We start from the raw sequence: 911,852 nt of genomic DNA, 5'->3' as shown, positions 1-911,852 counted from the left end.
CCTGGGGACACCCGCTACGTAGCGGGCCCGCCCCGCCTGCGCCTTGGCAAGGTGACCGGTGGTCGGGCCGGACATTCGGCCCGCCATTCGACGGGAGTGGGCTCGCCGGAACTCCGGATTGCTCTCGTGCCAGGCCAGAACGGCGTTACGCTGCCGCTCCCGTTCGGCCGGATCCGTGAACTGCTCGCTGGTCTTCTGGCTCCGCCACGTACGCAGGTCTTCGTCCTGCCACTGACCAACCGAGCGTTTGCGCCACTCTTCACGGCGAGCCGGGTCGGCGAAGAACAGCCGGGCCCGCTCGGCGGCGGCGCTGTCCCTGCCGTGCCGGATGTTCCAGGCATCGGCGAGGTAATGGGTGTAGACCCACTCCGCGCGGTCGTTCATCCAGATCTGTTCGTAGCCGTGCAGGTTGTGCCCCTCGGCTTTGCTGGAGAGACGTCGGTAGAGCGGCATCAGTGAGTCACCGGGCGTCAGCGCGTCAGCGCGGCGGTAGGAGCCGTCGCGCAACCGGAAGAGGTGATCCGGCGTGCATCGGATTGACTCGCCGTCGTCTAGGGTGACGCGGACCAGTTCGGCGTTCCGTTTGGTGAGCCGAGGCTCCTCAAGCGGTGCGACCACCACCCGACCGGCCTTGTTGGTCGTGTAGCCGAAGTGGGAGACGCCCCGTGCCCAGTCGGCGGCGAGGTCTGCGAATGAGCGGGCTTCACCGGAGGCGAGTGCGACCATGGTGTCTCCGGTAAAGCAGCCCAGCGCGCTGTCGCCCTCCACGATGAACAGTTCGCTGCGCTCCACGCCGGTGGCGCGGCAGTCGACGAGCTTGGCCGGCATGGCCGCGCCCTCCAGCGCGGTCTTGCGGCGGGCGGCGTCCTTCTGCTGCTTCTGGGTGAGCCGGACGCGGGCCGCGTCGACGATCTTCTGGAGCACCGTACGGGCCTCGGCCTTGGTCCGGCGGTCCTCCAGCCAGCTCTTGAGGTGCGCCTCGACCAGGCCCTGGAGCACCTTGGTGATGCCTGCGGTGGACAGCTCGTCCTTGGTCTGCGAGGTGAACTGCGGCTCCGGGATGCGCACGTGCACCACTGCTGTCATGCCCTCCAGGACGTCGTCCAGGGTGGGCGCGTCCTCCTTGGGCTTGAGCAGGCCGCGGGCGTTGCGGGCGGCGTCGGCGAGGGTGCGGGCCAGCGCCCGCTCGAAGCCCTTGCGGTGGGTGCCGCCGTGGGCGTTGCGGATGGTGTTGGTGAAGCACTCGACGGTGCGCTCGTAGCCGGTGCCCCAGCGGAACGCCACCTCGACCTCGGCGCGGCGCTGCACGTTGGACTGCATGACGCCGTTGGCGTCGGCGGCGTTCTCCCGGTAGGTGCCCTCGCCGGTGACCAGCAGCGTGCCGGAGACCGCCCGGTCGCCGGCCGGGGCGAGGAACTCCACCATGTCGGTGAGGCCGTCGGGGAAGTGGAAGCTCTCCTCGACGCTCTGCTCGCCGGTCTCGTCGCGCAGCCGGTAGGCCACACCGGGGACGAGGAACGCGGTGTTGCGCAGCTTGAGCCGGACCGCCTCGGTGTCGAGCGCGGCGCCGGTCTCGAAGTAGCGGGGGTCGTGCCACCAGCGGATCGAGGTGCCGGTGCGCTGGCCGCGCTTGATCGCGCCGACGATCTGGAGACCGGGGCCGGGGGTGAACGGCGCGTCCGGGCCGTCGCCGTCGAAGACGCCCGGCACGCCGTGGCGGAACGACATGGCGTGGACCTTGCCGCCACGCCGGACGGTGACGTCGAAGCGCCGGGACAGCGCGTTGACCGCTGACGCGCCGACGCCGTGCAGGCCGCCGGAGGTCTTGTAGCCGGAGCCGCCGAACTTGCCGCCCGCGTGCAGGCGGGTCAGCACCAGCTCGACGCCGGAGATGCCGGACTTGGCGTGCACGTCGGTGGGGATGCCCCGGCCGTCGTCGTCGACCTGGACCGAGCCGTCGGCGTGCAGGATCACGTCGACCTTCGTGGCGTGACCGGCGACACCCTCGTCGGTCGAGTTGTCGAGGATCTCGTTGACGAGGTGACCCACGCCACGGCTGTCGGTCGAGCCGATGTACATGCCCGGGCGCTTGCGGACGGCGTCGAGGCCCTCCAGATGCGTCAGGTCGTCGGCCCCGTAGAGGGTCTCAGGCTGTGCGGTCAACTGGTCGTACTCCCAGGTCTCGGCGGTGTGGTGCCGTTCACCGTGTGATCCCCCCACGATGATCGCCGGGCGCGGCGCGCCGGAGCGAGCCTAGCCGGGTGCCCCGACAGGTCGGCGGCACCGGGGCGGTGCGTTGCGCGATCGGCCTGCCGGCCGGGTCCGCGCCGCGGCCGCGTACGGCGGCCGGCGGGACGGGCGGGGGCTCCAGGCGGCACAACGACCCGGGCGCCGGATGTCTTCCCCGGTGCGGGGCCACTGATGTCGGGCCATTGACGTCCGTCACACGTGCGTGATCTGATCGCCCCCCTGAAGAATCTTTCACATTTCGATGTCTGGGAGGTCGGGCATGTCCGTGTTCCGTCGTTCCGCGCTCGCGGCGGCGCTGGCGCTCGCCACGGTGGCGTTACCCGCCGCCGCGGCACCAGCCCAGCCCGCGGCCGCCGCGCTGCCCACCGCCGCGGTGGCGCTGGGAGACAGTTTCATCAGCGGTGAGGGCGCCGGGGCGTACGCGCCGGTGGCAGACGTGAACGGGGTGTCCCAGGGCTTCCCCGGCTGGTCCGCCGCCAACGCCAACGCCTATTTCTGCCACCGCTCCCCGAACGCCTCGCTGTTCCAGGCCGACCTGCCCGGCATCTCCGCGCGGTTCAACCTGGCCTGCTCGGGCGGCCAGCCGTACGACATCGCGAACGCCTCCGCCACCCGTACGAAGGGGCGGCAGGTGGCCGCCCAGCTCGACCAGCTCCGGTCGGTGGCGCGGACCCACGACATCGACCTGGTGCTCGTCGGCCTCGGCTCGAACAACAGCTCGTTCACCTTCGGCAGCGTGGCGGAGAAGTGCGCCAACCGGTTCATCGCCGACGCGTGGACCGGCTGGTGGGAGTTCTGGGCGTACCTGGGCGGGCCGGTGGAGCAGAAGCCGTGCACCGACGCCGACCTGGGCACGGCCGCGCAGTTCACCGCCGCCACCGCGGAGACCACAGCGGCGCTGCGGCAGCTGCTCACCACGCTGGACCAGATCGATGCCGACGGGCAGCATCGGGTGGTGTTCCAGGACTACACCAACCCGCTGCCGTTCGAGCTGGACCAGAGCTACTGGACCGAGGACAGCCGCGACGACACCCGGGACAAGTTCCGCGCGCTGGGCGCCGAGCGGTACGCGGCCGGCTGCCCGATCCACCGGGCCAGCCTGGCGCCCGGCCACCGCTTCTCGCAGGGGCTCGGCACGCTCGTCAGCTCGGTACGCGGCACGCTGGCCGGTGAGTTCCCGCAGGACGACCTGGTCTACCTGAACGTGCAGCGCGCGTTCGACGGCGCCCGGCTCTGCGAGTCGACAGGCAGCCCGGGCAACGCCGTGGCCACGCCGATCCGGCTGATGGACGGCCCGAGCGGCACGTTCGTCACCAGCCTCTCCGGGTACGACAAGCTCGACATCCAGCGGATCGCCAACGCCTGCGGCACGTACTTCCAGACCTGCCAGGAGTCGTGGCACCCGAACGCCGCCGGGCACAAGGTGCTCGGCCGGTGCCTGGCCGGGGCGGCGGCGACCGGCGCCCGTACCGTCTCCTGCGTCCGCGCCCCGGACGGCACGGTGAGCGTGAGCTGACAGCGGCGGCCGGCGTCCCGCGACGCGGGACGCCGGCCGCGTCAGGCCCGGATCGCGGTGCCGAGCACGTGCGGCGAGGCCGGGGCCGGCAGCCCGGTCGGCGGGAAGCGGAAGCGGTCCAGCGCGGTCACCTCGAACCCGGCGGCCCGGATCGCGGCCACCGTGTCCCGGGCGGTGTGGCAGCCGGCGCAGAACAGCGGCCAGAGCGTGGCGTCGGCCAGGCGCTGGGCCCGGCGCAGGCCGGGCGTCTGCGCCACCACGTGTTCGTAGAAGCGCAGTTCGCCGCCGGGCCGCAGCACCCGGCGTGCCTCGCCCAGCGCGACCGCCTGGTCCGGCACCGAGCAGAGCACGAGCGACAGCACCACCGCGTCGGCGGTGCCGTCGGCGACCGGCAGCGCCTCGGCCAGCCCGGCGGCGACGGTGACCGGCACCGGGGCGCCGGGTGCGGCGGCGCGGGCCAGCGCGCGCAGACGGGGTTCCGGCTCGACGGCGAGCGCCCGGCTGACCTGCGGCGGGTAGTGCGCGAGGTTGCGCCCGTTGCCGGCGCCGACCTCGACCACCCGGCCGCGCAACCCGGCGACGAGGCGGGCGCGGTGCTCGGCCATCCCGGCCTGGTCCATCGCGACGCTGGCGCGGGCGAAGATCCGGGAGAAGATCGGATGGGAGACGGCCATCAGCGGCCGGCCGGTGGCGCGCCGAGGCTGAGCAGGAGCGGGCCGGCGGATCCTTCGACCAGGTCGCCGAGGCGTACCCCGTCGAGCACGGCGAGGAAGGCGGCCTGCGCGCGGCGCAGCTCACCGCGCAGCCGGCACTCCGCGACCAGCGGGCAGACCGGCTGCGCGCAGTCGACAACCTCGCCGTCGCCCTCGAAGGCGCGGACCACCCGGCCGACGGTGAGGTCCCCGGCGTGCTCGGCGAAGGTCACGCCGCCGGAGCGGCCCCGGATGGTCACCAGGACGCCGATGCGTTGCAGCCGCTGCACCACCTTGGCGACGTGGCTGCGGGGCAGTTCGAGCCGGGTGGCGAGTTCGTCGACCGTGGCCCGGACCGGGGACGCGGCGGTCAGCATGGCGATCCGCAACGCCATGTCGGTCGACCGGTTGAGCCTCACGCACCGACCCTAGCCACTCGACGCCGTCCGGGACACCAGCAGATTCACGGTGACCCATGCCACCTCGGCACCGGGACCTTCGGCCCTAAAAGAGGAATCGCAGATTCCTGTTTCGTGGGATCGACCTGTTCGAGCCCCGGAAGGAGATTCGGTCGTGCTCTCGGAATCCTCAGCTGCGGTCGTGACCGCCACCCTGCCCGTCGTGCGGGCGCACGGCGAGGCCATCACCGGCCGCTTCTACCAGCGGATGTTCGACGCCCACCCGGATTTGCTGGACCTGTTCAACCGGGGCAACCAGGCCACCGGGGCGCAGAAGGCCGCGCTCGCCTCGGCTGTGGTCGCGTACGCGGCGCACCTGACCGCCGACACCGGCATGCCGTGGGGACCGGTCCTGGACCGGATCGCGCACAAGCACGCCTCGCTCGGCATCACCGCCACCCAGTACCCGATCGTCGGCCGGCACCTGCTCGCCGCGGTGGGCGAGGTGCTCGGCGACGCTGTCACACCGGAGGTGGCAGCCGCCTGGGACGAGGTCTACTGGCTGCTGGCCTGCGAGTTGATCGCCCGTGAGGCGCGGCTCTACGCCGGTGCCGGCGTGCCCGAGGACGGCCCGGTGTGGCAGGACTGGCGGGTGACCGGCCGGGCCCGGGAGAGCGCCGACGTCGTCTCGCTCACCCTCGCGCCGGCCGGCGGCGGCGCCGCGCCCGGCTTCACCCCCGGCCGGTACGTCTCGGTCGCCGTCGACCTGGACGGCGGCCGGGGACAGCAGATCCGCCAGTACAGCCTCTCCGGCCGCCCCGGCGCCGACACGTGGCGGATCACCGTGAAGCGGGTACGCGGCGAGGGCGGCGCGCCCGACGGCATGGTCTCCGGCCACCTGCACGACCGGGTCGCGGTCGGCGACACGCTACGGCTGAGCCCCGCGTTCGGCGAGGTCGACGCCACCGGCGGCGACGGGCCGCTGCTGCTGGTCAGCGCCGGTATCGGGCTCACCCCGGCGATGGCGGCGCTGGCCCACCTGGCCGACCGGAACCCCGGCCGCCGGGTGACGCTGGCGCACGCCGACCGGGACGCCGAGGCGCACGCGCTGCGCGCGGAACTCCCCGTGCTCCAGCAGCGGCTGCCGAACCTGGCCGTCCACCTCTGGTATCTCGACGCCGCCGGGGCCGACCTGCCCGGCCTGAAGGCGGAGGTGTCCGCCGGGCTGATCGACCCGGACCGGCTCCCGCTGTCGGCCGGGGTGGCCGCGCACCTGTGCGGTCCGGTCGCGTTCATGAATTTGGTCCGGGGCAACCTGCTGCGCCGGGGTGTGCCGGTCGAGCGGATCGCCTACGAGGTGTTCGGTCCCGGGATGCTGCCGGGCTGACGCCCCGCCGCGACACAACGCGATCTTCCGCGACCCGGCCGCCGCCCCGGTGGTCGACGGCCGGGTGCTGGCCGCCGCCGAGGAGGAGCGGTTCAGCCGCCGCAAGCACGGCGAACGGGTCCCGCCACCCCTTGCTACCCACCGGTAGGTTCGGGCCGTACCCTGATCCGGGTGAGCGGGGACTACACCCAGGAGTTCGTGGACGTCGACGGCGCGCGCATCGGCGTGCAGGTCTACCCGGAACCGGCCGGTCCGTCCGGCGCGCCGGTGGTGCTGATCTGGCCGGCCATGGGCGTACGCGCCCGCTACTACCGGCCGTTCGCCGCCGCGCTGCGCGACGCCGGGCTCGCGGTGATCGTGGCCGACCTGCGCGGCACCGGCGAGAGCACCCCTGCGCCGTCGCGCGCCTGCCGCTACGGCTACCAGGAGATGGCCACCGACATCGGCGCCGTGCTCGACGCGCTCAAGCCCCGGCTGGACGGCCGTACCCGGCTGCTGCTCGGGCACTCCCTCGGCGGTCAGGTGGCGGTGCTGCGCCAGGCGCTGCACGACGACGACCGGGTGGACGGGCTGGCCCTGGTGGCGGTGGGGCTGCCGTGGTGGCGGCGGTACCCGGGCCTGCGCGGGTGGGGCGTGCTGCCGTACACCCAGGCGATCGCGGCCACGGCCCGGCTGCTCGGCGTCTGGCCGGGCTGGGGCTTCGGCGGCCGGCAGGCCGCCGGCGTCATCCGGGACTGGGCGCACACGGCCCGCACCGGCCGCTTCCCGGCGCTGGACGGGGTGGACACGGAGGCCGCCGTGCGGCGGATCCGCACACCGGTGCTGGCAGTGAGCGTCGACGACGACCAGTACACGCCGCACGAGACCCTCGACCACCTCTGCGAGAAGCTGACCGCGGCGCCGGTGACGCGGCACCGTTACACGGTCGCCGAGGCGGGCGCGCCGCTCGACCACTTCACCTGGGTACGCGCGTCGGCGCCCCTGGCCGACCGGGTCGCCGCGTTCGCCGGCACGCTCCCCCGCCGCTGAGCCCTCCTTCTCCCCGCCACGCCGGGCGTGAGTCGCCCGATCGTGGGTATGCCGCACCGCCCGAACACGGCGGAGGGGGATCTGATGTCAGAACGGCACACCACGCTGCGCTCGATGCACGACCTGGGCCTGGCGGCCTGGTTCGGCGGTTCCCTGATGGGGGCGCTCGGCGTCAACGGCGCGGCGGCACGGATCAACGACACGACCGAGCGGCTGCCGGTGGCCTCGGCCGGGTGGGCGCGGTGGACACCGGTCAACGCGGCGGCGATCGGCGCGCACCTGGCCGGCGCGGTCGGTGAACTGGTCACCGAGAGCCCGCGGATGGCCCGCCAGGCGGGCGTGGGGAAGATGAGCGCGGTGAAGACCGCGCTGACAGTCGGCGCGCTGGCGGTGACCGGCTACAGCCGGCTGGTCGGCATGCGGCTGGAGAAGGCCGGCGGCCCGCCGGTCGAGGGGACCACCGAGCCCAACCACCACACCCCGGCGAACGTCGCCGCCAGCCAGCGGCAGATGAGGCTGCTCCAGTGGGCGGTCCCGGCGCTGACCGGCGCGCTCGTCGTGGTGTCGGCGTACATGGGCGAGCAGCAGAAACCGGGCCAGGTGTTCCGGGGCATGCTCGACCGCGCGGGCGGGCTGATGTCCGCGCCGAAGAACATCGGCAAGGTGGCCGCAGTGGGTGCGGCCGGACGTCATCTGGTCGGGGCGGCCCGTTGACCACCGCGCGGCCGGCGACCCACATCGGGGTGGGTCACCGGCCGCGCGGTGCCCCGGGACCAGACCGTCCGCCGGCGGGCGGCACGGACATGAGCAGCCAGGCGAGGTGACCATGACCAGCAGGGACCGTCCGGGTACGGGTGACGGGCGCGGGCCGGAGTCGGTCGCGCCGTGGGGCACCACCGACGGCTTCGACGCCGACCCGCCGTGGGGCGCCGGTGACAGCGACCCGATGGACGAGGGCAGCGAGGAGACCGCCGTACCCGAGGGGCGGCTCGGCGAGCGCCGTGCGGCCGGCGCCGGGCCGGGCGGACCGAAGGCGGGCCGGCACGGGTTCGGATCCGTCGAGCCGACCCGGACGCCCGAGGCCGGGCCGGGCGCGCCGCCGGATCCGGCCCCGTCGGGACGGACGTTCCCGGACGACAGCGCGGACGGCGACCTCGGTGACAACGCGCTGGAGGAGGCCACCGGGATGCACCCGGAGACGCGTCCCTGAGAGTTCAGGAGCCGGTGCCGTCCTCACCCGGCCGGCCCGGCGCCGACGGCTCGTTGTCCGGCACCGGTGACTCGGCCACCGGGTGCCCGGTGTCGTCGACCAGGCCCGGCGCCATGCTGCCGCGGTACCCGGACGACGGCCGAGGAAACGTCAGGCGCGTGCGGCGGCGGGCGCGACGCCGAGCAGGCCGGCCAGGCGGGCGGCGTCGCGCTGGGCCTGGTCGCCGCAGCAGTTGTTCATCAGCACGTGCAGCTCGGCGCACTGGTCGGCCAGCTCGCGCAGCAGCACCGACCAGTGCCGCAGCTCCCGCTCGCCGTAGGCGTAGCGGAACCGCTCCTGCTTGTCGCCGCTCTCCCAGGCGGTGCTGTGCCCATGGAACCTGATCACGGCCAGATCGGTGGTGGCGACCAGGATCGGCGGCACCGAGGAGACGTGCCCCTGCGGCATGTCCACGCAGGCGTACCCGAGGTCGTGCTCACGCAGGAACGTGACGGTGTCGGCCATCGCGTCCCCGTCGAACCAGGACGAGTGCCGCAGCTCGACGGTGACCGGCCACGGGCGGCAGCGCCGCGCGGCGTCCAGGATCCGCCGCCGGGCCGCCTCGCCGCGGGCCAGCCACGGCGGGAACTGCAACAGCACGGCGCCGAGCCGGTCGGCCGCCGCGAGCGGCGCCAGCGCCGCGTGGAACCGGTCCCACAACTCGTCGTACGCCCCGGCGGGCAGGTCACGCCAGCGGATCCGGCTCGGGCCGCCGGCCGGACGCAGGTCGCGGGGCAGCGCGTCGACCGGCGTGTGGTGGCCGGTGAACAGCCGGAACGCCTTGACGTCGAAGGTGAACCCGGCCGGGGTGGCGGTCGCCCAGCCCGCCGTCGTCTCCGGCGCGGGCACGGCGTAGTACGACGTGTCCACCTCGACCAGTCCGAACCGCTCGGCGTACCAGCCGAGCCGGCCGGCGGGCGTGTTGACCCCGCGTGGATACCAGCCGGAGCGGACCAGCGTCTGGTCGGCCCAGGAGGACGTGCCCACCTTGATGACACCCATGTGATTCAGTTCATCGCGAGTGCGGGACATCGGCAACCGGAGATGCCCCGTTGCCGTGACCGGCGCCGGGTGACCGCCTCACCGGCTCCGGGGCGTGCCGGAGTGTGACGCCCGGCCGGGTGGCGGCGCTGAGGGTGACGAGATGGACGCATCCGGCCTGGACCAGGAGACCGTCGAGCGGCTGCTCGTCGGCCGCTTCGGCGACACGCCGACCGCCCCGCCGGGACTGGCCGCCGTGCTGGACGCGGTCCGCGCCGCGCCCGGCACGGGCGAACTCGACGGCGAGGCGGCAGCGGTCGCGGCGTTCCGGGCCGCCCGGTGGATGCGCCGTCGCCGCGGTGCCCGGTTCGGCGTACGGGTGGCAGTGGCCGCACTGGCCGCGTCCCTCACCGGCGGCGTCGCGCTCGCCGCGACCGGGAACCTGCCGCGCGCCGCGCGTCCGGCAGCGCCGCCGGTCGCCACCGCGCCCCCTGCGCCGTCGGCCCGGCCGAGCCACCCGGCCGGCTCACCGGCGCCCCGCCCGGGTGGCGTCCCGGCTGACGACCGGCTGGTAACTTGCCCCCCGTGACCCCCCGGCGTCGCCTACCGGCGATCCTCCTCCGCCTCGCTGTGGTGCTCGCCGTGCTGGCCGGCATCGTCCTCACCGCGCTCGGCCCGGCCACGGTGACCGGCCTGCTGCCGTACTTCACCATCCAGAGCAACGTGGCGGTCGGCGTCCTCGCCGGGTACGCCGCCTGGTGCGCGCTGCGCGGCCGGCCGGAGCCACCGAGCGTCCTCAAGGGCGCTGTGACCCTCTACATCACCATCACCGGCACCGTCTACCACCTGGTGCTGGCCAACCCGGCCAGTCCGTTCGCCATGGCTCAGCCGGACCGGCAACCGGGCGAGTGGTGGGGCAACCAGTTCCTGCACACTGTGGTACCGCTGCTGGCGGTCGCCGACTGGGCGCTGTTCGGCAGGCGCGGCCGGCTGCGCCCCCGGTACGCCGCCTGGTGGCTGGTGTTCCCGCTCGGATACCTCGGGTTCGCGCTGGTACGCGGCCTGATCGTGGACAGGTACCCGTACCCGTTCATCGACGCGGGCGAGCTGGGTTACGACGGGGTGGCGGTCAGCGCGGCCGGGTTCGCCGCGGTGTTCTGGGTGCTGGGCCTGCTGTTCGTGGGCGTGGACCGGCTGCTCGCCCGGGCCGGGCGTGCCGATGCGGTGGAGAAGGCGCCCGCGGCCGGGCCGGTGGAGCCGGCGACGGCAGCCCAGCGGGAGACGACCGGCTCGGCCTGAGCGGCGGGCCGGTCAGGCGGCCCGGTGGGCCGGCTGGCCCGCGCGCATCCGCCAGCCCGAGCCGCGTTCCCGGCCGTACGCGTCGGCTCTACCCCACCGGCCCGGCACGTCGAGCAGCTCGATGCGCCCGAACCCGCTCGGGACGGCCGGATTCACCAGCAGGTTCTCCCCGCACGGACGCAACCCCAGCATCGTCGCCAGCAGCATCAGCAGCCCACCGGAGGCCCACGACTGCGGTCGCCCGGCCTCCGGCAACTGGACCGGGTACTTGGTCACCGCGCGGGGGTAGCCGGCGATCGTCTCCGGGACCGATCCGCCGAGCGTCTCCGCCATCGCGAACACGCCCGCGGCGATGTCGGCCGCCTCCTCGTCGAAGCCGTACCGCCGCAGGCCCGCCGCGACGATCGCGTTGTCCCAGGGCCACACCGCGCCGAGGTGCGCGCCGACCGGGTTGTACGGCAGTTGCCCCTGCGCGTAGGTGCGCACGCCCCAGCCGGAGAACAGGTCCGGCCCGCGCAGGTGCCGGGCCAGCGCGTCGGCCCGGTCCGGCTCCACGATGCCGCTCCACAGCAGGTGTCCCAGGTGCGAGGTGAGCGCGTCGACCGGCTCGCCGTCGGGGGTGAGCGCCAGCGCGTAGTAGCCCCGCTGCGGCAACCAGAAGTCATTGTTGAACCGCTCCCGCAGACGCGCCGCGTCCGCCTCCAGGCGCTCGGCGTAGCCCGGGTCGTCCCAGAACTCCCGGGCCAGGCGGGCGCCCCGGATCCGCGCGTCGTACGCGTACCCCTGGAGTTCGCACGTGGCGCGCGGGTACGGCGGCTCCACGCCGTGCCGGTCGACGATCGCCGCAGGCGTGTTCCGCCAGGTCTGGTTGGCCACCCCGTTCACCGTGTTGCGTGGCCGGTACCGCAGGTAACCGTCGCCGCACTGGTCGCCGTAGCGGGTCAGCCAGTCCAGCGCCATCCGGGCCGGGTGCCGCAACTCGTGGACCAGGTCGGTGTCACCGGTCCAGCGCTCGTACTCGTCGAGCAGGATCACGAACAGCGGCGTGGTGTCGGCCGCCCCGTAGTAGATCGTGGTGGGCTGTTCGTCGAACGCGGCCGCCTCGCCGTACCGCAACTCAGCGACGATCTTGCCGGGTTCCTCCTCGTGGTAGTCGTCGAGCCGGCCGCCCTGCACCATCGCCAGCACGTGCAGCGTGGCCGGGGTCAGCTCGGGTGTGAACGGAAGCGTCTGGAGGCAGGTGATCAGCGCGTCCCGCCCGTACAGCGCCATCGCCCAGGGCATCCCGCCGACCGGCACCCGGTCGGCGTAGGCCAGCGGCATGTACCGCAGGGCGGCCAGGTCGGTCAGGGCCTGCCGGTACACGGCGGTCAGCGCGGACCGGCCGGAGACCAGTTGCGGCGCCCGGTCGAACCACCGTTCGAGGCCGTCCCGCATGTCCTGGCGGACGTGCTGCCTGTGGGACTCGATGCCGGCCCGCAGGTCCTGCCCGCCCGCGCCTTCGATGATCATGGCGACGTGCAGGTCGACGTGCCACTTGCCCTGCGGCTCGACACGGATCCGGAAGGTCATCCCGCGCTTGTCCACCTCGGCCCGGGCGGTGCTGGAGATGCACGTCTCCCGGGCGAACCGCCCGCGCTCGTAGCGGATCCGCAACCGCTGCCCCTCCGGTTCGGGGATCACGGTCGGGCGGCGCGGGCCGGGACGCAGGATCTCGGAGGTGTCGGCGAAGTCGCCGGCCATCTCCATCCGCACCGTGTACTCGGCGGGTTCGGCCGAGTGGTTCAGCACCGTGACGCTCTCGTGGTACGCCTCGTCGATCGAGCGGTGCCGGATCACCGAGATGTCGGCGTCCACGTAGTGGCTGGCCGCACCCGGCACCAGCACGAAGCGGGTCTCGAAGTAGGTCAGGTCGTCGCGGGACAACGCGTGCAGCCGCTCGCCGTCGATCATGAGCACCCAGTGGGACAGGAACCGGGTGTCGAAGGAGAACAGGCCGATCGGGGCGCACGGGTCGCGTTCCATGTCGCCCTGCGCGTCGCTCAACGCGAAGGTGTTGCCCGCGAGGACGTGGACCAGTTCCTGCCTCATCGGGCCACCACCTGCTCACCGGCCACGTCGCGGGGGTCCCGGGCGTCCGGCGGGCCGGGGAAGATCCGGCGCAGCGTCATCAGCAGCTTCAGCTCGCCGCGCGCGGCGAGGTCGTTGCGCAGCAGCGCGGCGGCCGGGTGCAGGCGCCCCGCCGCCATCCGGTCGAACACCTCCCGGCTCGCGCCGACCACCAGGTCCGCCTCCTCGGCCACGCGGTCCACCCGGACGTCCTGCCGGTCGATGGTCAGGTACCAGTGCTCGGTGCAGCCCTCGTCGCGCAGATCCAGGCGGATGGTGCCGGAGGTGGTCTCGGGCAGCTCCGGGTGCCGGCCGGCGGTCCCCCGGGTCAGATGTTCCACGGCCGAGACGCTCATCGGGCCTCCTCGTCGGTGGTCGCGGCCGCCCGCCTGCCGGCGCCGCTCGTCCCGCAGCGTCCCCGCGTCGCGGGTGAGGCGAACTCACCCGGTCCGGGTGAGGCGGGTCGGAGCGGCGGGTATCCCTGAGCCATGCCGACGACCGGGGACGCCACCGCCGACCGGGTGCTGCTCGCACTGCTGACCATGCAGCGCGAGTCCTGGGAGCAGGGGATCCTCGGTCAGGCGCTGCTCGACCTCGGCCTGGACGAGGCCGCCGTGCTGGTCGCCGACGCCGCGGTGACCCGGCAACGGCCGGACGGGCGGCTCGGGGAGCCGGCCGGCTCGGTGGGCGCGGTGAACGGCGCCGCGTGCGGTGAGGTGGTCCGGCACGCCGCGCGCCGCACCGGCGACCGGCGGTACGCCGTGGCGCTGGACGCCCAGCTCGACTGGCTGACCCGGAGGGCGCCGAGGGCCGCCGACGGCACGCTGTTCCACCTGCTCGACGGCCGCCAGGTCTGGGCGGACACGATCTACATGGTGGTGCCGCTGCTGGCGCTGACCGGTCGCACCGGGACGGCCGCGGCGCAGGTGGCGGGGCACCGGCGACGGCTGTACGACGCGCGCACCGGCCTGTACGCCGCCCGCTGGGACGAGGACCGGGGCGAACCGGACCGGCCCGGACCCTGGGGCACCGGCAACGGCTGGGTGGTCGCCGGGATCGCCCGCGCGCTGCGGCTCGCGCCGGACTGGCCGGGTGACCTCCGCGCCGAGCTGGCCGGGCACGCCGAGGAGGTGCTGACCGCCTGCCTCGCGTACCGGGGCGCGGACGGCCTCTTCCCCGACGTGCTGGACGAGCCGGACGCGTTCCGCGAGGCCAACACCGCCCAGCTGCTCGGGTACGCGGCCCTCACCGGAGTGGCCGACGGGTGGCTGTCCCGGTCGTGGTTCGAGGTGGGCGCGGACCTGCTCGCGGCCGCCGCCGGGCGGATCGACGCGTACGGCCGGGTGACGGGCGTCAGCGGGGCGCCGGACTTCGAGCGTCCCGGCACCTCGCCCGAGGCGCAGGCGTGTCACCTGCTCGGGCACGCCGCGCTGCGCCGGGCCGGTGCGGCGCTCAGCACAGGATGAGCCCCCGCACGTACGCGGCCTGACCGGCGTGCTGGAGGTCGTCGTCGAGCACGCTCACCAGCCGCACCCCGAGCGTCACCGGCGGATCCCAGTTCTCGTCCACCACCCGGTCCAGGTCGGCCGCGCTCAGCCCGCGCAGGTACGCCAGGCTCCGGTCCACCACGGCCCGGTGGTAGTCCAGCAGCACGCCGCCGGTCTCGGGGCGTACCGCAGCGATCTGCTCCGGGCCGTGCCCGAAGCCGGTGTCGGCGGGGTCCGGCGGCAGGCCGCACCGTGCCGCCCAGTCGCCGGTGGCCCAGAGCTGCGGCTCGCCCATCACGTCGGCGACATGGTCGTCCTGGATCCGGGTCAGGTGCCAGACCAGCCAGCCGACCGGGTTCGCCCCGTCGGCCGGCGTCTGCCGCAGCTGGGCCGCGTCGAGCCCGTCGAGCGCCCCGGCGACCAGATCGGGCAACCGGCCGTACGCCTCGGTCAGCACGTCGGTCACGTCCACGCGCGCCTCACTCCCCTGTCCTGTCGTGCGTACCATCGGGCAGTACCGCCCACAGTGCCCGGCAAACCTCGGCGCGGGCCCCGCCTCTAGGGTGATCGCGTGGTCGCGGCGCTGGAGCTGTATCTGGACACCGACGCCACCCGGCGGATCCGGGTGCTGTGGGACCTGCTGGAGTCCGACGGGGTGCCGAGCATGCGTTCCCTGCTGGCGCAGCGGCACCGCCCGCACGTCTCGCTGGCGGTCGCGCCCCGCCTGGACCCGCAGCGCGTCGCCGGGGCGCTAGCCGGAACCGTGGTGGCGGCGCCGCTGCGGCTGGAGTTCCAGCACGCCGGCCAGTTCGTCGGGCGGGTGCTCTGGCTCGGGCCGGCGCCGACGCCCGAGCTGCTGGCGCACCACGCCACGGTGCACGAACGGCTGACGCGGGCCGGCGTCGAGGTGGTGGAGCACTACCGGCCGGGCCGCTGGGTGCCGCACTGCACGCTGTCCATGCGGGTGCCGAACCCGCTGATGGGCGCGGCGGTACGCCGCTGCCTGGAGGTGCTGCCGCTGACCGCGACAGTGGTCGGCGCGGCGGTGGCCGACCACGCCCGCGACATCTCCCACCCGCTGCCCTGACGCCCTCCCCCGCCAAGATCCACGCCACCTCGGGGAGATGGCTGCACCAGACCCCCTCCGACAGCGCCACCTCGCCGAACCGGTGTCGATCTTGGGCGGGCGGCGCAGGTCCCGCACGATGATCGGCATCGGTCCAGGATGCGGGCGCGACAGCGGGGCGGCGACCGGGTTTCGCGCCATCTGCGGCCGACCTGACGATCGGGGAAGAACCGACGCAAGCTGGTAAAAGCGCAGGTCAGAGCCACTCTGGCCACCCGAAGACGTGCGGCCGGAGCGGCAGCGAAGCACGTCGAAGGAGAGCCTCATGGCCGCACCCGTCGTCCGTTCCGTCACCGCCGACCAGACCGTCCTGCTGCCCGGCCAGTCGACCACCGTCCGGGTCGACGCCTACCACCCTGACTCGCGCCTGCTGACGCTCGCCGGCCGGGTCAGCGACCCCACCGGCGTCACCTGGGACAGCCCGGTCCGGGTGGACCTGAGCATCCCGTTGACCATTCAACTCGCCGGCGCCTCGCCGGGGGTGACTGTCACACCGAGCAGCGCCGATCCGGGCCGCTTCACAGTCACCGTGCTGGCCGGCCGGGGCACGGTGACGCTGACCGCGACGGCGCGTGACGGCGCCGGCCGCACCGGCACGGGCACCACCACGCTGACCGTGCCGCTGCTGGTCGGGATGAGCGCCGAGAAGGGCGCACGGACCCAGCGGGCGGTGGCCGACTATCCGGGCATCCGCTACATGCGCGACTTCGGCACGGACGGCCCGGACGCGGACGCGCTGCCGGAACTGCCTCCACTGAACGCCGGCAAGTTCGCCGACGCGCCCTCGGCCGTGATGCACGTCAGCTGGAAGGACGACGTCGAGCAACTGGCCGGCTGGCTCGACGGCGTGAACCGCCCGATCTACCTGACCTGGTACCACGAGCCGATGGGCGACGTGGCCCCCGCGACGTACCGGGCGACGGCGAGCCGGGTGACCCAGATCCTGGCGGCGCACCGCAACCGGCGGTGGGTGCTCGGGCACGGCCCGATCGTGACCCGCTACTGGCTGGACGAGGGGCGCGGCAACCCGGCCGACTGGGGTTACCCGGGCATGACCCACTACGGCGTGGACTGCTACTCCCGGGACACCGCCGCGTACTGGCCCGCCTCCCGGATGTTCGGCGTGGCCTTCGGCAAGGTGCGCGCCGCGTACCCGGGCATCCGGCTGCTGGTGCCCGAGTACGGGCTGAGCCGCATCGCCGCGGACACCACAGGCGCGGGCCGGGCGCGGACGATCCGCGAGCACGTCACGTGGCTGCGGCAGCAGAACGACGTGGACGCGATCGCGTACTGGAACAACTGGGCCGAGTTCGAGCTGGGTGACCCGCCGCTCGATGCCACGGCCTGGCGCGATCTCCAGGTGGGCCCGGCATAGACTGGGCCCATGAGGCGTAGTCGGTGACCAGCGGGGGCGTGACGTACCCGGGCTACACTCATGGCTGCCTCGCCTACGACGACCCGGCAGTGCTGCGCGCGCTGGCGGTCGAGCAGGTCACCGCCGGTCTCGCCGCCGGTGAGCAGGTCTGGGTGGTCGGTCCGGAGGATCGCGCCACTGTCACCGGCTGGCTGGCCTCGGTTCCCGGGGCAGACGCCGCGCGCCGGCGGGACGCGCTACGGGTGGTTCCCGTCGGCGAGGCGTACCGGCACGACGAGATCGTCGACCCCGACCGGCAGGTCCGGGCGTACGTGCGGGCCACCACCGAGGCGCTCACCGCCGGGCACACCGGTCTGCGGGTGCTGGCCGAGGCGACCAGCCTGGTCCGCACCCCCGCCCAGCGGGACGCGTTCGCCCGCTACGAGCACCGGATCGACCACTGGATGCGGCACCGGCCGATGTCGGCGGTCTGCGCCTACGACCGCCGGCGGCTGGACGACGCGGCGATCGCCGAGCTGGCCTGCCTGCACTCGGTGACGAACGCGGACGTGCTGTTCCGGCTGCACGCCGGCGACGGCGACTCGGTGGTGGCGCTGGCCGGCGAGCTGGACCCGTCCAACCACCGGGACTTCGCCGCCGCGCTGGAGCGGGCCGACCCGCGGCCGGTGGCGGGCCGGATCGTCTTCGACGCCGCCGAGCTGCGTTTCGTCGACCACCGCAGCCTGCTGCACCTGCGCGACCACGCCCGCCGGCACGACGCCGTCGCGGTGCTGCGCACGCCGAGCCGGGCCCCGGCCCGGCTGGTCGACCTGCTCGGTCTGTCCGAGGTACGGGTGGAGGTCGTCCGATGAGGAGCGGCGCGGCCTCCGGCCACGTGGGCTACTTCCACGAGGCGTTCGTCTACGGCTCCGACGAGGAGTTGCTGGCGGTGGCGCTGCCGTTCCTGCTGGACGGGATCGCGGCCGGCGAGCCGACTGCGGTGAACCTGGACGAGCGCAACGCCGAGCTGGTGCGCCGGGCGCTGCCCACCGGCGCCGAGGTCACGTTCCTGCCGGTCGGTGACGTCTACGCCCGGCCCAGTGTCGCGCTGCGTTCCTACCGGGAGCTGCTCGCCTCGTACGTGGCGGCGGGGGCGGCACAGATCCGGATGGTCGGCGAACTGCCTCCGGTGCTGCTCGGCGCGACCTGGGACTGGTGGGCGCGCTACGAGTCGGCGATCAACCACGCCTACGACGACTTCCCGCTGTGGGGCATCTGCGCCTACGACCGTCGGGGCACGCCCGCGCACGTGCTCGCCGACGTGGCACGTACCCATCCGCTGGTGGCGCGGCCGGACGGCGGGCACGAGGCGGCCGGTCTCTACACCGAGCCGACGAGCTATCTGACCGAGTTCCGTCCGGCGCCCGCGGACCCGGTGCAGCGGACGGCGCCGCTCGTCGAGCTGGTCGACCCGACGCCGGCCCGCGCTCGCGCGGAGGTGCGCGCCGCCGACCGTGGCCTGCTGCCGCCCGACGGCCTCGACGGCCTGGTCATCGCCGTCAGCGAGGTGGTGAGCAACGCGCTGCGCCACGGCGAACCGCCGGTGTGCCTGCGGTTGTGGCGCGCGCCGGACCGGATCGTGGTGACCGTCCACGATCGGGGGACCGGCCCGAAGGACCCGTTCGCCGGGCTGCTGCCGGCGGGCGACGGTTCCGACGGCGGCCTGGGCCTGTGGATCAGCCACCAGAGTTGCGACCACGTGACGTACCACAGGGACGCGACCGGCTTCACCATCCGCCTGACGGCGGGGAACCCGCACTTCCCGGTCTGACCCTGCCGCCGGTCGGCGGGCAGGGGGCGGGGCGGGGCGAGCCCCGCGCGCGGACGCGGTACCGTAGCGCCTCATCGTGCCCTGCGGGGCGGTCATCCGCCGGCCTGGCGCTGGCGAACCGACGGAGGATGGCGCATGTCAAACGGTGCCGAGCCGTTCGCACCCCACGACGACCTGTCCGGGCGGCCCCGGTTCGATCCCGCGTTGCGCGGCTACGACAAACGTCAGGTGGACCGGTACGTCGAGCAGGTCGACGCCGAGGTGAGCGCGCTGACCGCCGCACGGGACCGGGCGTACACGCAGGTGCGCGACCTGACCGCGCAGGTGCAGCGGGTGCAGGCCGAGGCGGTGGAGCTGCGCGACCGTCCGACGGCTGTGGACCGGGCGTCCTTCCGCGACCTCGGCCCGATGGTCGACCAGATCCTGGACCTGGCCGAGAAGCAGGCCGGCCAGATCACCGACGTGGCCACCCGGCGCGCGGAGGACGTCCAGGGGCAGGCGGAGAAGCTGCTGGCCGCGGCGCAGGAGCAGGCCGCGCGGGAGCGGCGTGAGCTGGACGAGGAGCTGTCCGCCCGCCGGGCCGAGCAGGAGCGGGTGGACGAGGAGCGGCGGGCCGCCGCGCAGGCGGAGCTGACCGCGGTGCGGGAGCTGGCGGAGAAGCTGCGCGTCGAGGGGCAGGCCGCGCACGACCGGGCCCAGCAGGAGGCGAAGCGGGTCACCGAGCAGAGTGCGCAGCAGGTCGAGCAGGCGCGCTCGGCGTCCGAGGCGCTGGTGAGGGCCGCGCGGACGCAGATCCAGCAGGAGGTCCAGGCCAACCGCAGCAAGGCCCAGCAGGAGCTGGCCCAGTGGCAGGCCACGATGGCCAAGGAACTGGACGAGCGGCGGGCCGCCGCCGAGCAGGAGCTGGCCGACCGGGCCGCCGCCGCGGAGAAGGACATCGCCGCGCTGGTCGCCGAGGCGCAGCAGTACGCCACCGAGGTCCGGGAACGGGCCGACGAGGAGACGGGGGCGCACCAGGAGCAGCTCGCCGGCGTGCAGCGGGAGATCCAGCAGCGGCAGGAGACGCTGACCCAGCTCAAGGCGGAGCTGGAGACGGTCTCCCGGCAGCTGGAGGACACCCGGCGGGAGATCGCCACCATCGAGCGGACCGGCGCGGAGCTGGAGGAGCGGCTGGTCGGCGTTCGCCGGGAGCTGACCGCGGAGACCAAGCGGCTGAACGAGGCGCGGCGCGCGGCGGACCTGGCCGAGCAGCACGCCAAGGAGACCCGGGCCCGGGTGCAGCGGGAGGCCAAGCGGGTCGCCGACCTGGCCGCGGCGGCGGTCATGGCGGCCGCCGCGGGCGGCGGGGAGACAGCCGAGTACCCGCAGGTGGGGGCACGCCCGCCGATCACCGTGCCGGCCGAGGTGACGCCCCGGGCCGTGGACGGGCGGACCGAGCCGGACGCGATCGAGCCGGACCGGTCGGAGCCGCCGCTCGTGGAGCCGTTCGTCGAGCGGCTGGACGGGCCGAGCTTCGACGCGTTCGCGGTCCGCGCACCGGCTCCGCGCGGCGTGCCCGAGGCGGAGACCACTGGTACCGACAACGGCGTACCGGCCACCGCCTGAGCGATCGGCGCCGCCGGTCCGGCCGGGCCGGCGGCCCGCATCTTGCCCATCGACCTTGCGATATGCAAATATTTGGATCGATCTGCTGGTGCATCTCGATCTTTATTCGGGGGTTGACGGGTATGCGGAAGATTTCCTCGATCGGTGCCGCCGTCGTCCTGACCGTCGCCTCGGCGGGCGCCGTGGTGGCCGGTACGGCCGGACCGGCGAGCGCCGGGTGCAGCCACTCCCACTCCAACGTGGACAGCAAGTTCGGCCAGTTGTTCAACGCCACGAACGTCAACATCCGTACCGGCCCGCACACCACCTGCGCCTCACTGGGATACGGGCAGCTCAGTCACACGGTCGACTTCCACTGCTTTGCCAGCGGCGACCGGGTCACCGCGAACGGCAAGACCACCTACACGTGGACGTACCTGCGGGACGTCACCACAGGCGTCTCCGGCTGGGTCGCCGACGCGCTGCTGGACAACCTCGGCGGCAACGTCGCCTGCTGAGCGGGACCATCCGGCACGCCCACGCCGGGCAGGATGACAGGGCATGACCGGCCTGCACCCGCCCGTCGAGCCGTACGCCACCCACCGGATCCCGGTCGGTGACTGCCACGTCCTGTACGCGGAGGAGGTCGGGCGACCGGACGGCGTACCCGTGGTGTTCCTGCACGGTGGGCCCGGCGGCGGCCTGGTGCCGGTGGCCCGCCGGTTCTTCGACCCCGACCGCCACCGGGCCGTGCTGTTCGACCAGCGCGGCGCCGGTCGCAGCACCCCGCACGGCGAGGTGCGCGCCAACACCACCTGGCATCTGGTGGCCGACCTGGAGACGATCCGGCAGCGGCTGGGCATCGACTCGTGGCTGGTGTTCGGCGGGTCGTGGGGCACCACGCTCGGCCTGGCGTACGCGCAGGCGCACCCGGATCGGGTGACCGGGCTGGTCCTGCGCGGCGTGCTGCTGCTGCGGCGCAGCGAGCGGGACTGGTTCTACCAGGGCGGGCTGCGCCACCTCCAGCCCGAGGAGTGGGAGCGGTTCGTCGCGCCGGTCCCGCCCGGCGAACGCGACGACGTGCTGGCCGCGTACCACAGGCGGTTGCACGGCCCGGACGAGGCGCGGGCCCGGGAGTACGCGCGGGCCTGGGGGCGGTGGGAGGCGGTCAACTCGTCGCTGCGGCCCGACCCGGAGATGCTCGCCCACTTCACCGCCGACGACCAGGCGCTGCCCGTGGCCCGGATCCTGTCGCACTACGCGGTGCACGGCGGCTTCCTCGCCGAGGGCCAGTTGCTCGACGGCGTGGACCGGATCCGGCACCTGCCCGCCGTGATCGTCAACGGCCGCTACGACCTGTGCTGCCCGCCGGTGTCCGCGTACGACCTGGCCCGCCGGTGGCCGGAGGCGACGCTACGGATCGTGCCGGAGGCCGGGCACTCCGCCGCCGAGCCGGCCGTCACGCGCGAGGTGCTGCGCGCGCTCGACGAGGTGACCGCGACCGTCGGCTGACCGGGCCGGTCGGACCCCCGGCAGCCCGGCGGGCGAGAGCCTGGTCATCCGGGAGCGCTGCTGGCAAGATCGGCCGGGTGACGGGTGCGCTGTACGCGGTCAGTGACCTCCACGTGTCGTACGCGGAGAACCGCGCGGTGGTGGACGGCCTGCGGCCGGAGACGGCGGACGACTGGCTGATCGTGGCCGGCGACGTGGGCGAGGTCTTCGCCGACGTGGAGCGGACGCTGCGGCTGCTGCGCGACCGGTTCGCGCGGGTGGTGTGGGCACCCGGCAACCACGAGCTGTGGACCCACCCCAACGACCCGGTGACGCTGCGCGGCGTGGCCCGCTACGACGCGCTCGTGGCGATGTGCCGTGAGCTGGGCGTGCTGACCCCGGAGGACGACTATCCGGTGTGGCGGGGCGAAGGCGGGCCGGTCACCGTGGCGCCGCTGTTCCTGCTCTACGACTACTCGTTCCGCGCGCCCGGCACGACCACCAAGGAGGAGTCGCTGCGCGCGGCGTACGACGCCGGTGTGGTGTGCACCGACGAGATGCTGCTGCACCCCGACCCGTACCCGGACCGGGAGTCCTGGTGCGCGGCGCGGCTGGAGGTGACGAGGCGGCGGCTGGCGGCCACCGACCCGGCGCTGCCCACAGTGCTGGTCACCCACTGGCCGCTGGTGCGGCAGCCCACCGAGGTGCTCTGGTTCCCGGAGTTCGCCCAGTGGTGCGGCACCGACCGGACGGCCGACTGGCACGTGCGCCACCGCGCCGCCGTCGCGGTCTACGGCCACCTGCACATCCCGCGCACCACGCACTACGACGGGGTGCGCTTCGAGGAGGTGTCGCTGGGCTACCCGCGCGAGTGGCGGCGCCGCGGCGGCGAGCCGGCGCCGATGAAACGCATCCTCGGATGATCGGAGCGCTGCTGCCGGCCGGGGCGCTGGCCGTCGAGGCGTTCACCGACGTGCCGGACGAGACGCCGTACCCGGGCGAGGAGGACCTGGTGGCCCGCGCGGTGGCCGCCCGCCGCCAGGAGTTCGTCACGGCCCGCCGCTGCGCGCGGGAGGCGCTGGCCCGCCTCGGGTACGCCCCGGCGCCGATCCGTCCCGGGCCCCGGCGGGAGCCGGTGTGGCCGGACGGCGTGGTGGGCAGCATCACGCACTGCACCGGCTACCGGGCGGCGGCGGTGGCGCCGGCCGGGGCGCTGGCCGGGCTGGGCATCGACGCGGAGCCGCACGAGCCGCTGCCCGACGGCGTGGCCGGGGTGGTCCTCACCGCGGGCGAGCCGGAGCGGCTGGCCGCGCTGTGTGACGCCGATCCGGCGACGCACTGGGACCGGCTGGTGTTCAGCGCCAAGGAGTCGGTCTACAAGGCGTGGTACCCGCTGACCGGGCGCTGGCTCGGGTTCGAGGAGGCGGAGCTGACGTTCGACCGGTCCGGCCGGTTCACCGCCCGGATCCTGGTCGACGGCACGCGTACCGACGGCGGCCCGCCGCTGGACGTCCTGGACGGCCGCTGGCTGGTCACCCGCGGGCTGCTGCTCACCGCAGTGGCCGTGCCGCACCGGTCCTGACCAGCGTTACCGCGATTGTTCCGGTTTGCCCGCCCTGACCTGGGGTAGGGCCGAGGGGGCCTGGACATTTCGCTGTAGGAGGACAGGTCCTGATGGAATCCAGCAAGCCCACCCAGATCGTCAAGGGTGTCGTCGAAGCCGCCGTCGAGAAGGTCGGCGACGCGCTGACTCCGGACGTTCCGGGCGCTCCCGGCAGCGCGCCACCACCGCTGGAGGAGCCGACCACGCCGCACGGGCCGCTGCCGCCCAAGGACGAGCAGGGCGCGCCGGACACCCGGACCCCGACCGGCGCCCAGACCGGTGTGCCGAAGATCGCCAAGGGGCAGCAGGGCGCGTACCTCACCACCGCCAACGGCGCCCGGCTGCGCGACACCGACCACTCGTTGAAGGCCGGTCCGCGCGGCCCGGTCCTGCTCCAGGACCACCACCTGCGGGAGAAGATCACCCACTTCGACCACGAACGGATCCCGGAGCGGGTGGTGCACGCCCGGGGCGCGGGCGCGCACGGCACGTTCGTCGCGTACGGCACCGCCGAGGAGGTGACCCGGGCCGGGTTCCTGAAGAAGGGTCGCGAGACGCCGGTCTTCGTCCGCTTCTCCACGGTGCTGGGCTCGCGCGGGTCGGCCGACACGGTCCGCGACACCCGCGGCTTCGCCACCAAGTTCTACACCGACGAGGGCACGTTCGACCTGGTCGCCAACAACATCCCGGTGTTCTTCATCCAGGACGCGATCAAGTTCCCGGACGTCATCCACGCGGGCAAGCCGCACCCGGACCGGGAGATCCCGCAGGCGCAGAGCGCACACGACACGTTCTGGGACTTCGTCTCGCTGCACACCGAGGCGCAGCACCACACCATCTGGAACATGTCCGACCGGGGCATTCCGCGGTCCTACCGGACCATGGAGGGCTTCGGCGTGCACACGTTCCGCCTGGTCGACGACGCAGGTGCGACAGCGCTGGTCAAGTTCCACTGGAAGCCGAAGCTGGGCGTGCACTCGCTGACCTGGGAGGAGGCGCAGCTCATCGGCGGTATCGACCCGGACTACCACCGCCGCGACCTGTACGACGCGATCGAGGCCGGCGCGTACCCGGAGTGGGATCTGGGCATCCAGGTCTTCCCGGACACGCCGGAGGAGACGTTCGCCGGGATCGACCTGCTCGACCCGACGAAGATCGTGCCGGAGGAACTGGCGCCGGTGCAGCCGATCGGCAAGCTCACCCTGAACAAGACGCCGCGTAACTTCTTCGCCGAGACCGAGCAGGTGGCGTTCCACGTCGGGCACCTGCCGCCGGGCATCGACGTGACGAACGACCCGCTGATGCAGGGCCGCCTCTTCTCGTACGTGGACACGCAGCTCACCCGCCTGGGCGGACCGAACTTCACCCAGATCCCGATCAACCGGCCGCACGTCGACGTCAACGACATGCTGCGTGACGGCTTCCACCAGCACGCGGTGCACGCCGGGGTGGCGCCGTACCGGCCGAACTCGCTCGACGGCGGCAACCCGTTCCCGGCCGGCGACCGGGAGCACGCGTTCGTCGACACGCCGGTGACTGTGGCCGAGGCGCCGAAGGTGCGGGCCGCGCCGGCCTCCTTCGACGACCACTACAGCCAGGTACGCCTGTTCTGGCAGAGCATGTCGCCGGTGGAGAAGGAGCACATCGTCCGGGCGTACACGTTCGAGCTGGGCAAGTGCTACCACCAGGCGATCAAGGAGCGGCAGCTCCAGTGCCTGGCGAACGTCGACCCGGTGCTGTGCGAGCAGGTCGCGACCGGTCTGGGCCTGCCCGTGCCGCAGCCCACGGTGCCGCTCGCGGAGGTGCAGCCCAGCCCGGCGCTGTCCCAGGTGGGCCGGGAGTGGCCGGCCGACGGCCGGATGGTCGGCATCGTGGTCGACGCCCAGGCCGACCTGGGCGACGTGCACGAGGTACGCCGGGAGGTGTTCGCCGCCGGCATGGTGCCGCTGCTGATCGCCGCGCACGGCGGCACCGTCGACGGACTGCCGGTGCAGCGCACGTTCGCCACCGGCCGCTCGGTCGAGTTCGACGCGGTGCTGCTGGCCGGCGCCCCGACCCCGGCGCCGGACGCGCTGCCGGCCCGCGACGTCGAGGCCGGCGCGCCGGGCTCCCCGACCGTCGACCCGCGGGTGCTGCTGCTGGTCGAGGAGGCGTGGCGGCACGCCAAGGTGATCGGCGCCTGGGGCGCGGGCGCCGAGGTGCTGCACCAGGCCGGCGTCGCAGGCACGCCGGGCGTGGTGACCGGTGGCTCCGGGGCCGAGGTGCTCGGCGAGGTGCAGCGGCTGATGGCGGCGCACCGGGTCTGGGAGAGGTTCCCGGCCTCGGTCGCCTGATCCCGGGTCGCGCGTGGGGGCGGTCCCGGACGGGGGCCGCCCCACGCTGTGCGTACGTCCCGCTCATCGACGATTGTCGTTGACGCCTTAGTTAATACTCTTTAATATTTGGGCCACCTCGAGGAAGACCCCCATCCGCCCCCGTCCCCCGGGAAGGCCCTCGATGCCCACACCTCACCTCCGGCGGCGCCTCGCCGCCGGTGCGCTCGCGCTGGCCACCACCGCCGCGACGCTCACCCTCGCCCCGGCCGCCGCCGAGGCGGTGGTGCTGCCGAACAACTTCAAGAGCGTCGGCTACATGCCGTCCTGGAGCGGCAACGTCAACACCGTCCAGTACGGCAAGCTCACCCACATCAACTACGCGTTCGTCCTGCCCAACGGCGACGGCAGCCTGCGCCCGGTGGAGAACCCGGGCAAGCTGTCCTCACTCGTGTCGCTCGGGCACGCCAACAACGTCAAGGTCTCCATCGCCGTCGGCGGCTGGAACGACGGCGACGACTCCGCGTTCGAGGCGCTCGCCGCGAACTCCGGCACGCGCACCGCGTTCGTCAACAACCTGATCGCCTTCGTCAACCAGTACAACCTCGACGGCGTCGACATGGACTGGGAGTATCCCGACCCGGGCGCCTCGGCGAACAACTACACGCTGCTCATGCAGCAGCTCGGCAGCGCCCTGCACAGCCGCGGCAAGCTGCTCACCGCCGCCGTGGTCTCCGAGGGCTACTACGTCGACGGGGTGCCCACGGCCGTCTTCGGCTCGGTGGACTGGCTGAACATCATGGCGTACGACGGCGGCAGCCCGCACGCCAACTACGACTGGTCGGTCGCCAGCGTCAACAGGTGGAAGTCGCGCGGCCTGCCCGCCGCCAAGGCGGTGCTCGGCGTGCCCTTCTACAGCCGGCCCGGCTACTACACCTACTCGGCGCTGGTCGGCATGGACCCGGCCAACGCCAACCGGGACTGCACCACAGTGGGCGGCGCCCAGCAGTGCTACAACGGCGTACCGACCGTGAAGCGCAAGACGCAGTGGGCCCTGGCGAACGCCGGCGGGATGATGAACTGGGAGCTGTCGCAGGACACCACCGGTTCGACCTCGCTGGTCAGCGCGATCTACGACACCGTCACCGGCGGCGGCACCCCGCCGCCGTCCGGGCGTACCGGGCCGATCACCGGCATCGGCGGCGCCTGCGTGGACGTGGCGGCCGCGAGCACCGCGAACGGCACCGCGATCCAGCTGTACGGCTGCAACGGCACCGCCGCGCAGAGCTGGACCGTCGCCGGCGACGGCACGCTGCGGGCGCTGGGCAAGTGCCTCGACGTGACGAGCGCCGGCACCGCGAACGGCACCCGGATCCAGCTCTGGGACTGCAACGGCACCGGCGCTCAGGTGTGGCAGGCCCAGAGCAACGGCACGCTGCGCAACCCGGCGTCGGGCCGGTGCCTGGACGCCACCGGCAACAGCTCCGCCAACGGCACCCGGCTGCAGATCTGGGACTGCTTCGGCGGCGCCAACCAGGTCTGGCGGCTGCCGGCCTGATCGGGCTTCCCCGCCGGGCGGCCCGGCCCGGCGGGGACCGGCCTCACCAGCGGTTACGGGCCTCCTCGGCCCAGCCGACCAGGCCGTCCAGATCCACGCGCTCGCCGTCGTCGGTCGCGGCCCAGCCGGTGAAGTGCCCGAAGCACTGGTGCGTCTCCCCGGCCAGCACGAGCAGGTTGGTCCGCGCCACCCGCTCGTGGAACGGGTGGAACGTCACGTCCACCCGGTCACCGGTGATCCGCCACGGCCGCAGCCGGTCGGTGCGGTCGTACTCCCAGGTCAGGTCGGCGCCGATCTTGTGCAGGCGCCCGTCGACGAAGACCGCGTTCTCGGTCGAGCCGGTGCCGTCGGTCCACGTGCCGCCGAGCTGGATCGCCCGGCCCGGTCCGCTGCCGGCCGCCCAGTTCCACCGGACCGCGTACCGCCACTTGCCGCGGCCGTGGTCGAGCGCCGCGTACGACCCCTCCCCCACCGGGTACGCCGTGCCGTCCACGGTGAGCGTGCCGTGCACCGGCCGGCCGATGTCCTTGACCGTGTACTGGAACCGGCGGGTGCTCCACGGCACCACCACGCCCAGCGACTCGTGCCCCGGCGGCAGCGGCACGGTCAGGTCCACCTCGACGCCGGGTGCGCTCGCCCGCACCGTACTGCCGTCCGGGCCCTGCTCCACAGCGATGTCCAGCTTCCCGCCCCGGGCACGGACCGCACCGGTGCCGCTGACCGGCGGCAGCACCGTGGCCCGGGCGAACGGCACCACCGCCTCCGCCGTCGTCTCCCGGCCGGTACGCCGGTCGAGCAGGTAGAGGCTCTGCACCCCGGCGTAGTCCAGCGACGACGCGACCAGGCCGAGGATGTGCGTCGGCGTGACCACGCCCCAGTGCTCCCACCGCTTGGCCCGGCCCCAGCCGCGCAGGTTCGCCCGGTGCAGCGGCCGGCGGCTCCAGCCGACCGCGTCCGGGTTCAGCCGCCCGTCCGGCCGGCACAGGTCCACCGGCTCGGTGATCTCCCGCTCATGCGTCATCGCCGCAGGCTACCGGCGGCGGCGCGAGCCCGGCGGGCGGCCTCCGCAGCCGTCCCGCCGGGCCGTCGCGTCAGCGGCCCTGCTTGGCGCGGCAGATCTCCACCGGCACCGCCGGGGCGCCGTCGACCGGCGCCGGGTCCTCGGGGGTGGGCGCGATACCGCCGGCCGAGATCCGGTCCAGCGTGGCCAGCCCGGCCGCGTCGACCCGACCGAACACGGTGTAGTTGGGGCGCAGCGCCGAGTCGGCCTGGACCAGGAAGAACTGGCTGCCGTTGGTGTCCGGGCCGGCGTTGGCCATGGCGAGTGTGCCGCGCGCGTACAGGCGGCGTACGCCGGTCGGGTCGGTCGGCGCGGGCGGCAGGTCGGTGGGCAGCTCGTCGCGGTAGCGGTAGCCCGGGCCGCCCTCGCCGGTGCCGGACGGGTCGCCGCACTGGAGGACCGTGAGCGTCGGGTACGCGGTGAGCCGGTGGCAGGGCGTCCGGTCGTAGAAGCGCTTCCGGACCAGGTGCAGGAAGCTCTGTACGGTGCACGGCGCCTGTTCGCGGTCCAGCGTCAGCCCGATCGGCCCCTGGTTGGTGCGCAGCGTGACCCGCACGGTGCCGCGGTCCGGCGTACGGCGCGGGTCCGGCGGCAGCGACACCGGACGGGCGGCCGGCTCGTCCGGCGTGGGCGTGTACGCGCACGGCCCCTTCGTGGGCGCCGGGTCGGCGGCGGGTGCCGCGGTCGCGGCGACACCTGCGGCGGCGACGATCGTCGCGGCGGCCAGGCTCACCCCGGCGAGGCGGGCCAGCAGGGGTGATGCGGCGTGCGTTCGGGTTTCGCTCGACACGGTGGTCCTCCCTGGACTCGTGGTACCAGAACGACCGGAGTCTATGGATCGGGTCACCCGATGTCGACGCGGGCGCTCCGGCGGGTCGAAAGTCGGTTGCCGCCCCGGGGCCGCCTCCGCGAGGCTGAGCGGCATGACGTTCTGACGGATCGCATCCCCGCCCGCAGGCCCGCGCCGCCTGCCGTCCGCCGTCCTCCGCGCTCTCCTCCAGAAACGAGCGTCTGTGTCCGCGTACCCCTCCGGGCGGGCCGTCGTGCCCGCCACCGTCTCCGTCTTCGCCTCCCCCGGCAGCTGGATCGAGTCCGCCGCGCTCGACCAGTGCCGTCAGGTCGCCGCCCTGGACGGCATGGCGCACGTCGCCGCCATGCCCGACCTGCACCCCGGCAAGGGCGCGCCGATCGGCGCCGCGATGTCCTCGACGGTGCTCTACCCGTTCCTCGTCGGCTCCGACATCGGCTGCGGCATCGCGGTCTTCCCGATCGCGCTGCGCCGGGTCGTACCGGAACGGCTCGCGGCCCGGTTCCCCGACCTGGACCGGGCACTCGACCCGGACCGGGACGCCGACGACCCGGCCTGGTCGGTGCTCGACGGCGACGTGCCGGCCGGTCACCTCGACGGCCTCGGCACCGTCGGGCGCGGCAACCACTTCGTCGAGCTGGCCCGCGTCGGGCCGATCCTCGCGGCGGAGCACGCCGCGCGGCTCGGGCTGGACGCCGGTGACCTGGTGCTCGTGGTGCACTCCGGGTCGCGCGGGCTGGGCGAACGGATCCTGCGCGAGCACACCGAGACGCACGGCGCCGGTCCCGCGCCCGACCCGGACGCCTACCTGGCCCGGCACGACGCGGCCGTGCGGTGGGGGTCGCTCAACCGGCGGCTGCTGGCCGCGCGGGTCGCGTACGCGCTCGGCGCCGAACCCACCGAGCCGGTCGTCGACCAGTGTCACAACCTGGTCGAGATCCGCGACGGGCGCTACCTGCACCGCAAGGGCGCGACGCCGGGTGACGGCCGGGACGTGCTGATCGCCGGCACCCGCGGCACGCCCTCCTACCTGGTGGCGGCGCACGCCGGGCCGGACGCCGGCTACTCGGTGGCGCACGGTGCCGGGCGCAAGATGTCCCGCGCCGACGCGCTGCGCCGGGGCCGGGCCAAGCACACAGTCGAGGAGCTGCGCCGTACGCCGGTCGGCTCGATCGTGGTGTGCGGCGACCGGCAACTGCTGTTCGAGGAGGCACCCACCGCGTACAAGCGCATCGAGCAGGTGATCGGCGACCTGGTGGCGCACGACCTCGCCACGCCGATCACCACGACGGTTCCGCTGGTCACCTACAAGACGCCGGACGTGGGCCGCCGCGACGAGCGCCGGAAGGGCCGCCGGTGACCGAGCTGCTGCTGTCCGCCGGGCGTGGACCGGCCGAGTGCGCATGGACGCTGGCCGGGCTGCTGTCCCGCCTGGAAGGCGAGGCGGCCCGGCGGGGCCTGCGTACCGAGCGGGTCGAGACGGTGCCCGGCGACCGGGCCGGCACCTACCGGTCGGTGCTGGTACGGATCACCGGCGCCGGGGCGGAGGCGTTCGCGGCCGGGTGGACCGGCACGCTCTGCTGGCAGGCGCCCAGCCCGTACCGGACGGGCCACGGACGGAAGAACTGGTACGTCACCGCGCGGACGTGCCGGACCGACGTGGTGGTCACGCCGTTCGGCGAGGCCGACGTCGAGTTCGTGCCGTGCCGCACCGGCGGGCCGGGCGGCCAACACCGCGACAAGGCGAGCACCGCCGTCCGGGCCACGCACCGCCCGTCGGGCCGCACAGTGGTGGTGGACACCGAACGGCACCTGCACCTCAACCGCCGTATCGCGGTCGAGCTGCTGCGGCAGCGGATCGCCGCCGACGACGAGGCGGCCCGGCGCGCGGGTGTCGACGCCCGCTGGCGGGTCCACGACGACCTCGTGCGCGGTGACCCGGTACGGGTGGAGCGGCCGTGACCCGGGCCGGGCCGTGACCCCTGCCCGCCCGCGCTCAACCGACGAAGACGCAGAGCGGGTGGCCGGCGGGGTCGGAGTACACCCGTAGGGGCTCGTCCGGGTCGTCGGACCGATCCCGCAGCAGCCGCCCGCCGAGCGCGAGCACCCGCTCGTGCTGCCGGTCCAGCTCGGCCACCGACGGCACGGTCAGGTCGAGGTGCAGTTGCTGCGGCACCTCGCCCTCCGGCCAGGTCGCCTCCGGCAGCCGGTCGACCTGCTGGAAGGCCAGTTGCGGCACGCCCTGCGCGGTCCGCAGCACCAGCCAGTCCCGGCCGCGCTCGTCCGGTTCCCCGGCCGCCGGAGGCTCGTCACCGGGCCGGTAGACCAGGCCCAGCAGCGCGCGGTAGAACTCGGCCAGGGCGCGCGCGTCGGTGCAGTCCAGCACCACCTGGCACAGCCGCAGACCCGGTCCGTCGGTCATCGTCACCACCTCCGGCCTCCTCTTGCCCCGCCGGTCACGGCCCAATCCGCAGTCCATCACCGGCCCGGCTACCGTGGGCGCGGCGGACGGGCGGCCCCGCCCGCCGACGTACGGCGCGTGAGGAGGACGGATGCGACGGGCAAACACCGGTCCGGTGGCGGCGAGAGCTCTTCCGCCAACCTCCCGCCGCGGGCTCGGCTGCCTCGCGCGGTACCTCACCCGGAAGTGGAACCCGGGAGCGGAGCTGCGCGGCGCCTCGACGAGCCGGCCCTGCCGGTGACCGGGATGCGCCTGCACGTGGGCTGTGCCATGTGGACGCACAAGTCCTGGTCCGGCCGCTTCCTGCCGCACCCGCTGCCCGCACACGAGCGGCTGCGCGCGTACGCCGGGTGGTGCAATGCCGTGGAGGGCAACACCACGTTCTACGCCACCCCGGCCCGGGAGACGGTGGCGTCCTGGGCCGACCAGACCGCGCCGGGCTTCCGTCTCCTGCCGAAGCTGCCGAAGGTGGTCACCCACGAGCGCCGGCTCACCGGCGGCGAGGTGGAACTGCGGGCGTTCCTGCACGCGATGGAGCCGCTCGGCCCGCGGGCCGACGCGCTCTGGATCCAGTTGCCCGGCTCGTTCGGCCCCGGTGACGTGCCCGACCTCGACCGGTTCCTGCGCACGCTGCCCACCACCCACAGGTACGCCGTCGAGGTCCGCCACCCCGCCTTCCTCACCGAGGCCGGTGCGGTACGCGCGCTGGAGGCCACGCTGCACCGGGCCGGCGCCGAGTGGATCCCGTTCGACACCACAGCGTTCTTCCGGACGCCGCCGACGAGCGACGCCGAGCGGGAGGCGTGGACGCGCAAGCCGCGCCTGCCGCTGCGTACCCGGGCGCTGACCGACCGGCCGATCGTGCGTTACCTGGGTCGCGACGACCCGGCCCGCACCGTCGAGGGCTGGCAGCCGTGGCTGGACGTGGTCACCGGCTGGCTGCGGGAGGGCCGCTCGCCGACCGTGTTCGTGCACACGCCGGACAACGCCGACGCGCCCGAGCTGGCCCGCCGCTTCCACGACCAGGTCCGCGAGCGGGTGCCCGGGCTCGCGCCGCTGCCCGAGCCGGAGCCGGTCGGCCCGGCGACGCTGTTCTGAGCGCCGGGTCAGATCGCCACCAGCCCGCTCAGCCTGCTCGGCCGCCCTCGGGCGGGGGCAGGCGGTCATCGTACGCGCCGGACCGTCCCGCGTACCGCTCGCCGCGCAGGAACGGCAGCGGGTTCGGGCGCAGCCGTGCAGGCCGAGCGTCTGCCGCTGCATCACCGGCGCCGGGCGTCCCCGCCCCGGGCAGCGCTCGTGCCCGTGACCCAGGCGGTGGTAGACCACGCATCGGCGGTACGGGCGAGGTCGCTGCCGTAGGCGGGCGCGCCGCGCACCCGGCGGGCCACGTTGACCACCACCCGGTCCCCGCTACGGCAGGAGGTGTACCGGCCCGGCACAGGTCGTCGCGCGTACCGGGGGTGGCGAGGTAGACGGTGAAGTCGGCGGGCCCGCGGGCGCCGACGCGGCGCAGAGCGATCCGTCCGTCGGTGGTCCAGCCACCCGGGCCGGTGAGGATACCGGTGACCTGCACCGCGAGATCCGCCGGTGGCAGACCCGTGATGCCGCGCTTTCGACCCGAAGACCCTCCCCCCGGGAACCCCGCTCGACGGCATCATCGCCCACACGTCCCAGGTCCACCACCCGTAGCCAGTCCTCCCCCTCCCCCTCCCCCTCTCCCTCTCCCTCTCCCTCTCCCTCTCCCTCTCCCTCTCCCTCTCCCTCTCCCTCTCCCTCTCCCTCTCCCTCTCCCTCTCCCTCTCCCTCTCCCTCTCCCTCTCCCTCTCCCTCTCCCTCTCCCTCTCCCTCTCCCTCTCCCTCTCCCTCTCCCGGATGATCAAGGAGTTTGCGGGCCGAAACCGCCCTGGCGAGGACACAAACCCCTTGATCACCGGCGCAGGAAGGCCGAGCCACGTGGACCTTGGTACGAAGCGGCCCCCATGAGGGCGCGCTCGTACCAAGATCCACGGCTGCTCAGGCGTACGGACCGCAGCCCTCACGTGTGGGGAGGCATGACGCGTCGGGGAGGAGCAGGTGAGGCGGGGACCGGTCCTCGCCGGTGATCGTGCGCTTTCTGCCCGGTCAGACCGGGGCAGCCACGACATCGACGGGGCCGCAAGTGCAAGATCGCGGAGAGCGGGCGAGGGCGGAGGGCGGGGCGGGGGCGGGGGCGGGACGGGTGGGTGTGAGGATCGGGGCATGCGTGCGGTGGTGTTCGAGCAGTTCGGGGTACGGCCGGAGGTCCGGGAGGTGGACGACCCGGCGCCGGCGCCGGACGGGGTGGTCGTCCGGGTCGGCGCGACCGGCCTGTGCCGCAGTGACTGGCACGGCTGGCAGGGCCACGACCCGGACATCCGCCTGCCGCACGTGCCGGGCCACGAGTTCGCCGGTGTCGTCGTGGCCGCAGGCGCGGACGTCCGCGGCTGGCGGCCCGGTGACCGGGTGACAGCGCCGTTCGTCTGCGCGTGCGGGCGGTGCCCGTCCTGCCTGGCCGGCGACCAGCAGGTCTGCGAGCGGCAGACCCAGCCGGGCTTCACCGGGTGGGGCTCGTTCGCCGAGCTGGTCGCGGTACGGCACGCCGACGTCAACCTGGTCCGGCTGCCGGACGAGCTGGACGAGGCGGCCGCCGCCGCGCTCGGTTGCCGGTTCGCCACCGCGTTCCGGGCCGTCGTCGCGCAGGGCCGGGCGGCGGCGGGCGAGTGGGTGGCCGTGCACGGCTGCGGCGGCGTCGGCCTGTCCGCCGTCATGGTGGCGGCGGCGAGCGGGGCGCGGGTGGTGGCGGTGGACGTGTCGTCCGGCGCGCTGGAGCTGGCCCGCCTCAGCGGCGCCGCGGTCTGCGTGGACGCGAGCGCGCTCGCCGGTCCCGGCGAGGTGGCCGCCGTGATCCGGGAGGCCACCGGCGGTGGCGCCCACCTGTCGCTGGACGCGCTGGGCAGTCACGCCACCTGTGTGGCGTCGATCGAGGGCCTGCGCCGCCGCGGCCGGCACGTGCAGGTCGGGCTGCTGCCCGCCGCGCAGGGCCGGCCCGCGCTGCCGATGGACCTGGTGATCGCGTACGAGCTGGAGCTGCGGGGCAGCCACGGCATGCCGGCGCACGCGTACCCGGAGATGCTGCGGCTGGTCACCGCCGGGGTGCTGCGCCCGGCCGAGCTGGTCACCCGCACCATCGACCTGGCCGCCGCGCCAGACGCGCTGGCCACGATGGACCGGCCGGCCACCCCCGGGATGTGCCTGATCCGTCCCTGAACGGGCACGGGCCGGCCCGGCACCGGGAGACCCGGCGCGGACCGGCCCGCGAGGCCGTCCGGTCAGTCGGTGACGGTCACCGTGACGGTACGGGGCGGCTGCTGGTACTGCCCCCGGTTGTCCATGCCGCGGATCGTCACCGTGTACGTGCCGGCCGGGATCACCGGCGACGTGTACGCGAAGTTCGACCCCGGCGAGCCCGGGCTGGTGAGGAACGTGGCGATCCACGGCCAGCTGGTCGGCGCGCCCGCGCGGCCGAACGTGCCGGCGGAGTTCATGCCCTGCCCGGCGCTGTTGCCGATCTGCACCTCGACCTTCTGCATCCCGCCGTCGTCCACCGCCCGGCCGGTGATGACGATCCGGCCGCCGGTGTACGCCTGCCCCTCGACCGGCGTGATGCTCGGCTCCAGCGTCGGGTCGGTGTCACCCGGGTAGACCAGGTAGCGGGCGGTGGCGCCGCTTGTCGAGTTGTCCTGCTGACCGGCGGTGTCCACGGCCCACGCCTCGACGCTGTACGTGCCCCGGGTGGGCAGGTCGATCGAGAGCGTGAACGCGGTGCTGGTCGCGCCGGGCGCGGCGAGCGTCGCGTCGACTGTGGCGAACGCGGCGGCCATGGTGCCGTTGGGCTGCACGTACCGGCCGGTGTCCAGGTCGCGCAGCGCGATCCGGACCGCCCGCACGCCCTTGTCGTCGGTCGCCGTGCCGGTCAGGTCCAGGTGCAGCTGGTCGATGTCCTGGTTGGTGCCGGTGAAGCTGAGCAGCCCGTTCGGGAAGGCGTCGCCTGGCACCTGGGCGGTGACTGTGAGCCGGCCCATGTTGGTGCTGGACGTGGTCAGGCCGAGCTTGTCGGTCGCCCGTACCCGGAAGTCGTAGACACCGGGGGTGAGCGGCACCGTGGTGAACGACCAGTCGAACGTCGCGGCGTCGAGGTTGGTCGGCGAGATCCGGTGGTAGCCGGCGACCGAGTCGGCGCCCCACGTGCCGTCGCTGGCGAGCGCCTCGCGGGTGGTGTTGTTGCGCAGGTAGATCTCGACCGACTTCAGGGCGTCGTCGTCGCGCGCCGTGCCGGCGAACGTGACCGCGCCGCCGGGCGCGACTGTGAACGGCGCCGGGTTGCCCGGCGGGGTCATCGCCACCGGCGAGGTGATCGCCACTGTCGGCGGTACGCCGTTGGCCGAGACGGTCCAGTCGCGGGTGTCGCCGCGCAGGTCGCTCTGCCCGGTCGTGTCGACCGCGGTCGCGGTCATCCTCCACTGCCCCTCGGTGGGCAGCGTGACCTCGTACTGCCAGGTGGTGGACGTCGCGCCGATCACGTCCGGCTCGCCGCGGAAGGTGTTGTAGACGGCGGCGACGGTCCCGTCGTCCTGCAGGTACCGGTTGTCGGGCGTGCGGAACGAGTAGATCAGCGAGTTGACGCCCTTGTCGTCGGTGGCGGTGCCGGAGGCCACGAAGGTCTGCGTGGCGAGCAGGCCGGCCGACGGCGAGCTGATCCGGGTCGTCGGCGGCAGGTCGTCGAAGCGGAACGCCTCGATTTTCTTGACCGCCTTGGTGGTGTCGCCGGCCCCGTTGCGGTCGAACGTCTTGGCCTGCAACTGGTAGACCCCGGCGGGCAGTGTCACCGGCAGGCTCCACGTGGTGGAGGTGGCGTTCGGCGCGGCGACGGTCGTGTTGATCGCCTTGAACGCGCCCCACGTGGTCAGGTCGGCCTGGAGGTACTTGCCGCTGTTGCGGTCCTGGATCTCCAGTTGCACCCGGGCCACGCCGGCCGGGGCGAGCGCCTGGCCGCTGATCGTGAACGACTCGCCGGCCGGCTTCACCGCGCCCTCGATCGGCGTGGTGACAGTGGTGTCCAGCGCCGCCGGCTTGGGCTCCTTGGAGAGGTCGAAGAAGGCCACCCGGCCGGTGGTCTTGCCGCCCTTGACGTTGCCGTCGCCGCCGACGAGCAGGCCGCGCGAGGTGGCGAGCATCGCCTTCTCGCCCTCGTACGAGTTGGAGCCGGGGTTCCACTCCAGCGCGGTGCCGGTGAGCGGGTCCAGCGCGCCGAGGTGGTCGCGGCGGACCACCTGGTCGCCGAGTCCGTAGCCGCTGAGCCCCTGGCCGGTGCCGTAGCCGACGTTGTCCAGGCCGGGCCACGGCACGTTCGACGTGGGCGACTCCTGCCAGCTGAAGTGCCCGCCGACGTAGACGGCGGTGTCGGTGATCGCGACCGAGTAGATGCTGTCGAAGTGCCGGGAGATCCAGAGCGGCTCGACGTTGTCGTTTCCGGTCAGCGGGTACGCGATGGCGGTGTCGTTGATCGGCGGGCGGTCGCCGCCGGAGCCGCTGGTGACCACGAAGTACGAGTCGTCCGGCGCGATGTCACCGGCGAAGACGCGCTGGATGCCGCCGACGAAGGAGAGGTTGTCCTCCCACAGCCGGGTACGCCAGGGCAGCAGCGCCTTGCTGGCCGTACCGATGAGCGCCACGCCGTAGCGGTCCTGGCCGGCGATCTGGCGGCCGGTGTGCACGACCAGCAGCTTGCTGCGGTCGTGGGTGAGCTTGAGCTGCTGCACGGTGAGCATGCCGCCGACGCCGATGCCGCCGGTGAGCGGCAGGTTGAAGCCGGTGTCGACGGCGCCGGTGGTGGGGTTGAGCGCGACCAGGCCGCTGCGGCTGACCCCGTTGACGGTGGCGAACTGGCCGCCGACGTAGACGGCGTTGCCGCTCACGGCCAGGGCGGTGGCCCGCGCGTTCGCGGTGGCGGTGAACGCGGCGACCGGCGCGCCGGTGGCCGGGTTCAGCCGGGCGATCTTGCGCTTGGTGACGCCGTTGATCGTGTTGAACGTGCCGGCGATGTAGAGCGACGAGCCGTCCGGCGACGCCTCCACCGCGGCGACCGCGCCGTCGATGACCGGCTTGAACCCGGTGTCCACCTTGCCGGTGTCCAGGTTGTACGACGCCAGGGACCGCTGCGCGATCGCGGACCCGCCGTTGTTGGCGATCGAGGTGAACGTGCCGGCGATGAAGACGCGGTTGCCGATCACCTCGATGTCGGTGATCTCGCCGTTGGTGATCCGCGGGGTGTCGGTGCGGGGGGTGGTCGGCATCAGCCGGGTGTCCCCGGGGGTGACCAGCGCACGGGTCGCCGTGGTGCGCGCGGCGCCGAGTGCGGCGCTGCTTCCCGTCGCCTGTGCGCCGGTGTGGCCGGCCACGCCGGCGTCCCGCACGGTGACGGTGGCGGCGAGCGCCGGCACTCCCGCCACCACGACCGCGCCGGCGACGACGACCGTCACCGCGCGAAGCCAAACTCGCATCGAGACAACTCTCCCTGTCCGCCGGGACGGCCCCCTCGGGTGATTCCCGAGTCCCCTTCGTCCGCGTGCCGGACGCCACCGTAGGAGGCAAAGGCTTCTCGCGATACGTGCCGCACCGGTAATCGACCGGTCGCCATCAATTTCGGCCACACCGGCAGCGCGCCTCCACCGATCGGGTCACCGGCTGTCACCGTCCGGCCGTGCGCGCCGTCGGGTCCGCGACACCTCCGTCCCGGCGGGTGTCAGGGCGCCTCGCTGCCGCGCTTGTCCTCCTGCGCCAGCACCGCGTCGCGGCGCTGCGGGTCGTCGCGTCCGGCGAGCGCCGCCGCCAGCCTCGGGTCGGCCGCGAGCCGCTCCCGGTTGCGGTGCCAGAACGCCTCGAAACCGCCTGTGTACGGGCACGCCGTGTCGCCGAGCGCCACGTCGGGTTCGTACCGGCAGCCGGCGCAGTGGTCGCCGATCCGGTCCACGTGCGTGCCGTCGAACGCCCACGGCCGGGTGTCGATGCGGGCCAGGTCGGCGTACTGGCTCATGCCGATGACAGTGGCGTTCATGACCCAGTCCGCGCCGTCGACGAAGTTGCGGCGGAACCAGTCGGCCAGGTCGGCGGGACGCCAGCCGCGTTGCAGGCCGTAGTTGGCGAGCACCGTCAGCCGTGCGGTGTGGTGCGCCCAGCCGGTGTCCCGGACGCCCGCGAGCACGTCGGCCAGGCAGCGGGCCTCCACCGCGTCGGCGTCGAGCCGGTCGAACCACCCGGGCAGCGGCTGCGCGGCGGCGAGCCAGCCGGCGCCCCGGAACCGCGGCGCGAAGTACCAGTAGAGCTGCCAGAGGAACTCGCGCCAGCCGAACAGGCCGCGCACGAACCGGTGCACCGCGGCGGGCGGCGCGGCGCCGTCCCGGGCGGCGCGCTCGGCGGCCCGGATCGCCGGTTCCGGGTCGAGCAGGCCGCTGTTGAACGAGGACGACAGCGCGCTGTACGCGAGCAGTCCGTCGCCATCGCGGAGCAGGTCGTGGGTGTCGGCGTACGCGGGCAGCCGGTGGGTCAGGAAGTGCGCGAGCCGGGCGCGCGCCTCGGTGTGCGTGGCCGGGTGGCGGCGCGGTCCGTCCCGGCCGGTGAACCGGATCCCCTCGTCCGCCCAGCGGTCCAGGTCGCGGCGGACCTGCGCGTCGATGTCGTCCTCGACGACCGGCGGGGGCGGCGGCACGTCGACGGACGGCCGGGCGCGGGGACGGCGGGCCGGCGGGGGCAGGTCGCGCAGCATGTCGTGGCGGTCGCGGGCGTACCGGTAGAAGTCGTCCATCCGCAGCCGGCCGCGCCGCCGGTCCGCCCAGGCGGCGAAGTCGGCGCGGTCGGTGACGAATCCGCGCGGCGGCAGCACTGTCAGCCCGTCCACGGTTCCGGCGAACGCCAGCGCCGCCCGGGACGCCGGGTGCACCAGCTCGACCGGCTCGCCCAGCCCGGTGAGCGCGGCGCGGAACGTGCCGGCCCGTACCAGCCGGGCCCGGTCGCCGAGTTCGGCGGCGCGGTGCCGCAGCGCGGACAGGAGCAGGTGTGCCTTCTGCCTGTGCATCGGCCGGGCGGCGAACAGCGACCGGGCCTCCACCAGCAGGACGGGCTGTGTGTCGTCGTCGAGGAAGTGCGGTCCGACCTGATCCGCCAGGAGCCAGCGCCAGGGTGCCAATGCCATCCCTTCACAATGGACGTGCGGTCAGTCGCCCCGCACCCGGGGGTGGCGGTGGTCGGTCAGCCGCAGCCCGACGCCGCGTACCGCCGCGATGGTGACGCCGGTGCCCAACTCGTCGAGCTTACGGCGCAACCGTTTCACCAGGGACTGCACGTCGGCCCGGCCGTGCGTCGGCGCGTCGTGCCAGACCGCGTGGTGCAGCTCGGAATAGCTCCACACCCGTACCGGCTCGACGGTCAGGCAGGTCAGCAGGTCGCGTTCCAGCCGGGTCAGGGCGGTCTCCCGGTTGCCCCACCGGGCGGTCGACCGGGCCGCGTCGATCACCAGCGCGCCGTCCGGCGCGGGCTTGTCCCGGGGTACGGGCGGAGCCGGCGCGACGGCCGGTGCGGGCGCGTGCGCCGGGGCCGGCGCATCCGTGATCAACTCGCGCAGCTCGTCCAGATCGGCGACCATCAGAAGGGGCGCGACGCCGTCCAGCAACTCGGTCAGCCGCAGCCGTTCGGCCGGGGACGACGTCACCCCGATGACGAGCGAGAAGGGATGCTCCGACGGGTCGGTGCCGGAGTTCGCCGCGTTCGTGCCGTCAGTCGTCACCGCGCCCCACCGTGACAAAAACTGTCAACAGGCTGCCCTCTCCGGGAGCCTGTTGGTGACATGTTGCTCACGTACGGTTATTGATCGTTCCTCACTGTCGATCATAGTGTCCACTCAGGCGTCCGGCGCAGACCCGCACGGCGCCTAGGGGGCCTGGGGGGTTCTTTTCACACCGGTGTCGTAGTCGGGAGAGTACGTCTCCTGGCCCTTCTGCCATGGCTCGATCATCAGCGGGTCATCGGAGGAGGAGGCAGCACCGATGCTGAGACGTCCACACAGATGGGGCCCGGCCCGGCGGCTGGTGAGCGCGGGTGCCGCCCTGGTGCTCGCCGCCACCGCGCTGGCCGCGACCGGCACCGCGGCACAGGCCGAGACGGGCGCGGGCGCGTCGGCCGGCGACAAGATCCGTCCCGAGCTCACCCGCCAGCTCCAGGGCAAGAGCGAGGGCGACTTCTGGATCCACTTCGGCGCCAAGGCGGACCTGAGCAGGGCCGCCTCGATCAAGGACTGGAACGAGCGCGGCGCCGCCGTCGCGGCGGCGCTGAAGAAGACCGCCGCCGACAGCCAGTCGAAGATCCGCGCCGAGCTGGACCGCTCGGGCACGAAGTACCAGACCTTCTGGGCGACGAACGCCATCAAGGTCACCGACGGCTCGCTGGCCATGGCGCAGAACTTCGCCGCCCACTCCGAGGTCGACGGCCTGTACGCGCCGGTGGAGTACAAGCTGCCGGAGACCACCCCCGGTACCGACGAGAAGTCGGCGAACGCCCTGGAGTGGGGCATCGCCAACATCAACGCCGACGACGTCTGGTCCCAGTACGGCGTCAAGGGCGCCGGGATCACCGTGGCGAGCATCGACAGCGGCGTCCAGTTCAACCACCCGGCGCTGGTGAACGCCTACCGGGGCAACAACGGTGACGGCACCTTCGACCACGACTACAACTGGTTCGACGCGGCCGGCGAGTGCGCCACCGCGCCGTGCGACTCCGACGGCCACGGCACGCACACCATGGGCACCATGGCCGGCGCCGACGGGGCCAACCAGATCGGTGTCGCCCCCGAGGTCAAGTGGATCGCCGCGAACGGGTGCTGCCCGTCCGACGCCGCGCTGATCTCCTCCGGCCAGTGGATGCTGGAGCCCACCGACCTCAACGGCCAGAACCCGGACGCCAGCAAGCGGCCGAACATCATCAACAACTCGTGGGGCACCACGGCGCCGTCCAACCAGCCGTTCATGGAGGACGTGACGAACGCCTGGACCGCCTCCGGCATCTTCGGCGTCTGGTCCAACGGCAACAACGGCCCGTCCTGCCAGACCAGCGGCTCACCGGGCAGCCTGGTCAGCAACTACTCGGCCGGCGCGTACGACGTCAACAACAACATCGCCAGCTTCTCGTCCCGGGGCACCGGGCAGAACGGCGAGATCAAGCCGAACATCTCGGCGCCGGGTGTGAACGTGCGCTCCAGCGTGCCGACCAACTCGTACGCCAGCATCAGCGGCACCTCGATGGCGGCGCCGCACCTGGCCGGCGCGATCGCGCTGCTCTGGTCGGCGGCGCCCACGCTGGTCGGCGACATCACGGCGACCCGCGCGCTGCTCAACGACACGGCGATCGACAAGGGCGACGCGCAGTGCGGCGGCACCACCGACGACAACAACGTCTACGGTGAGGGCCGCCTGGACGCGCTCGCGCTGCTCGCCGCCGCCCCGATCGGCGACAACGGCACCCTGGCCGGCAAGGTCACCGACGCCGCCACCGGCGCCGGGATCGCCGGCGCGACCGTCACCCTGTCCGGCGCGGCCGACCGCGCGCTGACCACCGGCGCGAACGGGACGTACTCCTCGCTCCTGCCGGCCGGCGACTACCAGGTCGTGGTCTCGGCGTTCGGGTACGCGACCCGCACGCTGTCGGCGACGATCACCGCGAACACGACCACCACGCTCGACGTCGCGCTCACCGCGGTAGCGAGCGTCACGGTCAGCGGGCAGGTCACCGACGGTTCCGGGCACGGCTGGCCGCTGTACGCGAAGGTGAGCGTCGAGGGCACGCCGATCTCCGACTACACCACGCCGACGACCGGCCGCTACAGCCTGTCGCTGCCGTCCGGGGCGACGTACCGGCTCAAGGTCGAGCCGCAGTACGCCGGCTACCTGACCACCACCAAGGAGGTCACGGTCGGCACCGGCAACGTGACCGCCAACATCGCGGTGCAGGCGAACCCGGAGGCGTGCACCACCGCCCCCGGCTACACGGTCAGCTCCGACGGCGAGTACGAGACGTTCGACGGCACCGGTGTCCCGGACGGCTGGACCGTGGTGGACAACGCCGGCACCGGCCAGGTCTGGGAGTTCACCGACGCCGGTGAACGCGGCAACCTGACCGGCGGCAGCGGCAACTTCGCCATCATCGACAGCGACAACTACGGCAGCGGCGGGCGGCAGGACACGTCGCTGGTCAGCCCGGTGGTCGACCTGACCGGCGTGACCGCGCCGGTGATCCGGTTCAACCAGGACTACAACTGGCTCAACAGCGACCGCGCGGACGTGGACCTGAGCCTGGACGGCGGTAGCACGTGGAGCAACGTGCTCCGGCAGGCGGCCGACGTACGCGGCCCGCGTGTGACCGAGGTGCCGATCCCGCAGGCGGCCGGCCAGTCGCAGGTGCAGGTGCGCTTCCACTACTACGAGGCGAGCTGGGAATGGTGGTGGCAGGTCGACAACGTCCTCATCGGCAGCAAGCTCGTCTGCGAGCCGGTCAAGGGCGGCCTGGTGCTCGGCCACGTCCGCGACAAGAACGACAACAGCTACGTCAACGGCGCCACGGTGACCAGCAAGGACCGACCGGCGGAGAAGGCCACCACAGTCGCCACGCCCGACGACACCGAGCTGCCCGACGGCTTCTACTGGATGTTCTCGTCGCTGACCGGGACGCACCCGTTCACCGCCGGTGCCGGCAACTACGTGAGCCAGACCAAGCAGGTGGCGGTCGAGGAGGACTGGGCCACAGCGGCCAACTTCCAGCTCGCCGCCGGCCGGCTGTCGGTGAAGCCGACCTCGATCACCGGCACGGTCCGGATGCCCAGCGGGAAGGTCAGCAAGACCTTCACTGTGACCAACACCGGCGGAGCCCCGGTCACCGCCGAGTTCAGTGAGCGCGACGGCGGGTTCGTGCTGCAACGCGCCGACGGCTCCCGGCTGTCCGAGCAGGCGCTGCTCGGCTCCACCGGTGCCCCGGTCCAGCGGCTGACCGCCGCCACGTCGTTCGCGGCCCGCTCGTCGGGCAAGTCGTCGAACGCGATCGCCGCCGCCGCACCCCAGGCGGACCCCTGGACCAGCATCCCGGGCTACCCGGCGAACGTGATGGACAACCGGGTCGTCAACGTCGACGGCACCGTCTACTCCATCGCCGGTGGCGACGGCACCGCGTCGAGCGCCAAGAGCTACAGGTACGACCCGATCACCCAGACGTGGACCGGCATCGCCGACCTGCCCGGCGCGCGTAACGCCATGACGGTCGGCGTGCTCGATGGCAAGATCATCGCCACCGGCGGCTGGGGCGCCGCCGGTCCGGACGCCGCCACCTTCTCGTACGACCCGGCGGCGAACACCTGGACCCGCAAGGCCGACAACCCGGCGCCGCGCGCGGCGGCGGGCCAGGCGGTCGCGGGCGGCAAGCTGTACGCGATCGGCGGCTGCACCACCGCGAGCTGCACGCCGATGGCCAACTCGGTGGTCCGGTACGACCCGGGCGCCGACACCTGGGAGACGCTGCCGGCGTACCCGAAGTCGGTGGCGTTCCTGTCCTGCGGCGGGATCGACGGCACCGTCTACTGCACCGGCGGCAACGACGGAACGGCCTCGCAGAAGGTCGGTTACGCCTTCGACCCGGGCGCAGGCGCCTGGACCGCCATCCCGGACGCGCCGGCCGACAGCTGGGCCTCCTCGTACGCGGTCGCCAACGGCAAGCTCCTGGTCGTCGGCGGGTCGCAGGGCGGCGCCATCACCAACGCCGGCTTCGCCTTCGACCCGGCGACCAACTCGTGGGCCAACCTGCCCAACGCCAACGCCCCCCGCTACCGGGGTGGCGCGGCCTGCGGGTTCTACAAGATCGGCGGTTCGTCGGGCGGCTTCACGGCCACCAAGGACAGCGAGGTCCTGCCCGGCTTCGGCGAGTGCGCCGAGGGCGCGGCCGACGTGAGCTGGCTGACCGTCGACAAGTCGAAGGTCACGCTGGCGCCGGGTGAGAAGGTCACCGTCACGGTCGGCATGACCGCGAACGTCGACCAGCCCGGTACGTACTCCGCCTCCGTGGTGATCAAGGAGAACACGCCGTACACGGTGGAGCCGGTGGCGGTGACGATGATCGCGCAGCCGCCGACCACCTGGGGCAAGCTGTCCGGCACGGTCTCCGGCAAGAGCTGCCAGGGCGCCACCGCACCGCTGGCGGGCGTGACCGTGCAGGTCGACTCCTGGGCGAACTCGTACACCTTCACCACCGACGCCGAGGGCCGGTACGCCTACTGGATGGACCGGCGCAACAACCCGCTGACGCTGATCGTCGCGAAGGACGGCTGGAAGCCCCAGACGCGCCAGACGAAGGTCAACAGCAGCACGCCCACTGTTGAGGACTTCACCCTCTCCCCCACCCGCTGCTGACCCCAGCGACTGACGAGGACGGCCCGCCCGGCACACCACCCCGGGCGGGCCGCTCCCGCTCCCGTTGGTCTTGCACTTACTGCCCGGACAAGGCGCACAAAAGCCCCACCCCGAGGGCCGCAAGTGCAAGATCGACGGCGAGAAGGGGGTCAGGGGGTGAGGCGGAAGCCTACGCCTCTCACCGCGTGGATCATGGCGGGAGCGTCCAGGCGGCCCAGCTTGCGGCGGAGGCGGCGTACCACGGAGTGCATGTCCGAGCCCCGCCCGAGGTGGTCGTTGCCCCAGACGGCGCGGTGCAGCCGCGCGTACGTCCACACCTGGCCGGGCGTACCGGTGAGGCAGACGAGCAGGTCGTGCTCCAGCGGCGTCAACCCGATCTCCCGCTCCCGCCAGCGCAGCACCCGCCGGTCGGAGTCCACGGCCAGTTCCCGCCCGGGTGGCTCGGCCGGTGCCTCGTCACTCGCGGGCGGCTGCGGCGCCGGGGCGAGCGCGGGCCGGCGTACCAGGTCGAGGAAGCGGCGGGCCTGATGGGCGCTGGACACGATCAGGAACGACTCGGTGCCGCCGAGCAGTTGGGCGAGCTGCCGGCGCTCGGCCGACGAGGACGCGATGCCGATGACCAAGGACGGGAGCCCTGTCATCCGTTCCCACCTTTCCGGCAGGCCGAACCACAACGCCGGGCGGTCGCCGGGCACGACGATGCGGAGGCACCTGGCTTGCGGAGTTCGACCCGAGGGGTGCGGGAGCTGCGGTTTCGTGAGGCTTCGGGGTGAACTACCGGGATCATATAGCCGAGCACCGATGATTGGTATAGCAGTTAACGTCGATGTAACTGCCTGCAACAAGGTGTTCGAGGCAAGTTGCGCCGGTGCGGGCGTACCGATGAGAGCCGGGACGTACGGCGGTCCAATGCGTGTGATCACCCACCTGCTCTGCCTGGCCGACGGGACGCCGACCCGCGCGGACGTCGCGGCCCGCTGCGCCGGACTGGCCGCGGCGCTGCGCGGCCGCGACCGGGGCGTGGTGGTGTGCGATGTGTCCGCGGTGAGCGCGCCCGACCTGGTCACGGTCGAGGTGCTGGCACGGATCCGCCTGACCGCGCGGCGGTTCGGCTGGCGGCTGGAGGTACGCGGCGCCGGCGACGACCTACGCGAGCTCGCCGGCCTGCTCGGGCTGGCCGGTGCCCTCCTCGATCCGGTCCGGCAGCCCGAACAGCGGGAACAGGCGGTCGACGTCGAGGAAGTTGTTGAGCGACGTGATCCGGCCGCCGGAGACGCCGATCACGATCAGCGCCCAGGGCACGTGGCCTGAGCCGTCGGGGTCGCGCCGGTAGTGCCCGAACGCCGGCATGCCGTTGGCGGCGGTCGGCACCAGGCGGGAGCCGCGGCAGCCGCTACCAGTGCCGGCCATCCACGCGGCGATGTGCTCGGGGCCGCGCAGCCACAGCGGCAGCGGCGGCATCGACAGCGTCGCGTCCTCGTGCAGCAGCGCGGTGAGCGCCGTCAGGTCGTACGCCTCGAAGGCCCGCACGTAACGGGCGAGCAGCGCCTGCTGCTCGCTGTCGAGCGGCCGGCGCACCTCGGCCTCGGTGTCGGCCGAGGCGAGCGTGGCCCGCGCCCGTTGCAGCGCGCTGTTGACGCTCGCCACCGTCGTGTCGAGCAGGTCGGCGACCTCCTGGGCCGACCAGGCCAGCACCTCGCGCAGGATCAGCACGGCCCGCTGCTTCGGCGGCAGGTGCTGCAACGCCGCGACGAACGCCAGCCGGACCGACTCCCGGCCGGCCACCACCTCGGCCGGGTCGGCGACCTCCGGCAGCACCCGGTCGTCGGGTGCCGGGCCGAGCCAGATCTGCTCCGGGCGGGGCTCGCCGGGGTGGGTGGCGGTGCCGACGCCCGCCGGACCGAGGTCCATCGGCCGGACCCGGCGCTGCGCGCTGGTGGACATGGACAGGCAGACGTTCGTCGCGATCCGGTAGAGCCAGGTCCGCAGCGCGGACCGCCCCTCGAACTTGTCGAAGTTACGCCAGGCCCGGACGAACGTGTCCTGCACCGCGTCCTCGGCCTCGAAGGCCGAACCCAGCATCCGGTAGCAGTAGCCGGTCAGCTCCGACCGGTACGCCTCGAGTTGCGCCTCGACGGGGACGCTCGCCACCTCGCTCACCCCGCCGAAACTAGCCCACATGCCGGATCAACGCGAGTACCGGCAAACCGGGGGACTGTAAAACGAACGGCCCTGTCTCACTTTCGGTGGTGACGGAGGGTGCTGTTATCCGAGGAGGATGCGGTGGCGGAGCAGGGTGAAGCCTGCTCTTGCGTGCATTTGACGTGCGATTCGTTTGGTCTTGGTGTTGACGCCTTCGGTGGGGCCGTTGCTGTAGGGGAGCGTGAGCGCGGCGTTCACGGCGTCGCGGTCGCGTTCCAGGCCTCTGGTGAAGGCGTGCAGGTGAGGTAGATCGACTGCGCGAACCCGCAGGATCCAGTGCGAGAGCCGGTCGGTGTTTGTGGGCTGAGGCGTCAGGAACTCGGCGAAGCGTCCGACAGCCGCGGCGAGGTGGGTCATCTCTGGGCAGGCTGCGGTGAGTCGTGCCAGTAGATCTTGGTGCTCGGGTTTGAGGTTGTCGGGCCTGGTGAGGATCATCCGGGCGAGGCGGCGTGGGGAGATGTGGCTGCGGTCGGTGTCCGCGCGGCCTTGGTTGATGTACTTGTGCAGGAGGTTGAGACAGCCGGTGAAGCCGAGGGTCTTGATCTCTTCGAAGAGGTGCTTGACGCCGACGCCGGGGTCCTCGGCTCGACGTTTGCGTAGGTGTTCGCGATAGGGGTCGACGAGGCTGGCACGGTATTTGGGGACCCGGAGCATCCGCTCGGGCCGGTCGGCTCGCGCGTAGCGCTTGATGGTGTTCAGGGCCAACTGCAGGCGGCGGGCGCACTCCAGCAGACCCACGCCCTGGTCGAGGAGGTCATGGACCTGGTGCCAGCGTTGCTGGGTCGTCTGCGCGCGGGGGCCGTCATAGATGGGTGCGTCCAGGACGGGGGCCCAGCAGGTGCTGTGCGCCTTCACCTCGCTGAGGGCGGCTTCACAGAGGTTGTGCCAAAGGTGCCACCGGTCTGCGACCTGCACCGCGCCGGGCAGAGCGCGGCGGATGGCCTCGGCGTAGGTCGCCGAGCCGTCACGGCATACGACCTCAACGCCGGGATGTGCGCGCAACCACGCTTCGAGGGTGTCGGCGGTGCGGTCGGGTAGCACGTCGATCCGCTCATGGGACTCGGCGTCGATCACCACGGTGGCGTAGCGGTGCCGCCGGCGTAGAGCGAAATCGTCAACGCCGATCACCCGAGGTGTCCGCTCATTGGGCAGCGGGATGCGCAGCAGGGCGCGTAGGGCCGTGTGACGGGACAGGCCCATGGCGAGGATCGCCAGCAGACGTGACCCTGCCCGGCCCGCCAACTCTTTGACGACGGCTTTGACCTGCCTGTTCAAACGGGCTGTGCGGCGCTGGTATCGCTCCAGCACCCCGGGCACCTGTTCACGGAAGGTATGGCGGCAGCCGCGCGTGGGGCACACCAGACGCCGCACCCGCACACGGACCACCACCCGGCGCCCGTCGACCGGAACGTCGGCGACCGTCCGCCAGTGATAGCCGTGCACCCGTTCGGACGAGGCCCCGCACCTCGGGCAGACCGCGGTGTCACGCGGCGTCCGGGCCCGCACCACGATCCGCTCATCCTCGTCGGCCACGTCCTCGACGACCAGCGGGGACAGCCCCGAGAACACCGTCTGGACAAGTCTGTTGACATCCTCCACATAGGAGCAACGACACTCGCCACCCTCCGTCACCACCGAAAGTGAGACAGGGCCGTTAGCGAGACAGACCCCAGGCGGGCTGAGGAATTCCTGGTGGATGTCGTCGCGGATCTCCCAGCGGATGCGCAGGCGGCGGAACCAGTGCAGCCAGGCGATGGTGCGTTCGACGACCCAGCGTGTGGTGCCGAGGCCGGAGCCGTGGGGTGCGCCACGTCGGGCGATGACGGGGGTGACGCCGCGGGCGCCTACTTGTTGGCGGTGGCTGTCGTAGTCGTAGCCCCGATCGGCGTAGAGCCGGTCGGGCGCTGCCTCGGTGGGCCTCGGCGTCCGCCGATCGGGGGGGGATGGCGTCGAGCCGGGCGATGGTCTGGGTGCATTCGTGGCGGTTGCCGCCGGTCAGTGTGACCGCGAGGGGGATGCCGCCGGCGTCGGTGATGACGCGGTGTTTCGAGCCAGGCTTGCGGCGGTCGACCGGGCTCGGACCGGTTTTGCGCCGCCCTTGAGCGCCCGGATGTGGGAGCCGTCGATCACCGCCCTGGACAGGTTCAGCTGCCCGGCACCCCACAGCCGGGCCAACAGCAGCTCGTGCAGCCGCTGCCACACCCAGGCGTCATTCCAGTCCCGCATCATGCGCCAGCAGGTCATCCCCGACCCGAACCCGAGTTCCTGGAGCAGGAACTCGGGTTCGCGGTGTAGAGCACGAACAAGATCCCGCACAGCACCTTCCGGTCATCCAGCGGCTTACGCCCGGGATGCCGGGCCCCGCCGTGGTGGGCGGGGTGGCAGCAGCGGTGCGATCTCGGCCCACAACTCAACCAAGACCACCCACGGCGGCTGCTCACCCCTCCTCACGTTCAAACGAAACGACCCTCACGTCCAGTCGGTTACGCCCAACATCATTCAGTTAGGAACTCTAAGCCACTCAGAAGGCCTTCCACTGCTGGTCGTATCCGCCAGTCTTGTCCCAGATCACGAGCTTGGCGTTTGAGCCCGTGCTCCCTCCCGACACCGCCATGTACTTGCCCGACTTGGCGTTTACGTAGCCGTAGTAGCCAGGCGTGTTCGCCGGGATTTTGTACCAGCGCTGATCGAGCGAGCTAACGCAATCAAAAACCACGATCGGCGCATTCGAAGCAGTGCTGCTGGCAGCAACGCCGAGGCACTTGTTGGTATTGGAGGCATTCTTAATCTCATAGGCGTTACTGCCCGAAGAAGTGATGTCGATCCACCGCTGGTCCGCCGTATTGGAACAGGGCCACTGCACGGCGGGGGTGTTGTTCGCCAGGCTGCCACCGGAAAGGCTGATGCACATGCCAGGAAATTGGTTCTTGATTTGAACAGTAGCGGCAAGAGCGGGCGTCGCCGGCACCAAAATGGCGGCAGTCAGCGTGGAAGCGATCACTGCACCTGCAACTGGAATGCGCATTCTTTTCCCTTTCCGAGGAACTCGTCGGATTGACACCGACCGTTGCACTTGACGAAGTGTACAGAAGCGGCACGCATCAGGAGACCCTGGGGCACATAACTGGGCAATCAGTAGCTAGATGCAAAAAACGTCATGCCAGCGGCTGCGGCACCGATCGATGAGGATGGCCAAAGGAACCCGTCACGCATGAATGACCCCTCAACTTGGATGGATCCACCAGACTGAAGCACCTGACTGCGCGTCCAGACCAAGTTCGACATTTGGTAAGGCTGGGAGACAACGTCCACGACTACGGCTGCGCTCGAATCTGGCGGCCGGCACCAAGCCGTTCACCTGATGTACTGGCACCAACCGCTCAACACCTCAAGCTCGAACCACGAGCCGTCGACCGGTACCCGCCCGCTCTACGACCACAACGTGGACGCCGTGGTGTGGGCCCATAGCCACGTGTACGAGCGGTTCGCACCGATGAACCAAGACGGTGGCCATGGCGCCTCCCGGGGACTGCGTAGCTTCGTCGCCGGATAGGCGGACCAGCCACCACTCTTCCGGACCATCCAGCCCAACAGCGAGGCGGCAACACCAGCGCGGACGGCGTCTTAAAGGTCACCTGCACGCAACCATGAATGACCGGGAGTTCATGCCGGTGGGGAGGCAGACCTGCCTCGAGAGCGACAGCCGTGGTTGCCGCGTCCCGCCCCGGGGTATCGCTCAGGCAGGAGCACCGGTGAGGAGGACGAGATGACCGACCCCAGGTACGCACCGATCGGGCTGGCCGCCGCCGGGCGGCTGGTCCCTGACGACGGACAGACCGACGGCGGTGAGGTCGTCGGCGCCGACGACGCGGCTGCCGACGCCGCCCGGGCCGGCGCCGACGTGGACCTGTCCCGGGCCGACCGGGACAGCGACGGCACCCCGGTGGGCGCCGCCGACGCCGAGGCCGACCGCAGGCGCGCGGCCGGCGAGTGACGCTCTCCGTCCCGCCACCCGTGCGACGGTGGCGGGGCGGAGCCGTCCTCAGCCGTCGACCGGCAGCTCCACGTCGGGCAGGTGCCCGAGCGCCCGGATCGCCGTCACCGCGGCGTACCCGTCGGCCAGCCAGGCGATGTCGGTGCCGGGGACCGCGCGGACCGCGTTCGCCTCCACCGCCGTACGCACGAAGCCCTCACCACGCTCGGCGACCGACACCTGCACCTGCCCGAACGGCGCGAGTGTCGCCTGGCGCAGCCCGGCCACCTGCGCGGCCGGCAGGTCGGGCACGTTGAGGTTGAGCACGGTGCCCGGCCCCGCGCCGGCCAGCCAGGGCAGCAGCGTCGCGGCCAGCCCGGCGGCTGTCGGCCAGTGCCGGGACTCGTCGTCGACGCTGTCCAGCACCGCGATCGCCGCGCCGCCGCTGCCGGCGCTCGCCGCCGCCGGGGTGAGCACGTCGAGCGACACGGCGAGCGCGCGGATGCCGTTGTTGCCGGCGGTCAGCGCCGCGCCGACGGTGCCGGAGTGCAGGACCGCGTGGCCCGCGTTGGCGCCCCGGTTGATGCCGGACAGCAGCAGGTCCGGTACCGGCCCGAACACGCCGAGCCCGGCCAGCACCGCGATGTACGCCGGGGACGCCGCCACCGCGTACGCGGGCACACCGGGGAGGCCGTCCAGCTCGGTCTCGCGGAACACCAGCCGCCCGTCGTCGGTCACCGCTGACAGCGCCGCGCTCATCCCGCTCGCCTCGGCCTCCGGCGCCGCGACCACCACGTCCATTCCGCGCTCGTACGCCGCCCGGGCCAGCGCGCGGATGCCGGGGGCGTGCACGCCGTCGTCGTTGGTCACCAGCACCCGGGATGGCCGGTCAGCTGTCATCGTCGCCACCGTCCAGCGAGGTCAGCCGCACCCGGCCGGTCAGTTCGCGTACCGCCTCGGCCCGGCCCGTGCCGAGCCCGTGCCGGGTCACGTTCAGCGCTCCGGCGGCGGCGCCGACGTGCAGCGCCTCCCGCATGTCGCCGCCCCGGGCCAGCACCGCCGCCACCCCGGCGGTCATCGAGTCACCGGCGCCCCGGTGGTCGGCCAGCTCCAGCGTCGGCGCGTGCACCAGCAGCGGGTCGCCGCCCTCCGGCAGCGCCAGCGCGGGCTCCCCCGCCCGGCTGATCAGCACCGTCCGCGCACCCCGCTCCTGGCACCGGCGACCGGCGTCGCGCAGCGCCTCGACACTGTCGTCCTTGGCCAGGCCGTCGTCGAGCAGCTCCTCGTGGCTGACCTTCAGCACGCTCACGCCGCCGTCGAGCACGGCCTCCAGGTACGGCCCGGACAGGTCGGCGACCACCGTCCCGCCGTTGGCGCTCAGGTCGGCGGCGAGGCGGCGGTAGATGTCCGGGTCCACCACCTGCGGGTCGGCCGGCCCGCTGAGCACGCTGACCGGGGCGCGCAGCCCTTCGGTGAGCGTCACCGTGTACAGCTCGTCGATGTCGTGCCGCACCATCGGCGCACCCGGGTGCTCGGCGATCTCGGACCGCTCGCCGTCGCGCCGGTCGTGCACGTACCAGCCGGTGCCGGACTCCCGCCGCACCATCCGGACCGTGACGTCCTCGTCGTCGAGCAGCTTGCGGACCGCGTCGCCCACCTCGCCGCCGAGACCCACGCACATGGTCACCGGTACGCCGAGCGCCGCGATCATCCGGGTCTGCCACACCCCCTGCCCGCCGGGGTGCAGGTGCAGCTCGGGTACGCCGCCCTGCTGCTCGATCGTCACAGTCAACAGCGGGGCCGGGGCGAACACCATCACCTTCTGCTCCATCCGCCAGTGTTGCCCGCTGACCGGCCCCGCTAATCCCCCAGGTCAGCGCGTACGCGCGGAGGTGCGCCGACGCCGCAGGTACGGCAGCGCGAACAGGTAGAGGCCGCTGATCAGGAGCAGGGCGAGCGGGAGCAGCGGCACGTAGGAGACCCACACGATCGGGTCCTTCTGGGCCAGCGCCACGAAGGTGATCACGACGGTCACGGTGAAGGCGACGGAGAACCAGCGGTGCAGTTGACGGATGCGCGTGTCCATGGACGGTGACCTCTCGCCGGTGGCCTCCCCGGCGGGAAGGCCCGTGCCGGAAACGCTAGGTCCGGGCGCATGCCCGGGGCTTCTCGATTCCTGACCGGTCCGCGCGTTCCCGACCGGTCCGCGCCGCCGGGACGGTCAGGCGCTCAGGGCGAGATCGGCCGCCTCGGCGGCGCAGCCCCAGGACAGCGTCACGCCGGCCCCGCCGTGCCCGTACGCGTGCACCAGCCGCCCGTCCGCCGGGTCCACCTCGACCCGGGGGCCGCCGTGCCGGGCCGGCCGCAGCCCGATCCGCTCCCCCAGCACCGGCGCGTCCGCGAGCTGCGGCACCAGCGCCACGCACCGGCGCCGGATCGCCGCCGCCTCCTCCGGGTCGGGGCGGGTGTGTCCCACCCCCGCCTCGTAGGTGCCGCCCAGCACGACGTCGTGCCGGCGCGGATGCACGTACGTGACGCCCGCCGGGTCCTCCTCGTCGCGCACCGACACGGTCAGGCCCGGGTTCGCCACCAGCAGGACGTGCCCGCGCGCCGGGTACACGGCCGGGTCGGCGGCGAGCCGGCCGGCGGCCAGGCCGGTCGCGTTGACCACGACCGGCGCGACCTCGTACGCCTCGGCGAGCGTGCCCAGCGCGCGGCGGACGATCCGGCCGCCGCCCGCCTCCAGGCGCTGCCGCAGCCAGGTGAGGTAGCTGGTCATCTCCACCGACGGGGCGGTGAACCGCAGCAGCGCGGTGTACGGCGGCTCCGCCGGCTCGGCCGTCAGGTCGCCGCAGGCGTCGGCCCACCAGGGCGGGCCGGTGTAGGTGTGGCGCAGCCACATCCGAGTGGGCCGGTCGACCACTCCCGGCACGCCGTCGGCCGCCTGGCGGCGCAGCTCGGCGTGGGTGTCCCGGGCCCAGCGCAACACCCGGGGATCCTCCTCGGTGTGGCTCGGGTACCAGACCGCGGCGGCCACCGTCGACACCGTGTCGGCCGGATCGTGGGCGGTCAGGACGGTGACCCGCGCGCCGCGCCGCTGGAGCGTGAGCGCTGTCGTCATCCCGATCACGCCGCCACCGGCCACCACCACGTCCGCCTTCGTCATGGTCCGCTCCCGTCGCCCGTACCGTCGTCGCCCCGCCGATCGTCGCCGCCCGGCGTACCCGCTGTCCAGGACGGGGCAGCACACGGGGCGAATCCCTTTGTCCGTCTCGGTTACGCTCGTGGCGTTTGGCCTTGGGGGTGACAACTGCTGGTGTGTCGGGTCCTCAGTAGTCGGCGTTACGAGTCCGGGACGCTGCCCGTTCCGGCTGACCGCCTCGGTCGTCTGATCATGGTCGGGGAGCCGGTCACCGGCACGGCGGCCGGGGCCCGGGCCGGGTGGACGGTGGCGTACGCCCGGGTGTCGTCGGTTGATCAGAACGCCGACCTGGACCGGCAGGTCGCGAGGGTGACCGTGTGGGCCACCGGGCAGAAACTCGGCGTGGACCGGGTGGTGACCGAAGTCGGCTCGGCGCTCAAAGGCCACCGTGAGAAGTTCCTCGAGCTGCTGCGTGATCCGACTGTGTCGACGATCGTGGTGGAGCCCCGGGACCGGTTCGCCCGGTTCGGCGCCGAGTACGTGGGGGCCGCGCTGACCGCGCAGGGTCGCCGGCTGCTGCTGGCCGACCGCTGGTATCCGTCCGCCAAGACCTGCTCGGGTTGCGGCGCGGTGAAAGCCAAGCTGGCCCTGCACGAGCGTGAATACCAGTGCCAGGCGTGTGGTCTGGTCATCGACCGCGACCGCAACGCCGCCCTCAACCTGGCCGCTCTGGCCGGTGAGTTCGACACCGCCGGGAGTGGCCCGGCGGCAGCACGTGGAGCCGACCAGAAGACCCGCACACGCGGGCAGGTGGCCGCGAAACGTGAACCCGGCACCACAACCGTGGGTCAGACCGGGACCGTCCCACCGCAAGGCAGGACTACCGACCGTGTGCTCACCAAAGCGCACTGAAAGGTAACGGCTCATGAGTGCGGATCCTTCGATGAGCGGCGACTTCACCCGCATGCTCGACGCGACGATGGCGGCACTTCGGACTGTGGGTCCGCCGCCGGAGGGTGAGGCGGAGACACCCGCGGTGGGCGAGGCCGCCGACGGGCAGGTCCGTGCCGAGATGGGCCGCGACGGCAGGCTCCACTCGCTGCACGTCGAGCCGCGGCTGATGCGGCTCGGCTCCGAGGAACTGACCGCGCACATCGTCACCGCCGTCAACGCGGCGATCGACGGGCTGCGGACCGGCCCGGCCCCGCAGGTCGCGGACATGTCGCAGCTGCGGGAGCAGTTGCAGGAGGTACGGGACACGGCCGTACCCCGGCTCGGGTCGTTCCTCGACGCGCTGACCGAGGCGCAGGAGCGGCTGGCGCGCGGCGGGCAGCGATGAGCGGCGGCGGCTTCGAGGTGCACCCGCCGCTGATCCGGGCCGCCGGGCGTGGCGTCAGCGACGTGGCCAAGCGGTTCACCGGCGAGCTGGAGGCGTTCGAGGCGCGGATGCAGGGCTACGGCGAGCCGTGGGGCGCCGACGACATCGGATCGCTCATCGGCATCGCGTACACCGAGGTGGCGAACTACATCTTCGACTGCCTCGGCATGGCCGCCGACGAGTTCACCTCCGCGGGCGCCGACATCGCGGGGATGGCCGACTCGTACGAGCGGGTCGACGAGGACGGCGCGGGCACCATGCGCTCGCTCGCCGGCGGACTGGGGTGAGCCGTGGGACTGCAACTACCCGGTGAGCTGATCACTGCGCTCGGCTGGATCGGCTACACCTGGCCGGCGGCCGACGAGGAGAAGCTCTTCGAGATGGGCCAGGCGTGGCTGGAGTTCGGCGGCCGGATCGGGGCGGCGGCCGGCGAGGCGGACGCCGCTGCCGCGCAGGTGTGGACGCAGAACGTCGGTCCGGCGATCGCGGCGTTCCAGAAGTGGTGGGGCGGCGAGCAGAACGGTCCGCTCGTGTTGCACGACAGCATGCCCGCGGCGACGCTGCTCGGCGCCGGGCTGATCATCTGCGCGGCGATCGTCCTGGCGCTGAAGATCGCGGTGATCGTGCAGCTGGCCATCCTCGCGTTCCAGGTCGCCCAGGCGATCGCCACCGCCGTTGTCACGTTCGGCGCCTCGCTGGCCGAGATCCCGATCTTCCAGATCATCACCCGGGAGATCGTCGGCGCGCTCATCGACCAGGTCATCGGGAGACTGCTCGATGCCTAGCCCGAGGCGCGGCCGGGGCGCCGCCGCGAAACCGGCCGCCGGCAAGATCGTCCGCAAGGCGGTCGAGAAGCTGGAGAAGCCGATCGTCCGGGTCACCGGGCCCAACCGGAGCCTGCCCACGAAGGTGGTCCGGGTCGAGCGCCGCGACTTCCACGCCACCGCCCAGTTCCGGCGCAAGATGGCCGCGCTGAAGAAGCTCAGCGACGAGGGCAAGCTCTACAAGGCCACCAACCCGGTGGCACGCGACAAGAGCATCACCGACGGCTACAAGGACCGGATCCGGCAGAAGATCTGGGACAAGTACTGGCCGCACGACAAGGACCTCGCCAACCGGCTCAGTCAACGGCTCAGCGACTACCATCCCGACCACGTGTGGGAACTGCAGCTCGGCGGGCCGGACACGGTCGACAACCTCAAGCTGCTGCATGGTAGAACCAACACGGACATCGGCTCCCAGATCTGGGGGCAGATCCAGAATCTGCCGGACGGAACCCCGATCCGAATAGAGGTAGTGGATTGACTTCCGATCTCGCGCAGCTTCTCGACGAACTCCGCGCCGACCTGGCCGCGGACGAGCCGGCCAGTCTCGCGTACGCGCAGATCGGCGCGCCCGCCGACGACCGCGACGTGCCGGCGGAGCTGCCGGCCGGCCTGCGTGATCTGCTGCTCGCCGCCGACGGCCTGCGTGCCGGGGCGTTCGAGCTGGCCTCGACCGGCCGGCTCGCCGCGGTGCAGTACTTCCTCGACTACGCGCCCGGCTTCTCCCCCATCCCGCAGGACAAGACCGGCTGGCTGGTGGTCGGCACGCGCAGCGACGAGCCGATCTTCCTGGAGCGGACGACCGGCACGGTGTGGTACTTCCCGCCGACCGGCACCGAGTGGTTCATGGGCGACGCGTTCGAGGAGCTGGCGCCCGACCTCGACTCGTTCGTGCACTACTACCTGCTCGGCCCCGGCTACGCCGAGCTGGTCACCGACGACGACGCGTGGTACGCGTTCCTCGACCGGCAGGGCCTGCTCGACGACGCGGACGAGGTCGACGAGGACGAGGCGCAGCCGTGACCGTGACCCGGGAGCAGCTCACCGCGCTGTGGGGTGAGCGGGGCGTCATCTACTTCCCCGACCAGCGCTTCGACGCGATCCTCGGGCCGCTCGGGCCGGAGGTGTTCCCGCCCGACGGCGCACTGCCGGTCGAGGTGCCGATCCTGTTCACAGTCGACGTCTCGGTCCCCGACGTGGAGCTGTTCGCCACGCTGTCGATCGAGCTGGGCGACCAGGGCCCCCGCCCGTACGTCGTGCTCGGCGCCTCGCCGGAGGATCCGGCGCTGCTGTTCTGCCTGGATGCGGGCACCGGCGCGGTGATCCTGCTGGACCTGGAGACGCCGAACCTGGAGACGGTGAACGGCACGTTCGCCGCGTTCGTGGAGTTCCTCTACCGGCTCGGGCAGCTCATCGCCACCGACCCGGGCGGGCGGGAGCGGGCCGCACGGGCGGCGGCGATCCGCGACGACCTGCGCCCGGTCGACCCGGTGGCGTTCGCGGATCCGGAGTCGTGGTGGAACATGGCCTTCGACGAGCTGGAGTCGACCGCCTGACGTCAGCCGGCCGCCGGCGCGGCGCGGTCCGCGTCGGTCAGGCCCGCGACGAGCAGCAGGTACGCGACCAGCGCCGCCCAGTTCCCGGCGAACGCCGCGTCGAAGCCGGCCGTCCGGTCGAAGGCGCTGTCACCGCCGCCGTACAGGAACCTTCCCGGCGCCCGGCTCGTCCGGCATGGTGCGGACCGCGTCCACGATCAGCGGTGCGGGCGCCGCCGGAACCGCCCAGCGCGGCGCCGGCAGCCCGGCGGCGGCGTAGCCGAGCAGCAGCGGGGCGCGACGCACCGGCGGATCCTTTCCCGGCACACCGGGCCGCCGCCCCGCGATCGTCAGCTGCCGGCCGGCACCTGGTCCTTGACGTCGTCGTAGCCGACAGCGCCCGGCGCCGGGGCCGGGGTGTAGATCACCCGGATCACGCCGGTCGGGTACGCCTCGGTCTCGGCCACCCGCAGGTGGTACGGCGCGTCGCCCTCGTCGAACAGCCGGCGGCCCTTGCGGGCGGCGACCGGGTGCACCAGCAGCCGCAGCTCGTCCACCAGGCCCGCGGCGAGAAGTTGCTGCACCACCGAGATCGAGCCGGGGATGAGGACGCCCTTGATGCCGGCGTCGGCCTTGAGCGCGCGTACGGCGTCGGCCAGGTCGCCCTGGATCAGCTCGGAGTTGCGCCAGGAGAACTCCAGCGGCTGGCGGGACACGACCACCTTGCGCATGTCGCCGAGCTGCTCGGCGAACGGCGCGTCCTCACCTCCGGCGGCCTCGCGGTCCGGCCAGGCGCCGGCGAAGCTGTCGTACGTCTCCCGGCCGATCAGCAGCACGTCGGAGGTGTCGTAGTCCTCGGCGACGGCGCGGCTCATGTTCTCGTCGAAGTACGGGAAGTGCCAGTCGGGGTCGATCTCGGCGACACCGTCGGCCGAGATGAACAGCGTGGAGATGACAGTGGCCATCGCGGTGCTCCTTCGCAGTGGGTTCGACGGGTTGACCACCGCACCGTGTCAAACTCATCGGCCCGCGACGACGTCACCCGGGATCAGAACGTGGAACCCGGTGGCGTGCCCCCGCCCACCCGCCCGTCGGCGGCGCCGCCGGTGGGTCAGGCCGGGGTGAGGACGCAGAACTCGTTGCCCTCCGGGTCGACGAGCACCCGCCAGTGGATGTCGGCCCCACCCAGGCCGGCGGCGGTGGCGCCGAGTGCCAGCAGCCGGGCCTCCTCGGCGTCCAGGTCGTCGCCCGGGTAGGGACGGACGTCGAGGTGGACGCGGTTCCACCCGGTCTTCGCGTCGGCCGTGCGGGCGAACCGCAGGTACGGCCCGACGCCCCGAGCGGAGCGCAGCACCGCCTGCCGGTCGGTCACCTCGTGCACGGTCCAGTCGGTGGCCCGGCCCCAGAAGTCCGCCATGGCGCGCGGGTCCGCGCAGTCGACCACCACCTCGGCGATCGGCCCCGTATCCGCGTGCCGCGGGTTCGGCTCCCGTACGCAGAACTCGTTGCCCTCCGGGTCCGCCAGGACCGTCCACGGCACGTCGCCCTGGCCCACGTCGGCGGGGGTGGCGCCGAGCGCGGTCAGGCGCGCGACCAGCTCCGCATGGTGCGCGGCCGAGGTGGTCGCGAGGTCGACGTGGACGCGGTTCTTCGCCGTCTTGGACTCGGTGGAGACGACGAGGTCGACGTAGAGGGCACGGGGGTCCGGGTAGGTGAGGCCCTCGGGTTCGAGGTTCGTCACGCCGGGGGCCTCGCTGGAGATCCCCCAGCCGAGCACCTTCGCCCAGAAGCCGCCGAGCGCCACCTCGTCGTGGGCCTTCATGTTGATCTGCACGAGCCGGGTTGCCATGGCGGCGATGGTAGATGCCGCGCCTGGTGGCCGTGGTCCCGGCAGGTGATCAGGAATCGAGAAGCGGACCGTGACCGCCGCGCCATAGCGTTGTCGTCAGACGGTCGGCACCACGCGGACCGCGAGTCACGAGGGGGAACCGAGATGTCCGACGGGTTCAGCGCCGAGGAGCGCGCCGCGATGAAGGAGCGCGCCGCCGAGCTGCGCGCCGAGGGCAAGAAGGGCGCGAAGAAGGCCGACGAGCTCCAGGCGGTGCTCGACCGGATCGCGCAGATGGCGCCGGAGGACCGCGAGCTGGCCGAGCGCGTGCACATGACCATCACCTCCGCCGCGCCGGAGCTGTCGCCGAAGACCTGGTACGGCATGCCCGCGTACGCCAACGCCGCCGGCAAGATCGTCGTGTTCTTCCAGGACGCGGGGAAGTTCAAGTACCGCTACTCGACGCTGGGCTTCCAGGAGGCGGCGAACCTCGACGACGGCGACATGTGGCCGGCGTCGTTCGCGCTGGTGAAGTGGAGCCCGGAGGTGGAGAAGAAGATCGCCGAGCTGGTGCGTACCGCCGTGTCCTGACCGCGCCGCCGGGCGGCGGCGCGGCCACTGCTGCTAGCGCTGCCAGGAGTCGAGGCCGCGGACCGCGGACCGGGCGACGTCGTCGGCCAGGCCGGGATCGTTGCTGGTGCCCTCCCAGCCCTGGTCGTGCACGACCGTGACCGCGTCGGCGACCCGGATCACGAGGATCTGGCTGGTGGTGCGGCCCTCGGCCGGGCTGCCGTCCAGGCTGGTCGCCGGCCGGCTCACCGTCACCAGCAGGGCCTCGTCGCCGGTCCCGGCCATCGGCTCGGACCGGACGGTGACGGTGCCGCCCGGGGCCCGGAACGACCGGCAGTCCGCCACCGCGCCGCCGACCCGGCGCAGGTAGTCGGCCGCACCGGTGCCCTCGAAGGCGAAGACGGTCTGGTGCAGCGTGCCGTAGGGGACGTTCTCCGGCGGATCCTTGGGCTGCTTGTAGGCGCTCATCATGGCGGCGCTCGCGGTGACCGACCGCCCGCCGCTGCGGAACTCCTGGTCGCACAACCCGGGCAGCGCGTCGGTGACCTCCATCTGCTGCGCGTCGGTCTTGCGCAGCTCCGGCGGCAGGTCGGCGAAGGCTGACGTCGGAATCGTGACGCGCCCGCCGGACGAGGCCGACGCCGACGCCGACGGTGTCGCGGTCGTCGAGGCAGGGGCCGGCGGCGAGGTGGTCCCCGCTGCGCCACCGTCGTTCGCACCGCCGTCGCCACACGCGCCGGCCAGCAGCGCGGTGACGAGCAGGGGTACGCCAAGCATCCGTCTACGGCGACTCGGTGTCCTCACGTCGACCTCCGTCCCGGGTCCGTCCCGACGAATTCCCGATGCGGCGTCACCCGAAACAGCACCGCCACTTCCCCAACGCCCGGCCCCGCTGTCGGGTTCCGGCCGGTCCGGCGAGCCGTCAGCGGGGCTGTGCGGTGGTCGGTGGCGCTGGCACTGGCACTGGCACTGAAAACGGATGCTTGCGCAAATGACTGTTTGCGATAGCGTGAGGGCATGCGCTCCGATCCGGACCTCGACCTCGCCTTCGCCGCCCTCGGTGACCCGGTCCGCCGCGCCCTGGTGACCCGCCTCGCCCGTGGTGAGGCGACAGTCGGCGAGCTGGGTGAGCCGTTCGACCTGACGCCGCAGGCCATCTCCCACCACGTCGGCGTCCTGCGCCGGTGCGGCCTGGTCGAGCAGCGACGGGAGGGCACGCGGCGACCGTGCCGGCTGCGCGTCGACCGGCTCACCCGGCTGAGTACGTGGATCGACGAGCAGCGCCGCGCCTGGGACGACCGCCTCGACGCGCTGGAGACGCACCTCTCCGATCCGGAGGCGACCCGGTGAGGGCGGCTACCGAACGGCACGGCGACGAGCTGATCGCCCGCCGCCACCTGGCCGCCCTGCCGGACCGGGTGTGGGAGGCCTTCACCTCACCGTCCGGCATCGCGGCGTTCTGGGGCGGCTCGCACGCCACGGTGCCGCAGGCGTCGGTGACTGTCGATCTGCGACCCGGCGGGGAGTTCGCGCTCGACACCCGCGCCCCGGACGGCCGGACCGGGCGGCTGCGGTTCGTCTACGTACGCGTCGAACCGCCAAGCGAGCTGGTGTTCGACGAGCCGGTCACCGGCCTGCGCACCACAGTCACGCTGCGGCCCGCCGGGTGCGGCACCGACCTCACAGTGCACCAGCGCAAGCTTCCGCCCGAGTTGCGCACCGATCAGGCGGCCGACGGGCTCGCCTCGATCCTCGACGCCCTCGCCGCCCATCTCCGACACCACCACGATGGAGACAGCAGTGACCCGAGCAACCCAGCGTGACCTGGTCGCCGAATACTTCGCCGGCTTCCGGGCGAGCGACCACGAGCGCATCCTCGCCACGCTCACCGACGACGTCGAGTGGGTCATCCACGGCCACCGGACCACCCGGGGGCGGACGGAGTTCGACGGCGAGATCGAGAACCCGGCGTTCACCGGCAGCCCGCAGCTCGACGTCGAGCGCGTGCACGAGGACGGGCCGGTCGTCGTGGTGACCGGCGAGGGCCGGGGCGTCAGCGCCGAGCACGGGCCGTTCCGCTTCGCCTTCACCGACCTGTTCACGTTCCGGGAGGGGCTGATCGCCCGCGTCGACTCCTACGTCGTCCCTCTGCCCGGCGCGTGAGCACCGCCTGACGCCCCGGTGAAGGCCCGGCGGTACGCCGACGGCGAGGTCCGCATCGCGGCGGTGAAGTGGTGCCGGAACGTCACCGCCGTCTCGAACCCCACAGTCGCGGCGACCTCCTCGATCGGCGCGGTGGTGGTCTCCAGCAGCGGCAGGCTGGCCTGGACGCGCCGGTCGATCAGCCACCGGATCGGGCTGGTGCCGGTGGCCCGCGCGAAGTGCCGCAGGTAGGTACGCGCCGACATGTGCGCCCGCCGCGCCAGCCGGTCGACGGTGATCGGGGTGTTCAGGTTCGCCAGCGCCCAGGACATGCTCGCGGCGAGCCGGTCGTCCTCCGGGTCGCCCGGCACCGGCGCCTCGATGAACTGCGCCTGGCCGCCCTCGCGGTGCGGCGGTACGACCAGCCGGCGGGCGACCGCGTTGGCGATCGTCGGGCCGTGGTCGCGGCGGACCAGGTGGACGCAGAGGTCGAGACCCGCCGCGCTGCCGGCGCTGGTGAGGATGTCCCCGTCGTCGACGTAGAGCACGTCCGGGTCGACGCGTACCGCCGGGTGGCGCCGGGCGAGCAGGCCGGCGTACCGCCAGTGGGTGGTGGCGCGGCGGCCGTCGAGCAGTCCCGCGCCGGCCAGGGCGAACGCGCCCGAGCAGATCGACACGATCCGGGCACCGCGCCGGTGGGCCGCGCGGAGCGCGTCGGTGAGCGCCGACGACGGGTCGGCGTGCACGTCGGCGACGCCCGGCACGATCAGCGTGTCGGCGGCGGCGAACGTGTCGAGGCCGTGGCCGGTGTGCAGCGTCGCGCCGCCGACCAGCCGCACCGCGCCGGGTGTCTCCGCGCAGACGGCCAGCTCGTACCAGGGGACGTCGAACTCCGGGCGGGGCAGGCCGAATACCTCGGTGACGATCCCGGTCTCGAACGCCGACATGCCCTCGTACGCGAGCACGGAGACGGTGGCACGGTCCATGGCGGGATCTTAGCGAACAGCGTCGCTCGCGCCACTGGAGCGACCGGACGGCGGCCGCCACGATGGGTGCCATGTCGAACGTTCTGCGTACTCCCCCCGCCCGTCCCGCCGACGCCCTCGCCCACTTCGCGGCCCGGCTCGCCTTCGAGGCCGACGTGAGCGACGTGCACGCCGACCTGGAGGCGGGCGTCCCGGGCCTGATCGTGGTCGACTCGCGCTCCCTTCCGGCGTGGCGGCAGGGGCACGTCCCCGGCGCCGTGCACCTGCCCACGGCGGAGATCGCCGGCCGGGCGGGCGAGCTGGTACCGGCGGACGCCACTGTGGTCACGTACTGCTGGGGGCCGGGCTGCAACGGCGCCACCCGCGCGGCGCTGGAGTTCGCCCGGCTCGGCCGCCCGGTCAAGGAGATGATCGGCGGGTACGAGTACTGGGTGCGGGAGGGCTTCCCGGTACGAACCGAGGCGGGGCTGGTCCGGCGGCCCGCCGACGACCTCACCGCCCCGGCCGGCGCGTCGTGCGGTTGCTGAGGCGTGTCGGTTCCGTACAAGACAGCGGGTGGCGGCCGTCCCTAGCATTGCCGCATGCGTGATCTCGTCTACACCGGATTCATGTCGCTCGACGGCGTGGTGGACTCCCCCGGCGGCGGTCCGGGCGAGGAGCACCGCAGCGGCGGCTGGGTCGTCAAGGACATCGAGTTCCTGCCCGAGGCGTTCTCGCTCAAGGGCGAGGAGCTGGCACAGACCACGGCGCTGATGTTCGGGCGGCGCAGCTACGAGGCGTTCGCGCCGACCTGGCGCGACTCCGAGGACCACGCCGCCTACCGGGACCTGCCGAAGTACGTGGTGTCGTCCACCCTGCCCGAGGACGCGCTGGTCGACGGCTGGGGACCGCTGACGATCCTGCGCAGCACCACCGACGTCGCCGCGCTCAAGCAGGGCGACGGCGGCGACATCTTCATCCACGGCAGCGCCGAACTCGCCCGCCGTCTCGCCGAGGCGGACCTGATCGACAGGTACCACCTGCTCGTCTTCCCGGTGCTGCTCGGCGCCGGCAAGGGCCTGTTCAGCCAGGCGGACCGGGACCGGCAGACGCTGCGTCTGCGCGACTCGGCCACCTACCCCAACGGCGTCGTCAAGCTGATCTACGACGTGACCCGCTGAGCCGGGTCCAGCGCGATCGCCCCGCCGGCGTTCGCGCGCAGCTCACCGGCCGTCCGTCCGACGTACCGGCGCAGCGCGCGGGCCAGGTGCGGTTCGTCCACGTACCCGAAGGTGGCGACCGCGTCGGCGGGCGGGCCACCCGCGGCCAGCAGCACGGCGGCGCGGCGCGCGCGGTCGATCTGCCGCACCGCGCCCCGGGTCAGCCCGGTCGCCGCCCGGAACCGGCGTTCGAGGGTACGCGGTGACGCCGGTGGACGGCCGCCGCGCAGCGTCTCGGTGACGAGCGGGTCGCGGACCACCGTGCCGGCGCGGACCAGCCGCTCCACCAGGGCCTCGGCGTCGTCCGGTCCGGGCGTGGGCCACCGGCCGCCGTCGAGCCGGAACGTCCGGCGGCCCACGTCGGGCAGCTCGGCGCCGCCGTCCACCAGGTCGGGCGTGGGCACGAGCCGCAGCGAGGTGCCCACCGCGAACTCGATGCCGACGAACGTGGCGCCCTCGGGCACCGGCGCCGTGCCGGTAGCGGTCTCGGGACCGGAGACGGCCGCGTACGAGCGCCCGTCGCGCTGCCAGAACACGAGCCCCCAGCACGGCGTCGCCACCGAGGTCATCTCGTCGACCCGATCGCTGGTGCAGGTCCACACGGTGTCGATCCAGGCCGAGCCGGACGCCCGCGTGGTGAACCGCAGCTCCACGGCAGGAGCATACGGCGATCGTCAGCGGGCGGGGGTCTCGTCGCAGGCGGGGTAGCCGAGGATCTCGGCGAGGTCACCGGCCGCCTTCGTGTACGCGGCGTAGACGTCGTCGTCGAAGTGGTTGCGCCAGTCGCCGGACGCACCCTTGCGGTAGTGGGAGATCCGCCCGGGGGTCTCCTTGGACTTCTTCATCTTGGTGAAGCTGTAGCGCGTCAGCAGCGCCTCCAGCTCGGCCGGAGGCAGGGTGATGCCGCAGTGCCGCAGGAGCTGGTCGACCTCGTCTGCCTGCCGCTCGCCGGTCAGGTCCTCGTAGCGGAACAGCCGGAACGTCTCGTCGCTCGGCGCGACCGCCCAGGACCGCATCTGCCCGAACTGCTTCTTGTCGCGCAGGCGGTCGATGACGTAGAGCATGCCCTCCTTCTTCGGCAGTTCCTGGAGGGTCTTGCGTGCCTGCGGGATGTCGCCCATCGGGGCGTGCGAGTTGCGCAGCGAGAAGTAACTGGAGACGACCACGTCGCGCGGGTCGCGGATCACGAAGAACGCGCGGTAACTGCCGGCCTTGGGCACCGCCTCGAACCGCTTGTGGGAGAGGAAGATCGCCAGGCCGATACGGCCGGCCGGCACCGGCGCGGTCGCGCCGCCGGCGTAGAAGCGCGGGTCGTAGGGCAGCAGCCCGCAGTGGCGGTAGACGGCCGGGTCGCTGAACAACGCCTTGATCCACTGGCTGCCGGTCTTGCGGACGGTGCAGTGGAAGATGTTGTCGAACTCGCTGCGGGCCACCACCGGAACGGTGAGTCGCATGCGGGCGTTACGCGCTTCCATCTGTGCCCGCCGGGCCGTGACGCGCAGAGAATTCGGTGAATTGTGCTTGGCGAATTCGACGGCCCGATTAATCATTTCCCAACCTCATCCGGACCCCGCGGAGCAGGGGCAGCACGAACACCTTTCCGCACGTCACGCAGGTGAAGTCCGCAGACTTCGCCTGCTCCGCCCCGCGCCCCGACGCGCCGCTAGGAATATCCCCGACGGTCCGATTAATGTCAATCCCGGACAGCTGGGAGTGAGCTGAAAATCTACAATTTCCATAGGAGTTGCGGAATAAGCGCGAGGGACAGCAGCGCCCGCCCGCGCACCGGCACAATGAACGCCGTGCTCACCGCCACCCGCGACCTGCTGACCGCCCTCGACCCGCTGTCCCACCGCGACCGGACGCGGCGTCTCGTGGCATGGGCACGCACCGCGCCCGACCGTGCGCAGGTCTGCGCCGACCTGCGCCGGCACGGCCCGTACGAGCGGCGTCTCGCGCTGCTCGCCGCCCTGGCCGGCCGGGACACCGCGGCCGTCCTGGCCGCGACGTACGACCCGGAGCCCGCGATCGCCGCCACCGCGCTGACCGCCGCCGTACGGGCCGGCGTGACGCCCGCCGACCTGACCGACCGGCCGGCGAACGCGCGGCGGCGCGTCTACCGGGCGCTGCGCCGCCGGCCGTCGCCCGCCGTCGCCGTCGCCGTCGCACTGATCATCGGGGTACGCGAGCGGTTCGGCGACCACGAGGCCGCCGCGCTGCTGCCGGCCTGCGGCCCCGAGACGGTACGGGCCTGGCTGCCCGACCTGGAACACGCGCTGAACCCGGAACGGCTGATGCGGACGCACAGCGACATCGTGCTGACGCGCGCCGGTGAGCGGCTCGCCGCGGCCCCGCCCGAGTCGCGCGGGCGGATCTGGGCGGAGGTCGCCGGCGCGGTGCTGCGCGGTGAGCCCGCGCGGGCTCTGGACCTGCTCGACGCGTACGCGACCGAGGAGTCGCTGCCCGGCCCGCTCGTCGCGTACGGGCGGCTCGCCGCACACGACGCGCGCCGGGTCGTACGCCTGCTCATCTCGCCCGACCGCGCGGCCTGGCTGGCACGGATCGTGCTGCCCCGGGCGCTGCTGCTCCGCCTCGCCACGCTGCCCACGGGTGAGCTGGTCCCGCTGGCCGCCCGGCTGCGGGAGCACGACCAGGCGCTCGCCGCGTTGCTGCGCGCCGTGCCGCCGAACCGCCGGGCCGAGCTGTACGACGGAGCGCTGGCCGACACCGACACCGCGGCGCTGCTACCCGGCGCCGCGGTGATGGAGATGCTGCCGGCGACAGTACGGGCACGGGAGGCGGCCCGCGTGCTGACCCTCCCGTCGGTCCGGGAGCGGGAGGAGCAGGTGCGGTTCTGGAGCGCGTACCTGCCGTGGCCGGAGGCGTCCGCGTCGGCGAGCGCGGCGCTACGCTCCGGCGACGCGGACGAACGGGCGGACGGGTGGCGGCTGCTGGTGGCGGCCGCCCGCCGCTCCCGTGACCCGCACACGGTGGCCGAGGTCGTGGTCCGGCTGGGCCGCCTGCGCAACGAGCAGGACCCGGTACGCGCAGCAGCGCTCACCGCGCTGGCGACTGTGGCGCCGCTGCTCACCGCCACGAGCGCCGGTGGACTGACCGGGCTCACCACCGACGCGGTCGACGCGCGGGACACCTCGGCGACCACCACCACCGCGTTGAGCCGGCTCGCTGTCGACGTCCTCACCCTTCACGTGGACGTGCCGGAGCTGGCCGAGTGGGCACTGCTCACCATCGACGCGGTGAGCGGCGACGCGAACGTGCCGGTGCTGCGCCGGCTCGACACGGTGCTGCGGCACGGCCAGGAGAGGGTGGTGTTCGATCGGCTCCGGAGCCGGATCGAGGCGGGCATGGCGCGCGGCCGGTACGGGCTGCTGTTCGCGCTCACCCACGCGCTCGGCCGGCGGGCCTGGCGGCTGCCGGAGCTGCAGGACCTGCTGCGCCGGGCGATCGGGCCGGACACCCTGCCCGCTGTGGCCCGGACGGCCGCCGGGCTGTGGCTCGCCGATCCGCGTACCCGATCACGGCGCGTCGCCGAGGTGCTCGGCGTCGACGCGTCGGCGGTGGCGATCCACGAGGTGTGGGCGATCGTCTGCACGTCCCGCACCGACCTGCTCGACCGCGTGCTGGACCGACCGCCGCGCGGCCGATTCGTGGAGAACGGGAAGCGGTGGGTGCCCGGCCCGGCGCCGTACGCACAGCGGTGGCTCCCCCGCCACCAGGAACGCTTCGTGGCGCTTCAGGCGCGCGTCGTCGCCGACTCCGGCCACCGGGTGTGGCAGCGGGCGGCGGCGATCCGGGCCGCCGCCGGGGCCGGTCCGGCCGGACGCCATCTGGTGCTGCGCCACGTCGGCGCGTCCGAGGTGCCGGTCGCCGAGGCGGCGCTCGGCGCGCTGGTCTGGACCGACCGGCCGGACGAGGCGTTCCCGCTGCTGCTCCGGTACGCCGACGGCGATCGGGCGCGCGTCGCGCTGTACGCCGCCGGACGGGCCGCCCGCCACGTCCCGCCGGCCCGCCTGGTCGAGCTGCTGGGCGGGGTGCTCACCGGCGCCGCGAAGGTCACCAGCCGCAAGGAGGCCGCCCGGCTGCTGGCCCGCTATTCGCACGTGGACGCGATGGCGGCGCTCGGCGAGACGTACGCCGATCCGGGCACACACCGCGACGTGCGCGCGGCGATCGTCTCCGCCGCCCGGCAGCGGCTGGGCACCGAGGCGACCTGGACCGTGCTGCGCACGGCGGTGGACGCCGGCCGCGAGGAGCGGCGGGCGGTGCTCGGGGCGTACCCGTCGGAGATCTCGGAGCGCCACCGCCGCACCTACGCCACGCTGGTGGTGCAGGCGTGCCGGGCCGACGACCGGGAGGTCCGCCGCGCCGCGTTCGACGCGCTCGGTGAGTGGTCGCAGTGGCTGACCGGCGTCACCGACCTGGTCGTGGACCGGCTCACCGACCCGGACGAGACGACGCCGGCCATCGGGGTGGCGAACCTGCTGCGGGCCGGTGGCGACGCGGCGTTTCGCGCCGCGCTGGCCCGGCTGGTGGAGCGGGACGCCGCCGACGGCGACCCGGGCGGCCCGGTGACCGACCGGCCGGCCCGGCGGCGCGTCGAGTCGCTCGCGGAGGGCGCGGCCCTGTGGTCCGAGAGCCGCCCCGCCGGCGCCGACCGGGCCGGGCTGGTCGAGGCGGCGCAGTGGCTCGCCCGCCAGGACGGTTTCCTGGGTACGGCCACCGGGCTGCTCGTCGACCTCGGCCGGCTCGACGACCTGGACGAGGTCGCCGCGCTCTGCGCCGGTCGGCCCGTGACCGCGGTCCGCACCGCGCAACGCGTCCGCGATCGTCTGCTCACCACGCGGCGGCGGCCCGATCCGGCGGCCCTCGCCGAGACGGTGGGCCACCTCGCCGGGCGCGGCGACCTGGCCGGTGGCCTGTTCGCGGTGGCGCTCGTCGCGCACGGGTCGGAGTTCGGGTGGAAGACGCCGTGGCGGGACCTGCTCGTCGGGTTGCGCCGTCACCCGGACGCCGACGTGCGGGAGGCCGCGTACACGCTCGACATGAGCTGACCATGCCGGGCGTCGCCCTATGCTCGGGGCGTGACGCTTCAGCGGATGGACCACGTCAGCGTCGTGGTGGACGACCTGCCGGCCGCGATCGCCTTCTTCACCGAACTCGGGATGGAGGTGGAGGGCGAGATGCCGGTCGAAGGGCAGTGGGTGGACCGGGTCAACGGCATCGACGGCGTGCGTGTCGACATCGCGATGATGCGGACGCCGGACGGCCACGGCAAGCTCGAACTGACGCGGTTCCGGGCGCCGGCACTCGTCGCCGCCGAGCCGCCGGACGCCCCGCCGAACACGCTGGGCCTGCGGTCGGTCATGTTCGCCGTGGACGACGTCGACGACACGGTGGCCCGGCTGCGGGCCCACGGCGGTGAGCTGATCGGTGAGGTGGCGGAGTACGGGGACGTCTACCGGCTCTGCTACCTGCGCGGCCCGGCGGGCGTCATCGTGGCGCTGGCCGAGCAGCTCGGCTGACGCCTACCCGGCATCGACGGCGGCCAGCACCGTCATCGCCTCGCGCTCGCGGACGGCCAGCTCGGCGAGGACCGCAGACGCGCGGGTCAGGTGGGCGGCGTCTCCGGTCCGCCCGGCGGTGGCGATGTGGTCGGCGACGGCGGTCCACAGCGGCGGGATGCCGGCGTACATCAGCTGTGCCCGGCGCAGGTGGGCGTCGCCGGTGACGGTGGCGGCCTCGGCGAGGAAGTCCCGGTACAGGGCGCGGAACAGCGCGCCGCCGGTGCCGCCGCGCTCCATCAGCGTCGCGGCGAGCGGAAGGTCGCGTGCCGGGTCGGCGGCGCGGTCCAGCCAGCGGGTCACCCGGGCGGCGGCGGTGGCGATCCCCCGGTGGCCGAGGTTGGCGATCGGCGGGTCGAGGAACGCCCCGGCGTTGGCGCGTACCGCCGCGCGGACGGCGGCGTCCAGGTCCGGCGGGCCGCCGGGCACGGTGAGCGTGTACGACAGGTGGCGCGCGGTCATCGGCCCACGGGCGGCGCGGGCCCGGGCCAGGCTGTCCAGCGTGGTGGTCACCGCGCCGCCCTGCTGGGCGGTGTCGACCAGGTGGGCGTGTGAGTCGTCGTAGCCGTACACGGCGACTGTGTGCCCGCCGAAGTGGACCCGGGTGGTGAAGTAGTCGAGGTGGTACGAGTCCAGTTGCAGGCCGACCGGGTGCCCGGCGTCCAGCGCCTCGGTGACGTTCCGCCACGCCCTGGCCGCCGACGTCGTCTCCCGGACGCGCAGGTCCAGCCCGAGGCGAACGGCGGCGGCCCGGGTCACGCACAGCGGCTTGGTGCGCCCGCCGAGGAACGGCACGTCCATGCCCTTGGCGTCCCAGTAGACGAAGCCGAGCCCCTCGCCGAGACCGAACAGCATCGGCTCGGACAGGTCCAGGCCGGAGTGCCTCGTCAGCACGCCGAGCGTGGTGGTCTCGCAGTGCACCCCGCCGGTCGGCGTCACGTCGTCGAGGATCACGTCGCCTCCTGTTCCGCCGGGACGGCGCCCGGATCGTGCGTCGCGGCGACAGCGCCCGGATCGTGCGCTACAGCGGCGGCACCCGGGGCGTCCCCGGAGGGCGGGGACAGCAGCGGGCGCAGCGGTCCGTCGCCGGGGATGCCGGGCATCCGGCGGGCCACCCCGGCGAGCAGGTCGGCGGCCTGGACGCGCGGGTCGTCGCGCGAATCGGTCATCACCAGCCCGGCCAGCGGTGACGGGCCGGCCGGGTCGCCCGCTGCCAGTGCCGCCTGGAGGCGGCGGAGCCGGTCCTCGGTGAGCGCGCTCTGCTCGTCGTGGATCACCAGCACGCGCCGCCGGCCGCCGCTCCAGTGCAGGACGGTCTCGGCCAGCGCCGGCAGCAGCGGCTCCAGCGGTGGCGGGATCGTCCGGTCGCCCGTGTACAACCGGGCCTGCACGGCTGCCACCCGGGCCGGGCCGAGCGCGTCGAGGACCGCGCCGGCCTGCGCGTCGCCGACGTGACGCCGTAACGCGTCCCGGGCGGCGAAGAACCGTGCCACGCTCCGGTCGTCCGCCCGGTCCCGCCGCTTGGTGCGCAGCATCTCGACGACGGCGGCGAGGAAGGCCGTCCACTCGGGCCCGGCCGCCCGCCCGGCCCGGTGCAGCGCCGCCGCGGCCGGACGCCGGTCACCGGCCAGGCGGGTGCCCGCCGCGTACGACGGCTCGGCCAGCAGCAGGTCGACGACCCGGGTGGCGAGGAAGAACTCCTTGTCGACGAGGTACACGTGCGCCCGGCCGCGCAGCGCGGACAGGAACCACCGCACCGCCTCGGCGGCTTCGCGGCGGCGCAGGAACTGCCGGGACTTGACCTCGTCGGGCGAGAACCGGAACCCGGACCGCAGCGTACGGATCAACGCGGCCGCCTCGTCGCGGCTCAGGTCGACGCTGGCGTGGACGATCACCGGGGTGGCCGGATCGAGCAGGTTGGTGCCGGAGAAGCCGGACTCGTCGCAGGCGATCTCCACCACCGCGCCGGTCAGCGCCTCGCCGGGTGGCAGCCCACCCTGCAGCGGCAGCCTCGCACCCGTCGACCCGGCCATGCCGACCATGCTCGCTCACCCGGGCCCTGGCGGACCAGTGGTCGCCCCGGATCGGGCCGGAGGCGGATCGCGCCGGCCCACCGACAAGCTGTCAGCGGCCGTGTCAGCGCCGTGTCAGGGCGGTGGCGGTACGGCCGCCCACGGTGGTCGCATGACGAGTTCAGCGATAACGGTCTCCGGGCTGCGCAAGGCGTACAGGGACAAGGTGGTGCTCGACGGCATCGACCTGGACGTCCCCGCCGGGACGATCTTCTCCCTGCTCGGCCCGAACGGGGCCGGCAAGACCACAGCGATCAACATCCTGACCACCCTGATCCGCGCCGACGCCGGGTCGGTGCGGGTCGCCGGGCACGACGTCGTCACCGAGGCGAAGGCGGTCCGCGCGGCGATCGGCGTGACCGGGCAGTTCGCGGCGGTGGACGAACTGCTGACCGGGCGGGAGAACCTGCAACTGATGGTCGACCTCGGCCCGCGCAACCGGGTGCCCGGCAAGCGGGTCGTCGCGGAGTTGCTGGAGCGGTTCGACCTCGTCGGGGCCGCCGACAAGCTGGTGTCGACGTACTCCGGGGGCATGCGCCGCAAGCTGGACCTGGCGATGACGCTGGTCGGCGAGCCGCGGATCATCTTCCTGGACGAGCCGACGACCGGGCTGGACCCGCGCAGCCGGCGCACCATGTGGTCGATCATCAGGGATCTGGTGGCCGGCGGCGTGACGGTCTTCCTCACCACCCAGTACCTCGACGAGGCGGACCGCCTCGCCGACCGGATCGCGGTGCTCGACCAGGGCCGGCTGGTGGCCCAGGGCACGCCGGAGGAGCTGAAGCGCCGGATCCCCGGCACGCACGTGCGGTTGCGGTTCGGCACCGTCGCCGAACTCGACGCGGCGGCACTGGTGCTGCCCGAGGCGGTACGCGACGAGGAGTCGCTGGCGCTGCGGGTGCCCACCGACGGCGGAACCGCGGCGCTGCGCGCCCTGCTCGACCGGCTCGACGCGCACGCGATCAGCGCCGGCGACCTGTCCGTGCAGACCCCCGACCTCGACGACGTCTTCCTGGCCCTGACGGGCCGTACCCCGGAGGTGGCCGCCAAGTGAGCAGGAACCACTCGGTCGTCATGCTGCGCCGCAACCTGACGCACCTGCGCCGCAACCCGACCTCGGTGTTCAACGCGGTGCTGATGCCGATCATCGTGATGCTGATGTTCGTGTACATGCTCGGCGACGCGTTCTCCGTCGGCGTCGACTACGTCGACTACGCGACGCCGGGCCTGATGCTGCTGGCTGTCTGCTACGGCCTCGGCGGCACCGCGACGGCGGTGAACTCCGACATGACCAGGGGCGTCATCAACCGGTTCAAGGTCATGCACGTCTCCCGGGGCGCGGTGCTGACCGGCCACGTCATCGCCACCGTGCTCACCAACGTCCTCGCGGTCGCGGCCCTGGTCGGGGTGGCGTTCCTGCTCGGCTTCCGCCCGGCCGCCGATCCCCTGCACTGGCTCGGCGTGGCCGGCGTGGTGGTGCTGCTCAGCGTCGCCGTCAGCTGGTTCACAGTCGCGCTGGGCCTGTTCGCGAAGTCGCCGGAGTCGGCGGGCATGGCCTCCGTGCCACTGGTCCTGCTGCCGTTCTTCAGCAGCGCGATCGTCCCGGCGGACAGGATGGGGCCGGGACTGCGGCAGTTCGCCGAGTACCAGCCGTTCACGCCGATCATCGAGACCCTGCGCGGCCTGCTCGACGGCGCGCCGTCGGCCGGCGACGTGGTCCCCGCTGTCGTCTGGTGCGCCGGCATCGCGGTGGTCGGCTACCTGTGGGCGCGGTCCACGTTCACGAAGCGAGCGTGACCTCGACCAGCCGCTCCCAGCCGGTCTCCCGGCCCTGTGCGACCGCCTCGGCGAACCCCGCGTCGCCGAGGCGGTCGCGCGCCGCCGCCCCGATCCGGGGCACGTCGGGGTGGGCGCGGTCGGGCAGCCCGCGTACCGCGGTGGCGGCGCCGAGCAGCCGCGCCGCCTGGTCCGGCCGGTCCAGCCGCAACGCCAGGTCCGCGACACCGACGAGCACCTGCGCGGTCAGCGGTGCGTAGCCACCCTCGCGCGCCGCCCGGCACGCCGCCGCCCGATGGGTACGAGCCTGCTCGACGTCCTCGGCCAGGTAACCCAGCAGATCCTGGGTACCCGCCCGGACGCTCGCCAGGTCCGCCTCGTCGCCGAGCAGCGCCGACACCGCCCGTAGTTGCGCGTACGCCTCGTCCGCGTCGCCGTCGTGGCGGGCCATGTACGCCTCGGCCAGCGCCAGCTCGGCCAGCGCGCCCGGCCAGGCGACCCCCGCGGCGAGCCGGTGCGCCTCGGCCAGCGCGGCCGCGCTCGCCGTCTCGTCGCCGCCCAGCCGGTACAGCCAAGCCAGCCGCGCCCGCATCCGGATCACGTCCTCGACGGCGCCGACCTCGGTGACCGCCGCGACTGCCTGCTCGTAGTAGTCGCAGGCGGCGGCGACGTCACCGCGTACGGCGATCAGCTCGGCCAGCTCGCTGAGCGCGAACGAGATCCCGAAGCGTTCACCGACCGCCCGGAACTCGGCGAGCGCCTGCCGCAGGCACGCCTGCGCCTCCGCCGCCTCGACGCCGAGGATGACCCGCAGCTTGCCCAGGTGCAGCCGGGCCAGCGCGCGTACCCACGGATCCTCGTGGTCGAGCAGCGACTCCCAGGCGGGCAGCAGCGCGTCCGGCTCCCGCAGCATGCGCTCCATCGGCACGACCAGAGCCAGCTCCGGGTGACCACAGTGGTCTTCCCCGCTCAACCGGTACGCCTTGTGGATCCACTCGGCCGCGTGCTGGGCGTCGCCCGGCCCGGAGCTGAGGAACAGCACCACGAGTCCGTACACCACGGCTCGGATATCGTCGGGCACGTCGCCCGGCGCCTCGGTGGCGGCGAGGATCAGTTCCATGCCCTCGGTGCGGTGGCCACCGAGCCACCAGTACCAGCCGGCGGCGGCCGCGAGCCGCATCGCCTCGCGCGCCTCACCCGCGGCGAGCGCTCCCCGCACCGCGGCGGTGATGTTGTCGTGCTCGGCTTCCAGCCGGGCGAGCCAGGTGAGCTGGTCGGCGCGGCGCAGCCGCGGCTCGGCGGTCTCGGCCAGCGCGGTGAAGTACGCCAGGTGCGCGCGGCGCGCGCTGTCCTCCTCCCCCGCCTCGGCGAGCCGCTGCGCGGCGTACTCCTTGATCGTGCCGAGCATGCGGTAGCGCGGCGCGACGTCACCGGCGGCGACCAGCAGCGACTTGTCGGTCAGCGCGGTGAGCAGGTCGAGCACGTCGCCCGGCTCGACGGTGCCGCCGGCGCAGACCCGCTCGGCCGCGTCCAGGCTCGCCCCGCCGGAGAACACCGACAGCCGGCGCAGCACCGCGCGTTCGGCGTCGCTGAGCAGTTCCCAGCTCCAGTCGACCATCGCGCGCAGCGTCCGGTGCCGGGGCAGGGCGGTCCGGCTGCCGCCGGTGAGCAGCCGGAACCGGTCGTCGAGCCGGGTGGCGAGCTGGTCGACCGACATGGTGCGCAGCCGCGCCGCGGCCAGCTCGATCGCCAGCGGCATACCGTCGAGCGCGCGGCAGATCCGCGCCATCGTCGTCGCGGTACGGGCGTCGAAGGCGAGATCCCGGCGTACCGCAGCGGCCCGGTCCCGCAGCAGGCGGACGGCGGGCGACGACTCGACCTCGGCGATCGGAGCGTCGCCGTCCGGCAGGCCCAGCGGCGCGACCGGCCACAGCGTCTCCCCGGTGATGCCCAGCGGTTCCCGGCTGGTGGCCAGGATCCGCAGCCGCCGGCACTCGCCGAGCAGCCGGTGCGCCAGGGCCGCCGCCTGGTCGACGACGTGTTCGCAGTTGTCCAGGATCAGCAGCATCTCCCGGTCCCGGATCGCCGCGACGAGCCGGTCGGCCGGTTCCGCGCTGCCCGCGTCGCCGAGCAGCGCGTCGCGCAGGCCGAGCCCGGAGATCGTCGCCTGCACCACGTCCCCGTCGGCGCTGACGGCGGCGAACTCCACCAGCCACACGCCGTCCGGCAGGTCGCCCGTCATCCGGCGCCCGGTCTCGGTAGCCAGCCTGGTCTTCCCGGAGCCGCCCGGACCGGTGAGCGTGGTGAGCCGGTGCCCGGTCACCAGCGCGCCGACCGCGGCGAGGTCGGCGTCCCGCCCGACGAAGCTGGTCAGCTCGGCGCGCAGGTTGGTCCGGCGGGTGTCCTCCCGGCGTACCGTCTCGCCGCGCAGCAGGGCGACGTGCAGCGTCGACAGCTCCGGCGACGGGTCGGCGCCCAGCGCGTCGGCGAGCGCGTCGGCGGTGCGCTGGTAGACCAGTAGCGCCTCGGTGTCCCGGCCGGCCGCGACGAGCGCGCGCATCAGCGACATGGCGAGCCGTTCGCGCACCGGATGGGCGGCCGCCAGGTCGGTCAGCTCCGGGATCAGGTCGGCTTCCCGGCCGAGCCCGATCTCCGCGTCGTACCGGTCCTCGGTCGCGGTCAGGCGCAGCCGTTCCAGCCGGGTGGCCGCCGCGTCGAGCGCCGGGCTGTCGGGCAGGCCGACGTCGCGCAGCGCGTCGCCGCGCCACAGGCCCAGCGCCTCGCGCAGCAGCCGTACCCGCTGCGGCCCGTCACCCTCGCGGGCCCGGCGGGCGAGACGTTCGAACCGTACGGCGTCGACGGCGTCGGGCTCGACGGCGAGCCGGTAGCCGTCGGGCAGCCCGTCGACGGCGCCCGCCGGCAGCACCTTGCGCAGCCGGGAGACCAGCCGTTGCAGCGCGTTCGCGGCGTCGGCCGGCGGCTGCTCGCCCCAGATCCAGTCGACGAGCGTCGCCTTCGGGACCACGCGGCCGGGCTGGAGCGCGAGGGCGGCCAGCAGCCCGCGCAGCCGCGCGCCCGGCACGTCGGCCGGGACACCGCCGTCCGTGGTGACCTGGAACGGCCCGAGCAACCCGATGTGCACCCGCCGATCCTGCCACGCCCGGCGCCCTGGTTCCCGTCCGCCGCCCGACCGGCCGGGTGGACAGGCGCAGGCACCACGCCCGCCGAGTCGAGGTCGGCGGCGGAGGCCAGCCCGTCGGTGCGGAGGTACGACGTCCGAGCAGCCGGCCGAGCACCAGGTGCCGGTTGCCGGAGCCGGAGAGGCAGGGCGTCGTCCGGCCTTCCCGACGAGGGACGCCGGCCCAGGTGGACCGGCGTCCCTCACTGTCCGTTGTCAGAGTGTGGTTTCGCCGGTGAGGCCGAAGTAGTCGTGCCATTTGGTGGAGGGGGCGAAGGTGGTGCCGGTGGAGAGGGCGACGTAGATGTCGTTTGTGGTGCCTTTGGTGAAGACGATGAGGTCGTCTTTGCCGTCGCCGTTGGTGTCGCCGAGGTAGGGGAATTCGCCGGGTAGGCAGAAGTGGTCGTGCCATTTGATGGTGGTGCCGGTGAAGGATGTGCCGGTGGAGGTGGCGGCGTAGACGTCGGCGTCGGTGTTGCAGGTGAAGGTGACGATGTCGTCTTTGCCGTCGCCGTTGATGTCGCCGATGCGGGGTTGTTCGGTGCCGACGGCGAACAGGTCGTGCCATTTTTGGGGTGGGCCGAAGGAGGTGCCGGTGGAGAGGGCGACGATGACGTCGGCTGCGGAGGCGGGGCCTTGGGTGAAGGTGATGATGTCGTCTTTGCCGTCGCCGTTGACGTCGCCGAGGGCGGGGAATTCTCCGGGGATGGAGAAGTAGTCGTGCCATTTGACTGCGGTGCCGGTGAAGGAGGTGCCGGTGGACAGGGCGACGTAGACGTCGGCGTTGGTGTCGTGGGTGAAGGTGATGATGTCGTCGCGGCCGTCGCCGTTGACGTCGCCGACGGCGGGGATTTCGGTGCCGGGGGCGAACCAGTCGTGCCATTTCGCTGAGGTGGTGAAGGAGGTGCCGGTGGACAGGGCGACGTGGACGTCGGCGGTGGTGCCGTGGGTGAACACGATGGCGTCGTCTCGTCCGTCGCCGTTGACGTCTCCGGTCAGGGGTGTCTCGCCGGACAGGGCGAACCAGTCGTGCCACTTGACCGAGGTTCCGGTGAAGGAGGATCCCGTCGAGGTGGCTACGTAGGCGTCGGCGAGCGGGCCGTGCGTGAACGCGACCACGTCGTCGCGGCCGTCACCGGTGAAATCAGTCGGCGAACCACCGAAATAGCGGGCGGCCGATCCACCACCGCCCTGGTTCACCAGTGAGAGGTAGTAGTTCCAGTTCCAGTTCGGCCCCGGGTCGGTGTGGTCGTTGCCCGGGATCTCGTTGTGCCCCTTGATGCCGGTGCGGTTCTTCGGGATGCCGTACTTGTCGCACAGGTAGCGGGTCAGCGCGGCCGAGGAACGGTACATCGCGTCGGTGAACCAGGCCGGGTTGTCGACGTACCCCTCGTGCTCGATGCCGACGCCGTACGCGTTGCCGGACCGGGCGTGGTAGGCGGTGTCGCCCTCGCGGACCATCTGGGTGATCTCGCCGTTGCTGGACTTCACCACGTAGTGGGCGCTGACGCCGGCCGACGGGTTCTGGAACCAGCTGATGGTCCCGGCGTACGAGCCCTGGGTGACGTGCAGGATCACGGTGGTGATCCGGCTGGACCGCCCGACGCCGTAGTTCGCGCCGTTCGCGGCGACCCACCGCGCCGGCGGGTACTCGGGCACGGCGGCGGCGAGCGTACGGGACGCGGTGCCGGCGGGCGCCACGGCGGCGTAGCGACCCCGCTCCGGCTCGACCCGGTGCGCCCGGACCGGCACCGCGCCCGGAATGCCCTGCTGCACCAGCTCGTAGATCCCGTCCGCGTACAGCCGGGCGGTGGCGTCGTCGGCCGCGCCGCCGTACCGCGCCACCACCGGGTACCAGGCGGTCACCCGGTCCCGGTCGCGCTCGGTCAGCCCCTCGGCGTCGGCCAGCTCGCGCAGCACTGCCGCGCCACCGCGGATGTTCGCCGGCGTGGCGGTCTTCAGGCGCGCGACCGGCTCCCCGGTCAACTTCGCCGCCCGTTCCAGGCTGTGCTGGGCGGGGTTGCTCACCAGGTGCATCACCCCGTAGCCGTTCGCCTGGCTCGGCTTGCCGCCGTGCGCGTCGAGGCGGGACTCGCCGTAGCCGACCGCGACGAGCACGTCCCGGGGCACGTCGTACTCCTGCGCCGCCCGCACGAAGGCCGCGTCCAGCGCGGCCCGGCCCGGCGGCGTCGCGGACGCCGGCGCGGGCTGCACCGCGATCCCGCCGGCGAGCGCCGCGGCCAGCAGGGCGACGCCGGTGCGCCGCCGTCTCCGTCGTGTTCCGGCCACGGGGGCCTCCCATCCTGGTGTCACAGCGTCACCTCGCCGGTGAGCCCGAAGTAGTCGTGCCACTTGCTGCTGGCACCGAAGGTGGTGCCGGTGGACAGGGCGACGTAGACGTCGTTCGTGGCGCCCTTGGTGAAGACGATGAGGTCGTCCTTGCCGTCGCCGTTCGCGTCGCCCAGGTAGGGGAACTCGCCCGGCAGGCAGAAGAAGTCGTGCCACTTGACGGTGGTGCCGGCGAAGCCGGTGCCGGTGGAGGTGGCGACGTAGACGTCGGCGTCGGCGTTGCAGGTGAACGTGACGACGTCGTCCTTGCCGTCGCCGTTGACGTCCCCCACCCGCGGCTGCTCGGCACCCACGGCGAACAGGTCGTGCCACTTCTGCGGCGCCCCGAACGACGTGCCGGTGGACAGCGCCACGATCACGTCCGCCGCTGACGCGGGGCCCTGGGTGAAGGTGATGATGTCGTCCTTGCCGTCGCCGTTGACGTCACCCAGGGCGGGGAACTCCCCGGCGATGGAGAAGTAGTCGTGCCACTTCACCGCCGTGCCCGAGAACGACGACCCGGTTGACAGCGCCACGTAGACGTCCGCCGTCGCGTTGTGCGTGAACGCGACGATGTCGTCCCTGCCGTCGCCGTTGACGTCACCGACGGCGGCGATCTCCGCACCGGGGGCGAACCAGTCGTGCCACCGGCCCGGCGACGTGAACGCCGACCCGTTCGACAGCGCCACGTACACGTCGCCGGTGTTGCCGTGCGCGAACGTGACGATGTCGTCGCGGCCGTCACCGTTCACGTCGCCCGTCGACGCGGTCTCCCCGCCGACGGAGAAGAAGTCGTTCCACTTCACCGACGTTCCGGCGAAGCCGGTTCCGGTCGACGTGCTCGCGTACACGTCGGCGGAGGCGTTCTGGGTGAAGGTGAGGATGTCGTCGCGGCCGTCACCGTTCACGTCCGTCGACGAGCCGCCGGCCATGCCGTGGGTACGCGCCGCCTGGTTGAGCAGCGTGCGCGCGGTCGCCGCCACCTGGTCGTACCGGTCGGGGAAGCCCGATCGCTGGACGCACTGGGCGACCTGGCCCGCCGTGTAGCCAGGGTTGTTGCGGTCGCAGGTGATCGCACGCGTGACGTACTGCGTGGTGGCGTAGACCGGGTCCATGATCTGCTCCGGCGTGCCCCAGCCGTAGTCCCAGCGCTGCTGGAACACGCCCAGGCTGGACTTGTCGCCGCAGGGCAGGTTGTTCATGTGGGACTCGACCCAGCCCGCCTCGAAGGTGGAGAGCATGACCTTGTCGTTGACGTTGTACGACCGGGCCACCCGGTAGACGATCACGGTGACGGCGGGGTCGTGGGTGGCCGGGACGGACGGGCAGGCGAGCGTGCCGATCGGTACGGCGGCGGCCGGCGCGCCGGCCGCGCCGGCCGCCGTGACGGTGCAGAGCGCGACAAGCATCGCCAGCAGATTTCGTCTCACCGTGCTCCTCGGGGGTGTGGGGGTGACCAGCGGCACCGGGCGAGAAATCGATTGCTGACGAGTCTCGTAGTCACCCACATCGATGTCAATAGCGGCGATGGGACGCGATCGACCCGGTCGGAAATCGATTGCTGGACGGTATAGGATTCCGAGCGATCTCCCGCGGTGGCGGTCTCACTCCGGTACGTCACCATCCGACGGGGGCCGGGCCGGAGCGCCCGGGCGACGACGACGGGAGCGCGATGACGACCATCTACGACGTGGCGCGTCGCGCGGGAGTGTCGCCGGCGACCGTCTCCCGCGTCCTCAACGGGCGTGCCTCGGTCGACCCGGACATGGCCGCCCGGGTACGGCAGGCCGCGCAGGACCTCGACTACCGCCCGAACGCCGTCGCGCGCAGCCTGCGCCGCAGCCGGACCAGCCTCTGGGCGGTCATCATCTCCGACATCGGGAACCCGTTCTTCACCTCGATGGTGCGCGGTGTCGAGGACGTCGCGCAGGAGGCCGGCTTCTCGGTCGTGCTCTGCAACGGCGACGAGGATCCGGAGAAGGAGGCCCGCTACGTGGCGGCGGCCCTGGCCGAGCGGATGGCGGGGGTGATCATCTCCTCGTCCGGGCGGCCGGCCCTGATCAGCCGCCTGGTGCAGGCCCGCATCCCGGTCGTGGCGATCGACAGGCAACCACGCGGCGTCGAGGTGGACACCGTGCTGGTGGACAACACCCACGGCGCCGAGCAGGCGACCGCCCATCTGGTGGGCAGCGGCTACCGGCGGATCGCCTGCATCACCGGCCCACGCCGGATCTCCACCGCCATGCAGCGGCTGCGGGGCTACCAGCGGGCGCTTAAGGCGAGCGGACGCCAGACCACCGAGGACCTGATCCGGTACGCGGACTTCCGCGAGGAGGGCGGCTACCGCGCGATGGCCTCCCTGCTGGAGACCGCCGAGCCGCCGGACGCGGTGTTCGCGGCGAACAACCTGATGACTGTGGGCGCGGTCGAGTGCCTCGTGGACAACGGCATCGGCGTGCCCGACCCGTTCGGCATCGTCGGGTTCGACGACATCCCCTGGGCGCACCTGGTCCGGCCCTCGCTGAGCACCGTCGCGCAGCCCACCTACGACCTGGGGCGTACCGCGGCCACGCTGCTGGTCGAGCGGATCGCCGACCCGGCCAAGGCGCCCTCGACAGTGGTGCTCCACACCGAGCTGCGGGTACGCGACAGCTCGGCGCCGTCGGCCGGCCGGCAGGGCCACGCGGTGGGCCGTACCCGGTCGCGCGGCACTGCCGCCGGCTCGCTCAGATCGTGACGTCCCCGCACAGGTGCACCCGTACGCCCAGCTCGGCGAAGAGGGCGGCCTTGACCCGTAGCGCGCGGTCGGCGGTGCCGGCGTCCGGCGCGTAGACCACGTTGACGTGGTTGGCCTTGTGCCGGGCCATCAACTGGTCGCGGCCCACGCCGTGCAGCACGGCGTGCATGATCGGCCATTGCGGTGTGGTGGCGTCCAGCCGCCGCCGGGTCTCCGCCTCGGGCAGCGCCACCACCGTGCCGCGCCCGAGGTCGACGTGCAGGCCGCCGTCCATCACGAACACGCGCGACCAGACGATCTCCCCCGGCTTCGACACGCCGCTGAGCGTGCCGCCGCCGAGCGGGAAGTACATCGGCGGCTGACGCATGCTGTACGACCTGTCGTAGCCGCCGTTGTGCGACGCGGGCACCGCACCGGAGATCTCGAAGACCCAGACGAAGTGCTCGCCGTACTGCTGTCCCCAGCGGATGTCGTGCAGCGTCGTCGCCGGGTCCAGGCCCATCGCGGTCCAGATCCGGTTGGTGACCAGCGAGTCCACGGCGACGCCCTCGTCGACCTCGTTGAAGTGCGGCAGCGCGACGCCCGGGTACAGCTCCCGGGAGCCGTCCCGGCTGGTCACCGGGGGGCGTTCGACGTTGTTCAGCAGCCCCTCGGCCAGGTCGCTGGCCGGCACGGTGTCCTTGAGCCCCTGCTGGTACTGGATCCCGACGGCGTCCAGGCCGAAGTCGTCGGCGATGCGCAGCGCGGCGACGTACATGCGGCACTGGCTGAGCAGTTGGGCGTACGTCAGTTCGGTGGCCTCGTCGGTGCCGGTGTGGAACGTCATCCCGGCCGCCTCCAGCCAGGCCAGCACCGCCCGCGCCTCGGTGTCGGGCACCCGCGCCATCTCCGCCACCAGCGCGCTCTGCGACAGGCGTTCCTTGAAGACGCCGAGCGGGTTGAGCAGCTCGTCGTCGATGATGGCGTTGTACATGCCCATGCAGCCCTCGTCGAAGACGCCGATGACGGCCCGCTCGGAGACGAGCTGCCGGGCCAGCGCCACGCCGAGTTCGACCTCCTCGTCCGGCCGCAGCACCGGCAGCGGGCGTACGTGGCTCTCGTCGTGCGTCACCCGGCCGGTCTCCAGCCACTTCTTCAGCCCGTCGCGCGCCCACTCGTCGGTGAAGTCCTCGCTCCACAGCGTCGAGTACCGCACGCCCGCCTTGGTGAGGCTGCCGGCGAGGTTGAGCAGGCCCACCAGGCCGGGGTACTCGCCGCTCCAGTTCGCCACCAGCAGGATCGGCCCGCGGTGGGCGCGCAGCCCGGCCAGCACGTGGTGGCTGTACTGCCAGACCGCCTCCACCACGACGAGCGGCACGTCGGCCGGAATGCTCCGGAAGACCTCGATCCCGGCGCGCTGGCTGTCGATGAAGCCGTGTCCTTTGCCCGGGTCGACGTCGTGACCGCGCCGGACCTGCCAGCCGAGCGCGGTGACCGCGGCGGTGAGGTCGGCTTCGAGCTGCCGCTGGGTGGGCCAGCAGGTGACGTTCGCGCTCAGCCGGAGGTCACCGCTGGCGACTGTGTAGACGGTGCGGGGCGGGGCGGCCGGGCGCTCGACCGGCACGGGCAGTGTGTAACGGGTCACGGGGCAGCTCCCTCGGCGGGCGGACGGTGGGTGGAGCGGAACGCGCCCAGCAGGCGTTCCTGCCGGGCCGCAAGGGCGTGGACCACAGATCGGCTACCGGCGTACAGCTCGCGGTAGAGCCGGTACAGCTCGTCGTAGTCGGCGGCGGGTTCGGGTCGTGGCCGCCGCACCCCGGCGATCGGGTTCCACGTCTCGATCGAGACGTCCATCACGGTCCGGGCGGCCAGGAAAGCGCCGCCGTAGCTGGCGCCGATGGTCTGCGCCGGGATCTGCTGTTCCCGGCCGGTGATGTCGGAGACGATCTGGGTCCAGAGCCCGCCCCGGGTGCCGCCGCCGACCGCGACGATCCGGCGGATGTCGCCGCCGGCCGCCTCGATCGTCTCGATGTTGTGCCGTACCGCCAGTCCGGTCGCCTCCAGCGCCGCCCGGTAGATGTCGCCGGGGCCGTGCGAGAGGGTGAGACCGGCGATCAGGCCGCGGGCCCGGGGATCGAGGATCGGCGTGCGTTCCCCGGCGAAGAACGGCAGCATCAGCAACCCGCGGGCACCGGCGCCGGAGCGTTCGGCGAGGCGGAGCAGCTCGGTGTGGTCGGTGCCCGCCACCAGGTCGCGTAGCCAGCCGGTGATCGCGCCGGAGGTCGCCATCCCGCCGGCCAGGTTGCGGGTGCCCGGCAGCGCGCCGACGGTGCCCCACAGCGACGGGCTGGTCAGCCGGTGCGGCACGGTGTGCACGAGGAACATGGTGGTGCCGTACATGAGCATCAGGTCGCCCACGCCCTGCGCACCCACGCTCAACGCCTCCGACCAGGCGTCAATCGTGCCCGCCACCACCGGGACGCCCTCCGGCAGGCCGGTCTCGGCGGCGGCCCCGGCCGTCACCTCACCGGCCACGTCGCCGGGCCAGCACAGTGGCGGAAGCTCCAGTCCGGGTGCGAACGGGTCGATCCACGGCCGGTACCAGTCCTGGGCCTCGGTGTCGTAGAACGGCGTGCACTGGCTTGCCGAGTGGTGATCGAGCAGGTAGCGACCGGTGAGCCGGTAGGCCAGCCACGAACTGGGCATGAACAGCCGGCGGGCACGGGCGAACAGTTCCGGTTCGGTGTCGGCCACCCACGCGATCTTCGGGCCCGCCGCCTGGCTGGACAACGCCGACCCGCACCGCTGGATGATCTCGTCGGCGCCGAACCGCTCGTTCATCCGCTCGATCTGCTCCCCGGCGCGGGTATCCACGCCGTAGAGGACGGCCGGGCGCAGCGGAGTGCCGCCGGCGTCGGTGAGCAGCACGCACGGACCCATGCCGCTCACCCCGACCGCGCACACCCGGACGTCACCCGGAGCCAGCAGGTCCCGGCTGAGGGCGACGAACTCCCGCCACCAGATCCGGCCGTCCATCTCGACCCGGCCAGGGCCGGGCCGGTCGACCCGGTGCTCCAGGACCCGGGACCGGACCAACCGCCCGTCGGAGTCGACGAGAACCCCCTTGCTGCTCGACGTGCCGATGTCCACGCCGAGCACCACCGGCGCCGCCCGCCGCACGCTCGCGCTGCGCATCCCGGCCCCCGCGCTCAGAGGCCACCGAGCTTCGCGTACGCCTCGGCGGCGTTCTCCCTGGTGATCCGCATGGTGCCCAGCGTGGTGGTACGCGGGACGTCCTCGGCGCAGTCGACGAGGATCTTCCGGGCCAGCTCGACCGCCTCCCGGCCGCCGGTGGCGTACTGGAACGTGGCGGCGAGGCGGCCCTGCTCGACGGCCTTGATCCCGCCGGAGGGCACCGGGAGCGCGTCGATGCCGGTGAACTTGATCCGCTGCGCCTTGCCCGCCGACTTCGCGGCGAGGTAGGCGCCCTCGGCCATCGGGTCGTTGTGCGCGTAGATCGCGGACACGTCCGGGTGGGCCTTGATCAGCGCGTCCGCCACCGACTGTCCCTTCTCCCGCAGCCAGTCGCCGGGCTGGGAGGCGACGATCTGGATCTTCGGGTTGGCGGCGATGCCGTCGCGGAAGCCCTGCGCGCGCTCGGCGGCGGGGGTCGAGCCGGGCAGCCCGGCGATCTCGATCACCTTGCCGCCGTCGGGCAGCAGCGTCGTGGCGTAGAACTCGCCGGCCGCCTTGCCGATCGCCACGTTGTCGCCACCGATGAACGCGGTGTACGCCTCCCCCTCGACCTTGCGGTCCAGCACGATCACCGGCACGCCCTGGTCGTACGCCTTCTTCACCACAGCGGTGAGCGGCTTGGCCTCGTTCGGCGAGATGATCAGCAGGTTGATCTTCTGGGTGAGGAAGTTCTCCACGTCGGCGACCTGCTTGCTGTTGTCCTGGGCGGCGTCGGAGACCACGACGCGGAAGCCGGGCACCGACTTCGCCGCCGTCTGCACGTCGTTGTTCATCACCTGCCGGTACGGCTCGGCGTTGTTGGCCTGGGACATGCCGATCAGGAAGTCCTTGCCGGCGCCGCAGGCGCGGGCCTGCCCGGCGTCGTCGGACGGCTTCTCGACGCTGCACCCCGTCGTGACCGCCAGCGCGCCGGTGACCAGCAGCGCGAGCAGTGTGGTTCGCTTGTCCATCGGGTGGCTCCTCGGAGTCGGTTCGGTCAGGCGATGCCGCGGCGCAGCTTCTGCAGCGCCGCCGCGAGCACGATCACCAGTCCTTTGATCAGCAGCTGGACGTTGGCGTCGATGTTGTTGAGCGCGAGGATGTTGTTGAGGATGCCGAGCAGCAGCGCGCCGGCCAGGGTGCCGCCCATCGAGCCGGAGCCACCGGCCAGGCTGGTGCCGCCGATGACGACGGCGGCGATCGCGTCCAGCTCGTATCCGGCGCCGTCGTTCGGGCTGCCCTGGTTGAGCTGTCCCGCGTGCACCACGCCGGCCACCGCCGCCAGGAGGCCGGCGACGGCGAACACGGCGACCTTGACCCGCGTCACCGGCACACCGGAGAGCCGGGCCGCCTTCTCGTTGCCGCCGATCGCGTAGACGTGCCGGGCGAACGCCGTCGTCCGCAGCACCACCACAGCGGCCACCCCGATCAGGACGAACAGCACCGCCGGCACCGGGAGCACGCCGTTTATCGAGCCGTTCAGCAGTTCGAAGGCGGGCGGCGCCTCCTGGGGTCCGTCGCCGTAGGCGATCGGGATGCCGAGGCCGCCGGACCAGATCCGGGCGATGCCCCGGGCGACCTGGAGACCGGCCAGTGTCACGATGAACGACTGGATGCCGAGGCGGGCCACGGCGTACCCCTGGAGCGCGCCGAACAGCACGCCGATCGCGAGCACGGTGGCGACGGCGGGCAGGATGCCGAGTCCGGAGTCGACCATGAGCGTCGCGGTGCCGACGGCCGACAGGCCGAGGATCGCCCCGACCGACAGGTCGATGCCGCCCAGCAGGACGACGAACGTCATCCCGATCGCGATGATGCCGATCTCCGACACCGCGCGGACGATGTTCCCCAGGTTGCCGGCGGTGAGGAAGAGGATCTCGCCGTCGCGGCGCGGTGAGGCGAGGATCGCCACGACGAAGATCACGAGCAGCGCGAAGAGACTCTGCACCGCGAAGAGCCGGTCGGCGAGTTCCCGGCGGCTGCGCGGCCGGCGCAGCCAGTGGGCCGTCGCGCCGCGCAGTCCGGCCGTACCGGCGGCGGGCGGCGCCCCGGTCACGGCCGGCTCGGGCGGCGGCACTCGGGTGTCGGTCATCGGTCGTCCCTTCCGGCGGCCGGGCCGCCCATCGCCGCCGCGAGGATGTCCTCGCCGGTGCAGCCGCCGGTGGCGAGGTCGGCCACGGCCCGGCCGCGGCGCAGCACCACCACCCGGTCGCAGACGCCGAGCAGCTCGGGCAGTTCCGAGGAGGCGAGCAGGATGCCCATGCCGTCGCCGGCGAGCCGGCGCAGCAGCCGGTAGATCTCCGCCTTCGCCCCGATGTCGACGCCGCGGGTCGGCTCGTCCAGCAGGAGCAGCCGCGGCTCGGTGAGCAGGTGCCGGGCGAAGACCACCTTCTGCTGGTTGCCACCGGAGAGCGCGCCGACCGGCGTGACCGCCGACGCCGTCTTGATCGCCAGGTCGCTGACCGACCGCGCGACGGCCGCCCGTTCCCGGCGTCGGCTGACGATCCCGGCCGTGGTCAGCCTGGACAGGGCGGCCAGCACGACGCTCCGGCCGACCGGGTGGTCCAGGACGAGCGCGGACCGGCGCCGGTCCTCCGGGACGAAGCCGACGCCGGCCCGCAGTGCCGCGCGGGGGCGGCGCGGCGAGTACGGGCGGCCGGCCAGCAGCACCGCGCCAGTGCGGCGACCCGCGGACCCGGCGCCGAACAGGGTCTCCAGCAGTTCGGTACGTCCGGCGCCCATCAGCCCGGCCAGGCCGACGATCTCGCCGGCCCGCACGGTCAGGCTGACGCCGTCCGGCTCGCAGCGGCCGGGCCGGGGCGTCCGGGGCCGCACGGCCAGGTCGGTGACACGCAGCAACGGGCCGCCGCCGGCCGATCCGGGCAGCGGGCCGGGAGCGCCGGCCGTGTCCGCCGGGGCGGGCTCGAACAGCGACGCGGCCCGGCCGCCGACCATCATCGCCACGATCCGCCGCCGGTCCATCCGGCCGGCCGGTACGACACCGGCGACGGAACCGTTGCGCAGCACCGTCGCGCGGTCCGCGACGACCTCGATCTCCTCCATCCGGTGGGAGATGTAGACGACGCCGACGCCCCGGCGGCGCAGGCCGCCGATTGTGGTGAACAGCCGCCGTACCTCCCCGTCGGCGAGCGCGGCCGTCGGCTCGTCCATGACGAGTACGCGGGCGTCCAGGGCGAGCGCCTTGGCGATCTCGACGAGTTGCTGCTCGCCGACACGCAGCGAGCCCACCGGGCGGCGCGGGTCGATGTCTGCGCCGAGCCGGTCCAGGTGCTCGCGCGCGGTACGGGCCGCGGCCCGCCGGTCGACTGTGCGCAGCCGGGTCCGGGGCTCCCGCCCGAGCACGAGGTTGTCGGCCACCGACAGCGCGGGCACCAGGTCGAGTTCCTGGTGGATGGTCGCGATCCCGGCGGCCTGGGCGGCGGCCGGGCCGGTGAACCGTACCGGCGTCCCGTCGACTGCGACTTCTCCGTCGTAGTCGGTGATCACGCCGGAGAGGATGTTGATCAGGGTGGACTTGCCCGCGCCGTTCTCGCCCAGCAGCGCGTGCACCTCGCCCGCCCGTACGTCGAAGTCGACGCCGTCGAGGGCCGTCACGCCGCCGAACCGCTTGGCCACTCCGGTCGCCGCGACCACCACCCGGCCGCTCGGGTCGGGCGCGTCGCGGGTGTCCACGCCGGTCACGGGATCGCGTTGATCGCGGTGTGCGCGGCGTCGGCGAACTGCACGTCCCGCCGGATCCCGCTCGCGGTCAGACGCCAGGTGCCGCCCGCGTACTGGCCCGGCGCCCAGGACAGGCCGCCGGAGCGCCACAGCGGCTGCCAGGCCGCCATCGCGTGGCCGGCGTCGTACCAGGTGTTGTCGCCGCGCCAGGCCGACCCCCACCGGTGCGCCGCGACCACCGAGAGCCCGTCGCCGGTGCTCATCGTCCAGCGGGGCAGGCCGGTGACGTCACCTGTCGGCCGCGCCTCCACCGCCGGGTCGCCGACCAGCGGGGACGCGCCGTCGATGTTGAACGCCACCTCCCACACCGCTGCGGTCGGCCACCCGTTCACCGACCAGGTGACGTCGCTCTGCAACCCGGGGCCGGTCCACCGGGGCGTCACGGTGAGCAGCCAGTCGGCGGTGACCGGCTCGTCGCCGAACGGGATGCCGACCAGGTTGATCCGGGAGCCGTCGGCGGACACGTCGACCCGGGCCGGCGCCCCGGCCCGGTCGGTCACGTCGAACCGGCCGACGGCGAGGTACGGCCCGGTGCCCCGGTGCGACGAGTCGAGCGCGGGCCGGTGATTGCCGGCCCCGGCCGGGTCGACGGCCAGCTCGGCGATCCGGGCGCTGGGCCAGGTGCGCACGTCGGCGCGCAGGAAACCGGTGGTCACCGTCCAGCCGCGCGCCACCACGCCGGTCGACCAGGTCAGCGGCGCCAGCCAGAGCCCGCCCTGACCCCAGCCGGCGTGGGTCAGGTACCAGTTCGAGCCGTCCACCACGACCTCGGCGGCGTGCGCGTCGAGCACCGTCACCTTCTCCGCACCGTCGAAGCGCAGCGGGTCGCGGCTGCGGTAGACGGCCGTGCGCCGGTACGCGGCGCCGTAGTCGGTGCCGTCGCAGCAGACGAACAGGTACCACCACTCCCCCCGGCGCACCACGAACGGCGACTCCGTCTGCCCGCCCGCCCGGCCGGTGTGCGGCGAGGTGTACGCGATCGCGCGGCCGCTCCACGAGCGCAGGTCGGTGCTGGTCCGGTACGCCACGACATGGTTGCCGCCGGACGGGCTCGACGTGGCCGTGTAGTACATGACCCAGCGGTCGCCGACCCGGGTCACCATCGGGTCGCGGCCCTCCCACCCGTCGGTGAACAGCGGGTTGGCGGAGCTTCGGGTCCAGGTGAACAGGTCGGTCGAGGTGGCCAGGTGCATGCGGTACCGGGCGTAGTCCGGGTTCCCGGCCGCGTAGAACATGTGGTAGACGCCGTTGTGGTGGACGACGTGCGGGGCCCAGATCCACTGCTCCCCGGCCCCGGGGTCGGCGGCCAGCGCCACCGGCCGTTTCGTCCACGGGCCGGTCGGGGTGGGCGCGGTGGCGTGCCCGAAGACCTTCTCGTCCTGCGGCGCGCCGGGTTCGGCGTGGGTGATGCCGAACAGGTGCCACACGCCGGTCTGCTCGTGCCGCACCAGCGTGTGGTCGTTGTAGTACCAGGTCGTCGACTCCCCGGCGCTCGGGTCGTAGACGCGTGTGGACGCGCCCCGCGCCGGTGTCTCGCCGAGCGTCTCGTACGGCGTGGTGGTGACCGCCGCGAGCGGGCCGACGCGACGCAGCGTCACCGTGTCCAGCCCGGCGAAGAAGCCGGTGGAGGACGCGGACCGGCCGGTCACCGTGACGGTGAGGCGGTGGGTGCCGGCCGTCAGCGACGCCGAGCCCAGCGGCACCGCCCCGGTGCGCTGCACCGCGCCCGCGTACCCGTCGAAGAGCTGGCCGACCGCCACCCCGTCGACGGCGAAGCGCAGCGTGCCGTAGTCGCCGGCCCGGGTGAGGACCGCGCCGAGGTCGTACTGCCCGGCCGGCACCGACGGCAGCGTGAGCGTCACCGCGTCACCGGCGCGGGCGCCCCGGAACCACAGTTGCCGTCCGCCGGACCAGCTCACCCCGCAGCAGTCGGCCTGCGCGCCGACCGGCGCGGTGGCGGAGACGACGGCGAGCGACTCGGCCTCGAACCGGACCGGGTCGTCGGCCGCTGCCGGTCCGGCCGGGACCGCCACCAGGGCCACCCCGAGCAGGAGCGCCGCGAGGGCACGCCGGGCGCGCATCACGACACGCTCGGGCGGGGCAGGTCGGTGCCGGGGGCGAACCGGTCGTGCCAGCGGTTGCCCGGTGGCCCGAATCCACCGCCGGTGGAGAGCGAGACGAACACGTCGGCGGTCAGGCCCCTGGTGAACGCGACCACGTCGGCCCGCCCGTCGCCGTTGAAGTCCCCCACCCCGGGCAGCTCGTCGCCGAAGGCGAAGTGGTCGTGCCACTTCCAGGAGCTCTGCACGAAGCGGCCCCCGTCGGAGAGCGACACGAACACGTTGCCGGTCGTACCCCTGGTGAAGGTCACGATGTCGTCCCGCCCGTCCCCGTCCACGTCGCCCACCGCCGGCAGCTCGTCGCCGGCGGCGAAGCTGTCGTGCCACTTCCAGCCGTCCTCCACGAAGCGGGTGCCGTCGGAGAGCGACACGAACACGTCGCCGGTCGTACCCCTGGTGAAGGTCACGATGTCGTCCCGCCCGTCCCCGTCCACGTCGCCCACCGCCGGGAACTCGTCGCCGAGCGCGAAGTGGTCGTGCCACTTGACGCCGGGTCCGAAGCCGGAGCCGGTGGAGAGCGCCACGTAGACGTCGGCGGCGGCGCCGCGGGTGAACGTGATGATGTCGGCGCGGCCGTCGCCGTTGACGTCGCCGACCGCCGGGATCTCGGCGCCGACGGCGAAGAAGTCGTGCCACTTGACGCCCGCGGAGTAGCCGGAGCCGGTGGAGAGCCCGACGTAGACGTCGGCGCTGTCGCCACGGGTGAACGTGATGACGTCCGCGCGGCCGTCGCCGTTGACGTCGCCGGTGAGCGGCACCTCCGCGCCGACCGCGAAGAAGTCGTTCCAGGGCCGGCTGTCCGGCACGAACCGGGTGCCGTCGGAGAGCGACGTGAACACGTCGGCGGTGGCGCCGCGGGTGAAGTCGACGGCGTCGTCGCGGCGGTCCCCGTTGGCGTCGCTGGTGTTGCGGGTACGGGTGGTGGCCGACACCTCGGCCGAGGGCGCGGCGGCGTTGCCCGACCCGTCGACGGCAACGATCCGGTAGTAGCGGGTCTGCGCGGCCGGCAGCGGACCGTGCCGGAACGTGGTGGCACGTGTGGTGCCGACCAGGTTGGCGGCGGTGATCGCCACCCCCGGGTTCCGGGACGCGTAGACGCGGTAGGAGACCACGCCGACGTCGTCGGCGGAGGGGGACCAGGTCAGGCCCAGCGCGTGCACGCGCCCGCCGGACAGGGTGAGACCGGCGACCGGTGCCGGGGCGACGGTGTCGGTGAACGGCGCGACCATGCTGTCGGCCAGGTATCGGGCGGCGGTCCAGGCCGGCGCGCCGCTCGCCGGGGTGAGCTGGACGGTCACCGCCGACCGGCCCGCCGTCAGCGCCGCGGGCAGCACGAACTCGTCGGCCAGCCAGCGCTGCCTGTCGTTGCCCAGCGCCTGGAGCCACACCCCGGCCGGTGTGCCGTCCACCGACACGGCCGCCTGCTGGTAGCCACCGGCCTGGTCACCGTGGCGGCGCAGCCGTACCCCCTGGTTGGCCGGGTCGATCGCCAGCCGGAAGCGGACCGGGGCGGTGGTGGCGCGGACCTGGCCGGTCTGCGGGACGTTGTCGTCGTCGCCCTCGAAGGCGGCGGTGAGCGCGGTCTGGGTCGCCGCGGAGTCGGTGTACGCGTGCGCGGCGCGGCTGGCGGCGTCGCCGGTGACGACGGTGTCGGTCCGGCGCGTGGTGACGGTGCGCTGGGTGTAGAGGAACGCGGTCGAGGCGTACTCGGCGGGCATGTCGTTGGCCGGTCCGTGCTCGATGCCGAAGCGCAGCGCGGTACCGTACGCCACCGCGTCGCCGATCATCAGCCGGTAGGCGGCGTCGCACTCGTCGGCGCATCCGCCGCCGCGGACCAGGTGCGCGGTGTTGCCGGTGAAGACACCGCTGTACTCGCCGCGGTTGAAGTACCAGCCCGACTCGTAGAAGTCCTCGGTGCCGGTGCCGTAGATCTGCGGCGTGGGCGAGCCGTCCACGTGCACCCGCTCGTCGCCCTCCAGGTAGTTGCGGGTGTTGCCGCCGATGATGTGGCCCCGCATGGTCTGCGAGACGCCGACGAACCGGCCCCGGCCGGACTGGTCGGCGATGATCCAATCCGCGCCGCCGACCGTCTCGGCGCGGCGTGACTGGGTGGTGAAGTAACCGGCGCTGCCGTCGGCCGCGAGCCGGGACGTCCACTCGGCGCCGGGCGCCGACGTCACCTCGACCTCGACGCCGCCGACTGCGGTGCCCGTCGTGTTGACGAGCGTCACGGCGGCGGCGGTGCGGAACGGCATCGGCCACCATGCGCTGTACCAGCCGCCCGGCGCGGAGTCCATGGCGAACATCAGCGACCGTACGGTGCGCTCGCCCAGCCCGGCGCCGAAGAACTCGCCGACCGGGCTGTCCACTGTCGTACGTCCGTCGAACGTCATCCGCAGCCGCAGCCCGGCGAGCGTCGGCGCCCCGGCCGCGGCGTCCGGTACGCGCAGCCGCAGCGCGGTGATCGCACGCGGCCCGGTCAGGGCGGCCAGCGACACCTGCCCCTGCGCCGGGGCGGTGACTGTGGCGCGGATGGTGGCGGCGCCGGCCTGGGCGGGCTTCGGGTCGCGGGTGCCGGCGGCGCGCAGCAGCGCGACCACGTCGGTGGCCGGGTCGGCCGGGTCGAACCGGGACACCCCTGCCGCGTCGGCGAAGGTGCGGTAGGTGACGTGATGGAACAGCGGGTTGTGCTGGGTGGTGATCCGCATGGACTCCCGGTAGGGCATGGGCACCTTGACCGTGACGCCGCCGGACGTCTGGTCGGCGTTGCTCACCAGCGGCGCGACGAACGGGCTGCCGAGCCGCCCGTCCACCAGGTCCTGGAGGTCGGCCTGGACGACCACGACGCCGTCGAGTTCGACGCGGATCCAGCCGGTGGCGCGGACGTTGCCCTCGTCGCGGGTGAACCAGATCGACTGCACCTCGCCCGGGCCGCGCGCCTCGGCGATCACGCATCCGCCGCTCTGGCGCAGGCAGGACCAGGTGCCGACGAAGCCGTCGTCGTTGGAGCCGTCGCGGCCGAAGCTGGAGAACTGGTGGGTACGGGTGCCGGCGGCCAGCTCCGGCAGGCGGTCGAGCCGGCGGTAGGCGTCCCAGCCGATCGGCCCCTTGTCGTCGGCGACGGCGACGGCGGGAGCGGGAGCGGGCGCCGACGGGGCGGCCGGCGGTGCGGCGGACGAGGTCGCGGGCACGGCAACGGCCAGCAGCGCGGCTGCTGCGGCGGCGGCCCAACGGCCGATGCGAAGCCTCATCGGTGTCCCTTCCGAGCAGCCGTAGGAGTCTGAGAAATCGATTGCTGGCGAGTTAACTTCGAGGCTTCCACGGTTGTCAATACTTGCGCCCGGCTTTCCCTCCGGGGCAGGAATCTTCGCGGCGGGTCGACCCGCACGCCGCGCAGCCAGGCCGGGCGGGAGCGACGCTGAAGGAAGTTTTCCGCCGGCACGAACCACCCCGGCGGGTATTGACAGGCTCCGAAGTATGCGGTTTCACTTCTCCTCAGCGCCACCGTCCCGCCGATCGGGACGCCAGCCGCCCCTCTCTCCGACGCGAACTGTCAGGGCCCGCCCATCGGCGACACCGGCCCCTGGCCTGACGCGCCCACGCGCCGCTCCGACAGTGCATCCCTCTTCCGACGAGGAGTCACCGCATGCCCAGATTCCCGAAACGTGCCGCCCGGCGCGCCCTCGTCGCGCTGCTCACCCTGGCCGCGGCCATCCTCACCGCGGTGACGGTCGCCCCGTCACCGGCACTCGCCGCGCCCAACTTCAAGGCACCGTTCCCCTGCGGGCAGCGGTGGACGTACAGCCACCACAGCGCCGAGGTGCGGCAGGCGCTGGACTTCGTCCGCGCCGACGGCGGTGTCACAGGCGGTACGCCCCAGGTGGCGTCCGCCGCCGGAGTCGCCCGCCGCTACTCGCAGCCCAGCGGCGCCGGCAACTACATCGTCGTCGACCACGGCGGCGGGTGGACCACCTACTACTTCCACCTCAGCGCCTACTCGGTGCCCGACGGCGCCTACGTGCAGCAGGGGCAGCAGATCGGGATCACCGGCAGCACCGGCAACTCCTCCGGCGCGCACGTGCACTACGAGCAGCTCTACAACGGTGTCGGCCAGGTCATCTCGATCAACGGCGTCTCGCTCGCGCCGTATCCCGGCCAGTACAACCAGAGGTTCCTGGTCAGCGACAACTGCGGCACGCCACCGCCGCCGCCCGCGCCCCGCTATTTCGGTGGTTCGCCGACTGATTTCACCGGTGACGGCCGCGACGACGTGGTCGCGTTCACGCACGGCCCGCTCGCCGACGCCTACGTAGCCACCTCGACGGGATCCTCCTTCACCGGAACCTCGGTCAAGTGGCACGACTGGTTCGCCCTGTCCGGCGAGACACCCCTGACCGGAGACGTCAACGGCGACGGACGAGACGACGCCATCGTGTTCACCCACGGCACCACCGCCGACGTCCACGTCGCCCTGTCCACCGGCACCTCCTTCACCACCTCAGCGAAATGGCACGACTGGTTCGCCCCCGGCACCGAAATCCCCGCCGTCGGCGACGTCAACGGCGACGGCCGCGACGACATCATCACCTTCACCCACGACACCAACGCCGACGTCTACGTCGCCCTGTCCACCGGCACCTCCTTCACCGGCACCGCAGTCAAATGGCACGACTACTTCTCCATCCCCGGAGAATTCCCCGCCCTCGGCGACGTCAACGGCGACGGCAAAGACGACATCATCACCTTCACCCAAGGCCCCGCCTCCGCAGCCGACGTCATCGTCGCCCTCTCCACCGGCACCTCCTTCGGCCCACCCCAAAAATGGCACGACCTGTTCGCCGTCGGCACCGAACAACCCCGCATCGGCGACATCAACGGCGACGGCAAAGACGACATCGTCACCTTCACCTGCAACACCGACGCCGACGTCTACGCCGCCACCTCCACCGGCACATCCTTCACCGGCACCACCATCAAATGGCACGACCACTTCTGCCTACCCGGCGAATTCCCCTACCTCGGCGACACCAACGGCGACGGCAAAGACGACCTCATCGTCTTCACCAAAGGCACCACAAACGACATCTACGTCGCCCTCTCCACCGGCACCACCTTCGCCCCCTCCACCAAATGGCACGACTACTTCGGCCTCACCGGCGAAACCACACTCTGACCCCAGGAGGTAACCCATGTCGCACGACCGGAACGTCTCCCCCACCGTGAGCCGCCGGCGGCTGCTCACCGGCGCCGCCGCGGTCGCGGCGACCGGCGCCCTCGCCGGCGCCTTCACCGCGCCGTCCGCGGCCGGTGCCGCCGTCAACGGGTACGGCCTGCGCATCGTCGACCGCAACGAGAACGGCGGCCGGTTGCAGTACTACCGTTTCGCCACCGACGCGATCGAGTGGGATCCGGCGGTGAACGTGCTGCTGCCCGACGGCTACCACACCAGCCGCAAGCGTTACCCGGTCCTGTACCTGCTGCACGGCGGCAACGCGGACTTCCGCACGTTCCACCTCCAGGACAACATCATCAACCTCACCGCCGGCCGCGAGATCATCGTCGTCATGCCGGACGCCTCCACCGGCTGGTACAGCAACCCGGTCAGCACCAACGTCGGGCCGCGCAACTGGGAGACGTTCCACATCGCCCAGTTGCTCCCCTGGATCGAGGCCAACTTCCGCACGTTCCCCGAGTACAACGGCCGCGCCGTGGCCGGCTTCTCGATGGGCGGCTTCGGGGCGCTCAAGTACACGGCGAAGTACTACGGCCACTTCTGCTCGGTCAGCGCGCACTCCGGGCCGGCCAGCCTGCGCCGCGACTTCGGCCTGGTCGTCCACTGGGCGAACGTCACCTCGGCCGCGCTCGACCTCGGCGGCGGCACCGTGTATGGCGCGCCCCTGTGGGACGAGGCACGGGTCAGCGCGGACAACCCGATGGAGCGCATCGAGAGCTACCGCAACAAGCGGATCTTCCTGGCGGCCGGTACGTCACCCGACCCGGTCAACTGGTTCGACTCGGTCAACGAGGGTCAGGTGCTGGCGGGCCAGCGCGAGTTCCGGGGAGCGCTCAGCCGGGCGGGCATCCCGCACGAGTGGCGGGAGGTGCCGGGCGGGCACTACTTCCGCCATGAGCTGTTCGTCCAGGATCTCGCCGGCATGCTCGGCCGGCTGCGCCGGGCCGGCTGACCCACCGGGCCTGCGACGCGTGGTGGGCCGCCGCCATCCGGCGGCGGCCCACCACGCCCGGGTGGGGCGCGCACAAGGACAGCAGCCGGACCGGCTGAGCGCCGCCCCCACGATGTCCGACCCGTACGGCAGAGTGTCGGGCATGACCGCACCGAAGGACCCGAAGACCGCGTTGCACGCGTACCTGCGCGAGATCCGGGAGGACCTGATCTGGAAGCTCGACGGGCTGAGCGAACGCGACGCCCGGCTTCCCGCACCGCGACCGGCAACAACTTCCTGGGCCTGCTCAAGCACTGCCTGAACGTCGAGGCCGGTTACTTCGGGACCACGTTCGGCCGGGAGTTCCCCACACCCGGGGAGCTGGTTTCGGACGACGCGGTCGACGCGGATCCGCAGGCGGACTGGTACGCCCGGGAGGACGAGACCAAGGACGGGCTGATCGACCTGTACCGCCGCGTGGCGGCGTTCGCGGACCGAACGATCGAGATGCTGCCGCTCGACGCACCGGGGCGGGTGCCGTGGTGGCGGCCCGGCCGGCAGGACGTGACGCTGCACCAGGTCATCGTGCACGTCTGCGTCGACCTGGCCCGGCACGCCGGCCACGCCGACATCATGCGCGAGCAGCACGACGCGGCGATCGGGCTGGGGCGGGACAACAGGAACATCCCCGGCGGCTACGACTGGCCGGCGTACGTCAGCAAGCTGACGACGCTCGCCGACCGGTTCGCGTAGCCGGTCCTTCCGGTGTTCCGGCCGGAAGTTTCAACCACATTTCGGACAGCGGATCGACAGGACCAGCAGCATCGTGAAGCATCTATCCCATGAAGATCCGGCCCGCCGTCGCCCCGCCGACCGCTGAGGACACCGGTCCCGAGCAGCCTCCCGCCGACCGGCCCTCGGACGACCGGCCCTCCGGTGAGCGGCCCACGGACGAGAGACGCCGGTGGCGGCCGAACCCGGAGTGGACGCTGGCGATCCTCGGCAGCCTGCTGCTGGCTGTGGTGCTGACCTGGCCGACGATGCGGCACCCGGCGACCACGATCCCCGGCGACCTCGGTGACCCGACGTTGCAGGCGTGGCAGGTCGCCTGGTCCGGGCACGCCCTGCTCAGCGACCCGGCCAACCTCTGGAACTCGAACACGTTCTATCCGGAGCGGTACACGTACGCCTACAGCGACACCCTGCTCGGGTACGCCCCGTTCGGGATGCTCGGCTCCGGCTTCGAGGCCGCCGTGATCCGCTACAACGTGCTCTACGTGCTGCTGCACGCGCTGGCGTTCCTCGGGGCGTACGCGCTGGCCCGGCAGCTCGGCGCGAACCGCTGGGGCGGAGCCGTCGCCGGTGTGGCGTGGGCGTACGCGCCCTGGCGGCTGGCGCACTCCGGCCACCTGAACATCCTGTCCAGCGGTGGGATCGCGCTGGCACTGGCGATGCTGGCACGCGGTCACGGCTGGTCGCTGCGCCACGGCTACCGCCCGGAACGCCGCAAGCCCGGCTGGGCCGTGGCCGGGTGGCTCGTCGCGGCCTGGCAGGTCACGCTCGGCTTCGGCATCGGGCTGCCGCTCGTCTACTTCCTGCTGGCCGCCGTGCTGGTGGCGGCCGGCTGCTACGGCTGGTCCCGGTGGCGCAAGCGGGAGCGGCCCCCGTTCGGCCGGCGGCTGCTCGTCGCGGACCTGGCCGGCGGCGCCGTGTTCGGCACCGTGACGCTGCTGCTCGGGCTGGTCTATCTGCGCGTGGTCGACCTCAACCCGCAGGCCGTCCGCTCGCTCGACTGGACCAGGATGTTCTCCCCGCCGCTGATCGGGTTCGTCACCGCGCCCGGCGACTCCTGGCTGTGGGGGGAACGGCACGCCGCCGCCCGCGAGCAGCTGTCCTGGCCGCCGGAGATGGCGCTGCTACCCGGCATGACGCTGATCGGGCTGGCCGCGGCGGGGCTGTTCGTCTCGGCGTTCCCGGTGCGGCACCGGGTCGCGCTGGGGCTCGGCGTGGCCGGCACGGTGCTGCTGGGCCTGGGCGCCACGCTCGGCGGGGACGGCGACCCCGGCTACCTGACGTTGTCCGACCTGCTGCCGGGCTGGGACGCGTTGCGTACCCCGGGCCGGATGATGCACTGGACCAGCCTGCTGCTCGCAGTGCTGGCGGCCGGGCTGGTGACCGCGCTGGCCGAGTCGTGGCGCCGGCCGGCGGCCGCACGCGCGTCCCGGGCCGTGGCGGCGCTGGTCCTGCTGGTGCCGCTCGCCCTGGTCACGCTGGAGGGCGTCAACCGCACGCCGCACCCGGCCGTGCCGACGCCACCGGCCGCGATGCGGACCGCGCCGGAGCCGATGCTGGTGCTGCCCGCCGGCGGAGTGGGCGACCTCACCTACATGCTCTGGTCCACCGACGGGTTCCCCCGGATCACCAACGGGCTCGGCGGTTTCGAGCCGGTCACCCAGGCCCGGACGCGGGCCGCCGTGGCGACGTTCCCCGACCCGGGCAGCGTGGCCTACCTGCGCGGGATCGGCGTGCGGTCGGTCGTCGCGGTGCCGAGCCGCGCGGCGGGGACGCCGTGGGAGGGCATCGAGACCCGGCCGGTCGACGGGCTGGGCATCACCCGGGAGGATGTCGATGGCACGCTTGTCTACCGCCTCTGACGGCGTGGGCGCCGGATGTGTGTGCCCGGGCCGGGCGGGGTGAGCATCGTGCGGTTGTCGGTGGTGGTGCCCTGCTTCAACGAGGAAGCGTCGGTGGAGCGGCTGCACGAGATGCTCAGCGCCGCGCTCGCCGAGCTGTCCGACGTGGACGTCGAGGTGGTGTACGTCGACGACGGCAGCGAGGACGCCACGCTGGCGGCGCTGCGCCGGCTCGCCGCGGCCGACCCGACCGTCTGCTACACGTCGCTGAGCCGCAACTTCGGCAAGGAGGCGGCCATGCTCGCCGGCCTGCGCCGGGCCACCGGCGACGCGGTCGTCATCATGGACGCCGACCTGCAACACCCGCCGCGGCTGCTGCCCGAGATGGTGATGCTCTACCGCCAGGGGTTCGACCAGGTGATCGCCCGCCGGGACCGCCGCGGTGACCGGTTCATCCGGATGGTCGCCTCGCGCTCCTTCTACCGGCTGGTCAACTGGTGGATAGACGTCCGCCTGCTCGACGGCGCCGGTGACTTCCGGCTGCTGTCCCGGCTCGCGGTGAACGCGATCCTGGCGATGCCGGAGTACAACCGCTTCTCCAAGGGCCTGTTCTCGTGGATCGGTTTCCGCACCGCCGTGGTGGCGCACCGCAACGAGACCCGGCAGGCCGGGCGGAGCCGCTGGACGTTCGGCAAGCTGTTCAACTACGCGTTCGACGGCCTGCTGTCGTTCAACAACCGGCCGCTGCGCCTGGCTATCTACGGCGGCCTGTTCCTCACGCTCATCGCGGTCGGCTACATGGCCTGGGTGGTCGCGGACGCCGTGGAGAAGGGCATCGACGTGCCCGGCTACACCACGATCATCGTCAGCGTGATCGGGCTCGGCGGCATCCAGATGATGATCCTCGGCGTGATCGGCGAGTACATCGGCCGAATCTACTACGAGACCAAGCGCCGCCCGCACTATCTGGTGCAGGAGACCGAGCGCGTGGTCGACACCCCCGGCCGGGCGTCCCGGGTGCCGGAGCAGCGTACGGCCACAGGCGAATCGATGGCCGGCGAAACCGGCTGAACGACCCCGATCGGCTGATGGACAAGCTCCGGGGCGACTTCGGACCCGGGACGTACACGCTGGGGCGGGCGGGTCGTACCGGGTTCTGGTCAACGGGCGCACCGGTGAGGTCATCGGCGAGCGTCCCTACGGCACGGCGGAGATCGCGGCGGCCGTGCTGGCCGCGCTGGTGCTCGTCGCGCTCGTGCTGGCCCGCGCGCATCACGCGAGGCGACTGTCCGAGAGGCCGATGCGCCGCTCGCCTGTCCACAGGAGAGTGGGAGGCACTACCGCCATCGGCCGCGCGGCGACGAGGAGGCCCCGATGGACCCACTGCGGAGGATCTCGCTGGTCGCGGGTGGCGCCTATCTGCTCACCTTCGTCTCGATCCCCACCGTCGCCCTGTATGCCCCGGTCCGTGAGTCGGACTACGTCCTCGGCACCACGTCGCAGGCCCCGGTCGTCCTCGGCGGCGTCCTGGAGATGATCGTCGCGCTCGCCTGCGTCGGCACCTCCGTCGCGCTGTACCCGGTGCTCACGCGCCAGGGTCCGGCCCGGGCGCTGGGTTTCGTCGGCGCCCGGGTGCTCGAAGCCGCCGGCATCCTCGTCGGCGTCGCGAGCATCCTGACGCTCGTCGCGCTGCGGGAGTCCGACGCCGGGCCGGACGCGCTCGTCACCGGCCGCGCACTCGTCGCGTTCTACGACTCGGTCTTCCTGCTCAGCCAGGGCTTCCTGCCGGCCGTGAACGCGCTGCTGCTGGGCACCCTGCTCTACCAGTCACGCCTCGTACCGCGCGTGCTGCCGGTGCTCGGGCTCGTCGGCGCACCGCTGCTCGTCGCCTCCGACCTCGGCACCCTGTTCGGCGCCTGGGACCGGCTGTCAGCGGTGGCGGCGGTCGCCGCGCTCCCCATCGCGGTGTGGGAGTTCTCGCTCGGCGTCTACCTGGTCGTCAAGGGCTTCCGCCCCTCCCCCGTCACGGCCGGCCCGGTCGAGCACCGGCCGGTCCGGGACGCCGCCGTCTGAGCCGGGTCAGGCCCGCGCGCCGCCGCCGGAGGAGGCGCTACGACTGCTCTCCGTGATCGGCACCCAGCGCATGACGGTCGAGCACTGACCCCGGCCGCGACGAGCAGCCGTCCACCGGCCGCCCGCCCGGGTGGAACGTCATAGGTGCCGGACGGGCGCCGGGACACCCATGACGTTCCACCAGCGGTGAGAGTGCGTCAGCAGCCGATGCGGGTGGAGCCCATCGCCACGTCGTCGTACCAGAGGGTGTCGGCGCCGCCGCCGTAGCTCTCCCAGCCCAGCTTCAGGTCGGTGAGCTGCGGTCGCCAGGTGCGGTTGTACCACTGGCCGTCGATGTCGTGCGTCGGTACGCCGTCCGCTGTCAGCCCGGCCACGGCGACGCCGTCCAGCCAGGTACGCAGTTGGCCGGCGGAACCGTCCACCATGAACTCCAGGCAGGCCCAGCGGTTGGTGGGCAGCGGCACGCTCTGCGCCACACCGGCCGGGCTCTGCTCGGGCAGCGTGGCGTCGTCGGAGGCGCGGTTCCACTGGAGCGCGCCGTTCTGGCCGCCCAGCCGCAGATCCCGGTTGCCGTCGGCGGCATCGGACATGGTGATCATCGTGGTGTGGTCGGTGGGCTGGGCGGTGGTGTGCCGGACCCAGATCCGGGCGTACCTGACGCTGCCCAGGTTGCCCAGGTTCTTCGTGGTCCGGACGAACACGTGGTTGCAGTAGCCGGCGGCGCCGTTGATCCGGACCGCCCGGCTGCCGCTGTGCGTGGTGGACGTGTCGATGGTGGCTGTGCCGGCGCCGGAACAGTCCGGGCTCACCACGCTCCAGTCACCCGACGGCGTCGAACCGGTCTGGTTCTCGAAGCCGTCGCAGAGCACCGCCCCAGCGCACCCGCTCGGCGGTGGGGTGGTCGGCGGCGGCGTCGTGGGCGGGGCCGTGGTGGGTGGAGGCGTGGTCGGTGGAGCAGTCGTGGCTGGGGCGGTCGTGGGCGGCGGCGTGGTCGGGCCGGGCCCGGTGCCGTCGCACGGTACGCCGTTGAGGCTGAACCCGGTCGGCGCGCCGCCGGCGGTGCCGAACGTGCCCTGCACGCCGAACTCGGTCGAGCCGCCGGCCGGGATGCTGCCGTTGTACGACATGTTGCGGGCTGTCACAGTCGACCCGGACTGGCTCACCGTGGCGTTCCAGCCGTTCGTGACGCGCTCGTCTCCGGCGTACGTCCAGGTGACCGTCCAGCCGGAGACGGCTGTGTCACCCGGTGACACCTTGATGTTCGCGGTGAATCCGCCGGGCCACTGGTCGGGTGTGTAGTCGACCCGGCAGCCCGGTGCGGCTGCGGCCGGGCCGGTGAGCAGGGCCGTACCGGCCGCGGTGACGGCGGCCAGCGCGGCGACGGCCGCCACGAGCGAGGCGGGGCGGGCACGGAGAATCGTCATGGGAAGTCCTTCGGCGTCGGACAGGGCGCAGCGACGCGCGTCCGGGACGGACGCCGCAGCGCGGGAGGGTGCGGCGCGGCGATGCGCCAGTGGTCGATGCGTACGACCGATGTGCCCGGCTCGAAGGCGGCCCGGTCAGCCGCCGGGGTCCGGTGTGCGGACCTCGGCGGCACCCGAGCCCAATCTATTTACCGTCGCCTATCCAAACAAGGTCTGTGCCCGCCCGTCATCCCGGATCGGCGCCCGCGCCGCCGCGCAGTGGTTGCCAGCCGTCGCGATAGCGCACACCACCGGGTCGCAGCCGGATCCGGTCGTGCGGCGCACCAGGGACCGGCTCGGTGCGGATCGTCTGTGGCCGGTCCACGACGACGCAGACCTCCTCCCCCGGCCACCACCAGCCGCAGGAGCGGGCCAGGTCGGCCCAGCTGTCGAGGTGTCCGGCCTCGTCCGGTCCGTACCCGGCGAGGCCGAGCCGGCGCAGCACGTCGTAGTACGCGATCCAGGACGCGTCCTGCTGCCCGTACCAGCACACGGGCACCGGGCCGTCGCCCGCGAGCGCCCCACGTACCGGCAGGTAGAACCCGTGCGCGAGGCTGCGGTGCAGCGCCGCGCGTACCCCCTGGTGCAGGACGACGGCGAGCGGTACGCCGCCGTCGAGAGCCCGCAGCGGCGCCAGCTCGGGCCACGGCTCCTTGGCCTTGCCCCGGCGCGCGGGTGACAGCTCGGGATCGGTGTGCACGACGCCCGCGCTGAGCGCGCCCCGGAGCTGGGAGACGATCATGGCGATGTCGCTCGCCAGCAGGGGTGCCCGGGGCGGCCGTACCGCCCGGACGCGTTCGTGGAGGTGGTCGAGGGTGGGCCAGCCGCTGACCAGCGGCAGTGCCTTCGCCGGCGAGTCGACCCATTCGAACCGGGGTCGCGACCGCGACGCCCTCGCGTAGAGGGCGGTCAGGCAGCGCTCGGCGGTCTGCCGGTCGGCCGGCTGTGTGGACAGGGCGTGGTCGAGCCATTCCTGGCGGATCCGGACCGCCTGCTGCCACAGGTCGTGCGGGATCTTCGCGGCGTCGTCGCGCCGCGTGGGGGCGCTCATCGCGCCAGGGCGTCGCCGCCCTTCCGGTTGGAGATCATGGAACGACTCTGACCCATGTCGCGGCGCCGCTCAAGCGAATTCCGGTCCTCCTCGGTGATCCGCTCGTGGTCCGGCGCGGTGCTTCCGGGCCGTAGAGTGACCCTCGTGGACAGTGACCGTCTGACCCGGCCCCCTGTCATCACCGCGCAGATGCTCATCCGCCGGCCCGCCGCCGAGGTCTTCCAGGCGTTCGCCGACCCGGCGGTGACCACGAGGTTCTGGTTCACCAGGAGCAGCGGACGGCTGGAACCCGGCGCCGTCGTCACCTGGGACTGGGAGATGTACGGCGTCTCCACCGTCGTCACCGTCAAGGACGTCGAGGAGAACCGCCGCATCCTTGCCGAGTGGGATCCGGCGTCCCCCACCCAGGTCGAGTGGCGGTTCCTGCCGGGCGAGGACAGCACCACACTGGTCCGGATCACCGAGACGGGCTTCGCCGGCACCGCCGACCAGGCCGTGAGCAAGGCGATCGACTCGATGGGCGGGTTCACCATGGTCCTCTGCGCCTGCAAGGCGCTGCTGGAGCAGGGTGTGCTGCTGAACGCGGTCGGCGACGCCCACCCGGCTGGCTTCGAGGACTGACCGGGACGCCTACACGGCCGAGACCGTGCTGACGTGGGGCGTCGACCGGGAGAACTTCGTCGACGAGTACCCCGGGATCGAGGGCAACGCGGAGGAGCGGACGAGGCGGCGGAGCCGGCATGCTGGCGTGCGTCGACGCCGGATGACACGCTTGCGCCGATGGACGCGTTCGTCTCACAGTTGCCGGCGCTGCTCGGCGTCGTCGTCGGTGCCCTCGGTACGGGTCTGGTGACCTTCCTGTCCACCAGGAGTCAGTGGAAGCGCGGTCAGTCCGTACGGTGGGACGAACGACGACTGGAGGCGTACAGCGAGTTCGCGCAGGTGCTCAAGGAGATCCAGGCGATCTCACTGCGGGTCCTGGCCGCGGCGGACGGCGACAAGTACCGCTCAGGGTTCGACAAGGCCGCGGCGCTGCCCCGGCTCGCCGACGCGGACATCAGGCACACCCTCGCGTGGGAGCGCCTGTTGCTGCTCGGGGACGCCGCCACGGTCGCCGCCGCGCAGGAGTGGCGCGAGGCGGTCTGGCGGCTGGAGCACCGAGCCCTCGAGGTCGGGGATACCACCGAGCCGCTGACCGACTTCTATCAGCAGGCCAACACACGCCGTGATCGCTTCTATGACGCGGCTCGGCGCGGTCTGGGCGTGAGCGGCGGGTCAGTCGCCCAGTCCGACCGCCTGCAGCAACGCCTCGCGACCCCCGAGAACCACCAGCCCGAGCCCTCCGGCAGCTGATTCTGGACTTCGTCCCGCTCCAGGCGCGATGAGTTCGCCCGCCCTGGCCGGTCTGACCCGGTGTATCCGATCGGATACGGAGAACCGGCAAACCGCCAGGAGGGACGAGAACCATGACCGTCGTCGACACCACTCCCCCGCCCGTCGCGCGCGGATTGCACCGGACGCTGTGGGCGCTGCAGGGCGTCCTCGGAGTCTTCCTCGTCGTCGCCTCCGCCGGTCCCAAGCTGTTCGGCGAGACGAACGCGGTCCAGACCTTCGAGGACATGGGCGCCGCGACCTGGTTCCGCTACCTCGTCGGCCTGCTGGAACTGGCCGGTGGCATCGGACTGCTCGTGCCGCGGCTGGCCGGCCTGGCCGCCGTCGGGCTCGCGCTGCTCATGGTCGGCGCCGCCGTCACCCAGGCGTTCATCCTGCACGGGGGCGCACTGGTGCTCACGCCCGTGGTGCTGTTCGCGCTGTTCGTGTTCATCGCGTGGGGCCGCCGCCACTCGATCCGCCGGCTCCTCGAACGCTGAACCGGGGGTGCGCCGGCCGGCCCGTAAGGGCGACCAGCGCACTCCCGGGTTCACCCGCACGTTGGAGGCGCTCGAAGACTCAGCGGTGCTGCTCACCGTCGCCAAGCGCTGACGGGCGAACCCTCGCCGTCCCCGCTGACCTGCACAGGCGGCGGGCGCTCCCCGAAGATCGCTGTTAGGTTGTCGTCAATGGACGACAACGATCTCCCCACGGGTGACGGCGGCGCGGATCTCGCCGGCGTCGAAGGTCTACGCGCCGCCGAGCGACGTCTTCAACGTGCCCAACTGTCCTCCGATGTCGCGGCGCTGGATCGGTTGATCGACGACCGCCTCGTGTTCACCGGGCCGGACGGCCGTCTCTATTCCAAGCAGGACGACCTGCACGTGCACCGGTCGGGCCAGCAGACGATGACCCGGGTGGACGAGGAGGACCTGGCGGTCCTCGTCGCCGGAGGTACCGGTGTGACGTGGTTCCTCGGCACCGTGGAGGGCACCGTTGCCGGCGAGCCGTTTCTCGCCCGGGTCCGCTACACGCGCACATGGATCCTCGACGAGGACGCGGGGTGGCGCCTGCTCGCGGCACACGTCGGCCCCGCCGACTGAGGCTGCCGTCAGATCGCGGCGAGCGCCCTCGTGACGTTCCGCTCGGCCAGATCGAGCATCCGCTTCCGGTCCGGGAAGTCGGTGTCCGCGATCCGCAGTGGCCCTTCGATCAGGGACAACGTCTGCGCGTACCGGTAGAGCGCCAGCCGACGGGGGTCGAGATCGACCGGACGCAGCGCCGGGTAGGCGTCGCCGAAACGCATCCGCAGCCAGGCGTGGTCCCACTCGACGTCGAAATACGTCAGCCCCTCGAAATCGATCAGGACGGCCTCGTCGGCGGGTGTGACGAGTACGTGATCCGGCCCGAGTTCACCGTGTACCAGCCCGTACTCCTCGCGCGGGGTGACCGCGCCCCGGAGACGGCGTACGTGGGCGGTGATCCGGTGATGGGCATCGGCCAGCCGGGCGTCGCGGGCCGCTGCCGCGTCGAGGTGATTGAGCGCGCGGTCGACGACGACGTCCTCCGTACGCCGCGTCTGGGATGCCTCACCTCGGGCGACGGCCGCGACCTTGCCGTAGTGCGGACCCAAGGCGGTGTGCATGCGGCGCAGGGCGTCGCCGAGCGCGGACAGCGGCGTGGCGGCGGTGGCCGGATCGTGCTCCAGCAACGCCTCCAGCCGTCGTGCGCCGGCGTCCTCGACAAGCGCGATGTCGGCGTCGAGGTGACGGCCGTCCCGGTCGATCATCATCAGATGCGGGACACGCACTCCTGCCGCGGTGAGGGCCGCGTGACCGGCGGCGAAGAGATCCGCGCCCGACGCATCCGTGAACGGGTCGTCCGGGACGGCCGGTGACGGCGGCCAGTAGTTCTCGACGAGACCGCGCAGCGCTCCGTCTGAGCCGGCGTCTCCCGTCGCTATCCCACGGCCGCCAGGAAGTCCGAGTAGAACAGGCCCAGACCGGCCGCGACGCAGACACCGGCCACGATCCAGAAGCGGACCACGATGGTGGACTCGCTCCATCCGGCCAGCTCGAAGTGGTGGTGCAACGGCACCATCCGGAAGACCCGCCTGCCGGTGGTCCGGAACGAGACGATCTGGATCACCCAGGTCGTGGTGATGATGACGAACAGTCCGCCGATCAGGATCGAGAGCAGCGTCGTACGGGTCACCACCGCGAGCCCGCCGATGAGGCCGCCCAGCCCGAGCGCGCCCACGTCACCCATGAAGATCCGCGCCGGTGACGTGTTCCACCACAGGAAGCCCACGCAGGCGCCCGCAGCCGCTGCCGCGATCATGGCGATCTCCAGCGGATCGCGGACCTGGTAGCAGTAGTCGTTCACGCGGGCGTACCCGTCGTCGGCGCACCAGTGCCGGTACTGCCAGAAGCCGATCAGCGAGTACGCGCCGAGTACCAGGATCGACGCGCCGGTGGCCAGGCCGTCGAGGCCGTCGGTGAGGTTCACGCCGTTCGACATCGCCGTGATCACGAAGATGAAGACCATGACCGCGCCGACCTTGCCGACGTCCAGCCAACTGATGTCGCGGATGAGCGAGATGTGCTCGCTGGCCACGGTCTGGCCGTTGGTGCTCGGTACGTACAGCGCGGCGACGCCGAACCCGCCGCCGACGAGCGCCTGGCCGAGCAGCTTGCCCTTGGCGGACAGCCCGTCGGAGTTGCGCCGGCGCACCTTGAGGAAGTCGTCGAAGAAGCCGACCGCGCCGCAGAAGACGAACAACCCGAGCAGCACCAGGGCCGTCATGGTGGGCCCCTCCTGCGCGATCTGCCGTTCGGGCAGGGTGGTCAGGGCGAGGTGCCCGGCGACGTACGCGAGGACCGTCGCCACGATGAAGACGACGCCGCCCATCGTGGGCGTGCCCTTCTTGCCCTCGTTGCTGGCGAGCCCGATCGACCTGATCGGTTGACCGGCCTTCAGCGCGCTGAAGACGCGAATCGCCACCGGCGTACCGAACAGGGAGATGACGAATGCGACGGCGGCCGCGACGATGACCGCCCTCACGAGCGGGCCTCCATGGGATCCGGGTTCCGCACCGTTCCCCCACCGCCCTTCCCGACCGGCGTGTGACGTGCCGGCCTGGGGCGCCGGCGCGGACGGCTGTTCGCGAAGTCATCGATCACGACACGTGAGCTTGCCATCCGGCGGCGGGCGGAGCAGCCCCCTGACCGTCACCACGCCGAGGCTGGCGCGTACGCCGTAGTATCGACGGCATGAGATCGATGCTGGTGTCGCTCGCGGTGATCGTGGTGGTGGTGCTCGCGCTCGTCGTCTTCGTCACCCGGCGCGACCGGACGAGGCGCCAGTCGGACGAGGATTCGGCTGCGGTCCGCCAGGCCGACGCCGACCGGCACCGGCACGACGCGCAGCGGCAGATCGCGTCGGGCCTCGCCGAGCGGCACCGCAACCCACCGACCACGTAGGCGCGACCGGCGGATGTGCCTGCGCGTACCCCTGATCCTGGGCTCATGGGCGACGCGGAGACGCTTGCGGCCACCGGGATCGGCCTGCTGCCGGGCGGTGACCAGGCAGCGGTAGCGGCTGCTCTGGCCATGCTGAACGCGCGCGGGGTCCTGTCGGCAGCGGCCGGCCGGATCCGCCGGACGGCGTCGCTTCCGCCGGAGGCCGAGCCGCTGGAGCGGGCGCTGTACGCCGCCCGCTACGGATCCGTCGGCCCCAGGGAACTCGCCCGGCAGAAGCGCATCCTGCGAGCGCTCCGCGACGTGCGACGGGGCCTGGCCGCGCGGGGTCTCGCGCGGACGCCCGGCCGTCGGGTGCTGCTGCCGATCCTGCTGGTGGTGCTGCCCCCGGCGTTGCTCGTGAAGCTGGTGGCAGCGGGACTGGTCGGTGTGACCGAGGGCCTGGTGGCCGTGGTGGTTCTCGTGGGGGTCGCCGTGCGCGGGCGCTGATGCCGCGGTTCACCCGGGACGCCGGTCTGCTCGACGGCGGCCGGAACTCACACTAGGTCGACAGCCGTCTCGACTCGTCGCCGTGGGGCGCGAACACCAGCAGCTTCTGGAACTGACCGGCCGCCGTCGCCCGCACCGGCGGACCGGCCGCGCGGGTCGGTTTTATCGGTGGCCCCACGGCGACCCACCGCGCAGGATCACCTGGTGGTCCCACCCGACACCGTTCTCTCCGACCTCCGCGAGGCGTGGCGCGGCACGCTGGCGGACAGCCTTCTCGGCCTGTACCTGCACGGGTCGCTCGTGGCAGGCGACTTCGACGTGAACCGCAGCGACCTCGACCTGCTCGCGGTGCTCGCGAGTGACCCGGACCAGAAGCTCCTCGACGTCCTCGCCGAGCTGCACGCGAACCTCGACCGGCGGCATCCGCTGTGGGCCGGCCGGATCGAGGTGGAATACGTGTCACTGGACGCGGTACGCGCCGTTCCCGGCCGGAATCACGTGATCGCCCGGATCAGTCCCGGGGAGTCGTTGCACCTGCTGCCCGCCACCACCCACCGCGTCGTGACCTGGGCCGCCGTGCACGACTACGGCCGTACGCTGCTGGGACCGCCGGCGGGCGAGCTGCTGCCCGCCGTCGAACCCGGCCTCGTCCGCGCGGCCCTGCGGGACCACGTCCGCGACTGGCCGGCCTGGGTGACCCAGATGACCCCACCCGGAGCCCAGTCGTACGCGGTGCTCACGCTCTGCCGGGCCTTTCAGCGCCTGCGCGACGGCCGGCAACTGTCCAAGCGGCAGGCCGCCGGGCAGACGATCGCCGCCCTCCCGCGATGGGCGGACCTCATCGTCTGGGCGCGCGACTGGTGGTACGACTCCGGCCACGACAGCGATCCCGGCCGGTTCGACGAGGTCCGGGCGTTCGTGCACGAGGTCAGCGCCGCCATCCTGGCCGAGGAACGCGACACGGGAGCAGGCTCCCCACGATGACGGTGAGTTCGGCGATGGCTGCTCTGCTGCGGGGCGTGACCGAGACGTCGTGGGCCGTCGAGCGGACCTTCACCGAGATCCGCTTGGGCTACGACCTCTTCGTGCCGGACGCCGACGGCGGCACGACGAGGTGCTGGTGTGGGGCAGCCGGCTGCTGTTCGGCCCGTACGACGCGGCGGGCCGGCCCCCGCTCGGCGGACGCCTGCAGTTCGACGCCCTGACGATCAGGCTGCCGTACGTGCCGGTGGAGGTCACGGACGGGCCGTCTGAGAACCGCCTCTACCTGCGGCTTACGCTTCGCGAAGACGGCTCCACGCTGACCGCGGCATCGACGTCGACCTCCTCCAGCCGGTTTTCCACTATCCGGCCGGCGAGCACAGGTCATGCGGATCGTCGAGGAACTCAGCACGGTGGACGGGACAGTGGCCGCCGCCCACCGGGCAGTCGGCGCCTTCGCCGATCACCACTCGCTGTTCGACGACATCGGCTTTCCCCGCCGGCCCGCCGATTGTTCCGTTCCCGATCCGCATGACGCCCGGGGCACTCCTGATGGTCCCGGTCCGCCGCCGCGCCAACGGCAACCGATCAGCCGGGGCATCGTCGGATAGGAGCTGGCGAGGTCGTCAACGCCCTGCCCGATCCGTTCGAGCAGGGCGTTGACGACATCACTGGCAGCGACTCTCGCCCGCAACTCGTCGGCCTCGGCCGCATGATCGATCGGCGCATCGACCAGCCGGGCAAGCACTCCCCCGGCGTCGAGAATCCGGTCCAGGTGGCGCGCTGTGTCGACCGTCGGAGCCTTGAGCCCTGCCTCCAACTCGTGCAGATGGCTCTTACTCCGGTGAGCGAGTTGCCCCAGAGACCGAAGCGACAGGCCACGCCCCTCCCGCAACTCCCGCAGAGCCATCCCAGGGCGCGGATCGACGGACGCGGCCATAGCGCCGCTCCCAGCTCAAGAGGCCAGGCGAATCAGCCGGCCGCCACCCCATCGACGGTGCCCCCGACCCTTCGTACGTCGATGCCCACGCTGCTCACTTCTCGGGGAAGTGGCCTCGGACCCACCGCACCCCTGGATCAAATAGCGATCTCTTCGGTGTGAACGCGGACAGGCCCCACCGATGAGTGCCGTCGGACACCGTTCTGTGCTGCCGGCCATGGTCGGCTTGATCTCCCGTGTCGTCCGCCGCCGGCCGTCGCTGCCGTTTCGCCGCCTCCTGGCTGCCTCGCCTCGCCTGCCTGATCCCTTCTCCCGCAGCCAGGCTGCTCGCATGGCTGCCTCTCCGCTTTCTCGTGGTCGAGTGCGAGGTTCCCGCGGTCAGGAGGCGCAGGTGTTGAGCATGTCTTGCAGTGCGGACTTCTCGGAGGATTGGAGTGTCAGGCCCCAGTTGTATTTCACGGTGATCCACATCTTGCTGTAGGTGCAGCGGTACGACGTCAGGGGCGGCTGCCACGTCGAGGGGTCCTGGTCGCCCTTGGACTGGTTGACGTTGTCGGTGACCGCGATCAGTTGCGGGCGGGTCAGGTCGTTGGCGAAGCTCTGCCGGCGGCTCGTGGTCCAGGAGTTGGCCCCGGATCGCCATGCCTCCGCGAGAGGTACGACATGGTCGATGTCTACGTCGGAGGCGGCGTACCAGGTCGCACCGTCGTAGGGGCTGTACCAGCGCCCGGAGGTAGCGGCACAGGAGCTGTTGAGCACGACGGAGGTGCCGTCGCGCTTGAGCACCTGTTCGCGGGTATTGCAGGCACCGGTGATGGTGATCCAGTGGGGAAACAGGTTCCGCGAGTAGCCGGCCATCGAGCCCTGAGCTGCCACTGTCAGCGCGTTGAGCTGAGACTGCGCCGTCGCCTTAGACGGGATGCCGGGAGGGGTAGCCGAAGCTGCCTGGCCGTTCACAACGGCGAGAACAGCGCCCACGAGTGCGGCGACAGTGATCGCGGCGGCACGGCGCCTGGCACGCGTGGCGGGGGTAGGGGGCGTGATCGGCATGGCTGCGCCTTTCGTCAAGGAGGGGGACGGCAACCTTCCCTGACGATCATGTCAATCGACCATCATCCCTGTAAAGAACAGCTGTCCAGTTGTCGAGCATCGCGCCATCATCGTCGCGTGGCAGCAGCCTGCTGAACCCTTCGCCGATCCTGCCCGGACGCTACTCAGGGCAGCGGCGGCGTGACGGCCGTAGGTATCTTCTGCGGCACGAGCCGGGGGTCGTGGTTCTGGTAGCCGCACGTGCTCACCGACGAGGAGTCCACGCTGGAAGCCGCCTCTGCAACGAACTGCCCTGCTGGCGGCACTGCACTTTCACGACCTCCGGCGCTCCTACGCAACATGGCTGGTGTCCGACGGTGTACCGACCAACGACGCGGCGAAGGTGATGGGACACGAGGGCCCGCGCCTGGGACCGGTTGCACCCCCGGTTGACCCACCGATCCGCCTGGACCGACGCGGCGACAGTGCTGCCGGTCATCGAGGGAACCGTCATCCGTCTGGAGGTTGGACATCTGCCCAGCAGCGCGACCCCGAAACCGGTCTGGCTGTGGTGGTCCGGCCTCGACGCCACCGCCGCCGACGTCGACCGGCTCTGGCAGACGTTCCTACGCCGCTTCGACATCGAACACACGTTCCGCCTGTTCAAACAGACCCTCGGCTGGACCTGCCCCAAGATCCGCACCCCGCAAGCAGCCGACCGATGGACCTGGATGATCCTCGCCGCCTACACCCAACTCCGTCTGGCCCGCGCCCTCGCCGCCGACCTGCGCCGCCCCTGAGAGAAACCCGCACCACCACAGCGCCTGTCACCCGCCCGCGTCCGCCGACGATTTCGGCACCTCCCTACGAAGGCCACCTGCCCGGCCGGTGCACCCAAACCCTCCCGGCCAGGACCAGGACGACCACCCGGACGACCCAACACCCACCCCACCCCGCGCCACAACGTCCACATCGCGACCACCACGAACGTCAAGACCTCAGCCGCAAAGAAGACGAAGACTGTCAATCCCCGTCCACGCCGCACAGGTTAAAGATCAAGCTCAGTCAAGACGATAGTGTTCCTTGAACCTTACAACGAAAAGGTCCGCCTGTTCGGCAACGAAGGGTGGTTCGCCGCTTGCGGCAGACGCCAGCTCTTCGATAGCCGAGATGGCGTTGGGAAAGTCACCCATCTCAGCGAATGCAATTGCTAGGTGCCCGAGGTCGAACCGAGATTTCTTTGCATGTTCCAAGTGGCGGACGATATCGGATAGAGAAGCGAAAGCATCCAGGAAAGGAAAGCCGAACCGTTCAAGATCCGATACAACCAGGTCAGCCACGAGACCTAGATCATCTTGTGGGAAAACACTCCAGCGCGGCAACAGACCGCCTTCGCGCCCTTCTGCTTCAAACAGGTCCGCAAGAGACGCACCCAGGACGGATGCCCCTACGGGAAGGCCATAGAACGTCGCAGCTAAATCAGAAACCTTGTTGCGACTGACACTCACAGACGGATTCAGCGACAGACCGTAGTCACGAACCTTAAAGTCCAGTCCAATTTGGAAGACCAGGTCATCCTTCCCCTTTCTTAGGAACGTGACGTAGTCTTCTTCATTACTCGGCCCGTCCACCCACCCTAGAGGGCTAAGGCTTTCAGCCAACCTCCTTCTAAGTTCGCCCGCTAGGATCCGCATGCTGGACACTCCCAAAGATCAAATTCGACGCCCATTGTCACTCTAGAGCCCTTCGGAATCCCATGCGGCCCAAGCTTACTTGTGTCAACAACGGCTCCACTTGACTCTAGTTCAGGATAGCCCAACTTGTTGCGCGGGGCTGATCGTGGCACCTCGACCCGTCTTAACCTCCACCGCGATCCAGTTGCCATTCTTATCCCTTCCTACGAAGTCGGCAACGAAGATGTCACCATTGCTGTTCCGGAACCTCACCTGGCTCTCAATGTTGGTGAACCCCTCCGACATCATCCTGCGTTGAGTAGCCGTCTCTCCCATCGCCCCATGCGGCAGCCCGTTCGCCGGGCAGAGCCCGACGCCCGTGTTATGAACAAGCACTGGAGTAGTTCCGGCCAACACATAGTACGTGTGGATGTCGGCGACGGTCAGGTTGTAGGCAGCACCTGTGTGGGCGGTCCCGGGCAAGATTCTGCCTACGGTGGCCCCTAAGCCATCTGGCGTCTGGAGCAGGTCACCCGGGTCGAGCTCGTCTGCCCGTTCCCACCTGTGGTCGGTGGCGTTCCAGAACGGGTGATCTTCGGTGGTGGTAAGAACCTTTCCGTTGACGAGGAGATCTTGGAGAGAGTCCTGGTGAATCCACAGGTGGGTGACAGGCTTGCCGCCCTTTTCGCCTGTTTCGGGATCGGCGGCCTCGACCTCGTCACCGATCTTGACTTCGCTGATCGGCTTGGAGGTGCCGTCAGCCATGAGTACCTGCGTGTCCCCACTGAAGCTGCAGAAGGCCGCAGCAGCCCCGGCCGCCCGCTCACCGGCGACGAACGGCCGCAGCGCCCCCAGTCCGCTCGCGCCAAACATGGCGCCGGTGGCAGCGAACGTGCCCTCTTCTAATGCGGCCTCGGCTAGGCACATAGGGCAAGCCACCACACCGACAATCATGGCCATGAGGATGAGATCCTGGACGGCGCCCCGCTTGGGCAGGAGCGGATTCTGAACGTCGCAGACGAGGGGGTCGCCGCCCAAGATGGTCGAGCATACGAAGACGTAATTCTCGCGGCTTTGGGCCGCCCAGTCGGTAACCTCGCCCACCGTGTACAGGTCGGAGCCCTCGTAACCTCTGCCTTCGAGGATCGTCTTGTACTTGTCCGGCATCGGGAACTTGCCACCGCGGATGTCGTTGATGGTCGGCGCCTTGAATGGCTTTGGGGACCCACTTATGGAGCAGCGTGGCCAGCAGCCAGGGTTTTTCGCCTTGTTGTCGCGGTTGCCCTTCTCGTTACCGAATTGGTAGTCGGGGCAGCTGGACTGGGTGAGGCAGTCAGTGTCAATCAGACCGCTGGGATCGCTGAACGTCGTCGGGTTGTTGTGGGAATAGGCGTAGCCGTTCCACTGCTGCGGGTCTGCGAGGTCTTGGAGGGGGTCAAGGCTGACGAATCGGCCGGTGGTGGGGTCGTAGTCGCGAGCGCCGAGTCGGGTGAGTCCGGTGGTTGCGTTGAGGGGCTTGTTGAGGAAACCCCGGTTGTCGGGGTAGGTGGCAGTTGCACCGCGTGGGTCGCCATAGGGAGTGAACCGCCAGGTTGGGGTTTGGGCGGTGTTGTTGAGGTAGAGGGTGGGGAGGGGAGGGTGGCTTTGGCGTTGGGTGTGGGGCGGGCATGAAGACGGCCACTTCGTTGATCATCGATGGTTTGTGAGGACAACCGAAGATCGTGCGGTGGCCGCGCGCCTCCCGCGGCTGCTCTACGTCGGGGCTTGGCCCTCCGCACGATCTCAATGTTCTCCTGGTGGACGTCCTCCCGCTGCGCGATGCGCAGACGCAGACGCAGACGCAGACGCAGCTGAAGAGTCGCGCGTCGTCGGTCGGGAAGCTACCCGATCTGGTTATCGGCAGAGCCGTCCTCCTTTGCCAGGATCACCGCGAGTGGCCTGCGCGTGTAGTCGTTGTCGAGGACCGGGACGATCGCGGGCGCGGCCGATGGAGCGCGGCCGGTGGACGCCGGGCGGCCCTTCGTGTCAACATCTAGGTTGTCTAGATGACCTGGAGGGGTGATGGCGAAGACGCCGCTGTATGTGCGGATCGAACGCGAACTGCGGGTCCGGCTCGCGCAGGCGGAGCCCGGCGAACTCGTGCCGGCCGAGTCGGTGCTCGCGGAGGAGTTCGGGGTCGCGAGGATGACCATCCGGGCGGCGCTCAACGCGCTCGAAGATGACGGTCTCATCGAGCGGATCCAGGGCCGGGGGACCTTCGTTCGGCAGCGACCGGAGCCGCGGGCCGCCGGGACCCTGATGAGTTTCCAGGATCAGGTTCGTACTTGGGGCCGTACCCCTTCGTCGCATCTGGTCGAGGCCGAGGTGCGGACGGCCTCCGCGGCGGAGGCGGCGGCGCTGCAACTGACCGCTGCGTCACCGCGCGTGGTTTCGATCGTGCGAGTGCGGTGCGCCGACGACGTGCCCCTGGCCGTCGAATATGCCTGTTTCCCGCCGCACCTGAGCGTCCTGCTCGACCTCGACCTGGAATCCGGCTCGCTGCACCGCGCCCTGCACGAGAGAGGGCTGCGCCCCACCCTCGGGTCTTCCCGGCTGACCGCCCAGCGGGCCAGCGCCGACGCCGAACGCCTCCACGTGCCGGCCGACGAACCGCTGCTGGTCGAGACCCGGCTGATCGTCGATCAGCACTCGGCGCCCCTCGAATACACCGTCAGCCGCTACGTCGGTGACCGCTACGACCTGCAAGTCACGTTCGACGTGCAGCCACCCCACACAGGAGACCCCCGATGAACGTCGCCAAGATGATCGACCACTCGCTGCTACGCCCCGAGTTGACTACCGACGACGTCCGGCGCGGCTGCGAGATCGCAGCAGCGCGCCAGGTCGCCTCGGTCTGCGTGCGTCCGTCTGACGTCGGGATCGCCGAGGTCGAACTTTCCGGCACCGGCGTGCTCGTCGGCACCGTGACCGGATTCCCGCACGGTGACACCCGCACCACGATCAAGGCCGCGGAGACCCGCGCTCTGGTAGGGGCCGGCGCGGATGAGGTCGACATGGTGCTGCACATCGGCCGGCTGCGCAGCGGCGACACCGCATACGTGCACGACGACATCGCCTCAGTGGTCGCCGCAGCACAGGGGCGGGTCGTCAAGGTGATCCTGGAGAACGCATACCTGACCGACGATGAGAAGGTCACCGGCTGCCGCCTGGCCGAGCAGGCCGGCGCGCACTTCGTGAAGACCAGCACCGGCTTCGCCCCGGGTGGTGCCACCCTGGACGACATCCAGCTGATGCGCGCCACGGTCTCCTCGCGAATCCAGGTCAAGGCAGCCGGCGGCGTCCGCAGTTTGGACACCCTGCTCACCCTGCACCAGGCCGGAGCGACCCGATTCGGCGCGACCGCCACCGAGGCCATCCTCGACGACTTTGCCGCCCGTGAACGCGGCGAACACCCCACCGCCGTCGCGGCCCCAGCCAGCGGCGACTACTGACAGAGCTCAACCACGTATCGGCGACAAGAACGTGCACTGGATCTGCTCGGCGGCCACCCTGCGCGGTGACCGCACCACCAACCAGGACCAATACGTCGTGGTCGACGGCGCCGCCGCCGTCCTCGACGGCGCGACCTCATGGCTGCACACCGATCAGGAGCCGGAATCCCGCGACGGCGGCTGGTACACCCGTGTCCTCGGCGCGGCTCTGGCGGTCCGGCTGCCCGGACACGGCACGCCGCTCGACGTGATCCTTGAGGCAGCGATCGCTGACGTCCGCGGCACCTACGGCCTCAAACCCGGTGACAGCCCATACAGCACCGCCACTCTCACCCGGTGGAACTCCAAGGTCATCGACCTGCTCGTGCTCGGCGACACTCCCGCGCTCGTCCACTACAGCGACGGGACGAACGTCCTGGTCGCCGATGAACGCCTCGCCGCGACCGCACCCGCCGAACGCGACGCCTACCGGGACCATCTGCGCGAGGGCCGTGGCTTCGACGACGATCTCGCCGACCTGATCGCGACGCTCCAGCGTACGGAGCGGCACAGCTTCAACCAGCCCGGCGGATTCTGGGTCGCCGAGGCCGAGCCTGCCGCGGCCGGCCACGCCGTCTGCCGGACTCTGCCCGTCGACGAGGTCGACGCGCTGACGCTGATGACCGACGGTGCCGCCGCCAGTGTCACCGACTACGAGCTGACCGACTGGGCCGGCCTGCACAGCGAGCTATCTCGTCACGGCATCGCTGCCTGGCTGAACCGTACTCACCTAACCGAGGAAACAGATCCCGACGGCCGCCGCTGGCCCCGGACCAAGAAGCACGACGACAAGACCGCGTTGCACCTGGCCAAACTCTTCCGGTGATCCTCGTCGGAGGCTCGCCTGCGGCTGACCGACAACACCGTTCAGAAAGGACCTCTTTCGTCCACGGCACCCTGACCGCGTTCAGGTTGCTCGACCCGCTGTCGCGCGCTCTCGGCGTAGAACGCGGCGGTGGTGCCCTGGATCCCGAACATGATGCTCAGGTGTAGGGGGTCCGGGCAACTCAACGCCTCTTCGAGCTGCCGGTCCCGGCGAACCCGGTCCAAAGGCGGCAACGCGGGCCGAAACAGGTGGGCGAGTGTGTAGGTGCCGACCGGGCCGGTGGTCCGAGCCGTGTATCTGCTGATGAGCAGATATCTGTTCGTCGCGGCCGGCCACCGTTCGCGGCGGCGGCGCAGCCGGGCCTCCAGGGCCCGCAGCGTGTAGAGGTCGAGACGATCGAGCTGTCCGGCCGGACGGCCGAGGTGGCGGAGGTGACAGGGCGGGCCATCACCCGGGTGCGCCTGCGGACCACCGACGCGCGACGACGGGGACGAGACCAGCGGCGGCACCCGGCGTTCGTAGCCGCCTCCGACCGGATGTCAGCCGGGGATGCCACCGTTCGGTGCGCCGGACGGCGGGGTTCCACCTCCGGGAGGGGTGCCACCGCTGGGCGGCGCACCGCCGTCGCCGGGAGCGTTTCCGCCGGTGGGTTCGGTGCTCGTGTCGATCGGCACGGTCAACGACACCTGGTAGCCGCTGGTGACGTCACCGCTGCCAGCACCCATCTGGCGGACGCCGCCGTCGTCTCCGAACACGTTGTCAGTGGCGAGGGTCAGTCTGGCGAACTTGTCGATCGACGCCTGGTAGCCGGTGGTGGCATACACCGCGTCACAGACGTTCTTCGGCAGGGCGACCTGGGAAGTGGTCAGACGCTGGTCGGCGTCGCTGATGCTGTTCTGGTCGGGGTACACCTCGAAGTGGACGTGCGGCCAGCGGCCGGAGTAGCAGGCGGGGTAGATGCTGGTGAACGTGACCTTCCCGTCGGCGTCGGCGATCTGCACACCACGCAGGTAGTTCTCGTCCTCCAGGCCGCTGCTGTACATCGAGTAGTTGCCGTCACGGTCGCACTGCCAGACATAGACGGCGACGCCGGCGAACGGCGTACCTCCGTTGACCATGTCCAGCACGATCAGCGTCAGCGTCATCGGGATGCCTTCGGCTTTCGTGGTGCTGGTGCCGAAGCTGCTGGTGATGTCCTGACGGATCACCCCGCTCTCCTCAAGGATGTCCGGGCCGTTCGTCCCGTCCGCCGGGTACGGACCGTTCGTCTCATCCGGGATCTCGGTCAGCCCGGAACTACCGCTCGTCGCCCCCGTCGAACCCGGAGAATCACTGATGCCACTGCGGCACGCGGCCAGACCCAGCCCCGCCACGCCCGCGCCGAACAGCCCCAGCACGCGACGTCGGCTCAGCAACGTACCGACGTCGAACGACAGACCCTGATCGACGAGTTCGTCATCGGGCCGGGGTAGCCGTCGGCCCTGATACCTGCGCGGTTCATCCGTCCTGGACACGGGAACTCTCCTCACTCGCGGTCATGCGATCACGCTAAGTGCGGTGGCTCGGCGAGGACTGTAGGCCGCCTGTCCGCCACCTGTGGACCCGGCGCACGACCGCTGGTCCGGCCTCCGCTGGTCGAAGCCGGCTGGGACGACCGCCTGCGTATGCCGCGCCTGTCGGTGCCCGTCCAGGCTCCTCGATCCCCGCTATGGGCGCTGGAGTGAGATCCGCAGCCAGCGCGTTCCGGCGTGAAACAGTGGATTCTCCCGCCTTCGCCCGTCGGACCCGGGCCTGGACCTGGTCGAAGCCGCCCGGCGGCCGCCTATCCGGATCTCGCTGCCGGCCTGCGGGCTGGCGGCGGTGCTCGCTTCCGGGACCGTCTTCGTCCGCCTCGCGTCCGACGCCAGCGAACCCCGCTGGCTGGCATTGGCCCGGACGAGCTGGCTGATCGTGCCCTGGTCGCTGGGTTCGCTGGCCCACGTGGCAGCGGCCGGTCGAGCACGTGCCCGGCAGGATCTGGCCGCGCGGTGACGCTGGAGGAGCGGATGCGGATCGCCGGTGAGGTGCACGACGTGGCGGGGCGCGGCCTGGCGCTGATGGCCATGCAAGCGGCGGTGGGGCTGTTGATCCTCCAGAAGCCCGACCAGGCTCGGCGAGCCCTTGAGGCGATCCGGCCGGCCAGTGCCCGGTGCGCCACATCAAGCCGCGCCGGCTCCGCCTCGCCGACAGGCGGGCGAGCCGCTATCAGCAGGCCGCCGACGGCCTTAGTACTCCAACGTCAGTTGGCCTGTCTGCGCTGGTAGTGGGATCGGCGGGCTCGGGCTTGGGATGTTCGTCGGCAGATCGACCAGTGCAGGGTGTGCTCTGGTGGGAGCGTCACGGTGAGGACGAGGGCGTTGAGGAGTTGGCGGGTCTCGGCGACGGTCAACGCGATGATCTCCGGGTCGGCGTGGGGTTGCTGCGTGGTGGCGGCGAGGATGGTCAGGACGGCGAGGGCGAGTATGGCCAGGGTGATGAAGCGGTGCCAGCTGGTCCAGCCGCGGACTTGGTAGTGGTCCAGGCCGACCTGGCCTTTGCCGGTCTGGAACAGCTCTTCGATGCTCCAGCGGGAGCCGGCGACGGTGACGAGGGTGTGCAGCGGGACGGGGTGGGGTGACCAGCACAGGTAGAAGGCCAGCTCACCGGTGGTGCGGTTGCGGCGGATGAGCAGCCATCGGTGCTCACCGGGGTGGGTGGCGGTGGTGATCCAGGCCCACAGGTATTCGCGTGGTCCTTTCGCTCCTGGGCCGCAGCTGTGCGGCTGCCACTCGGCGGTGGGGATCCGGTCGGCGACCTCGTCGACGCGGATGAGGGTGCGGCCGTCGTTGACGTGCACGCGTCGGTCGCAGCCGATGGCCAGGACGTAGCCGATCTGACGCTGTTCGAGGTCGGCGCGTAGGCCGGGGTCGGCGCCGTAGACCTCGTCGGCGGTCACCCACCCCGCCAGAACGCCGGCGTCCAGGGCGTCGGCGATCATCTGCCGGGCCAGCGCAGGCTTCGTGGCGAACCCGACCTGGTCGGGGACGCCGCCGGCGGCGAGGCGGTCGGGTTGGTCGCACCACGTCGTCTCGGGCAGGTAGAGCCTGCGGTCGATCAGCGCCCGCCCGTGCGGGGTGACGTAGGCCAGGAACACCCCGACCTGGCTGTTCTCGATCCGGCCGGCGGTGCCGGTGTACTGCCGCTGGACCCCGACCGAGCACAGGCCCTTCTTCAGGAAGCCGGTCTCGTCGGTGACCAGGACAGCGTCGGTGTGCCCGAGCTGCTCCACCAGCCAGGAACGCACGTCATCACGGACGGCGTCGGCGTCCCACACCGCCGTGCGCAGCAGCCGCTGCATCGCCTGCGGATCGGCGTGACCCGCCCGTTCGGCGAGAGACCAGCAGGTCTTGCGTTCCACGCCCGACAGCAGCCCCTCCACGAACTGCCCGGCGGTCCGCCGCGGCTCCGCCCGCACGAACCGGCCAGCGACACGCTTCTGCGCCTCGTCCAGGATGACCCGCCACCCGGCGGGGTCTACGCTGTGGCACGCGGCCATCGCGCGATCTTCGGTTGTCCTCACAAACCATCGATGATCAACGCGGTGGCCGTCTTCATGCCCACGCCACGCCCAACGCCGAAGCCAAGTGACGTTGGAGTACTAGGCACTGTTTAACGCCGTTCAGTGCATCCGTCTGCTCCCAACCTGCTCCCCCCAATCTCGGCGGGAAACCGACAGCAACTGATCGGGCGAGCGCCGTACACCTCACGCAAACCGGCGCTGGTGCCAGACGCGCGGCTTAAACCCTCGGCTGCCACACGGTCGCTGCCTCGGCGGCATCATCAGCTAGCTCACCGAGCGACCGCGGGCGCAGTTTGCGGCAGTGCAAGCTACGCAGCTTGATCGGTCAGACGAGATGAGAGTAAGGCAGATCTCTTACGCGCCGCACTCTACCGACTATTCGGCACCCGGGCCGCCCCACTCGGCTGGGCTAATCGTCAGCCTTTTACGTGACGAACTCAGCTGCCGTAATAGAAGCGGGGCACCACCCGCTAGGGACGGTGCTGGGCTCGGGATAACCCGAGCCCAGCTTCAGCCGCCTTCCGGGGGCTGACTTTCGACCCAAAACCGCCGCTTCCCTTGGCTCAGGACGTGCGGTCAGCAAAAGATGCATGTCCGGTCGCCTTGTCTACGACCACGGGAGAATTCCCTGCCATTGCTTGGCTCCAGTCCCCTGATTGAACATAAGCTTCGCCATTATAGGGGAAAACCCAGGAACTCCCGTCTTCCTCAACTGCGTATTCAACAACAACTACGTTGTGGCTGAACCGCGGGCGCACCTCGATATCAAGAAACCTCTCGGCAACGTCGCGGGCTTCTCCCATAGATAGCATTATCCGAGGCCTTTCCGAGTGAACGTGATGAGGAAAGACACATACCCGTCTTGAAGGTTTGCCGCTCGGCCCGACTGGCCATCAAGGAACCTAACCGTGCCGCCTTGATTCACAACATTGAAGGCGTGCCCCTGCCTATGTGGACCTCGGAGGCCTACAACAATCCCCCTCGTTCCGGGCCCAAATCTCTCCATGCTCTTCACGATATCATCGAGGCTACGTTGGTGGAATGGACGTCCAGCATAACGGCTAATTTCGTTGATCGGGAAGGGACCTCCAGGCGGAGCTGGTTTGAATGCCTTCCCAGCCAGCATCTTGTCTGTCTCGATGGCGCATCTGACGCAGTTCTGGTTGCCGCCGGAAGGGTTGATATCCCTGAGCGAAGAGCCTACTTCTGGAGTGTCCGCATTGGTGCGGGGCTTGGCGGTCGGCTTGGTGGGAGCGCGGGGCCTTTGGTTCGGTTTCGGTGGCGTGTTGTTGGGCTTGGGTGGCGTGTTGTTGGGCTTGGCCGGCGTGTTGTTGGGCTTGGCCGGCGTCTTGTTGGGCTTGGCCGGCGTCTTGGACTTGGTCGGCGTATTCTTTGATTTCGTGAACTTCTTCAGGATCTTGCCGACTGCGGTAACAGCCTTGCCTATGTGCTTGGCCATTGCCTTAGCGATCGCCCCGGCAGCGGCGGCAGCGGCGGCTTTGACTAAGGCGCCGCCACCGGCACCGGATCCCGCCCCCGGTCCACCGGCTGAACCGCCTCCGCCAACACACTTGCCGCACGGTGCGAGGCCGTCTGGGTCGCTTAAGGTGACAGGGCTGTTGTTGCTGTAAGCGTATGCGTTGAGTTGCTGGGGATCGTTGTAGTTGATAAGGGGGTCGACGGTAAGGAATCGGCCCGTGGAGGGGTCGTATTCGCGAGCGCCGAGGTGGATGTACCCGGTGGGGTCGGTGGTGCCGCCGACGAAGCCCTTGTCGTCAGGCCAAGTGGATGGTGTTGCTCCGCGGTCTTCGCCAAACGGGGTAAAGCGCCGGCGGGTAGCGGTAAGGGTGGCGGCGTCGATGGCGAGTTGGTTGGTGCCATGGTGGTTGGCAGCCATCCAGGTAAGGCCGCCTGTGGTAGCGCGAATGGCGTTGGGGTAGTAGCGAATGGCGTTGATTGCGCCGGTGGTGTGGCTGAGGCGATATTCGGTGTCGCCTAGGTAGAGAGTCTTTTCCACGCCGGGGTTGTCGGCGAGGAGCCGGTTGCCATCGGCGTCGTAGATGTAGGTGTGTGTGGTGGTGCCGTTGGCGAGTGCGGTGAGGTGGCCTTCGGCGTCGTAGGTGAGGCTTTGGTTCGGCTTGCCGGTGGCGGCGCGGGTCTTGAGGTAGCCGCCGTTGTCGTAGGTGTAGGTGGTGGTGGGTCCGCCGCCGTTGGTGGTGGTGCCGGTGAGGGTGTGCGGGCGGGGGGTTCCTGGGTCGGGATAGGTGTAGGTGCGAGTGGTGTCGCCGCCGGCGGTGTGGCGGGTGTCGGTGGTGCGGTTGCCGGTCTTGTCGTACGTGTAGCTGTGCCAGTAGGCGTCGGCGCCGCCGATGAGGGCTTGGCTGGGGCTGCTCTGGCAGGTGGCGGCAGTCGTGGTCCAGGCCTCAGTGAGGCGTTGAAGGTAGTCGTAGCCAAAGCATTGATTGGCCACGACGGTACTGGCGTTGGTTTCGGCAATGCCGGTGATGTTGCCGACCGGATCGTAGGTGTATTGCTCGGTGAGTTTCTCGTCCCAGTTGCCGGGCGTGGTCTGGTTTTCGGTCTCGGCCAGGAGAGCGGTGAGGCGGCCGGTGGCGTCGTCGATCGTGGTGGTGAAGCGGGCGCGTTTGGCGCCGGAGCCGAGGACTTGTTGTTTGACGGCGCCGTGCCAGTAGTACTGGGTGCTGGCGAGGTAGGTGGCGAGTCCGGTGACGCTGGTGAGGTAGCCCTGGTCGGTGTAGGTGTTGGTGACGGTCTCGACCGGCAGGCCGCCCTTGGCGGGCAGGTCGATGGTGGCCAGTGAGCCGTCGGCGTAATAGGTGTAGTCGGTGGTGTAGGTGCCGGCGAGGGCTCCTTGGCTGGGGGGAATGACGGTGCTTTGACCGCTGGGCTGGTACAGGTCGGTGTAGCCGGTGGCCTGTTGGGTGTAGGCGCCGGAGGTGTCGTGGCGGGTGGTCGAGGTGAGGTAGCCCTTGGCGAGGGTGTCGTAGGTCCAACTGGCACGCAGGTTGCCCGTGACGTTGTCGTCGCGGAGCTCAGTGGGGCGGCCAAGGGCGTCGTAGGCGCGGTAGAGGACTTCGCCGCGGCCGTCGGTGGTGGTGGTGAGCCGGTCGGCGTCGTCGTACTTGTAGGACGAGTCGCCGGCGTCGGGGTCGCTGCTGGCTACGAGGCGGTCGAGCCGGTCGTAGGTGTGTGTCCAGGTGTTGCCGGCGGCGTCGGTGATGGAGGTGAGTCGATCGAGGCGGTCGTAGCCGTAGCTGGTTTCGTCGAAGGCGCCGGTGGGGGTGGCGCCCTGGTATTGGCGTTTGGCAGTGGTGTTGCCTTGGGCGTCCTTGATCAGGGTGGCCGGGGTTCCGCCGGCTGGTGGGGTGATGTCGACGCGGTTGCCGTCGTAGGCGGCGAGCGTCTCCCATTTCTTGACGTTCTGCGTCCAGAGGGCGTCGATGGTGGGGCGTTCGAGGCCGTCGTAGGTGTAGCGGCGTTGGGTGCTGACGTCGGCGTCGGCGAAGGTGTACAGCGTGCCGGTGGGTCCGGAGGCGTTGTTGTAGAACGCCGATTCGGCCGCTTCGAGACCTCGGGTGTCGTAGCGGGTGTCGCTGATGACGCGTTTGCCGTCGGGGGCGGTGGTCTGGGTCTGCCGCAGGCGCAGGTGACCGTCGTAGATCTCGTAGGAGCTGATCTGGTTGCCGTTGGGGCCGAGCGTCTTGGTCTGCACGGTGGTGGGTGCGGTCTTGGTGACGCTGTAGGCGTATTCGGTGTTCGGCGTCTGCGATGTGGTGCGGCCGGGCTGCCAGATCTTGATGAGGCGTCCGAGAGGGTCGTACTGGGCTGTGGTGGTCTTGGTGTTCGCGTCGACCGATGAGGTGGGCTGACCACGCAGGTCGAGGGTGTCGGTGGTGGTGTGTCCGGCCGGGTTGGTTTCGGTTACGGCGGTCACCGGGCTGCCGGTGGCGGGTACGTAGTCGAAGCTGGTGGTGTAGTTGAGGCCGTCTTTGCTGGTCTTCACCCGGCCGTGCAGGTCGTAGGTGATGGTTTCGGTGGTGGTCCAGTTCGGGGTGGTGCCGGTGTAGGAGGCCAACTCGTCGACGCGGGTTTCCAGGCCCTTGGTGGGGGCGGCGCCGAGCGTGGTGGATCCGTCGTAGTAGGTGCGTGTGCCGGCGAGGATGTTCGCGGGCGCGGGATCGGCGGTGCAGTCGGTCGTGAGCTCCTCAGCGGGCAGCTCGGTCAGCCAGAAGCCGGGCGTGACGTTACGGGCGTAGGTGTAGGTGGTGCAGGTTTCGTCGCCCGTTGCCGAGGTGTCACCGTTGTCGGTGGTGCTCAAAGGGGTGCCGTAGGTGGTGTCGAACTGGTGGAACACCTCGGATCGGCGCCAGGTGCCGGTGGCGGCGATCCACTCGTAGGTGTGGAAGACCCGCGGCTGGGCGTAGAACGCCTCGAAGGTGGTCGGCTGCGCATACGCCGGCGGCTCGACGCGTTTGGCGGTCAGGCCACGCCATGGCCCGTAGATCTGCCGCAGCAGGGGTTGCCCGCCGGGGGTGGCGTAGTCGATGCGCTCGCGCAGCATGCCGGCGTAGGCGTTGAAGTCCGTGACCGGGTAGTTGTCCGAGGCCACGACGGTGGCCGCACGCGTGTTCTCCCCGGCGTCGGTGCGGTCGCCGTACATGCCGCGGAAGTACACGTACATGGACTGGGAACGGGTCTCGGGGCTGGCGCCCTTGGTCACGGTGACGATGGGCCACCCGCGGAACTCCGACCAGCTACGTTTTTCCAGCGGTGAAGCCCAGGCGTTGTCGTTGTGGTGCCAGAGCACGTTGGTCGCCGACCCCACGATCACCGAGCCGACGGTCGCGGTGGTGGCGTACGCATATGAGGTGGTGACGTTCGGGGATCCACCGACGTTGTCCCGCTCGGTCACGTCCTTGACGCGGTACTTGTTCCACCACGACCAGCCGCCGACATTGTCCGGCGGGCTGTAGTACTGCGGAAAGCAACGCTTGGTGTTCTGGGCCGGGTCAGCGGGCAGACTCGTGACGGTGCAGTCGGAACCCTCGTAGGTCACCAAGACCTCACCGCCGGTCTCATCGCCGACAGCGGTCACCCGGTACTTGTTCGTAACAGGCACACCAGCCGCGACGTTGTAGTCCGTGCGGTTGGCATAGCGGGTGCCCCCGAACGTGACATCCGGCAGCGTCTCAGTGGCCGTGCCGTCTCCGCCGGTGCGACGGATCCGCGCCAGCCACAAGGCCGGTGAGGTCAGCGCAGGGTCTTCTCCCGTAGCGGGGAACTGGTGCAACAACTCCCACTTGTCGACATCGACATAGCTGGAGCCGCGTCGAACCTGCGCGGTGATGAACTGCAGCCGCCGCGCGGTCCAGAACGTCGGACCGGACACGGTGCACGGAGCGGTCGAGCACCTGAGGTCCCAGGGCGTCTCCGGCCAGTTCGCGGTCGTCGGGCTCGTCTCGGTGCCGCAGGTCCCCAGGCAGCGAGGCGCGGTGGAGAACACGACCTGCATGGGTGCCGTCGTGGGCTGGGGGAAGCCCCGCGAGCCGTACTCGATCCGCGACAGCGTGGCGGCCCGGTCATAGGTAGACAGGGCGCTGGCGTTACCCGCCCGCGTGGTCCGGTTGTACTCCTTGGAGTAGAAGTACGACATGACGTTGCCGCTGGTGTCCTCGACAAGGTCGAGGTTCCACCGGTAGCCCATCCCGCACCACGAGCCGGCGAATCCGCCCGTTTTGTAGCAGGGGTCGCTGGTGTGATTGGAGAAAACCGGCACACCCTGAACGGAGAACGTCTCCCGGCCATCGACCCAGTTGGCTCCGAACGTGTAGCGGGTGCCGTCCGGGGTCGTCAGCCGCCACCGCTCATTGCTCCAGTTGCGGGTGTCGCTGGTCCCACCCGTCAGGTATTCGATTTTCGAGCCGTCGTCGTCGGCCAACCGCCACAGGCCGGTCGCATCGTCCCACACGAGATCGGTGGACTTGCCGTCCAACATCAAAGTGGCGTTGTAGTCGCGCCAACACAGGTCACCGGTGGCGTTGGTGTAGGCCGGGGAGTTCGCCAGATCGTCCTTGCACGTTCGGTAGGAGCGCTCGATGTAACCGGGGTGGTAGTCCCAGCCCTCGCCGATCCACGACGTCTGTGTGTTCTCCCCGTTGGTCTGCCCGTCGACTCGACCCGAGGAGTAACTGAGACCGATCTCGGGGTCCAATCCACCCGCCGACTCCGGTACCGCCATGTCGTATGACCAGGAGAAGTCTCCCGACTGGCTGCCGGCGGACCAGCTCGCCGAGGCGTTCAACGGCGTCTTCAGGAATGTGCCGGTCTGCCCTGCCGGCCCCGCCACCAAGGCCACCATGGCACCGTCGAGCGGCTGCGTCTGCAGCGAATCCGGCCCCAACGCGCTCCGCGCCGGCACCTCAACTGCCGCCGACACCACCTGCGCCGCCCTGTCGTGGCGCGTCGGCAACGGTGCCGCCATCCGGCACGACAGCTCCCCCGCCGCATCCGTCAGGCAGCCCTGCAACGACACCAGGCGCAAACCCCGTGAAGCCCACGCCGCGCCGTAGAGCCCCGTCAGCCCCGAATAGTCGATCTCTACCCGAGTCCGGCCCGCGGCGTCGGTCGTGTCGCGGGCCGCGACACGCACTACCGCCGCCGCCCCCGCCTTACGCGCCTGACCTTGGCCGAAGACCTGCACGTGCACACCGCGCGGCGCGGGCCCAGATCCATCCGCCGTCACAGAGACAGGCAGGCCCCCGACGTCAGAACGCCGGCGCCCCGCGGTCGACGCCGCAGACGCAACATCCAGGTCAGCTGATCCACCGGATGCAGCACGTCCCGGCGACGACTTCCACTGCTGCTTACTGGACTGCGACACCACCGGCTTGCGCGGAGTCACTCGCGAGACCGGAACCGAGCGATCCTTCGCCGCCGCACCGCTGCGAGAAGGCGCAGCGTACGCCGGCACGAACGGCAACAGCGTCACCGCCAGCAACACCGACACAGCCACCGCGCCCCGACACAGCAACCACCGGGTCGCCGCAATAACCCGCGACGAACGAACCTCTTGGTCCACGACCGCCCCCCGTCCCCACACGATCAAGAGTGAGCGAAACGTAGCCACCCACCAACCAACAGTCAATAGAAGATCACAGATGGTTGGCACGAACGATCATCTATCTCCACCAACCGGCCTCCACAGCCACGCAGCGTGCCCGCAGGGACGAAATGCGGGCCGCACCTGACCCTTCGGACGCACCGAAGAGGTCACCAAGCACCGGGGAACATTCCGGCTTTCCTGGGGAACGCCGACCAGGATAGGAGGCAATCCATGGGCGGCCCGCGAAGCCAGCATGCACAGTGGCAGCCCCCGTGCGAGCGCCTCGTGAGGCCTCACGGTGACCCAAGCCTTGCCGCCCTGACCGGATAGCTCGTCGAGCCGCTGCCGACCAGGGCCGCACGGTCCCGCAACGCGGCCGTCCGATGAGGACTGCGTTCTGGCGCAGCGGCAGAGCGATGAGGCTTCGCCAGTCGGCTAGGTGGTGCGGGGCAGTGCCCTACACCGGCTCTGCGGCTCCGCAGAACCTGGCGGCGCCGCTCTTCGCATGCTGTTAGGCACCGACTGCGTTCGCCGAGGCCGCGACTGCTACATGCCCGCGCCTCTCTACCAGTGCCACCGCCTTACTGCTCCGAGGTAGGACCCGGTGAGCCGGCACGACGTCCTGCTCCCAATCTAAGGGGCGAGACGGCAGAAGCCCGTTACCGGTGATTCCGGCGACGGGCCCCTGACCTGCATACATCTACGGTGGGCGATACTGGGATCGAACCAGTGACCTCTTCGGTGTGAACGAAGCGCTCTCCCGCTGAGCTAATCGCCCTCAGCGCGCATGACTCTACCCGATCGCCCGCCCGGACCAAAAACCGGGCCTCAGTGCGTCGCGAGGTAGTGCAGCGCCTCCGCCACCACGTCGATGCCGAAGCTGTACTTGAGCGACAGCCACACCACCGCGGACACGAACGCGAGCCCGACCGCGCCGAGCACGAACCGCACCGGCAGCGACCGCCGGGTCACCCAGCGCGTCCAGGAGTTGACGTGCCGGCGGGTGAACGCGAGCAGCCGTCGCGCCCAGTGGAACTCGACCGCCCAGACGCCGAGGCCGGCGATGACCAGCAGCCAGCCGGGCCCGGGCAGCGGGATCAGCGCGATACCGACCGTGACGACGATGGCGCCGAGGATGCCGACGAAGATCTTCAGGGCGACGCGGCCGGTGGGGTTGGCGCGGATGAGGTCGAGCGTGGTGTGCAGGCGTCCGCGCCAGCCCCGTCGCCGCCGGCGCCGCTCCATGAGAGCGCCTTGCGACCGCCCTTCCACCGGCACCTCGTACCCCCGACTTTCGGCTGCTCGGACCGCACCTTTCGGCGATTCGGCCGTGGTCCGCGACGTCACCGAGGAGCCCCTCGTGACCATTTCCACCCCCAGTGTCGCGCGGGACCGTCACCCCTGCTCACGACTGGACGTTACCGGAGTAAGTCGACGACTGAACCACCCGCTGCCGGGGCGGAACGACGGAGTGGGCGGAACCGAAAACTCTACGCGGGGCCAGGCGGTCCCGGGGGCTTTCGGAACCCCTTCCCACCACTGGGTGAAGTCAGCGTATGGCGGAGCGTAGCCAGGAGCAGCACCTGAGTATGGGAAAAGCGGGACACGCGCGTTCCGCAGCGGTGCCGGGGGGAGAACGTCCATGAGTGTCATCCGACCGACGACCGTAGAGGTCGAGACGTCGCTAAGGCTCGTCGCGCCTGACGCCACCGCCTTGCCGGTGCGTGCCAGTCTGCGTTACGACCCTGCTGACCCGTATGCGGTCCATGTCCTGTTCCATGCCGAGTCCGCCGGCGGCGAGGCGGTGAGCTGGTCGTTCGCTCGCGAACTGCTGGTCACCGGGCTCGACGAACCGGCCGGCATCGGTGATGTGCGGGTCTGGCCGTGGGCCACCCCGCGCGGCGACTTCGTCGCGCTGGCGCTGTCGTCGCCGGACGGCAACGCCCTGTTCGAGGTTCCGCGCAGCGTGCTGGTGCGCTTCCTGCGCCGGACCTACGTCGTCGTCCCGCGCGGCCGCGAGGCCGAGCACCTGGACGTCGACACCGCTGTGAACCGGCTGCTGGCCGGTCGCTGACACGGCGATACCCGGGGCCGCGCGGATCTGCCGAGTCCGCGCGGCCCCGGGCCGTCTCCAACCGGGGGTACGCGTCAGCCGCGCGTGGTGATCCCGCCGTCGACCGGGATGACCGCTCCGGTCAGGTACGCGCCCGCCCGCGACGCCAGGTAGATGGCAGTGCCCGCCATGTCCTCGGGCCGCCCGATCCGGCCCAGCGGCACCTGCTGCTCGATGGCCGCGCGCGACTCGGGGTCGTCCAGCGCGAACGCCATCATCTTGCTCTCGAACGGTCCGGGCGCGATCGCGTTGACGGTGATCTGCTCGCCGGCGAGCTGGTGGGCGAGGCCGCGGGTGAGCATGTGCACCGCCGCCTTCGTGGCGGAGTACGCGTACACCTCCATCCACGGCACCCGGATGCCGTCGATCGACCCGATGTTGATCACGCGGGCCGGGTCGTCGGCGCCGGCCGCGGCGCGTAGTTGCGGCAGCAGCGCGGTGGTGAGCCGGAAGACGGCCTTGACGTTCACCGCCCAGAGCTTGTCGAAGGCGCTCTCCGGGTACTTTTCCAGCGGCGCGCCCCAGGTAGCGCCCGCGTTGTTGACCAGCACGTGCAGCCGGTCGTGGCGCTCCCGCACAGCCTCGGCGAGCGTCAGCGCGCCCGCGTCGCTGCCCAGGTCGGCGGGGATCGCCTCGCAGTGGCCCTCGGCGGACAGTTCCTTGGCGACCGACTCGCACACGTCCGCTTTGCGCGAGGAGATGATCACCTTGGCGCCGGCCCGGACGAAGCCCCGCGCGATCATCAGCCCGATCCCGCGTGAGCCGCCGGTCACCAGGACCGTCTTGCCGTCGACCGAGAACAGATCCGTCATGTTCGTCCCATCGCCGTCTCCCGGCCGCGGGCCGGTCGGCCGGGGCCGCATCGGCCGGGGTGCGCAACGCACGCCGGCCCGGGTCTTACCGATCGGTAACCTAACCGTCCGGCTCGGCTGCGGACAAGAGCGGCCCGAGCGGGTGAAACCGTCGAGATGCAACGTGCGGGCGCTCCGGTTACCGTCGGGATGATGGTCACTACCGGTCAGCCCTCCCCGGCCACCCGCACCGGCCTGCCGGATTTCCGCCCCGGCACCGACGAGATCGTCACCGGTGTGCTCGGCGACCTCGCCGCCGAGCCCGGCTGGCCCCGCCCGGTCCTGCTCGACCGTGATCTGCTGATCCTGGTCACCCACGGCCACGGCACCGCCGAGCTGGACTTCCGGCCGGTCCCCTGCCGTCCGGGCACGCTGCTGCGCGCGCACCCCGGCCAGGCGCTGCGGTTCGTCGGCACCCAGCTCGACGCGACAGTGGTGAGCTGGCGGCCGGACGCGCTGCGCGGCCTCGACGTCGACCCGGACGCGGTGCCCGCCCACCGTCAGCTCGCCGGGGAGGACGAGGACGCGGTGATCAGCGAGGTGAGCCAGCTCGCCGTGGACGCCGACCGGCACGCGCTGGTGCCGGCCGCCGCGGCGCTGCTGCGCCACCAGCTCGCCGTGCTGCTGCTGCGGCTGAGCCTGCTGCCGCATCCGGGCGACGGCGCGACGCCCCGCGCCGAGACGGAGACGTTCCGGCGGCTGTGCCGCGAGGTGGAGCGCGGCTACCGGCACACCCGCCGGGTGGAGGCTTACGCCGCCCAGATCGGCTGCTCGGTGCGTACCCTGACCCGGGCCTGCCTGGCGGTGACCGGCCGCAGCGCCAAGCAGGTGATCGACGAGCGGGTGGCGTTGCAGGCGCGCCGGCTCCTCGCCGCCACCGACGAGTCGATCGCCTCGATCGGCCGGGAGCTGGGCTTTCCCGAGCCGACGAACTTCGGCCGCTTCTTCACCCGGGAGGTCGGGGTGAGCCCCGGGACGTTCCGGGCCGAGCGCGAGCGCCCGCTGGCCGTCCGTCTGGTGCGGCCCCGGCCGCCCGCCGACTCCCCCGTGCCGGGCGGCCAGGCATGATGGCACTGTGCAGATCTCCGCGCGCGGCGACTACGCGGTCCGGGCAACCCTGAGCCTGGCCACCGCGTACCCCACCCTGCTGTCCACCCAGGCCATCGCGGCGGAGCAGGACATGCCGCGCAAGTTCCTCGAGGCGGTGCTCGCCGACCTGCGCCGGGCCGGGGTCGTCCGGGCCCAGCGCGGCGCCGAGGGCGGCTACACGCTGGCCCGGCCGCCGCGGGAGATCACCATCGGGCACGTGTTGCGCGCCGTCGACGGTCCGCTTGCGGGGGTACGCGGGCTGCGCCCCGAGGAGACCCGGTACGAGGGGGCGGCGGAGAACCTGCCCCGCCTCTGGGTGGCGGTACGCGCGTCGGTGCGCCGGGTGGTCGACGAGGTGAGCCTGGACGAGTTGGTCAGCGGCCGGTTGCCGGCCCACGTGCGCAAGCTGACCGCGCAGCCGGACGCGTGGGAGCCGCGCTGATTCACAGCGTGCCGACGACCTCCTCGTAGGGCAGTCGCGGCAGCCGTTCCCGCCAGGCGTCCGGGGCAGGGCGGCCGATGTTTATCAGCAGCAGCACCCGGTGCCGCCCGCCGGGGAAGAACTCCCGTTCCACGCCTGCGGCGTCGAATCCGGCCATCGGCCCGGCGGCCAGCCCGGCGGCGCGTACGCCGACCAGCAGGTAGCCGATCTGGAGCGCGGCGTTGAACCGGGCCTGCGCCTCCCGGCCGGCCGGGTCGCCGGTGAGCCAGTCGCGGGCGCCGGGGCGGTGCGGGAACAGTTCGGGCAGCCGGTCGTGCCAGTCCACGTCGGCGGCGAGCACGGCGGTCAGCGGCGCGGTGGCCGTCTTGTCCCGGTTGCCGGAGCTGACGTACGGCAGCAGCCGCGCCCGGGCCGCCGCGGAGCGCAGCAGCAGCACCCGCAGCGGCTGGCCGTTCATCGCTGTCGGGCCGTACCGGATCAAATCGTGGACGGCGCGGACCTGCTCGTCGGCGACCGGCTCGTCGGTGAACGCGTTGGCCGTGCGGGCCGCCCGGAACAGCAGGTCCTGGGCGGCCCGGTCGAGCGCGATCAGCTCGTCGGCGGCGGTGGTCACCACGCCTCGGGCCAGTCGCCGAGCGTGGTGGTGTAGCCGCCCCGGTGGTGCAGCAGCGGGTCTCCGTCCTCGCCCGCGCCGAGCGCGAGCGGCTCGCCGAGCAGGATGGTGTGGTCGCCCGCCTCGATCCGGCGCACGACCCGGCACAGCAGGACTGCGAGCGCATCGCCGATCAGCGGCACGCCGAACGGCCCGATGGTCCAGCCCGGGTGGGCGGTGAACCGGTCGATGCCGCTGGTGGCGAAGATCTGCGCGATCTCCTGCTGGCCGGAGGCGAGCAGGTGCACCGCGACGTGTTCGGCCTGCTCGACTGTGGGCCAGCTCGACGACGCGCGGCCCAGGCAGACCGAGACCAGCGGCGGGTCGAGCGACACCGACGTGAACGAGGTGGCGGTGAAGCCGGCCGGGGGCAGGTCCGGCCGCATCCGGTTGCCGCGCAGGCCCGGTGTGGTGACCACTGTGACAGTGGACGCCTGGCGGCGCAGCAGGCCGCGGAACGAGTCGACGTCGACCGGGCGCAGCTCGACGGTCCCGGAGCCGGGCCGGTCCACCGTGGTCACGACGCCACCAGCTCACGGGTCGCGTAGACGCTGGCCGGGCGGGGCAGGCCGTAGTGCTCGCGCAAGGTGCGCCCGGTGTACGCGGACCGGAACAGCCCGCGCCGGCGCAGCAGTGGTACGACGTGGTCCACGAAGGCCTCCAGTCCATCGGGTAGCAGCGGTGGCATGACGTTGAAGCCGTCGGCGGCGCCCTGGGTGAACCAGAGCTCGATCTGGTCGGCGATCTGTTCCGGGGTGCCGACCACGACGCGGTGCCCGCGTCCGCCGCCGAGCCGGCCGATGAGCTGCCGCAGGGTGAGCAGTTCCCGCCGGGCCAGGTCGACGACGAGTTGGTAGCGGCTCTGGTGGGACTGCACGGCGCCGGTGTCCGGCAGGTCCGGCAGCGGGCCGTCCAGCGGCAGCCCGGTCAGGTCGAGCCCGGTCATGCCGGAGAGCTGGGCGAGCGCGTGCTCGGGCACGATCAGGGCCTCCAGTTCGTCGGCGAGGGCACGGGCCTCCCTTTCGGTACCCCCGATCACCGGCGCGATACCGGGCAGCACCTTCACCAGGTCCGGGTCGCGGCCGGCGTCGGCGGTGGCCCGCTTGAGCGCCGCGTAGAACGCCTGCCCGTCGGCCAGTGTCTGCTGGGCGGTGAACACGGCCTCGGCGTACCGGGCGGCGAACGCGATGCCGTCGGCGGACGAGCCGGCCTGCACCAGCAGCGGCCGGCCCTGCGGCGGGCGGGGCGTGTTCAGCGGCCCGCGGACCCGGAACCGCTCGCCGGTGTGGCCGATCTCGTGCACCCGGGCGGTGTCGGCGAAGACGCCCGCCGCGGTGTCCAGGACCAGCGCGTCGTCCTCCCAGCTGTCCCAGAGCTTGATCGCCACGTCGACGTACTCGGCGGCCCGCCGGTAGCGGTCGGCGTGCGCGGGGTGGTCGTCGAGGTTGAAGTTGCGGGCCTCCCGGGCCTGGGCGGAGGTGACGATGTTCCAGCCGGCCCGCCCGCCGCTGAGGTGGTCGAGCGAGGCGAACGCGCGGGCCAGGTTGAACGGTTCGGTGTACGTGGTGGAGGCGGTGGCGATCAGGCCGATGTGCTCGGTCGCGGTGGCGATCGCGGCGAGCAGCGTGATCGGCTCGAAGACGGCCTGGATGTTGTGGCGTACGGCCGGGCCGACGGCGAGCCCGTCGGCGAGGAACACCGAGTCGAGCGTGCCCCGCTCGGCGATGCGGGCCAGTTCCTGGAAGTGGCGTACGTCGGCCAGGCGGCCCGGGTCGGCGCGGGGGTGCCGCCAGGCCGCCTCGTGGTGGCCGACACCCATCAGGAAGGCGTTGAGGTGCAGGGTCCGGGACATGGCGGTTCCTCTCAGGCGGTGGTGACGTCGACGCGCCAGGTGGAGAAGCGGCGTTCCCCGGCGACGAGGAGCTGGTTGACCACCAGCCCGATGGCGGAGATGGTGATGATCCCGGCGTACATGTCGGGGATCGCGAAGTTGTACTGCGCGTAGTTCACGAGGTAGCCGAGCCCGGCCTTCGCGCCGACCATCTCGGCGGCGACGAGCACCAGGATCGAGTACGCCCCGGCGAGCCGGACGCCGGTGAACACGGTCGGTACGGACGCCGGCAGGATCACCTTCTGGAACAGCCGCAGGTGGTTCAGCCCCATCGAGCGGGCCGAGCGGATCAGCAGCGGGTCGACGCCCTTCACGCCGGCGATGGTGTTGAGCAGGATCGGCCAGGAGCAGGCGTAGACCACCAGGGCGATCTTCGACGTCTCGCCCAGTCCGAGGATGAGCACGAAGACCGGCAGCAGCGCGAGCGCGGCGGTGTTGCGGAACACCTCCAGCAGCGGGCTGAGCAGGTCAGCGAGCGGCCGGTACCAGCCGATCAGCAGGCCGAGCGGGATGGCGGTGACCACGGCGAGGGCCAGCCCGGTCAGCGAACGGGTTCCGCTGGCGCCGACGTGGTCGGCGAGCTGCCCGCTGCGCAGCAGTTCCCACCAGGCGGCGAGCACCTCGGACAGCGGGGGCAGGAAGACCCGGTCGACCAGGCCGGCGCGGGGCACCGTCTCCCAGATCGCGGCCAGCGCCAGCAGCGCGGCGCTGCGGTGCAGCGCCCGTGCGCCGAGGCCGAGCAGGCGTCCGGGCCGGTGGGGCACGACGGCCGGCGCGGGCGGGGCGGGTGCTGCCACCGGCCGGGCCGGTGGTGTGGCGACGTCAACCAACGCGGGCCTCCTCGCGTACGGCGGACTGCGCGGCGCGCACCTCGTCGCGCAGCAGCGTCCAGATCTGGTGCCGGTGGTGGCGGAACGCGTCGGTGGACCGGACGTCCTCCTCGGCCTCCCGGTCGCCCAGCTCGATGTCGATGACCTGTTTGATCCGGCCGGGCCGGGACGTCATGACGGCGACCCGCTGACCGAGGTGCACCGCTTCGTCGATGCCGTGCGTGATGAACACGACTGTCTTCCCGGTGGCCTGCCAGATCCGCACCAGCTCGTCCTGGAGCGAGTCGCGGGTCTGTGCGTCGAGCGCGGCGAACGGCTCGTCCATGAGCAGCACGTCCGGGTCGTACGCGAGGCTGCGGGCGATGGCGACGCGCTGCTTCATGCCGCCGGACAGCTCGTGCGGGTAGCGGTCGGCGAAGCCGGTGAGCCCGACCAGGTCGAGGTGGTACGCGACCAGGTCGGCGCGCTCGGCGCGGGGCAGGCCCTTGGCCTCCAGTCCGAACGCGACGTTGCCGGCGGCGGTGCGCCAGGGCAGCAGCGCGTACTGCTGGAAGACGATGCCCCGGTCGAGGCCGGGCCCGGTGACCGGGTGGCCGTCGACGAGCACCTGCCCGCCGGTCGGGGCGGCCAGCCCGCCGAGCAGGTCGAGCAGTGTGGACTTGCCGCAGCCGCTGGGACCGACGACGACGAGGAACTCGCCGGGGCGTACCCCGAGGGTGAGATCGTCGAGCGCGGTGACCGCGCCGCCGCCACCACGCCGCCCCGGGAAGACCTTGCGCACCCGGTCGAAGAGGATCTTGTCGGTGCTCACGCGCCACCGCCGGGGGTCGCGGCCGCGTTGAACCGGTTGGTGTAGAGGTCGGACGGCTTCGGCCGCTCGCCCTTGAGTTCGCCGGAGCCAACCAGCCAGTCGATCCAGGTGGCGAACTCCCGGTCGGTGATGACGCCGCCGGGTTCGGCGACGCCGCTGGACTTCCAGTACTCGACGAGCGTGGTGTCCTCGTTGCGCCCGCGCGCGGTGATGATCGCCTTGAGGCGGGCCACCACCGTCTCGCGCGGCTGGGCGCGCGCCCACTCGATCGCCTTGCCCACTGCGGTGACGAACGTCCGGACCGTGTCCGGGTTACGGGTGAGGAAGTCGTCGCGGAAGACGTAGCTGCCGGCGCTGAACGGGCCGAGCAGTTCGTAGTCGGTGAAGACGGTACGGATGCCGCCGTTGGCGACCGCCTTGTCGCGGATCACGCCGCCGAGGACGGCGACATCGATCTGGCGGGCGCGTAGCGACTGCTCGGTGTTGACCGGCGGCAGCGCTACTGGTTCGACCTTGCCGATCTCGGCGGCGGTGAGGCCGCCGCGGGCCAGCCAGGTGCGCAGGACGGCCTCGGCGTGCGCGCCGAGCGTGTTCATGCCGACCCGCTTGCCGATCAGGTCGCGCGGGCCGCGGATCGGGCTGCCGTCGAGCACGTAGTAGCCCTGGAAGGTCTGCGCGTCGGAGCCGTAGTAGCTGACGACTGCGGTGATCGGCGCGTCGGCGGCCTGGAGCTTGACGATCGCGCCGTTGAACGCGCCGCCGAAGTCGCTCTGGCCGGTGGCGGTGGCCTGGATGTCGGCCGGGCCGCCGGTGACGTTGCCGATCCAGTCGAGCTTGACGTCGCCGAGGTAGCCGAGGTCGGCGGCGAGTTCGGGGAGGGTCACCTGGCCGACCGACCCCTGGTAGCGCAGTTCCTTGGTCTGCACGCCGCCGGCGGCGTCGGTGCCGCACGCGGTGGCGGTGGTGAGGGCGAGCAGGGCGACGGCGGCGGTGAGGGCACGCCGCGGCGATCGGGTCGAGGGCATGGCGGAGTCTCCTGATCTGTCCACGATGCGGTGGAGGGGGCCCGCGCGGGGCCGGGGAGCACGCCGTACCGCGCCGGGCCACGGTGCGCCGGCTGCGGGAACGGACGGGCGGAGAGGGAACGACGAGCGCTCGGCTCAACAGAGCGCGCTCGCGTGCCGGACCAGGTCGACGTGCACGCGAGCGGTGAGGAGAAGCTCGTTCCGCTGCGACATGTCCTCATGCTGCCGACCGCTCTCCATGCCGGTCAACGCCCTTCCAACCAGTGAGACTCTTATCGCTGGCTTTGTTACGACACGCCTCCACCAGCATTTACGACTCCTTAACACCTACCCGTTGGATAGAGATTTTGCCGGGCGCCAGTCCCACCGTCCAGAGCGGATCGGGCAGGGTTTCGCGAATCGTCGATCCGGGCATGTTCGTTGCCGCGAAGGCACGGAGACGACTGCAGAGGCAGGGAGACGAAGGAGGCACCCCCGATGGGCGTCCAGTTCCGCAAGCGTAAGAAGTACGGGCCGCTGATCCTCCACTTCACCCAGAACGGCTTCTCGTCGTGGAGCATCAAGATCGGCCGCTGGTCCTGGAACTCGAACACCCGCGCCCACCGCGTGGACCTTCCGGGACCGCTGTCCTGGAAGCAGGACAAGACCCGGGCCTGAACACCCGGACATGGATCGGGGCGCCGGCGACTTCGCCGGCGCCCCGATCGTGTTCAGCATCGGTGTGGTCGCCACCGGGGCTTCGATAGTGGTCAGGCAGATGACCCAGCGGTCGGGACGGCGCTGATCGACACGTCCCCGCCGAGCCGGCCGCGCTCCGGGTCGCGGGTCACCGCGCCCGAGGCGAGCAGCGAGGTCAGCGCCCGGTTGACGTCGGCGGCCCGGTAGACGGTCGCTGTGGTGGCGAAGCGGCGCAGCTCGGTGACCGTACGCGGGCCGGAGCGGGCCAGCTCGGCCAGCAGTTCCCGGCGCAGCGGACCGGGCTCGGGATCGAGCGAGATGTCGAGCAGCCGGCCCTGCGGGTCGGCCGGGTCGCGGTAGCGCACGCCGGCGTACTCGTCGACCGCCCAGAGCGCCTCCTTGACCGCCTCCAGCCCGTGGTCGGAGACCGTGCCGTAGCCGAGCAGCCGCGCCGGGCCGTCCCCGTCGGGCACCAGCTCGACCTCGGTGACGAGCGGGAACCCGGCGTCGGTGAGCGCCGGGCGCAGCGATCGGCCGGGCGCGGTGACGAGCAGCAGTTCGGCCGGGCGCCCGGACGCGGCGGCGGCGAGCAGGGCCGGGTCCGGGTCGGCGCCGTCGGCCACTGTGAGCAGCGGCGCACCGGCCGCACCGGCCGCCTTGAGCGCCACCGGCAGCCGGTCCGGGCCACCGGGCACGAGGTGCACGGCGACGTCGGCGGGCAGCGCGGCCTCGGCGGTGCCGAGGCGTACCGGCAGGTCGGTGCCGTCGTCGGCCACCACCAGCACGGTCAGCCGCCGCCCGCGCAGCCGGTCGGCGAACTCGGCCACCACCCGCAACGCCTCCTCGGCGCCGGTGGCGTCACCGCCGCCGTACGCGAGCGCGAGCGTGGCCCGCCGCGCCCGGTGCAGCGCGGCGGGGAGCCAGTGGTCGAGCCGGCGGACGAGCAGCTCGCGCAGGACGGCGTCGGTGGACATGGTGCCGTTTCTACCGCACGGCGCGGCGGCCCGGCCGTGAACCCCGTTCAGACCGGGACGGAGATGCCCACGCCGCCGCGCGTCTGCCCGCCGTAGCGCTGCCGCTCGCGGTCGAGGTCGAGCCGCCCGATGCGGGTCCGCGCGGCGAGCGCGGCGTCGTCCAGCCGGTCGGCCGGGACGATCCAGACGATCTCGAACTCCAGGCCGTCCGGGTCGCGGCCGTAGAGGCTCTTGGTGGTGCCGTGGTCGGACGCGCCGACCAGCGCTCCGGCGGCGGACAGCCGCTCGGCGGTCGCGCCCAGCTCGTCGAGCGTGTCCAGCTCCCAGGCCAGGTGGTAGAGCCCGACGGTGGCCCGGCCGGGCTGGGGCGCCCCGGCCGCCGCGCCGATCTCGAACAGGCCGAGGTCGTGGTCGTTGGTGGAGTCGGGCGCCTGGAGGAAGGCGGCCCCGCGGAAGCCCTCGGGCGTCATCGGAACCCGGCGGAAGCCCAGCACGTCGCTGTAGAAGGCGACGCTGCGCTCCAGGTCACTGACGTAGAGGACGGCGTGGTTGAGTCGGTGGATGCCCATGCCACCGACTGTACCCCCATTTGATTGAGCGTTCAACTATCGGCGCTATGATGGGCGTCATGACCCGGTGGCTGGACCCCGACGAGCAGCGGACCTGGCGGGCCTTCCTGACCGCCTCCCGGGCGCTGATGGAGACACTCGACCGCGAGCTGCAACACGACGCGGGCATGCCGCACGCGTACTACGAGATCCTTGTCCGCCTCTCCGAGGCCCCCGGGCGGCGGCTGCGGATGAGCGAGCTGGCCGAGCTGACCGGCTCCTCGCGCAGCCGGCTGTCGCACGCCGCCGCCCGGCTGGAGGCGTCCGGCTGGATCCGCCGGGAGGACTGCCCCACCGACCGGCGCGGGCAGGTCGCCGTACTCACCGACGACGGCTTCGCCACCCTGGCCGCCGCCGCGCCCGGCCACGTCGAGGGGGTACGCCGGCACCTGTTCGACGCGCTCAGCCCGGCCCAGGTCGACCAGCTCCGCCGGATCAGCGAGACGCTCGCCGACCACCTGACGGATTCGGGACCAAACTGATCCACTGCGGGTCTTGTACATACCGTCGCCGGACGAGCACGATGGGGCGTGTCCTCCGGCTTCGCTGACCTGACCGTCCAGGCGCACCAACTGGTGTCCGAAGGCGACCTCGACGGCGCGCAACGGCTGCTCGCCGACGCGCTCGGCGACGCGGATCCCCGTCCCGGCAACGCCTCCCCCGAGCTGGCCGAGGCAGCCGGTCTCCAGGCCCGGGTACTGGTCGCGCTCGGCGAGCCGCACTCCGCCCGTGGCTGGGCCGCGTTCGCGTACGCGGCGGCCACCCGGCTGTTCGGCCGCTCCGACGAGCGCACCGTCACCGCCGCCGCGACGCTCGCCGCGGTGCTGCACCGGGTCGGCAGCGACGCCCGGGCGGCCCGGCTCTACTCCGACGTCATCATCGAGCTGACCGCCCGCGACGGCCCGGAGTCGCAGCGGGTGCTCGCCGCGCACGCCGACCTGGCCACCGTGGAGTACGCGCGCGGCCAGTGCGAGGTGGCCCGCGACCGGTTGCAGGACGCCTGGGAGCTGCACCGGGAGGTCTACGGCGACGGTCACCCCAGCGGCATCAAGATGCTGGCGAAGCTCGGCGCGATGGAACGCGACTGCGGCCGGTACGCCGGCTCCCACGAGCACCTGGCGCTCGCCGAGGAGCTGTGCCGGCTGCACCTGGACTCCGACGACCCGCTCGCCGCGCAGGTGGCCGGGCTGGCCCGCGCCGCCGCCGACCCGGACCACGTCTGCCCCGCCCCCGCCGCGGCTCCCGAGCCGCCGCCCGCCCGGACCACGCCTGTGGTGCCCGCCGCCCGGGTGCCCCCGCCGGCCGAGGGGCCGCACGACCTGCCGCCGTACTCGCCGCCCGCGCTCGACGACCCGGTCGAGACGCCGCTCTACCACCCGCCCGGCCGGGCCGCCGAGGCCGCGCACGTGCCGACGCCGCGTACCGCGCCCGAGGCCGACGGCGACGCGTTCGACGACTACCCGTGGCCGCCCGACGAGCCGGCCGAGCAGCCGTGGCGCCCGGACCCCGACCCGCTGCCGCCCACAGTGGTCGGACTCGCCGACGACCAGGCCGGGGTACGCCACGTGCCGCAGCCCCCGCCCGAGCCGCCGTCGCGCTACCTGCCGGTGCACGTGCCCCGGCCACCCGTCGCGGAGCGGCGCGCCCGGCCCTGGCTGCCGCTCGTGGTGCTCGGCGTCGCGGTGGCGCTGCTGCTCGGCACCGTCGCGGTGATCGCCGGGGTGTCCCGGGTGGACGACGGTCGCGACACCCCGCCACCGGCCACCAGCGCGCCACCGCCGACCTCCGCCGCTCCCGCGCCGTCCACTCCCGCCGTCGCCACGCCTGGCACGCCGCCCGGGAGGTTCACGCTCACCGACCGGCGCGACAGCATCGTGCTGAGCTGGACGTACCCGGCCGGCGCGGAAGGCCCCGTGGTGGTCGCCGGGGGCCGGGCCGGGCAGCCGCAGGGCACGTTCGCGACGCTGCCCGCCGGGTCGGCCGACTACATCGCCTACGGGCTCGACCGCACCACCGACTACTGCTTCACCGTGGCGCTCGTCTGGTCCACCGACACGGTCGCGCGCACCGGCCCGGTCTGCACCAGGCGCCGCCGCTGACCGCTCACTCCGCGTCCGGCTCCGCCAGCACGGGCAGCCGTACCGTCGCGCGCAGCCCCGGGGCGGCGGCGCCGAACGTCGCGTCGGCCAGCTCCACCGTGCCGCCGGCCCGCCGTACCAGCTCACGCACGATGGCCAGGCCCAGGCCCGCGCCGCCCGCGTCGCGTGCCCGCGCGTCGTCGAGCCGGGTGAACCGGGCGAACACCCGCTCCCGGTCCGCCGCCGGAACGCCCGGCCCGTCGTCGGTGACAGTGATCAGGTGGTACGCACCGTCCGGCCCGCTCACGGCCAGTTCCACCGCGGAGTACGCATGCCGCAGCGCGTTGTCCACCAGGTTCACCAGCACCCGCCGCAGCTCCCCCGCGTCCCCCTCGACCCATCGGGGCGCGTCCGGCGGCGTCAGCCGGACCGGCGGCGACGGGTAGCGGGCGGCCACACCGCGCAGCAGCTCCCCCAGCTCCACCGGGCCGACCGGGGACGGCCGGGCGTCCTGCTCGTCGAGGCGGGCCAGCAGCAGCAGGTCGTCCACCAGGCGGCTCAGCCGCTCGGCGTCGGCGAGCAGGTCGTCGGCGACAGCCGGCCAGTCCGTGTCGTCGCCGAGACGCCGGGCCACCTCCAGCTCGGTACGCATGTTCGTCAGCGGGCTGCGCAGCTCGTGCGCGGCGTCGGCGACGAACGCGCGCTGGCGGTCCCGGGAGGCGGCCAGCCGGTCCAGCATGTCGTTGAGCGTGACCGCGAGCCGGTGGATCTCGTCCTGTCCGGCCGGTACGGGGAGCCGCTCCGCCCCGGCCCGCCCGGTGATCTCGGCGGCGCCGCTGCGCAACTGCTCGACCGGGCGCAACGTCGCGCCCACCACCCGCCAGGCCACCATGCCGAGCCCGGCGACCAGCAGCGGGAAACCGACGAGCAGCAGGTTGCGGACCACGTGCAGGCTGTGCCGCACGTCGGTGAGCGACTTGGCGACCAGCACCGTACGCGGCTCCTGCGCCGTGCCGGCCGGCACGGTGACCACCCGGACCGGGCCGGGCATGCCGGCGCGCCGCCCGTCCACCACCAGCCGCTGCCGCTGCCCGGGGCGCAGCTCGTCCGGGCCGAGCATCGGCACGAGACGGTCCGCGTCGATCGAGGCGGCCCGGATGCGGCCCTGCGCGTCGACCACCTGCACCCGCAACTGCCCGCCGGCCACCGGCAGCGGGTCCGGCAGCGCGTCCTCGGCCGCCAGTAGCGCGACCGCGTCGGCGGTACGCAGCGCCTCCTCGTCGACCGAGCGTTGCAGCGTCCAGCCCAGCGCGCCGAGCAGCAGCGCCCCGCCGAACGCGAACCCGACCACCAGTCCCACCACGCCCAGCACGAGCAGCCGCGCCCGCAGGCCCAGCCGCGGCAGCGGGCCGCGTACCCACCGGCTCATGTGACCAGCCGGTAACCGGCGCCGCGCACCGTCTCCAGCCGCTCCCGGCCGATCTTGCGGCGCAGGTAGCCGACGTAGACCTCCACCGCGTTCGGCGCGGTGTCGACCGAGGCGTCCCAGACGTGGTCCAGCAGCTCGGTCTTGGAGACCACCTCGCCGGGGCGGCGCATCAGGTAGTCCAGCAGCGCGTACTCGCGGCTGGTCAGCACCACCTCGGCGTCGGCCCGGGTGACCCGGCGGCGGGCCGGGTCCAGGCGCAGGTCCCCGACGGTGAGCACGGTCGGCCGCCGGGGCGCGCCGCGGCGCAGCAACGCCCGGAGCCGGGCCAGCAGCACCACGTACGAGAAGGGCTTGGTCAGGTAGTCGTCGGCGCCGCAGTCCAGGCCGTCGGCCTGGTCGTACTCGCCGTCCTTGGCCGACAGCATCAGCACCGGCAGCCAGCGCTGCTCGGCGCGCAGCCGGCGGACCACCTCGTAGCCGGAGAGGCCCGGCAGCATCACGTCGAGGATCATCGCGTCGTACTCGCCGTGCCGGGCCGCGTCCAGCCCGTCCGGGCCGGTGGCCGCCACGTCGACCACGAAGCCCTCCGCCGACAGGCCCCGGCGCAGCGCCGCCGCGAGTCGCGTCTCGTCCTCCACCACCAGCAACCGCACCGGTCAAGGGTGCCACCATGGGGTCACCCGTAGGGGATCTCCTCAGCGTTGTCACAGCGACGGTCGCGCAGCATGGTGCCCAGGAGGTGCACACTATGTCAGTGATGAAGAACCGCGCCGTGCTGCGCTGGCTGGTCCCGGTGACCGCGGGGGTCGCCGTGATCGGCGGTGGCGCCGCCGTCGGCACGTTCGCCGCCGGTGCCGACCCGGCACTGCCGCCGCGCAGCGCCGCCCAGCTCCTGGAAGACCTGCGCACGTCCCGCCTGGACGGGCTCTCCGGCACCGTGGTGCAGCGCGCCGACCTCGGCCTGCCGCCGATCGCCGCGCTCGCCGGCCAGGCCACCGGCAACAACCTGGCCGGCCTGGTCTCCGGTACGCACACGCTGCGCGTCTGGTACGGCGGCGAGGACCGGCAGCGGCTCGCGCTGGTCGACACGCTCGGTGAGCAGGACATCCTGCGCAACGGGCGCGACGTCTGGACCTGGAACAGCCGGGAGAACACCGCCACGCACCGGTTGCTGCCGGCCGACGCGCCGGACCGGGCGACAGTGCCGGCCACCCCGGCCGACGCCGCGGACCGGGCGCTGGAGGCGATCGACCCGACCACCGCGGTCACCGTCGGCCGCACCGCCACGGTCGCCGGTCGGGACGCGTACGAGCTGGTGCTCACGCCGCGCGACAAGGCGTCACTGGTCCACCAGGTCCGGATCGCACTCGACGCGAAGGAGCACGTGCCGCTGCGCCTGCAGGTGCTCGCCGACGGGCAGGACGAGCCCGCGTTCCAGGTGGCGTTCACCCAGGTCGACTTCCGCACGCCGGAGGCCGACCAGTTCCGGTTCAACCCGCCGCCCGGCGTCAAGGTCACCGAGGTGACCGAGGGCGAGCGGCCCGGCCCGGCGGGTAAGCGGTTCGAGAAGAAGGACGCCGAGAAGCCGGACGTGCGTACCGTCGGCACCGGCTGGACCACGGTGGTGGTCGCCAAGATCGGCGACGCGGCGACGGGCGGCGGCGCGAAGCCCGGCGCGGACGCGCCGGATGCCCAGATGCTGGCCGGCGTGCTCGGTGACCTGCCGAAGGTCAGCGGCGACTGGGGCAGCGGCCGGCTGCTCAGCGGCAAGCTGTTCAGCGTGCTGCTGACCGACGACGGCCGGGTGATCGCCGGTCTGGTCACGCCGGAGCGGCTCTACGAGGCGGCCAAGGGCTGAGAACTGCCGTGCCCGGGGCTCGGCCGGCTGACGCCGGCCGGGCCCCGAGTCGTGTCCGGGCTTGGTCGGGTGGCTGCCGACGCGCTATCTTTCTCAGTTCAGGCACAAAAAAGGAATGGCTTCTGAATACCATTCCTGTGGCAATTCTAGTCAATGAGGAGCCGGATTGTCAACGCACTCCGACGTGTCGGCTGACCTGCGCCAGGACGACGAGATCGGCCGGGAACAGGAGTACGTCTCGATGCTGTACGACCGGCTGGACGGCATGCGGGAACAGGCCGCCCGGCGGCTCGACGAGGAGTTGCGCCACACCGGTGGCACGCAGCAGGCCCGGTCGCAGCGCGACTCGACGGTGGCGATGTACGCCGACCAGGTCGAGCAGTTCTCCGCTGTCGAGAGCGGCCTGTGCTTCGGCCGCCTCGACGGCGACGACGGCACCGTCCGCTACATCGGCCGGATCGGGATCTTCGACTCCAGCGGCGACTACGACCCGCTGCTGATGGACTGGCGCGCCCCCGCCGCCCGCCCGTTCTACCTGGCCACCGCCGCCAACCCGCAGGGCGTACGCCGCCGCCGCCACCTGCGTACCCGCGACCGCAAGGTGACCGGGCTCAACGACGAGGTGCTGGACATCGCCGCCGCCTCCCCCACCGCACACGAGGAACTGACCGGCGAGGCGTCGCTGCTCGCCGCGCTCAACGCCGGGCGCACCGGCCGGATGCGCGACATCGTCGAGACCATCCAGGCCGAGCAGGACCGGATCATCCGCGCCGACCTGCCCGGCGTGATGGTGGTGCAGGGCGGCCCCGGAACCGGCAAGACGGCCGTGGCGCTGCACCGGGCCGCGTACCTGCTCTACACCCACCGCCAGCAGCTCTCCACCCGCGGCGTGCTGCTGGTCGGCCCGAACGCCACGTTCCTGCGCTACATCTCCCAGGTGCTGCCCACGCTGGCCGAGACCGGCGTGCTGCTGCGTACCCAGGCCGACCTCTTCCCCGGCGTGCACGCCCGCCGCGAGGAGCCGGCCACCACCGCCGCGCTCAAGGGCCGCGCGGTGCTGGCCGACGTGCTCTCCACGGCGGTCCGCGACAGGCAGTGGGTGCCCGACGAGCCGGTCACCATCGAACTGCCGCAGCGGGAGGTGCTGACGCTCGACCCGGACACCGTGCGGCAGGCCCGGGACCGGGTACGCCGCACCGGCCGCCCGCACAACCTGGCCCGTGCCCTGTTCGACGTGGAGATCGTGCACGCGCTCGCCGGCCAGGTGGCCGAGCGGATCGGCGCCGACCCGCTGGGCGGGGACAACCTGCTCTCCGAGGCCGACCGCGCGGAGATCCGCCGCGAGCTGCGCGAGGAGCCGGAGATCCGGGCCGCGCTGGACGAGCTGTGGCCGGTGCTGACACCGCAACGCCTGCTCGCCGACCTGTACGCCTCGCCGGAACGGATCGCCACCGCCGCGCCGATGCTCACCGACGACGAGCGGGCCGCGCTGCACCGCGAGCCGGGCGGCTGGACGCCCGCCGACGTGCCGCTGCTGGACGAGGCCGCCGAACTGCTCGGCGAGGACGAGCGCGCCGCCGTGGCCCGCCGGGAGCGGATCCGGGCGCTGGAACGCGAGTACGCCGAGGGCGTGCTGGAGATCTGGCGCGGCTCCCGCTCCATCGACGTGGAGGACGAGGCCGACGGCGGTGAGATCCTCGGCGTCACCGACCTGATCGACGCGGACCGGCTCTCCGAGCGGCAGGAGGAGTCCGACCGGCTCACCACCGCCCAGCGCGCCGCCGCCGACCGCACCTGGGCGTTCGGGCACGTCATCGTGGACGAGGCGCAGGAGCTGTCGCCGATGGCGTGGCGGCTGCTGATGCGCCGCTGCCCGAGCCGGTCCATGACGATCGTCGGCGACGTGGCGCAGACCGGGGCGCTCGCGGGCACGCCGTCGTGGGGCGAGGCGCTGGCGCCGTACGTGGCGGACCGGTGGCGGCTGGAGGAGCTGACAGTCAGCTACCGCACCCCGGCCGAGATCATGGCGGTCGCCGCCGACGTGCTCGCCGAGATCGACCCGGCGCTGCGGCCGCCCCGCTCGGTACGCGCCACCGGCGTACCGCCGTGGAACCGGACCGTACCGGCGGACCGGCTCGTGACGGAGCTGGTCGAGGCCACCGCCCGGGAGGCCGCGTCGCTCTGCGACGGGCGGCTCGGCGTGCTGGTGCCGACCGGGCGGGTGGCCGAGCTGGGCGGCGCGGTGGTGGCGGCGCTGCCGGAGGCGACGGTGGGCGAGCAGCCGGAGCTGGCGAACCGGATCGTGGTGCTGACCACCGAGCAGGCCAAGGGCCTGGAGTTCGACTCCGTGCTGGTGGTGGACCCGTCCCGCATCGTCTCCGAGTCTCCAAGGGGCCACAGCGACCTCTACGTGGCCCTGACAAGAGCCACCCAACGCCTAGGCGTCCTCCGCACCCCGTAACCCCTCACCCGCCCCACCCCACCCGTCCCCGTCCCGCCACTCTCCCGTTGCACTTGCACTTACTGCCCCTGCGAAATGCGCTTCGCAGACAAATCGGGGGCCGGAAGTGCAAGGTCGGCGAGTAGAAGGGGACGGCTGTGGGGGGTGTCCCTATGGGTTTCGTCAAGCGGGGACGGGTGCTTGATCTATCGGCCGTGGTTGGTAGGGGATCTTGTCGCGGAGCATGGCGAAGAGGACGTCGCAGCGGCGTCGGGCGAGGCAGATGAGGGCGGCGTTGTGGCGTTTGCCTTCGGCGCGTTTGCGGTCGTAGTAGGCGCGGCTGGTGGGGTCGGTGAGGGCGGCGAACGCGGCGAGGAAGAAGGCGCGTTTGAGGTTTTTGTTGCCGCCTCGGGGTGGGTGTTCGCCGCGGATGCTGCTGCCGGATCGTCGGGTGACGGGGGCCAGGCCTGCGTAGGCGGCGAGGTGGCCGGGGGTGGCGAAGCTGCTGCCGTCGCCGACTTCGAGCAGGATCCGGGCTGCGGTCCTGACGCCGATGCCGGGCATCGAGGTCAGGACCGGGGCAAGAGGGTGCGCATCAAGCATCCTCTCGACCTCGACGGCGGCCTGGTCGCGTTGTCGCAGGACGTCGCGGAGGCTGTCGGCGAGGCGGGGCAGGATCGTTTCCGCCGCTGTCGTGCCGGGGACGGTGACGGTCTGCTCGTCGAGGGCGGTCATGATCTGCTCGGCGAGGCGTTGCCCCATGCGGGGTGCGTGGACGGCGGCGATGGACAGGAGTTTGCGGCGGCCGGCTTTGCGCAGACCGACGGGTCCGCCGCAGCGTGACAGCAGCTCCAGGACTGCCTTGTGGTGGACTTTCGGGCCGAGGACTCGTTCCAGGGCGGGATGGATCTGGGTGAGCAGTCCTCGGATGCGGTTGGACATTCGGGTGGCTTCGCCGGCGAGGTCGTCGTCGAAGCCGACGAGGACTTCCAGCTCAGCCAGGGTCTCGTCGCCGACGTCGACCCGCCGCAGCGTGTGGGGCAGGGTGCGGGCGGCATCCGCGATGACGTAGGCGTCGCGGGCGTCGGTCTTCGCCGTGCCTGGGTGCAGGTCAGCGATGCGGCGCATGGCCAGGCCGGGTAGGTAGGCCACCTGATGCCCGCACGCCCGTGCCACCGCGACGGGCAGGGCGCCGATCGACGCCGGCTGGTCGACCACCACCAACAGCCGACCATGACGGGCGAGTTTGTCGAACAGCTGCCGCAGCCGGGCCTCTGTGTTCGGCAACGCCGCATCATGCAGCCGCTTGCCGTCCGGAGCCAACCCGACCGCATGGTGGTCACCCTTACCGACGTCCAAGCCGAGGTAGACGCCGTATCCGTCGTTCACCAGACCCGCCTCCACGCATCGCATCGTGGTCTCGGCCGCTGGTCCAGGCGTCGGACTGCCGGCAGCCACGTTACGAAGAGACCTACCCGAACACGGGTGGCCGTGTCCCTATCAGCGGTCCGCCGACGCCACCCGACCCGGCGACAACACCCCCCGGATCATGCGTACGACAGGGGCAGGAAGTCATACCGGGCCGGGCGACCGAGGGTCCCCGGCTGGGGACGATCAAAAAGGTAACGGGGCGGCCGGAGGCCGCCCCCGCCACAGCCGTCCGTCTCGGTCAGCCTGGGTTGGGGCGGTTGTCGGTGAAGTTGCCCACCTGGGCACCCGTGGCCGAGTTGTCGCTCGTGGAGCCGCCGGCCGGGGTGCTCAGGCCACCCGTGCTCGCGTCACCGGTCGTCGTCGGGGCCACCTTGCCCGGGTGCTTCTCGGGCTGCCGGGCCACCCGGCGCACGCTGGCCGGGCCCGCAGTACCGCCGGTCGTGGTCACCGCGCCCTGACCCCGGGTCGGTCCGCCGTCGCGCAGCACCGTCGGGTCGACGGGTACGTCCGCCGGGTCGTCCGGGTCGAGTTCCTGCCGCATCCGCTCGACATCGGTCTGGGGCACCGTGACCTCGTCCAGCGCGCCCTCGCCGTACACGCCTCCGGCGACCCGCCGCTCGGCCCGCCGGGCGGCGTCCTGCCGCATGTCGTCCTCACGCACGTCAACCACCTCGCAGCTCTCTCGGGGTATCGGTGTTGCGTGCCCGAGGGTGGGTGGCTGAAACCGGAACCGGCGGCGGGAGGACCGGTGTACGCCCGGGTGTCCGGTTCCGACCGCGAGCCGAGCGCGGCGGCCGTTCGGCGGTGACCGGCGGTTACCTTGTCTCCGGCCCCGGGTAGACCCAGGGTGCCCCCGCCACAGAGCGCGAACCGCGCCGTGGCCGACCTGCGGTAGCGGGGCGAGGGTGTGCAGGTTAACGACTCATCAAATCCTGAGGAGGACCAGATGAGCACGCAGGCTGCATCCACCAGGCCGATGAACCGGCCGATGTCCGACGTCCAGAACCGGTCGAACATGCAGGACACGTCGACCCGGCAGATGCCGTCGATGCACGACGGTCACCGGGAGAACATGCCGTCCCCGGGTACGGAGACGAAGCAGGCGTTCCTGACCACCGAGTTCTGGGTGTACGCCGCAGCGGTCGCGGTCGTCGTGATCGCCGCGTTCTGGCGAGGCGCCGCCACCAACGGCCTGAACATCAACAACCCGAACCAGGCCTGGTGGTACCTGACCGCGCTGACCGGCGCGTACCTGGTCAGCCGTGGCCTGTCGAAGGCGGGCAGCGCGCGTCGCTCCGGCAAGGAGCGCCGCGGACGTTGACCGCACGCCGCGCGAACGGCGACGCCCCCGGGATCCGTCCCGGGGGCGTCGTCGCGTCTGCTCACTCCTCGCCGAAGTCCCCGAAGTCGTCGCCGCCGCCGTCGAACGCGTCATCGAGCATCTCACCGGCGATCATGCCGCCGGCGACACCGAGCGCGGCACCCGCGACCACGCCACCCATGCCCGGGCCACGCCGCCCGTGGCCGTGGTGACCCGGGTAGCCGTGGCCGCCGCCGTGCGGCATGCCGAAGCCCTGGGCCCGCAGGCTGCCGTAGCGGCCGGTGGTCTCCCGCAGCCAGCCGTCGACGACCTGCACCCAGTCGGTACGGGCGGCGTCGCTGTGCGGAATCGAGTACCTGCCGATGACGTCGTGCCCGGCGCTGAGGAAGCCGCCGCGCTTGTCGCACTCCAGGATCACCTCGACGCCCTGCTGGCTGGTCACGAACGTCAGCTCGACCTCGGTGACGGTCTGCGCGTACTGCGGCGCGGCGAAGAACTCGATCTCCTGGTAGAACGGCAACGTCTGCGGCACGCCGTAGACGTGGCCCCGCTCCAGGTCGGCGTGCTTGAACCGGAAGCCGAGCGCCTGGAACGCGTCGAGGATCCGCTCGTGGATCGGCAGCGGGTGCACCGACACCTGGTCCAGGTCCGACTTGTCGACGGCGCGGGCCACCGCCAGCTCGGTGCGCAGGCCCATGGTCATGCCGTGCAGGCGCTGGCCGTACACGTCGGTGATCGGGGTCTCCCACGGCACCGGCATCTGGAACGGGATGGAGAGCTGCTGCTTGGGGGCCAGCTCGAACGCGCCGCTGACCGGCAGCCGGTGGAACTCCATGACGCCGGCGTAGTCGTGGTCGCCGCTCTCGATCTCGACGCGGGTGACCAGGCCGAGACTGATCTGCTCGATCCGCGCCGCGCCGTCGCCGCCGACCAGGTTGACGTGCCCGTCGAGGGTCAGGCCGGGCCGGGTGTTCGGGTTGGTGAGCACCGTGTCGACGCTCGGGCCACCCACGCCGAACGCGCTCAACATCTTCTTGAAGACCATCGGTCACTCCCGCTGAACGGCACTCCGACATGGACCGTCGGACGCTTCGTCAGGGCACCCTATTCGGCGCGGCTGAGAAGTCTCTGTGAGGCACGCCGGGATCTCAGTCCGCGCGTACCACCACCAGCTCGCCGACCTGTTCACCGAGCTGCCGGCGGGCCTCCGGCGGCAGGCCGCCGTCGGTGATCAGCACGTCGGCCTCCTCCAGCGGCGCGATGGTGGCGATACCGATGGTCTCCCACTTGGTGTGGTCGGCGAGCACCACGAGCCGCCGGGCGGCGCCGATCAGCCGCCGGTTCACCGCCGCCTCCAGCAGGTTGGGCGTGGTGAAGCCGGTACGCGGGCTCATCCCGTGCACGCCGAGGAAGAGCAGGTCGACGTTGAGCGCGGCGATGGCCGCCTCGGCGACCGGGCCGGTGAGCGCGTCCGACGGGGTACGGATGCCACCGGTCAGCACCACCGTCTGGTCGGCGCGGGGATTCTGGTACAGCGCGTCGGCCACCGGGATCGAGTTGGTGACCACCGTCAGCCCGCGTACCTCGGCCAGCCTGGCGGCCAGCGCGGCGGTGGTGGTGCCCGCGGACAGCGCCACAGCCATCCCCGGCTCGACCAGCTCGGCGGCCCGTTCCACGATGGCTCGTTTCTCGGCCTGCTGGCGTACCGACTTGGCGGCGAAGCCGGGCTCCTCGGTGGAGCCGGGTCCGGCGAGGGTCGCACCACCGTGCACCTTGTCGATCAGGCCGCGGTCGGCCAGCACCTCCAGGTCGCGGCGGATCGTCATGTCGGACACCCCGAAGCGGCTGACCAGGTGACTGACCCGGACGCCGCCGCGCTGGCGGATCAACTCCAGGATGGCGCTCTGCCGTTGCTGGGCGAGCATGGGGACCTCCTCGGCGCGAACGGCACGGTACCGGTCAGGCGGTCGCGGGCACCGGCGCGGGCTCCTCGCGGACCACCGCCACCTCACCCGCCGGCACCTCCAGCTCGCCGTCGCAACGGGCGCCGCCGAGCAGCTCGACGCCGCTGACCGCCAGCCGGGCCGGTTCGCTGGTGTGGTTGACCACGAACAGCCAGCTCCGGTCCGCCGAGCGGCGGCGGACCACCTCCACCCCGGCCGGCGCGCCCACCGGCGGGCGTACGCCGGTCTCGGCGAGGAGCCGGGCCACCAGCCGGTCGGTGGCGTCGTCGTCGAGCCGGGTGCCGACGTACCAGGCGGCGCCCGCGCCGGCCGCGTGCCGGGTCAGCGCCGGCACGCCCGGCAGGGGCCCGTCGGTGTACGCGGCCAGCACCTCGGCGCCCTCGGCGTGCAGCCACTCGGTCCACACGTCGGCGCGGGCGCCGTCGTCGAGGCGTACCGTCTCGCCTTCCCGCAGCGGGAAGAACTCCTCGACGCGCACGCCGAGCAGGTCGCGGAACGCGCCGGGGTAACCGCCGAGCCGGATGTGGTCGTGCTCGTCGACGATGCCGCTGAAGTAGGTGACCACGGCGGTTCCGCCGGCCTCCACGAACCGGCGCAGCGAGTCGGCGTCGGCGTCGCGGACGAGGTAGAGCGTGGGCGCCAGGACCAGCCGGTAGCGGGACAGGTCGGCCGACGGGTGCACCACGTCGGCGGTGATCCCGGCCCGCCACAGCGCGGCGTGCAGCGCCGACAGCCGGTCGGTGTAGGTCACGTCGACGCTCGGGTGGGAGTCGAGTTCGGCGCCCCACCACGCCTCGTAGTCGAACAGGATCGCCACTTCGGCGTCGACGCAGCTGCCGCGCACCTCGGCGAGCGCGCGCAGGTCGGCGCCGAGCCGGCAGACCTCGCGGAACACCTTGGTGTCCGGCCCGGCGTGCGGCACCAGCGCCGAGTGGAACTTCTCCGCGCCCGCCCGGGAGGCCCGCCACTGGAAGAACAGCACCCCGTCGGCGCCGCGCGCGACGTGGGCGAGGCTGTTGCGGCGCATCTGACCGGGCGTCTTGGCCACGTTGCGGGGCTGCCAGTTGACAGCGCTGGTGGAGTGCTCCATCAGCAGCCACGGCGCACCGCCGGCGACACCCCGGGTGTGGTCGGCGGCCAGCGCGAGGTTGACCTGCGGCTGCGGCTCGGCGGCGGTGAGGTAGTGGTCGTTGGCGACGACGTCCACGTCGGAGGCCCAGGAGTGGTAGTCCAGGTACTTGATGCCGGTGCCGATCATGAAGTTCGTGGCGACGGGCTGCGGGACGATCCGCTTCAGCAGTTCCCGCTCGGCGCGCAGCTGGGCGCGCTGCTCGTCGGAGGAGAACCGCAGGAAGTCCAGCTGCTGCGTCGGGTTGGCGAACGTCGGCGCGGTACGCGGCGGGTTGATCTCGGCCCAGTCGTGGTAGCGCTGGCTCCAGAAGGCGGTGCCCCAGGCCGCGTTGAGCGAGTCCAGTTCGCCGTAGCGCTCGCGCAGCCAGCCGCGGAACGCCTCGGCGCTGACGTCGCAGTAGCAGTGCACGTTGTGGCAGCCGAGTTCGTTGGAGACGTGCCAGAGCAGCACGGCGGGGTGGCGCGCGTACCGGTGGGCGACGGCCTCGACCAGGGCGAGCGAGCGGTCCCGGAACACCGGCGAGCTGGGGCAGTACGCCTGCCGGCCACCGGGCCAGAGCACTGTGCCGTCGGCGCGGCGGGGCAGCGTCTCCGGGTGCCGATGCGCCAGCCACGGTGGCGGGCTGGCGGTGGCGGTGGCCAGGTCGACGCTGATGCCGCCGTCGTGCAGCAGGTCGATCGCCCGGTCCAGCCAGTCGAAGGCGTACCGGCCGGGGGCGGGCTCCAGCAGGGCCCAGGAGAAGATGCCGGCCGAGACCAGGTTGACCCCGGCCCGTCGCATGAGTTCGACGTCCTCGGCCCACGTCTGCTCGGGCCACTGCTCCGGGTTGTAGTCGGCGCCGTACCAGATGCCCTCGCCGTGCCAGTTCCGCATGACAGCAGAGGGTGCCCCCGAACAGCACCCAAGTCAACACTTTCCAACATCGACTGAAGTTCCAACGTTTACCGGCTCTTTGCCCTGCCTCACCGCCGGCAGCGTCGTCTTTTTGCCCTCTTGACAGCGCCGCGCCAAGCGGTAGCTTCAAGCGCCACCGGCTGTTTGTGTTCGGACGTGTGGATTCTCGGTGGATCTGCCGCGGCCGACACGCACACCGCTCACCGCCAACGATCACGGTCCATGAGCGCAGCGCACCTCTTCCACGCAGGAGGCACCATGTCCCGTCCCCGCTCGCAAGCCGAATACCTCGCCCGGCTCGTACCCCCGTCCGTCGCCGGCCTGAACCGGCGCTCGCTGCTCGCCGGCGCGGCCGGCGCGGGAGCGCTGCTCGGCACCGGAATGCTCGCCGGCTGCGGCGACTCCGACTCCGGGTCCGGCGGCGACGCCAAGAGCGTCTCCCTCGGCTCCAACCAGTCGGACCCGAAACCCAAGGACGTCGTCGCGAAGGTGATGGACGGCTTCAAGACGTCATCCGGCGTGACTGTCGACATCAACACGGTCGACCACAACACGTTCCAGGAGAACATCAACAACTACCTGCAGGGCAAGCCGGACGACGTGTTCACCTGGTTCGCCGGCTACCGCATGCGGTTCTTCGCCGCCAAGGGCCTGGCCGGTGACCTCAGCGACGTGTGGGGCAAGCTCGACGGCTACTCCGACGCGTTCAAGAAGGCGTCCACAGGCGACGACGGCAAGCAGTACTTCGTGCCGGCGTCGTACTACCCGTGGGCGGTCTTCTACCGCAAGTCGGTGTGGCAGCAGCGCGGCTACGAGGTGCCCAAGACACTCGACGACCTGAACACGCTCGGCGCGCGGATGAAGAAGGACGGCCTGGTCCCGATCGCGTTCGCCGACAAGGACGGCTGGCCGGCGATGGGCACGTTCGACGTCCTCAACCTGCGGATCAACGGCTACCAGTTCCACATCGACCTGATGGCCGGCAAGGAGGCGTGGACCTCCGACAAGGTGAAGAAGGTCTTCGACACCTGGGCCGGGCTGCTCCCCCTGCACCAGCCGGACTCGCTCGGCCGTACCTGGCAGGAGGCCGCGCAGTCGTTGCAGCAGAAGAAGAGCGGCATGTACCTGCTCGGCCTGTTCGTCGGCCAGCAGTTCAGCGGCGCCGACCTGGAGGACCTGGACTTCTTCACGTTCCCCGAGGTCGACTCCACGATCGGCGCGAAGGCGCTGGACGCCCCGATCGACGGCTACATGATGGCCCGCAAGCCGAAGTCCAAGGACGCGGCGCAGAAGCTGCTGACGTACCTGGGCTCGAAGGAGGCGGCGGACATCACCGTCAAGAACGACCCGAGCACGCTGGTCGCCAACAGCGGCGGGGACACCGGCGCCTACACCGCGTTGCAGAAGAAGGCTGCCGAGCTGGTCGGCTCCGCCACCGAGATCGCCCAGTTCCTCGACCGGGACACCCGGCCGGACTTCGCCTCCACCGTGATCATCCCGGCGCTGCAGCAGTTCATCAAGGACCCGAAGGACATCAGCGGGCTGCTCACCAGCATCGAGAACCAGAAGAAGTCGATCTTCACCAGCTGACGGCGGAAGGGGGAAGGACATCATGTCCGACCTGCCCCTGATCCAAGCGGATCGCGCCGTGCCGCCGCCGGCCGCGACCACCACCAAGGGTGGTCGCGGTCGCCGGCTACGGCTCCTGTCCCGCACCGACTGCGTGGTGATCACGCTGATGGTGCTGGTACCCCTGTTGCTCGTCACCGGGCTGGTCTGGCTGCCCGCGGTGGCGACCGTGCTGCTGTCCGGCACGAACTGGGACGGCATCGGCCCGATCAGCGAGATCGAATGGGTCGGGGTCAAGAACTACGACGACGTGGTGAACATCTACCCGCCGTTCGTCCCCGCGGTGCAGAACAACCTGCTCTGGCTGGCCGCGCTGTTCGTGGTGGCCACCCCGTTCGGCATGTTCCTCGCCGTGCTGCTCGACAAGGAGCTGCGCGGCAGCCGCTTCTACCAGACCGCGCTCTATCTGCCGGTGGTGCTGTCGCTGGCGCTCATCGGCTTCGTCTGGCAGCTCATCTACAGCCGCGACCAGGGGCTGCTCAACGGCGTGTTCGGCGGAGACACCGACTGGTACGGCGACCCGAACGTCAACATCTGGGCCGTGCTGGTGGCGGCCGGGTGGCGGCACGTCGGCTACGTCATGCTGCTCTACCTGGCCGGCCTCAAGGGCGTCGACCCGTCGCTGCGGGAGGCCGCCGCGGTGGACGGCTCCTCGGAGACCAGCACGTTCTTCCGGGTCGTCTTCCCGGTGATGCGGCCGATCAACATCATCGTGCTGGTGGTGACGGTGATCGAGTCGCTGCGCGCGTTCGACCTGGTCTGGGTCATCAACAAGGGCCGCAACGGGCTGGAGCTGATCTCCGCGCTGGTCACCCAGAACGTGGTGGGCGAGGCCAGCCGGATCGGCTTCGGCTCGGCGCTGGCGACGATCATGCTGGCCGTCTCGCTGGTCTTCATCACCATCTACCTCTGGACCGTGATGCGGGAGGACAAGCGATGACCGCCGTCTCCGCCGGCCGCCGCCGCCCCGTGCGGCCCGCCCGGGTCGTCCTGCACCTGTTCCTGGGTACGGTCGCCGTGGGCTGGCTGTTCCCCATCCTCTGGGCGGTGCTCACCTCGTTCCGCTCCTACGAGTACACAGCCGCCAACGGCTACGTGTCGCTCGGCGGCTGGACGGTCGACAACTACGTCACCGCCTGGCGTACCGCCGAGTTCGGCAAGCACTTCCTCAACTCGGCGTACATCACCGTCCCGGCGGTGCTGCTCACGCTGTTCCTCGCCTCCTGCGTGGCGTTCGTGATCGCCCGGTTCAGCTGGAAGCTCAACATCGCGCTGCTCGGCCTGTTCACCGCGGCGAACCTGCTGCCGCAACAGGCGCTGCTCATCCCGCTGTTCCGGATGTTCACCGAGATCCCGCTGCCGGCCTGGATGAGCGACTCGGAGCTGCTGTACGACAGCTACTGGGGGCTGATCCTGGTCAACGTCGCGTTCCAGTGCGGCTTCTGCGTGTTCGTGCTCAGCAACTACATGAAGGCACTGCCGCACGAGCTGTACGAGGCCGCGATGGTCGACGGGGCGAACGTGTGGCGGCAGTACTGGCAGGTGACGATGCCGCTGTGCCGGCCCGCGCTGGCCGCGCTGGCGACGCTGGAGGTCACCTGGATCTACAACGAGTTCTTCTGGGCCACCGTGCTCATGCGGACCGGCGACAAGTTCCCGGTCACCAGTTCACTGAACAACCTGCGCGGCGAGTTCTTCACCGACAACAACCTGGTCTCGGCCGGTTCGGTGCTGGTCGCGATCCCCACCCTGGTGATCTTCTTCCTGCTGCAGAAGCAGTTCGTCCGGGGTCTGACGCTGGGGGCCTCCAAGGGATGACGATCGTCCACCTGCGCCGCGCGCGGACCAGCCTGGTGCTCGACGCACGCGGCACAGGACTGCCCCGGGTCGTGCACTGGGGCGCCGACCTCGGCCCGCTGCCCGGCGAGGACCTGCCCGCGCTCGTCGACGCCACGGTCCCGCCGGTGGTGCCGAGCAGCTTCGACACGCCCACCGTGCTGTCGCTGCTGCCCGAGGCGAGTGCCGGGTGGAGCGGGCGGCCCGGTCTCGCCGGTCACCGCGACGGCCGGGACTGGTCGACGGCGTTCCGCCTCACCGGCCTCGACGTGCACGACGAGCCCACGGCACCGCCGCCGCCCGACGCTGCGCCCGCCCTGTTAGGAGGGGCCCCTTTACATGCACCAGGCGTTAACAAGGGGCCCTTCCTTACCTCCGGGCGGGTGGTGGTGCGAGCGGCGGACCCGGGCGCGGGGTTGAGCCTGACCGTCGAGATCACGCTGGACGCGGCGGGGGTGCTGACGCTGCGGCACCGGCTGCGCAACGACGGCGACGGCCGGTACGAGGTGCGGGAGCTGACGCCCGTGCTGCCGGTGCCGGCGGTCGCCACCGAGTTGCTCGACCTGACCGGCCGGTGGTGCCGGGAACGCGCGCCGCAGCGGCACCCGTGGCCGATGGGCGCGTGGGTACGCGAGGGGCGGCACGGCCGCACCGGCCACGACGCCACGCTGTTGCTGGTCGCGGGCACCGCCGGGTTCGGTTTCCGGCACGGCGAGGTGTGGGCGGTGCACACCGCGTGGAGCGGCGACCACGTCACGGCCGCCGAACGACGTCCGACCGGTGAGTCCACGCTCGGCGGCGGCGAGCTGCTCGCACCCGGCGAGATCGTGCTCGGGCCGGGCGAGGAGTACGCCACTCCCCTGCTCTACGCGGCGCACTCGGCCGACGGGCTGGACGGGCTCAGCGACGCGCTGCACACCCACCTGCGGGCCCGCCCGTCACACCCGCGCACGCCCCGGCCGGTAACGCTGAACGTGTGGGAGGCGGTCTACTTCGACCACGGCCTGGATCGGCTGCGGGCGCTCGCCGACGCGGCCGCCGAGGTCGGTGTGGAACGCTTCGTGCTGGACGACGGCTGGTTCCGCGGCCGGCGGCACGACCAGGCCGGGCTCGGCGACTGGTGGGTCGACGGCGAGGTCTGGCCGGACGGGTTGCAGCCGCTGATCGACCACGTACGCGGGCACGGCATGCGGTTCGGGCTCTGGGTCGAACCGGAGATGGTCAACCCCGACTCCGACCTGTTCCGCGCCCACCCCGACTGGGTGCTCCAGGCGCCGGGCCGGCTGCCGCCGCCGTGGCGGCACCAGCAGGTGGTCGACCTGGCCCGCCCGGACGCGTACGCCTATCTGCTCGAACGGCTCGACGCGGTGCTGAGCGAGCACGACGGGATCGCGTACCTGAAGTGGGACCACAACCGCGACCTCACCGAGGCCGGGCATGCCGGGCGGCCCGGTGTGCACGCGCAGACGCTCGCGGTCTACCGGCTGCTGGACGAGTTGCGCGCCCGGCACCCGGACGTCGAGATCGAGAGCTGCTCCTCCGGTGGCGCGCGGGTCGACCTGGAGATCCTGCGCCGCACCGACCGGGTCTGGGCCAGCGACTGCAACGACGCGCTGGAACGGCTGTCCATCCAGCGCTGGACCGGCCTGCTGCTGCCGCCGGAGCTGATCGGCACGCACATCGGCCCGGAGCGCTCGCACACCACGCACCGTGTGCACGACCTGAGTTTCCGTGCGGTCACCGCGCTGTTCGGCCACCACGGCATCGAGTGGGACATCACCGCGATCGACGCCGGCGAGCGGGCCGAACTCGCCGCCTGGGTGGCGCTGCACAAGCGGCTGCGCCCGCTGCTGCACACCGGCCGGGTGGTCCGGGTCGACCACCCGGACCCGGCCGTGCAGGCCCACGGCGTGGTCGCCCACGACAGCTCGCATGCGGTGTACGCGGTCAGCCGGGTCGCCACCTCGGCGGCGCAGGTGCCGGGCGCGGTACGGCTGCCGGGGCTGGACCCGCGGCGGCGCTACCGGGTCCGCCCGCCCGCCGGGGTGCCGGAACCCGCCCTGCTGGAGCTGTCCCCACCGGGCTGGCTGGCCCGGCCGGGCGACGGGATCGCGGTGACCGGTTCGGTGCTGGGCACGGTGGGCCTGCAACTCCCCGCCCTGCATCCCGAACAGGCCCTCCTGCTGGAGGTGACCACGGCCTGACCCCCCACCCCGGTGATCAAGGAGTTCGTGTCGCCGTCGAGGTCCGATCGGGACACGAACTCCTTGATCACGCCACTAGGGGGTCAGGCGGGGGTGCAGGTCACGGCGGGGGTGGAGTTCGTGCCCTGCCAGCTGCCGATGAAGCCGAAGCTGGTGCTCGCGCCGGCGCCGAGGCGGCCGTTGTAGTCGACGTTGCGGGCGGTGTACGCCGACCCGCTGTTGCTGACGCTGGCGTTCCACGCCTGGGTGACTGACTGGCCGTTGGCGAACGTCCAGCGGACCGTCCACCCCGTGATCGCCGCGGCGCCGGCGGTCACCTTGACCTCGCCCTGGAAGCCGCCCTGCCACGAGTTCGCGACGGTGTAGGCGGCGGTGCAGCCACCGGACGGTGGGGGCGTGGTGGTCGGCGGCGGGGTCGGGCTGGGGCTGCGCGTCGGCGTCGGGCTGGTGGTCGGGCTGCCGGTGGGGCCGGCGGTCGGGGTGCTGCCCGCGTACACCGACGCCTCGCGGGAGGTGGCCGCGATGCCGTTGGCGCCGTTGAAGATCCGCTGACCCCAGGTGGTGAGCTGGGCCGGGTTGAACGCGGTGGTCATGTCCAGGTACTCCACGCCGCCGCCGTTGCCGCTCCACGACCAGCCGAGGTAGCCGATGCCGTTGGCCTGGCCGTACGCCATGATGGCGTCCTCGTCCGGGTTGCCGTCGGAGTGGTTGAAGCCGAACTCGCCGACCACGACGGGCAGCCCGGCGGTACGGAACCGGCCCAGGTAGTCGCTGATCTCGGCGGCGGTGTCGAACACGCCGTACATGTGGATGGAGAAGACGGTGTTGCGCTGCGGGTCGGCGGCGAACACGGTGCCGGCGTTGTCGCGCATGGTGAACGACCAGTCCTGGCCCCAGTTCGGCGCGTCCACCATGATCGTGTGGGTCAGACCGGCGGCGCGCAGCCGCTTGATCGCGTTCGAGGTGTCGGTGGTCCAGGCGCTGTAGCCCTGGTTGCCGAACGGCTCGTTGCCGATGTTGACGATGACGTACTTCTCCTGGCCCTTGAGCACGTCGGCGATGCTCAGCCAGTAGTCGGTGGCCTTCGCGAGCGAGGCGGCGGCGCCCTCCTCGCCGTACCCGGTGGTGTCGTGCACCTCCAGCACGCAGATCAGGCGGTTGGTCTTGCACAGCGAGATCACGTTGGCCACGTCGGCGGCGCTGTTCCTCGTCCAGCGGTCGCCGCTGGCGAGCACCACCCGGACGGTGTTCGCGCCGAGCGCCTTGATGTCGGCGAACGAGCTGGTCTGCTGCGGGTACCAGGTGTGCGCGTGGTTGACACCGCGCATGACGAACTCGGAGCCGTTGGCGTCGTATAGCCGCCCGTTGGAGACGGAGAACCCGGTGGCGGCTTGGGCCGGCTGCCCGAGGGCGAAGACGGCGGCGAGGGCCGTCAGCAGGGCGGCGCCCGCGACGGAGAGCAGTTTCTTCATGGCTGTCCTCAGGGGAAGGTCTCCCCCGTGCCCGAGCGGGGGTGCGGTGACTGTGACGAGGTGGTGGCGACTGAGCCCGGTAGCCGCCGCCCGGTTCCCGAACGGACGCAGGCATCAGCGTAGGGCGATGGAAGGCATTAGGCAACCGGTTAAGCAGGGCGCGCGGGGAGGCGAAAGGGGTTGACCGGCCACACGCACTGAACCGGTTAAGAGAGCTGACCGGAGGCGGGCGGGGAAGCGGACAGCAGGGTTGACCGGCGCCGGGCGGGGTATCCGGGGACGATCCGCCCGGGAAGGAGACGTGCCATGGTCAACGTCGGTTACACCCTCATGTGCGAGCAGGCCGGCCCGAAGGAACTCGTCGACCACGCCGTACGCGCCGAGGCCGCCGGCTTCGACCATCTGGTCATGTCCGACCACTACTACCCCTGGCTGGAGTCCCAGGGCCACTCCCCGTACGCCTGGTCGGTGCTCGGCGCGGTCGCCCACGCCACCACCCGGGCCGAGCTGATGTCGTTCGTGACCTGCCCGATCCGGCGGTACCACCCGGCGGTGGTGGCGCAGAAGGCCAGCACCATCGGGGTGCTCTCGGACGGGCGGTTCACGCTCGGTCTCGGCGCCGGGGAGAACCTCAACGAGCACGTGGTGGGCGGATGGCCGCACGTGCAGCAGCGGCACGAGATGTTCGAGGAGGCGCTGCAGATCATCCGGCCACTGCTCAACGGCGAGACGCTGACATTCTCCGGCAACCACTTCGACGTGCCCGACGCGTACGTCTGGGACCGGCCGGAGCGGCCGGTGCCGATGGCGGTGGCCGCGTCCGGGCGGCAGTCGGCCACGCTGGCCGCCGAGTACGCCGACGCCATGATCGCCACCGACCCGCTGCCCCATCTGATCGACTTGTACGAGGAGGCGGGCGGCGCGGGCAGCCCCCGCTACGGGCAGGTCGCGATCTGCTACGGCCCGGACGAGGACGAGTGCCGCAAGATCGTGCACGAGCAGTTCCGCTGGTTCGGTCTGGGCTGGAAGGTCAACGCCGACCTGCCCGGCCCGGAGTCGTTCGAGGCGGCCACCCGGTTCGTCCGGGAGGAGGACGTGGCCGAGGGCATCTCCTGCGGCCCGGACACCGACCGGCACATCGAGGCGTTCAAGAAGTTCGTCGACGCGGGCTTCACCCACGTCGCGCTGGTCCAGGTGGGCGGCGACACCCAGCCGATGTTCCTCGACTGGGCCCAGGAGGAGCTGCTGCCCCGGCTGCGCGAGCTGTGACAGTGCTCGCCACCCCGCTGAGGAGTTGACGCCATGCGTATCGGGAACACCGAGATCCGGCCCGCCGGGGGCGGGCTCGGCTGCCTGCTGATGATCCTCTTCTCGATCGTCGCCTCGGTGGTGCTCACGGTGCTGCTCAACCTGGTCCTGTAGAACCCGGCCCGGCGCGCGCGACGGCGACGCCAGAATGGGGCATGCCCCTGCTGACCGCGCTGCCGCTGGCGCTGGAGATGGTCGCCGGGTCGAAGCTCGTCAGCGCCGTCGTCCTCGCCTCCGCCCGCCACCCGCGGCGCAGCTCGGCGGCCTTCCTGGGCGGTGTGGCGGTCGGCGTCCTCGGGCCGTTGACGCTCTGGTACGCGGCGTTCCGGGTGGTGCGGCACACCGCCGTGCACGGCATCGGGGTGGGCGGCAGCCGGCGGCTCATCGACTGGATCGTGCTGGGCCTGCTGGCGGTCCTCATGGTGATCACGTTCCGCAGGCGGCGGCGCGACCGGCCGCCCGGGTGGCTGCGCCGGTTGCAGGACCCCCGGCCCGCGTACGCCTTCGGTCTGGGGCTGGTGCTCGCCGTCGCCGTACCGAGCGACGAGCTGGTCATGGCGTCGGTCGCGGGGAGCATGGCCGGGCACGGCCGCCCGTGGTGGCATCTGTTGCCGTTCGTGGCGCTCACCGTGCTGCTGCTGGCCCTGCCGCTGCTCGTGCTGCTGCTGTCCGGCGAGCGCGCGGAGCGTCTGCTGCCCGCGTTCCGCTCCTGGACCGACAGGCACTCCTGGCTGGTCAGCGAGACGGTCATCCTGATCTTCGCGGCCTTCGTGGTGGCCGACCTGACGTCCGGGTCGTTCAGCCGGCCGTGAGGTCCACCTCGGCCAGCACCGGATAGTGGTCCGACGCCGCGTCCGCGTCACCGTCGCGGACCACACGCACCGCGCGTACCCGGTCGGCCAGCGCCGGGGTGGCGAGCAGGTAGTCCAGCCGCATCCCGGCGAACTCGGCGCCGCCGTGCCGGGTCGGCACGGTCAGGCCGCCGGGTTCGTCGCCGCCGGACCGCGGCCACAGATCCACCAGACCGGCGTCGAGCAGCCGGGCCACCGCACGGGTGTCCACGGTACGACCGTCGCGGCGCAGGTGCCGCCGCCGGTACGGGGTGGCCAGCCCGGCCAGCCGGGCGGTGTGGTCGGCTGTGGGCTCCAGCGTGTTCAGGTCCCCGGCGAGCAGGGCCAGTTTTCCCCCGGTACGCCGGAGCGCGGCGGCGAGCCAGTCCGCCTCCATCCGCCGCCGCCCGCCCGAGTAGGGGTACAGGTGCGTGCTCAGCACGGTGAGCGGTCCGGCGCCGGTCGCGACCTGTACCCGGGCGGCGGCGTGGTGGAACGGGCGGCGGACCCGGCCGGCGCGCAGCACCCGCAGCGGCGGGCGGACCAGCACCGCCACCGGCTGACCGAAGCAGGACCGGGCCGGGTACGCCGCCATCCCGAGCCGCCCGGCCAGGCCGCCCAGCGTGGCGTCCATGCCGCGCAGTTCCTGCAGGGCCAGCACGTCGGGGCGCTGGGCGGTGACGACCGAGACGATCCGGTCCCGGCGGTCGGTGCCGTCGCCGTCCCGCCCGCCGGTCCGGATGTTCCAGGTCATCACCCGCAGCATCGGCTCAGTCCGGCCGCGCGGCCTTGGCCAGCTCGTCGTCCAGCTCGTCCACCTGTTCGGACTCGATCGCCGGCCGGTTGCCCTCGTACACGTCGGCGTTGGGCCGGATCACCCAGTACAGCAACGACAGCCAGAGCGCGCCGAGCAGGATCGCGCCCATGAAGTCGGTCGGGTGGTGCATGCCCCGGTACATCCTGGAGGTGGCCACGCCGACCGGCATCAGCACGGCCATGCCCACGAACAGCCACCGCCACCACCTGTCGGTACGCGGGAACACGATGACCGCCATGGCCACCCAGAGGCAGATGGTCGCCGCGATGTGGCCGGAGGGGAACGACGAGGTGGGCATCTGCCCGTCCAGGTTCTCCACCGGCGGCCGGGGCCGGTCCACCACCCGGGCGCTGGCCAGGAACAGGCTCAGCTCGCCGACCATCGCCAGCACCACGTACAGCACCGGCCGCCAGCGCCGCCACACGGCCAGCACGATCGGGCAGAACACCAGCGACACCAGCAGGATGGCGTGGGTGTCGCCGAACTTGCTCCACCACCAGCTCAGCTCCGTGAGCACGCCGGCATGCCGCTCGGCGAACCAGCGCGGCACCTCGGTGTCGAGCGTGTCGAGGAACGTGCCCTTGGCGTGGTAACTGACGAACATGCCGAACGCGTAGAGCACACCGAAGACGAGCACCCAGCCGACCAGCAGCTCGGCCACCGCCGAGCGCGGGTGCTCCAGCACCTTCTCCTCGTCCGGCGCGAGCGCCAGGTCCTCGCCCGCCTCCGGCTCCAGGCCCTCGCGCAGCGGCGGCACCGGCCGGCCGCGCTCGCGCCGCCACAGCCGGAAGGCGTACGCGGTCACGCCCAGCCAGGCCGCGCCGAGCAGCCAGCCACCGATCACGTCGGACACGAAGTGCACGCCCAGCGCGATCCGGGTCAGCCCGACCAGGAAGATCAGCACGCCGGCGATGGCGACGGCCGGCTTGCGCCAGCGCGGCGACATGGCCGGCAGGAACACCAGCAGCAGCGCCCCGTACGCGACGAACGAGCCGAGCGCGTGGCCGCTCGGGAAGCTGTTGCCCGGCGCGCTGGCGATCGGCACGTCCACCACGGGGCGCAGCCGCCCGACCAGCGCCTTGAGCGACGGGTCGAGGATCAGCCCGCCGGTGCCGGTGACGATCAGGTAGACCGCCAGCCGGGGCTGGCGGCGGATCAGCAGGCCCACCACCGCGATGGTGACCAGCCAGATCAGCACCGGCCGTCCGCCCAGGTCGGTGATCGCCTGAAGCACTGTGACAAGCGGGCCGTGCGGGGCCACGAGGTTGTTGAACCACTCGGCCGCCGCGTGGTCGGCGTCGGCCAGCGGGCTCCACCGGAACCGCACCAGCATGAGCAGCACGCCGAACCCGACTCCCGTGCCGGCCACGGCGAGCAGGCCCGCGAGGCTCCGCTCCGCGAAATGGCTGAGCGGCCGGCTCCCGGCTTCCTTGACCGCTGTCACACCACACACCTCCCTCGTTCTTCTGCGAGGCGCGCTGTACCCGATCGGCGTGTCCCGTACACGCCGTACCGGCGCGGCGTCAGAGCGAGGTCATCTCACCGGTGTCGAACAGCTCGGCCCGCTGCGCCTCCGGCTCCCACAGGTCCGGCTGGGCGGGCTCCTCCACGCCGATGCGCATCGCTTCGAGCTGGGCGGCGAAGGCCAGCCCGCCGAACAGCGCGATCCCGGTGAGGTTGGCCCAGAGCAACAGGGCCATCATGCCGGTCAGCGCGCCGTAGGTCTGGCCGAATCCGCCGCTGTACTTCACGTAGGCGGCGAGCAGCAGGCTGGCCAGCCACCAGATCGCGATGGCGATGGACGCGCCGAAGAAGAGCCAGGACAGGCCGGGCTGGCGGCGTCGCGGGGCGTGCCGGAACAGCACCGCGACGGCGAGCACGGTGAGGCCGAGGCTCAGCGGCCAGCGGATCACGTCCCACCCGGCCATCGCGAGGTCGCCCCACTCGTAGTGCCGCCGTACCGACGCGCCCATCGACCGGCCGCCGACCAGGATCAGGAAGCCCGCGAGCGCGGGTACGCCGGCGATCACCGCGAGGACCGCGGCGCGCAGGTACTTCGCCGGCGCCGGGCGGTCCCGCTCGACGCCGTAGATCCGGTTGGCGCCCCGCTCGATCTGCGCCATCGTGGTGGTCAGCGCGACCAGCCCGGTCAGCAGACCGAGGGTCAGCGCCAGTTCACCGGCGTCCTCGGTGCGCTCGCTGTCGGTCAGCAGGTCCTGCACCATCGCTTCGCTCTGGCCGGGCGTGATCGCCAGCACCGTGTCGGCGACGACCTTGCCGCCCTCGTCCACGCCCAGGTCGGTGATCAGACCGGTGAGCGCGATCAGGAACGGCACCACCGCCAGGCAGAGCTGCAACGCCAGCGCCCGGGAGTGGCTGAAGCCGTCGCCGTAGCGGAACCGGATGAACGCGTCCCGCAGCAGGCACCAGCCGCCGTGCCGGCGCAGTGTGTGCCAGGCGTCGTCGGCGGACAGCTGGTCCTCGGTCATCAGCCGGGTCTCGGGGACCAGCTTCGTGCTACTCACGGCGGGCCTCCTCGACCAGGTGCTCACCGCGCTCGCCGACCGCGTCCGCGTCCACCGCCAGGTCGGGATGCTCCTCCGGGCGCGGTACGCAGAGCCAGAGCGACTCGGGGCGGATGGTGGCCTTCAGCGAGCGGCCCGGCTCGATCAGGTCGCCGTCGAGCTGCCGGGGCTGTGCCCGGGTGCTGGTGATCTCGACCGCGCGGGCCCGGAACACCTCCATCCCGGGCACCCTGTCGCGGCGGCGCAGCACCGCCCAGCCCATGGCGAGCCAGTGGCGCAGCGTACGCGGCGTCAGCACCGCCACGTCGAGCCAGCCGTCGTCCGGTTCGGCCTCGGTGAGCAGGCGTACCCCGCCCTGGAGACGCCCGACGTTGGCGACCAGGACCGAGCGGGCCCGGCGGCGCAGCGGCGGCTTGCCGTCGATTCGCACCGAGACCCGCATCGGCCGGTCGCGCAGGTGGCGGGCGGCGCCCACCACGTACGCGGGCCAGCCGATCCGTTTCTTCGTGGTCTCCGAGGTGGAGTCGAGCATCTGGGCGTCGAAGCCCATCCCGGCCATCACCGCGAAGCACTTGTCGCCGACCACGCCGACGTCGAGGCGGCGCATCCCGCGCTCGACGGCGACCTCCAGCCCGGCGGCCAGGTCGCCTGAGAGGCCGAGGTTGGCGGCCAGCAGGTTGCCGGTGCCCTGGGGCAGCACTGCGAGCGCCACGTCGGTGCCGGCCAGCGCGGTCACGCAGGCCATCACCGTGCCGTCGCCGCCGCAGGCGAAGACGACCTCCGCGCCCGCCCGCACCGCCTGTTCCGCCTGGCCGCGGCCCGGGTCCTCGACCGTCGTCTCGTACCAGGCCGGGGCCGGCCATCCGGCGGCGGCGAGCGCGCCGTCCACGGTGCGGCGGAACTCGTCCAGGTCGGCCACCTTCACCGGGTTGACCACCACTGCCGAGCGCGGGGTGCGGTTGTCCGCGTTCACCGGGCGCTTGTCGTCTGCACCGTTCACGGCGTCAGTGTGCAGGAGACGTGGCGTGACGGCGACCCGGCGCAGCGGGACGTTGCGAGGACCGCAAACAGGTTTGAGAACCGGGTGCGGGTCAGGCCGCCTCGCGTAGCGCCGCGTCGACGCGCCGCCGCAGGTCGTCGATGTCCACCCCGGCCTCGGTGAGCACCGCGGCGGCCGGCCCGTCGCCCTCGCGCAGCAGGCCGAGCAGGATGTGTTCGGTGCCGATGTGCCGGTGGCGCAGCCGCAGCGCCTCGCGCAGCGACAACTCCAGCACCTTCTTGGCGCGGGGCGAGAACGTGCCGTGGTGCGACCCGCGACGCCACCACCGGCGCGGGCGCGGGGTCGCCTCGCGCAGCGCGTCGGGGCCGAAGGACTCCTCGATCCGGGCCACTATCGCGGCGAGGTCGATGCCGATCTCGCGCAGCGCCGCGGCGTCCGCCGCGCCGAGGCCGTCCACGCCCTGCGCGGTGTGGCGGGCCACCGCGGCGCGCAGGGTGCCGGCGTCGACGCCGCCGGCCGCCAGCAGCCGTACCGCCAGGCTGTCGCGGTCGGCGAGCACGCCCAGCAGCAGGTGCTCGGTGCCGACCGGCCGCCGCCCCTCGGCGCGGGCCTCGTCGAGCGCGTGGTGCACCACGGCACGGGCCCGGTCGGTGAATCGTTCGAACATCACGCCTCCCAGCTCTCGCGCACCGCCGGTCGCCCGGCGTGCTTCTTGTGGACCGCCTGCCGGCTGACCTCGAGGGCGTCGGCGATCTCCTGCCACGACCAGCCCTGTCGCCGGGCGTTGTCGACCTGGATCACCTCGAGCCGTTCGAGCAGCCGGCGCAGGGCGAGCACCGCGCGCAGGCCGACCTTGGGGTCGGTGCTGCCGGCCGCCGCCGCGAGTTCCGTCGCTTGACTCATGCTGTCAATGTAGGTTGACAGCCCTTCACCTGTCAACCCTGGTTGACAGGTGACCCGGCCTACCGCTGTCCGGCCCGTCCCGGTGTTACGGTCCGCTGGTGTTCCGCCGCCGTCCGCTGGACCGGCCGGTCGAGCCCGCGCGCCGGCTCACCGCCGGCCGCCTCACCCTGGAGATCGCCGGCGGCGGCGTGGTCGGGCACCGCTACCCGGAGAACTACGACGTGCTGCACGTCGACCCCGAGCTGCCGTTCGCGGTGGTCTGCGACGGGATGGGCGACGGCGAGGGCAGCCGGGTGGCGGGCACGACGGCGGCCCGGACGTTCACCGCGCGGGTCCGTGCCGGCTGGCCCGCCGTCGGCGCCGCCGCGCTGCGCGCCGCCGTGGCCGAGACCCAACGGCGGGTACGCCAGGCCGGCGCCGCGCAGCCGGGCCTGACCGGGTGCACGCTCACCGCGCTCGTGGTCGAGCCGGACGGCGACCAGGGCTGGCTGGTCCAGCTCGGCGACTCGCGGGCGTACCGGCTGCGCGACGGGCTGCTGGAACTGGTCACCGTCGACCACACGATGGCCTGGCTCGGCCTGCTGCACGGCTGGTGGCCGGCCGGCTCGCCGGAGGCGGCGCGGGCGCGCTACCAGCTGCTGCGCTACGTCGGCCACCCGGACCAGCCCGAGCCGGACCTGCTCGCCGTGCCGCTGCGCCGGGGCGACACCTGGCTGCTGTGCACCGACGGGATCAGCGACCAGCTCGGCTACCACCGGCTGCGCGACCTGCTCTCCGCGCGGCGCGACCCGGCGCGCACCGCCGAGGCCCTGCTCGCCGCCAGCCTGGACGAGGGCGGCGAGGACAACGCCACAGCCGTCGTGCTGCGGGTCCACCCGGCGCTGCCCGCCCCGCGCTGACCGCCAGTTCCGCCGACCCGCTCCGGCGCACCCGGTCCCACGACTACGGTGGGTGAAAAGCAGGGTTCGGGAGGTGAGCCGGGGTGGCCGCACCCAGCCACGGCGCGGTGGTGGTCGGAGTCAGCCGGTCCGAGGCCGATCTGACGGTGGTCCGCACGGCCGCCGCCGAGGCCGCCGCCCACGACCGGCCGCTGCACCTGCTGCACGCGTTCAACTGGGCCGCGACGCCCGGCCCGGCCCCGGCCGGTGGCACCCGCACGGACGCGGAGAACGTGCTGGAGCACGCCGGGCAGGTCGCCGCCGAGTGCGCGCCGGAGGTGCCCGTCAGCGGGCGGATCGTCGAGGGCTCGCCGGTCGAGGCGCTGCTGCGGGTCGCCGACACCGCATTCCTGATCGCGCTCGGTGACGGGGGCATGTCCGCCCACCCGGACCGCGTACCGGCCGACACGCCGGCAGTGGACGTGGCCGCCCGGGCGGGTTGCCCGGTGCTGGTCGGGCGCACCCAGCCGGCGCCGCCCGGGCCGCTGCTCGTCGGCTTCGACGGGTCGCCCAGCTCGCAGGCCGCCCTCGCGTACGCCTTCGACTGCGCGCAGCACCGCGACGCCCGCCTGCTCGCCGTCCGGGTGATCGAGCCGGAGTCCGGCGACCGCGACGACGGGCGGCTGGAGGAGGCGGTCACCCGGCAGGCCCGGCGGTATCCCCGGGTCGCCGCCGACTGCGAGACCGTCCACGGTGAGCCGAGGTCCGTCCTGCTCGACCGGTCCCGCGCCGCGCAGCTCGCGGTGGTGGCCGCCTGGGGAGACGGGCCGGTAGGGTCCACTCTGGGCGCGGTCAGCCAGTCCCTGCTCTACCACTCGCCGGCCCCGCTGATCGTCGTGCGGGGCGTCCCCGCGGACGCCGGACACGGGTCATGACGCCCGCGCGAGGCGGGACCTACGGCCCTGACCGGCGACCCCCGACGGGGGCGAGGCTGGACGCGCCGGGGAAGAAAATGTGGTCCCCGAGTGGCAGCCGACCCCGAGCCACGAGAGGCTAACGCAGCATGGACACCGCGGTGAACCTGCACAGCCCCCTGACCGAAGACGAGTTGCGCCGGCTGGACGCCTACTGGCGCGCGGCGAACTACCTGACCGTCGGCCAGATCTATCTGCTCGACAATCCGTTGCTGCGCGAACCGCTCAAGCCCGAGCACATCAAGCCGCGCCTGCTGGGCCACTGGGGCACCAGCCCCGGGCTCAACCTGCTCTACACGCACCTCAACCGGGTCATCGTGAACCGGGACCTGTCCGCCATCTTCGTCACCGGCCCCGGCCACGGCGGCCCGGCGCTGGTGGCGAACACCTGGCTGGAGGGCACCTACAGCGAGCTGTACCACCACATCCCCCGGGACGAGACCGGCATGCAGCGGCTGTTCCGGCAGTTCTCCTTCCCGGGCGGCATCCCGAGCCACGTGGCGCCGGAGGTGCCGGGTTCGATCCACGAGGGCGGCGAGCTGGGGTACGCGCTGAGCCACGCGTACGGCGCCGCGTTCGACAACCCGGACCTGCTCGTGGCCTGCGTGATCGGCGACGGCGAGGCGGAGACCGGCCCGCTGGCCGGAAGCTGGCTGTCGAACGTGTTCCTCAACCCGGCCCGCGACGGCGCGGTGCTGCCGATCCTGCACCTCAACGGCTACAAGATCGCCAACCCGACGGTGCTGGACCGGATCCCCGGCGAGGACCTGCGGGACATGATGCGCGGGTTCGGCTACGAGCCGTACGTGGTCGAGGGCGACGACCCGGCGACAGTGCACCAGCTGCTGGCCGGCACGCTCGACCGGGCGGTCGACGAGATCGCCGCGATCCAGCGCCGGGCCCGCTCCGGCGAGCACGTGGAGCGTCCCCGCTGGCCGATGATCATCCTGCGGACGCCGAAGGGCTGGACCGGTCCGTCCCGGGTCGACGGCAAGCAGGTCGAGGGCACGTTCCGCGCCCACCAGGTGCCGATCTCCGAGGTCCGGGACAATCCGGAGCACCTGGCCGAGCTGGAGCGCTGGCTGCGCAGCTACCGGCCGGAGGAGCTGTTCGACGCCACCGGCGGCCCGGTCGCCGAGGTGGCCGACCTGCCGCCCACCGGTGACCACCGGATGAGCGCCAACCCGGTCGCCAACGGCGGCAGGCTGCTGCGCAACCTGGAGCTGCCGGACTTCCGCGACTACGCGGTCGACGTACCGACGCCGGGTGAGCCGATGGCCGGCGCGACGGGTGTGCTCGGCCCCTGGGTCCGCGACGTGATCGCCCGCAACCCGGAGACGTTCCGCCTGTTCGGCCCGGACGAGGTGGCCTCGAACCGGCTCGGCGCGGCGTTCGAGGTGACCGACCGCGCGTTCGTGGGCGCCGAGGTGCCCGGCGACGACCACCTCTCCCCCGACGGCCGGGTGATGGAGGTGCTCTCCGAGCACCTGTGCCAGGGCTGGCTGGAGGGCTACCTGCTGACCGGCCGGCACGGCATCTTCACCAGCTACGAGGCGTTCATCCACATCGTCGACTCGATGGTCAACCAGCACGCCAAGTGGCTGAAGGTGACCCGGAACATCCCCTGGCGGGAGCCGGTGGCGTCGCTGAACTACCTGCTGTCCAGCCACGTGTGGCGCCAGGACCACAACGGCTTCTCGCACCAGGATCCGGGCTTCATCGACCACGTGGTGAACAAGAAGGCCGAGGTGGTCCGGGTCTACCTGCCGCCGGACGGCAACACGCTGCTGTCCACCATGGACCACTGCCTGCGCAGCCGGCAGTACATCAACGTTGTGGTGGCCGGCAAGCAGCCCGCGCCGAACTGGCTGACCATGGACGAGGCGATCCAGCACTGCCGCCGCGGCCTGGGCATCTGGGACTGGGCCAGCAGCGACGACGGCACCGAGCCGGACGTGGTGCTCGCCTGCGCCGGCGACGTGCCGACGCTGGAGACGCTCGCCGCCGCCGACCTGCTGCGCCGGCACCTGCCGGACCTGAAGGTGCGGGTGGTCAACGTGGTCGACCTGATGCGCCTGCAACCGCCGTCGGAGCACCCGCACGGCCTGCCGGACAACGAGTTCGACACCATCTTCACCCGCGACAAGCCGGTCATCTTCGCCTACCACGGCTACCCGTGGCTGATCCACCGGCTCACGTACCGCCGGACCAACCACGAGAACCTGCACGTGCGCGGCTACAAGGAGGAGGGCACCACCACGACGCCGTTCGACATGGTGATGCTCAACGACCTCGACCGCTTCCACCTGGTCATCGACGTGATCGACCGGGTGCCGGGGCTGCGGTCGCGCGCCGCGCACCTGCGCCAGGACATGGTGGACGCCCGCCAGGCCTGCCGCGACTACACCCGGCGCTACGGCGAGGACGACCCCCGGGTCGCCGAGTGGCGCTGGATCCGCGAGAACGACCCGGCCGTGAGGAGTGGCGAATGAGCGGCGAGGAGATCCTGGTCGGCTACGACGGGTCCGGCGACGCGTCGGTCGCCCTGAACTGGGCGCTGGACGAGGCGGGCCGGTCGGGGCGGCCGGTACGCCTGGCGTACGTCTTCGAGTGGCTGACGGTGACCGGCTGGATCGGCCCCGGTGTCGCGCCGGGGGTGTGGCCCGACGAGGCCGCCCGGCAGCAGGTCGACGAACTGGTCCGCAAGGCGGCGGCGGACGCCGCCGCCGAGCGGCCGGGCCTGACCGTGCACGGCGAGGTGTTCGACGGCCCGCCCGCGCTGGTGCTCCAGGAGCGGTCCGCCGACGCCGGGATGCTGGTGCTCGGCAGCCGGGGCCACGGCGGCTTCGGCGGGCTGCTCGCCGGTTCCACCGCGGTCTCGGTCGCCGCGCACGCCCACTGCCCCGTGGTGGTGGTCCGCGACGGCCAGGCCGCCACGTCCGGGCCGGTGGTGGTCGGCTCGGACGGCTCGGAGTCGGCGCTGCGGGCGCTCGGCTTCGCCGTCGAGCGGGCCGCGCAGCGGGACGTGCCGCTGCGGGTGCTGCGGGCCTGGGAGCCGCCGGGTGACAGGTGGGTGCCGCCGGACTTCGACCCGGAGCAGGTCGCCGCGAGCGAACGGGCCGCCGCCGAGGCGGAGCTGGCGCCGTGGCGGGAGAGCTTCCCCGACGTGCCGGTCGAGATCGAGGCGGTCCCCGGCAGCGCGTCCGCGCTGCTCGTGGAGGCGAGCCGGTCGGCGCAGCTCGTGGTGGTCGGCAGCCGGGGCCGGGGCGGCCTGCGCGGCATGCTGCTCGGCTCGGTCAGCCAGCAACTCATCCAGCACTCGCACTGCCCCGTCGCTGTGGTACGCGAGCGCTGACTCAGCGGCCGGGCGCGGTGGAGCCCTCCTCCGGGTTGAGCGAGAAGTAGTCCTCCTCCTCCTGCGCCAGGTGCGGGCGCAGCACCGCGTCCAGGCCGTAGAGCGCGGCCAGCAGATCGGGCACCAGGACGTCGATGCCCTCCTGGAGGAACGCGCCGGCCACCGGGGACAGCCGGCCCGCCGCGGCGACGAGCATCGCCAGCACCGCCAGGCCCATCCCGACGGTGACGCTCTGCACCGCGACGCGGCGGGCGTACCGGGCGATCTCGACGGCGTCGGCGAGCCGGTCCAGGCGGTCCACGGTGAGCACCGCGTCGGCCACGTCCGCCGAGGCGGTCGCCCCGGTCGCGCCCATCGCCACGCCCACGTGCGCCTCGGCCAGCGCGGGCGCGTCGTTCACACCGTCGCCGACCATCACAGTCACCGCGTGCGCCGACTCCTGGCGTACCCGATCGGCCTTCTCCTGCGGCGAGCACCGCGCGATCACGTCGTCCACGCCCACGACCTGCGCGACCTGCCGGGCCGTGCCCGGACGGTCGCCGGTCACCATGACCAGCCGGGTCAGGCCCGCCTCGCGCAGCCGCCGCACGGTCCGGCGGGCGTCCGCGCGGACCGGGTCCTCCAGCAGGATCGCGCCGAGCGGCCCGTGGTCGTCGCTGACCCAGACCGCGGAACGCCCGGCCCGTTCGGCGCGCTCACCGAGCCGGCCCGCCCACTCCGGCGGTTCCCCGGCGAGCTGACCGACGTGCACCATCCGCCCGTCCACGTGAACGGCACGAACGCGGCGGCGTACCGGTCGGCCAGCCGTACCATCGGGGCCTTGCGGGGGCGAAGGCCCCTGCGGGGACGGCCGGGCATGCCCGAGGATGGAGCGGCATCCCCACCCGGGCGTCCCGGGCGTGGGGCACGATGGGGAAAACAGGAAAGGTCGTGACGATGAGCCACGAGACGCCGGCCGGCGATCGCCCGTTGACCACCGCGCTCGCGGAGGCCGCCGGAATGGCCGGCCACGCCCCCTCGGTGCACAACACGCAGCCGTGGCACTGGACGGTCCTGCCCGACGCGCTGGAGCTGCGGGTGGTCCGCGAACGGCACCTCAGCGCCATGGACCCGGAAGGGCACCTGCTGGTGGTGAGCTGCGGCGCCGCGCTGCACCACGCCCGGGTGGCGCTGGCCGCCGAGGGCTGGACCCCGGTGGTGGAACGGCTGCCCGACCCGAAGGAACCCGACCTGCTGGCCCGGATCACCAGCCTGAAGCACACCGGCGCCGACCCCGACGCCATGCACGTCGTGCAGTGCATGCAGGTGCGGCACACCGACCGGCGGCCGGTCAGCGACGAGCCGATCCCCACCGCCGCGCTGAACGACATCGACCGGGCCGCCACGCTGGAGGGGGTGAACCTGCAACTGCTCGACGACACCCAGAAGATCCAGCTCGCGAGCGCCGCCCAGCAGGCCGCCACCGTCGAGGCGGACAGCCCGGAGCTACGCGAGGAACTGGCGTACTGGACCAGCCGGGCCGGCACCGGCACCGGGCTGCCGCCGGAGGTGCTGCCCGACCAGGCGCCGCAGACGACCGTTCCGGCCCGCGACTTCGGCAGCGCCGGCTCGCTGCCGATCGGGCCCGGCCACGACAAGGCAGCCGTCTACGGGATCCTGTGGGGCTCCGACGACGAGACGATGAGCTGGCTGCGCGCCGGCGAGGCGCTCTCCGCCGCCTGGCTCACCGCCACCCGGCACGGGGTGTCGCTGGTGCCGCTGTCCGGTGTGGTGGAGGTCGAGGGCACCCGCGAGGTGCTGCGGCAGATGCTCTCCGGCCTGGGGTTCCCGTACATCAGCATGCGGCTCGGACTGGCCGACCCGACGCACGCCGGCCCGCCGCACACGCCCCGGCTGGACGTCACGCAGACGGTCGACACCTCGGCGGTCCGCGACCGGCTCGCCTGACCGGTCTCGATCAGGGCGGCCACCAGGCGATACCATCGCCGGGTGGCCGCCGCACCCCAGTCCCGGCACGAGCACCTCACGCCGTCGCTCGGGCTGACCCCGCTGTCCCGTGTCCGCCTGGACGAACTGCTCCAGGAGATGCTCGACCGCGTCGGCGAGGTGGTGACCAGCCGCGAGCGGCTGCGGGCCCTGCTGGACGCGGTCGTCGGCATCGGGTCCGACCTTGATCTGCGCAGCACGCTGCAGCGGATCGTGGAGTCGGCGTGCGAGCTGGCCGGCGCCCGCTACGGCGCGCTCGGCGTGATCGGGCCCGACCGCATGCTGCACGACTTCATCGTCCACGGCATCAGCCCCGAGCTGCACGCGAAGATCGGCGACCTGCCGCACGGGCGGGGCGTGCTCGGCCTGCTCATCGACGACCCGAAGCCGGTCCGCATGCCGGACATCACCAAGCATCCCAACTCGTACGGCTTCCCGCCCAACCACCCGCCGATGCACAGCTTCCTCGGCGTGCCGGTACGCATCCGCGACCACGTCTGGGGCAACCTCTACCTGGCCGAGAAGCAGGGCTCGGCCGAGTTCACCGAGGACGACGAGGAGATCGTGGTGGCGCTGGCCGCCGCGGCCGGCGTGGCGATCGAGAACGCCCGCCTCTACGCGCTGGCGCACCGGCGGGAACGCTGGCTGGCGGCCGCCGCGGAGATCACCTCGGTGCTGCTCGGTGAGGTACGCCGTACCGACGCGCTGACGCTCGTGGCGCGCCGCGCCCGTGAGGTCGCCGAGGCCGAACTGGCGCTGGTGCTGCTCTACGACGAGGACGAGGCGCAGTTCACCGTCGAGGTGGTCGACGGCGCCGACCCGGTCACCCGGGAACTGGTCGGCGCGGTGCTGCCGGCCGCCGAGACCAGCTTCGCCGCGTCCGTCACGCGGGGCCGGCACGACCAGGTCGAGGACCTCGCCGCCGCGGCGCCCTGGCCCCGGCCGGTGGTCGCCGGGCCGGCCGTGGTGTCCCCGCTCGCCGCCGCGGACACGCTGCACGGTGTCCTGGTGATCGGCTACCGGCCCGACCACGGGCCCGCCGCCGACGACGACCTCGCGCTGCTCGCCAGCTTCGCCGGGCAGGCCGCGCTCGCCATGGAACGGGCCCGCGGCCAGGAGGAGCGGGAGCTGCTGGTGGTCCTGGAGGACCGCGAACGCATCGCCCGTGACCTGCACGACGTGGTGATCCAGCGGCTGTTCGCCACCGGCCTGCAACTACAGAGCGGCGCGATGAACGCCCGCCCCGAGGCGGCCAAGCGGATCAACCAGGCCGTCGACGACCTCGACGCCACCATCCGCGACATCCGCCGCACCATCTTCGAGCTACGCACCCCGATGAGCGCGGCGCTGCGCACCGAGATCCGCGAGGCGATCGAGGTGGCCGCCGAGTCGCTCGGCTACCGCCCCGAGCTGGAACTGACCGGCCCGATCGACAGCGCCGTACCGGACGACCTGCGCCCCGAACTCACCGCCGTGCTGCGCGAGGCGCTCTCCAACGCGGTACGCCACGCGCAGGCCGACCGGGTGTCGGTGCGCGTACGCGTCGACGCCGGCCGGGTCGAGATCACCGTCACCGACGACGGCGTCGGCTGCGACCCGGAGGCGGCCCGCAGCGGCCTGGTCAACCTGCGGGAGCGGGCCGAGCGGCTGGGCGGCGAGTTCTCACTTCGCCGGGCCGAGCCGCGCGGCACCGAGGTGCGCTGGAGCGTCCCGCTCGACTGACGGGCGGTCAGGTGTTCTTGCCGAGCAGGCGGGTGGCCAGCACCGCCGCCTGCGTACGCCGCTCCAGGCCGAGCTTCGCGAGCACGCTGGAGACGTAGTTCTTCACCGTCTTCTCGGCCAGGAACATCTTCCCGGCGATCTCCCGGTTGGTGAGCCCCTCCGCCACGTACTCCAGGATCCGCCGCTCCTGCTCGGTGAGCGACTTCAGCTCCCGCGGCTGCTCCACGCCGCTGCGGATGCGCTCCAGCACCCGGGTAGTGATCGCCGGGTCGAGCAGCGACTGCCCGGCCGCGACCCGGCGGACCGCGTCCACCAGGTCGGTGCCGCGGATCTGCTTGAGCACGTACCCGGCGGCGCCCGCCATGATCGCCGCGAACAACGCCTCGTCGTCCTCGTACGAGGTGAGGATCAGCCCCTTGATCGAGGAGTCCACCGCGCGGACGTCCCGGCAGACGTCGATGCCGTTGCCGTCGGGCAGCCGGGCGTCGAGGATCGCCACGTCGGGGCGCAGCGCGGGGATGCGGCGCGCCGCCTCCTGGGCCAGGCCGGACTCGCCGACCACCTCGATGTCGCCGCTGCTCTGGAGCAGGTCGGCAAGGCCACGACGGACGACCTCGTGGTCGTCGAGCAGGAACACCCGGATCATCAGTCCTTTCTACCCGCTTTCCCGCTCCGGCAGCACGGGTCGAAAGTCCCGTTCTCCCGGCGCCGCCCGGGACCGACGGCCGGGCCCAGGTGGGGACCTCCGGCCCTGCTCACCGTGCCGCCCGCTGACGCACCGTAGTGGTATCCCGTCCGGGGAAGCCGGCGCCGCACGAGAGGGAGCACCACCATGACGACCGAATACACCGGCGAGCAGCTGCGGGCCGCGGTCGCCGACGCGGTCCGGGCGCCGTCGCTGCACAACACCCAGCCGTGGCGGTTCCGGCTCGTCGACGGCGGCATCGAGGTGTCAGTCGACCCGCTGCGCGGCCTGCCCGCCACCGACCCGACCGGCTGGGGCGCGCGCGTGGCCGCCGGCGCGGCGCTGTTCAACCTGCGGCTCGCGCTCGCCGTCGCGGGCACCCCGGCCACCGTGCGGCTGCGCCCGTACCCCGCCGACCCGGACGTCGTGGCCCGGCTGGTGCCGGACGTGCCGCGCCGCCCCACCCCGGTCGAGCAGAGCCTGTACGGGGCGATCGGCCGCCGGTTCAGCAACCGCGCGCCGTTCTGGCCCGACCCGGTGCCGGCCGAGGCCCGCTGGCGGCTCGGCGAGGCGGCCCGCGCCGAGCAGTGCTGGCTGGAACTGGTCATCGGCACCAGCGCCGTCAACGCGGTCGCCGAGGTCGCCCGCAGCGCCCACCGCGTGCTGGAACGCAACCCCGCGTACGTGGCCGAACGGGCCGAGTGGATCCGCTCCGAACCGGCACCGGACGGCGTGCCCACCGGCGCCGGCGGACCGCAGAGCGAGCCGCAGGACCTGCTGCCCCAGCGCGGCTTCGGCGGACGCAACCGCGCCCCCGGCCACGACTTCGAGCCGGAGCCGCTGGTCGCGGTGCTCGGCTCGGCCGGCAACACCTCGGCCGACCAGATCCTGGCCGGGCAGGCGCTGCAACGGGTGCTGCTCACCGCCACCGACGCCGGGCTGAGCGTGTCGATGCTGTCCCAGCCGATCGAGGTGCCCGCCGCACGCGAGGCGCTGCGGATGTCGCTGGGCCGATTCGGCACCCCGCAGATGGTGATGCGGATCGGGTACGGCCAGCCGGGCCACGCCACCCCGCGTCGCCCGGTCGAGGAGGTGCTCGACCTGCCGGTCGTGCCGGCCTGACCCGTACCCCCGGCAGGTCGGGCCGGCCGCGCGGACCTGAATCTCGGGGTCAGGCCGGGAGCATGGCCAGCACGGCGGCCTCCCGCTCCGGTGCCAGGCCGACCGGTGCGCGCGCCGGACGCCCCGCCCGGTCCGGCACACTCCCCACCTCGCGCAGCCACCGCCAGGTGTCGGCGACCGTCTCGGTCACCGGCCGGCAGACCAGCCCCGCCGCGTACGCGCGTTCCACGTCTCGCTCCTGCAACCACCTGTATTCGTGCCCGCGCGGAATCCACACCGGCAGGTCGTTCCACGGCTCCACACCGGCGGCCAGGATCGGCTCCGGAGCCGTCCACCGCAGTGTCGCGCCCGACCCGGTCACCGCCACCGCCGCGTCGAGCAGGTCACCCATCGTCGCGTGCCCGGTGCGACCCACCACGTTGTACGCCCCGCCCACGCCCTCGGCGCCCCGGTCCAGCAGCCAGGTCGCCAGGTCCCGGACGTCCACGTACTGGATCGGCAGGTCACGCGGCCCCGGCGCCAGCACGTCCCCGCCCCGGGCGACCCGGTTCAGCCACCACGGCAACCGCCCGATGTCCTCCCCCGGGCCCAGGATCAGCCCGGCGCGGGCCAGCAGCGCCCGGTCGCCGAACACCTGCGTCGCGGCGAGTTCCCCGCCGGCCTTGTTCGCCGGGTAGTCGCCGTCGTCGGCGTCCGGGTCGGCCGGCACTGTGGGCGCCTCCTCGCCGCTGCCGGGCGCGACGGGTGGCGCGTACACCGATCCGCTGGACACGTAGACGTAGTGCGGCACCGCGTCGACGAGCGCCGACGCGGCGTCCCGTACCGCCCGGGGCGCGCCGTCCCAGGTGTCCACCACCAGATCCCACTCGCCGCCGGTGAGCGCGGCCAGCCCGTCCGGCGCGGTCCGGTCGCCCCGCAACCGGTGTACGCCGTCCGGCACCCGCCCGTGCACACCCCGGTTGAACACGGTCACCTGCCAGTCGCGGCGTACCGCCTCGGCCACTACCGCACCGCCGACAAAGCCCGTACCGCCAAGCATCAGGAGTCGCATGGCCCCAGGGTGCCGCCCGGCACCGCCCGGCAGGTGCCCCGTTCACGGTCAGCAGATCTGCCAACGGCAGAACCCGGTCTCTCGTCCCTCCCGGGCCCCGCCGCCCTCGTCCCCACCGGACACGATTCCTGGAGTTCTGACACCTCGCGAACAACGCTTACCAGGCAATCGGGGCGCCACAACTCCAGGGTCGAACGAGGGCGCACGAGACTCCGCACAGCACGGGGCACGCCGGGAGACGCCCTCTCCCGAGCAGCCCGCGATCTTGCACTTTGGTACCCCGCAATCCTCGTGAATGGGGCGTTTGGAGGGCGTGAACTGCAAGATCGCGTGGGTGGTCGGGGGTGTCGCGGTGCCTGCCCCGGGCCGGGCTGCTCGGCTGGGGGGTCGATCATGAACTTGGCGGCGTGTGGTGTCCGGTTTGTGCCCGCTAGCCTCATGATCGACGGGGCAGGGCAGGGCAGGGCAGGGGCGGGTGAGGCGGGGGCGGGGTGGGGTGTGTCTGTGTGGGTGGGGGTGTGCGGTTCGGGGGTGGTGGGTGGCACTCTGCGGGTGGAATCGCTGGCGGGTGGGTGGCGTTGTAACCGGGTGAACGACCGAGCGCCGGCGGCGCGCCCTGTGAGCGGGGCGGTATCCGCGAGCCGGGAATCGTTCCGGGCTGCTGGTCGTTGAGTAGGGTTCCGGTGACGTGAGCCGTGGGGAATCATCTCGGCCGGCTGGTCGTTGACGGTGGTTCCGGCGACGTGAGACCGCCCGGGAATGATGCCGGGTGGCGGTCGTTGACCATGCTTGCGGCGCCGCGACGAGGCATTCCCCCTGTCCTCGCGTGCAGCCGGATTCCCCTCTGGAAGTCTTTTGAGCGCCTGACGGTGCCCACGCATCCCGTTCCCCCTGGGTGCGTCGACCCCCGAATGGAGCCCTCATCATGAACACGATTCTGCGTAAGAGCGTTCTGGGTATTGCTGGTCTGGCTTTCACCGGTGGTGTGTTCGCCGGTCCGGTGGCCGCCCACGCGGCGGACACCGCCACCCCCACCAAGCCGGTTGCGGTGACGGTGCAGGGTGACAAGCTGATCCCGCACGGCGTGCAGGGTGAGCAGTCCCGCATCGACCTTGACGACGAGCAGACCGCCAACGTGAAGGCGATCATCGCGGCGACGAAGAAGGCCGGTATGGACGAGCGTGCCGCTGTGGTGTCGATCGCGACGGCGTTGCAGGAGTCGAAGCTGGAGAACCTCGGTCACCTCGGTGACCGTAACGACCACGACTCGCAGGGCCTGTTCCAGCAGCGTCCCTCCTCGGGTTGGGGCACGGTGGAGCAGATCACCGACCCCGAGTACTCGACCACGGCGTTCCTGAAGGGCCTCAAGCAGGTCGACGGCTGGCAGGACATGCCCCTGACCAAGGCCGCCCAGACCGTCCAGGTCTCCGCCTACCCCGACCACTACGCCCAGTGGGAACAGCAGGCCGCCGACCTCGTCGCCGAACACTGGAACAACTAAGTAAGACACACAGCGAAAAGGCCGGCACCCCGAACCAACGGGGTGCCGGCCTTCACGCGTACCCGATGGGTCAGGCCGGGGGCAGGACGAACGTCCACGTGGTGGTGGTCGTGCTGGCCGCGGCGCCCGTGGCGGTGAGCCCGCCGTAGCTGCCGGTCGGCACGCTGCTCGCCGAGTCGGCGAGCAGGCCGGTCACCCGGCCGCCGCCGGTCTGCGAGCTGTTGCTGCGCACCGCCAAGCCGGACGGCGGGGTGAGCGCGGTGGAGGTGCTGTCGCCGTGCAGCCAGTACGACACGGCCCAGCTCTGCGCGAATGTCACCGGCGCGTGCGGGGTGATCCGGGTGGCGGTGCTCGCCGGGTCGGCGGCCCTGCTGAGGACCGGCCCTCCCGGCGCCACCCCCCGGTACGCGGCCAGCACCAGGTTGCCCTTCGCCTGGCTGTCCAGTGTCACCCGGACGGCAGTGCCGGCGTCACCCGCGCTCGCGGTCTTCCACCAGGCGGTGGTGGTGGCGAAGCCACCGTCGAGGCGGTCGAGCCTGGTCCAGCCGGTCACCCCGCTCGGCTCACCGGTGCCGGTGTGCGTGTTCTGGCTGAGCACGAGCAGCAGCGTGTCACCGGCCTGCACGCCCGCCGGGACGGTGACGGTGTGGCTGGTCCAGTTGGCGTTCGCGGTGGCCTGGCCGACGAACGAGATCCGCTCCGGTACGGGCGCCACTGTCACGTCGACGGTCGCGGTGCCGGTGGCGCCCCGGTCGTCGGTGACGGTGAGCGTGACCGGGTAGGTGCCGGCAGCCGCGTACGTGTGCGACGTGGTCGGTACGGAGGCGGTGCCGGTGATGTCACCGTCGCCGAAGGCCCAGTTGTGGTCCTGGATCGCGCCGTCGGCGTCGGTGGAGGCCGCGCCGGAGAACGTGCACACCAGCCCGGAGCAGGTGGGCGTCAGCGCTGCCACCGGTGCCTGGTTGGCCGGGCCGCCCGATCCCTTCAGGATCTTCACGTAGTCGATGTCGCCGGCGAAGTAGTCGCAGGTGACCTTCGTACCGTCGCACTGGCTCTTGCCGCCCACGGACAGCGGCCAGGTGTTGGCGATGGTGCCGGTCGGCCCGTTGAGGCGGCTGGTCCGCACGCCGTCGACGTACATCTCCACGTACGCGGAGGTGCGGTTGCAGGTGACCGTGTGCCACTGGCCGTCGGAGATCGGCACGTCCGTGTAGCCGGTACGCGAGGCGCCGTCCGCACCCCGGAACAGGCACTTCGGCTTGCCGTTCGGGGCCTCGAACTTCCAGTAGCCGCCGGCCGTGTTGCCCTGTCCCTTCTGGAGGATGTTCCCGAAGGAGTACGTGGTCCGGTAGCGGATGGTCACCGAGAAGTCCCCGGCGTCCGGGTTGAAGTCGGTGCTGTGCGGCACCAGGTCGACGTGGCCCGGGACGTACTCCTTGTCGGTGGGCAGGTGGGTGGCGAAGCGGTGGCCGGTCGCCCCGGCGTAGAGCGCGCCGGTGACCACCTCGCCGCCGATCGTGCCGTGGCGGCCGTTGCCGCTGTAGTCGGTCAGCACCGTCGACGACGTCGGCTCGTCCATGCTGAAGAACGCCACCGTCCGTGTCGCGGTGGCCTGCGCGGGCGCGGCCGAGACCGTCACTCCGGCAGCCGCGACGACAGTCGCCACCCCTAACCGGGCGGCCGTCCGCCGCCACCGTCCGCGCTCGATCATGTGCATGTGACCGCCTCCCTGCGTATCGGGCATCACAGTGACACGCGTGGTGGCAGCGGCTGAATAACCCGCACGGTGGAGCCGGGTGACCGATGTGGCCGGTACGAACCGTCCGGTGGGATACGTCCGCCGATCGACCGGCGTCGCCGGCGGGCGGGGAGGGTGACTCTCGGTGGGCGATACTGGGTTTGAACCAGTGACCTCTTCCGTGTCAAGGAAGCGCGCTCCCACTGCGCCAATCGCCCGGGCACTCGCGAGCGGACGACGGGATTCGAACCCGCGACCCTCACCTTGGCAAGGTGATGCGCTACCAGCTGCGCTACGTCCGCGTGCCGCCGGTTCGCGCCGGCGACGGGGTGAACTCTACCCGATGCCAAGATCGCCGTGCGGCAGACCCCCGCCGCGCCCGGCGGCCGTGCGGTTGCGCCGGGGCCGCCGTCGCCAGGTGGTCACCACCACCGCCGAGCAGCCGGTGGAGTACCGCCGGGTCGAGGAGCGCCGGGACGTCGCCCCGCCGATGTGACAGCGACCGGGGCCGACGGAGCCGATCGGTCCCGGCTCGGGCCGGCCGGATCACCCGATCCGGCCGGCCCGCTCTGCTACAGCGCCCGCCGTCGACGGCGGCGCGCGGAGTGCCGTCCGGGTCAGCTCCGCATCAGCTCGTTCAGCGCGTCGAAGTCGAGCCCGTCGGCTAGCGCGCCGTACGTCCCGGCGCCGAGCACCTCCGCCGCCGCCCGCTGGGCCACCGCGTACGCGGCCTCGGCCACCGCCGGTCCGATGCTCACCCGGGCCACGCCGAGCCGGGCCAGCTCGGCGACCGGTGGCGCGCCCGGCCCGGCCAGCACGTTCAGCGGCGCCGGGATCGCCGCCGCCAGCGCGGCCACCGTCTCCGGTTCCACGGTTCCGGGTACGAAGATCCCGTCCGCGCCGGCCGCCAGGTACGCCTCGGCGCGTGCCACAGTCTCGGGTACGCCACCGGCCCCGCGCAGATAGGTGTCCACCCGCGCGTTGACGTACAGCGGGATGCCCGCGCGGTCGGCGGCGGCCCTGGTCGCGGCGAGCCGGGCGGCCTGTTCGTCGACCGGGCGCAGCGGGCCTCCGCCGTCGTGCCGGGAGTCCTCCACGTTGACGCCGACGGCCCCGGCCGCGAGCACCGCGGTGATCGTCTCGGCGACGTCGGCGGGGCTGTCGCCGTACCCGGATTCGATGTCGGCGGTGACCGGCACGCGGACCGCGTCCGCTACCCGGCGGATCACGTCGACGGCGGTGTCCCGGGCGAGCGCGTCGCCGTCCGGGGTGCCGCGGCTCCACGCGACCCCGGCGCTCGTGGTCGCGACCGCACGGGCGCCGGCTGCGGCGACGATCCGGGCGCTCAGCGCGTCCCAGGCGTTGACCAGGATCAGTGGCTCACCGGGCAGGTGCAGGGCGCGGAACTGCCGGGCTCGGGTCTGCTGATCGTCCACCGGGCCAGTCTGGGCGGGGCGATCCGGCCACGGCAATGGCCAGCGGCGCGGCACTGGACTGATCGACGGCGACGAGAAAGGCCGTGTCGAATGATCGACACGGCCTTTCCGCTGGTGGGCGATACTGGGTTTGAACCAGTGACCTCTTCCGTGTCAAGGAAGCGCGCTCCCACTGCGCCAATCGCCCTCGTCTACTGCGAGGTGGAGACGGGATTTGAACCCGTGTACACGGCTTTGCAGGCCGTTGCCTCGCCTCTCGGCCACTCCACCGAGGTTGCCCCCGAACTGCGTGGCGGCATCTCCGAGCGGACGACGGGATTCGAACCCGCGACCCTCACCTTGGCAAGGTGATGCGCTACCAGCTGCGCTACGTCCGCACGCCCCCGGTGTTATCCGGTGACGGATGAGAACTTTAGCCGAGCCCGGGAACGGTTGCCAAATCGGGGGCCCTTCCGGCGCGTCCGGATGTTGCCGGCGGCTCGCGGCGCAGGCTTCCTAGGAGCCTGGGTGGCTGCCGCCGACGGCCGGGGGGGCAGGGCCACGACCTGCGGAATCCGCTCGGCGAGTCGAGTGTCCGGCATCCGACTGTCCCGCCGCCGACCGGCCGCTTCGGTAACTCCCCGTGGTCATACGGATGGGTTACCGTAACGCCGTGACGAGACGAGCCGCCGAGATCCGCCTGGACGCGCTGCTGCGCACGGCCTGCGAGGTGATCGCGGAACGAGGGCTCGCCAACACCCGCACCGCGGACGTGGCCGAGGCCGCCGGGGTCAGCCAGGCGCTCGTCTTCTACCACTTCGCGACGAAGGACCGGCTGCTCGCGCAGGCCTTCGCGTACGCGGTCGAGCAGGATCTGGCCCGCCTCGACGCGGTGCTGCGCTCCTCCGCCCCGCCGCTGGCGAAGCTGCGCCGGATGCTGCGCCTCTACACGCCGACCGGCCGGGCCACCTCCTGGTCGATGTGGATCGACGGCTGGGCGGGGTCGCTGCGTACGCCGGAGCTGGAGAAGCTCTCCCGCCGCCTCGACCTGCGGTGGCGGCAGGACCTGGCCGCGGTGATCAGCGACGGGGTCGCCGAGGGCACCTTCGACTGCCCCGACCCGGCCGGCGCGGCCTGGCGGATCAGCGCGGTGATGGACGGGCTCGCGGTCCAGCTCGCGGTGCACGAACGGGTGATCACCCGCCGGCAGATCGCCGAGTGGATCCGCCTGGTGGCCGCCCGGGAGCTGGGCCTGGAGCCCAGCCAGCTCGACTGACCCCGGCCCGCGGCGGGTCAGTGCCAGCGGGGGCGGGGGCGCTCGAAGGGGGGCGGGAGCGTCTCCGGTTCAGCCTGCGCGGACGGGCGCAGCAGGCGGCGCATCCGCAGCAGCAGACCGGCGCCCAGGAACAGCAGCAGCCCGCCGAGCAGGAACGCGGCCTGGACGATGCCGAATCCGCCGCTGTCCGCCACCGGCCGCCCGGCCACGCCACCCGACGCGGGCGGCTCCACCACCGCGGCGCCGGCCGGCTCGTCAGTGGGCTCCACGTCGGGCGCCTCGGAGGACGGCTCGGAGGACGGCTCGTCGCTCGGTGTGGGCTCCGCGCTGCTCGGCGAGGGCGTCGGCTCGACTGCCTCCTCCCCCACCACCTCACGCGAGGCGGTCCGCCGGGCCAGCAGGCGCAACTGCGGGTCGTACGCCTCGGCGGCGAAACTCACCCGCCCGCGCCCCACGTCCTCGGCGAACGCCACCCGGTAGCGGGCGGTCACGGTACGGCCGGGACAGAGCACACCCGGGTCGAGTTGCCGGTCGGTGAGCCGGGCGGTGTCTCCCTCGGTACGGATCTCCAGCGGGAACGAGCCGCTGTCCTCCACCCGGTCCACCTTGAGCTGGTCCAGCCGCAGGCCCTGCACCCGCACCAGCATCGACCAGCGCACCCTGACACAGCCGCCCCCGTCGGAGCGGGACACCACGGCGGACAACGTCTCCACCCGGTTCCCGGCGGTGAACTCGTCCGGCAGGCCGCTCAACTCGGTGGAGAAGGCCGCCGCCGCCCGCGCCGGCAGGGCTCCGCCGTACCCGGTCCCGGCCACGAAGGTCAGCACCAGTCCGATCCGCAGCGCCTGCCGCCACCCGCTCACCACGCCTCCTCACCCTCGGTCGTGTCCACAGGCAACGCTAGGAGCGCGCCGGGCACGCCGGTAGACGGGCGTGTTCGCATCCAACGCCACAACACGGGGGCTGTTTCACCGAGCGTGGTGAACCGGTCACGACGTCGCCGCGACACGCCCGGAATGCGGGCCCGGAACCCGGGTGGGACACAATTCTCCGGTGTCCGAGCTGTCCGCCGCGTTCGTCCGGCTGCACGCCCGCCTCGCCCCCGTGGCGTTCGTACCCGAGGTGCGGCTGCACCAGGCCGACGAGCCGATCGGCCTGTGGGAGCTGACCGAGGGCGAGTTCCGCAGCTCCCAGCCGCCGCCGTTCTGGGCGTTCGCCTGGGCCGGCGGGCAGGGCCTGGCCCGTTACGTCACCGACCACCCCGAGGTGGTCGCCGGCCGCCGGGTGCTCGACCTGGCCTCCGGCTCCGGCCTGGTCGCCGTCGCCGCCGCCCGCGCCGGCGCCGCCGCCGTCCGGGCGGTCGAGGTGGACGAGCGGGCCGTGGCCGCCGTCGCGCTCAACGCCGAGGCCAACGGGGTACGCGTCGACGCCGAACTCGGCGACATCCTCGACTCCGACGCCGGTGACGCCGAGGTGGTGCTGGCCGGGGACGTCTTCTACAGCGAGGCGATGGCCCGCCGGATGCTGCGTTTCCTGCTCCGGGCCGCCCGCTCCGGCGCCCGGGTGCTGGTGGGCGACCCGGGGCGGGCGTTCCTGCCGCGCGAGCGCTTCCACGAGCTGGCCGCGTACGACGTGCCGGTGTCCGAGGCGCTGGAGAGCGTACTGGTGAAGCACACCACCGTCTGGGAGCTGGACCCGAACCCGCCCGGCGCCCGCCGCTAGCGTTACCGCGTGCTGTTCCGGGGCTGGGGGGAGTCCGTCGACGGGCGGTGGCCGGACGCGGCCACCGTTGTCGACCACGTCGGCGTGCCGCACCTGGTGGTGACCCGGCACGCGCTCGTTCGCAGGCTGCTCACCGATCCGGTGACGTTCCGGCCGGACAACGCGCTCGACGCGGTCACCCCGATCCCGGTGGCCGCGCTGCGGGTGCTCGCCGGACACCGGTTCCGGCTGCCGCCGACGCTGGCGAACAATGGCGGCGCGAGCCACCCGGAGATCCGCGGCATCGTGGCCGACGCGCTGCACCCGCACCGGGTGGACGCCCAGCGCCAGTGGCTGACCGGGCTGGTCCGGGAGCGGGTGGCTGGGCTGGCGGCGGCGCTCGACGCGGGCCGTCCGGTCGACCTGTACACGGGTCTCGCCGCCGACCTGCCGCTGCTGGTGCTGGCCCGGCTGGTCGAGCTGCCGGACGCCCCGGTCGGCGCGGTGAAGGGCTTCGCTCGGGCCGCGCTGGAGCTGTTCTGGGCGCCGCTGGACTCCTCCCGGCAGCTCACGCTGGCTGCCGAGGTGGGCCGGTTCCACACCGTGCTGCGGGAGTTCGCCGCCACCGGGGGCGGGCTCGCCGCGCGGCTGCGCGCGGCCGGGCACTCCCCCGACGTGGTCGTCGGGGCGCTGTTCTTCCTGCTGGTCGCCGGTCAGGAGACCACCTCGCAGTTCCTCACCCTGCTGCTGCACCGGCTGTCCGGTGAACCCGCGGTACGGGCCGGACTGCGCGCCGGGGAGGTCGGCGTGGACGACGTGGTCGAGGAGGGGCTGCGGCTGGAGCCGCCGATCGTCACCTGGCGGCGGGTGGCGGCAGTCGACACGATGCTCGGCGAGGTGCCCGTACCGGCGGGCACCAGCGTGGTGGCCTGGCTGGCCCGCGCCGGCCGCGACCCGGCCGTGGTGGACGCGCCGGGCGAGTTCCGCCCCGGTCAGCCCGGCTCGCGGCGGCACCTGGCGTTCGGCGCCGGGCCGCACCGCTGCGTCGGCGCGCAGCTGGCCCGGATGGAGGCCGCAGTGGTGGTCGCCGAGGCCACCGCGCTGCTCGACGACGTGACGGTCGTCCGCCCACCGTGGTGCCCGGACAACCTCACCTTCCGGATGCCCGACGCGTTCGTGGTCAGCCGCGCCTGAGCCCTGCGGGTGTTAACAAGGGGCCCTTCCTCTACCGGAGGCGTTAAGAAGGGGCCCTTCCTTACGAAAGTCAGGGTGGGTGGCTGCCGTTCGACGGCGGTGCGGGGGCATCCCGGCCGAATAGCGTCGCCGCATGATCACACTTCGTGCGTTGACGAAACGGTTCGGCGACGTGACAGCCGTCGACGACCTGACCGTCGAGATCCGCCCCGGCCAGGTCACCGGGTTCCTCGGCCCGAACGGCGCGGGCAAGTCCACCACCATGCGGATGGTGCTCGGCCTGGACCGGCCCACCGCCGGGCAGGCCCTTGTCAACGGCCGGGACTACCGCACGCTGCGGCACCCGCTGCACGAGGTCGGTGCGCTGCTCGACGCCACAGGCGTGCACCCGGCCCGCTCCGGCGTGGCGCACCTGCGGGCGATGGCGCGCAGCAACGGCGTACCGGCCCGGCGGGTGACCGAGGTGCTCGACCTGGTGGGCCTGGACGCCCGCGCCGCCGGCAAACCGGGCCGGGCGCTGTCGCTGGGCATGGGTCAGCGGCTCGGCATCGCTGGCGCGCTGCTCGGTGACCCGCCGGTGCTGCTGCTCGACGAGCCGGTGAACGGGCTCGACCCGGACGGGGTGCGGTGGATCCGCGGGTTCACCCGCCGTCTCGCCGACGAGGGGCGCACCGTCCTCGTCTCCAGCCACCTGATGAGCGAGATGCAGCAGACCGCCGACCGGGTGGTGGTGCTGGGGCGCGGCCGGCTGGTCGCCGACGCGCCGCTGGCCGAGCTGATCGCCGCGCGGCCCGCCGCGTCGGTGCGGGTACGCGGGCCGGAGCCGGCCGCGCTCGCCGCGCTCGGCGACCGGCTCGCCGCCGAGGGCGCGACTGTCACCGCCGACGAGGGCGGGATGTCCGTCGCGGGCAGCACCGCCGGCCGGGTCGGCGACCTGGCGCACGAGATGGGGGTACGCCTGCACGAGCTGACCCCCGTCGCCCCCTCCCTGGAGGAGGCGTTCCTGGAACTGACCGCCGACAGCGTCGAGTACGCCGCCGGCCCGACCGGAGGTGGCACCCGATGACCGCACAGTCCACGCTCGACCCGGCCCGGCGGACCGCCCGGCCCGCCCCGGCCGGACACCCGCTCGCCGGGGCGGTGGCCGCCGAGTGGACGAAGCTCTGGTCGGTCCGCTCCACCTGGTGGACGCTGCTCGCGGCGGTGCTGACCATGGCGGCCACCAGCGCCCAGCTCGCCATCTACGCGCAGAACGCCAACACCGACGACGACCCGGCCAACAACCCGGGCGTGGTCGACGTCGGCGAGATCGTGGCCGGGTCGCTGGAGCTGACCCAGTACGTGGTGCTGGCGCTCGGCCTGTTCGCGATCACCAGCGAGTTCACCACCGGCACGATCCGCACCACGCTGCGGTGCACCCCGTCACGGGGGCGGGTGCTCGCCGCGAAGGCGATGGTGGTGGCCGCTGTGACGTTCGGCGTCGGGCTGCTGCTCGGCACGGTCGGCGCGGTGACGGCCCGGCCGGTGCTGGGCGAGTGGGGCCGCGCCCCGCTGGGCGGGACCGTGGCCGACGTGGTGGCCGCCGCGGCGTACCTGGCGCTGCTCGGCGTGCTGGCCCTCGGCCTGGCGGCGGCGCTGCGCGGCGCGGCGCTGGCCCTGACCGTCCTGTTCGCGCTGCTGATGATCGTGCCGCTGTCGTTGCAGGAGCCGGACATCACGGTGCTCACCCGGATCGCCGACGCGTTCCCCGGGGTGGCCGGCGACCACTTCCTGGCCGGGGACACCGAGCCGTACCCGGCGGTGGCGGGGCTGCTGCTGCTCGCCGCCTGGGCCGCCGCCGCGCTGACGCTGGGCCGGTGGGCGCTGGCACGGCGCGACGCCTGAACGGGGGCGGGGCTGGTCAGCCGGCGGGCGGGACCAGCCCCGCCTCGTACGCAAGGATCGCCGCCTGCACCCGGTTGCGCACGTCCAGCCGGGTGAAGATGCTGGTCAGGTAGCTCTTCACGGTGCCCTCGACCAGGTGCAGCCGGCGGGCGATCTCGGCGTTCGACAGTCCCGCGCCGACCAGCGCCAGCACGTCGCGTTCCCGGTCGGTCAGCCCCGCCAGCCGGTCCCGCGCGTACGGGCCGCGGGCCAGCCGTCCCCCGCTCAGCTCGATCACCCGGCGTGCCACCCGCGGCGACAGGTACGCCCCGCCGTCGGCCACCGCGCGCACCCCGGCCAGCAGTTCGCGCGGGTCACCGGACTTGAGCAGGAACCCGGCGGCACCGTGGCCGAGCGCGCGGGCGATCAGGTCGTCGTCGCCGAACGTGGTGAGCATGACCGCCGCCGTCTCCGGCACCAGCCGGCGGATCTGCGCGGCGGCGCTGAGCCCGTCGCCGCGGGGCATCCGGATGTCCAGCAGCGCCACTCGGGGCCGGTGCGCGCGGACCAGCTCGACCGCGGCCAGGCCGTCGCCCGCCTCGCCGACCACCTCGATGCCGGGGTCGGCGGCCAGGATCGCCCGGACCCCGGCCCGGACCAGTGCCTCGTCGTCGGCGAGTACCACCCGCAGCGGGCGGTCGTGGTCGTCGCTCATGGTGCGATCTGCTCCTTGCTGACCAGCCGCCCGCCGGCGAAGCAGAGCCGCCAGGTCGCCTGGGCGAACGGGAAGTTGCCGTCGGTGTAGAACTCGCAGCCCGGCGCGGCGCCGGTCGCGGGCGGGTCGGCCTGCCGGCGGGGCAGACCGAGCGCGTCGCGCGGCTCACCCAGCCGCAGCCGTTCGTAGCCGGTCCGGTCCAGCACCGCGCCGGCCGTGGCGAGCGGGTAGTAGACGAGCGCCAGCACCAGGGCCAGCCCGGCGGGGGCGCCGATCGCGACGAGCAGGCTGCGCCGCACCCGCCGCCGGGCCTCCCGCAGCCGCCGGGCCGCGTCCCCCGGTTCACCCCGCCGGGGTACGCCGGCACCGGCGAGCGGTCCGGCGTCCGTGAGGCCGGGGTCAACGGGTCGCGGGGCGGCCACCCCGTCCAGCGGGAGCCGCGCGGTGACCGCCCAGCCACCGTCGCGGGGACCGGCGTCCAGGGCACCGCCGGCGAGGCGTACCCGCTCGCGCAGCGCCAGCAACCCGGAGCCGTGCGACGGCGGTCCGGGCAGCGGGCCGGCCGGCGGTGGCGCGTTCACCACCGCGACCGTCGCCGCGTCGGCCCCGCGTGTCACAGCGACGGTGACCGGGGCGCCGGGGGCGTAGCGGGCGGCGTTGGTGAGCGCCTCGCGGACCACCCGGTGCACCGCGTGCGCCGGCAGCGGCGGCAGGTCGGGCGCGTCGGCGCGCAGGTCGACTGTCATCCCGGCGTCGCGCGCGCCGTCGACCACGTCGGCGACCGTCTCCCCCGGCGACCGCAGCGTGCGCTCCTCGCGCAGCACGCCGATCACGTCGTGCAGCCGCTCGGTGGCGGCGGCGACGCTCGCCCGCAGCTCACCGGCCGCCGCCCGGTGCGCCGGGGACAGGTCCGGCGCCAGTTCCAACGCGCCCGCCCGCAACGCGATGAGGCTCAGGTCGTGGCCGAGCGAGTCGTGCATGTCCTGGGCGATACGGGCCCGCTCACGCAGGCGTACCCGCTCGACCTCGGCCCGGCGCTCGGCCTGCGCGTGCCGCAGCCCGGCGTCGGCGAGCGTGCGGTGCTGCCGCCGCAGCCGGCCCAGCAGCCAGGGGAACACCCCGGCGAACAGCAGCACCGAGGAGAGCAGGAACCAGGTGGACGGCTCGGTGCCGAGCAGCCCGAGGTTGAGCACGGAACCGGTGACCGCGATGGCGGCGAAGACGGCGGCGGCCGGTGCGGCCCGCTCGCTGCGTCGTCCGGCCAGGTAGCCGAAGACCGGGATGGCGAACACGACGTTGCCGTCGACGAGCGAACCGGCCACCACCGCGAGCACCGCGACCAGCGGCCACCGGCGGCCGATCCACACCGCCGCGCCGAGCAGCACCAGCGCGGCGGCCAGCGGCGGCAGCTCGTCCGCGCGCCACGGCGGGGTGAGCCGGCCGTACGCGACAGGTGCCGCGAGCACGGCCCAGAGCAGCAGGTCACCGGCCCGGCGCTGTCGTTCGCGGGGTTCCACGGCGGTCACGCTACCCACGCCCGGCCGGGCCGGGCACCGACGAAAGTCAGGTCTCCTCGGCCCAGGCCCGCCAGTCGTCCAGCACGCCGTACAGGGCGGGGGTGAGCCAGCCGGGCGCGGACCGGCGGAACACGCCCGGGTCCATCCCGCCCGCGCCGGCCGGTACCGCGCCGAGCAGGTTCGGCACCAGCTCGGACAGGTTGAGCCAGTGCACCAGTTCCGGTTCGGCCGGCCAGGCGCCGATCACCACACCGGCCGGGACCGCCCGCCGCTCCAGCGCCTCCAGCGTCAGCGCGGTGTGGTTGAGCGTGCCGAGACCGGCCCGCGCCACCACCACCGCCGGCGCGCCGAGCGACACCGCCAGGTCGGCCACCGTCCACGGCTCGCCGGACGGGCGCAGCCCCATCGGTACGAGCAGCCCGCCCGCGCCCTCGACGAGCACCAGATCGTGCTTGTCCGCCTCCTCGCGGACGGCGTCGACCGCCTTGTACAGCTCCAGCGGCGGCAGCTCCGCCACCCGGGCCGCGGCCAGCGGAGCAAGCGGATCGGGGTAGCTGGCGAGCGTCCGGCCGGTCAGCGGGGCGGCCAGCCGGGTCACCGAGTCGACGTCGCCGGGCTCGCCTGTCGCCGTACCCGTCTGGCCGGGCTTGACCACCGCGACCCGCAGGCCGGCCGCCTGCGCGGCGGCGGCGACGGCGGCGGTCACCACCGTCTTTCCGACCTCGGTATCGGTGCCGGTCACCAGCACCGGCCCGGTCCAGGCGTCGCCGAAGCTCATGGCGCACACTCCACGATCACGTCCAGGGCCCGGTCGAAGTCGGCCCGGTCCACCCGGGCGCTGACTGTGAGCCGCAGCCGGGAGCGGCTGTCCGGCGTGGACGGGGGACGGAAGCAGCCGACCGCCACACCCCGGTCCCGGCAGGCGGCGGCCCAGGCCGTCGCCTCCTGCGGGCCGGGCGCGGTCACCGAGATCACGGCGCCGTCCGGGGCGGACACGGACAGCCCGGCCCCGCCGAGCCGGCGCACCGCCGCCGCGACCCGGTCGGCCAGCTCGGCGCGCAGCGCGTCGCCGTCGCGGGCCAGGCGCACCGCGGCGCGGACCCCGGCCACCACCGCGGGCGGCGGCGCGGTGTCGAAGATGAACGTGCGGCCGGTCTCCACCAGGTGGCGGACGAACTCGGCCGGCCCGGCGACCACACCGCCGGCCCCGCCGAGCGCCTTGGACAACGTCGCGGTGACCACCACGTCGGGCGCGCCCGCGAGCCCGGCGGCGGCGACCCCGCCGGCCCCGGCCGGGCCGGTGACGCCGAGCGCGTGCGCGTCGTCGACGAGCAGCAGCGCGCCGTGGCGGCGGGCCACCGCGTGCAGCTCCGCGAGCGGGGCCAGGTCGCCGTCGACGGAGAAGACCGACTCGGTCACCACCACCGCCGGGCGGCCCGGCGCGGCGGCGAGCGCCGCCGCCACAGCGGCCACGTCGGCGTGCGGCGTCACGAGCGTCTCGGCGCCGGAGATCCGGCAGCCGTCGATCAGCGAGGCGTGGTTGTGGGCGTCGGAGACGAGCAGCGTACGCGGCTGCGCCAGCCCCCGGACGGCGGCGAGGTTGGCCAGGTAGCCGGAGGAGAACACCAGCGCCCGGTCGACGCCGAGCCAGCCGGCCAGGTCGTCCTCCAGCGCGTGGTGCGCGTCGGTGGACCCGCGTACCAGACGTGATCCGGTGGCGCCCAGCCCGTACGCGGACAGGGCCGTCGCGGCGGCGGCGGTGACCTCCGGGTGGGTGGCCAGGCCGAGGTAGTCGTTTCCGGCCAGGTCGACCACGGCGTCGTCGGCGGCGCGGGGGCGCAGCGTGCGGGTCAGCCCCGCCCGGGCCCGCAGCTCGGCGCGGCGGTCCAGGGCCGCCAGCCAGTCCGCCACCGTGCCGTCCCCTCCCGCCGACTCCCCGCCCCCGCCGGGCGCTTCCGCGGGGCGAAGTTACCACCCGCGCCGAGGGCCCCGGCGTGGCGCGGTCCCGGCTCGCCGGAGGGCCGGCAGCTGTGGTTTCCCGCGCTTCCGGTGGCCTGTTAGGTTACGAGCCATGCCAGAGATCCTCGACCAGGCCCGGGAGCGGGTGCTGGGCAACGGCGTCGGCCTCGACGAGGCCGGTGTCCTCGCGGTGCTGAACCTTCCCGACGAGCACCTGCCCGCCGCGCTCCAGCTCGCCCACGAGGTCCGGATGCACTGGTGCGGCCCGGAGGTCGAGGTCGAGGGCATCGTCTCGCTGAAGACCGGCGGCTGCCCGGAGGACTGCCACTTCTGCTCGCAGTCCGGCCTGTTCACCTCGCCGGTGCGCTCGGTCTGGCTGGACATCCCGGCGCTGGTCGAGGCCGCGAAGCAGACCGCAGCGACCGGGGCGACCGAGTTCTGCATCGTGGCCGCCGTGCGCGGCCCGGACGCCCGGCTGATGAAGCAGATGCGCGAGGGCGTCGCCGCCATCCGCGCCGCTGTCGACATCCAGGTCGCAGCCTCGCTCGGCATGCTCACCAAGGAGCAGGTCGACGAGCTGGTCGAGATGGGTGTGCACCGCTACAACCACAACCTGGAGACCTGCCGCTCCTACTTCCCGAACGTGGTCACCACGCACTCGTGGGAGGAGCGCTGGGAGACGTTGCGGATGGTCCGCGAGTCCGGCATGGAGGTCTGCTGCGGCGGCATCCTCGGCCTCGGCGAGACGGTCGAGCAGCGGGCCGAGTTCGCCGCCCAGCTCGCCGAGCTGGACCCGCACGAGGTGCCGCTGAACTTCCTCAACCCGCGTCCCGGCACGCCGCTCGGCGATCGCCCGGTGGTGGAGGGCAAGGACGCGCTGCGCGCCATCGCCGCGTTCCGGCTGGCCATGCCGCGCACCATCCTGCGGTACGCGGGCGGCCGCGAACTCACCCTCGGTGACCTCGGCACCCGCGACGGCCTGCTCGGCGGCGTCAACGCGGTGATCGTCGGCAACTACCTGACCACGCTGGGGCGGCCCGCGACGGCCGACCTGAAGCTGCTGGAAGACCTGAAGATGCCGGTGAAGGCGCTCTCGGCGACCCTGTGAGGCAGCGGTGACCGAATCCTCCCCCGCCACGGCGGCCCCCGCCGCGCTCTGGTGCGACAGGTGCGGCGAGTCGGTGGCGGCCGGGCCGCACCCGGCGTGCGAGGCGGCGCGGGCGTGGGAGCCACCGCGCTGGTGCGCGTCCTGCCGTCGGCGGATGAAGGTGCAGGTCGTACCGACCGGCTGGTCGGCGGTCTGCGTCGAGCACGGCGAGCGGCGGGGCTGAGGCGTGCTGCGGGGGCGGGCGGTGACGCTGCGGCCGGTGACCGACGCCGACGTGCCCGCCCTGGCCGCGATCCGGGCCACTCCGGAGGTGCGCCGCTGGTGGCGCGGCGGTGACGACCTGGCCGAGTCGGTCCGGGCCGATCTGGCCGACGACGCGCTGACCGTCTACGCCGTCGAGCACGACGGCAAGCTGGTCGGCGCGATCCAGTGGTACGCCGAGACCGACCCGGACTACCGGCACGCCAGCCTGGACGTGTTCCTCGACCCGGCGGTACGCGGCTCGGGGCTGGGCGGCGACGCGATCCGCACGCTGGTCCGGCACCTGATCGACGAGTACGGCCACCACCGGTTCACGATCGACCCGGCGGCGGCGAACACGGCGGCGATCCGGGCGTACGCGAAGGTGGGGTTCCGTCCGGTGGGCATCATGCGCCGCTACGAGCGCGGCGCGGACGGGCGCTGGCACGACGCGCTGCTGATGGACCTGCTCGCCACCGACCTCCCCGACTGAGAGCGGTGCGGACCTTGGACAGTTGCCGTTCACCACGAACGACAACTGTCCAAGATTCAGCAGGTGGGGCGCCAGCCGGCGGCCAGCAACGCGCGCCGCAGCGTGCCGGCCACCTCGTCGGGGCGGGCCCGGACCAGCCACGCCGGGAAACGCAGGATCCGGTCACCTTCCGTCCAGACCGCGTTCTGCCGGCGCATGTCGTCCGCCCACTGGCGTGCGTCCATGTGGTGAGCGCCGTCGACCTCCGCGTGCAGCCGCCACTCCCGCCAGTAGGCGTCCAGCCAGCGCCTCCTGCCCTCGGCATCGCGGCGAGGGTGTTGCAGATCGGGCCGGGGAAGCCCGTGCCGCTCGCACAGCCGGACGAAGTCCAGCTCCGACAACGCCTCCGCTCCCCCGGCGATGTCGGCGACGGCCTGGCGGATCAGCTGCCGCCGCCGGACCCGCGGCATCAGGGCGAGAACCTGGCCGATCTCCGAAGGCGTGACGCGGCGTTGCTGACAGGCCGCCGCGAGCACCAGTTGCGCCTCCCGGGCGGACGTCGCCCAGCTCGCGGCGTCCACGACGGAGCGTGCCGTCGTCGTGCGAGGTGGGCGGGCCCGTTGGCGGTGTTCCGCCGGCAGCGCGGTCGTACGGTGCACGACCACTCCCGGCATGTCGAGTGGCAGCCCGCCCAGATTGCGTCCGGCCCGGCGGGCCGCCGGCACGAGCACATGCAGCGGATCGGGCCGCAGCCCTCGCACGCCTCCTTCCGCAGCGGCGGTCACGCCGGCGAGAACGGCGCCCGGCCCGGTGGCCAGCACGGCTACCCAGAGCTGCTGGTCCCGGGTGAGCCGACCGTTGCCGGTGAGCAGGAGTCCACGGCACAGAGAACGCCATCGTCCCGATCGGACCAGGCCGCGTACCGCGCCTTCGGCCAGCAATCCGGTCACCTGGGCGGTGGTCACCACCCCGGCCTGTCCGAACGCCAGCCACTCCAGCTCGTCCACATCGCCCAGGAGCCCTCGCATCACCGCAGTCTGACCTCCACCCGGCACCACGCACCGCCCCGCACCGGCAGGCGGTGCGGACCTTGGACAGTTGCCGTGCACCACGAACGACAACTGTCCAAGATCGCGGAGCCGGTCCCGCTACGAGACGGCGCAGGGGGAGCCGTTGAGGGTGAAGGTGGTGGGCTTGGCGGTGCTGCCGGTGTGGGTGCCGTTGAAGCCGAAGCTCGTCGACGCCCCCGGGCGCCAGCATCCCGTTGTAGGAGAGGTTCGACGCGGTCACCGCCGTACCGGTCTGCGTCACGTTCCCAGGTCCCGCCCTCCGGCACCCCGATCTTGAACTGGACCTCCATCCGGTGCTGCGACTGCCCGGCGGGCGCGATGGTGTAGCCGGTGCGGTCGGGGAAGAGCGCGCCGAGCCGGGGCGCCCGGGGCGTACTCACGGGTAACCATCGGGAGCTGGATCACATCATCGACACTGGTCGATATAGAGCGTGTTCGGTCCCAGCTCAGCGGCATCGTCACGGTGCTGAACGCACCCGCGAGGGCGCCGCCGGCGGCGCGGCCGTCCTGGCATACGAGCGTACGGTTGCCCGGCCGCTTCGGCCCGCGGGACAGTACGCCTCACCTGCGGTGCCATCGACGCCGCCGCTCCCCGGACGACACTGAGGAGATCGCGATGGCTCTACGACTCGCCGAGGGCACCTCCTGGTCCGACACCCTCGCCCGGGCGGTGGCCGCCACGCCCGAGGCGTTCGGCACCGGCCCCGACGGCACCACGACGCTGCACCACCTCGTCCAGGGCGGCTGGCACGCGCTCGGCACGCCCACCGCCGTACGTACCCCGGTGGACAACACCGTGCTGGTGAACCTGGCCCGGCTCGACGCCGACACGGCCCGCGCCGCCGTCGCCCACGCCGCCGACGCGCACCGGGAGTGGGCACGAACCCCGCTGGCCGAGCGCGTCGCCCGGGTCACCGGCGCGCTCGACGCGCTCACCGCACACCGCGACCTGCTCGCCCTGCTGCTGGTCTGGGAGATCGGCAAGCCGTGGCGCCTGGCCTGCGCCGACGTGGACCGCGCGCTGGACGGCGTGCGCTGGTACGTGCAGGAGATCGAGCGGATGCTCGCCGACGGGCGGGAGCCGCTGCCCGGCCCGGTCAGCAACATCGCCTCCTGGAACTACCCGATGAGCGTGCTCGTGCACGCCGAGCTGGTGCAGTTGCTCGCCGGCAACGCGGTGATCGCCAAGACGCCGTCGCAGGGCGGCGCGGTCTGCCTCACCGTCGCGCACGCGCTGATGCGCCGCGCCGGGCTGCCCGCCACGCTGCTGTCCGGCAGCGGCGAGGAGCTGTCCGAGGTGCTCGTCCGCGCGCCGGAGATCGGCGCTGTGGCGTTCGTCGGCGGGCGCTCCAACGGCGGCAAGGTCGCCGCCGCGCTGCTCGACTGCGACAAGCGGCACTTCATCGAGCAGGAGGGCCTGAACGCCTGGGGCATCTGGGACTTCTCCCAGTGGGACTCGCTCGCCGCGCACCTGCGCAAGGGCTTCGAGTACGGCAAGCAGCGCTGCACCGCGTACCCCCGGTTCGTGGTCCAGCGCGACCTGGTCGACGAGTTCCTCGACATGTACCTGCCGGTGGTCCGCTCGATCCGATTCGGCCATCCACTCGCGGTGGACGAGACGTGGCGGGCCGGCGACCCGCTGCCCGAGCTGGACTTCGGGCCGCTGATCAGCGCCGCGAAGGCCGACGAGCTGCGGCGCAAGGTCGACGAGGCGGTACGCGGCGGCGCCGTGCCGCTGCACCGCGGCAAGCTGGACGGCGCGCCGTTCCTGGACGGGCAGGACACGTCCGCCTACGTCGCACCGGCCGTGCTGCTGGCCCCGCCCGGCCGGTCCCGCCTCATGCACGCCGAGCCGTTCGGCCCGGTCGACACCATCGTCGTGGTGGACACCACCGACGAGCTGCTGGCCCAGATGAACGCCTCGAACGGCGCGCTCGTCGCGTCGCTCGCCTGCGACGACGAGGAACTCGCCGGCAAGCTGGCGGTGGACCTCCAGGCGTTCAAGGTGGGCATCAACAAGCCGCGCTCCCGGGGCGACCGGGACGAGCCGTTCGGCGGCCGGGGCGCGTCCTGGAAGGGCGCGTTCGTCGGCGGCGACCTGCTCGTGCAGGCGGTCACAGTCGGCGGTGACGGCCGGCTCTACGGCAACTTCCCCGACTACAGCAGCTATCCGGCCACCTGATCGCACCCAGACGGGCGGGGCCCCCGCATCGGGAGCCCCGCCGTGTCACCGTCCCCCGTATCGGAGGTCGGCCCGGGTGGCGCGTGACCGCGCCGGTTGCGGCCGTCCGGGCCGTACCCCTCGGGTGTGCCGCGCCGTTGCGGCGCACCTCCGGGATCCGGCCGGCGGCCGTCAGCTCAACTCGACCGCTGTGCCGGCACCGTCACCTCGGCCCGCGCGGGCTGCTCGGCCGCCGGCCGTGCGGCCAGCGGCAGCGTCGCGGTCAGCACGCCACCGTCGCGTTCCATCGCCACCGGACGGTCCAGCCGGCGCAGCGTCCGCAGCATCGGCGTGTTCTCGGACTGCACGTGCAGCAGCACGGCGGCGTAGCCGGCCCGGTCGGCGTGACCGACCAGGCGACGCAGCAGCGCCGAGCCGAGACTCCGGCGCTGCCAGTCGTCGCGGACCAGCAGCGCCGCCTCGGCCTCGTCGCCCTCGCCGAGCAGGTTCGCCATCGCCACGACCGGCTCCGCCGCCCCGCCGCAGCCCGCGGTGGCGAGCAGTGTCACGCCCCGCGCCGGTTCCAGCAGCCGGCGCAGCCGGGCCGGCGACGGGTCCGCCGCCCCGCTCAGGTAGCGCCGCTGCCGGCTGCGCGCCGAGCAGGCGGCGTGCAGCTCGCGTACGCCGGGGACGTCCTCGGCGGTCGCGGCCCGCACCGACACCTCGCCGCCGTCCGGGAGCACCAGCGTGATCCGGTCGGCGTCCCGCCGGGCCAGCGTCGCGGCCAGCTCGACCAGGGCCTGCGCGCGGGCGTACTCGGCCGGGGTGAAGCTGGGTTCCCGGCGGTGCAGCTCGTGGGCGCCGCCGGCCGGGTCGGCGAGCACCATCGTGGTGCCGCCCACCCCGCCCGGCGCGGCGGCGAACGTCGGACGCCAGGTCACCGAGTCGGCGCCGAGCAGCGTGCGCAGCACCTCGCCGGTCGCCTCCGGGTCGCGGACCAGCCGCCCGGCAAGCCCGAGCAGCCGGGTCGGCTCGTCGGCCAGCCCGCGCGCCCCGCTGCGCGCGATCCAGCAGTCCCGGCCCCGGCCCCGCTCCACGGCGGCCCGCAGCTCCGCCTCGGTCACCGGCTCGGGCGCGTCGACCAGGAAGTCGTCGACCGCGCCGGCCTCAGTGGTGTACACCTGCACACTGAGAATGTTGACCCCGCGCAACGCGAGGCTCGCCGTGAGCACCGACAGGTAGCCCGGCCGGTCGTCCACAGTGGCTCGGATCCGCCAGAGCGCCATGGTTGTCTCCCTTCCTCAGCTCCGACCATGCCGTCCGCCTGTTGCGGGCCCGTTGCCCGGGAGTGACGCGGGCCGTCCGGTCAGGTGACGGTGGTCACGGGCGGCGTGCCGACCAGGTCCAGCCGGTCGCCGAGGATCACCGCGCTGGCGCGGACGAGCTGGGCGAGCCGGTCCACCTCGGTGGAGTGGAACCCGGCGGCGGCGAGCGGCTCGCTGTGGTCGCGGGCGACCACGAGCACCAGCCCGGCCCGGCCGAACGGCGCCACCGCGTAGTGGTGCCCGTCCGGGCCGGTCATGGTGCGCGCCCGCAGCGGGGTCACCTCCGGCAGCCGCGGCGGCACCGGCGCCCGCCAGCTCGCGTGCCCGATCGCGGCGACGCCGGCCTCGCCGCTGCGCGAGGCCCAGTCCAGGGGTACGACGGCGGCCACCGCCCAGTCCGCGGCGAGCAGCCCCGGCACCGCGTCGACGAGCGTGGCCACCCCGTCGACCGGGTTCGCCGCCACCTGGGCGAGCAGTTCGGCGTCCTGCCCGGTGGTGGTGGGCGCGCCGATCGCCCGCCACACGCCGTCCACCCGGACGCCGGGGATCGCGGCCAGCCCGGCGAGCATCCGCTCCACCCGCGCCGCACCCGGCCAGACCACGGTGAAGTCGTCCACCGCCCGGCCGCCGAGCCGTTCCAGCACCACCACCTGCACGATGTCCGCGCCGGATACGCCGAGTGTCCGGGCCACCTGGCCGAGCGTGCCCGGACGGTCCGGCAGGGTCACCCGAACTCTCAGCAGCATGTCTGATCCCCTCCGCTCGGCGGGCCGGCCGAGCGGCCGGCAGGCTGGGGCCCAGCCTGCCGGTTGACCATTTCGCCCCTGTTGCAGGGGCATGTCCCGCCGGGAAAGCCCGACCTTGACAACAAAGCTGAGCTGCCATCAACTAATCGGATGACCGATCCGGCCGCCGATGTCGCCGCGCCCTCGACCGGTCCGGCCCCGCGCGGGCTCGACCTCGACCGGCTCGCCGCCCACCTGGCGGTCCACCGGCCGGACCTGAGCGGACCGTTGTCGGCGCGGCTGATCGCCGGCGGCAAGTCCAACCTCACCTACCTGCTGCGCGCCGGTGACCGCGAGGTGGTGCTGCGCCGCCCGCCGCTCGGGCACGTGCTGGCCACCGCGCACGACATGCCCCGGGAGCACCGGGTGATCTCGGCGCTCGCCCCGACCGGCGTACCGGTGCCGGAGGCGCTGCTGCTCTGCGCCGACGAGAGCGTCGTCGGCGCACCGTTCTACCTGATGGCGAAGGTCGACGGCGAGGTCTACCGGCGGCGGGAGCAGACCGACGCGCTCACCGCGACGCAGCGGCGCGACCTCGCGATGGCGATGATGGACACGCTCGCCACGCTGCACCGGGTCGAGCCGGCCGAGGTGGGGCTGGCCGACTTCGGCCGCCCGGAGGGCTACCTGGCGCGGCAGGTGCGCCGCTGGGCCGGCCAGCTCGACCGGTCCCGCAGCCGGCCGCTGCCCGGCATCGACGAGCTGCGCGACGCGCTGGCCGAAAGCGTGCCCGAGGGCGCGAACGCGGGCCGGATCGTGCACGGCGACTACCGGCTGGACAACCTGCTCGCCACGGTCGACCCGGTGGCGGTGCGGGCGGTGCTCGACTGGGAGATGGCCACGCTCGGCGACCCACTGGCCGACCTCGGGCTGCTGCTGACGTACTGGGACGTGCTGGGCGACAGCGACCACGGCGAGGGCAACCCGGTGGCCGACGGCATCGGCCCGCGCGCCGGTTTCCCCGCCGGCGCCGAACTGATCGAGCGGTACGCCGGGCGCAGCGACGTCGACGTCGGGCCGCTGCACTGGCACGTGGCGCTCGGCTGTTTCAAGCTCGCGGTGATCTGCGAGGGCATCCACTACCGGCACACGCTCGGGCAGACGCTGGGCGAGGGTTTCGACCGGATCGGCGACATGGTGGCGCCGCTCGTGGCGCACGGGCTGCACGCGGTGAGGGAGGGCTAGATGGAGTTCGCGTACGACGACCGGACGGTCGAGCTGCGGCAGCGGCTGGAGGCGTTCCTCACCGAGTGCGTGTACCCGGCCGAGCCGGTGCACCACGAGCAGGTGGCCGCGGCCGGCGACCCGTGGGCCCGCCCGCCGGTGATGGAGGAGCTGAAGGCGCAGGCGCGGGAGCGCGGGCTGTGGAACCTGTTCCTGCCCGACGCCCGCTACGGCGCCGGGCTGACCAACCTCCAGTACGCGCCGCTGGCCGAGCTGACCGGCCGCAGCCCGCACCTGGCCCCGGAGGCGCTCAACTGCGCCGCGCCGGACACCGGCAACATGGAGCTGCTGGCCGAGTTCGGCTCCGAGGAGCAGCGCAAGCAGTGGCTCACGCCGCTGCTGGCCGGTGAGATCCGGTCCGCGTTCTGCATGACCGAGCCGGAGGTGGCGTCCTCGGACGCGACGAACATCGCCACCCGGATCATCCGCGACGGCGACCACTACGTGATCAACGGCCGCAAGTGGTGGTCGTCCGGGGCGATGGACCCGCGCTGCGAGATCCTCGTCGTGATGGGCAAGACCGACCCGGACGCCGACCGACACCGCCAGCAGAGCATGATCCTGGTCCCCCGGGACACCCCCGGCGTGACGGTACGGCGCGGGATGCGGGTCTTCGGCTACAGCGACGCCCCGCACGGCGGGCACGCCGAGATCGACTTTTCAGACGTTCGGGTACCGGTGGACAACCTCGTCGGCGACGAGGGCACCGGGTTCGCCATCGCCCAGGCCCGGCTCGGCCCCGGCCGGATCCACCACTGCATGCGCCTGGTCGGCATGGCCGAACGGGCCCTGGAACTGCTCTGCCGGCGCGTGCTCGACCGGGTCGCGTTCGGCCGCCCGCTCGCCGAGCAGGGCGTGGTACGCGAGTGGATCGCCGAGTCGCGGGTCCGGATCGAGCAGGCCCGCCTGCTGGTGCTCAAGACCGCGTGGCTGATGGACACCGTCGGCAACAAGGGCGCGCACGCCGAGATCCAGGCCATCAAGATCGCCACGCCGCTGATGGCCGAGTGGGTGATCGACAAGGCGATCCAGGCGTACGGCGGGGCCGGGGTCAGCCAGGACACCCCGCTGGCCGAGCTGTGGGCGCAGGCCCGCACGCTGCGCCTGGCCGACGGCCCCGACGAGGTCCACCGCGCGTCGCTGGCCCGCCGCGAGCTGCGCCGCTGGTCCTGACCGCTGCCCCGCCGGGGGCGGGTCAGCCGGAGGCCCGGTGGATCAGCTCGGTGTCCAGCAGCACGTGCGGGGAGGGGACCTCCTCGCCGCGGATGCGGGACACCAGCAGCCGGGCCATCTGCCGGCCCATCTCCTCCACCGGCTGGAACACCGTGGTCAGCGGCGGCTCGGCCTGACGCGCGATCGGGGCGTCGTCGAAGCCGATCACCGCCACGTCCTCGGGCACCCGGCGGCCGGCCTCGCGCAACGCGCGCAGCGCGCCGAACGCCATCAGGTCGGAGGCCACGAACACGGCGTCCAGCTCCGGGCAGACATCGAGCAGCCGGCGCATGGCCGCGGTGCCGCTGCCCTCGCTGAAGTCCCCGTACGCGATCAGGCCCGGGTCGACCCGGCCGCCGGCCGCGCGCACGGCCTCCTGGTAGCCGGAGAGCCGGGCCAGGCCGGCGCCCATGTCCTGCGGGCCGGCGATGGTCGCGACCCGCCGGCGGCCCTGCCGGAACAGGTGCTCCACCGCCTGCCGCGCGCCGCCGACGTTGTCCATGTCGACGAACCACGCCGGCTGCGCGTTCGGGTGCAGCATCCGCGCCGGACGGCCGCCGAGCACTGTCGGCAGGCCGCGCTCCTCCAGCAGCGTGGGCAGCGGATCGGCGTCGTGCAGGGACAGCAGGAGTACGCCGTCCACGTGCTGGTTGGTCAGGTGGTGCTCGACCCGTTCCCGCTCGATCGGCGACTGCACCATGGCCAGCCAGAGCTGCATCGGCGTCTCCAGCAGCCCGGAGCTGACGCCCCGGACGATGGCCGCGAAGAACGGCTCGGTGAAGACCCGCTCCCCCGACTCGGACACCACCAGTGCGACCGAGTCGGTCCGCTGGGTGACCAGCGCACGGGCGGCGCGGTTCGGCACGTACCCCAGTTCGGCGATGGCCTGCTGGACGGCGGCCCGGGCCTCCGGGCTGACCTGCGGCGAGCCGTTGACCACGCGGGAGACCGTGCCGCGCCCGACGCCGGCGCGGGCCGCGACCGCGTCGAGGGTCGGACGCCCGAGCGAGCGGGTGCGCTGCGTTGTCATCGTTGTGCTCCTCCGACGGTCGGGCGGACCCGGCACCGATTGAGGCGTCGGCGCCGGGCCGCCCGTTACTGGCTGGCCCAGCTTATTGTGCGGGCAGTCCGTTGCGTCGGATCACGTCGGCGTACCACCTGGCGCTGGACTTCGCGATCCGGGCCTGGCTGTCGTAGTCGACATAGACCATGCCGAACCGCTTCGTGTAGCCCCAGGCCCACTCGAAGTTGTCCAGGAGCGACCAGGCGAAGTAGCCCTTGAGCGGCACGCCGGCCTCGATCGCGGCGTGCGCCGCGCGCAGGTGCGCGGCGAAGTAGGCCAGCCGGTCCGGGTCGTCCACCCGGCCGTCGACCAGCTCGTCGACGAACGCCGAGCCGTTCTCGGTGACGTAGAGCGGCAGGTCGGTGTACTCCCGGTGGACCCGCTCCAGCGTCTCCACCAGGCCCGGGGCGTCGATCTCCCAGTCCATGTCCGTCACCGGGACGCCCCGGGTGACGAACCGGACGTCCTCGCTGCCCGGCCAGCAGGACGGCGCCCGCCAGTAGGGCTCCGGCTCCGCGCCCTCGACCGGCGCGGCCACCACGTGCCGGCTGTAGTAGTTGACGCCGACCATGTCCAGCGGCGTGGAGATGGTCGGCAGGTCACCGTCGCGCACGTGCCCCATGTCGGTGACCTGGCGCAGGTCCGCGACGAGGTCCGCCGGGTACGCCCCGCGCAGCACCGGGTCGAGGAAGAACCGGTTCGCCAGCGCGTCGATCCGCCGGGCCGCGTCGGCGTCCGCCGCCGACCCGCTCGCCGGGGTCACCGGGTACAGGTTGACGGTGATGCCGAGCTGCGCCTCCGGGCGGGCCGCCCGGACCGCCTGCACGGCCAGGCCGTGACCGAGCATCAGGTGGTGCCCGGCCCGGACCGCGTCCGCGCCGTCCCTGCGACCCGGCGCGTGCACGCCGGAGCCGTAGCCGAGGAACGCCGAGCACCACGGCTCGTTCAGCGTGGTGAAGTACGTCACCCGGTCACCCAGCGCCTCGGCGACCAGGTGGGCGTACTCGGCGAAGCGGGCGGCGGTGTCCCGGGCCGGCCAGCCGCCCGCGTCCTCCAGCGGCTGCGGCATGTCCCAGTGGTAGAGCGTGAGCCACGGCTCGATGCCGTGGCCGAGCAGCTCGTCGACCAGCCGGCGGTAGAAGTCCATGCCCTCCTGGTTGACGCCGCCGGCGCCGCCCGGCTGCACCCGCGGCCAGCTCACCGAGAAGCGGTACGACCGCAGGCCCAGGTCGGCCATCAGCCGCACGTCGTCCGGCATCCGGTGGTAGTGGTCGCACGCCACGTCGCCGGTGTGCCCGGCCACCGTCCGGCCCTCGGTGTGGCTGAAGGTGTCCCAGATCGACGGGGCACGGCCGCCCTCCGTCGCCGCGCCCTCGATCTGGTACGCGGCGGTGGCCGCCCCCCAGAGGAAGTCGGACGGGAAGGTGAGGGCCGGGCCGGCGTCGAGGACGCCGACGGCGGGCGGGCTTGCTGGGTTGCTCACGACTTGACGGCGCCTTCCATGATGCCGCCGATGATCTGGCGGCCGAACAGAACGAACACGACGAACAGGGGCAGGGTCGCGATCAACGTACCGGCGAAGATCTGCGAGTTGTCGGCGAAGTAGGCGGTGTTGAGGCTGCGCAGCGAGATCTGGACGGTCGGGTTCGACGGGTCCGCCAGCACCACGAACGGCCAGAAGAACTGGTTCCACTGCTCCATGAAGGTCAGCAGGCCCAGCACCGCGGCGGCCGGACGCAGCGCGGGCGCCACCACGTGCCAGTACACCCGCCAGGTGGAGCAGCCGTCCACCCGGGCGGCCTCGATCAACTCGTTCGGTACCGCCTGCTCGGCGTACTGGCGCATCATGAAGATGCCGAAGCCGCCGATCAGGAACGGGACGGTCACCGACGGCATGGTGTTCAGCCAGTCGAGCTTGGCCATCAGGATGTAGAGCGGCAGCACGCCGAGCTGGATCGGCACCATCATCGAGGTGAGGATGATCAGCAGCAGCGCGTTCTTGCCTCGGAAGCGGAGCTTGGCGAACGCGAAGCCGGCCAGCGAGCCGAAGAACACGGTCGCGACGGTGATCGTCCCGGAGACCAGGAACGAGTTCATCAGGCCCTTGACGATGTTGGCGTCGCTGTTGGCGAGCACCCGCTCGATGTTCTCGCCGAGCTTGCCGCCGGGCAGGAACGGCGGCGGCCAGGAGTTGGCCGCGTCGTTCGTCCGGCTGGCGATCACGATCATCCAGTAGAACGGGAACAGGGAGAGCAGCACGCCGAAGATCAGGCCGATCATGGTGAGCGGGCTGGCCTTCCAGAGCCGCTCGGCCCGGTGGGCGGTCTTGACCGGCGGGATCTGCCGGGTGGGCGGGCGGACCGCGGTGGTCGTCATCTCGTCACCTCACTTGTCGGAGCTGATGCGGCGGGCGAGCAGGTAGTTGATCGCCGACATCAACGCGATGAGCACGAAGAGCACGAGCGCGACCGCTCCGGCGTAGCCCCACCGGAAGCGCTGGTTCATCACGTCGAGCAGGTACATCGTGATGGTCTGGAACTGCCCCTCCGAGCCGCCGGAGAGACCGCCGGAGCCGCTGGTGAACAGCAGGGGCTCGGTGAACAGCTGGAGGCCGCCGATGGTGGAGATGATCAGCGTGAAGATGATCGTGGGGCGCAGTTGCGGGACCGTGATGGACCAGAACTGGCGCCGCCGGGAGGCGCCGTCCAGCGCCGCGGCCTCGTACATGTCCTTGCTGATCGACTGCATGGCGGCCAGGTAGATCAGCGCGTTGTAGCCGACCCAGCGCCAGTCGACCATGGTGGAGATGGCGAACCAGGAGGCGAAGCGGTTCGCCCGCCAGTCGATCGGGTCCAGGCCGACGCTGTCGAGCAGCCAGTTGACCAGGCCGAAGTCCTTGGCGTAGATCATCGAGAAGATCAGCGCGACCACAGCGGTCGAGGTGATGATCGGCATCGCGATGGCCATCCGGAAGAACGTCTGCGCGCGCAGCTTCCGGTTCAGCGCGTTGGCGAGCATCAGCGCCAGCAGCAACTGAGGCACTGTGGAGAGCAGGAACATGCCGAACGTGTTGACCACCGCGTTCCAGAACTGCGGGTCCTCGGTGATCAGTTCGACGAAGTTGTCCATCCCGACGAAGGAGATCGTCGAGTTCAGCGGCGACCGGTCGGTCAGCGCGATCCAGACCGTGTACGCGATCGGGTACACGCCGAACACGGCGAAGATCACGAAGAACGGCAGGACGTACAGGTACGGCGAGTACTTCAGGTCCAGGCGCGTCAGTGAGGCGGCACGGCGGCGCGTGTGACGGGCGGCGCGCGGCGGGCCGGGTTCGGGCGGCGCCGCGGCGTGCAGGTCGAGGCTCATGGGGAGTCCTTCTCCTCGGCCGGCGTCACCCGCCACACGGGTGACACCGGACTCTGCGGGCACCGCGGGTGGCGCCGGCAGCCGGGGCTGTCGACGCCACCCGCGGGCGGCTCAACCGGTCACTTACCGGCGGCCGCACCGTTCTTCAGGGCCGCCTGCCACTGCTCGTCGGCCGACTTGCCCTGCTCCACGGCGCGCAGCGTGTTCTCCACGGCGGTGCGGACCGCGTTGTTCTTCGGGCCGAGGTAGACCGGCTTCAGGTCGGTGGCGCCGGCGGCGAAGATCTTGCCGACCGGGGCCTTGCTGAAGTAGTCGTTGGTCGAGTCGGCCACCGCCGGGTCGGTGAGGGCCTGCGGGTTCGAGGGCAGGTTGCCGACCGCCTTGTACGCGCCGATCTGGCCCTTGGCGCTGGTCAGGAACTTGGCCAGCTCCGCGGCCTCCTTCTGGTGCTTGCTCGACTTCGGCACGCCGAGGAAGGAGCCGCCCCAGTTGCCACCGGCGCCCGGCGCCTTGGCGATGTCCCACTTGCCGGCCGCCGCGTCACCGGCCTGGCCCTTGATGACACCGGTCATCCAGGCGGGGCAGGCGATGGTGGCGAAGGTGCCGTTCTTGAAGCCGGCGTTCCACTCGTTGGAGAACGACTGGAGGTTGTTGGACAGCCCGGCGGCGATCATCTTGGTGGTGAGCTGGTACGCGGCCTGCACGTCCGGGTTCTGGTCGATGACCAGCTTGTTGCTCTTGTCGTAGTAGGTGTAGCCGGTGCCCTGGCCCGCGATCTGCATCAGCACGACGTTGTAGAAGTTGGTCGCCGAGTCGACGAACTTGTGCTTCTTGTCGGCGGCGGCGAACTTCTGGCCGGTGGCGATGAACTCGTCCCAGGTCGGCCAGAGCGCGCCGACCTGCTCGCGGTCGGTGGGCAGCCCGGCGGCCTTGAACAGGTCGCTGCGGTAGCACAGCGCCATCGAGCCGACGTCGGTGCCGAGGCCCAGCACCTTGCCGTCGGGGGTGGTGCCCTGCTCCCACTTCCACGGCAGGAAGTTGCCCTTGAGGTCGTTCGCGCCGTGGTCGGCGAGGTTCACGAACTTGTCGGCCTGGGCGTAGAACTGGACGATGGTGCCCTCCTCCAGGGCCACCACGTCGCCGGCGCCCGAGCCCGCGGTGATCTGCTGGGTGAGGCGGGTGTTGTAGTCACCGAGGCCGAGGCCCTTGCCCCGCTCCTGGATCTTGACGTTCGGGTGCTCCGCTTCGTACTGCTTGTACAGCTCTTCGTAGCCGAAGCCCTGGTCGCCGAAGACGTCGACGACCAGGGTGACCGGGCCGCCGCCGCTGCCACTGTCGCCGCTGTCCGAGTCGTCGCCGCAGGCGGCGGTGGTGCCGAGCACGACGACGGACGCGAGCGCGATGGCCGCGAAGCGCCGACGACGGATTGGGACGCTCATCCGAGACCCCTCTTTCGGTGGTGAGGCGATATCTGCTGTGTGGTGGGGGGTGCGTCGCGCGGGCCGGAGCGGGCAGGAACGAGATCCGCACCACTCCCGGGAGCGCTCCCATGAGGTTGCCGGGACGTGACAGGGGTGTCAATAGACCGTTGGGAGCGTTCCCATTTCGTTACCGCGTCGGCGCGCGGCCCCTGCGCGGGGACCGCACGGTCAGCGGTGCGGAGGTGGCGCGACCCGCCGCGCGGTCGGTGGCGCGGAGGGTGGTGCGGCCAGGCGGTGCAGTGGTCGCGCGGCCGGCGGTGCGGTGGGAGCGGGGCCGGCGGGGCTCGGCGGTGGGGGCGCGGCCGGCGCGAGGGCTCAGGTCAGCAGCAGCGGCGCAGCAGGACGGTGGCGCGGTCCGGGTCGAACGCGGCCGGATCGAACGCCGGACCGGCCCACTCGCGCATGGTCCGGTGCTCCGGATGCGCCGGGTCGGCGAGCGCGGCCAGCAGGACCGCGTACCCGGCCGGGCCGCCCACGTCCTCCGGCGGGCAGGCCCGCTCCCCGTCCAGGCACAGCGGGTAGCGCTCGTCCGGGTCGGCGGCGCAGCAGTCCTCCACCACCAGGTCGTGCTCCCACCAGTCACCGAAGTCGTACGTGTAGCGGAACCGGTCGCCCTTGCCCACGAGCGCGTCCAGCCGGACGTCCAGCTCGTCGCGCAGCGCCAGTTCGCCGTCCGGGTCGGGCTCGCCGTACTGCCGGCCGTCCACGTCGAACGAGTGCAGGTGGCAGTCGCGCCAGCCCATCGAATGCTGGATCACCCGGTGCAGCCGGTCCAGCGTGTAGCCGCCGGGCACCAGCACCCGCCGCCACACCGGCGGCCGGACGCCGGCCAGCGACACCATGAGCTGGAAGATCTGACGCGACACGACGTCCCATCCTTCCTGGGCATAGGCTGCCTGCATGATCTGCCGAGCCTGCCGGGAACGGCGGCACGACGACTGTCCTGGCCGGAAGTGGTGCGACTGCCAGCACCGTACCCCCGAACCCACCCCTCCGGTCACCGGTCCGGCCGGCGAATGACCGTCGGAACCCCGATCGAACGGATCTGGCCCGCACCCGTCACCGGTGCGCTCACCGATCCGCAGCTCACCGCGCTCTACGGCCGAACCGCCGGCCCGCACCTGCGGGTCAACTTCGTCGCCAGCGCCGACGGCGCGGTCACTCTGGACGGATACTCGGCCGGGCTCTCCGGTGAGCCGGACAAGCGGGTCTTCGGGCTGCTGCGGATGCTGTGCGACGGTCTCGTGGTGGCCGCCGGCACGCTGCGCCACGAGGGTTACCGGGCGGTCCGGCTGAGCCCGGAGCGCCGGGCCTGGCGCCGCGAGCAGGGGCTGGCCGAGTTCCCCACACTGGTGGTCGTCTCCGGTTCGCTCGACCTCGACCCGGCGCAGGCCGCGTTCGCCGACGCCCCGGTCCGGCCGATCGTGCTCACCCACGCCGACGCCGTACCGCCGCCCGGACTCACCGACGTAGCCGACGTGGTCCGCTGCGGCACCGACCACGCCGACGCGCCCGGGCGGGTCGATCTCGCCGCCGGGCTGGCCGAGCTGCGCCGGCGCGGGCTGGACCAACTGCTCTGCGAGGGCGGCCCGCACCTGTTCGGCGCGCTCACCGCCGCCGACCTGGTCGACGAGTTGTGCCTGACCGTGGCACCGCTGCTCGCCGGCGCCGGCCCGGGCCGGATCACCGCCGGGGACGCCAGCGTCCCGCGTCACCTGCCGCTGCGCCACGTGCTGGCCGCCGCCGACGGCGTGCTGATGCTGCGCTACGCCCGCGACCTCGCCGAGACCCCGCCCGCCCGCTCCGCCCCCGCCGCCTGACCCGCACGCGCCACGCGGCCACGCGGCCACGCGGCCACGCGGCCACGCGGCCACGCGGCCACGCGAGATCTTGGTAGCAAACGGCCCCTATAAGGTCCCTTTCGTACCAAGATCTCCGCAGCGTCCTGACATGCGGGACACGACTCCCGCTGCCCGGGACGGTACGGACCGGAAGCGGCGAATCCCAGGTGGGCAGGCGACGGGTGGAACTCCATGGGTGCCATAGGCCCGCGGAGACACCCGTGGTGTTCCACCGAGCGGCCGGGCCGGGCCGGACAGCACCGCGCCTCGCCGCGCCGGACCGCATCTCGGACCACCCGACGGCATCGCTGGCGGTCATCGGGCGGGCCGCCCGGGAGCCTGCGGCGCCGGCCCCGCAGCGGCGGGCGGCGGGCGGCGCGGCGGCCGGAGGGGTGAACGTGGAGGAAACGCACGCATCGTGATCGGGCGAATCCGGGTGGCTACCGTTCGGCGCACGGGTGACGTGGCGTCCGCCGCGTCGCGTGGCAACCTGTCGCATCCCTCGGGCAGGATGCACGACGTGCACCGCCAACGGTACGACCAGCCGACCGGAGACCGCCGATGACCGACGATCAGCTCGACGGGTCCGGCGAGGGTGTGGGCCGGGTGCTCGGCACCGCCGACGCCACCCCGCTCACCTTCTGGACGGCTGTCGCGCCGGGCAGCTACCTGCAACTCGACGACGTGGTGGTGACGCGCCGCGACCTGCCCGACCGTGAGCCGGTGACGATCGCCGGGGTGGTGACCCAGGTGCGCGCCCGGCACGAGGGCGCGCAGTTCGACTCCGACGTCTTCGCCATCGCCGACGGCACGCTGCCGGCGCAGGTGCAGGAGGCGGCCGAAGTGACCACCACGCGGGTCGACCCGGAGTTCTACGTGCCGCCCACGCCGGGCGCGGTGGTGCACCGGGCCGAGGGTGACGCGCGGGCGCGGGCGTTGCACTTCGACCGGATGGAGCGGCGGATCCCGATGGGGATGGGCCGCGACGGCGTGCCGGTCTATCTCAACGCCGACTTCCTCGACGGCACCCGGGGCGCGCACGTGTCGATCTCCGGCATCTCCGGCGTCGCCACCAAGACGAGCTTCGCCACGTTCCTGCTCTACTCGGTGTTCCGCTCCGGCGTGCTGGGCGGCGACGCGGTCAACGCCAAGGCGCTGATCTTCAATGTGAAAGGCGAGGACCTGCTCTTCCTCGACCACCCGAACAGCCGGCTCGACGACCCGACCCGGGCCGCGTACGCGAAGCTGGGCCTGGACGCCGGCGCGTTCCCGGACGTGCGGGTGTACGCCCCGCCGCGGGTCGGCGACTCCTCCGGCACGCCTGATGTGAGCAGCCGGCTCACCGGCGTGGACAGCTTCTACTGGACGCTGTCCGAGTTCTGCGCCGACCGGCTCCTGCCGTACGTGTTCGCGGACGCGGACGACGAGCGCCAGCAGTACACGATGGTGGTCCACTCGGTGGCCGCCCACCTGGCCCGCTACGCCCAGCCGGCCGACGGCGGGGTGAGCATCGACGGGGTGCGGCTCGGCTCGTACGCCGATCTGGTCGACCACGTGGTCGAGCAGCTCAACGACGACGAGACGCGCGGCGAGTGGGCGGGCAGCGCGGTCGGGCTGGGCACCGTGAACGCGTTCGCCCGGCGGCTGATCGGCAGCAAGAAGGACCTGGGCCGGCTGATCCGCGGTGACCTGGCGACCCGCCGCCCGCACTCGATCAACACGGCGGAGAGCGCCCAGGTGACTGTGGTCGACCTGCACAACCTGCCGGACCGCGCGCAGCGGTTCGTGGTCGGCGTGACGCTCAAGAGCGAGTTCGAGCGCAAGGAGAAGGCCGGCACCGCCAAGCCGCTGCTGTTCGTCGTGCTCGACGAGCTGAACAAGTACGCGCCGCGAGAGGGCTCGTCGCCGATCAAGGAGGTGCTGCTCGACATCGCCGAGCGGGGCCGCTCGCTGGGCGTGATCCTGGTCGGCGCGCAGCAGACCGCGAGCGAGGTGGAACGGCGGATCGTCACCAACTCGGCGATCCGGGTGGTGGGCCGGCTCGACCCGGCCGAGGCGTCCCGCCCGGAGTACGGGTTCCTGCCGCCCGCCCAGCGGCAGCGGGCGCTGCTGGCCAAGCCGGGCACGATGTTCGTCAACCAGCCCGACATCCCGGTGCCGCTCTGCCTGGAGTTCCCGTTCCCGGCGTGGGCCACCCGGGTCTCGGAGGCGGGCCGCGCGCCCTCGGAGACGCTACGGTCGATCACCCAGGCCGCCGATCCGTTCGCGGTGGTCGGCTCCGGCTCCTCCGACGACGACATCCCGTTCTAGGCGGCACCCAGATGAAGATCCTGCACACCTCCGACTGGCACGTCGGCAAGGTCCTCAAGGGGCAGTCCCGGGCCGAGGAGCACAAGCAGGTCCTCGCCCAGGTCATCGAGATCGCCCAGCGCGAGCGGCCGGACCTGGTGATCGTCGCCGGTGACCTCTACGACACCGCGGCGCCCACCCCGGAGGCGACCCGGCTGGTCACCCGGGCGCTCACCGCGCTGCGGCGCACCGGGGCCGACGTGGTGGCGATCGGCGGCAACCACGACAACGGGGCGGCGCTGGACGCGCTGCGCCCGTGGGCCGAGGCCGCCGGGATCACGCTGCGCGGCAGCGTCCGGGACAACCCGGACGAGCACGTCGTCGACGGGGTCACCGCCGGCGGGGAGCGCTGGCGGCTCGCCGCGCTGCCGTTCCTGTCCCAGCGGTACGCGGTGCGCGCGGTGGAGATGTACACGCTCACCCCGGCCGAGGCCAACCAGACGTACGCCGACCACCTGGGCCGGGTGCTGGACCGGCTCGCCGAGGGGTTCACCGAGCCGGACCGCGTGCACCTGGTCACGGCGCATCTCACAGTGGTCGGGGCGAGCACCGGCGGCGGTGAGCGGGACGCGCACACAGTGCTCGGGTACGCCGTACCGGCCACGGTCTTCCCGGGCAACGCGCACTACGTGGCGCTGGGTCACCTGCACCGCTCACAGCGGGTCGTCGGCCCGTGCCCGATCCGCTACAGCGGCAGCCCGCTCGCCGTCGACTTCGGCGAGCAGGAGAACGTCGGCTCGGTGACGATCGTGGAGGTCACAGCCACCACCGCCGCCCGCATCCGCGAGGTGCCGGTGCCGGGCGCGGTGCCGCTGCGCACGGTACGCGGCACGCTCGCGCAGCTCGCCGAGATCGAGCCGCCGGAGGGGTGGCTGCGCGTCTACGTCCGCGAGCAGCCCCGGGCCGGGCTGCGCGAGGAGGTGCAGGAGCTGCTGCCCCGGGCGCTGGAGATCCGGATCGACCCGGAGCTGGTGCCCGCGCCGGGCAGCGGCACACGGACCGCCCAGCGGGCGGGCCGGTCGCCGGGCGAGTTGTTCGGCGACTACCTGGACAGCCGCGGGCACGCCGACGAGGGTGTCCGGGAACTCTTCGACGAGCTGCTCGAGGAGGTGGAGCACTGATGCGGCCGATGCGGCTGGACATGGCCGGGTTCACGGTGTTCCGCGACGAGACCACAGTCGACTTCACCGACGCGGACTTCTTCGCGCTGGTCGGGCCGACCGGTTCGGGCAAGTCGACTGTGCTCGACGCGATCTGCTTCGCGCTCTACGGCACCGTGCCGCGCTGGGGCGGCGCCCGGGGGCTGGCGAACGCGCTGGCGCCGTCGGCGACCGAGGCGCGGGTCCGGCTGGTCTTCGAGTCCGCCGGGGACCGCTACGTGGCGACCCGGGTGGTCCGGCGCGACGGCCGGGGCACCGTGAAGACGGCCAACGCCGGTCTCCAGCTCATGCCGCCGGGGTTCGACGTCACCAAGCTCGACACCGGGCTCAGCCCGGAGGATCTGGGCGAGGTGGTGGCGGGCACCCCGGCCGAGATGGAACAGGCGGTGCTCGACGCGGTGGGGCTGCCGTACGAGCAGTTCACCTCCTGCGTGGTGCTGCCGCAGGGGCAGTTCGCCGACTTCCTGCACGCCAAGCCGGCCACCCGCCAGCAGATCCTGGTGAACCTGCTCGGGCTGGGCGTCTACGAGGAGGTGCAGAAGAAGGCGGTCGAGCGGGCCGGGCAGGCCGAGGCGAAGCTGGAGACTGTCGACAAGATGCTCGGCGGGCTCGCCGACGTCGACGACGAGAGCCTGGCCGCCGCCCGGGAGCGGGTGGACGCGATGCGGGAACTGGCCGCAGCGGTCGCTGCCGCCGTACCCGAATGGGAGCGGGCCCGTGCGACGGCGGGTGAGCGGGCCGCGGCGCTGGCCGCCCTCGACGCCGAGCTGGGTGTGCTGGCCGGGGTCCGGCCGCCGGAGGGCACCGCCGAGCTGGCGCGGGCGGTGGCGCAGGCCCGGGTCGCCGCCGACGAGGCGGCGGGCGCGGTCGGGCTGGCCGAGGAGCGCGAGGAGAAGCTGCGCGGGGAGCTGGCCGCCGCCGGTGACGAGAGCGCGCTCCGGCTGCACCTGAAGGCGTACGCGGACCGGGACCGGCTGACCGCGGAGGCGGCGACGGTCCGCGCGGCTGTGGACGCGGCGCGGACCGAGCACGACGCGGCGGTGGAGGCGCTGGCGGCGGCGCGGGCGGACGCGCACTGGGCCGAGGCGGAGCTGGAGTCGGCGTTCCGCGCGCACGAGGAGGCGAAGGCCGCCGACCAGGCGGTGGCGCTGCGGGCGCACCTGGTCGGCGGCGCGCCGTGCCCGGTGTGCGAGCAGACCGTCACCACGGTGCCGGTGGTGCCGAAGGGTTCGGCGGTGAGCCGGGCGATCGAGGCGGGCAAGGCGGCGCGGGCGGCGAGCGAGGCGACCAAGCGGGTGGTGCAGGAACGCGACACCGCGGCCCGTGACCTGGACCGGGTGCTGCTGCGCGCCCGGACCCAGCACGACCAGCTCGGCGCGCGCCTGGCCGAGCTGGACGAGCAGCTCGCGGACGCGCCCGCGCCGGAGCGGCTGCGCGAGTCGCTGGCCGAGCACGCGCGGCTGCGGACCGCGCTGGAGGAGGCGGCCGGCGCGGTGCGGGCCGGCCGGGAGGCGGCCCGGCGGGCGCGGGGCGCACTGGACTCCGCGCAGGAGCGGCTGCGCCGGGCCTGGCGTGACTTCGACGCGGTACGCGACGGGCTGGCCCGGTTCGGGCCGCCGGCCGCCGACCGGGACGACGTGGCGGCGGCGTGGGCGGCGCTGGCCGGCTGGGCCGGCGAGCAGGCGCAGGCGCGGCGCGCGGAGCGGGACGGGCTGGCCGACTCGGTGGAGGCGGCGCAGCGCGCCGCGGCCGAGGTCGCCGACGGGATCGCCGCGTTGTTCACCGCCGCCGGGCTGGACGCCCCGCGGGACGCGCCGCGCGACGTGGCGGTGGCTGTGGAGCGGGCCGAGGCGGAGTTGCGCCGGCTCGACGAGCGCCGCGAGCAGGCCGCCGAGCTGCGGGAGCAGCGGGCCGGGCACGAGCACGAGGCGCGGGTGGCGCGGGCGCTCGCCTCACACCTGCGGGCGAACAACTTCGAGCGCTGGCTGCTCACCGAGGCGCTGGACCTGCTCGTCGACGGCGCGTCGGGGATCCTGCGGGAGCTGTCCGGCGGGCAGTACGACCTGGTCCACGACAAGGGTGAGTTCTTCGTGGTCGACCACCACGACGCCGGGCTGCGGCGCGGGGTGCGAACGCTGTCCGGCGGGGAGACGTTCCAGGCGTCGCTGGCGCTCGCGCTGGCGTTGTCCGAGCAGCTCGCCGGCATGTCCACCACCGCCGCGAGCCTGGAGTCGATCGTCCTGGACGAGGGTTTCGGCACGCTCGACGCGGCGACGCTCGACACGGTCGCGGCGACGCTGGAGAACCTGGCCGCCCGGGGCGACCGGATGGTCGGCGTGGTCACCCACGTGCCGGCGCTGGCCGAGCGCATCCCGGTCCGGTTCGAGGTCCGCAAGGACGCGCGGACGGCCCGCGTGGAACGGACCGGCCTGTGACCGGCACGGGCCGGCGGAGCCCCGCATGACCGGGCCGTCGCCGGCGTTCTTCGTCGACGCCTGGGATCCGGCGTACGGGGCGTCGTTCGAGGCGGCGGGCGGGTCCGGGCCGGCCGCGCCGAGCAGCGCCCAGGTCGACGCCGACGTCGAGCTGCCGGCCACCGGCTGGCGGGCGATCGGCCCCCGTGCGGGTGTGCGGGCACCGGACGTGGTGCTGCTCGTCGACGGGGTACGCCGGATCGACGCCAGCGTCTGGACGGCCGAGGAGGACGGCGGCTCGTTCCCCGGCATCGCCGCCTCGTACGCGGCCGGTGTGGTCCGCTGCGACCTCGACCGGGGCGCCGCCGAGATGGCCGGTTCCCGGGTGGGCCGTGGCCTGTTCACCGCGAGCCCGTCGGCGCAGGACGTGGTCGCCGGGACGGTCCGCTACCCGGTGCACCGGGTCAGCGGCACCGGTGAGCTGAGCAAGCTGCCCGCGGCGGTGCAGGCGCCGCTGACCGCGCTGGAGGTGGCCGTCTCCGACGCGGTACGCACCGACGGCGACCTGCTGGTGGTGGACGGTCCGCTGCGCAGCCGGCGGAACCTGCCACGCACGCTCGGGTACATCAAGACGCAGCACAGCCAATACCTCGACGCCCGGCTGACGGCTGTGGTGACCGGGCTGGCGCCGGGCGAGCGGTGCCCGGTGTTCCGGCTGGGCACGGCCTGGGGCGGCTGGTCGTGGTATCTGCGGCTGCCGGTGCGCGCCGGCGCGCCCTGGGCGGGCATCGTGCGGGTGGAGTGCTCGGCCGACCTGACCGTGCCGGAGGCGATCGCGCTGGCCGACCTGTCGCTGGTGACGCTGCCCCGGTTCGCCTCCACCCCGTACAAGGATCCGCGCGCCCCGCAGAACCTGGTCCCGATCGCCGGGCTGGAGCGCCGGCTGCGCGGGATGCTCGGCGACGCGCGGCTGCTGCACCGGGTGCTCACCGTCGCGGCGCGCGGGATGCGGCGCTGATGGGCCGGCGACGTGACTCCGACCGGGTGACCGCCGACGTCGACACCGGCCGGGCCGAGCTGGTGCCGGACGCCGACCGCCCGGGCTCGTGGACGCTGCTGCTGGACGGCGCGCCGCAGTCGCACGTGGACCTCGACGATCCTTCGCACCTGGAGTTCGAGTACGTCCGGCGGCTGGCCGCCGCGCTGGACCTGGTCGCGCCGGCCGGGGCTCCGCTGCGGGTGCTGCACCTGGGCGGCGGCGCGCTGACCCTGCCCCGCTACGTGCAGGCCACCCGGCCCGGTTCGACGCAGCGGGTGTCCGAGGTGGACGGCGCGCTCGTCGAGCTGGTCCGCCGCGAGCTGCCCTGGCCGTCGGATCCGCGCCTGAAGGTCCGGGTGGCCGACGCGCGGGCGACGCTGACGTCGAGCCGGGACGGCGCGTACGACGTGATCGTGGCCGACGTGTTCGCCGGCGCCCGTACCCCCGCGCATCTGACGTCGGTGGAGTACGCCGCCGAGGTGGCCCGCGTGCTCGCGCCCGGCGGCAGCTACCTGGCGAACGTGGCCGACGGGCCGCCGCTGCGGCACGCCCGCGCCCAGGTCGCGACGGTGCGTACCGTGCTGCCCCGGGCCTGCCTGGTCGGCGACGCGGCGGTGCTGCGCGGCCGTCGCTACGGCAACCTGGTCCTGGTGGCGTCCCGGGCGGAGCCGCCGGTGCCGGAGCTGACCCGGCGGGCGGCGGGTGACTGGTTCCCCGGCCGGGTGCTTGCCGGCGCCGAGCTGGACCGGTTCACCGGCGGCGCGGCGGTGGTCCACGACGCGGACGCCGTCGACTCCACTCCCCCACCGCCGGGAATTTTTTCGGTCAGACGTTGATCCGATCGGCTGATCGCTGCGTATCCCCGGGCGGCCATGCCCGTGGGGGGCCGGCTGATGTCATTGGACAGCGGAGGTCTGCATGCATGCGGTGGCGGCCGGCTGGCACGGCGAGGTGGCGCGGCCCGGGTGGATGTTCGCCCGGGCACAACCACACTCGCGCGCCTCGCGTTCGGGCCGGGGGGTCGACGCCCGGTCCACCGATCGCCAGAATGACCCGGTGCCGCCGCGACCCGCTCCCGGACGCCACCAGGCGACCTCCGCCGAGGCCAGCCACTCCGACCAGCTGATCCGCCTGCTGTACGCCGAGCACGCCGGCCCGCTGCTGATGTTCGTGATGCGGCTGACCGGCGGGGACCGGCAGCGCGCCGAGGACATCGTGCAGGAGACGCTGCTGCGGGCCTGGCGCAACGCGCACCGGCTCGGCGTGCAGGGCCAGGGATCTCTGCGCCCCTGGCTCGTCACAGTGGCCCGGCGGATCGCCATCGACGAGCACCGCAGTGAGCAGGCCCGCCCGCCCGAGACGTACGACCGGGATCTGACCATGTTCGCCGAGTCGGACAGCACCGACCGGGTGCTGCGCACGATGACCGTAGCGGACGCGCTGCGTACGCTGAGCCAGTCGCACCGGGAGATCCTGGTGGCGACGTACTTCCGGGGGCGCACCGTGCCGGAGGCGGCCGAGGAGCTGGGGCTCCCGCTCGGTACCGCCAAGTCACGGGTCTACTACGCGCTGCGCGCGCTGCGCACGGCTCTGCAGGAGAGGGGGGTGACCGAATGAGCCGGGCCGATCACATGGACGTCGCCGCGTACGCGCTCGGCGTGCTCGACGCGCAGGACGCGGAGCGGTTCGAGGAGCATCTGGCCACCTGCTGGGCCTGCGCTGCGGAACTGGAGACGATGGTCCCGGTGGTGGGACTGCTCTCCGGCATCGACGGCGAGGCGATGGCCGCGCTGGAGCAGACGCACACCGATCCGGCGCTGCTGGACCGGACGCTGATGGCGGTACGGCGGGACCGCCGTCGTACCCGGGTGCGGCAGTTGCTGGCGACAGCGGCGGCCGTGGTGGTGTTCGGCGGCGCGAGCGCGGCGGCGGCCGGGATGCTCGGCGACGATCCGGCGCCGCCGCAGGCGGTGCCGACGCAGGCCGCGCCGTCCGTGGCGCCGAGCGGCGAGCCGGGCAACCCGAACGACCCGGGCGTCGGCGGGCCGGAGGAGATCGAGGGCGAGCAGCACAACGCGACCGACCCGGGGACCGGCGTGCAGACCACGATGTGGCTGGCCCGCAAGGAGTACGGCACGCAGATCGGGGTGCTGCTCAGCCGCCTGCCGGGGCCGCGCACGTGCCGGCTGGTGGTGGTCCGCAAGAACGCCACGAGCGAGGTGATCTCCACCTGGTCGGTGCCGGGCGGCGGCTACGGGACGAACCAGAACCAGCTTCCGCTGCAGCTGAGCGCGTCCACCTCGGCAACGGTGAGTGACATCGACAAGCTCCAGGTGCAGTCGGTCGACGCGAACGGGGTGGCCAGCACGCTGGTGACCGTGGACGACATCTGATCGGTGGTGCCGACGGCGCCGGGTGGCTCGGCCACCCGGCGCCGTCGTGTCGTGTCCGGGCCGACGGACCCCCTCGTGCTGACGCACGCACGCCGGTGTCCATCGGTTCAATCGGTCCACTGTGAAATGTGCCACCCTTGCGGGTTCAACCTTGACAGCGCTGCGGCCGTACTACTCGGCGAACTGCCAAGAACGAGGAGGGCACGTGGCACACCACAAGCGGACGACCGTCATCGTCGCGAGCGCGATGGTCGCACTTACGGCCTGCGCCCCAGCAGGCTACAACGGGGCGAACTCGGGCGCGGCCGAGCCGGTCGCCGTAGCCGCGGCCGAACCCACCGCGGCGGCCGAGCCGGAGGCGTCGGCGGCTCCCGAGGAGCCGGTGGCCGACAAGGCGCCCCCGTCCAACGTGAAGATCACCGACGAGCTGGTCGGCAAGAAGCTGCCCCGGATGGGCCGCGTCGTCACCGACCAGGACGGCTGGGTGCTGTACCGGTTCGACAAGGACTCCGACGACCCGCCGCAGTCCAACTGCGTGGACAAGTGCGCCGAGGTGTGGCCGCCGTCGCTCACCGACGGCAACCCGCAGCTGCGCGGCGTCTCCGACGACAAGGTCGGCACCATCACCCGCCAGGACGGCACCCGGCAGCTCACCATCGGCGGCTGGCCGGTCTACCGCTACATCGGCGACAAGAAGCCCGGCCAGTGGAAGGGCCAGGGCGTCGGCGGCACCTGGTTCGTGGTCGACCCGAACGGCAAGAAGAACCTGACCTGCCTGCCGACCGGCACGCCCAAGGCGGTCGCGCCGCCCGCGGCGGGCAGCTCGGGCAGCTCCGGCGGCGGCTCGGACTACTCGTACTGACACCGCAGGACACGGTGACCGGTCGCCGCCGGGGAGGGCGCGGCCGGTCACCGTCGCGAACCCGGGAGGCGGGCCGCACCGGCATCGGCCCGCCTCCCGGCACGCGGGGCGTGCCCGGCGTCACTGCCGGGTCGCGTGGCAGAGTGGCCTGGTGACCTCGCCCGACGCCCGCCGTACGCTGCGCCCGCCGGCCGGCTACCGGCTGGCCGCCTCGGTGCGGGCGCTCATGTTCAGCCCGTACGACCCGTGCGCGCGGATCGCCGCCGGCACGTTCTGGTGGGCCACCCGCACCCCGGACGGCCCGGCCACGCTGGCGCTGCGCCCGTCCGCCGGCGACCTGCTGGCCGAGGGGTACGGCCCGGGCGCGGCCTGGGTGACCGACCGGGCCGACCGGATCGCCGGGCTCTGCGACGACCTGACCGGGTTCGCCGCGCTCGCCGGTACGCACCCGCTGGTGGCCCGGCTGGCCCACACGCACCACGGGCTGCGGATGCCCGCCACCGGGCAGATCTTCCCCCGGCTGCTGCGGGCGGTCTTCGAGCAGAAGGTCACCGGCAAGGAGGCGTACCGGGCGTACGCCGCCACGGTGCGGCACTTCCGGGAACCGGCGCCCGGTCCGCTGCAACCACTGCTGCTGCCGCCGGGGCCCGCCGCGGTGGCGGCCACGCCGTACTGGGTGTTCCACCCCTTCGGGGTCGAGCAGCGGCGCGCCGACACGCTGCGCCGCGCGGCGGCCGTCGCGGACCGGCTGGAACGCTGCGCCGACTCGGCGGAGGCCACCCGGGGGCTCACCGCCGTCCCCGGCATCGGGCCGTGGACCGCCGCCGAGGTGGTGCGCATCGCGTACGGCGACGCGGACGCGGTGAGCGTCGGCGACTACCACGTGCCGAACACCGTGGCGTGGGCGCTCGCCGGTGAGGCGCGCGGCGACGACGCCCGGATGCTGGCGCTGCTGGAGCCGTTCCGGGGGCACCGAGGCCGGGTGTGCGTGCTGCTGGAGGCGGCAGGCGTCCAGGCACCGAAGTACGGTCCGCGCGCCCCGATCCGCTCCTTCGCCCGCTACTGACCGGTCAGCGCCGCGGGCACAGCCGCCGCAGTGTGCGCCCCAGCCACCAGGCGTACGTCCGCTGGAAGCCCAGCACGACCGGCCCGCCGGCCCGCACGTACCAGTGGGCGGGGCGGCTGAACGCGGTCACCTCGAACCAGACGCCGTCGGCGCCCCGGGTCACCAGGAACGCCTCCTCACCGACCTCCGGATGCCCGGGCAGCGTGCCGTAGCCGAACCCGGCCCGGTCCGGCTCGTCCACCGTCCAGACCACCTCGGTCGGACCCCACAGCCGCACCGGGCCGACGCCCAGCCCCGGCGTGACACGTACCCCGGGTGCCGCGCGCGGCGCGTCCGCGCGCATCACCACGCCGGCGGCGCGGTGCAGCCGCCAGCCCAGCACCGCGTCCGCCGCCACCGGGAAACCGCCGTCCGGCAGCCGGACCCGGTGGCGCAGGTGGTGGTAACCGTCCGGCAGGGCGCCGTAGCGGGTCGCGCCCACCTCCGGGTACGTCAGCTCCGGCACGCCGGTCACCTCCTCGTTCACGGGAACACCCGCCAGGGTACGGCCGCACCGAAGAGCTGTGGTGAGGCGAACCTGCCCGGTACCCGCGGCGCGGCTACCGGGTAATGGCGCGCCGGCCGGACGAGAGCGGCAACCGGCTCGCGGTGCTGGGGAAGACGGTCAGTCCCGCTCGCAGCGGTGCCTGAGCCCGTCCGCCTCCTGCCGCAGGTAGCGGCGCATGATCGAGCCGCCGAGCAATCCGATCAGGCCGGCCAGCGGGCCGCTCTGCACGAGGGCCAGCTCGGCCCGGGTCCGCCCGTCGCCGAGCGCGACGAGCCGGTGCTCACCCCGGCTGCGCACGCCCGGGCTCGCCGACTCCCAGGCGAAGGAGTACGGCGGTTCGATCTCGGTGACCCGCCACACCGCCGGACGCAGCCGCGGCTGCTCCAGCCGGACGGTCGAGCCGAGCGCCAGCGGACCGGGCTCCAGCCGCCGGGCCGCGGTGACCGAGGGCGTCCACTCCGGCCAGCGCTCCACGTCGGTCTGCACCGCCCAGACCCGGTCGATGCCGGCGGCGATCTCGGCGGACTCCACGAACCGCATCGGCGTTCCTCCCCGTGGCCGCGTCAGCTCAGGCTACGCCCGCGTGCTCCTCCCCCGCTCCCCCTCCCCCTTCCCCCAGCACAGAAGGAGATCTTGGACAGTTGTCGTGCGGAGCTAACAAGAACTGTCCAAGATCTGCACGCCGGGCAGGAGGAAGCCAGGCACCGGGCGGGGCGCGCCCGGGGGTCAGGCGGCTTCGCGGAGGTCGGCCAGGGTGACCGGGGCGTACCGCTTCAGCAGGCGTTCCAGCTCGGCGACCGAGGCGGCCTCGCCGAGGACGTTCGCGCCGCCGCCGTGCTCCGGCGGGTAGCGGTGCGCCAGCCGGTAGCGGTAGCGGCCGTGGACCATCTCGACGCTGACCCGCCAGCGCCCGCAGCATCCGCAACTCCACTCCGGCACGCCGCGACGGTAGCTCTGACCTGCGGTCTCACCATTCGGGCGGCGGTGACGAACGCGGCCGGGACGGGACACGCCGCCCGGCCACCCACGGTGATCTGCCTCACCACTGTCGGTGGGGTCTGGTTGACTGGTCGCCGTGGACCTGCCGATCAACCCCCCGGTCGAGCCGATGCTCGCGAAGAGCGTCGCCGAGCTGCCCACCGATGCCGGTCTGACCTACGAGCCGAAGTGGGACGGCTTCCGCTGCATCGTGTTCCGCGACGGCGACGAGGTCGAGCTGGCCAGCCGGGGCGGCAAGTCGATGACGCGCTACTTCCCCGAGGTGGTCGAGCAGGCCCGCCGGCAGCTCCCGGCCCGGTGCGCGGTCGACGGCGAGCTGATCGTGATCCGCCGGGACGGCCCGGGTGGGCAGCCGCGGCTCGACTTCGAGCTGCTGGCCCAGCGGATCCATCCGGCCGCCTCCCGGGTGAAGCTGCTGGCCGAGACCACCCCGGCCGACTTCGTCGCGTTCGACCTGCTGGCGATCGACGACGAGCTGCTCGTCGACCAGCCCTATCCCCGGCGGCGGGAGCGGCTGGAGCAGGCGCTGTCCGGGGTGCGCCCGCCGGTGCACGTGACCCAGGTGACCACCGATCCGGAGACGGCCCGCCGCTGGTTCGACGTGTTCGAGGGCGCCGGGCTGGACGGGCTGATCGTCAAGCCGGCCGACCTGCCGTACGAGCCGGGCAAGCGGCTCATGTTCAAGGTCAAGCACGCGCGCACGATGGACGCGGTGGTGGCCGGTTTCCGTTGGCACAAGTCCGGTCCGGTGGTCGGCTCGCTGCTGCTCGGCCTCTACGACGACGGCGGCGTGCTGCACCACATCGGCGTCAGCTCCTCGTTCACCATGGCCCGCCGCAAGGAGCTGCTCGACGAACTGGAGCCCTACCGCGACGTCGGCGACGAGCACCCGTGGGTGCACGGCGACCACGAGCGGGGCCAGCGCATCCCGGGCGGGGTGAGCCGGTGGACCGGCGGCAAGAACCTGGAGTGGGAGCCGCTGCGCCCGGCGCTGGTGGTCGAGGTGGCGTACGACGCGATGGAGGGCGACCGGCTGCGGCACACCGCCCGGTTCCTGCGCTGGCGACCCGACCGTGATGCCCGCTCCTGCGACTACGGCCAGCTCGACCGCCCGATCCGCTACGACGTCGACGAGGTGCTGCGCGGCGATCCGGCGGCGACGGTCGGTGACACCCGCGGCCGGGCGTAGCCTGACGGTCGACACGATCATGGAGGGCGCCCACGTGACCCGCTTCCCCGACCGGACCCGCCGGTTCCGGCCCGTCCTGGCCTCGTTCGTCGCGGCGGTGGTGCTCACCGCCGGCTGCACGCTGCCGGCGTTCGCCCCGCGCGCCGAGAGCGAGGGTGAGGCCGCCCCGCCGGGCACCGCGCCGGAGTGGCGGGCCTGCCCGGAGGTGCCCGACGAGCTGGTCGGCCGGGGCGCGGCGGACATGCGCTACGACTGCGCCCGGATCGCCGTGCCGCGCAACTGGGGCACCGGGGCCACCACCGGCGCGACCGCCGGGCCGGGTGCCGGTGAGACGTTCGAGATCGCGCTGATCCGGGCGCGCTCGACCAAGCAGCGTGACCGGATCGGGTCGCTGGTCATCAACCCGGGCGGCCCCGGCGCGTCCGGCATCGACACCGCCGTCTACCTGTCCTTCGGCCCGGCGTTCGGCGGCCTGCCGACGGCGATCACCGACCGGTTCGACATCGTCGGCTTCGACCCGCGCGGCGTGGCCCGGTCCAGCCCGGTCAAGTGCATCTCCGACGCCGACCTGGACGCCAGCTTCGGCTACGACCCCGACCCGGAGAGCCAGTCGTCGTTCGACGGCTTCGTCGGCCTCAACCGGCGTGTCGGCGAGCGGTGCGGCGCGAAGTACGGCGACCAGCTCCCGCTCTACGGCACCGAGCAGGCCGCGCGGGACATGGACGCGGTCCGCGCGGCGGTCGGCGACGACAAGCTGACGTACCTCGGCTACTCCTACGGCACGCTGCTCGGCGCCACCTACGCGCAGCTCTACCCGCAGCGCGTGCGCGCCCTGGTGCTCGACGGCGCTGTCGACCCGCGGCAGAAGCTGATCGCCGGGTCGGAGAGCCAGGCGAAGGGCTTCGAGCGGGCGTTCGACAACTTCACCAGGTGGTGCGCGGCGAACGCCGGCCGCTGCCCGATCGCCCCGGACGCCCGCGGTGCGGTCACCGACGCGATCGCCAAGGCGAAGGTCTCTCCGGTACGCGCGCAGGACGGCCGCAAGGCCACCGCCGGCTGGGTCTTCTACGCGGTGATCTCGTCGCTCTACACCGAGCAGGGCTGGCAGGAACTGGCCCGGGCGATCGACGACCTCCAGGGCGGCGACCCGGACGGCGTGTTCAAGCTGGCCGACGCGTACGCGGGCCGCGAGCCCGACGGGCACTACTCGAACCTGTTCGACGCCAACCTGGCGGTCAACTGCGCCGACGAGACCGAGAAGCCGTCGCGCGAGCAGGTCCGCTCGCTGCAGTCGCAGTGGCGGCAGAAGTATCCGCTGTTCGGTCCCGCCCTGGCGGTGGGGATGCTGGGCTGCGTGGAGTGGCCGGGCGAGCGGGATCCGTACCCGACCGGCAGGGCGGACGGCGCCCCGCCGATCCTGGTGGTCGGCACCACCGGTGACCCGGCCACGCCGTACGAGCAGACGCCCGCGCTCGCGTCGATGCTCGGCGTGGGACGGGTGCTGACCTGGGAGGGCGAGGGGCACACCGCCTACCCGCAGACGTCGTGCGTGACGTCGGCAGTCGACGCGTACCTGATCTCGCTCACCGTCCCCCGGGAGGGGCTGCGCTGCCCCGCCCGGTGACGGCGCGACCGGCGGTTGCGCGGGCTGACCGGCGGGCCACCGGTCGAGGAGGGCGCCCGGTGCACGGTGCCGGAGACCGTGCACCGGTGGTGGGCGCCGTGGAGCTGGCTGGACGACGGCTGACGCCGCCCGGCCACACCGGCGCGCGGCGCTGTGCCAGGCTGGCCCGGTGACCGAGGTGATCTTCCGGGAGGCGGTCCGCGCCGACCTGCCCGCCGTGCTCGCGCTGCTCGCCGACGACGTGCTGGGCCGCACCCGCGACCTGCCCGAGGTGGACGAGGCGTACGAGCGGGCCTTCGCCGACCTCGACGCGGACCCGCGCAACCACCTGATCGTCGCCGACGACGGCGGGGAACTGGTGGGCTGTTTCCAGCTCACGTACATCCCGGGGCTGGGCCGGCACGGCGCCGAACGCTGCCTGATCGAGTCGGTGCGGGTCCGCTCCGACCGGCGCGGCCGCGGTCTGGGCCGGACGATGATGCGCTGGGCGATCGACAGGGCCCGCGAGCACGGCTGCGCGCTGGTGCAGCTCACCACGGACAAGCAGCGCGCCGACGCGCACCGGTTCTACCGCGACCTGGGCTTCGTCGCCAGCCACGAGGGTATGAAGCTGGCGCTCTGACCGGGCCGTGACCCGCACCGGGCCGCCACCCGACGGTGCGCGGCCCGGTGCCCGGGTCAGTCCTCCGGCACCAGCCGGCCGTCACGCAGCGTGAGCGTACGGTCGGCCAGCTCGATCAGCGCCGGGTCGTGCGTGGCCACGAGCGCTGTCATGCCCCGGGCGTGCACCACCGCCCGGAGCAGGTCCATGATCGACCGCCCGGTCTCGGAGTCGAGCTGGCCGGTCGGCTCGTCGGCGATCAGCAGGTCCGGCTCGTTCGCCAGCGCCCGGGCCACCGCCACCCGCTGCTGCTGGCCGCCGGACAGCTCGTACGGGCGCTGCCCCGCGTGCCCGCCCAGCCCGACCAGTTCCAGCAGCACCGCGACCCGCTGCTCCCGTTCGGCCGCCGGCACCCTGGCCAGCCGCAGCGGCACCCCGACGTTCTCCGCCGCGGACAGGATCGGCACCAGGCCGAACGTCTGGAACACGAACGCGATCGTGCCCCGGCGCAACGACAGCAGCTCACGCTCGCCTGCCGCTGTGACGTCGTGCCCGGCCACCCGGATCCGCCCGGCGTCCGGCCGGTCCAGGCCGCCGACCAGGTTCAGCAGCGTGGTCTTGCCGGCGCCGGAGCGGCCCCGGACGGCGACCAGCTCGCCGCGTCCCGCGGTGAACGAGACGTCCCGCACCGCGTGCACTGCGTGCTCACCCTTGCCGAAGGTGCGGCTCACCCCCTCGACCCGGACCACGTCCTCGACGGCCGACGCCGGCACCGCCGACAGCACCACTGTCCGGTCGGTCATCACTCACTCTCCTCGCCGTGCGCCCGGTCGCCGGGGCGCACCTCGACGTGGTCGGGTTCCAGGTCGAGCCGGACCCGGTCGCGCAGGGACAGCGCCTCCACGAACTGCGCCGGCAGTTGCATCCGGCCGGTGCGGTCCAGCACCGCGTACTCCTCGCTGACCATCTCGGTGCCGCCGTCGGCGGTGACGCGCGCGGTCCGGCGTACCTCGGAGGCGGTCCGGCCGTCGCGGATCGCGACGGTACGGCGGACCTGGCCGGCCACGGCGTGGTCGTGGGTGACCACCACGATGGTGACCCCCAGTTCGGCGTTGATGGTGCGCAGCGCGGCGAACACCTCGGCGCCGGTGGCCTCGTCCAGCTCACCGGTCGGCTCGTCGGCGAACAGGATCTCCGGGTCGTTGGCCACCGCCACGGCGACCGCGCAGCGCTGCTGCTCGCCGCCGCTCATCTGGCCCGGCCGGCGGTCGGCGCAGTAGCCGACGCCCACCATGTCCAGCAGTTCGCGGGCCCGTTCCCGCCGCCCGCGCCCTCCGCCGGCCCGACCGGCGAGCTTCATCGGCAGTTCCACGTTCTCCAGCGCGGTCAGGTAGGGCAGCAGGTTGCGGCTGGTCTGCTGCCAGATGAAGCCGACCATGTCCCGCCGGTACGCGAGCCGCCGCTTGTTCGACAGCGACAGCAGGTCGTAGTCGGCGACCCGGGCGATGCCCGCGGTCGGGGTGTCCAGCCCGGACAGGATGTTCAGCAGCGTCGACTTGCCGGAGCCGGACGCGCCGACGATCGCGACCAGCTCGCCCCGGTCGATGACCAGGTCGAGGCCCTGGAGCGCGACGACCTCGACGCCTTCGGTCTTGAAGATGCGCACCAGGCCGTCGCAGACGATGTGCCCGCGCAGCCGGTCGCGCCCGCCGGCCCGTTCGGCGGCGCGCTGGGCGGCACGCTGTTGCAGCGACGCCAGATCCGGTACGGCGGACGACGGTTCGTCGCGCGGCGTGAGACGCGCCGGACCCGGGTGGCCGGAAGCGGTCGCGGTCATGTCAGCTCTCCTCTCCGAGCCGCAGCACCTCACCGAGGCGCAACCGGCGGTTGTTCACGGCTTCCACGGTGATCGCGAAGCCGAGGGCCAGCATGGCCAGGACCGACACCCCGCCCACCAGGCCGGGTTCGAAACTCGGGCGCACGTCCACGCCCCCGGTGAAGGCGGGCAGCCCGAGCACCGGTGTGAGCAGCAGCGGCAGCGACGCGCCGACCACCGCTCCGGTGAGCACCGACACCAGCACCAGCGGCGTCAGCTCGACCATCAGCAGTCCGCGCCACTGCCGGCGGGACAGGCCCATGGTGCGCAGCCGGGACAGCACCTGGCCGCGCGAGCGGGCCCCGGCGAGCACCGCGAGCGCGAGCCCGAGCAGGCCCAGCGCGGCGCCGCCCCCGGCGCCGAGCACGAAGCCGAACACCAGCAGGCCGTTCACGCCGGTGCCGCCCAGGTCGGCGCGCACGGCCGCACGGGTCGTCACCTCCGGCGCGCGGGCCCGGGCCCCGGTGTCGACAGCGCCGATGCGCAGGTAGCGCCGCTGCCCGTCCCGCGCCACCCGGTCCACCTTGGCCGCGTCCACACCGGACCCGGCGAGCACGAAACCGGTGGGTGCGAGCTGGTGCGGGGCGTCGGCCGGCAGCGCCGGCCACGGCAGCACCACGAACCGGCGTACGCCGTCGCCGACGAGCGCGAACCCGTCGACGGTGGCGGCGGTCCGCACCGGCAGCCGGTTGCCCTGCACGTCCAGCCAGGCGGGCCGCTCGCCCCGGGCGTCGGCGAGCCCCGCGTCGGCCAGTTCCTCGGCCACCGCCGGTGAGACCAGCGCCGGCAGCGGCGTGCTCCCGTCGGCGCGGGCCCGCACCGGGTCGGGCACGTCCACCGGTACGCCGGCCTGCCGCGCCACCTCGGCGAACCGCTCCCCGTCCACGAGCACCACGCGCAGCTCGGTGATCGGGGCGGGGCGCCCGGCGCGGTCGGAGTACGGGCGTTCGGCCGGCACTGTCAGCAACGGCGCGACGGCGCGTACCCCGGGCAGTCCGGCCAGTTTCTCAGCTGTGTCCGGCGTGAAGCGCTCCCCGCGTACCAGCAGGTCACCGGGCACGGCCTGGGCCGCGGCGGTGTCCCGGCCGGTCTCGATGCCGGTCGCCACCACGCCGCAGAACGCGGCGGTGGCGACGGCCAGCACCACCACGACCAGCGGCCCGGTGCTCGCGGCCCGGCCCGCGCGGGCGGTGCCGAGGAACGCCACGCTGCCGCGCGCCCGGGCGGCGACGCGGCTGACCAGCCGCAACGGCCAGGGGTACGCGCGCAGCGCCAGCAGCGCCGCCGCGATCGCCAGCAGCACCGGTACGGAGACCAGCAGCGGGTCCACCGAACCGGCGGTGAGCCCGCGGCGGCGCAGCAGGAATGCGCCGAGCACGGCGAGCCCGAGCACCGCCACCTCGACGGTGAGCCGGACGGCGGGCGACCGGCCGCCCAGGTCGGTGCGGCCACCGGCCCGGCGGCCGACGGCGAGCGCGGCGAGCGGCGGCAGCAGTGTGGCCAGGAGCCCGGCGACCACCACCCAGCGCCACGACGCCCCGGTGCCGGGCAGCAACCCGCCGAGCAGCCAGCCGATCCCGGCCGCGGCTGGCAGCACCAGCAGCGACTCGGCCAGGCCGCGGCGCAGCACCGCGCCGGTCGAGCCGCCGCGCGCCCGGATCAGGTGGAACTCGGCGCGGCGGCGGCGCGCGGCCAGCCGGGCGGCCAGCAGCGTCAGCCCGGCCAGCGTGGCGAGCAGCCCGGCCGCGATGACCGCGAGCAGGGTACGCGCGGCGGCCAGCGAGTCGGCGAAGCGCCGCAGCGGGATGTCCACGCCCTGGCTGAGCGTCGCCACCGTGGGACGGGTGCGCTCCAGCCCGTCGACACCGGCGATGAGCGCGTCGAGCCGGGCCGGTTCGAGCCGGTCCGGGGCGATCCGGTACCGCCAGCCGAAGGTGACCGGCCATTCGCGGCCGGTGATCGAGTTGAGGCCCGCGTCGGCGGTGTAGGCGACGCCCACGAACGGGTCGCCGTCGCCCTCGGGCGGGGCGAGCGTCAGCATCGACGGCAGCGTGTCCCAGACGCCGTCGGCCGGGTCGTTCGGCCGCCACACGCCGACCAGCTCGACCGGGCGGGACTTGAGCACATCGCCGCCGGCGTCCAGCAGCGAGAGGCGGAACCGGTCACCGGCCGCGACGCCCAGCGTGGTGGCGATCGTCTCGGCGAGCGTCACCTCGATCGCGCCGGCCGGGGTGACGCCGCGTTCCGGCCACCGCCCGTCTACCAGGGTGGCCGCCTCCCGGATGCCGGTGCCGGCGCGCAGGTGCAGGTCGATCAGTCCCTTGTCGTCGCTCAGTGCCGGGCCGCGCAGCCGTCCGGGCACGGTCTGCGCCACGAACCAGCGCTCACCGATCGTGTCGCGCACGTCGGCGGGCATCTTCTCCTCGATCGCCGCGAGTTGCGCCCCTCGTCCGGCGACGACGGGCTGGTCCGAGGGCGACACGACGTCCGGCGCGGTGCTGTACGTGAGGTCGCGGCGGGCCACCGGCTGGCCGGCGACGTACTCGGTGAGCCCCTGCCCGGTCAGCCGGTCGGCGACCCGGGGCACCCCGGTGATCAGCAGGGCGGTCACCAGGGTCAGGACGGCGAGCAGCAGGAACTGCCCCCCGTATGCGCGGACCCGGCGCGCGGCACCAGGAAGGCTCATCGTTCTCCTCCGATCCGGAGCTGCGCGGCGGCGATCCGCTGGCGGATGCCAGTGGTGATGAGGGCGGCGAAGGCGAGCGCGGCGAGGAGCAACCCGGCGGCCGTCGCCCCGATCGGCACCCAGGGCACTGTGAAGGCCGCCTCGGGCACCGGCCGGCCGGCGGCCGGGGTGAGGATCACCAGCGGCACCATGGTGGCCGCGACGAGAGCGCCGACGAGCATGCCGACGCCGACGCCGATCGCGGCCAGGAACGTCTGTTCCGCGAGGTACGCGCGGGCGAGCAGCCGGGTGTTCGCGCCGAGCGTGTTGAACACGGCGAACTCGGTGAGCCGTCGGCGGGTGGTGGCCCAGACGTCGACCGCCAGGCCGACCAGGGCGAGCAGCACCGAGCCGAGCGCGGCGGCCAGCAGCCCGGTACGCGCGCCCTGCCAGTACGGATCCTCGGCGGCCTCCGCGGCCACCGCCCGCCGGTCCAGCAGCACCGTGCCGCCGGTCGAGGCGAGCGCGTCCGCGGCGGCGGTGTGCCCGCCGGGCGTGGTGTCCAGCCACCACTCGGCCACCGGCCGGACGCCGCCGCTGCGTTCGAGGAGCTGCGTGGTGGCGGTGGGCAGATCCACCAGCACTCCGTCGCCCCCGGTGCCGGGCACCGCGGCGACCTGGCCGACCACTGTGACATCGAGCGTCACCTCGGCGACCGACAACTTGACGGTGTCGCCGGTCTCGACGCTCATCGCGGCGGCCACGCCGGGGGTGACGAGCACCGGCACCGGACCGTCCGGCACCTGCGGCACCAGCGCGAACCGGGACGAGGGCACGCGGGCGAACTGCAACAGCCCGGCGGGCACGTCGAAGCCCTGCACCCCGTCGACCCGGGTCGGACTCGCCGTGGCGGTGCCGCCCGGTCCGGAGCCCGGGTCGATCACCCGCCAGGACCCCTCCACCGGCAGCTTCAGGGCCGCCCCGGCGGCGTCGGTGAGGCGCAGCTCGTCCAGGAGCAGCCGGTACGAGCTGCCGGTGGCGTCGCCGCCGTCGGCCTCGAAGCCGGCCAGGCGCAGCGGGACGCCGCCGCTGTCGGGCAGCGGCACCGAGAAGCGCAGCGGCTTGCCGTCGCCGCCCGCCTCGGCCAGCCGGACCCGCCAGGTGGCCCCGGCGTCGGTGGTGAACAACGCGGTCACCGCCACCCGGGGCCGCTCGAACACGCTCTCGACCGGGGTGCGCACGGTGCCGGACAGCGTCTTCGCCCCCTCGGGCAGGACGCCGCCGACCGGAGCGGTCCGGCCGCCCGCCAGCCGGTCCAGCAGGGTGCCGGTGGGCGCGTCGCCGCCGGTGTCGTCGAGCCGGATCATCCCCTTCGCGGCGGCGGCGTCCAGCGCCACCACTGTGGCGGGCCGGGCCTCGCGGCCCACGCGTACGTCGTCGCGCCACGCGGGCAGCATCCGCTCCACGCCCGGTACGGCGGCCAGCTGGGCGGCCCGGTCCACCGGGGCGGTGCCGTCCCGTTCGGTCAGCCGCAGGTCCGCGCCGACCGTGTGCTGCGCCTGGTCGCGCTGCGAGCGTTCCCAGGAGGCGACGAGCGACCAGGCGAGCGTGCTGCCGCCGACGGCGAGCGCGAGCAGCAGCACCGGACCGGCGTGCGGACGTCGGCCCGCCTGCCACATGCCGAACATGGTGGCGTTCCAGGTCCGCCGGTCGACGATGCGTTCCGCGATCCGGGTGGTCGGCGGCAGCAGCCGCAGCGCGATCACCGCGCCGGCGAGCACGCCGATGGTGGGCGCGGCGGCCAGCAGCGGGTCGATGCCGAGGCTGCCGTTCGCGCCTGCGAGCGGCGATGAGTACTGCCGCAACTGGGTCCAGGCGAGCACCGCCAGGGCCACGAGCGCCACGTCGACGCTCGCCCGCTGCACCGCCGCACCCCGGGAGGGCCGGGACCGGGCCGCCATGTCGGCGACGTACGTGCCGGCCCGGCGCATCGCCGGCAGCACCATGGCGAGCAGGCAGCCCGCCGCCGCGCCAGCCGCGACCACCCACACCCGGGCCAGGTCGCCGTCGGCCAGTCCCAGGTCCGCACCCAGGTAGTGGATCGCCTGCCCGGTCAGCGCCGGGGCCAGCAGCAGCGCCGGCGCCACCACGAGCGTCGCCTCGCGTACGGCCAGCCCGGCGATCTGCCCCCGGGCGGCGCCCCGGGCCCGCAGCAGCGCGGTCTGCGCCCGCCGGTCCTCGTTGAGCAGCGCGGCCACCAGCACCAGCGCGTACCCGCCGAGCACCACGATCAGCAGCAGCGGGGTGAGCAGCGCGGACCGGCCCACCAGGTCGGCCCGGCTGAGCCGGTCGACGAGCCGGTCCAGGTGGCTGACCTGCTGTGTCGAGGAGCCCAGGCCGGTGGCCTCGGGCAGCTTCCCGGTGATCTCGTCGAGCGCCGTGGTCACGGCGGGCAGCCGGGCCGGCTCGACCGCCACCAGGTCGGGGTCGACCACCCAGGCCGCCGAGGTGGAGCCCGGGAAGGTGCGGGCGAAGTCGGCCGGGTCCAGCGCGAACGGCCCGTACGAGGTGACAGCCGCGTCGCCCTGGCTCTCCCCCACCCCCGGGGCGAGACGCCAGTACGCCTCGGCGGCGTCGCGCGGCCGCCACGTGCCGGCGACCACCACCGTGCCGGCGCGCTCCGCGCCCCGGTCGTGCAGCGGCACCCGCTCCCCGACCTCCAGGCTCAGTTGCGCGGCCACCTTCTCCGGCAGCGTCACCTGCAACGGGTTGCTGCCGGGCACCGGCCACGCCCCGGCGGCCAGCTCGGCGTGCGCGGGCAGGTCGTCGAGCGTGGCCAGGTTGGCGAACATCGGGTCGTCGTCGGTACGGGCGGCACCCACGTCACCGGTCAGCTCCCGACCGGTCCCGGAGCGGGTCCCGGCCACGGTGACCGGAGCGCCGCCGAGCCCGTTCGCGAACTGTTCCCGTACCGCCCGGTCCCGCTCGGCGAACGCGGCGGCGTCCGCGCCGCCGGAGCCGCTGATCAGCAGGCTGCGTTCCTCGGCCGGTGCGGCGTCGAGGACCGCCCGGGCACCCGCCTCGACCGCCCGGCGGTTGTAGTCGGAGAGCCCGGTGACAAGCGCGACCGCGACGAGTGCCGCGACAGCGGCGGCGAGCAGCAGCCCTCGGGCCTCTATCGCCCGCCTCCACACCAGCTTCATCCGACGTCCTCTCCTGGCCCCGGTGAGCCGATGCCGAGAGAGAGCAGTGACGCCCGCCAAAAGGTTCGCGCCCGTTACATGATCGTTATCGGCCTACCGCACAGCGCCCCGGACCCGGGGAGCGACCGTTGGGTGTGTCACGCCATGACCGGTGCCGCTCGCGGAACCCCTGACCACGCCGTACGCTGGGTCCGCTCGGCCCCGAAAGGACCGCACATGTCTGATCTTGACCACACCCCGGAACAGGCCGCCCGGGAGGCCGGCCTCCGCGAGGTCTCGGAGGCACTGCTCAACATCGAGCAGGCGATCAAGAGAACCCAGCGGGCGAAGCGCACGGTGTCCATGACCGTCGGCTGCGACGATCTCGCGCGGATGCTGGACACGGCCGCACGCAACCTGGAAATCGCCCGCAAGGACCTGTTTCAGGGCGCCTACTTCTCGGCGGATTCGCCTAAGCTCTTCTGACCATGCGCAGTGGTGAGCAGATCCGGTCGGCGCTGGTCAAGTTCGCCGACCGGTGGCAGGGCTACTCCGGCACGGAGCGCTCCGAGGCCCAGACCTTCCTCAACGAGTTGTTCGAGTGCTACGGCCGTAACCGCAAGGACGCCGGAGCGGTGTTCGAGGACGCCCACGCGTCCACCGGAATCATGGATCTGCACCTGCCGGGCCAGCTCATCGTCGAGATGAAGGCGCCCAAGGAGGGCACGCGACTCCCTCAGCACCGCAAGCAGGCGCTCGACTACTGGCACAACTCGGCCGACGTGGCGACCGAGCGGCCGGCTCCCCGGTTCGTGGTGCTCTGCTCGTTCCAGCGCTTCGAGATCTGGGAGCCGGGGAAGTATCCGAACGCGCCACTGATGGAATTCGGCCTCGCCGACCTGCCGGACCGTTACGAGTCCCTGATGGTGCTGGCTGGCGAGGAACCGCTGTTCCAGCACAGCAGCAAGGAGCTGACCAGATCCGCCGCCGTCGCGGTCGCCCGGATCTATCAGGGCCTCCTCGACCGGGAGGCGGCCGCACCGGAGTCGATTCAGCGATTCATCCTCCAGATGGTCTGGCTGTTCTTCGCCGAGGACTTCGACATGATCGAGGGCCGGCCGACCGAGCAGACGCTCAAGTTCCTCACCGAGGTCGGCGAGGTGTGGTCGTCCTACCTGATGCTGGGCGGCCTCTTCACCTCCCTCAACGATCCCGACGACCACGGCCGGCGGGGCGTGCTGAAGGGCACGCAGTACGTCAACGGCGACCTGTTCAACAAGCCCGCGCTCGTCCACCTGACCCGGGAAGAGGCAGCGGAGTTGCTGGAGATCTGCAGGTATGACTGGCGGCAGGTCGACCCGACCATCTTCGGGTCGCTCATCGAGGGCTTCCTCAGCAGCGATCGCAGTGCCCTCGGTGCCCACTACACGCACGAGGTCGACATCCTGAAGATCGTCCGGCCGACGATCGTCAAGCCGTGGCGGGCCCGGATCGACGCGGTGACCACGCCGGACGAAGGCGTCGCCCTGCTGGACGAGCTGTGCCGGTTCCGGGTGCTCGACCCCGCCTGCGGCTGCGGCAACTTCCTCTACGTCGCCTACCGGGAGCTGCGCCACCTGGAACACACGCTGAAAGAGCGGATCACCTCGCTGGCCAAGGCTTCCGGCCTGCCGGTCCCCACCGAGCTGCCGTACTTCCCCCTCCGCAACATGCAGGGCATCGATGTCGTGCCGATGGCGACCGCCGTCGCCCGGGTCACCCTCTGGATGGGCCACCGGCAGATGATCGAGAAGTACGGCGCGGCCGAGCCGCCGCTGCCGCTTGTCAGCCTCGCCTCCATCCGGACGGCTGATGCCCTGCGGGTGCCCTGGCCCGAGACCGACTGCATCGTCGGCAACCCACCGTTCCTCGGCTCACAGTTCATGCGCGACGCCCACGGCGACGACTACCTCAAGTGGCTGACCATCACCTTCAAGGTCGGCATCAAGGACTTCTGTGTCTACTGGTTCCGGCGTGCCCACCAGCACCTCAAGCCGGGCCAGCGGGCCGGTTTGGTCGGCACGAACTCGATCTCCCAGAACCGCGCACGCTCTGTCAGCCTGGAGTACGTCACCAGCAACGGCGGCGTCATCACCGACGCGGTCTCCAGCCAGACCTGGCCGGGGGAAGCGAAGGTCCACGTCAGCCTCGTCAACTGGGTGAACGCGCCGACCAAGCCGCCCACCGAGTTCATGCTGGACAACAAGCCGGTGAGCGGCATCACTGCCGAGCTGCGCCCCCCAGAGTTGTCCACTGGCGACGCCCCCGCCTTGCCGGCCAACAAGGGGCGCTGTTTCCAGGGCATGACGCCGGTCGGTGAGGGGTTCATCCTCAGCGACGTCGAAGCCAAGACCCTTCTCGTCGCCACAGACGCCGATTATCGAGACGTTGTCCGTCCTTACCTCATCGGGGAGGACATCGCCGACCACCCGGAGCAGCGTCCGGGCCGGTGGATCATCGACTTCGGTCATCGTCCGCTGGAACTGGCCATGAAGTATCCAGCCGCGATCAAGATTGTTCGAGAGCGGGTCAAACCGGTACGCGAAACGAACAGGGACCGTTTCCGACGGGAGAACTGGTGGCGCTTCGGCAGGCCGTACACAGCGGTCCGTGACGCCCTATCGGGCCTGCCTCGCTACATTGGCGCGGGAAGGGTCGGAAAGCGACTGCTCTTGACCTGGTGTGACGCGTGGACCTGCCCGAGCGACTTGGTCTACGTGTTCGCGTTCGATGACGACTACTCGATGGGCGTGCTGTCGTCGTTCACCCACAGCGCCTTCGCCTGGTCCCAGTCCTCGACCCTGAAGCGGGACATCCGATACACGCCCACGTCGGCGTTTCTGCCATTCCCGTGGCCCTATCCCGTGACCGACGAACAGCGGGAGCGGGTCGCCGAGGCGAGCCGGCGGATGATCGCCCGCCGCCAGGAGATCTGCGCGGAGGAACAGATCGGCCTGACCCGGCTCTACAACCTGGTCGATGACGGCGCCTACGCCGACCTGAGGAAGCTGCACCGTGACCTGGACGAGGCGGTGGCCGCCTGTTACGGCTGGCCGAAGTCGATCGCCCAGGACAAGGACGAGATCAGTCGCCGACTGATGGCGCTCAACGCCGAGATCGTCGCCGGCCAGCGCCCTTACGACCCGTTCGCCGGACGGGACGGCCAGTCGATCGCGCAACAACTCGGCCTGCCTGTCGCGTGAGCATGAGCGGCGGGTGGTGCCGGTGCGCCGACACCACCCGTCGTCGCGGTCAGGGCCGGTCGTTCAACCGGCCCGCGCGAACCGCCCCGACGAACTGGGTCCACGCCGCCGGGTCGAAGCTCAACGCCGGCCCCTGCCGATCCTTGGTGTCCCGCACGCCAACCACATCGGCAAACCCGGCCACCTCGACGCAATCGCCATTACTGCCGGACCGAGACGACTTGCGCCACGCTCCATCACGCTCCATCGACAATCTCCTTCGCTATCGCCCCGATCAACTCACGGGACTCATCCGCATCGAGTGCTCGCTCCATGAGCGACCGCCACGCGTCTTCGTAAATCTGGATCTCGTGTGGCTTGTCCAGATAAACGGCACCGCAGGGGCCATCCATATAGATCGTGGTCGGCTCCGGTGCCCGCACCTCCGTTGGAAAGTCGAGCATCGTGAAGGTGCCGGTGGACGCCCATCGCGACAAGCCCGCCTGCAGGGGGAGAACTCGAACGCTGATGTTGTGTCGCCGCCCGTTCTCCACGAGCGCGTCCAGCTGCCGCCCCATCGCCGCGCGGTCCCGCAGCGGCCGGCGCAGCACTGCCTCGCTAAGGATCACGTCGAGATAGGGAGCTCGCGGTACCGCCCGCGCCAACAGTCGCTGCCGACGCAACCGAACATCGATCTTCGCCTGACGCTCGGCCTCCGACAAGCCAGGCTGGTCTGCCGCGATCAGTTCGCGCATGTACTCGACCGTCTGCAAGAGCCCTGGGATCAGATCGGCCTCATACTTGCGGATCTTGGTCGCCGCAGATTCCAGACCCACGTAGAGCTTGAACCAATCCTCTACTGCCTCCCCGTAGCTGTGCCACCAGCCGTGCGCCTTGGTTTCCCGGGCCAGAGAGCGCATGGTTTCGATGGTCTCTCGCGACGCGCCGTAAACGCGGCACATCGCTTCCACGTCGTTCGGGTGCATCGGCACCTGGCCCGTTTCGTAACGCCAGATCCGGGGCGCCGACCATTCCAGTTCCTTCGCCGCCGCGGTCACCGTGACATGCGCGCCTTCGCGAAGTTCTCTCAAATACCTGCCGAGCTGCCTACGCGGGACGGTGCTTCCCGAGTCGTCCACGTCATCTCCTTCGGTGTTGTCGCGTAAGGCACCTCATCCCTTGGTCTGCATTCTGCCGCGAAAGATTGCCCCGGACCAGAGGTGAATTGACCATTGTGGTGCCCGCCGGGACACGGCGGGATCGCGGGGGCGGATGCCTTACCCGAAACCTCATCCCGGTATCCGTCCCCGCGCCTGGCATCGATCCACAAAGGAGAGCCATGGACTCGATCGATAGTATCCTCGGCGACATTCCGCTTCCGCCCTATGTCACCGCCGAGGATGTCGCCTTCGCGGTCCGGGCGATCACCGTGCACGTACCCGAGCAGTGGCCCGAGGGACCACGCTGCCGCAACGACCGGGCACCCCACCCGTGCCGGCTGCACCGCTGGGGCCGACGGGTGCTCGACCTGCGCGGGCTCACCGACCGGCAGGTCCACGCGCTCGTCGCCGAGCAGACGGCACCCGTGCGGTGATCTACGTGACCGGGGAACGCCTGCTGCCCCACCATGTGCGCGCCGCCTACTTCGACAGGCGCTGGCGGGGCCTGGACCCGGCCCAGGTCCGCGACCACCTCGACCGGGTCGCCGACGAACTCGACCGGCTGAGCCGTGACCTGGTCACCACGCGGACCGAGGCCGAGCGCGTCCGCCAGGCGCTGCGGCAGTGGCAGTCCCAGCATCGCGCCTGCCGCCTCCGCGACCCCGACGCGCCGCCGGGCGGGTGGCCACGGTGACCGAGCAACGGTGGATCATCCACCTGCCCACCACGCTGACCAGCGCCGACGAGGCAGCCGCCCTCGCGGTGACGCTGCGCGACTCGCTCGGCCATGTCACTGTCGTCGACTTCGGCGAGACCACGCTGAGCGAGGAGGACAGCCAGTTCGTGCGTACCCGGGTCTGGTGCGACGCCCGGCTCGACGGCGCCGGCCGGTGCGGCCGCCGCAACGACCACGGCGGTCCGTGCGGCGCGTGACCCGGCGCCCGCGCGCTGGGTCTGACGGAAGAGAGACCGTCGGTAGCATCCGGGGATGGGCAGGTTCCTTGCACTCTTCAACGGCGCCGCTGACGAGGCCGGCAAGGCCGACCTCAACGAACAGCAGCAGACCGACTTCATGAACGCCTGGGCGGCATGGGCGCAGGCGAACGAGAGCGCGCTCGTCGACCCCGGCGCTCCGCTGTACGCGAAGAAGCTGGTCACGGCGCGGGGCGTCGAGGACGTCACGGACAACCTGGTCGCCTACGCGATCGTGGAGGCGGACTCGCACGACGAGGCGGTGCGGATCTTCTCCGGGCACCCGCACCTGGGGCTGTTCGCCGGGAACTCGATCGCCGTCCTGGAGTGCCCGCCTCCACCGGTCTGACCGCTGTCGCGGGTGTCAGGGGCGGGGGCGGTCGCGGTCCTTGGACGGCTGGACCCGCTTCGGCTCGCCGGGCATCTTCGGGTATTCCGGCGGGTACGGCATGTCGCCCAGCCCGTCGGCGGCGTCCCGCTCGGCCCACTCCAGCAGCGGCGTGATGTCCCACGGGGCGTCGTCGATGCCGGCGTGCGGGTCGCCGCGCTCGGCGAACCGGGCCGGCACCGTGCCCAGGTGGAAGTCGTCCGGGTCGACCTCCGGCAGCTCGTCCCAGTCGACAGGGGTGGAGACGGTGGCGCGGCCGTTGGCGCGCAACGAGTACGCGCAGGCGATGGTGCGGTCCCGCGCCGTCTGGTTGAAGTCGACGAAGACCCGCTCGCCGCGCTCCTCCTTCCACCAGGCGGTGGTGACCAGCTCGGGGCGGCGGCGTTCCAGCTCGCGGGCCAGCGCGATGGTGGCCCGGCGCACCTCCACGAACGTCCAGCGCGGCTGGATGCGCAGGTAGACGTGCACGCCCCGGCCGCCGGAGGTCTTCGGCCAGCCGGGCACGCCCAGCTCGTCGAGCAGCCCGCGCAGCTCACCGGCGGCGGTCACCGCGTCGGCGAAGTCGGTGCCGGGCTGCGGGTCGAGGTCGACGCGCAGCTCGTCGGGGCGGTCGGTGTCGGCGGCGCGCACCGGCCACGGGTGGAACACCACAGTGCCCATCTGCGCCGCCCAGGCCACGTGCGCCAGGTCGGCCGGGCACAGCTCGTCGGCCGGGCGGCCGCTGGGGAAGGTGATCCGCGCGGTGCGGACCCACGGGGGCACGCCCCGTTGCGGCACCCGCTTCTGGAAGAACATCTCCCCCTCGATGCCGTCGGGGAAGCGCTGGAGCGTCGTGGGCCGGTCGCGCAGGGCGCGCATGATCCCGTCGCCGACGGCCAGGTAGTAGCGGAAGACGTCGGCCTTGGTGAAGCCCTGCTGCGGGAAGATCACCCGATCGGGGCTGCTCAGCCGCACCGTGTGCCCGGCTACCTCGATCTCCTCGACCGCACCCTTGCCCGCCATCACGCGACCATATGCGATGCCACCGACACCCGACGTACCGTGGAACGGTGAGTCTTTCCGACAACGAACTGCCCCGAACCGAGGACGATTGGCGTGTCCGGCTGAGCCCCGAGGAGTTCCGGGTGCTCCGCGAGGCCGGCACCGAGGCGCCCTGGACCGGTGAGTACGTCGACACCAAGACCCCCGGCGTCTACCACTGCCGGGCCTGCGGGCTGGAACTGTTCCGCAGCCAGGACAAGTTCGACTCGCACTGCGGCTGGCCGAGCTTCGACGACGCCATCCCGGGCGCGGTCAAGGAGATCCCGGACAACACGCTCGGGATGCGGCGCGTGGAGATCCGCTGCGCGCGCTGCGACAGCCACCTCGGGCACGTCTTCGAGGGTGAGGGCTTCACCCCGAAGGACACCCGGCACTGCGTCAACTCGATCTCGGTGCGGCTGGAGCCCAGCGCCGGCTGACGGCGGCGTCACAGCCGCAGCAGGCCGCCGGCCTCGTCCACCTGGTCGGCGGCCTCGTCGTCCAGCCACACCCCGCCGGTGGCGAGGTAGCGGAAGCGGTACTCCCCCGGCGCGAGCCGGACCGTCACGGTACGGGTGCCGTCGCGGCGCGGCACCAGCTCGTGCCGGCCGGGCTCCCAGCCGTTGAAGCAGCCGACCACGCTGACCGTGCCGGCCGGGGTGTACCGGGGCAGCGAGAACGTCACCCGGGTCTGGTTGCCGAAGAGCTTGTTGCGCTTGATCACGAATCCTCCGGGGATTTTCGGCTGTCACAGGGGTCAACGCGCGACACGCCGGGAGCGACTCGCCGTGGGGCCGGATCAGGTTCGCCGGTTCCGGTTGCTCGAAGGTGTCATCTGCGCAACCCTCGGATGACAGGTCCGTTTTCGGGGGGTTTCGTATGGCTGCCTGCGAGGTTTGCGGCAACGACTACTGGATGGCGTTCGAGGTGCGCACGGTCGACGGGTCGCGGCACACGTTCGACTGTTTCGAGTGCGCGGTGCACAAGATGGCGCCGATCTGCGAGCACTGCCAGATCAAGATCGTCGGGCACGGCGTCGAGGTCTCCGGCCGCTTCTTCTGCTGTGCCCACTGCGCCCGCGCCGTCGAGGGCGAGCAGGGCGCCGAGGTACGCGACGCGGTCGGCGCCCGCCCCGCCTGACATGGGCGTGCCCGGGGTGGCACCGGCATCGACCTCCGTCTAGCATCCCTCCGGTGTCCCGACGGTTGATCATCGCGGCGGCCCTGGTCGCCACCCTCACCGGCTGCGGTTCCGCCACCGAGCCCGGCGCCGCGACCGCCCCCGATCCGGCGCTCGTCGCGCCCTCGCCCACCGACGGCGGCGCCGCCGCGGCGCTGCGCGACCGGTACGCCGCGACCGGAAGCCTGGCCGGCCTGGCCGAGGACCCCGAGTACGCCAGCGAGCGGCTCGACTACGACGGCGTCGTGTGCGGTCGACCGCTGCCCCTGCTCGACCGGCGGCTCGTCGCGTCCACCCGGGTCTTCGGCACGCCGCAGGGCACCCCGGCCGGCGAGTTCGTCGAGGTCGCCCAAGAGACGGTGGTCTACCCGGACGAGGCGGCAGCGGCGGACGCGGTACGGCAGATCTTCGGCGTGCTGGAGGCGTGCGAGCGCGACGAGGAGGACGGCCAGGTGACCGCCGGACACACCGCCGCAGACCTGCCCGCCGGGCTGGGCGTGCCGGGCCGGGTGGTGTCGGCGACCATGACGGTGCCCGACGGTGCCCGTTTCCCGCACCGCTACGGCTGCCTGCACCGGGGCCGGGTGACCCAGTGTGTCGGGGTGTGGACCCGCTCGGCGTCCTACACCGGCACCTGGTTCGAGCGCGCCGTCACCGCCACCGCCACCGGGCTGCGCACGTCGAAGGGCTGAACGCGACGGGCCGCGACGGGCCGGCGCGCCGAGCCGACGTGTCGCGCCAGGGGGCACGGCCGGCCGGAGACGCGCCACCTACCCTGGGCCGATGCCCGTCGAGTCCCACCTGGCCGGCTTCGCCGACCTGGACACCAGCACCTTCCACGACCTGCTCCGGCTGCGCATCGACGTGTTCGTGGTCGAGCAGTCCTGCCCGTACCCGGAACTGGACGGCCGGGACGTCGAACCCGGCACCCGCCACCTGTGGCTGAGCAGCGCCGGCGCCGTGGTCGCGTACCTGCGGATCCTGGCCGACCCCGGCGGCGTCGCACGGATCGGGCGGGTGGTGGTGGCGCCGGCGGCCCGCGGCGCGGGCCTGGCCGGCGCGCTGATGACGGAGGCGCTCGCCGTGGTGGGTGACCGGCCGTGTGTGCTCGACGCGCAGACGCACCTGGTCGGCTTCTACGCGGGGCTCGGTTTCGAGGTCGGCGGCCCCGGCTACGTCGAGGACGGCATCCCGCACACCCCGATGCGCCGCGACCCGACTCATTGACGTTTGTCGCTTTTCGTGGCAGCGTGCGGGCGGAGCCGCCACGCGGGAGAGGGCAACTCCCGACAGTCCGGGCGTCGTGCACCGACACCCACCCCGGAGGCTTTCCATGTCCACTCCGTACCGCCGCCCGTTACCCCTCGCGGCGGCGATCCTCGGCGTCTGCGCTGTCGTCGCGGCGCTGCTCACCACCGCGTTCTCCGGCCCGGCCTCGGCGCACGGGTCCGTGGTCGACCCGGCCTCGCGCAACTACGGCTGCTGGCAGCGCTGGGGCGGTGACTTCCAGAACCCGGCGATGGCCACCCAGGACCCGATGTGCTGGCAGGCGTGGCAGGCCGACCCGAACGCCATGTGGAACTGGAACGGCCTGTTCCGTGAGGGCGTGGCCGGCAACCACCAGGGCGCCATCCCCGACGGGCAGCTGTGCAGCGGAGGGCGCACCCAGAGCGGCCGCTACAACGCCCTCGACACGGTCGGCGCCTGGAAGACCACGTCGGTCTCCAACAACTTCCGGGTCAAGCTGTTCGACCAGGCCAGCCACGGCGCCGACTACATCCGGGTGTACGTGAGCAAGCAGGGCTACAACGCGCTCACCTCGCCGCTGCGCTGGAGCGACCTGGAACTGGTCGGCCAGATCGGCACCACCCCGGCCAGCCAGTGGACGCGTGAGGTGGACGGCGTGTCGGTCCAGATCCCGGCGAACGCAACGGGCCGCACCGGGCGGCACGTCGTCTACACGATCTGGCAGGCCAGCCACCTGGACCAGTCCTACTACCTGTGCAGCGACGTGGACTTCGGCGGGTCCGGCCCGACCACCCCGCCGACCAGCACACCGCCCACCAGCACACCGCCGACCAGCACACCGCCGACGAGCACACCGCCCACCGGCCCGCCGCCGACCACGCCGAACCCGGCCGGTGGCTGCACCGCGACGTACGCGATCACCGGTTCGTGGGGCGGCGGCTTCCAGGCCGACGTGAAGGTCACGAACGGCAGCGGTTCGCCGATCCGCGGCTGGTCGGTGAGCTGGAACTACCAGAACGGCCAGCAGGTCAACTCGGCGTGGAACGCCACTGTGACCACGAGCGGAACGCTCGTCACGGCACGCAACGTGGCGTACAACGGCTCGCTCGCGCCGGGTGCGAGCACCTCGTTCGGCTTCACCGGCTCGGCCGGTGCGACGAACCCGGTGCCCGGCATCCTGTCCTGCACGACGACCGCCTGACGGCTGCCGTCCCGGTCGGGGCCCTGCTCGACACCGTCGTGGTGTTAAGCAGGGCCCCTTCCTCTACCGCAGGCGTTAAGAAGGGGCCCTTCCTTTCACACCAGGCAGTTGACGATGTCGGCGACCGGGCGGCGGCGGCCGGTGTAGAACGGGATCTCCTCCCGCACGTGCCGGCGGGCGCCGGAGGCCCGCAGGTCGCGCATCAGGTCCACGATCCGGTGCAGCTCGTCGGCCTCGAACGCCAGCATCCACTCGTAGTCGCCGAGCGCGAACGAGGCGACCGTGTTGGCCCGCACGTCCGGGTAGCCCCGGGCCATCTTGCCGTGCTCGGTCAGCAGCTCGCGCCGCTCGGCGTCGGGCAGCAGGTACCACTCGTACGAGCGCACGAACGGGTAGACGCACAGGTAGGCGCGGGGCTCCTCGTCGGCCAGGAACGCCGGGATGTGGCTCTTGTTGAACTCGGCCGGGCGGTGCAGCGCCATCTGCGACCAGACCGGGGTGAGCGCCCGGCCCAGCGTGGTGCGGCGGAACCGCAGGTACGCGTCCTGCAGCGCGTCGCTGGACGACGAGTGCCACCAGATCATCAGGTCGGCGTCGGCGCGCAGCCCGGCCACGTCGTACGTGCCCCGGATCGTGACGTCCTTGCCGGCCAGCTCGGTGAAGAGCGACTCGATTTCGTCGACGACGTTCTCCCGCAGCGACGGCAGCGGGCTGGTGGCCCGGTACACCGACCACATGGTGTAGCGGATGGTCTCGTTGAGCTCCCGCAGCCGCGCCGCGTTGGTCTGCTCGGTCATGCTGCCGATCCTCCCAGTGCCGTGATGATCGCTTCGGCCGCCGTCTCCCCGGAGCGGACGCACACGGGGATGCCGACGCCGTCGTAGCCGGCCCCGGCCACTGCCAGCGTCGGGTGGGCGGCGCGCAACGCCGTCCGGAACGCCGCCACCCGGGCCGTGTGCCCGGGCGTGTACTGGGGCAGCGCGCCGCCCCACCGCTGCACGTGCCGGGCCGCCGGGACCGGCAGCGGCGCGCCGAGCACCGCCGACAGTTCCCGGTGCACCGTGTCGGCCAGGTCGTCGTCGGTGAGCTGCAGCGACGTCTCGTCGCCGTACCGGCCCACCGAGGCGCGCACCAGCGCCAGCCCGTCCGGCCGCCGCAGGTGCCCCCACTTGGTGGTGAAGAACGTGGACGCCTTGATCAGCAGCCCTTCGCCGGCCGGCACCAGGAAGCCGGACAGCTCCGGCAGGGCCGGGCCGGGAAGCGCGAGGGTGATCAGGGCGACGCTCGCGTAGTCGAGCGCGGCGACGGTGCCGGCCGCTTCGGGCGCGACGGCGGCGAGCAGCCGGGCGGCCGGGCGGGCCGGCACCGCGAGCAGCACCGCGTCGGCCTCGACGTGCTCGGCGTCGCGGGTCGGCCCGACGGTGAGCCGCCAGCCGTCCGGGGTGCGGCGCAGCTCGCGTACCGCGGCGCCCCGGCGGATCGTCGCCCCGCTCGCCGTCGCCGCCGCCTCGACCAGCGTGCTCAGCCCACCGGCGAGGGTGCCGAAGACCGGTGTGCCCGGCGCGCGGGGTGCGGCGGCCTGCGCGGCGCGTACCGCACCGACCAGCGTGTGCTCGGCGCGTGCCGCGCGGGCCAGCGCTGGCATCGTGGTGACGAGCGACAGGTCGTCGGCCCGTCCGGCGTACACACCGCCGAGCATCGGGTCGACCAGCCGCTCCACCACCGCGTCACCGAGACGCTTGCGGACCAGCTCACCGACCGAGGTGTCCTCGCCGTCGGCCAGCAGCGGGTGGCCCGCGTCGAGGTCGGTGTCCGCGACCGGCGGCGCGACCGCCGCCGCCTGGTCCAGATCCCCGGGTACGCCGACGAGCGTGCCGCCCGGCACCTGGTGCAACGTGCCGTCGACGAGCAGGGCGGCCTGCCCGACTGTGGGGTGCACGATCGAGGCGTCCAGGCCGAGGCGGCGGGCCAGCGTCACCGCAGCCGACTCGCCACCGGCCGGGTCGCGCATCAGGAACGACTCCGCGCCGAACTCGACCGGGCCACCGGCCAGCTCACCGGTGTGCAGCTTGCCGCCGAGGCGGCCGGACTGCTCGTACACGGTGATCTCGGTGCCCTCGGGGGCCCGGTCGCGCAACCGGACGGCGGCGGCCAGCCCGGTGATCCCGCCACCGACGATCGCCACCCGCCACGGTCGCACCACTGCCTCCTCCTAGCGCTCCGGTCGCGCGGTCAGCTCGTGCACCAGCGCGACCACCCGGGTCAGCACCTCGGGGTCGGTCTCCGGCAGGACGCCGTGACCGAGGTTGAACACGTGGCCGGGAGCGGCCCGGCCCTGCTCGACGATGCGCCGCACCTCGGCCTCCACCACCGGCCATCCGGCGAGCAGCACCGTCGGGTCGAGGTTGCCCTGCACCGCCTTGTCCGGCCCGATCCGGCCGGTGGCGACGTCGAGCGGCGTCCGCCAGTCCACGCCCACCACGTCGGCTCCGGCCTCGCCCATCGCGCCGAGCAGCTCGCCGGTGCCCACACCGAAGTGGATCCGCGGCACCCCGGCGCCGGCGAGCCCGCCCAGCACGTACGTCGAGTGCGGCAGCACGAAGCGGCGGTAGTCGGCCTCGGAGAGCGCGCCGGCCCACGAGTCGAACAGCTGCACCGCGGAGACCCCGGCGTCGACCTGCACCTGGAGGAACGCCAGCGTCACCTCGGCCAGCCGCGCGCACAGCGCGTGCCACAGGTCCGGGTCGCCGTACATGAGCGCCTTGGTCTTGGCGTGGGTACGCGACGGGCCGCCCTCGACCAGGTAGCTGGCGAGCGTGAACGGGGCGCCGGCGAAACCGATCAGCGGGGTGTCGCCCAGCTCGACGACGAGCCGGCGGACCGCCTCGTCCACGTACGACACGTCGTCGCGCCCGATCGGGGTGATCCGCTCGACGTCGGCGGCGGTACGGACCGGCTCGGCCACCACCGGCCCGGTGCCGGGCACGATGTCCAGATCGACGCCGGCCGCGGCGACCGGCACCACGATGTCGCTGAACAGGATCGCCGCGTCCACGCCGTGCCGGCGCACCGGCTGGAGCGTGATCTCGATGACCAGCTCGGGCCGGCGGCAGGACTCCAGCATCGGCACGCTGGCCCGGATCTCCCGGTACTCCGGCAGCGACCGGCCGGCCTGCCGCATGAACCAGACCGGGGTGTGCGGGCCCGGCTCGCGCCGGCAGGCGCGGACGAAGGGCGAGTCGGCCGGCCCGCCGCGGCGGGGTTCTCCGTCTCGGGCGGCAGTGCCCGTGGTGTCGGTGGTCATCGCGGCCATCGTGCCACGCCCCCGGTACGCGCCCGCGTTCACCGTCCGCATTTGTGACGTAGAAGGAAGGGCCCCCGCTTAACGCCTCCGGTAGCGGAAGGGCCCCTTCTTAACTGTCGATCACCCGGCGTGCCGTCGCGCGCCGTGCGGTGAGCGCGGCATAGGCTGCCCGCATGGCCCCCCCGATCGCGCTCCCGGAAACGTTCGCTCGCGCGGTCGCGGGGTTGCGATCGGTCACACCCCGCCCGGAGATCATCTTGGAGGAGGTCGGCGCGCCGCAGCGGCTGGCCCCGTACGCGTTCGCGCTCTCCGCCGCCGTGATGCGCGACGACGACGAGGTGGCCACCGGGCGGCTGATCCTGCTGCACGACCCGGCCGGGCACGAGGCGTGGCAGGGCACGCTGCGCCTGGTCACGTACGTCACCGCCGAACTGGAGGTCGACCTGGCCAGCGATCCGCTGCTGCCCGGCGTCGGCTGGACCTGGCTGACCGACGCGCTCGACGCGCAGGGCGCCGGGCACCGGGCGATCGGCGGCACCGTCACCCAGACGCTCTCCACCAGGTTCGGCGAGCTGGCCGGCCCGCCCGCCGCGGGTGACATCGAGATCCGCGCCTCCTGGACGCCGCTGCGCGCCGACCTGGGCCCGCACCTGCTCGGCTGGTGCACGCTGCTGGCCTCCACGGCCGGCCTGCCGCCGCCCGGCGTCACCGCGCTGCCCACCCGCCGCTCCGCCGGGGCCGCCTGACCACCGCTGCCCGGGCCGGGACCGGATGCCCGCCGGTGCACCGCCACCGGCTCGCGGCGGGCGTACCCCGGGATCTGCCGCCTGATGCGCGAAGGCCGCCCCGGACGAGCCGGGGCGGCCTTCGGCGGACACCGGTCAGAGGTAGTTCTCGGCCTCGTCGCAGATCTTGTCCAGGCCCTTGCTGGCCGCCTCGAAGGCGGCCCGGTCGCCGCGCGACGCCGCCGCCATGGCCGTGGTCAGCTTGTCCAGGCAGTTCGCGATGACCTTCTTCTGCCGGGCCTGCTCGTCCCTGTCGTTCTTGGTGCCGGTCAGGTCCTGCTGGGTGTCCGACAGCCGCTCCTGGATCGCCTTCAGCTCACCCTTGAGCTTGTCGATCTCCTGCTGGTTCGCCGAGATCGTGCCGTCCCGCTGGCTGACCGTCTGCCGGGACTTGTCCAGGTCGCCGTCCGTGGAGACGTACAGGAACGTCATCACACCGCCGAAGACGAACAGCAACGCGGCGACGAGGCCGAGCACCAGCGCGGCCCACTTCCTGCCGCCACCGGTGGCAGGCGCGGCGGCCGCCGGGCCGTACGGGCCGGGCAGCCCGGACATCGGCGGCGGCCCGAAGCCGGGGCCGGACACCGGCGGAGCCGACGCGGGCGGGACCGACATCGGCTGCGCGTAGCCGGGGGCCGAGACCGGCGGGACGGAGACCGGCGGAGCCGACATCGGCTGCGCCGGCGGGGGCACCGGGGCGGCGCCGGGCGCGTATCCCGGCTGTCCCGGCGTGGCGGGCTGGTATCCGCCGTACCCGGGTGCGCCGTCGGGCACGGCGGGCTGGTGCAGGGTCGGCGCGGGCTGGTTCGGGTCGTGCTGCTGGGGCGCGGGCCGGCTGCCGTACGGGTTGCCGTAGACCGTGCCCCCCGGCGCCGGGGGCGGGTTGTCGCCCCCGGCCGGTGGGTAGGACATGTCGTTCCTCCAGATGTGCTGGTCCCCCGTGGGGTGGCCCGATGGGCCGGGGTCGATGCGGTGCGGCCGGGCCGGTGTGGCCAGCGGTCAGCAGAGCCGGAACCGGTCGCAGGCGGTCTTGATCGGCACCGCGAGCCCGATGCCCTCGGCGTTGCGGGCCTTGGCCGTGGCGATGCCGACGACCTCCTTCGAGCCGTTGATCACCGGGCCGCCGGAGTTGCCCGGGTTGATCGGCGCGTCGAACTGGATCACCGGGCCGCCGCCGCGCTCGTCCTCGCGGAACGCGCTGACCACGCCCGTGGTGACGCTGTCCTGCAATCCGAGCGGCGCGCCGACCACGATGATCTGCTGGCCCGACCGCACCGGGTCGCGGGCCGCTACCAGCCCGGTGAACTTGGCGCTGGTCTGCAACTGCGCCAGGTCCTTGTCCTTGTCGGTGGCGATGATCGTCGCCTCGAACCGCTGGTCCTTGCGCTCCAGGAACACCTTGCGCTCACCCGCGGTGAAGACCGACTCGACCACGTGGAAGTTCGTCAGCAGCGTGGTGCCGCCGCCCGACGGCGCCTTGCCGACGGCGAACGCCGTACCGGTGAACTGCCCGGCCCGCACCCGGAACACGCTCGGCAGGACCGCGCTGGCCACCGCCTCCGGGTTGAAGGCCGCGCCGGCCTTCTTCTCCAGGCTGCCGGCGCGCTGCTCCAGGCCGTCGAGCCGGCCGGCGTCCGCGTCCTGCCCCTCGGCCATCCGCTTGTCGGCGGCGGCGAGCCGGTCGTCGAGCCGGTAGATCTGGTACGCCTGCACGCCGGTGACCACGGTCAGCACGGCGGCCAGGGCCAGCGCCACCACCGCCACCCGGCTGCGCCGGGACGCCTGGCCGGCCGCCGGTGCGCCGAAGCCGCCCGGGCCGCTCTGACCGGGGTACGCGGCACCCGGCTGGGACGGCCCGGACACGGGCTGACCCGGGTAGGCGGGCGCGGACACGGGCTGCCCCGGATACGACGGACCGCTGCCGGACGGGCCCGGATACGACGGCGAGGCGGGCTGCCGGTCCGGGTACGACGACGGTCCCGGCCCGCCCGGATACGACGGCGACGCGGAGACCGGCTGCCCCGGATGCGACGGCGAGGCGGCCGGCTGTCCGGGGTACGCCGGAGCGGCGGACCGGGAGGTCTGCGCCGGTACGGCGCCGTAGGACGGTACCGAGCCGTAGGACGGCGCCTGGCCCGGTGCGGCCGGCACGCTGCCGTAGGACGGCTGGCCCGGTGTGGCGCCGTAGGACGACGGCTGGGCCGTGGCGGGCGGGGCCGCGTAGGGCGTCGACTGCGGTGTGCCGGCCGGGTCCGGGAGACCCGGGTAGCCGGCGGGCGGCTGGACGGCGGCCCGCGCCGGATAGCCGGGCGTGCCGCCCCACTCGGATCCACCGGCGGACGATCCCGGCACCGGGGCCGAACCGGCGGGCGGGGCGAAGCGCGGCGGCAACGGCCCCGGCCGGTCGGCTGCCGTGTCGCCGCCGCCGTGCCCCGGCACGTCGTCGCCGGTTCCGTACCCGCCTGTCATGCTCTACCGTCCTCCCCGTCGCCTTCGCCGACGCCCCCGACCCGCTGCGGCACCCGTACGCCGTTCGCGGCTCGATGGACCGTACCGGCGGGAACGGGCTTTGTCTTCCCCCTTGTCCGACCCTCTCACGGCCCCGCAACCCGCACGCTTTCCGGCCACCGGACGGCCACCCCGCCGACACGCGCCGGACCGGCTGCGCACACCGGATCGTCCGGCCTACTAGGGTTGTCAGGTGACCGACGAACCACCCCTGCGCCGTCGGGCCGCCGAAAGCCGTACCGGGGAGGCGTCCGCCCAGCCGACATCGGCCCTGCCGGAGCCGGCGGACGCGGGGTCCGAGACCGATCCGGCCGCGGCCGTCCCCCTGACCGCGCCGCGCGACGGCACGCCCGCCCCGGTGGCCACACCTGCCGAGTTGGACGAGGTCGTGGCCCGCTTCGCGGCCGGCACCGGCCCGGTGGCCCTCGATGCCGAACGCGCCTCCGGCTACCGCTACAGCCAGCGCGCCTACCTGGTACAGCTACGCCGCGGCGGCGCCGGCACCGCGCTCATCGACCCGCTGCCGCTGCCCGACCTGTCCGCCCTGGACACGGTGATCGCCGAGACCGAGTGGGTGCTGCACGCGGCCAGCCAGGATCTCGCCTGCCTGGCCGAGGTGGGGCTGCGCCCGCGCCGGTTGTTCGACACCGAACTGGCCGCCCGGCTGGCCGGGTTCGAGCGGGTCGGCCTGGCCGCGCTGACCGAACAGCTGCTCGGGTTCAGCCTGGAGAAGCACCACTCCGCCGCCGACTGGTCGAGCCGGCCGCTGCCGGATTCCTGGCTGACGTACGCGGCGCTCGACGTGGAGCTGCTCGTGGACCTGCGCGACGCGCTGGACGAGGAGTTGCGGCGGCAGGGCAAGTCGGGCTGGGCGACGGAGGAGTTCGACGCGCTGGTGCGCAACGGCGCCCGTCCGGCGCGCGTCCGCGCCGAGCCGTGGCGGCGCACGTCCGGCATCCACCGGGTACGCGGCGCGCGCGCCCAGGCCCGGGTGCGTTCCCTCTGGTACGCGCGGGACCAGATCGCCTCCCGCCGGGACGCCGCGCCGGGCCGGGTGCTGCCCGACTCGGCCATCGTGGCCGCCGCCGAGCTGGACCCGAAGGACGAGAAGACGCTGCTCACGCTCCCCGGGTTCGGTGGGCGGTCGGTGCGCCGGCTGGCGCGTACCTGGCTGGCCGCGCTGGACGACGCGCGCCAGTTGCCGGACGACGCGCTGCCGGTGAGCCCGGCGGTGGAGGGTCCGCCTCCGCCGCACCGGTGGGCCGAACGCGATCCGGTGGCGGCCGGGCGGCTGGCCCGGGCCCGGGAGGTGGTGGTCGGCACCGCCGGGGCGCACCGGCTGCCGGCGGAGAACCTGATCGCGCCGGACTCGATCCGCCGGCTGGCGTGGCAGCCGCCCGCGGAGATCACCGACGAGACGGTGGCGGAGACGCTGCGCGGGTTCGGTGCCCGCGAGTGGCAGCTCGGGCTGCTCCTGCCCGCGCTGACGGAGGCGTTGCACACTCCGCAGCAGTGACGGCCCCGGGCGGGGTGTGAGGTGGGCCACGCGGGGGGTGGTGCCACGTTTGGTTACTGGCGAGTAGCATCCGGGGAAATGCCCGTGCCGAGGGAGGCTCCAAGTGCCCCGTGAAGTCCGGGATGTCGTCTTCGTCGACGGCGTCCGTACCCCGTTCGGCAAGGCGGGTGGGATGTACGCCAACACCCGCGCCGACGATCTGGTGATCCGCTGCATCCGCGAGCTGATGCGCCGCAACCCGCAACTTCCGCCGGAGAAGGTGGAGGAGGTGGCCATCGCCGCCACCACCCAGATCGGTGACCAGGGCCTGACCATCGGCCGCACCGCCGCCCTGCTGGCCGGCCTGCCCAAGACCGTGCCCGGCTTCGCCATCGACCGGATGTGCGCCGGCGCGATGACCGCCGTCACCACAGTGGCCAGCGGCATCGCCATGGGCGCCTACGACGTGGCCATCGCCGGCGGCGTCGAGCACATGGGCCACCACCCGATGGGCGAGGGCGTCGACCCCAACCCGCGCATCGTCGCGGAGAAGCTGGTCGACCCGTCCGCCCTGGTGATGGGCTCCACCGCGGAGAACCTGCACGACCGCGTCCCGCACGTCACCAAGGAGCGCACCGACGCGTTCGCGCTGGCCTCGCAGCAGAAGACCGCGAAGGCGTACGCCAACGGCAAGCTCCAGGGCGACCTGGTGCCGGTGGCGGTCCGCGACCCGGAGGCGGGCTGGGGCCTCGCCACAGTGGACGAGGCGCCCCGCGACACCTCGATGGAGAAGCTGGCCGGCCTGAAGACCCCGTTCCGGCCGCACGGCAAGGTCACCGCCGGTAACGCGGCCGGCCTGAACGACGGCGCCACCGCCGCACTGCTGGTGGCCGAGGACACCGCCCGCGAACTGGGCCTGCCGGTCGGCATGCGCCTGGTGTCGTTCGGCTTCGTCGGCGTCGAGCCCGAGGTGATGGGCGTCGGCCCGATCCCGTCGACCGAGAAGGCGCTGCGGATCGCCGGCCTGAGCATCGACGACATCGGCCTGTTCGAGCTGAACGAGGCGTTCGCGGTGCAGGTGCTCGCCTTCCTCGACCACTTCGGCATCGCCGACGACGACCCGCGGGTCAACCCGTGGGGCGGCGCGATCGCCATCGGTCACCCGCTCGCGTCCTCCGGCGTCCGGCTGATGACCCATCTCGCCCGCCAGTTCGCCGAGCACCCCGAGGTCCGCTACGGCCTCACCGCCATGTGCATCGGCATCGGCATGGGCGGCACCGTGATCTGGGAGAACCCGCACTGGGAGGGTGGAGATCAGTGAGCGCGAGGAGTGAGCTTGCGAGCCCCGCAGTCGCGAACGAAGGAGTCGCAGTGAGCCTCGCCGCACCGAACGAGGTCGTCACCAAGGCGCTGCTGCGGCAGGTGGCCGTACCCGGACTGGACCGGCCCGCCGCCCTCATCACCCTGGACAACGGCTTCGACCACACCAAGCCGAACACCTTCGGACCGGCCGGCCTGACCAGCCTGGACGAGGCGATCACCGCCGCGCTGGCGGCGGAGCCGGCGTTCATCGCGGTCACCGGCAAGCCGTACATCTTCTGCGTGGGCGCGGACATCACCAGCCTGCCCGCGCTGGAGGACCGCGAGCAGGCGCTGGAGATCGGCCGGCTGGGCCACCGCGTCTTCGCCCGGCTCAAGGACAGCGGCGTCCCCACCTTCGCGTTCGTCAACGGCGCGGCGATGGGCGGCGGCCTGGAACTGGCGCTGCACTGCCACTACCGGACGCTGTCGGCGGGCGCGGCGGCCCTGGCGCTGCCCGAGGTCTCGCTCGGCCTGATCCCCGGCTGGGGTGGTACGCAGCTGCTGCCGAACCTGATCGGCATCCCGGCCGCGACGCAGGTGATCATCCAGAACCCGCTGATGCAGAACAAGATGCTCAAGCCGAAGCAGGCTGCCGAGATGGGCATCGCGGACGTGCTGCTGGAGCCGGCCGACTTCCTGGAGCGGTCGCTGGAGTGGGCCGCCGGCGTGGTCCGGGGCGAGGTCACGGTGACCCGTCCCGAGGTCGACAAGGACATGTGGGCGGGCGTGCTCTACTTCGCCCGGCAGACCCTCGACCAGCGGCTGCACGGCGCGGTCCCGTCCGCGTACAAGGCGCTGGACCTGCTGGAGACGGCGAAGGACGCCGACTTCGCCACCGGCACCGCGGCGGAGGACGAGGCCCTGGCGGACCTGGTCTTCTCCGAGGAGTTGCGCAGCGGCCTGTACGCCTTCGACCTGGTGCAGCGGCGGGCCAAGCGCCCGGCCGGCGCGCCCGACAAGGGCCTGGCCCGGCCGGTCACCAAGGTGGGCATCGTCGGCGCCGGCCTGATGGCCAGCCAGCTCGCGCTGCTGTTCGCCCGGCGTCTTCAGGTGCCGGTCGTGATGACCGACCTGGATCAGTCCCGCGTGGACAAGGGCGTCGGCTACGTGCACACCCAGATCGAGAAGGCCGTCAGCAAGGGCCGGATGGACAAGGGCACCGCGGCCAAGCTCTACGGCCTGGTCAGCGGCTCGGCAAAGGCTGACGCCTTCGCCGCCTCGGCCCAGGGCCAGCGCACGTCGTTTGCCGACTGCGACTTCGTCATCGAGGCCGTGTTCGAGGACCTGGGCGTCAAGAAGCAGGTCTGGGCCGAACTGGAGAAGATCGTCAAGCCGGAGGCGGTGCTCGCCACCAACACCAGCTCGCTGTCCATCACGGAGATGGCCGCCGAGCTGGAGCACCCGGAGCGGGTGGTCGGCTTCCACTTCTTCAACCCGGTCGCGGTGCTGCCGCTGCTGGAGATCGTCCGCGGCGAGCGGACCGACGACGCCACGCTGGCCACCGCGTTCGCTGTCGGTAAGCAGCTCAGGAAGTCGTCGGTGCTGGTGAAGGACGCTCCGGCGTTCGTGGTGAACCGGCTGCTGACCCGCTTCCTCGGCACCGTGTTCGCCGCCGTCGACCAGGGCACTCCGCTGGACGTGGCGAACAGCGCGCTGGACCCGCTGGGTCTGCCGATGCGTCCGCTGGCGCTGCTGCAACTCGTCGGGCCGGCCGTGGCGTACCACGTCGGCGGCACCCTGCACGAGGCGTTCCCGGACCGGTTCGGGGTCAGCGAGAACCTCAAGCGGATCGCCGACTCGGGCCAGCCGATCGTGGTCGACGACCAGATCAACGACGAGGTCGCGAAGCTGCTGGTGGTCGGCGACGAGCCGCTCACCGCCGAGCAGGTCCGGCAGAACGCGTTGGACGCGCTGGCGCAGGAGATCCGGCTCATGCTCGACGAGGGCGTCGTCGCCGAGGCGCAGGACATCGACCTGTGCATGATCCTCGGCGCCGGCTGGCCGTTCCACCTGGGCGGCGTCACGCCGTACCTGGACCGGACCGGCACCTCCGAGCGGGTGACCGGCAAGCGGTTCCTGCCGCGCGGCGTGGCAAGCCTGCGCTGACCGGTACACCCCATCGATCGCGGTGGCCGGGCTGTCCGTTCCGGACGGTCCGGCCACCGCGATCGGCGTCTGCGGCCCAGGTCACGGGTAGGTCGCGGTTTGGCGTCGCCGCCCTAGGGCGGACAGCGGGCTGTCGGTGGTGCTGGCTACCATCACGCGTCCAGTTTTCTCACAGGAGCTGCCTACATGTCCCAGCCGCCGTCCAGTCCCTACTCCGGCAACTACCCCTCTCCCCAGCAACAGCCCGGTGGCTACCAGCCGCCGCAGCAGCCGCAGTACGGCGGTGACTACCCGCAGGCTCCCCAGCAGCAGTACGGCGGTGAACACCCGCCGCAGCAGCCGCAGTACGGCAGCCAGCTCGGTGCGCCGGTCCCGCCGAAGAAGTCCGGCGTGGGCAAGATCCTGCTGATCGTCCTCGCGGTGGTCCTGGTGCTCTGCGTCGGCGGCGGGATCGTCACCTGGATCGTCACCAAGGACACCGTCAACGAGGTGGTCACCGCCACCAAGACGCGGGTGGTCGAGCCGCAGACGCTCGGCGGCCGGGCCAAGGTCACCGACCCGCAGTTGCAGACCGCCGCGGCGCAGATGAAGTCCGAGCTCAGCAAGGACGTGCCGGACGCGACCAGCACCGTCGGCGCCTTCTACGGCGACCCGGCCAAGAAGGACCTGGTCATGATCGTCGCGGTGTCCGGCGTGATGGCGGACCCGAAGAAGGAGCTGGCCGACGCGACCGCGGCGGTCACCCCGGACCTGGCCACCAAGGATTTCAAGACTGTCGACGCGGGCCCGCTGGGCGGCGACGCCAAGTGCTCCGACGGCAAGGCGTCGGACGTGCCGGTGGCCGTCTGCATCTGGGCCGACCGGGGCAGCCTCGGCATGGTGGTGGTCTACTTCAAGTCCGCGGCCGAGCTCCAGTCGGAGTTCCTGACGATGCGCGGCGAGATCGAGAAGCAGGACTGACACCCCTCACGCACCGGGCCCCCGCCGTGACGGCGGGGGCCCGGTGTCGTTTCCGGATCAGGCGGACGCGGCCCGTTCGGCGGGGCTCCGGCAGACGCAGAACTCGTTGCCCTCGGGGTCGGCGAGCACCACCCAGCCGCTCCCGTCCGGGCGGCGCCGGTCGGCCACCAGCGCGGCGCCGAGCTCGCGCAGCCGCGTCACCTCCTCGTCCCGGGTGCCTTCGGCCGGGTGCAGGTCGAGGTGGAACGCGCCCTTGCCGTGCCGCTCGTCCACCCGGACGAACAGCAGGTCGGGGCCGTGCCCGTCGGGTGCGGCGAGGACCGCCTCCGGGTCGCCCGGATGGTCGTCGTCGGCGAGCCGGCGGTCGAGCACCAGGGCCCACCAGCCGGCCAGGGCGTACGGGTCGTCGGTCTCGACTGTCACGCAGTGGATCTGTGCACTCACTGTGCTTCCTCCTGTGGCCCCTTGATGACAGCGAGGTGTTAACAAGGGGCCCTTCCTCTACCGCAGGCGTTAAGAAGGGGCCCTTCCTTACGGGCCGACGAACACCGCCTTCGCACGCCAGTCGACGCCGTCGACCGCCGGGCCGCTGCGCACCGTGAACGTCCCCGACGGAGCGCCGTTCGCCCAGTCGACGGCGGACAGGTCACCGGTGCTCCGGTTCACCTTGTAGAGCGTGGAGCCGGCCACGAAGACGGCGCCCGCGTCGGAGAACCCGCTCGCCCCGGCCACGGAGAAGCGGTCGGCGCCGACCACGCCGCTGTCCGGCGTGAACCAGCGCCAGAACAGGCCGTTCTGACCGGTCAGCGTGTAGTAGAGCCGACCGCCGGTGTAGAACATGCCGGTCACGTTCGGGATCTCGGCGTAGAAGCCGGTGGTCGTGCCGACGTACGTCTGCCCCGCCGGACCCGAGTTGGTCACCACGGTGTCCCAGTACGGGTCGTGGTACGGGTCCACCAGCTCGGGCGTGCCGAACGTGGTGCCGTCGAACGTACGCCGCCACAGCGCGCCGCCGGTGCCGTAGAACAGCGTCCCGCCGACCCAGAACGCGTTGCGCGTGGCGGACCACGCGGTCTCGTCCGGGTTCGCCACCGGAGCGGGCGCGCCGACGCCGGTGAGCCCGTCGTACGAGCGGACCTGCACCTCCTCGCCGGTGCCGGCCGGCGGAGGCCCGGTCTTGACGATCTCGACGGCGTCGACGAGCGGGTTCTCCTTGACGTGTCGGAACTCGATGTCGACGGTGCCGTCGCTGGTCACCGTGAACTCCCGCATGGTGCCGACGTTGTGCCCGACGCTGGCGGACAGGTCCAGGTCGTCGAGGACGACCGTGCCGTCCAGCGCCACGTCGAAGACGCGGGTGTTGGGCGCGGAGGTGCCGTCGTACCGGTTGGCCAGGTAGAGCCGCACGTGCACCTCGGTGCCGGTGGGCACCGGGAACTGCCAGAGCATCTCGGCGCCGCCGGCCGGGTCGTACCGTTCGTCGCTGTAGAGCGCGGCCGGGGTGCCGGCCGGCACCGTCGCGTCCAGGCTGCCGACCGTGTTGAAGCTGGACGTCGAGCTGCCGGTGTTGTGGTACGGGCTGGGGCTGGAGCCGGTGTCGGCCGCCCAGTCCGGTCCGCCGTCGGTGGCGGCGACCACGGGGCCGCCGGCGTTCACCCGGTACAGCACGTTGGTCGGCTTCGGCAGCCCGGCCTGGTAGACGTTGCCGGGCAGCGTGGCCGTGGTGGTCGGGTGCGGGGCCTTGCCACCGGCGAGCGGGAAGAACGCGATCCGCTCCCGGCGGTACTGGAAGTTGCCGATCCAGAGCGTGTCGCCGCCGACCCAGAGCCCGGCCGGGGTGACGAGCATCTCGGAGGCGCCGATGCCGCGCGGGTGCCGGCCCGGGTTCCAGGACAGCGGCAGTCCGTTGGCGGGGTCGAGCGCGGCGATGCTGGCCCGGCCGACCGCGCCGGCCCGGGCGTTGTCGGTGCCGGTGCTGTTGTTGAGCCAGCGGAGGTGGCCGCCGACGTAGACCGCCTGCTCGCTGATGCCGACGGACAGGAACGTGTCGCCGCCGCTGTAGTCCACCCAGGTCGGCTGGAGGCTGCTGCCGGTCGCACCGGCCTCCCAGCGGGCCGCGGTGTCGCAGAGCGTCCCGCCGTACGGGGCGCCGGTGGTGACCACCACGAAGTAGCTGTTGTCCGGGGAGAACGCGACGTCGCGGACGTACGAGTCGAACGACTGCCACTTGCAGCGCGGCGTGTAGCGGGCCGTGTTCCAGTCGGCGACCGTGGCGGCGGTGGCGCCCAGGTCGATCTTGACGATCTGGTCGTGCAGGACCCCGTCGGCCTTCTTGAAGTTGCCGATGACGACGAGCTGCGTGCCGTCCGGGGAGACGGCGAGCTTCTCCGCGCCCACGCCGGCCTTGGCGCCGCTGACACCGTCCCAGTTGTGGTTCTCGGTCAGCGTCGTGGTGAGGTAGCTGTCGACCGCGCCGGTGGTGGCGTTGAGCGACGCGAGCCCGCCGCGCGGGTTGGGGTTGCCGGCCGTGGTGAAGATGCCGCCGACCAGCAGCCGGTCACCGACGAGCGCGATGTCCTTGATCAGCCCGTTGAACGCCGGCGGCGTGAAGCTGGTGACGACCGCACCGGTGGCGACGTCGAGCAGGGCCACCTTGCGCCGGGTCACGCCGTTGACGGTGTTGAACTTGCCGGCGACGAAGACCGTTCCCGCTGTGGGACCGGCGACGACAGCCGTCACCTCGTTGTCGAGCGTGGGCGCGAACGCGGTGTCCACCTGCCCGGTGGCCTTGTCGAAGGCGAGCAGGTAGTCGCGGGGGATGTCGACGTCGGAGTTGCGGTTCTGCACCCGGGTGAAGGAGCCGCCAGCGATGATCTTCGTACCGGCGTCGTGGATCGCGTCGACCGAGCCGTCCTGGACGTCGGGCGAGGCGGTGGAGGGGACGGTGTGGACCACTTTGTCGTGGCCGGGCGCGGCGACGGCTGCCGCCGGCGTGGCCGGCGAGAGGCCGGCGACGGTGAGGGCGCCGGCGGTGAGGACCGCGAGAAGACGGCGGCGGCGCGGGGCCGAGGGGTGGGTCACGGGCAGCTCCGGTGGGTGAGCAGGGTGAGGCGTCGCTGCGCTTACTCTCCGTTGATCCCCGGCTCCGCGTCCAGCGTGGACGGCGCATTCTGCCCGACCACCGTGCGTCGGGGTCCGACCACCGTCGGGTCCGGCCGGGACAGCCGAGGTCGTCCGCACGAAAAGGTGAGGCCGTCTCACCGGCCGGGCGGGCCGGCTCGGCGGTCAGGTGGCCGCCGCCGGGTCGGCCGACGGAAGCGTGACAGTCACCTCCAGGCCGCCGCCGGGCTGGGCGACCGCCTTCACCGTGCCGCCGTGCGCGTCGCTGACGGCCCGCACGATCGACAGGCCGAGACCGGAGCCGCGCGCACCGGTGCGTTCCTGGCCGCCGCGCCGGAACGGTTCGAACAGCCCGGGTACGTCGGCCGGGGCGACCTCGAACCCGGTGTTCCCCACCACCAGCCAGGACCGTTCCCCGTCGGTGCCGGTGCGTATCCAGATCCGGCCGTGCAGGTGGTTGTAGCGGACCGCGTTCTCCACCAGGTTGCCGGCGAGCCGGTCGAGCAGGCCGGGGTCGCCGACCACCGGCGCCGGGCGCAGCGACGTGTGCACCTTCAGGCCGATGCGCTCCACCTCCCGGGAGACCGCTGACAGCGCGTTGGCGGTGCCGATGGCGAGGTCCGACTCGGCGCGCCGGGCCAGCCGACGGCCGGTCTGCGCCTCGCTGCGCGCCAGGACCAGCAGCGCGTCGACCAGGCCGTTGGCGCGCTCCGAGGCGTCGCGCACCACACCGGCCATGCGGCGGTACTCGGCTAGGTCGGCATCGTCGTCGCTGAGCGTGACGTCGATTTCGGTACGCATCACCGCCAGCGGCGTCCGCAGCTCGTGCGAGGCGTTCGCGACGAAGCGTTTCTGCGCCTGGAAGGCACCGCTGATCCGGTCGAGCATCGCGTCGAACGTCTCGGCCAGCTCGGCCACCTCGTCGTCGGCGCCGGACCAGCCGATCCGCTCGTCGAGCGTGGCCTCGCCGAGCCGGCGGGCGGTGGCCGTGACCTGGTGCAGCGGGCGCAGCGCCCGGCCGGCCACCAGGTACGCCCCGGCCACACCGACCACGCTGATCGCCACCAGCGCGAGCAGACCCTTGACGAGCAGTTCCTGTGACGCGGCGTCCACCAGTTGCCGCTGCCACTGCCCGGCGTCGAGCGTGCGCCCGTCGGTGAGCACCACAGTGGTGCCGGGTAGCAGCTCGTCGGTGGGGCGCAGCGCGTCGCGGACCAGCAGCCAGGCCAGCAGCACCAGGATCGCCCCCGCGCCGACCAGCAGCACGCCGTTGAGCAGGGTCAGCCGCAGCCGCAGCGTCGGCCGTACCCGGCGGGCGCTTCGCGCGCTCACCGCCGTACCCCGCCGATGCGGTAGCCCGCGCCCACGACCGTGTCGATGAGCGGCGGGTCGCCGAGCTTCTTGCGCAGTGTCATCACGGTGACCCGGACGATCGTGGTGAACGGGTCGGTGTTGGCGTCCCACACCCGTTCCAGCAGCTCCTCGCTGGACACCACCGCGCCGCGCGCCTTGAGCAGCTCCGCGAGCACGCCGAACTCCTTGTTGGTGAGGTCGAGCGGCACGCCGCCCCGGCTCACCACCCGGCGGGCCGGGTCGAGCACCAGATCGGCCACCTCCAGCACCGGCGGCGCGGCCGGGGTGGCGCGGCGGCCGAGCGCCTGCACCCGGGCCACCAGTTCGTCGAACGCGAACGGCTTGGCCAGGTAGTCGTCGGCGCCGAGCTGCAACCCCTCGACCCGGTCGGCGACCGTGCCGCTGGCGGTCAGCATCAGCACCCGGGTCAGCGCGCCGGAGGCGGCCAGGTCGGCGCAGATCCGGTCGCCGTGCACGCCGGGCAGGTCGCGGTCCAGGATCACCACGTCGTAGCGGGTGACGAACGCCGCCTCGTGCCCGGCGTCGCCGTCGTAGGCCACGTCCACAGCCATCCCGCGCTTGCGCAGCCCGCGCGCGATCGCGTCGGCGAGGTTGCGCTCGTCCTCGACCACCAGTACCCGCATCCCGGCCTCCCACCTCGTGACCCCTGACAACCTAGTGCGGCAGGCAAAATCCGCCGCCGGAGGAGCCAGCCCCGAGACGCCCGTCGACGAGCGCACCGCCGGGGAACGCGCGGTGGTGCGCTCGGGCCACCTCGCCCGGCCCGGAGCCTTGAGTTGTGACTCTTCGTCACGCTGATGCCCGCTGCAGAGAGCAAAGGGCGCGCGGGGGACCATGCTGCGGGCGCGCCGCGGCTACGGTCGGTGACGGCACGGCGGGAGGGCCGGCCGCGTGCGGCGGCACGGGCCGCCGTTGCAGAAAACCTTCGGGTACGCGATGCTCGGCGGCGATGATCGACAAGCGCAGCAGGCACAGGTCACGGCCACGGCGGGCGGGTTCCCGATGAGTGGCCGCGACATCGCGTACCGCCGGTTCCGCTTCCCGGCGGACCGGGACCGGGGTCGTGCGGACGGGTTGCGCGCCGGGCCGGACGGCCTGACGCTCGACGGCTCGCCCGGCCGGGTCACGCACACCGACCCGCACTCCGGGACCACGGCCGAGTACGCCGCCGGCACCTGGACCTCCCCCGTGACGCCCGTCGGCTTCGCCGCCGCCGAGCTGGTGCCCTCGTGGACCGCCGACGCCCCGGCCGGCTGCTGGCTGCGGGTCGAACTGCGCGGCTGGGCCGACGGCACGGCCACCACCGGCTGGTACGAGCTGGGCCACTGGGCCGCCGACGACAGCGCCGTGCACCGCGCCTCGGTGCCCGGGCAGGAGGACGACCGGGCGCGTGTCGCCGCCGACACGCTGCGGGTGACCGGCGCGACGGTGACCGGCTGGCAGGCCCGGGTGACCCTGCTCCGACGGCTCGACGCGCCCGCCGGCCCGGTGCTGCGCACTGTGGGCGTGGTCGCCTCCACCGACCCTCCGGACGGCGCGGAGGCCGGCGGCGCGGAGGCCGGCGGCGCGGAGGCCGGCGAGGCGTGGGGGCGCGTGCTGGACGTGCCGCGCTACGCGCAGCGGCTGCACGCCGCCGGGGAGACCCGCTGGGGTGGCGGCGGCGACTCCTGGTGCAGCCCCACCTGCGTGTCGATGGTGCTCGGCTTCTGGGACGCCGGACCCACCCCGGACCGGTACGCCTGGGTGGCGCCGCCCGGCCCGCGCCCGCAGGTGGTGCACGCCGCCCGGCACTGCTACGACCACGCCTACGGCGGGCCGGGCAACTGGCCGTTCAACACGGCGTACGCGGCGACGCACGGGGTGGACGCCTTCGTCACCCGGCTGCGCTCGCTGGCCGAGGCGGAACGGTTCGTGGCCGCCGGCATCCCGCTGATCGTCTCGGCCGCGTTCACCGCCGGTCAGGTGCCCGGACTGGACTACGACACGCGGGGACACCTCATGGTGCTGGCCGGCTTCACCGCCGACGGCGATCCGGTGCTCAACGACCCGTACGCACCGGACGACGAGCGGGTCCGCCGCACCGTGCCGCGCGCGCCGTTCGAGAGTGCCTGGCAGGCGGGCAGCGGCGGGATCGCGTACGTGCTGCGGCCCGAGTCGACGCCGCTGCCGCCGCCTCCGGCGCAGGCCAACTGGTGATCAGCGGCCGACCGGCCAGATCGCCATGCCGCCGGTCGGTCGCAGGCACACCAGTTCCGTACCCGTGTCCGCGCACTCGGACCAGGCGCCGGGCAGGATCCCCCGGATCCGTACCTGCCCGGCCGCCACGTCGAGCGCGCCGACGAGCGTCCGGTCCCCGGTGAGCGTGCGCAGCCCTGGTAGCGGCCCGGACGGGAGGTCGTTGCCGGAGACGCGCCAGCGCCCCATCCGGGCCAGCACGCGGCCGGTCGACGGGTCGAGCGCCGACAGTTCCAGTTCCTCCCCGACGCCGCGCTCGGCGGCGATCAGCCGGTCGCCTACCGGGCCCATCCCCAGCCAGCGCTCGTCCGACCAGGCCGGACGGCCGGTGGCCGGGTCGAGGGCCTGCGCGCCGCCCACCTGGTCGCGCAGGCACACCATCCCGGCACAGTCGGCGAACCAGAGCCCGGCGCGGGAGCCGACCGGCCGGCTCCACCGCTCGTCGAGCCGGTCCAGCCCGTATCCGGTGACTGTGCCCCGGGCATCCTCGACCAGCAGGAGGTCGGCCACCACCTGCGCGTACCGGTAGGCGGCGCGATCGGCTGCGGGCGCCACCCGCCCGGTGTGCGCGACCGCGCCGGAGTCCGCGTCGTACACGGTCACCCGGCCCTGCGGGGTGACCAGCACGAGCTGCGTCACCCCGTGGTCGTCGCGGCGGTACCCCACCTCCTGCCCCGGCACGGGCAGCGTCCACCGCACCGCGCCGGAGGCCGGGTCCACGGCGACCACCGTGCCCGCACCGGGTGGGCGGGGGTTCTCCAGCAGCAGCCCGCCTGACGCGGTCCGGACCGGATAGCCGGGATGCCGCCAGCGCAGCGTGCCGGTGGCCGGGTCGAGCATCGCCGACACCGAGTCGCCGTCCCCGGCCGGGCTGCTCGTCACCAGCAGTCCCCCGGGCACGGCGGTGAGGCCGAGCACGTGGTCGCCGTCGGTCAGGGCGAACCGCCACGCCGGTTCCCCGTCGGGCAGCCGGTACGCGGCGACCACCCGCACGCCCCGGCCGATCGCGCCCGAGCCGTCGGCCACCACCACGCGGCCCGGCAGGACCACGAACGCCGCGCCCTGCGGGGCGGGCACCCGGATCGGCTCGGGCCGTCGCGGCAGCCCCGCGGAGGCTGTGACCACGAGCAGCACCAGGCAGCCGAGCAGCGCCACCCGTGCCGTGGGGCCCGGCGGCCGGCGGGGCGGCGCGGCAGCCGGCTCGTCGGCGGACTCGCCGTGCCGCATCTCCCCCAGCTCGATCACCGGGCTCACGTCAGCCGCCACACCATGTGGTCGCCACCGGGCCGGCGGCAGACCAGAAGGATTGGTCTCCAGCCGGCCAGGTCGGCGATCAGCCGCCCGTCGTCCCGGTCGAGCACCGCCAGGCCGTCGTCGATGGCGGTGTCGGGGACGCCGACGAGCAGCAGCACGACGAGAAGGCGGAACGGCCGTCCGACGGCGCGTGGGGGGCGGGGCGCCGGACCGGGCGGTGCGCCGTCGCGCGGCTCCCCCAGATCGATGACGGTCACGACCATCCTCTCCCGCGCGCCGAGCCGCCGCCCGGCCGTGACCGGCCGCGTGACGAACCGCCTGTACGATGGCGCGTCGTGGCCGTGCCCGTGGTGGACCCCTCGTTGAACCCCTCGCCCGTCGAGGCGGACGCCGTCGTGGCCGACGCGCCGCGCCGCGCCCGTCGCCGGCCGGCCCGCGCCGACGTGCTGGCCATCGGAGCCTATGTGCTGCTCGGCGTCCTCGTCTGCCTCAACTACTGGGGCGACGTCGAGAACCGGGTCTCCTCGCACCTGCCCACCGACCACAGCTGGTTCGAGTGGCTGTTCGCGCACGGCGCGTACTCGGTGCAGCACCTGGAGAACCCGCTGTTCACCACCCGGCAGAACGCGCCGGACGGGGTGAACATGATGGCGAACACCTCGCTGCTCGGTGTGACGCTGCCGCTGGCGCCGCTGACGCTGCTGCTCGGCCCGCAGGTGATGTACGCGCTCTACCTGGGTGCCGCGCTGTCCGCGACCGCCGCCACGTCGTACTGGGTGCTGTCCCGGCACCTGGTCCGGTCCCGGGCCGGGGCGTTCGTCGGCGGCGCGTTCCTCGGTTTCGCGCCGGGCATCGTGCACCACGCCAACGGCCAGCCCAACTTCGTGTCGAACTTCCTGCTGCCGCTGATCGTGGCCCGGGTGCTGCGGCTGGGCGAGCCGGGCCGCTGGCGGCGCAACGGGCTGGCGCTCGGGTTGCTGGTCGCGTACCAGATCTTCATCAACGAGGAGATGCTGCTGCTGACCGCGCTGGCCTGCCTGGTCGTCGTGGTGGCGTACGCGGTGCAGCGGCCTCGCGCGGTCCGCGAGCGGGCCGGGTCGTTCCTGGCCGCGCTCGGTCTCGGCGGCGGCCTGGCGCTGCTGCTGACGGCGTACCCGATCTGGTTCCAGTTCAACGGCCCGCAGTCCTACCGCGGGTTGCAGGGCGGCGTCTTCCACAACTGGGGCGAGGACCTGGTCGCCTTCGTCACGTTCGCCCGGGACACGATCGCCGGCGACGAGGCGGTGGAGAAGACCATCGGCCTGACCGAGCAGAACACCTGGTTCGGCTGGCCGCTGGTGCTGGTGGCACTGGCCGCGCTGGTGCTGCTGGTCCGCCGGTCGGTGCCGGCCCGGATCCTGGCCGTGCTGGTGGTGGTCTTCACGATCGCCTCGATCGGCCCGGTCGTGCGGTTCGACGGCGCGGAGACCGACATCGACGGGCCGTGGGCGTACGTGCCGGACGACCTGCCGCTTGTCGAGATGATGATGCCGACCCGGTTGAGCCTGGTCGTGGTGGCCGCCGTGGGCGTGCTGCTCGCCGTGGCGTGGGACACGCTGGCCGGTGCCGGCCGCCCGCCGGTGCCCGCCCCCCGCTCCGGCGCCGACGACGGCGGAGACGACGGGACGGCCGCGCGGGACACGCGCCGCCGGGTGCTGCGCCTGGCCGGGCTCGTCGCCATCGCCGCCGCCGTGGTGCCGCTGATCCCGCGTCCGCTGCCGGCCGAGCGGATCGACCCGCCGCCGCACTTCATCACCGCGGGCGGCTGGCGGCCGTACGTGCCCGAGGGCCGCACGCTGGTGCCGGTGCCGATCCCCAGCAATGTGCACGGGCTGCACACGCTGCGCTGGAGCGCGCTGACCGGGCAGGAGTTCCCGGTCCCGGGCGGCTACTTCATCGGCCCGAACGAGCGCGGCGAGGGTGTGTTCGGCGCCCCGAACCGCCCCACCAGCACGCTCATCTACTCCACGATGGACGCCAACGAGGTGCCGGAGATCACCGAGGAGAACCGCCGTCAGGCCGTGGACGACCTGCGTTTCTGGCGGGCGTCGGTGGTGGTGCTCGGGGCCGGCTCGCGCGAGGCGGTGCTGCGCGACCTGATGGCCGAGCTGCTCGGGCCACCGCAGCGGGTCGACGACGTGTGGATCTGGGACGTCCGCGACCGGGTGTGACCCCCGGTGCCGGTCAGCCGACGAGCGGGCGGACGTCCCACAGGTACCCGCCCGGCACGTCCCGGCCGGGGCCGACCAGCGCGTCCACTGTGGCGCGGACCGGGTCGCCGGGTGACGAGTCGGCCTGCACGAGTGCCGCCGCCCGCCAGTGCCGCAGGTCGTCGACCGCCTGCCGGCGTTCCGTCTCACCGACCGGCGGCACCCGGCCGGTCTCGGCGGCCCGGCGCAGCAGCAGCGACGTGGGCCGGTCCGGCGCGCCCCAGCGGGCCGCCGGGTCGCCGGCCGACCGCGGGCCGATGAAGTAGCCGCCCGGCGCGTCGAACGCCAGCCCGGTGCGCGCCGACCAGAACATGGCGGGGCTGACCGCCGCCCCGGTCACCGGCGGCACCGGCACCAGCGACCGGCCCGGTGGCACGTACTCCCGCCAGCCGCCGCCGGACACCACGGCCGGGACGGGCGTGACCGGCACCGCGCGGATCGGCGTCGGCGCCAGCGGCAGCAGCGCGGCGGCGACCGCGCCGGCCCACGGCGCCCAGGTGCGCACGCCGCCGTGCCGGACCCGGTCCACTGCCAGCGCGAGCAGCACCCCGAGCACCGGTACGCAGACCAGCGCGAACCGTGCCGGCACCACCAGGTCCAGCAGCGGCACGCCGGCGAGCAGGCGGTACGGGCCGGGCAGCCCGGTGTCGTGCCGGTTCACCACCACCGGGGAACCGAGCGACAGCAGCGCGAACAGCAGGCCGCAGGCGGCGAGCGCGCGCACCAGCGGCCGCCGCCACAGCCGCACCACCACGAGTACGGCCAGCAGCGGCAGGAACGGACCGAAGAACGAGTTCTGCTCGGTCGGGTTCGGCGACAGCAGCCCGGCCCGGTGGGCGTCCCCGGCGACGCTCTGCCGGGCGGTGGCGGCGAACGAGACCACGTCCAGCCGGTAGCCCCCGGTGTGGAACGGCATCCCCCGGTAGTGGCCCGGCCCGGCGAACTGGAACCACAGCGGGTACGCCAGCAGCACGCCCGCCACCAGCGCGCCGACACCCAGCCGCCGGGCCACCACGGGCGCCAGCCGGCGCGCGGCGGCCCGGTCGGCGAGCGCGTACGCCCCGGCGAACACCCCGGCGGCCAGCGCCAGGAAGACCAGCACCTCCTCGCCGAGGAACACCTGGTACGCGACGGCCAGCCCGAGCAGCACGCCGTCGCGCCGGACCCGGTCGGTGGCCGGGCGGAACACCAGCGCGAGGATCACCGGCACCAGGAACTGGGCGGCCATGTGCAGGTGCGCACCGGCCTGCGCCACCATGCCCGGGGCGAAGCCGCACAACAGGCCGCCCACCGCGGCGGCGGCCCGGGACCGGACCAGCCGGCGGGCGAGCAGCGCGTACCAGGCGGTGGCGGTCCCGGCGAGGCTGAGCGTCACGGCGACGAGGAAGGCCGCCTGGGAGCCGAAGGCGACTGTGACCGGGGTGAGCGGCACGCCCAGCCCGAGAACCGAGGTGTTCGCCATCAGGTTCACCCCGTCCGGGGCGTTCAGCGCGCCGCTCCACAGCGGGTTCTCGCCGCCGGTGACCGCGCGGGCGGCCCGGGCCAGCATCCACTCGAACAGCATCTGGTCGCCGGGCTGGTGGAACAGCCGTTCCGGCCGGCGCCACTGGCCGGTGGCGAGCAGCACGGCCAGACCCAGGTAGCCGGCCACCACCAGCACGTCGGCCGGGCGGGGCCGGCGGCGGCGGGGCGCGGGGGCGGCGACCGCCGGTTCGGTCAGGCGGACCGGCTGGTCAGTTTCCGCACGTCCCACAGCCACACGTCCAGCTCCTGCCGTCCGGGGCCGACCAACTGCTCCACGGTGCGGCGCAGCGGCTCGGCGTTCTGCTCGTCGCGCGGCAGCACCACCACCGCCGCGTTCCAGTGCCGCAGCTCGTCCAGGTAGCGGCGCCGCTGGCGGTCGTCCAGCTTCGGCGTACGGCCGGTGGACGATACCTCCCGCAGCATCTCGCCGATGCCGCTGGGGCGGCCGCCGAAGCGCCCGGGGTCGCCCGTGACGCCGTTGCGCGGGGCGAGGAAGTAGCCGCCGGGGATCTTGAAGTCGAGGTTGGTGCTGGCCGCCCAGCGCATCGGGTCGGTGTTGCCCATCGCGGGCACCGGCACCGAGACGAGCGTCTGATCAGGCCCGACGTACTTGCGCCACCTGTCTGCGGTGATGAACTCCGGCACCGGCTCCCGCGTGGTGACCCGCAACGGCATCGGCGCGATCGGCAGCAGCGCGAGGACCAGGCCCGCGGCGGTGAGCTTGCGGGCGGTCCGCCGGTCCACGCCGCGCAGGGCCCAGGCGCGCCGGACCGCGTACGCGAGCAGGATCGCCACCGTCACGCCGGTGATCAGGCCGAAGCGGGTCGGGACCACGGCGTCGAGCAGCGGCAGCCGCACCAGCAGCTCCCACGGGCCGGTGGCGATCTCCCGGTCCCACCAGGAGATCCGCTCGCCGAGGGAGAGCACGGCGAAGAACAGCCCGGTGGCGGCGAGCGCGCGGACGATCACGTCCCGCCGCAGCCACACCACGATGCCCACTACCAGCAGCGACAGGCTCCAGCCGAAGAACGCGTTCTCCTCCGAGTAGTTCGGCGCGAGGTTGACGTTGGCGCGTTCGTTGCCGCCGAACGTGGGCGAGCCGGGCGCGAAGAACGCGGCGATGTCGTTGCCGTAGTCGCGCACCGCGTCGCTGAGCCCGTGGTACGCCATCGGCCCGGCGAACTGCACCCACAGCGGGTACGCCAGCAGCGCCCCGGCCAGCGCCGCGCAGACCGCCAGCCCGGCGCCGAGCGGCCGCCACGCGGTGGTCCACCGCTCGCGCTGCTGCACCACCACGGCGATCAGGAACACGCCCAGGGCCAGCGCGGCGAAGAGCAGGATCTCCTCGTTGACGAACGCCTGCGCGGTGACCAGCAGCGCCAGCAGCACACCGTCGCGGACCGGCCGGGCCGACCGGGTCAGCACCAGCACCCGCCACACGATGAACGGCAGCAGGAACTGGCTGATGATGTTCGGGTGCCAGTTGGCGTGCGACAGCATGGCCGGTGAGAACCCGCAGAACCAGGCCGCCACCGCGGCGGCCGGGCGGTGCCGGACCAGGTGCCGGGACAGCACCCGGTACCAGGCGGCGGCGGTGCCGGCCAGGCCGAGCGTGACCAGCGTGACGAAGGAGACCGCCGGTCCGAACAGGAGGGTCACCGGCACCATCGGGATGCCGAGCGCCAGGATGGCGGTGTTCGCCATCAGGTTGACGCCGTCGGGGTAGTTGAACTGCTCGGTGAAGAACGGGAACTCGCCGTGCAGCACCACCCGCACGGAGTGGGCCAGGAAGAACTGCACCTGCGCCGGATCGCTGCTGTAGAGCGCGGCGACCCGTCCGGCCGGGTCGACCCAGATGCCGCTGGTCACCCAGATCGCGGCGAGCAGGAATCCGCCGTACACGGTGAGGTCGATCCGGCGGCGCGTCCACCGCCACCGGCGCGCGCGCCGCGCGCCCGGCGTGGCCGGCGTCTCCGGCTCGGTCGGCACTCCCGGCGGGGTCGTGATCACCGGCTCCGGCTCGGCGGTGATGGTGATCGACGGCGGGTCCAGGGTGACGGCGCGGTGGCCCGTCGGGGCGGCGGTGTCCGGCGTCGAGGCGCCGCGGGTCTCGGCAGGCGTCACAGTCGGCGGAGTCTACCGGAGCCGGATATTGGTACCCGAATCGCCCGTCACGTTCCGCAGTGGCCGATCGGCCGAAAGGGTGAGCCGGGCGCGGCCGGGCGACTTGTCGTCTCGTACCATGTGGGCTTCCGACCGACGACCGGCGAGGGGATCAGGGTGCTTTCAGCCCGCCGAGGCGCTACGACGGGCACCGCACTGGCAGCTCTGCTGCTGGTCACGGCCGGTTGCGGACCGGTCGCCGAACGGCGGCCGGCGGACCTGCGGGTCGGCTACGACAGTCTGGACGGCACCCTCGCGGTGTGGCCGCCGCGCGGCAGCCTGGCCCGCGACGCCGCGGCCACCGCCGCGATCACCACAGCGGTACGCGACTGGCGCTCCCCGGTGGACGACCGGGTGCACGTGCCCACGTCCGGCATCCTCTTCTCCGGCCAGGTCGCCGGGTCGGCGCTCGCGCTCGTCGCCGCCGACGTGCCCGGCGAGTCCGCCTCCTGGCTGCTGCAACTCGACCGGGACGGGCAGCGCTGGCGGGTCGTCCACGCCACCGAGTACACCGATCCCGGCTACCTGGTCTACTCCGACGTGCTGCCGGTGCGGGAGCCGTCCGGCCGCCGCTACCTCACCTCGGCCCGCGTCGAGCGCCTGACCGGACCCGACGGCAAGCTCCTCGGCGGCACCGACGGCGTCACCGACCCGGTCGCCGTACCGGACTGCCGGGCCGTCGAACTGACCGCGACGCTGCGGTCCACGCCGTCGCTGCCGCGCGGCCGGGCCGCGGACCGCGTCCTCGACCTGGGTACGGCCACCGAAGCGCCCCGCTACCCCCTGGTACGGGACGAGACGGGCGCCGGCAGGCGCGCGCTGACCGGATTGGACACCTGCGTGCTCGCCGGTGAGCGGGGCCCGTTCGGCAGCGTGCCGCGCCGCATCGGCGACCGCGAGGCACCCCGCTCCGCGCCCGAGTCCTGGCCGATGGCGAAGATCGCGACGCGTTCGCTCGGCTCGGTGGCTCTCGCCGAGGGCGAGCCGGGCGAGTTGGAGCAGCTCAGCTGGGAGACGCCGGCCGGGACGATGACGGCTGTGGTCTACCGGCCCGCCGACGGCGGCACTCCGGTGGTCTCCCCCGCCGACCGGTCCACCACGCTCCAGGCGTACCACCTGCCGATGCCGGGCCGGCCGCTGGCGGTGCTGTCCTGGCGCACCCGGGACGCCTCGTTCTCCGCCCCGCCCGGCACGACTCGCCTGGTCGACCGTCCCGGCCTGGTGGTCGTCGAGCACACCGACCAGAGGCAGACGTTCAGCCTGGCCGGCACCGAGAAGACCTGGTACCGCTCCCTCCCCACCCCCTAACCCCCGCCCCACCCCTCCCCCCCTCCCCTCCCCTCCCCGCGCGTTGGCCCAGTCCCGTCGATCATGAACTTGACGGCGACAATCCGGACACCCAGCACCGCCAACCTCATGATCACCCGCCCCGGCCGGCGATCAAGGAGTTTGTGTCATCCGGGAGGCCCGCCACACACCCGAACTCCTTGGTCAACAGGACGGGCCGGGGCGGGCGAGGGCACCGCGACTCGGCGATCTTGCAGTTGGGGCCCCGTCAATCGGGGTATAACCGGCAATCCGGGGGCCGGAAGTGCAAGATCGACGGGATCGGGGCGGGTGCGGGCGCGAACTGCGGCGAGAGCCCGGGGGACGGGTGGGGCTGAGGGGCGGGGGAGCTAGGGGTGGGTCAGCCGCATGCCCAGGTAGGGGGTCCGGGCCGGGCCGGGGCGGGAGGTGCCGTCGGGGCGCCAACCGTGGCGGGTGTAGAACGCCCGAGCCCGGGTGTTGCGCTCCCACACCTCCAGCACGCCCAGCGCCGGCCCTTCGTCCTCAAGGTGCCGCACGAACAGCGCGTGCAGCGCACTCCCCACGCCTCGTCCCCACATCTCCGGGTCGACGTGGATCTGGTAGAGCTGCGCGGTCGTCCGCGGATCCAGGTCGGACGAGTGCGGCGGTCCCATGGCCACCACGCCGGCCAGCACACCGTCCAGGATGGCGCACTGCACCCGCTTGTGCGCCGAGGTGATCGCCGCCGCCCAGCCCTCCCGCTGCTCCCGGGCCAGCTCCGGAGTGAGGATCTCCCCGACCGGCAGCCCACCGGCTCCGTAGTAGGCCACCCGCGCCCGGCTGTGCAGCCCGACGATCCCCGAGAGATCCCCCAGCCCCGCCTCGCGAATCTCCACGATCCCTCCCCTCGACACAAGACATCCGGCGATCTTGCGGTTGCGGCCCTCCCTAATCGGGCGAAGCCGATATCAGGAGGGCCGCAAGTGCAAGATCGACGCGGGAACCAGGCGAGGACCGGGGTGGGTGGAGCAGGTCAGCTCTGGGCTCGGGCTCCGTTTGTGGCCGGGTCCACCGGGGCGGCGTCCAGGCCGGAGATCCAGCCGGTGACGTCGCGCGCCACGTCCTGCGCGGTCAGCCGCAGGTCGGCCAGGATCTGCGGCCGGGTGCCGTGCGGGTGCCAGTCGGCCGCTACACCCAGGTCCTTGACCGGTACGCGGACGTCGGCGTCGCGCATCGCCTGGGCCAGCGCGGAACCGACGCCGCCGATGCGTACCCCGTCCTCGACGGTGACCACGAGCCGGTGCCCGGCGGCCAGCTCGACCAGTTCGGCCGGCACCGGGCGGACCCAGCGCGGGTCGACCACTGTCACGCCGTACCCCTGTTCGGCGACCCGGGCGGCGACCTCGACGCCGAGGCCGGCGAACGAGCCGACCGCGACCAGCAGCACGTCGGTACGCGCCGACTCGGCCAGCACGTCGACCGGGCCGACCCGGCGTACGGCCGGCAGGTCGGCGGCGACGGTGCCGGTCGGGAAGCGCAGGATGGTCGGGCCGTCGTCCACGGCGACCGCCTCGCGCAGTTCCTCGCGCAGCGTGGCCGAGTCGCGGGGCGCGGCGATCCGCAGGCCGGGCACCACGCCGAAGACCGACATGTCCCAGATGCCGTAGTGGCTGGGCCCGTCCGGGCCGGTGATGCCGGCCCGGTCCAGCACGAACGTGACCGGCAGCCTGTGCATCGCCACGTCCAGCAGCACCTGGTCGAACGCGCGGTTGAGGAACGTGGCGTAGACAGCGACCACCGGGTGCAGCCCGCCCATGGCGAGGCCCGCGGCGGAGGTGGCCGCGTGCTGCTCGGCGATACCCACGTCGTAGACCCGCTCCGGGTACTTGCGGGCGAGCGTGGCGATACCGGTGGGCTCGGCCATGGCGGCGGTGATGCCGACCACGTCGGGGCGCTCGTCGGCGATCGCGACCAGCTCGTTGGCGAAGACGTGGGTCCACTTGACCGACGGCGCGGCGACCAGCTGGCCGGTCTCGACGTCGAACGCGCCGCCGGGGCCGTGCAGGCAGTCGGCCTCGTCGTCCTCGGCGGGACGGTAGCCGTAGCCCTTGCGGGTGACCGCGTGCACGATCACCGGTCCGCCGAAGTTCTTCGCCGCGCGCAGCGCCGCCTCGACCGCCGCCACGTCGTGGCCGTCGACCGGGCCGACGTACTTGATGCCGAGGTCCTCGAACATGGCCTGCGGGGCGACCGCGTCCTTGATGCCCTTCTTCACCGCGTGCAGCACCTCGAACATCGGCTTGCCGACGAACGGGGTGTTGCCCAGCGCGTCCTTGACCGTGTCGAGCACCTTCTCGTAGCCGGGGTTGAGCCGCAGCGACGACAGGTGGTCGGCGAGGCCGCCGATGGTCGGCGAGTAGGACCGGCCGTTGTCGTTGACCACGATGACCAGCGGGTTGCCGGCGGTGGCGATGTTGTTCAGCGCCTCCCAGCACATGCCGCCGGTGAGCGCGCCGTCGCCGACCACGGCGACCACGGAGCGCTTCTCGCCGCGCAGCGCGTACGCCTTGGCCAGGCCGTCGGCGTACGACAGGGCGGTGGAGGCGTGCGAGTTCTCGATCAGGTCGTGCTCGCTCTCCGCCTGGCTGGGGTAGCCGGAGAGGCCACCGCGCTGGCGGAGCTTGTCGAAGCCCTCCTGCCGGCCGGTGAGGATCTTGTGGACGTACGCCTGGTGACCGGTGTCGAAGAGGAGCCGGTCGCGCGGGGAGTCGAAGACCCGGTGCATCGCCAGGGTCAGCTCGACCACACCGAGGTTGGGACCGATGTGGCCGCCGGTGCGGGAGACCTTGGCGATCAGGAAGTCACGGATCTCGGCGGCGAGGATGTCCAGTTGCTCGGCGGTCATCCGCTTCACGTCCTGCGGGCTGCGGACGGTGCCCAGCAGCCGACCGTGGTTGGCCGTGCCCTCTTCAACACTCATGACCCGAGAGTCTATCGGCCGCGGAACAGTCCGCAGCCCGGCCGTGCATCGACCCAGGTCAGGCGTCCACCACCAGCCGCCGGGGCGCGGGCGGGCGGGGCGCGGCGGCGGACGGGCCCGCAGGGGTCCAGGAGCCGAGCACGGCGGCCCGGGACGCCCCGGTCACCGACGGCACCGCGCCTGCCAGCCCGTGCCAGGACAGCCAGCCCAGCAGCGCGAACGCGTACGCCTCCTTCGCCTGGGCCGGTACGCCCAGCTCGTCGGTGGTGCGCAGCCGCCAGCGTCCCGCGCCCAGGGCAGCCAGCCGTGCCCGGAGTGTGGGATTGCGCACTCCCCCGCCGGCGGCCACCACCTCGGTGACCCGGTGCCGGTCGCAGGCGTCGGCCACCGTGCGGGCGGTCAGCTCGGTGAGCGTGGCCAGCACGTCGTCGGCCGCCACCGGCTCCCCGAGCGCGGCCAGCGCGGCGTCCAGGTAGCCGCCGTGGAACAGCTCCTTACCGGTCGACTTGGGCGGCGGCGCGGCGTAGTACGGCTCGGCGAGCAGCCGGGCCAGCAGCGCCTCGTGCACCCGCCCGGCCGCGGCGCGGGCACCGTCGACGTCGCAGGGCCGGTCCAGGAAGCGCCGGGCGGCGGCGTCCAGCAGCGCGTTGGCCGGGCCCACGTCGTACCCGAGGACGGGCGCCCCGGGCGCGACCACGGTGAGGTTCGCGATCCCCCCGAGATTCAACGCGGCCCGCGCACCTGCGGCCGGGTCGAGCAGCAGCGCGTCGAACGCCGGGACCAGCGGCGCGCCCTGGCCGCCGGCCGCGACGTCCGCCGAGCGCAGGTCGTGCAGCACCGGTACGCCCACCCGGGCGGCCACCCGGGCCGGCACGCCGAGCTGGAGCGTGCCGCGTACCCGGCCGTCCTCGACCCAGTGGAAGACCGTCTGCCCGGGCGACACCACCGCGTCGGCGGTGCCCCCGGCCAGTTCGACGCCGGTCGCCGCCGCCTCGGCGAACACCTCGCCGAGCCGGTTGTCCAGCCGGCAGACCGCCTCGATCGTGGTGGCCGCCGGGGGCAGCAGCGCGCCGATCTCGGCCCGCAGGTCGTCCGGGTACGCCAGTTCCCGGTGCCCGAGCGGTCGCAGCCGCAGCGTGTCGCCGTCGGCGGTGAACTCGGCCGCCACCACGTCCACGCCGTCGTAGGACGTGCCCGACATCAGCCCGACGATGCGCAAGGAAGGGCCCCCTCTTAACGGATCCGGTAGTAAAAGGGCCCCTTGTTAACGCGATCAACGCGCGGAGCCGAGGACGAGATCAACGCGGCGGGGGCAGGAACAGGCCCACCAGCTCCACGTGCTGGGTCATCGGGAACAGATCGAAGCCGCGCAGCGCGGCCAGCCGCCACCCCGCCTCGGCGAACGTGCGCACGTCCCGGGCGAAGGCCGCCGGGTCGCAGGCCACGTAGGCGACGGCGCGCGGCCCGGCGGCCACCACACCGCGGACCACCGGGGCGCCCGCGCCGGAGCGCGGCGGGTCGAGCACCACCAGGTCGACCGGGCCGGTGATCCGGCGCCGGGCCAGCGCGGTCTCCACCCGCGCGGCGACCACCTCGACGCCGCGCAGGCCGGCCAGGTTCTCCCGGGCCGCGGCCACCCCGTCCGGCGCCGACTCGACGAGCGTCACCCGGGCCCCGTCGACCCGTTCCGCGAGCGCGGCGGCGAACAGGCCGGCCCCGCCGTACAGGTCCCAGGCCGTCTGCCCCGGCCGCGGGTCGAGCAGGTCGAGGACCGCGCCGGTCAGCGCGTCCGCCGAAGCCGGGTGCACCTGCCAGAACCCGGAGGCGGGCAGCGTGAAGGACCGCCCGGCCGCCGTCTCCCGGACCCGCCCCGGCCCGCTGACTGCCGTCGGAACCCCATCGGTGTACGCGACAACGGCGACGTCCCCGCCGGTGCTGGCGACCGTCTCCACCGCGTCGGCGTCCGGCCAGCGGGCGCCGGTGGGCGTGAGCACCGGCAGTTCCTGGATCGCCGGGTGCGCGATCAGGCACCTGTCGATCGGCACCACCTCGTGCGAGCGGTGCTTGAGCAGCCCGGCCCGGCCGGCCGCGTCGACCGCGTAGCGGACCCGGGAACGCCAGCCCAGCGGCCCGCCGGGCAGCGCCTCGATGCGTACGCCGAGCGCGTCCACCTGCTCCGCGGTGAGGCCGCCCAGCCGGGTGAGCTGCTCGCGCACCACAGCGAGCTTCCAGTCGAGCTGGGCGGCCGGGGAGACGTGCTGGAGGTCGCAGCCGCCGCACCGGCCCAGCCGGGCGTACGGGCACGGCGGGGTGACCCGGTCCGGCGAGGCGGTGAGAATCTCCACCGCGTCGGCGCGGGCGAAGCCCCGGTGCAGTTCGGTCACCTCGGCCACCACCCGCTCGCCGGGTAGCGCGTGCCGGACGAAGACCACCTGCCCGCCGACCCGGGCCACGCAGTGCCCGCCCGGCGCGACCGCGTCGACTGTCAGCTCGACCCGCTCGGCCTCCTCCAGCCCCGGCCGGTCCACCGGCGCCGGACCGGGCCGCCCGGCCGGCGACGCAAGACCCGGCCGGTGCACCGGCGCCGGACCGGGCCGCCCGGCCGACGACGCAAGACCCGGCCGGTGCACCGGCGCCGGACCGGGCCGCCCGGCCGGCAACGAGGGACCGGGACGCTCCGTCGCGCTCACGAGCGCTCCTCCCGATCGGCGGAGGGCGTGGACGCCACCGGCGGCGGCAGGGTGCTCTGCGGCGCCACCCGGGGGCCACGCGCGGGGCCCCGGCTGAGCGTGGCGTCCAGCCGGTCCAGGTTCTTGCCGGCGGTGGACGCGAGCTGCCAGGGCACGCTGGTCACCATCACGCCCGGCTCGAACAGCAGCCGCCCCTTGAGCCGCAGCGCGCTCTGGTTGTGCAGCAGGTTCTCCCACCAGCGCCCCACCACGTACTCGGGAATGAAGACGGTGACCACGTCGCGCGGCGACTCACGGCGCACCGACGCGACGAAGTTGAGGATCGGGCGGGTGATCTCCCGGTACGGGGAGTCGATCACGGTGAGCGGCACCGGCAGCTCGCGGCGCTCCCAGTCGGCCTGGAGATCGCGGGTGTCCTGCTCGTCCACGTTCACGGTGACCGCGGTGAGCGTGTCCGGCCGGGTGGCCCGGGCGTACGCGACGGCCCGCAGCGTCGGCTTGTGCAGCTTGCTCACCAGCACGATGGCGTGGTTGCGGGCGGGCAGCACGCCCCGCTGCTCGGTCGGCTCCAACTCCTCGGCGATCCGGTCGTAGTGCCGGCGGATGCCGAGCATCACCACGTACATCACCGCCATCGCGACGATCGCGATCCAGGCGCCGAGCAGGAACTTGGTGGCCAGCACGATGATCAGCACCACGCCGGTCATGATCATGCCGAACGTGTTGATCGCCCGGGAACGGAGCATGCGGCGGCGCGCCTCCGGGTCGCGCTCGCGGCGCAGGTGCCGGTTCCAGTGCCGGATCATGCCGGCCTGGGAGAGCGTGAACGAGACGAACACCCCGACGATGTAGAGCTGGATGAGCTTGGTCACCTCGGCCTGGAAACCGATGATCAGCACGATCGCGAAGACGGCCAGGAAGAGGATGCCGTTGGAGAACGCGAGCCGGTCGCCGCGGGTGTGCAGCTGGCGGGGCAGATAGCGGTCCTGCGCGAGGATCGAGCCGAGCACCGGGAAGCCGTTGAAGGCGGTGTTGGCGGCCAGGAAAAGGATCAGCGCGGTCATCCCGGCGACCACGTAGAGCAGCACCGAGCCGCCGCCGAACACGGTCTCGCCGAGCTGGGTGGTGACGGTCTTCTGCACGTACCCGGCCGGGCCGGAGACGATCTGCGACTGCGGGTCCTCGACGAACTGGAGGCCGGTGAGGCGGGCCAGCCAGATGATGCCGACGAGCATGGCCACCGCGATGCCGCCGAGCAACAGCAGCGTGGTCGCCGCGTTCTTCGACTTCGGGCTCTTGAACGCCGGTACGCCGTTGGAGATCGCCTCCACGCCGGTGAGCGCGGCACAGCCGGAGGAGAACGTGCGCAGCAGCAGGAACACGAGCGCGAACCCGGTCACGCTGTGCTCGGCGTGGATCTCCAGGTCGGCGCTCGGCGCGCGCAGGTCGTCGCCGAACACGAAGATCCGGATCAGCCCGGTCAGCAGCATGCCGCCGACGACGATCACGAAGCCGTACGTGGGGATGGCGAAGGCGGTGCCCGACTCGCGCAGGCCGCGCAGGTTGATCGCGGTGAGCAGCACCACCGCGCTGACCGCGATGAGCACCTTGTGGGTGGCCACGAACGGCACCACCGAGCCGAGGTTGGCCACGCCGGAGGAGACCGAGACGGCGACTGTGAGCACGTAGTCGACGAGCAGCGCGCTCGCCACCGCGAGGCCCGCCTTGGGACCGAGGTTGACGGTCGCCACCTCGTAGTCGCCGCCGCCGGAGGGGTAGGCGCGCACGTTCTGCCGGTAGCTCGCCACCACCGTCAGCATGACCACGACGACCGCGAGCGCGACCCACGGCGAGAAGAAGAACGCCGAGGCGCCGGCGATGGACAGCGTCAGGAGGATCTCGTCCGGCGCGTACGCCACGCTGGAGAGCGCGTCCGAGGCGAAGACCGGCAGCGCGATGCGCTTCGGCAGCAGGGTGTGCTGGAGGCGGTCGGACCGGAACGGTCGACCGAGAAGGAGTCGCTTCAGCAGCGAGGTGGGTCGGGCCACAACCGCCAAGCGTACGACCACCGGGTCCGGGGCGCGGGGGTGGTCGATCCGTCCCGCGTGCGGCCGCGCGGTACGGTTCGGTCCCCCGTCCGGCAGGGGGACGTGGCAGGCTCGCAGACGACGGGTCGGCGGGCGGCGCCGTGGGAGGAGCGGACACCGTGCATGTGGTGATCATGGGCTGCGGGCGGGTCGGGTCGACCCTGGCGCACAGCCTGGAGTCGCGTGGACACTCGGTGGCGGTGATCGACCAGGACGCGGACGCGTTCCGCCGTCTCGGGCCCGACTTCGCCGGCATCACCGTCACCGGTGCGGGTTTCGACGGCGAGGTGCTGCGTCAGGCCGGCATCGAACGGGCCGACGCGTTCGCGGCGGTGTCCAGCGGCGACAACTCCAACATCATCTCGGCCCGGCTGGCCCGGGAGACGTTCGGCGTGTCCCGGGTCGCGGCCCGCATCTACGACCAGCGCCGCGCCCAGGTCTACGAGCGGCTCGGCATCCCCACCGTGGCGACCGTCCGCTGGACCGCCGACCGGATGCTGCGCCACCTCGTCCCCGAGGGCAACGTGGAGATCTTCCGCGACCCGACGAGCACCGTCTCGATCATCGAGGCGCCGGTGCACAAGGACTGGATCGGCCGGCCGCTGCGGCAGCTGGAGCAGGCCGTCGGCGCCCGGGTGGCCTACCTGAACCGGTTCGGGATCGGCACGCTGCCCACCGCCTCCACTGTGATCCAGGAGGGCGACCAGGTCTACATGCTGGTGACCGACGACATCAACGGCCCGGTCACGTCGGCGGCGGCGGCGCCGCCGGAAGGGGGGCACTGAGCCATGCGGATCGCCATCGCCGGCGCCGGCAACGTGGGCCGCTCGATCGCCCAGGAGCTGATCGACAACGGCCACCAGGTGATGCTGATCGAGCGGCAGCCGAAGATGCTGCGGCCCGACCGGGTGCCGGCCGCGGACTGGGTGCTCGCCGACGCGTGCGAGCTGGCCAGCCTGGAGGAGGCCGGGCTGGCCGCGTGCGACGTGGTGGTGGCCGCCACCGGCGACGACAAGGTCAACCTGGTGGTGTCGCTGCTGGCCAAGACCGAGTTCGCGGTGCCCCGCGTGGTGGCCCGGGTCAACCGGGCGGAGAACGAGTGGCTGTTCACCGAGCAGTGGGGCGTGGACGTCGCGGTAAGCAAGCCGCGGGTGATGGCGGCGCTGGTCGAGGAGGCGGTCACCGTCGGCGACCTGGTCCGGCTGATGACGTTCCGGCAGGGCGAGGCGAACCTGGTCGAGATCACGCTGCCGCCGACAGCGCCCTACGTGGGGCAGGCGATCCACGCGGTGCCGATCCCGCGTGACGCGGCGCTGGTGGCGATCGTGCGCGGCAAGCGGGTGCTGGTGCCCACCCCGGACGACCCGATCGAGGCCGGCGACGAGCTGGTGTTCGTCTGCACCGCAGCGGTGGAGGACGACGTGCGCGCGGTGATCCTCGGCCCGCCCAGCGCGGACCGGCACCGGGACCGCGCCTGAGGCGGTGGCGTCAGGAGCCTGGTAGCGGGGTGGGCGCGGTCTCCCGGGTGACCCGGCGCACCACCCACACCGTGATCAGCAGCAGCAGCGCGTACGGCGGGTAGCCCAGGGCGAGCCGGGCCACGCCGAGCGCGGTGTCCTGGTGGGCCAGGTAGAGCCCGGCCTGCACGCCCACCTTGGCCAGCCACACCACGCCCCACAGCACGGTGAGCTGGGTGAAGGTGCGTACCAGCTTGGGGTCGTCGCGCCACTCGGAGCGGCCCTTGGCCACCAGCACCGACCAGATCCAGCCGACCAGCGGCTGCCGGATCGCGGCCGACAGCAGTAGCGCCAGGCCGTACCCGATGCCGTAGAGGATGCCCGGCAGGTAGAAGTCGCGCTCGTCGCCGGTGCGCAGCGCCAGCAGCGCGCCGATGCCGACGCCGAACAGCCCGTTGACCGCGTGCCGCACCGGCTTGCGCTGGGCCAGCCGCAGCCCGGCGATCAGCAGCGCCACCGCCACCGAGGCGTACACGGCGGGGCGCAGCTCGCCGATCACGTTGGCGATCACGAAGACCACCACCGGGATGCTCGACTCGACCAGCCCGCGCCATCCGCCGAGCTGGTCGGCCATCTGCTCGGCGAGGCTGGGCAGCCGCTCCTCGTCCTGCGGGCCGAGACCCGACGGGGTGTGCTGCTGTCCGGTCGTCACTTCGGCGACTCCAGCTCGTAGTACGGGTTGTAGATCACCTTGCGGTCGTCGCGCACCGCCACCCGGCCGCGCGCGGTCAGGTGCCGGCCCGGCTCGATCCCGGCGATGTGCCGGCGGCCCAGCCAGACCAGCGTCACCACGTCGGTGCCGTCGTAGAGGTCGGCTTCCAGAGTGGGCAGGTTCGTGCGGGGCGTGTAGACGACGGTGCGCAGCCGCCCGGCCACCGACACCACCTGGCCCCTGTTGCACTGGTGGGCGGGCGTGCCGCCGGACTCGGCGCTCTCCCGGCGCAGCTCCTGCGCCTCGATCTCGGCCTCGCTCGCGGTGAGCCGGTGCAGGAGCCGCCGCAGCGACCCCCGGCTCTCGTCGGTCGTCATGACCTCCGCGTCACCCTCTCCACAGCGGGGCCCCGCGGGCGGCGGAACCGTCCCGCCAGCGTACGCGCAGTGGCCGCCCGACGGGAGCGGCGTGGCGCGTACCGCCGGCCGGGACCGGACACGCCGCGGGCCCGGCGCCGGTACGACGCCGGGCCCGGGCACGTGTGGATCAGACCTCCTGCGAGTCCGCGGCCTGCTGCTCGGCGACCTCGCGGGGCAGCCGCAGCGGCAGCGGCTCGCGCACCGGCTTGGCCTCCTGGCCGCGGTCGACGACCAGGCCGTCCAGGCAGGCCGCGAGCGGGCCGGCCGCGGCCGGGTCGGTGGCGGCCGTGCCCTGGAAGACGCCGCGCACCATCCAGCGCGGGCCGTCGATGCCGACGAACCGCAGGTCGGTCGGCCCGTCCGGGGTACGCACCCGGGCGCGCAGCTCGGGCCCGTGCTCCCCCTCGACCTCCTGGGCGGTCGCGCCGTCGCCGACGAGCGACTGGCGGATCTCCTCGCGCACCTCGTCCCAGATGCCCTCGGACCGGGGCGCGGCGAAGACCCCGAGCTGGAGCGCGTTCTGCCCGTGCACCAGCACGACCTGCTGGATCACGCCCTGCGGGTCGGCCTGCACCCGCACCTCGACGTCCGGCACCGCCGGGATCCGCAGGCTGCCCAGGTCGAGGCGAGGCGCCTCCGGGGCCTCGCTGACGTCGTACGGGCCGCGGTCCGGCGCCGACGGGGTCTCCTCGGCGTCGAGGACCCCATTGTCACGCGCCTCGTCGGCCCGCTTCCGGGAGAAGATCACTGCGCCCACCCTCCGCTGTTCACACTCACCCTGCCACCTCTTCGCTCTGCCCGCCGGACGGCGCCGGGACCAGCCCGGCGTGCCCGCCGGTGGACCCGTGCCCGCCCGTGCCACGCCGGGACTCGGGCAGCTCGGCCACCGGCCGGAACTCGGCCCGGGCGACCCGCTGGACCACGAGCTGCGCGATGCGGTCACCCCGGCTGATCTTGGCCGGCGTGTCCCGATCGTGGTTGATCAGGTTGACCAGGATCTCACCCCGGTAGCCGGCGTCGACCGTACCGGGCGCGTTGAGCACCGTCACGCCGAGTCTGGCCGCGAGTCCGGATCGGGGGTGCACCAGCCCGACGTAGCCGTCCGGCAGCGCCACCGCCACGCCCGTGGGCACCAGGGCCCGGCCGCCGGGGGGCAGCTCGACGTCCGCGGCGGCCACCAGGTCCGCACCGGCGTCGCCGGGATGGGCGTACGCCGGCAGTGGCAGCTCCGGGTCGAGCAGCCGCACGGGCACGGGTACGACGTCTGTCACGGTCATCCTCTTCCGTCCGGTCCTGCGGGGTGCCCCTGCCATCCTGCCGGTTGCCGGGCCGCCCGCGCGCCGTACCCTCGTCCGTGTGCGTCAGTCGTCATCTCCGGCCGCCCCGACCGCCACCGCCGCGTCGTACGCGGAGCGCCTCGGGCTGCCCTGGTGGGCCTGGCCGGCCGGGCTGGCCGCGGCCGTCCTGCTCGCGGTCGAGCTGTGGATGGGCGCGACCGGGGTGCGCGCCTGGCTGCCGTTCGTGCTGCTGATCCCCGCCGCGGTGGCCGCACTGTGGTGGCTGGGCCGGATCCGGGTCGAGGTGCGTGACGGCGAACTGCGGGTCGACGACGCCCACCTGCCGGTGCGGTACGTCGCGGACGTGGTGCCGCTGGACGCGGCCGGTCGGCGCGAGGTGCTCGGCGTCGGCTCCGACCCGCTCGCCTTCGTGGTGCAGCGGCCGTGGATCGGCGGCGCGGTGCAGGTGGTGCTGGACGACCCGGCCGACCCGACGCCGTTCTGGGTGGTCAGCACGCGCCGCCCGGTCGAGCTGGCGATCGCCCTGCTGGCCGCCCGCGACGCGGCCTGACCGCCCGCCGCGGCCCGGCTCGCCCGCCGCGACCCGGCCCGCCGCGACCCGGCCCGCCGCGACCCGGCCCGGCGCGGGACCGGTCAGGACGGCGCCTCCGGCAGGGCACGCGCGGTACGCCGCAGGTCCTTGCGCAGTTGCTCGCCGAGCGCGCGGGTGGCCCGGCGGTTGAGGTAGCCGGCCACGGCGGCGCCGGTCAGGAACGGCCCGAGCGTGGTGAGGTTGCGCCCGAAGCGGCGCATCAGGCTGTCCCGTAGTTCCCGGCGGGCGGCGGTGCCGAGCACCGCGCTCACCCCGACGCCCGGCATCATCGGGTTGACCCCCCGCTGGGTGGCCCAGGACTGCACGAGCGTGACGGCACGGCCGGTGCCACCGGGCGGCAGCGGCACCCGGTGGACCTCGTGCAGCTCCCCGATCAGCTTCAGCTCGATCGCCACCACGGCCACCGTCTCGGCGGCCAGCAGGACGGGAGCGGACAGCAGGGTGGGCGTGACCGCCCACTCGACGGCGGCGACCCCGCCGCCCGCGGCGCCGACTCCGGCGGTGGCGCGGGACGCGTTGCGGACCAGCCGGTCGGCGAGCGCCTCGTCGTCCAGGCCGGGAAAGTGCCGCCGCAGCGTGGCGAGGTCGCGGATCGGCACGTGCGGGGCGACCTCGGCGACCGTGTCGGTCATCCAGCGCACCGCCGCGCGGGGCTTGAACAGGTCGGTGATCCCGCGGGCGCGGGCCTGCCCGACCAGCCGGGTCAGCAGTTGCCGCCGGCGGGCGGGCGCGATGTCGTCGGCGGTCAGGGCGGCGACGGTGGCGCCCAGGTCCTCGGTGTCCGGGCCGTCCGGGCCGGGTACGTCCGGGCCGGGCGTGTCCGGGCCGGGTTGTTCGCTGCGCTCGCTCACCCGTCCGCCCTCCTGCTCCGCGCGGCGTGGCAGCCGCCCGTACGAGTCAAGCAGCTCCCGGCCACGCGCGCACGGCGGCGGCTCGAACAGCGGCGGCCCCGTCGAGGAGGCCGCCGCTGGTGTCCCCGGCCGGGATCAGACGCACTCGCGGCAGATCAGGTCGCCGTTGCGCTCGACCGCCAGCTGGCTGCGGTGGTGGACCAGGAAGCAGCGGGCGCACCGGAACTCGTCCTGCTGCATCGGGAGGACCTTGACCGTGAGCTCCTCGTCGGCCAGATCGGCGCCGGGCAGCTCGAAGCTCTCGGCCACCTCGGCCTCGTCGACGTCCACGGCGCCCGACTGTGAGTCGACCCGCCGGGCCTTGAGCTCTTCCAGGCTGTCCTCGCCGAGGTCGACCTCGTCGCGACGCGGGGCGTCGTAGTCGGTGGCCATCGGTTTCACTCTCCAATATCGATATTGTCGCTGCCGGTTGTAACGCCGGACGACGCCGTTTCGGTTCCCCTGACCGGCCACCATCTCTGTCGGGCACCCGACCCGACGAACGGTGGGCCGGGCGCGCCGGTGTGAAACGCCCCCGGTGAGCGCGGAACCTTACCCCCCTGCGGGCGAGGCATGTATACCGCCCTCGCGGGAGAGATGTACGCCTCTGCGCCCGAAGTTGTTCCCAATGTGACTCAGGCGACACGAAGATAGGGGTAGTCCTACCGGTTCACCGCGTGGCGCGCCGGTATGTCGGACTGTTTCCACGCCTGAGCCGGACAAGCGTTAACCTCAGCGGCGTACTGGACGGCCGACCGGTCGCGGCCCGACCGCGTCGCCCGCCACCACCCAATCACTGTCCGGGGAGCGCCCAGGATGAGTTTTGCGCGAGTGCGGGCACTCGTTGTCGTCGGACTGCTGGCGGCTGTCGCCCTGGTCGTCGTGGTCGTCGCCGTGCTGAAGGACAGTCAGGGCACAGCCGGTACGGCGGCCGCCTGCCCGGACGGCTGGCCGCTCGTCGACCTGCGCCTGCGGGAGCAGAAGGACGTCAAGATCAACGTCTACAACGCCACCGACGAGGCCGGCCGCGCCGGCAGCGTCGCGGACGACTTCCGTAACCGCAAGTTCCAGGTCAAGAAGGTCGGCAACGAGAAGAAGGCGTTCGACGGCGTGGCCCAGTTGCGGTTCGGGCCCAAGGCCGTGGGCTCGGCGCACCTGCTGCGCGCGTACTTCCTGAACGAGGCCAACCAGGCCTTCGACGCGAACCGCAAGGACGACGTGGTCGACGTGGTCCTGGGCAACCAGTTCCAGCAGCTCGCCACCACCACCGAGGTCAACCAGTCGCTCGGCGACCTGGGCGCGCCGCAGGCGCCGCCCGAGACCTGCCCGATGCCGATCGAGAAGTAGGCGACGGGCGCAACGACGGCACAGGGCGGTCTCCCCGGGGGAGGCCGCCCTGTCGCGTGTCCGGCGCCGTCACGGCCCGCCCGAGGCGTCCAGGTCGGCCAGCCGGTCGTGCAGCGGCCCGTGCAGCGCCGGCGGCGCGGCGAGCACCAGGTCCGGGCCGGCCGGGCGGCCGGACAGGCCGGTCACCAGCAGCCCGGCCTCCCGGGCGACCAGCCCGCCCGCGGCCAGGTCCCAGTCGGCCAGACCCTTCTCGTAGTACGCGTCCACCCGCCCCTCGGCGGCCAGGCAGAGGTCGAGCGCGGCGGCGCCCATCCGGCGGATGTCCCGGATGTGCGGGATCAGCTCGGTCACCACCCGCGCCTGGTGGACCCGGCGGTCGGCGTCGTAGCCGAACCCGGTGGCGACGAGCGCCTGCCCGAGGTCGGTGGCGGTGGAGCCGTGCAGCCGCTGCCCGTCACGCCAGGCGCCGCCGCCGAGCGTCGCGGTCCACTCCTCGCCGGTGACGATGTTGCGGACCACGCCGGCGACCACCTCACCGGCCACCTCGGCGGCCAGCGAGACGGCGCAGTACGGCAGCCCGTACAGGTAGTTCACGGTTCCGTCGATCGGGTCGAGGATCCAGCGCACGCCGTCGGGGTCGGCCGGGCCGGTCTCGCCCGCGCCGTACTCCTCGCCCAGCACCGCGTCGCCGGGCCGGCGCTGCCGCAGCGCGGCGACCACCTGCCGCTCCACCGCCCGGTCGGCGGCGGTGACCACGTCGGTCACCGTGCTCTTGGTCGCGGCCACCGAGACGCCCTCGACCCGCATCCGGTACGCGGTGGCGGCGGCCTCCCGGGCCACGTCGACAGCGATCGTGAGCAACTCCCGCGCCGTGGGCGTCGAGGTGATCATGTCTCTCCCCTTCCGGCACGATCGGGACCGGCCGTCTCGTGCGCGGGTATCATCCTTACAAAGTCCACATCTGCGCCGAATCTGCGGTCCCGACCGCAGGTCCGCCGTGCGGCGCGGGATGATCGCGGCAGACGGCGTTACAATTCACCCTGCCCACGCGCCACGGACCGCCAGCGACCGGACGGGCCGGGACACGGGGGTCCTCAACGACTCGCCCGGCGCGGCCGTCCCATGCTGCGCCGGACGACCCGGCCGTGCTCGCTCTTTCGCCTCCGGAAGGTCTTCGTGACAGATCCCCGCCAGACCGGCGCCGACGTTCGCTCGCTCACCGACACCCTGATCGCCCACGCGCAGAGCGCCGGCGGCCAGCTCACGTCGGCCCAGCTCGCGCGCACCGTCGAGTCCGCTGAGGTGACCCCGGCCCAGGCCAAGAAGATCCTCCGCGCGCTCTCCGAGGCGGGCGTGACGGTGGTGGTGGACGGCTCGGCGAGCACCCGCCGACGCGTCGCCGCCGCCCGGTCCGCCACCCCGGCCTCCCGCGCGACCACGGCCAAGACCACCAAGAAGGCCGCCGCGCCCGCCCCGAAGCAGGCGTCCGCCGCCGAGGAGTCGCCCGCCCCGGCCCCCCGGAAGGCGACCGCGCGCAAGGCCACCACCGCCGACGTGGCGAAGGCCGCGGCCCCGGCGAAGGCCACCAAGGCGACCCGCGCCACCAAGGCCACCGTGGCGGCGAAGACCGCCGCGGCCAAGCCGGCCAAGGCCGGCGGCAAGGCCGAGGGCGCCGACGGTGAGATCGACCCGGAGGAGCTGGCTGCCGAGATCGAGGACGTGGTGGTCGAGGAGCCGGCCGAGCTGACCCAGGCCGCCGAGGCCGACGCGGCCAGCTCCGCCACCGACAACGACTTCGAGTGGGACGACGAGGAGTCCGAGGCGCTGAAGCAGGCGCGCCGGGACGCCGAGCTGACCGCCTCCGCCGACTCCGTGCGGGCGTACCTGAAGCAGATCGGCAAGGTGCCGCTGCTCAACGCCGAGCAGGAGGTCGAGCTGGCCAAGCGGATCGAGGCCGGCCTCTACGCCGCCGAGCGGCTGCGCGCCGCCGACGAGGGCGAGGAGAAGCTGGTCCGCGACCTCCAGCGCGACCTGATGTGGATCTCCCGGGACGGCGAGCGCGCCAAGAACCACCTGCTGGAGGCCAACCTCCGCCTGGTGGTCTCGCTGGCCAAGCGCTACACCGGTCGCGGCATGGCCTTCCTCGACCTCATCCAGGAGGGCAACCTCGGCCTCATCCGCGCGGTCGAGAAGTTCGACTACACCAAGGGCTACAAGTTCTCCACCTACGCCACCTGGTGGATCCGCCAGGCCATCACCCGCGCCATGGCCGACCAGGCCCGCACCATCCGCATCCCGGTGCACATGGTCGAGGTGATCAACAAGCTCGGCCGCATCCAGCGCGAGCTGCTCCAGGACCTGGGCCGCGAGCCCACCCCGGAGGAGCTGGCCAAGGAGATGGACATCACACCGGAGAAGGTGCTGGAGATCCAGCAGTACGCCCGGGAGCCCATCTCGCTCGATCAGACCATCGGCGACGAGGGCGACAGCCAGCTCGGCGACTTCATCGAGGACTCCGAGGCGGTCGTCGCGGTCGACGCGGTGTCGTTCTCGCTGCTGCAGGACCAGCTCCAGCAGGTCCTGCAGACGTTGTCCGAGCGTGAGGCGGGCGTGGTGCGCCTGCGTTTCGGCCTCACCGACGGCCAGCCGCGCACTCTGGACGAGATCGGCCAGGTGTACGGCGTGACCCGGGAACGCATCCGGCAGATCGAATCCAAGACCATGTCCAAGTTGCGGCACCCCTCGCGTTCCCAGGTGCTCCGCGACTACCTGGACTGACCGCGCACGTCAACAAATCGTGCCGGTTTGATCACCAGCCGTAGAACACTCTTTGGTGATCGTTCGGTTGCCTGTTTGTGATCGTTGACGTGGCACCCTTGGTGCACGGCACACTGTCCTCCACGCCAGGTGTGACCTCGGTCCCCCGCGGGCACACAGGGAAGGCAGGGCCCGAGATGGGTGTTGCACGATAGGTGAGCAACCGAAGAGAGTGTTCATCGGTGACGACCAGAGGAGGAAGGCGATGACCCCGACCCTCACGCCGCCGCCCGAGACGGTGAGCCCCCCGGCCGCCGATGAACGGTGCGACCGCTGCAATGCTGCCGGCAAGCTCCGGATCACTCTGGCGGGTGGGAGTGAGCTGGTGTTCTGTGGGCACCACGCGAACAAGTACGCGGAGGATCTCGTGAAGATCACCGTGCGCTACGCGTCGGACCCGGAGTTCAGCTGGCGTGGCGCCGATCTGATGGCGAACTGAGGTCCGACAAGAACGTCCACAGCACGACATAACCGGCCGGAGGCACCCACACGGGTCGCCTCCGGCCGGTTTTTCGTGCCGGTGCCACGGTGCGCGCGACGGTGTTAAGAAGGGGCCCCTGCACTACCGCAGGCGTTAAGAAGGGGCCCTTCCTTACAGGGTCTGCACGGTGGCGATGCGCTCCTCCAGCTGCTCGATCGTGGCCTGCGCGCTGGGCGGGCCGCCGCAGAGCCGGCGCAGCTCGGCGTGGATCTTGCCGTGCGGCTGGCCGGTGTGGTGGTGCCGGGCGGCCACCAGGGCGTTCAGCTGCCGCCGTAGCGCCACCCGGCGCTGGGCGGCACTCATCGGTGGGGGCGCCGCCGCCGGGGCCGCAGCGGCCGGCTCAGCGGTCCGCTGGGCGGCCCGGCGCTTCTGCGCGGCGAGTTGCTCGGCCTGCCGCTTGGTCAGCAGCAGCGAGACCTGGTCGGCGGTGAGCAGACCGGGCAGACCGAGGTATTCCTCCTCCTCCGGCGTGCCGGCCTGGGCGGCGGTGCCGAACGACGCGCCGTCGAAGATCACCTGGTCCAGCTCGGCGGTCGCGGAGAGCGCGGCGAAGCGCTTCTCCAGCTCCCCGCTGGCGCCGTCGTCGCGCTGGGCGCGCTCCAGCAGTTCGTCGTCGAAGCCCTCGCGGTCCTTCGGCTTGCCGAGCACGTGGTCCCGCTCGGCCTCCATCTCGCTGGCCAGCCCGAGCAGGTGCGGCACGCTGGGCAGGAACACCGACGCGGTCTCGCCGGAACGGCGGGCCCGGACGAACCGGCCGATCGCCTGCGCGAAGTACAGCGGGGTGCTGGCACTGGTCGCGTACACGCCGACTGCCAGCCGGGGGATGTCGACGCCCTCGGACACCATCCGCACCGCGACCAGCCACCGTTGCTGCGAGGCGGCGAACGTCGCGATCCGTGCGGACGCGCCCTGGTCGTCGGAGAGCACCACCGCGGCCTTCTCACCGGTCACCTGCTCCAGCAGCTTCGCGTACGAGCGGGCCACCTGCTGGTCGCTGGCGATGACCAGGCCGCCCGCGTCGGGCATGCCGTTGGCGCGCAGCACGCTCAGCCGGGCGTCGGCGGCGCGCAGCACCTGCGGCATCCAGTCGCCGGCCGGGTCCAGCGCGGTACGCCACGCCTGGGCGATCAGGTCCTGCGTCATCGGCTCGCCGAGGCGGGCGGCCAGCTCCTCGCCGGCGTTCGTGCGCCACCGGGTCTCCCCCGAGTACGCCAGGAACAGCACCGGCCGGACCACGCCCTCGCGCAGCGCGTCGGAGTAGCCGTAGACCGAGTCGGCGCGGGAACGCAGCAGCCCGTCGCCGCCGCGCTCGTAGCTGACGAACGGGATCGGGTTGTCGTCGGAGCGGAACGGCGTACCGGTGAGCATCAGCCGGCGTACCGCGGGCTCGAACGCCGCCTTGACGCCGTCGCCCCAGGTACGCGAGTCGCCCGCGTGGTGGATCTCGTCGAGGATGACGAGCGTGCGGCGGGTCATGGTGCGCCGCCGGTGCACCTGCGGCGCCATACCGACCTGGGCGTAGGTGACCACGGCGCCGTGGAAGTCGGCGGCGGAGTGCAGGTCGGCGTTGCGGAACGCGGCGTCGAGCTGGATGCCGACCCAGGCGGCGGCCTGCGCCCACTGGGTTTTCAGGTGCTCGGTCGGCGCGACCACGGTGACCGCCTCGACGGTGCCGTCGGCGAGCAGCTCGGCGGCGATCCGCAGCGCGAACGTGGTCTTACCGGCGCCCGGCGTGGCGACCGCTGTGAAGTCCTCGGTCCGGCGGCGCAGGTACTCCACCAGCGCCTTGCGTTGCCAGGCGCGCAGGGGCGGGAACGTGTCGAGCGCCGGCATCCGCGGTGGCACGCGTAGCTCCTCTCCGCCGCGGACGGCGGCGGGCCCGACCGGGGCCACGGGAGCCGCCGCCCATGAAAACGCCCTCGCGCATCCGTGCCGCGAAGGCCGGCTCAGCATAACCAGCGCGGGCCGTACGCCCCACTCGACGCCACGCCTGTCACATCCGCCCGCCCCCGCGTGGATCGGGTCGGCGCAGTGGTCCCCGGGTGCCGGTGCGCGGCGGCCGCAGCATCGCCACCGGGGCGGACCAGCGGCGGCGCAGCGCGATCAGGCGCAGCCCGAACACGAGCAGCGCGGCGCCGGTGAGCGGCACGGTGGTGGCCTGTCCGCACGCCGACAGCACCGCCACCGCGATCGAGCCGGCGAGCGCCGCGAGCGCGTAGATCTCCCGGCGCAGCACCACCGGGATCTCGCCGGTGAGCAGGTCACGGCCGAGCCCGCCGCCGATCGCGGTGAGCATGCCGATCATGCAGGCGCCGACCGCCGGCACGGCGGCGTCGAGGGCCTTGAGGGTGCCGGTGACCGTGAACAGGCCGAGACCCGCCGCGTCCAGCACCAGCACGGTGGTGCGCAGCCGGGCGAGCTGGGGGTGCAGCCAGAACACGGCCGCGGCGACGACGGCCGCGGTGGCGGCGTAGCGCCAGTCGGCGAACGCCAGCGGGGGCACCTCGTCGATGGCCAGGTCGCGGAAGATGCCGCCGCCGAGCGCGGCGACCACGCCGACGAAGACCACCCCGAACAGGTCGAGCCGTTTCGCCACCGCCGCGGAGGCGCCGGAGGCGGCGAAGACCGCCACGCCGGTGAGGTCGGCGAGCAGGAGGGCGGTGGAGGTGGTCACCGCCGCAGGCTACGTGCAGGGGCGGCGGAGCCGCCCGGGATCACTCGGCGTACGAGTCGTAGATCTCCTTGCACTTCGGGCACACCGGCGAGCCCGGCTTGGCCGCCTTGGTGACCGGGAACGTCTCGCCGCAGAGCGCGACCACGTAGGTGCCCATGACGGCACTCTCGGCGATCTTCTCCTTGCGGACGTAGTGGAACATCTCCGGACCAGTGTCCGCGTCCTTCAGCTCGGGACGCTCGAGAACCTCTGTGCTCACGACTACACCTCCGGCGTTCCAGTTTTGCAGGTCGCTCCGCCCCGGTCCACCTGGGCCCCGGCCGGAAGCGGCCCGTACGGTAACCGACGTGACCAACTTTCACATCAGTCTCGGTAGTGAGGTGGCCGACGCCCTGCGGGACGGCCGCCCGGTCGTGGCGTTGGAGAGCACCATCGTCTCGCACGGGCTGCCCCGGCCGGACAACCTGCGGGTGGCGCGCGAGATCGAGCAGGCGGTACGGGACGCGGGGGCGGTGCCGGCCACCATCGGCATGGTCGCCGGCGAGCTGCGGGTGGGGCTGGACGACGCCCAGCTCACCCGGCTCGCCACCGTCGACGGCGTGAGCAAGCTCTCGGTCCGCGACCTGGCCCCGGCGGCGGCGACAGGCGCGGACGGCGCGACCACAGTCGCGGCCACGAGCGCGGTCGCGGCGGCGGCCGGGATCGGCGTGTTCGCCACCGGCGGGCTCGGCGGCGTCCACCGGGAGGCGGCGCAGACGTTCGACGAGTCGGCCGACCTGGTCACGCTGGCCCGGACGCCGATCGCCGTGGTCTGCGCCGGGGTGAAGTCGATCCTCGACGTGGGCGCCACGCTGGAGCGCCTGGAGACGCTCGGGGTGGGCGTGGTCGGCTACCGCACCCGCCGCTTCCCCGGCTTCTACCTCACCGACGCGGGCTTCGACCTGGACTGGTCGGTCGATTCGCCGGAGCAGGTGGCGGACGTGCTGGCCGCCCGCGCGGCGCACGGCGTGCACCACGGCGGTCTGGTGGTGGCCAACCCGCTGCCCGCCGACGAGCAGCTCGACCCGGCACTGCACGACCGCACGCTCGCCGAGGGCCTGGCCGCGCTGGCCCGCGAGGGGATCACCGGCAAGGCGGTCACCCCGTTCCTGCTGTCGCACTTCCACTCCGCGACAGAGGGCGCCAGCCTGGCGGTGAACGTCCGGATCATCCTGCGCAACGCCGACCTCGCGGCCCGGATCGCGGTCGCCGCGGCGGTCCGCCGCACCGCCGGCACCCTTCCGGCATGACCGATCGCACCGAGCGCAGCGAGGGCCGTGAGGGCATGCCCGGCCGGTACCGCATGACCGATCGCACCGAGCGCAGCGAGGGCCGTGAGGGCATGCCCGGCCGGCACGGCATGACCGATCGCACCGAGCGCGGCGAGGGCCGTGAGGGCATGCCCGGCCGGTACCGCATGACCGATCGCACCGAGCGCGGCGAGGGCCGTGAGGGCATGCCGTACCGGCACAGCAGCGGGACGCCGCGGATAGTCGTCGTCGGCGACGTGATCACCGACGTGCTCGCGGTGCTGTCCGGGCCGCTCGCGACCGGCTCGGACACCGCGGCCGGGATCCGGTTCAGCGGCGGCGGCCAGGCGGCGAACACCGCGGCCTGGCTCGCCGGGCAGGGCGCGGCGGTGACGCTCGTCGCCGCCGTCGGCGACGACGAGACCGGCCGGGAGCGGGTGGCCGAGCTGACCCGGATCGGTGTCGACTGCGCGGTGGAGCGGCACGAGGGCTACCCGACCGGCACCGTCATCGTGCTCGCCCACGACGGGGAGCGCACGATGATCAGTCAGCGGGGCGCGAACCTGCGGCTGACCGCCGCGCACGTGGACGCGGCGCTGGCCACCGCGCCCGGCGCCGGGCATCTGCACCTGTCCGCGTACACCCTCTTGGACGTCGGGTCGCGCGGCGCCGGCCTGCGCGCGCTGGCCACCGCCCGCGAGCGCGGGCTGACAGTCAGCGTCGACGCGGCGTCCGCGGCGCCGCTGCGGCGCGTCGGCGGCGCGTTCCTGACCTGGGTACGCGACGTCGACCTGCTGCTGGTCAACACGGACGAGGCGACGGTGCTGGCCGGCGGGCTGGACCCGGCGGCGCAGGCGCGGGCGCTCACGGCTGTGGCGCACCGGGTGGTGGTCAAGCGCGGCGCGGCGGGCGCGGTGTGGGTGGAGCGCGGCGGTGTGGTGGAGTTCGCCCCTGCGCCCGGGGTGGACGTGGTGGACGTGACGGGTGCCGGGGACGCGTTCGCGGCCGGGCTGCTCACCGCGTGGATGGCCGGGGCCGATCCGCGTGCGGCGCTGGCCCGGGCCGGTGACCTGGGCGCGCTCGCCGTGACGACAGTGGGCGCCCGCCCGGCGCCCTGACGCCGGCGGCCGGTCCGGGTGGTGCTCCGCCCGGGCCGGTCAGGGCTCGGCGTCGATGATCTTATGCGGGGTCTCCTCGGCGGTCAGAGCCGTGGGCACGGGCTCCTCACGGCGCCGGTTCTGGAACCGGTTCGCCAGCCGGTGCTCCTCCTTGGGCGGCCGGTCGTTCGCCAGCAGCACCGCGAGCCAGGGCACGAGCACCATGCCGAGCGCGCACAGCGGCAGCCAGAGCCAGAGCAGCGGGGCCTTCGCGCCGACCAGGATCGCGCCGGCCACCAGACACGCGACCCGGATGGCCATCATCAGCACGTACCGCTTCTGCCGGCTGTTGAGCTGGTCGTCCTGGCTGCGCGGGGCGTCGGTGATCAGGATCGGCTGGTACGCCTGACGCTTCACCACGGACCTCCTACGAGGGGATAGGGCCCATCCTGTCACTCCGGACGGATGATCGGCGAAATTCGTGACAGCCGGTGCGTGTTACGTGCGTGGTACGCTTCGCCCGTGCCCAACCGGTTCAGCTTCACCGACGAGGCGCTGGCGAACCTGCGGATCTACGACGTCACACCGGGGGAAGTCTGGGAGGCCCTGCACAGCAAGCGCCGGGTCATCCGCCACCTCGGCGACGACGTGATGGTGGTCTACGCCACCGACCACCGGGGCCGGCGGCTCGCCGTGCTGCTGGCCGAGGCCGACGGCACCGACAACGACTGGGACATCCTCTCCGCCCGCGAACTGAGCGACGTCGAGGCCAAGCGCTACGACGAGGCGGTGCGGGACCCACGCCGACGAGGAGGCGGTCACGATGCACCGTGACGAGGCGACCAAGCGGTTCCACGCCGGAGGCGACGCGTTCGCCGACCTGATCGACGACACGTCACCGGCGCAGCTGCCCACTCCCGACACCGACGTGCCGATGGTCAGCCGGTCGGTCCGGCTCCCGCTGGAGACGTACGAGCGGGTCCGCGCCGCCGCCGACGCGCGCGGCATCGGGGTGACCACGCTGATGCGGCAGTGGATCGAGGCCGGTTTGGCCGACCTGGACGACTCGGCCACCGTCTCGCTGGCCGACGTACGCCGCGCGCTGGCGTCGCTGTCCCGCCCGACCGCCGCCTGACGGCTCACGCCTCCGGGCCGGCCTCGCCGAGCGTCTCCCGCCCGATCGGCGAGGCGGAGCGCTCCGGCGGCCGGTGCCGGGCCCGGCGCGCGTCGGCGGACGCGACGAGCGCCAGCACGAGGGCCACCGCGGCGAGCGCGAACATCGCCGGCACGGTCGCCAGCGCGGGCAGGAGCAGCACCAGGGCCAGCAGCCCGGCCAGCCGGGGGCGGGACACCCGGCCGAAGATCTCGTACTCGAAACGGGCGCGGGCGGCCAGGAACAGCGCCGGGCCGCCCACCACGAAGACCAGCCAGCTCGGCCGGGCGGTGTCGTACGGGTGGGCGATGACCAGCTCGTAACCGACAGCGGCGCTGAGCACCCCGAGCACCATGAACAGATGGGTCTGCGCCGCCGACTCGGCCAGCCGCCCCGGCGTGCCGGCCGTCCGCAGCGCCTCCGCGAGCAGGTGACCGGCCCGGTAGAAGTAGATCCGCCAGAGCAGGGCGGTGATCACGAACGAGATCGTGAACGCCACCGCCGCCTCGCCGGAGAACTCCTTCCCGCTGTACGTCACGCCGATCACCAGGATCGACTCGCCGAGCGCGATGAGGAAGATCTGCTGGTAGCGCTCGGCGAGGTGTTCCCCGGTGACGAGCCACTGCCGGATGCGCGACGCCCCGATCCACGGCAGCGGCCAGCCCAGGAACGTGCCGAGGCGGTCCACCGCCAGCGCGACGACCCACAGCGCCAGGCGGGGGCCGGGCATCAGCGCGCCGGCGAGCCACAGCGGGGCGCTGGCCCCCGCCCAGACGGCAAGCCGCAGCGGGACCAGACGCCGCGGGTGGCCGCGCAACGCCACCGCGATCACCAACGGCCGACCGGCCATCACCACCACGTACGCGAGCGCGAACGGCAGCGCCCGCTCCTCCAGTGCGCGGGGTAGCGTGACCCCCAGCACCAGGCTGCCGAACATGGTGCCGACCACCACCGCCTGGATGACGGTGCGCTCCGGCTCGTACCGGCTGGTGACCCAGGTGGTGATCGTCCAGACCTGCCAGAGCACCAGGAACAGCAGCAGGGTCCTGCCCACGTCGGCGGCCACCGCGCCGGCGGAGCCGTCGACGCCGTTGATCAGCCGCTGGGAGACCCGGGTCAGCGCGAACACGAAGACCAGGTCGAAGAAGAGCTCCAGGAACGTGGCCCGCCCCGGGCTGGAGGCGCTCCGCAGCAGCGCCCCGCCCCGCTGCTCGGTCATCGTCCGCCCCCGTCCCCCGTCCTGGCGACCAACGACAGGGGCGGCGGGCCGGTTGCGGCGGCGTGCGGCGGATCAGCCCTTCGCGGCCTTCGCCTCCGCCTTCATCCGCTGCTTGAACTCGCGTACCCGGCGCAGCGACTCGGGATCGGTCACGTCCGCCACCGAACGGTGGGCGTCCGCGTCGCCGTAGTCGCCGGCCGCCTCGCGCCAGCCGTCCGGGGTGATCCCGAACCGCTTGCCGAGCAGCGCGACGAAGATCTGCGCCTTCTGCCGACCGAACCCGGGCAGCTCACCCACCCGGCGCAGCAGCTCCCGGCCGTCGGTCACGTCGGACCAGAGCCGGGCCGGGTCGCCGTCGTAGCGCTCGACGAGCGCCCGGCACACCTCCTGCACGCGGGCCGCCATCGCCTTCGGGAACCGGTGCAGCGCGGGCGGCCGGGCGAAGATCTCCACCAGCGCCTCCGGGTCGTATCCGGCCAGTTCCGCGGCGTCGGGCTCGTGGCCGAGCCGCTGCGCCAGCACGTACGGGGAGGAGAACGCCTTCTCCATCGGCACCTGCTGGTCCAGCACCATGCCGAGGAGCAGGGCCAGCGGGTTGCGGTCCAGCAGCTCGTTCGCCTGCGGGTCGATGGGCAGTGACAGCGTCATGGGAACCATAGTGCCGCGCCGTACGCCGGTCCGGTGCGGCGACTCCCCGACGACGTGACGCGGCCCGGCGGACCCCTGGGAGGTCCACCGGGCCGCGGCCCACGGTGTGGTCAGGTCACCCGTGTCGTCAGTTGACGACGAAGAGCAGCCGGTTCGGCGAGCCCGAGCCCGGGCTGGTCACCTTCCCGGTGGTGGCGTTGCTGGTCAGGTAGCTGGCCACCTGAGCCGGGGTGTACGAGGTGTTCGCGGACAGGACGAGCGCCGCCGCGCCGGCCACGTGCGGGGACGCCATCGAGGTGCCGCTGATCGTGTTGGTGGCGGTGTCGCTGGTACGCCACGCCGAGGTGATCGACGAACCCGGGGCGAAGATGTCCACGCAGGAGCCGTAGTTGGAGAAGGACGACCGCGCGTCGGTGCTGGTGGTCGAGCCGACGGTGATCGCCGAGGCGACCCGGGCCGGCGAGGAGTTGCACGCGTTGGCGCTGGAGTTGCCGGCCGCGAGCGCGTACGTGATGCCGGAGTTGATCGAGTTGGCGACCGCGTTGTCCAGCGTGGTGCTGGCGCCGCCGCCGAGGCTCATGTTGGCCACGGCCGGCTTCACCGCGTTCGAGGTGACCCAGTTGACGCCGCTGATCACGCCGGCGGTGGTGCCGCTGCCGGAGCAGTTGAGCACCTTGACGGCCACCAGGCGCACGCCCTTGGCCACGCCGTACCTGGTGCCGCCGACCGTGCCGGCGACGTGCGTGCCGTGGCCGTTGCAGTCGGTGTTGTTGGTGTCCACCGTGTTGGTGCCCCAGGTGGCCCGGCCACCGAAGTCGGTGTGCGTGGTGCGGATGCCCGTGTCGATGATGTAGGCGCGCACGTTGCTGGCGGTGTTCGGGTAGGTGAAGGTGCCGTTCAGCGGCAGGTTGCGCTGGTCGATCCGGTCCAGGCCCCAGGTGGCGCCGGTCTGGGTGCCCTGGGTGGTCATCACGCGGTCCTGCTCGACGTACGCGACGGCCGGGTCGGCGGCCAGGCGGCGGGCCTGGGCGGGGGTCATCTTCGCGCTGTAGCCGGTGAGAGCGGAGCTCCACACCGTGCCGACGTTGCCGCCGTAGCGCTTGGCCAGGCCGGCGGCCCGGTCCGGGACGGCGGTACGGGCGGCGAGGGTGTTCGCCGTGCCGACCGCGTCGCCCTTGAGCACGACCACGTAGCTGCCACTGACGGCGTCCGCGGTGCCGGCGTACCGGATCTCCCCGGTGGGCGCGGCGAGAGCGGGCGTGGAGGCGGCGGCGGCGAAGGCCGCGGCGGCGGCCGTGACGGCGAGCGCACGCAGCGCGCGCCGCCGGGGAAGGGACACGTCGGGCATCGTCTGGCTCCCTACCGGGCGGCCCGGTTTGTGGCCGGATCGCCCCATCGACGGATGTTGTCAGGAATGCTAACCAGAGATCGATATACATGAAAGAGATAGTTGCCGATAGATACGGTCCACGTTATGGATCGGCGGGTGCGCGCCACGCCGGACCGCGCCCGAGGCAGGATGAGCACGTGGACCGTCACGACATGCTGCTCTCCCCCGCCGGGGTCGACGCGCTGCGCACCGCGCTCACGCTCGCCCGCTTCACCGCCAACGGGATCGCCGACCGCCTGGGCCCGCAGGGCACCGGCGCGGTGGCCCGCAACGACTACCGGGCCGCGCTGCGCGCCACCGAGGACCGAGACCGGCTGGCCACGCTGATCCGCGTCTTCATCTGCGACCAGACCGAGCCGGAGACGGCGGTGGCCGCCGCGCTGGCCCCGCTCGCCCTGGACGAGGCACTGGCCGGGGGCATCGTGGAGCGGCACGGCGACGGCCTGCGCGCCGGGGTCGACCTGGAGCCGTACGGGGACGACTGGTGGGTGCTCGCCGACGTGCCGGCCAGCGCGCGGCCCGGGCGCCCGCTGCACGCCGAGCACGTGCTGGGCATCGGTGGCGCCACCCAGACGCTGATCTCGGCGGCCGTCCGCCCGGCCGTGGACACCGCGCTCGACCTCGGCACCGGCTCCGGCGTCCAGGCGCTGCACCTGGGCACCCACGCCCGCCGGGTCACCGCCACCGACGTCTCCGAGCGGGCGCTGCGGTTCGCCGCGACCACCGCCGCGCTCAACGGTCAGGACTGGGAGCTGCTACGCGGGGACATGGTCGCGCCGGTGGCCGGACGTCGCTTCGACCTGGTGGTCAGCAACCCGCCGTTCGTGGTCGGCCCGGGCACCACCACGCACGTCTACCGGGACTCCGGTCGGGTCGGCGACGCGATCGGCGCGGAGCTGGCCGCGGCCGCGCCGGATCTGCTCACCGAGGGCGGCACCATGCAGTACCTGGCGAACTGGGTGCACGTCACCGGCGAGGACTGGGCCGAGCGGGTCACCGGCTGGTTCGCCGGCACCGGCCTGGACGCCTGGGTGATCCAGCGCGAGGTGGCCGACCCGATGGCGTACGTGAACCTGTGGCTCACCGACGTCGGCGAGAGCGCCGACCCGCAGCGGATGGCGGCCTGGCTGGACTGGTTCGACGCGCACAAGGTCGAGGCGATCGGCTTCGGCATCGTCTCGCTGCGCCGCTCCGGCCACGAACAGCCCGTCGTCCGGGTGGAGGACCTGCGCCAGCGGGTCGAGCCGCCGCTGGGCGACCGGATCGGCGAGTGGTTCGCCCGGCAGGACTGGCTGCGCACCCGGGACACCGAGGGCCTGCTGGCCGCCCGCTACCGCGCCGCCGACGGGCTCCAGCTCCGGCAGGAGGCCACCATGGGCGACGACGGCTGGGCGGTGGACCGGCAGGTCCTGGCCATGCCGCGCGGGCTGCGCTGGTCCGAGGAGATCGACCCGCTGGTGCTCGCCCTGGTCGGCGGCGCCGACGGCCGGCTGCCGCTGCGCGACCAGCTCGCCCTGCTGGCCGCCGCGCACGACGTGGCCCCGGACGAGCTGGCCGAGGCGGCCGGACCGATCGTGGCGCACCTGGTCGAGCGCGGCATCGTCGAGCCGGTGACCGACTGATGCGGGCGGTGGTGCAGACCGTCGGCCGGGCCCGGGTGACAGTCGACGACGAGGTGACCGGTGAGATCGCCGACGGCCTGCTGGTGCTGCTCGGGGTCACCCACACCGACACCCCGCAGGTGGCCGCCACCATGGCCCGCAAGCTGCACGAGCTGCGTATCCTCGACGACGAGCGCAGCGCCGTGGACGTCGGGGCGCCGCTGCTCGTGGTCAGCCAGTTCACGCTCTACGGCGACGCCCGCAAGGGCCGGCGGCCGAGCTGGACCGCCGCCGCGCCCGCCGAGGTGGCCGAACCCCTGGTGGAGGCCGTGGTCGAGCAGTTGCGCGCCCGGGGCGCGAAGGTGGAGACCGGCCGCTTCCGCGCCCACATGCTGGTGGAGAGCGTCAACGTCGGCCCCCGGACCCTCGTGCTCGACCTCTAGAAGAACAGCCCCCGGCGGGACAGCGACTGACGCAGCCAGCCGTCGAGCTGGGCGGCCCAGTCCGTCCGGTCCGCCGTCGCGTGGTCCACAGTGAACCGGCCGAACGCGTCCCGGCCCTCGGTGAACAGGCCGCCCCGCTTGTCCAGCTCCAGCACCACGTGGACCTGGCGCGGATCGGTCACGAAGGTGACCTCCAACTGGTTCATCGCGCCCGCGTACTGCGGCGCCGGGTAGAACTCGATCTCCTGGTAGAAGGGCAGCTGCTGGTGCAGGCCGTAGATGTGTCCACGCTCGACGTCGGCCCGCGCGAACCGGAAGCCCAGCCGTAGCAGCGCCTCCAGCAGCCGCTCGTGGGCCGGCAGCGGGTGCACCGCCACCGGGTCCAGGTCGCCCTTGTCCATCGCCCGAGCCACCTCCAGCTCGGTACGCAGACCCATCGTCATGCCGTGCAGGTGCTGGCCGTACAGGTCGGTCAGCGGCGTCTCCCAGGGCACCTGGAAGCGGAACGGCACGTCGTGCCGCTGCCCCGGCTCCAGCCGGAACGCGCCGGTCACCTGGGCCCGGCCGAATTCCTGGTTGACGTCGTACTCGGTGTCGGAGCTCTCCACCTCGACCCGCGTGACCAGGCCGAGTGCGATGTAGCTCACGTCCACCGGGTGGTCGCCGCCGACCACCTGGATCCGGCCCGTCAGCTCGCCGCCGGGGCGGCAGTTCGGGTTGGCCAGCACCGTCTCCACCGACGGTCCGCCCACACCCATCGCCTGCATGAGCCGCTTGAAGACCACCACGTTCTCCGATCGTCAGTGCCGTGCCGGCCCCGACGGCCGGTCGGTGGCACGGTAACCGCGCCGGGCAAGGGAACGCCGGATTCCGACGAGGATTCCTGTCGGGTCTCCGATCGCCTCACTCCCGTCTCACGCCCCGACCGCCAAGCTGTTGTCATCGGCCACCACCGCGTGGGCGGCACGGGACCGGTAGGCACGTCGGACACGGGGAGAACAGAGATGACCCAGCAGATGATCGAGCACCAGGACATGGACGTCACCCTCACGGACCTCGACGCCACCGACGAGCGCGGCGTCTCCACCGACCTGGTCCGGGCGTACCTGAACGGCATCGGCCGCACCAAGCTGCTCACCGCGGCGCAGGAGGTCGAGCTGAGCAAGCGGATCGAGGCCGGCCTCTTCGCCGAGGAGAAGCTGGCCACCTGCACCCCCGTCTCCGCCGAGTTGCACGCGGACCTGGTGCTGATCGCGGCCGAGGGCCGCGCCGCCAAGGACCACCTGCTGGAGGCGAACCTGCGGCTGGTGGTGAGCATCGCCAAGCGCTACACCGGTCGCGGCATGGCCTTCCTCGACCTCATCCAGGAGGGCAACCTCGGCCTCATCCGCGCGGTCGAGAAGTTCGACTACACCAAGGGCTACAAGTTCTCCACCTACGCCACCTGGTGGATCCGCCAGGCCATCACCCGCGCCATGGCCGACCAGGCCCGCACCATCCGCATCCCGGTGCACATGGTCGAGCAGGTGAACCGGATGGTCCGGGTGCGCCGCGAGCTGTCGGTGACGCTCGGCCGCGAGCCCACAGTGAGCGAGGTGGCCGTGGCGCTGGAGGTCCCCGAGTTCCAGGTGATCGAGCTGATCTCCTACGACCGGGAGCCGGTCAGCCTGGACCAGGCCGTCGGCGAGGACGGGGAGAGCGCGCTCGGCGACTTCGTCGCCGCTGTCGACCCGCGTGCCGAGCCGGGCGACGCCGCCACGAACGGCGAGCTGCGCAACGAGGTCCGCATCGTGCTGGCCACGCTGTCCCAGCGGGAGCAGGCGGTGATCCGGCTGCGCTTCGGCCTGGACGACGGCCGGCAGCGCACGCTGGACGAGGTCGGCCGCGAGTTCGGCCTGTCCCGGGAGCGGATCCGGCAGATCGAGAAGGTCACGCTGCTCAAGCTGCGCGACCCGGAGCGGGCGAACCGGCTGGAGGCGTACGCCTGCTGACCCACCACAGCCCCGACAGGCCCCGGCGGTTCGCCGGGGCCTGTCGTGCTTGACCCGGGCGCTCCCGCCGTAAGGTGCTCGAATGCGCCGGCCTGATAACCCGGGGCAGGGACGCCCAGCGCCGTCCCTGCCGGCTCGACGCCGGCCGCCGCGGGAGGCGATCGCGTGGTGGGCGGACCACCGGGACCACCGGGCCGAGAGCCATGCGCGACTGGACGAGGTGCTCGCCGCACTGACCGCCGGGGAGCAGCGGTGACCGGCCTGACCGTGTCCCTGCCCGGCGACCGGGAGATCCGGCTCAGCCGCGACTTCGCCGCTCCCCGCCACTTCGCGTCCGCCGCCTTCACCCGTCCGGAGCTGCTGGTCCGCTGGTGGGGCGGATCGTCCAACTCACTCCGCCGGGCTCCGGGTGCTCGATCGTCCTCGGCCGGGACGTCGTACCGGAGATGCCGCCGGGCTCGCTCAAGGGCGTGCAACTGGTCGTACCGGACCTGGAGCGGGCGCGCGCCGAACTGGTCGGGCGGGGCGTCGAGGTGAGCGAGATCCAGGTGATGGGCCAGAACGCGCGCCCGGTGCCGCACCCGCTGGACAACGTCGGCTTCCTGTTCTTCCGCGACCCGGACGGCAACGAGTGGTCGGTGCAGCAGATCTCCGAGCGCGGCGCGGCTGAGCGGCGTTAACAGGGGGCCCTTTCTCTACCGGAGGCGTTAAGAAGGGGCCCTTCCTTACAAGCGGCGCGGGCCGGTGTCGGGGCGGGGGGCTTCCGCGCCGGTGCGCACGGTGGCGTGCAGGACCGAGATGCCGTCCGGCCGGGCCAGCACCGGATTCAGCGTGAGCGACCGCACCCGGGGCTGCTCGTCGGCGAGCCGGCCGACCCGCACCAGCAGGTCGACCAGGGCCGCCCGGTCCACCGGCGCGGCGCCCCGGTGTCCCCGCAGCAGCGGCGCGGCCCGGGGCTCGTCGACCAGTTCGGCGGCGTCCCGGTCGGTGAGCGGGACCGCCCGCCACGCCCGGTCGCCCAGCAGCTCGGTCGCCACGCCACCCAGCCCGAAACCGACCACCGGCCCGAACGCCGGATCCTCCACCAGCTCCACCACGCACGCCACACCCGGCGCGACCATCGGCTGCACCAGCACCTCCGCGCCGAACACCGGCGCCATCTCGGCGTACGCGCGGCGCAGCGCGGCGGCGTCGGCCAGGTCGAGGCGTACCGCGCCCAGGTCGAGGCGGTGCCGCAACCCGGGGGCGGCGGCCTTGAGCGCCACCGGCCGGCCGAGCCGTTCGGCAGCCGCCAGCACCTCCTCGGCGCTGCCGGCCGGCACCGACTCCACCACGTCGATCCCGTACGCGCGCAGCAACGCCGCCGCGTCCGCCCCGTCCGGGCGCAGCGCGGCGTGCCCGGACGCCCGGTCCACGTCGGCCAGTTCCGGCAGCGCACCGGCGGGCCGACGCAGCCAGTCCGCGTACGCGGTCACCCGGCCCAGCGCGCGTACCGCCTCCTCCACGCTCGGGTACGCCGGCACCCCGGCCGGCACCAGCCCGGCCAGGAACGTCGCCACCACCGGCTTCCCGGTGACCCGCGCGTCGGGCAGCGCCGCCGCGAAGTCGGCCACCGGGTCGGCGAGCTGGCCCGGCAGCGGCGGCGCGAACACCGCCACCACGGCGTCCACCCGCTCGTCGGCCACCGCGTCACCGAGCGCGGCGGCGTACGCGGCGGCGCCGGCGCTCGGCCCGACGTCCTGCGGGTAGCCGTCGGCCACCGCCAGCCCCTGGGACGCGCAGGCGGTCGCGGCCAGCCCGGTCAGCGCGGACGAGTTGCCCACCACAGCCACCCGCCGCCCGGCCGGCAGCGGCTGGTGGGCCAGGAGCACGCCCACGTCGAGCAGTTCGGACACGGTGTCCACCCGGATCACCCCGGACTGGGCGAACAGCGCGCTCACCGCCGCCGCGTCCAGCGCTGGCGCGTCCCCCACGCCCGGCGGCCGGGCCAGCGAGGCGAGCGCCACCACCGGCTTGCGGCGGCCGATGCGCCGGGCCAGCCGGGCGAACTTGCGCGGGTTGCCGAACGTCTCCAGGTAGAGCGTGATGACGTCGGTGGCCGGGTCGTCCTGCCAGTACTGCAACAGGTCGTTGCCGGACACGTCGGCCCGGTTGCCGGCCGAGACGAAGCTGGACAGCCCGAGCCCGCGCCGGGACGCCTCGGCCAGCAGCGCCACCCCGAACGCGCCGGACTGGCTGAACACGCCGACCCGGCCCGCCGCGGGCAGCACCGGGGCGAGCGTGGCGTTGAGGCGTACCGCCGGGTCGGTGTTGGCGACGCCGAGACAGTTCGGGCCGACCACCCGCATGCCGGCCAGGTGCGCGGCGCGGACCAGCGCGCGCTGCGCCGCCGCGCCGGCCGGGCCGGACTCGGCGAACCCGGCCGAGATCACCAACAGGCCGTGCGCGCCCGCGCGGGCGGCATCGTGCACCACGTCGGTCACCGCGTCCGGCGGGACAGCCACCACGGCGAGGTCGACGTCCTGGCCGGCGTCGGCAGCCGACGGGTACGCGGGCAGTCCCGCCACCGTCGCCGCGCTCGGGTGCACCGGCACGATCGCCCCGGCGAAGCCGCCGTCGCGCAGGTGCCCGAGCAGCGCCGCGCCGACGCCCTGGCCGGTGGTGCTGGCGCCGTAGACGGCGATGCCGCGCGGCGCGAGCAGCCGGGCGATCGACCGGGCCTCGGTGCGGTGCTCCCGGCCGCGCTGCACCTCAAGGGTCGCCTCGGTGGGCGCGATCGGGAAGCTCAGGTGCACCACACCGTCGGCGTACTGGCGCTGGACCTGGTAGCCGAAGTCGGCGAAGACCCGCAGCATCGCCCCGTTGGCCGGGAGCACCTCGGCGACGAAGTGCACGATCCCGTGGCGCCCGGCCGCGTCGGCCAGGTGCTCCAGCAGCACCGAGCCGATGCCCCGGCCCTGGTAGGCGTCCTCGACCACGAACGCCACCTCCGCCTCGGGCGAGGCGGGGCCGAGCCGCTCGTAGCGGCCGACGGCGACGATCCGCTCGCCGGCCAGCACCACGAACGCCTCCCGGTCGCGGTGGTCGACGTTGACGAAGCGCTTCAGGTCGCGTTCCGGGATACGCGGGTACGGCGAGAAGTACCGCAGGTATCGGGTGCGCTCCGAGAAGCGGCCGTGCATGGCCACGATCTCCGGCGCGTCCTCCGGTCGGATCGGTCGCAGCTGGACGGTCGTGCCGTCGCTGAGCAGCACGTCCAGCGGTTGCTCGACGGTGGTCACCGGTCGGTCCTCCCCTGCCGCCGGCTCAGTCGCGCGGGTCGTGCGGATCGAGCCCGAGCAGCGGGAAGACCGCCTTGCGGGTGGCCGCGACGGCCCGGTCCACCGCGTTCGGCTCGCCGCTGGGCTGCCACGGCTGGTACGACGGGTCGACGTCGTCGGTCATCCGCAGCGGCACCTCGTGCCCGGGGCGCCGCCGCGCGGCCAGGTCCCGCCAGCCCGGCGGGGTGAGCGTGGCCGGGTCGACCGGCTCGCCGGTGGCGATCGCCAGCAGGTGCGTCCAGGCCCGGGGCACCACCTCGACAAGCGCGTACCCGCCGCCGCCGGTGGCGACCCAGCGGCCGTCGCACAGCTCGTCGGCGAGCGCCCGCAGCGTGCGGTAGGTGGCCCGCTGCCCGTCCACCGACAGGTGCAGGTCGGCCAGCGGGTCCTTGCGGTGCCCGTCGGCGCCGCACTGGGTGACCAGCACCTGCGGCCGGAACGCGCGCAGCACCGACGGCACGATCGCGTGGAACGCCCGCTGCCAGCCGGCGTCGCCGACCCCCGGCGGCAGCGGCACGTTGACGGCGGTGCCCTCCGCGCCCGGGCCGCCGGTCTCGTCCGGGAACCCGGTGCCGGGGAACAGCGCGAGCGGCGTCTCGTGCAGGCTGATCGTGAGCACCCGCGGGTCGCGGTAGAAGACCTCCTGCACGCCGTCGCCGTGGTGCACGTCCACGTCCACGTACGCGATCCGCTGCGCGCCGAGGTCGAGCAGCCGCGCGATGGCCACGGCCGGGTCGTTGTAGACGCAGAACCCGGCGGCGCGGGCGGGCATCGCGTGGTGCAGCCCGCCCGCGACGCTCACCGCGCGCCGGGCGTCGCCGCGCCACACCGCCTCGGCGGCGGCCGTCGTGGCGCCGGCGATCAGCGCGCTCGCCTCGTGCATCCCGTCGAAGACCGGATTGTCCGAGGTGCCCAGACCGAAGCCGGCGAACAGCGGGTCACGCGGCGCGGACCGGACCGCGTCCAGGTAGGCCGGATCGTGTACGCGGGTGAGCAGCGCGTCGTCGGCCGGCTCGGGCTTGACCAGCCGCACGCCGGGCCGGTCCAGCACACCCAGTTCGCGGGCGAGCGCCATGGTCAGCTCGACCCGGACCGGGTCGAGGGGATGGTCACCCATGTCGTAGGCGAGGAGAGCCTCGTCCCACACCACCACCGTGTCGTCGGCCATGCGGCCATCGTCGCACGTGGTCCGGGACGCGCCCACCAGTCGCACGCTCACCGGCCGGACGTGCCACCGGTCGCGACCGGACGGTCCGGGTCGGCCACCCACTCGCTCCACGAGCCGACGTACAACGCGGCGTCCGGGCGACCGGCCAGGTGCAACGCGAACACGGCCTGCGCGGCTGTCACTCCGGAGCCGCAGTACGCACCGACCGGCGCGTCCGCGTCCACCCCGGCGACGGCGAACCGTTCCCGCAGCGCCCCGGCGGCGGGGAACCGACCCTGCGTCACGTACTCCGGTGCGGGCACGTTCACAGCGCCCGGCACGTGCCCGGCGACCGGGTCGACCGGCTCGTGCTCGCCCCGGTAACGCGGCGCGGCCCGTACGTCGATCAGCACGCCGGGTCCGGCGGCGGCGAGCCGGGCGGCAGCGGCGGCGTCCAGCACCGGCAACGCGCCGGGCGCCACTGTCACGTCGCCCGGCACCGGGGCGGGCACGCTCGTGTCGACCGGCAGGCCGGCTGCCGTCCAGGCCGGGAAGCCGCCGTGCAGCACCCGCACCTGCCGGTGCCCGGCCCAGCGCAGCGTCCACCAGGCCCGGGCGGCGGACATGCCGTCGCCGCCGTCGTACACCACCACGGGGCGACCGGCGCGGACACCCGCGGCCCGCAGCGCGGCCTGCAACGCCGCCGGGTCCGGAAGCGGGTGCCGCCCGGCGACGCCGGGCGGCCCGCACAGCTCGGTGTCCAGGTCGACGAAGACGGCGCCGGGCAGGTGGCCTGCGGCGTAGTCGTCGCGGCCGGGCGGGCCGGTCAGCCGCCAGCGGACGTCCAGCAGGACCGGCGGGTCGGCGTGATCGAGTTCGGCGGCGAGCCGGCCGGGCTCGACCAGCAGGTCTGCGGTGGCGGACATACGGTCCAGTCAACACCATCCGGCGCGCCACCTCCGGCTTGGCCTGCGTCGATGGTCGGCGGGAAGCGGGTACCATCGGAGTTTAGGAGGCCGCAGACGTGAAGCACGACCTTGTTGACACCACCGAGATGTACCTGCGCACCATCCTCGAACTCGAGGAGGAGGGGGTGCCGCCGCTTCGTGCCCGCATCGCCGAGCGGCTGAAGCAGAGTGGCCCGACCGTCAGCCAGACCGTCGCCCGCATGGAGCGCGACGGCCTGCTCACCGTCGAGGGCGACCGGCACCTGACTCTCACGCCGCAGGGGCGCAACACCGCCGTGTCGGTGATGCGCAAGCACCGACTGGCCGAGTTGCTGCTGGTGAACGTGATCGGGATGCCCTACGAGGAGGCCCACGAAGAGGCCTGCCGGTGGGAGCACGTGATGAGCGACGCGGTGGAGAAGCGGGTCTTCGACCTGCTCAACCGCCCGACCCGCTCGCCGTACGGCAACCCGATCCCGGGCCTGGCGGAGCTGGGCGACCCCGGCCAGACGCCTGCCGACGCCGTCGAGGGCGAGCGCAACCTGGCCTTCCCCGGCCTGTCCGGCCCGGTCGTGGTGCGGCGGATCTGCGAGAGCGTGCAGACCGACTCGGACGTGCTCCGGCAGTTGCACGCCGCCGGCGTCGACCCGGGCGCGACAGTGACTGTGGCGCAGGAACGCGACGCCGTCTCCATCGACCGCTCCGGCGATCGGGTCCGCCTGCCCCGCGAGGTGGCGTCCCGGGTGTTCGTCGCGGCTCGCTGAGGCCGGCTCCCGGTCAGAGCCGTCGCCTGCGACCTGCGGTCAGAGCTGCCTTGTGCGACCTGCGGTCAGAGCTGCCTTGTGTCGATCACCTTGGCCAGCGTGACCAGCTTGCCGGCCGTCTTGTCCGCCTCCGCCTTCGCGGTGCCGGCCGGGGCGGTCCAGCGTAGGCTGGCCAGCCGTCCCTCGGTGGCCAGCCAGCCGACCTCGGCGGCCGGGCCGGACTTCGCGGTCTTGGGCAGCGTCCGCCGGTAGGCGGCCTTGCCCAGCTTGCTGATCTTCGCCGCGCCGCTCGGCTGCACGTCCAGGGCGAACGTCGCGGCGTCGATCGACGTCTCGGTCACCGACAGCGTCAGCTCCGGCAGCACCGCCCCGGCCGCCCGGACCACGCAGGTGTGGGTGTCGCCCCGCTCGGTGGCCGCCGCCACGTCGAACGTGCCGCCGGTGTGCTCGGCGATCACCGCGAAGTCGAGCAGCCGGCACGCCCCGCCCGAGGACGCCGCAGCGACCGGGACCGGCGGGGGCGGAGCGGGCCGCCCGGTCTCGGCCGGCGCCTCATCGGCGCAGCCGGCGGCGAGAAGGACGGCCGGAACGGCCAGCCAGATTCGGGCACGCACGGGAGACCTCCGCGGTCGGCGGCGGGTCCGACCCGCCGGAGTTCCGTCGGACACCGTACGGGGTGCCCCAGCGGGGACGGAAGCCCCCTAATCGGCCACGTACGGACAGTGCCGGCAGCCTCGCCCGCAGCACGTGCCACGCCGGGCCAGGAATCCGGCGCTGAGCACGAACAGGCCGGTCTCCGGGTCCAGGTAGCCGGCCTCCCCGGCGGCCAGGGCGGCCGCGTGCGCGGCGAGGATGCGTGCCCGCCCGGGGTGGTCCGGTGGCAGCCGCGACGGGTGCGGCTCGGTCAGGGGCCGGTCCGCCAGCTCGTCACGCACCGCTGAAGTCTACGGGCCCCTCCCCGGGCCCCCCATCTGCCGGTCGATCATGAAGTTGGCGGCCGTCGCGTCGGCGTGTCGCGCCGTCAACTTCATGATCGATCAACGAGGACAAGCGGGCCGGGCGGGGTGAGTGGGTGGGTCAGCGGAACCAGGTGAGGGACTGGCCGTGGCCTGTCGTCCAGGCGAGCGGGCTGCCGTCCAGGGCCAGGACGTTGTGGAAGCCGCCGGCTGGGGGTTCCGGCAGGTCGGCGTGCGGCAGCACCGACGGGTCCTCGTTGGCGATCCAGTGGCCGGGCAGCGTCCGGACCAGCGCGGTGAACGCCTCTCGGCGTGCCGGTGGCACCTGGTAGAGCACCGAACTGTGGAACACCACGAGCGTCGCCCCGGCCGGGGCCTGCGCCGCCAGCGCCGGCAGGTCGTCGACCAGGTCACCGCGTACCAGCAGGGGCGGGTCGGCCGCCGCGACGGCAGCGGCGGCGCGCAGCCGTTCCCGGCGGTGCCGGTGTTCCGGCCAGATCAGCGCCTCCAGCCAGGCCACGTCGGCCGGGTCGGTGACGTCGAGCGGGTTCACGTCCAGCCCGGCCCGCCACACCACCTCCGGACGCCGCCGCGGCGGATCGGTGCCCGTCAGGTCACAGTCGAGCACCGGCTCGCCCTCGCCGATCCGCCGGTCGCCGTAGCGGTAGGCGTACCGGTCCGGGTAGAGGCACAGCCCGGCGGACGCACCCACCTCCAGCAACGCCAGCGGCTGCGGCAACGCGGCGAGCACCGGCAGCAGCACCGCGCACCGCCCCGCCTCGTTCGTCTGCGTCGCCCGCAGCCGCATCTGCGCCGCGACGTCCGGCCAGTGCGCCATCACGTACGCGCGGAACGCCGCCGGGTCGTCCACCGGCCCGCCGCGCAGCCGCACCACCCCGAACAGCAGGTTCGGCTGACGCTTGGCCGGCGGCAGCGTGTCGAGCAGGGCGAGCAGCTCCGGATCACCGGCCACCGCCCGCGACAACCGCTCGTACGCCGGGGACACGCCGCGCGTCTCACGCTCGGCGAAGACCCGATAGATGTCGGTCGTGCTCATCCCCCGAGCATTCCAGCTCGCGTACACGATGGTCTGTGACCGCCGGCACCTACTGCTTTCTCGGTCGGCGGGGCCGCAGCCCTCGCGAAAGCTCCTCCAGGTGCCGCTGCTGATGCTCACGCACCATGGCCTCCCAGACCTCCTGGTCGAAGTCGGGATCGAGCGGCACCCACCGGTGCGAGCCGTCGCAGTAATGAAACCGTTCGTCGCCCGGCCGAATGACACTCATCGCACCCACCCGAGGAAGCGCCGATGCAACACCCCGGCCGGCACCCAGGTCAGATCCTCCGCCGCCCACACCAGATAAGCCCCCATGTACAAGCCCAACGACACCGGCGCTCCATCGAACTCGGCCCGCAGCTCACGACGCCGCGTCGGGCAGGGCCACGGAGCGCCACACCCACCGCAGCTCCAGAGCGGAAGAACCGGCCCGTGGGTGGTCACCGAAGGCCGTCCAGGAAGCGCCGGGTGGCGGTCCGCGCCTGGCGGCGGGCCGCCCACTCGACCTGCTGACAGGGGTACGGGGACAGCCGCGCCCACCACGCCCGGCACCCCGTGCAGAAGCCGTCGACGCCGGGTACGTGCACCGACAGGATCTGCCGGACCTGTGGCTCCGTCACGTCTGCTCCTCTCCCGGCCAGTGGCCGCGACGGATCGGGATGCGATGGCGTGCGCGGCACGGCAGTTCCGCACCGCAGCGGCAGATCCGCCGCCACCGCCGCCAGGACCACACCGGACGGTGCCGCCGAGCGAGGGTCAGCGCGACCGCCACCACGTACTCCTCGTACGACACACGAGCACGCATGCCGCCTCCCACCGTCGCCCATGCGCCGCTAATTTTGCGCGCGCATTTTTGTCTAGTCAACGATGGGCGCGCATGTCGCGCGGGCGTGTCGCATGTCCACGGCGCGCCGATCGGCGGCACAATCACCGCCATGGAGAGTCCGACCTTCGTTCGCTTCCAGCTCGGGGCGCAGTTGCGCAAAGCGCGGGAGCAGGCCGATGTCACCGCCGAGGAAGCAGCCGCGGCGATCGAGGTGACCGCCAGCACCCTGCGGCGTATCGAGGCCGGCCGGGTCGGCATCAAAGGCCCTGCGCTCAACGCGTTGCTTGATCGCTACGGCGTCACCGATGCCGAACTGCGCGACACGCTGCTGTCGATGGCGCGCACTGGAAAGCAGCGCGGTTGGTGGGCGAAGTACGGAGACCTGCCGTCGTCGTACCGCCAGTACATCGGCCTGGAATCCGCCGCCGAGGAGGTGCAGACCTTCGAGACGCTTGTCGTGCCGGGCCTGCTCCAGACACCGGCATACGCGCGGGCAATGATGGCGGAGGACGCCTTCGAGCCTTCACCCGAGGCGGTCGAGAGGCGAGTCGCCGTCCGGACGCACCGCCAAGAGTTGATCTCTTCGGGCAAGCTTCGGCTGGTGGCTGTACTGGACGAAGCAGTCCTGCACCGCCAGATCGGTGGTGCAGCCGTCATGGCCGACCAGCTCACCGCCTTGCTCGACGCCGGCGGCCGATGGAACGTCACGGTCCAGGTGATCCCGTTCCGGGAAGGTGCCTACGCTTCCATGCTGTCGAGCTTCCACATCCTCAACTTCGCTGACGGCCCCAGCGTGGTCTACATCGAGGGTCTGACGGGCGATCTCTACGCGGAGGGCGAGGATGTACGCCGCTGTACGGTGGTGTTCAACAGCCTGCGCGCCGCGGCCCTGTCGCCAACCGACTCGGCGGCCATGATCGAAGCGATCCGAGGCGCGCTGCCCATAGAGTAGGAGGCGGACGTGGACTCGCAGTGGCGCAAGAGCACCCGGAGCGGCACCAACGGAGCCTGCGTCGAAGCGAGATACGCCGACCCGGCAGTAGAAGTCCGCGACAGCAAAGATGTAGGCGGCCCGGTTCTACGCTTTGAGCGTCAGCCGTGGCAGGCGTTCCTCCGCACCCTGCGCTGAGCGCCCACCTCAGCGGTGCTCGTGCCAGGCGCTGGCAGGAAATGGAGGTGGCATGACAGACCGGATCGGCATCAAGTGGCGCAAGTCGAGTCGCAGCGACAACAACGGCGGAGCGTGCGTAGAGATTGCCGCCGTCAACGGGAGCATCCTGATCCGCGACAGCAAGGACGTGTGCGGCCCGGTCTTGTGCTTCGGGCGTGAGCCGTGGCGGCTGTTCCTCCGTACCCTGCGCTGAGCCCGACTCATCCGGAGCGCGCGGTGGCCGCGTTGAGGACGAGCAGAAGCCGGCAACCCCGATGTGGGGAGTCACGAACGCGCGCGAGCGCGGCAGGGGCTCCCCTGCCGCGCTCGCGTGGTCGGTCGTGCGTCAGCTGCAGCCGCTGGTGGAGCCGCAGCCCTCGCAGACGTAGCAGCTACCGGCGGGCCGCATCTTCGTGCCGCAGGTGAAGCAGAGCGGCGCGTCGGCGGCCTTGCCGATCACGGCCTCCAGCAGTTCGGTGCTGGAACCCACAGACGGCGCGGGCTTGACGGCCGCGGCGTCGGCCATCTCCTGCGCCGGCTGCGCGATCGGGCCGGTCCTCGGCTCGGGCGCCTCGACCGGGGCGGAGGCGGCCATCGCGGTGAGGTCCGCACCGCTCGCCTCCGCCTCCGCCTCGGCCGCGAGCTGGGCGGCCCGCTCCTTGGCGGTGAAGATGCCCAGCTCGGCGCGGCGGTCGTACGGCAGGAAGTCCAGCGCCAGGCGACGGAAGATGTAGTCCATCACCGAGGCGGCCATCCGCACGTCCGGGTCGTCGGTCATGCCGGCCGGCTCGAAGCGCATGTTGGTGAACTTGCTGACGTACGTCTCCAGCGGGACGCCGTACTGGAGACCGATGGAGATGGCCACCGAGAAGGCGTCCATCACGCCGGCCAGGGTCGAGCCCTGCTTCGACATCTTGAGGAAGACCTCGCCGAGGCCGTCGTCCGGGTAGGACGAGGCGGTGAGGTAGCCCTCCGCGCCGCCGACCGAGAACGAGATGGTCTCCGACGGGCGCTTCTTCGGCAGCCGCTTGCGCACCGGGCGGTACTCGACGACCTTCTCCACGGCCTTCTCCGGCGCGGCGGCCGGGGCCTGGGCCTCGACGGCGCCCTTGTTCGGCTTGGCGGCCGACAGCGGCTGGCCGACCTTGCAGTTGTCCCGGTAGATCGCCAGCGCCTTGAGGCCGAGCTTCCAGCCCTCGAAGTAGATCTTCTCGACGTCCTCGACGGTGGCCTGCTCCGGCATGTTCACCGTCTTGGAGATGGCGCCGGAGATGAACGGCTGGACGGCCGCCATCATCCGCACGTGACCCATCGGCGCGATCGAGCGCTCGCCCATGGCGCAGTCGAAGACCGGGTAGTGCTCCGGCTTCAGACCCGGGGCGTCCACCACGTGGCCGTGGTCGGCGATGTGCTCGACGATCGCCTCGACCTGCTCCTCGGGGTAGCCGAGGCTGCGCAGGGCGCGCGGTACGGTCTGGTTGACGATCTGCATCGAGCCGCCGCCGACCAGCTTCTTGAACTTCACCAGTGCCAGGTCCGGCTCGACACCCGTGGTGTCGCAGTCCATCATCAGGCCGATGGTGCCGGTCGGGGCGAGCACGCTGGCCTGCGAGTTGCGCCAGCCGAACTTGTCACCCAGCTTGTTGCCCAGCGTCCACTGCTTGGTGGCCTCGCGCTGCACGGCGGTCGCCACGGTGCCGGTCGGCTTGATCGCGTCGTTCGCGGCGGCGTGCTTGCGCATGACCCGCTTGTGCGGCTCGGCGTTGCGGGCGTAGCCGTCGTACGGGCCGACGATGCCGGCCAGCTCGGCGGAACGGCGGTAGGCGGTGCCGGTCATCAGCGAGGTGATCGCGGCGGACACCTCCCGGCCCTGCTCCGAGTCGTACGGCAGGCCGGAGGCCATCAGCAGCGCGCCCAGGTTGGCGTACCCGATGCCGAGCTGCCGGTAGGCGCGGGTGGTCTCACCGATCTTCTCGGTCGGGAAGTCGGCGAAGCAGATCGAGATGTCCATCGCGGTGATGACGAACTCGACCGACTTGACGAACTTCTCCACCTCGAAGCCGCCGTCGGCGCGGAGGAACTTCATCAGGTTCAGCGAGGCCAGGTTGCACGAGGAGTTGTCCAGGTGCAGGTACTCCGAGCACGGGTTCGACGCGGTGATCCGCCCGGTCTCCGGGCAGGTGTGCCAGTCGTTGATCGTGTCGTCGTACTGGAGGCCCGGGTCGGCGCACTCCCACGCGGCCTGGGAGATGGTGTGGAACAGCTTCTTCGCGTCGATCGTCTCGATGGTCTGCCCGTCGAGCCGGCCGCGCAGGTCGAAGCCGCCGCCGTTCTCCACCGCGGACATGAACTCGTCGGAGACGCGGACCGAGTTGTTGGCGTTCTGGTACTGCACGCTGACGATGTCGGCGCCGCCCAGGTCCATGTCGAACCCGGCGTCGCGCAGCGCGCGGATCTTGTCCTCCTCGCGCGCCTTGGTCGCCACGAACTCCTCGATGTCCGGGTGGTCCACGTCGAGGATGACCATCTTCGCCGCACGCCGGGTGGCGCCGCCGGACTTGATGGTGCCGGCGGAGGCGTCCGCGCCGCGCATGAAGCTGACCGGGCCGGAGGCGGTGCCGCCGGAGGAGAGCAGCTCCTTCGAGGAACGGATCCGGGACAGGTTGACCCCGGCGCCGGAGCCGCCCTGGAAGATCCGCCCCTCCTCCTTGTACCAGTCGAGGATCGAGTCCATCGAGTCGTCGACGGAGAGGATGAAGCAGGCGCTGACCTGCTGCGGCGACGGCGTGCCGACGTTGAACCACACCGGCGAGTTGAAGCTGAACACCTGGTGCAGCAGCATCCAGGTCAGCTCGTGCGCGAACACCTCGGCGTCGGCCGGGGTGGCGAAGTAGCCGTACTCCTCACCGGCGGTGCGGTAGGTCTCGACCACCCGGTCGATCAGCTGCCGCAGCGACCACTCCCGCTCCGGGGTCCCCACCGCGCCCCGGAAGTACTTGGTGGTCACGATGTTCGCCGCGTTCACCGACCAGGACTCGGGGAACTCCACCCCGCGCTGCTCGAAGTTGATCGAGCCGTCCCGCCAGTTCGTCATGACGACGTCGCGGCGCTCCCAGGCGACCTCGTCGTAGGGATGCACCCCCTCGGTCGTCCAGACGCGCTCGATCTTCAGCCCCGCCCCGGCCTTGTTCCGTGACTTGCTGGTCGTCACGCCCTCGCCCCCCTCGTCGGCAACGGTCACCCACCGCGCCTCGTGTACCTGTCAGAAACCCGTGAATGTCAGCTGATCGCGCCGGCGGCGTCCGCCGCACCGGCACCGGCGCCCTCCCGGGCGCGCGCGGCGGCCCGCAGCGTCTCGATCTCGCGCTCGAAGTCGGCGAGCGAGTCGAAGGACCGGTAGACGCTGGCGAACCGCATGTAGGCCACCTCGTCGAGGTCACGCAACGGGCCGAGGATGGCCAGGCCCACCTCGTGGCTGGGGATCTCGGCCGCCCCCTTGGCCCGCACGGTCTCCTCGACCTTCTGTGCCAGCAGCGCGATCGAGTCGTCGTCGACCGGCCGCCCCTGGCACGCCTTGCGCACCCCACCGATGATCTTCGTGCGGCTGAACGGCTCGGTCACCCCGCTGCGCTTGACCACCGCGAGCACCGCCTCCTCGACGGTGGTGAACCGCTTGCCGCACTCCGGGCACGACCGTCGCCGCCGGATGAGCTGGCCGTCGTCGGCCTCCCGCGAGTCGACCACCCGGGAGTCGGCGTGCCGGCAGTACGGACACCGCATTCGCCCGACCTCCTCCGTCGATCGCGGGCACACCTACCGGCTCCCGGGCACGCGTCGGCACGGCGGGGCCATCGTCGGATGACCGTCGCCGAGTGCGCGGTGCGGGAGCGCGTTCGGTAGTTGAACCCAACCTGTAGGCAACTTACGCCCGTGTGACTACTACATCTAGGGGTCGACCGTATGCCGAACCCCAAGCGAGGTCAAGTTGGCGGGCGTGTCCGGCGAGTCATCAGGATCACGCCCGGCGCGACGCCGCCGAGGAGCCCAACGGACGGCCTCCCGCACTGGTCACGGGCGGCCGGGATAGAACATCCGTTCGAGCGGCGTACTCTTTTATCAGAACACCAGTTCGGAAATCCAGGAATTCGGCGCGACACGCCGACAGCAGGTCGTACAGATGTTTGAAAATGGCCGATCTCACCTATACGGTCAGACCACACGCACCACGAGCCGACGAGGCACCCCAGCGCCGACCAGGGAGGGACGGACGTGACCGAGGACCGGGCCAGCCGGCAGAAGAACCCGCAGCCGAACGACGGGGCGGGTCCTCCGGCGACCCGTCGCCCCCGCACCGCCCGCAGCCGCACCGCCCCCGCGGCGGTGCGTCCGGTCACCCCGGTGGTGAGCAGCTTCCCCGACCCGGCGACGGTCGACCTGACCGCCCGGCAGCGGCGGATCCTGGAGTTCATCCGTAACTGGGTCGAGCGCCACGGCTACCCGCCGAGCGTGCGCGAGATCGGCGAGGCGGTCGGGCTGGTGTCCCCGTCCAGCGTCGCCTACCAGCTCAAGGAGCTGGAGAAGAAGGGCTTCCTGCGCCGCGACCCGAACCGTCCGCGCGCCGTCGACGTGCGCGCGCCGGGCGAGGCCGACGACGAGGCGGCCCGTGCGCAGCGGCCCGCCCCGGCGTACGTGCCGATGCTGGGCCGCATCGCAGCCGGTGGGCCGATCCTGGCCGAGCAGGCGGTGGAGGACATCTTCCCCCTCCCCCGCGAGCTGGTCGGCGAGGGCGAGGTCTTCATGCTTCAGGTCAAGGGCGACTCGATGCTCGACGCGGCGATCTGCGACGGCGACTGGGTGGTCGTCCGGCAGCAGCCGAACGCCGAGGTCGGCGACATCGTGGCCGCCATGCTCGACGGTGAGGCGACGGTGAAGACCTACCGGCGGCGGGACGGGCACGTCTGGCTGATGCCGCAGAACCCGGCCTTCGACCCGATCCCCGGCGACGACGCCACCATCATGGGCCGCGTGGTGGCGGTCCTGCGCCGCATCTGACGACAGCAAGCGAGAAGGGGTGACCGGGTCGCCGGTCACCCCTTCGTCGTGTCGTCTCAGTAGCGGTCGCCGCGGTACTCCCGGCCACCGCCGGACACCGGGCCGTACCGGCCCTGGTCGTCGTAGCCGTCGCGGCGCCCGCCACGCGGCTCCTGTCCGCGGCGCGGCGGCTCGGCCCGGCCGCCCTCTCCGCGCGGCCCGCCGCCGTTCGGCTGCCCGCGATATCCGGCCCCGCCCGGGCCGCCGCCGTAGCCGCCACGTCCCGGACTGCCCTGGCCGCCGCCGGCACCCGGGCCGCCCCGACCCGGACCGCCCTGGCCTGCGCCCGGCCCGCCCTGACCTCCGCCGCCGTAGACGCCGCCACCGCGCCCTCCGCCGCCGGCCGGGGCTCCGCCGCCGCCGTACACGCCGCCGCCCTGCGGACGGCCCGCGCCCGGAGGACGGCCACCACCCTGGCCACGACCGCCGTCCTGGGGGCCGCCACCGTACACGCCGCCGCCTTGCCGGCCACCGCCGTGGACACCGCCGGACGCCGGGTGGTCGCCGTTGGCCGGGCCACCGTAGACGCCGCCCTGACCGCCGCCGTAGACACCGCCGCGCGAGGCGTCCGGCCGTTCGCCCGACGGGAAGCCGTTGTTCACCGGGAACTCGCCGCTGCGCTCGGGCTCGTCGGCGGGCGCCCGGGGCGCCGGCTTGCGCCGCGCCCGCAGGATGCCGAACACGCCCGCGCCGACCAGGAGCGCGCCGAGCACCCCGACCGCCGCGATCAGGTACGTGATCTCGTCGAGCGAGAGCCCTTCGAGCCAGGACTTCTCGGCGGCCGCTTTGGTCTCGGCCTTGCCGCCCTTCGGCAGCGCCTCGGCGCCGGTGGTCGACGGGGTGTAGCTGAGGATGTCGATCGGGTCCGACTCGTCGAGCGTGCCGCCGTCGGAGACGGTGACGAACGTCTTGCCGTCCGGCGTGTAGGAGATCGCCTCGCCGAACGGGTCGGCGAGCGGGGTGACCCGGGGCTTGCCGGTGGTGAGCGCCTTCACGATGTCGCCGCCGGCCACGTCGAACTCGAACGCGTCGGCGTACGTGCGCAGCACGACCCTGCTGCCGTCCGGGGAGCGGGCCGCGCCGGTCACCAGCGCCCGCCCGGGCGAGCCGAGCTTGTTCTCGGTGGCGGTCTCCGGCAGCGTGAACTCGCCGACCTTCTTCATCGGGATCGGCTCGGTGTCGCCGCCCGCCTTCAGCTTCACAGTCGGGGTGAAGATCTCCGACTTGCCAGAGAGGGCCTTGGTGATCACCAACGGCATGTTGTCGTCGCCGACGAGCAGCGCCTCCGCGTCGTGCGGCTCCTTGCCCGGATAGCTGAGCCGGTGCAGCACCGGCTGCTTCGAGCCGCTCAGCGGCATCGTCCAGACCGCCACCCGCTCCCGGCGGGTCTTCTTCTCCACGTTGTCGCCGGTGTCGGCGATCCAGAGGGTCTTGCGGTCCGGGCCGAGCGCCAGGTCCTCGGTGTCGAAGGGCCCGTCACCGGAGTACCGGACCTCCTTGTCGACCTTGCACTTGGCGTCCAGGTAGAAGACCCGCTTACGGCTGGCGTCGTCGGTGCCGTCGTTGATCACGACGTACCCGTTGCTGGTGGCGACCAGGCCGGACAGCTCGCGGAGGCGATTGTCCTCGACGGTGCACTTCTTCTTGGGAGCCGCGGCCAGCACGGGGGCCGCGGCGGGAGCCGCCGGGGCCGGCCCGGCCGGCGCCACGACCGCGCCGACCAGGCCGAGCGCGAGCGTGACCGAGGAGACAACGTGCCGCATGACGCTCAGTGTCGCACGGCGCGGGTTTCCGGCGGGTGACGCCGGACGGCTCACCGCCCGGCGCCCACCCGCTCGTCGCTGGTCAGCCGGTCACCCGCCCGGTACGGCGCGAGCTCCGCGGCCAGACCCTCGCTGACCCGCACGTGCACCAGCGTGCCCTCGGGCAGGTGCGCGGTGCTGAGCACCTCACCCTGCCGGTGCACCCGGGCGACCAGGTCACCCCGGTCGTACGGGAGCACCGCGCGTACCTCGACGGCCGGCCGGGGCAGCCGCCGCTCGACGGCCTCGCGCATCTCGTCGATCCCGCGCCCGCTGTGGGCGGAGACGAAGACCGCGTCCGGCCAGAGCCGCTTGAGCCGCAGCATCGTCTCCTCGTCGGTGGCGTCGGTCTTGTTCACCACCAGGAGTTCCGGCAGCCGGTCGGCGCCCACCTCGGCGAGCACCTCGCGTACCGCCCGGACCTGCTCCTCCGGGTCCGGGTGGGTGCCGTCGACCACGTGCACGACCAGGTCGGCGTCGGCGACCTCCTCCAGCGTCGAGCGGAACGCCTCGACGATCTGGTGCGGCAGGTGCCGGACGAACCCGACAGTGTCGGACAGCGTGTAGAGCCGCCCGTCGGACGTGGTGGCCCGGCGGGTGGTCGGGTCCAGCGTGGCGAACAGCGCGTTCTCCACCAGCACACCCGCCCCGGTGAGGCGGTTGAGCAGGCTGGACTTGCCGGCGTTCGTGTAGCCGGCGATGGCCACCGCGGGGACCGCGTTACGGGTACGCCGGGCGCGCTTGGTCTGGCGTACCGTCGCCATGCTCTTGATCTCGCGGCGCAGCCGCGCGATGCGGTGGCGGATGCGCCGCCGGTCGGTCTCCAGCTTGGTCTCACCGGGACCGCGCAGGCCCACGCCGCCGCCGGCGCCACCGCCGCGGCCGCTGCCACCGGTCTGCCGGGACAGCGTCTCGCCCCAGCCGCGCAGGCGCGGCAGCAGGTATTCGAGCTGGGCCAGCTCGACCTGCGCCTTGCCCTCCTTGCTCTTGGCGTGCTGGGCGAAGATGTCGAGGATCAGGGCGGTGCGGTCGACCACCTTGACCTTGGTGCGCTGCTCCAGGTTGCGCAGCTGCGACGGCGACAGCTCACCGTCGCAGATGATCGTGTCGGCGCCGGTGGCGAGCACCACCGCGCCCAGGTCGTCGACCTTGCCGCGGCCGATGTACGTGGCCGGGTCGGGCCGGTGGCGGCGCTGGATCAGCCCTTCGAGCACCTGCGAGCCGGCCGTCTCGGCCAGCGCCGCCAGCTCGGTGAGGCTGTTGTCGGCGTCGGACTGGGTGCCCTCGGTCCAGACCCCCACGAGGACGACCCGCTCCAGCCGGAGCTGGCGGTATTCGACCTCGGTGACGTCTGTGAGTTCGGTGGAGAGGCCGGGGACCCGCCGCAGCGCCTGCCGCTCCGACAGCTCGTATCCACCGGTGGTGGTGTCGAGCTCGTCGTCCTCGTAGGGATGGAAGGTCTCCTGCTCGCGCAAACTGCGCCTCCTGTCCGTTTTAGGCAACGCCGAGAATTTTCGGCGCGTGACAGCAATCCTGACATGTGACAACGCCGGACGCACCTGTGTTATGCCCGTGACGCTACCGACGGGTAGCGGGGGCGGATGCCGGGCGACCTGGGCGGGCGAGTACAAATGCCAGTCGAGCCGCTCAGCGCCGACGGAGGAGTTTCTCGTGGCCAACACACGACTGCCGAGTGCCGGATTCTCCATCACCATCCGGATCGCGGTACCCGCCGACGCCTCCTCCATCGGCCGGCTCACCACCGCCGCCGGTGAGGCCGGGGCCATCGTCACCGCGCTGGACGTGGTCGACTCCGACCCCTCGCACGTGATCGTCGACCTCACCTGCGACACCGCCGACGCCGGCCACGCCGACCAGGTCGTCGACGCGCTCACCGCGCTCGACGGGGTGGACGTCCGCAAGGTCTCCGACCGCACCTTCCTGCTGCACCTCGGCGGCAAGATCGAGGTCACCCCGAAGGTCGCGCTGCGCACCCGCGACGAGCTGTCCCGCGCGTACACCCCGGGTGTGGCCCGGGTCTGCATGGCGATCGCGGAGAACCCGGCCGACGCCCGCCGGCTCACCATCAAGCGCAACACCGTCGCCGTGGTCAGCGACGGCACCGCGGTGCTCGGCCTGGGCAACCTCGGGCCGGCCGCGTCGCTGCCGGTGATGGAGGGCAAGGCGGCGCTGTTCAAGCGCTTCGGCGGGGTGGACGCCTGGCCGGTGGTGCTGGACACCCAGGACACCGACGAGATCGTGGCGATCGTCAAGGCGATCGCGCCCGCGTACGGGGGCATCAACCTGGAGGACATCGCCGCGCCGCGCTGCTTCGAGATCGAGGCGCGGCTGCGCGAGGCGCTGGACATCCCGGTCTTCCACGACGACCAGCACGGCACCGCGATCTGCGTGCTGGCCGCGCTGACGAACGCGTTGCGCGTCGTGGGCAAGCAGCTCGCGGACGTCCGGGTCGTGGTCTCCGGCGCCGGCGCGGCCGGCACCGCGATCATGAAGCTGCTGCTGCGTCAGGGCGTGGGCGACATCATCGCGTACGACCGCCAGGGCGCCCTGCACCGCGGACTGCCGGACCTCAACCCGGCCTGGCAGTGGCTGGCCGAGAACACCAACAAGGAGAACTACTCCGGTGACCTGGCCGGGGCGGTACGGGGCGCGGACGTGTTCATCGGCGTGAGCGCGCCGAACCTGCTCACCGGCGAGGACGTCGCCGCGATGGCGAAGGACTCGATCGTCTTCGCGCTCGCCAACCCCGACCCGGAGGTGGACCCGCGGGAGGCGCGCAAGTACGCCGCGGTGGTCGCCACCGGCCGCTCGGACCAGCCGAACCAGATCAACAACGTGCTCGCCTTCCCCGGCGTGTTCCGCGGCATGCTGGACGCGCACGCCGAGGAGTTCACCGAGGAGATGGCGCTCGCCGCCGCGCGGGCCATCGCGGACGTGGTCGGCGAGGACAAGATCAACCCGACGGTGATCGTGCCGAGCGTCTTCGACTCCCGGGTCGCTCCGGCGGTGGCCGCCGCGGTACGGGCCGCCGCCCAGAACCCGGCCGCGACGCCGGCCCCGGCGGCCGACCCGGGCCCGGCCGACCTCCCCGAGATCGCCGCCACCGCCAGCGCCACCCCCTGACGCCGCCCCCGCCCTGTCCACTGCGAGATCTTGGAAGGAAACGACCCTCATCGGGGCCCGAATCTTCCAAGATCGCCAGCGGCAACCCTCCGAGGGCCGGCAAGTCGGACAGAAGCCGCCCACCACGGCTTGACCGACTCCACTTCCCCGAAGTGGCGGCATCACCACCCTTGATCAACACCAGTTCGCCGAAGTGGCGGCATCAGCGGCTCGGCGACACCACCACTTCGGCGAGCTGGCGTTGATCATGACGGTCCGGGGCGGGATGGAACGGCCGAGGCGGGCCTGCCGTGCTGCGGGCACCACTCGTCACCATGTCGACCAAGGAGTTCGTGTCATCCGGAGCCCCGGAATCCGCCACAAACTCCTTGATCACCGGGGCGGGAGAGCGGGCGGCACCGGGCGGAGCGGGACGGGACGGGGCAGGGCAGGGCAGGGCTACGGGTGCGGGGCTGTGGGCGTGAGGGTGCCTGTCGCCACCAGGACGGCGGGGCCGGACAGCCAGCAGGATTCGGCTGTCACTGTGACCGTGAGGCGTCCGCCGGGCACGTCCACAGCCACCGTGCCGGTGTCCAGGCCGGCGTCGCGCAGCGCCACCGCCGCCACCGCGCACGCGCCGGTGCCGCAGGACAGCGTCTCGGCCGAGCCGCGCTCGTACACCCGCATCAGCACGTGCCCGTCGGTGCCGTCGACCGGCTCGCCCGGCGTGGTGAACTCGACGTTCACCCCGGCCGGGAACGTCGAGGCGTCGACCTCCGGGGCCCGGGTCAGGTCGAGCGCCGTCAGCCCCAGCGCGGCGGGCAGCGGGCACACCAGGTGCGGGTTGCCGACGTCCACCGCGGTGCCGGGCAGCGTCAGCCCGCCGAGCGTGGCTGTCGCCGTGTCGTACAGCCGGGGGCGGCGCATCTCGACCGCCACGTCCGCGCCCTCGACCCGGGCCCGGACCAGGCCGGCGCGGGTCGCGATCGGCAGCGTCCCGCCCGACGGGGCTGCGAGCGAACGGTCCAGCAGATAGCGGACGAACACGCGGGCCCCGTTACCGCACATCTCGGCGAACGAGCCGTCGGAGTTCCAGTAGTCCATGAACCACTCGGCCTCACCGGCGAGCGCGACGCCCTCCGGGTGCTCGGCGGCGCGTACGACGCGCAGCACGCCGTCGCCGCCGAGCCCGCGCCGCCTGTCGCAGAGCGCGGCGACCAGACCGGGTGTCAGGTCGAGGGTGCCGTCCGGGTCGGGCAGGATGACGAAGTCGTTGCCGGTGCCGTGACCCTTGGTGAACTCCACTCCCCCATCATCGCCGATGCTCGGCGACCGCCCGCAGGGCAGTGTCGAGGAACGCGGGCGAGGCCGAGTCCAGCCAGTGGATTCGCGGGTCACGCCGGAACCAGGAGCGCTGCCGCCTGACGAACCGGCGGGTGGCGCGGATCGTCTCCTCGTGCGCCCCGGCCTCGGTCAGCTCCCCGGCCAGGAACCGCAGCACCTGCTGGTAGCCGAGCGCCCGGCTCGCCGTCCGCCCCTCGGGCAGCCCCTCGGCGACCAGCGCCCGCACCTCGTCGACCAGGCCGCCGGCCCACATCCGGTCCACCCGCAGCGCGATCCGCTCGTCCAGGCGCGCGGTGTCCAGGTCGACGCCGAGCTGCACCGACGGGTAGTACGGCGTCGGCGACGGCAGCGACGCGGTGAACGGCGCGCCGGTCAGCTCGATCACCTCCAGCGCCCGGACGATCCGCCGCCCGTTGGTGGGCAGGATGCTCGCCGCCGCGCCCGGGTCGGCCTCGGTCAGCCGCGCGTGCAGCGGCAGGGGGCCCACCGCCGCGAGTTCCGCCTCCAGCCGCTCCCGCAGCGCCGGGTCGGTGCCGGGGAACTCGAACCGTTCCAGCACCGCCCGCACGTACAGCCCGGAGCCGCCCACCAGCAGCGGCACCCGCCCCCGGGCCAGGATGTCGTCGACCGCCGCGCGGGCCAGCGCCTGGTATTCGGCGACGCTGGCCGGCGCGGTCACCGGCCAGATGTCGAGCAGGTGGTGCGGCACGCCCTCGCGCTCGGCCGGCGTCAGCTTCGCGGTGCCGATGTCCATGCCCCGGTAGAGCTGCATCGAGTCGGCGTTCACCACCTCGCCGCCGAGCGCGTGCGCCAGCGCGATGCTCAGCGCCGACTTCCCGGCCGCTGTCGGCCCGACCACCGCCACGACTGTCATGCCCGCTCCCAGTTCGCCACGAGGTAGGCAACGCCGTAGGGGGCACGGTGATAGCTCAGCTCGCCGCGCCAGTCACCGCCCGCCGCCCGGACCGCGCCGGCCAGCACCTGCCACGGCGCCCGCCCGGCGACCCGCAGTTCCGCCGACAGCACCGGGTCCAGGCCGAGCAGGGCGTCGGCGTCCGCGCCGGCCAGGGCCAGGGCGACCCCCTCGTCGTACGCCTCGGCGCGCGGGTCGTCGTACCCCGGCGCCTTGACGCCCCGGCAGGCGGACCCGTCGCCGAGCACGAGCAGCGCGACCCGCGGATCGTCGTCGGTGATCAGGCTCGCGCCGAGCGCCGCGCACTCGGCCGGTGTGGCGTCGTGCGCCACCGAGCGGGCCAGCCGGGGCAGCTCGGTGCCGGAGCGGTTCAGCAGCCAGGCGCCGAGGGTCAGGCTCAGCGGCAGAACCTCGCCACCGGAGCAGGAGATCTTCCACAGCCGCACCGGCCGGTCGAGCCCGAAGCCGCGCAGGGAGCCCGAGTCGGCCGCGTTGAACCGGACGGTCTCCGGTCCGCCGCCGACCAGCAGGATCGCCTCGGGTTCGGCGGCGAGCAGCCGGGCCACAGCGGCGTCGGCGGTGGCGCGCAGGTCGTCCAGCTCGGGCGCGGCGGCGCCGGCCAGCTCGGGCACGATCAACGGCGGGTGGGGGCAGACGGCGGCGGCGACCAGGGGCACACCCCCAAACCTATCGGGATCGCCCGGTGCGTCCCCGCGCCGATCCGGTCATCGAGGGCGTACAACACCGTATGGTCACGGTCGGCGACAGGCGCTCGACACGGACGGGGGCGGACCTGTGACAATGCCGGGAGAAAGTTTGCTGCGCCGTGGCGGCGAACGAGGGGGCTGTCCCCTCGACGCCGGGAGAACGAGGATGGGCACATGAGCGACTGGACTGCCTTCGGACGGGTCGACGAGGACGGCACCGTCTACGTCAAGACCGCCGAGGGCGAGCGGGTGGTCGGATCCTGGCAGGCAGGGGCACCGGAGGAAGGGCTCGCCCACTTCGCCCGGCGCTACGCCGACCTGGTGACCGAGGTCGACCTGACCGAGGCCCGGCTCAACTCGGGCGCGGCTGACGCCGGCCACTCCCTGACCACGATCCGCCGGATCCGTGGGTCGCTTGCCGAGGCGCACGTCGTCGGTGACATCGACGCCCTTGCCGCCCGCCTGGACAAGCTGGCCACCGTCGCCGAGGAGAAGGCCGGCGAGGCGAAGGCGGCCCGCGAAGCCGCCCGGGGCGAGGCGCTGGCACGCAAGACCGCACTGGTCGAGGAGGCCGAGAAGCTGGCCGCCGAGTCGACCGGCTGGAAGACAGCCGGTGACCGGCTCAAGGAGATCCTCGACGAGTGGAAGACCATCCGCGGCGTCGACAAGAAGACCGACGGTGAGCTGTGGAAGCGGTTCGCCGCCGCGCGGGACGGCTTCACCCGCCGCCGGGGCGCCCACTTCGCGTCCCTCGACCAGCAGCGCAAGCAGGCGCAGACGGTCAAGGAGGAACTGGTCGCCGAGGCGGAGAAGCTCAAGGACTCCACCGACTGGGGCGTCACAGCCGGTCAGCTCAAGGACCTGATGGCCCAGTGGAAGGCCGCGCCGCGCGCCGCCAAGGAGGCCGAGCAGAAGCTCTGGGAACGGTTCCGCGCCGCGCAGGACGAGTTCTTCACCCGCCGTAGCGAGGTCTTCTCCGCCCGCGACAACGAGCAGCGCGCCAACCTGGAGCGCAAGCAGGCGCTGCTGGCCGAGGCCGAGGCGTTGGACGTCGACGGCGACCCGAAGGGCGCCCAGGCGAAGCTGCGGGAGATCCAGGCGCAGTGGCACGAGGCCGGCCGGGTGCCGCGCGAGGCCGCCGCCGGGCTGGAGCGCCGGCTGCGGGCCGTGGACGACAAGGTCCGCGAGGTGATGGACTCGGCGTGGCGGCGCACCTCCAAGGAGGACAACCCGCTGCTGGCGCAGATGCGCGCCCAGGTCGCCGAGGCCGAGGACCGGCTGGCCCGCGCCCAGGCCGCCGGTGACGCCCGCCGGATCAAGGAGGCCGAGCAGGCGCTCGCCTCGAAGCGGCAGTTCCTCCAGCTCGCCGAGCAGGCCGGCTGACGCGAGCACCCCGGCCGGGCAGCCCGGCGGACGGACACATCGAGTGAGCCCCCGGCCGGGTCGGCCGGGGACTCACCCGCGTCCGGGCCGGGTTGACGCATCGAGGCAGGCTGATCAGAATGAGCGGCGGAGCCAGGTTCAGGCACCGGCACGAGGGCATCGACGGCTGATCTGCGCCGTCGACGATCGCCGGTGCGACATCTCGCGGGTGGCCGTCCACACGACACGGCCCGGCGCGCGCCGCGCGCGTACTCGATGACGAGCGGGACGTGCCTCCTGGTCCTGCCGCCCGCGGCGCCTGCGCGGCGCGGGCATCCGAAGTGGAGCTTCCATGCACCGACGCACCGCCCTCGGCGGCGCCCTGACGGCGCTCGCCACCGCAGCAGCAGGCGTTCTCGTCGCCGCCGCCGTCTCCACCGCACCGGCCGCCGCGGCGGCCGGTGGCACCGGCACCGGTTACCTGCACACCAGCGGCAACAAGATCGTCGACAGTACGGGCGCGACAGTCCGGCTGACCGGCATCAACTGGTTCGGGATGGAGACCGACAACAAGACGTTCCACGGCCTGTGGTCGAGCAACCCGTGGCGCTCGCAGCTCGACACGATGGCCCGGCTGGGCTACAACACGCTGCGGATCCCGTACTCGAACGACGCGCTCAAGCCCGGCGCGACAGCCACCGGCATCAACGACTTCGTCAACCCGGACCTGATCGGGCTCTCCCCGCTGCAGATCCTCGACAAGGTCATCGACTACGCAGGCAGCAAGGGGATGCGGGTCGTCCTGGACCGGCACCGGCCGACGTCGGCCGGGCAGTCGCCGCTCTGGTACACCTCGACGGTCTCCGAGGCGACCTGGATCAACGACTGGAAGATGCTGGCCCAGCGGTACGCCGGCAACACCACTGTGATCGGCGCGGACCTGCACAACGAGCCGCACGCCGAGGGCACCAACCCGGCCGCGACCGGTGCCTGCTGGGGCTGCGGCGACACCGCCCGGGACTGGCGGCTGGCCGCCGAGCGGGCCGGCAACGCGATCCTCGGCGTGCAGCCGAACTGGCTGATCTTCGTGGAGGGGGTGAGCTGCCCCAGCGGCGGCCTGTCGAACGTCTGGGACAACGACCCCAGCAACGACGAGGACTGCGGCTGGTGGGGCGGCAACCTGTCCAAGGCCGGGCAGTTCCCGGTGCGGCTGAACGTGGCGAACCGGCTGGTCTACTCGCCGCACGAGTACGCCACCTCGGTCTACCGCCAGGCCTGGTTCGACGACCCGTCGTACCCGGCGAACATGCCGGCCATCTGGGACAAGTACTGGGGCTACCTCTACAAGCAGAACATCGCGCCGATCATGATGGGCGAGTTCGGCACCACGCTCCAGGACCCCAAGGACAAGATCTGGCTACAGAACCTGATGGCGTACACCGGCACCGGCGTGAACGGCATGTCGTTCACGTACTGGTCGTGGAACCCGAACTCCGGCGACACGGGCGGCATCGCCAACGACGACTGGACCACCATCAACCAGCCGAAGCAGGACATCCTCACGCCGTACCTGATCCCGCCCACCGGCGGCGGCACCACCAGCCCGTCCCCGACCGGCACGCCGAACACCTCGCCGCCGCCGACCACCCCGCCGCCTCCGGTGACAGGTGGCTGCACCGCCACCTACAAGCAGATCAACTCCTGGTCGGGTGGCTTCCAGGGTGAGCTGACGGTCAAGAACACCGGTACCGCCGCGGTGAACCCCTGGTCGGCCACCTGGACCTGGCCGTCCGGGGTGACGCTGGCGAGCGGCTGGAACGCCACAGTCACGCAGTCCGGTACCACTGTGACCGCGGCCGCGCCGGCGTGGGCGTCGTCGCTGGCGCCGGGCGCGTCGGTCACCGTCGGCTTCACCGCCAACGGCACCGCCGCGACGCCCGGCGGCGTGAAGCTCAACGGCACCGCCTGCTGACGAAGGAAGGGCCCCTTCTTAACGCCTCCGGTAGAGGAAGGGCCCCCTATTAACACCGAGTGTTAAAAGGGGGCCCTTCCTTACACGGGGTCAGTGGGCGGCACAGCCGCCTATCGGGGCGGGTGGGGCCGCCGGTGCGCCGATCGTCGGCAGGCCGAGCAGCACCCCGGGGGTACGCGGAACCTGTCCCGCCTCGGCCGCGTCCCCGGCCCGGGTGCGCCGGTGCGCCAGGGGCGCACCGTCGGCGTTGAGGTGGTGCGGGGCGGCGTACGTGACAGTGGTGTGCACGATGTCGCCGGGGCGGATCCGCCCGGCCAGCTGACCGGTGGCGAAGTGCACGAGCCGGCCGTCGCGGGCCCGGCCGGACATCCGGCCGGTGCGCTCGTCCTTGCGGCCCTCGCCGACCGCCACCAGCACCTCGACTGTCTCGCCGACGAGCTTCTTGTTCTCCGCCCAGGTGATCTCCTCGACGCAGGCGATCAGCCGCTCGTAGCGCTCCTGCACGACCTGCTTGGGCAACTGCCCGTCCATCGTGGCGGCCGGGGTGCCGGGGCGCTTGGAGTACTGGAACGTGAACGCCGAGGAGAACCGCGCCTCCCGCACCACGTCGAGCGTGCGGACGAAGTCGGCCTCGGTCTCGCCGGGGAAGCCGACGATGATGTCGGTGGTGATCGCCGCGTCCGGCATCGCCGCCCGGACCTTCTCGATGATCCCCAGGTAGCGCTCCGACCGGTACGAGCGGCGCATCGCCCGCAGCACGTCGTCCGAGCCGGACTGCAACGGCATGTGCAGCGAGTGGCAGACGTTCGGCGTCTCGGCCATCGCGGCGATCACGTCGTCGGTGAAGTCCTTCGGATGCGGGCTGGTGAACCGCACCCGCTCCAGCCCGTCGATGTCGCCGCAGGCGCGCAGCAGCTCGGCAAAGGCGGATCGGTCGCCGCTGCGCCGCCGGTTCGGCTCGCCGGGCTCGCCGAACGCGACGCCGTACGAGTTGACGTTCTGCCCGAGCAGCGTCACCTCCAGCACGCCGGAGTCGGCCAGCGCGCGGACCTCGGAGAGGATGTCGCCGGGGCGGCGGTCCTTCTCCTTGCCGCGCAGGGAGGGCACGATGCAGAACGTGCAGGTGTTGTTGCAGCCGACGGAGATCGAGACCCACCCGGCGTACGTCGACTCGCGCCGGGTCGGCAGCGTGGAGGGGAAGACCTCCAGCGACTCCAGGATCTCGACCTCGGCCGCGGCGTTGTGCCGCGCCCGGTCCAGCAGCGCCGGCAGCGAGCCGATGTTGTGCGTGCCGAAGACGACGTCCACCCAGGGCGCCTTGCGGACGATGTCGCCGCGGTCCTTCTGGGCGAGGCAGCCGCCGACGGCGATCTGCATCCCCGGGTGCCTCGCCTTCACGGGGCGCAGATGACCCAGGTTGCCGTAGAGCCGGTTGTCGGCGTTCTCCCGGACCGCGCAGGTGTTGAACACCACCACGTCGGGCTGCTCGTCGGCCTCCGCGGCGCGCACGTACCCGGCGTCCTCGAGGAGGCCGGAGATGCGCTCGGAGTCGTGCACGTTCATCTGGCAGCCGTACGTACGCACCTGGTAGGTGCGCGGGCTGCCCGCGGCTGCGGTAGTCATGACCCGGACAGCGTATCCGGGTGGAGCCGATCGGATCGAACGAGGAGGAGCCGTGTGCCGGAGCATCAAGACCCTGCGTGAACCGTACGTCCCGGTGGTGACCGAGGAGGACGTCCGCGCCGCCGCGTTGCAGTACGTCCGGAAGATCTCCGGATTCCGTACCCCGGCGGCGCACAACGCGGCCGCGTTCGACGCCGCCGTGGACGCCGTGGCCGCCGCCACCGCGACGCTGCTCGACCAGCTCGTGGTGCGGGGGCAGCAGCCGGCGGCCCGGAGCTGAGCCCGGGGCCGCCACCGCTCGCCGCCGGTGGGGGCACGGCGGCGAGCACCGCTCACGGGCGCGCGCCGGCGCCCGCGCTCAGGCGGCGGCGAGCGCCGGGGCGACCGTGTCGGGGGCCCAGCGGGAGCGGTGGCACTGCGACCAGCCCCGGCAGCGCGCGTCGGCGACAGTGCAGAGCCGGTGGTGGCTGAGCACCTCGCCGTCGTCGGTGTCGGCCACGTCGAAGTGCACCGGCCGGATCGTGCCGTCCGGCGCGACCAGCAGGTGCCGGCCGGCGTCGAGCGTGTCGTCACGCATCAGGCAGTTGCGGCCCAGCAGCCGGGCCAGCGCCGCGATCGCGGGCAGCTCGGTCAGGCTCTCGGGCACGCCGTAACAGTCGGCCACGGTGCCGTACAGCCCGGGTGCCTCCCACACGTCGCAGACCACCGCATACGCGGGGAGCCGCATCGGGTCGGCGACGGCCATGGGCATCACCACCCGGCCGAGCGCCTCGGCCAGTGCCGGGTAGACCTCCACCGGCTCGCCGCCGTCGATTCTCCAGTTCCACAGCTCGGTCATGCCGCCTCCTCGCTGCGCTCGTTCCACCGGCCTCCGGATCGGGCCTTCATGACGATGGTGGGGTGCATTTGACCTCAGCCGGGCGCAAGTTACCGGTCTGTGACCATTCCGGGCAAAATTCCCTCGGGCGACGTTGCCCAGAGTAGCTGGAAGATGACAGTTTATCGGGTACGGTGCTCCGGCGGTGGTCCGGCCGCGCCGTGGATCCGGCGGCTCAGCGCACCCGGATCAGGTGCTCCGAGGCGGGCAGCAGCTCACCGATCATCGTGCCGCCCGGCACCTCACCGGCCACCAGCAGGCCACCCGAGGTCTGCGCGTCGGCGAGCAGCAGCCGCTCTCCCTCGTCCGCGCCACCGAAGTCGGTCCACGGCGTGACCCACTCCAGGTTGCGCCGGGTGCCGCCGCTGACGTACCCGTCGCGCAGCGCCTCCCGCGCACCCGTCAGGTACGGCACCGCCGCCGCGTCGATCGCCACCGTCAGGCGGCTCGCGCGGGCCAGCTTCGAGGCGTGCCCGAGCAGGCCGAAGCCGGTCACGTCGGTGCCGCAGCGGATGCCCGCGGCCACCGCCGCGCGGGCCGCGTCCCGGTTGAGCCGGGCCATCGACTCGACCGCCTCCGGGAAGCGCCGTCCGGTCTGCTTGTGCCGGGTGTTGAGCACGCCCACGCCGAGCGGCTTGGTCAGCGACAGCGGCAGCCCGGCCCGCCCCGCGTCGAGCGTGATCAGCTCCTCCGGCCGGACCACGCCGGTGACCGCCAGGCCGTACTTCGGGCCGTCGTCGTCCACGCTGTGCCCGCCGGCCAGGTGACAGTTCGCCTCCCGGGCCACGTCCAGACCGCCGCGCAGCACCTCGCGGGCCATCTCCGGCGGCAGCACGCCGCGCGGCCAGCAGAGCAGGTTCAGCGCGACGAGCGGGGTGCCGCCCATCGCGTACACGTCGGAGAGCGCGTTTGCGGCGGCGATGCGCCCCCAGTCGTAGGCGTCGTCGACCACCGGGGTGAAGAAGTCGGCGGTGCTGACCAGGCCCGTACGCTCGTCCAGCCGGACCACCGCGGCGTCGTCGCCGTTCTCCAGGCCGACCAGCAGGTCGGCCGATCCACCGGTGGCGCCGAGCCCCGCGACCATCGCCTCCAGCTCGCCCGGTGGGATCTTGCAGGCGCAGCCGCCACCGCGGGCGTAGTCGGTCAGCCGGATCGCGTCGGTCATCGCCTGATGATCTCCTGCCTGCGGCGACGGCGCCACCCGGCCCACCCGGTGGGTGACGAAATTCGGACGGGCCGGTACGCCGGTAACCGGTGTTACCGCTCCGTGACCATCTGAGTTGCGTTCTGCCACATCACGCCGCCTACAGTTGCCCAACCGGGGGTCGACCGACCCTCGAATTCCGCCATGGACGACAGGGACGGTGGACGACGTGACGACGGGCGACCCGCTGATCGTGCTCGACGGGGTGAACAAGTGGTTCGGGCCGCTGCACGTGCTCGACGACGTGTCCCTGTCCGTCGGCCGGGGCGAGGTGGTCGTGGTCATCGGCCCGTCCGGCTCCGGCAAGTCGACGCTCTGCCGCACCATCAACCGGCTGGAGCCGATCGACAACGGCACCATCACGTTCGACGGGCAGGCGCTGCCGGCCGAGGGCAAGCCCCTGGCCAAGCTGCGCAGCGAGGTCGGCATGGTGTTCCAGTCGTTCAACCTCTTCGCGCACAAGACCATCCTGGAGAACGTCACGCTGGGGCCGGTCAAGGTCCGCAAGGAGAAGCCGGCCGCGGCCCGTGAGCGCGGCCTGGCCCTGCTGGACCGCGTCGGCATCGCCAACCAGGCGGACAAGTACCCGGCGCAGCTCTCCGGCGGCCAGCAGCAGCGGGCGGCGATCGCCCGCGCGCTGGCCATGCAGCCCAAGGCGATGCTGTTCGACGAGCCGACCAGCGCGCTGGACCCGGAGATGGTCGGCGAGGTGCTGGACGTGATGACGTCGCTGGCGAGCGAGGGCATGACCATGGTCGTGGTGACCCACGAGATGGGCTTCGCCCGGCACGCGGCCAACCGGGTCATCTTCATGGCCGACGGCAAGCTGGTCGAGGACGCGCCGCCGGCCGAGTTCTTCGCGAACCCGCGCAGCGAGCGGGCCAAGGACTTCCTCTCCAAGATCCTCACTCACTGAGCGTCCGTAGTGGAGTCGTCCCCGGCGGCTCCGTCGAAGAAGGAGATTGAGTATGCGTTACAAGCGCGTGGCGGCGGTGGCCATGATGGCCTCGCTCGCCCTGTCCGCGGCCGCCTGTGGCAAGGAGGGGAACCCCACTCCCAGCGGCGGCGGCAACGCCAGCGGTGGAGCTCAGGGCGACAGCTGCAGCAGCTCGGGCGTCACCTTCACCCCCAAGACGGACGCCAACGTCGCCGGCAGCCCGGCCTTCGAGAAGATCAAGTCGGCCGGCAAGGTCGTCATCGGCGTCAAGTTCGACCAGCCGAACCTCGGCTACAAGGACGCCCAGGGCAAGCGCTGCGGCTTCGACATCGAGGTCGCCCAGTACGTCGCCAGCACGCTCGGCGTCGACCCGGCGAAGATCGAGTACAAGGAGATCGCGTCCGCCAACCGGGAGACCGCGATCAAGGGCGGCGAGATCGACTACTACGTCGGCACGTACTCGATCACCGACAAGCGCAAGAACGACGTCTCCTTCGCCGGCCCGTACTTCGTCGCCGGCCAGGACCTGCTCGTCCGCAAGGACGAGTCGTCGATCACCGGCAAGGACACGCTCAAGGGCAAGAAGGTCTGCTCGGTCACCGGCTCCACGCCGATCCAGAAGATCCGCGACGAGGGCCTGACCGAGGGCGAGAACATCGTCGAGTTCAAGACCTACTCCGAGTGCGTCTCGCAGCTGCTCGACAAGAAGGTCGACGCGGTGACCACCGACGACGCCATCCTCAAGGGCTACGCCGCGCAGAACCCGGACGAGCTCAAGGTCGTCGGCCAGCCGTTCAGCACCGAGAAGTACGGCATCGGCCTGCCCAAGGACGACAAGGCGCTGCGTGACTACGTGAACGACCAGATCGAGGCGGCGTTCACCGACGGCACCTGGAAGAAGATCTACGACGGCACGCTCGGCAAGTCCGGCTCGCCGGCCACCCCGCCGCAGCTCGAGCGGTACTGACGGTCCGCACCGACGTCGGACCGGGCGGGGAGGTCCTCCTCCCCGCCCGGTCCCGTCTGGAGAGAGTGAGAGCGAGGTATGGGCGAGTTCTTCCGCGTCCTGACGGACAACGCGAGCCTGTTCCGCGAGGGGTTCTTCAACACCGTCAAGCTGTTCCTGATCGCCGGCGTCGGCAGTCTCGTCCTCGGCATGCTGCTCGGCGCGATGCGGGTGTCCCCGGTGCCCGCGCTGCGGGCGTTCGGCGCCACCTACGTCAACCTGGTCCGCAACACTCCCCTGACGCTGGTGTTCGCGTTCCTCGTCTTCGCGGTGCCGAAGCTGGACGTCAACATCGACTACTTCAACAGCGCCTGCATCGCGCTGATCGCGTACACCTCGGCGTTCATCTGCGAGGTGGTCCGCTCCGGCGTGAACACGGTCGCCACGGGCCAGGCCGAGGCGGCCCGCGCGCTGGGCATGACGTTCGGCCAGGTGCTGACGCTGATCGTGCTGCCGCAGGCGCTGCGGGCGATGGTCCCGCCGCTGATGAGCGTGCTCATCGCCATGCTGAAGAACACCACGATCGCCGCCGGTTTCTCCGTGCTGGAAGCGGGCGCCATCCCGTCGTACATGTCGGAACGGGGTGAGCCGCAGTTCGTCGTGCTCACCTGGATCGTGATCGGCTTCCTGATCCTGATCCTCCCGCTGGTGGTGCTCCAGCGGATCCTCGAGCGCAAGTGGGCGGTGGCCCGGTGAGCAGCAGCAGCGTCCTCTACGACATCCCCGGCCCGAAGGCCCGCAGGCGCAACCGGATCCTCGGCATCGTCGCGATCGCCGCGATCGCCGCGCTGATCGCGTTCGTGGTCTACAAGTTCAACGACACCGGCCAGTTCGAGGCCCGCAAGTGGGAGCAGTTCCAGTACGCGGCCGTGCAGCGGGAGCTGCTGAACGGCCTCTGGGCCACGCTGAAGGTCGCCGCCGTCGCCACCGTGCTGGCGCTGCTGTTCGGCGCGTTCTTCGCCAGCGCCCGGCTCAGCGACAAGGTGTTGTTCCGCGCTCCCGCCACGTTCGTGGTGGAGCTGTTCCGGGCCATCCCGCTGCTGATCCTGATCTTCTTCGGCTACTACGTGCCGCTCCAGTACGGCTGGCCGATCGACAAGTTCTGGGCGCTGGTCATCGGGTTGACGCTCTACAACGGCTCGGTGCTGGCGGAGATCTTCCGCGCCGGCATCAACGCGGTGCCGTACGGGCAGTCCGAGGGCGCGTACGCGATCGGCATGCGCAAGAACCAGGTGCTGCGGCTGATCCTGCTGCCGCAGGCGTTCCGGTCGATGCTCCCGGCGATCGTGAGCCAGCTCGTCGTCCTGCTCAAGGACACCGCGCTCGGCTTCATCATCACGTACCCGGAGCTGCTCTTCGTGGGCAAGCAGATCGGCGGCCGGCTGGCGTTCGGCCTGCCGTACGTGCCGACGTACCTGATCGTCGCGGCCATCTACATCAGCATCTGCGGCCTGCTGTCGGTGCTGGCCTGGTGGCTGCAGAAGCGGCTGACCCGGCTGCCGCGTACCGCGGCCAAGCCGCTGCCGGCGACGCAGACCGACGGCGGTACCGGCGTCACGCCTCTCTGAGTCGACGGACACGGAACGGGCGGGTGGGGTTCTCCCCCACCCGCCCGTTCTCCGTACTGCCGCTCAGCGGGCGATCTCGGTGACCCGGGACTCGCGCACCACCGTCACCCGGATCTGACCCGGGTAGGTCAGCTCCTCCTCGATCTGCTTGGCCACGTCCCGGGCCAGCACCGCCGCGCCGATGTCGTCCACGTCGTCCGGCTTGACCATCACCCGGATCTCCCGGCCCGCCTGCATGGCGAAGACCTTCTCCACACCCAGCTTGCCGGCCGCGATCTCCTCGATCCGCTCCAGCCGCTTGACGTACGCCTCCAGGCTCTCCCGCCGCGCGCCCGGCCGCCCGCCCGAGCAGGCGTCCGACGCCTGGGTCAGCACCGCCTCGATGGTCTGCGGCGGCACCTCGTTGTGGTGCGCCTCGATGGCGTGCACCACGTCCTCGCTCTCGCCGTACTTGCGGGCCACGTCCGCGCCGATGATCGCGTGACTGCCCTCCACCTCGTGGGTGAGCGCCTTGCCGATGTCGTGCAGGAACGCGCACCGCTTGATCGTCGGTACGTCCAGCCGCAGCTCGGCGGCCATCACCCCGGCGATGTGCGCGGTCTCCACCAGGTGTTTGAGCACGTTCTGCCCGTACGACGTCCGGTAGCGCAACCGGCCCAGCAGCGTGACCAGCTCCGGGTGGATCTCGGTGATGCCGACCTCGACAAGCGCGTCCTCGGCGGCCCGGAGGCACAGCTCCTCGACCTCCTGCCGGGCCAGGTCGTAGACCTCCTCGATCCGGTGCGGGTGGATCCGGCCGTCCAGCACCAGCTTCTCCAGCGTGACCCGGCCGACCTCCCGGCGTACCGGGTCGAAGCACGACAGCAGCACCGCCTCGGGCGTGTCGTCGATGATCAGGTTGACGCCGGTGACCGACTCGAAGGCGCGGATGTTGCGCCCCTCCCGGCCGATGATGCGCCCCTTCATCTCGTCGCCGGGCAGGTGCAGCACGCTGACCACGCTCTCCGCGGTCTGCTCGCTGGCGACCCGCTGGATGGCGTCCACCACGATGTTGCGGGCGCGCTGCTCGGCGCTGCCCCGCGCGTCCGCCTCGATCTCCCGGACCAGCAGCGCGGCCTCCCGCTTCGCCTGCCCCTCGATCGACTCGACCAGCTCGGCGCGGGCCGCGTCGGCGGTCAGACCGGCCACCCGCTCCAGTTCCCGGCGACGCTGCTCCTCCACCTCGGTCAGCGTCCGCTCCCGCTCGGTCAGGGCGGCCTCCCGGGCGGCGAGCGCCGCGGTGGCGGCGGTGAGCTGCCGCTCCCGCTCGGCCAGCCGCTCCACCTCCTCGGTGTGCAGCCGCTCCCGCTCGTCCATCCGGGCGGCCCGGCGTTCCACCTCGGCCGCCTGCTCCCGGGTGGTGGCGGCCAGCACCGCCACCTCCCGCTCACCGCTGCGCCGCGCTGTCGCGCGCAACTGCTCGGCGTCCGCCTCGGCCTGCTTGTGCGCCCGCTCCAGCACGGTGTCCGCCTCGGCGCGGGCGTCGTCGAGCACCCGCCGAGCCTCGGCCCGGGCCGCCTTCGCCTCCGCCTTGGCGGCGGCCGCCTCGGCGCGCGCCGCCGCGGCGGCGGACTTCGCCACGTCGATGGTGCTGTTCACCTCGTCGGCGGCCGTCCGCAACGCCGCGAGGGACTGCTCCTGCCGGTCCTTCTCCGCGATGAAGGCCGGGTCCTCCGGCGCGGGCGCCAGGCTGAGCCGCTTGAGGGTACGCACGCCGAACAGCACGGCGCCGACCACCACCACGACCAGCAGCAGCACGACCAGGAGGAGGACGACGTCGAAGGCGCTCATCGAGCCGCTCCGCACCGGTACGCGGGCACGCCCGCCCGCCGCACTCCGGCGACGTCGCCGTTCCGCCCTGCTCCGGTGACCCGGCCGGCGTCGCGGGCCGGTCGGGGCTCGGTGGCGGGGCTGTCGCCCGCCGGGGAGGGATCGGGGCCGTGTGGCAGACCGCCGGTGAACCTGTGCCGCCCTGCCATGGCCGCCTCCCCCTGAAACGTCGGCGCCGCAGGACACGCGCGAAGGACACGCGCCTGCGGCTCTGGACGCCCGACCGGAGCGGCTGGCTGTGGGCAGCTTTCCGTCGGCGGTGTCCCATAGGGGGCACCGCTGGCGGCCGGTTGCAGTTGTCGGAGGCTCCGGTGGCTCCGGAACGCCCGTCAAGGGCCGGTGTAGCTGGCCAAAGTGATGCTGTTCTGTTACGAGATCTATGTTGTGCGCTTAGCCTGCGCTGGTCGGGCAAAGTGAGCCTGTATGGCGAGGCTAGGTCGCGAGGGGCCGTTCGGTCAAGGAGTCATGATCAAACCACCCGGACGGAGAGAAGTTGCGGCGTCACTCAGTGGTGATCAGATGCCGGACAGGCCCGGACAAACCTCACCCTCCGGCGCCGCTTTCCGACACTCCCGGCCTGCTCAGGCCCCTCGCGGCACCCGGCCCCCATGATCGACTCCATTTCGCCGAGGTGGCGGCATCCCAGTGCCTTCGACCCCGCCACCTCCCCGGCCTGCAGTGGATCAAGCCACCCATCCACGGAAGCGGTGGGATCAAGCGGGAGTGGCGAGAGCGCGGGCGGCGGTCACCAGGGTGGTGTTGTCGGGGGCGGGGGTGCCGTCGGGCAGCAGCAGCGTGTCCTCCAGGCCGATCCGGGTGTGCAGACCCCGCCGGACCGCCTCGGCGTACACCGGCCAGGTGGCCGGGCCCTCGCCGTGCAGCAGCACCGGCGGGCGCTCGCCCGGCAACGCGGCCAGGATGGCCGCCGCGTCGGCCAGTGCCGTCTCGCCCTGCTCGGCCATGCACTCGACGAGGACCCGCCCGGTGGGCGTGGACCAGCGGCGCCAGGCGTCGGCCGCCGCCGGGGTCCACACGCCGGCCTCGACCATCACACCGCGCTCGTGCAGGGCGGCGGCGACCTCGGCCGCTCCGGGTTCGTGGGCGTTGACCGAGGCGAAGTCGGGCAGCACCGTCCAGGCGCGGACGGCGGCGACCCGCGCGGCCGGGTCGGGAACGATCCAGGCGCCGGTGCTCACGCCGACCGGCAGGCCGGGACGGGCGGCCCGGATGGCGGTGACCGCAGCGGCGATCACCTCCGGGTCGAGCGACTCGGCTCCGGCGTCGTCGCGCGGGTGCACGTGCACCGCCGCCACCCCGGCGGTCGCGCAGCGCACCGCGTCGGCGGCCAGTTCGGCCGGAGTGAGCGGTACGGCGGGGTGCTCGTCCCGCCGTCGGGTGCCGTTGAGACACGCCTTCAGCACGGGTGTGCGCCTCCCCTCGGGACGGCGGCCGCGACACCGGCCGCCGGTCGGTCAGTCGAGCCGGCGCGAGTCGAGGTCGTGCTCGGCGTCGGCCAGCGCGTCGGCGTCGATGTGCTCGGCGAACTCGGCCGCCTCGGCGCTCTGCGCGGCGAGCGCGTCCTTCACCGCCCGGATCGCCACCCCGGCCGGGTAGCCCTTGCGCGCCAGCATGCCGACCAGGCGCCGGAACACCGCGTCGGGCTCGCCCCTGGTGCTGCGCAGCTTGCGGTCCACCAGGGCACGGGCGGTCTGCGCCTCGGTCTCCTCGTCCAGCCCGTCCAGTGCCGCGCCGGCCACCTCGACGTCGACGCCGCGCTGGCGCAGCTCGTTGGCGAGCGCCCGGCGGGCCAGCCCGCGGCCGTTGTGCCGGCTGCTCACCCAGGCGCGGGCGAAGGCGGCGTCGTCGACGATGCCGACCTCGTCGTACCGGTCGAGGACCTGCTCGGCGACCTCCTCGGAGATGCCGCGCCGAGCCAGCGCGCCGGCCAGCTCGGCCCGGGTGCGCGGGCGCACCGCGAGCTGCCGCAGGCAGATCTCCCGGGCCAGTTCGGCCTCGTCGCGCGGCGGAGCCGGAGCCTCCCCTGCATCGGGCTCCGCCGCGCGATCACGGCGCCCCCGGCGAGGCCGGGGCGTACCTGTGGCGTCGCCCGTACGGGGTGGGCCGGCATCCCAGCCCCGGCCCGTACGGGCGCGTCGTCCTGCCACGGGTCAGCGGATCAGAAGTCGACCGGCGGCAGTTCCGGGCCACCGGCGGCGTCACCGGCACCACCGGTGCCGACGCCGAGCTTCTCCAGGATCTTCTTCTCGATCTCGGCCGCCACGTCCGGGTTCTCGCGGAGGAACTCGCGGGCCTTCTCCTTGCCCTGGCCGAGCTGGTCGCCGTCGTAGGTGTACCAGGCGCCGGACTTGCGGATGATCGCCTGCTCCACGCCGACGTCGATCAGCGAGCCCTCGCGGGAGATGCCCTTGCCGTACATGATGTCGAACTCGGCCTGCTTGAACGGCGCGGCGACCTTGTTCTTCACGACCTTGACCCGGGTGCGGTTACCGACCACGTCGGTGCCGTCCTTGAGGCTCTCGATGCGGCGCACGTCGAGCCGGACCGAGGCGTAGAACTTCAGCGCCCGGCCACCGGTGGTGGTCTCCGGGCTGCCGAACATCACGCCGATCTTCTCGCGGAGCTGGTTGATGAAGATCGCGGTGGTGCCGGTGTTGTTGAGCACGCCGGTGATCTTCCGCAGCGCCTGGCTCATCAGCCGGGCCTGGAGACCGACGTGGCTGTCGCCCATCTCGCCCTCGATCTCGGCGCGCGGCACCAGGGCCGCCACCGAGTCGATCACGATGATGTCGATCGCGCCGGAGCGGACCAGCATGTCCGCGATCTCCAGCGCCTGCTCGCCGGTGTCCGGCTGGGAGACCAGCAGGGCGTCGGTGTCGACGCCGAGGGCCCGCGCGTACTCCGGGTCGAGCGCGTGCTCCGCGTCGATGAACGCGGCGATGCCGCCGGCGCGCTGGGCGTTGGCCACCGCGTGCAGCGCGACGGTGGTCTTACCGCTGGACTCCGGACCGTAGATCTCGACCACCCGGCCGCGGGGCAGACCGCCCACGCCGAGCGCCACGTCGAGCGCGATGGAGCCGGTCGGGATGACAGCCGTCTGCACGACGGGCCGCTCCCCCAGCCGCATCACCGAACCCTTGCCGAACTGCTTGTCGATCTGAGCGAGAGCAAGGTCGAGCGCCTTCTCCCGGTCAGGCCCTGCTGCCATCGTTGCCACCCCTGCCTTCGCCGGCGTCTTTCCTGAGCTTCGCGTCACGCGGGACACGCTAGGCGCTGGGTCCGACAGAAAACCAGCCGACGGGCCGTGAGCTGTGGACGAGCACCCCGCTGTGGACAATAGCCGAACAGGTGTACGACTGGGCAAGCGACACGCGGGATCGACGAAAAGGCTGCTCAGCGTAGTCGGGCGGGCACCCGGTCGGGATAGGCGGCGACCACGGCGCGCCACACCACGTGCGTCTGCTCACCGGCCGCGAGCGCCTGCTCGATGGTCCGCCCGCCGAGCTGGGACAGCACCTGGTCCCGGGCGATGCTGGTCGCGTAGCCGGGGCCGAACGCCTCCTCCAGCCGCGTCCAGAAGTCGGTCAGCCGCACGTGTTCAGTCCTCCTCGTCGAATGGTTGCGTGCCGGTACGGCGCAGCGCCAGCGCCACCAGCGGCACCACGGCGATCGCCGCCAGCAGGGTGAGCGTCGGGTACCCCACGGCCCGCATGACGAACCCGCTCACCGCCGCCGCACCCGCCCCGGCCAGCCCCATGAGCAGGTCGGACAGGCCCTGAACGCCGGGCCGGTCGGCGGTGGGCACCGACTCCGACAGCAACGTCGAGCCCGCCACCATCGTGCCCGACCAGCCCAGCCCGAGCAGCGTCAGCCCCACCGACAGCAGCGCCGTGTGGTGCCCGGCGGTGCCGGAGACCGCGCACGCGGCCAGCAGCAGCGCCACCCCGCCGAGGATCACCGGCCGGCGGCCGACCCGGTCGGTGAGCCACCCCACCACCGGCGACAGCGCGTACATGCCGGCGATGTGCAGGCTCAGCACCAGGCCGACCACGGGCAGCACGTCCTCGTCGGAGTGCCACTCGCCGAGGTGCACCGGCGTCATCGACATGACGGCGACCATCACCAGGTGCCCCACCGCGACAGCGGCGATGCCGAGGCGTGCGGCCGGCCGCCCGCGTACCGTGCGCCACGCGGCGACCATGCCACCGCGGCGGGTGACAGCCGGTGCGGCGCCGGGTGCCGGCTCGGCCGCCGCCAGCCGGCGCGCGGTGAGCAGCGGGTCCGGCCGGAGCAGGACCAGGAGTACGACGGCGGTGAGCGTGAACGCGACCGCGCTGAAGGCGAACGGGCCGGCCAGCGCCGGCAGGCCCCAGCCCCGGGTGGTGTCGTCGGCGAGCGCGGCGAAGTTCGGCGCGGCCACCGCGCCGATGGTGGTGGCCCACACCACCAGCGAGAGCTGCCGCCCCCGGCGTTGTGGCTCGGCCAGGTCCACGGCCGTGTAGCGGGCCTGGAGGTTGGCCGCCGTGCCGCCGCCGAACAGCAGCATGCCGACGAAGAGCAACGGCACCAGGCGCGTCACGGTGGCGACGACCACCAGCACGCCGCCGACCGCGCCGACCGTGTACGCGAGGACCAGCCCCGGCCGCCGGCCACGGGCTGCCATGAGCCGGGTGACGGGGATCGCGAGCAGCGCGGCGCCGACCACACCGGCGCTCTGCGCCACCCCGGCCAGCGCGGTGCCGGCGACCCGGGCGGCGAGCAGCGCGCCGACCGAGATGCCGATGGTGACGCCGATGCCGCCGATGATCTGGGTGAGGAAGAGCAGCCGGACGGTACGCCGCTGGATGCCGGCGACGTCGGGCCGGGGCGGGGCCAGCGCGGTCAGGTCGGTGGACATGCACGCTCCTGGTGAGGACGGATGCCCCATCCTCTCCCGCCGGTCCGTTCGACCGGCAACCCGGTTTCGCTACAGGCCGAGGCCCCGGCCGATGATCTCCTTCATGATCTCGGTGGTGCCGCCGTAGATGGTCTGCACCCGGCTGTCCAGCCACGCCTTCGCCACCGGGTACTCCAGCATGAAGCCGTAGCCGCCGTGCAGCTGCACGCACCGGTCGGCGACCTTGGTCTGCAACTCGGTGGTCCACCACTTGGCCTTCGCCGCGTCGGTGACCGAGAGCCGGCCCGCGTTGAACTCGGTGACGCAGTGGTTGACGAACGTCCGCGCGATGGTGACCTCGGTGTCCAGCTCGGCCAGCAGGAACCGGTTGTGCTGGAACCTGCCGATCGGCCGCCCGAACGCCTCGCGGGAGCGGGCGTACTCGATCGTCAGCGCGAGCAGCTTCTCGCAGGCCGCCACGGCGGCGACGGCGATGCTCAGCCGTTCCCGGGGCAGGTTGGCCATCAGGTGGTAGAAGCCGTGGTTCTCGGTGCCGATCAGGTTCTCCGCCGGCACCCGGCAGTCGTCGAAGAACAGCTCGGCGGTGTCGTTGGCCTTCAACCCGACCTTCGCCAGGCGGCGGCCCCGGCTGAAGCCCGGCGTGCCGCTCTCCACCACGACCAGGCTCACCCCGTGCGCGCCCTGGTCCGGCGCGGTCTTGGCCACCACGACCACGAGGTCGGCCATCTCACCGTTGGTGATGAACGTCTTCTGCCCGTCGAGGACCAGGCTGTCGCCGTCGCGGACCGCCGTGGTGCGGATGCCGGCCAGGTCGCTGCCCGCGCCCGGCTCGCTCATCGCGATGGCGGTGACCAGGTCGCCGGAGCAGAAGCCCGGCAGCCACCGCTTGCGCTGGTCGCCGGTGGTCAGCTCGGTCAGGTACGGCGCGACCACGTCGTTGTGCAGCCCGAACCCCAGACCGGTGCACCCGGCCGCGACGATCTCCTCGTCGAGCACCGCGTTGAACCGGAAGTCGCGCTGCCCGCCACCGCCGTACTCGGGGTCCACGTCGGGGCCGAGCAGCCCGGCCGCGCCGGCGGCCCGCCAGACCTCCCGGTCGACGATCCCGTCGGCCTCCCAGCGCTCGTGGTGCGGCACCGCCTCCCGGGTCAGGAAACGGCGGCACAGGTCGCGGAACTCGTCGTGGACGGGCTCGTAGAGATGCTGCTCCATGGCGGCCAGTCTGGCACCGCTCACCCGCGCCGGACAGGGGGACCGGACGGGGTGGCCCGCCGCCACGTGGTGGACCAGGATGGCGGGATGAGCACACTCACGGGGAGACAGGTCGCCGAGGCCGGGCTGGACGGGTGGACGTACCTGCTGGGGGCGTTGCAGACGCGCATCCGTACCCCCGATTTCGCGGCCGGACTGGCGCTGGTGGCCGCGGTCGGCGCGGAGGCCGAGCGGGTCGACCATCATCCCGATCTGGACCTGCGCTACACCCACGTGGACGTGCGGCTCTGGTCGCACGACGCGGGTGCGGTGACGCAGCGTGACCTGCGGCTGGCCCGGACGATCTCGGCGCTGGCCGCGGACGCCGGGCTGACCCTGTCGCCGGCCGGGCTGGCCCGCCTGGAACTCGCGCTGGACACCCCGGAGCACGCCGCGGTGATGCCGTTCTGGCGGGCGGTCCTGGCCTGGCAGTCGCCGGACGGCCGCGGCCCGGACGACGACGAGATACGCGACCCGGACGGCGTGCTGCCCACTGTCTGGTTCCAGCGCTCCGGCCGGGACGAGCCGCGGCAGCGGTGGCACCCGGACGTGTGGGTCGACCCGGCCGAGGTGGACGCGCGCATCGCCGCCGCGCTGGCGGCGGGCGGGACGCTCGTCAGCGACGCGGAGGCGCCGAGCGTCTGGGTGCTCGCCGACCCGGACGGCAACCGGGTCTGCCTCTGCACCTGGCAGCAGCGCTCCTGAGTCACCGCAGCGCCTTGGCCGCCACCTTCAGGTCGGCGACCAGGCCCTCGTACGCGACGTCCTGGTTGTCGGCGCGCAGCACCGCGGACGGGTGGATGGTGGCGAGCAGCCGGGCCGCCGGGGCGTCGGCGACCGCGCCGGTCCGGTCGACAGGTACGCGCTCGAAGTCCTCCGGGTGCTGGGCGGCGGCGGGCCAGGGCAGCAGCTCACCGCGCTGCTTCGTCACCCGGAAGCTCGGGCCGAGCAGCGCCTTGGCGGCGGTGGCGCCGAGCACCACCACGATCTCCGGGCGCAGCCGGGCGAACTCGGCGACCAGCCAGGGCCGGCAGGCGGTGACGTGCACCCGGTCCGGGGTCTGGTGGATGCGCCGCCTGCCGCGCAGCTCGAACCGGAAGTGCTTGACGGCGTTGGTCAGGTAGATCTGGGCGGGGTCGAGCGCCGCGTCGTCGACGGCCCTGCGCAACAGCCGCCCGGCCGGCCCGACGAACGGCAGCCCTTTCTGGTCCTCGATGTCGCCCGGCTGCTCGCCGACGAAGACCACCCGCGCGTGCTCGTCGCCACGGCCGAAGACGGTCTGGGTGGCGTCCCGGTACAGCTCGCAGCCCCGGCAGCCGCCCGCCGCGGCGCGCAGCTCGTCGATGGTGTCCGCCGACGGCGGGATGAACTCCTGTGCTCCGGGTGCGCTCTCGATCTCGGCCATGCCGATCGTTCTACCCCGTCCGGCGGCGTGCACGCGAGCGGCCCGCCGCGCGGTCCGGAGGTGTTAAGAAGGGGCCCTTCCTATACCGAATGCGTTAAGAGGGGGCCCTTCCTTTCCGCGGTGAGGGCGTCGGCGAGCGCGGGGATGTCCGCCTCGTCCAGCGCGCTCACCGAGACGCGCACGGCGGGGGCGGCCGCGATCCGGTACAGGCCGCCGGGGGCGAGCGACCACCCGGCGTCGCGCAGCGTCGTGACCGCCACCGTCTCGTCGGGCACCGGCACCCAGACGTTGATCCCGGTACGCCCGTGCGCGGTCACCCCGCGCGCGGCGAGCGCGGCCACCAGCCCGTCGCGCCGCCTGTCGTAGCTGTCCGCCGCGCGCCGTACCAGCCCGGCGGTTGCCGGGTCGCGCCAGAGCGACACGACCAGGCGTTGCAGCACAGTGGAGACCCAGCCGGCGCCGACCCGCGCCCGCCCGGCCACCCGCGCCACCGTGGCCTCGTCGCCGGTCAGCACCGCGAGCCGCAGGTCAGGCCCGTAGGGCTTGCTCACCGACCGGACGAAGGCCCACGCCGGGGTCGCCCCGGCGAGCGGGCACAGGGGTACGCGGGCCAGCTCGGCGGCGTGGTCGTCCTCGATCAGCAGCAGGTCGGCCCGGCCGGCGAGCAGCGTCCGCAGCGCGTCGGCCCGGTCGGCGGAGACGGCAGCGCCGGTCGGGTTCTGCGCCCGGCTGGTCACCACGAGCGCCCGGACCCCGGCGGCGAGCGCCGCCCGGACCCCGGCGACGGTGGGGCCCTCGTCGTCCACCGGCACCCCGACGGTACGCAGCCCGAGCGCGGCGATCAGGTCGAGCAGGTTGGCCCAGCCCGGGTCCTCCACCGCCACCGCGTCACCGGGGCGCAGGTGGGCGGCGAGGAGCCGTTCGATGCCGTCGAGCGCGCCTCCGGTGACTGTGAGCGCGGCAGCGGGCACCCCGTCCGCGGCGAGCCGCTCCCGGGCCAGTGCGGCCAGGTCGGGCAGCACGGCGTCGGTCGCGTACCCGCCCGGGGGTCCGATCTCGGCGGCGAGCGCGGCCAGGTGCGGGCCGAGCGGGGGCAGCAGCCGGGGGTCGGGCTGGCCGGCGGAGAGGTCACGGCCGCCGGGCCGCGGCGGGGGCAGCAACGCGGCGCGGCGGGCGGCGACCGGCGGGCGGGGGCGGACCCGGGTGCCGTGCCGGCCGGCGGTCGCGACCAGGCCGCGTTGCCGCAGTTCCTGGTACGCCTTCGCGACTGTGGCCGGGCTGACGCCGAGGTCGGCGGCGAGCGCGCGGACCGCGGGCAGGGCGTCGCCCGGTGCGAGGTCACCGGTGCGGATGCCGGATTCGACGCTTGCCGAGATCGCGGCGGAGGTCGAGCCGATGACCTGATATTGTGCTGCCACAGTTTAGATATTGTACTAGAACAAAGGTGGGATGTCACGTGTACGCCCCGACCGAACGCACCACCGCCACCCGCACCCGCGACCGGATGCACTACGACCGGGCCACCGCGCACGCGCTGCTGGACGAGGCGTACCACTGCGCGCTGTCGTTCACGGTGGACGGCGAGCCGCGCATCCTGCCGACCCTGCACGTACGCATCGGCGAGACGCTCTACCTGCACGGGTCCACCGGCAGCCGGCCGCTGCTCGCCGCCCGGGGCGAGGCCGGGCTGCCGGTCTGCGTCGCCGTCACCCACCTCGACGGGCTGATCTACGCCCGGTCCCAGTTCCACCACAGCGCCAACTACCGGTCGGTGGTGGCGCACGGCACCGCCCGCCTGGTCGACGACGCCGGCGAGAAGGCCGCGGTGATGACCGCGCTGGTGGAGAAGGTGGCCGCCGACCGGTCCGCCGACAGCCGCCCGCCGAACCGGCGCGAGCTGGCCGAGACCGCGGTGCTGGCGCTGCCGCTGCGGGAGGTGTCGGTACGGATGCGCACCGGTGGCGTCAACGACGAGCCGGCCGACGAGACGCTGCCGTACTGGGCCGGTGTGGTTCCGCTGCGGCTCACGCCGGGCCGCCCCGAACCCGCGCCCGGGGTGAGCGCGCCGGTGCCGGCGTACCTGCGGGCGGCCCGCTCGCCCTGGCACGAGCCGGCCGTGCTGCGCGGCGAGCACGTCGTGCTGGAGCCGCTCGACCTCGCCCACGCCGACGAGCTGTACGCCGCCACCACCGACCCGGAGGTGTGGCGGCACCTGGGCGGCACGCAGCCCGCCGACGCCGCCGGTATGCGCCGGGTGGTCGCCGCCTACCTGGACGCGCAGGAACGCGGCGAGCAGGTGTGCTGGACGCAGCGCTGCGCCGTCACCGGCGCGATGATCGGCGCGACCTCCTACTACGAGATCGACCCGGTCCGCCGGTCGCTGGCGATCGGCTACACCTGGCTGGGCCGCCCGTGGTGGCGTACCGGCGTCAACACCGAGGCGAAGCTCCTGCTGCTGGGCCGGGCCTTCGACGACCTGGACGCGGTCCGGGTGGTCTGGCACACCGACATCCGCAACGAACGCTCGCAGCGGGCCATCGAACGGCTCGGCGCGAGCCGGGAGGGCGTACTGCGCCGGCACAAGCAGCGCGCCGACGGCTCCTGGCGGGACACCGTGCAGTACTCCATGCTCGCCCAGGAGTGGCCGACGGCACAGGTCAGCCTGCGGGAAAGGCTTCGCCCGACGGCACCCGCGGCGTCATGATGTCCGGCGTGCTGGGGATCACCGACATCTGGACGTACGTGCTGGGCACCGTGGCGATCGTGCTGCTGCCCGGCCCGAACTCGCTCTTCGTGCTGGCCACCGCCGCCCGCTGGGGCGTGGCCACCGGCTACCGGGCCGCGGCCGGGGTGTTCGTCGGCGACGCGGTGCTGATGGTCCTCTCCGCCGCCGGAGTGGCCTCGCTGCTCCAGGCGTACCCGCCGCTCTACCTGGTGATCAAGTACGCCGGCGCGGCGTACCTCGGGTATCTGGGGCTGGCCATGCTGCGCGGCGCGTGGCGGCGCTGGCGCGACCGCAACGACCCGGCCACGCCGCGCCTGATCGACGAGGTGGAGCCGGCGGAGCAGCGGGAGCCGTTCCGCCGGGCGCTGGTGATCAGCCTGCTCAACCCGAAGGCGATCCTGTTCTTCGTCTCGTTCTTCATCCAGTTCGTCGACCCCGGGTACGCGTGGCCGGCGCTGTCGTTCCTGCTGCTCGGGCTGATCGCACAGGTCGCCAGCGCGCTCTACCTGACCGCGTTGATCTTCACCGGCACGTACCTGGCGGCCCAGTTCCGGCGGCGCCAGCGGCTCGCCGCGAGCGGCACCACGGCGGTCGCGGTGCTGTTCCTCGGCTTCAGCCTCAAGCTCGCCGCCGGCTGAGGTGTAAGGAAGGGCCCCTTCTTAACGCCTCCGGTAGAGGAGGGGCCCCTTCTTAACAACGCACGCGCACGCGCACGCGCACGCGCTCACGTGCCGTCGCCACCTCCGCCACCTCCGCCGACGCCCGCGCCGCCGGCCGTACCCCCGAGGCCGTAACCCGGCGCGACCGGGCGGTCCGGCGGGCGGCTGACGTGCGCCGACTCGCGGATCGTGGCCGACCAGTCGGCGTGCGCCGCGGCCGCCGCGTGCCTGTCGATGGCGTGCCGCAGCCAGCCGTCCACTGTGGCCACCCAGTCGCGCTTGTCGGCGCCGGCGTGCCAGACCCGGAACCGGCTGATGCTCTGGTGGGTGATCCCGGCCAGGGAGAGCCGCCGGTCCAGCCAGAGCAGCACCTCCATGCCGGCCGGATCGGCCAGCATGATCATTTCGAGTTCGGTCATCGGACCGGCGTAGAGCGGAGCGGCCCAGAAGCCGTACCACTGCTGGAACGGCAGCGTCTGCTCCACGCCCGGCAGCCGGCCGTCCCGCAGCCCCGCCTGGCGGATCGCGAAGCCGAGCGTGTCCAGCGCGGCGAGCACGTGCTCCTGGGTGGGCAGCGGATGGATCAGCACCGGCACCATCGCGCCCTGGTCCACCTCCGGGTCCACCGACACCTCGGTGCGCAGCCCGGTACGCAGGCTCAGCAGCGGCACCCCGCCGTACGTGGTCACCGGCGACTCCCACGGCAGCGGCACGGCGAACTCGACGGCGCGCCGCCGCCCGGCCGGCACCACGAACCGGCCCGCGATGGTCCACGTCTGGAACTGCACCAGGCGGCGCGGCGCCTCCGGGTCCTCCGGTTCGACCTGGGTGACCAGGCCGAGCCGGATGTGCCGGACCGGTACGTCCGACCCGCCGGCGGCGAGCGTCACCCGGCCCGGCAGCCGCAGGCCCGGCCGGGTGCTCGGGTTGGGCAGCGTGGTGCTCACCGAGAGCCCGGTCCAGGCGGAGTCCCGCGACACGCCGGTCAACCGCATGCCGGGGCTTTCCCGCTGCCCGCCCGGCCATGCCCCGCCGGAACGGACGCCGGCCGCCGGCAACGGAAGCCCGCCGAAGCCGACGCCGGAAGCGGAAAGACACCGATCAGCCGGAACGGACGCCGGCCCGGCGAAGTGGTTGTCCCACCTCGCCGGGCCGGTACGGATCACGACGGTCAGCGCATCCGGCGGCCGCGCGGCACCGGGTCGGTCTCGTCGTCGAACTCGCCGATGACCTCCTCCAGGAGGTCCTCCAGCGCGACGAACCCGATCGGCCGGGTCGGCCCGCCACCGTTGCTCACCAGCGCTAGCTGCGCCTGCTGCGCCCGCATCGCGGCCACCGCCTCGGTCACCGACGCCTCGGCCGGCAGCGTGAAGGCGCTGGTCATCAGCTCCTCCGCGATCGCCGGGCGGCCGGTGGTGACGGCGCGCACCGCCTCGCGTACGTGCACCAGGCCGCACACCTCGCCGCCGGAGTCGACCACCGCGAGCCGGGACCGGCCGCTGTCGCGCGAGACGTGCTCGATCCGCTCGGCGGTCTCGCCCCGGCCCACAGTGACGATCCGGTCGAACGGCTCCATCACCTGCGCGACAGTGGTGCCCTGAAGCTCCAGCATGCTGGTCAGCAACTGGTGCTGCTCGGCACCGAGCAGCCCGTGCTCCCGGGACTGCTCCAGCAGGATGCGCAGCTCGTCCGGGCCGTGCACCTGGGCCAGCTGGTCCTGCTGCTGCACCCCGAACAGGCGCAGCATCGCGTTCGCCAGCCCGTTGAGCACGGACAGCACCGGCCGGGCGATCCGGGCGAACGCCCGGAACGGCAGCGCCAGCAGCATCGCCGAACGCTCCGCGTCGGTGATCGCCCACGACTTCGGGGCCATCTCGCCGACCACCAGGTGCAGGAACGTCACGAGCGACAGCGCGAACACCAGCGCCACCACGTGACTGACCGCCTCGGGCAGGCCGACCGCGTGCAGCAGCGGGCTGAGCAGGTGCTCGATGGCCGGCTCGGCCAGCGCGCCCAGACCCAGCGTGCACAGCGTGATGCCGAGCTGCGCGCCGGCCAGCATCAGGCTCAGCTCCCGGACGCCGTCGAGCGCCGCGCGGGCCGCCCGGCCGCCACCGGCCGCCGCCTGCTCCAGCCGGTACCGCTTCGACGCGACGAGCGCGAACTCGGCGGCCACGAAGAACCCGTTGAGCGCCAGCAGCACCACGGAGAAGAACAACGCGAACCCGGGGCTCATGCGGCACCCTCCCCGGACACGTCGGCGGTGGGCCGCAGCCGCACCGAGTCGGCCACGTGCCGGTCCACGGCCAGCACCTCGACCAGCACCCGCGAGCCGGCGGCCGTCCCGTCGCCGTCCGTGGCGGCCGGGATCTCCAGCCGGTCACCGACCTCGGGCACCCGGCCCAGCTCCCGCATCACCAGACCGGAGAGCGTGTCGTACTCGGGCGCCTCGGGCAGTTCGATGCCGGTGCTGTCGGCGACCTCGTCGATGCGCCAGCGCGCCGGGACCACCCAGGAGCCGTCCTCCTGCCGCGCCGCGGCCCGGTCCGGCGGGTCGTCCTCGTCGCGGATCGGCCCGACCAGCTCCTCGGCCAGGTCTTCCAGCGTGATCACGCCGGCGAAGCCGCCGTACTCGTCGACCACGCAGGCGAGCTGCCGGTGCCCGGACCGCAGGCGGTCCAGCACCGTCGGCAGCGGCAGCGTCTCGGGCACCAGCAACGGGGGTACGGCCACCGCGTCGACCCGGGTGGTCGCGCGCTGTGCCGGGGGCACCCCGAGCACGTCGGCGATGCCGACCACGCCGATCAGGTCGTCGACGCCCTCGGCGCCGCTCACCGGGAACCGGGAGTGGCCGGTGTCCAGCAGCTCGACGATCCGGCTGACCGGCTCGTCGGCCCGGACGGTGTGCACGTCGACGCGCGGCACCATCGCCTCCCCGGCGGTCAGCTCCCGGAAGTCCAGACCCCGGTCCAGCAGGTCGGACATCTCGGCGTCGAGGTGCCCCTCCTCCCGGGACTCGGCGATGATCTGTTCCAGGTCCTGCGGGGTGGCGCCGCTGGGCAGCTCCTCGATCGGCTCGATGCCGACACGGCGGAGCAGCCGTACCGCGGCCCGGTCGAACAGCGTGATCAGCGGACCGGCGATCTTCAGGTACATCAGGGTGGACCGGGACAGCGCCCGGGCCAACGGCTCGGCCCGCGCGATGGCCAGGTTCTTCGGGGCCAGCTCGCCGAGGACCATCTGCACCACTGTGGCGATGATCAGGGCGAGGGCCACCGACAGCGGCAGCGACACCGAGCTGGACAGCCCGGCGAGGCCGAGCAGGTCGGCCAGCCCGGCGCCCAGGTACGGCTCGGCGACGTAACCGACGAGCAGGGCGGTCACTGTGATGCCGAGCTGAGCGCCGGACAGCATGAAGGAGAGCCGCCCGGTCACCTCCAGGGCCCGGGCCGCGGCACGATCGCCACCGTCGGCGAGCTGCTTGAGCTTGCCCCGGTCCACGGCGACGTAACCGAACTCCTGGGCCACGAAGTAACCGGTGGCGGCGGTGAGCACGGTGATGAGAAGGAAACCGACGAGGATCAGCACGGGAGGTTCAGGGCTCCCGGGGTCGTCGGGGAGGGAATTCGCCGGGTATTACCCGGCCGGCTACTGCTGCCCTCCGGGGCAGGAGAGTCGATCATGCGACCCATTTTATCGGTACCTGCTGGACGTCCGCTGAGGGTGCCGGGAAGCCCCCCACCCGTCCGGTTCAGCGTCCGGCCAGCTCGTCGGCGTCCAGCAGCGTCCGGTCGACCCGCCCGGAACGGTACGCGGCCCGGCCGATCATCTGCGCGGCCACCGGCGCGGTGGAGAGCTGGAAGATCGCCACCAGGACCAGCATGCCCAGATCCGAGGGGGTACGCAGGCGCAACGCCAGCCCGGCCAGGAGCAGCAGGACGCCCAGCACCTGGGGCTTGGTGGCCGCGTGCATCCGGTCCAGCACGTCCGGGAAGCGCACCAGCCCGATGCCGGCGACCAGGGCCAGCACCGCCCCGGCCAGCAGCAGGATCCCACCCACCCAGTCCGCGACCGCGCTCACGCTTCAGCCCGGACCGCGAAGCGCACCAGCGACACCGACCCGATGAAGCCGAGCAGGGAGAGCACCACCAGCACGGGCAGCGTGGTGGCGTGCCGGTTCACAGCGGCCTCCGCCCCGACCGCGGCGAGCATCGCCGACAGCAGCAGGTCGGCGCCGACGACCCGGTCGAGCAGGGACGGGCCGCGGTAGATCCGGGCCAGCGCGAGCAGCGCGGTGGCCGAGAGCAGCACTGTGAGTGCGACGGCGAGCAGGACTGTCACGGGTGGTTCCTCCGTTCCACGGATTCGAGGTCGAGCCGGCGTACCTCGTCGGGAGATCCGATGGCGCGCACGATGCGCCGTTCGACGGCGAGCACGCGCTCGCGGCTGCCGGTGATGTCCTCGGGTCCGCGCACGTCGAGCACGTGCACGTAGAGCACGCCCTCCGCCCGGTCGACGTCGAGGATCAGCGTGCCCGGCACCAGCGAGATCACCTCGGCGGTGAGCGCCAGGTTGAGATCGGTGCGCACGCGCAGCGGCACCGCGATGATCGCGCCGCGCGGACGGTAGCCGAAGCGCAGCGCCACGGCGGCCACGTGCACGCTGGCGCTGACCAGCTCCGCGACGAACGTCGCAGCGAACACCAGCAGCGCGCGAGGGCGTACCCGGCCGCCGAACGTGACCGGCGGCAGCGGGAAGAACAGCAGCACCGCTACGCCGACCACCAGACCGGCGACCAGGTTGCCCCAGGACAGGTCGCCCCACAGCAGCATCCACGCGACGACCAGCCAGCCGAGCGCCACCGCCTGGTCCCGCCGCCGCCCACCCCGGCCGACGCTCGGCGCCGGCGCGTCCGGGGCGGGCGCCGCACGGGGTACGCCGGTGGGCTCACCGGTCGTGCCCCCGCCCGGGGGCAGGTCGTCGGTCACGGCACGTCCCGGGGCAGGACCGCCCGCACGTACGGGGTGCGCTCGCGCAGGTCGGTGGCCGCGTCGGCGGTGACCTGGAACAGCGGCCCGGCCGCCAGCGTGAACAGCACGCCCAGCGCCACCAGGGCGGTGGTCGCCCCGACCATCATTCCGGGCAGCCGGGCCGGCGGGGTGGTGGTGGCTAGCCGGGGCGCCCGCCAGAACGCGATGTTCCACACCCGGGAGGCCGCGTAGAGCGTGAGCAGGCTGGTCAGCGTGCCGGCGGCGACCAGCACGGCGGGCAGCGTGCCGCCCGCGGCCACACCCGCCTGGAGCAGGCCGAGCTTGCCGAGGAAGCCGGAGAACGGCGGGATGCCGGCGAGGTTCATCGCGGGGACGAAGAAGAGCACGCCGAGCATCGGCGCGATCCGCGCCAGGCCGCCGATACGGCGCAGGTCGGTGCTGCCGGCGCGTTCCTCGACCAGGCCGGCGACCAGGAACAGCGTGGTCTGGATGGTGATGTGGTGCACCACGTAGAAGATCGCCCCGGACAGGCCGGCGACGCTGCTCAGCGCCACCCCGAAGATCATGTAGCCGATGTGGCTGACGAGCGTGAAGGACAGCAGCCGTTTCAGGTCCGACTGGGCGACCGCGCCGAGGATGCCGACCACCATGGTCAGCCCGGCCACCACCATCAGCAGCGTGGCGACCTGGCCACCGGGGAACAGCAGCGTCTCGGTACGGATGATCGCGTACACGCCGACCTTGGTGAGCAGGCCGGCGAAGACCGCCGTCACCGGGGCGGGTGCGGTCGGGTAGCTGTCCGGCAGCCACGCCGACAGCGGGAACACCGCCGCCTTGATCCCGAACGCGAGCAGCAGCGTCAGTTGCAGGGTCAGGCGTACGCCGGACGGCAGCGCGTCCAGCCGCCCGGCGAGCTGCGCCATGTTCAGCGTGCCGGTCGCCGCGTACACCAGCCCCACGGCGGACAGGAACAGCAGCGACGACAGGATGCTGACCACCACGTACGTCGATCCGGTCCGCAACCGCACCTCGGTGCCGCCCAGCGTGATCAGCACGAAGCTCGCGGCCAGCAGGATCTCGAAACCGACGAACAGGTTGAACAGGTCCCCGGCCAGGAAGGCGTTCGTCACGCCCGCGGTCAGCACCAGGTACGTGGGGTGGAAGATGCTCACCGGCGCGGTCTCCCCGGTCTCCCCCCGTCCCTGGCCGATCGAGTAGAGCAGCACGCACAGCGTCACCGCCGAGGAGACGAGCACCATCAGCGCCGCCAACTGGTCCGCCACCAGCACGATGCCCACCGGCGCCGGCCAGCCGCCGACCTGCACCACCACCGGCCCGAAGCGGTACGCCTGCACCAGCAGCACCGCCGCCACCACCAGGACGCTGGACAGGCAGAGCACGCTCACCGACCGCTGCAGGCGGGGGCGGCCGGACAGCAGGAGGGTGAGCGCCGCGCCGAGCAGCGGCACCACCACCGGCAGCGGCACGAGGGCGCTCACCGAGCCACCCCCGTTCGCGACCGCGGGGCTCGCAAACCCGGCTCACTCCTCGCGCTCACCGAGCCACCCCCGTTCGCGACTGCGGGGCTCGCAAACCCGGCTCACTCCTCGCGCTCACTGGGCCTCACCGTCCCGGCGCAACCGACGGCGGGCCGGCTCCGGGTCCACCTGCTCCGGGTCGCCGTCCGGGCCCTCGCCGCCGAGATCAGCGGTGGACACCTCGTTGCTCCCGGCGAGCCGGACGATCTGCCGGTCCTCCAGGTCGTCCTGCACCTCGTCGTCGCCGCTGGTGTACCAACTGCGGTACGCGACAGCGAGCAGGAACGCGGTCAGCCCGAACGTGATCACCACGGCGGTGAGCACCATGGCCTGCGGCAGCGCGTCGCTCATCTCGTCCTGTGCCGCGGTACCGGCCAGCGGGGCGGCGCCGGATCGCCCGCCCAGCAGGATGAGCAGGTTCACGCCGTTGCCGAGCAGGATGATGCCGAGCAGGATCCGGGTCAGGCTGCGTTCCAGCAGCAACGTGACGCCCGCGGCGACCAGCACACCGACCGCGAGCACCAGCACCATCGTCGGCCCGGCCGCACCCCGGATCACAGAGCCACCCCTGTCCGCGACTGCGGGGCTCGCAACCCCGGCTCACTCCTCGCGCTCACAGAGCCACCCCTGTCCGCGACTGCGGGGCTCGCAACCCCGGCTCACTCCTCGCGCTCACAGAGCCACCCCTGTTCGCGACTGCGGGGCTCGCAACCCCGGCTCACTCCTCGCGCTCACCGAGCCACCCCTGTCCGCGACTGCGGGGCTCGCAACCCCGGCTCACTCCTCGCGCTCACGATGTGCCGTCCCGCTGGACGACCAAGCCGTGTCCCGCCTCGCCGGCGGCCTCCACGTGCCGGTCCACCTCGGCGCCCAGGCTGCGCAGGATGTCCAGCACCAGCCCGACCACCACCAGGTAGACGCCGATGTCGAAGAAGAGCGACGTGGCCACGTAGAAGTCGCCGATCACCGGCAGCCACAGACCGACCTTGACGCTCTGCAGCACCTGGCCGGTCAGCGCCAGGGCGAGCACCCCGCTGCCAACCGAGATGCCCAGACCCGCGCCGAGCACCGTGCCGGCTCCGACGGGCGCCGCCTCGGCCAGCTCGTACCGGCCGCCGGCCAGGTAGCGCAGGGCCAGCGCGAGGCCCGCGACCAGCCCGCCGGAGAAGCCGCCGCCGGGGGCGTTGTGGCCGGAGAAGAGCAGGAACAGCGAGAAGATCAGGACGGTGTGGAAGATCAGCCGGGTGACCACCTCGAACACGATCGAGCGCCGCCGTTCCGGCAGCGTCTGCCCGCCGCGCAGCCACACCGTGCGCCCGTCACCGGCGCGCAGCGCGACCGGCCGGGGACGGCGCGGACGCGGCCCGGTGCGGGACCGCTCGAAGATCAGGCTGGCCACACCGGTCGCTGTCACCACGAGCACCGCGATCTCCCCCATCGTGTCCCAGGCCCGGATGTCCACCAGGGCCACGTTCACGACGTTGCGGCCGTACCCCTCGACGACGGCGAGTTCGGGGAAGGCCGCGGAGATCGACGGCGCCCGGCGGGCTCCGGCCGCGGTCAGCGTCAGGCCGGCCATCACCACGCCCGCGGCGATGCCGACACCGCGCCGCACCCAGCGGCTGCGGCGCAGCGGGCGGGCCGAGAAGCGTTCCGGCAGCCGGCGCAGCACCAGCACGAACACGGCGATGGTGGCGGTCTCCACCAGGAACTGGGTGAGCGCCACGTCCGGCGCGCCGTAGAGGACGAACATCATCGCGGTGCCGTAGCCGGTCACGCCGACCAGCAGCATCGCGGTGAGCCGGCGGCGCGCGCCGACCGCGAGCAGCGCGGCGACCGCGATCACCGCGCAGACCACAAGCTGGGCCGGGTTGTCCCAGAGCGCCAGGTCGACCCGCCAGGGCGCGGTGACGAGCATCGCCCCGCCGGGCACGAACACCAGCGCGAGCAGCACGGTGCCGAGGTACTGCGGCAGCGAGCCGCGCTGGGTGGCGCCGGTGACCTCGATGGCGAGCCGGTCGAAGCCGTGCGTCACCCACTCGTACCCCTGGTTGCCGCTCACCGGCGAGCGCAGCCGCGCCAGCGCGGGCGCGAGCCGACCACGGGCCAGGTGCAGCACCACGCCGCCGGCCAGCACGAGGGCGGAGAGGCCGAGCGCCGCGGTCGGCCCGTGCCAGAGCGCCAGGTGCTCCTCGACCGGCCCGAACAGCTCCGCGTACGGCTCGAACAGGCCGCTGAGCCACCCGGCGGCCGGACCGGCGGCGAGCCCGGCCACGGCGAGCAGCGCCGGGGGTACGAGCATCGCGGCGGGCGGCTGGGCCATCACCGTGTCCGGGACGCTGGTCCGGGTGCCGAACGCGCCCCACACGAACCGGATGCTGTACGCGGCGGTGAGCGCGCTGCCGGCCACCAGCACGGCGAGCACGAGCGGGTCGCCGGTGAACGCGGCGAGCATCGACTCCTTCGCCACGAACCCGAGCAGCGGCGGCACGCCGGCCATCGAGGCGGCGGCGAGTGTGGCGGCGGTGGCCAGCACCGGCGCGGCCCGGCCCACGCCGGACAGGTCCCGCAGGTCACGGCTGCCCGCCTCGTGGTCGAGGATGCCGACGACCAGGAACAGCGCGGCCTTGAACAGGGCGTGCGCCGCCAGCATCGCCACGCCGGCCAGGGCCGCCTTCGGGGTGCCCGCGCCGAACACCACGGCGAGCAGGCCGAGCTGGCTGACCGTCCCGTACGCCAGCAGCAGCTTCAGGTCGGTCTGCCGCAGCGCCGCCCAGCCGCCCAGGACCAGCGACACCAGTCCGGCGACCACCGTGACCGGCCGCCACGGCCCGGCAGCGGCGAGCACGGGGCCGAGCAGTCCGATGAGGAAGATGCCGGCCTTCACCATCGCCGCCGCGTGCAGGTACGCGCTCACCGGCGTCGGGGCGGCCATCGCCACCGGCAGCCAGGCGTTGAACGGGAAGATCGCCGACTTCGCCAGCGCCCCGGTGAGGACGAGCAGCACCGCGACGGTCAGGTACCCGCCGCCGGGCAGCGGCGCGGCCGCCACCTCCGACCACCGGTAGCTCCCGGCGTGGTGGCCGAGCAGCAGGAACCCGACGAGCATGGCGAGCCCGCCCAGCGTGGTGACGGTGAGCGCCTGCGCGGCGCCCCACCGGCTGGACCGGCGCTCGGTGCTGTGCCCGATGAGCAGGTAGGAGAAGACGGTGGTCAGCTCCCAGAACACGTAGAGCAGCAGCAGGTCGTCGGAGACGACGAGGCCGAGCATCGCCCCGGCGAAGGCGACCATGACGGCGGCGAACCGGGCCAGCCCGGTCGACCCGTGCGGGAAGTAGCGGGCGGAGTAGACGAGCACCAGCGCGCCGACGCCGCCGACGAGCAGCAGCATCAGCCAGGACAGCGTGGTGACGCGCAGCGCCACGTCGAGCTGGAGCTGCGAGATCCAGGGGTACGTCTCGACCACCGCGCCGCCGTCGCGTACCGCCCCGGTGTGGGCCGCCGCCCAGACCGCTGTGGCGGCCGGGGCGAGCGCGAGCATCAGGCAGGCGCGCGGACCCCACCGGCGGACCAGCAGCGGGGCGAGCAGCGCCGCCACCAGGTGCACGATCAGCAGGACGAGCACGCGTACTCCCGGTCGAGGTGACAGCGCGCCGGACCACGCTGGTTTCACAACCGATCACACGCCACAGAGGCACCGAACCGGGCCGTTTTCCCCAAAACCCACCCTTACCTCCGCGCGGCCTTCCCGGCCTCCTGGGCGGTGACCAAGGAGTTCGTGTCCGCAGGCGCGCCCGATCCCGCCGCAAACTCCTTGATCACCGGGGTGAGCCCCGGGAAGGGGAGGGACGGGGGCGGTGGTCAGGGGGTGGGGTTGGGGGTGGCCAACTGGCGGGCGGCCCGGTCGGCGGCGCGCTGGGCGGCGACCAGGGAACGCAACGGCAGCCGGGCGTCCCGGCTCTCCCGGCGCTGGACGAAGTAGTGCACAGCGGCCCGGACCCGGGCGCGGTCGGCGGCGCTGGACCGGGCGGTCGCGAGGATCATCTCGCGCAGCCGCGCGGCCAGTTCCTCGGCCAGCTCCAGATCGGGACCGTGCAGCGCGGCGCGGAGCGCTGCCAGCCGACTCTCGACCTTGCGGATGAGCACGTCGGTTCCGGAGCCCAGGCCACGTTCCTCGACGGTCATCCACGCCTCCACCCCATGCCGCATCGCGAGTGAAGTTACTTTATGTTGCAGCCCACAAGCAAGCAGTTAAGTAAGACTTAACGGAATAATCGCCCATTCCATTCTCGGACTGTTGCGGGCGGGGACGGAACGGTCCGGCGACGGGCGGGATGTCACACCCGCGCGGCAGGATGGGAGCGTGGCGGACGAGGTGACCCCGTCAGGCAGGTCAGACGGGTCAGGCAGGTCAGGCAGGTCAGGCGGCATGCTGGCGGAGTTCGGCGCGGCGACCCGGGAGTGGTTCACCGCGGCTTTCGCCGCGCCCACCCCGGCACAGGAGGGCGCCTGGCGCTCGGTGGCCGCCGCCCGCAACGCCCTCGTCGTCGCGCCGACCGGCTCCGGCAAGACGCTCGCGGCGTTCCTCTGGTCGCTCGACCGGCTCGCCAAGGAGCCGTCGCCGGCCGATCCCCGGCGCCGCTGCCGGGTGCTCTACGTCAGCCCGCTCAAGGCACTCGCCGTCGACGTGGAACGCAACCTGCGCGCCCCGCTCACCGGCATCCGCCAGGCCGCCTCCCGGCTCGGCCTGGTCCCGCCGGACATCACCGTCGGCATGCGGACCGGCGACACCCCGGCCGACGAGCGCCGGGCCTTCGCCCGCACCCCGCCGGACATCCTCATCACCACGCCCGAGTCGCTGTTCCTGCTGCTCACCTCCGCCGCCCGGGACTCACTGCGCGGCGTCGACACGGTGATCGTGGACGAGGTGCACGCGGTGGCCGGCACCAAGCGCGGCGCGCACCTGGCGCTGTCCCTGGAACGGCTCGACGCGCTGCTGGAGCGCCCCGCCCAGCGGATCGGGTTGTCCGCCACCGTCCGACCGATCGACGTGTGCGCCCGCTTCCTCGGCGGCGCGCGCCCGGTCGACGTGGTGCAGCCGCCGGCGAACAAGACCATCGAGGTCAGCGTCCAGGTCCCGGTGGAGGACATGACGCGCCTCGACGAGCAGGAGCCGCCGGAGGACGATCTGGGCGGCCTCGCGCCCCGCCGCCCCTCGATCTGGCCGGCGGTCGAGGAACGTGTGCTCGCGCTGATCCGCGCGCACCGGTCCACGATCGTGTTCACCAACTCCCGACGCGGCGCCGAACGCCTCTGCGCCCGCCTCAACGAGCTGGCCGCCGAGGAGATGGAGGCGGCGGCCGCCCCGGACGGCAGCCGCGTGGCCCGGGGCGGGGAGCCGGTGCGCGTATCCGAGCTGTTGCCCGGTGCCGACGGCCCGCCGGCCGGCGACGGCGCCGGGCTCGACGACGCCGGCGGGCTCGGCCCGGTGTCCGGCGGCGGGCCCGGCGACGAGGGCCGGGCACGGCGGGGTGCGGCGGCGTTCGGCGGCCCGGTGGGGCCGGTGCGTGCGCCTCGGCAGCCGGCGGAGGTGATGGCGCAGTCCGGCGCGGCGGCCGGGGCGCCGGCGGTGATCGCGCGGGCGCACCACGGCAGCGTGTCCCGGGAGGAACGCAAGCAGATCGAGGAGGCGCTCAAGTCCGGCCGGCTGCCCGCCGTGGTCGCCACGTCCAGCCTGGAGCTGGGCATCGACATGGGCGCTGTCGACCTGGTGGTGCAGATCGAGGCGCCGCCGAGCGTGGCGGCCGGGCTGCAACGGGTCGGCCGGGCCGGGCACCAGGTCGGCGCGGTCTCGCGCGGCGTCGTCTTCCCCAAGCACCGGGGCGACCTGCTCTCCTGCACGGTGGTGGCCGAGCGGATGGGCGCCGGGGCGATCGAGGAGCTGCACTACCCGCGAAACCCGCTCGACGTGCTGGCCCAGCAGATCGTCGCGATGGTGGCGCTGGAGCCGTGGCGGCTCGGCGACCTGGCCGTGCTGGTCCGGCGGGCGGCGCCGTTCGCGGAGCTGCCCGACTCGGCGCTGCACGCGGTGCTCGACATGCTCTCCGGGCGCTACCCGTCCACCGCGTTCGCCGAGCTGCGGCCGCGCCTGGTCTGGGACCGCGCCACCGACGTGCTGACCGGGCGGCCCGGCGCCCAGCGGCTCGCCGTGACCAGCGGCGGGACCATCCCCGACCGGGGCCTGTTCGGCGTGTTCCTGGCCGGCGCGGAGCGGGCGGCCCGGGTCGGCGAGCTGGACGAGGAGATGGTCTACGAGTCCCGGGTGGGCGACGTGTTCCTGCTCGGCTCGTCGTCCTGGCGGATCGAGGAGATCACCCCGGACCGGGTGCTCGTCTCCCCCGCGCCCGGCCAGGCGGCCCGGATGCCGTTCTGGAAGGGCGACCAGCTCGGCCGCCCGGTCGAGCTGGGCCGGGCGATCGGTGCCCGGGTCCGGGCGCTGCTGCGGCTGTCCGACGCCGACGCGGTGGCGGCGCTGCGCGCGGGCGGGCTGGACGACTGGGCCGCCGGGAACCTGATGAACTACCTGCGCGAGCAGAAGGCGGCCACCCGGTCGCTGCCGGACGACCGGACGGTGGTGGTCGAACGGTTCCGCGACGAGCTGGGCGACTGGCGGCTCGCCGTGCACTCGGTGCTCGGCGCCCGGGTCAACGGGCCGTGGGCGCTGGCGATCGGCCGCCGGCTGGCCGAGCGGTACGGCGTGGACGCCCAGGTCATGCCCTCCGACGACGGCATCGTGGTACGCCTGCCGGACACCGCCGACACCCCACCCGGCGCCGACGTGGTCGTCTTCGAGCCGGACGAGATCGCCCAGCTCGTCGAGGAGTCGGTCGGCACGTCGGCGCTGTTCGCGTCCCGGTTCCGCGAGTGCGCGGCCCGGTCGCTGCTGCTGCCACGCCGTGACCCCCGGCGGCGGCAGCCGCTGTGGCAGCAACGCCAGCGCGCCGCGCAACTGCTCGACGTGGCCCGCGAGTACGCCGACTTCCCGGTCACGCTGGAAGCCGCCCGGGAGTGCCTCCAGGACGTCTTCGACCAGCCCGCCCTCGGCGAGCTGATGCGCGACCTGGCCGCCCGCAAGGTGCGCCTGGTCGAGGTGGAGTCCGAGCGCCCGTCGCCGTTCGCGAGGTCGCTGCTGTTCGGGTACGTCGGCGCGTTCCTCTACGAGGGAGACGCGCCGCTGGCCGAGCGGCGGGCCGCCGCGCTGGCGCTCGACTCCGGGCTGCTCGGCGAGCTGCTCGGCCGGGTCGACCTGCGGGAGCTGCTCGACCCGGAGGTGCTCACCGAGACGGCACGTCAACTGCGCTGGCTCACCGAGCAGCGGCGGCCCCGCGACCCGGAGGACGTGGTCGAGCTGCTGCGCGTGGTCGGTGACCTGAGCAGCGCCGAGCTGGCCGAACGGGGAGTCCCGGAGTCCTGGGCCGACGAGCTGGCGGCGGCCCGGCGGGTGCTGCGGGTCCGCATCGCCGGCGAGGACCGCTGGGTGGTCGTCGAGGACGCCGCCCGGCTGCGCGACGCGCTCGGGGTGGCGCTGCCCGTCGGGGTCGCCGAGGCGTACCTCGCGCCGGTGGCCGACCCCCTCGCCGACCTGGTCGCCCGGTACGCCCGCACGCACGGCCCGTTCGCGGCGGCCACCTGCGCGGCCCGGTTCGGGCTCGGCGTGTTCGTGGTCGAGCAGGCGCTGCGGCGGCTCGCCTCGGGCGGGCGGGTGGTCTCCGGCGAGTTCGCCCCGGACACGGTGGGCACCCAGTGGTGCGACGCGGAGGTGCTGCGCCTGCTGCGCCGCCGTTCCCTGGCCGCCCTGCGCCGGGAGATCGAGCCGGTCCCGCCGCGGGCGCTCGCCGCGTTCCTGCCCCGCTGGCAGCAGGTCGGCTCGTCGGCCCGGGGCGTCGAGGCGGTCGCCGCCGCCGTCGAGCAGTTGCAGGGCGTGAGCGTGCCCGCGTCCGCGTTGGAACGCCTGGTGCTCCCGGCCCGGGTCGCCGACTACTCCCCCGCCCAGCTCGACGAGTTGTGCGCCAGCGGCGAAGTGGTGTGGGCCGGCGCGGGCGCGATCTCCGGCGGCGACGGATGGGTGACGCTCGCGTACGCCGACGTCGCGCCGCTGCTGCTCCCGCCGCCGGACGAGGCGCTGACGCCGACCCCGCTGCACGAGTCGGTGCTCGACGCGCTCGCCGACGGGCAGGCGCTGTTCTTCCGCTCCCTGTCCGACCGGGTCGGCGCCACCGACGACGCCGCGCTGTCGGGCGCGGTGTGGGATCTGGTCTGGGCCGGTCACCTCACCAACGACACGCTCGCCCCGCTGCGGGCCGCGCTCGGCGCGGGCGGGGCGCACCGGTCCCGGCCGTCGGCGCCGCGCACCCGCTACCGCCGTCCGGGCCGGGTGGCGCTGCCCAGCCGGGGTGGTCCGCCCACGATGGCCGGCCGCTGGTCCCGGCTGCCCGACCGCGACCTCGACCCCACCCGCCGGGCCGCCGCTCTGGCCGACCTGCTGCTGGAACGGCACGGCGTGGTGACCCGGGGCGCGGTCGTGGCCGAGCAGGTCACCGGCGGCTTCGCCGGGGTCTACCCGGTGCTGTCCGCGATGGAGGAACGCGGGGCGGCGCGGCGCGGCTACTTCGTCGAAGGGCTCGGCGCGGCGCAGTTCGCGGTGCCCGGCGCGGTGGACCGCATCCGGGCGCTCGCCGACGACACCCAGGGCCGGGGCGGGCCGGCGGTCGTGCTCGCCGCCACCGACCCGGCGAACCCGTACGGCGCGGCGCTGCCCTGGCCGGAACGCGTTGTCGACTCCGGCGACGGCGCGGCACCGGCCACCGGCCACCGGGCCGGGCGCAAGGCGGGCGCGCTGGTCGTGCTAGTCGGCGGTGACCTGGTGCTCTACGTGGAGCGGGGCGGCCGGACGATCCTGTCGTTCACCGACGACACCGACACGCTCGGCGCGGCCGGCAAGGCGCTCGCCGACGCGGTGCACTCCGGTGCGCTCGGCGCGATCTCGGTGGAACGCGCCGACGGCGAGGCCGTGCACGCGTCCCCGCTGCGTGACGCGCTCACCGCCGCCGGTTTCCGCGCCATCCCGCGCGGCCTGCGCCTGCGCGGCTGACCGCCCGGGAGTCCCGGTTAGGGTGTGCCGGACGCGAGCGGGGAGGAGAGCAGGTGGCGGCATAGCGGGCGAATGCCCCCGGGGCAGGGCCGAAACTGCAAGATCGCGGAGGAGTTCCGCGAGGGGAGCACCGGTCAGCAGCGGGGGACTGTGCCGCCGTAGATCGAGGACAGGTACGCGTGGCTGACGTAGTTGCCGCCGACCAGGCGGTACCACCTCGTCGTCGTGCGGTACGTGCCGGCGATCCGCTGCCCGGTCACGTAGCACTGCACCGGCACGTGGGCGTACGTGGCCGCCAGGCCCCGGCTCGCGTACGAGGTGCTCGCCCCGGCGCGCAGGTTCAGCGGCCCGGAGCCGACAACCGCGCGCGCCCCGCCGCCGGTCCACAGCAGCGTCACGTCCACCCAGGCGTTGTCGGTGAGCCGCAGCCCGTCCCAGAACGTCCCGTCGGCCAGGTCCAACCCGGCCGGGTTGCGGACGGTACGGCCGAACTGGTCGCGCCCGCCGTTGTAGCCGTTCTGGTACGCCGCCTGCGCCTCCGGCAACCCGCGCGGCAGGTCCTTCCAGTTCTCCCTGATCGACGCCGGGTTCCACCAGTCGTCGCGGGTGTTCCACGGGCCGACGTCCCACACCGGGGCGTACTCGCAGCGGCTGCCGTTCGTCGTGCAGACCTTGACCGTGTAGTCGCCGGTGTTCCGCGGGGACAGGCCGCGCCGGGTGGGCAGCGCCGCGAAGTGGTCCCGGGTACGCACCGTGTGCCCGTTGGCGGTGATGCCGCCGACCAGGCCGATCCGGGTCGCGTACACCCGGTATTCGAGGGCGGCGGCCGGCTGGACCGCCGTGGTGGCGACCCGGTCGGCGGCCAGGGTCAGGCCGGTGACTGTGGCCTCCGACGCGGCGTCGCTGGTGGTCAGCACGACGCGCGCCTGGACCCGGCTGACCGGTGCGTCGAAGACCGCCTCGGTGGCGTCGCGCCACTCGGTCCAGCCGCGTCCGCGCCAGCCGCGTACCTGGGCCACCGCCGTACCCCCGTCGCCGGTGCGGGCGGCGAACTGCGCGCGTACCCGGGTCGCGGGCCGGTCCAGGGTGCGCGACGCGGACAGCAGGATGCCCTCGGCGACCGGACCACCCACGGCGGCCGGGCGGGTGCGGGCGTTGGGACGGGGGTCGGCGAGCCGCAGGCGGCCGGACCGCCAGGCGACGTTGACGTCGTCGCCGCCGGCGACGGCGAGGTCGACGGACCAGCGTTCGGGGCCGGGTGCGGCGGCGCGGGCCGGTACGGCGGCGGGCGGGGGCGCGGCCGGCGCGGGCGTGCCGGGCAGTCCGGCGGCCACGGTGAGCAGGGCGGTCAGGGCGACGACGGTACGACGTCGTGAAGGTGCCATCAGCATTCTCCTCAGAACCTCCTGATCGTTGCGTTTCCGCAGATCAAGTGGAACCTCAGTACAAATAGCGACACATGCGAATTCTGCTCGGCCGGGGGACAATGGCGTGGTGCCCGAAGGCGACACCGTCTGGAACACCGCGCGCGTCCTGCAACGCGCGCTGGCCGGGGCCCGGCTCACCGGGTCCGACTTCCGCGTGCCACAGCTCGCCACCACCGACCTGACCGGCTGGACCGTGCGCGAGTCGGCCAGCCGCGGCAAGCACCTGCTGCTGCGCCTCACCGGCACCGACGCCGAGCCCTGGACGCTGCATTCGCACCTGCGGATGGACGGCGCCTGGCGGGCGTACGCCCCGGGTGAGCGCTGGAGCGGACGGCCGGCGCACCTGATCCGGGTGGTGCTCCGCTCCCCCGCCGCTGTCGCCGTCGGCTACCACCTGCACGAGCTGGCGCTGGTGCCGACGGCCGGCGAGGAGTCGCTCGTCGGCCACCTCGGCCCGGACCTGCTCGGCCGGGACTGGGACGCCGGCGAGGCGGTCCGCCGGCTCGCGGCCGAACCGGACCGCACGATCGGCGAGGCGCTGCTCGACCAGCGCAACCTGGCCGGGGTGGGCAACCTCTACAAGTGCGAGGTGCTGTTCCTGCGCGGCGTGTCGCCGTGGACGCCGGTAGGCGCGGTGCCGGACCTGCCGGGCACCGTCGCGCTGGCCCAGCGGCTGCTCGCGGCCAACCGGGGCCGCTGGACCCAGAGCACCACCGGGGTGCTGCAGCGGGGCGGCACCAGCTACGTCTACGGCCGCCGGGCGCAGCCGTGCCGTCGCTGCGGGACCGCCATCCGCAAGGAGGAACTGGGCGAACGGGTCACCTACTGGTGCCCGGCCTGCCAGCCGGGCGTGGAACTTCCACGAAACGCCCAAGATCGGCCGAGATAGGGACGATTGGGTACTTCCGCCTCACCCCTGTGACGTCGCATGCTGCGGTGGACCGCTCACGGATCGTCAGCAGCGCGTACGCCCGCCACGCCGGGGTGTCGGCCGGCGCGCCCCGACCCCGGGGAGAGCCATGGTGCTGTTCCGCCGCAGCCGGCCCGGACGCCCGGACCGCGCCGCCGTCGTCGCGTTCGTCGCCGAGGAGACCGTGCCCACCGGTGACCCGACGCCGGCCGATTCCGTCGCGCCCGCCGTTCCGGCCGCTCGCGGCGGCGACGAGGAACCGGGCGGCCCGGCGCCGGCGAGCCTGGACCCGGCCGCCGTCCCGCGCCTGTTCGGCCCGGTGCCGAACACCGCCGCCAGCCCGCTGCCCACGCTCGACCCGGACGGCCGCCCGGTCCCCGGCACCGGCATCCGCAAGTTCGTCGACGCGCTGCCGCTGCCCGGGCAGCCGGCCACCGCCGGGCTCGGCGCCCGCCTGCCCGTCGCCGTCCCGGACACCATCACCTGGCCGGGCTGCGACTACTACGAGATCGGCCTCCAGGAGTACGCACAACGCCTGCACCGCGACCTGCCTGCCACCCGGCTGCGCGGCTACCGCCAGCTCAACCTGGGCACCGACGCCTCCGGCCACAACACGGTCGGCCCGCCCGACCGCCCCTGGCACCTCGGCCCGATGATCGTGGCCCGGCGGGGCCGCCCGGTGCGGATCAAGTTCATCAACCAGCTCCCCACCGGACGAGCGGGGGAACTGTTCCTGCCCGTGGACGAGACGGTCGACGGCGCCGGAGCCGGGCCGCTCGACGGTCCCGCGCCGTACCCGCAGAACCGGGCCATACCGCACCTGTCCGGCGCGCGGACCGGCTGGATCAGCGCCGGCAACCCGTGGCAGTGGGTGACCCCGGCCGGCGAGATCACCCCGTACCCGATGGGTGTGGGTGTGACGCCGGTGCCGGACATGCCGCCGCCCGGCGCGGGCGCCACCACGCTGTACTTCCCGAACGACCAGAGCGGCCGGCTCATGTGGCTGCACGACAACACGCTCGGCCTGTCCCGGCTCACCGTCTACTCCGGGCAGATCGCGCTCTACCTGCTCACCGACCCGGCCGAGGAACGGCTCGTCGACGACGGCGTGCTGCCCGCCGACCAGCTTCCGCTGGTGATCGAGGACAAGACGTTCGTACCCGACGACGCGCAGCTCGCCGCCCAGGACCCCACCTGGGACCGGGACCGCTGGGGCGCCAAGGGCAGCCTGTGGCACCCGCACGTCTACCAGCCGCGGCAGAACCCGTACCGGCTCACCGGCACCAACCCGACCGGGCGCTGGGACTACGGGCCGTGGACCCACGACCCGGACGGCGGCGCCAGCCCGTGGGTCGCCCCGGTGCCGAACCCGCACCACGACCCCGACACCGACCCGGACGAGCCACCGCTGGTACCGGGCGTGCCGCACCCGTCGGCGGTCCCCGACGCGTACGGCGACACTCCGCTCGTCAACGGCGTCGCCTACCCGTACCTGGAGGTCGCGCCGCGGGCGTACCGGTTCCGGATCCTCAACGCCTGCGCGGACCGGGCGCTCAACCTCCAGCTCTACCGGGCCGCCTCCGACGCGCCGATGTGGGCCGACGACGGCAGCCCGGCCGACCCGGACGCCGGTGAGGTGCCGATGGTCGAGGCGGTCCGCGCCACCGGACGGCCCGCGTACTGGCCGGCGGACGGGCGCGACGGCGGCGTACCCGACCCGGCCGCCGCCGGACCCGAGATGATCCAGATCGGCAACGAGGGCGGCCTGCTCCCCGCTCCTGTGATGCGCACCAACCGACCGGTGGACTACCGGTACGACAGGCAGGACCCGACGGTGCTCAACGTGGACGGGCACGCGCTGCTGCTCGCCCCCGGCGAACGGGCCGACGTGGTGGTGGACTTCTCCACTGTGCCGCCGGGCAGCACGCTCATCCTCTACAACGACTGCCCCGCGCCGCTGCCCCGGTTCGACACCCGCTACGACCACCACACCGGCGCGCCCGACCGGACCGCCGCCGGTGGTCTGCCGCCGACCCGCCCCGGGTACGGCCCGAACACCCGTACGCTGCTCCAGATCCGGGTCACCGGCACCCCCGCCGAGCCGTACGACACGCGGCGGCTCGCCGAGCGGCTGCCCGGGGCGTACGCGCGCAGCCAGCCGCCGCCGATCGTGCCGCAACCCGCGTACGACGCCGCGATCGGCACCTCCACCCCGCGCCCGACGCTCGTCCCCGCGCGGGCCACCTCGGTCACGTTCACCCCGGCGGGCGCGACCGCCCCGGTCACGTTGCCGCTGGCGGTGAAGTCGGTCGGGCAGGTGTTCGAGGCCCGCCACGGCCGCGCGGTGGGCCGGCTCGGCGTCGGCCACCCGGTCGCCGGGCCGCTCGCCCCCGCCACGCTGCCGCTGGGTCCGGCCGACCCGGCCACCGAGGTGCTGCACGCCACCGACCCGGCCGTCGCTGTCGGCGCGCCCGGCGACGGCACGCAGCTCTGGCGGATCGTCGGCGACGCCCCGCGTACCCACCCGGTCCACATCGAGGGCTGCGACGTACAGCTCGTCAACCGGGTCGGCTGGGACGGCACGGTCCGCCCGCCGGACCCGGGCGAGCTGGGCTGGAAGGACACCGTCCGGGTCAACCCCCGGGAGGACGTCGTGGTGGCGCTGCGTCCCGTCCCGCCCACCCTGCCGTTCAAGATCGGCGACAGCGTACGGCTGCTCGACCCGGCCCGCCCGGCCGGCGCACGGCTGGACGCCGGCCCGGTCAGCCCGGTCGACGGCCGCCCCGCGGTCGTGGTCAACCAGCTGGTCAACCTCGGCTGGGAGTACCGCTGGCAGACCCGCTCGGCCGGACTACGTGACCAGGGTATGAGCCGACCGCTGGTCCTGCGCGTGGCACCCAAGGCGCCGACCGGGCTCACCGCCATCCCGGCGCCGGGCAGCGCCACCGCGCTTCCCGCCATCGCGCTGACCTGGACCGGCAACGGCAGCCGTCCCGTACCGACGAGCCACCGGCTGCAACGCGCCACCGACAGCACCTTCACCACCGGGCTGACCGAGATCACGGTGGCCGCCACCGCCACCCGGTACACCGACGCCACAGTCACCCCCGGCGTCACCTACCACTACCGGATCCGCGCCGAGAACGCGGTGAGCTGCTCGTCGTGGTCCAACGCCGTACCGGCGGCGGTGCACCTGGCCGCTCCGGCCCGGCTGACAGCGGTGCTGCCGCCGGCCGCGCCGCTGCGCGTGGCGCTGCGCTGGGCCAACCACTCCTTCGCGACAGGGGTGGACGTGCAGCGGGCCACGAACCCGACGTTCACCAGCGGTCCGGGCACCACAGCCATCGCCGTGGGCGAGTCCCACGTGGACCCGGCGGCCGCGCCGGACACCACGTACTACTACCGGGTACGCACGACGTACCTGGGTGCCGCCTCGCCCTGGTCGACGGTGGCCACTGTGACCACGCCGGCCCGGCCGGTCGCACCGACCGGGGTGAGCGTCACCGCGAGCGCGTCCGGGCCGGACACCGCCACCGTGACGGTGAGCTGGTCGGCGCCGACACCGGCCGGACCGGGTGCCGGGTTCATCGTGCAGCGCGCCACCGACGCCGCCTTCACCCGTGAACCGGCGACGTTCCACGTGACCGGCCGAGGCTTCACCAACACCGGCCTCGCGCAAGGCATGACCTACCACTACCGGGTACGCGCCACAAACGTCGTAGGCACCTCCCCCTGGACTCCCCCAGCCCGAACAACAACCCCCACCTGACCCTCCCTCCCCCCTCCCCTCCCGTCCCCTCCCCCCGCGCACGTGAGGTCGGCCCGGCCCGCCGGAACCCGGCGATCATGAAGTTGACGGCCGAAATGGAGATCGAAACTGCCGTCAACCTCATGATCGATCGCGTTGGTCGGGCGCGCCTGGGCGGTGATCAAGGGGTTTGTGTCGGATCCGGCTGTGGGGAGGACACAAACTCCTTGATCACCGGGCGGAGCCTGGCGGGGCGGAGCCTGGGGGGAGACGGCGGGACGAGGCGCGGGAAGGGGGCCGTCAGGGGGCGCGCAAGGGGGTTCGCAGTTCGGCCAGGGCCGAGGCTACGCCGTGCAGCAGGTCGGTGGCCTCGGTCAGGCGCGCGGCGGCCGGATGCTCCGTGTTCGGGCGGGCGTCCTCGGCCACGTAACCGGCGGCGGCCACCACCAGCCGCTCGTACGCGGCCACCCCGTCCTCCAACTGCGCCACCAGCGTCGCGTGTACCTCGTTCAGCGTGCTCTGCGGGGTCAGCTTCGCCGCGCGTTCCACGCTCGCCACCCGGGTCGCCAGCTCACGCAGTGAACGATCGGCTTCGGCCGCCTCCCGGACCGCCGGCTCGGCCAGTCCGGTCAGCCGTCCGGCCAGCCCGGCCAGGGTGAGCGCGGCCCGGTCCAGCCGGGCCCACGGCTCGGCCGCGGCGGTGCCGCGCAGCGCGAGGCGGGAGCGGACCCGGCGTACCTCGGCCACGACGCCCGGGCCGACGGGCAGCCGCTCGACGGCGGCGACCAGCCGGGCGCGGGAACGGGCGGCGGCCTCCGCCGGGTCCAGGGCGGGCGGGGGCGGCACGGCGGCCAGCGCCCGGTGGTCGACCCAGCGCCAGGCGGCCACCGCGATCGCGCTGCCCGCGGCACCGGCCCAGGCCGCGTCCGCCAGGCCGAGTCCGGCGTACGGGGTCAGCACCGCGGCGGCACCGCCGAGCCCTCCGGCCAGCACGCTCCACCGCCGCGCCGAGTTGCGAAGCCTGCGCAGCCTGCGGAAGTGCCGGGCCCGTTCGTCCGCCATCGTGTCCGCCCCTCCGTCAGCCGGTCGTGGTCTCCCCGGTGCCGCGTTCCCGGCTCATGCTGGCCCGGATCTCGTCGAGACGGGCTGCGGCTGCCGGGTCGGCCGGCTGCCCCACGGCGGGGGTCTCGGACCGGCTGCCGAGCTGCTCGCCGGCCATGCTCGACCGGATCTGCTCCAGTCTCGCCGATCCGGCCGAGTCGAGCGTGGCCTTCTGGATCTCCAGCATCCGGCCCTCGACCGAGTTGCCGGCCAGCTCGGCCCGGCCCATCGCGGTGGCGTAGCGGCGTTCGATCCGGTCGCGTACCTCGTCCAGCGAGGGGGTGTTGGCGGGCGCGGTGAGCGACGACATCGACTCCAGCGAGCGGGCCACGCTCTCCTGCATCTTGGCCTGCTCCAGCTGGCTGAGCAGCTTGGTGCGCTCGGCCAGCTTCTGCTGCAGGATCATCGAGTTGTTCTCGACCGCCTTGCGGGCCTGCGCGGCCGCGCCGAGCGCCTGGTCGTGCAGCGTCTTGAGGTCTTCCAGCGCCTGCTCGGCGGAGACCAGCTGGGTGGCCAGCATCTGGGCGGTCTGCTCGTAGCGCCCGGCCTCGGCCTCGTCACCCTTGCCCCGGGCCTGGTCGGCCACTGCGAGCGCCTGCCGCGCGTTGCCCTGGAGCTGTTCCACCTCGGTCATCTGCCGGGACAGCTTCATCTCCAGCTGGCGCTGGTTGCCGATCACCGCCGCCGCCTGCTGCACCAGCGCCTGGTGCTGGCGCTGCGCCTCCTCGACGGCCTGCTGGATCTGCACCTTCGGATCGGCGTGCTCGTCGATCTTCGCGCCGAAGAGCGCCATCAGGTACTTCCAACCCTTGACGAACGGGTTCGCCATCTCCGCCTTGTCCCCTCAGTAGCGTCGCGCCTACATGGTCCCAGCCGGACGCCACTCCGGCACCCGTACGCTCCTGATCAACAGTACGACCCGAACGCCAGCACTGCCCACGACGCGGCGGCCGGGCTCAGGCGGCGCAGACCACATCCCGCTCGGCGGGGCGTACGCGGGTGCTGCGCAGCGTGGCCTTGAGCGGCGAGTCCTGCCGGACCTGGACGGCGACCCCGCCGTCGGAGGTGACCTGCCGGACAGCGCGGTTGGTGGCCTTGCGCACGGCGGACGGGCCCACCGGGGCCGGCTCGACCCGCTCGTCGGTCACCGGCACCAGCACGCCGGGCATCTGCTCGGCCAGGGCGACGGTGTCGCTCACCTCGCGGAGCAGCTCGGACAGGCGGGCGCCGAGCGCGTCGCAGATCGCGGCCAGCAGCTCGCTGGAGGGTTCCTTCTGGCCGCGTTCGATCTCGGAGAGGTAGCCGAGGCTGACGTTGGCGGCGGAGGAGACCTCGCGGAGGGTGCGGTGCTGCCCTTGCCTGCGTGCTCGCAGCGCGTCACCGATCACCCGGCGTAGCAGGACCATCGCACCTCCCCCTGAACGGGACCACCATCCCCGGCCGGAACACGTCGCGCCGGACGCGGCGGACCGCTCCGGCGCCGACAGCGACCGCCGGAGCCTTCCCGCAACCGTACCCGTTGGTCGCCACGACGACATCCCACCCCGCCTTTGAAAATCCGGGCGGATCGACCGGTCCGGCGATCCCGCCGCCGGGCGTGCCGGCGCCGCGCGGGCTCAGCGGCGGCCGGCCCCCGCCGCCTCGGCGGCGTCGGCGTCGGCGGGGAGCCGGACGCGGTCGGCGAGCAGCCGCAGCGCCTCGTTCACCGCGGCCAAGCGGATGTGGTCGCGGCCGCCCTCGAGATCGAGCCGGCGCACCTCCGTGCCGTCCGGTCCGGCGACCGCCACGTAGACCAGGCCGACCGGCTTGCCGTCCTGCGGCTCCGGACCGGCCACGCCGGTGGTGGCCAGGCCCCAGTCCGCGCCGCAGCGCTGCCGTCCGCCCTCGGCCAGCGCCGCCGCCACGTCCGGGTCGACCGGGCCGCGGTCGGCCAGCAGGTCCTCCGGTACGCCGGCGAGCGTCGCCTTGAGTTCGGTGGCGTAGACCACCATGCCGCCCCGGTAGATCGAGCTGACCCCGGCGATCTCCACGATCGCGGCGGCGAGCAGGCCGCCGGTCAGCGACTCGACGGTGGCCAGCGTCTCGCCGCACTCGTGCAGGCGGTGCACCACGGCGGCCGCCGGGCTGCCGGCGGGCCGCTGGTCTCTCGCGTCGGTGTCCATGCCCGCCCCCATTTCCCGCCCCGCACCCGCTTACTCGTCCGCCGCCCGGACCGGCGGACCCGCGACCCGGGCCGACGGGCACTCCGCCCGGACCGACGGATCCGCCGCCCGGCTCAACGGGCCGGGCGGCGCAGCCGCAACGCCTGGGCGATGTAGTCGAACCCGGTGACCACGGTGACCACCACGGCCGCGCCCATGATCCACGGCCCGACCGCGGCGAGCGCCTCCGGCATCGGCCAGAGGTACCAGGTGATGGCCAGGATCTGCAGCGCCGTCTTGACCTTGCCGCCCCGGCTGGCGGCGATCACCCCGTGCCGGATCACCCAGAAGCGCAGCCCGGTGATGCCCAGCTCGCGGGCCAGGATCACCACAGTCACCCACCAGGGCAGCCGGTCGTAGAAGGAGAGCAGCACCAGGGCTGCGCCGGTGAGCGCCTTGTCGGCGATCGGGTCGGCCACCTTGCCCAGCGAGGTGACCAGTTCGTACCGGCGGGCGATCCAGCCGTCGACCAGGTCGGTCGCGGAGGCCACCACGAAGATCACGCAGGCGGCCGTCCGCCAGCCCGCGTTGCTCATGCCGGAGGCGATCACGGTGGCCACGAAGACCGGCACCAGCACCAGGCGCGCGCCGGTGAGCAGGTTCGCCGCGTTGAGCAGCGGTACGGGGGCAGCCGCCGTCGACTCCGCTCCCGTCATGTCCCGCATCGCCCCACGTGGCTTCCCCGCTCCATCAGGGCCCGCCGTCACCGTACCGCGCCGGGCGCCGCCGAGATCATCTCATCCGGTACGGCGACCAGGTCCACGCCCTCGGTCGCCGTCACCGTGGCCCGGACCAGGTCACCGGGGCGCAGCGCGGCCAGATCGACGCCACCGCCGACGGGCGCGACGAGCGTGGTCGAGCCGTCGACCTCGGGCGCCTGGTGAGCGGCCCGCCCCTCCACCACCCCGTCGGCGGTCGAGTCCACGAGCACCTCCACCGTCGCGCCGAGGCGCTCCTCGGCGCGCTGCGAGCAGAGTTCGTCGGCCAGCGCGCTGAGCTTGTCGTACCGCCGCTTGATCGTGGCGGCGGAGACCTTGCCGGTCAGGCCGGCGGCCTCGGTGCCGTCCTCGTCGCTGTAGTCGAACATGCCGATCGCGTCCAGCCGCGCCTCGGTCAGGAACCGGACCAGCTCGGCCACGTCCTGCTTCGTCTCGCCGGGGAAGCCGACGATGAAGTTGCTGCGCGCGCCCGCGTCCGGCGCCAGCGCGCGGGCGGAGGCGAGCAGTTCCAGGAACCGGTCGGTGGAGCCGAAGCGGCGCATCCGGCGCAGCACCGGCTCGCTGGAGTGCTGGAACGACAGGTCGAAGTACGCGGCCACACCCGGCGTGCTGGCGATCACCTCGACCAGGCCGGGCCGGGTCTCGGCGGGCTGGAGGTAGCTGGCGCGTACCCGCACGATCCCGTCGATCGCGGCGAGCTGCGGCAGCAGCTTCTCCAGCGCGCGGGGGTCGCCCAGGTCCTTGCCGTACGAGGTGGAGTTCTCGCTGACCAGCACCAGCTCCCGGACGCCGGTCTTGGCCAGCCACTCGGCCTCGGCGAGCAGCTCGTCCGGGGTACGGGAGACGAACGCGCCGCGGAACGCCGGGATGGCGCAGAACGCGCACCGCCTGTCGCAGCCGCTGGCGAGCTTCAGCGACGCCACCGGGCCGGTGTCGAGCCGGTGCCGCAGCACCTGCCGCAGGTGGGCCGGGGTGTGCGCGTCGGTCTCCGGGGCGACCCGCGCGGGGGTGCCGTGTCCGGGCAGCGACACCGCCGCGTCGCGGCGTTTCACCGGGGTCAGCGGCAGCAGCTCCCGCCGGTCGCGGGGGGTGTGCGCGCCGATCGCCTCGCCGGCGAGCACCGAGTCGAGGCGGGCGGCGATGTCCGGGTAGTCGTCGAAGCTCAGCACCGCCTGCGCCTCGGGGAGACTGTCGGCCAGCTCACGGCCGTACCGCTCGGCCATGCACCCGGCGGCGACGACCCTCGCGCCGGTGTCGGCGGCGGCCAGCAGCGTCTGGATCGAGTCCTGCTTGGCCTTCTCGACGAACCCGCACGTGTTCACCACCACCACGTCGGCGCCCTCGCCGTCGGTGGTGACCTGCCATCCGTCGGCGTGCAGCCGGGCGGCCAGTTCCTCCGAGTCGACCTCGTTACGTGCGCAGCCGAGGGTCAGCAGGGCGACGCGGCGCCCGTCGGATCGCGGGGTGGAGGAGGAGGCAGACACCATCCGAGGGTACCGGGCCGGTTCCGGACCGCCGCGCACCCGTCCGGCCGGGTCAGCGAGCGGGGGCGGCCACCCGGGCCAGCCGATCGAGGAGGAACACCTCCGTGCCGGCCAGGCCGGTGGAGCAGAAGACCGAGATCTGGTCCGCGCCGGTCCGGCCGGGAACCGCGCCGGCCAGCACCGCGCCCAGGTCGCGCAACCGCCCGGCGTACGGCTCGGCGGCGGCGAGCATCGGCGGGACGTACGCGGCGGCCTGCCCGGGTGAGTCGGTGACCAGCAGGTCGGCGGCGTCGAGCAGGTCCGGGCCGAACTCGTGCCGGTCGACCTGCTTGAAGCCGACGGTGTTGACGTGGGCGCCGGGGGCCAGGTCGGCGGCGTCGAGCACCGGGACGGTGCTGGTGGTGGCGAGCACCACGACGTCGCGGTCGCGTACCGCCGCGGCGGCCGAGCCGACGGCGCGGGCCGGCACGTTCAGCTCGGCGCGGACCCGCGCGGCGAACGCGTCCCGCCGGGCCGCCGAGCGGCTGAACACCGTCACCTCGCGCAGCGGCCGGACCGCCGCCGCGGCCCAGACCTGGGTCCACGCCTGCCGGCCGGACCCCACCACGCCGACCGTGGCGGCGTCCGCGCGGGCCAGGGCGTCCACCGCCACCCCACCGAGTCCTCCGGTACGCCGGGAGCCGAGTTCCTCGCCGACGGCGATGGCGCGTACCGCGCCGGTGGTCGCGTCGTGCAGCACGACGAGCTGACCGCTCTCCGGGTGGCCGAACGTGTCGTACGAGCGGAAGCCGTACCACTGCCCGGTGAGGTGACCGGCGGTGAGCACCATCCGGCCCCCGCCCAGCGGCGCGGACGCCCGGGGCGGGGCGATGAGCCGCCCGGCGTACGCGGCCAGCAGCGCGTCCCGCATGGCCGCGACGGTGAGCGGGGCGTCCACGGCGGCCGCGACGTCGTCGTCGGAGAAGAGCAGGGTCATGGCATCCATCCTGCAACTTGAAGTTGACGTCAACTCCACTGCTGGTGGCCTTTCTCACCACCCCGCCGACCCGGCCCGCCCGGTGCTACCGTCGGCCACGACGGCCCGTGGGCCGTCCCGGACGAGTGGTGGGCGTACCCGGTCAGGCCAAGACGCCCCGCGTGACCCGACCGTCGCCCGGCCCGCTCCGCGCCGGGCCCACCCGTCAGAGGTGATACCCATGGCCTGGATCGTGCTGGTGATCTCCGGACTCCTGGAGACCGTGTGGGCGATCGCGCTGGAACGCAGCGCCGGCTTCACCCGTCCGCTTCCCTCGGCCGTCTTCGCCGTCGCGCTGGTGGCCAGCATGGCCGGCCTGGCGTACGCGCTGCGCGACATCCCGGTCGGCACCGGCTACGCGCTGTGGGTCGGCATCGGCGCTGCGGGTACCGCGCTGGTCGGGATGCTCGCGCTCGGCGAACCGGTCAACCTGCCGCGCGTGGCCTGTCTGCTGCTGGTGGTGGTCGGCGTGATCGGGTTGAAGCTTTTCAGCTGATCGATGCCGCATCCGGTTTGGACCGTGCGGCGGCCGGGGTACCCGATCCTCCGCCGACACGTAGCGAGTCCACTCACGGAGGAAACCATGGCCGACATCCACGCCACCGCCCGCCCGCGCAGCAACGCCGCCCGCATCTGCACCATCGTCGCGTTCGTCTTCGCGGCCCTCGCGATCTTCGTGTCCCCGCTCATCTTCGGGGTCCTCGGCCTGGTCCTCGGCATCGTCGGTGCCGTCCTCGGTGACAAGCCGCTGGGCTGGTACGCCGCCGCCGCGAGCGTGGTCGGCGCGGTGATCGGCGCCGTGCTCGTCGCCGCGCTGCTCAACTGACCCGTGACGGACGACGGCGGCCACCACCCTCGGGGTGGGGCCGCCGTCGTCCGTTGCGGGACCGTCAGTCCTCGCCGCCGCGCAGGCCGGCCAGGACCTCCTCCAGCTCGTCCGGCTTGACCAGCACGTCGCGGGCCTTGGAGCCCTCGGACGGGCCGACCACGCCCCGGGTCTCCATCAGGTCCATCAGCCGGCCCGCCTTCGCGAAGCCGACCCGCAGCTTGCGCTGGAGCATCGAGGTCGACCCGAACTGCGAGGTGACCACCAGCTCGACCGCCTGCACGAGCAGGTCCAGGTCGTCGCCGATGTCCTCGTCGATCTTCTTCTTGCTGTCCTGCGCCGGGGCGAGCACGTCGGGGCGGAACTCCGGCTCGCGCTGGTCCTTGCAGAACTTCACCACGTCGGCGATCTCGCGCTCGGTGACCCAGGCGCCCTGGATGCGCTGCGGCTTCGACGCGCCCATCGGCAGGAACAGACCGTCGCCACGGCCGAGCAGCTTCTCCGCGCCGGGCTGGTCCAGGATGACCCGGGAGTCGGCGAGCGAGGAGGTGGCGAACGCGAGCCGGGACGGCACGTTCGCCTTGATCAGGCCGGTGACCACGTCGACCGAGGGCCGCTGGGTCGCGAGCACCAGGTGGATGCCGGCGGCCCGGGCGAGCTGGGTGATCCGGACGATGGAGTCCTCCACGTCGCGCGGCGCGACCATCATCAGGTCGGCCAGCTCGTCCACGATCACCAGCAGATACGGGTACGGCCGCATCTCCCGCTCGCTGCCCGGCGGCGCCTTGATCTCGCCGTTGCGGACCTTGCGGTTGAAGTCGTCGATGTGCCGGACCCCGTTGGCGGCGAGGTCGTCGTAGCGCATGTCCATCTCGCGGACGACCCACTCCAGCGAGTCGGCCGCCTTCTTCGGGTTGGTCACGATCGGCGTGACCAGGTGCGGGATGCCCTCGTAGCCGGTCATCTCGACCCGCTTCGGGTCGATCAGCAGCAGCCGCACCTCGTCCGGCGTGGCCCGGGTCAGGATGGAGACCAGCAGTGAGTTGAGGCAGGACGACTTGCCGGCGCCGGTCGCGCCCGCGATGAGAATGTGGGGCATCTTGGCGAGGTTGGCCACCACGTAGCCGCCCTCGATGTCCTTGCCGAGCGCCACCACCATCGGGTGGTGGTCGCTCGTCGCCTCGCGGGAGCGCAGCACGTCGCCGAGCGACACGTTCTCCGGGTCGGTGTTCGGGATCTCCACACCGACAGCGCTCTTGCCCGGGATCGGGCTGAGGATGCGCACGTCCGGCGACTTCACCGCGTACGCGATGTTGCGGGACAGCTGGGTGATCCGCTCGACCTTGACGCCCGGGCCCAGCTCCACCTCGTACCGGGTGACTGTCGGGCCGCGGGTGAAGCCGGTGACGGCGGCGTCCACGTCGAACTGCTCGAAGACGCCTGTGAGCGCCGCGATCACCTCGTCGTTGGCCTTGCTCCGGCTCTTCGGCTTGGCGCCGCCGCCGAGCAGGTTCGCCGGCGGCAGCGTGTAGTCGCCGGCGAGCCCGGTGAGCGCGAGCTGCTCGGCGCGGGTGGGCAGCGGCGAGTGCTCCGGCGGCTCGACCGGCTTGCGGTTCGCCGGCACCTTCGGCGGCTTGCGCGGCAGCACCAGCGTCTCCTGGAGGTCGACGCCTGCCAGCTCGTCGTCCGGGTCCAGCGGCTCCAGCGGCGGCGGCATCCGCTTCGCCGGCCGCTTGCGGGCCGGCTTCGCCGGCGCCTCGTCCTCGGTGAACTCCTCGTCGGCGTCCGCCCCGGCCGGGTCGGCGCGCAGGCCGAGCCGCTCCGGGATCTTGTTGATCGGCGTCGCGGTGACCACCAGCAGGCCGAACACCAGCAGCAGGAGCAGCAGCGGCATAGCCACCCAGGCGGTCACCGCGGACTTCAGCAGGTCGCCCACGCCCGCGCCGATCAGGCCGCCGGCGAAGTCACGCTGGACCTCGTCAACCGGGTTCTGCCCGATGTGCAGCATCGCGGCGGTCGCCAGCATCATCGAGCCCCAGCCGACCAGGCCGCGACCGCGGTGCTCGGGGTCGGCCGGGGTCCGCATCAGCCGCCACGCGCCGACCATGAACAGCACCGGGAGGATTATCGAGATGGCGCCGACGAACAGCCGTACGGTGTCGGCCAGGTGCCGGCCCACCGGCCCGGCGCCGCCGCCCCAGATGCCCACCGCGCTGAGGATGGCCAGGCCGAACAGCAGCAGCCCGGCGCCGTCGCGGCGGTGCTCCGGATCCAGCTCCCGGGTGGACGCGGCCTGCCGCCCGGCCGCCCGGAACGCCCAGCCCACCGAGTGGGCCAGTCCCATCCAGACGGCGCCCGCGGCCCGGCCGACGAACGCGGCCGGGCTCGGCCCGGTGGCCGGGCGCCGCCGCGCCGGTTTCCGCGCCGCCGCCTTCTTCGCCGGTTGACGGGCGCGGTTGTTCGTGGTGCCACGCGGCGACGCGCCGCGCCGCCGGCTCGCCTGAGAGGTACGGCCCGCCATAGAGTCACGGTAACGGCGTCACCCGGTGGATCGCCGCTTTTCCGGGTCGTGTCCGCGCGTCGCAGCACGGGTCGGACCGTCGTTTGTGTTATTCGCCTCAGAAGGGATGCCCGATGGCGTCGCCGGAGATCGAGGACGGTCCGGACGGTCCGCTGGCCGGACACCCGCAGGAACTGCGCCCGCTGACCGGCGAGCTGATCGCCGCCGTGCTCGGCCACCGGGGGTACGCGGTCGCCGAGGAACCCGGCGGCGCGCTCGTGGGCCGCTGGGAACGGAACCTGATCTGGTTCCACCGCCGGGGCGTGGCCGGTGAGCTGCTCCAGGTACGCACAGTCGTCGCTGACCACTTCGGCATCGAGCGCGTGCCCGAGCTGCACGCCTTCTGCAACACGTGGAACCACGACCGGCTCTGGCCGAAGGCGTACGTGCACGTCGCCGACGACGGGTCGGCCCAGGTGTGCGGCGAGGTCACCACCGACCTGGAGCGCGGGGTGACGCCGCACCAGCTCGACCGGCTCGTCGACTGTGGTGTGACCACCGGGTGCCAGCTCGCCGCCGCCGTCGACGAGCTGGCCGGCGGGACGCTCCGGTGACCACGGCACGCGACAGGGGGCTGGCCGCCGCGCTCGCCGACGCCCGGGACCGGCCCGACGGCGCGGAGCGCTGCGCCGAGCTGGAGCGGATCGCGTCCCGGGCGGACGCCACAGGCGACCCGCGTACCGCCCTCTCGGCGCGGTTCGCGCTGGTCGAGGCCTACCTGCACCGGGGCGAGCGGTGGCGGGCGGTGGAGCCGGTCCGGCGGATGCGGGCCACGCTCGACGGGCACCCCGGGCTGCTGGACGCCCGCCCGGACGAGCTGATCCGGTTGCGCCGGCATCAGCGGCAGGCGGTGGAGGCGTCGTTCGGCACTCCCCGGGTGGGCCTGGACCAGGCCCGGTCCCTGTTGGACGTGCTCGCCGGGGAACTGGGCGAGGACGCCGCGCCGGTGGCGGAGCTGCGCTGCCGCCTCGCCGACCACCTCGGCGACGAGCCGGCGGCCCGGCGGGCGTACGAGCGCTGGTCGGCGGCGGACGAGAACGACCCGGTGGGCGGGTGTGCGGGGTGCGCCCCGGCGCGGCGGGCCGACCTCCTGGCCGGCTGGGGCGAGCCGGACGCGGCACTGGCGGCACTGGCGCCCGCGCTGACCGGCTGGGTCGAGCCGCAGCCGGTACCGACCCGGCGGGGCGAACGGCAGGCGGCAGCGGCCGGCGCGACGGCCTGCACCGACCAGCCGGAACGGGCGCTCGCCGTGGGGCTGCTGCCGTGGCTGCGTACCGGCGCGGTGGCGCGGGCGGCCCGGGCGCACGTACGCGCGTACCGCCGGCACCGCGGCGAGCGGACCGCGTTCCCGCTGCTCGCCGCGCATCTGCGCTTCTGTGCGCTGGGTGGCTACCTGCACCGCGGGCTGGAGATCCTCACCGAGCAGTTGCCCGAGCTGGACCGCCCGGCCGACGACCTGGCCGCGATGGAGTTCGCGGCGGCGGGCGCGCTGCTGTGCGGACTGGCCGCCGAGGCCGGGCTGGGCGGGCGGCGCATCCACCGCCCCGGGCACGGTTCCCGGCCGGCGGCCGAGGTGGACGTGGCGACGCTCGGTACGCAGTTGCAGGCGCTGGCGACGGCGCTGGCCGGCAGCTTCGACGCCCGCAACGGCACCGGGCACCAGTCCGGCCGGATCGCCTCCTGGCTGGCCGAGCGGCCACTCGCCGCGCCGGTGTCGCTGGCCGCCGAGAGCGAGTTCGACGAGGAGCCGGACGCCGATCCGGCCGAACCCGGGCCGCCCGGTCCGGAGGAACCGGCACCGCTGGACGCGGCGCTGCTCGCCGCCGCCCTCGACGCCCGGGGCGAGCCGTACACGCCTGAGCCGGACGGCACGCTCGCCGGGCGGTGGGGCGGGGCCACGATCCAGTTCCGCCTGCTCGGCCGAGAGGGCGACGTGCTGCACGCCCGGGTGGTAGCGGAGCGGCGGCTGCCGGCCGGTCGGCGCGCCGAGGCGTACGCGTTCTGCAACGCCTGGAACCACGACCGGCTGCTGCCCGCCGCGTACGTCCACGAGCCCGGCGACGGGACGCTGGTGCTGGCCGCGGGCGTCTCCACCGACCTGTCCTGCGGGGTGGCCCCGGCGCAGCTCGCGGTGCTGGTGGCCGCCGCGGTCCGCACCGGCACCGCGTACGCCGAAGCGGTCGCCGCACTGCCCTGAGCCGCGCACCGACCGACGGCACCGCGGACGCGGCGCGGCCCCCGACCACCGGACGGTGGTGGTTCCCGGAGAAACCGTGCCGCCGACGCGGCGCGGCCCCCGACCACCGGGCGGTGGTGGTTCCCGGAGGAACCGTGCCGCCGACGCGGCGCGGCCCCCGATCACCGGGCGGTGGTGGTCGGGGGCCGCGGTCCGGGTGCGGCGGTCAGCGGGCGGAGAACCCCAGCGTGTACTCGCCGGAGCCGGACAACCCGACGACGCGGTACCGGTAGGCGCCGGCCGACGTCTCGGCGGTCAGCCGGGCCGTGCCGTCGGCGGCGGCCGCGCGGGCCACGGTGCGGAACGCGCCACCGGTGAAGCGTTGCAGCTCCAGCACCGCCCGGACGCCGTCCGGCGCGGACAGGCATGCCTCCTGGGTGCCGTCGGGCACCCGGTAGAAGCGCCCGTCCGGCTGGATCTGGGTCCGTCCGGCGGCGATCCGGCCGGTCCGGCTCACCTGGCCGGAGCACTCGGTGTCGCCCGCCGGCGGGGTGGGCTCGACGGTCGCGGGCGGGGTGGTCTCGCCGCCGCCGGCCGGCGGCTGCGTGGGCGCGGGCTGGTCGCCTGCGGTGACGAGCGTCAGGTTGTTGCGCTGGAGGATCTCGTTCACCGGCTGGAAGAACGTGGTGCCACCCCGGGTGCAGTCGCCGGACCCGCCGGACGTGACGCCCTGCGCCTGGTCGCCGGAGAGCCACGCGCCGCCGGAGTCACCCGGCTCGGCGCAGACGTTCGTCCGGGTCAGCCCGGTGACTGTGCCCTCCGGGTAGTTGACCGTGGCGTTCTTCGCCTGGATCAGGCCGCAGCGGGTGCCGGTGGTGGAGCCGGACCGGCAGATCGACGCGCCCACCGGCGCCTCGGTGGAGCCGTTCACCGCCACAGTGCCGCCGTCGGCGAAGTCGGTCACCACGCCCTGCGGCGTCCAGTCGGCGTTCACCCGCACGAACGCCCAGTCGTCGCCGGGGAACGAGGACGCGGCGAACGTGCCCTGGGCGACCCGGTTGGATCCGGTGGTGCGGTCCCCCGGCCGGCCGCAGTGCCCGGCGGTGACGAACCCGCCGACCACGGAGAAGCCGACCGAGCAGCGGCCCGCGTTGTTGATCAGGTAGGCGTCACCGCCCCGCACGTCGAACAGCGGACGCGGGGCCTCGTCGGCGGTCCGCACCCGGACCATCCCGGCATTCGACCCCGCGGCGGCGGCGAGCCGGCGGCCGTCGGCCTCCGCGCCCGGACGGGCGATCACGACCACCGCGTTGTCGGCCACGTCGACGTACCAGCCGGCCACGTCCGGGCTGGCGTCGGCGCCCGCCGCGTCCAGCCGGCTCTTGACCGCGTCCAGCTCGGCGACGCCCCGGGCCACCCGCTTCGGCACCGCGCCCGCGGCACGTACCCGCGCCTCGCCGGCCTGGTCGGCCACCGCCACTGTGAGCGTGGCGCCGTCCGCGCTGAGCCAGCTTCCGCCGTAACCGGCGCCGAGTTCGCCGCGCAGCCGGGTGACGGTGCCGGCCGCCCACCGCTCGGTCCGCAGCCGCTTCACCGCCTGGTCGCGGGTCAGCGCGAGGTCGCGGCCCATCGCGTCAAGGACCTCCGGGGCGACGCCGTCGGCCGCCGGCGCGGCCCGCCGGGGTTCCTCGCCGGCGAACGACGGTACGGTCACGGCCGCCGTCAACCCGGCCGCCGCCACCAGTACGCCGATGACTGTCATCCGTCTGCGGTCCATCCGCCACGCTCCTCCCGACCGGCGCAGGGGCACGCCGGCCATCGGGAGGTACGGAGACGGACGCCGATCGGATGAGTACGGGCGGCACGTTTCGACGCGCCGTGTCGGGGCGTACCCGGAAAGCGACGGCGCCGGCCCACCGTGGAGGGTGGACCGGCGCGCGGCGCGGTCGGGTCAGACCTCGACGACGGTCGGGACGATCATGGGCCGACGGCGGTACGCGTCGTTGACCCAGCGGCCCACAGTGCGGCGGACGATCTGCTGGAGCTGGTGCGGGTCGGTGATGCCGTCCGCGGCGGCCCGGTTCAGCGCCTCGGTGACCAGCGGCACCACCGGGTTGAACGCGGCCGGGTCCTCGGAGAAGCCCTTCGCCGAGACGGTCGGCCCGGCGACCACCTTGCCGGTGACGGAGTCGACCACCACGGTGGTGGCGATGAAGCCGCCGTCGCCGAGGATCCGGCGCTCGGTCAGCAACGACTCGCTGACGTCGCCCACGGCGAGGCCGTCGACGTAGACGTACCGGCTCTTGACCCGCCCGACCAGGCTGGCCCGGCCCTCGACCAGGTCGACCACGTCGCCGTCCTCGCAGAGCACCACCCGGTCCGGCGCGACGCCGGACTCGATGCCGAGCCGGGCGTGCGCCCGCAGGTGCCGCCACTCGCCGTGCACCGGCATCAGGTTGCTCGGGCGTACCACGTTGAGCAGGTAGAGCAGCTCGCCGGCCGGGGCGTGGCCGGAGACGTGCACCTTCGCGACGTCCTTGTGCACCACCACGGCGCCGGCCCGGGCCAGGCGGTTGATCACCCGGTAGACCGAGGTCTCGTTGCCGGGCACCAGCGACGACGCCAGCACCACCGTGTCGCCGGGGGCGATGGTGATGTGCCGGTGGTCGCCGCTGGCCATCCGGCCCAGCGCGCTCATCGGCTCGCCCTGCGAACCGGTGGACATCAGCACGATCTGCTCGGGCGGCAGGTTGGTGGCCTCCTCGATCCCGACCACCAGGCCGGGCGGGATGTTGAGCAGGCCCAGGTCGCGGGCGATGCCCATGTTGCGGACCATGGACCGGCCGATCAGCGCCACCTTGCGGCCGTGCTCGACGGCCGAGTCGAAGACCTGCTGCACCCGGTGCACGTGCGAGGCGAACGAGGCGACGATGATCCGCCCCTTGGCCTTCGCGAAGATCGAGTCGAGGACCGGGCCGATCTCCCGCTCCGGCGTGACGAACCCGGGGATCTCCGCGTTCGTCGAGTCGGACAGCAGCAGGTCGACGCCCTCGGCGCCGAGCCGGGCGAAGCCGGCCAGGTCGGTGATCCGCCCGTCGAGCGGAAGCTGGTCCATCTTGAAGTCGCCGGTGTGCAGCACCAGCCCGGCCGGGGTACGGATGGCCACCGCCAGCGCGTCCGGGATCGAGTGGTTCACCGCGAAGAACTCGCACTCGAACGGGCCCAGCCGTTCCCGGCCGCCCTCCCGCACGGTCAGCGTGTACGGCTGGATCCGCCGCTCGGCCAGCTTCGCCTCGACCAGGGCCAGGGTGAACTGGGAGCCGACGAGCGGGATGTCCGGCTTGTGCGCGAGCAGGTACGGCACCGCACCGATGTGGTCCTCGTGGCCGTGCGTGAGCACGATCGCCTGCACGTCGGCCAGCCGGTCCAGGATCGGGCCGAAGTCGGGCAGGATCAGGTCCACGCCCGGCTGCTCGACGTCGGGGAACAGCACCCCGCAGTCGACGATCAGCAGCTTGCCGTCGTACTCGAAGACGGTCATGTTCCGGCCGATGGCGCCGAGTCCGCCGAGCGGGATGATCCGCAGGCCGCCCTCGGGCAGCGGCGGGGGCAGTTCACCCTCGATGTGCGCCTCGGTCACGCGTCACCTCATTCTGCGACGCCGTCGCGCGGCGTCCGTCGTGTCGTTGATTCATTCGGGCAGGGGCAGGCCCGCCGCGGCGCAGTCGGCGCGCAGCTGGGCCAGTTCGTCACCGGTGGCGTCGACGAGCGGCGGCCGCACCGGGCCGGCCGGGCGACCCTGCGTCCCCAGGCCGGCCTTGACCAGGATCGTGCCCTGGGTGCGGAAGATACCGGTGTAGAGCGGCAGCAACCGCCGGTGCAGCGCGAGCGCACCGGCGTTGTCGCCCGCCTCGAACGCCTCGATCATCTGCTTGGTCAGCGCGCCGGTGAAGTGGGTGGAGGTGCCGACCACGCCGACCGCGCCGATCGACAGCATCGGCAGGGTGAGCGCGTCCTCACCGCTGTAGTAGGCCAGGTCGGCGCGGCTGAGCACCTCCGACGTGGCGAACAGGTCGCCCTTGGCGTCCTTCACCGCGACGATCCGGCCGTGCTCGGCCAGCTTGACGAGCGTCTCGGTGGCGATCGCCACGCCCGTGCGGTGCGGGATGTCGTAGAGCATGACCGGCAGGCCGGTGGCGTCCGCGACCGTGGTGAAGTGTCGCAGCAAACCGGCCTGCGGCGGCTTGTTGTAGTACGGCGTGACCACCAGCAGGCCGTGCGCACCGGCCTTCTCGGCCTGCGTGGCCAGCTCGACCGTGTGCCGGGTGTCGTTGGTGCCCACCCCGGCGACGATGCGGGCCCGGTCGCCGACCGCCTCGGCCACGGTGCGGATCAGCGACTCCTTCTCCGCCTCCGTGGTGGTCGGGGACTCCCCGGTGGTGCCGTTGAGCACCAGCGCGTCGTTGCCCTGCTCGTCGACGAGATGTTCGGCCAGCCGGGCGGCGCCGTCGAGATCCAGGCCGCCGTCCGGCGTGAACGGGGTCACCATGGCCGTCATCACCCGCCCGAACGGGCGCGACGCGCCCCGGCTCGAGGCGGCGGAGTGGTCGTGCGTCATGCTCACAACCTAGCGGACGGCCGCCGGTGGCCTGGCGGCGAAGGGCGACGAGTCACTCCGCGTGCGGCGACGCAGCCACCTCGGAGCCGTCGGGCAGGGTGGCGATCACGAAGTCGGCGAAGACGTTCGGCGCGACACCCTTGAGCTGGCGCAGGCACTCCACCGCCAGCTCGCGGATCTCCACGTCGGCGTGCTCGGTGGCGCGCATCTTCACGAAGTGGCGCCAGGCCCGGTAGTTGCCGGTCACCACGATCCGGGTCTCGGTGGCGTTCGGCAGCACCGCCCGGGCCGCCTGGCGGGCCTGCTTGCGGCGCAGCGTCGGGTTGGGCTCATCGGTGAAGCGGGCCTCCAGCCCCTCCAGCAACTCGGTGTACGCCCGCACCGCCGCGTCGGTTGCCTCGACGAACTTCTTGTGCAGTTCCGGGTCGTCGGCGATCACCGACGGCTCGACCATCGCCGCGTCCCGCTCGGGCACGTAGCGCTGGGAGAGCTGCGAGTAGGAGAAGTGCCGGTGCCGGATCAGCTCGTGGGTGAACGAGCGGGAGACGCCGCTGAAGTAGAAGCTCACCGAGCCGTGCTCCAGCACGCTCAGGTGGCCGACCTCCAGGATGTGCGCCAGGTAGCCGGCGTTGGTGGCGGTGGCCGGGTTCGGCTTCTTCCAGCTCTGGTAGCAGGCCCGGCCGGCGAACTCGGCGAGCGCCTGCCCACCGTCGGCGTCGGTGGACCAGGGCACCTCTCCGGGCGCCTGGAACTGGGTCCACGCGATCAACTTGACCTGGGGCTGAACCATCTCCGGCATTCCTGCGACTGTAGTGGCCGCGCCGTCGCCGTGGAAATCGGGCACGCGGCCGACCAGCCGGCGCTCACGCCCAGATGTCCAAGGTCTCCAGGGGCGCCGTCGCGCGATCCGTCCCGCCGGCGGGAGGTCACACGTAGAGCGAGGTGAAGGGTGCCCAGGGCAGGTTGCGGGCGACCGAGAAGATCCCCCAGGCGGCCAGGAACATGCCGATGACCTTGGGGCTGAACTGGACCTCGGGCAGCTTCCAGCCGAACGCCCGGTTGCCGGCCCAGGCCACGAAGAGCCAGGCCAGGAACGGCAGCGCGAAGATGAACAGGAAGTGGTGCCGGGCGGCGGCGGGCAGGTCGCCGTGGAGCACGTACCAGAGCGCGCGGGTGCCGCCGCAACCGGGGCAGTCCAGGCCGGTGGTCAGCTTGAGCAGGCAGGTCGGCGCGGCGTCCGGGTCGCTCCGGGTCGGGTCGCTGATCAGGGCGTACGCGATGCCGAGGCCGACGCAGCCGAGCGCGGCCAGCGGCACCGCCCAGCGCGGGGCGCGGGCGTGCAGGCGCAGCACCATCCGGGTGAACCGGTCGGCCTCGACCGGCTGGTACGTCACCGGGTAACCCGGCCACGGCGCTCCGGCGGGAGCCGGCGGGCCGGCGTGCGCGTGCGACGGCGATCCGGACTCCGGCTGCGCGTGCCCGTGCGGGTGCGGGTGCGGGTCGGGCGCGGTGGCAGGCCGGTCAACGCTCGTCACGCGCTCACCGTACACCTGCCACGCCCACCAGCGCGGCGGCCAGCGGCCCCGCGAGGTCGCCCGCAGCGGGCGGGGCGACCGCGTCCAGGCCGAGCCAGCCGGCCAGCCGGTACAGCTCGGCGGCGAGCGCCACAGCGGTCTCCCCCGGGTCGGCGCCCGGCTCGGCCCAGGCGGCCGGCACCAGCAGCGCCCCGGTCTTCCGGTCGGCCTTCAGGTCGACGCGGGCGGTGAAGCGCTCGCCCTGGCGGAACGGCAGCACGTAGTAGCCGTACACCCGCTGGGGCGCCGGCACATAGATCTCGATCCGGTAGGTGAAGCCGAACAGCCGCTCGGTGCGCGCCCGCTCCCAGACCAGCGGGTCGAACGGGCTGACCAGCGTGTTGCCGCGTACCCAGCGGGGCAGCCGGGCGTCGGCGTGCAGGTAGGCCGGCTGCCGCCAGCCCTGCACCGTGACCGGGGTCAGCTCGCCCGCCTCGACCAGCTCGGCCACCGCACGCCGCGCCCCGGCGACCGGCAGCCGGAAGTAGTCGCGCAGCTCCGTCTCGGCGGCGACGCCGAGCGAGCGGGCGGCGATCGACACGAGCGACCGGTGCGCCTCGGCGTCGCTCGGGGTGGGCGCGTCCAGCACGGCGGCCGGGAGCACCCGCTCGGGCAGGTCGTAGCGGCGGGCGAACGAGTTGGTGCGGTCGGCGGCGGTGACCTCGCCGGCCCAGAACAGGAACTCCAGCGCCCGCTTCACGGCCGACCAGTTCCAGCCCCAGTTGCCGGTCTCCCGCGGGGCGTCGTGCTCGATCTCGGCCGCGGTCAGCGGCCCCCGGGCGGCCACCTCGTCGCGGACCCAGGCGACCAGTTCGGGCTGCTCCTCGGCGATCCGGCGCATCCCGCCCCACGCCTCGTCGCGGGCCTTGGCCATCCGCCAGCGCAACGCCGGATGCAGCCCCACCGGCACCAGCGACGCCTCGTGCGCCCAGTATTCGAACAGCTCACGCGGGCGGCGGTAGGCGGCGGTGTCGAGCAGGGCGGTCGGGTACGGCCCGAGCCGGCTGTAGAGCGGCAGGTAGTGCGCCCGCTGGAGCACGTTCACCGAGTCCATCTGGATCAGCCCGACCCGGTCGAGCACCCGCCGTAGGTGCCGCCGGGTGGGCACGCCCGAAGGCGCCGGGTCGGCGAAGCCCTGGGCGGCCAGGGCGATCCGGCGGGCCTGGGCGAGGGAGAGCGATTCCGGTACGGCCATCGTCGGCGACCCTAATCCAGCGGTACGACATCGGGAGCGGCGGCTGGACCGATCGCCCGTCGGGGCATAGAACGGACAGGTGCTCACCATTCGCCGGGAGGAACCGGACGACGCCGAGGCGATCGCCCGGGTGCACGTCCACGGCTGGCAGGCCGGTTACGCCGGGATCATGCCCGAGGAGGTGCTGAGCCGGCTGAACCCCCGCGCCTGGGCGCAGCGCCGCCGCGACCTCGGCACCGCCGATCCGGAGCACCCGTTCACCACGCTCGTCGCCGTGGACGACGGCACGATCGTCGGGTTCACCACGTTCGGGCCGTACCGGAACAACCAGGACCGCGGCGACCTCGACCCGGCGCACGGCGAGCTGCTGGCGATCTACCTGGAGCCGGCGCACTGGGGCTCCGGCGCCGCCCGGACGCTGCTCGCGGCGGCCCGCGACGGCCTGGCCGAGCGGGGCTGGACCGGGTACCGGCTCTGGGTGCTCGCCGACAACGCCCGGGCCCGCCGCTTCTACGAGCGGGCCGGGCACTCACCGGACGGTGAGGAGTCCACCTACCCGGTGCCGCTCTCCGGTGGCCGGACCCCGATCCTGCTCCGCGAGCTGCGGTACACCGCCGGAGGCTGACCCGGCCGGGACGCCGCCGCCGGGACGCTCACCGCCGGCCGGCGTGAGCCGGCGGCGGACCGGCAGCCCGAGCAGCAGCGCCAGGCTGATCCACACGTACGTGTTGCTGCCGAGGAAGCCGTCCACGCCGGTGAAGTCCTTCTCCCAGGACCAGACGATCCGGCTGCACAGCAGCGCGTACCCGATCAACGCGGCGGCCAGCAGCAGACGGCGCCGGCGGCTGCGCGCGGGCGCCGCCATGCCGTTGTCGACGAGCAGGATCAGGCCGGGCAGCAGCCAGACCAGGTGGTGCACCCAGGTCACCGGGCTGACCAGGCACATCACGGCGCCGGTGAGGGCCAGGCCGGTGGCCTCGTCGCCGGCGGCCACCGCCGCCCGCGAGCGCCAAACCCACACCACGAGCGTCAGGAGTACGAGCACCAGCCAGGCGATCGTGCTGGGGTGCTGCGGGTCGAGCCGGGCCACCACCCCGCGCAGCGACTGGTTGGAGACGAACGCCAGTTCACCGACCCGGTCGGTGTTCCACAGCGCCTCGGTCCAGAACTCCCGGGAGGCGTCGGGGAAGAGGCCGGCGGCCACGAGCGTGGCGACGGCGGCGGTGCCGACGGTGGTCAGCGCGGCCCGCCAGCGGCCGGTGACCAGCAGATAGACGAGGAAGATGCCGGGCGTCAGCTTGATCGCGGTGGCCAGGCCGATGCCCACGCCCGCCCAGCGGCTGCGCGCCGGCAGCAGCCACAGCAGGTCCACCGCCACCAGGAACAGCAGCAGCATGTTGACCTGGCCGAAGTTGACAGTCTCGCGCATCGGCTCGTACGCGGCGGCCAGGCAGAGCGCGACAGCGAGCGCGAACCAGCGGGTCCAGCCGGACCGGCGGGCCACCGGGTCCAGCAGCCGCCAGACCACCACGGCGCTCGCCAGCACCGTCGCGGTCACGCTCACCACGATCGCCGCGCTCCACGGCAGGTACGCCATCGGCAGCATCACCAGCGCGGCGAACGGCGGATAGGTGAAGCCGTACTGCGTGCCGGGGCGCAGGAAGTCGTAGATCTCCCCGCCGTCACGCGCCCAGTACGTCAGCGCGCCGTAGTAGACCTGGAGGTCGAAGAAGCCGTGCCGCACCGCCGCCACGGAGAGGAACACGGTGACCGCCGCGGCGAGCGCCACCACGGCGACGACCTGCGTGATCGTCCGCCCGGCACCCTGCGCCACCGTCACCCTCCTCGCCCTGCGTAGGCTCACGTGCCATGGCTGCAGGCTACGTCCGGCCCGCGCGTCCCGAGGACGCCGGCGAGATCGCACGCATCCAGCTCGCGACCTGGCGGGTCGCGTACCGCCGGATCCTGCCCCGGCACGTGCTCGACAACCTCGACGAGGCGTACCTCGCGCGGCGGTGGAGTGCGGCGGTGCAGGAGCCGCCCTCGGGCGCGCACCGGGTGCTGGTCGCCGTCGAACAGGCGGCGCAATCCTATCTGGTGGGGTTCGTCGCCTCCGGTCCGGCCGACGCCGACGCGCTCGCCCCCGACGAGCCGGCCGAGGCGCTCGGCTCGGACGTCGCCGCGGTCACGGACCTGCTGGTCGAGCCCCGGTGGGGGCGGCGCGGGCACGGCAGCCGGCTGCTCGCCGCGGCCGTCGACAACTGGCGCGCCGACGGTCTGACCCGGGCTGTGGCGTGGGCGTTCGACGCCGACGCCGCGACCCGGAAGTTCCTCGGCTCGACCGGCTGGGAGCCGGACGGTGCGGCCCGCGCGCTGGACGTGGACGACATGCTGGTCCCCCAGATCCGCCTGCACGTGGCAGTCCCGGAGACCGCAGAGGAAGAATCCTCAGCCGAGCGATGAGTTTCCGCCCGGCCGCCGGTCCACCCCGACGTGGGTGGGCCGGCGGTCCCGGCACGGGGCAGGACCGCCACCCCACCCCCACCCCCCGCCCTGATCCAGTCGATCATGAAGTTGGCGGCCTCTTCGATCTCCCCAACCGCCGCCAACCTCATGATCGACCAGGGGCGGGCCGGGGGTGGGGTGGGGGGTTGGGGTCAGGCCGGGGGGAGTTCGGCTACCAGTTCGTCGTCCTCGGTCGCGCCTGTGGGGTGGAAGTTCAGGGACGTGTAGAGGGCGGCGGCGGCCTTGTTGTCGGGGTGGTAGCTCAGGCGGATCGGGCGGCCCGCCTCGGCGAGCCAGTCGGCGAGCGTCCGAACGGTGGCGCGGCCCAGGCCCCGGCCCTGCTCGGCGGCGTCGATCACCATGCCGCCGATCCAGCGCGACTCGTCGTCGTCCACGCCCCACATGACATGGCCGACCACCGTCTCGTCGGCGTAGACGGCCAGCGAGTTCCAGACGTCCGAGCGCTCGGTGAGAAGCAGGTATCGGGCGGCCAGCGCGGCCACGAAGGCGCGCTGGTCGTCGTGCGGCGCGACGTCCGCCACGGCCCGCCAGTTGTCGTCGTCCACCGGGCGCAGCGTCACCCGGCGGCCGGTGCGGTCGGAGTGTCCGGAATCGATCATGAAAGCAGCCTAGGTGGGCACCGCCGACCAGGCAAAACGGTTTCCGGCCGCCGGCCGGAGCGCGGTGCCCGCAGCGGATCAGTCGAGCAGGGCGTCCAGGCCGACTGTGAGACCGGGCCGGCGACCCACCTCCCGGACCGCGAGCAGCACGCCGGGCATGAACGACACCCGGTCGTACGAGTCGTGCCGGATGGTGAGCGTCTCGCCGGTGGTGCCGAACAGCACCTCCTGGTGGGCGACCAGGCCGGTGGCGCGTACCGCGTGCACGCGTACCCCGTCGATGTCGGCACCGCGGGCGCCGGCCGCCTCGTCGCGGGTCGCGTCCGGCGCGGGCCCCAGGCCGGCGTCGGCGCGGGCGGCGGCGATCAGCCGGGCCGTGTGGGTGGCGGTGCCGCTCGGCGCGTCGAGCTTGCGCGGGTGGTGCCGCTCGACGATCTCGACCGACTCGAAGTGGCGGGCGGCGCGCGCCGCGAACTGCATCATCAGCACCGCGCCGATGCCGAAGTTGGGGGCGATCACCACGCCTACGCCGGGCCGGCCGGTGAGCCAGCCCCGCACCTCGGCGAGCCGCTGCCCGGTGAAGCCGGTGGTGCCGACCACCGCGTGCACGCCGTGCTCGACGCACCAGCGCAGGTTGTCCATGACCGCGTCGGGGGTGGTGAAGTCGACGACCACTTCGGCACCCGCCTGCGCCACCGCGTCCAGGTCGTCGCCCTGGTCGACGGCCGCGACCAGCTCCAGGTCGGCGGCGGAGTCGACCGCCTTGCAGACCTCCATGCCCATCCGGCCCCGGGCGCCGAGCACACCGACCCGGGCCGCCGTCTTCCGCTGCTCAGTCACGGGCCACAACCTATCCCAGCCCGCACCACGCGGTCCGGCGGACCGCACCGCCGCCCGGCATCCGGCGGACCGGACGTCGCTCAGCGGTCGACGGTGAAGCTGCCGGAGTCGAACGGACCCACCACGGCAAGCGACATGGGCCGGCCGAGCAGGTCGGCGGCGAGCGTGTTCACGTCGTCGAGCGTCACCGCGTCCACCCGGGCCAGCAGGTCGTCCACCGGCATCAGGTTGCCGAAGAGCAACTCCCCCTTGGCGAGCCGGCTCATCCGCGAGCCGGTGTCCTCCAGCCCGAGCACGAACGAGCCCTTGCTCATCCCCTTGCCCCGGGCCAGTTCCGCCTCGGTGATCCCCTCGGCGGCCACCCGCGCCAGCTCCGCGCGGGTCAGGTCCAGCACCTCGTCCACCTTGCCCGGCGCGCACCCGGCGTAGACGGCGAACACGCCGCTGTCGGCGTACTGGCTGGCGTATGAGTACACCGAGTACGCCAGGCCACGCTGCTCCCGGATCTCCTGGAACAGCCGGCTGGACATGCCGCCGCCGAGCACGTTGTTGAGCACGCCGAGCGCGAACCGCCTGTCGTCGGTGCGGTCGATTCCCGGGCAGCCGAGGATGACGTGCGCCTGCTCGGTCTCCTTCGGCTCGACGAGCGTGGTGGCCGGCTTGGTGCGTACCGTCGGGGTGGCCCGGCGGTGTGGCGCCGGCGACGCCGGGTCGGTGTCCAGCGGGGTGCCGCGCAGCGCCTGCCGGACCAGCTTGACCACTGCGGCGTGGTCGAGGTTGCCGGCGGCGGCGATCACGATCTGCGGCGCGGTGTAGCGGCGGCGGTAGAAGCCCTGGATCTGCCGCCGGGTCATCGGCGTGACCGTCTCCTCGGTGCCGGAGATGAGCCGGCCCAGCGGGTGGTCACCGTAGACGGCGCGGGCGAACAGGTCGTGCACCTCGTCGCCGGGCTCGTCGTCGTGCATGGCGATCTCTTCGAGGATGACGCCGCGTTCGGTCTCCACGTCGGCGGCGGTCAGCACCGAGTCGGCGACCAGGTCGCACATGACATCGATGGCCAGCGGCAGGTCCTCGTCCAGCACCCGCGCGTAGTAGCAGGTGTATTCCTTCGTGGTGAACGCGTTCGTCTCGCCGCCCACGGCCTCGATCTGCGACGAGATCTCCAGCGCGCTGCGCTTGTTGGTGCCCTTGAACAGCAGGTGCTCCAGGAAGTGCGCGGCGCCGGCCTGCGAGCCGGTCTCGTCGCGCGAGCCGACCGCCACCCAGATGCCGAACGACACGCTGCGCATCGCCGGGATCGCCTCGGTGAGCACCCGCAGCCCGCTGGGCAGCACGGTGCGGCGGACGGTGCCGCCGAGCGGGTCGTCGCTGAGCGTCCGGGTGACCGCGCGGGCCGCCGAACCGGTCGACGCCACCCCCCGTCCCGTCGAGGCGACTGACGAACTCACGAGAACCTGCTCTCCGGATGACGAGGAACGGCGGGACGTACGACGGCTCCAGCTCGCGCAGGCGATCTGGAGCCGTGGGCCGGCCCGGGCGACGCGGACGTCACCCGGGCCGGTCGGTGGATCAGCTGTGCCGGGTCCGGCGACGCGGACGGGACTCGCCGCCGCCCTCGCCGCCCTCGGAGCGGCGCTCGCCACCCTCGGAGCGGCGCTCACCACCCCGGTCACCGCGGTCACGCGGGCCACGGTCGCCGCCGCGGTCCCGGCCCGACGGACGGTCGCCACCGGCCGCCTCACCGGCGGCCGGTGCCTCGGCGCCCTCCGGACGGATCTTGTCCAGGTAGATCTTGCCGCGGGCGTCGATGTCCGCGATCTCCACCTCGACCTTGTCGCCGACGTTGAGGAAGTCCTCGACCTTCTCGACCCGCTTGCCGTCGCCCACCTTGGAGATGTGCAGCAGGCCGTCGCGGCCCGGCAGCAGCGAGATGAAGGCGCCGAACGCGGCGGTCTTCACCACGGTGCCGAGGAACCGCTCCCCGACCTTGGGCAGCGTCGGGTTGGCGATGCCGTTGATCCGGTCCACCGCGGCCTGGGCCGCCGGCCCGTTGGTCGCGCCGACGTAGATCGTGCCGTCGTCCTCGATGGAGATCTCGGCGCCGGTCTCGTCCTGGATCGCGTTGATGGTCTGGCCCTTCGGGCCGATCACCATGCCGATCTTGTCGACCGGGATCTTCACGGTGGTCACCCGCGGCGCGTAGTCCGACATCTCGGCCGGCGCCTCGATGGCCCGCTGCATCACGTCGAGGATGGTCTGCCGGGCCTCGTGCGCCTGCTGCAGCGCGGCGGCCAGCACGTCCGACGGGATGCCGTCCAGCTTGGTGTCCAGCTGGAGCGCGGTGACGAAGTCACGGGTGCCGGCGACCTTGAAGTCCATGTCGCCGAACGCGTCCTCGGCGCCGAGGATGTCGGTCAGCGTCACGTACTGGGTCTTGCCGTCGACCTCGTCGGAGATGAGGCCCATGGCGATGCCGGCGACCGGCGCCTTCAGCGGCACACCGGCCGAGAGCAGGCCCAGCGTCGAGGCGCAGACCGAACCCATCGAGGTGGAGCCGTTGGAGCCGAGCGCCTCGGAGACCTGCCGGATGGCGTACGGGAACTCCTCGCGCGAGGGCAGCACCGGGATCAGCGCCCGCTCGGCGAGCGCGCCGTGGCCGATCTCGCGCCGCTTCGGCGAGCCGACCCGGCCGGTCTCACCGGTCGAGTACGGCGGGAAGTTGTAGTTGTGCATGTAGCGCTTGCGGTTCTCCGGGGACAGCGTGTCCACCATCTGCTCCATGCGCAGCATGTTCAGCGTGGTGACGCCCAGGATCTGGGTCTCGCCGCGCTCGAACAGCGCCGAGCCGTGCACCCGCGGCAGCACGCCGACCTCGGCGGTCAGCGGGCGGATGTCACGCGGGCCGCGGCCGTCGATGCGGACCTGCTCGCGCAGCACCCGGTTGCGGACCTCGGACTTGGTCAGCGAGCGGAACGCCGCGGACAGCTCCTTCTCGCGGCCCTCGAACCGGCCGGTCAGCTCCTCGGCGACCTTGGCCTTGATCCGGTCCAGGGCCTCCTCGCGGTCGGCCTTGCCGGCGATCTTCAGCGCCTCGGCGACGTCGGCGCGGGCCACCTCGGCCACCGCGTCGTACGCGTCGTCCTGGTAGTCCAGGAAGATCGGGAACTCGGCGACCGGCTTGGCGGCCACCTCGGCCAGCTCGCTCTGCGCCCGGCACAGCTCGCGGATGGCCGGCTTGGCGGCTTCCAGGCCGCTGGCCACGATCTCCTCGGTCGGCGCGGTCGCGCCGCCCGAGATCAGGGTCACGGCGTTCGGGGTGGCCTCGGCCTCGACCATCATGATCGCGACCTCGCCGTCCGCCAGGGTGCGGCCGGCCACGACCATGTCGAAGGTGGCCCGCTCCAGCTCCTCCAGGGTCGGGAAGGCGACCCACTGGCCGTCGACGTGCGCGACCCGGGTCGCGCCGATCGGGCCGGAGAACGGCAGGCCGGAGAGCTTGGTCGACATCGAGGCGGCGTTGATCGCCACCACGTCGTACGGGTGCTGCGGGTCGAGTGCCAGCACGGTCTCGACGACCTGGACCTCGTTGCGCAGGCCCTTGACGAACGACGGGCGCAGCGGCCGGTCGATCAGCCGGCAGGTGAGGATGGCGTCCTCGCTGGGCCGGCCCTCGCGGCGGAAGAACGAGCCGGGGATGCGGCCCGCGGCGTACATCCGCTCCTCGACGTCCACGGTCAGCGGGAAGAAGTCGAACGACTCGCGCGGCTGCTTGCCGGCCGTGGTGGCGGAGAGGACGACCGTCTCGCCGAGCTGGGCGACGACGGAGCCGGCGGCCTGGCGGGCCAGGCGGCCGGTGGAGAAGGTGATCTCGCGGGTGCCGAAGGCCCCGTTGTCGATCACCGCGGTGCGGGATTCGGTGCCGAGGTTGGTCTCGGTCATGTGCTGTGGTGCTCCTTCGCGTCGTCGGCCGACGACACGGGAACTGCTCAGGCGGCCGGTCTTCGATCGAAGCGCCCGGGGTGGCCGGCGTCGTGCCGGGATTCCCGGGGGCCACTACCGGAGACCGGTGCTGACCGGCTCCCTCTCGGGTGTCGCGCGGCCGGGTTCTTCGGTGGTACTGCAACGGGGGAGCGGCCAGGCGGCCACTCCCCCGTCAGGTCATCGGCGCAGGCCGAGCCGCTCGATGAGCGACCGGTAGCGGTTGATGTCCTTCTTCTGGACGTAGTTCAGCAGCCGGCGGCGCCGGCCGACCAGCAGCAGCAGCCCACGGCGGCTGTGGTGGTCGTGCTTGTGCACCTTCAGGTGCTCGGTGAGCTCCGCGATCCGCTTGGTCAGGACCGCGACCTGCACCTCGGGCGAGCCGGTGTCGCCCTCGGCGGTCGCGTACTCCTGGCGGATCTTGGCCTTGGCTTCCTGGTCGAGCGCCATGTTCTCCCTGTTTCGTGGGTCATTCGATGAGGTCCGGAGCGGTCGTGGTGACCGGTGCAACGGACCGGTTCCTCGCACCCGCGGCGTCGTGCAGGCACGCGAGGCCCCCGTCGGTCAGCCGACGTCTCCGCCAGCCTACCAGCCCTCGGGACGGACGGCCGGTCAAGGTCGCCCACCCGGGTCAGAGCACCGCCCGGCGGGTGCGCTCCACGTCCTCGGCGATCTGGGCCACCAGCGGTTCGATCGCGTCGTATGTCCGCTGCTCACGCAGGTGCGCCACGAAGTCGAGCGCCAGCCGCTCGCCGTACAGGTCGCCGGTGAAGTCCAGCGCGTACGCCTCCACCCGCCGCTCCCGGCCGGAGAACGTCGGGTTGGTGCCGATCGACACGGCCGCCGCCAGCGGTTCGCCGTCGCGGCGCACCAGGCGGGCCGCGTACACCCCGTCGGCCGGCACCGCCGCGTACCTGTGGGTCAGCAGGTTGGCGGTGGGGTAACCCAGCTCACGTCCGCGCTGGTCGCCGCGGACCACCACGCCCTCGACGCGGTGCGGGCGGCCGAGCGCCGCCGCCGCCGCGCCCACGTCGCCCGCGTCGACGCAGGACCGGATGTACGTGGAGGAGAAGACGGTGCCCGCCTCGGCGACCAGCGGCGCCCCCTCGACGGCGAACCCGAAGGTACGGCCCAGCCGCTCCAGCAGCGGCACGTCGCCCGCGGCCCGGTGCCCGAACCGGAAGTTGTCACCGACCACCACCAGCGCGGCGTGCAGGTGCGCGACCAGGACGTCGTGCACGAACGCCTCGGGCGGCAGCCGGGAGAACTCGACGGTGAACGGCACCACGCAGAGCACGTCCACGCCCAGCGCCTCGATCAGCTCGGCCTTGCGGGCCGGCTCGGTCAGCACCGCCGGGTGCGAGCCGGGGCGTACCACCTCGGCGGGGTGCGGGTCGAACGTCACCACCACCGACTTGACGCCCAGCTCCCGGGCGCGCGCCACGGCGTGACCGATGGTGGCCTGGTGCCCCCGGTGCACGCCGTCGAAGACGCCGATGGTGACCACCGAGCGTCCCCAGCCGCCGGGCGCCGCCTCGTACCCCCGCCACCGCTGCATGCCGTTCCTCCCCCTGTCCGCCCGCGCGCCGTTCAGGCCGGGGCCAGCACGATCTCCGCGCGGGCCCGGCCGTCCCGCTCGCTGACGATAGCGATCAGCCCGCCCGCCGGATCGAAGACCGCGTACGGCCCGGTGATGCCGGCCGGCGCCAGCGGCCCGCCGTGGGACAGCACCCGGGTCTCGTCGGCGGTGGCGTCCCGGCGCGGGAAGAACCGCCCGGCGGCGGCGTCGAGCGGCAGGTTCACCACGTCCGGCGCGCGCTCCTGGAGCTGGTCGAGCGTGGCCGCCTCGGCGAGCGTGAACCCGCCCACAGCGGTCCGGCGCAGCGCGGTGAGGTGACCGCCGACGCCGACCGCCGCGCCCGCGTCGCGGGCCAGCGCCCGGATGTACGTCCCGGACGAGCAGGTCACGTCCACGTCCACGTCCACCACGTCCGGGACGTCCCGGCGGATCGCCAGCACGTCCAGCCGCGACACGGTGACCCGGCGGGCGGGCAGCTCGACCGCCTCGCCGTCGCGGACCCGCTTGTACGCCCGCTGCCCGTCGATCTTGATGGCGCTCACCGCGCTCGGCACCTGGTCGATCTCGCCGGTGAGGGCGGCCAGCGCGGTGCGTACCCCGTCGTCGGTGACCGCGCCGGCCGGGGTGGTCGCGACGACCTCGCCCTCGGCGTCGTCGGTGACTGTGGCCTGTCCCAGCCGGATCGTCGCGGCGTAGCTCTTGCCGGCGCCGATCACGTACGTGAGCAGCCGGGTCGCCCGGCCCACCCCGATCACCAGGACACCGGTGGCCATCGGGTCGAGCGTGCCGCCGTGACCGACGCGGCGGGTACGCGCCAGCCGCCGGACGCGGGCCACGACGTCGTGCGACGTCATGCCGCCGGGCTTGTCGACCACGATCAGACCGTCTGTGCTCACGACCGCCAAGCCTGCCAGACGGCGGTGATCGGCCCTGCGGGGGATACCGCCCAGCTTCGGCTGGGTGTCAAGATCGTGCGCCACCGCCCGTCTGCCCGGGAAGTCCGATGACCGATCACCGCTCCACCCCCGACCCCTACTTCTCCGCCGGCCCGCCGGAGGACGAACTGGGGCGGGTGCCCGAGTGGCTGCGCCGCCCCGAGCCCGAGGTGCCGCCCGGCCGCGCGGACCGCCTGCGGATCGCGCTCGGCGGGCACTCCGGCAAGCTGCTCGGCGGCGTACTCGTGCTGGTGCTGCTCGCATTCTTCGGGCTCGTCGGCGGCCTCGGCTACCAGGGCTTCCAGCGCTGGCGTGAGCCGGCCACCGAACACCCCACGGTGAGCCTGCCGGTCGGTGAGCAGGCGTCCTCGTCGGCGTCCCCGCCACCGGCCGCCGGCCCGTTCGACGGCACCCCGGCGGCCGGCTTCCCGGAGGGCGCGGCGGGGATCGCGCTGCCCCGCGCCAAGCGCACCGGCCCGTTCACCGAGAAGCAGGTGGCCGACGCGCTGGCCAAAATACGCAAGGCGCTGGTCACCGCCCGGCTGGACCGCACCTTCTTCACCGCGAAGGACCCGGAGCGGCTGGTGCGCCAGTTCGCCCCGGACGCGCGGGCCGGCGTGCGCGACGACTTCCCCACCGGTGAGGCGGGCACCTACGCGACCCGGCTCGCCCCCGGCGCCCGGCTCACCGCGGACCAGCCCCGGGTCAAGGGCCGGATCAGCTACCGGGCGACGAAGGACCGGGACGGCATCCGCATCCTGGAGGTGACCACGAACTTCGTCTGGGCGTACGCGTTCCCCACCACCAGCCCCACGCCGGGCGACGGCGTCGTGGTGGTCCACGACACGGTGAAGTGGAGCACCCCGCACCCGGCCGACGTGACCACCGCCTCCGCCGGGCTGTGGATCGAACGGGCCGACTCGTACGCCTCCAACATCGACTGCGCTGCCCTGGACAAGGGCCTGCTCGCGCTCGGCAAGCAGTCGTTCGGCGGTCCGGCCGACCCAGACCCGGACGCGGTCTTCGACCCGGACAAGACCGTCGACCTGCCGGACACCTGCTGACCGGCGTCAGCGGACCGCGCCGACCACCGCCCACGCGCCCGAGCGCATCCGCAGCAGCAGGCCGGCCAGCCGCAGCACCACGAACAGCGTCAGCCCGGCCCAGATCCCGCCCAGCCCGAGGTCGAACCCGTAGGCCAGCCAGATCGCCGGCACGAACCCGCCGAACGCACACACGATGGTGAGGTTGCGCAGGTAGCGCACGTCACCCGCACCGATCAGCACCCCGTCGAGCGCGAACACCACGCCGCCGATCGGCTGGAGCGCCACGAACCAGGGCCAGGCCGTCATGGCCTGCTCGCGTACCTGCGGATCGGAGCTGAACCACGACGGCACCACGCCGGCGCCGGCGGCGATCAGCACCGCGAAGGCCACGCCGCACAGGCCGCCGAGCAGCGCGACGCGGCGGGCCAGGAACCGCGCGCCGGCCGCGTCGCCGGCGCCGAGCGCGGCACCGACCAGCGACTGTGCGGCGATGGCCAGGGCGTCGAGCACCAGCACGGTGAAGAACCACAGCTGTACGGCGATCTGGTGCGCGCCGACCGCTGCGGCGCCGAAGCGGGCCGCGACAGCCGTGGCGGACAGGAAGCTGGCCTGGAACGCGACACCCCGCACGAGCAGGTCCCGGCTGAGCACGAGCTGCTGCCCGATCACCCGGGGCCGGGGTCGCAGCGAGACCCGCTCACGCACCAGCGCCGCCGCGAACAGCACCCCGGAGAGCGTCTGCGCGGTCGCGTTCGCCACCGCCGAGCCGACCAGGCCGAGCCCGGCCGGGTAGACGAGCAGCGGGCAGAGCAGCGCGGAGAGCAGGTTCGGGCCGAGCACGAACAGCAGCGGGCGGCGGGTGTCCTGGATGCCGCGCAGCCAGCCGTTGCCGGCGGCGGCGAGCAGCAGGCCGGGCGCGCCGAGCGCCGCGATCCGCAGCCACCCGGCGGCGGCGTCGGCCACCTCGCCGGGGCCGCCGACGAGGGTACGCGCCAGCGCGCCCCCGCCGATGCCGATGGCGACCGCCACCAGCACTCCGGTGGCGAGCGCGAGCCAGGACGCCTGGACGCCCTCGGCCACCGCGGCGGCCCGGTCCCCCGCCCCGAAGCGGCGGGCCGAGCGGCCCGTTGTGCCGTACGCGACGACGGTCCCGACCCAGGCGGTGAGCGTCATGACCGTGCCGCCGACGGCAAGCGCGGCCAGCGGCACCCGCCCGAGGTGACCGACCACTGCGGTGTCGACCAGGACGTAGAGCGGCTCGGCGGCCAGCACCACGAGGGCGGGCAGCGCGAGCGCGGCGATCCGCCGCGGCGAGGCGGTGACGGGGGTGGCGGTGGTGCTCATCGCCGCCGATCCTGGCACGCCGTCAGTAAGGCTTGCAAGGTAGGTGGCTACTTACCCACAGCGGCCAGGAAGCGGGCGGTGTCACGCCGCCCGCGCAGGCGGCGCACCGGCGTCGGGCCGGGGTGTGGTCCTCGGGCCCGGCCGGCGTCACCGCCGGACGGCGTACGTCACTGACGGGTGTCCATCGAGGTCTGCAGCGCGCGGCGCATCTGCTCGCGCGCCTCGTCGGTGGTGGTCTCGGTCTGCGGCTTGCGCTTGCTCGGCATCTGAGGTCCTTCCAGGGTGCGGACCGCCGGAACGTGGCGGTCCTACGGGCGCCCGGCGCTCCGGATCGGCGCGACAGCGAATCGCGCCGCGACCGGAAGTCGTCGGCGGCTGAGCGCCCGGCAGCGGTCCGGGATCACCGGAGCGGCTCGCCTGGCAGCGGGAGCCCGGGTCGGTCTGACCCTGGAGGGAGGCGAAGCCGGGTGCGGCACCACCGCCCGCGACCGGCGCGCGAAGCGCCGGTCCCGCACCCAAATTAACGTTCACTTTCCAGATGCTGCCCACTGTTCCCGAAATGCGGAAAGATCAACGTCGTCGTCCCGGTCCGGGGAGGGCGGTCAGCGGGCCAGGAAGTGCCAGCCCAGCCACCACCAGAAGCCGAACAGCCCGATCCGGCCCACCGGCACCGGGCCCACCTCGTACCGCATCACGAACGCGCAGACGTCGGCCAGCGACGGGATCCGCGACCCCTCGCGGCGCGCGGCCCACTCGACCACGGCGAACAGCACGATCGAGACCAGGAACCCGCCGATCGCCAGTGCCCGCATCATCGGCGCACCAGTCCCCAGAACGCGGACAGCCACGCGAACCAGGCCGCCGAGCGGGCCAGGTTGCCCTCCAGCAGCGGATCGGCCAGCCGGGAGAAGGTGGGGAAGTCGTCGCCCGCCGCCATCACGAACGTCGCGCCCTCGAAGACCCCGAAGACGGTCACCGGGACCAGCCACCAGAGCGCGACCGACGGCAGCCGGCGCGGCGCCGGACGCCGGGGCACCCGGTTGCTCAGGCCGACCCAGATCAACCCCCCGCCGGTGGTGAGGATGTAGAGGTTCGCCGCGGTCGAGAAGGACGGCATCTGGCCGCCGACCAGAGAGAGGCAGATCAGCACCGGCACGGAGACGACCGGCCGGTCCCAGGCCCGGGGCGCCTCGACGGTGAGCTCACGGGGATGATCCATCACCCGATTGTCCCCAGCGTGACGCACCGCGGGAAGCCCGGCGCGCGTCGTGGTCCCTCGAAAACGGGCCGATCAGCTCACACTTCCGATGGCCGCCACACCGGATCGACCGGACTAGAAGGACAAATCGCTCCAGCCGGGCGTCTCACGCCACGGGGGTCACCGCGCCGGTGGCCAGCTCGGCACGGATCCGCCCGACCACCTCGTCGAGCGCTCCCCGGCCGGTGAAGCCGGCGGCGAACCGGTGCCCGCCGCCGCCCAGCGCCACCGCCACCCGGCTCACGTCCACCGCGCCCTTGCTGCGCAGCGACACCGCCCACTCGGCCTCACCGGCCTGCTTCACCACGCAGCTCACGTCCGCCTCGGCGGTGCAGCGCACCGAGTCGATCAGCGCCTCCAGCACGTACGCGGGCTGGTCGTGGCGGACCAGGTCGTCGCGGGTGGCGTACGTCCAGACGAGGCCGTGCCCGGCGGCGGCCGCCGGTTCCAGCGTGGCCCGGCCCAGCACCTCGCCGAAGAGGCGGACGGCGCCGAACGGGCGGGTGTCGAAGATCCGCCGGGAGATGTCACCGGGCCGGATGCCGGTGGCGACCAGGCGGGCGGCCGTCTCGTGCACGGCCGGTGTGGTCGCCTCGAAGCGGAACGAGCCGGTGTCGGTGGTCAGCGCGACGTACAGCCCGGTCGCGATATCCGCGTCCAGCGTCACCCCGAGCCGGTCCAGCAGTTCCAGCGCGACCACGGAGGTGGCGGCGGCGTGCGGGTCGACCAGGCTGATCCGGCCGAACCCGCTGTTCGAGGCGTGGTGGTCGAGCACGAGCGACGTGCCGGCCGTGTCCAGCCGGTCGGCCAGGTCGCCCAGCCGGGACTCGCTCGCCGCGTCGAAGCAGATCACCAGGTCCGGCGCGGGGTACGCGTCGTCCTGCGGCACCAGCAGGTCCGTGCCGGGCATCCAGCGGAACGGCTCCGGCACCTCTGGCGGGCCGGGGAAGGTGGCCTGGAGATCGCGTACGCCGAGCCGGCGCAGACCCAGACCGAAGCCGAGCATGCTGCCCAGCGCGTCCCCGTCCGGGTTCACGTGGCAGATCAGCAGCACCCGCGCCTCCGCGGGGAGGTCGCGCACCGCCGCGACGGCGGCCGCCCACGCGGTCTCGGTGGGCCCGGCCGCCTCGGTCACCGGCTCTCGCCGGCGCGCGGCTCGTCGTCGTCCTCGTCCCCGGCGGAGGCGTCGTCGGCGTCCTCGTCGTCCTCGACCCGGTACGGCTGGGCGTCACCCGCGTACGAGGACTGGGCGGCGAGGCGCTGCACCTCGGCGTCGGCGGTACGCGCGGCGGCGAGCAGGTCGTCGATGTGCTTGACCTGGTCCTGCACGTCGTCCAGGACGAAGGTGAGCGTCGGCGAGTGCCGCAACCCGAGCGCCTTGCCGACGGTGCTGCGCAGCATGCCCTTGGCGCTCTCCAGCGCGGCGGCGGTGCTCGCCTGGGCCGCCGCGTCGCCGAGCACCGTGTAGAAGACCGTGGCGTCGCGCAGGTCGGCGGTGATCCGGGCGTCGGTGATCGTGATCATGCCGAGCCGGGGATCCTTGATCTGGCTGCGCACCACCGACGCGACGAGTTCCCGGATGCGCTCCGCGTGCCGGCGAACCTTTGCCTGATCCGTCATGTCCCCCACCTCCGGGATCACCTTTACCGATGACGGCGCCGGATCGGCGTGCGACCCGGGCCGCCGGCCGGAAACAGCAGGCCCGCGGGCGCCGCCGGGTCCGACCGCCCAACGCTGAAGAACACTACCCGCGTCCCACCGGACGTCACGCGGCACGGCCGGACTGCCGCGCGACGGGCCGGCGCCTGTCAGTCCTCCTCGCCGTGCAGGCGACGGCGCACCGACAGCAGCTCGGTCTCCGGGCGGGCGGCGACCAGCCGCTCGCAGGAGTCGAGCACCTCGCGGACATGGGCCGGCGTGGCGGCCACCACCGCCACGCCGATCTCCGCCCGGCCGTGCAGGTCGAGCGCCCCGACCTCGGCGGCGGAGACCTCGAACTTGCGCAGCGCGGCGACGATCGGCCGGACGTACGACCGCTTGGCCTTCAGGGACCGGGAGTCACCCGGGAGCAACAGGTCGAACAGCGCGGTTCCGGTATACACGGCGAGCAACGGTACGCCTGCGGCGTGACTCCGCGCTGCCATTTGCCGGCCGGCTCGGGCTGGGCGGCGCTCTCTGCCTGGTCATCGACGGCCCTCGGTACCGCGAGCCGTCGTCCGGCCAGGATCCAGACGCACACGACCGCCATCGGTACCGCCGTCAGGAGCATCACCGTGATCTCGCCGAGTCCTCCGCCTTCGCTCAGCAGCAATCCTGTCAGCAGGGCCAGAACCATGTTGTTGCCGGCGTGAGCCAGGCTCGGCGGCCAGATACTGTCGCTCCGCGAGCGCAGCCAGGCGAGAATGATTTCCTGCAGCAGGAAACCCACTGTCCAGACCAACAGCCCGAGGAGAACATTGGTGAATTCGATATAACCGAGAAAGGCGAGCGGATAGTGCCAGACCGCCCAGATGAGCCCTGTCACGGTGGCCGACATAAGCGGCCTGCCCACGAAAATCCTGAGCCTCAGATAGCTCGTCCAGCCGAACTCCTCACCCCAGTAGAAGGGGGTGAGCAACGGGACGGCAACCATCAGCAGAAGAACGAGCGCCCACCCCGGAAGCCCAGGAACGGCGCCGTCCAGGGCAGAGGGATCCGGATTCCACAGGCCCGTCGCCACCGCCAACCCGACGGTAGCCACCACGAGCCCCATCGGACCGAGCCAAGCCACGAGATAGGAGGACCACGCACCGCGCAAACGAGGAGCGAGCCCCGCATCGCGGAACCCCTCCCGTGTGATCCACCGACGTACGACGATCGCAGCCATGGCTGGGGCGAAGCCAAAAGGAAGCTGAACCAGCGGGTTGACCAGCGAAAGCCCCAAGCCCAGCCGGGCGAGGAGCAACCACGCCCAACTCATCCCAAACGAAATGACTAAGAATGCCAGCACCCCTTTCATTCTCGTCGTCACGAAGTGCCACCTTCCTTCTGGTTCCGTTGCAGAGCCAGAAGATCATGGGGTTCGTGTCGCGGTCACTGACACTCGTGGGCGTATTGCGAGTATGGCTAGGCATACCCGGACGTCGCGTTCGCCGTGGGCACGGACCTTCGCGTGACGGCCTTCTGCCGGCGTGACAGCTTCGGTCGGAGGCGGCGCCCGCGTCGGAGCCGGGGCAACGGCGCGATCATCGCCCGGTAGCCGTGAGAGTGATCGAGGCCGCCGGGCACGGATCTGGCCGATGTGCGGATGTGAGACAGCCGCAGCGGACCCCCTACCCGCCGAACTTCAAGCCGCCCTCGGCCTCATCCACGGCACGCACTCAAGGCGCGACCGCCACCAGCACGTCCCGCTCGATCGCCTGGTCGACCCGGTGGGCGAAGTCACCGAAGCCGGGGCCGTCGAGCACGCGCAGCCCGGCGTCGGCCAGCACCGCCTCCGCCTGCGCCCGGGGGGCCACGTGCGTGTTCCAGGACAGGCCGAGCGCCCCGCCCGGGCGCAGCAGTTCCCGCCACACCGGCACGGCGGCGGTGAGCAGCTCCAGCGGGCTACGGGACAACCCGTGATCGGTACGGCTGCCGTGCGCCACCCCGTACGGCGCGTCGGTGACGATCACGTCGGCGCAGCGGGGACGCAGCGCCTCGCGGGCCCGGGTGGTGTCGATGTGCAGCACTGTGACCCGCTGGGTGGCCCCGGCCCGGTGCTCGTCCCGCGACGGCGCGAGCACCGCCTCGAACCGGCGGGCCACCAGCTTGCGGTCCCGGCGCACCGACGTCGAGTCGGTGGTGTGCTTGAGCCGCTTGCGGCGCAGCCAGGTACGCAGGAACGCGGCGTACGCGTCCACGTCCTTGCCGTCGCGCTCGATGCCGATGCCGTCGTAGCCGTACATGAGCACCTGGTTGAGCGTGGTGCCCCGGCCGCAGAGCGGATCCAGCACCACCACCGGCCCGTCCAGCATCCGCGGCGCGGCGGCGGAGGCGAGCACTGTGACGTTGAGCAGCAGCCGGGTGAACTGCTCGTTGGTCTTGCCGGCGTACTTGGGAATGGTGATCAGGTCGGAGTCGTACCGGGCCAGCGGGCGCAGCGGCACCGGCCGCAGCAGGTCGTCGCCGACGCGCTCGAACAGCGCGTACGCGGCCGACAGGTTCGCCAGGTGGGCCAGGTCCCGCTCGCCCAGCCCGGGTTCGGCGGTGGCGAACGTCAGGTACTCCACCCCGCCGATCCGCGTCACCTCCGCGTCGGCCGGTACGGCGCCTAGTACGCCGGAACCGGCGAACACGGCCAGTTCGGCGCGGGCCAGCCGGGCCGCCGCATCGGCGTAGACGCGGTTGGCGGAGGGCGCGAGGAGCAGTGCGTACCGGATCACGCCGCAGATTGTCGCAGCCTGCACAGACGGCGACGGCCGGGGCCCGAAGGCCCCGGCCGCCGGCCGGTCGTGCGCGTGGTTCTCAGGCGCGCGGCTTCTCGCGCATCTCGAACGTCTCGATGACGTCGCCGACCTGGACGTTGTTGTAACCGCCCAGCGTCAGACCACACTCGAAGCCCTCGCGGACCTCGGTCGCGTCGTCCTTGAACCGCTTCAGGGAGCTGATCGTGAGGTTGTCCGCCACGACCGCCCCGTCCCGCAGCAGCCGCGCCTTGGCGTTGCGGCGGATGAGGCCGGACCGGACGATACAGCCGGAGATGTTGCCGATCTTGGACGAGCGGAAGACGTCGCGGATCTCCGCGGTGCCCAGCTCGACCTCCTCGTACTCCGGCTTGAGCAGACCCTTGAGCGCGGCGTCGATCTCCTCGATGGCCTGGTAGATGACGGTGTAGTACCGGATCTCCACGCCCTCGCGGTCGGCCATCTCGCGGACCTTGTTCGAGGCCCGCACGTTGAAGCCGATGATCGTGACCGCCTCGGACGAGGCGCTCGCGAGCATGACGTCGCTCTCGGTGATCGCGCCCACGCCCCGGTGGATGATCCGAAGCTGGACCTCCTCCGGGATGTCGAGGTTGAACAGCGCGTCCTCGAGCGCCTCCACGGAACCGGAGACGTCGCCCTTGAGCACCAGGTTGAGCGAGGTCTTCTCGCCCTCCTTGAGCTGCTCCATGAGCGTCTCGAGAGTGGCCCGGCCGCGGGAGTTGGCGAACGACGCCGCCCGCCTCCGTGCCTGCCGCTGCTCGGCGATCTGCCGCACGGTGCGGTCGTCCTCGGCGGCCAGGAAGGTGTCACCCGCACCCGGCACCGTGGTCAGACCCAGCACCATGACCGGACGCGCCGGACCGGCCGAGTCGACCGGCTTGCCGTTCTCGTCCAGCATGGCCCGCACGCGGCCGTGCGCCCCACCGGCGACGATCGAGTCACCGGCACGCAGGGTGCCCTTCTGCACCAGCACGGTCGCCACCGCGCCACGGCCCTTGTCCAGGTGCGCCTCGATCGCGACACCCTGCGCCGGCCCGTCGATCGGAGCGGTCAGCTCCAGCGACGCGTCGGCGGTCAGCAGCACGGCCTCGAGCAGTTCCTCGATGCCGATGCCGGGCTTGGCCGCCACGTTGACGAACATGGTGTCGCCGCCATACTCCTCGGCGACCAGGCCGTACTCGGTCAGCTGCTGGCGGACCTTGTCCGGGTTCGCCTCGGGCTTGTCGACCTTGTTGACCGCGACCACGATCGGCACGTCCGCCGCCTTGGCGTGGTTGAGTGCCTCGATGGTCTGCGGCATGACGCCGTCGTCGGCCGCGACCACCAGGATCACGATGTCAGTGACCTGGGCACCACGGGCACGCATGGCGGTGAACGCCTCGTGACCCGGGGTGTCGATGAACGTCACCGCGCGGTCCTCGCCCTCGTGCGGGACGTGGACCTGGTAGGCGCCGATGTGCTGGGTGATGCCACCCGCCTCGCCGGCCACCACGTTCGCCTTGCGGATCGCGTCGAGCAGCTTGGTCTTACCGTGGTCGACGTGACCCATGACGGTCACGACCGGCGCACGGCTGACCAGGCGGTCCGCCGCGACCTCGGCGTCGAGGTCGATGTTGAACTGCGCGAGCAGCTCGCGGTCCTCGTCCTCCGGGCTGACGATCTGCACGTCGAAGCCGAGGTGCTCACCCAGCAGCTGCAGGGTCTCGTCGGAGCACGACTGGGTCGCCGTCACCATCTCGCCCAGGTTGAACATCTCCTGGACCAGCGAGCCCGGGTTGGCGTTGATCTTGTCGGCGAAGTCCGACAGCGAGGCGCCACGGGACAACCGGACAACCTGACCCTGACCGCGGGGCGCGCCCGAGGACATGGTCGGGGCCGACAGGTTGTCGAACTCCTGTCTGCGCTGCTTCTTGGACTTGCGACCGCGGGTCGGCCGGCCGCCGGGACGCCCGAAGGCACCCGCCGCGCCACCGCCACGGCCACGGCCACCGCCGCCGGGACGGCCACCGCCGCCGACCGGGCCACCCGGACGGAAACCACCGCCGGGAGCACCGCCACCGCCGCCGGGACCGCCACGGTAGCCACCGCCACCGCCGCCACCACCGGGACCGCCACGGTAGCCACCGCCACCGCCGCCACCACCGGGTCCACCGCGGTAGCCACCGCCACCGCCGCCGGGACCGCCCGGACGACCGGCGCCACCGCCCGGTCCGCCACGACCGCCACCGGGGCCGCCGGGGCGGCCGGTGGTCGGGCGCTGGCTCGGCATCGAGGCCGGGCTCGGCCGCGGCGGCATCGACGCCGGGCTGGGCCGCGGCGGCATGCCGGCCGGGCTGGGACGGGGACCGCCCGCACCGGCGGCCGGGGGCCGCTGCTGCTGGCCGCCCTGGATACCGAACGGGTTGTTACCGGCGCCGCGCGCCGGCGGACGACCGCCGGGACGGGCACCGGGGCCCTGACCCTGACCCGGACCGCCGGGACGACCGGCGGCCGGGGAACCCGGACGCGGCGGCATGGCGTTCGGGCCGGGACGCGGACCGGGGCGAGCACCGCCCTCGGCCGGGGGCTCCCGGCGTACGGTCTCGCGCTGCTGCTGACGGGCGGCCTGGGCGGCCTTGACCGCGGCCTCCTGCTCAGCCTTGAGCGCGGCGGCACGCGCCTCGGCGGCCGCCACTTCGATGTCGTGCGCGCTCGCCGGCTTGGCGACCGGAGTCGCCGGCTGCGGCGGGCCGGGGACCGGGCCCTTGGGCTTCGGTCCAGGGGTCGGCGCGGCCGGACGCCGGGGCGGCATCGGCCTGGCCGAGACCCGGGGGACACCCGGGGTCGGGGTGGGCGTCGGGGTCGGTGCCGGGCCACTGGGCGCGGCAGCCGGCGGGCCGGCAGGCGCCGACGAACCGGCTACGAACGCGCTACGCAGCCGCCGGGCGACAGGCGCCTCGACGGTGCTGGACGCGGACTTCACGAACTCGCCCATCTCCTTGAGCTTGGCGAGAACGGTCTTGCTTTCGACCCCGAGCTCCTTGGCAAGCTCGTGTACGCGGGCCTTTCCTGCCACTGCACTCCTCACTCCGAGGTCGTGCGGGCAGCACCCGCAGCGACCTCACTCCTGCACTTGAAGCCTGGTCATTTCAGGGACTTCATCGTGTGCTCATGTCGGTCGTCCTACCTTGCTAGCGACCCTCGACCGGTCGGGCTTGACCGGTCGTCGGGGGTTGCGCGTCGACGTGCTCCGCAAGCGCACCGAGGTCGGGGACCCCGGTGAGGCGCAGTGCCCGCCCGAAGGCGCGGCGTCGCACCGCCTGCGCGAAGCAGGCCGGATCAGGGTGCATGTTCGCTCCCCGACCCGGCAGTCTGCGGGCCGGATCGGGCCGGAGGCTGATGTGACCAGCCTCGTCACCGATCGCGACGACCCGCAACAACTCGCTGGCCGGCGCTCGTTTCCGGCAGCCCACACAGGTGCGCTCCGGAATCGCGCGTCGTGCCACTGAGTAAGTCTACCCCTAGCCGCCGGAGATCGCGCCGCCCGGCTCCGGGACGTGATCAGCTCCGCCCCGGCTCTGCGGGGCCGCGGTCTCCGCGTCGGACCGGATGTCGATGCGCCAACCGGTCAGACGGGCCGCGAGGCGGGCGTTCTGCCCTTCCCGGCCGATCGCGAGCGAGAGCTGGAAGTCCGGCACGGTCACCCGGGCGGTACGGGTGGCCAGGTCGACCACCTCGACCCGCAGCGCCTTGGCCGGCGACAACGCGTTGCCGACGAAGGTGGCCGGGTCGTCCGACCAGTCGATGATGTCGATCTTCTCACCGTGCAGCTCGCTCATCACGGCGCGGACCCGCTGGCCCATCGGACCGATGCAGGCGCCCTTGGCGTTGACGCCGGGAGTGGTCGAGCGCACGGCGATCTTCGTACGGTGACCTGCCTCACGCGCGATCGCGCCGATCTCCACGGTTCCGTCGGCGATCTCCGGCACCTCAAGCGCGAACAGCTTCTTCACCAGCGCGGGGTGCGACCGGGACAGCGTGATCTGCGGGCCGCGCATGCCCTTGGCGACGTGCACGACCACGCAGCGGATCCGCTCGCCGTGCTCGTACCGCTCGCCGGGAACCTGCTCGGACTGCGGCAGGACACCCTCCAGCTTGCCCAGGTCGACGCTGACGATGCCCTTCTCCCGGCGGGTCTCGTGCGCCTGCACCACGCCGGTGACCAGGTCACCGTCGCGGCCGACGTACTCGCCGAAGTGCACCTCGTCGGTGGCCTCCCGCAGCCGCTGGAGGATCACCTGCTTCGCGGTCATGGCGGCGATCCGACCGAAGTCGTGCGGAGTGTCGTCCCACTCCCGGGTCACCGTGCCGTCGGCGTCCAGCTCCTGCGCGTAGACCGAGGCGGCCCCGCTCTTGCGGTCGATCTCCACCCGGGCGTGCGGCTCGGCGCCGTCGGTGTGCCGGTAGGCGGTCAGCAGCGCGGTCTCGATCGCCGCGAGGATCGTGTCGAACGGGATCTCCCGCTCGCGCTCCAGGGCGCGCAGCGCCGCGAGGTCGATGTTCACCTCTCCTCGTCCTCCAGATCTTCGTCGTCGTCGGTGTCGTCACCGAAGTCCTCGTCGGCCAGGTCGTCCAGGCGGTTGAACTCCACCTGGACCCGGCCGGGCCCGAGTTCGGCGTACGGGTGTTCGGCGGGGCCGGCGTCGGTCTCCAGCACCACGCGTTCGTCGTCGGCGGCCGTGATCCGGCCGGTGAGCTGGCGGTCCCCCGCGTCGCCACGGACGGTGACCTTGACCAGCCGCCCGGCGTTGCGCCGCCAGTGGCGGGGCAGGGTGAGCGGGCGGTCCACGCCGGGCGAGCTGACCTCAAGCTGGTACTCGCCGGCCACGATGTCGCCGCCGGCCTCCTCGGCCGCGTCCAGCGCCGCCGAGACCGCGCGGGAGACGTCCGCCACGCCGTCCAGGTTGATCCCGCCGTCGGCGTCCACGATCACCCGGACCACGTGCCGCCGGCCGGCGCGGGAGACGGAGAGGTCCTCCAGGTCGTAACCGGCCGCGGTGACGACCGGTTCGATCACCTCGCGCAGCCGGTTGCGGCGGGCGGCGAGATCGCTGCGGGGTGCGCCGCTCCGGTCCGTGCCGCGGGGCCCGTCGGACCGGCGGGGCCGCCCGGCGGGCCCCGTCGACCGGGTGGTACGGCCACGCTGCGTCATTGCGCGCACCTCTCCTGCTGTTGCCACGACCCGCGGGCCGTGTTGTCCCGGGCCGGTGCGGGCGTTCGGCCCGCCATACCGGCGCGCCACCGGGGCGTCCGCGCCCGGTGGTTGCGCAGAGCGTAACGCTTGTGGCCGTCGACGGACCCGGCGGCGCACCGAGACCCTGCCCCACGAGGCGGCGCGGATGGTGTTGACTCTGTCAGGTGGGGATCGGCAGAACACCATCCGACCAGGTCAGAGCGGGGCATTCCCGGCGCTGGCTGCTGCGTGCCGGTGGGCTCGTGGCGCTCGGCGGCGCGACGGCGCCGCTGACCGGTTGTGATCTTTTCGACCGCGACGAGGAGCCACCGGAGCCGGACGCGCTGGAGCCGCTCGTCGCCGAGGCGCTCGCGCTGGAGGCCCGCTACCGGGCCGCCGCCACCGCCGCGCCGGCGCTGGCCGGGCGGCTCACCCCGATCGCCGACGCGCATCGGGCACACGCCGAGGAGCTACGCCGCGTGATCGGCCGGCCGGCACCCTCCGGCACGCCGGCCGCCGGCCCGGCGAGCGCCCCCGCGCCCGACGCCGCGGTCACCGAGTTGCGCCGGGCCGAGCAGGAGGGCCGGACGAACGCGGCCAGGGCGTGCGCGGCAGCGCCGGCCGAGCGGGCAGCGCTGCTCGGCTCGATCGCCGCGGCGCGGGCCACACACGTGGAGGCGCTCAAGTGAACAACCCGACGACCGGTCCGGCCACGGCGCTCGCCGACGCGCTCGCCGCCGAGTACGCGGCGATCTGGGCGTACGGGGTGATCGGTGTGCACCTGACCGAGGCGGCGCGTACGGCCGCCCGTGCCGCCGAGGCGGCCCACCGGTCCCGCCGCGACGCGCTGCTGCTGAAGCTCGCCGAGGGCTCCGGGCAGGTGCCCGCCGACCGGGCCGGGTACGCGCTGCCCTACCCGGTGACGGACCGGGCGAGCGCGCTGCGCCTGGCGGTGGAGATCGAGGAGCGGACGGCCGGGCACTGGCGGGCCGCGCTGCCGCACACCACCGGCGCGGACCGGAACACGGCGCTCGCCGCGCTCACCGACTGCGCGTTGCGCGCCACCCGCTGGCGGCGCACGGCGGGCGTGACGCCGGTCACCGTTCCGTTCCCGGGCCGCCGGGCCTGAGCGCGACGCCGGTCACCCGGCGGAACCCTCCGGTTGCGTAGCGCATACCAGGTATGCATACTCGCGGTCATGTCCATCCGTCACGGCCTGCTCGCCCTGCTCGAACGCGGCCAGATGTACGGCTACCAGCTCCGTGCCGCGTTCGAGGAGTCCACCGGGTCGACCTGGCCGCTGAACATCGGACAGGTCTACACCACGCTGGCGCGGCTGGAACGTGACGGACTGGTCCGCCCGCTGCCGGAGAACGAGAGCGGGCAGCGGCCGTACGAGATCACCGACGCCGGACGGGCGGATCTGGCGCTGTGGTTCGCCACACCGATCAGCCGCGCCGACCGGCCCCGCGACGAGCTGTCGATCAAACTGGCGCTGGCGCTGACCACCCCCGGCGTCGACGTGCGGTCGGTGGTGCAGACCCAGCGCACCGCGACCATGCGCGCGCTCCAGGAGTTCACCCGGTTGAAGTACACGAGCGACAAGCCGGAGGATCTACCCTGGCGGCTGGTGCTGGACGCGATGATCTTCCAGACCGAGGCCGAGGTGCGGTGGCTCGACCACTGCGAGACGAGCCTGGTCCGGCACCGCCCGACGCCGATCCGGGCGGTCGACCGCCCCGAGGCGGTGGACCGGACCGGCGACGAAGCCCGCCGGTGATCCGGCACGGGAGGCGCTGATGGACCCGATCGACGGGGTGCTGGAACTGCGGGACGTACGCCGGACCCACGGCGCCGGTGAGGCAGCCGTGCACGCGCTGCGCGGCGTGAGCCTGACCGTGCGGGCCGGTGAGCTGGTGGCGGTGATGGGCCCCTCCGGGTCCGGCAAGTCCACGCTGCTGGCGCTCGCCGGCGGCCTGGACCGGCCCACCGGCGGCGAGGTGGTGGTCGAGGGCGAGACGCTGGTCGGGCTGTCCGCCCGCGAGCTGGCCCGGCTGCGGCGCCGCCGGATCGGGTACGTCTTCCAGGACCTGAACCTGCTCGGCAGCCTGACCGCCGTGGAGAACGTGGCGCTGCCACTGGAACTGGACGGCACCGGCGTACGGGCGGCCCGCCATCTGGCGCTGGCCGCGCTGCGCGAGGTCGACCTGGAGGACCTGGCCGACCGCTTCCCGGACCAGATGTCCGGCGGCCAGCAGCAGCGGGTGGCGATCGCCCGGGCCCTCGTCGGCGAACGCCGCCTGGTCCTCGCCGACGAGCCGACCGGCGCGCTGGACTCGCAGACCGGCGAGGCGGTGCTGCACCTGCTGCGCCGCCGGGTGGACGCCGGGGCGGCCGGGGTGCTGGTCACCCACGAGGCCCGGCACGCCGGCTGGGCGGACCGGGTGGTCTTCCTGCGCGACGGGGTGATGGTCGACTCGACCGCCCCGCTGATCGGCGTCGACCACCTGCTCAGCGGCAGCATCCGGTGACCCGCGGCCGCCTCGCCGCCGCACGCGGGTCGTGGCGGACCGCGCTGCGGATCGCCCGCCGGGAGGCCCGGCGGTCCCGGCGGCGCACGCTGCTGGTGCTGGTGATGATCGCGCTGCCGGTGCTCGGCCTCAGCTTCGTCGCGGTCAGCTACGACATGGCGGATCTGACCCGTGCCGAGCGCGTCGAGCGCCAGCTCGGCGGCGCCGACGTCGCACTGCGCTGGGACAGCCTGACGCCGGTGACGCAGGACGCCTGGGGCGAGTCGGCGTGGCCGGCCCAGGGCGACTGGGCCGGCCGGACCCGTCCGGCAACCGCCGAGGAGGTACGCGCGCTGCTGCCGGAGGGCAGCCGGGTCAGCCGCGTCCGATTGTGGATGACGTTCTCGACACGGGTCGGCCGGCATGTCGAGTCGATCGAGGCGCGCGCCCTGGACCTGACCGACCCGCTCACCCGGCCGCTGGCCCGGGTACACGACGGCCGGCCTCCGGTACGCCCCGACGAGATCGCGGTCAGCCCGACGGCGCTGCGCCGGCTGGAGACCCGCATCGGCGACCCGGTACGCACCATCGACGGAGCCACGTACCGGGTGGTCGGGGTGATGGAGTATCCGGACAACCTCCGGGCCGTGATCACGCTGGCCGCTGTGACCCCGGAGAGCACGGCCGGCACCGACACCTGGCTGGTGGACCTGCCCGGCCCGCTGGACCCGGGGCTCGTCGACCGGCTGAACGCGCAGGGTGTCCAGGTCGTCGCCCGCGGCCCGCTGCCGGGGCGGCAGGAGGTCTCCCGCGGCATGTCCGTACCGGACGCCGACGAGGCGGGCGTCGTCGGGGTGGTCGGCGGGCTGGGCCTGCTGGAGGTGGTGCTGCTGGTCGGCCCGGCCTTCGCGGTGAGCGTCCGGCGCCGGCGGCGGGACCTCGCACTCGTCGCGGTGGCCGGTGGCGACGCCTCCCACCTGCGCCGGATCGTGCTCGCCGACGGAGTGGTGCTCGGCGCCGGCGGGGCCGTCCTCGGCCTGCTGCTCGGCATCGGCGCCGCGTTCGCCGGCCGGCCGATCGTCGAGCAGTACGTGCTCGGGGAGCGCCTCGGGGCGTACCGGATCTTCCCGAGCGCGCTGGTGGCGATCGCCGCGACGGCGGTGCTGGCCGGGGTGCTGGCGGCGATGGCGCCCGCCTGGACGGCGGCCCGGCAGGACGTGGCGACCGGCCTGGCGGGCCGGCGCGACGCGAGCCGGCCGCGCCGCCGCTGGCTGCTGATCGGGTTGGCGCTCACCGTCGCCGGAACCGCGATCGCCGCGATCGCCGCCGGCCGCACCTCGCAGACCGGCGTGCTGGCCGGCGTCGCCCTGGGCGAGCTGGGGCTGGTGTTCTGCACCCCGACGCTCGTCGGCGTCCTGGGCCGGGCCGGCCGGCTGCTGCCGCTGACCCCCCGGCTCGCGTTGCGCGACGCCAGCCGCAACCGGTCGTCGGCCGCGCCCGCCATCTCGGCGGTGATGGCGGCGGTGGCCGGAAGCGTCGCGCTCGGCGTCTACGTGGCGAGCGACGAGTCCCGGTCACGAGAGCTCTGGCAACCCGGCCTCCCGCCGGGGAACGTGCTGGTCACCTACTCCGGTGAGACCCCGGCAGACCCGCCGTCGGCCGACGTCGTCGCCACCCGGGCCCGCACGGTCCTGCCCGACGCCACTGTGGCACCCGTCGCGATCCCCGGCTGCGCCGGCACCGTCCGGGAAAAGGACGACTGCGCCGCGTACGCGGTCGTCCCGCCCGAGCAGCGCTGCCCGTACACGTTCTCCGACCCGGTCGTCCCCGACTCGGCCCGGCGCGACCCGCGCTGCGTGAGCTCCCTCCAGGAGCCGGCCGACGTCTACCTGCCGGCGCTCGTGGACGACGGTGGCGCGCTGGCCGCGCTCACCGGAGCGCCCGCCGACGAGCTGGCCGCCGCGCGCCGGACGCTCGCGGCCGGCGGCGTGGTGGTCACCAACTCCCGTTGGGTGACGGACGGGCAGGTCCGGGTGGAGGTCAACTACAACTCCGGCGGGCCGCCCGCCGGGCGTCTCCTGCCCGGGTACGCGCTGCGCGGCGGTCTCGCAGTCGACCGGCTGGTGCTCTCCCCCGCCGCCGCCGACGCGCTCGGCCTGTCCGCCGTACCGTTGGGCTTCCTGCTGGACACCGCCGCCTCTCCCACCGAGCGGCAGACCGAGATGCTGACCGACGAGCTGTACGACATCGGGCCCATGTCGGCGCAGGTGGCGACCGCCGACCCGCCGTCGGACCAGCGCCCGATGCTGCTCCTGCTGGCAGTGGCCTCCGGGGTGATCACGCTGGGCGCCGCCGCGGTCGCCACCGGCCTCGCCGCGGCCGAGGGCCGCCGGGACCTGTCCACGCTCGCGGCTGTCGGCGCCGATCCCCGGGTACGCCGCCTGCTGTCGCTCTGCCAGGCCGGGGTGATCGCGGTGCTCGGCTCCGCGCTGGGCATCGTCGCCGGGCTCGGCTCCGCCGTGGTCGTCCTCGCCGCGCTCAACCAGCGGTACGCGGAGTCCTGGCCGGTGCAGCCGCCGTACCCGGTGACAGTACCCGGCGTGACGCTCGCCGCGCTGGTCGTGGTGCCGCTGGTGGCGATGGGCGGCGCGGCGCTGTTCACCCGGTCCCGCCTGCCGATCGAACGCCGGCTCGACTGAGCTGGCCCGCCCAGCCATGATCGACTCCATCTCGCCGGGGTGGCGGTATCCCGGTGGGGTGGATGCCGCCACTTCCGCGAAATGGAGTCGACCTTGGGGCGGACTGACCGTCTCCGAGGGGGTGACGGGGCGCGGTGGGGGCGGCACACTGGTCGGGTGTCCGCACTGGGATCCCTCACCCGCCGTCTCGGTCACCAGCGTTGGTTCGGCGCCACCATGCGCCTGCTCGTCCCCGCCGACCGGCTGGTCGGCCGGATGACGAAGGGCCGCGTGGTCGCCTTCGGGCTCGTGCCCACCCTGGTGCTCACCTCCACCGGCCGCCGCTCCGGCAAGCCCCGCAGCAATCCCCTGGTGTACGTCCCCGACGGCGACGCCTACGTGGTGATCGGCTCGAACTGGGGGCAGCAGCACCAGCCGTCCTGGACGTTCAACCTGATGGCCCACCCGGCCGCCGAGGTGGACGTCAAGGGACGCCGGATCCCGGTCACCGCCGAGCAGGTCACCGGCGAGGAACGGGAACGGCTGTTCCAGCGGCTGGTGCAGGAGTGGCCCGCGTACCGCACGTACGTCGAGCGGGCCGGCGGCCGCGAGATCCGCGTGTTCCGCCTGGTCCCGAACGCCTGAGCGGGCGGCTCACCGTGGCCGGAATCGCGGCGAGCAGTCGCCGTCGTGATCCGGCCGGAGCAGGCAGCGTCGCCCCTCGGACAGGTTGCGGTCGCAGAAGACCCAGTGCCGTACGTTCTGGTCGTCCTCGGGCGAGACGCTGGTGCCACCGGGTTCGGTCTGCGGGAGGACGTGGCTCCAATGTGCCACCACCCGGGCAAGTCGCTGCGCCGACACGAGGTCGTTGACGACCATCGGCAGATGGATGACCCACCGCTTGGTCATCGTTCCTGCTCCCGCTCGGCCCGGGCACGCGCCTGCTCGGACTGCCAGCGCCGCAGGGCGTCCTTCACCCGGTCGGTCTCCCGGCGGCTCTCGGCCAACGCGTCATAGACCGTCGCGAGATCGCCCGCCACGAGGTCCAGGAACTCCCGAACCTGTTCGGGATCGAGCCCGCGTCGACCCAGCGGCGTGGAGCTGAACGTTCGCTCCCGTACCTGCCATGGGCGCAGCGGCCGGTAGACCGCGGAGCGGTAGCACGTCGCGCGGCGCTCGGGCCGGCGGTTGTGCAGGCGTCGGAAAGGGATGATCCTCATCGAACCTGTCCTCTGTCGGTGCCATCCGCCCGTTGAGGGCGGGCCGATACGGCCCGCCCCCGGCACCTGCCGTCGCAGCGTGATCGCGGTACGCCGACAGGGCTCACACGGGCCGCGCCGAATCGGTCGGCCTCGGTAGCATCCTGATTACGGAGCGCAGGCGGCAGCGGTGAGCAGTGGGCCCACACGCAAGCCCACGACCTGAGAGGGCGGCATGGACCATTTCGGGGACATACTCAGGCAGCACCGGGTAGCCGCCGGTTGGTCGCTGCGGAAGTTCGCCGACCTCATCAGATACGACTTCGGCTACCTCGGGCAGATCGAGCGTGGCGACCGACCCGTCAACCCCGCCGTCGTGGCCGCCTACGACAGGGCACTATCGACGGACGGATCGCTCAAGAAGGCGTACAACAGCAGGCGTGCCGACGACATCGACATGCCGAGAAGGTCGGTCCTCCAGGCCATGACTTCGCTCGCTGCTCTCCCCACAGTCGACCGGCTGGTCGGCTGGGAGGCGCTGCGGCACGGCCTCGACACCGCGATCGACGTCGACTCCGACGCGTGGGCAGAGATCGTCGCCTCCTACGGCACGGCCTACTATCGCCAGCCGCACGACCAGCTGATGACCCAACTCGGCCGGGATCTGACGGTCCTCCAGCATCAGCTCGCCGCAGTTGACGATCGGCGCCGCCCACAGCTGCTACGTGCCGCCGCGGCGCTGTCGGTGATCGTCGCGCTCAGCCTCGTCGCGTCAGGACATGCTCTGCTGTCGAGGAGATGGTGGGCCAGCGCCCAGAGAGCCGCCGACGAGTCCGGTGACCCCGACACGCGAGTCCTGACCCGCGCCTGGGACGTCGTCAACGGCTGCTACGACGGTCGACGGCCCTTGACCGTCGTAGCGATCTCCGATGAGGTGCTGCCGCTCGCCGGGAGGCCGTCGGCTGCCACCTGCGGTCTGCTGGCGGGCCGGGCGCAGGCACTTTCCCTCGCCGGCCGGCACGACGAGGCAGTCGCGACCGTGCGTCATCTGAGCGAGCAGATCGAGAAACTCCCGGCCGCCGTCGTCGGGGACGTCGAATCGCTGTGGGGCTGGCCGGAGCATCGCCTGCGACACACGGAGTCCTGGGTCTACACCCATTCTGGTGGCCGGAGGGCGGCTGCGGCAGCGCAGGCCCGGGCCTTGGAGCTGTATCCCGCTTCCCAGATCCGGCTGCGTACGCAGGTACAACTGCATCAGGCGGCGGCCACGGTCCGGGCCGGTGACATCACCGACGGTCTGACAACGGCGGCCGATCTGTTGGACCGCCTGCCTCGGGAACAACACAACGAACTCGTGCGCGCGGTCGCTCTGCAGGTCACAGCGGCGGTACCCGACAGAGAGCGGCACCGGCCGCTCTACACGGAACTCATGGACCGAGTCCAGCGGTGACGCCTCCGCCGTCCGTCACCTTCGACCGATGCCGTCCGGACGAGTTGATGTCTGTCATCGACGCTCTCGCCGACCTGTACGCGCTGGTCTACGCCGAACCGCCTTACCTCGAAGGCCCGGCACAGGTCGCCCGGTTCCGGGCCGGGCTGCCCGACGAGGCGGCACGGCCCGGATTCCGCCTCGTCCTGGCAAGAGAGGGCGAAGAACTGATCGGAGCGGCGTACGGGTGGACCATGGCAGCCGGCACCTGGTGGTCGCGGGCGAAGGAGGAACCCCCGGCGGAGGTGCGGGATCGCGACAAGTTCGCCGTACTGGAATGGATCGTCCATCCGCGGCATCGGTCTCACGGCATCGGCGCGGAGTTGATGCGTCGGCTCCTTCAGGGGCGCCCGGAGAGCTGGGCGACCCTCGCCTCCGATCCGCGCAGCCTGGCGAACGGCATCTACCGGCGCAACGGCTGGCGAGTTGCCGGGCACTCCGAGCTGCCGTGGGGTACTTCGATGGAACTGCTGGTACGCGATCTGCGGATCGCCGAGGAGTCGCGGACTGGAACGCGCCGGTCGCCTCAGCAGCAATGAGCCGCTGGCGGCCAGCTTCTCAGAGGCCCAGCTCTTTGCGTAGGTCGGTGAGCGAGATCGGCGCTTCACCCGCATCCAGACGGGTCAGGGCGGCTCGGGCGGCCTCGACGTCGATCGCGTCCTCGGCGCGTTCGATCGCCTCGGCGAGGTCCGCCGGGACAATGGCAGCCAGCCGCTGCCCACGACGAGTGACGTAGGTGATGCGACCGGCGTAGTGAGCACGTGAGACGACATCCGCGAGATTCTCGCGAGCGTCGGAGATCGGAAGCTCGGCAGCGGGCTCGGTCATACCTGAAGCGTACAGCTCGTACGAGTCGTACAACTGGAACTGACGACGTTGCGGATTGGCGGTGGCCTTGACCGGCGAACGAGACTCCGAGCGGCGTCTGGACGACCCGCGATGGCAGGTGGCCGAGCGGGTCGGTGACGCCGTCCTGCGGCGGTTCCCGGCCGACGTGCTGGCGGTCGCCGTACACGGCCCGCTCGCGCACGGCGACGACGACGGCGGCGGGGACCGCGAGGTCGGCCTGCTCGTCGTCACCTACCGGCCCGGCGCCGGACCCCCACCCGCCACCCGTCGGGTGGACGGGGTGCTCGTCGACCTCACAGTGGCCGGGGCGGACGACTACCTGCGCCGGGCGACGACGATCACGTCCCGCTGGCCGCTGGCCGCGGACCGGTACGTCACGACCCGCGCCCTGCACGATCCGACCGGCTGGCTGCGGAAGCTGCGCGACGAGCACCTGGCGCGGCTGGCACGCGCCCGGCCGGCGGAGTTCACCGGCGCCGCGCGGCAGGCGTGGTACCGGGGCTGCGCGGCGCACGCCCGCGCGTTGCGGCTGGCCGAGTGGTACGAGACGGACCAGGCGCTGCTCATGCTCGGCGAGGCACGGCTGGCCGCCGCCACAGTGCAGGGGCTGTTCAGCCGCACCTACTTCCGCGACCCCGGGGACGCGGTGCGGCGTACCGGGCTGGCCGGGGCGGACATGACCGAGGTGGGCGCGGCACTGACCCGCCAGGCCGAGGAACTGGCCGCCCGGGGGCGGCCGGTCGACGGCACCATCGACGACCTGCTGTCCGGCTGACGGCCCGCCGACGGCCGACCGTCAGCCGATGCCGACGCCGATCAGCGCGCCGATCAGGTAGGTCGCGCCGGCCGCCAGCGCGCCGAGCAGCAGCTGCCGCAGGCCGCTGCGCCACCAGTCGCGGTTGGTGAACCGGGCCACGATCGCACCGGCGACGAAGAGGCCGACGCCGCCGACGGCGAGGGCCAGCCAGAGGCTGGTGAAGCCGAGCAGGTACGGCAGCAGCGGCACCAGCGCGCCGACGGAGAAGCAGGCGAACGACGAGATCGCGGCGGCCCACGGACTGGGCTGGTCGTCGGGGTCGACGCCCAGTTCCTCCCGGACGTGCACCCGCAACGCCTCATCGGGGTTGGCACGTACCGCATCAGCGACCTGCGTCGCCAGTTCCCGGGACAGGCCACGGGCCACCCAGGCGTCGGCCAGTTCCCGGGCCTCGGCCTCCGGGTGGCGTTCCAGCTCGCGCCGCTCCTTGGCCACCTCGGCGGCGACCTGCTCGTTGGCGGACCGGACGCTCGTGTACTCGCCGAGGCCCATCGAGATGGCACCGGCCACCAGGCCGGCCGTGCCGGTCAGCACCACGCTGCGCGGGGACACCCCGCCGCCGCCCACACCGGCGATCAGCGCGATGTTGGTGACCAGCCCGTCCATCGCGCCGAAGACGGCCGGACGCAGCCAGCCGCCGGAGACGTCCGCGTGGTGCGCCTCGCGCAGCGCCGCCGGGGTGTCGGTCACGGCAGGGTCAGGATCTCGTAGCCGTCGTCGGTCACGACGATGGTGTGCTCGAACTGCGCCGTCCACCTGCGGTCCTTGGTGACCACGGTCCAGCCGTCGTCCCACATGTCGTACTGGTAGGTGCCGAGCGTGATCATCGGCTCGACGGTGAACGTCATGCCGGGCTCCATCACGTCGGTGGGGCGCGGGCTGTCGTAGTGCGGCACGTAGAGGCCACTGTGGAAAGCCTCGCCGATGCCGTGCCCGGTGAAGTCGCGGACCACGCCGTAGCCGAAGCGCTTCGCGTACGACTCGATCACCCGGCCGATGACGTTGATCTGCCGACCCGGCGCGATGGCCTTGATGCCGCGCATCATCGCCGTGTGGGTCCGCTCGACCAGCAGGCGGGCCTCCTCGCTCACCTCGCCCACGCAGAACGTGGCGTCGGTGTCGCCGTGCACGCCGTTCAGGTACGCGGTGACGTCGACGTTGATGATGTCGCCGTCCTGGAGCACTGTGGTGTCCGGGATGCCGTGGCAGATCACCTCGTTGAGGCTGGTGCAGCACGACTTGGGGAAGCCCCGGTAGCCGAGCGTCGACGGGTAGGCGCCGTGGTCGCAGAGGAACTCGTGCACCACCTTGTCGATCTCGTCGGTGGTCACCCCGGGCTTGCAGTGCTCACCGGCGAGCTGGGTGGCCTGGGCGGCGAGACGCCCCGCCACGCGCATCTTCTCGATGGTCTCCGGCGTCTGCACGTGCGAGCCGCGCCACTCCTGCGGACGCTTCTTACCCACGTACTCCGGGCGTGGGATGTGGGCGGGGACCGCTCGCCACGGGGAGAGCGTGCCGGGGGTCAGCGGCGCACGGACGGTCATGGCGCAAGCCTATCGCCGGGACCGGTGTGCCCCTCGCCACAGGCCCGCCGGGCAGGTTGTTGCCGTACCGCAAACGCTGTGCCATTGTTGCTCCGTGGATCAAGGGGGCGCGGCGCCCGTCTTCTCCGTGACGGCGCAGGCCGACGGCGACCAACTACGCGTCCAGGTGACCGGCGAGGTCGACATGGCGACCGCCGACACCATGTTCCAGACCGCGCTCCGCGAGCCCGGCAAGCGGCTCACGCTCGACCTGCGGGCGGTCACCTTCTTCGACTCGGCAGCCATCCACGCGGTGGTCCGGCTCGCCCAGCGGTTCCCGGACACGCTCACCGTGCTGCCGTCCCCGCAGGTCCGGCGCGTGCTGGACATCTCCGGCCTGGGCGAACAGGACTGGCTCGCCCGTTAGTCGGCCAGGCGGCGGCGCAGCGTCAGCTCGGTGCCGTTCGCGGAACGGGTCACGTTCATCTCCCCCAGCGCCTGGATCAGCGCCAGCCCGCGCCCCCGGAAGGTCGACCCGCTCGACTCCCGCCAGCGTCCGCTGTCCCGGATGGTCGCGGTGACAGTACGGTCGGCGATCGTCACCTCGACCTCGATCGTCGGGTCCACCGGGTCGACCGGGTGCTCGATCGCGTTCGCCGCCGCCTCGGAGACCGCCACCGTCAGGTCGAACAGGTCGGTCTCGCCGACGTGGTGGGCGACGAGGAAGTCCTCCAGCCGCTTGCGGAGCACGCTGAGCCGGGTCGGGTCGGCGGGCAGGCGCAGCGCGAAGCGGTTCAGCTCGGTTGCCTCCAGCGCGAGCACCGCCACGTCGTCGTGCCGGGACCGCCCGGCGACCCGCTCGACCACGGCGTCGACCAGGTCGGCCACGTGCCCGGCGCGCGCCGTCGCGTCCGCCCGCAACTGGCCCAGCCCGGCGTCGATCCCCGCGGACCGGTCCTCGATCAGGCCGTCGGTGTAGAGCAGGAGCCGGCTGCCCGGCGCGAGATCCCCCTCGGCGGTCGGGTAGGCCGTGCCGGGGATCGCCCCGATCGGCGGTCCGAGAGCCCGATCGTGCAGGAACGCCACGTCGTCTCCTCGGATCAGCAGGGGTGAGGGGTGACCCGCGCTGGCGTACCGGATCCGGCCCGTACGCGGGGAGAAGCCGAGGCAGACCACTGTGGCGAAGGAGCCGCTGCCGGCGGAGTGGACCAGCCGGTTGAGCCGGGCCAGCGCCTCGCCCGGGTCGTAGCCCTCCAGGACGTACGCCCGCAGCGCGTTGCGGAGCTGGCCCATCGCCGCGGCGGCCCGCACGCCCTTGCCCACCACGTCGCCGATGACCAGCACCAGGTCGTCGTCGGCGGTGGCCATCACGTCGTACCAGTCGCCGCCGACCTCCACGTCGGCGCTGCCGGGCAGGTAGCGGCTGGCCACCACCGCGCCGGGCAACTGCGGCAGCGTACGCGGCAGCAGGCTGTGCTGGAGCGTGGTCGCGATGTGGTGCTCGGCCTCGTAGAGCTGGGCGTTCTCCAGCCGTACGCCGATCAGCCGGGCCAGTTCGGTGAGCGCCGCCTCCTCGGTGCCGCCGCCCTCCCGGCGCCACACGTGCAGCTCGCCGAGCTGCTCGCCGGAGGTGCCGGTGAGCGGCAGCACCACGGTCGGCTCGGCGGGCAGGTCGCCGCCGGCGTCCTCCTCGTGGCGGGCTCCGGTGGCGGTGACCCGGACCCGTCCGGCCTCGGCGAGACGCAGCGCGTGCCGGGCGGCCACCCGGACCACCTCGGCGGTGGACCGCGCGGTGTTGATCTCCACGGCGGCGTCGGCGAGAGCCCGCAGCCGGCGGATGATCTGCCCGCGCAACTGGCCCAGTTCGACGTTGGCCCGGACCCGGGCCACCAGCTCCTGGCTGGAGAAGGGCTTGGTCAGGTAGTCGTCCGCGCCGGTGGACAGGCCCGCGACCTCCTCGGCGGCGCCGGCCCGCGCGGAGAGCAGCACGATCGGCACGTGCCGGGTGGCCGGGTCGGCCCGCAGCGCGGCGACCAGCCCAAAGCCGTCCAGCCGGGGCATCATCACGTCGGTCAGCACCAGGTCGAACGGGGTCTCGACGGCCAGTCGCAGCGCCTCCACGCCGTCCGGCACGGCCACCACCTCGTACGCCGGGGACAGCAGCCGGACGACGTGCTCGCGCAGGTCGGGGTTGTCGTCGGCGAACAGGATGCGACCGGACCCACCCGGCGCGCCGGACGCCTCCGGCAGTCCGGTGGGGCGAGCCACCTCGTCGGTCCAGAGCGCCGTCTCGGCGACGTACAGGCGGGCCTGCTCCGGTTCGCTCAGCGGCACCGGGGACAGCGCGGCCACCCGGTCGGCGGGCAGGTGCGCGTACCCGAACGGCATGGTCACGGTGAACGTGGTGCCCCGGTCGACGACGCTGTACGCGGTCACCGTGCCGCCGTGCATCTCGACCAGCTCGCGGACCAGGGCGAGCCCGATGCCGGTGCCCTCGTGGGTACGCGCGCGGGCGCCGGCCACCCGGTGGAACCGCTCGAAGACCTGCGGCAGTTCCTCCGGCGCGATGCCGACGCCGGTGTCGGTCACCTCCAGGACGGCCGCGTCGTCGTCCGCGCGGACCCGGACCCGGATCTCGCCGTCGAAGGTGAACTTGACCGCGTTCGACAGCAGGTTGAGGACGATCTTCTCCCACATGTCCCGGTCGACGTAGACCGGCGCGGGCAGCGGCGGGCAGTCCACCACCAGGCGCAGCCCGGCCCGCTCGGTGGCCGAGCGAAACGTGCTGGCCAGCCGGGAGGTGTAGTCGGACAGGTCGGTGGGCTGGTAGCGGGCGGCCAGCCGGCCGGACTCCAGCCGGGAGAAGTCGAGCACCGTGTTGACCAGCTTGAGCAGGCGCAGCCCGTTTCGGTGCATGACGGTGAGCCGGTCGAGGTACCGCTCGAGCAGCTCCCGGTCGGCGAGCATCTCCTCCAGCGGCCCGAGGACCAGCGTCAGCGGGGTACGGAACTCGTGGCTGACGTTGGCGAAGAAGTTGGTCTTGGCACGGTCCAGTGCGGCCAGCTCGGCGACGCGGGCGCGCTCCTGCTCGTACGCCCGCTGCTTGCCCACGGCCCGGGACACCTGCGCGGCGACCAGGTCGACGAAGTCACGGTAGTCGTCGGTGAACGGCAGCCGGCGCGACACCCCGAGCAGCAGCACGCCGGCCGGCTCGTTGGTGGCGGTCAGCGGCAGCAGGAGCGCCTCGTCGGCGGCGTCCGGCGGCACCGCGCCCGGCAGGTCCGCGGTGGCGATCCAGCGCGGCTCGGTGAACGGCTCGCCCTCGGCCAGGCCGGGCAGCGGGCCGGCGACAGTGGCCGGATCCACACCTGAGCAGCCTCCCGGTACGAGCGTGCCGCGCTCGTCGGGGAACCACAGCGCGCTGAACGGCACGTCGGCGCGGTGGGCGTCGAGCACCCGGGCGACGGCCTGGCCCAGTTCCAGCACGCCCGGCACGTCGCCCAGTTCGTTGCCCAGCTCGGCGAGGGCGCGCAGCCGGCGTTCGCCGAGCACCCGGCCGGTGGTCTCGTTGACGAAGCAGAACACGCCGCCGACGGTGCCGTCGCCGCCGCGGATCGGGTCGTAGGAGACGTCGAAGTAGACGTCCTCCAGGAAGCCGTGCCGGTTGAGCACGAAGGGATGGTTCTCGCCCCGGTAGGCCACGCCGGTGCGGCGCACCCCGTCCAGCAGCGGGCCGAGCACGTCCCAGGTCTCCGCCCAGTGCAGCCGTGCGGCCTGGCCGATCACGGCCGGGTGCTTGTCGCCGATGGTCGGCCGGTAGGCGTCGTTGTAGAAGGCCAGGTGTTCCTCGCCCCAGAAGACGACGACCTGGGCGCGGGACGACAGCATGGTGCTCAGCGCGTGGCAGAGCGCCGCGGGCCAGCGGTCCGGGCTGCCGAGGGGGGTCGCGGACCAGTCGAAGCCGCGCAGCCGGCCGCCCATCTCCCCGCCGGCGGCGAACGCCGCGACGAGCAGCGGCGGTAGTGACGCCTCGCCGGCCGCCGGGAACGAACGACAGTCGTCCCCGCCCCCCAGGGCCGAGCCCATGCAGCCTCCCGCTCCGGCCATGATCACGACGGTCGGCGATTCTCCGCCGACCGTCCCCGCGTACTACCCCGACGGACGAGCAACGTAACGCACCCGCACCGTTCGACGCTGCTTACCTCCGCCTCATCCTGGCGTAACCGACGCTCCGGGGCGACTCGGGCGGTCCTCGCCCGGTCGGCGGGGCCGCCGATTCGACTGCCGCCACCTACGAAACGCGGGTGTGTGATCCGGCCGACATCGCGGCCCGGACCAGCGCGGCCACCGGCCGCGGGTCCTGCTCGTTCTCCGGGTGCCACTGCACGCCGAGCACGAAGCGCCGCGCCGGGTCCTCCACCGCCTCGATCACCCCGTCGTCGGCCCAGCCGGTCGTCGTCAGGCCGCCGGGGTCGGCCACCGCCTGATGGTGGTACGAGTTGACCCGGTCCACCCCGGCCATCACCCGCCCGGCCCGACTGTCCGGGACGAAGCGCACCGGGTGCGACCCGTACACGCCCGGCGCGGGGCGGTGCCCGTCGTGCCCGACCACGTCCGGCAGGTGCTGGTGCAGCAGGCCGCCGTACGCCACCGCGAGCAGTTGCATCCCCCGGCACACGCCCAGCACCGGCAGGTCGGCGGCGAGCGCGGCGGTCAGCAGCGTCGCCTCCCCGGCGTCGCGCTCCGGCCGGCTCTCGGTACGCGGGTCCGGCGGCTCGCCGTACCGCTCCGGTCCGACGTCCGCGCCGCCGGCCAGCAGCAGCCCGTCCAGCAGCCCCAGCACGTCCGCGTCCGCGTCGTCGGGGGGCAGCACCACGGCCCGGCCGCCCGCCGCGGTGACCGAGCGGACGTACGCGTGCGGCACGAGCGTCGCCGGCACGTCCCGCCACACCGCCCAGCCGGCCGGCTCGACGTACGCGGTGATGCCGATGACCGGCCTTCGCGCGCTCACAGTGCCCGCCTGGGTTCGCGACTGCGGGGCTCGCAAGAACGGCTCACTCCTCACGCTCACAGTGCCCGCCAGGTTCGCGACTGCGGGGCTCGCAAGAACGGCTCACTCCTCACGCTCACAGTGCCCGCCAGGTTCGCGACTGCGGGGCTCGCAAGACCGGCTCACTCCTCACGCTCACAGGGGCGTCACATAGGCGCCGGTGATGCCGCCGTCGACGACGAACTGCGCGGCGGTCATGAAGGAGGCGTCGTCGCTGGCGAGGAACGCCACAGCGGCGGCGATCTCGGCCGGGTCGCCGAACCGGCCCATCGGCACGTGCACCAGCCGCCGGGCCGCCCGCTCCGGGTCCTTGGCGAACAGCTCCAGCAGCAGCGGCGTCGCCACCGGCCCGGGGCACAGCGCGTTGACCCGGATGCCCTCGCGGGCGAACTGCACGCCCAACTCCCGGGTCATCGCCAGCACCCCGCCCTTGCTCGCGGTGTACGCGATCTGCGACGTGGCAGCGCCCATCAGCGCCACGAACGAGGCGGTGTTGATGATCGAACCCCTGCCCTGCCGGCGCATGTGCGGGATGACGTACTTGCAGCACAGGTAGACGCTCGTGGTGTTGACCCGCAGCACCCGTTCCCAGGCGTCCAAGCCGGTCTCCAGGATCGAGTCGTCGTCCGGCGGCGAGATGCCCGCGTTGTGGAACGACACGTCCACCCGGCCGTGCCGCTGCGCCACCCCGTCGAACAGGTCACGCACGGCCGTCTCGTCGGCCACGTCGGCGGCGACGAACTCGCCACCCACCTCCTCCGCGGCCCGGGTGCCGGCGTCGGCGTCGATGTCCACGCAGACCACCCGGGCACCCTCGGCGGCGAAACGGCGTACGGTGGCCAGCCCGATGCCGCTGCCCGCGCCGGTCACCACTGCCACCCGGTCGGAAAGCCGTCCCTGCACTGTGATCACTCCTCGGTGCCGATGAACACGTTCTTGACGTCGGTGAAGGCGTGCAGTGCGTCCGGGCCCAGCTCCCGGCCCAGGCCGGAGCGCTTCATCCCGCCGAACGGGGTCCAGTAGCGCACCGAGGAGTGCGAGTTGACGCTGAGGTTGCCGGATTCGACGGCGCGGGCCACCCGCACCGCGCGCCCGACGTCCCGGGTCCAGATCGAGCCGGAGAGCCCGTACTCGGTGTCGTTGGCGAGCCGGATCGCGTCCGCCTCGTCGTCGAACGGCAGCACCGAGACGACCGGGCCGAAGACCTCCTCCCGCCAGTGCCGGTCAGCCGGGGAGCCGGCGAGCAGCACGGTGGGGGCGTGCCAGAAGCCGGGGCCGTCGGGGCACGAGCCGGTGAATGCGACGTCCGCGCCGTCGACGTACCCGGCGACCCGGTCCCGGTGCGCGGCGGAGATCAGCGGGCCCATCTCGGCCGTCTCCCGGGCCGGGTCCTCCACCCGCACCGCCTGTACGGCCGGTTCGAGCAGTTCCAGGAACCTGTCGTACACCCGGCGCTGGACCAGGATCCGGGAGCGGGCGCAGCAGTCCTGGCCGGCGTTGTCGAAGACCGCGTACGGCGCGGTGGCCGCCGCCTTCTCCAGGTCCGCGTCGGCGAAGACGATGTTGGCCGACTTGCCGCCCAGCTCCAGCGTCACCCGTTTCACCTGGGCGGCGCAGCCCGCCATGATCCGGGTGCCGACCTCGGTCGAGCCGGTGAAGCAGACCTTGCGGACCGCCGGGTGGGTGACGAACCGTTCGCCGACCACGCTGCCCTGGCCGGGCAGCACTGTGAACACGCCGTCGGGCAGGCCGGCGTCGCGGGCCAGCTCGGCCAGGCGCAGCGCGGTGAGCGGGGTCAGCTCGGCCGGCTTCAGCACCACCGTGTTGCCGGCGGCGAGCGCCGGGGCGAATCCCCAGCAGGCGATCGGCATCGGGAAGTTCCACGGCACGATCACGCCGACCACACCCAGCGGCTCGTGGAACGTGACGTCGAGCCCGCCGGGCACCGGGATCTGGTGCCCGGTCAGCCGTTCCGGCGCGCCCGCGTAGTAGTCGAGCACGTCCCGGACGTTGCCCGCCTCCCAGCGCGCGTTGCCGATGGTGTGCCCGGCGTTGCGCACCTCCAGCCGCGCCAGCTCCTCCAGGTGCGCGTCGACCTGTGCGGCGAACCGTCGCAGCAGCCGCCCCCGATCCCCCGGCGCCACGTGACGCCACGCCTCGAACGCCACAGCCGCCCGCGAGACGGCCGAATCCACGTCCCCAACCGAGCACCCCGGAACGACCCCGATCCCCGCCCCGTCGACAGGCGAGATCACCTCACCCACACGGCCCCCTCTCCTTCTCCCTCTCACCCTCACCGTCACCTCGGCGATCTTGCAGTTGCTGCCCCGGCGAAAGCCGCATAACGCCCGCACCGAGGGCCGACAGTGCAAGATCGCGCGGGTTCGAGGGTGGAGGTGGAGGTGGAGGTGGGGGTGGGGGTGGGGGGTCAGAGGCGTTCGAAGCCACGGGTCAGCTCCCAGTCGGTCACCGCGGCGTCGAAGGCGGTCAGCTCGACCTTCGCCTGGTTGGCGTAGTGGGCGGCCACCTCGTCGCCGAACGCCTCCCGGGCCACCTCCGAGCGCTGCCACAGGTCCAGCGCGTCACGCAGCGTGGTGGGCACCCGCTCGGCGTCCGGGTCGTCGTACGCGTTGCCGGTGCACTCGTCCGCCAGCTCCAGCTCGTTCTCGATGCCGTGCACCGCCCCGGCCACCAGCGCGGCGATCGCCAGGTACGGGTTGACGTCGGCCCCCGGCACCCGGTTCTCCACCCGCATCCCCGGCCCGTGCCCGACCAGCCGCAGCGCGCAGGTGCGGTTGTCGGTGCCCCAGCGCAACGCGGTCGGCGCGAACGAGCCGGGCTGGTAGCGCTTGTACGAGTTGATGTTGGGCGCGAAGAACAGGCTGAGTTCGCGCATGGTGGCGAGCAGCCCGGCCAGCACCCGCTGCCCGGTGACGCTCAGGTGCGCCGGCCCGTCCCCCGGCATCGCCGACGAGCCGGAGGCGTCGCGCAGCGAGAAGTGGATGTGGCAGGAGTTGCCCTCCCGCTCGTTCGGCTTCGCCATGAACGTGATCGCCATGCCCTCCTGGGCGGCGATCTCCTTGGCGCCGTTCTTGTAGACGACGTGGTGGTCGGCGCAGCGCACCGCCTCGTCGTACCGGAAGGCGATCTCGTGCTGGCCGAGGTTGCACTCGCCCTTCGCGCTCTCCGGGGTGAGCCCGGCGCCGGCCATCTCGGTGCGGATGCGGCGCAGCAGCGGCTCGACCCGGGCGGTGCCGAGCAGCGAGTAGTCCACGTTGTACTGGTTGGCCGGCGTCAGGTCGCGGTACCCGCGCCGCCACGCCTCCTCGTACGAGTCGCGGTAGAGCACGAACTCCAGCTCGGTGCCGGCGTACGCGGTCAGCCCGTGCGCGGCCAGCCGGTCGAGCTGCCTGCGCAGGATCTGCCGGGGTGAGGCGACCACCGGGCCGGAGCCGTCCAGCCACTCCAGGTCGGCCAGCAGCAGCGCGGACCCGGGCTGCCAGGGCATCCGGCGCAGCGTGTCCAGGTCGGGGCGCATGGCGAAGTCGCCGTAGCCGCGTTCCCAGCTCGACATCGCGTACCCGTCGACGGTGTTCATGTCGACGTCCACGGCGAGCAGGTAGTTGCAGCCCTCGCTGCCGTGCGTGACCACCTGGTCGAGGAAGTAGGGCGCGTGGAACCGCTTGCCCTGCAATCGGCCCTGCATGTCGGTGAGGGCGAGCACCACCGTGTCGATCTCACCCTCGGTGACGGCGACCCGCAACTGTTCCAGCGAGAGCGGCGTTGGTTTCATCAGGGGCCTCCATCACCAAGGTCTACTGGCAAACCGGATCACCGTCAATGCCCCGGCCCGGCCGGTGGCGAAACCGAGGAGCGCAGATGCGCCGTCGTACCGTCGCGGTCGTCGCCGCCGTCCTCGCGGTCGTGCTCGCAGCGACCGACGCCCACGCCGGCAACCGGCCCGCCGGCCGCCCGGCCGCGGACGGCCTGGACCGGCCGGTCCCCGCCGACGCGCGACAGCGCCCGGTCGCGCTCGACCTGCGCGGCTTCGACGGGCGTGCCGGCTGGTCCGGCTACGACCTGACCCGTCCCCGCGTCGTCGCGACCGGGCTGGAGGCGCCGTGGGGGCTGGACTTCCTGCCCGACGGCAGCGCCCTGGTCGTGCAGCGGGACCAGGGCACGATCCTGCGCGTACGCCCGGGTCGGCCGGCCCGGCAGGTGGCCCGGATCGCGGACGTGGCGGCGGGCGGCGAGGCGGGCCTGCTCGGGCTCGCGGTCTCCCCCCGGTACCGCAGCGACCGGTGGGTCTACGCCGCCTACACCACGGCTGCCGACATCCGGATCGTCCGGTTCCGCCTCGGCTCGTCCCAGCCGCCGCAGGTGCTGGTGAGCGGCATCGCCCGCAGCGCGGTCCACGACGGCGGCCGGATCGCGTTCGGCCCCGACGGCATGCTCTACGCCGGGATCGGCGACGCCGGGGTGACCGCCCGCGCGCAGGACCTGACCAGCCGCAACGGCAAGATCCTGCGGATCCGCCCGGACGGCGGCGTGCCGGCCGGCAACCCGTTCCCCGGCTCGCTCGTCTACAGCTACGGCCACCGCAACGTGCAGGGCCTCGCCTGGGACCGGCACGGGCGGCTGTTCGCCACCGAGTTCGGGCAGAGCACCTGGGACGAGGTGAACCGGATCGTGCCCGGCGGCAACTACGGCTGGCCGCTCGTCGAGGGCATCGCCGGTGACCCCCGGTTCCGCGACCCGGTCGTCGTCTGGCCGCCCGCGCAGGCGTCCCCGAGCGGCGCCGCGCTCGCCCGGGGCACGCTCTACGTCGCCGCGCTGCGCGGCGCCCGGCTCTGGGCGGTGCCCGTCGACGCCGCCGGCCGCGTCGGCGTACCGGTGGCGGAGCTGGCCGGCACCTACGGCCGCCTGCGTACCGTCGAGGTCGCGCCCGACGGTGCGCTCTGGGTGGCGACCAGCAACCGCGACGGCCGAGGCACCGCGGCGGCCGGCGACGACCGCATCCTCCGCTTCCCGCTCACCCACCGCCGCCCCACGATCTGACCCCTGCGGTACGCGGACAGCCCACCCCGCGTCAGCCACGAACCCGCGCCCAGGCCAGGAAACGGCGGTGCAGGTCCGGCGCGTGGTCGGGATTCAACCGGGCGAGTTGTTCCCGCGCCTCGGCCATCAGCCCGGCGAGATAGAGCAGCAGCGCGGTGCGGTCCTCCCGGTACTCGACGAGCAGCGACAGCCGGGCCGGTTGGCAGGGCCACTCCGCGCCGCAGTTGCGGCAGCGCCAGAGCGGACGCACAGGCAGATGCGGGATCACGCGACGGCCCATCACCGCAGCCTTCGGGCGATCGCACGCGCCTCGTCGTCGGTGAGCGGAAGAAACCAGAAGAACCGCCGGACGATCTCGGGTGGCTCCGGTCCGTCGACGCGACCGCGCAGATCCCGGATCGCGCCACGGACGAGGAACGCCATCACCCGGATGAGCGCCGCCGGATCGAGCTGATCGCGCGGGATGCGACGCAGGGTGGGACACGGCCACGGCTCCCGGCAGCGCTCGCATACCCAGTCCGGCTGGTACCCGACGTGACCGATGGCGCTGAGCACACCGACCAGAGCCGTCACCAGCGGCCCCCGTTCGCCCGCCACTCCTGCGCCGGCGTCAGATGCCCCGGACTGCCTGGGCGAACCGTGGGGAACTGCCGGGTCGGTTCGCGCATCCACGCGGGCAGGTTGCCACCGGGATCGCGCTTCGGCAGGGTGGGCAACTCCCGGGTACGGCACCGGAACCATCGGACACGCACATCGGCCTCCTCGTAGATGGAGGGGGCCGCCCGGCATCTCGTCGCAGGCGAGCACGGGCGGCCCCGGGCTGGAATCCGCCCGTGCTCGCCTGCGACGAGCGGATCCGCATGCGTGACAGTCTGGTGAGGACACCGCTACGGTCGGAAGGCATCGAGCCTGGTCACGGCGCACCAGTGAAGCGCACATCCCAGCACCGGATGGCGAATGAAATTCACGCACGAACTGTGGAGGAACTGTGGAGGAACCGACAGCCGACCTCATCCGATCGCAACTCCGCCGGATGCGCTCCGCCGCCGGTCTCAGTCAAGAGGAGTTCGGCAAGCTCCTGCACTACTCCGCCTCCATGGTTTCGGCAGTGGAGACTGGCGCCCGTCCACTGGATCGCGTGTTCCTCGCCCGAGCAGATGAGGCGCTGAAGACCGGCGATCTGCTGACGACACTGCTGAATATGGCCAAACGGGAGAGCCAGCCTTCGTGGTTCCAGCCCTGGCTGGAGGCCGAACGCTCGGCCCGACAGCTTCGGTACTTCAATCCGTCGCTGATCCCTGGCCTGCTTCAGACGGCGAACTATGCCCGCATGGTGCTGCGCTTCGACAGCACAAGACCTTCCGAGGAAGTGGAGAAGCGGGTAGCTGGACGGCTGGAGCGGCAGGAGATCTTGCTCCGCGACCATCCCCCGCTCGTCATCGTAGTGACTGATGAGTCAGCGCTCCGCCGCCGTGACGCCATCATGGCCGAGCAGCTCGCACACCTGCTGCACGTGGCCGAACTCCCGCACGTCCAACTACACGTCATTCCAGCCGACGCCGGTCATCACGTCGGCCTTTCCGGACCGCTGGCGCTGGCCCACTCGGCGGAGGGCGGCTGGGTGGGACACCTGGAGAACCAGCTTGACGGTCTGCTCATCAATGGCGAGGATGCGATGGCGACGCTCCTGGCACGGTGGGAAGGCGTCCGCAGCGTAGCCTTGCCGCAGACCCTGTCGGTCGCCCTGATCAAGGAAGTTGAGAGTCAGCATGGACCTCAGTAACGCGATCTGGAAGAAGTCCACCCGCAGCGGTACAAGCGGGGGCGACTGCGTGGAGGTGGCCGACAACCTGCCGGGTGTGGTGCTGGTACGCGACAGCAAGGACCGCGACGGCGGAACCCTCCACGTCACCCCGTCCTCGTGGCGGTCGTTCGTCTCACTGGCCAAGCAGACCGGACCCGCGGCCTGACCAGCAGGCCATCGCTGCAAGATCTTGACGAATACGCGCCAAGATCTCGCGATGAACTTCACATCGGCTGGACCCAGGCGGATCGCCACGGCGGGGACGGTTCCGCGCCGAGGCTCGTCCAGTACTCCCGGCCCTCGATGATCCGCCCGTCGCGCACGGTCCAGAACGACGCGACGCGATACACGCCCATCTCGTCGTGGGGCACCTCTACCTCGGACACCACGGTGTCTCCCGATGCCACCACCCGCAGCACCCGGATCGACCAGCCCTCCGGGTACTCGGCGTTGATCTTCACGTAGTGATCGCGGCCCACGATCCGCTCGGCGCTGACCGGCCACTCGACCACCACGTCGTCGGCCAGCAGGTCGCCGACGCCGGTCCAGTCCCGGGCTTGCATGCGATCCCACAGCGCGCGTACCACCGCTTCCGCATTCATGGCCGGATCATGGCAGGCCCCACCGACACGTCACGACGGCTCGGCGGGCCCGGGCTCGGCCTGGTCGACGGTGCGGCTCGGGCCGGTGAACCGCTTGCGGGCCGAGGCGTACCACCAGATCGCGACGCCGAGCAGCACGAAGCAGACCGAGACGACAGCGATCTCCACCGCAGGTACCGGTGCCCCCTGAGCGAAGCGGGCCAGCCTCGACCAGGCTGGCCCGCTTCTGTCACAGCGTGGCCCGGCTGGTCTCCTGCTGAGCAGCGCGGAGGGAAACTGGGTAGGTAAGCTGGAAATCAATTTAGCGGGTTGCTTGTAAGAGGGATGAAGACCTATCTACTCTGTTGTCGAGATGGTAATCCGTCCGCAATGAATAGCTGTCCTGGCGGTTGTCGACCGAGCTGATGAAGGAAGAAGTCATGGACCTGATCGGTGCCAAGTGGCGCAAGTCCACCCGCAGCGGTTCCGGCGGCGGCGACTGCGTGGAGGTGGCGGACAACCTTCCCGACATCGTCGGCGTGCGGGACAGCAAGGACCCGTCCGGTCCGGCGCTCACCTTCGATCCGCAGGACTGGAAGGCGTTTCTCGCGTTTGCCAAGAAGTCCTGACACAACACAGAAGCCCCTCAGCTTCGCGCTGAGGGGCTTCTTCGTTGCGAGTGCGCCGGGTTCGGCGGCTACTCCGGGCTTCCTGCTGGCCGCACCGTCTACAGCGAGTCACTCACAGGCGCTCTATATCTCGACAAGCTATCCGAGGTCGCGGCGTACTCTGTGAGCTGGAGAGCGCTCGAAGGTCTGTCGCTCGACGCGGACCGATCGGCCGATCTATTAGCCACGATCGCCAAGGAGATGTAACGATGAGCAACCTTACCGGTGCCGTGTGGCGCAAGAGCAGCCGCAGTGGAGGCAACGGCGGGCAGTGCGTGGAGGTGGCCGATAACCTCTCTGGCATCGTCGGGGTGCGGGACAGCAAGAACCCCTCTGGCCCAGCCCTCACCTTCGACCCCCAGACCTGGCGCTCGTTCGTGGAGTTCGCCAAGCAGCACTGACCAGCAGCGCAGAAGAAGGCCCCTCAGCATCGCGCTGAGGGCCTTCTTCGTTTTCAGGCGTCCGACGCCTCCGCGCCTCCTTCGAGCCGACGGCAAGGGGCACAGGGACCTTCGGTTGGCCGAGCTTCAAGGCGCGGCCGACCCGGCGCACCTCGTCACGAGGATGAAGACGCTCGACCGGTCGTTCATGTCGAGGCCACCTACCGGGCCGGACCGGGCAGGCACCGGACGCGCACTCCCGGCCGATCAAGGTGGTCGATGCGTACCCCGGTAATTGCGTTGTCGCCCGGTCCCGCCCGGGGCATCATTGTGGGCGTGACCAGGCCCGACCCGACGGGCCGGCACCGGGCGCTCGGCAACGCCCGGTCCGCGGCGGCGCGCGGCGTCCACCTCTCTCTCACTGATGTACGGCGATCGGCCGTACCCTCCGGACGCCCCGCGCCGCCGCACCCATCGGCGGACCGTATCGGCGCGACCACCCTTGGTCAGTGACTGACGCTCATGCCAGGATGTCCCGGCATTTACGTTCATCGTCGGCACACTCCGAAGCAGAGGCTCTCCATGACCAGGACCGCCAAGGTGGGTACGGCTTTCGCGATCTTCGCAGCAGCCGTCAGCTTTTTGATCTCTCTCGCCGGATCCTCGCTGAAGAGCACGGTCCAGGTCTTCTTCCTGAACATCGCGGACGGCTTCGACGTCAGCCGCGGCAGCCTGGCGATCGCGACGACGTTGTTCGCTGTGGTCACAGCGATCACGTCGTCGGTGATCGGGCACCTCGCCGACCGGATCGGCGCCATCCCGGTGCTGGCGATCGGCACCGCGCTCAACGGGATCGTGCTGCTGGTCAGCGCCACGGCCGGTGAGTTGTGGATGTTCGTCCTCACCTACGGGGTGGTCGGCGCCGTCGCTGTCACGATGCTCTCCTTCGTACCGCTGGGCGTGCTGGCCGACCAGTTGTTCCAGGGACGCAACAGCGGCCTGTTCTACGCGCTGCTCACGAACGGCGCGGCGGTCGGGTTCATCGTGCTCGTCCCGCTCTGGACGTACCTGGACGACCGGATGTCCTGGAACCGGGTGCTCTTCGCCATCGGTGTGGTGTTCCTCGTCGTACTGCTGCCGCTCTCCCTGGCACTGGTACGCCTCTCGGTCCGGCGGCGGCCGGCCGCGGCGGCGGCGGCGCCGAGGGTGTCGTTCTGGAGCGCGACGGCGATCACGTTCCGCCACCCGCAGATGCGCGCGCTGGTGCTGGCCTTCGTCGGCTGCGGCACCACGATGGCCTTCATCGACGTGCACCTCTTCCCGCACCTGCACGACCACGGCATCTCCGACTCGGTAGGCGCCTCGGCGGTGGCGGTGCTGGGCGCGTTGGAGATCGCCGGCTCGCTGGCCGCCGGACGGCTCTGCGATCTCGGCTGGACGCGCGCCACCCTGATGGCCGCGTACGCGCTGCGCGCCACCGCGATGGTCATGCTGCTCTTCGTCGACCTCCCGGCCACCGTCATCGCCTTCGGCGCGGTCTTCGGCGCGAGCTACCTGGCCACCGTGGTCGCCACGACGGTCTGGGTGACCCGGGCCCTGCCGCCCGGGGTACGGGGCACCGCGCTCGGAGTGCTCTGGGCGGTCCACATGCTGGCCGTGGCGGTGACCAGCCAGGGCGGGGCGATCCTCGCCGACCTGCACCACAACTACACCGCCACCATCGTCGCCTCGGTGGTGCTGACGGCCGTCTCCGTGCTCCTGGTCGCCCGCCAGCCGAGCCCGGACGCCGCAGCCGGCGACGACACGGCCCCGCAGGAGGACATCCGGCCGCCCGTCGAGGTGTGACGGGCCGTCCGGGCCGCGTCGCTGCCCGGACGGCGATCGGATCAAGCTGTTCGACGGAAACAGGCGTGATCACTACGGGAGAGCGGCGCTTCACACGCGCCGCCGCCGCCCTCGATCGGTTGTCGTCACTTCGACGGCGCTCTATCGTCGGCAACCACAGTCGCCACAGCGGCACCTCTTCCTCCCCGGCTGCGGAGTGATCATGCGTGGGCTACGACAGGTGTTCTGCACGACGTACGTCTTCGGCCCGAGTGACCGTTGAAGCCTGACCCGGTGCGGAGATCGGTGGCCGTCGTCGGGGGCGGGGTCGCCGGCGCCCTGCTCACGCTCCGGCTCGCGGAGCTGCTCGGCGGAGCACGCGTCGAGCTGTACCTGGGTGCCGCGACCCGTCACCGGGACGCCACCGCCGCCTCCGGTGGTCTGGTCCGGGGCTTCGAGACGAACCTCGACGACTGCCGGCTGGCGGCCGAGAGCCTCGCCGAGCTGCGCCGCGACCCGGCGCTGGCCCGCGCGGCCGGATACCGGGAGTCGACCTCCTCCTACTTCCTGCGTCCGGGAGCCGACCCGGAACACCAGCTCGCCCTCCTGGACGACCTGCTCGGCGGCTCCGCCCGGCTCGTGCCCGCCGCGGAGGCAGCGCGGACACTCGGCCTCGCTCCCCGGCCGGAGGGCACCTTCGCGGTCGTCGAACGGCACGCGGGTCATGTCCGCCCGGACGCCATGCGCCACCACGCCCTCACCCGGGCTGCCGCGGCAGGTGCCCGGGTGCACCCCGAGACTGTCGACTCGGTGACCGCCGGACCGGCGGTGACGGTGGGCGGCGTCGCCCGGCAGCGGGACGTCGTGGTGGTCGCGGCCGGTGCGTGGTCCGACGCGCTGGTGCCGGTGCCACTGCGCAACCGGCGCATCCAGTACGGCGTCTACCCGCTGGCGCGGCCTGACCTCGGGTGCCTCGTCGACGACGTGTCCACCCTCTACGGCCGGTGCCACGAGGCCGGATCGGTACTGCTCGGTGTCGCCACCTCGGCGTGGGGAGCGCCGCCCGGTGACGACCGCGTCGACCCCGCGTACCTGGACCGGGTGTCGGATGTCGCCCGGAGCGTCCTCGCCCTCGACGGACCGCTGCCACCGCCGCGGCTGTCGGTCGCCGGCGTGGACTGCTTCGCCGGACAGGGCGGGCTGCGGCTGCGGCCGGTCGACGGCATGCCGGGGGTCTTCAGCTTCACCGGCGGCGCGGGAGGCGCCGCGAAGAGTGTTCTGGCGTCGAGTCGGCTGGCCGCCGCGGCTGTGTGCGCGTCGATCGACGTGGAACCGCCACAGATGTTCGAGCACCCGGTGCCCGTCAGCCGGGGGCGGGGCGAGCAGGCGTCGAGATGAGGGACGGCATGGAACGAGACAAGTCAGTGGTCGCGGTGGGAGCGGGTCCGGCCAACCTCGCGTTCGCTGTGGCGGTCGAGGAGATGGCTCCCCACCTGGCCGAGGAGACCCTGCTGGTGGAGCAGCACGACGACATCGCCTGGCAGCGCGGCATGCTGCTGCCCTGGGCGCAGAGCCAGGTCGGCTTCCTCAAGGATCTCGTGACGCTGCGCAACCCGCGCAGCCGTTACTCCTTCGTCAACTACCTGCACTCGACCAGCCGCCTGGACGAGTTCATCAACCTCGGCACGTCGCTGCCGTACCGGCTGGAGGTCTCCGCCTACCTGCAATGGGTGGCCAAGTCGCTGGAGCTGGTACAGGTGGAGTACGGACGGTCGGTCACCGCGATCACGCCGGTCTCGTCGCGTGACGACGGGGTGTCGGATCGGTGGCGGGTCCAGTTCGACACCGGCGAGGTGGTCCGCTGCCGGGACGTGGTGATCGGGGTCGGGCGGGCGCCGAACATCCCCGCCGCGTTCCTGGACCTCCCCGCCGACCGGCTGATCCACAGCACCGGGTTCACCACCCGGTTGGAAGGGCTCGACCCGGCTGCGGTACGCCGCGTCGCAGTCGTCGGCGGAGCACAGAGCGCCGCCGAGATGCTGTGGACGATGTACCAGCGGTTCCCGGACGCCGAGTGCCGGATGGTGATGCGCTCCGCCGGCCTGCGCGGCTACGAGAGCAGTGCCTTCACCAACGAGTTGTACTTCCCGTCCTTCGTCGACCAGTTCTACGCCGGCTCCGCCGAGGCACGGTCGCAGGTGTTGCAGGAGATGCACCGGACGAACTACGCCGGGCTCGCGCCGGGCATGCTCGACACGCTGTACCGCCAGATGTACCAGGACCGGCTGACCGGCCGGGCCCGGATCGCCATGCACACGCTCACCGACGTGCTCGCCGCCCGGATGGACGGCGACGAGGTGGTGTTGACGGTGCACGACCGGCTGCGTGGGACCACCGACGAGCTTCGCACCGACCTGGTGCTCCTGGGCACCGGCTTCGAGCAGGGCATGCCGGCGCTGATCCGGCAGACCGCCGCCTCGGTAGGGGTGACCGAGATCGCGGTCGACCGCAACTACCGCCTGGTGACGCCGGACCCGGTCACCGCCGGCTGCTATCTGCAGGGGGTCAACGAGGCGACGCACGGCATCGCGGACTCACTGATCAGCGTCCTGGCGATCCGAGCCGGCGAGATGGTGACCGACATGCTCGGCGCACGTGGCGACAGCCCGCCGGCACTGGTCGGCACCGGGCCGACCGACGGCAGGTCCATCGAGGGAAGGGACGACTGAGTCATGGAGATCCGCAAGCTGGACCGGGACGGCCTCAAGCCCGACAACGGGCTGCGGGCGCAGCGGCTGATGCCCTGGGACGTGGTGAACGCGCCCTTCGAGGGTTCCTGGTGCGTGGTGCCGCCCGGAGGCGAATCGGGGGCGCACGGTCACCACGAGTACGAGATCTGGATCGCGATGACCGGCGAGGCGGAACTCGTCACCGCCGCCGGCGTGACCCCCTTCGTCGCGGGCGACGTCGTGCACTTCCCACCACACGAGCGGCACCAGGTGGTCAACCGCGGTGACCAGCCGTTCCAGATGTACGCCATCTGGTGGGACAACGATCTGGCCGACCGGTTCGTCGAGCGCCACCGGGCCGCCCGATGACCCTCGGCGAACCTCCGGTGATCGTCGTCCCGGCCACGCCGACCTCCAACGGGGGCCTGCACGTCGGGCACCTGGCCGGGCCGTACCTGGCCGCCGACGTCTACGCCCGCTACCAGCGCGCGCGAGGCCGGTTCGTCCTGCACACGACCTGCACCGACGACAGCCAGTCCTACGTGGCGACCCGGGCCGCCGTCCTGGGAGTGTCACCGGCGGAGCTGGCGCGCGACGCCACCGCCCGGATCGGGCGCGCGTTCACCGCGCTGGGCGCCACAGTGCCCGGGCTGCCGCCGATCGACGAGACCTACCGGCGCACGGTGCTCGACCACGTCTCGGCCCAGCACCGGGCCGGCGCCTTCGAGCTGCGTACGGTCCGCTTCCCGTACGCCCGGCGGGCCGGCGTCTGCCTCTACGACGCGTTCGTCGCCGGCACCTGCCCGACGTGCCTGGCGCAGAGTTCCGGCGGCGCGTGCGAGGCGTGCGGACACCCCAACAACTTCGACGAACTGCTCGACCCGTACTACCCGCTCGACCCCGCCGACGAGATCGAGTACCGCGAGGTGGAGATCCTCGTCCTGCCGTTGGAACGGCTACGCGCTCAGCTCACCGACTACTACGCCCGGCACACGCCACGGTGGCGGCCGAACGCCCGTGACCTGATCACCGAACTGATGGCCGGTCCGCTGCCGGACGTGCCGGTCACCGTGCCCGGTGACTGGGGGCTGCCGGCGCCGTTCGCCGAGACGCCCGGACAGCGGTTGTACCCGTGGATCGAGGCGATGCCCGCGGTCATCTACAGCACGTGGTGGTCGGCGGCACAGCTCGGCCGGCCGGCCGAGCGGGTGGACCGGCTCTGGCTGAGCGACCAGGAGCCGACGATCGTCTACTTCCACGGGTACGACAACGTCTTCCACTGGGGGATGCTGGACCTGGCCATGCTGCTGTCGCACCCGCAGCCGTACGCCACCCCCACGGTCACCGTCACCAACGAGTTCTACGAGCTGGAGCGGTCGAAGTTCTCCACCAGCCGCGACCATCTGGTCTCCGCCACCGACCTGCTGGACCGGGTGCCCCGCGACCTGGCGCGGTTCTACCTGACCCTCACCGCCCCGGAGTTCCAGCGCACCAACTTCACCGAGGCCGACCTGCGACATGTGGTCGGCACCCGGCTGGTGCGGCCCTGGAACCGGTTGGCCGCGGCGCTCGCCGACCTGGCCGTCCCGGACGGCACCGTGTTGCCGGTGAGCACCGCCGGCCAGGACCGGGCCCGGACTGTCGCCGACCGGCTGGGCCGGCACTACCGGGACGACCGGTTCAGCCCGGCCGGGGTCGCCGACACGATCGCGAACCAACTGGAGCGGCTGGCACGCACCGGCCTCGACGCGGAGAACGCCGCCGACGTGCTGGCCCAGGTGCAGACCCTGCTGGCGTACGCGGCACCCATCCTGATCGACGTCACCGACACGCTGGCCGGGGCAGGCGTACCGCTGCGCATCGACGACCGGCCGACGCAGAAGGTCACGATGTTCCGGCTGCCGACGCTGCCGGCCGCATCCGACCAGAGGCCGGCCACCGCCGCCGGACGAGCATCGTAGGAGAAACAGATGAAGTTGCTGGCCATCGAGACCTGCCAGTACCTGGGCTACTACCGGTCGCGTTACGCGCAGGTGGAGGCCCTCGGGGCGACGCTGTACGTGCTCAACGGTGAGGGTGAGCCGGAGTTCTGGCCCGCCGACCGGTACCGGATCGCCGGGTCCCGCCAGATCGACGAGATCATCGCCGTCGCCAAGCAGTGGCACCAGGCCGAGGGCTTCGACGGGGTGCTGACCTTCTCGGAGTCGTCGGTGATCACCGTGGCGGCGGTGGCCGAGGCGCTCGGTCTGCCCGGCATCGGCCTACGGACCGCCGTGAACTGCCGCAACAAGTACCTGATGCGGCAGGCGTACGAGCGTGCCGGCGCGCCCTCGCCGCGGTTCCGGCTGACCACCTCGCTGGCCGAGGCGCAGACCGCCGCGGCGGAGTTCGGCTACCCGGTCATCATCAAACCCACGCACGGGGCGGGCAGCAACTTCGTGTTCAAGGTCGAGTCGCCGGCCGAGCTGGCCGAGCGGTACGCGCAGGCGGAGGAGGGCAGCCGGGACATGTTCTGGGCGCGCTCCGAGCCGGAGGGGGTCGACCTCGGACCGAGCGGCCTGCTGGTGGAGTCGTTCCTGGACGGCGCCGAGCACCTGATGGAGGTCGTCGTCTGGGACGACGAGGTCTATCTCGGCTCGGTGGTCGACCGGGTCACCCTCGAAGGGCAGACCTTCGACGACGACGTACACCGCGCCCCGACGTCGATGAGCCCGCGCGAGCTGGCGGCGGTGCACGAGGTGGTGGCCGCCGGGGTGCGGGCGCAAGGGCTGCGCCGCAGCGTGGCCCACGCGGAGGTGCGGTTCCACGACGGCCGGCCGTACCTGCTGGAGATCGCCGCGCGGGTCGGTGGCGGCGGCCTCGACCTGATCGCCCGGCTCACCGCCGACCACGACCCGATCGCGGCTGTCGTCGACATCGCCCGTGGCGTACGGCCCCGGGTGCGGCACTTCCAGCCCACCGGCACGCACACCGCCTCCATGTGCCTGATCTGCCCGGCCGGCACCATCGCGGAGGTGCACGTACCGGCCGAGGTCAGCGAGTCGGCGCAGACGTTCGACCTGAAGATCACCGCTCGGCCGGGCGACGTGATCAAGCGCCCACCGCACGGCAACACCATCCTCGGCTTCCTCGGCACCACAGGGGCTTCGGAGGAGGACGCCTTCTCGACCATGATCCGGTTCGCGGATCTGGTCGAGGTGACGTTCGCCGGCTGAGGTCGCTCCCCGCCCGCCCTTCATTCCACAGACAGACAAGGACGATGGTTCATGGCGCAGACAGTCGAGGCAGTGGTGTCGCTCGGCCCGGGCCAACCGGTGCAACTCCGCGACATCGTGGTGCCGGACCCGGGACCGGACGAGGCGACCGTACGGGTGCTCGCCTGCGGTGTCTGCCACACCGATCTGCACTACCGCGACGGCGTCATCGGCTCCGGCTACCCGTACCTGCTGGGGCACGAGGCAGCCGGCGTCGTCGAGCAGGTGGGGGACAACGTCAGCCATGTCGCGCCGGGTGACCGGGTCATCCTCAACTGGCGGGCGGTGTGCGGCCGGTGCCGGCCCTGCCGGCGCGGCGTGCCCGAGGCGTGTCTGGACGAGTTCACCGCCGGTCAGCCGATGACGCTGACCACCGGGGAGCCGCTCGGCCCGGCCCTCGGCATCGGCGCCTTCGCCCGGCTCACCCTGGTCCACGCCGGACAGTGCACACCGGTCGACAAGGCGGTGGACCCGGCCGCCGCCTGCCTCCTGGGTTGCGGTGTGATGTCCGGACTGGGCGCGGCGCGGCGCACGGGCGGCGTCGCCCCCGGCGACACCGTGGCGGTGATCGGCTGCGGCGGGGTGGGTTGCGCGGCGGTGGCCGGCGCCCGGCTGGCCGGGGCGACCACGATCGTCGCCGTCGACATCGATCCGCGGAAGCTTCCGATGGCCACCCGGTTCGGCGCCACGCACGTCGTCGACGCCAGCCGGGAACCGGACGTGGTCGCCAGGATCAGGGAGATCACCGACGGTCTCGGCGCGGACGTGACCATCGACGCCGCCGGGTCGCCCGAGACCTGGACGCAGGCCTTCCGGGCACGCGCGATCGGCGGCACGTTCGTGCTGGTGGCCCGGCCGGACTCGTCGATGCGGCTGGAGATGCCGTTGTTGGACCTCTTCCTGCACGGCGGCACCTACAAGACCTCCTGGTACGGCGACTGTCTCCCGTCCCGGGACATGCCGGCGCTCGTCGACCTGCACCTGCAGGGCCGGCTGCCGCTCGACCTCTTCGTCACCGAACGGATCGGGCTGGGCGACGTGGAGGTGGCGTTCGAACGCATGCGCCGGGGTGAGGTGCTGCGCAGCGTCGTCCTGCTCGACTGACAGACCGGCCGACCACCCCTAGGAGAACGCATGCCCACGATCGACTACCACGGCCGCCGGTTCCGGCCGGTCGCCGACGGCAGCGGGGAGCACAGCCGCGTCGCGCACTACCACCAGGACGGCGATCTGCTCTGGGGCGAGTTCACCGGCGGGCACGCGCGCCGGGGCACCCTCACCGGCCGGTGCCGGGCGGACGGCTCGCTCGACTTCGCGTACTGCATGGTGCTGGACGACGGGCGGATCATCGTCGGCGAGTGCCACAGCGTCCCCGAGATCCTTCCCGACGGGCGCATCCTCCTGCACGAGACGTGGCAGCGCCACGGCGCCCACGCCGCCAGTGGTGTGTCCCGGATCGAGGAGATCCCCGCGCCCGCCGGGGTCGGCTAGACGAACAGCAGGCCCGCCACCCAGAGGGCGGCGATCATCAGACCGGCCGTGAACTCCAGGAGCATCGACAACCCGGCCGCCTTGAGCGCCTGCACCGTGGCCGGCCAGGCGAGCCGGGTGTCGCCCAGCCGCAGCCGTTCCGCGCCGAAGATCCCGCCGACGAAGCCGATCGGCAGCCCGACCACCGGGATCACGAAGAACCCGACCACGCCGAGCAGCCCACCGGCCAGCAACGAGGTGGTGGGCACTCCGGTCCGCTTGAGGTTGCGCCCCGGCCAGAGGTACTTGAGCACGGTGCCGCCGGCGGCGATCACAGTGGCGGCGGCGAGCACCGCCCAGCGGCCCGGCCCGGCGTCGCCGAACAGCGCCCACACCAGTACGCCGCCCCAGCACAGCGGCAGTGCCGGTAACCCGGGCACCACCACTCCGGCCAGGCCGGCGACGATCGCCAGCGCGGCGACCACCGACACCACGGCCTGCGAATCGGTGAGGCTCACCGGTTCTCCTTTCCTCGCCTGCCGCGTGCGCGGGAGGTGTCAAGCGGGGCCCCCTGCTCTACCGGAGGCGTCAAGAGGGGGCCCTTCCGCCTTACCCGCCCAGGCGGGCGCGGATGCCGTCGGCGGGCATCGGGGCGCCGAACAGCCGGCCCTGCCCGGTGTCGCAGCGCAGCGCCCGCAGCCGTTCGGCCTGCACCTCGGTCTCCACCGCCTCGGCCGTCACCGACAGCTCCAGCGCGTGCGCCAGCCGGACCAGCGCGTCCACGATCCGCTCGTCCCGGTGGTCGGCGACCGCGTCCCCGCCGTCACCCCGAATCCCCTCGACGAACGGGCCGGCCAGCTTCACGCAGTGGATCGGCAGCCGCCGCAGGTACGCCAGGTTCGAGTAGCCGGTGCCGAAGTCGTCGATGGCCAGCCGCAGCCCGAGGCCGGCGAGCTGGTGCAGCGTCCGCAGCGGCTCGCCGGCGCTGCCCATGACGGCGCTCTCGGTCAGTTCGAGCTGCAACAGCTCGGCCGGCAGGCCGGTGTGCTGCAACGCCTCCGCAACCGTCTCCACGATGGCCGGGTCGTCGGCCTGCCGGGCGGCCAGGTTGACGCTCACCACCGGCGTGGTGTCCGGGTACGCGCGCCGCCACGACTCGGCGTCGCGGCACGCCTGGCGCAGCACCCAGGCGCCGAGCCGGACGATCAGGCCGGTCTCCTCGGCCAGCCCGATGAACCGGTCCGGCCCGATCAGCCCCAGCTCCGGGTGCTGCCAGCGCACCAGCGCCTCGACCGCCACCATCGTGCCGTCCAGCAGCGACACGATCGGCTGGTAGTGCAGCACGAACTCGCCCCGGTCCAGCGCGGCGGGCAGGTTCGCGGCCAGTGCGGAACGGGCGATGTCGGCGGCGCTGCGCTCCGGGTCGTACACCGCCCAGCGGCCCCGGCCCTCCGCCTTGGCCCAGTAGAGCGTGGTGTCGGCGGCCTTCATCAGGTCACCGACGCTCGTCTCCGCCGCCGGGCACTCCACGATGCCGATGCTCGCGGACACGGCGAGCTGCTGGTCGGCGACGTGCACCGGCGCGGACACCGCGGCCAGGGCCAGCTCGGCGACCTCCACCGCGTCGTCGATGCCGCCGTCGGAGTCGACCAGGATGACGAACTCGTCGCCGCCCATCCGGGCCACCACGTGACCGCGCCCGGCCACGCAGTCGCTCAGCCGGCGGGCGATCACCTTGAGCAGCCGGTCGCCCAGGTCGTGCCCGAGGCTGTCGTTCACCGCCTTGAAGCCGTCCAGGTCGATGAAGCACAGCCCGACGCGCTGGTCCGGGCCGGCGCCGTCGAAGACGTCACCGAGCTTCTCGAAGAACAGCGTGCGGTTGGGCAGCCCGGTCAGCGGGTCGTGCAGCGCCTGGAAGCGCAGCCGTTGCTGCAACTCGTACCGCTGGGTGATGTCCTCCACCATGGCGACGGTGAACCGGGGGCGGCCGTCGTCGTACCGGATCAGTGAGACCGCGAGGTCGGTCCAGACCACGCTGCCGTCCTTGCGGTAGTAGCGCTTCTCCACCCGCGCGCTGTCCCGCTTGCCCTCGATCAGCTCCTGGTACACCTCCCACATCCCGGCCGCGTCGTCGGGGTGGAACAACGCCGACACGTTCATCCGCCGCATCTCCGCGACGGCGTAGCCGAGCATGTCCGCGAACGACTGGTTGACCTCGATGATCTGCCCGTCCACACCGGCGATGCCGATGCCGATGGCGGCGCCGGTGAAGACCGCCCGGAAGCGGGCCTCGCTGTCCCGCAGCGCCTGCTCCACGGTGTCCCGGGCCTGCCACGCGGACCGGGCGATCCGCTCCTGCTGGCTGAAGACCCGGTCGCGCAGCGCGCGGGCGAACCCGGCGGCGAACGCGCCCTGCAACAGCGCGACCCGCTCGCGCAGCTCCGGCGACTCGGTGCGCGACGGCAGCACCCAGGGCAGGAGCCGGTCGCCGAGCGCCTGCACCGACCAGTCGAGCACGCCGGGCTCGGTGAGGTGCGCCTGGACCAGGGCACGCCCCACCTCCTCCGCCGGGCCGGCGGAGAAGGTGGGGGCGAGCAGGGCCTCGCCGAGTCGCTCGGTGAGCGGCACCAGCAGGCGCTCGGTCTCGGCAGCGCTCAGCGGCACGAACCCGATGCGGCGCACCGCGCGAGCCCACTCGGCGGCGTACGCGGCGGCGCCGGGCCGGCTGACGTCTCCCCCGTCGCTGTCCGGGGCGCGCATGGGATCAGCCGTCGGCGCGGTCGTGCCGGGCGACGCCGCCGAAGGCACCGAACCGCTCCGGGTGCTCGTCCACGTCCGACGGGGAGTCGGGCCGCCACAGCGGCATGTGCACCACGCCCGGTTCGAGGATCGTCCAGTCGCCGAAGAAGCCGGTGATCTCGGCCCGGGAGCGCAGCGTGATCTCCGTGGCGGTACGCGCCGACAGCCGCTGCGCGTCCAGCATCTCCTGCGGCTGGTCCTCGAACGTGGAGTGGGAGATGACCAGGTAGCTGCCGGGCGCGGCGGCGGCCCGCAGCGTGGCCAGGATGTCGGCCGGGCGGTCGGTGTCGGGCACGAAGTGCACCACGCCGGCGAGCAGGATGCCCAGCGGCCGGTCGAAGTCGATCAGGCCGCTGGCGCGGGCGTGGTCCAGGACCAGCTTCGGCTCGCGCAGGTCGGCCAGGACCGCCGTGGCCCGCTCGTTGCCGGCGAGCAGTTCGTGGCTGTGCGCCACCGCGACCGGGTCGATGTCCACGTACACGATGCGGGCCTGCGGGTCGGCGGCCTGGGCCACCTCGTGCACGTTGCCGACGGTGGGGATGCCGGAGCCGATGTCGAGGAACTGGTCGATGCCGGCGTCGAGCAGCACCCGTACGGCCCGGCGCAGGAACTCCCGCCCGGAGCGCATGGTGGCGGCCAGGTTCGGCGTCATGGCCGCGATCTGTTCGGCGAGCTGCCGGTCGATCTCGAAGTTGTGCGCCCCGCCGAGGAAGTAGTCGTAGACACGGGCGGCGCTCGGCCGGTTCAGGTCGATCTCGGTGGGCAGGCTCTCCGGCGTCTGCATCGCTCGGTCCCCCAGGTCGTCGTCCGCCGTCGATGGCGGATCATGTGGTCCAGACCACTCTAGGCCGGTACGGCCGGGTTCGGGAGATCCACCGGAGGCGATGCTGCCGACCCGGGTCAGGCGGCCGATTCCAGCAGCAGCGAGATGCCCTGGCCGACGCCGATGCACATGGTGGCGAGCGCCCGCCGGCCACCCCTTCGGCGCAGTTCCAGCGCGGCGGTCAACGCCAGCCGGGCACCGCTGGCGCCGAGCGGGTGGCCCAGCGCGATCGCCCCGCCACCGGGGTTGACGTGCTCGGCGTCCTCCGGCAGGCCCAGTTCGCGCAGCACCGCCACCGACTGCGCGGCGAACGCCTCGTTCAGCTCGATCACGTCCACGTCGGCGAGCGACAGGCCGGTCCGGCCGAGCAGCTTCCGGGTCGCCGGGACCGGGCCGATGCCCATGATCCGCGGCGGTACGCCTGCGGACGCGGCACCGCGTACCCGGGCCAGCGGGGTGAGGCCGTAGCGTTCGACGGCGGCCGCGGAGGCGACGAGCAGCGCGACGGCGCCGTCGTTGACGCCGGAGGAGTTCCCGGCGGTGACGGTGCCGCCGTCGCGGAACGGGGTGGGCAGCGAGGCGAGCTTCTCCAGCGACGTCTCGCGCGGGTGCTCGTCGGCCTCGACCAGCTTCGTCTCGCGCTTGCCCGCGGGCACCGTCACCGGGACGATCTCCTCGGCCAGCCGCCCGTCGGCCTGCGCCTTGGCGGCCCGCTGCTGCGACCGGTACGCGAAGGCGTCCTGCGCGGCCCGGTCCACGCCGAACTCGGCTGCCACGTTCTCCGCCGTCTCCGGCATCGAGTCGATGCCCCACCCCTTGCGCATCAGGGGATTGACCAGCCGCCAGCCGATCGTGGTGTCGTACACCTCGGCGGTGCGGGCGAACGGCGTGGCCGCCTTCGGCATGACGAACGGCGCGCGGCTCATGCTCTCCACGCCGCCGGCCACCACCAGGTCGGCCTCCCCGGCGACGATCGCGCGGGCGGCGGACGCGAGCGCGTCCAGGCCGGAGCCGCAGAGCCGGTTGACGGTGCTGCCCGGCACCTCCTCCGGCAGGCCGCCGAGCAGCGCGGCCATCCGGGCCACGTTGCGGTTGTCCTCGCCGGCCTGGTTGGCGCAGCCCAGGATCACGTCGTCGGTGCGGGCCCAGTCGACCGAGGGGTGACGGGCCACCAGCTCGCGGACGACGTGCGCGGCCAGGTCGTCGGGGCGGACTCCGGCCAGGGCGCCGGCGTACCGGCCGATCGGGGTGCGGACTCCGGCAACGAGATAGGCCACTGTCATCGCGCGTACGTCCTTCGGGGGTGGGAAGGGGTCGGTCGGCGGGTCGCGGGGGTACCCGGCGCCAGGATATCCGTGACCGGAGCGGATAGGTTTGCCGCATGTCCGGGGCCCAGTTCAGCGCAGAGACCAGCGGCGGCGGCGCGTTCGTCCGCCAGCCCAACCGGTTCACCGGCCGGGTCACCCCGCACTCCACGTCACCCGGGGGCGGGGGGCCGGACGAGCAGGGACGCTGGCCGCTGGAGGCGGGCCGCTACCGGCTGATCTGGTGCCGGGCCTGCCCGTGGGCGCACCGGGCCCGGATCGTGCGCGGCCTGCTCGGGCTGGACGAGGTGATCTCGCTGGGCACCGTCGACCCGATCCGGGACGAGCGGGGCTGGCGGTTCGCACTCGACCCGGACGGCTTCGACCCGGTGCTCGGCATCGGCTTCCTGTCCGAGGCGTACCTGTCCACCGACCCGGACTACACCGGCCGGGTGACGGTGCCGGCGCTCGTGGACACGCTCACCGGAGGGGTGGTCACCAACGACTATCCGCAGCTCACGCTGGACCTCTCGACCGAGTGGCGGCGGTTCCACGCGCCGGACGCGCCGGATCTGTACCCGGTCGAGCTGCGCCCGGAGATGGACGCGCTGATGGCGGAGATCCACCGGGACGTCAACAACGGCGTCTACCGGTGCGGCTTCGCCACCTCCCAGGAGGCGTACGACGAGGCGTTCACCGCGCTGTTCGCGCGGCTGGACGCGCTGAGCGAGCGGCTGGCCGGGCGGCGCTACCTGATGGGCGACGCGATCACCGAGGCGGACGTACGCCTGTTCACCACGCTGGTGCGCTTCGACGTGGCGTACCACGGGCACTTCAAGTGCAACGAGCGCAAGCTCACCGAGATGCCGGTGCTCTGGGCGTACGCGCGGGACCTGTTCCAGACGCCCGGCTTCGGCGAGACGGTGGACTTCGACCACATCAAGCGGCACTACTACGCCACCCACGACATGATCAACCCGACCCGGATCGTGCCGCTGGGCCCGGACGAGTCCGGCTGGACCACCCCGCACGGACGTGGCTGAGGACACCGGCCGCCGGATCGCCGCCGCGTTCGCCGCCGTCTGCCTGGCCGCCGGTGCGGCAGCGGTCACCGTCGCGGTGGTCGCCGGTCCCGGCCCGGGCCCCATCGCGTACGTGAGCGAGGCGGGCATCACCGACAGCGGGTACGCCGGGGCGTACCGGATCGGGATCTTCTCGGTGGCCGCGGCGCTGCTGCTGCTCGCCGGGGCGCTGCCGCCGAGGTTGCGGGCGGTGGCCGGGCTGCTCGGCACCGGCGCGGTCGCCACTGTGCTCTCCGGCGCTGTCACGTGCAGCGAGGGCTGCCCGCTGCCGCCGTTCGAGGCGACCACGGTGGCCGACCTGGTGCACGGCGGTGCGAGCATCGCGGCGACCGCCGCCGTGGTCCTCGCCATGCTGGCGCTGCTCTTCTCCCCGGCGGACCGGGGGCTGCGGCGGATCGCCGCGGTCGGCGCGGCGCTGGCGCTGCCGGTGGCCGTGGTGGTCGCGCTGGCGCTGCTGCTGGTCGGGCGCAGCGCGCTGCTCGGGGTGTCGGAACGGGTGCTGCTGGTCGTGGTCGCCGCCTGGGGACTGGCCACCTCCGGCTACCTGGCTGTAAGGATCCTCACCGGCGACGGTCCTTCCGTTCCGGCGCGGGACGGGAGTAACGTGTCGCGACGATGACCAATGTCTGGTGCCTCACCGAGCGCCTGTACGTCGATCTGCGACGGCAGGCCAGCGGCGTCTGTCCGGCGTAGCTCCACGCCCCCGACGCCCGCCCTCCTTCTCCAGACCTTGGATCCGTCCTCATGACCTCCGCCCTGCGCAGAATCCCCTTCTCCGTCCAGATCCTGCTCGGCCTCGTGCTCGGCGTGGCGCTCGGTTTCCTCGCCCGCGCCGCCGACCTCGCCTGGCTGACCAGCACGCTCGACACCGTCGGCGGCCTCTTCGTCCAGCTGCTCAAGCTCGCCGTGCCGCCGCTCGTCTTCACCGCCATCGTGGTCAGCGTGGTCAGCCTGCGCGGCGTCGCCAACGCCGCCCGGCTGGCAGTCAAGACGCTGCTCTGGTTCGGCGTCACAGCGCTCATCGCGGTGAGCATCGGCATCGGCATCGGCCTGCTCACCGACCCCGGCCGGGGCGTCGACCTGGACCCGGCCGGTGCCACAGCCCCGAAGACCACCGGCTCCTGGATCGACTTCCTCACCGGCATCGTCCCGACCAACCCGGTCGGCGCGTTCGTCGAGGGCAACGTCCTCCAGATCGTCTTCCTCGCTCTGGTGGTGGGCGCCGCCGCGCTGCTGGTCGGCGACGCCGCCGAGCCGTTCGTGGCGCTCAACCGCTCGCTGCTGTCGATCGTGCAGAAGGCGCTCTGGTGGGTCATCCGGCTCGCCCCGATCGGCACGCTCGGCCTGATCGGCAACGCCGTCGCCTCGTACGGCTGGGACCTGCTGGCCCCGCTCGCGAAGTTCACCACAGCCGTCTACGTCGGCTGCGCGCTGGTGTTGTTCGTGGTCTACCCGGTGCTGCTGGCAGTGGCCGGCAAGCTCAACCCGCTGCGCTTCTTCGCCGGCGCCTGGCCCGCCATCGAGCTGGCGTTCGTCTCCCGCTCCTCGGTGGGCACCATGCCGGTGACCCAGCGCTCGGTCGAGCGCCTCGGCGTCCCCCGCGAGTACGCCTCCTTCGCGGTGCCGTTCGGCGCCACGACGAAGATGGACGGCTGCGCCGCCATCTACCCGGCGCTCGCCGCGATCTTCGTGGCGCAGGTGTTCGGCGTGAACCTGGGCGTGACCGACTACCTGCTGATCGCGTTCGTCTCGGTGGTCGGCTCGGCCGCGACCGCCGGACTGACCGGCGCGATCGTCATGCTGACGCTGACCCTGAGCACGCTGGGCCTGCCGCTGGCCGGGGCCGGCCTGCTGCTGGCCATCGACCCGATCCTGGACATGATCCGTACCGCCACGAACGTGGCCGGGCAGGCGGTGGTGCCGACCATCGTGGCCGCCCGGGAGGGCACGCTCGACCGGGCCGCGTACGACTCGGCCGGCAAGCGCGACCTGATCGAGCCCGCCGAGACCGAGCGGCTCGACCCCGTACCCGCCTGATCCACACCTCGTCGGGTGCGTCTCCGGAGAAGGGGGCACCCGTTGCTGTGACCGGAGGATCCGAGAATGAGCGCCCTGTTCACCCCGCTCGCCCTGCGCGGCGTCACGCTGCCCAACCGGATCGCGCTGGCACCCATGTGCCAGTACAGCGCCGGGCCGGACGGCCTGCCCACCGACTGGCACCGGGTCCACCTCGGCTCCCGCGCGGTCGGCGGGGCCGGGCTCGTGATCACCGAGGCGACGGCGGTGGTGCCCGAGGGCCGGATCAGCCCGCAGGACACCGGGCTCTGGTCCGGCGCGCACGTCGACGCGTGGCGGCCGATCACCGCGTTCGTCGCCGCCCACGGCGCGGTGCCGGCCGTGCAGCTCGCGCACGCCGGGTTCAAGGCGTCCACGTACCGGCCGTGGGCACCGGCGCGCGGCGGCGTGCCGGACGCCGAGGGCGGCTGGACCCCTGTCGGCCCGGGTGACCAGCCGTTCGTGCCGGAGTACCGCACGCCCACCGCGCTGGACGAGGCGGGCATCGCGGCCGTGGTGGACGCCTTCGCCACCGCCGCCGGGCGGGCGCTCGACGCCGGGTTCGCCGCCGTGGAGATCCACGCCGCGCACGGCTACCTGCTGCACGAGTTCCTGTCCCCGCTGACCAACCGGCGCACCGACGGCTACGGCGGTGACCGGGCCGCCCGGATGCGGCTCACGCTGGAGGTGGCCCGCGCGGTACGCGCCGCCGTCGGCGAGTCCGTGCCGGTGCTGACCCGGATCTCCGCCACCGACTGGACCGACGACGGCTGGACAGTCGAGGACAGCGTGGTGCTCGCCGGGGAACTGGCCGCCGCCGGTGCCGACCTGGTCGACACCTCCTCGGGCGGCGCGGCGGTCCGGGCGTCCATCCCGGTCGGACCCGGCTACCAGGTGCCGCTGGCCGCCCGGATCCGCCGCGACGCCGGGGTGCCGACCGGCGCTGTGGGCCTGATCGTCGAGCCCGAGCAGGCCGAGCAGATCGTGGCCGGCGGCGAGGCGGACCTGGTGCTGCTGGGCCGGGAACTGCTGCGCGACCCGTACTGGCCGCGCCGCGCCGCCGCCAAGCTAGGCGCCACCCCAACCTGGCCCGACCAGTACACCCGAGCCTCCTGACCCACCCGGGAGGGCGGGGCGGTCAGCCGGCCAGGTGGTTCCAGCGGGGTTCCAGGTCGGTCCAGGTGCCCTGGTCGGCCACGGTGCCGTCGATCAGCACCACCACTCGGTCGGCCCGGACCAGGGCGGCCCGCTTCGCGGTCGAGCCGACCACAGTCACCCCGTGCTCGCGCAGCGCCGCCCACAGCGCCAGCTCCGTACTCACGTCCAGCGCCGACGACACGTCGTCGGCCACCAGCAGCTCGGTACGCGGGGCGAGCGCCCGGGCCAGTGCCAGCCGCTGGAGCTGACCGCCGGACAGCCGGGTGCCCTTGTGCCCGATGAGCAGCCCGAGTCCGCCCCCGGCCGCGGCCAGGTCGTGTTCGAGCTGGGCGGTCGAGACCGCCCTGGCGGCGTCCACCTGGTGGCCGAGCGCGATGTTGTCGGCCACCGTGCCGGAGAGCACCCGGGGCAACTGTCCCACGTACCCGACCTGGTTGGGACGCAGGAACATCTCCGGCTCGGTGACCGGGTCACCGTTCCAGCGCAGCTCGCCGACGTGGTCCACGACCCCGGCGAGCGCGCGCAGCAGCGACGACTTGCCGGACCCGACCGGCCCGACGACCAGCACCAACTGCCCGCGCTCGACCACCAGGTCGACGTCGCGGACGGCGAGCGTGCCGTCGGAGTGCAGCGCGCCGAAGCCGGCCAGCTCCAGGCGGCGCAGCGGGTGCCGGGGCGGCGGCTCGGGTGCGGGCGCGGTGCCGGCGACCAGATCGAGGCCGGGCACCGGCGCCGCGTACACGGCCTCGCCGGTCATCGCCACCGTCCGCTTGGTCCACACGCGCGCCGACGGGTACTGCGACACCAGTGACGCGGTGGTCCACGCGAACCAGCGGGCCGCGCCCAGTGTGGACACGGCCACCAGCGTGGCACCTGCGGACAGCTCACCGGCCAGGTAGAGCGCCCACGCGCCGATCGGCAGCAGACCGCTGGCGACCGATGGGGTGGACCGGGCCCACACCTGCATGGCGATCTCGCGTCGCTGCCGCTCGCTGCGTACCTCGTCCAGCCGGGCGAGGTGGCGCAGCACCGGGCGGGTGGCGCCGGCCAGCTTCACCGTACGGGCGGCGGACAGCGCCGACACCAGCGCGGTGGCGAACGCGGCGCGCGCCTTCACCGTGCCGGCGGCGGTGCGTTCCAGCCGCGGCCCGAACAGCGTCGCCGCCAGCCCGGACACCACCATCGTGCCGACGAAGAACACCGCCGGTACGAAGCTGCCGGTCACCAGCGTCATCGTGACCACGATGACCAGCGAGATGAACTGGTCCATCAGGTTGTCGGCCAGGTGCACCACCCGGTCGGTGTCGCCGCCCTGGGCCACCACCTCGGCCGGGGTGTGCCCGCTGACCCGGCGCGCGCCGGTCTGCCCGTGCACCAGCCGGGCACTGATCCGCAGCATCTGCCGGATCCACCACTGCGGGAACCACAGGTTCGTCAGGTACGGCACCGGCAGCACCACGAGCAGCCCGGCCACGATGCCCAGCGCCGGCAGCCAGGGTTCGCCGCCGCCGACCAGGTCGGCCCAGAGCCAGGGCAGCACCGCGCCGTCCATCCCGAGCACCGTCAACACGACGAACAGGGCGACCGAGACCAGGCCGTACCGCGGGTCGTTGGTGCCCAGCCGGAGGATCTCCCGCATGGTCCGCGCGGGCGGCGAGGGCGGCGCCGGTGGCGGGTCGGTGCGCGGCACGGCGGCCGGCCGCGTCGAGGGCGCGGCCGGTGTGGCGGGCGCGTCGTCCCAGGCGGGCGCGTCGAGCAGGTCCACACCGCCGCGCCGGGCGCCCACTCCGGCGTACGCCCCGGCGTGGCTGGTGGCGAGCAGTTCGGCGAAGCGGGCCGACTCGCGCAGCGGACCGGCCTCCAGCACCGCGCCGTCGGCCATCACGACCACCTCGTCGCAGCGGCGCACCGAGGAGAGACGGTGCGCGATGACGATGCCGATCCGGTCGGTGAGCAGCCGTTCGGTGGCCTCGCGTACCCGGCTCTCGGTGACCGGGTCGAGCCGCGCGGTGGCCTCGTCGAGGATCACCACGTGCGGGTCGCGGACCAGGATGCGGGCGAAGGCGACGAGCTGTTCCTGCCCGGCGGAGAGCACGTAGCCGCCGTCGCCGAGCCGGGTGTGCACGCCGTCGGGCAGTTCGGCGATCCAGCCGGCCAGGCCCAGCTCGGCGAGCGCCCGCTCGGCGGCGTCCAGCAGCTCCGGGTCGAACAGCGCCACGTTCTCGGCGAGCGTGCCGGCCAGGATCTCGGTGCGCTGCGGCACCACGGCGATCCACCGGCGCAGCTCCTCCACGTCCAGGTCGACCAGGTCGGCTCCGCCGAGGAACACCGTGCCGCGCGGCACGTCCACCGCCCGGGTGAGCACCTTGGCCAGCGTCGACTTGCCCGAGCCGGTACGCCCGACGAGCGCGTACGAGCGGCCCCGGACGAAGTCGAGGTGGACGTCGCGCAGCGCCGGCCCGCGGTCGTCCCCGCCGGCCGGGTAGCGGTAGGTGAGCCCGCGCACGGTCAGGTCGCCGTCGACCGGGTTGGCCCCGCCGTCCGGTTCCTGCGGCGACCCGGCCAGCAGTTGCACCCGGCCCCACGCGCCGAACGCCTGTTGCAGGTGCGGCACCCAGCGGGCGATGTGCTCGACAGTCGCGCCGAACGCGATCGCCAGCAGCCAGATCGCGGTGAGCCGGGCGGCGTCCACCCGGCCGGTGGCGAGCGCCCACGCACCGCCCACCACCACGCCCGCGATGCCGACCCGTACCGCGCCGGCGGCGACCGCGGTGACCCGGGCGGAGAGCCGGAACACCCGGCTGCACCGGGCGATCACCTCGGCCGCGCGGCGGGCGTAGAGGCGCAGCACGTACGGCCGGGCGAGGCTGGTGCGCACGTCGTCCTGCCCGTGCACCGCCTCCTCCATCACCGCCGCGAGGTCGGACCACGCCTCCTCCTCGGCCATCCGGGCCGGGGCGATCCGGGCGGTCGGGCGGCGCAGCGTCACCGCGAGCAGCGAGGTGAGCACGATCATGCCGACACCGGCGGGCCACCAGACGATCAGCGCGCTCACCGTCGCGAGGGCGCAGACCGCGAGGCCCTGCGCCAGCCGTACGCCGGTGTTCCGCATCTCGGCGGCGACCTGGTAGACGTCGTTGTCGATCCGGTCGAGCAGTTCGCCGACCGGCGTGGTCTCCAGGGTGGGCAGGTCCTGGCCGAGCGCGACCCGGCAGAGCCGCCGCCGCACCTCGGCCGACCAGTCGGCGGTGAGCCGGGCCATGATCAGGCCGATCAGCAGGTCGGTGACGACAGCGGCGACGAGCGCGACCGCCAGCGCGACGAACCAGCCGGACGAGCGGTGCACCAGCACCGGCCCGGCCAGCGCGGATGCGGCCGCCTGTCCACCGGCGCCGAGCACGATCAGCAGCAGGACCGCCGCCATCCGCCGGGGTGCCGTGGCCCAGAGGTCTCGGAGCAGGCGCATGGAAGGTCCTCCGGACTCGGATCGGTGAGGGCGGTGCCCCCACCCTCACCCGTCCGGCGGCCCGGAATCAACCGAATTACCGACCGCCGGTCAGGTCCGGGCGACCCGCCTGACGATGCCGAGCAGCGACTCCTGCACCTCGTCGATCGGCCGCTCCGGCGAGAAGACCAGCCAGTCCACGGCCACCACCAGCCCGACGCCGAACAGCGCCGAACTGGCGGTACGCACGTCCAGGTCGGCGGGGAGGTCACCGCTGTCCACCCCGGCCTCCACCGTGTCGGCGATCACCGCGATGGCCTCGCCGCGCAGCAGCCGCAGCGTCTGCTGCCACTCCCTGTTGGTCCGCCACATCTCCGAGAGCAGGAGCTGGGCGAAGGCGCGGTAGCGGCGGATGTACTCCAGCTGGGCGCGGACCAGCGCGCCGAGCGCCTCCAGCGGAGGCAGCCCGTCGACGGCGGCCCGGAACTCGGCGGTGAGCAGGCCGATGCCGTGCCGCAGCAGTTCCTCGAACAGGACGGTCTTGGACTCGAAGTTGTAGTAGACGGTCCCCTTCGCCACACCGGCCCGGGCCGCGATGTCGTCCACAGTGGTGGCCGAGAAGCCCCGCTCGGCGATGAGGTCCACAGCCGCCACGAAGAGGCGCTGGCGGGTGTCCTCGCGCCGGCGTGTCCGTCCGTCCGTCACCGGCTCATCCTCACATGGTCAGTTCGGGGTGCAGCTTCGACGGGGTCAGCCGACGGGACCGGCGGGCCGCGCCGACGGTGAGCGCCATCGCGCCCAGCCCGAACACGAGCAGCACCAGCGCGGCGGTGACCACCGGGGCGGTCGTACCGCCGTTGATGGTGTGCCGCAGGCCGTCCACCACGTACGTCATCGGCAGCCACGGGTGGATCGCCTGGAAGAAGCCGGGCGAGGTCTGCACCGGATAGGTGCCGCCGGACGAGGTGAGCTGGAGCATCAGCAGCGCCAGCGCGGCCAGCCGCCCGGCCGGGCCGAGCGCCGCACCGAGCAGTTGCATGATCGCGGTGAACGCCAGCGAGGTGAGGGCGAGCAGCCCGAACGTGGCCGGGCCGTGCCTCGGGTCGAGCCCGAGCGCCAGCGTCACCACCGTGTAGAGCACCGTGACCTGGGCCAGGCCGATGCCGGCGGCCGGGAGCCACCCGGCGAGCACGACCCGCCAGCCGGGCGCGCCGGACATGACGTGCCGCCGGTTGACCGGCCGCAACAGCATGTACGTGATCATCGCGCCGACCCAGAGCGCCAGCGACAGGAAGTACGGGGCGAAGCCCACGCCGTACGAGCCGGCCGGGTTCTGCGAGTCGCGGATCAGGCCGACCGGGTCGCCGAGGACGCCCGCGCGCGTGGTCGCGTCGTCGTACCCGGGTAGTTTCCGCTCCCCGGCGGCGAGCCCGTCGGCGAGGTCGCCGGCCCCGCCCTCCAGCCGGGTCAGCCCGTCGACCAGGCGGTTGCTGCCGCTGCCGAGCTGGGCCAGGCCGCCGTCGAGCTGGCGGGCGCCGGTGGCGAGCCGGTAGAGGCCGCCGCGCAACTGGTCGGCGCCGGTCGACGCGTCGCCCAGCCCGTCGCGGAGCTTGGCGCTGCCCTGCGCCAGCGTGGTGAGCCCGCCGGCCAGCTCGTTGACCTTCGCGCGGGCGGAGGCGACGTCGTCGGCCAGGTGCGGCGCGGCGGCGGCCACCTCGCGGGCGGTCTTCGCCACGTCGGTCATCTGCCTGCGCAACGTGGCCATGTCGGTCCTGTCCAGCGCGGCCACCACTGAACGGGCCTGCGTGGCGGCCCGGTCGGCGGCCTTGCGGGCGGCGGCGAAGTCCGGGTCGTCGGCCAGCTCGGGGTGTTCCTTCGCGACCGCGTCGAGCCGGTCGCCGACCTCCTCGGCGGTCGCGACCACCTCGGCGGCCTTGCCGGGTAGCGCGTCCAGCCCGGCGGCGAGCTGCTGCGCGCCGTCGGCGACGAGCGTGGCCGCCTTCTCGATCTTGTCGGCGTTGCGGCGCAGCACCGGCTCGTACTTGTCGGCTGCGGCGTTCACGGTGGCCGCCGCCGCCGTGGTCTCGGTGGCGGCGCGCCCGGCGCCGTCGGCGAGCTGGGCGGCGCCGGTCCGTAGCTGGTCGAGGCCCTTGGCGAGCTTGTCCGCGCCCTGGACCGACTGGTTGAGTCCACCAGCGAGCCGCCCGGCGCCGTCCTCGGCGTCACCGAGCCCGTCGGCGATCCTTCCCGCGCCCTGCTGGGAGCTGCCGAGCCCGTCGGCGATCCTCCCGGCGCCGTCGGCGGCGCGGCCGGTCTCGGCCTTGGCGTCGGTGAAGCCGATCAGCATCTTGTCGAAGTACGTGGCGGCGGTGCTCTGCGCGGCGGCGGCCCGGATCTCGCTGAACGCCGACCGGGCGAGCAGGCCGGAGAGGTAGTTGGTGGCGTCGTCGTTGACGACCTTCAGCTCGCCCCGCCGGGCCGGGCGGTCCGGTTCCGGGCCGGCGGCGAGGGTGGCGGAGAAGTCCTCCGGGATGGAGAAGACCAGGTGGTAGCGCCCGTCGCGCAGCCCCTTCGTGGCATCGGCCTGGTCGGTCACGGTCCAGCCGAACACCTTGCGGTCGAGCAGCTTCTCGGTCAGGTCGCGCCCCGCGTGCACCTCGCTGCCGTCACCGGCGGTGGCCGGGCGGTCGGCGTTGACCAGGGCGACCGGAATCCGGTCCATCTTCCCGTAGGGATCCCAGAACGCGTACAGGTAGAGCGCGCCGTAGAGCAGCGGGACGATGGTGAGCACTGCCAGGGCGGCGCGCGGTAGCCGGCCCCGGGTCATCCGGCGCAGCTCGAACAGGGCCAGTCGCAGGACGCTCATGCGGGCACCTCGGCGGGCTCGGTGGGCACGGTCAGGGCGGGGACGGGCAGGGCCGGGTCGCCGACGCGGTGCACGGTGGCGGCCACCCCGGGTTCGACGGCGCGGGCGCTGGCGACCACCGCGTACCCCTGGTCGGCGAGGCGTTCCAGCGCCCCCCACATCCACTCCCGCTCGGGGCGGTCGGCGCCGGCGTCCACGTCGTCGGCGACGATCAGGCTGGGGCCGCCGAGGCTGGCGAGCACCAGGCCGAGCACCTGACGTTCGACCGGGGTGAGGTCGCGGCCGTACCGGTCGGGGTCGAGTGGCGCGTCGGTGAGTCCGGCGCCGGCGATGGCGGCGGCGTAGGCGTCGCGGCGGTAGGCCCGGCGGGCCCGGACCGCTGCCACCGGCACGAGGCGGCGCCGGCGGCGTGGCACCGGCCCGAGCAGCAGCAGGCGTTCGGTGATGTGCTCGGCGACGGTGAGCGTCGGGTCGGGCTCGTGCACGCCCGCCACCTGGCCGAGTGCGGCCGGGCCCCGGCGGCGCAGCTCGCCGTGGTTGTGCGGGAAGCGCCCGGCCAGCGCGAGCAGCAGCGAGGTGCGCCCGCTGCCGGGCGGGCCGGTGACGGCGTGCAGCTCACCGCTCGCGGCGGTGAGGTCGACGTCCCGGTAGACCCAGCCACGGTGGGTACGCAGGCCCAGGCCGACGGCCTCGACGATGTTCATTCCGCTCCCGAATTCAGAACTGACTAGTCAGTATAAAAACATGCCCAGCATAGCGCCGGGTGTCCGGTTCGGGACGTCTGTCGGGAGTGATCCTCAGAACAGCACTGTGGCGAGCGTGCCGACCGGGCGGAAGCCGCAGCGCTCGTAGACCCGGCGGGCGGGCAGGTTGAAGTCGTTGACGTAGAGGCTCACGGTCGGCGCGACCCGTTCCAGCGCGTCGCGGACCACTGCGGCCATCGCGGCGGCGGCGATGCCCCGGCCGCGCCACTCGGGCGCCACCCAGACGCCCTGCACCTGCGCGGTCCGGCGGGTCACCACGGCAAGCTCCGCCTTGAAGACCACCCGCCCGTCGACGAAGCGGGCGTAGGCGCGGCCGGCGCGCACCAGCTCGGTCACCCGCCGCCGGTAGCCGCGCCCGCCGTCCTCGGCCAGCGGCGACACCCCGACCTCCTCGGTGTACATCGCCACCGCCGCCGGGAACAGCCGGTCGACCTCGCTGCCGCGCACCCGCCGTACGTCCGGGTCGGGCGCCACGGCGGGCAGCGCGTCCGTCGCCAGCAACGGCTGGTTCGGGCGTACGTCCCGAGCCGGCCCCCAGTGCGCGGAGAGGCGGTCCCAGAGCCCGAGCACCGCGTCGGCCCGGCCCACTATCGAGGAGCAGAGCCGCTCCTCGGCGCTCAGCTGGTCGGCGAACGCGGTCACCGCCGACTCGGACGCGAGCACCGGGGTCAGGTTGCCGCCCAGCCAGCAGATCGACTCCAGGTGCCGCCGGGAGCCGTACCCGAGGATCCGCGCCTCGGCCCGCCACCAGGCCAGCCCGCGTGCCGCCACCCGCTCGGCGACCTGCGCGCCGGCGTACGGGTCGAGGTCGAGCAGCCGCTCGACCGCGCGGCGCTCCGACTCCCCCAGTTGGCGTACCGGCATGGTGAGCACGGCTACCAGCCTGCCAGATCCACCCCGGCGTGCGCGGGCCGACCGGGCACCTGCCGCACGGCGCTCAACCGGCCGGCACCGGCACCGGTTCGGGCGCGGCCGGCCGGGTCCGGGCGGCCCACCGGACCACAGGCGGCACCAGCGCGCCGAGCAGCAGGAACACCACGCCGAGCACCAGCCAGCCGGGCACACCCCAGCCGATCGCGAGCGTGGTCACCACCACCGGGGCGACCATCGAGCCGAGCTGCATGCCCATCCCGTACGCGCCCTGGTACTGCCCGTGCGCGTGCGCCGGGGCCAGGCCGAAGGAGATGCCCCAGCCGGCCGCCGCGTGCCACAACTCCCCCACCACGTGCACCAGCGCACCGGCCAGCAGCAGGGGCACCGCCACCGCCACCGGTACGCCGCCACCTGCGGCGAACAGCGCGCAGGCGGCAGCGAGCAGGACGCCCGCCCGCCGGGCGGCCCGGCCCGCACCGGTCAGGTCCTCGCTGCCCCGCGAGGCGCGGACCTGGAACAGGATCACCACCACGGTGTTCACGAGCAGGCAGACGGAGATCAGCCAGTTCGGCGCGCTGGTGTGCCCGGCGATCCACAGCGGCAATGCGATGTTGATCAGCGAAAAGTGCATGGACATGAGCCCATCCAGCACGGTGAAGGCGAGGAACGGGCGGTCCCGCAGCGCGATCAGCCGCGGCCCGTGCGCCGGGGCGGGCATCGGCGGCACCGGCGGGAGCCGCAGCAGCACCGCCGCCGCCAGCACGTAGGTGGCGGCGTCGAGCAGGATCAGCGTGACGTACGCGCCACGGGTGTCGGCGGCGAGCGCGAACCCGGCCAGGACCGTACCCACCGAGATCCCGACGTTGGTGACCGCGCGCAGGTAGGCGCGGGTGCGGACCCGCTGGTCGGGTGGGACGGCGCCGGCGATCAGCGCGCCCCGGGCGCCACGGACGCCCGCGTCGGCGACCGCCATCAGCACGCCGACGACCAGGAAGCCGGTGAACGAGCGCACCGCGACCAGGGCGGCCGTGCACGCGGCCGAGGCGAGCAGCGCGGCCATCTGGAACCCGCGCGGGCCGAGGCGGTCGGCCAGGTAGCCCATCGGCGTGCTGGCCACCAGGCTGACCAGCGCGGTGAGCGTGAGCGCCACGCCGACCTGGGCCACAGTGAGCCCGACCGAGCGGGTGAGGAACAACGCGCTGGCGGTGAGCCAGGTGCCCCGCCCGACGGTGTTGACGAGCGTGGAGAGGGCGAGGGTCCGGGACGGCCCGGGTTCGGGAAGCAGGCGCACACCGGCACCTTAGCAAGACGTACGTACGGTTTGCAGTTCGGTTCACTCAACGCCTTGTCGGCGATGCATTGCCGATATATCGTTGATGCATCAGTGATACGACGACAGAAGGAGAACCTGATGGGTTTCCACCGACGCATGCACGCCATGCACGACGAGATGCGCCGCCACGGCGGCTTCGGCTTCCCGCCCGTACCCCCGGGTCCGCCGCCCTTCTCCCCCGGACCCCACGGTCACGGGCGGGGTCGGGGCGGCCGGGGACGCGGACGGCGGCCCAACGTGCGCGGGGCCGTGCTGGCCCTGCTCACCGAACGGCCGATGCACGGCTACGAGATGATCCAGGAGATCGACTCCCGCACCGGCGGGGCCTGGCGGCCCAGCCCCGGCTCGATCTACCCGACGCTGCAACTGCTGGAGGACGAGGGGCTCATCGCCACCGCCGCCGACTCCGAGGGCGGGCGCAAGCGGTTCGCGCTGACCGAGGCGGGCCAGGCCGAGGCGGCCGGCGCGGCGCAGGCCCCGCCGTGGGCGGAGTTCGCCGAGCAGACCGTCAACAGCTGGCACGACATCCGCGACGCCGGAGCGCAGGCCATGCAGGCGCTGCGGCAGGTGATGACCACCGGCACCGACGACCAGCGCGCCCGGGCCGCCCAGGTGCTGGACGAGACCCGGCGCAAGCTCTACGCCATCCTCGCCGAGTCCGAGTGAGGGTGCTGCGGCCCCCGCGTCACCGCGTCCGGCCCGGACACGCGAAAGCCCCCGACGTATGCCGGGGGCTTTCGCCGGTGCCGAATCAGCCGACGGGTCCGATGCGCTTCGCGAGGTCCACGAAACCCTGCCAGGCGGCCGGACCGAAGGCCAGCGTGCCGCCCGCGCGGTCCTTTGTGTCGCGGATCAGGACGACCCCGGCGAGGTTGTCGGCAACCTCCACGCACGACCCACCGTTGGTGCTGCTGTAGGTTGCCGTCCGCCACTGCGGCGCGGTGCTGTTCACGTCCATGTCTTCACAGCTTCCTTGATGACGTCCAGTGAATGCCGCCGTGGGAGTTGTTCGCCGCACACAGCATCCCATGCAGCTTGCACGGTAGCAATGTCGTCCGGACGATCAACGAATTGTGCGCGTACCTGGTGGTCCAGATGCGCGTAACGGACCGCGTCCGCCATCTCGGCGATGATGAAAGCCCCGGCGAGACCAAGATAGAGTTCGTTGCCAGCCTGTACAACGTGAATATGAACGTGGGGCCGCTCCGCACAGGCCGCCAGGTGCTCTAGCTGGGCGCGCATCAGCTCGCGGTCTCCGCCAACGGTCCGCCGCAGCACCGCGTCATCGATGACGGCGTAGAGACTCGGCGGGCGCTCGCGCGTCAGGATCGATTGGCGCTCTAGCCGTGACTGAACACGCCCCTCCACCTCGTCAACCTGTAATAGACCGCCAGCTCCCAGTACCGCCCGCGCGTATGCCTCGGTCTGAAGTAAGCCGGGGACGAAGGCCGGCTCGTACCAACGCAGCGCGACCGCTTCGCGCTCGATCTCGATCCATTCGCGTAGCCACGTCGGCGCGGAACCGTCTTTGACGAGGTCGTCCCACATCCTGACGAGCCGGCCCGCTCCCGCTGTCGCGTCGTCTATCAGATTGATCAGCTCAGCCGTCAAGGGCGCACGCCCCGTCTCGATGGCGCTGACCTTCTGCGGCGAGAAGTGGATGCGCTCTCCGAGGCCGTCCTGGGTCAGGTTCGCGGCGGTGCGGGCGAGGCGAATCTCCCGGAGCAGGAACTCGTACGGGGACATGCTCACGGAAATCCTCGCCCTCTCTCGTCTCGGGTAGATCAACTCCGACGCCACTCGGGAGTGACCGACAGTCTCTTGTCGACAGCCCAGAGTGTTCCGATCGTATGCCGCGTCACCGAGAGTGTCACCAGCGGAACCGCTTGCGGAGCACAAGCCGGGGGCGGAACCGAGCGGAGCCGTCCCGGGAAGGGGCGGGGCGGCTCCGCACGATCATCGACACGAAGGAGACCACCCGTGCGAGTCCGTTTCTGGCACCGTGACCCCGATTCGCCGAAGCCCGGCCCGCGCCCGGCACCACAGCGCCCGGCGTGGGCCACCGCCCCGACCGACCTCTTTCCGACCACGTGTCCGGGCCGCGCCGGCAACCTGACACCGGCCCAGATGTACCGGGCGAACGGGGGCCGGTGGTGATCTCGTCCATGCTGCCGTTCCCGTCCACCGGCCCCACGCCGGACCGGCCGCGCTACCGCACCGAGACGGTCCCGCCGCACACACCACTGCGCCCGGTGTGGGCGTGCCGGTCGTGCGGCAACCCGTGGCCGTGCCCGGACGCCCGCCTCCTGCTCCGGGCCGAGTACGAGGACAACCAACCGGGCCTGTCGATCTACCTGGCCGGGCTGATGTTCGAGGCGATGCGGGACCTCTATCACCTGAACCCGCACGACGGGCAGAGCCCACGCGAGATGTTCGACCGCTTCGTCTCCTGGGGTCCGTTCCGGCGACCGATCACGGGCAGAACTTGATAGTGCGCCGCCGCGGAGCCGCACTTCGCCGTCGCGCCCGGCCCTGAGACGGCGCGTGCGGCCGTCCCCTTGTCTCGGGGACGGCCGCACGGCGACGCGGGATCGGATCAGTGCACGGTGACAGTGGCGCCCGGCACCAGGTCGCGCAGCTCCTCGGGGATCTCGGCGCCCATCTCGTCGGCGATCCGCAGCGCCTCCTCGATCAGCGTCTCCACGATCTGCGCCTCGGGCACGGTCTTGACGACCTTGCCCTTGACGAAGATCTGGCCCTTGCCGTTGCCGGAGGCCACACCGAGGTCGGCCTCGCGGGCCTCACCCGGGCCGTTCACCACGCAGCCCATGACCGCGACGCGCAGCGGCACCGGCAGGCCCTCCAGCCCGGCGGTGACCTCCTCGGCCAGCTTGTAGACGTCGACCTGTGCCCGGCCGCAGGACGGGCAGGAGACGATCTCCAGGCCACGCTCGCGCAGGCCCAGCGACTCCAGGATCGCGGCGCCGACCTTGATCTCCTCGACCGGCGGGGCGGACAGCGAGACGCGGATGGTGTCGCCGATCCCCTCGGCCAGCAGCGCGCCGAACGCCACCGCCGACTTGATCGTGCCCTGGAACGCCGGACCCGCCTCGGTGACGCCGAGGTGCAGCGGGTAGTCGCACTTCTCGGCGAGCAGCCGGTACGCGCGGATCATCACCACCGGGTCGTTGTGCTTGACCGAGATCTTGATGTCCCGGAAGCCGTGCTCCTCGAACAGCGAGCACTCCCACAGCGCCGACTCGACCAGCGCCTCGGCGGTGGCCTTGCCGTACTTGGCCAGGAGGCGCTTGTCCAGCGAGCCCGCGTTCACACCGATCCGGATCGGCGTGCCGGCGTCACCGGCGGCCCGGGCGATCTCCTTGACCTTGTCGTCGAACTGCCGGATGTTGCCCGGGTTCACCCGCACCGCGGCGCACCCGGCGTCGATCGCCGCGAAGACGTACTTCGGCTGGAAGTGGATGTCGGCGATCACCGGGATCTGCGACTTCCTGGCGATCGCCGGCAGCGCCTCCACGTCGTCCTGCGACGGCACGGCGACCCGGACGATCTGGCAGCCGGACGCGGTCAGCTCGGCGATCTGCTGGAGCGTGGCGTTGACGTCGGCGGTGAGGGTCGTGGTCATGGACTGCACCGAGACCGGCGCGCCGCCACCGACCGGCACCGAACCGACCATGATCTGGCGGCTGGCCCGGCGCGGGGCCAGCGGCGGCGGCGGTACGGGGGGCATACCGAGACTGACAGCGGTCACTTCAGGCACTCACCTTGAGAAGAGCGTGATGGGGTTGATGACATCAGCGGTGACTGTCAGCAGCGTGAACGCGCCACCGATCAGGATCACCGCGTACGTGACGGGCATGAGTTTGAGGTAGTCGACGCGGCCCGGATCGGTGCGGCCGATGCGCGCGTACAGCCAGGAGCGCGCCCGTTCGAACCAGGCGATGGCGATGTGACCGCCGTCCAGCGGGAGCAGCGGCAGCAGGTTGAACACGCCGATGAAGAAGTTCAGCGACACGAACAGCATGAAGAACACCAGCCAGGCGTTGTTCTCCACGGCCTCACCGCCGAGCCGGGTGGCGCCGACCACGCTGATCGGGGTGTCCATGTCGCGCTCGCTGCCGGTGATCGCACTCCACAGCGCGGGCACCTTCTGCGGGATGCGCTGCATGGCGTGCGCGGTCTGCACGGCCATGGTGCCGGTGAAGTCGGCGGTGGCGCCGAACGCGGCGACCGGGCCGTACTCGACCCTGGCCGGGGTGCTGGGCGAGAGCGCCACGCCGAGCGCGGAGACCGCCGAGGTGGCACCCTTCGGGTCGCCCAGCGGCGGACGCTGCACCGAGGCCAGGTCGACCCGCGCCTCGGCCGGATTGCCGTCACGCACGTAGGCGACGGTGGCCGTACCGGGCGGGGTGGCCCGGACCACGTCGAGCATGTCACCCCAGGTCGAGACCGGCTTGCCGTTCACCGCGGTGATCCGGTCGCCGTTCTTGAGCTGGGCCGTCTCGGCCGGGCTGGCCGGGTCGCCGGACTCGCAGGCGCGGGCCGCGTTCTCCACCACCACGCACGGCGCGATGGCGATCACCGCCGGCTCGGCCCGGAAGCCGGCCTCGGTGCTGGGGAACTTCGGGTTCGGCAGCCCCACCGACACGGCGATGATCCAGAGCGCGATCAGGGCGAGGGCGAAGTGGGTGATCGAGCCCGCGGACATCACGATCGTCCGCTTCCACACCGGGTAGCGCCACATGGCGCGCTTCTCGTCCCCCGGCTCGACGTCGTCGTCCTGCGGAGTCATCCCGACGATCTTGCAGAAGCCGCCGAGCGGGATGCCCTTGATGCCGTACTCGGTCTCGCCCCGCTTGAACGACCACAGCGTCGGGCCGAAGCCGACGAAGTAGCGGGTCACCTTCATCCCGAACGCCTTGGCGGTCAGCATGTGCCCCGCCTCGTGCAGGCTCACCGAGATGAGGATCGCCAGGGCGAACAGCACCACCCCGAGCAGATAGCTCATCGAGCTCCTTCCACCGACCCGACGATGATCTCCTGGGCGTGCGCCCGTGCCCACGACTCGGCGGCGAGCACGTCCTCGACGGTACCTGGTTCGTCGAAATCGGGAGCGTCCTCCAGCACCCGCTGGAGGGTGTCGACGATGCCGAGGAACGGCAGCCGGCCCGCGACGAACGCCGCCACGCACTCCTCGTTCGCCGCGTTGTAGATCGCCGGGCGGCACCGCCCGGCCTCGCCCGCCGCCTTGGCCAGCGCGACAGCCGGGAACGCCGCGTCGTCCAACGGGAAGAACTCCCAGGTGTGCGACGTGGTCCAGTCGACAGCGGCGGCCGCGCCGGACACCCGGTCCGGCCAGCCGATCCCCAGCGCGATGGGCAGCCGCATGTCCGGCGGGCTGGCCTGGGCGAGCGTCGAGCCGTCGGCGAACTCGACCATCGAGTGGATCACCGACTGCGGGTGGACCATCACCTCGATGTCCGCGTACGGCACGTCGAACAGCTCGTGCGCCTCGATCACCTCCAGCGCCTTGTTGACCATCGTGGCGGAGTTGATCGTGACGACCGGGCCCATGTTCCAGGTCGGGTGCGCCAACGCCTGCTCCGGCGTCACGGCGGTCAGCTCGTCACGCCGCCGCCCCCGGAACGGGCCGCCACTGGCGGTGACCACCAGCCGCCGCACCTCGCCCCGGGCGCCGCCGCGCAGGCACTGCGCCAGCGCCGAGTGTTCGGAGTCCACCGGAACAATTTGCCCCGGGCGCGTCACCGCGCCCTTGACCAGCGGGCCGCCGGCCACCAGGGACTCCTTGTTGGCCAGCGCGAGGGTACGCCCGGCGTGCAGCGCGGCCAGCGTCGGTGGCAGGCCCAGCGAGCCGACCACGCCGTTGAGCACCACGTCGCACGGCCACTGCGCCAGCTCGGTCATCGCGTCCGGCCCGGCGACGATCTTCGGCAGCTTGAAGTCGCCGGTGGCCCAGCCACGCCGGCTCGCCTCGGCGTAGAACGCGAGCTGAAGATCCTGCGCGGCGGACGCGCGGGCCACGCCGACCGCCTCCACGCCCAGCTCCAGCGCCTGCGCGGCGAGCAACTCCACGTTGCCGCCACCCGCGCCGAGGGCCACCACCCGGAAGCGGTCCGGGTTGCGCTTGACGATGTCGATGGCCTGGGTGCCGACCGAGCCGGTCGAGCCGAGCAGCACGAGATCTCGGGGAGTGGTCACCGCACCATTGTTCCCCAGCGCCTCACCCCGGTTCGTCCCGGAGTGCCCGCCGGCATGATCGACTCCACTTCGCCGAGGTGGCGGCATCAGGATTACCGCGATGCCACCACCTCGGCGAACCGGTGTCGATCACGTCCGCGGCGGCCGGCGGCCGGTCGATCACGTCCGTACGCCGGTTGCCGGGCGCAACTATCTCACCGAGAAGCACAGCCTGACCGATGTCGACAGCGCTTCGGCCACCGCCCGAGGAGCGCAGCACGGCGATGCCGGGGGTGAACAGGTCCGTCCCGGAGATCAGGTTGATCTCGGGGTAGACCCAGAGCCCGGTACGCCGGGCGGCCCGGTGCAGCCGATACGGCAACTCACGTTCGACCGACCCCGCCACTGGGCTCCCGTCCGCGCCGCCGCTGGCCGGTCGGGGCCGGCGCCGACCAACCACGCCGCCGATCATGAGGTTGGCGGCGTCGGCAGTCCGATTCGTCGCCGCCAACTTCATGATCGCCGGGGCGGGAGCGGCTCCGCCGAACGGTCAGGCGGGGCGCTCCAGGACGAAGGTCTCCAGTTCGGCGCCGCCGTACCAGTCGGTGCGCACGCCTGCGTGCGTCATGCCGAGCCGCCGGGCCACCGCCATCGACGGGTCGTTCCCGGCCATCACCACCGCGTACACCCTCGGGGTGCCGGTGGCGAACTCGCGTTCCAGCACCGCGCGGGCCGCCTCGGTCGCGTAGCCGTTGCCCTGGGCGTCGGGGTGCAGGTGCCAGCCGACCTCGATGTCGTCGGTGAGGGTGACGCCGTCGCGTCCCGGTAGCGGTTTGAGCAGGATGCTCCCCGCCAGCGGGCCGCCGTCGCGCGGCTCGATCGCCCACAGGCCCCAGCGGCCGGCGTACGGCGCCCAGCGTTCGTGCCACATCCGGACCCGCTCGCGCGCCTCGGACGGGTCGGTCATCCGCCCCATGCCGCCGCCCAGCCAGCGCATCACCTCGTCCCGGGAATAGATGTCGTAGACGCGGGCCAGGTCGTCCGGCGACTCGGTCCAGTCCCGCAGCACAAGCCGGTCGGTAGTGGCGATCGTCATGCCGCCGGATCGTAATGCGTGGCGCGCGATCGTACGGGGAACGAGAGGGCGATGGGCGGCGGGTGGGATCGGGCGAAGCGGATCACGGCGGCGGCGTTCCGGCCGGTCCGCGGCCGGGACCTGTCGCTGCACGCCGCCGCGATCACGTTCTACGGCGCGATCGCCGTGGTGCCGGTGGCGCTGCTGGCGATCTGGCTGACCGGGCTGCTCGCCGGGGCGGACCGGGTTCGCCGCCTCACCGGGTACGCCATCGACACGCTGCCCACCGACATCGGCGCACACCGGGCGGCGGCCGCGCTGGTCGAGGCCGGGCTGGGGCTGACCCCGCTGCTGGCGCTGGCCTCGCTGCTGCCTGCCTCGCTCTACGGGGAGGGGCTGCGCCGCGCGTTCGTCTCGGTGGCCGAGCCGCGCGCCGAGTCCGGCGCGCTGGTCGGCTGGCGGGGCCGCCTGCTGCTGCTCCCGCTGCTCGCGCCGGCCCCGGCGCTGCTGCTGTCGATCCTGCTGGGACTGCCGCTGACCACCCGGCTGGTACGCCAGGGCGGCTGGGTCGGCGCGCTCGGCGTGGTGCTGTCGTTCCTGGCGGTGTGGCTGGTGCTCACGCCGGTGCTGATCTGGGTGTTCCGGGTGGTCGGCCCGGCTTCCCCGGACTGGCTCGCCACCGTCGGCCTGGGCTCGTTCACGGCGGCGAACCTGTCCGGCTTCCTGCACGGCTTCGTGCTGTTCTGCTCGCTGCCGCTGCATCTGGGCGTGCCGTTCGGCGGCTTCGACGAGATCGGCGGCGGCGTGGCGGTGCTGCTCTGGCTGTACCTGTTCCACGTGATCGTGCTGTCCGGCTACTCCGCGACGCTGGCGGCGAGCCGGTGGCGGGCCGCCCGGGAGGCGGCCCGCGCCTGACGGCCGTGGGTCAGCGCCGGAACGGGCCGCGCACCTCGTACGTGATGCCGCCGGTCCCGGCCCGCGCGCCGCTGGTGCCACGCTGGGAGGAGAAGTAGAGGCGACTGCCGTCCGGGGAGAACGCCGGCCCGGTCAGCTCCGACGCGGACTGGCCGAGCAGCCGCAGGAACGGGGTCACCACGCCCGACGGCGTGATCAGGTTGATCTCCATGTTGCCGCCGTCCTCGGCCACGTAGAGGTCACCTCCCGCGGTGCCGGTGATGTTGTCGACGCCGGTCAGCGGCGCGGCCCCGGCCGGCACCAGCGAGTCGTCGTACGCGAGGTCGAGCCGCTGGTTCACCGCGTCGTACGCCCACACCCGGTTGTCGCCCTTGGTGGTGAACCAGCAGGTGTCGTCGGCGTACCAGCAGCCCTCGCCGCCGTCGAACGTCTGCGCAGCGCCGACCTGGTAGCGGGTGGGCACCGGGAAGCCGTCGCGGTCCGGCAGGTCCCGCCAGGTCACCGGCCCGGTCACCTGGCCGTCCGGGGCGCAGAGCACCTGCACCCGGCCGGTGCGCAGGTCGCCCCAGGTGTCCGGGACGAACCGGTAGAAGCAGCCGTCCCCCTCGTCCTCGGTCAGGTAGACCACCCGCCGCACCGGGTCGCAGGCCGCCGCCTCGTGCTTGAAGCGGCCCATCCGGCTCCGCTCCTCGCCGGACCGGCCGCCCTCCGGCCAGGTCTCGAAGACCCGGCCCAGCGGCACCTCCTCGCAGGACAGCCACGTCCCCCACGGGGTCGGCCCACCGGCGCAGTTGACGTTCGTGCCGCCGAGGATCCGGTACGCGGCGGCGATCGCGCCGTCGGCGGCGAACCGCACCGCCGAGGCGCCGCCGACGAGCGGGACCTCCGAGTTGGAGACGTAGATCCAGCCGTCGCCGGCCGGGAAGCAGGCGCCGCCGTCCGGTGCCGGGTGCCAGGTGTACGAGGTGCCCGCGACGCGCTGCCCGGAACGCGCGATCACCCGGCCGGTGAAGCCGGCCGGCACCTGGAGGCCGTTGGCGTCGGCGGCCAGCAGGTCGCCGTACGGGCCGGGGCCGGGCTGGGCGGGCTGGGCCGGGGCGGCAGCGACGGCCCAGAGACCACCGGCGAGAGCGGCGGCGCCACCGGCGACGGTGGCACGCAGGACGGTACGACGATCCATCGGGGATTACCTCCCGGAGGCGGCGGGTGTCCCATCGACGGTAGGACGGAAATGCATCGACAACTGCCACTGTAGGGTGAACGCCCGGTGACTGCCGTCCGGCCGTCAGAGGCCCTCGACGTACCGCTTGGCGTCGGCGAGCGACATGTGCGTGTGCTCCCGTACCACCTTGATCGCCTGGATCTTCTTGCCCCCGTACAGCAGCCGCGCGGCCTCGGCCCGCACCGCCTCGTCGACGCCCTTTCCGGGCGCCGGAGGGCCGGGCGACCAGGATCCGCCGGCCGCCAGCGCGTCCACCGCCCGCTTCGCGTCCAGCAGCGACAGCCCGGTCTGCTCGCGCAGCACCTTGACCGCCTCGACCGTACGCCCCGCGCGGGCCAGCCGGAGCACCTCGGCCTGCCCGTCGCCGGCCGGGCGATCAGGGGCGACCAGGTCCCGGGGACGGTCGCGCCGCAGCACGAGCAGGAGAAGGAGCACCACCACGACGAGCGCCACCGCGAGCGCGATCTGGACAGCCGGGGACATGCCGGGAACGGTAGCGCCCCGCCGCGAACCCTCCCGCACGGGACCCGTCGCCGCTACGCTCCGGTCCCATGAGCGACGCGAGTGAGCTGCCGTCCCGCGCCGACGTCGTGGTGGTCGGCGCCGGGCACAACGGCCTGGTCTCGGCGATCCTGCTGGCCCGTGCCGGCCTGGACGTGCTGGTGCTGGAGGCGTCAGCGGTGATCGGCGGGGCGACCCGCACCGAGAACCCGTTCCCGAAGGTGCCGGGGCTGCGTCACTCCACCGGCTCGTACCTGCTCGGGCTGATGCCGCCGGAGCTGCTGGCTACGCTCGACGTGACCATCCCGGTGCTGCGCCGCGACCCGCACTACTTCCTGCCCACGCCGGGCGGGCTCGGCTCGCCGTACCTGCTGGCCGGCAGCGACGTCGCGGCCGGCCGGCGGCAGCTCGCGGAGATGTTCTCGCCCGCCGACGTCGCCGCCGACGACGCGCTGCACGCCGAGCTGGCCCAGCTCCGGGAGGATCTCGCCCCGGCGTGGCTGGCCGAGCCGCTGCCGGTCGAGGAGACCGCCGAACGCTACGTGCGGCCCGCGCTGCGGCAGGTCTTCGTCGACCTGGTGCGCGGCTCGGTCGCCGACCACCTGGCCCGCTTCGACTTCCGCTCCGAGCTGCTGGTCAGCATGTACGCGGTCACCGACGGCCTGTCCGGGCTGAACGCCGGCCCGGACGATCCCGGGACGGGTCACAACTTCCTGGTGCACAACATGTGCCGGCTGCCGGGCGCGGACGGCACCTGGATGATCACCCGGGGCGGCATGGGCACGGTGTCCCGCACGTTCGCCGAGGCCGCCGTGCGCGCCGGGGCGCGGATCGTGGCCGACGCGCCGGTGACCGCGATCCGGCTGGCCTCCGGCGCCGCCGCCGGGGTGACGCTCGCCGACGGCCGGGAGGTGGACGCCCCGGTGGTGCTCGGCGCCTGTGACCCGTACCGGCTGATGGACCTGCTGCCCGACGGCGCGCTCCCGGCCGAGCTGGGCGCGCGGATGACGGCGGTCCGCCGCCCCGGCACCACGCTCAAGCTCAACCTGGCGCTGACCGGGCTGCCGCGCTTCTCCTGCCTGCCGGACGACGCGCCGAGCCCGTTCGGGTCGACCATCCACCTGCTGCCCGGCTCGGCGTCGCTCGTCGGCGACGGCGGCGAGTCGCCGATGGCGGCGCTGCGCGGCATGTGGGCGGACGTACGGGCCGGGCGGCTGCCGGACGAGCCGACCATCGAGTGGTACCTGCACACGACTGTCGACCCGTCGCTGTCCGACGACGCGGGGCACCACTCGTCGGCGCTGTTCGTGCAGTCGGTCCCCTACCAGCCGGCCGGCACCACCTGGGACGCGGCGCTGCCCGGCTACGTGGAGCGGCTGCTCGCGATCTGCGAGCGGTACGCCCCGGGCGCCGGTGACCTGGTCGCGGACGCGGTGCCGCTGCCACCGCCCGGCATCGAGGCGCACTTCGGCATCACCGGCGGGCACATCCACCACGTCGACAACACGGTGTCGTTCACCGACCGGATGCCGTACGCCACGGGTGTGGACGGCGTGTACGCGGGCAGCGCCGGCTGCCATCCGGCGGGCAGCGTGATCGGCGCGGCCGGGCACAACGCGGCCCGCCGCATCCTCGCCGAGATGTAAGGAAGGGCCCCTTATTAACGCCTCCGGTAGAGGAAGGGCCCCTTCTTAACAACCGCTCACGGCGTCTCGGGTGCCTCCTGGCCGGCGGGCGGGAGGTCGCCCGGCCCGCGCACCAGGTAGACGCCGACCAGCAGCAGGTACGCCAGCAGGCTCAGCACTGGGTCGACGAACACGATCGCGAACGCGACCAGGTAGAGCAGCGGACCGAGGCGGAACCGGCGGGCCACCGCCCGCGCCAGCCCCGGGTCCAGCCCCGGTTGCAGCAGCCCGCGGCGGCGCGCCCACCACCAGCTCAGGTTGAAGAACAGGGCCTCACCGAGCACCACGCCCGCGTACAGCGCGGCGGTCAGCCGCTGGTCGCCGACGGTGCCGCGCAGGTTGTCAGCGAGCAGGTCCGCGGTGAACGGGATCGCCGCCACGAACATCAGCAGCAGCAGGTTCAGCACCAGCAGCATCTGGTCGACCCGGCGGACGTAACGCCACATGTTGTGGTGGGTCAGCCAGACCTGGCCGACGATGGCGAAGGTGATCACGTACGCCAGGTAGGCGCGCCACTCGTGCAGCAACGCGGCCGGCAGCCCGTCGTCCTGCGGCGTGTCCGGGTCGAACGACAGCAGCTCGACGGCCATCAGAGTGAGCACGATGGCGATCACCGCGTCGCTGAACGCCTCCACCCGGGAGGCGTCGCGCGCCATCTCGCTGCCACGCCCGAACCGGTACGCCGGCTCCCTGTCCGCACCCGTCACGCCGCCCCCTCACGACCGATGGTCGCGTGCCGGGGGCGGCGGACGGGGCAGAAACGGTCAGATGGCTGCTTCCCCGGCCGGCGCCGGAGTCTCCGCGTCGGCGCGGTGCGCGCGGATCTTGTGCCCGACGCTGGTCAGGCAGCGCCCGCTGGCCAGGTCGAACTTCCAGCCGTGCAGCTGGCAGGTGAGCTGGTCGCCGTCGACGATGCCGAACCGGCTCAGGTCCGCCTTCAGGTGCGGGCAGCGCCGCTGCACCACCCAGCCGTCGAGCGTGATGTCCTCGGCGTCGACCGCCCGCTCGTGCTCGTCGTACCAGCCCTCGGCGTACTGGAGGCGCTCCTCGGACAGGCACTTGAAGAAGGCGTAGACAAACTCGTTGTACTGGCCGATGCGGGCCGCGGAGAATCGGCAGGAGAGGAAGAGGGAGTTGACCCAGTCCACCTCGCCGATGTGCAGCAGGTGCTCGATCAGCGACCGCTCGGTACGGAACCGGTAGCGGACCTTCTCGTCCGCGTACGGCCGGACCTCCTTGCCGGGAAAGTCCACCACGATCGATTCGACCTCAACACCGTCGTAGCCGACCAGGTCGAAGCGGACCGGCCCGCCGACGCCCTTGGCCAGGTAGATCGACTCGTCGAGCAGCGGCTCGATCCGGCGCTTCATCTCGCCCAGCACGTCGACCTCGGGGTGCCGCCAGGACGCCTTCTCGGCCTCGATGACGGGGCGCTTGCGCTCCCGCATCTCCTCCAGGTGGGCGACCTTGTCCGCGAAGAACTCCGCCACCGGCACCGGGTGCGTGGTGGTCGCGCCCTCGGTGGTGATCTCCGAGACGCTGCCCGGCAGCAGCACGATGCCGTTGGTGCCGCCGACCTTGGCGTACTCGGCCAGGAACACCGACTGGTCGGGGAAGATGTTGCCCTCGTCGCCGAAGATGTCGTTGAACTGCCACAGCTCGTCGTCGAGGAAGCACGGCGGGCCGGCGATCGGGAAGACGTGGTCGGCCTTCAGGTCGTCGATGTAGCGCCAGGTGCGGTCGAACTGCCGGTCCCGCTTCTGCTTGCCGAACGCGGTCTTCGCCGCCTGCGGCAGCTCGTAGACCATCGGGTACCAGATCGCGCCGGAGAACTGGAGCATGTGCGCGTGCACGTGGCCCAGCTCGGCGAACACACTCAGGTCGGTCGGCCGGGCGTCGTTCTGGTTGAGCAGCCGGACGCCGTCGTACTCGACCCAGAGCGACGAGTCGCCGATCGGGCCGTCGGTCGGGCTGGTCAGCGCCTGAATCATGATCTTCAGGCCGCCGGGCAGCTCCATCACCTGCTCGTTCGGGGCCTTGAGGAACTTGGTGAAGCCCAGCTCCCGGAACTCGTCCTCCATCTCCGAGGTGGGGAACTCGGGCAGCAGGACTGTGGCGTCCTTCGACACGAAGTCCCGCAGGTGCTTCGCGTCGAAGTGGTCCCGGTGCAGGTGCGACACGTACAGGTAGTCGACCTGGCCGAGGGTCGCCCAGTCGAGGAGGGAGTTGTCCGGGAAGGGGAACCACGAGGCGAAGTAGGCGGGGTTGACCCACGGGTCGCACAGGATGCTGCCCGCGGCCGTGTCGATCCGCATGCTGGCATGCCCCGTACCGGTCACTCGCACCGCAGTCCTCCTCAAAAAGGCATCAAGGTGTACGTCAAGACGCTACCGGAGGCAGTGTGCTCGCCGTCCCGCGACGCCGGTAGTGGCCATCCGCCCCCACCGGTACGGGACCAACGACCCGGGCCGGCCGGGCCCGCCCGCTGTCGCCCGCCCGGGTCATCCCCGGCGCAGGAGATCGGACCCTGCGCCGGGCCCGGTTGGGGGCGTGCCAGACTGATCGGAGATCCGATCGCGAGGGAAGGACCGACAGTGGCAGGAGACGAGCCGGTAACCGCGCCAGATCAGCACAAGCCCGGACACCGCAAGTCCGGACGGATCGGTGCGGTGCTGTCGGCGGTGGCTTTGGTTCTGATGGGGCTCTGCGGTATCGAGGAGGGCCGGGTGGAGCACATCTGGCTGTTCGGGATCGCCGGACTGCTGATCGCCATCGTCATCGGCGACGCCGTGCTGCGCCGCAACGGCCTGCGGTCCTGACGCGCGGCGCCCACGGTAGTGCGCGAAGGGCCCGCCCCCTCACCGGGGACGGGCCCTTCGTCGTCTCGTGAGCGGCGTCAGCGGCCGAGCAGGATGTCCTGCACGTCCTTGAGCGCGGCGTCGACCTCGGCCTCGAAGTAGCCACCGGGCACCAGCCCGAAGCGGAGCGTGTCGAGTTCCTTCGGGTTCACCGGCATCGGGTTGCGCCCCTGCATGCCGCCGAGCAGCGTCTCGAAGAACCGGTCGACCTGGTCCGGGTCGTAGCCGCTACCGAACCGGCGGACCTGGAAACTGCGCCGGATCTGGTCGACCCGGTGCAGGTCGCTGCCGGGCGGGCCGGCCATCGGCGGCCCCACCATCGGCGGACCGGCGGCCGGCGGCCCCACCATCGGCGGACCGGCGGCCGGCGGACCCACGAGCGGCGGGCCGGTCATCGAGGGGCCCGGGCCGTAGCCCTGGTCCGGCGGACCGTAACCCGCGTCGGGCGGGCCGTAGCCGGGCTCCGGCGCGCCGTAGCCCTGCTGCGGCAGCGCCGGCGGGCCGCCGGGGCCCCGACCACGCAGCTCACGCTCGGGCATGCGGATCTCGGCGGTCATGTCGGCACGGGCGCGCCGGCCGGCCTCGAACCCGTCGAAGCGCTCCTCCTGGCCGTACCCGCCGGGGCCGTTGTCCGGGGGACCGTAGCCGCCCGGGCCGTTGTCCGGGGGACCGTACCCGCCGGGGCCGTTGTCCGGCGGACCGTACCCGCCCGGGCCGGGCGGCAGGCCGCGCGGCGGCGGGCCGCCGTGCCCCATCGGCGCGCCCGGGCCCATCGGGCCGGGGCCCCCCGGGCCGCGAGGGCCGTCGTAGCCACCGCGCGGGCCGTCGTAGCCACCGGCGAACGCGCCGGTCGGCTCGTCGTAGCGGTTGCCGTACCGGTCGGCGGGCGGGCCGGGCTGAGCGGGCATCTGCCGGGGCGGCATCGGCGGCTGCGGCACCGGCGACATGCCCCGGTCGTCGCGCATCGGCGGGCCGAGCCGGTCGGTCATCCGGGGGTCGCCACCGCGCCCGGCCGGTGCGCCGCCACGCTCCTCCAGCTCGGCGAGCTGGCGCTCGACCCGATCGAGGTGCAGGTCGACCTGCCACTCGTCGTAGCCGTTGAACCGGACCCGGAAGACGACGTCGTGGACCTCCTGGGAGGCCACGGGCGCGCCGATCGGCTGGCCGTCGAGTGTCGCCTCGACCCGGTCCAGGAAGGCATCGACCTCGTCGACCTTGTAGCCCCGGCGGAGCGCCTTACGCCGGAAACGCTGACCCTGACTCGCCACTATGTCTCCTGGTCTCGTACCGCTACGCCGTTGCCGCGCGTGAGTCGCCGTCCGTGTCCCCGGCGGCGGCGAGTTGCCCACAGGCCCCGTCGATCTCGCATCCCCGGGTGTCGCGCACCGTGGTCGACACCCCGGCGTCGCGCAACCGCCGGACGAACTCCCGCTCGACCGGCTTCGGGCTGGCGTCCCAGCGGCTGCCCGGAGTCGGGTTGAGCGGGATCAGGTTCACGTGGGCCAGCTTGCCGGCCAATAGCCGCCCGAGCAGATCGGCTCTCCACGGCTGATCGTTCACGTCCTTGATCATCGCGTATTCGATGGACACGCGACGTCCCGTCGTGGCCGCGTAGTCCCACGCCGCATCCAGCACCTCGGACACCTTCCAGCGCTGGTTGACCGGGACGAGTTCGTCGCGCAGCTCATCATCGGGGGCATGCAGCGACAACGCAAGGGTCACCGAGAGGTCTTCGCTGGCCAGTCGGCGGATCGCCGGCACCAGACCGACGGTCGAGACGGTGATGTGCCGCTGCGACAGGCCCAGCCCCTCGGGGGCCGGGGCCACCAGCCGGCGGACCGCCGCCACCACCCGCGAGTAGTTCGCGAGCGGCTCGCCCATGCCCATGAACACCACGTGCGACAGCCGCGGCGGCGAACCGGCCACCGCGCCGGACGCGGCCACCCCGGCCAGGTAGACCGCCTGGTCGACGATCTCGGCGGTGGACAGGTTGCGGGTCAGCCCGGCCTGGCCGGTGGCGCAGAACGGGCAGGCCATGCCGCAGCCGGCCTGGCTGGAGATGCAGACGGTCACCCGGTCCGGGTAGCCCATCAGCACGCTCTCCACCAGCGAGCCGTCGTGCAGCCGCCAGAGCGCCTTGCGGGTCGCGCCGTCGTCGCAGGCCAGCTCGCGGACCGGGGTCAGCAGCGTGGGCAGCAGCTCGCCCGCCAGCCGCTCCCGGGTCGCCGCCGGCAGGTCGGTCATCCGCTCCGGGTCGCGCACCAGGCGGCCGAAGTAGTGGTTGGAGACCTGCTTGGCGCGGAACGCTGGCTCACCCAGCTCGGCGACGAGCGCCTGCCGGCCCGGCAGGTCCAGGTCGGCGAGGTGGCGGGGAGGCATCGCGGGCCGGCGGCCGCGGGCGTCGGGGTCTACGGAGATCAGCGGGAGACTCGTCATGGCGCGTCCAGTCTGACACGCTGCCGCCCGGAGGCACCTGTCCGTACGTGTCGAATCGCCCCCGGCCACCCGGCCCGCAGCGGGTCGCCGCCGTGACGCATGCCTCAGCTCACCACCGGGACGAAGACAGCGAGCAGCAGGTAGGCCACCGGCACGGCGAACAGGATCGAGTCGAGCCGGTCCATCAGGCCGCCGTGCCCGGGCAACAGGTTGCTCATGTCCTTGACGCCGAGATCCCGCTTGATCATCGACTCGGCGAGGTCACCGAGCACCGCCGAGACCGAGATCGCCATCCCGAACAACGCGCCCCACCAGGGCGCCACGTCGAACAACGCCCACAGCAGCGCCGCGCTGCCCGCCGCCGCGGCCGTCACCGAGCCGGCGAAGCCCTCCCAGGACTTCTTCGGGCTGATCGTGGGTGCCATCGGGTGCTTGCCGAACGACACGCCCGCGGCATACCCGCCGGTGTCGGAGAGCACCACCGCAGCCAGCGTCACCAGTACCCGCAGGGCCCCGTCGCCGGGCGCCGCCGCGAGCATGGCCGCGAACCCGGCGAGGAACGGCACGTACACCGCGATCAGGGTGGCCGCAGTCAGGTCGCGCTGGTAGTTGCCGGGCCCGTCGCCCAGCCGCCAGATCATCGTGCCCAGCACCGTGACCAGCAGCCCGAGGCAGAGCGCGTCGGGGCCCGCGTACCAGGCGAGGCCCACTGTGATCACACCACCGGCGACGAGCGGCGCCAGCGGCGGGTGGGCGCCGCTGCGGCGTACCGCGCGGGCCATCTCCCAGATGCCGATCCCCACAGCGGCCGCCAGCACGGCCAGGAACGCCGGCATGAAGAAGAACAGCGGCACCACGACCGCCGCGCCGAGGGCCACCCCGACGCCGATCGCGGCCGGCAGGTTGCGCCCCGCCCGGGACGTCTTCGGCGCGGTGGTCGGCGGGCGTTCCGCGCTCGCCCGTCGGCGTCCCGGCCCACGGCGGCCGGCCGGCGGCTCCGAGGCGGGCTCGTCGCGTACCGCCGGGATCTGGCCGGTGGGCTCGTCGCGCACCGGCGCGATCTGCGCGGTCGGGTACTCGTCGTCGCGGGCGGGCTCGCCCCACGGGCCGTCGTGCTCCGGCCCGTCGGGCCGGCCGCGGTCGCCGGCCGGCGGTCCGTCGTACCGGCCCGGGCCGTCGTGGTGCCGCGAGGTCGTCGGGTACGGCCCGGAGTACGTGTCCGGAGCGGCATATGTGTCCGGACCGGCGTACGCGTCCGGGCCTGCGCCGGGACGCGCGTAGGTGTCCGGCTCGGCGGGGTGGGTGTGCGCGGCCGGACCGGGACGCCACGGGCCGGGCTCCAGATCGGTGTCCGGCCAGGGCAGGGCCGGGGCGGCCGGGCGGTCCCAGCCACGCGACTCGGTGTTGCCGTAGGGGTCGGGGTGGGACATCACGCACCGGCAGCCGGTACGAGAGCCACCACATGACGCAAGACCAAGACCATCCCCTACCGGCGTGAGACTTCCTGTTAACCGACCGACGGCCGGGCGACTCCCGCCGTTCACCCCGTGGTGGTCGGGAATCGTGCCGAGCCTACTGCACCCGCCGGAGCGCCGAGGGTGTGCGCCGCCGGGCACGACGACGGCACCGGGCCGCCGCCCGGACGGACGACGGCGGCGCGGTGCCGTGCGAGGTACGCGGGTGCTCAGACCTCGAGCAGCTCGCTCTCCTTGTGCTTGACCAGCTCGTCGACGCCGGCGACGAAGCGCTGGGTCAGGTCGTCCAGCTCCTTCTCCGCGCGCCGGCCCTCGTCCTCGCCGACCTCGCCGTCCTTGACCAGGCGGTCCAGCTCCTCCTTGGCCTTGCGGCGGATGTTGCGGACGGCGACCTTGGCCTCCTCGCCCTTCTGCCGGGCGACCTTGATCATGTCGCGGCGCCGCTCCTCGGTCATCTGCGGCAGGACGATGCGGAGCTGGTTGCCCTCGTTGTTCGGGTTGGCCCCGAGGTCCGAGTCGCGGATCGCCTTCTCCATGGCGCCCAGCTGCGAGTTGTCGTACGGCTTGATGATCGCCATGCGCGGCTCGGGCACCGCGATGGACGCCATCTGCGGCAGCGGGGTCGGGCTGCCGTAGTAGTCAATGACGATCCGGGAGAACATGGCGGCGTTGGCACGTCCGGTACGGATGCCGCCGAACTCCTCCTTGGCGTGCTCGATGGCACGCTCCATCTTCTCCTCCGCCTCGAGGAGGGTGTCGTCGATCACCGGTCTCCTCGCCTCCTTCTGTCGCTCGTCGTGTGTGGTGCGGGTGCTGCCGTGGCAGAGGGACCGCTGCCGGTCCGGCGGGCCGGTCAGGCGGTGATCAGGGTGCCGATCTTCTCGCCGCCGACGGCCCGGACGATGGTGTCGTCGCCCTGGGCGCCGAAGACCAGCATCGGCAGGCCGTTCTCCATGCAGAGGCTGAACGCGGCGGCGTCGGCCACCCGCAGGTTACGGCGCAGCACCTCGGAGAAGGTGATCGAGTCGAGCTTGCTCGCGGTCGGGTCGATCCGGGGGTCGGCGGTGTAGACCGCGTCCACGCCGTTCTTGCTCATCAGCACCACGTCCGCGCGGATCTCCAGCGCCCGCTGGGCGGCCACCGTGTCGGTGGAGAAGTACGGCATGCCGGCGCCCGCGCCGAAGATGACCACACGGCCCTTCTCCAGATGGCGGATCGCGCGCAGCGGGATGTACGGCTCGGCGACCTGGGCCATCGTGATCGCGCTCTGCACCCGGGTCTCGATGCCCTCCTTCTCCAGGAAGTCCTGGAGGGCCAGGCAGTTCATGACCGTGCCGAGCATGCCCATGTAGTCGGCGCGCGCCCGGTCCATGCCGCGCTTCTGCAGCTCGGCACCGCGGAAGAAGTTGCCGCCGCCGACCACCACCGACACCTGCACGCCGCGGCGTACCACTGTGGCGATCTGGCGGGCGATGCCCTGCACGACGTCGGGGTCGACGCCGATCGCGCCGCCGCCGAAGACCTCACCGGAGAGCTTCAGCACCACCCGGCGGGACCGACCGGGCGGAGGGGCGGTCGGATCCTCCGCCGCCAGGCTCCGGTCACTCACAACCTGCGTCATCCGCCCCGCCCCTTCTCCCCGCGCATCGCGCGAGCGTCGCGTACGTGCCCCTGCCGACCCTATGTGACGAGGAGGCCGCGGTGCCTGTCGCGTACACCGGCGGCCTCCTCGTCGACGTTCTCCCCTGTGCCCGGGCCGGACGGCCCGGTGCGGCGGCTCAGGCCTGGCCGACCTCGAACCGCAGGAAGCGGGTCACCTCGATGCCGGCGTCGGCCAGCACCTGCTTGACAGTCTTCTTGTTGTCGGCGACCGACGCCTGCTCCAGCAGGACGAAGTCCTTGAAGAAGGCGTTGACCCGGCCGTCGACGATCTTCGGCAGCGCCGCCTCGGGCTTGTTCTCCTCACGGGCGGTCTGCTCGGCGATGCGCCGCTCGGACTCGACGGTCTCGGCCGGCACCTCCTCGCGGGTGAGGTACTTCGGCCGCATCGCGGCGATCTGCATGGCCACGGCGCGCGCATCCGAGGCAGCGGCCTCGTCGTCCGCAGCCGATTGGCCGGCGCTCGCGCCGGCGGTGCCGGTGAACTCGACCAGCACACCGACCGCCGGGGGCAGGTCCTGGCTCTTGCGGTGCATGTAGACAGCGGTGGTGCCGTCCAGCTTGGCGAAGCGGTTGAGCACCAGCTTCTCGCCGATCTTGGCGGACTGCTCCTGGATCAGGTCGGCCACGCTCTTGCCGTCGATGCTGCTGGCGAGCAGTTCCTCGGCGTTGGTGGCGCCGCTGGCCACACCGTGCTCGACCAGCTGCTGGGCCAGCGCGATGAAGGCGTCGTTCTTGGCGACGAAGTCGGTCTCGCAGTTGAGCTCGAGCAGCGCCTGGCCGGAGTGGGCGATCAGGCCGTTGGCGGCGGTGCGCCCGGCCCGCTTGCCGACGTCCTTGGCGCCCTTGACGCGCAGGATCTCGACGGCCTTGTCGAAGTCGCCCTCGGCCTCGGTCAGCGCCTTCTTGGAGTCCATCATGCCGGCGCCGGTGAGGTCGCGGAGCTTCTTGACGTCCGCGGCGGTGAAGTTGGACATGACTCTCTCTTCGGTGTCAGTGAGGTGGTCTGGGGTGCTGGTTACCCGGTTCCGGGCCGGTTCTGCCCGGCGTACCCGTCACGTCCCCACCGCCGGGGATCGCCGACGGTGGGGACGCGACGGCGAGATCACTCCGCGGAGGCGGTCGCCGGCTGCTCGGCGGCCGGCGCGGCCGGCTCGGCGGCGGCGGGCTGCTCGTCGGCCTTCTTCGGCTCCTCGAGCAGCTCGCGCTCCCACTCGGCCAGCGGCTCGTCCGCGCCGACCTGACCGGCCTCGGGCTTCTCGTCCGCGCCCCGGTTACGGCCGGAACGGGCGATCAGACCGTCGGCGACGGCGGCGGCGACGACCTTGGTCAGCAGCTCGGCCGAGCGGATGGCGTCGTCGTTGCCCGGGATCGGGAAGTCGACCTCGTCCGGGTCGCAGTTGGTGTCGAGCACCGCGATCACCGGGATGCCCAGCTTGCGGGCCTCGTCGACGGCGATGTGCTCCTTCTTGGTGTCGACGATCCAGACCGCGGCCGGGAGCTTCTGCATGTCCCGCAGACCACCGAGGGTCTTGGTGAGCTTGATCTTCTCGCGGGAGAGCTGGAGCGTCTCCTTCTTGGTGTAACCGGCGGCGGTGCCGCTCAGGTCACCCAGGGCCTCCAGCTCCTTCATCCGCTGCAGCCGCTTGTACACGGTCTGGAAGTTGGTCAGCATGCCACCGAGCCAGCGGTGGTTGACGTACGGCTGGCCGACCCGGGTCGCCTGCTCGGCGATGGCCTCCTGGGCCTGCTTCTTGGTGCCGACGAACAGGATGCTGCCGCCACCGGCGACGGTGGTGCGGACGAACTCGTACGCCTTCTCGATGTAGTCGAGCGTCTGGCGCAGGTCGATGATGTAGATACCGTTGCGCTCGGTGAAGATGAAGCGCTTCATCTTCGGGTTCCAGCGCCGGGTCTGGTGCCCGAAGTGCACACCGCTTTCCAGCAGCTGACGCATGGTCACGACGGCCATGGTGGGTTACTCCTACGTTGTCCCTGGTTGTCCGTCCGGCCGGCGGCCGGACGCCTGGCACCCGGTCGCCGGCCAGGGTGGGCCCGGTACGTCAGACCGGGACCAGGGAGGCCGTCGCCCCACGGAGGAGACCGTGGAGAGGGCACGCGAGGTCGACCGCACGAGGCGGTCGCCAGTCGACCAGTGTACGCGCTCTCTCCGCCGCACGGCCCTGGGGTGCGGAAGGCCGGCCTGATCGACGCCAGCGCGACCTTGATCGACACCGGTACGGCCTTGATCGACACCGGTACGGGCTTGATCGACACCGGTACGGCGAAGTGGCGGTGTCAACCTGTCGGTGACCCCGCCACTTCGGCGTAGTGGTTCAGCGGTCGTTCACCCGCTCAACCCGCCGCGAGGGCGGCGGCGAGGAACAGCACCAGCCCGACGGTGAGATAGGCGGTCGGCGGGCGCAGCCAGCCCCGGCTGCCGTCGGCGAGCGCCAGCCCGCCGGTGCGCAGCCCGTACAGGCCGGTGCCGAAGATCGGCAGGCCGACCACCAGGAAGATGCCCACCACCACGTGCGACGTCGACACCGGGTCGCCGAACAGGCCGTGCAGCAACACCCGCACCGCCGGCACCTCCAGCACCAGCACCATCACCGCCAGCAGCACTGCGAGCGCCGGACGCCGGGTCCGGTACACGCCGTCACCGGGCGGCGGCCCGTCCGGCCGGGGCATGAGTGCCGGCATCGGGCCGGTCGGCATCTCCAGCGGATTCGGGGTCGCCGCCGGCTGGGCCGGGCCGCCCGGACGCTCACCGATCCGCAGCGGAGTCGCCTCGCCGGGATTGAGCCGCGCCGCGGCCGACGGGTCGGCCCCGCCGTCGGCACCGGGCGCCGGCTCGACGATCGGGTAGCCGCCGATCGGGCTGAGCCGGGGCTTGTCGACGCCGCCGACAGCGCTGCGGGCGTCGACGCCGGCGCCACCGGCCGGGTCACTGCCGTGGGCGATGAGGCCGTACGGGTCGGTACCCGCCGGAGCCGCGCCGGTCAGCGGGGCGGTCGCCGACGTACTCAGAGAACTCGACAGCGGGTTCCCGTGCGGGGCGGTGCCGAGCGCGTCGACACCGCTGCGCGACACCGCGCCGAGCGGATCGGCCGCCGACTCGCGCGCCGCGCGACGGCCGGCGCGCGACCCGGGCAGCTCACCGGAGATCTCCGGATCGTCCGGCCGCTGCGACCGCCAGCCGCTCGTGTCGTCCACCAGAGGATCGGCGGCGGAGTACCGGCCCGGCTCGGCGTACCGGTTCTCGCCGGCGCGCTGCTCGGGCGTGCGGTAGTCGTCGTCGCGGTAGCGGGGCTCACCCGCGGCGCGCCAGTCCGACTCATATCCGCGGTCGCCCCACCGCGACCCCTGCTCATCCTCGGGATAGCTCCGTCGTCCGTCCACGACGGGCACGGTATGCGACCGGCTCCAGCCGCGCCATGCGGGCCCGTCAGGACGTAGGCCCAGCTCGGACGGACTACTCAGATCATCAATCCATCACGGCCAGTGGCGCGGGAGCGGACTGGTTGACTCATCACGGGCTCTCCCTCCGAACGCGCAGCTTCGCCAGGCCGATCGGCAGGAAGCGCGCCCCGGCCGGTACGGTCCGACCGGAGCGCCCCTCTTTCCGCACAATCTGTCCTCACCTGGCGACGACACCAGCTTCAGATGTGACTAGCCTTCGTCACCCAACACCTCTCAGTGCAAGTGGATGCGTCACTTCGGCTTCGGCCACGGGGGCTGACCTTCGAGGGATACAACGCAGAAAGACGAAGACTGACCATAGATCAGTCGAAGAGCCTGTAGCCCTCTTCTGCAATCCTGTCTGCAGCCTCCTGTCCAATCGCCCGTTCAAGAGCGCCGAAAATCGCACTCCGCGCCAAGCAAGACGTCGCCGAACATCTCTTTCCGTCACGTAACTCACCAACAAATCTGCATTCGCCACCCCGAAGGCGACTCGCGAAAGAATCTGGTCGAACACGACGACGAATTCATTTAGGTCCTCAGCCACCTTGATCGCTTCATCAACCGTTAGCTCGCAATTCTGCCTACCATCCCTGGTCATCGGACCACCCTGATGTTAAAGAAATGGGTCTGTCAAACGAACGACCCTGTCTCACTTTCGGTGGTGACGGAGGGTGGCGAGTGTCGTTGCTCCTATGTGGAGGATGTCAACAGACTTGTCCAGACGGTGTTCTCGGGGCTGTCCCCGCTGGTCGTCGAGGACGTGGCCGACGAGGATGAGCGGATCGTGGTGCGGGCCCGGACGCCGCGTGACACCGCGGTCTGCCCGAGGTGCGGGGCCTCGTCCGAACGGGTGCACGGCTATCACTGGCGGACGGTCGCCGACGTTCCGGTCGACGGGCGCCGGGTGGTGGTCCGTGTGCGGGTGCGGCGTCTGGTGTGCCCCACGCGCGGCTGCCGCCATACCTTCCGTGAACAGGTGCCCGGGGTGCTGGAGCGATACCAGCGCCGCACAGCCCGTTTGAACAGGCAGGTCAAAGCCGTCGTCAAAGAGTTGGCGGGCCGGGCAGGGTCACGTCTGCTGGCGATCCTCGCCATGGGCCTGTCCCGTCACACGGCCCTACGCGCCCTGCTGCGCATCCCGCTGCCCAATGAGCGGACACCTCGGGTGATCGGCGTTGACGATTTCGCTCTACGCCGGCGGCACCGCTACGCCACCGTGGTGATCGACGCCGAGTCCCATGAGCGGATCGACGTGCTACCCGACCGCACCGCCGACACCCTCGAAGCGTGGTTGCGCGCACATCCCGGCGTTGAGGTCGTATGCCGTGACGGCTCGGCGACCTACGCCGAGGCCATCCGCCGCGCTCTGCCCGGCGCGGTGCAGGTCGCAGACCGGTGGCACCTTTGGCACAACCTCTGTGAAGCCGCCCTCAGCGAGGTGAAGGCGCACAGCACCTGCTGGGCCCCCGTCCTGGACGCACCCATCTATGACGGCCCCCGCGCGCAGACGACCCAGCAACGCTGGCACCAGGTCCATGACCTCCTCGACCAGGGCGTGGGTCTGCTGGAGTGCGCCCGCCGCCTGCAGTTGGCCCTGAACACCATCAAGCGCTACGCGCGAGCCGACCGGCCCGAGCGGATGCTCCGGGTCCCCAAATACCGTGCCAGCCTCGTCGACCCCTATCGCGAACACCTACGCAAACGTCGAGCCGAGGACCCCGGCGTCGGCGTCAAGCACCTCTTCGAAGAGATCAAGACCCTCGGCTTCACCGGCTGTCTCAACCTCCTGCACAAGTACATCAACCAAGGCCGCGCGGACACCGACCGCAGCCACATCTCCCCACGCCGCCTCGCCCGGATGATCCTCACCAGGCCCGACAACCTCAAACCCGAGCACCAAGATCTACTGGCACGACTCACCGCAGCCTGCCCAGAGATGACCCACCTCGCCGCGGCTGTCGGACGCTTCGCCGAGTTCCTGACGCCTCAGCCCACAAACACCGACCGGCTCTCGCACTGGATCCTGCGGGTTCGCGCAGTCGATCTACCTCACCTGCACGCCTTCACCAGAGGCCTGGAACGCGACCGCGACGCCGTGAACGCCGCGCTCACGCTCCCCTACAGCAACGGCCCCACCGAAGGCGTCAACACCAAGACCAAACGAATCGCACGTCAAATGCACGCAAGAGCAGGCTTCACCCTGCTCCGCCACCGCATCCTCCTCGGATAACAGCACCCTCCGTCACCACCGAAAGTGAGACAGGGCCGTTCGTTTGACAGACCCCTTCCGGGGGATCGCCGCCGCATCGCTACGCGGCACGCCACCGAGCGGCCCGCCACCTCCAGCCGCCAGTCCGGCAAACACATCGACAGACACGGATGGACGCCTGAACACTGACGGCAACCGCGACGGCAACGTAGGGCGACCGGCGCGAACGTCCACGCCCATCGATTACGCTCCGTGAACGGCGACCAGTCGAGGTAGACGCGGCGCCGGCCGCCATGACGGACAGCCGGCACCACCTTTTTTCGCAAATGGCTGACGAGAGCAGAGTCTTCTATTCAGACACAATTAGCCGGTAACCAGCTCATGGAGTTTTTCCACAGCCCTTGGCTCTTCGAGTTCAACAGACAGCGATACCAATCGCTCAAAAAGTAACCGCGATATCGGCAATGAGTCCTCGTACAGCCACGAACACAGGGTGTCGAAGGCGAGAGCCAGCTCGCCCACCCGCACCGACTCCTTGACGTCCTGCGCAACGGACGGAGAAGCTATTGGCGAATCCGCAAGAGCCGCCAGTATGCCGGCCTGCACCTGCCTAAAGTCCACGACATCATCCTATCGGGAAGGCCGTTACGATACGGTCGTTAGCCGGTTCAAAGATGACGCGCATATTTACGCCGTCATACACGCCTTCAATTTTGACCCTGGACGGGTCGCCCGCCCTTGTGTACATCGAGCCACGCGCACCGGTTTGCCATGTCCACGTGCTGGACGGATTAGTGGCCACGTCTGCTACGCCATCAAGAATCTTATCCGTATCCCAGGATGGGGGAAACACGGTCTTGCCCGGCTGACCCGGCCATTTGTGGCCACCGCCAATCCGGTTTCCTGTGATGATGTGGTATTGAGCATCTCCATCAATCAGATCCCGCCCTTCCCCACAGTTATGTACGAGCACCGGTGTGGTGCCGGCTATCACATAGTACGTGTGGGACTTTCAGCCCGTCACGCAGTGTGACTTACGTTTTCATGGTGTTTCACCTGGCCTTTCGGGTGTAGCGCCAACCCGCCGCATCGAAGTTCATCGGTGTTGACGGCGACGGTGACGGCGACCCGCCAGCAGCGACAGCGACCAGGCCCCGCCGCCCGCCAAGCGTCCCCGCAGCAGCCGCGACCGCGCACCGAAGCAGTAAGCCAGCCGGACCAAGGCCCTCGACCAAGATCCGACTGGCTCAAAACTGCTCTACAGGATCAAGAACGGCCCCGGCCGAAGCCGGGGCCGCGCGCACGCGCTACAGGCCTACGGCCCCGCGCGCACGCCCGCCATACCGAGCCACCCAACTCCGAGAAGGGTTCTGTCGGGGGCGCCATGACAATTCCTTCGAAGCCATCACGATGGGTGGCTTTCGGGATCGAAGCTGCACCACCGAACCGTATGGTCACGCACGACCGAGGTGCTCATCGGCATACTTGGATGCCAACCCCGCGCTGACGGCAACCGTGACGGCAACGCAGACAGACGGCATCAACCCCCGACAGCTCTGCGCTACGCGCTGTAACCGCAATCCTGAATGAGCGAGTGAACGCAGAGATCACGCGGGCGGCCAGGGGGCCACACCCGGATCAGAGTACAGACAGAGCAGCGGGCGGTTCGCGCAAACTGCCAGCTCCAAGGATTCTTCAAAGCTCGAACCCATTTCCCAGAACCATCCCATACCAGCAGCAACCACTCTCCCCCCAGATTCCAGGAAAACGCTTGAGTAGCTTAGCCATTCACCGATGGGGAAATACTGTCCACCAAGAACAGTCTCTACCTCCACAGCTAGGGCGCGCTGACCCGATCCGGCCGCGATCGGATCGAAATTGTAAGGCTCATCATTAGCAAAGTTTGGGCCAACCGCATTGCGCGGCTCAAGCGAAAGCCCTCCTAGCGCAGACAGGGCAGCTATAGCCAGAGTATGGACCCGGTAGCCCTCTCTCTCCAGAGGTTCTACCCACTGGCCAGCGTCAACGGCGCGGTCTACGCTCCACCCGGAGGCGTCAAGCGCTCTAAGCACGTCCTGACTGAGTGAGTCAAAGCGGATCATAAGTTCACCCGATCCCGAGATCTTCCAGTAGCCGACTACAACGACCGCAAGGGTACGCCGGTTCGCCATGACCAGTCGTATTTGACGTCGGCATAGAATTGTTTCTCGTCTGCACCGTGCGCATGGTTCCACCCCTGATAGCGTCGGGACCTTCCGCTGCCTGAGCTTGGATCAGGCAATGCACCTCTGCACACCCTCCATGGTGGCCCGCCCGTTCAAGCGCGTCCGCTAGCGGTCCTTCTGCCTGCTGTCCATGCCTATTATGGCCGTAGTACTTGGCGCCTGAAGGCGATGTGTACTCCGAGGCAAATTTGACTCCAGGCTTATTGCGCACGCTGTCGGCATAGTTTGCAAGGTTGCAGTTGTGTACGAGGACCGGGGTGTTGCCGGCGATCACATAGTACGTGTGGACGGCGGAGACCGTCAGATCCCGCATCACCTCACTGCCGCTGAAGTTGCGGACCTTGACGACGTTCACCGTCGACCCGTCCGCCGCGAGCAGCCCTTCGGCGGCCTTGAGCTCACCCGCGCCGACCCACTGCTTGCGGGTGACGCTCCAGAACGGGTGGTGCTGCGTCGTGTCGATCGTCGACACAGCGCCCTTGCCGTCGCGGACGACCAGGTCGGTCAGGGCGTCGTCCTGGTTGATGTGCAGCTTCTCCACCGTCTGGGCACTGGTGGCCCCGCGCTCGGGGTCGTGGGCGAGAACCTGGTCGCCCTCCCGCACCTCGGCGATCGGCTGCGTCGTCCCGTCAGCCATGAGGACAGGGGTGTCCGGTGAGAAACTGTGGGTCGGGCAGCCACCCTTTGAACTGGGTGCGCCTCCGCCGTTGTCCCCGCCGGTCTTGCCCTTGGCAGGCGCGACGGGCTCCTTCTTCGGAGGCGTGGGCGTCTTCGGTGCCGGTGGCCGCGGGGTCTCGCGGATCTCCTTCTTCAGTGCGGCCATCTCTTTGGCCTCGGCCGCCGGGTTGATCGACGGGGGCTTGCCCCACCGAATGCGCGCCACGACCGCGCCGGCCTTGTCGGCTCCCCAGTCGATCACCCGCTTGCACCATTTGCCGATCTTGCAGGCCCAGTCGAGTCCGGGCACGGTCGAGACGCCGGACAGCGCGGCCTCCCGCCAGTTTCCTTCGGTGGCGTAAACGACTCCGTTGACAACGTCACATCCGGCGCCCACGGGAAGCAACAGGCCGCAACCCTCAAGAAACTCGTGCGTCTTCTGCCGGCCGGTCTTCTTCGCGGGTCCACCACTGCCGTCGTAGCGGGTGTCGCCCTGGCCCTGGCCGCTCGTGCCCTCCGTATAGTTCTGGCACGCATAGCCCCCGAGACCATGGTGATTGCACATGTCGAGGCTGAGATCGTCCGTCGGGTTGAGGTACTCGGGGATGATCAGACCGCTCGGGTCGCTGAACGTGACCGGGTTGTTCGACGCGTAGGTGTACGCGGACAACTGCTGGGGGTTGCCCGGGTCGTTGATCGGGTCGACCGAGATGAACCGGCCGATGGTCGGGTCGTACTCGCGGGCTCCGAGATGGGTCAGGCCGGTGAGGTCCTGATAACCACCTAGGAATCCCTGCTGGTTGGGCCAGGTCACCGCCGCGCCCCGTGGCGCCCCGTAGGGCGTCTGGCGGCGCTGGGTAATGGTCTGGTTCGTGTCGTTGGCGATGCTGACCTGCGAGGTTCCCTGGTGATCACTGGCCAGCCAGGTGATGCCGGTGACGGTGCGCTGCGCGACCACCTCCCCGCCGAACGAGTAGTAGCGGGTGGCCGTCACCTGCCCCGTGGTGCCGTTCTTGCGGATCTCCTGATCCCCGAGGAACAACGTGCTTCCGGTGGGATCGGCGGCGATGAGCCGGTTGCCGCCCGCGTCGTAGATGTAGGAGCTGGTGCCGGTGCTGTCGGTCACCGATGCCAGCTGCCCCTCGACGTCCCAGGTGAGGGCCTGCTGCCCGGACTTGCCCGGCCGGCTCTTCATGTTGCCGGTCTCGTCATAGGTGTACGAGCCGGTGGTGGTGCCGGTGTTGTCGGTCCTGCTCCATCCGTTGAGCCGGTGCGGCTGTGCCGCCCCCGCCGCCGGGTAGGAGTAGGACGTCGTCACAGTGCCGGTCGCGGTCCCGCGCTCGATCTGGGTGAGACGATTACCGATGCGGCCCTTCGGGTCGTTCGGCGCGCCGAACGACCACTGCTGCCAGTACGGTGCCGGGCCGCCCAGTTCCGTCTCGATCTGCGGCTTCGCCGTGCAGTCGAAGGAAGCCGGAGTCCACGCCTCGGTGAGCCGGCGCTGGTGGTCGTAGGTGAAGCACTGGGTGTCGCGTGGTCGGGCACCCGTGTTGTCGTCGATCTTGGTGATATTGCCGCTGGCGTCGTAGTCGTAGGACGTGTTCACCACGTACGACGGTGCGACCGAGCGGGTCACCGAACTGCTGCGGACCCGGCCAGTGGTGTCGTCGTACAGGTTCTTGCTCTGGACCGACTTCGCGCCCGTCAACGCGGTGGCACGGGTGATCGTGCTCAGTTCGTGCAGGTTGCTGTAGCCGGCGTCGACCACGTAGTAGGTGGCGTCGATGTAGTCGGTGGCCAGCCGGTCCAACATCGCGTACGTGGTGTCGTACTTGTAGTTCAGCACCTCCTGGTCGAGACCACCTGCGGCCGGGACGGTGAGGGTGTTGGGTGAGCCGTCCCCCAGGAAGGTCGCTTTGGACGTGAAGCTACAGGTGACCTTGCCGATACCGCAGAACCCGGCCTGCGACGACGGAAGCGTGAGCTTGGTCTGCGTCGGGTTGTACATCTTGTCGACCGACACGACCTCGGAGCGGTACTCCTCGGACCCGATCCACCGCGACGACGACTTGGTGACGCCCTTGACCGGCGAGTCGTAGGTCAGCTCCGTGCGCTTCTGCCCCGTCAGGCTGCCCTCACGGGTGGTGAGCGGCCGTCCGACCTCGTCGTAGGTGTACCAGAGGTCAGGCGTGTCGGGGCGGGAGTCAGTGGTCCTCTCCAACTCCCCCAGGGTGTTGTACTGCTTCGTGGCGGTGCCGGCGTCCGGGTCGCTCGACGAGACCAACCGGCCCTGGATGTCGTAGGTGTAGGACCAGGTGTTACCGGACGGGTCCTTGACCGTGGCCAGTTGTCCGACCGGGTGGTAGGTGTACTTCGTCTCGTCGTAGGTCCCGGTGGCGGCCCGCCCGTGGTACTGCCACAACTTCTCCGTCCGGCCGTACGGGTCGGTCCACACAGTGGTGGCGGCCTGCCCGACCGGCGGCTCCACGGTCACGTGGTCGCCGTGATACGTGGTCGAGGTTCTGGCCTTCTCGACCTGGACGCTCGCGACCGAGCCGAGCAGCAGCGAGTGGGTCTGACGGCCGGCGTTGTCGTAGAGAGCCCGGGTCTGGCTCGGCACGTCCTGGTCGAGCCGCGACCTGATGGTCGTGCTCTCGATCGCGCCGGAGTCGTAGTAGGCCGAGTTGGACTTGTAGATGCGACCGGCCGCGTCATAGAACGTCTCGGTCATGATCCGGCCGGCGCCGTTGGCCGGTTCCTGTGTCTGCCGCTGGCGGCCCAGCGCGTCGAAGATCATGTACGAGGTGTCGTTGCCGCCGAGGGCGTTCAGCGCGGTGGTCACCACGTACGACGGCGCCGTCTTCGACAGCGTGTAGGCGTAACTGGTCGACGGGGCGCTGGGGTAGGTGGCACGCGCCCGGTTGGGCAACCACACCTGGAGAGCGCGACCCAAGGCGTCGTAGGTGTACTCGGTGACGTAGTTGTTGACGTCGGTGCTCTTGAGCGCAAGGCCGGTGGCCGGATCGAGGTCGACAGTCGAGGTCCACTGCAACGGGTTGGTGGTTGTCCGCTGGGTGACCGGCCCGCCCGTGGCCGGGACGTACGATGTCGTCGTCTTCTTCCCGGCGATATCGGCGACCTCGGTCGTACGGCCCCGGAGGTCGTACTTGGCCGTCCCCACCTGCTGGTAGGTCCGGTTGCCGCCGGCGAAGGCCACGATCTTCTCGGTCGCGGTGAGCAGCCCCTTGTCCGGTGCCGTGCCGTACGCCTGCCCGTCGTAGCTGAACCGGACGTCGCCGAGGATCTGCTGCTCGCTGGTGGGCGTGGCGGAGCAGGCCCCGACCCATCCGTTGATCCGCTTGACCGGCGTGAGCAGCCACCGAGTGGTGTTGCGGATGTACTCGGTCTTGCTGCACCGCTTGTCCCCGGTGGGGCTGCCGTCGGGGCTGTCCTCCTGGGTGGTCGGCATGCCGTAGTCGTCGAAGTCGGTGGTCGACGTGCTACGCCGCCAACCCGAGTCCGTGGCGGTACGGGAACTCACCGTGCGTACCCGGGTATACCGGGATTCGGCGACCGGGCTTCCCGCCCGGGTGGCCGTCGCCTCGGAACGCCACATCGTGTGGACGGTCGCGGACAGCACGTTGCCGCCCAGCCAGCTGATCGTTTCGCGGGGTGAGCCGCTGAAGTGGTCGTAGTCGTTTACCGCCCCGCCCTCGAGGCCCTGGACCTGCGTCGTGCGGGTGCCGCCACCGGCGAGCTTGTCGCCGTACATCCCCCGGTAGTAGAGGGTTTCGGTCTTGGTCCGTGCGGCGCCCTCACCGACGTAGGTCACCACCCGGGGGAAGCCACGCCACTGCGACCAGGTGCGGCGGTCGTCCGGGGTGATGCCGGTGTCATCGTCGTAGTGCCACAACGCTTCGTTGTCGTTGTTGAGGTACTCGTACGCGGTGCGCAGCGGCCTCGACCCACCGGTGGGGTCGATTTGCTGGACCTCCTCGACAACGTACTTGTGGAAGAAGTCGGTGACCTTGTCGGTATACCCGGGGGGTGTCCACTTGACGGGATAGCAGAGCAGCTTGTTGCTGTCCAGCGCGCCGACCGAGGGCATCACGCTGCCCCTGACGCACTGCGGCTGCTTGTAGGTCACGAAGATCTGTCCGCCGGTCTCCAGGGTGATCAGGTTGACCCGGTGCCAGTTCATCGCCAGGGCCCAGTCGCTCCCGGCGGCGTCCACCCGGTTCTGCATCTGGATGCCGGAGAAGGTCACCTCCGGGGTCGTGATCGTGCCGCCGTTGAGGCCCTTGTGGGTGATGCCGTCGAGCCAGAGACCGGCGCGCGTGCCGTCACCGGGGTCAAGGAACGCGTGGCGGAAGGTCCACGAGTCCGCCTTCTGGTAGGCCGAGGCGGACGCCTTCCACGCCTTGGTGGTGATCTCCGTGGTGCGTTTGGCGGACCAGAACGTGGGAGAGCCGTTGGTGCACGGGTTGGTAGACGCGGTGCAACTCTGGTCCCAGGGAGTATCCGGCCAGTTCGTCGCGTTCTTCGTGGTGCAGTTCTGCAGACACCGGTCCACGTTGGTGAACTCGATACGTCCCGGCACGTTCTCGATGTACGGCGACGTGGCGCCGTACTCGTTGTTGTCCCGGTTGTCGCTGCCGTAGTCGATACGGGTCAGGTAACCGGCCCGGTCGTAGACGACGGGCGTCGTGCCCGCCAGGTTCTTGGCGTAGTAGTTGGTCTCCTTGGCCCACCAGTAGGACATGGTGTTGCCGTGGATGTCCTGGACGTAGTCCAGATTCCACCGCCAGGCCTGCGGCTTCCCGTTGCAGTCGGAGGCGGCGAAGGTACCGGCGTTGCAGGGCTCACCAGGGTTGTTGCCGTACACCGGAACGGTGAGTACCGAGTTGGTCGTCGGGCGACCGGTCGTCCAACCGGGAAGCCGGTGGCGCCCGAACCAGTACTGGGTGCCGTCGGTGCCGGTGACCTTCCAGTATTCGTTGTCGTTGTCGCCGTTGGCATACTCCGACGCGGTGAGCAGCTCGACCTTGGTGCCGTTCTCGCTGCGGGGGTGCCACTTGCCGTCGCTGCCCTTGAGTAGCTCGACGGTACTGCCGTTGAGCGACATGACAGCGTTCTCCGGGCCCCAGCACAGGTCCCCGGTCTTGACCGAGTTGTTCGCGTTGCCGCCCATGTCATCGGCGCACGCCTTATAGCGCCGCTCGACGAAGCCCGGTGAGTATTCGAAGCCCTCCCCGAACAGGCTCGGCTGGTTGTTGCTCGCCGCGTGCCGGCCGTCCACCGACTGGGAGGAGTAGCCGAGACCGACAGTCGGTTCCGGCCCGCCGGGGCCCGGCGGGACACGCATCGGGTACGACCACTGGAAGCTGCCGGTGGCACCGCTGTGGCTCCACGAAGACGTGGAGGCGAGGCTGGACGCGGCGAAGTTGCCGGCTCCACCGGAGGGGCCGGAGGCCAGGGCGAAGACCGCGGCGGACCGGGCCTCGGGCACCGACACGGTGGTGGTGACCGTCCGGGTCCGCACGTCGTTACGCGAGTTCAACGGCGTGCTGCGGCAGTCCGCCGCGGTCGGGGTGCTCAGGGCACAATCGGGCAACTGCGCCAACCGCAGTCTCGACGCCCAGTCGCCGCCGTACGCGGTCGCGAAGGCGGCGTAGTCGATACTCATCTCGACCGGGCCGGCCGCCCGCACCCCGTCAGCGCGGCCGAGGCGTACCAGCAGGCCGTTGATGCCGGCCGCTTCGGCCTGGGCCTTCGGCAGAACCTCGACCCGGACCTTGGCGGGCGCGGCCACCGCGGTGCGGCTGGTCGACGACGCGGTAGCCGGCCGGACCGTGACCGGCAACGACCCGGCCCGGCCCGGGGTTGCCGCTGCGCCGGCGGTGGCCGCCAGTGACACCTCGGCCGAACCCGCCGTCGGCCAGACCGGTGCGGGACGCCGCACCTTGGCCGCCGCGGCGTCCTTGTCGGGAATCCGCTTGCTGGACGCGGCCTTGTGCAGCGGGGCGGAGGAGTACCGCTGCGGGTCGAGGTGGGGGGCTTGCTCCGGCCGTTCCGCGCGAGCCGGCAACTGGCCGCCGAGCGTGGCGGCGAGGACCGCGGCCAAACCCGCGACGAGGGTACGACGGGCGCCCCGCCGCACCGCGGCGCTGACCCGCATCCGTCCACCGCCTGGCTGCGGTCGGCCGGTTCGAACGATTCTCATTTCTGCCCTTCAAGAACGAGAGGTTGCCGCACCTGCGTTGCGGACGGGACGGGTAGACGCGGGTCAGTCGGTTGCGGCGAACGCCGCCTGGACCTCTGCGGCGCTCAGCGCGCCCTGCCACACCTGGACACGGTCGATGTCACCGTTGAAGTAGTCGGTGGGCGCGCCCCACTTGCCTCGGCCGACCGCCAGCCCGCCTGTTCCGTGCCACGGGTTGAAGGTGGGGGTGAGCTGACTCAACAGATTGCCGTCCACGTAGAGGCTCATCGTCCGGCTCGTGGCATCCTGCACGGCCGTGAGGTGCGTCCACTGGTTGACCAGGCAGGTGCCGCCGGTCACGTAGAACCCGGGCGCGGCGGTCGAGTCGCCGGAGCGGAGCATGATCGACCACTTCGATCCGTTCGCGTCGGTACGACAGCTCAGGAACGAACTGGAAATGCTCACGCCGTCCTGGGCAATCACCGTGCGGGCGCCCCCGCCGCCTGCGAACCGTACCCATGCCGAGACGGTGTACGACTGGTCGGTGCGCAGCACCGGGACGCTGGTCTGCGCGGCACCGGAGATCCCGTCGAAGCGCAGGGCCGTCGACCCGTTGAAGCCCTCCGTGGTCCAATTCGCGGCCGGCGCCGGACCGAGAGTCAGCGGCGTCCGATAATCAGAGGAGTCTCCAGATTCCCTCGGCTCGTCCTGGTCGTCACTGTCCATGTCCCACTGGCCGACCCGGACAGGCGCCACGATCTCGGACAGGTCCGTCTCCGGGTCGATGGCCCGGTCCCAAACCCGGGCCTCGCTGATGGCACCCTTGATCCAACCGGTTGGCGCACCGTTGCGCGCGGAGCCGATCATCAGTGGCCCGGACGCGGACCACACTGAGGCGTTGGCCATGCCCACGCCCTTGCGGACCCCGTTCACGTACAACGAAAGCTGGTTGGTCGAGCCGGCATCGTAGACACCGGCGAGGTGTACCCACACGCCCGGTTGCACCGGCTCGGTGCCGCACGCGGGTGACGGCGTCGCCGGAGCGTTGACCGTATCTGAGGCGTAGGTGACCCAGCACCATCGCTGCTTCGCCGGGTGGTACTGGAGCTCGAACGGGCTCTTGTTGGTGCCAACCTGCGCCATGACCACCCCGCCGGCAACATCGGCCCGGACCCATGCGGCGAAGGAGAAGCTGCGGGTGGTGTCGATGACCGGGCCAGTGGTCGCGGCCTGGTCGTCGCCGTCGAACTTGACCGCCCAGTCCTTGCCGGTTCGCCGGCTCGTGCCCAGCACACGCGAGTCCGCCCAGGTCGGGGACGGGCTCATGGTCGCCACCGGAGCGCCCTCGACCTTGTTGTTCAGGGTGAGACCGCTCCCCTCATCCATCGCCCAGTGCGCCACCGGGCCACTTGGGTCGTTGGCCAGGAAGCTGTAGTCGTAGGGGGCGGACGAGTTCCCAGTTTGGTCGCGGCTCCGTACGGTAAGCACGTTCTCATGCCGCAGCGTCGGCGTCGCCGCTGTGGTGGCGGTGCCGCCGAGACTGCTGGCACGCACGACCATCTCCGGGCCGCCGTTCATCTGGTAGACGTAGTCGTACACGTCGGCGGCGCCGTTGGCCGAGAAGGTGAAGCGCCCGGTGTATCCGACCGAGCCCCGCAGGTCCTGGTTCGTGCCCCGTGGCGGCGACTCAAGGTAGAGGCCGTCGGCGGCGGTGACCCCTGGGGTCGCCTCGGGTGCCGAGTAGTCGACGGAGAACTCGCACCACGGGGACGCGGTGGACGACCCACCGAGGGTGTCCTTGGTCTGCACCTGCCACCGGTAGGTCTCGCCGTTGACCGTCTTCGCGGACAGTTGCAGCTCGGCCTTGGCTCCGGGCGCGACGCCGGAGTCGGTCTTGGGCCAGCCGGACACGTTCGTCCAGGTGCCGCTCACCAGTTTCTGGAGCGTGAAGACGCCGGAGAGGCTGCCGCCGCCGCTGCCGTCCGGGTCGCTCACCGTCGCCTTGAGCCACGGAAAGTCCGAGCGCACGGCGGGCCGCGACGTACCGGTGACGCACGCCTGCGGCGGAGCGGTGTAGCCGGCGTGGGTCGACAGTTGCGCCGCGGTCGGGGTGTTGGGGTTGGTGTTGTACTCCACAGTCAGCTTGGTCTGCACCGGGTCGAACTTCTTCCACCAGTTGCTCGTCGACTCCGACGTTCCGTCGGACTCGCGGGTCGACAGAGCCAGTGTGTAGATCTCCTGGCCCCGGTTGGCGCTGATGTCGGCGGTGACGTTCGCGCTGGCGAACTCCATCGGTTGGTCCGGCTGCGGGTCGTCGGCGCAGCCCTCACCGGTGGACGGCTTGTGCGCGTGCCCTGACCGCTTCTCCAACCACTTGGAGAAGCTCGGCCCGGACCAGGTCTGCTTGCCCGTGGTCGCCATGTCGGCGGTCCGCCAGAGGTTGACCGGGGTGTTACCGCAGTCCCACGAGTGCGTCATCTCGGTCAGGAACTTGGCGCTGCGCACCGTCTTGCCGGACAGCGAGGTGAGCTTGAACGAAAAGTACGACCGGTAGGTGCCGGACCCCTCGGGATCCCTGCCGACGCGGGCCACACCGTCGTTGCGCGTCGCGTTGTTGGTGCTCGAGTAACCCCACCGGGTCTTCTCGATCGTGCTCCACGGATCGATGACCACCGGGTAGACCGTGCTCTTGCCCCGCAGCAGCGCCTGGTCCGGCACGATGACCAGGTCATCGCCCTGCACCCGGGTCGGAATCTCCGCCTTGCGCGCGTGGTCCGGTGCCACCCGCAACGACTCCCGCCTGTCAAAGGCGGCGAACTCGGCGGCTGCCCGGCTCGTCGCCGCGCGGGCCTTCGGGGCCACCCCGGCCGAGTCCCACATCAGCGCGCCGCCCGCGGACAGCACCGACCCGCCGGTCCGGTCGACCACCTCGAACCCGCCGCCTGCCTTGGACCGCTTGGTCAGCGAGCCCGCAGTCCGCAACGAGAAGCGCAGCTCGTTCAACAGCGGGTTCGCCGCGGCCTGCGCGGACTTCACCACGAGCGCCCAGGTGAACCCGTCGCGCAGAGCCCGCAGCCGCAGGTCCACGTCCGGCAGCACCGAGGCGTAGACGGCGGTGTCACCGTCGAGCGAGGGGGCCGGCAGTTCTCCCGGCCAGGACAACGACACCTGCCCGTCGGCCACCGGCAGCCGAATCGCCGGTGCGCTTCCGCCCTGGCTGAACGACACGTCGGCCAGCGTCGCCACGGGCCCCAGCGAACCGTCGGGTCGCCGTTCGAGCCGGGTATCGATCCGTTGCCACGAGTTGTTGTTGCGAGTCCTCGTCCACTGCGGCTCCACGTAGGACTCCAGCACCAGGTTGCCCTGGGGTGTGGCGAGCACACGTGAGTTCTCGCTCTTCAGGCTGGTGACCTCCACCTGCATCTTGAGCTTCCTGGCCTGCGTGAGCGCGTCGACCTCGCTCAGCACGGGGGCATCCGGAGCCGCCGGAGCTTCGGCCACCGCTGGCGACGGCAGCACGGTCGGGCTGCCGACCGCGATCAGGGCTACCGTGACGACTGCGGCGGCGAAACTGCGATGACGCCCGGCAATAACCGATCCAGGTGCTCTCACCTAGACACTCCTCATTGCGTTTTGGCACGTCAGAGGGCCGTGCGGGACACGGGACTCAGGCGTGGAAATCAAGAACCTGCAGCGGGCGGCGGTTGCTCCGGCGCCCGACGTCGGGATGTGTCAGCGCGGGCAGCTCGTCAGCAGGCGACTAGATCGACGATTGCGCCGGCGAGTGTGGCTCAGCGCGACAGTCACCCCAAAGATCAAGCCCAACCCCACTACAGCCCCCGTTCACTTATCCTCAGCGATGCGACAGTAAAGATCAGCTACACGCGCTGTAAAGAGACGTCACAACTGGTGAGCGCAAACCGCCCACATGCTCCCGAGGCCGTCGCCGCCATCACCGTCCGCCACTGGCGTCTCGACTCTTGCCGCCGACACCCCTACCACGTCGATCCGAAGATCGTGACTCCGTCCACAATCGCCGGACTGTCCACAGGGCGACCGCATCCGCCCCGCCACCCCGGGTCGCCCCGACGCATCCTGGCCGGCATGACGAACCGGAACCGAGCCGTCGGGGCGTACGGCGAGCGGTGCGCGCTACGGCACCTGATCGAGACGGGCCTGCGCCCGGTCGCCCGCAACTGGCGCTGTCCCGAGGGCGAGATCGACATCATCGCCTGGGAGGGCCCGGTCCTCGCCATCTGCGAGGTCAAGACCCGCCGTGGCGAGCAGTTCGGCTCCCCCGCCGAGGCCGTCGTGCGGGCCAAGGCCCGCCGGCTGCGCGGCCTGGCCGCCCGCTGGCTCGCCGAGACCGGCACCACCGCCGACGAGGTCCGCTTCGACGTGCTGTCCGTCCGGCTCCCGCTCACTGGCCCCGCCCGGGTCGAGCACCTCCGCGGCGCGTTCTGACATGGGGTACGCGAAAGTGCTGAGCGTCGGCCTGGCCGGAGTCGCCGGGCATCTCGTCGAGGTCGAGGCCGACCTGGCTCCCGGACTGCCCGCGGTGATCATCTCCGGCCTGCCCGACACCGCGTTGCACGAGGCGCGCGACCGGGTCCGCGCCGCGATCGTCAACTCCGGCCAGAAGTGGCCCAATCGCCGCATCACGCTCAACCTGCTCCCCGCCACCCTGCCCAAGTACGGCTCGGCGTTCGACCTCGCCATTGCGCTCGCCGTCCTGGCCGGCTCGGGCGAACTGCCACCGGTCGCCCTGGACGCCACAGTCGTGCTCGGCGAACTCGGCCTCGACGGCGCGGTACGCCCCGTCCGCGGCACGCTGCCGATGGTCGCCGCCGCCGCCCGCGCCGGGCACACCCGCGTCGTCGTACCCGCCGGCAACGCCGCCGAGGCCGCAGTCATCCCGGGCGTACGCGTGCACGCGGTCGACACGCTGCACCGGCTCGTCGCCCACGTCCGCGACGGCACCCCGCTGCTCGCCCCACCCGCTCACGTCCCGGCCGGCGGCCCGGCCGGGCCCGACCTGGTCGACGTGGCCGGGCAACCGCTCGGGCGGCGCGCCCTGGAGATCGCCGCCGCCGGGGGCCACCACCTCGCGCTGCTCGGTCCACCCGGCGCCGGCAAGACGATGCTCGCCGAGCGGCTCCCGTCGATCCTGCCCGCACTGGACGACGAGGCAGCCCTGGAGGTGACCGCACTGCACTCGATCGCCGGCCTGCTGCCACCCGGCGGCGGGCTGCTGCGCCGTCCCCCGTTCCAGGCGCCGCACCACACCGCCACGGTGCCCGCATTGTCAGGATGGGCGGGGCCTACGCCTGAGCCCCCGACCAGCAGGGGCCGAGGGCTCGGGGGCCTTACTTACTGGCGCGGGGTGAGGGCGGGATATCGCCGGGTCGGGGCGTTCAGCGCGGACAGCCGATGCCGTGGCTGCCAGCCGGATGGAGGCTCGGGGGTCGCCTGGTCGATGGTCCGTTGCAGGCTGCGCCGGGCCTGCCGCCCCCACGACCAGGCGACCCAGCAGCCGACCGCTTGGGCGATGACGGCGGCCAACAGCAGACCGGTACCGATCGGGTCAGACACTGCGCACCGACCGCAGCCAGCCGAGGAACCGTGCGTGCATCTCGGCGGGGTCGGGCGGCTCGGAGTAGAGCCGGGTCAGGTCGTCGGTTGCCTGCCGCATCAGGGCGGCCAGGTCGACGGCGAGGTTACGCCGGTCGTGCCTGTAGTCCGCGACCAATTCGACCTTGGCCTTCTCGCATGGCCAGTTGAGCAGGTCTGCCGTGCAGACCCACAGGGGTTTCAGCGGGGCGTGGCGTTGGGTCACTCGGGGCCTCCTGGGTGGGTCGGCTTCCAGGTGGCACCCCCGCCCGCCGCGAAACTCGCCACCGGGCGGGGGGCCTTGATCCATCGCACCCCAGCGGTTACCCCTCCGTCAATCATCTGGGAACCCCCTTTTGCGTGTCCCCGATCGGGGACCCCCGTCCGGGGGGCCTCAGCCGTGCCTAGGTTCGGCTTATGACGGAGGGACCGGGCGAACTGATGGGGCCGTGGGAGATCTGCGAGCGGCTCAACGTCTCCCGGTCGCGATTCCAGCAGATCGCCATGCGCCCCTCGTTCCCGAAGCCGTACCAGGAGCTGCGGGCCACGAAGGTTTGGCTCAAGGCCGACGTCGAAGCCTGGATCGCAGAGCACCGACAGCCCCGGCCAGCAGACGACGACGAGTAGGCCGACGAGGTATCTCGGAGCCCCACGGAGACACGAGAGAGCCCCGGCGGGTGCCGTAGCACCCCCGGGGCCCGTCAGGCTCTCGGAGAATCAGACCGCGTACTCGTCGGCCGACTCGCCCACGACCTCCCACACCGCCATATTCAGCAGGAACTCCCGCTCGTCGCGCTCGTCCTCGGTGCCCGCGCCCAGCAGCCAACCGGCAGCCCTCACCGCCGCCAGGTTCATCGCGGCTGTCGGCACCCACCACCACCGCGTGAACGGCTCCAAGGGGTCGGGGTGTCCGTTCGCCAGCCGCCAACGCACGACCCTTGCGGCTTCATCGGCGGCCAGCCCGAGACAGACCTCCGCCTCGGCCAGCAGATCCACGGGAGTCACTTGCCCTCCTCCACCAAGCTCCACTTGCCCGCCTCGGCGACCCGGCGCTCACCCTTCGGGGTGTGGTAGACCGCCGAGCCCTGTGGCATGACGGTCGCCGGGTAGACCCACCGGCCGACCTTGATCCGCTGTCCGTGCCCGTGCGGGTTGCCCGGGGCCGCCTTCGGTTCGGGCTGCGGCTCCGGGGTCGGTTCGGCCTTCTTGCTGGCCGTCTTCTTGGCCGCCCGCTCCTGGGCCTTGGCGAGCATGGCCGCCGCCTTCACCGCGAGGGCCTCACTGATCGGCTTGAGCGCGGTCACCGCGTCGGAGGTGATGACGGTGCCCTCGCCCCGCCCGTACCGGACCTCTTTGCCGTCCAGCTCGGCCCGAACCAGGAAGCTGACGAGCCGCGCGTCATGCCCCTGGGCGAACAGCCGGGGGGTCTGCTTCTCACACCCGGTCGTCTCGATCGTCACGTCCGGCTCGCTGCCGTCGGGTCCGTCGACGGTGATGCCGACTTCGAACTTGGAGCAGGTGCAGGGGCCGAGTTTCCCGACCTTGGTCCGCTTTGCCATTTCACCACTCCCGCTGCTAGATGATCTTGCCTCTCGGGAAAATCCCATCATGTAGGTAGGAAATGACACAATCCCTCCGCGCACCCCGGGCGTGTTCAGGTGCGATCGAATACGCGTCGACCCCGGACCGACAGGGCCCGGGGTCGAGCTAGAGCGCGAAAACCCGGGGGTCCTCGATCTGCACCTCAGTCCCGGCGGACCAGCCCCGGGCCACGCCATTCACCGCCCGAGCAGAGATCGTCAGTTTCTGCGGATTGAGAACCACGAAGTTGTCGAACCCTTGGGCTAGCGGCGAGGTGTTGCCTGTCTCCCGCCGACCGACCACCCCGGCATAGTCGCCGGTCGGCAATGAGCTGTCGGTGACGACCACCTGCCAGATCCGGGGTTCGGTGCCGGAGGCGGGCCATGCCTTGGCGGAGATCCGGTCCCCTCGGCACTCCAGCCGCAGGTACCAATCTTGGGTGGCCGCCCCGGTCAGGCTCGCCCCCGCCCCGAGGGCTGTGAGGACACCCCCGACACGCTTGTGCAGGAACAGGCCGACTGCCCCAGCAGGGGTGAAACCGAGGACTGCCCGATAGAAGTTCGATCCGTCAGCAAGCCTGCTCACCAGACCCTGCGAGACGTTCGCCCCGACCGGGTTGGACGCCAGCCCTTTTACCAACACCTTGACGTCCTGGTCCGGGCCTCCCACCTTCCAGGCAGCCAGCCGATCCGAATTGACGACAGCCGGGGCGATGGTGCCGACCGTGCCCGACACGGCGTACTCGCTGGCCGCCCCGTTGAGCAGGTCCCAGCTCAGACCCCACCCGTTCGAGACGGTGCGGGTGAAGGTGTCGCTGACCGCCGGGCCGATCGCCGAGACGGTGACCAGCTCACCGCCGATCACGAGGTTCTGCGGGAAGTGGGCCGGGTCCTCGGTCCACGGGCCGTTCTCCAGGCTAGTGACCATCGTCGCCGCGAGATCAGCAGCAGCCACCGGCAAAGCAAGGCGGGAGTGCCCCCGACCCGAGGCCACCCGGGTTTGTTGGGCTGCCCCGACGTACCAGGGCGAGCCGGGAGCCGCGTTCCAGGTCAGATCCCACCGGAACGCGTCGAGCGACTCGGTGTACCCCCGGACCATCGCCTTGACCGGGCCCGGCGGGCACCAGGCAGGCAGGTCGGTCAACACGAGGATGTCGCCGGAGTCAAGCGACTGAGCGCGAGACGTCAGGGCCGGGCCTGAGGCGACCCAGGGAGGAGCCGAGAAATCGACGGTGATCGAGGGGTATCGAGCCTCGCTGACTGTTCCGAGATGCAGCCGCCAACCAGCCTGGTCGCGGAGCTGGCCGTCCGTCGCAAGGTTGAGCTTGGTGGAGGACTCGTACACCCCAACCCCGACCGGCATGTCCAGCGCAGCGAGCGGTCCCGAAGTCTCGGCGAGAGTGACGCTGCTGCCTCCGCTCCGCTCTACGGTGACGACGTTGGCGAGCGCGCGGTCATCCTCGACCGGCTCGAACGGCGGTGAGAGCTGCCCATAGGACAGCGGCACCGGGTCTTGGTTGTACATTTCCCAGCGGGACCGGTAGGCCAGCCCCAGCCCGTCGCGCTGCTCAACCAGCACGCCTCCCTCGACCTCGACGCACTCGGCCAGCAGTTCCAGCAGCGTCCCGGTCGGCTGCCAGCCCATCCGGGTTGCCCTCTGGCTTCCGACGGGGGCGATGTCCAGCGGAATCCCCTCTTCGGCGCACAGCCGAACCATCCGGGCCTGCGCCGACTCGTTCCATGCGGACAGGCCGACGCTGAAAACCGTCTGCCCGTAGACGTCGGTCGAGCTGTCCACGTCCAGGTACGGCACCGCATCGCCTGACCAGATCGCGAGATGGCCGGCGCAGGTTTGCCGGGTCGCTGTTGCCCTGTCCGGGTTCAGCGCCACCTGCTGGATCCCCGTCAGGCTGCCCGCTACCACCGTGCTCTGGTCGTACGCGCTGCGGTACGTGTAGGTGATGTTCCCACCGGTCTGTTTCGCCGATACCGACCAGGCGGCCAGGCCCAACGGGAGATCACCATTGATCAGGGTCGTAGCCGTACCGGCCTTGGTGATCCTCACCAGCCGACTGCCCAGCGGGTTGACCACGATCCGGTATCTGGTCCCGTCGGCGCACGCCCACTCGATCAGCGGGAAATCGCCAGAGATCGAGGAGGGATCGACGTCGGCACGCACGTGGACTGTCCACGCTGACCCGGTGGCCGCCGTGACACCGCTTGTCGTCCGGGCTCCCATCATGGTCCCGGTCGACAGGTCCACCAGCGATGCCGACCCGTACCGGAACGTCCTCGTCTGCCCCACATAGTCTTCGACATCGACAAACTCAGGACTGCCCGACATGAGCAGCGGGGGGTGCCCCGCGATGGCCGAGGCCACCGAGTTCGACGACCGCCCGTCCTCGCCCGGCCAGTATGCGACCGGCGATGTCGCCTCGATCGTCCGGCGCAGAGGCGACTTCACCGGGGCATTGTTCATGTTCAGCCGCCGGAGGATGCCGAACGCTTCGACTGGCACCCACTGGTCGAAGCCGCCGACATCACCGCGCAGCGGCCATTCCGCGATCTCCCCGAAGAATCGGCGGTTCACCACGCGGTAGCCGTCGAACCGGACTTCGGGGCTGGTGTTCGTGTTACCGCCGACCACCCAAGATGCCAACCCGGTCCGTCCCGGAGTGAGAATCGAATCGTCCACCGCCGAGAGCATCCAGCCAACCGGCTCGGGGGTGCCATCGGGCCACACCTTCAGCGACAGGCGGCGACCGCACACACTCGAACGCAGGTTGTACCACTGCCCCGCCGTGTAGCTCAGACCGGGAATCTGGCTGCTGACTGCCAGCTCGGTCCACACCCCGCCGACCCGCTTGGAGATCTTCGCCGAGATGGCCCCCGCTACGTCGAACTCCAGCCGCAGCCAGTAGTAGTCCCCGCTACCGGTCTGGTGCCGGGCCACGTGACCGGCCACGACCGAGGCCCCGGTGGCGACCGCCGGGACCGAGATGCGGGTTACCTGCTCGGCGTCCTGCCAATCCTGGTCGAGACGAGCGCCCCGAACAACGTTGATAGTGGGGTGGAGCATCCGCGCGTGGCTGCCGTTGACCGAAAGGTCGGCGTTCGTGCCGCTGTAGGGGGCCCAGGTCCGCCCGTCGTCGGTTTGACCCCACCCGGCGCCTACGGTTCGGGTGAATGAGTCCGCGGTGAGGTCGACCCCAACCCGAACCGGGGTGTTCCGCCCGAACAGCCCGAACCACTCGCCCATCGGGTTACGCGGCGAGTACCGACCCGACCGGTTGTCGACCGTGAACAGGCACCGCCCCGGATCGGCCCGCCTACCTTCCGCCGACATCCCCCGGGTGATCTGGATGCCGCCCCCGCTGCTGGCCGACTCCAGCCGGACATCCTCGGTGATGTCGACCCAGCCGACGTTGCCACCGATCAGCAGCTCCACCGAGGCGGCCAGAGGGACCAACGAGAACGTCATCGCCTACTCCTACAAGCTTGAGGGGTGGTGCCCCGCCCGGGGCCCAGCGGCCCCACCCCAGAGCCGGGGGCCTCGGGCGGAGGTTCTACTTGGCGAGCTGCTGTCGCAGGGCGGCCAGTCGCTCGCGCGGCGTGGGCTCCGACGACCGCTGCTCGCGGCAGTCCCGACAGAACACATCGGCCCGACCACCGTCGTAGCGGCCACAGACGGCGCGACAGCCAGGCCCGGCGCATCGGCGCTGCTCGCCCAACGGGCCCCGGTAGTGACCGGTCAGGTCAACCTGCAGCCGCATGTGCCGTGCCTGTCGCGCCAACAGTGCGTAGTTCATCTCCCGACCTCCCTTCAAGGTCGCCCGTCCCTGTCGGCTGGCTGCCTGGTCGGGCGGCCAGCCGACGAGGGGTCAGGGTCACTTGTTGATCAGCAGCCGGAACGCGTTGGCGTCCACGATGTCGGCACCGAGCCGCGCGTAGGCGACCATGCCCCGCTGACCGGTCGGGCGGTTGTTCGCCGGGTCGAACAGCATCTGGATGCGCTCGACCGTCATGCCCATACGCTGGGCGACCAGGTACTGCTTGAAGTCCCCGACCAGCAGCAGCGGGTCGGTGGTGGTCCCGGTCGGCATCGACGGCATGAGGTCGTTCTCCAGGAACTCCCGGTTGAACAGCACCGGGATGCCCTCGGCGGTGATGTTCACCGAGAAGTTCGGGTCCGTCGTGCCCGCCTGCCGGATGATGTTCTCCACCGAAGTCGAGGACATCCAGGCGTTGTCGTTCCGGCGACCCGGGGCCCGGTACCGCTGCGGCAGGGCCGCCCACAGCTTGTACACGTCGGAGGCGGCCAGCGTCGCCGAGGTCGCCACCTGGACCGTCTTGCCCCCGGCCGCGACCACCGCCGTGATGATGCCCTTCGGCGCGGTGGTGCCGTTGCCGTTGGTGAGGGCCTGGGTGACCAGCTCATCGTAACCGGACTCCATCAGCATCGCCATGTTGGAGGCGAAGCTCGGCCAGTCCATCTCGACCTCGATCGAGTACGGGATGAACCCGTCGGCGCGGAAGGTCTTGACCTCCGGCGCGGAGATCGTCGGGCTGTTGTCGTTCGACGCGGCACCCTCGGCGTCCCACTTCCACGACATCCCGGCCGAGCTGAGGCCCTTCCACCTGTCGGTGGTGATCCGCTCGACCCGGGCCTTGCGCAGGATCGGGTTCGGCGTCTCCTGGGCGGTCAGGATGATGGTCGGGTCGACCACCACCGGGACCGCGTACCCGCCCGCCGAGGGGGTGCCGATGGCCAGGGCCCGCACCTCAGCGACCGCCCGGCGCTCCGGGTCGGAGATCTCGTCCGCCCGTCCGGCGGCGAACTTCATGAACGCCGTGCGGTACTCCGGCCGGGAGGTCGCCAGCAGCCGACGCGCGAGGTCGGTGTTGTCCGACGCGTCGTTGTAGGTCCGCAGCAGCTTGTCGACGGTCGAGCGCTGCTCGGTCGACAGGTGCTCGGTGACCTCGCCGTTGTCCTGACCGACCAGGCTGCGGGCCCGGCTCAGGACAGTCTGCGAGTCGGCCCGGCGCAGGTCGATGTCGAACGGGTCGTTCTTGACCTCGCCCACCTCGACGCTGTTCCACTTCGACCGGGACCGCTGGACACGCTCCGAACGGGCCTGCCGCTCCTGCTGCTCGGTCTGCTCGCCGTCCTTGGCCTGACGCTCCAGACGGTCGAACTCCTCCGCCTCCTCGGCGGTCAGGTCACGTCCGGCGGACTCGGCACCGTCGAGGATGTCCTGCATCCGAGCGAGAACCTTGTTGAGGTCCATTTACTTACCACTCCCATTCCGCGCTCCGGTGACCCGGAAGTCGCATTGACACTCGACTTGGGGGCCCCGGGTGGCGGGCCGGAGTGGTGCTCCGGGTGCCGGGCCGGGAGCGGAGGTTAAACCCCGCTGGGCGTTCGGTGGTGGCAGCTTCGGCACCCTCTGAGGGGAGGGTTTAAGAGCCGAGCTTTAGAGCCATCGGAGGGGCAATGAGAAGACCCTCGTGGCAATACCGCCGTGCGCTTGATTCCATTCCAACATGCGGTTTTGCGCCGGGCCGAGGCGATATGACTGCGCTCACCACTCGTCGTCAACGAAGTCCTCGGCCGGGCCTTCGACCTCCGAGGCGGCCACACCAACAAGAGGCTTAGCCCCCCGGCTCTGGTTGCACGCCTTGCCGCAGGTCGGGCACCGGTTATCCCGCAGGACCGTCCCATCTCGCCTCTTGTACAGGGCCCCGTGGGCTGGCCGCATCGCGTGGGGGTCCGGGGTCTGATTCGGCAAATCCCGAATCGGGGTGAGGTGGTCAGCTTCCCTCGCCCCACCATGCCCGCAGAGGTGGCATTCGGTTCCATAGAACTGGAACATCAGCTCTCGTGCCACGCGGTACCGACGGTGCGACCTCGGTCGCTTCGCACGTATCGGTTTCATCCCCCAATCCCACCAGCAGATTTCAACCGGCAGCAAGGCCCGGCAGAGTCCCCGAGACTTCGGAGAGAGAGAAGCAACGGCGAGTGGCGGGGTCTCCGTGCCGGTCGGCTCTGAAAAGAGCGGCTGTTGTCTGTCGTCCGTCGGTATCGTCGTGGCCTCTCGCTTGTCCGTCCTTGAATCGGAGCGTGGTCGTGGGTATCGACGCACCCTCGGGCCGGACGAGGCCGACGGAGGCCAACGGAGAGGGCTCGTTAGCTGGGGTGCCAGCCGAGCCGGGGTCGCCACTTCCATCCTCGGGCGATCCGTCGCTTAACTGCCCTCGGTCCGGCACAGCAGGGGCAGGCGGGTTCTCCAGGTCGGTAACCCGGTCGGGGCCTGGTACTTCTCCTCATCGGGCGGCCAAGTGGACGTGGGTGGGGGTAGGTTCCCGCTCCAGCTCGGGCAGGGGTGGGGTGGGTCTGATCCGTTCGAGCAGTTCGGGGGTGCACGGGACGGCGAGGGAGTACAGGTTGCCTCCCAGCTCCATGCGGTGCCTGCGGGTGACGATCCCGAGCTGCACCAGCCAGGGCAGCGCTTCCTTGGCGACCTGGCGGAAGCCGTGGGTTCCGTCGATCAGGCGTCGGCCCGGCATGGTGCCGTACCGGTCTAGCAGCCGCACGAGGGTCACGGCGGTGAAGGCGATGTCCTCTTCGGTCATGCCGGGATCGGACCACGAGGTTCGGGGCACGGGCTAGGGAATTTTGTCGTGTATGGGTACTTTCCGATGGTTAGCGAAGTGCGAACTGAGCAAATCCTTGACACGGGCCAGTCTGGGTTGGCATCTTGCGAAGCAAGGCGAAGCCGCAGGGCCTGGAACCCACCGCAGATCCAAAAGGGATCATTGCGTCTAGTGGAGGTTCCCCCTCGATGGCCAACAACGTCTCTACCCGGGTGCTGCTGCTGCTCGTCGCCGTCCTGGCGGCCAGCCTCGTCGGCCTCGTCACCGGGTGGATCTCCTGGGCACTCGACCCGAGCGTGGGCAAGGCCCTGCTCGCCGGGGGGGGTGCCTTCGGAGCGACCCTGATCGTGTTGCTCACGGCGATCAACTTCGTGTTGAAGCGCGAGGCGTGACCGGGGTTCCCGGGCGATCCCGGGCGGGGGCTGGGGTCGCCCGGGGCCGGTGGGCGAGTCGGCGGCCAGAACGCGCCGGCCATCACTCCTCGTTAGCGGGGAGCGGGGAGCGGGGAGACGAGGGGCATCGGGGACATGAGAGCTGTCTCCCCCGCTGCTGTCACTTCTCGTATAGCCGTGGCGCCCTCCGTAGTTACAAGAAGTAAGAATGATGAAAGAGAGGCCCCTACCTGGGCTCCTCCGCTGCGATACCCCACAGGGATACCCTTCTCCCCGCTCCCCGCTCCCCGCTAACTGGTCGTGCTCCCCGCTCCCCGATGACTTGTTGTGCTGGCCGCCTCCAGACACGACGGTGCCGGTCGAGGCTCACACCCCGACCGGCACCCGTGGGCCGACCGCTCGGCCTACCCGATCCACCTCAGCTTCCGGATCTTCCGGCCCCCGGCGCTGACCTCCGGCCCCTGCTGCACCCCGGCGACCTCGACCACCTGGGCGAGCACCTCGTCACCGAGCCGGGCTCGGGTCGCGCCGTCCATGCAGCCCTTGAGCAGCTCCCGGGGTGACATTTCGGTACCGCCCGCCGCCTTGAGCTTCTCCACCGCCTTGCCGGTCAGCTCTTCGATCCGCTGCTGCCGCTCGTCTGCGATGTTGGCCGCCTCGTCGGCTTCGGCTTCTGCCTGCCGGGCGCGGGATCTGCCCCGGGCCACCGAGGTCTGCCGGGCCTTCTCCGCGAGCACCTGCTGGCACAGCCCCCGGGTGTGCTCCGAAACCGTCATCAGCAGTCCGGCGATTTCCCAATCTTCCTCGGTCACTTCGGCCGGGCCCCGGCGCTGCCCAAGGAACCCGAGCAGGGCGGCGACCTTCAAGCGGGTGAAGAGGGCGTGCCCCTGCAGGTCGCCCGCTTGCCCGATCAGATCTGCACCGAGTTTCGCCTCCTGGACGGCAAGGATCGCCTGTTCGGCCGTTGGGCAGATCTCCACCACGACCCGATCCTTGTGCTTGACCGGCTCATCGTCGGGCTGGACCCCGACCGCGCTGTAGGTGTCGTAGTCGGTCCACCCGATCTCGATGACCTGTTCCGGCATGGCGAACCGGCCCCGGTACCGGGTCGGGTCGTTGGTCGGCAGCCACACCCAACGCTGCGGGGTTCCACCGTCTGCGTCATCGAGCAGCACCCCGGCGCGTGCGGGCTGGATGCCCGCGACCAACGCGGCGCGGTACTTGTGCTGGCCGACCGGTCGGCGTTTGTCCTTCGCGGCGTAGTGCGCGCCGAGGGCCTTGCCGGTGAAGACCTTGCGTAGCGTCGGCATGGTCGTCGATCCGTTCATCCCGGCGGCTGCGGCCAGCGAGTCGATCTCCGAGACTTCGAACAGTACCGAGTCGCAGAACTGGATCGGCCCCTCCTTGGGGTGCGGGTGGGTGAACGCGGCGTCGATGCCCTGCCCACTTGCGGCTTCCACCCGCGCGTTCGGCGCACCCCGGCCGAGGATCTCGTCTGCCGTGTCGATCGCGGCATCCTTGCCCGCACCGGAGGGCCCGACCAGCCCGACGAACAGGTTGAGCGACCCGACCCCTCCGACCGTCGGCGGCAACACCACGTGGGGCCCGATCCGACAGGCGACCTGCGCCAGGACCGCACCGAGAACGGCGAACGGGCCGACCCGACGGACCCGAGCCGACTGCCGGATCGCGGCCAGCACTGGGCGACGGGCCCAGAACCCCTCTTCGACGCTTCGGACGGTCGCAGGCAGCCCCGGCCCGGCCATCTGTGCGCTCCCCGTGGCTCCGGGGGCCATCGTCGGGGCCTTCTTGGGCATCAGGCCCCGGATCTGCCGGGCGGCTTCCTGCGCGTTCCCGCCGTGGTGCCGCTCGGCGTACCAGTCGAACGGCGACAACCCCTGCTGGGTCGGCAACCCGGCCGACTCGCTGAACACGTACAACACCTGTCGGCCCCCGTCGTCCATGACGTTGCCCGAGATCCCGTCACGCGGGTGCTTGCCGGGCCGGGCGTAGTCGCGTCGTCCCTGCCGCTCGCCCGCGAACGTCCACCCGTCGGCCTCCAACAGCGCGCACAGGTCGTTGTTCTGGTTGAACCACTCCGCCGGGCTCAGTCCGTCGCTCTCGTATCCGTTCACGGGAGCCACGAGACGGGCCGAGGGTACCGGCACCGGGATCGGGGCCTGTCGACTCGCGGGCGGGGCAGCGGAGGGCCTCGCCGGGGCCTTCTCGCGCTGCGGGATTGCGGCGCGCAGCTCCTCGTACGTGTAGTTCGGGCCCCCGCCCCACTCGACGTAGCAGGGCCTCGGGTCACCCTCGATCTTGCGGTTCACCGTCCCCGGGATGCGCAGGATCCGAGCGATGTCCCCGGTGCCCACCCCAAAATGCCACCCGTTCTGCTTGGCCGCCTCGTAAACGCTGGCCTGCAGGTCCTCGGACAGCTCCACCCACTGCTCGGCGGTCAGATCCCGGCCGAGCACCCAAGGGCGAACCGGCAGCCACATCGGGTAGTAACCCCCGCCCGAAGCGATCCAGGCGGTCGGTTCGGGCAGGTGGGCCACGATCGCCTCGGCCGCTGCCTGGTCGGGCGGCAGCCGACGGCCCTCGTACCTGCTCGGGTCGTGTTTGTGCCCCGGTCCTTCGATGTCGATGTCGGCCCACAGGCCGAACAGCGCCACCGAATCCTCGGCGGTCCCCCGCTTCTCGGCCTCGGGCCGGATGGTGGACATGCGAACGAAGACCCCGGGGTCCCGTTCGCGCTTGCGCACCTCGCGCAGCATCGCGGGCAGGTCTTCGGGCTGGAACCGCTCGCCCCGGAAGTGCGTCGACTTCGATCCGATCCAGACCAGGCCCGGGGTCCCGGGCGGGCAAAGTCGGCGCAGCCAGCCGGTGACCTGCTCAAGGTCGAGCCGGGCCGTGACCTGCTGGGGTCCGAACTGCGGAGTTGCCACATCGGTAAAGCTCATGTTTTGCTGCTCCTAGATCACGAGTTGTGGAGCCGCCCGGGGGCCGCCATCCCCCGAGGCGGCTCAGCTCTATTCCGCTCGCCGTTCGGCTGTCGCGATTGCCCGCTGGACGAGTTGCAGCAGGGCCGCCACCGCCCGCTGGACTTCGGCCGCGTGCCGCATCGTCGGGCTCATCGCTTCGACCCTCGCTTGGTCAGCAGGGACTCCCGCACCTCGACCGGGGTCGTCTCGCCAGCCCACCGGACCGAGACGAGACGTTCCGGCTGTCCGTACACCCGATCGCCCCCGGCGGTACCCGCGTCCGGGTCGACGACCTCCCCGGCCAACCCGGCGGCCACGACCTGATCGCCCCTGGTGAACTTCGGCTTCTCCGTGGTCTTCATCGGACCTTGACCTCCCCGTCGATTCGGTATTGGTTGAAGCGGACCCCCGCCGGGGTCCGGTGCTGGGCGGTCGACACGAGGCCCTCGTCGCACAACCGGCCCAGTTCGGCTTGGAACTGCGGCTCGGTGATCCCCCGACGTCCGCAGGCGGCCAGCAACTCCGAGTAGTTCGCCCACCCGTCGGGTCCGGCGCTGTAGGCCAGCAGGTGCACCAGGACGATCCGGGCGTGGCTGCTGCGCTTCACGCTGATCTGTACCGGGCCCCGGCCCCTGTTCGTCCCGCGTTTGCCCCTCGGGCTGGTCCGCCGCCGGTCAGTCGTTGTCGCCACCGTCGGTCACCTCCCGCAAGGTCGCCAGGGTGGCCAAGACCCGCATCGTCCCGAGCGAGATCCCGAGCACGAAGACGGACGGCTCACCCGGGCTGTTGATGACCGCACAGTTGACGTCGACCTTCGCCCCCGGCGGCAGCTCCAGCAGGGTCAACACCTGCCGGGTGTCGTACTCGGTCGCCGGGACTGCGACGATCGCTCCCGCGTCGAGGGCCTGCCGCACGTTCAGGTCGGCGCAGCAGCAGATCAGCGGCCCCTGGTCCTCGGCCAACCCGAGGGCGGCGACCGGCCGACCGAGCGCGAGGCTGATCGGCATCGCCAGTTGGGTCAGCAGCGCGTGCCCCTTGGTCGGCAGCCATGCAGCCGGGGTGCCGAGCTGGTGTCGCAGGTGCGGGCAGTCGACCTCGAAAGGTTCCGGCTCGTGCACCTCGGTCGGGCGCGGGGTCGGGTCGTCGTCGGTGTACCGGATCTCGATCCGGGGGTCCCGGGCGGGGATGTCGGCGCTCATGCGGCCACCGCCGATCCGGTGATGCCGACGGGCGGCAGCAGCCGCCGCAGCCGGTCGAGCTGCTCCGGGGTCGGGGCGGGGGCCGAGTTGATCAGGTCGCAGATGGCGAGTTCGATGCGGACGACCCGCATTTCGGTCTTGGCCGCCGCGACCTCGGGCGAGTCGGCACCGTGGCGTTGGGTCAGCGGTCCAATGCGGCCCGCAGCCTTGTGAAGCTCTGACATCTCAAGGTCCTATCGGTTTGGAACGGATAGAGACCCAGGGGTGGGAGATGTCGCACGGGGGCCGAGGCCCTGTACCCCACTAGGGGACCACGCCGCCCGCCCGCCACACAAAGCGATCTAAACCGCAGCTTCCTCCCAGGTGAGTCGACGCCCCACGGTGTGCACGCAGGTTTGGAGGGGCCTCTCGTGCTCCCGGGCCGCACACCAGCCCCGATCGGTCGTCCGGTGCACCGTCGGCACTCCGAGACGCCCCGGGACACACAGCGCGCGGGCCGCGTCCCGCCGGGCCGACATCGGCATCCCGGCCCACCGCTTACGGGCCTCGGTGTCGGCCGGGGCGACGAACCGAGACAGGACCGGCGGCACCGACAGCTCCCGGTCGAGGGCCTCAAGCCGGGCCAGCTCCTGCCGCAGCGGCGGTTCGGCCGAGGCAGCGAGCAAGACCGAGATTTTGCGGGCGGCCACCGCTGCGGCGAGGTCGGTCAGTTGCAGCCGGACGGCGGCCAGCTCGGCGCGCACCTGGTCGAGTCGCTCGTCCGTCCCGCCTGGCCGCCTCGTCAGGCTCTCGTCCGTCAGCGCGTCGATGATCGCTTCCTCAACCAGGTAGTCGATGAACTCTTGGTTGATTTGGAGGCAGTCGCGGTCGTGGCACCTCAGGTGCCGGGGTTCGCCTCCGCGCTCGCTGGATGAGGTCGGGCCCCCGCACACTCCGCACCGGACGACCGCCGTACTGAGGTGAATGCCGAGCCCTGCCCGGGTGGTCTTGCGGGTCGGGTCGCGCAGGATGGCCTGTACCGTGTCGAACAGCTCCGGCGGTACCAGCGGTTCCCACTTCGCCGAGTAAACCCGAGGCGGCAATCCCTCCTCTCGGTCCGCCCTCGGGTGGTGGACCCTCCACCCGGCGTAGGCAGGCTTGATCGCAAGCTGCCGCAGGTGCTTTGGGCTGAACGGTCGGCCGCTGGCGTTGAGCACCCCCCGGCCCTCCCACTGCCTGGCGATGGCGGCCAAAGTCCACCGGTCGGCCAGCTTCTCGAACAGGTCCCGCACGTTCGGTGCCTCCTGCGGATGCGGCACCTGGGCGACGAGCGCTCCGGTCCTCGGGTCGCGCACCCGCATGAACCCGTACGGCAGGTTCCCCCAGGGCCTGCCCTCGGCCGCCTTCACAGCGGCGTCTGCGGTTACCCGCTCGCTGGTCTTGTCCGACTCGTACGCCGAATCGGTTGCGTCCTCGCGCAGACTCCGCCGGTCCCTGGAGTTGCGGGGGTCGTAGACCCGGCCGTGGGTGGCGACGTAGAACCGCACGCGAGCCGCGCGGGCAAGCCGGATTAGCTCTTCCCATTCTGCTGGCTGCCGACTGCCCCGGGACGACTCATAGATGCCGACGACCGACGCGCCGAGCGTCCCGCCCGCCAGATCCGCCATCAGAGCCGCGAAGTCGGGCCGGGGCTTGCTGCCGTAGGAGGAGGCCGACAGGCCCCGGTCGACGTACGGGTTCGGGTGGTACGTCCAGCCCAGCCGCGCGCAGTGCTCGGTCAGGATGGCGTCTTGGCGCTCAGTTGAGGTGCTGCGCCCCTGTCGGTCCTGGCTGATCCGGAGGTACCCCCGGAGTATCTCGGTCGTCATGCTGGGATCGGAACACGGTCTTTGTCTCAGAAGCAACCCCGCCCCTGCTGACACAGCGGGTGTGCCCGCGCTCGTCGGAGGCGGTTCCGGGCTGGCCCGGCCCGGCGCGGTGTCGCTCGCCCACCGCGGGGTCCTGTTCCTGGACGAGGCACCCGAGTTCAGCAAGGGCGCGCTGGAGGCGTTGCGGCAGCCGCTGGAGAGCGGCCGGGTGCGGGTGGCGCGTACCCGCGGCGCCACCGAGTACCCGGCCCGCACCCAGCTGGTGCTGGCGGCCAACCCGTGTCCCTGCGCGAAGCCCTCCGGCGACGTCGACTGCGAGTGCCCGCCGGCGGCCCGGCGGCGCTACCTGGGACGGTTGTCGGGTCCGCTGCTCGACCGGGTGGACGTGCAGGTCCGGTTGACTGCGGTACGCGCGGCGGAGCTGCTGAGCACCGACGCCACGCACGAGTCCTCGGCCACCGTCGCCGCCCGGGTCGTCGCCGCGCGGCATGCGGCCGCCGACCGCTGGGCGGCCACCGGGCACCGGGTGAACGCCGACGTCCCCGGCCCGTACCTGCGCCGGCCGCCGTGGCACCTGCCCGCCCGGGTCACCACGGACCTGCGGCACCGGCTCGACACCGGTTCGCTGTCCGCGCGCGGCTACGACCGCGTACTCCGCCTCGCCTGGACCATCGCCGACCTGGACGGGCGGGACCGGCCCGGCCACGACGACGTCGCGGAGGCCATCCAGCTCCGGACCGGTGAGGTCGCGTGAGCGCCGACGACCGCCGGCTGGCGCGGGTCGCGCTCACCTGGCTCGCCGAGCCCGGCACCCGGTCGGTGTACGCACTGGTCGACCGGATCGGCCCGGTCGCCACGCTCGACCTGCTGCTGTCCGGCGAGGCGCCGGAGCGGGCACTGCGGTCGGCCGTCGCGGCACGCGGCGTCTCCGGCGACGCCCGGGCGGTCGCGGCGGACGCGCTGGCCCGCGGCGAACGGCTCGGCGCCCGCCTGGTCACCCCGGAGGACGACGAATGGCCCGCCCAGGTCGGCGACCTGCGCCGGCTGGCGCTGTCCGGTGCCACCCGGCGGGTCGACGTGGAGACCGACCCTCCGCTCTGCTTCTGGGTACGCGGAGCGTGGCCGCTCGGTGAGGCGCTGGCGCGCTCGGTGGCGGTGGTCGGCGCCCGGGCGGCCACCCCCTACGGCACGCACATCGCCACCGAGCTGGGCTACGGCCTGGCCGACCGGGAGTGGACAGTCGTGTCCGGTGGCGCGTTCGGCATCGACTCCGCCGCGCACCGTGGGGCGTTGACAGCGGGCGGGCGCACCGTCGCCGTGCTCGCCTGCGGCGTGGACCGCCCGTACCCGATGGGCAACACCGCGCTGTTCGACCGGATCGCCGAGACCGGCCTCCTGGTGAGCGAGTGGATTCCGGGCGCGGAGCCGCTGCGTCAACGGTTCCTCATCCGCAACCGGGTGATCGCGGCGGCGACGAGCGGCACGGTGCTCGTCGAGGCCGCCGCCCGCAGCGGCGCCACCCAGACGCTCAACCGGGCGCTCGGCCTGCGCCGCCCGGCGATGGTGGTGCCCGGGCCGGTGACGTCAGCCATGTCGGTCGGCGGGCATGAGGTGCTGCGGGAGCGGCCGGAGGCGCGGCTGGTCACTAACGTCGCGCACGTGCTGGAGGAGGTGGGGCGGATCGGGTACGACCTGGCCCCGCCCGCCCGGGCCCCCGAACGCCCTCGGGACCGGCTCGACGAGGAGGCCACCCAGGTACTGGAGGCATTACCCCGCCGCCGAACGCTCGACCTGGAGAGCGTCGCGGCGCGCGCGGGGGTGGACCTGCGTACCGCCATGCGCAAGCTGTCCATGCTGGAGGAACTGGCGATGGTGGTACGCCGCGACGGCGGCTACGCGCTCGCGCCGCCACCGGCCGCCCGGACGTGAGCGTGTCAGTCGCCCTCGAACCGGATCTCGGCGTCACGGCGCTCCGCACATCGGCGGACGAGCCGGGCCAGCAGGTGGACGTGGTCGACCTCGGCCGGCGCCCCGGCCACCTCGGCGAGGCACCGCAGCTCGGCGAGCAGTTGCGGCATCCGCTCGGCGCCGACTGTCAGCTCACCGAGCGGGTCGACGCGGTCCAGCAGCGGGGTCCGCCCACGGCCGCGGACACGCTTGAGCAGGTCGAGCAGCACGTCCTGCGGATCCGCCACGACCTCGATCGAGACGTACGCGGGCCGCCGACGACCGGTGCCCGCCGATATCTGCCGGTAGAGGACGGCGTCCACTCCCACTCTCGGCCTCCTCGTACCGGCGTCACCGTCACGGGGACGCGTTGGCCTGATCGCGGCCGGATCGACCCTCCGTCGGGGCCGGCTCGGCCACGCTGCCCGCCGGTCGCCGCACCGGAGCGTGCCGCAGCATGAGTTTCCCCTGTCCAGACCGGCTTCTGCCAGCCCGCTCAGCGCGTCGTCACCTGCCCCACGCCGGGAAGACGTGGCCGCAGTGGCGGACGGCACGACCCACTGGCGACGGGCCGACACCACGAAGACGGACCGGCTGCCGGGCCGGCACGGCGAACGGCAGGACGGTGGGGCGGCACGGCGGCCGGGCGACTGCACGGCGAGGGCGGCACGGCGGCCAGGCGACTGCACGGCGAGGGCGGCACGGCGTCCGGCGGCACGGCGAGCGGTGGGGACGGCGACACGGCGAACGGCGGCGCTCCGGCCTTACGCTGGGGCGGTGATCGCTGGCCGCCTCCCCCGCCGCGACCGCGTGCGCCAGGACTGGGCGCCGCGGTGAGCAAGCGGCAGCGCGGCACCCGGCAGGCGCACGAGGAACTGCCCGCCTCGATGCGCGAGGCGGTGGATGACTTCGCCGACCACCTGTCGCGGGTCCGCAACCGCTCCGCCCACACCGTCCGGGCGTACGTGACGGATCTCGTGTCGCTGCTGGACCACGCCGTCCGGATGGGCTGCGCCGAACTGGCGGAGCTGGACCTCGCCGTGGTGCGCAGCTGGCTGGCGAAACAACGGACCATGGGCGCGGCCCGGACGACGATGGCGCGGCGCGCGGCCGCGGCCCGGACGTTCAGCGCCTGGGCGCACCGGACCGGCCTGCTCGCCGACGACGTGGCGGCGCCGCTGGCCAGCCCTCGTGCGCGGCGGGAACTGCCCACCGTGCTGCGGGCCGACCAGGCCGCGGCTCTGGTGGAGGCCCCGTCGCGGCAGCGCCCGAGCCCGCCCGGGGCCGACCGCTCGACGGGCCACCCCGACCACGCCGGGCTCGGAGGCGACCACGGAACGGTCGCCGAGCCGGCATCCGCCGAATCGGCGGGCGACGGACCGCCCGACGCGGTGCTGCTGCGCGACCGGTTGCTGCTGGAGTTGCTCTACGGCACCGGGGTACGCATCAGCGAGGCGTGCGGCCTCAACGTGACCGACGTCGACCAGGGCCGCCGGGTGGTACGCGTGCTGGGCAAGGGCGGGCGGGAGCGGTCGGTGCCCTACGGGGTGCCGGCCCAGCGGGCGCTTGACGCCTGGCTGCGCGACGGCCGGCCCGCCCTGCTGGCCCCGGGCTCGGGCCGGGCACTTCTGCTCGGGGCGCGGGGTGGACGGCTCAACCCGACCACCGCGCGACGGATCGTGTCCGGCTGGGCCGGTGCCGCCGGGATACCGCGGGTGACGCCGCACGGGCTGCGCCACTCGGCCGCGACGCACCTGCTCGAAGGGGGCGCGGACCTGCGCGCCGTGCAGGAGTTGCTGGGGCACTCGTCGCTCGCCAGCACGCAGATCTACACGCACGTCTCGGTGGAGCGGCTCCGCGCCGCGTACCGGCAGGCGCACCCCCGCGCCTGACCGCCGAAAGCACGCGGGCAGCATCGGTGGACCCGGTCAGCGGGCGGAATCCGGCCGGCGCATGATCCATCTCGGGCTAGGATCGATTGATGACGGTGCCGCAGCCGCCCGAGCCGATTCCCGGGGCTCGGCTGCTCTTCTCCCTCGATCCCTCCGTCAGTCACCTCAACCACGGATCGTTCGGCGCCGTACCGGTCGCCGTGCAACGCGCCCAGCAGCGCCTGCGCGACGAGATGGAGGCCAACCCGCTGCGGTTCTTCACGCAGGGTCTGGTCGACCGGATCGCCCACGCCCGGCGGCACCTGGCCACGTTCCTCGGCGCCGACCCGGACGGCACCACGCTCGTCGGCAACGCCACCACTGGGGCGGCCGTGGTGTTGCAGTCGCTGGCGCTGCGCCCGGGCGACGAGATCGTGACCACCGACCACGGGTACGGGGCGGTGGCGCTGTCGGTCGCCCGCGAGTGCGGCCGCAGCGGGGCGGCGCACCGCACCCTGCCGGTGCCCCTGACCGCCACCGCCGAGGAGGTGGTCGAGATCGTCCGCACCGGGCTGCGCCCCGGACGTACCAGGCTGCTGATCGTGGACCAGCTCACCTCGCCGACCGCCCGGCTGTTCCCCGTCGCGGCGGTCGTCGCGGTGGCCCGGGAGCAGGGCGTGCCGGTGCTGGTGGACGCCGCGCACGCGCCGGGCATGCTGCCGGCCACCGTCGCCTCGGTCGGCGCCGACTTCTGGGTCGGCAACCTGCACAAGTGGGCGTACGCGCCACGGGGCACCGCCGTGCTCGTGGTGGCGCCGCAGTGGCGGGAGAGGATCCAGCCGCTCGTCGTCTCGTGGGAGCAGGACAGCGGGTTCCCGGTCCGGGTGGAGTGGCAGGCGACGCTCGACTACACCGGCTGGCTGGCCGCCCCGGTGGGCCTGTTCGCGCTGCGCAGCCTCGGCGTGGACCGGGTACGCGCGCACAACGCGGCGCTGGCCGCGTACGGGCAACGGGTCGTCGGGGACGCGCTCGGTGTGGCGCCCGAGCGGCTGCCGGACCCCGGCGGGCCGGCGGTCGCCATGCGGCTCGTGCCGCTGCCGCCCGGTGTCGCGACGACGCTGGACGCGGCCCGGGAGCTGCGGACCCGGATCGCCGAACGCCTCTCCGCCGAGGTGTCGATCGCCGGCTGGAACGGGCACGGCTACCTGCGGTTGTGCGGCCAGGTCTACAACACCCCCGACGAGTACGACCGGCTGGCCGTCCGGCTGCCCACGCTGCTCGCCCAGGGCTGAACCGGGCGCCTGCCGACCGCTCACCGACGCCGCCGCCGATCACTCGGCGACGTCGGCGGGACTGCCGGGGACGGGGTGCAGCGGCAGCAGCCGGACGCGACCGAGCCCGAGCAGGGCCAGCGGATCGAGGTATTCCGCGTCGCGTCGCAGCCCCCAGTGCAGGCAGGCCGCCTCGGCGCAGCCCTGGTGCCCGGCGAGCAGTTCGCCGACCGGCGTGCCGGTGTCCACAGGGGTACCGGCGGTGAGCCCCGATCGGACCGGTTCGTAGGTGGTGCGCAGCCCGTCGGAGTGACCGACTGTCAACACCGGCCGGCCGGCGACGGTGCCGGCGAACAGGACGGTCCCGGCTCCGGCTGCCAGCACCGGGGTACCGGGTGCCGCGGCGAGGTCGACGCCCCGGTGCCCGGACAGCCAGGGCCGCGGCGGCGGGTCGAACCGACGCACCACCCGTGGCGCACCCGGCAGCGGCCACCGGAACCGTCCGCCGGACGCACCCTCGCGTCCCGCCGCCGAAGCACGAGGAGCCGGGACGCTCGCGGGCGGGACACCCGCCGATGCGGGACCACCCGGCGCACCCGCAGGAGCATCCGGCGACGGCCCGGCCGCAAGCGAGTGGACGCGAGCCCGGGACGACGGCGGCCCGACCGAGGACGACAGCGTCCCGGCCCGGGACGGTGGGGAGGTGCCCGGCAGGCAGGCGACGAGACACAACACCACCAGCACGGCCCTGCCGGCGTGAGAGATCGAGGAACGCACGCCGAACACCCTGCCCACCCGAGCACCGTCCCGCGAACCCGACCCGACCGCGCTGTGGACGACGCCCCGACTGTGGACGAGCCCCGAGATCGGGGCCGATCTGGTACGGCCCGGACGCCTATGCTGGCCGGGTGACGAAGGACTGGTACGCCTGGCACAGCGACTACGACCAGCCCGAGTCCGCACTGGCCCGACGGCTCGACGAGGTGCGGCAGCGTGTCTCCGCGGCGCTGGACGCGGCGCCGCCCGGTCCGCTGCGCGCGCTGAGTCTGTGCGCGGGACAGGGCCGCGACCTGATCCCGGTGCTGGCCGACCATCGCCGGGGCGGCGACGTGACCGCCCGCCTGGTCGAGCTGGATCCGCGCAACGCCGATCTGGCGCGCCGCGCCGCCGCCGACACCGGGCTCACCGGCGTGGAGGTGGTGACCGGGGACGCCTCGCTGACCGACAGCTGCGCCGACCTGGCCCCGGCGGATCTGGTGCTGGTCTGCGGCATCTTCGGCAACATCAGCGACGACGACATCCGGGCCACTGTGCGGCACTGCGCCTCGCTCTGCGCCACCGGCGGCACGGTGCTGTGGACGCGGCACCGGCGCGAGCCGGACCTGGTGCCGGTCATCTGCGAGTGGTTCGCCGAGGAGGGCTTCGAGCTGGTCGCGGCGAACAGCCCGGCCGACGGTGTGGGCGTCGGCGCGCACCGGTTCACCGGCACGCCCCGCCCGCTGGCGCCCGGGGCGCGGATGTTCGAGTTCGTGGGCTACGACGTGCTGGAGCGGACGGAGCGGCCATGACCACAGTGGACGATGTCAGCCGGCCCTCGCGGGTGGCCGGGCCGGACGAGGCGATCAGCGTCGAGGAGCTTCAGCTCGCCGCGCGTAACCACGGGATCCCGCTGGAGGCGCTGCGGTACGACGTGACCCCGGCAGGTCTGCACTACCTGCTCATCCACTACGACATCCCGGACGTCGACCCGGCCGCGTACGCGCTGAGCGTGTCCGGTGCGGTCGAGCGTCCACTGCGGGTGGACCTGGCGGCGCTGCGCGACCGGCCCCGAGTGACGCACGGCGTGACGCTGGAGTGCGCGGGCAACGGCCGGGCGCTGCTGCGTCCCCGGCCGGTGAGCCAGCCCTGGCTGGTGGAGGCGGTGGGCAACGCCGAGTGGACCGGTACGCCGCTGGCGCCGCTGCTGCGCGAGGCCGGCCTGTCCGGCGACGCGGTGGACGTGGTGTTCACCGGCGCGGACCACGGGGTGGAGCGCGGCGTCGAGCAGGACTACCAGCGGGCGCTGCCGGTGGCCGACGCGCTGCGCGAGGAGGTGCTGCTGGCGTACGAGATGAACGGCGTTCCCCTGCTGCCGCAGCACGGCGCGCCGCTGCGTGTGATCGTGCCCGGCTGGTACGGCATGGCGCACGTGAAGTGGCTGCGCGACATCACTGTGACGACCGAGCCGTTCGACGGCTACCAGAACGCGGTGGCCTACCGGCTGCGGCGCGACGCCGGCGACCCGGGTGTGCCGGTGACCCGGATCGAGCCGCGTGCGCTGGTGCGTCCACCCGGGTTCCCGGACTTCATGTCCCGCACCCGGGTGCTGCGGCCGGGGCCGTGCACTCTGGACGGCCGGGCCTGGTCCGGCCACGCGCCGGTGACCTCGGTCGAGGTGACGGTGGACGGCGGCGAGACGTGGACACCGGCGGTCCTGGACGAGCCGGCCGGTGGCGAGTGGGCGTGGCGCCGGTGGTCGGTCAGCTGGACGGCGACGCCGGGGCGGTACGTGCTCGGCGCCCGGGCGACCGACGGGTCGGGGCGTACCCAGCCGGTCGAGCAGCCGTGGAACCGGGGCGGGTTCGCGAACAACCTGGTGCAGCGGGTCGAGGTGGGCGTGCCGGCGGAGTGATCCGGGGGCGTCCAGCCGCCCTCGGTCAGCTCCCGAATCCGGAATCTGCGGGAAGCGAGATGTCGGGCTTTTCGAGCTCTTCCACATTGACGTCCTTGAACGTCATCACTCGAACATTCTTGACGAAACGGGCAGGGCGGTACATGTCCCACACCCAGGCGTCGTGCATCTCGACCTCGAAGTAGACCTCGCCGTCGGAGTTGCGCACGTGCAGGTCGACCTGGTTGGCCAGGTAGAAACGGCGCTCGGTCTCCACCACGTAGGAGAACTGGCGGACGATGTCCCGGTACTCCCGGTAGAGCTGCAGCTCCATCTCGGTCTCGTACTTCTCGAGATCTTCCGCGCTCATCGCACTCCGCCTTCCATGACCACATCTTCCCCCACCGACGCCGGAGGTCGCGGCTGCTCGCCCAACGCCACGCCGACGGTACCCCCTGACGCGCCGCAGTGCCCCATCGGCTCGTCCGGGCGGCCGGCGAACGCTCCGGGCCCGAGACCCGGCAGCCCGGCCGCGGGCTCGGGCGGGGCCGCGTCGGCGCCCGCCGGGCGGCGGGCGCGGGGAGGCCGGCCGTCCCGTCCGGAGACGGCGGCCACGTTCACGTACGAGAAGCGGTGTTCCCGGCAGGGCCCGAGCGCGCGCAGCGCGGCGCTGTGCTCGGCGGTGATATAGCCCTTGTGCTCGGCGAAGCCGTAGCCGGGGAACCGCCCGTCCAGCTCCACCATGATCCGGTCCCGGGTGACCTTGGCCAGCACGCTCGCCGCCGCCACACACGCGGCCACCCGGTCGCCCTTCCAGACCGCCAGGCCCGGCACGTCCAGCCCGTCGACGCCGAAGCCGTCGGTCAGCACGTACTCGGGGCGGGTGGTGAGCGAGGCGAGCGCCCGGCGCATCGCGGCGAGGTTGCACACGTGCAGCCCGCGGGCGTCGACCTCCTCGGCCGGGATGACCACCACGGCGTACGCCAGGGCCCGTGCCACCACCTCGTCGTGGACGCGCTCGCGGGCGGCGGGGGTGAGCAGCTTCGAGTCGGCCAGCTCGTCGATCTCGCCGCGCCGGCCCTCGGGCAGGATCGCGGCGGCCGCCACGAGCGGCCCGGCGCAGGCGCCCCGACCGGCCTCGTCGGCACCCGCCACGTGCCGGAAGCCACGCCGTTGCAGGGCGCGCTCCAGCGCGTAGAGGCCGCCGTCGCGGCGGACCACGGTGCGCGGCGGGGTCAGCATGCGACGCCTCCCGCCAGCACGGCGCCGAGCCGGCCGGGCAGGTCCGGCGGGTAGTAGCGCTCGGCGGAGGCGGCCAGCTCGGCGACCGGCCACCAGCGGTGCCCGTGCACGCTCGCCCGTTCGACGTCGTTGAAGCCGGTCGTGTCGACGTCCCAGCCCGTCACCCGGACCAGGTAGAACTGCTGGTCCTGGCGGTACCAGACGCCGTCGAACGGGAACTCGACGGTCTCCGACCAGACCGGCGCGCCCAGCTCGGCCGGGGCCAGCCGCAGGCCGGTCTCCTCGGCCAGCTCCCGGGCGGCGCCGTCGACCGGGGACTCCCCCGGGTCGAGCCCGCCGCCGGGGGTGAACCAGTAGCGGTGACCCGGCCGGGCCGGATCACTGCCCTCGAAGAGCAGCACCCGGTCGGACGCGTCGACCAGCAGCACCCGGGCCGCGCGACGAGGGGTGTAGACGGTCACCGCACCAGCCTGCCAGACGCCTGCGACGAACCACCACGCCCTCCCGCCGCCGAGGCGTGGCAGGCGTGCCGGAGCGTGGCGCGGGCCGGCTCAGGGATTGGGGATCCCGTCGAACTGCTCGGGGACGCTGAGCCAGGTCGCACGGCTGACCGGCCAGAAGATGGTGAAGGCCCGGCCGACGACCTCGCCCTCGGGAATGGTGGCGACGTTGATGTCCTCGCCCGACTGCTGCCAGTGTTCCAGCGAGTCGCCGGACGCCTCCCGGTGGTCACCCATGACCCACAGGCGCCCCTTCGGCACTGTGACGTCGAAGTCCTGGTCGGCGGGCTTGTTGCCGGGGAAGATGAACGGCTCGTCGATCGGCTTGCCGTTGATGACCAGACGCTCCTGGCCGCCGGTGCGGTCGCAGCAGACGACGTGATCGCCGCCGACGCCGATCACCCGCTTGATGAAGTCCTCACCGTCGGGGTTGCCGCTCCACTCGGTGGGCGCCTTGAAGACGATCACCTCGCCCCGGTGCGGCGAGCGGAAGTCGTAGACCAGCTTGTTGACAAGCACCCGATCGTCGATCTTGAGGGTGTTCTCCATGGACGGCGACGGGATGAAGAAGGTCTGCAGCACGAAGGCACGCACCAGCACCGCGACCAGGATCGCCACGCCAAGGAGGATGGGCAGCTCCTTCCAGAAGGAGCTGCGGGGCTTCTCGGTCTGCTCGTCGATCACGGGAGGAGCCTACGTCGCCGGGTGCGGCGCGGTCGCCCCGAACCCGCCAGAACGGTGAGCGTCGCCGCGAGCGGGAGGATCAGGACGACGCCGCCGACCGGGTCGGGATCCACCGGCACCGGCCCCGCCGCGGGCGCGGCGTCCGCGCGCGGCACGCTCGTGAACGTCTCCGGTACGGGCAGACCGGTCCACCGCTGCGACGGCCAGACGATCATGAAGGCGCGGCCGACCACGTTCTCGATCGGCACCGGCCCCTGACATCGGGCGTCCTGCGAGACGAGCCGGTGGTCACCCATCACGAAGATCTGCCCCGGCGGCACCACCACCTCGGTGAACTGCCGGGACCGGCACTCCTTCGGATTGGGCGGCAGCTCGACCGGGGAGTCCTCGGAGACGTACGCCGTCTCGTCCAGCGGCACCCCGTTGACCACCACCCGGCCGTCGTCGCAGCACCAGACCTTGTCGCCCGGCACCCCGATGACGCGCTTGATGAAGTCCTTCTCGCCGGGACGGCTGACGCCGACCAGGTCACCGAGCGTACGGCCGACCCGGCCGGCGAAGTTGGCCGGCGGCGCGGGCGCCTCCTGGGCGACCCAGCGGTCGGTGCCCCGGAACACCACCACCTCGCCGCGGACCGGGTCGCGGACGTCGTAGACGACCTTGTTGACGAGCACCCGGTCGCCGACGAGCAGCGTGTCCTCCATCGACCCGGAGGGGATGAAGAACGCCTGGAGCAGGAACGTGCGGATCAGCACGGCGAGGCAGAACGCCACGATCAGCAGCAGCGGCAGTTCCTGCCAGAGCGGCATCTGGCGGCGACGGCGGGCCCGCCGGCGCCAGGGATCGACGGCGCCGTCCTCGTCAACCATCTGCACCATGCCACTCTCCGGTCCGCGGAAACGCCACTACCGCCCGGAAGTCCCCTCGGAGACCCCACGGGCGGTAGTGGACCGCTTCGCACCGTCCGGCTGCGCCCGTACCGACCAGGGTAGTGCGGTCTGGTCGATACGACATCCGCGCAGCTCGGGCGGCGTGGCGTACGGGATTCAGTTCGCCGGCTGCTTCTCCCGCAGCTCCTTGATCTTGGCCTTCTTGCCGCGCAGCTCACGCAGGTAGTAGAGCTTGGCGCGACGGACGTCACCGCGGGTCACGACCTCGATCCGGTCGATGCCCGGGCCGTTGAGCGGGTAGGTCCGCTCCACGCCGACGCCGAAGCTGACCTTGCGGACCGAGAAGGTCTCGCGCAGACCGTCACCCTGGCGGCGGATGACGACGCCCTGGAAGATCTGGACCCGGGACCGGTTGCCCTCGACGACCCGCGCGTGCACCTTGACGGTGTCACCGGCACGGAAGTCGGGCAGGTCGGTACGCTTCGACTGGGCGTCAAGGGCGTCCAGGATGTTCATCGCTGCGTCCTCGTGAGGCTCACGGCGCATCGTCAGTCGATGCGCGGATGGGTGATTCTGACCCCCGGGTGGTGACCGGCGAGACCAGCCCCGGTCGAGGGTCCTCGCAACCGCCCACGGCGTGGACGGATGCGGCAACCCCTCTACTTTGCCACATGCCCCGGTGGCGAGGAAAATCCGCCCCGGCCCAGCGTCGCCCGGTCCCGCTCGTCGAGCGTCTCCGGCGCCAGCGCGCCGATCATGTCGGGACGCCGGGCCGCCGTCCGCAGCAGCGACTCGTCCCGCCGCCAGCGGTCGATCCGGGCGTGGTCGCCGGAGCGCAGCACCTCGGGCACGTCCAGCCCGCGCCAGCTCGCCGGCTTCGTGTAGAGCGGGGCCTCCAGCAGCCCGTGCGCGTGCGACTCCTCGTCCAGCGACCCGGCGTTGCCGAGCACGCCGGGCAGCAGCCGGGTGACCGCCTCCAGGATCACCAGCACGGCCACCTCGCCGCCGAACAGCACGTAGTCGCCGAGGGAGACCTCGGTCACCGGCATCCGGGTCGCCGCGTGGTCCAGCACCCGCTGGTCGATGCCCTCGTACCGGCCGCAGGCGAACAGCAGGTGCGACTCGGCGGCCAGCTCGTGCGCCAGGGCCTGGGTGAACGGGACGCCCGCGGGCGACGGCACGAGCAGCCGGGGCAGCGTGTGCCCGTCCGGGCTCAGCTCGCCGGGCGCCAGCGCGTCCAGCGCCTCACCCCACGGCTCCGGCCGCATGACCATGCCCGGGCCGCCGCCGTAGGGCGTGTCGTCGACGGTGCGGTGCACGTCGTGGGTCCAGGTCCGCAGATCGTGTACGGCCAGCCGCAGCGTGCCGTTCGCGCGGGCCTTGCCGATGAGCGACAGGTCCAGCGGGGCGAAGTACTCGGGGAAGATCGACACGATGTCGACGCGCATGCGGTGGCTCCAGCTAGAGGTCGAGCAGGCCGCCGGGCAGGTCGACGACGACGCGACCGCCAGCCAGATCCACCTCGGGCACGATCGCCTTGACGAACGGGACCAGCGCGGTACGCCCCTCGGGGCGCCGCAGCACCAGCATGTCGGACGCGGGCGCGTGGTCGATGCGGGTCACCTCGCCCACGTGCTCGCCGTCCCGCGTGACCACTGTGAGCCCGACCAGCTGGTGGTCGTGGAACTCCTCCGGGTCCTCCGGCGGGGCGACGTCGGCGCTGTCCACGCCGAGCAGCGTGTTGCGCAGCGCCTCGGCGACGTCGCGCTCCAGCACGCCCTCGAAGGCGACGAGGAGACGGCCCTGATGCCAGCGGGCCGACTCGACTGTGAGCGTCGGGGGCACCCGCCAGGCGCCGGGCTCCGACGGGGTGACCCCCGGCTCGGTGGTCAACACCGAACCGGGGGCGAACCGTGCTTCGGGCTCGTCGGTACGCACCTCCACGGTGACCTCACCGCGGATGCCGTGCGGCTTACCGATCCGGCCGACGACGAGAAGCATCAGTACGAGTCGACGATGTCGACGCGTACCCCACGCCCGCCGATGGAGCCGATCACCTGGCGCAGCGCCTTGGCGGTCCGGCCGGACCGCCCGATCACCGTGCCGAGGTCCTCGGGGTGCACGCGGACTTCGAGGCGCTTGCCCCGACGGGAGTCGACCATGCGCACCCGGACGTCGTCCGGGTGGTCGACGATGCCCTTGACCAGGTGCTCCAGAGCGGGACGCAGCGGCATGTCAGGCCTGCTCGCCGGACTCGGCACCGGTCTGCTCCTCGGCCTTGGGAGCCTCGGCCTCCGGCTTGGCGGCCTTCTTGGCCGGCTTCGCCGGGGTGTCCGCCACGCCGGCGGCGGCCTTCGCCTCGGCCTCGTACGCCGCCTTGCGGTCGGCCCGCTCGGGGGCGACCTTCAGCGGCGGCGGGGCCGGCAGGCCCTTGAACTTCTGCCAGTCACCGGTCAGCTCCAGCAGGCGCTGCACGGCCTCGCTCGGCTGGGCGCCGACCGAGAGCCAGTACTGGACCCGCTCCGACTTGACCTCGATCACCGAAGGGTCTTCCTTCGGCTGGTACACACCGACGAACTCGATCGCACGACCGTCACGCTTGGTGCGCGAGTCGGCGATGACGATGCGGTACTGCGGGTTGCGGATCTTGCCCATCCGCAGGAGCCGGATCTTTACGGCCACAGTTGTTTCGCTCCTGTTGCGATCTCACCGGCCCGTACGGGCGGTGTGGCGGGTGAGCGCCGACCGGCACAGTGGGGTTTGGGCCGGAGACTGCTCGGTGAACTGGCGACGCGCCCGGGTTAGAGGGCGCCGGACGCGCGCCGGATACCAGCGAACCATTCTGCCAGATCCAGCCCCGAACTCTCACACCGGACCCGGACACCACGCCCGGGGCGGTCCGGGCCGTGACGCAGGACACCGGTTCAGCGCACCGGCGGACGGTCCCAGCCCGGCGGCAGTTCGACCGGTACGTCCCATTCCGTGGGCGGGGTGAAGTCGCACCAGGTGCCGTCGAACGGGAACTCGCCCGCCTCGGCGATCCGGATCACCCGCTCGCCCTCGGCGCGTACCGCCTTCTCGTCGGCCACCCAGTAGTGCGCCGGGAACGCCAGCCGCTCGACGAACTCGTCCTCGTCCTTCCACTCCCAGCTCAGGTCCGGGCGGACCACCACGTCGAGATCCTGGTCGATCATGTCGACCCCGGCCACCGTGCCGTCGTCCCAGCGGACGCCGGGCTCCTCCAGGTTGACGTACCAGTTCTGGAAGCGGCCGGCGGCGTCGCGGAACCACCAGACCGAGTGGGCCGCGCCTGCGGGCAGGAACTTCAGCACCGGCGGGCCGTTCCACAGCCCCTGCGCGAGCCGGTAGGACGACGTCACCCACTCCGCGAACGGCACGGCCCGCATGCCCAGGCCGGCGGCGTTCACCTCGTGCGCGACGGGCGCCTCGCGCGCCACCCAGAGCACCAGGCCGCGCTCGTCGTCGGAGACCACCCGGGCCGACCGGACCCAGCCGATCCGGCCGTTGCGCACGTTCCGGTGCATGATCAGCCGCCCCGGCTCGAACCGCACGCTCACCCCCGCCGTCGTGTTAACAAGGGGCCCCTCCTCTGCGGAATGCGTTAAGAAGGGGCCCTTCCTTACATCTCAGTAGGCGCGGGCGAGGATCGCCACCAGGTCGGGCTCGTCCTCCGAGTCCGGCACCGAGCCGTCGGCGCGCACCAGGCAGCGGACCGTCACGCCCTGGCCGTTCGCCTCGGCCTCGCCCTCGACGCCGACCGCCGACCACGGCACCCGCGCCCAGCCGGTGGCGGACGCCTCGATCGCCTCGGCCAGCGTCGACACCTCGACGGTCCGGGACCGGCGGAACTCCAGCGCCTGGTCGTGCAGCGCCTGCTGGTCGGCCTCCAGCGCGGCCAGGACCGCGCCGACCACGTCGGCCACCGGCGTCGGGGCCTTCGAGCCGTCCGTACGCCGGACCACCACCGCGTTGCCGGCGGCCAGGTCACGCGGGCCGACCTCGACGCGTACCGGGTAGCCGCGCAGCTCGGCGTCGACGGCACGGCGGCCGAACGCGGTGTCGGTCCGGTCGTCCAGCGCCACCCGCACCCCGGCGTCACGCAGCGCGTCATAGAGCTTTTGTGCCGCCTCGGCAGGACCGCCAGGGCCCTCGCCGTCCTTGACGATCATCACGTACGCCTGGACCGGCGCCAGCTTCGGCGGCACCCGCAGCCCGTTGTCGTCGCCGTGGCACATGATCAGGCCGCCGAGCATCCGGGTGGAGGTGCCCCAGGAGGTGGTCCACGCGTGCTCCCGGCCGCCCTCGGCCGAGGAGTAGCTGATGTCGAACGCCTTGGCGAAGTTCTGGCCCAACTCGTGGCTGGTGCCCAGCTGGAGCGCCTTGCCGTCGCCCATCATGCCCTCGCATGTGTACGTGGCGGTGGCGCCGGCGAAGCGCTCCCGGGCGGTCTTCAGGCCGACCACCACCGGGATGCCGAGCACGTTGACCATCAGGTCCTCGTACGCCTCGTGCAGGATCCGCCGGGCGTAGGCGCGGGCGTCGGAGCGGGTGGCGTGCGCCGTGTGCCCCTCCTGCCAGAGGAACTCGCTGGTGCGCAGGAAGATCCGCGGGCGCAGCTCCCACCGGACCACGTTCGCCCACTGGTTGAGCAGCAGCGGCAGGTCGCGGTACGAGTCGATCCACTTGGCCATGAACTCGCCGATGACCGTCTCGCTCGTGGGGCGCACCACCACCGGCTCGGCGAGCTGCTTGCCACCACCGTGCGTGACGACTGCCAGCTCCGGCGAGAAGCCCTCGACGTGCTCGGCCTCCCGCTTGAGGTAGCTCTCCGGGATGAACAGCGGGAAGTACGCGTTCTCCGCGCCGGCCGCCTTGATCCGGGCGTCCATCTCGGCCTGCATCCGCTCCCAGATGGCGTAGCCGGCCGGTCGGATGACCATGGTCCCCCGGACCGGGCCGTTGTCGGCCAGCTTCGCCTTGGCGATCAGGTCCTGGTACCAGCGGGGAAAGTCCTCCGCACGGGGAGTGAGCACGCGAGCCATGACCACACATCCTATTCGCCGCGCGGGGCGCGGGTGCGCCGGGGAGCCGGGCCGCGCCGTGTCGCAGGGCGCGGCCGTAGACTTCGATGGCTATGGGTGAGACACGGGACGCGATCGTGGAGGCCGCCCGGGCGCAGACCGTGGCCCACGGGTGGGACCGCGTACGGGTGGGCGCGGTGGCCGCCGCCGCAGGGGTGAGCCGGCAGACGGTCTACAACGAGTTCGGCACCAAGGCGGGCCTGGGCGAGGCGCTGGCCCGGCACGAGGTGGACCGGTTCGTCGGCCAGGTCCGGTCCGCGCTCGACGAGCACGACTCCGACGTCCGCGCGGCCGCGTACGCGGCGATCCACCGCACGCTCGCCTCGGCCGCCGAGAACCCGCTGGTGCGGGCGGTGCTGACCAGCACCCGGGGCGGCTCGGAGGAGCTGCTGCCGTACCTGACCACCCGGTCCGAGCTGGTGCTCGTCGAAGCCACGGCGGCGCTGCTGGAGTGGACCGGTGAACGCCTGCCGGACGCCGATCCGGCCGCCCTGGCGTTCGCGGCGGACAGCGTCGTACGCCTGGTGGTGAGCCACATCGTGCTGCCCGGCGGCCCGGTCGACGAGACCGCCGACCGGCTGGCCGATCTGGCCGTGCGCCTGTTCCTGATGGCGGCGACGGCCCGCTAGGGCCGACGCGGCGGCCGGTCAGCGGACGACCCGGCCGCGCAGCACGATCCGGCTGGGCGCCCGGACCACGCGCAGGTCGCGGCGCGGGTCCTCGGGGTAGACCACCAGGTCGGCGAGGCCGCCCTCGACCAGTCCGGGGAAGCCGAGCCACTCGCGGGCCCGCCAGGAGGCGGCTGCGAGCACGTCCGGGGCGGACATGCCGGCCTGCTCGTGCAGCAGCAGCATCTCCTCGGCCGCGAGGCCGTGGTCGATGCCGCCGCCCGCGTCGGTGCCGACGTAGATCGGTACGCCCGCCTCGTGCGCGGCGCGCACCACCTCGGGGAAGCGGTCGCGCAGGGCGAGCATGTGGTCGGCGTACCCGGGGAACTTCGCGCGGGCCTGCTCGGCGATGTGGCCGAACGTCCGGATGTTGATCATCGTGGGGACCAGCGCGGTGCCCTGCCGGGCCATCAGGTCGATCAGGTCGAGGCTCAACCCGGTGCCGTGCTCCACCGAGTCCACACCGGCCCGCACCATGATCTCCACGGCCGACTCGGAGAACGTGTGCACCGCGGCGCGTACCCCGGCGGCGTGCGCGGCGGCGACCGCAGCGGTCATCGTGTCGGCGTCCCAGGCCGGCGCCAGATCGCCGACGCCCCTGTCGATCCAGTCGCCGACCAGCTTGACCCAGCCGTTGCCGGCCGCTGCCTGCGCGGCCACCGTCGCGGCGACCTCCGCCGCGCCGACCTCCACGCCGATGTCGCGCAGGTAGCGCTTCGGCGGCGCGACGTGCCGGCCCGCGCGGGCCAGTCGCGGCAGGTCCGGCTCGTCCTCCAGTTCGGGGTACGGGTACGGCGACCCGGCGTCCCGGATCGCCAGCACGCCGGCGTCCCGGTCGATCCGGGCCAGGTCCCGCGCCTGGTCGAGGGAGGTGATCGGGCTGCCGCCGCGGGCGATGCCGATGTGGCAGTGCGCGTCGGTCAGGCCGGGCAGCACGAAGCCGCCGTCGGCCACCGTCTCGGCGCCGGGCACCGGTTCGAAGGTGACCCGGTCGCCGACCAGCCAGACGTCCCGGACCTCGTCGTCGGGAAGGAACACACCGCGCACGTGCAGAGCCATGTGCACAGTCCTACCCGATCAGTCCTTCCCGCCGGCGAGCGACGTCCGGCCGGGGCTCGTTACGGTGGTCGACCCGCATCGACAGATCGATCCCGACCTGATACTCCTTCGGGCAGTTGACCTCCAACGCGAGCAGGAGACGGACGCACATGTCCTGGTGCAGCAGAGTGGGCGACGGCACGATCAACCTTCCGTTGATCAGTTCGTACGGAAGGTCCTTGGGCAGCTCGCCCAGGTCGTCGACCGTCCACTCGTGCCGCTCCCGCAGAATCGGGGCCGCGGTCATGATATCTCCCTCCAGGGGGCGACATCACTTTAAGAGACAGCGATGTCGCCCACCGTCACCGACGCGCTAGCGGGGGCCCTTGTCGCCGCCCTTGCCGAGCTTGTTGAAGTCGATCTTCGGCAGCTTGAAGCCCGGCGGCAGGCCCTGACCACCGGCCAGGTCACCCGGGTCCAGGCCCGGCGGGAGCTGCGGCATCCCGCCCGGGAAGCCGCCCGGCATGCCGGCGCCGGTACGCGGCCGCCCGCCGCCCTTCGTGCCCTTGCGCTTGTTCTTCGGCGACTTGGTCGCCTTGCGCCGGCCACCGCCGGGCAGGCCCATCATGCCGCCCATCTGCTTCATCATCTTCTGCGCGTCGGCGAAGCGGTTGAGCAGCTGGTTGACGTCCATGACCGTGACGCCGGAGCCGCCTGCGATGCGGGCCCGGCGGGAGCCGTTGATGATCTTCGGGTTGGTGCGCTCGGCCGGGGTCATCGACCTGATGATCGCGGTGACCCGGTCGAAGTGCTTGTCGTCCAGCTCGGCGAGCTGGTCCTTCATCTGCCCCATGCCCGGCATCATGGCCAGCACGTTGGCGATCGGGCCCATCCGCCGGACCGCGATGAGCTGATCGAGGAAGTCCTCCAGCGTGAAGGTCTCCCCGCCCATCAGCTTGGCGGTCATCTTCTCCTTCTGATCGGTGTCGAAGGCCGCCTCGGCCTGCTCGATCAGGGTGAGGACGTCGCCCATGCCGAGGATCCGGCTGGCCATCCGGTCCGGGTGGAAGACGTCGAAGTCCTCCAGCTTCTCGCCGGTGGAGGCGAACAGGATCGGCTGCCCGGTCACCTCGCGGACGGAGAGCGCGGCGCCACCGCGGGCGTCGCCGTCGAGCTTGGACAGCACCACGCCGGTGATGCCGACGCCGTCGCGGAACGCCTCGGCGGTGCGCACCGCGTCCTGGCCGACCATCGCGTCGATGACGAAGATGACCTCGTCCGGCTGGACCGCGTCGCGGATGTTCGCGGCCTGCCGCATCATCTCGGTGTCGATGCCGAGCCGGCCGGCGGTGTCGACGATGACGATGTCCCGGGCGGCGCGGCGGGCGTGCTCGATCGAGTCGCGGGCCACCTGAACCGGGTCACCGACGCCGTTGCCGGGCGCCGGGGCGTACACCTCGACCCCGGCCCGGCCACCGAGCACCTGGAGCTGCCCGACGGCGTTGGGACGCTGGAGATCGGCGGCGACGAGCAGCGGCTGGTGGCCCTGGCTCTTGAGCCAGCGGGCCAGCTTGCCGGCGAGCGTCGTCTTGCCGGAACCCTGAAGGCCGGCCAGCATGATCACGGTCGGCGGGTGCTTGGCGAACTGGAGCCGCCGCCCCTCGCCGCCGAGGATGTTGATCAGCTCCTCGTTGACGATCTTGACGATCTGCTGCGCCGGGTTGAGCGCCTGGGAAACCTCGGCGCCGCGCGCCCGCTCCTTGACGTTCGCGATGAAGCCCTTGACCACCGGCAGGGCGACGTCGGCCTCCAGCAACGCCATCCGGATCTCGCGCGCGGTGGCGTCGATGTCGGCGTCGGTGAGCCGGCCCTTGCCGCGGAGCTTGGTGAAGATCCCGGACAGGCGGTCACTCAAGGTGTCAAACACGCGAACATCCCGTTTGTCGTTTTCGGCGGGCACATGCTGCCGGGCCGGTGGTCCAGCCCACCGCTAGGGTAGCCCGCCGCCCACCCGCTCGCTCCGGCCCGGCCGTCCACGGGCGTGCGCCGCTCGTCGGCGGGGTGTTAACAGGGGCCCCCTCCTCTACCGGAGGCGTTAACAGGGGGCCCTTCCTTACACGGCGGCGAGCACGGCGGCCTCGATCCGGGCCCGTTCCTCGTCCGGCGGCCAGCCGCCGACCAGGTAGAACGCGTCCACCACGTCGCCGCCCAGCGTCGAGATCCGGGCCGCCCGCACCTGGGCGCCCGCGTCGTCCAGCGCGCAGGTGACCCGGTACAGCAGCCCGGCCGCGTCGGCGGCCCGCAGCTCCAGCAGGACCGCGTCGGTGGCCGCCTCCCGGTGCCACACCACCCGTGGGGCGGCGCCCTGGCTGCGCGCGGCCAGCGCCCGGCCGCGCAGCCGCTGGACGACCGACACGTCGCCGCCGACCGCGCGGCGCAGGTCGGCGCTGAGCGCGATCGGGTCCGGGGCCAGTCCGTAGCGCGGCTGCACCCGGCACTCGACCAGGGCCCGGCCGTCGACGGTGGCGGCGTCCGCGGAGATCACCTCCAGACGGTGCAGGGCCAGGCAACCGGCGACAGTGGCGAGCAGCCCGCGCCGGTCGGCGGCGGCCACCGACACCCGGTCCTCCCCCAGGTGTACGACAGGCAGCGGCCCGGCCACGAGCGCCGGGTCCGGGGCCGGCGGGGCGGGCACCACGCCGGTGTCCAGCGTGGTGCGCACCCGGCTCACCAGTTCGGCGATCAGCCGGCCCTTCCAGCCGGACCAGGCGGCCGGGCCGGTGGCGGCGGCGTCGGCGCGGACCAGGGCGTGCAGCAGTTCCAGCGTGCCGGTGTCGCCGACGCGCTCGGCGACACCGGCGACCGTCTTCGGATCGGACAGGTCGCGCCGGGTCGCCACGTCGGGCAGCAGCAGGTGCAGCCGGACCAGCGTGCCGATCAGCGCCGCCTCGGCCGGCGGCAGCCCGATCCGGGTGGCTACCGCCTCGGCCAGTGGCGCGCCGACCACCGAGTGGTCACCGTCCAGCCCTTTACCGATGTCGTGCAGGAACGCGCCGAGCAGCAGCAGGTCCGGTCGTTCCACGTCGCGGGTGTGCCGGCTCGCCTCGTACGCGGTCTGCACCAGGTGCCGGTCGAGCGTGAACCGGTGCACCGGGTTGTGCTGGGGCAGGCTGCGCATCCGGGTCCACTCGGGCAGCCAGCGGTCGATCAGCCCGTACCTGTCGCAGGTCTCCCAGGCGGGCACCAGGCCGGGACCGGCGCCGAGCAGGGTGATCAGCGCGGCGCGGGCCGCCGACGGCCAGGGCGCGGGCAGCGGCGGGCAGTACGCGGCCAGCCACTCGCAGGTGGCCCGCGCGATCGGCAGCCGGATGGTGGCAGCGGCGGCGGCCACGCGCAGCGACAGGCTCGGGTCGGGGCGGACCCCGATGGCGGTACGGGCGAGCACCAGTTCGCCGTCCTGCTCCACCACGTCCCGGGCGACCGGGCGGCGCAGCGGACGGCCCGGCGCGGCGCGGTGCCGGCCGGAGCGGAGCCGGTCGGCGGCCCGCCAGGCGTCGTCCAGGGCGTGGCTCACCGTGCGGGCGTCGCCGGCCACCAGCCGCAGCAGCGCGTCGCCGTCCTCGGCGCCGAGCAGGCGCGCCACGCCGTCGCGTTCCTGGGCGACCAGGCGGTCGACCCGGCGGCCCACCTGCTGGTGCAGCGCGTCGCGGGTGTCCAGCAGCCGCCGGTGTGCCGCGTGCACGGCCGGGCGGAGCGCGTCGGTGACTCCGGCGGTGGCGATGGCGCGCAGGATGCCCACGTCGCGCAGCCCGCCGGCCGCCTCCTTGAGATCGCCTTCGAGCAGGAACGCCAGTTCGCCGTGCGCCTCCCAGCGGGCGGCGGTGATCTCGCGCAGGCCGGGGAGCTGGCGGATCGCGGTCCGCCGCCAGTGGTCGGTGGCGGTACGGGAGAGCTGGTCGGTGAGCGCCGGGTCGCCCGCCACGTGCCGGGCGTCGAGCAGGCCGAGGGCGACCTTGACGTCGTCCTGGGCCACCGACAGCGCCTCGGCGACCGTGCGCACCGAGTGGTCCAGCCGCAGCCCGGCGTCCCAGATCGGATACCAGAGCGACGCCGCCAGCTCGTCGATGCCTGGTACCCCGGCGTGCAGCAGCACCAGGTCGAGGTCGCCGTAGGGGGCGCACTGGCGGCGGCCCAGCCCGCCCACCGCGACGAGCGCCACCCCGTCCCGGTCCGGGAGGGCCCGGCACAGCCAGGCGTCGAGCGCGTCGGCCCGCGCGGACCGGGCCGCCGCGCCGATCCCTGCGGGTACGCCTGCGACCTCGTTGACCACGGGCGCGCCGTCCCCGCTGGGGGCGGCGGCCGTGGTCAACGAGGTCACGTCGGCGGGTCCGGCGGTCAGAGGGCGTCGAGCCCGCGCTCGCCGGTACGCACCCGGACGACCTCCTCGACGCCGGTCACCCAGACCTTGCCGTCGCCGATCTTGCCGGTCCGGGCGGCGCCGACGATCGCGTCCACGATCTTGTCGACGTCCATCTCGTCGGTGAGCACCTCGACCCGGATCTTGGGCAGGAACTCGACCGTGTACTCGGCACCCCGGTAGACCTCGGTGTGCCCCTTCTGCCGGCCGTAGCCCTGGACCTCGCTGACTGTCAGCCCGGCCACGCCGAGCGCGTGCAGAGCCTCCTTCACCGCGTCCAGCTGGTACGGCTTGATGACCGCGGTCACCAGCTTCATGTCCAACCCCTCCATCCCAGGAACGTTAACCGGCGACCTTCTCGCTGACCGGCGCGGACTCGTCGGTCTCGACAGCGGGCTCCGCGGCCGGCTTGCCGGCGCCGATCCCGGCCATCGCGAACGCGCCACCGCTGCTGCCCGTGGTGGGCGACAGGTCGTAGCCGCTCTCCGCGTGCTCGGCGATGTCGATGCCGTCGACCTCGGCCTCGGCGGAGACCCGCAGGCCGATCGTCTTGTCGATCACGAAGCCCAGGGCGAAGGCGACCACGAAGGAGTAGACGCTGACGATCAGCGCGCTGATCGCCTGCTTGCCGAACAGCGAGGCGTCGCCGCCGACGAACAGGCCGTCGGTCTCCACCAGGGAGCTGACCGAGGCGGTGCCGAACAGGCCGATCCAGAGGCAGCCGATCCAGCCGCCGACGAAGTGCACGCCCACCACGTCGAGCGAGTCGTCGTAGCCGAGCCGGTACTTCAGGCCGACCGCGAGGGCGCAGACCGCACCGGCCACCACGCCCAGCAGCACCGCTGCGGCCGGGGTGATGAACGCACAGGCCGGGGTGATCGCGACCAGGCCGGCGATGGCGCCGGAGGAGGCGCCGACCAGGGTCGGCCTGCCGTCGCGCAGCCACTCCACCACGATCCAGCCGAGCAGCGCGGCGGCGGTGGCGACCTGGGTGTTGATGAACGCCAGCGCGGTGACCCCGTCGGCGGTCAGCTCGGAGCCGGCGTTGAAGCCGAACCAGCCGAACCACAGCAGCGCGGCGCCGAGGGCGACCATCGGGACGTTGTGCGGCTTCATGCTCTCGCGCGGCCAGCCGACCCGCTTGCCGAGCACCAGCACCAGCGCGAGCGCCGCCGCACCGGCGTTGATGTGCACGGCGGTACCGCCGGCGAAGTCCAGCGCGCCGATGTCGCCGCCGATGAGCCCGCCGCCCCAGACCATGTGGGCGACCGGGAAGTAGACCAGGGTGGCCCAGCCGAACGCGAACAGCAGCCAGCCGGCGAACTTCACCCGGTCGGACAGCGCGCCGCTGATCAGCGCCACGGTGATGATCGCGAACATCATCTGGAAGGCGATGAAGACGTAGATCGGGATGCCGGTCTCGCCCCACAGGTCGTTCTCGCCGACGAAGGTCTTGGTGCCCAGGTACTGGCCCAGGTCACCCCAGAACCTGCCGCCCTCGCCGAAGGCGACTGTGAAGCCGTAGAAAAGCCACAGGATGCTGACGAGCCCGATGGACGAGAAGCTCATCATCATCATGTTCAGAACGCCCTTGGACCGGTTCAGCCCGCCGTAGAACAGCGCGAGACCGGGGGTCATGAGCAGCACGAGGGCAGTCGAGACAAGCAACCAGGCGGTGTTCCCGGTGTCGATCTCCACGCTGCCTCCTCTCGTTGTCGTATTCCTCCCTCCGACTGAGACCTGGCAGCATCGCCCGTCAGCCGGTTGCGCGGAAGCCTTGTCGCCGGCTGTTTCCTTCAGCGACACCGCGCGATTTCCGACGCGTGACGGGTTGTTTCCGGCGTGTGAAGAACGCCGATCTTGGTCAGCGCAGCGCGTACTCGAGCTGGTGCCGCTCGTAGTCGAGCAGCCGCAGGTCACGCATGGGGCGACGCAGGTGGCCCTTGTGGACGATCCGGACGAACGCCGGCTCACCGGCTGCGGCCATCCGCCGGATGCCCTCGACGTGGTCGACGATGCGCTTGCGGATGGTCCGGATCAGCCGGTGCCGGTCACGCGGGATCAGCCCGTACGCGTCGGCGAACAGCCGCAGCCGGCGCGGCCGGTCGGGGTGCTTCCAGCCGAGCGTGATCGAGTCCCGGTCGGAGAAGATCGGCACCCAGGTCCAGGCCGCGTACGCCACGTCGTAGATGCGGGCGCCGGGCGAGGCGAGGTCGAAGTCGATCAGTCCGAGCGTGCCGTCCGGACGCCAGATCACGTTGTGCGGCGCGGCGTCGTGGTGGCAGATGACCTCGGTGTCCGGCGGGGGCGGCCCGAACGAGCGCCAGACCGCACCGGGCGGCGGGGTGAAGCCGTACTGCGCGTCGTGGAACATCCGCAGCATGGTGGCCACCGTGACCAGGGCCTCGTCGGTGACCCAGTGCGGGGCCAGCGGGTACTCCCCGCACTCCCCCTCCAGGTACGACAGGACCTCCCGGTTGCGCTCGTCCATCCCGAGCGCCCGGGGCGCGCCGGTGAATCCGACGTACTCCAGGTGGCGCAGCAGCGCGTGCACGGAGGGCGTCCACGGGCCGGCGTTGCGCCGGACCGTGTCTCCGACACGGACCACTGTGCTCACGTTCCCGCCGTGCAGCGGGATCTCCTGCGAAGTCACGTACGGTCTCCCGAGGCGTGGCGACGGGTGGCTGGGGTCGCGCCACCCCGCGTAGGCGCGATCGTCAGTCGTCACGGGTGAGGCTACGCGTCCCGGGCGAGCGGCTCGGTGCCGAGCAACGCGTCGACGAACTGTGCCGGGTCGAACGGGGCCAGGTCGTCCTTGCCCTCGCCGAGGCCGACGAGCTTGACCGGGATGCCGAGCTTGCGCTGCACGGCGATCACGATGCCGCCCTTGGCCGTCCCGTCGAGCTTGGTCAGCACCACGCCCGTGACGTTCACCGCCTCGGTGAAGACCCGCGCCTGCTCCAGCCCGTTCTGGCCGGTGGTGGCGTCGAGGATCAGCAGCGTCTCGTCGATCGGGCCGTGCTTCTCCACCACCCGCTTGACCTTGCCCAGCTCGTCCATCAGGCCGATCTTGTTCTGGAGCCGGCCGGCGGTGTCGATGAGCACGGTGTCGACGCCGGTGTCGATGCCGCGCTTGACCGCGTCGAACGCGACGCTGGCCGGGTCGGCGGCCTCGGGCCCGCGGACCGTCTCGGCGCCCACCCGGCCGCCCCAGGTCTCCAGCTGGTCGGCGGCGGCGGCCCGGAACGTGTCGGCCGCGCCGAGCAGCACGCTGCGGCCGTCCGCGACGAGCACCCGGGCGATCTTGCCGCAGGTGGTGGTCTTGCCGGCGCCGTTGACGCCGACCACGAGCACAACCGCCGGGACGCCCTCCTCCGGCGCGGTGCGCAGCGAGCGGTCCAGGCCCGGGTCGAGCGCGTTCACCAGCTCGGCGGCGAGCAGCGCCCGCAGTTCCTCCCCGGTACGGGTGCCGAGCACCCGGGTCCGCTCGCGCAGCCGGTCGACGATCTCCCGGGTGGCGTCGATGCCGACGTCGGCGGTGATCAGGCTGTCCTCGATCTCCTCCCAGGTGTCCTCGTCCAGCCGGTCGCGGCTGAGCAGGCCGAGCAGGCCCTTGCCGAAGGCGTTCTGCGAGCGGGACAGCCGCGAGCGCAGCCGGACCAGCCGGCCGGCGGTGGGCTCCGGCACCTCGACCTGCGGCACCTCGACCGGAGGGGCCGGCGGCGCCTCGACCACCACACCGGTGGTGAGTTCCGCCTCGGGGGCCTCGACCGGCGGGCCGGCCAGGTCCTCCTCCGTCCGGGTGTCGACCTCCGTACGCGGCAGCGGCGGCTGCGGGCGCCGGCGCAGCCGGGGCACCACGAGGCTCAGGCCGCCGATGATCAGCACGCCGAGCAGGGCGAGAGCGACGAGGAGGTATTCCGTCATGCCCGAAATCCTGTCAGATGCCGGCGACCGCGTCCCACTCACCGCCTCGGCACGCGAACAACCTGCGGGTACGCTCGCACCGGAAGGCGTGCCGCGACCGCCGGCCGGGTAGGAAACAGCCGAAACGATCTTGTCGGAGGTATGTCGTGCCCGGTTCCCGCCTGCTCATCGGCCCGTTGCTGCGCCGGGTCGTCGACACGCGGGCGACCGTCTGGGTGGAGACCAGCTCGCCCGCCGTGGTCACCGTCCGCACTGCGGACGGCGCCACCGGCAGTGCGCCCACCTTCTCCGCGTACGACCACCACTACGCGATCGTCGTGGTGACCGGGCTCACCCCGGGCAGTGCCACGACGTACGAGGTGCTGATCGACGACGAGGTGGCATGGCCGCTGCCCGACTCGTCGTTCCCGCCCAGCGTGATCCGGACCCGCGCGCTCGACGACGCCGACCAGCCGGTACGGCTGCTGTTCGGCTCCTGCCGGGAGACCACCCAGCACTCCACCGCGCGGAAGCTGCCGCCGGACGCGCTCGACGCGTACGCCCGCCGGGTGATGGCCGCGCCCGACGAGGCCGTGCTGCCCGACCTGCTGGTGCTGCTCGGCGACCAGGTGTACGCGGACGAGACCTCGCCGACCGTGCGGCGGCTGCTCAAGCGGCGCCGGCGGCGGCCGAAGGACGCCCCGGCCACGCAGGTGGTGAGCTTCGACGAGTACACCAAGCTCTACCTGGAGTCGTGGCGCGACCCGGAGATCCGCTGGCTGTTCTCCACGGTGCCGAGCGTGATGATCTTCGACGACCACGAGGTGATCGACGACTGGAACACCTCGCAGTCGTGGCGCGCGGACATGCGCGAGCAGCCGTGGTGGGCCGAGCGGATCCGCAGCGGCCTCGCCTCCTACTGGGTCTACCAGCACCTGGGCAACCTCAGCCCGGACGAGATCGCCGCCGACCCGGTGTACGCGAAGGTGGTCGCCGCCGAGGACGCCACAGGCGTGCTGCACGAGTTCGGCGAGCGGGTCGACTCCGAGGCCGACCTGGCGCACGACACCGAGCGCTGGCGGGCCGTGCAGTACCAGTGGAGCTACGCGCTGGACCTGGGCCGCACCCGCCTGGTCATGCTGGACAACCGGTCCAGCCGGGTGCTCCAGCCCGGTAACCGGGCGATGCTGCCGCCGGGCGAGTGGTCGTGGTTCCTCGACCAGGCGCACGGCACCTACGACCATCTGGTGGTGGGCAGCTCGCTGCCGTGGCTGCTGCCGCCGGGCATCCACCACGTCGAGGCGTGGAACGAGCGCCTGGCCGACTCCGGCCGCCCCTGGGTGGCCCGGCTCTCCGAGCAGATCCGCCGGGCACTGGACCTGGAGCACTGGGGGGCGTTCCGGCGCTCGTTCGAGGCGCTGGGCGAGTTGTTCGCGCGGCTGGGCAGCGGCACCGCGCCGCGCACCGGGGCACGGGTGGGCGCCGGGCCGGCGTACGCGCGACCGGCGTCGATCAGCGTGCTCTCCGGTGACGTGCACCACTCGTACGTGGCCCGGGCCCGGTTCGCCGACCGCGACGTCCGTACGCCCGTGCACCAGCTCACCTGTTCGCCGATCCACAACCAGGTGCCGGCCGCGATGCGCCCGCTGATGGCCCTGGGCTGGACTCCCGGCCCGGCCGGGGCGACCCGGGCGCTGGCGCGCTCGGCCGGCGTACGCCGCCCGCCGGTGCGCTGGCGGAAGCTGGCCGGGCCCTATTTCGGGAACGCGGTGGCCACGCTCACGCACCAGGGCCGCAGGGCCGCCGTGGTGATCGAGGGGACGACGAGCGAGGGCGAGCTGCGACCGGTGGCGCGACAGCAACTCAGCGACGGGGACTGAGTACCCTCTGAGCGTGGACGAGACGCTGCGCGCCGTGGAGCACGAGCTGACCGCGTTGCTGCGCCGCGGCCGGGCGCTGTCCTGGGAGATCGCCCGCGAGGTCCACCCGAACCTGGAGCCCAACGCGTACGGCCTGCTGCTCTGGCTGCGCCGCTCCGGCTCGATCCGGCTCACCGACCTGGCCGCGAAGCTGGGGATCGGCAAGGGGACGCTCAGCCGCCAGATCGGCGGGCTGGAGGCGCTGGGCCTGGTCCGCCGCGACCCGGACCCGACCGATCGGCGGGCGGCCCAGCTGAGCCTCACCGAGGAGGGCACGCGGCGGTTCGACGCGGCCCGGGCGGCGCGACTCGGACAGATAAGGCGTTCGCTCGAAAGCTGGCCGAAAGAGGACGTGGCGGACCTGGCCCGGCTGATGCACCGCTTCAACGAGTCGTTCTGAGCCCTCGGCGAGGGGGAACAAACCCGGCCCGGCCCGAGTTGTTGCTCAAGGCAACGACTTCTACGGTTGCCCGAGGCAACCTTTTTCCCCGCTCCGGAGGCACTCCACGATGACCCAGGCGACCGCGCCCGCACGGGCGACCGCCGTCGACATGTCCCACCGGCAGATCCTGGAGGCCCTCTCCGGCCTGCTGCTGGGCATGTTCGTCGCGATCCTCTCCTCCACCGTGGTCTCCAACGCGCTGCCGCGGATCATCACCGACCTGCGCGGCGGCCAGTCCGCGTACACCTGGGTGGTCACCTCGACGCTGCTGGCGACCACCGCGACCACACCCATCTGGGGCAAGCTCTCCGACCTGTTCAGCAAGAAGCTGCTGGTCCAGCTCTCCCTGGTGGTCTTCGTGCTGGGCTCGGTGCTCGCCGGGCAGGCCCAGACCACAGGCGAGCTGATCGCCTGCCGGGTGGTGCAGGGCGTCGGCGCGGGCGGCCTCACCGCCCTCGCCCAGGTGATCATGGCGACGATGATCGCGCCGCGTGAGCGCGGCCGGTACAGCGGCTACCTCGGCGCGGTCATGGCCGTCGGCACCATCGGCGGCCCGCTCATCGGCGGCGTCATCGTGGACACCTCCTGGCTCGGCTGGCGCTGGTGCTTCTACGTCGGCGTGCCGTTCGCCGTGCTCGCCCTGATCGTGCTCCAGCGGACACTGCGCCTGCCCGTGGTCAGGCGCGAGGTGAAGATCGACTGGTGGGGCGCCACGCTCATCACCGCCGCCGTCTCGCTGCTGCTGGTCTGGATCACCCTGGCCGGTGACCGGTACGACTGGATCTCCTGGCAGAGCGGTGTGATGGTGGCCGGCGCGGCGCTGCTCGGCGCGCTCGCGGCCCGGGTCGAGAAGCGTGCCGCCGACCCGATGATCCCGCCGCACCTGTTCCGCAACCGCACCATCACGCTCGCCGTGATCGCCAGCATCGCGGTCGGCGTCGGCATGTTCGGCGCCTCGGTGTTCCTCGGGCAGTACTTCCAGATCAGCCGCGGCGCCAGCCCGACCATGTCCGGCCTGATGACGCTGCCCATGATCGGCGGCCTGCTGGTCTCCTCGACAGTGGTCGGCCGGATCATCACCAGCACCGGCCGCTGGAAGAGCTGGCTGGTCATCGGCTCGGTGCTGCTCACCGCCGGCTTCGCGCTGATGGGCACCATGCGCGCGGACACCCCGTACTGGCGCCTCGCCGTGTTCATGGCGCTGATCGGCCTCGGCGTCGGCATGAGCATGCAGAACCTGGTGCTCGCCGTGCAGAACACGGTCCGCCCGGACGAACTCGGCGCGGCCAGCTCCGTGGTGGCCTTCTTCCGCAGCCTCGGCGGCGCGATCGGCGTGAGCGCGCTCGGCGCGATCCTCGGGCACCGGGTCACCGGCTACCTGGCCGACGGCCTGAGCCGCCTCGGCATCCCGGCCTCCGGGTCGGGCAGCAGCGGTCTGCCGGACGTGCACACGCTCCCCGGCCCGATCCGCACAGTGGTCGAGGCCGCGTACGGGCACGCCGCGGGTGACATCTTCCTGGCCGCCGCCCCGTTCGGGCTGCTCGCCCTGATCGCGGTGGTCCTCATCCGGGAGGTGCCGCTGCGCCGCTCCAACGCCGAATTGGTCCCGGCCGGGCGGGAGACGGCCGAGGCGATCCCGGCCGGAACGAAGGACTGACGATGGACGCCGCGGAGCGCGAGCGGTACGGCCCGCAGACCCGGCCGCTCCCCTACGAGCGCGGTACCGACGGGCCACGGGTGGTGCTCGTCGGCGTGGACGGCAGCCGCACCTCGATGCGCGCCGCCGCGTACGCCGCCGGCCTGGCCCGGCGGCAGAGCGCCACGCTGGTGGCGGTGTTCGTCAGCTCACCGGCCTCGTACAGCGCGATGCTCTCCGGCGTGGTGGCCGGGGCGATCCAGCAGACCCACGACGAGCTGGCCGACGAGCTGCGCGCCGAGTGCCGGCGCGGGGCCGAGGAACTGGACCTGCCGGTGACGTTCCTGTGCCGGCGCGGCGACGCCTACACCGAGCTGTGCCGGGCCGCCGACGAGCACCGGGCCGACATGGTGGTGGTCGGCTCCTCGGAGCAGGCCGGGCACAAGCTGGTCGGCTCGGTCGCCACCCGGCTCGTGCGCACCGGCCGCTGGCCGGTCGTCGTGGTGCCCTGAGATGTAAGGAAGGGCCCCCTGTTAACGCCTCGCGTTGTACAGGGGGCCCCTCTTAACATCTGCCCCCATGACCTGGACCGCACCCGAGATCGACCGCCGCCACGAGCCCTACGTCGCCGACGAGCGCACCATGCTCGAAGGCTGGCTCGACCACCACCGCGACACCCTGGTGCACAAGTGCGCCAGGCTGACCGCGGAGCAGTTGCGTACCCGCAGCGTGGAACCCTCCGGGCTGACCCTGCTCGGCCTCGTCCGGCACATGGCCGACGTGGAGCGCTGGTGGTTCCGCCACCATGCCGCCGCCCTGGAACTGCCCGACCTCTACGACTACAGCGCCGACCCGGACGCCGACCACAACGACATCGCCGACGCCGACCCCGCCGAGGCGTTCGCCACGCTGCGCACGGAGATCGAGGCGGGCCGGGAGGCGGTGGCGGACCTGCCGCTGGAGCACACCTTCGTCCACCGCCGGGGCGACACCCGCAACGAGATCAGCCTCCGCTGGGTGTACGTCCACATGATCGAGGAGTACGCCCGGCACAACGGCCACGCCGACCTGATCCGGGAACGTATCGACGGCGTCACCGGTGCCTGAGCCGGTTCAGTACGCCAGCGCCGCCCGCAGGTACCGCAGGTCGGCCGGGCCGCCCCAGCGGTGCGCGGACAGGCCGGCCACCCGGGCACCGGCCACCGCGCGGTCCTCGTCGTCGACGAACAGCACCCGCCCCGGCGGCGTCCCCAGCGCCTCGCAGGCGGCCTGGAAGTACTCCTTCGCCGGCTTGTGCACCCCGACGACCGAGGAGTTGACGATCACGTCCAGCTCCCCGGTCAGGCCCAGCGCGGCCAGGTCGGCGTCGAGCAGGTCGGTGGCGTTGGTGCCGAGCCCGACCCGTACGCCGGCGGCCCGCACCTCGCGGACGAACGCCAGCACGTCCGGGTCGACCTCGCCGCGGTAGCTCTGCCACTGGTCCACAGCCGCCCGGGCCCGCTCCGGGTCGCCGATCGTCGGGATCAGCGCATCGGCCACGCTCGCCATCCACTCCGCGTGGCTGACCCGGCCGGTGAGCACCGGCTGGAGCAGCCCCCAGGACATCGCGATCTCACCGAGGACACCCTCGGGCAGCCCGTACTGCCGCTCGACACCGGCGGCCACCGCCGGATCCCAGCGGCGCAGCACGCCGTCGAAGTCCACCAGGAGCGCCGTGGCGCGTTCCCGACTCACTCGTCTGTCACCTGTTCCTCGTCGTCGGCCCGGTTGAGCCGCTGGCTGATCACCTGGGTCACGCCGGCGCGCATGGTCACTCCGTAGAGCGCGTCGGCGATCTCCATGGTCCGCTTCTGGTGTGTGATCACGATGAGCTGGCTCTTCTCCCGCAACTGCGCGAGCAGCGTGATCAGGCGGCCCAGGTTCACGTCGTCGAGCGCCGCCTCCACCTCGTCCATGATGTAGAACGGGCTGGGCCGGGCGCGGAAGATCGCCACGAGCATCGCCACAGCGGTCAGCGACCGCTCACCGCCGGAGAGCAGCGAGAGCCGCTTGATCTTCTTACCCGGCGGGCGGGCCTCGACCTCGACACCGGTGGTGAGCAGGTCCTCCGGGTCGGTGAGCACCAGCCGGCCCTCGCCGCCGGGGAACAGGACTGTGAAGACCTGCTCGAACTCCCGGGCGGTGTCGGCGAACGCGCTGGCGAAGACCTCCAGGATCCGGTCGTCCACGTCCTTGACCACTGTGAGCAGGTCGCGCCGGGTGGCCTTGAGGTCCTCCAGCTGCTCGGAGAGGAACTTGAAGCGCTCCTCCAGCGCCGCGAACTCCTCCAGCGCGAGCGGGTTCACCTTGCCCAGCAGGGCCAGCTCCCGCTCGGCCTTGGCGGCCCGCTTCTCCTGCACCGGCCGCTCGTAGCGGACCGGCTCCGGCACCGGCCGGCCGTCCTTCCCGGCGAGCGCCACGTCCGCGTCGGTGGGCGGGACCAGCCGGTCCGGGCCGTACTCGGCGACGAGCGTGGCCACGTCCAGCCCGAAGTCCTCGGCGGCCTTGGCCTCCAGCTGCTCGATGCGCATCCGCTGCTCGGCGCGGGCCACCTCGTCGCGGTGCACCTGGCTGGTGAGCCGCTCCAGCTCGGCGGCGAGGCGCTTGGCCGCGCCGCGTACCTCGGACAGCTCGGCCTCGCGGGCGGCGCGCTCGCGGGCGACGGCGTCGCGGTGCTCCTCGGCCCGGGCGATGGAGACGGTGAGCCGGGTGAGCGCCTCGCGGGCGCCGCCGACCACGGCCCGGGCGATCTGGGCGCCCCGGGTGCGGGCCGCGCGCCGGGCCGCGGCGCGCTCCCGCGCCGCTCGCTCGGCGGTGGCCTGCCGGGCCAGCGAGTCGGCCCGCCCGGCGATCGAGGCCACCCGCTCCTCGGCGGTACGCACCGCGAGCCGGACCTCCATCTCGTTCTGCCGTGCCTGCGGCACCATGGCGGCGAGCTGGTCGCGCTCCTCGGTGGAGGGTTCGGCGTCGAGCGGGGTGGCCTCGGCCAGCCGCAGCCGTTCCGCCAGCTCGGCGAGCGCCGCGAGGTCCCGCTCCCGGGCCGCCTCGGCACGCGCCCGGGACTCGCCGAGCCGGTCGGTCTCCGCCTTGGCCGACCGGGCGGCGGCACCCAGTTCGGCGAGACGGCGCGCGGCGGCGTTGCGGTGGCTCTCCGCCTCCCGCTTGGCGGCGGCGGCGTGCTGCACGGCCTCCTTGGCGGCGGCCACCTCGGCGCGCGCCTCGGCGAGCTGTTCGCGCAGCTCGGCGGCGGTGCGTTCGGCGGTGGCCCGGTTGGCCCGCGCCTCCTCGACGGCGGCCTGCACCTCGATGAAGCTCGGCGCCTTGGCCGACCCGCCCGCCGCCGCGTACGCCCCGACCACGTCGCCGTCGGGCGTGACCGCGCGCAGCTCCGGATTCGCGGCGACGAGCGCGGACGCTGCGGCCAGGTCGTCGACGAGCGCCACGTCGCGCAACGCCCGGTGCACGGCCGGTCGGATCGCGGGCGAGCACTCCACCAGGTCGGGGGCCCAGCGGGCGCCCTCGGGCAGCTTCGGGCGCAACGCGTCGGCGAGACCGTCCATGCCCGGCCCGGCGGGGCTGCCGACCAGCAGCCCGGCCCGTCCGGCGTCGGAGATCTTGAGCAGCCGCATCGCCTCGACCGCTTCGTCCACACCGCTGACGGCCACCGCGTCGGCCAGGCCGCCCAGCGCGGCGGCGAGCGCCGCCTCGTCACCGGGGGCGACCGTGAGCAGCCCGGCGAGGCTGCCGAGCAGCCCCGGCACCTGGTCGGCGCGGGCCAGCAGCTCCCCGGCGCCGTCCTTGCGGCGCAGCCCCATGGCGAGCGCCTCCTCACGGGCCTTCCAGGTGGCGGCGTCCTTCTCGGCGGCGCGCTCACCGTCGGCCAGGCTGCGCACCGCGGCCTGGGCCCGCTCGTGGACGGCCACCGCCTCGTCGTGCCGGGCGTCCAGGTCGGCGTTGTCCCGGTCCGCCTCGGTCGACTGCTCGGCGACCGCGTCCAGGTCGGCCTGCGCCTTCTCGGCGCGGCCCATCGCGTCGGTGTGCGCGGCGGCGAGCCGTTCGATCTCCTCGCCGGCGCTCGTGGTCCGCGCCCGGGCGGAGTTGACCTGGCCGGTCAGGCGGGCCAGCCCCTCCCGCCGGTCGGCGATCGCCTTGGCGGCGGCCACCAGTTCCCGTTCGGCGGCGGCGAGCTGCCGTTCCAGCTCCTGGCGGTGCTCGACCGCCTCGGCCAGCCGGATCTGGTCCTCGGTGAGCGCCGCGCGCAGTTCCTCCTCCTGCTCGCGGACCCGCCGCGACTCCGCCTCCAGCTGCTCGGGGTCGCGCCCGGGGCGCTCGTCGTCGCCGGCGGCGCTGAGGTGACGCAGCCGCTCCCGGGCCAGTTGCTCGATCGAGCGGAACCGCTCCTGGAGCGCGGAGAGGCGGTACCAGGTGTCCTGCGCCGCGGCGAGCAGCGGCGCGTCCTCGGCCAGCGCCGCCTCCAGCTCGCCGAGGCGGCCCTGCACCTCGCCGTGCTCGGCCTCGATCAGCTCGCGCCGCTCGCGCAGCGCGGTCTCGTCGGCGACCTCCTTGTCCAGTGTGGTCCGCAGTGTGTGCAGGTCGTCGGCGAGCAGCCGCAGCCGGGCGTCGCGCAGGTTGGCCTGGATGCCGGCGGCGCGGCGGGCCACCTCGGCCTGCCGGCCCAGTGGCTTGAGCTGGCGGCGCAGCTCGGCCGTGAGGTCGGTCAGGCGGTTGAGGTTGGTCTGCATCGCGTCGAGCTTCCGCAGCGCCTTCTCCTTGCGCTTGCGGTGCTTGAGGACGCCCGCCGCCTCCTCGATGAACGCCCGCCGATCCTCCGGCTTGGCGTGCAGCATGCCGTCGAGCCGGCCCTGCCCGACGATGATGTGCATCTCGCGGCCGATGCCCGAGTCCGACAGCAGTTCCTGGATGTCGAGCAGGCGGCAGGAGTCGCCGTTGATCTCGTACTCGCTCTCGCCGGAGCGGAACATCCGGCGGGTGATGGAGACCTCGGTGTACTCGATCGGCAGCGCGCCGTCGGTGTTGTCGATGGTGAGTGTGACCTCGGCCCGGCCCAGCGGCGCCCGTCCGGCGGTGCCGGCGAAGATGACGTCCTCCATCTTGCCGCCGCGCAGCGCCTTGGCGCCCTGCTCGCCGAGCACCCAGGCGATGGCGTCGACGACGTTGGACTTGCCGGAGCCGTTCGGGCCCACCACGCAGGTGATCCCGGGCTCCAGCTTCAACGTCGTGGCGGAGGCGAAGGACTTGAAGCCCTTCACCGTCAGGCTCTTGAGATGCACCTTCTCGATCCTCGTCCGGTGGCCGCCGTACCGTCGCCGGCTGCGCGGACCTGGTGAACCCGCAGACTAACCCGGGACCGGGGCGCCGCCGCCACGCGACCCACCCGCCGGACCGGCTGTCCGCTTTCCGCCCGGCGGTCGCGGACGGAACGGAAATACATGATCACAATTGCCGGGCGCAATTCGGGCGGTTCCGCAAGATCGAGAATTGCGGCGGCGGCGACGAAAAGGGGTCCGCACATGGCTGCGCGCCGGCACTTGAGTGTCGGCGCGCTTTTCGGTGTGGTGCGATTCAGTTTTCCGACAACTGGAGATCAGGTCAGCGCGGGCTCGGCCAGACGGAGGAGGTCATCGGCCTCCGCCGCTGCCGCCGCAAGCCGATCGTTGTCGGCGCGCAGACGCGTGATCTCGAACTCCAGTGCCTGAACCCTGGCACGCAGTCGGGTGACCTCGTCGAGCAGACGCCGGTCGGGCGCTGCACTTACGTGGCCGTAGAGGGCCTTCGCCATGCTGACTCCTTGATGTGCGCTGCCGGAAAGGCCGGCCAACGCGCGCCCATGATGTTCGCGGCTGCCATTCCCACTGCATCGGGGCATGGCTGGGCGCGACTGGCGACACCTATATATTGAGCCGAAACCCCCTCCTTCGTCAAGTTGACCAAGGCCGTAGATCATCTCCACGTCGGCCGGTCCACTCGCCGGGGGGCTGCCACAAGGCGCGGACACGCTCTGTCCGGACGCCTTTACTGTACGCCGGGAATGCGTGAACGACTCATCCTTGCCGCCGGCTTCGCCTTAACTCTTTCTTAGCCACGTTGCCGCAGCTCGGAGTGCGCCCGTAGCGTCACCCCGGCCCGCAACCGACACGTGGAGGGGACAGGCGTGTACCGCTGGAACGACCCGATCGAACCGGAGGGCGCCCGCCGGCGTCCCGAGCCGCCGACCGAAGAGGGTCCGGCGTGGCTCAGCGACCGGCCCGAGCCGCGGTCGTCGTACCTGTTCGGGGACGAAGCGCGGCAGCGGTCCGCCGGTCACGGCGTCGAGCCGGCCGCCGGGGGCTTCCGCCCCGAGAGCGCACCCCCGGCCTACGGACCCGCAGGCTCGTACCCGCCGGCCCGGGACAGGTGGAACGGCGAGGAGCAGCCGGCCGACGCGTGGCACGGCCAGGAGCCTGCCTGGCAGGGCCACGAGCAGCCCGCGGCGTGGCAGGGCCAGGACCAGCCCACCGCCTGGCAGGGGCACGAGCAACCGGCCGGTGGCTGGGAACAGCCCACCGCGACCTGGCAGCCGGCGACCGGCACCCCGGCCGACGACCGGCGGCGCCCGAAACGGCGCCTGTCCCGGCCGCTCGTGATCGGCGGGGCCGCCGCCGCGGCGACGCTCGTGGTCAGCCTCGGCGTGGGCGCCGTCCTGCTGCCCGGCGACGACCAGGACACGAAGCGCACCTCCGCAGACGCGCCGGTGGCCGCCGCGCCGCAGGCGCCCGACGGGACCGATGAGGCACCCGCCGACGCGCTCGCGCCCGAGTCGGCGAGCCCGTCCGCCGTACCGACCACCGTCGCGCCGAGCCCGACGCGGAAGGCCACCCCGAAGCCGAACCGCAGCACCGCCCCGTCGCGGCAGCAGGAGCGCAGCAGCGCCCCGAGCAGCGGCACGTCGAGCGGCGGCTCCGCGAGCACCACGGCCACCGGCACGACCGGGCTCAGCGCCGAACTCCAGAAGGTCGTCACGATCGTGAACCAGGAGCGGGCGAAGGCCGGCTGCAAGGCGCTCACCGTCAACACCAAGCTGAACCTGGCCGCCCAGCGGCACAGCCAGGACCAGGCCGACCACAAGAAGATGGACCACACGGGCAGCAACGGCAGCCAGCCCTGGGACCGGGTCAAGGCCGCCGGCTACTCGTACAGCATGGTGGGCGAGAACGTGGCCTGGAACTACCAGACGCCGGCGGCGGTCATGGCGGGCTGGATGAACTCCGAGGGCCACCGGAAGAACATCCTCAACTGCTCGTACACCCAGATCGGGGTGGGCGTGGCGCGCAGCAACGGGCCGTACTGGACGCAGGTCTTCGGCACGCCGCGCTGACCGCGCGTCGTGACCGGCCCGGCGCTCGTTGACCGGGCGGGGGCGGCGCCGGGCCGCCCGCGTCCGGGGAGCTGTCGATGCGGATCCGGCCGACGTGGGCCGTGCCGCGCTCCCGGCCGGCCCACGTCCGCCGACGTGGCCCGCGCCGGGGCGTGGCGCTCGCGCTGACCGCGCTGCTGCTCGCCCCGGTGCCGGCCTGCCGCCGGCCGATCACGCCGCCCGGCGCGCCCACGCCCTGGCCGGCCGCGCAGGCCGACAACTGGCGGTGGCAGTGGCAGCTCACCACGCCGGTGGACGTGACGGTCGACGCCGACGTCTTCCTCCTCGACCCGGTGGCGACCACCTCGGCCGAGACCGCCGCGCTGCGCGAGCGGAGCCGACGGCTGGTCTGCCACGTCCGGGTCGGCACGTACGCCGCCGACGACCCGGACGCCACCCGCTTCCCTGCCGCCGTACGCGGCGCGGCGGTGCCGGGGCGGCCGGGGAGCCGGTTCCTGGACGTACGGGGCTGGGACGCGCTCGCACCCGTGCTCGCCGACCGGTTCCGGCTGTGCCGGGGCAAGGGCTTCGGCGCGGTGGCGCTCGCCGACGCGGACGGCTACCGGCACCGCTCCGGCTTCCCGCTGGACTTCGACGACCAACTGCTGTTCAACCGCCGGCTGGCCGGGCTGGCCCGCAAGCTGGACCTCTCCCCCGGCCTGGTCGACGACGTGGCGCAGGTGGCCGCGCTGGCCCCCGACTTCGACTTCGCGGTCAACCAGGGGTGCGTACGCCGCCGCGAGTGCGCGAAGCTGCTGCCGTTCGTCGACGCCGGCAAGCCGGTCTTCCACGTCGAGTACACCGGCGAGCCGGCGGACTTCTGCGTCACCTCGGTCGGCTACGGCTTCGCCTCGATCCGCAAGGACCGGCAACTGGACGCCTGGCGGGAGCCGTGCGCGCTGCCGTGACACCCCGGCGCCCCCGCCCGTCGGGGAGCGGGGGCGCCGGGGTGCGCGCTCAGCCGGTAGGCGCGCCGGTGGCCGGGGCGGGTCCGATCCGGCCGGGTCAGCGGGCGGGGCGGGTCCGATCCGGCCGGGTCAGCGGGCGCCGACCAGCTCCGGCGCCGGGGCGGGCGGCGGGTCGACCGCCGGGGCGGGCGTACGGCGGCGCATGAACCGCGGCGCCCACCAGTTCGCGTCACCCAGCAGCGTCATCACCGAGGGCAGCACGACCGCGCGGATGATCGTGGCGTCCAGCAGGATCGCCGCCGCGAGGCCGATGCCGAGCTGCTTGAAGTCGATCATGCTGAGCGTGGCGAAGATGGAGAACACCGCCACCATCACCACCGCCGCGCTGGTCACCACACCGGCCGAGGAGGTGATGCCGTGCGCCACCGCCTCCCGGGTCGGCATCCCCCGGTCGACCGCCTCGCGGATCCGGCTGACCACGAAGACGTGGTAGTCCATCGACAGTCCGAACAGCACCACGAACAGGAACAGCGGCAGCCAGGTGACGATCGCGTCCATCGAGGTGAAGGCGAGCAGCCCCTCCGCCCAGGTGCTCTGGAAGACCAGCACCAGCAGCCCGTACGCGGCGCCGGCGGAGAGCAGGTTCAGCACGATCGAGGTCAGCGCCACCACCACCGACCGGAACGTCCACGCCATCACCAGGAACGTCAGCGCCAGCACGAACGCCGCGACGATCGGCAGCTTCGCCCGGATGTGGGCGGCGTAGTCCTCGCTGGCGGCCACGCCGCCGCCGACCGCGTACTCCGCGCCCGGGATGCCGCCGAGCGTGGCCGGGACCAGGTCCTCGCGCAGCTCGTGCAGCGACCTCGACGCCTCGTCGGAGCGGCTGGCGTGCGGCGTGGCCACCTCCAGCACCGACACCCGCCGGTCCGCCGACACCTGGATCTCCGGGCCGTCCCCCTCGGCCGGCGCGAAGAGCGGGTCGGCGGCGGTACGGCCGGCCAGGTCGGTGAGCGCGGCCCGCACCCGGCCGGCCTGCTCGGCGGGTGCCCGCACGGCTACCGTGTGGCTGGTGCCGTTGCTCGGGAAGGCGGCGGTGAGCCGGTCGTACGCCTGCATGGCCGCAGTGGTGCGCGGCACGTCCTCCGGACCGGGGAACTTCAGCTTCATGCCGAGCGCGGGCGCGGCGAGCGCGAGCAGCAGCGCGACCGAGATCAGCAGCGTGGCCACCGGCGCGCGCAGCGCCGGCCTGAGCACCGCCGGCCAGAACCGGGGCCGGGCCGGCTGCCCGTTACCCGGGGCGGTGAGGCGCCACAGCAGCGGCACCCGCGGCCGGTCCACCCAGCGGCCCAGCTTCGCCAGCAGCGCCGGCAGCACTGTGAGCGAGCCGATCACGGCGACCGCCACCACCAGGATCGAGCCGACCGCCAGCGAGGAGAAGATCGCGTCCTGGGCGAGCAGCAGACCGCCCATCGAGATGATCACGGCGGTGCCGGACACCACCACGGCGTGCCCGGAGGTCTCCGCCGCGATCTCCACCGCATCCAGTCCGGACCGGCCCCTGGCCCGTTCCTCCCGTTCCCGCCGCACGTAGAACAGCGAGTAGTCCACGCCGACCGCCATGCCGATCAGCAGGATGACGCTGGCCGTGGTGTCGGTGGCCGGCACCAGGTGCGAGGCGAGTGTGGAGAGACCCATCGCGGCGGCCACCGAGGACAGCGCCAGCAGCACCGGCACCCCGGCGGCGATCAGCGCGCCGAACGCGATGATCAGGATGGCCAGCGTCACCGGCAGGCTGAGCAGCTCGGCGCGCTTGAAGTCCTTGCCGAGCGTGTCGTCGAGCGCCTTGTCGATCGACGGGCCGCCGACCTGCTCCACCCGCAGCCGCGGGTGCGCGTCCTGCACCTTCGCGGTGGTGTCCCGCAACGGCTGCACCCGGTCACCGGCGGTGCCCGGGTCGCCCGTCATGGTGATCGGCACCAGCAGCGCGCTGCCGTCGCGCGACGGCATCGGCGTACCGATCGAGGCCACGCCGTCGACCTGCCGCAGCCGGTCCGCCGCGTCCTGCGCCGCAACCCTCGCCGCGGCCTGGTCGAGCGAGCCCGAGCGGGCGGTGATCAGCACGTTCTCGGTCGCCGGCCGGTCGAACCCGCCACTGTCGACGATCAGCTGTGCCTGTCCGAACTCGCCGATCGCCTGATCCTCGTCGGTCGCCTCGTTCAGCCCGGCGGCGCTGCCGCCCACGAAACACACAGCCACGAAGACCGCCCACAACGCGATCGCGCGCCACGGATGCTCCGCACTCCACCGTGCCACCCGCACGGTCACCGGTCGCCTGCCCATGTCCCGGGTTCCACCCTCCTGATGCCGGCCCTGCGCCGACCCCAGATGACGCTAGGCAGCAGGCGGGGCCCCGGCATCGGGGAACGGCCCCCGCTCGTCCCCGATCCGGCGGGCGAGGTCCGCGCGGCCGGAACCGGCCGCACGGACCGGGCGGAGAAGGGCATCTCCGGGTACGCTCCGGCGCGTCTCCGGGGACCGCCGGGCGACGCACACAGGCGCAACCCCGAATCGGCTCGGGGTCATCCCCGGAGGGTGCCCCGGGGCCGCGGCTGGCATCGCGGGCAGCTGTAGGAGGACCGGTTCATGAACGCCTCCCGCCGGATCGGCGCGCCGCAGCGCGGGCAGGGCTCCCCCTCCCGGCCGTACGCGTTCAGCGACCGGTCGAAGTAGCCGCTCTCGCCGTTGACGTCGACGTACAGCTCGTCGAAGCTCGTACCGCCCTGCTTGATGGCCTCGGCGAGCACGTCCCGGACGTGCCCGAGCAGGCGCAGCGCGGCCGGACGGGTAAGCGCGTCGGCCGGGCGGGTGCCGTGCAGCTTCGCCCGCCACAGCGACTCGTCGGCGTAGATGTTGCCCACCCCGGAGATCAGCGTCTGGTCGAGCAGCGCGCGTTTGATCTCCGTACGCTTGTGCCGCAGCGCCGCCACGAACGCCTCGTCGGAGAACTCCGGGTCCATCGGATCGCGCGCGATGTGGGCGATCTCGGCGGGCAGCTCCGCCCCACCGGCGGACACGGACAGCCCGCCGAACGTGCGCTGGTCGACGAAGCGCAGCTCCGGCCCGTCGTCGGCGAACCGGAACCGGACCCGCAGGTGCAGTTCGTCGGCCGCGCCGACCGGCTGCAACAGCAGCTGGCCGGACATGCCGAGGTGGCCGATCACCGCGTCGCCGCTGTCCAGCGGCAGCCAGAGGTACTTGCCCCGGCGCTGCACGCCGGTGACCGTCCGGCCGGCGAGCACATCGGCGAAGTGCGCGCCACCGGGCGCGTGCCGGCGTACCGCCCGGGGGTGGCGTACCTCGACGGCGGCGATCCGCCGGCCGATCACCCACTGGGCGAGTCCCACCCGGACGGTCTCGACCTCGGGCAGCTCAGGCACGGCCCGCGCCCGCCTCGACGTCGGTGGTGTCGCTCGTCTCCTCCTCGGCCCGCGCCGCCGGCTCGGCCTGTGCCGCCGCCTCGGCCTCGGCCTGCTCGGTGAGCGTCCGCCAGGCCGACTCGGCCGCGCGCTGCTCGGCCTCCTTCTTGCTGCGCCCCTCCGCGCCGCCGTAGCGGTTGCCGGCCACCACCACCCAGGCGGTGAACGTCTTGAGGTGATCCGGTCCGGTGCCCTCGATCCGGTACTCGGGCACGCCGAGCCCGAGCGCGGCGGTCAGCTCCTGGAGGCTGGTCTTCCAGTCCAGGGCCGCGCCCCGGCCCGCCGACTCGGCCATCAGCGGGTCGAACAGCCGGTGGATGACGATGGCGGCGGTGTCCAGGCCGTACTGGAGATAGATCGCGCCCAGCAGCGCCTCCAGCGTGTCGGCCAGGATGCTCGCCTTGTCCCGTCCGCCGGTGGCCTCCTCGCCCTTGCCGAGCAGCAGGTACGCCCCGAGCCCGTCCGGGCCGAGGCCACGCGCCACGTCGGCGAGCGCCCGCATGTTGACGACGCTGGCGCGCAGCTTCGCCAGCTGTCCCTCGGGCAGGTCGGGGTGGTTGTGGAACAGCGCTGTGGTGATCACCACGCCGAGGACCGAGTCGCCCAGGAACTCCAGCCGCTCGTTCGTGGGCAGGCCGCCGTTCTCGTACGCGTACGAGCGGTGGGTCAGCGCGCGCTCCAGCAGTTCCGGGTCGAGCGACACCCCGAAGGCCGCCTCCAGGTGGCCGACGGGAGCACGCCGCCGCTTGTCGTTGGTCATGGTGCTACCTCGGTGTCGTGTCGGTCAGGTGCGAGATCGTGCGGGATGTCGGCGAGCAGGGCGCGGACCGTTCCGGCGGCGTCGCGGCGCCACAGGTGGGCCGCGAGCGCGATACCGGAGGCGACGTCCTCGGAGCCGGCCGCGCCGTGGCACACCACCACGGTGCCGCCCACCCCGAGCAGCGCGGCGGCACGCGGGGCGCCACCGCGTGACGGTGGGCCGCCGGCCATGGCGTACGCGCCCTCGATGGCCTTCAGCAGGACGTTTCCGGTGAAGCCGTCGGTCACCACGACGTCGGCACGGGCGCCCAGCGAGATGTCGTACCCCTCGACCAGGCCGACGTAGCGGCCGTCGCAGGGCAGCGGCGCGGCGGCGAGCGCGGGCGCGGCCACGCGGCGCAGCCGGTCGCCCTTGCCCGTCTCCAGGCCGACGGAGAGCAGCCCGACGCGGGGTGCTGTGACGGCGTGGGCCACCGACGCGTAGGCGGCGCCGAGGAGGCCGTGCCGGGCCAGCGTGGCCGGTCCCGGTTCGAGCGTGCCGCCGACGTCGAGCAGCACCACCGGCCCCTCGACGGCGGGCAGCGTGGCGGCGAGCGCCGGACGGCGGATCCCGGTCCAGCGGCCGAGGCCGAGCGCGGCGGCGGTGACCGTGGCGCCGGTCGAGCCGGCGGAGACGACCGCGTCGGCGAGCCCGTCGCGGACGGCCTGCACGGCGGTGCGTACCGTGCTCTCGCCGCGGGCGGCGGTGGGATGGTCGGCCATGCCGACGGCGGTCCGCACCGGGCGGACCGTGACCCGGGCGCGCTGAGCCGGATCGAGCGCACCGATCAGCTCGTCGGCCACCTCGATCGGGCCGACGAGCATCAGGTGCAGGGCGGGATCCGTGCGTACCGCTCGCAGAGCGCCGTCAACCACGACGGCGGGAGCATCGTCCCCGCCGAGGAGGTCGACGGCGATCCGCGCGGTGCCCGGCTCCGACGGTCCGCCGGCCGTGAGCCGGTCGGCGGTGGCGGGAGCCGGGGCACCGGGCGAGAGCCTTGGTGCGCGCGTCACCCGACCGGTGATCGGGGACGTCACTCGGCGGCCGGGTCAGACCTCGAGGACCTGACGGCCGTTGTAGGTGCCGCAGACGGAGCAGGCGGCGTGCGGCAGCTTGGCCGACTTGCACTGCGGGCAGGCCACGGTCGCCACCGCCGAGGCCTTCCAGTTCGCCCGGCGGGCGCGGGTGTTGCTGCGCGACATCTTGCGCTTGGGGACGGCCACGGTTCTTACTCCTCTGTACGGGTCAGTTGCGTCAGGCTCGCCCAACGCGGGTCGACCTGCTGATGGCTGTGGTCGGCCGGCAGATCGTCCCAGTGCACCCCACACTCGGGGCACAGGCCTGGGCAGTCCTCCCGGCAGAGCGGGTTCGTCGGCAGCGTCAGCACCACCGCGTCCCGCAACGCCGGCTCCAGGTCGATCAGATCGCCCTGCATCCGGCCCACCTCGTCGGTGTCGGTCGTGTCGTCCGTGGTGCTGTTCTCGTACGCGTACAGCTCCTGGATCGTCACGGCCAACGAGTCGTCGATCTCGCGCAGGCAGCGGCCGCACTCGCCCTTGACGGGACCGGTGACGGTCCCGGAGACGAGCACGCCCTCGGACACCGACTCCAACCTCAGGTCGAGGTCGAGGTCCGCGCCCTCCGGCACGCCGATCAACTCCACGCCGAGGTCCGCCGGTGCCGGCACGACCCGCTTGTGCGTACGCAACGCGCCAGGTCGGCGCGGCAGTTCCCTCGTATCGAGGACCAGCGGCGACCTGGGGTCGAGTGTGCTTGGCGAGTGTTTGGGCATAGTCAGACTCCGGCCGTTGAGAGGCCGACAAAGAAGGTTACCTGCCAGACGGGCGGACCGTCGAACCGGGGGCTCGCCTCCGGCCCGACGGGAGCCGGCTGTCGGCGACCGGCCCGCGCGCCGCTCAGAAGGGTAGCGGGCGGTCCGCCTCGTCCCCGCCGAAGGTCCCGATCTCGCGCAGCGCGTGCATCTTGTCCCGGCCGCGCTCTATCGAGGCCAGCGCCCGGGTGAGGAACTGCTCGAAGTTCGCCAGCGCGGTGTCGACGTAGTCGTCCACCTCCTCGCGGAGGCGCTGCGCCTCGGCCCGCGCCTCGGCGATGATCCGGGCGCCCTCGTGCTCGGCCGAGACGGTGATCTCGTTGACCGAGACGAGCCGGGCGTGTTCCGCCTCACCCTCGCTGATGATCCGGTCGGCCTCGCGCTTGCCGGCCTCCATGATCTTGTCCCGCTCCTCCAGCAGCGCGGCGGCCCGGCGCAGGTCCGCGGGAAGCTCCGCGCGCAACTCGTCGAGCGTGGCGATCATCTCGCCCCGGTCGAACATGCAGTTGTTGCGCGACATCGGGACGGAGCGGGCCTGCTCCACCATGGCGATCAGTTCGTCGATGCGATCGAGCGGGTCCACCGGTACCTCACTCCTGTCTTCGTCGGCCACCCTCCATCATGCGGCCTGCGCCCCGTCTCGGCGTTGCAGACATCATGTCGCGCCCCGGCCACTCGCGCGCCACCCGCCCCACCCGGCGCGTCGCCCGCCCCTGACCCCGCCCGCCCCGCCTCCCACGCCCCTCCCCGCTCCTCTCCCCGGCGATCTTGCACTTTCGGCCCGGCGTTCGTCCCGCTGCGGGAGGAATGTCCGGGCCGAAAGTGGAAGATCGCGGGGGTCGGGAGGGGGGCGGGGTGGGGGGACGAGGGGGTGGGTTAGGGGCGGAGGCGGGCGGAGAGCTGGGCTCGGACCAGGTCGGGGACGTGGGCGGAGATGTCGCCGCCCCACTTCGCCACGTCCTTGATCAGGCTGGACGAGATGAACGAGTAGAGCGGGTTGGTCGGCATGAAGAGCGTCTCCACGCCGGCCAGGCCGATGTTCATCTGGGCCATCTGCAGCTCGTAGTCGAAGTCGCTCACCGCCCGCAGACCCTTGATCAGGACACTCGCCTGCTGCGCGCGGCAGAAGTCGACGAGCAGGCCGCGGAACGACTCCACCCGGACGTTGTCGTACGAGGCGGTCACCTCGCGGAGCATGGCGATCCGCTCCTCGACGGTGAACAGGCCCTGCTTCGACTGGTTGACCAGCACTCCGACGATCACCTCGTCGAACAACCGGCTGGCCCGGCCGATGATGTCGAGGTGTCCGTTGGTGACCGGGTCGAACGAGCCCGGGCAGACCGCACGTCTCATGATCGGCGACCGTACCAAAGAGTGGTCTCGCCGTAACGTCTGCTGCGCTCCGGAGTGACACCTTCCACCCACGTGACCGGTCCGGTACGGCTGGACCGCTCGACGATCACCAGGGCGTCCGGTGCGAGCCAGCCGCCGTCGACCAGCGCCGCCAGCATCGCGCCGATCTCGGCGTCCGGCACCGCGTACGGCGGATCGGCGAAGACCACGTCGTACGGCCCTTCGGTGGGGCCGGCCGCCAGCACGGTGGCGACCCTGCCGGTGACCAGGCGCGCGGCCGGCGCGGCCCGCAGCGCGGCGATGTTCTCCCGGATCACCCGGGCGGCCCGCGCGTCGGACTCGACGAGCAGGACGTGGGCCGCGCCCCGGGACAGCGCCTCCAGACCGACCGCGCCGGAACCGGCGTACAGGTCGGCGAAGCGTGCCCCGTCCAGGTCGGCGTGGGAGTGCACGGCGCTGAACAGCGCCTCGCGGACCCGGTCGGAGGTGGGCCGGGTGCCGGCACCTGGTGGCGCGGCGATCCGCCGGCCGCCGAGCGTGCCGGCCACGATCCGGGTCACAGTCGCTCCCTGCGCATGCCCCGACGCTACGCGACGCCGCAAAGCGGGCACGACGCACCCGGCGCGACGATCCGTGACTCGGCGTGCATCAATGATCTCAAATACATAACAGACCCTTTACGACCTTTCGATCACGGTGACGCCCGCACTGTCGATCTCGCTAGGGTCTGGCCCGATTGCCGAGCGGACGCGTGGCTTCGGTCCCTCCGCCCGGTCTCTCCCATCCTCCCCTCGTCAGGAGTAGGCGTGAACCGTCTCCACCTCCGGCGTGCCGCCGTCCTCACCGCCGGCGCGCTGCTCGGCCTCGCGGGCATCGGCACCGTCGCCGGCCCGGCCGCCGCCCACCACCCCGAGCCGTCCGGCAGCTACTGCGCCGCCGAGAACGGCACCGTCACCGTGACCTGGTCGGTGACCAGCAGCGAGACCGACATCTCCGGCCGCATCACCACTGTCGAATCCACTGTGCCCGGCACGATCAGCGGCGGGCTGGCGGTCGGCGCGGAACTGAAGCCGGCCGGCCAGGGCCCGCTGACCGGCACCCAGACCCACGCGTTCACCGGCCCGATCCCGGAGCTGAAGCTGACAGTCGCCGCGCACTGGGAGCGGGGCCGCAAGTCGCACGACGGCGAGCGCACGGTGGTGGCCCGCCCGGGTCGGGACTGCGCGACGCACAGCCCGTCGCCGTCGCCCAGCACGCCGCCGAGCCCCACGCCCACGCCGAGCACGCCCGCCTCGCCGACCCCGACTCCGTCGGCGTCCCTCCCGCCGAGCCCGTCCACCCCGCCGACGCCGTCCACCCCGCCGGCCGAGCCCGGTGAACCGGTCTTCAAGCTGGACCAGGACTGCGACTCGATGACCTTCATCGTGGAGAACCCGGCCGACGGCATCGCCTTCACCGCCACGTTCACCACCGACAAGGGCGAGAGCAGGAAGCTCGTCTCCGAACCGGGCAAGGCCGGCTCGGTCGAGTTCGAGGCGTACCGGGGCCTCACCGTCACCGTGAGGTACGACGTGGTCGAGGAGTCCGAGACCATCCCGTACACCGCCCCGCGGGACTGCTCCGGGCAGGGCGGCGGCCTGCCGGTGACCGGCCCGGCCGCGGGCGCCATCGCCGGGGGCGCGACGCTGCTGCTCGCCGCCGGCGCGGTGCTGTTCGTGGTGGCCCGTCGCCGCCGGATCCGCTTCACCGCCTGACCCGCTTCACCGCCGGACCCCCGATCCGCCGATCTCGCCGATCCGCTGATCCGCATCGAGGGCGCGCCGACCACCCGGCCGGCGCGCCCTCGCCGTGCGTACGGGCGGTCAGGCCGCGTCGAGCGCCGACGTGATCGTTCTCGGATCGACCTCGGCCCGGTTCGTCAGCAGCACGAGCCGCTGGTCGGAGTCGGGCAGCCAGGCGGCGAGCGCCTTGTAGCCGCCGTTGTCCCCGGAGTGGTGCAGCGCCCGCCGGCCGGCCAGCGGGCCGACGAAGAAGCCGTAGCCGTACGCCTCGCCGGGCCGCCCGGTGGGCGCGTGCGGCGCGGTCATCGCCGCCGTCGAGTCCGGGGCGAGCAGCCGGCCCCGGCGCGGTACGTCGAGCCAGGTGAGCAGGTCCGCCCCGGTGCACCAGACGTCGCCGGCGCCCAGGCTGACCGTCGCCAGGTCCCAGGACGGCACCGGACGGCCGCCCTCGTGTCCGACCGCCACGTCCGGCTGCCCGTCGCCGGAACCGGCGAAGCTGCCGGTCATGCCCAGCGGCGCGAAGACCTCGTCGGCGAGGAACTCGGCGTACGGCCGGTCGGCCACCCGCTCGACGGTCCGGGCCAGCAGCACGTAGCCGGGGCTGCTGTAGTGCCACCCGGCGCCGGGCCGGAACAGCGGCGGCAGCCCCGCGAACCGGTCGAGCAGCTCGTCCGGCTCGGCCGGCCCGTGCAGGTCGATCGCCGGGTAGTCCTCCCAGTGGCCCAGGCCCGACGTGTGGGTGAGCAGGTGGTGCAGCGTGATGCCGGACCACTCCGGCGGCGGCGTGCCGGGCAGCCGGCGTACCACCGGATCGGACAGGCTCAGCGATCCCCGCTCGGCGAGCAGCAGCACCGCCACCGCGGCCATCTGTTTGCTGATCGAGGCGATCTGGAACCGCGTCGCGGCGGTGCACAGCCGGCCGGACGCCTCGTCGGCGACTCCGGCCGACCGGTCCACCACGAGTTCGTCGCCCCGGGTCAGAAGCAGCACGCCGTGTTCGAGTGATGGTGTCGACATCTGCGCGAGCCTAGGCACGCGACGCCCGTGCCGCAGTCCCGCGAGGCCGCACCGGGGCCCCGGCCGGCCCGCGCGTCAGCCCTTCTCCAGGTATTCGGCGCGCTCCTCGTCGACGAGCGCGGCGACCGACGCCGCCAGCGCCGGATGCCGGGAAAGATCCGGGTCGTCCTCGACCAGTTCGGTCGCCTCGGCCCGCGCGTCGCGGATCAGCTCGGTGTCGCGCAGCAGCGACAGCAGCCGCAGGTGCGAGCGCCGACCGGACTGGGTCGCACCCAGCACGTCACCCTCCCGGCGCTGCTCCAGGTCGAGTTCGGCGAGCTTGAAGCCGTCGGTGGTGGAGGCGACCGCGTCCAGCCGCTCCCGCGCGGACGAACCCTCGGCCGCCTCGGTGACCAGCAGGCACAGACCGGCGGCCGAGCCCCGGCCGACCCGGCCGCGCAACTGGTGGAGCTGCGAGACGCCGAACCGGTCGGCGTCCAGCACGATCATCACTGTCGCGTTCGGCACGTTCACGCCGACCTCGACCACTGTGGTCGCGACCAGCACGTCCAGTTCGCCGTCGGCGTACGCGCGCATCACCGCGTCCTTCTCGTCCGCCGGCAGCCGCCCGTGCAGCACCCCGATCCGCAGCCCGTGCAGCGGCCCCTCGGCCAGCAGCGGGGCCACCTCGGTCACGGCCAGCGGCGGACGGCGGCCGTTGTCGTCCTCCCGTGGCGGCTCCTCGTCCGACACCGGACCTGGTCCGAAGTCCGGCGCCTCCGCGCTGGCCGCTCCGGCCCCGGACCTCGGATCACCGATGCGCGGGCACACCACGTACGCCTGGTGGCCCTTCGCGACCTCCTCGCGCAACCGGCGCCAGGCCCGGTCGAGGAACGCCGGCTTCTCGGCGGCCGGGACCACGTGCGAGGCGATCGGCGAGCGGCCCTGCGGGAGCTGGGACAGCGTGGAGGTCTCCAGGTCGCCGTAGACGGTCATGGCCACGGTGCGCGGGATCGGGGTGGCGGTCATCACCAGCACGTGCGGCGGCTGCTCGGCCTTGGCGCGCAGCGCGTCGCGCTGCTCCACACCGAAGCGGTGCTGCTCGTCCACCACCACCAGGCCGAGGTCGTGGAAGTCGACGCCCTCGTAGAGCAGGGCGTGCGTGCCGAGCACGATGCCGGCGCGCCCCTCGGCCACCTCGGCCAGCGCCCGGCGCCGGGCCGCCGCGCCGAGCGAGCCGGTGACCAGCTCCACCCGCGTGGCGTCGTCGGCGGCGCCCAGCTCACCGGCCCGGCCGAGCGGACCGAGCAGGTCGAGGATGCCCCTGTGGTGCTGGGCGGCGAGCACCTCGGTGGGGGCCAGCAACGCGGCCTGCCCACCGGCGTCGACCACCTGGAGCATGGCGCGCAGCGCCACCACCGTCTTGCCGGAGCCCACCTCGCCCTGGAGCAGCCGGTGCATCGGGTGCGGCCGGGCCAGGTCGGCGGCGATCTCCCGACCGACGACCTGCTGGCCGGAGGTCAGCTCGTACGGCAGCCGGGCGTCGAACGCGTCGAGCAGGCCGCCCGCCTTCGCCGGCCGGGCCCGCCCCCGGGACGCCGCCGCCCGCTGCTTGCGCTGCACCAGCGTGAGCTGCACGGCGAACGCCTCGTCCCACTTCAGCCGGCGGCGGGCCCGGTAGAGCGCCTCCTTGCTGGTCGGACGGTGGATCTCACGCAGCGCGGTGCCGATGCCGATCAGGTTGCGGGTGGCCCGCACGGTGGCCGGCAGCGGGTCCTCCGGCGGGGTGAACGTGTCGAGCACGACGCGGACGCAGCGGGCGATCACCCAGGTCGGGACCGCCGCGGCGGCCGGGTAGACCGGGATCAGCGCCCCGGCGAACTCCTCGACCTCCTCGTTGGCCGCCGCCTCGCCCTCGCCGCCCTCGCCGAGCAGGACGTACTCCGGGCCGTTGAGCTGCCGCTTGCCCCGGAACTCGGTCACCTTGCCGGCGAACAGCCCCCACCGGCCGGGCCGCAGCTCCCGTTCCCGCCACGCCTGGTTGCCGAAGAACGTGCAGGTGAGCACGCCGCCGGAGCCGTCGCCGACGGTGACCTCCAGCAGGTTGCCGCGCCGCTGGCGCATCGGGCGGACCGCGGTGCGCTGCACCTGGGCGAGCACTGTGACCTGCTCCCCCACGTCGAGCGAGCGGATGTCGGTGTGCTCGCCGCGCTCGTCGTACCGGCGCGGGAAGTGGTAGATCAGGTCACCGGCGGTGTGCAGGTCGAGGTGCCCGGCCAGCGCCTTCGCGGTGCGCTCGCCGACAAGCTTCTTCAGCGGCGTGTCCACAGTGGCCGCTTCACCAGTCATTCGACCCCCACCAGGAGCGGATAGTGCGGCTGCCCGCCCTCGTACGCCTGCACCTCGACGAACGGCCAGGCCCCCTCGACGTGCGCGCGGACCCGGTCGGCCAGCCCGGCCGGGGCGTCCGCGCCGCAGAGCAGCGTGACCAGTTCGCCGCCACCGCCGAGCATCCGGTCCACCACGGCGGTGCAGGTGTCGACCAGATCCTGCCCGATCAGGTGCACCTCGCCCTCGACCAGGGCCAGCACGTCACCCGGGCGGGCCGGACCGGCGACGGTGAGCGCCTCCCGGGCGGCGTGGCACACCTCGGCGTACCGGCAGGCGCCGGCCGCCTCGGCCATCGCGATCACGTCGTCCTCGAACCGCCGCTTCGGATCGCGTACGGCGAGCGCCGCGAGCGCCTGCACCGGCGAGCGGGTCGGCACCACGCTCACCTTCACACCGAGGCCGTGCGCCTCCCTGGCCGCCGCGCTCGCCACCGACTGGGTGTTCGGGTCGTTCGGCAGCACCACCACCCGGGCGGCGCCGGTGGCCCGGATCGCGTCGAGCAGCTCACCGGTGGACGGGTTGGCGGGCACCACCACGGCACCCTCGGCCGCGAACAGCTCCGCGATGCCCGCGCCGGTGGCCACCACCACGGCGGCCCGCCCGTCGGGCAGCGTCACCTGCGGCGCCGGGGCGCCCTGGTCGGCGAAGCGGGTCACGCTGATCCGGTGCGGGCGGCCGGCGACCACGCCCGCCTCGACCGCCGCCCCGATGTCGTTGACGTGCACGTGCACGTTCCAGGTGCCGGCGCCGTCGCCGACGACCGCCAGGGAGTCGCCGAGCGCGTCCAGCTCGGCGCGCAGCCGGGTCACCGCCTCGTCGGTGGCGTCGAGCAGGTACTGCACCTCGTAGGCGTACGCGTCGGAGCCGCTCTCCCGCACGGCCGTGACCGGCGCGCGGCGGGCGGGCGGCGCGGGCGCCGGCTGCCCCGGGCTCTCCCCCGTGATCACCTCGACCAACGCGTCCAGCAGCAGGCACAGGCCGCGCCCGCCGGCGTCGACCACGCCCGCGCGGGCCAGCTCCGGCAACTGCTCGGGGGTACGCGCCAGCGCGTGCGCCGCCGCCTCGCTCGCGGCCCGGGCCACGGCGCGCAGGTCGTCGCTGTCCGCCTGGCGTGCCGCGTGGGCCGCGGCGGCGACCACGCTCAGCAGCGTGCCCTCGACCGGCCGGGCGACAGCCGCGTAGGCGGCGGTGGTGGCGTCGGTCAGCGCGTCGGCGAGCTGCCGCCCGCGCACCGCGGGCACGGCGGCGAGCGTGTCGGCGAGACCACGCAGGATCTGCGAGAGGATCACCCCGGAGTTGCCGCGCGCACCGAGCAGCGCGCCCCGGGCCATCAGCCGCAGCGCGTGCCCGTGCGGGGTGTGCCCGTCGTCGGGGAGGGTGCCGAGATCCATCGCCAGTGCCTGCTGGGCCGACGTCAGCGTGAGGACCAGGTTGGTGCCGGTGTCGCCGTCGGGCACCGGGTAGACGTTCAGCTCGTCGATCTCGCCCTGGTGCGCCCGGAGGGCGTCCAGCCCGCTCGCGCACCAGCGGCGTACCGCTGCGGCGTCGAGGGTCTCCAGCACGTCGGGAAGCCTACTGGCGTACACCGACACGCGCCGGGGTCGTCCGCCGCGTGTCCGCCCCGGCCGACGGCCCGGCCGGGACGCCGGTACGCTGGGTGGGCTCGCGAAAGGGCCGGTTGGGCGTACCGACTGTCATCGGGTAACCTGACCAGGTTGCCCGGGCAGCGCCTGGCGGCGACCTCATGAACGTTTCAATCCCAGGAGTATCCCGTGGCTAGCGTGTGCGACGTCTGTGGCAAGGGGCCGGGCTTCGGCCACAACGTGTCCCACTCGCACCGGCGGACCAACCGCCGCTGGAACCCGAACATCCAGTCGGTGCGTACCCCGGCCGGTGGTGGCACCACCAAGAAGTTGCAGGTCTGCACCTCGTGCATCAAGGCCGGCAAGGTCACCCGCGCCTGACGCGGTAGCGTCACCGGAACATCGTCGGTCGCCGGCGGATCCCGAAGGGGTCCGCCGGCTTCTGTCGTGTCCGGCCGACCCGCCGCACCCATCGGCTCGGTATCGGCCGACCCGCCCCCGCACCCCTGACCGACCGTACGGCGACCGCCGCGATCCGGCCGGTTAGGGTGCTGCTGCGCCGGCCGCCCGGTTCCGGCGCGAGCCGTGGGGAGGGTGACCGGTGGACCTCGATCTGGGTCGCGAGCAACTGGTGGTGGTGGGCGCGTCGTTCGGCTCACTGAGCTGGTTCGACCAGGAGCTGCCGCCCGGCAGCGTGGTGCTGGTCGAGGAGCCGGACGTGATCGCCCGCCGCGACCTGGCCCGGTTCGCCGAGCGGCTGCCGATGATCGGGCGCCTCGTCGCGGCCGAGTACCAGACCGGCTTCGACCCGGACGCCCTGCTCGCCCGCGAGCCGGGCCTCGCCGACGCCCGGCTGGTGCTGCCCGGCCTGGAGTACGCGGTCGGCGCCACCGCCCGGCTCGCCGAACGCCTCGGCCTGCCAGGTGCCGGGGTGGAGGCCGCCGACGTCTTCTCCGACAAGCACCGGATGCGGCTGCTCGCCGACCGGATCGGGCTGGCCAACCCGGCGTACGAGCTGGTCGACGACCCGGCGCGGGCGGTGGAGTTCGCACTGGCGCACGGCGGCCGGTGCGTGCTCAAGCCCACCCGCCGCTCGGGCAGCCTGGGCGTGCAGCTGATCACCGACCCGGCCGAGGTGCAGGCCCGCTGGGCGGCGAGCGCCGCCCCGCCCGACCCGGCCGAGGCCACCGAGCGCGGCCTGCCCACCGGTGTGCTGGTCGAGGAACTGCTCGTCGGCTCCGAGCACAGCGTGGAGCTGCTCGTGGCCGGGGGCGAGGTGGTCTTCGCCAACGTCACCGACAAGCGGATCGCCGGTGGCCGCTACCCGGTCGAGACCGGCCACACCGTGCCGTCCGCGCTGCCCGCCGACGCGCACGACGCGCTGCGCGCCGCCGCGGTACGTCTCGCCGAGGCGGCCGGCTTCCGCAGCGGCATGCTGCACAGCGAGTGGTTCCTCGCCGACGGCGTGCCGACGCTGGTGGAGTGCGCGGCCCGGATGCCCGGCGACATGATCACCGCGCTCATCTCGATCGCCTACGAGCGGGACGTCATCGAGGCGTACCTGCGGATCCTGCGCGGCGAGCGGCCGGAGCTGCCGGCGCGGGCGACCGGCGCGGCGGCGATCGAGTTCCTGATCGCGCCGCCCGGCCGGGTCATCGCTGTAAACGGCAGGCGCGACGCGCTGCGCGTGCCGGGCGTGCTCGACGTGCAGGTGGAGACGAAGGTCGGTCAGACCGTGCCGGAGCTGCTCTCCTCGGCGCACCGCAGCGGGCACCTGATGGCCTGGGGCGCGACACCGGACGAGGCCGCGAACGCCGTGCGCCGCGCCGCGAGCGAGATCCGCATCTCGGTGGGCTGACGGTCCTCAGAGCGTGCGGCCGTACGACAGGCAGCCCGGCGCGTCCTTGTAGAAGCCGAAGTTCGGGATCCGCTCGTAGCCGGCCGAGGTGTACATGGCGATCGCCTCGGGCTGCTTGTCGCCGCACTCCAGCACGATCCGCTTGCGGCCGTGGTCGCGGGCGGACCGCTCGACCGCGCCGAGCACCGCGCGGGCCACGCCCCGGCCCCGGGCCGCCGGGTCGGTGTACATCCGCTTCAGCTCGGCCGTGTCGCCGTCCTCGCCGTGGCTGCGCCAGCCGCCGCAGCCCACCGGCCGCCCGTTCAGGTAGGCGACGAGGAACGCGCCGTCCGGCGGGGTGAACTCGGCCGCGTCGACGGGGGTCTCGTCGCCGCTGCCGCCGTACCGGGCGCCGAGGTCGGCCAGCGCCGCCCGGATCAGCGCCTGCGACTCGGGCGCGTCGAAGCGCCGCTCCCGGATCTCGATCTCGTTCACCGTGCCAGGTTACGACCGCCGCCGGTCCCGGCCCGGCCGGGCCGCCCGGGGTCGGACGCAGATCACTCCCGGCCCGCTGGTCCGCGGGTCCGGCGGCTGTGCCGGCTGGTCCGCCGTCCGGCGGCTGTGCCGGTTACTCCGCCGTCCGCCGGCTGTGCCGGTTACTCCGCCGTCCGGCGGAAGTGGTCCCAGCCGCGCGGGCCGCTGTAGGCGGCGGCGTCGACTGTGACACCGGCGCCGGCCGCCACCCGCCCGACCGGCCGCCAGCCCTCGGGCAGCGCGGCGTCCGCCGGGAACGTCGCGGCCAGCGCGTGGTCCTCGCCACCGGCCAGGATCCAGGTGTACGGGTCGACGCCGAGCGCCTGCGCCGCGTCCCGCATCTGCCGGGGCACCTCGAACGCCTCACGGCTCACGTCGATCGCCACACCGCTGGCGGTCGCCACGTGCCCGAGGTCGGCCAGCAGCCCGTCCGACACGTCGATCATGGCGGTGGCCCCTGCCGCGGCGGCAGCGGGTCCGGCCGCGTACGGCACCTCGGGGCGGCGGAACGCCTCGACCAGCAGCCGGGGCGTGCGGAAACCCCGGGACAGCACTGTGTAGCCGGCCGCCGACCAGCCGGTCCGCCCGGCCAGCGCCACCACGTCGCCGGGGCGGGCGCCGGAGCGCACCACCGGGTCGCGGCCGGCCAGGTCGCCGAGCGCCGTCACCGCGACGGTGAGCGTCGGGCTGCCGGACATGTCCCCGCCGACCACGCTCGCGCCGACCAGCGTCGCCTCCGCGCCCAGCCCGTCGGCCAGGCCCTCGGCCCAGGCCGGGTCCAACTCGGCCGGCATGCAGAGCGCGACCAGCAGCGCGGTAGGGGTGGCGCCCATGGCGGCGATGTCGGCGAGGTTCGCAGCCGCCGCCCGGTGCCCCACGTCCCGTGCCGACGACCAGTCGCGGCGGAAGTGCCGCCCCTCCACCAGCACGTCGGTCGAGGCGACCACCCGCCGGTCCGGCGCCGCCACCACCGCGCCGTCGTCGCCGGGGCCGAGCAGGCAGCTCTGTCCCTGCGCCAGCCGGGCGGTCACCCGGTCGATCAGGCCGAACTCGCCGACATCAGTGACAGTCATTCCGTCCCCTCGCTCCGCTGCGTCGTCCCGCACGTCCCACCCCTGTCCGTACCGGCGTGTGCTCGCTCACCGCGTCCGACCGGCGACCGATAGGGATCACGGCCGCTCAGTACGGTAGTTTCACCCTTCGGGTCGCCCGGAGGCGACGGACGGAGGTCGAGTCGTGGTACAGGCGTACATCCTCATCCAGACCGAGGTCGGCCGGGCGCGTGACGTGGCCGGTCTGATCGCGGACCTGGCCGGCGTGGTACGGGTCGACGCCGTCACCGGGCCGTACGACGTGGTGGTGCTCACCGAGGCGAACACCGTCGACGAGCTCGGCAAACTCATCGTCAGCAAGGTGCAGATGGTGCCCGGCATCACCCGCACCCTCACGTGTTCGGTGGTGCGGCTGTAAGTGGACGAGAAGGACACCTCCCCCCGCCGGGACGGCGCCACCCGCCGTGCCGCGCTCTGGGCGACGCTCGTCGCGGTGCCGGTGACCGTGGCGGTCGCCGGGTTCACGTTCGCCAAGCTGGCCCCGGAGTCGCCGGAGGCCGAGCCGAGCGCGTCGGCGAGTCCCCGGGCGCAGTCGAGCGCGCCGGTCGAGATGCCCGCCCCGGCGCTGGCCGAGCGCCCGACCGTCCTCTGCCGGGCCCTGATGTCACAGCTTCCGGACAGCGTGCGTGACCTGACGCAGCGCCCGGTCACCGCGGGCCCGGAGCAGAACGCGGCGTACGGCGACCCGGCGCTGACGGTGGCCTGCGGCGGCAGCCCGGCGGAGTTCCCGCCCACCGACGAGGTGTGGAAGGTGAACCAGGTCTGCTGGCACGCGGCCGAGGAGTCCGACGCCACGGTGCTGACCACAGTCGACCGGGAGACCCCGATCCGGGTCCGGGTGCCGAAGTCGTACGAACCGCCGCTGCAGTGGGTGACCTCGATCTCCGACACGATCGTCAGCTCGGTCCCCTCGGCGAAGCAGGCCCCCTCGGGCTGCTCCGCCTGACCCCGGCCGGCTCAGCGGCCGGCGGGGCGGTGCGGGCGGTCAGCGGCCGGCGCGGCGGTGCAGGGCGGTACGGATCAGGCGGTTGACCAGCTTCGGGTACTCCAGCCCGCTGGCCGACCACATCCGCGGGAACATCGACGTCGGGGTGAAGCCCGGCATCGTGTTGATCTCGTTGAGGTAGACGTCCATCTGCGGGGTCACGAAGAAGTCGACCCGGGCCAGGCCGGAGCAGTCGAGCGCGGTGAAGGCCCGGGTGGCGTAGTCGCGCACCTGCCGGGCCACCGGCTCGGGCAGGTCGGCGGGTACGTCGTACTCGCAGACCTCGTCGGCGAAGATGTACTTGGCCTCGAAGTCGTACCAGTCACGGTCGCCGATCATCCGCACCTCGGCGAGCACGGACGCCTCCGGCGCGCCGCCGGCCTCGCCCTCCAGCACGCCGCACTCGATCTCGCGGCCGGCCACGGCGCCCTCGACGAGCACCTTGCTGTCGATCTCGCGGGCGGTGACGAGCGCGGCGTCCAGGTCCGCCCAGTCGTCGACCTTGGTGATGCCGAACGAGGAGCCGGCCCGGGACGGCTTGACGAAGACGGGCAGCCCGAGGCGCTCCTTGTCCTCCTCGCTCAGCGACATCCCGGCGCGCAGCACCGCGTACGGGCCGACCGGAATGCCCTCGGCGGCGCAGAGCTTCTTGGTGAACTCCTTGTCCATGGCCGCGGCGGAGGCGAAGACGTTCGCGCCGACGTAGGGGATGTCGGCCATCTCCAGCATGCCCTGGATGGTGCCGTCCTCGCCGTACGCGCCGTGCAGCACCGGGAAGACCACGTCCACGTCGGCCAGCGCGACCGGCCCCTGGGCCGGGTCGAGCACCATCAGGCCGCCGACGGCGGGGTCGGCGCGCAGCACCAGTTCGGCGCCGGAGCCGGCGGTGATCTCGGGGAGCTTGCGGTCGGCGATGGCGAGCCGGCTCGGGTCGCCGCTGGCGAGCACCCACTGGCCCTGCCGGGTGATGCCGACCGGGACCACCTCGAACTCGTCCGGGTCGAGCGCGGCCAGCACGCTGCCGGCGCTGACGCAGGAGATGCCGTGCTCGGGGCTGCGGCCGCCGAAGACGATCGCCACACGGGTCTTGCCTGGGGTGGTCATGGTCACCTCATCGTTCGCGACTGCGGCTGGCCGTGCTCGCCGGTGGCGCTCACCCGACTGACCTTACTGTGCGTTGCCGCAAGCGGTGGTCGTTACCCGGGGAGACGCGGAGTCGCATGGCAAACGGTCAAGGCGACCTATACGGGGAGTAACGGAACGACGTGTCTCAGAAGGCCGGATGCCGGGGCCGCCGGCCGACCGCGATGACCTTCACCCGCTGCCGGCCGGCCCGCACCATGCCCAGCGCCATGAACGCCCCGGCGATCCGGTCGGCCGCCTCCCGGCTGCTCGCGCCGACGACCTGACGGCGGCGTTCCGGGCTGGTCCGTTCGTCGCGCCGGCTGCCGTCCGGCGGACGCACGTCGGTGAGGACGACGAGGAACCTGGTCACCGCAGCAATCCCTCCCGTCTCGTGGACCGGCAGGGGCACGCGGCGGTCGGATCGTGGGGGAGTGAAAATCCGACCACCGCGCGCCCCATCCCCTCCGGTCGCTCACCACCACCGTCGCCACGACAACCGGCGGTGAGGACGCCGTCACACATTGACAGGTTCACCGGCGTGAATGCAACTCTCATCGACTTTCTCTCATGCCCATTTTCCCGCGGGATGTGCGACCATCGATGCATGGCGCCGAAGACCGCCCGGGCCCGACGGCTCGGCATCGCCCTGCGGACCCACCGGGAGGCCGTCGGCCTCACCCTGGAGGCCGCGGCCGACGAGATCAACAGCACCCGGAGCACGCTGTCCCGCTACGAGAACGCGCAGACACTCGTCAGCCCCGCCACCGTGCGCGCGCTGCTGACCAGCTACGGCGTGGACCCGGCCGACATCGCCGCGGCGGTGCAGCTGGCCAAGGACGCCCGCAAGCCGGGCTGGTGGGTGTCCTATTCGTACCTGCTGGACCAGCGCACCATCGACTTCATCGCGCTGGAGGCCGAGGCCACCGGCATCGCGAACTTCGAACCGTCGGTGGTGCCCGGCCTGCTCCAGACCGCCGACTACATCCGCGGGGTGATGCGCGGCGGGCCGCACACGCTCACCGACGAGCAGGTGGAGCAGCGGGTCCAGCTACGACTGGACCGCCAGCAGCGGCTCTCCGGCGCCGAGCCGCCGATCCTCGACGCCATCATCGACGAGGGCGCGCTGCTGCGCCCGGTCGGTGACCGCTCGGTCATGTCCGGCCAGCTCCAGCACCTGTTGAAGATGGCCGAGCTGCCGAACGTCACGGTGCAGGTGATCCCGCTCGCCGCCGGCTACCACCGGGGCACCCGGGGATCGCTGCACATCCTGGAGTTCGCCGACCCGGAGGACCCGATCATCGCCTCGGTGGAGACAGTCGCCGGGCAGATGGTCCTCGACCGGCCGGGTGACCTGCGAACCTGCGCCAAGATCATGGAGCACCTGCGGACCGTGGCGCTGAGCCCGGCGGCCAGTCGGGACCAGCTCCTCCGCCTGCTGAACGAGAGGTGACCAGATGAACGGCACGAACCGCACGACCCCCACACCGGCCCGCTGGCGCAAGAGCAGCCACAGCGGCGACGAGGGCGCGTGCGTGGAGATGGCGCCGCTGCCCGGCGCGGTGGCGGTCCGCGACTCGAAGGACCCGGCCGGTCCGGTGCTGGTGTTCCCGCCGCACGCCTGGGCCGCGTTCACCGCCGCGCCGCCGAGCGCCTGAGCGGCCCGCCGCCGCCCGCCCGAGCGTGACGCCGCCCCCGAGCGGCCCGCCCGGCGGGCGGCGTCAGCCGAGCGGGGCGGCGGCGGTGACGATGCCGCGTACCGCCTCCAGCGCCGCGATGGCCACCCCGCGCGCGCCGGCCATGTCCCGGTCCGGCACCAGCGCGAAGGTGGCCACCGCCCGCTGCTCCTCCCGGAGCACCGTGTGCTCGGCGACAGCGGCGAGGAACCAGTCCCGGAACTCCGGGGCCGCCTCCACCACGCCCCCGCCGACGAAGTACGCGTGCGGGTCGGTGAAGTTGGCCGCGATGGTGAACAGCCGCCCCAGCGCCTTGGCCTGCTGGGAAAACACCAGGCGGGCCAGCGGGTCGCCGCGTTCGCCGTAGCCGCGCAGCAGCTTCGCCGCCCGGTCCGGCTCCTCCGCCGCGAGCGGGTGCTCCGGATGCCGGGCCAGCCAGTACGGCAGCAGGTTGCGCCGGATCGCGGTGAGCGAGGCGACGCTCTCCGCGTCCCCGGTGAAGCCGCAGGCGCAGACCGGCGCCGCCTGGTCCGGCTCGATCAGTCCGTCCAGCGGGATGTGCACGTGCCCGAACTCGCCGGCCATACCGGCCGCGCCGCCGACCACCCGGCCGGACTCCACCACGCCCCCGCCGAGCCCGGTGCCGACGATCGCGGACACCGACGACCGGGCCATCGCCTCGGCGCCGAAGTGGACGTGGTGGGCGTAGAGCGCGGCGGCGTTGCCGTCGTTGGCGTACACGACGGGCAGGCCCAGCCGCCGTTCCAGCGCGGTGCGCACGTCGAAGCCCCGCCAGGCGGGCTGGGAGAAGTTCGTCGAGCCGCGGGAGGAGATCACGCCGGTGGCGCTGGCCGGGCCGGGCGTGTCCAGCCCGACCGCGCGGACCAGGTCGCGCGGCACGCCGGTGTGGGCCAGGACGCCGTCGAACGCCCGCGCCAGCGCCTCCACCGCGGCCTCCGGCCCGGCGCCGACCTCGCTCGGGATCTCCAGCAACCCGTCCACCAGGAACCGGCCGTCGACTGTGAGCACCGTGGCGTTGTCGCTCGTGCCCCCGTTGTCCAGCCCCACCACCACCGGCACACCTGCGCTGCCCACCGCCACCGCCTCCCGCCGCGCCTGACCCGAGGCTAGTTCCCACCCGGGCCACCCGCCACGCCCCCGGGCGGGACTCCCCCGCCGCGGTCAGCCGGGACGGCGGGCGGTGACCGCTGTCGCCTCGCGTTCCTCGTCGCGAACCACCGCCGGCTCCAGCCCGGCGGTGGTGAACACGGCGCACAGCTCCGGGGCCTGCGCGACGCTCGCCTCGACCACGACGTGCCCGCCCGGGGCGAGCCACTCGGCCGCGCCGGAGACGACCCGGCGCAGCACGGCCAGGCCGTCCGTGCCGCCGTCCAGCGCCACCGGCGCCTCGTACAGGCGCGCCTCGGCCGGCAGCGAGGCCACCGCGGCGGTCGGCACGTACGGCGCGTTCGCCACCACCAGGTCCAGCGTCCCGCGCCGGCCGGCCGGCAGCGCGTCGAACAGGTCGCCCTGGTAGACCGGGACGCCGAGCGGTTCGAGGTTGCGCCGGGCGCAGGCCACCGCCACCGGGTCGATGTCGGCGGCGGCCAGCCAGCGGGGCGTCAACCGTTCGTGCAGCACCACGGCGGCGGCACCGGAGCCGCAGCACAGGTCGAGCACCACCGGCGCCGGCCCGGCCAGCGCCGCCGCCGCGTCGACCAGCAGCGCGGTACGACCGCGCGGCACGAAGACGCCCGGGTGGACGGCGATCCGCCTCCCGCAGAACTCGGCCCAGCCGAGCAGGTGCTCCAGCGGCAGGCCGGCGACGCGACGGTCGACGAGCCGGGTCAGCGACTGCGCCGAGTCGGCGGCGGCGATCAGCAGTTCCGCCTCGTCCTCGGCGAAGACGCAACCGGCGGCGCGCAGCCGCCGGACGAGGGCCGGACGGTCGGGGGTGAACACGGTGGATGCCATGGCAAGCCTTTCGGGAAGCGCTCGTCGGCGCCCCCGGCGTCGCCTCAGCCCCGAAGCGACGCGGACTCGGAGGGAGCGCCGGTCCTCTGCTGGTGGATCGGACTCACCTCCTCGGGTCGGGGCCGCACGGGCCGTGGCTGCCCGTCACCTTAGCCCAGCGGCCGTCGCGCCGTCAGCCCGCCGCGTCGAGCGCCGCCGTCACGTCGGCGAGCAGGTCGCCGGTGTCCTCGATGCCGCAGGAGAACCGCACGAATCCCGGCGTCGTGTCGTCGCCCCACTGAGCACGCCGGTCGGCTGTGGTGTGCAGCCCGCCGAACGAGGTGGTGGCGGCCACCAGCCGGGAGGCGCGGAGGAACCGGGCCACCCGGCGCTCGTCGCCCAGGTCGAACGAGAGCACGCCCGGTACGCGCCGCATCTGCGCCGACGCGACCGGGTACGCCGGGTCGTCCGGCCGTCCGGGCCAGCGCACCCCGGTGACGTCCGGGCGGGCTGCGAGCAGGTCGGCCAGCGCCCGCGCGTTCGCGGTCTGCCGGGCCAGCCGCAGGTCGAGCGTGGCCAGCGAGCGGTGAGCGAGCCAGCAGTCGAACGCGCCCGGTACCCCGCCGGTGGCGGTGCGCCAGGCGGTCGCCGCGTCCCGCAGCCCGGCGTCCCGTGTCGCCAGGTAGCCCAGCAGCAGGTCCGAGTGGCCGGTCAGCGCCTTCGTGCCGGAGGCGACCACCACGTCCGCGCCGAGGTCCAGCGGGCGCTGCCCGAGCGGCGTGGCGGTGGTGTTGTCCACCGCCACCAGCGCACCGGCGGCGCGCGCGGCGGCCGCCACCGCCGGCACGTCGGCGACGTCCAGGCCGGGGTTCGCCGGGGTCTCCAGCAGCACCAGCCGTACGCCGTCGAACGACTGGTACGGCCCGGCCGTCGGCACGAGCACCACACGTACGCCGAGCTGTTCCAGCGTGTCCGAGGCGAACGAGCGCACCGAGAAGTAGCCGTCGGCGGGCAGCATCACCGTGTCGCCGGGGCGCAGCACTGTCAGCAGCAGCCCGGTGATGGCGGCCTGGCCGCTGGCGAAGACCCGGCAGTCGCCGCCCTCCAGCTCGCCGATCGCCGCCTCCAGCAGCCGCCGGGTGGGGTTGTCGGGCCGCCCGTACCCGTCCATTGCCGCCGACGGGCCGCGCTCGGGGTCCAGGTGGTACGGCGCGGCGAAGACCGGGCCGGGCAGCAACGGCTGACCGGGTACCGCGTCCGGCAGGCCGGCGTGCACGCTGCGCGTGCCGTCACCCCAGCGCTCGCTGCTCATCCCGGCTCGGCTCACTCGTACGACTCGGGCTTGGCGGTACGGCTCATCAGCGCGTCCACCGCCAGGCGCGGATCCGTCCCCTCGTGGCAGATCCGCTCGATCTGCTCGGTGATCGGCATCTCGACGCCGTGCGCCCGGGCCAGGTCGCGGATGGCCAGGCAGCTCTTGACGCCCTCGGCGGTCTGCCGGGTGGCGGCCTGGGCCTGCTCCAGCGTCTCCCCCCGGCCCAGGTGCTCGCCGAAGGTGCGGTTGCGGGCCATCGGCGACGAGCAGGACGCGACCAGGTCACCCATGCCGGCCAGCCCGGCGAACGTGATCGGGTCGGCGCCCAGCGCCACGCCCAGCCGGGCGGTCTCGGCCAGGCCGCGGGTCATCAGCATGGCCCGGGTGTTGTCGCCGAAGCCCATCGCGGTGGCGATGCCGTACGCCAGCGCGATCACGTTCTTGACCGCACCGCCCAGCTCGCAGCCGATCACGTCGTCGTTGGTGTACGGGCGGAAGTACGGCGTCCGGATGGACGCCTGCACCAGCGCGGTACGGCGGCTGTCGGTGCCGGCGACCACAGTGGCGGCCGGCTGCTCGGCGGCGATCTCCGGGGCCAGGTTGGGCCCGGAGACGACCACGACCCGGTCGGCGGGCACCCCGGCGGTCTCGGTGATCACCTGGCTCATCCGCTTGGTGGTGCCCAGCTCGATGCCCTTCATCAGCGACACGAGCGTGGCGTCCGGCGCCAGGTACGGCGTCCAGTCCGCGAGGTTGCCGCGCAGCGTCTGCGAGGGCACCGAGAGCACCACGATCTCGGCCCCCTCGATCGCCTCGGCGGCGTCGCCGGTGGCGGTCACCCGCTCGGGCAGGCGGATCCCCGGCAGGTACTCCGGGTTGTGCCGCCCGGTCCGGATCGCCTCGGCCACGGCGGCCCGTCGGGCCAGGACCGTCACGTCCCGGCCGGCGTCGGCAAGGATCTTGGCGAACGCGGTCCCCCAGGAACCGGCGCCCAGCACGGCGACGTGCCCGCTCATTCGGTGACCTCCCGGGTGCCGGTGCGGGCGGGCCGCTGCCAGAGCGGCGGTGGGGTGCCGCCGCGGATCTCCGCGACCAGATCCCGGATGCGCAGCATGATGGTGTCCGTCATCTCCTCCAGGATCGGCCGGGTCGGCGCGGCGCCGGCCCAGCGGCTCAGGTCCACCGGCGGCCCGGCGATCACCGTCACCGGGGTACGCGGGCGCAGCCCGAACCGGGCCGTCCGCGGGTCGAACATCCGTTCCGGGCCGACCATCGCGATCGGGACCACCGGGGCTCCGGTGGCGAGCGCCAGCCGGGCCGCGCCGGTCTTGCCCCTCATCGGCCACAGGTCCGGCTCCCGGGTGGTGGTGCCCTCCGGGTAGATCACCACGGCGCCCCCCTCGGCCAGCGCGGCGACCAGCTTGTCCAGCGACTTGACCGCCTCGACGGTGCCCCGCTCGACCGGGATCTGCTGGCAGCGGTGCAGGATCCAGCCGACCACCGGCACCCGGAACACGCTGGCCTTGCCGAGGAAGCGCGGCCAGCGCCCGGCGTCGTAGATGTAGTGCGCGACCACGAGCGGGTCGGCGTGCGAGATGTGGTTCGGCACGAGGATCACGCCGCCGTCGCGACGCAGGTGCTCCATGCCCCGCCAGGTGCGCCGGGTCCAGACCGTCATCAGCGGCTTCACCAGCACCACGGCGAGCCGTCGCCAGAACCCCAGCATCCGCCGTGCCACAGTGCCTCCTCGATCCGCCCTCGCGCCCCGGCACAGAATCATGCCTGTTCGCCCCCGCTGCGGCCAGTGCGGGTACCGGCGCTCCCGCTGGCAGGATGGTCGGCGTGTCTGAGGCCCGCTGGACCGTGGTGATGCCGGTGAAGCGCCTTCCGGCGGCGAAGAGCCGTCTGCGGGGCGCGCTGCCCGGCGTACCCCACGAGGAGCTGGCACTGGCCCTGGCGGCCGACACGCTGCGCGCGGTGCGGGCGTGCCCGGCGGTGGCCGTGGTGCTCGTGGTCACCGACGACCCGCTGGTGGCCGCTGCGGCCGGCGTGGCGGGCGCCCGCGTCGCCGGCGACCCCGGCGGCGGGCTCAACGCGGCGTTCCGGCACGGCGCGGCGGTCGCCGGGCCGCGCGCCGCCGTCGCCGGCCTGACCGCCGACCTGCCCGCGCTGCGACCGGCCGACCTGGCCGCCGCGCTGCGGGCCACCCAGGGGGTACGCGGGTTCGTGGCTGACGCCCCGGGCGGAGGCACAGTGCTGCTCGCCGCGCCGGCCGGTGCGGTGCTGTCGCCGCAGTTCGGTCCCGGCTCGGCCGCGGCGCACGTGGCGAGCGGGGCACTGCCGCTCGCCGGCGACTGGCCCAGCCTGCGCCGGGACGTGGACACCCCGGCGGACCTGGCCGACGCGGCGGGGCTCGGCGTGGGGCCGCGCACCGCCGCGCTGCTGGACCGGGTCGCCGCAGCGGTGGAGTACGGTGCTGGCATGCAGGGGACGGTGGCCACCTACGACGCGTCGACCCGCAGCGGCGTGCTGTTGCTCGACGACGGCACCGAGCTGGCGTTCCCGGCCCGCGCGTTCGACGCCTCCGGGTTGCGGCTGCTCCGATTGGGGCAGCGTGTCCGGATCGAGCGGGACGCCGACGGCGAGGTGGTCCGGGTGACCTTGCCGACGATGGCGTGAACAACCTGGCCCGAGTTCATTTTCCGTTCACCCTTATCGGGGAATCATGGGGTGGTGAGCACCCCTCGCGAGCACCCCGACGGTCCGCCGCCGATCCTCGACCCCGGCACGTCCCGTAACGGCCGCCCCACCCGCGGCCCGGACGGGCGGTTCCGCCAGACCCGGCCCCCGGAGGAGCGCCTCGGCGCCGACCCGGACGCGGCCGGCGCGGCCGGCCTGGACGAGCCGCTCGACCCGGTGGAGGGCCCCGGCCCGGCCGGCGAGACCGCCGCGGACGCCGCCCCGCCGACCGCGCCGCCGCTGCCGGAGGACCGCTTCCTCAACCGGGAGCTGTCCTGGCTCGACTTCAACGCCCGGGTGCTGGCGCTCGCCGAGGACCCGCGCACGCCGCTGCTGGAACGGGCGAAGTTCCTGGCCATCTTCGCCAGCAACCTGGACGAGTTCTACATGGTCCGGGTGGCCGGGTTGAAGCGGCGGCTCTCCGCCGGCCTGCCGGTACGCGGTGGCGACCGGCTGCCGCTGCGCACCCAGCTCGACCTGATCACCGAGAAGGCCGCCGGCCTGGTCGCCCGGCACGCCGCCTGCCTGGTCGACGACGTGCTGCCGAAGCTCGCCGCCGAGGACATCCGCATCCTGCGCTGGAGCGACCTGGACGACGCCGAGCGGGAGCGGCTGCGCACCTGGTTCCGGGAGCACATCTTCCCGGTGCTCACCCCGCTGGCGGTCGACCCGGCGCACCCGTTCCCGTACATCTCCGGCCGGTCGCTGAATCTCGCCGTGTCGGTACGCGACCCGGACGGCGGCTCGGAGCTGTTCGCCCGGGTCAAGGTGCCGAACAACGTGCCCCGGTTCGTCCGGGTGCACCGCGACCAGCCGGGCGTGCGGTTCCTGCCGGTCGAGGACCTCATCTCGGTGCACCTCGGCCAGCTGTTCTCCGGCATGCAGGTGGTCGAGTGCCACCTGTTCCGGGTGACCCGCAACGCCGAGGTGGAGGTGGACGAGGACCGCGACGAGGACCTGCTCCAGGCGCTGGAACGGGAGCTGGCCCGGCGCCGGTTCGGCCCGCCGGTACGCCTGGAGGTCGCCGCGTCCATCTCCGACCACATGCTGGAGCTGCTGGTCCGCGAGCTGGACATGGACGGTCACGACGTGCTGCGGGTCCGCGGCCTGCTCGACCTGTCCGCGCTGTGGCAGGTGTACGGCGAGGCGGACCGGCCTGACCTGAAGGACCCGTCGTTCGTGCCGGCCACCCATCCACGGCTGGCCGAGGGCGAGGTGCCGCGCAGCGTCTTCGCCACGCTGCGTGACGGCGACGTGCTGGTGCACCACCCGTACCACTCGTTCGCGACGAGCGTGCAGCGCTTCGTGGAGCAGGCGGCGGCCGACCCGAACGTGCTCGCCATCAAGCAGACGCTCTACCGCACCAGCGGCGACTCCCCGATCGTGGACGCGCTGGTCGACGCGGCCGCCGCCGGCAAGCAGGTGGTGGTGCTGGTCGAGCTGAAGGCGCGCTTCGACGAGGTGGCGAACATCGGCTGGGCGCGCACGCTGGAACGGGCCGGCTGCCACGTCGTGTACGGCCTGGTGGGGCTCAAGACGCACTGCAAGACCGCGCTGGTGGTACGCCAGGAGGGCAACCAGATCCGCCGCTACTGCCACATCGGCACCGGCAACTACCACCCGAAGACGGCCCGGCTCTACGAGGACTTCGGCATGCTCACCGCCGACCCGGAGATCGGCGCCGACCTGACCGACCTGTTCAACGTGCTCACCGGCTACAGCCGGCAGACCGCGTTCCGGCGGTTGCTGGTGGCGCCGCAGGGCATCCGCAGCGGCCTGATCGAACGCATCGACAGGGAGATCGAACACGTCCGGCTGGGCATGCCGGGGCTCGTGCAGTTCAAGGTGAACTCCCTGGTGGACGAGGAGATCACCGACGCGCTCTACCGGGCGTCGCGGGCCGGCGTGCACGTGGACCTGCTGATCCGTGGCATGTGCACGCTGCGGCCGGGCGTGCCGGGGCTGTCGGAGAACATCCGGGTCCGCTCGATCCTCGGCCGGTTCCTGGAACACTCCCGGATCTTCCGGTTCGGCAACAACGGCGACGCCGAGTTCTGGATGGGCTCGGCCGACCTGATGCACCGCAACCTGGACCGCCGGGTGGAGGCGCTGGTGCAGGTGAGCGACCCGGTGGCCCGGGCCGAACTGGACCACGTCCTCACCGCCGCGTTCGATCCCGACGTGGACGCGTTCGAGCTGGCCGCCGACGGCACCTGGCACCGGCGTACCGGGGACGGCGACGTGCCGCTGACCCACCTCCAGGATCTGTTGCTGCGCCGGGTCGGCGGCCGGGCGGACTGACCGGGCCGTGGCGCGTGCCGGGCGGGCATACGGTGAGCGGGTGAGCGACGACGAACCGGTACGGATCCGGGCCGCCGGCGGTGTGGTGTGGCGCCCCGGTCCGGCCGGCGTCGAGGTCTGCCTCGTGCACCGCCCCCGTTATGGCGACTGGTCGCTGCCGAAGGGCAAGCTGGACCGCGGCGAGCACCCCCTGGTGGCGGCCGTCCGCGAGGTGGCCGAGGAGTCCGACGTCAGCGCCGTGCCGCAGGTCCGCCTGCCCACGGTCCGCTACCGGAGCGAGGGTCTCGCGAAGGCGGTCGACTACTGGTCCATGCGGGCGGCCGGCACCGGCGGTTTCCAGCCCGGCACCGAGGTCGACGACGTGGCCTGGTTCCCGGTCGACGACGCGGTACGCCGGGTCAGCTACCCGCACGACGCCGAGGTGATCGCCGCGTTCGCGGCGCTGCCGCCGGTCACCGCGACGGTGCTGCTGGTCCGGCACGCGCACGCGGGCAAGCGCGGCACCTGGACCGGCCCGGACCACGGCCGACCACTCGACGAACAGGGGTGGGCGCAGGCGCGGGCGCTGGTCCCGCTCGTCGCGCTGGTCCGCCCGGCCCGCCTGTTCTCCGCCTCGGCCCGGCGCTGCGTGCAGACGCTGGACCCGGCGGCGGCCCGGCTCGACCTGCCGATCGAGGTCTGCGGCGACTTCGACGAACCGGCGCCGGGCCAGCAGGTCGAGGAGTGCGCGCTCGCCGCCGCGGCCCGGCTGACCGCGCTGGCGCAGGCCGTCGGGACGGTGGCGGTGTGCAGCCAGGGCAAGGTGATCCCGGGCGCGCTGGAACGGCTCACCGGCCGCGTGGACGAGGACCTCACCACCGCCAAGGGCGGCGGCTGGCTGCTGCCGTTCGCCGGTGACCGGCTGGTCCTTCCCGACCGGTTGTGAGGCGGGCCGCGGCCGCGCGGCGGTACCGGTTGCGCGGCGGCGGTTCAGGGCAGCGTGACGGTGAGCGTCACGGGGAGGTGGTCGCTGGCCTCGGTGCGCGGCGCGCGTACCTCGTCGGCGGTCAGGACCGGCGACACGAAGACGTGGTCGATCTGGGCGCGCGGATCGTCGGCCGGGCTGGTCCGCAGCGGCCGGGCCGCAGCCAGCGCGTCCACCAGCCCGGAGCGGGTGAACTCGGCGAACGCCGGGTCGTCCGGCTCGGTGTTCAGGTCACCGCCCAGCACCAGTGGACGGCCGTTCGCGTACCGGCCGGCGAACGCGGCCACCTCGCCCGCCTGCTCGACCGGATCCCGCCCGGGCGGCGGTTGCAGGTGCGTTGCGACCACCGCGAGTTCCCGGCCGCCGAGGTCGAGCGTGACGCCGAGGACCTGCGCCCCGGTCGGCGCGCCGTGTGCGGTCAGCCGCCGGGTCTGCCCGGAGCGCATCGGGAAGCGGCTGAGCACCGCGTCGCCCCAGACCGGGTCGGCGGCTGGCGCGAAGACGTACGGCATCCCCAGCCGCCCGGCCACCAACGCCAGCGTGTCGTGGCCGCCGTTGAGCCACCAGCCCCGGTCGACCTCGCTGAGCAGCACGACGTCCGCGCCGCGCAGCTCCCGGGCCACCGCGTCCACGTCCAGCCGGCCGTCCAGGCCGAACCCCATCCGGATGTTGTACGCGGCCACGCGTACCGCCGTCGGTGTGGTGGTGGCCCGGGCCAGTGCGGGCGGTACGTGCAGCGCGGCGGCGAGCCCGGCCAGCGCGGTGAGCCCGGCCAGGGCCGCGACCCGGACCGTGGCGGGCAATGCCGGGCCGGCTGATGCCGCGCCGGACGGCGTCGGCCCGGGGCGGAGAGGTGCCGTAGCCGCCACCAGAGCCACCAGGACGGCCGTGGCGACCGGAGCCCAGCCGTTGGGGTACCCCAGGTCGTAGGCGGCGTAGTAGGCCACCGTGGTCACCGCGAACACCAGCATGCCGAGCACCGCCGCCCGCCCGCGCCGCGCCCCCGCCCACCCGTCGTCGCCGTGCCCGGCCGCGTCGCCGGCGGCCCGGTCGTCGGCGGCGCCTCGCTCCTCGGCGGCGCTTCGGTCGGCTGCGGCGCCTCGCTCGTCGGCAGCCGCTTGCCCGTCGCCGATCGCATCGGTGAGGGCCAGGCAGCCGCCGAGACCGGCGGCGGTGAGCAGGTACGCCGGGACGAGCAGCCCGGTCACGAACAGCACCGGCCCGGCGAGCAGGGCGAGCGGCCACAGCACCCGGGCCAGACGGGCCGGTGCCCGGAACAACGCCGCCGAGAGGAACAGCAGCACCGCGAGCGCGCCCGGCAGGGCACCGTTGCCGGGGCGGGCGAGGCCGGGGAAGTCAGGCGATCCGGTGCCGGCGGCGGCGCTCCACAGCGCCGGGGCGAGCGCCACCTGCCCGGCCAGCAGCAGCGCCGGCCCGCACAGCAACCAGGCTCTACGGCCCGGGATCGGCGCGCGCCGCCCGGCGTCGGCGTCCGCCACATCCGCCGCCGGGGCGGCCGTCCGCACCGCGTCCCCGCGTACCCGGGCGGCGGCCCGGTCCCGCCGTACCGCCACCGAGGCGGCCAGGAACGCCGACACCAGCAGGGCGCTCAGGCTCCAGGCGAGCACGCCGCCGCGCCACACCAGATCCTCGGTGCCGAGCAGGGCGTGCCCGACCGCGTTCCCGGCCAGGCCGAGCGCCAGCCCGGCGACCGGGCGGGGCACGGACGCGGCGACGGCAGCGAGCCAGACCAGGCCGGCGAACAGTCCGGCGCAGGCCAGCCAGAGCTGGGCCGGGCCGCCGGGTTGCGCGGTGAGCGCCAGCCGGGCCGCCGCCAGCACACCGGCGGCGACGAGTCCGACCGGGGCGGCGCCGACGCGGCGTACGAGCGTGGGCGCGGCGAGGGCGAGCAGGAACCAGCCGAGCGCGAACGCGCCGAGCAACTCGGCGGGCGTCTCGGCGGCCCGGCCGAACAGGGTGATGACCGACGGCAGCCAGACCCGCAACACGTCCAGCAGGACCGCGATACCGAGCGCGAGCGTGAGGGTGGAGAGGTGACGGTGCCGCACGGGGCGCCTCTTCTCGTGACCGACGGGGGTTTTCGGCACGGCGATTCTGCGGGGCGCGACGGCGGGCGGTCAACGCGTACCCATGCGAAAGGGCGCCCACCGCGAACGGTGGGCGCCCTTCGTGGGCCGTCCGGTCAGCGCCGGGTGGCGGCCTTCTTGGCCGGCGCCTTCTTCGCGGGCGCCTTCTTGGCCGCCGTGGTCTTCTTCGCCGCCGTGGTCTTCTTGGCCGTGGCGGACTTCGCCGCGGTCGTCTTCTTGGCGGTGGTGGTTTTCTTCGCCGCGGTGGACTTCGCCGCGGTCGTCTTCTTCGCCGCCGTTGTCTTGGTCGCGGCGGCCTTCTTCGCCGGCGCGGCCTTCTTGGTCGCGGTGGTCTTGGTGGCCTTCGCCGCCGTGGTCTTCTTGGCGGCGGCGGTGGTCCGGCCTCCGGTGGCCTTGGCGGCACCGGTGGTCTTCTTCGCGGCGGCGGTGTCCTTGGGCACCTTGCCGCTGGCCACCATCTCCTTGAAGCCCGCGCCCGCCCGGAACGTCGGGACGGAGGTCTTCTTGACCTTCACCGCCTCGCCGGTCCGCGGGTTGCGCGCTGTTCGGGCTCCCCGGACGCGCTTCTCGAACGCTCCGAAACCGGTGATCGCCACCTTCTCGCCCTTGGTGACCGCCGCCTGGACCTCAGCGAGAACCGCGTCGAGCGCGGCCGTCGCCGTCTTCCGGTCCCCCAGGCGAACGGCGAGCGCCTCGATGAGCTCGGCCTTGTTCACGACTTCCTCCCGATTGTGCAACTGACTCGACGCGAGCCATTCTGCGCGCACGGTATGCCCTGTGCTGCCTGGACACAAACATTCGGTGGAAAAAAGCCCTTGTGTCGCAACGGATTCGCCCCCACCGGATGCACCGGTGGGGGCGAATAGCGCTTGAGATCAGGCGATCGAGGGCAGGAACGCCGGCCGGGCGGCCTCGTACGCGCTGATCGCGGCCTCGTGCCGGAGGGTGAGTCCAATGTCGTCCAAGCCCTCCATCAGCCGCCAACGGCTGTGGTCGTCCAGCGGGAACGCCCAGGTGGCGGCACCGGCGTGGACCTGACGCGCGGCGAGGTCGACAGTGATCGGCGTGGTCGGCTCGGATTCCACCAGATCCCACAGTTCTTCCACGGCTTTCAATTCCAGCTCGACCGGAAGGAGGCCTTCCTTGAGCGCGTTGCCGCGGAAGATGTCACCGAAGCGAGGCGAGATGACGGCCCGGAAGCCCCAGTCCCGCAGCGCCCAGACGGCGTGCTCCCGGGAGGATCCGGTGCCGAACTCGGGACCGGCGATGAGAATCGACGCGCCTGAATGGACGGGATCGTTGAGGACGAATGACGGGTCCTCCCGCCACGCGTTGAACAGACCGTCGGCGAATCCGGTCCGGGTCACCCGCTTGAGGTACACGGCGGGGATGATCTGGTCGGTGTCCACGTTGGATCGGTGCAGCGGCACGGCCGTGCCGGTGTGGCTGGTGAACTTGTCCATCTGTCGGCTGCCCTTCTACAGGTCGGCGGGGGCGGCCAGCCGGCCGGCCACGGCGGTGGCGGCGGCGACCGGCGGGGACACCAGGTGGGTACGCCCGCCCCGGCCCTGGCGGCCCTCGAAGTTGCGGTTGGAGGTCGAGGCGGAGCGCTCGCCCGGCTTCAGCGTGTCCGGGTTCATGCCCAGGCACATGGAGCAGCCGGCGAAGCGCCACTCGGCGCCGGCGTCGAGGAAGACCTCGTCCAGCCCTTCGATCTCGGCCGCCTCGCGGACCGCGGCGGAGCCGGGGACCACGAGCATGCGTACGCCGTCGGCGACCCGGTGCCCGCGCAGCACCTCGGCGGCGGCCCGCAGGTCCTCCAGGCGGCCGTTGGTGCAGGAGCCGACGAACACCACGTCCACGGCGAGGTCGCGCATCGGGGTGCCCGGGGTGAGGTCCATGTACTCCAGCGCGCGGCGGGCGGCGACCCGCTCCGGCTCGGTGACGAAGTCCTCCGGGTCCGGCACTGTCGCGCCCAGCGGTACGCCCTGCCCGGGGTTGGTGCCCCAGGTGACGAACGGCGTGATCCGGCTCGCGTCGAGCGTGACCTCGGTGTCGAAGGTCGCGCCCTCGTCGGTGGGCAGGGTCCGCCAGTACTCCAGCGCCGCGTCCCAGTCGTCGCCCTGGGGTGCGTTGGGCCGCCCCTTCAGGTACGCGAACGTGGTCTCGTCCGGCGCGATCATGCCGGCCTTGGCGCCCCACTCGATGGACATGTTCGCGATCGTCATCCGCCCCTCCATCGAGAGGTCGCGGATCGCCTCGCCCCGGTACTCGACGATGTGACCACGCCCGCCGCCGGTGCCGACCTGCGCGATCAGCGCGAGCACCAGGTCCTTGGCGGTGACGCCGGGCGCCAGCTCGCCGACCACGTTCACGGCCATGGTCTTCGGGCGGGCCTGCGGCAGCGTCTGCGTGGCCAGCACGTGTTCGACCTCACTGGTGCCGATGCCGAACGCCAGCGCGCCGAACGCGCCGTGTGTGGCGGTGTGCGAGTCGCCGCACACGATCGTCATGCCGGGCTGGGTGATGCCGAGCTGCGGGCCGATGACGTGCACGATGCCCTGGTTCTCGTCGCCCAGCGGGTGCAGGCGCACGCCGAACTCGGCGCAGTTGCGGCGCAGCGTCTCGATCTGGGTGCGGGAGGTGGGGTCCGCGATCGTGAGCAGGTCGCCGCGCCGGAGGCGGAACGCCGGGTCGTCGTACCCGGTCGGGGTGTTGTGGTCCTCGGTCGCGATCGTCAGATCGGTACGGCGGACCCCGCGCCCGGCCAGACGCAGTCCGTCGAACGCCTGCGGGCTGGTCACCTCGTGCAGCAGGTGCAGGTCGATGAAGAGCAGGTCCGGCTCGCCGGCGGCGGAGCGGACCACGTGTGCGTCCCAGACCTTCTCGGCCAGGGTCCTCGGTCGAGTGACTCCCACCATCTGGACATCCTAAATTCTGGGAGGTAAATTTCGGCTTGTGGGACACAGTATGAGCGGTGTCGGCGTTCTCGACAAGGCGGTGGTCATCCTGGCCGCCTGTGTCGACGGCGCCAGCCTGGCCGAACTCGTTGAACGCACCAAGCTGCCCCGGGCCACCGCGCACCGGCTGGCACAGGCGCTGGAGATCCACCGGATGCTCGTCCGGGACACCCAGGGGCGCTGGCGCCCGGGTCCACGCCTGGGCGAGCTGGCCAACGCGGCCCCGGACGTGCTCCTGACCGCCGCCGAGCCGCTGCTCGCCGCGCTACGGGACGCCACCGGCGAAAGCGCCCAGCTCTACCTGCGCCGCGCCGACGAGCGGATCTGTGTGGCCGCCGCCGAGCGCGTCAGCGGCCTGCGGGACACCGTCCCGGTCGGCTCGGTGCTGCCGATGACCGCCGGCTCGGCGGCGCAGATCCTGCTCGCCTGGGAGCCACCGGAGGCGGTCATGCCGCTGCTCCCCCGCTCCAAGTTCACCGGTCGCACGCTGGCCGAGGTGCGGCGGCGCGGCTGGGCGCAGAGCGTCGCCGAGCGGGAGGCGGGTGTGGCGAGCGTCTCGGCCCCGATCCGGGACCGCACCGGGCGGGTGATCGCCGCGATCAGCATCTCCGGCCCGATCGAGCGCCTCGGCCGCCGCCCCGGCGAACGCCACGCCATGGCCGTCGTCCGAGCCGGCCAACGCCTCTCCGGCCTCTGACCCCTCCCCCTCCCCCTCCCACCCCACGCCCTTGTCGGGTTGATCATGAAGTTGGCGGCATTTTCGATCTCCCTGACTGCCGCCAACTTCGTGATCAACGCGGCGGGGGTGGGGGCCCGGGGCGGGAGGGGGCGGGGGTGGGAATGGGGAACGGCCCGCCTCGCTTGGCGAGACGGGCCGTTCGTGGATGTAGCCCCGACCGGATTCGAACCGGCGCTACCGCCTTGAGAGGGCGGCGTCCTGGGCCGCTAGACGACGGGGCCAGGCACTTTTCCTGCTTCACCACCCTGCCGGGCGGCGTGGCAGTAGTCTAGCGGCATCCCGCGCGGCACCACCGCCGGGGGTCGCCCCCTGCGCACGTGGGCAGGACAGCAGAAAGCCCGCCCCGGAAACGGGACGGGCTGTCGGTGCTGTAGCCCCGACCGGATTCGAACCGGCGCTACCGCCTTGAGAGGGCGGCGTCCTGGGCCGCTAGACGACGGGGCCAGAACCTTCATTGCACTCCGCCAGCGTGAGCTGCCGGAATCCAGCGTCCGAGGGTTCTCGCGAACCCTCGGTTGCGCTGGGGTACCAGGACTCGAACCTAGACTAACTGAACCAGAATCAGTCGGGCTGCCAATTACCCCATACCCCATTGGCCCCTTGCGGCGCCGGGAATGAACTTTACCCTCCCGCTGCCGACAGGCCAAATCCAACCCCTCGAAACCCACCTGACCAGCGGAAACGAGGCATCGGAACGGATCAGGCGACGGGGACCACCGGGTTGCTCAGCTCCCCGATCCCCTGGATCCGCACGGTGACCGTATCCCCCTCGGTGAGCGGACTAACCCCCGCCGGCGTGCCGGTCAGCACCACGTCGCCGGGCAGCAGCGTCATCACGTGCGAGATGTACGACACCAGTCCCGGTACGTCGAACACCATGTCCTTGGTCCGGCCGAGCTGGCGTACCTCCATCTCCTCCGGGTTGCGGCCCACCTCACACCGGATCTCCAGGTCGCTGACGTCGAGCCCGGTGGTGATCCACGGCCCGATCGGGCAGAACGAGTCGAAGCCCTTGGCGCGGGTCCACTGCCCGTCGGAGCGCTGGAGGTCCCGCGCGGTGACGTCGTTGGCGCAGGTGTAGCCGAAGATGGCCCGTTCGGCGGCGGCCCGGTCGGCGCGGCGGGCGCCGGGGGCGCCGATCACCACGGCGAGTTCCGCCTCGTGCTCGACCTGCTTGGAGAAGATCGGCAGCCGGATGGCGTCGCGCGGGCCGATCACCGAGGTGGACGGCTTGAGGAACAGCAGCGGCTCCTTCGGCACCTCGCTGCCGTGCTCGGCGGCGTGTTCGGCGTAGTTACGGCCGACACAGACCACCTTGCTGGGCAGGATCGGCGACAGCAGCCGGACGTCGGAGAGCGCCCAGCGGGCGCCGGAGAACTGGATCTGCCCGAACGGGTGGCCCTCGATCTCGGCGATGGTCAGGCCCTGCGGCCCGGCCTCCGGCTCGCCCTCGACGACCCCGAACGACATTCCCTTGGCATGAGCGAAACGAGCGATACGCACCCGGCCAATCTATCCCCGCCCGCGGGCCGCCCGGCGGACACCGGCAGGCGGCACGCCCCGGCCGCCGCGCACCACACCCTCACCGGGGGCCGGCGGCCCCGACCGGCAGGAGCGGGAAAGAGTACGCGCGATCGCGCCGGACGGGGCGGGAATGGCGGCTTCGTACCCGCCCGGCGGGCCGCGGCCCATAGCTTCGGGTCCGGAGGTTCGTTGGTATGCCTGCATCGAGACGACACCACAGGGCCCTGGCAGTGTTCGTGAACTGCCTCGGCGTCATCGCCGCCGTACCGGCGCTGTCCCCGGCGACGCCCCGCGCGGCCGCCGCCCCCGCCCATCCGGCCCCGCCACCGGCGGTCATCCCCGGTGCCGCGGCCACCCCGATCCCGACCGGCGTGCCGGCGGTGCCACCGGCGGTGCCGACCACCGGCCCGGCACCGGTCCGCCCGTCGATGCCCCCGGTCAGCGTGGCGGTGGGCGCGGCGGGCACCCCGGCACCGGGCTACCGGATCGAGGTCCGCAACGCCGGCACCGCACCCGTCGACACGATGGTCCGGCAGGAGTTGCCGAACGGGTCGCGGGCCACAGCGGTGACCGGCGGTGGGCGGACCAGCCGTCCCGCCGGGATGAGCGCCGGTGAGGTGACCTGGCGGCTGCGGCTGCCGGCGAAGAGCACCACCACCCTGCACACCGCGCTGTCGGTCCCCGGTCCGGGCCGCTCGGTGACGGCCCCCACCTGCGTCTACGGCTCGGACGGCACGCGCCCGTTCGACTGTGCCACGGCGACCTGGGTGGGCGCCGCGACGGCCCCGGCGGCGCAGGTCACCGCAGCCCCGGCCTGGCGGCGGCCGCCGGTGCTGCTCGCCGCGTTCACCGCGCTGCTGGTGGTCACCGCCGGTGTGGTGTGGTGGGCGGTGTGGCGCCGCCGCCGGCGCACCGCGGCGGGAAGCGCCGCACCGGGCAGCATGGCCCGCGGCGGAACGGGCGCCCCCGGAGGCGGCGCGACGCCCACCGGTACGCCGGGAGGCGGCGCGATGCACACCGGCACCCCCGGAAGCGGTGTGCCCGGCGGAGGCATGCCGGGCGGAGCCGGACCGGGCCACGGCACGCCGGGCCAAGGCGGGCCGGGCCAAAGCGGGCCGGGCAAGGGCACGACCGGTGGGCCGCCCGAGCGCGGCACGGTCTATCCGCGTACGGCAGTGCCGTCGCCCGCGAGCCGCCGTCGCAGGCCGCCGGTCTGGCTCGTGGTCGGCGTGGCGGCGGCCGTGCTGGCCGGTGTGGTGGGCGCGGCGGCCTGGTCGGCCACGCAGCGGGTGGCCGCGATGGACACCACCAAGCAGCCGACGAGCGGCGCGTGGGTGGGCAGCAGCGTCACCGGCGCGCTGGGCCAGCCGCTGCGCGAGACCGCGTTCGAGTTCACCGTCTACCGGCTGAGCTGCGCCGCCGACGTGCTGCCACCGGCGCCGGGCGGCGGCCGGCCGTGCCTGGCCACGGTCGGGGTGCGCAACCTCACGTCCGAGGACCAGACCTGGCACGGGCAGTTGCAGCGGGCGTACCTGCCCAGCGGTAACTGGGTGGCAGCCGACGAGGACGCGACCCGGGTGGCGAACCTGGGCCGGGACGTCTTCTCCCAGCCGGTGGCCGCCGGGCGGCGGGTGCTGCTGCCGCTGGTGTTCACCATGCGCGGCGACGAGCCGCCGAAGCGGCTGGAGCTGCGCAGCGGCGTCTTCTCGGCGGGCGTGCGGGTGGACGTGGCGTGATCCGGGCACGGGCGGCGGTCGTACCCTGGGGTGTGTGACCGCCGCCCTCGCCCCCGCGCTCGACCTGGCCGACTGGCAGGCGCGCCGGCACGCGCACGAGGCGCGGGTGGACGCCTGGCTGACGCCGCACCTGGAACGCCGCCGCACCGGGGTGAAGCACCCGGTGGAGGACTTCCTGTTCACCTACTACTCGCACCGCCCGGCGCAGTTGCGCCGCTGGCACCCGGGCGCGGGCGTGGTGCTGCGCGACGCCGACCCGGGCGATCTCGGCCCGGACTACACGGCGGGCGCCGCCGGGCTCACCCTCGACACCGATCGGGTACGCGAGCGGCGCGCCGAGTCGATCACCTGGATCCGTACGCTGCTCGCGGCGACCGCCGGACGCCCGGCGCAGTTCGGCTGTTTCGGCATGCACGAGTGGGCGATGGTCTACCGGCAGACCCAGGAGCAGGTACGGCACAACGCCTGGCCGCTGCGGCTGAGCCCGGCGGCGACGGCGGCTGTGGTCGAGGGGCGCGGCGTGCGGTGCAGCCACTTCGACGCGTTCCGGTTCTTCACCGCGCCGGCCCGGCCGCTGAACGTGCTCCAGCCGACCCGGGAGGGCCAGCACGCGCTGGAGCAGCCGGGCTGCCTGCACGCCAACATGGATCTCTACAAGTGGGCGTACAAGCTGTCGCCGCTGGTGCCGTCGGAGCTGGTGGCGGACTGCTTCGCGCTGGCCCGGGAGATCCGGGCGCTGGACATGCGGGCCAGCCCGTACGACCTGGCCGACCTGGGCTACCCGCCGGTGCGGGTGGAGACGCCGGAGGGCCGGGCCGAGTACGCCGCGGCGCAGCGCGGTTTCGCCGAGCGGGCCGCCGCGTTGCGGGTCCGGCTGCTGGCCGCGCTGGACCGGGCCGCGCCGGCCGGCCACCGCTGAGCGCGGGGCCGGCCGGCGCGGGGGTCAGTTGGCGGCGCAGGTCAGTGCCGGCGCCGGGCTCGGGACGGCACCGTCGGCCAGGAAACCGAACGTGGTCTGGGCGGCCGGGGCCAGAGCGCCGTTCCAGCTCGCGTTCCGGGCGGTCACAGTGGTTCCGCTCTGCGTCACGTCGGCGCTCCACGCCTGGCTGATCCGCTGGCCCGCGGTGAGCGGGAAGCGCACTGTCCAGCCGGCGATCGGCGCGGCGCCGTCGTTGCGGACGGTCACCTCCCCCTGGAAGCCGCCCGGCCACTGACCGGCGACCCGCCAGGTGGCGGTGCAGCCGCCGGGCGCCGACGTCGGGCCGGTCGTGGGCGACGGGCTGGTCGTGGGTGAAGGGCTGGTCGTCGGTGAAGGGCTGGTCGTCGGTGACGGGCTGGCGGTGGGCGACGAGGTGGGGCCGCCGGTCGGGGACGCGGTCGGGCCCGGCGTGGTCCGGTCCAGCGCGGCGACCAGCGCCGGATACCACCTGTCGGACATCTTCTGGTCGCCTGCGGCGTTCAGGTGCACGCCGTCGTAGGTGTCGGTGGCGGTGCTGAACCCGGTCCACTGGTCGACCACCACGATCGGCGACGCGGCTGTCGTCTTCCCGGCCGCCCAACCGTCGATCAGCGAGTTGAGGGCCACCGTCCGCCGGCCGCACTCGGGGCAGCTCGCCGGGTTCATCGGGATGATCTTCGCGACCAGCACGGTCGTGGCCGGGTTGGCGGCCCGCATCTGGTCCACCAGCTTCGAGTACGCGGCCAGGATGGTGGCGGGCGCGATGTTGCTCCACACGTCGTTGGTGCCGAAGTGCATGAGCACGACGTCCGGGCGGGTGGCGGACAGCCAGCCGGGCAGCAGGTTCTGGTTCGCCACGTTCGTCGCGAGGTAGCCGCCGTGCCCCTCGTTGTCGCCGTCGTACGGCACACCGCAGCCCTGCGGCCCGAGCGTGCCGACGAAGTCGACGTCGGTGTGGCCGGTGGACTGGAGGCGGTTCCAGAGCACTGCCCGCCAGCAGCCGGGCGACCCGGTGATGGAGTCGCCCAGCGGCATGACGCGGACCGGGGCGGCCGCCGCGGCGGCCGGGGGTGTGGTGGCGGTGAGGGCGAGGCCGAGGGCGAGGACCGGTAGCAGCGCGGCGAGCACGGTCAGCGCGACGCGCAGGGGGTTACGGGACATGCGGAAGGGACTCCTGTCACTGTGACGTGGTGGTCGGTGACGGCCCTTGAAGCTCCCGTACGAATTGGAGCGCTTCGACGCCTCCGGTTCAACCCTCCGGGTGCCCCCGGTGCCGGTCCCACTCCGGGGCGAGGATCGACATGACGGTGGCGTCCACCCAGTCGTCGCCGTCGCGCAGCACCTGCCGCAGCGTCCCCTCGGCGACGAAGCCCACCTTCTCGTAGGCGCGCCGACGCAGGTGCCGCTCGCCCGGTCCACCACCGCGAGGTCGAGCCGGTCGTCCTGGCTGTTGCGGGTGCGCAGCACCACCCGCTCGCCGGTGAGCGTGGGCTTGACGGAGAAGTCGATCACGTGGCGGAATTCTCCGGGCGGCGCGCTCGGCGGCTCAACAGGCTCTCGGTCAGTCGCCGTCCACCCGGCGGTCGCGTTTGCGCTGCGACTGACGCTTCTTCTCGGCCAGGCGACGCTCCTTGCCGCCACGGGAGGGGCGGGTCGGCCGGCGCGTCTTCGGCGGCGGGGCGACGGCCTCCCGCAGCAGCGCGGCCATCCGCTCGCGGGCCGCCTCCCGGTTGGCCAGCTGGGCGCGGTGCTCGCTGGCGGTGACCGTCAGCACGCCACCGACCAGGCGGCCGGCGAGCCGGGCCAGCGCCCGTTCCCGCAGCGTCTCCGGCACGCTCGGCGAGCCGCCCAGGTCGAAGCTCAGCTCCACCCGGGAGTCGGTGGTGTTGACTCCCTGCCCGCCCGGCCCGGACGAGCGGGAGAACCGTTCCCGCAGCTCGGCGGCGGGCACCGTGAGCCGGTCGGTGACCCGCAGTCCGTCGTCCACTCCCCGAGGCTAGCGCCCGGCGCGGTGACTCGGGGTGGGGGTGGCCCTCGGCGTGGGACCGGCCCGTTCCTCGCCGCCGCCGGACGCCGCGTACGCGGCCGCGCCGACGAGCAGCAGGGCGATCACCGCGAGCTTGACGGCCACGCCCCGGATCGAGAGCCAGGCGTTGCGCCGGGCACCGGGGACGCTGGTCCGGATCGTCTGGTAGTCGGTCCAGCCACGTTTCGCACGCGCGTAGGACGCGCCGACACCGGCGCCGATGATCAGGCCCACCACGAGGAGGGCCGCAATGACAGCTTGCTCCACCTCCGCCAGTATTCATACTCAGCGTAATATTTCTATGCCCCAATGATCCCACGCCGGGTATCCGACACTTCGCACCGATCTTGTGGCGCTTGTGCAGGTGAGCGCCGCGCGGGCGGCGGGGCGACAACCGCGCGGGCGCCCAGGCCGGGCCCGCGCGGGTGGCCGCGCAGACGACTCAGCCGCCCCGGCCGATGATGGTGTCCGCGGTCTGCTGGACCTGGTCGATCGGGATGGCGAAGCCGATGCCGATCGAGCCGTTGCCGTCGATGGTGGCGATCGCGGTGTTCACGCCGACCACCTCACCGCGTGCGTTCACCAGCGGACCACCGGAGTTGCCCGGGTTGATGGAGGCGTCGGTCTGCACCGCTGTGTGCCGGCCGTTGCCGATGCGTACCTGCCGGTTGAGCGCGCTGACGATGCCGGCGGTGACCGTCCCGGCGAGCCCGAGCGGCGACCCGACCGCGAGCACCGGCTCCCCCACTCTCGTCGAGTTCGCCTTGGCCAGCGGCAACGGCGGCAGCCCGGCCGACGCGGGCACCTTCAGCACGGCCAGGTCGCTGGCCGGTTCCCGGCCCACCACCTCGGCCGGGAAGCGCCGCCCGTCCGACGTCTCCACGGTCACCGTGCCGGAACCGCCCCGGGCCAGGATGTGGTCGTTGGTGACGATGTGCTGCTCGTTGTCGATGGCGAACCCGGAGCCGGACGCGGACGCGCCGGAGCGGCCCCCGACCATCACCGACACCACCCCGGGCACCGTCTTGCCGGCGGCAGTGATCAGCTCCGCCGGCACCGGCGCGGCGGACGCCGCCGTCGGTCCCGGCGCGCCCCGGTCGGCCGCCCAGGTGCCGGCCGCCGCGCCGGAGACGGTGGAGAGTGCCACCACCGCCGCCACGCTCAGCAGCCGGTGCCGCAGGCTGCGCCGCCCGGCCTCCGGTCCGCCCCCGGGTACGTCCCGGTGGCCGCGCCCGTCCGGGTCCAGCTCCGGCGAGACGAACCACGGTCCGCGTGGCTCGCCGAGTCCGGTCTGCACTGCCATGCCTGGCTCCTCACATGTCGTGCGGTAGTGGTGTGCGGGTCAGGGCAGCCGGGAGAACCACCGCAGCGAGCCGGCCGCGGCGCCCATCGCCAGGACCAGCCCGAGGCCGATGAAGCGGGCCGAGATGTCCTGCCGCTCGGTGCGGTAGCCGACCGAGGTGCCGATGTCCTCGTAGACGTCCTTCAGCTCGGCGGTGGTGGACGCCTCGTGGAAGCCGCCGCCGGTCTGCTCGGCGACCGCGCGCAGCGTCTGGCCGTCCACCGGCACCTGGATCGCCCGGCCACCCCTGTCGACCGAGCCGCCGGGCGTGCCGAAGGAGATGGTGTGCACCGGCACCTTCGCGGCGACCGCCTGGTCGGCGGCCTCCATCGGGTCCATGCCGGAGGTGTTGGCGCCGTCGGAGAGGATGATGATCCGGGCCGGCGGCGGATCCTTGGCGGCGGTGGCGTCCAGGCTCTTGACCGCGCCGAGCGAGGTGCTGATCGCCTCGCCGATGGCGGTGCCCTGCACGCCTGTGATGCCCTCGGCCAGCCGCCCGATCCCGTCGTGCAGCGCCTCCCGGTCGGTGCTCGGCGGCACCAGCACGGCCGCACTGCCGGCGAACGCGACGAGGCCGACGTTGAACTCGTCCGGCAGCCCGTCGACGAACCGCCGGCCCGCCTCCTTGGCCGCTGTCAGCCGGTCCGGGTCCACGTCACCGGCGAGCATCGAGGTGGAGACGTCCACCGCCACCATCACTGTGGCCCGCTCCCGGGGCACCCGTACCTCCGCCTCGGGCCGGGCGAACCCGACCACGAGCAACGCCAGCATGGCGAGGAACAGGCCCGCCGGGACGTGCCGCCGCCAGGCCGGCCGGCGCGGGGCGACGCGGTCGAGCAGGCGCAGGTTCGTGAAGCGCACCGCGTACCGGCTCTGCCGCCGTTGCAGCACCAGATAGCCGGCGACCAGCGCGACGACGGCGAGCAGCAGCCAGAGGCGGGCGGGTGACTGCCAGGTCATGCGACACCTCCGCGGGCCGCCGCCGGCACTGTGGCCAGCCGGCGCTGCTCGTGCACGTACCGGACGACGTCCGCGCACCAGTCCCGGTCGGTGCGCAGCGCCAGGTGGGTCGCGCCGGCCCGGCGCAGCGTGCGGCGTACATGGTCGCGCTGCTCGGCGGCGGCGCGCGCGTACCGCTCGCGCAGGCCCGGGTCACCGGTCCACACCTCGCGGTGCCGGCCGCTCTCCGGGTCGACGAGCGTGACCAGGCCGACGTCCGGCAGTTCCAGCTCGCGCGGGTCGGTCACCTCGACCGCGAGCACCTGGTGCCGTACCGCGAGGCGGCGCAGCGCGGCGGCCCACGGCGGCGGCGCGGCGTCCGGGTCCTCGGGCAGCTCGTCGAGGAAGTCGGAGACGATCACCACGAGCCCGCGCCGGGTGGCGACGCGCTGGAGACCGTCCAGCCCGTCGGCCAGGCCGGGCGCCGCCTCGGTCCGGCCCGCGCCGGCCGCGCCCGCGCCGCCGGAGTCGGAAAGGTCGCCGGTACGCGGGGCGCCGAGCAGCGCGCGGAGCAGCCCGAGCAGATGGGTACGCCCGCTGCGGGCCGGGAACCGGCGCAACCCGCCCGGGGTGAGCACCTGGGCGCCGAGCCGGTTGCCGACTCCGGCGGTGAGGAAGCCGACGGCCGCCACGGCGGCGACCGCCAGTTCCCGTTTGTCCAGCGTGGACGTGCCGTACTCCATGCTGGGGCTGGCGTCGACGAGCAGCCAGGTGGTCAGCTCCCGGTCCGCGTCGACCTCCCGGACGTGCGGGACGGTGGTCCTCGCGGTGACCGCCCAGTCCATCCGGCGTACCTCGTCCTCGCCGGGGCGGTACTCGCGGCTGCCGGCCGCCTCGCTGCCCGGTCCGGGGAGCAGGCCGCGGTACCGGCCGTGCAGCAGGCCGTCGAGCCGCCGGGTCACGGTCAGCTCCAGCCGGCGCAGCCGCTGGTCCGGGGCCAGATCGGCGAGCCCGGGTCCGGCTGCGCCGGTCATGCCGCCGCCAGGTCGTTCACCGTCTCCGTGGGCCCGTTCACCAGCCGGGGTGGCGGCACCGCCTCGATCACGCGGCGCACCACGTCCTCGCCGGAGATCCCGTCGGCGATCGCGTCGAAGGAGAGCACGAGCCGGTGCGCCAGCACGTCCACCGCGAGTTCCCGGATGTCCTCGGGGAGCACGTAGTCCCGGCCGTGGATGAGCGCCTGGGCACGGGCCGCGGCCACCAGGCCGAGCGTGGCCCGGGGGCTGGCCCCGTACGCCAGCAGGGGCGCGACGTCGGGCAGGCCGAAGCGCTCCGGGTCGCGGGTGGCGAGGATGAGGCGGACCACGTACTCGGCGAGCGCGTGGTGGACGAACACGTCGGTGGCGCGGCGCTGGAGTTCGCGCAGCCGGACCGGGTCGAGCACGGTACGCGCGGTGGGGCGGTCGGTGCTCATCCGGTAGAGGATGGCCAGCTCGTCGGCGTCGCTCGGGTAGTCGACCACGACCTTCATGAGGAAGCGGTCGCGTTGCGCCTCCGGGAGCTGGTAGACGCCCTCGGACTCGATCGGGTTCTGGGTGGCCAGGACCAGGAACGGGTCCGGCACCGGCCAGCTCCGGCCGGCGATGGAGACCTGCCGCTCGGCCATCGCCTCGAGCAGCGCCGACTGCACCTTGGCCGGGGCCCGGTTGATCTCGTCGGCGAGGACCAGGTTCGCCATGATCGGCCCCAGCTCCACGTCGAACTGTTCGGTCGAGGCGCGGTAGATGCGCGTGCCGACGATGTCGGAGGGGACCAGGTCGGGGGTGAACTGGATCCGGGAGAACGTGCCACCGACCACTGTGGCGAGCGTCTGCGCCGCCAGCGTCTTGGCCACCCCCGGTACGCCCTCCAGCAGGCAGTGCCCGTCGGCGATCAGGGCGGTGAGCAGGCGGTCGACGAGCCGATCCTGCCCGACGATCACGCGTTTGACCTCGACGAGGGTCTGTTCCAGCTCGACGCCGCTCGCGTCGGCGTCGACCGGGCTGAGCACGCTGGCCGGGGTGTCCGAGATGTCCGTCACGGTGCTTGCTTCCCGTGCCGGACCGGCGACAAACGTCGGATTATCGGCCCCTGGGCGGTGGCCGGCGGGCCGGACCGGCAGTATCTCCCCAGCCGGGCGGGAACGGCACGAAGCGGCGCGGCACCGGCCGGACCGGTACGGAACACGACACCGGCCCCCGCCGGAGCGGGGGCCGGTGCGGTGCCGGACGGGTCAGTTGGCGACGACCAGGTGGAACGGCCGGTCCGAGGCGCTGCCGGAGGAGCTGCGCGTCTGCACGAAGACGGCGTTCGGGGTCAGCGTGCGGGGTGCCACCGACACCTCACCGGCCGGCGGCACGTTCGCCGTGTCGTTCGTGCCGATGGTCGCCACGTACGCCTTGGCGGACACGTTGTAGTCCAGCAGCACCTGGTACTGCCCGGGGGACACCCCGACGCCCGGGGCGAACCGGAACGAGGACACCACGTTGCCGGAGTGCTGCAGCAGCGTGCCGTTGGCCGCCACGACGGCCCAGGCGACCTGGCCGGCCGCCGGTGGGGCCAGTGTCGCCCGCATGGCGGTGCGGGCGGCCTGCCGCTCGGCGGCGGTCACCGGTGGCTGGGCCGTGGAGTGCCGAGCACCGGGCTGCGGCTTCGCCTCCGACTGGGCGGCGGCGGCGATCCCGCCACCGGCCAGGCTGAGCGACAGCGCGGCAAGCGCCACCACCGTCGCCTTTCGCTTCAAGAATGTGGCCATGAGTTCTCCCTTGGTAGACCGTGGTGATACGGCGACTGCGCGCGGCAAATTGCGGATCATCGGGTATCCGCCGGGAGCGCACCGCTCGTGAGCTGGCCTTACTACAGAGAGTCGCGACGTCTCAACCAGGTGGAACCTAGCACCGGAAAATGCGGGCGGTCAATAGCAATATTGCGTGTCCGACCGATCCGCAAAGATGCCCGGAAATTGCGAGAAACAATTCACGAGATTGTTTCGGAGGGCATCGCGCCCACTTTGATCCGGGTAGCCTGACCGTCATGATCACCCTGCCGCGACTGCCCCGGGGCGGCCACCCGCGTACCGTCGCGTGCTGGCTCGCCGTCGCGCCGGTCGCCGCGTGGGCGCTGGTACGCCTGACCGGGCTGGAACGCGGCCCGCTGGTGCAGGCGGTCGCGTTCACGCCGTACGCCGCCGCCGTGGCCCCGGTCGTGGCGGTGGCCGCGCTCGCCCTGCGGCGCCGTGCACCGGCGGTGGTCGCGGCGCTGGCCGCGCTGGCGCTGATCGGCGCGGTGGCGCCCCGCACGGTCCCCGGCGACCGGCCCGCCGCCGGCGGGCCGACGCTGCGGCTGCTCACCGCCAACCTGCGCCTCGGCTCGGCCGACCCGGCGGCGCTCGTGGACCTGGTCCGGACTCGGCGGGTGGACGTGCTCACGGTGCAGGAACTCACCCCGCCGCTGGCTGCCGAGCTGGACCGGCTCGGCCTGGCCGCGCTGCTGCCGCACCGGTCGCTGACCCCCGAGGTCGGCTCGACCGGCTCCGGCGTGTACGCCCGGCACCCCCTGCGCGACACCGGTCACCGGCGCAACAAGGGCTTCTTCTTCACCCAGGCGTACGCCACCGTGACGGTGCCGGGGGCGCCACCGCTGCGGGTGGAGTCGGCGCACCCGGCCGCGCCGTACGCCCCGCACGTGGTGCCGGACTGGTGGACCGACCAGCGCGCCCAGCCGCCGGCCACCCCGGACGGCGGGCTGAGCGTGCTGGCCGGCGACTTCAACGCCACGCTCGACCACGCCGCGTTGCGAAATCTGATCGCCACCGGCTACACCGACGCGGCGGACGCGGCCGGAGCCGGGTTCGGCGGCACCTGGGGTCCCTACGACGGCGACCCGATCCCGCCGGTCACCATCGACCACGTACTGGTGGACCGGCGCGTAGCGGTGCACGCCGCCCGCACCTACCCGGTGCCGGGCAGCGACCACCGTGCGCTGCTGGCCGAACTGCGCCTGCCCGCCGGGTGAGTCAGGCCGCGCTCCCGTCCGGCACCCGGGCCCGGTCCAGGCCGTAGGTGAGCGCGTCCACCAGGGCGTGCCAGCTCGCCTCGACCACGTTCGGATGCACGCCCACCGTGGTCCAGTCGCGCCCGGCGCCGGCCGTCTCCACGAGCACGCGCGTGACAGCGCCGGTGCCGTGGCTGCCCTCCAGGATGCGCACCTTGTAGTCGGCCAGCTCGAAGTCGCGCAGCTCCGGATAGTGCCGGGCCAGGCCCACACGCAGCGCCTCGTCCAGCGCGTTGACCGGGCCGTTGCCCTCGGCGGCGGCGATCACCCGCTCGCCGCGTACCCGGATCTTCACCGTCGCCTCGGAGACGACGGCGCCGTCCTCGCGGTGCTCGACGATCACCCGGTACGACTCCAGCGCGAACGGCCGGGCCGGCGCGGCATCCGGCAGCTCGGAGCGGACCAGCAGCTCGAACGAGGCGTCGGCGGCCTCGAACGACCAGCCGCCGGCCTCCAGTTCCTTCACCCGCCCGGTGACCCGGGACAGGGTGTCCGGATGGCCGGCCAGGTCCAGACCGAGCTCGCGGCTCTTGAGCTCGATGCTGGCCCGGCCGGCCATCTCGGTCACCAGGATCCGCATGTCGTTGCCCACCACGGCGGGTTCGACGTGGTTGTAGAGCAACGGGTCGACCTTGATCGCGCTCGCGTGCAGCCCCGCCTTGTGAGCGAAGGCGGCGGCCCCGACGTATGCCTGGTGGGTGTCGGGGGCGATGTTGGCGATCTCGGCGATGGCGTGCGAGACCCGCACCATCTGTTCCAGGCAGCCCTCCGGTAGGACGGGCATGCCCAGCTTGAGCTGGAGGTTGGCGACGATCGCGAAGATGTCGGCGTTGCCGGGGCGCTCGCCGTACCCGTTGGCGGTGCCCTGCACGTGCCGGACGCCCGCCTCGACCGCGGCGATCGTGTTGGCGACCGCGCAGGCGGTGTCGTTCTGCGCGTGCATGCCGAGCCGCTCCGGCGCGATCCCGGTCCGCGCCACCAGTCCCTCGATCACGGCGGTGACCTGGGAGGGCAGCATGCCGCCGTTGGTGTCGCAGAGCACGAACCGCTCGGCGCCGGCGGCCAGCGCGGTCTCCGCCACGGCGGAGGTGTGGCCCGGGTCGAACCGGAATCCGTCGTAGCAGTGCTCCCCGTCGACGAAGACGCGCCGCCCCTGCGCCACGAGGTACGACACGGTGTCGCGGATCATGGCGAGGTTCTCCTCGGCGGTGGTGCGCAGCGCGCGCTCCACGTGCCGCAGGTCCGCCTTGGCGACCAGGGCCACGGCCGGAGTCCGGGCGTCGAGCAGGCCGCGCACCTGCGGGTCGTCCTCGACCGCGAGGCCGGCCTTGCGGGTGGCGCCGAAGGCGACCAGGATCGCGTGCCGCAGCTCCAGTTCGGTACGGGCGCGGCGGAAGAACTCGGTGTCCTTCGGCACCGCGCCCGGCCAGCCGCCCTCGATGAAGCCGACTCCGAGGTCGTCCAGCAGGCGGGCCACCGCCAGCTTGTCGACAACCGAGTACGTGAGCCCTTCGCGCTGCGCGCCGTCGCGCAGCGTCGTGTCGTACACCTGGAACGTCATCGGAGTCCTCTTCTCGTGCCCTGGGGAGCAAACAAAAAGACCCCCCGCGGATGCGGGAGGTCTGCGCGCTCGGCGGGGGAAGGGCCGGCGCGCTAGCTGCTAATGATCAGGACGAAGCTGGTCACGACCCGTACTCTGCCACCCCGGCCCCGGTTTTGGGAGGCGAAACCCATATTCCGGGACGATCGCGCGTGCGGTGACCGTCTTCACACCTGGCCACCGCCCGTCCCGAGCGCAAACGGGGCTACGGAAGAATCTTGAACTGATCCAGTTACTGGCCCGGCCGCCCCGCCCGGCCACGCTCAAGGAGGACCCGTGCTCACTGTCGGTGACCACTTCCCCGAGTACGAACTCACCGCCTGCGTGTCGCTCGACGCCGACAAGGCGTTCGAGACGATCAACCACAAGTCCCACGAGGGTCAGTGGCGCGTCGTGTTCTTCTGGCCCAAGGACTTCACCTTCGTCTGCCCCACCGAGATCGCCGAGTTCGGTCGCCTCAACGGCGAGTTCGCCGACCGCGACGCCCAGGTGCTCGGCGTCTCCGTCGACAACGAGTTCGTCCACTACGCCTGGCGCAAGGACCACCCGGACCTGCGCGAGCTGCCCTTCCCGATGCTCAGCGACATCAAGCGTGAGCTGACCTCCGCCTGCGGCGTGCTCGGCGCCGACGGTGTCGCGCAGCGGGCCACCTTCGTCGTGGACCCGAACAACGAGATCCAGTTCGTCATGGTGACCGCCGGTTCGGTCGGCCGCAACGTCTCCGAGGTGCTGCGGGTGCTCGACGCCCTCCAGACCGACGAGCTGTGCCCGTGCAACTGGAACTCCGGTGGCGCGACGCTCGACGCCAACGCGCTCCTCGCCGGCGCCGGGGCCTGACCATGGGCCTGGACGCGATCAAGGCGGGCCTGCCCGACTACGCCAAGGACATCCGGCTCAACCTCGGCTCCACCATCACGACCTCGACGCTGAAGCCGGAGCAGGCGTGGGGCACCGCCCTGGCCTGCGCGGTGGCGGCCCGCAACCCGGTGGTGCTGCGGGAGATCGCCGCCGAGGCGGCCGGTCACCTCAAACCCGAGGCGGTCGAGGCGGCCAAGGGCGCGGCGGCGGTCATGGCGATGAACAACGTCTACTACCGGGCCAAGCACCTGATCGGCGACGAGCAGTACGCGTCGCTGCCGGCCCGGCTGCGGATGCAGATCATCGCCCGCCCCGGCGTGGAGAAGACCGACTTCGAGCTGTGGTGCCTCGCCGTCTCGGCGATCACCGGCTGCGGCGTCTGCCTGGAGTCGCACGAGAAGACGCTGCGCGCGGCCGGGTTCAGCCGTGAGCAGGTGCACGAGGGGCTGCGGATCGCCGCCGTCGTACACGCCGCCGCGGTGACCCTGGACGCGGAGGCCGCACTGGCCTGATCCACCGGCCCGCACGTGCCCGACCGGCACCGGGCGGGCCGACGACCCGAGGGGCCGCCGTCACCACCGTGGCGCCGGCCCCTCGGCGTCGGCGGGTCGGCCGTCGGCGGGTTGGTGCCCGGACAGGGTGGGTAACCCTCCCGACTGACGACGGCGCCGCGACGGCCGCGGCCCTGGGGACGGGAGGCGGCACATGGACGGACTGGATCCGCGCGCCACGCACGGCGGCACCGAGCCGATCCTGGACGACGGCCGGGGCACGGTCGCCGGGGGCGCTCCGGCGGGCGCCTTCGACCCGTGGCGCTACCGGGACGAGGCGGGTGTGGCGAGCGCCGACCTGACCGGCTACAAGGTCGAGGCCACCGACGGCGCCATCGGCAAGATCGACCGGGCGAGCCACGAGGTGGACGACAGCTACCTGGTCGTGGACACCGGGCCGTGGATCTTCGGCAAGAAGGTGATGCTCCCGGCCGGGACCGTGAACCACGTCGACCACGACGCCCGCACCGTGCACGTCGACCGGGAGAAGGACCAGATCAAGGCCGCCCCGGAGTACGACGGGTCCAGTCACGCCGACCCGGGCTACCGGGACCGGCTGGGCGGCTACTACGGCGAGAAACACTCGGCGCTGCCGCCGGACGTACCGCCGCGCGCCTGACACCTCGGCGACGGCCGGCGGGGACGTGTGAACACCCCGCCGGCCGTTACCGTGTCAGCTGTGGACACCCCGGAGAGCCCCTTTCCCGCCCTGTTCAACTTCCGCGACGTCGGCGGACACGCCGCTCGTGACGGGCGCACCGTCCGCCACGGCCGGCTCTACCGCTCCGACTCGCTGCACCGCATCGACGACACCGACCGGAGCGCGTTCACGGCGCTCGGCATCCGCACCGTCATCGACCTGCGCCGGCCGTCCGAGGTGGAACGTGACGGGCGGGTGCCCGACTACGACGGGCTGACCTACCGGCACATCCACCCCGAGCACGCCGACTGGGGCGCCAACCGGTTCGACTCCTCCGGTGTCAGCCTGGCCCGCTACCTGGCCGACCGGTACGCCGACCTGGCGCGTACCGGAACCGCCGGGCTCGCCGAGGCGGTCGGGCTGATCGCGGACAGCGCCAACGCCCCGGTGGTGGTGCACTGCGTCGCCGGCAAGGACCGCACCGGCATCGTCTGCGCGCTCACGCTGGCAGTGCTCGGGGTGCCCGACGGGGACGTGGTAGCCGACTACGCGCTCAGCACCGCCGCGTCGCAGCGCTTCGCCGAGTGGGTCCGCGCCACGCTGCCGGACGCGGAGGAACCGCCGCCGCCGTTCCTGGAGTCACCGGCCGAGGCGATGGAGCTGTTCCTCGCCGAACTGCGCACCGGCTACGGGTCCGTCGAGGGCTACCTGACCCACGCCGGCGTCACCGAGGCGCAGTTGGAGTCCCTCCGCACCCACCTCCTGGACTGACAACCCGCCTCGCGGTGATCGAGGAGCTAACCCCTCGATCACCGCGAAGCGCCGTCAGAGGACCCGGGTGACCCAGCCGTGCGGGTCGGCGGCGCGCCCGCGCTGGATGTCGACGAGCTTCTGCCGCAGCGCCATGGTGGCCTGACCCGGCTCGCCGCCGCCGACGAGGAACTCGCCGTCGGGGAAGCGCACGCCGCCGATCGGGGTGATCACGGCGGCGGTGCCGCAGGCGAAGACCTCGCGCAGCCGCCCGCTCGCCGCGTCGGCCCGCCAGTCGTCGAAGGCGACCGGCGCCTCCCGCACCTCGTGCCCGGCCTCGGCGGCCAGCCTGAGGATCGCGTCCCGGGTGATGCCCGGCAGGATCGTGCCGCCCAGCGGCGGGGTGACGATGCTGCCGTCGTCGTAGACGAAGAAGACGTTCATGCCGCCCAGCTCGTCGACGTACCACCGCTGCACCGCGTCCAGGAACACCACCTGGTCGCAGCCCGCCTCGATCGCCTCCGCCTGGGCCGCCAGCGAGGCGGCGTAGTTGCCGCCGCACTTGGCCGCGCCGGTGCCGCCGGGCGCGGCCCGGGTGTAGTCCGGCGAGACCCACACCGTCACCGGCCTCACGCCACCGGCGAAGTACGCACCGGCCGGCGAGGCGATCACGCAGTAGAGGTATTCGTTGGCCGGGCGCACACCGAGGAAGACCTCGCTGGCGAACATGAACGGACGCAGGTAGAGGCTGGCGTCCTCGTGCTCGGGAATCCACGCCCGGTCGATCTCGACCAGCCGGCGCAGCGACTCCACGAACGTCTCCTCCGGCAGCTCCGGCATGGCCAGCCGGCGGGCCGACCCGTTGAACCGGGCCGCGTTCGCCTCCGGGCGGAACATGGTCACCGCGTCACCGGTGCGGTACGCCTTCAGCCCCTCGAAGATCTCCTGCGCGTAGTGCAGCACCGCCGCGGCCGGGTCCATCGGGATCGGCGCCCGCGCCTCCAGGCGGGCGTCGTACCAGCCCTTGCCCTCGGCGTAGCGGATGGTCACCATGTGATCGGTGAAGACCCGGCCGAAGCCCGGGTTCGCCAGCAGGGCGGCCCGGTCGGCGGCGGTTACCGGCGCGGGATTCGGACGGATCTCGAAATCGAGCTTGTCACCACCGCTCATCGCGCTGACCTCCCTGCGGGTTCACGGCATGCGAGATCGCACGCCGACGTCACTGGTGCCAGAAACTTACCCCGAACGGTCGTTCAGCGGATAGCTCCGCCCCGGCGGATGCGACGCGCCGGACGCTCGGGTGGGGCCCGGTGACGGGTCTGGCGCCCGGTACCGGGCCGCCAGGAGGGTCGGCCCGGTCAGGCTACGGCGTAGGCGGCGAGCCGGTCGCCGACCTCCTCGGTGCGCAGCGGCGCGCCCGGCGTACGCCCGGCCAGTTCGGTGCCGACCGCGGCGGTGACCCGGGCGGCGGCGTCGGCGTGGCCGAGCTGGTCCAGCAGCAGCGCGGCGGACAGCACCGCGGCGACCGGGTCGGCGAGGCCCTGGCCGGCGATGTCCGGTGCCGAACCGTGCACCGGCTCGAACATCGACGGGTAGCGCCCCTCAGGGTTGATGCAGCCGCTGGCCGCCAGCCCGATGCCACCGGTCACGGCGGCCGCGATGTCGGTGAGGATGTCGCCGAACAGGTTGTCGGTGACCACCACGTCGTACCGGGACGGGTTGGTCACCAGGAACATCGCGGCGGCGTCGATGTGCTGGTACTCGGTGGTCATGTCCGGGTGCTCGGCGGCCACCGCGTCGAAGGCGCGCGCCCAGAGCGACCCGGCGTGGGTGAGCACGTTGGTCTTGTGCACGAGCGTGACCTTGCGCCGCTCCCGGCGACCGGCGCGGGCGAACGCGTCGCGGATCACCCGCTCGACGCCGTGCCTGGTGTTCAGGCTCTCCTCGGTGGCCACCTCGGCCGGGGTGTCCCGGTGCAGCGCGCCGCCGGCGCCCGCGTACAGCCCCTCGGTGCCCTCGCGGACCACCACGAGGTCGACCTCGCCGGGCTTGACCGCCGCCAGCGGACCGGCGACGCCGGGCCAGAGCCGGGACGGGCGCAGGTTGACGTACTGGTCGAAGGCGAACCGGAGCTTCAGCAGCAGACCGCGCTCCAGCACACCCGGCGGCACGGTCGGGTCGCCCACCGCGCCCAGCAGGATGGCGTCGTGACCGGCCAGTTCGTCGAGGACGGAGTCGGGCAGCACCTCGCCGGTGCGGTGATAGCGCGCCGCGCCCAGGTCGTACTCGGTGGCCTCGACACCGGGCACCACCGCGTCGAGGACCTTGCGGGCCTGCGCGACCACCTCGGGTCCGATGCCGTCGCCGGCCACCACCGCGATGTGTGCCACCTGAGGCTCCTCGTCTCGTCGTTAGGCGCAACCGTACGTCGCCGTCCCGCCCCCCGGTACGAATCTTCCATCATCCGGGATGGCGAATCACAGGAGGCTCCCAGCCGGCACTCATGCTGCGGTCATCTCCACTGCTTAGGGTCGAGTTCACGGGCCGACGGGGGCCCGGAATCCGGCACCGCCGCGACGCAGCGGCGACCACCGAGGGGGCGGGTGTCATGCGGATCGAGCACCGGCGGGTCCGCTGGGCGGACGAACAGCCACGTACCCGCTGGGTCGACCAGTCCGCGTTCCGCCCGGCCCGCCCGGACCTGCACCTGGGCGCCACGAACCACCGCGTCGAGCGGTCCGGCGCCGCGGCGTCCGGCCGGATCAGCGTCCGCCACACCGTCACCACCTCGACCGCCGACTACACCATGCTGCTCAACGCGCCGGAGTGGTTCGGCCACCGGGCGGTCAGCGAGGCGCTGCGCGACGCCGTCGCCGAGCTGCGCGCCGTCGACCTCACCTACGGCCCGAACCGGCCGGACAGCCTCGTCTCCCGCCTGCGCCGCGACGAGATCAGCCCCGACTCGTACCCCCCGCTGGCCGACCTGATCGACCTCTGCGCCGCGATGCGGGCGGCCACCGACGGCTGGTTCGACGCCTGGGCCGTGCCCGGCGGCTTCGACCCGGGCGGCCTGCTCGGCGGCTGGGCGGTGGAGCGGGCCGCGGCGCGGTTGCGCGCCGCCGGCATCCACGACTACGCCGTGCTCAGCGGCGCCGACCTGACGGTACGCGGGCACGCGGCGCACGGCGGGCCGTGGCGCGTCGCGGTGCACCACCCCACCGACACCCGCCGGACACCTGTCGTGCTGGAGATGACGACAGGCGCGGTCGGCACGTCCGGCGTCACCGGCCGACGGGGACACGTCATCGACCCGCACACCGGCGAGCCGACCGAGCGGCTGGTGGCCGCCACCGTGCTCGGCCCGAACCTCGCAGTCGCCGACGCCTACGCCACCGCCCTGTACGCCGCCGGACCGGCCGGGCTCGCCTGGTTCCGCCACGACGCGGACTACCGCCCCCTGCTCGCACACCACCGGCGCTGAGCCGGCCGCTGAGCGCGATCGGCCCCCACGGTCTCGGCAACGACCGTGAGGGCCGGTCAGCGACGAGTGCGCGTGGCTCGCGCAATCGAGGGGTGCGGGCCGAGGGGCCGGGCGCCCGACCGCGCCACCCGAAGACGGGCCGGGGATCGACTCAGCGGAAACCGCATCGGTACGCTAGCGAATCGACGCAACTCGACGCAAGAGTCTCCACAGCGGACGCCGGTGAACGATGTCGGCAATCAGCGGTGAACGCACGGTGGGGCAGAGGTGACGGGCCGGGCCCGGGATGGCACGCTGTCCGCCGTGAGTTTCGATCTGAGCGTGTGGGCCCTGCCGAACGGGGCGACACCGGAGCAGGTGCGGGCGGCCGTGCAGCAGTGCCGCGAGGGCCGCCACGGCGAGCAGCACCCCGACCCGCGACTCGTCGCCTTCTACCGGGCGATCACGGCGAGCTATCCGGACCGCCCGGCCCGGCCGGGCACGCCGTGGGAGGTGGCACCGCTGCACACGGCCGCCGACCACATCGAGATGAACCTGCATCCGACCTGCCCGGACCAGGTCCTGCTGGACATCGAGCGGCTGGCCGGCGAGCACGACCTGATGCTCTTCGACGCGCAGGACGGCTCGGTCTACCCGCCACCGGCCCGCGTCCGTTCCTGACCCACCGGGACGACGAAGGGCCCGGCCGCATTCGGCCGGGCCCCGATGTGTCCTGTTCGGACTACACGTCGCGCAGGTCGGCCGCGCTGGCCGCGACCGCGCCGATCGAGTCGGCGGCGGACGTGAGCAGGTCGGCGCCGAGCGCCTGGTCGACGGTGAGCGTCATCAGCGTCTCGCCACCGGCCTCGCGGCGGGCCACCTGCATGGCGGCGATGTTGACGCCGGCCTCGCCGAGCAGCGTGCCGACGGTGCCGACCACGCCGGGCCGGTCCGCGTAGCGCAGGAAGACCAGGATGCCCTCCGCGCCGATCTCCACGTCGAAACCGTCCACCTCGGTCAGCTTGAACACGTCGCGGGTGCCGGTGTGTGCCACAGTGCCGGAGACACGGACGGTGCGCCCGTCCGGCAGCGCCCCGCGCACTGTCACCAGGTTCGGGTGGTCGACGGTCTCGCCCGGCGTGGCGAGCGTGACCTCGACGCCCCGCTCGGCGGCCAGGTGCGGCGCGTTGACGTAGGTGACCTGCTCCTCCACCACGGAGCTGAACAGCCCCTTGGTCGCGGCGAGCTTGAGCACCGACACGTCGTGGGCGGCGATCTCGCCGCGCACCTCGACGGTGACGCTGGCGGCCACCCCGCCGGCCAGGGCGGTGAACGCCCGGCCCAGCCGCTCGGCCAGCGGCAGCAGCGGGCGGACGTCCTCGGCGACCACGCCACCGGCCTGCACGTTCACCGCGTCCGGGACGAACTCGCCCTGGAGCGCGAGCTTGACGCTCTTGGCCACCGCGAGACCGGCCTTGTCCTGCGCCTCGTTGGTGGAGGCGCCCAGGTGCGGGGTGGCCACCACGTTGTCGAAGGCGAACAGCGGCGAGGAGGTGCACGGCTCCTTGGCGTACACGTCGACACCGGCGCCGGCCACCCGGCCCTCCGCGATCGCGTCGGCGAGCGCCTGCTCGTCGACCAGGCCACCGCGGGCGGCGTTGACGATCCGGACGCCCGGCTTGACGATCGCCAGCTCCTTCTCGCCGATCAGGCCCACCGTCTCCGGCGTCTTGGGCAGGTGGATCGAGATGAAGTCGCTCTCCCGCAGCAGCTCCTCCAGCCCGACCAGGCGGACGCCGAGCTGCGCCGCGCGGGCCGGCTGGATGTACGGGTCGTACGCGATCAGCCGGGTGCCGAACGCGGCGATGCGAGACGCGAAGAGCACGCCGATGCGGCCGAGGCCGACCACGCCCACGGTCTTGCCCTGGATCTCGACGCCGGTGTACTTGGAACGCTTCCACTCCCCCGCCTTGAGCGCGGCGCTGGCGCTGGCGGTGTTGCGGGCGACCGCGAGCAGCAGCGCGACGGCCTGCTCGGCGGCGGAGACGATGTTCGAGGTGGGCGCGTTGACGACCATGACGCCCCGGGCGGTGGCGGCCGGCACCTCGACGTTGTCCAGGCCGACGCCGGCCCGGGCGACCACCTTCAGTCGCGGCGCGGCGGCGATCGCCTCGGCGTCGATCTGGGTGGCGCTGCGTACGATCACCGCGTCGGCCTCGAAGAGGGCGGAGAGCAGAGCGGGGCGGTCGGTGCCGTCCACGTGGCGCACGTCGAAGTCGTGCGCGAGCACCTCGATGGCGGCGGGGGCGAGTTCTTCGGCGATCAGTACGACAGGATTCATCGGTCCTCGTAGACGCTCGGTAATGGTTCGGCCTGGGGCGCCCGGGCGCCGCGCTGCGCCCTGCGCCGATCCGTGCCACGGCCGTCGGGTGCGCTCGGGCACCACACCAAGGATGGTAGGTGGCCGCCCGCCCGGCGTGTCCCGGACTGCGGGGTGAGGGCCCTCACACAGGCCCGTCGCACGCCTGTCATCCCCCGTTCACCGGGGACGGTGCGCGACGAGGCGTTGCCCACCGTGTCCCAGCACGTGAACGAACGGCGGCCCGCGGCCGGACGCCGGGGAGAGCGTCGGACCGCGGGCCGCACGGGGGAAAAGCTCAGGCGGTCTCGGTGATCGGCCGGTCGACCCAGCTCATCATGGCGCGTAGCTTCTGCCCGGTCTCCTCGATCGGGTGCGCCGCGCCCTCGGCCCGCCACTTGGCGAAGTTCGGCCGGCCGGCCTCGTCCTCGGCCACCCACTCGCGGGCGAACTCGCCGGACTGGATCTCGCCGAGGATCTTGCGCATCTCGTCCTTGACCCGCGAGTCGATCACGCGCGGGCCACGGGACAGGTCGCCGTACTCGGCGGTGTCGGAGATGCTGTAACGCATCCGGGCGATGCCGCCCTCGTACATCAGGTCGACGATCAGCTTCAGCTCGTGCAGGCACTCGAAGTAGGCCACCTCGGGCGCGTAGCCGGCCTCGGTGAGCACCTCGAAACCGGTCTGCACCAGGGCCGCCGCGCCACCGCACAGCACCGCCTGCTCGCCGAACAGGTCGGTCTCGGTCTCCTCGGTGAACGTGGTCCGGATCGCGCCGGCTCGGGTGCCGCCGATCGCCTTGGCGTACGCCAGGGCCAGGCCGAACGCGTTGCCGCTGGGGTCCTGCTCGACCGCGACCAGGCAGGGCACGCCCTTGCCGTCGACGTACTGGCGGCGGACCAGGTGACCGGGGCCCTTCGGGGCGACCATCGCCACGTCCACGTCGGCCGGGGGCTTGATCAGGCCGTACCGGATGTTGAAGCCGTGCCCGAAGAACAACGCCTTGCCCGCGGCCAGGTTCGGCGCGATGGCCTCGGCGTAGAGGCCACGCTGGGCGGTGTCCGGCGCCAGGATCATGATCACGTCGGCCTCGGCCGCCGCCTCGGCCGGCGTGAGCACCCGCAGGCCCTGCTCCTCGGCCTTCGGCCGGCTCTTCGACCCGGCGGGCAGGCCGATCACCACGTCGACGCCGGAGTCGCGCAGCGACAGCGCGTGCGCGTGGCCCTGGCTGCCGTACCCGATCACGGCGACCTTGCGGCCCTGGATCAGGCCCAGGTCGGCGTCGTCGTCGTAGAACACCTCAACGCTCATTGACTTCCCTTTCGTACGGCGGTGCCCGTCGGCCCGTCGAGAAACTTGTGGGTACGGATCAGGCGGCGCGCAGGGCCGGGCCGGCGGTGATGGCCCGCGAACCCCGCCCGATGGCCACGGTGCCGGACTGGACCATCTCCTTGATGCCGAACGGCTCCAGGTCGCGCAGCAGCGCGTCGAGCTTGTCCGGCGTGCCGGTGGCCTCGATGGTCAGCGTGTCCGGCGCGACGTCGACGACCCGGGCGCGGAACAGGCCGACCGTCTCCAGCACCTGGGCGCGGGCGGTGCGGTCCGCGCGCACCTTGACCAGCAGCAGCTCCCGCGCCACCGACACCTGCGGGTCCAGCTCCACGATCTTGAGCACGTTGACCAGCTTGTTGAGCTGCTTGGTCACCTGCTCCAGCGGCGAGGACTCGGCGTTGACCACGATGGTGATGCGGGAGACGTCCGGGTTCTCGGTCTCGCCCACGGCGAGGCTGTCGATGTTGAACCCGCGCCGGGAGAACAGCCCGGAGACCCGGGCCAGGACACCCGGCTTGTTCTCCACCAGCACGGACAGCGTGTGCATCGTCATCTAGAGTTCGTCCTCGTCGAACGCGGGGCGCACGCCCCTGGCGAACATGATCTCGTCGTTGCTGGTGCCGGCGGCGACCATCGGCCAGACCATCGCGTCCTTGCCGACCACGAAGTCGATGACCACCGGCGCGTCGTTGATCGCCATGGCCGCCTCGATGGTCTTGTCCACGTCGGCGGCGTTCTCGCAGCGCAGCCCGACGCAGCCGAGCGCCTCGGCGAGCTTGACGAAGTCCGGGATGCGGTGCTTGTGCGTGCCCAGCTCGGTGTTGGAGTAGCGCTCCCCGTAGAACAGGGTCTGCCACTGCCGGACCATGCCGAGGTTGCCGTTGTTGATCACGGCGACCTTGATCGGGATGCCCTCCAGCGCGCAGGTCGCCAGCTCCTGATTGGTCATCTGGAAGCAGCCGTCGCCGTCGACCGCCCACACCGTGGTGTCCGGCTTGCCGACCTTGGCGCCCATCGCGGCCGGGACGGCGTAGCCCATGGTGCCCAGGCCACCGGAGTTGAGCCAGGTGTGCGGCTTCTCGTACGAGATGAACTGGCTGGCCCACATCTGGTGCTGGCCGACGCCCGCCACGTAGACCGCGTCCGGGCCGGCGATCTCGCCCAGCCGCTTGATCACGTACTGCGGGGAGAGCGTGCCGTCGGCCGGCTCCTCGAAGCCGAGCGGGTACCGCTCGCGCAGGTCGTCGAGCTGGGCCCACCAGTCGGTCAGGTCGGCCGGCGGGCGGGCGGCCTGCTCGGCGGTGACGGCGGCGATCAGCTCGTCGATCACGTGCCGCGCGTCACCCACGATCGGGACGTCGGCGTGCCGGTTCTTGCCGATCTCGGCCGGGTCGACGTCGGCGTGCACGACTGTCGCGTCCGGCGCGAACGAGTCCAGCTTGCCGGTCACCCGGTCGTCGAAGCGGGCGCCCAGCGCCACGATCAGGTCGGCCTTCTGGAGGCCGTAGACCGCGGCGACGGTGCCGTGCATGCCGGGCATGCCCAGGTGCTGGCGGTGCGAGTCGGGGAACGCGCCCAGCGCCATCAGCGTGGTGACCACCGGGATGCCGGTCTGCTCGGCCAGCTTGCGCAGCCCCTCGGTGGCGCCGGCCTTGAGCACGCCGCCGCCGACGTAGAGGACCGGACGGCGGGCACCGGTCATCAGCCGGGCCGCCTCGCGGATCTGCTTGCCGTGCGGGTGCAGCGTCGGCCGGTAGCCGGGCAGGTCGAGCGTGGGCGGCCAGGAGAACGTCGCCGGCGCCTGGAGCACGTCCTTGGGGATGTCGACGAGCACCGGGCCGGGCCGGCCGGTCGCGGCCAGGTGGAACGCCTCGGCCAGCACGCGGGGGATCTCGTCGGCGGTCTGCACCAGGAAGTTGTGCTTGGTGATGGGCAGCGTGATGCCCTGGATGTCCGCCTCCTGGAAGGCGTCGGTGCCGATCGACGGCCGGGCCACCTGCCCGGTGATCGCCACCACCGGGACCGAGTCCATGTACGCGTCCGCGATCGGCGTCACCAGGTTCGTCGCACCCGGGCCGGAGGTGGCGATGCAGACGCCGACCCGGCCGGTGGCCTGCGCGTAGCCGGTGGCCGCGTGCCCGGCGCCCTGCTCGTGGCGGACCAGGATGTGCCGGACCGTGGAGTCGTAGAGCGGGTCGTAGGCGGGCAGGATCGCGCCGCCCGGAATGCCGAAGACCACGTCGACGCCGAGCGCCTCCAGCGACCGCACGAGCGAACCGGCGCCCGAGACCTGCGCGGTGGCGGGCTCCCGTACGGGCGTCTCGGTGGTGGCGGCCGCCGGGACGGCACGGCCGGGGCGGGCGGCGGGGTCGGAGTCACCGGCCGCGCCGGTGCCGGAGCGGGCACGGCGGGCGGAGTGGGCGAGGGTCTCTGGCGTGGGTCTCGTCATGGCGGTTCAAGCCTTCGGAAGTGAGTGGGTGACGCGCTTCTCAGGATGGGACGGGGAGGTCCCGGCGATGGTCCGACGGCAACAAAAAAGCCCACGTGCAGGATGCACGGGGCCAGCGCACTCTCGGTGGGAGAGTGCGCTCAGGTAAGTACTCGCGGCGACCGGTTCGACGACATGCGGCTAAGCCTGACGCATCTCACGCGATGAGTCAACTGATCCCACATTTTGGTTCACGGACGTGGGCGCGTCGGCCGTCGCGACCCCCTCCGCGCCCGGTGCCACCTGCGACGACCCCTCCATCGAGGGACGCGGGGCGGGCGGATTGTTGCGCAGCCGGGGCAGCAGCGGCGACGGGGCGCGCGCCGGCGCGGGCGGCGGCGCCGGCGGCATCGCGGTGTGCCGGTTGCCGGGCGCCGTGGCCGCCTCCAGCATCGCCTCCAGGTGCTCGGCCGGTACGCCCCAGCCGAACAGTGCGCCCTGACCGAACCGGCACCCGGCGGCCACCACCGCGGCCAGCTCGGTCGGGTTGGTGACGCCCTCGGCGATCACCTCCAGCCCCAGCTGGTGCCCCAGACGCATGACGATGTCGACCATCGGGGCGAACGCCGGACCGTCCCGCCCGACCGGCCGCACCGGCTCGTGCTCGGCGACCAGGCTGTGGTCGATCTTGAGGATGTCGATCGGCAGTCGCCGGAGCTGGCCGAGCGACGAGTAACCGGCGCCGAAGTCGTCCAGCGCGATCCGGACGCCGGTCAGCCGCAGCGCGGTGAGCCGCCGGATCAGCTCGTCCAGGTCGGTGGCGACCGCGTGCTCGGTCACCTCCAGCACCAGCCGCTGCGGCGGCACGTGGTGCGCGCGCAGCGCGTCGGCGACCTGGACCACGTATTCCGGGGCGTGCAGCTCGCGCGGCGACACGTTCACCGACACCCAGACGTCATGCCCGTCGGCCAGCCAGCGGGAGAGCTGGTAGCAGGCCTGGTGCAGCACCCACGCGCCGAGCTTGGCGATCATCCCGCACTCCTCGGCGAGCGGGATGAACTCGTCCGGCCGGACGTTGCCCAGCTCCGGGTGCCGCCAGCGCAGCAGCGCCTCCGCGCCGACCGGCCGCACCGACGGCAGCGAGGCCACCGGCTGGAAGACCAGCCGCAGCTCGTCCCGCTCGATCGCGCCGCGCAGCTCGTGCTCCATCCGGGTACGCCGGCTCAGCAACTGGTCGTACGTGGCGTCGTAGCGCTCGATCCGGTTCTTGCCGCGCTGCTTGGCGTAACGCAGCGCCAGGTCGGCGTTGCGCAGCAGCAGTTCGACGTCCTGCTCACCGTGCCCGGCGGCCACGCCGATGCTCACCGACAGGAAGACCGGCCCGTCGCCCTGCTCGTACGGGCGGCCGAGCACCCCGAGCAGGCGGTCGGCGACCGGGCCGGGCTCGGCCGACCCGTGCATGAGCACCGCGAACTCGTCGCCGCCGAGCCGGGCGGCCAGGTCACCCGGGCGCAGGTTGCCCCGCAGCCGCCGCCCCACCTCGATCAGCACCGCGTCGCCGACGTCGTGCCCGCGCATGTCGTTGACGTTCTTGAAACCGTCGAGGTCGAGCCCGAGCAGCACGCACGGCACGCCCGCCTCGGCACTGCGGTGCAGGGCACGCAGCAGCCCGCGCCGGTTCGCCAGCCCGGTCAGCGGGTCGGTGTGCGCCAGCTCGCGGAAGTGCGCCTCCCGCTCGGCCAGCCGGATCGCGTAGCCGCGCACGTCGTTGAGGGCGAGGTACTGCCGGGTCACCAGGGCGAACCCCTCGACCGTGCCGGCCACGATGGCGTACCCGTCGAACCCGCCGCCCTGCACCAGGTGGTAGATCGCGGAGGCGGCCATGGCGAACATCGGCACGAAGGCGTACTCGCCGTCGCGGCGGATGAAGTCGACGTCGAGCTGCGTCAGGTCGGCCCGGCGCCCGGCCACGGCGGTGGCCAGCAGACCGGCGGCGGTCAGCACCGCGCCGGTGAGCACCACGCCCGGACCGGCCTGGCAGAGCCCGGCGGACACGGCCAGCCCGCCGGCCGTCACCGCTGTCGCGCCGGCGGCGAGCAGCGTGAGCCACCCGCGCGGCGGCGCGACCCGCAGCACGACGATCACTGTGAGCCCCGTGGTGAGCGCCGCGCTCACGGTGGCCAGCACGATCGGCAGGCAGGCGGCGGGGGTGGCGTCACCGAGCAGCCGGGTCGGTTCGCTGAACGCCACCCAGCCGACGAACCAGAGCGCGCTGCCCATGATCAGGCCGTCGAGCAGCAACCGGGCGGTGGCGGCCCGGGTCGCGGCGGCGCCGGGCAGCCGCAGGACGGCGGCGCCGAGGCCGAGCGCGGCGAGCGTCGTACCGGCGGCGACGAGGACCGCCCACCCGGTCCGCTGGCCCTGCCGGTGCGCCCAGTGGTCACCGGCGGCCAGCAGACCGCCCAGGCCGACCAGGAGGCTGAACAGAGCGGCACCGGCGGCGACCGCGAGCAGCAGGTGAGCCGGCCGGCGGGGGCCGGTGCGGCGCCGCACCGACGCGACGAGCAGCACGGCGGCACCGGCCGCGGTGATCCCGCTCAACACCGCGACGGTGACCATCCCCGGGGACGACTGCACGCGTCAACTCTGCCGGATGAGCGCCTCCCGTGGGGGACCGGGTGTGCAACTGTTGGGACACAGGGTTCGTGCGGCGGAGTCGCCGCGCGGATGGTGTCAGACTGGTTGTCATGCCTGAGCTGCGGTCGAGGACCTCCACCCACGGTCGGACGATGGCCGGCGCCCGGGCCCTCTGGCGGGCCACCGGGATGACCGACGACGACTTCGGCAAGCCGATCGTCGCCATCGCGAACAGTTTCACCCAGTTCGTACCCGGTCACGTCCACCTCAAGGACCTCGGTGGCCTGGTCGCCGACGCGGTGGCCGAGGCCGGCGGCGTCGGCCGGGAGTTCAACACGATCGCCGTGGACGACGGCATCGCCATGGGCCACGGCGGCATGCTCTACTCGCTGCCCAGCCGGGAGCTGATCGCCGACGCGGTGGAGTACATGGTCAACGCGCACTGCGCGGACGCCCTGGTCTGCATCTCCAACTGCGACAAGATCACCCCGGGGATGCTGCTCGCCGCGCTGCGGCTCGACATCCCCACCGTCTTCGTCTCCGGCGGCCCGATGGAGGCCGGCAAGACGGTGGCGATCGAGGGCGTCGTCCACTCCAAGATCGACCTCATCGACGCCATGATCGCCTCCTCGAACGAGGCGGTCACCGACGACCAGCTCGGCGAGATCGAGCGCTCCGCGTGCCCGACCTGCGGGTCCTGCTCCGGCATGTTCACCGCCAACTCGATGAACTGCCTCACCGAGGCGATCGGCCTCGCGCTGCCGGGCAACGGGTCGACGCTCGCCACCCACGCCGCGCGGCGGTCGCTGTTCGTCGAGGCCGGACGCACCGTCGTCGAGATCGCCAAGCAGTGGTACGAGAAGGACGACGCCTCGGTGCTGCCGCGCTCGATCGCCGGCCGGGAGGCGTTCGAGAACGCGGTCGCCCTCGACGTGGCGATGGGCGGCTCCACGAACACCGTGCTGCACCTGCTCGCCGCCGCCCGCGAGGCGGAGCTGGACTTCGGCGTGACCGACATCGACGCGATCTCCCGCCGGGTGCCGTGCCTGGCCAAGGTCGCCCCGAACTCGCCGAACTACCACATGGAGGACGTGCACCGGGCCGGCGGCATCCCGGCCATCCTCGGCGAACTGGACCGCGCCGGGCTGCTGCACCGCGACGTGCGCGCGGTGCACTCCCCCAACCTGGACCGGTGGCTGGCCGACTGGGACGTCCGTGGCGGCTCGGCCACGCGAGAGGCGGTCGAGCTGTTCCACGCCGCGCCGGGCGGGGTGCGCACCACCGAGCCGTTCTCCACCACCAACCGCTGGTCGTCGCTGGACACCGACGCGGCCGGCGGCTGCATCAGGGACCGGGAGCACGCGTACAGCGCGGACGGCGGCCTGGCCATCCTGCACGGCAACCTCGCGCCGGACGGCTGCGTGGTGAAGACCGCCGGTGTGCCCGAGGAGTGCCTGACGTTCCGCGGCCCGGCCAAGGTCTACGAGTCGCAGGACGACGCGGTGACAGCGATCCTCGCCAAGGAGATCGTCGCCGGGGACGTGGTGGTGATCCGCTACGAGGGCCCGAAGGGCGGCCCCGGCATGCAGGAGATGCTCTACCCCACCTCGTTCCTCAAGGGCCGTGGGCTGGGCCGCTCCTGCGCGCTGCTGACCGACGGCCGGTTCTCCGGCGGCACCTCCGGCCTGTCCATCGGGCACGTCTCCCCGGAGGCGGCCTCGGGCGGGCTGATCGCGCTGGTCCGCGACGGCGACGAGATCGTCATCGACATCCCGGGCCGGTCGATCGAGCTGAACGTGCCCGCCGACGAGCTGGAGGCACGCCGGGTGGCCGAGGAGAAGCGGGACCGCCCGTACACCCCTGTCGACAGGCAGCGCCCGGTGTCGGCGGCGCTGCGCGCGTACGCGTCGATGGCGACCTCGGCCAGCGACGGCGCCTACCGTCGCGTCCCCGGGTGACGTAAGGAAGGGCCCCCTCTTAACGCCTCCGGTAGAGGAGGGGGCCCTTCTTAACGCCAGCGCGCCGGTAACCTCCGGAAGGGTGGACGAGGAGCTGGAGCAGGGCATCGTGCCCCGCCTCGCCGACCTGGTCGGCCGGGTGCTGACGCACGCGCAGGCCACCGGCGGGCCGGTGTTCCGGGCGATGTCCCCGCCGTACGAGCCGGAGGGCGCCTCCCCGGCGCTGCTGCTCGTCACCCGGCCGGGCTCGCTGCGCCACCACCGCACCGACGCGCACCGGGCCGCGTGGCGGGCCGCCGCGCTGACCGCCGAAGGGATCCGCGCGCTGCCGGACGGCCCGGAACGCGCGGCGATCGAGGCGGACACCGACCGCCGCGACGGCCCGGCGTACGCGGTCCTCACCGAGGCCGAGCGGTGGGAATTGCTGGCCGGCCTCGCCGCCCTCCCCAACCAGCGACCGCCAGCCCACGCGACGGGCGCGTCAGGACTGGGTGGGGTCCTCGTCGGCCGGTGCGGTGCCGTCGATGGGCAGGCCGAACTCCGCGGGTGAGTTCTCGTCGGTGCCGTCCAGGTCCGCGTGCGGGTCCTCCGGGGTGACGTCGCCGGGGTCGGCGCCACCGGCGTGCAGTTCGGACAGCTCAACCGGATCAGTCATGCCGTCCTGGTACCCGGCGTGCGCCGCCCGAACCCGCCGGTCCGCCGGAACGTCGGCGCGGAGGGCGGGCGGCGGCGATGACCACCGCGCTGGTCGCCCGGGGCGCACCCGCCCCGATCGCGACCCTCGCCGGTGAACTGGGCGTCCTGGCGTTCAAGCGCGGCTACGCCGAGTGGTCCGAGAGCGAGGGCGCCGAGGACTCACTCGCGCCGTACGCCCTTGCCGCCCTGGACGAGCTGCGGGCGGCCACCGCCGCTGGGCTAACTCGACCAGTGCGGGTCGGGAGCGCGACGGCGAGAGGGTGGGATCACTCGTCGGCGCGGTTGGAGGAATCAGAGCCGCGGGACGTTCCTTGGGTGTCGAACTCGGGGCTGTCCTGGGAGGAGATGGCGGTGGAGACGAGGCTGGAAGCGACCGGCTGAACCGGGATCACGTCCTCCGACGTACGCAGCCGGGGCGGCGCGGGCATCCACGGCTTGAGGTTCTGGATGATCTGCTCGTAGAAGTCGTCGACCGCGTGCAGCACGGAGTCGATGAAGGCACCCCTACCACTGCCACGCTTGGTTCCCGCAGCCGTGCTCTGGGCGATACGGAATGCCCGCAGTTCGCGCGAGGGGTCGGTGATGAGCGTCGTCGGTTCGGCGCGTACCTGGCGGAGGAGATCGGTGGCGCCACCGCCTCGGGCATGCATGGCGAATGCCTCGATCCGGACCGTGTCCGGCGCGTCCTTCAGCTGACGGACCAGCCAGTTCACCCGGGTGGTCGGCCGGCCCGACCGGGGAGCGTCGACATCGACGTGGCAGACGATCTGCCCGGCCCGCAGATCGGCCGTCACGTGAAGGTGCCCGACCGCGCCCGGAATCCGGATGCTGCCGCTCAGGGTGCCGGCACTGGCGAGTTGGTTGGCAAGCGACTGGGTGCGTGCGGCCGGATCGGCGAGGTCGCGGCGGCTCAGCGCGGGAGTCACGTCGGTGCCCAACTGTCGGCCGAGCCGGAGGCACGCGTAACGGATCAAGGCGTCGAAGCGCCCGGCGACCTGTGCCGCCGCACCGTCGCCGGCCCGCAGTGTCCCGGCCGACACCCCGTCCCGCACCTGCACCCAGGCCGGTCCCATATCGCTGAACTCGAGAGCGCCCGAACGCGGGTGTTCGAGGTACCGGATCAGCTCGCCCAGAACCCATGCCTGATCCAGGTCTGCGACGCCGCGGTATTCCTTCTGAATCACGGCCTGGGTCAGGATCTCCGTCCAGGGCAGGTGATACAGGGCGACCTTCCGCAGTTTCCGGCGATCGACTGTCGTCGGATGCTGCCCCGGGACGGGAGCGATCTCGTTCGAGATCGTGATGAGGGCGTCGAAGCCCTGTTCCCGCGCGATGTCCAGGTAGGCCTCCAACTGCTCGGATCGCAGCGGGTTACTGCCGGTCTTCACCTCCACGAGCGCGGTCCATCGGCGCTGCCCCCTGGTGACGCGGATGAGGCCGTCCGGGAAGAGTTGCTGGTTTCCGAGTTTGAACGGAACCTCGATGAAGGTCTGCACGACTCCGGCCGGCGCGCCGACGGACTGGGTCAGGACGCGCCCGAACTCCCGGACCGCGCTCATCACGGCCAGCAGGGCGGAGGTCGCCCGGCGTTCCTGCTCCTCGGCGCCGTTGATACCCGAGGTGGGAATCAGACGCGCCGCGAGCCAGGTTTCCTCAGACATAAGTGACCCCTCGTGAATCGGTGGTACGAGAAGTTACTCGCGAGCCCGGCTGGAAAGCAGCGCGACAATTGGCGCGTACGAACGGAAAGAGTTGACCGGTCGGATGTCGAGCGATCCATCCCGGCCGAGCCCGAATGCCGGACGGATACGCCGTCTCATCAGTTCGGCTTTTGTCGGCTTCTCAGTCCGATACCTGACTGCGAATGGCGCGGGCCGGTTCAGTGGCTCGGGCGGTGTCGTTCCAGGCCGTCGAAGAGCAGGTCGAGGGTGAACTCGAACTCGGTCTGAGAATCGCACCAGCCGAGGGTCGGATCCGCCACGTCGTGCACCTCGGCGGCGACCATGGCGGCCAGGTGCGGCAGCCGTTCGGCCAGCGCCACCAGCTCGGCCTCCGCCGCGTCCACGTCGGCCTCCCCGCCCGCGTCCGGCCGGAACACCTCCTGCGCGAAGCCGAGCGCCAGGCTCCCGAAGGCGTGCAGCGCCCGGTGGGCGATCCGGTACGAGAAGCCGCCCTCGACGAGGGTGGCGAGGATGCCGTCGTAGTAGGCGTACACCCCCGCCGGGACTGCCGGGCGGGAGCTGAGCAGCGCCGGGGCCCACGGGTGCCGCAGCATGACCGCACGCGCGGCGAGGAAGCGCAGCCGCAGCCGGGTACGCCAGTCACCGCCGGGCGCGTCCGCCTCGGCCCGCTCGGCGGCTGAGGTGATCTCCGCGGCGACGGCGTCCACGAGTCCGTCGAGCAGCCCGGCCTTGCCGGGCAGGTGGTGGTAGAGCGACATCGCCTCGACGCCGAGTTCGGCGGCGAGCCGGCGCATCGTGAGCGCCGCCATCCCCTCGGCGTCCACCAGGGCGATCGCGCTGGCCAGGGCCCGCTCGCGGCTCAGCGGCTCCCGAGGCTTCCTCGCTCCCATCCGGCTTCCCATCTCCCTTGACCTTACAACGTATGGTTGGCCTTACGATGTAAGGCGACCCGGCCACGGCACGTCGACCACCCCCGAGGAGCCGCCATGCACCAGCTGATCCGCACCGCCCGCGTGACCGGGCTGTTCTACCTCGGGCTCGCCGTCACCGGCGCGCTGGGGTTCCTCACCGTCCGTCCCATGATCTTCGACGCCGACGACGCGGGCACGACGCTCGCCAACCTGGTGGCCCACGAGTCGCTGGCCCGGGTCGGCATCGCCCTCGAACTGCTCGTCGTCCTCACCCAGACGCTCACCGCCGTCTGGTTCCACCGCCTGTTCCGTACCGTCGACGGCACCGCCTCGGGCAGCATCGCCGCCTTCGGGCTGGTGAACGCCGTCGCGATCCTCGGCAGCGCCGCCGTCCTCGCGACGGCCCTGCAGGTCGCGACCGCCGGGCCGGGCGACGCCGACACCGTCCAGTTGCTCTACCTGGTCAGCGGGAACCTGTGGGAGGTGGGCGGGCTCTTCTTCGGCCTCTGGCTGGTGCCGATGGGCTGGTGCGTGCTCCGGTCGGGCTGGCTGCCCCGGCCGCTGGGCTGGGTCCTCGTCGCCGGTGGTGCCGGCTACGTGCTCATGACGTTCGTCGCCTACCTCGCCCCCGGCGCCGGCCTCGCCGGCGACCTGCTGGTGGTTCCCGCCACGGTGGGGGAGTTGTGGATCCTCGGCTACCTGATCGTCTTCGGCGTGCGCAGGCGGGCACTCCAAGGGACCGAAGCCTAGGCGGGGCTCGCGGCGAGGGCGACACCCCGGGCGTACCGGATGGCGGCCGGGGTGTCCGCGAACACCAGGCCCTCGCGGCGCAGCTCGTCGGCGACGCCGAGCGTGCTGAGCACCTGGTCGTGGCCCGGGGTGATGCCGGAGATCAGCACGGTGATCCCCCGGCCGCGCAGCCGGGCGATGGCATCGCCGAGCACCTGGGCCCCGGTGGCGTCGATGGTGGAGACGCGGGACATCCGCAGGATCACCACCCGCACGTCGGCCACCTCGGCCAGCTCCAGCAGGAAGGTGTGCGCGGCGGCGAAGAACAGCGGCCCGTCCAGCCGGTACGCGACGATGTGCTCGGCGAGCAGCGCGTGTTCCTCGTCGCTGTGCTCGCCGGTGTCCAGCGGCACCTGTTCCAGCTTGGCGCTGCGGGCCACCGCGCGCAGCGCCAGGACGACCGCGACGGCGAGCCCGACGACCACTGCTGTCACCAGGTCCCAGATCACCGTGACGGCGAACGTCAGCACCAGCACCACCGCGTCGGCCCGGGTGGCCCGCATCAGCGCGAGCAGGGAGGCCGCCTCCACCATCCGTACCGTGGTGGCGAGCAGCACCCCGGCCAGGGCGGCCAGCGGGATGCGGCCGACCAGCGGGGCGGCGGCGAGCACGATCGCGGCGAGGGCGACCGCGTGGGTGAGCGCGGCGAGCTTCGAGGACGCCCCGGCGCGGACGTTCACCGCCGTACGGGCGATGGCGGCGGTCGCCGGGATGCCGCCGAAGACCGGGGAGGCGAGGTTGGCCAGGCCCTGGCCGAACAGTTCCCGGTCCGGGTCGTGCCGCTCGCCGACAGTCATGCCGTCCGCCACCGTCGCGGAGAGCAGGCTCTCCAGGGCGGCGAGCGCGGCCACTGCCAGGGCGCTCGGCAGCAGTACGCCCAGCGCGCCGAGGTCCACGAAGTCCAGCGACGGCGCGGGCAGCCCTTGCGGCAGCTCGCCGATCCGGGCCAGGTCGATCGGGGCCAGCTCGGCGAGGATCGTCGCGGCGGCCACCCCGACCAGGGAGAACGGCACGGCGGGCCGCCACCGGCCGCCGAGCAGCATCAGCGCCGCCACGCCGAGCGCCACAGCGATCGCGGCGGGCCGGGGGTGCGCGGCGAACCGGGCGACCGCGTCGGCGGCCACCGCCCACACCTTCTCGCCGTGCGCGGCGGTGACGCCGAGCGCGGACGGCACCTGTTGCAGCGCGATGACCACGGCGATGCCGGCGGTGAAGCCCTCAATCACCGGGGCCGGCAGGTAGCGGACGTACCGGCCGAGGCGAGCAACCGCGAGCGCGATCAGGATCAGCCCGGCCAGCGCGCCGACCATCAGCACGCCACCGGCGCCGAACTGCTGCACCACTGGCACCAGCACGACTGTCATCGCCCCGGTGGGACCGGAGACCTGGAGGTTGGAGCCGCCGAAGACCGCCGCGACTGCTCCGGCGACGACGGCGGTGACCAGGCCGGCCTGCGCGCCGAGCCCCGAGGTGACGCCGAAGGCGAGCGCCAGGGGCAGCGCCACCACGGCGACGGTGAGCCCGGCGAGCAGGTCGCGCCGGGGTGAGCGGCGCGCGGCCGCCCAGTCGGCCCGGCCGGGCAGCAGCCCGCGGAACAGCCGGCCCGCCTGCCGTACGACGTCACCGGCGCGAAGGGCAGCCGCGCTCACCGGTCCGTCCCGGAAGCCCGCAGCTCGTCCAGCAGGCCGTCCCGGTCGGTGAGGACCGCGCCGAGGATGCGCCGTCCGGCGGCGAGCAGGTCGGCCACGTCGGGGGTGCTGAGGGCGTACATCACCAGCGGGCCGTCCCGGTACGAGGTGACCATGCCGGCCCGGCGCAGCACGGCGAGCTGCTGGGAGAGGTTCGACGCCTCCACGTCGATGGCGGCGAGCAGGTCGCGGACCGGCTTGGGCTCGTCCTGGAGCAGTTCGAGCACCCGGATGCGCACGGGGTGCCCGAGGGTGCGGAACAGCTCCGCCTTGGCCTGGTACAGCGGCACCGACATGAACACCCCTTCGACGACCCTGAAGACTTTAACACTTGCAGAAATCTTCAAATCGACGGAGATGCGGGTAAGGCCCTTCAGCCGAGGTCGTTGACGCAGCGCAGCACCGGCCGGCGGGTGAGCGCGTCGGCGTCGAGCGGGCCGGGCGCACGCACCGTGAACGTCGCGCTCTCCCCCGGCAGCAGCGTCACCAGGGCCCGATCCACCTGCGCGGCCGGATCGAGGCGATCAGGGAACAGCGTCAGGTCGCGCAGCACGGTCCGGGCGGTCACCCGGACGCGCCGGCCACCGTCGATCGGCTCGACGGTCGCATCCCACTGCGCCGCCGGCCACCGAACGTCGCGGTCCTCGGCGAAGAACCACAGCGCGCGCTCCGCGGCGTCCCCGGCGTCCGCGACGAGCAGTTCGGCCCGGCCGTCGTCCGGCCGCGCCAGCTCCGCCGGCAGCGCCAGCGCCACCGAGGAGTACGCGGGGACGTCGAGGCCGACCGAGGTCTTCGCCCTCGGCTCCCCGGTGAGGGCCAGCCGGGTGACAGTGGCCGTCCCGCTCCACGCCTGGGCGGTCTCGTTCACCGCCACCAGCGCCAGCCCGCCGTCTCGCGGCTGCACCGTCAGCAGGCGGGCGGCGTATGCGCGGCGCAGCGCGTACCAGAGGGGTTTGCGGCGGCCGTCGCCGTCGATCGCCGACCAGGACGTGACCGGCCAGCAGTCGTTGAGCTGCCACACGACGGTGCCGGTGCAGACCGGCCGGTGCGAGCGGAAGTGCTCCACGCCGAGCTGGATGGCGCGGGCCTGGTTGAGCTGGGTGAGGTAGTGCCAGTCGTCGAAGTCGGCGGGCGGCGGCAGGTGGGCGTCGAGCCCGCGCCGGAGCTTGCCGTCCCCGTCGGCGGCCTTCTGGTGGTGGGTCATGCCCGGCGAGTCGTGCGTGAGCGGGTCGTCGGAGAGGGCCCGGCGCAGCGTCGCGTACGCGGGCGGCGCCTGGTAACCGAACTCGGCCACGAAGCGCGGCACGTAGTCCCGGTAACGCGTGTAGTCGTCGGTGTTCCACACGTCCCAGATGTGCGTGGTGCCGTGCGCCGGGTCGTTGGGGTGGATGTCCTCGCTGCCGGACCAGGGGCTACCCGGCCAGTACGGGACCGTCGGGTCCAGCTCGCCGACGATCGCGGGCAGCAGGTCCAGGTAGTAGCCGCGTCCCCAGGTGCGCCCGGCCAGGGGCTCCTGCCAGTCCCAGTCGTGCCAGCCCCAGATGTTCTCGTTGTTGCCGGTCCACAGCACCAGCGACGGGTGCCCGGCGAGGCGGGTCACCTGCTCCCGCGCCTCCGCCTCGACCTCGGTGCGGAACGGCTCCTCCTCCGGGTACGCCGCGCAGGCGAACAGGAAGTCCTGCTGCACCAGCAACCCCGTCTCGTCGGCGAGGTCGTAGAAGTCGTCCGACTCGTACCGGCCGCCGCCCCAGACGCGCAGCAGGTTGACGTTCGCGCCGGCCGCCTGGCCGAACCGCTCGGCGAGGCGCTCCCGGGTGACCCGGTTGGGGAACGCGTCGTCGGGGATCCAGTTGACGCCTTTGACGAACACCGGCACGTCGTTGACGTGCAGCGTGAACGGGGTGCCGTGCGCGTCGGGCGTGGTGTCCAGCCGGACCGAACGGAACCCGATGCGCCGGGACGCGGCGTCCAGCTCCCGGCCGTCGGTGCCGTGCAGGCTCACGTCGAGGTCGTACCGGGGCTGGTCGCCGTACCCGATCGGCCACCACAGCGCGGGGTCCGCGACGGTGAGCGTCACGACGGCGGTCCGCTCCCCCGCCGGTACGGCGACGTCGGCGGTGACCCCGGCGACGGCGGCGCGGACGGTCAGCGGCTCGTCGCCGGCCCGCTCGACAGCCACGTGCAGCTCCACCCGGCCGATGTCGTCGGCCACCGTGACGATCGGCCGCACCGACGCGAGCCGGGCGGTGGACCAGGCGTGCAGGCCGATGTCCTGCCAGATGCCGGCGGTGACGAGCGTCGGCCCCCAGTCCCAGCCGAAGTTGCAGGCGGTCTTGCGGATGAAGTGGAACGGCTCCGGGTACGCGTTGGGCCGGTCACCGAGCCGGTCCCGGTGCGCCTCGGCGTACCGGTAGGGGGAGTCGAAGCGTACGGCCAGGGTGTTGCCGTCCGGGCGCAGCAGCGCGCGGACGTCGAAGCGGTACGAGCGGTGCTGGTTCTCGGTGCGGCCGACCTCGACGCCGTTGAGCGTCACGGTGGCGACCGTGTCGAGCCCGGCGCAGACCAGGTCGACCCGGTCCCCGGCACCGGGTTGCCCGGCGAACGTGGTCTCGTAGACCCAGTCGGTGCGGCCGATCCAGGTGAGGCGGTTCTCGTTGTCGTCGAGGTACGGGTCGGGGATGAGACCGGCCGCGAGCAGGTCGGTGTGGACGCAACCGGGCACCGTCGCGGGCACCGCCCTCCCGGCGATCTCCGGCGGCACCGCCGGGCCGGGCTCGGCCCGCAGCGTCCACCCCTCGTGCAGCAGCGTTCGACAGCTCACGACTTCACCGCGCCTTCCATGATTCCGCGGACGATCTGACGTCCACCGATGAACAGCATGACCAGCAGGGGGACGGTGGCGATGAACGCGCCCGCGAGCACCCGCCGGTAGATCACGTAGTTGCCGCTGGCCAGGTCGGAGACCGCCACCATCGACGTCGGGTAGTCGGTGCCACTCAGCGTGATCAGCGGCCACTGGAAGTCGTTCCAGGTGGCCACGAACGTGAGCAGGCCGAGCACCGCCAGGGCCGGGCGGATCGCCGGGAGCACTATCGTCGCGTACACCCGCATGGTCGTGGCGCCGTCGACCCGGGCCGACTCGATCAGCTCGTCCGGGACGGTGTTCACGATGAACTGCCGCATGTAGAACACGCCGAACGCGGTGACCAGGCCGGGCGCGATCACGGCGAGCAGCGTGCCGTTCCAGCCGAGCTCGCCCATCACGATGTAGAGCGCCACGATGCCGAGTTGGTTGGGCACTGTGAGCGTGAGCACCACGAACAGCATCAGGACGCGGCTGCCCGTGAAGCGCAGCTTGGCGAACGCGAACCCGGCGAGCGAGCAGAAGAACAGCACCGAGGCGGTCACCACGACCGAGACGATGACGCTGTTGACGAGTGAGGCGGCGAAGTAGACGTCCTGGAGCGAGAAGACCTCGTCGACGTTGGTGAGGAAGCGGTCGCCGGGAACAACCGCCGGTGGCAGCTTCGCCAGCGCCTCGTCGTCGCTGGTGGCGATCACGAACATCCAGTAGAGCGGAAACGCGGCGAACAACATGCTCACCGCGAGCAGAAGGTAGGTCCAGAGCCCGGCCGGGGTGTCCTGTGGCGCCCGCGCCACCACGCGTCGCGTCGTCACCGGCGGCCTCCGGAGAGTCTGTTGGTCAGCAGGTAGTTGAGACCGGCGACGACCAGGATGATCAGGAACAGCGCCCAGGACATCGCGGCGGCGTACCCGAGGTTGAGGTCCTTCCAGCCGACCTTGTAGATGAGCTGGGCGATGGTCTGCCACTCGCCGTCCGGCCCGCCGGTCGCGGCCTGGGCGTTCGGGTCGAACAGCATCGGCTCGGTGAACAGCTGCAACCCGCCGATGGTGGACAGGATGACTGTGAACAGGACCACCGGCTGGATCATCGGGACGGTGATCCGCCAGAGCTGCTTCCACGGCCCGGCGCCGTCGATCGCGGCGGCCTCGTAGACGTCGCGCGGGATGGACTGCATGGCGGCCAGGTAGAGCAGCGCGTTGTAGCCGATCCACTTCCAGTTGACCATGGTGGCGATGGCGATCCAGGCGTGCAGCTTGTCCGCCCGCCAGTCGATCGGGTCGTCCGGGCCGCCGATGCCGAGCAGGCCGAGCGCCCAGTTCGCCATGCCGAAGTCGCGGGAGAAGAAGACGCTGAACACCATCGTCGAGGCCACGATCGGTGTCACGTACGGCAGCAGCACGCCCACCCGCCACCACGTCTGCGCCCGCAGCCTGCGGTTGAGCAGCGACGCGACGAGCAGCGCGAGCAGCAGTTGCGGCACGGTGGAGAGCAGGAAGATGCCGAACGTGTTGTAGAGGGCGTTCCAGAAGTCCTCGTCGGCGAACAGGCGGCTGAAGTTCTCGGCGCCCGCCCAGTACGGCAGCGTCGGGTCGTCCAGCCGGTAGTTGCGCAGCGACACGACCGCGTTGAACAGCAGCGGGAACAGCCCGAACACGAGGAAGAGCAGGAAGAACGGCGCGATCATCAGGTACGGCATGTAGCGCATGTCGAAGCGGTACAGCCGGTCGCGCCAGCTCATCCGCCGGTCGCCGCCGCCGGTGCGGCCGGGCTTGCGCTCGGGTGGGCGGCCGGGTGGCGCGGGCGCGGCACGGGTGCTGGACATCGGTTCACTCCAGGGCCGGGAGATCGGACGGTGACGGGACGGACCGGGCCGCCCCGTCACCTGTGACACGTCAGGACTTGGCGGCCTTCTCGGCCTCCTTGACCGCCTCGGACCAGGCGGCGCCGGACTTGAGCGACTTGTTCTCCACCCGCCGGATCACGTTCTCCACCGCCACCCGGGTCGGGCCGTTCCTCCGGCCCAGGTACTGCGGGGTGAGACCCTGCGCCATCTTCGGGAAGATCTGGCCGACCGGGGCGTCGTTGAAGAACGGGTTCTTGAAGTCGGCGATCGCCGGGTCGGTGTAGAGCGCCGGTTGCGACGGCAGGTTGCCGACCTTCTTGAAGATCTCGATCTGCTGCTCCGGCGCGACCAGCCAGGTCAGCAGCTTGTACGCCTCGTCGACGTTCTTGCCCTGCTTGGGCAGCGTCAGGAAGGAGCCACCCCAGTTGCCCCCGCCACCCGGTACCGCGGCGATGTCCCACTTGCCCTCGGTGCCTGGTGCGGTGTCCTTGATGTGGCCGAGCATCCAGGCCGGGCAGGCGAGCACCGCGAACGCGCCGCTGGTGAAGCCCTTGTCCCAGTCGGCCTGGAAGCTGACCAGGTTGGCCGACAGCCCGGCGCCCACGGCCTTGACCGTGTAGTCGAACGCCACCTTCGGGCCCTGCTCCATCCGGAGCTGGTCCTGCTCGTCGTAGAAGCCGACCGGCTGCTGGCCGAGGATCGGGTTGAACAGGTTGGTGCCGGCGTCGATGAACTTCTTCTTCGTCGTGGCGGTGTACTGCTGGCCGACCTCGACGAACTTGTCCCACGTGGGCCAGAGCGCCGACACCTGGTCGCGTTCGGTGGGCAGGCCGGCGGCCTTGAACAGGTCGGTGCGGTAGCACATCGCCAGGCCGCCGACGTCGGTGCCGAGGCCGATCTGTGTCTTGCCGTCGGCCGACAGCGACTGCTTCCACTTCCAGGGCAGGTACTTGCTCTCGTACGAGCCGGCGCCCTTGTCGAGCAGGTTGACGAACTTGTCGGACTGGCTGCGGAACTGGACCATGAAGCCCTCGTCGATCGCCGCGATGTCGGGCGCCCCGTTGCCCGCGACCAGCTTCTTCTGCAGGTCCTCGTGCTGGGCGTTGTACTCGCCCGAGTTGAGCTGGATCTTGACGTTCGGGTGCTCGGCCTCGTACTTGGCCTTCAGATCCTGAAGCCCGAAGTCACCCCAGAAGTTGATTTTCAGCGTGACCTGACCACCGGCCGAGTCCGAGCCGCCGGTGGTGCTCCTGCCGCTACAGGCGGCGATCATGACCAGGCTGACGGCACCGACGGCGGCCACGCGCGCCAGGTGCGTCCAGGACCGTCTCATGTCATCCTCCGCGCCGAATGGGAACGCTCCCGATATCGAGGAACGTTGACTGAACCGGATAAGTGAGGCCACCGTACGGTTCACCTTGAGGGCTGTCAACGGGCGGTTACCGATGTGCCCATCCGGTAACCTCGCCCCCGCTCACGGCTACGGTTCGGGGCCGTCCACGGCAGGTGCCCGGTGATCGGCGCTCTAAGCTGAACCGCACAAGCGACGGCCGCCCGAGCCCGTCCACCGCCACCGCCGGTGGCACCCGGGACCGGCGGCGCGTGCAGTAGCGTCACCAGACGCCGGTGACCCGGCGACCGAGAGCGCCCGCGAGGGCCGGACACAGTGGAGGAACGCTTCGGTGAAGCGGCCGACCATCGCCGACGTCGCCCGGCGCGCCGGGGTCTCCAAGGGCGCGGTGTCGTACGCGCTCAACGGCCAGCCCGGTGTCTCCGAGGCGACCCGGCAGCGGATCCTCGCCATCGCCGCCGAGATCGGCTTCCGTCCGAGCAGCGCCGCCCGCGCGCTGTCCGGCGCCACCGCCAAGGCGGTCGGGCTGGCGCTGTGCCGCCCCGCCCGGATACTCGGCATCGAGCCGTTCTTCATGGAGCTGATCAGTGGCGTCGAGGCCGAGCTGTCGGCCCGCTCGTACGCGCTCACGCTCCAGGTGGTCAGCGACCAGGAGGCCGAGATCGCCGTCTACCGGCGGTGGTGGGCCGAACGCCGGGTGGACGGCGTGCTCGTCTGCGACCTGCGCACCGACGACCGGCGGGTGCCGGCACTGGAGGAACTGCAACTGCCGGCGGTGGTGATCGGCGGCCCCGGGCACACCGGCGGCCTGGCGAGCGTCTGGGCCGACGACGCGGCGGCCCTCGTCGAAACCGTGGAGTACCTGGTCGCGCTCGGCCACCGGCGCATCGCCCGGGTGGGCGGGCTGCCCTCGCTGCTGCACACCGAGATCCGCACCGAGGCGTTCACCCGCGTGTGCCGGCGGCTCGGGCTGGACGAGGCGACCACCGTCTGGTCCGACTACACGGGTGAGGAGGGCGCGCGCGCCACCCGCCGGCTGCTCAGCTCCACCGGCCGCCCCACCGCGGTGATCTACGACAACGACGTGATGGCGATCGCCGGGCTCTCGGTGGCCCAGGAGATGGGCCTCACGGTACCCGGCGACCTGTCCATCGTGGCCTGGGACGACTCGCCGCTCTGCCGGCTGGTGCACCCGCCGCTCACCGCGCTGGGCCGGGACATCCCCGCGTACGGCGCGCACGCCGCCCGGCGGCTCCTGGCCGTGATCGCGGGCGAGCCGGCAGCCGTCGTCCAGGACGAGACGGCGCACCTGACGCCGCGTGGCAGCACCGCCCCACCTCGTACGACGGCCCGCTGAACCGGTTCAGTTCACCGGGCGGTGGACGGGTACTCCTCGAACCACGCCTCGACCCGCTCGGCGGTCGCCGGGCGGGCCAGCGCGAAGCCCTGGCCGTACCGGCAGCCGGCCCGCCGAGCGCCGGCCACCTGCCCCTCCGACTCCAGCTCCTCGACCACCAGCTCCACGCCGAGCCGGTCGGCCAGGTTCGCCACCACGTCGATCAGTGGGCGCTGGCCGTCCCCAACCGGGCCGACCAGGTGCGGACCCACCTTGAGCAGGTCGATCGGCAGCCGTCGGAGCTGTGCGAGCGAGGCGTGCTCGGCCCGGAAGTCGTCGAGCGCGATCCGCACACCGATCGACCGCAGGCCGGCCAGCCGGGCCACCACTGTGGACAGCTCCGCGCCCACCACCGGCTCGGCCACCTCCACCACCAGCCGTTCCGGTGCCACGTCGTACGCGGCCAGCGCGGTCGCGGTACGCGCCACGAAGTCCGGCGCGGCCAGCTCGCGCGGCGTCACGTTGACCGCCATCCACAACTCACGGCCGCCCTCCGACCAGGCGGCGAGCTGGCGGCAGGCCCGGTCCAGCACCCATCGCCCGATCTCGCCGGTCAGGTCCAGGTCGGCCGCCACCGGCAACAGCTCCGCCGGAAGCACGGTGCCCAGCGCCGGGCTGCGCCAGCGCAGCAACGCCTCCGTACCCACCGGCGTCCGGTCGGCGAGCGCCACCACCGGCTGGTAGACCAGGTCCAGCTCACCGCGCGCCACCGCACCGGGCAGCTCCCGCTCCAGATCCAGGCGGCGGACCAACTGCTCCTCCAGGTAGGCGTCGTACCACTCGACCCGGTCCCGGCCGAGCTGCACCGCCCGGCGGCGGGCCAGGTCCGCCTGCCGCAGCACGTCCTCCGGATCGCCGCCGCTGGTCTCGGCCAGCCCGACGCTCACCCTCAACCGGGCGAGACCGCCGGGCCGGGGGTACGGCTCGACCAGCGCCGCCAGCAGCCGCAGACCGAGCGCGTACGCGAGCACCGGCCCCCGGTCGGTGAGGACGGCGTACTCGGTGTCGCCGAGCCGGGCGACCAGATCCTGCGTCTCGGCGCCCGCCCGCAACCGGCGTGCGGCCTCGGTCAGCACCGACCCCTCCAGCATCGCGCCACCCGTGCCGTGCAGGTCGACGACGAGCAGCGCGCCGCCACTGCGTTCCGCCATCGCCCGGACCAGATCCGCGCGCGTCAGCGGCACGGGCTCCACCGGCCGGGAGTCCGGTCCGAGCCGACGCCGCAACCACGCCTCGCGGGCCGCGAGCCGTTGCACCCGGCGGCGCTGGTCGGCGGCGGCGAGCAGTTCACCCACCATGATCGGCGGAATGACGGCCAGGCCCAGGGCCATCGCGGCGGTACTGAACTCCCCCGCCGCCCCCAGGTGGATCCCGGCGGCCAGCGCGGCGATCCCGGCCGGCGCGGTGAGGCGGGGCCAGGCGGCCGGCGCCGCGTCCCGGCCCGGCCGCTCACCGCCCGAGGTACGCCGGGCGCCTGCGACGGTGAGCAGCGCCCCGGCCACCAGCGGCGCCGCGACGAGCGGCAGCGCCCGGTCCGGCGCGTCGTACGCCAGCAGCACGACCAGTAGCGTCAGCCCGCCGAGGATCAGGGCGGCCCCGGCGTGGCAGCGCGCGGCGCCCGGCCGGCGGCGGCGTTCGGCGACGGCGGCCACCGCGAGCACGGCGAGCACCACCGCGCCGCCCGCCGCGACGACCCCGGCGACGGCCGGGACCGGGCCGCCCGGCAGCAGCATCCAGCCCGCGAAGACCAGGCTGACGCCGAGCGCCAGCACGTCGACGGTACGGCGCACCAGCTCCGGGCCGGACAGCCGAGATCGGCCGGGCAGGCGCAGCAGGGCCGTCACGTGCAGCGCCCCGGTGAGGCACAGCCCGGCCAGCGCGACCGGCAGCCGGTGGGCGGCGTCGCTCAGCGGCAGCACCGCGACGGTGAGCCCGGCGATCAGGACGGCGCCGTCCAGGATGGCGGCGACCCGGCGGGACAGCGCAGCCCGGCGAGCCCGCCGCCCGGTCCCCGGGCCGAGCGCCGTCGCGCCGTGCGTTCCAGCGAGGTCCGGCGCTTCGCCCGTCGGCGCGGGGCGGTCCGTCGGCGCGGGACGGTCGGTCGGCGCGGGACGGTCGGTCGGCGCAGGACGGTCGGTCGGCGCAGGACGGTCGGTCGGCGCGCGGTGGCCGGTCGGCGCGGGACGGTCCGTCGGCGCGGGACGGTCCGTCGGCGCGGGACGGTCCGTCGGCGCGGGACGGTCCGTCGGCGCGGGACGGTCGGTCGGTGAGGCGGCTCCGGCCAGCCAGGCGAGCCGGACGCAGGCGAGGGCGAAGCCTCCGGCGACGGCGAGCGCGGCGGCGGCCGGGCCGGGCAGGGTACCGGCGACGCCGCTGAGGAGGAAGGCCGTGCCGGTGAGCGACACGGCGACATCGGGCAGGACTGATCGCCGACGGGGAACGGCGGGAGGGGGGACGGGCACGGCGGTCGCCTTCGTGAGGGGGCACGGGGCGGTGCGGTTGCGGTACGCGGTACGACGTGCGGGGGCGGGACGGGAACGCATCGGCGGGGGCCGCTGCGGCCACGCCTAGAAACGATCCCGGAAGCGCCCGGTGACGTCACCGGCACAGTGACGTCCGTCACATCAGCAGACGCCAAGCCCCAGACCACGCCCAAGATCGACGCGCCCGGACCCCGCGTCACCCCTCCGCCCGAGATCTTGGAAGGAAACGCCCCCCGGAGAGGCCCAACGCTTCCAAGATCTCCAAATCGATGGAGATCTTGGTACCGGACCGCCCCGCGAGGGGCGGAACCGTACCAAGATCGGTGGCGGGCAGACCGAGGGCGGCCGGCTCGACCGAGGGGGTGGGGACGCCGCGGGGTGGCTTGGACCGGCCGGGTGGGATCATCGGGGGGTGAGCCGCGCCGATACCGTCCGTTTCCGTCACAACCAGGCCATCCTGGTCGCCGCGATCGTCGCCTTCGTCGGCGCGCTGCCGCTGGCCTCCGCCCGCTGGTGGCTGCTCTGGGTGCTGCTCGTACCGCTCGCCGTCGCGGTCTGGGCGTGGCGGGCCGGCACCGACGCCGACGCCCGGGAGCTGCGGCTGCGGGCGCTAGCCGGGCAGCGCCGGGTGCCGTGGAACCGGGTCGCCGAACTCGCCGGGGATTCCCGCGGCCGGGCGGTGGCGCGGCTCGACGACGGCGAGGTGGTGATGCTGCCGGCGGTACGCGCCACCGAACTGCCCCGGCTGATCGCGGTCACCGGGCAGGAACCACCGGACGCCGACGGCGATCAGTAGGCCGGCGATCGGTAAGCCGGCCATCAGTAGCCGTCGACCACCCGGTTCGTCAGCTCCTCACCGGCCGCGTACCGGCGCAACTGCTCGCCCACCAGGCGGTACGCGCGGGGCAGCAGCCCGCGTACCGAGCCGGCGACGTGCGGGGTGAGCAGCACGTTCGGCAGTTCCCACAGGGGGTGGTCGGCGGGCAGCGGCTCCGGGTCGGTGACGTCCAGCGCCGCGCGCAGGCGGCCCGAGGTCAGCTCGGCCACCAGCGCCGAGGTACGCGCCACCGGCCCCCGGGCGGAGTTGACGAGCAGCGCGCCGTCAGGCATCGCGGCGAGGAAGCGCTCGTCGACCATGCCCCGGGTCTGCTCGGTCAGCGGCACCAGGAGCACCACCACGTCCGCCTCGGGCAGCAGCGCGGGCAGCTCGTCCACCCCGTGCACGCCCTGGTCGGGTCGGGGCGTACGGGCCACGAGCGTGAAGCTCACCTCGAACGGGGCGAGCCGGTCGCGTACCGCGGTGCCGATCGAGCCGGCGCCGACGATCAGCACCCGCTTGCCGGCCAGTTCGTCGGTGGGCGCCACCTCGTCGTACGCCCACTCGCGCCGGGCCTGCGCGCGGGCCAGCGGCGCGAATCCGCGCAGCGAGGAGAGGATCGCGGCGACCACCCATTCGGCGGTGGGTGAGTCGTGCACGCCCCGGGCGTCGCAGAGCGTCACGCCGTCGGGGATCCGCCCCACCCAGGCGTCCGCCCCGGCGGAGAGCAGTTGCACCACCTCGACGTCGGGCAGCTCGGCGAGGAGCGTCCCGGCGTCCGGGCCGGACAGGAACGGCGGCACCCAGAACCGCACCCCCGACGGGGACGACGGAAGCCGCCGCGGGTCGTCCAGCAGCTCCACTGTGACGCCGGGCGGCAACTCGCCGAGCAGCCGGCGGCCTTCGGGGTGCGGGATCCATGCCTTCACGACCGCCGACGATATCGGCCCCGGCCGGGCGGTGCGGCGTGGGTCGTGACGAACACCCCGCCGGGGGTCCGTTGACAGTCCGGCGGGGTATAACCGAGGACGGGGTGCCGGTCGGGCGTTCCCGGTTGCTGAGGGCGGTGGCGATGAGCGAGCACGGCCGAAGACGGGTGTCCGTGCCGATTCCGGCGCTCGCCGACTCCGACCGGTTGCGTTCACTCGACGAGACCCGGCTCGACGCCGTACCGGACGAGGCGTTCGACAGGTTCGCGCGTCTGGTCGGCGACCTGCTGGACGTGCCTGTCGCACTCGTCTCCCTGGTGGACGCCGAGCGCCAGTTCTTTCCCGGCGCGACCGGCCTGCCGGAGCCGTGGGCGGCCCGCCGGGAGACGCCGCTGAGCCACTCGTTCTGCCAGCACGTCGTCGACATCGAGATGCCGCTGGTGCTGCCCGACGCCCGTCTCTACCCCCGGGTACGCCTCAACCTGGCCGTCGAGGACCTGGGCGTGGTGGCGTACGCGGGCATGCCGCTGACCGACCTGGACGGGCGGGTGCTCGGCTCGCTCTGCGCGATCGACAGCAAGCCCCGGGCCTGGACGAAGGAGCAGTTGCGGACGCTCGCCGACCTGGCCGCCGCGTGCTCCTCGGAGCTGCGACTACGTATCGCGGTCCGCGGTGCCGAGCAGGCCCGCCGCCGTGCGGAGGAGGCGCACGACCGGCTCGCCATGCTGGCCGGGATGAGCGAGATGCTCGGCGGCACGCTCGACGTGGCAACCGCCGTCGACCGGCTCGGGCACGCGATGGTGCCGCTGCTCGCCGACTGGTGCCTGATCACGCTCGTCGACCCGGCCGGGCGGCCGCGCACCGTCACCGGCGTACACCGGGACGCCGCGCGCGGGGCCGATCTGGCCCGCTTCGCCGAGCTGCTGACCACCGGGCTCAGCGCGGAGTCGCAGATCCGGTCGGTGCTGCGTACCGGGCGGCCGGTGGTGCGCGCAGTGGCCGACCTGGACGACGTGGCGCGCGGCACGACGCGCCCGGAGCTGGTGCCGCTCGCCGACCGGCTCGGCATCGGTTCCCACCTGACAGTGCCGATCACCGCCGCCGGGGACCGGGTGATCGGGGTCGTCACGCTCGTCAACCGTCAGGGGCGGCGCGGTTTCGACGCCAGCGACCTGCGCACCGCGCAGGACATCGGGGTACGTGCCGGGCAGGCGGTCGGCAACAGCCGTCTCTACGGGGAGCAGCGGCACGTCGCCGAGGTGCTCCAGCACAGCATGCTGCCGAGCCTGCCGGCCGTGCCCGGGATCGAGCTGGCCGCCCGCTACCTGCCGGCCGCCGACCGGGTGGAGGTGGGCGGCGACTGGTACGACGCGTTCGTCCAGCCCGACGGCGAGCTGATCGCCGCGATCGGCGACGTCGCCGGGCACGACATCGAGGCGGCGGCCACCATGGGCCAGTTGCGCAACCTGGTGCGGGGCAACGCGTACGGCCGGGACGATCCGGTGGAGGATCTGGTCGCCCACCTCGACCAGGCCATGGGCGGGCTGCGGGTGCCCACCGTCGCCACCGCCGTGCTGGCCCGGGTCCGCCCGGCCGACGACGGGCTGGCGGTCTCCTGGTGCAACGCGGGGCACCCGCCGCCGTTGCTGGTCCGCGCCGACGGCACGGTCTCGGTGGCGGAGGGTCGCGGACCGCTGCTCGGCCTGGCCCGGCCGCCCCGGCGCACCGGCCGGACGCTGACCCTGGCCCCCGGCGACACGCTGCTGCTGCACACCGACGGGCTGATCGAGCGCCGGGACCAGCCGATCGACGAGGGGCAGGCCGATCTGCTGACCCACCTCGGCGCCGGCGGGCCGGGCGTGCCGCTGGACCTGCTCTGCGACCGGCTGCTCGCCGCGGCGCAGCAGTGGGAGGACGACGTCGCCCTGCTCGCGCTGCGGGCCGGCTGACCGGCACTCCCCCGAACGGCCGGACGCGGACAGGCGTGTGCGCGACGCGCCCGGTTCGCCGGTCCGCCCGGCTAGGCTGGGGCGGGTGAGCCCGCGTCTTGCGTACCCCCGTGTCAGCCGCCTCCGGACGGCGCTGGCGGCGTCCTGCGCGGCGCTGCTCCTGGGCGCCGCCGGCTGCGCCCTCGGCGAGCCCGAGCCGGACCCGGCCGGCGCGCCGCCCAACCTGCCGACACCGTCCGGCACCGCGTCTCCCGGCGGGGCCGGTCAGCAGGTTGTCGCCACCGTGCTGGCCAAGGGGCTGGAGGTGCCGTGGGGCATCGCGTTCCTGCCCGACGGCGGGGCGCTGGTGACCGAGCGGGACAAGGGACGGATCCTCCAGGTCGGCCCGGAGTCCGGCCCGGACGGGCTGGCCGTCCGGCCGGTCCAGACCGTGCCGGACGTGGCCGCCGGCGGCGAGGGCGGCCTGCTGGGCATCGCTGTCTCCCCCGCGTACGCCCGGGACCGCACGGTCTTCGTCTACTACACAGCCGAGGACGACAACCGGATCGCGAAGATGCAGCTCGGGCAGGCGCCGAAGCCGATCCTGACCGGCATCCCGAAGGCCGGCACGCACAACGGCGGCGGGCTCGGCTTCGGGCCGGACGGCCACCTCTACGCGAGCACCGGCGACGCCGGGCGCACCGAGAACGCCCAGGACGCCAGGAGCCTCGGCGGCAAGATCCTCCGGATCACCCCGGACGGCAAGCCGGCGCCGGGCAACCCCACCGCCGGGTCGCCTGTCTGGTCGACCGGCCACCGCAACGTCCAGGGCTTCGCCTGGACGCCCGACAAGAAGATGTACGCGGTGGAGTTCGGCCAGAACACCTGGGACGAGATCAACCAGATCGACAAGGGCGGGAACTACGGCTGGCCCCGGGTCGAGGGACGCGGCGACGACAAGCGCTACGTGAACCCGATCACGCAGTGGCCCACCGGTGACGCCTCCTGTTCCGGTCTGGCGGCGGCGGACCGGCTGCTCGTCGCCGCCTGCCTGCGCGGCCAGCGGCTCTGGCTGGTGGAGCTGGCCGGCAACGGCACGGTCCTCGGTCAGCCGCGCGAGCTGCTCACCGGCCGGTACGGTCGGCTACGGGCCGCCGCGGCGGCGCCGGACGGATCGCTCTGGGTGAGCACCTCGAACCGGGACGGGCGGGGTACGCCCACCGCCGAGGACGACCGCATCCTGCGGCTCGTCTTCGCCGACGGGGGCGCCGGCCGGAGCTGATCCGGCCCACCGGGTTTGTCAAGATCGCTCAAGGGGCAGGTCAGGATCTCAGCATGGACGGCCACGAGAACGAACAGCACCGCACCGGGGACGAGACGGCTCCGGTGCGCGGGCGCGCCCGCCGCTGGACGGCGTGGCGGCCGGGTCACCGGCTGCGCCGGCTGGGTGTCGCGCTGGCTCTGCTCGCGGTCACGCTCGGCGGCATCGTGGTCGGCACGTACGCGGGCGGCCACGTCGGCACCGACATCGGCCCGTTCCGGGCTGAACTCAAGCTCAGCCCGTCGCTCAGCGGCGGCACCACAGTCGACATCCCGCCACTGGGCGCACTGCTGCTGGACAGCCACGACGGCCCGGCGTACCTCACAGTCGAGGTGGGCTCGCTGGACCAGGGGCGCACCGAGGCGCTCATCGACGACCCGGCCAGCATCAGCCGGGCCAGCCAGTCGGCGGTCCAGGACGTCCGCGACGGCGTGATGCGGCTCGGGCTGCGTACGCTCGCCTCGGCGGTGCTGGCCACGTTGCTGCTGGCCGCGCTCGTCTTCCGGGACGTCCGGCGTACCGCGTGGGCCGGCGGTCTGGCGCTGGTCGTGACCGCCGGCAGCCTCGGGGTGGCCGCGAGCACGCTACGCCCGCAGGCGATCGAGGAGCCGCGGTACGAGGGCCTGCTGGTCAACGCGCCGGCGATCGTCGGTGACGCGCGGCGGATCGCGAACGACTACACCAAGTACGCCGAGCAGCTCCAACGGCTGGTCGGCAACGTCAGCAAGCTCTACACCACGGTCTCCGCCCTGCCCGTGGTGCAGCCGTCGCCCGGCACCACACGGGTGCTGCACGTGTCGGACATCCACCTCAACCCGACCGGCTGGCAGCTGATCCGTACCGTGGTCGAGCAGTTCGGCATCGACGTGGTGATCGACACCGGCGACATGACCGACTGGGGCAGCGAGCCGGAGGCCTCGTTCGTCGGCTCGATCGGCCTGCTCAAGAAGCCCTACGTGTTCATCCGCGGCAACCACGACTCGCCGCGCACCGCCGCCGCGGTGGCGCAGCAGCCGAACGCGATCGTGCTGAACAACTCGGTCACCACAGTGGGCGGGCTGACCATCGCCGGCATCGGCGACCCCCGCTTCACCCCGGACAAGGAGACCTCACCGGCCGGCAGCGGCCTCACCTCGGCCGTCGCCGACCAGGTGATCGGCGCCGGCGAACAGCTCGCCGGCACGATCGAGAAGTCGCCGCACAAGGTCGACATCGCGCTCGTCCACGATCCCGCCTCGGCCGGCCCGCTCTCCGGCACCTGCCCGCTGGTGCTCTCCGGGCACACCCACTCCCGGCAGGTGTCGAAGCTGCCGCAGATCGAGGGCAAGCAGCCGACCACGCTGATGGTGCAGGGCTCCACCGGCGGTGCCGGGCTGCGCGGCCTGGAGGGCGAGAAGCCGACGCCGCTGACCATGACTGTGCTCTACTTCGACCAGCAGAAGCTGCTCCAGGCGTACGACGACATCACCGTGGGCGGCACCGGGCAGTCGCAGGTCAACCTGGAGCGGCACGTCATCCGCGACCCGGCCAAGGGCGACCAGGTCCCGGTCACCCCGACCCCGACCCGCGGCCCGTCGGAGTCGCCGTCACCGGGTACGACCACGCTGAGCCCCACCCCCACGAGCTGACCGCCCCGCTTCTCTCCGCCTCCCTTCACGGTCGGTCCGGCGCTCTGCCACCGCGCCACCCGAATCGGCCAGGACACTGCCCGCCGTACCGGAGTCGATCCGGGAGAGCCAGGAACGCCGGCAGAGCCCGTCGCAGGACGCACCGGGCCGGGCGCCGGGGGCAGGCCGGATCGGCCCGACAGCACCGGAAGGCCGGCGAGCCGAGCGGCTGAGGCACGCACGGAGGCCGGACCTCCACCGCGAGGGCCGGGGCCGCCCGGGATGTCCGGCCGGCCCGTGGGGGCGGTCAGCGCAACGGACGCGCGCCTCAGCGCAGCGCGATCGCGGCCAGCGCGGCGTTGACGATGCTGCCGGGCAGCAGGTCGTGCAGCTCGTACAGCTCCCGGACGCTGCCGGACTGGCCGAACTCGTCCACGCCGAGCGGCACCGCCGGGGCGCCGACCGCCGAGCCGAGCCAGGCCATCGCGTGCGAGGCCGCGTCGTGCACGGTGACCACCGGCACCCGGTCGGCGAACGCCGACCGCAGCGCGCCCGGCACGCTCGGCACGGTCGCGGTCCGCACACCCTGGCGCAGCGTCCGCTGCCACGCCCGGTAGAGGCGGTCCAGGCTGGTCACGTCGACCACGTGCGCGGCCACGCCCTCCTCCGCCAGCTCCGCGGCGGCCGCCAGGACCTCCGGCAGCACCGCGCCGGAGGCGGCGAGCTGCACGACCGGGGCGTCAGCCAGATCCGGGTACGCCTGGTGCGCGTCGACGAGCCGGTACGCGCCGGCCACCACCTGCCGCCGCAGCACGGCGTCCCCGAGCCGCGCCCGGGCCGCCTCGAACGGCGCCTGGTCGATCGGCCGGGTGCTGAGCCGGAAGTAGTACGCCCCGTCCTCGGCCGGCGCGGCTGTCGCGGCGGGAGCGGAGCCACCGGCGATCTGCCCGAGCGCGTCGCAGAGCAGCCAGTCGAGGCTGCCGGCGTACGCGGGCTCCAGGAACGTCACCCCCGGCAGCTCCAGGCCGACCGACGCGGTGATGGTGGACTGGTGCGCACCGCCCTCCGGAGCCAGCGTGATGCCGGACGGGGTGCCGGCCACCACGAACCGGGAACCGGAGTACGTCCCGTACAGGAACGCGTCGAGACCGCGCAGCACGAACGGGTCGTACACGGTCCCCACCGGCAGCAGCGGCTGGCCGGACAGGTCCCACGACAGGCCGAGCTGGCCCAGCAGCAGGAACAGGTTCATCTCCGAGATGCCCAGCTCGATGTGCTGCCCGGCGGGGCTCTCGGTCCAGCGCAGCATCCGGTCCTCGGTCCAGGAACGCTGCTCGGTCGGTGCGAACACGCCGGTCTTGTTGATGAACCCGGCCAGGTTGGTCGAGGTGGCCACGTCCGGCGCGGTGGTCACCAGGTAGGGCGCCACCTGCGGATCGCGGGCCAGGTCGACCAGCACCCGGCCGAAGACCTCCTGGGTGGAGACGGGCTTGTTCGCGCGTACCCTCGTGGTCTCCGGAACGGTGACGCTCAGCGCACGCTCGCGCGGCGGGCGGGACAGCGCCTCCCGGCGCTCGCCGGCCCGGATGCCGGCCGGGGACGCCGGGTCGAGGCGGTCCCACTCGGTCTCGGCGGTCAGGCCGTGCGCGGCGCGCAGCGCGTCGACCTGCTCGGTGGTGAGCAGCGCCGAGTGGTTGCGCGGGTTGCCGGCGATCGGCAGGCCCCAGCCCTTGACCGTGTACGCGAACACGACGCTGGGCCGGTCGGTGACGGCGTCGCACTGGGCGTACGCGTCGAGCATCGCCTGCGCGTCGTGGCCGCCCAGGTCGGTGACGAGCGGGCCCAGCTCGTCGTCGCCGATGTCGGCGACGAACGCGGCCACCTCGGCCGGCGCGCCGTCCAGGAACTGCTTGCGCAGCGCCGGCCCGGCCAGCCCGAACAGCGACTGGTACTGCTCGTTGGGCATCCGGTCGATCCAGTCGCGCAGCGCCGCGCCACCCGGCCGGGCGTACGCCTCGGCGAGCTTGCGGCCGTACTTGACCTCCACGACGTGCCAGCCGGCCGCCTCGAACTGGCCGCGCCACTGGTTGATCCGGATGCCCGGTACGACCCGGTCGAGCGACTGCCGGTTGAAGTCGACGAGCCACATCACGTTACCGAGGCCGGTGGTGGCCGGGTCGGCGACCGCCTCCCAGATGTTGCCCTCGTCCAGCTCGGCGTCACCGATGATGGCGACGAACCGGGAATGCGGGCGCGGGCCGAAGTGCGCGTCGACGTAGCGGCGGGTGACTGCGGCGAACAGCGGCGCGGCGGCGCCCAGGCCGACCGAGCCGGTGGAGAAGTCCACCTGGTCCGGGTCCTTGGTGCGCGACGGGTACGACTGGAGCCCGCCGCGCGCCCGCAACATCGGCAGGTACGACTTGTCGAGGTTGCCGAGCAGGTACTGGATGGCGTGGAACACCGGCGAGGCGTGCGGCTTCACCGCCACCCGGTCCTCGCCGTCCAGGTGGTGGAACCAGAGCGCTGTCATCGCGGTGACCAGGGAGGCGCTGGACGCCTGGTGGCCGCCGACCTTCACCCCGTCGCCGGTGTCCCGGTCGTGGTTGGCCGCGTCGACGATGCGGGTGGCGAGCCAGAGCACCCGGCGCTGGATCTCGTCGAGGACGTCGAGGTCGTGCTGGTTCACGGTGACTCCATCCGGGCGTCGCCGTTGACGCCCTGTCCGGGAAGGGGTGGCGAGGCGTTAGGAAGGGCCCCTTCCCATGCACCAGGCGTTAAGAAGGGGCCCTTCCTTACACACGTCAGGCGCCGAGGCGCGCCAGGATCAGCTCGCGGACGGTCTTCGCGTCCGCCTGGCCGCGGGTGGTCTTCATGACCGCGCCGACCAGCGCGCCGGCCGCCGCGACCTTGCCGCTGCGGATCTTGTCGGCCACGTCCGGGTTGGCGGCGATCGCCTCGTCCACGGCGGCGGTGAGCGCGCCGGTGTCCGAGACGACCTCCAGGTTGCGGTTGGTCATGATCTCGGTCGGCGAGCCCTCGCCGGCCACCACGCCCTCCAGCACGGTACGGGCCAGCTTGTCGTTGAGCTTGCCGGCGTCGACCAGGCCCTGCAGCTCGGCGACCTGCGCCGGGGTGGCGCCCACGTCGGCCAGTTCCCCGCCGGTTTCGTTGGCGCGGCGGGACAGCTCGCCCAGCCACCACTTGCGGGCTGCGGCAGGGGTGGCGCCGGCGGCCACGGTCGCCTCGATCAGCTCGACCGCGCCGGCGTTGACCACCGACTGCATGTCCAGGTCGGACAGGCCCCACTCCTGCTGGATCCGCTTGCGGCGCAGCCGCGGCAGCTCCGGCAGGGCGGCCTTCAGCTCGGCCACCCACGCGGTGTCCGGGGCGAGCGGCACCAGGTCCGGCTCCGGGAAGTACCGGTAGTCGGTGGCGGTCTCCTTGGACCGGCCCGACGTGGTGTCGCCGGTGTCCTCGTGGAAGTGCCGCGTCTCCTGGTGGATCCGGCCGCCGGCCTCCAGCACCGACGCCTGGCGCAGCATCTCCGAGCGCACCGCCCGCTCGACCGAGCGCAGCGAGTTGACGTTCTTCGTCTCGGTGCGGGTGCCCCACTCCTCACCCGGCCGGTTCAGCGACGTGTTGACGTCGCAGCGCAACGAGCCCTCCTCCATCCGCACGTCGGAGACGCCGAGCGAGCGGATCACGTCGCGCAGCTCGGTGACGTACGCGCGGGCGACCTCGGGCGCGAGCGCGCCGGTGCCGGGGATCGGCTTGGTGACGATCTCGACGAGCGGGATGCCGGCCCGGTTGTAGTCGACGAGCGACTCGGTGGCGCCCTGGATGCGACCGGTGGCGCCGCCGACGTGCAGCGTCTTGCCGGTGTCCTCCTCCAGGTGCACCCGCTCGATGCCGATGCGCACCAGCTCGCCGTTCACCTCGACGTCCAGGTAGCCGTCGAAGCACAGCGGCTCGTCGTACTGGCTGATCTGGAAGTTCTTCGGCATGTCCGGGTAGAAGTAGTTCTTCCGGGCGAACCGGCACCACTCGGCGATCGAGCAGTTCAGTGCCAGCCCGATCCGGATGGTCGCCTCGATGGCGGCCTTGTTCGCCACCGGCAGCGATCCGGGCAGGCCGAGGCAGACCGGGCAGACCCGGGTGTTCGGCTCGCCGCCGAAGTCGGTCGGGCAGCCGCACCACATCTTGGTGTTCGTGCCCAGCTCGACGTGGGTCTCCAGGCCGATCACCGGTTCGAAGCGCGCGACGACCTCGTCGTACGCGGGCAGTGTCGTCGTCATCTGAGCTCCAGGCGCGATCCGGACAGAACCGTTCCAGCCTAATCGGCTGGCCCGGCCACCCCGCTGCCGGGCTTCGAGATCAGCACGGGCCCGCCACGACGGCCGGGCCCGGGCCGGGCGTCACTCGGGCGTGGTGAAGCTCCGCCGGCGGTTGTACGCCAGCACGAGCAGGATGCCGCCGACGGAGAGGGCCACGACGCTCAGCAGCAGCAGGACGAGCGGCGAACCCGGCCCGGTGATCGGCAGCCACGCGCCGCTCACCTTCGACGGCGAGGGCGTCGGCTGGGGCGCCGCGGTGCCGCTCTCCGGCGGCGTGACGGCCGGGTCGCTCGGCGTCGGCGTGGCAGTCGGGTCGGCCGGGGTGGGCGTGGCCGTCGGGTCGGCCGGGGACGCCGTCGGGGTGGCCGGGTTCCGGGCGGCGACGGTCTCCGTGACGGCGGTGGCCGGTTGCGCGGTGGCGGGCCGCACGGCGCCCAGCAGCAACGCCGCGACCATCGCCAGGGCCATGACCGGGCGAAGTGTCCCCATCGCACATCCAGCTCTCGGTCGGAACCGCTCGCCTCCGCCAGCGGGCCACAGTCCAGTCGATCCGGCAGACTCGCAGCTCATTCGACCAGTGCCAGTGACCCCGGGCAATCCACTGACCGATGATCACCGTGTCGCCGCGACGACAGCCGCGCCTGGCGCGGTCGTGGTGACCGCACCGGGCGCGGGACGTTTCTCCGGTACGGAGGCGGGCGGACCGCCTCCGTACCGGTTGGTTCAGAGCGCCGGCGGGGTGAGCGTGCCGACGGCGTTCTCCAGCGCGGCGGCGACCCGGTACATCCGGTCGTCGGCCATCGTCGGCGCCATGATCTGGAAGCCGACCGGGAGCCCGTCGGACAGGCCGCACGGCACCGAGATGGCCGGGCCGCCGTAGAGGTTCGTCGGGATGGTGAACAGGTCGGCCAGGTACATCTGGTACGGGTCGGCGGTACGCGACCCGATCGGGAACGCCACGAACGGCGTGGTCGGCGAGATCAGCGCGTCGACCTGCTCGAACGCGCTGGTGAAGTCCCGCGTGATCAGCGTGCGGACCTTCTGCGCCTGGCCGTAGTAGGCGTCGTAGTAGCCCGACGAGAGCGCGTACGTGCCGATCATGATGCGCCGCTTGACCTCGGGACCGAAGCCGGCCTCGCGGGTCAGCGACATGACCTCCTCCAGCGACCGGTTGCCGTCGTCACCGACCCGCAGGCCGAACCGGACGCCGTCGAACCGGGCCAGGTTGGAGGAGCACTCGCTCGGCGCGATCAGGTAGTAGGCCGGCAGCGCGTACTTGAAGTGCGGGCAGGAGATCTCGACGATCTCGGCGCCCAGCTTCGCCAGCGCCTCGGCGGCGTCGCGGAACGCGGCCATCACGCCCGGCTCCGCGCCCTCGCCGGTGAACTCGGTGACCACGCCGAGCTTGACGCCGGTCAGGTCACCGGTGGCGCCGCGCCGCGCCGCGGCCACCACGTCCGGCACCGGAGCCGGGATCGAGGTGGAGTCGCGCGGGTCGTGACCGCCGATCACCTGATGCAGCAACGCGGCGTCGAGCACGCTACGCGCGCACGGGCCGGGCGTGTCCAGCGACGAGGAGAACGCCACCAGGCCGTAGCGGGACGTGCCGCCGTAGGTGGGCTTCGCGCCGACCGTGCCGGTGACCGCGCCGGGCTGGCGGATCGAGCCGCCGGTGTCCGAGCCGATCGACAGCGGCGCCTCGTACGCGGCCAGCGCCGCCGCGCTGCCACCGCCGGAGCCGCCCGGGATCCGCTCCAGGTCCCACGGGTTACGGGTCGGCCCGTACGCCGAGTATTCGGTGGAGGAGCCCATCGCGAACTCGTCCATGTTCGTCTTGCCGAGCATCACCGTGCCGGCGTCGCGCAGCCGCTCGACGATCGTCGAGTCGTACGGCGGGCGCCAGCCCTCCAGGATCTTCGACCCGACCGTGGTCGGCACGCCCTTGGTGGTCAGCACGTCCTTCACGGCGACCGGCACACCGGCGAGCGGGCCCAGTTCCTCACCGGCGGAGCGGCGCTCGTCCACGGCACGCGCGGCCGCCAGCGCCCCCTCGGTGTCGACGTGCAGGAACGCGTGCACCCGGTCGTCGACGGCGCCGATCCGGTCCAGGTGGGCCCGGGTGACCTCGACCGCGGAGGTCTCGCCGCTCGCCACCAGCCCGGCGATCTCGACAGCGCTCAACTTGGTCAGGTCGGTCATGCCGGCACTCCGCTTCGCTCCGTGCCGTCATGACGGACAGCCACGCTGAGCCTGATGGTTCGCTCGCTGCGCTCGCTCATGAGGCCACATCCTCGTCCAGGATCCGCGGGACGCGGAACCGCTGCTCCTCGGCGTCGGGGGCGCCCGACAGCGCCTCCTGCGGGGTCAGGCCCGGCCGCACCACGTCCTCGCGGAGCACGTTCGTCAGCGGCACGGAGTGCGACGTCGGCGGGATGTCCGCCGCGGCGACCTCGCCGACCTGCGCGACCGACTGGAGGATCACATCCAGCTGGCCGGCGAAGGTGTCCAGTTCCTCATCCGTGACGGCGAGCCGCGACAGTCGCGCGAGGTGCGCGACCTCCTCGCGGGAGATGGCGGCCATCAGTGCCCCCTTCGTGGCTGTCCTGAGACGTCTGCGGTGGGCCGGCCGCGCGTACGGGCGTACTCGATGACGCGCGGTGACCGGAGCGAGTCTATTGTCCCGCCGTCACGACGACGCCTTCGACTCCCCCTCCGGCACCGGACCGCCGCGGCTTCCTGCCTCCGCCGGGCGCACCGGACGGTAGCGGGACAGCCAGGCCACCAGGTCCTCGGCCGGCATCGGCCGGGCGTGGAACCAGCCCTGCGCCACGTCGCACCCGGCCGCGTGCAGCATCCGCCAGGTGCGCTCGTCCTCCACGCCCTCGGCCACCACACGCAGCCCGAGCGCGCCGGCCAGTTCGATCATCGAGCGGACGATCGCCGCGTCGTCCGGGTCCTCGGCCATCCCGAGGACGAACGACCTGTCCACCTTCACCTCGGACAGCGGGAGCCGCCGCAGGTGTTGCAGCGACGAGTAACCGGTACCGAAGTCGTCGAGCGCGATGCCGACGCCGATCCGGTGCAACTGGGTGATGCTGGCGAGCACCCGCCGGGGGTCGGCCATCAGCGCGCCCTCGGTGATCTCCACCTGGAGGCGTTCCGGCGGCACGCCGTACCGGGCCAGCCGGTCGGCGATCTGGTCGGCGATCTCGCCGGTGTGCAGGTCGCGGACGCTGACGTTGAGCGCGGCCCGCAGCGTGAGCCCGGCCGCCGACCACTTTGCGAGCTGCTCCACCACGTCGTCCACCACGCGGCGGGTGAGCAGCCGCATCACCGCGCTCTGCTCGGCGACCTGGATCAGCTCGCCCGGGTCGACCATGCCCCGGCGCGGGTGCCGCCAGCGCAGCAGCGCCTCGACGCCCACCACCTCGCCTGTCGCGATGGCGATCTGCGGCTGGTAGTACATGGTGATCTCACCCGGGTGCCCGGCCTGGTCGTCCGGCTCGGCCGCTGTGCTCCCGTCGGCGGTCGGCCCGATGACGCCCGGCGCACCGGTGCTCACCGCGGCCTCCGCGTCGTCGGAGACGTCGGCGTCGGCGGTCTCGGCCGCCGGCGCGAGCTCCGCGTCGCCGACCACGAGCGGACCCGCGCCCGGTCCGCCGCCGGACCGGGCGGCCCGGCGGCGGATCGGGTCGGCGCCGGTGAGGATCTGCTCGATCAGGTCGTCGTGCCGCTCCTCGACGCGCTCGCGGCGCCGTCGCAGCCAGCGGTTCGGCCCGCCGCCGGACCGCCGGCCGCCGTCGCGCGCCGGGCGCTGGTTGCGGGCCGGGCGGTCGGCCCGCACCGGCAGCGCCGGGGTCAGGGCCGCGCCGTCACCCCCGCGTACGCCCACAGTCTCCCCGCCCTGCGCGGACGGGCCGGACTCCAGCACCCGGCGCAGGTCGGCCAGCAGACTCAGCCGCTCGGCCGAGTTGTGGTCGGACTCCGGCGCGTAGACCGCGACCGTGTCGTTGCGGTGCTTCGCGTCGTACATGGCCACGTCGGCGTGACGCATCAGGGTGGCGAAGTCCTCGCCGTGGTCGGGGTAGAGCGCGATGCCGATGGCGCCGCCCACGTCCAGCGGCAGCCCGTCCAGCGGCACCGGTTCGGCGAGCGCGGCGACCACCCGGTCGGCCCGCTCGCGGGCCTGGTCGATGTCGGCGAGCCGGGGTACGACGATGGCGAACTCGTCGCCGCCGAGCCGCGCCACCATGTCACCGGTGCCCACAGCGCCCATCAGCCGGGCGCTCACCTCGACCAGCAGGCGGTCCCCCACCGCGTGCCCGAGCGCGTCGTTGACGTGCTTGAACCGGTCGAGGTCGAGCAGCAGCAGCGCCAGGTGCGCGTCCGGCGCGCCCCGGGCGGCCCGTTCGCCGTGCAGGTGCACCTGCTCGGCCACCTCGGTGAGCAGCGCCTTGCGGTTGGGCAGCCCGGTGAGCGGGTCCACGTCGGCGAGCTGTTCCCGCTCGGCTGACAGCCGGGCCATCCGGTACACAGCGAACAACGGCACCAGCACCAGCGGGATCAGCGCCGCGCTGGCCCGGGCGGCGGCCACCAGCACCGGCGCGAGCAGCAGCAGCGAACCGGTGGACAGCAGCTCGTACGCCAGGCCGCTGCGGACGCTGGGCCACCACCTGTCGCCGAAACGCAGCCGGACCGCGGAGCTGACCAGCCCGTAGTTGACCACGAACCAGGCGAGCGTCGCGCCGCCCACCGCCGCCACGTCGGTCCAGTGCAGACGGCCGCCGCCGAACAGCTCGCCCGGGCCGAGCCGGGTGACCGCGTACGCGGCGGCGAGCGCGCACGCGTACTGCGCGGCGTTGAAGCCGGTGCGCCAGGGCGCGTACCCGAGCCGCCAGCCGCTCACCGCGACCGCCACGGCCTGCACCGCGACGGCCGGACCGAAGCCCCAGCCGAGCAGGATGGCGAAGGTGAAGCAGGTCGACGGGAACACCGCCGAGGTCTGCCGCCGGCCGGGCGGGACGAACGGGCGGGCGTCGCAGGCGACGGCGAGCGCCGCCATGGTCCAGAACGCGGCCGGCAGTTCACTCCACCTGTCGGCGAGCGCGACGAGCGGCCCGGCCGAGACCGCCAGGGCGACCACGCCGATCGCGCCCACGAAGCCGAAGAACAGCCCGCTCCGCCCGGGCGGGACGGAGTTACGCGGGTCGCCGGTCTCCATCGCACCTCCCGGGGAACGTCCTGGCGCGCGCCGTCATGCGTCGTACGCCAATGAAACGCCCTCCGAGGCGATTTCCCCGACACGACAGTCACGAATCGGTCGTAGTCGTAATTAACTTGGTATCCGCCGGACGATCGCTGTGACCAGCCTGTCAGTCCTCCGCCCGGGCCACCTCGCGGGCGGCCTCCGGGCCGGAGTCGAGCAGCACGCGGAATCCGTCCTCGTCGAGGATCGGCAGTTTCAGGGTGGCGGCCTTGTCGGCCTTGGAGCCGGGGTTGTCGCCGACCACCACGAAGCTCGTCTTCTTCGAGACCGAGCCGGTCACCTTGCCGCCCCGGAGCTGGATCGCCTCGGCCGCCTGGTCGCGGCTGAATCCGCTCAGCGTGCCGGTGACCACCACCGTGACGCCGTCGAGCGGTCGCGGCCCCTCGTCGGCGGCCTCCTCTGCCATCCGTACGCCCGCCTCGGTCCACTTGCGCACCACGTCGCGGTGCCAGTCGACGGCGAACCACTCCTTGACGCTCGCCGCGATGGTCGGGCCGACGCCGTCCACCGAGGACAGCTCCTCCTCGCCGGCGGCCTCGATCGCGGCGACCGAGCGGAAGTGCCGGGCGAGCGCCTGGGCGGCGGTCGGGCCGACGTGCCGGATGGACAGTGCCACCAGCACCCGCCACAGGTCGCGTTCCTTGGCCTCGGCGAGGTTGTCGAGCAGCTTGGTGGCGTTGGTGCCCAGGCTGCCGTCCTTGTTGACGAAGAACGGCGACCGGCTCAACTGCTCGGCGTCGAGCTGGAACAGGTCGCCCTCGTTGGTGATGATCTGGGCGTCCAGCAGCGCCGCCGCACCCTTCTCGCCGAGCACCTCGATGTCGAGCACCTTGCGGCTGGCCAGGTAGAAGACCCGCTCGCGGATCTGACCGGGGCAGGCCCGCCCGTTGGGGCAGCGGATGTCGACGTCGCTCTCCTTGGCCGGCGCGAGCGGCGTGCCGCAGGCCGGGCAGGTGGTCGGCATGACGAACGGGCGGGCGTCGGCCGGGCGCAGCTCGACCACCGGGCCGAGCACCTCGGGGATCACGTCGCCGGCCTTGCGCAGCACCACCGTGTCGCCGATGAGCACACCCTTGCGCTCGACCTCGCGGGCGTTGTGCAGGGTCGCCTGCGCGACGGTGGAGCCGGCCACCCGGACCGGTTCGAGGACGGCGAACGGGGTGACCCGGCCGGTGCGCCCGACGTTCACGTCGATGTCGAGCAGCTTGGTGTTGACCTCCTCCGGCGGGTATTTGAAGGCGATCGCCCAGCGGGGCGCGCGGCTGGTCGAGCCGAGGCGGCCCTGGATCGAGACCGGGTCGACCTTGACCACCACGCCGTCGATCTCGTGCTCGACGTCGTGCCGGTGCCTGCCGTAGTAGGCGATGTATTCCGCGACGCCGGCCAGGTCGTCCACCACCCGCCACCGGTCGCTGGTGGGCAGCCCCCACGCCTTGAGCGCGGCGTACGACTCGGACTGCGCGGCCGGCCGGAACCCGGTGCGCGCGCCGATGCCGTGCACCACCAGGCGCAGCGGGCGGGAGGCGGTCACCCGGGGGTCCTTCTGGCGCAGGCTGCCGGCGGCGGCGTTGCGCGGGTTGGCGAACGGCGCCTTGCCCTGCTCGACCAGGCTCGCGTTCAGGTCGGCGAACGCGGCCACCGGGAAGTAGATCTCGCCGCGCACCTCCAGGAGATCGGGCACGTCGGGGAAGTCGTCGGCCGGGGTCAGCCGGGCCGGCACGCCCTTGATGCTGCGCACGTTGGCGGTGACGTCCTCGCCGGTGCGACCGTCGCCCCGGGTGGCGGCGCGCACCAGCCGGCCCTTCTCGTAGGTGAGGTTGATGGCGAGCCCGTCGACCTTCAGCTCGCACAGGTAGGGCACCGGGCCGCCCGCGTCGCGCTCGACCCGCTCGGACCAGGCGGCCAGTTCCTCGTCGGCAAAGGCGTTGTCGAGCGAGAGCATCCGCTCGGCGTGCGCGACCGGGGTGAAGTCGGTGGAGAAGGTGCCGCCGACCCGCTGGGTGGGCGAGTCGGGGGTGCGCAGCGCCGGGTATTCGGCCTCCAGCGCCTCAAGCTCCCGCAGCTGCTTGTCGAACTCGGCGTCGGTGACGGTCGGCGCGTCGAGGACGTAGTAGCGGTACTGGTGTTCGGTCAGCTCCTGGCTGAGCGTGGCGTGCCGCTCCCGGGCCGCCGGGGTCGGCTCGGCACCCGCCGCCGCGTCCTGGGCGGCGTCGACCGCCGGGGGAACCGCTTCTTCGGACACGCCGCCGCCTTCGGACACCGCTGTCGACCTCCCGTGTTCGTGCTACCCGAGAACCGTAGCGGTCGGCTGTGACAGTCGTCCGGTCACCCGCGCCGAGCAGGGCGAACCGGCGCCCGCCGCGCCACCCGGGCGGGTCCGCCCCGGCCGTGCGACGATCGCGTCGGCGGTAGTGGGCGACAACGGTCGGAAGGCGGGCGGCGGATGCGCGACGGGGTGGTCTGGGCGCTGGTGATCGTGGCCTGCGTCGCGGCCGGTTGGCTGTGGAACGAGTGGCGCCGCCGCGCGGCCGACCGCGCCGGGACGCGCGACCGGGCCGGCGGGACGCGCGACCGGACCGACGGACGGCGGCCGGGCACCGGGCGTGGCAGCCGGACCGGCGGACCGGACGGCGACCGGTCCGGCGGTGGACGCCGCGGTGACCGGGCCGGCACCGGGCCGCGGGGTGACCGCACGGCGGCGCCGCCGAGGCCACGTGGCGCCGGGCGGGCGGACCGGGACGAGCCCCGGCCCGGGGAGATCTGGTGGGCCGACGTGCCCTACGCCGACGGGACCGGTTCGAAGGTGCGTCCCTGCCTGGTGCTGCGCGTCGACGGCCGGGACGCCGAGGTACTGAAGATCACCAGCCAGGACAAGTCGGACCGGGACGACCACCTGCCGATCCCGACCCGGGACTGGGATCCGGGCGCCGACCACGACAGCTACCTGGACGTGAGCGAGCCGATCCCGGTGCCGCTGAGCGCGTTCGCCGACCGGGCCGGCACCTGCGACCCGGACCTGTGGCGTGGTGTCCGGCGGCTGAGCCACCTCACCGGCTGAGCCAGCCGCCTCGCCCCGGCCGCACCCGCGAGGCGGGGTCACGTCGCCGGTCCCCGGCCCGCACCGGGCGAGCCCGCCGGACGCCTGTCAGTCGAACGCGGCGGCGAGCGCGGTGAGCTGGCCGGCGTACTCGATCCGGCCGGCCCACCCGGCGGGCCAGGCGGCCGTGCCGTAGGCGGCGCCGACGAACGCGCCGGCCAGCGCGGCGATGGAGTCCGAGTCACCGGCCGTGGTGGCACCCCGGGCCAGCGCGCCGACCGGGTCGTCGCTGTGGCGCAGCGCGCAGAGCAGCGCGGTGGCGAGCGCCTCCTCGGCGATCCACCCCTCGCCGGTCAGCCGGCACGGGTCTCCGCCGTCGTCCGGGCGGGCCAGCGCCGCCTCCAGCCGGCCCAGCACACGCAGGCAGTCGTCCCAGCCCCGGGCGACGAACTCGGCCGCGCCGCTCTCGCCGGGCCGCCGCCACAGGTCACCGAGCCAGTCGTCCCGGTAGACGGTGCGCTGCTCCCGGGCCCGCTCGGTGAGCAGGCCGGGCAGCTCCGGCAGCGCCGCGCCGTCGCGCAGCAGCCGGACCGCGTACGCGGTCAGCTCGCTCGCCGCCAACCCGGTCGGGTGACCGTGGGTCAGGCCGGCCTGGAGCTGGGCCAGCCCGGCCATCGTGTCCAGGTCGACGTCGAGCAGCCCGACCGGGGTGACGCGCATGTTCGCGCCGCAGCCCTTCGAACCGGCGACCGTGGCCTCCTGCCAGCGGGCGCCCCGGGCCAGCTCGGCGCAGGCCCGCAGGCAGGTCATGCCGGGGGCGCGGTTGTTCTCCGGGCTGACCGACCAGTCGACGAAGCGCTGCCGCAGCAGCGGCTCCACCACCTCGGCCGTGTACGCGGGCGCGTCGTGCAGCGCCCACGCCACGGCCAGCGCCATCTGGGTGTCGTCGGTGACCAGGGCCGGGTCGCCGGTCAGCTCACGCGGACCGGCCGGACCGTAGCGCCGGACGATCTCGGTGACGGTGAGGAACTCGGTCGGCTTGCCCAGGGCGTCGCCGTAGGCCAGGCCGAACAGCGAACCGGCGGCGCGGCCGGTGGCGGTGGAGGCGGTCACGGTGGCGATCATGCCCCCACCACGCAAGCCGCGGAAGATCAGTCCCAGCAGAGGCAGAACGGGTGGCCGACCGGGTCGGCGTAGACCCGGAAGCCCTCCCCCTCACCGGGCAGCCGCCGTGCGCCCAGCGCCAGCACCGCCTTCTCGGCCGCCTCGATGTCGTCGACGCTCACGTCGAGGTGGAGCTGCTGCGGCCGGGCCGGGTCGGGCCAGTCGGGGCTGCGCAGGCCCGGCGCCCGCTGGAAGGCCACCCGCGGCTGGTGCCCGGGTGGGCCGCCGAGCACCACCCACTCGTCGCCGTCGGAGTTCTCCTCCACCAGGGGCAGGCCGAGCAGCTCGGAGTAGAAGGCGGCGAGCGCCCGCGGATCGGGGCAGTCGATCACCGTGGAACGCAGTCGTCCAATCATGCCGGTCATCGTGCCCGGCGGGTACGACGGAGAAACGTCAGTCCTCGGCGAGCCGCCGGCCCGCGTCGCGGCAGGCGGTGAGCACCGCGCGGGCGTACCCCGGGGTGGCACCGGCCAGGCCGCACGCGGGGGTGACCACCACCTGCTCGGCCAGCCGGCGGCGGGGGAAGCCGAGCTGGTCCCAGACCCGCCGGACCCGATCGGCGACCTCGGCCGACGTGGGCGTCCGGCCGGACGGCGGCGGCAGCGTCGGCGCGGCGCCGGCCAGCAGCCCGAGCCCGGCGTCGATCGCCTCGCCGAGCGGGTCGAGGTCGGTGACGAGCGACAGGTCGAGCGCGACGCCGACCGCACCGGCGGACCGGATCAGCTCCAGCGGTACGTCCGGCGCGCAGCAGTGCACGAGCGCCGGAACACCGGCCGCCTCGATCACGTCGTGCAGCAGCGTCCGCGCCACCTCGGTCTCCACCGGACGGTGGGTGCCGAATCCGCTCTCGGTGGGCACCCGGCCGGCCAGCACCGCCGGCAGGGACGGCTCGTCGAGCTGGAGCAGCACTGAGGCGCGGGGCAGCCGCCGGGTCACCGCCTCGACGTGCCCGCGCAGCCCTTCGCCGAGCGAGCCGGCGAGGTCGCGTACCGCACCCGGGTCACGCAGCATCCGGCCACCGATCGGCAGCTCCAGCGCGGCGGCGAGGGTGAACGGGCCGGCGGCCTGGACCTTGACCGGTCCGGCGTACGCCTCGGCCTGCTCGGCGAGCTGGTCGAGGTCGCGCTCCATCAGGTCGCGGGCGCGGCGCACGTCCCGGCCGGGGCGCGGGGCGATCCGCCAGCGGGCCGCGTACAGCTCGACCGGCAGTTCGACGAGCAGGCCGGCGGTGCGGCCGACGATGTCCGCGCCCGGTCCCCGGGCGGGCAGCTCGGGCAGGTGCGGCAGTGCGGGCAGCTCGCCGAGCGCGATCCGCTGCGCCTCGGCGATGTCGGTGCCGGGCAGCGACCCGATGCCGGTCGCCGCGCCGGTGGGCCAGGGCCACGCCTGCTCAGTCACGGCCGCAGCCTATCCGCTGCCCGTCGCCGGTCAGGCGGCGGTGATGGTGGCGGAGCCGAGGACCACGTCGCCGGCCGGGTCCGGCCGGTAGGCCACGATCGCCTGGCCGGCTGCGACACCCCGGACCGGGCGGCGCAGCGACGCGCGCAGTCCGTCGGCGTCGACCTCGACGGCGGCCGGCACCACGTCGCCGTGCGCCCGGAGCTGCACCTCGCACTCGACCGGCCCGTCCGGGCGCGGCCCGCCGGTCCACACCGGGCGGGTCGCGCGTACGTCGGAGACCTCCAGCGCCTCGGCCGGGCCGACCGTCACCGTGTTCGTGGTCGGGGTGATGGACAGCACGTAGCGGGGCCGGCCGTCCGGCGCCGGGCGGTCCAGATGCAGGCCGCGCCGTTGCCCGACGGTGTACTGGTAGGCGCCGCTGTGGCTGCCCACCACCGCGCCGGTGAGCGCGTCCACCACCTGGCCGGGCGCCTCGCCGAGCCGCTCGGCGAGGAAGCCGCGGGTGTCGCCGTCGGCGATGAAGCAGATGTCGTGCGAGTCCGGCTTGTCGGCCACGGCGAGGCCGCGCCGGGCGGCCTCCGCGCGCACCTCGGCCTTCGTCGAGTCGCCGAGCGGAAAGATCGACCGGTCGAGCTGCGCGCGGGTCAGGACCGCCAGCACGTACGACTGGTCCTTGGCCGCGTCCACGCTGCGCCGCAGCAGGCCGTCCGCGCCGAGCCGGGCGTGGTGGCCGGTCACCACCGCGTCGAAGCCCAGGGCCACGGCCCGGTCCAGCACCGCCGCGAACTTGATCTTCTCGTTGCAGCGCAGGCAGGGATTCGGGGTACGCCCGGCGGCGTACTCGGCCACGAAGTCGTCCACCACGTCGTCGTGGAACCGGTCGGCCATGTCCCACACGTAGAACGGGATGCCGAGCACGTCGGCGGCGCGCCGCGCGTCCCGGGAGTCCTCCAGCGTGCAGCAGCCCCGGGCGCCGGTGCGGTACGTCTGCGGGTTACGGGCCAGGGCCAGGTGCACGCCCGTCACGTCGTGCCCGGCCTCCACCGCCCGTGCCGCCGCGACGGCGGAGTCCACCCCGCCCGACATCGCCGCCAGAACCCTCACCGGCCCACTCCCCTCGTCCTCACCGAGGGTATCCGGGTCAGCGGGGAGTACGGAGGGCGGCCGCGCGGCGGGCCCGCTCCACCGCTGCGGGCAGGGCGGCGATCAGCGCGTCCACGTCCGCGCCGGTGCTCGTGTGGCCGAGCGTGAAGCGCAGCGAGGACCGGGCCCGGTCGTCGTCGGCGCCCATCGCCAGCAGCACGTGCGAGGGCTGGGCCACCCCGGCGGAGCAGGCCGACCCGGTCGAGCAGGCGATGCCCTGGGCGTCCAGGAGCAGCAGCAGCGCGTCCCCCTCGCAGCCGGGGAAGGAGAAGTGCGCGTTGCCCGGGAGCCGGTCGGCCGGGTCGCCGTTGAAGATCACCTCGGGGACTGCCTGCCGGACCCGCTCGACCAGCTCGTCGCGGAGCGCGGCGACGCGGGCGGCGTACTCCTGCTGGCCCTTGACCGCGGCCTCGACGGCGACCGCGAACGCGACGATGCCCGCGGTGTCGAGCGTCCCGGAGCGTACGTCGCGCTCCTGGCCGCCGCCGTGCAGCAGCGGGGTGGCCACCACGTCGCGGGCCAGCAGCAGCGCGCCCACACCGGCCGGGCCGCCGAGCTTGTGCCCGGTCACGGTGAGCGCCGACACGCCGCTGGCGGCGAAGTCGACGGGGACCTGCCCGACCGCCTGGATGGCGTCGGTGTGGAACGGCACCCCGTGTTCGGCGGCGACGGCGGCCAGCTCGGCCACCGGCTGGACGGTCCCCACCTCGTTGTTGGCCCACATGGCGGTGACCACGGCGACGCGCTCGCCGTGCTCGGCCAGCTCGGCGCGCAGTCGCTCCGGATCGAGCCGCCCGGCCGCGTCGACCGGCAGCCAGCCGGCCTGCGCGCCCTCGTGCTCGACCAGCCAGTCCACCGCGTCGAGGACGGCGTGGTGCTCGACCGCGCTGGAGACCACCCGGACCCGGTCGGCCCGGGCGGCGCGACGAGCCCAGAAGACGCCCTTCACGGCGAGGTTGTCGCTCTCCGTGCCGCCGCCGGTGAAGATCACCTCGGAGGGGCGGGCGCCGAGCGCGGCGGCCACCCGCTCGCGGGACTCCTCCACCCGCCGCCGGGCCCGGCGGCCCGCCGCGTGCAGCGACGAGGCGTTGCCGACCTCGCGGGCGGCAGCGACGTACGCCTCGAGTGCCTCGTCCAGCATCGGGGTCGTCGCCGCGTGATCAAGGTATGCCATCACGGTTCAGCCTAACGGCCTGCGGACCCGGGACCGGGGGCCGGACCGCCCCGCCCCATCCGGGGCGGGGCGGGCCGCTCGGGCCCGCTCACGCGGGAACGGCGGTGATCACGATGTTGTCCCGGTAGCTGCGGGTCTTCGCGTCGAACGGCCCGCCGCAGGTGATCAGCGTGAGGCGGGGACTGCCGTCGCGCGCGAAGTACCGCTCCAGCGGGATCTTCGACTTCCGGTACTCCTCCCGGGCCACCACCCGGTAGGAGCGCTCGCGGCCGTCCGAGCCGGTGGCGGTGAGCTCGTCCCCCCGGCCCAGCTCACGCAGCCGGAAGAACGCCCCCTTGCCCTGCTCGGCGCTGTCCACGTGCCCGGCGATCACCACCGAGCCGGCGCCGGCCTCCAGTCCCGGGCCGTAGCGGTACCAGCCGACCTGGTCCACGCTGGGCGGCACCTCGAACTCGTCGGTGCGCTCGTCGACGCCCACCGGGTTCACGGTGACGGTGACCCGGATCGGCGGGATGCTCAGCCTCACCGGCGGCACGACCTCGCTGTCGGCCGGCAGCGTGCCCGGGTTCACCGGGACCGAACCGCCGCCCGTCGCCGCCGGCGTGGGCGTGGCACTGGCCAGGGCCGTCACCTCGTCGCCGCCGACGTCCTCGGCGGGCTCGGATCCACACGCCACCACGCTCGCCAGGACGAGCGCGGCGGCGCCGGCGGCCATCGCCGCCAGCGCCCCGCGGTTGCGCACCGTCACCGGCGACCGGCCCGGGCGGTTGCCGCCACCCGCGCCCCGCCGCCGACCAGGAGCAGCACGCCGGCCCCGGCCAGCACGTACCACCAGGTGTCCACGCCGGCGCCGGCCTGGCCGCCGGTGCCGCTGGGCACGCCGCCCGGCGCCGAGTGCAGGCCGTTGACGGTCTGGGCGACCACGCTCAGGTTCTTCGCCTCGGCCGAGCCGATCGCGTAGACGATGGTGGCGGTGCCCTCCTTCAGGTTCAGGTCGGCCGGGCCGATGGCGACGGTGTCGGTGCCGGCGAGCACCACGTCCGCCTTGACCGGGCCGGTGGCCACGTCCGCCTTGGCCTCCTTCGGGTTGGTCAGGCCCTCGAACACGGGCTTTCCGCCGGCCCGCACGTCGACGGCCGGGGCGGCGGCGGTGTGCCGGACGATCAGCCGGGCCTTGCCGGCGCCCACCTTGGACACGTCGTTGACGAACGGGGTGATCTGCGGGTTGCCGTCGGCGCTCAGGTGGGCGGCGAGGCTGATGTTCGCCCCGCCCGGCACCGCGGCGTCGTCCACCTTCAGGATCGCCTTGTCGATCGCCTCGCCGGGCTTGGTCAGGGCGATGTCGTACTCCCCCTCGGGCAGGGTGAGCGGGCCGGCGACGTCGCCGGGCTTGAAGTTGCTCAACGTCTTCTCGCCGTTGACGTACACGTCGACCGGGGTGTCCGGGATGCCGTGGACCACGGAGACCTTCGACGAGGCGGCGTAGGCCGGGCTCATGGTGGCGGCGCCGACGCCGGCGAAGGTGAGGGCGGCCACCGCGCCGCCCGCGGCGACCCGACGGAACATCGCGTACTGCATTGTCTGCCTCCTGGTGGTTGATGCTGATTCGTCAGGCCTGGCTTGCAGAACGGGTTACGCCGGCTCCGCCGCCCCCGGATGCGCCCGGATCCGATTTCTTTCTCCCGTCTCCGGGCGCATCCGCCGGACCCTCCGGCGACGAAGGAGAGGTGACGAGGGTCGTGACTGACACGCCGGGAGAGTGGGGCGAAGGCTGTGGGGGTTACAGTCGGGCATGCCCCACGGAAGGCGAGCCGCCCGGTGACGGCGGTGAGGCAGGGCCCCGAACCGCCGGGCGAGGACGACCTCGCCACCCGGTTCCGCGACGGCGACGAGGCGGCCCTGCGAGAGGCGTACGACAGGTACGGGCGGGCGGTGCTGCACCTGGCCACCACGACGCTCGTGAACCGCACCGACGCCGAGGACGTGACCCAGGCGACGTTCGTCGCCGCCTGGCTCGGCCGGGAGACGTTCGACCCGGCGAAAGGCTCACTGGTCGGCTGGCTGCTCGGAATCGGGCGGCGCAAGGTGGTCGACCGGATCCGGGCCGCGGCCCGGGAGACCCGGGTGGTCGAGACGGTGAGGCAACTGCCGGAGCCGGTCTCCACCGGCCCCGACCCGGACACCGTGGTCGACCGGCTGGTGGTCGCCGACGAGTTGGCCCGGCTCCCCGACGAGCAGCGCCGGATGCTCGAGCTGGCGTTCTACGACGACCTGACACACCAGCAGATCGCGGCGGTGACCGGAGTGCCGCTCGGCACTGTCAAGAGTCACATCAGACGCGGCATGCAGAGCCTGAAACGCAGATGGGAGGTGGACGGTGCAGCACCTGGACCACGACCGGCTGGTCTTTCTGGCGCTCGGTGAGAGCGAGGCGGCTGACGGCGAGGCCACCCATCTGGACGCCTGCGACCACTGCCGGGGCGAGGTGGAGACGCTCCAGCACGTCGCCGGGCTCGGCGCGGGCACGCAGGGGCTGGCCGAGCTGCCCGACCCGCCGGAGCACATCTGGCAGGGCATCGTGGCCGAGGTCCGGGCCGCCGAGCAGCTTCCGGCGCTGACCGACAGGCGCCTGCCGCGCCCGGCCGACCCGGTCGAGCCGGCCGCCGTACCCGTCGTGGCACGTCGTCCGCGGCGGAGCCGGCGCTGGCCGGGGTGGGCGACCACGGCGGTCACCGCCACCGCCGCCGCGATGCTCGGCGTGGCGGGCACCGCCGCGGTGCTCGGCGGCGGCGAGCCGACCGATCCGCAGCCGCCGGTGCTGGCCAGCGCGCCGCTCGCCGCGTTCGGTACGACGCCGAAGGACGCCTCCGGCGACGCCCGGGTGCTCGGCGACCACCGGTTGCACCTGCACGTGACGAATCTCCCGACCGTTCCGGGGTACTACGAGGTCTGGCTGATCGATCCGAACACGATGGATATGTTCTCCGTGGGCACGCTGAGCGACGGGTCAGGGGACGCGCTCCTGCCGATCCCCCCGAACGTCGACCTGCGCACCTACACCGTGGTCGACGTCAGCGCGGAGCAGTACGACAACAAGCCCGGCCACTCCGGCGACAGCCTGCTGAGGGGCACCCTGACGGGCTGATCGGCGGGCCGGCTCAGCTCCCCGGCCCGCCGATCAGCTCCCTACGAGGAAAGGCCGCCGCCCGGTGCACCGGGCGGCGGCCTTCTCTCACGCGACGCTCACTTGCGCTTGCGGATCTCCTCGGCGGCCTGCGGGACGACCTTGAACAGGTCGCCGACCACGCCGTAGTCGGCCAGCTCGAAGATCGGCGCCTCGGCGTCCTTGTTCACCGCGACGATGGTCTTCGAGGTCTGCATGCCGGCCCGGTGCTGGATCGCACCGGAGATGCCCAGCGCGACGTAGAGCTGCGGGGAGACCGTCTTGCCGGTCTGGCCCACCTGGAACTGGTGCGGGTAGTAGCCGGAGTCGACTGCTGCGCGGGACGCGCCGACCGCGCCGCCGAGCAGGTCGGCCAGTTCCTCGACCAGCTTGAAGTTGTCGGCGTTGCCGACACCGCGACCGCCGGAGACGACCACCGACGCCTCGGTCAGCTCGGGGCGGGAGCCCTTCTGCTCGGCGACCCGGTCGACGACCTTGGCCAGCTTGTCCGCGTCGGTGGCCGACACGGTGAGCTGCTCGACGGCCGGGGTCGCAGCGGCCGGAGCCGGGTTGAGCGAGTTCGGCCGGACGGTGACCAGCGGCAGGCCCTTGGTGACCTTGGACTTGACGATGGCGGAACCGGCGAACGCGACCTGGGTGGCGGTGCCGTCGGCGGCCAGGCCGACCACGTCGGTCAGGATGCCGTTGTCCAGCTTGACCGCCAGGCGGGCGGCGATCTCCTTGCCCTCCTGCGACGAGGCGAGCAGCACGGCGGCGGGCTGGACGCGCTTGACCAGCTCGGCGACCACTGTCGCCTTGGGGGCCACCAGGTAGCCGTCGATCTCCTCGCCCTCGGCGGCGTAGATCTTCTCCGCGCCGTACTCGCCGAGCTTGGCGCTCAGCGCCTCCGCGGCGCCGGCGCCACCGAGGACGACAGCGCTCGGGGTGCCCAGCTCGCGGGCGAGGGTGAGCATCTCCAGGGTGACCTTCTTGACGCCGAACTCCCGGGTGGCTTCGACGACGACGAGAACCTCAGACATGTCAGTGACCTCTCACACGAACTTCTCGGTGGCGAGGAACTCGACCAGCTTCACGCCGCCCTCGCCCTCGTCGGTGATCTTCTCGCCGCCGGAGCGCGGCGGGCGCTTCGAGTGCTCGACCACGGCGCTGGTGGCGCCGTCGAAGCCCACCTCGGCCGGAGCCACGCCCAGATCACCCAGGGAGAGCGTCTGCACCGGCTTCTTCTTGGCGGCCATGATGCCCTTGAAGGACGGGTAGCGCGGCTCGTTGATGGTGTCCCAGACGGAGACCACGGCCGGGGTCGAGGCGGTGACCACCTCGTAGCCCTCCTCGGTCTGCCGCTCGACGGTCAGGTTCGCCCCGTCGACGGTGAGCTTGCGCGCGCCGGTCAGGGCGGCCACGCCCAGGCGCTCGGCGATCATGTGCGGCATGACCTGGACCCGGCCGTCGGTCGACTCGGCGCCGCAGATGACCAGGTCGGCGTTGAGCTGCCCGAGGGCGGCGGCGAGCACCTTCGAGGTGGCCACCGCGCAGGAGCCGTGCAGGGCGTCGTCCACCACGTGGACGGCCTTGTCCGGGCCCATGGAGAGTGCCTTGCGGATCGACTCGGTCGCCCGGTCCGGACCCATGGTCAGGATGGTGACCTCGCCGCCGTGCGCCTCCTTGATCTTCAACGCCTCTTCGATGGCGTACTCGTCCATCTCGTTGATGACGTTGTTCGCCGAACCGCGGTCGACGGTGTTGTCGTCAGAACGCAGGTTGCGGTCCGCGCCCGAATCGGGCACCTGCTTGACGAGTACGACGATGTTCATCGCGCTTCGACGACCCTCCTGTTTGGTGTAGCGATCACTCGCCCGGTCACGGGCGCAGCCTCCCGCGTGACGCAACGTGGGTCAACCGCGGGCTGCTGTGCACTTCCCCACGGGGCAATGTTACCCGCAAGTAGCATGGCCGCTCCGGCGGCCCGGAGTGACGCGACTCACCACCGTCACGCCGGCCCGGCCAGCGCCTGCCGGATCTTCTCGATCGCCGCCGCCTCGGCCGGCTCGATCCCCCGGTGCGCCTGCGCCACCCGCTCCGCCGCGGCCAGCACCACCGACCGGTACGTCTCGACGTCACCCGGCGACTTGGCGCGCAGGACCTCCACCGACCGGCCCAGCGCCGGCAGCACCACCGACTCGACCTCCAGGACCGAGTCCCGGGGGAGCTGCGGCAGCGGCCCGGTGGTCAGCGCCTCCTTGACCACGCCCCCCACCTCGGCGAGCGCGCCGGAGGCGGCGAAGCTCTCCCGCACCATGGCCAGCACCCCCGGTACGGCGTTGGAGACCAGGAACACGGCACCGAAGGCGCCGGTCTTCAGGGTGAGCCGCTCGTCCGCCGTCAACCGTTCCATGATCACGGAGTGTAGACGTACGGCGTGGAGGTGGTGACCGCAACGAGCCCGAGCCGCTCCAGGATGGGTCGGCTGTCCGGCGAGCAGTCCACCTGCAGCAGCGACTTGCCGCGCTGCTGCGCCAGCCGCGCCCGGTGGGCCACGAGCGCCCGGTAGACGCCCTTCCTGCGCCACTGCGGCAGCGTCGAGCCGCCCCAGAGGCTGGCGAAGCCGGTCCCTCGCTGGTAGCGGATCCAACCGGCGCTGATCACCGTCTCGCCCGCCTCCGCCACCACGATCGTGATCGACTGCGGGTCGGCCTCGATCTCCCGGACCAGCCCGTACACCAGGTGGCTGCGGTCGGAGTGCCAGACCTCCTCCTCCATCGCGGCGATCCGCTCCAGGTCGGCCCGGCCGGTGACCTCGCGCAGGCGTACCCCCTCGGGGAGCACCGGGACGGCGGCGGCGAGCGGCGCGACCGGACCGACCACTACCGTCTCCTGGTCCTCCGGCACGAACCCGGCGGCCCGCAGCCGGTCGCCCAGGTCGGCCGGCTCGTCGTGACCGGCGAGCTTCCACTCGACCGGCTCGCCCCGGTCCCGGAAGACCTCGACCTGCCGGGCGATCAGCGCGTCCAGCTCGGCGCCGGCCAGACCGTCGAGCGTCCGGTACGTCAGGAAGCCGCGGCGGTCGAGCCCGAGCACGCGGAACAACGGGCCGTCGCGCTCCACTGTCACACCCGCCGGCAGCGGGTCCGGCAGCTCCGGTCGGATCTGGCTGTCGTAGGCGTCGCGCAGCTCGCGCGCGTCAAGATCGGTCATCCCCCCAGGCTAGGCGCGGGGCAAAGCGGATAATCGGCAGCGTGTGGGAGTCGATCAAGAGCTGGTTCGACCCGCGTGAGCTGCGTTCGATCGGCACCCCGCCGGACTACCGCTTCTCGCTGGCGAACGAACGGACGTTCCTGGCCTGGCTGCGAACAGGTCTCGCGCTGGTGGCGGGCGGGCTGGCCGCCGCGCAGTTCCTACCGCCGCTGCGCCTGGCCCACCTGCGCGAGACGCTCGCGGTAGTGCTGCTGCTGCTCGGCGCCACCGTCTCGATCCGGGCGGTCGACCACTGGGCGCGCACCGAGCGCGCCATGCGGCTCGACGAGGAGTTGCCCGCCTCCCGCTTCCCGGCCGTCCTCGCGCTCGTCGTCGCGGTCGGCGCGCTGCTGCTGGTGGCCGCCGTGCTGCTGGGCGGCGCGCGGTGACCCGTGACCCGGGCCTGCAACCCGAGCGCACCCGGCTGGCCTGGCGGCGGACCCTGCTCACGCTCACCGCGGTGCTGCTGCTCCAGCTCCGGCCGGCGTTCGGCGGCCGGGCCGCGGACGCGGCGCCGGCCGGGCTCGCGGTAGTGCTCTGGCTCGCCGTGCTGGTGGTGACGTGGCACCGGGCCACCGGCACCGGACCGCGCCGGCTCGACCGCTGGTCGGTGCCGCTGACCGCGCTCGGTGCGGCCGGACTTGCGGTGCTCGGTGTGGCGCACGTGCTCGGCGGGGTGCGCTGACGAGCGGCGGTGAGCCATCATGGGGCATGGCCCGCCTCTACGTGCTGCTCTTCCTGGTCCAGATCGTCCTCGCCGTGTGCGCGCTGATCAGCTGCCTCTCCGCCGACGAGGAGAAGGTCAAGGCGCTGCCCCGGATGATCTGGGTGCTGATCATTCTCTTCTTCCCGCTGGTCGGCTCGATCGCCTGGTTCCTGGTGGGGCGCGAGCGCCCGGCCGGAACCGTCGGCGTCACCGGCACGGCCCGTCCCGCCGCCCCGGCCCGCCCCCCGCTCGCGCCGGACGACGACCCGGAGTTCCTCGCCTCCCTCGACGAGCGCTCCCGCCGCGAGGACCAGGAACGGCTGCGGCTCTGGGAGGAGGACCTGCGCCGCCGCGAGGAGGAGCTGCGCGGCCGCCCGGACGACCGGGACCGCCCCGAGGTCTGAGACGCGCCGCGGGCCGCCCGCCGGTCACCCGGTGGACGGCCCGCACGCGCCGTGTTCAGGCCAGGTTCGACGACCGGGGGTACGCGTCAGCGGGGTCGGTCAGCACGTTCACCAGGTACGGCACGCCCGAGTCGAACGCGCGCCCCAGCGCGGGCCCGAGGTCGGCGGCCTTCTCCACCGTCTCGCCCGCGCCGCCGAGCGCCTCGACCACCTTGTCGTAGCGCAGGCCGGGCTGGAGGTCGGCGGCCACGTCGTAGCCGTACATCGCCCGCATCGGGTGCTTCTCCAGCCCCCAGATGCCGTTGTTGCCGACCACGATCACCACCGGCAGCTTCTGCCGGACCAGCGACTCCACGTCCATCAGCGAGAAGCCGGCCGCGCCGTCGCCCATCAGCACGCAGATCTGCCGGTCCGGGTGGCTGACCCGGGCGCCCATCGCGTAGCCCATGCCGGTGCCGAGGCACCCGTACGGGCCGGGGTCGAGCCAGGTGCCCGGCTGGGCGGGCTCCAGATAGCGGCCGGCGTACGACACGAAGTCGCCGCCGTCGCCGATGGTGATGGCGTCCGGGGCGAGCACCCTGCGCAGCTCGCCGTAGATCCGGGCCGGGCGGATCGGGTCGCTCTCGGCGGCCATCTCCTCCGCGTCGCGGCCCTTCGCCGCGTCCTCGGCGGTCCGCAGCTCGGCGATCCAGTCGGTGTGGTCGGCACGGTCACCGGTGTGGTCGGCGAACGCGCCGAGGATCAGCCGCAGGTCACCGGCGGGCGCGGCGGCCGGCTGCACGTGCCCGGCCCGCTGGCTGGGCGCGTCCACGACGTGCACCACCTGGGCATCGCCGAAGTCGCCGAAGGAGAGCCGGAAGTCCAGCGGGGTGCCGATCACCACGACCACGTCGGCGCCCTTGAGCGCGACCCGGCGGGCCTTGGCGAAGGCGAGCGGGTGCTCCGGCGGCAGCGCGCCCCGGCCCATGCCGTTGGTGAACACCGGCACCCGAAGCGACTCGGCGGCGGCGCGCAACGCCTCGACGGCGTCGCCCGCGTACACGTCGGAACCGGCGATGACCACGGGCCGGGACGCGCCGGCGATCAGGCGGGCCGCCTTCGACACCTCGTCCGGGTCCGGCTCGATCGGCGCCGGCGGCGTGACCGCCGGCAGGTCGGCGTCACCGACGGAGAAGACCGCCTCCAGCGGGAAGTCCAGGAACACCGGGCCGCGGTGCGGGGTGAGCGCGGTGGTCAGCGCCGCCGACACCGCGCGCGGGATGTCGTCGGCGCTGAACACCGTCTCGGCGTGCTTGGTCACCGGCGCGACGAGCGGCAGGTGGTCCATCTCCTGGAGGCTGCCCGAGCCCCAGCGGAACTGCGGCGCCCGCCCACCGAGCACCAGCACCGGCGAGGCGTTGAAGAACGCGCTGGTCAGGCCGGAGACCCCGTTGGTGACGCCGGGGCCGGCGGTGAGCACGGCCAGGCCGGGGCGGCGCTGGAGCTTGGCCACCGCCTCGGCGGCGAACACCGCGGACTGCTCGTGCCGCACGTCGTAGAGGGGGAAACCCGCCTGGTGCGCGGCGTCGTACAGCGGGAAGACGTGCCCGCCGGAGAGCGTGAACATCTCCCGTACGCCGTGCGCGCGTAGTGCCGCGAGTGCCAGATCGCCGCCGTGGCCCTCGATCCGCTCCGTCATGCCATTCCCCTTCGTCGACCGACCGGGGTCACGTTACTGGCCGGTATCGCGGATGTGAACAGCTCTCGCGTCAGCGACCGGTGAAGCCCGGCTTGCGCTTCTCCACGAACGCGGCCATGCCCTCGCGCCGGTCGTCGGTGGCGAACAGCGCCGCGAAGAGCTGGCTCTCCCACGCCAGGCCGGAGGTGAGGTCCATGTCCAGGCCGCCGTCGACAGCCGCCTTCGCGGCGCGCAGCGCCTGCACCGGCCCGGTCAGGAACGGCTTCACGTACGCCACGGCGGCGTCGTAGACCTCGGCGGCCGGGACCACGCGGTCGGCCAGGCCGATCCGCAGCGCCTCGGCGGCGTCGACCATCCGCCCGGTCATGATGAGGTCCTTGGCGCGGGCCGGGCCGACCAGGCGGGCCAGCCGCTGGGTGCCGCCGGCACCCGGGATGATGCCGAGCTTGATCTCCGGCTGGCCGAGCTTGGCATCCTCGGCGACGATCCGCCAGTCGCAGGCCAGCGCCAGCTCGCAGCCGCCGCCGAGCGCGTACCCGGTGATCGCGGCGACGACCGGCTTGGGGATGCGGGCGATCGCGCCGAGCGCGCTGGACAGGTCGGCCGCGCGCTCCGCCATGTCCACGTAGGACATGTCGGCCATCTCCTTGATGTCCGCACCGGCCGCGAAGACCTTCTCGCCGCCGTACACGATCACGGCGCGGACCTCGGCGTCGGCGGTGGCCGCCGACGCGGCGGCGCGCAACTCCTCCTGCACCTGGGTGTTGAGCGCGTTCATCGGCGGCCGCTCCAGCCGGATGGTGCCGATGCCGTCCTTCACTTCCAGCCTGACGAACTCGCCCACGCTGCCCTCACTTCCTCGTCGAAGTCGCGTGCCAACCTTACGACTCGCCTCGTTGGGGTAGACAGTGTGGTGTCGGCGACTCCCCAGGTCGCCGCGCCGGAGTCGCCGCCCCGCCACCGGGAGTGAGGCCATGATCACCTACTACGACGACCGCTCCGTCCAGGTCACCTCCACAGCGGTACGGGTGGACGGGCGCAGCTATCCGCTGGCCGAGCTGACCACCGTGTGGCACCGGCGGGGCGACCGCTCCTGGCGGGTGCTCGCCGGGCGCGGCGCGATCGGGGCCGCGCTCGCCGGGCCGCTGGTGGCCGCCGTGCTGGGCATCGCGCTGGCCGTGTGGCTCCAGCGCTCGGCGGCGGTCACCGTCGCCGTCGTCGGCGTCTCGGTGCTGGTCGGCCTCGCCGTCGGCCCGCTCGCGGACTTCCTCTTCGAACACCTGGACCGCTCGTACGCCCGGGGCAGCCGGGAGATGGAGATGTGGGCCGAATGGCGGGGCCGCCCGGTGCGGCTGCTGCACACCCGCGACGCGATGCGCTTCGGGCAGGTCTACCGGGCGGTGCAGCGGGCCATGGAGAGCCTGCCGCCCGCGCCGGGTCGCCCCGGGCCGGGCCGTGCCGCACCCGGTCGTCCCGCGACCGGTCCTGCCGCGACGGGTCAGAACGTGATCGGCTCGTCCGGCAGCAGGCCGAGCCCGCGCAACAGGCCGTAGGTGGCCTGCTCGCCCCAGAACTGCACGATCCGGCCACCGGCCAGGCGGTACGTCTTGCGGGCTCGTCGCCGCCGGTTCCGGCCCCGCTCCGGTCCGCCATGCCGCCAGCCTACCGGCGCACGCATCGCCGGCATCGACACGCGCGGTTAGGCTGATTCATGGTCCTCTATTACCGGGACGACGCCGTGCAGGTCACCTCGGAGGCGATCCACGCGGGCGGGCAGGTCGTCGCGCTCGCCGACGTCACGTACGTCTGGCACGCGCGCGGCACCACCACACTCGCCGTCCGGGGGCGGGTGCTGGGCCGCGGCGTGCTGGTCCTGCTGCTGTCGCTGCCGCCACTGGTCGCGGTGGTCTGCGTGCTCTCGCTGGCCTGGTCCGCGCAGGACCGCGGCGAGTGGAAACTCGCCCTGATCATCCTGGCCGCGTTCGTGGTGGCCGGTCTGGCGCTCACCCCGTTCCTGGAGGTGCCGCTCGGCTGGCTGGACCGCTCCTACGAGCGCGGCAACCGGGTGCACGAGCTGTGGGTGCAGCACCACGGCCGGGAGACGATGCTGGTCCGCACACCGGACGCGCTGCGGTTCGGGCAGATCTACCGGGCCGTGCAGCGGGCCGTCGAGCAGGGCGACCTGCGGTGAGCCGGCCCGGCGCGCGGCGGCCACCTCATCCGGCGGCACTGGCCGCGACGCCGCACACTGGATGCCATGGCGATCCCTCTTCCCCGGCCCGGCGCCCTGCTCGGCCTCACCCGTACCGCAGTGGACCAGGCGCTCGGCTCGGCCGCCACGGTGGCCTCGGTACCCGCTCGCGCCTTCGCCGTCCTCGACCAGGTGGAGGCGCTGGTCCGGCGGATCGACGGGGTGGTGGACCGGATCGAGGGCACGCTCGACCGCACCGACCGGGTGCTCACCGACGCGGAGACGGCGGTCCGCGAGGTGGCGGTGATCAGCGCCGCCGCCACCGCGGCGATCGACACGGCGACCGAGGTGGCCGCCGCGGCGACTGTGGTGGTCGGCGAGGCGCAGCGGGTCTCCGAGGCGGCGGCCACCGTGGTCGGCGAGGCCGACCGGGTGGCCCGGACGGCGGCCGGTGTGGTGACCGAGGCGGAGACGGTGACCGCCCGCGCGGCGGGCACGCTGGCGACCGCCGAGAAGGCGACGGGCGTCGCGACCGAGCTGCTGACCGCGTACGAGGCGACGCTGCGCCGGGCCGCGCCGATGGCGGCCCGTTTCGTGGAGCAGCTCAGCCCGGAGGAGGTGACCGCCGCGATCCGGCTGGTGGACGAGTTGCCGAAGCTCAAGGACCATCTCACCTCGGACGTGCTGCCGATCCTGGCCACGCTGGACCGGGTCGGCCCGGACCTGCACGACCTGCTGGACGTCACACGCGATCTCAAACTGGCGGTCGCCGGCATCCCCGGGCTCGGCATGCTGCGCCGCCGCGGCGAGCGCCTCACCGACGAGGTGTAAGGAAGGGCCCCTTCTTAACGCCTCCGGTAGTGGAAGGGCCCCTTCTTAACCGCCGGGGAACAGCTCGTCGATCTCCGCGCGGTGCGGCAGCGCCACCGAGGCGCCGAGCTTGCGCACGCACGCCGCACCCGCGGCCGCCGCCCAGCGGACCGCGTCGGCCAGGTCCCGCCCCTCGCCCCAGGCCACCGCGAGCGCGGCGGTGAACGCGTCCCCGGCGGCGGTCGAGTCGACCACGTCCACCGGCACCGCCGGCACGTGCGTCGGCGGCCGCTCCCGGTCGACGTACCAGGCACCGTCGCCGCCGAGGGTGAGCACCGCCCGGGGCACCAGGTCGAGCAGCGCCGCCGGCTCGTCCCGGCCGCGACCGGTCAGCGCCTGCGCCTCCGGCTCGTTCACCACGAGCAGGTCGGTGGCCGCCAGCAGCTCGGCCGGCACCGACCGGGCCGGCGCGGCGTTGAGCACCACCCGGGCGCCCGCGGACCGGGCCGCCAGCGCCGCCTCGGTCACCGTCTCGACCGGCACCTCCAGCTGCGCGACCAGCACGTCCGCATCGCGTACGGCGGAAAGCTCGTCGGCGGTCAGCGACGTGAACGCGGCGTTCGCCCCGGGGGTGACCAGGATGGCGTTCTCCCCCGCGCCACCGACCATCACCAGCGCGACGCCGGACGGGCCGTAGACCACCCGCAGGTGGCCGGTGTCCACGCCGGCCGCTGTCATCCGGGCCCGCAGCGTCACGCCGAACGAGTCCGAGCCGATCGCGCCGAGGAAGACGCAGGAGGCTCCGGCGCGTACCGCGGCGACCGCCTGGTTGGCGCCCTTGCCGCCGGGCAGCATGACGAAGTCGTCGCCCAGCACCGTCTCGCCGGGCCGGGGCAGCGCGGCGCCGATGCCGACCAGGTCCATGTTGGCGCTGCCGACGACGGCGATCCGGGTCTGCGGCACTGTGTCGTCCCGTCGCTCAGGCGGCGCGGGCGGCCCAGCGGTCGCCGGACCGCGTGACCACGAGCGGAAGGCCGAACGCCTTCGACAGGTTGTCGGCCGTGAGCACGTCGGCGAGCAGGCCCTGCGCCACCACGGCACCCTCGCGCAGCAGCAGCGCGTGGGTGAAGCCCGGCGGGATCTCCTCGACGTGGTGGGTGACCAGCACCATCGCCGGCGCGTCCGGGTCGTACGCCAGCTCGGCCAGCCGGGCCACCAGGTCCTCGCGCCCACCCAGGTCGAGCCCGGCGGCGGGCTCGTCGAGCAGCAGCAGCTCCGGGTCGGTCATCAGGGCGCGGGCGATCTGGACCCGCTTGCGTTCGCCCTCGGACAGCGTGCCGTACGTGCGGTCGGTGAGGTGGCCGACGCCGAGCTGGCGCAGCAGCGCGGCGGCGCGCGCCTCGTCGGTGCGGTCGTAGCTCTCCCGCCAGCGGCCGACCACCGACCAGGCGGCTGTGACCACCACGTCGGTGACGCGCTCCTCGGCGGGGATCCGCTCGGCGAGCGTCGCTGTGGACAGGCCGATGCGGGTACGCAGCTCGTTGACGTCGGTGCGGCCGATGCGCTCGCCGAGCACGTGTGCGACGCCGCTGGTCGGGTGCAGCCGGCCGGCGGCCAGGTTGAGCAGCGTGGTCTTGCCCGCGCCGTTCGGTCCGAGCACCACCCACCGTTCGTCCAGCTCGACCCGCCAGTCGACGTCGTGCACCAGCGCGGTGCCGGAACGCTTGACGCCGACCCCGTCGAGGCTGACCACCAGATCCGCGTCCACGGTCGAGGGGGCGAGGGCGCCCGGGGCGCCGGGGATCAGGTCACCAGTCACCGCTCCATCCAATCACGCACCCGGCCCGGCGCCCCCCACGGGCGGCGCCGCCGCCATAGGGTGGGGCGCCGTGTCGTTGGTCACCGCTTCCGGAAGGACACCCATGCCCGACCGCTGCCGGGAGGCGCGCGGATGAGCGCGGTCATCGAGATCGCCGGCCTCCGCAAGACGTTCCACACTCTGCGCCAGGGGCGCCGGGTCGCCGTCGACGGCTTCGACATGCTGGTCGAGGCGGGCCAGGTGCACGGCTTCCTGGGGCCGAACGGGTCCGGGAAGACCACCACGCTGCGCGCGCTGCTGGGGCTGGTCCGGCCGGACGCCGGGCGGATGCGCGTGCTGGGCGCCGAGTCGCCCGAGCACCTGCCGGACGTGGCCGGGCGGGTCGGCGCGATCGTGGAGAGCCCGCAGTTCTTCGCCAACTTCACCGCCCACCGGACGCTGCGGCTGCTGGCCCTGGCCGGGGGTGTGCCGACAGCCCGGGTGGACGAGGTGCTGGAGCAGGTCGGGCTGCGCGACCGGGGCGACGAGCGGGTCAAGGGCTACTCGCTGGGCATGAAGCAGCGGCTGGCGGTCGCGTCGGCCCTGCTGAAGAACCCGGAGCTGCTGATCCTGGACGAACCGGCGAACGGGCTGGACCCGGCCGGCATCCGGGAGATGCGTGACCTGACCCGGTCGCTGGCCGAGGCCGGGGTGACGGTGCTGCTGTCCAGCCACATCCTCGCCGAGATCCAGTTGATCTGCGACCACGTGACGATCGTGAGCCGGGGGCGGCGGGTCGCGTACGGGCCGGTGGAGGACGTGCTGGCCGGCTTCGACCAGCACCAGTGGCGGGTCCGGGTGGCCGACCCGGAGCGGGCCGGGGAGTTGCTGGGCCGGGCCGGCCTGTCGGTGACGGTCGCGCCGGACCACCTGGTGGCGACCGGTGTGCAGGATCCGGAGACGATCAGCCGGACGCTCGGCGAGCAGGGCATGTGGGTACGCGAGTTGGTCCCGCTGCGGCCGGACCTGGAGAGCGTCTTCCTGGAGCTGACCGGCGGCCACGAGCACGTGGCGGTGCCGCGGCAGGTCGACGGCGCGCCGCCGAGCGACGGAGTGATCGACCTCGACGTCCGGGAGACCCGGGAGGTGGACGCGTGAACCTGGTCCGTGCCGAACTGGAGCGGCTGGCCGCCCGGCGTTTCGTACAGCTCATGGTGGTGCTGCTGGCTGTCGCCTTCGCGGTGACGGTGGTGACCACGCTCGCCGGTTCGCACCGGCCGAGCCCGGCGGAGCTGAGCCGGGCGCAGGCGCAGGCGGCGGAGAGCGTGCGCCAGATGGAGATGACGTACGACCGCTGCCTGCGGATCCGGGAGGGCACGCTCCCGCCGGGCGAGAACGACTACCTGCCGCGCGACTGCGCCCAGATCGACCCGGCCCAGCTCGACCAGTTGCCGAGCGCGGCCGACTACCTCAGCGGCGTGTTCGTCTTCGCCAAGGAGGCCGAGCCGCTGCTCTACTTCCTGATCGCGTTCCTGACGCTGTTCGGATTCCTCGTCGGCGCCTCCTACATCGGGGCCGACCTGAACTCGGGCGGGGTGGTCAACCTGCTGCTGTGGCGGCCGCGGCGGCCCGCTGTGCTCGCCGCGAAGCTCGGCACGCTGCTGGGCGGGCTGCTCGGCCTGTCGGTGCTGGCGTCGGCGGCGTACCTGGGGGCGTTCTGGTTGATCGGCCAGGCGTCGGGACTGGTCGGGCGGACCGGCGGCGACTTCTGGCCGTCGCTCGCAGCGATCTGGGTTCGCGGGCTGATGCTGGTGCTGCTCGCCGCGGCGCTCGGGTTCGCCGTGGCCACGCTGGGCCGGCACACGTCGGCGGCGCTCGGCACTGTGGCCGCGTACGTGGTGGTGTGGGAGCTGGGGGCGCGGCTGGTGTTCCAGATCCTGGAGGTGGGCCGGCCGGACCGGTACATGCTGTCCAGCTATCTGGCGGCCTGGCTGTCCGGCGAGGTGCGGCTCTGGGACAGCAACGCCTGCGGCCCCGGGATCTCCGGCTACTGCGACGGCTCCTACACCCTCACCTGGACGTCGGGCCTGGTGGTGCTGCTCGGGCTCACCGGCGCGCTGGTGGCCGCCGCGTTCACGGTGTTCCGCCGCCGCGACCTGATCTGACCGGAGCCACACCTCGGCAACTCCTTGCGAACCCCGACGCCATGATGAAGGATTCCTTCACATGGCGCCAGGGTGCACGACGCGGTCAGCCGACCGTCGAGCCGAACACCTCGTCGCGGACGGCGTCCAGCGCGGTACGCAGCGCGCCGCGCAGGATCGGCTCCTCGGTCAGCCCGGTGGCCACCACCCGGGGCCGGACCAGCGTGATCGCGGCGACCTCGTGCTGCACGCGCTCGGCCAGCGCCGCCCCGCCGGCCTGCCCGACCGCCCCGGCGAGCACCACGAGCGGCGGGTCCAGCACCACGCAGGTGCTCGCCACGCCGAGAGCCAGCCGCCGGGCCAGTTCGTCGAGCATCGGCCCACCGGCGGTGCCGGCGGCGATGGCCGCGCGTACCACCTCGGCCGCCCGGGCCGCCGCGACGCCCTGCTCCGCCGCCTCCGGGCTGGCGGTACCGTGCTCGGCGGCCACCGCGCGCACCGCGTCGGCGCCGACGAGCTGCTGGAACGCCGGCTTGGCCCGCTTGGACACGTCGCGCGGGATGGGCGCGCCGGGCACCGGCAGGTAGCCGATCTCGCCGGCCGCACCGCTGCTGCCGTGGTGCAGCCGGCCGCCCAGCATGATCGCCAGGCCGACGCCCGCGTCCACCCAGACCAGCACGAAGTCGGCAGTGCCACGGGCCGCGCCGGACTGCGCCTCGGCCACCGCCGCGAGGTTCACGTCGTTCTCGAACACGACAGGGGTGTCCAGGTCCTCGCGCAGCGCGGCGAGCAGGCCGCTGTGCCAGCGCGGCAGGTTGAACGCGAACGTGATGTCGCCGGTCTGCGGGTCGACCAGGCCGGGGGTGCCGAGCACGACGCGCCGGACGGCGGACAGCTCCGCCCCGGCGCTGCTCGCCGCCTGGACCACGGCGTTGTGCACCACGCCGACCGGGTCGTCGGTGTCCTTCGTGGACTGCTCGACCCGGCCGGCCACCGTGCCGGTGATGTCGGCGCAGGCCGCCACCACCCGCTCCGCGCCCACCTCCACGCCCACCACGTACGCGCTGCTCGGCCGGACGGCGTAGAGCTGCGCGTTCGGGCCCCGCCCGCCGGCCTGCTCGCCGACCCGGGCGACCAGGCCGCGCTCCTCCAGCCGCTCGACGAGCTGGGACGCGGTGACCTTGGACAGCCCGGTCAGCTCACCGATCCGGGCCCGGGTCAGCGGGCCGCGTTCGAGCAGCAGCTCCAGGGCCGCACGATCGTTGAGCGCCCGCAGGAGTCGGGGGGTGCCGGGCAGCCGGGTCGCACTCATGCCAACGTCCTCAATTTTCAGTAAGGTTTTCTAACCACAAAACGCCTGCCGAGGGGCGCCCGTTAGCGTATCGGCCACCCCCGTCCGCAGAGGTCGGACGACCCGGCAGGGAAAGGGGATACTCGTGGGTCTGGATCCAGGACTGCGCCGGCTCGCGCTGGGCACGCTGCTGGCCGCGTACCCGGGACCGGTCCCGCCGGACTGGGCGGTCGACCTGCTCGCCGACGGGCTCGCCGGGCACACCCTGTTCGGCACCAACATCCACGACCCGGCCCAGGTGGCGGCGTCCACGGCAGCGCTGCGCGCCGGCCGCCCGGACGTGATCGTGGCGATCGACGAGGAGGGCGGCGACGTCACCCGGCTGGCGCACGCCACCGGCAGCCCGTACCCGGGAAACGCCGCACTCGGCGCGGTGGACGACCCCGACCTCACCCGCCGGGTGTACGCGGCGATCGGCGCGGAGCTGGCAGCGCTGGGCATCACAGTCGACCTCGCCCCCACCGTCGACGTGAACACCGCCGACGAGAACCCGGTGATCGGCACCCGCTCGTTCGGGGCGGACCCGAAGCGGGTCGCCGTCCACTCGGCCGCCGCCGTCGCCGGTCTCCAGTCGACCGGTGTGGCCGCGTGCGCCAAGCACTTCCCCGGGCACGGCGCCACAGTCGCCGACTCCCACCACGAGCTGCCCACGGTCGACGTGCCGCCGGCCGTCCTGCGGGAACGCGACCTGCCGCCGTTCGCCGCCGTGGTGGACGCGGGCGTCCGCGCGGTGATGACCGCGCACATCCGGGTGCCGGCGCTGACCGGCGACGGCCCGGCCACGTTCAGCCGCGCGGTCCTGCACGACCTGCTGCGCGTCGAGTACGGCTTCACCGGCACGGTCATCACCGACGCGCTGGAGATGAAGGGCGCCGTGCTCGCCGCCGGCGGGGTCGGTGCGGGCGCGGTCCGGGCGCTGGCCGCCGGCGCGGACCTGCTGTGCATCGGCGCCCGGGTCGACGCCGAGCTGGTCGAGTCGGTCGCCGCCGAGATCGCCACGGCGATCGCCGACGGCCGGCTGGCTCGGGAACGGGTCGAGGAGGCCGCCGGCCGGACCGCCGCGCTCGCCACCACCGGCCCCGCCGACGCCCCGCCCCCAGCCGTCGACGGCCTCGGCTACGCCGCCGCGCTGCGGGCGGTACGCGTCGAGGGCGACCTCGTCCGCGACACCGCGCCGCTGGTGGTGCAGGTGCACGCCACCTCTACCATCGCCGAGGGGCGGGTGCCCTGGGGGCTCGGCCCGCACCTGGCCGCCGGGGTGGAGCAGGCTCGCGCGGTGGCGGGCGAGACCGACCCGGAGCAGTTGCGGCGGCTCGCCGGGGACCGGCCGGTCGTGCTGGTCGGGCGGCACCTGCACCGGCTGCCCGGCGCGCGCGAGCTGGTCGAGGCGCTGGCCGCCTCGCATCAGGTGACGGTGGTCGAGATGGGCTGGCCGGGGGCGTGGCGGCCGGCGGGCGCGCGCGCGTTCGTCGCGACCCACGGCGCCAGCCACGCCAACGGCCGCGCCGCCGCCGACGCGCTCGGCCTGACCGCCTGACCCACGCACCCACCCGGCCCGCCGCCCGGAAGGGCGGCGGGTCGCCGTCTTGAACGCGTTCAAGTTCTGTCGTACGCTCGGGGCGTCCTTGATTTGAACATGTTCAAGAGAGGCTACGGGGATGGACGCGAAGGTCTGGATGTACCTGGCCTACCTGACGGTGAGCATCGGCCTCACCGTCTGGGTGGCACGGGCACTGTCCCGCAACGGGCTGGTGTTCCTGCAGGACGTGTTCGCCGACAGCCGGCTGGCCGAGGCCGTCAACAGCCTGCTGGTGGTCGGCTTCTACCTGCTCAACCTCGGCTACGTCACGGTGGCGATGAAGGAGTCCGGTCCGGTCGGCGACGCCAGCCAGGCGCTGGAGCAGCTCTCCATGAAGGTGGGACTCGTCCTGCTGGTGCTCGGCGCGCTGCACTTCTTCAACGTCTTCGCGCTCGGCCGCTACCGGCGCGGCCGCCTGCGGCAGCAGGCCACCCACCCGCCGCTGCCGCCGGTCAGAATGCTCCCGCCGCAGGGCGGACCGCTACCGGCGGGGCCGAACCCGCCGGCCCGGTGACGTCCGCCCCGGGCGGGCACCGGCCGGATCCCACCGGGTACGGGGCCGGTGGGATCCGCGGGTTCACCGTCCTGTTCGACGCGGACTGCCCGATGTGCCGGGCCGCCCGGCGGTGGCTCGCCTCGCGCGCCCAGCTCGTACCGCTGGGGTTCGTGCCGGCCGGGTCCGCCGAGGCCCGGCGGCGCTTTCCCGGGCTGGACCACGACGCCACGTTGCGCGACCTGACGGTGGTGGCCGACACCGGCGCGGTCTACCGCGGCGACGGCGCCTGGTTCGCCTGTCTCTGGGCGCTCACCGAGCATCGCGGTACGGCCGAGCGGCTGGCCCGGCCGCACCTGCTGCCGCTGGCTCGGCGGGTGGTGGCGGCGGCCTCAGCGGTCCGCGAGCGGATCCGGGAACCGGGATACGGTGACGACGATGACCGAGCAGAGTGCGCCGACGACAACTGCGGGTGGGCCGGGCGGGTCGACGGCCCGGGGTGAGCAGACCCGTCAGCTGATCCTGGACACCGCGATGCGGCTGTTCCGCGAGCGCGGATACGCCCGCACGACGATGCGCGCGGTCGCCCAGGAGGCGGGCGTGGCGGTGGGCAACGCCTACTACTACTTCGGCTCCAAGGAGCACCTGGTCCAGGAGTTCTACGCGGGCACCCAACGCGAGCACCGGGCGGCGGCCGACCCGGCACTCGCCCGGGAGCGGGACTTCGGCCCGCGACTGGCCGGGGTGCTGCACGCGGGCATCGACGTGCTGAGCCCGTACCACGCGTTCGCGGGCGCCTTCTTCAAGACGGCGGCCGAGCCGACCTCGCCGCTCAGCCCGTTCTCCGCCGAGTCGTCGGCGCCCCGGGACATGTCCGTCGCGCTGTTCCGCGAGGCGCTCACCGGGTCCACCGTCAAAGTCGACGACGAGCTGCGCGAGGCACTGCCCGAGCTGCTCTGGCTCGGCTACATGGGTGTGGTGCTCTACTGGGTGCACGACCGCTCGGAGGGGCAGGTCAAGACCCGGCAGCTCATCGACGGCGTGGTGCCGCTCGTGGACCGGCTGGTGGGGCTGTCGCGGCTGCGCGTGCTGCGGCCTGTCACCCGTCAGGCGCTCACCCTGATCCATACGCTGCGTCACTGATCTCGCCGCCGCGATTGCCAATGATTGCGCAGGTGAGAGTCTGTAACCGGACAGTGGCACACCCCTTGTTGACCACCGGCACCAACACATAGCGTTACCGATGTCGGGGCCTGGGGGTGAGCAGCGGACCGTGGATCCGGCCCGGGATCCACGGTCCGCGCCGGGCCGGGGATCCGGGCCGGCTCAGCGGGGGAAGACGCCGAACGCGGTGAAGCCGCGATCCGGGAACCCGGCCGCCTCGGCCACCCGGCCGGACGCCGCGTTGCCGGGGTCGTGCAGGTAGGTGGGAATCGCCCCCTCGTCCAGCACCCGGCGGGCCGCCTGCGCGACCAGCCGCCGGGCCAGGCCGCGCCCGCGCGCCGTCGGCACCGTGCCCACCGCCAGCTCGTGCCCGTACGCGTCGTGCCGCTTGATCCCCACGCCGGCCCGGTAGGCGCCGTCGGCACCCCGGACCACGAGCACCTCCCGGTCGAACAGCCGCAGCCACGGCGGCAGCCCGGGCAGCGTGGGCGTCACCCACTCCCCCACCTCGGGCAGCGGCGCCGGGTCGGTGCACCACCGGAAGACCGAGGTGTGCGCGATGAACTCCGGCGTGCCGACCGTGTCCGGCAGGGCGGGCAGCCACTCCCCGAGCGGCCGGTCGCGCACCAGCGTCCGGACCGCCTCCACCCGGTCGGCGGCGACCGAGAGGACGGTGCTGCCGTCCGCTGTCACCGCGACGGCCGGCCGCAGACGCCCGTCCCAGGCCGGACGGGCGCGGCGGTGCGACCGGACCACGTGCAGCCCGGGGCCGGCCGGCCACTGTCCCAACCAGGCCGCCAGATGGAGGAAGACCCGCCGGTCGAGCACGTGATCATGGTACGCCGGGACGCCGCGCCCGTGCCCGAGGAATTCGCCGATCGCGGCGCGGTTGAGACGCGCGGCAGGCGGGTAGGGGGTCGGCACGCCAGCGACGGGCGCCGATTCCTGGTTCCGCCACCGGCCGCAGGACCCCGGCGCTTCGCGGAACCGAAGGCATCGCCCCTGCGTCATATTCATTTCCATACATGGACAAGTTTCTCTGGGACGGTAGTGGTCATGCCTCACGAACCGAATGACCGATTCCAGCAGGACGCGGAGCGCGGCTGGCGGGCCGCCGCAGACGCCGGACGGTTCCCGGCGCAGCCGGCGTACCGCGAGGCCCGCGACCGGGGACTCTCCTGGGCCGAACTGAACGCGCAGCCGACCGGCACCGCCGCCTGGCGTGGATCAGCGACCGGCTGACGCACCGCTCTCAAGCGTGAACGATGAACGGCTGGAGTCCGCCCGCCTGACCTGATCATCACGGCGACCGCCGAACTGCACGGCGTCACGGTGCCGCACCACGACGCCGGCTACGACCGGATCTACGCGGGCGGCGACACACCGGCCGGGCGGGCGTACCGGCCTTCGCACACCTGTGCGGTAGCGTCTTGTGGTCCGATTTCGGCCTACGACAGGAGAAGCTCCGCGCATGGGCAAGAAGACGATCCACGTCTCCGACTTCACCGGTCAGGTGCTCAGCCCCGACGACGAGGTGGTCAAGGTCGTCGTCCTGGAGCACCCGGACCTGGTCGCCGGCCCCGTGCAGCTGGACGCCACCCCGGTCGACGTGGAGAGCATCGACGACGCCGCACTCGACGTCGCGGTGGTGGAGATCCACGACCGGCACGGTCACGGTGAGCCGCGCCGGGTGGTACTGACCGCCAGCGAGTTCGACGCGATGGCGACCGACGTGCCGATGGCGCAACTGCTGCGCACCGCCGAGCGGGTCAAGCCGCCCAAGGCCCGCCGCACCACCGAGAAGATCGACTACGGCACCATCGAGCACGCCGGCCGCCCGCACCGCGGCCGGGTCACCGAGGAGGAGGCCCGGCTGGTCCGGGAGCACCTCGACGAGGTGAACAAGCGCCTGGCCGACGCCGGCATCCGCCAGATCGATCCCGCCGACCCGGAGCACGCCGCCCGGTACGGCTTCCCCGCCACCGACTGACACCCGGAGCCGGGCACGCGCCCCCGTGACGCGTGCCCGGCGCGGGGTCAGGCCCCTTTCCGGGTGATCTCGGCGAGCGCCGCCTCGAACGCCGACTCCAGCGCGGACTTCTCCAGGCCGAGCCCGCGCAGCACGCCGTCGTCGCCCTCCTCCTCCAGCAGGGCGAGCAGGATGTGCTCCGTACCGATGTAGTTGTGTCCCATCCGCAGCGCCTCCCGGAACGTCAGCTCCAGGACCTTCTTGGCCCGCGCGTCGTAGGGGACCAGGTCCGGAACCTGGGCGGCCTTCGCCGGCAGCGTCGCGGTGACGACCTCCCGCAGCCGTTCCAGGGGTACGCCCCGAGCCACGATCGCCGCGGCGGCGAGCCCTTCCGGCTCGGCGAGCAGCCCGAGCGCGACGTGCCCCGGGGTGATCTCGGCGTTGCCCGCGGTCCGCGCCTCCTCCTGCGAGGCCAGCACCACGTTGCGGGCACGCGGGGTGAACCGGCCGAACCCCGAGTTCGGGTCGAGCGCGGCGGCGGTCTCCGCCTTGGCGGCGGAACGCTTCTGGGCGGCCTGCTTCGTCACGCCCATGCTGCGGCCGATCTCCGTCCACGAGGCGCCGGAGCGGCGCGCCTGGTCCACGAAGTGCCCGATCAGGTGGTCGGCCACGTCGCCCAGGTGGTCGGCGACGAGAACAGCGCCGGCCAGTTGGTCGAGCGCGTCGGTGTGTGCCTTCTTGATGCCGTCGATGAGGTCGTCGAGTCGTACCGGATGGGTCATCTTGAGCGGTTCGGTCTCCTCCACGCGTCAACCATAGGTTGACGCATGTTCTCCGTCAACCCTCGGTTGACGGTACCGTCGGTGTCGCACGGTGACCTCGGCCCCGGTAGGGTCGGTCGGGGTGAGCACCCATTCGACTCTGCTGTTCGTGCTCGCCGCCGTCGCGGTCGTCGTCGCCGTGCGGTGGGTCGCGTCCCGCACCGGTCTGCCGGCGGCGGCGCTGCTGCCACTCATCGGCATCGCGTACGCGCTGCTCCCCGGACCCAACATCGGCCTCGATCCCGAGCTGGTGCTCATGATCGTGCTGCCGCCGTTGCTCTACAGCGCCGCGCTGGACTCGTCCCTGCTGGACATCCGCCGCAACCTGCGGATCGTGGTCAGCCTCTCCGTGGTGCTGGTACTCCTCACCGGACTGCTCGTGGGCGTCGGGTTCCACCTGTTCGTCGCCGGCGCGACGCTGGCGGCAGGCATCGCTGTCGGCGCCGCGGTAGCCCCGCCCGACCCGGTCGCCGCCCTGGCCGTGGGCCGCCGGGTCAACCTGCCGCCGAAGATGGTCACGATCATCCAGGGCGAGGGACTGCTGAACGACGCCACCGCGCTGACCATGCTCAGCGTCGCCGTGGCCGCCGCCGTGGGCGGCACGTTCTCGTTTCCCGCCGCGATCGGGCAGTTCGTGCTGGCGGCGGCCGGCGGCATCGCGGTAGGCGTGGTCGTCGCCTGGGCGAAACGGCTGGTCCGGCCGCTCACCGCCGACCCGCTGCTGTCGAATGCGATCTCGCTCGCGACGCCGTTCGTGGCGTACCTGCTCGGCGAGGCGCTGCACGTCTCCGGCGTGCTCGCCGTGGTGGTCGCCGGCCTGATCGTCGGCCACCAGACGCCACAGTTCGGCTCCGGGGCCGCCCGCCTCCAGACCAACGCCGTGTGGCGGCTCGTCGACTTCCTCCTCGAAGGCTTCGTCTTCCTGCTGATCGGCCAGCAGCTCCCCGCCGTCATGCGGGGCCTGCGCCAGTACGAGACGTCGACCATCGCCGTCGCCGTCGCCGTGTCGGTCGGCGTGGTGCTGCTCCTGCGCCCGGCCTGGCTGATCCTGACCCAGTGGCTCCCCCGGTCGCTGCACACCCGGCTCGGTGGCGTCGCCGAACAGGACGACACCGACGAGCCTGATGCCGCGCGGCGGCTCGGTGGCGTCGACCGCAACGCCCGCGGGCTGACCTCCCGCGAGGTGGTGGCGCTGAGCTGGTCCGGTACGCGTGGCGTGATCAGCCTGGCCGCGATCTTCACGCTGCCGCTGACCACCGACAGCGGCGCCCCCTTCCCCGATCGTGACCTGCTGCTGTTCTGCACCTTCGTGGTCGTCCTGGTGACGCTGGTCGGGCAGGGCCTGACATTCGCGCCGCTCGTGCGGATGCTCGGCCTGCGCGCCAACGAGGCCGACCAGGCCCGGGTACGCAACGAGGCCCGCTCCGCCGCGGTGGAGGCCGCCCTGGCCCGCCTCGACACAGTCGCCGACGAGGAGCCGGACAGCAGGGTCGCAGTCGACACCACGCGGGCCCAGCTGGAGACCCGGCTGGCCCGCTACCGGGGGCGGCTCGACCTGATCGAGCAGAGCGGTTCGTCGGAGCTGCCCACCTCACCGGAGTACGAGACGGCGCTGCGGGTCCGCCGGACCGTCCTCGAAGCGCAGCGCGAGGAGTTGCTGCGGTGGCGCGACTCCGGCCGGCTGCCGGACGAGGAACTGCGCGTGCTGGAACGCGAACTCGACCACGAGGAACTGCTGCTGCCGAAGCGGGCGCCGGGCTGACCCGTCCCCCGGTCCCGGGTCGGCCAGCGGTCCAGCGCATCGCCGGCGACCTGGCTGTCCTAACCAGAGGCCACGTTCGCAGCGCAGTCCTCGACTTCGCCCAGCACGCCGGGATCCGCGTATGACCAAGGGCCACCTGCAGATCGTTGCCTGCGCTGCCGGACCAGCCGCAGACGTGACACAACTGGTCACCGATGCGACGCAGCAGTCGTGGACAACGACGGTCACCGCCACCCCCAGCGCCCTCGATCTCATCGACGCGCCAGCGATAGAGCGGCTGACCGGGTACCCGGTCCGCTCCACCTACCGGTCGTCTCCCGGCACCCGCCGCTCCCTCCCTGCCACGGACCGTCCGGTACGAACCAGTTGGCCCGTGTCATGCCGAATCAACCGCCATTCCTCGCTGAGATCACCTCAGTGATGTCACGTTGTCGCAGGAATCGCCGGGCTCCGCTCACCTAGGTCTGGTACAGGTTGAGCCGGTAGGCGCGTGCCTGGGGCAGGAGTCTGAGTGCGGGCATGAGGATCCGGTACGGCAGGGGAAGCCTGCGCAGCACGTCGGGTTGCGCGCCGACGGTGCTGCTCTCGACGAGCCGGATTCCGGGTTGCCACGACTCGATGTCGCGCGGGTCGTCGCACGCCCAGCGCAGGGTGGCGGACGTCTTCTTCAGCGCGTCGTGGCGGTGCTGGTTGCGCAGGATCCACCGCCCCCAGGTGTCGAAAGCGAGCTGGTTGCCCGGAAACCGCGAGGCGATCTGCCGGACCGCGGTGCGGGCGTCCGCCCGGTCGAGATAGATCAGGACCGCCTCGGCGACGAAGAAGTACGGAGCCGGACGATCCCGGACCTCCGCGAGCCAGGCACCGTCGACCACGGACCCGCTGAGCATGGTGCGGCGTTCGGTGTCGGCGAAGAAGCGACGCCGTAGCCGCATCGAGTCCGGCAGGTCCAGGTCGATCCAGTGGCAGGAACCATTGTCGAGGCGTTCGAACCGGGTGTTCAGGCCGGCGCCGATCTCGACGACGGTCCCGGCCGGGTGTTCCGCGAGGAACTGGGCGACCCAGTGGTCGAACACCATGCCGCGGAGCACCGAGCCGACCAGACTGCGGCCGCCGTCGAACTTCGCGAAGTCGTAGTCGATCGACCCGACCAGTTCGGTGGCGCGTGGGTCGCGCACCAGGGGCCGCGGCTTACGGCTCTCGACCGCCCGCCCGTACAGGGGGATCAGCAGTGTCTCCTGCACCGGGCCCAGGTCGACGCGGTGTTTCTCGGTCATGGTGACTCTCCCCTGTCGGACGCCGGTGCGGACACTCACGGATGGTTCGTGTGGCTGAGACGCAGCATGCGAGAGACGCAGGAGGGACAGTCGGCGGGCGTGGGGAACTCGATGCGGCGCAGGCCGGGCAGCGCCAGCACGAGCCCGTAGCGGTCCAGCCGCACCGGCACGTCGCCCTGTCCTGGCGGGGTGGTCAGCGAGGCGATCTCCGCACGGTGGTGCAGCCGCAGATCCTCCAGCAGTTCCCGCTCGATCAGATGGAGCGGATCGGGGTCCGCCGCCGCGAACGCATCCGGGTCGACGGGCACCACCTCCCGCCCCACCAGGCGCACCCCGGTCAGGTCCAGCCGGAAGAGGCCGACGGCGGTGCCGAGATCGAGCAGGTCCGCCAGCGGGTTGACGGACGCGAACTCCAGCCCGGCCCGGCGCAGCTCGTGCCGCGGGATGGGGCGCAGGCGACCGCGGGCAAGTGCCCGGCCGAGCCATGGCGACTCCGGGTACGGCCGGACGTCGTCGGCCGCCAGCTCGGCTTCGGCACCTTCACCGGCCACGGTCAACGCTGACCAGGCCTGCGCGCTGTGCCGTACCGCGATCAGCACCTCACCGTCCGGCGTGGTGGCGTGGGCAACGGGATGGGTCTCGGTCGTCGTGTTCAGCATCAGCCGGCCTCGCATGTGACCCGACAGCAGTGTGCGAGCGACATCGGCGGCGGATAGTGGCACCAGCGGGACTCCAAGCTCGACAGGTCGGGACGCGACCGCGTTCTATAGTTGGTTAGGCTAACCTAACCTGTCAAGCGGTCCGCGGGTTCCGGTCCCGCCTGTCGGCGTCACGACCACGTGCGACGACGTGCCATCCGGCGGCATCTTCCCGCTGGCGCCAGAAGTCGGTGAACCGTCCGCCCGAGGCCAGCAACGCCTCGACCGGACCGTCCTCCACGACACGGCCCTCATCGAGGAAGATCACGCGGTCGACGTGGCGGATGCTGTCGAGGCGGTGAGTCACGATGACGCGGGTACGTGGCACGCTGTCGTCGGCGAGCGCACGGACGACGGCCGCCTGGTTCTCGGTGTCCAGGGCGCTGGTGGCCTCGTCTACCAGGAGCACCGGCGCCGGCTTGAGCAGGGCGCGGGCGATGCTCACCCGCTGGCGTTCGCCGCCGGACAGCGCGCCACCCGCCTCGCCGACCACCGTCGACCCGCCGTCCGGCAGTCGCGCGGTGATCTCGTCCACGCGGGCGAGGGCGACGACGTGGTCGTACCGGTCGGCGTCGGCAGTGGGGTCACCGGCGAGGATGTTCTCACGAAGGGTGCCGTCGAACAGGTACGGGTGCTGGAAGACGACACTGACCGCCGTGGCGGAGACCGGGGCGTCGTCGACCAGGACGCGTCCGCCGGTCGGCTCGTGCAGCCCGGCCAACAGGTTGAGGACTGTGCTCTTGCCCGAGCCGGACGGTCCGACGATCGCGGTGGTGGTGCCCGGCTCGAAGGTGAGGTTCAACGCCCGCACCACCGGCTCGCTGTCCTCGTCGTAGCCGAAGGAGACCTGTTCCAGGCGGATCCGGGGGGCGGCGGCCGGCTGCCGTGCGGGCCGCGCGGGCACCTCCGGGGCGGCGTGCACCGCACGGATCCGGCGCAGTGCCGTCGTCGTGGCCTCGATCCCGGGGCTGAGTTCGCCGAGCACGACGAACGCCTCCAGATAGCGGGCGATGACGACGACGAGCGCTATCGCTTCGGCGACGGTGATGTTCCCCCGCACCGCCAGTACCGTCGTCGTGCCCGCCAGCACGGTCAGGGCGATGTTGCTGGCCAGGCTGAACAGCAACTGCCCGGGGATCTGCCACCGGAGGAGCCGCATGGTGGCGCCGTGCTGCGTGGCGAGGGCGGCGCCGACGAGGCTGCGGGCCGGCTCGGCGCGGCGGGCCGCCCGCAGCGCCGGCTGGGTGCGGGCGAACTCGACGACGCGCTCGGTCAGGGCGCTGTTGCTGTCGGCCGCTGCCCGGTCCGCGGCGGCGCCGATCCGGCGGGCGCCCCAGTAGGCGCCGAGGAGCACCGGCACGCCGGCGAGGGCCGCCAGGCCGAGCGGGATCGACAGCGGCAGCAGCGCGAGCCCGAGTGCCACCGGCAGCAGCACCGCGCCGGCGACCGGCGTGACGAGGTAGATCACGAGACCGACGAGATCCGGTCCGGTACTCGCGATCGCCTGGCGGGCGGTGGCGGAGTGCTCCGCGGTGAACCAGGTCAACCGCACCCGCGCGAGCCGGTCGGCAACGCCGTGCTGACCGTGGTCGAGCAGGGCGAAACCGAGCGCGAACCCGGTCCGCGCCGCGACGGCGTCGACGGCCCAGCCGGTCACGGTGACCACGGCCAGGATGCCCAGCCAGGGCCAGGCCGCGCCGGGATCGGGACCGAACAGGTCGGCGACCAGGGGTACGAGCACCACCGTCCCGCCAGCCCGCAGGACGACGCCGCACACGGTCAGCGCCGTGTGAACCAGCGCGCGGCGGCGCTGGTCGGCCGGTAGCAGCAGAAGCAGTGTACGGATCACCGGGCCACCTCCTCGGACATCGGGCGGCTCCGGCCGGCCTCCCAGAGCTGCCGGTACCGGCCCCCCGCGGCGTGCAGTTCGGCGTGGGTTCCGGCCTCGACGAGTCGACCGCCGTCGAGCACGACGATGTGGTCGGCCTCGGTGACCGTGTGCAGGCGGTGCGCGATGACGAGCACGGTCCGGCCGGCGGCGAGCCGGTTCAACGCCTGCTGGACGGCGTACTCCGACTCCGGGTCGGCGTAGGCGGTGGCTTCGTCGAGCACGAGCACGGCCGGGTCCGCGAGGATCGTGCGGGCGATCGCGAGGCGCTGCCGCTCGCCGCCGGACAACGCGGCGTCGGGTTCGAGCACGGTGTCGAACCCGTTCGGCAGGCGCCGGATCCGCTCCTGGATGTGGGCGGCACGGGCCGCCTCCTCCACCTGCTGACGGGTGGCGTCGGGCACGGCGAGCGCGATGTTCTCGTGGACGGTGCCGTGGACCAGTTGCGTCTGCTGGAACACGAAGCCCACCTGCCGGTAGAGATCGTCACCGCTCAGGTCGCGTACGTCGTGCCCGCCGACGCGGATGGCGCCTGTGGACACGTCGAAGAAGCGGGCGAGCAGCGCGGCGAGTGTCGACTTGCCCGAGCCGGACGGGCCGACCAGCGCGGTGACGGTGCCCGGACGCAGCACGAGCGAGAACTCCTCGATGACGGGGACACCCGGGCGGTACGCGAAACCGACCCGGTCGAACACCACAGTTCCCGGCCCGTCGGTGGCCTCCGGGATCGTTGCGACCCGGGTCTCCAGTTCGGGCTCGTCGAGGGTCGCCTGGATCCGGCGACCGGCGAGCAGGCCGGCCCGCAGCCCGCTCAGCCCGTACCCGATACCCAGCAGCCGGGCACCGAAGGTGGTGCCGAGGAACAGGAACGGCAGCAGCGACAGCGCGTCCATCGCGCCGGAGGTGATCCGCCAGGTGCCGATGACGGCGATCAGCAGGAGGAACGTGGCGGGCCTGGTGACCAGGTCGATCAGCGCCTTCTTGCCGGAGAACGGCCGCTGCCAGTCGTCGAGGAACCGGACGTACTCCCCGAGCCGGGCCCGGAACGTCGACGCCGCGGCGCCGCCGAACACCCGGATGACCGGCTGGCCCTCCAGGAATCCGGCCGCCTCCCGGTTCATCCGCTCCGCCCACCACATCGCCTTGCCGGTACGCGCACCGGACTGCACCACCATCACCCACATCACGACGACGTAGACCAGGACCGGCAGCAGCAGCGCGAGCGCGGTCGGCCAGTCCACGCCGAACAGGTAGACCATGACGGCTACCGGAGCGACGACCGCCGCGGTGGCGTCCGGGATGGCGTGTGTGACGAGGTAGTGCAGTGCGAGGGTGTCGTCCTGCACCACTTGCTTCACGTGCCCGGAGCCGTGTGTGGTGAACCAGCCGAGTGGCAGCCGCGCGAGTTTGCCGAGCAGTCGTTGCCGGACGCCACGCGCGAAGCGCGCGTCGGCGGCGTGCAGCCAGAGCACGAGCGCCGCGCCGAGCAGCGTGCCGACGCCGACGAGACCGACGGCCCAGCCGCCGAGGGTCCAGAGCGCCGGCGCGCCCGCCCCGGCGAGCATCTGCCGGGCCAGTTCCACGAGCAGGACGTACGGGGCGAGCTGAACGAGGGTGACCAGGGCCTGCAACACGCCGGACAGGATCAGTGTCCGCCGCAGCGGGGCAAGCAACCGGCCGGCTCCCTGGGCTCGCCACGACCCACGCACCTTCGATGTGGTCGGCGCCTCCGTCCGCGTCTCCCCGGCCCCGGACACGTCCGGCTGGGGCGTCGCTTCCGGCTCCGGCTCACTCGGGCCGCGTAGCTTGCCGAACGGACGGCCGTGGTACCAGTACGCCTGGGCGTACAGCTCCGACTTCGGGAATCCGAACTCGTCGCGTAGCCGGGTACGCAGGTGTTTGAGCGAGCCCGCCTCCGGGCCAGCCCACGCGTACCAGTTCGACCAGTCCCGGCCCTCGATCGCTGCCGCCAGCGATGCCGGCCCGCGCCGGGGAACCCAGTGGACACGCGAGCGGGGATGAGCCGTCACCGGTATGCGCGGGTCGTCCTCGGTGTGCTGCTCGAGATACACCTCGACCGGCACGTGCGCCGGCACGGTGTCCAGGATGGTGTTGATCGCGGGAATCGAGGCGGAGTCGCCGATCAGCAGGTATCCGGCCGGCGGGTCGTCGGGCACGGCGAACCGCGACGAGCCGAGCGAGGTGGCGATGATGGTCCGGCCCGGCTCGACGTCCCTGGCCCACGCCGAGGCCGGGCCGGTGGGTTCGTGCAGCACCATGTCGATCGCGAACTCGCCGGTGGCCTCGTCCGCGGACGAGATGGTGTACGCCCGCTGGTGCTCGGTCGTGCCGTCGTACGGGTCGGGGAACCAGAACCGCAACCAGGCGGTCGGGGCGGCCATCGCGTCCTGGAACAGCGTCGGCGAGGACAGCCGCACCCGCACGACGTGCGGCGCGAGAAGTTCCCTGCCCAGCACCGTGACCTCGTGCTCGCGAACTCCGTAGCTCCGCATGACCACACCGGTGAACCCACGCTTGGCCATCTACAACTCTCTTTCGGTGCGGGCGAGATCCGCCCTGATGTCGGCGACGGGTCTCCCGGGCGGCGCCGCGCCGAGCAGACCCCGGATGGCACCGGTGAGCACGAGCCGCACGTATTCCGCACGCTCCACCTGGGGCAGGACCGCGTGGGCGGGGGCCAGGCCGTCGTCGATCTCGACGCCGAGGGTCGCGGCGCGGCGCTCCCGGTCGAACCCGTCGCCGTCCTCCCGCTCCGCCAGCGCGCTCTGCTCCTCGGAGGCCGCCATGGCGATGGTCAGCGAGGCGACAGCGCCGCTGACCACGATGGCCGCGTCCGGGGTGTAGCCACGCCGGACCAGCGCCTCCACCTCGTCGGTCAGCACCCGCCGGCCGGCGGCGCCGCGCGGGAACAACAACTGCATGTACCGGGCCAGTCCGGGATGTGCGAGAGCGAAGGCCCGTAGTTGCAGCGCGAAGGAGAGCAGATGGGGCTCGAGCCCGTGCCGCGGATCGTCGCGCAGGCGCAGCTCGGCGAGGATGCTCTCACCGACCAGCCGTTCCAGGTCCCACCGCCCCTTCACGTGACGGTAGAGCGCCGCCGGGGTGACACCGAGACCGGCGGCTACCGCCTTGACGCTCACGGCGTTCAGGCCCAGACCACGACCGACCCGGACCACGTCGTCGGTGCTGATGCGCGGCGTACGCCCGTCGCGGCCTGGCAACGTCGGCTCCTAGTTATAGGGGGTAACTAAGGGCACCCTAACTTGAGCCTCGTCCGCTGGCAATCCCCCGCGCCATCGGGCACGAATGCCCGGGTCGCGAGACGCTTGGCGAGGGCCGGTCGTGTCCGCCTCACACGTCGATGCCTGGTGTGCCGCGATCGGCGCCGCGTGCGGCCGGCAACTCGTCGTCGGCGACGTCGGTCTGGAAGCTGGTCACCCGCCCGGCGTTCCTTTCCCCGGCAGGCACGGCTTCGTCGGCGATGGCACCCGCAGCGACCTCCAGCCCCTCAACGGACGGGCTGGCGCTGGGCAACTCCACCGACCTCAACATCGGCTCCACCGATCCCAGGCAGAACCCACGCCAGTTCCAGGCGTACTCGCACTACGTGATGCCCGGCGGGCTGGTCGAATCGTTCATCGACGACGTCGAAGGTCGTCGGGACGGCACCCTCGCCCCGACTGTCGAGATGGACATCACCGGCACCCGGACCGCAGTCGACCGGAGGGTCGGTGACACCTGACCGCCGAGCCGTAGCCGGCACCCGACCCATGTCGCGTCGGGTGCCGTGCCTGCGCCCTCGATCGGGTCACCTGGTCACTGACGGGCCCCGCCGGAGAGCAGGGCGAGACCGGTCTCCGGGTCCACCTGCTTGGTGAGTTCGGCGGCGACCTCGGTGATGATGACCTCCAGGGTCGGCCACACCTCCCCCCGCAGCAGGTGACCCCCCACCGTCGAGCCGTCACGACGACCGAGCACCGCGTGCACGTGGAGTGCCGGCTGACCCTGGTTGTCGGCGATGTCGCCGAGCAGCGAAAGAACCTCGACCTGCTCCGCTACGGGGATGTGGACGTAGTCGCGTGCCTGCCGGTCGAAGTAGCCCACCTCTGCGGAGTGGAAACCGCCGACAGCGGTGATCCGCGCTCCGCGGATGTCGTACTGGGCTGCGGTGTCGTGGATGGCGGTGACCGCGTCCTCGCCCTTGTCTACGGCGACCACCAGCACACGCCGGCCACCGTCAGTCAACTCCAGCTTCTTCATGATCATGCCTTCCTGGTCACGACCGGCGGCACGGGCCGCTGCGGGACGGCTCAGCCCTGCGCGATCGTCGCGAGGCCGGCCTGTTGCAGGAATCCGAGGTTGTCCTCGACGTGCCACTCCTGGGTGATCTTGCCGTCGTCGCCGAGCTGCTCGACGTCGAGCGCGTCGAATGTGACCGCCTGTCCCCGACCCTGGACACCGTTGTAGGTGCCGGTGAAGTGACCGCGGTAGGTGACACGTGCGGTGAAGACATTCCCAGTGATGTAGATGGCGTGCAGATCGAGGGTCAGGTCCGGCATGGCGTCGCGCAGCGCGGACGAGCCGGCGCGCGGCCCCTGCGGGCCCTGCGGCCTGCCCGGCGGGAGCATGTTGTCCCGAAAGGACGGCGACAGCGCCTTGTCGAGGTAGCTCTGCCGGCCCGTGTTCCAGAACGTGTAGAGCAGCTGCGCCGTGCGGATGATCTGGACGGCATGTTCCTCTGACAGGCCGCAGTCGACCTGCACGATCTCCGGTACGACGAGTTCGCCGCCCTGATCCACCAGGCGGGAAGCATCGCCCTGAGCATCGTGGCCGGTCAACCCGCGATTGGCGCTCGCGTCCTGGCGGTCCTCGTCCGCGTGGACGGGCGGTGGCGTCCACCGCGCGGTTTCGCTGTCGGCCGGGTAGTCGATGCCACCCGGATACGTCTGTAGTTCGATCAGCGTCCCCCAGGGCGCACGACCGTAGACGCTGCCGTTCCCGGGTGTCTGCTCATGAGGCGAGTTGCCGTGCACGTCCGACAGCATGTGGGCACCCGCCTCGGCGAGCCGGCGGGCCGACGCCCCGATGTCGTCGACGTAGAGGGCCAGATGGTTGAGCCCGTAATCGGTCAGCAACGCCGCACGTCCGTGATCGGCGCCGCTGGTCTCGAACAGCTCGATGCTCGGCCCGGTGCCGATCTGAACCAGACGCTGCCGGGTGATCCTCGATCCTGGTGGCATGCCGAGTTGACGCTCGGTCTCGGGCCCCTGCCGCGGGGGCATGTCCCGCGCCTGGGTGTCGTAACACACCTTGGCGTCGAACGCCTTGCGCAGAAATTCGGTGGCCGCGTCGATGTCGTCGACGCTCATACCCACGTGATCGATGCCGCGAGGGCGGGGCTGTGGCTGCGCCATGTCGATTCGCACCTCCGTGGGATCGTCCGCGCCGGTGGGGCTTGGTGTGCATTCGTCGTTCCTGGCGGGCATACCCGGTTCCGGAACGTCCTCACGGGCCAGGCCACGCCGGTCCCCGACCGGTGCGCGGCAACCGGTGCGCTGTGCGGGTGCGGTGCAGGAGTTGTGTCAGCGGTCGACTTGCGGGGCGTGACCGCGGGTAGGCCGGGTGATGCGGCGGCACTCCTGGCCGCGACGACGCGGCGCCAGCGATGGCGCGACAGTCAGGCCGAACCTGACCGATCCGGACGGACGTCGGCTCTCGGAGCGGCATCGATCCGCATCTTGTAGATCCAGACGGGGTAGACGACAGAGTTCACACCGCCCGCCAGCCCGGGCGTGCGATTCAACTGCGCCGCCGGAATCCACAGGTAGCCGGATCCGTCGATCCACATCGCGTCGGCCCAGATCAGGCGTGGATCGGCGAGAAGGGTGTGCACTCTCCGGTCGGGCGTGATGGTCAGGATCCGCCTCTCTTCCACGTCGTTGAGGTAGATCGTGCCGGCCGCATCGATAGCGGTGCCCCCGGTCGTCGGGGTGTCGAGCCACGGCTCGACCTGCTCTGCCAGCACATCGGCCGGGACGGCCGGATCGTCGAGCCATCGTGTCTCCAGCCGGGCCAGCGGACCGGACGCCGGCTGGAAGTACAGGTACCGCCCGTCGGGGGACACCTCAAGCTGGTCGGTGTGGATGCGCAGGTTCCCACCGTCCTGATCGCGCAGACGCTGCCCGTCCGCGTGCATGGGGCGCCGCGCGGTCGCACTCGGGCAGCCGTCGAGCGTCCGACGGGACTGCCCACTATCCAAATCGAGCACGATGATTCCGGGTGCGCCGGCATCCGTGAGGTACGCATTCCGACCATTGAAACGAAGGTCATCGACGAAGCTTGTCGCCCTCAGCGCCGGACGGAGGTCGTAGATTCGGACAACCGAGTCCGTGGCAGGATCGATCACGATCACCCGCGCGCCACCCCGAACGGCGGGCATACCCAAGCCGGGGGCACCGCCATCTATCACCCACAGGCGGCCGTCCGGGCCGATGCGTAGCGCGTTGACGCACACGAAAGCCCCGTCGGGTTGGTGGTCGTCCCGGGCCTGGTTCCATCCCGCATCCGGGTAGGGAGCGAACCCGCCGTCACCGTCGGCCTCAGCGAGCTGCACTCCTGGCCCCTCCGCCGACGGGAAGCTGACAAATATCCGGCCGTTCGACGTGGTGGTGACCCCGTTCCAAACTCGATCGGCGGACAACACGGGGATGAGGCGGGAGTCCTCTTGCTGTGGCCGAGATGCCATGCGCGTACTTCCTCACCCGTGAGTCACCGTGCGGCGGGTCGGCGCCGAAGCGCGGCTACCCGTCACCGTGCGCCGCAAACCACTGACCGGCCTTCGCGGCGACGTGCCCGACCGCGCTCCTCTGCTTCCCCGATCGTCGAGGTGAGCAGTAATCGGAGTCATGAAGGCGGCTTCAAGCGCCTGTGGCAGGGTTGTGAATGACAGATGCCGCTCATCTTGTCGCTGCCACCCGGCTGACGGCTACGCATCTCGCTGAGCGCCGCCCCGTCCGGTCTCCCCGGCTGAGACAGTACCGAGCTGCACAGGAAGGACATCCGATCCATGGCGATCCCACAACTGTCCAGCTTCTCTGGCTATCGGCTGCCCGCGCTGGGCTTCGGCACGTACCGGCTAAACGGAACGGCCGGGGTCGAGGCGATCGGGCGCGCGATCGACAACGGGTACACGCTGCTGGACTCCGCATTCAACTACGACAACGAGGGTGCGGTGGGCGCGGCGGTCCGCGCGCACCGGAGTGCTCGTGAACAGCTGGTCGTGACCTCGAAGTTGCCCGGCCGGCACCAACGGTTCGCAGCCGCCCTCGAGACGGTCGAGGAGAGCGTCTACCGCACCGGCCTCGACCACCTCGACCTTTACCTGATCCACTGGCCCAATCCGTCCCAGCACCTCTACGTCGAGGCGTGGGCGGCGCTCATCGAGGCCCGCTCCCGAGGGCTGGTGCACGAGATCGGTGTGTGCAACTTTCTACCCGAGCACCTGGAACGCATCGAGGCCGAAACCGGCGTACGTCCCGTGGTCAACCAGATCGAACTGCATCCGTACTTCCCGCAGACCGACGCGCTCGCCTACCATCGTGAGCACGGCATCCTTACCCAGGCGTGGAGTCCGATCGGCCGGGGCAACGACCTGCTCAGCAACCGCACGATCACCGCCATTGCCGACCAACACCGCATCAGCGCCGCCCAAACGGTGCTCGCCTGGCACGTCGCCGTCGGCGCGATCCCGCTACCAAAAGCGGCGACTCAGCAGCGCCAACTCGAGAATCTCGGCGCGCTCGACGTCGTGCTGTCGGCCGCCGAGGTCGCAGCCATTACGGCGCTTGGCCGCCCAGACGGCCGTATCAACAACCAGGACCCCGCCGCGTACGAGGAGTTCTGAGTTCCACCGAACGGACCGCCCGTTCGGCACACCCGCGGCGGCCGGGCCGGGCAAGTCGTATGGCCGCCCCGTAGCACCGGCCCTACCGGCCGACGCCCATCCCTTGCTGCACAAGGTCGATCCGGAACACGGCCGCCGGCTGGAGGCCCTGCCGTGCGATCTGGTGTGGGCGACGACCTGGATGAGCGACGCGAACGACGTGCTCGCACCCCTGCTCGGGCTGCCGCCGCTGCCCGTCGTGGACTGGCCCGACTCCGACGAGGTGGGACCCCTGCACTGGAAGACCCGTGGGCTGGTCGAATGGGCGCAGGGACGCCCCTTCGTCTGGGTCGACGACGAGATCTCCCACGCCGATCAGCAGTGGGTGTTGACTCATCACCCAGGTCCGGCCCTGCTGCATCGGGTCGACCCACGTCGCGGGCTGACCGAGCACGACTTCACCGTCATCGAGAGCTGGCTCAGGCGGGCACGGTAGGGCGAGCTGCACGCCGTCGCAGTCGCCGTGCTTGACGGGCTGGCCACTCGGGACTGATGTTGGCGAACGGTGCGCCGGAACGGCGATACCAGTAGCCGGCTGAGCTGCTCTACGGGGGCGAAACGTTCGGTAGCAGGCCGTCGTCGCGTCCGGTCTGGGGTAGGCCAGCCACAGCGGCGATGGCCTCGACGGCCTCGTACAGTCCGGTGGTCTCGGGGAGGACGAGTTCGTCGGGCCAGCCCAGGACGTCATGGGCGGCGTACCAGCCGCTCATGTGCTCGGCTGTGAACTCACTGACCTGCGGGCGCGTGAGGTGCCGGCGCAGGGTCTCGGCCAGGGACACATCGAGGTAGCAGAACAGCGACCGACCGCGATGGCCGTCCCGCAGGGCGGTCAGCATGCTGCGGTAGCGGCTGCTGTGCAGGATGCCCTCCAAGACCACGTGGTAGCCGTGGTCGAGGGCGAACCGGACGGTCTGCGCGATCAACGCCGGTGCCGCGCCGCCGGGCTTGTCCCGCTCGCGCAGCACGATCCGGCGCAGGTAGTCCTGCTCGACCAGGGCGCAGCCCCGGCCGTGCCGACGTCGTAGCTCGCAGGCGATGCTGCTCTTGCCCGAGCCAGAGTTGCCCCGGATACAGACGAGGATCGTGTCCGGGCTGCCGGTGGGTTCAGCGACCACGACGCCTCCTCTGCTTCAGTCGTTGCGGACGGTGAGGGCGAGGGCGGCGACGGTCAGCTGGGTGAGGTCAGGAAGTTGCTCCTCGTCGAGGGTGACACCGCTCAGGTTGTCCAGCGGCGTCTTGACGCCCTGGAGCCGACTGCCCCGCAGGTCGGCGCCGTCGAGGCGGCAGGATTCCAGTTCCAGACCGCCCAGGTCGCAGGATCGCAGCGCGACGCGAGGTAGGCGGCAGGAAGACCACGCGCCGTTGGTGAGAGTGCAGTCGGTGAACGCGACCGAGCCGGAGGCGGTGACACGCTGAAGGGTGGCGTAGTCGAAGCGGCAGCCGTCGAACAGGACATCCTTGAGGCGTACGTCGGTGAGTCTGGTGCCGGTGAACCGGGAGCCGGTGATCGCGCTCCGTTCGATGGTGATGCCGGTCAGAGTCGCGCCGGAGAAGTCGGTGCGGGCGATCTCGCAGCCGTAGAGGCTGTCGGCTTCCCAGGTGCTCTCGCTCAGGTCCACGCCGGTGAGCAGGCTGCTGCGGATGCTGACGTCCTCAAGGTGCGAGCCGTGCCACGCTGCGCCCTCGACGAGGGCCTCGGTGAGGCCGCCGGTCAGGTCCGTTGTGGTGTCGAGGTCGTCCGGTTCGAGGTCCGGCAACAGGACCTTCACGTCGCCGATCGTGCTGGTGCGCATGTGTCCTCAACCTGTGCGGGCGCGGGGTGGGCACGCCGCCCCGCGCGTCCCCGTGGTGGGGGCGGCTACTTCTTCTTGTTCCAGTTGTCCCAGCCTGGTCGACTGTCGAACTTACCCTTGTTAGCCCAGGTGGGGCGGTTGTCGAACTTCGCCGCGTCGATCGCCGCGGCCGACCGCTGCGGGTCGACGCCGAGGCGGGCGAGTTGCTCGGGTGCGGCGTGAACGAGGACCGCGAGAGCGTTGGTCATGGTGCTCCTCCTTGGGGGGTGACGTGGTTCGCGGCGGAGCGGACGAGGGCCTGTCGGGTGGTCCGGCAGTAGGTCGTTTCTCGGGCGGTGAACGTCGCGTGCTCGAAGTAGCGGTTGCCGGCCTGGGCGCCCCGGCAGAAGTCGTAGAAGGTGCAGTGGTCGGCGCAGTCGTTGAGGGCCGTGACGAACTCGGCGACGTAGTCCAGGTCGCCGGCACGGGCGAGCATGGCGGTGATCGGCTGCTGGAGGACGTTGCCGGCGATGAAGTCGCCGTATCGCGGCTCGGTGATGCCGAGCAGCTCCGGTGACAGCAACACCACCTGCCCATCCCAGGAGACAGTCGGGATCGGCTCGTACGGCGCGTGGTCGACGTGTCCGGCGCGGGTGGCGGCGAGATAGTCGGCCAGCCGGTCCACGTCGCGGATCCGCAGCGGGTTGCCGCCGACGCGACGTGCGATGAGGTGCTGCCAGAACCGGTACGCGTCATCCTCCGAGACCGGTGCGCGGTCGGCGCCCTCCTGCTCTTCGATGTTGAAGCCCACCGACTCGCAGCCGGGCAGGCCGGTGAAGAAGTCGACGAGGGCTTCCGCATGCTCGATGGTTTCCGGGGTGACCACAGAGATCACCGAGTACACCAGCCCGGCGGCGGCCAGAGTCTGCATGCCGCGCAGGGTGCGGGCGTCCGTCGGGTTGCCGGCCCGGTCGAGGCGGTTCCGGTTCAACGCGCCCGGTCCGTCGATGCTGACCCCGACCTCGAACCCGTAAGCGGTGAACAGCTCGCACCACTGGCGGTTGATCAGCGTCGCGTTCGTCTGAATCTCGTGACGCACCATCCCCGCGCGCCGCAGCTCCTCGAACGGGGTCAGTAGATCCCGGAACAGCCCGATGGGTGTGGCGGTGGGTTCGCCCCCGTGCCACACGACACTCACCGGATGGCTGCTGTTCTGCTGGGCGATCGACTCGGCGCAAGCGCGCGCGACCGGGCTGCTCATCAGGCGATGCGTTCTTCGGTCGGGCAGGTAGCAATAGGTGCAGTCGAGGTTGCAGAAGCTCGTCGGCTGCACGACCAGAGTGTGGAAGCTGCTGGCGACCGCCGGTTGGCCGGTGGCGTTGATGAGGCCGATGCCGTTCACGAGGGGGCCTCTTCGATGCTGACGGCCGTGGTGGTGCTGAGGCGGTAGGCGTGGGTGTGGCGGGCGGGCCAGCCGAGAAACCGGTCGAACATGTCGGCGGCGCTGCCCGTGATGCTCGGGTTGAGCTGGTGCAGGTCATCGATCGCGTCGTGCAGGCAGCCAGCCAGCCAGGTAGAGGAACAGGCTCACCGGCACTTCGCGGTACTCGGCCAGGAGGGCGAGCTTCGCCGCGCCGCAGGGCCACGGCTGCCCGCACCGGCGGCACAGCCACAGCGGGCGCATCGGCAGATGTTCCACCTCAGCGGGCGCGCGCCGGTTAGCCGCGAGACGGCGCTGCGGCCCGGTCACCGGCGACCGCCCTCGCGGGCCTGCTGCGCGAACAGCCGACGCCACACGAAGGTGAGCAGCGGCGGATCAGCGGGCCACACCTGCCCCGGCGAGGCCGTCCACCCGGGCTCGGGGCGCCGCGCCTGGCTGGCCATGGCGTTACGCGAGACGTACGCCGTCATGCCGCCACCCCCGTCAGGGACGATGAGCGGCGGGCCCGCCGGGGGAAGGGCGAGCCCGCCACCGCACCGCGGCGGCTGGGAGCAGACCGCCGATCACCCACCCGCGCAGCCCTCACGGCGGTACGCAGGCGGGGAAAGCACCGAGACAGTTCGCTCCCGGAAGGGCCGAGCCAGCGGCCCATACCGTGGTGTGGTGCGCCGCTCATCGATCCCTCCATCTGCAGCTCCCTGTCAGTGATCCCGACACCGGCATCGACACGCGACGGTGATCCGAGGTGAACTGAACGTAGGGGCGGCCTGTACGGAGGACCGGGAAAATCCGTACCGGGTCCGGCGGGCTTCAGCGGGCAGGGTGATGGTGTGCGAGGGATGACGGACGACATGACGATCGGCCAGCGCGTCGCCTTCTACCGGCGTCGGCGAGGGCTCTCCCAGGAGGTGCTGGCCGGTCTGGTCGGCAAGACGCAGGAGTGGTTACGCAAGGTCGAGACGAACCGGGCCGACCTGGACCGGTTGTCGGTCATTCGCGCGATCGCCAAGGCCCTCGACGTGTCCCTCGGCGACCTGATCGGTGCACCGAGCCTGTTCGAGTGGTCGGACGACTCAGGGCGCGAGACGATCCCGGCCTTGCGGGCCGCGCTTCACGACTATCGTCACCTCGCGCCGGCGCTGGCCAGCACGGGGGACGTCGAGGCCTCCGCCCTGCGCGAGATCGAGAACGACGTCGCCGAGATCTGGACCGCCTACCAGCACTCGCGGTACGGCACCCTCGCCCGCCGGCTGCCCTACCTCATCCACGACTGCCTCACCGCCACCGAGGCGTACGACGGGGACGACGGCCAGCGCGCGCACGCGATGACCGCCTACGCCCACCAGCTCGCCGCGTTGTTCCTCACCAAGCTCGGCGAAGGTGACCTCGCGTGGACGGCCGCCAGCCGAGGGCTGGCCGCCGCGAACGCCAGCCACGATCACGTCGTCATCGGCTCACTCAGCCGCTCCGCCGCGCACTCGCTGGCGTCCATCGGTGAGTACGCCCAAGCCCGCGGCCTCGCCGCCACGGCCGCGCAGTTCCTGGAACCACGGCTCGCCAAGCCGACTCCGCAGCTGCTGTCGGTCTACGGCAGCCTGCACCTCGTCTGCGCCCTGGCCGCCGCCCGGGACGACGACCGCGCGTCGGCCGACACCCACATCGCCGAGGCCGATGCCGCCGCGCAGCGGCTCGGCGCTGATGGCAACCACGTGTGGACCGCGTTCGGACCGACCAACGTGTCGATCCACAAGACGACCGTGGCCATGGAACTCGGCGACGTGCAACGCGCCATCGCCATCGGCGCCCCACTCGACACCAGCACCGTGCCCGTCGAGCGGCAGGTTCGGCACGCCATCGAAACCGCCCGAGCCCTCGCCCGGTGGAACCGCATCGACGACGCCCTCGCCGCGCTTCTGGACGCCGAGGTCATCGGCCCCGACCAGGTGCGCTACCACCGGCTCTCCCGCGATCTCGTCCGGGACATCCTCACCCGCCCCCGACCACCTCGGCTGGCCGTCGAACTCAGCGACCGGATGGGCGTCCGGTCGGGAGGGCCGCGCTGGTAGCTGAGCTCAGATCAGCCGGCTCGTGTAGCCAGCCGCTATCAGGCGCTCGAAGGCCGCCCGCACCTCGTCCGGCATCTCCTGCGGGATAGCGAACCCGCGCTCGGCGTACACCTCGATCCGCTGCGTGTCGCCGACCAGCATGTCCACCACCCGACGCGGGTCGCCGATGCTACTCACGTAGTCGTCCAGTTCGAGCGGGTTCGACGCGCACACCACATCGACCTCCGGCCACATCAGCCTGCAGGTGGCGTAGGCCCGACGCTGCTGGTAGGGCCGCGACATGATCAGCACCGACTTCACCGGAATCTGGTGTTCGGTCAGGAGCTGACGCGAGTACTCCAGGTTCTGGGCCGTGTTCGTGGCACGCGGCTCCACGAGAATCGCGTCCCCGGGTACGCCCTGCTCGACGGCGTACTCGCGGTAGTGCACTGCTTCTCCACGCGGAAAACGCTCGACGGTCGTCGGGGCGTTCGCGCCGGTGAACACGATCCTGGGGAACAGGCCCTCGCGGAACAAGCGCGTCGCGATGACAGCCACCCCGAGGTCATGACTGCCCAATCCGATCCCCACGTCGCACGGGCGCAACTCGTGACCCATGTCGTGGTAGCGCCAGAGCGTCTCCACGTCCGCCCGGATCGCGTCGGGGATCGCCTCGGCAGGTGCCGCCGCATGCCGGTTCATCAGCACCTACCAGTTCGGTCCGCGCTGGGTTCCCTCATGCCGCCAGCGTAGGGGTAGCAGGGCACACGACGCCGCTGACTCCAGCACCAGGCCGCTGGCCTCCTAAGGATCAGGAGGTTGGCGGCGGTCGGGGCATCGTGACGTGTGCGGTCAGGTTCCCAGCTCGATGAGGCGACGCCTGCCAGTTTCACCCGGGACCTGCCATACCTGCTCGTCCGGCCAGTGGCGGTACAACAACTGCTGCGTGGTCGTGGTGACAACGTTCCGCAGCGGCCCACGGAGCAGGTCGGTCCGCAGTCGTTCCTCCCGCTCGGCGTCCTGCGCGATCACCAGAATCGCCCCGACCGGCACCAGCCGGTCCGCACGCCGGTAGCCGACCAGCAGTCCACCCAGCCCTGACGCCGGCCGCTCATGCTCGGCGACAACGTCGCCGACCGGGCCACGGTCGACGTGTACCAGGAACCGCAGGCACCGCCCGTCCTGCAGCCATATGCCGTAGCCGTCGGCCCGCAACTGCGCGAGGTCGTGCTGGCGCAACCATGACGAGGTATCCATCGTCGCCAGCCACTGGAACAGCTCGCACCGCCTCGGGTTGCGCCGCAACACCTCGATCAACGGCAGAAACAGCAGGGCATCCGCCCTGCCGGAGGGCCGCTGACCCAACCGCAGCGGAACCGGCCGCCCCGACGCCGTCAGGGCGCGGCGGAGGACCTCCGGGTAGAGCCTTTTCCCGGCAGATGCGCCTGAGACAAGTAGGCAGCGGCCCGCCGCAGGACCTCGTTCTCCTGCTCCAACAACCTGATCCGCTTACGCGCCTCGCGCAGCTCGGCCGACTCACTGCTGGAGGTCCCGGGCGTGGCGCCGGCGTCGATGTCGGCCTGGCGCAACCACTTGAACAACGTCATCGGGTGCACGCCGAAGTCCTTGGCGACCTGCTCGACGGTCACGCCTGGCTCGCGGTCACGAGCGACACGCACGACGTCATCGCGGAACTCACGGGGGTAAGGCTTCGGCACAGGATCATCCTTCCAGCTCGCCGTCAGGGCAAGCCATCTCAGATGTCACCTATCGGTGCAGCAGACCCCGGCCGGGGACGGTAGGCAGGTCGGGCAGCGGGAGCGGGCCGCCGGCCTCGCCCCGGCGCAGGGTCGTGTCGAGCAGGTGCACGCCGCTGGCCGACACCGCGATCCGGACCTGGCCGGGGCCGGGTGTCAGGTCGGGCAGCTCGTCGAGCACCAGGTTTCCGGGGGGACCGAACTCGTGAAGCCGAACGGCACGCATGCCCCCATCCGACAACCTCAATCCCGCTTCAGGTCAACCCCCGGAGTCAGACGGTCGGCACCACCATCGGAGTCCCCGTCGCCGGGGAAGGTTGGGCGAGAGCCCGATCCGGGTACCAGAAGGCACCCGGACGGGACGCGTTTCCGGTCCGTCCGGGATTCGGTCCCCCGGGACGACCTTTAGACTAAGGTCACAGTCCGTAATCCGGATTCCCCCGGACAATCGGAAGGACTACACGTGATCGAGACCATGCAGATGAGGCCGATCAACCCCGAGTCGGTGCCGGAGGCCACGGGCGGTTACCACAACGCGCTGGAGGTCCAGACCGCCGGGCGGATGCTGTTCATCAGCGGGCAGATCCCCCAGACCCGGGACGGCCACGTCCCGGCCACCCCCGAGGCGCAGTGCCGGCTGGTCTGGGACAACATCCGGGCCGTCCTCGCCGACGCCGGCATGGACGTCGACAACCTAGTCAAGGTGACCACGTTCCTGGCCGACCGCCGGCACGCCGACGTCAACACCAAGGTCCGCAACGAGGTGCTCGGCGCGCACCGCCCCGCACTGACGGTGATCGTCACCGGGATCTTCGACCCGGAGTGGATCATCGAGATCGAGGCGATCGCCGTCGCCTGACCGGCCCGTCCGGCAACGATCAGCCGCCAGCAGCCGGGCCGCCGCGCCGCGTGCCCGTTCGGGCCGGCTCACCGGCGCGGTCGGGCAGTCGTGGGGGAATGCTGACCGCGCAGGGCCACCACCTGGTCGCACTCCGGGCTGCGGCCCAGCTCGCGCACGTGGGCGCGGACGAGCTCGGGGATCCGGTAGCGGCCGTCCGGCAGAGCCTCGGCGAGCCCCGCGTCGACCAGGCGTTCGGCGGCGACCTCGGCGGCGGCCATCGGCTGGCCCGACAGCGCGGCGAGGTTCGACACGCTGACCAGGCCCCGGTCCAGCCGGCTCAGCAGCCGCAGGGCCCGCAGCGCCACGCCGTCGCCGTCGCCGTACCGGGTCAGCACCCGCACCGCGCCGGCGAGGCAGTCCCGGATCGACATCGACTCGCAGACCAGGGCGTCGAGCCGGGCGGCGGGATCGGCCAGCCGGGCGGCGAAGGCGGCGAGCGACCAGTTCTGCCGCGTCGCCAGCCGGGCGGCCGCGATCCGCAGGGCCAGGGGCAGCGCGTCGCAGCGCTCCACGAGCGTGCGCGCCGCCTCGGGCTCGGCGTCTACCACCTCGGCGCCGAGGTGGTAGCGGAGCATGTCGAGCGCGTCGTCCGCGTCCAGGGAGCCGACGGAGACCCGGGTGGCCCCGTCGAGGGTGGTCATCCCGGAGCGTGAGGTGACGATCAGGGCGCAGCCGACGGGCATCGGCCCGAGGACGCGTACCTGGGCGGCGGTCGCCACGTCGTCGAGGACGACCAGGACCCGACGGCCGGTCAACAGGGTCGACCAGCCCGACGCGGGGTGGTCGCCCGTCGGCGACGACAACCCGAGCGCCTCGGCCAGGACCCGCACCGCCCGGGCGGCCTCCGCCGGCCCGTCGGGTGTCCCCCCGCCCATGGGTACGAACACCGACCCGCCCGGGTGCTCCGCGGCCAGCTCGTGCGCGGCGCGCACCGCCAGGGCGGTCTTGCCGGCGCCGGCCAGCCCCTGGACCACGCCCGGCCGCCCGGACCGCACGCCCTTGACGAGCCGGCCCAGCTCGGCCGCCCGCCCGTGCAGGGCCACCGGGTCGGCGGGGAACCGGGAGGCCGGCGGGCTCGGCGTGACCACCCGTACGGGTGGGCGGGCCCCGGGGTGGTGCAGCCGCAGCGCCGGATCGTTGCGCAGGATCCGCTGTTCCAGGTCGCGCAGGGACTCGCTGGGCTCGATGCCCAGCTCGTCGACAAGCAACCGCCGCAGGTCGCGGTACGCACCCAGGGCGACCGCCTGCTGGCCGTCGCGGTACAGGGCGGTCATCAGGTGGGCGTGCAGGCGCTCCCGCAGCGGATGCTGGCTGACGAGCACCTTGAGTTCCGGCAGCAGCATGCTGTGCCGGCCCAGCTCCAGCTCGGCGCCGATGCGGGCCTCGACCGTGGCGATCCGGGTCTCCTCCAGGCGGGCCACCTCGGCCATCACCAGCGGGGTCGGCCGGACGTCGGCCAGCGGGGCGCCGCGCCACAGCGCCAGTGCCGCGTCGAACCCCTCGACGGCGGCGTCCGGCAGGCCGGCCGCGAGATCGGCGTGGGCCTGCCTGATCAGCCGCTCACACTCGCCGATGTCGATCGTCTCCGCGGCTACCACCAGGCGGTAGCCGGGACTACGGGTGGTCAGGACGCGGCTGTCGCGGTCGTTCAGGGCGCGGCGCAGCCGCCACGCGTACCCGGCGACGAGACCGCTGGCCGAGGCCGGCGGGTTGTCGTCCCAGAGTTCGGCCACCAGTTGTTCGAGCGACACCACCTGGTCGGCCTTGAGCAGCAGCATCGCCAGCAACGCGCGCTGTTTCGCCGACCCGATCCCCCGCCACTGGACGCCGTCGTGGAACTCCACCGGCCCCATCAACCGGAAACGCAGGCGGGCGGGTGGTGCTTGCCGCGGGATGGGCATCTCTGCTCCCGATTCGTGAGCGTGGTGGGAGTCGGTGCCGCTCAGACCAGTCCGACGTCCGCTGCCAGCCGCCGGCGGTCGACCTTGCCGTTGGCGTTGACCGGAAAGAACTCGACCCGGTGGTACCGCGCCGGTGCCATGTAGGGCGGCAGGTGGTCGGCCACCAGGGCCGCCAGGGCCGCCTCCGCCACGGTGTCGCAGGTGTAGAGCGCGTGCAGCTCGACCGCTCCGGCGCCAGGCAGCGCCAGGACGACGACGTCGTGCACTCCCGGGTGCCGGCGCAGGACGGACTCGATCTCGCCCAGCTCGATCCGGTAGCCGTGGATCTTGACCTGGTCGTCGAGCCGGCCCAGGTGGACCAGCTCGCCGTCCTCGCGGCGGACCCGGTCCCCCGTCCGGTACCAGCTCGCCGGGCCGGGCGGGCCGTCGACCGGCGTCGTCCGGCGGCCGTCGTGGTCGACGAACCGGCCGGGGTTCTGCGCGGGGTCGAGGTAGCCGTCGAACCGCTGGCCGCCACGCACGCAGAGCTCGCCGTCGTCTCCGGCGGCCCCGTCGGCCGCCAGCAGGACCCCCTCCAGGTGCGGGTGGATCCGCCCGATCGGCACGGTGTCGTTGCTGGTGCGGGGCCACCGCGCCGGATCGGCGGGAAGCTGGTAGCGGGTGCAGGTGACGGTGAGTTCGGTGGGCCCGTACAGGTTCTCCAGGGTGCTGCCCGGCGCGGCGTCCGCCCACGCCCGCGCCTGGGCCAGGGTGAGCTGCTCACCGGCGAAGAGGCTCCACCGCAGGCCCGGCATGCTGCCGGGACGCAGGGTGCGCAGGCGGCGGGCCAGGGAGATCACCGACGGTACGGAGAACCAGTGGGTGATCCCGTTGTCGTTCACGTAGCTGACGGGGGCCAGGGTGTCGCCGGGCGCGGCGACCACCAGCAGCGCGCCGGACGACCAGGCGACGAACATGTCGAACACCGACGGGTCGAAGGTCAGCTCGAAGGTCTGCGACAGCCGCGACCCCGGCCCCACCTGGTAGGCCTGCACGCAGTGCGCGAGGTAGGGGGCGAGGTTGCGGTGCCGGATCGGCACCCCCTTGGGCGTGCCGGTGGATCCGGAGGTGAACAGGGTGTACGCGACGTCGCCGGGGCCGCCGGCGTACGCGTCGGTCCACCGCTCGGCCGGCACGTCGTACCAACGCTGCTCCGGGGTGTCGGGCAGGTGCAGGACGCCGACCGTCCCGGCCGCCTCGTCGGCCACCCGGCCGCCCGCGTCGTCGGCGAGCAGCGCGTCCACGCCGGCGTGGGCGCAGGTCCGCCGGATCCGTTCCGCCGGCGCGTCGGGGCTGAGCGGCACGACGGTCGCGGCCAGCCGCAACGTGGCGAGATAGCCGACGTACGCCGCGAGGCTGCGCGACGCGCAGAGCCCGACGACCCGGGGCGGGCGGCCGTGCAGGGCGACCAGCCGGGTGGCCAGTCGCTCGACCCGGTCCAGGAGTTCGGCGTACGTCAGCTCGTGCCCGGCGACGCGCAGCGCCGGAGCGTCGGGATGCCGGCGGACCGCGTCGGTGAACCCCTGGAAGAGCGTCGGGCCGTCCGCGCTCACCGGGAGCCGCCGGTGGTCGCCGCCTCCGGCAGGTCCCCGCCGTCGTCGGCCGTGCCGGCGCCCCCGCTGTCGTCCGCGTCGCCGGACGCCGGCGCGGCGGCCGGGCCGTCGACCTCAGCCATGCGTTCCCGGGTGACCACCTTGAAGAACGGGTAGATCAGCAGTACGCAGAGCACCGCGAAGAAGCCGAACGCCACCTGGTAGGAGAAGAACTCGGCGAGGACGCCGGCGAGGATCGCGGCGACCGGGGTCATGCCCCAGGCCACGAGTCGGCTCGCGGCGCTGAACCGGCCGAGCATGTCGGCCGGCACCAGCGACTGCGTGATGAACCGGGAGTTGACCGTCCACATCGTGCCGCCGGCGCCGGCGAGGAACGCCGCCGCGCCGATGGCCCAGGCGCTCGACGGCGCGGCGGGCAGCAGCGCCGGCGCCGCGACGAGGGCGAAGGCGCCGACGATGTCGGTGAACATGGACCAGCGCCGGCCGATCCACCGGTTGACCGGCCCGACGATGACGGTGCCGATCACCCCGCCCGCGCCGAGGCCGGTGAGCAGGAAGCCGTACTGCCGCTCGTCGAGGCCGAGCGGGCCGCCGACGGCGTAGACCGGGATGAGGGCGAGCCACGCCGCCCAGCAGCCGGCCATGATCGCGATGAGCAGCGCCATCGTCCGGAGCAGCCGGTGCTGCCAGAGGAACCGGAGGCCCTCGCGGATGTCCTCGTTGACCGAGCGCTTGCGCTCGGGGGCCGCGACCTTGAAGTTGCCGACGAGCAGGAGCAGCAGGACCGCGCCGGCCACGTAGGCGAAGCCGGTGACGCTGAGCGCGAGCCCGAACCCGACCGCCACCAGGAAGCCGCCGATCGGCTGCCCGGCGAAGCCGTTGAACAGGTATTCCAGGGCGGTGATCCGCGCGTTGGCGGTCTCCCAGCGGTGCTTCGGCACGGCCGACGGGACGATGGAGACTCCGGCGATCCCGGCCACCACGTCGGCCAGGCCGATGACCAGGGCGGCGGCGTAGATCAGCGCCAGGGTCGGGCTCGCGGCGAGCACGGCGACGAGGAGCGCGCCGACGGAGACCATCCGGGCGATCTCGGCGCCCATCAGCAGGGCCCGCCGGTCCATCCGGTCGACGAAGACCCCGACGTGCAGCGCGGCCACCAACCACGGCAGGCTCATGATGGCCGCGACGGCGGTGACCACGACGGGCGATCGACTGATCTGGGCGGCGAGCAGCGGGAGGGCGATCCGGGCCACCGCGTCGGCGATGTTCGTGGTGCCCGTGAAGACGACCAGAAGCCATTCGTTTCGCCTGGCTCCGGGCGGATCCGCCTGCGCTGTGGTTTGAGCTGTGGCCACGACAATCCCTCGCACGGTCTTGAATTGGGAGAAGTGAATCGGAACTCCGCCGCGAAGTTCGCACAGCACCCGGACAAACGATAAGGGACCATTTACCCGGCCGCGCTTGTCAATTAGTTGACACGCAATGCCGAGCGGGTCGGGGACCGATCCCGCACTTCTGCCCCGGCCATCGCCGGCAATTCCGATCGGACCGGTCGCCGGGGCTGAACGGAGTCGCAGGTCATCGGGGTCCGCGCGTTGACAGGGTGGTCGTACGGGTATCGACAGGCGGCTCCAACAATCGCGGAAAAGTCCCTTTCGCGCCTTATTGGGAATACTCTGCGTTGCGCTGGTTGCACCATAGGTCATCCGGGGGAACGTGTCCATCCTCACGTCAGCGGGTCGGCCGGCCCTCCGGCAGCGGCCACGACAGCCCACCGGGGACCCGAATAATACGTACGGCCCGTTTCTGTCGCCCGGTGCCGCATCTGAGGCGATTACGGCGGCATTGCCGCCCCGCCGGGCACCGTCGCCCCGCCTCCGCCACTGGCCAGCGCCCCTTTTACGCCGGCAGCCGGACGGGCTCCGGGGTGCCGACCGAATCAGCGACCAACGACATTCCATCCCGCGAACATCGAGAGAACATCGGCGCCGGGATGCTCGGACCCGTAGAACTTCCAAGCGCAAATTCAGTCGACCCCACCTCGATCGACGACCCGGCTCCTCGCCCGGTTTCCGATCATTGCGGCGCGGCCGACCTCAGTGAACGGGAAGCAGGGATGACGACTCCAGCTGACCTCGACACGACGATCGCGAAGTACGCGTCGGTGGCCTTCGACGACTCGACCCCCCTGCTGGAGGCCGGCCTCGAATCGCTGTCCCTGCTGCGGCTCGCCGTCGAGCTGGCCGAGGACGACGACGCGGAGATCGACGCCACCCGCCTGGTGGACCTCCGCACCGTCGGCGACCTCAAGCAGTGGCTACGCGAGCTGAGCGCCGTGGGCGCCGAGACCGGGGGCGCACGGTGACCACGACGGCCGGGACGCAACCCGCGACGGACACCGGGCCGGTGCGACTGCCGATCACCGAGTCGCAGAAGGGGCTGCTGGTCGTCAACGAACGCTCGCCCGGCCGCGCCGTCTACAACCAGCTTGTCCGCTTCGACATCGACCCGTCGATCCCCGACGAGACGATCGAGCGCGCGCTGGCCACTGTGGTCGCCGTCCAGCCGGCGATGCGCCAGGTCTTCGGGCTGCTCCCCGAGATGCACGCGCGGCTCACCCCGCCGCCGGGACCGGAGGACTTCCCGCTCGAACGGGTCACGGCCCGGCTGCGCGACTTCGAGGAGGCCGTCGCAGCGGCGCAGCGGCGGATCGGCCGACCCGAGTTCGACCTGGCCAACGGTCCCGCGTACCGCTTCGCCGTCGTCCGCTGCGTCGACGAGCCCCGGGTGGCGATCCTCCTCTGCGACCACCACATCATCCTCGACGGCGTGTCGATGGGGCCCCTGGTGCGGGACCTCCAGGAGGCACTGTCCGGCCGCCTCGCCGGGGCGGAGGTCGAGCAGCGGCGCGCCGCCCGCGAGAAGGCCTTCGTCAAGGAGCTGGCGGCACAGAACCGCACCGCCACCTCCGACCGCGTCGTCGACCGGTCCCGGGAGTGGGCGGCCCGGCTGCGGGAGGTCCCGCCCCTGGTGCTGGCTCCCCTGCCCGGGCGCGCCACGCAGACGGAGTTCACCGGCGACCGGGTCAGCTGGTACCTGAGCGCGGCCGAGACGGCCGCGCTGTCGGAGACCTGCCGGCGGCTGGAGATCTCCCCCTTCGTCTTCTTCTCCGGCATCTACGGCACCGTGCTGGCCCGGCACGGCAACGTGTCCAGCGTCCTGGTCGGCAGCCCGTTCATGGCCCGCCGCACGATCGGCGCCTTCGACCTCGGCGGCTTCTTCGTCAACACGCTGCCGGTCACCGTCGACGTGGAGTGGAGCCGCACCGTCGACGAGCATCTCGGCAAGGTGGTCCGGGAGTCCATCGACTTCTGCCGGGCGAACGTCGACGTCACCTTCAACCGGCTCGTCGCCGACGTACGGCCCGACCGCTCCAGCAACCGCAACCCGCTGTTCTCGGCGATGCTCGCCATGCAGGACACCTTCACGCCGGAGGCGGGCGGGGCCGTGCTGCGGGTCCTGGAGCCCGGCAACGGCACCGCCAAGTTCGACCTCTGGCTGGGCGCCACCCCCGTCGACGGCCGCTGGCTGCTCGAGATCGAGTACGACCGGCAGCTCATCGCACCGGTCGTCGCCGACGGACTGCTCACCTCGCTGCGCGACGCCGTACGCGGGGCGGTCCGGGACGGCTCGCAACGGCTCGGCGACCTCTTCGCCGACGCCTCCGCCGCCGCCAGCGTCCGCTCCGACGGCTGGACCAGCCCGCTGACCGGCGACACGCCGTGGGACTGGGTGACGGCGGTGGCCCGGCAGCGGCCCGACGCCCCCGCGATCGAGGACCCGACCCGCCGGCTCGACTACCGTCAGTTGCTGGCCGAGGCCGAGCGGATCAGCGCCGGGCTCGCCGCGCACGGCGTCGGCCCCCGGGCGGTGGTGGGCCTCGCCGCGACGACCCTCTGCGACACGGTGACCGCCATCCTGGCCATCCTGCGCCGGGGCGCGGCGTACCTCCCCCTGGATCCGGGCCTGCCCGCCGAGCGGCTGGAGTACATGGTCCGGCGGGCCGGCTGCGAGTTCGTCGTCGGCGAGGCCCTGGTGCCCGACGTGCTCACGGTCGCGGTGGCGGACCTGGCCGCCACGACGGAGCCGGTGCCCGGCCCGCTGGCCGACCCGGACGCCCCGATCTACGTGATGTACACGTCGGGCTCCACCGGGCAGCCCAAGGGCGTCCAGATGGGACACCGCCCCCTGGCCAACCTCACGAGCTGGCAGATCGCGGCCCTCGGCATGGACGCCGAGACCCGCTTCCTCCAGTACGCCCCGCTCGGCTTCGACGTCTCCTTCCAGGAGATCCTGCCGACCCTGGCGGCGGGCGGGACGGTGGTCTCCCGCGAGCCGGCCGACCGGCGGATGTTCACCGCCGTCCTCAGCCGGATCGCCAGGACCGAGGTGACCCACGTCTACCTGCCGGTCGCGGCGCTGCGTCCCCTGGTGCAAGCCGCCGCGAGCCGGGGCACCCGGTTGCCCGCGCTGCGCTACCTGTGCGTCTCCGGCGAGCAGCTCATCGTCGACGACGAGATCCGCGACTTCTTCCTCGCCCACCCGCACTGCACCCTGGTCAACCTGTACGGCCCCACCGAGACCCACGCGGTCACCTCGCACCGGCTGTCGTACCGGGACGCGGTGTGGCCGACCCACGTGCCGATCGGCCAGCCGTACCCGCGGGTGAGCGCGTACGTGGTCGACGCCACCGGCCACCTCGCCCCGCCCGGCGTCGCCGGCGAGCTGCTCCTGGGCGGGGACTGCCCCGCCGACGGCTACATCAACGACCCGGAGATCACGGCCGAGCGGTTCGTGCCCGACCGGTTCTCCGGCGCGCCCGACGCGACCATGTACCGCACCGGGGACCTCGTGGTCCGCGACGACCGGGGCGACCTGGTCTTCCTGGGCCGGATGGACACCCAGGTCAAGATCCGGGGATACCGGATCGAGCTGGGCGAGATCGAGGCGGTCGCGAACCAGGTCGACGGCGTCCGACAGTCGGTGGCCGTGGTCCGGGGCTCCGGCTCCGACCGGGAACTCGGGCTGTTCGTCCGCCCCGACGCGGACTCGACCGTCGACCCGGAACAGGTCCGCCAACGGCTGACCACGGCGCTGCCGGTCTACATGCGTCCCCTGTGGATCTTCCCGGCCGACCGGGTCCCCACCACGCCGACCGGCAAGACCGACCGCGACGCCCTGCTGCGGCTCGCCGACGAGCTGCTGGTCGAGCAGCAGAGCGCCGACAGCACGGAGGTCGCGTACGCCGACGACCTGGAGCGGGAGCTGGCCGGGCTGTGGGGCGGGGTGCTCGACGTCGAGGGCATCCGGCCGGACCGGCCGCTCATCGAGTACGGCGCCCACTCGCTGAACATCTTCACCACCCTCGCCGAGGTGCAGGAACGCTACGGGGTGGCGGTGCCGCTTGTCGACTTCTTCGCCGCGCCCACCGTGGCCACCCTCGCCGGGCTCGTCCGCGCGGGGCGGGGCGACGACGATGCGGCGGTGACGCCGTGACGACCAGGCTGCCCGGCCGGCTGGTCCCCCTGTTGCGGCGGGGCGCCCGACCGGCGTGCGTACTGCTGCCGGGTGCCGGCGGCGGGCTGCACCCCTACCTGCGGCTCGCCGCGGCCATCGGCAAGACCCACAACGTCGCGGCCGTACGCGCGGCCGGCCTGCTGCCCGACGAGGAGCCGGAGCTCAGCATCGCCGAGATGGCCGACGCGGCGGCGCATGCGCTGGACGCGGACGGCACGGTCCCGGCGGCCGTCCTCGGCTGGTCCCTCGGCGGCTCGGTCGCCTGGGAGCTGTGCGTCCGGCTGGCCGAGCGGGGGCATTTGCCCGACCTGGTGCTGGTGGACGCGACGCCGCTGCCGCGCCGCGCCACACCCGAGGAGGACGCCCGGGTCCGCGAGACCGTCGTCGGGATGCTCGGGCCGCGCCCCGCCCCGGAGACCGTCGAGCGGGTCCGGCGGGTCTTCGACACGCAGGTCGCCGCCCTCGCCGACTACCGGGCCGACCGGCCGTACGCCGGCCGGGTGCTGATGCTGATGTGCACCGACGAGGAGTTCGGGTTCCGGGCGGAGGCCGAGGCCCGGTGGCGGGAACTGGCGCCGGAGCTGAGCGCCGGGCGGCTCGACGCGGGGCACTTCGACGTCTTCGACCCCGAGCGCCTGCCGCAGCTCGTCGACGAGGTGACGCCGTTCCTCGGCCGGGCCTCCGGTGCGGTGCTGCGATGAGCCCGCTCGCGGTGGTCAGCGGCGGCACCCGGGGCATCGGGCTCACCTTCAGCCGCCGGCTGGTGAAGCTGGGGCACCGGGTGGTCGCGCCGTACCGGGGTGACGCCGTCGCGGCGGCGTCGGCGGCGGCCGAGCTCGGCGCCGCGTTCCACCCGGTCCGGCTCGACGTCGGCGACGCCGAGGCGGTCGACGCCGCCGTGGCGGCGGTCCTCGCGGAGCACGGCCCGCCGACCGTGCTGGTCAACAACGCGGGCATCAACATCGACAGGCCGTTCCTGGAGATGTCGACCGAGGACTGGCGGCGGGTGCTCGACACCAACCTCTCCGGCGTCTTCCACCTCACCCGGGCGTTCGCGCCCGCGATGCTGGCGGCCGGGCGCGACGGCGTGATCGTCAACGTGGGGGCCACCACCGGCATCCGCCCCCGCCGCAACGGCGTGAACTACTGCGCCAGCAAGGCCGGCCTGCTCCAGCTCACCAAGTGCCTGGCGCTGGAGCTGGCGCCCCGGATCAGGGTCAACTGCCTGATCCCGGGCATGACCGAGACCGACGAGCTGGTGACCCGGTTCCGGCTGGACGACCCGGCCGCCCGGGCGGCGGTGGTCGCGGAGATCCCCCGGGGCCGCATCGGCACCACCGAGGAGATCGCCGACGCCCTGGAGTTCCTCGTCGGGCCGGCGAGTGGATACCTGACCGGGCAGAAGCTGATCGTGGACGGTGGGCAGTTCATGTGGTGACCGATGTGGACGAGATCCTCGACGGTGCGACGCGGGCCCGGGCCGAGCTGCCCCCGCCCGGCGACGGGCGCTACGACCGGTACTGCGAAGCGCTCGCCGACCGGCTCGCCTCCGGCTGGGCCGACGTCCTGGCGGCGAACGCCACCGACGTGGCCCGGGGCACCGAGGCGGGCCTCGGCCCCGAGCTGGTGGACCGCCTGGCGCTCGGCAAGCGCCACCTCGACGCGCTGGTCGACCTGATCGCGCGGACCCGTGCGGCGCTGCCGGTGGTGACCGCGCCGACCGAGGGACACCGGGCCGGCAACGGCGCCACCGTACGCCGGCTGCCCAAGCCCCTCGGCGTGGTTCTGATGATCTTCGAGGCGCGGCCGACCGTGACGGTGGAGGGCGCCCTGCTCCCGGTGGCGGTCGGCAACGTGGCCGTCCTGCGCGGCGGCTCGGAGATCGCGGCCACCAACCGCGCCCTCGCCGTCGTCGTCGGGCAGGCGCTGGCGGACGCGGGGCTGCCCGACGGCACCGTACGGATCGTCACCGACCCCGACCGCCGGCTGGTACGGGCCCTGCTGAAGCGGCACGACGCGGTCGACGTGCTCATCCCCCGGGGCAGCCCGACGCTCATCGACTACTGCCAGACCAGCTCCACCATCCCGGTCATCGCCAGCGGCGGCGGGGTCAACCACCTCTACGTCGACAGCAGCGCCGACCTGGAACTGGCCGCCCGGATCGCGCTCGACAGCAAGCTGGGCGAGCCCACCGCCTGCAACACCCTCGAACTGGTGCTGGCCCACGCCGACGTGGCCGAGGAGCTGACCCGGGCCCTGCTGCGGGCCGGCGCCGGGCTGGCCGAGCCGTGGCTGCTGCGGGTCGACCCCCGGCTGACCGCCGCCGTGCCCGCCGGGGCGCCGGTGGCCGAGCTGACCGCCGCCGACGACGGCCGCGAGTTCCTGGAACGCGCCGTCGGCATCCGGCCCGTCGCCGGCCTCGACGAGGCGGCGGCCCACATCCGCCGCTTCGGTTCCCGGCACACCGAGGGCGTGGTGGCCACCGACCCGACGGTCGTGGACGGGTTCCTGGCCAGGGTGGACGCCGCCGCGCTGGTGGTCAACGGCTCCCTGCGCCTGCACGACGGTCCGACGATGGCCCTGGGACCGGAGCTGTCCATCAGCACGGGCCGGCTGCACGTACGCGGGCCCGTCGACCTCTCCGCCCTGCTGACCTGGAGCTGGGTCGTCAACGCCGGGGGCCGGCTGCGCGGCGCCGGGACGGAGGCGGCATGACGGACCGGTCCCTGATCAACGAGGCGGTGAAACGGCTGGTCGTACGCGAGTCCCGGCTCGCGGTCGACCCCGGCACGGTCGACGACCTCGAACCGCTCAACGGCGACATGCTGCGGGTCAACTCGCTCGGCTTCCTCGGCATGCTCGTCCGGCTCGAGGACGAGCTGGACGTGACGCTGCCGGACGACATCTTCGCCGGGCGGGTCTTCACGACCGTCGCGGACCTGGTCGACGTCGTCGCCGACGTGGTGAAGGAGGAGTCGTGACCGAGACACCCCGGGCCTGGCGCAGCGTCCTGCCGCACCTCGGCTACGAACTGCCCGCGGACCTGACGCCGGAGGACGCCGACGGTCCGGTGACCGCCACCCTGCCCCTGGAGCTGATCCGGCAGAGCGTGTCGGCCCGGGAGTTCTGGCCGATCCCGGAGCCGGTGGCCGAGCGCTACCGGGCCTACCGGCCCGCGCCGCTGTGGCGGGCCCGCCGCTTCGAGGCCGAGATCGGGGCCACCGTCCCGATCTACGTCAAGTACGAGGGCGGCAACATCTCGGGCAGCCACAAGTTCAACACCGCGCTGGCGCAGGCCCACTACTACCACCGGGCGGGCTTCCGGGAGCTGGTCACCGGCACCGGCGCCGGGCAGTGGGGCAGCGCCCTCGCCGCCGCCTGCGCCGCGTTCGGCATGGCCTGCACCGTCTTCATGGTCGGCGGGAGCCTGCGCGACAAGCCGTACCGGGGCAGCCTGATGCGGCTCTACGGCGCCGAGCTGCACGCCAGTCCCAGCCCGCTGACCGGGGTGGGACGCGCCGCCGCCGAGCGGCCGGGGCAGGGCAACAGCCTCGCGCTGGCCATCGGCGAGGCCGTCGAGTACGCCCGGGCGGATCCCAAGCGGGCGTTCTGCATCGGCAGCGGCGAGACGTACAGCATCCTGCACCAGTCGGTGATCGGCCTGGAGGCGATCGACCAGCTCGCCGCCGTCGACGCCACCGTGGACGCGGTGATCGGCTGCGTGGGCGCCGGCAGCAACTTCGGCGGGCTGGCCCTGCCGTTCTTCGCCGCCTGGCGGGCCGGCGAGCTGGACGTGCCCGCCGACCTGATCGCGGTCGAGTCCAGCGCCACCCCGAAGCTGACCCGTGGGGTGTACGCCTACGACCACACCGACTCCACCGGCACCGGCCCGATGGAGCCGATGTACACGATCGGCAGCGGCTACGCGATCCCCGCGTCGCACTCGGCCGGGCTGCGTTTCCACGGCGCGGCGAAGCTGATCTCCGCCATGCGGCACCGGGACCAGATCTCGGCGCTGGCGGTGGGCCAGCGGGAGGCGCTGACCGCCGGCCGGACGTTCGCCCTGACCGAGCTGGTGCTGCCCGCGCCGGAGTCGGGTCACGCGCTGGCCGCCGCCGCCCGCGTCGCGACCGGGCGCGAGTCCGGGCACCCGGCGCGGCACGGGGTGCTGGTCTGCGTCAGCGGGCACGGCCTGCTCGACCTGGCCGCGTACGACAAGCTCCTCGCCGGTCTGCCCGAGGACCGGCCGGCCGACGCGGACGCGTTGCGGGAGGCGACGGCGTCGCTGCGCGCGGTCCACGAGATCTGAAGGGCGTGACATGGTCGCTGTGCCTGCGGTGCCGACGCGCAGCCGGGAGTGGACGCCGGTGCTGACCGGTCTCCGCGCCGACCTGCTGGACTGCGTACAGGTGAACCTGGCCGCGCTGGCCGACCGGGCCTACGGGCCCGGCGCGCACCTGGCGCTCGGGGCCACCCTGCGCTTCCACACCGCCGAGGGTCCGGCCGGGACGCCGGCGGTGACCGCGTCGGTGGACCAACGGCTGGCCGAGGCGGCCGACCTGCTCGGCCTGCGGGTCACCCGACGCTGGGACGACGTGCCGGGCGCGCGGCTGCGCGAGCTGGTGGCGGAGCACTCGCCGCTCTACGTGGTCGCCGACACGTTCACCATGAGCTGGCTGCCGTACGCCGGCAACCAGCACATGGAGCACAGCTTCCTGCTGGTCGACGCCGGTGAGCACTGCGTCGTGGTCGACGGCTACCACAACTCCACCCAGTGGGGCGACGCGCGACCGGGGACGTGGCGGATGTCCGCCGCCGACTTCGACGCGGCGGTGCCCCACGCGACCGCGATGACAGTCGTCGCCGACGGCGCCCCGCTGCTCGACCGGGCGGCGCTGCTGCGGGACAACGCCGCCGCCCTGCGCGCGGCCGCCGACCGGATCGAGGACTACCTGGCGGCGGTCCGGCAGCGGGCGGGCGAGGCGGAGGCGGCGGCCCAACTGGTCCTCGACGTCTGGCTGCTCGGCCGGTCCCGGGCCCTGCACGCCGCCTGGCTGGCCGGCGACCCGGGCGCCGCCGACGCGGCACGGGAGGCCGCCGGTCGCGCCGACGCCTGGCTCGCGCTCGCCGGGCAGAGCTACGTGGCGATGCGCCGGGTCCGTCGGGGCGGCGTCTTCCCCGCCCCCGTCCTCGACCAGCTCGCCGGCCTGCTGCGCGACGACGTGGCGCTCGCCGGACGGCTCGCCGACGCCGGGCCGGTGCCACCGCCGAGGGACGGATCCGCCGCCGACCCGGACCGGATCCGCGAGGTGCTGGCCGACGAGGTGCGTGGCGTCCTCGGCGTCGGCCCGGAGGTGCCGGTCGACGGGCGTCCGCTGCGGACGCTGTCGGGCTTCAACTCGTTCCGGCTGGTCGAGGTGATCGAGCGGGCGGAGGCCCGGCTGGGGGTGGAGCTGGACCCGGACGACCTCACCGGCCCGGCCCTGCACGACCTCGACTCGCTGGGCGCCGTGTTCGAGCGCGCCCGGCCGGCGACGCAGGGGGTGTCGGGCCGGTGAGCGGGCTGCTGCACGAACTGCTGGACCGCACCGCGGCCGCCCGGCCGGACGCGCCGGCGATCGCACACGGCGACCTGGTCCAGAGCTACGGCGAGCTGGACGCCGCCAGCCGGCGGCTCGCCGGCTGGCTGGCCGGGCGGGGTGTGCGCCGGGGCGAACGGGTGGTGGTCTGCCTGCCCACCGACCCGCTGCTGCCCGCCCTGCTGTACGCCTGCTCCCGGGCGGGCGCCGTGTTCAGCGTCGTCAACGACCAGTCCCCCGCCATCGCCCTGGCGCACGTGCTGACCGACGCCGAGCCGGCGCTGCTCGTCACCGACAGCCCCCGGGCGCTCGCCGTGGCCGCCGAGCGCGGGGTGCCGACCGTCGGCTCGGCGGACCTGCGCCGGATCGTGCGGGACGGCCCGGACGCCGAGCCGGCGGCGGCCCCGCTGGCCGTCGACCCGGTCTGCCTCATCTACACCTCCGGCAGCACCGGCATGCCGAAGGCGGTGGTGTCCACCCACGCGCAGGTGGTCTTCGCCGCCGGGGCCATCGCCGCCCAGCTCGGCTACCGGGCCGACGACGTCGTGTGGTGCGCCCTGCCGCTCTCCTTCGACTACGGCATGTACCAGATCTTCCTCAGCACGCTGGCCGGCGCCCGGCTGCACCTGGCCTCCACCGCCGACACCGGCCCGACGCTGCCCCGGCACCTGGTGAACAGCGGCGCGACCGTGCTGCCCGCCGTGCCCGCCCTCGCCCGTGGCCTGGCCCGGATGCTGTCCCGCCCGGGCACGGCCGTGCCGGCGCTGCGCCTGCTCACCAACACCGGCGCGGCGATGCCGCCCGAGGTGCTGCGCGACCTGCGCGCCCGGATCCCCACGCTGCGCGTACAGCTGATGTTCGGGCTCACCGAGTGCAAGCGGGCGGCGATCATGCCGGTGGACGAGGACCTGCGCCGGCCCGGCGCCTCCGGGCGGGCCCTGCCGGGCACCGAGATCCTGATCGTGGACGCGGACGGCGCGGCGGTGCCGCCCGGCACCGTCGGCGAGATCGTGGTCCGCGGCCCGCACGTGATGGCCGGCTACTGGCGTCGCCCGGAACTCACCGCGCAGCGCTTCCCCCGCGCAGAGGGGCTCTTCCCCCAGCTACGCACGGGCGACCACGGCTGGCTCGACGCCGACGGCTACCTCTACTTCCACGGCCGGCGCGACGACATCTACAAGGAACGCGGCATCCGCGTCAGCGTCACCGAGGTCGAGGCGGCGGCGCACCGGATACCGCAGGTGCAGGCCGCCGCCGTGCTGCCGCCCCGCGCCGAGGACGGCGGCGACTCGGCCACCCTGTTCGCGGTGACCGAGCTGACCGCGCCGGAGGTGCTCGCCGCGCTGCGGACCGAACTCGACGAGAACAAGACGCCCCGGACCTGCCTGGTCGTGCCGGAGATCCCGCTGACCCGCAACGGCAAGGTCGACCGGGCCGAGCTGTACCGGATGTGGTCGGAGCGCGCCGGTGTCTGAGCTCGCGGAACTCTTCGACCGGCCGGACGCGCCGCAGACCCCGGCGTACCTCTACGACACCGACGAGCTGGCCCGCTCGTACGCGGCCCTGCGCGCCGCCCTGCCCGGGCCCGCCGAGCTGTTCTACTCGCTCAAGGCCAACCCGCACCCGGCGGTGGTCGCCGACCTCACCGCCTCGGGGTGCCGGGCGGAGGTCTGCTCCCCCGGCGAGCTGCGCGTCGCGCTGGCGGCCGGCTGCGACCCGGCCGAGGTCCTCTACACCGGGCCGGGCAAGCGCGACGTCGACCTGGCCGAGGCCGTACGGGCCGGCGTCGGGCTCTTCTCCGTCGACTCCCCGTACGGGCTGGACCAGCTCGACCGGGTGGCCCGCGAGCACGACGTCGAGGTACGCGCGCTGGTGCGGATCAACGACGACACCCCGGCCCCCGGGCAGGGGCTCACCATGACCGGTGTCGCCTCGCAGTTCGGCGCGGACGTGCGCTGGGTGCTGGACCGGCCCGAGCTGTTCGGGCCGCGCCGGAACGTGTCCCCGGTCGGGTTCCACCTCTACATGGGCAGCAACGTCGACGGCGAGGACGCCCTGGTCGCCCAGTTCACCCAGTCCGTCGACACCGTACGGCGGCTGGCGGCGGCGACCGGGACGCAGCCGGAGCTGATCGACCTGGGCGGCGGCTTCGGGGCGCCATTCGCGCGGGCCGGCACCCGGCCGGAGCTGCCGAAGCTGGCGGACCGGCTGACGGCGTTGCTGGGCGACGCCTTCCCGGGCTGGCCGGAGCGCGGGCCGGGGGTGGCCTTCGAGTCCGGCCGGTACCTGGTCGGCACCTGCGGCACCCTGGTCACCCGGGTCCTGGACGTGAAGCGGTCGCAGGGCGCCACCGTGGTGGTGCTGGAGTCGGGCATCCACCACCTCGGCGGGATGTCCGGGCTGCGCCGGCTGCCGCCGATCGTGCCGGACCTGGTCTCCGTGGACGCGGCGGCCGGCGCGCCGGTGCCCGGGACCATCGTCACCGGGCCGCTGTGCACGCCGCTGGACACGTGGGCGCGCGCCGCCGCCCTCCCGCCTCTGGTCCCGGGCCAGCTGGTCGCCGTGCCCAACGTGGGCGCGTACGGCCTCTACGCCAGCCTGGTGGCCTTCCTCGCGCATCCCATGCCGGTCGAGGTCACCGTCGCCGGGGGCCGGATCACCGGCGTGACCCGGCTGGAGCTCACCCGGCACACCGTCATCGGCAGCGACAGGGGTTGATCTGACAATGGACGCCGCTTTTCCGGACCTGCTCAAGCCGTTCCTCAAGTACGCGGGAACGCAGCCCATCACCGCCGAGGCCTCGCTCAACGAGCTGGGCCTGGACTCGATGCGCGCGATCGAGCTGCTCTTCACCATCGAGGACACCTACGGCGTGTCCATGCCCGACGAGCTGCTGACCGACAGCACCTTCGCCACCGCGGGCAGCCTGTGGAACACCATCGAGTCGCTGCGGGGGCGGGCGGCGTGAGCACCGCGACCCGCCACGAGGCCGCGCTGGAGGAGGTGCTGGCCGCCACCGCCGCGCACGCGGAGCAGGCCGACGAGGCGGCGGAGTTCCCCGTCGCGGCGCTGGACGCGATGCGGGCCACCGGGTTGCTCGGCCTGCTCGTGCCGGCGGAGCACGGCGGCGGGGGCGGCGGGCTCGGCGACCTCGTCGACGTGACGCTGCGGCTGGCCCGGGTGGACATGTCCGTCGCGTTGATCTTCGCGATGCACTGCCAGCAGGTGGTGGCGGTGGTCCGGCACGCCGACGGCCCGTTCGCCGCGCGGCTCCTGCCGGAGCTCGGCAAGGGCGACGTCTACCTCGCCTCGGTCACCACCGAGCGCGGCAAGGGCGGGCACCTGCTCAGCTCGGAGTCGACGGTCCGGCAGGACGCCGGGACGTTGACGATCGACCGGGACGCCCCGATCGTGACGGGCGGCCAGCACGCGGACGCGTACCTCATCACGACGCTGGCGCCGGACGCCACCTCGCCCAGCCAGGTCTCCCTGGTGTACGCCCGCCGCGACCAGCTCACGCTGGAGGTGCGCGGCGGTTGGCAGCCGCTCGGGATGCGGGCCACCCAGAGCGTGCCGATGCGCCTGACCGGGCGGGTGCCGGCCGACCAGGTGATCGGCGCTCCCGGGAAGTTCCGCGAGATCGTCGCCCCCACCTTCGGGCCGCTGGCGCACATCGGCTGGTCGGCGGCGTGGCTCGGCGCGGCGACCGGCGCGCTGTCGCGGATCCTGCACCACATCCGCGACGCCGGCCGGGGCCAGTTCGATCCGTCGTCGGAGCTGCTGCTGACCCGGCTGGCCCGGGTCCGGGGCCGGCTCGACCTGGTCAACGCCCTGCTGCGGCACACCGTCGCCGCCGTGGAGGGCACCCCGGACGTGGCCGACCCGCCGACCCAGCTGCTGGTCAACTCCCTGAAGGTGCACGCCGCCGAGCAGTGCTTCGCCGCCGCCGACGAGATGGTGGAGCTGGTGGGCCTGCGGCACGGCTACCTCAGGTCGTCGCCGCTGTACCTGGAGCGCGTGTTCCGGGACCTCCGCGCGGCCTCGCTGAACTACGCCAACGACCGGCTGCTGCTGGTCAACGGGGCGCTGACGCTGCGCGACCGGCAGGTGCACCTTGCCTGAGTTGCGGACGGCACCGGCGGCGGCCCCCACCGGGCCCGGCCCGGCGGCACCCGATCCCGGCGGCGACGTGGCCGCGCGTACCGGGGCGGTGCTGCGCGGGCTGGAGTCCCCGGGGGACGCCCGCGCCGTGTGGCGGGCGCTCGGCGAGCACGGCCTGCTGCGTGACCTCGGGCCGGCCGAGCTGCCGGGGCTGCTCGGCACCCTCGACGCGTACTGCCCGGTGGGGGTGGTGCTGTCGGTCTGCGTCCAGGTCGCCAGCGCGCTGCCCGTCCTGCGCGAACAGGTCGACGCGGAGCCGGCGGACGGGCCGGTGGGGGCCGCGTACCTCGACGCGGTCGCCGGTCGCGCGACGCTCGCGCTGGCAGCGACGGACCGCGACGGCGCCGGCTCCGACCTGATGGAGCTGGGCACGACGGTACGCCTCGACGACCGGTCGCTGGTGCTCGACGGCGGCAAGCGGTGGATCACCAACGCCCGCACCGCCGGCCACGCGCTCGTGCTGGCCCGGCACCGCCCGCAGCGGCACTTCACGAGCTTCGTGTGGGTGCTGGTGCCCACCGACGCCCCCGGCGTGCGGGTGTCCGCGACCCGGGGCACCCCGCTGACCGGCGCCGGCCTGGGCGACCTGCACTTCGACCAGGTGTGCCTGGACCGGTCGTACCTGGTCGGCCGGCCCGGCCGGGGCATGGTCAGCTTCGCCCGGCACATCGCCACGGAACGCTTCGCGGGCGGCGTGTGGGCCGCCGCGATGTGCCGGCGGGTGCTCGCCGACACCCACCGCCGGCTCGTCGAGCGTCCCCTCGGCGACGGCCGGGCCTGGGACAACGTGGCGATCCGGGAGCGGTTCGCCCGGTGCGTGGTGGAGGCCTGGCGGATCGAGGCGGCCTGCGACGCCCACCGGAGAAGCACCGAGCCCCTGGTGACCAGCATGCTGCTGAAGACCTCGGTGGCGCAGGGCCTGGACGTGGTGCTCGGCGAGTGCGCCGCCCTGCTCGGCGCGGAGGCGTACGCCGAGGGCGGGCTGGCGCAGCTGCGGGCCGCCGCCGGCATGTTCGCCACGGCCGGGGGCGCCACCGGCGCGATGCTCGCCGGCATCGCCGAGCACGTGCCGGACCTGCTGCGGGACCGGCCGTGGTGACGGCCCGGCAGCGGACGGCGCTGGCCCGCCGGGCACGGCCGCGCCGGGACCCGACGGGCCACCACCGGGGCATCGTCCGGCTGCGGCTGGGCGCCCGGGTGCGGGTGGCCGTGGCCGAGCAGCGGCTGCTCGCCCACCTTCCGCCGGCCCCGGCGGACCTGGCGACCGTCGGTGACCTCCCCGCCGGTCCGCGCGCCGAACGGCTGGCCGCGCGGGCGCTGCTGCGCCTGCTGCTCGCCGCCGAGCTGGGCCGGACGGCTGGCGCCACGCCGATCGCCGCCCACGACGGCGGCCAGCCGCACCTGCCCGAGTGGCCGGGGATCAGCGTCAGCCTGTCCCACGACGCCGGGACGGTGGCCGCCGCGCTCGGCCGGGGCGTGCCGGTCGGCGTCGACGTCCAGGTGCCCGTGCCCGCGCCGCCGGCCCTGCTGCGCCGCTGCTGCGCCCCGGCGGTCCGCGCCGCCCTGGACCGGCTGCCCGCACCGGCCCGGGACCGCGAGTTCGCCTGGATCTGGACCGTGCAGGAGGCGTGCGTGAAGGCGACCGGCGCGGGCCTCGCCGGCCGCCCCTGGGCCATTGAGGTGCCGGCGGGGCGGCGGACGGGCCGCTGGGCCGACCTGCGGTGGGTGAGCCTGCGCGGGCACAGCCGGGTGCCGGCGAGCGTGGCGCACGTGGTGGGTACGCGATGACCGCCCCGGACCCCCGCTTCGCCGGGCTGAGCTGCTACACCGCCAACCTGGCCGGCTACCGGGCCGGCGAGTTCGCCGACACCCCCGACCGGTTCGCCGACTCGGTACGCGTCGCGGTGCGCACGGACCTGCCGGAGGGGCAGCTCGCCTTCTCCCACCACCGGGTGCCGCTCGACCGGCTGCCGGACGGCACCCGGCTGGCCTGGGCCACCGCCCCGGCCGACGGCGTCGTCGAGTCCGTCGACGCGGAGCTGCGGCGCCACGGCCGGGTGCTGGTGGTCACCGACAACGCGGCGCTGCCCTGGTCCCCCTCGACCGGCGGCACCGCCCACGCGCCGCACTGGCTGCTGGTCGACGACCGGCGCGGCGACGACTGGCACGTGGTCGACGGGTTCAGCGGGCTGCTGCCCGCCGGCGAACAGGAGCCGTACGCCGGCTGGCTCGGCACGGCAGGGCTGCTCGCCGCGATGACCCCGCCGCCCGTGTGGCGCCCGGAACAGGACCGGCGCAACGCGCTGGCCTTCGGCTTCTGGACGCCCCCGCCGGCCGGCGCGCAGCCGCAGTGGCTGGTTCGTACGGGCAGCGCCGGGGACGAGCCGGAGCTGCCCGGCGACTGGCTGACCGACGAGGACGAGGCCCTGGAGTTCCTCCGCGACCACGTCGTCGCGCACCCGGAGGCCGCCGGGGCGCACCTGGACGACCTGTGGGCCGTCGTGCGGCACCGGACGTTCCGGTACCGCCACCTCGGCGACGACGAGGCGGCGCGGGCCTGGGCGGACCTGCCCCGGGCCCTGCGCTTCGCGGTGGAGTCGGCCCGCCGGGGACGCCCCCGGTCCGCGCTGGTGCGGACCACCTTCGACCACCTGCGGCACCTGGAACGAGACCGGTCGACCACCCCAGCGCCGGCGGCGGAACGCCCCCACCGGCAGACCTTGTGAAGGATGTGCGATGCAGACCCGTACCCTCTACGACTGGTTCCGTACGTCGGCCCGGCAGTACCCGGACAACGTGGCGATCGAGGTCGCCTCGGACGCACTGACCTACGCCGAGTTGCGGGCCGCGGCCGACCGGTTGTCGGCCGCCATGCAGCGGGTGCCGGGACGGCCACCCCGACGGGTCGGGCTGCTCACCTCCCGCAGCCTCGTCGGCTACATCGCCTACCTGGCCGCCCTGCGGCTGGGTGCGACGGTGGTGCCGCTCAACCCCGCCAACCCGGCGGCCCGGAACCTCGCCATCTCCGACGAGGCGGGGCTCGACCTCGTCATGGTCGACGACACCTCGGGCGACGGGTTGGCCGAGTTCCGCGCGCAGACCACCGTCACGGTCCTCGACCTGACCGGTGAGGGCTGGCGCCGGTTCCTCGCCCCGGGCGACGCGGCGGAGATCCCGCCGGAGGTGGAGCGGGGCCGCGACGACTTCGCGTACATCATCTTCACCAGCGGCACCACCGGGAAGCCCAAGGGCGTGCCGGCGACCCACGCCAACGTCGACTCGTTCCTGACCGAGGTGACCAAGCGGTACCGGTTCCGGCCCGAGTCGCGGGTCTCGCAGACCTTCGAGATGTGCTTCGACGGCTCGATCCTGGCGATGTTCGGCGCGTGGGGCACCGGGGCCACCCTGTGCGTGGCGCAGCGCGGCGACGTGCTGACGCCGGTGCGCTTCATCAACACGAAGCGGCTCACGCACTGGCTGTCCGTGCCGTCGCTGATCTCGTTCGCCAAGCGGTTGCGGGCGCTGGCGCCGGAGAGCATGCCGACGCTGCGGCTGAGCTCCTTCGGCGGGGAGCCGCTGACCATCGAGCAGGTCAACGACTGGACGGCCGCCGCGCCGAACACCGCCGTGATCAACTGCTACGGCCCCACCGAGACCACGTGCATCGTCACCGCGTACGAGGTGCCCGCCGACCCGGCCGCCCGGATCGAGTCGTCGAACCGGTCGGTGCCGATCGGGGACATCTACCCGCACCTCGACTACGTGCTGCTCGACGAGGACCTGCGCCCGGGCGACGACGGCGAGCTGTGCGTCCGTGGCGAGCAGCGCTTCCCCGGCTACCTGGACCCGACGGAGAACGCCGGCCGGTTCGTCTCCTTCGACGGTGAGCGGGGCCGGCTCTACGACGGCACCGGGCCGCTGACCGCCGAGCACTGGTACCGCACCGGCGACCGCGTCCGCCGCGAGTTCGGCGAGCTGGTGCACCAGGGCCGCATCGACCACCAGGTGAAGGTGCGCGGCAACCGCGTCGAGCTGGCCGAGATCGAGGCCGCGCTGCGCGCCCACGCCGACGTGGTGGAGGCCGTGGTGCTCACCGTGGCCGGCGCCGACGGAGAGCTGGACCTGCACGCCGTCTACACCGGCGCGGCGCTGGCCGACGACGACCTCACCCGGCTGGTGGGACACCTGCCCCCGTACATGCGGCCACGGGCGTTCCACCACCGGGCGGAGATCCCGCTGACCGAGGTGGACAAGGTCGACCGCAAGCGGTTGACCTCCGAGCTGCTCGCCACCCGTGGCTGAGCAGCACGCCGGGGCGGCCCCGGGCCCGGTCCCGGCCACCGGCATGCAGGAGGCCCTGTGGTGGGTGCACCAGCGGGCCCGGGACCGGTCCGTCTACCACCTCACCTGGCGGCTCGCGGTCGACGAGCCGCTCGACGAGGCGGCGCTGGCCGTCGCCTGGCAGGCGATGGTCGACCGGCACGAGGCGTTGCGGACCTCGGTCGTCCGGCAGGCGGACGCCGTCACGCTGGTGGTGGCGCCCCGGATCGTCGTGGGCCCGCACCGGGTGGAGGTGGACGACCCGGGACCGGCGGACCCGGGCACCCTGCTGCGGCTCGTCGCCGAGGAGGTGCACGCCGGGCCGATGGAACCGGAGGCCGCACCGCTGGCCCGGATCACCCTGGTCCGGGTCGGCGACCGGCACGAGGTGCTGCTGACCGTGCACCACGTGGTGCTCGACGGCTGGGCGGTCCAACTGCTCGTCGGCGAGCTGTCCGAGGCGTACGCGGCCACGCGGGAGGGACGTGCCGTCAGCTTCCCGGCCGACCCGGTGCCGTTCAGCACGTACGCGCGGGAGCAGGCCGCGGCCCGCGCGGACGGCCGGTGGGACAAGAGCCTGGCGTACTGGCGCGACGCGCTCACGGGCGCCGCCTCCGCCGTCCTGGAACCCGACCTGCCGGGCGAGGTGGCCAGCGGCGCGCCCGGGGCGATCCTGCGCTACGGCTTCAGCGCCGAGGCGGGCGCCGGGATCGCCGCCCTGGCGAAGTCCACCTTCGCCACCCCGTTCGCGGTCATCCTCGGCGCGGCGCAGATCGTGCTCGCCCGGGCCGGCGCCGGGCCGGACGTGGCGGTGGGCGTGGTGACCGCGAACCGGATGACCGCCCGCGACCAGGCGCTGCTCGGGTACACCGCCAACCTCTGCGTGGCCCGGGCCACGGTCGACGGGGCGGACACCGTCGCGGGGGTGGTGGGTGCCGCCCGGGACGGGATGTGGCAGATGCTGACCCACCAGGCGGTGCCGTACCCGGTGGTGTTCGGGGCGCTGCCCGAGGCGACCCGGAGCGCGCTGGGCGATCCCGCGCCGCTGCTGCTGAGCTACCTCGGCCCGATCGGCACCGACCTGCGGCTCGGCCCGGTCCCGGCGACGCTGTTGCCCAGCCCGAACCGGGCCGCCCGGGCCGACCTGGCGATGTCCGTCTGGGAGGCCGACGGCGGCTACCTCGCCGAGATCGAGTACCACACCGGGCGCTACCGGGAGAGCAGCGTGCTGGCCCTGCTGCACGACCTGGACGAGGTGCTGGCCGACGGCGGCGCCGAGCCGCAGCGTACGGTCGGCTCGTTCGACGTCGCCACCCGCGCCCGGGCCGGCCGCGCGGCCCCGGCCACCGTGGACCGCGACCGGGCGACCGGCCCGTTGCCCGAGTCGGCGGACTGGCAGCGCGTCGTCGCCGCCTGGACCGACGTGCTCGGCGGCCGGCCGGCCGACGCGGACGTCGACTTCTTCGCCGCCGGCGGCAACTCGCTGAGCGCCCTTCGCCTCGTGGACGCGGTGGCGGCCGACGGGCGACCGGCGGTGGACGTCGTGCGGTGGCTGGGCGAGCCGACCCCCCGCCGGTTGGCCGACCTGCTGGGCAACGGGTCGCAGCCGGTGGCGGCGGAGTCGACGCTTGTGGAGTTGCGGGCGGGCCCGGGGCCGCACCTGCACCTCGTGCACGGCGCCGGGGGCAGCCCGCAGGACTACCAGGACCTGCTGGCGGAGCTGCCGGAGCACTGGCGGGTGACCGCCTCCCGCGACAGCGCGGAGCTGCCGACGGTGGCGGCGCTGGCCCAGCGGTACCGGGCCGACCTGGACGCGGCGGGGCTGGTCCCGGACCTGCTCGGCGGGTGGTCCTTCGGCGGTCAGGTCGCCTACCAGATGGCCGCCGACCAGGTCGGACGGCGCTCGGCGCTGGTCGTGCTGGACTCCGCCCCGCCCGTCGGGTACGAGCTGCCGGCCGACGAGGTCCGGGACCGCTTCGACACCTTCACCGAGAACATCCACCGGGCCCTCGACCTGGAGCCGGACGCCCCGAGGCCCCGGGTGACGGGTGGCCCGGAGCCGGCCGGCTTCGACGAGCGGCTGGCCCTCGGCGCGCTTGCGGCCAGCCTGGCCGCCGTCGGGCAGCCGGTGCCCACGGCGCTGCTGGCGCACCGGTGGCGCAGCTACGAGCGCCACGTCCGGGCCAGCGCCGAGTACGTCCACGACGGCCCGGTCGACACTCCCGCGCTGGTGATCGGCGCGGACCTGCTCGACGCGCAGCTCGCCCAGTGGACGGCGCGAGTCGGGGCGGCCCGGTCCCAGCGGATCGGCACCGACCACTTCAGAGTGTTGCATTCCGCCGCCGTGACGCAGGTGGCGGCGGCCGTCATCGATTTCGCGCGCGTCGCGGCGGCGCGAGGTTAACCAAGGAGGATCCGTGTTCGACTCGAGAGTCTTGTACCAGGAACTGCGGGAGCACGTGGAGCGCGACGTGGCGCCGGACGACGTCGCCACGGCCCGCCGCGACTTCTCCTACCTGGGGCACGCGAAGGTCTCCTTCGTCGCCCCCGACAGCGTCAAGAAGGCCATCGCCGACGAGGTCAACGAGCTGATCGACAAGGCCGGCACGCGCCGGGACCTGCGGTTCGCCGAGACCGACTACACGCCACGCCGGATGCGCAACGTGACCCGGGCCGAGATCGCCGAACTGGGCACCGTCATCAACGGGATCTACGCCGCGGAGCCGATCCTGCGGGTGCTGTCGGAGGTGGCCGGCGAGCCGGTGCACCCCTGCCCGTACGAGCCGGAGCAGTTCGTCATCACCTGCCTGGAGAAGGACGGTGACACCCACGGCTGGCACTGGGACGACTTCACCTTCGCGCTGGTCTGGGTGGTCGAGTGCCCGCCGGTGGAGCACGGCGGCTTTGTCCAGTGCGTGCCCAACACCGTCTGGAACAAGGAGCGCCCGGAGATCAACCGGGCGCTGGTCAGCCGTCCGATCTACTCGATGGAGCTGTTCCCCGGCGACCTGTACCTGATGCGCACCAACACCACGCTGCACCGGGTCGCCCCGGTCCGCCAGGGCCGCCGCAAGATCATCAACATGGGGTACGCCTCGACGTCCGACCTGACCCGCGACTTCACCCACGAAACCATGGACCAACTGTGGGCGACCGTGCCCGCCGGAGAGGTGTGACCATCATGTCGACTCGGAACAACATCGCCCCCCAGCACATCGTGCTCGCCTTCTCCGGTGGGCTCGACACGTCGGTGGCCCTGGTCTGGCTCAAGGAGCGGTACCGCTGCCGGCTGACCGCGTTCATCGCGGACCTCGGGCAGGGCGAGGAGCTGGACACGGCCGCCCGCAAGGCCGAGAAGCTCGGCGCCGACGAGGTGCGGGTCGTCGACCTGCGCGAGGAGTTCGCCCGGGACTACGCCTTCCCCATGTACCGGGCCAACGCCCTCTACGAGGGGCAGTACCTGATGGGGTCCTCCATCGGCCGGCCGCTGATCGCCGCCGCGCAGGTGCGGGTGGCCGAGGAGGTCGGCGCCGATGCCGTGGCGCACGGGGCCACCGGCAAGGGCAACGACCAGATCCGCTTCGAGATGACGTTCGCCGCGCTGCGCCCCGACCTCACGGTGATCAGCCCGTGGCGGGAGTGGGACCTGGCCTCCCGCAGCGACCTGCTCGCGTACGCCGGCAGGCACGGCATCGAGCTGGACCTGAGCAGCGGCGAACGGCCGTACTCCATCGACAGCAACCTGCTGCACACCTCGTACGAGGGCGAGGCGCTGGAGGACCCGGCGCAGCCCGCGCCCGAGGGGCTGCTGTTCCGGGTGCGCGACCTCCCCGACACACCGGACGAGCCCGAGACCGTCGAGATCCACTTCCAGGGCGGCAACCCGGTCGGCGTCAACGGGACGCCCCTGTCCGCCAGCGCCGTGCTGGAGACGCTCGACGGGATCGGCCGCCGGCACGGCATCGGCCGGCTCGACATCGTGGAGAACCGGATCTTCGGCATGAAGACCCGCAACATCTACGAGGCCCCGTCGGGCAGCCTGCTCTGGCACGCCCACCGGGCGGTGGAGTCGCTGGTGCTCGACCCGGAGGTGGCGCAGCTCAAGGAGGAGCTGATGCCGAAGTACACCGCCCTGGTCTACCGGGGTCTCTGGTTCGCCCCCGAGCGGCTGATGTTGCAGACCGCCATCGACTTCAGCCAGCAGGACGTCACCGGCGACGCGATCCTGCGGGTGCACCGGGGCACCGTCCAGGTGATCGGCCGCCGCTCCCCGCACAGCCGCTACGACACCGCGTTCGCCACCTTCGAGGCGGACGACGTGTTCGACCAGCGCGACTCCTCCGGCTGGCTGCGGGTCAACACCGTCCGCTTCCGCGCCGGGCGGGCCACCGGGGCGGCGAAGCCGTGAGGATCGTCTTCTTCGGGTACGGCGAGCTCGGCGCGACCGTGCTGCGGGGCATCGCGCCGCACCACGAGGTGCTGCTGGTGCTCACCCACAGGGCTGAGTTCAGCGGGCTCGGCGAGCCGGACGTGGAGCTGGCCGCGGCGGACCTGGGACTGCCGGTGCGCTACTCGGCCACCGCCCGCGAGCCCGACCTGCACGAGCAGCTGCGCGACCTCGCACCGGAGCTCATCGTCTCCACCAACTGGCGGACCCGGGTGCCGACGGAGGTGCTGCGCATCCCGGAACGCGGCGCGGTCAACACGCACGACGCGCTGCTGCCCGCGTACGCCGGGTTCGGCGCCGTCAACTGGGCCATCCGCAACGGCGAGGAGGAGACCGGCCTCACCGTGCACTACATGGCGGAGGAGCTGGACACCGGCCCGATCATCACCCAGGCCCGCGTGAAGATCGGCCCGCACGACACCGCCGGCCAGATCCTGGAGCGCCTCCTCGCGGAGTACGTGCCGGTCACGCTGGAGGCGTTGGAGCGGGTCGCCGAGGGCCACCGGGGCGAGCCGCAGCCGCCCGAGGGCGCGTCGTTCTACCACCGGATCGGCGTCGAGGACACCCGCATCGACTGGCGGGACAGCGCCACCACCATCTGCGACCTGGTGCGCGGCCAGTCGGACCCGTTCGTCAACGCGTGGACGACGCACCGGGGGTTCCGGCTGTGGGTCAAGGCCGCCACCCGGCCGACCCGGGCGCACGGCGGCACGCCCGGCCGGATCGTCAAGGCCGGCTACGGCGGTGTGGTCGTCGCCAGCGGCGGACCGGGCGACGGCGACGACCGCGGGGTGGTGCTGCTCCAGGTCTCCACCGAGACCGGGCCACCCGTGCGCGCCATCGACTACTTCACCACCTTCGGCGAGTACCTTCACTGACACGGTGACCGGGGGCGCCGGTCATCGCGCGTACGACGATGACGGGAGGGGTCGGATGATCGGTCGACTGCACTCGGTGGTGCTGGACTGTCCGGACGCCGAGAAGTTGGCGGAGTTCTACGTCGAGCTGACCGGCCTGGAGTGGGCCGACAGCGACGGGTACTGGGTGACGTTGAAGGGCCCGGACGGGCATCCCCGCCTCTGCCTCCAGAGCGTCGCCGACTACCAGCCGCCGCAGTGGCCGGATCCGGCCTTCCCGCAGCAGGCCCACCTCGACGTGGAGGTGGACGACATCCAGGAGGCCGAGGAGGCGGTGCTGCGGCTGGGCGCCACCCTGCTGCGCGGCGGCGGCAGCCGCAACCACGGCTTCCGGGTCTACGCCGACCCGGTGGGACACCCGTTCTGCCTGGTCTGGGGTCAGGACTGACGCCATGACCAACCAGGACCGGGCAGTGGAGTTCCGCCGTACCGCCGGGGCGTTCGCCACCGGCGTCGGCATCGTCAGCAGCGTGTACGACGACATCCCGCTGGCGATGACGGTCAACTCGTTCACCACCGTCTCGCTGCACCCCACCCTGGTCCTGACCTGCCTGAAGCACCGGAGTCGACTGCTCACCCAGATCCGCGACTCCGGCATCTTCGCGGTCACCGTGCTCGCGGCGGACCAACGGGACGTCGCCCGTTGGTTCGCCGACGCCCGGCGACCCTCCGGCGCGGCCGCGTTCGCCGGCGTCCGGGTGCACCGGGCGCCGGCCACCGGCTGCCTCGTGTTCAGCGAGGGACTGGCCTACTTCGACTGCCGCGTACGCGACCTCTCCGACCAGGGCGACCACTCGGTGGTCATCGGGGAGGCGGTGTCGTACGGCCCACTGAATCCGGCGAAGGCGCCGCTGCTCTATCTCCACGGGTCGTACCGGTCGATCGCGCCGGTGCCCCCGGCGGTGTCGGCCGCGTAATGGCCCACCCCACCCGGCGGCGTCCGCCGCCCCGCGCCGCGCGGGAGGCGATTCGGGTACGACGACGGAGTACAGGGGGATGGCAACAAGACAAACGAGCCCCTCCCTTTTCGGAACGAGCATTGTTGAACCGCCCCGGATCTTGTAGAGACTTCCCCGCTTGGGAAGGATCGAGAGATGGCAGGAACGAGGCCGTATCCGCAGGAGTTGTGGGAGCGGGCGGTGCGGATGGTCGCGGAGGTGCGGCTGAACTACGAGTCGGGCTGGGCGGCGTTCACGGTGGTGGCGGCCCGGCTCGGGATCGGCACGGCCGAGACGTTGCGCAAGTGGGTCCGTCAGGCGCAGGTCGACGGCGGGCAGCGGCCGGGGGTGACGTCGGAGGAGTCGGCGGAGCTGAAGCGGCTGCGGTGGGAGAACGCCGAGTTGCGGCGGGCGAATGAGATCTTGAAGGCCGCGTCGGCTTTCTTCGCGGCCGAGCTCGACCGGCCTACGACACGCTCGTGAGTTTCGTTGACGAGCATCGGGACCGCTTCGGTGGAGTCGAGCCGATCTGCCGCGTGCTGCGTCAGCACGGGCTGCAGATCACCCCGAGCGGCTATTGGGCGGCCAGGAAGCGTCCGCCGTCGAAGCGGCAGGTGCGTGATGCGCAGCTGACAGCACGCGTGCGGGAGATCCATTCGGCGAATTACGGCGTCTACGGGGCTCGCAAGGTCTGGCATGAGCTGTGCCGCCAAGGGCATCCGACGGCCCGGTGCACGGTCGAGCGGTTGATGCGTGATGCCGGCCTGACCGGTGTCGTGCGGGCCAAGAAGATCCGCACCACGGTCGCCGATCCCGGACATGAACGGGCCGCTGACCTGCTGAACCGGGACTTCACCGCCGCCCGGCCGAACCGGTGCTGGGTCGCGGACTTCACCCACGTCGCGGCCTGGTCCGGCGTTGTCTACGTCGCGTTCGTTGTCGACGTCTACTCCAGGGCGATCGTCAGTTGGTCCGCGGCGACGAACAAACGGACCCCGCTGGTTCTGGCCGCGATGGACATGGGGTTGTGGCGCCGCGACCGCGCCGGCCAACCGGTCGGGGCGGGCCTGGTGCATCACAGCGACGCGGGCAGTCAGTACACGTCGTTCCGGTTCACCACCCACCTGCTCGACGCCGGTATCGACGCCTCGAGCGGCGGCGTCGGCGACGCCCTGGACAACGCGTTGATGGAATCCACCATCGGCCTCTACAAGACCGAGCTGATCAAACCCCGAGGCCCGTGGCGCAGCCTCGCCCAGGTCGAACTGGCCACCGCCGAGTGGGTCGACTGGTACAACAACCAGCGCCTGCACTCCGCCATCGGGCATCTCCCGCCCACCGAATACGAATCGATGTTCTACGCTCAACCCCAGCCCCGCGAGGCGGTTGGAGCCAACAGCTGAGGTCTCCACAGAACCCAGAGCGGTTCATACAGCCAGCCCAGCAGCACCCGATCACGGGTGGTCAACTGCGACTGCACCCGCAGAACCGGATCATCCATCCACCATCGCCTCCACTCCGATACGCATGTGGGCTCCCCAGGGGGAGAGACCCGAGACCAGGACGGGTCTGTCGCAGGACAACCAGCCAGTACTGACAGACGGACTGACCTGCGGTGTGAGCGGGAAAAGGGGGTCCGTTCGGGCGTCCGGCTGAAGACCGACCCCAACGGGCACGTCAACTCGGACCCCGGAACGGGGGTCAACACGGGATCTGTCACCGCCACCGGCAGAAGACCGGAACGCAGTGAGATGGGATGTACAGAGAACACGAGAGCTCCTTGATCGAAGAAATGGTGGCGTCGACGGTCACGACGCCGTAGGTGTGCGCCGCAACCACATGCGGGCACGGGAGACTGCGGCAAGGCGCACTGTGAAGTTGTCAATGAACACGCCGACCGGCGCACCGGCCGACACGAGGACAGATCAGGGCAGCAACGACCAACACGACCACCAGTAAGGCGATCGCGACAGCGGGAACAGCGGTAGCAGTTGCGGAGGGCAGGGCGGCACCGTGCCACGCCGGTAGCGGGCTCGACTCAGCCTGGGGCAGATACTCCGGGAGCCGTCGACATCACGACGGCCCGGTGGGGCGTCGACTCAACCCGCCGGAGAAAGATCCTTCATGCCGAACCCCCTGCCACTCGAACCCATCGACGGCCCGCCCACTCCCGAGCCTCGAACGACCGGCGACGCTTCCGAAGGAGCGCCACCAAACCGGCCGATCCGACCCGGCGGCAGACCGCCACGCGGTCGCGTTCGTACCAGTACGCCTCCGCCGGCAGCACCCTGTCAACCAGCATCACCGGCAGTCGATCAAGACGTTTCCGGACCCAGCCGGACCCACTGGCACCCGCCAACCCGCACAGGGTCCCCAGCCGGACAGATTCCCTGCCGAAAAATCTTGGCCTACCTGTTCAGCCATATCACCTTGTGAGACAGTCCTCTCGCTGACCGAGCGGGCCCGCGTAGGGGTCGCCGAGGTCCCCGTCGGCGAGTCGGACCCGCATGGCTTCCACAACCGGGTTGCACTCGGTGTGGCGACGGCTCAGCACTGGCCCACCGGGCGGCTCGGCTCGCGGTACACGTTGATCCCGATAGGAGCACCGGGCACAATCGCCGGGTGATCGCGAGCGTGTTCTTCGATGTGGGCGAAACAATCGTCGACGAGTCCCGGGAGTACGGCACCTGGGCGGACTGGCTCGGGGTGCCGCGCCACACCTTCTCGGCCGTCTTCGGGGCGATCATCGCTCGCGGCCTGGACTACCGGGAGACGTTCCAGGTCTTCCGGCCCGGCTTCGACCTGGCCGAGGAGCGGGAGCGCCGGACGGCGGCAGGACAGCCCGAGTCATTCACCGAGGAGGACCTCTATCCGGACGCCCGTCCGTGCCTGGCCGCGCTACGCGAGTCCGGGCTACAGGTCGGCCTGGCCGGCAACCAGACGGCGCGGGCGGAGACGATTCTGCGCGCCCTGGACCTACCGGTCGACGTGATCGGCACCTCGGACGGCTGGGGTGTGGAGAAGCCCTCCGCCGCGTTCTTCGACCGAGTGGTCGCCGAGGCGGGATGCCCGGCTGATCAGGTGCTCTACGTCGGGGACCGGCTGGACAACGACATCCGGCCGGCGCAGGAGGCGGGTATCGCGACCGCCCTGATCCGTCGCGGACCGTGGGGTTGGATCCTTGGTGACAAGGCGGTCAGCGACCGATGCCTCTTCCAGCTCGACTCACTGGCCGAGCTGCCTGACCTCGTCCGCAAGCACAACGAGTCGGCGCGTTAGCTGCCCGGAAGTGCGGCGCGGCCGGCGGTGAGGGCGGCGACGCGTTCGTCGAGCAGGGTGCCGTATCGGCTGTCACCGAGCATGGGACGGACAGCTCGGACCCGGTCGAGACCGACGCCGTACCAGTCGTTGTGCAGGGCGTCGACGGCCTGGTTGAGGTAGTCGGCGGCCTTGTCGCCGTCTTGGCCTTGGGCGGTGGCGAGGTCGGCGAGTACGACACTGCGCTGCTTAGCGCCAGTGGCGGTGAGCGCGGCGAGTGCCTGGTTGAGCTGGCCGGCGGCTTCGCTGTGGTCGCCGCCAGCGAGGGCTGCGTATCCCGCGAACGAGTGCAGGCGGCCGTTGTCGTAGAAGTCGAGCCATTCGGGCGGGGTGTCGTCACCGTCGACCGCGCCTGCGGCGAGGTCGATGTGGCGGCGGCTCGCGGCGGCGGCTCCGGCACGCGCCTCGACTTCCGAGGCGACGCAGTGCAGCCATGACCGGACCATGGGGCTGACGCCGTGCCAGGTGTGCTGGAGGGCAGCGTCGATCAGCGGCCGGGCGTTGGCCGGCTGGTGGCCGAAGGCGGGAACGAAGGCCATGTGGCCGAGGACAGCAGCGGCCAGGGCGTGGTCACCGGCCTCGCGGGTCGCGGCGAGGGCGACGTCATAGCAACGTTCGGCGATGGCGGGTTGGCTGAGGTCGAAGAAGGCGAGCCGAGCGGTGAGCAGCGCGGACTCCGCGAGGGCGGAGGCGAGGCTGGTTCGGCTGCTACCGGTCGCCGCGCGCAGAAGCCCGACGCCGAGCTGGGTGTGGGCGTAGGCAGCCTCGTAGAGCGGCCGGGCCGGGCTGGTCCAGTACAGCTCCCGCTGGCACCGCACGATCTGCTGGTACGAGTCGGGGCCGATGGTCTTGCCGTCGGCGTGTGCGGCTTTCGGGTCGAGGGACAGCAGGGGTGCGACCAGGGGCAGCATGCTGGCACCGACGAGTGCGCGGAGCACGGACGCGCGGTCCCAACCGTTACCGTTGTCGTCTGCAGTGAGCATGTCCCATAGCCTCCTGAACTCGTGCAGATTTTCGGTGTCCGGGCGTACGGCCAGCTCGTCGGAAGTGAGTAGGCCGAGGTCGCTGGCCGGCTTCCCGAAGATCGCGACCAGGTGTTTGCGGTACCGCGGGTCTGGCCACCGCTCGCCGATCTCCCACCGCCGGACGGTGTTGGCGTTGAGTCCGGTGTCGGTCTCTCCAGCGCGGCTCATCTCGGTGCGGATGCGTTCGGTCACCTCCTCGTAGGACCAGCCGCGTTGGAGTCTTTCCCACGCTAGCCGCCGGTTCGAGGGGTAGCGCCGTCCCGCCATCGCGCACCTCCGGGCATCGCCTATCGACTTCGATCACGCTAGCCAGTCCGGCTACCCGTCGTCACCACGTGGTTGCGATTGGACGGGTAGTGGACGGTACCGGTCCGCTGCCGTGGACGGTTCGCTATTGCCGAGCATCGAAGCCGCCTGCTCTGGGCTGGCCCCGATGGTCGCCGACCAATCCCCGTCAACGGCATGAGGTTCATGGTGGTCACGTCGCACAGACCCGAGTTTGCGTCGCCCCGACCGGATCCGATTGCCGCGACGGCGGTCGGCTCCGGTGCCGTGAGGTTGACTCCGCGCCCGCGTACCGCCAACGAGGCTGCGCGGGCGAGTGACCGGCGAGAACCCCCCACTCGCCGCCTCCCGGTGGCGGACCCGCCAGGCTCCCGGCGGGTCCGCCACACCGGTCGCCAATGCGGCGTGCCCAACAGCCAGCCGCAGGTTACGCAGCAGAGAGCGGAGCCCGGGGCGCAGTGGCGATGACGCTCTACATCTCCCGCCATGCCACCGCATCGACCGCCAACAACTCCATCGGGGCGGTCCGCGCTGAACCCGTGCTGGTGGCCGAGCAAGTGGAACTCTCGCGCGCTGACCCGCCCCTGTTCAACCACGTCTGGCAGCAGCTATTCGAGCAGACCCTGCGAGAGGAACAGCAACGATGATGCTTCGGGCCCCTATCACTGGTACCGCCGGATTCATCGGCTCGCATCTGATCCGCGCGCTGTCGGACAGCGGCAGCACAGTCGCCGTCGTAGATCGTCGCCGACTGGCCGAGCAGCCATCGGCGGACGAGAGCTTGGCTGGTACGGCCGTCGGTACGCAATTCTCCTCGTGCTGCAGGGACCTGGCCGACCCGCTCGACGCTGCCGGCTGCGACAGCAGCTTGCACCTCGCCGCCGGGCCGGGAGGGCAGCTACCACGCCGCACACCCGGTGCACCCCTTCCCGAGCTGTGCGTCGCTCGCCAGAACGGCATGTCGGGCTCGTGGTGGTCGGCGTGACTGCCCGACAGGTCGCCGCCCCGGCCGACCCATGGTCTCCGGCAGTTCTGCACACCCTCCTACGGGACACCTCACCGTCCGCAGATGAGCGGTGGCGACGTTGGTGCGCTGATCTCCTCCGCGCCGATCGCCTCGGTCCGGCCGAGCTGTCCGAGTGGTGGAAGGTGATCACCGAGTTCGACGAAGTGCTGGAAGGCTATGTTGAGCAGCCGCTGGAGGTGCCCGACGGCTCCGTTGTCGTCGCGGGCAGCGGCAAGGAGCAGTTCAAGACTTTCAACGTCAGCACCGCCGCCGCGATCCTCGCCGCTGCCGCGGGGACACCCGTGGTCAAAGGCGTCTCTCGATCGGTATCGGCGATCTCCGGAGCCGCCGACATCCTGGATGTGCTCGCCATAGGTGCGGTCGGCCGGCCGGAAGCCATATCCGACATACTGGATCGGCAAGGGATCGCTTTCGTCCCTTACCCCGCATTCTGCCCGCGCTACGCGGCTCGTTACGACGACGTCTTCGATGCCCTGAATCCGGCGAGCTTCTTCATGCCGGTCGCAACCATCTGCGTTCGTGCCAGGGGCTACGTGCTGGGCCTGGCGCATCGGGACGTCACCCTCGCCGCAGCAACCCTTCGACGGATCAGGCCCGAGCTCACCACCGGCGTCGTCGCCGCCACCGAGCTGTCCGTCGGCGAGATGATCGACGAGCACGGTGACGTCGGTACCCGAAGGCTGGCCCGCGTCGCCAACGGATTCATCACCTGCGGAATCCACAAGGGAGATGATCCGACCCGATCTTGGCGCCAGGCGGTCGCCCACCGGCCCACTCACCGAGGCAACGCCGCACTCGTTGCTTCAGCGCTCAGTCCCGGAGAAGACACACCAGCCACCGCACTGGTCGAGTTGAACGCCGCCCTCGTCGTCGGAGCAAGCGGGACCGACATCGACGTGGCCCTCGCCTCGGTCCGCCACTCCCGCCGGTCCGGACGCGCCCTGCGCCTGTTGAACACGCTTACCTAATCGAAGGAGCTGCCATGCCCGCCACCTCTCTCGACGCCGAATCTGCAGCACTCCTGACTGAACACCTCGGACCGGCCGCTGTCCGGTTCACTCACGCTGACGACGCGTTAGGGGTCTTGGACCCTGGCCGACGAGAATCGTTGGAGATCGTGACCGGCTTCGGTCCGACGAACGCGCCGACCGCCGGCACCTTGTCGGTCATGCTCGGTGCGGTCGAGTTACAGCGACGTCTCGGTGTGCCGATGACAGTCGTCATCTCCGACCTCGGGGCGTGGAACTCCCGCAACGTTCGCTGGTCGGCTCTGGTGCAGGTTCGGGACCAGATGCTCGCGTTCCTCGTCGAACTCGGCCTGGGGCCGCACAGAGCCGAGCTACGGTCCCACCTTGCGCACGACAACCTCGTCCGTGCCGGTCGGGTCGCCCGCTATCTGTCCCGGGCCGACTTTCAGGAGCATCGTGAGAGCCTCCTGGAGCTCTACGCCGAACACGGTCTGCTGGGCAGCGAAATCGGGGTAATCGTCGACTCGCTGTACACGGTCGCTGACGTACTCGGCCCCTTCGACAACGGTGCCAGCAACGTGCTCATGGTGTCGGGCATGGAAGAGGCGTACTTCACTGACTTGGCTCGCCTGGCGCTGTCACGACAAGCAGACGCCGGTGAGCTGAGCCTCGGCTGGAAAGGCCATGTCGGTGCTCTGTACTTCCGGGTCCTCGAAGGGTTGGCCGGCTACCCCAAGATGTCCAAGAGCATCCCCGCATCGAGCATTCACCTCAACATGACGCAGGCCGAGATCGCCGACCGGGTGATGGACGATGAGGAGTCGTCCGAGGCCGCCTTGCTGTCGGCGATTGAGCTCAGCAGCGGCTGGGACTCCGTGGAGGTCGCCCGCGCTCGCGAGGCATTCGAAGACCGAGTCCTGCGTCCAGACGGATGGCGCCAGGCGCGACATGAGTTCTGTCGCTCGTTCGCCCAGTTCGCTGGGATATGGCAGCGGTGCGCCCGGTGAAGCCGGTCCTCGTCCTCCTCGGTGTGTCGGGACGACTCGGCCGCGCTGTCCAACCGCAGGCTGTCGCTGCCGGATTCCACGTCGTTGCGGTCGCACGGACACCGCCGGTTCTCCCAAGGTCGCACAGCGTTCAGTCGGTTGCAGCGGACTTGACGGTCGTCCGGGACCGTGCCCGAGTTGCCGCCGCCACGGCGAACCGAATTGCGGAACCCGGTCCTGTCTACGTCGTGGACGTCGTTCTAGACCGTAGCGGGGTAGACGCCATGCGCCGCAGCATCCGAGGCGCGACCGAGGGTGTACTGCACCTTCGAGCTGAATTCCGCGCTGCTGGCCAGGAAACGACGCTCATCGCCGCGAGTACGACCGCTGTGCTCGCCCCTGGCCTTTACCAGACACCGTACGGGCTCGCGAAGCGCAAGCAGGTCGTCACGTATGCCCGCTCCGGAGTCACGGGCACCGCTCTCCTGCTTCCGCAACTCGGCCAGAGATCCCGCACCACGTCGAAACCTCAACCGCCCTGGTCCTTCGAGAGGGCCGCTCAGGCATTGCTCACCGCCGTGTCAGCCGCGCCGCTCAACGGCTTCACCGTCCGCGTGCCTGCCTTCGTCGCCGACGTCGAGAGCAGCCACACGGATACCAGCGGCAGCACGCTTCGGGCCCATCTCCACAGTCTCGTGCTCGACCGCGACTCCATGCTCGCCCATCGAGCAGCAGCCCGCAGCCGGCTGGGCTGGACGCCCGAGCGACTTCGGTTCCGCCTCGACCACCACCGCGCACCGGCGGAACTGGTCCGCCGATTCGCCAATCGATACCACCTTGCCGTCGTCGATGAGCGGTCCGGCGGCGGTCCTGCCCGTCGGGGGGGCTCATGATTGACGACAGTGTCGATGTCCTCGTCATCGGCTCGGGACTGTGTGGCCTCACCATCGCCGTTACCGCTGCCCGGCGCGGGCTACGCGTCCACTGCCTCGACGACGGACGTCCCGGTGCCTCGCTGGCCAACTTCGGGCAGTTGCACTCAGGCGCCGTCTACGCCCCTGTGCTTCCCTCACTGAGCGCAGCCTGCTGGGATCACCGAGACCGCTGGCACGACCTGGCCGTGCCAGCGCGGGTGGGGCAAGCCGACGGGCTTGCGCTGTTTCATTCAGCCGATACCGTCCAGCGCTACCTGGACTCCTGGAACCGAATCGGTATCCCGGTCGAGGAGGTGGACCCGCGAAGCGTGAGATCTTCCCCATCGCCGGCAGCCGCCTTCCGCATCCCCGATTACAGCATCGACTTGCTGGCCCTCAGCGCCGGCCTCGTCGATTTGGCACGGACCAGCGGCGTCCCGGCTGTGCAGCGACATGCCGCCATCCTGCGGCGTGATCCGGAGAGCACCCTCGTCTCGATCGCGCCTCCAGTACCGCGGGCGCGGGTGGTGGTGCTGGCAGCCGGTGCCAGCACACCGGCTTTGCTGTCCGACGCCGGAATTCAGCACACCTTGCGCACACGCCGAATTGCCTGGGGCCGGCAGCCTGGCATTGCGGTAGAGGGCGTGACCTACTGGCTGGACGGCGATCTACTCGCCCTCAGCCCGGATCAAAGCGGCATCCGAGCGGGCTTGCCCAGCGTTCAGGGTGAATATGGAACAGCCACAGAGGAGCGTGCTCGACTACTGGACGCGCTCGATCGACACCGCCTGAGCCAATCCCGGCCGGAACTCAGCATGATCTGGGGGACCGTGTGCGAGCCAACCAGTTTGCTGGCCGACCCATCCAGCCTTGTCGTGGACCTCCGACGACCTCCCGAGGGGTGGACTCCCAGTGGGAACCTGCTCGTCGCGCTGCCCGGCAAATGGACCACCGCCTGGCACTGCGCCGACCAGGTGGTCGACGCACTCACCTGACAGACGGGGCGCGAGCTATCCGATGCCGATGGCGTCTCTCACCCGCTCCAGCAACGGCCTGGTCTGCTTCCGGGCCTTGTCCGCACCTTGGGCGAGAAGGTCGTCCAGTTCGCTCCCCTGCGCCATCAGCGCCTCGTAACGCTCCCGAAGCGGCGCGAACTCGCCGACGAGCGCGTCAGCGAGCTGCGCCTTGACCTCTCCCCAGCCCATCCCGCCGGCCGACAGCCGCGCCCGCGTGTCGGCGACCACGTCCACCGCACCGAACCGCTCAAGCAACTTGAACACCGCAGCCGAATCCGGGTCCTTCGGTTCCTCCACGGGCACGCTGTCAGTCGGGATCCGCCGCACCAGTTTCCGCAGGCTTGGCTCTGGCGCGAACAAGGGGATCGTGTTGCCGTACGACTTGCTCATCTTGCGACCATCGGTGCCGGGCAGGGTGTGCGCCGACCCCTCGTCAGGAATGACAGCCGTGGGGATCTTGAACTTGAACCGGTCTCCGTAGACGGCGTTGAAACTGCCAGCGATGTCTGCCGCGTACTCGACGTGCTGGACCTGGTCGCGACCGACAGGCACCACGTCGGCGTCCATGATGAGGATGTCGACCGCCATCAGCACCGGGTAGTTGAACAGGCCCATGTTCACACCGGCGTCAAGATCATCCTTGCCTGCTTCCCGGTTGCGATCACGCGCCGCCTTGTAGGCGTGCGCCCGGTTCATCAGGCCCTTGCCGGCCATACACGCCAGGATCCAGTTCAGCTCGAAGATCTCCGGGACATCCGACTGGCGGTAGAACGTGGTGCGATCCGGGTCGAGTCCGGCCGTCAGCCAGGTGGCCGCCACGGAGCGGGTGTAGTGATGCATCAGCTCACGGTCGCGGATCGTCGTCAGCGCGTGATAGTCAGCGATGAAGTACAGCGACTCGTAACTGTCGGCCAAACGCAGAGCCGGCAGGATCGCGCCGATGTAGTTGCCCAGATGCGGCTCACCGGTCGGCTTGATGCCGGTCAGCGATACCCTTCGCGCCGTCGAACCCATGGGCACGACATTACCGTGAGCAGCCTTCGATCTTCCGTCCTCATCGGCTGTCGGCGCGTACCGAAATGCTGTTGTTGGTATCGGCAAGGCCGAGCAGCGACGGCAACTCCGCCATGTCCCCGAAGGTTCGGACTGACCCCGACGTGGAGCCATCGGGCACGTACCGCAGGACGCGCATTCCTGCGCTGAGTGCAGCCACCACTCCGGACTCGCTGTCCTCGACGACGACGCAGCGGGCAGGTGGTACGCCCATCCTGGACGCTGCCAGCAGGAAGAGATCAGGAGCAGGTTTGCCATGCGCGACCTCGGCAGCCGTGAAGATCCGGCCCTCGAAGTACGGCGCCAGGCCACAGACGCCCAGGGTCAACGCGACCTTCTCGGGACGCCCGTTCGACGCCACGCAGAAAGGAACACAAAACTGCTGCAGCACTGACACGACGCCGGGCACCGGAGCCACCTCGGCACGCAGCGCGGTATCCACCGCGACGGTCAGCGAATCGAACCAACCGGTGGGCACGGCATCGCCCAGGCGATCGGCGATCAGCCGGGCCGCCGCTGCTTGATCGAGACCGGCGAACGCCGTGGCGCACTCCTGGTCGGTGATCTGGATACCCAGGTGCCGCATCCGGTCGGCGAGCACCCGGCTCACGATCGGTTCGCTGTCCACCAGCACCCCGTCACAGTCGAAGATGACGAGATCGACTTCGCCATGATCACCCAACGGTGATCGCCTCCCCTCCACGCCGCGTCCCACCGGAAACAGCCGGTCCCCGCACCGCCGACCCGGTCCAACGGCTCCCGAGCACCCGGCGAGCGACCATCCATCACGACAAACACGAAAAAGGCCCCGACCGGCATAGCTCTACCAGGTCAGGGCCTTGCTGCTTGGTGCGCCGCCAGGGACTCGAACCCCGAACCCGCGGATTAAGAGTCCGCTGCTCTGCCAGTTGAGCTAGCGGCGCTCGCTGACAACGGGACGAGACGTTAGCACGCCCGCCCACCACCCCGGAAAAGCAGGGTCGGCCTCACCGCAGCGCCAGCGTGACCTGCCCGGTCGCGACCCCGAAGGGGTCCACCACCAGGGTGTACGCCCCGGAGGCCGGCAACACCGCCGGCCCGAGTTCACCCGCCCCGTTGATCACGCAGCCGGTGGTCACAGTGCTGCCGTCCGGTGCGCGCAGCGCCAGCACCCCGCACTGGTCCGGCAGGTCCGACGCGGTCGCGGTAACCGTCACGGACGTGCCGGCAGTGGCGGTGAACCGGTAGCCGGTGATCGCGCCGGGCCGGTCCACGACGGCCACGACCGGCGGGCCGCCGGGCGAGATCGTCGCCTCGCGGTCCCGGCTGGTGACCACCCGCAGCGTGGTCGTGCCGGTGCCGCGTTCGGTCGGGTCAATCACCACGGTGTACGTCCCGTCGGCGGGCAGCGGCGTGCCGTCGATCTCACCGACGCCGTTGATCACGCAGCCGCTGCGCAGCAGCCGCCCCTCGGCGTCCCGCAGCTCCAGCGGGGAGCACTGGTCGGTGAGGCTGCTCGCGGGCACCTCCACGTAGACGCGCTCCCCCGCGCGCCCGGTGAACCGGTAGCGGGCCCGAGCGCCGGGTTGCGCGACGGTGGCGGTGACCGCCGGGCCGTTCGGCTGCAGCGTCCCGTCGCTGTCCCGGGCCGCGTACACCCGCACGGCGGCGCGGCCGGTGTCGCCGGGTGCGGCGGTGACCCGCAGCGTGTACGTGCCGGTGGCGGTCAGGTCGACGCGGTCGACGTACCCGCTGCCCCTGATGTTGCATCCGCTGGCGATCTCCCGTCCGCCCGGTTCGGTGAGCACGTACGGCGAGCAGCGGTCGCCGATTCCCGGCGCGGTGGCGTCGACGAAGACGGCGTCCCCGGCGCGGGCGGCGAACGTCAGCGGCGCCCCGCCGGGGGTGAGCGTGGCGGTGGCGACGGGTACGGCGGCGATCGGGGTGGCGGCCGGCGGCGCGACCCGTTCGGTGCTCGCGCCGGCCACGGCGAACTCGGGTCGGCCGCTCACCGCGACGTCGAAGACGCATTCGGCGAGCTGGGCGGGCGCGGTCACGCCGGCCCAGCGACAGACCTGTTCGGCCGCGGCGCGCCGGGCCGGGTCGAGGTCGCCGACTGTGACCTCCCGTTCCGGGAACGCGCGGTCGGTGAAGGTGCCGGTGTCCTGCCCGTCGTCGTAGTGCAGCAGCGAGCGGTCCGAGGCGAGCCGCCAGCTGTCCGCGTACGCGGGATAGAGCTTCCCGAACGGCACCGGCTGGGCCAGCGCCGCCCCGGAGGCGGGCGCGATGTCGTCGGCCGGGTCGCCGTCGAAGTCGCCGAGCAGTCCGCGTACCTTCCCGGCCCGGGTCTCGGCCAGCCGGACCAGCACGCGGTAGCCGTAGCGGCCGATCTGGTCCACCGCCGCCGCGGACCCGTCCGGCCACGTCACGTCGTACCCGTCGGTGGGGCCGGTGTCCGACGGGCGGCGGGTGAGGGTGCCGCCCCCGGCCAGGTCGGTGCGGCCCGGCGGCGCGGCGATCGGCACGCCGTCGACGTGCACCCGGGTGCCGCCGTCGGTGAGGGTGAACGCGACGCGGTGCGCGCCGATCCGGAACGCGACAGCCGAGTTGACCGAGGCGGTACGCGTGCCGGCCATCGGGGCCTGCCGGACCTGCACCTCCAGCGGGTCGCCGCCGGTGGACGCGACCAGCGTGAACTCGCCGACCGCCTGGAAGTCGTAGGCGACCCGGTCGAACGTGACCAGGTGCGGGTCACCGTTGCTGCCGCCGCAGTCAGCGCCGTCCTCGCAGAGCTTCACCGGCCCCTTCGGCGGCGGCGTCTTCCTGGCCGGCTTCTTGCACTCGTCGAGGTTCTTCGGCAGCGTCTTCCCGTCGTACTCGGTGCGCGGCGGCAGCCCCTTCGCCGCCCGGTAGCGGTTCTCCGCGAGCGTCGCCTTCACCTCGGCGGTACGGATGCCGGTGCCGCCGCACTCCCCCTGCGGCACCGCGTTCCGGGAGATGTCGTCGGCGTGGTTCAGCTCGTGGTAGAGCGCGGCGCAGGGGTCGCGGGCCACCCCGTCGCCGTACGGGTCGGTGGAGGTCGGGTTCCACGTGACGGTCGAGGAGCCCTTGCCCTCGGCGCTGTCCGGCGTCTCGAACGCGCCGGAGCCACCTGTGGTCGGGATGATCCGCACACGGGGACTCTTCTTGTCGCGCAACCGGGGCAGCAGGCCGGACGGGTCGCCGCCGGGCAGCGCGAACCCGGCCAGGCAGCCGTCGACAGCCGCCTGGAAGTCGACACCGCTGACCGGCACCCCGGCGGTCGGGTCGACGCCGTAGTCGGCCCGCGCCGTCCGGGCACCACCGCCGACGTACGCGCCGACGGCCACCAGCAGCAGCGCCACGACGGCGGCTGTCGGCCGACGTCGGCGGCGTACCAGCAGCAGCACGACCAGCGCGACGACGAGCAGCGCCAGCACTCCCCCGGCCACCACCCAGAGCCGGCGCGGGCCGGTCCCACCGTCGTCGGACACGGTGAACGTGGCGGTCCGCAGCGCTGTCGCGCCCGCGCACGGGTTCGTCGCGCCGGTGACCGGCAGCGTCACGTAGCCGGCGGTCACCTCGTACCGGCCGGGTGCGCCGACCGGCCAGAGCGTGTCCAGCCCACCGCCGTCCGGGGTGGCGGCCACCGAGCGGAGCACGACCTCGCCGGTGCCCAGTCGTACCCCGGTCAACGCCACGGCGGCGGTCGCGCCCGGCTCCACTGTGGTAAGACCGACGGTGGAGGCCGCGCCGATCCCGTCCTCGAAGAAGCTGCGGGCCAGCGTCGGCTCGACGTCGCGCCCGTCCCGGCGTACCCCTGTGACCTGCACGGTGCCGACGGGCCGGGTGGCGAGCGCGCACGCCGACCCGGTGGTGTTCGTGACGGTGAGGTCGAGGCGGACCTGGTCCCCGGCGCGATAGTCGGCCTGGCCGGGCCGCAGGGCCAGGCCGAGGCCGCCGTCGGCGGGCGCCGCGGCGCCGCTCGCCGCCCCGGTCGCCAGAGCGGTCACGAGTACGCCGAGCGCCACAGCCAGCCGCAGGGTCCACCTCATGGTGCGGACTGTAGAAGCGGGTGGGCCGGTTTCCGCACGGTCTGTCGGGGACCGGTCGGAACCGTATCCTGCTGGTGATGGATGTCTTCGGTACGGTGGCCGACCTGTACGAGCGCGCGCGGCCCGGATATCCGCCGGAGATCGCCGAGGCGATCCTCGCCTACCACGGCGGCACACCGGCGTCGGTGGCCGAGGTCGGCGCGGGCACCGGGAAGGGCAGCGATGTGCTGGTCCGCCTCGGCGCGCCACTGACCTGCGTGGAGCCCGACGCACGGATGGCGGCCCGGCTGGCCGAGAGGTTCCCCGAGGCCCGCATCGAGGCGACGACGTTCGAGCGATGGCCGCCGCCCGCCGGTGGGGTGGACGTGCTCGCCTGCGCGATGGCCTGGCACTGGCTGGACGCCGCCACCCGCAACGCCCTGGCCCGGCGTGCCCTGGCGCCCGGCGGCACGCTCGCCGTCTTCGGGCACCGCTACGACTACGCCGACGCCGACCAGCAGGCCGCGGTCCGGGCCGCGCTGCGATCGGTCGACCCCGCCGTCCGGGAGCGGCCCGTCGACTGGTTCCATCGGGACATCCTCGACAGCGGGCAGTTCGACGACGTACGCCGGGAGGTGTTCCGGCGGGAGCTGCCGCTGGACAAGGAGCGGTACCTGGCGCTGATGCGCACGTTCGGGCCGTACCTGTCCCGCACGGCGGAGCAGCAGCGACACGGGATCGCCGCCTTGGGCCGGCTGGTCGACGACTTCGGCGGCACAGTCGTGCTCGACCTGCGGACCACGCTGGTGCTGGGCCGGGCCGATGCTCGGTGACAGGTGGGGTGTCTCCGACGACGAGACACGTCGCCGGTACCCGTGCGACGACTTCGTTCCCGCGCCCAACCTGCGGGCGTGGCGCGGGGTGAGCGTGGACGCGCCACCTTCCGCCGTGTGGCGGTGGGTCGCCCAGATCCGGCTCGCGCCGTACTCGTACGACTGGATCGACAACCTCGGCCGCCGCTCACCGCAACGGCTGGTGGACCTCTCCGAGCCGGTGGTGGGCGAGGCGTTCACGACTGCCGGCGGGCGGCGGCGGGGCCGGATCCTCGCGGTCGAGCCGGGACACCACCTCACCGGCGAGATCATGGGCGCGGTGCTGTCGTACGTCCTGGTGCCGGACGCCGGGACCGCCACCCGTCTGCTGCTCAAGGTGGTGATGCGGACGAACCCGGTGATCGCCCTCGGCGGTTGCCTCGGTGACCTGGTGATGGCCCGCCGGCAGTTGCTGAACATCAAGCGGCTCGCCGAGCAGGGCGCGGACCGCTGACCGTGGGCACCGGCGTGGCGAGAATCCGGCGGACACTGGCATTTTCGCCCCTCGTCCCCGGTGGCCGGCCTTCCTAGGCTCCTTCCCGACACGCTTCTCCACGAACGGGAACGAGGGCTGGTCGTGCTTCGCTATGTCATGCCGGTCGTGATCGGGCTGGTCTACGTCGGGCTCAACTCCCTCGTGCCCGAGCCGCACCGGCGACGGCTGAACGCGCTCGTCGTCACCGGGGCCGGTGCCGCCTACGTCAGCGGCGGCGGATTCGGGCTGTGGGAACTGGCGTTCTGCGCCCTGCTCGTGGCGGTCGGCTACGCCGGGCTCACCTCGTACACGTTGTAGCTCGCGGGCGATGCTGCTCTTGCCCGAGCCGGAGTTGCCCCGGATGCAGACGAGGATCGTGTCCGAGCTGCCGGTGGCATCAGCGGACACGATCCCTCCCGGGCGTCAGGTACCGCGGGCGGATGCCGATCAGGCCCGGGTGATCACCAGGAACGCGTACCCGATCACCTTCGTGCCGTCCCAGTTGTACATGGGGCGGCACGCCTGCGGCTTCGTCCACGACGACTGGTACTTGGGCCGGGCTTCGTTGCATGCCTTCAGGGTCGAGTAGGTCGGGCTCGAGTAATCCGCGTACGCGGGCGCGCCCAGACCGAGCACCAGGGCGCCCGCGACCGAGGTGGCGGCGACGAGGCTGCGGATCCGCGGCCGTCGGAAGGCTTTCATGTCTTCTCCCATTCTCATCGTCGTCGCCCGACCGTCCCTCGTGGCCGCGCGACCATGATCAGCTTAGGGCGGCGACACAAGACGCGCCGACAGGCCGTGGCCCGCGGCACCACCAGGCCAACCGCCTCGGTGGAACGCCGGGGGCGCCTTTCGTCCGGGTTGACACCCGCGGCGTTCCACCCACGGACGATCACCGGCGGCGCCGGCCCGCGCGGCACCCGCGTACGCGAAAAAGGCCCCGACCGGCGCGGAACACCTGGTCAGGGCCTTGCTCGTTGGTGCGCCGCCAGGGACTCGAACCCCGAACCCGCGGATTAAGAGTCCGCTGCTCTGCCAGTTGAGCTAGCGGCGCTCGCTGACAACGGGAAGAAGATTAGCACGCCCGCCGAGCCGGGTTCCAATCCGATACCGGGGTCCACCCTTCGGACGAGCTTAACCGGCGAAAGCGGCCAAAACGGTCACCTGACCCGGCGCGGGGGCGGGCGTGCGAGCGTCGATACGGCACGATGTCCGCCAGGCACGCGAGGACAGGGGTGGGCATGGGCAGGTTCGCGCGGGCCGGGGCGACGGTGGGCGCCCTGGTCCTGACGGCGTCGCTGGCACTGACCGGGTGCGGCGGCGGCGACGAGGGGAAGAAGCCGGAGTTCGTGCCCGGCCAGCAGCAGGTCGGCGGCGTCTCGTCCTCCGCGCCCGACCCGAGCGCCGCACCCAGCGACAGCGCCGCCGCGCCGCCGCTGACGGTGAGCCCGGCCGACGGCGCGAACGGCCGGCCGGTCAGCACCGAGATCAGCGCCCGCATCCCCGGCGGCGGCACCGTGTCGAAGGTGGTGCTCGCCGCCGCCGACGGCGCCGGCGTCGCCGGAAGGATGCGGCGCGACGGCTCCAGCTGGGTGCCGTCGGCCGCGCTGAAGTACGGCACCAGGTACACCGCCACTGTCACCGGCGCCGGTAAGGACGGGCAGACCTACCAGGGCACCAGCACGTTCACCACGATGGCCAAGCCCAAGTCGATGATCGGCTCCGGCCTCTACATGTTCAGCGGCAAGACGTACGGGGTGGCCATGCCCGTGGTCGCCGAGTTCTCCCCTGGTATCCCGAAGAAGGACCGGGCGGCGGTGCAGAAGCGGATGTTCGTACAGACCGACCCGCCGCAGCCCGGCGCCTGGCACTGGGTCGACAACGGCACCCAGGCGTACTACCGCGCCCCGGAGTACTGGAAGACCGGCACCACGATCAGGGTCCGGCTGGCGCTGGCCGGGATCCCGCTGAGCAACGGCCGCTACGGCAACATCGACCGCAGCGCCACCGCCGAGATCGGCCGCGCGTTCGAGATGACCGTGGACAACGCGACCAAGCAGATGACGGTCTCCGAGAACGGCACTGTCATCCGTACGCTGCCGGTCAGCCTGGGCAAGAAGAGCACCCCCTCATCCAGCGGCACGATGGTGGTGATGGAGAAGAAGGAGTCCACCGTCTTCGACACCCGCAGCGAGCCCGACCCGGCCAACCGCTACGTCACCGAGATCGACTTCGCCCAGCGGATCACCTGGGGCGGCGAGTACATCCACGCCGCCCCGTGGTCCGAGGGCGTGCAGGGGCGCCGCAACGTCTCGCACGGCTGCGTCAACGTGTCGATGGCCAACGGCCGGTGGCTGTTCGGCAAGACGCTCGTGGGCGACCCGATCACGGTGAAGGGCACCGAACGCCGCCTGGCCCCCGGTAACGGCTGGACGGCGTGGAGCATGAGCTGGTCGCAGTTCGTCGCCGGCAGCGCGCTGCCGGTTCCGCAGGGCGGGCAGCCGGCGCCGTTCTGACCGGCGTAACGTGGTCGGACATGCCACCTCCGACAAAGCGCCGGGCGACGGCGGAATCGTTACACCCGCGCAGGGTGTTCCGTTTCACGTCCGGCAACGCGTACCCGCTCCGGCGCGTCTGACCAGAGACGACGGGGCACGGCATCACTTTGTGAGGGACTCATGCGAGCTGGCCAGGACGAACGGACCCGGGGCGCGAGCGCCCGACGCGTCGGCCGCCGCCGTGCGCTGGCGGCCGGGCTGCTCGCCGCCGCGATGGCCCTGACCGCCTGCACCAGCGGCGGCGACAAGCCGTCGAGCTGGCAGGGCGGCGACGACGGGGGCGAGAAGGCCCCGAAGGCGGCGGCCACCATCAGCGAGCCCGCCGCCGACGCCAAGGACGTGCCCGCGTCCACCGCCGTCACCTTCACCACAGAGGAGGCGCAGGAGACCACGATCGAGCTGAAGGACGCCGCCGGCAAGGTCGTCGACGGCACGCTCGCGGCGGACGGTGCGAGCTGGCTGCCGTCAGCGGCCCTGGAGTACGGGCAGACGTACACGGCGACCGTCACCGCGACCGGCGACGACGGCAAGCCCGCCACCGCGACCAGCACGTTCACCACGATGGCGAAGCCGGCCAAGCAGATCCGGGTCACCAGCTTCCTGGGTGACAACCAGGTCGTGGGCGTGGCGATGCCGCTGATCGTGAAGTTCGGCCGGGCCATCCCGGAGGACTACCGCGACGACATCCAGCGCCGGATGACTGTCACCTCGAAGCCCGCCCAGGAGGGCATCTGGCACTGGGTGAGCCCGACCGAGGTGCGCTACCGGCCGAAGACGTTCTGGAAGGCCAACAGCACGGTCAGCTACAAGGTGCAGGCGGGCGGGCTGCCGCTGGGCGGCGGCTGGTACGGCCGCACCGACCTCAGCGTCGACGTCAAGATCGGCCCGTCGTTCGTGATGACTGTCGACAACCGCACCAAGCGGATGACTGTCACCCGCGACGGCAAGGTGGTCAAGACCATCCCGGTGAGCCTGGGCAAGAAGAGCACCCCCTCCTCCAGCGGCACCATGGTGGTGATCGAGAAGCTCCGGCACACGGTCTTCGACACCATGGAGGAGCTGGGCCCGGAGGAGGGCTACCGCACCGAGATCGACTACGCCCAGCGGCTCACCTGGGGCGGCGAGTTCATCCACGCCGCGCCCTGGTCCGAGGGCGTGCAGGGCCGCACGAACGTGTCGCACGGCTGCGTCAACGTCTCGATGAAGGAAGGCAACTGGCTGTTCGCCAACACCCGCATCGGTGACCCGATCACCGTGAAGGGCACCGAGCGCAAGCTCCAGAACGGCAACGGCTGGACCGACTGGAACATGAGCTGGGACGAGTACGTCAAGGGCAGCGCCCTGCCGTACGAGCCGCCGTCGGCCGACACCACGCCGGACGCCGGTACGCCGAGCGTCGAGCCGACCCCCTGACCGGCCGCCGGGACACCCGGCACACGACGAAGCCCCCTCCCGGAGGAGGGGGCTTCGTGTTGGGGTGACTGATGGGAATTGAACCCACGACAACCGGGACCACAACCCGGTGCTCTGCCAACTGAGCTACAGCCACCATGCTCGCCGCTCCGGTCACCCGGGGCGGTGCGCGGACTAATCATAGCCACACTCCGGCCGACCCCGTCCACCGGGTTCGGCCGGGGCGTCACAGCTGGGCGGCGATCGCCTTCGCGGCCTCGACGTCCGGGCCCGGCAGCGGCACGAACACGGTCCGCCGGTAGTACTCCAGCTCGCGGATGCTCTCCCGGATGTCGGCGAGGGCCCGGTGGGCCAGGCCCTTCTGCGGCTGCCCGAAGTACACCCGCGGATACCAGCGCCGGCACAGCTCCTTGATCGAGGACACGTCGATCATCCGGTAGTGCAGGTGCGCGTCGAGCCGGGTCATGTCGCGGGCCAGGAAGCCCCTGTCGGTGGCGATCGAGTTGCCGCACAGCGGGGCGGTACGCGGATCCTTCACGTAGCTGGTCACGTAGTCGAGCACCATGTCCTCGGCCTCGGCCAGCGTCACCGTGGAGCGGCGTACCTCCTCGGTGAGGCCGGACTTGGCGTGCATGGTCCGCACGATCTCCGGCATGCCGTCGAGCGCCTCGTCGTCGGCGTGGATCACCACGTCCACGCCGTCACCGAGCACGTTGAGGTCGGGATCGGTGACGAGCGCGGCGACCTCGATCAGGGCGTCCCGCCGCAGGTCGAGCCCGGTCATCTCACAGTCGATCCAGACGAGAAGATCAGCCACCGGAACAGACTACGCGCCGCCGACCCGCCCGCGCCTCGGCCCGGTGGCCGAGGTGGACCGCTAGGGTTTCCTGCGTGCCAGCCGAACCCGTCGCCCCACCCGCCGTCGCCCGCGACGACGCGGGCGGGCGTACGGCTCGCCGGGTGGTCACGGTGCTGGCGCTGGCCGCGATCCTGCCGGCGCTCTACCTGCGCAACCTGCGTCACGACTACTACGACCAGAAGATCTACATGTCGGCGATGGACTGGTGGGCGGCCGGGCATCCGCTCTACGACTACGTCCAGCCGGACCGGGTGCAGGGCGCCCTCTACTTCACCTATCCGCCGTTCGCGGCGCTGCTGCTGGCGCCGTTCGGGTACCTGCGGCTCGGGGTGGCGATCGCCGCCTTCGCGGTGCTGACGGTGGCCGCCGTGGTGGTGACCACCCGCTGGCTGGTGCTGCCGGTGCTGCGGCGGCACGACCTGCCGCGCGGGTTCGGCCTGACCGTCGCCGTGCTGCTGGTGCTGGCTGTGGAGAGCACGCGGGAGACGCTCACGCTCGGGCAGATCAACATGCTGCTGGTGGTGCTGGTCCTGGCCGACCTGCTGTTCGCCGTACCGCAGGGGCGGCGCTGGGCCGGTGTCGGCGTGGGCCTGGCCGCGGCGCTCAAGCTGTTCCCCGGCATCTTCGTGCTCTACCTGCTGGCCGCCCGGAAGTGGCGGGCGGCGGTGGTGGCGGCTGTGACAGCGGCGGTGGCCACGCTGCTGGCCGCGGCGGTCGCGCCGGGCGACTCGTGGCGGTTCTGGACCCACGAGCTGTGGGTGACCGACCGGGTGGGCCGCCCCGACTACACCGGCAACCAGTCGCTGTTAGGGCTGCTCAGCCGCCTGACCGCGCCGGCCGAGCCGGACCGGCTGCTGTGGCTGCTGCTCGCGCTGGCGGTGGCCGCGTTCGGCCTCTGGCGTGCGGCGCGCGCGGCCCGGGCGGGGGACGCGCTGGTGGGTCTCACCCTGACCGGGCTGGTGGGCGGGCTGGTCAGCCCGATCACCTGGATCCACCACCTCTACTGGTTCGTCCCCGCGCTGGTGGTGCTCGTCGACGCGGCACTGGACGCCGATCCGGCGACGCCCGCCGGGGCCCGCCGTCGCGGCGGCCTCTTCGCGCTCGTCGCCGTCGTCGGCCTGCCGATCGTGTACGGGTTGGTGACGTTCCAGGACTGGGGCACCGCCATCGTGCACACGGACGACCCTGTCGACTTCGTCGTCCGCAACGTGTACGTGCTGCTCAGCCTGCTCCTGCTCGCGGTGCTGCCGATCCGCCGGCATGCGGGCGAGGAACCGATGACCCGGAATGAACGGACACACCTCGCAACAAACCGCGATCAGCGCTAATCTGGTATCAACTACCTCAGTTTTCTCCCAGGTAGCACCGATCCCCCGGTGAAGAACGGCCCTCCGCGTCGGCAGCACGGAGGGCCGTTCGGGTTCCCGTCGTCAGTGCTCGTCGTCGGGGCACCGGCGGGGCGGCGCGGCGATCGCCGCACGGGTCCGCCCGCCCGTCCCGGAGCCCACCGCCACCAGGTGCCGCTCGGGTCGCGACGCCGGGCCCGGCTGCCGGCCCAGCCCGCTGAGCGAGGTGACGCCGAGACGCCCGGCCAGCATCGGCACCTGGTCCGGCTCGACCACGAAGACCACCTCACGCGGCCGCAGCGGGCGCAGCAGCACCGCCACGGCGAGCACCACCAGCAGCGTCCCGCCGGCCAGCAGCGCCCACGCCAGCCCGGGGAACCATCCGGCCCGCAGCTCGGCACGCATCCGCAGGTCGAGCCCGTCCGCGCCGTCCACGCGCATGACGACCAGGCTCAGCGACCGGCCGGACAGCTCCGCCGGGCTCCACTGCAGGGAGCCGACGCCCTCGCGTACCCAGAAGGGCTCCGTCATCGGCGCGGCGGTGGCGGCGCCGGCGGTGGCCGGGTCGAGATCGACAGGCAGCGGGCCCCGGGTGACCGCGACGCGGCGCACGGTGCTGTGCGGGACGTCGGCCAGCCACCGTCGCACCTGGTCGGCCGGGGCGAGGCCGAGGAAGACCGGGCCGTCGTCGTCCCGCGCGGTCAGGTGCAGCCGGGCCCGCCCGGTACGCGCCGGCGGCAGGTCGGCGCGCAGCAACGCGTCCACGTCGGTCACCAGCACCGCGCGGGCCGGCGTGCGGACCGGCTCGAACCGGGCGCCGAAGCCGCCGTCCGGGCCGGCGTGCCGGGCGGCGAGCCAGAGACCCCCGCCCGCCAGCAGCGCCGGAATCCCCAACGCCAGCAGCACCACGCCGGTGATCGTGCGTACGAAACGCATTCGCGTCGTCCCTCTCGGTAGCCGATTACCCGGCCGACCTTACCGACGGGGGTCTGCCGATCGCCGGATATCGGCGGCACCGGGGCCGGAACGGCGACCGGCCCGGCAGATCGTTCCGCCGGGCCGGTGCGTGGCTCGCGTTCAGGACTTCGCGGCGGGCTCCCGCCGGGTACGCGCGAACGCCAGGCCGCCGAGGGCCAGGCCGCCCAGCCCGGCGACCAGGCCGGCCACACCGAGGGCGACGGCCGCGCCGGCGCCGGCGTCGTCATCGTCGTCGTCCGCCGCGGCGGCCGGCGCGCTCGCGCCCGGCGAGGCGGGCGCCGCCGCGGCCAGCTTGAGCACCGGCGCCGGGTTCTCCGGCTCCTCCGCGCCCGGCGTCGGCTCCGCGATCCACCGGGAGACGTTGCCGTCGGAGTACGTCTGGAGCACCTTGAACACCATCGTGTCAACCTGCGGCAGCGGGCCCATCGACACCGGGAACTCCTGGAACTCGCCGGGCTTCACGCCGCCGTTCGGCGCGGCCGTGAAGGTCAGCTTGGAGACCGCCTCGGTGAGCTGGCTGCCGTGCACCTCGATCGGCGGGTCGACCTTGCGCTTCTCCACCGCCACCGTCCAGCCCGCCACCGGCATGGTGGAGACCGAGCCGACCGGGGCGTTCTCCGGCAGGTTCACCTCGACCTTGACTGTCGACGCCGTGTCGCTCTCGTTCGGCACCCGGAACGCGAACCGGCCGTAGCCGCCCTGCGTACCCTCGGCCGGGTTGATCGTGACGTGCGCCGAGGCCGGGCCGGCCAGGCCGAGCACGGCCGTGGCGACGGCGGTGAGGGTCAGCGCGGCGATCGTCGTGGGGCGCCGGAGACGGATCATCAGATGGGACCTTCCGTTACTTGATCGGCACGGTGGCGGTCACCGTGGCCTGGTCGATGTCGGTCGTGCGGACGGTGATGCGCACCTGCCAGTCGCCCCGGGCCGGCAGATTGACCTCGCCGGTGGCGTGGTTGTCGCTCAGCGGCAGCAGCGGGACGGTGATCGGCTCGATCCCGGCCGACGGCAGCGCGGCGGTGACCTTCCACTCCTGCACCGGCTGGGGGCGGCTGTCCTTGGTGTAGGCGTACAGGTGCATCGAGTTGTTGCCGGTCTCGGCCGGGTCCACCTGGACCTCCAGCGAGTAGATCGGGCTGCTCAGCGTGGCCGAGAAGTAGCCCTGCTCGGCGCCCGCGACGTTCGCGGCGGCGGTCCGCGCCGGGGTGGTCTGCACGAGCGTCGCCGACACGCCCAGCACCACCGCCGTGATCACCAGCTCGGCCACCACGGCCCGCCGCATCGAGCCCGGCCGGCCGGCGGCGACCCGCCGCCGCACCAGCGCCCGGGAGTACGCGGCCACACCGATCACCAGCACGAACAGCGCGATCTTGGCGAGCAGGAGCCGGCCGTACGTGGTGTCGAACAGCGCCTGCAGGCCGGCCACCTCGATCAGGCCCTGCACGGTGCCGGCCAGCAGCAGCGCGGCCACCGCGAGCGCGGCCCAGCGGGACCAGATCGGCAGGATCGCGTCCAGCTCACGCTCGTCGGCCCGGCGCAGCAGGAACACCGCGAGCATGACCAGGCCGCCCAGCCACACCGCCATGCCGCCCAGGTGCACCGCGTCCACCACCACCGACACCGCGGGCGCGGGCGAGGCCGCCGCGTGCCCGGCCAGCGGCCAGGTGAACAGCGCCGCGCCGCCGAGGACCGCCAGGATGATCCCGTCGGTACGGCCGATCGGACCGGCGGACAGCGGCCGGAGGAGGAACGCCGCCGCGGCGAGCAGGCCCAGCCGGACCAGGTGCGTGGTGCCGTAGGCGCTGCCCAGCACGTCACTCAGGCCGGAACCGGTCACGTCGAACAGGCCGCCGCCGCTGACGTACGGCACCTGTAGCCACACCTCGGCCACAGTGGCCACCGCCAGCAGACCCAGCCCGGTCCAGGCCAGCCGCGCCGGTCCCCGCCGGGACAGCCGGCGCGGCCAGAGCGCGGCGAGCACCAGCGCCGGGCCGACGAGCAGCAGCAACCCGACGTAGCCCGCGTACTTCGTCACCTTCACCGCGTTCTCGGTGACCGGGTTCGCCCGGTTGTCCGAACCGCTGTCGGCGGGTGGCTCGGACGGCGCGCCGACGGAGTAGGTGAAGGCGCCGGAGACCGGGTGGCTGTCGGCCGAGATGACCCGGTAGCTCACCAGGTAGGTGCCGCGCCCGCCGGACGGGTCCACCGGGATGGTGACCTCGGCGCCCTGGAACGTCGGCTCGCCCCGGTCGGCGCGCGAGCCGTCGGGGGCGATCACCCGTACCTTCCCGGGCACCTTGCGGACGCCCTCACTGAACGTGATCACCACCTGCGCGGGCGCCTCGGGCACCACTGCGGAGGCGGCCGGGCTGCTGCTCACCAGCACCGCGTGGGCGGCGGCCGGGGAGGCCGGCGTGAGCAGCAGGGCGACCAGCAGGAGCAGCAGCCCGGCGACGGCCCCGGAGCGGACGGCGACGACCCGGGACGGGCGGCGTACGGCAGCAGTCATGACCGCCATGGTTCCCGAACCGGGGCGGGCCCGGCGAGCCGGTCTCGAACGGGCGTGACCGAGCGCCCACCCGGACGGCGGCGCGCGCCACGCCGGGCCTGCTCGGAGGTCATGGGAGGGTAGTCGGACGGCCGGCGGAAAAAGTTCCCGGCGTGTGCGGGACCACGGAATGGGTCGAAGGACCCTGTCCCCTCCAGGTACGCCGCGTAACCTCGGGTGACGTGATCCCCGGCCCGCGCGACACCGCCGCCGACCGCCCCGAGTCGGCGCCCGACGCTGCCCGGGACGCGGCCACCGGCTGGGCGCTGGCCGCCCGCGACGGCAACCGCGACGCGCAGGCCGCCTTCGTCCGGGCCACCCAGGCCGAGGTGTGGCGCTTCGCCGCCGCGCTCGTCGACCCGGACAGCGCGGACGACCTGACCCAGGAGACGTACCTGCGGGCGTTCCGGGCGCTGTCCGGCTTCGAGGGGCGCTCCAGCGTGCGGACCTGGCTGCTCGGCATCGCCCGGCGGGCCTGCGCCGACCATTTGCGCACGGTCGTGCGTCGTCGCCGGCTGGACGCGCGGCTCGCCGCCCAGGCCGCCACCGACCGCCCGTACCCGGACCCCGCAGGGCAGCTCGGCGCCACCGACCTGGTCCGCCGGCTGCCCGCCGAGCGGCGCTCCGCGTTCGTGCTCACCCAGTTGCTCGGCCTGTCGTACGCCGAGGCCGCCGACGTGGAGGGGGTGCCGGTGGGCACCATCCGCTCCCGGGTCGCCCGCGCCCGCGACGAGTTGGTCGACGCCGTCGGCGACACGCTGGCCGGATAGCGGGAACCTTTCGTGGCGCTCGGACGACGAATGACTGTGACCCCCTCCCCCTCACCTCGGGCCGGCCGCTGGCAGGCCCTGCGGCCCTGGCTCGGCGTCGCGGCCCGCCTCGGACTCGCAGCCGTGTGGCTGATCGCCGGCGGCACCAAGGTCGGTGACCTGGCCGCCTCCGGCCGGGCCGTGAACGCGTACCAGGTGATGCCGTACGACGTGGCCACTGTGATCGGCGCGGCGCTGCCGTTCGTCGAGCTGGCCCTGGGCGTCCTGCTGCTCGCCAGGCTCGCGACCCGGATCAGCGCCGGCGTGTCAGCGGCGCTGCTCGTGGTCTTCATCGCCGGCATCGCCTCGGCCTGGTCCCGCGGCCTGGCCATCGACTGCGGGTGTTTCGGCAGCGGCGGGCAGCTCGCCGCCGGCCAGACGCCCAGCTACCTCCCGGAGATCCTCCGGGACCTCGGGTTCCTGGTGCTAGCCGGGTTCCTGCTGATCTGGCCCCGCACCCCGTTCTCGGTGGACGGGTGGCTGGCGGGCGACGACACCGTGGAGGACACCGATGAGTAGTCGCAAGGGGCGCAAGGACGCGGCCCGGGTCGTACGCGAGCAGATCGCCCGGGAGAAGCGGCGCAAGCGCACGCTCTGGACCTCGATCGCCGCGGTGCTGGTGCTCGTCATCGCCGGTGGCATCGGCTGGGCGGTCTACTCCAGCCAGAAGTCCGACGAGTTCACCGCCCCGCCCGGGGCCGACGACGCCGGCACCGGCATCGTGCTCGGCACCGGGCCGGTCACCATCGACCTGTACGAGGACTACCTCTGCCCGGCCTGCAAGCAGTTCCAGCAGATCAGCGGCGAGACGCTCAACCAGCTCGTCAGCGAGGGCAAGGCGAGGCTGGTGTTCCACCCGGTCGCGTTCCTGAACCGCTTCTCCACCACTGAATACTCGACCCGCTCCTCGGCCGCCTCCGGCTGCGCCGCGCAGGGCGGCAAGTTCCGCGAGTTCACCGACCAGCTGTTCACCAAGCAGCCGCCGGAGGGCGGCGCCGGGCTCAGCAACGACGAACTCGTCGACATCGGCGCGGGCGTCGGGCTGAACCGCGACGAGTTCGCCTCCTGCGTCTCCGACGGCACGTACCGGCCGTGGACCGAGCACGTCACCGACGAGGCGAGCAAGTCCGGCGTGACCAGCACCCCGACCATCAAGGTCAACGGCAGTGACCTCCAGGACCGCAGCCCCGAGGGGATCAAGTCGGCGGTGGAGGCGGCCGGCAAGTGATCGCACCCCTGCGCCGGGCCGCGCTGGTGCTCGCGGTCGCGGCCACCGCACTGCTCACGCTCGCCGCGCCGGCCGCCGCGCACGGCGCGGACGCGCCCGACGGCACCGACTACCGCGCCACGATCAGCGGCGTCGACCCGGACCGCCCCGGGCTCACCGCGCGCATGGTGGAGGCCGGCGCGCGGCTGGAGCTGACGAACGACACCGGCGCCGAGGTCACCGTGCTCGGCTACTCCGGTGAGCCGTACCTGCGCATCGGCCCGGGCGGCGTGTACGAGAACACCCGCTCCCCCGCCACCTACCTGAACCGGACGCTGGCCGGGGAGACCCGGCTGCCGGCCGAGGCGAACCCGGCCGCCGCGCCGGACTGGCGGCGGATCGACGACGGACCCACAGCCCGCTGGCACGACCAGCGCACGCTGTGGCGGGAGGAGGCTCCGCCGGCCGCCGTCGCCACCGCACCGGATCGGGAGCACCGGGTACGCGACTGGACGGTGCCGCTGCGCGCCGGTGACACCGCCGGAGCCGTACGCGGCATGCTGGACTGGGTGCCGCCGCCCGACCCGTACCCCTGGTGGGTTGCCGCCACACTGGGCTTCCTGCTGATCGGCGCGGCCGGGCTGGCGCCTGGCGGCACCGCCGCCGGGGTGCGGGCGCTGCGCGCGGTCGGCGCCCTGCTCGCCCTGGGCGGCGCCGCCACGGTGGCGCTCACCGTCGCCCGCGCGCTGGACACCGGCGCCCCCGGCGTCGGCGGAACGCTCGCCGAGCTGGTCACCGGCCAGGTGTGGACGCTGCTCACCGGGCTCGGCGCGCTCGCCGCGGGCGGGTACGCGCTGGCCCGCCGCCCGGCCGCCGACTTCGTGCTGGCGCTCGCCGGCGCCTGCCTCACGCTGTTCGCCGGGGCGACTAACCTGGCCGCGCTGTCCCGCTCGATCCCCCCCGCCGCCGGTCCGGCCGTGCTGGTCCGGGTGCTCGTGGTGGTCAGCCTGGCGACAGGCGCCGGCGCGGTGGCGGCAGGGCTGCTGCGCCTGCGCACAGCCGCAAGAGCAGCCCACCCCGCTCACCCAACCCCCGTGCCCTGACCCCCGCCCCGTCCCGGCCCGCCCCGGCGATCTTGCAGTTGCTGCCCCTCGGAGGTGACTTTTGCCCCGGTCTGCCCGGGCAGAAAGTGCAAGATCGACGCGGAAGGGTGGAGGGCGGAGGGCGCGGGTCAGGTTGGGCGGGGGGCGAAGCCGTAGGGGAGTTCCAGGCGGTGGGCGGTCAGCAGTACCTCGTCGGACAGGAGGTCTGCGGTGGGGGCGTCGGCGACGATGCGGCCGCCGTCCAGGATCACCGATCGGGGACACAGCTCGGCCGCGTACGGCAGGTCGTGCGTGACCATGAGCAGCGTCACCGGCAGGGCGCGCAGGATCTCCGCCAGCTCCCGGCGCGCGGCCGGGTCGAGGTTCGACGACGGCTCGTCCAGCACCAGGATCTCCGGGCGCATGGCCAGCACTGTGGCGACCGCCACCCGACGCCGCTGCCCGAACGACAGGTGATGCGGTGCGCGGTCCCGGTGCTCGCTCATGCCGACGGCCGCCAGCGCCTCGTCGACCCGGGCGGCCAGTTCCGCCCCGCGCAGGCCCAGGTTGGCCGGCCCGAACGCCACGTCCTCGGCGACTGTGGGCAGGAACAGCTGGTCGTCCGGGTCCTGGAAGACGATGCCGACGCGGCGGCGCACCTCGGCCAGCGTGTCCCGATCCCGGCTGACGACCAGGCCGCCGACGCTCACCGTGCCCTCGGTCGGGGTGAGGATGCCGTTGAGGTGCAGCACGAGCGTGGTCTTGCCGGCGCCGTTGGGCCCGAGCAGCGCCACCCGCTCGCCGCGCGGCACGGTCAGGTCCACCCCGTGCAGGGCGACGTGACCGTCCGGGTACGCGTACCGGACGCCGCTGACGTCGAGGGAGGGCGGCTGCTGCACGTACCCGATCATTGCAGGACGAGCGCGACGGCGGCGATGGAGGCCGCGATCGCCGGCACCGTCGCGGCGGCCGCCCACTGGCCGGCGGTGGCCGCGCCGGCCCCCTGCCACACCGCCGGCATCCGGCCGGTGTAGCCGCGGGAGAGCATCGCCAGGTAGACCCGCTCGCCGCGCTCGAACGCGCGCAGGAACAGCGCGCCGACCCCGGCCGCGAAGCCGCGCAACTGCCACAGGAACCGCGGATCGTCGCCGCGCGACACCCGCGCCACCCGCATCCGGCGGGCCTCGCCGGCGAGGACCTCCAGGTAGCGCAGCATGAACGTGGCGATCTGGGTGAGGATCTGCGGGCACCGCAGCCGGTCCAGGCCGAGCAGCAGGTCACGCGTCGTCGTGGTCGCCGCCAGCAGGAGCGACGCGAGTACGCCGAGCGTGCCCTTCGCCAGGATGTTGAACGCACCGTGCAGCCCGTCGACGGACAGGGCGAGCCCGGCCACCTCGACCCGCTCCCCGGCACCGAGGAACGGCAGCGCGAACGCGAACAACACGAACGGCAGCTCGATCAGCGCCCGGCTGAGCAGCCAGCGCGGGCCGACCCGGGCCAGCGCGGCCACCACGGCGACCAGGAGCGCGTAGCCGCCGAAGGCCCAGTACGCCTCCCGGGGCGTGGCCACCACCGCGACGGTGAACAGCACCATCGCGGCGATCTTCGCCTCCGGCGGGAGGCGGTGCACCGGCGAGCCGGACTCGCGGTAGAGCACGTGCGCGTGCCCGGCGCCCATGGTCAGCGGGTGCCGGTGGACGGAGTCGCGGCCTCGTCCGCCGGGTCGGCGCTCGCGGTGTTCGGGCCGGGCGTGGCAGGCGTAGCCGGGCCGCGACGGCGGGCCAGCCAGAACAGGCCGCCGCCGAACGCGAAGGTGAGAAGCACACCGAGTACGCCGGACAGGCCGGTGGACAGGAAGTCGTTGCCGATCCCGCGTACGCCGTAGTCGGCGAGCGGACTGTCCGCCAGCTCGTGGTCCTTGGCCTGCTGGGCCGGGCAGCTGCCGCCGGTGATCTCGTCGTCGGCGTTCACGGTGCAGCCCTTGAGCAGCGACGAGTCGAGCCCGTCCGGGTGCGAGGAGGCGTAGTTGCTGACCACGCCGGCCAGCAGCAGGGCTACCAGCAGGCCGCCGAGCACGAACGGCCAGTGACGCTTGCTCATCGGGCACCTCCGGCGACCGGGACGGCGGGAGCCGGCGTGGCCGGCTTGAGGGCGCGCAGCGCGTACACCAGGTCGGGCCGGACCTTCGCGACGGTGACCACAGTGGTCGCGGTGATCAGGCCCTCGCCGATGCCGATGAGCAGGTGGGCGAAGGCCATGGTGCCGGCCAGGCCGGTGAGGTTGCCGCCGAGGTCGGTGGTGCCGCCCAGCCAGTACTGCAGGACGAAGCCCTGGGACGCGACCACCACGCTGACCAGCGCGGAGACGAACGCGGTCACCGCCAGCCCGGCCGGGGTACGCGGCAGCACGCGCAGCAGGAGCGCGATCAGCAGGTACGCGGCGGCGGTGCCGATGAGCGCCATGTTGGTGATGTTGAGGCCGAGCATCGCCACCCCGCCGTCACCGAAGACCAGCGCCTGCACGATCAGCACCACGGCGACGCAGAGCGCGCCGACCCACGGGCCGACGAGCAGCGCGGCCAGCGCGCCGCCGAGCAGGTGACCGCTGACCCCGGCGGTGAAGATCGGGAAGTTGAGCATCTGCACGGCGAAGATGAACGCCGCCACCAACCCGGCCATCGGGGCCAGCCGATCGTCGAGGTCGGCGCGGCCCCGCAGCACGCAGAAGGCGAGCGCGGCGAGGGCGAGAGCCGCGAAGATCGCGGCGACCGGACCGTTGATGATCCCGTTGGAGATGTGCATCGCCAGGGTGTCCACGGGCTCAGCGTATTTCCAGGACGGCACTGTTGCCAATATCTTGCAACTACACATGTTGCTCGTCACCGCGCCCGCGCGTCGCCGTCCGCCGGCCGCACCGGCCCGGCGGTATCGTCACCGCCATGACCGACCGCCTCAAGCCCGGCGACCCCGCCCCCGACTTCACCCTCCCCACCGACGACGGCGGCACGCTGTCCCTGTCCGGCCTGCGCGGCCGCAAGGTCATCCTGTACGCGTACCCGGCCGCCATGACGCCGGGCTGCACGAAGCAGGCGTGTGACTTCCGGGACTCGCTCGCCTCCCTCCAGGCCGCCGGCTACGAGGTGGTGGGCATCTCGCCGGACAAGCCGGCGAAGCTCGCCAAGTTCCGCGACCGGGACGCGATCACGTTCCCGCTGGTCTCCGACGAGGACAAGGCGGTACTGACCGCGTACGGCGCGTTCGGCGAGAAGCAGATGTACGGCCGCACGGTCACCGGCGTGATCCGCTCGACGTTCGTGGTGGACGAGAACGGCAAGATCGAGCAGGCGTTCTACAACGTGCGGGCCACCGGCCACGTCGCCAAGCTGCGCCGGGACCTCAGCCTCGACTGAGTTGGCCGCCCGGCCGGGGTCGTCACCACCGGGCCGCCACACCGGCGCCCGTGCGGCGGCAGTGGTGGCGCCGGATGTGGTCTACGATCCGGAGGCTGTGTCACCGGTCCGCAGGCGCCTGCGGCGTCGGCCGGAATGGCCGGTGTTCACCGTGGAGGGGCCGTAGCCCAACGGCAGAGGCATGCGGTTTAGGTCCGCACCAGTGCGGGTTCGAATCCCGCCGGCCCTACCACTCGTTTCGCCGGTGCCACCGGGTGCCGGTGACTGTCGGGAACGTCACGAACGCAGGTTCGGACCGCCCTGCCACGCGCAGGATGGCGTCGTGGACCTGCGTTTCGTACTCGATCCCGACCTGACCCCCGAACTGCGTGAGCAGATCATCGCGCTGTGGGTGGACGTGACGAACGCCGGTGGCGCCGTCGGCTTCGTCGCCCCGGTGACAGCGGACGAGGTACGCCCGCTCGCCACCTCCACGCTCGACGAGGTGGCGGACGGGCCGGACCGGCTGCTCGTCGGCTACGAGGGCGAACAGCCGGTCGCGGTGCTGGTCATCGCCGACAACCGGTTCCACCTCAAGACGCACTGGCGGGTGCTCAAGCGCGTCATGGTGCACCCCGACACGCAGGGACGCGGCCACGGCGCGGCGCTGATGCGCGAGGCCGAGCGGATCGCCCGTGGGCTCGGCCTGGCGGCGCTGCACGTGACGGTCCGTGGCGGCCTGGGCCTGGACCGCTTCTACAAGCGCCTCGGCTACCGCGAGATCGGCCGCCTCCCCGCCGCGCTGCGCCTCTCCCCTGCCGACGCCCGCGACGAGATCCTCATGTGGCTCGACCTCCCCACCTCCCCCTGACCCACCCGCCCCGCCCTGGCCGGCCCGGTCGATCTTGCATTTTCCGCTCCCGCAAAAGCCGCATCCAGGGCAGATCGAGGGCCGCAAGTGCAAGATCAGCGAGAGGGCGGGGGCAGGGCGGGGGTGTCGTGGCTGTTAGGAGCAGGGCACCCGGGCGGGAGGGGCGGCGGCTGCCTGCACCAGGGGTTCCGTCGCGGCTGGGGTGGGGGCGGCGGGGGTGGGCTGCTGCGTGCGGGTCGAAGGGCTGGAGGTCTGGGGTCTGGGTGTGGGGGTCGGCTTCTTCGGGGTGGGTCTGGGGGTGGCGGGATCGGCGCCGTACATGCGGGCCTTGCTGCGCTGCACCTGTCCGGGGAGCATCCGGATGCCGCCGGCGGTCGCGCGGTGGCCGTACACGTCGGTGACCCGGATCTCGTACGGGCCGGGACCGGCCCCGGACGCGATCAGCCAGTAGTTGTAGTCCTGCCGCTGCGCTGCCCGCCACGAGCCGTTCTGCCGTACCTCGACCGAGCGCAGCGGGTTGCCGTGGTCACCGACCAGGACGGCGAACCACCACTGCGACGAGCCCTCCTTCGTCCGGAAGGTGAGCGGGCCGGGCAGCCTCGGGTTCACCACCGCGCGGTAGCTGACCTTCACCACCCCCTGCACCGGGTCGGCGATCCGGGCGAACGCCTCGGCGGAGAGGTCGAGGTGGCCGGGCGCGCACTCCGGGCACTGGTCCATCACCAGCACCCGGACGGTGCCCCGGGGGCCGGTGACGTCGAGGAAGCCGCCGCAGGAGGCGCCGGAGGCGTACTCGCCGGGGCCGAGCGCGACGTACATCCGGTCGGCGGGCGCGGCGGGCCGTGAGCAGTTGCCGCCGGCCCCTTCGGAGTCGTAGAAGGTCGCCTTGCCGCTGCGCGTCGCGCCGCCGACGGGCGGGGCGGCAGCCACCGGCAGGGCGGCGCCGGGCCGCAGAGCGGCGGCCGCGGGCGGAAGGGCGGCCACGGCAGCGCGCGGAGGCGGGGCGGCGCAGGCGGGGGCGGCACCGCCGCGTACCGCGAGGGTCACCGCGACCGCGGCGGCGACTGTGACCAGACCGGCGGCGGCCAGGCGGCGACGCCGCGTGGCGGCGCGGCGACGACCGTCCGGGTCGGCGGATCCGGGCGGGTCGCCGGCTGTCGGCGGGTGGGGTGCGGTGCCGTCGGTCACGACGGTCGATGCTGCCGGACCGGCGTGCCGCCGGACAAGCGAGCTAAGCGAAAGCTAAACCGGGCGCAGGGTACGGGCGGCGGAGACGACACCGGCCAGCCCGCCCGCGAGGTCGGGGTCCTGCCGCAGCGAGTCCTCCAGGCGGACCCGCCAGACGCCGGTCTCGACCGGCAGCCGGGCGTCGCCGGCCCAGCGGACCCGGTCACGGGTCTCGTCCAGGGCCGCCGCCGCGGCGGGGCCCATCAGGGCGCCGAGTTCGCCGCGCAGCCAGCCGAACAGGTGCTCGTCGTGGATCGCCCCGCCGATGACCCGGGCGGCGTCCCACGCCACCCGCGGTTGGTGGATGACCTGCATCTCGACTCCTCGGTCGACTTGGCCTTCCCCACCATCATCGATCCGGCCGGTGCCCGCGGCAAGGCCCGGAGCCGGCCACCTCGCCCGGTCGGCCGCGCGCCTCCGGGGACGTCACCGTCCGGGCGCGGGTCCACACGGTGCCACCCGAATCAGTAGCATCGCGGCATGTCAGATCGCCACCAGCTCACCGATTCCGACCCGCGCGCGCAGGGCTCCGATGTGGAGCCGGGCGGGCCCGTGGAGGAGCAGGCGCCCCGGCGCCGCCGGGGCCGGCGGATCGCCCTGATCGTGCTGCTGGTGGTGGTGCTGCTCACCGGCGGCGGCGCGCTGGCCGGTGGTCTCTACTACCGCTCGGTCGACAAGTCCATCGAGCGGGTCGACGCCTTCGAGGGCGTGCCGGAGGAGTCGCGCCCGCAGGTCGAGGCCAAGGGCGCCATGAACATCATGATCCTGGGCAGCGACTCCCGCGACCCGGAGAGCACCGGCGGCTCGCGCAGCGACACGATCATCCTGGCCCACCTGCCGAAGGACCGGTCGAGCGCCCAGCTCATCTCGATCCCCCGCGACACCTGGACGGCCGTCCCGAAGTCGAAGGAGGGCCGCGGCGGTCGCGACGCGAAGATCAATGCCGCGTACGCCTGGGGCGGCGTGCCGCTGATGGTGCAGACGGTGGAGAAGTTCAGCGGAGTACGGGTGGACAACGTGGCGATGGTCGACTTCGCCGGCTTCAAGGAGATCATCGACGCGCTCGGCGGTGTCGAGATCGACGTGGAGAAGGGCTTCACCACGAAGTACTCGCTGATCGGCACGCGGACCTTCGAGAAGGGCCGGCAGACCATGGACGGGGCCGCCGCGCTGGACTACGCGCGGGAGCGGCACGCCTTCCCCGACGGCGACTTCGCGCGGATCCGGCACCAGCAGCAGGTGATCAAAGCCATTCTGGACAAGGCCGCCTCGGGCGGGGTGCTGACCAACCCGGCCAAGCTCAACTCGTTCGTCCGCGCCACGTCCGACTCGGTCGCTGTCGACAAGTCACTGTCGCTGGTGGACCTCGCGATGGAGATGCGTGGCCTGCGCGGCGGCAACCTGACGTTCTTCACCTGCCCGGTGAAGGGCACCGGCCGGGTCGGCAGTGAGAGCGTCGTGTTCCCCGATCCGGCGCGCTCGAAGACGCTGTTCGACGCGGTGCGCCGCGACTCGGTCCCCGAGATCCTCGCCATCAGCGGAAAGTAGGACGTCGATCTGTCATGCCGGTGCTGGCGGCAGGGCGGGGCCGCTCGTATCCTGCGATCGCCGTCGGTCTCTGCATCCGGGCCGGGGGCGTCACGGGGGAGGATCGGCCATGCCACGCCTGCCGGCGTTCGAGCATCCGTCCGCGCCACCGTCCGGTGTGGCCATGAACACGCCGATGGACAGCGGCCTGGACACGACGACAGTACTGCCGTACGCGGGATCGCGGGCGTCGACGCGTACCCGACGGTTGCGGGCCTGGATGGTGACCGCGCCCATCGACGCCGCGGCGCTGCTCGCGCCGCTGCTGCTGACCCAGAACTACTGGCGCGGGACGTTGTTCAACGCCGCGCTCACCGTGGGGCTGTTCGCCGCGGGCGGGCTCTACCGGCCGCGCCGGCACATCAGCATCCTGGACGAGCTACCGAGCCTCGGCGGCCGGCTGCTGGCCTCCGGCGCGGTGGGGGCGATCATCGCGGCGCTGCGGCACGACTCGGTGCCGTACGTCAGCGGGTTCATGCGCGGCGTCGCGCTCTCCGCCGGCCTGGTGATCGTCGGGCGGGCGCTGAACAGCCGGCTCATCCTGCTGGCCCGCAGGCGCCGGTGGGTGGAGCACAACGCGATAGTGATCGGCGGCGGCCCGATCGGCGGTGAGCTGGCCCGGCTGTTGCGCCGCTACCCGCAGTACGGGCTGCGGTTCGTCGGCGCCGTCGACGCCCCGTCGCGGCCGCGGATCGGCGCTCTGCCGCTCATCGGCACGATCGACGACCTGGAGAAGCTCGCCGAGATGCTGGAGTGCGAGGTCCTGGTCATCGCGGACCCGGACTGCTCCGAGGCCGACCTGATGGAGTCGCTGCTGCGTCCGGCCAGTTCCCGCTGTGACCTGTGGGCGGTGCCGCGCCTGTGGGGCTCGCGGTCGCAGGGCGGATACCCCGACCACATCGGCGCCATCCCGATCGTCAAGATCGGCGACACCACGCTCACCGGTCCCCGGTGGCGGCTCAAGCGTGCCTCCGACGTGGTGTTCGCGGTGACCGCCCTGGTGGCGCTGAGCCCGCTGCTGCTGCTCTGCGCCGTCGCCACGTTCCTCGACGGCGGCCGGGGCGTGTTCTTCCGCCAGGAGCGCGTCGGCCGGTACGGCAAGCCGTTCCACGTGATCAAGTTCCGGTCCATGCGCCCGGCCGACGAGCACGAGTCGCAGACCACCTGGTCCATCGCGCACGACGGGCGGGTCGGCCCGATCGGGCGGTTCATGCGGCGCACCTCGCTGGACGAGCTGCCGCAGCTGTGGAACATCCTGCGCGGCGAGATGAGCGTGGTGGGGCCCCGGCCGGAGCGGCCGTACTTCGTGGAGAAGTTCTCCATGGAATACCCGGGGTACGCGATGCGTCACCGCGTGCCGGTCGGGCTCACCGGTCTGGCGCAGGTCAGCGGCCTCCGCGGGGACACGCCGATCTCGGACCGGGCCCGGTTCGACAACTACTACGTCGAGAACTGGTCGCTCTGGCTGGACATCAAGATCGTGCTGCGTACCGTCACCGAGGTCTTCCGGGGCGGCGGCCGCTAACCGCCGTCGCCGGCCAGCGCCTGCGCCAGGTCCGCCCGCCAGTGGCCCGGCGGCGGCAGCTTCGCCGACGCCCACCGGCCGTGCGCCAGCACGCTGTAGCGGGGGCGCGGCGCCGGACGCGGGAAGCTGTCGCTCGTGGCCGGCCGGACCCGGTCCGGGTCGAGCCCGCGCAGGGCGAAGACGGCGCGGGCCAGGCCGTACCAGGTGGTCTCGCCGGCGGCGGTGCCGTGGTACGTCCCGGGTGCCGCGTCGCCGGCGAGGGCCGCGTCGGCGAGCGCGACGAGACGCTCCGCGAGCCGGTACGACCAGGTGGGCTGCCCGCGTTGGTCGTCCACCACGTCGAGCCGGTCGCGTTCGGCTGCCAGCCGCAGCATCGTGGTGACGAAGTTGCGGCCGTGGGTGGCGTAGAGCCAGGCGGTACGCACCACGTACCCGGTCTCGGGCAGCAGCCGGGCCACCGCCCGCTCCCCGGCGAGCTTGCTGCGCCCGTACGCGTTGACCGGGCCGGTCGGGGCGTCCTCCGGGTACGGCTCGGTGGCGTCACCGCCGAACACGTAGTCGGTGGAGACGTGCACCAGGCGCGCGCCGGACCCGGCACAGGCGCAGGCCAGGGCGGCGACCGCGGCCCCGTTGACGGCTGTGGCGTCCCGCTCGCGCGTCTCGGCGCCGTCGACGTCGGTCCACGCGGCGGCGTTGAGCACCACGTCGTGGCCGCCGACCGCGTCCCGGACCGCCCGGGCGTCGGTGACGTCGAGGCCGGCGCGGCCGGCGGCGGTGACCGACAGGTCCGGCCGGGTCCGCAGCACGGCGAGCAGGTCCCGCCCGAGCATCCCGCCCGCGCCGGTGACGAGGATCCGGGTCATTCGGGGCCGGCCCTCTTCAGCGGCTCCCACCAGGCCCGGTTGTCCCGGTACCAGCGGACCGTCTCGGCCAGGCCGCGGTCGAGGTCGATGCTCGGGGCGTACCCCAGCTCGCTGCTGATCTTGCTGATGTCCAGCGAGTAGCGACGGTCGTGGCCCTTGCGGTCGGTGACCGGCACGACCCGGTCCCAGCCCGCCCCGCACGCCGCCAGGAGGCGCTCGGTGAGCTGCCGGTTGGTCAGCTCGGTGCCGCCGCCGATGTGGTAGACCTCGCCGGCCCGCCCCTTCTCCTGCACCATCGCCACACCCCGGCAGTGGTCGTGCACGTGCAACCAGTCCCGGACGTTGCCGCCGTCGCCGTACAGCGGCACTGTGCCGCCGTCGAGCAGGTTGGTCACGAACAGCGGGACGACCTTCTCCGGGAACTGGTACGGCCCGTAGTTGTTGGAGCAGCGGGTCACCACGACGTCCAGACCGTGGGTGCGGTGGTAGGACAGCGCCAGCAGGTCGGACCCGGCCTTCGAGGCGGAGTACGGCGAGTTCGGCGCCAGCGGCCGGCTCTCCGTCCAGGAGCCGGAGTCGATCGAGCCGTACACCTCGTCGGTGGAGACGTGCACGAACCGGCGGACGCCGTGCCGCAGCGCGGCGTCCAGCAGCGTCTGCGTGCCGAGGACGTTCGTGGTGACGAACGGGGCGGCGCCGGTGATCGACCGGTCCACGTGCGACTCGGCGGCGAAGTGGACGATCACGTCGTGTCCCGGCACCACCTCGTCGACCAGCGCCGGATCGCAGATGTCGCCGCTGACGAAGCGCAGCCGGGGATCGTCGCGCACCGGCGCGAGGTTCGCCAGGTTGCCGGAGTAGGTCAGCCTGTCCAGCACTGTGAGCGCGGCCGGGCCCTCGACCGGTACCCCGGACGCGCCGCCGCCGGGCACGCCCAGCAGCATCCGCGCGTACTCCGACCCGATGAAGCCGGCGCCGCCGGTGACGAGGATCCTCACGGGTCGTGGAGTCTACGCCGTAGCGGCAGCCCGGGCGGGGCGTCGACGGACCACGGGGGCGGCGGCGTCGCGGGTAGTCTCCGCGGGTGCGTGGAATCCTTCTCGCCGGTGGCACCGGATCGCGGCTCTGGCCGATCACCCGGGCCGTCTCCAAGCAACTGATGCCGGTGTTCGACAAGCCGATGGTCTACTACCCGCTCTCCACTCTGGTGATGGCCGGGGTGCGGGAGATCCTGGTGGTGACCACGCCGGACGACCGCGCCCAGTTCGAGCGGCTGCTCGGCGACGGCAGCCAGTGGGGGCTGCGCCTGGCGTACACCGAGCAGCCCCGCCCGGAGGGGATCGCGCAGGCGTTCCTGCTCGGCGCCGACTTCATCGGCGACGAGTCGGTGGCGCTGATCCTCGGCGACAACATCTTCCACGGCGTCGGGCTCGGCCGGCAGCTCGCCCAGCACGGCGAACCGGCCGGTGGGCGCGTCTTCGCGTACCCGGTGGCGAACCCGCAGGACTACGGCGTGGTCGAGTTCGACGACGCCGGCCGGGTGCTGTCGATCGAGGAGAAGCCCGACCACCCCCGGTCCCGGTACGCGGTGCCGGGCCTCTACTTCTACGACAACCGGGTGGTCGACATCGCCCGCAAGCTGACCCCGAGCGCCCGGGGCGAGCTGGAGGTCACCGCGATCAACGAGACGTACCGGGCGTGGGGCGAACTGACGGTGACGGTGCTCGACCGGGGCACCGCGTGGCTGGACACCGGCACGTTCACGTCGATGATGCAGGCCGCCGAGTTCGTTCGGGTGATCGAGGAACGCCAGGGCATGAAGATCGGCTGCGTCGAGGAGGTCGCCTGGCGGTCCGGGCTGATCGACGACGAGCGGCTGCGGATGCTTGCCCATCCGCTAACCCGCAGCGGCTACGGCGAGTACCTGCTGGGCCTGCTGGCCGAGCGGCCCGGGACGGGGAGCGCGTCGTGAAGATCCGTCCGCTGGGCATCGAGGGCGCCTGGGAGGTGACCCCGCGCCGGCACGGCGACGCGCGGGGCCTGTTCCTGGAGTGGTACCGCTCCGACCGGCTCGCCGAGGCGGTCGGCCATCCGCTACGGCTGGCGCAGGCCAACCTGTCCGTCTCGGCGCGGGGCGTGGTGCGCGGCATCCACTTCGCCGACGTACCGCCCGGCCAGGCCAAGTACGTCACCTGCGTACGCGGGGCGGTGCTCGACGTGGTGGTGGACGTGCGGGCCGGCTCGCCGACGTACGGCCGGTGGGAGGCGGTACGCCTCGACGACACCGACCGTCGGGCCGTCTACCTGGCCGAAGGGCTGGGGCACGGGTTATGCGCGCTCACCGACGACGCGATGCTCAGCTACCTCTGCTCCGCCACGTACAACCCGGCGGCCGAGCACACGGTGCACCCGCTGGATCCGGAGCTCGGGATCGACTGGCCGGCGGCGACGCCGCTGCTGTCCGAGCGGGACGCGGCAGCGCCACGCCTGGCCGAGGCGCGGGCGGCGGGTCTGCTGCCCGGCTACGACGCCTGCCGCTCCTTCACCGAAGCGTTGGACACCCGGCCGTCGCTCTGACCCGGCACCCCGGCCGGGTCCTGCGCCACCGTGTCCGGCGCCTCCGCGCCGTCGTCGGGCAGCCCGGCCGCGTCCGGTCCGGTGGCAGCCTCGTCCGGTTCCGGCGACTCCGAAGCAGCCGAATCGGCCGGAACAGCCGGAGCGGCTGGGCGACGGCGCACCGTCGTCGCCCAGAGCGTCCGCACGTCCGCGCTCACCGGCGTACCCGCCCGGCGGTAGCCGAGCACCAGGGCGATGCCGACCCCGACGGCGAGGCCGCCGAGTGCGCCGCCTGCGGCGTACCACTGCCACCGCACCGGCTCCGGACGCGGCGGCGGCGCGGCGGCCCGGACCACCGCGACGTGGGCCTTGAGCCCGAGCCCGGCGGGCGGCAGGTCGCGTTCGGCGATCCGTTGCAGCTCGGCGGCGAGCGCGGCGGCGATCGCCGCGGCCGTGCCGGCGGACCGGTCGGTGACCGCCACGTCGATCGCCAGCGAGTTCACAGTGGACGAGGCGACGACGCGCCCGGCCAGGTCGTCGGTGGTGTACGGCAGTCCGAGCGAGTCGATCACCGGGCGGGTCAGCCGGGGCGTGCTCATCATGGTGGTGTACGTCTTGACCCGCCGCTGCATCAGCCGGCCCGCCTCGTCGGCCGGCGGGCGGGGCCGGGGCGCGGCCGACTTCTCGGCGGCGAACGTGACGAGCATCCGGGTCTCGGCCCGGTAGACCGGCGGCCGGCGTTCGGCGAGGACCCCGGTGAGCGCGCCGCACAGCAGCGTCAGCGCCAGCACGATCGGCCACCGCCTGCCGATCGTGTCGCGGAAGTGGGCGAGGTCCACGACGCGTCACCCTACCGGCGTCGCGGGGCCCCGGGCGTACCCGCCCGCCGGGTCCATTGCGCGGCGGCGCTCATGTCGGGTAGAACAGGCCCGCACACATCCGCGCATCTTGGGGGAAGACGAGTGGATTCCGCGTGGCCGGCTCGTGGCCGGTGCCGGCACCTGGGCGCCCGGTGTTAGGCCGGGTCCGGCGGATCGTCTCCCCCGAGCGTCTTTATCTGGTCGCACTGGGCCTGACCGGGCTCGCCGCGCTGGTGTCGGTGACGCTGCCGGCGGCGGAACGCGGCGAACTCGCGGCGAACATGGTGAGCGCCACAGTGGGCGCGGCGCTCGGCGGCCTGTCCGTGGACACGTTCCTGCTGTCCCGCCCGGCCGGCTGGATCATGTCGCGCGGTCGCCTGTGGATCGCCGGTATCCTCGCCGTCTCGCTCGGCCTGACCGCGCTGGCCGCGGCGCTGCTGACCACGCTGGCCGGGCTGGGCAGCCACCCGGTGGGCATCGGGGCGGGTTGCGCGCTCACCGTGTTCAACACCGCTGCCTCGCTCGGCCTGCGCCTCAAGCGGTTCTGGTTCGTCTATACCATGCGGGCGCTCGGCGGCGCGGTGCTGGTGGCCGGGTACGGGCTGCTCTGGCTGGGCCACCGGCTCGACGGTGGCCTGTGGAGCGTGCTCTGGCTGGGCGTCCAGGTCACCACCGCCACCGTGCTCGGGGTGGCGGTGCTGGGCTGGGCGCGGCGGTTCGGGCCGGTGCCGGCGGCGACGGCGGGGCGCACGGAGTACCGCGCCGACCTGCTCGCGGTGGGCCGGCTGCACGTCGGGGTGTGTGCGCAGATGCTGACGTACCGGCTCAGCCAGGTTCTGGTGGCCCGCTTCGCCGGAGCGGGCGCGCTCGGCGTGTTCGCGCTGGCGGTGGCGGCGCTGGAGTTCGCCCAGTCCGGCGCGGTGGTACGGGCGCAGCGGATCCTGGCCGAGCGTGACCCGGACGCGGTCGGCGACCACGGCCGCGAGGTCGTCCGCTCGGCGCTGCCGATCGCCGCGCTCGCCGTGATCGGCCTGGCGGTGCTCGGCGTGCTGGCGCCCGACTACCGGGACGCCTGGACCTTCGGGCTTCTCCTGCTGCCGGGGACGCTGGCGTTGTCGGCCGGCAAGACGTGGAGCGCGGCGCTGCTCAAGCGCGCCGGGGAGCAGGCCACCACCGCCGTGGCCCTGGTCACCATGTCGGTGTCGGTGGTGCTGTACGTTCTGCTCATCCCGTGGGCCGGCGCGCTCGGCGCCGCGGTCGCGTCGTCGGTCGCCTACGGCGTCTACGCGTTGCGCACCCGGCAGCGACTCCAGCGGTCCACGCACCTCCTCGTCAATCGGATGGCCTAGCGGTGGACGTCTCAATCGTCGTGTTGACCTGGGAAGACTTCGAGCGCACCGACGGCTGCGTCCGCTCGCTCCCCGAGGGTGTGGAAGCCGTCGTGGTGGACAACGGCAGCGCCGCCGTGATCAGCGACGAGCTGCGGGCCATGTGCGCCGAGACCGGCGCCCGGTACGTGCGCTCGGAGACGAACCTCGGCTACGCCAAGGGCATGAACCTCGGTGTCCGGCACAGCACCCGGTCCCGGGTGGTCCTGTCCAACAACGACATCCTGGTGCGGCCGGGCGCGATCGAGCGGCTCGTGGCCGAGCTGGACGACCCGGCCGTCGGCGCGGCGTTCCCGAAGGTGCTCGACGCGACCGGCCGGGACCAGACCGCCGCCGGCCGGTTCCTCACTGTGGGCACCGGCGTCGCGCACGCCACCGGGCTCAGCCTGGTGTTCCCGAGGCTGCGGATCGTGGCCCCGCCGGAGCGGGGCGACTGGCTCTCCGGGCCGTTCGTGGCGATGCGGCGGGAGACGCTGGACCGGATCGGCGGGGTGGACGAGTCGTCGTTCTTCTACTCCGAGGACCTGCGGCTGTGCTGGGCGGTGCGCCGGCTGGGGCTGCGCCTGGCGTACCTGCCGGACGCCGTGGTCACGCACGAGGACGACGCGAGCGCGAAGCGCCGGTGGGCGGCCGAGGAGATCTCCCGCCGGCAGACCCGGGAGTTCATCCGGGCCAGCCGTGAACTGGCCGGGTGGCGGGGCGCTGTGGCCTGCTCCGCGTACACGCTGGGGGTCCTCGCCCGGGCGGCGGTGGGTGGCGGGCCGGCGCGGCGGGCGATCGCCCGCGGCGCCCTGGAAGGCATGGGCGTCCGATGAGAGTGCTGTTCGTCTGCACCACCGGCGGGTCGGGGCGGCGGCAGCTCGGTGGCGCCGAGCGCTTCCTGATCGAGATGCTGCCGGCGCTCGCGGCCCGCGGCGTCGACGTGGTCGCCGCCACGCCCGACGACGAGGTCGCCGCGGCGTTGCGGGACGCGGGCGTGCCGTGGCGTCCGCTGGGCGCGGCCAAGCGGGTGGACCTCGGGTACGCGCGCGGCATCCGCGCCCTGGTCGAGGAGCTGCGGCCGGACGTGGTGAGCGCGCACCTGCTCTCCGCCGCGATGCACGCCCGCGCCGGGCTGGGCGTGCGGGGCCGCCGCACGCCGCTGGTGGTGACGCTGCACAACAGCCTCTGGCAGTACCGCGACACGGCGGAGACGCTGCGCGCGAAGGCCGCGGTGCAGGCCAACATCAGCACCGACCTGATGTTCCGGCGGCTGCGGCCGCACGCGACGGTCGCGGTCTCCGGCTTCGAGGCCCACGAGCTTCGGGTACGCGGGCGGATCCGCGACGTGCGGGTGATTCCGAACCCGCTGCCCGCCATCTGGCCGCAGGTCACCGACACCGGCAGCCTCGCGCCGGACGGCCCGGTCCGGGTCGGCTTCCTCGGCCGGCTGGAACGGGAGAAGGGCGCCGACCTGCTCGCGGACGTCGCCGCCGCGCTGCCCGACGTGGAGTTCCTGGTCGCCGGCGCGGGCACCGCCGACGTCGCGGAGCGGCCGAACCTGCACCTGGTCGGCCGGGTCGACGCCGCGCCGTTCCTGCAACGGCTGCACTGCCTGCTGGTGCCGTCCCGGGTGGAGGCGTTCGGGCGCAGCGCGCTGGAGGCGATGTCGCTGGGTGTGCCGGTGGTGCACTCCGGCGCGGGCGGCCTGACCGAGGTGACAGCCGCCGGTGACGGCGTGCTCGCGTACCGGGCGGACCTGACGCCGCAGGCGCTGGCCGCCGCCGTGCGGACGGCCACCGACCCGGCCGCGTGGGACGAGCGGCGGCGCGAGCTGGCCCGGCGGTACGCGGACCGGCACTCGTTCGACGGATGCGTGGACACCTGGCACGACCTGTACCGGACGGTCACCCGTGGCAGCCGCTGAGCGACGCCTCTGGTCGGTCGGGATCCCGTTCGCGCTCGGCGCGGCCCTGCTGCTGGCGACAGTCGACACCGGGATCGCCGTCGCGCTCGCGCTGGCGGTCGGCACGCTGCTCGCCGCGCGCCTGCGGATGTGGGCGCTCGCCGCCTGCGCCGCCGTCTGGACCGCCGCGCTGCTCGCCGTGCGGGTGCTGCCCGGCCCGTACGACTCGTGGGCCGGTCGCGGCGTGCTGCCGGTGCTCGCCGGTTACGTCACCGTCTTCCTGCTGGCCTGGGCGGTCGGCCGACGGCTAATCGACAGGCGGGACGACGGCGAACGGTCCCGTCCGGCGCTGTCCTGGCCGTCCGAACGGCGCCTGCTGACGTACCTGTTCGTGCTGCTCGGCATCGCGCTGGTGACCGCGACGATCCGGTTCCGGGGAACAGTGCCGCCGCTGCTGGCCGACAACCCGGACGCCGCCCGGCAGGTGCTGCGCGAACAGTCCAACCTGGTCGTCGGGCTGCTGTCCGAGGCGTGGACGCTCGGCATGGCCGTCTCGCTGCTGCGCGCGTTGTCCGCGCGCGGCCGGGCGCTGCCTGTGTACTACGCGCTCACCGCTGTCTTCACAGTCGGCGCGGCGCTGGGCGCGAGCAAGAACTCGGTGCTGGTGGGCATCGCGCCCGCGCTGATCGCGGCGCTGTCGGTCCGCCGTACCCGGGGACGGGCCGCGTCGTTCCTGGCCGCGCGGACGCCCGTGGTGTTGCTGATCGGCGCGGTGGCGCTCGGCGCGGCGGTGTTCCTCGGCGGGCAGCGCACCATGGCCGGCACCGGCGCGTTCGAGACCGAGTTCCGGGCCCGCTACGGCAGCAACGCGCTCACCAGCAGTGCCGGATCGCTCGACCTGTCGCTGAGTTCGTCCACCGAGACGTTCGGGCGGGTGTGGTCGCAGCGGGAGCACCTGGAACCCCGGTACGGCACGTACTCGCTGACGTTCCTCGGCTCCCGGGTCGAGCCGATCGTCGGCAAGGCGGACCTGTACGGGCTGACGTCCCAGCTCAGCCAGCCGTACCTGATGAACACCGCGACGTTCGTGGCCATCCCGCTGCTCGACTACGGCCCACTGGGGGCGGTGTTCTTCCTGGCCGCGCTGGGGCTGGCGGTGGGCGCGACCGAGCGGTGGTTCGAGTTCTCCCGCGCGCCGGCCGGGCAGCTGGCGCGGGCGTTCGTCGTCTACTTCGCGCTGTTCGGCGTCTACGAGTTGTATCCGCTGATCTATCCGACCTGGCTGAGCCTGGTGCCCGGCCTCTGGGTGCTGCACCGGCTGGGCAGGAGCGCGGTATGACGTTCGACGGGCTCACAGTGGTCACCGTCCTCTACCGGTCCGCCGGCATGCTCGCCGAGACGTTGCCGACCTGGGTACGCAGCGCCGGTGACCTGCCGGTCCGGTTCGTCTTCGCGGACAACTGGCCCTCCGACGGATGCGCCGAGGTGATCGCCGGGAGTCTGCCCGCCGACCGGTACGCGTACCTGCCCGACTCCACCAACCCGGGTTTCGCGGCCGGCTGCAACCGGGCGGCGGCGACGGTCACCACGAGTCACCTGCTGCTGCTGAACCCGGACGTGTGGCTGCCCGACGACGCGCTGGCCCGGATCTGCGCCGCCGTCGCCGCCGACCCGGACGCCCCGATCGCTGTCGGCCTCGCCATGCACGGCGGCGAGTACGTGGGCATCGACCTGAACCCGGTGTCGCTGTTCATCGACAGGCGGTCCACCGCGGGCCGCGCCCCGCTCGGCCCGTCCGGCGGCGCGGCGGTCTTCCCGACCGAGCTGTATCGCCGGTTCGGCGGCTTCGACGAGCACCTGTTCGCCTGGGGCGAGGACGCCGACCTGGCGTTCCGGCTCTACGCCTCCGGGCTGCGCACGCGCGGGCTGGACGTGGTGCTGCCGCACGCGGGCGGGCACAGCGTGGACGGCGACGACCGGTTGCCGGGGTTCCGGGCGTTCCTGCTGGCCCGCAACCGGCTGCTGGTCGCGTCCCGCACGTTCACCTGGCCGCTGCTGCTCGTGGCGGTGCCGGTGCTGGCGCTCGCACACCTCGCGCTCGCCGCCCGGCGGGTCCGGCAGGGCCTGCTGCGCCCGTTCCTGCGCGGCGTCGGACGGGGGCTGGCCGAAGGGCCGGCGGCCCGCCGCCGCTGGACCGGGCCGCGGTTCGGGTTCGCGTCCCTGCTCGGCTACCTGACCGCTCGGAGGGCGTGATGACGGCACAGCCGTGGACAGTGGTGACTGTCGCCTACCACTCGGCGGACACGCTGCGCCGCTGCTGGCGCGGTCCGAAGCCGTACGAGTGGCTGGTCGTCGACAACGCCTCGGCCGACGACTCGGCGGCGGTCGCCGAGGAGCTGGGCGCGCGGGTGATCCGGCTGCCGGAGAACGTCGGCTTCTCCCGCGCCAACAACGTCGCGTTGCGCCAGGCGACCGGCCGGTACGTGTTGTTCGCCAACCCGGACCTGGAGGTGCGCCCGGACGGACTCGACGCCCTGGCCCGGCACCTGGACACGCACGGCGGACTGGTCGCGCCGCAACTGCTCGGCACCGACGGCACACCGCAGGCCAACGGGCGCGGCTTCCCGTACGCGACGGCGAAGCTCGGCAACCGGAAGGTGTGGCCGCTGTCCCGGCTGCACGCCTCGTACCGGCTGGTGGCCGCGCCCGGCGAGACGCGCCACGTGGCCTGGGTGATGGGCGCGGCGGTGGCCGGCCGGACCGCCGACGTCATCGAGCTGGGCGGATGGAACGAGCGGTTCTTCCTCTACTACGAGGACCACGAGCTGGGGCTACGCGCCTGGCGGCACGGGATGCCGGTGGCGGTGCTCGGTGACGCGCGGTGGACCCACCACTGGGCCCGCGCGACCAACTCGGTGCGCTGGTCCCCTGCGCACACGCTGGAGCTGCGCAGCGCCCGGACGTTCTTCGGCATGTTCCCGGAGTTCCTGGTCGGCCTGCCGCGACCGGCACTCCGGCACCGCCGGGCCGCCGGGCTGGTCGGCACTGCGGTCTCCGCCGCTCCGTCCACGCCGGAACGCGCCGACCAGTGATCGAAGCCGGTCGCGGGGCCGCTGACGTGAATGACGCTTTGATACCGTCTCGCCGTGTCCGTGACACGCCCGGCCTTCTCCCCCTCGATGGCGCCCGCGTCGGCGACGCCGGTTCCGTCGCGGCCGGGCACACCGGTGGCGTTCGTCGCGCTCGCGCGGGACCGGCTGAACCGGTCCCCGTACTGGTCCGTCGCGGGCCTGCTGGTCGCGCTGGGCGCCGTGCTGCGGATCCGGCAGTGGGCGTACGCGCGCAGCTTCTGGAGCGACGAGCTGTACGTGGCGCACAACATCCGGGAGCGCGGCTACCTGGACCTGTTGCAGCCGTTGGCGTTCAGCCAGTCCGCGCCGCCCGGCTGGCTGTGGCTGGAACGGCTCGCGTTCGAGCAGTTCGGCGACGGTGAGCGGGCGCTACGGCTGGTGCCGCTGCTGTTCGGGCTGGCGCTGCTGCCGCTCGTGGCCTGGCTCGGCCGGGCACTCCTGCCGCCGCTCGCCGCGCTGGCGGCGCTGCTGCTGGTCGCCGTCGCGCCGTTCCTGATCGGTTACTCCAACGAGCTGAAGCAGTACAGCGCCGAGGCGTTCGGCGTCACGCTCGTGGTCGGGCTGGCGCTGTTGCTCGTCCGGGACGGCGTCACCTGGGCCGGGTCGGCGGTGTTCTGGTCGGTCGCGGCGGTCATGGCGTTCGTCAGCACCTTGTCCATTCCGGTCACCGGCGCGCTCGGCGTGCTGCTCGGCGGGTACGCGCTGTCCCGCCCGGACCGGCGGTGGGCGAGCAGGTGGCGGGAGGTGGGCCGGTTCCTCGCCCCGGCGCCGGCCTGGGGCGTGGTCGCGCTCGTGGTGTACGTGCTGTTCCTGGCGCCGGGGCTCGCCGATCCGCAGCTCGCCGCGTACTGGCGGGCAAAGTCGATCTATCCGGCGCACTCGCTCACCGATCTGGCCGCCACTGTGGAATGGCTCGCGGCGACGTACCGGAGTCTCGCCACGGTGCCGTTCGTCGCCTGGTCGGCGTGGGTCGTCGTACCGCTGCTGGTGCTGGGTGCGGCCGCCGGGCTGCGCCGGCTCTCCACCGTGGCGGTGCTGGTGCTACTCACGCCGCTGGCGGCCGGCCTGGCCGGCGCGGCCGTGTCGGTCTACCCGTTCAACGGCCGGCTGGCGCTCTACGCGGTGCCGGCTTGCCTGCTGCTCGCCGCGCTCGCCGTCGCACCGCCACCGATGCGAGCCGGCCTGCCCGCCCGGATCAGGTGGGTGGCCGGGGTGGTGCTGCTGCTCGCGCTCGCCGTTCCGCAGCTGGCCACCGCCGTGGTGGCGACAGTGCATCCGGCGCGGGCCTTCGCCCAGGGCGGCGGCGCGAACGCCGTCGACTACCGGGGCGCACTGGGCTATCTGGCTGACAAGCGCCGACCGGGTGACCTGGTGCTGGCCACCACAGTGTCGTGGAACGCCCAGGCCTGGTACGGCCCGGCGGCGGACGCCTACGTGGTCGCGGCCGGCCCCGGCGGTTGCCCGGGGCGGACGGTGTCGGCGCTGCTGCCCGGACGGTCCCGGGTCTGGCTGTTCCAGGCCACCGACTGGGCCGACGGGGCGAACCGGGATGTCATCGTCCGGCTCGGCGGCAGCGGCGTGGCGGTCACCGAGCGGCAGTTCGGCGGGGCGCGCGTGGTCCGCTTCGACCTGGCCGCGGGCGTCACCAAGGGCAGCGACGTCTGCCTGGTGCCGCCGCCGAACGGCGCGGCTGTCCGTTAGCCGTCTAGCTGTGCCTCTGCCAGAGGTCGCGCAGGGCGTCCCAGTTGCCGCCGAGCCCGGCGCCGCACGGCGTCTCCATGTAGATCGCGCTCGTGTCGTCGTCGCGACCCCACCAGATGCCGCAGACCGGGCGGCCGTCCTGGCCGTTGCCGGCGTACTCGACGTAGCCGCCCTGCGCCCCGCTGACGCCGCCGGTGGCCGGACCGGCCTCCCGCATGCCCGGCGCGAGCGCCCGGCCGATGATGCCCATCTGCTGGCGGAAGGCGCGCGCCGCCTCCTTCTTCTCGGCCGACTCGTACTCGGCGAAGTGCACCGACACTCCCAGGTAGCGGCAGAAGACGTGCTGCTTCTCGCCCGCGGAGAGCCCGGGGCCGCTCTTCTCGGTGTTGATCGCGCAACCGCCCACCCCGTCGAGCCACGGCTCGGCGATCGGCATGAGCGTGGCGTCGAACTTCGCCTTGTTCAGCGACTGCTGGGTGGCCTCGTAGAGAGCCGGGGAGGCGCTGGCCGCCGGAGTGGACGGTTCGCCACCGTCGGCGAGCGACCGCCCGGCGAGCAGCCCGGCGCCGCCGGCCAGTACCGCCGCCATGACCAGGCCGCCGATCCACAGTCCGGTACGGCTCTTGGGCGGGCGGGCGACCGGTGCGATCCGGGGACCGCCGGTCGGCGCGAGCGGATCCGGGGCGGTGGCCTGGGCCGGGATCGCCGGCACCGGCATGCCCGGCGACACCGGCATGCCGGGTGACACGGGTGCGCCGGACGAGACGGGCGCGCCGGAGACCGGCTGCTGCGGCGTCATCGCCCACGGCTGCGGGCTCCACGGCAACTGCGGCGGGGACGAGACCTGCTGCGGCGGCGCGGACACCGGCGGGGGCGGCGGGAGGATCTCGGCGGTGGCGGTGCGCTGGTAGTCCATGCCCAGGCTGCGGAACAGCCGCTCGGCCGCGCCGTCCTCTTCGGACGGGTACGCCACCCAGGGCTGGCCGGCGGCGAAGTCGGAGTTGACGTACCGGTGGCCGCCAGGTGTCTGGGCCAGTACGTTCGCCGCGTTGGTGAACGCCTCGCGCCAGCGCTGGTCGCCGGCTGCGGCGCCGTCCAGGACCGCCACGGTCAGCGCGCGGTCCTGCCCGTCGAGTGCGGCCCAGGCCCTGCCGACCTGGCACTCGCCCAGCACCTCGGTGAACCTGTACGGACCTTCCGGCTGCATGCCCCACTCCTCTGCTCACCCGCCGTGCGGATAGTACAGAGAGCGCGCCCATCGGCTCTCCCTGCGGTCGCGGCACTCTTGCGTTCTGAAAGTTTTCATGCATAGAGTCGCGGGGTGAATGGAAGCGGTGCGGCCTCCCCTGACCGCCTGCTCGACCTGTTCCACGGCGTACGGCTCACCCCGACCCAGCGCCGCATCGCCCACTGCCTGGTGCGGCACGCGGGCGCGGCGGCGTACCTGTCCGCCGCCGAGGTGGCCGAGCTGGCAGGCGTCAGCCAGCCGTCGGTGACCCGGTTCGCCATGGCGCTCGGGCACGACGGCTATCCCGCGCTGCGCCGCCGCCTGCGGGAGCTGACAGTCACCGGGTCGGCCGGACCGGCCGCCGGCAACGCCCTGCAACGGGCGGTGCACGCCGAACGGGACAATCTCGACCGGCTCGCCGCGCAGCTCGCCGACGCCCGCCGGGTCGCCGAGGTGGGGAAGCTCCTCGCGGCCAGCCGTCCGCTGCCGGTGCTCGGGCTGCGCGCCGCCGCGCCGCTCGCCGCGTACTTCGCGTACTTCGCGGCCAAGGTGCACCCGGACGTGCGGGTGCTCGACGACGGCGGCAGCATGCTCGTCGACCGCCTGGACCAGGCCGTCGCGGCCGGCGCGACGGCGATGCTCGCGTTCGTGCTGCCCCGCTACCCCCGGGAGACCCTCGACGCGCTGCGCGAGGCCCGGGACGCCGGGCTGACGGTCGTGGCGATCACCGACTCGCCGGTGAGCCCGGCCACCGAGCACGCCGAGGTGGTGCTGCCCGCCGCCGTCGGCACCGACCTGGTCTTCGACCTGCACACCGCCCCGATGACGCTGGCCATGGTGGTGCTCCAGGCGATCTGCGACGCCGCACCGGCCGAGACCCAGAACCGGCTCGAGGCGTTCGAGTCGTCCGCCGCCCGCCGCCAGTTGTTCCTCGGCTGAGAGGAGTACGAGATGCACCAGCCCGTCCGCGCCGCCCGCGGCACCGCACGCACCGCGAAGGGGTGGCCGCAGGAGGCCGCCCTGCGGATGCTGATGAACAATCTCGACCCCGAGGTGGCCGAGCGCCCCGAGGATCTGGTGGTCTACGGGGGGACCGGCAAGGCGGCCCGGGACTGGCCGTCGTACCACGCGCTGGTGCGGACGCTGACCGGACTGCGCGACGACGAGACCATGCTCGTGCAGTCCGGCCGCCCGGTCGGGGTGATGCGCACCCACGAGTGGGCGCCGCGCGTGCTGCTGGCCAACTCCAACCTGGTCGGCGACTGGACCACCTGGCCGGAGTTCCGCCGCCTGGAGTCGCTGGGCCTGACCATGTACGGGCAGATGACCGCCGGTTCCTGGATCTACATCGGCACCCAGGGCATCCTCCAGGGCACGTACGAGACGTTCGCCGCGGTGGCCGAGAAGCGCTTCGGCGGCACGCTCGCCGGCACGCTGACGCTCACCGCCGGGTGCGGCGGCATGGGCGGCGCGCAGCCGCTCGCGGTAACCATGAACGGCGGCGCCTGCCTGATCGTGGACGTCGACCGGTCCCGGCTGGAGCGACGGGCGCACGACCGCTACCTCGACGAGATCGCCGACTCGCTGGACGACGCGGTCGAGCGGGCGCTCGCCGCGAAGCGGGACCGGCGGGCACGCAGCGTCGGTGTGGTCGGCAACGCCGCCACCGTCTTCCCCGAGCTGCTGCGCCGGGGCGCGGCCATCGACATCGTGACCGACCAGACGAGCGCGCACGACCCGCTGTCGTACCTGCCGGAGGGGGTGGACCCGGCCGACGCGCGGGACTACGCGGCGGCCGAGCCGACCGAGTTCACCGACCGGGCCCGGGCGTCGATGGCGAAGCACGTGGAGGCGATGGTCGGCTTCCTGGACGCGGGCGCGGAGGTCTTCGACTACGGCAACTCGATCCGGGGCGAGGCCGAACTCGGCGGATACGAGCGGGCGTTCGACTTCCCCGGGTTCGTGCCCGCGTACATCAGGCCGCTGTTCTGCGAGGGCAAGGGCCCGTTCCGCTGGGCCGCGCTCTCCGGCGACCCGAAGGACATCGCCGCCACCGACCGGGCCATCCTCGACCTGTTCCCGGAGAACGAGTCCCTCGCCCGGTGGATCCGGATGGCCGGCGAGCGGGTCGCGTTCCAGGGCCTGCCGGCGCGGATCTGCTGGCTCGGCTACGGCGAACGTGACCGCGCCGGGGTGCGGTTCAACGAGATGGTCGCCTCCGGCGAGCTGAGCGCCCCGGTGGTGATCGGCCGGGACCACCTCGACTGCGGCAGCGTGGCCAGCCCCTACCGGGAGACCGAGGCGATGGCCGACGGCTCCGACGCGATCGCCGACTGGCCGCTGCTGAACGCGCTCGTCAACACCGCCAGCGGCGCGTCCTGGGTGTCCATCCACCACGGCGGCGGCGTCGGTATCGGCCGGTCCATCCACGCCGGTCAGGTCTGCGTGGCCGACGGCAGCGCGCTGGCCGGGCAGAAGATCGAGCGGGTGCTCACGAACGACCCGGCGATGGGCGTGATCCGGCACGTGGACGCCGGCTACGACGACGCCCGCGAGGTCGCCGAGCGCACCGGCGTGCGCGTCCCGATGGCCGAGGGAGACCTGTGACCGACCTGGCGGCCCGGTTCCGGGAGCTGTGGGACGAGATCGCCCCGGTCGGGCGGGACGCCGGCAGCGGCGGCTACCTGCGCTACGCGCTGACCGAACCGGAGCGCACGCTCCGCGGCTGGTTCCGGGAGCAGGCCGACCGGCGGGGCATGCCGGTGTCCGAGGACGGCAACGGCAACCTGTTCGCCTGGTGGGGTGACCCGGCGGCCGGCGGCGCGGTGCTCACCGGCAGCCACTTCGACTCGGTGCCGCACGGCGGCGCGTACGACGGTCCGCTCGGCATCGTCAGCGCGTTCCTCGCCGTGGACGAGCTGCGGGCCACGGGCGTCACCCCGGACCGGCCGGTGGTGGTGGCCGCGTTCGTGGAGGAGGAGGGCGCGCGGTTCGGCGTACCCTGCCTGGGCTCTCGGCTGCTCACCGGCGAGATCGACGTCGACCGCGCGGCCGGGCTGCGCGACCAGGCCGGGACGACCTTCGCCGAGGCGCTCGGCGAGCGGCCGGTGGGCGCCGGCCCGGCGCTGCTCGGCCGCTTCGCGGCCTTCGTGGAACTGCACGTCGAGCAGGGCCGCGCGCTCGTCGACCTGGACGCGCCGGTCGCGGTGGCCTCAGCGATCTGGCCGCACGGCCGGTGGCGGTTCGACTTCACCGGCGAGGGCAACCACGCGGGCACGACACGGATGGCCGACCGCCGCGACCCGATGCTCACCTACGCGTTCACGGTGCTGGCGGCGAACAAGGAGGCCCGGCTGCGCGACGCGCACGCCACAGTCGGCCGGGTGTCGGTCGAGCCGAACGCCACCAACGCGATCCCGTCCCGGGTCACCGGCTGGCTGGACGCGCGGGCGGCCGAGGCGGAGACGCTGTACGGTCTGGTCGAGGCGGTACGCACCAAGGCCGCCGACCGGGCCGGCCGCGACGGGACCGCGCTGACCTGCACGCAGGAGTCGGCGACCCCACTCGTCGCGTTCGACAGCGGGCTGGCCGACCGGCTGGCCGCGCTGCTCGGCGCGCCGGTGCTGCCCACCGGCGCCGGGCACGACGCGGGTGTGCTGGCGGCGCACCTGCCCACCGCGATGCTGTTCGTGCGCAACCCGACCGGGGTGTCGCACTCCCCCGCCGAGGCGGCCACCGACGCCGACTGCGCCGCCGGGGTGGCCGCCCTGGCCCGGGTGCTGGAGGAACTGGCATGCCGCTGACCCGCTGGCTGGCCGAGTACGCCTGGCTGCCCGACCGCGCCGAGCCCACCCGGGACGTGCTGATCGAGGCGACCGACGGGCGGATCACCGCTGTCACCCCGCTGACCGTGGACGGTCCGCCGACCGCCGGGGTCGAGGTGCTCGGCGACGCGGTCCGGCTGCCCGGCCTGACGGTTCCCGGCCTGGCAAACGCCCACTCGCACGCGTTCCACCGGGCGCTGCGCGGGCGCACCCACGACGGGCGCGGCGACTTCTGGTCCTGGCGCAGCCTGATGTACGCCGTCGCGATCCGGCTCGACCCGGACTCCTACCTGGCGCTGGCCCGAGCCGTGTACGCGGAGATGGCGCTGGCCGGGATCACCTGCGTGGGCGAGTTCCACTACCTGCACCACGGTCCCGGCGGCACCCCGTACGACGACCCGAACGCCATGTCCGCCGCGCTCGTGGAGGCCGCCGCGCACGCCGGGATCCGGCTCACGCTGCTGGACACCGCGTACCTGGCCGGGGGCGTGGACGGTGCGCCGCTGGCCGGACCGCAACGCCGGTTCGGCGACGGCGACGCGCTGCGCTGGGCGGAGCGGGTGGACGCGTTCCGCCCGTCCGACGAGCACGTCCGGCTCGGCGCGGCCATCCACTCGGTGCGCGCGGTCCCGGCCGGGCAGCTCGCCACGGTGGCCGGCTGGGCCGACCGCAACGGACTGCCGCTGCATGTGCACCTGTCCGAGCAGCCGGCCGAGAACGACGCCTGCCGGGCCGTGCACGGGTGCACCCCGGCGCGGCTGTTGGCCGACCACGGCGTACTCGGCCCGCACACCACAGCCGTGCACGCCACCCACCCGACCGCCGCCGACGTGGCGCTGCTCGGCGACAGCCGCACCCGGGTCTGCGTCTGCCCCACCACCGAACGCGACCTGGCCGACGGGGTCGGCCCGGTGCGCCGGATGGCCGACGCGGGCAGCCCGCTGAGCCTGGGCAGCGACAGTCACGCCGTGGTGGACCTGTTCGAGGAGGCCCGCGCGCTGGAGATGGACGAGCGGCTGCGTACCCGGCGGCGGGGGCACTTCACGCCGGCCGAGCTGCTCGGCGCCGCCACCGTCGGCGGGCACGCCGCGCTGGGCTGGGGCGACGCCGGCCGGCTCGCCGTCGGGCAGCGGGCCGACCTGGTCACGGTACGGCTCGACAGCGCCCGCACCGCCGGGGTGCCGCCGGTCGGCGCGTTCCTCGCCGCCACCGCCGCGGACGTGACCAGCGTCGTGGTGGACGGCCGGCCCGTGGTGGACGGCGGCCGGCACCTGACCGTGGACGTACCCACCGAGCTGCGGGACGCGATCGCGGCGGTGACCGCGAAGGAGGACTCGTGACGCGCGGCAGCCTGCTCGTCGACCACATCGGCGAGCTGGTCACCAACGACGGCCGCGACGGCGACCCGCTCGGCGTCCGCCGCGACGCCGCGCTGCTCATCGAGGACGGCGAGGTGGCCTGGACCGGTCCGGCCCGGCACGCGCCGGCCGCCGACCGGCGGATCGACGCCGGTGGCGCGGCGGTGCTGCCCGGCTTCGTGGACAGCCACGCCCACCTGGTCTTCGCCGGGGACCGGGCCGCCGAGTTCGCCGCCCGGATGGCAGGCGAGCCCTACACCGGCGGCGGCATCAGGACCACTGTCGGCGCCACCCGTGCGGCCTCCGACGACGCGCTGCGCGCCACGGTGGGCAGGCTGCGCGCGGAGATGCTGCGGCAGGGCACCACCACCGTCGAGATCAAGAGCGGGTACGGCCTGAACGTCGCCGACGAGGCCCGCTCGCTGCGGATCGCCGCCGAGTTCACAGGCGACACCACGTTCCTCGGCGCGCACGTGGTCCCGGCCGAGTACGCCGACCGCCCGGACGACTACGTGGGCCTGGTGTGCGGGCCGATGCTGGCGGCCGCCGCGCCGTACGCCCGCTGGATCGACGTGTTCTGTGAGCGGGGCGCGTTCGACGCCGACCACGCCCGCGCGATCCTCGCCTGCGGGCAGGCCGCCGGTCTCGGCGTACGGCTGCACGCCAACCAGCTCGGTCCCGGGCCGGGCGTCCGGCTCGGCGTGGAGATGGGCGCGGCGAGCGTCGACCACTGCACCCACCTGACCGACGCCGACGTCGACGCGCTGGCCGGCTCGGAGACGGTCGCCACACTGCTACCAGGCGCCGAGTTCTCCACCCGGTCGCCGTACCCGGACGCCCGGCGGCTGCTCGACGCGGGCGTCACGGTCGCGCTCGCCACCGACTGCAACCCCGGGTCGTCGTACACGTCGTCGATGCCGTTCTGCGTCGCGCTCGCCGTACGCGAGATGCGGATGACCCCGGCGGAGGCGGTGTGGGCCGCGACCGCCGGCGGGGCGGCGGCGCTGCGCCGCACCGACGTGGGGCGGCTGACCCCCGGGGCGCGGGCCGACCTGATCGTCCTCGACGCCCCGTCCCACCTGCACCTGGCCTACCGGCCGGGCGTGCCACTGATCCGCCGGGTCCTGCACAACGGAGTACCGCGATGACCACCGTGACCGTCCTGTCCACCGGCGTCACCCCCGCCGACGTGCTCGCGGTGGCCCGCGGCACCGCCAAGGTCGTGCTCGACCCGGCCGCCACCGAGGCGATGGCGGCCTCCCGATCCATCGTGGACGGCATCGAGGCGGCCGGTCGCCCGGTGTACGGCGTCTCCACCGGCTTCGGCGCCCTCGCCAACACGTTCGTCGCCCCGGAGCGCCGGGCCGAGCTTCAGCACGCACTGATCCGCTCGCACGCCGCCGGGGTGGGCGCGCCGATGCCGCGCGAGGTGGTACGCGCCATGATGCTGCTGCGGGTCCGCTCGCTGGCGCTCGGCCGCTCCGGGGTCCGCCCGCTGGTCGCCGAGGCGCTCGTGGACCTGCTCAACCACGAGGTCACCCCGTGGGTGCCCGAGCACGGCTCGCTCGGCGCGTCCGGCGACCTGGCGCCGCTGGCGCACTGCGCGCTGGTCCTGCTCGGCGAGGGCTGGGTGCTCGGCCCGGCCGGTGAGCGCATCCCGGCCGCCGACGCGCTGCGCCGGGTCGGGCTGAAGCCGGTGTCACTCGCCGCCAAGGAGGGGCTGGCGCTGATCAACGGCACCGACGGCATGCTCGGCATGCTGCTGCTCGCCGTCTCCGACGCCCGGCACCTGTTCGCCATGGCGGACGTGACGGCGGCCCTGGCCATCGAGGCGATGCTCGGCTCGGAGCGGCCGTTCCTGCCCGAGCTGCACGCGATCCGCCCGCATCCCGGTCAGGCCGCGTCGGCGGCGAACATCCACCGGCTGTTGCAGGGCTCGGCGGTGATGGACTCGCACCGCGACGACCTGGCGCACGCGGTGCAGGACGCGTACTCGATGCGCTGCGCCCCGCAGGTCGCCGGAGCGGCCCGGGACACGCTCGACTTCGTCGAGGTGGTGGCCGGCCGGGAGCTGCTGTCGGTGGTGGACAACCCGGTGGTGCTGCCGGACGGGCGGGTCGAGTCGACCGGCAACTTCCACGGCGCGCCGCTCGGCTTCGCCGCCGACTACCTCGCCATCGCCGCCGCCGAGGTGGGCGCGATCGCCGAACGCCGGGTGGACCGGCTGCTGGATGTCACCCGCTCCCGGGAGCTGCCCGCGTTCCTGTCGCCGGACGCCGGGGTGAACTCCGGGCTGATGATCGCCCAGTACACCGCCGCCGGGATCGTGGCGGAGAACCGCCGGCTGGCCGCGCCCGCCTCGGTCGACTCGCTGCCCACCAGTGGCATGCAGGAGGACCACGTCTCGATGGGCTGGGCGGCCGCCAAGAAGCTGCGCACCGTGCTGGACAACCTGACCAGCCTGCTCGCGGTGGAGTTGCTGTCGGCCGTACGCGGACTCCAGCTCCGCGCGCCGCTGACGCCGTCACCGGCCGGGCGGGCGGCGCTCGACGTGCTGGGCCGCACCATCGGCGAGCCGGGACCGGACGTGTTCCTCGCGCCGCTGATGGAGGCCGCGTGCGAGGTGGTACGCGGCCCGGAGCTGCGCGCGGCGATCGAGCGGGAGATCGGCCCGCTCGCCTGAGGGGGCCGGTCCGGCGTCCGGCCGGGTGCCCGGTCGGCGCTGCGGCCGGGTGCCCGGCGGGGCCGGGTCAGGCGGCGGGTGGGAGCACCTTCGCGACCAGCTTGGCCAGCTCCCGCAGCGCCTTGCCGCGGTGGCTGACCGCGTCCTTCTCCTCGGGCGTCAGCTCCGCGTTGGTGCGCTCCTGCCCGTCGCCCAGGAAGATCGGGTCGTAGCCGAAGCCGCCGTCGCCGCGCGGCGCGCGCAGCAGCCGGCCGGACTGGCGGCCGTCGACCAGGTGCTCCTTGCCGCCGGGCAGCACCAGCGCGACGGTGCAGACGAACGCGGCGCCCCGGTGCTCGTCCGGCACGTCGGCGACCTGGTCCAGCACGAGCTGGAGGTTGGCCCGGTCGTCGCCGTGCCCCCCGGACCAGCGGGCGCTGAACACACCAGGCATGCCGTTGAGGGCGTCCACCGCCAGCCCGGAGTCGTCGGCGATGGTCGGCAGACCGGTACGCCGGCAGCCCTCCCGCGCCTTGATCAGCGCGTTCTCGCCGAACGTGAGGCCGGTCTCGGGCAGCTCCGGGTACTCCTCGACGTCGTCGAGCCCGAGCAGGGCGATCCGGTGCGCGCCGAGCGCGCCGTCCAGGATCCGCTGGAGTTCGACCAGCTTCTTCCGGTTCCGGGTGGCGAGCAGGACCTTGTTCATGACGAGAGCGCCTTCCGCTGCGCGTCGGCCAGTTCCAGGCAGCCCGCCACGCCCAGGTCGAGCAGCGCGTCGAGCTGGTCACGGGCGAAGACGCCCGCCTCACCGGTGCCCTGCACCTCGACGAAGTCGCCGGTGCCGGTGCAGACCACGTTCATGTCGACCTCGGCGGTCACGTCCTCGGCGTAGCAGAGGTCGAGCATCGGCTCGCCGCCGATCACCCCGACGCTCACCGCGGCCACCGAGCGGTGCATCACCTTCTCCACCTTGCCGGCCAGCGCCTTGCGCCCGGCGAGCCAGGTCACCGCGTCGTGCAGCGCGACGTACGCGCCGGTGATCGCGGCGGTACGGGTGCCGCCGTCGGCCTGGAGCACGTCGCAGTCCAGCACGATCGAGTTCTCGCCGAGCGCCTTGAGATCGACGCAGGCGCGCAGGCTGCGGCCGATCAGCCGGGAGATCTCGTGGGTCCGGCCGCCGACCTTGCCACGGACGCTCTCCCGGTCCGAGCGGGTGTTCGTGGCGCGGGGCAGCATCGCGTACTCGGCGGTCACCCAGCCCAGCCCGGAGCCCTTGCGCCAGCGGGGCACGCCTTCGGTGACGCTCGCCGTGCAGAGGACCCGGGTCGCGCCGAACTCGACGAGCACCGAGCCCTCCGGGTGGGTGCTCCAGCCCCGGGTCAGGGTCACCGGTCGGAGTTGGTCGGGCCGCCGCCCGTCAGGTCGCACCATGCCTGCACCCTATGCGGTGCGGTGATCGCACCGCCCGCGGGTGCCCGCCGACACGACGCGGCCGCCGCCGGGCTCAGACCTCGTAGCAGGCGCCGGGCCGGACCACGTCCAACGGCCCGGCGTACGCCCCGGCTGCCGCCTCCACCGTCTGCGACTCGCTGCCCCAGGCGGGTACGAGATGGGTGAGCAGGAGCCGTCCCACCCCCGCCTTGGTGGCCACCTCGCCGGCCTCCCGGCCGGTCAGGTGCAGATCCGGCGGGTTCTCCACGCCGTCCATGTAGCTCGCCTCGCAGAGGAACACGTCGGCGTCCTGGGCCAGGCGCAGCAGCGCCTCACAGGGCGCCGTGTCGGCGGAGTAGCAGAACACCCGGCCGCCGTGCTCCAGCCGCACCCCGTACGTCTCGACCGGGTGGTTCATCCGGTCGACCGTGACGGTGAACGGGCCGATCGGGAACGTGCCCGGCTGGAGGCCGTAGAACTGGTAGACGTCCTCCACCGAGCCCTCCTCCTGCCCGTACGCGGTGGCCAGCCGGTCGGGCGCGCCGGAGGGGGCGTACATCGGCAGGGGCGGGTACGGGCCGTCCGGCGCGTACCGGCGTACCACCACGTAGGACACGGCGTCGAACATGTGGTCGCAGTGCAGATGGGTGAGGAGGATGGCGTCGGGGGCGTGCAGCCCGACGTAGCGCTGGAGCGTGGACAGCGAGCCCACGCCGAAGTCGATCAGGAGCCGGAAGCCCTCGGCTTCCATGAGATAGGCCGAACAGGGCGATTCGGGCCCCGGGAAGCTGCCCGCGCAGCCGAGGACGGTCAGTCTCATCCGGTGGCCTCGATCTCACGATGAGTAGTCGATGCGCCGGCGGCGGCGCCGCCGATGATCTCTACCGACGCGCTCGCCACGCTGCGCAGCCTACGCGCCGCCCCGGTCGAGCAAGAATCATCTGCCGGAAGTTGTCATCAACGTGACACCCATACACGTCCGCTCCGGACGAGACCGGCGGTCCGGCCGGCGGGCACGCCACCGACCGGACCGGCCATCGGTCCGTCAGGCCCAGAGCTGACCCTCCAGGGCATCCTCCGCGTCGGCGAGGGTGCCGCCGTACGCGCCGGTCGACAGGTATTTCCAGCCGCCGTCGCAGACCACGAACGCCACGTCCGCGCGGCGGCCGTCGCGGACCGCCTCGTGCGCCACCGCGAGCGCGGCGTGCAGGATGGCCCCGGTGGAGAACCCGGCGAAGACGCCCTCCACCTCGACGAGCTGCCGGGTACGCAGCACCGCGTCCCGGGTGCCCACGGAGAAGCGGCGGGACAGCACCCCGGCGTCGTACAGCTCGGGCACGTAGCCCTCGTCGATGTTGCGCAGACCGTAGACCAGCTCGCCGTAGCGCGGCTCGGCCGCCACGATCTGGATGCCCTCGACCTTCTCCCGCAGGTAGCGCCCGGTGCCCATGAGCGTGCCGGTGGTGCCCAGCCCGGCCACGAAGTGGGTGATGCCCGGCAGGTCCTGCAACAGCTCCGGCCCGGTCGTCTCGTAGTGCGCCCGGGCGTTCGCCTCGTTGCCGTACTGGTAGAGCATCACCCAGTCCGGGTGCTCGGCGGAGATCTGCTTCGCGGTCGCGACGGCCTGGTTCGAGCCACCGGCGGCCGGCGAGAAGATGATCTCCGCGCCGTACATCCGGAGCAGTTGCACCCGCTCGGTGGAGACGTTCTCCGGCATCACGCAGACCAGCCGGTAGCCCCGCAGCTTCGCCACCATGGCCAGCGAGATGCCGGTGTTGCCGCTGGTCGGCTCCAGGATCGTGTCACCGGGGCGGAGCCGGCCGGCCTCCTCGGCCGCGCGCACCATGAACAGCGCCGCGCGGTCCTTGATGCTGCCGGTCGGGTTCCGGTCCTCCAGCTTGGCCCAGAGCCGCACCGGCGGCGCACCCTCGGGCACCGTCGGCGAGAGCCGGGGCAGCCCGACGAGCGGCGTGCCGCCGCAGGCGTCGAGCAGGCTGTCGTACCGCGCCATCGCGGGCCCCTCAGCGGGCGGCGCGCATGGAGACCGCGTGCGAGGCGATCGCCGCGGCGGCCGCGAAGCCGAACGCGCCGCCGGCGACGGCCGGCAGGATGGTCACGCTGTCGCCGTCGTTGAGCTTGGCGTCGAGCGCGCCGAGGAAGCGGACGTCCTCGTCGTTGACGTAGACGTTGACGAACCGGTGCAGCACGCCCGCGTCGGTGACCAGGCGGGCCTTCAGGCCGCCGTGCCGGGAGTCCAGGTCGGTGATCAGGTCGGCGAGCGTGTCGCCGCTGCCCTCGACGACCTTCGCGCCGCCGGTGTAGCTGCGCAGGATGGTGGGGATGCGAACCTCGATGGCCATGGTGTCTCGTGCTCCTCGTTCGGGATCGTGCCAGGTGACGGGAAAGGAAGGTGCCGGCGCTGAAGGTCAGCGGTCGGAACACTCGTAGTCGACCGTCGCCGGGCTCTGCCCGAACATGTAGGACTGGACGGCGTTCGGGTCCACGGCGGCATCCATGATCTCCACCGGTTCCTCGGTGACCACGCCGTCGACGATCCGGAAGGAGCGGATCTCCTCGGTGTCGGGCTCGCGGGTCGAGACGAGCAGGTAGTGCGCGCCCGGCTCGCCGGCGAAGGAGACGTCCGTACGCGACGGGTAGGCCTCCGTCGCGGTGTGCGAGTGGTAGATGACGACCGGTTCCTCGTCGCGGTCGTCCATCTCGCGCCACACCCGCAACTGCTCCATCGAGTCGAACTCGTAGAACGTCATGGAGCGGGCGGCGTTGTCCATCGGGATGTGCCGGGTCGGGGTGTCGCTGCCGACGGGACCGGCGACCACGCCGCACGCCTCGTCCGGGTGGTCCCGACGCGCGTGGGCGACGATCGCGTCGATGATCGACCGGTCGATGCTCAGCACGCCGCCAAGCCTAGCGCCTGGCCAGCCCGGGCGGCGAGGTGGCGACCGTCACCACTCAGTCGATCAGCGCGTTGAGCAGGGACTCCTGGAGATATCCGAGATAGGCGTAGACCGACAGTTGGAACACCCGGGACGAACCCGGGTCCGCGGCCACCGCGTCGTCGAGTTCCTCGCCCAGGTCGGTGCCGTCCTTGATCTCCAGGCGTACGCCCATCGCCAGCCGGGCGTCGTTCAGCGCGCGCAGCCACGCCTCGGCCGCCTCCGCGTCCAGCCGTACCTCACCACCGGCGTCACCGTCGGGCAGCGCGGCGAGGACGGCGCCCGCCTGGTCGATCTTGCCGGTCTTCAGGTCGCCCTCGGTGTAGCGGCGGAACTCGGCGGTGCCGGCGTCGTCGTCCGGGTAGACGTCGGGGAAGAGCCGACCGACCACGGGATCGCCGTGGTCGAAGCCGTCGGTCAGCAGGCCGACCACCTCGTTGGCGACCTTGCGCAGCACCCGGACCTCGTCGACCGCGAACGTGGCCACGTAGTGGTCGCCCCGGCGGCGGAACATGCTCATGACCTGTCCACCGTCGCCCAGAGCCCGTACGCGTGCAGTTGCGCCGCGTCGTGTTCCATCCGCTCCCGCGCGCCGCTGGAGACCACGGCCTTGCCCTTGTGGTGCACGTCCAGCATGAGCCGCTCCGCCTTCTCCCGGCTGTACCCGAAGAGCTTCTGGAACACCCAGGTCACATACGTCATCAGATTGACCGGATCGTCCCAGACGATGGTCACCCATGGCCGGTCGGAAACCGGCACCTCTTCGGTGTCCGGCGTCTCGACCGGCGCAACCTGTGGAGCCGCCATGCCCCCCATCGTGCCACCGGATCCGGGGAACCGATGAACCGGAACGGCGCGCGGGTCGTCGTCACCCGCCCGGGCCGCGTACGCGAGCCCGGGTCGCCGTGTGCCGGTGGCGTGGTCAGGCAAGCAGGATGCCGTGGTCGACCGCATCGGCGAGCACCGCGCCCAGCGAGAGACGGATCACCTCGAAGCGGCGGGACACCTCGCGGGACAGTTCGAGTTCGACCTCGCGCAGCGCGCGCTGGGCCCAGGACCGGGCGGCGTTCGGGTCGTTGTTGCCGGGCGCCCGCCAGTGCTGCCAGCAGCCGCCGTTGAGGGCGACGCCGACCGGCGGGAGCACCTCGTCACGCTGCGCGCCGGGCAGCCCGGCCAGCGCGTCCAGGGCGCCCGCGCCGGTCAGCCCGGCGACCCCGGCCGTGCTGGTCACCAGGAGCACCCGGTCCAGCTCGGGGCCGTCCGGGTGGTCGGCCAGGCCCCAGCGCACCGCGTGGGTGATCCGCCGGCGTACCCCCTCGGCCAGCGGCGCGCCGAACACCCGGGCGGCGGCCTCGTCGACCAGGCCGCGCACGGTCTCGTCGCACTGGGCGGTGGCGAGCAGCGACAGCGCCTCCAGCTCCCGGTCGAGCATCTGCGGCAGGCCGGCGCAGCCGACCCCGAAGACGATCTCCTGCACCACCCGCAGGTGGATGTTGGCCAGTTCCAGGGCGAGGTGCTGGCGGATCCGGCGGGCGCAGGCGCGGGCCTGGCGGTCGATCCGGTCGGCCAGCTCGCCCGGATCGACGCCGGCGAGCACCGGCACCCGGCCATGCGCGCCGGCCGGCACCGGCGGGCGGGCGCTGCCGCGACGCAGCACCTCGTCGGCCGCCCAGCCGACCAGCGCCCGGCGCAGCTGCGGCAGCTCGGCGCGGCGGGCCGGGAACCACCGGGCCGGGGTGAGCGCCGGCACCGCGGCCAGCAGCGCCGCGCGGTGCGCCTCGATCGAGACCGACACCGGGTCGAGCCGCCGGGTGGGCCCGGTCCGGCCGGACGCCGCCCGGTCCTGGGCCTGCGCGCCGTCGCCCGGCGTCGCCGGGCCGGTCACGCCGGGAGTGACGGCGAAGAACACCTCGACCGGGGTACGCGCCACCTCGGCGAGCAGGTGCAGCTCGGCCGCGCTGAACGCCTGGTCGGCGGAGATCACGAAGAGCAGCGCGCCGGCCCGGCCGACGGCGTCGCGCAGCACCCGGCCGCCTGCGACGCCGAGCGTGCCGGTATCAGGCGTGTCGACCACCGCGAAGTGCCGCAGCAGCGGATCGGGCAGGCTCAGTTCGACCCGGCGCGGCGGCCGGGCCAGCGCCGGACCGGCGGCGAGCGGGTCGGCGCCGTAGGCGTGCGGCTGGCGATAGCCCGGGACGTACGCGGCGCGGGTGGCGGTGGCGGCGTGCTGGACCAGCAGGTTGCTTCCCGGCGGTACGGCGAGCGTCGCGGCCTCGACCCCGAGCAGGCCGGCGATCAGCTCGCGCCGGCTGGCGCCGGCCGGACCGGCGACGACCACAGCCATCGGCTCGTCCGGACCGGGCGCGGTCACCCCGAGCCGGGTCGGCAGCGGGGCACATCCGGGGGACTCGGCCCGGCGGCGTGGGTCGGGCACGTCGACCGAAGGGAGCGAACCTGGCGTCATCAGGCGGGCCTCCCGGTCTGGCGACCGGGGTACCGATCGCGGATTCTCCCTGGTTGCAGGGACTGCCGGAAGAGTACGGGTGTCGGCCATCCGACAACCAACACATCCGGTACTCACGGGTAATGAACAGATTACTCAACTTCACTGCGTGACGGCGCGTACGCGGACGGAACACGGTCGATATGCTGCATCGATGAGTAGGTGGGAGTTCGTCGGCCGTACTGATGAACTCAACCGTCTGTTGTCGGCGGTCGGGGGGCCGGAGGGGCGCGGGTTGCTCTTCAGCGGTGACGCCGGGGTCGGCAAGAGCCGGCTGCTGCGCGAGGGGGTGGCCGCGCTCTCCCCCGAGCGGTACGCGATCTGGTCCATCGCGGCCAGCGCCACCACAGCCGCGTTGCCGTTCGGCGGGCTGGTCCAGGTGCTGCCCGCCTCGCAGCCGCAGGGCCTGTCCCCCGCCGGGATCCTGCGCTGGGCCATGGACGTGCTCCAGGAACAGGCCGCCGGCCGGCCCGTCGTGCTCGCCATCGACGACGCGCATCTGCTCGACCCGCCCTCGGCGGCGCTCGTGCACCTGGTCGCCCGCTCGGAGAACGCGTACGTCATCGGGACGCTGCGCAACGGCGAACAGGTCCCGCTGCCGATCCGCGCGCTCTGGACCGACGGCCTGGCCGACCTGGTCGAGCTGGGCCCGCTGTGCCGCAGCGAGACCACCGGGCTGCTCGCCGCCATCGTGGGCGGACCGGTCGACGCCGGCTCCTCGGAGCGTCTGTTCCAGCTCTCCGCCGGCAACCCGCTGCTGCTGCGGGAGCTGGTGCTGGCCGCCGAGGACGAGCTGAACACCAGGTACGGCATCTGGACCTGGACCGGCCGGCTGGAGCTGGCGCCCAGCCTCACCGACCTGATCGACACCCGGATCGGCCAGCTCACCCCCGGTGTCCGGGCGGTCGTCGAGCTGGTCGCCTTCGGCGAACCGCTGGGCCTGCAACTGCTGGAACGGGCGGTCGACCCGGCGGACGTGGAGACGGCCGAGGAACGCGGGCTCATCGCGCTGGTCCACGACGACCGGCGGCTCAACGTCCGCCTGGCGCACCCGCTCTACGGCGAGGTGATGCGCCGGCACTGCCCGGTCAGCCGCACCCGCCGGCTCCAGGCCACCCTCGCCGGACTGCTGGAACAGGTCGGCAAGCGCCGCCGGGACGACCTGCTGCGCGTCGCGGTGTGGCGACTCGACTCGGGTACGGCGCAGGACGTGGCCCTGCTGCTCGACGCGGCGGTGCAGGCGTTCGGCAGGTACGACGTGCCGCTGGCCACCCGGCTGGCGCGGGCCGCGCTGGAAGCCGGCGGCGGCACGGACGCGGCGGAGCTGCTCGCCACCATCCTCATGTTCGGCGACCGGCCGGACGAGGCGATCAGCGTGCTCGACCAGGTCGCCGGTGAGATCCACGACGACCGGCGGCGCAGCCGGTGGCTGACCGTCCGGGGCATGGTCAGCTACTGGGGGCTCAACCGCGAGTCCACCGTGGAGGAGATCGCCGCGCGGGGCGAGGAGCTGCGCGACCCCGCCGACCGGGCCCGCGTACGCGCGTTCGAGGCCATCATGCGGCTGCACCGGCTCGACGTCGACGTCGCGGTACGGCTGGCCCAGGAGGTGCTGGACCGGCCCGCCGCCCCGATGGCCGCCCGGGAGCTGGCCCGCTGCACGCTCGCCCACCTCCAGGCCGCGCAGGGGCAGTACCAGCTCAGCGCCAACGCGATCGCCCGCGTGCAGGCCGAGGCGGCGTGCTGGCGGGCCGACATGCCCTACCTCCAGCTCGCCATGGAACTGGCCCGGGGCACCCGGCTGACGCTCTCCGGCGACCTGCCCGGCATCGACGCGATCGTCGCCGACGAGTTCGCCGACCTGGCCGGAGCCGGCGACTTCCGGCTCGGCACCGGATACCTGGCCATCCTCCAGGCGTACGCGGCGCGGCTGCGCGGGCGCGGGGACGACGCGCTGCGGACCAGCCTGGAGGCGTGCGCGGTGCTCGCCACCAGCCGGGTGTACGCGGGTCTCGCGCACGCCGAGCGCGCCCAGGCCGCCGCGCTGCGCGGGGACGTGACGCACGCGGCCGAGGCGATGGCCGAGGCGGACCGGACCCACGCGCCCGGCATGGCCGTGCTCTATCCGTGGCTGGAACAGGCCCGGGGCGCGGTCCAGGCCGCCACCGGTGACCTGCCCGCGGCCACCAAGCACCTGTGCGCACTCGCCGACCGGCTGCGCGAGGACGGCCTGGCCGGGCACGAACTGCTCGTCCTGCTCGACCTGGTCCGGCTGGATCAGGCCGCCGCGCCGGTCGGCCCGACCTGCACCGACGGTGGCCGGCGCACCGTGGCGCAGCGCCTGGCCGAACTCTCCGAGCAGGTCGACGGCGTGCTGCCGCCGCTGGTCGCCCGCTTCGGCCGGGCCGCCGTCGACGGCTCGCCGGACGCGCTGCTGGCCGTCGCCGACGACTTCGCCGACCGGGAGCTGATCGTGTACGCGGCCGAGGCGACCGCCCTGGCGCTGCACCGGACGCGACACGTCCGGGCCGGCGCCACCGGGCCGATCCGGGAACGCCTCGCCGACCTGCTGCGCCGCTGCGACGAGATCTCCACCCCGGCGCTGCGGCTGCTGCGCCCGACGCTCAGCGACCGGGAGTGGGAGATCGCCCGCCTCGCCGCCGACGGCGTGACCAGCCGCGCCATCGCCGAGCGGCTGTTCCTGTCCACGCGCACTGTGGAGAACCACCTCCAGCGCGTCTACAGCAAGCTCGGCGTCGCCGGACGCGGCGAGTTGCGGGCCGCACTGCGGTCGATGCCGGGGCACGACGGCGCGGACCCGGGCTGAACTCTAGGCTGGAGCGGTGAGCACCCTTCGCCCCGCGCTGCTGACCGACCACTACGAGCTGACCATGGTCAGCGCGGCCCTGCGTGACGGCACAGCCGACCGACGCTGCGTCTTCGAGGTGTTCAGCCGGCGGCTGCCGGCCGGGCGCCGGTACGGCGTGGTCGCCGGGACCGGCCGGCTGATCGAGATGATCCGCGACTTCCGGTTCGACCCGGCGGAGATCGACTTCCTGCGCCGTACCGGAGTGGTGGACGACCGGGCCGCGCAGTGGCTGGCCGACTACCGGTTCACCGGCGACATCGACGGCTACGCCGAGGGCGAGCTGTTCTTCCCCGGCTCTCCGATCCTCACCGTGTCCGGCACGTTCGCCGAGTGCGTGGTGCTGGAGACGCTCGTGCTGTCAGTGCTCAACCACGACTCCGCCATCGCCGCCGCGGCGGCCCGGATGGTCACCGCGGCCCGGGGCCGGGCGCTGATCGAGATGGGCTCCCGGCGGGCGCACGAGGAGGCCGCCGTCGCAGCGGCACGGGCCGCGTACCTCGCCGGGTTCCGGTTCACCTCCAACCTGGCCGCCGGGCAGCGCTACGGCATCCCCACCGCGGGCACCGCCGCGCACGCCTTCACACTGCTGCACGACGACGAGCGGGCCGCGTTCGCCTCCCAGGTCGCCACGCTGGGCAAGGACACCACGCTGCTCGTCGACACGTACGACATCGCCCAGGGCATCCGCAACGCGATCGCGGTGGCCGGGCCGGAGCTGCGCGCGGTCCGGATCGACTCCGGCGACCTCGCGGTGATCGCCCAGCAGTCCCGCGAGCTGCTCGACTCGCTCGGCGCCACCGAGACGAAGATCATCGTCTCCGGCGACCTCGACGAGTACGCCATCGCCGCGCTCGCCGCCGAACCCGTGGACATGTACGGTGCCGGCACCGCAGTGGTGACCGGCTCCGGCGCGCCCACCGCCGGCCTGGTCTACAAGCTGGTCGAGGTGGAGGGGCGGCCGGTGGTCAAACGCTCCGAGCACAAGGCCACAATCGGCGGCCGGAAGGTCGCGGTCCGCCGGCACAAGCCGACCGGCACCGCCACCGAGGAGGTCATCGTGCCGCAGGGCGTACCGGACCGGCAGCCCAACGACCGGCTGCTCCAGCACTCGTACGTGGTGTCGGGCGAACCGGAGACGCTGCCCACGCTGGAGGAGTCCCGGGACCACCTGCGCCAGTGCCTGATCTCGATCCCGTGGGAGGGGCTCAAGCTCTCCGCCGGAGATCCCGCCGTACCGGTGACCGTCGTACCCGCGAGCTGAGGAGGAACCCGTCAGATGACGAACGCCCTGATCATCGTGGACGTGCAGAACGACTTCTGCGAGGGCGGCTCCCTCGCGGTCGGTGGCGGAGCCGGCGTGGCCGCCGGCATCTCCCGGCTGCTGGCCGCCGAGCCGGACCGGTGGGACCACGTGGTCGCGACCAAGGACTACCACGTCGACCCGGGTGCGCACTTCGGCGACCCGCCGGACTACGTCGACTCCTGGCCCCGGCACTGCGTGGTCGGCACCTCCGGTTCCGAGTTCCACCCCGAGCTGGTGACCGACCGGGTGGAGGTGATCTTCCACAAGGGCGAGCACGCGGCCGCGTACTCCGGTTTCGAAGGCCGTGGCCCCGACGGCGAGTGCCTGGCCGACTGGCTGCGCCGCCACGACGTGGACCGGGTCGACGTCGTGGGCATCGCCACCGACCACTGCGTGCGCGCGACCGCGCTGGACGCCGCCCGGGAGGGCTTCCGGACCACTGTGCTGCTGGACCTGACCGCCGCTGTCGCGCCGGACACGCTCGACGTGGCGCTGCGGGCGCTCGACGGCGCCGGGGTGACGACGGTGGGCGAGCCTGTGATCACCACCGCTTGACCCGGTAATCGCTTGCGGGTGTCGTACCCCGGCCCCAGGATGGCGCCGGAGGTACGGACCGTCGTGAACCTGAAGCCTTACCGGGAGGCGCTCGCCCTACCCGGTCTCCGATCGTTGCTGCTGGTGTCGGTGCTGGCCCGTGTGCCGCTGACCGCCACCGGGGTGACGCTCACCTTCTACGTGGTGCTCGACCTGGGCCGCGGCTACGGCGCCGCCGGCCTGGTCGGTGCCGCGTCGACCGTCGGCGCGGCGGTCGGCGCCCCGCTGCTCGGGCGGCTCATCGACCGCCGAGGGCTCCGGCCGGTGCTGGTGCTCACCACCGTCGCCGAGGCGCTGTTCTGGTCCGCCGCGCCCACGCTGCCGTATCCGGTGCTGCTGCCCGCCGCGTTCTTCGCCGGGCTGCTCGCCCTGCCGATCTTCTCGATGGTCCGCCAGTCGATCGCCGCGCTCGTGCCGGTGGAGAAGCGCCGTCCCGCGTACGCGCTGGACTCGATGGCCGTGGAGTTGTCGTTCATGGTCGGCCCGGCGCTCGCCGTGGCACTGGCCACCGCCGTCACGCCGCGCCTGACGCTCTGGGCGGTCGGCGCCGGCATCGTCGCCTCGGGCATCTGCTTCTGGCTGCTCGACCCGCCGATCCGGGCCGCCGACGAGCCGGCCGGGCCCCCGCGCCCGGTGCACCGCCGAGAGTGGCTCAGCCCGCGCCTGCTCGCCGTCCTGGCGGTCAGCCTCGCCGCCACGCTGGTGCTCGGCGGCACCGACGTCGCGGTGGTCGCCGTGCTCCGCTCCGGTGGCGAGGTCGGCTGGACCGGTGCCGTGCTGGCCGCCTGGGCGGTCGCCTCGCTGGCAGGTGGCTTCGCCTACGGCGCGGTACGCCGCTCCTTCTCCCCGCTGGCGCTGATGGCCGCGCTGAGCCTCACCACCATCCCGGTCGGGCTGGGCGGGTCGCACTGGTGGCTGCTCTGCCTGGCGCTGATCCCGGCCGGTGCGCTCTGCGCGCCCACCATCGCGTCCACCTCCGACGCGGTCAGCCGACTGGCCCCACCCTCCGTCCGGGGGCTGGCGATGGGCCTGCACGGCTCCGCCGTCACGGTCGGCATCGCGCTCGGCGCGCCGCTGGCCGGCGCGGTGATCGACGCCTCCGCGCCCGTGTGGGGCTTCGTGGTCACCGGTGCGATCGGCGCGCTGGTGGCGCTCGCGGTGCTCCCGATCGAGCTGCGCCACCGCCGCGCCCAACTCCCCACCCCGGCCCCGGACCCCGACGTGGCCCTCGCCTCCCGCTAGCCCTCGCCCCCCCCGCCCGCGCCTTCCACCCACCCACCCACCCACCCGGCGTGATCAACTCCCCGAGGCGGGGCCGCAGCCAGTACGGGGAAGTGGCTGCATCCACGCACCCCGGACACCACCACTCCCCCGAACCGGCTTCGCGTGACGGTACGGGGCGGGAGGGAAAAGGGCGGGCGCCGCGCCCCTGTGAGGGAGTGCGGCGCCCGGCCTTGGACTACTGCGTCAGCGCTGGTCGAGGTTGCCTGTGGTGTCCTCCTGGTAGCTGGCGCCACCGTTTACCTCGCTGGTCAGCGGCTTCGCGCCACCCTCGGGCGGACCGGCCAGGCTCTGCCCGGCGGCCAGCTCGGGGAACTTCGCGTCGAACGCCGGCCGCTCGGAGCGGATGCGCGGCATGCGGTCGAAGTTGCGCAGCGGCGGCGGGGAGCTGGTGGCCCATTCGAGCGAGTTGCCGTGGCCCCACGGGTCGTCGACCTCGACGACCGGGCCGGTCTTGTACGACTTCCAGCAGTTCCAGATGAACGGCAGCGTCGAGATACCGGTGATGAACGCGCCGATCGTGGAGATCGTGTTCAGCGTGGTGAAGCCGTCGGCGGCCTGGTAGTCGGCGTACCGGCGCGGCATGCCCTCGTTGCCCAGCCAGTGCTGCACCAGGAACGTGGTGTGGAAGCCGATCATGGTCAGCCAGAAGTGGATCTTGCCGAGTCGCTCGTCGAGCATCCGGCCGAACATCTTCGGGAACCAGAAGTAGATGCCGGCGAACACGGCGAACACGATGGTGCCGAAGAGCACGTAGTGGAAGTGCGCCACCACGAAGTACGAGTCGTGCAGGTGGAAGTCGAGCGGCGGGCTCGCGAGCAGCACACCGGTGAGACCACCGAAGAGGAAGGTCACCAGGAAGCCGATCGAGAACAGCATCGGCGTCTCGAAGGTGATCTGGCCCCGCCACATGGTGCCGATCCAGTTGAAGAACTTCATACCGGTGGGCACGGCGATCAGGTAGCTCAGGAAGCTGAAGAACGGCAGCAGCACCTGGCCGGTGGCGAACATGTGGTGCGCCCAGACGCTCATCGACAGGGCGGCGATGGCGATGGTGGCGGCCACCAGGCCCTTGTAGCCGAAGATCGGCTTCCGGGAGAACACCGGGATGATCTCGCTGATGATGCCGAAGAACGGCAGCGCGATGATGTAGACCTCGGGGTGACCGAAGAACCAGAACAGGTGCTGCCACAGCATCGGGCCGCCGGTCGCCGGGTCGTACACGTGGGCGCCCATCAGGCGGTCCGCGGCGAGCGCGAACAGCGCGGCGGCCAGCAGCGGGAAGACCAGGATCGCCAGCAGGCTGGTGACCAGCATGTTCCACGTGAAGATCGGCATCCGGAACATGGTCATGCCGGGCGCGCGCAGGGTGAGGATCGTGGTGATCAGGTTGACCGCGCCGAGGATCGTGCCCAGACCGGAGATGGCCAGGCCGACGACCCACATGTTCGCGCCCACGCCCGGGGCGTGGTCGGCGGTGCTCAGCGGCGTGTACGCGGTCCAGCCGAAGTCGGCCGCGCCGCCCGGGGCGATGAAGCCCGCGGTGGCGAGCGTCCCGCCGAACAGGTAGAGCCAGTAGGCGAAGGCGTTGAGCCGGGGGAACGACACGTCCGGCGCGCCGATCTGCAGCGGCACCACGTAGTTCGCGAAGGCGAACACGATCGGCGTCGCGAAGAACAGCAGCATGATCGTGCCGTGCATCGTGAAGAGCTGGTTGTACTGCTCGGGCGACAGGAACTGCAGGCCCGGTCGCGCGAGTTCGGCGCGCATGATCAGGGCCATCAGGCCACCGATCATGAAGAACACGAACGCGGTGACCATGTACATGATCCCGATCTGCTTCGCGTCCGTGGTGCGCAGCAGCCGCGCGATGGCCGACCCCTTGACCGGCTCCCGGACCGGCCAGGGCCGGGTCACGACCGGCTTGGGTGCGACGGTGGTCACGAGTGGCCTCCGGTTCTGGTTGTCCCGCTCGGCGCGCTGGTCATCGGCGCAGCCGTCATCCGCAAGGAGGATAGTCCCCGGTAGGTGGCCCCGCCGCGTGGGGTGGGCGGCTACGATCTCCCGCCCGTCAGAGCGGGCCGGTCAGGAGCCGGTAGTGCTCCCGGAAGATCCGCCCGCCGCGTCCGCGCAGCAACGGGTCGCGCAACGCCGGCGGCACGTCGCGGGTGCGGTTGCGGTCCCGGGTCCGGTCCCGCACCCAGCGGGTACGAGGGCGGCGGCGACTCTCGTACGCGAGCAGCGCGGCCTCGACGCTACCGGCGGCCCGCAGCGACTCGGCGAGCACGACGGCGTCCTCCAGCGCCATCGCGGCACCCTGGGACAGCGTCGGCGCGGTGGCGTGAGCGGCATCACCGACGAGCAGCACCCGGCCGTGGAACCAGCGTCCCAGCTCGACCTCCTCGGTGCGTTCCACGGACACGGTCTCCAGCGCGGCCAGCACCTCGGGCACCGGTCCGCCGTACGAGCCGAACAGCTCGTGCAGGCGGGCGAGCGGGTCGGCGGGCAGGTCGGTGCCGGCCTCGTCGGCGTAGCAGTAGAGCCGTCCGGCACCGAGCGGCACGACCAGGAACCCGGCCCGCTGGCCGAGCAGGGCGGTCCAGTCCGCGATGCGGGGGCCGCCGCGCACCAGGGCGCGGTAGACCACCTGCCCGGCGGGGCGTGGCGGTCCGCCGAGCGCGGCGAGCGTCCGTACCGCCGAGCGGGGCCCGTCGGCGCCGACGACCAGGTCGTACTCGCCGCTGGTGCCGTCGGTGAAGCCGACGGCGACCCGGCCGGGCAGCAGGTCGACGGTGCTGACCTCGGCGCCGTGGCGCACCGCGCCGCCGGCGCCGGTGAGCAGCACCCGGTGCAGTTCGGCCCGGGGCAGCGCCCGGCACTCGCCCACGCCGGCCCAGAGCGCGTCGAGGTCGACCTCGCACAGCGGCGCTCCGGCGGCGTCGAGGAAGCGCTGCCGGTGGATCACCTGGCCGAGCGGGCGCAGCGGCCCGTCGAGGTCGAGCCGGCGCATCGCCCGGGCGGCGTTGCCGGGCAGGTAGAGGCCGGAGTCGATCGACTCGGTGGGTGGCAGCCGCTCGGTGACGTCGGGCCGGAACCCCGCCAGGCGCAGCGCCCGGGCCACGGCGAGGCCGGCGATGCCCGCGCCGACGACGAGGATGCGCAGGGGGGAACCACCCATCACGGGGTACGCCTCCGGAGGGGGATCGGAACGCGTTGGAGGCAAGACATTACTCGCCGCAACCAGGTGGCGGAAGTGCCCATGCGCCCTGGCGCACGCCGCCGGTCGGCGGCGCACCCCGTCCCAGCGGCAGGAATCCCGCCTCCATCTGGGGGAAGGGGGCGGTCGCGACCCTCCGCCGCGCCACCGGCCGGACGCGGAGCGTTAACGAGCCCGGCGCATTTGCGCAATGATTCGAGACATGTAAATGTATTCCCTACATTGTGGGAGCGCTCCCGCCCGAGTCACCGACCGAACCGGCGCCGTCCCGCGCCGAGCCAAGGAGCATCATGAAGCGTCCACTCAGGGCCCTCGCGGCAGCCGGACTGCTGGCCGCCGGCACCCTCGTCGCCGTCGCGCTCGGCGGCACCGCCTCCGCCGACACCCAGATCTGCGAGCAGTACGGCTCGACCACAATCGGCGGCAGGTACGTGGTGCAGAACAACCGCTGGGGCACCACCGCCCAGCAGTGCATCAACGTCACCTCGACCGGCTTCTCGATCACCCGCGCGGACGGCTCTGCGCCGACCAACGGGGCACCGGTCGCGTACCCGTCGATCTTCGTGGGCTGCCACTACACCAACTGCTCGCCCGGCACGAACCTGCCGGTGCAGGTGAAGAACATCAGCAGCGCACCGTCCAGCATCAGCTACAACTACGTCAGCGGCGCGATCTTCAACGCGTCGTACGACATCTGGCTCGACCCGTCGCCCAAGCGCGACGGCGTGAACCAGATGGAGATCATGATCTGGCTCAACCGGCAGGGCTCGATCCAGCCCATCGGCTCGCCGGTCGGCACCGCCAGCATCGCCGGCCGCACCTGGGAGGTCTGGCGCGGCAGCAACGGCTCCAACAACGTCATCTCGTACCTGTCGCCGTCGGCCATCCCCAGCTTCAGCTTCGACGCGCTGGCGTTCATCAACGACACCCGCAACCGGGGCGCGATCACCAACGACTGGTACCTGACCAGCATCCAGGCCGGCTTCGAGCCGTGGCAGGGCGGCGTCGGGCTCGCGGTGAACTCGTTCTCGCAGAGCGTCAACACCGGCTCGAACCCGCCGCCCACGAGCGCCCCGCCGACCACGTCGGCGCCGACCACGCCCCCGCCGTCGGGCGGCGCGTCATGCACCGTCACCTACCGGGCGGCGAACGTCTGGAACAACGGCTTCACCGCCGACGTGACGGTCAAGAACACCGGCTCCGGCACGATCAACGGCTGGACGCTGAACTACAACCTGCCCTCCGGGCAGACCGTCACCAACGCGTGGAACGCCACTGTGAGCCAGAGCGGCTCGGCGGTGACCGCCCGCAACGCCGGCTACAACGGCACGCTGGCACCCGGCGCGTCGGCCAGCTTCGGCTACCAGGCGACGCTGAACGGCAGCTACTCGGCACCGAGCAGCTTCACGCTCAACGGCTCCACCTGCGCCCGCGGCTGACCACCGCACGCGGAGAGGGGCTCGGTCCGCTGCGGACCGCGCCCCTCTCCGTGTACGCCTCAGCCGGCGAGGGCGTCGATGTCGCGCATCTCCTCGGCGGTGAGCGAGAACCCGAACACGTCGACGTTGACCCGGATCCGCTCCGGCGTGACCGACTTCGGGATGACCACGGTCTCGTGGTCGATGTGCCAGCGCAGCACCACCTGGGCCGGCGACACGTCGTGCGCCTGGGCGATGCGGACCAGCACCGGGTCGGACAGGTCGCTGGTCTTGAACGGGCTGTACCCCTCCAGCGCCACGCCGCGGTCCCGGTGGGCGGCGTAGGTCTGCCTGTCGTACAGCGACGGGCTCCAGCGGATCTGGTTGACCGCCGGCGTCTCCTCGGTGGCCTGAATCAGCTCGTCGATCTGACCGATCGAGTAGTTGCTCACCCCGACCGTGCGCGCCATGTTCTCGTCCCGCGCGGCGAGCATCTCCCGCCACACCGGGATGCTGTCGCCCGGCGCGGACGGCGGCCAGTGCACCAGCCACAGGTCGACGTGGTCGGTGTCCAGGGCGGCCAGGCTGGCCTCGATGGTCTCCCGCTCCCGGCCCACCCGGTCCGGCGGCAGCTTGGTGGTGATGAAGACGTCCTCGCGGCGCAGCCCGCTCTCCTTGACCGCCCGCCCGACCTCCTTCTCGTTGCCGTACATGGTGGCCGTGTCGATGTGCCGGTAGCCGGCGTCCAGCGCGGCGAGCACCGCCTGGAACCCGGCCTCGCCGGTGGCCTGCCACGTGCCGAAGCCGAGCAGCGGGATCCGGACGTCGCCGGTGAGCGGGAGGGTGGGCTGGTCGCTGTCCATGTCCCCGTTCTACCCCGGTTCGTCGCACACACACCGGCATCCCGGCGCGCACGGCGGGTCTGGGGGAGGATGCGGGGATGGCGGACCGGCTGGACGAGTACCGGCGGAAACGGGACGCCGCGCGTACCCCGGAACCGGTGCCCGAGCGGGCTCCCGGGCGGAAGCGGTCCGCGCGGCGCGCGCCCCGCTTCGTCATCCAGCAGCACCACGCCCGGAGCCTGCACTGGGACCTGCGGCTGGAGCACGACGGCGTGCTCGCCTCCTGGGCGGTGCCGCGCGGCCTGCCCCGCGACCCGGGCCGCAACCACCTGGCCGTGCACACCGAGGACCACCCGATGGAGTACCTGACGTTCCACGGGGAGATCCCCGCCGGGGAGTACGGCGGCGGGCGGATGATCGTGCACGACGCCGGCACCTACCGCGCGGAGAAGTGGCGCGACGACGAGGTGATCGTGGTGCTGGACGGCGAGCGCACGAAGGGCCGGTACGTGCTGTTCGCCACCGGGGGCCGGGGCCGGGACTGGATGATCAGGCGCACCGACCCGGCGCCGGAGGGCTGGACGCCGATGCCCGAACCGGTCCGCCCGATGCGGCCCGCCGAGGGCGGGCGGCTGCCGCGCGACGCCGCCGCCTGGGGGTACGAGCTGCGCTGGGCGGGCGTGCGCGCGATGGCGTACGTCTCGGGCGGCCGGCTGCGGCTGCTCGACGGCGACGACGCGGAGGTCACCGGGGAGTACCCGTGGGCGCGGGCGATGGCCGAGGCGCTGGCCCCGGCCGAGGCGGTGATCGACGGCGTGCTGGTACGGATCGACCCGGCCGGGCGGGTCCGTCCGCCGACCCGGCGCGACGGGCAGTTCCTCGCCGTCGACCTGCTCTGGCTGGAGGGTGTGTCCAGCCTCGACGTGCCGTACGCGCAACGCCGTGACCTGCTCGACGGTCTGGCGCTCACCGGTCCGCACTGGCAGACTCCGCCGTGGTTCCCGGGAGTCGGCGCGGACGCCCTACGGGCCGCCCGTGAGCAGGGGCTCCCGGGAGTGGTGGCGAAACGCCTCGACTCCCCGTACGAGCCGGGCCGGCGCAGCCGGCACTGGCTGAGCATCGACGCGAGCTGAGGACCACCGTGCACCTGACGCACCTGGAGTGCCCGCGCTGCGGCAGTGAACACCCGGCCGGCGTGTTGCAGAACCTGTGCGGCTGCGGCTCGCCGTTGCTGGCCCGCTACGACCTCGCCGCGGTGGCCGCCACGGTCGCCCCCGAGCAGTTCGGGCTGCGCCCGGCCGACCTGTGGCGCTACCGGGAGCTGCTGCCGGTGGCCGATCCCCGCTTCGTCACCACGCTGGGCGAGGGCTGGACGCCGATGTGGCGTGCGCCCGCGTACGGCCACGAGATCGGCATCGCGGACCTGATCGTCAAGGACGAGGGGCTGACCCCGACCGGGTCGTTCAAGGCGCGCGGCGCGTCGGTGGGTGTGAGCCGGGCCCGGGAGCTGGGCGTGCAGCGGATCGCCATGCCCACGAACGGCAACGCCGGCGCGGCCTGGGCCACGTACGCGGCGCGGGCCGGGATGGGCGCGACGATCGCCATGCCGCTGGCCGCGCCGGCGATCTGCCGCGAGGAGTGCCTCGCCGCCGGCGCCGACCTGCGGCTGATCGACGGCCTGATCAACGACGCGGGCCGGGACATCGCCGAGCTGATCGCCGGGTCGGACGGGGGGATCTTCGACGCCGGCACGCTGCGCGAGCCGTACCGCCTCGAAGGCAAGAAGACCATGGGGTACGAGATCGTCGAACAGCTCGGCTGGCAGGTGCCCGACGTGATCGTCTATCCGACCGGCGGTGGCGTCGGGCTGATCGGCATCCACAAGGCGCTGCACGAGCTGCGCGAGCTGGGCTGGGTGGAGGACCGGCTGCCCCGGCTGGTCGCGGTGCAGTCCACCGGGTGCGCGCCGATCGTGCGGGCGTTCGCGGCCGGGGAGGAGCGCGTCACCCCGTGGGAGGACGCGCACACCGTCGCGTTCGGCATCACGGTGCCCGCGCCGCTCGGCGACGAGCTGATCCTGTCCGCGCTGCGGGACAGCGCCGGCACCGCGATCGCGGTGGACGACGCGGAGATCCTCACCGACCTGCGTGACTTCGCCGCCCGGGAAGGGCTGCTGCTCTGCCCGGAGGGCGCGGCCTGCCTGACCGCCGCCCGGCACCTGCGCGCGGGCGGATGGATCCGGCCCGGGGAGCGCGTGGTGGTGCTCAACACCGGTGCCGGTGTCAAGTATCCGGGCCTGGTGCGCAGCGGGGCGCCGGTGTGACAGGCGAGGTCGTGGCGCCCCGCTCGAACTCGAGGTCAGGCGGTGGGCGGCTCGTCCTCGCCCGCCTCCTCGGCGGCGTCCGCCTCCTCCTTCGTCTTGTGCACCGCGCCGTCGGCGTGCTCCGGCGGACCGTAGACGGTGTAGAGGACCAGCGGGTTCGGCCCGGTGTTGACGAAGTTGTGCTTCGTGCCGGCCGGCACGACCACCAGGTCGCCCGAGACGACCTCCTTCTTCTCCCCGGCCACCCGCGCCTCGCCGGTGCCGCTGACGAACGTGAGGATCTGGTCGATGCCCTCGTGGACCTCCTCGCCGATCTCGCCGCCCGGCGGAATGGTCATGATGACCAGCTGGGTGTGCTCCCCGGTCCAGAGGACGCGGCGGAAATCGGGACTCTTCTCGGCGACCGTTGCGATCGTGAAATGCTCCATGGTCCGCTCATACCCCGATCCCGCGCCCGCCACGCCGAGAGTCGCAGATGGTGGAATTCGCCACGCCGATCCGGTTTGGATCCCCGGAGAGCGGGCATGTGCTGCCGACAAGACCGGTGCGGGCTGGGCCGGTCGAGCCAAGTCCCCGCCGGCGTACCGCCGTACGGCTGCGGTGGTGGGAGACGGCCGGAGCGCGGCGACGTTACGACCAGAGGTCGTGCGGCGCCGTGCGCTCGTCTGCGCGTCCGGTCAGGCCAGCACGGCCAGGTGGAACGGGCGGTCCGCGTGCCCGCTCGTGCCGTGCGTCTCGACGAAGACCGCGTTGGCGATGCCCGAGCGCGGCGCCACCGTGATGACGCCCTGCGCGACCAGCCCGTTGGCGGTCGCAGGCCCGACCGTCCCGACGTACGCCGCTCCGGCCACGTCCTGGTCGAACGAGACCTGGTACATGCCGGCGGCGAGCCGGGTGGCCGAGGTGGCGCCGAGGCCGCGGACGAGCCTTCCGCTGGCGTCGACCACGGCGAACAGCATGCGCGCGGTAGCCGGCAACCCGACCGGCGAACACGAGTTGATCTCGGTGTCGGCGCGCGCGGCCTCCCGCATGCTCGGGATCGGCTGGCCGGTGGTTTCCCTCCTAGCTCTACGGCTGGGCATGGTGATCCTCTCTCCCGCCGGTACGCCGGCAGGAGGCGTTCGTACGCGTCCGGGCGATCGTCGGCGGTCCCCCTCGATGATTCCGACGCTATGTCGGCCGACCGCCCGGCAACCAGCCGACGAACTGTCCGATCACTGACAGTGGACGGCCCTGAGCTGCGGAAACGTCAACCCGTTCGTCGATTCGCCGTCCGCTCCGCCGACCCTCACCGCCCCGCTCGTCACACCGGGGCCGAGCGGAAGCCATGACGCAGCGCGATCATCTGGCTACATTGAAGTATGGTGCAGCCGCTCCGAGGTCGACCGACGGTCTACCGCCCGGTGCTGGCCGCACGGCGCGGGGAACTGGAGGCGCTGACCCGGCTCGACGACGCCTCCGCCGCGCTGCTCGCACCGATCCTCGACGTCCCGGCGGCCGCGACGTCCATCGTGGACTCCCTGACCCGGCTGCCCGCCGGGCTGCTGCCCGCCGTCGACGTGTCGGCGCTGCCGGACGCCACGGCACACGATCCGGTCCGCTGGGGCGTACCGCTGGTGCCGGTGGTCGGTCTCGCGGACAGTGACCGGCGGTTGGCCGCGCACGGTGCGGCGGCCCGGGCCTGGGCACACCACGCGGTCGTCCGGATGCGCGTCGGTCCGGACCGGGGCGGGCCGGACGCCGCAACCGCGGCTGCGGAACGGGTGTGGCGGGTGACGGGCCTGCTGCCCGAGCAGTGCGACCTGCTGCTCGACGCCGGGGACGTGTGCTGCCAGGCCGACGTCCGGCTGGCCGAGCCGAGGGTCCGGCGGGCGGCGCAGTGGGCCCGGCGGCACGCCTGGCGCTCGGTGACGGTGGCGGCCGGCGGGATGCCGCCGGCCCTGTCCCGGCTGCCGGTGGACGAACCGGTCCGGCTGGAACGGTACGACTGGTCGCTCTGGCGGCGTCTGGCCGATCTGCGCCTCGGGTACGGCGACTACGGCGTCGGCTGCGCGGTACGCGACGCGGACGAGCCGGGCGACCGGACACCGACGCTGCGCTGGGCGGCCGACGACGCGTGGTGGGTCTACCGCTGGTCGCGGCGGGGTGGACGGGCCGACGAGCGCTTCGCCGACCTGTGCCGCACGCTCACCGCCGCGCCGCACTGGTCTCCGGCCGGGGCCGGCTTCTCGTGGGGCGACCACGAGATCGTCCGGCGGGCCCGGCGGGGCGCCGGCGCGGGCTCACCCGCCAACTGGATCGCGTGGAGCACCTCGCACCACCTGGCGCACGTGCTGGCCGCGCTGGTCCGGCCGGAACCGGACCAGCGCGCCGGCTGAGCTCACTCCTTCTCGGTGAACCCGAACTGGACCACGCCCTCCTCGTCGACCATCGCGTCCACCGACGTGTCGTTGAGCAGCTCGGCCGCGTCCGAGTCGAGGAAGATGCGCGCGCCCTCGGTGTCCACCACCTGGTCGCCCTGCACCGGCTGCGGCACCAGCTCGATCGAGAGCGAACCGGCGTCGGGGTCGGCGGCGATGCGCAGCCCGCCGGCATCGGCGACGTCCTGCTGGGCGGCGAGGTCACGGATTACCAGGACGGCGTTGTCGGTCATGGTCAGCATGGCTGAACTCCTCATGGCTGGATGGCGGGTTTCGCGGGCGACACGGCCCACGCGGTCGGCTCGCGACCCGGAAGCGGGCGAGACACGATCTCGCCGCGCTGGAAGCAGAGCGGTTCCACCGCCCTCACCCCCACCGTGCCCGCTGCCCGGTCATCCGTCAAACGGAACCCGATGATCGGCCGCTCCCCGGTGAACAGGTGTTTTCCCCGATCCGGACCGGGAACACCGGAGGGTTGCCGCACCCGCGCCGGGGATCGCAAATAACCTTTCGCGCCTGAGTCTTCTCCGCAGGAAATCTCCGTGGCAGCATCTTCCCATGCATCGTCGCCTATTTCCCCGGGCGCTCGCGGTGCTGGCGCTGGTCGCCACCGCGGCTGCCGCCGGCACCACCACCGCCACCGCCGACGCGCCCACCCCCGCGCAGACCCGGCTGAACGCCACCATCGACGCCGTCCTTGCCGACAGCCGGCTCGACGGGGCGCAGGCAGGCGTGGTCGTCGTCGACACCGCCACCGGCCGCACGCTCTACGACCGCAACGGCACCCGGCGGCTCATCCCGGCCTCCAACACCAAGCTGCTCACCTCGGCGGCGGCGATGGAACTCCTCGGTCCGGGCCACCGCTTCACCACCGAGGTGAGCGCCGACGGGCCGCGTCGCGCCGGGATTCTCTCCGGTGACCTCTACCTGCGCGGCGGCGGCGACCCCACCGTCCTCGCCGCCGACTACGACCGGCTCGCCGAGCAGGTCGCCGCGGCTGGCGTACGCGTGGTGGCCGGCGACCTGGTCGCCGACGACACCCGGTACGACAGCGGCCGGCTCGGTCCGGACTGGACCTGGGACGACGAGCCCTACTACTACGCCGCCCAGGTGTCGGCGCTGACAGTCGCCCCGGACACCGACTACGACGCCGGCACCGTGATCGTCCACGCCGCGCCGGGCACCCGGGCCGGCGCCCGGCCGAAGATCACCATGACCCCTGACAACGGCTGGTTGCGGATCGACAACCGGGCCGAGACGGTCGCCGACGGCGAGACGAGCATCTCGTTCGAGCGCGAGCACGGCGGCAACACGGTGGTGGTGACCGGCCAGATCGCGCTCGGCCAGGCTCCCGAGAGCGACTGGGTGACAGTCTGGGAGCCGACCGGGTACGCCGCCGACGTGTTCCGCTCCGCGCTGCGGCGGCACGGCGTACGGGTGCTCGGCCGGACCGTGCTCGGCACCGCCACCCCTGATACCGCCGAGCCGCTCGCCCGGCACGACTCGATGCCGCTGGCCGACCTGATGGTGCCGTTCCTCAAGCTCTCCAACAACGGTCACGCCGAGGTGCTGACCAAGGAACTGGGCCGGCAGCTCTCCGGATCCGGCACCTGGGCCGCCGGGCTGTCGGCGATCAGCGGGTACGTGGGCGACGCCGGAGTGGACACCGGCACGCTGCGCCAGCGCGACGGTTCCGGGCTGTCCCGGCGCAATCTCGTTCCGCCGGCCCAGTTCGTCACGCTGCTCTCGGCGGTCCGCGCCGAACCGTGGTTCGACACCTGGTATTCCGCGCTGCCGGTGGCCGGCAACCCGGACCGGTTCGTGGGCGGGACGCTGCGCAGCCGGATGGGCGGGACGGCAGCAGCGAACAACGTGCACGCCAAGACCGGCAGCCTGACCGGCGCGTCAGCGCTCTCCGGCTACGTCACCGACGCCGACGGGCGGCTGCTCGCCTTCTCGATCGTGCTGAACAACTACCTCACCTCGTCGGTGAAGGGGCTGGAGGACCAGATCGCGATCGCGCTGGCCTCGTACACCGAGAAGGGGACGGCGACCGCCCGGCGCACAGTGCCGGCCGCGCCCGAGTCGCCGCGCGTGCCGGAGGGCCGGGAGTGCTCCTGGGTGAAGCCCGCGCTCTGCTGACCGGCCCGCACCGCCCCGGTGCTCAGGCGCCGGGGCGGTACGGACGCGGGTCGGCCGCGGGATCACCGCGCTCGACCAGCGCGTCGATCTCGGCCGACGGCAGCCCGCGCAGCGTGAGCACCCGGCGACCCCACACGTGCAGGCGGCACGGGTGCGGGCTGGCGTCGTTGCGGCAGACGGTTCCGCCCGACCAGGCCCGCGGCGCGTGCACCACCACCGCCCGCACCGCGAACTGGACGTCCTCGACCGTCACGTACGGCGGCATCGGGATCTCGCGCAGCATGTCACAGTCGGTGCGCGGGCGGGCGGGGGCGACGGGGGCAGGGCCGGTCATCGGTCGGGCCTCCACAGAGGATGGTCGGACGGGACAACCGAAACGTACGGCGCCCGGCCCGGCACGCGACGGACAAACTGTCCCCGCTCAGCGCAGCGCCACCGCCTGGAGACTGACGTTGCCGCAGCCGCCGAGTGACTCCTCCACCGTCCAGTTCAACAGCAGCTTCGCGCCGCGCGGGGCGCGGAACCTGATCGTGAACTCGGCGGTGAGCGCGGTGTGCGGATCCTCCATCCGCAGCGTGGTGACCGGGCCGCCGCTGGAGACGTGCACGTCGAGGCGGCCCCGGGCCATCCAGAGCCCGGCGTACAGACGCACCGTGCGCTGCTGCCCGTCGGCGGCCACCGACAGGTTGAACCCGCTGCCCCGGTGGCAGGTGTAGACGCCGGACATGGTGCCGCGCGCCGACGCGACCGGGTTGCCGTCACGCCAGGCGTACGCCTCGGGGTTGTTGCTGAAGCTCTCCCGCCGCCCCCGGCCGCCCTCGTCGCGGATCTCGCCGGAGCCACCGCGCTTGCGGACCGTCCGGTCGGCGCCGGTGAGCCCCCAGTGGACCCAGTCGGTGGGGCCGGCGGCGGTGAGGTCGACGGTGGCGGGCACGTCGGCGCGGGTGACTGTGACGGTCGGCGGCGGCGCGGGCGTCGGTGACGGCGACGGCGTGGACGGCGACGGGCTCGGCGACGGCGGCCGCTGCCGGGGGCGCAGCCCCGGGTTGACCACCGAGTCGTCGGCCTCGTTCGGCAGCCCGACCCGGCCGGGCGGCGCCACCGGCACTCCGGCGTGCTCCTCGCGTGGCGTGTCGTGCCGCTCGACGCCGAGGTAGACAGCCAGCGCCGCCAGGCAGAGGAACGCGGCCAGCCCCTCCAGCATCAACCGTCGCCGGCGGCGCAGCCGGCGCAGCGCGGACCGGGTACGCGGAAGGCCGTGCCGGTGCGAGCCGGGGCCGGTACGCGGACGGTCCTCCTGGCCCACCACACCCTCCACTTCGGTCACGACCTCAGCCGGAAACGGCCGGTGTGCGACGGGCTTCACGGTGTCACTGGACCGCTCTTTGCGCCATATGTCGAGTGACGGGCGTTTCCAGTTCGTTACCTGACGACCGCTCGCCGGACCGGCCGCTGAGCTTACCGTGCTCGCCTGCGGTGCCACCCCGTCGTTCTGCCCGCCGGTCACGGTCAGGGCGTGCCGCCTGATCAGCGGCCGCTCCCCTGCCAGCCACCCGTCCACGGAGAACGGAGTGCGGGGTTCGGCGGTGGAGACCTCGGTCGTCCGGCGGGGCGTCCTCGGTCGGGCTGTGCAGCGCCACCCGGGGATCGCGGCGCAGGTCGAGTGCCTTGACCGCGCCGGCCATGCTGCCCAGCCGCAGGTGCCCGTCGTCGCCGAAGTCGAACTCGGTGCCGCTGATCCGCGGCGAGCCGTCCCGCCGCAGTGTCGCCATCGTGCCGTGCTTGCGGACCGCGAAGCGGGCGCGCACCCGCGCCGCGAACTCGGGTTCGGCCGCCACCAGGTCGGACCACCATGTCATGCGCCCGAGTGTGTCCGGAAAACCTGACAGCCCGCGGCACGTTTCCCAGCGGACTCAGCCGACCTGGAAACCGAGCGCCTGGGCCAGCATCACCGCCTGCTCGGCGTCGATCCGCGCGCCGGAACGCTGCACCGCCGTCGGGTCGAGCGCGGACAGGTCACTGCCGCGCAGGTCGGACCGGATCAGCTTGGCGGCGTGCAACTGGGCGCCGGAGAGGTCCACGCCGGTCAGCGTCGCGCCGGTCAGGTCGGCGCCGGTCAGGTCGACCTCCCGCATCCGTACGTCGGTGATCCGCGCCCCGCGCAGGTCGGCGCCGGCGAGGGTGACGAAGGACCAGTCGCCCCGGTCGACCCGCAGCGGGCGCAGGTCGCAGCGGTCGAACGTGCTGCCGACCAGCTTGCAGCCGGTGAACTCGGCCTCGAAGAGGTTGCACTTGCTGAACGAGCAACTGGTGAACGCCGAGTCGGTGTGCCGGGAGGCGTTGAACGCCACGTTGCCGAACACGCAGTCGGTGAAGACCGCTCCCCGGCTGACCGCCTCGGTCAGGTCGACGTGGAAGAACTCGCATCGCACGAAGTGCCGGTCGGCCAGCTCCTCGGCGTACCAGTCCTGCTGGCGGTAGGTGACGTCCTCGACCGGCTCGGGCATGCCACCGACCCTAGTGACACTTCCCGGTCGCGGTACCGGCAGGTAGGTTCGCGTCGTGAGTGTCGCAGTGAGCACGGACCCCGGCCACGTCGGTTTCGATCCCGCCCGGCTGGCGCGGATCGACGATCACTTCGCCCGGTACGTCGACGACGGCCGGCTCGCCGGCTGGCAGATCGTCGTCAGCCGCCGGGGCGAGGTCGCCCACTCCTCGACGTACGGGCTGCGGGACCGGGAGGCCGGTACGCCGGTCGAGCCGGACACGCTGTGGCGCATCTACTCGATGACCAAGCCGATCACCTCGGTCGCGGCGATGATGCTCTGGGAGGAGGGCCGGTTCGAGCTGAACGACCCGGTCAGCCGCTGGCTGCCGGAGTTCGCCGACGTACGCGTCTACGACCGGGGTTCGGTGCTCAAGCCGTACACCGTGCCGGCGGTCGAGCCGATCCGGATCTGGCACCTGCTCACCCACACCGCCGGCCTGACGTACGGCTTCGCCCAGGTCTCGGTGGTCGACGGCCTGTACCGGGCGGCCGGCTTCGACCTGGGCGTGCCACCGGGCGCGGACCTGGCCGCGGCCTCGGCCGGGCTGGCCCGGCTGCCGCTGCTGTTCCAGCCGGGCACGAGCTGGAACTACGGCGTCTCCACCGACGTGCTGGGCCGCCTGGTCGAGGTGGTCTCCGGGCAGTCGCTCGACGCGTTCTTCGCCGAGCGCATCCTGGGCCCGCTGGGCATGACGGACACCCGCTGGTGGGTGGACGCGGCGGACTCCAAGCGCCTGGCCGCCCTCTACGCCGCGCACCCGGCGACCGGCCAGGCGGTACGCGCCGACGGGGTGGGCCGGGCCGCGCTGGCGGAGCCGACCTGGCACTCCGGCGGCGGCGGGCTGGTCTCCACGGCGGCCGACTACCACCGGTTCACCCAGTTCCTGCTGCGCGGCGGCGAGCTGGACGGGGTCCGCCTGCTCGGCCCCCGCACGGTGCGCTTCATGGCCCGCAACCATCTGCCGGGCAACCGGGACCTGGCCTCGTTCTCGCCGGAGGGCTTCGCCGAGACGGTCCTCGACGGGATCGGCTTCGGGCTGGGCTTCGCGGTGGTGCTGGACCCGGTGCCGTCGCGGGTGCCCAGCAGCGTCGGCGAGTTCTACTGGGGCGGCCTGGCCAGCACCGCGTTCTGGGTGGACCCGGTGGAGGAGGTCACCGCGCTGCTGTTCACCCAGCTGATGCCGTCGAGCACGTACCCGCTGCGCAGCCAGTTGCGCCAGCTCGTCTACTCGGCGATCGTCGACTGAGCCGGTTCGGCGGAACTCCCCGCCGCCCGCCGGTGGGCTGCCTAGCCTGTGAGGCATGAGCGACATCGTCGTGTTCGGCGCCGGCGGGACGGCGGGTTCGCGGATCGCCGCCGAGGCGGTCGAGCGGGGGCACCGGGTGACAGCGGCGGTGCGGCGTCCGGAGGCGGTCGGCTACCTGCCACCCGGCGTACGCACGGTGACCGGCGACGCCACCTCGGCGCGGAGCGTACGCGAACTTGCCGAGGATGCGGACGTGCTGGTGGTGGCCATCGGCGGCGGCGAGCGCGAGTTGTGGCGCGACGCCGCGCGGACGCTGGTCGACACGCTGCGAGAGTTGCCGGACCCGCCTCGGGTGATCCACGTCGGCGGCGGCTCGACGCTGCTCACGCCGAAGGGCACCCGCTACCTGGACGAGCCGGACTTCCCGGAGGAGTACCGGGACTCGGCGCACGGCCAGGCCGACGCCCTGGAGTTCTACCGCACCAGCGCGGACGGGGTGACCTGGACGTACGTCTCCCCGCCGCCGCTGGAGTTCCACCCGGGTGAGCGGACCGGGCACTACCGCACCGGCACCGACCAGCCGGTGACCGACGCGCAGGGCCGTTCGGTGCTCACCTACGAGGACCTGGCGGTGGCGATCGTCGACGAGATCGAGGATCCCCGGTTCGGCAACGCCCGCTTCACCGTCGCGTACTGATCCGGCGCGTACTGATTCAGCCGGCCAGCCGGGCCGGGAAGCCGCCGGTGGCGATCGGTCCCCAGGACTCGATCGTGACGCGGATCAGCGACTTGCCCTGCGCGATCATCGCCGACCGGTACTCGTCCCAGTCCGGGTGCTCGCCGGAGATGCTGCGGAAGTAGCCGACGAGCGGCTCCAGCGCCTCGGGCAGGTCGAGCACCTCGGCCACGCCGTCGACCTGCACCCACGGGCCGTTCCAGTCGTCGGAGAGCACGCACGCGGAGACGCGCGGGTCGCGGCGGATGTTGGCGACCTTGGCGCGTTCGGGGTAGGTGGAGATCACCAGGCGGCCCTCGGCGTCCACGCCGCAGGCCACCGGGGAGGACTGCGGGCGCCCGTCGGAGCGGGTGGTCATCAGCACGACGTGGTGGCGGGGGCGGAGGAACTCGATCAGGGCGTCCCGGTCGACCCGGGTGTTCTTCGCGATGCTGCGTGCCATGCCCTCGGTTCTACCAGGCCGCCCGGTCGATCTCAGCGCGGACGCCCGGCGGCCCGCTGCGCCGGGACCTGCTCCGGCACGCGCGGGCGGGCCGAGGGCCGCCAGGCACGGCCGTTGGCGTAGATCACCCGGAAACCGAGGTACGCGGCGAGCGGGGCCCAGTGCGCCGAGCGCATCCGCACCTCGGCGGCGTTGTGCCGCTGCCCGTTGGCGAGCACGTCGAGCAGCACGGTCTCGAAGGCGGCCGACTCGACCCAGTCGACCTCGCGGGTGAAGCCGCAGATCAGCGCCGCGCCGGTGACGTCGAGGAACTCGCGCAGCGTGGCGTCGGAGGCGCGGAGCACCGAGCAGCTGCCGAAGTAGAGGCGGCGGCCCTCGCAGCGGCCGGCCATCCGCTCGGCCACGTCCGACAGCTCGACCGAGTCCCAGTCGGTGAGGCAGAGCCGGCTCGGCTCGCCGTGCATGGCGAAGAAGCCCACCCGGTGATCCGCGTACTGCTTGAGCAGCCACCTGTCGACGAAGTAGAACAGCTCGTCGCGGGTGGCCGCGTCCTTGTGGATGTAGCGGATGCGGCCGAGCCGTTCGAGCAGGTCGAGCGTGGGCAGGACGGATCCTCGTTCGTTGAGGTCGCGGTGCCACTGCCCCTCGACGCAGAACACGCCGCCACGCGCCAACGCCCACCTCCCCGCCCGTCGAGGTCGCCGCCCGGGTCCGGGAGCAGACGTTACCGCTCACCCCCGACGGGCGACACCCGGCGGCGCGTTCGCAAACAGGCACTATTCACAGCCGATATCGCGCAACCGCCCGATGTGAGAACAATTTCGGCTAATCACCACGAAGAATCCTCTCACCTGTCACGGTGAGAGAGACGGGACGTACCGGTCGATGTGCCCGTCCAACCCCAGTTCCGCTCTGACATCGGGAGGACTCTGTGCGCGTCAACACCCTGAAGCGGGCGGCGGTCGCGTTCGCGCTGGCCCTGCCCGGGGCCGCCGTGGCGACCGTCGTGGCCGCGCCACCGGCGCACGCCGACGGCTGCTACACCTGGAACCGGACGCTGGCCCAGGGACGTTCCGGCTCCGACGTACGGCAGCTCCAGATCCGGGTGGCCGGCTGGGCCGGATACGGCGGCATCGTCCGGATCGACGGCGTGTACGGCCCGGAGACGGCCGCCGCTGTCAAGCGCTTCCAGGCCGCGTACGGGCTGCGGGCCGACGGCGTGGCCGGACCGCAGACGTTCGCCAAGATCTACGACCTGCAGAAGGACAGCGACTGCACGCCGAAGCACTTCAGCTACGCCGAGCTGGACAACGGCTGCGGCAAGGGCGGGTGGGCCGGGGGTCCGCTCTCGTCGTCGGCCACCCGGGAGAACGCGCTGCGCACCATGTGGAAGCTGGAGGCGCTGCGGCGCAGCCTCGGCGACAAGCCGCTCTACGTGACCAGCGGATTCCGCAGCATCGCCTGCAACCGGCAGGTCGGCGGCGCCGCGGACAGCCAGCACCTCTACGGCAACGCGGCCGACCTAATCGCCAAGCACCGCAGCCTCTGCGACATCGCCCGATCCGCCCGCGACCAGGGCTTCAGCGGCATCTACGGCCCCGGCTACCCGGACCACGACGACCACACGCACGTGGACTCGCGGCGGGAGAACAACCGGGACAAGGTGCCGAACACCAGGGACTGGTCCGCCCCGGACTGCGGGGTCGAGTAGTGCGGTGACGGCGGCCCGGCACGGGGGTGGGGGCTCCCCGGCCGGGCCGCCGTCGGCATGCTCCGGCACGACCGACGCCGCTCCGCGACGGGGCGTCGATGCGACCGGAACCGGGCGCCGGGCGTCAGCTCACCCGGGCCGGAGGGTCCGGGCAGCCCGCCCGGGGTCCGGGCGAGGCGCGGCCCCACCTCGCCCGGACCGGGCGACGGGTCGGATCGCCCGGGGTCCGGCGACGGGGATCAGCTCGCCCGGGGCCAGCGGGGCCGGGCGGCGGGAGCCGACCGCCCGGCGACGGGCCGCAGGCCGGGCCGCACCGGCGGAGCGGCGATCCGCGGGACCGGACCGCGCGCCGCCGGGGCCGCGGCGGCAGGGCGTCCGGCCTGACCCGGCACCGCCCGGGCCGGCTGTCCCGGCACGGGACGCCCCACCTGTCCGGGTACGCCGGGCCGGGCCACCTGACCGGGTACGCCCGGCCGCGTCACCTGTCCGGCCGGACGGGCGACCTGCCCCGGGGCCGGACGGGCGCCGGACGGACCGGTCAGCACGAACGGGAAGGGCACGTGCACGAACGGGTTGCCGTGCCGGATCAGCGCGTCGATCTGGCGGTCGTTGAGACCGTGTGTCTCCAGCACACGCCGGCCCCAGCGATGCAACCGGCAGGGGAACGACGAGCCGTCGTTGCGGCACTTCGGCCCCGCGGGCCACTCCTCGGCGGCGTGCACCACCACCGCCCGGACCGCGAGGCGGACGTCCTCGGGGGTCAACGGCGCCGGTACCGGCACCTCGCCCAGGATCTGGTCGATGGGATCCGTCGACTGCTCACCAACTCGCACGGCAGGCCTCCCGCAGTTCGGCAGCGGTGCGGCGGAACGGCCGCACCACATCCTCGACCACTGGTACGGCCCGGAAACGGCAGCAGTTCAATCCCGCCACCCGGCGACTCAGACCAGGCCGGCGTCCTGGACCAGCAGGGCCACCTGCACGCGGTTGTTCAGGTCGAGCTTTGTCAGCAGGCGCGACACGTACGCCTTCACGGTCGCCACGCTCATGAACAACTCGGTGGAGATCTCCGCGTTGGTGCGGCCCCGGCCGAGCAGCACCGCGACCTCCCGCTCCCGCTCGGAGAGGCCGTCGAGCAGCCGTACCGCCCGCTCCCGTTTCGGGTCCGGGCCCGCCACCGGCGCGGTGCCTGTGACGTGCGCGATGAGCTTGCGGGTCACCGCCGGGGACAGCGTCGCCTCCCCCGCCGCGACCCGGCGTACCGCCGCCACGATCTCGGCCGGCCGGGTGTCCTTGAGCAGGAAGCCGCTCGCCCCGGCGCGCAGCGCCCGCAGCACCTGCTCGTCGGCGTCGAACGTGGTGAGCACCAGCACCTCGGGCGGTTCCGCGGTGGCACGCAGCGCCTCGGTGGCGGCCAGCCCGTCGACCCGGGGCATGCGGATGTCCATCAGCACCACGTCCGGGGCGTACGCGGCGACCGCCGCCGGCACCTCGGCGCCGTCGGTGGCCTCGCCGACCACCGCCAGGTCGGGTACGCCGCCGAGGATCATCGACAGCGCGCCGCGGACCAGCGGGTCGTCGTCGACGATCAGCACCCGCACCGGCGCGCTCACCGGGCCGCCCAGGGCAGCCGGGCGGTCAGCCGGAAACCGCCGTCGGCGTCCCGCCCGTGTTCGAGGCGGCCACCGGCGAGCGTGACCCGCTCCGCGATCCCGACCAGCCCGGTGCCGGCGCCGGGAATGGCGGTGGGCGAGGCGCCGACCGGCCACGGGTTGTGGATGTCCACCGCCAGCCCGTCTCCCGCGCCGCCCGCCAGCCGGACCGTCACCACCGCACCGGGCGCGTGCTTGCGGGCATTGGTCAGCCCCTCCTGCACGATCCGGTACGCGCTGCGCCCGATCGCCGCGGGCACCACCTCCGGCTCGGTCACCTCGTCGACGACGGTGACCCGTACCCCGGCGTCGCGGCTCTCCGCGACCAGCGCGGGCACGTCGGCCAGTGTGGGCTGCGGCCGTTCCGGCGTGGCCTCGGAGCCGACCTCGGCCCGTAGCACGCCGATCACCTCGCGCAGGTCCTGGAGCGCGGCGTGCGCGCTCGCCCGGATCACCCCGGCCGCCCGCGCCACCTCCTCCGGCGGCGCGTCCGGCCGGAACTCCAGCGCGCCCGCGTGCAGGCTGAGCAGGGAGATCCGGTGGGCGAGCACGTCGTGCATCTCCCGGGCGATCCGGCCGCGTTCGAGCTGCCGGGCCTGGTCGAGCCGGAGCTGCTGCTCGGCCTCGGCCCGCTCGGCCCGGTCCCGCAGGGACAGCACCAGCTGGCGGCGGGCCCTGACGAACAGCGCCCACGCCACCACCACGCCGATGAACAGCGCGGTCCAGATCACGGAACCCCAGAACGGCATCGTCGGGTCGGGCCGCACGGCGAGGTAGACCGGCAGGCTCAGCACGTTCCAGACCGCCAGTGCCAGGCCCACCGGCAGCGGCCGGTGCACGAGCACGGTGAACGTGATGACGAGCAACGCGAGGCCGGAGGTGACCGAGAAGAACACCAGCGGCGCGGTGGCCAGCGCCAGCCCGACCGGCCAGCGGCGGCGCAGCCAGAGCGCGCCGCTGACGAGCAGGCCGATGAGCAGGTCGACCTCCTCCAGCCAGGCCGGGCCGGCGTTGAGGCCGAACTCCGGGGTGGCGCTGGTGACGTCGCCGTGCGCGATCAGCACCCAGAGCAGCGAGGCCACGAACAGCACGCCGTCCACGAACCAGTCCCGCGGCGTCCGCCGGGCGGCTCGGGCGGGCACCAGGGAACCCGGCAGGAGCCAGGGATAATCGGGTACGGCGGCGCTGGTCACCCGTCCATGCTAGGAAGCCCTCCGGACCGGCTACCAGCTACCAAAGTCGACGCCTGCGGTGAACCGAGGTCGACGGCGGCGCAGACCGCCGGCCGCAGCGCGTGACCGGGTGGCCCCGGCAGGCTCGACGGCATGATCGAAGTCGACCAGCTCACCAAGCGGTACGGCCCGCACACCGCCGTCGAGGACGTCACGTTCCGGTGCGAACCGGGGTCGGTGACCGGTTTCCTCGGGCCGAACGGCGCCGGGAAGTCCACCACGATGCGGATGATCTGCGGGATGACGCCACCCACCTCGGGCGGTGCCACGGTCGGCGGACGCCCCTACCGGCACCTGCCCAACCCGGGGCGGGAGATCGGCGTGCTGCTCGACGCCTCGGCGCAGCACGCCGGGCGCACCGGGCGGGAGACGCTCACGCTCGCCGCCCGGACCATGGGCGTCGACCGGGGGCGGGTGGCGGCGGTACTCGACCAGGTCGGCCTGAACGACACCGCGGCCCGGCGCCGCGTCGGCGCGTACTCCCTGGGCATGCGGCAGCGGCTCGGCCTGGCGCTGGCGCTGCTGGGCGACCCCCGGGTCCTGATCCTGGACGAGCCGGCCAACGGCCTCGACCCGGAGGGGATCTTCTGGATGCGCGGCCTGCTGCGCGACTTCGCCGACCGGGGCGGCACCGTGCTGCTCTCCTCGCACCTGCTGCGCGAGGTGGAGGCGGTGGCCGACCGGCTGGTGGTGATCGGCGGCGGCCGGGTGGTCGCCCAGGGCGGCAAGGACGAGCTGCTCGCCGGTGCCGGCACGCTCGTGCGCGCCCGCGACGCGCACGCCCTGCGCCTGACGCTGGACCGGGCCGCGCTGCCCGCCACCGACGGCACCGACGGCGGCTTCGTCGTCCGGGCCGAGCCGGGCCAGGTCGGCCAGGCCGCGGCGGACGCCGGGCTGGTCCTCACCGAGCTGCGCCCGGCCGGCAGCGGCGGCCTGGAACAGCTCTTCCTCACCCTCACCGCCGGCGCGTCGACCAAGGAGGCCGTCCGATGACCACCACTGCCGTTCCGACCGCACCGCCGCGGCACGCGCCGGCCGCCGCCGGTCCCTCGCTGGCCCGGCTGACCGCCGTGGAGCTGCGCAAGCTCGCCGACACCCGGGCCGGACGCTGGCTGCTGATCACGATCGGGCTGATCGCGGCCGCGATCGTGGTGGTGCAACTGTTCGTCGTCGACGCGCCGGACCAGACGTTCACCGCGTTCTTCACCCCGTCGCTGCTGCCGGTCGGGCTGCTGCTGCCGGTGCTCGGCATCCTCTCCATCACCGGCGAGTGGTCGCAGCGCAGCGCGCTCACCACGTTCGCGCTGGTGCCCCGTCGCGAGCGGGTGATCGTCGCCAAACTGGCAGCGGTGGTGCTCGCCGCGCTCGCCTCGGTGCTGGTCAGCCTGGCCGTCGCCGCCGTCGGCACGCTCGCCGCCCGCGCCACCGGCGGGGCGGGCGCCTGGACGTTCGACTGGCAACTGCTGCCGCACGCGGCCGTGTTCCAGGTGGCGAGCGTGCTGATGGGCGCCGCCTTCGGCCTGCTGCTGCTGAACACGCCGCTGGCGATCGTCGCCTACCTGCTGCTGCCCACGGTGTGGAGCTTGCTCGCCGCGATGATCTCGGCGCTGCGTGAGCCGGCCCGCTGGCTGGACACCTCGTACACGATGGAACCGCTGCTCGGTGCCGAGATGACCGGCGGGCAGTGGGGCCGGCTCGGCGTCTCGCTCGCCGTCTGGGTGCTCCTGCCGCTGGTCGCCGGCCTGGTCCGCACCATGCGCCGGGAGGTGTCCTGACAGTGGCCGACTGGCAACCCGGCGAGGACGTCGTGGTCGACGGCGGACGCGGCGAGTTGGTGCTGATGTGGGCGGGGTTCCCGCTGCTCGGCGCGGGGCTGGGCGGCGGGCTGGCCGCGGTGTCCGGCTGGATCGCCGGGCTGGCCTGGTTCCCGTTCCAGGGCCTGTTCGAGCTGCTCGACCGGTGGCCGGACGATCGGGCGTACCCGATCGGGGCCGGGGTGGGCCTGCTCGGCGGCCTGTTCCTGGCGGTCGTGGCGGTCCGCGAGCGGCTGACCGTCACGGTCGGGCACCGGACGGTGCGGCTGCACCGCGACGGGCACGGCCGGGACCTGGCCCGCGCCGACGTGGCGGGGGTGTTCGTCGACGGCAAGGCGCTGGTGCTGCTGGACACCGCCGGTGGCGAGCTGGCCCGGGAGAAGTCCGACCTGGACGCCGGGCGGCTGCAGGAGGCGTTCACCCGGCAGGGCTGGCCGTGGACCGGTCAGGACCCGCACCGGGACGCGTACCGGCGGTGGGTGGAGGGGCTGCCCGGCCTGCCGCCCGGCGCGGACGCCCTGCTGCGGGCCCGGCAGCGGGCGCTCGACGGCAGCCACGACGCCGAGACCCGGGAGCTGCACGGGGAGCTGGCCCGGCTCGGCGTCGTGGTCCGCGACGAGGGCAGACGGCAGTACTGGCGGCTGGTGGCCGGCCCGCCGCCGGCGTGACATGCCACATCCGCTGGCGCGTTTCCGGTACCAGAACGAACTGTTCGGGCATGTTCTCCGTACACACGTGTGGTTCGTGACGTCTACCTCGGAGGCATGGTGTCCGCACTTCGAACTGATCCATTCGCGGGGGCGATTCTCCAGGTCGGCGTACTGGCGGCCCTGGACGGCACGGTCGGCCTGAGCGCGTACGGCTGGCTTGCCGGTCTGCTCTTCGGGGTGGTGACGGTCACGGCGCTCGGATACGGGCTGTGCCGCTCGGGCGCGGACCGGCTCGGCCCGGCCGACTGGGTGACGCTCACCCGGGCGACGCTCGCCGGCGGGGTGGCCGCGTTGACCGTCGACTCGTTCCGCGAGCCGATCGTGGTGCCGGTGCTGGTCGTGCTCAGCGCGGTGGCACTCTCCCTGGACTGGGTCGACGGGCAGGTGGCCCGGCGTACCGGCACGGTGAGCGCGCTGGGGGCCCGGTTCGACATGGAGGTCGACTCCTTCCTGGTCCTGGTCCTCTGCGGGTACGTCGCCGATCAGGTGGGCGCCTGGGTGCTGGTGATCGGCGCGATGCGGTACGTCTTCGTCGCCGCCGGCTGGGTGCTGCCGTGGATGCGCGGCTCGCTGCCGCCGCGCTACTGGCGCAAGGTGGTCGCCGCCACGCAGGGCATCGCGCTGGCGGTGGTGGCTGCGGGCGTCCTGCCCCGGCTGCCGGCCGTCGCGGTGCTTCTCGGCGCGCTCGCGATGCTCGTCGAGTCGTTCGGCCGTGACGTCGCCTGGCTGTGGCGGCACCGCGTACCGTCGCGGCGGCGCCCGGTGCCGCTCCCGGCCGCGCCGGTCTCCCCCGCGCCCGCCGGTCACCGGACCGGGTGGACGCCGGGCGTGCGGATCGCGCGCCGGCCCATCGAGGTCGGCGGGCCACGCCCGTGACCGACCTGTCCCGCCGGGCGGACGGCGACGACGCCCCGAACGGCACCACGAACAACGGCACCACGACCGACGGTACGACGGCCGAGTGCGACCGCGCCACGAGCGACCCGGGCGACAGTGCCACGTCCGTCGGCGGCCCGGTTGACCGCACGCCCGACGACACAGTGGCCGGGGCCGACGGCATCGCGGCGACCGGCCGAGGGCGCACCCGGCGGCTGCTCGCCGCCGCGGTCACCGCGCTGGCCGCCGCGCTCGTGCTCGTGGCACTGGTCGCGCCGAGCGACGTCAACGGGTTCAGCCCCGGCGCGTTCCTGCGCATCCCGGTGGAGGGGCTGGTCGCCGTCGCCCTGCTGCTCGTCCTGCCGGCACGTCCGCGCCGGGTGGTGGCCACGATCCTCGGCGCGCTGCTCGGTCTGGTCCTCGTCCTCAAGGTCGGCGACCTCGGGTTCTCGCTGGTCCTGGACCGCCCCTTCGACCTGATCGCCGACTGGACGTTCCTCGGCGCGGGCGCGGAGTTCCTGTCCGAGTCGTACGGCCCGGCCGCCGAGGTGGGCGCGGTGGCGCTGGCGGTGGTCGCCGTCCTCGCCGTACCGGTGCTGGTGACGCTGTCGGCGCGGCGGCTGGCCCGGGTCGTGGCCGACCACCGGGTGGTCTCCGCGCGCGCGACCACCGCGCTCGCCGCCGCCTGGATGGTCTGCGCCGTGCTCGGCGCGCAGATCGTGCCGGGCGTCCCGGTCGCCGCCGACACGGTCGCGGCCGGTCTCTACGACCGGGCCCGGCAGGTACGGGCGGGCCTCAACGACCAGGAGACCCTGAACACGCAGCTCGCCGGCGACCCGTTCCAGAACGTGCCGGGCGACGAGTTGCTGACCGCGCTGCGCGGCAAGGACGTGCTGTTCACGTTCGTGGAGAGCTACGGCCGGGTCGCGCTGGAGGACCCGGATCTCGCGCCGGAGGTGGACGCCGTCCTCGACGAGGGAACCCGGCAGTTGCGCGCGGCCGGATACGGCAGCCGCAGCGCGTTCCTCACCTCGTCCACCACCGGCGGCGGGAGCTGGCTCGCGCACGCCACGCTGATGAGCGGCATCCGGGCGGACAACCAGTTGCGCTACACCAACCTGGTGCGCAGCGACCACCTGACCCTCAACGGCGCGTTCAAGCGCGCCGGCTGGCGCACCACGCTGGTCATGCCGGCGCTCACCCGGGCCTGGCCGGAGGCCGACTTCTTCTCCCCCGACCAGGTGTACGGCGCGAAGGAACTCGGCTACCGGGGACCGCTGTTCAGCTTCTCCTCACCGCCGGACCAGTACACGCTGTCGACGTTCCAGCGCCGCGAGCGCGGACCCGGGCACGCACCGGTGATGGCCGAGATCCCGTTGCTGTCCAGCCACATCCCGTGGACGCCGGTGCCGCCGCTGGTCGACTGGGACGGCGTCGGTGACGGCTCGGTGTACAAGGGGACCGCGCGCGCCGACCGCTCGGCGGAGGGCACCCGGGAGGCGTACCGGCAGTCGGTGGTCTACACACTGCGGACGTTGATCTCCTATGTGCAGCGGTACGGCGACGAGAACCTGGTGCTCGTGTTCCTCGGCGACCACCAGCCGGCCCGGGCGGTGACCGGCGAGGGCGCCGGTAAGGACGTGCCGATCACGGTCGTCGCCAAGGACCCGGCAGTGCTCGACCGCATCGCCGGGTGGGGCTGGCAGGACGGCCTCAACCCCGACCCGCAGGCCCCGGTCTGGCCGATGGAGTCGTTCCGTGACCGGTTCCTGCGGGCGTTCGGGCCGAAGTCCACCACTCACAGTTAGGGATGTCGTGACGATGCTCGCGCGGGCCTGGGGGATCACCCGTTCCCTGGCCGTCTACCACGGTCAGCCGGCCAAGCACCGGCGTGCCCGGCAGCTCTACGGGCAGTTCCTCTCCCCCGGTGACCTCGGCTTCGACATCGGCGCTCACGTCGGCGGCCGGGTGCGTACCTGGCGGCGGCTGGGCGCGCGGGTGGTCGCTGTGGAGCCGCAGCCGGACTGCCTGCGGGTGCTGCGCCTGGGCTTCGGGCGGGACGCCGACGTGATGATCGAGCCGACGGCGGTCGGTGCGCGGCCCGGGAGCGCGCGGCTGGAGCTGTCCAGCGCGACGCCGACGGTGTCCACCATGTCGTCGTCGTGGATCGAGTCGGTCACAGCCGATCCGAGCTTCGCCGGGGTCCGCTGGGACCGGTCGGTCGAGGTGCCGGTGGTGACGCTCGACGACCTGATCGCGCGGCACGGCGTACCGGCGTTCTGCAAGGTCGACGTCGAGGGCTTCGAGGTCGACGTGCTGGCCGGGCTGAGTCGTCCGGTGCGCGGGCTGTCCTTCGAGTACCTGCCGCCCGCGCACGACGCCGCGCTGACCGCGTTGGAGCTTGTGGAACGGCTGGGCGCGACGGCGGGCGGCTACCGCTACAACTACTCGCCGGTGGAGACCATGCGGTTCGCGAGCGACCGGTGGCTGGACGCGGCCGAGCTGGTGCGCCTGCTGGAGACGTACCGTCCGGCCGGTCGCTCCGGCGACGTCTACGCCCGGCTGGCGTCCTCGTGACGTAGCGGGCCGCGTGCCTCTCCTCAAACCGGCCGATGGCGACTAACATCGCTGATCATGAATACCAAGCGCGTCACCCGCTCGCGACCCGGGCGGCTGATCGCGGCGGCTGTGCTGGCCGTCGCGGTAGCGTTCCCGCTCGGCGTGACCGGCGCCGCGTCGGCCGCGACCACACTGACCGTGGCGCAGGCGCTCGCCGCCCAGGACGGCCGGACGGCCACCGTCACCGGCTACGTCATCGGCCAGCCCACAGCCACCACAACGGTGCTCACGTCCGGCTTCACCGCCGACACCGCGATCGCCATCGCCGACCAGGCCGGCGAGACCGGCACCGGCCGGATGCTGTACGTGCAGGTGACGGCCGCCTGGCGGAGCACCTTCGGGCTGCTCACCAACCCGTCGCTGCGAGGGCGGCAGGTGACAGCGGCCGGCACGCTCACCGCGTACTTCAGCCACGGCGGGCTGAAGAGCCCGACCGCGATGAGCCTCGGCGGCGGCACCACGCCGAGCCCCACACCGAGTCCCACGCCGACCCCGAGCCCGACCGGCACCGCCGGGCCGGACGCGTACTACGCGAGCGCGGCCGGCAAGACCGGGCCGGCGCTGCGCACCGCGCTGCACGGCATCATCAAGGTGCAGACGAAACTCAGCTACGACCAGGTGTGGGACGCGCTCAAGGACACCGACCAGGATCCGGCCAACCCGGCGAACGTGGTCCTGCTCTACAGCGGACGGTCGCAGAGCAAGACCAGCAACGGCGGCGGCGTCAACGACTGGAACCGGGAGCACGTCTGGGCCAAGTCGCACGGCGACTTCGGCACCGCCACCGGCCCCGGCACCGACGTGCACCACCTGCGCCCGGAGGACGTGTCGGTCAACTCGTCGCGCGGCAACAAGGACTTCGACGCGGGCGGCGGCGCGGTGGCCGAGGCGCCCGGCTGCTACACCGACGCCGACTCGTTCGAGCCGCGCGACGCGGTGAAGGGCGACGTGGCCCGCATGATCCTCTACATGGCCGTCCGGTACGAGGGCGGCGACGGCTGGCCGGACCTGGAACCGAACGACTCGGTCTCCAACGGCTCCGCGCCCCGGCTGGGGCGGCTGTCGAAGCTGCTGGCCTGGAACGACCAGGATCCGCCGGACGCCTTCGAGAAGCGCCGCAACCAGCGGATCTACGAACGCTGGCAGGGCAACCGCAACCCGTTCGTCGACCACCCCGAGTGGGCGCGGTCGATCTGGGGATGACGCTCGTCCGCGATGTGAGGAAGCGTGACGAGCGGGTAGAGACATCCGGTCGACACGGCCGGGGGCGATCGGCACGGATACGCCCCCGGCAACCGCACGATCGGAGATGAGGCTCTCATGGCCCCGAACAGCGTTCCGGACATCGCACTCAACGACGGCAACACCATCCCACAGCTCGGTTTCGGGGTCTTCCAGATCGAGCCGAAGGACACCGCCCGGGCCGTCGGCACCGCGCTGGAGGTCGGCTACCGGCACATCGACACCGCCCAGATGTACGGCAACGAGGCCGAGGTGGGTCAGGCGCTGCGCGCCTCCGGGCTGGACCGCGGCCAGGTCTTCGTCACCAGCAAGCTGAACAACGGCTTCCACCGCCCGGACGACGCCCGCAAGGCGTTCGAGCAGTCGCTGCGGGAGATGAAGTTCGACTACCTCGACCTGTTCCTGATCCACTGGCCGCTGCCCACCCGCTACGACGGCGACTTCGTCTCCAGCTGGAAGGTGCTGGAGGACCTGCAGCGCGAAGGCACCGTACGGTCCATCGGCGTGTCCAACTTCCAGGTCGCGCACCTGGAACGGCTGGCCGCCGAGGCGGACGTGGTGCCGGCGGTCAACCAGATCGAGGCGCATCCCTACCTCGGCAACGAGGAGGTGCGGGCGTACGACAAGGCGCACGGCATCCTCACCGAGGCGTGGTCGCCGATCGCGCAGGGCGAGGTGCTCGACGACCCGACAGTCGTCGACGTGGCCGAGCAGGCCGGACGCACCCCGGCCCAGGTGGTGCTGCGCTGGCACGTGCAGCGCGGCGACATCGTCTTCCCGAAGTCGACCACGCCGAAGCGGATCGAGGAGAACGTCGCGATCTTCGACTTCACGCTCGACGACGCCGCGATGGAGCGGCTCACCTCGCTGGACCGGGGCGAGGCCGGCCGGAGGGGCCCGAACCCGGACGAGTTCGACTACATCCCGAACTGAGCCACCACGCGCGTCGGAGGGGCCCCGGAAGACCGGGCCCCTCCGTTGTTGACTTCGCGCGCACTCGAAGGGGCAGGGTGACCGGCAAAGCTCCGACGGGGAGGAAGACATGCGCTACCGCACCATCGGCACGGACCCGGCCACGCGTCGCGAGGTCAGTGCGCTGAGCCTCGGCGCGATGCTGTTCGGCACCGCCACCGACGAGGCCACCTCGTTCGCCGTCCTCGACCGGTACGTCGAGGCGGGCGGCACCTTCATCGACACCTCGGACAACTACGCCTTCTGGCACAACGGGGGCCAGGGTGGCGAGAGCGAGGAACTGCTCGGCCGCTGGCGGCGCAGCCGCGGGATCGGCGGCGAGGTGGTCATCGCCACGAAGCTGGGCGCCCGCCCGCTCGCCCCCGGCACCAGCTATGTCGACAACCCGGAAGGGCTGTCGGCCAAGGTGATCCGCGAGTCCGCCGAGCGCAGCCGGGAGCGCCTCGGCGTCGAACGGATCGACCTGCTCTACGCCCACATCGAGGACCGGACGATCCCGATGCGGGAGACCGTGGAGGGCTTCGCCGAGCTGGTCGCCGAGGGCACCGTCGGGCTGCTGGGCGCCAGCAACCACCGCGCCTGGCGGGTCGAGCGGGCCCGCGCGCTCGCCGCCGCGGCCGGCCTGCCCGGGTACGAGGTGCTCCAGTACCACCGCAGCTACCTGCCCCGGCGCCCGGACGTGCCGAGCGAGCTGGACCCGGACGGCGACGTCGGCTGGGTCGGCCCCGACCTGCTCAGCTATCTGCGTACGGAGCCGCAGCTCACGCTGGTCGCGTACTCGCCGCTGCTGAAGGGCGCGTACGTCCGGCCGGAGCGGCTCGGCGAGGAGTACGCGCTGCCCACCACTCCGGCCCGGCTGGCGGCGCTGCGAGCGGTCGCCGACGAGACCGGCGCCACCGTCAACCAGGTGGTGCTGGCCTGGCTGATGGGCGGGGACATCCCGTCGATCCCGCTCGTCGGCTTCTCCTCGGTGGTGCAGTTGGAGGAGAGCCTGGCCGCCGTCGACCTGGACCTGACCACCGAGCAGCGGACCAGGCTGGACTCGGCGCGCTGACCGGCGCCGGGCCGGGTGGCCGACACGCCACCCGGCCCGCGCCGTCGTACCAGCCGGCACAGCTGACGTACGGCGCCGGTGAGCGCGTCCCGCACCCGCAGGGTGGACGAGCTGGGCCCGAGCAGGCGTTCGGAGACCTCCGTGGTGTCCCCCGCGGACACGCTGAGCCGTCCGGACTCGTCCTACGACAGGAGACTCCTGTCGTAGCTGCTGTCAGTCGCCGTCACGGCCGACGACGATGCCGCCGGGCCGGGGTGCCGCCGGGCGGGTCACGGTCAGGTGGAGGACACCTGCCGGATCCGCTGCCGCCGAGCACTCTACGGACGATGGACACGATGGCCCCCGCTCGGTTTCAATGCGTAGAAAGGCGTCCGCGTACCCACAACCGGGACGCGCCCCGTGCGTCGGATGCCGGCGCAGCCTACGGCAGGTGATCGATCACGCGCCGTCCGCGATCGGTCATCCGCGGGCTGCCGCGGGAACGGTCACAACCCCGCCTTCCTCCCGTACCGGCCACCGTCGGCCGGGGATCGCCACCGCCAGATCGGATCTGGCGGGCCGTCTGGCGCCTTCGAGGTGAGGCCGGCACAACACCACAGCTTCCCGGCCTCGTTGAAACAAGCGATCAGTCGGGCGGCACGCCCGTACGGCTGTCGAGAACACCGACGAGGAGAGGTAGCGATTCATGAGCAACCGGAACACCGGCCTGGCCGTCGAGGCCGAGGGCCTGGTCCGGTCCTTCGGTTCGACCCGGGCACTCGACGGGCTGGACCTGCGGGTTCCCGCCGGCACCGTCTACGGGGTGCTGGGCCCGAACGGCGCCGGGAAGACCACCGCCGTACGGGTGCTGGCGACGCTGTTGCGCCCGGACGGCGGCACGGCCCGGGTCTTCGGGCACGACGTGGTGCGTGACGCCGACGCGGTGCGCTCCCGGGTGAGCCTGACCGGCCAGTACGCCTCGCTGGACGAGGACCTGACCGGGGCGGAGAACCTGGTCCTGCTGGGCCGGCTGCTCGGGCTGGGCCGGGCGGGCGCCCGGGACCGGGCCGAGCAGCTGCTCGCCGCGTTCGGGCTGACCGAGGCGGCGGGACGGCAGGTGAAGAAGTACTCCGGCGGGATGCGGCGGCGCATCGACATCGCCGCGAGCATCCTCAACACCCCGGATCTGCTGTTCCTCGACGAGCCGACCACCGGCCTGGACCCGCGCAGCCGCAACCAGGTGTGGGCGATCGTGCGGGCTGTGGTGGCGTACGGCACGACGGTGCTGCTGACCACGCAGTACCTGGACGAGGCGGACCAGCTCGCCGGCCGGATCGCTGTGGTCGACCACGGCCGGGTGATCGCGGAGGGCACCCCGGGCGAGTTGAAGGCGTCGATCGGCGCGGGCAGCGTCCACATCCGGCTGCGCGATCCGGAGCAGCGGCCGCAGGCCGAGCAGGTGCTACGGGCGTCGCTCGGCGTACCGGTGCAACTCGCCGCGGACCCGGCGGCGCTGACCGCCCGCGTCGGCGAGCACGGCACCGACCTGGAGGCCGGTACGCAGGCGGCGCGGGCGCTCGGCGAGCTGGCCGCCGCCGGCATCGTGGTGGACGACTTCTCCCTCGGCCAGCCCAGCCTGGACGAGGTCTTCCTGGCCCTGACCGACCACCCGGCCGTCCCGGCGGACGAGCGGGACGACGAACTGGAGGCGGCGCGATGAGCGACACCGCGATCACCACCGGGCGGGCGCCGTCCGTCTACATGCCGTCCGCCGAGGCGCTGGCCACCGTGCTCGCGCCGGCCGAGCGGCCGGCCCGGCCCGGCGCGCTGTCGGCGTCGCTGACGTTCGGCTGGCGCGCGCTGCTGAGGATCAAGCACGTGCCCGAGCAGCTCTTCGACGTGACCGCGTTCCCGATCATCATGGTGCTGATGTTCACGTACCTGTTCGGTGGCGCGCTCGCCGACAGCCCGCGTGCGTACCTCCAGTTCTTCCTGCCCGGCATCATGGTCACGAGCGTCGTGATGATCACCATGTACACCGGGGTCGGGCTCAACAGCGACATCGAGAAGGGCGTCTTCGACCGGATCCGTACGCTGCCGGTCTGGCGGCCGTCGGCACTCGTCGGGATGATCTTCGGCGACGTGCTGCGCTACGTCCTGGCCGCCGTGGTCATCCTCACAGTGGGCGTGGTGCTCGGCTTCCGTCCCGACGGCGGGCTGCTCGGGGTGCTGGCCGGAATCGGGCTGCTTGTGGTCTTCTCGTTCGCGTTCTCCTGGGTGTGGACGTTCTTCGGCCTGGTGCTGCGCAGCGAGAAGTCGGTGATGGGGACCAGCATGATGGTGCTGTTCCCGCTGACGTTCCTGAGCAACGTGTTCGTCGACCCGTCCACCATGCCCGGTTGGCTGCAGGCGTTCGTCAAGGTCAACCCGATCACCCAGCTCGTCACCTCGGTCCGCGCGGCGATGGCCGGCTCGATGGACGGCCCGAGCACCATGTGGATGCTGCTCTGGAGCGCCCTCTTCGTGGTCGTGTTCGGCACGCTGACGATGCACCGCTACAACCGTCGCTGACGTGACACCGGTGGCGGGGTCCACACGGCCCCGCCACCTCACCGGTCAGAGCCGCCAGGGCACCGGCTCGGCCGGCCGGTATCGGCAGGCGCCACCGGTGGTGACCGACTCGCGCAGGTGGGCGGCGAGCGCCGGATGCCGCTCGTCGATACGGCGCAGGGTGTCCCGGATCCGCCCGGTCACCGCCTTGCGCGCCCGTTCCGCCTGGTCGCCGAGACGCCGGCTGCGCCCGGCCAGCCCGGCGGCGGCACGCAACTGGTCGAGCAGCGCCGCGCGCTCGGCGTCCAGCTCGGCCAGCCGCCGCCCGTCGTCGCGCGTCGCCGCCCGGTCGATCTCGTCGTCGAGCCGCCGCAGATGCCGTCGGTAGCGGGACTTCGCCTCGTCGTCGAGCACCGGATCGGCGCCGAGGCGGCGCGCGGCGACGAGTTCCGGGCCGGCCGCCGGGTCGAGCAGTTCGACGGCGGGCACGTCCGTGCCGGGCCGGCTCAGCAGCAGCCGCAGGTCGTGCAGCCCTTTGGCGTCGGGCAGGTGCACCACGACGCCGTCGTACGCGAGGCGCCACACCGGCCCGTCCGGCCGGAACTCGGGCCGGATCACGTCCGTACCGCCCGCGCCGGGGTCGGGCGGCCGCGCGTTGCCGTGCACCACACCCACCCGGGACAGGCCCGACGCGCCCCGGCGGCCGGACGACGACGCGACGGCCAGGGCCGGAGCGCCCGCACCGAGCCGGGCCGCCACCGGCGCGACCACGGCGGACGCCGCCGCCGGGGCGGGATCCGTCGCGCCCAGCCGGTCCACCACCTGGACCATTCCCAGCGACCGCGCCTCGGCCACCGTCTCGGCCCGCAGCCGCCGCGCCTCGGCCGCGTCGCCCGGCCCGTCGCGCCCGGCGAGCGCGCCCACCAGCCCGGCCCGGGCCAGCACCGACCAGGGCCGGGCGCCCAGCCGGTCGGCGGCGTCCCGGGCCGCCGAGTAGCAGTCGATCGCCTCGTCCCACCGGCCCTCGGCCGCGTCCACACCGCCCAGCCACAGGTCGACCGGGCCGCCGATGTCGCAGCCGAACAACGCCGCCGCCCACTGCCCGCGGTGCGGGGCCAGGTCGGCACGCACCGCCGCGCACCGCGCCGGGTCGCCGTCCACTGCCGCCGCCTGCGCCCGCAAACGCAGCCACAGCGGCGACACCGACCGGGGGTACGCGGTGCCCGCGGCCTCGATCGCGGCGGTGAGCCGCAGCACGGTGGCCGCGTCGCCGCGCTCGGCGGCGGTGATCGCCCGGAGCAGCTCGGCCTGCGGGTGCGCGGCGCCCACCCGGTCGAGCACCGCCTCGGCCTCGGTGACGCGGCCGTACAGCAGCAGCACCGACCAGCGCATGTGGTGCGTCATGAACGCGTGGTCGGAGTGCCCCGGCTCGCGGTAGCTCTCCGCCTCGGCGAAGCACGCCTCGGCGGTGGCGAGGTCACCGCGGAACGCGGCGATGATCGCGCTGTCGGCGGTCGCCGCCACCCGCTGCCGGGCCACGTCGCCGCGTCGCGCGCCGGTCACGAACGCGGTCAGCTCGTGCCGGTAGCCCGGATCGCCCAGCTCCAGCAACGCGACCCAGCGCAGCGCCGTGGCCCACAGCTCGGTCTCCCGGTCGCCGCCACGACGGGCCACCTCGCGGATCTCAGCGGTCACCACGGCTCGTTCGTGCGCGGTGCCGAGCCCCCAGGTGGTGTCGTGGCGGGCCCACAGGCTGAAGGTGAGCGCCTCGTCGTCGCGGCCGTGCCGGGCGAGCGTCTCGGTGGCCGTGATCAGGTCGGTGACCAGCGCGCGTACCGGCCGCTCCGGCTCCGGTTCCGCGATCAACCGCCGGTACGCCTCCCGGACCAGCTCGGCGGCGTCGAGCCTGCGGCGGGTGGCGGAGTGCTGCCGGTGCGCGATGAGCGCCACCCGGGTCAGCGCGCCGGGATCGGGCAGTTCCCGGGCCAGCGCGGCGGCCTCGGCCAGCAGCCGCTCGACCTCGGCCGGTGGGCCGGCGTGGTGCAACAGCCCGGTCAGTTCCAGCAGTACGCGGACCCGCCGGCCGGGCTCGCCGGTCAGTTCCAGCGCGCGCCGGTAGTGCCGTACCGACTCGTCAACGGCGATCCGGCCGCCGGCGTCGCGGGCGGCGGCCAGCAGCAGGTCACCGGCGCGTTCCGGCTCCAGCTCGGCGCCGGCCAGCCAGGCGTGCCGGGCCAGGTGTGCCGGGCTGAGTACGCCGGCGAGCACGTCCGACCGGTCGGCGGCCCGGACCACGGCCGCGTGCCGGGCCCGCCGATCGTCGTCGGCCAGTCCGTCGTAGAGCGTCTCGCGGACCAGGTCGTGCACGAAGACGAACCGTCCGTCGCTCCGGGGCAGCACCAGCCGGGCCGCGGCGGCGCGGCCGAGCAACCGGTCGACCTGCGCGACCGGGACGGGTACGCAGGCGGCGAGCGTCAGCCTGTCGAACTCGCGGCCGAGCACCGCGGCCACTGTGAGCGCCTCGACCACCGGGACGGGCAGCTGGTCGAGCCGGCGGCGCACCACCTCCCGTACGCCGGGGGCGACGGTGTCGGTGAGGCCGTGGGTGTGCCAGAGCCGGGCGGTCTGCTCCACGAAGAACGGGTTCCCGCCGGTGCGCCGGTGCACCTCGGCGACCAGGTTCGCGTCGGGGTCCCGGCCGGCGGTGCGGGCCATCAGCGCGGCCACCTCGGCGCGGTCGAGCCCGGCGAGGGTGACTGTGGTCGCCTTGGCGGTGAGCGGCAGCAGCCACGGCCGCAGCGGGTGCTCGACGGATTCGACTTCGGCGTCCCGGTAGGTGCCGATCAGCAGCAGGCGCTCGAACCAGGCGTGCTGGGTGACGAACTGGAGCAGCCGCAGCGACGCCGGGTCGGCCCAGTGCAGGTCGTCGAAGACCACGGCGACCGGGCGGTGCTGGGCGACGGCGACCAGGGCGGCGGTCACCGCGTCGTGCCTGTCGAACTCGGCCCGGCCCGCGTCGCCCGGCCCGTCCGGGTCGCCCGGCTCGGCCGCGTGCGTGTCGCCCGGCCCGGCCGTGTCGCCGGGCTCGGTCGTGTCGCCGGGCTCGGTCGCCTCCGCGGTGTCGCCCGCCGCGCGCTCGCCGAGCAGTGCCGCCAGGCCCGCGTCGGCCGCCTCCCGCACCCCGCGCCGGTCGTCGGCGGACCGGGCCAGCCGCCGCAAGACCTGCACCCACGGCCAGTAGTCGGGTGCGGTGTCGGAGTCCCAGCAGGCGGCGCCGAGCACCAGCGCCCCGCTGCGACGGGCCTCGTCGGCGGCGGCCGAGACCAGTGTGGTCTTGCCGATGCCCGGCTCGCCGGTGACCAGGACGAGACCGCCGTGGCTGTCGACCAGCCGGGCCACCTCGGCGCGCAGCAGCGCGGCGGGATGCTCCCGACCGATGATGTGTTGGCCGAACCTCGGCTCCATGACCTCACGACGCTAGTCGAAGGGTCCGACAAACCGGGGAAGCGTTCAGATCCGCGCGTCGGTGACGACGTGCGCGCACGCCGGGCAGGCGGCCGGTCCCTGTTCGGCGAACCATCGGCAGGTACGCCGGATCGCGCACTTCGGCAACGTCTCCTCGGCGGGCGGGGCGGTCTCGGCGTACGAGGCGGCCATCCGGGCGCCCAGCCCGCAGTGCGAGCCGGTCCAGAAGCCGCAGGACGAGGTGACGCACGGGCCGGCGAGCCGGGCCCGCGACTCGATCGGCTCGTCCGAGTCTCCGAGCCCGGCGAGCGCCACCTCGGCCGGTACGGCCGGGGTCACGTATGCCACCCGGCCCGCCGGAGTGATCATGCCGAGGAACACGGTGGCGTTCGACGCCGGGGTGCTCGGGCACATCCGCTCCGGCGTGCCGGCCGGCCGGGCGGCGTCGGTCACCGCTGGATCCAGAACCCGATGTCGTTGATCTTCTGTCCGAGGTCCTGGGCGAACGGGCCGTCGATGACCCAGAGGCCGTACCACTCGGGACGCAGCTTGATGTTGCCGTGGCCGACGGTCAGCGGGTTGGTCAGCTTGGCGTCGGCGGTACGCAGGGCGGCCAGGCCGGCCTTCTGGATCTCCGCGGCGATCAGGGTCTGCTGCTCGGGGCTCAGGTCGACGCCGTCGACCACGAAGCGGAACTCGTTGCGGGCCATGTGCTACCTCCGGTCACTCGTACGATTCGGTGCCCAGCCCGCGACGCAGGCTGGTGCGGGTGAAGGCCGCCCAGCCGGCGTGCGAGGCGGCGTCGGTGCGGTGCCCGGCGCGGGCGAGCACCCGGGCGGCGTGCTCCGCCCAGCGGTGGGCGGTCGCCGCTGCGTCGCCCCACAGTTCGCGGCAGGCCGCGACCGCGAACGCGACCTGTTCCGGCGCGCCGGTGAACCCGGCGGGTCCGTCGGCGACCCGGATCGTGCCGTCCGGGCGGACCCGCACGCTCGGGAAGTGGTGGTGCAGGCTGGCCAGCGTGGCCAGGTGGGTGGCGTCCCGCCGACCGGCGGCGAACCCGGCGCGCAGCTCGTCGTCGCGGCGGTGCCGGATCCCGTGCAGCACCAGCGCGTCGCCGGCCGCCTCGATCCGGGCGACCACCTGCACCGGCACGCTCCAGGCCGACGGCGAGTTCGCCGACCAGAACGCCAGCCAGGCGGCGAGCCGGGCGTGGAAGTCGGCCTGGACGGCGACCGCGGGCGCGGACCCGTCGGGTGCGCGCAGCGCGGCGGTGGCGATGCGGTCCCTGGTGATGAGCGGCGTCGCGGGGCGGCTCGGAGCGGCCGCCGCGGCGCCGGTGGTGGAGGCGACGGCCAGGCCGGTCACTGTGACCGCCGAGGCCGCCGCCGCGCCGGCGAGCAGTCGCCGACGGTCGAATGGATGTCCGTTGTCGTTCATCGTCGGCCCTTCGTCGACGGCAGTGGCCCGACGCTATCGACCGGAAGCGATCAGAAAAACACCCTGAGTGACGGGAGGCCGACAGGAAAACCGGGGATACCCGGCGGCGTGAACGACTGTTCCTGTGCCGCGTTCACGCCGTGGCGGACGGGAATCGCTCGGAGGTCCATGTCGAGCGGGTGAGGTTCCCCCGTCACGCCGAGGCGCGTGGCGACCACGACGAGGGCGTCGGCGCGGTGAACGCGACCGATCCGCACATGCCCACCTCTTGATATCAATAGATGCCTATCTATAGGCTTGCGGCGTTCCGCTCACCCCCATCCCAAGGAGTGTGAACCATGCGTACGCCCAAGCTGTCCCGGATCCTCGCCACCCTCGCGGCCGCGACGCTGGCAGCGCTCGGCGCGGTAGCCGTCAACCCGGCTCCGGCCTCCGCCGCCGTCCGCAACGTCTGCTACAACATCAGCCAGGCCGGCCCGTTCGCCAACACGGCGGTGCAGGCGGCGGCGATCTGGAACAACTACACGAACAACATCAACATGGCTCAGTGCGGGTCCAACCTGCGGATCACCTACACCTACGGCGGCGGCTCGTACGCCCAGCGCACCAGCCTCGGCAACGGCCGCGTGGTGATCGACTACTACCAGGCCCAGCAGTACTCGCCGCTGCGCATCATGACCCACGAGATCGGCCACATCCTCGGCCTGCCGGACAACTACAACGGCAACTGCGCCATCCTGATGTCCGGTGGCAGCGCCGGTACGAGCTGCACCAACCCGTACCCCAGCTCCGCCGAGGCCGCCCGGGTCGACTCGCTGTTCGGCTTCGCCGCCCGCAGCGCGACGCCCGCCCAGGTCTTCACCGGCAGCTGGCCGGCCGCCGCGACGGTGGGCGCCCAGCGCTGACGACGCCGTGACGACGGGGTCGGCGGGTCAGCGCCGGCCCCGTCCGCGCGTCCCGCGCCGGCCGGACGCGGCGTCGTCGGCGAGATCCGCCGCGCGGCGGCTCAGCCCCTCGACCCGCTCCCGGATCCGGCGCAGCGCCTCGGCGTCCCCGTCCACGTCGGACACCTCGTCGAGCAGGTCGACGTAGTCGGCGGCCAGCCGCCGGTACGCCGGGGCGACCGGGCCGACGTACCGGTCCAGGTCGATGATCTGCTGGGCGAGAACCGCGGTGGCGGCGCCGAGCGCGGCCCGCTCGTCGGCGCGTGCGTCCCGCCCGGCCCGGCGCGCGTCGGCCAGGCGTCCGGCCCGCCGGCCGCCCAGCCAGAGCACCGCCGCACCGGCCACCACTCCGGCCACCGCGCCGCCGGCCAGCAGGTACCGGGGCAGCGACGGGCTGATGGTACGGGCCCCGTCCGGCACCAGACCGGCCCGGACGAGCCGGTCGTAGTTGAGCACTATCACCTTCAGCGCCTCGACCGGCCGGTCCACGAACGCGTCCGCGCCCCGGCTGATCGTGGTCTCGGCGACGATGGCCCGCCCGAGGTCACGCGGGCCGTCGCCGCCGAGGCGGGAACAGCCGTACGTGTCCCAGTCCTCGCCGTCGCGGCTCATCGCCAGCACCAGCGTGCCCTGCGTGGCGCGTTCGGTGTCGTCGCACGCCTCCCGCAGGTCGGCGCCCGGCTGCATGATCAGCACCACCAGCCGCCGGTTGCCGATGACCCGTTCGGCGGCGGCCCGGTCCAGGTCCACTCCGGGCGCCGCGTAGACCGAGGAGCCGCGTACCTGCCGGGCGGCCGGACCGTCCAGGATGCCGCCGGTCCACAGTGCCCAGCCCGCCAGCGCCAGGCAGACGAGCACCGCCCGGCCGAACGCGGTGCCGACCAGGCGGCCGAGCAGCCGGCGCGGGCCGGTCGCGACGGCGTCACGACGGGTCGCCGTCCGCTCGGGACGGGTCGCGACGCGGCTCACGACAGCCTCGCCCGCAGGTAGACGTCCGGCCGGTAGCCGGGCATCCGCACGTCCCGGGCCACGTCGTCCAACTCGGCCGCCGCGTCGGCGAGCAGTTCGCGTACGTGCCGGTCGGGCAACCCCTCGTCGAACGCGTCCCGGGCCGCCCGCAACCGGCCCACGCCCCGGACCAGCGCCGGGTCGCTGCGCGCGCCGGTGAGCAGCGACAGCTCCACCGCCAGCGCGGAGAGCCCGGCCAGCCGGGCCGGCGTGCCGCCGGGACCGACGTCGGCCGGACGGCGTCCGGACCCCCGCACGGTACGGATCGACAGCACCACGAAACCCGCCACGCACCCGGCGAAGATCCAGGGCAGCGCCGGCAACGCCACCCGCAGCGGGTCGAACGGCCGGTACGGCAGCGGACGGTCGAACAGCCCCGCGTACCGCACGTCGGTGACCTGGGCCAGATACGCGCCGAGCACGTTCTCCTGGGGATAGGCGTAACGGCCGAGCCGCCCGCCGAACTGGGCGTAGAAGCTCGCGCCCGCCACCTCGGCGAACGACGCCGCACCCGGACCGTGGTACTCGATCCAGTCGCCGTACATCACCACCAGCGGCTGGTCCGGGGCGAGCCGGTGCAGCGCCGGCCCGTACGCGGGCAGCGGCTCCCCGTACGGCTGGGCGGGCAGCACCACGAACCAGGCGCCGTCCGGGAAGGCGGCGCCCGCGGCCTTCTCCGGCAGCCGGGTCAGCGTGGCGCCGGAGCCCACGTACCGGCCGGTGGCCCGCAGCGCGGCGACCACCGGGGCCAGTTCCGGGCCGGTCGGCTCCCGCCAGAGCAGGTCGTCGCCGTCCGACGGGGTCGGCTGGTCGTGCAACTCGGCCAGCAGCGTGAGCAGCGGGCCGGTCACGTCGCCGGTGGCGAACCGGGCCCGCCAGCCCGGCAGGTCGTCCGGCGAGGCCACGTAGAGACCACCGCTGACCTCGGTACCGACGATCCGGATCTCCGCCTTCTCCACGTCCTTCACCCGCCGGCGTTCGGTCTCGTCCAGGCCGGGCGGGGCGACCAGGATGCGGGTGCCCCGGTCACCGATGGCGGCCCGGACCCGCTGCTCGTCCCAGCGCGCGACCGCCCCCGGCAGCCGCACCACCGGCTCGGCGGCGACCAGCGCCGTCATCTCCTCGACCGAGGGCACGCTCGCGTCGCTCAACTCCCCGGCCGAGCCCTCCGGCAGTGCGGCTGCCGACGGGGAACGCCCGTAGCTGACCTCGACGCTCTGCCGCTGCGCCACCAGGAACACCACGAGCACCGCCGCCGCGGCGGCCAGCAGCGACCAGCGCAGCAGCTCCCGGCGTACCCTCGTCACCGCCCGGCCCGCCACAGCTCGTCGGCGCGGCGGGCGTGCTCGGCCGCCGCGCGGGCCGCGTCGGCGCCGCTGCGCCCGGCGGCGAGCAACTCGGCGTGGGCCAGCAACCGCTCGGCCTCCGGCACCGTCGCCCGGGACGCGTCCCGGCTGACTGTGGCGTCGTGGATCGCCGCCCGCGCCGACGACCAGGCGACCCGTCGGTCCTCGGCCCGGACGCGCCGCCGGGGCAGCGAGACGGCGACGAAACCGGCGGCCACCGCCACCAGGCCACCGCCCAGCCACTGCAGCACGCTCGCGGTCATGATCCCTGTCTAACGCACCGCCGCCAGCGCCGCGCGCCGAGGGGGCGGTGCGCCGCCGGCCCGCCACCTACTACGACGACGAACGGCCCTCGTTGAATCCCTCGATGAATCCTTCCGCGAACCCGGAGACGACACATCCGACACAGCACAGGATCACCAGCAGTGCCGGCACCGCGACCCACAGCACGATCGCCCACCTGCCCATCCCCTCGCTCGGCTGCTCCACGTACGCAGGCGGGTAGTACGGCTGCTGGTGGTACGGCTGCTGATACGGATCCTGCTGATAGGGATCGTGAGGATGCATCCGGCCATCGTGCCCACCGCCCGCGAGCGCCGGAAGATCCGAACGGTCCGCCGATCCTGCCGCGACGGCCCTCTCGTCACGCCCGGTGCGCATCGAGGTGACTCAGCACCGTCTGGTTGGCCTCCCACCCGTCGGGGAACTTCACCGGCACGTCCAGGTGCACCCGCTCGGTCGACGGATACGCGTCGAGCAGCTCACCGATCCCGGCCCGCGCCACCACCACGCAGGCGTGCCGGTGCCGTGACGCCAGCACGCACAGCCGCCCCGACTCCAGGTGGAACGCGGTGGCGTCGCGCCGGCCGGAGAGCGGGTGCAGCACGATCGTCACGTCGTACTCCCGGCCCTGCAGCCGGTTGGCGGTGTCCACCGTGACGCCCGCCCCGGCGGCGCCCAGCCGGGACCGGATGGCCGCGACCTGGTCGCGGTGCGCGGCACCGACGGCGATCCGGTCCGCGGTGACCGGCGCGCCGCCGGGAGCGGCCTCGCTCACCGCGACCGCGCCGCGCCGCAGCACCCGCAACGCCAGCTCCGCGCAGGCCGCGGCAGCCTCCCCGTCGGTACGCACGGTGTGCCGGGCCGGCAGCTCGTGCAACGCCCAGCCGGTGGCGGCGGCCACCTCGACCGAGGCGTCGTAGCTGTCACCCGCGCCCGGTTCGGTGAACGTCAGCGCCCGGTCGGACGGCCCGGTCCCGGCGCGGAACCCGGTGAACGGGTAGAACGCGGCGGACACCACAGGCGCGGCCGAGTCGGGCAGCCGCCACGACACCGGAAGCCGGTGCACCGGCAGCTCCGGGTTGTGCCGCAGCAGCGTGGCCACCGCCGACTGCATCGGATCCCAGGTCAGCCCGGTCCAGCGGAACGTCTCCACGGTGCTGAACGGATCGAGCTGGCCGGGATCACCGACGAACAGCGCCCGCTCGAACCGCCCCGCCACGCGCAGCAGCGCGTCCGCGCGCATCTGGTACGCCTCGTCCACGATCGCCCACGGCCAGCTCCCCTCGGTCACGGTGGCCCACTTGGCCGCCGTACCGATGGTGACCGCCGGGCCGCCCAGGTCGGCGACCTTCGCCGCGACCCGGACCGCCGGGTGGGCGGTGACCCGCTCGGTGGGCCGGTAGTCGGTCGCGGAGAGCCGCCCGACGCGCAGCTCCGGCGCCCTGCGGCCGAGCCGGTCGACGAGGTCGTCCACCTGCTCGTTGGTCTGCGCCACGATCATCAGCGGGTCGCCGGTGGCGGCGGTCTCGACGGCGGCGCGGACGACGAGCGTGGACTTCCCGGCGCCGGGTGGCGAGTCCACGACGACGCCGCGGTGCGTGCCGTCACGCAGATCCCGCAGCACACGCTGGATCACCTGCTCGGCTTCGTGCAAGGAAGGGCCCCCTTTTAACGTCTCCGGTAGAGGCGGGGCCCCTTCTTAACACGTGCCGGCACGGCGCGGCTCCGGCACCTGCGCTTCGGGTCGTACCGTCGAGGGCTCGCGGTGTGCGCGAGCAGACGCCTACGGCTTGCGGGCGAGCAGCCCGACGAACGTGTGGTACGTGTCGGTCTGCTGCGGGGCCGGCGCGTCCGGGTCCGGACGCCACTCCGCCAGCGGCACCAGGCCCGGCTCCAGCGGCGTCAGCCCGTCGGCGAAGGCGAGGATCTCCTCGTCGGTACGCCAACGACCGGTGCCGAGCGACTCGTTGAACACCCGCTCGACCTCGCGGGCCTTGCGGGAACCCTCCGGATCCCGCTCACCCGGGTCTCGGAAGTGCGAGATCGCGACGTAACTGCCGGACGGCAGCGCGTCGATCAACGCCGCCGCCACCGATCGCGGGTCCTCGTCGTCGCCGATGTGGTGCAGGATCGCGAACAGCAGCAGCCCGATCGGGCGGTCGAAGTCGAGGAACCGGCGGACGTCCGGGTCGTTGAGGATCTCCTCCGGCTCCCGGATGTCGGCCTGGATCACCGTCGCGGTGCCCTCCGCGGCGAGCAGCGCCCGCCCGTGCGCCAGGACGATCGGGTCGTTGTCCACGTACACCACGCGGGCGGCCGGGTTGTGCTCGACGGCGACCTCGTGCACGTTCCCCTGGGTGGGCAGGCCCGACCCGATGTCGAGGAACTGGTCGATGCCCGCCTCGGTGACGAGGTACCGGATCACCCGGCGCAGGAACGCCCGGTTCGCCTGACCGGCGGCCGGCCCGTCCGGCGTGATCCGCAGGGCGTGCTCGGCGACCCTCCGGTCGACCTCGAAGTTGTCCTTGCCGCCCAGGAAGTAGTCGTAGACCCGGGCCACGCTGGGAACGGTGACGTCAATTCCGGGCGGTGCGGCCTTGTCGCGGGTCACAGGCGTCTCCAGGCTCCGTGGGCGGTTCCGGGCGTTTTCGGGAGTGTAGCGACCGTACAGGGTGGATGGTCGCCCCGTTTGGACCGCTCCCGGCGGTCCGGCCCACCACCAAGACGCTCATCGATCGACACGCCGAGACAGCCCCGGGTGTCAACCCAGCTCCGTCGTGCCGCACGGCCCGCCGTGACCATCCCGTTGGCCGCAGCGCCCACCGTCGGGCAGCCGCACGTCGCACCAGACCCGGTACCGCAGGTGCTGGGCGTCCTCCTCGCTGAGCGTCGTCTCGCCGAAGTCGACGGCATCCAGATGGCCGAGCGACCGGGCGAGCGCGGCGGCCAGTTCCCCGGCTGGTCAGCGTGGTCGGCAGGTGGATTATCCAGCGCGGCTCAGCCATCGTCGCCGCGCCGCCGGCAGCCGTTGTGGCGGGCCTGCCACTGCCGCAGCGCCTGGCGGATCCGCTCCGACTCGGCGCGAGCGGTGGTCGGGTCCCGGTGCAGCCGGTCCATCTCGTCGGCGACCCGGCACAGGTAGTCGTGCACCTGCGCCGGGTCCAGCCCGCGCCAGCGGGTGTCGAACACGGCGCTGCGCACCTGGTACGCCTGCACCCGCTCCCCGGTCACGTAGATCACGACCTCACCACCCCGACCACCACGGCCTCGTCGGGCAGCCCGGCCGCGGCGAGCGTCGCCCTCCCCCACCGGGCCAGCCGGCAGGGGTACGGGACGCGCTCGCTACGGCACAGCGGTCCCTGCGGCCAGCGCTCGGGCACGTGTACGCGCACGGCCAGCGCGGCGGCGAGCAGATCCTCGTCGGTGACAGGGGTGAGGACGGGGAAGTCGGCGAGTACGGCTGACATCGGCAGGCGCCTCCGGGTCGGGTCTCATGGAGTGGCGCCGGGGCGGGCGGGGACGGCGGAAGCCGCGATCGGGGGACGCGGTGCCACCGGAGCCCAGCACCCGCCCCGGGCCATGCGCTGACCCTCAGTCCTTCCCTGCAGGCGGCGCATGCCCTGATGATCGTGGCCGCCATGCACACGCCGCATACGCTCGGTCACCATCACGAGACGCCGAGCGATATGCACGGTGCGTATACCGGGCCGCTCCGAAACGGGTTGAATGGCTAGGCTCGACTTCGGACACGGGTTCTCCGCGAACGGCGAGGTTGCCGGTGACACCTGCGAGCTGCCCCCGCTGCGGCGGCCGCCTGGCGCGCGACAACGGCACGGGACGCTGCGCGCCCTGCCAGGCCGCCGAACGCGACCGCCTCAGCGCGCCGCCCGCCGTACCCGATTCGTTCTGGGATCATGAACCGGTGCGGAAAGCGCTGGCCCGGCGGCATCTCGGGCAGGTGATCCGGGCGTACCGCCACCACCCGTACCACGGGCGGAGCCCGCTGCCGCAGAGCATCGTCGCGGGGTGGCTGGGGATCACGCAGGCGCAGTTGAGCCGGATCGAGAACGGGCCGGCCCTGGTGCATCTCGACCGGCTGACGCATTGGGCGACAGTGCTCTGCATCCCGCCGAGGTCTCTCTGGTTCTCAGTCGGTCCAGACTCTCCGGCCGACGGGATCCGCGCAACACCAGACCTGGGCCGGCGAACCCTCCTGGCCGGCATCGCCGCGGTGTCGGCAGGAGCCGGGCTGGTCGGGGTCGCCGAGCAGCCCCGGCCCCGCCGTATCGGCAACCACCGAAGCGCGCTGACCCTCCTCGGTCGCGCGAGTGATCAGTTCGAGCGTGTGGATCCCGAACGCGAGCCGACCTGGATGGCCTTCTACGACCGTGGCGAACTGCTAGCCCAGTACGGCCGCGTGTACCGCGACATGGCCCGGCAGACCGGCACGCACGCGGCACAGGCGGTGCGGAGCGTCGAAAATGCGATCGTCGCCTTCGGCCCGGCGAACGTCCGCAGCATGGTCCTGAACGAGGTCGGCTTGTGCAGCGCGCTCTTCCTCACTGATGAGCCCGAGCGGGCAGTCGCGGTCGGCACGCGCGTGGTCGAGCAGTCGCGTGCGCTGAGTTCCAGTCGAGTGGTTGATCGAGTACTCAACCTGCGGCGCGATCTCGGACGGCACCGCCACCTTCCCCTCGTTGCCGAATTCGATCGGACACTCACCGCACGAGCTGCGGCCACGGTATGAGCGGACGGTTCTCGGAAGAAGCGATGACCCGCGCCATGCGGGAGATCGCCAGCGGACTTCAGGTGCCGGCCGAGGATGCCCGCCTCCTGCGGCTGACCAACAACGCCGTGTTCGCGTTGCCGGATTCCGGGCTCGTCATACGCATCGCGCGGACGCACCGGCTCCGGGATCGGGTGACGAAGGTCGTTCAGCTCGCGCGATGGTTCGCCGAGCTGGACGCGCCCACGATCCGGCTGGCGCCTGGCGTGGCGCAGCCGGTTGCGGTCGGTGACTTGGCCGCCTCGGTATGGGCCTACGTGCCACCCACTCGGCCTACTCCGACGGTGGATGACCTCGGCTCGGCGCTGCGGCGGTTTCATGCGCTCGGATCCCCGCCCTTCTCCCTGGCCACGTGGGATCCGATCGGGGATGCGCGCCGACGCCTGGCGGATGCCGACGGCTTGAGCGCAGAGGATCACGACTATCTGATGACGTGGTGCGACCGCTTGGAGCCGCAGGTCGCCGAGCTCAACCAGGGGTCGTCGCACTCGCTCATCCACGGGGACGCGCACGTCGGCAACCTGCTCCGGAATGCGTCGGGCGGCATCCTGCTCTGCGACTTCGACGCCACTTGTCTCGGGCCTTGGCAGGTGGACCTGGCAGCGGTCGCCGTGGGCGAGGCCCGCTTCGGGAAGACTGGGGCGCATCGGGCGCTCGCCGAAGCGTACGGCTACGACGTGACGTCCGACCGCGACTGGCCGCTACTGCGGGAAGCCCGCGAGCTCAAGATGATCGCTGCTGCGACGCCGCTTCTCGCAGGTTCGGCGAGCGTGGCGGCCGAATTCGCCAACCGATTGAAGTCAGTCACACGAAGCGATCACGGTCTGCGTTGGACGCCATACGCTGATCTCGTCTGATCGCCCCTTCGCCGAGCGCCTGCGGCTCGGTGGGATCCTGGTCACGTGGGGGAGAATCTGCGACTACGCCGCCGGACCGCAGCAGAGGCCGAGGGCCTGGTGAACCAGCTCGTGGACGTGTACCTCGACGCGCACGCCGACGACGGTCCGCGCTATACGGCCGAGCGGTACGAACGGCAGCTCGCGGCACACATGCCCCGGGAACGCTGGGAGCTGGTGACGGCCCGCGTCGATGACAAGCTGGTCGGTTACGTCTACGGCTTCCCACTCGGAGCCGATACGCGTTGGTGGGACGGCATCCAAGAGCCGGTGCTGGACGGCTTCACGGACGAGAACGGGCGCCGGACTTTCGCAGTCTGTGAATTGCTGGTGCGGCGATCGTGGCAACGTCAGGGTATCGCGCGGGCGCTCCACGACCGGCTCCTGAGCACCCGGCGGGAAGAGAGGGCGACGCTGCTCGTACGGCCTGACAACGCCGCCGCCCAGCAGGCGTATGACTCCTGGGGTTGGCGACCGGCCGGGTGGCTGCAGCCGACGCGCGAGGGCGCGCCTCTGTTCCAAGTCCGCACGAAGGAACTCACTTCGAGCTCCTAGAGCCTCCAGAGCACAAGCCGCAGGGCCTTCTTCCAGCCCTGCGGCACCATCCGATGGGCCGCCGCGACCTCCGGTCCGGTCGAATCGACGTGGTTCCCGATCACTAGCCGTTCAGTGGAAGGAGGTCCAGAGTTGGCATGACAGTATGTCGATCATGGCAGATGCGGCTCTCGACCTCCGCCTTCGCGAAGCAGCTGCTGCTTGGCTTACGGAACGAACACAGCGCCAGCAGGAGCTGGCGACAAAGGCAGAGCTAGCGCAGTTCATCTTCGAAGGCCGACGAGTCGCTCTCCTAGATCCACAGCGGGGTATCCGCAAGCCAGCGTTTCTCGATGCAGCGCTGTCCATCCGCACGCGCTTCACGCCGCCTGGCCAGCTACCGCCCTACGAGGACCGAGAGGGACCGGATGGGCTCCTCCGATACAAGTACCGCGGAGATGATCCCAACCACCACGAGAATGTCGCACTGCGTCGCGCATACGAGCACAGGCTGCCACTAATCTGGTTCGTGGGTATCGCGCCTGCTCTCTACTTGCCGCGCTACCCGGTGTGGCTCATTGCGGACGAGCCGGAAGAACTGCAGTTCGTGGTAGCGCTTGACGAAGCGCAGCGGTTGATCCAGCCCGGGAATGCAGCCGACACGGAGAGGCGACGGTACGTCGAACGCTTGACGAAACTACGGCTCCATCAGCCAGTTTTCCGGGCTCGAGTGCTACAGGCCTATGGAAACACCTGCACGGTCTGCCAACTACGCCACCGGTCGCTGCTGGATGCTGCCCACATCATCCCGGACGGCCAACCGGCGGGCGATCCGGTCGTCCCCAACGGCCTGGCCCTCTGCAAGATCCATCATGCGGCATTCGATCAGAACATCATCGGAATCCGACCCGACCTCCGAGTCGAGGTGCGTCCCGACATCCTGAAGGAAGTCGATGGACCGATGCTGCGTCATGGAATCCAGGAGATGCATGGATGCCACATCGCGCTGCCTAGGGAGCGCTCTGCTCATCCCCATCGTCGAAGGCTTGAGGCACGCTACGAACAATTTCGGGCGGCTGCCTAGAAGACCGCCTGTCAACTGGGCTCTGTCGGCCGGGCTGGCGCTGGCAGCACTCGGGACAACAGCATCCCCGCGCCACCGGCGACCACCCCGACCATCGTCCCGGTGACCAGCCTCGACATCACCGCCACACCCCGCGACAACGCCTCCCGCGCCCCCGGCACCAGCCCGTCCGGCCGCAGCGCGTCCATCCCCAGCGACGAGTCCCAGAACACCTGGTGACCGACCGCCAGGAACACCCCGTACAGCGCCCCGATCACCACAGCAGTCAGGAACGGGCGCGGTGGCCGCCGCCACAGCACGGCGACCACCCAGCACAGCGGCGGTCCGAGCGCCGGCAGCGCGGCCACGGCCGTGCCCTCCGGCACGACGTCCAGGTCGTGCAGCGCCACGGGCGGAACGGCCAACGCGGCGAGCGCAACCAACGCCGGCCAGGAGAACCCGAGGGTACGGCGACCCGCGCTCATCGCATCGCCTCCGACGGGACCGAAGCCGACGTCGGTACGGGAGCCGACACCGAGCCCGGCGCGGTCGCGCGCGCGAACTTCAGCAACGCGACGAACGCGAGTACGGCCGTCACCGCATCCCCGGCGAAGCGCACCCGGTGACCGGCGACGAACTCGGCCGCCACCTGGGGCAGGTACGCCGGCGAGTGCGTCCCCTCCGGGGCCACGAACATGATCTCGTTGCGCGGCCAGAGGAAGACAGCGGAGAACAGGAACTCGCAGACGACGAACACGGCTGTGGCGCCGGCGACCCACCAGCGCAGCCGGCGGTCGCGCCAGGTGAGCAGTGTCGCGGCGACGCTGCTGAGGATCACCGATGCGCCGAGCGGCGGGAAGTAGTCGTGCGGGCCGCCGTGGACGAGGAACTCGCGGGCCCGGTCGAGCGAGGCGGGCGGGTCGCTGAAGATGTTCGGGTAGAACATGACGGTCTCGGCGGCGACCCCGCCGAGCGACATCATCGACGCCCAGACCATCACAATAAGGGCAAGCCAGGTCAGTCGCGGGCGCACCATGAGGGTTCTCCTCACGTTTCGCGGACGCCATCGACGCTAGCCTCGGTGATTCACGGCGACCTGGTACAGGGTCAGGTTTGTGGCGCGGCGTGCGCGGAAGCGCCTCTGCGGCAAGGGATGCGGCGCCGTCTCATCGATCATCTTGTCTTGGCTGGGTGCACTTTGCGGTGCGGGTGCTGTCGGAGGCAGTGCCGAGGTCGCTGGCGGTGATCGGTACTCCGGGTAGCCGCGCCGTGGGTTCGGCGGCGAGGCCGTCCAGGGTGAGTTCGAGGTATCGGGCGGGCAGTGATCGCCCGAGGTGGGCGGGGAGTTCGGGTAGGTGGCAGGTGAGTAGGCTGATCAGCAGAATGAGGTCACCGGTGCCGATGTCCGAGCGCAGAGCGCCGTCGGCCTGCGCCGCGTGGACCAGCTCGTCCACCTGGGCCATCCAGCGCAGTCGAGCCCGCGTCAGGTCGGGGTCGGCGATGAACGCGTCTGGTAGTGCGACCTTCAACGCCGCGGACAGCGCGCCCAACTGTGGCGCGGCGCACTGTCGGACCAACCGGCGCAGCGCTCGCCACGCGTCTGGCTCTTCGGCCGCGGCGGCCTGGGTCAGCGCGGCCAGCCGCTCGATGTAGTCGGCGGCTACCGCCCGGGTGAGTTCCTCTCGCTCGGGAAAACGCCGGTAGAGGGTGCCCACCCCTACTTGCGCGCGGCGGGCGATCTCCTCCATCGGTACGGCTGCACCGGCCTCGGCGAACAGTTCACGAGCGGCCGACACGATGCGTTCCCGGTTGCGGCGGGCGTCCGCGCGCAGTGGCACGCTGTCAGTGGTGGTCACGGCACCGAGGATAACTGGACGATTGCCTTCCGGTTCGCTACCTTCACAATCGGAAGCTGATCATCCAGTTATGGCGGTGTCATGATTCTTGTTACCGGTGCCACCGGCACCATCGGCCGTCACCTGCTACGCCAACTCGTCGATGCCGGCACGCCGGTACGCGCGTTCGTGCGGAACCCTGGTCAGAGGGAGGCGTCGGGCTGCGAGTTCGCGGAAGGCGACTTCGACCGGCCCGACAGCGTCGCGGCGGCCCTTGCCGGCGTCGACCGCCTCTTCCTCAACACCAGCGCCAGCCCGTCCCTGGTGCGCCAGCAGACCGACGCGATCGACGCCGCCCGCGTCGCCGGTGTCCGCCAGATCGTCAAGGTATCGGTGCAGGACGCGTCGCCGACAGCCGGGCTCGCCCGCGGCTGGCACGGCCAGATCGAGGAACACCTCAAGCGGTCGGGCGTTCCGTGGGCAGTGCTCAAGCCCAACAGCTACATGCAGAACTTCCTCGCCGACGCGCCCGACATCGCCGACGGCGGACAGTTCTTCGGCGCCTACCGCGACGGGGCGATCGCCTATGTCGACTGCCGGGACATCGCCGGATGCGCGGCGGCGCTGCTGACCCGGCCGATCGGAGACGAGCAGACCTTCGTGCTGACCGGGCCGGAGGGGCTAACCCACGAAGACATCGCCGCCCGGTTCACGGTCGCACTCGACCGCCGCATCCGCTATGTCGACTTGACGCCCGAGGACATGGCCGGCCGCCTGATCAACCGCTATGGCCTGCCCGCAGCCGTGGCGATGGAGGCAAGCGAGACGATGGTCTACCTGGCCTCCGGTGCCTGGAGCGCCCCGACCACCGCCATCGCGGATCTCACCGGACGCGAACCACGCGCGTTCCAGGACTTCCTCGCCGACCATCTCGACGCGTTCCGCCCCGGGCCGGGCTGACCGCGGCGTTGCCGGCCGGGCCCCGCCGCCGTGGTCCTCTACCGGGCGATCCGGCGCAGGCGGAGGATGCGCTGGCCGCGATCAGGTCGGTGAGCGGCAGCGCGATGGCGGAGTTGCGGGCGACGCTCGGCACGCTGCGCCGCGAACCGGGGCCACGGGAACCGGTCCCGGGCTTCGACCGGCTCCCGGCGCTCGTGGACGGCGTACGCCGGGGTGGATGCGGCGTGCAGGTCGTCATGCTCACCACGTTCGACGACGAGTACCTGTTCGAGGCGATCCGCGCCGGGGCAGCGGGTTTCCTGCTCAAGGACACCCCACCCGACGCGCTGCGGGACGCGGTCCGGACCGTCGCCGGTGGCGACGCGCTGCTCTCCCCCGCCGTCACCCGGCGGGTGCCCGCCGCGGCAGCCCGCTCACCGGTGGCCGATCCCGCACGGCTGGCCGGGCTGACGGCACGGGAACGGGACGTACTGGCGCAGGTGGGCGCCGGGCGGTCCAACGCGGAGATCGGGCAGGCGTTGTTCCTGAGCCCCGACACCGCCCGCACCTGTGTGAGCCGGCTGCTCCAGAAGCTGAACGCCCGCGACCGGGCGCAGCTCGTCGTGATCGCGTACGAGAGCGGGCTGGTCCGCCCCGGCGAGGGCTGAGCCGCGCCGGGGCGGGTCGCAGTCAGGCCGACGCCGGGTCCGCCGGTTCCGGTGCCGCGTGCCGGCCGCCGCCGTTGCGCCGTTCGTCGCCGTGCCCCGGCCACCACGCCTTGTGGCCGATCAGCCCGGTCAGCGCCGGCACGAAGAACATCGACATGACGAACGCGGACAGCACGATACCGATGGCCACCGCGAAGCCCATCTGCTGGAGGAACGAGATCGGCGCGAGCATCAGCACCCCGAACGTGCCGGCCAGGATCAGCCCGGCGGCGGCGACTGTCGGCCCGGCGTGTTCCACACCGATCGCGGCGGCCTGGTGCGGTTCGTGGCCCTCGCGTGCCTCCTCGCGTAGCCGGGCGATCATCAGGATGTTGTAGTCGGTGCCGATCGCCACCACGAACAGGTAGAGGATGATCGGTAGCTGGAACGTCACGCCCGGGTTGCCCTGGAGCCCCTGGAACACGTAGACGGTGGCGCCGAGCGTGGCGGCGAAGTTGAGCAGCACCGCGATCACCAGGTAGACCGGCGCGACGAGGCTGCGCAGCAGCAGCGCCAGGATGATCGCGATCAGGAGGGCGGCCACCGGCAGGATCACCGACAGGTCCCTGTTGTTAGCCGAGTTGATGTCCGCGAAGATCGCCGTGGTGCCGCCGACCAGCGCCCTGGTGCCCGGCGGAGCCGCCTCGTGCAGGGACTTCCGCAGGTCGTCCCGTACGAGCGTGATCGCCTCGTTGGACATCGGGTTCTCGTTCAGCAGCAGGTTGATCCGGACGACGCTCGGGTCGGTGGCGCTACGCTCCGGCGGCTGCGCCTGCCCGACACCGGGTGCGCGCGCCGACGCGGCGGCGAAGTCGTTCACCTGCTGCTCGGTGAGCGGGGTGCCGTTGCCGGTGGTCAGGTAGACCTCGGTGGGCGCGAGCGCCCCGGCGGCGAACCCGCGCTGGAGGTCCTGGGCGGCCCGCGCCGACTCGGTGTCCTGCGGGAACCCGGCGCCGAAGTCGTAGTCGGCCTTGTAGCCGAGCACACCGGCGGCGAGCGCGACGAGCAGCGCGCCCGAAGCGGCGGCCACCACGGCCGGGCGGCGGCCGACGACGGCGCCGAGCCGCCGGGACAGGGTCGCCTTGGGCGGGCGCTGCCACGCCTTCGACGGCCAGAACACCCACCGGCCGAGCAGCGACACGAGCGCCGGGATCAGGGTCAGCGAGGTGACGAGCATGACGCCGACGGCGATGGCGAGCGCCGGGCCGAGCGACCCGAAGAAGCCGAGCGAGGCGAGCAGCAGCACCAGGAACGCCACGATGACCGCACCGGCGGCGGAGGTGATGACCTCGCCGACCCGCTGCACCGAGACGATCATCGCGGTGCGCTTGTCGTCGCCTGCCCGAAGCCGCTCCCGGTAGCGGAACAGCAGGAACAGGATGTAGTCGGTGCCGATGCCGAACAGCACGATCAGCAGGATGGTCTGGAGGTCCTGGCTGACGTTGAGGTCGAACGCCTTGCCGGCGGCGGCGACCAGCCCGGTGGTGACGGACATGACGACGCTGATGACCACGACCGGCAGCAGCGCGGCGATCGGGCTGCGGAAGATGATCAGGATCAGTCCGATGATGAGGACGATGGTGGCGACACCGACGACGGCGAACGCCTCGTTGAACGTGTCCTCGTTGTCGACGAAGCTCGCCACGTCGCCCGCCACCCCGGCGGTCAGGCCGCTGCCGGTCAGGTCCGGCCCGAGGGCGGCGCGCAGGTCGCGTACCGCGTCGAGCAGGCGCGGGTCGTCGGGGCTGTCGGCGTCGAGACCGACGGTGACCACCTGCACGGACTTGTCCGGCGCGACGGCCTGCGGGCCGGTGAGATAGCCGGAGGTCTCCGGGATGTTCCGGGCCTTGAGCGCGGCGGCGAGCTGCCCCACGCGCGCCTCGTCGGCCGCGGTCAGCGGTCTGCCGTCGCTGCGTTTGACGACGACCGTCGCGGTGGCGGTGGCGGCCTGCGGGAACGACTTCGCGCCCAGCTCGGTGGCCTGCACCGACTCGTAGGTGCGCGGCAGGAAGCTCTCCTGGTCCGCGGAGGTGATGTCGCTCAGCGAAGGACTGGCGGCGATGATCGCGATCGCGGCGACGACCCAGCCGCCGATCACCCACCACGCCTTGCCCACGACGAATCTGCCCAGGCGCTCGAACATCGCTTCCCCCGTGTGTTCGGCTGTGTCGCACGCGATCCTACGCCGCGTGAGCAATCCCTTTCGGACGGCTCGCGGACTTTCGCCGATGATCCGGGTGGTCGAGGATCGGCTGATGAGCGCGACGCTGCCCGGTCCCGGGGTGCTGACGGCCTGGTTGGCGGCGACGGCGCCGGTGCTCGCGTCACCGCTGCTCGCCGCCGTGCTGGCGGCCCGGCGGCCCGCGACGGCCCTGGGCGTGTCCACGTTGGTCGCGACGGCGCTTCTCGCGTTGTCGCTGGCGTTCTTCCGGTGGGTCGTGCCGCTGACCGGCGAGGCCCGCTGGGGGCGGGCGCTGCTCGGCGGCGCGGCGCTCGCGGTGGCCGGAGCGCTGATCGGGTACGCAGTGGGCGGGCACCTGCCCCACCGGGCCCGCCCGGCGTCGCGGCGCGGCTGTCTGATCGGCGGGCTCGCCGTGGTGTTCGGCGCGCTGCTGGCGCAGTCCGCGGTACGGCTCGGCGCCGAGGACAGCACGATCGGGCAACCCCCTCGGGAGTACGGCGGCGTCAGCCCCTACTCGACGTCGGCGGGCCGGTCCACGGCACCGGCCGCCGGGGCGTACGCGATCTTCGCGGTGGGCTTCTCCCCGGCGGACCCGGACTGTCGCGTCACCGGCGGCGGCGCGGAGGTGCGGACGGCCGAGCCGGTCTCCGTCCCGCCGGGCGGCTACGGCGGCGACGCCGCGACGTCCGCCTGGGTGGCCACGGTACGGGTGCCCACGGCGGGGCTCTGGACGCTGGACTGCCGCACGGACGACCCGGAGGCGTCCTACGTGGTGGGTGACGTGCCGGAGATCCGGGGCGCGGTGGGCGAGTCGATCCACTGGCCGGTGGGCGTGATCTGGCTGCTCGGCGCGGCGCCCGGCCTGCTGATCGTCGGGGACACCGGCAGGCGACGGCGAGCCGTTCTCGCCGACGGCGCAGGCCGGTCCGACGGCGCGGCGTCCGGCGGAAGTGTCGTAGGGGTCTCGTAGCCTGGCGCGGTCATCGACGATCGCAGGGAGGCGACGTGCTCGACCACTTCTCCGTAGCGGTGCGCGACCTGGCGGCCAGCGGCGCCTTCTACGACGCCGTGCTGGCCCCGCTGGGCGGGCGCCGGCTCATGGAGCCCGGCCCGATCGGCTACGGCGTGGACGCGCCCGACTTCTGGGTGGAGCCCGCGCCGTCCGGCGCCACGCCGGTGCCGGTGCACATCGCGTTCACCGCGGCCGACCGCGCCACGGTGCGCGCGTTCCACGACGCGGCTGTCGCGGCCGGCGCGGAGGTGCTGCACGAGCCGAAGGAGTGGCCGGAATACCACGCCGCCTACTACGGCGCGTTCGTCCGCGACCCGGACGGCAACAACGTCGAGGCGGTCTGCCACCGCCCGGAGTGAGTCCGGGCGTGTCCGGGAGGCACGATGGACAGGTGGAGACAGAGCCGGTCGAGCACGCTCCGGTACGCGCCATCCGCCGGGCCTGGCTGGCCCAGCGCTGGCACGATCTCACCTTCCTGCACTGGGCGGTCCCACCGGAACGGGTGGCGCCGCTGCTGCCCGCCGGCACCCGGCCGGACACGCTCGACGGGCTCACCTACGTGGGGCTGATCGGTTTCCGGATGGTCGCGTTGGGGCTCGGCCGTGGCCCGGGTGTGCCCTACTTCGGCACGTTCTGGGAGACGAACGTCCGGCTCTACTCGGTCGACGGCTCGGGGCGGCGCGCTGTCGTGTTCCGCTCGCTCGACGCGTCCCGGCTGGTGCCGGTGCTGGTGGCCCAGGTGACCCTGCGTCTGCCGTACAAGTGGTCGGCGATGCGACTGGACCGATCCGGGGACACGCTCACCTACCGGTGCCGCCGCCGCTGGCCCGGCCCGGCCGGCGCGAGCAGCCGGATGGCGGTACGCGTCGGCGCGCCGATCCCCGAGCCGACGCCGCTGGAGCACTTCCTGACCGCCCGCTGGGGCCTGCACACCCGCGCGTACGGCAGCACCCGCCACCTGCCGAACTGGCATCCACAGTGGCCGCTGCACCGCGCCGAACTGCTGCACCTGGACGACGAACTGGTCACCGCCGCGGGCCTGCCCGCACCGGACGGGCCGCCGGTGAGCGTGCTCTACTCCCCCGGCGTACCGGTCGTCTTCGGCGGTCCCACGTCGGTCGGGTGACAGCCACGTTGATCGACGCCAGGTCGCCGGAGTGGTGGCATCCGGCACACCGGAACACCGCCACTTCCCCGATGTGGCGCCGGCACGTCCGCGCGGCGCGAAGGCGATCGGGGTCAGCGCACCGGGTCGTGGGTGCCGTGCGGGACGTCGGGACGGCAACGGCGCACCCGGTCGGCGGCCATCCGGCCACCCACCGCCAGCCCGTACCGCTCCACGGCGGCGAGCCCGTACGCGCTGCACGTCGGTGTGTAGCGGCAGGTACCCGGCCAGCGGTGCGACAGCCGGCGCCGGTAACCGAGGATGGCGGCCCGGCCGGCCCGGTCCACGACGGGCCGCCGGACGACGCCCGCGGTCACCGAACCGAGGGTGAGCAGCGTCGAGAAGATGCCGAGATCGCAGCAGGTCAGCGCTTCGCAGTCGAACGCATCGCAGTCGCAGCCCCGGTTCTTCTTCTTGTGGTGCCGCTTCCGGAAGATCACCACGCCATGATGCGACACGGGCGCCAGTGTCGATGAGGCGACCGGACCGGGTCCGGTGTGATCGGGCCGGTGGGCGGCCGGGGACCTAGCGTCGAAGGCGTCACCAGGAGGGAAGACCGGGTGCTGGATCGGCTCAACGCCGCGCTGGACCACCTCGAACAGCGGCTCGACCAGCCGCTCGACGTGGCCGCGCTGGCCCGGATCGCGGGCGTGTCGGAGCATCACTTCGGCCGGCTGTTCTCGGCGCTGGCCGGGCTGCCGCTGTCGGAGTACGTGCGCCGGCGCCGGATGACGCTTGCGGGCGCCGACGTGCTCGCCGGCCGGGAGTCGCTGCTCGCCGTGGCGGTCCGCTGGGGGTACGGCTCGAACGAGGCGTTCGCCCGCGCGTTCCGGGCCGTGCACGGCGTCGGGCCGACGCAGGCCCGGCAGGCAGGTGCGGTGCTGCGGTCCCAGCCCCGGATGTCCTTCCGGCTCGTCGTCGAAGGGAACACCAGCATGGACTACCGGATCGTGACCAAGGACGCCTTCCGGCTCGCCGGGTTGACGGCTCGGGTGCCGCTCGTGCACGAGGGGATGAACCCGCACATCGTGGCGTTCGTCAGGGGCGTCGACCCGGCCACCGGACGCCGCATCGAGGCGCTGTCCGACCAGGAGCCGCACGGGATCGTCAACGTCAGCGCCGAGCTGGCCGGTGCCCGCGACGAGGGCGCCGAGCTGGACTACTGGTACGCGGCGGTCACCGGCGCGGACGTGCCGGACGACCTGCGCAGCCTGCCGGTCGAGGCCGGCGACTGGGCGGTGTTCTCCAGTTCCGGGGCGTTCCCGGTGGCGGTGCAGCATCTGTGGCGGGCCGTGTTCACGTCATGGTTCCCGTCCAACCCGTACGAGGCCCGCCCGGGGCCGGAGATCTCGCGGGTGCGGGTCGCGGAGGACGGCGGCACCGCCGACGCGGAGCTGTGGATCCCGGTGCGCCGGGTCTAGAGCGCCGCCGCTCGCGCCAGCGCGGCCGGCACGTCGTGCACGTGGTACGGATGTTCGTCCGGCTCGATCCCGGCGAGGAACATCGCGTACACGGCGGCCAGCCGCAGCGGCGCGACCGGCCGGAGCAGGTCGACGGCCCGGTGCGGGTCGCTGCCGGGCAGGTTGGTCCGCCACCGCCGCGCCCACGCGTCGACCAGCCGGGCGGCGGCGTCCGCGCCGACGTCCTCGGTGAGGCGCAGGATGTCGAAGGCCGGGTGGCCGACGAACGAGTCCGCCCAGTCGATCACCGTCAGGCGCCCGGCGTCGCCGCGCACGTTGCCGGGGTGCAGGTCGCCGTGCACGAGCGTGTCGGGCAGGCCGCAGTCGACGACCTGCCGCAACCGCCGGTCGAGCCCGTCGAGCAGGCCGGCCGCGACCGACACGTCGTGCCCGGCGAGCCGATCCCGGATCCACCCCGCCAGCCCTGCCCCACGCAGATCGGGCACCCCGGCCGCGACCAGCTCGCCGACGATCCCGCACGCCCGCCGCTGCACCGGGTGGTACCCGGCCGCGATGGTGGCCCGCTCCTCTTCCCCGGCCCCGTACCGGTCCTGCCCCGGCACGTCCGCCAGCAGCATCCGCCCATGCCCGTCGGCGGCGAGCAGCAGCGGAGCGTCGATCAGGGAGTTCGTGTCCCAGGGAAGCCCGGCCACCGAGGGGAGCTGGCGGAGAACCGCGGGCTCGTGGCGGGCGAAGGGCGGAAGCTGCTTCAGCCATGCCGCGCCCCGGTCGGTGTCCAGGTGCCAGATGGCGGAGAGGTTCCAGGTGCGCCGCTGCGCCACCGCCGTCACCCGTCGGTCGAGCCGGCGCAGCTCGCCGGTCGCCCACGCGACGCTGCGAGCCGGGCCGCCGGCCTGCGCCCACGGCTGGCGCAGCGGGTGCGGCGCGAGGTCCACTGTCGCCGGTTCCAGGGGTACGGCGGGCGCGTCGACGGCCTGCGCCAGGTAGCGGACGTGGCCGCCGGGAGGCGCGGGACGGTCGGCGTCCACCAGCCGCAGCACGGCGATCTCCAGCCCGTGGCGCCGCTGGACCGTGTCGACGATCGAGTGGACCTCCTGCCACCACGGCTGCGGTACGTCGAACGGCGGCAGCGCGCCCAGCGGACGGCCGGCGGCGTCGAGCAGAATCAGCGTGACGGTGCGGGACACGGCCGGACGGTATCCGGGCACCCCTACGGGAGGCGAGGGGATTGATCCGGGTGCGGTGCGGGACCGCTACCCGATGTCCCGGGCACGGGCGCCCGGAACGCTGAGCCGATGAGCCTTCTCGATTCCCGCACACGTCCCACGCACCAGTGGTTACGCCCGGTCGCCGTGGCGTCGGCGGTGCTGCTGCTCGGCTACGGCCTGCTGCGCCTGCTCGACCGGCTGGACGGGCACAGCGACAAGGACGCCTGGGCCTGGAACACCGGGCACGCGCTGTTCCTGCTCGGCGTCCTCGGTTTCGCCACTCGCCGGGTTCCTGGCGATCGCGGTGAACCTGAACCTGCTGCCTGTCGGCGCCGCGCTGGTGCTGGCCGGGCTGCTGCCGCTGCGCGTCACGCCCCGCCCGGTGGCCTGACCTCCGTCACCGCCAGACGGTTCGGCGCAACCCCTTGTGACCGGCGCACACGTCGCGCTGGCCGCCGGTGCGGCTGACCGAGCCGTCACGGCACTGCACCAGCCAGCCGCGGTCGGACCAGAACCCGGGGACGCACTCGAACCAGTCGCACACCCCGGCAGCCGGCCGGCGGATCCGCTGGCCGCCGCAGAAGTCGTACCCGAAGGGGTTCGCCGGGGCGCCGCAGCGGCGCTCGACCGGCGGCTGCGGCGTACCGCGCGGCGGTGCGGGACGGGCGCGGGACGGCTCCGGGCTCGTGCTGGGCCGGACCTGGACGGCGGGCGCGACGTGCGGCGGCGCGGGCGTGCCGGTGGCGCCCGGGGTCGCGGCGGCGGCGCGCTCCGAGCCGGCCCGGGTGGGCGGGTTGGACTCGATGAGCATCGCCGGCACGATCAACGCGAGCGCCGCGCCGACCGCCACCGTCCGCCGGCCGCCGGGCACCAGCGCGGTGACGCGGGCCTGGGCGGGGGTGAGCACTGCGGGGCGTTCGGGCCGCGCGGCCGTGTGCTCCGCGATCAGCTCGTCCAGCTCGGCCACGACGGCGGCGCGCTGCTCGATCGCGTCGGCGAACGCCAGCGTGAGCGTGAACCGGAAGTCGGCCGCCGCACCGGTGGGCAGCAGCAACCCGGAGGTACGCCGCCGGTCCAGCACCTGGATCAGGGTGACCGGCGCGCCGGGGTCGTGGGACAGGCCGGTCATCCGGCCGTACGCCCAGTCGCGCCGGCCGCGCCCGCCGAGCAGGACCAGACGCCGGTTGGTGAGCACGGCGAGCCCGGCGTCGACCACCTTGACGCCCTCGGGGCGGCGGGGGCGCAGTACGGGCGGGTCGGGGTCGACAGTCAGTTCGGGGGCGGGCAGCACGGCTGTGTGCCGCACCTCCACCAGTTGCGCGGCCGGGAGCGTCCAGAAGACCACCTCGCCGGGGGCCAGCTCCATCGGCAGGCCGACGCCCGCCCGGGCCGAGCCGTGGAAGGACACCGCGAGGGTACGCAGGCGGCGCAGCTCGTCGTCGCGGCGTCGCCACGCCTCGTCGGCGGCGCGGAAGGCCCGCTGGCGCCGCTCGTTCTGCCGGTGCGCCCACCGGTACCGCCATGTGGAACCCGTCGAATCAGTCTTCGCCACGCCGACTCCTCCGCCGCGCGAGCCCACCAATCGGGGTGTCATTCATGTCAACTGCGCGGCAGGGGTACGAAGACACGCGAAAGTCGCCAATTAGACCGATCGGCTGATTGACCTACACAATCGGCGGAAACTCCCGCGTCGATTCACGTTGCGTGCCACCGGCTCCCGGCGGTCCCGCTTCGTCATGCGCGCGCGTGGACACATCGGTAACGTCAGCCACAACGGCGGGGCGGAGCGCGGCCCCCGGGCGGCGAGGAGGTGCACCGGTGGGCGACCCGGCCGTGGTGGTGGGAGTGGACATCGGCACCACCAGTTCCAAGGCCGTCGCGTTCGACACCACCGGCCGGCAACTGGCCAGCCACTCGATCGGCTACCCGCTGGAGGAGCCGAACCCGGGCTGGGCCGAGCAGGATCCGGACCTCATCCACGAAGCCGTGATCGGCGTGATCCGCGCGGTGGTGGACGAACTGCGCGTACCGGTCGCGGGCCTGTCGTTCAGCACCGCCATGCACAGCCTGATCGGGCTGGACGCCGACGGCGCCCCGTTGACCCCGTCGATCACCTGGGCCGACTCCCGCGCGAGCGCGCAGGCCGAGCGCCTGCGGGCCGCGCCGTCCGGGCTCGCCCTGCACCGGCGCACCGGCACCCCGGTGCACCCGATGGCGCCGCTGCCCAAGCTGGTGTGGTTCGCCGAGCAGGAACCGAAGCTGCACGAGCGGGTCGCGCACTGGGTCGGCATCAAGGATCTCGTGCTGCGGCGGCTCGCCGACGCGCTCGTCACCGACCACTCGGTCGCGTCCGCCACCGGCCTGATGGACATCCACCGGCTGGCCTGGGACACCGAGGCGCTCCGCCTCGCCGGCATCACCGAGGAGCAGCTTCCCCAGCTCGTATCCACCACGCATGCGCTGCCGGGGCTCACCCCCGAGGCGGCCCGCGCCACCGGGCTGCCTGTGGACACCCCGCTCGTGGTGGGCGCCGGCGACGGGCCACTGGCGAACCTCGGGCTCGGCGCGGTACGCCCCGGCGTGGTGGCCTGCTCGATCGGCACCAGCGGCGCGATGCGGGTGATGGTGGAACGCCCCGGCGTGGACCCGCTCGGCGGCGTGTTCTGCTACGCGCTCACCGAGGACCGCTGGGTGGTCGGCGGCGCCATCAACAACGGCGGCATCGTCCTCCAGTGGGCAGGCGACGCGCTCGCCCCCGAGCTGGGCGAGCACGCCGAGGAGGAGCTGCTCGACCTGGCCGCCACGGCGCCGGTCGGCTCCGGCGGGCTGATCATGCTGCCCTATCTGCTCAGCGAGCGCGCGCCGCACTGGAGCGCGCTGCCCCGCGGCGCGTACGTCGGGCTGACCCACGGCCACGGCCGGGCGCACCTGGTCCGGGCCGCGCTGGAGGGCGTCTGCCAGCAGCTCGCCCTGGTCCTCGCCTCGGTCCGGGCCGCCGGGAACGAGGTGCGCGAGATCCGCGCCAGCGGCGGGTTCGCCCGCAGCGCGCTGTGGCGGCAGATCCTCGCCGACGCGCTCGGCATGCCGGTGCGGTTCCCCGCCGGGCACGAGGGGTCCGGCTTCGGCGCGGCGCTGCTCGGCATGCAGGCGCTCGGCCTGATCTCCTCGATCGAGGTCGCCGCCGATCTGGTCCGGATCGAGGAGACGGTCCGTCCGAATCCGGCCTCCGCCGCCACGTACGCGGCGCTGCTCCCCCTCTTCTCCGAGCTGTACGACGCGCTCGTACCCACGTTCGCGTCCCTGCGGCGGATGGCACCGAGCCTGCCGCCGGAACCACCACCCACCGCAGCACCCCGCTGACGACCGAAGGGCGTGATAGCCGTGGTCACACTGCTCGCCGCACCCGCGGAACCGCTCACGAACGCCGGTGACACCCAACTCGTCCTCGCGGCCCTGCTGGGCATCGCCGCGGTGGTGCTGCTCATCGCGTGGGGCAAGGTGCACCCGTTCCTCGCGTTGATCCTCGGCGCGGCGGTGCTCGGCGTGGTCGCCGCCGTACCCGTCGACAAGATCGTCACCTCGTTCAGCGGCGGCGTCGGCTCCACTGTCGGCGGGGTGGGCCTGCTGATCGCGCTCGGCGCGATGATCGGCGGTCTGCTGGCCGAGTCCGGCGGGGCGGACGGCATCGTGGAACGGGTGGTCGGCCGGGTCTCCGGGACCGCGCTGCCCTGGGCGATGGCCGGTGTGGCCGCGCTCATCGGCCTGCCGCTGTTCTTCGAGGTCGGCGTGGTGCTGCTGGTGCCGATCGTGCTGCTCGTCTCGCTGCGGGTGAACGTGCCGCTGATGAAGATCGGCATTCCCGCGCTCGCCGGGCTGTCGGTGCTGCACGGCCTGGTGCCGCCGCACCCCGGCCCGCTGGTGGCGATCGACGCGCTCGGCGCCAACCTCGGTCAGACGCTCGCCCTGGGCCTGCTGGTGGCGATCCCCACGGTGATCATCGCCGGTCCGGTCTTCGGCAACTTCATCGCCCGGTACGTGCCGGCCACCGCACCGGCCGCGCTGCTGCCGACCCGGCGCGACGCCGACGACCGCAGCCCGACCCGGCCCGGCGACGGACGGCTCGACGCCGACGGCGACCTGGTCACCGAGGACGACCTGGTCAACCCGGGCACCGGACGGCCCGGCGCGGCGATCGACGAGCCGGCCGGGCGGCGCTCGCGCCGGTCCCCGGCGCTCTGGGCGGCGGTGGTGACGGTGCTGCTGCCGGTGGTGCTGATGCTGCTGCGGGCGATCGGCGAGCTGGCCCTCGGCGAGGACACCGCCGGCCGCAAGGCGCTGGACATCGTCGGCACCCCGATCATCGCGCTGCTGGCCGGCGTCATCTTCGCCATGATCTTCCTGGGCTACCGGTCCGGCTTCAGCCGTACCCAGGTCTCCGGTTTCCTCGGCGGCTCGCTGCCGCCGATCGCCGGCATCCTGCTGATCGTCGCCGCCGGTGGCGGCTTCAAGCAGGTGCTCGTCGACGCCGGCGTGGGCAACCTGGTCGCGGACGCCGCCGAGGGCGCCAACCTCTCCCCGCTGCTGCTCGGCTGGCTGGTAGCGGTCGGCATCCGGGTAGCCACCGGCTCGGCCACCGTCGCCACGATCACCGCCGCCGGCATCGTCGCGCCGCTGGCCGCCACGCTCCAGGGCCCCGAGGTGGCGCTGCTGGCGCTGGCCATCGGCTGCGGGTCGCTGTTCTTCTCCCACGTCAACGACGCCGGCTTCTGGCTGGTGAAGGAGTACTTCGGGTTGACAGTCGGGCAGACCATCAAGAGCTGGTCGGTGATGGAGACCATCATCTCGGTGGTCGGCTTCCTCGGCGTCCTGCTGCTCGACGTCTTCATCTAGCGACGGTCAGGGAATCTCCGTCACCTGCCAACGGCTCCCGGTCAGGACCGGGTGATCGCGTTGGCGTGGATCGCCTCGTTCAGGTACGCGGCCATCCCGGGCCGCAGCGTCTCGAAGTACGCGGTGAACCGCGGATCCGCCACGTACATGTCGGCCAGGCAGGTGTGGACCTCGTACGGGCAGTCGTACCACCACTTGGTGATGAGCTGCCGGTGCTCCTCGGCCAGCGCCATCGCCTCCGGGCCGTCGCCGGGCGCGCCCGATTCCATGAGCGCGACGAACCGCCGCCCCCAGTCCTCGTTCTCCGCCTTGTTGCGCAGCCAGTCCTCCTTAGAGTAGCGGCCCGCGCGCTCCTGCGACTGCCGGTACGCCTCGGTGCCGCCCCAGCGCTGCTCCGCCTCCTCGGCGTGCTCGTCCGGCTCGAAGTCACCGAACACCTCGAACCGCTCCTCCGGCGTCAACTGGATCCCCAACGTCCTCGCCTCCATCGCGTGTTCGATCGCCGCGACCATCTCCTGGAGCTTCCCGATCCGCCCGGACAGCAGCTCGTGCTGCCGGCGCAGGTGCGCCACCGGGTCGGAATCCGGATCGTCCAGGATCGCGGCGATCTCCTCCAGCGGGAACCCCAGCTCGCGGTAGTACCGGACGAGCTGCAACCGGTCCAGGTCGGCCTCGTCGTAGCGGCGGTATCCCGCCGGCGTGCGCCCGCTCGGCCGCAGCAGCCCGATCTCGTCGTAGTGGTGCAGCGTCCGGACCGTCACCCGGGCCGCCCGCGCCACCTGTCCCACCGTGTACGCCATGGTTCCCTCCCTTCCGCGACCAAGACTCCCGCCTCCCGCTGCGTGAGGGTCAAGCCGGACAGCACGACGCCCCCGACCAGGATCGGCCGGGGGCGTCGTCGGTGCGGTCAGTTGGTGACCTTCTCCTTCTCGGGGGCCGCGAAGGTCGCGTTGGCCGGGGTGCGGAAGGCGTGCACCAGGCCGGCGATCGAGAGCAGCATGAGCAGACCCGCGCCGAGGTACATGGCCAGGGCGCCCTGCTCGGCCTTGCGGCCGAACTCGCTGAAGCCGTACGAGGTGAGCAGCAGGCCGCGCAGCGTCTCGCCCTTGAACACGCTCTCCCGCTGAGCGCTCACCTCGGCGAGCTGCTTCTGCAGGTCGGCCAGGTTGGCGGCGTTGCTCTGCTCGGCCTGGGCCACCTGCTCGCGCAGCGCGCTCTGCGGCTCGCCCAGGTCGGCGTAGGTCTTGCCACCGGCCATGTTCTTCAGGTGCAGGCCGATGTACTCGTTGGCGTAGCACTCGGCCTGCTTGCCGGTGGTCATCTTCTGGCCGGCGTACTCGCGCAGGCAGTCCGACTTCTTCTCCTCGTCGGACAGCTTGTCCGCCGGGGTGAAGGTGATGTGCTGCGCGCCGAGCTGGTCGCGTACGTAGTCGTTGGCGAAGTTGGCGTTCGTCGTCAGGACGACGCCGACGACGAGCAGCAGGACCGCCAGGCCCAGCCCACCGATGCTGAACAGCAGGTCGAGCGTCCGTCGCTTCATATCAGGCTCCCGCGTGAAGGGTGTGTGTTCGCTTGTTGACGAGAACTATCATGACGGCGCGTGCCGGGCCGAAGCAGGGTCGAATCCCCTGTCCCGTCCGGGACCTTCGGCCCCTGTGAACCCGGGCCGGTCAGCGCTCGACGCCTGCTCCGGACAACGCGGGGAGCAGGTCCCGCAGGGCGGCCGGACGGCCGTACCGCCAGCCCTGGCCCTGCCGGCAGCCGATCGCGGTGACCGCCGCGTGCTGCGCGACCGTCTCCACGCCCTCGGCGACCACGGCCAGGTCGAACGCGCCAGCCAGCCGGTTGACCATCTCGACAGTGGCGTACGCGCGGGCGTCGCCGGCGTCCAGCCGGGACACGAACGACCTGTCGATCTTCAGCTCGGTGGCCGGAATACGGTGCAGGTAGCTCAGCGAGGAGTACCCGGTGCCGAAGTCGTCGATGGCGATGCGGATGCCGAGGTCGCGCAGCTGGGACAGCCGGTCGAGCACCGACTCGCTGCCCTCGATCAGCGCCGACTCGGTCAGTTCCAGAGTGAGCGCGCGGGGCGGCAGACCGGCCGCGCCGACCGCGCCGGTGACAGTGGCGATCAGGTCGGGCCGGCACAGGTGGGCGGCGGCGATGTTCACCGCTACCGTCACGTCCGGCGCGTGCTCGCGCCAGGTGGCCGCGGCCCGGCACGCCTCGTGGATGACCCACCTGTCGATGGCCACGATCAGCCCGGTCTCCTCGGCCAGCGGCAGGAACCGCGCCGGGGTCAGCACACCCAGCCGGGGATGCCGCCAGCGCACCAGCGCCTCGGCGCTGCGTACCGTGCCGGTGTCCAGGTCGACGATGGGCTGGAACTCCATCAGCAACTGGCCCTCGTCCACCGCGCGGCGCAGGTCGGCGATCAGTTCGGCCCGGCTGACCGCCGACTCGCGCAGCTCCGGCGTGCACGTGCGGTACACGGCCTTGCCCGCGGCCTTCGCCGCGTACATGGCGATGTCGGCGTCCCGGAGCAGGTCGGTGTGCGAGGTGTGCTGCGGCCCGTACTCGGCGATGCCGATGCTCGCCGACGGGTGCACGCCGAGATCCTCCTCGCCGGGCAGCGGCTCCAGGGCTGCCAGCAGCCGGACCGCGAGCCCCTCGGGTGACACCGGGCGCTCCCCTGCGACGAGCACGGCGAACTCGTCACCGCCGAGACGGGCGATCATCCCGTCCGGGCCGACCGCGTCCCGCATGCGCTCCGCGGTGGCGGTCAGCAGCCGGTCCCCGGCGGCGTGCCCGAACCTGTCGTTCACCTGCTTGAAGCCGTCCAGGTCGAGCAGCACCACGGCGACCGGCCCACCCCCGCGCAACGCCCGCCGCAGCCGCCGTACGAACGTCAGCCGGTTGGGCAGGCCGGTGAGCTGGTCGGAGTACGCGAGCCGGCGCAGCCGCCCGACCAGCCGCAGGTTCTCGTTCGCGGCCAGCCCCTGGCGCAGTGCCAGTACCCCGAGCAGGCCCATCATGCCGACGAAGACGACCTGCGGGGTCTGCCCGCTGGGCTGCCGCGACAGCAGGACCGCGACGATCGCGCCGCCCACCGGCAGGTACGGCAACGCGACCCGCCACCACGGCGGCAGCGGCGAGTCGACCACGTCGTCCTCGCCGTCCCCGTCGGCCGGCGGCGGGTAGCGGGTGGCCAGGCCGACCAGCAGGTAGCTCAGCGGCCAGCAGACGTCGACCGGGTGGCCCGGCGTGTAGTCGCCGCGCGCGACCAGGGAGACGTAGACGGCGTCCGCGCCGGACCGGATCGCCAGGCCCGCACCGATCACTGTGAGCGCCCGCCACATCGGCCGGGCCGGACCGGCGACCGCCACGAGGATGGTGAGCTGCATCAGGTCGAACATCGGGTAGAGCAGCCCGAACGTCCGCATCGGGTCGGTCAGCTCGGCGTCGGTGATCCGGTGGAACACCACCACCCAGCCGATCGGGATGAGGGCCAGCCCGACGATGACCCCGTCGAGCAGGGTGCGGGCCCGGCCGATCACGCTGCGCGGGCCGGTGCGGGAGCAGAGCAGCGCGGCGGTGCCGGTGACGATGCCGGCGGCGAACAGGCCCGCCACCAGCGGCGTGTGGGGCAGGCCGAGCCCGCCGAGCCGTTCCACCGTCCACACCGCACGGCCGAGCGCGGCGAGGGCCATGGTGGCGGCGAGCAGTTCCCAGAACCGGCGCAACACGACCGGCTGACGTCGCGCCGCGCCGGCGCAGAGCACTGCCGCCCAGCTCGACACCGCCATCGCGCCGAGGTCGCTCACCAGCGCCGCGCCCGGCAGGCGGGCGGCCAGCCAGGCCATCTCCCCGAGTACGACGACAGCGGCCGCGACAAGTCCGACACGGCCGACGAGCGGATGACGGGCCGGCGCCGCGGCGGCGAGGCTCACGTCGTGCTGGGATACAACGATGCGCTCCGGCTCTCTTCCAGACGTGCACCCTCGACGACGAGGATCGGACGACGGACGGCGCAAGCCTAGCCAGCGCCGGGGACTGCCGCCAGAGCCGACGACTGTCGGTCAGCGGACCGCAGGCGGGTGCCGGTAGACGGAGACCAGCACGCCGTAGCGCGGCTGCCCCGGCGGCGCCTCCTCGGCCTCGCCCACCAGTTCGTCCAGCGTGGACCGGAGGCGCTGGGCCTGGGCCGGGGTGAGCCGCAGGTGTCGCAGGTGCACGAGCGGGTCGGGATCACCGGCGAGTTCCTCGGCGTACGCGCCCAGCAGCGCCGCCGTGGCGCCCGCGTGGGTGTCGGCGCCGACGAGCCGGCGGAACGTGCGTTCGTGGTAGTGCTCGGTGCCGCCCCGGACCTGGCGGCTGTGCGCCGGGCGGACCATGCCGGCCTCGGTCAGCACCGCGAGGTGGTGGGCCACCGTGCCCTTCGCCGCGCCGAGGCGGGCGGCGAGCTGGCTGAGCGTGGCGGGACCGGCCCCGAGCGCGAACAGCAGCCGATGCCGGAACGGGTGGGCCAGCGCCTTGAACTGGGCCGGGTCGCGGATCTCCAGCGGATCGTCGGTCACCGCGAAAGCGTCTAGTTCTCTTGACGCTTTGTCAACAGGCTGCTCTACTTCTCCACCACCACGAGAACGGGGCAACCGATGCGTCCGGACGAGATCACGAGCATCGTCGAGCGGGCCGCCGGCCTGGTCGCCGACGAGTACGTCCTTCCCGACGTGGCCGACCGGGTCGCCGGCCACCTGCGCGAGCGCCTGCGCGCCGGAGCGTACGCCGAGGCGGGTGACGCCGCCACGCTCGGCGCGCTCGTCACCGCCGACCTCCAGTCGGCGAACCGCGACCTGCACCTGCGGCTCAAGCACCACGTGCAGCCGCTGTCCGACGAGGCCGACGACCCGACCGGGGAGCACTTCGCACGCCTCGCCGCGCTCGGCATGGGCGGCGTGACCCGGGTGCAACGGCTGCCGGGAAACGTCGGGCTGCTGGAGATCCAGCCGTACGTGTTCCCGCCCGACCTGGCCGGCGACGCGCTGACCGCCGCGCTGCGGCTGCTCGCCGGCACCGACGCGCTCCTGCTCGACCTGCGCGGCACCGAGGGCGGCAGCCCGGACGGGGTGGCGCTGCTCTGCGGCTGGTTCTTCGCCGAGCCGACGCACCTGCACACCATGCACGAGCGTTCCGGCGCCACCCGCCAGTTCTGGAGCGCCGCCTGGCTGCCGGTCCCCCGCTACGCGCCGGAAAAGCCGGTCCACGTGCTCACCGGTCCGGCGACGTTCTCCGGTGGCGAGGAACTGGCGTACGACCTTCAGCAGTTCGGCCGGGCCACTGTGGTCGGTGAGCCGACCCGGGGCGGCGCGCATCCCCGGGTCGGGCACCGGCTGCACGCGCACCTGGAACTGACGGTGCCGGTGGCCCGGCCCGTACACGCGGCGAGCGGCACCAACTGGGAGGGCCGCGGCGTCACCCCGGACCTGGCGAGCCCGGCCGACGGGGCACGCGACATCGCGTACCGCCGGAGCCTGGAGGCGCTGCTGGCGGCGGACCCGGACCGGACGACGGCGGCCGAGGCGCGGGCGGCTCTCGCCGCCCTGGATTGATCCGCGGGTCAGGACCAGTCCTCCGCCGGAGCCGGGTCCTGCGGCGCGGCGGCCGTGCCCGGCGGCCCGCCGTGCGTCCACGGCGTCTCCTCCGGCGCGGGGAACGCGCCACCCGGCAGGAAACCGTCGGACAGGCTGGTCAGGCAGATCCGCTCGCCCACCTCGGGCACGCTGCCGGGCGGCGCGGAAAGCCCTCGGCCCATGCCGCCGGACAGCTCCAGCACCACCTCGGTCTTCCCGTCGCCGCCGGGCGTCACGAACACGACCTTCGCCTTCTGCCCCGGGCGGGCCGGGGAGTACAGCGTCGCACCGACCGGCATCGGCACCGGCTCGGTGGTGACCACCTGGATGCGCGGGCGCAGCACCGGCCGCTTGCCGGAGTCGTCCACCCGCGCCGGGTCGGCGAGCGTCACCTCGCCGACGAACGCCTTCCCGGACAGCCGGTGCTCGGCCATCACCAGCGGATCGTCGTAGGCGCGCTGCACCGCCCACGCTGCCGACGCCCGTTCCAGCCGCTGCAACCGCAGCGCCGCCGCCACCGCGCCGTCGCGCCGCGGCTGCGGGCCGCCCCCGGCGTCGACGTGCTCGGCGTGCGCGGTGAACGCGTCCCGGTCACCGGCCCACCGGCCGGTCACCCGCGCGCCGGCCGGCAGCGTCCGCAACAGCCCGACGCCACGCCACATCAGCTCCCAGGTGGGCGCGAGCTGGTCGCGCAGCAGGCCGGCGAGCTCGTCGTACGCGGCCGCGCGGCCGGGCGTGTCCTCCTCGGCCCGGGTGTACGCCTCGATCGCCGGGGCGAGCCGGCGGTTGTCGAAGTCCGGGTCGGTGGCCGGGCCTGCCGGCGGGCAGTGTGCCGGGTCCTCGGCGCGGGCCGCCGCCTCGGCGCCGGTCAGCCCGGCCGGCGGGTCGAGCCAGCCGAGCACCGCCGGCAGGTGCAGGTCCTCCACCACGCTCTGCCCGGTCGCCCAGTGCGACGTCAGCGCCTCGGTGAGCGCCGGCAACGCCGACGAGCCGGGCTGCTCGGCGCGCTCGGCGAAGAACGTCAGCCAGCGGCCGAGCAGCGGCACCGACTGGTGCACCGGATAGTCGCCGTCGGTCCGGCGGAACCGGGTGGAACGGCCGAACAGCCGCAGGAACGTGATCCCGGCCGGGTTCGGCACCAGCAGTTGCGGCGCGTCGGCGTACCGGTGGCGGACGTCGCGGCCCCGGTCCACAGGCACCGCCTCGGTCAGGTCGCGGAACTCGTCCAGGTAGGGCAGCACGATCCCGGCCAGCTCGGCGGCGAACGCGAACCGCTGGTCCCGGTTGCGCGGCTGCGGCACCACGAGCAGCCGGGCCTCGTCGGGCGCGGCCCCGACCATCGCGGCGAGCGGGGCGTTCGCCTCACCGGCCAGCGCGAGCGGCACCAGCACCAGCGGCCGGTCGGACAGGTGCAGGTGGCGGACCGTTGCCACCGGCTGGGCCCGCCCGGTGGCGACCGCCTGGGCCCGGGCGAGCGCGCGCAGCGTACTCACGCGGGGTGTCCGGCGAGGGCGTCGGCGCGCAGGCGCGCGGCGGCCCGCAGCAGCGCGGCGGCCTCCGCCTGCTCCGGCTCGGGCGCCGCCACACCCTCGGCGAGCGCCAGCACGTCGGCCACGTCCTCGACGCCGCCCAGCGCCTCGCGGACCGGCCGGCCCAGCGCGCCGGTCTGCCCGCGCGCCTCGTGCCGGCAGAAGTACGCCAGCTCGCAGGCGGCCAGGCAGTCCGGTGCGTAACGCGCGGGCACCTGGTGCAGCGCGGCGGCGAGCGTGGCCGGATCGGCCGCCGGGTCGACAGTGAAGCCGGCCGGTACGGCGGCGAGCAGCTCCTCGACCCGGGCCATCCGGGTTAGCTGGCGGCGCAGCACCAGCAGTTGCCGGCGCACGTCGAGCAGACCGGCCACCGGCTGGTTGGCGAAGTCGCGCGGGCAGACCAGCACCACCTCGTGGGACACCAGCTCCGGGTCGCGCCCCTCGGCGGCGAGCAGCTCGCGCAGCGCCAGCACGTAGACGGCGGACTGGATCGCGGCGGCGGCGACCTTGCCCGGGTCGGCCTGCCCGTCGATCACCGGGAACGACTTGATCTCCACGACGTGGAACCGGCCGGCCAGCCGGGCGGCGACCAGATCCGGTTCCAGGTGCACCCGGGTACCGGCCACGTCCAGGCCGAGCAGCGGGTGGTCGAAGAACGCCGGGCCGTCGCCGCTCGCGGTCAGCGCCGCCCGGGACCGTTCCGGCCGGTCGTCGTCGGCACCGAGGTCGGTCCAGGTGGCATCGGCCGGGACCGGTACGCCGAGCCGCTCCGCGACCAGGCGCAGCAGTTCCGCCCCGCCGTCGGCCTTGACCTGGGCCTCGAACGCGTTGCCCCGGGTGATCGCGAAACGGGACTGGCCGAACCTCGCCGGGAAGCCGAGCTGCTCGGCGAGCGCCGGCTTGTCCGCGCCGGCGCTGTCCAGCACGGCGCGCCGGGTGCAGCCGGGGTTGCCGGTCAACGCGGCGACGGTACGGGCGTTGTGCCGCCGGGGCGGCCCACCACCCCGGATCTGCGCCAGCCGCTCCTCCATCCGATGAAGTGTAAGGAAGGGCCCCTTGTTAACGCCTCCGGTAGAGGAAGGGCCCCTTCTTAACACGGCGGTCAGATCTCCCGCAGGCGTCGGCTGCCGCAGCCCACGGGGGGACGCCTACGCGGCATCAGCCTTTCGTCGGCAGGTCACGCACCGATGCTGCCACTCGCCCTGGGGCGGGACACCCGTCAGCGGTCGGCGGAACGGTTCCAGGGCGAACGGGGCGACTGCGCGCCCGCCACCGGACGACGCCGGCGGCGGTGCCGGCGCCCGGGCGTGCAGGGTGGACGGGCAGCGGTGTGCACCGGCGGGGCGATCGGGGTGGCGGGCTGCCGGCCGATCAGCCAGCAGAGGAAGCGCGTCACCGGTCAGCCGACCGGGAGGCGCTCGGCCTCGGCGCGGGAGATGTCGTACTCGGCGCCGCAGAACGTGCACTGCTGCGCGTACCGGGTGCGCAGCGGGATCAGCGGGATGAAGAAGAGGCTGAACTTGGTGACCCGGCGGGTGATCACCTGGGCGGCCTGGTTGCCGCAGTTACGGCAGACAGCGGTGACGACACCGGACCGGACGACCTTGGTCCGCAGCCCGAAGATGAAGAACATCGCCCGGCATTACCCGCCCGGCGCCCGTGTTAAAAGGGGCCCCCTCCTCTACCGGAGGCGTTAAGAGGGGCCCCTTCCTTACAGCCAGATGGGTTTCCAGTCGGGCACGTCGTGGAAGCGCCGCAGCTCGGCGAACCCGGAGACGATGCCCGTCCAGGCGCCGTACGGCGGGTTGCCCTCGTCGAAGCCGGACTGCACGAACGTCAGCTTCGTCCGGCCCTCGGACTCGTCCAGCTCCCAGGAGGTCACGCCGGTCGATCCCCAGTCGATGGACAGCGCCCGGCCCGGCTTCACGTCGAACACCTTCGCGGCCTCACCGGAGTCGAAGCCGCCCATCGCGTACCGGCCGCCCTCCCAGGGCTCGATGCCGATCGGGTAGCCGAACCAGGCGCCGGCCTGCTCGGAGTCGGTGAGCGAGGTCCACACCTTGTCCGTCGGCGCGTCGATCAGCAGTTCGCCGCGCAGGTCGGCGGAGGTGAAGTCGGTACGCGGCAGCAGCGGCCGGCCGTCGAGGTGGTCGTTGAGGTTGGCGATCGCCAGGTACCAGAACGTCTGGAGCACGCCCCGGATGCTGCTGCCGCTCATCGCCTCCTCGAAGCTGAAGTGGCTCTGCCGCAGCGTGAGTATGGTGCCGTCGCCGTCGGGCTCCAGCCCGAACTCGGTGGTGGTCTCCACCCCGTCGAGCGTCCACGCGAAGCGCAGCGTCCGGTCGTCGGCGTGCAGCAGCCGCTGGTGCGGCGCGTCGCCCTCGGGCGTGTAGCGGCCCCAGAACTCGTACCGCCGGGGCAGCTCGACCTCGGCGTGCTCGGCCAGCCAGACGCGCAGCTCGGCGGCGTCGGTCAGGGCCCGGCGGACGGTCGCCACCGGGGCGGCGAGGCGGGCGCGGATGGTCATCGGCTCAGTCATGATTGTCGCCTTTCGGGTAGCAGGCCACGGCGAGCTTGAAGGCGTCGCCCTCGGTGCCGCCGTAGCGCGTGAACAGGTCCTGCAGCGTCGTCTGCAGGTCGTGCAGGAACTCCTGCCGCCGCTCGGCGGGCACGCGGATCTCACCGGAGACGCCGATGGACGGCAGTTCGGGGGCGGTGCGGTCGAGCGCGGCGACGTCGGCCTGGACCTCCTCCATGAGGTCGAGCAGGTAGCCGAGGCTCAGCTCGTCGCGGGCCCGGCGGGTGCCGCCGATGCGGCCGACCAGGCGGGGCGAGAGCCAGTACGACCGGGCGACGGCCTGGTAGATGCCCTCGGTGATGCCGCGCACCTGCCGCTGCGCCACCTGCTCGGCCAGCCCGGCCGCGACGAGCTGCTTGACGTGGTAGTAGACGCGCTGCGGCGTCTGCTCCAGCCGGGCCGCGACCTCGGTGCAGGTGCGGGGTTCGGCGAGTTGCCGCAGCACCTCGATGCGCTGCGGCTTGAGCAGGACTTCGGCCTGCTCGCGCTGTTCCAGGTAAAGGACGTCTCTCATGGCAAAATCAGGTTGTACGTACAAAAATTCTTTGTCAATGATTCGGCGAAAAGCCGCGCGGTCCGCGCGGCCCTTCGTCGGTACGTCGCGTCAGGGAGTCCAGTCCGGACGCAGCGGGTACCCGTTCACCCCTTCCGGGCCGTTGTGCGTGGCGAGCACGTGGTGCAACTGGATGCCGTTGCGCTCGAACGCCAGCCGGGAGCCGGCCATGTAGAGCCCCCACACCTTCGCGGTGCCCGGCCCGACCTCGCCGACGCAGAAGTCCCAGTGCTCGACCAGGTTGCGGCACCAGCCGGCGAGCGTCAGCGCGTAGTGCCGGCGCAGGTTCTCCTCGTGGTGCACCTCGAACCCGGCGTCGTGGATCTCGCTGATCAGCCGGCCCGGACCGGCCAGCTCACCGTCCGGGAAGACGTACCTGTCGATGAACACGCCGGAGCGGTGCGGCGCCCGGTTGTCGGCCCGGGTGATGCAGTGGTTGAGCAGCCGCCCGCCGGGCTTGAGCCGGGAGCGCAGTGCACCGAAGTAGGCCGGGTAGTTGCGCACACCGATGTGCTCGGTCAGGCCGATCGAGGAGATCGCGTCGAACTGCTCGCGCGGCGCGTCCCGGTAGTCCAGGTGACGCACCTCGGCCAGCTCGCTCAGCCCTTCCCGCTCGATCGCGGCCCGCGCCCAGTCGGCCTGCGCCTTCGACAGCGTCACACCGAGCGCCCTGACGCCGTACTCGCGGGCCGCGTGCCGGACCATGCCGCCCCAGCCGCAGCCGACGTCCAGCAGCCGCATCCCCGGCTTGAGCGCCAGCTTGCCGGCGACCAGGTCGTACTTGTTCCGCTGCGCCTCCTCCAGGGTGTCGCCGGGACTGCGGAACACCGCACAGGTGTACGTCATGGACGGCCCGAGCACCTTCTCGTAGAAGGCGTTCGACACGTCGTAGTGGTGCGAGATCGCGGTGCTGTCCCGGGTGCGCGAGTGACGCAGGCCGGTCATCAGCCGCCGCCAGCGCGGGGCCGCCTCCTGCGGCGGGGGCGGCGGCGGGCGCAACCGTTCCCAGCCCAGGCCCCGGACCAGCGTGAGCGCCTCGCTCATCGCCGGGATCCGCAGCGGCACCTCGTCCTTGATCACCCGCAGCGCCTCGTACGGGTCGCCCGGGTGCACGCCCTCCAGCGCCAGGTCGCCGCTGACGTAGGCCCGGGCCATGCCCAGGTCGCCCGGCGCGGTGAGCAGGTAGGACAGGCCCCGCTCGGTGCGGATCGCCAGGGTGATGCCGGCGGCGGCCGGGCCCACCGTGCTGCCGTCGTAGCCGGTGACCCGGACGGGCAGGTCGCCGGTGGTGACCGCGCGGACCACGTCCGCGACTGTGGGTCCGGTACGCCGCCCGCTCGCCGGCGGGCCGGCCGGGGTGCTCGCCGCCCCCGGTGTTCGGTCGGTCAGACTCATGCTCGGGATACCGCCTTCTCGTACAGTCCGGTGAGTCGGTGGTCCGGGTCGTAGCGGTCCTTCACGGCACGCCAGGTGTCCCCGCCGTAGAGCCGGTCGAACTCGCCCCGGTCGTAGTACGCGTCGGAGTAGAGCGACTTGTGGCCGCCCACGTCCGACACCGTGCGCTCGATCTGGCGGTTGACGTCGCCGTCGGCGGCGCCCGCCGCGATGGCGACGCTTCCCCAGAAGCCGATGTTCACATACGTTTCGCCCGGTTGGAGCGGATATAGCGGCCACGCCTTCGCCGACCCGGGACCGGACGGTTCCCGCAGCCGCAGCGGGCACAGCCACACCGGCGTCATGCCCACGTTCGCGGCGAACCAGCGCAGGAACTCGGGCGTACGGTCGAGCGGGACCTCCACGTCCTGCACCACCCGCTCGCGGGCCGGGCGGCCTCGCCACCTGTCGACCCGGGCGGCCACCTGGTGCCGGTGCTCCAGCCGCACGATCCGGTGGTAGACGTCGCTGCGGCGGTAGCGCCGCGGCCACAGCCGCCGCACCACCGGGTGCTGCACCCCGAACGCCGCCGAACACCAGAACCAGTCGGTGTCCCAGCGCCAGAGATAGTCGTACGCGGTGAGCGTGTCCCGGGTGCGCCGGCGCAGCGAGCGGTAGTAGATCCCCTGGCCGGTGTAGTCGGACGGGCCGCCGTCGGCCTCGTCGGTGAACGTGCCGAGCACGAGGTACGCCTCGCCGGGGCTGAACACCACCCCGTCCATGGCGTCGACCGGCTCACCGCCCCAGGCGCCCTTGGCGACCACCTCGCCGACCGCGTCGACCAGCTCCTCCAGCCGGGTGAACCGGATGTTGCGCAGTGACACGTACCGGCGGATCGGTTGCAGCTCGATGCGCAGCCGGGTCGCGTAGCCGAGGCTGCCCAGCGAGTTGGGGAAGGCGCGGTGCAGGTCGGCGTGCTCGCCCCGGGGCCGGGTCGTGACGATCTCCCCCGCGCCGGTCAGGACGTCCATCTCCAGCACCGACTCGTGCGGCAGGCCGTTGCGGAAGGAGGTGGACTCGATGCCCAGACCGGTCACCGCTCCGCCCAGCGTGATGGTGCGCAACTGCGGCACGACCAGCGGCATCAGGCCGTGCGGCAGCGTCGCGTCGACCAGATCCTCGTAGGTGCACATGCCCTGCACGTCGGCGGTGCGGGCCGCCGGGTCCACGGCGAGCACCCCGGTCAGGCCGCTCACGTCCAGGCCGGGCGTACGCGGCGCGGAGCGGGGCCGGAACAGGTTCGAGGTCTGCTTGGCCAGCCGTACGGGTTCCCCGGCGGGCACCGCGGCGTAGGAGCGCCGCAGCGTGTCCACCGCCCGTTCATGATCACGGACAGCGTGCATGAGATCACCTTACGCTCGGGTACGACAATTCGTGGGATGTCCACGGTGGCCTTTCGGCGACTGGCCGACGACGCGCGCGTTACCGTGACCGCCATGCCGAATCCCGCGCGCGGCGTCGAGGTGCCCGGCGTGGTCAAGACGATCGTGGTCCGCCGCGGCGAGGGCGACCTGCTGTTCGTGCTGACGCCCGGCGGCCGGGTGATCTCCTGGCCGAAGCTGCGCGCGCGGGCGAGCACGGCCTCGCCGTCGCCGTCGACGCGGACACCGCGCTGGCCACGCTCGACGCGACGGTGGCCGACGTGACGGACGAGGAGCCGACGCGCTGAGCGGTGGCCGGCGCGCGGCCACCGGCATAGCGTGGAGGACATGCCGAAAGCCGTCTGGAACGACCTCGTCGTCGCCGAGAGCGACGACACAGTGGTGGTCGAGGGCAACCACTACTTCCCCCGTGCCGCGCTGCGCGACGACCTGATCCGGGAGTCCGACACCCACACGGTCTGCCCGTGGAAGGGCACGGCCTCCTACTACACGCTCGAACACGGCGGGGCCACCAGCCCGGATGCCGTCTGGTACTACCCCGATCCCAAGCCGGACGCGGAGATGGTCCGCGACCGGGTGGCGTTCTGGAAGGACGTCCGGGTCGTCGACTGAGTCACCGTGCCGCCGGGCGACTGGCACCCGGCGGCCCCGGTGGGTCACTATGCCCCCATGGCCGACCCGCACTCCGACCCGTCCGGCACCGTCTACGGCGCCCGCCGCGCCCGTGGCGTCCGGCTGCCCCAGGACCCGCTGATGCGGGTCGCGCTGGGCGTCGGCGTGGCGGGCGTACTCCTCGGGGTCTTCTTCGCCACCGGCGTGCTCGGCGGCGGTGACGACCGACCGGTGGTGCCGGCGGCGGCAGTGCCCACAGCGGAGCCGAGCGAGCCGAGCGCGGAACCGACGGCGGAGCCCACGCCGTCGTCGTCGCCCTCGGTGAGCGCGGCGCCGAGCACACCCGCCGCGCCGGTGGCCACGCCGAAGGTGATCCGGGGCGTGCCGTCCGGGCGCTGCCTCGGCGTGACCGGCGACGAGGCCGAGGGCGCCCAGGCGGCGCTGGCCGACTGCACCGGCGGGCCGGAGCAGCAGTGGGTGGTCACGCCGGTCACGAACGACACCTACCTGCTCGTCAACGCGGCGAGCGGCAAGTGCCTGGACGTCAACGAGGCGAAGACCGACGACGGCGTCGACGTGCAGCAGTGGTCGTGCAACGGGCAGGCCAACCAGCAGTGGCGGTTCCAGCGGGCCGGTGACGGTGCGGCGCTGCTGGTCGCCGTGCACAGCGGCAAGTGCGCGCAGGTCGACGACGCGGGCACCGAGCCCGGCCGCGAGCTGGAGCAGGCACCGTGCAGCGGCGCTCCCGAGCAGCAGTGGGCGGCCGGCTGACCGGTCGGCCCCGGTGGCGCCGACCGGTCACCCCGGTAGAGCCCACCCGTCAGCCCCGGTAGCTCCAGGCCCGCCGGCCCGCCGCCACCGGCAGCGCGAACGCGGGCTCGCCGGCGGGACGGCGCCGCAGCAGAAGCGACAGCCCGGCCGCGCCGATCGACAGCGCCCCCGCCACGTACCAGGCCGGCGCGTAGTCGCCGAGCCGGTCCCGGACCAGGCCCGCGCCGGTGGCCGCCAGCGCGGCGCCGAACTGGTGCGCGGCGAACACCCAGCCGAACACCACGGCGCCGGACGCGCCGAACCACTCCCGGCACAGCGCCACGGTCGGCGGGACCGTCGCCACCCAGTCCAGCCCGTAGAAGACGATGAAGACCAGCATGCTCGGCTCCGCAGTACCGGCGAACAGGCTCGGCAGCACCAGCAGCGACGCCCCGCGCAACGCGTAGTAGGCGCCGAGCAGCAGCCGGGCGTCCACCCGGTCGGTGAGCCAGCCGGAGGCGATCGAACCGGCGATGTCCAAGAGCCCGACCACGGCGAGCAGACCCGCGGCTGTGGTCTCCGGCATGCCGTGGTCGTGCGCCGCGGGCACGAAGTGCGTACCGACCAGGCCGTTCGTGGTCGCGCCGCAGATCGCGAACCCGCCGGCGAGCAGCCAGAACGGCCGCGTCCGCGCGGCGGCGGCGAGCGCGCCGACCGCCCGCGCCGCGGCGCCGCCCTCCGGCCGGGCCGGCGGCACGACCTCGGTCGCGCCGTAAGCGGGCCGCCCCAGGTCCGCCGGGTGCTCCCGCAACAACCACACCACAAGGGGTACGACCGCCAGCGCGGCCCCGGCGACGACGAGTGCCGCCGCGCGCCAGCCGTGGTCGCGCACCAGCACCGCCAGCAGCGGAAGGAAGACGAGCTGCCCGGCCGCGCCCCCGGCGGTGAGCACACCCGTCACCAGGCCCCGGCGCTTGACGAACCAGCGCCCGGTCACCGTCGCCACGAACGCCAGCGCCATCGAGCCGGTGCCCAGCCCGACGAGGACGCCCCAGCACAGCAGGAGCTGCCAGCTCTCCGTCATCCCCACGGTCAGGCCACTGCCGGCGGCCACCAGCACCAGCGCGCCGGCCACCACGCGGCGGATGCCGAACCGGTCCATCAGCGCGGCGGCGAACGGCGCGGTGAGGCCGTACAGCAGCAGGTTGACCGACACGGCGGCGGAGATGGTCGCCAGCGGCCAGCCGAACTCGGCGTGCAGCGGGTTCAGCAGCACGCCGGGGGTGGCGCGGAAACCGGCCGCGCCGACGAGAGCGACGAAGGCGACGGCGGCGACGAGCCAGGCCGGGTGCAGGCGGGATCGTGTCACCAGCCGAGTCTCGGACCGGGCGGTTCCTCCGACGAGTGGCCGGAAAGCCATCGTGCGCAATAATCGGGCCATGTCCGTACCGCACCGGGTCGCCCTCCTCGCCCTCGACGACGTGGTGGCGCTCGACCTCGGCACCCCCGCCCAGGTCCTCGGCGCCGCCCGCGCCGACGACCGAACCCCGCTGTACGCGGTGGCGATCTGCACCCCGGGCGGGCGGCCGGTACGCAGCAGCGCCGGCTTCCAGGTCCTCCCCGAGCACGGGCTGGAACTGCTGGAGCGCGCCGACACGGTGATCGCCCCCGGCATCCACTCCGGCTCGCCGCTCACCGACGGCACGGTTACCGCCGAGGTGGCCCAGGCACTGCGGGCCGCGTACGACCGGGGCGCCCGCGTCATGTCCATCTGCACCGGCGCGTTCGTGCTCGCCGCCGCCGGCCTGCTCGACGGCCGCCCGGCCACCACGCACTGGGCGTACGCGTCGCGCTTCCGCCGCCTGCACCCCGGCGTACCGCTCGACCCCGACGTGCTCTTCGTCGACGACGGCCGCGTGCTCACCTCGGCCGGCGTGGCCGCCGGCATCGACCTGTGCCTGCACGTCGTCCGCACCGACCACGGCAGCGCGGTGGCCAACCGGGCCGCCCGGCGCTGCGTGGTGCCGCCGTGGCGCGACGGCGGGCAGGCCCAGTACATCGAGCGGCCGGTACCCCGCGTCGCTGACAACGGCACCACCGCAACCCGCGAGTGGGCGCGGCAGCGACTGCACGAGCCGGTGGCGCTGCGGGAGATGGCGGCGCACGCACGGATGAGTGTCCGCACGTTCACCCGGCGCTTCCGCTCCGAGACCGGGCTCAGCCCGGCGCAGTGGCTGCTCCAGCAGCGCACCGAACACGCCCGGGTGCTGTTGGAGACGACTGATCTGAGCGTCGACCGGATCGCCCGGGACGCGGGTTTCGGCACTACCGCCGCGCTGCGCCAGCACTTCCACGCGCGGGTAGGCGTAGCTCCCACCGCCTACCGCCGCACGTTCCGCCGCCCGCCCCCTGCGACGTCCCCCGCCCCGCGCTCCGCCCCGCCCGCGCCCGCTGCTCCGCCCCCGCCCGCTGTTCCGCCCGCGCCCGCTGTTCCGCCCGCGCCCGCTTCTGTCGATCTTGAAGTTGTGGCACCGGGAAGGCCCGGCATGCCGGAGTTGCCCACTGCCACCACTCCATGATCGATTCGTCTGCCGCTCAGGCGAGGTGGGGCTGGCGGCGCAGGGCGCGGAGCTGGGCCAGGTGCAGCGGCAGGTGCACGCGGATGTGCAGGTCCAGCGCCCTGCCCCAGGGCAGGGAGTCGTCCACGTCCAGGTCGAAGCCCTCGCGCAGCACCGTGTCCACCGGCGTCTCCGCCGCCGGGCCGAGCCGCTCGGCCAGCGCGCACATCTTCTGGCTGGTGGCCCGGAACAGCGCGGCCAGGCCGTCCAGCCCGCCGCACTCGGAGACGAGCGCGTCCAGTTGCGGACGATGGATCGTGTCCAGGTCGTAGTAGGCGAACGGCGACCCGGCCAGCACCGCCTCGGTCGCCTCGCTCATCAGCTCGTCGTTGGCGGCGAGGTGCGCGACGATCTGCTCGGCGCTCAGCTGACCCTCGGGCGGTGGGCCGAACCCGCCCGCGTCGATCTCCGCGAACAACTCCTCGTACGCCTGCCGCAGTGCCGGGGCGTCCACCTCGTCCATGCCCCGCATCCAACCCTCGCGGCCGCTGCGGCCACCCCGGCTACCGGGCTCGGTTCACCCGGACGCGTGAAGGCCGGCACCCCGTTGGTTCGGGGTGCCGGCCTTTTCGCTGTGTGTCTTACTTAGTTGTTCCAGTGTTCGGCGACGAGGTCGGCGGCCTGCTGTTCCCACTGGGCGTAGTGGTCGGGGTAGGCGGAGACCTGGACGGTCTGGGCGGCCTTGGTCAGGGGCATGTCCTGCCAGCCGTCGACCTGCTTGAGGCCCTTCAGGAACGCCGTGGTCGAGTACTCGGGGTCGGTGATCTGCTCCACCGTGCCCCAACCCGAGGAGGGACGCTGCTGGAACAGGCCCTGCGAGTCGTGGTCGTTACGGTCACCGAGGTGACCGAGGTTCTCCAGCTTCGACTCCTGCAACGCCGTCGCGATCGACACCACAGCGGCACGCTCGTCCATACCGGCCTTCTTCGTCGCCGCGATGATCGCCTTCACGTTGGCGGTCTGCTCGTCGTCAAGGTCGATGCGGGACTGCTCACCCTGCACACCGTGCGGGATCAGCTTGTCACCCTGCACCGTCACCGCAACCGGCTTGGTGGGGGTGGCGGTGTCCGCCGCGTGGGCGGCCACCGGACCGGCGAACACACCACCGGTGAAAGCCAGACCAGCAATACCCAGAACGCTCTTACGCAGAATCGTGTTCATGATGAGGGCTCCATTCGGGGGATCGACGCCCACACCGACAGGGGAGTTCGGCGCGGGTGCGAGCACCGTCAGGCGCTCAAAAGACTTCCAGAGGGGAATCCGGCTGCACGCGAGGACAGGGGGAATGCCTCGTCGCGGCGCCGCAAGCATGGTCAACGACCCGCCACCCGGCATCATTCCCGGGCGTACTCACGTCGCCGGAACCACCGTCAACGACCAGCCGGCCGGGATGATTCCCCACGGCTCACGTCGCCGGAACCGCACTCAACGACCAGCAGCCCGGAATGATTCCCGGCTCGCGGATGCCGCCCCGCTCACAGGGCGCGCCGCCGGTGCTCGGTCGTTCACCCGGTTACAACGCCACCCACCCGCCAGCGATTCCACCCGCAGAGTGCCACCCACCACCCCCGAACCGCACACCCCCACCCACACAGACACACCCCACCCCGCCCCCACCTCACCCGCCCCCCGCCCTGCCCCGTCGATCATGAGGTTAGCGGGCACAAACCGGACACCACACGCCGCCAAGTTCATGATCGACCCCCCAGCCGAGCAGCCCGGCCCGAGGGCAGGCACCGCGCCACCCCCGACCACCCACGCGATCTTGCAGTTCGCGCCCTCCCAACGCCCCATTCACGAGGATTGCGGGGTACGAAAGTGCAAGATCGCGGATGCCCGGCGATCTTGGGCGGCTCTTGTGCCCGAGCTGGCGAGGACTCGCCGAGATCCCGGGAGAGGCCCGCCGACCGTCGAGTTGTGGCACCTCGCGAACGCCGCGAACCGGGCATCATGGGCGCCCCAACCCCAAGATCGACGAGAGCGCGCGAGAGAGCAAGAGAGCGGGCGAGAGCACGGGCGGGGGGACGCGAGAGCGCAGGCGTGCGGGGGCAAACTCAGCGGCGGCCGTGGCGGGCGCGTAGGTAGTCGGAGACGACGTACTCGCCCAGGTCGTCCAGGTCCGGGGTGAACATCCGGCCACCCGAACGCCGCGCCACCGCGTCCACGAACCGGCGCAGCCCTGGATCGTCGCCGAGCATGAACAGGTTGAGCGTCGCGCCGTACCGGGTCAGCCGGTCCACCTCCCGGATCGTCGCCGTGATGGTCTCCGGCAGCGGCGGCCAGTGGAAGTACGCCTCACCGTCCTCCGGATCCAGGTGTGCTGTCGGCTCGCCGTCGGTGACCACCAGGACCACCGGCTCGGCACCCGGGTGGCGGCGCAGGTGCCGGCCGGCGATCCGCAGCGCGTGCTGGAGGTTGGTGCCCTGCTGCATGTCCGGCTCCACCGCCGCCAGCTCCTGCTGGGTCAGCGGCATCGCCTCCCGGCCGAAACCGACGATCTGCAGCGCGTCCTGCGGGAACCGGGTCGCCATCAGGTGCGACAGGGCCAGCGCGGTCTGCTTCATCGGACCCCAGCGCCCCTGCGAGATCATCGAGTACGACAGGTCGACGCACAGCACCACAGCCGCCGACGCCCGCCGTTCGGTCTCCACCACCTCGAAGTCCTCGACCGCGAGCGGCACCGGCACTCCGGGACCGGCCCGTCGTACCGCCCGGGTGAGCGTGCGCACCACGTCAAGCGGCTGCTCGTCGCCGTACTCCCAGGGGCGTGACGCCCCGCTCACCTCGCCTGCGGCGCCCGCCGTGCGCAGGTCGTGCTGGCCGCGCGGGCCGGCGGTCAGGTCGGCGAAGACGCGCCGCAGCGCGGTGCTCGCGAGCCGGCGCAGCGCCTTGGGGCTGAGCGTCAGCCCGTCCGCGTCGCGGGTGACCCACCCCTGGCGGCGCAGCTCGCGTTCCAGTTCCTGCAACCGGCGTACGTCGTCGGCGGCGTCCCGGCCCAGCGTGCGGGCGACGGCCTCCACGTCGACGTCGTCGAGTGTGGCGCCGGGCTGGTCCTGGTCGAGGGAGTCCAGCAGTTCGTCGAGTTCGGCGATCTCGTCGAGCGCGCCGGTGGCCTCGCCGTAGCCGAGCGGCTGGTCGCCGCGTACCCGCTCGCCGCGCTGCCAGTTAATGTCCGGCCGCAGCGACCGCAGGTGCGCGTCGAGCTGGGACAGTTCACCGGCGAGCCGGTCGCCGAGCGACTGGCGCATCAACCCGGCGAGTTCCTCGCGCTGCCGGTCCGACAGCGACCGCATGAGCCGTTCACCGGCGGCGGCCCGCCGGGCCAGTACGTCGATGAGCTCGTCGACGTTCCTGGGCCGTTCCGGGAAGAACTCGCCGTGGCGGCGCATGAACTCGGCGAACGCGTCGGTGGTGTCCTCGGAGCGGGCGTGCCGGGCGAGCAGGTCGTTGAGGTCGCGCATCATCTCGGCGAGCTGCCGCTGGACGGCCGGGTCGGCGGTGGCCCGTGCCGCGTCGCGCAGCCCGGCGAATCGCTGCTCCAGCACGTCGCCGCGCAGCCCGTCGAGGATCCGCTGGTACGTCTGCCGCGCCTCGGCGCTGGCCCAGTCGTACCCGGAAAGCTCCGACACCGCGCGGGCGGTGGAGCGGGGCAGGTTGTCGAGCACGGCCTCGGCGAACCGGGCGTCGTCGCCGTCGCGGCCGCGCAGCTCGTCGCGTTCGGCGGCGAGCGCCTGGTCGAGCAGTGCCCGGGCCCGGGTGACGGCGCCGTCGAGGTCGCCCCGGCGCAGCGCCTCCCGGCGCAGGCGGCGGGCCCGGGCGGCCAGGTCGTCGAGTCCGGCGCGGCCCTGCGGGCCGCGCCGCAGCAGCTCGCGCAGCGACTCGCGCAGGCTGCCGCCGGCGAGCACGTCCGAGCCGACCGCGTCGACAGCGGCACGCACGTCGTACGGCGGGGCGAGCGGATCGGGTCCGCCGCGCCACTGCCCGTACCGGAAGCGGTTGCCGCCGGCCACCGTCAGTCCCGGTCCCCGTAGACGGTGCGCCCGGAGTCGGTGACGTCCTTGCCGAGCCGGCGGGTCAGGTGCAGCCCCTCCAGCACGAACTCGATGCCGGCTGCCGCCTCCTCCGGGCTGGGCGCGTCGCCGAGCCCGAGCCGGTCGAGCACCTTGGCCAGCCCCGGTACGGTCCCGACCTGGCGCAACAGCTCGGACGAGGAGACCAGCTCGCCGGTCTCGACGGCACCGCCCTCGGCGACGATCGCGGTGAAGCCGGACAGGTCGAGCCCGGCGAGCCGGGCCCGGAACGTCTCGGCGGTGGCGGTACGCAGCAGGTGCGCGAGCACCTCGATCTCGCGCCCCTCCTCGCCGCTCTCGAACTCGACCTTGCCGCGCAGCGTGGAGGTCACCGACACGGTGTCCCCGATCCGGGCCACCGGCGCCTCCGGCCGGGACGCCGCCCCGGCCCCACCACCCGAGGCACCGGCACCAGCCAGCAGACCCGAACGACGCAACGCGGCGGCGGCCACCGTCTCCGCGGCGGCGATGGCGAACCGGGCGGACACACCGGAGCGCGGGTCCACCGACGGGGACTCCCGCACGTCGCGGGCGAACCGGGCCAGCACCTCCAGCACGTGCTCCGGCACCACGGCGACCAGGTCGGCCTCCTGCCGGATCAGCGCCAGCTCCAGGTCCAGGTCCAGCGGGTAGTGGGTACGGATCTCCGCGCCGAACCGGTCCTTCAGCGGCGTGATGATCCGGCCCCGGTTGGTGTAGTCCTCCGGGTTGGCGCTGGCCACCAGCAGCAGGTCCAGCGGCAGCCGCAACTGGTAGCCGCGGACCTGGATGTCGCGCTCCTCCAGCACGTTGAGCAGCGCCACCTGGATGCGCTCGGCCAGGTCGGGCAGCTCGTTGACGGCGAAGACGCCCCTGTTGGTACGCGGCACGAGCCCGAAGTGGATGGTCTCCGGGTCGCCGAGCGTGCGCCCCTGGGCGAGGCGGACCGGGTCGACGTCGCCGATCAGGTCACCCACGCTGGTGTCCGGCGTGGCGAGCTTCTCGCCGTACCGCATCGAGCGGTGCAGCCACCCGATCGCCAGGTCGTCGCCGGCCGAGTCGACGAGCGCCTGGGACGCCGGGGTGAGCGGGTGCATCGGGTGCTCGTTGAGCACCGAGCCGGGGATCACCGGGGTCCACTCGTCCAGCAGTGCGCCGAGCGCGCGGATCAGCCGCGTCTTGCCCTGCCCGCGCTCGCCGAGCAGCACCATGTCGTGCCCGGCGAGCAGCGCGCGCTCGACCTCGGGCAGCACCGTGTCCGCGTAGCCCACGATGCCGGGAAAGCGGTCCTCGCCGGAGCCCATCCGGGCGAGGAGGTTGTCTCGGAGTTCCTGTTTGACCGTGCGGTAGCGGTGGCCGGTCGCGCGCAGCTCGCCGAGCGTGCTCGGCAGGTCGGCGGGCGGGACCGGGGAAACCTGGTTGGGAGCGGTCACTCGATCCACGCTAGCTCAGAACTCGCGTACCGCCCGGGGGTCGGTCCCGCCCCGTGCCGGGACCGACCCTCCGGGCGACGTCTCAGGCGCGGCGTCGCAGGTGGTACGCGTACGCGGCACCGGCCAGCATGACCGCCCAGACCGGCCACAGCACCATCGGCAGGGCGGCGGCGTTGCCCTCCCGGATCAGCTCGGCGAACTGCGGCGCGGCGAGCAGGTCGAGGCTGGCCGCCAGCACGGCGAGCGCGACCAGCCCAGCCGGGATCACCGCGAGGAGCACCGGTACCCGCCGGCCCGCGAGCCCGGGCAGCCAGCGCGGGAACCGCTCTCCCCAGCGGGCCACCAGTCCGAGCGTGAGCACCGCGCCGACCACGGCGAACGCGCCCAGCCCGGCGCCCGCCCAGATCGCACCGTCGGCCCGCATCTCGGCGAGCGTCTCCCGGGACATTCCCAGCGGGACGCCGGCCAGCCAGGCGAACCGGGTGAGCGCGTAGAGCACCGGGACGACGGCCGCCGTCCACGCCGCCCACCGGCCCCACCGGGCGGCCGCGGCGGGCGCGGTCCAGCCTGGAGCGGACCCGTCGGCGATCCGGCGTCGCCAGCGCAGCAGCGCGCCGGCCAGCAGCATTCCGCCCGCCAGGGCGGCCAGCCGGGCGAACAGCGGCCAGGTGAAGATGTCGGCGTAGTCCACCGGAGGCCAGCCGAACGGCGCCCCGATGATCAGCATCGGCGCGTAGCCGAGCAGGGCGAGCACCCGCATCCCGGGCACCACCACCGCCAACGCGAGGGCGACGATCGAGGCGTACCCGGTGATCAGCAGGCGCACCGGGCGGGACGGCGGCCGGGCCGGGCCGGTCATGGCCAGGGCGGCGACGGCGCCGGTCAGCAGCACCGCCGCGAACAGCGGCGGGCCGACGGAGTCCGGCAGCAACTGGAGCAGGCCGGCGGCGTCCCCGCCGTGCGGATCGTTCGTGCCGAACGGGTAGCCGGCGCCGGTGAGCGCGGACAGCAGGGCGAGCACGCCCCAGCCGCCGAGCCAGGCGGCGGCGAGCGGAGCGGCCGGGTCCAGCCGGCTGCGGGTGTCCCGGGGAGGTGCGGAGGTGATGGTCGTCGTCATGCCCTCAGCCTGGCCCGGCCGGCCGCGCGTTCCCTCCCGCCACGGGGTGGACCCGATCCCCCACGGGAGGGACCGGTCAGCCGGCCGGGATCACGAAGCCCGACTCGTAGGCGGCGACCACCGCCTGGGTCCGGTCCCGGACCCCGAGCTTGGCCAGCACGTTCCCGACGTGCGTCTTGACCGTCTCAATGCCGACGACCAGCCGGGCGGCGATCTCCGGATTGGACAGGCCGGCGGCCATCAGCCGCAGCACCTCGGCCTCGCGCTCGGTCAGGCGTGCGGCGCGTAGCCGGTCCCCGCCGCGCCGCCCGTACGTGTCGACGAGCTGCCGGATGGCGGCCGGGAACAGCAGCGACTCCCCGGCCGCCACCACCCGGATCGCCTGCACCACCTCGGCCGGGCGGGCCCGTTTGAGGAGGAAACCGGCTGCCCCGGAGCGCAGCGCCTCGTAGACGTACTCGTCGTTGGCGAACGTGGTGACCACCAGGACCCGGGGCGGGTCGGCGGAGGCGGCGAGCAACCGGCGGGTGGCCTGGATGCCGTCGATGGCCGGCATCCGCACGTCCATCAGCACCACCCGCGGTCGCAGCTTCGCGACCAGCGGCGGCACCTGGGCCCCGTCCGCCGCCTCGCCGACGACGCGCAGGTCCGGCTGGGCGTCCACGATCGCCCGCAGGCCGACCCGGATCAGCTCGTCGTCGTCGACGATCAGCACGTCGATGGTCACCGGGCCTCCCCTCTCGGCACCGGCAGGGTGGCCCGGACGCGCCAGCGATCCCCGCCAGGGCCGGCGTCCAGCCGGCCGCCCAGCAGCAGCACCCGCTCCCGCATGCCGTCGAGGCCGCGCCCGCCGCGGGCCGGCCCAGCGGTGGCGCGCACGGTGTTGACCAGCTCGATCACCAGCCCTTCCGGGGGTACGGCGACTCGCAGCGCGACCGGTCCACTGCCGTGCCGGGCCGCGTTCGTCAGCCCTTCCTGGACGATGCGGTAACCCTCGCGGGACACCACGGCGGGCAGCGCGTCGAGCGCCCCGTCGACCCGGGACTCGACGTCCAGCCCGGCGGCGCGGGCCGCGGCGACCAGCCGGTCGAGTCCGGCGAGCGTGGACTGCGGCGCGGGTGCCGTCGCGGTGTCGGCCTCGCGGAGCAACCCGAGGACATGGTCCAGGTCGTCCATGGCGCGGCGGCTCGTCTCCTCGATGGCCGACAGGGCCCGCCGGCTGAACTCGGGGTCGGTGTCGAGCAGTTCCCGCGCGGCGCCCGCCTGGAGGGTCGCCACGGTCAGGGCGTGGCCGACCGAGTCGTGCAGTTCCCGGGCCAGCCGGTTGCGTTGGGCCAGCCGTACCGCGTGGGCCTCCAGCGCGGCGATCCGCTCGGCCTGGGCCGGGCCGAGCAGCACCGGCGCCATCGAGGCGGCGAGCGCACCCAGGCCGGCGACGGCGTAGCCGAGCCCGGCCAGCACGGCCATCCCGGCCAGCCCGGCCTGGACCGGGTGCGCCGGGTCGACGGGGCCGAACCGCTGGTCCGCCACCGCGCCGGTGTCCATCCCGGCCAGGCCGGCGACGAGGACCAGCGCCATCGGAAACGCGCTGATCGCGGCGAACCACACCACCGCGCCGGTGCCCAGGTGCAGGGCGATCCAGAGTGCGGCGCGCAGCCGGGTCTCCCGGTCGATCCGGTGCCCGGGCGCGGGCTCCGGCAGGTCGACTGTGAGCAGCGCCCGGGCGGCGGCGATCTCCAGCGCCCGGCTGCCGGCCAGGAACACCGGCACCACGGCGAGCCCGGCGGCCACCAGCAGCAGGCCGAGCACGAGCGGGCGGGGCGCTGTCGCGTTTCCCAGCATCTGCGCGAAGACCACCGCCAGCAAGGCGTACGGCAGGGCGAGCACGCCACCGAGGAGCAGGAAAACGGCACGGCGCCAGGTGCTGGCGCGCACCAGCGGCGCGAACACCCCCCGGACCGTCACCCGGTCATTGTCCGCCCCGTCGCACCGGTCCGGCTCCCCCGTGGCGGGGAGATCCCGGCCGGCTCACCCGCCCAGGCGGGCGCGGACCATCCGGGGTACCGCGGCCAGGCCGGTGACCGGGCGGAACGCGTGTGCGGCGGCGACCAGTGCGGCGCACTCGTCGTCGGCGAGATCGATCTCGGCGGCGGCCGCGTTGCGTTCCATCTGCTCGACCCCGGAGGCGCCCGGGATGGCCACCACGTTCGGGTGCCGCAGCACGTACGCGAGCGCGATCTGGCTCGGCGTCGCGTCGTGCGCGTCGGCCACCTCGCGCAGCGTGGCGATCAGCGCGCTGCCGCGTTCCAGGTTCTCCGGCAGGAAGTACGGGTTGGCCCGGCGTACCGCCCCGGCGGGCGGGTTCGTGGCGTCGTAGCGGCCGGAGAGGAAACCCTGCGCCAGCGGGGAGTACGCGATGACGATGCGGCCGGCCTGCTCCGCGTACGGGATGAGGTCTTCCTCGGGGCCGCGGTCGATCATGCTGTAGCGGACCTGGTTGCTCAGCACCCGGCGGCCCAGCGCGGCCTCGGCGAACCGCCACCGGCGCAGGCCGTAGTTGCTGACGCCGACCTCGCCGACCAGCCCGACGTCCTGCAGTGAGCGCATGCCGCGCATGGTGGTGGTGTCGGCGACCACCGGATTGGCCTGGTGCACCTGGTAGAGGTCGATGCCGTCGACACCGAGCCGGGCGGCGGAGGCGACGGCGCGCTGCTGCACCACCGGGGCGACCGGCAGCAGCGGGAAGATCTTGGTGGCGACCACCACCTTGGCCCGGTCGTCGCCGACGACTGCTCCAGATCGCGGCGCGGCGTCAGACGCGCCACGCTGGAGTGGTCGGAGCGCCGCGCCGAGGATGCGCTCGCTGCGGCCGAAGCCGTACAGCTCGGCGGTGTCGAACAGGGTGACGCCCAGGTCGAGCGCCCGCCGGACGATCTCGGCGGCCCGGCGCTCGTACTCGGGGCCGTAGCCCCACTCCCGCGAGCCGAACTGCCAGGTGCCGAGGCCGATCTTGGAGATGGGCTTGGGGGTGTCGAGCCGCACGTAACGCATGGGGCCGAACGTACCCGCGCCGCTGCGTGCGCACTGCGGTCCGGACAGAATGGCCTGGTGACCTACCTCGCCAGCGACGACCGTTACCACGAGATGATCTACCGGCGCACCGGCCGCAGCGGGCTGAAGCTGCCCGTGATCTCCCTCGGCCTGTGGCACAACTTCGGACCGGACCGCCCCTTCGAGCGGCAGCGCGACATCGTCCGCCGCGCCTTCGACCTCGGCATCACCCACTTCGACCTCGCGAACAACTACGGCCCGCCGCCCGGTTCGGCGGAGGAGAACTTCGGCCGGCTGCTCGCCACCGACCTGAAGCCGTACCGGGACGAGCTGGTGATCTCCAGCAAGGCCGGTTATCTGATGTGGCCCGGCCCGTACGGCGAGTGGGGTTCGCGCAAGTACCTGATCTCGTCGCTGGACCGGTCGCTGCGCCGCCTCGGGCTGGACTACGTCGACGTCTTCTACTCGCACCGGTTCGACCCGGATACCCCGCTGGAGGAGACGATGGGC

At 72.9% G+C, this 911,852-nt stretch carries 843 protein-coding genes, 13 tRNA genes, 20 pseudogenes and 1 riboswitch (2 of these 877 cut by a window edge); of the genes and pseudogenes, 378 read left to right on the top strand and 498 right to left on the bottom strand.

What is annotated here, in order from left to right; genetic code table 11:
* Both O7622_RS29215 and O7622_RS29210 read right to left on the bottom strand, forming a co-directional pair.
* On the bottom strand, positions 1–768 hold the start of the coding sequence (locus O7622_RS29215; protein ID WP_348774075.1) for a toprim domain-containing protein. Its footprint begins 957 nt before the window's first position; the window shows 768 of its 1,725 coding nt (coding positions 1–768); the start codon lies at positions 766–768; its stop codon lies beyond the left edge, outside the window.
* Positions 745–2,220, bottom strand: a pseudogene (locus O7622_RS29210) (ATP-binding protein); the annotation flags it as partial. The pseudogene O7622_RS29210 and the gene O7622_RS29215, both read right to left, overlap by 24 nt.
* Before the next feature lie 289 nt (positions 2,221–2,509).
* Here O7622_RS29210 and O7622_RS13710 point away from each other — a divergent pair.
* Positions 2,510–3,766: a hypothetical protein gene (locus tag O7622_RS13710; protein WP_282313697.1), complete on the top strand. Its 1,257-nt coding sequence runs from the start codon at positions 2,510–2,512 to the stop codon at positions 3,764–3,766.
* Between the two features lie 41 nt (positions 3,767–3,807).
* Here the strand turns inward: O7622_RS13710 and O7622_RS13705 are convergent, their stop codons facing one another.
* Positions 3,808–4,440, bottom strand: coding sequence for a class I SAM-dependent methyltransferase (locus tag O7622_RS13705; protein ID WP_282313696.1), 633 nt, complete (start codon positions 4,438–4,440; stop codon positions 3,808–3,810).
* The gene (locus O7622_RS13700; RefSeq protein ID WP_282313695.1) at positions 4,440–4,877 is read right to left on the bottom strand and encodes an Rrf2 family transcriptional regulator; all 438 of its coding nucleotides are present in this window, start codon (positions 4,875–4,877) and stop codon (positions 4,440–4,442) included. Before O7622_RS13700 ends, O7622_RS13705 begins: the two co-directional genes overlap by 1 nt.
* 154 nt (positions 4,878–5,031) lie before the next feature.
* Here O7622_RS13700 and O7622_RS13695 point away from each other — a divergent pair, with 154 nt between their 5' ends.
* From O7622_RS13695 to O7622_RS13680, 4 genes are all read left to right on the top strand, one after another.
* Positions 5,032–6,243 carry a globin domain-containing protein gene (locus O7622_RS13695; protein WP_282313694.1) on the top strand — a complete coding sequence of 404 codons (1,212 nt, stop codon included), beginning with the start codon at positions 5,032–5,034 and terminating at the stop codon, positions 6,241–6,243.
* Between the two features lie 171 nt (positions 6,244–6,414).
* Positions 6,415–7,272 (top strand): alpha/beta fold hydrolase, encoded by an 858-nt coding sequence (locus O7622_RS13690; RefSeq protein WP_282313693.1) that lies wholly within the window; start codon positions 6,415–6,417, stop codon positions 7,270–7,272.
* Positions 7,273–7,356: 84 nt separating this feature from the next.
* Positions 7,357–7,986: a hypothetical protein gene (locus tag O7622_RS13685; RefSeq protein WP_282313692.1), complete on the top strand. Its 630-nt coding sequence runs from the start codon at positions 7,357–7,359 to the stop codon at positions 7,984–7,986.
* Positions 7,987–8,098: 112 nt separating this feature from the next.
* Positions 8,099–8,482 (top strand): hypothetical protein, encoded by a 384-nt coding sequence (locus O7622_RS13680; protein WP_282313691.1) that lies wholly within the window; start codon positions 8,099–8,101, stop codon positions 8,480–8,482.
* A 150-nt stretch (positions 8,483–8,632) separates the two neighbouring features.
* Here O7622_RS13680 and O7622_RS13675 read toward each other — a convergent pair whose 3' ends face one another.
* The gene (locus O7622_RS13675) at positions 8,633–9,523 is read right to left on the bottom strand and encodes a DUF72 domain-containing protein (RefSeq protein ID WP_282313690.1); all 891 of its coding nucleotides are present in this window, start codon (positions 9,521–9,523) and stop codon (positions 8,633–8,635) included.
* Between the two features lie 142 nt (positions 9,524–9,665).
* On the opposite strand from O7622_RS13675, the gene O7622_RS13670 reads away from it, so the two are divergent.
* Together O7622_RS13670 and O7622_RS13665 are read left to right on the top strand one after the other, a co-directional pair.
* A complete protein-coding gene (locus tag O7622_RS13670; protein WP_282313689.1) occupies positions 9,666–10,091 on the top strand; it encodes a hypothetical protein in 426 nt (141 codons plus the stop codon).
* Entirely contained in the window at positions 10,088–10,801 is a 714-nt protein-coding gene (locus tag O7622_RS13665) for a Pr6Pr family membrane protein (RefSeq protein WP_282313688.1), read from the top strand. The genes O7622_RS13670 and O7622_RS13665 overlap by 4 nt, the downstream gene beginning before the upstream one ends.
* A gap of 12 nt (positions 10,802–10,813) precedes the next feature.
* Here the strand turns inward: O7622_RS13665 and O7622_RS13660 are convergent, their stop codons facing one another.
* Both O7622_RS13660 and O7622_RS13655 read right to left on the bottom strand, forming a co-directional pair.
* Positions 10,814–12,892, bottom strand: a complete 2,079-nt coding sequence (locus O7622_RS13660) for a glycogen debranching N-terminal domain-containing protein (protein WP_282313687.1) — start codon at positions 12,890–12,892, stop codon at positions 10,814–10,816.
* Positions 12,889–13,266, bottom strand: coding sequence for an SCP2 sterol-binding domain-containing protein (locus O7622_RS13655; RefSeq protein ID WP_282313686.1), 378 nt, complete (start codon positions 13,264–13,266; stop codon positions 12,889–12,891). Before O7622_RS13655 ends, O7622_RS13660 begins: the two co-directional genes overlap by 4 nt.
* A 132-nt stretch (positions 13,267–13,398) precedes the next feature.
* Here O7622_RS13655 and O7622_RS13650 point away from each other — a divergent pair, with 132 nt between their 5' ends.
* The gene (locus tag O7622_RS13650) at positions 13,399–14,376 is read left to right on the top strand and encodes a glycoside hydrolase family 88 protein (protein ID WP_282313685.1); all 978 of its coding nucleotides are present in this window, start codon (positions 13,399–13,401) and stop codon (positions 14,374–14,376) included.
* On the opposite strand, the gene O7622_RS13645 is transcribed toward O7622_RS13650, so the two are convergent.
* Positions 14,363–14,869, bottom strand: coding sequence for a DinB family protein (locus O7622_RS13645; protein ID WP_282313684.1), 507 nt, complete (start codon positions 14,867–14,869; stop codon positions 14,363–14,365). The two genes, O7622_RS13650 and O7622_RS13645, sit on opposite strands and share 14 nt — an antisense overlap.
* Positions 14,870–14,968: 99 nt before the next feature.
* Here O7622_RS13645 and O7622_RS13640 point away from each other — a divergent pair, with 99 nt between their 5' ends.
* The 11 genes from O7622_RS13640 to O7622_RS13590 all read left to right on the top strand — a co-directional run bounded on the left by O7622_RS13640 (position 14,969) and on the right by O7622_RS13590 (position 27,256).
* A complete protein-coding gene (locus O7622_RS13640) occupies positions 14,969–15,484 on the top strand; it encodes a 2'-5' RNA ligase family protein (RefSeq protein ID WP_282313683.1) in 516 nt (171 codons plus the stop codon).
* Positions 15,485–15,788: 304 nt separating this feature from the next.
* On the top strand, positions 15,789–16,898 hold the full coding sequence (locus O7622_RS13635; RefSeq protein WP_282313682.1) for a hypothetical protein: 1,110 nt from the start codon (positions 15,789–15,791) through the stop codon (positions 16,896–16,898).
* A 23-nt stretch (positions 16,899–16,921) separates the two neighbouring features.
* Positions 16,922–17,749 carry an MEDS domain-containing protein gene (locus O7622_RS13630; RefSeq protein ID WP_282313681.1) on the top strand — a complete coding sequence of 276 codons (828 nt, stop codon included), beginning with the start codon at positions 16,922–16,924 and terminating at the stop codon, positions 17,747–17,749.
* Positions 17,746–18,708 carry an anti-sigma factor RsbA family regulatory protein gene (locus O7622_RS13625; RefSeq protein ID WP_282313680.1) on the top strand — a complete coding sequence of 321 codons (963 nt, stop codon included), beginning with the start codon at positions 17,746–17,748 and terminating at the stop codon, positions 18,706–18,708. The genes O7622_RS13630 and O7622_RS13625 overlap by 4 nt, the downstream gene beginning before the upstream one ends.
* A 135-nt stretch (positions 18,709–18,843) precedes the next feature.
* Positions 18,844–20,313: a hypothetical protein gene (locus O7622_RS13620; protein WP_282313679.1), complete on the top strand. Its 1,470-nt coding sequence runs from the start codon at positions 18,844–18,846 to the stop codon at positions 20,311–20,313.
* A 122-nt stretch (positions 20,314–20,435) separates the two neighbouring features.
* A complete protein-coding gene (locus O7622_RS13615) occupies positions 20,436–20,810 on the top strand; it encodes a hypothetical protein (protein ID WP_047893815.1) in 375 nt (124 codons plus the stop codon).
* Positions 20,811–20,853: 43 nt separating this feature from the next.
* Positions 20,854–21,804 carry a prolyl aminopeptidase gene (gene pip / locus O7622_RS13610; protein ID WP_282313678.1) on the top strand — a complete coding sequence of 317 codons (951 nt, stop codon included), beginning with the start codon at positions 20,854–20,856 and terminating at the stop codon, positions 21,802–21,804.
* Positions 21,805–21,881: 77 nt separating this feature from the next.
* A complete protein-coding gene (locus tag O7622_RS13605; protein WP_282313677.1) occupies positions 21,882–22,706 on the top strand; it encodes a metallophosphoesterase in 825 nt (274 codons plus the stop codon).
* On the top strand, positions 22,703–23,365 hold the full coding sequence (locus O7622_RS13600; protein ID WP_282313676.1) for a 4'-phosphopantetheinyl transferase superfamily protein: 663 nt from the start codon (positions 22,703–22,705) through the stop codon (positions 23,363–23,365). Before O7622_RS13605 ends, O7622_RS13600 begins: the two co-directional genes overlap by 4 nt.
* Positions 23,366–23,457: 92 nt before the next feature.
* Positions 23,458–25,719, top strand: coding sequence for a catalase (locus O7622_RS13595; protein WP_282313675.1), 2,262 nt, complete (start codon positions 23,458–23,460; stop codon positions 25,717–25,719).
* Positions 25,720–25,882: 163 nt separating this feature from the next.
* A complete protein-coding gene (locus tag O7622_RS13590; RefSeq protein WP_282313674.1) occupies positions 25,883–27,256 on the top strand; it encodes a glycosyl hydrolase family 18 protein in 1,374 nt (457 codons plus the stop codon).
* A gap of 43 nt (positions 27,257–27,299) precedes the next feature.
* On the opposite strand, the gene O7622_RS13585 is transcribed toward O7622_RS13590, so the two are convergent.
* The gene (locus O7622_RS13585; protein WP_282313673.1) at positions 27,300–28,277 is read right to left on the bottom strand and encodes a DUF2804 domain-containing protein; all 978 of its coding nucleotides are present in this window, start codon (positions 28,275–28,277) and stop codon (positions 27,300–27,302) included.
* Positions 28,278–28,347: 70 nt separating this feature from the next.
* Complete coding sequence (locus O7622_RS13580) at positions 28,348–29,106, bottom strand: peptidylprolyl isomerase (RefSeq protein ID WP_282313672.1); 759 nt, start codon at positions 29,104–29,106, stop codon at positions 28,348–28,350.
* Between the two features lie 223 nt (positions 29,107–29,329).
* Here O7622_RS13580 and O7622_RS13575 point away from each other — a divergent pair, with 223 nt between their 5' ends.
* Together O7622_RS13575 and prfH are read left to right on the top strand one after the other, a co-directional pair.
* A complete protein-coding gene (locus O7622_RS13575) occupies positions 29,330–30,484 on the top strand; it encodes an RNA ligase RtcB family protein (protein WP_282313671.1) in 1,155 nt (384 codons plus the stop codon).
* On the top strand, positions 30,481–31,086 hold the full coding sequence (gene prfH / locus O7622_RS13570) for a peptide chain release factor H (protein ID WP_282313670.1): 606 nt from the start codon (positions 30,481–30,483) through the stop codon (positions 31,084–31,086). Before O7622_RS13575 ends, prfH begins: the two co-directional genes overlap by 4 nt.
* 34 nt (positions 31,087–31,120) lie before the next feature.
* On the opposite strand, the gene O7622_RS13565 is transcribed toward prfH, so the two are convergent.
* Positions 31,121–31,546: a VOC family protein gene (locus O7622_RS13565; protein ID WP_282313669.1), complete on the bottom strand. Its 426-nt coding sequence runs from the start codon at positions 31,544–31,546 to the stop codon at positions 31,121–31,123.
* A 309-nt stretch (positions 31,547–31,855) separates the two neighbouring features.
* On the opposite strand from O7622_RS13565, the gene O7622_RS13560 reads away from it, so the two are divergent.
* Positions 31,856–32,683 carry a DUF72 domain-containing protein gene (locus O7622_RS13560; RefSeq protein WP_282314135.1) on the top strand — a complete coding sequence of 276 codons (828 nt, stop codon included), beginning with the start codon at positions 31,856–31,858 and terminating at the stop codon, positions 32,681–32,683.
* A 161-nt stretch (positions 32,684–32,844) separates the two neighbouring features.
* Here O7622_RS13560 and O7622_RS13555 read toward each other — a convergent pair whose 3' ends face one another.
* Positions 32,845–33,516, bottom strand: a complete 672-nt coding sequence (locus O7622_RS13555; RefSeq protein WP_282313668.1) for a hypothetical protein — start codon at positions 33,514–33,516, stop codon at positions 32,845–32,847.
* Positions 33,517–33,823: 307 nt separating this feature from the next.
* Here O7622_RS13555 and O7622_RS13550 point away from each other — a divergent pair, with 307 nt between their 5' ends.
* Complete coding sequence (locus O7622_RS13550; RefSeq protein WP_282313667.1) at positions 33,824–34,870, top strand: zinc-dependent alcohol dehydrogenase family protein; 1,047 nt, start codon at positions 33,824–33,826, stop codon at positions 34,868–34,870.
* Between the two features lie 62 nt (positions 34,871–34,932).
* On the opposite strand, the gene O7622_RS13545 is transcribed toward O7622_RS13550, so the two are convergent.
* The 3 genes from O7622_RS13545 to O7622_RS13535 form a co-directional block, all read right to left on the bottom strand.
* A complete protein-coding gene (locus O7622_RS13545) occupies positions 34,933–38,163 on the bottom strand; it encodes an Ig-like domain-containing protein (RefSeq protein WP_282313666.1) in 3,231 nt (1,076 codons plus the stop codon).
* Between the two features lie 242 nt (positions 38,164–38,405).
* Entirely contained in the window at positions 38,406–39,851 is a 1,446-nt protein-coding gene (locus O7622_RS13540; protein WP_282313665.1) for a cryptochrome/photolyase family protein, read from the bottom strand.
* Between the two features lie 21 nt (positions 39,852–39,872).
* The gene (locus O7622_RS13535) at positions 39,873–40,442 is read right to left on the bottom strand and encodes a winged helix-turn-helix domain-containing protein (RefSeq protein WP_282313664.1); all 570 of its coding nucleotides are present in this window, start codon (positions 40,440–40,442) and stop codon (positions 39,873–39,875) included.
* A 259-nt stretch (positions 40,443–40,701) separates the two neighbouring features.
* Here O7622_RS13535 and O7622_RS13530 point away from each other — a divergent pair, with 259 nt between their 5' ends.
* Entirely contained in the window at positions 40,702–45,099 is a 4,398-nt protein-coding gene (locus O7622_RS13530) for a S8 family serine peptidase (protein ID WP_282313663.1), read from the top strand.
* A 149-nt stretch (positions 45,100–45,248) separates the two neighbouring features.
* Here O7622_RS13530 and O7622_RS13525 read toward each other — a convergent pair whose 3' ends face one another.
* From O7622_RS13525 to O7622_RS13505, 5 genes and pseudogenes are all read right to left on the bottom strand, one after another.
* Positions 45,249–45,740 carry a winged helix-turn-helix domain-containing protein gene (locus O7622_RS13525; RefSeq protein WP_282313662.1) on the bottom strand — a complete coding sequence of 164 codons (492 nt, stop codon included), beginning with the start codon at positions 45,738–45,740 and terminating at the stop codon, positions 45,249–45,251.
* 505 nt (positions 45,741–46,245) lie between these two features.
* Entirely contained in the window at positions 46,246–47,280 is a 1,035-nt protein-coding gene (locus tag O7622_RS13520; protein WP_282313661.1) for a sigma-70 family RNA polymerase sigma factor, read from the bottom strand.
* An 84-nt stretch (positions 47,281–47,364) separates the two neighbouring features.
* Positions 47,365–48,870 (bottom strand): ISL3 family transposase, encoded by a 1,506-nt coding sequence (locus O7622_RS13515; protein ID WP_282314033.1) that lies wholly within the window; start codon positions 48,868–48,870, stop codon positions 47,365–47,367.
* Between the two features lie 111 nt (positions 48,871–48,981).
* A pseudogene (locus O7622_RS13510) lies at positions 48,982–49,725 on the bottom strand (IS5 family transposase); the annotation flags it as partial.
* A gap of 97 nt (positions 49,726–49,822) precedes the next feature.
* Positions 49,823–50,326 carry an RICIN domain-containing protein gene (locus O7622_RS13505; protein WP_282313660.1) on the bottom strand — a complete coding sequence of 168 codons (504 nt, stop codon included), beginning with the start codon at positions 50,324–50,326 and terminating at the stop codon, positions 49,823–49,825.
* Between the two features lie 741 nt (positions 50,327–51,067).
* Between O7622_RS13505 and O7622_RS13500 the strand changes: the two genes are divergently transcribed.
* Positions 51,068–51,295 carry a hypothetical protein gene (locus O7622_RS13500; RefSeq protein ID WP_013474689.1) on the top strand — a complete coding sequence of 76 codons (228 nt, stop codon included), beginning with the start codon at positions 51,068–51,070 and terminating at the stop codon, positions 51,293–51,295.
* A 48-nt stretch (positions 51,296–51,343) separates the two neighbouring features.
* Here the strand turns inward: O7622_RS13500 and O7622_RS13495 are convergent, their stop codons facing one another.
* From O7622_RS13495 to O7622_RS13480, 4 genes are all read right to left on the bottom strand, one after another.
* Positions 51,344–52,174, bottom strand: coding sequence for a 5'/3'-nucleotidase SurE (locus O7622_RS13495; protein WP_282313659.1), 831 nt, complete (start codon positions 52,172–52,174; stop codon positions 51,344–51,346).
* Positions 52,164–53,090, bottom strand: a complete 927-nt coding sequence (locus tag O7622_RS13490) for a PfkB family carbohydrate kinase (RefSeq protein WP_282314134.1) — start codon at positions 53,088–53,090, stop codon at positions 52,164–52,166. Before O7622_RS13490 ends, O7622_RS13495 begins: the two co-directional genes overlap by 11 nt.
* 57 nt (positions 53,091–53,147) lie before the next feature.
* Complete coding sequence (locus O7622_RS13485) at positions 53,148–53,360, bottom strand: hypothetical protein (RefSeq protein ID WP_282313658.1); 213 nt, start codon at positions 53,358–53,360, stop codon at positions 53,148–53,150.
* A 135-nt stretch (positions 53,361–53,495) separates the two neighbouring features.
* Positions 53,496–54,440 carry an FAD-dependent oxidoreductase gene (locus O7622_RS13480; RefSeq protein ID WP_282313657.1) on the bottom strand — a complete coding sequence of 315 codons (945 nt, stop codon included), beginning with the start codon at positions 54,438–54,440 and terminating at the stop codon, positions 53,496–53,498.
* A 144-nt stretch (positions 54,441–54,584) separates the two neighbouring features.
* On the opposite strand from O7622_RS13480, the gene O7622_RS13475 reads away from it, so the two are divergent.
* The 7 genes from O7622_RS13475 to O7622_RS13445 are packed head-to-tail and all read left to right on the top strand — an operon-like array spanning position 54,585 to position 58,174.
* On the top strand, positions 54,585–55,328 hold the full coding sequence (locus tag O7622_RS13475; RefSeq protein ID WP_282314133.1) for an IS607 family transposase: 744 nt from the start codon (positions 54,585–54,587) through the stop codon (positions 55,326–55,328).
* 13 nt (positions 55,329–55,341) lie between these two features.
* Positions 55,342–55,755, top strand: a complete 414-nt coding sequence (locus tag O7622_RS13470) for a YbaB/EbfC family nucleoid-associated protein (protein WP_145752601.1) — start codon at positions 55,342–55,344, stop codon at positions 55,753–55,755.
* A complete protein-coding gene (locus O7622_RS13465) occupies positions 55,752–56,081 on the top strand; it encodes a hypothetical protein (protein WP_282313656.1) in 330 nt (109 codons plus the stop codon). Before O7622_RS13470 ends, O7622_RS13465 begins: the two co-directional genes overlap by 4 nt.
* Positions 56,082–56,084: 3 nt before the next feature.
* Entirely contained in the window at positions 56,085–56,579 is a 495-nt protein-coding gene (locus O7622_RS13460; protein ID WP_282313655.1) for a hypothetical protein, read from the top strand.
* Entirely contained in the window at positions 56,572–57,099 is a 528-nt protein-coding gene (locus tag O7622_RS13455) for an endonuclease (RefSeq protein ID WP_282313654.1), read from the top strand. Before O7622_RS13460 ends, O7622_RS13455 begins: the two co-directional genes overlap by 8 nt.
* Positions 57,096–57,641: an SUKH-4 family immunity protein gene (locus O7622_RS13450; protein ID WP_282313653.1), complete on the top strand. Its 546-nt coding sequence runs from the start codon at positions 57,096–57,098 to the stop codon at positions 57,639–57,641. The genes O7622_RS13455 and O7622_RS13450 overlap by 4 nt, the downstream gene beginning before the upstream one ends.
* Positions 57,638–58,174: an SUKH-4 family immunity protein gene (locus O7622_RS13445; protein ID WP_282313652.1), complete on the top strand. Its 537-nt coding sequence runs from the start codon at positions 57,638–57,640 to the stop codon at positions 58,172–58,174. The genes O7622_RS13450 and O7622_RS13445 overlap by 4 nt, the downstream gene beginning before the upstream one ends.
* Positions 58,175–58,303: 129 nt before the next feature.
* Here the strand turns inward: O7622_RS13445 and O7622_RS13440 are convergent, their stop codons facing one another.
* From O7622_RS13440 to O7622_RS13430, 3 genes are all read right to left on the bottom strand, one after another.
* Positions 58,304–58,459 (bottom strand): hypothetical protein, encoded by a 156-nt coding sequence (locus O7622_RS13440; RefSeq protein WP_282313651.1) that lies wholly within the window; start codon positions 58,457–58,459, stop codon positions 58,304–58,306.
* Positions 58,460–58,503: 44 nt separating this feature from the next.
* On the bottom strand, positions 58,504–59,118 hold the full coding sequence (locus O7622_RS13435) for a dihydrofolate reductase family protein (RefSeq protein ID WP_282313650.1): 615 nt from the start codon (positions 59,116–59,118) through the stop codon (positions 58,504–58,506).
* 146 nt (positions 59,119–59,264) lie between these two features.
* Positions 59,265–60,002, bottom strand: coding sequence for a VOC family protein (locus O7622_RS13430; RefSeq protein ID WP_282313649.1), 738 nt, complete (start codon positions 60,000–60,002; stop codon positions 59,265–59,267).
* Between the two features lie 144 nt (positions 60,003–60,146).
* On the opposite strand from O7622_RS13430, the gene O7622_RS13425 reads away from it, so the two are divergent.
* On the top strand, positions 60,147–60,572 hold the full coding sequence (locus tag O7622_RS13425; RefSeq protein ID WP_282313648.1) for a hypothetical protein: 426 nt from the start codon (positions 60,147–60,149) through the stop codon (positions 60,570–60,572).
* Between the two features lie 33 nt (positions 60,573–60,605).
* Here the strand turns inward: O7622_RS13425 and O7622_RS13420 are convergent, their stop codons facing one another.
* The gene (locus O7622_RS13420) at positions 60,606–61,328 is read right to left on the bottom strand and encodes a hypothetical protein (protein ID WP_282313647.1); all 723 of its coding nucleotides are present in this window, start codon (positions 61,326–61,328) and stop codon (positions 60,606–60,608) included.
* 240 nt (positions 61,329–61,568) lie between these two features.
* Here O7622_RS13420 and O7622_RS13415 point away from each other — a divergent pair, with 240 nt between their 5' ends.
* From O7622_RS13415 to O7622_RS13405, 3 genes are read left to right on the top strand one after another with little or no spacing between them, the layout of a single operon-like run.
* Positions 61,569–61,901: a metalloregulator ArsR/SmtB family transcription factor gene (locus O7622_RS13415; protein ID WP_282313646.1), complete on the top strand. Its 333-nt coding sequence runs from the start codon at positions 61,569–61,571 to the stop codon at positions 61,899–61,901.
* Entirely contained in the window at positions 61,898–62,374 is a 477-nt protein-coding gene (locus O7622_RS13410; RefSeq protein ID WP_282313645.1) for an SRPBCC domain-containing protein, read from the top strand. Before O7622_RS13415 ends, O7622_RS13410 begins: the two co-directional genes overlap by 4 nt.
* On the top strand, positions 62,352–62,714 hold the full coding sequence (locus tag O7622_RS13405) for a nuclear transport factor 2 family protein (RefSeq protein WP_282313644.1): 363 nt from the start codon (positions 62,352–62,354) through the stop codon (positions 62,712–62,714). Before O7622_RS13410 ends, O7622_RS13405 begins: the two co-directional genes overlap by 23 nt.
* Here the strand turns inward: O7622_RS13405 and ftrA are convergent.
* Positions 62,687–63,679, bottom strand: coding sequence for a transcriptional regulator FtrA (ftrA, locus tag O7622_RS13400; RefSeq protein WP_282313643.1), 993 nt, complete (start codon positions 63,677–63,679; stop codon positions 62,687–62,689). The two genes, O7622_RS13405 and ftrA, sit on opposite strands and share 28 nt — an antisense overlap.
* Positions 63,680–63,741: 62 nt before the next feature.
* Between ftrA and O7622_RS13395 the strand changes: the two genes are divergently transcribed.
* Both O7622_RS13395 and O7622_RS13390 read left to right on the top strand, forming a co-directional pair.
* On the top strand, positions 63,742–64,206 hold the full coding sequence (locus O7622_RS13395; protein ID WP_282313642.1) for a rhodanese-like domain-containing protein: 465 nt from the start codon (positions 63,742–63,744) through the stop codon (positions 64,204–64,206).
* Between the two features lie 54 nt (positions 64,207–64,260).
* Positions 64,261–64,839, top strand: coding sequence for a dihydrofolate reductase family protein (locus tag O7622_RS13390; RefSeq protein ID WP_282313641.1), 579 nt, complete (start codon positions 64,261–64,263; stop codon positions 64,837–64,839).
* Here O7622_RS13390 and O7622_RS13385 read toward each other — a convergent pair.
* Together O7622_RS13385 and O7622_RS13380 are read right to left on the bottom strand one after the other, a co-directional pair.
* Positions 64,821–65,531, bottom strand: a complete 711-nt coding sequence (locus O7622_RS13385) for a helix-turn-helix domain-containing protein (protein WP_282313640.1) — start codon at positions 65,529–65,531, stop codon at positions 64,821–64,823. The two genes, O7622_RS13390 and O7622_RS13385, sit on opposite strands and share 19 nt — an antisense overlap.
* A gap of 21 nt (positions 65,532–65,552) precedes the next feature.
* Positions 65,553–66,428, bottom strand: coding sequence for a sulfotransferase domain-containing protein (locus tag O7622_RS13380; protein WP_282313639.1), 876 nt, complete (start codon positions 66,426–66,428; stop codon positions 65,553–65,555).
* Between the two features lie 243 nt (positions 66,429–66,671).
* Here O7622_RS13380 and O7622_RS13375 point away from each other — a divergent pair, with 243 nt between their 5' ends.
* Positions 66,672–69,950 carry a hypothetical protein gene (locus tag O7622_RS13375; protein WP_282313638.1) on the top strand — a complete coding sequence of 1,093 codons (3,279 nt, stop codon included), beginning with the start codon at positions 66,672–66,674 and terminating at the stop codon, positions 69,948–69,950.
* A gap of 45 nt (positions 69,951–69,995) precedes the next feature.
* Positions 69,996–70,421 (top strand): VOC family protein, encoded by a 426-nt coding sequence (locus O7622_RS13370; RefSeq protein ID WP_047891832.1) that lies wholly within the window; start codon positions 69,996–69,998, stop codon positions 70,419–70,421.
* Between the two features lie 3 nt (positions 70,422–70,424).
* On the opposite strand, the gene O7622_RS13365 is transcribed toward O7622_RS13370, so the two are convergent.
* Positions 70,425–71,414 (bottom strand): BtrH N-terminal domain-containing protein, encoded by a 990-nt coding sequence (locus tag O7622_RS13365; RefSeq protein WP_282313637.1) that lies wholly within the window; start codon positions 71,412–71,414, stop codon positions 70,425–70,427.
* Complete coding sequence (locus tag O7622_RS13360; RefSeq protein ID WP_282313636.1) at positions 71,411–72,493, bottom strand: DUF3800 domain-containing protein; 1,083 nt, start codon at positions 72,491–72,493, stop codon at positions 71,411–71,413. Before O7622_RS13360 ends, O7622_RS13365 begins: the two co-directional genes overlap by 4 nt.
* A gap of 151 nt (positions 72,494–72,644) precedes the next feature.
* Here O7622_RS13360 and O7622_RS13355 point away from each other — a divergent pair, with 151 nt between their 5' ends.
* Together O7622_RS13355 and O7622_RS13350 are read left to right on the top strand one after the other, a co-directional pair.
* Positions 72,645–73,586, top strand: coding sequence for an ATP-binding cassette domain-containing protein (locus tag O7622_RS13355; RefSeq protein WP_282313635.1), 942 nt, complete (start codon positions 72,645–72,647; stop codon positions 73,584–73,586).
* Entirely contained in the window at positions 73,583–74,329 is a 747-nt protein-coding gene (locus O7622_RS13350) for an ABC transporter permease (protein WP_282313634.1), read from the top strand. Before O7622_RS13355 ends, O7622_RS13350 begins: the two co-directional genes overlap by 4 nt.
* Here O7622_RS13350 and O7622_RS13345 read toward each other — a convergent pair.
* The 3 genes from O7622_RS13345 to O7622_RS13335 all read right to left on the bottom strand — a co-directional run bounded on the left by O7622_RS13345 (position 74,313) and on the right by O7622_RS13335 (position 81,244).
* Positions 74,313–77,450: a BTAD domain-containing putative transcriptional regulator gene (locus O7622_RS13345; RefSeq protein ID WP_282313633.1), complete on the bottom strand. Its 3,138-nt coding sequence runs from the start codon at positions 77,448–77,450 to the stop codon at positions 74,313–74,315. The two genes, O7622_RS13350 and O7622_RS13345, sit on opposite strands and share 17 nt — an antisense overlap.
* 252 nt (positions 77,451–77,702) lie before the next feature.
* Positions 77,703–79,775: an N-acetylmuramoyl-L-alanine amidase gene (locus O7622_RS13340; RefSeq protein ID WP_282313632.1), complete on the bottom strand. Its 2,073-nt coding sequence runs from the start codon at positions 79,773–79,775 to the stop codon at positions 77,703–77,705.
* 20 nt (positions 79,776–79,795) lie between these two features.
* Complete coding sequence (locus O7622_RS13335; protein ID WP_282313631.1) at positions 79,796–81,244, bottom strand: VCBS repeat-containing protein; 1,449 nt, start codon at positions 81,242–81,244, stop codon at positions 79,796–79,798.
* A gap of 242 nt (positions 81,245–81,486) precedes the next feature.
* On the opposite strand from O7622_RS13335, the gene O7622_RS13330 reads away from it, so the two are divergent.
* Positions 81,487–82,551 (top strand): LacI family DNA-binding transcriptional regulator, encoded by a 1,065-nt coding sequence (locus tag O7622_RS13330; RefSeq protein WP_282313630.1) that lies wholly within the window; start codon positions 81,487–81,489, stop codon positions 82,549–82,551.
* Here O7622_RS13330 and O7622_RS13325 read toward each other — a convergent pair.
* The 7 genes from O7622_RS13325 to O7622_RS13295 are packed head-to-tail and all read right to left on the bottom strand — an operon-like array spanning position 82,541 to position 94,876.
* The gene (locus O7622_RS13325; protein WP_282313629.1) at positions 82,541–84,175 is read right to left on the bottom strand and encodes a fucose isomerase; all 1,635 of its coding nucleotides are present in this window, start codon (positions 84,173–84,175) and stop codon (positions 82,541–82,543) included. The two genes, O7622_RS13330 and O7622_RS13325, sit on opposite strands and share 11 nt — an antisense overlap.
* Positions 84,172–85,725 (bottom strand): FGGY-family carbohydrate kinase, encoded by a 1,554-nt coding sequence (locus O7622_RS13320; RefSeq protein WP_282313628.1) that lies wholly within the window; start codon positions 85,723–85,725, stop codon positions 84,172–84,174. Before O7622_RS13320 ends, O7622_RS13325 begins: the two co-directional genes overlap by 4 nt.
* A gap of 14 nt (positions 85,726–85,739) precedes the next feature.
* The gene (locus O7622_RS13315; RefSeq protein WP_282313627.1) at positions 85,740–86,735 is read right to left on the bottom strand and encodes a substrate-binding domain-containing protein; all 996 of its coding nucleotides are present in this window, start codon (positions 86,733–86,735) and stop codon (positions 85,740–85,742) included.
* A gap of 26 nt (positions 86,736–86,761) precedes the next feature.
* Positions 86,762–87,856, bottom strand: a complete 1,095-nt coding sequence (locus O7622_RS13310; RefSeq protein WP_282313626.1) for an ABC transporter permease — start codon at positions 87,854–87,856, stop codon at positions 86,762–86,764.
* Positions 87,853–89,466 carry a sugar ABC transporter ATP-binding protein gene (locus tag O7622_RS13305; RefSeq protein ID WP_282313625.1) on the bottom strand — a complete coding sequence of 538 codons (1,614 nt, stop codon included), beginning with the start codon at positions 89,464–89,466 and terminating at the stop codon, positions 87,853–87,855. Before O7622_RS13305 ends, O7622_RS13310 begins: the two co-directional genes overlap by 4 nt.
* Positions 89,463–91,586: a family 43 glycosylhydrolase gene (locus tag O7622_RS13300; RefSeq protein WP_282313624.1), complete on the bottom strand. Its 2,124-nt coding sequence runs from the start codon at positions 91,584–91,586 to the stop codon at positions 89,463–89,465. The genes O7622_RS13305 and O7622_RS13300 overlap by 4 nt, the downstream gene beginning before the upstream one ends.
* Entirely contained in the window at positions 91,586–94,876 is a 3,291-nt protein-coding gene (locus O7622_RS13295; RefSeq protein ID WP_282313623.1) for a DUF2961 domain-containing protein, read from the bottom strand. Before O7622_RS13295 ends, O7622_RS13300 begins: the two co-directional genes overlap by 1 nt.
* Positions 94,877–95,271: 395 nt before the next feature.
* Between O7622_RS13295 and O7622_RS13290 the strand changes: the two genes are divergently transcribed.
* From O7622_RS13290 to O7622_RS13265, 6 genes and pseudogenes are all read left to right on the top strand, one after another.
* Positions 95,272–96,798, top strand: a complete 1,527-nt coding sequence (locus O7622_RS13290; RefSeq protein ID WP_282313622.1) for a VCBS repeat domain-containing M23 family metallopeptidase — start codon at positions 95,272–95,274, stop codon at positions 96,796–96,798.
* 16 nt (positions 96,799–96,814) lie between these two features.
* Positions 96,815–97,810 carry an alpha/beta hydrolase-fold protein gene (locus tag O7622_RS13285; RefSeq protein WP_282313621.1) on the top strand — a complete coding sequence of 332 codons (996 nt, stop codon included), beginning with the start codon at positions 96,815–96,817 and terminating at the stop codon, positions 97,808–97,810.
* A gap of 142 nt (positions 97,811–97,952) precedes the next feature.
* A pseudogene (locus O7622_RS13280) lies at positions 97,953–98,542 on the top strand (DinB family protein).
* A gap of 89 nt (positions 98,543–98,631) precedes the next feature.
* The gene (locus O7622_RS13275; RefSeq protein WP_282313620.1) at positions 98,632–100,443 is read left to right on the top strand and encodes a hypothetical protein; all 1,812 of its coding nucleotides are present in this window, start codon (positions 98,632–98,634) and stop codon (positions 100,441–100,443) included.
* Between the two features lie 39 nt (positions 100,444–100,482).
* A complete protein-coding gene (locus O7622_RS13270; RefSeq protein WP_282313619.1) occupies positions 100,483–101,493 on the top strand; it encodes a glycosyltransferase family 2 protein in 1,011 nt (336 codons plus the stop codon).
* A 303-nt stretch (positions 101,494–101,796) separates the two neighbouring features.
* Complete coding sequence (locus O7622_RS13265; protein WP_282313618.1) at positions 101,797–102,495, top strand: DUF4386 domain-containing protein; 699 nt, start codon at positions 101,797–101,799, stop codon at positions 102,493–102,495.
* 197 nt (positions 102,496–102,692) lie between these two features.
* On the opposite strand, the gene O7622_RS13260 is transcribed toward O7622_RS13265, so the two are convergent.
* Positions 102,693–103,919: a cellulose-binding domain-containing protein gene (locus O7622_RS13260; RefSeq protein WP_282313617.1), complete on the bottom strand. Its 1,227-nt coding sequence runs from the start codon at positions 103,917–103,919 to the stop codon at positions 102,693–102,695.
* Positions 103,920–104,145: 226 nt separating this feature from the next.
* The gene (locus O7622_RS13255) at positions 104,146–105,009 is read right to left on the bottom strand and encodes a DUF6745 domain-containing protein (RefSeq protein ID WP_282313616.1); all 864 of its coding nucleotides are present in this window, start codon (positions 105,007–105,009) and stop codon (positions 104,146–104,148) included.
* A 189-nt stretch (positions 105,010–105,198) separates the two neighbouring features.
* Here O7622_RS13255 and O7622_RS13250 point away from each other — a divergent pair, with 189 nt between their 5' ends.
* From O7622_RS13250 to O7622_RS13235, 4 genes are all read left to right on the top strand, one after another.
* Complete coding sequence (locus tag O7622_RS13250; RefSeq protein ID WP_348774074.1) at positions 105,199–105,630, top strand: SRPBCC family protein; 432 nt, start codon at positions 105,199–105,201, stop codon at positions 105,628–105,630.
* A gap of 159 nt (positions 105,631–105,789) precedes the next feature.
* Positions 105,790–106,362: a hypothetical protein gene (locus O7622_RS13245; RefSeq protein ID WP_282313614.1), complete on the top strand. Its 573-nt coding sequence runs from the start codon at positions 105,790–105,792 to the stop codon at positions 106,360–106,362.
* Positions 106,363–106,475: 113 nt separating this feature from the next.
* Positions 106,476–106,880, top strand: a complete 405-nt coding sequence (locus O7622_RS13240) for a DoxX family protein (protein ID WP_282313613.1) — start codon at positions 106,476–106,478, stop codon at positions 106,878–106,880.
* A 189-nt stretch (positions 106,881–107,069) separates the two neighbouring features.
* On the top strand, positions 107,070–107,483 hold the full coding sequence (locus O7622_RS13235; RefSeq protein ID WP_282313612.1) for a nuclear transport factor 2 family protein: 414 nt from the start codon (positions 107,070–107,072) through the stop codon (positions 107,481–107,483).
* A gap of 8 nt (positions 107,484–107,491) precedes the next feature.
* Here O7622_RS13235 and O7622_RS13230 read toward each other — a convergent pair.
* Positions 107,492–108,295 (bottom strand): annotated as a pseudogene (locus O7622_RS13230) (aminoglycoside phosphotransferase); the annotation flags it as partial.
* Positions 108,296–108,339: 44 nt separating this feature from the next.
* Positions 108,340–109,443 (bottom strand): phospho-N-acetylmuramoyl-pentapeptide-transferase, encoded by a 1,104-nt coding sequence (mraY, locus tag O7622_RS13225; RefSeq protein ID WP_282313610.1) that lies wholly within the window; start codon positions 109,441–109,443, stop codon positions 108,340–108,342.
* Positions 109,444–109,652: 209 nt separating this feature from the next.
* On the opposite strand from mraY, the gene O7622_RS13220 reads away from it, so the two are divergent.
* The 4 genes from O7622_RS13220 (at position 109,653) to O7622_RS13205 (ending at position 111,553) form a co-directional block, all read left to right on the top strand.
* On the top strand, positions 109,653–109,862 hold the full coding sequence (locus O7622_RS13220; RefSeq protein WP_282313609.1) for a hypothetical protein: 210 nt from the start codon (positions 109,653–109,655) through the stop codon (positions 109,860–109,862).
* 45 nt (positions 109,863–109,907) lie between these two features.
* The gene (locus O7622_RS13215) at positions 109,908–110,348 is read left to right on the top strand and encodes a hypothetical protein (RefSeq protein ID WP_282313608.1); all 441 of its coding nucleotides are present in this window, start codon (positions 109,908–109,910) and stop codon (positions 110,346–110,348) included.
* A 204-nt stretch (positions 110,349–110,552) separates the two neighbouring features.
* Positions 110,553–111,332 (top strand): aminoglycoside adenylyltransferase domain-containing protein, encoded by a 780-nt coding sequence (locus tag O7622_RS13210; RefSeq protein ID WP_282313607.1) that lies wholly within the window; start codon positions 110,553–110,555, stop codon positions 111,330–111,332.
* Positions 111,329–111,553, top strand: coding sequence for a hypothetical protein (locus O7622_RS13205; RefSeq protein ID WP_282313606.1), 225 nt, complete (start codon positions 111,329–111,331; stop codon positions 111,551–111,553). Before O7622_RS13210 ends, O7622_RS13205 begins: the two co-directional genes overlap by 4 nt.
* Before the next feature lie 342 nt (positions 111,554–111,895).
* On the opposite strand, the pseudogene O7622_RS13200 reads toward O7622_RS13205, so the two are convergent.
* Together O7622_RS13200 and O7622_RS13195 are read right to left on the bottom strand one after the other, a co-directional pair.
* A pseudogene (locus O7622_RS13200) lies at positions 111,896–112,269 on the bottom strand (helix-turn-helix domain-containing protein); the annotation flags it as partial.
* Between the two features lie 378 nt (positions 112,270–112,647).
* Complete coding sequence (locus tag O7622_RS13195; protein WP_282313605.1) at positions 112,648–113,319, bottom strand: HNH endonuclease family protein; 672 nt, start codon at positions 113,317–113,319, stop codon at positions 112,648–112,650.
* Between the two features lie 277 nt (positions 113,320–113,596).
* On the opposite strand from O7622_RS13195, the pseudogene O7622_RS29205 reads away from it, so the two are divergent.
* Positions 113,597–113,656 (top strand): annotated as a pseudogene (locus O7622_RS29205) (hypothetical protein); the annotation flags it as partial.
* Between the two features lie 58 nt (positions 113,657–113,714).
* A pseudogene (locus O7622_RS13190) lies at positions 113,715–114,350 on the top strand (transposase); the annotation flags it as partial.
* A 9-nt stretch (positions 114,351–114,359) separates the two neighbouring features.
* Here the strand turns inward: O7622_RS13190 and O7622_RS13185 are convergent.
* From O7622_RS13185 to O7622_RS13175, 3 genes and pseudogenes are all read right to left on the bottom strand, one after another.
* Positions 114,360–114,929: a hypothetical protein gene (locus O7622_RS13185; RefSeq protein ID WP_282313604.1), complete on the bottom strand. Its 570-nt coding sequence runs from the start codon at positions 114,927–114,929 to the stop codon at positions 114,360–114,362.
* 174 nt (positions 114,930–115,103) lie between these two features.
* Complete coding sequence (locus tag O7622_RS13180) at positions 115,104–116,138, bottom strand: polymorphic toxin-type HINT domain-containing protein (RefSeq protein WP_282313603.1); 1,035 nt, start codon at positions 116,136–116,138, stop codon at positions 115,104–115,106.
* A gap of 189 nt (positions 116,139–116,327) precedes the next feature.
* A pseudogene (locus O7622_RS13175) lies at positions 116,328–116,540 on the bottom strand (RHS repeat-associated core domain-containing protein); the annotation flags it as partial.
* Between the two features lie 492 nt (positions 116,541–117,032).
* On the opposite strand from O7622_RS13175, the gene O7622_RS13170 reads away from it, so the two are divergent.
* From O7622_RS13170 to O7622_RS13160, 3 genes are read left to right on the top strand one after another with little or no spacing between them, the layout of a single operon-like run.
* Positions 117,033–117,761 carry a GntR family transcriptional regulator gene (locus O7622_RS13170; protein ID WP_282313602.1) on the top strand — a complete coding sequence of 243 codons (729 nt, stop codon included), beginning with the start codon at positions 117,033–117,035 and terminating at the stop codon, positions 117,759–117,761.
* Positions 117,758–118,462 (top strand): deoxyribose-phosphate aldolase, encoded by a 705-nt coding sequence (gene deoC, locus O7622_RS13165; RefSeq protein ID WP_282313601.1) that lies wholly within the window; start codon positions 117,758–117,760, stop codon positions 118,460–118,462. Before O7622_RS13170 ends, deoC begins: the two co-directional genes overlap by 4 nt.
* Positions 118,463–118,493: 31 nt before the next feature.
* The gene (locus tag O7622_RS13160; RefSeq protein WP_282313600.1) at positions 118,494–119,327 is read left to right on the top strand and encodes a protein phosphatase 2C domain-containing protein; all 834 of its coding nucleotides are present in this window, start codon (positions 118,494–118,496) and stop codon (positions 119,325–119,327) included.
* A 41-nt stretch (positions 119,328–119,368) separates the two neighbouring features.
* Here O7622_RS13160 and O7622_RS13155 read toward each other — a convergent pair whose 3' ends face one another.
* A complete protein-coding gene (locus O7622_RS13155) occupies positions 119,369–119,836 on the bottom strand; it encodes a hypothetical protein (RefSeq protein WP_282313599.1) in 468 nt (155 codons plus the stop codon).
* Between the two features lie 30 nt (positions 119,837–119,866).
* Complete coding sequence (locus O7622_RS13150) at positions 119,867–120,535, bottom strand: hypothetical protein (protein WP_282313598.1); 669 nt, start codon at positions 120,533–120,535, stop codon at positions 119,867–119,869.
* Positions 120,536–121,187: 652 nt separating this feature from the next.
* Between O7622_RS13150 and O7622_RS13145 the strand changes: the two genes are divergently transcribed.
* Both O7622_RS13145 and O7622_RS13140 read left to right on the top strand, forming a co-directional pair.
* Positions 121,188–121,358, top strand: a complete 171-nt coding sequence (locus O7622_RS13145) for a hypothetical protein (protein WP_282313597.1) — start codon at positions 121,188–121,190, stop codon at positions 121,356–121,358.
* A 14-nt stretch (positions 121,359–121,372) separates the two neighbouring features.
* Complete coding sequence (locus O7622_RS13140; protein ID WP_282314132.1) at positions 121,373–121,630, top strand: histidine kinase; 258 nt, start codon at positions 121,373–121,375, stop codon at positions 121,628–121,630.
* Here the strand turns inward: O7622_RS13140 and O7622_RS13135 are convergent.
* From O7622_RS13135 to O7622_RS13120, 4 genes are all read right to left on the bottom strand, one after another.
* Complete coding sequence (locus O7622_RS13135; protein ID WP_282313596.1) at positions 121,606–122,901, bottom strand: IS701 family transposase; 1,296 nt, start codon at positions 122,899–122,901, stop codon at positions 121,606–121,608. The two genes, O7622_RS13140 and O7622_RS13135, sit on opposite strands and share 25 nt — an antisense overlap.
* A gap of 835 nt (positions 122,902–123,736) precedes the next feature.
* Entirely contained in the window at positions 123,737–129,646 is a 5,910-nt protein-coding gene (locus O7622_RS13130) for an RHS repeat-associated core domain-containing protein (RefSeq protein ID WP_282313595.1), read from the bottom strand.
* Positions 129,647–130,754: 1,108 nt separating this feature from the next.
* Positions 130,755–130,826 (bottom strand) — tRNA-Val (locus O7622_RS13125).
* Between the two features lie 50 nt (positions 130,827–130,876).
* Positions 130,877–131,416, bottom strand: coding sequence for a TIGR02611 family protein (locus tag O7622_RS13120; protein WP_282314131.1), 540 nt, complete (start codon positions 131,414–131,416; stop codon positions 130,877–130,879).
* A gap of 274 nt (positions 131,417–131,690) precedes the next feature.
* Between O7622_RS13120 and O7622_RS13115 the strand changes: the two genes are divergently transcribed.
* Positions 131,691–132,122, top strand: a complete 432-nt coding sequence (locus tag O7622_RS13115) for an SsgA family sporulation/cell division regulator (RefSeq protein WP_007457244.1) — start codon at positions 131,691–131,693, stop codon at positions 132,120–132,122.
* A gap of 74 nt (positions 132,123–132,196) precedes the next feature.
* Here the strand turns inward: O7622_RS13115 and O7622_RS13110 are convergent, their stop codons facing one another.
* Positions 132,197–132,973 (bottom strand): RhlG family 3-oxoacyl-ACP reductase, encoded by a 777-nt coding sequence (locus O7622_RS13110; RefSeq protein ID WP_282313594.1) that lies wholly within the window; start codon positions 132,971–132,973, stop codon positions 132,197–132,199.
* Between the two features lie 189 nt (positions 132,974–133,162).
* Between O7622_RS13110 and O7622_RS13105 the strand changes: the two genes are divergently transcribed.
* Together O7622_RS13105 and O7622_RS13100 are read left to right on the top strand one after the other, a co-directional pair.
* A complete protein-coding gene (locus O7622_RS13105; protein WP_282313593.1) occupies positions 133,163–134,080 on the top strand; it encodes an AraC family transcriptional regulator in 918 nt (305 codons plus the stop codon).
* A gap of 7 nt (positions 134,081–134,087) precedes the next feature.
* The gene (locus O7622_RS13100; protein ID WP_282313592.1) at positions 134,088–134,543 is read left to right on the top strand and encodes an Rrf2 family transcriptional regulator; all 456 of its coding nucleotides are present in this window, start codon (positions 134,088–134,090) and stop codon (positions 134,541–134,543) included.
* Between the two features lies 1 nt (position 134,544).
* Here the strand turns inward: O7622_RS13100 and O7622_RS13095 are convergent, their stop codons facing one another.
* From O7622_RS13095 to O7622_RS13070, 6 genes are read right to left on the bottom strand one after another with little or no spacing between them, the layout of a single operon-like run.
* Positions 134,545–135,156 (bottom strand): malonic semialdehyde reductase, encoded by a 612-nt coding sequence (locus tag O7622_RS13095; protein WP_282313591.1) that lies wholly within the window; start codon positions 135,154–135,156, stop codon positions 134,545–134,547.
* Entirely contained in the window at positions 135,153–135,716 is a 564-nt protein-coding gene (locus O7622_RS13090; protein ID WP_282313590.1) for a flavin reductase family protein, read from the bottom strand. The genes O7622_RS13095 and O7622_RS13090 overlap by 4 nt, the downstream gene beginning before the upstream one ends.
* On the bottom strand, positions 135,713–137,047 hold the full coding sequence (locus O7622_RS13085; RefSeq protein ID WP_282313589.1) for an LLM class flavin-dependent oxidoreductase: 1,335 nt from the start codon (positions 137,045–137,047) through the stop codon (positions 135,713–135,715). Before O7622_RS13085 ends, O7622_RS13090 begins: the two co-directional genes overlap by 4 nt.
* 11 nt (positions 137,048–137,058) lie before the next feature.
* On the bottom strand, positions 137,059–137,916 hold the full coding sequence (locus O7622_RS13080; RefSeq protein ID WP_282313588.1) for an ABC transporter permease: 858 nt from the start codon (positions 137,914–137,916) through the stop codon (positions 137,059–137,061).
* Positions 137,909–138,727, bottom strand: a complete 819-nt coding sequence (locus O7622_RS13075; protein WP_282313587.1) for an ABC transporter ATP-binding protein — start codon at positions 138,725–138,727, stop codon at positions 137,909–137,911. The genes O7622_RS13080 and O7622_RS13075 overlap by 8 nt, the downstream gene beginning before the upstream one ends.
* A complete protein-coding gene (locus tag O7622_RS13070; protein WP_282313586.1) occupies positions 138,724–139,752 on the bottom strand; it encodes an ABC transporter substrate-binding protein in 1,029 nt (342 codons plus the stop codon). The genes O7622_RS13075 and O7622_RS13070 overlap by 4 nt, the downstream gene beginning before the upstream one ends.
* 477 nt (positions 139,753–140,229) lie before the next feature.
* On the opposite strand from O7622_RS13070, the gene O7622_RS13065 reads away from it, so the two are divergent.
* Positions 140,230–140,409: a DUF4236 domain-containing protein gene (locus O7622_RS13065; protein ID WP_013284922.1), complete on the top strand. Its 180-nt coding sequence runs from the start codon at positions 140,230–140,232 to the stop codon at positions 140,407–140,409.
* Positions 140,410–140,501: 92 nt separating this feature from the next.
* Here O7622_RS13065 and O7622_RS13060 read toward each other — a convergent pair whose 3' ends face one another.
* Both O7622_RS13060 and O7622_RS13055 read right to left on the bottom strand, forming a co-directional pair.
* Positions 140,502–141,404, bottom strand: coding sequence for a hypothetical protein (locus O7622_RS13060; RefSeq protein WP_282313585.1), 903 nt, complete (start codon positions 141,402–141,404; stop codon positions 140,502–140,504).
* Between the two features lie 47 nt (positions 141,405–141,451).
* Entirely contained in the window at positions 141,452–141,973 is a 522-nt protein-coding gene (locus O7622_RS13055; RefSeq protein ID WP_282313584.1) for a VOC family protein, read from the bottom strand.
* 50 nt (positions 141,974–142,023) lie between these two features.
* Between O7622_RS13055 and O7622_RS13050 the strand changes: the two genes are divergently transcribed.
* Positions 142,024–142,494, top strand: a complete 471-nt coding sequence (locus O7622_RS13050) for a MarR family transcriptional regulator (protein ID WP_282313583.1) — start codon at positions 142,024–142,026, stop codon at positions 142,492–142,494.
* A gap of 48 nt (positions 142,495–142,542) precedes the next feature.
* Positions 142,543–144,111, top strand: coding sequence for a tetratricopeptide repeat protein (locus O7622_RS13045; RefSeq protein WP_282313582.1), 1,569 nt, complete (start codon positions 142,543–142,545; stop codon positions 144,109–144,111).
* Positions 144,112–144,115: 4 nt separating this feature from the next.
* Here the strand turns inward: O7622_RS13045 and O7622_RS13040 are convergent, their stop codons facing one another.
* Positions 144,116–145,519 (bottom strand): HAMP domain-containing sensor histidine kinase, encoded by a 1,404-nt coding sequence (locus O7622_RS13040; RefSeq protein WP_282313581.1) that lies wholly within the window; start codon positions 145,517–145,519, stop codon positions 144,116–144,118.
* Entirely contained in the window at positions 145,516–146,172 is a 657-nt protein-coding gene (locus O7622_RS13035) for a response regulator transcription factor (protein WP_282313580.1), read from the bottom strand. Before O7622_RS13035 ends, O7622_RS13040 begins: the two co-directional genes overlap by 4 nt.
* 95 nt (positions 146,173–146,267) lie before the next feature.
* Here O7622_RS13035 and O7622_RS13030 point away from each other — a divergent pair, with 95 nt between their 5' ends.
* Positions 146,268–147,377: a sigma-E factor regulatory protein RseB domain-containing protein gene (locus O7622_RS13030; RefSeq protein WP_282313579.1), complete on the top strand. Its 1,110-nt coding sequence runs from the start codon at positions 146,268–146,270 to the stop codon at positions 147,375–147,377.
* A gap of 241 nt (positions 147,378–147,618) precedes the next feature.
* Entirely contained in the window at positions 147,619–149,838 is a 2,220-nt protein-coding gene (locus O7622_RS13025) for an AAA family ATPase (protein WP_282314130.1), read from the top strand.
* Positions 149,839–150,000: 162 nt separating this feature from the next.
* Here O7622_RS13025 and O7622_RS13020 read toward each other — a convergent pair whose 3' ends face one another.
* Positions 150,001–151,230: an IS110 family transposase gene (locus O7622_RS13020; RefSeq protein WP_282313578.1), complete on the bottom strand. Its 1,230-nt coding sequence runs from the start codon at positions 151,228–151,230 to the stop codon at positions 150,001–150,003.
* A gap of 256 nt (positions 151,231–151,486) precedes the next feature.
* Positions 151,487–151,909 (bottom strand): hypothetical protein, encoded by a 423-nt coding sequence (locus tag O7622_RS13015; protein ID WP_282313577.1) that lies wholly within the window; start codon positions 151,907–151,909, stop codon positions 151,487–151,489.
* Between the two features lie 327 nt (positions 151,910–152,236).
* Here O7622_RS13015 and O7622_RS13010 point away from each other — a divergent pair, with 327 nt between their 5' ends.
* Positions 152,237–152,569, top strand: a complete 333-nt coding sequence (locus O7622_RS13010) for a hypothetical protein (protein ID WP_282314129.1) — start codon at positions 152,237–152,239, stop codon at positions 152,567–152,569.
* 61 nt (positions 152,570–152,630) lie between these two features.
* On the opposite strand, the gene O7622_RS13005 is transcribed toward O7622_RS13010, so the two are convergent.
* From O7622_RS13005 to O7622_RS12995, 3 genes are all read right to left on the bottom strand, one after another.
* Positions 152,631–153,614: a sporulation protein gene (locus O7622_RS13005; protein ID WP_282313576.1), complete on the bottom strand. Its 984-nt coding sequence runs from the start codon at positions 153,612–153,614 to the stop codon at positions 152,631–152,633.
* 103 nt (positions 153,615–153,717) lie between these two features.
* Positions 153,718–154,494 (bottom strand): DeoR/GlpR family DNA-binding transcription regulator, encoded by a 777-nt coding sequence (locus O7622_RS13000; protein WP_282313575.1) that lies wholly within the window; start codon positions 154,492–154,494, stop codon positions 153,718–153,720.
* 34 nt (positions 154,495–154,528) lie between these two features.
* On the bottom strand, positions 154,529–156,538 hold the full coding sequence (locus tag O7622_RS12995) for a beta-galactosidase (protein WP_282313574.1): 2,010 nt from the start codon (positions 156,536–156,538) through the stop codon (positions 154,529–154,531).
* Positions 156,539–156,817: 279 nt separating this feature from the next.
* On the opposite strand from O7622_RS12995, the gene O7622_RS12990 reads away from it, so the two are divergent.
* Genes O7622_RS12990 through O7622_RS12975 form a run of 4 tightly spaced genes read left to right on the top strand, consistent with a single transcriptional unit; the run spans position 156,818 to position 162,228 of the window.
* Positions 156,818–158,149: an ABC transporter substrate-binding protein gene (locus tag O7622_RS12990; protein WP_282313573.1), complete on the top strand. Its 1,332-nt coding sequence runs from the start codon at positions 156,818–156,820 to the stop codon at positions 158,147–158,149.
* Positions 158,150–158,171: 22 nt separating this feature from the next.
* Positions 158,172–159,128, top strand: a complete 957-nt coding sequence (locus O7622_RS12985; RefSeq protein WP_282313572.1) for a sugar ABC transporter permease — start codon at positions 158,172–158,174, stop codon at positions 159,126–159,128.
* The gene (locus O7622_RS12980; protein WP_013284905.1) at positions 159,125–160,006 is read left to right on the top strand and encodes a carbohydrate ABC transporter permease; all 882 of its coding nucleotides are present in this window, start codon (positions 159,125–159,127) and stop codon (positions 160,004–160,006) included. Before O7622_RS12985 ends, O7622_RS12980 begins: the two co-directional genes overlap by 4 nt.
* Positions 160,003–162,228, top strand: a complete 2,226-nt coding sequence (locus O7622_RS12975; RefSeq protein WP_282313571.1) for an alpha-galactosidase — start codon at positions 160,003–160,005, stop codon at positions 162,226–162,228. Before O7622_RS12980 ends, O7622_RS12975 begins: the two co-directional genes overlap by 4 nt.
* A gap of 83 nt (positions 162,229–162,311) precedes the next feature.
* Here O7622_RS12975 and O7622_RS12970 read toward each other — a convergent pair whose 3' ends face one another.
* A complete protein-coding gene (locus O7622_RS12970; protein WP_282313570.1) occupies positions 162,312–163,700 on the bottom strand; it encodes a cellulase family glycosylhydrolase in 1,389 nt (462 codons plus the stop codon).
* Positions 163,701–164,006: 306 nt separating this feature from the next.
* On the opposite strand from O7622_RS12970, the gene O7622_RS12965 reads away from it, so the two are divergent.
* A complete protein-coding gene (locus O7622_RS12965) occupies positions 164,007–164,969 on the top strand; it encodes a TIGR03557 family F420-dependent LLM class oxidoreductase (protein WP_282313569.1) in 963 nt (320 codons plus the stop codon).
* Positions 164,970–165,163: 194 nt separating this feature from the next.
* The gene (locus O7622_RS12960; RefSeq protein WP_282313568.1) at positions 165,164–165,820 is read left to right on the top strand and encodes a GAP family protein; all 657 of its coding nucleotides are present in this window, start codon (positions 165,164–165,166) and stop codon (positions 165,818–165,820) included.
* Here O7622_RS12960 and O7622_RS12955 read toward each other — a convergent pair.
* The 6 genes from O7622_RS12955 to O7622_RS12930 all read right to left on the bottom strand — a co-directional run bounded on the left by O7622_RS12955 (position 165,807) and on the right by O7622_RS12930 (position 171,083).
* Positions 165,807–166,604 carry an endonuclease/exonuclease/phosphatase family protein gene (locus tag O7622_RS12955; protein WP_282313567.1) on the bottom strand — a complete coding sequence of 266 codons (798 nt, stop codon included), beginning with the start codon at positions 166,602–166,604 and terminating at the stop codon, positions 165,807–165,809. The two genes, O7622_RS12960 and O7622_RS12955, sit on opposite strands and share 14 nt — an antisense overlap.
* 4 nt (positions 166,605–166,608) lie before the next feature.
* A complete protein-coding gene (locus tag O7622_RS12950) occupies positions 166,609–168,099 on the bottom strand; it encodes a phosphatase PAP2 family protein (RefSeq protein ID WP_282313566.1) in 1,491 nt (496 codons plus the stop codon).
* 79 nt (positions 168,100–168,178) lie between these two features.
* Positions 168,179–169,180 (bottom strand): YihY/virulence factor BrkB family protein, encoded by a 1,002-nt coding sequence (locus tag O7622_RS12945; RefSeq protein WP_282313565.1) that lies wholly within the window; start codon positions 169,178–169,180, stop codon positions 168,179–168,181.
* Positions 169,173–170,180 (bottom strand): diacylglycerol kinase family protein, encoded by a 1,008-nt coding sequence (locus tag O7622_RS12940; protein ID WP_282313564.1) that lies wholly within the window; start codon positions 170,178–170,180, stop codon positions 169,173–169,175. The genes O7622_RS12945 and O7622_RS12940 overlap by 8 nt, the downstream gene beginning before the upstream one ends.
* A 91-nt stretch (positions 170,181–170,271) precedes the next feature.
* Positions 170,272–170,847, bottom strand: a complete 576-nt coding sequence (locus tag O7622_RS12935) for a Clp protease N-terminal domain-containing protein (protein WP_282313563.1) — start codon at positions 170,845–170,847, stop codon at positions 170,272–170,274.
* On the bottom strand, positions 170,847–171,083 hold the full coding sequence (locus tag O7622_RS12930; protein ID WP_030275209.1) for an HTH domain-containing protein: 237 nt from the start codon (positions 171,081–171,083) through the stop codon (positions 170,847–170,849). The genes O7622_RS12935 and O7622_RS12930 overlap by 1 nt, the downstream gene beginning before the upstream one ends.
* A gap of 98 nt (positions 171,084–171,181) precedes the next feature.
* On the opposite strand from O7622_RS12930, the gene O7622_RS12925 reads away from it, so the two are divergent.
* From O7622_RS12925 to O7622_RS12910, 4 genes are all read left to right on the top strand, one after another.
* Complete coding sequence (locus O7622_RS12925) at positions 171,182–171,982, top strand: PP2C family serine/threonine-protein phosphatase (protein WP_282313562.1); 801 nt, start codon at positions 171,182–171,184, stop codon at positions 171,980–171,982.
* 83 nt (positions 171,983–172,065) lie between these two features.
* Positions 172,066–172,896 (top strand): universal stress protein, encoded by an 831-nt coding sequence (locus O7622_RS12920; protein WP_282313561.1) that lies wholly within the window; start codon positions 172,066–172,068, stop codon positions 172,894–172,896.
* Positions 172,897–173,024: 128 nt separating this feature from the next.
* Positions 173,025–175,427 (top strand): phosphoketolase family protein, encoded by a 2,403-nt coding sequence (locus O7622_RS12915; protein WP_282313560.1) that lies wholly within the window; start codon positions 173,025–173,027, stop codon positions 175,425–175,427.
* Positions 175,424–176,290 (top strand): universal stress protein, encoded by an 867-nt coding sequence (locus tag O7622_RS12910; protein ID WP_282313559.1) that lies wholly within the window; start codon positions 175,424–175,426, stop codon positions 176,288–176,290. The genes O7622_RS12915 and O7622_RS12910 overlap by 4 nt, the downstream gene beginning before the upstream one ends.
* 1 nt (position 176,291) lies before the next feature.
* On the opposite strand, the pseudogene O7622_RS12905 reads toward O7622_RS12910, so the two are convergent.
* Positions 176,292–177,056 (bottom strand): annotated as a pseudogene (locus tag O7622_RS12905) (HAD-IC family P-type ATPase); the annotation flags it as partial.
* Between the two features lie 170 nt (positions 177,057–177,226).
* Here O7622_RS12905 and O7622_RS12900 point away from each other — a divergent pair.
* Both O7622_RS12900 and O7622_RS12895 read left to right on the top strand, forming a co-directional pair.
* Positions 177,227–178,237 (top strand): nitroreductase, encoded by a 1,011-nt coding sequence (locus O7622_RS12900; RefSeq protein WP_282313558.1) that lies wholly within the window; start codon positions 177,227–177,229, stop codon positions 178,235–178,237.
* 93 nt (positions 178,238–178,330) lie between these two features.
* On the top strand, positions 178,331–179,998 hold the full coding sequence (locus tag O7622_RS12895; RefSeq protein WP_282314128.1) for a GAF domain-containing sensor histidine kinase: 1,668 nt from the start codon (positions 178,331–178,333) through the stop codon (positions 179,996–179,998).
* A gap of 7 nt (positions 179,999–180,005) precedes the next feature.
* On the opposite strand, the gene O7622_RS12890 is transcribed toward O7622_RS12895, so the two are convergent.
* Positions 180,006–180,644 (bottom strand): response regulator transcription factor, encoded by a 639-nt coding sequence (locus tag O7622_RS12890; RefSeq protein WP_013284884.1) that lies wholly within the window; start codon positions 180,642–180,644, stop codon positions 180,006–180,008.
* Between the two features lie 186 nt (positions 180,645–180,830).
* Here O7622_RS12890 and O7622_RS12885 point away from each other — a divergent pair, with 186 nt between their 5' ends.
* The gene (locus O7622_RS12885) at positions 180,831–181,805 is read left to right on the top strand and encodes a nitroreductase (RefSeq protein ID WP_282313557.1); all 975 of its coding nucleotides are present in this window, start codon (positions 180,831–180,833) and stop codon (positions 181,803–181,805) included.
* A 49-nt stretch (positions 181,806–181,854) separates the two neighbouring features.
* Here O7622_RS12885 and O7622_RS12880 read toward each other — a convergent pair whose 3' ends face one another.
* Entirely contained in the window at positions 181,855–182,856 is a 1,002-nt protein-coding gene (locus O7622_RS12880; RefSeq protein ID WP_282313556.1) for an NAD-dependent epimerase/dehydratase family protein, read from the bottom strand.
* A gap of 925 nt (positions 182,857–183,781) precedes the next feature.
* Here O7622_RS12880 and O7622_RS12875 point away from each other — a divergent pair.
* On the top strand, positions 183,782–184,357 hold the full coding sequence (locus O7622_RS12875) for a hypothetical protein (protein WP_282312920.1): 576 nt from the start codon (positions 183,782–183,784) through the stop codon (positions 184,355–184,357).
* A 70-nt stretch (positions 184,358–184,427) separates the two neighbouring features.
* Here the strand turns inward: O7622_RS12875 and O7622_RS12870 are convergent, their stop codons facing one another.
* The 3 genes from O7622_RS12870 to O7622_RS12860 all read right to left on the bottom strand — a co-directional run bounded on the left by O7622_RS12870 (position 184,428) and on the right by O7622_RS12860 (position 186,397).
* A complete protein-coding gene (locus O7622_RS12870) occupies positions 184,428–186,074 on the bottom strand; it encodes a PKD domain-containing protein (protein ID WP_282313555.1) in 1,647 nt (548 codons plus the stop codon).
* A gap of 167 nt (positions 186,075–186,241) precedes the next feature.
* A tRNA-Val gene (locus tag O7622_RS12865) sits at positions 186,242–186,313 on the bottom strand.
* A gap of 11 nt (positions 186,314–186,324) precedes the next feature.
* A tRNA-Gly gene (locus O7622_RS12860) sits at positions 186,325–186,397 on the bottom strand.
* 41 nt (positions 186,398–186,438) lie between these two features.
* Here O7622_RS12860 and O7622_RS12855 point away from each other — a divergent pair.
* The gene (locus tag O7622_RS12855; RefSeq protein ID WP_282313554.1) at positions 186,439–186,591 is read left to right on the top strand and encodes a hypothetical protein; all 153 of its coding nucleotides are present in this window, start codon (positions 186,439–186,441) and stop codon (positions 186,589–186,591) included.
* Positions 186,592–186,712: 121 nt separating this feature from the next.
* On the opposite strand, the gene O7622_RS12850 is transcribed toward O7622_RS12855, so the two are convergent.
* From O7622_RS12850 to O7622_RS12835, 4 genes are all read right to left on the bottom strand, one after another.
* Positions 186,713–187,531: an isocitrate lyase/phosphoenolpyruvate mutase family protein gene (locus O7622_RS12850; RefSeq protein ID WP_282313553.1), complete on the bottom strand. Its 819-nt coding sequence runs from the start codon at positions 187,529–187,531 to the stop codon at positions 186,713–186,715.
* A 112-nt stretch (positions 187,532–187,643) separates the two neighbouring features.
* A tRNA-Val gene (locus O7622_RS12845) sits at positions 187,644–187,718 on the bottom strand.
* A gap of 12 nt (positions 187,719–187,730) precedes the next feature.
* Positions 187,731–187,801, bottom strand: a tRNA-Cys gene (locus O7622_RS12840).
* 34 nt (positions 187,802–187,835) lie between these two features.
* Positions 187,836–187,908, bottom strand: a tRNA-Gly gene (locus O7622_RS12835).
* Between the two features lie 275 nt (positions 187,909–188,183).
* Here O7622_RS12835 and O7622_RS12830 point away from each other — a divergent pair.
* Positions 188,184–188,786: a TetR/AcrR family transcriptional regulator gene (locus O7622_RS12830; RefSeq protein WP_282313552.1), complete on the top strand. Its 603-nt coding sequence runs from the start codon at positions 188,184–188,186 to the stop codon at positions 188,784–188,786.
* 17 nt (positions 188,787–188,803) lie between these two features.
* Here O7622_RS12830 and O7622_RS12825 read toward each other — a convergent pair whose 3' ends face one another.
* The gene (locus O7622_RS12825; protein WP_282313551.1) at positions 188,804–189,649 is read right to left on the bottom strand and encodes a hypothetical protein; all 846 of its coding nucleotides are present in this window, start codon (positions 189,647–189,649) and stop codon (positions 188,804–188,806) included.
* A 190-nt stretch (positions 189,650–189,839) separates the two neighbouring features.
* Between O7622_RS12825 and O7622_RS12820 the strand changes: the two genes are divergently transcribed.
* The 4 genes from O7622_RS12820 (at position 189,840) to O7622_RS12805 (ending at position 193,565) form a co-directional block, all read left to right on the top strand.
* Positions 189,840–190,508 (top strand): 50S ribosomal protein L11 methyltransferase, encoded by a 669-nt coding sequence (locus O7622_RS12820; RefSeq protein WP_282313550.1) that lies wholly within the window; start codon positions 189,840–189,842, stop codon positions 190,506–190,508.
* A 9-nt stretch (positions 190,509–190,517) separates the two neighbouring features.
* A complete protein-coding gene (locus O7622_RS12815) occupies positions 190,518–191,681 on the top strand; it encodes a cytochrome P450 (RefSeq protein WP_282313549.1) in 1,164 nt (387 codons plus the stop codon).
* A 133-nt stretch (positions 191,682–191,814) separates the two neighbouring features.
* The gene (locus O7622_RS12810; RefSeq protein WP_135239014.1) at positions 191,815–192,747 is read left to right on the top strand and encodes an ATP-binding cassette domain-containing protein; all 933 of its coding nucleotides are present in this window, start codon (positions 191,815–191,817) and stop codon (positions 192,745–192,747) included.
* The gene (locus O7622_RS12805; RefSeq protein WP_282313548.1) at positions 192,744–193,565 is read left to right on the top strand and encodes an ABC transporter permease; all 822 of its coding nucleotides are present in this window, start codon (positions 192,744–192,746) and stop codon (positions 193,563–193,565) included. The genes O7622_RS12810 and O7622_RS12805 overlap by 4 nt, the downstream gene beginning before the upstream one ends.
* A gap of 16 nt (positions 193,566–193,581) precedes the next feature.
* Here O7622_RS12805 and O7622_RS12800 read toward each other — a convergent pair whose 3' ends face one another.
* From O7622_RS12800 to O7622_RS12785, 4 genes are read right to left on the bottom strand one after another with little or no spacing between them, the layout of a single operon-like run.
* Positions 193,582–194,259 (bottom strand): response regulator transcription factor, encoded by a 678-nt coding sequence (locus O7622_RS12800; RefSeq protein ID WP_282313547.1) that lies wholly within the window; start codon positions 194,257–194,259, stop codon positions 193,582–193,584.
* On the bottom strand, positions 194,256–195,776 hold the full coding sequence (locus O7622_RS12795; protein ID WP_282313546.1) for a histidine kinase: 1,521 nt from the start codon (positions 195,774–195,776) through the stop codon (positions 194,256–194,258). The genes O7622_RS12800 and O7622_RS12795 overlap by 4 nt, the downstream gene beginning before the upstream one ends.
* A 46-nt stretch (positions 195,777–195,822) precedes the next feature.
* Positions 195,823–196,554, bottom strand: coding sequence for a dethiobiotin synthase (bioD, locus tag O7622_RS12790; protein WP_282313545.1), 732 nt, complete (start codon positions 196,552–196,554; stop codon positions 195,823–195,825).
* A complete protein-coding gene (locus O7622_RS12785) occupies positions 196,551–197,687 on the bottom strand; it encodes an 8-amino-7-oxononanoate synthase (RefSeq protein WP_282313544.1) in 1,137 nt (378 codons plus the stop codon). Before O7622_RS12785 ends, bioD begins: the two co-directional genes overlap by 4 nt.
* 160 nt (positions 197,688–197,847) lie before the next feature.
* Between O7622_RS12785 and bioB the strand changes: the two genes are divergently transcribed.
* The 3 genes from bioB to O7622_RS12770 are packed head-to-tail and all read left to right on the top strand — an operon-like array spanning position 197,848 to position 199,576.
* The gene (bioB, locus tag O7622_RS12780) at positions 197,848–198,843 is read left to right on the top strand and encodes a biotin synthase BioB (protein WP_282313543.1); all 996 of its coding nucleotides are present in this window, start codon (positions 197,848–197,850) and stop codon (positions 198,841–198,843) included.
* Between the two features lie 7 nt (positions 198,844–198,850).
* Positions 198,851–199,066, top strand: coding sequence for a hypothetical protein (locus O7622_RS12775; RefSeq protein WP_282313542.1), 216 nt, complete (start codon positions 198,851–198,853; stop codon positions 199,064–199,066).
* A gap of 3 nt (positions 199,067–199,069) precedes the next feature.
* Positions 199,070–199,576, top strand: coding sequence for a GNAT family protein (locus O7622_RS12770; RefSeq protein WP_282313541.1), 507 nt, complete (start codon positions 199,070–199,072; stop codon positions 199,574–199,576).
* Between the two features lie 56 nt (positions 199,577–199,632).
* Here the strand turns inward: O7622_RS12770 and O7622_RS12765 are convergent, their stop codons facing one another.
* Entirely contained in the window at positions 199,633–200,583 is a 951-nt protein-coding gene (locus tag O7622_RS12765) for a hypothetical protein (protein WP_282313540.1), read from the bottom strand.
* 120 nt (positions 200,584–200,703) lie between these two features.
* A pseudogene (locus O7622_RS12760) lies at positions 200,704–200,869 on the bottom strand (cellulose binding domain-containing protein); the annotation flags it as partial.
* Between the two features lie 372 nt (positions 200,870–201,241).
* On the opposite strand from O7622_RS12760, the gene O7622_RS12755 reads away from it, so the two are divergent.
* Positions 201,242–202,807: an aldehyde dehydrogenase family protein gene (locus O7622_RS12755; RefSeq protein ID WP_282313539.1), complete on the top strand. Its 1,566-nt coding sequence runs from the start codon at positions 201,242–201,244 to the stop codon at positions 202,805–202,807.
* A gap of 176 nt (positions 202,808–202,983) precedes the next feature.
* Here the strand turns inward: O7622_RS12755 and O7622_RS12750 are convergent, their stop codons facing one another.
* Entirely contained in the window at positions 202,984–204,072 is a 1,089-nt protein-coding gene (locus O7622_RS12750) for a GNAT family N-acetyltransferase (protein WP_282313538.1), read from the bottom strand.
* An 80-nt stretch (positions 204,073–204,152) separates the two neighbouring features.
* Positions 204,153–204,857, bottom strand: a complete 705-nt coding sequence (locus O7622_RS12745) for an amino acid-binding protein (protein ID WP_282313537.1) — start codon at positions 204,855–204,857, stop codon at positions 204,153–204,155.
* A 150-nt stretch (positions 204,858–205,007) separates the two neighbouring features.
* On the opposite strand from O7622_RS12745, the gene O7622_RS12740 reads away from it, so the two are divergent.
* Both O7622_RS12740 and O7622_RS12735 read left to right on the top strand, forming a co-directional pair.
* A complete protein-coding gene (locus tag O7622_RS12740; RefSeq protein WP_282313536.1) occupies positions 205,008–206,081 on the top strand; it encodes a phosphotransferase family protein in 1,074 nt (357 codons plus the stop codon).
* Positions 206,082–207,293 (top strand): acyl-CoA dehydrogenase family protein, encoded by a 1,212-nt coding sequence (locus O7622_RS12735; protein ID WP_282313535.1) that lies wholly within the window; start codon positions 206,082–206,084, stop codon positions 207,291–207,293. It begins immediately after the preceding gene.
* 22 nt (positions 207,294–207,315) lie between these two features.
* Here O7622_RS12735 and O7622_RS12730 read toward each other — a convergent pair whose 3' ends face one another.
* The 6 genes from O7622_RS12730 to O7622_RS12705 all read right to left on the bottom strand — a co-directional run bounded on the left by O7622_RS12730 (position 207,316) and on the right by O7622_RS12705 (position 214,108).
* The gene (locus O7622_RS12730; RefSeq protein WP_282313534.1) at positions 207,316–208,362 is read right to left on the bottom strand and encodes a LacI family DNA-binding transcriptional regulator; all 1,047 of its coding nucleotides are present in this window, start codon (positions 208,360–208,362) and stop codon (positions 207,316–207,318) included.
* A gap of 82 nt (positions 208,363–208,444) precedes the next feature.
* Positions 208,445–209,878 carry a GH1 family beta-glucosidase gene (locus O7622_RS12725; protein WP_282313533.1) on the bottom strand — a complete coding sequence of 478 codons (1,434 nt, stop codon included), beginning with the start codon at positions 209,876–209,878 and terminating at the stop codon, positions 208,445–208,447.
* A complete protein-coding gene (locus O7622_RS12720; protein WP_030274682.1) occupies positions 209,875–210,675 on the bottom strand; it encodes a carbohydrate ABC transporter permease in 801 nt (266 codons plus the stop codon). The genes O7622_RS12725 and O7622_RS12720 overlap by 4 nt, the downstream gene beginning before the upstream one ends.
* A 105-nt stretch (positions 210,676–210,780) precedes the next feature.
* Positions 210,781–211,761, bottom strand: coding sequence for a sugar ABC transporter permease (locus tag O7622_RS12715; RefSeq protein ID WP_216932723.1), 981 nt, complete (start codon positions 211,759–211,761; stop codon positions 210,781–210,783).
* A 119-nt stretch (positions 211,762–211,880) separates the two neighbouring features.
* Complete coding sequence (locus O7622_RS12710; protein ID WP_013284855.1) at positions 211,881–213,200, bottom strand: extracellular solute-binding protein; 1,320 nt, start codon at positions 213,198–213,200, stop codon at positions 211,881–211,883.
* Positions 213,201–213,562: 362 nt separating this feature from the next.
* Positions 213,563–214,108, bottom strand: coding sequence for a plasmid pRiA4b ORF-3 family protein (locus O7622_RS12705; RefSeq protein ID WP_282313532.1), 546 nt, complete (start codon positions 214,106–214,108; stop codon positions 213,563–213,565).
* 150 nt (positions 214,109–214,258) lie between these two features.
* On the opposite strand from O7622_RS12705, the gene O7622_RS12700 reads away from it, so the two are divergent.
* The 10 genes from O7622_RS12700 (at position 214,259) to O7622_RS12655 (ending at position 226,366) form a co-directional block, all read left to right on the top strand.
* Entirely contained in the window at positions 214,259–215,062 is an 804-nt protein-coding gene (locus O7622_RS12700; RefSeq protein WP_282313531.1) for a pyrimidine reductase family protein, read from the top strand.
* A gap of 582 nt (positions 215,063–215,644) precedes the next feature.
* Entirely contained in the window at positions 215,645–217,393 is a 1,749-nt protein-coding gene (locus tag O7622_RS12695; RefSeq protein WP_282313530.1) for an ATP-binding protein, read from the top strand.
* Between the two features lie 11 nt (positions 217,394–217,404).
* Entirely contained in the window at positions 217,405–218,553 is a 1,149-nt protein-coding gene (locus O7622_RS12690; protein WP_282313529.1) for an exonuclease SbcCD subunit D, read from the top strand.
* Positions 218,553–221,027, top strand: a complete 2,475-nt coding sequence (locus tag O7622_RS12685) for an SMC family ATPase (RefSeq protein ID WP_282313528.1) — start codon at positions 218,553–218,555, stop codon at positions 221,025–221,027. Before O7622_RS12690 ends, O7622_RS12685 begins: the two co-directional genes overlap by 1 nt.
* Before the next feature lie 25 nt (positions 221,028–221,052).
* Positions 221,053–222,024 (top strand): hypothetical protein, encoded by a 972-nt coding sequence (locus O7622_RS12680; protein ID WP_282313527.1) that lies wholly within the window; start codon positions 221,053–221,055, stop codon positions 222,022–222,024.
* Complete coding sequence (locus O7622_RS12675) at positions 222,024–222,881, top strand: fused MFS/spermidine synthase (protein WP_282313526.1); 858 nt, start codon at positions 222,024–222,026, stop codon at positions 222,879–222,881. The genes O7622_RS12680 and O7622_RS12675 overlap by 1 nt, the downstream gene beginning before the upstream one ends.
* 82 nt (positions 222,882–222,963) lie before the next feature.
* Complete coding sequence (locus O7622_RS12670; RefSeq protein WP_282313525.1) at positions 222,964–223,662, top strand: sigma-70 family RNA polymerase sigma factor; 699 nt, start codon at positions 222,964–222,966, stop codon at positions 223,660–223,662.
* Entirely contained in the window at positions 223,659–224,438 is a 780-nt protein-coding gene (locus tag O7622_RS12665; protein ID WP_282313524.1) for a zf-HC2 domain-containing protein, read from the top strand. Before O7622_RS12670 ends, O7622_RS12665 begins: the two co-directional genes overlap by 4 nt.
* A 205-nt stretch (positions 224,439–224,643) precedes the next feature.
* Positions 224,644–225,300, top strand: a complete 657-nt coding sequence (locus tag O7622_RS12660; RefSeq protein WP_282313523.1) for a hypothetical protein — start codon at positions 224,644–224,646, stop codon at positions 225,298–225,300.
* 151 nt (positions 225,301–225,451) lie between these two features.
* Positions 225,452–226,366, top strand: coding sequence for a DNA-3-methyladenine glycosylase 2 family protein (locus tag O7622_RS12655; RefSeq protein ID WP_282313522.1), 915 nt, complete (start codon positions 225,452–225,454; stop codon positions 226,364–226,366).
* 4 nt (positions 226,367–226,370) lie between these two features.
* On the opposite strand, the gene O7622_RS12650 is transcribed toward O7622_RS12655, so the two are convergent.
* From O7622_RS12650 to O7622_RS12640, 3 genes are all read right to left on the bottom strand, one after another.
* Complete coding sequence (locus O7622_RS12650) at positions 226,371–226,892, bottom strand: DUF1990 domain-containing protein (protein WP_282313521.1); 522 nt, start codon at positions 226,890–226,892, stop codon at positions 226,371–226,373.
* A gap of 138 nt (positions 226,893–227,030) precedes the next feature.
* Positions 227,031–227,453, bottom strand: coding sequence for an SRPBCC family protein (locus O7622_RS12645; protein WP_282313520.1), 423 nt, complete (start codon positions 227,451–227,453; stop codon positions 227,031–227,033).
* A 186-nt stretch (positions 227,454–227,639) separates the two neighbouring features.
* On the bottom strand, positions 227,640–227,852 hold the full coding sequence (locus O7622_RS12640) for a hypothetical protein (RefSeq protein ID WP_282313519.1): 213 nt from the start codon (positions 227,850–227,852) through the stop codon (positions 227,640–227,642).
* A 136-nt stretch (positions 227,853–227,988) separates the two neighbouring features.
* On the opposite strand from O7622_RS12640, the gene O7622_RS12635 reads away from it, so the two are divergent.
* The 3 genes from O7622_RS12635 to O7622_RS12625 all read left to right on the top strand — a co-directional run bounded on the left by O7622_RS12635 (position 227,989) and on the right by O7622_RS12625 (position 231,347).
* The gene (locus O7622_RS12635; RefSeq protein ID WP_282313518.1) at positions 227,989–229,101 is read left to right on the top strand and encodes an ATP-dependent DNA ligase; all 1,113 of its coding nucleotides are present in this window, start codon (positions 227,989–227,991) and stop codon (positions 229,099–229,101) included.
* 19 nt (positions 229,102–229,120) lie between these two features.
* The gene (locus O7622_RS12630; protein ID WP_282313517.1) at positions 229,121–230,725 is read left to right on the top strand and encodes an alpha/beta hydrolase; all 1,605 of its coding nucleotides are present in this window, start codon (positions 229,121–229,123) and stop codon (positions 230,723–230,725) included.
* Positions 230,726–230,894: 169 nt separating this feature from the next.
* A complete protein-coding gene (locus O7622_RS12625; RefSeq protein ID WP_013284835.1) occupies positions 230,895–231,347 on the top strand; it encodes a GNAT family N-acetyltransferase in 453 nt (150 codons plus the stop codon).
* A gap of 56 nt (positions 231,348–231,403) precedes the next feature.
* Here the strand turns inward: O7622_RS12625 and O7622_RS12620 are convergent, their stop codons facing one another.
* The 4 genes from O7622_RS12620 to O7622_RS12605 are packed head-to-tail and all read right to left on the bottom strand — an operon-like array spanning position 231,404 to position 239,070.
* Positions 231,404–232,129, bottom strand: coding sequence for an ABC transporter ATP-binding protein (locus O7622_RS12620; protein ID WP_282313516.1), 726 nt, complete (start codon positions 232,127–232,129; stop codon positions 231,404–231,406).
* Positions 232,129–233,163, bottom strand: a complete 1,035-nt coding sequence (locus tag O7622_RS12615; protein WP_282313515.1) for an ABC transporter ATP-binding protein — start codon at positions 233,161–233,163, stop codon at positions 232,129–232,131. The genes O7622_RS12620 and O7622_RS12615 overlap by 1 nt, the downstream gene beginning before the upstream one ends.
* 1 nt (position 233,164) lies before the next feature.
* A complete protein-coding gene (locus O7622_RS12610; RefSeq protein ID WP_282313514.1) occupies positions 233,165–235,888 on the bottom strand; it encodes an FtsX-like permease family protein in 2,724 nt (907 codons plus the stop codon).
* A complete protein-coding gene (locus O7622_RS12605; RefSeq protein ID WP_282313513.1) occupies positions 235,885–239,070 on the bottom strand; it encodes an FtsX-like permease family protein in 3,186 nt (1,061 codons plus the stop codon). Before O7622_RS12605 ends, O7622_RS12610 begins: the two co-directional genes overlap by 4 nt.
* A gap of 216 nt (positions 239,071–239,286) precedes the next feature.
* Here O7622_RS12605 and O7622_RS12600 point away from each other — a divergent pair, with 216 nt between their 5' ends.
* Together O7622_RS12600 and O7622_RS12595 are read left to right on the top strand one after the other, a co-directional pair.
* The gene (locus O7622_RS12600; RefSeq protein WP_120570987.1) at positions 239,287–239,535 is read left to right on the top strand and encodes a hypothetical protein; all 249 of its coding nucleotides are present in this window, start codon (positions 239,287–239,289) and stop codon (positions 239,533–239,535) included.
* 2 nt (positions 239,536–239,537) lie between these two features.
* The gene (locus O7622_RS12595) at positions 239,538–242,291 is read left to right on the top strand and encodes a DNA methyltransferase (protein ID WP_348774064.1); all 2,754 of its coding nucleotides are present in this window, start codon (positions 239,538–239,540) and stop codon (positions 242,289–242,291) included.
* Between the two features lie 49 nt (positions 242,292–242,340).
* On the opposite strand, the gene O7622_RS12590 is transcribed toward O7622_RS12595, so the two are convergent.
* Positions 242,341–242,538, bottom strand: coding sequence for a DUF397 domain-containing protein (locus O7622_RS12590; protein ID WP_282313511.1), 198 nt, complete (start codon positions 242,536–242,538; stop codon positions 242,341–242,343).
* Positions 242,528–243,409 carry a helix-turn-helix transcriptional regulator gene (locus tag O7622_RS12585; RefSeq protein WP_282313510.1) on the bottom strand — a complete coding sequence of 294 codons (882 nt, stop codon included), beginning with the start codon at positions 243,407–243,409 and terminating at the stop codon, positions 242,528–242,530. The genes O7622_RS12590 and O7622_RS12585 overlap by 11 nt, the downstream gene beginning before the upstream one ends.
* Before the next feature lie 200 nt (positions 243,410–243,609).
* Between O7622_RS12585 and O7622_RS29200 the strand changes: the two genes are divergently transcribed.
* The 4 genes from O7622_RS29200 to O7622_RS12565 are packed head-to-tail and all read left to right on the top strand — an operon-like array spanning position 243,610 to position 244,751.
* Positions 243,610–243,864, top strand: a complete 255-nt coding sequence (locus tag O7622_RS29200) for a hypothetical protein (RefSeq protein ID WP_348774063.1) — start codon at positions 243,610–243,612, stop codon at positions 243,862–243,864.
* Positions 243,861–244,124, top strand: coding sequence for a DivIVA domain-containing protein (locus tag O7622_RS12575; protein WP_348774062.1), 264 nt, complete (start codon positions 243,861–243,863; stop codon positions 244,122–244,124). Before O7622_RS29200 ends, O7622_RS12575 begins: the two co-directional genes overlap by 4 nt.
* Positions 244,112–244,363: a hypothetical protein gene (locus tag O7622_RS12570; protein ID WP_348774061.1), complete on the top strand. Its 252-nt coding sequence runs from the start codon at positions 244,112–244,114 to the stop codon at positions 244,361–244,363. Before O7622_RS12575 ends, O7622_RS12570 begins: the two co-directional genes overlap by 13 nt.
* A gap of 55 nt (positions 244,364–244,418) precedes the next feature.
* The gene (locus tag O7622_RS12565) at positions 244,419–244,751 is read left to right on the top strand and encodes a hypothetical protein (RefSeq protein ID WP_282313508.1); all 333 of its coding nucleotides are present in this window, start codon (positions 244,419–244,421) and stop codon (positions 244,749–244,751) included.
* A 15-nt stretch (positions 244,752–244,766) separates the two neighbouring features.
* Here O7622_RS12565 and ligD read toward each other — a convergent pair whose 3' ends face one another.
* Positions 244,767–245,792, bottom strand: a complete 1,026-nt coding sequence (gene ligD / locus O7622_RS12560) for a non-homologous end-joining DNA ligase (protein WP_282313507.1) — start codon at positions 245,790–245,792, stop codon at positions 244,767–244,769.
* Between the two features lie 47 nt (positions 245,793–245,839).
* Between ligD and msrB the strand changes: the two genes are divergently transcribed.
* Positions 245,840–246,250 carry a peptide-methionine (R)-S-oxide reductase MsrB gene (gene msrB / locus O7622_RS12555; protein WP_282313506.1) on the top strand — a complete coding sequence of 137 codons (411 nt, stop codon included), beginning with the start codon at positions 245,840–245,842 and terminating at the stop codon, positions 246,248–246,250.
* Between the two features lie 8 nt (positions 246,251–246,258).
* Here msrB and O7622_RS12550 read toward each other — a convergent pair whose 3' ends face one another.
* Positions 246,259–246,534, bottom strand: a complete 276-nt coding sequence (locus O7622_RS12550) for an isoamylase early set domain-containing protein (RefSeq protein WP_282313505.1) — start codon at positions 246,532–246,534, stop codon at positions 246,259–246,261.
* A gap of 155 nt (positions 246,535–246,689) precedes the next feature.
* On the opposite strand from O7622_RS12550, the gene O7622_RS12545 reads away from it, so the two are divergent.
* The 4 genes from O7622_RS12545 (at position 246,690) to O7622_RS12530 (ending at position 249,438) form a co-directional block, all read left to right on the top strand.
* Positions 246,690–246,950 (top strand): hypothetical protein, encoded by a 261-nt coding sequence (locus O7622_RS12545; protein WP_013284826.1) that lies wholly within the window; start codon positions 246,690–246,692, stop codon positions 246,948–246,950.
* Between the two features lie 53 nt (positions 246,951–247,003).
* Positions 247,004–247,681 carry a hypothetical protein gene (locus tag O7622_RS12540; RefSeq protein ID WP_282313504.1) on the top strand — a complete coding sequence of 226 codons (678 nt, stop codon included), beginning with the start codon at positions 247,004–247,006 and terminating at the stop codon, positions 247,679–247,681.
* Positions 247,682–247,772: 91 nt separating this feature from the next.
* Positions 247,773–248,216, top strand: a complete 444-nt coding sequence (locus O7622_RS12535) for a GNAT family N-acetyltransferase (RefSeq protein ID WP_282313503.1) — start codon at positions 247,773–247,775, stop codon at positions 248,214–248,216.
* Between the two features lie 106 nt (positions 248,217–248,322).
* Positions 248,323–249,438 (top strand): lytic polysaccharide monooxygenase, encoded by a 1,116-nt coding sequence (locus tag O7622_RS12530; RefSeq protein ID WP_282313502.1) that lies wholly within the window; start codon positions 248,323–248,325, stop codon positions 249,436–249,438.
* Positions 249,439–249,533: 95 nt separating this feature from the next.
* Here O7622_RS12530 and hemQ read toward each other — a convergent pair whose 3' ends face one another.
* From hemQ to hemE, 3 genes are read right to left on the bottom strand one after another with little or no spacing between them, the layout of a single operon-like run.
* Positions 249,534–250,235, bottom strand: a complete 702-nt coding sequence (gene hemQ / locus O7622_RS12525; protein WP_282313501.1) for a hydrogen peroxide-dependent heme synthase — start codon at positions 250,233–250,235, stop codon at positions 249,534–249,536.
* Entirely contained in the window at positions 250,232–251,641 is a 1,410-nt protein-coding gene (gene hemG / locus O7622_RS12520) for a protoporphyrinogen oxidase (protein ID WP_282313500.1), read from the bottom strand. The genes hemQ and hemG overlap by 4 nt, the downstream gene beginning before the upstream one ends.
* Positions 251,642–251,650: 9 nt before the next feature.
* Entirely contained in the window at positions 251,651–252,751 is a 1,101-nt protein-coding gene (gene hemE / locus O7622_RS12515; protein WP_282314125.1) for a uroporphyrinogen decarboxylase, read from the bottom strand.
* Positions 252,752–252,915: 164 nt separating this feature from the next.
* Here hemE and O7622_RS12510 point away from each other — a divergent pair, with 164 nt between their 5' ends.
* The gene (locus tag O7622_RS12510) at positions 252,916–253,488 is read left to right on the top strand and encodes a DUF3000 domain-containing protein (RefSeq protein WP_282313499.1); all 573 of its coding nucleotides are present in this window, start codon (positions 252,916–252,918) and stop codon (positions 253,486–253,488) included.
* Between the two features lie 135 nt (positions 253,489–253,623).
* Here O7622_RS12510 and O7622_RS12505 read toward each other — a convergent pair whose 3' ends face one another.
* Both O7622_RS12505 and O7622_RS12500 read right to left on the bottom strand, forming a co-directional pair.
* Positions 253,624–254,439, bottom strand: a complete 816-nt coding sequence (locus tag O7622_RS12505) for a hypothetical protein (protein WP_282313498.1) — start codon at positions 254,437–254,439, stop codon at positions 253,624–253,626.
* 87 nt (positions 254,440–254,526) lie between these two features.
* A complete protein-coding gene (locus O7622_RS12500) occupies positions 254,527–255,996 on the bottom strand; it encodes a trypsin-like peptidase domain-containing protein (protein ID WP_282313497.1) in 1,470 nt (489 codons plus the stop codon).
* A 232-nt stretch (positions 255,997–256,228) separates the two neighbouring features.
* On the opposite strand from O7622_RS12500, the gene O7622_RS12495 reads away from it, so the two are divergent.
* The 4 genes from O7622_RS12495 to O7622_RS12480 all read left to right on the top strand — a co-directional run bounded on the left by O7622_RS12495 (position 256,229) and on the right by O7622_RS12480 (position 261,958).
* Positions 256,229–257,551 carry a ribonuclease D gene (locus tag O7622_RS12495; RefSeq protein WP_282313496.1) on the top strand — a complete coding sequence of 441 codons (1,323 nt, stop codon included), beginning with the start codon at positions 256,229–256,231 and terminating at the stop codon, positions 257,549–257,551.
* 103 nt (positions 257,552–257,654) lie between these two features.
* Entirely contained in the window at positions 257,655–258,851 is a 1,197-nt protein-coding gene (locus tag O7622_RS12490; RefSeq protein ID WP_282313495.1) for a thiolase family protein, read from the top strand.
* A 50-nt stretch (positions 258,852–258,901) separates the two neighbouring features.
* Positions 258,902–260,998: a 3-hydroxyacyl-CoA dehydrogenase NAD-binding domain-containing protein gene (locus O7622_RS12485; protein ID WP_282313494.1), complete on the top strand. Its 2,097-nt coding sequence runs from the start codon at positions 258,902–258,904 to the stop codon at positions 260,996–260,998.
* Between the two features lie 186 nt (positions 260,999–261,184).
* The gene (locus O7622_RS12480; RefSeq protein ID WP_282313493.1) at positions 261,185–261,958 is read left to right on the top strand and encodes a hypothetical protein; all 774 of its coding nucleotides are present in this window, start codon (positions 261,185–261,187) and stop codon (positions 261,956–261,958) included.
* A 57-nt stretch (positions 261,959–262,015) separates the two neighbouring features.
* On the opposite strand, the gene O7622_RS12475 is transcribed toward O7622_RS12480, so the two are convergent.
* The 4 genes from O7622_RS12475 to O7622_RS12460 all read right to left on the bottom strand — a co-directional run bounded on the left by O7622_RS12475 (position 262,016) and on the right by O7622_RS12460 (position 267,075).
* Positions 262,016–262,402 carry a VOC family protein gene (locus O7622_RS12475; protein WP_282313492.1) on the bottom strand — a complete coding sequence of 129 codons (387 nt, stop codon included), beginning with the start codon at positions 262,400–262,402 and terminating at the stop codon, positions 262,016–262,018.
* An 87-nt stretch (positions 262,403–262,489) separates the two neighbouring features.
* Positions 262,490–265,039 carry a malectin domain-containing carbohydrate-binding protein gene (locus O7622_RS12470; RefSeq protein WP_282313491.1) on the bottom strand — a complete coding sequence of 850 codons (2,550 nt, stop codon included), beginning with the start codon at positions 265,037–265,039 and terminating at the stop codon, positions 262,490–262,492.
* A gap of 204 nt (positions 265,040–265,243) precedes the next feature.
* The gene (locus O7622_RS12465; protein WP_282313490.1) at positions 265,244–266,410 is read right to left on the bottom strand and encodes a HAMP domain-containing sensor histidine kinase; all 1,167 of its coding nucleotides are present in this window, start codon (positions 266,408–266,410) and stop codon (positions 265,244–265,246) included.
* Positions 266,407–267,075 carry a response regulator transcription factor gene (locus O7622_RS12460; protein ID WP_282313489.1) on the bottom strand — a complete coding sequence of 223 codons (669 nt, stop codon included), beginning with the start codon at positions 267,073–267,075 and terminating at the stop codon, positions 266,407–266,409. The genes O7622_RS12465 and O7622_RS12460 overlap by 4 nt, the downstream gene beginning before the upstream one ends.
* A gap of 379 nt (positions 267,076–267,454) precedes the next feature.
* On the opposite strand from O7622_RS12460, the gene O7622_RS12455 reads away from it, so the two are divergent.
* On the top strand, positions 267,455–268,648 hold the full coding sequence (locus tag O7622_RS12455) for a peptidase C39 family protein (RefSeq protein ID WP_282313488.1): 1,194 nt from the start codon (positions 267,455–267,457) through the stop codon (positions 268,646–268,648).
* Here the strand turns inward: O7622_RS12455 and O7622_RS12450 are convergent, their stop codons facing one another.
* Positions 268,649–269,941 carry a PQQ-binding-like beta-propeller repeat protein gene (locus tag O7622_RS12450; RefSeq protein ID WP_282313487.1) on the bottom strand — a complete coding sequence of 431 codons (1,293 nt, stop codon included), beginning with the start codon at positions 269,939–269,941 and terminating at the stop codon, positions 268,649–268,651.
* Positions 269,938–270,198: a hypothetical protein gene (locus tag O7622_RS12445; RefSeq protein ID WP_282313486.1), complete on the bottom strand. Its 261-nt coding sequence runs from the start codon at positions 270,196–270,198 to the stop codon at positions 269,938–269,940. The genes O7622_RS12450 and O7622_RS12445 overlap by 4 nt, the downstream gene beginning before the upstream one ends.
* Before the next feature lie 105 nt (positions 270,199–270,303).
* Between O7622_RS12445 and O7622_RS12440 the strand changes: the two genes are divergently transcribed.
* Positions 270,304–272,151 (top strand): hypothetical protein, encoded by a 1,848-nt coding sequence (locus O7622_RS12440; RefSeq protein ID WP_282314124.1) that lies wholly within the window; start codon positions 270,304–270,306, stop codon positions 272,149–272,151.
* Positions 272,152–272,164: 13 nt separating this feature from the next.
* Here the strand turns inward: O7622_RS12440 and O7622_RS12435 are convergent, their stop codons facing one another.
* Positions 272,165–273,949 carry a hypothetical protein gene (locus tag O7622_RS12435; RefSeq protein WP_282313485.1) on the bottom strand — a complete coding sequence of 595 codons (1,785 nt, stop codon included), beginning with the start codon at positions 273,947–273,949 and terminating at the stop codon, positions 272,165–272,167.
* Positions 273,907–275,628 carry a hypothetical protein gene (locus tag O7622_RS12430; protein WP_282314123.1) on the bottom strand — a complete coding sequence of 574 codons (1,722 nt, stop codon included), beginning with the start codon at positions 275,626–275,628 and terminating at the stop codon, positions 273,907–273,909. Before O7622_RS12430 ends, O7622_RS12435 begins: the two co-directional genes overlap by 43 nt.
* A gap of 366 nt (positions 275,629–275,994) precedes the next feature.
* On the opposite strand from O7622_RS12430, the gene O7622_RS12425 reads away from it, so the two are divergent.
* Positions 275,995–277,185, top strand: coding sequence for a hypothetical protein (locus tag O7622_RS12425; protein WP_282313484.1), 1,191 nt, complete (start codon positions 275,995–275,997; stop codon positions 277,183–277,185).
* Between the two features lie 368 nt (positions 277,186–277,553).
* Here the strand turns inward: O7622_RS12425 and O7622_RS12420 are convergent, their stop codons facing one another.
* The 5 genes from O7622_RS12420 to O7622_RS12400 all read right to left on the bottom strand — a co-directional run bounded on the left by O7622_RS12420 (position 277,554) and on the right by O7622_RS12400 (position 284,882).
* Positions 277,554–278,060 (bottom strand): GNAT family N-acetyltransferase, encoded by a 507-nt coding sequence (locus tag O7622_RS12420; RefSeq protein ID WP_282313483.1) that lies wholly within the window; start codon positions 278,058–278,060, stop codon positions 277,554–277,556.
* A 137-nt stretch (positions 278,061–278,197) separates the two neighbouring features.
* Positions 278,198–280,144 carry a 1-deoxy-D-xylulose-5-phosphate synthase gene (gene dxs / locus O7622_RS12415; RefSeq protein ID WP_282313482.1) on the bottom strand — a complete coding sequence of 649 codons (1,947 nt, stop codon included), beginning with the start codon at positions 280,142–280,144 and terminating at the stop codon, positions 278,198–278,200.
* A 58-nt stretch (positions 280,145–280,202) separates the two neighbouring features.
* Positions 280,203–281,363, bottom strand: coding sequence for an anhydro-N-acetylmuramic acid kinase (locus tag O7622_RS12410; RefSeq protein ID WP_282313481.1), 1,161 nt, complete (start codon positions 281,361–281,363; stop codon positions 280,203–280,205).
* Positions 281,364–281,442: 79 nt separating this feature from the next.
* The gene (locus O7622_RS12405) at positions 281,443–282,672 is read right to left on the bottom strand and encodes a TRAM domain-containing protein (RefSeq protein WP_282314122.1); all 1,230 of its coding nucleotides are present in this window, start codon (positions 282,670–282,672) and stop codon (positions 281,443–281,445) included.
* Positions 282,673–282,830: 158 nt separating this feature from the next.
* Positions 282,831–284,882 (bottom strand): APC family permease, encoded by a 2,052-nt coding sequence (locus O7622_RS12400; protein WP_282313480.1) that lies wholly within the window; start codon positions 284,880–284,882, stop codon positions 282,831–282,833.
* A gap of 158 nt (positions 284,883–285,040) precedes the next feature.
* On the opposite strand from O7622_RS12400, the gene O7622_RS12395 reads away from it, so the two are divergent.
* On the top strand, positions 285,041–285,706 hold the full coding sequence (locus O7622_RS12395) for a TrkA family potassium uptake protein (protein WP_282313479.1): 666 nt from the start codon (positions 285,041–285,043) through the stop codon (positions 285,704–285,706).
* Between the two features lie 3 nt (positions 285,707–285,709).
* Positions 285,710–286,399, top strand: coding sequence for a TrkA family potassium uptake protein (locus tag O7622_RS12390; RefSeq protein WP_282313478.1), 690 nt, complete (start codon positions 285,710–285,712; stop codon positions 286,397–286,399).
* A gap of 10 nt (positions 286,400–286,409) precedes the next feature.
* On the opposite strand, the gene O7622_RS12385 is transcribed toward O7622_RS12390, so the two are convergent.
* The 4 genes from O7622_RS12385 to dut form a co-directional block, all read right to left on the bottom strand.
* Positions 286,410–287,090, bottom strand: coding sequence for a DUF3159 domain-containing protein (locus tag O7622_RS12385; protein WP_194803002.1), 681 nt, complete (start codon positions 287,088–287,090; stop codon positions 286,410–286,412).
* The gene (locus tag O7622_RS12380; protein ID WP_030502986.1) at positions 287,087–287,467 is read right to left on the bottom strand and encodes an OB-fold nucleic acid binding domain-containing protein; all 381 of its coding nucleotides are present in this window, start codon (positions 287,465–287,467) and stop codon (positions 287,087–287,089) included. Before O7622_RS12380 ends, O7622_RS12385 begins: the two co-directional genes overlap by 4 nt.
* 169 nt (positions 287,468–287,636) lie before the next feature.
* Positions 287,637–288,257, bottom strand: a complete 621-nt coding sequence (locus O7622_RS12375; RefSeq protein ID WP_282313477.1) for a DUF3710 domain-containing protein — start codon at positions 288,255–288,257, stop codon at positions 287,637–287,639.
* 25 nt (positions 288,258–288,282) lie between these two features.
* Complete coding sequence (gene dut / locus O7622_RS12370) at positions 288,283–288,780, bottom strand: dUTP diphosphatase (protein WP_030274559.1); 498 nt, start codon at positions 288,778–288,780, stop codon at positions 288,283–288,285.
* An 85-nt stretch (positions 288,781–288,865) separates the two neighbouring features.
* Between dut and O7622_RS12365 the strand changes: the two genes are divergently transcribed.
* On the top strand, positions 288,866–289,357 hold the full coding sequence (locus tag O7622_RS12365) for a DUF3093 domain-containing protein (protein ID WP_282313476.1): 492 nt from the start codon (positions 288,866–288,868) through the stop codon (positions 289,355–289,357).
* 83 nt (positions 289,358–289,440) lie between these two features.
* Here the strand turns inward: O7622_RS12365 and O7622_RS12360 are convergent, their stop codons facing one another.
* A complete protein-coding gene (locus O7622_RS12360) occupies positions 289,441–290,169 on the bottom strand; it encodes a hypothetical protein (protein ID WP_282314121.1) in 729 nt (242 codons plus the stop codon).
* A 216-nt stretch (positions 290,170–290,385) separates the two neighbouring features.
* The gene (locus tag O7622_RS12355; RefSeq protein WP_013284790.1) at positions 290,386–290,682 is read right to left on the bottom strand and encodes a DUF4193 domain-containing protein; all 297 of its coding nucleotides are present in this window, start codon (positions 290,680–290,682) and stop codon (positions 290,386–290,388) included.
* A 438-nt stretch (positions 290,683–291,120) separates the two neighbouring features.
* Between O7622_RS12355 and O7622_RS12350 the strand changes: the two genes are divergently transcribed.
* On the top strand, positions 291,121–291,636 hold the full coding sequence (locus tag O7622_RS12350) for a LytR C-terminal domain-containing protein (protein ID WP_282314120.1): 516 nt from the start codon (positions 291,121–291,123) through the stop codon (positions 291,634–291,636).
* Between the two features lie 69 nt (positions 291,637–291,705).
* Here O7622_RS12350 and O7622_RS12345 read toward each other — a convergent pair whose 3' ends face one another.
* Positions 291,706–292,527 (bottom strand): inositol monophosphatase family protein, encoded by an 822-nt coding sequence (locus tag O7622_RS12345; protein WP_282313475.1) that lies wholly within the window; start codon positions 292,525–292,527, stop codon positions 291,706–291,708.
* 285 nt (positions 292,528–292,812) lie between these two features.
* Between O7622_RS12345 and O7622_RS12340 the strand changes: the two genes are divergently transcribed.
* Together O7622_RS12340 and O7622_RS12335 are read left to right on the top strand one after the other, a co-directional pair.
* Positions 292,813–294,414: an RNA polymerase sigma factor gene (locus O7622_RS12340; RefSeq protein ID WP_282313474.1), complete on the top strand. Its 1,602-nt coding sequence runs from the start codon at positions 292,813–292,815 to the stop codon at positions 294,412–294,414.
* Between the two features lie 244 nt (positions 294,415–294,658).
* Positions 294,659–294,892: a hypothetical protein gene (locus O7622_RS12335; RefSeq protein ID WP_013284786.1), complete on the top strand. Its 234-nt coding sequence runs from the start codon at positions 294,659–294,661 to the stop codon at positions 294,890–294,892.
* 153 nt (positions 294,893–295,045) lie between these two features.
* On the opposite strand, the gene O7622_RS12330 is transcribed toward O7622_RS12335, so the two are convergent.
* The 3 genes from O7622_RS12330 to O7622_RS12320 form a co-directional block, all read right to left on the bottom strand.
* On the bottom strand, positions 295,046–296,767 hold the full coding sequence (locus O7622_RS12330) for a DEAD/DEAH box helicase (protein WP_282314119.1): 1,722 nt from the start codon (positions 296,765–296,767) through the stop codon (positions 295,046–295,048).
* 160 nt (positions 296,768–296,927) lie between these two features.
* The gene (locus tag O7622_RS12325) at positions 296,928–297,608 is read right to left on the bottom strand and encodes a TRIC cation channel family protein (RefSeq protein ID WP_282313473.1); all 681 of its coding nucleotides are present in this window, start codon (positions 297,606–297,608) and stop codon (positions 296,928–296,930) included.
* Positions 297,609–297,648: 40 nt separating this feature from the next.
* Positions 297,649–297,867 (bottom strand): DUF3039 domain-containing protein, encoded by a 219-nt coding sequence (locus O7622_RS12320; protein ID WP_013284783.1) that lies wholly within the window; start codon positions 297,865–297,867, stop codon positions 297,649–297,651.
* Between the two features lie 88 nt (positions 297,868–297,955).
* Between O7622_RS12320 and O7622_RS12315 the strand changes: the two genes are divergently transcribed.
* Together O7622_RS12315 and O7622_RS12310 are read left to right on the top strand one after the other, a co-directional pair.
* Positions 297,956–298,897: a pseudouridine-5'-phosphate glycosidase gene (locus O7622_RS12315; RefSeq protein ID WP_282313472.1), complete on the top strand. Its 942-nt coding sequence runs from the start codon at positions 297,956–297,958 to the stop codon at positions 298,895–298,897.
* A gap of 206 nt (positions 298,898–299,103) precedes the next feature.
* On the top strand, positions 299,104–300,015 hold the full coding sequence (locus tag O7622_RS12310; protein WP_282314118.1) for a sugar kinase: 912 nt from the start codon (positions 299,104–299,106) through the stop codon (positions 300,013–300,015).
* A 39-nt stretch (positions 300,016–300,054) separates the two neighbouring features.
* Here the strand turns inward: O7622_RS12310 and O7622_RS12305 are convergent, their stop codons facing one another.
* Complete coding sequence (locus O7622_RS12305; protein WP_282314117.1) at positions 300,055–300,411, bottom strand: DUF3099 domain-containing protein; 357 nt, start codon at positions 300,409–300,411, stop codon at positions 300,055–300,057.
* 105 nt (positions 300,412–300,516) lie between these two features.
* Here O7622_RS12305 and O7622_RS12300 point away from each other — a divergent pair, with 105 nt between their 5' ends.
* Entirely contained in the window at positions 300,517–300,828 is a 312-nt protein-coding gene (locus O7622_RS12300; RefSeq protein ID WP_282313471.1) for a hypothetical protein, read from the top strand.
* The gene (locus O7622_RS12295) at positions 300,818–301,129 is read left to right on the top strand and encodes a hypothetical protein (RefSeq protein WP_013284778.1); all 312 of its coding nucleotides are present in this window, start codon (positions 300,818–300,820) and stop codon (positions 301,127–301,129) included. The genes O7622_RS12300 and O7622_RS12295 overlap by 11 nt, the downstream gene beginning before the upstream one ends.
* Positions 301,130–301,133: 4 nt before the next feature.
* On the opposite strand, the gene O7622_RS12290 is transcribed toward O7622_RS12295, so the two are convergent.
* The 3 genes from O7622_RS12290 to O7622_RS12280 all read right to left on the bottom strand — a co-directional run bounded on the left by O7622_RS12290 (position 301,134) and on the right by O7622_RS12280 (position 304,362).
* Complete coding sequence (locus tag O7622_RS12290) at positions 301,134–302,366, bottom strand: low temperature requirement protein A (RefSeq protein WP_282313470.1); 1,233 nt, start codon at positions 302,364–302,366, stop codon at positions 301,134–301,136.
* Between the two features lie 72 nt (positions 302,367–302,438).
* Positions 302,439–303,023: an HhH-GPD-type base excision DNA repair protein gene (locus tag O7622_RS12285; RefSeq protein WP_282313469.1), complete on the bottom strand. Its 585-nt coding sequence runs from the start codon at positions 303,021–303,023 to the stop codon at positions 302,439–302,441.
* A 118-nt stretch (positions 303,024–303,141) separates the two neighbouring features.
* Positions 303,142–304,362: a S8 family peptidase gene (locus tag O7622_RS12280; protein ID WP_282313468.1), complete on the bottom strand. Its 1,221-nt coding sequence runs from the start codon at positions 304,360–304,362 to the stop codon at positions 303,142–303,144.
* A gap of 179 nt (positions 304,363–304,541) precedes the next feature.
* On the opposite strand from O7622_RS12280, the gene O7622_RS12275 reads away from it, so the two are divergent.
* Both O7622_RS12275 and dtd read left to right on the top strand, forming a co-directional pair.
* Positions 304,542–306,026, top strand: coding sequence for a methyltransferase (locus O7622_RS12275; protein ID WP_282313467.1), 1,485 nt, complete (start codon positions 304,542–304,544; stop codon positions 306,024–306,026).
* Positions 306,026–306,448, top strand: coding sequence for a D-aminoacyl-tRNA deacylase (gene dtd, locus O7622_RS12270; RefSeq protein WP_282313466.1), 423 nt, complete (start codon positions 306,026–306,028; stop codon positions 306,446–306,448). Before O7622_RS12275 ends, dtd begins: the two co-directional genes overlap by 1 nt.
* Here dtd and O7622_RS12265 read toward each other — a convergent pair.
* Positions 306,445–307,233: a sporulation protein gene (locus O7622_RS12265; protein ID WP_282314116.1), complete on the bottom strand. Its 789-nt coding sequence runs from the start codon at positions 307,231–307,233 to the stop codon at positions 306,445–306,447. The two genes, dtd and O7622_RS12265, sit on opposite strands and share 4 nt — an antisense overlap.
* Before the next feature lie 219 nt (positions 307,234–307,452).
* On the opposite strand from O7622_RS12265, the gene sigB reads away from it, so the two are divergent.
* From sigB to O7622_RS12250, 3 genes and pseudogenes are all read left to right on the top strand, one after another.
* Positions 307,453–308,439 carry an RNA polymerase sigma factor SigB gene (gene sigB / locus O7622_RS12260; protein WP_282313465.1) on the top strand — a complete coding sequence of 329 codons (987 nt, stop codon included), beginning with the start codon at positions 307,453–307,455 and terminating at the stop codon, positions 308,437–308,439.
* Between the two features lie 82 nt (positions 308,440–308,521).
* Complete coding sequence (locus O7622_RS12255) at positions 308,522–308,695, top strand: hypothetical protein (protein ID WP_282313464.1); 174 nt, start codon at positions 308,522–308,524, stop codon at positions 308,693–308,695.
* A gap of 127 nt (positions 308,696–308,822) precedes the next feature.
* Positions 308,823–309,119, top strand: a pseudogene (locus O7622_RS12250) (glyoxalase); the annotation flags it as partial.
* 45 nt (positions 309,120–309,164) lie between these two features.
* Here O7622_RS12250 and O7622_RS12245 read toward each other — a convergent pair.
* The 3 genes from O7622_RS12245 to O7622_RS12235 are packed head-to-tail and all read right to left on the bottom strand — an operon-like array spanning position 309,165 to position 313,832.
* The gene (locus O7622_RS12245) at positions 309,165–311,720 is read right to left on the bottom strand and encodes a bifunctional GNAT family N-acetyltransferase/acetate--CoA ligase family protein (RefSeq protein WP_282313463.1); all 2,556 of its coding nucleotides are present in this window, start codon (positions 311,718–311,720) and stop codon (positions 309,165–309,167) included.
* Between the two features lie 25 nt (positions 311,721–311,745).
* Positions 311,746–312,927, bottom strand: a complete 1,182-nt coding sequence (locus tag O7622_RS12240; RefSeq protein WP_282313462.1) for an acetoin utilization protein AcuC — start codon at positions 312,925–312,927, stop codon at positions 311,746–311,748.
* Between the two features lie 47 nt (positions 312,928–312,974).
* Entirely contained in the window at positions 312,975–313,832 is an 858-nt protein-coding gene (locus tag O7622_RS12235) for a sulfurtransferase (RefSeq protein WP_282313461.1), read from the bottom strand.
* A gap of 98 nt (positions 313,833–313,930) precedes the next feature.
* On the opposite strand from O7622_RS12235, the gene O7622_RS12230 reads away from it, so the two are divergent.
* Positions 313,931–314,617 (top strand): metal-dependent transcriptional regulator, encoded by a 687-nt coding sequence (locus tag O7622_RS12230; RefSeq protein ID WP_026268035.1) that lies wholly within the window; start codon positions 313,931–313,933, stop codon positions 314,615–314,617.
* Between the two features lie 65 nt (positions 314,618–314,682).
* Here O7622_RS12230 and O7622_RS12225 read toward each other — a convergent pair whose 3' ends face one another.
* The 5 genes from O7622_RS12225 to O7622_RS12205 all read right to left on the bottom strand — a co-directional run bounded on the left by O7622_RS12225 (position 314,683) and on the right by O7622_RS12205 (position 317,435).
* On the bottom strand, positions 314,683–315,231 hold the full coding sequence (locus O7622_RS12225; protein WP_282313460.1) for a hypothetical protein: 549 nt from the start codon (positions 315,229–315,231) through the stop codon (positions 314,683–314,685).
* An 87-nt stretch (positions 315,232–315,318) separates the two neighbouring features.
* Entirely contained in the window at positions 315,319–315,552 is a 234-nt protein-coding gene (locus O7622_RS12220; protein WP_114919730.1) for a DUF5522 domain-containing protein, read from the bottom strand.
* Positions 315,553–315,694: 142 nt separating this feature from the next.
* Entirely contained in the window at positions 315,695–316,630 is a 936-nt protein-coding gene (locus tag O7622_RS12215; RefSeq protein ID WP_282313459.1) for a DUF2332 domain-containing protein, read from the bottom strand.
* A 440-nt stretch (positions 316,631–317,070) separates the two neighbouring features.
* Positions 317,071–317,250 (bottom strand): hypothetical protein, encoded by a 180-nt coding sequence (locus O7622_RS12210; RefSeq protein WP_282313458.1) that lies wholly within the window; start codon positions 317,248–317,250, stop codon positions 317,071–317,073.
* The gene (locus O7622_RS12205; protein WP_114919723.1) at positions 317,247–317,435 is read right to left on the bottom strand and encodes a hypothetical protein; all 189 of its coding nucleotides are present in this window, start codon (positions 317,433–317,435) and stop codon (positions 317,247–317,249) included. Before O7622_RS12205 ends, O7622_RS12210 begins: the two co-directional genes overlap by 4 nt.
* Here O7622_RS12205 and O7622_RS12200 point away from each other — a divergent pair.
* Genes O7622_RS12200 through O7622_RS12190 form a run of 3 tightly spaced genes read left to right on the top strand, consistent with a single transcriptional unit; the run spans position 317,434 to position 318,820 of the window.
* Positions 317,434–318,408, top strand: coding sequence for a helix-turn-helix transcriptional regulator (locus tag O7622_RS12200; RefSeq protein WP_282313457.1), 975 nt, complete (start codon positions 317,434–317,436; stop codon positions 318,406–318,408). The genes O7622_RS12205 and O7622_RS12200 overlap by 2 nt on opposite strands.
* 9 nt (positions 318,409–318,417) lie before the next feature.
* Positions 318,418–318,585, top strand: a complete 168-nt coding sequence (locus O7622_RS12195; RefSeq protein WP_282313456.1) for a DUF397 domain-containing protein — start codon at positions 318,418–318,420, stop codon at positions 318,583–318,585.
* 52 nt (positions 318,586–318,637) lie between these two features.
* Positions 318,638–318,820, top strand: a complete 183-nt coding sequence (locus O7622_RS12190; protein ID WP_282313455.1) for a DUF397 domain-containing protein — start codon at positions 318,638–318,640, stop codon at positions 318,818–318,820.
* A 132-nt stretch (positions 318,821–318,952) separates the two neighbouring features.
* Here O7622_RS12190 and O7622_RS12185 read toward each other — a convergent pair whose 3' ends face one another.
* On the bottom strand, positions 318,953–321,847 hold the full coding sequence (locus O7622_RS12185) for a vitamin B12-dependent ribonucleotide reductase (protein ID WP_282313454.1): 2,895 nt from the start codon (positions 321,845–321,847) through the stop codon (positions 318,953–318,955).
* A gap of 38 nt (positions 321,848–321,885) precedes the next feature.
* Positions 321,886–322,386 (bottom strand): transcriptional regulator NrdR, encoded by a 501-nt coding sequence (gene nrdR / locus O7622_RS12180; RefSeq protein ID WP_013284751.1) that lies wholly within the window; start codon positions 322,384–322,386, stop codon positions 321,886–321,888.
* Positions 322,387–322,875: 489 nt separating this feature from the next.
* Here nrdR and lexA point away from each other — a divergent pair, with 489 nt between their 5' ends.
* Positions 322,876–323,658 carry a transcriptional repressor LexA gene (gene lexA / locus O7622_RS12175; protein ID WP_013284750.1) on the top strand — a complete coding sequence of 261 codons (783 nt, stop codon included), beginning with the start codon at positions 322,876–322,878 and terminating at the stop codon, positions 323,656–323,658.
* Between the two features lie 56 nt (positions 323,659–323,714).
* Here the strand turns inward: lexA and O7622_RS12170 are convergent, their stop codons facing one another.
* Positions 323,715–325,460: a hypothetical protein gene (locus O7622_RS12170; protein ID WP_282313452.1), complete on the bottom strand. Its 1,746-nt coding sequence runs from the start codon at positions 325,458–325,460 to the stop codon at positions 323,715–323,717.
* 50 nt (positions 325,461–325,510) lie between these two features.
* On the bottom strand, positions 325,511–326,974 hold the full coding sequence (hflX, locus tag O7622_RS12165) for a GTPase HflX (protein ID WP_282313451.1): 1,464 nt from the start codon (positions 326,972–326,974) through the stop codon (positions 325,511–325,513).
* Positions 326,975–327,170: 196 nt separating this feature from the next.
* On the opposite strand from hflX, the gene O7622_RS12160 reads away from it, so the two are divergent.
* Positions 327,171–328,643 carry an NAD-dependent malic enzyme gene (locus O7622_RS12160; protein WP_282313450.1) on the top strand — a complete coding sequence of 491 codons (1,473 nt, stop codon included), beginning with the start codon at positions 327,171–327,173 and terminating at the stop codon, positions 328,641–328,643.
* 438 nt (positions 328,644–329,081) lie between these two features.
* Here O7622_RS12160 and dapF read toward each other — a convergent pair whose 3' ends face one another.
* Genes dapF through O7622_RS12145 form a run of 3 tightly spaced genes read right to left on the bottom strand, consistent with a single transcriptional unit; the run spans position 329,082 to position 331,556 of the window.
* Positions 329,082–329,927, bottom strand: a complete 846-nt coding sequence (gene dapF, locus O7622_RS12155) for a diaminopimelate epimerase (protein ID WP_282313449.1) — start codon at positions 329,925–329,927, stop codon at positions 329,082–329,084.
* A 7-nt stretch (positions 329,928–329,934) separates the two neighbouring features.
* On the bottom strand, positions 329,935–330,840 hold the full coding sequence (miaA, locus tag O7622_RS12150) for a tRNA (adenosine(37)-N6)-dimethylallyltransferase MiaA (protein WP_282313448.1): 906 nt from the start codon (positions 330,838–330,840) through the stop codon (positions 329,935–329,937).
* Positions 330,837–331,556, bottom strand: a complete 720-nt coding sequence (locus O7622_RS12145; RefSeq protein WP_282313447.1) for a hypothetical protein — start codon at positions 331,554–331,556, stop codon at positions 330,837–330,839. The genes miaA and O7622_RS12145 overlap by 4 nt, the downstream gene beginning before the upstream one ends.
* Before the next feature lie 204 nt (positions 331,557–331,760).
* Here O7622_RS12145 and O7622_RS12140 point away from each other — a divergent pair, with 204 nt between their 5' ends.
* Positions 331,761–332,969 (top strand): DUF349 domain-containing protein, encoded by a 1,209-nt coding sequence (locus O7622_RS12140; RefSeq protein WP_128138216.1) that lies wholly within the window; start codon positions 331,761–331,763, stop codon positions 332,967–332,969.
* A 331-nt stretch (positions 332,970–333,300) separates the two neighbouring features.
* A complete protein-coding gene (locus tag O7622_RS12135; protein ID WP_282313446.1) occupies positions 333,301–334,920 on the top strand; it encodes a cellulase family glycosylhydrolase in 1,620 nt (539 codons plus the stop codon).
* Positions 334,921–335,010: 90 nt separating this feature from the next.
* Here the strand turns inward: O7622_RS12135 and miaB are convergent, their stop codons facing one another.
* Positions 335,011–336,543, bottom strand: coding sequence for a tRNA (N6-isopentenyl adenosine(37)-C2)-methylthiotransferase MiaB (miaB, locus tag O7622_RS12130; RefSeq protein ID WP_282313445.1), 1,533 nt, complete (start codon positions 336,541–336,543; stop codon positions 335,011–335,013).
* Between the two features lie 52 nt (positions 336,544–336,595).
* On the opposite strand from miaB, the gene O7622_RS12125 reads away from it, so the two are divergent.
* Positions 336,596–336,823, top strand: a complete 228-nt coding sequence (locus O7622_RS12125) for a DUF2277 family protein (RefSeq protein ID WP_282313444.1) — start codon at positions 336,596–336,598, stop codon at positions 336,821–336,823.
* A gap of 78 nt (positions 336,824–336,901) precedes the next feature.
* Here the strand turns inward: O7622_RS12125 and O7622_RS12120 are convergent, their stop codons facing one another.
* Both O7622_RS12120 and selD read right to left on the bottom strand, forming a co-directional pair.
* Positions 336,902–337,381 carry a hypothetical protein gene (locus O7622_RS12120; RefSeq protein ID WP_282313443.1) on the bottom strand — a complete coding sequence of 160 codons (480 nt, stop codon included), beginning with the start codon at positions 337,379–337,381 and terminating at the stop codon, positions 336,902–336,904.
* 214 nt (positions 337,382–337,595) lie between these two features.
* Entirely contained in the window at positions 337,596–338,585 is a 990-nt protein-coding gene (selD, locus tag O7622_RS12115) for a selenide, water dikinase SelD (protein WP_282313442.1), read from the bottom strand.
* A 199-nt stretch (positions 338,586–338,784) separates the two neighbouring features.
* Here selD and O7622_RS12110 point away from each other — a divergent pair, with 199 nt between their 5' ends.
* The 4 genes from O7622_RS12110 (at position 338,785) to O7622_RS12095 (ending at position 342,135) form a co-directional block, all read left to right on the top strand.
* A complete protein-coding gene (locus tag O7622_RS12110; protein WP_030269781.1) occupies positions 338,785–339,540 on the top strand; it encodes an amino acid ABC transporter ATP-binding protein in 756 nt (251 codons plus the stop codon).
* Positions 339,541–339,592: 52 nt separating this feature from the next.
* Positions 339,593–340,528 (top strand): glutamate ABC transporter substrate-binding protein, encoded by a 936-nt coding sequence (locus O7622_RS12105; protein WP_282313441.1) that lies wholly within the window; start codon positions 339,593–339,595, stop codon positions 340,526–340,528.
* A gap of 78 nt (positions 340,529–340,606) precedes the next feature.
* Entirely contained in the window at positions 340,607–341,263 is a 657-nt protein-coding gene (locus O7622_RS12100) for an amino acid ABC transporter permease (RefSeq protein ID WP_282313440.1), read from the top strand.
* Positions 341,260–342,135: an amino acid ABC transporter permease gene (locus tag O7622_RS12095; RefSeq protein ID WP_282313439.1), complete on the top strand. Its 876-nt coding sequence runs from the start codon at positions 341,260–341,262 to the stop codon at positions 342,133–342,135. The genes O7622_RS12100 and O7622_RS12095 overlap by 4 nt, the downstream gene beginning before the upstream one ends.
* Before the next feature lie 63 nt (positions 342,136–342,198).
* On the opposite strand, the gene rny is transcribed toward O7622_RS12095, so the two are convergent.
* From rny to O7622_RS12060, 7 genes are all read right to left on the bottom strand, one after another.
* On the bottom strand, positions 342,199–343,965 hold the full coding sequence (gene rny, locus O7622_RS12090; protein WP_282313438.1) for a ribonuclease Y: 1,767 nt from the start codon (positions 343,963–343,965) through the stop codon (positions 342,199–342,201).
* A gap of 752 nt (positions 343,966–344,717) precedes the next feature.
* The gene (locus tag O7622_RS12085) at positions 344,718–345,425 is read right to left on the bottom strand and encodes a 3-keto-5-aminohexanoate cleavage protein (RefSeq protein ID WP_282313437.1); all 708 of its coding nucleotides are present in this window, start codon (positions 345,423–345,425) and stop codon (positions 344,718–344,720) included.
* Between the two features lie 51 nt (positions 345,426–345,476).
* A complete protein-coding gene (locus O7622_RS12080; protein WP_282313436.1) occupies positions 345,477–346,169 on the bottom strand; it encodes a regulatory protein RecX in 693 nt (230 codons plus the stop codon).
* 11 nt (positions 346,170–346,180) lie between these two features.
* The gene (recA, locus tag O7622_RS12075; protein WP_013284729.1) at positions 346,181–347,230 is read right to left on the bottom strand and encodes a recombinase RecA; all 1,050 of its coding nucleotides are present in this window, start codon (positions 347,228–347,230) and stop codon (positions 346,181–346,183) included.
* Between the two features lie 185 nt (positions 347,231–347,415).
* Positions 347,416–347,616 (bottom strand): DUF3046 domain-containing protein, encoded by a 201-nt coding sequence (locus O7622_RS12070; protein ID WP_013284728.1) that lies wholly within the window; start codon positions 347,614–347,616, stop codon positions 347,416–347,418.
* 4 nt (positions 347,617–347,620) lie between these two features.
* Positions 347,621–348,919, bottom strand: coding sequence for an MFS transporter (locus tag O7622_RS12065; protein WP_282313435.1), 1,299 nt, complete (start codon positions 348,917–348,919; stop codon positions 347,621–347,623).
* A 69-nt stretch (positions 348,920–348,988) separates the two neighbouring features.
* On the bottom strand, positions 348,989–350,131 hold the full coding sequence (locus O7622_RS12060; RefSeq protein WP_282313434.1) for an acyl-CoA dehydrogenase family protein: 1,143 nt from the start codon (positions 350,129–350,131) through the stop codon (positions 348,989–348,991).
* 87 nt (positions 350,132–350,218) lie between these two features.
* Between O7622_RS12060 and O7622_RS12055 the strand changes: the two genes are divergently transcribed.
* On the top strand, positions 350,219–350,875 hold the full coding sequence (locus tag O7622_RS12055) for a 4a-hydroxytetrahydrobiopterin dehydratase (RefSeq protein WP_282313433.1): 657 nt from the start codon (positions 350,219–350,221) through the stop codon (positions 350,873–350,875).
* Position 350,876: 1 nt separating this feature from the next.
* Here O7622_RS12055 and O7622_RS12050 read toward each other — a convergent pair whose 3' ends face one another.
* Entirely contained in the window at positions 350,877–351,575 is a 699-nt protein-coding gene (locus O7622_RS12050) for a UdgX family uracil-DNA binding protein (RefSeq protein WP_282313432.1), read from the bottom strand.
* 80 nt (positions 351,576–351,655) lie between these two features.
* Positions 351,656–352,993 carry an aminotransferase class I/II-fold pyridoxal phosphate-dependent enzyme gene (locus O7622_RS12045; RefSeq protein ID WP_282313431.1) on the bottom strand — a complete coding sequence of 446 codons (1,338 nt, stop codon included), beginning with the start codon at positions 352,991–352,993 and terminating at the stop codon, positions 351,656–351,658.
* A 38-nt stretch (positions 352,994–353,031) separates the two neighbouring features.
* Between O7622_RS12045 and O7622_RS12040 the strand changes: the two genes are divergently transcribed.
* Both O7622_RS12040 and leuE read left to right on the top strand, forming a co-directional pair.
* Positions 353,032–354,279 (top strand): bifunctional pyridoxamine 5'-phosphate oxidase family protein/GNAT family N-acetyltransferase, encoded by a 1,248-nt coding sequence (locus tag O7622_RS12040; RefSeq protein WP_282313430.1) that lies wholly within the window; start codon positions 353,032–353,034, stop codon positions 354,277–354,279.
* Complete coding sequence (leuE, locus tag O7622_RS12035; RefSeq protein ID WP_282313429.1) at positions 354,276–354,938, top strand: leucine efflux protein LeuE; 663 nt, start codon at positions 354,276–354,278, stop codon at positions 354,936–354,938. The genes O7622_RS12040 and leuE overlap by 4 nt, the downstream gene beginning before the upstream one ends.
* A gap of 86 nt (positions 354,939–355,024) precedes the next feature.
* Here leuE and O7622_RS12030 read toward each other — a convergent pair whose 3' ends face one another.
* From O7622_RS12030 to O7622_RS11985, 10 genes are all read right to left on the bottom strand, one after another.
* Complete coding sequence (locus O7622_RS12030; RefSeq protein ID WP_282313428.1) at positions 355,025–355,954, bottom strand: sporulation protein; 930 nt, start codon at positions 355,952–355,954, stop codon at positions 355,025–355,027.
* Between the two features lie 176 nt (positions 355,955–356,130).
* Complete coding sequence (locus O7622_RS12025) at positions 356,131–357,195, bottom strand: hemolysin family protein (RefSeq protein ID WP_282313427.1); 1,065 nt, start codon at positions 357,193–357,195, stop codon at positions 356,131–356,133.
* Positions 357,192–358,547, bottom strand: a complete 1,356-nt coding sequence (locus O7622_RS12020; protein WP_282313426.1) for a hemolysin family protein — start codon at positions 358,545–358,547, stop codon at positions 357,192–357,194. Before O7622_RS12020 ends, O7622_RS12025 begins: the two co-directional genes overlap by 4 nt.
* A 163-nt stretch (positions 358,548–358,710) precedes the next feature.
* Positions 358,711–359,040: a monovalent cation/H(+) antiporter subunit G gene (gene mnhG / locus O7622_RS12015; RefSeq protein ID WP_282313425.1), complete on the bottom strand. Its 330-nt coding sequence runs from the start codon at positions 359,038–359,040 to the stop codon at positions 358,711–358,713.
* On the bottom strand, positions 359,037–359,300 hold the full coding sequence (locus O7622_RS12010; protein WP_013284715.1) for a monovalent cation/H+ antiporter complex subunit F: 264 nt from the start codon (positions 359,298–359,300) through the stop codon (positions 359,037–359,039). The genes mnhG and O7622_RS12010 overlap by 4 nt, the downstream gene beginning before the upstream one ends.
* The gene (locus O7622_RS12005; protein WP_282313424.1) at positions 359,297–359,947 is read right to left on the bottom strand and encodes a Na+/H+ antiporter subunit E; all 651 of its coding nucleotides are present in this window, start codon (positions 359,945–359,947) and stop codon (positions 359,297–359,299) included. Before O7622_RS12005 ends, O7622_RS12010 begins: the two co-directional genes overlap by 4 nt.
* Positions 359,944–361,449, bottom strand: coding sequence for a Na+/H+ antiporter subunit D (locus O7622_RS12000; protein WP_282313423.1), 1,506 nt, complete (start codon positions 361,447–361,449; stop codon positions 359,944–359,946). Before O7622_RS12000 ends, O7622_RS12005 begins: the two co-directional genes overlap by 4 nt.
* Before the next feature lie 114 nt (positions 361,450–361,563).
* Positions 361,564–362,046: a Na(+)/H(+) antiporter subunit C gene (locus tag O7622_RS11995; protein ID WP_282313422.1), complete on the bottom strand. Its 483-nt coding sequence runs from the start codon at positions 362,044–362,046 to the stop codon at positions 361,564–361,566.
* A gap of 232 nt (positions 362,047–362,278) precedes the next feature.
* Positions 362,279–365,113, bottom strand: a complete 2,835-nt coding sequence (locus O7622_RS11990) for a Na+/H+ antiporter subunit A (RefSeq protein ID WP_282313421.1) — start codon at positions 365,111–365,113, stop codon at positions 362,279–362,281.
* A gap of 236 nt (positions 365,114–365,349) precedes the next feature.
* A complete protein-coding gene (locus O7622_RS11985) occupies positions 365,350–365,673 on the bottom strand; it encodes a hypothetical protein (protein ID WP_282313420.1) in 324 nt (107 codons plus the stop codon).
* Positions 365,674–365,917: 244 nt separating this feature from the next.
* On the opposite strand from O7622_RS11985, the gene O7622_RS11980 reads away from it, so the two are divergent.
* Positions 365,918–370,639 (top strand): DEAD/DEAH box helicase, encoded by a 4,722-nt coding sequence (locus tag O7622_RS11980; protein WP_282313419.1) that lies wholly within the window; start codon positions 365,918–365,920, stop codon positions 370,637–370,639.
* A 134-nt stretch (positions 370,640–370,773) separates the two neighbouring features.
* Here O7622_RS11980 and O7622_RS11975 read toward each other — a convergent pair whose 3' ends face one another.
* The gene (locus tag O7622_RS11975; protein WP_282313418.1) at positions 370,774–372,024 is read right to left on the bottom strand and encodes a hypothetical protein; all 1,251 of its coding nucleotides are present in this window, start codon (positions 372,022–372,024) and stop codon (positions 370,774–370,776) included.
* A 109-nt stretch (positions 372,025–372,133) separates the two neighbouring features.
* Here O7622_RS11975 and O7622_RS11970 point away from each other — a divergent pair, with 109 nt between their 5' ends.
* Both O7622_RS11970 and O7622_RS11965 read left to right on the top strand, forming a co-directional pair.
* Positions 372,134–372,955 (top strand): DNA-formamidopyrimidine glycosylase family protein, encoded by an 822-nt coding sequence (locus tag O7622_RS11970; protein WP_282313417.1) that lies wholly within the window; start codon positions 372,134–372,136, stop codon positions 372,953–372,955.
* 130 nt (positions 372,956–373,085) lie between these two features.
* Positions 373,086–376,745 (top strand): fibronectin type III domain-containing protein, encoded by a 3,660-nt coding sequence (locus tag O7622_RS11965; RefSeq protein ID WP_282313416.1) that lies wholly within the window; start codon positions 373,086–373,088, stop codon positions 376,743–376,745.
* Positions 376,746–377,024: 279 nt separating this feature from the next.
* Here the strand turns inward: O7622_RS11965 and O7622_RS11960 are convergent, their stop codons facing one another.
* The 7 genes from O7622_RS11960 to O7622_RS11930 all read right to left on the bottom strand — a co-directional run bounded on the left by O7622_RS11960 (position 377,025) and on the right by O7622_RS11930 (position 383,205).
* Entirely contained in the window at positions 377,025–377,786 is a 762-nt protein-coding gene (locus O7622_RS11960) for a hypothetical protein (RefSeq protein ID WP_013284703.1), read from the bottom strand.
* Between the two features lie 16 nt (positions 377,787–377,802).
* Positions 377,803–378,654, bottom strand: a complete 852-nt coding sequence (locus O7622_RS11955; protein ID WP_269701309.1) for a PspA/IM30 family protein — start codon at positions 378,652–378,654, stop codon at positions 377,803–377,805.
* 127 nt (positions 378,655–378,781) lie between these two features.
* Positions 378,782–379,231 (bottom strand): helix-turn-helix transcriptional regulator, encoded by a 450-nt coding sequence (locus O7622_RS11950; protein WP_282313415.1) that lies wholly within the window; start codon positions 379,229–379,231, stop codon positions 378,782–378,784.
* A gap of 210 nt (positions 379,232–379,441) precedes the next feature.
* Positions 379,442–379,987, bottom strand: a complete 546-nt coding sequence (locus O7622_RS11945) for a CinA family protein (RefSeq protein ID WP_282313414.1) — start codon at positions 379,985–379,987, stop codon at positions 379,442–379,444.
* A 113-nt stretch (positions 379,988–380,100) separates the two neighbouring features.
* The gene (gene pgsA / locus O7622_RS11940; RefSeq protein ID WP_282313413.1) at positions 380,101–380,682 is read right to left on the bottom strand and encodes a CDP-diacylglycerol--glycerol-3-phosphate 3-phosphatidyltransferase; all 582 of its coding nucleotides are present in this window, start codon (positions 380,680–380,682) and stop codon (positions 380,101–380,103) included.
* Between the two features lie 47 nt (positions 380,683–380,729).
* Positions 380,730–382,232 (bottom strand): 30S ribosomal protein S12 methylthiotransferase RimO, encoded by a 1,503-nt coding sequence (rimO, locus tag O7622_RS11935; RefSeq protein WP_282313412.1) that lies wholly within the window; start codon positions 382,230–382,232, stop codon positions 380,730–380,732.
* 49 nt (positions 382,233–382,281) lie between these two features.
* Complete coding sequence (locus O7622_RS11930) at positions 382,282–383,205, bottom strand: ornithine cyclodeaminase family protein (protein ID WP_282313411.1); 924 nt, start codon at positions 383,203–383,205, stop codon at positions 382,282–382,284.
* A 96-nt stretch (positions 383,206–383,301) separates the two neighbouring features.
* Positions 383,302–383,367, top strand: a riboswitch (guanidine-III (ykkC-III) riboswitch).
* Between the two features lie 58 nt (positions 383,368–383,425).
* Between O7622_RS11930 and O7622_RS11925 the strand changes: the two genes are divergently transcribed.
* Positions 383,426–383,740 (top strand): multidrug efflux SMR transporter, encoded by a 315-nt coding sequence (locus O7622_RS11925; protein ID WP_282313410.1) that lies wholly within the window; start codon positions 383,426–383,428, stop codon positions 383,738–383,740.
* Between the two features lie 87 nt (positions 383,741–383,827).
* Positions 383,828–384,070, top strand: a complete 243-nt coding sequence (locus O7622_RS11920) for a hypothetical protein (RefSeq protein WP_282313409.1) — start codon at positions 383,828–383,830, stop codon at positions 384,068–384,070.
* Positions 384,071–384,134: 64 nt separating this feature from the next.
* Here O7622_RS11920 and O7622_RS11915 read toward each other — a convergent pair whose 3' ends face one another.
* Positions 384,135–386,591, bottom strand: a complete 2,457-nt coding sequence (locus O7622_RS11915) for a DNA translocase FtsK (RefSeq protein ID WP_282313408.1) — start codon at positions 386,589–386,591, stop codon at positions 384,135–384,137.
* Positions 386,592–386,704: 113 nt separating this feature from the next.
* Between O7622_RS11915 and O7622_RS11910 the strand changes: the two genes are divergently transcribed.
* Positions 386,705–387,184, top strand: coding sequence for a YbjN domain-containing protein (locus O7622_RS11910; RefSeq protein ID WP_282313407.1), 480 nt, complete (start codon positions 386,705–386,707; stop codon positions 387,182–387,184).
* Entirely contained in the window at positions 387,181–388,827 is a 1,647-nt protein-coding gene (locus tag O7622_RS11905; protein WP_282313406.1) for a YbjN domain-containing protein, read from the top strand. The genes O7622_RS11910 and O7622_RS11905 overlap by 4 nt, the downstream gene beginning before the upstream one ends.
* 205 nt (positions 388,828–389,032) lie before the next feature.
* Here O7622_RS11905 and O7622_RS11900 read toward each other — a convergent pair whose 3' ends face one another.
* From O7622_RS11900 to O7622_RS11875, 6 genes are all read right to left on the bottom strand, one after another.
* Positions 389,033–390,583: a S1 family peptidase gene (locus O7622_RS11900; RefSeq protein WP_282313405.1), complete on the bottom strand. Its 1,551-nt coding sequence runs from the start codon at positions 390,581–390,583 to the stop codon at positions 389,033–389,035.
* Between the two features lie 174 nt (positions 390,584–390,757).
* Positions 390,758–392,446 (bottom strand): ribonuclease J, encoded by a 1,689-nt coding sequence (locus O7622_RS11895; RefSeq protein ID WP_282313404.1) that lies wholly within the window; start codon positions 392,444–392,446, stop codon positions 390,758–390,760.
* Between the two features lie 51 nt (positions 392,447–392,497).
* On the bottom strand, positions 392,498–393,424 hold the full coding sequence (gene dapA / locus O7622_RS11890) for a 4-hydroxy-tetrahydrodipicolinate synthase (RefSeq protein WP_282313403.1): 927 nt from the start codon (positions 393,422–393,424) through the stop codon (positions 392,498–392,500).
* Positions 393,425–393,476: 52 nt separating this feature from the next.
* On the bottom strand, positions 393,477–394,214 hold the full coding sequence (thyX, locus tag O7622_RS11885; RefSeq protein WP_282314115.1) for an FAD-dependent thymidylate synthase: 738 nt from the start codon (positions 394,212–394,214) through the stop codon (positions 393,477–393,479).
* A 136-nt stretch (positions 394,215–394,350) separates the two neighbouring features.
* A complete protein-coding gene (locus tag O7622_RS11880) occupies positions 394,351–394,974 on the bottom strand; it encodes a DUF2752 domain-containing protein (protein WP_282313402.1) in 624 nt (207 codons plus the stop codon).
* Positions 394,964–396,193, bottom strand: a complete 1,230-nt coding sequence (locus O7622_RS11875; protein ID WP_282313401.1) for a crosslink repair DNA glycosylase YcaQ family protein — start codon at positions 396,191–396,193, stop codon at positions 394,964–394,966. The genes O7622_RS11880 and O7622_RS11875 overlap by 11 nt, the downstream gene beginning before the upstream one ends.
* 79 nt (positions 396,194–396,272) lie before the next feature.
* Here O7622_RS11875 and O7622_RS11870 point away from each other — a divergent pair, with 79 nt between their 5' ends.
* Complete coding sequence (locus tag O7622_RS11870; protein ID WP_282313400.1) at positions 396,273–396,818, top strand: GNAT family N-acetyltransferase; 546 nt, start codon at positions 396,273–396,275, stop codon at positions 396,816–396,818.
* Here O7622_RS11870 and O7622_RS11865 read toward each other — a convergent pair.
* Complete coding sequence (locus tag O7622_RS11865) at positions 396,723–398,027, bottom strand: glycosyltransferase family 87 protein (protein WP_282313399.1); 1,305 nt, start codon at positions 398,025–398,027, stop codon at positions 396,723–396,725. The two genes, O7622_RS11870 and O7622_RS11865, sit on opposite strands and share 96 nt — an antisense overlap.
* A gap of 35 nt (positions 398,028–398,062) precedes the next feature.
* Here O7622_RS11865 and O7622_RS11860 point away from each other — a divergent pair, with 35 nt between their 5' ends.
* Positions 398,063–398,656: a GNAT family N-acetyltransferase gene (locus tag O7622_RS11860; RefSeq protein WP_282313398.1), complete on the top strand. Its 594-nt coding sequence runs from the start codon at positions 398,063–398,065 to the stop codon at positions 398,654–398,656.
* 194 nt (positions 398,657–398,850) lie between these two features.
* Here the strand turns inward: O7622_RS11860 and O7622_RS11855 are convergent, their stop codons facing one another.
* From O7622_RS11855 to truB, 7 genes are all read right to left on the bottom strand, one after another.
* Positions 398,851–399,318 carry a GNAT family N-acetyltransferase gene (locus O7622_RS11855; protein ID WP_282313397.1) on the bottom strand — a complete coding sequence of 156 codons (468 nt, stop codon included), beginning with the start codon at positions 399,316–399,318 and terminating at the stop codon, positions 398,851–398,853.
* Positions 399,319–399,396: 78 nt separating this feature from the next.
* The gene (gene dapB / locus O7622_RS11850; RefSeq protein WP_282313396.1) at positions 399,397–400,158 is read right to left on the bottom strand and encodes a 4-hydroxy-tetrahydrodipicolinate reductase; all 762 of its coding nucleotides are present in this window, start codon (positions 400,156–400,158) and stop codon (positions 399,397–399,399) included.
* 80 nt (positions 400,159–400,238) lie between these two features.
* Positions 400,239–401,606, bottom strand: a complete 1,368-nt coding sequence (locus O7622_RS11845; protein ID WP_282313395.1) for a pitrilysin family protein — start codon at positions 401,604–401,606, stop codon at positions 400,239–400,241.
* Positions 401,607–401,727: 121 nt separating this feature from the next.
* A complete protein-coding gene (locus O7622_RS11840; protein ID WP_282313394.1) occupies positions 401,728–404,097 on the bottom strand; it encodes a polyribonucleotide nucleotidyltransferase in 2,370 nt (789 codons plus the stop codon).
* Between the two features lie 219 nt (positions 404,098–404,316).
* Positions 404,317–404,586 carry a 30S ribosomal protein S15 gene (gene rpsO, locus O7622_RS11835; protein WP_013284678.1) on the bottom strand — a complete coding sequence of 90 codons (270 nt, stop codon included), beginning with the start codon at positions 404,584–404,586 and terminating at the stop codon, positions 404,317–404,319.
* 181 nt (positions 404,587–404,767) lie between these two features.
* Entirely contained in the window at positions 404,768–405,694 is a 927-nt protein-coding gene (locus tag O7622_RS11830) for a bifunctional riboflavin kinase/FAD synthetase (RefSeq protein WP_018785906.1), read from the bottom strand.
* Positions 405,695–405,726: 32 nt separating this feature from the next.
* Complete coding sequence (gene truB, locus O7622_RS11825) at positions 405,727–406,611, bottom strand: tRNA pseudouridine(55) synthase TruB (RefSeq protein ID WP_282313393.1); 885 nt, start codon at positions 406,609–406,611, stop codon at positions 405,727–405,729.
* Positions 406,612–406,718: 107 nt separating this feature from the next.
* Here truB and O7622_RS11820 point away from each other — a divergent pair, with 107 nt between their 5' ends.
* Positions 406,719–407,714, top strand: a complete 996-nt coding sequence (locus tag O7622_RS11820) for a hypothetical protein (protein ID WP_282313392.1) — start codon at positions 406,719–406,721, stop codon at positions 407,712–407,714.
* 6 nt (positions 407,715–407,720) lie between these two features.
* Here O7622_RS11820 and O7622_RS11815 read toward each other — a convergent pair whose 3' ends face one another.
* The 12 genes and pseudogenes from O7622_RS11815 to rimP form a co-directional block, all read right to left on the bottom strand.
* Positions 407,721–409,040 (bottom strand): MATE family efflux transporter, encoded by a 1,320-nt coding sequence (locus O7622_RS11815; protein WP_282313391.1) that lies wholly within the window; start codon positions 409,038–409,040, stop codon positions 407,721–407,723.
* Between the two features lie 602 nt (positions 409,041–409,642).
* The gene (locus O7622_RS11810) at positions 409,643–409,852 is read right to left on the bottom strand and encodes a DUF6186 family protein (RefSeq protein ID WP_030269837.1); all 210 of its coding nucleotides are present in this window, start codon (positions 409,850–409,852) and stop codon (positions 409,643–409,645) included.
* Positions 409,852–410,259, bottom strand: a complete 408-nt coding sequence (locus O7622_RS11805; protein WP_282313390.1) for a hypothetical protein — start codon at positions 410,257–410,259, stop codon at positions 409,852–409,854. The genes O7622_RS11810 and O7622_RS11805 overlap by 1 nt, the downstream gene beginning before the upstream one ends.
* A 145-nt stretch (positions 410,260–410,404) precedes the next feature.
* Positions 410,405–411,433, bottom strand: a complete 1,029-nt coding sequence (locus O7622_RS11800) for a bifunctional oligoribonuclease/PAP phosphatase NrnA (protein ID WP_282313389.1) — start codon at positions 411,431–411,433, stop codon at positions 410,405–410,407.
* Positions 411,430–411,918 (bottom strand): 30S ribosome-binding factor RbfA, encoded by a 489-nt coding sequence (gene rbfA, locus O7622_RS11795; protein WP_282313388.1) that lies wholly within the window; start codon positions 411,916–411,918, stop codon positions 411,430–411,432. Before rbfA ends, O7622_RS11800 begins: the two co-directional genes overlap by 4 nt.
* 188 nt (positions 411,919–412,106) lie before the next feature.
* Positions 412,107–412,400, bottom strand: coding sequence for a DUF503 domain-containing protein (locus O7622_RS11790; protein ID WP_282313387.1), 294 nt, complete (start codon positions 412,398–412,400; stop codon positions 412,107–412,109).
* Positions 412,343–413,308 carry a type II CAAX endopeptidase family protein gene (locus O7622_RS11785; protein WP_282313386.1) on the bottom strand — a complete coding sequence of 322 codons (966 nt, stop codon included), beginning with the start codon at positions 413,306–413,308 and terminating at the stop codon, positions 412,343–412,345. Before O7622_RS11785 ends, O7622_RS11790 begins: the two co-directional genes overlap by 58 nt.
* 349 nt (positions 413,309–413,657) lie before the next feature.
* Positions 413,658–414,701 (bottom strand): SAM-dependent methyltransferase, encoded by a 1,044-nt coding sequence (locus O7622_RS11780; RefSeq protein ID WP_282313385.1) that lies wholly within the window; start codon positions 414,699–414,701, stop codon positions 413,658–413,660.
* A gap of 82 nt (positions 414,702–414,783) precedes the next feature.
* Entirely contained in the window at positions 414,784–417,798 is a 3,015-nt protein-coding gene (infB, locus tag O7622_RS11775; protein WP_282313384.1) for a translation initiation factor IF-2, read from the bottom strand.
* Between the two features lie 93 nt (positions 417,799–417,891).
* Positions 417,892–418,228 (bottom strand): annotated as a pseudogene (locus tag O7622_RS11770) (YlxR family protein).
* Positions 418,229–418,243: 15 nt separating this feature from the next.
* Positions 418,244–419,287 (bottom strand): transcription termination factor NusA, encoded by a 1,044-nt coding sequence (gene nusA / locus O7622_RS11765; protein WP_282313383.1) that lies wholly within the window; start codon positions 419,285–419,287, stop codon positions 418,244–418,246.
* Positions 419,284–419,934 carry a ribosome maturation factor RimP gene (gene rimP, locus O7622_RS11760; RefSeq protein ID WP_282313382.1) on the bottom strand — a complete coding sequence of 217 codons (651 nt, stop codon included), beginning with the start codon at positions 419,932–419,934 and terminating at the stop codon, positions 419,284–419,286. The genes nusA and rimP overlap by 4 nt, the downstream gene beginning before the upstream one ends.
* Positions 419,935–420,197: 263 nt before the next feature.
* On the opposite strand from rimP, the gene O7622_RS11755 reads away from it, so the two are divergent.
* From O7622_RS11755 to O7622_RS11730, 6 genes are all read left to right on the top strand, one after another.
* The gene (locus O7622_RS11755; protein ID WP_282314112.1) at positions 420,198–420,644 is read left to right on the top strand and encodes a hypothetical protein; all 447 of its coding nucleotides are present in this window, start codon (positions 420,198–420,200) and stop codon (positions 420,642–420,644) included.
* Positions 420,641–421,084: a ferritin-like domain-containing protein gene (locus O7622_RS11750; RefSeq protein WP_282313381.1), complete on the top strand. Its 444-nt coding sequence runs from the start codon at positions 420,641–420,643 to the stop codon at positions 421,082–421,084. The genes O7622_RS11755 and O7622_RS11750 overlap by 4 nt, the downstream gene beginning before the upstream one ends.
* A 69-nt stretch (positions 421,085–421,153) precedes the next feature.
* Positions 421,154–421,735, top strand: coding sequence for a PadR family transcriptional regulator (locus tag O7622_RS11745; protein WP_282313380.1), 582 nt, complete (start codon positions 421,154–421,156; stop codon positions 421,733–421,735).
* Between the two features lie 19 nt (positions 421,736–421,754).
* Complete coding sequence (locus O7622_RS11740; protein ID WP_282313379.1) at positions 421,755–422,486, top strand: ABC transporter ATP-binding protein; 732 nt, start codon at positions 421,755–421,757, stop codon at positions 422,484–422,486.
* Entirely contained in the window at positions 422,483–425,164 is a 2,682-nt protein-coding gene (locus tag O7622_RS11735) for an ABC transporter permease (RefSeq protein ID WP_282313378.1), read from the top strand. Before O7622_RS11740 ends, O7622_RS11735 begins: the two co-directional genes overlap by 4 nt.
* Before the next feature lie 156 nt (positions 425,165–425,320).
* Positions 425,321–425,788, top strand: coding sequence for a nitroreductase family deazaflavin-dependent oxidoreductase (locus O7622_RS11730; RefSeq protein WP_282313377.1), 468 nt, complete (start codon positions 425,321–425,323; stop codon positions 425,786–425,788).
* A 9-nt stretch (positions 425,789–425,797) separates the two neighbouring features.
* On the opposite strand, the gene O7622_RS11725 is transcribed toward O7622_RS11730, so the two are convergent.
* Both O7622_RS11725 and O7622_RS11720 read right to left on the bottom strand, forming a co-directional pair.
* Complete coding sequence (locus O7622_RS11725) at positions 425,798–426,052, bottom strand: hypothetical protein (protein ID WP_282313376.1); 255 nt, start codon at positions 426,050–426,052, stop codon at positions 425,798–425,800.
* On the bottom strand, positions 426,049–426,363 hold the full coding sequence (locus tag O7622_RS11720; RefSeq protein ID WP_282313375.1) for a DivIVA domain-containing protein: 315 nt from the start codon (positions 426,361–426,363) through the stop codon (positions 426,049–426,051). Before O7622_RS11720 ends, O7622_RS11725 begins: the two co-directional genes overlap by 4 nt.
* 214 nt (positions 426,364–426,577) lie before the next feature.
* On the opposite strand from O7622_RS11720, the gene O7622_RS11715 reads away from it, so the two are divergent.
* Both O7622_RS11715 and O7622_RS11710 read left to right on the top strand, forming a co-directional pair.
* Positions 426,578–427,792: a helix-turn-helix transcriptional regulator gene (locus tag O7622_RS11715; RefSeq protein WP_282313374.1), complete on the top strand. Its 1,215-nt coding sequence runs from the start codon at positions 426,578–426,580 to the stop codon at positions 427,790–427,792.
* Between the two features lie 47 nt (positions 427,793–427,839).
* Positions 427,840–428,370, top strand: a complete 531-nt coding sequence (locus O7622_RS11710) for a GNAT family N-acetyltransferase (protein ID WP_282313373.1) — start codon at positions 427,840–427,842, stop codon at positions 428,368–428,370.
* Between the two features lie 19 nt (positions 428,371–428,389).
* Here the strand turns inward: O7622_RS11710 and O7622_RS11705 are convergent, their stop codons facing one another.
* The gene (locus O7622_RS11705; protein ID WP_282313372.1) at positions 428,390–428,659 is read right to left on the bottom strand and encodes a type II toxin-antitoxin system prevent-host-death family antitoxin; all 270 of its coding nucleotides are present in this window, start codon (positions 428,657–428,659) and stop codon (positions 428,390–428,392) included.
* A gap of 67 nt (positions 428,660–428,726) precedes the next feature.
* On the opposite strand from O7622_RS11705, the gene O7622_RS11700 reads away from it, so the two are divergent.
* Positions 428,727–429,455: a nucleotidyltransferase domain-containing protein gene (locus tag O7622_RS11700; protein WP_282313371.1), complete on the top strand. Its 729-nt coding sequence runs from the start codon at positions 428,727–428,729 to the stop codon at positions 429,453–429,455.
* A gap of 21 nt (positions 429,456–429,476) precedes the next feature.
* Here the strand turns inward: O7622_RS11700 and O7622_RS11695 are convergent, their stop codons facing one another.
* The gene (locus O7622_RS11695) at positions 429,477–430,187 is read right to left on the bottom strand and encodes a VIT1/CCC1 transporter family protein (protein WP_282313370.1); all 711 of its coding nucleotides are present in this window, start codon (positions 430,185–430,187) and stop codon (positions 429,477–429,479) included.
* Positions 430,184–431,041 (bottom strand): type I methionyl aminopeptidase, encoded by an 858-nt coding sequence (gene map / locus O7622_RS11690; RefSeq protein WP_013284652.1) that lies wholly within the window; start codon positions 431,039–431,041, stop codon positions 430,184–430,186. Before map ends, O7622_RS11695 begins: the two co-directional genes overlap by 4 nt.
* 94 nt (positions 431,042–431,135) lie before the next feature.
* Between map and O7622_RS11685 the strand changes: the two genes are divergently transcribed.
* The gene (locus tag O7622_RS11685) at positions 431,136–431,447 is read left to right on the top strand and encodes an STAS domain-containing protein (protein WP_282313369.1); all 312 of its coding nucleotides are present in this window, start codon (positions 431,136–431,138) and stop codon (positions 431,445–431,447) included.
* Here O7622_RS11685 and O7622_RS11680 read toward each other — a convergent pair.
* The 5 genes from O7622_RS11680 to O7622_RS11660 all read right to left on the bottom strand — a co-directional run bounded on the left by O7622_RS11680 (position 431,444) and on the right by O7622_RS11660 (position 439,863).
* Positions 431,444–435,106 (bottom strand): SpoIIE family protein phosphatase, encoded by a 3,663-nt coding sequence (locus O7622_RS11680; RefSeq protein ID WP_282313368.1) that lies wholly within the window; start codon positions 435,104–435,106, stop codon positions 431,444–431,446. The two genes, O7622_RS11685 and O7622_RS11680, sit on opposite strands and share 4 nt — an antisense overlap.
* A 205-nt stretch (positions 435,107–435,311) precedes the next feature.
* Entirely contained in the window at positions 435,312–436,031 is a 720-nt protein-coding gene (locus O7622_RS11675; RefSeq protein ID WP_282313367.1) for a gamma-glutamyl-gamma-aminobutyrate hydrolase family protein, read from the bottom strand.
* A 174-nt stretch (positions 436,032–436,205) separates the two neighbouring features.
* A complete protein-coding gene (locus tag O7622_RS11670; RefSeq protein ID WP_282313366.1) occupies positions 436,206–436,973 on the bottom strand; it encodes a 3-oxoacyl-ACP reductase in 768 nt (255 codons plus the stop codon).
* Between the two features lie 5 nt (positions 436,974–436,978).
* Positions 436,979–438,322: an aldehyde dehydrogenase family protein gene (locus O7622_RS11665; protein WP_348774073.1), complete on the bottom strand. Its 1,344-nt coding sequence runs from the start codon at positions 438,320–438,322 to the stop codon at positions 436,979–436,981.
* 176 nt (positions 438,323–438,498) lie between these two features.
* Positions 438,499–439,863 (bottom strand): glutamine synthetase family protein, encoded by a 1,365-nt coding sequence (locus O7622_RS11660; protein ID WP_282313364.1) that lies wholly within the window; start codon positions 439,861–439,863, stop codon positions 438,499–438,501.
* A gap of 86 nt (positions 439,864–439,949) precedes the next feature.
* Here O7622_RS11660 and O7622_RS11655 point away from each other — a divergent pair, with 86 nt between their 5' ends.
* A complete protein-coding gene (locus O7622_RS11655; RefSeq protein ID WP_282313363.1) occupies positions 439,950–441,128 on the top strand; it encodes a PQQ-dependent sugar dehydrogenase in 1,179 nt (392 codons plus the stop codon).
* 31 nt (positions 441,129–441,159) lie between these two features.
* On the opposite strand, the gene O7622_RS11650 is transcribed toward O7622_RS11655, so the two are convergent.
* On the bottom strand, positions 441,160–441,408 hold the full coding sequence (locus tag O7622_RS11650) for a flavin reductase (protein ID WP_282313362.1): 249 nt from the start codon (positions 441,406–441,408) through the stop codon (positions 441,160–441,162).
* On the bottom strand, positions 441,408–441,701 hold the full coding sequence (locus tag O7622_RS11645; RefSeq protein ID WP_282313361.1) for a hypothetical protein: 294 nt from the start codon (positions 441,699–441,701) through the stop codon (positions 441,408–441,410). Before O7622_RS11645 ends, O7622_RS11650 begins: the two co-directional genes overlap by 1 nt.
* A 460-nt stretch (positions 441,702–442,161) precedes the next feature.
* Between O7622_RS11645 and O7622_RS11640 the strand changes: the two genes are divergently transcribed.
* A complete protein-coding gene (locus O7622_RS11640) occupies positions 442,162–442,911 on the top strand; it encodes a helix-turn-helix transcriptional regulator (protein ID WP_282314111.1) in 750 nt (249 codons plus the stop codon).
* Positions 442,898–443,098, top strand: a complete 201-nt coding sequence (locus O7622_RS11635) for a DUF397 domain-containing protein (RefSeq protein WP_145822840.1) — start codon at positions 442,898–442,900, stop codon at positions 443,096–443,098. Before O7622_RS11640 ends, O7622_RS11635 begins: the two co-directional genes overlap by 14 nt.
* A gap of 58 nt (positions 443,099–443,156) precedes the next feature.
* Here the strand turns inward: O7622_RS11635 and O7622_RS11630 are convergent, their stop codons facing one another.
* Positions 443,157–443,534, bottom strand: a complete 378-nt coding sequence (locus tag O7622_RS11630) for a nuclear transport factor 2 family protein (RefSeq protein ID WP_282313360.1) — start codon at positions 443,532–443,534, stop codon at positions 443,157–443,159.
* 30 nt (positions 443,535–443,564) lie between these two features.
* Positions 443,565–443,702: a hypothetical protein gene (locus O7622_RS11625; RefSeq protein WP_282313359.1), complete on the bottom strand. Its 138-nt coding sequence runs from the start codon at positions 443,700–443,702 to the stop codon at positions 443,565–443,567.
* Between the two features lie 251 nt (positions 443,703–443,953).
* On the opposite strand from O7622_RS11625, the gene O7622_RS11620 reads away from it, so the two are divergent.
* From O7622_RS11620 to O7622_RS11570, 11 genes and pseudogenes are all read left to right on the top strand, one after another.
* Positions 443,954–444,142, top strand: a complete 189-nt coding sequence (locus tag O7622_RS11620) for a DUF397 domain-containing protein (RefSeq protein ID WP_282314110.1) — start codon at positions 443,954–443,956, stop codon at positions 444,140–444,142.
* Positions 444,143–444,238: 96 nt separating this feature from the next.
* Positions 444,239–444,388 (top strand): annotated as a pseudogene (locus O7622_RS11615) (Scr1 family TA system antitoxin-like transcriptional regulator); the annotation flags it as partial.
* A 2-nt stretch (positions 444,389–444,390) separates the two neighbouring features.
* Positions 444,391–444,582 carry a DUF397 domain-containing protein gene (locus O7622_RS11610; protein WP_282313358.1) on the top strand — a complete coding sequence of 64 codons (192 nt, stop codon included), beginning with the start codon at positions 444,391–444,393 and terminating at the stop codon, positions 444,580–444,582.
* A 561-nt stretch (positions 444,583–445,143) separates the two neighbouring features.
* Positions 445,144–446,406 (top strand): MFS transporter, encoded by a 1,263-nt coding sequence (locus O7622_RS11605; protein ID WP_282313357.1) that lies wholly within the window; start codon positions 445,144–445,146, stop codon positions 446,404–446,406.
* A gap of 273 nt (positions 446,407–446,679) precedes the next feature.
* Positions 446,680–447,783, top strand: coding sequence for an FAD-dependent oxidoreductase (locus O7622_RS11600; protein WP_282313356.1), 1,104 nt, complete (start codon positions 446,680–446,682; stop codon positions 447,781–447,783).
* A gap of 8 nt (positions 447,784–447,791) precedes the next feature.
* Positions 447,792–449,114, top strand: a complete 1,323-nt coding sequence (locus tag O7622_RS11595; RefSeq protein WP_282313355.1) for a SidA/IucD/PvdA family monooxygenase — start codon at positions 447,792–447,794, stop codon at positions 449,112–449,114.
* Between the two features lie 3 nt (positions 449,115–449,117).
* Positions 449,118–449,483, top strand: a complete 366-nt coding sequence (locus tag O7622_RS11590; RefSeq protein WP_282313354.1) for a cupin domain-containing protein — start codon at positions 449,118–449,120, stop codon at positions 449,481–449,483.
* Complete coding sequence (locus O7622_RS11585; protein WP_282313353.1) at positions 449,480–451,075, top strand: class I tRNA ligase family protein; 1,596 nt, start codon at positions 449,480–449,482, stop codon at positions 451,073–451,075. Before O7622_RS11590 ends, O7622_RS11585 begins: the two co-directional genes overlap by 4 nt.
* A gap of 9 nt (positions 451,076–451,084) precedes the next feature.
* On the top strand, positions 451,085–452,329 hold the full coding sequence (locus O7622_RS11580; protein ID WP_282313352.1) for an ATP-grasp domain-containing protein: 1,245 nt from the start codon (positions 451,085–451,087) through the stop codon (positions 452,327–452,329).
* Between the two features lie 51 nt (positions 452,330–452,380).
* Positions 452,381–453,472, top strand: coding sequence for an S-(hydroxymethyl)mycothiol dehydrogenase (locus O7622_RS11575; protein ID WP_282313351.1), 1,092 nt, complete (start codon positions 452,381–452,383; stop codon positions 453,470–453,472).
* Positions 453,473–453,502: 30 nt separating this feature from the next.
* Positions 453,503–453,859: a hypothetical protein gene (locus tag O7622_RS11570; RefSeq protein ID WP_282313350.1), complete on the top strand. Its 357-nt coding sequence runs from the start codon at positions 453,503–453,505 to the stop codon at positions 453,857–453,859.
* On the opposite strand, the gene O7622_RS11565 is transcribed toward O7622_RS11570, so the two are convergent.
* The 4 genes from O7622_RS11565 to pcaF all read right to left on the bottom strand — a co-directional run bounded on the left by O7622_RS11565 (position 453,856) and on the right by pcaF (position 458,743).
* Positions 453,856–454,356: a DUF456 domain-containing protein gene (locus O7622_RS11565; RefSeq protein WP_282313349.1), complete on the bottom strand. Its 501-nt coding sequence runs from the start codon at positions 454,354–454,356 to the stop codon at positions 453,856–453,858. The genes O7622_RS11570 and O7622_RS11565 overlap by 4 nt on opposite strands.
* A 91-nt stretch (positions 454,357–454,447) precedes the next feature.
* Positions 454,448–456,598 (bottom strand): EAL domain-containing protein, encoded by a 2,151-nt coding sequence (locus O7622_RS11560; RefSeq protein ID WP_282313348.1) that lies wholly within the window; start codon positions 456,596–456,598, stop codon positions 454,448–454,450.
* Positions 456,599–456,602: 4 nt separating this feature from the next.
* A complete protein-coding gene (locus O7622_RS11555; protein WP_282313347.1) occupies positions 456,603–457,421 on the bottom strand; it encodes an SAM-dependent methyltransferase in 819 nt (272 codons plus the stop codon).
* A gap of 116 nt (positions 457,422–457,537) precedes the next feature.
* Positions 457,538–458,743: a 3-oxoadipyl-CoA thiolase gene (gene pcaF, locus O7622_RS11550; RefSeq protein ID WP_282313346.1), complete on the bottom strand. Its 1,206-nt coding sequence runs from the start codon at positions 458,741–458,743 to the stop codon at positions 457,538–457,540.
* Positions 458,744–458,841: 98 nt separating this feature from the next.
* Between pcaF and O7622_RS11545 the strand changes: the two genes are divergently transcribed.
* The 4 genes from O7622_RS11545 (at position 458,842) to O7622_RS11530 (ending at position 463,017) form a co-directional block, all read left to right on the top strand.
* Complete coding sequence (locus tag O7622_RS11545) at positions 458,842–459,807, top strand: glutathione S-transferase C-terminal domain-containing protein (RefSeq protein ID WP_282313345.1); 966 nt, start codon at positions 458,842–458,844, stop codon at positions 459,805–459,807.
* A complete protein-coding gene (locus O7622_RS11540) occupies positions 459,800–460,465 on the top strand; it encodes a DUF998 domain-containing protein (protein ID WP_282313344.1) in 666 nt (221 codons plus the stop codon). Before O7622_RS11545 ends, O7622_RS11540 begins: the two co-directional genes overlap by 8 nt.
* A 137-nt stretch (positions 460,466–460,602) precedes the next feature.
* On the top strand, positions 460,603–461,883 hold the full coding sequence (locus O7622_RS11535) for a dicarboxylate/amino acid:cation symporter (protein ID WP_030503453.1): 1,281 nt from the start codon (positions 460,603–460,605) through the stop codon (positions 461,881–461,883).
* Positions 461,884–461,949: 66 nt separating this feature from the next.
* Complete coding sequence (locus O7622_RS11530) at positions 461,950–463,017, top strand: NADH:flavin oxidoreductase/NADH oxidase (protein WP_282313343.1); 1,068 nt, start codon at positions 461,950–461,952, stop codon at positions 463,015–463,017.
* Positions 463,018–463,039: 22 nt separating this feature from the next.
* Here the strand turns inward: O7622_RS11530 and O7622_RS11525 are convergent, their stop codons facing one another.
* The 6 genes from O7622_RS11525 to O7622_RS11500 all read right to left on the bottom strand — a co-directional run bounded on the left by O7622_RS11525 (position 463,040) and on the right by O7622_RS11500 (position 472,298).
* On the bottom strand, positions 463,040–466,525 hold the full coding sequence (locus O7622_RS11525; RefSeq protein ID WP_282313342.1) for an ABC transporter ATP-binding protein: 3,486 nt from the start codon (positions 466,523–466,525) through the stop codon (positions 463,040–463,042).
* A gap of 90 nt (positions 466,526–466,615) precedes the next feature.
* The gene (locus O7622_RS11520; protein WP_282313341.1) at positions 466,616–467,209 is read right to left on the bottom strand and encodes a TetR/AcrR family transcriptional regulator; all 594 of its coding nucleotides are present in this window, start codon (positions 467,207–467,209) and stop codon (positions 466,616–466,618) included.
* Positions 467,210–467,219: 10 nt separating this feature from the next.
* Positions 467,220–469,370 (bottom strand): YhgE/Pip domain-containing protein, encoded by a 2,151-nt coding sequence (locus tag O7622_RS11515; RefSeq protein ID WP_282313340.1) that lies wholly within the window; start codon positions 469,368–469,370, stop codon positions 467,220–467,222.
* On the bottom strand, positions 469,367–470,074 hold the full coding sequence (locus O7622_RS11510; protein WP_282313339.1) for an ATP-binding cassette domain-containing protein: 708 nt from the start codon (positions 470,072–470,074) through the stop codon (positions 469,367–469,369). Before O7622_RS11510 ends, O7622_RS11515 begins: the two co-directional genes overlap by 4 nt.
* Positions 470,075–470,167: 93 nt before the next feature.
* Positions 470,168–471,007: a DUF4081 domain-containing GNAT family N-acetyltransferase gene (locus O7622_RS11505; RefSeq protein WP_282313338.1), complete on the bottom strand. Its 840-nt coding sequence runs from the start codon at positions 471,005–471,007 to the stop codon at positions 470,168–470,170.
* A 64-nt stretch (positions 471,008–471,071) separates the two neighbouring features.
* Positions 471,072–472,298, bottom strand: coding sequence for an MFS transporter (locus O7622_RS11500; protein WP_282313337.1), 1,227 nt, complete (start codon positions 472,296–472,298; stop codon positions 471,072–471,074).
* 120 nt (positions 472,299–472,418) lie between these two features.
* Here O7622_RS11500 and O7622_RS11495 point away from each other — a divergent pair, with 120 nt between their 5' ends.
* Positions 472,419–473,006 (top strand): PadR family transcriptional regulator, encoded by a 588-nt coding sequence (locus O7622_RS11495; RefSeq protein ID WP_282313336.1) that lies wholly within the window; start codon positions 472,419–472,421, stop codon positions 473,004–473,006.
* A gap of 85 nt (positions 473,007–473,091) precedes the next feature.
* On the opposite strand, the gene O7622_RS11490 is transcribed toward O7622_RS11495, so the two are convergent.
* Together O7622_RS11490 and O7622_RS11485 are read right to left on the bottom strand one after the other, a co-directional pair.
* Positions 473,092–473,298 (bottom strand): DUF397 domain-containing protein, encoded by a 207-nt coding sequence (locus O7622_RS11490; protein WP_282313335.1) that lies wholly within the window; start codon positions 473,296–473,298, stop codon positions 473,092–473,094.
* Entirely contained in the window at positions 473,289–474,086 is a 798-nt protein-coding gene (locus O7622_RS11485) for a helix-turn-helix transcriptional regulator (RefSeq protein WP_282313334.1), read from the bottom strand. Before O7622_RS11485 ends, O7622_RS11490 begins: the two co-directional genes overlap by 10 nt.
* 419 nt (positions 474,087–474,505) lie before the next feature.
* On the opposite strand from O7622_RS11485, the gene O7622_RS11480 reads away from it, so the two are divergent.
* Entirely contained in the window at positions 474,506–474,829 is a 324-nt protein-coding gene (locus tag O7622_RS11480) for a hypothetical protein (protein ID WP_282314109.1), read from the top strand.
* A gap of 107 nt (positions 474,830–474,936) precedes the next feature.
* Here O7622_RS11480 and ispG read toward each other — a convergent pair whose 3' ends face one another.
* The 5 genes from ispG to O7622_RS11455 form a co-directional block, all read right to left on the bottom strand.
* Positions 474,937–476,109, bottom strand: coding sequence for a flavodoxin-dependent (E)-4-hydroxy-3-methylbut-2-enyl-diphosphate synthase (gene ispG, locus O7622_RS11475; protein ID WP_282313333.1), 1,173 nt, complete (start codon positions 476,107–476,109; stop codon positions 474,937–474,939).
* Between the two features lie 9 nt (positions 476,110–476,118).
* A complete protein-coding gene (locus O7622_RS11470; RefSeq protein ID WP_282313332.1) occupies positions 476,119–477,366 on the bottom strand; it encodes a site-2 protease family protein in 1,248 nt (415 codons plus the stop codon).
* Entirely contained in the window at positions 477,363–478,577 is a 1,215-nt protein-coding gene (gene dxr / locus O7622_RS11465; RefSeq protein ID WP_282313331.1) for a 1-deoxy-D-xylulose-5-phosphate reductoisomerase, read from the bottom strand. The genes O7622_RS11470 and dxr overlap by 4 nt, the downstream gene beginning before the upstream one ends.
* Positions 478,578–478,599: 22 nt before the next feature.
* Positions 478,600–478,962, bottom strand: coding sequence for a hypothetical protein (locus tag O7622_RS11460; protein WP_282313330.1), 363 nt, complete (start codon positions 478,960–478,962; stop codon positions 478,600–478,602).
* A gap of 144 nt (positions 478,963–479,106) precedes the next feature.
* A complete protein-coding gene (locus O7622_RS11455; protein WP_282313329.1) occupies positions 479,107–479,652 on the bottom strand; it encodes a GNAT family N-acetyltransferase in 546 nt (181 codons plus the stop codon).
* 51 nt (positions 479,653–479,703) lie between these two features.
* On the opposite strand from O7622_RS11455, the gene O7622_RS11450 reads away from it, so the two are divergent.
* The gene (locus O7622_RS11450; RefSeq protein ID WP_282313328.1) at positions 479,704–480,546 is read left to right on the top strand and encodes a YhjD/YihY/BrkB family envelope integrity protein; all 843 of its coding nucleotides are present in this window, start codon (positions 479,704–479,706) and stop codon (positions 480,544–480,546) included.
* Between the two features lie 10 nt (positions 480,547–480,556).
* Here O7622_RS11450 and O7622_RS11445 read toward each other — a convergent pair whose 3' ends face one another.
* Both O7622_RS11445 and O7622_RS11440 read right to left on the bottom strand, forming a co-directional pair.
* Entirely contained in the window at positions 480,557–481,726 is a 1,170-nt protein-coding gene (locus tag O7622_RS11445) for an alkaline phosphatase PhoX (protein WP_282313327.1), read from the bottom strand.
* A 105-nt stretch (positions 481,727–481,831) separates the two neighbouring features.
* A complete protein-coding gene (locus O7622_RS11440; protein ID WP_282313326.1) occupies positions 481,832–482,251 on the bottom strand; it encodes a ribosomal protein L7/L12 in 420 nt (139 codons plus the stop codon).
* 68 nt (positions 482,252–482,319) lie between these two features.
* On the opposite strand from O7622_RS11440, the gene O7622_RS11435 reads away from it, so the two are divergent.
* Positions 482,320–483,915: an NAD(P)/FAD-dependent oxidoreductase gene (locus tag O7622_RS11435; protein WP_282313325.1), complete on the top strand. Its 1,596-nt coding sequence runs from the start codon at positions 482,320–482,322 to the stop codon at positions 483,913–483,915.
* 56 nt (positions 483,916–483,971) lie between these two features.
* On the opposite strand, the gene O7622_RS11430 is transcribed toward O7622_RS11435, so the two are convergent.
* Together O7622_RS11430 and O7622_RS11425 are read right to left on the bottom strand one after the other, a co-directional pair.
* Positions 483,972–484,610 carry a TMEM175 family protein gene (locus O7622_RS11430; protein WP_282314108.1) on the bottom strand — a complete coding sequence of 213 codons (639 nt, stop codon included), beginning with the start codon at positions 484,608–484,610 and terminating at the stop codon, positions 483,972–483,974.
* A gap of 108 nt (positions 484,611–484,718) precedes the next feature.
* Positions 484,719–486,299 carry a Rieske 2Fe-2S domain-containing protein gene (locus tag O7622_RS11425; RefSeq protein WP_282313324.1) on the bottom strand — a complete coding sequence of 527 codons (1,581 nt, stop codon included), beginning with the start codon at positions 486,297–486,299 and terminating at the stop codon, positions 484,719–484,721.
* Positions 486,300–486,548: 249 nt separating this feature from the next.
* On the opposite strand from O7622_RS11425, the gene O7622_RS11420 reads away from it, so the two are divergent.
* Positions 486,549–486,773 (top strand): hypothetical protein, encoded by a 225-nt coding sequence (locus tag O7622_RS11420; protein ID WP_282313323.1) that lies wholly within the window; start codon positions 486,549–486,551, stop codon positions 486,771–486,773.
* A 77-nt stretch (positions 486,774–486,850) separates the two neighbouring features.
* Here O7622_RS11420 and O7622_RS11415 read toward each other — a convergent pair whose 3' ends face one another.
* The 8 genes from O7622_RS11415 to O7622_RS11380 form a co-directional block, all read right to left on the bottom strand.
* Positions 486,851–488,080: a DivIVA domain-containing protein gene (locus tag O7622_RS11415; RefSeq protein WP_282313322.1), complete on the bottom strand. Its 1,230-nt coding sequence runs from the start codon at positions 488,078–488,080 to the stop codon at positions 486,851–486,853.
* Between the two features lie 22 nt (positions 488,081–488,102).
* Positions 488,103–489,248, bottom strand: a complete 1,146-nt coding sequence (gene rlmN, locus O7622_RS11410) for a 23S rRNA (adenine(2503)-C(2))-methyltransferase RlmN (RefSeq protein WP_282313321.1) — start codon at positions 489,246–489,248, stop codon at positions 488,103–488,105.
* Between the two features lie 104 nt (positions 489,249–489,352).
* Positions 489,353–490,678, bottom strand: coding sequence for a phosphatidate cytidylyltransferase (locus O7622_RS11405; protein ID WP_282313320.1), 1,326 nt, complete (start codon positions 490,676–490,678; stop codon positions 489,353–489,355).
* A 254-nt stretch (positions 490,679–490,932) separates the two neighbouring features.
* On the bottom strand, positions 490,933–491,490 hold the full coding sequence (frr, locus tag O7622_RS11400; protein WP_282313319.1) for a ribosome recycling factor: 558 nt from the start codon (positions 491,488–491,490) through the stop codon (positions 490,933–490,935).
* A gap of 86 nt (positions 491,491–491,576) precedes the next feature.
* Complete coding sequence (pyrH, locus tag O7622_RS11395; RefSeq protein ID WP_013284607.1) at positions 491,577–492,344, bottom strand: UMP kinase; 768 nt, start codon at positions 492,342–492,344, stop codon at positions 491,577–491,579.
* Between the two features lie 157 nt (positions 492,345–492,501).
* Positions 492,502–493,359, bottom strand: coding sequence for a translation elongation factor Ts (gene tsf / locus O7622_RS11390; RefSeq protein WP_282313318.1), 858 nt, complete (start codon positions 493,357–493,359; stop codon positions 492,502–492,504).
* A gap of 128 nt (positions 493,360–493,487) precedes the next feature.
* On the bottom strand, positions 493,488–494,354 hold the full coding sequence (gene rpsB / locus O7622_RS11385) for a 30S ribosomal protein S2 (protein WP_013474393.1): 867 nt from the start codon (positions 494,352–494,354) through the stop codon (positions 493,488–493,490).
* A gap of 383 nt (positions 494,355–494,737) precedes the next feature.
* Positions 494,738–495,784, bottom strand: coding sequence for a hypothetical protein (locus tag O7622_RS11380; RefSeq protein ID WP_282313317.1), 1,047 nt, complete (start codon positions 495,782–495,784; stop codon positions 494,738–494,740).
* 787 nt (positions 495,785–496,571) lie between these two features.
* On the opposite strand from O7622_RS11380, the gene O7622_RS11375 reads away from it, so the two are divergent.
* Positions 496,572–498,077 carry an ISL3 family transposase gene (locus O7622_RS11375; RefSeq protein WP_282314033.1) on the top strand — a complete coding sequence of 502 codons (1,506 nt, stop codon included), beginning with the start codon at positions 496,572–496,574 and terminating at the stop codon, positions 498,075–498,077.
* A gap of 342 nt (positions 498,078–498,419) precedes the next feature.
* On the opposite strand, the gene O7622_RS11370 is transcribed toward O7622_RS11375, so the two are convergent.
* From O7622_RS11370 to O7622_RS11355, 4 genes are all read right to left on the bottom strand, one after another.
* On the bottom strand, positions 498,420–498,677 hold the full coding sequence (locus O7622_RS11370; RefSeq protein ID WP_282313316.1) for a MafI family immunity protein: 258 nt from the start codon (positions 498,675–498,677) through the stop codon (positions 498,420–498,422).
* A gap of 4 nt (positions 498,678–498,681) precedes the next feature.
* The gene (locus O7622_RS11365; RefSeq protein WP_282313315.1) at positions 498,682–499,050 is read right to left on the bottom strand and encodes an EndoU domain-containing protein; all 369 of its coding nucleotides are present in this window, start codon (positions 499,048–499,050) and stop codon (positions 498,682–498,684) included.
* A 1,112-nt stretch (positions 499,051–500,162) separates the two neighbouring features.
* Positions 500,163–507,116, bottom strand: coding sequence for an RHS repeat-associated core domain-containing protein (locus tag O7622_RS11360; RefSeq protein WP_282313314.1), 6,954 nt, complete (start codon positions 507,114–507,116; stop codon positions 500,163–500,165).
* Between the two features lie 108 nt (positions 507,117–507,224).
* Entirely contained in the window at positions 507,225–510,608 is a 3,384-nt protein-coding gene (locus O7622_RS11355; protein WP_282313313.1) for a LamG domain-containing protein, read from the bottom strand.
* Positions 510,609–511,244: 636 nt separating this feature from the next.
* Here O7622_RS11355 and O7622_RS11350 point away from each other — a divergent pair.
* Positions 511,245–511,604, top strand: coding sequence for a YraN family protein (locus tag O7622_RS11350; protein ID WP_282313312.1), 360 nt, complete (start codon positions 511,245–511,247; stop codon positions 511,602–511,604).
* Between the two features lies 1 nt (position 511,605).
* Positions 511,606–512,445: pseudogene (locus tag O7622_RS11345) on the top strand (magnesium chelatase domain-containing protein); the annotation flags it as partial.
* Positions 512,446–512,510: 65 nt separating this feature from the next.
* Here O7622_RS11345 and O7622_RS11340 read toward each other — a convergent pair.
* A complete protein-coding gene (locus O7622_RS11340; RefSeq protein WP_282313311.1) occupies positions 512,511–512,732 on the bottom strand; it encodes a hypothetical protein in 222 nt (73 codons plus the stop codon).
* Positions 512,725–512,976: a flavin reductase gene (locus O7622_RS11335; RefSeq protein WP_282313310.1), complete on the bottom strand. Its 252-nt coding sequence runs from the start codon at positions 512,974–512,976 to the stop codon at positions 512,725–512,727. The genes O7622_RS11340 and O7622_RS11335 overlap by 8 nt, the downstream gene beginning before the upstream one ends.
* Before the next feature lie 191 nt (positions 512,977–513,167).
* On the opposite strand from O7622_RS11335, the gene O7622_RS11330 reads away from it, so the two are divergent.
* Positions 513,168–513,377, top strand: coding sequence for a hypothetical protein (locus tag O7622_RS11330; RefSeq protein WP_222434133.1), 210 nt, complete (start codon positions 513,168–513,170; stop codon positions 513,375–513,377).
* A 90-nt stretch (positions 513,378–513,467) separates the two neighbouring features.
* Here O7622_RS11330 and O7622_RS11325 read toward each other — a convergent pair whose 3' ends face one another.
* From O7622_RS11325 to O7622_RS11305, 5 genes are all read right to left on the bottom strand, one after another.
* Positions 513,468–513,746 carry a hypothetical protein gene (locus tag O7622_RS11325; protein ID WP_282313309.1) on the bottom strand — a complete coding sequence of 93 codons (279 nt, stop codon included), beginning with the start codon at positions 513,744–513,746 and terminating at the stop codon, positions 513,468–513,470.
* Positions 513,747–513,751: 5 nt separating this feature from the next.
* Entirely contained in the window at positions 513,752–514,309 is a 558-nt protein-coding gene (locus tag O7622_RS11320; RefSeq protein ID WP_282313308.1) for a hypothetical protein, read from the bottom strand.
* 148 nt (positions 514,310–514,457) lie between these two features.
* Positions 514,458–517,811 carry a hypothetical protein gene (locus O7622_RS11315; protein ID WP_282313307.1) on the bottom strand — a complete coding sequence of 1,118 codons (3,354 nt, stop codon included), beginning with the start codon at positions 517,809–517,811 and terminating at the stop codon, positions 514,458–514,460.
* A 406-nt stretch (positions 517,812–518,217) separates the two neighbouring features.
* Positions 518,218–519,591: a phage major capsid protein gene (locus O7622_RS11310; protein WP_282313306.1), complete on the bottom strand. Its 1,374-nt coding sequence runs from the start codon at positions 519,589–519,591 to the stop codon at positions 518,218–518,220.
* Between the two features lie 1,063 nt (positions 519,592–520,654).
* A complete protein-coding gene (locus O7622_RS11305) occupies positions 520,655–520,963 on the bottom strand; it encodes a hypothetical protein (RefSeq protein ID WP_282313305.1) in 309 nt (102 codons plus the stop codon).
* A 209-nt stretch (positions 520,964–521,172) separates the two neighbouring features.
* Here O7622_RS11305 and O7622_RS11300 point away from each other — a divergent pair, with 209 nt between their 5' ends.
* On the top strand, positions 521,173–521,376 hold the full coding sequence (locus tag O7622_RS11300) for a hypothetical protein (protein ID WP_282313303.1): 204 nt from the start codon (positions 521,173–521,175) through the stop codon (positions 521,374–521,376).
* A 404-nt stretch (positions 521,377–521,780) separates the two neighbouring features.
* Here O7622_RS11300 and O7622_RS11295 read toward each other — a convergent pair whose 3' ends face one another.
* The 6 genes from O7622_RS11295 to O7622_RS11270 form a co-directional block, all read right to left on the bottom strand.
* Entirely contained in the window at positions 521,781–524,153 is a 2,373-nt protein-coding gene (locus O7622_RS11295; RefSeq protein ID WP_282313302.1) for a hypothetical protein, read from the bottom strand.
* A 356-nt stretch (positions 524,154–524,509) separates the two neighbouring features.
* Positions 524,510–524,722, bottom strand: a complete 213-nt coding sequence (locus O7622_RS11290) for a hypothetical protein (protein WP_282313301.1) — start codon at positions 524,720–524,722, stop codon at positions 524,510–524,512.
* On the bottom strand, positions 524,719–524,967 hold the full coding sequence (locus O7622_RS11285; RefSeq protein ID WP_282313300.1) for a hypothetical protein: 249 nt from the start codon (positions 524,965–524,967) through the stop codon (positions 524,719–524,721). Before O7622_RS11285 ends, O7622_RS11290 begins: the two co-directional genes overlap by 4 nt.
* Positions 524,968–525,034: 67 nt before the next feature.
* Complete coding sequence (locus O7622_RS11280; RefSeq protein WP_282313299.1) at positions 525,035–525,559, bottom strand: hypothetical protein; 525 nt, start codon at positions 525,557–525,559, stop codon at positions 525,035–525,037.
* Positions 525,556–525,783: a hypothetical protein gene (locus O7622_RS11275; protein WP_282313298.1), complete on the bottom strand. Its 228-nt coding sequence runs from the start codon at positions 525,781–525,783 to the stop codon at positions 525,556–525,558. The genes O7622_RS11280 and O7622_RS11275 overlap by 4 nt, the downstream gene beginning before the upstream one ends.
* 117 nt (positions 525,784–525,900) lie before the next feature.
* Entirely contained in the window at positions 525,901–527,406 is a 1,506-nt protein-coding gene (locus O7622_RS11270; RefSeq protein WP_282313297.1) for a recombinase family protein, read from the bottom strand.
* On the opposite strand from O7622_RS11270, the gene O7622_RS11265 reads away from it, so the two are divergent.
* Both O7622_RS11265 and O7622_RS11260 read left to right on the top strand, forming a co-directional pair.
* A complete protein-coding gene (locus O7622_RS11265; RefSeq protein WP_282313296.1) occupies positions 527,321–528,160 on the top strand; it encodes an ATP-binding protein in 840 nt (279 codons plus the stop codon). The two genes, O7622_RS11270 and O7622_RS11265, sit on opposite strands and share 86 nt — an antisense overlap.
* Positions 528,157–529,335, top strand: coding sequence for a DNA-processing protein DprA (locus tag O7622_RS11260; RefSeq protein ID WP_282313295.1), 1,179 nt, complete (start codon positions 528,157–528,159; stop codon positions 529,333–529,335). Before O7622_RS11265 ends, O7622_RS11260 begins: the two co-directional genes overlap by 4 nt.
* 5 nt (positions 529,336–529,340) lie before the next feature.
* Here the strand turns inward: O7622_RS11260 and O7622_RS11255 are convergent, their stop codons facing one another.
* Positions 529,341–529,682, bottom strand: a complete 342-nt coding sequence (locus tag O7622_RS11255) for a hypothetical protein (RefSeq protein ID WP_282313294.1) — start codon at positions 529,680–529,682, stop codon at positions 529,341–529,343.
* Between the two features lie 558 nt (positions 529,683–530,240).
* Here O7622_RS11255 and O7622_RS11250 point away from each other — a divergent pair.
* Positions 530,241–531,245, top strand: a complete 1,005-nt coding sequence (locus O7622_RS11250; protein ID WP_282314107.1) for a tyrosine recombinase XerC — start codon at positions 530,241–530,243, stop codon at positions 531,243–531,245.
* Positions 531,246–531,334: 89 nt separating this feature from the next.
* Positions 531,335–532,516: an aminotransferase class V-fold PLP-dependent enzyme gene (locus O7622_RS11245; RefSeq protein WP_282313293.1), complete on the top strand. Its 1,182-nt coding sequence runs from the start codon at positions 531,335–531,337 to the stop codon at positions 532,514–532,516.
* A gap of 39 nt (positions 532,517–532,555) precedes the next feature.
* Here O7622_RS11245 and O7622_RS11240 read toward each other — a convergent pair whose 3' ends face one another.
* Entirely contained in the window at positions 532,556–533,173 is a 618-nt protein-coding gene (locus tag O7622_RS11240) for a M23 family metallopeptidase (RefSeq protein ID WP_282314106.1), read from the bottom strand.
* Between the two features lie 230 nt (positions 533,174–533,403).
* Here O7622_RS11240 and O7622_RS11235 point away from each other — a divergent pair, with 230 nt between their 5' ends.
* Entirely contained in the window at positions 533,404–534,063 is a 660-nt protein-coding gene (locus O7622_RS11235) for a class I SAM-dependent methyltransferase (RefSeq protein WP_282313292.1), read from the top strand.
* On the top strand, positions 534,060–535,166 hold the full coding sequence (locus O7622_RS11230) for a sulfite oxidase (RefSeq protein WP_282313291.1): 1,107 nt from the start codon (positions 534,060–534,062) through the stop codon (positions 535,164–535,166). The genes O7622_RS11235 and O7622_RS11230 overlap by 4 nt, the downstream gene beginning before the upstream one ends.
* Positions 535,167–535,191: 25 nt before the next feature.
* Here the strand turns inward: O7622_RS11230 and O7622_RS11225 are convergent, their stop codons facing one another.
* From O7622_RS11225 to proS, 12 genes are all read right to left on the bottom strand, one after another.
* Complete coding sequence (locus O7622_RS11225) at positions 535,192–535,515, bottom strand: DUF2469 domain-containing protein (protein WP_011905215.1); 324 nt, start codon at positions 535,513–535,515, stop codon at positions 535,192–535,194.
* Complete coding sequence (locus tag O7622_RS11220) at positions 535,512–536,387, bottom strand: ribonuclease HII (RefSeq protein ID WP_282313290.1); 876 nt, start codon at positions 536,385–536,387, stop codon at positions 535,512–535,514. Before O7622_RS11220 ends, O7622_RS11225 begins: the two co-directional genes overlap by 4 nt.
* A complete protein-coding gene (locus O7622_RS11215; RefSeq protein WP_282313289.1) occupies positions 536,381–536,848 on the bottom strand; it encodes an NUDIX domain-containing protein in 468 nt (155 codons plus the stop codon). The genes O7622_RS11220 and O7622_RS11215 overlap by 7 nt, the downstream gene beginning before the upstream one ends.
* Positions 536,849–536,938: 90 nt before the next feature.
* Positions 536,939–537,571: a signal peptidase I gene (gene lepB / locus O7622_RS11210; protein ID WP_120571172.1), complete on the bottom strand. Its 633-nt coding sequence runs from the start codon at positions 537,569–537,571 to the stop codon at positions 536,939–536,941.
* Entirely contained in the window at positions 537,568–538,449 is an 882-nt protein-coding gene (lepB, locus tag O7622_RS11205; RefSeq protein WP_282313288.1) for a signal peptidase I, read from the bottom strand. Before lepB (O7622_RS11205) ends, lepB (O7622_RS11210) begins: the two co-directional genes overlap by 4 nt.
* 168 nt (positions 538,450–538,617) lie before the next feature.
* The gene (gene rplS, locus O7622_RS11200) at positions 538,618–538,977 is read right to left on the bottom strand and encodes a 50S ribosomal protein L19 (protein ID WP_013284591.1); all 360 of its coding nucleotides are present in this window, start codon (positions 538,975–538,977) and stop codon (positions 538,618–538,620) included.
* 143 nt (positions 538,978–539,120) lie between these two features.
* Positions 539,121–539,909, bottom strand: coding sequence for a tRNA (guanosine(37)-N1)-methyltransferase TrmD (trmD, locus tag O7622_RS11195; protein WP_282313287.1), 789 nt, complete (start codon positions 539,907–539,909; stop codon positions 539,121–539,123).
* 13 nt (positions 539,910–539,922) lie between these two features.
* Complete coding sequence (gene rimM, locus O7622_RS11190; protein ID WP_282313286.1) at positions 539,923–540,462, bottom strand: ribosome maturation factor RimM; 540 nt, start codon at positions 540,460–540,462, stop codon at positions 539,923–539,925.
* A complete protein-coding gene (locus O7622_RS11185) occupies positions 540,462–540,722 on the bottom strand; it encodes an RNA-binding protein (protein WP_026268109.1) in 261 nt (86 codons plus the stop codon). Before O7622_RS11185 ends, rimM begins: the two co-directional genes overlap by 1 nt.
* Positions 540,697–541,143, bottom strand: coding sequence for a 30S ribosomal protein S16 (gene rpsP, locus O7622_RS11180; RefSeq protein ID WP_282313285.1), 447 nt, complete (start codon positions 541,141–541,143; stop codon positions 540,697–540,699). The genes O7622_RS11185 and rpsP overlap by 26 nt, the downstream gene beginning before the upstream one ends.
* Positions 541,144–541,385: 242 nt before the next feature.
* Complete coding sequence (locus tag O7622_RS11175; protein WP_282314105.1) at positions 541,386–542,033, bottom strand: DUF402 domain-containing protein; 648 nt, start codon at positions 542,031–542,033, stop codon at positions 541,386–541,388.
* A 75-nt stretch (positions 542,034–542,108) separates the two neighbouring features.
* Positions 542,109–543,524 (bottom strand): proline--tRNA ligase, encoded by a 1,416-nt coding sequence (gene proS, locus O7622_RS11170; RefSeq protein ID WP_282313284.1) that lies wholly within the window; start codon positions 543,522–543,524, stop codon positions 542,109–542,111.
* A 92-nt stretch (positions 543,525–543,616) separates the two neighbouring features.
* On the opposite strand from proS, the gene O7622_RS11165 reads away from it, so the two are divergent.
* Complete coding sequence (locus O7622_RS11165) at positions 543,617–544,192, top strand: TetR family transcriptional regulator (protein WP_282313283.1); 576 nt, start codon at positions 543,617–543,619, stop codon at positions 544,190–544,192.
* Positions 544,193–544,210: 18 nt separating this feature from the next.
* On the opposite strand, the gene O7622_RS11160 is transcribed toward O7622_RS11165, so the two are convergent.
* From O7622_RS11160 to ftsY, 8 genes are all read right to left on the bottom strand, one after another.
* Positions 544,211–545,290: an amidohydrolase family protein gene (locus O7622_RS11160; RefSeq protein ID WP_282313282.1), complete on the bottom strand. Its 1,080-nt coding sequence runs from the start codon at positions 545,288–545,290 to the stop codon at positions 544,211–544,213.
* Positions 545,291–545,300: 10 nt separating this feature from the next.
* On the bottom strand, positions 545,301–545,576 hold the full coding sequence (locus O7622_RS11155; protein ID WP_282313281.1) for a Uma2 family endonuclease: 276 nt from the start codon (positions 545,574–545,576) through the stop codon (positions 545,301–545,303).
* Between the two features lie 66 nt (positions 545,577–545,642).
* Positions 545,643–547,196, bottom strand: a complete 1,554-nt coding sequence (gene ffh, locus O7622_RS11150; RefSeq protein ID WP_282313280.1) for a signal recognition particle protein — start codon at positions 547,194–547,196, stop codon at positions 545,643–545,645.
* Positions 547,197–547,382: 186 nt separating this feature from the next.
* Positions 547,383–549,647: a [protein-PII] uridylyltransferase gene (locus O7622_RS11145; RefSeq protein ID WP_282313279.1), complete on the bottom strand. Its 2,265-nt coding sequence runs from the start codon at positions 549,645–549,647 to the stop codon at positions 547,383–547,385.
* Positions 549,648–549,664: 17 nt separating this feature from the next.
* Complete coding sequence (locus O7622_RS11140; RefSeq protein WP_013284578.1) at positions 549,665–550,003, bottom strand: P-II family nitrogen regulator; 339 nt, start codon at positions 550,001–550,003, stop codon at positions 549,665–549,667.
* A 25-nt stretch (positions 550,004–550,028) separates the two neighbouring features.
* Entirely contained in the window at positions 550,029–551,384 is a 1,356-nt protein-coding gene (locus O7622_RS11135; protein ID WP_282313278.1) for an ammonium transporter, read from the bottom strand.
* A 166-nt stretch (positions 551,385–551,550) separates the two neighbouring features.
* Entirely contained in the window at positions 551,551–552,414 is an 864-nt protein-coding gene (locus tag O7622_RS11130) for an aminoglycoside phosphotransferase family protein (protein ID WP_174361701.1), read from the bottom strand.
* Positions 552,415–552,422: 8 nt separating this feature from the next.
* The gene (ftsY, locus tag O7622_RS11125; RefSeq protein WP_282313277.1) at positions 552,423–553,613 is read right to left on the bottom strand and encodes a signal recognition particle-docking protein FtsY; all 1,191 of its coding nucleotides are present in this window, start codon (positions 553,611–553,613) and stop codon (positions 552,423–552,425) included.
* Positions 553,614–553,759: 146 nt separating this feature from the next.
* Between ftsY and O7622_RS11120 the strand changes: the two genes are divergently transcribed.
* The 5 genes from O7622_RS11120 (at position 553,760) to O7622_RS11100 (ending at position 558,696) form a co-directional block, all read left to right on the top strand.
* A complete protein-coding gene (locus O7622_RS11120; RefSeq protein ID WP_282313276.1) occupies positions 553,760–555,472 on the top strand; it encodes an alkaline phosphatase D family protein in 1,713 nt (570 codons plus the stop codon).
* A 13-nt stretch (positions 555,473–555,485) separates the two neighbouring features.
* Positions 555,486–555,911, top strand: coding sequence for a MarR family transcriptional regulator (locus O7622_RS11115; protein WP_013284573.1), 426 nt, complete (start codon positions 555,486–555,488; stop codon positions 555,909–555,911).
* Between the two features lie 109 nt (positions 555,912–556,020).
* Positions 556,021–557,610 carry an MDR family MFS transporter gene (locus tag O7622_RS11110; RefSeq protein WP_282313275.1) on the top strand — a complete coding sequence of 530 codons (1,590 nt, stop codon included), beginning with the start codon at positions 556,021–556,023 and terminating at the stop codon, positions 557,608–557,610.
* A gap of 2 nt (positions 557,611–557,612) precedes the next feature.
* The gene (locus O7622_RS11105) at positions 557,613–558,101 is read left to right on the top strand and encodes a universal stress protein (RefSeq protein ID WP_282313274.1); all 489 of its coding nucleotides are present in this window, start codon (positions 557,613–557,615) and stop codon (positions 558,099–558,101) included.
* Positions 558,102–558,168: 67 nt separating this feature from the next.
* Positions 558,169–558,696, top strand: coding sequence for a DinB family protein (locus O7622_RS11100; RefSeq protein ID WP_282313273.1), 528 nt, complete (start codon positions 558,169–558,171; stop codon positions 558,694–558,696).
* Positions 558,697–558,702: 6 nt separating this feature from the next.
* Here the strand turns inward: O7622_RS11100 and O7622_RS11095 are convergent, their stop codons facing one another.
* The 3 genes from O7622_RS11095 to O7622_RS11085 form a co-directional block, all read right to left on the bottom strand.
* The gene (locus O7622_RS11095) at positions 558,703–559,323 is read right to left on the bottom strand and encodes an HAD-IA family hydrolase (RefSeq protein WP_282313272.1); all 621 of its coding nucleotides are present in this window, start codon (positions 559,321–559,323) and stop codon (positions 558,703–558,705) included.
* Positions 559,320–562,919 carry a chromosome segregation protein SMC gene (gene smc / locus O7622_RS11090; RefSeq protein WP_282313271.1) on the bottom strand — a complete coding sequence of 1,200 codons (3,600 nt, stop codon included), beginning with the start codon at positions 562,917–562,919 and terminating at the stop codon, positions 559,320–559,322. The genes O7622_RS11095 and smc overlap by 4 nt, the downstream gene beginning before the upstream one ends.
* A 314-nt stretch (positions 562,920–563,233) precedes the next feature.
* Positions 563,234–563,428: a hypothetical protein gene (locus O7622_RS11085; protein ID WP_013284566.1), complete on the bottom strand. Its 195-nt coding sequence runs from the start codon at positions 563,426–563,428 to the stop codon at positions 563,234–563,236.
* A 372-nt stretch (positions 563,429–563,800) separates the two neighbouring features.
* Between O7622_RS11085 and O7622_RS11080 the strand changes: the two genes are divergently transcribed.
* The gene (locus O7622_RS11080) at positions 563,801–565,003 is read left to right on the top strand and encodes a CAP domain-containing protein (protein WP_282313270.1); all 1,203 of its coding nucleotides are present in this window, start codon (positions 563,801–563,803) and stop codon (positions 565,001–565,003) included.
* A 77-nt stretch (positions 565,004–565,080) separates the two neighbouring features.
* Entirely contained in the window at positions 565,081–565,950 is an 870-nt protein-coding gene (locus O7622_RS11075; RefSeq protein ID WP_282313269.1) for an endo alpha-1,4 polygalactosaminidase, read from the top strand.
* 129 nt (positions 565,951–566,079) lie between these two features.
* Here O7622_RS11075 and O7622_RS11070 read toward each other — a convergent pair whose 3' ends face one another.
* From O7622_RS11070 to rsmD, 9 genes are all read right to left on the bottom strand, one after another.
* On the bottom strand, positions 566,080–568,293 hold the full coding sequence (locus O7622_RS11070; RefSeq protein ID WP_282313268.1) for an MMPL family transporter: 2,214 nt from the start codon (positions 568,291–568,293) through the stop codon (positions 566,080–566,082).
* Between the two features lie 239 nt (positions 568,294–568,532).
* A complete protein-coding gene (mutM, locus tag O7622_RS11065; protein ID WP_282313267.1) occupies positions 568,533–569,390 on the bottom strand; it encodes a bifunctional DNA-formamidopyrimidine glycosylase/DNA-(apurinic or apyrimidinic site) lyase in 858 nt (285 codons plus the stop codon).
* On the bottom strand, positions 569,383–570,189 hold the full coding sequence (rnc, locus tag O7622_RS11060) for a ribonuclease III (RefSeq protein ID WP_282313266.1): 807 nt from the start codon (positions 570,187–570,189) through the stop codon (positions 569,383–569,385). The genes mutM and rnc overlap by 8 nt, the downstream gene beginning before the upstream one ends.
* Positions 570,186–571,145, bottom strand: a complete 960-nt coding sequence (locus O7622_RS11055; RefSeq protein ID WP_282314104.1) for a phosphate acyltransferase PlsX — start codon at positions 571,143–571,145, stop codon at positions 570,186–570,188. Before O7622_RS11055 ends, rnc begins: the two co-directional genes overlap by 4 nt.
* Before the next feature lie 132 nt (positions 571,146–571,277).
* Positions 571,278–571,451 (bottom strand): 50S ribosomal protein L32, encoded by a 174-nt coding sequence (gene rpmF / locus O7622_RS11050; RefSeq protein ID WP_030500827.1) that lies wholly within the window; start codon positions 571,449–571,451, stop codon positions 571,278–571,280.
* 5 nt (positions 571,452–571,456) lie between these two features.
* Entirely contained in the window at positions 571,457–572,020 is a 564-nt protein-coding gene (locus tag O7622_RS11045) for a YceD family protein (protein ID WP_282313265.1), read from the bottom strand.
* 124 nt (positions 572,021–572,144) lie between these two features.
* Complete coding sequence (locus O7622_RS11040) at positions 572,145–572,642, bottom strand: hypothetical protein (protein WP_282313264.1); 498 nt, start codon at positions 572,640–572,642, stop codon at positions 572,145–572,147.
* Positions 572,643–572,935: 293 nt separating this feature from the next.
* A complete protein-coding gene (coaD, locus tag O7622_RS11035; protein WP_128138481.1) occupies positions 572,936–573,412 on the bottom strand; it encodes a pantetheine-phosphate adenylyltransferase in 477 nt (158 codons plus the stop codon).
* On the bottom strand, positions 573,409–573,972 hold the full coding sequence (gene rsmD, locus O7622_RS11030; RefSeq protein ID WP_282313263.1) for a 16S rRNA (guanine(966)-N(2))-methyltransferase RsmD: 564 nt from the start codon (positions 573,970–573,972) through the stop codon (positions 573,409–573,411). The genes coaD and rsmD overlap by 4 nt, the downstream gene beginning before the upstream one ends.
* 246 nt (positions 573,973–574,218) lie before the next feature.
* Here rsmD and O7622_RS11025 point away from each other — a divergent pair, with 246 nt between their 5' ends.
* The gene (locus O7622_RS11025; RefSeq protein WP_282313262.1) at positions 574,219–575,166 is read left to right on the top strand and encodes a cell wall anchor protein; all 948 of its coding nucleotides are present in this window, start codon (positions 574,219–574,221) and stop codon (positions 575,164–575,166) included.
* 108 nt (positions 575,167–575,274) lie between these two features.
* Here the strand turns inward: O7622_RS11025 and O7622_RS11020 are convergent, their stop codons facing one another.
* The 3 genes from O7622_RS11020 to O7622_RS11010 form a co-directional block, all read right to left on the bottom strand.
* On the bottom strand, positions 575,275–576,210 hold the full coding sequence (locus O7622_RS11020) for a serine hydrolase domain-containing protein (RefSeq protein WP_282313261.1): 936 nt from the start codon (positions 576,208–576,210) through the stop codon (positions 575,275–575,277).
* A gap of 75 nt (positions 576,211–576,285) precedes the next feature.
* Positions 576,286–578,538 (bottom strand): ATP-dependent DNA helicase RecG, encoded by a 2,253-nt coding sequence (gene recG, locus O7622_RS11015; protein ID WP_282313260.1) that lies wholly within the window; start codon positions 578,536–578,538, stop codon positions 576,286–576,288.
* Positions 578,535–580,142 (bottom strand): DAK2 domain-containing protein, encoded by a 1,608-nt coding sequence (locus tag O7622_RS11010; protein ID WP_282313259.1) that lies wholly within the window; start codon positions 580,140–580,142, stop codon positions 578,535–578,537. Before O7622_RS11010 ends, recG begins: the two co-directional genes overlap by 4 nt.
* Before the next feature lie 210 nt (positions 580,143–580,352).
* On the opposite strand from O7622_RS11010, the gene rpmB reads away from it, so the two are divergent.
* Both rpmB and O7622_RS11000 read left to right on the top strand, forming a co-directional pair.
* Positions 580,353–580,544 (top strand): 50S ribosomal protein L28, encoded by a 192-nt coding sequence (rpmB, locus tag O7622_RS11005; protein WP_013284551.1) that lies wholly within the window; start codon positions 580,353–580,355, stop codon positions 580,542–580,544.
* Between the two features lie 220 nt (positions 580,545–580,764).
* A complete protein-coding gene (locus tag O7622_RS11000) occupies positions 580,765–582,021 on the top strand; it encodes an ATP-grasp domain-containing protein (RefSeq protein ID WP_282313258.1) in 1,257 nt (418 codons plus the stop codon).
* Positions 582,022–582,027: 6 nt separating this feature from the next.
* On the opposite strand, the gene O7622_RS10995 is transcribed toward O7622_RS11000, so the two are convergent.
* Together O7622_RS10995 and O7622_RS10990 are read right to left on the bottom strand one after the other, a co-directional pair.
* The gene (locus O7622_RS10995) at positions 582,028–582,495 is read right to left on the bottom strand and encodes a GNAT family N-acetyltransferase (protein WP_282313257.1); all 468 of its coding nucleotides are present in this window, start codon (positions 582,493–582,495) and stop codon (positions 582,028–582,030) included.
* A 161-nt stretch (positions 582,496–582,656) separates the two neighbouring features.
* Positions 582,657–583,607, bottom strand: coding sequence for a thiamine-phosphate kinase (locus O7622_RS10990; RefSeq protein WP_282313256.1), 951 nt, complete (start codon positions 583,605–583,607; stop codon positions 582,657–582,659).
* Positions 583,608–583,770: 163 nt separating this feature from the next.
* Between O7622_RS10990 and O7622_RS10985 the strand changes: the two genes are divergently transcribed.
* Together O7622_RS10985 and O7622_RS10980 are read left to right on the top strand one after the other, a co-directional pair.
* Entirely contained in the window at positions 583,771–584,004 is a 234-nt protein-coding gene (locus tag O7622_RS10985; RefSeq protein WP_013284547.1) for an Lrp/AsnC ligand binding domain-containing protein, read from the top strand.
* Positions 584,005–584,592 (top strand): DUF3515 domain-containing protein, encoded by a 588-nt coding sequence (locus O7622_RS10980; protein WP_282313255.1) that lies wholly within the window; start codon positions 584,005–584,007, stop codon positions 584,590–584,592.
* Between the two features lie 39 nt (positions 584,593–584,631).
* Here O7622_RS10980 and O7622_RS10975 read toward each other — a convergent pair whose 3' ends face one another.
* Positions 584,632–585,735 carry a D-alanine--D-alanine ligase family protein gene (locus O7622_RS10975; protein ID WP_282313254.1) on the bottom strand — a complete coding sequence of 368 codons (1,104 nt, stop codon included), beginning with the start codon at positions 585,733–585,735 and terminating at the stop codon, positions 584,632–584,634.
* A gap of 166 nt (positions 585,736–585,901) precedes the next feature.
* Positions 585,902–586,126, bottom strand: a complete 225-nt coding sequence (locus tag O7622_RS10970; RefSeq protein ID WP_194799685.1) for a hypothetical protein — start codon at positions 586,124–586,126, stop codon at positions 585,902–585,904.
* A 234-nt stretch (positions 586,127–586,360) separates the two neighbouring features.
* On the opposite strand from O7622_RS10970, the gene O7622_RS10965 reads away from it, so the two are divergent.
* Entirely contained in the window at positions 586,361–587,206 is an 846-nt protein-coding gene (locus O7622_RS10965) for a helix-turn-helix transcriptional regulator (RefSeq protein ID WP_282313252.1), read from the top strand.
* A gap of 4 nt (positions 587,207–587,210) precedes the next feature.
* A complete protein-coding gene (locus tag O7622_RS10960; protein WP_282313251.1) occupies positions 587,211–587,411 on the top strand; it encodes a DUF397 domain-containing protein in 201 nt (66 codons plus the stop codon).
* A 63-nt stretch (positions 587,412–587,474) separates the two neighbouring features.
* On the opposite strand, the gene O7622_RS10955 is transcribed toward O7622_RS10960, so the two are convergent.
* The 5 genes from O7622_RS10955 to O7622_RS10935 all read right to left on the bottom strand — a co-directional run bounded on the left by O7622_RS10955 (position 587,475) and on the right by O7622_RS10935 (position 592,435).
* Positions 587,475–588,524: an ROK family protein gene (locus O7622_RS10955; RefSeq protein ID WP_282313250.1), complete on the bottom strand. Its 1,050-nt coding sequence runs from the start codon at positions 588,522–588,524 to the stop codon at positions 587,475–587,477.
* 87 nt (positions 588,525–588,611) lie between these two features.
* Positions 588,612–589,403: a putative protein N(5)-glutamine methyltransferase gene (locus O7622_RS10950; RefSeq protein WP_282313249.1), complete on the bottom strand. Its 792-nt coding sequence runs from the start codon at positions 589,401–589,403 to the stop codon at positions 588,612–588,614.
* A 172-nt stretch (positions 589,404–589,575) separates the two neighbouring features.
* Positions 589,576–590,694 carry a cystathionine gamma-lyase gene (locus O7622_RS10945; RefSeq protein ID WP_282313248.1) on the bottom strand — a complete coding sequence of 373 codons (1,119 nt, stop codon included), beginning with the start codon at positions 590,692–590,694 and terminating at the stop codon, positions 589,576–589,578.
* An 11-nt stretch (positions 590,695–590,705) separates the two neighbouring features.
* A complete protein-coding gene (locus tag O7622_RS10940) occupies positions 590,706–591,713 on the bottom strand; it encodes an NAD(P)H-dependent glycerol-3-phosphate dehydrogenase (protein WP_282313247.1) in 1,008 nt (335 codons plus the stop codon).
* A complete protein-coding gene (locus O7622_RS10935; RefSeq protein ID WP_282313246.1) occupies positions 591,710–592,435 on the bottom strand; it encodes a lysophospholipid acyltransferase family protein in 726 nt (241 codons plus the stop codon). Before O7622_RS10935 ends, O7622_RS10940 begins: the two co-directional genes overlap by 4 nt.
* A gap of 95 nt (positions 592,436–592,530) precedes the next feature.
* On the opposite strand from O7622_RS10935, the pseudogene cofC reads away from it, so the two are divergent.
* The 4 genes and pseudogenes from cofC to O7622_RS10915 all read left to right on the top strand — a co-directional run.
* Positions 592,531–593,139: pseudogene (gene cofC, locus O7622_RS10930) on the top strand (2-phospho-L-lactate guanylyltransferase); the annotation flags it as partial.
* A gap of 39 nt (positions 593,140–593,178) precedes the next feature.
* Positions 593,179–593,376 (top strand): cold-shock protein, encoded by a 198-nt coding sequence (locus O7622_RS10925; protein WP_043330566.1) that lies wholly within the window; start codon positions 593,179–593,181, stop codon positions 593,374–593,376.
* 216 nt (positions 593,377–593,592) lie between these two features.
* Positions 593,593–595,737 carry an RNA degradosome polyphosphate kinase gene (locus O7622_RS10920; RefSeq protein ID WP_282314103.1) on the top strand — a complete coding sequence of 715 codons (2,145 nt, stop codon included), beginning with the start codon at positions 593,593–593,595 and terminating at the stop codon, positions 595,735–595,737.
* Between the two features lie 7 nt (positions 595,738–595,744).
* Entirely contained in the window at positions 595,745–596,662 is a 918-nt protein-coding gene (locus O7622_RS10915; protein ID WP_282313245.1) for an NUDIX hydrolase, read from the top strand.
* Positions 596,663–596,706: 44 nt separating this feature from the next.
* Here O7622_RS10915 and O7622_RS10910 read toward each other — a convergent pair whose 3' ends face one another.
* The 4 genes from O7622_RS10910 to leuC form a co-directional block, all read right to left on the bottom strand.
* Entirely contained in the window at positions 596,707–598,770 is a 2,064-nt protein-coding gene (locus O7622_RS10910) for an endonuclease/exonuclease/phosphatase family protein (RefSeq protein WP_282313244.1), read from the bottom strand.
* 134 nt (positions 598,771–598,904) lie between these two features.
* On the bottom strand, positions 598,905–599,525 hold the full coding sequence (locus tag O7622_RS10905; protein WP_348774060.1) for an HU family DNA-binding protein: 621 nt from the start codon (positions 599,523–599,525) through the stop codon (positions 598,905–598,907).
* A gap of 159 nt (positions 599,526–599,684) precedes the next feature.
* Positions 599,685–600,272: a 3-isopropylmalate dehydratase small subunit gene (gene leuD, locus O7622_RS10900; RefSeq protein ID WP_282313243.1), complete on the bottom strand. Its 588-nt coding sequence runs from the start codon at positions 600,270–600,272 to the stop codon at positions 599,685–599,687.
* 15 nt (positions 600,273–600,287) lie between these two features.
* Positions 600,288–601,730, bottom strand: coding sequence for a 3-isopropylmalate dehydratase large subunit (gene leuC, locus O7622_RS10895; RefSeq protein ID WP_282313242.1), 1,443 nt, complete (start codon positions 601,728–601,730; stop codon positions 600,288–600,290).
* A gap of 49 nt (positions 601,731–601,779) precedes the next feature.
* On the opposite strand from leuC, the gene O7622_RS10890 reads away from it, so the two are divergent.
* On the top strand, positions 601,780–602,466 hold the full coding sequence (locus O7622_RS10890) for an IclR family transcriptional regulator (RefSeq protein ID WP_282313241.1): 687 nt from the start codon (positions 601,780–601,782) through the stop codon (positions 602,464–602,466).
* Positions 602,467–602,656: 190 nt separating this feature from the next.
* Here the strand turns inward: O7622_RS10890 and O7622_RS10885 are convergent.
* The 4 genes from O7622_RS10885 to O7622_RS10870 form a co-directional block, all read right to left on the bottom strand.
* Positions 602,657–602,729, bottom strand: a tRNA-Glu gene (locus tag O7622_RS10885).
* Between the two features lie 150 nt (positions 602,730–602,879).
* A tRNA-Glu gene (locus tag O7622_RS10880) sits at positions 602,880–602,952 on the bottom strand.
* 76 nt (positions 602,953–603,028) lie between these two features.
* Positions 603,029–603,100, bottom strand: a tRNA-Gln gene (locus tag O7622_RS10875).
* Positions 603,101–603,207: 107 nt separating this feature from the next.
* On the bottom strand, positions 603,208–604,011 hold the full coding sequence (locus O7622_RS10870; RefSeq protein ID WP_013284528.1) for a fumarylacetoacetate hydrolase family protein: 804 nt from the start codon (positions 604,009–604,011) through the stop codon (positions 603,208–603,210).
* Positions 604,012–604,226: 215 nt separating this feature from the next.
* Between O7622_RS10870 and O7622_RS10865 the strand changes: the two genes are divergently transcribed.
* Positions 604,227–605,768 (top strand): hypothetical protein, encoded by a 1,542-nt coding sequence (locus O7622_RS10865; protein WP_282313240.1) that lies wholly within the window; start codon positions 604,227–604,229, stop codon positions 605,766–605,768.
* Positions 605,769–605,802: 34 nt separating this feature from the next.
* On the top strand, positions 605,803–606,687 hold the full coding sequence (locus O7622_RS10860; RefSeq protein ID WP_282313238.1) for a 3-methyladenine DNA glycosylase: 885 nt from the start codon (positions 605,803–605,805) through the stop codon (positions 606,685–606,687).
* Positions 606,688–606,711: 24 nt separating this feature from the next.
* Here the strand turns inward: O7622_RS10860 and O7622_RS10855 are convergent, their stop codons facing one another.
* The 9 genes from O7622_RS10855 to O7622_RS10815 all read right to left on the bottom strand — a co-directional run bounded on the left by O7622_RS10855 (position 606,712) and on the right by O7622_RS10815 (position 613,827).
* Positions 606,712–607,887, bottom strand: a complete 1,176-nt coding sequence (locus O7622_RS10855) for a cellulose binding domain-containing protein (RefSeq protein WP_282313236.1) — start codon at positions 607,885–607,887, stop codon at positions 606,712–606,714.
* An 88-nt stretch (positions 607,888–607,975) separates the two neighbouring features.
* The gene (locus O7622_RS10850; RefSeq protein WP_282313235.1) at positions 607,976–608,101 is read right to left on the bottom strand and encodes a hypothetical protein; all 126 of its coding nucleotides are present in this window, start codon (positions 608,099–608,101) and stop codon (positions 607,976–607,978) included.
* A 186-nt stretch (positions 608,102–608,287) separates the two neighbouring features.
* Entirely contained in the window at positions 608,288–608,713 is a 426-nt protein-coding gene (gene arfB / locus O7622_RS10845) for an alternative ribosome rescue aminoacyl-tRNA hydrolase ArfB (protein ID WP_282313234.1), read from the bottom strand.
* Positions 608,714–608,722: 9 nt separating this feature from the next.
* Positions 608,723–609,019 (bottom strand): hypothetical protein, encoded by a 297-nt coding sequence (locus O7622_RS10840; protein ID WP_282313233.1) that lies wholly within the window; start codon positions 609,017–609,019, stop codon positions 608,723–608,725.
* Positions 609,020–609,194: 175 nt separating this feature from the next.
* Positions 609,195–610,055: a trypsin-like peptidase domain-containing protein gene (locus O7622_RS10835; RefSeq protein ID WP_282313232.1), complete on the bottom strand. Its 861-nt coding sequence runs from the start codon at positions 610,053–610,055 to the stop codon at positions 609,195–609,197.
* A 39-nt stretch (positions 610,056–610,094) separates the two neighbouring features.
* The gene (locus tag O7622_RS10830) at positions 610,095–611,054 is read right to left on the bottom strand and encodes a VWA domain-containing protein (RefSeq protein ID WP_013284520.1); all 960 of its coding nucleotides are present in this window, start codon (positions 611,052–611,054) and stop codon (positions 610,095–610,097) included.
* Positions 611,051–612,067, bottom strand: coding sequence for a DUF58 domain-containing protein (locus O7622_RS10825; protein ID WP_282313231.1), 1,017 nt, complete (start codon positions 612,065–612,067; stop codon positions 611,051–611,053). The genes O7622_RS10830 and O7622_RS10825 overlap by 4 nt, the downstream gene beginning before the upstream one ends.
* Positions 612,064–613,113, bottom strand: a complete 1,050-nt coding sequence (locus O7622_RS10820; RefSeq protein WP_013284518.1) for a MoxR family ATPase — start codon at positions 613,111–613,113, stop codon at positions 612,064–612,066. Before O7622_RS10820 ends, O7622_RS10825 begins: the two co-directional genes overlap by 4 nt.
* A 192-nt stretch (positions 613,114–613,305) precedes the next feature.
* Entirely contained in the window at positions 613,306–613,827 is a 522-nt protein-coding gene (locus tag O7622_RS10815; protein ID WP_282313230.1) for a hypothetical protein, read from the bottom strand.
* Between the two features lie 278 nt (positions 613,828–614,105).
* Between O7622_RS10815 and O7622_RS10810 the strand changes: the two genes are divergently transcribed.
* On the top strand, positions 614,106–615,086 hold the full coding sequence (locus O7622_RS10810; RefSeq protein ID WP_282313229.1) for an endonuclease/exonuclease/phosphatase family protein: 981 nt from the start codon (positions 614,106–614,108) through the stop codon (positions 615,084–615,086).
* Between the two features lies 1 nt (position 615,087).
* On the opposite strand, the gene cimA is transcribed toward O7622_RS10810, so the two are convergent.
* The gene (gene cimA, locus O7622_RS10805; RefSeq protein WP_282313228.1) at positions 615,088–616,686 is read right to left on the bottom strand and encodes a citramalate synthase; all 1,599 of its coding nucleotides are present in this window, start codon (positions 616,684–616,686) and stop codon (positions 615,088–615,090) included.
* Between the two features lie 315 nt (positions 616,687–617,001).
* Here cimA and O7622_RS10800 point away from each other — a divergent pair, with 315 nt between their 5' ends.
* The 4 genes from O7622_RS10800 (at position 617,002) to O7622_RS10785 (ending at position 619,545) form a co-directional block, all read left to right on the top strand.
* On the top strand, positions 617,002–617,562 hold the full coding sequence (locus O7622_RS10800; protein ID WP_282313227.1) for a peroxiredoxin: 561 nt from the start codon (positions 617,002–617,004) through the stop codon (positions 617,560–617,562).
* 2 nt (positions 617,563–617,564) lie between these two features.
* Positions 617,565–618,095, top strand: a complete 531-nt coding sequence (locus tag O7622_RS10795; protein ID WP_282313226.1) for a carboxymuconolactone decarboxylase family protein — start codon at positions 617,565–617,567, stop codon at positions 618,093–618,095.
* A gap of 193 nt (positions 618,096–618,288) precedes the next feature.
* Complete coding sequence (locus O7622_RS10790; protein ID WP_282313225.1) at positions 618,289–618,753, top strand: PRC-barrel domain containing protein; 465 nt, start codon at positions 618,289–618,291, stop codon at positions 618,751–618,753.
* Positions 618,754–618,804: 51 nt separating this feature from the next.
* Positions 618,805–619,545 carry a tyrosine-protein phosphatase gene (locus O7622_RS10785; protein ID WP_282313224.1) on the top strand — a complete coding sequence of 247 codons (741 nt, stop codon included), beginning with the start codon at positions 618,805–618,807 and terminating at the stop codon, positions 619,543–619,545.
* Positions 619,546–619,599: 54 nt separating this feature from the next.
* On the opposite strand, the gene O7622_RS10780 is transcribed toward O7622_RS10785, so the two are convergent.
* Positions 619,600–620,694 (bottom strand): branched-chain amino acid aminotransferase, encoded by a 1,095-nt coding sequence (locus O7622_RS10780; protein WP_282313223.1) that lies wholly within the window; start codon positions 620,692–620,694, stop codon positions 619,600–619,602.
* A 188-nt stretch (positions 620,695–620,882) separates the two neighbouring features.
* Positions 620,883–621,914: a 3-isopropylmalate dehydrogenase gene (locus tag O7622_RS10775; RefSeq protein WP_282313222.1), complete on the bottom strand. Its 1,032-nt coding sequence runs from the start codon at positions 621,912–621,914 to the stop codon at positions 620,883–620,885.
* A gap of 218 nt (positions 621,915–622,132) precedes the next feature.
* Here O7622_RS10775 and O7622_RS10770 point away from each other — a divergent pair, with 218 nt between their 5' ends.
* Complete coding sequence (locus O7622_RS10770) at positions 622,133–623,005, top strand: FAD:protein FMN transferase (RefSeq protein WP_282313221.1); 873 nt, start codon at positions 622,133–622,135, stop codon at positions 623,003–623,005.
* A gap of 303 nt (positions 623,006–623,308) precedes the next feature.
* Positions 623,309–623,665: a hypothetical protein gene (locus tag O7622_RS10765; RefSeq protein WP_282313220.1), complete on the top strand. Its 357-nt coding sequence runs from the start codon at positions 623,309–623,311 to the stop codon at positions 623,663–623,665.
* A 61-nt stretch (positions 623,666–623,726) separates the two neighbouring features.
* Here the strand turns inward: O7622_RS10765 and serA are convergent, their stop codons facing one another.
* The 5 genes from serA to O7622_RS10740 all read right to left on the bottom strand — a co-directional run bounded on the left by serA (position 623,727) and on the right by O7622_RS10740 (position 631,741).
* Positions 623,727–625,325: a phosphoglycerate dehydrogenase gene (gene serA, locus O7622_RS10760; protein WP_282313219.1), complete on the bottom strand. Its 1,599-nt coding sequence runs from the start codon at positions 625,323–625,325 to the stop codon at positions 623,727–623,729.
* 316 nt (positions 625,326–625,641) lie between these two features.
* Complete coding sequence (gene ilvC / locus O7622_RS10755) at positions 625,642–626,655, bottom strand: ketol-acid reductoisomerase (protein ID WP_013284505.1); 1,014 nt, start codon at positions 626,653–626,655, stop codon at positions 625,642–625,644.
* Between the two features lie 58 nt (positions 626,656–626,713).
* Positions 626,714–627,229: an acetolactate synthase small subunit gene (gene ilvN / locus O7622_RS10750; protein ID WP_018786257.1), complete on the bottom strand. Its 516-nt coding sequence runs from the start codon at positions 627,227–627,229 to the stop codon at positions 626,714–626,716.
* Positions 627,230–629,125 carry an acetolactate synthase large subunit gene (locus O7622_RS10745; RefSeq protein ID WP_282313218.1) on the bottom strand — a complete coding sequence of 632 codons (1,896 nt, stop codon included), beginning with the start codon at positions 629,123–629,125 and terminating at the stop codon, positions 627,230–627,232. It abuts the gene before it with no gap.
* A 180-nt stretch (positions 629,126–629,305) separates the two neighbouring features.
* Positions 629,306–631,741: a bifunctional diguanylate cyclase/phosphodiesterase gene (locus tag O7622_RS10740; protein ID WP_282313217.1), complete on the bottom strand. Its 2,436-nt coding sequence runs from the start codon at positions 631,739–631,741 to the stop codon at positions 629,306–629,308.
* A 110-nt stretch (positions 631,742–631,851) separates the two neighbouring features.
* On the opposite strand from O7622_RS10740, the gene ilvD reads away from it, so the two are divergent.
* Positions 631,852–633,699, top strand: a complete 1,848-nt coding sequence (gene ilvD, locus O7622_RS10735; protein WP_282313216.1) for a dihydroxy-acid dehydratase — start codon at positions 631,852–631,854, stop codon at positions 633,697–633,699.
* Positions 633,700–633,781: 82 nt separating this feature from the next.
* Positions 633,782–634,249, top strand: coding sequence for a hypothetical protein (locus O7622_RS10730; protein WP_282313215.1), 468 nt, complete (start codon positions 633,782–633,784; stop codon positions 634,247–634,249).
* Here O7622_RS10730 and O7622_RS10725 read toward each other — a convergent pair.
* The 3 genes from O7622_RS10725 to O7622_RS10715 form a co-directional block, all read right to left on the bottom strand.
* On the bottom strand, positions 634,181–634,354 hold the full coding sequence (locus O7622_RS10725) for a hypothetical protein (protein WP_282313214.1): 174 nt from the start codon (positions 634,352–634,354) through the stop codon (positions 634,181–634,183). The two genes, O7622_RS10730 and O7622_RS10725, sit on opposite strands and share 69 nt — an antisense overlap.
* A gap of 307 nt (positions 634,355–634,661) precedes the next feature.
* Complete coding sequence (locus tag O7622_RS10720; RefSeq protein ID WP_282313213.1) at positions 634,662–636,056, bottom strand: stress response protein; 1,395 nt, start codon at positions 636,054–636,056, stop codon at positions 634,662–634,664.
* Positions 636,057–636,274: 218 nt separating this feature from the next.
* A complete protein-coding gene (locus O7622_RS10715; protein WP_282313212.1) occupies positions 636,275–636,979 on the bottom strand; it encodes a TetR/AcrR family transcriptional regulator C-terminal domain-containing protein in 705 nt (234 codons plus the stop codon).
* Positions 636,980–637,063: 84 nt separating this feature from the next.
* Here O7622_RS10715 and O7622_RS10710 point away from each other — a divergent pair, with 84 nt between their 5' ends.
* Entirely contained in the window at positions 637,064–637,738 is a 675-nt protein-coding gene (locus O7622_RS10710) for a DUF4386 domain-containing protein (protein ID WP_282313211.1), read from the top strand.
* Here the strand turns inward: O7622_RS10710 and O7622_RS10705 are convergent.
* The 6 genes from O7622_RS10705 to O7622_RS10680 all read right to left on the bottom strand — a co-directional run bounded on the left by O7622_RS10705 (position 637,735) and on the right by O7622_RS10680 (position 645,507).
* On the bottom strand, positions 637,735–639,426 hold the full coding sequence (locus O7622_RS10705; RefSeq protein WP_282313210.1) for a SulP family inorganic anion transporter: 1,692 nt from the start codon (positions 639,424–639,426) through the stop codon (positions 637,735–637,737). The genes O7622_RS10710 and O7622_RS10705 overlap by 4 nt on opposite strands.
* Positions 639,423–639,761, bottom strand: a complete 339-nt coding sequence (locus O7622_RS10700; protein WP_282313209.1) for a metalloregulator ArsR/SmtB family transcription factor — start codon at positions 639,759–639,761, stop codon at positions 639,423–639,425. Before O7622_RS10700 ends, O7622_RS10705 begins: the two co-directional genes overlap by 4 nt.
* Positions 639,762–639,838: 77 nt before the next feature.
* Positions 639,839–642,286, bottom strand: coding sequence for a glycoside hydrolase family 2 protein (locus tag O7622_RS10695; protein ID WP_282313208.1), 2,448 nt, complete (start codon positions 642,284–642,286; stop codon positions 639,839–639,841).
* Positions 642,283–643,143, bottom strand: a complete 861-nt coding sequence (locus O7622_RS10690; RefSeq protein WP_282313207.1) for a carbohydrate ABC transporter permease — start codon at positions 643,141–643,143, stop codon at positions 642,283–642,285. The genes O7622_RS10695 and O7622_RS10690 overlap by 4 nt, the downstream gene beginning before the upstream one ends.
* On the bottom strand, positions 643,140–644,153 hold the full coding sequence (locus tag O7622_RS10685) for a sugar ABC transporter permease (RefSeq protein WP_282313206.1): 1,014 nt from the start codon (positions 644,151–644,153) through the stop codon (positions 643,140–643,142). Before O7622_RS10685 ends, O7622_RS10690 begins: the two co-directional genes overlap by 4 nt.
* Before the next feature lie 70 nt (positions 644,154–644,223).
* Positions 644,224–645,507 (bottom strand): extracellular solute-binding protein, encoded by a 1,284-nt coding sequence (locus tag O7622_RS10680; protein ID WP_282313205.1) that lies wholly within the window; start codon positions 645,505–645,507, stop codon positions 644,224–644,226.
* A gap of 349 nt (positions 645,508–645,856) precedes the next feature.
* On the opposite strand from O7622_RS10680, the gene O7622_RS10675 reads away from it, so the two are divergent.
* Complete coding sequence (locus O7622_RS10675; protein ID WP_282313204.1) at positions 645,857–646,882, top strand: LacI family DNA-binding transcriptional regulator; 1,026 nt, start codon at positions 645,857–645,859, stop codon at positions 646,880–646,882.
* 11 nt (positions 646,883–646,893) lie between these two features.
* Here the strand turns inward: O7622_RS10675 and O7622_RS10670 are convergent, their stop codons facing one another.
* Positions 646,894–649,326 carry an EAL domain-containing protein gene (locus O7622_RS10670; protein WP_282313203.1) on the bottom strand — a complete coding sequence of 811 codons (2,433 nt, stop codon included), beginning with the start codon at positions 649,324–649,326 and terminating at the stop codon, positions 646,894–646,896.
* 490 nt (positions 649,327–649,816) lie between these two features.
* On the opposite strand from O7622_RS10670, the gene O7622_RS10665 reads away from it, so the two are divergent.
* Positions 649,817–650,200, top strand: a complete 384-nt coding sequence (locus O7622_RS10665) for a PH domain-containing protein (protein WP_282313202.1) — start codon at positions 649,817–649,819, stop codon at positions 650,198–650,200.
* 23 nt (positions 650,201–650,223) lie between these two features.
* On the opposite strand, the gene O7622_RS10660 is transcribed toward O7622_RS10665, so the two are convergent.
* Positions 650,224–651,150 (bottom strand): 2-hydroxyacid dehydrogenase, encoded by a 927-nt coding sequence (locus O7622_RS10660; RefSeq protein ID WP_282313201.1) that lies wholly within the window; start codon positions 651,148–651,150, stop codon positions 650,224–650,226.
* 143 nt (positions 651,151–651,293) lie between these two features.
* Between O7622_RS10660 and O7622_RS10655 the strand changes: the two genes are divergently transcribed.
* The 3 genes from O7622_RS10655 to O7622_RS10645 all read left to right on the top strand — a co-directional run bounded on the left by O7622_RS10655 (position 651,294) and on the right by O7622_RS10645 (position 656,027).
* The gene (locus tag O7622_RS10655) at positions 651,294–653,099 is read left to right on the top strand and encodes a SpoIIE family protein phosphatase (protein WP_282313200.1); all 1,806 of its coding nucleotides are present in this window, start codon (positions 651,294–651,296) and stop codon (positions 653,097–653,099) included.
* 85 nt (positions 653,100–653,184) lie between these two features.
* Positions 653,185–654,360 (top strand): PQQ-dependent sugar dehydrogenase, encoded by a 1,176-nt coding sequence (locus O7622_RS10650; protein ID WP_282313199.1) that lies wholly within the window; start codon positions 653,185–653,187, stop codon positions 654,358–654,360.
* A gap of 53 nt (positions 654,361–654,413) precedes the next feature.
* Complete coding sequence (locus O7622_RS10645; RefSeq protein WP_282313198.1) at positions 654,414–656,027, top strand: metallophosphoesterase; 1,614 nt, start codon at positions 654,414–654,416, stop codon at positions 656,025–656,027.
* A 307-nt stretch (positions 656,028–656,334) separates the two neighbouring features.
* On the opposite strand, the gene O7622_RS10640 is transcribed toward O7622_RS10645, so the two are convergent.
* The 7 genes from O7622_RS10640 to ligA all read right to left on the bottom strand — a co-directional run bounded on the left by O7622_RS10640 (position 656,335) and on the right by ligA (position 667,848).
* Positions 656,335–658,692 carry a pyruvate dehydrogenase gene (locus O7622_RS10640; RefSeq protein WP_282313197.1) on the bottom strand — a complete coding sequence of 786 codons (2,358 nt, stop codon included), beginning with the start codon at positions 658,690–658,692 and terminating at the stop codon, positions 656,335–656,337.
* A gap of 115 nt (positions 658,693–658,807) precedes the next feature.
* Positions 658,808–660,301, bottom strand: coding sequence for an Asp-tRNA(Asn)/Glu-tRNA(Gln) amidotransferase subunit GatB (gatB, locus tag O7622_RS10635; RefSeq protein ID WP_282313196.1), 1,494 nt, complete (start codon positions 660,299–660,301; stop codon positions 658,808–658,810).
* A gap of 120 nt (positions 660,302–660,421) precedes the next feature.
* Entirely contained in the window at positions 660,422–660,829 is a 408-nt protein-coding gene (locus tag O7622_RS10630; RefSeq protein ID WP_282313195.1) for a hypothetical protein, read from the bottom strand.
* 234 nt (positions 660,830–661,063) lie between these two features.
* Entirely contained in the window at positions 661,064–662,539 is a 1,476-nt protein-coding gene (gatA, locus tag O7622_RS10625) for an Asp-tRNA(Asn)/Glu-tRNA(Gln) amidotransferase subunit GatA (protein ID WP_282313194.1), read from the bottom strand.
* 76 nt (positions 662,540–662,615) lie between these two features.
* A complete protein-coding gene (gene gatC, locus O7622_RS10620; protein ID WP_135243672.1) occupies positions 662,616–662,921 on the bottom strand; it encodes an Asp-tRNA(Asn)/Glu-tRNA(Gln) amidotransferase subunit GatC in 306 nt (101 codons plus the stop codon).
* A 105-nt stretch (positions 662,922–663,026) separates the two neighbouring features.
* On the bottom strand, positions 663,027–665,561 hold the full coding sequence (locus O7622_RS10615; RefSeq protein ID WP_282313193.1) for a GGDEF domain-containing phosphodiesterase: 2,535 nt from the start codon (positions 665,559–665,561) through the stop codon (positions 663,027–663,029).
* A gap of 151 nt (positions 665,562–665,712) precedes the next feature.
* A complete protein-coding gene (gene ligA, locus O7622_RS10610; protein ID WP_282313191.1) occupies positions 665,713–667,848 on the bottom strand; it encodes an NAD-dependent DNA ligase LigA in 2,136 nt (711 codons plus the stop codon).
* A gap of 201 nt (positions 667,849–668,049) precedes the next feature.
* Here ligA and O7622_RS10605 point away from each other — a divergent pair, with 201 nt between their 5' ends.
* A complete protein-coding gene (locus tag O7622_RS10605) occupies positions 668,050–668,664 on the top strand; it encodes a type II toxin-antitoxin system PemK/MazF family toxin (RefSeq protein ID WP_282313190.1) in 615 nt (204 codons plus the stop codon).
* A gap of 87 nt (positions 668,665–668,751) precedes the next feature.
* On the opposite strand, the gene O7622_RS10600 is transcribed toward O7622_RS10605, so the two are convergent.
* From O7622_RS10600 to O7622_RS10570, 7 genes are all read right to left on the bottom strand, one after another.
* Positions 668,752–669,768 (bottom strand): ADP-ribosylglycohydrolase family protein, encoded by a 1,017-nt coding sequence (locus tag O7622_RS10600; RefSeq protein ID WP_282313189.1) that lies wholly within the window; start codon positions 669,766–669,768, stop codon positions 668,752–668,754.
* Between the two features lie 26 nt (positions 669,769–669,794).
* The gene (locus tag O7622_RS10595) at positions 669,795–670,163 is read right to left on the bottom strand and encodes a VOC family protein (protein WP_282313188.1); all 369 of its coding nucleotides are present in this window, start codon (positions 670,161–670,163) and stop codon (positions 669,795–669,797) included.
* A 37-nt stretch (positions 670,164–670,200) separates the two neighbouring features.
* Positions 670,201–671,205: a methionine synthase gene (locus tag O7622_RS10590; protein ID WP_282313187.1), complete on the bottom strand. Its 1,005-nt coding sequence runs from the start codon at positions 671,203–671,205 to the stop codon at positions 670,201–670,203.
* A gap of 30 nt (positions 671,206–671,235) precedes the next feature.
* Positions 671,236–672,312 (bottom strand): tRNA 2-thiouridine(34) synthase MnmA, encoded by a 1,077-nt coding sequence (gene mnmA / locus O7622_RS10585; RefSeq protein WP_013284461.1) that lies wholly within the window; start codon positions 672,310–672,312, stop codon positions 671,236–671,238.
* A gap of 37 nt (positions 672,313–672,349) precedes the next feature.
* Entirely contained in the window at positions 672,350–673,525 is a 1,176-nt protein-coding gene (locus O7622_RS10580; RefSeq protein WP_282313186.1) for a cysteine desulfurase family protein, read from the bottom strand.
* An 88-nt stretch (positions 673,526–673,613) separates the two neighbouring features.
* Positions 673,614–674,273, bottom strand: coding sequence for a class F sortase (locus tag O7622_RS10575; protein ID WP_282313185.1), 660 nt, complete (start codon positions 674,271–674,273; stop codon positions 673,614–673,616).
* Complete coding sequence (locus O7622_RS10570) at positions 674,270–675,103, bottom strand: DUF4397 domain-containing protein (protein WP_282313184.1); 834 nt, start codon at positions 675,101–675,103, stop codon at positions 674,270–674,272. Before O7622_RS10570 ends, O7622_RS10575 begins: the two co-directional genes overlap by 4 nt.
* A gap of 240 nt (positions 675,104–675,343) precedes the next feature.
* Here O7622_RS10570 and O7622_RS10565 point away from each other — a divergent pair, with 240 nt between their 5' ends.
* Complete coding sequence (locus tag O7622_RS10565) at positions 675,344–675,949, top strand: sigma-70 family RNA polymerase sigma factor (RefSeq protein ID WP_282313182.1); 606 nt, start codon at positions 675,344–675,346, stop codon at positions 675,947–675,949.
* Entirely contained in the window at positions 675,903–676,670 is a 768-nt protein-coding gene (locus O7622_RS10560) for an anti-sigma factor (RefSeq protein ID WP_282313179.1), read from the top strand. The genes O7622_RS10565 and O7622_RS10560 overlap by 47 nt, the downstream gene beginning before the upstream one ends.
* 98 nt (positions 676,671–676,768) lie before the next feature.
* On the opposite strand, the gene O7622_RS10555 is transcribed toward O7622_RS10560, so the two are convergent.
* The 4 genes from O7622_RS10555 to O7622_RS10540 all read right to left on the bottom strand — a co-directional run bounded on the left by O7622_RS10555 (position 676,769) and on the right by O7622_RS10540 (position 679,901).
* Positions 676,769–677,728, bottom strand: a complete 960-nt coding sequence (locus tag O7622_RS10555) for an electron transfer flavoprotein subunit alpha/FixB family protein (protein ID WP_282313177.1) — start codon at positions 677,726–677,728, stop codon at positions 676,769–676,771.
* 12 nt (positions 677,729–677,740) lie between these two features.
* Positions 677,741–678,520 (bottom strand): electron transfer flavoprotein subunit beta/FixA family protein, encoded by a 780-nt coding sequence (locus O7622_RS10550; protein ID WP_120571331.1) that lies wholly within the window; start codon positions 678,518–678,520, stop codon positions 677,741–677,743.
* 176 nt (positions 678,521–678,696) lie between these two features.
* Positions 678,697–679,101: a hypothetical protein gene (locus O7622_RS10545; RefSeq protein WP_282313173.1), complete on the bottom strand. Its 405-nt coding sequence runs from the start codon at positions 679,099–679,101 to the stop codon at positions 678,697–678,699.
* Positions 679,102–679,103: 2 nt separating this feature from the next.
* Positions 679,104–679,901, bottom strand: coding sequence for a GNAT family N-acetyltransferase (locus O7622_RS10540; RefSeq protein ID WP_282313172.1), 798 nt, complete (start codon positions 679,899–679,901; stop codon positions 679,104–679,106).
* Positions 679,902–679,942: 41 nt separating this feature from the next.
* Between O7622_RS10540 and O7622_RS10535 the strand changes: the two genes are divergently transcribed.
* Genes O7622_RS10535 through O7622_RS10525 form a run of 3 tightly spaced genes read left to right on the top strand, consistent with a single transcriptional unit; the run spans position 679,943 to position 681,050 of the window.
* Positions 679,943–680,329: a DUF202 domain-containing protein gene (locus tag O7622_RS10535; RefSeq protein ID WP_282313171.1), complete on the top strand. Its 387-nt coding sequence runs from the start codon at positions 679,943–679,945 to the stop codon at positions 680,327–680,329.
* On the top strand, positions 680,326–680,625 hold the full coding sequence (locus tag O7622_RS10530) for a DUF202 domain-containing protein (protein WP_282313170.1): 300 nt from the start codon (positions 680,326–680,328) through the stop codon (positions 680,623–680,625). The genes O7622_RS10535 and O7622_RS10530 overlap by 4 nt, the downstream gene beginning before the upstream one ends.
* Positions 680,626–680,651: 26 nt before the next feature.
* Positions 680,652–681,050 carry a PLD nuclease N-terminal domain-containing protein gene (locus O7622_RS10525; RefSeq protein WP_282313168.1) on the top strand — a complete coding sequence of 133 codons (399 nt, stop codon included), beginning with the start codon at positions 680,652–680,654 and terminating at the stop codon, positions 681,048–681,050.
* A gap of 55 nt (positions 681,051–681,105) precedes the next feature.
* On the opposite strand, the gene O7622_RS10520 is transcribed toward O7622_RS10525, so the two are convergent.
* Positions 681,106–682,728 (bottom strand): acetolactate synthase, encoded by a 1,623-nt coding sequence (locus O7622_RS10520; RefSeq protein ID WP_282313167.1) that lies wholly within the window; start codon positions 682,726–682,728, stop codon positions 681,106–681,108.
* Between the two features lie 70 nt (positions 682,729–682,798).
* Positions 682,799–683,572 carry an enoyl-CoA hydratase-related protein gene (locus tag O7622_RS10515; protein WP_120571337.1) on the bottom strand — a complete coding sequence of 258 codons (774 nt, stop codon included), beginning with the start codon at positions 683,570–683,572 and terminating at the stop codon, positions 682,799–682,801.
* A 130-nt stretch (positions 683,573–683,702) separates the two neighbouring features.
* Here O7622_RS10515 and O7622_RS10510 point away from each other — a divergent pair, with 130 nt between their 5' ends.
* On the top strand, positions 683,703–684,281 hold the full coding sequence (locus tag O7622_RS10510) for a DUF6232 family protein (RefSeq protein WP_282313165.1): 579 nt from the start codon (positions 683,703–683,705) through the stop codon (positions 684,279–684,281).
* On the opposite strand, the gene O7622_RS10505 is transcribed toward O7622_RS10510, so the two are convergent.
* Positions 684,227–684,406 (bottom strand): hypothetical protein, encoded by a 180-nt coding sequence (locus O7622_RS10505; RefSeq protein ID WP_282313164.1) that lies wholly within the window; start codon positions 684,404–684,406, stop codon positions 684,227–684,229. The two genes, O7622_RS10510 and O7622_RS10505, sit on opposite strands and share 55 nt — an antisense overlap.
* A gap of 33 nt (positions 684,407–684,439) precedes the next feature.
* On the opposite strand from O7622_RS10505, the gene O7622_RS10500 reads away from it, so the two are divergent.
* Both O7622_RS10500 and O7622_RS10495 read left to right on the top strand, forming a co-directional pair.
* Entirely contained in the window at positions 684,440–684,919 is a 480-nt protein-coding gene (locus O7622_RS10500) for a DUF6232 family protein (RefSeq protein ID WP_018786214.1), read from the top strand.
* Positions 684,920–684,985: 66 nt separating this feature from the next.
* On the top strand, positions 684,986–685,750 hold the full coding sequence (locus O7622_RS10495) for a hypothetical protein (protein ID WP_282313163.1): 765 nt from the start codon (positions 684,986–684,988) through the stop codon (positions 685,748–685,750).
* A 45-nt stretch (positions 685,751–685,795) separates the two neighbouring features.
* Here the strand turns inward: O7622_RS10495 and O7622_RS10490 are convergent, their stop codons facing one another.
* Complete coding sequence (locus tag O7622_RS10490; protein WP_282313162.1) at positions 685,796–686,692, bottom strand: ribokinase; 897 nt, start codon at positions 686,690–686,692, stop codon at positions 685,796–685,798.
* Positions 686,693–686,708: 16 nt separating this feature from the next.
* Complete coding sequence (locus O7622_RS10485; protein WP_282313161.1) at positions 686,709–687,560, bottom strand: ABC transporter ATP-binding protein; 852 nt, start codon at positions 687,558–687,560, stop codon at positions 686,709–686,711.
* A gap of 120 nt (positions 687,561–687,680) precedes the next feature.
* On the opposite strand from O7622_RS10485, the gene O7622_RS10480 reads away from it, so the two are divergent.
* Positions 687,681–688,685 carry an ATP-binding cassette domain-containing protein gene (locus tag O7622_RS10480; protein ID WP_282313160.1) on the top strand — a complete coding sequence of 335 codons (1,005 nt, stop codon included), beginning with the start codon at positions 687,681–687,683 and terminating at the stop codon, positions 688,683–688,685.
* Positions 688,682–689,692 (top strand): ABC transporter permease subunit, encoded by a 1,011-nt coding sequence (locus O7622_RS10475; protein ID WP_282313159.1) that lies wholly within the window; start codon positions 688,682–688,684, stop codon positions 689,690–689,692. The genes O7622_RS10480 and O7622_RS10475 overlap by 4 nt, the downstream gene beginning before the upstream one ends.
* 85 nt (positions 689,693–689,777) lie before the next feature.
* Here O7622_RS10475 and O7622_RS10470 read toward each other — a convergent pair whose 3' ends face one another.
* Complete coding sequence (locus O7622_RS10470) at positions 689,778–690,983, bottom strand: ROK family transcriptional regulator (RefSeq protein ID WP_282313158.1); 1,206 nt, start codon at positions 690,981–690,983, stop codon at positions 689,778–689,780.
* A gap of 124 nt (positions 690,984–691,107) precedes the next feature.
* Between O7622_RS10470 and O7622_RS10465 the strand changes: the two genes are divergently transcribed.
* The 4 genes from O7622_RS10465 (at position 691,108) to O7622_RS10450 (ending at position 694,237) form a co-directional block, all read left to right on the top strand.
* On the top strand, positions 691,108–692,559 hold the full coding sequence (locus tag O7622_RS10465) for a glycoside hydrolase family 3 N-terminal domain-containing protein (protein WP_282313157.1): 1,452 nt from the start codon (positions 691,108–691,110) through the stop codon (positions 692,557–692,559).
* 121 nt (positions 692,560–692,680) lie between these two features.
* Positions 692,681–693,115: a hypothetical protein gene (locus O7622_RS10460; protein WP_282313156.1), complete on the top strand. Its 435-nt coding sequence runs from the start codon at positions 692,681–692,683 to the stop codon at positions 693,113–693,115.
* Positions 693,112–693,597, top strand: a complete 486-nt coding sequence (locus O7622_RS10455) for a DCC1-like thiol-disulfide oxidoreductase family protein (RefSeq protein WP_282313154.1) — start codon at positions 693,112–693,114, stop codon at positions 693,595–693,597. Before O7622_RS10460 ends, O7622_RS10455 begins: the two co-directional genes overlap by 4 nt.
* A complete protein-coding gene (locus tag O7622_RS10450; protein ID WP_282313152.1) occupies positions 693,533–694,237 on the top strand; it encodes a TetR family transcriptional regulator in 705 nt (234 codons plus the stop codon). Before O7622_RS10455 ends, O7622_RS10450 begins: the two co-directional genes overlap by 65 nt.
* Before the next feature lie 183 nt (positions 694,238–694,420).
* On the opposite strand, the gene O7622_RS10445 is transcribed toward O7622_RS10450, so the two are convergent.
* Entirely contained in the window at positions 694,421–695,086 is a 666-nt protein-coding gene (locus O7622_RS10445; protein WP_282313150.1) for a GNAT family N-acetyltransferase, read from the bottom strand.
* 228 nt (positions 695,087–695,314) lie between these two features.
* Here O7622_RS10445 and O7622_RS10440 point away from each other — a divergent pair, with 228 nt between their 5' ends.
* Together O7622_RS10440 and O7622_RS10435 are read left to right on the top strand one after the other, a co-directional pair.
* Positions 695,315–695,500 (top strand): DNA repair protein, encoded by a 186-nt coding sequence (locus O7622_RS10440; RefSeq protein ID WP_282313149.1) that lies wholly within the window; start codon positions 695,315–695,317, stop codon positions 695,498–695,500.
* A 229-nt stretch (positions 695,501–695,729) separates the two neighbouring features.
* Entirely contained in the window at positions 695,730–696,248 is a 519-nt protein-coding gene (locus O7622_RS10435; RefSeq protein WP_282313148.1) for a hypothetical protein, read from the top strand.
* Between the two features lie 47 nt (positions 696,249–696,295).
* Here the strand turns inward: O7622_RS10435 and O7622_RS10430 are convergent, their stop codons facing one another.
* Complete coding sequence (locus O7622_RS10430; RefSeq protein ID WP_282314101.1) at positions 696,296–697,009, bottom strand: Clp protease N-terminal domain-containing protein; 714 nt, start codon at positions 697,007–697,009, stop codon at positions 696,296–696,298.
* Between the two features lie 121 nt (positions 697,010–697,130).
* Here O7622_RS10430 and O7622_RS10425 point away from each other — a divergent pair, with 121 nt between their 5' ends.
* Entirely contained in the window at positions 697,131–698,810 is a 1,680-nt protein-coding gene (locus O7622_RS10425) for a Na+/H+ antiporter (RefSeq protein WP_282313147.1), read from the top strand.
* 121 nt (positions 698,811–698,931) lie between these two features.
* Positions 698,932–699,159, top strand: a pseudogene (locus O7622_RS10420) (flavoprotein); the annotation flags it as partial.
* 109 nt (positions 699,160–699,268) lie between these two features.
* Here the strand turns inward: O7622_RS10420 and O7622_RS10415 are convergent.
* The 5 genes from O7622_RS10415 to O7622_RS10395 all read right to left on the bottom strand — a co-directional run bounded on the left by O7622_RS10415 (position 699,269) and on the right by O7622_RS10395 (position 705,912).
* On the bottom strand, positions 699,269–700,084 hold the full coding sequence (locus tag O7622_RS10415) for a class I SAM-dependent methyltransferase (protein ID WP_282313145.1): 816 nt from the start codon (positions 700,082–700,084) through the stop codon (positions 699,269–699,271).
* A gap of 35 nt (positions 700,085–700,119) precedes the next feature.
* Positions 700,120–700,743: a hypothetical protein gene (locus O7622_RS10410; RefSeq protein ID WP_282313144.1), complete on the bottom strand. Its 624-nt coding sequence runs from the start codon at positions 700,741–700,743 to the stop codon at positions 700,120–700,122.
* A gap of 133 nt (positions 700,744–700,876) precedes the next feature.
* Positions 700,877–702,631, bottom strand: a complete 1,755-nt coding sequence (locus O7622_RS10405; protein ID WP_282313143.1) for an ABC transporter ATP-binding protein — start codon at positions 702,629–702,631, stop codon at positions 700,877–700,879.
* Positions 702,628–705,213, bottom strand: a complete 2,586-nt coding sequence (locus O7622_RS10400; protein WP_282313142.1) for an ABC transporter ATP-binding protein/permease — start codon at positions 705,211–705,213, stop codon at positions 702,628–702,630. Before O7622_RS10400 ends, O7622_RS10405 begins: the two co-directional genes overlap by 4 nt.
* The gene (locus O7622_RS10395; RefSeq protein ID WP_282313141.1) at positions 705,214–705,912 is read right to left on the bottom strand and encodes a hypothetical protein; all 699 of its coding nucleotides are present in this window, start codon (positions 705,910–705,912) and stop codon (positions 705,214–705,216) included. It lies immediately after the preceding gene.
* A 260-nt stretch (positions 705,913–706,172) separates the two neighbouring features.
* Here O7622_RS10395 and O7622_RS10390 point away from each other — a divergent pair, with 260 nt between their 5' ends.
* Entirely contained in the window at positions 706,173–706,433 is a 261-nt protein-coding gene (locus tag O7622_RS10390) for a glycoside hydrolase family 68 protein (RefSeq protein ID WP_282313140.1), read from the top strand.
* Positions 706,434–706,507: 74 nt separating this feature from the next.
* On the opposite strand, the gene O7622_RS10385 is transcribed toward O7622_RS10390, so the two are convergent.
* The 3 genes from O7622_RS10385 to O7622_RS10375 all read right to left on the bottom strand — a co-directional run bounded on the left by O7622_RS10385 (position 706,508) and on the right by O7622_RS10375 (position 709,304).
* Positions 706,508–706,957 (bottom strand): PPC domain-containing DNA-binding protein, encoded by a 450-nt coding sequence (locus O7622_RS10385; protein WP_282313139.1) that lies wholly within the window; start codon positions 706,955–706,957, stop codon positions 706,508–706,510.
* A 44-nt stretch (positions 706,958–707,001) separates the two neighbouring features.
* Positions 707,002–708,105: an ester cyclase gene (locus O7622_RS10380; protein ID WP_282313138.1), complete on the bottom strand. Its 1,104-nt coding sequence runs from the start codon at positions 708,103–708,105 to the stop codon at positions 707,002–707,004.
* A gap of 263 nt (positions 708,106–708,368) precedes the next feature.
* Complete coding sequence (locus O7622_RS10375; protein WP_282313136.1) at positions 708,369–709,304, bottom strand: L-dopachrome tautomerase-related protein; 936 nt, start codon at positions 709,302–709,304, stop codon at positions 708,369–708,371.
* A 453-nt stretch (positions 709,305–709,757) separates the two neighbouring features.
* Here O7622_RS10375 and O7622_RS10370 point away from each other — a divergent pair, with 453 nt between their 5' ends.
* On the top strand, positions 709,758–710,594 hold the full coding sequence (locus O7622_RS10370) for an aldo/keto reductase (RefSeq protein ID WP_282313134.1): 837 nt from the start codon (positions 709,758–709,760) through the stop codon (positions 710,592–710,594).
* An 88-nt stretch (positions 710,595–710,682) separates the two neighbouring features.
* A pseudogene (locus tag O7622_RS10365) lies at positions 710,683–711,069 on the top strand (hypothetical protein); the annotation flags it as partial.
* Positions 711,070–711,178: 109 nt separating this feature from the next.
* Here the strand turns inward: O7622_RS10365 and O7622_RS10360 are convergent.
* From O7622_RS10360 to amcA (O7622_RS10335), 6 genes and pseudogenes are all read right to left on the bottom strand, one after another.
* Positions 711,179–711,748: a kinase gene (locus O7622_RS10360; protein WP_282313132.1), complete on the bottom strand. Its 570-nt coding sequence runs from the start codon at positions 711,746–711,748 to the stop codon at positions 711,179–711,181.
* 15 nt (positions 711,749–711,763) lie between these two features.
* Complete coding sequence (locus O7622_RS10355) at positions 711,764–712,426, bottom strand: pentapeptide repeat-containing protein (protein WP_282313131.1); 663 nt, start codon at positions 712,424–712,426, stop codon at positions 711,764–711,766.
* 65 nt (positions 712,427–712,491) lie between these two features.
* Positions 712,492–712,674 (bottom strand): multiple cyclophane-containing RiPP AmcA, encoded by a 183-nt coding sequence (gene amcA / locus O7622_RS10350; protein ID WP_282313130.1) that lies wholly within the window; start codon positions 712,672–712,674, stop codon positions 712,492–712,494.
* Positions 712,671–713,807, bottom strand: coding sequence for a cyclophane-forming radical SAM peptide maturase AmcB (amcB, locus tag O7622_RS10345; RefSeq protein ID WP_282313129.1), 1,137 nt, complete (start codon positions 713,805–713,807; stop codon positions 712,671–712,673). The genes amcA (O7622_RS10350) and amcB overlap by 4 nt, the downstream gene beginning before the upstream one ends.
* Positions 713,804–714,155: pseudogene (locus tag O7622_RS10340) on the bottom strand (hypothetical protein). The gene amcB and the pseudogene O7622_RS10340 overlap by 4 nt, the downstream one beginning before the upstream one ends.
* A complete protein-coding gene (gene amcA / locus O7622_RS10335) occupies positions 714,152–714,316 on the bottom strand; it encodes a multiple cyclophane-containing RiPP AmcA (protein WP_282313128.1) in 165 nt (54 codons plus the stop codon). The pseudogene O7622_RS10340 and the gene amcA (O7622_RS10335) overlap by 4 nt, the downstream one beginning before the upstream one ends.
* 369 nt (positions 714,317–714,685) lie before the next feature.
* On the opposite strand from amcA (O7622_RS10335), the gene O7622_RS10330 reads away from it, so the two are divergent.
* Positions 714,686–715,912, top strand: a complete 1,227-nt coding sequence (locus O7622_RS10330) for a helix-turn-helix transcriptional regulator (RefSeq protein ID WP_282313127.1) — start codon at positions 714,686–714,688, stop codon at positions 715,910–715,912.
* 6 nt (positions 715,913–715,918) lie between these two features.
* On the opposite strand, the gene O7622_RS10325 is transcribed toward O7622_RS10330, so the two are convergent.
* The 4 genes from O7622_RS10325 to O7622_RS10310 all read right to left on the bottom strand — a co-directional run bounded on the left by O7622_RS10325 (position 715,919) and on the right by O7622_RS10310 (position 717,874).
* Entirely contained in the window at positions 715,919–716,599 is a 681-nt protein-coding gene (locus tag O7622_RS10325; protein ID WP_282313126.1) for a YdcF family protein, read from the bottom strand.
* Between the two features lie 144 nt (positions 716,600–716,743).
* Positions 716,744–717,199: a hypothetical protein gene (locus tag O7622_RS10320; RefSeq protein ID WP_282314100.1), complete on the bottom strand. Its 456-nt coding sequence runs from the start codon at positions 717,197–717,199 to the stop codon at positions 716,744–716,746.
* Positions 717,200–717,285: 86 nt separating this feature from the next.
* Positions 717,286–717,609, bottom strand: coding sequence for a transposase (locus tag O7622_RS10315; RefSeq protein WP_282313124.1), 324 nt, complete (start codon positions 717,607–717,609; stop codon positions 717,286–717,288).
* A gap of 49 nt (positions 717,610–717,658) precedes the next feature.
* Positions 717,659–717,874 (bottom strand): hypothetical protein, encoded by a 216-nt coding sequence (locus tag O7622_RS10310; RefSeq protein WP_282313122.1) that lies wholly within the window; start codon positions 717,872–717,874, stop codon positions 717,659–717,661.
* A 237-nt stretch (positions 717,875–718,111) separates the two neighbouring features.
* On the opposite strand from O7622_RS10310, the gene O7622_RS10305 reads away from it, so the two are divergent.
* On the top strand, positions 718,112–718,507 hold the full coding sequence (locus O7622_RS10305) for a RidA family protein (RefSeq protein WP_282313121.1): 396 nt from the start codon (positions 718,112–718,114) through the stop codon (positions 718,505–718,507).
* 68 nt (positions 718,508–718,575) lie between these two features.
* Here O7622_RS10305 and O7622_RS10300 read toward each other — a convergent pair whose 3' ends face one another.
* Genes O7622_RS10300 through O7622_RS10290 form a run of 3 tightly spaced genes read right to left on the bottom strand, consistent with a single transcriptional unit; the run spans position 718,576 to position 723,397 of the window.
* Positions 718,576–720,450 carry an AfsR/SARP family transcriptional regulator gene (locus tag O7622_RS10300; RefSeq protein WP_282313120.1) on the bottom strand — a complete coding sequence of 625 codons (1,875 nt, stop codon included), beginning with the start codon at positions 720,448–720,450 and terminating at the stop codon, positions 718,576–718,578.
* Between the two features lie 41 nt (positions 720,451–720,491).
* Positions 720,492–722,042, bottom strand: a complete 1,551-nt coding sequence (locus O7622_RS10295) for an amino acid adenylation domain-containing protein (protein WP_282313119.1) — start codon at positions 722,040–722,042, stop codon at positions 720,492–720,494.
* The gene (locus O7622_RS10290) at positions 722,039–723,397 is read right to left on the bottom strand and encodes an MFS transporter (RefSeq protein WP_282313117.1); all 1,359 of its coding nucleotides are present in this window, start codon (positions 723,395–723,397) and stop codon (positions 722,039–722,041) included. The genes O7622_RS10295 and O7622_RS10290 overlap by 4 nt, the downstream gene beginning before the upstream one ends.
* A 761-nt stretch (positions 723,398–724,158) precedes the next feature.
* Between O7622_RS10290 and O7622_RS10285 the strand changes: the two genes are divergently transcribed.
* The 24 genes from O7622_RS10285 (at position 724,159) to O7622_RS10170 (ending at position 751,260) form a co-directional block, all read left to right on the top strand.
* The gene (locus tag O7622_RS10285; RefSeq protein WP_132231690.1) at positions 724,159–724,407 is read left to right on the top strand and encodes an acyl carrier protein; all 249 of its coding nucleotides are present in this window, start codon (positions 724,159–724,161) and stop codon (positions 724,405–724,407) included.
* A 41-nt stretch (positions 724,408–724,448) separates the two neighbouring features.
* Complete coding sequence (locus tag O7622_RS10280; RefSeq protein WP_282313114.1) at positions 724,449–727,598, top strand: non-ribosomal peptide synthetase; 3,150 nt, start codon at positions 724,449–724,451, stop codon at positions 727,596–727,598.
* Positions 727,595–728,320 carry an alpha/beta fold hydrolase gene (locus O7622_RS10275; protein ID WP_282313112.1) on the top strand — a complete coding sequence of 242 codons (726 nt, stop codon included), beginning with the start codon at positions 727,595–727,597 and terminating at the stop codon, positions 728,318–728,320. Before O7622_RS10280 ends, O7622_RS10275 begins: the two co-directional genes overlap by 4 nt.
* The gene (locus O7622_RS10270; protein ID WP_282313111.1) at positions 728,317–729,057 is read left to right on the top strand and encodes an SDR family oxidoreductase; all 741 of its coding nucleotides are present in this window, start codon (positions 728,317–728,319) and stop codon (positions 729,055–729,057) included. The genes O7622_RS10275 and O7622_RS10270 overlap by 4 nt, the downstream gene beginning before the upstream one ends.
* Positions 729,054–730,334, top strand: a complete 1,281-nt coding sequence (locus O7622_RS10265) for a glutamate-5-semialdehyde dehydrogenase (protein ID WP_282313110.1) — start codon at positions 729,054–729,056, stop codon at positions 730,332–730,334. Before O7622_RS10270 ends, O7622_RS10265 begins: the two co-directional genes overlap by 4 nt.
* Positions 730,331–730,600 carry a phosphopantetheine-binding protein gene (locus O7622_RS10260; RefSeq protein ID WP_282313109.1) on the top strand — a complete coding sequence of 90 codons (270 nt, stop codon included), beginning with the start codon at positions 730,331–730,333 and terminating at the stop codon, positions 730,598–730,600. The genes O7622_RS10265 and O7622_RS10260 overlap by 4 nt, the downstream gene beginning before the upstream one ends.
* Positions 730,597–731,928 (top strand): TrpB-like pyridoxal phosphate-dependent enzyme, encoded by a 1,332-nt coding sequence (locus tag O7622_RS10255; RefSeq protein WP_282313108.1) that lies wholly within the window; start codon positions 730,597–730,599, stop codon positions 731,926–731,928. The genes O7622_RS10260 and O7622_RS10255 overlap by 4 nt, the downstream gene beginning before the upstream one ends.
* Before the next feature lie 10 nt (positions 731,929–731,938).
* Positions 731,939–733,177 (top strand): phosphopantetheine-binding protein, encoded by a 1,239-nt coding sequence (locus O7622_RS10250; RefSeq protein WP_282313107.1) that lies wholly within the window; start codon positions 731,939–731,941, stop codon positions 733,175–733,177.
* Positions 733,174–734,673, top strand: a complete 1,500-nt coding sequence (locus tag O7622_RS10245) for a class I adenylate-forming enzyme family protein (RefSeq protein ID WP_282313105.1) — start codon at positions 733,174–733,176, stop codon at positions 734,671–734,673. The genes O7622_RS10250 and O7622_RS10245 overlap by 4 nt, the downstream gene beginning before the upstream one ends.
* Positions 734,666–735,916, top strand: a complete 1,251-nt coding sequence (locus O7622_RS10240) for a type III PLP-dependent enzyme (RefSeq protein ID WP_282313104.1) — start codon at positions 734,666–734,668, stop codon at positions 735,914–735,916. The genes O7622_RS10245 and O7622_RS10240 overlap by 8 nt, the downstream gene beginning before the upstream one ends.
* A gap of 7 nt (positions 735,917–735,923) precedes the next feature.
* Complete coding sequence (locus O7622_RS10235) at positions 735,924–736,166, top strand: phosphopantetheine-binding protein (protein ID WP_089002193.1); 243 nt, start codon at positions 735,924–735,926, stop codon at positions 736,164–736,166.
* Complete coding sequence (locus tag O7622_RS10230; RefSeq protein ID WP_282313102.1) at positions 736,163–737,320, top strand: acyl-CoA dehydrogenase family protein; 1,158 nt, start codon at positions 736,163–736,165, stop codon at positions 737,318–737,320. The genes O7622_RS10235 and O7622_RS10230 overlap by 4 nt, the downstream gene beginning before the upstream one ends.
* A 1-nt stretch (position 737,321) precedes the next feature.
* Positions 737,322–738,458, top strand: coding sequence for an acyl-CoA dehydrogenase family protein (locus tag O7622_RS10225; protein ID WP_282313101.1), 1,137 nt, complete (start codon positions 737,322–737,324; stop codon positions 738,456–738,458).
* Positions 738,452–739,147: a 4'-phosphopantetheinyl transferase superfamily protein gene (locus O7622_RS10220; protein ID WP_282313100.1), complete on the top strand. Its 696-nt coding sequence runs from the start codon at positions 738,452–738,454 to the stop codon at positions 739,145–739,147. The genes O7622_RS10225 and O7622_RS10220 overlap by 7 nt, the downstream gene beginning before the upstream one ends.
* The gene (locus O7622_RS10215) at positions 739,144–740,085 is read left to right on the top strand and encodes a hypothetical protein (protein ID WP_282313099.1); all 942 of its coding nucleotides are present in this window, start codon (positions 739,144–739,146) and stop codon (positions 740,083–740,085) included. Before O7622_RS10220 ends, O7622_RS10215 begins: the two co-directional genes overlap by 4 nt.
* 10 nt (positions 740,086–740,095) lie before the next feature.
* Positions 740,096–741,661, top strand: a complete 1,566-nt coding sequence (locus O7622_RS10210; protein ID WP_282313098.1) for an amino acid adenylation domain-containing protein — start codon at positions 740,096–740,098, stop codon at positions 741,659–741,661.
* Positions 741,654–744,083 (top strand): condensation domain-containing protein, encoded by a 2,430-nt coding sequence (locus tag O7622_RS10205; RefSeq protein WP_282313097.1) that lies wholly within the window; start codon positions 741,654–741,656, stop codon positions 744,081–744,083. The genes O7622_RS10210 and O7622_RS10205 overlap by 8 nt, the downstream gene beginning before the upstream one ends.
* Before the next feature lie 13 nt (positions 744,084–744,096).
* Positions 744,097–744,855 (top strand): hypothetical protein, encoded by a 759-nt coding sequence (locus tag O7622_RS10200; protein WP_282313096.1) that lies wholly within the window; start codon positions 744,097–744,099, stop codon positions 744,853–744,855.
* A 5-nt stretch (positions 744,856–744,860) separates the two neighbouring features.
* The gene (locus O7622_RS10195) at positions 744,861–746,087 is read left to right on the top strand and encodes an argininosuccinate synthase (RefSeq protein ID WP_282313095.1); all 1,227 of its coding nucleotides are present in this window, start codon (positions 744,861–744,863) and stop codon (positions 746,085–746,087) included.
* On the top strand, positions 746,084–747,004 hold the full coding sequence (locus O7622_RS10190; RefSeq protein ID WP_282313094.1) for a methionyl-tRNA formyltransferase: 921 nt from the start codon (positions 746,084–746,086) through the stop codon (positions 747,002–747,004). The genes O7622_RS10195 and O7622_RS10190 overlap by 4 nt, the downstream gene beginning before the upstream one ends.
* Positions 747,005–747,059: 55 nt before the next feature.
* On the top strand, positions 747,060–747,431 hold the full coding sequence (locus O7622_RS10185; protein WP_282313093.1) for a VOC family protein: 372 nt from the start codon (positions 747,060–747,062) through the stop codon (positions 747,429–747,431).
* Positions 747,432–747,435: 4 nt separating this feature from the next.
* Positions 747,436–747,960, top strand: a complete 525-nt coding sequence (locus O7622_RS10180; protein WP_132231728.1) for a flavin reductase family protein — start codon at positions 747,436–747,438, stop codon at positions 747,958–747,960.
* Between the two features lie 177 nt (positions 747,961–748,137).
* A protein-coding gene (locus O7622_RS10175) for an IS3 family transposase (RefSeq protein ID WP_282313092.1) occupies positions 748,138–749,384 on the top strand; the annotation gives its coding sequence in 2 pieces (ribosomal slippage) (positions 748,138–748,420 and positions 748,420–749,384; 1,248 coding nt in all).
* 1,219 nt (positions 749,385–750,603) lie between these two features.
* Positions 750,604–751,260, top strand: a complete 657-nt coding sequence (locus O7622_RS10170) for an HAD family hydrolase (RefSeq protein ID WP_282313091.1) — start codon at positions 750,604–750,606, stop codon at positions 751,258–751,260.
* Here the strand turns inward: O7622_RS10170 and O7622_RS10165 are convergent.
* On the bottom strand, positions 751,257–752,516 hold the full coding sequence (locus O7622_RS10165; RefSeq protein ID WP_282313090.1) for an XRE family transcriptional regulator: 1,260 nt from the start codon (positions 752,514–752,516) through the stop codon (positions 751,257–751,259). The two genes, O7622_RS10170 and O7622_RS10165, sit on opposite strands and share 4 nt — an antisense overlap.
* Positions 752,517–753,073: 557 nt before the next feature.
* Between O7622_RS10165 and amcA (O7622_RS10160) the strand changes: the two genes are divergently transcribed.
* The 5 genes from amcA (O7622_RS10160) (at position 753,074) to O7622_RS10140 (ending at position 757,499) form a co-directional block, all read left to right on the top strand.
* Positions 753,074–753,256, top strand: a complete 183-nt coding sequence (gene amcA / locus O7622_RS10160) for a multiple cyclophane-containing RiPP AmcA (protein ID WP_282313089.1) — start codon at positions 753,074–753,076, stop codon at positions 753,254–753,256.
* A 502-nt stretch (positions 753,257–753,758) separates the two neighbouring features.
* Complete coding sequence (locus O7622_RS10155; protein WP_282313088.1) at positions 753,759–754,604, top strand: hypothetical protein; 846 nt, start codon at positions 753,759–753,761, stop codon at positions 754,602–754,604.
* A 140-nt stretch (positions 754,605–754,744) separates the two neighbouring features.
* Positions 754,745–755,611: a hypothetical protein gene (locus tag O7622_RS10150; protein ID WP_282313087.1), complete on the top strand. Its 867-nt coding sequence runs from the start codon at positions 754,745–754,747 to the stop codon at positions 755,609–755,611.
* A gap of 263 nt (positions 755,612–755,874) precedes the next feature.
* Entirely contained in the window at positions 755,875–756,483 is a 609-nt protein-coding gene (locus O7622_RS10145; RefSeq protein WP_282313086.1) for a hypothetical protein, read from the top strand.
* Positions 756,480–757,499, top strand: a complete 1,020-nt coding sequence (locus O7622_RS10140) for an FAD-dependent oxidoreductase (RefSeq protein ID WP_282313085.1) — start codon at positions 756,480–756,482, stop codon at positions 757,497–757,499. The genes O7622_RS10145 and O7622_RS10140 overlap by 4 nt, the downstream gene beginning before the upstream one ends.
* A 15-nt stretch (positions 757,500–757,514) precedes the next feature.
* Here O7622_RS10140 and O7622_RS10135 read toward each other — a convergent pair whose 3' ends face one another.
* The 4 genes from O7622_RS10135 to O7622_RS10120 all read right to left on the bottom strand — a co-directional run bounded on the left by O7622_RS10135 (position 757,515) and on the right by O7622_RS10120 (position 762,625).
* Positions 757,515–758,534, bottom strand: a complete 1,020-nt coding sequence (locus tag O7622_RS10135; RefSeq protein WP_282313084.1) for a tryptophan--tRNA ligase — start codon at positions 758,532–758,534, stop codon at positions 757,515–757,517.
* 40 nt (positions 758,535–758,574) lie between these two features.
* A complete protein-coding gene (locus O7622_RS10130) occupies positions 758,575–759,255 on the bottom strand; it encodes an HAD family hydrolase (RefSeq protein WP_282313083.1) in 681 nt (226 codons plus the stop codon).
* A gap of 165 nt (positions 759,256–759,420) precedes the next feature.
* Positions 759,421–759,496: transfer RNA gene (locus O7622_RS10125), tRNA-Lys, on the bottom strand.
* A 63-nt stretch (positions 759,497–759,559) separates the two neighbouring features.
* Positions 759,560–762,625, bottom strand: coding sequence for a VWD domain-containing protein (locus tag O7622_RS10120; protein WP_282313082.1), 3,066 nt, complete (start codon positions 762,623–762,625; stop codon positions 759,560–759,562).
* A 77-nt stretch (positions 762,626–762,702) separates the two neighbouring features.
* On the opposite strand from O7622_RS10120, the gene O7622_RS10115 reads away from it, so the two are divergent.
* The 3 genes from O7622_RS10115 to O7622_RS10105 all read left to right on the top strand — a co-directional run bounded on the left by O7622_RS10115 (position 762,703) and on the right by O7622_RS10105 (position 764,269).
* A complete protein-coding gene (locus O7622_RS10115) occupies positions 762,703–763,437 on the top strand; it encodes a class I SAM-dependent methyltransferase (protein ID WP_282313081.1) in 735 nt (244 codons plus the stop codon).
* Complete coding sequence (locus O7622_RS10110; RefSeq protein ID WP_282313080.1) at positions 763,427–763,930, top strand: polyketide cyclase; 504 nt, start codon at positions 763,427–763,429, stop codon at positions 763,928–763,930. Before O7622_RS10115 ends, O7622_RS10110 begins: the two co-directional genes overlap by 11 nt.
* Positions 763,931–764,068: 138 nt before the next feature.
* Positions 764,069–764,269, top strand: coding sequence for a DUF6010 family protein (locus tag O7622_RS10105; protein WP_282314099.1), 201 nt, complete (start codon positions 764,069–764,071; stop codon positions 764,267–764,269).
* On the opposite strand, the pseudogene O7622_RS10100 reads toward O7622_RS10105, so the two are convergent.
* The 3 genes and pseudogenes from O7622_RS10100 to O7622_RS10090 form a co-directional block, all read right to left on the bottom strand.
* A pseudogene (locus O7622_RS10100) lies at positions 764,261–764,359 on the bottom strand (kinase); the annotation flags it as partial. The gene O7622_RS10105 and the pseudogene O7622_RS10100 overlap by 9 nt on opposite strands.
* A 39-nt stretch (positions 764,360–764,398) precedes the next feature.
* Positions 764,399–764,653, bottom strand: a complete 255-nt coding sequence (locus tag O7622_RS10095; RefSeq protein WP_091329812.1) for a hypothetical protein — start codon at positions 764,651–764,653, stop codon at positions 764,399–764,401.
* 276 nt (positions 764,654–764,929) lie between these two features.
* Positions 764,930–765,005: transfer RNA gene (locus tag O7622_RS10090), tRNA-Lys, on the bottom strand.
* 187 nt (positions 765,006–765,192) lie between these two features.
* On the opposite strand from O7622_RS10090, the gene O7622_RS10085 reads away from it, so the two are divergent.
* Positions 765,193–766,467: an Ig-like domain-containing protein gene (locus tag O7622_RS10085; RefSeq protein WP_282313079.1), complete on the top strand. Its 1,275-nt coding sequence runs from the start codon at positions 765,193–765,195 to the stop codon at positions 766,465–766,467.
* A 162-nt stretch (positions 766,468–766,629) separates the two neighbouring features.
* Positions 766,630–767,922 (top strand): Ig-like domain-containing protein, encoded by a 1,293-nt coding sequence (locus O7622_RS10080; protein WP_282313078.1) that lies wholly within the window; start codon positions 766,630–766,632, stop codon positions 767,920–767,922.
* 60 nt (positions 767,923–767,982) lie between these two features.
* Here the strand turns inward: O7622_RS10080 and O7622_RS10075 are convergent.
* Positions 767,983–768,058 (bottom strand) — tRNA-His (locus O7622_RS10075).
* A 90-nt stretch (positions 768,059–768,148) separates the two neighbouring features.
* Positions 768,149–768,739: an oligoribonuclease gene (gene orn, locus O7622_RS10070; RefSeq protein ID WP_013474266.1), complete on the bottom strand. Its 591-nt coding sequence runs from the start codon at positions 768,737–768,739 to the stop codon at positions 768,149–768,151.
* A gap of 74 nt (positions 768,740–768,813) precedes the next feature.
* On the opposite strand from orn, the gene O7622_RS10065 reads away from it, so the two are divergent.
* Complete coding sequence (locus tag O7622_RS10065) at positions 768,814–770,109, top strand: glycosyltransferase 87 family protein (RefSeq protein ID WP_282313077.1); 1,296 nt, start codon at positions 768,814–768,816, stop codon at positions 770,107–770,109.
* A gap of 102 nt (positions 770,110–770,211) precedes the next feature.
* Here the strand turns inward: O7622_RS10065 and O7622_RS10060 are convergent, their stop codons facing one another.
* From O7622_RS10060 to O7622_RS10050, 3 genes are all read right to left on the bottom strand, one after another.
* A complete protein-coding gene (locus tag O7622_RS10060) occupies positions 770,212–771,063 on the bottom strand; it encodes a hypothetical protein (protein WP_282313076.1) in 852 nt (283 codons plus the stop codon).
* A 141-nt stretch (positions 771,064–771,204) separates the two neighbouring features.
* Positions 771,205–771,930 (bottom strand): YcnI family protein, encoded by a 726-nt coding sequence (locus O7622_RS10055; protein ID WP_282313075.1) that lies wholly within the window; start codon positions 771,928–771,930, stop codon positions 771,205–771,207.
* A gap of 16 nt (positions 771,931–771,946) precedes the next feature.
* Entirely contained in the window at positions 771,947–773,623 is a 1,677-nt protein-coding gene (locus tag O7622_RS10050; RefSeq protein WP_282313074.1) for a copper resistance protein CopC, read from the bottom strand.
* Between the two features lie 212 nt (positions 773,624–773,835).
* On the opposite strand from O7622_RS10050, the gene O7622_RS10045 reads away from it, so the two are divergent.
* Genes O7622_RS10045 through O7622_RS10030 form a run of 4 tightly spaced genes read left to right on the top strand, consistent with a single transcriptional unit; the run spans position 773,836 to position 776,772 of the window.
* A complete protein-coding gene (locus O7622_RS10045; protein ID WP_013284395.1) occupies positions 773,836–774,423 on the top strand; it encodes a sigma-70 family RNA polymerase sigma factor in 588 nt (195 codons plus the stop codon).
* A gap of 30 nt (positions 774,424–774,453) precedes the next feature.
* On the top strand, positions 774,454–774,981 hold the full coding sequence (locus O7622_RS10040) for a MauE/DoxX family redox-associated membrane protein (RefSeq protein ID WP_282313073.1): 528 nt from the start codon (positions 774,454–774,456) through the stop codon (positions 774,979–774,981).
* On the top strand, positions 774,974–775,690 hold the full coding sequence (locus O7622_RS10035) for a thioredoxin domain-containing protein (protein WP_114919583.1): 717 nt from the start codon (positions 774,974–774,976) through the stop codon (positions 775,688–775,690). The genes O7622_RS10040 and O7622_RS10035 overlap by 8 nt, the downstream gene beginning before the upstream one ends.
* Positions 775,687–776,772 (top strand): hypothetical protein, encoded by a 1,086-nt coding sequence (locus tag O7622_RS10030; protein ID WP_282313072.1) that lies wholly within the window; start codon positions 775,687–775,689, stop codon positions 776,770–776,772. The genes O7622_RS10035 and O7622_RS10030 overlap by 4 nt, the downstream gene beginning before the upstream one ends.
* A gap of 128 nt (positions 776,773–776,900) precedes the next feature.
* On the opposite strand, the gene O7622_RS10025 is transcribed toward O7622_RS10030, so the two are convergent.
* The 4 genes from O7622_RS10025 to O7622_RS10010 are packed head-to-tail and all read right to left on the bottom strand — an operon-like array spanning position 776,901 to position 779,567.
* Positions 776,901–777,662 carry an ABC transporter ATP-binding protein gene (locus tag O7622_RS10025; RefSeq protein WP_282313071.1) on the bottom strand — a complete coding sequence of 254 codons (762 nt, stop codon included), beginning with the start codon at positions 777,660–777,662 and terminating at the stop codon, positions 776,901–776,903.
* On the bottom strand, positions 777,659–778,429 hold the full coding sequence (gene cbiQ, locus O7622_RS10020; RefSeq protein ID WP_282313070.1) for a cobalt ECF transporter T component CbiQ: 771 nt from the start codon (positions 778,427–778,429) through the stop codon (positions 777,659–777,661). The genes O7622_RS10025 and cbiQ overlap by 4 nt, the downstream gene beginning before the upstream one ends.
* Positions 778,430–778,431: 2 nt before the next feature.
* Positions 778,432–778,851 carry a PDGLE domain-containing protein gene (locus O7622_RS10015; RefSeq protein ID WP_282313069.1) on the bottom strand — a complete coding sequence of 140 codons (420 nt, stop codon included), beginning with the start codon at positions 778,849–778,851 and terminating at the stop codon, positions 778,432–778,434.
* Entirely contained in the window at positions 778,848–779,567 is a 720-nt protein-coding gene (locus O7622_RS10010) for an energy-coupling factor ABC transporter permease (protein ID WP_282313068.1), read from the bottom strand. The genes O7622_RS10015 and O7622_RS10010 overlap by 4 nt, the downstream gene beginning before the upstream one ends.
* Before the next feature lie 122 nt (positions 779,568–779,689).
* Here O7622_RS10010 and bcp point away from each other — a divergent pair, with 122 nt between their 5' ends.
* The 3 genes from bcp (at position 779,690) to O7622_RS09995 (ending at position 781,010) form a co-directional block, all read left to right on the top strand.
* Entirely contained in the window at positions 779,690–780,160 is a 471-nt protein-coding gene (gene bcp / locus O7622_RS10005) for a thioredoxin-dependent thiol peroxidase (protein WP_282313067.1), read from the top strand.
* Positions 780,161–780,316: 156 nt separating this feature from the next.
* Positions 780,317–780,392: transfer RNA gene (locus O7622_RS10000), tRNA-Leu, on the top strand.
* A gap of 90 nt (positions 780,393–780,482) precedes the next feature.
* On the top strand, positions 780,483–781,010 hold the full coding sequence (locus O7622_RS09995; protein ID WP_282313066.1) for a GNAT family N-acetyltransferase: 528 nt from the start codon (positions 780,483–780,485) through the stop codon (positions 781,008–781,010).
* Positions 781,011–781,145: 135 nt separating this feature from the next.
* On the opposite strand, the gene O7622_RS09990 is transcribed toward O7622_RS09995, so the two are convergent.
* Positions 781,146–782,198 (bottom strand): expansin EXLX1 family cellulose-binding protein, encoded by a 1,053-nt coding sequence (locus O7622_RS09990; protein WP_282313065.1) that lies wholly within the window; start codon positions 782,196–782,198, stop codon positions 781,146–781,148.
* Between the two features lie 54 nt (positions 782,199–782,252).
* Positions 782,253–782,552 (bottom strand): hypothetical protein, encoded by a 300-nt coding sequence (locus tag O7622_RS09985; RefSeq protein ID WP_282313064.1) that lies wholly within the window; start codon positions 782,550–782,552, stop codon positions 782,253–782,255.
* 165 nt (positions 782,553–782,717) lie between these two features.
* Between O7622_RS09985 and O7622_RS09980 the strand changes: the two genes are divergently transcribed.
* Positions 782,718–783,785, top strand: a complete 1,068-nt coding sequence (locus tag O7622_RS09980) for an LCP family protein (protein WP_282313063.1) — start codon at positions 782,718–782,720, stop codon at positions 783,783–783,785.
* A 109-nt stretch (positions 783,786–783,894) separates the two neighbouring features.
* Positions 783,895–785,349, top strand: coding sequence for a sugar transferase (locus O7622_RS09975; protein WP_282313062.1), 1,455 nt, complete (start codon positions 783,895–783,897; stop codon positions 785,347–785,349).
* Here O7622_RS09975 and rfbD read toward each other — a convergent pair.
* The gene (gene rfbD, locus O7622_RS09970) at positions 785,346–786,212 is read right to left on the bottom strand and encodes a dTDP-4-dehydrorhamnose reductase (RefSeq protein WP_282313061.1); all 867 of its coding nucleotides are present in this window, start codon (positions 786,210–786,212) and stop codon (positions 785,346–785,348) included. The genes O7622_RS09975 and rfbD overlap by 4 nt on opposite strands.
* On the bottom strand, positions 786,209–787,210 hold the full coding sequence (gene rfbB / locus O7622_RS09965) for a dTDP-glucose 4,6-dehydratase (protein WP_282313060.1): 1,002 nt from the start codon (positions 787,208–787,210) through the stop codon (positions 786,209–786,211). Before rfbB ends, rfbD begins: the two co-directional genes overlap by 4 nt.
* Positions 787,211–787,296: 86 nt before the next feature.
* On the opposite strand from rfbB, the gene rfbA reads away from it, so the two are divergent.
* Positions 787,297–788,184, top strand: coding sequence for a glucose-1-phosphate thymidylyltransferase RfbA (rfbA, locus tag O7622_RS09960; protein ID WP_282313059.1), 888 nt, complete (start codon positions 787,297–787,299; stop codon positions 788,182–788,184).
* Positions 788,181–788,789, top strand: a complete 609-nt coding sequence (rfbC, locus tag O7622_RS09955; protein WP_282313058.1) for a dTDP-4-dehydrorhamnose 3,5-epimerase — start codon at positions 788,181–788,183, stop codon at positions 788,787–788,789. Before rfbA ends, rfbC begins: the two co-directional genes overlap by 4 nt.
* Here rfbC and O7622_RS09950 read toward each other — a convergent pair.
* A complete protein-coding gene (locus tag O7622_RS09950) occupies positions 788,735–789,607 on the bottom strand; it encodes a lipopolysaccharide biosynthesis protein (RefSeq protein ID WP_282313057.1) in 873 nt (290 codons plus the stop codon). The genes rfbC and O7622_RS09950 overlap by 55 nt on opposite strands.
* Before the next feature lie 173 nt (positions 789,608–789,780).
* On the opposite strand from O7622_RS09950, the gene O7622_RS09945 reads away from it, so the two are divergent.
* Genes O7622_RS09945 through O7622_RS09915 form a run of 7 tightly spaced genes read left to right on the top strand, consistent with a single transcriptional unit; the run spans position 789,781 to position 797,733 of the window.
* Positions 789,781–790,977 (top strand): hypothetical protein, encoded by a 1,197-nt coding sequence (locus O7622_RS09945; protein ID WP_282313056.1) that lies wholly within the window; start codon positions 789,781–789,783, stop codon positions 790,975–790,977.
* Positions 790,978–790,979: 2 nt separating this feature from the next.
* The gene (locus O7622_RS09940; RefSeq protein WP_282313055.1) at positions 790,980–791,831 is read left to right on the top strand and encodes a glycosyltransferase family 2 protein; all 852 of its coding nucleotides are present in this window, start codon (positions 790,980–790,982) and stop codon (positions 791,829–791,831) included.
* Positions 791,828–792,922 (top strand): glycosyltransferase family 4 protein, encoded by a 1,095-nt coding sequence (locus tag O7622_RS09935; protein ID WP_282313054.1) that lies wholly within the window; start codon positions 791,828–791,830, stop codon positions 792,920–792,922. Before O7622_RS09940 ends, O7622_RS09935 begins: the two co-directional genes overlap by 4 nt.
* On the top strand, positions 792,909–794,240 hold the full coding sequence (locus tag O7622_RS09930) for a hypothetical protein (protein WP_282313053.1): 1,332 nt from the start codon (positions 792,909–792,911) through the stop codon (positions 794,238–794,240). The genes O7622_RS09935 and O7622_RS09930 overlap by 14 nt, the downstream gene beginning before the upstream one ends.
* Complete coding sequence (locus O7622_RS09925; RefSeq protein WP_282313052.1) at positions 794,237–795,154, top strand: glycosyltransferase; 918 nt, start codon at positions 794,237–794,239, stop codon at positions 795,152–795,154. Before O7622_RS09930 ends, O7622_RS09925 begins: the two co-directional genes overlap by 4 nt.
* The gene (locus O7622_RS09920) at positions 795,154–795,993 is read left to right on the top strand and encodes a glycosyltransferase (RefSeq protein WP_282313051.1); all 840 of its coding nucleotides are present in this window, start codon (positions 795,154–795,156) and stop codon (positions 795,991–795,993) included. Before O7622_RS09925 ends, O7622_RS09920 begins: the two co-directional genes overlap by 1 nt.
* Positions 795,994–796,047: 54 nt before the next feature.
* A complete protein-coding gene (locus O7622_RS09915; RefSeq protein ID WP_282313050.1) occupies positions 796,048–797,733 on the top strand; it encodes a glycosyltransferase family 39 protein in 1,686 nt (561 codons plus the stop codon).
* A gap of 4 nt (positions 797,734–797,737) precedes the next feature.
* On the opposite strand, the gene O7622_RS09910 is transcribed toward O7622_RS09915, so the two are convergent.
* Positions 797,738–798,940 (bottom strand): hypothetical protein, encoded by a 1,203-nt coding sequence (locus O7622_RS09910; RefSeq protein ID WP_282313049.1) that lies wholly within the window; start codon positions 798,938–798,940, stop codon positions 797,738–797,740.
* Between the two features lie 114 nt (positions 798,941–799,054).
* Between O7622_RS09910 and O7622_RS09905 the strand changes: the two genes are divergently transcribed.
* From O7622_RS09905 to hutH, 6 genes are read left to right on the top strand one after another with little or no spacing between them, the layout of a single operon-like run.
* Positions 799,055–799,900: a MurR/RpiR family transcriptional regulator gene (locus O7622_RS09905; RefSeq protein WP_282313048.1), complete on the top strand. Its 846-nt coding sequence runs from the start codon at positions 799,055–799,057 to the stop codon at positions 799,898–799,900.
* 12 nt (positions 799,901–799,912) lie between these two features.
* On the top strand, positions 799,913–801,568 hold the full coding sequence (gene hutU, locus O7622_RS09900) for a urocanate hydratase (RefSeq protein WP_282313047.1): 1,656 nt from the start codon (positions 799,913–799,915) through the stop codon (positions 801,566–801,568).
* Complete coding sequence (locus tag O7622_RS09895) at positions 801,565–802,764, top strand: allantoate amidohydrolase (RefSeq protein ID WP_282313046.1); 1,200 nt, start codon at positions 801,565–801,567, stop codon at positions 802,762–802,764. The genes hutU and O7622_RS09895 overlap by 4 nt, the downstream gene beginning before the upstream one ends.
* Positions 802,761–804,125: a formimidoylglutamate deiminase gene (locus O7622_RS09890; RefSeq protein WP_282314098.1), complete on the top strand. Its 1,365-nt coding sequence runs from the start codon at positions 802,761–802,763 to the stop codon at positions 804,123–804,125. Before O7622_RS09895 ends, O7622_RS09890 begins: the two co-directional genes overlap by 4 nt.
* A complete protein-coding gene (gene hutI, locus O7622_RS09885) occupies positions 804,122–805,291 on the top strand; it encodes an imidazolonepropionase (RefSeq protein ID WP_282313045.1) in 1,170 nt (389 codons plus the stop codon). Before O7622_RS09890 ends, hutI begins: the two co-directional genes overlap by 4 nt.
* The gene (hutH, locus tag O7622_RS09880) at positions 805,288–806,826 is read left to right on the top strand and encodes a histidine ammonia-lyase (RefSeq protein ID WP_282313044.1); all 1,539 of its coding nucleotides are present in this window, start codon (positions 805,288–805,290) and stop codon (positions 806,824–806,826) included. The genes hutI and hutH overlap by 4 nt, the downstream gene beginning before the upstream one ends.
* A gap of 67 nt (positions 806,827–806,893) precedes the next feature.
* Here hutH and rdgB read toward each other — a convergent pair whose 3' ends face one another.
* From rdgB to O7622_RS09835, 9 genes are all read right to left on the bottom strand, one after another.
* Positions 806,894–807,511, bottom strand: a complete 618-nt coding sequence (gene rdgB, locus O7622_RS09875; RefSeq protein ID WP_013284362.1) for an RdgB/HAM1 family non-canonical purine NTP pyrophosphatase — start codon at positions 807,509–807,511, stop codon at positions 806,894–806,896.
* The gene (gene rph, locus O7622_RS09870) at positions 807,508–808,236 is read right to left on the bottom strand and encodes a ribonuclease PH (RefSeq protein ID WP_282313043.1); all 729 of its coding nucleotides are present in this window, start codon (positions 808,234–808,236) and stop codon (positions 807,508–807,510) included. Before rph ends, rdgB begins: the two co-directional genes overlap by 4 nt.
* Positions 808,237–808,309: 73 nt before the next feature.
* A complete protein-coding gene (locus O7622_RS09865) occupies positions 808,310–809,056 on the bottom strand; it encodes an MBL fold metallo-hydrolase (protein WP_282313042.1) in 747 nt (248 codons plus the stop codon).
* A gap of 225 nt (positions 809,057–809,281) precedes the next feature.
* Complete coding sequence (locus O7622_RS09860; protein WP_282313041.1) at positions 809,282–810,247, bottom strand: pyridoxal-phosphate dependent enzyme; 966 nt, start codon at positions 810,245–810,247, stop codon at positions 809,282–809,284.
* 10 nt (positions 810,248–810,257) lie between these two features.
* Positions 810,258–810,596, bottom strand: a complete 339-nt coding sequence (locus O7622_RS09855) for a MoaD family protein (RefSeq protein WP_282313040.1) — start codon at positions 810,594–810,596, stop codon at positions 810,258–810,260.
* A 66-nt stretch (positions 810,597–810,662) separates the two neighbouring features.
* Positions 810,663–811,151: a M67 family metallopeptidase gene (locus O7622_RS09850; RefSeq protein ID WP_282313039.1), complete on the bottom strand. Its 489-nt coding sequence runs from the start codon at positions 811,149–811,151 to the stop codon at positions 810,663–810,665.
* 55 nt (positions 811,152–811,206) lie between these two features.
* Positions 811,207–811,710: a DUF2017 domain-containing protein gene (locus tag O7622_RS09845; protein WP_013284356.1), complete on the bottom strand. Its 504-nt coding sequence runs from the start codon at positions 811,708–811,710 to the stop codon at positions 811,207–811,209.
* On the bottom strand, positions 811,707–811,997 hold the full coding sequence (gene clpS, locus O7622_RS09840) for an ATP-dependent Clp protease adapter ClpS (protein ID WP_018786685.1): 291 nt from the start codon (positions 811,995–811,997) through the stop codon (positions 811,707–811,709). Before clpS ends, O7622_RS09845 begins: the two co-directional genes overlap by 4 nt.
* 115 nt (positions 811,998–812,112) lie before the next feature.
* The gene (locus tag O7622_RS09835; protein WP_282313038.1) at positions 812,113–813,624 is read right to left on the bottom strand and encodes a hypothetical protein; all 1,512 of its coding nucleotides are present in this window, start codon (positions 813,622–813,624) and stop codon (positions 812,113–812,115) included.
* 223 nt (positions 813,625–813,847) lie between these two features.
* Between O7622_RS09835 and O7622_RS09830 the strand changes: the two genes are divergently transcribed.
* The 4 genes from O7622_RS09830 to O7622_RS09815 are packed head-to-tail and all read left to right on the top strand — an operon-like array spanning position 813,848 to position 819,701.
* Positions 813,848–816,520, top strand: a complete 2,673-nt coding sequence (locus tag O7622_RS09830) for a LuxR family transcriptional regulator (protein WP_282313037.1) — start codon at positions 813,848–813,850, stop codon at positions 816,518–816,520.
* Between the two features lie 16 nt (positions 816,521–816,536).
* The gene (locus O7622_RS09825; RefSeq protein WP_282313036.1) at positions 816,537–817,823 is read left to right on the top strand and encodes a nicotinate phosphoribosyltransferase; all 1,287 of its coding nucleotides are present in this window, start codon (positions 816,537–816,539) and stop codon (positions 817,821–817,823) included.
* A gap of 15 nt (positions 817,824–817,838) precedes the next feature.
* Complete coding sequence (locus O7622_RS09820; protein WP_282313035.1) at positions 817,839–818,420, top strand: isochorismatase family protein; 582 nt, start codon at positions 817,839–817,841, stop codon at positions 818,418–818,420.
* 39 nt (positions 818,421–818,459) lie between these two features.
* Positions 818,460–819,701 (top strand): MFS transporter, encoded by a 1,242-nt coding sequence (locus O7622_RS09815; protein ID WP_282313034.1) that lies wholly within the window; start codon positions 818,460–818,462, stop codon positions 819,699–819,701.
* Positions 819,702–819,926: 225 nt separating this feature from the next.
* On the opposite strand, the gene ctaD is transcribed toward O7622_RS09815, so the two are convergent.
* Together ctaD and O7622_RS09805 are read right to left on the bottom strand one after the other, a co-directional pair.
* On the bottom strand, positions 819,927–821,684 hold the full coding sequence (gene ctaD / locus O7622_RS09810; protein WP_282313033.1) for a cytochrome c oxidase subunit I: 1,758 nt from the start codon (positions 821,682–821,684) through the stop codon (positions 819,927–819,929).
* A gap of 127 nt (positions 821,685–821,811) precedes the next feature.
* The gene (locus tag O7622_RS09805; RefSeq protein ID WP_282313032.1) at positions 821,812–822,918 is read right to left on the bottom strand and encodes an FAD-dependent monooxygenase; all 1,107 of its coding nucleotides are present in this window, start codon (positions 822,916–822,918) and stop codon (positions 821,812–821,814) included.
* A gap of 329 nt (positions 822,919–823,247) precedes the next feature.
* On the opposite strand from O7622_RS09805, the gene O7622_RS09800 reads away from it, so the two are divergent.
* The gene (locus O7622_RS09800) at positions 823,248–824,396 is read left to right on the top strand and encodes a cellulose binding domain-containing protein (RefSeq protein WP_282313031.1); all 1,149 of its coding nucleotides are present in this window, start codon (positions 823,248–823,250) and stop codon (positions 824,394–824,396) included.
* A 59-nt stretch (positions 824,397–824,455) separates the two neighbouring features.
* Here the strand turns inward: O7622_RS09800 and O7622_RS09795 are convergent, their stop codons facing one another.
* The gene (locus O7622_RS09795) at positions 824,456–825,238 is read right to left on the bottom strand and encodes an aldo/keto reductase (protein ID WP_282313030.1); all 783 of its coding nucleotides are present in this window, start codon (positions 825,236–825,238) and stop codon (positions 824,456–824,458) included.
* Positions 825,239–825,315: 77 nt separating this feature from the next.
* Between O7622_RS09795 and O7622_RS09790 the strand changes: the two genes are divergently transcribed.
* Together O7622_RS09790 and O7622_RS09785 are read left to right on the top strand one after the other, a co-directional pair.
* Positions 825,316–826,350: a DNA polymerase ligase N-terminal domain-containing protein gene (locus O7622_RS09790; protein WP_282313028.1), complete on the top strand. Its 1,035-nt coding sequence runs from the start codon at positions 825,316–825,318 to the stop codon at positions 826,348–826,350.
* 8 nt (positions 826,351–826,358) lie between these two features.
* Positions 826,359–827,540, top strand: coding sequence for a threonine synthase (locus tag O7622_RS09785; protein WP_282313027.1), 1,182 nt, complete (start codon positions 826,359–826,361; stop codon positions 827,538–827,540).
* A 35-nt stretch (positions 827,541–827,575) separates the two neighbouring features.
* Here the strand turns inward: O7622_RS09785 and O7622_RS09780 are convergent, their stop codons facing one another.
* The gene (locus tag O7622_RS09780) at positions 827,576–827,968 is read right to left on the bottom strand and encodes a cupin domain-containing protein (protein ID WP_282313025.1); all 393 of its coding nucleotides are present in this window, start codon (positions 827,966–827,968) and stop codon (positions 827,576–827,578) included.
* A 249-nt stretch (positions 827,969–828,217) separates the two neighbouring features.
* Complete coding sequence (locus O7622_RS09775; RefSeq protein ID WP_282313023.1) at positions 828,218–828,571, bottom strand: hypothetical protein; 354 nt, start codon at positions 828,569–828,571, stop codon at positions 828,218–828,220.
* A 330-nt stretch (positions 828,572–828,901) separates the two neighbouring features.
* Here O7622_RS09775 and O7622_RS09770 point away from each other — a divergent pair, with 330 nt between their 5' ends.
* Positions 828,902–829,918, top strand: coding sequence for a hypothetical protein (locus O7622_RS09770; protein WP_282313021.1), 1,017 nt, complete (start codon positions 828,902–828,904; stop codon positions 829,916–829,918).
* 2 nt (positions 829,919–829,920) lie between these two features.
* On the opposite strand, the gene O7622_RS09765 is transcribed toward O7622_RS09770, so the two are convergent.
* On the bottom strand, positions 829,921–830,202 hold the full coding sequence (locus O7622_RS09765; RefSeq protein WP_282313020.1) for an iron-sulfur cluster biosynthesis family protein: 282 nt from the start codon (positions 830,200–830,202) through the stop codon (positions 829,921–829,923).
* Between the two features lie 316 nt (positions 830,203–830,518).
* Between O7622_RS09765 and dacB the strand changes: the two genes are divergently transcribed.
* A complete protein-coding gene (dacB, locus tag O7622_RS09760; RefSeq protein WP_282313018.1) occupies positions 830,519–832,102 on the top strand; it encodes a D-alanyl-D-alanine carboxypeptidase/D-alanyl-D-alanine-endopeptidase in 1,584 nt (527 codons plus the stop codon).
* 22 nt (positions 832,103–832,124) lie between these two features.
* On the opposite strand, the gene O7622_RS09755 is transcribed toward dacB, so the two are convergent.
* The 4 genes from O7622_RS09755 to O7622_RS09740 all read right to left on the bottom strand — a co-directional run bounded on the left by O7622_RS09755 (position 832,125) and on the right by O7622_RS09740 (position 834,609).
* Positions 832,125–832,436, bottom strand: a complete 312-nt coding sequence (locus tag O7622_RS09755) for a hypothetical protein (protein WP_282313017.1) — start codon at positions 832,434–832,436, stop codon at positions 832,125–832,127.
* A gap of 87 nt (positions 832,437–832,523) precedes the next feature.
* Positions 832,524–833,429 carry a hypothetical protein gene (locus tag O7622_RS09750; protein ID WP_282313016.1) on the bottom strand — a complete coding sequence of 302 codons (906 nt, stop codon included), beginning with the start codon at positions 833,427–833,429 and terminating at the stop codon, positions 832,524–832,526.
* A 43-nt stretch (positions 833,430–833,472) separates the two neighbouring features.
* Positions 833,473–833,961: a pyridoxamine 5'-phosphate oxidase family protein gene (locus tag O7622_RS09745; protein ID WP_282313015.1), complete on the bottom strand. Its 489-nt coding sequence runs from the start codon at positions 833,959–833,961 to the stop codon at positions 833,473–833,475.
* 54 nt (positions 833,962–834,015) lie between these two features.
* Positions 834,016–834,609 carry a pentapeptide repeat-containing protein gene (locus tag O7622_RS09740; protein WP_282313014.1) on the bottom strand — a complete coding sequence of 198 codons (594 nt, stop codon included), beginning with the start codon at positions 834,607–834,609 and terminating at the stop codon, positions 834,016–834,018.
* Positions 834,610–834,664: 55 nt separating this feature from the next.
* Between O7622_RS09740 and O7622_RS09735 the strand changes: the two genes are divergently transcribed.
* Together O7622_RS09735 and O7622_RS09730 are read left to right on the top strand one after the other, a co-directional pair.
* Entirely contained in the window at positions 834,665–835,897 is a 1,233-nt protein-coding gene (locus tag O7622_RS09735; RefSeq protein ID WP_282313013.1) for a serine hydrolase domain-containing protein, read from the top strand.
* Positions 835,898–835,952: 55 nt separating this feature from the next.
* Positions 835,953–836,594 (top strand): NAD(P)H-binding protein, encoded by a 642-nt coding sequence (locus O7622_RS09730; RefSeq protein ID WP_282313011.1) that lies wholly within the window; start codon positions 835,953–835,955, stop codon positions 836,592–836,594.
* A 16-nt stretch (positions 836,595–836,610) separates the two neighbouring features.
* Here O7622_RS09730 and O7622_RS09725 read toward each other — a convergent pair whose 3' ends face one another.
* Complete coding sequence (locus O7622_RS09725) at positions 836,611–837,075, bottom strand: PPOX class F420-dependent oxidoreductase (protein ID WP_282313009.1); 465 nt, start codon at positions 837,073–837,075, stop codon at positions 836,611–836,613.
* A 32-nt stretch (positions 837,076–837,107) separates the two neighbouring features.
* The gene (locus O7622_RS09720; RefSeq protein WP_030272928.1) at positions 837,108–837,749 is read right to left on the bottom strand and encodes a hypothetical protein; all 642 of its coding nucleotides are present in this window, start codon (positions 837,747–837,749) and stop codon (positions 837,108–837,110) included.
* Between the two features lie 257 nt (positions 837,750–838,006).
* Here O7622_RS09720 and O7622_RS09715 point away from each other — a divergent pair, with 257 nt between their 5' ends.
* Entirely contained in the window at positions 838,007–838,786 is a 780-nt protein-coding gene (locus tag O7622_RS09715; protein WP_282313007.1) for a D-Ala-D-Ala carboxypeptidase family metallohydrolase, read from the top strand.
* A 239-nt stretch (positions 838,787–839,025) separates the two neighbouring features.
* On the opposite strand, the gene O7622_RS09710 is transcribed toward O7622_RS09715, so the two are convergent.
* From O7622_RS09710 to O7622_RS09700, 3 genes are all read right to left on the bottom strand, one after another.
* On the bottom strand, positions 839,026–839,619 hold the full coding sequence (locus tag O7622_RS09710) for a hypothetical protein (protein ID WP_282313006.1): 594 nt from the start codon (positions 839,617–839,619) through the stop codon (positions 839,026–839,028).
* 108 nt (positions 839,620–839,727) lie between these two features.
* Positions 839,728–840,411 carry a response regulator transcription factor gene (locus O7622_RS09705; RefSeq protein ID WP_282314097.1) on the bottom strand — a complete coding sequence of 228 codons (684 nt, stop codon included), beginning with the start codon at positions 840,409–840,411 and terminating at the stop codon, positions 839,728–839,730.
* The gene (locus O7622_RS09700) at positions 840,396–841,631 is read right to left on the bottom strand and encodes a histidine kinase (RefSeq protein ID WP_282313004.1); all 1,236 of its coding nucleotides are present in this window, start codon (positions 841,629–841,631) and stop codon (positions 840,396–840,398) included. The genes O7622_RS09705 and O7622_RS09700 overlap by 16 nt, the downstream gene beginning before the upstream one ends.
* Positions 841,632–841,763: 132 nt before the next feature.
* Here O7622_RS09700 and O7622_RS09695 point away from each other — a divergent pair, with 132 nt between their 5' ends.
* From O7622_RS09695 to O7622_RS09645, 11 genes are all read left to right on the top strand, one after another.
* Positions 841,764–842,663, top strand: coding sequence for an ATP-binding cassette domain-containing protein (locus O7622_RS09695; protein WP_282313002.1), 900 nt, complete (start codon positions 841,764–841,766; stop codon positions 842,661–842,663).
* Positions 842,660–843,445: an ABC transporter permease gene (locus tag O7622_RS09690; RefSeq protein WP_282313000.1), complete on the top strand. Its 786-nt coding sequence runs from the start codon at positions 842,660–842,662 to the stop codon at positions 843,443–843,445. Before O7622_RS09695 ends, O7622_RS09690 begins: the two co-directional genes overlap by 4 nt.
* A 2-nt stretch (positions 843,446–843,447) precedes the next feature.
* Entirely contained in the window at positions 843,448–844,152 is a 705-nt protein-coding gene (locus O7622_RS09685) for a hypothetical protein (RefSeq protein WP_282312999.1), read from the top strand.
* A 96-nt stretch (positions 844,153–844,248) separates the two neighbouring features.
* Entirely contained in the window at positions 844,249–845,070 is an 822-nt protein-coding gene (locus O7622_RS09680) for a CDP-alcohol phosphatidyltransferase family protein (protein WP_282312997.1), read from the top strand.
* A complete protein-coding gene (locus O7622_RS09675) occupies positions 845,067–846,878 on the top strand; it encodes a sulfatase (RefSeq protein WP_282312996.1) in 1,812 nt (603 codons plus the stop codon). Before O7622_RS09680 ends, O7622_RS09675 begins: the two co-directional genes overlap by 4 nt.
* A gap of 13 nt (positions 846,879–846,891) precedes the next feature.
* Entirely contained in the window at positions 846,892–847,647 is a 756-nt protein-coding gene (locus O7622_RS09670; protein ID WP_282314096.1) for an FkbM family methyltransferase, read from the top strand.
* A gap of 57 nt (positions 847,648–847,704) precedes the next feature.
* Positions 847,705–848,892, top strand: a complete 1,188-nt coding sequence (locus tag O7622_RS09665; RefSeq protein WP_282312995.1) for an endonuclease — start codon at positions 847,705–847,707, stop codon at positions 848,890–848,892.
* Positions 848,893–849,009: 117 nt separating this feature from the next.
* Positions 849,010–849,864 (top strand): aldo/keto reductase, encoded by an 855-nt coding sequence (locus O7622_RS09660; RefSeq protein ID WP_282312994.1) that lies wholly within the window; start codon positions 849,010–849,012, stop codon positions 849,862–849,864.
* A gap of 109 nt (positions 849,865–849,973) precedes the next feature.
* Entirely contained in the window at positions 849,974–850,957 is a 984-nt protein-coding gene (locus O7622_RS09655; protein WP_282312990.1) for an aldo/keto reductase, read from the top strand.
* Positions 850,958–851,642: 685 nt separating this feature from the next.
* Positions 851,643–852,656 (top strand): ATP-binding cassette domain-containing protein, encoded by a 1,014-nt coding sequence (locus O7622_RS09650; RefSeq protein ID WP_282312989.1) that lies wholly within the window; start codon positions 851,643–851,645, stop codon positions 852,654–852,656.
* The gene (locus tag O7622_RS09645; protein WP_282312988.1) at positions 852,653–853,507 is read left to right on the top strand and encodes an ABC transporter permease; all 855 of its coding nucleotides are present in this window, start codon (positions 852,653–852,655) and stop codon (positions 853,505–853,507) included. The genes O7622_RS09650 and O7622_RS09645 overlap by 4 nt, the downstream gene beginning before the upstream one ends.
* 45 nt (positions 853,508–853,552) lie before the next feature.
* On the opposite strand, the gene O7622_RS09640 is transcribed toward O7622_RS09645, so the two are convergent.
* From O7622_RS09640 to O7622_RS09625, 4 genes are read right to left on the bottom strand one after another with little or no spacing between them, the layout of a single operon-like run.
* Positions 853,553–856,951, bottom strand: a complete 3,399-nt coding sequence (locus tag O7622_RS09640) for an AAA family ATPase (RefSeq protein ID WP_282312987.1) — start codon at positions 856,949–856,951, stop codon at positions 853,553–853,555.
* A gap of 45 nt (positions 856,952–856,996) precedes the next feature.
* A complete protein-coding gene (locus O7622_RS09635) occupies positions 856,997–857,404 on the bottom strand; it encodes a hypothetical protein (protein ID WP_013284306.1) in 408 nt (135 codons plus the stop codon).
* Positions 857,401–857,661: a hypothetical protein gene (locus tag O7622_RS09630; RefSeq protein ID WP_013284305.1), complete on the bottom strand. Its 261-nt coding sequence runs from the start codon at positions 857,659–857,661 to the stop codon at positions 857,401–857,403. The genes O7622_RS09635 and O7622_RS09630 overlap by 4 nt, the downstream gene beginning before the upstream one ends.
* A 13-nt stretch (positions 857,662–857,674) precedes the next feature.
* Complete coding sequence (locus O7622_RS09625) at positions 857,675–858,388, bottom strand: hypothetical protein (RefSeq protein WP_282312984.1); 714 nt, start codon at positions 858,386–858,388, stop codon at positions 857,675–857,677.
* 338 nt (positions 858,389–858,726) lie between these two features.
* On the opposite strand from O7622_RS09625, the gene O7622_RS09620 reads away from it, so the two are divergent.
* A complete protein-coding gene (locus tag O7622_RS09620) occupies positions 858,727–859,293 on the top strand; it encodes a snapalysin family zinc-dependent metalloprotease (RefSeq protein WP_282312982.1) in 567 nt (188 codons plus the stop codon).
* Between the two features lie 27 nt (positions 859,294–859,320).
* On the opposite strand, the gene O7622_RS09615 is transcribed toward O7622_RS09620, so the two are convergent.
* The 9 genes and pseudogenes from O7622_RS09615 to O7622_RS09580 all read right to left on the bottom strand — a co-directional run bounded on the left by O7622_RS09615 (position 859,321) and on the right by O7622_RS09580 (position 865,435).
* Positions 859,321–860,301, bottom strand: coding sequence for a hypothetical protein (locus tag O7622_RS09615; RefSeq protein WP_282312981.1), 981 nt, complete (start codon positions 860,299–860,301; stop codon positions 859,321–859,323).
* Positions 860,298–861,647: a hypothetical protein gene (locus tag O7622_RS09610; protein ID WP_282312980.1), complete on the bottom strand. Its 1,350-nt coding sequence runs from the start codon at positions 861,645–861,647 to the stop codon at positions 860,298–860,300. Before O7622_RS09610 ends, O7622_RS09615 begins: the two co-directional genes overlap by 4 nt.
* Positions 861,644–861,949 carry a DUF6403 family protein gene (locus O7622_RS09605; RefSeq protein WP_282312979.1) on the bottom strand — a complete coding sequence of 102 codons (306 nt, stop codon included), beginning with the start codon at positions 861,947–861,949 and terminating at the stop codon, positions 861,644–861,646. The genes O7622_RS09610 and O7622_RS09605 overlap by 4 nt, the downstream gene beginning before the upstream one ends.
* 70 nt (positions 861,950–862,019) lie before the next feature.
* Complete coding sequence (locus O7622_RS09600; RefSeq protein ID WP_282312978.1) at positions 862,020–862,253, bottom strand: hypothetical protein; 234 nt, start codon at positions 862,251–862,253, stop codon at positions 862,020–862,022.
* A 76-nt stretch (positions 862,254–862,329) separates the two neighbouring features.
* Positions 862,330–863,622 carry an AAA family ATPase gene (locus O7622_RS09595; RefSeq protein ID WP_282312977.1) on the bottom strand — a complete coding sequence of 431 codons (1,293 nt, stop codon included), beginning with the start codon at positions 863,620–863,622 and terminating at the stop codon, positions 862,330–862,332.
* A gap of 129 nt (positions 863,623–863,751) precedes the next feature.
* Complete coding sequence (locus O7622_RS09590) at positions 863,752–864,579, bottom strand: SAM-dependent methyltransferase (protein WP_282312976.1); 828 nt, start codon at positions 864,577–864,579, stop codon at positions 863,752–863,754.
* A 150-nt stretch (positions 864,580–864,729) separates the two neighbouring features.
* Positions 864,730–864,973, bottom strand: a pseudogene (locus O7622_RS29195) (hypothetical protein).
* The gene (locus O7622_RS09585) at positions 864,966–865,208 is read right to left on the bottom strand and encodes a DivIVA domain-containing protein (protein WP_282312975.1); all 243 of its coding nucleotides are present in this window, start codon (positions 865,206–865,208) and stop codon (positions 864,966–864,968) included. Before O7622_RS09585 ends, O7622_RS29195 begins: the two are co-directional and overlap by 8 nt.
* Positions 865,205–865,435, bottom strand: coding sequence for a hypothetical protein (locus O7622_RS09580; protein ID WP_282312973.1), 231 nt, complete (start codon positions 865,433–865,435; stop codon positions 865,205–865,207). The genes O7622_RS09585 and O7622_RS09580 overlap by 4 nt, the downstream gene beginning before the upstream one ends.
* A 455-nt stretch (positions 865,436–865,890) precedes the next feature.
* Here O7622_RS09580 and O7622_RS09575 point away from each other — a divergent pair, with 455 nt between their 5' ends.
* The 4 genes from O7622_RS09575 to O7622_RS09560 all read left to right on the top strand — a co-directional run bounded on the left by O7622_RS09575 (position 865,891) and on the right by O7622_RS09560 (position 869,268).
* A complete protein-coding gene (locus O7622_RS09575; RefSeq protein WP_282312971.1) occupies positions 865,891–866,715 on the top strand; it encodes a hypothetical protein in 825 nt (274 codons plus the stop codon).
* Positions 866,712–867,611, top strand: coding sequence for an aminoglycoside phosphotransferase family protein (locus O7622_RS09570; RefSeq protein WP_282312970.1), 900 nt, complete (start codon positions 866,712–866,714; stop codon positions 867,609–867,611). The genes O7622_RS09575 and O7622_RS09570 overlap by 4 nt, the downstream gene beginning before the upstream one ends.
* A gap of 45 nt (positions 867,612–867,656) precedes the next feature.
* Positions 867,657–868,205, top strand: coding sequence for a GNAT family N-acetyltransferase (locus tag O7622_RS09565; RefSeq protein WP_282312968.1), 549 nt, complete (start codon positions 867,657–867,659; stop codon positions 868,203–868,205).
* A gap of 145 nt (positions 868,206–868,350) precedes the next feature.
* Positions 868,351–869,268, top strand: a complete 918-nt coding sequence (locus tag O7622_RS09560; protein ID WP_282312967.1) for an HNH endonuclease — start codon at positions 868,351–868,353, stop codon at positions 869,266–869,268.
* A gap of 11 nt (positions 869,269–869,279) precedes the next feature.
* Here O7622_RS09560 and O7622_RS09555 read toward each other — a convergent pair whose 3' ends face one another.
* The 3 genes from O7622_RS09555 to O7622_RS09545 all read right to left on the bottom strand — a co-directional run bounded on the left by O7622_RS09555 (position 869,280) and on the right by O7622_RS09545 (position 871,103).
* Positions 869,280–869,732, bottom strand: a complete 453-nt coding sequence (locus O7622_RS09555; RefSeq protein WP_282312965.1) for a hypothetical protein — start codon at positions 869,730–869,732, stop codon at positions 869,280–869,282.
* Positions 869,729–870,283, bottom strand: coding sequence for a DUF1772 domain-containing protein (locus O7622_RS09550; protein WP_282312963.1), 555 nt, complete (start codon positions 870,281–870,283; stop codon positions 869,729–869,731). Before O7622_RS09550 ends, O7622_RS09555 begins: the two co-directional genes overlap by 4 nt.
* Positions 870,284–870,413: 130 nt before the next feature.
* Positions 870,414–871,103 carry a TetR/AcrR family transcriptional regulator gene (locus O7622_RS09545; RefSeq protein ID WP_282312961.1) on the bottom strand — a complete coding sequence of 230 codons (690 nt, stop codon included), beginning with the start codon at positions 871,101–871,103 and terminating at the stop codon, positions 870,414–870,416.
* Between the two features lie 81 nt (positions 871,104–871,184).
* Here O7622_RS09545 and O7622_RS09540 point away from each other — a divergent pair, with 81 nt between their 5' ends.
* The gene (locus O7622_RS09540) at positions 871,185–872,042 is read left to right on the top strand and encodes an SDR family oxidoreductase (protein WP_282312959.1); all 858 of its coding nucleotides are present in this window, start codon (positions 871,185–871,187) and stop codon (positions 872,040–872,042) included.
* Between the two features lie 89 nt (positions 872,043–872,131).
* Positions 872,132–872,689 (top strand): response regulator transcription factor, encoded by a 558-nt coding sequence (locus O7622_RS09535; RefSeq protein ID WP_282312956.1) that lies wholly within the window; start codon positions 872,132–872,134, stop codon positions 872,687–872,689.
* A 22-nt stretch (positions 872,690–872,711) separates the two neighbouring features.
* Here the strand turns inward: O7622_RS09535 and O7622_RS09530 are convergent, their stop codons facing one another.
* Positions 872,712–874,871: an MMPL family transporter gene (locus tag O7622_RS09530; protein ID WP_282312954.1), complete on the bottom strand. Its 2,160-nt coding sequence runs from the start codon at positions 874,869–874,871 to the stop codon at positions 872,712–872,714.
* 112 nt (positions 874,872–874,983) lie between these two features.
* On the opposite strand from O7622_RS09530, the gene O7622_RS09525 reads away from it, so the two are divergent.
* From O7622_RS09525 to O7622_RS09515, 3 genes are read left to right on the top strand one after another with little or no spacing between them, the layout of a single operon-like run.
* Entirely contained in the window at positions 874,984–875,880 is an 897-nt protein-coding gene (locus O7622_RS09525; protein ID WP_282312952.1) for a hypothetical protein, read from the top strand.
* 35 nt (positions 875,881–875,915) lie between these two features.
* The gene (locus O7622_RS09520; RefSeq protein WP_282312950.1) at positions 875,916–876,281 is read left to right on the top strand and encodes a VOC family protein; all 366 of its coding nucleotides are present in this window, start codon (positions 875,916–875,918) and stop codon (positions 876,279–876,281) included.
* 32 nt (positions 876,282–876,313) lie between these two features.
* A complete protein-coding gene (locus tag O7622_RS09515) occupies positions 876,314–877,048 on the top strand; it encodes a DUF2071 domain-containing protein (protein ID WP_282312948.1) in 735 nt (244 codons plus the stop codon).
* Positions 877,049–877,161: 113 nt separating this feature from the next.
* Here the strand turns inward: O7622_RS09515 and yidD are convergent, their stop codons facing one another.
* Positions 877,162–877,527 (bottom strand): membrane protein insertion efficiency factor YidD, encoded by a 366-nt coding sequence (gene yidD, locus O7622_RS09510; protein ID WP_282312947.1) that lies wholly within the window; start codon positions 877,525–877,527, stop codon positions 877,162–877,164.
* A 120-nt stretch (positions 877,528–877,647) separates the two neighbouring features.
* On the opposite strand from yidD, the gene O7622_RS09505 reads away from it, so the two are divergent.
* Positions 877,648–878,508: an AraC family transcriptional regulator gene (locus O7622_RS09505; protein WP_282312946.1), complete on the top strand. Its 861-nt coding sequence runs from the start codon at positions 877,648–877,650 to the stop codon at positions 878,506–878,508.
* On the opposite strand, the gene O7622_RS09500 is transcribed toward O7622_RS09505, so the two are convergent.
* Complete coding sequence (locus O7622_RS09500; RefSeq protein WP_282312945.1) at positions 878,505–879,695, bottom strand: aminoglycoside phosphotransferase family protein; 1,191 nt, start codon at positions 879,693–879,695, stop codon at positions 878,505–878,507. The two genes, O7622_RS09505 and O7622_RS09500, sit on opposite strands and share 4 nt — an antisense overlap.
* 418 nt (positions 879,696–880,113) lie before the next feature.
* Positions 880,114–881,268, bottom strand: coding sequence for a hypothetical protein (locus O7622_RS09495; RefSeq protein ID WP_282312944.1), 1,155 nt, complete (start codon positions 881,266–881,268; stop codon positions 880,114–880,116).
* A gap of 266 nt (positions 881,269–881,534) precedes the next feature.
* Here O7622_RS09495 and O7622_RS09490 point away from each other — a divergent pair, with 266 nt between their 5' ends.
* Together O7622_RS09490 and O7622_RS09485 are read left to right on the top strand one after the other, a co-directional pair.
* The gene (locus O7622_RS09490) at positions 881,535–883,076 is read left to right on the top strand and encodes a gluconokinase (protein ID WP_282312943.1); all 1,542 of its coding nucleotides are present in this window, start codon (positions 881,535–881,537) and stop codon (positions 883,074–883,076) included.
* A 21-nt stretch (positions 883,077–883,097) separates the two neighbouring features.
* A complete protein-coding gene (locus O7622_RS09485; RefSeq protein WP_282314095.1) occupies positions 883,098–884,606 on the top strand; it encodes an SLC13 family permease in 1,509 nt (502 codons plus the stop codon).
* A 41-nt stretch (positions 884,607–884,647) separates the two neighbouring features.
* Here O7622_RS09485 and O7622_RS09480 read toward each other — a convergent pair whose 3' ends face one another.
* The 4 genes from O7622_RS09480 to O7622_RS09465 all read right to left on the bottom strand — a co-directional run bounded on the left by O7622_RS09480 (position 884,648) and on the right by O7622_RS09465 (position 889,183).
* A complete protein-coding gene (locus O7622_RS09480; protein ID WP_282312942.1) occupies positions 884,648–885,406 on the bottom strand; it encodes a MerR family transcriptional regulator in 759 nt (252 codons plus the stop codon).
* A 107-nt stretch (positions 885,407–885,513) separates the two neighbouring features.
* Positions 885,514–886,146 carry a hypothetical protein gene (locus O7622_RS09475; RefSeq protein WP_282312941.1) on the bottom strand — a complete coding sequence of 211 codons (633 nt, stop codon included), beginning with the start codon at positions 886,144–886,146 and terminating at the stop codon, positions 885,514–885,516.
* Positions 886,147–886,276: 130 nt separating this feature from the next.
* On the bottom strand, positions 886,277–888,469 hold the full coding sequence (locus O7622_RS09470) for an EAL domain-containing protein (protein WP_348774072.1): 2,193 nt from the start codon (positions 888,467–888,469) through the stop codon (positions 886,277–886,279).
* Positions 888,470–888,685: 216 nt separating this feature from the next.
* On the bottom strand, positions 888,686–889,183 hold the full coding sequence (locus tag O7622_RS09465; RefSeq protein ID WP_282312938.1) for a helix-turn-helix domain-containing protein: 498 nt from the start codon (positions 889,181–889,183) through the stop codon (positions 888,686–888,688).
* Positions 889,184–889,261: 78 nt separating this feature from the next.
* Here O7622_RS09465 and O7622_RS09460 point away from each other — a divergent pair, with 78 nt between their 5' ends.
* Positions 889,262–890,215 (top strand): S41 family peptidase, encoded by a 954-nt coding sequence (locus O7622_RS09460; RefSeq protein ID WP_282312937.1) that lies wholly within the window; start codon positions 889,262–889,264, stop codon positions 890,213–890,215.
* An 8-nt stretch (positions 890,216–890,223) separates the two neighbouring features.
* Here the strand turns inward: O7622_RS09460 and O7622_RS09455 are convergent, their stop codons facing one another.
* From O7622_RS09455 to O7622_RS09425, 7 genes are all read right to left on the bottom strand, one after another.
* Positions 890,224–891,729, bottom strand: a complete 1,506-nt coding sequence (locus tag O7622_RS09455) for a hypothetical protein (RefSeq protein ID WP_282312936.1) — start codon at positions 891,727–891,729, stop codon at positions 890,224–890,226.
* On the bottom strand, positions 891,726–892,796 hold the full coding sequence (locus O7622_RS09450; RefSeq protein ID WP_282312934.1) for a hypothetical protein: 1,071 nt from the start codon (positions 892,794–892,796) through the stop codon (positions 891,726–891,728). The genes O7622_RS09455 and O7622_RS09450 overlap by 4 nt, the downstream gene beginning before the upstream one ends.
* A 368-nt stretch (positions 892,797–893,164) precedes the next feature.
* A complete protein-coding gene (locus O7622_RS09445; protein ID WP_282312932.1) occupies positions 893,165–893,398 on the bottom strand; it encodes a zinc-ribbon domain-containing protein in 234 nt (77 codons plus the stop codon).
* A 78-nt stretch (positions 893,399–893,476) separates the two neighbouring features.
* Positions 893,477–894,304, bottom strand: a complete 828-nt coding sequence (locus O7622_RS09440) for an SRPBCC family protein (RefSeq protein ID WP_282312930.1) — start codon at positions 894,302–894,304, stop codon at positions 893,477–893,479.
* Positions 894,297–894,857, bottom strand: coding sequence for a helix-turn-helix domain-containing protein (locus tag O7622_RS09435; RefSeq protein ID WP_282312929.1), 561 nt, complete (start codon positions 894,855–894,857; stop codon positions 894,297–894,299). Before O7622_RS09435 ends, O7622_RS09440 begins: the two co-directional genes overlap by 8 nt.
* Positions 894,858–894,947: 90 nt before the next feature.
* On the bottom strand, positions 894,948–896,291 hold the full coding sequence (locus tag O7622_RS09430) for a class I SAM-dependent methyltransferase (RefSeq protein WP_282312927.1): 1,344 nt from the start codon (positions 896,289–896,291) through the stop codon (positions 894,948–894,950).
* Positions 896,288–897,673: an FAD-binding oxidoreductase gene (locus O7622_RS09425; protein WP_282312925.1), complete on the bottom strand. Its 1,386-nt coding sequence runs from the start codon at positions 897,671–897,673 to the stop codon at positions 896,288–896,290. The genes O7622_RS09430 and O7622_RS09425 overlap by 4 nt, the downstream gene beginning before the upstream one ends.
* Before the next feature lie 93 nt (positions 897,674–897,766).
* On the opposite strand from O7622_RS09425, the gene O7622_RS09420 reads away from it, so the two are divergent.
* From O7622_RS09420 to O7622_RS09410, 3 genes are all read left to right on the top strand, one after another.
* Entirely contained in the window at positions 897,767–897,976 is a 210-nt protein-coding gene (locus O7622_RS09420; RefSeq protein WP_282312924.1) for a hypothetical protein, read from the top strand.
* 63 nt (positions 897,977–898,039) lie between these two features.
* Positions 898,040–898,324, top strand: a complete 285-nt coding sequence (locus O7622_RS09415; RefSeq protein WP_013284253.1) for a DUF427 domain-containing protein — start codon at positions 898,040–898,042, stop codon at positions 898,322–898,324.
* A 57-nt stretch (positions 898,325–898,381) separates the two neighbouring features.
* Positions 898,382–899,095 carry an RICIN domain-containing protein gene (locus O7622_RS09410; RefSeq protein WP_282312923.1) on the top strand — a complete coding sequence of 238 codons (714 nt, stop codon included), beginning with the start codon at positions 898,382–898,384 and terminating at the stop codon, positions 899,093–899,095.
* 49 nt (positions 899,096–899,144) lie between these two features.
* Here the strand turns inward: O7622_RS09410 and O7622_RS09405 are convergent, their stop codons facing one another.
* On the bottom strand, positions 899,145–900,443 hold the full coding sequence (locus O7622_RS09405; RefSeq protein WP_282312922.1) for an MFS transporter: 1,299 nt from the start codon (positions 900,441–900,443) through the stop codon (positions 899,145–899,147).
* Between the two features lie 70 nt (positions 900,444–900,513).
* On the opposite strand from O7622_RS09405, the gene O7622_RS09400 reads away from it, so the two are divergent.
* On the top strand, positions 900,514–901,653 hold the full coding sequence (locus O7622_RS09400; protein ID WP_282312921.1) for a helix-turn-helix domain-containing protein: 1,140 nt from the start codon (positions 900,514–900,516) through the stop codon (positions 901,651–901,653).
* A gap of 16 nt (positions 901,654–901,669) precedes the next feature.
* On the opposite strand, the gene O7622_RS09395 is transcribed toward O7622_RS09400, so the two are convergent.
* From O7622_RS09395 to O7622_RS09360, 8 genes are all read right to left on the bottom strand, one after another.
* On the bottom strand, positions 901,670–902,146 hold the full coding sequence (locus O7622_RS09395) for a hypothetical protein (protein WP_282314094.1): 477 nt from the start codon (positions 902,144–902,146) through the stop codon (positions 901,670–901,672).
* A gap of 131 nt (positions 902,147–902,277) precedes the next feature.
* Entirely contained in the window at positions 902,278–902,853 is a 576-nt protein-coding gene (locus O7622_RS09390; protein ID WP_282312920.1) for a hypothetical protein, read from the bottom strand.
* A gap of 893 nt (positions 902,854–903,746) precedes the next feature.
* Entirely contained in the window at positions 903,747–905,702 is a 1,956-nt protein-coding gene (locus O7622_RS09385) for a VWA domain-containing protein (protein WP_282312919.1), read from the bottom strand.
* A 2-nt stretch (positions 905,703–905,704) separates the two neighbouring features.
* Positions 905,705–907,183, bottom strand: a complete 1,479-nt coding sequence (locus O7622_RS09380; RefSeq protein ID WP_282312918.1) for a magnesium chelatase — start codon at positions 907,181–907,183, stop codon at positions 905,705–905,707.
* A gap of 73 nt (positions 907,184–907,256) precedes the next feature.
* Positions 907,257–908,291, bottom strand: a complete 1,035-nt coding sequence (locus O7622_RS09375) for a hypothetical protein (RefSeq protein ID WP_282312917.1) — start codon at positions 908,289–908,291, stop codon at positions 907,257–907,259.
* A gap of 76 nt (positions 908,292–908,367) precedes the next feature.
* Positions 908,368–909,018 (bottom strand): response regulator transcription factor, encoded by a 651-nt coding sequence (locus O7622_RS09370; RefSeq protein ID WP_282312916.1) that lies wholly within the window; start codon positions 909,016–909,018, stop codon positions 908,368–908,370.
* Complete coding sequence (locus O7622_RS09365) at positions 909,015–910,256, bottom strand: histidine kinase (RefSeq protein WP_282312915.1); 1,242 nt, start codon at positions 910,254–910,256, stop codon at positions 909,015–909,017. Before O7622_RS09365 ends, O7622_RS09370 begins: the two co-directional genes overlap by 4 nt.
* 63 nt (positions 910,257–910,319) lie before the next feature.
* Complete coding sequence (locus O7622_RS09360) at positions 910,320–911,342, bottom strand: aldo/keto reductase (RefSeq protein ID WP_282312914.1); 1,023 nt, start codon at positions 911,340–911,342, stop codon at positions 910,320–910,322.
* A gap of 57 nt (positions 911,343–911,399) precedes the next feature.
* Here O7622_RS09360 and mgrA point away from each other — a divergent pair, with 57 nt between their 5' ends.
* Positions 911,400–911,852 carry the beginning of an L-glyceraldehyde 3-phosphate reductase gene (mgrA, locus tag O7622_RS09355; RefSeq protein WP_282312913.1) on the top strand. The gene runs 537 nt beyond the window's last position, so the window shows 453 of its 990 coding nt (coding positions 1–453); its start codon is at positions 911,400–911,402; the stop codon falls past the right edge of the window.

The organism is Micromonospora sp. WMMD1076, from assembly GCF_029581475.1.
GTDB lineage: Bacteria > Actinomycetota > Actinomycetes > Mycobacteriales > Micromonosporaceae > Micromonospora > Micromonospora aurantiaca.
The sequence above is the reverse complement of the archived record's forward strand: the minus strand, read 5'-3'. Positions and strand labels throughout refer to the sequence as shown.

What these genes read in the sequence shown, in the direction of transcription:
- O7622_RS12620 (WP_282313516.1), bottom strand. Translation starts at nt 232,129, where the DNA reads ATGACCGACCGGACAGTGGTGCTGTCGGCGGTGCCGGCGTCGGCCGTC.
- O7622_RS10835 (WP_282313232.1), bottom strand. Translation starts at nt 610,055, where the DNA reads ATGGCAGTGCAGACCGGACTCGGCGAGCCACGCGGACCGTGGTTCGTC.
- O7622_RS11300 (WP_282313303.1), top strand. Translation starts at nt 521,173, where the DNA reads ATGGCCAACAACGTCTCTACCCGGGTGCTGCTGCTGCTCGTCGCCGTC.
- O7622_RS11580 (WP_282313352.1), top strand. Translation starts at nt 451,085, where the DNA reads ATGAAGTTGCTGGCCATCGAGACCTGCCAGTACCTGGGCTACTACCGG.
- O7622_RS11490 (WP_282313335.1), bottom strand. Translation starts at nt 473,298, where the DNA reads ATGGACGTGAACAGCACCGCGCCGCAGTGGCGGACGGCAACCTACAGC.
- O7622_RS13170 (WP_282313602.1), top strand. Translation starts at nt 117,033, where the DNA reads ATGGCGAAGACGCCGCTGTATGTGCGGATCGAACGCGAACTGCGGGTC.
- O7622_RS09765 (WP_282313020.1), bottom strand. Translation starts at nt 830,202, where the DNA reads ATGCTGACCATGACCGACAACGCCGTCCTGGTAATCCGTGACCTCGCC.
- O7622_RS12980 (WP_013284905.1), top strand. Translation starts at nt 159,125, where the DNA reads ATGACCGCCGTCTCCGCCGGCCGCCGCCGCCCCGTGCGGCCCGCCCGG.
- rplS (WP_013284591.1), bottom strand. Translation starts at nt 538,977, where the DNA reads ATGAACATCCTGGACGCCCTTGACGCCCAGTCGAAGCGTACCGACCTG.
- O7622_RS11585 (WP_282313353.1), top strand. Translation starts at nt 449,480, where the DNA reads ATGACCCTCGGCGAACCTCCGGTGATCGTCGTCCCGGCCACGCCGACC.
- O7622_RS11910 (WP_282313407.1), top strand. Translation starts at nt 386,705, where the DNA reads ATGGCGTCGCCGGAGATCGAGGACGGTCCGGACGGTCCGCTGGCCGGA.
- O7622_RS12610 (WP_282313514.1), bottom strand. Translation starts at nt 235,888, where the DNA reads ATGAGCCTTCCTGGTGCCGCGCGCCGGGTCCGCGCATACGGGGGGCAG.
- O7622_RS13395 (WP_282313642.1), top strand. Translation starts at nt 63,742, where the DNA reads ATGGGTGCCATGTCGAACGTTCTGCGTACTCCCCCCGCCCGTCCCGCC.
- dacB (WP_282313018.1), top strand. Translation starts at nt 830,519, where the DNA reads ATGCATCGTCGCCTATTTCCCCGGGCGCTCGCGGTGCTGGCGCTGGTC.
- O7622_RS12915 (WP_282313560.1), top strand. Translation starts at nt 173,025, where the DNA reads ATGGACACCGCGGTGAACCTGCACAGCCCCCTGACCGAAGACGAGTTG.
- O7622_RS11925 (WP_282313410.1), top strand. Translation starts at nt 383,426, where the DNA reads ATGGCCTGGATCGTGCTGGTGATCTCCGGACTCCTGGAGACCGTGTGG.
- O7622_RS11980 (WP_282313419.1), top strand. Translation starts at nt 365,918, where the DNA reads ATGCTGGCGGAGTTCGGCGCGGCGACCCGGGAGTGGTTCACCGCGGCT.
- O7622_RS10500 (WP_018786214.1), top strand. Translation starts at nt 684,440, where the DNA reads ATGGTCCTCTATTACCGGGACGACGCCGTGCAGGTCACCTCGGAGGCG.
- O7622_RS10780 (WP_282313223.1), bottom strand. Translation starts at nt 620,694, where the DNA reads ATGAGCGGTGGTGACAAGCTCGATTTCGAGATCCGTCCGAATCCCGCG.
- map (WP_013284652.1), bottom strand. Translation starts at nt 431,041, where the DNA reads ATGACCGTCCGTGCGCCGCTGACCCCCGGCACGCTCTCCCCGTGGCGA.
- O7622_RS13070 (WP_282313586.1), bottom strand. Translation starts at nt 139,752, where the DNA reads ATGCCCTCGACCCGATCGCCGCGGCGTGCCCTCACCGCCGCCGTCGCC.
- O7622_RS13330 (WP_282313630.1), top strand. Translation starts at nt 81,487, where the DNA reads ATGACGACCATCTACGACGTGGCGCGTCGCGCGGGAGTGTCGCCGGCG.
- O7622_RS13000 (WP_282313575.1), bottom strand. Translation starts at nt 154,494, where the DNA reads ATGCTCGCCCAGCAACGGCAGAGCGCCATCCTGGAGTTGATCCGCCAG.
- O7622_RS11515 (WP_282313340.1), bottom strand. Translation starts at nt 469,370, where the DNA reads ATGAGCGTCCTGCGACTGGCCCTGTTCGAGCTGCGCCGGATGACCCGG.
- O7622_RS11245 (WP_282313293.1), top strand. Translation starts at nt 531,335, where the DNA reads ATGACGGTGCCGCAGCCGCCCGAGCCGATTCCCGGGGCTCGGCTGCTC.
- ftrA (WP_282313643.1), bottom strand. Translation starts at nt 63,679, where the DNA reads ATGGACCGTGCCACCGTCTCCGTGCTCGCGTACGAGGGCATGTCGGCG.
- O7622_RS12720 (WP_030274682.1), bottom strand. Translation starts at nt 210,675, where the DNA reads ATGATCGGCCTGATCTTCGGCGTGCTGCTCTCCCTGTTCCCGTTCTAC.
- O7622_RS13055 (WP_282313584.1), bottom strand. Translation starts at nt 141,973, where the DNA reads ATGGGCATCCACCGACTCAACCACGCCGTCCTCTACGTCAGTGACCTG.
- O7622_RS09460 (WP_282312937.1), top strand. Translation starts at nt 889,262, where the DNA reads ATGCGTCCGGACGAGATCACGAGCATCGTCGAGCGGGCCGCCGGCCTG.
- O7622_RS11590 (WP_282313354.1), top strand. Translation starts at nt 449,118, where the DNA reads ATGGAGATCCGCAAGCTGGACCGGGACGGCCTCAAGCCCGACAACGGG.
- O7622_RS09555 (WP_282312965.1), bottom strand. Translation starts at nt 869,732, where the DNA reads ATGAGCGCGGGTCGCCGTACCCTCGGGTTCTCCTGGCCGGCGTTGGTT.
- ilvC (WP_013284505.1), bottom strand. Translation starts at nt 626,655, where the DNA reads ATGAGCGTTGAGGTGTTCTACGACGACGACGCCGACCTGGGCCTGATC.
- tsf (WP_282313318.1), bottom strand. Translation starts at nt 493,359, where the DNA reads ATGTCCAACTTCACCGCCGCGGACGTCAAGAAGCTCCGCGACCTCACC.
- O7622_RS10270 (WP_282313111.1), top strand. Translation starts at nt 728,317, where the DNA reads ATGAGCCCGCTCGCGGTGGTCAGCGGCGGCACCCGGGGCATCGGGCTC.
- O7622_RS13635 (WP_282313682.1), top strand. Translation starts at nt 15,789, where the DNA reads ATGGCCGCACCCGTCGTCCGTTCCGTCACCGCCGACCAGACCGTCCTG.
- O7622_RS12590 (WP_282313511.1), bottom strand. Translation starts at nt 242,538, where the DNA reads ATGGAGCGTGATGGAGCGTGGCGCAAGTCGTCTCGGTCCGGCAGTAAT.
- O7622_RS12105 (WP_282313441.1), top strand. Translation starts at nt 339,593, where the DNA reads ATGCGTTACAAGCGCGTGGCGGCGGTGGCCATGATGGCCTCGCTCGCC.
- O7622_RS10710 (WP_282313211.1), top strand. Translation starts at nt 637,064, where the DNA reads ATGCACCAGCTGATCCGCACCGCCCGCGTGACCGGGCTGTTCTACCTC.
- O7622_RS12055 (WP_282313433.1), top strand. Translation starts at nt 350,219, where the DNA reads ATGAGCACACTCACGGGGAGACAGGTCGCCGAGGCCGGGCTGGACGGG.
- O7622_RS11330 (WP_222434133.1), top strand. Translation starts at nt 513,168, where the DNA reads ATGACGGAGGGACCGGGCGAACTGATGGGGCCGTGGGAGATCTGCGAG.
- O7622_RS12900 (WP_282313558.1), top strand. Translation starts at nt 177,227, where the DNA reads ATGAGCCACGAGACGCCGGCCGGCGATCGCCCGTTGACCACCGCGCTC.
- O7622_RS11710 (WP_282313373.1), top strand. Translation starts at nt 427,840, where the DNA reads ATGTCTGTCATCGACGCTCTCGCCGACCTGTACGCGCTGGTCTACGCC.
- O7622_RS12745 (WP_282313537.1), bottom strand. Translation starts at nt 204,857, where the DNA reads ATGCTGCTGAGAGTTCGGGTGACCCTGCCGGACCGTCCGGGCACGCTC.
- O7622_RS09480 (WP_282312942.1), bottom strand. Translation starts at nt 885,406, where the DNA reads ATGGCGTACACGGTGGGACAGGTGGCGCGGGCGGCCCGGGTGACGGTC.
- gatA (WP_282313194.1), bottom strand. Translation starts at nt 662,539, where the DNA reads ATGACCGACCTGACCAAGTTGAGCGCTGTCGAGATCGCCGGGCTGGTG.
- O7622_RS11955 (WP_269701309.1), bottom strand. Translation starts at nt 378,654, where the DNA reads ATGGCGAACCCGTTCGTCAAGGGTTGGAAGTACCTGATGGCGCTCTTC.
- O7622_RS12765 (WP_282313540.1), bottom strand. Translation starts at nt 200,583, where the DNA reads ATGCGAGGGCTCCTGGGCGATGTGGACGAGCTGGAGTGGCTGGCGTTC.
- O7622_RS09425 (WP_282312925.1), bottom strand. Translation starts at nt 897,673, where the DNA reads ATGCACGCTGTCCGTGATCATGAACGGGCGGTGGACACGCTGCGGCGC.
- O7622_RS11430 (WP_282314108.1), bottom strand. Translation starts at nt 484,610, where the DNA reads ATGGCGCGCGACGCCTCCCGGGTGGAGGCGTTCAGCGACGCGGTGATC.
- O7622_RS12140 (WP_128138216.1), top strand. Translation starts at nt 331,761, where the DNA reads ATGAGCGACTGGACTGCCTTCGGACGGGTCGACGAGGACGGCACCGTC.
- O7622_RS10520 (WP_282313167.1), bottom strand. Translation starts at nt 682,728, where the DNA reads ATGACGGAGCGGATCGAGGGCCACGGCGGCGATCTGGCACTCGCGGCA.
- O7622_RS13235 (WP_282313612.1), top strand. Translation starts at nt 107,070, where the DNA reads ATGGACGACAACGATCTCCCCACGGGTGACGGCGGCGCGGATCTCGCC.
- O7622_RS09740 (WP_282313014.1), bottom strand. Translation starts at nt 834,609, where the DNA reads ATGCCCGAGCCGGTCGAGGACGTCACCTACCGCCAGCAGGACTGGTAC.
- O7622_RS11915 (WP_282313408.1), bottom strand. Translation starts at nt 386,591, where the DNA reads ATGGCGGGCCGTACCTCTCAGGCGAGCCGGCGGCGCGGCGCGTCGCCG.
- O7622_RS12910 (WP_282313559.1), top strand. Translation starts at nt 175,424, where the DNA reads ATGAGCGGCGAGGAGATCCTGGTCGGCTACGACGGGTCCGGCGACGCG.
- O7622_RS09920 (WP_282313051.1), top strand. Translation starts at nt 795,154, where the DNA reads ATGACGGCACAGCCGTGGACAGTGGTGACTGTCGCCTACCACTCGGCG.
- rbfA (WP_282313388.1), bottom strand. Translation starts at nt 411,918, where the DNA reads ATGACGGATCAGGCAAAGGTTCGCCGGCACGCGGAGCGCATCCGGGAA.
- gatB (WP_282313196.1), bottom strand. Translation starts at nt 660,301, where the DNA reads ATGACGACGACACTGCCCGCGTACGACGAGGTCGTCGCGCGCTTCGAA.
- O7622_RS11275 (WP_282313298.1), bottom strand. Translation starts at nt 525,783, where the DNA reads ATGTCAGAGCTTCACAAGGCTGCGGGCCGCATTGGACCGCTGACCCAA.
- O7622_RS10700 (WP_282313209.1), bottom strand. Translation starts at nt 639,761, where the DNA reads ATGTCGGTGCCGCTGTACCAGGCCAAGGCGGAGCTGTTCCGCACCCTC.
- O7622_RS12535 (WP_282313503.1), top strand. Translation starts at nt 247,773, where the DNA reads ATGCCCGTCGAGTCCCACCTGGCCGGCTTCGCCGACCTGGACACCAGC.
- O7622_RS09695 (WP_282313002.1), top strand. Translation starts at nt 841,764, where the DNA reads ATGATCGAAGTCGACCAGCTCACCAAGCGGTACGGCCCGCACACCGCC.
- O7622_RS11725 (WP_282313376.1), bottom strand. Translation starts at nt 426,052, where the DNA reads ATGACCAAGCGGTGGGTCATCCATCTGCCGATGGTCGTCAACGACCTC.
- O7622_RS12290 (WP_282313470.1), bottom strand. Translation starts at nt 302,366, where the DNA reads ATGACCGAGCAGCGGGGCGGGGCGCTGCTGCGGAGCGCCTCCAGCCCG.
- O7622_RS12025 (WP_282313427.1), bottom strand. Translation starts at nt 357,195, where the DNA reads ATGAGCCCCGGGTTCGCGTTGTTCTTCTCCGTGGTGCTGCTGGCGCTC.
- O7622_RS09730 (WP_282313011.1), top strand. Translation starts at nt 835,953, where the DNA reads ATGAGCGACATCGTCGTGTTCGGCGCCGGCGGGACGGCGGGTTCGCGG.
- O7622_RS12700 (WP_282313531.1), top strand. Translation starts at nt 214,259, where the DNA reads ATGACCGTCGGAACCCCGATCGAACGGATCTGGCCCGCACCCGTCACC.
- O7622_RS12935 (WP_282313563.1), bottom strand. Translation starts at nt 170,847, where the DNA reads ATGTTCGAACGATTCACCGACCGGGCCCGTGCCGTGGTGCACCACGCG.
- O7622_RS13140 (WP_282314132.1), top strand. Translation starts at nt 121,373, where the DNA reads ATGCGGATCGCCGGTGAGGTGCACGACGTGGCGGGGCGCGGCCTGGCG.
- O7622_RS10115 (WP_282313081.1), top strand. Translation starts at nt 762,703, where the DNA reads ATGGATGTCTTCGGTACGGTGGCCGACCTGTACGAGCGCGCGCGGCCC.
- O7622_RS10770 (WP_282313221.1), top strand. Translation starts at nt 622,133, where the DNA reads ATGCGGATCGAGCACCGGCGGGTCCGCTGGGCGGACGAACAGCCACGT.
- O7622_RS12685 (WP_282313528.1), top strand. Translation starts at nt 218,553, where the DNA reads ATGCGGCCGATGCGGCTGGACATGGCCGGGTTCACGGTGTTCCGCGAC.
- O7622_RS12870 (WP_282313555.1), bottom strand. Translation starts at nt 186,074, where the DNA reads ATGCACATGATCGAGCGCGGACGGTGGCGGCGGACGGCCGCCCGGTTA.
- O7622_RS11720 (WP_282313375.1), bottom strand. Translation starts at nt 426,363, where the DNA reads ATGAGGATCATCCCTTTCCGACGCCTGCACAACCGCCGGCCCGAGCGC.
- O7622_RS13455 (WP_282313654.1), top strand. Translation starts at nt 56,572, where the DNA reads ATGCCTAGCCCGAGGCGCGGCCGGGGCGCCGCCGCGAAACCGGCCGCC.
- O7622_RS11740 (WP_282313379.1), top strand. Translation starts at nt 421,755, where the DNA reads ATGGACCCGATCGACGGGGTGCTGGAACTGCGGGACGTACGCCGGACC.
- coaD (WP_128138481.1), bottom strand. Translation starts at nt 573,412, where the DNA reads ATGAGACGTGCGGTCTGCCCGGGCTCGTTCGACCCGGTCACCAACGGA.
- O7622_RS11165 (WP_282313283.1), top strand. Translation starts at nt 543,617, where the DNA reads ATGGGTGAGACACGGGACGCGATCGTGGAGGCCGCCCGGGCGCAGACC.
- trmD (WP_282313287.1), bottom strand. Translation starts at nt 539,909, where the DNA reads ATGCGCGTCGACATCGTGTCGATCTTCCCCGAGTACTTCGCCCCGCTG.
- O7622_RS09435 (WP_282312929.1), bottom strand. Translation starts at nt 894,857, where the DNA reads ATGAGAGACGTCCTTTACCTGGAACAGCGCGAGCAGGCCGAAGTCCTG.
- O7622_RS11480 (WP_282314109.1), top strand. Translation starts at nt 474,506, where the DNA reads ATGCTGCCGTTCCCGTCCACCGGCCCCACGCCGGACCGGCCGCGCTAC.
- O7622_RS13010 (WP_282314129.1), top strand. Translation starts at nt 152,237, where the DNA reads ATGTCCGACGTCCAGAACCGGTCGAACATGCAGGACACGTCGACCCGG.
- O7622_RS13300 (WP_282313624.1), bottom strand. Translation starts at nt 91,586, where the DNA reads ATGCGCGCCCGGCGTGCCCTCGCGGCGCTCCTGCTCGGGGTGGCCCTG.
- O7622_RS10715 (WP_282313212.1), bottom strand. Translation starts at nt 636,979, where the DNA reads ATGGGAAGCCGGATGGGAGCGAGGAAGCCTCGGGAGCCGCTGAGCCGC.
- O7622_RS11620 (WP_282314110.1), top strand. Translation starts at nt 443,954, where the DNA reads ATGGACCTGATCGGTGCCAAGTGGCGCAAGTCCACCCGCAGCGGTTCC.
- O7622_RS10025 (WP_282313071.1), bottom strand. Translation starts at nt 777,662, where the DNA reads ATGATCGGGTACGTGCAGCAGCCGCCCTCCCTCGACGTCAGCGGCGTC.
- O7622_RS13530 (WP_282313663.1), top strand. Translation starts at nt 40,702, where the DNA reads ATGCTGAGACGTCCACACAGATGGGGCCCGGCCCGGCGGCTGGTGAGC.
- O7622_RS10830 (WP_013284520.1), bottom strand. Translation starts at nt 611,054, where the DNA reads ATGACCTGGCAGTCACCCGCCCGCCTCTGGCTGCTGCTCGCCGTCGTC.
- rny (WP_282313438.1), bottom strand. Translation starts at nt 343,965, where the DNA reads ATGAGCGCCTTCGACGTCGTCCTCCTCCTGGTCGTGCTGCTGCTGGTC.
- O7622_RS09525 (WP_282312952.1), top strand. Translation starts at nt 874,984, where the DNA reads ATGAGCGCGACGCTGCCCGGTCCCGGGGTGCTGACGGCCTGGTTGGCG.
- O7622_RS13430 (WP_282313649.1), bottom strand. Translation starts at nt 60,002, where the DNA reads ATGGCAACCCGGCTCGTGCAGATCAACATGAAGGCCCACGACGAGGTG.
- O7622_RS13435 (WP_282313650.1), bottom strand. Translation starts at nt 59,118, where the DNA reads ATGGCCACTGTCATCTCCACGCTGTTCATCTCGGCCGACGGTGTCGCC.
- O7622_RS10495 (WP_282313163.1), top strand. Translation starts at nt 684,986, where the DNA reads ATGGCGATCCCTCTTCCCCGGCCCGGCGCCCTGCTCGGCCTCACCCGT.
- O7622_RS12200 (WP_282313457.1), top strand. Translation starts at nt 317,434, where the DNA reads ATGCCGCCTCCCACCGTCGCCCATGCGCCGCTAATTTTGCGCGCGCAT.
- O7622_RS11360 (WP_282313314.1), bottom strand. Translation starts at nt 507,116, where the DNA reads ATGCGGGTCAGCGCCGCGGTGCGGCGGGGCGCCCGTCGTACCCTCGTC.
- O7622_RS11575 (WP_282313351.1), top strand. Translation starts at nt 452,381, where the DNA reads ATGGCGCAGACAGTCGAGGCAGTGGTGTCGCTCGGCCCGGGCCAACCG.
- O7622_RS11295 (WP_282313302.1), bottom strand. Translation starts at nt 524,153, where the DNA reads ATGCTGCGCGAGGTGCGCAAGCGCGAACGGGACCCCGGGGTCTTCGTT.
- O7622_RS10145 (WP_282313086.1), top strand. Translation starts at nt 755,875, where the DNA reads ATGCGCCGCAGCATCCGAGGCGCGACCGAGGGTGTACTGCACCTTCGA.
- O7622_RS09820 (WP_282313035.1), top strand. Translation starts at nt 817,839, where the DNA reads ATGACGAACGCCCTGATCATCGTGGACGTGCAGAACGACTTCTGCGAG.
- O7622_RS11630 (WP_282313360.1), bottom strand. Translation starts at nt 443,534, where the DNA reads ATGAATGCGGAAGCGGTGGTACGCGCGCTGTGGGATCGCATGCAAGCC.
- O7622_RS13590 (WP_282313674.1), top strand. Translation starts at nt 25,883, where the DNA reads ATGCCCACACCTCACCTCCGGCGGCGCCTCGCCGCCGGTGCGCTCGCG.
- O7622_RS11230 (WP_282313291.1), top strand. Translation starts at nt 534,060, where the DNA reads ATGACCACAGTGGACGATGTCAGCCGGCCCTCGCGGGTGGCCGGGCCG.
- O7622_RS13275 (WP_282313620.1), top strand. Translation starts at nt 98,632, where the DNA reads ATGAAGATCCGGCCCGCCGTCGCCCCGCCGACCGCTGAGGACACCGGT.
- O7622_RS10865 (WP_282313240.1), top strand. Translation starts at nt 604,227, where the DNA reads ATGCCTGCATCGAGACGACACCACAGGGCCCTGGCAGTGTTCGTGAAC.
- pip (WP_282313678.1), top strand. Translation starts at nt 20,854, where the DNA reads ATGACCGGCCTGCACCCGCCCGTCGAGCCGTACGCCACCCACCGGATC.
- O7622_RS10095 (WP_091329812.1), bottom strand. Translation starts at nt 764,653, where the DNA reads ATGAAAGCCTTCCGACGGCCGCGGATCCGCAGCCTCGTCGCCGCCACC.
- O7622_RS10060 (WP_282313076.1), bottom strand. Translation starts at nt 771,063, where the DNA reads ATGCGTTTCGTACGCACGATCACCGGCGTGGTGCTGCTGGCGTTGGGG.
- O7622_RS12500 (WP_282313497.1), bottom strand. Translation starts at nt 255,996, where the DNA reads ATGACAGGCGGGTACGGAACCGGCGACGACGTGCCGGGGCACGGCGGC.
- O7622_RS11110 (WP_282313275.1), top strand. Translation starts at nt 556,021, where the DNA reads ATGACCCAGGCGACCGCGCCCGCACGGGCGACCGCCGTCGACATGTCC.
- O7622_RS12930 (WP_030275209.1), bottom strand. Translation starts at nt 171,083, where the DNA reads ATGAGTCAAGCGACGGAACTCGCGGCGGCGGCCGGCAGCACCGACCCC.
- O7622_RS09830 (WP_282313037.1), top strand. Translation starts at nt 813,848, where the DNA reads ATGAGTAGGTGGGAGTTCGTCGGCCGTACTGATGAACTCAACCGTCTG.
- O7622_RS10960 (WP_282313251.1), top strand. Translation starts at nt 587,211, where the DNA reads ATGAACGGCACGAACCGCACGACCCCCACACCGGCCCGCTGGCGCAAG.
- O7622_RS11310 (WP_282313306.1), bottom strand. Translation starts at nt 519,591, where the DNA reads ATGCAGGACATCCTCGACGGTGCCGAGTCCGCCGGACGTGACCTGACC.
- O7622_RS09440 (WP_282312930.1), bottom strand. Translation starts at nt 894,304, where the DNA reads ATGACTGAGCCGATGACCATCCGCGCCCGCCTCGCCGCCCCGGTGGCG.
- O7622_RS11225 (WP_011905215.1), bottom strand. Translation starts at nt 535,515, where the DNA reads ATGAGCGCGGAAGATCTCGAGAAGTACGAGACCGAGATGGAGCTGCAG.
- bcp (WP_282313067.1), top strand. Translation starts at nt 779,690, where the DNA reads ATGACCGACCGCCTCAAGCCCGGCGACCCCGCCCCCGACTTCACCCTC.
- O7622_RS11045 (WP_282313265.1), bottom strand. Translation starts at nt 572,020, where the DNA reads ATGCCCAAACACTCGCCAAGCACACTCGACCCCAGGTCGCCGCTGGTC.
- leuC (WP_282313242.1), bottom strand. Translation starts at nt 601,730, where the DNA reads ATGGTGGGAGTCACTCGACCGAGGACCCTGGCCGAGAAGGTCTGGGAC.
- O7622_RS10300 (WP_282313120.1), bottom strand. Translation starts at nt 720,450, where the DNA reads ATGCCCATCCCGCGGCAAGCACCACCCGCCCGCCTGCGTTTCCGGTTG.
- O7622_RS13240 (WP_282313613.1), top strand. Translation starts at nt 106,476, where the DNA reads ATGACCGTCGTCGACACCACTCCCCCGCCCGTCGCGCGCGGATTGCAC.
- O7622_RS10605 (WP_282313190.1), top strand. Translation starts at nt 668,050, where the DNA reads ATGCGCGACGGGGTGGTCTGGGCGCTGGTGATCGTGGCCTGCGTCGCG.
- O7622_RS12460 (WP_282313489.1), bottom strand. Translation starts at nt 267,075, where the DNA reads ATGCGGGTACTGGTGGTCGAGGACGAGCGCAACCTCGCCGACGCGATC.
- O7622_RS12065 (WP_282313435.1), bottom strand. Translation starts at nt 348,919, where the DNA reads ATGTCCACCGACCTGACCGCGCTGGCCCCGCCCCGGCCCGACGTCGCC.
- O7622_RS09430 (WP_282312927.1), bottom strand. Translation starts at nt 896,291, where the DNA reads ATGAGTCTGACCGACCGAACACCGGGGGCGGCGAGCACCCCGGCCGGC.
- O7622_RS11160 (WP_282313282.1), bottom strand. Translation starts at nt 545,290, where the DNA reads ATGGCTCTGCACGTGCGCGGTGTGTTCCTTCCCGACGACGAGGTCCGG.
- O7622_RS11470 (WP_282313332.1), bottom strand. Translation starts at nt 477,366, where the DNA reads ATGAGCTATCTGCTCGGGGTGGTGCTGTTCGCCCTGGCGATCCTCATC.
- O7622_RS13060 (WP_282313585.1), bottom strand. Translation starts at nt 141,404, where the DNA reads ATGTCCACCGACGCCGTCCTGCGCGAGCTGCTCGTCCGCCGGCTCGAC.
- O7622_RS09390 (WP_282312920.1), bottom strand. Translation starts at nt 902,853, where the DNA reads ATGAACACGATTCTGCGTAAGAGCGTTCTGGGTATTGCTGGTCTGGCT.
- O7622_RS10825 (WP_282313231.1), bottom strand. Translation starts at nt 612,067, where the DNA reads ATGACCGGCGCAGCCGGACCCGGGCTCGCCGATCTGGCCCCGGACCAG.
- O7622_RS12530 (WP_282313502.1), top strand. Translation starts at nt 248,323, where the DNA reads ATGTCCACTCCGTACCGCCGCCCGTTACCCCTCGCGGCGGCGATCCTC.
- O7622_RS12740 (WP_282313536.1), top strand. Translation starts at nt 205,008, where the DNA reads ATGACCGATCCGGCCGCCGATGTCGCCGCGCCCTCGACCGGTCCGGCC.
- O7622_RS29200 (WP_348774063.1), top strand. Translation starts at nt 243,610, where the DNA reads ATGGACTCGATCGATAGTATCCTCGGCGACATTCCGCTTCCGCCCTAT.
- O7622_RS10140 (WP_282313085.1), top strand. Translation starts at nt 756,480, where the DNA reads ATGATTGACGACAGTGTCGATGTCCTCGTCATCGGCTCGGGACTGTGT.
- O7622_RS11660 (WP_282313364.1), bottom strand. Translation starts at nt 439,863, where the DNA reads ATGAAACCAACGCCGCTCTCGCTGGAACAGTTGCGGGTCGCCGTCACC.
- O7622_RS12665 (WP_282313524.1), top strand. Translation starts at nt 223,659, where the DNA reads ATGAGCCGGGCCGATCACATGGACGTCGCCGCGTACGCGCTCGGCGTG.
- O7622_RS13490 (WP_282314134.1), bottom strand. Translation starts at nt 53,090, where the DNA reads ATGGTGTTCGCCCCGGCCCCGCTGTTGACTGTGACGATCGAGCAGCAG.
- O7622_RS12985 (WP_282313572.1), top strand. Translation starts at nt 158,172, where the DNA reads ATGTCCGACCTGCCCCTGATCCAAGCGGATCGCGCCGTGCCGCCGCCG.
- O7622_RS13355 (WP_282313635.1), top strand. Translation starts at nt 72,645, where the DNA reads ATGACGAGTTCAGCGATAACGGTCTCCGGGCTGCGCAAGGCGTACAGG.
- O7622_RS11805 (WP_282313390.1), bottom strand. Translation starts at nt 410,259, where the DNA reads ATGGATCATCCCCGTGAGCTCACCGTCGAGGCGCCCCGGGCCTGGGAC.
- O7622_RS11250 (WP_282314107.1), top strand. Translation starts at nt 530,241, where the DNA reads ATGCGCGAGGCGGTGGATGACTTCGCCGACCACCTGTCGCGGGTCCGC.
- O7622_RS13710 (WP_282313697.1), top strand. Translation starts at nt 2,510, where the DNA reads ATGTCCGTGTTCCGTCGTTCCGCGCTCGCGGCGGCGCTGGCGCTCGCC.
- O7622_RS13380 (WP_282313639.1), bottom strand. Translation starts at nt 66,428, where the DNA reads ATGATTAATCGGGCCGTCGAATTCGCCAAGCACAATTCACCGAATTCT.
- ilvN (WP_018786257.1), bottom strand. Translation starts at nt 627,229, where the DNA reads ATGACGATGCACACGCTGTCCGTGCTGGTGGAGAACAAGCCGGGTGTC.
- O7622_RS10615 (WP_282313193.1), bottom strand. Translation starts at nt 665,561, where the DNA reads ATGGAGACCGGCGACCCGCGTAACTCCGTCCCGCCCGGGCGGAGCGGG.
- O7622_RS10810 (WP_282313229.1), top strand. Translation starts at nt 614,106, where the DNA reads ATGATCACCCTGCCGCGACTGCCCCGGGGCGGCCACCCGCGTACCGTC.
- O7622_RS12800 (WP_282313547.1), bottom strand. Translation starts at nt 194,259, where the DNA reads ATGAGCGACGACCACGACCGCCCGCTGCGGGTGGTACTCGCCGACGAC.
- lepB (WP_282313288.1), bottom strand. Translation starts at nt 538,449, where the DNA reads ATGGTGCAGATGGTTGACGAGGACGGCGCCGTCGATCCCTGGCGCCGG.
- O7622_RS09620 (WP_282312982.1), top strand. Translation starts at nt 858,727, where the DNA reads ATGCGTACGCCCAAGCTGTCCCGGATCCTCGCCACCCTCGCGGCCGCG.
- O7622_RS12955 (WP_282313567.1), bottom strand. Translation starts at nt 166,604, where the DNA reads ATGCTGCGGGTGATGACCTGGAACATCCGGACCGGCGGGCGGGACGGC.
- O7622_RS10285 (WP_132231690.1), top strand. Translation starts at nt 724,159, where the DNA reads ATGACGACTCCAGCTGACCTCGACACGACGATCGCGAAGTACGCGTCG.
- O7622_RS10080 (WP_282313078.1), top strand. Translation starts at nt 766,630, where the DNA reads ATGCGAGCTGGCCAGGACGAACGGACCCGGGGCGCGAGCGCCCGACGC.
- O7622_RS12675 (WP_282313526.1), top strand. Translation starts at nt 222,024, where the DNA reads ATGGGCCGGCGACGTGACTCCGACCGGGTGACCGCCGACGTCGACACC.
- O7622_RS09625 (WP_282312984.1), bottom strand. Translation starts at nt 858,388, where the DNA reads ATGAACGACAACGGACATCCATTCGACCGTCGGCGACTGCTCGCCGGC.
- O7622_RS10185 (WP_282313093.1), top strand. Translation starts at nt 747,060, where the DNA reads ATGATCGGTCGACTGCACTCGGTGGTGCTGGACTGTCCGGACGCCGAG.
- O7622_RS12965 (WP_282313569.1), top strand. Translation starts at nt 164,007, where the DNA reads ATGGTCAACGTCGGTTACACCCTCATGTGCGAGCAGGCCGGCCCGAAG.
- O7622_RS10330 (WP_282313127.1), top strand. Translation starts at nt 714,686, where the DNA reads ATGACGGACGACATGACGATCGGCCAGCGCGTCGCCTTCTACCGGCGT.
- O7622_RS09975 (WP_282313062.1), top strand. Translation starts at nt 783,895, where the DNA reads ATGCCACGCCTGCCGGCGTTCGAGCATCCGTCCGCGCCACCGTCCGGT.
- O7622_RS11715 (WP_282313374.1), top strand. Translation starts at nt 426,578, where the DNA reads ATGGACCATTTCGGGGACATACTCAGGCAGCACCGGGTAGCCGCCGGT.
- O7622_RS13465 (WP_282313656.1), top strand. Translation starts at nt 55,752, where the DNA reads ATGAGCGGCGGCGGCTTCGAGGTGCACCCGCCGCTGATCCGGGCCGCC.
- O7622_RS10525 (WP_282313168.1), top strand. Translation starts at nt 680,652, where the DNA reads ATGGCCCGCCTCTACGTGCTGCTCTTCCTGGTCCAGATCGTCCTCGCC.
- O7622_RS13390 (WP_282313641.1), top strand. Translation starts at nt 64,261, where the DNA reads ATGCGTGATCTCGTCTACACCGGATTCATGTCGCTCGACGGCGTGGTG.
- O7622_RS10440 (WP_282313149.1), top strand. Translation starts at nt 695,315, where the DNA reads ATGCCTCACGAACCGAATGACCGATTCCAGCAGGACGCGGAGCGCGGC.
- O7622_RS12030 (WP_282313428.1), bottom strand. Translation starts at nt 355,954, where the DNA reads ATGCGGTTGACCGGCGTGTCGCGGGACTCCGCCTGGACCGGGCTCTCG.
- O7622_RS10790 (WP_282313225.1), top strand. Translation starts at nt 618,289, where the DNA reads ATGGACGGACTGGATCCGCGCGCCACGCACGGCGGCACCGAGCCGATC.
- O7622_RS10600 (WP_282313189.1), bottom strand. Translation starts at nt 669,768, where the DNA reads ATGATCGCCACCGTGACCGCCTCCACCGCCACCGGCCGCGCCGCCGGT.
- O7622_RS09445 (WP_282312932.1), bottom strand. Translation starts at nt 893,398, where the DNA reads ATGTTCTTCATCTTCGGGCTGCGGACCAAGGTCGTCCGGTCCGGTGTC.
- O7622_RS13195 (WP_282313605.1), bottom strand. Translation starts at nt 113,319, where the DNA reads ATGCCGATCACGCCCCCTACCCCCGCCACGCGTGCCAGGCGCCGTGCC.
- O7622_RS10645 (WP_282313198.1), top strand. Translation starts at nt 654,414, where the DNA reads ATGGACGGCCACGAGAACGAACAGCACCGCACCGGGGACGAGACGGCT.
- rnc (WP_282313266.1), bottom strand. Translation starts at nt 570,189, where the DNA reads ATGACCAACGACAAGCGGCGGCGTGCTCCCGTCGGCCACCTGGAGGCG.
- ftsY (WP_282313277.1), bottom strand. Translation starts at nt 553,613, where the DNA reads ATGACGGAATACCTCCTCGTCGCTCTCGCCCTGCTCGGCGTGCTGATC.
- O7622_RS09645 (WP_282312988.1), top strand. Translation starts at nt 852,653, where the DNA reads ATGAGCGACACCGCGATCACCACCGGGCGGGCGCCGTCCGTCTACATG.
- O7622_RS11975 (WP_282313418.1), bottom strand. Translation starts at nt 372,024, where the DNA reads ATGGCACCTTCACGACGTCGTACCGTCGTCGCCCTGACCGCCCTGCTC.
- O7622_RS10195 (WP_282313095.1), top strand. Translation starts at nt 744,861, where the DNA reads ATGTCGACTCGGAACAACATCGCCCCCCAGCACATCGTGCTCGCCTTC.
- O7622_RS11280 (WP_282313299.1), bottom strand. Translation starts at nt 525,559, where the DNA reads ATGAGCGCCGACATCCCCGCCCGGGACCCCCGGATCGAGATCCGGTAC.
- O7622_RS11525 (WP_282313342.1), bottom strand. Translation starts at nt 466,525, where the DNA reads ATGCGCCTGCTCCGAGACCTCTGGGCCACGGCACCCCGGCGGATGGCG.
- O7622_RS10410 (WP_282313144.1), bottom strand. Translation starts at nt 700,743, where the DNA reads ATGCTGAACACGACGACCGAGACCCATCCCGTTGCCCACGCCACCACG.
- O7622_RS13585 (WP_282313673.1), bottom strand. Translation starts at nt 28,277, where the DNA reads ATGACGCATGAGCGGGAGATCACCGAGCCGGTGGACCTGTGCCGGCCG.
- O7622_RS09550 (WP_282312963.1), bottom strand. Translation starts at nt 870,283, where the DNA reads ATGGTGCGCCCGCGACTGACCTGGCTTGCCCTTATTGTGATGGTCTGG.
- O7622_RS12190 (WP_282313455.1), top strand. Translation starts at nt 318,638, where the DNA reads ATGACAGACCGGATCGGCATCAAGTGGCGCAAGTCGAGTCGCAGCGAC.
- O7622_RS09815 (WP_282313034.1), top strand. Translation starts at nt 818,460, where the DNA reads ATGGCGCCGGAGGTACGGACCGTCGTGAACCTGAAGCCTTACCGGGAG.
- pyrH (WP_013284607.1), bottom strand. Translation starts at nt 492,344, where the DNA reads ATGACGCAGGTTGTGAGTGACCGGAGCCTGGCGGCGGAGGATCCGACC.
- O7622_RS12345 (WP_282313475.1), bottom strand. Translation starts at nt 292,527, where the DNA reads ATGATCACCTCGACGCCCACGGCGCGGGAGTTGCTCACGATCGCTGTC.
- O7622_RS13495 (WP_282313659.1), bottom strand. Translation starts at nt 52,174, where the DNA reads ATGACAGCTGACCGGCCATCCCGGGTGCTGGTGACCAACGACGACGGC.
- O7622_RS12215 (WP_282313459.1), bottom strand. Translation starts at nt 316,630, where the DNA reads ATGAGCACGACCGACATCTATCGGGTCTTCGCCGAGCGTGAGACGCGC.
- O7622_RS12285 (WP_282313469.1), bottom strand. Translation starts at nt 303,023, where the DNA reads ATGGTTCCCATGACGCTGTCACTGCCCATCGACCCGCAGGCGAACGAG.
- O7622_RS10435 (WP_282313148.1), top strand. Translation starts at nt 695,730, where the DNA reads ATGGGCAAGAAGACGATCCACGTCTCCGACTTCACCGGTCAGGTGCTC.
- O7622_RS10180 (WP_132231728.1), top strand. Translation starts at nt 747,436, where the DNA reads ATGACCAACCAGGACCGGGCAGTGGAGTTCCGCCGTACCGCCGGGGCG.
- O7622_RS11435 (WP_282313325.1), top strand. Translation starts at nt 482,320, where the DNA reads ATGAGCGACGCGAGTGAGCTGCCGTCCCGCGCCGACGTCGTGGTGGTC.
- O7622_RS09530 (WP_282312954.1), bottom strand. Translation starts at nt 874,871, where the DNA reads ATGTTCGAGCGCCTGGGCAGATTCGTCGTGGGCAAGGCGTGGTGGGTG.
- O7622_RS13220 (WP_282313609.1), top strand. Translation starts at nt 109,653, where the DNA reads ATGAGATCGATGCTGGTGTCGCTCGCGGTGATCGTGGTGGTGGTGCTC.
- hutU (WP_282313047.1), top strand. Translation starts at nt 799,913, where the DNA reads ATGCACCAGCCCGTCCGCGCCGCCCGCGGCACCGCACGCACCGCGAAG.
- O7622_RS11705 (WP_282313372.1), bottom strand. Translation starts at nt 428,659, where the DNA reads ATGACCGAGCCCGCTGCCGAGCTTCCGATCTCCGACGCTCGCGAGAAT.
- amcA (WP_282313128.1), bottom strand. Translation starts at nt 714,316, where the DNA reads ATGACGGCGTACGTCTCGCGTAACGCCATGGCCAGCCAGGCGCGGCGC.
- O7622_RS10470 (WP_282313158.1), bottom strand. Translation starts at nt 690,983, where the DNA reads ATGAGTGCGACCCGGCTGCCCGGCACCCCCCGACTCCTGCGGGCGCTC.
- O7622_RS11545 (WP_282313345.1), top strand. Translation starts at nt 458,842, where the DNA reads ATGTCCGGGGCCCAGTTCAGCGCAGAGACCAGCGGCGGCGGCGCGTTC.
- O7622_RS11155 (WP_282313281.1), bottom strand. Translation starts at nt 545,576, where the DNA reads ATGACCGCGGCCCCGATTCTGCGGGAGCGGCACGAGTGGACGGTCGAC.
- O7622_RS11270 (WP_282313297.1), bottom strand. Translation starts at nt 527,406, where the DNA reads ATGACGACCGAGATACTCCGGGGGTACCTCCGGATCAGCCAGGACCGA.
- O7622_RS12875 (WP_282312920.1), top strand. Translation starts at nt 183,782, where the DNA reads ATGAACACGATTCTGCGTAAGAGCGTTCTGGGTATTGCTGGTCTGGCT.
- O7622_RS12455 (WP_282313488.1), top strand. Translation starts at nt 267,455, where the DNA reads ATGAGTGGCCGCGACATCGCGTACCGCCGGTTCCGCTTCCCGGCGGAC.
- O7622_RS09845 (WP_013284356.1), bottom strand. Translation starts at nt 811,710, where the DNA reads ATGAGCATGTTCCGCCGCCGGGGCGACCACTACGTGGCCACGTTCGCG.
- O7622_RS12545 (WP_013284826.1), top strand. Translation starts at nt 246,690, where the DNA reads ATGGCTGCCTGCGAGGTTTGCGGCAACGACTACTGGATGGCGTTCGAG.
- O7622_RS11810 (WP_030269837.1), bottom strand. Translation starts at nt 409,852, where the DNA reads ATGCGGGCACTGGCGATCGGCGGGTTCCTGGTCTCGATCGTGCTGTTC.
- rpsB (WP_013474393.1), bottom strand. Translation starts at nt 494,354, where the DNA reads ATGGCCGTCGTGACCATGCGTCAGCTGCTGGAAAGCGGTGTGCACTTC.
- O7622_RS10965 (WP_282313252.1), top strand. Translation starts at nt 586,361, where the DNA reads ATGGCGCCGAAGACCGCCCGGGCCCGACGGCTCGGCATCGCCCTGCGG.
- O7622_RS09790 (WP_282313028.1), top strand. Translation starts at nt 825,316, where the DNA reads ATGGCGGACCGGCTGGACGAGTACCGGCGGAAACGGGACGCCGCGCGT.
- O7622_RS12235 (WP_282313461.1), bottom strand. Translation starts at nt 313,832, where the DNA reads ATGTCCGCCACCGCAGACCTGCTGGTCGAGCCCGGCCGGCTCGCCGCC.
- O7622_RS11220 (WP_282313290.1), bottom strand. Translation starts at nt 536,387, where the DNA reads ATGCTGACCCCGCCGCGCACCGTGGTCCGCCGCGACGGCGGCCTCTAC.
- leuD (WP_282313243.1), bottom strand. Translation starts at nt 600,272, where the DNA reads ATGGACAAGTTCACCAGCCACACCGGCACGGCCGTGCCGCTGCACCGA.
- O7622_RS11105 (WP_282313274.1), top strand. Translation starts at nt 557,613, where the DNA reads ATGGACGCCGCGGAGCGCGAGCGGTACGGCCCGCAGACCCGGCCGCTC.
- O7622_RS12715 (WP_216932723.1), bottom strand. Translation starts at nt 211,761, where the DNA reads ATGAGCCTCGACCTGCACGCCGCGGCGCCGCCCGAACCCGGCCCGCCG.
- O7622_RS13110 (WP_282313594.1), bottom strand. Translation starts at nt 132,973, where the DNA reads ATGACGGATCTGTTCTCGGTCGACGGCAAGACGGTCCTGGTGACCGGC.
- O7622_RS09470 (WP_348774072.1), bottom strand. Translation starts at nt 888,469, where the DNA reads ATGGCCTGGCTGGCCGCCCGCCTGCCGGGCGCGGCGCTGGTGAGCGAC.
- O7622_RS13620 (WP_282313679.1), top strand. Translation starts at nt 18,844, where the DNA reads ATGTCAAACGGTGCCGAGCCGTTCGCACCCCACGACGACCTGTCCGGG.
- O7622_RS10215 (WP_282313099.1), top strand. Translation starts at nt 739,144, where the DNA reads ATGACCGCCCCGGACCCCCGCTTCGCCGGGCTGAGCTGCTACACCGCC.
- O7622_RS09690 (WP_282313000.1), top strand. Translation starts at nt 842,660, where the DNA reads ATGACCACCACTGCCGTTCCGACCGCACCGCCGCGGCACGCGCCGGCC.
- O7622_RS12710 (WP_013284855.1), bottom strand. Translation starts at nt 213,200, where the DNA reads ATGAGCGTCCCAATCCGTCGTCGGCGCTTCGCGGCCATCGCGCTCGCG.
- O7622_RS13415 (WP_282313646.1), top strand. Translation starts at nt 61,569, where the DNA reads ATGCGCTCCGATCCGGACCTCGACCTCGCCTTCGCCGCCCTCGGTGAC.
- O7622_RS12960 (WP_282313568.1), top strand. Translation starts at nt 165,164, where the DNA reads ATGCCCCTGCTGACCGCGCTGCCGCTGGCGCTGGAGATGGTCGCCGGG.
- O7622_RS11290 (WP_282313301.1), bottom strand. Translation starts at nt 524,722, where the DNA reads ATGAAGACCACGGAGAAGCCGAAGTTCACCAGGGGCGATCAGGTCGTG.
- O7622_RS11560 (WP_282313348.1), bottom strand. Translation starts at nt 456,598, where the DNA reads ATGCGCGCCCCGGACAGCGACGGGGGAGACGTCAGCCGGCCCGGCGCC.
- O7622_RS10120 (WP_282313082.1), bottom strand. Translation starts at nt 762,625, where the DNA reads ATGAGGTGGACCCTGCGGCTGGCTGTGGCGCTCGGCGTACTCGTGACC.
- O7622_RS13600 (WP_282313676.1), top strand. Translation starts at nt 22,703, where the DNA reads ATGATCGGAGCGCTGCTGCCGGCCGGGGCGCTGGCCGTCGAGGCGTTC.
- O7622_RS11070 (WP_282313268.1), bottom strand. Translation starts at nt 568,293, where the DNA reads ATGGGCAGGCGACCGGTGACCGTGCGGGTGGCACGGTGGAGTGCGGAG.
- O7622_RS10595 (WP_282313188.1), bottom strand. Translation starts at nt 670,163, where the DNA reads ATGATTGGACGACTGCGTTCCACGGTGATCGACTGCCCCGATCCGCGG.
- O7622_RS10925 (WP_043330566.1), top strand. Translation starts at nt 593,179, where the DNA reads ATGCAGGGGACGGTGGCCACCTACGACGCGTCGACCCGCAGCGGCGTG.
- O7622_RS13565 (WP_282313669.1), bottom strand. Translation starts at nt 31,546, where the DNA reads ATGACCGACGGACCGGGTCTGCGGCTGTGCCAGGTGGTGCTGGACTGC.
- O7622_RS12355 (WP_013284790.1), bottom strand. Translation starts at nt 290,682, where the DNA reads ATGGCCACCGACTACGACGCCCCGCGTCGCGACGAGGTCGACCTCGGC.
- O7622_RS12975 (WP_282313571.1), top strand. Translation starts at nt 160,003, where the DNA reads ATGACGATCGTCCACCTGCGCCGCGCGCGGACCAGCCTGGTGCTCGAC.
- O7622_RS13595 (WP_282313675.1), top strand. Translation starts at nt 23,458, where the DNA reads ATGGAATCCAGCAAGCCCACCCAGATCGTCAAGGGTGTCGTCGAAGCC.
- O7622_RS09420 (WP_282312924.1), top strand. Translation starts at nt 897,767, where the DNA reads ATGCCGAATCCCGCGCGCGGCGTCGAGGTGCCCGGCGTGGTCAAGACG.
- O7622_RS11680 (WP_282313368.1), bottom strand. Translation starts at nt 435,106, where the DNA reads ATGGGCTCGGCCCTGGGGGGCGGGGACGACTGTCGTTCGTTCCCGGCG.
- rph (WP_282313043.1), bottom strand. Translation starts at nt 808,236, where the DNA reads ATGGTGCGACCTGACGGGCGGCGGCCCGACCAACTCCGACCGGTGACC.
- O7622_RS10085 (WP_282313079.1), top strand. Translation starts at nt 765,193, where the DNA reads ATGGGCAGGTTCGCGCGGGCCGGGGCGACGGTGGGCGCCCTGGTCCTG.
- O7622_RS12990 (WP_282313573.1), top strand. Translation starts at nt 156,818, where the DNA reads ATGTCCCGTCCCCGCTCGCAAGCCGAATACCTCGCCCGGCTCGTACCC.
- O7622_RS10040 (WP_282313073.1), top strand. Translation starts at nt 774,454, where the DNA reads ATGACTGTGACCCCCTCCCCCTCACCTCGGGCCGGCCGCTGGCAGGCC.
- O7622_RS13420 (WP_282313647.1), bottom strand. Translation starts at nt 61,328, where the DNA reads ATGCTTGGCGTACCCCTGCTCGTCACCGCGCTGCTGGCCGGCGCGTGT.
- O7622_RS09540 (WP_282312959.1), top strand. Translation starts at nt 871,185, where the DNA reads ATGATTCTTGTTACCGGTGCCACCGGCACCATCGGCCGTCACCTGCTA.
- O7622_RS13370 (WP_047891832.1), top strand. Translation starts at nt 69,996, where the DNA reads ATGGACCACGTCAGCGTCGTGGTGGACGACCTGCCGGCCGCGATCGCC.
- O7622_RS11820 (WP_282313392.1), top strand. Translation starts at nt 406,719, where the DNA reads ATGACCGATCACCGCTCCACCCCCGACCCCTACTTCTCCGCCGGCCCG.
- O7622_RS09800 (WP_282313031.1), top strand. Translation starts at nt 823,248, where the DNA reads ATGAAGCGTCCACTCAGGGCCCTCGCGGCAGCCGGACTGCTGGCCGCC.
- O7622_RS09860 (WP_282313041.1), bottom strand. Translation starts at nt 810,247, where the DNA reads ATGGCGCGGTACGACAGCCTGCTCGACGCCTGCGGCGGCACGCCGCTC.
- O7622_RS13660 (WP_282313687.1), bottom strand. Translation starts at nt 12,892, where the DNA reads ATGAGGCAGGAACTGGTCCACGTCCTCGCGGGCAACACCTTCGCGTTG.
- O7622_RS12755 (WP_282313539.1), top strand. Translation starts at nt 201,242, where the DNA reads ATGGCTCTACGACTCGCCGAGGGCACCTCCTGGTCCGACACCCTCGCC.
- O7622_RS11320 (WP_282313308.1), bottom strand. Translation starts at nt 514,309, where the DNA reads ATGGCAAAGCGGACCAAGGTCGGGAAACTCGGCCCCTGCACCTGCTCC.
- rlmN (WP_282313321.1), bottom strand. Translation starts at nt 489,248, where the DNA reads ATGACGAGTCTCCCGCTGATCTCCGTAGACCCCGACGCCCGCGGCCGC.
- O7622_RS12480 (WP_282313493.1), top strand. Translation starts at nt 261,185, where the DNA reads ATGTCCCAGCCGCCGTCCAGTCCCTACTCCGGCAACTACCCCTCTCCC.
- O7622_RS10415 (WP_282313145.1), bottom strand. Translation starts at nt 700,084, where the DNA reads ATGACCGAGAAACACCGCGTCGACCTGGGCCCGGTGCAGGAGACACTG.
- O7622_RS11610 (WP_282313358.1), top strand. Translation starts at nt 444,391, where the DNA reads ATGAGCAACCTTACCGGTGCCGTGTGGCGCAAGAGCAGCCGCAGTGGA.
- rimP (WP_282313382.1), bottom strand. Translation starts at nt 419,934, where the DNA reads ATGACGCAGCGTGGCCGTACCACCCGGTCGACGGGGCCCGCCGGGCGG.
- O7622_RS12670 (WP_282313525.1), top strand. Translation starts at nt 222,964, where the DNA reads ATGCATGCGGTGGCGGCCGGCTGGCACGGCGAGGTGGCGCGGCCCGGG.
- O7622_RS12595 (WP_348774064.1), top strand. Translation starts at nt 239,538, where the DNA reads ATGCGCAGTGGTGAGCAGATCCGGTCGGCGCTGGTCAAGTTCGCCGAC.
- O7622_RS11100 (WP_282313273.1), top strand. Translation starts at nt 558,169, where the DNA reads ATGACCTGGACCGCACCCGAGATCGACCGCCGCCACGAGCCCTACGTC.
- O7622_RS11860 (WP_282313398.1), top strand. Translation starts at nt 398,063, where the DNA reads ATGGCTGCAGGCTACGTCCGGCCCGCGCGTCCCGAGGACGCCGGCGAG.
- thyX (WP_282314115.1), bottom strand. Translation starts at nt 394,214, where the DNA reads ATGGTTCAGCCCCAGGTCAAGTTGATCGCGTGGACCCAGTTCCAGGCG.
- O7622_RS13120 (WP_282314131.1), bottom strand. Translation starts at nt 131,416, where the DNA reads ATGGTCACGAGGGGCTCCTCGGTGACGTCGCGGACCACGGCCGAATCG.
- O7622_RS13135 (WP_282313596.1), bottom strand. Translation starts at nt 122,901, where the DNA reads ATGGCCGCGTGCCACAGCGTAGACCCCGCCGGGTGGCGGGTCATCCTG.
- O7622_RS09925 (WP_282313052.1), top strand. Translation starts at nt 794,237, where the DNA reads ATGACGTTCGACGGGCTCACAGTGGTCACCGTCCTCTACCGGTCCGCC.
- O7622_RS10940 (WP_282313247.1), bottom strand. Translation starts at nt 591,713, where the DNA reads ATGAGCGGGCACGTCGCCGTGCTGGGCGCCGGTTCCTGGGGGACCGCG.
- recG (WP_282313260.1), bottom strand. Translation starts at nt 578,538, where the DNA reads ATGACTGGTGAAGCGGCCACTGTGGACACGCCGCTGAAGAAGCTTGTC.
- O7622_RS12390 (WP_282313478.1), top strand. Translation starts at nt 285,710, where the DNA reads ATGCGGATCGCCATCGCCGGCGCCGGCAACGTGGGCCGCTCGATCGCC.
- O7622_RS09745 (WP_282313015.1), bottom strand. Translation starts at nt 833,961, where the DNA reads ATGACATGGTGGTCCGACCTGGTGGCGGCCGAACCCGAGTTCGCGGCG.
- O7622_RS09560 (WP_282312967.1), top strand. Translation starts at nt 868,351, where the DNA reads ATGTCGATCATGGCAGATGCGGCTCTCGACCTCCGCCTTCGCGAAGCA.
- O7622_RS10655 (WP_282313200.1), top strand. Translation starts at nt 651,294, where the DNA reads ATGAGCGAGCACGGCCGAAGACGGGTGTCCGTGCCGATTCCGGCGCTC.
- O7622_RS11900 (WP_282313405.1), bottom strand. Translation starts at nt 390,583, where the DNA reads ATGGACCGCAGACGGATGACAGTCATCGGCGTACTGGTGGCGGCGGCC.
- O7622_RS10990 (WP_282313256.1), bottom strand. Translation starts at nt 583,607, where the DNA reads ATGACTGTCACTGATGTCGGCGAGTTCGGCCTGATCGACCGGGTGACC.
- selD (WP_282313442.1), bottom strand. Translation starts at nt 338,585, where the DNA reads ATGACCGACGCGATCCGGCTGACCGACTACGCCCGCGGTGGCGGCTGC.
- ilvD (WP_282313216.1), top strand. Translation starts at nt 631,852, where the DNA reads ATGCCTGAGCTGCGGTCGAGGACCTCCACCCACGGTCGGACGATGGCC.
- O7622_RS12645 (WP_282313520.1), bottom strand. Translation starts at nt 227,453, where the DNA reads ATGCGGTTCGTGGAGTCCGCCGAGATCGCCGCCGGCATCGACCGGGTC.
- O7622_RS13215 (WP_282313608.1), top strand. Translation starts at nt 109,908, where the DNA reads ATGGGCGACGCGGAGACGCTTGCGGCCACCGGGATCGGCCTGCTGCCG.
- O7622_RS11140 (WP_013284578.1), bottom strand. Translation starts at nt 550,003, where the DNA reads ATGAAGCTGGTGACCGCGGTCATCAAGCCGTACCAGCTGGACGCGGTG.
- O7622_RS11570 (WP_282313350.1), top strand. Translation starts at nt 453,503, where the DNA reads ATGCCCACGATCGACTACCACGGCCGCCGGTTCCGGCCGGTCGCCGAC.
- O7622_RS10630 (WP_282313195.1), bottom strand. Translation starts at nt 660,829, where the DNA reads ATGGGGACACTTCGCCCGGTCATGGCCCTGGCGATGGTCGCGGCGTTG.
- O7622_RS10555 (WP_282313177.1), bottom strand. Translation starts at nt 677,728, where the DNA reads ATGTCTGAGGTTCTCGTCGTCGTCGAAGCCACCCGGGAGTTCGGCGTC.
- recA (WP_013284729.1), bottom strand. Translation starts at nt 347,230, where the DNA reads ATGGCAGCAGGGCCTGACCGGGAGAAGGCGCTCGACCTTGCTCTCGCT.
- O7622_RS13290 (WP_282313622.1), top strand. Translation starts at nt 95,272, where the DNA reads ATGCCCAGATTCCCGAAACGTGCCGCCCGGCGCGCCCTCGTCGCGCTG.
- O7622_RS12240 (WP_282313462.1), bottom strand. Translation starts at nt 312,927, where the DNA reads ATGGCCGACGACACGGTGGTGGTGTGGGACGAGGCTCTCCTCGCCTAC.
- O7622_RS13545 (WP_282313666.1), bottom strand. Translation starts at nt 38,163, where the DNA reads ATGCGAGTTTGGCTTCGCGCGGTGACGGTCGTCGTCGCCGGCGCGGTC.
- O7622_RS11605 (WP_282313357.1), top strand. Translation starts at nt 445,144, where the DNA reads ATGACCAGGACCGCCAAGGTGGGTACGGCTTTCGCGATCTTCGCAGCA.
- O7622_RS12335 (WP_013284786.1), top strand. Translation starts at nt 294,659, where the DNA reads ATGACCCCGACCCTCACGCCGCCGCCCGAGACGGTGAGCCCCCCGGCC.
- O7622_RS13470 (WP_145752601.1), top strand. Translation starts at nt 55,342, where the DNA reads ATGAGTGCGGATCCTTCGATGAGCGGCGACTTCACCCGCATGCTCGAC.
- O7622_RS13480 (WP_282313657.1), bottom strand. Translation starts at nt 54,440, where the DNA reads ATGACGAAGGCGGACGTGGTGGTGGCCGGTGGCGGCGTGATCGGGATG.
- O7622_RS13375 (WP_282313638.1), top strand. Translation starts at nt 66,672, where the DNA reads ATGAACGCCGTGCTCACCGCCACCCGCGACCTGCTGACCGCCCTCGAC.
- O7622_RS13245 (WP_282313614.1), top strand. Translation starts at nt 105,790, where the DNA reads ATGGACGCGTTCGTCTCACAGTTGCCGGCGCTGCTCGGCGTCGTCGTC.
- O7622_RS10580 (WP_282313186.1), bottom strand. Translation starts at nt 673,525, where the DNA reads ATGGCATACCTTGATCACGCGGCGACGACCCCGATGCTGGACGAGGCA.
- O7622_RS09755 (WP_282313017.1), bottom strand. Translation starts at nt 832,436, where the DNA reads ATGACCGGCCCTGCCCCCGTCGCCCCCGCCCGCCCGCGCACCGACTGT.
- O7622_RS10355 (WP_282313131.1), bottom strand. Translation starts at nt 712,426, where the DNA reads ATGCGCACCAGCACGATCGGCGACGTGAAGGTCCTGTTGCCGGACCTC.
- O7622_RS10110 (WP_282313080.1), top strand. Translation starts at nt 763,427, where the DNA reads ATGCTCGGTGACAGGTGGGGTGTCTCCGACGACGAGACACGTCGCCGG.
- O7622_RS10450 (WP_282313152.1), top strand. Translation starts at nt 693,533, where the DNA reads ATGACCGAGCAGAGTGCGCCGACGACAACTGCGGGTGGGCCGGGCGGG.
- O7622_RS10570 (WP_282313184.1), bottom strand. Translation starts at nt 675,103, where the DNA reads ATGCAGTACGCGATGTTCCGTCGGGTCGCCGCGGGCGGCGCGGTGGCC.
- O7622_RS13525 (WP_282313662.1), bottom strand. Translation starts at nt 45,740, where the DNA reads ATGACAGGGCTCCCGTCCTTGGTCATCGGCATCGCGTCCTCGTCGGCC.
- O7622_RS12690 (WP_282313529.1), top strand. Translation starts at nt 217,405, where the DNA reads ATGAAGATCCTGCACACCTCCGACTGGCACGTCGGCAAGGTCCTCAAG.
- O7622_RS10975 (WP_282313254.1), bottom strand. Translation starts at nt 585,735, where the DNA reads ATGACCACCCCAGGCAAGACCCGTGTGGCGATCGTCTTCGGCGGCCGC.
- O7622_RS11965 (WP_282313416.1), top strand. Translation starts at nt 373,086, where the DNA reads ATGGTGCTGTTCCGCCGCAGCCGGCCCGGACGCCCGGACCGCGCCGCC.
- O7622_RS09775 (WP_282313023.1), bottom strand. Translation starts at nt 828,571, where the DNA reads ATGCGGGAGGCCGCGCGCGCCGACACCGAGATCAACTCGTGTTCGCCG.
- O7622_RS13050 (WP_282313583.1), top strand. Translation starts at nt 142,024, where the DNA reads ATGGGCGTCATGACCCGGTGGCTGGACCCCGACGAGCAGCGGACCTGG.
- O7622_RS10385 (WP_282313139.1), bottom strand. Translation starts at nt 706,957, where the DNA reads ATGATCATGAAGAAGCTGGAGTTGACTGACGGTGGCCGGCGTGTGCTG.
- O7622_RS13255 (WP_282313616.1), bottom strand. Translation starts at nt 105,009, where the DNA reads ATGAGCGCCCCCACGCGGCGCGACGACGCCGCGAAGATCCCGCACGAC.
- O7622_RS09660 (WP_282312994.1), top strand. Translation starts at nt 849,010, where the DNA reads ATGGCCCCGAACAGCGTTCCGGACATCGCACTCAACGACGGCAACACC.
- O7622_RS10400 (WP_282313142.1), bottom strand. Translation starts at nt 705,213, where the DNA reads ATGGCCAAGCGTGGGTTCACCGGTGTGGTCATGCGGAGCTACGGAGTT.
- O7622_RS11920 (WP_282313409.1), top strand. Translation starts at nt 383,828, where the DNA reads ATGGCCGACATCCACGCCACCGCCCGCCCGCGCAGCAACGCCGCCCGC.
- O7622_RS12060 (WP_282313434.1), bottom strand. Translation starts at nt 350,131, where the DNA reads ATGGAGCAGCATCTCTACGAGCCCGTCCACGACGAGTTCCGCGACCTG.
- O7622_RS10105 (WP_282314099.1), top strand. Translation starts at nt 764,069, where the DNA reads ATGCCGGTCGTGATCGGGCTGGTCTACGTCGGGCTCAACTCCCTCGTG.
- O7622_RS13315 (WP_282313627.1), bottom strand. Translation starts at nt 86,735, where the DNA reads ATGGACAAGCGAACCACACTGCTCGCGCTGCTGGTCACCGGCGCGCTG.
- O7622_RS11830 (WP_018785906.1), bottom strand. Translation starts at nt 405,694, where the DNA reads ATGCAGCGGTGGCGGGGGTACGAGGCGGCGCCCGGCGGCTGGGGACGC.
- O7622_RS10890 (WP_282313241.1), top strand. Translation starts at nt 601,780, where the DNA reads ATGAGCGGTGTCGGCGTTCTCGACAAGGCGGTGGTCATCCTGGCCGCC.
- rimM (WP_282313286.1), bottom strand. Translation starts at nt 540,462, where the DNA reads ATGCTTCTCGTCGTCGGCCGGATCGGTAAGCCGCACGGCATCCGCGGT.
- leuE (WP_282313429.1), top strand. Translation starts at nt 354,276, where the DNA reads ATGATGTCCGGCGTGCTGGGGATCACCGACATCTGGACGTACGTGCTG.
- O7622_RS12565 (WP_282313508.1), top strand. Translation starts at nt 244,419, where the DNA reads ATGGGCAGGTTCCTTGCACTCTTCAACGGCGCCGCTGACGAGGCCGGC.
- O7622_RS10430 (WP_282314101.1), bottom strand. Translation starts at nt 697,009, where the DNA reads ATGACCCATCCGGTACGACTCGACGACCTCATCGACGGCATCAAGAAG.
- pgsA (WP_282313413.1), bottom strand. Translation starts at nt 380,682, where the DNA reads ATGACGGGAGCGGAGTCGACGGCGGCTGCCCCCGTACCGCTGCTCAAC.
- O7622_RS12505 (WP_282313498.1), bottom strand. Translation starts at nt 254,439, where the DNA reads ATGTCCTACCCACCGGCCGGGGGCGACAACCCGCCCCCGGCGCCGGGG.
- O7622_RS13085 (WP_282313589.1), bottom strand. Translation starts at nt 137,047, where the DNA reads ATGTCCCGGACCCTGCACCTCAACGCCTTCCTGATGGGTGTCGGCCAC.
- O7622_RS09780 (WP_282313025.1), bottom strand. Translation starts at nt 827,968, where the DNA reads ATGGAGCATTTCACGATCGCAACGGTCGCCGAGAAGAGTCCCGATTTC.
- rfbD (WP_282313061.1), bottom strand. Translation starts at nt 786,212, where the DNA reads ATGACCCGGATCCTCGTCACCGGCGCGGGCGGGATGCTCGGGCGGGAC.
- O7622_RS13020 (WP_282313578.1), bottom strand. Translation starts at nt 151,230, where the DNA reads ATGCGATGCGTGGAGGCGGGTCTGGTGAACGACGGATACGGCGTCTAC.
- O7622_RS11315 (WP_282313307.1), bottom strand. Translation starts at nt 517,811, where the DNA reads ATGACGTTCTCGTTGGTCCCTCTGGCCGCCTCGGTGGAGCTGCTGATC.
- O7622_RS12100 (WP_282313440.1), top strand. Translation starts at nt 340,607, where the DNA reads ATGGGCGAGTTCTTCCGCGTCCTGACGGACAACGCGAGCCTGTTCCGC.
- pcaF (WP_282313346.1), bottom strand. Translation starts at nt 458,743, where the DNA reads ATGACAGTGGCCTATCTCGTTGCCGGAGTCCGCACCCCGATCGGCCGG.
- O7622_RS10260 (WP_282313109.1), top strand. Translation starts at nt 730,331, where the DNA reads ATGACGGACCGGTCCCTGATCAACGAGGCGGTGAAACGGCTGGTCGTA.
- O7622_RS13005 (WP_282313576.1), bottom strand. Translation starts at nt 153,614, where the DNA reads ATGGTCTTCAAGAAGATGTTGAGCGCGTTCGGCGTGGGTGGCCCGAGC.
- O7622_RS12680 (WP_282313527.1), top strand. Translation starts at nt 221,053, where the DNA reads ATGACCGGGCCGTCGCCGGCGTTCTTCGTCGACGCCTGGGATCCGGCG.
- O7622_RS11655 (WP_282313363.1), top strand. Translation starts at nt 439,950, where the DNA reads ATGCGCCGTCGTACCGTCGCGGTCGTCGCCGCCGTCCTCGCGGTCGTG.
- O7622_RS09985 (WP_282313064.1), bottom strand. Translation starts at nt 782,552, where the DNA reads ATGCAGGTCATCCACCAACCGCGGGTGGCGTGGGACGCCGCCCGGGTC.
- O7622_RS13115 (WP_007457244.1), top strand. Translation starts at nt 131,691, where the DNA reads ATGAGTGTCATCCGACCGACGACCGTAGAGGTCGAGACGTCGCTAAGG.
- O7622_RS09725 (WP_282313009.1), bottom strand. Translation starts at nt 837,075, where the DNA reads ATGGCACGCAGCATCGCGAAGAACACCCGGGTCGACCGGGACGCCCTG.
- O7622_RS13310 (WP_282313626.1), bottom strand. Translation starts at nt 87,856, where the DNA reads ATGACCGACACCCGAGTGCCGCCGCCCGAGCCGGCCGTGACCGGGGCG.
- O7622_RS09935 (WP_282313054.1), top strand. Translation starts at nt 791,828, where the DNA reads ATGAGAGTGCTGTTCGTCTGCACCACCGGCGGGTCGGGGCGGCGGCAG.
- O7622_RS13260 (WP_282313617.1), bottom strand. Translation starts at nt 103,919, where the DNA reads ATGACGATTCTCCGTGCCCGCCCCGCCTCGCTCGTGGCGGCCGTCGCC.
- O7622_RS09805 (WP_282313032.1), bottom strand. Translation starts at nt 822,918, where the DNA reads ATGGGTGGTTCCCCCCTGCGCATCCTCGTCGTCGGCGCGGGCATCGCC.
- O7622_RS09795 (WP_282313030.1), bottom strand. Translation starts at nt 825,238, where the DNA reads ATGGACAGCGACCAGCCCACCCTCCCGCTCACCGGCGACGTCCGGATC.
- O7622_RS11555 (WP_282313347.1), bottom strand. Translation starts at nt 457,421, where the DNA reads ATGCAGACGCCGGAGAGCCTGCCCACCGAGATCGACCTGAACCGGCCG.
- rimO (WP_282313412.1), bottom strand. Translation starts at nt 382,232, where the DNA reads ATGGTGTCTGCCTCCTCCTCCACCCCGCGATCCGACGGGCGCCGCGTC.
- hemE (WP_282314125.1), bottom strand. Translation starts at nt 252,751, where the DNA reads ATGGCCGCGATGACCACCGACACCACGGGCACTGCCGCCCGAGACGGA.
- O7622_RS13425 (WP_282313648.1), top strand. Translation starts at nt 60,147, where the DNA reads ATGTCCGACGGGTTCAGCGCCGAGGAGCGCGCCGCGATGAAGGAGCGC.
- O7622_RS13485 (WP_282313658.1), bottom strand. Translation starts at nt 53,360, where the DNA reads ATGGACACGCGCATCCGTCAACTGCACCGCTGGTTCTCCGTCGCCTTC.
- O7622_RS09980 (WP_282313063.1), top strand. Translation starts at nt 782,718, where the DNA reads ATGTCAGATCGCCACCAGCTCACCGATTCCGACCCGCGCGCGCAGGGC.
- O7622_RS13500 (WP_013474689.1), top strand. Translation starts at nt 51,068, where the DNA reads ATGACCGACCCCAGGTACGCACCGATCGGGCTGGCCGCCGCCGGGCGG.
- O7622_RS11840 (WP_282313394.1), bottom strand. Translation starts at nt 404,097, where the DNA reads ATGACCGAGACCAACCTCGGCACCGAATCCCGCACCGCGGTGATCGAC.
- O7622_RS09570 (WP_282312970.1), top strand. Translation starts at nt 866,712, where the DNA reads ATGAGCGGACGGTTCTCGGAAGAAGCGATGACCCGCGCCATGCGGGAG.
- O7622_RS10510 (WP_282313165.1), top strand. Translation starts at nt 683,703, where the DNA reads ATGATCACCTACTACGACGACCGCTCCGTCCAGGTCACCTCCACAGCG.
- miaB (WP_282313445.1), bottom strand. Translation starts at nt 336,543, where the DNA reads ATGACTACCGCAGCCGCGGGCAGCCCGCGCACCTACCAGGTGCGTACG.
- O7622_RS12310 (WP_282314118.1), top strand. Translation starts at nt 299,104, where the DNA reads ATGCCGTACCGGCACAGCAGCGGGACGCCGCGGATAGTCGTCGTCGGC.
- O7622_RS13265 (WP_282313618.1), top strand. Translation starts at nt 101,797, where the DNA reads ATGGACCCACTGCGGAGGATCTCGCTGGTCGCGGGTGGCGCCTATCTG.
- O7622_RS13105 (WP_282313593.1), top strand. Translation starts at nt 133,163, where the DNA reads ATGATGGTCACTACCGGTCAGCCCTCCCCGGCCACCCGCACCGGCCTG.
- O7622_RS13285 (WP_282313621.1), top strand. Translation starts at nt 96,815, where the DNA reads ATGTCGCACGACCGGAACGTCTCCCCCACCGTGAGCCGCCGGCGGCTG.
- O7622_RS11405 (WP_282313320.1), bottom strand. Translation starts at nt 490,678, where the DNA reads ATGTCCCACCCCGACCCCTACGGCAACACCGAGTCGCGTGGCTGGGAC.
- O7622_RS12255 (WP_282313464.1), top strand. Translation starts at nt 308,522, where the DNA reads ATGCGCCGGCCTGATAACCCGGGGCAGGGACGCCCAGCGCCGTCCCTG.
- proS (WP_282313284.1), bottom strand. Translation starts at nt 543,524, where the DNA reads ATGGCTCGCGTGCTCACTCCCCGTGCGGAGGACTTTCCCCGCTGGTAC.
- hutH (WP_282313044.1), top strand. Translation starts at nt 805,288, where the DNA reads ATGACCACCGTGACCGTCCTGTCCACCGGCGTCACCCCCGCCGACGTG.
- amcA (WP_282313130.1), bottom strand. Translation starts at nt 712,674, where the DNA reads ATGACCAACGCTCTCGCGGTCCTCGTTCACGCCGCACCCGAGCAACTC.
- O7622_RS12510 (WP_282313499.1), top strand. Translation starts at nt 252,916, where the DNA reads ATGGCCCCCCCGATCGCGCTCCCGGAAACGTTCGCTCGCGCGGTCGCG.
- O7622_RS12380 (WP_030502986.1), bottom strand. Translation starts at nt 287,467, where the DNA reads ATGACGACCGACGAGAGCCGGGGGTCGCTGCGGCGGCTCCTGCACCGG.
- hemQ (WP_282313501.1), bottom strand. Translation starts at nt 250,235, where the DNA reads ATGACCGAGCAGACCAACGCGGCGCGGCTGCGGGAGCTCAACGAGACC.
- O7622_RS13065 (WP_013284922.1), top strand. Translation starts at nt 140,230, where the DNA reads ATGGGCGTCCAGTTCCGCAAGCGTAAGAAGTACGGGCCGCTGATCCTC.
- O7622_RS11745 (WP_282313380.1), top strand. Translation starts at nt 421,154, where the DNA reads ATGTCCATCCGTCACGGCCTGCTCGCCCTGCTCGAACGCGGCCAGATG.
- O7622_RS13615 (WP_047893815.1), top strand. Translation starts at nt 20,436, where the DNA reads ATGCGGAAGATTTCCTCGATCGGTGCCGCCGTCGTCCTGACCGTCGCC.
- O7622_RS10310 (WP_282313122.1), bottom strand. Translation starts at nt 717,874, where the DNA reads ATGCGTGCCGTTCGGCTTCACGAGTTCGGTCCCCCCGGAAACCTGGTG.
- O7622_RS10745 (WP_282313218.1), bottom strand. Translation starts at nt 629,125, where the DNA reads ATGACGAGACCCACGCCAGAGACCCTCGCCCACTCCGCCCGCCGTGCC.
- O7622_RS12885 (WP_282313557.1), top strand. Translation starts at nt 180,831, where the DNA reads ATGACGACCGAATACACCGGCGAGCAGCTGCGGGCCGCGGTCGCCGAC.
- O7622_RS13295 (WP_282313623.1), bottom strand. Translation starts at nt 94,876, where the DNA reads ATGAGGCTTCGCATCGGCCGTTGGGCCGCCGCCGCAGCAGCCGCGCTG.
- O7622_RS12615 (WP_282313515.1), bottom strand. Translation starts at nt 233,163, where the DNA reads ATGACCGCGACCGCTTCCGGCCACCCGGGTCCGGCGCGTCTCACGCCG.
- O7622_RS12750 (WP_282313538.1), bottom strand. Translation starts at nt 204,072, where the DNA reads ATGGCGCTCTGGCGGATCCGAGCCACTGTGGACGACCGGCCGGGCTAC.
- O7622_RS12120 (WP_282313443.1), bottom strand. Translation starts at nt 337,381, where the DNA reads ATGACCGAGCTGTGGAACTGGAGAATCGACGGCGGCGAGCCGGTGGAG.
- O7622_RS09910 (WP_282313049.1), bottom strand. Translation starts at nt 798,940, where the DNA reads ATGCAGCCGGAAGGTCCGTACAGGTTCACCGAGGTGCTGGGCGAGTGC.
- O7622_RS13650 (WP_282313685.1), top strand. Translation starts at nt 13,399, where the DNA reads ATGCCGACGACCGGGGACGCCACCGCCGACCGGGTGCTGCTCGCACTG.
- O7622_RS09600 (WP_282312978.1), bottom strand. Translation starts at nt 862,253, where the DNA reads ATGCATCCTCACGATCCCTATCAGCAGGATCCGTATCAGCAGCCGTAC.
- ligD (WP_282313507.1), bottom strand. Translation starts at nt 245,792, where the DNA reads ATGGCGGGCAAGGGTGCGGTCGAGGAGATCGAGGTAGCCGGGCACACG.
- O7622_RS12880 (WP_282313556.1), bottom strand. Translation starts at nt 182,856, where the DNA reads ATGCGACTCCTGATGCTTGGCGGTACGGGCTTTGTCGGCGGTGCGGTA.
- O7622_RS10235 (WP_089002193.1), top strand. Translation starts at nt 735,924, where the DNA reads ATGGACGCCGCTTTTCCGGACCTGCTCAAGCCGTTCCTCAAGTACGCG.
- O7622_RS12050 (WP_282313432.1), bottom strand. Translation starts at nt 351,575, where the DNA reads ATGGCCGAGATCGAGAGCGCACCCGGAGCACAGGAGTTCATCCCGCCG.
- O7622_RS10210 (WP_282313098.1), top strand. Translation starts at nt 740,096, where the DNA reads ATGCAGACCCGTACCCTCTACGACTGGTTCCGTACGTCGGCCCGGCAG.
- O7622_RS13675 (WP_282313690.1), bottom strand. Translation starts at nt 9,523, where the DNA reads ATGGGTGTCATCAAGGTGGGCACGTCCTCCTGGGCCGACCAGACGCTG.
- rdgB (WP_013284362.1), bottom strand. Translation starts at nt 807,511, where the DNA reads ATGAACAAGGTCCTGCTCGCCACCCGGAACCGGAAGAAGCTGGTCGAA.
- O7622_RS10725 (WP_282313214.1), bottom strand. Translation starts at nt 634,354, where the DNA reads ATGACTGATCCGGTTGAGCTGTCCGAACTGCACGCCGGTGGCGCCGAC.
- O7622_RS10055 (WP_282313075.1), bottom strand. Translation starts at nt 771,930, where the DNA reads ATGATCCGTCTCCGGCGCCCCACGACGATCGCCGCGCTGACCCTCACC.
- O7622_RS12630 (WP_282313517.1), top strand. Translation starts at nt 229,121, where the DNA reads ATGGAGGGCGCCCACGTGACCCGCTTCCCCGACCGGACCCGCCGGTTC.
- O7622_RS09415 (WP_013284253.1), top strand. Translation starts at nt 898,040, where the DNA reads ATGCCGAAAGCCGTCTGGAACGACCTCGTCGTCGCCGAGAGCGACGAC.
- O7622_RS11650 (WP_282313362.1), bottom strand. Translation starts at nt 441,408, where the DNA reads ATGGGCCGTCGCGTGATCCCGCATCTGCCTGTGCGTCCGCTCTGGCGC.
- O7622_RS12295 (WP_013284778.1), top strand. Translation starts at nt 300,818, where the DNA reads ATGCACCGTGACGAGGCGACCAAGCGGTTCCACGCCGGAGGCGACGCG.
- O7622_RS12890 (WP_013284884.1), bottom strand. Translation starts at nt 180,644, where the DNA reads ATGATCCGGGTGTTCCTGCTCGACGACCACGAGGTCGTCCGTCGTGGC.
- O7622_RS10540 (WP_282313172.1), bottom strand. Translation starts at nt 679,901, where the DNA reads ATGACCGATCTTGACGCGCGCGAGCTGCGCGACGCCTACGACAGCCAG.
- O7622_RS13625 (WP_282313680.1), top strand. Translation starts at nt 17,746, where the DNA reads ATGAGGAGCGGCGCGGCCTCCGGCCACGTGGGCTACTTCCACGAGGCG.
- O7622_RS09605 (WP_282312979.1), bottom strand. Translation starts at nt 861,949, where the DNA reads ATGACCGCGAGCGTGCTGCAGTGGCTGGGCGGTGGCCTGGTGGCGGTG.
- O7622_RS10390 (WP_282313140.1), top strand. Translation starts at nt 706,173, where the DNA reads ATGGCACCCGCAGCGACCTCCAGCCCCTCAACGGACGGGCTGGCGCTG.
- O7622_RS09770 (WP_282313021.1), top strand. Translation starts at nt 828,902, where the DNA reads ATGGTGCAGCCGCTCCGAGGTCGACCGACGGTCTACCGCCCGGTGCTG.
- O7622_RS10135 (WP_282313084.1), bottom strand. Translation starts at nt 758,534, where the DNA reads ATGGGTTCGACGGCGCGAAGGGTATCGCTGACCGGCATCAAGCCGACC.
- O7622_RS11485 (WP_282313334.1), bottom strand. Translation starts at nt 474,086, where the DNA reads ATGTCCCCGTACGAGTTCCTGCTCCGGGAGATTCGCCTCGCCCGCACC.
- O7622_RS11075 (WP_282313269.1), top strand. Translation starts at nt 565,081, where the DNA reads ATGCGGATCCGGCCGACGTGGGCCGTGCCGCGCTCCCGGCCGGCCCAC.
- dxs (WP_282313482.1), bottom strand. Translation starts at nt 280,144, where the DNA reads ATGAGTGTTGAAGAGGGCACGGCCAACCACGGTCGGCTGCTGGGCACC.
- O7622_RS10050 (WP_282313074.1), bottom strand. Translation starts at nt 773,623, where the DNA reads ATGGCGGTCATGACTGCTGCCGTACGCCGCCCGTCCCGGGTCGTCGCC.
- O7622_RS11855 (WP_282313397.1), bottom strand. Translation starts at nt 399,318, where the DNA reads ATGATCGATTCCGGACACTCCGACCGCACCGGCCGCCGGGTGACGCTG.
- O7622_RS09450 (WP_282312934.1), bottom strand. Translation starts at nt 892,796, where the DNA reads ATGGAGGAGCGGCTGGCGCAGATCCGGGGTGGTGGGCCGCCCCGGCGG.
- bioB (WP_282313543.1), top strand. Translation starts at nt 197,848, where the DNA reads ATGCCAGAGATCCTCGACCAGGCCCGGGAGCGGGTGCTGGGCAACGGC.
- O7622_RS11960 (WP_013284703.1), bottom strand. Translation starts at nt 377,786, where the DNA reads ATGGCGGACGAACGGGCCCGGCACTTCCGCAGGCTGCGCAGGCTTCGC.
- O7622_RS12600 (WP_120570987.1), top strand. Translation starts at nt 239,287, where the DNA reads ATGTCTGATCTTGACCACACCCCGGAACAGGCCGCCCGGGAGGCCGGC.
- O7622_RS12330 (WP_282314119.1), bottom strand. Translation starts at nt 296,767, where the DNA reads ATGCCGGCGCTCGACACGTTCCCGCCCCTGCGCGCCTGGCAACGCAAG.
- rpsO (WP_013284678.1), bottom strand. Translation starts at nt 404,586, where the DNA reads ATGGCGCTCGACCAGGAAGCCAAGGCCAAGATCCGCCAGGAGTACGCG.
- O7622_RS12970 (WP_282313570.1), bottom strand. Translation starts at nt 163,700, where the DNA reads ATGAAGAAACTGCTCTCCGTCGCGGGCGCCGCCCTGCTGACGGCCCTC.
- O7622_RS11950 (WP_282313415.1), bottom strand. Translation starts at nt 379,231, where the DNA reads ATGGTCCTGCTACGCCGGGTGATCGGTGACGCGCTGCGAGCACGCAGG.
- O7622_RS10680 (WP_282313205.1), bottom strand. Translation starts at nt 645,507, where the DNA reads ATGAGACGGTCCTGGACGCACCTGGCGCGCGTGGCCGCCGTCGGTGCC.
- bioD (WP_282313545.1), bottom strand. Translation starts at nt 196,554, where the DNA reads ATGAGCTTCGGCGACGCCTGGACCGGGCCGGTGCTGGTGACCGGCACC.
- O7622_RS13030 (WP_282313579.1), top strand. Translation starts at nt 146,268, where the DNA reads ATGTCAGTGATGAAGAACCGCGCCGTGCTGCGCTGGCTGGTCCCGGTG.
- O7622_RS10795 (WP_282313226.1), top strand. Translation starts at nt 617,565, where the DNA reads ATGGGCCTGGACGCGATCAAGGCGGGCCTGCCCGACTACGCCAAGGAC.
- deoC (WP_282313601.1), top strand. Translation starts at nt 117,758, where the DNA reads ATGAACGTCGCCAAGATGATCGACCACTCGCTGCTACGCCCCGAGTTG.
- O7622_RS12280 (WP_282313468.1), bottom strand. Translation starts at nt 304,362, where the DNA reads ATGCCCGACGTGTCCCTTCCCCGGCGGCGCGCGCTGCGTGCGCTCGCC.
- O7622_RS11930 (WP_282313411.1), bottom strand. Translation starts at nt 383,205, where the DNA reads ATGACCCTGCTCTTCTCCGACGACGACGTCGCGGCCGCCGTGGACGCC.
- O7622_RS10855 (WP_282313236.1), bottom strand. Translation starts at nt 607,887, where the DNA reads ATGTCCCGTAACCCCCTGCGCGTCGCGCTGACCGTGCTCGCCGCGCTG.
- O7622_RS12135 (WP_282313446.1), top strand. Translation starts at nt 333,301, where the DNA reads ATGCACCGACGCACCGCCCTCGGCGGCGCCCTGACGGCGCTCGCCACC.
- O7622_RS10015 (WP_282313069.1), bottom strand. Translation starts at nt 778,851, where the DNA reads ATGAGCAAGCGTCACTGGCCGTTCGTGCTCGGCGGCCTGCTGGTAGCC.
- O7622_RS11635 (WP_145822840.1), top strand. Translation starts at nt 442,898, where the DNA reads ATGGACCTCAGTAACGCGATCTGGAAGAAGTCCACCCGCAGCGGTACA.
- O7622_RS11445 (WP_282313327.1), bottom strand. Translation starts at nt 481,726, where the DNA reads ATGGATCGTCGTACCGTCCTGCGTGCCACCGTCGCCGGTGGCGCCGCC.
- O7622_RS11455 (WP_282313329.1), bottom strand. Translation starts at nt 479,652, where the DNA reads ATGACGATCGCCACTACCGACCGGCTTGTGCTGCGGGACTGGACCGAG.
- O7622_RS09670 (WP_282314096.1), top strand. Translation starts at nt 846,892, where the DNA reads ATGCTCGCGCGGGCCTGGGGGATCACCCGTTCCCTGGCCGTCTACCAC.
- O7622_RS11875 (WP_282313401.1), bottom strand. Translation starts at nt 396,193, where the DNA reads ATGGCCGTACCGGAATCGCTCTCCCTCGCCCAGGCCCGCCGGATCGCC.
- serA (WP_282313219.1), bottom strand. Translation starts at nt 625,325, where the DNA reads ATGAATCCTGTCGTACTGATCGCCGAAGAACTCGCCCCCGCCGCCATC.
- O7622_RS09665 (WP_282312995.1), top strand. Translation starts at nt 847,705, where the DNA reads ATGAATACCAAGCGCGTCACCCGCTCGCGACCCGGGCGGCTGATCGCG.
- O7622_RS10815 (WP_282313230.1), bottom strand. Translation starts at nt 613,827, where the DNA reads ATGGCCACATTCTTGAAGCGAAAGGCGACGGTGGTGGCGCTTGCCGCG.
- O7622_RS10460 (WP_282313156.1), top strand. Translation starts at nt 692,681, where the DNA reads ATGGACGCGAAGGTCTGGATGTACCTGGCCTACCTGACGGTGAGCATC.
- O7622_RS13250 (WP_348774074.1), top strand. Translation starts at nt 105,199, where the DNA reads ATGCTCATCCGCCGGCCCGCCGCCGAGGTCTTCCAGGCGTTCGCCGAC.
- O7622_RS09650 (WP_282312989.1), top strand. Translation starts at nt 851,643, where the DNA reads ATGAGCAACCGGAACACCGGCCTGGCCGTCGAGGCCGAGGGCCTGGTC.
- O7622_RS10550 (WP_120571331.1), bottom strand. Translation starts at nt 678,520, where the DNA reads ATGAACATCGTCGTACTCGTCAAGCAGGTGCCCGATTCGGGCGCGGAC.
- O7622_RS13560 (WP_282314135.1), top strand. Translation starts at nt 31,856, where the DNA reads ATGTGGACGCACAAGTCCTGGTCCGGCCGCTTCCTGCCGCACCCGCTG.
- O7622_RS11450 (WP_282313328.1), top strand. Translation starts at nt 479,704, where the DNA reads ATGGGCGGCGGGTGGGATCGGGCGAAGCGGATCACGGCGGCGGCGTTC.
- O7622_RS09360 (WP_282312914.1), bottom strand. Translation starts at nt 911,342, where the DNA reads ATGCGTTACGTGCGGCTCGACACCCCCAAGCCCATCTCCAAGATCGGC.
- O7622_RS12805 (WP_282313548.1), top strand. Translation starts at nt 192,744, where the DNA reads ATGACCGCACAGTCCACGCTCGACCCGGCCCGGCGGACCGCCCGGCCC.
- O7622_RS13540 (WP_282313665.1), bottom strand. Translation starts at nt 39,851, where the DNA reads ATGGCATTGGCACCCTGGCGCTGGCTCCTGGCGGATCAGGTCGGACCG.
- O7622_RS10945 (WP_282313248.1), bottom strand. Translation starts at nt 590,694, where the DNA reads ATGAGCAGCGAGCGCTGGGGTGACGGCACGCGCAGCGTGCACGCCGGC.
- O7622_RS13670 (WP_282313689.1), top strand. Translation starts at nt 9,666, where the DNA reads ATGGACGCATCCGGCCTGGACCAGGAGACCGTCGAGCGGCTGCTCGTC.
- O7622_RS10035 (WP_114919583.1), top strand. Translation starts at nt 774,974, where the DNA reads ATGAGTAGTCGCAAGGGGCGCAAGGACGCGGCCCGGGTCGTACGCGAG.
- O7622_RS09680 (WP_282312997.1), top strand. Translation starts at nt 844,249, where the DNA reads ATGGTGTCCGCACTTCGAACTGATCCATTCGCGGGGGCGATTCTCCAG.
- gatC (WP_135243672.1), bottom strand. Translation starts at nt 662,921, where the DNA reads ATGGCCGCCATCTCCCGCGAGGAGGTCGCGCACCTCGCGCGACTGTCG.
- O7622_RS09580 (WP_282312973.1), bottom strand. Translation starts at nt 865,435, where the DNA reads ATGTCAGCCGTACTCGCCGACTTCCCCGTCCTCACCCCTGTCACCGAC.
- cbiQ (WP_282313070.1), bottom strand. Translation starts at nt 778,429, where the DNA reads ATGGGCGCCGGGCACGCGCACGTGCTCTACCGCGAGTCCGGCTCGCCG.
- O7622_RS13360 (WP_282313636.1), bottom strand. Translation starts at nt 72,493, where the DNA reads ATGGCCGGGTCGACGGGTGCGAGGCTGCCGCTGCAGGGTGGGCTGCCA.
- amcA (WP_282313089.1), top strand. Translation starts at nt 753,074, where the DNA reads ATGACGCTCTACATCTCCCGCCATGCCACCGCATCGACCGCCAACAAC.
- O7622_RS12735 (WP_282313535.1), top strand. Translation starts at nt 206,082, where the DNA reads ATGGAGTTCGCGTACGACGACCGGACGGTCGAGCTGCGGCAGCGGCTG.
- O7622_RS09375 (WP_282312917.1), bottom strand. Translation starts at nt 908,291, where the DNA reads ATGACGACGACCATCACCTCCGCACCTCCCCGGGACACCCGCAGCCGG.
- O7622_RS11350 (WP_282313312.1), top strand. Translation starts at nt 511,245, where the DNA reads ATGACGAACCGGAACCGAGCCGTCGGGGCGTACGGCGAGCGGTGCGCG.
- O7622_RS09865 (WP_282313042.1), bottom strand. Translation starts at nt 809,056, where the DNA reads ATGAGACTGACCGTCCTCGGCTGCGCGGGCAGCTTCCCGGGGCCCGAA.
- O7622_RS11945 (WP_282313414.1), bottom strand. Translation starts at nt 379,987, where the DNA reads ATGGACACCGACGCGAGAGACCAGCGGCCCGCCGGCAGCCCGGCGGCC.
- O7622_RS09475 (WP_282312941.1), bottom strand. Translation starts at nt 886,146, where the DNA reads ATGAAGCGACGGACGCTCGACCTGCTGTTCAGCATCGGTGGGCTGGGC.
- O7622_RS11440 (WP_282313326.1), bottom strand. Translation starts at nt 482,251, where the DNA reads ATGTCCCCGGCTGTCCAGATCGCGCTCGCGGTGGCGCTCGTCGTGGTG.
- O7622_RS11510 (WP_282313339.1), bottom strand. Translation starts at nt 470,074, where the DNA reads ATGAACATCGTCGAGGCCGTCGGCCTGGGCCTGCGTACCCACCGTGGC.
- O7622_RS13655 (WP_282313686.1), bottom strand. Translation starts at nt 13,266, where the DNA reads ATGAGCGTCTCGGCCGTGGAACATCTGACCCGGGGGACCGCCGGCCGG.
- clpS (WP_018786685.1), bottom strand. Translation starts at nt 811,997, where the DNA reads ATGGCGGCTCCACAGGTTGCGCCGGTCGAGACGCCGGACACCGAAGAG.
- O7622_RS11020 (WP_282313261.1), bottom strand. Translation starts at nt 576,210, where the DNA reads ATGTCGACACCATCACTCGAACACGGCGTGCTGCTTCTGACCCGGGGC.
- O7622_RS13680 (WP_282313691.1), top strand. Translation starts at nt 8,099, where the DNA reads ATGACCAGCAGGGACCGTCCGGGTACGGGTGACGGGCGCGGGCCGGAG.
- O7622_RS12205 (WP_114919723.1), bottom strand. Translation starts at nt 317,435, where the DNA reads ATGCGTGCTCGTGTGTCGTACGAGGAGTACGTGGTGGCGGTCGCGCTG.
- O7622_RS10505 (WP_282313164.1), bottom strand. Translation starts at nt 684,406, where the DNA reads ATGCGTGCGCCGGTAGGCTGGCGGCATGGCGGACCGGAGCGGGGCCGG.
- O7622_RS12695 (WP_282313530.1), top strand. Translation starts at nt 215,645, where the DNA reads ATGACCGACGATCAGCTCGACGGGTCCGGCGAGGGTGTGGGCCGGGTG.
- O7622_RS12810 (WP_135239014.1), top strand. Translation starts at nt 191,815, where the DNA reads ATGATCACACTTCGTGCGTTGACGAAACGGTTCGGCGACGTGACAGCC.
- O7622_RS10685 (WP_282313206.1), bottom strand. Translation starts at nt 644,153, where the DNA reads ATGTCCAGCACCCGTGCCGCGCCCGCGCCACCCGGCCGCCCACCCGAG.
- O7622_RS10720 (WP_282313213.1), bottom strand. Translation starts at nt 636,056, where the DNA reads ATGTCTGAGGAAACCTGGCTCGCGGCGCGTCTGATTCCCACCTCGGGT.
- O7622_RS13205 (WP_282313606.1), top strand. Translation starts at nt 111,329, where the DNA reads ATGACGGTGAGTTCGGCGATGGCTGCTCTGCTGCGGGGCGTGACCGAG.
- O7622_RS13180 (WP_282313603.1), bottom strand. Translation starts at nt 116,138, where the DNA reads ATGCCGGACAAGTACAAGACGATCCTCGAAGGCAGAGGTTACGAGGGC.
- O7622_RS12995 (WP_282313574.1), bottom strand. Translation starts at nt 156,538, where the DNA reads ATGCGGAACTGGCACGGCGAGGGCATCTGGTACGGCGCCGACTACAAC.
- O7622_RS11305 (WP_282313305.1), bottom strand. Translation starts at nt 520,963, where the DNA reads ATGACCGAAGAGGACATCGCCTTCACCGCCGTGACCCTCGTGCGGCTG.
- O7622_RS13505 (WP_282313660.1), bottom strand. Translation starts at nt 50,326, where the DNA reads ATGCGCATTCCAGTTGCAGGTGCAGTGATCGCTTCCACGCTGACTGCC.
- O7622_RS13040 (WP_282313581.1), bottom strand. Translation starts at nt 145,519, where the DNA reads ATGAGCCGGTGGGTACGCGGCCCGCTGCCGCGGCTGGGCCTGCGGGCG.
- cimA (WP_282313228.1), bottom strand. Translation starts at nt 616,686, where the DNA reads ATGACGTTCCAGGTGTACGACACGACGCTGCGCGACGGCGCGCAGCGC.
- O7622_RS10250 (WP_282313107.1), top strand. Translation starts at nt 731,939, where the DNA reads ATGGTCGCTGTGCCTGCGGTGCCGACGCGCAGCCGGGAGTGGACGCCG.
- O7622_RS11495 (WP_282313336.1), top strand. Translation starts at nt 472,419, where the DNA reads ATGGGTTTCCACCGACGCATGCACGCCATGCACGACGAGATGCGCCGC.
- O7622_RS12170 (WP_282313452.1), bottom strand. Translation starts at nt 325,460, where the DNA reads ATGCGGCACGTTGTCTCCTCGGTCACGCTCGCGCTCGGCCTGGTCGGC.
- O7622_RS09655 (WP_282312990.1), top strand. Translation starts at nt 849,974, where the DNA reads ATGCGCTACCGCACCATCGGCACGGACCCGGCCACGCGTCGCGAGGTC.
- O7622_RS09640 (WP_282312987.1), bottom strand. Translation starts at nt 856,951, where the DNA reads ATGGAGCCGAGGTTCGGCCAACACATCATCGGTCGGGAGCATCCCGCC.
- O7622_RS09400 (WP_282312921.1), top strand. Translation starts at nt 900,514, where the DNA reads ATGTCCGTACCGCACCGGGTCGCCCTCCTCGCCCTCGACGACGTGGTG.
- O7622_RS11530 (WP_282313343.1), top strand. Translation starts at nt 461,950, where the DNA reads ATGAGCGCCCTGTTCACCCCGCTCGCCCTGCGCGGCGTCACGCTGCCC.
- O7622_RS09410 (WP_282312923.1), top strand. Translation starts at nt 898,382, where the DNA reads ATGGCCGACCCGCACTCCGACCCGTCCGGCACCGTCTACGGCGCCCGC.
- O7622_RS11640 (WP_282314111.1), top strand. Translation starts at nt 442,162, where the DNA reads ATGCGCTCCGCCGCCGGTCTCAGTCAAGAGGAGTTCGGCAAGCTCCTG.
- miaA (WP_282313448.1), bottom strand. Translation starts at nt 330,840, where the DNA reads ATGACAGTCGTGGCGGTGGTCGGGCCGACAGCGGCCGGGAAGTCGGCG.
- dtd (WP_282313466.1), top strand. Translation starts at nt 306,026, where the DNA reads ATGCGGGCGGTGGTGCAGACCGTCGGCCGGGCCCGGGTGACAGTCGAC.
- O7622_RS11985 (WP_282313420.1), bottom strand. Translation starts at nt 365,673, where the DNA reads ATGACCGTCGAGGAACGTGGCCTGGGCTCCGGAACCGACGTGCTCATC.
- O7622_RS11595 (WP_282313355.1), top strand. Translation starts at nt 447,792, where the DNA reads ATGGAACGAGACAAGTCAGTGGTCGCGGTGGGAGCGGGTCCGGCCAAC.
- O7622_RS12605 (WP_282313513.1), bottom strand. Translation starts at nt 239,070, where the DNA reads ATGAAGCTGGTGTGGAGGCGGGCGATAGAGGCCCGAGGGCTGCTGCTC.
- sigB (WP_282313465.1), top strand. Translation starts at nt 307,453, where the DNA reads ATGACCCAGCAGATGATCGAGCACCAGGACATGGACGTCACCCTCACG.
- O7622_RS10950 (WP_282313249.1), bottom strand. Translation starts at nt 589,403, where the DNA reads ATGGCATCCACCGTGTTCACCCCCGACCGTCCGGCCCTCGTCCGGCGG.
- O7622_RS13685 (WP_282313692.1), top strand. Translation starts at nt 7,357, where the DNA reads ATGTCAGAACGGCACACCACGCTGCGCTCGATGCACGACCTGGGCCTG.
- O7622_RS10380 (WP_282313138.1), bottom strand. Translation starts at nt 708,105, where the DNA reads ATGGCGCAGCCACAGCCCCGCCCTCGCGGCATCGATCACGTGGGTATG.
- dapA (WP_282313403.1), bottom strand. Translation starts at nt 393,424, where the DNA reads ATGACGCACGACCACTCCGCCGCCTCGAGCCGGGGCGCGTCGCGCCCG.
- O7622_RS13025 (WP_282314130.1), top strand. Translation starts at nt 147,619, where the DNA reads ATGCTGTACGACCGGCTGGACGGCATGCGGGAACAGGCCGCCCGGCGG.
- O7622_RS13520 (WP_282313661.1), bottom strand. Translation starts at nt 47,280, where the DNA reads ATGTGGGCTAGTTTCGGCGGGGTGAGCGAGGTGGCGAGCGTCCCCGTC.
- O7622_RS11265 (WP_282313296.1), top strand. Translation starts at nt 527,321, where the DNA reads ATGGCGTCTTGGCGCTCAGTTGAGGTGCTGCGCCCCTGTCGGTCCTGG.
- O7622_RS12730 (WP_282313534.1), bottom strand. Translation starts at nt 208,362, where the DNA reads ATGACAACGCAGCGCACCCGCTCGCTCGGGCGTCCGACCCTCGACGCG.
- O7622_RS13705 (WP_282313696.1), bottom strand. Translation starts at nt 4,440, where the DNA reads ATGGCCGTCTCCCATCCGATCTTCTCCCGGATCTTCGCCCGCGCCAGC.
- O7622_RS13320 (WP_282313628.1), bottom strand. Translation starts at nt 85,725, where the DNA reads ATGCGCAGCGCGAGCGTGCGGCGGGCGGCGCCGGTGGTGCTCGGCGTG.
- O7622_RS10480 (WP_282313160.1), top strand. Translation starts at nt 687,681, where the DNA reads ATGAGCGCGGTCATCGAGATCGCCGGCCTCCGCAAGACGTTCCACACT.
- O7622_RS10370 (WP_282313134.1), top strand. Translation starts at nt 709,758, where the DNA reads ATGGCGATCCCACAACTGTCCAGCTTCTCTGGCTATCGGCTGCCCGCG.
- O7622_RS10545 (WP_282313173.1), bottom strand. Translation starts at nt 679,101, where the DNA reads ATGGAACGGTTGACGGCGGACGAGCGGCTCACCCTGAAGACCGGCGCC.
- O7622_RS12855 (WP_282313554.1), top strand. Translation starts at nt 186,439, where the DNA reads ATGCCAAGATCGCCGTGCGGCAGACCCCCGCCGCGCCCGGCGGCCGTG.
- O7622_RS09855 (WP_282313040.1), bottom strand. Translation starts at nt 810,596, where the DNA reads ATGGCCATCGAGGTTCGCATCCCCACCATCCTGCGCAGCTACACCGGC.
- nrdR (WP_013284751.1), bottom strand. Translation starts at nt 322,386, where the DNA reads ATGCGGTGTCCGTACTGCCGGCACGCCGACTCCCGGGTGGTCGACTCG.
- O7622_RS11085 (WP_013284566.1), bottom strand. Translation starts at nt 563,428, where the DNA reads ATGGCGAAGGCCCTCTACGGCCACGTAAGTGCAGCGCCCGACCGGCGT.
- O7622_RS13550 (WP_282313667.1), top strand. Translation starts at nt 33,824, where the DNA reads ATGCGTGCGGTGGTGTTCGAGCAGTTCGGGGTACGGCCGGAGGTCCGG.
- O7622_RS11815 (WP_282313391.1), bottom strand. Translation starts at nt 409,040, where the DNA reads ATGAGCACCACCGCCACCCCCGTCACCGCCTCGCCGCGGCGGATCGCC.
- O7622_RS09630 (WP_013284305.1), bottom strand. Translation starts at nt 857,661, where the DNA reads ATGGCCCGCAACGAGTTCCGCTTCGTGGTCGACGGCGTCGACCTGAGC.